We start from the raw sequence: 922,746 nt of genomic DNA, 5'->3' as shown, positions 1-922,746 counted from the left end.
CTCACCCAGTAAGTGACTTTGGTGGGAAGCAGCGTTATCTGCGTAGCCAATTAGGAGGGCAGACACTTCCAAGCGCTGCAATAGTTCTATTGTGGCGAGAAGTCAGCGACAAATCCGTGAATTTTCCTACATCGAGAAAACTTTACCAAGATCATTGGTCGATTCCAACTAAAAACCCCCACCACTTCGGTGATAGCGAATCGGGAGCAAATGACAATGGACGGCGAATTCTCAGCTCAAATCCAGCATTGGTGCGAAATTGTCTTGATGTGGGTTGGATTTGGGACAATTACCGGATTGCTCGCCAAAGCGATCATGCCCGGACGTGATCCAGGGGGCCCCATCGCAACTTTGGCCATGGGCATCGGAGGTTCGATCATCGGCTGCGCCATTTTGGCCTATTTCTATGGTGGAGAGCGGGTTTCTCCGATTAGCCCGCTCGGTTTTGTGGTCGCGGTAGCTGGTGCTTTTGTCATTTTGGGGTTTTATCGCTTACTAGCGGGACACGTGATCGACGAAGGGGGCGTCTCCACAAGAGTACGGCGACCAGCCTTTTTTCGTTCGCGCCGTAAACGGTATGTCGATCACGAGGCCGAATAGGCGACCCAACCAACCTGAGCTAGCACCAAGAAAAGCAGAAACCGCTTAGGCAGCGCGCCAAGCGGTTTCTTGAAGATTTGTAACGTAGCAATCAGGACAGCGCTAAAAACCAGCCCGGTCGTGAAATCAGGCGGACTAGATCGCGGCCGAACCTGATTCGGCAGTCCGAATGCGGATCACATCGGTCAATTCGCTGACAAAGATCTTGCCGTCGCCGATCTGTCCCGATTGTGCTTTTTCAATGATGGTGTCGACAATTTCTTGGAATTGTTCGTCGGTGGCGACGATCTCGATCTTAATTTTCGGGACGAAATCGATCGAGTACTCAGCACCTCGATAGGTTTCGGTCTGCCCTTTCTGGCGACCAAAACCCTGCACTTCGATTGCGGTCATCCCGCCGAAACCCTTGCTCACCAAGGAGTCTTTAATCTCATCCAGCTTGTGATGACGGACAATCGCTTCAATTTTCTTCATGGACGAACATCTCCGAATTCTGACGTGACGTGGAACGGGCGCAATAGGGTTTTCGCCCATTGTGACACTCAGACTTGCATCACCGACACCAACTGTCATCTGCGTTGGGCAGACGAGAGAGACTGTTGGACAACCAGCGCAGACCGTCAATCAGCCTGCCGCAAAATCTGAGCGGCCGGCCTACCTAACGCAATCATTATGCCAAATGCAGACCAGAGACCCGCAAAAACACGCAACCCATTTTACCGCAAACGTTTACGACAAAACTTCTGATCGCGTTGGAGACCCCGATTGCCGGAGAAATCAGCAGAAATCGGCGCGACACGCGCGAAATGCATGCACAGTTAGGAAAAAGACTTGCGCTTGATGCAGCGCATAAAAAACGGCCGAGGCCAAAGAGACCTTAGATCTCCTCAGCCTCGACCGCCGTTCCCAACAGCCCCGTCGTCAGGAACAACACCCCATCATGCTTTGGGTAAACGAGGTCATCGCCTCGTAATGGATTGAGTGGAACTCTCTTCAAAAGAGAGCGACGCGTCGACCACTTACCGGCTCACTCCAGCATCCTGCAGAGTGAATTGAGAAATGGACCACGCTTCTACAAAGTTGTCCCGGATACCTGCTCGCGACAAACGGTTGACCCTCTTGGTCCACTTGATTTGTCGATTTTAGGTCGGCACTGCTTCGCTGTATAATGGCAATTGCATTCAGCGTGCCAAAACCCAACAACATGCCGTAATTGTACGAAATCAGCTTGTTTCGCCCTATTTTTTCAACCTAACGCCAGAAAGCGAACTGAATTTCCAGGTAGCCGGTTGCCTAAAATGAATGCAACTGCCCATGATGAAAGCACTGCGATTCCTTTTTGAGTGAGAGACGCCGGCCGTGACCGATATTCCGACCATGACTGCCGCCGAACTGGTGGAAGAGTTTGAGTTTTATGACGATCCGATGGATCGTTTCCAATATCTCATCGAGCTCGGTCGCCAGATGCCGACGCTTGACGATGCCTACAAGGTCGACGCTTACCGCATCCAAGGCTGCCTAAGCCAGGTCTGGTTGGTCCCTCAAGCCACTGAGGACGGCAGTCAACTCTATTTTCTCGGCGACAGTGACGCCCAGATCGTCAAAGGCCTAGTCACGCTGCTGGCGATGCTCCTCTCTTATAAGTCGCCTGAGGAGATTTTGACGTACGATTTAGAATCGCTCTTCGACCAGATTGGCTTGGCCCAGACTATTACTCCTTCGCGGGCCAACGGCTTTTACAACATGGTGCAGCGGATTCGCGAGTTGGCGTCTGCCGCCCAAAATAGCCCGTAAGTTCGCCAATCGCTGCAACCTGTTTGGTTGCGTCGACTGAACCGCCCAGGCACAATAGTCAATTCTGCTCCCGTTTTAATCACCTGTTCCCCTGCCCACCCCAGAGACCACCTTCATGAAATTCAATCTGACCCGCGTGGCGCTAGCTGGCCTGCTCTCGCTGGCGACGATCGGTGCTGCAACTGCCGCCGATGACTCAGCGACCTACACCAACCCCAAAGAAGCTGGCGTTGATTACCAAATCCAAGGCGAATACGTCGGCGCGATCACGATGGAAGGCCAAGAAGTGCCGCTGGGCGTGCAAGTGATCGCATTGGGTGACGGAGCGTTTCGCGCTGTCGGTTTTCCCGGCGGACTTCCCGGCGCCGGCTGGTCGCGCAAGATGGAATCGCACACCGCCGAAGGCAAGCTCGCCGATGGCGTGGTCACGATCGAAGGAGAGCATGCCAAGGTCACCATCGCGGACGGCGTGGCCACGGTCTTCTCCACCGATGGCGACAAGATCGGCGCGCTAAAGAAGACGATTCGTAAAAGCCCAACGCTGGGAGCCAAGCCGCCGGCTGGCGCGACCGTGCTGTTCGACGGAACCAGCGCCGATGCTTTTGAAAAAGGGAAGATCGTTCAAGAGAACCTGCTGTTGGCGGATACCCAGTCCAAAGAAAAGCTCGGCGATCACACGCTGCACATTGAGTTTATGACGCCGTTCAAGCCGACCGCGCGTGGTCAGGCCCGCGGTAACAGCGGCGTTTACATGCAAGGTCGTTACGAACTGCAAGTGCTCGATTCGTTCGGTCTTGAAGGGGAGAACAACGAGTGCGGCGGCATCTATCAGATTGCCCAGCCGATCGTCAACATGTGCTTCCCGCCGCTGACCTGGCAGACCTATGACATTGACTTTACCGCCGCCAAGTACAACGAAGCCGGCGAAAAGACCACCAACGCTCGCGTGACGATCAAGCAGAACGGCGTCGTGATTCATAACGACCTAGAACTGCCGAAGCATACCCCCGGCCACGAGCAAGAAGCGAACAGCCCGGCTGCGTTGTATCTGCAAGGCCACGGCAACCCGGTCGTTTACAAAAACATCTGGGTCGTCAAAAAGTAACGCCCAACCGGCATTACCTGCAAACCGAGGCCAAGGCCGACGATCTGGATCGTCGGCCTTTTCTTATGCAGCGATCTCATCGCTGGTCGGGGTTGCCGCCGCTTCTTCGTCGACCACTGCCGGCGCTTCGGCCGGGTCGTGCGACGCTTCGAGTGAGTTCAGCGAATGCTCAATGCGGCGGCGATAGTCTTCCAGCGATTCGTCCTCCAGCGGATGCACTGGCTCAGCAAAGTAGCCATGCACGCAGCAAAACGGTTGCGGAATCTGCAGTCGATCCCACGTCTTGGACAAGATCCAGCGCCGCTCGGGCACTGCGACCATGTTGATCACTACAGCATTGGTCTTCTTAGAAAGCGACGCCACCCCTTTGTGAACGCGATTGCGCGGACCGCGTGGCCCGTCCACCGCCAGATAGGCTGGCTTGCCGCTTTCGACATGCTCGATCAAACCAATCAGCGCCTCGCGGCCCCCTTTGGTTTGGTTGCGCGTCCGATTCGATCCGCGAATCGGCGTGACGCCCATCATGCGCAGCGTCGGCACAATCAACTCGCCATCCAACGACTGAGAAACCATCGCGGCGGTCCCCGCTTCGCTTCCCATTGCAGCCGCAACCTGATGCGCGTGCAGAACCGAATAGACATACGGAATGCCGGCGGCTCGCAGCGCTGGCCGCGGATCGTTATGCAAACGAACTCGACAAGTCCAACGCAACAGCAAGACGAAAATCGCCGCCAACCACGCGATGGTCCAATTCAAAAATACTTTCACGGCCTTCGACTCTTCCCGCACAACAGGTAACTTACGACATCCGATTCGCAGCCCTCAGGTCGGCCGATGGATCACGACAAACAGCACGCAGTGCGATCGGCCCTCGTGACCCATCACCGCTACGCTCAGCGACTCACCGCAGTGCCGCTTTGCTGTGACCTCCCCTGCCGCTGGGATCGTTGGGCATAGGGGGAAATTGAGGGAACGGGAGTGTACCTAGCAATCGGCGACAGGGTCAATGCGACCGCTGGCCGATTATGGGGGGGCGGCGGTCGGTTTTACTTGCCAAGCTTCGTCAAAGAAGTCCGCAGCCACCACTTTTCCCGGGGCTAGACCATTGGGGGGAGTCGTGATATCAAGGATCGCCCAGTCGGGCAATTGCGGGTTTTGTCGCGAGTTACTGCTATCATCCTGCTCGCGAAAGGTGGGGCCGCTATTGAGCACCAAATACTTTTGCGGGTTCAGCGGATTGGGATAAATCAATACCGGCACATGCACGTCGGCCGCATATTTATGTCCTGCCAGCACGATTTCTTGATCATTCCAAGCCAGCGGCAGATGCTTCAGCGACTCGCGAATCAGCCGATTGGTCTGCGGAGTTCCCCACGCGATGAGGTGATATTTGGCAATATCGGCAGGCGTCACCTGATCCTCGTATTTCCAGCGCGGCTTACCGCGAAACAACGTCTTCCAACGATCGTCGAAGTGGGCGATTTCAAACTCAAGCCATTGCTGCAGTCTTGCGTTGGACGACTTCTCACGCGGGACGACCACCATGAATGGTTCCAAAAAGACGTCGTCAATCGGTCCCTGCAGTCCCGGTTGCTTGGCTAGTTTGCCAGACTCCCTAGCCGCCTCGGCAAACCCCCATTGGCCTTGCTGTTTGACCATTGAAAGCGGAGCATCGTCAGCCACAGCGCCCGGCACGCTTAGCTTCTGGCCGTCGATCTCCACGACGAAGCCGGCCGGGATTTTCTGCAAGTGCAGCGCCAGCGAGGCGATGTTTTTGGTGGTCAGAGTCGCCGAGTCAGGCCAGGCTACTTGGGCGTCGATCCGCGAATCTTGCCAATGCTCGTCCAGACGAAGCGCTTCGATCCAGTGTACGCGCGGATAGCGGAGCGTGCGAGTTTGCAGCGACACTTCGGTCGGCGTTCGATTCAAACCGACCTCGCGAAATGTTTTTATTTTGGCCAGCAGCAGTTTCAGCGTTTCTGGCTCATATTTGTGCGCCGTGTTTGGGCCGATCAAGTGCGGCAACGTCTCCCCCTCGGCGGCGTACGCCGCTTCCATCACGCGCGCCGCTTGAATTTGCTTGTCGATTTCGCCGCTGTAGGCGATGACCGGCAGATTGAACAGATTGCGTACATAGTCCGGCACGTCGTAGCAGCCCCACAGTTTTTGCACGTAGATCGGCGGGTAATTCGCAGGCTTTAGATTTTGATACTGGGCGGTCTCGGCGAATCCAGCGCCAGGGCTCATTGCGACCCACCGATCGGCGTAATGCGCGCCCACATGCCAAACGCCGGCGCCTCCCATCGAGAAGCCCATCAACACGATTCGATCAGGATCAATCGAATAGTGCTGCTTGACATCTTCGATCGCATCAAGAATATCGATCTCGCCAGCCGACTTGAAGCCGATACACTGCCGACCAAACGGATGCAGCGTGATCGCGTCATCCGGAGCGACATAACCTTTGCTCTGCTGACGTCCGTGAATGAAATAGAGATCGGTCTCTTTATCGCCGCGTCCATGCAACCAAACGTATAGCGGAACCGGTTTCGACAGATCAAGCCTCGCCGGAATATGCAATCCATATGGCTGCGCCGAATCGTCGATCGCACTGCGATATCCGCGGACCAACAACCCAGTCGCCGTGGTCCACTCAGGCTTGCCTGCTTCGATCTGAGCAATCCGCTGTTCGGCCGAGTCGAGCGCCGCTTGAGCAACATCAACGTCCTTCGGCTTATAGAACTCCCCATTACGCAATGCGAGCGATACCGCTTTCAGATAAATCTCGGCATCAATCGCCAGCGGATTGTTTTCGACCGTCGCCAGTTTGGCTTGCAACTGCTCGACCCGAGCCGTCAGTTCCTCCTTTACCTTCGCGTCGATCTCAATCCCCGGGGGCGGCAAAATCCGCTTGATCGGCGGGATCGCCTCTTCAGCCAGAGAAATGGAAGCGAGCGACAGAACGCAACAAACTGCCCAGGCGTGGCGCATCATGTTTGGTGAATTGGGTCGAAGGGATGGGAGATAGGAAGAAAATTTTGCGGCGCAGGAAACATCGATCAACAACTCCCTATGGTAGTCAAAATTAAGGGAGCATGCGATTACGCCGAAAAAGCCAACCGCGGCCAGAGAAACCCATCAGCAGTCGAACCCAATCCCCAGAGTTGTGACTAACGAGTAGTTTTGTATTAAAAAATAATCCAGCGCTACAAAGCGCCTCATCCCAATATCGGGCTACATTGATTTCGGAATGTTTTTCTTTGCCAATCTACGGAGTCGTGATGGTCTCTCGGAGGCGATTCGACTACTTCGATCCATCGTTGCAGCGTTGTGTTGGTTTCCCCTGGCTTGTACCGTGGACATAAACTGGCGCTGCGTAGGCCTGTCGCTTTTGCTTTTGATAGTTGCTTTCAAATTCGGCGAACGTCGGATAGTCGGCCGGCAGCAGGAAGTTTTGTTTCCAGCCCCACGGTTGTTCGATGACGTTGACACGCTCTTGAACGTATTTCAGAAGTGAGTCGAAGCGGGCCTGATCGATGGCAGGCACTTTATGCGTCTCTGGCTCTTTGTCCGTACCGATCCATTCTTCGTGGAAGTAAGCCGATTCGCGATCGCCAAAACTGCCGATTGAATGATTGACCGTTCCCCACGGAGGATAGTCGGCATAGTATTCACCGCCTGTTCGCGCTGGCTGATACCGAACAGTGATGACGAGATAATCACGCGCTGGATCCCCATTTTGTTGGTCGTGGACTTTTCCGATATGGAGAATCGGATACTCACGCGGCGTATTGAACCAAGGCGCCAGATAATAAGAAGCAACCGCACAGCATGCGACCAGGATCATCAACGTCGTCAGGCTGATCCGCTGAGGAAATCGCCGCAGGAATTTTTTGAGTTGCTTGCGCATGATTTTTCAACGGACGCGGGCCCGCAATTAGTGATGAGAACTGGGCTGCCGATCGGGCACGGGAGCTGATTGATTTCGCTCTAAGTATTTCGCCCTTGCTAACGCGAGATTGGAGGGAATCTAGGAGAAAGCTGGCAGGGCGGCGTAATTGCAGGTGTCGGCGACTGTCGTTCTATTCCTGTACATGTAGCGACAATCCATTGCTGATAACCGAATTGCTGGTGTTCCTTTTGCATCGTCAGTTTGCACTGTTCGGCGGCTTGGGTGCATCACTTGGTTCATCGACATTTAGCGTGGCGATAGCCCGTCGACTCGGATCGAAGTAGAGGTATCCTATACGTTCGAGTTCGCGATTTTCAGAAGCGGATTCTATCCATTGAATGACATCTGCGTGCGTGGTTTTTACGCCGGTTTCGTTATACAGCGAAAAGTTAAAAAGCCGCCAAGCGTCAAATCCATCTGGCTCGCCGTTTGGCCCCCAGTCAAAGTCGATTGTCAGGCTATCCAGCTTGAGTTCGATGCCGTAACCATGAGCATAGATAGGGATGCCATTCCACTTATTTCTGTTGTAGATTCCAAACTCTCTGCAGTACTGCACCCAAGCGAAACCTGATGACGGTCGCGGCAGCTTGAGAACCTCATCCATCGTCGCGACGGCGATATCTTGGGCGCGCCGAAACTGATGAATCAGGCAATCGAGTTCCGGTTTCATGGTGTCAGGAATGACTCAGGCAGCGAGTCCCAGTGGTTGACGTACATCAGAAATTTGACGGCGGCGACGATTGCAGGAATGCAACCATCAGTTGCCGTTGTCCGCACCTGACTTGTTGGGGTCTTTGTCTGCATTTTGCGGCGGGATCGTGATGTTCATTCCGTAGATCGAATTGGGGCCATCTTTTTCGCCTGCGTAGTAAACGACAAACCAATCGTTGCCCTGGAGGTGCGTCATCCAGGGATAGCTGAAATCCTCGACATCAGGAGCGGATGTCACCAGACCACGCGGTTCCCATTGGAGTGTGCCTGCTTGTGCTTGCCACACACGGATCAGATTGGCGCCGGACCTTTCCGATTGAAGCGCATAGAGCCTATCTGGTTGAGTCGGATCGGCGACGAGAAAGGGGCTGGGATGTACCGCCTTTTTACTTCCCTGGATCACGCTGTTGCTGAATTCCCAACTCTTTCCCAGATCATCGCTGACATACTGATGGTACGCATGAGCGGAGTTTTCTCGGACCAACCCCATCAGCCGTCCGGCTGAGAAGATAAAAGTTGGTTCAAAATATTTCTCCGTCGAGATTGTCTGGGCCGGTCCCCAGGTCTGACCGTCATCTTGCGAGTAGGCAATCCAAAGGCCATAGCCGCTCGGCTTGCGATAGTGGCCGCAGACGGCTAATCCCTTGCCTGGTACTTGAAATACGTGGCCGAAGATTGATCCGGTTTTGCTTTCGCCGATCGCAGAGGTGTCGGTTGCTTTCCAGGTCTGGCCATTGTCCACCGAGCGCCAGCCGTAGACGTTGTTGCGCAGGTCGTCGGTAAACGCCATCGCCATCAGGACGATCGCGCCATCTTCGGCGATTCCCATCGCCAGGTTGGCCGCGTGTTGATATTGCTGAGAACTGTCGAACGTCTTCAGCACATGCGGAGCGCTGAAGCTTTTGCCGCCGTCGGTGGAAATGGATACCGCCGGACAGCCGTCACCATTCACATGCTTCCGACCTGCGATGTAGGCGACCACCAGGCTACCATCTTTTGCTTTCACGACCTTCGGCCATGACAAGTGACTAAAGCGTTCGTTTTCTGGCGCTGGCACGATCACCCGCGGACTACCAAGCTCATCTCCGAACACGAATCGAGTGTCCGAAAACAGCACTCCGACAAGGATCAACCCAACGAAAATAGCACGTTTCATAAGTGGGTTACTCGCATATTTTGGAAGGGTGGGTGGAGGGGCCCATCGATAGTGCGGCGGGTAACAGGCTATGATTCCCCCGCGTCACGAATTGCATCGATGACAAGTTGGATATTCTCATCGTGCTGCGGATTTGAAACACCGGCTGCGAAACGGATCCAATCGCAATGCAATTGATCGTAGTTCGTCAAACCAAGTAAAAAGCGGGGATCATCTTTGCAGTGCCAATTAAGGGAGTCATTGTGGCGCACCGCGGATTCGTCTGCAATCAGTTTTCTTGCCCAGCGCGCCGCATCCGCAGGATCGTTGGCCATGTCCGCGAGAATCATCGCCCCAAATGTGAAGTAGGGATATTCATCTTCTTCGTCGGTGACGGCCAAAACTTCTAGAGTAACGGGAAAGACATTGCGAACCAACTTCAGGTGTTCCGGATCGTGGGGATCACCATCGACGATCAGATCGCGGGCGAGATAGTTGACACCACGAACAAAAAACGGATCGTTGCCGGAGTGAATAAAATCGACGGCGACCGCGCTGGTGAAACGTCGATAGTCTCGAAAACGCTTTGGCTCCTGAAATTCGGAGGGGTTGGCCCAACCTGTGAGCCCGATCACTTCGGAAAGGTCGAAGTCGGTTTTGGTCGGGATTTCGCCGCTGCGGAAAATCTGCGTCCACAAGCGGACGTAGTTGTCATATCCCGGATCGGAAGGGGAAGAATTGGCGATATGCTGCGGGGATATGTGCGACCGAGTGTATTCAAACAGCGCATGAACGTGCGGGTGCATGGGATTGCTATTTGGTGAGTTCGACAATGAAAACGACCGATGGTCATTGGCCCCTACATCAATGGCGCGCTTTCCCACACGTCAGCATTCAAAGCATTCAAAGTCGCATACCCGGGGTTGCATCACTTCGTGATTCCACCCCGGGCTATTTTAGAACGGCCACTCCGGGCCTAAGAGAAGAGAGTTGTGAGTGGGCTCTTCCGCCTGCTTTCCCGTTTTTTTCAGAGTGCGTCCGCAAACAAAGCTTCGCCAAACTGTTCGGCGTTGAACAGCGCAAAGTCTTCTGGGCTTTCTCCCACGCCGATGTACTTCACCGGCAGGTTGAAGGTTTGGCGGATCGGGACGACGACGCCTCCTTTGGCGGTGCCGTCTAGCTTGGTCAGGATGATGCCGGTGCATCGGGCCGCTTCGGAGAAGCCTTTGGCTTGGCTGATGCCGTTTTGGCCGGCGGTAGCGTCAAGGACCAGCAATACCTCGTGCGGCGCGGCTTCGATCTTTTTGCCGGCGACGCGGCGGATCTTGTCGAGCTCGTTCATCAGGTTGGTCTGCGTTTGCAGGCGGCCTGCGGTGTCAAGAATTACGACGTCGATGTTATTTTGTAGCGCAAAATCGACCGCTTTGAAGGCGACGCTCGCCGGGTCGGTCCCCTGCTCTGCTTTGACGATGTCGACCCCTAAACGACCGGCCCAGATCGACAATTGCTCGACGGCCGCCGCGCGAAAGGTGTCACCGGCGCCCAGGACAACGCTTTTGCCTTGGGACTTTAAATAGGCGGCTAACTTGGCGATCGACGTGGTTTTGCCAGAGCCGTTGACGCCGACCACCATGACGACGGTCGGGCCAGACTCAGCAAATTGAATCGGTGTCTCTGGCTGCTCCATCAGCGCAACCAGCTCGCTTTTGACGGTGGCCAATACTTCCGACAAGTGGACGACGCGGCCGCGGAAGTCGGTCTTCACCTGGTCCCGAATTTTGCCGGCGGGGCCGACTCCCATGTCGGTGCGGACCAGGATCGCGTAAAGCTCGGTCAGAAACTCATCATCGACCAAGCGGCCTTCTTGCTTGAAGAGATCGCGGATGTCGGTGTTGAGCACCCGGGACGTTTTGACGAGCCCTTGCTTGAGCCGCGAGAAAAAGCCTTGCGGCTTTTCTTCGGCGGCAGCAGGCTTTTCTTCCGACTTTTTAAACGAACCAAACAATCCCATGTTTCCCTCACCAGGCTGACCAACGGTACCGAGTTGATCGTGTCCTTTAACTGGCCGTCTGCTTCGACTTCAAGACGCGGTCTAACAGGCCGTTGACGAATTGCGGCGAATGCTTGCTGCCGAAACGCTTGGATAACTCGACCGCTTCATTGATCGCGACCCGGTCCGGCGTTTCGGAAAACAAGATTTCGTAGGTTCCGATCCGCAGCACGTTGCGATCGGTGACCGCCATGCGGGTTAGGCTCCAGTTTTCGGCGAACGCTTCGATCTTGGCGTCGATCGCTTTGCGGTGCAGGCGCACGCCGACCAATAGCAACCGTCCGAATCCAACCAGATCATCGGCATGCTTCAAACGTCCACGCAAAAACCGCTCCGAGACGCCGATGTCAGCGTCGGGATTGAGATCCTCTTGATAGAGGATCTGGAGGACAACTTCACGAACTCGACTGCGCTTCGACATTAAGAAGGTTTCAACATAAGAGGGTAAGTGTCGGGCCTGATCGCGAGTGGTGGTTATTCTTCGCGCGGCAGCTGTTTCATCAAATGAACCATTTCGAGCGCCGCATCCGCCGCTTCGCTCCCTTTATTGCCCACGTTGCCACCGGCACGGTGCAGCGCTTGTTCCAATGTGTTGACGGTCAACACACCAAACATGATCGGCATTTCGCATTCCAACGCCAGTTGGCCCAGGGTAGAGCTGACCTGGCTGTTGATGTACTGATCGTGGGTCGTTTCGCCTTTGATGACCGCGCCCAGGCAGATCACCGCATGAAATTGCCCGCTGCGGGCAAACCGCGCGGCGACGACCGGCAATTCCCATGCGCCGGGAACCCACGCAATTTCGATCGCATCTTCGGCGACGCCGCGAGCGGCCAACGTGGTCAGCGCGCCATCGCACAGCTTGCCTGTGATTGTCTCATTGTAGCGAGCGACGACGATCGCCACGCGCACCGCTTCGCCAGACGGCTCACCGCGATAAATTCGGACCAAAATTACGATTCCTCAACGCGAAATGGCTAGCAAGGGATATCCATTGTAGAAAAACTTGGCGGCTTGAGAGCGCCGGCAAGCGGTCGAACGAAAAAACTACTCGGTCCCCAACAAAAAAACGCCCAGAATGTTGCTGGGCGCCTAAGCTTTTTGCGGGCAAAATCGCCCCTTAGCGGTTGGTATTCATGCTCATCAGGAATTCTGCGTTGGTCTTGGTCTTGTTCAGCCGAGACAACAGGAACTCCATCGCATCGGACGAATTCATGTCATTCAACACGCGGCGGAGGATACAGACCCGCTTGTATTCTTCGGGGTCCATCAGCATCTCTTCGCGGCGCGTTCCGCTGGCGTTGATGTCGATCGCCGGCCAGACGCGTCGGTCGACCAACTTGCGGTCGAGAACGATCTCTTGGTTACCGGTCCCTTTGAACTCTTCAAAGATCACATCATCCATCTTACTGCCGGTGTCGACCAGCGCCGTCGCGATGATTGTCAGCGAGCCCCCTTCTTCGACCTTGCGGGCCGAACCGAGGAAGCGCTTCGGGCGCTGCAACGCATTGGCGTCGAGCCCCCCAGAGAGGAGCTTGCCAGAGGAAGGACACTCGGAGTTCCAGGCGCGAGCCAGGCGGGTGATCGAGTCAAGGAAGATCACGACGTCGGTGCCGTACTCGACCATCCGCTTCGCTTTTTCGATGACCATTTCTGACACTTGAACATGTCGAGACGGCGGTTCGTCAAAGGTAGAGCTGATGACTTCGCAATTGGGGCCTTTGACCTGACGCTCCATGTCGGTCACTTCTTCCGGGCGTTCGTCGATCAGCAAGATGATAACGTAGGCTTCGGGATAGTTTTTCAGGACCGCTTTGGCCATCTTCTGCATCAAGACGGTCTTGCCGGCGCGCGGCGGACTGACGATCAGGCCACGTTGGCCAAAGCCAATCGGCACGATCAGGTCGATCACGCGAGTCGCAACTTCGTCGGTGTCCGACTCCATGCGAATGCGGTCGTCGGGATGCAGCGGAGTGAGATCATCAAACTGGACCTTGTTGGAGGCCATGTTCGGATCTTGGTAATTGACCGCTTCGACGCGGAGCAGCGCGAAGTAACGCTCGTTTTCTTTGGGGGGACGAATCTGGCCCGAGACGACGCTGCCGGTTTTCATGCCGAAGCGGCGAATTTGGCTGGGCGAAACGTAGATATCGTCGGGGCAAGAGAGATAGTGGTAGTCAGGGCTGCGCAAAAAGCCAAAGCCATCCGGTAAGATCTCTAGGGTCCCTTCGCCGTACATCAGGCCGTTCATCTTCACGCGCTCTTTGAGGATGCGGAAGATCAGCTCTTGGCGCTTGATCCCGGCGACTTCGCCCAGATTTTCTTTGCGAGATTCTTCGATCAGCTCCGCCATCGTCATTTTTTGCAGTTCGGCGATATGGATCTCGCCCTGCTTGACCTTTTCATAACGCTGGTCGTCCGCATCCTCCTCCTGAGGACGTCTCGACCGATGGACCAATTGCTCGGCCAACGACATAGGCTCGGCGTCGTCATCGACTTCAAGCCGACGTAACTCATTCACTGCGTCTGTTCCTTCCGACTTCGGATTACGAGCATCAGGCTCGTGGTTATTAGTTGATTCGGGCAGGATGCCAGCCCCAAACTTGGGCTGTCCTGAGCGCGAATCATGATTCTGATTGTTTGTTCCGCTGCTTCGATGAGGCATGGAACTGAACTCCAAGATGAGAAAAGACGAACCGGACGACGCCCTCAAGGACGCCGTGAGCGGAGTTTTAGTTCAAAACGGATGTCGAGCAGGGTGTGATTTCGGCTCGGCATTCGCCTTGCTTGGGGAGGAGACGAGTTACCTCCGTTGTAACAGATCGCCGCACCGTCGACGAGTCGAGAATCGCGTCTCGACCCAGCACGCAACGTGTTGCGATTTCGAGTATTAGCGATCCTGCAAACTATGGACGAAACTAGGCGATTTGTCGCCCCCACGCATCATTTCAAAGTGGTCTGGTTTCCCCTAACTGGGACAACTGGCGGCATGCTCGGCAAGCCGCGAAATCGGGCTGAAATGTAGTTTTTGGATTAATTTTGGAACAGAAAGAAAAGTATCACGAGGTAGGAGAAAGGACGTGTTCTTGCCAATAATCTTCGACCTGCTGGTCAAGCCGAGCAAGATCTCCATCATTGCAGAGGATGTAATCGGACAGAACTCGCTTCTCTGCCAATGTTTCCTGCGCCCCTTCTCTGGCGTTAAATTCGGATTCGCTCCACCCCCTTTGGAGGGCTCTATGTAATCGATCGGCTCGTGGGGAGTCAATAAATAAGAGGTTATCGCAAATATCAGACCAGCCAGCCCTCAATAGAAGGGCTGCATCCAGAATTAACCCTGCCGGCGGACCACCGGGGGTCTCCCTGGCCGCTTGAATGAGGGATTCGAGACTGTTTTTTATTCGAGGATGAGTGATTTTTTCTAGCGCAGCAAGTTGCTTACGGCTGAGATCATCGCCTCCAAATACTTTTGCGGCCAAACGTCGGCGGTCAACTTCCCCATCGGACTGAAACACTTCGCTGCCGAAGGTTTCTCGAATTTCGGACTTCGCTGCCTCATCTCTTAGCACCTGGTGTCCCATTTGATCCGCATCTGCCACCACGGCGCCGCGGTTTTGAAATAGGGACGCGACCGTGCTCTTGCCGCTCGCGATTCCCCCTAAGATCCCGATCACCTTCATCCTGCGACCCCGGCTGAGAAACGGATTGCTGATTCCCCTTTTGACGCTGGCGCCCAACCGTGCAGCGGTCGATCCAGCAGCAAGCAATGATCGATCCCAGTCATCGTCCTGCGCACGAATATACCGGTATCGCTTGCTGGACACCTGTTTCGATTGGCGGCAAATCCTGCCTAAAGCAGCGGCTACATGGGCTCGCACTGGGCCCAATTCTCCCCACTTTTGATGTCCACGACGAGCGGAATGGCCAGTTTTCGCGCCGATTCCATTTCTTCGCGGACCAATTGCGCCAATTGTGCTAAATATTCTGGGGGCGTCTCAAACACCAATTCGTCGTGAATCTGTAGCAGCAGCTTGGCTGGCGAGTTCTCTTTGCTCATCCGGTCATGAACCTTCAACATCGCCAGCTTGATGATGTCGGCGGCCGAACCCTGGATCACGGTATTAATCGCGGTCCGCTCCGGCATGGTTAGTTGCCGTTTCAAGCGATCTCGCTTATCCGCGGTGCGAACCCCATCAATGGCGCGGCGGCGGCCTAAGATCGTTTGGACATACCCATCCCTTTGGCAATCGACCAATATCTGCTCCATCAGCTGATCGACGCCGGGATAGCGTTTGAAGTAAGCGTCGATAAAACCGTACGCCTCGTCTTTGTCGATATCGAGCGACTTGGCCAAGCCAAACGGGCTTTGCCCATACACCACCCCAAAATTGATCGCCTTGGCGCTGCGGCGATGCGTTGATGTGACTGCATCCAACGGAACGCCGTACACTTCGCTGGCGACACGCGCATGGATATCTTCGTTCTTTTGATACGACTCCATCAAAGCCGGATCGCCGGAGAAGTGGGCGAGCACGCGCAGTTCGATCTGCGAGTAGTCGGCGCACAGCAACTTCCAGCCAGGCTTGCCAGGAATAAAAGCGGAACGAATCTCACGGCTCTCTTGCGTTCGGATCGGGATGTTTTGCAGGTTCGGATCGTTCGAACTCAATCGTCCCGTCGCGGCGACAACCTGATTAAACGAGGTGTGGACGCGATCGGTCTTGGGGCAAACCAATACCGGCAGCGCATCGACATACGTTCCTTTCAATTTGGCGTATTGGCGGAACTGGACGATCTTGGCCGGCATGTCATGCTGCTTCGCCAGTTGTTCCAACACTTCGGCGTCCGTACTGGGGCCGGTCTTGGTTCGCTTGATGACCGGCAGGTGTAGTTCGTCAAACAAAATCGTACCGAGTTGCTTAGGCGATGCGATGTTAAACTCGCGTCCAGCCAACTGATAGATCTCTCGCTCCAGCACTTCCATCCGCTCGCCATATTGACGGCTTAGGTCCTTAAGTCGCTCTACGTCGACGCGGACGCCGTTGTATTCCATCTCGACCAACACATCGATCAGCGGCAATTCCACCTCGGTTAGCAAATCCTTCAGCCCCTCCGCTTCGATTCGCTCTGTGAGGATTGGATCAAGTCGCAACGGAATATCGGCATCTTCTGCCGCATAATAAGCAACTTTCTTGACTGGAACCTGATCCATGCGGATTTGATTTTTGCCGGTACCGATCAATTCCGAAATCTTGACTGTTTCGTGCTTCAGAAATCGGAGCGAGAGTTCGTCCAAGCTATGAGAACGCGCGCCGGCTTCTAGCAAATAGTGCGCGACCATCGTATCAAACGCGGCGCCACGCACGTTCACTCCAACACCGCGCAGCACGACCAGATCGTATTTTAAATTCTGGCCAATCTTTTCGATCGCCGGATTTTCGAGGATTGGCCGTAATTTTTCCAGCACTAGCGCCTCATCCAGCTTCGCATCTCCTTCTGGACTGCGAATCGGGATGTAGGCTCCTTCACCCACATCCCAGGCGAAAGAGATACCGACCAGATCGGCCCAGCGCGGATTAGTTGACGTGGTCTCCGTATCAAACGAAAGTCGCTTCACTTCTGTAAGCTGGGCGACCAATGCGTCCAGTTTTTCGAACGTGTCGATCGTTTGATAATTCGATATCCACTCAGGCTGATCGGCTGCCGGCGCTTCGACTTGAAACGCGGCCATCTCGCGGGCCAACGTGCGAAAACCAAACTCGCGGCAAAGCGCTTGCACTTGCTCTTGATCGATCGGATTTAGGCGACAAGCATCCCAGTCGATTTCGATTGGTACGTCGCGCACCAGGCGAACCAACTTGCGACTTAGCTCGGCCATCTCGCGACCGTTCTGCAGGTTTTCGCGTCGTTTGGCGCCGGAGATTTCGCCGGCGTTGTCCAACACCGCGTCGAGCGTCCCATATTTTTGCAGCAACTCTTTGGCGATTTTGGGACCAATCAACGGAACGCCTGGGACATTGTCAACCGCGTCACCGACCAACGATTGAAAGTCGACTACCTGTTCGGGACGAACTCCCCAATCAGTCAGCAGCGCCTCGGCGTCATAAAAGGAGCTTTTCCGAATGCTGTACATCCGCACGCGATCGCTGATCAATTGCCGACAATCTTTGTCCGAGGTGACCACCGTACACTCGCCGCCGCTGGCTTCGACGATGGTTGCAACCGTCGCCAGCACATCGTCCGCTTCGTAGTTGGTCAGCTCAAGCACGGCGACGTTCATCGCGGCCAGCATGCGGCGGATCAAGCCGATTTGCGGACGTAGGTCTACTGGCATTTCGTCGCGGGTTACTTTGTAGTTGTCATACAGCTCATGCCGAAACGTCCCGCCCGGCGGATCAAACGCGCAGATCAAATAGTCTGGCGCCTGCTCTCGCATCAGATACGCGACGTCGCGAGCAAACCCGTAAACGGCCGAAACCGGTTGCCCGCTGGGACTAGTCATCGGGGGGAGCGCATGGAAGACTTGGTAAATTAAGGAGTGCGAATCGATGACCCAAACGTTGGCTCCGGCCAAGCCTGCGAGTCCCGTCGGCCGTGGCGCAGGAGCCTCGGCAGGCGCTTCCTGGGCTTTGGGCGCCTCTTCTGGAGGGGCGTCGCCGCCAAATAGCAGAGACTGTTGCGATTTGGATTTAGCCATTCCCGAAGCATTCCTGAGAGAGGGGTAAAACGCGGAGATTATTGCGGTTAAACAAGTTACGTACAACCGACGAAACGCGATGTTGCCGCCGTGCGACGTTATGATGCCTGAAAGCGACGTCGGTGTCTTGCTACTTCTAACGAAGTTAGCCATTTCGTTGACGCACCGATTTTCGCTAACTACAATCGACCTTTGGACTTCAGGCGATCTGCTTCGCTTTACAAGTCCATACTTTTCCTTTGCAATTCCGCTGTTGGCCTGCCGCTTGCACATTGGAAACGGTCATTCGGCCAATTACGCTAATCAATTCTGAGCTAATCACGACAATTTGGCGGCGTCTCACCAATCGCCGTCGGTAAGGAGTTTAACGATATGGCAGCGCGCGAAAGCCAAGGTCTTCAGATCGCCGTGATTCTACTGGTTTTACTAGTAGCAGCGCTCGGCATTACGACGTACGTCTTCTATGCGGCGAACGACAAGTCAAAACTAGACGCCGAAGCCGCCAATACGCGAGCCACCGAAGAACAGACGCGTTCGCGCAATTATCTCGCCGAACGGAACGATCTGAAGGTCAAAATCGGCCATAGCGAAGAAACGCCCATGGAAGAGATCCAGAAGGCGTTTGACGACGACATGAAGACCTACATCGCCGACGAGGGCGCCGCGGCTCCAACGGTGCAAAACTATCGTCAGGTTCCTGCGGTGATGCAGGCCTCGGTGATCAAGCTCGAAAAGCAGTTGGCTGACTCGTTGCGAGCCAATACCGCACTCCGCGCTGAGAAGGTCGCGTTGGAAGCCAGCTATCAAACCAAGCTAAGCGAAGCCGACACTGCTCGCGACAATGCGTTGGCTGCTCAATCCGAAGCCGAAAAGAAGATGGCCGATGATCGTAAGGCGCTAGAAACTGCTCAAGCCAAACTGCAAGACGAGAAAGTCAAACTACAAGGGACGATCGCCCAGACCATCGATGGCAGCAAGAAGCAAGTCGAGGCGGCCAACAAAGAACGTGATGAAGCGATCGGAACGATGCTGGCCAAAGATGTGATCGCGAAAAACAAAGAACCGAAAGTCGGTGACGTCGCCGACGGCAAGATCATCTGGGTCAACCAGAAAGAAGACACCGTTTGGATCAATCTGGGGTCAACCGATCTGCTTCGCCCGCAAATGACCTTTAGCATCTTTGAAAAGGGTGAAGTCAACATTGCGTTGGCGACGGTAAAGGGAAAGATCGAGATTACCCGCATCAACGACGCTCACGAAGCGGAAGGTCGTATCCTGGAAGAAGAAGTGACCAATCCCATCATGCCGGGAGATCAGATCTTCACTCCGATCTGGTCGCCGGGTACCGTGCAAAAATTTGCGATCGTCGGCTTGATTGACCTGGATGGTGACGGCGAAGACGACACCGCACAGCTACGCGGCTTGATCGAAGGCTCAGGCGGTGAGGTCTCAGCATGGGTTGATGCGGAAGGAAATGTCAAAGGCGAAGTGACGCCTGACGTCCGCTACTTGATCGACGGCGAAAAACCGACCGAGAAAACTGCCGCCGCTGTTCTGTCAGCCTACTCACAAATGCGTGAAACGGCTCGCCGCCGTGGTGTCGAGATGATTCAAATCAATCGCCTGCAAGAACGGATGGGCTGGCAAAACACCGAACGTCTGGTTCGCTTGGGCAAAACGACTCGCCTAGAAGAACTGGAAGCAGAAGCCCAACGTGAACGCGATTTCAAACCGCGTCGCCCAAAGAGCGCTTACTAAGCAAGCCGACGCAACGCTGAAACAAACAACAGGCCGCACTCGCCATGGCGAATGCGGCCTGTTTTGTTTTCGAAGCACTTCACTTCAACGCCCGCCAGGAACCAGCGAGCGGCGAATGCGGATCGAGGAGAGCAATTCGGAATTCGCTTGCTGCCCACACCATCCCGCAACTTACGCTTGCGGACAATGGGTTAGATGACGGCGAAACATTAGCGTGCCGAACAATTTCACGCCTAGATGTTCTAGACGATGTCGCAGCGCGTCATCTTTGGCGGCTCTGACGGCCACGACCAAATGAGTTGGATCGGCGAAAAGCGACGCCGGTTCGGCCAATTCCAATTGATTGGGAATTTGCCCCAGCAGTTTGCATTCTTCGCGATTTAGTTGGTGAATTTTGCACAAGTCTTGAAAGAGCCGTCGAGGACTATCGATCCCCTCATCTCCCTGAGTGCTGGCTCGCTTATGCAAATACCATAAACCAAACACCGCGAACAACACGAAAGCCGCCAGCAGTAACAATTGCCCCACGTCAATTGTCGCCGAGTCAGCGCGAAAGCGATCCCCCATGTTACGAAAACTCGCTTGCTGGGCGAGCAGCGCGAGTTGACTTCCCAGCACGTTCATTCGCTCTCTCCTGCGGGCGTCTTCGCTCGTTGGAGAGGCGCTGGCGGTGTCGCGAGTCGTTGTTCAACAATGGCTTGCAGACTAGCTTCCGCCGCTTCTTGCACACGCAAGTTGCGATCGAGCAGCGCTTCACGCAAGCCGGCGATCACGGGTTCGCTTTGGCAACTGGCCAAGACATTGGCCGCCGACACGCGGATGAGATAGTCATCGCATTTTAGCAACTGCAGCAGCGGCTCTTCCATTTGAGGGGCGATCCCCAAACACTCCACCACTTCGATCGCGCGACGACGGCGCGACTGCATATCGCTGCTCAATTCTTGTCGCAGGATCTCGTCAGAGTGCTCATCAATCTTGCGAACCAGGTGACCAGTCGACTCGCGGCGATCGTCTGTCATCAGATCAAACGCGGCTAGGAACTTGGAAAAGCTGAATTCCTCTAACGACTGTCGGACAGCGAGTCGAACGACTTCGTGCTCGCTGTCTAGTTGGGCGATTAAATACTTGAGCGAGCCAGGGATCCCCCGATGCCGCAGTTGACGCAGCGCAGCGGCGGCAACTTCCGGATCTTGATCGCTGGTCGCTTCGATGATCAATTGACTGGCGACAGCGCCACGGTTGCTGGCCAGCGCTTCAACCGCAGCCAAGCGTCCTTCGGGCTTGCCCTGGGTTAGAAAGAAGTGAATCGCAGCAAAGACCGTGTCCCGATCTTGTCCGCTGGCGATCAAAAAGCGAAGTGCGATCTCTTGCTGTCTTCCCGTAAGACCTGCAAGTAAATCCCAGTGGCCGCTGCTCCAGCCGACGCGCGAGATCTTTTTGATATTACGCAATTCGACATCGCTCATTCCGCCGGAGAAGAAATCAAGCAATTGCGAGACAAACGCCGTGTCACTGCGCCACGCGGCGGCGCCCAACAGTGTCGAACAAGGAACCATCTCTTGAAAAACGCTCAAGACCAGATGGACAATCGCGGGGCGGAGCGTGCGTTTGAGAATGGTGAGCGTGATTTTGTAAACCTGCGATGACGGATCGTCGAACAAATGCCGGAACGTCGGATGTTCGCGGCTGGTCAGGATCAAGAAGGACTCAACGATCGCTTCCGATTGGTGCGTGCAGCAACGATGCATCGAAGCATCGAGAGTTTCCATGGCGCGACCGCGCCACAGCACCAGATTTCGTTTGCGGGCGTCAGTCGCTTCATCCAGCAGTTTTCGTAAGCGATCAATCAACAACACTAAGGTCCGGCCGGCGATATCTCGATTCTCGTTGTGCAGGTCTTCAGTCGCCGTCGTCAGCGAGCGGATGAGATCGAAGTCTTCCAGTTCCAGCGCGATCGATGACGCTTTTTCACAGGCAGCGCGCGACGTGGACAACAACTGCTCTCGCAGGATTGCCGACAAAAATCCCAATTGCTGCTTAATCTTCATCCGCCAAGCGTCGGGCAGTTCTTCCCAGTGCTCAAAGAAGTAGGCTTCGGCTTTGTGACTCGACCGCTGCAATATCGCCGCCAACGCCGTATCCTGAATGTCGATTGCCTCACTGCGCAGCGCCGCAATCAGCACCGACGTCGCCGCCGCATTGCCTGATTTGGCAAGGAACTCAAAGGTTTTCTCAAATTCTTGGGGCACCGACGGCTCCCGTTTGTCGCCTGAAGTTTGCAGCGAAATATGCACGTAATAACTTACGTCGCTGACAGATACAGGCGAAAACGGAGGGTCAGCAAAATAGAGAAGCCGGGTCAAGCGATCGTTACAATCGGAATGACCCGGCAAATCGATAGGTTAGACAAGGGCAGACGCGCGAATTTAGACGCCAAACTGGCGTAGCACGATATCGCAGACATCGGTATCGGCCAAGGGAGTTTCGGCAAATACTCCCTTCTGACTCGCCAGCAACACGCCTTGCTGGAACTCGGCAGCGACTGGAGCGCCGTGCGAGCCTTTGACCAAGGTCGCATCGAGCGGGATGCTTTTCGTCGCGAAATCAAAGTGCATTTCGACAGGGTCATAGCCAGGCTTTTGGTGAATATCGACTTTGCGAGCGAAGCCCGGGGCGAGCTCGTCGTTGATCCACCAATAGTAGGCCTGCCAACTGTTGGGAGTCGAGATGAGGATCACCTCCCCTGCCCTTTCGTGGTCCATGCGATACTTGGCTCGCTCCTCGAGCGCCAAGACTTCGGCGATGCCCTCGGCGCCTTGGAACAACTCTTGCACGCGGCGAATCACGCTGGGCTGGGCGTCTTTGACGTAGACATGCGAGAACTGATGATCGACCAACGCCCAGGCATCGCTACGAACTAGATCCAGATGTTCGCCATCTTCGCGCTGTTCGACTTGCAGCAGTCCCGCTTCGCGTAAGATGCGATTGGGATAGCTGACATGATCCACCGGCACGATGACATATTCGCTGGCGATCAAAAAGAGCGTATCTTCTCCCAACGCGGCGCGCATCCGCGCGATCAGCTTGCCGATCACCTCGTCGATATCAACCGCGGCTTGGCGATGAGCGTCGCTTTGCGGGCCGAGCTTTTGGGCCGCGTAATCGAGGTGCGGCAGGTAAATATAAGAGAAGTGGGGCTGAAACTTCTCGGCGACCATCGCCGCCGAATCGGCGATCCAGGCGCTTGATTTGATGTTGGCCATGGGGCCCCAAAAGTGATGCAGCGGAAAGCCCTCGAGTTCTTTCAGCAGATCGCCGTAAAGATCGGACGGCTTGGTGTAGCACCACATCGTCTCGCTGCCGTCCGGGTTGTGCACCGGCGCCGGCATACAGACATAGTCAGCGCCGCTCCGCTTGCTGAGCATCGGAAACCAGGCGGATGTACGGATCTCAGGATTATGCTTTTTTAGCAGATCCCAGATTTGCGGCTGCAGGATCGCCTCGTTGCCGGCGGTCCACATTTCGACTTTGTGGGTGTCGCGCCAATAGAAGCCGTTGGCGGTCACACCATGATCAACCGGCAATTGCCCGGTCAACATGTTGGCTTGCACCGGCCAAGTCACGGCCGGAAAACTAGCCGCCAAAGGAGCACGATCCCCAGCGGCGAACAGCGCCGACACCTGCGGCATGTGGGCCAAATCTTGCGGCGCTAGTCCAGGCAGCGACAGCAGAACAACGTTATCAGGCATAGCGAGCGATCTCTTTCCGAAAGGGGAAGTCGATTTTTAGCGGGGATGAACAAGCGGACGCAAAAACTGCATCGAACTGGCGGCGATGGTCGGCGCTTCGTGGCTGTGGCGACTCAATTCGACATGCAGACCTTGTTGATAATTTGCGTCTCGCAGCGCCGTGATGACTTCGCTGAAATCAATCTCGCCGGAGCCAAACGGGAGATGCTCATGGACGCCGCGTTTCATATCTTCGATGTGGACGTTGACGATCCGCGATCCCCAGTGACGGATGACATCGCCCAGCGGCAATTCGTTCTGACACTGCAGGTGACCGATATCCAGCGTCAATTGAAACAAGGGAGACTCGATCTGGTCGCTTAAAAGTGCGAAGCGATCCATCGTGTCGATAAACATGCCGGGTTCTGGTTCAAAGCCGAGCGGCATCTGTTGCTGCTCGGCATATTCGATGACTGGCTGCAGCGCTTCGACCAGGCGATTCATCGCGGTCGCTTCGCTGACATCGTCGCGTAAGCATCCCGACCACAGCGAGACGCAATCGGCCTTTACTTTGACTGCGGCGTCGATGCAGTGACGGATAAACTCAAAGCGACGCTGCCGCCCATGCTTGGTCGGCGAAACCAAGGTTGGCTCATGCTTCTGTTTGGGATCGAGCAAAAAGCGTGCGCCTGATTCAATGACGCACTTCATCTTCTTTTCGCTGAGCAGACCGGCAAGATGCTCTGCCTGGCGATCAGCCATATAGGTGTTGCCGAACGGCGATAGCGTCCCATGGTCGACGGTAATCGCGACGCTTTCGTACCCTAAGTCCGCCAGCACGTCGACCGCATCAAGCGGGTCATGGTGGGCGAAGCCATTCGTATTGTAGCCAATCCGCATGCTCATCTCATTTGCATCGCGTCCGCGCTTCCCTTGCCGAAGTTGCCCGGTGATCGCCTTCGTTAGTTTACGTCGAATAGACCCTGCGGCCCAACCACAGCATCGGCATCATCAGGAAGACGACGATCACCGCCCAAAATGCCCCGCAAACCGCTAGTACCATGCCCGCATTCAGCGTGATCAAAGACAGCAACGCCTGCTTGATCGCCACTTGTACATTGCCGGGTGAGGGATCGCCAATGGCGATGACGCAGCGGCGGAGGATCGAGATCGCCAAAATGGCCATCAGACCACACCAGCCGAATGTCTCCATCGAGCGCAACCGAATAATCGAGGATCCCAGCAGCGGCGATGCGACAAACAGTCCCAAACCAGCGACCAGAACCACAAAACCAAAGATCAACATCGGACGTGAGCTTTCTTTCGCTTCGGTCCGAGCAAACCAGGTCACGCCGGCGATATAGATCCCGATTCCACCGGCAAAGGCAAGTTGGCCCATGTCGTATCCGACCAGCATAAAATCGCCGTTGCTGGCCAATTTTCCGGCCAAACTCATCCCCAGCAGCAGATTAAAAAATCGACAGGCGCCCATCGCCACGGCGCCAAAGACCGTCGCTTTTAATAGGGCGTCATAGAGTAACACCGAAGCAACCAGCGCAACGGCGACCGCTCCCCCGCGCCAAGGAAGCGCTGCGGAATTGGAGTACAAATAGCCGGCGACCGATGCTAGCACGATCCCGACCAGCAAAAACTGGTACCCTAGCCAAGCGGCCAACCGGGGAGAAATGCGGCCAGACGGCAACGGCCGCTGGGGCCGCTCGCGGCGATCCTGCTCTAGGTCGTAGTAATCATTGAGGGCCATTCCGGCCGAGTAAATCAAGCTGGAAGCCACAATCAGGCACAAAAAAACGGGCCACGGCTGCAAACTGGCCGTATCTGTGCTGCTGGAAAACTGCGTTACCGCCAAATACCCCGTCAAAATGTCCGCCCAAGCCGTAAAGAGATTCGGCAGCCGAAACAGCTGAAAATAGGGAAGCCAAGCAGGTTCAGCGGAGACGGTCGCCACGTTTTCAGCACACGCTTTGGAAAATGGGGAAATTTAGAGACGAACGACCTATTATAGGTCCGATGCTCCGGCAGCGACAGGCGCTCAACGCCATCCAGTCAAGTCAATTTCTCGTGATATCTTCACAAAACTGCCGTTTCGTCGATCCCAGCATTTTTCTATAGTTCGCCTGCAAGGCAACGCATCCGACCCTACCGCGATGTTGTCGCTCCTACCAAACGCATCCTGCCTCCCCTCCCTCCACCCACGCATGACACGCATTTCACAATGGCCGCCAGCTTCCAATTTTTCACCGCAATCCGCGGCTGCGCGCTCGTGGTCGGCCTGCTACTAGCAGGCGGTTGCGGGACGACATCTAATCGCACGCTGACAGAACAACTTGTCAGTTCGCATGCCGTTGACGAAGCGATCGCCGATATTGACTTTCAGCCGCTGCGCGGTGAGAAGGTTTACCTAGAACCACGCTATTTGCAAAACGTAAAAGGCGCCGGGTTCGTCAATGCTGAATACATCACCAGCGCAATCCGCCAACAAATCAGCGCCGCCGGTTGCCTATTGCAAGATTCAGCCGCCGAAGCGGACTATATTGTCGAAGCGCGGATCGGCGCGCTGGGGACCGAAGGGCATTCTGTCACCTACGGGATTCCCTCCAACAATGCTGTAAGTTCTGCCGCGTCGCTCTTTCCGACCGCTCCTCCGATCCCGACGATGCCCGAGATCGCATTTGCGAAAAAAAGCAATACAATCGGCGGCGCCAAAATTGCCCTGTTTGCTTATCATAGCAAAACGCGTGAGCCGGTCTGGCAATCAGGCATCGCCCAATCGCTGGGAACAGCACGCGATACTTGGTTATTGGGCGCCGGTCCATTTCAAGGGGGCAACATCTACGACAGTGCTCAATTTGCGGGGACAAGCATTGGATTGCCAAACCCTTTCCGCAAAGAGGAGGAAAGCACCATCCCGGTCGATTACAACGCTCCATTTGACTTTCGAAACGAGCATCTCGCCGACGCCGATCTTGACGAAACGACCGAAGGGGATGATGCGGCACTCTCCCCCCCAGACAAGGCCGAAGCCGAGTTGGTGGGCTACAAAGAGGAGCCGTCATCCGACAAGAAGTCAAATTCGACGCCTGAAAAGGATGAGCCCAAACCAATCCCTAAGAAAGAGCCGGCGACGGTGACGGTCTCGGGATAGTCGCGCTACTCCGGCTGCTCGCCTGGGCGCAAATAAGTCCAGTGGTCGAAGGTCGCCGCCTGGCCGATATAGGTCTCGGAATCATCAACAATATTCCAAATGGTCGCTTGCTCGATGTAGAAGCGGCGACCTCGACTAGAAATCCGCACGCCGCGATAGTCATCGACATAGCCGTCTTGCTCAGTCCGCTGCAAGAGACGTGCGCGTTCGTCGCGATGCAACGGCTCGGCCGTTAAACGGGACGGCATCTGCAAGAACTCGGGAAGTGCAATCTCCCAAAGTTCGAGCGCTGTCTGATTGCCAAATTTGAAGATCGGATCGGCTTGCGCGCCATGTGAGACCACGACCGCCGGCATCACGAATAATTGCTTGAGATCCGTTTGCTCGTCGTTGGTGCGTTGCATCAGTTCGACGCCCACCCAGCGCCGATACGAATCGAGCAAGTGTCGCACGAAGCGAGGAGTTTCTACGGCAAATGCGGAAAGGTCCGTCATCATTGGATCCGTTCAAAACGAGGTCTATCTTCCTGCTGCTAGGATACCAAATAAAGGGTAGACGCTATCTGGGCAGACTATCCAAGTCGCTCACGCTGCTCCACGCGCACGTCGGCCCCAATATTCACTCACCGCAATCGTCACAATCGGTCTATTGGGACCTGCATGGCTTTTCGTTGTACCGACTGACACCCGGCGATTACGATAGAAGCTCCTCCTCGACACGGCGCTTCCTATGCTATTTCAGACCCTCGTCTATTGTACGATTGTGCTAATCGCTCGCCCTGGCGAGTCGGTCGACGAGCCGCTTGCGTCATGGATGGTTTGTCTGGCGCTGGGATTGCTTCAATGGAGCATCGCACGCAGTTTTAAACGCAGCTTCTTGGCCGAAATCTGCTGGGGCTTCACCTCGCTGCTGATGATCTGGCCCGGCAACTGGGGCGGGATCATCGCCGCTTCGACTTGGGGAGAGATCCCTTTTTTGTGCGAAGCGATTCTCTTGCTGCCGGCGGTTGTCTCGCGTCTGGCCATGCTGGCCGAAGCAGATGGTCTCCCGCAGGCATTCGCAGAAATTCGCATGGAGTTGCCGGTGACTTGCGGTCCTGTTTGGCTAGGCGCGGCCGCCGCTCACGCGGGTGGACTAGCCGGACCTGCAAGCGAGAGCGGCATGCTGACAATTGGCCTGATTGTGATATTGCTGATCGCCGTTTATCCCGAATTTCTCCGCCGCTGCTGGGGACTAACACCGATTGATGCGTCTGAATTGCTCCAGCGTTTACAACTGCAATACGGGCGAAACTTGCCCACACTACTGGTCTGGCCCGAGTCGACATCGATCCACAATGCAGCACTGCTTGGCTGCGTTCCGCCGTTTCGTTATTTGATTATATCGGGCTCCCTTCTGGATGTGTTGACACCCAGCGAGGTCGAAGCAGTGATCGCGCATGAAATGGGACATCTTCGACTGCGGCATGTTGCGCGACGCTTAACAGCAATCATCATTCCAGCGGCGATCCTGTTGGCGATGCGTTATTGGCTCGTCGTTTGGCTCGATGCGCAAGGGCTGCAACTAACGCTGCTCGAAGCGGCCGCTCCTTGCCTGCTCTCGGCTTATTTTTTCTGGTGGACGCCGCGACAAGCACGACGCCTAGAACTGGAAGCGGACGCTTGGGCGGTAAAGCAGTTACGGACGATCTATGGAGATCAGGCGAGCTCACTGCTTACCACGGCGCTGCGAAAGCTGAGCATCGCCGCCGACATTCCCTTGGACCAAGCCAACTGGCTTCATCCCAGCTTTCGCCAGCGTGCCGCCGCACTGCAACAGAGCGGCGCAGAAACGATGGAGCCTCCTACCTGGGAATCGGCAATCTAATGCATGAAGAGCGTTGCGTTACGCCAGCGCGACTTCTTCGAAAGGCGTAAAGGGGAGCACGAGTCGGAACGTAGCCCCCTGGCCGTAGCCATCGCTCTCGATCTCCAAATGCCCTCCCATCTGCTTGGCTGACAGACTGGCGCTATGCAAACCAAAACCATGACCATTCGACTTGGTCGTAAAACCGAAAGTGAAAACACTCTTCAGGTTCTCGGGCTTGACGCCGATGCCGGTATCCCGCACTTCGATGGCGATTCGGTCGCGATTGAGCTGGTGCACGCTCACATGAATCCGACGTTGCTTGCTCTGTGCTTCGACAATCGACTCGACCCCGTTTTTCAACAGATTGCTGAAGATCTCTACTACGCGATGTTTGTCTAACTGCAATATTGGGAGTTCGGCGAAATCGCTAACAAGTTCTACCTGGTGATGGCGCAGCGTTTCGCGTTGCCATTCGATCGCCTTCATCAGCGTTTGCGTCAGGTCAGTCGGCTGTTGAACGCATTGCACTCGAGCCAGCGACTGTTGAACGGCCACGATCTTGTTGATGTGATCTACATGGCGACGCAAATCGTCGACGCCAGCAAGTTGCTGGTCGTTCTCGGTCCGCAATCGCTCGGCAAGTTCTGATAGCATCGGATAGATTAGCGATCTTTTTGGATGACTGGTCATAAACTCTTCCAAAGAGCTAGACTGCTTGGCCACCAAGTCAAGCGTCCTGCGCAGATCGACAAAGCTCGACTGGGCCGTACCATCCCGCAAAAAGGAAAGGGAGGTATTTACACTGTTGAGCGCATTCCCCACGTTGTGCAGCACCCCGGTGGCGACTTCGGCCATGCCGGCATGGCGAGCCGAGTCAATTAACTTGCTATTGAGTTCCTGGAGACGACTATTCGCGTAGGCGCGTTCTAAGGTTTGCCTGAGGCGATTGGCGACATCCTCTGCGAGTCGCAGCGTTCGTTGCGAAGGCTGATCGATCCGCGGCGACAGGAAGTGACAGTGAATAAAAAATGTCTCTTGTCGCATCATGATTGCAATTCCACTGCCGAGTTCATCCTCGCAACTTTTTAATGGACGAAGTGGTAGCGTGCGCACTGAGAGCTTGGTCGAAGCTTCAGAGCCGCAAGAAGCGACCAGCGGCTCCAGCGAAAGTTCGGCGTCTCGCCAAGCTTGGGTCGCCACAACTTGGCGCATCCCTCGTTCATTGGTGTAAGTCGCCATCGCTAACGAAAAGCCTGTATGCTCGGCGAATCGACGCATCACATACTCGATGGTCTCGGCCAACGACGTCGTCTTGTTCGCTGCCTCGGCGACATCCTGCAGCAAGCGGACTTCCGAATTGTTCACTTGCAACTCGGCTGATTTGCGTTCGACGTCCTCGATTTGCTGCGTTATGATTCCGGCAATTCGCCGCGCCAAGAACAGAAACGAGCAGATACAAACGACGCCGGTCACAATCATGATCGTCCAGGCGGCCAAAGCGGCTAAATCCGCATTTTTTACTTCTAGTTCGGCGACTTGGGAAAAGTGATTTTCCAGGTCATGCAAGACAGGACGAAAAGAATCAAATTTAGCATCCATGCGTCGCAACATCGCGCCTTGTGCTTGCTTGCCCAGCAGTTCTTCTCGCTGCCAGACGTAAAAGCCGCCGTGTCCGGGATGGATGGTTTGATGGGCGTCATCAAACACGCTTCCTTCACCCAACAGCGTCACCTGGAGCGAGGTCAAAAGGAATCGAATCGTTTCGTCATTTTCTGGAAATCGCTGCAGCGCATGCTCAAGCCGAGAAAACGATGCTTTCAAATCATTGTCTTTGAGGTCCACAAGTTGGTCGACGTCACTCTCCGCCGCTAGTTTTTCGCATAGGATCGCCAACTGCATCAATTCATTAGCGATCGCTTCAAACTCGGTAGCGTCTCGAAAACTTTCGACTAACTTATCATGCGCGACCATCGTTCTGCCAGAACGGTTCGGCGTATCATTCCGAAGCTGAATCGCTAGATCCAATCGCCGCCTCCCTTCCAGCTCACCAAAGTGGCCGCGGATCCTATGCAGCGCCTCTTGCGTCTTCCGTTGTGCAGCAATCCGCTCCGCTTCGGCGGTAGTCAGATCGCTCGACCAAGTGAGCATTTTGCGATACATCGCAGGGATTTCGGCCAGCCGTTCGGCAAGTTGATTTAATTCCTGAGAGTCGCGAAATGCAGGCTCATTCTGAATCTCAACGACCGCATGCTGCAGTTTTCTGAACCAATGCTGGTCGGGGAGCGAGTCGAGATCCTGTACATGAATCTTATGGGAGATCGGAGCCAGAATTACTTCGGTGAACTCACGCCGGCCTTCGGTCAGATCACGCTCAATTTCGGCGATCGATTCATCGATACGAGTGCGCTGAGCGGCGGACGACGAATATTGAAACTGCAGAAATTGCAGCGTCGGCGCGGTGACGCAAAAGACGATCAAGCCAGAAATCAAGCCGACTGCCGACAAAAGCCAGACCAGCCGCCGAGCGTCAGTTCGCTCGCCGTATGTCGCTGGTTCGCCGCTCACGGTTGATACTCCATGGCGCGTACCTCGGACCAATGCATCGGCTTCAATTCGCCTGCTTCGATCCGACTGGCCCAGATCGAATGGCTGGCTTGATGCTCTTCGCTCGTCAGACGCAGCGGCACGCCTAGCCCCAGGTCAAAAGTTCCTAGGCTCTCCAGTGCGCTGACGATCGATTCGCGATCGATTTCACCCGGGATGCGACTCAGCGCCAGGATCAGCATCCGACCAACAACGTAACCTTCCAGCGAAATCATCGTCGGCGATTGCTGCGCCGATTCACTCTGCGCCAGCGCTGCACGATGCTCGCGATTGATGGGGAGATTTTCATCCAGATGGGGAACAATCTGCGAGATGATGACGCCTGCGGATTGATCCCCCAGAGCTGTCGACAAAGAGTTGGCGCCAACAAACGACACGTTCAGAAACAGCGGATGAAAATCAGATTTGTTCGCCAAAAGAATCAACTTTGCGCAAGGAGCATACGCGCCGACCAGAATAACCGCTTTAGGGGTGGGATGATGCAGGATCAAGTCGGCCAGCGCCCCTTCGACCGCCATGGTGTTTCGTTCATAACGACCATGAGCGATCATTCCAGGGCGCAGCAGGCCATGTCGCTTGAGCGCTTCGCTTCCGCCGGAGAAGCCTGCATCTCCATATCCATCGCGCTGCGTAAAGAATGCGATCTCTTGGGGTTGAATTCCGGCATTGACCAATGCTTCTACCATCGCCGACGTTTCCTCGGCATAGCTTGCTCGAAAATTAATCACGTAGCGATCTGGCGGCGTTTTACGAAGCGTGCCTGCACCGGTCACTGCGCCCACAAACGGGACGCCAGCTCGCTGCGCCATCGGAGCAGCAACAATCGCAGTCGGCGTTCCCACGTCTCCGACAATCGCCAAGACCTGGTCTTTTTCGATCAGCCGCCGCACGTTTGGGCCGGTCTCGCTGGGTTCATATCCATCGTCTAGGGTGATCAATTCCAACTTGCGGCCCTGGATTCCGCCTGACCTGTTCGCTTCGTCGAAGGCGGCCAAGACGCCGTGACGCATTTCGATCCCCAGATCGGCAATCGGACCGGTCAACGCCGTCGACATGCCAAATCGCAAAGGCGGCGGTTCAGCATTCACTTCGGCAGGCCCCGCACTGACCTCAAAGGTCAATCCGATCGAAACCAATAACAAGGCGGCGAATAGGAATCGGCTGCGAACACGCAGTCGCTGATTTCTCGATAACACGACGGTCTACCCCTAGTTACGTCGTCCGACTCGTCACCGAGTCGCGAATCGCTTGGTTAGCGCAAGTAGTGAAAGATAGCACCCCATTGCTGGCGGTGACGCATCGTTCTGGAGAGCGCGATCGTAGCGAATATACTCCCCCGATTACCGGCAATCGCCATAAAAAAAAGCCGCCTGAAGTTCAGGCGGCTAATCAAATCACGCTCTATCTACGGTGCGTATTACGTCAAATCGGACAAAGCTCCCCCGCCGCAGAAATCGGGATTTCCGAAGGTCTCGATCTGATGTCCCATCGCTTGCGCAACAGAAATCCAGAGACGATTGTGGGGCTGTCGCTCGAATTGCAGTGAACGTCCCATGCGGAATCCCAGCCCTCCGCCGACCAGCACCAGCGGCACGTCGTCCAAGGTGTGCGAGTTTCCTTTGCCCAATTCGTTGGTCCAGATGACCGTTGTGTTGTCCAACAGCGTGCCGTCGCCGCCGGGCTCCGGCGTCTCGTCCAGCTTTTTGACCAGATAGGCGAGCTGTTCGCAGAACCATGTGTTGATCTTGATCAACTTTTGCTTAGCGTCCTCGTCATTATCGGGCTTGTGCGACAGCTCGTGATGCGTGTCATCAACACCGATCCAGTTCATCCGCGCTTGCCCCACCGAGTTGGTGTATTGCAGCGTCGCGACCCGGGCAACGTCGTTCGCCAGACTATTGACCAGCAAGTCCATCTGCATCTTGCTGATCGTCGGCATGTTGTCATTTTTCAACTGCACACCGGGCTCCTGCACAGGAGCTTCCAAAGTCAGTTTTTCTTCGCCAGCCGTTTTTAGCTCTTGCTCCATCTGCCGTACGAAGGTCGCGTGTTCTTCCAAACGCTGCTTGTCTTCGCTGCTGACGTACCGCTCCACCCGCTTTAGATCGATACGAACTTTATCGAGCACGCTTTGCAGGCTTTCACGATCTTTGACCTGTCCATACAGTTTCTCGAACATGCGGTATGGATCATCGATTGGGGCTACCGGCTTGTTGGGGCCGGAGTAAACCATGCGCGTCCAGGGATCAGCCCGATCCGGGACATTCACACCAAACTCCAGCGAACCAAACCGCGTGCGGGTCGCTGCTTGCGATTGCAGATGCTCTTTTAGCTCTTGGTCAATCGACAAACCGCGCGACCAACCGGCCGGCGTATCCGAACCTCCTTGGATGTTGCCGGGGAAGAGCTCGATGCCGGTCAACAAGCAGCTCATGCCGCGCATGTGGCTGTCGCCGTCGCCGCGGACACGATCGCAGACCCCTTTCATGATGAGCGTCTTGCTCTGATAGGGCTGGAGCGACGCCATGATTTCTTTTAGCGCAAAATCCTCGCCGACTTTATCGGGCCAGTAGGCGTCAGGGATGATCCCGTTGGGGCTAAACATCACTACCAAGCGTTGCTTGCGCAGGTCGGGATTGGCCGCCATTCCTAAGCTGGGAAGATTCATCAGCAGCGGCAAAGCGGCGGATGAAATCCCCAAATTGCGTACGAACTCTCGTCTAGTTAGACGCGACATGTTCCGCATCTCCTTGGTTAGGCGTGTGCAAAGCGGCGACCACAGCGATGTCTATTAGCAGCTTGCGAACGTTGTAATTCGATTGCTCAAACGACGTGATCAAGTCATCACGCGTCGTCGGGCCGTAAGCGTTGATCGGATGCTTGACGCAATGATGAAACAGTTGATCGACAAACGCGCCGTGCGCCGAGCGACTCTCCACGATATGTTGGGCCAAGCTCCGCGCGCCTTCCAATTTTATCGTATCACCCACTGCGGTGGCAAATTCTGAGATCGCGTCGACCTGGCGTTCTCCTTCGGTTTCGCGATATCGCCCAATCGCATCAAAATGCTCAAGACTAAAGCCCAGCGGATTGATGATTTGATGGCAACCCTGACAGGCGGCCGGTTCGGTTAGTACTGTGACCTTCTCGCGCATGGTCATGCCAGCATGAAAGTCACCATCTTTGAACTCGGTCGCTTGGGGAGGCGCGGCGAGCGAACGTCCGAGCAAATGCCGCGTCACAAAGACCCCACGATGAATCGGCGAAGTGAACTGATTGTAGGCGAGCATCGACAGCATGTAGGGATGTGTGACGACACCGGCTCGATGTTCGGGCTGAAACGAAATCGGCTGAAACTGCTCGCCGCCGTTATAGGGGATGTCGTACAACTTGGCCAAGCGATCGTTGACAAACAGTCGATCTCCTAACAGCAATTGTCGATAGTCGGAAGAGTCGCTCCAGACAATGTCCTCCACAAACAAGTCAAGCGAAGTCCGCAGATCCGCTGCGACTTGTTCACTGAACTCCGGGAAGACTTGCGCATCTTTGACAATTCCTTCCTTCTCATCCAGTTGCAGCCAGTGATGGAAGAAGCTGCGCAGCTTGGCTTTAGCGCGAGGATCTTGCAGCATTTTCTCTGCTTCGCTTTGTACTTGCTCGGGCCGAGCTACCCAGCCTTCTTTCGCCGCACGAAACAGATGCTCGCTTGGCATCGAATCCCACAACGCGTACGACAATTGCGAGACCAAGTCGTAACGATCAGGCGGCGTGTTTTGCAGATTCGTATACAAAAACCGGGGTGATTTGAGCGCCAGCAGCACGCAACGTTTGACCGAAGTTTCGAGCGCCATCTCACCAGCGAATTGTTCGTCGATGAAAAAGGCGCGATCTTCATCGCTCAGCGGACGGCGGAAAGCTCGTTCGACAAACTTGCCGCAAAATTCCAGCACCTTTTCACGCCGATCGGCGGCGTCATGCTTGGTTTTCGCCAAATCATCCAGATGATCGACTACATAACTGGCCGCCTCCAAAGCGCCTCTGGTGGTCGCTTCGTCCCAAGCTTTGGAGATTGCGACTCCCCGCTCGTATCCAGAGACAGCGTCATCGGCCGGAAAACTGGCTGACGAAATGAACAGGTGCGGCGCATACTCTGGCGAGAGATTGCGGGCGGTCAAAAAATCACGCGCCTTGCGTGGCGGTTTCCACTCTAGTCGAACCGACGCAGCGTCATCTTTGAATTTGTAAACTTCCAATTTAAGCCGATAAGGACGTCCACCCAACAGACGGATCGTTGCGGAGAACTCTTTGGGGTCGCCGCGCGACGCAACCCATTGATCGATCAGCGGAGTACGATCGTCGTTGACCCACAATCGGGCGCCAACTTGCGTAGTGAGAATGAACTCGTAGTCGCCGGTATCTTCGGCCAAGACCATTCCTTGCCAGCGCAGTGAGAACTCCTCGGCGTTGGTAATCTTCTCGTCGGGCGTCCCCTTGCCAAAATCGTAATCAATTTTGGCGTCGATGCGTTCGATCTTTCGATCTTGGAAATTGCGTTTGTTGTAAATCTCGGTTTTCAGCCCGCGATGCTCTTTGGGATCGGGCGTCCAGCGAAAGCTGGCGATCAAATCGGCGACGGTGTTGTCATATTGATCGACCGTCAAATGCGAGAGTTCAATGCGTGACGGGGCTGTTTCACGCGCGTGCGGAGCATAAAACTTTTCATGAATAAACGCAGCAACCGCGGCGGCATCCTCTCCAACACAAGCCTCTGGATCGTCTTCCGGCATGGTCGCGGTGATCGACATCGCTAACTGCGAGATTGATTTGGTCCCTCGCAGCGCGTTCTCGGCCGCGCCGCCGACGCCCTCTCCTTGTGCGCCGTGACATTCGCTGCACAGTTTTTTATAGATCGCAGCGCCATCGGGCGGTGCAGCCTCTGCGAGATTTGCGATCAGTAATATGGCAAGCATCCCCAGCGACGCTTGAACGAAGCGTTTGTTGACAGCGCAGGAGGTAAGCTGGATTGCAGGCATCTAGGGTGCTGATATAGGAGGCGGGAATTGGAGGACACACATCGCAAGCGTGGTAGGAATGCGGCAATTACGCGGCAAGCGCCGAAAACGCAGTGTGACCATCAAGTGGGTAGGAGGGGAAGAAAATGGAATTAAATACCATCTCTTCACCCTTTATGGTAACTATTTGACCGCCAACTTGTCAAGATTTCGTCCTCCCCAACGAACCGCTTAAAAAGGGAGAAAACCTTGAGCTAGGGGCGATTTTCGCGAACATTCGTGTTGGGAGAAGCGTCTATCCTACTTAGGCGAAAACTTCATGCCATTTCGGCGGATCGCTTAGGCGGACGCGCCGACATCTGATACATTAGTGGAAGTGTGGTTTCCCCCATAGAAGCTGGTCTCGGGCTATTTCTTCGGCAAGGTCGCCGAGCCCCGACGCTTCTCTCGAGGGTTGAGACCCTATAAGTATTTCTCAAGAACGGAGATTCATGGAACTGGAACAGCTGGAGCAAACGCTCCTAGCCCACATTCAACGGTCGACTTACCAACCGGTTAAACCGAAAGTTATCGCCAAACAACTAAATCTGGCGGAAGAAGACCTCAAGACGCTCAAGCGTGCAATCAAGCGACTTCTGAAAAAAGGGCAAATCGCTTACGGCGCAAGCCATCTGATCAAGCGAGTCAATGCCCAAAACGCGAAGACGGCTCAATCGATCGTCGGCGCTTTTCATCGAACCGCCAAAGGGTTTGGCTTTGTTCGACCGCTCGGAACGCCAAAATCGGCTGAGCGGACTGCTGACATTTATGTCCCTGCGAAGCGGACTGCGGACGCCGCGACCGGCGATACCGTCCGAATTCGCCTGTTCAAGATGCGCGGTACGACCGGCGAGTCAAAAATTTGTGGCGAAGTGGTCGAGGTCGTCGAACGCGAAACGCATCGCTTTGTCGGCACCTATACCGAAGCCAATGCGCAAGCCTTGGTCAAAGTGGACGGCAATGTCTTTACCCAACCGATCTTGGTTGGCGACCCCGGCGTCAAAGGCGCCCGGCTCGACGACAAAGTCGTGATCGAAATCGTCCGCTTCCCGTCGCACTTTCATGACGGCGAAGGGGTGATTGTCGAAGTTTTAGGAGCACGCGGAGCGCCCGGCGTCGACTTGCTCTCGGTAATGCGCGAGTACGATTTGCCGGAAGAATTTCCGGAAGAGGCGCTCGAAGTTGCACGTGATTTGGCCGACGCATTTGATGAGTCGATCGGCGAAGATCGCCAAGACGAAACGGCGGAGACCATTATCACCATCGATCCGGTCGATGCGCGCGACTTTGACGACGCGATCAGCCTGAAACGGCTAGACAATGGGCATTGGGTGCTCGGCGTGCATATCGCCGACGTGGCTCACTTTGTGCCTGAAGGTTCGGCACTCGACGCCGAGGCCCGCAATCGCGCGACCAGCATTTATCTGCCGGACAAAGTGATTCCGATGCTGCCGGAGATTATCTCAAACAATTTGGCCAGCTTGCAGCCGAACAAAGTTCGCTATGCGAAAACGGCCAAGATCGAGTTCTCGGCCGATGGATCCCGAGTACATACCGAAGTCTACAAGAGCGCTATCCGCAGCGTCCGTCGCTTTACCTACGAAGAAGTCGACGAGTATCTTGCTGATCGAGACGTTTGGAAAGAAAAACTGACGCCGCAGGTACACAAGCTGCTGGCCAACATGCACGAGCTGGCGATGATGCTGCGTGAGCGACGCTTCCAACGAGGGTCGATCGAATTGATCATGCCAGAGCTTAAGCTAGATCTCGACAAGGATGGCGCCGTGACTGGCGCGCATGCCGAGAAGAACACCGAGAGCCATCAGATCATTGAAGAGTTCATGCTGGCCGCCAACGAGGCGGTTGCCGACAAACTGCACGATCAAGAGCTCTTCTTTTTGCGGCGCGTGCATGATTCGCCCGATCCGCGCAAGCTGGAAGCATTGACCGAATTTGTCCGCGATGTCGGCATTGAGTGCGATAGCCTGCAAAGCCGTTTCGAGATCATACGCACGCTGGATCAGGTGAAAGGTTTGCCTGAGCAAGCGGCGGTGAATTACGCGACGCTGCGAAGCATGAAAAAAGCGGTCTACAGTCCCGAAGAGATCGGCCACTACGCCCTGGCGAGCGAATGCTATTGCCATTTCACTTCGCCGATTCGCCGCTATCCCGACTTGACGATCCATCGGATGTACAACGACCTGGCGGCTGGCAAAAAGCCGGTGCAGGACTATGACGCGATGATGGCCGAGGGAGAGCATTGCTCGCAGCGGGAACAACGGGCCGCCAGCGCCGAACGCGATCTGGTCAAGATTAAGCTGCTCAACCATCTGAGTCAGAAGATCGGCCTGAGGATGGACGCGGTGATCACCGGCGTCGAATCGTTTGGCTTGTTTGTTCAAGGTTTAGAGTTGCCGGCCGACGGGCTGATTCATATCGACGCGTTGCAGGACGACTACTATCACTACGATCGGACGACCCACTCACTGGTCGGCAATCGTGACGGCAATGCGTTTCGCCTAGGGGACGTACTGAAGGTCGCGATCGCACGGGTCGACCTCGAAAAACGGGAACTCGATTTTCGCTTGATCGAACAAGAGTCTCGCTCAGCTAGACATGCAGCCGACTCGGTTCGACGACGTCCCACCACGGGACGAAACGCCAGCGATAACTTTTCGCACCCGACTGACAAGCCGGCCAAGAAGAAGAATCAAGGCAAACCCGAACTAAGACAGGGCAAGCATAAAAAGCGTAAACGGTAACCTTACGTTGTTTTGGCGCGGAGAAAAACGTCGCGCTGGTCGCTGGACAATCCAAACACCAGTTGCTTACTGGCTCATTTTGAGAATTTCGTTATCAATTTGACAACAAACCAGTAGACTTTCTTTCTTTGGCACAATCGAATTTCTCCTAACCTGTTTCCTATTAGGGACTTGCAGCCTACTGCCAGACTTATGGCACGCTGCTTGCGTTATGTAACTCAGCAGCATCCGCCGACAGTCAACTGAGAGCGATGCTGATTGAGACAAATACGCAAGCCAGCAAATCCGCGTTGTGTCGCGGAAGTTGGCTTGAAATTTCCCCCTAGTCGGAGATCAGAACGATGAAACGCTTACTCTTCACCCTGGCAATCACTGCTGCTGTCGCGTTGTCGTGGGGCGCTTCGTCCGCGATGGCCGGTGGTCCTCACCGCGGTCACGATCATCATGGACACCATGGACACCACGGCCATGTTGGTCATTACCATGGCGGTGGTCACGGCTACCATGGAGGGCGAGGCAACTACGGACGATACTCCCGCGGCTACTCAAGTCGCGCCGTCATTGTGGCACGTCCCGGATATTACTCGCCGTTTTATCCTGGCCCGTATGGAGCCTCCTACTATGGTCGCAGCTACTACGGCGGTGGGGGCGGCGGAGTTTATCTGAACGGTCGCAACTTCTCGCTGGGCGTTGGCTTTTAAGCAAACGCTACGAAACTTTCTGTACGACGCCTCGACCCTTACCAGTCGAGGCGTTTTTCGTGCGTCTCTCTCCTTGAGCCGCCCCGACTGGGCGCCTACATTAGCGATTTCCTCTTTAGTGGTATGGTGTGAACCGCAGACCTATGCTGCATCTTCAATCGACAAGCTCCGAGCGCTGGCTGGCCGATGTCACCGCAAATCTCGACCTGATACTGATCGACCACGCCCACTGCGAAAAGAAGGCGGCCGGCGTCGCGATGAATATGATCTTCGCCTATGTCGAGAACGAAGAGTTGTGCCGGGCCATGACCGAGATCGTCAACGAAGAACTAGAGCACTTTCATCTGGTGCTAGAACTGCTCCATGAGCGGCAAGTCCGTTTCTGCCGCATCAAGCCAAGCAAATATGGAGAGCAATTGCACGCGCTGGTCCGGAAAAACGAGCCAGAGCGTGCGGTCGACCGCTTGCTCGTCGCCGGCCTAATCGAAGCTCGCAGCTGCGAACGCTTCGGAATATTGCGAGACCGCTTGACCGACCAGCGTCTGGCCAATTTTTACGATCAGCTGTTTGAATCAGAAGCGCGACACCATTCGGCGTATGTTCGTCTGGCCAAGCATTATGCCGATGAGCAGACCGTAATGCGGCGCCTAGACGAACTGGCCGCCGCGGAAGCGGAGATTATCGCCGTGGGGGACGAGAATCCCCGCATGCATAGCTAGGCGTTACTCGGTTGCCGTCGCCGTAAATCGTGTTAGACTGGCGTTTTACGCACCCAAAACTTGTGACGAAGATTTATGGAAAACGTCTCTCTCGGCGGCGCTTCAATTGGTTTGCCCCACCCAGTCTTGGCAGGCAACGAAACCGAAATCGATGCGCTTCGCGAAACCGGCACGTACTTCTTCCAACGTGGTTGGTCGGTTGGAACCAGCAGCAACTATAGCGTCGTGCTGCAACACGATCCGCTACAACTGTTACTAACCGCCAGCGGCATGGACAAAGGCCGTCTGACGCGGGCTGATTTTGTCCGGGTTAATGACCAAGGGCATCAAGTCGGCATCGACAGCGCCCCGACGACCGACCAACCCAAGTCATCCGCCGAAACGTTGTTGCATGTTGTCGCCGCCCAGCAACCTGGAGTGGGCGCGATTTTGCATACGCACTCGATCTGGGGTACCTTGCTGTCGGATTACTTCTTCGACGAAGGAGGATTCACGATCGAAGGTTACGAGATGCTCAAAGGTCTCTCCGGCGTCAAAACGCATGAGCACGCCGAATGGGTTCCGGTCTTCGACAACACGCAAGATATCCCGGTTTTGGCCGAGCAAGTCGCCGCTCGCTTGAGCGACCAATCGCAACCGCCGATTCATGGCTATTTGATCCGCCGTCATGGGCTGTACACCTGGGGCGCGGATGTCGCCGAGGCCCGTCGTCATATCGAGATCTACGAGTTTCTCTTTGAAACCTTGGTCCGTCGCATGCTGCTGTGTGGCGAACTTCGCAGCGCCGCTTCGGCCGTTTAACCCGTCAACTTATCAGCGATATTCGGAGAGAGTTCCCCCCATGGCTAGCATAACGATTCACGACGAAAACCGTCGCATCACCGAGACCGATGCGATTCGCGAATACTTGGCGCCGCACGGCATTTGGTACGAAAAGTGGGAAGTCGCAGGCCGGATTGGCGTAGATGCAACCAACGAAGAAATCTTGACCGCCTATGCCCCAGAGATTGAACGCCTGAAAGCGGCCGGCGGGTATGTCACGGCGGACGTGATCAACGTCAATCCTGAGACGCCCAACTTGGCCGTGCTGCTGGCCAAGTTCGACAAAGAACATACGCACAGCGAAGATGAAGTGCGCTTCACCGTCAAAGGGCAAGGAGTCTTTCACATCAATCCGCCGCAAGGTCCGGTCTTCTCGGTGCTGGTCGAATCAGGCGACCTGATCAACGTGCCGGCCAACATGAAGCACTGGTTCACCTTATGTGACGAACAAACGATCCGCTGCATCCGATTGTTTGAAGACGCCACCGGCTGGACTCCGCATTACATGGAGCAAGGCGTCCACGAGAATTACTCGCCGCTCTGCTGGGGCCCTGACTACATCGCGAAGGCGGACGATCTGGATCCAGTGGTGAAACCGTGATCAAGTTTTCTGGCCGCGGCTTGCTGTTGGATATCGAAGGGACGACCGCGAGCGTCGCGTTCGTGTACGACGTGATGTTTCCGTTTGTGCGCCGCGAATTAGACGCCTACTTGCAGTCTGCCTGGGAGTCTCCGGAGCTGGAACTGGTGCTGCGTTACATCGCCCAGGACGCCGGGTACGATACGTTCGCCGATTGGACGCAAGCCGACGCCAGCGAAGCGGCCAAGCAACAACGGGTCAGCGCCGAGATGCAGCGTCTGATGGACAGCGACGTCAAAGCGACCGGGCTCAAGCAGTTGCAAGGCTTGATCTGGAAGTCTGGATTCGACTCTGGCGAGTTGGTCGCCGCCGTGTTTGACGACGTCCCCCCTGCCCTGGTTCGCTGGAACGCAGCAGGCAAAGATGTGCGAATCTATTCTTCCGGCAGCATCGCCGCTCAGAAGATGTTTTTCGGACATACTAATCACGGCGATTTGCTCTCATTGTTTCGAGGTCATTACGACACCACGACCGGTCCCAAGAAAGCCGCAGACAGCTATCGCGTGATCGCTACCAACTACGGCTGTGACGCCGGCGAGATCTTGTTTCTCAGCGATATCGTCGGCGAGTTAGATGCTGCGCGCGAAGCTGGCATGCAAACTGGACTGTGCTATCGCATCGGCAATTCGCCGGTCGAGAATGCCAACGGACATCCCGGCATTGAATCGTTTGACCAGGTTTCCATCGGCTAGCACCAATGTCTTCTGACGCGGATTTCCTGATCCGCATGATCGTCTCTTGTCGTGCAGCGCTGCCTACCTATCATTGCAGCCGGAATCACTTTGGTGATGCTTTGACTCTCAATGATGAGGTGAACTCGTTCCGCGGCTGAAGGTCAGCCGCCGCTGCAGGGAATTGCAGCCAAGCATTCCGCCCAACGCACGGTAGCACAACGCTTTCCGCAGGAGGCAAGAATGTTGGCGAATTTTTCGTTCCGCTCGATCTCACTCAGCATGTTCATCATGCTGGCGACGCTGTCTACGGCGACGCTAGCCAAAGCAGGCCCGGTCAATTTTGACGTAGGCTATCGGATTGCTTGTCGCGATGTCACGCCTGACAACTATGTCGGCGATGAACGTCTGATCGAAGCAAAGTTTGTCGTTTCGTCCCTGGTCGCTTATGAGGCCGAGAACGACTTGCTGCAGTTTGTAATTCGCATCGAGAGCAACGATCCGCGGATTACGGTTGTTGATTATGCGCCGCGCACGACTGTCGAAAATACGTTAACCGGCGGCATGCAAATTGAACGTACCAAAGCAACCGATGCGACTCTTGGCGCCAATCTCAATGGCAAATACGACGGCCTTATCAGCGGCAACATAAGTGGCGGAGCCAGTCGCAAAGATTCGACCACGACCAAGTACGAGCTTCGTTCGCCAATCGAACTGATCGCCGCTAGCGGAACGATACATCGCGGCGCTGGGGTTTACTTCAAACTGAAGCCAGCGCGACAGACGACGCTAGAAGGCGCCAAAGAATTCAGTTGCATTTTCCGCGCTCCGCATGACTGGAATCGCGGTCTGGCGAGCGTCCTCTGCGAAGCTCTGGGAGAGGAGTCGTCCAGCTTGTCGCCGCTGGAAAGTCGCCGCACCTTTGCGCGACAAGCGTTCCGGGTCGCCCTGTACCTGGATATTGACGCTGACGCCAAGCGCGTCGCCGAAAACTATGTCGCCTGCGAACGCTCTCTGCGAGCCGCAACTTATCAATATCGAGATTCGATTGAGAAGGCTGCCCGCAATTCTCCGGTCGATCAATTGGTCTCGCTGGTAAAGCATGGTCGCACTAGCAGCGGTCCCAAGTTAGACCCCAGCGATCTGACGCGCTGGCCTGCCGATGACCTCTATCGTCTTCCGCAACCAGTGCAGGCAGCCGCGGCCGATTTTCGCGCCGCCGAAAGTCGGATGCGTCAACGGACAGATCGATTCATCTCGGGCAATTGAAGCCGCAACCATGTAGAAGGCGCGTCTCGTTACGCGTCTTCGAGTCCTAGATATTCGGTCGGCACATTTTTAAAGACTTCTTCCATGCTGGTCACCCCTTGGGCGACCTTCAGCAAAGCAGCGCGGCGAAAGTCAAGCATCCCATGTCGAATTGCGATCGCTTCCAACTCATGCGCCGGCAAGCGATTAGAAATCGCCCGGCGCGTTTCGCTGTTAACTTCCATTAACTCAAAGATCGCCGTGCGCCCCATGTAACCTTCGTTGGGAGCGGACGGATCGGGGCCGTAAAAGACTTCGCCTTCGCCGGGCTCCAGCATCTCTTGCACATCGCCAAAGCTAGTCGCAGCGCCATTCGCGCCCAGTTCGTAGGGAATGCGTGACTTGGTATCGAGCACGCGGACGAGGCGCTGCGATACAACACCGCGTAAACCGCTCGCCAGGAAGTGAGGGTTAATGTCAAACGACAGCATGCTTTGCACCGCAGCGGCGGCAACCGGAGCATGCAACGTCGCGAAGACCAAGTGGCCGCTATTCGCAGCACGCACCGCCGTTACCGCTGTCTCTTGATCCCGAATTTCACCGACCATTATGACGTCAGGCTGCTGACGAATGACGCTCCGCAATAGTTCTGAAAAATCGAGGCCGATCTTGGGATGAACTTGCGACTGCCGGATGCCGGCCAAAGAAAACTCGACCGGATCTTCTAAGGTATTAATTTTGCGTTTGCCGTCATTCAAGTATTGAAGACAAGCGTAAAGCGTCGTCGTCTTGCCAGAGCCGGTCGGTCCGGTCACCAAGATTAGGCCAGAATTTCCTTGGATCATCGCCATGATTCCCTGGCGATCATGACGGCCCAGTCCCAGTTGATTGATTGAAAGTAGATTGGAGTTACGATCGAGCAGGCGGATCGTTAGGTCTTCGCCATACAACGTGGGCAACAAGTTGAGGCGCAGATCGAGCTTGCGTCCCTGATCGTCAAAGATCCAACGTCCATCCTGCGGACGACGGCGCTCGGCGATATCCATGCTGCTCATCGCCTTCAAGTAGCTAATCCAAGTACGCGCTTGTTCTGTAGGGACTTCACGGATCATTTTCATCCGTCCCCACTGCCGAACCGCGATTTGCGTAACGCCATCACCGGCCAAGACAAACAAGTCGCTCGCCTGAAGCTGCGCGGCTTGATGGATCAGCAGCTTGACCGCAATATCCGGCTCGATCGCGTTTAAATCAATTTTGCTGAACTCCGGTGCAAGCGGATCAGTCATGGTGCTCTCCTTGGGCCAACCGCATGGCTGCTTCACGGGAACCGACGATATGAAAGAGCGTATCTAACCGCATCAGCTTGAACACATTTGCGACCATTTGCGGCATGTTGAACAGAATCAACTTTCCATTCGCCTCGTTGAATCGCTTATTGCAAGCCAGCAGCCAACCAACGCCGCTCGAATCAATCAGGTCGCTCTCGCGCAGGTTCAGCAAGACCACCCGCTGATATGCCTGATGGCCAATCATTGCTGAAAGAGGTTCCGATTCGCGCATCGATCCATCCGGTGAAATTTGTCCCGACACAGATATCTCGACGATCTGTCCGTCATTCTCAACAATGTGCAATTCCATAGCTTTGCTCGGTGTCGATCGTGCCCGAAGGGTTGTTGGTAATCGTTGCCTAGGCAGAGACAACAAATATCGCGGGGAAGTCGACATTTTTAATCAAACGTGCGACAAATCATTCCTCCTTCGACAAGCAACGTCGTGCCTGTTATATATGCTCCTGCTTCGCTCGCCAAAAGTAAAGCGGGACCAACTAGGTCTTTTGTCTCTCCCCACCGCAAAACAGCCGTGCGCTGAGCGAACCGCTGTTTTTGCTCGTCATTCAGCAGGCTCATCGGCAGATCGGTCGCGATCGGTCCCGGCGCTAGACAATTGACGGTGATTCCATGGGGCCCAAGTTCTAGCGCGTGCGCACGAGTCATTGCGCTTAGCGCGCCCTTGGAGCCTGAATAGTTACCCCGGCCGGGATTGGAAGTCACGGCCAAAACGCTCGACAGATGAATGATTCTGCCCCAGCCATTTTCGATCATTCCCGGCGCCAATTTGCGTGCTAGCCGCATGCAACTGGTGAAGTTAATCTCTAAGACGCGATCCCAGCTTTCGTCAGTTGTTTCGACTAGCAACTGTGGCTGATTGGTCCCGGCGTTGTTAAACAAAATGTCGACCCGGCCAAACTCTCCCAATATCCAATCGGCCATCTCGTCGACCGCCGCACGATCGGCCATATCACAAATCCGCCATACCACGCGAGCCGAGAGTCCGTCGCCGATCTCATGAGCGGCTGCTTCTAGCTCTGCAGGATTACGAGCCGTAATACAGACGTTTGCGCCAGCTTCCGCCAAGCCGCGCGCGATCGCTTTACCGATACCTTTGCTGCCGCCGGTGACCAGTGCGGTTCGCCCGGCAAGATCAAATAGCGCAGAGAGCGTCATGAGGAGGACCTCGCGAGGGAATGGGAATGAGGTACCCCGTTTGTAACACGAGCCTGTTTCTGAAGAAACAGGCTCCTAAATTTGCTCTGGTTTTTGGGGGCGCATCACCCTTTTGGCGTATTCGCCGGTGCAGAGAACATTTGTCACGCATGGCCGAGAAGCAAATCTGATTTTTTGCTCATGTCGCACTGTTCCCTGCAGCACCACAGAAAGCGGTAATTGCACAAGGGAAGAGCAAACCTGGAGTGTACTGCGAAGGAAAAATCCAAAAGTCGCAAAACAGCAGATTTTCTGCGTCGGATGCGATGCGCATGCCAAGCACGACGCGGAACGTTGCCTGAAAAACAAAACCGACCGTGCAGAGACGGTCGGTTTGACAATTTCGCTTTCCCAACGATGGCCGGTCCAGTGGAGCGACCGCGCGTTAAGTTTTCACAGCGGGAAATTAGGCCTTGGCAGCTTTAGCGGCCTTTACGGCGGCGTTCAGGCGTGATTTTCCCCGAGCAGCGGCGTTGGCGTGAATGATGCCGGCAGCAGCAGATTTGTCGAGACGCTTGACGGCGGCTTTCAGTTCGGCGTCCATCACAGCGGCATCACCAGCGGTGATCGCAGCACGGACCTTACGGACCTGATTACGCAGGGCCGATTTGACCGCCTTATTGCGGATACGGCGAACTTCGTTTTGACGGAGGCGTTTCTTGGCGCTCTTGGTATTGGGCATAGATCCTGATTTCCCTGCGGGCGGCCTTATTTTCGTAGGTGAAGGAGGCCGCTATCTTACCGCGAACAATGTGTTCTCAATGCGAAGCTACTTATCTTGCAACATTTTCCGGACCTTGTCTAGCCTTGCTCCGGCGTCCCGGTAGCTGGGATCCAAATTTTTCAGCTCCTTCAAATAGGCTTTGGCGTCTGTCAGCTGATTTAGCCCCATCGCCAGCACTCCGGCCCGATAAAGCAATTGCTTGTGTCGGTCGGAACTCAAGGACTCTGTGTGACTTAGGGCCTGCCTAAAGCACTCCAAGGCCGGTTGGTACTTCTTTTTGGCCTGCAGGCACTCTCCTTTGCCCAAATTGGCGATCGCCAGCAAGTTTTCGTCCCCAGCGAGCACCCGATCAAAGACTTCGATCGCTTCCTCGAAGTTTCCCGCTCTTTTGAGCCGTAACCCGTACTCGTACAGCTGTTTTTTGTCGTCCGGATGCCGCTCCGCTCGCCGGAGGTAGATTTCGAGCTCGCTCCGGTTTAGTTCGTCCTTCAAATCATCCGCCAACTTACGACTTTCAGCGGTTTTTTCGATTTCGAACTGCTTTTCAGCCACTTCGTAACGATGCCGAGCCCTGCCGATGCGAATATCCTCGAGCTTGAGCACGATTTGTAGCGATTGCCCAATCGCAGACTGGGCCTTTTTCATCACCAGTTCGGCTTCATGATATTTGTTGTCCTGAAGCCACAGATCGGCCAACTTCAGGTAGTTCTCAATTTTCTCGGGATTACCCAAGATTGCCCGATCAAGAATCTGCTTTTCATTCAGTTCGATCGTGACCTTCGGCTTCTCGGCCTTCACCTCTGGCTGGTTCGTCTGAGGACGAGGCCGTATTTTTTCGCCTGGCCGGAGATCAATTTTATTGGTGATCGTGGGCAAACCCTGACGGATCCGCTCTTTGTCGAGCGTCAATTGCGAAATCATCTTGTTCGCTTCATCATCGCCGTGAGTCTTTTCGTTGACAAAGTGCCAGACGGAGATTGCCTGATCAAATTGTCCGACTCGGCCCAGATAGCGTGCACAATGACGGCGAACTTCAAGATCATTGGGCGAGCCGGCGGTCGCGTTTCGCATAAACATCAGGCCGACTTCGTGGCAACGTAATTCGGCGCAAGCATCCACGAGGCCGATCAGCGCTGGCCCGTCCCAGGGGTTCGTTTTTAATGCGTCGACCCCTTGGCTGATTACTTCGGTCCAATTTTTAGCGGCGAGCGCCTTTTTAATCCCGCGACCTCCCCCGCCGCCAAATCCGGCAAACAGTCCAGATGGTTTTTTGCCATTGAATTTGCGTTCCAAATTCTCCAGCATTTTTTCGGCGTAAATTGCGTTGGCCGGATCTGCTTTCACGCACTCGCCCAGCAGACTATGCGCATAGTCAAAGTCGTACTTTGGCTGCTTCATCAGCCCGGTCGCATGCTCAAAGAGTGACTGCAAGCGCTTCCGCTTGGCCGGAGTAATCTCGTATGCCGCTGAATCGGCTGTTGCGCCTTGCCCGTCCACGTCGCTTATTGCCCATTACAGAAGAGAAACTGGTCTACCGCCCACGTAACCGCGACGAAAACTTATTCTAGCCGCGGCTGGGCGATCGTGCCAAGTTCTTGGCAAACAAGAAGTTGACGCCTTGTGAAAGTCGCGCTAAAGCGGTTCAATCGAGAGCACATCGCCACTTCAAGCCCCGTGAGATCGGAATGCCGAAAACACCTTCCCATTCCCCCGGTAAAGTTTCACTTGTCGGCGCAGGGCCAGGCGACGCCGGTCTGATCACTGTTCGCGGCGTCGAGCTGCTCGCCGCCGCCGATGTGGTGCTCTACGACTATCTCGCCAACCCTCTGCTATTGCGGCACGTCCGCAGCGAGACGCGCCTTCATTGCCTCGGGCGACATGGCCAGGGAAAGCTCTGGTCCCAGCAAGAGATCAATCAAGCAATGGTCGACGCGGCCCAAGCTGGCTTGCATGTGGTCCGTTTAAAAAGTGGCGATCCCACCGTCTTTGCTCGCGCGACTGACGAAATCAATGCGCTCAAGCAAAACAACATTCCGTTTGAAATTGTGCCTGGGGTCACCACCGCGCTCGCCGCCGGCGCTTGCGCCGGAGTTCCCGTAACCGACTCGCGCTTTGCTTCGGCAGTTGCGTTGGTCACCGGCAGAGAAAAACCTGGAAAGTCGGACGATGCGATCGACTTCGACGCGCTGGCCAAGTTCCCCGGCACGCTCGTGATGTACATGGGCGTGACTTCCGCGCCAGCCTGGTCGGCCGGACTGATTGCCGGAGGCAAGTCGGCCGAGACTCCCTGCGCGATCATCCGGCGTTGCAGTTGGCCTGACCAAGCGACGTTTCAATGTACGCTGGGCGAAATCGCCGACCATCTACACTCTGGATCGAAGATTCGCCCCCCGGTGATTGTGGTGGTTGGCGAAGTCGCACGCGAAGCGTCAGCCGACAACTGGTTTCAACAGCGTCCACTTTTCGGACAACGCATTTTAGTGACTCGGCCTGAACATCAAGCTGAAGATCTTGCACATACGCTGGCCGAACTCGGCGCGGACGTCTATTTGCAACCAGCGATTCAGATTTCGCCGCCGCATGATTGGTCGCCGATCGACGACGCGATCCGCAAGCTGCATGACTTTGAGTGGCTCGTCTTTTCTAGCGCCAACGGCGTCCGCTATTTCTTGGATCGGCTGTTTGCCCTAGGAGACGATCTACGCGCGATTGGGCATCTGCGCATTGCGGCGATCGGGTCTGGCACGGCGGATAAACTTGCCGAGTATCATCTCAACGCCGATGTGATCCCGGCCGAATATCGCGCCGAATCGCTGGTCGCGTCGCTTCAAGCCGCAGCGGCCGAGCAGCGTTTTCTACTGCCGCGCGCCAGTCGGGGGCGAGATGTTTTACCGCAGGGGCTTGCCGCGGCAGGCGGCGTTGTGACCGAGATTGTCGTTTATCAAAGTGATGATTGTACGACGCTTTCGCCTGAGATTAGGGAAGCCTGGGATGATCAGCCGATTGACTGGGTGATTGTCACTAGCAGCGCAATTGCCAGAGCGACGGTTCGCTTGTTGGGAGATCGAGCAGGGCAAACCAAGTTTGTCAGCATCAGCCCCATCACATCGGACGCGCTGCGAGAACAGGGAGTCGAACCAGCAGTGGAAGCGACCGTTTACACGATGGACGGAATCATCGCAGCGCTGCAACAGCACCTGGGGAAAAACTAATTGGGGCGCCAGGCTCGTAGAGCGACTACCGCTGATAGATCGGCAGGAATCCGTAGTCGAGTTGCATCATGATCAAGTTGCAGGCGGTGACGTAGATCGGCCCGACGGTCGAATCATCCCACGCCCCGTCGCTCCGCTGCTTGCGGACGATCTCTGAATAGAGCCGATCACGGAACGCTTCCCAAAACTCACGATCGCGAAAGCCTTCGCGATAGACGACCTGGGCGTAATACAGGTAGGTGTAGTGCCAGTGACTAAACGCTTGTTGCTGAGTTTGAATCTGATGAAGATTATCTTTGCAATAGGCGATCATCTTTTCGACGACATCGCCGCCGTACTCGCCGGCGTTCTGCAAGCAGCAGATCGAAGCGGCGGTGATCGCCGGCCGCGAGGTGCCGCGATTCTTCGAGCTGTACGAAATGCCGCCGTCTGGGTTTTGGCAGCCGTAGATGTATTGCTTGGCCCGTTCGACAACTTCGGACGGCACAATGATGCCGGCGTTGCGACAACCGCGCAGGCCTTGGACCTGGGTGATGGTGGTTGAGCCTTCGTCGAAATCGTTGCCATCCTTAGCGCTGACATAACCCCACCCGCCAGAGGTTGTTTGTGCGGCGACGGTGAACTCGACCGCTTTGGTCAGCGTGCTGATCAATTCTTCTCGTCGATCTTCATCTTCTTCTTCGCCGAGAACCTGCGACAGGAAAAGCATCGAGAAGCCGTGGCCGTAGGTATAACGATTATCGGTCAGCGGATCACCGATCAAACCGTTATCGCGGCGTTTGCTATAGATAAAGTCGGTAACGCGACGGATATTTTTGGCGTACGGTCCCTGGGTCGTCGTCGATCCTGACGCGATCAGCGCCGTCCCGGCCAACGCAGCCATCGCCGTGGGATAGGCTTGGCTGGCCCAATGTCCCATACGGGTCTGCGTTCGCGCGACCCAGTCCAGCCCTTTACGCGTTGAAGTTAGCCAATTGGTTCGCAGAACGTTGTTGTCATCAGCGGCAGTCAGCGACGAATTGCCTACGACTCCGGCAGCCAGAGGAAACCCGGCAGCCAGCAATCGAAGTGCGGTTCGGCGATTGAGATTTTCGATCATTCGGCATCCTTCCGGAAAGCGGCGGATCTTTCCTGTCCCTTATTGTGGCTCACTGGGCGGCTTACGGCTATCTAATTCCTTCGTCGCAGCAACCAGTCGGATAGTTCATTTCGACTCACAAGTCAGCAAGGTTTCGCTAGTCTCTCCAGCCGCTCTGATCCTCCTAGCAGGAGATTCAGACAAATCCCTCACCCGTAAAATCCGTGCGACCGATCCAGGGAACAGGTCTATTCTGCAATCTAGGACGGGAGAATCCTATGCGACTTGGGGGCATGTTAACCAACCGTCTGGTAATTACGATCGACCTGCATCTTTCGGCGCCCTCACTGCAATTGGCCCACCATCGGCGTCTGCACGATGTGGCTCGGCTGTTGCTGGATCATCTGGACTCCCATCAGCTGCCTGCGACATTTGGTCTGGCGCGTCCAGGTTATGGGCAGATTGCCAATTGGATCGCGAGCCATTCGCAGCATGAAACGGCTTTGCTGCTACAGCCTGCCAGAGACCTGCAACAATGGGGGGGGCAAGGGCTTGTCAATGAAGTTCGCCGTCTGGCGGGGCGCTCAATCAGCTCAGTGTTCGCCCAGGGCCCGCTGCATCAGGCTCAGTCGACCGCGCTGCGTGCGGCCGGCGTGTTTGCAATTCGCAGCAACGGGGGCGCGTTTCAGGGCGTGTCGCAACAGCATGGGCTGTCGGTCTTTGAACCGAATATTCAGGCGCCTTCGCAATTAGCGAGACTCACCCAATGGCTGCCGCATCGGTTTGATTTCGCCAAACCAGGCCCGGCCCAGATCATGCGGATTTGTGGCGAAACCGTCGCCAATTCAGGCGTTTGGGCGACCGATCAAGCAACTCGCGCGATTGATTTTGCCGCACGATTTCGAGATCAGGGGGGAAAGGTCGAAACCTTAGCAGATTGCGCGGGTCAGCTAGAGCAATTGGCGGTCAAAACCGCTTAAGTTGTCAGCATCTGCGATTATTTCAGCTCGCGAAACGTCGTAAATGCGAGAAAAGCGACGACGGCTGATCCCACGACGAAGGCAACATCCATCGTCGTGCTCACCCCTTTAAAGGGGACTCCTATCGCCAAGTCGAGCGCAAACACCAAGAATATGAGAATGGAAATGGCCATTCCCGTGATTGTTAGCGCTTTCGGCATGCAGCGACTCCTGTTTAGCACCTGCACAAACCTGGCGAAGTTTCCCCAGGTTTCCCAGACGGTGTAGTATAACTCGCTTCCTCTGGATGTCACCCTAAGCGCGGGAAAAGTCCTGAATCACAACAACTTGCGGTGCAGGAACCGGCATCATGGAGGAGGAGAAACGAGGATTATTGATGACAGCCGGGGGTTTTGCAACCGGCGAAGAGGTCCTTATAGTACGGCGTAACTATTTCTCTCGCAAGCTTTTGGAACATTATCCAGATGACCCAGCCCACCCCCAGGGATCGATTTCGTCAAGAGATGACCATTGCTGCCGAGTGGGCCTACTTTGATCACTCGTCCGTTTCCCCCCTCCCTCGGCGGACTGCTGCCTTGATAAAGCAGTTTGTCGACCAAGCCGCAGCCGGCGGAAATCTGCATTGGCCCGAATGGGCAGGCGCCGTCGAAAAGACTCGCGGTAAGATCGCCGCGTTAGTCAACGCGGATGTAGAGGAGATTGCTCTGCTCCCCAACACAACGCACGGGGTTTCGCTGGTCGCAGGCGGATATCCATGGAAATCAGGCGACAGCATCGTGGTTTTGAGCAACGAGTTTCCGGCCAATTTGTATGCTTGGATGCATCTAGAAAGCATCGGCGTCGAAGTTCGCCAAGTGGAAGTAACCGGCCCCGGTCCAACGCTGGATCAAATCGCCGCCAAGATCGATGCGACCACCAAAATCGTGGCCGTCAGTTGGGTCAGCTACTCAACGGGATATCGGCTCGATATCGCCAAACTGGCCGAACTGGTCCACAGCAAGGGAGCCCTGCTATTTGTCGACGTGATCCAAGGGTTGGGCGTTTTTCCGTTTGACGTCAAAGCGACCAACGTCGACTTTTTTGCATCTACCAGCCAAAAATGGCTACTCACTCCTGAAGGGGCGGGGATGTTTTACATCCGGCGCGAGCACTTAGACAAATTGCGCCCGCTGTTTGTCGGACCGACCAGCATGGTCAAGCCGTATGAATATGACCGGATCGAGCTAAACTTCAGCGATACCGCGCGTCGCTTTGAGGGGGGATCGAAAAACATGATCGGCTACATGGCGATGGGCAGCAGCCTAGGCTTATTGATGGAGTTGGGATCTGGCCCACAGCAGTCAACGGTGGGAGAGAACGTGCTGGAAATCGGTGACTTGGCTTGCGAGCGTTTACAGTCGATCGGCGCGTCGATTTACTCCGATCGTGACGGCGACAAGCGGTCAGGGATTATCTCGTTCGAGTTCCCTGGCCAAGATCCGCACGCACTACGAAAACGCTGCATCGAAGCCAAGGTAGCGCTCAGCGTACGAAGTGAGCGACTCCGAATTAGCCCGCATGGGTATACGAACGGCGACGATGTAGATCGGTTGATTGCGGCCTTGTCGTAGCCGCTGCCATACCCACAAATCCTGCAATTTCATATTTTTTTCCTAACCTGCGGCCTGCCCATATTCTGTGCACAATAACATGATATCGCGGGAATCTGCTCTCGAAATCATCACTAAGCCCCGCCGGTGAGGAAGGCTTTGCCCCCTCGTTTCCAACAAAGCCGATGCCGTTTTTGCCCAGATTTCTCGTCCGGTTGCTTAAAACCTCTGACTTCTGGCAATCAATGAAGTATTTGGAACGTTGATTGCTATTCTCCGGAACGTGAGCATGTCAGCTGGCATGCTGCAACGAATTCTTTATTCGTTCTCTCATATCCCTGACGTTCTGGAGATTCCCATGAGGTTTCAACACCTAGCTTCTGCAAAGAGGGCGCTTCGACAGGCGTTTACGCTGGTCGAATTGCTGGTGGTCATCGCAATTATTGGCGTTCTGATCGCGCTGCTATTGCCGGCAGTGCAACAAGCTCGCGAAGCGGCCCGACGCATGAGTTGCAGTAACAATCTGAAACAACTTGCGCTGGCGGTTCATATCTACCACGACATCAATCAAGCATTGCCGCCTGCCGGATTTGGTGAAAACAGCACTGCCGAAGGCTGGGGAAGAAAAGCATCCTGGTTTGTACGCGTCATGCCCGGTCTAGAGCTGACTTCGGCCTACGACAATGCCAACTTTATCAACTCTTCGTTTGATATGAGCGACGCGAGTTGGGCGGCGCCGGCGCGACATTGGCAAGCCGCTGCAACGTTACGTGCGCCGGTATTCAACTGCCCCTCTAGCCCACTTCCCAACGTGCGAAAGTACCCGACCAACGGCCCTACCCAAGCATTAGGCGCGCCGGCCGAAATTGAAGTTCAAATCAGCGATTACGCTTCCAACGGAGGCTGTGCATTTGTCGGCGGCACGACCACCACGTCTCATCCTCGCATGTTCTGGGACTACAGCGGCGTCAACTGCGACAACGGCGTCATTCCAATGATCTTGCGAGATTATCCGCCGCCCACGTATCCAGGTTCGATGGTCGGCTTTCAAGACATTACCGATGGACTCTCGAACACGGTCATGATTGGCGAACAATCCGATTTCCATGAAGGAAATCCTGACAACGAGAAAGACTCTCGCGCCTCGCATGTTCGTGGAGGACTTTGGTCGTGCAGCACCGGCACTTCCAGTAACACGATCTCTAACCATGTCGTGACTTACTTCCCCATCAACTACACCGGCTCTAGCTGGTGGTCTCAAGGAGGATGGTGGGGGAATAGTGCAACTTGGATCAACACCGCCTATCGTTCCGCCCATCCCGGCGGCGCTCAATTCGCTTTGTCCGACGGGTCGGTCCGTTTCATCACCGAGACTATCCGCTTCGAGAATTATACAGCGTACATGGACCGCCAAGATGGCAACGTCGTCAGCGAATAGCGATCGCATCGCCGCCGCCCAGTTATATAAAGTGCACGCGACGCCCCAGAGCGATTTGGGCCGTCGCCAAGATTCCACTTCTTCATCTCGAAGTAGACATGCCATGCAATATTTCGTCTCCACAAGACAGATCGCTTACCTACTGGCGATCGCCGCCTTACCGACAATTGCCGGCTGCTTTGGCCCAGCGGGCCCAGAGATGGCCGCGGTCTCAGGCGTCGTCCTGCAGGCAGGGGAACCTGTCCCCAATGCAGAAGTCACGTTCTATCCCAACATGGAAGGCCGTCCTTCCAGCGGTTCAACCGACGAAGCTGGACGCTTTCATTTGGTCTATACCCAATCAATCGACGGCGCGCTGGTAGGATTCCACAAGGTATCCATCAGTGCCGGGATGCCGACTCCGCCCGCAGAAAAAGGAGAGAGCAATCAAGCTTCCCGAGCACCAATCAGACGGACAACCACTTTACGCGTACCAAGAAACGTCACTTGGCCTGATCCAGTAGAGGTCGTAGCGGGCCAAAATGAAATCACGTTCGACCTGACAGAGGCCGTCAAATAAGTAGCGAGTCTCACTGCGAAAGCGAAACGACAAGATTGAACCTACGCCCAATCAATCTTTTCGGCCGCAAAAATCGGCCCTTCGACGCAGGTCCGTTTGTAGTCCCAACTGCCGTCGTCTTGGCGAACCTTGGCGACGCAAGTAAAGCAGATACCGATGCCGCAGGCCATCGGCGTTTCTAGCGATACCCAGCACGGTACATTACGCTGAGCGGCGATCGCGGCAACCGATTCCATCATTCGCTCGGGTCCGCAGCATGCGATCTGCACGCCGGTGGTTGACTCGTCCAAGGCGGCGTTCAGCAGATCGGTCACCAAGCCGTGGCGCCCGGCTGATCCGTCATCGGTGCTGATTTTGACATCGACCCCACAGGCGCGAAAGTCAGCGACGCCGGCGAGATATTCGGCTGAACGAGCCCCATAACACATTGTCACTTTGCCGGCCGAGACGCTCTGGCGTGCGGGGTTTCCGTATGCCTGACGACCGAGATACTCTTTGCCTAGCGCCACAAACGGCGTCTGGCCGATGCCGCCGGCAACCATGATCAAATGATCAACCTGTTGCCCCGGAAAACCGTTCCCCAGCGGGCCCCAGACTTCGAGTTGTTGTCCTGGCATGCAGCGAGCCAGTTTGCTGGTCAGCTTGCCGTGGACGAGATAAACGACATCGATCCCGATCGCGGCGCCGCTGTCGTCACGATAAACGTCGTACATCGCCAACGGTCGGCCGAGCAGCGGATCTTGCATGTCGGCCAGTCGCAGCATGACAAACTGCCCCGGCGTGATGCGAGCCGCCAAGTCGGGACAGGCAAAACGAACGCGATATGTATCACGCGCCAAGCGAACATTTTCGACCACTTCGACCGTTAATTGAACAGCCTGGTCAGCATAGTAGGGCGCGTGCAGCGGGTTGCAGTTCTCGTTCACTTCTTGCGCTTCGTCTTTTTCTTGGTGAAAGGCTTTTTCTTGTCATCAGGGTTTTTGACGAACTTGGTGCGCGTGCCGCCCCGTTTGCTTTTGCGACCGCCGCGTTCACTCTCGGCCGCTGCCTGACCAAAAGTCGACTTCTTCTTTTTCGGTGCGCCTTTCTTGGGGGCACCCTTTTTAGGTGCTCCCTTGAAGCCGGTTCCCTTTTTGACGAATTTCTTCTTCGGGGCGCCGCCGCTACGTGGCGCACTTTTCTTGCCTGATCCGCCGCTCTTTTCAGAAGACCAGCCTAGTTCCGAGATCGGTCGCCCTTCGTCATCGTCGTCGTCATCATGCGAGCCAAACGATTCAGAGAAACCTCGGCTCTTGCTGGGACGACCAGCCGGTTTGTCAAACGAACGGCTCTTCGCCGGGGGGCCTGACTGCTTGTCGAACGAGCGGGAACCAGAGTCGCCGCCGATGATCTTGCCAGAGCTTCGCTTGGGCGGCAAGTCGGACGACTTGGTATAGGACGAGCGGTCTTTTGGGCCTGAGCTTGTAGGTTTGCCCGCCGTTCGATTGCTCGATCCGGCGCCTGCCGATTTGGAATAGGAGGAGCGATCCTTGGAGCCTGCTCCGGTCGGTTTGCCCGACGTGCGGCCGCTCGATCCGGTTCCTTCTGACTTGGAGTAGGACGAACGATCTTTGGAGCCTGCTCCGGCTGGCTTGCCTGACGGTTTGCCTGGGGGGCGACTCTTGGCGCCGGTACCGGTCGAGCGAGAAGCTGGGCGTTCTTGCTCGTTCGACTCTGTCGACTTCGGAGCTTTTGGTTTTCGCGGTCTGCCGGCGCCTACGCCAAACGCGGCGTCACGCAGCGCCTTGGTCTCGGCACTTTTCAGTTCGCGGAACGCGCCTTCCGGCATTTCGCCCAACCGCAATGGTCCCATGGCGATTCGCTTCAGACGGAGCACCTTGTGGCCGATTTTCGCCATCAAACGGCGAATCTCGCGGTTTTTGCCTTCGTCCAGAATTACTTCCAGCGTCGTGCTTTGCTTGTTTTTGCGTTTGATCATCACGCTGACCGGCTGCACAAAGCCATCGGACAGGTGAACGCCGCGACGGACGAAATTGATCGATTCTTGCTCGGGATGGCCGGCTACTTCGACGCGATAGGTCTTTTCGATCTCGTAGCGGGGATGGGCCAAGCGGTTCGCTAATTCGCCATCGTTCGTGACGACGATCAGCCCTTCGCTGGCGCGATCAAGTCGCCCGATCGTGAACAGCCGGACATCTTGCGGCACCATGTCGATCACGCGGGTTCGCCCGGCGGGGTCAAAGTTGGTGCTGAGGACGCCTGGCGGCTTGTTTAGCATGTAATAGATGCGTTTGCCAAATTTCAGACGCTGCCCATCGACCAGGATCTCCTGATGCTCGGGGTCGACCTTCATGCCGAGCTCGGTCACAAATTTGCCGTCGACTTCGACGCGGCCTTCTTGGATCAGCGCTTCGCACTTGCGGCGGCTATCAATGCCGGCAAAAGCCAAGACCTTGTGCAGACGCTCGAGCCGCAGAGGGGCCGGATTGTCAGATTCAGCGGGATTTTCAGTCATGGCGGCTTCGGCGGCTTCGGCGAAAACCCCCATTTTATCCGTAAAGCCCCTCAACGCACAGGCGCCGCGGTGAACCGCGAAACGGATCGCTAGAATAGGCGCCGAATGAGGGGCAAGCTTCAGCCGCTTTTACGGCAGATAGCGAGAATTGGCCCCAAAGTTTGAGCCATCATTTTGGACTGCTTCGGCGACAGGGCGATCAAAGTCGCGTGGGCGCCCCCCCAGAACTTCGGGGCCGACATCATTATTGGTGTAGGGGTCATAGGCCATGGCTCGTCGCTGCTGTTGCTGCATCGTACCGGGGTCAAACAGCGGCGTATGCTGCAACGGCCAGCATCCGGCGCAGTGCGAAACCGCCAAAATCGTAGCTATAGCGATCATGTAGGGACGCAAACCAAGCATGCCGGGACTCCATCGTGAGATTAGGAGCCGGGAGTTTAGAAGCTTCCTCGCATCGAGGGAAGGCGAATTGATGCGCTGGCTGGCCCAATCTAGGGGAGGTAGATATCTAGCAACGTCGATGGGACGCTCGGTAGCAGCGTGACTGCAGTACTTGCGGCAGGCAGCAAAATCGTGTCTCCCTTCCTTAGGACCAGCGAGCCAGCCGCGTGCTGGAGAGTGACATCGCCGTCGAGGGCCGCCAAAATATGAAAGCGATCGTCACCTCCGCAGGTCTGAGATTCGGTTAAACAGAGCCGATCGAGCACAAATTTGTCACACTCCACCAGTCGTTCCACCCCCGGCGACACGCAAATTGGCGTCTGTAGCGGGACTGGACCAACGCTAAAATCGATCGTCTCCAGAGCTTGTTGAATATGGAGCGGTCGCGAGTTGCCGGAGGCGTCTGTCCGGTTCCAATCGAAGACGCGATAGGTGGTGTTGCTTGATTGCTGAATCTCGGCGACCAGTAACCCTTTGCCCAACGCGTGAACCGTCTGCGCCGGTATAAAGACGCAATCGCCGGCTTTGGGCTCAATGATATGCAGATGATCGAGCACCTGATTTTGCTCGATCGCACGTTGTAAAGTTGCTCGATCAACGTTTTCTTTCAAGCCGACAAACATTCGTGCCCCCGGCTCGGCGGCCATAATGATCCAGGCTTCAGTTTTGCCCAGATCGGGCGGATCTAACAACGCCGCTTGCGAATCGTCAGGATGCACCTGGATCGAAAGATCGGTATTGGCGTCGAGAAATTTGAAGAGCAGCGGAAATTGCTGGGAGGCTGAATGTCGCCCAAATAACTGATCGCCGTGCAACTGGACCAGTTCGGCCAATGTCTTGTGCTGCAAAGGTCCGTTGGCGACAACGCTTTGATCCTCGCTGTGGTCGACCACTTCCCAGCTTTCGGCAAAGACCCCCTCAGCGTCGATCGGCTTGCCCAGTTCGGTTCCTAGACGGCGACCGCCCCAGATATATTGTCGAAATTTCGGCTGAAAGCGGAGCGGGTAGTCGAGTTTCACGTAAAAAGTCCTAAGGACGACGGGTTTTAACGGTTAAATCGGTCGTGCGGAGGGTGGTTTCTATCGCTTGGTTGTCATTTTCGCAGGTCGATGTTAGCATAAAACTTGTGGTTCTTCCTCGCCCGCCCCTGAACCGTCAGGGCCTGAAGCCGCTGGAGACATTTGCCCAGCAGTATCTAACGGCGCCGAATCGCACCTATGGTCGATGACGCACTGGCGTTTTTGACCCTCTGCTGACGATCCACCCGCGCACACGATGACGGATCCCGTATCCGGAGATAACCCATGGCGAAGAAGATCAATGACGACCTGTTCGAAGGGTCCGCGATGACCTTTGGGGAGCACCTCGAAGAACTTCGCTCGGCACTCTTTAAGTCAATCATATGGCTGGCCGTCGGCTTGGCGCTGGGACTCTTTGTCGCCGAGCGCGTGATGAAAGCGATCCAAAGTCCAGTCCAAGACGCGCTGGTGCAATACAACCAGAAACGGACTTTGCTGCGACTGAAGACGCAATTGCGCGAAGAAACGGGGAGCGACACGATCACTCCAGAGCAGGAAGCGGATTTTGAAAAGCGGGCCATGGAAAACAAATGGTCGCCAGAAATCATTTACATCGAGCCGGCAGAGTTAAAGCGTGTTGTGGGACTCTCCAGCCAGCCTCCCTCCCCTGCCCCCATCGCAACGGAAACGCCTTCAGATGCGAAGTCTGATGAAACGGAAGCTGCCGACGTCGCAGTTATCGAACAAGCGATCGCGCCAGAAACGGAGCCGGTGAAGCTGGTCACCTGGAAACCGAACGAAACGTCGCTTACCGCGTTGAAGGTCGAAGAAGCATTTATGATCTGGCTCAAAGCGGGCCTGGTCTGCGGTGCGATCATCGCCAGCCCCGGCATTTTTTGGCATATCTGGGAATTTGTCGCAGCGGGACTCTACCCGCAAGAAAAGAAGTATGTCTGGATCTACCTGCCGTTTAGCTTGGGGCTGTTCTTTGGTGGCGCCGCGCTGGCTTACTTTTACGTCTTCGCCCCGGTGCTCGATTTCTTATTCAGTTTCAACTTGTCCCTCGGCATCGAACCCGATTTGCGGATCAGTGAATGGATGAGTTTCGCGATGTTGCTGCCGCTGGGCTTTGGAATTAGCTTTCAATTGCCGTTGGTCATGCTTTTGCTAAACCGGATCGGCTTGGTCGAGGTAAAGTCTTATACCGAGCATTGGCGGATCGCGATTTTGGTGATCTGCGTCCTCTCGGCGCTGCTGACTCCGGCCGATCCGCTCAGCATGTTATTGCTGGCGATTCCCCTTTGCTTCCTGTATTTTGGCGGAATCGGTCTTTGCCTGTGGATGCCCGGTCGGCGGGCCGCCATGGCGCCGCTGCGCTAAACTAGATGGAAGTAGGTATCCCATGTCGAAACGGTGGTTCACTCTGGGAATTTTGTGGTTTGTACTTGCAATCTTCCCAGCCGACGCTCGCCCTGCTGACCTATCGATCGCCATCGGAAAAACGTTTCAGGCGATCGACACGCTGGCCGACATTGACGAAAGCGACCCCGACGCACGAGCTTGCCTGGAAGGACTTTGCTGGCCCCGCAGTAACTTTACCGTGGAGGTCGAGTCGCCGCTCAAGGGACGCGGTGATGCGCTGATTCGGTTCCCTTCACCGCTGTCGACCGGCAGCGACAAAAATGACCGCGTCGCGATGCAGTGGTACGCCGCTCGAAACGAACAAGGCGCGGCGACCCCAGCACCGGCGATCATTGTGGTGCATGAGTCCGGCAGCGGCATGACTATTGGTCAACTGATGGCCAGAGGTTTACGAAATCAGGGGTTTCATACCTTTATGATTCAATTGCCGGGCTATGGACTGCGCAAAGAAGTTGGCCCCAAAGACGATGGCGCTATCTTTCTGCTGCGGATCAAACAAGCGATCGCCGACGTGCGCAGGGCCCGGGATGCTGTCGCCTCGCTGCCGTTGGTCAACGCGGATCAAATTGCCGTACAAGGTACAAGCTTAGGTGGATTTGTCGCGAGTGATGCGGCCGCGTTAGATTCGGGTTTTGACAGCGTCTTCTTGCTGCTCTCCGGCGGCGATCTCACCGATATCTTGCAACACGGCGAGCGCGAATCGGCTGAAGTGCGGAAGAAACTAGCAGCAGCCGGCTATTCGGCAGAGCAGATCCCGCAACTAGTCAGCCCCATCGAGCCGCTCCGCATCGCCCATCGCTTGAATCCGCAGCGAACGTGGCTTTATTCAGCAACCTACGACAATGTCGTGCCGCTGAAAAACGGGATCGCCTTGGCTGAAGCGGCCAAGCTTGCACCGGATCACCACATTCGGATGAGCGCCAATCATTACTCTGGCGTCATCTACATTCCGTATGTGCTGAACCACATTCGAGCAGGAATCGAAGCAGCGGCGGTCGCCGATTAGGCCGAAGGGATCTTCCTGCGTACATCGGCGATAATCTCTCGCGGGACGAACTTTGCTAGTTGATCATCACCGGCCAGGGGGGTGATCTGTTTGAGCAGCGAGCTAGAGACGTGGCTGTATTCTTCGTCGGCCATGAGAAAAACGGTCTCGATGCCGGGATCTAACTTGCGATTGGCCATCATCATGGTGAATTCGCCGGCGATGTCAGTCAACGGACGAATGCCGCGGATCATCGCCCGCGCGTTAACCGAGCGGACAAAATCGACCGCCAGGCTAGAGAAATGCAGCACTTCGATGTTCGGAACATGCTTGGTGACGCGGCGGACCAATTCGACCCGTTCTTCGGCGTTGAATAGCCCGACCTTTTGATCGTTGGTGCCGATCCCGATGATCAACCGATCCACGAGGCGACTACTCCGCTCGATCAAGTTCAAATGGCCTAGCGTCACCGGATCGAAAGAACCAGTATAGACGGCGACTTTGGGGTTTTTGTCAGACATCGGGGGGGATTCGCTGGGGCCAGCGATTAATACAAGGCACGAATTTCAGGCCGAGAAAAATAACGGTACGAAAAGACATAGTAACCGAATTGGATCAGCAAGATACCGACGCTCCACGCCAAACCAGCGAAAAATGCAGACTGCAATGCGACTTGGACCGCGCGAGAAGGTCTTACACTCAATTCTGAATCCTGTGGCATCGAATCGGCATAGATCGATGTCCCATATTTCGTGATGGATCGCAGGAGTTGAATGTCGACCGCTGTCACAGCGAATCCAACCACCGCCGCTGCGATCAGCACCCACCGCATCCAAAGATCTCCCTGCGGCGCCAATCGCAGTACGCTGATCGCTCCCCAAATCAGAGCAGCGGCGACGATAAAGCCCAGAGGAATGAGCCCCACCTGCCAGGCAAGATAGCTTCCTTGAGCGTCTAACATCCCTTGCATGCTCTCGCCCATATCTTCCAGCATCCCTTCGTCAAATGCCCCACGCGCTAGATAGGCGCTGATCAGTCCCGGCACCGACCACGCCAGCCATCCCAGTTTTAACGTCGCCAATACGATGGCGATCACCGCCAATGCGGTCGCCATACCGGGGACTCGCGGCAGTGGCGCGGATTGCACAGCAAAACGTTGTTCGACATTCGACACGCGGGTTGTTCCCAATCAAGTTTCAATGGTCTAGCGTCGCTGGATCCAAGGAGCCGGCGCGGAGGATGTGTTGGCTACTGTTAAGTTATCGGCCAAGACTTCGCTCGAATCGGGAGCGAAGCAAGCGCGAACTTCGTGACGCGAAAAATATCGAATCGCTGAAATGTAGTACGAACCCTGGGCAACGGCGATCCCGAGGATAATGCCGATGATGCCGTTGCTATAAGCGATGAGGCCTTGTTGAAACTGAGTATTCGACGCCTCGTGAATGCCGCTCCAGACCTCGTATATTGCGTTTTGCACATGCAGGATCAGGGAGACGAGAAGCGATGCGCCGGCAATCTGCAGCAGTAACATACAAATCGCAAAGAACACCATTTGCCAAGGCGCACTGGTCGATCCTTGGCGAACGCTAGAGCATCCGAACATGAGCCCGACCGGCAGAATAAACGTAGCGCTACAGAGCGCATGCAACGGCCAACGATATCGGTCGAGGATTTTGACGATCGCACCGCGGACAAGTCTCGCATCTTGCAACATGTGGTCGTATTTTGGATCCAGAATTCCCTTATCGATGGGATTGGCAAGCGCGAGAAAAAAGAGAGCGACGTTCGCGATTGCTAGGAAAGCGCCGATCATGGCCAAGCGACGCGCCTGAGGAGGCGCGATATCTCTTCGGCGGCTAGTGATGACAATGTTCTCGGACTTGCTCATCAAAATCCCTATCCGCCGTTCTGACGCTGAAACTATTCATGATACAAAGCGTGCACTTCCGGCTTCGAAAAGTACCGAAAAGCTACGAAATAATAACCGAATTGCATCACCAAAAAACCAACACCGAACGCGGCGCCGACATAAAATCCGAAGTTCATCGCAATTTGCATGATCCGGTCGGCGCTTCCGTCAGGTTCATAATCCTGAAACACCGCTTGTAATATGTGATAATTATCGGATTGCATCAGGACCACAATCACCGCACCAAACAGGTCCACCACCGCTGCGGCGATGATCACCACTTTCAACCAAGTGTCGCCGTGCGGGCGCATTTTGTAGGCTCTTAGCGCCGCCCAAACAAGGAGCGCGGCGACCAGGATCCCCAGCGGTAATAAGATCAACTGATAAACGTGGTACTTGGCTTGCAGGTCGAGCATTAACCGCTGGTACTCGTCGATCATCGGCTGCCCACTGGAGTCAGGCTTTGCTTGGAACATTCGCGGGTAGATGAGCCAGGGGAGACTCATCGCATACGAACCCAGCTTAAATAGTCCCAGGATGATACCTGCAATCGCGATGCCAACCAGTAAGCCGGGCGGTTTGAAGCTGGCGCCTTTTTCGGCGATGACTAGTTCTTCATCTTCGTTAGACATGGGCATTGCGATTGGAGTGAGAGGAGGTAAATCAGCATTCCTAATCGTACTCTCCCCCGATAGCGTCAGTCCACATCCGCCGTTTGTTGTGACGGCGCCGACAGCAATCTCGCGGCGTTCGTACCGCAAATTGTTTTTTTTCGCTGAACTTGCCCCTAGAAGAAGCTCGAAACTATACTTGAAGTAGGGCATTTCCCGGACGACTTGCGGCTTGCGTGCGCCACGATTGGTTATCAACGGCAAACGACAACGACAGCGACTAGGAGGCCGAAAGCCATGAGCGACAACGAACGTAGTTTCGACGTACGTCAGTTTTTTGCAGGACTGACTGAGCACACTTTCTACACCAAGCTCGGGGTTCCTAACCCGAGACTGATCGATTACCTGACCGAATTGCTGACACGGTTCGTCAACAACGAAGTGGTGTTTCGCATCCGCGGCCTGACGGGCAAACCTTTGACAGAGGTCGCCCAAATGATGATGGAAGCCGAAGCTCGCCTCGGGGACGCTCGACGAGATGTCCATCAACACATTGGTGATTTCATTCTGTTTTGGTCTGGCGTTTATCCCGAAGCGCTAAAAAAAATGCGCCGCGAAGATCGCATGGACCATCTAGTCAACTACTGGGCCGAAGGCAAACGCGCTTATCACGCCGCCAGCGAGATCCAGTGGGACCATGATAAGCAGGGAGCCGAACTCTTGGACGAACTGAGCGACAAGTTTGAACTATGCGCTTACGGACTGGGAGAAGTCCGCCGCGAGTGGGAACGGAGAGATAACACCGGAAATGGATTGATGCTGTTTGGATAGAATCGCACGAGACAAATGCCGAATGTCGAAACCAGAAGGACGAAACCCTCGTCCGCTCTGAATTCGTCATTCTAGTTTCGACATTCGGCCGACCTTCTCACCGCTAAGAGTCTCTCCGGAAACTTGCTTTGCGGCTGGGATCAGCGATTTTTCGTGCTCGGCAAGGCGACCGAAGCAGGCGAATCCTCTAGATTCGTCGATGCAGGTCAACGCAGCCGCGTGCGGAAAATCGCTGATCCCAGTTCAAATTGAAGTTTCCGGATAGGCTCTAAGAGACCAAGCCTTTGGTCACCATCATAAACACGTCTTCCAACGTTGGGTCTTTCTCCGCGTAACTGCGCACTCGGACATGGTTGGCGAGTAATTTTTCGAGCAGTGACGCGACTCCGTTGTCGTCGGTTTGCAGTTCGCAGGTGATCAAATTGCGATCGGTTTCAAAGTCGACATCGATGCAGTTCGGATCACTGCGAATGATAGAGAGCCCTACGTCAAAGTTATCGATCAGCTTGATCTGCAGGATGCGATTTTTGCGGATGCGGCGGTAAACTTCATCGATCGGTCCGTGCATCAGCAACTGCCCCCGTTCGATGATGCCGACCGAGGTGCAGCAGTCGGCCAGCTCAGTCAGAATGTGGCTGGAGATGAGAATGGTCTTGCCCATCTTTCGCAACTCTTTCAGCAGCGCTTTCACTTCCAGTCGGGCCCGCGGATCGAGACCGCTCGCCGGTTCGTCCAGGATCAGCACCGGCGGATCATGCACCAACGTCTTGGCCAAACACAAGCGTTGCTTCATACCGCGTGACAAGCCGTTCACAAAGTCATTACGCTTGTATGTCAAGTCGAGCAGTTCCAGCACGTCGGTGATCACCGCTTTGCGTTTGGAACGCGGAATCCCATAAGCGACGGCGAAAAAGTCTAGGAACTCCCAGACCTTCATGCCGTCGTAAACGCCAAAGTTGTCTGGCATATAGCCAACGCTATGTCGGACGCTCATCGGATCTTTAGCGACTGAGAAGCCGTTGACCGTGCCGCCGCCGCGCGTCGCTTTTAGCAGCGTCGCTAGATAGCGAATGCTGGTGCTTTTGCCGGCGCCGTTGGGGCCGATAAAGCCGAACATTTCGCCTGCTTCAATTTTCAGATTCAGGCACTCAACTGCGGTGAATGCGCCGTAGTCTTTGCCGAAGTCGATCAGCTCGATCATAGGATGTCGATCTAAGGAGGTCCGTCTTCAGGTAATAATTCGATGCTTTCAGCGCTGTCTTGCAGCACCTTCTCCGGCTCTTGTCCCAAGATTCGACGCGTATTGACATCGCTCTCTGGATCGGCCAACGGTGCAAACTTCAAATGGGCGACAACCAAAGTTCGCAGCGTGCGCTGCGGAGCCTCGGGAGTGATCGTAACACCAGGCACATCTTGATCGGTCCAGCCGATCAGGCGGACGTCGCCGGCTTGCAGATGCCGCACATCTTTGGCGACGTTCAACAAGCGTCGCAAGCTGACTTCGGCATTCTTGCTATCGGGCGAAAAGACTTTTGCTTGGTTCCACTCTGAGCAAACGCTCCATGGATCGGTCATCGGCTCAAACCGAATCATCCTCGTTTGCTTCGGATTCAATTCACCGATCCACGCGACTTCCAACGCGCCGGTGGGGCCATTGCCGATACGGCGCAGTACGGCGACGTCATGAATCGCCAAATCGCCACGATAGATCACTTCGGCCGACTTTCCGTCCTCGGACGGTTTCCATGAGAAAACCGCCTCTTGGGAGAGCGACAACATATATTCGCTATGCATGCGGCCGGTCGAGTTCGACATCACATTGAAGCCGGTCAACGATGCAGACAACCCTTCTTGATCAAACCGCACTTCGGTCGTCAAATCGCCAAACCGAGTTGGCGCCGCTTGTCCGGTCCCAAACGTCAGCGGCAAAGCGAGCGCCGAAGCTTGATCAAATTCAGAGTGATAACTGGTCGACAATGATGTATACAACGACGTGTACCGAGCCATATGGGCGCGATGATAGTCAGGCTGAATCTCTAAAATTCCGATCTCGGTCCGATTGCGGGCAAACCCAATATCAAGTTGCGCCAACTTAATCACTGCGAACGAGCCGACAATCGCGATCACAGGCGCAGCGATCCAAGCCCATTCGACACGACCAATCAACCAAAACAGACCCCAGTTCAGTGGGACTAGCACCAGCAAGTAAACCGCCGTCACTCGCAAAATAAAGGCCGCATCCGGGATCTCGATTCCAGAGGCTTCGACCAAGCATTCACGAGCCGCGTTGGCGGCGCCGCTATTGTCATTCCAAGCGGCCACGCCTGCATCGGTCGCAGTGAAGCCTGCCGTGGGCTGGGCTGCAAAGCGTGTTTCAGGGATCTCCTCAACAGCGATTCCGACATCGATTTCGTTGCTATCCCGGCGAACAGCCGCCGGCGCAAGCCCATTGGCTTCGCGATATTCATTGTCCAATTTGTCGTAGCGGCGTGACGAGCTTTCGACGTCGCGGCTAAAGTATCGCAACTGCGAGACCGCTAACGGGTCATTGCGCGATCGCTTGGAATCCCAACGCGTCGTGACAAATTCGACATCGGTGACTTCAAAACGCCGCGCCGGACGGCGCAAAATAGCGGCGTTAAAAAAGTTGTCAAAGTTCTTCCACTGCTTTGTGAGGCGTGGATCGCGCAGTTGAAACGCCGTCGCCGTGATACGTCCTCGACCGATCCGGCGTTCGACAACCAAATCGGCCGTATCTTGAACGTAATAGGCGTCTTTATGTAGATTCAATTTGACGCCGCGCGCCGGCGCATCCCCTAGCTTGAGATCGTAGCGCACTTGCTTGTTGTTGACGCGCTCGTTCAGCACATATTTTTCATTCCATGGTTCAAAGCGAGCTTGATCCAGTTCTTCGGCGCCATCTGCCTGGGCCGGTAAATAATCGGCCAAAAAGCTAAGCCGTAATCGATCAAGCGACCCCGGCCCGCTGATGATCAACTGCCCTCCCCAGTGAAGCCAATCCAGTAGCGCCTCTTGCTGATAAGTCGTGAGCGTCTGTTGGTCGATATCGTCCCAGATGATGACGGCGATGCTGGTCCAAGTCAGCGGATTTTCGGGGAGCGGCGTGCGGTCAATAATTTTGGGCGTCACCACACGATAATGGGGTGCTGCTTCGTTTTGATCCATCGATGCCGAGAGCGGTTTGACCGTATCCAGCGCGCTCAGAAATTGGTACTCATCAGAGTTCGCGGCCAACACGACCATATAAAACTGATGCGCCGGCATCGCCAAGGTCGGCAAGACTTCGGCCTGCACGACGCCACCACCGCCGCGAGCTTGCAGCCGACACTGCAACCAACGACTGTTGCTTGCTCCGTCGGCGGGATTCGGATTTACCTCTGGGACATAGTAGGTGACGTCCGACCAGCTTTCTTGCCCTTTCGCCAGCGCGATGGGGCGCGTTGCTGAAAAGTAATAGTTAGTCCCAGGCAACGGAATCGAGCCGCCGGTTTGATTGGTCGTCTTGGAGTAGAGCTCGCCGCGGTAGTCAAACTCATTCGCTTTCAAGCGAATGCTGCCGCTGACCCAATGGCCCGGCTTGATGTAGTTACCCGGGCCTCGATCGTCAAAAGGGAGTGCTCGAAACTCTGGCGGCTCAAAATCTAGCTTTTTTTGCTCTTCCGCCTGCTTCTTCTTTTTGGCGGCTTCTTCCTCTGCCGCTGTTTTGGTGCGCAGGCATCCACTACAGCCAGGCACGCTGATCACGATCGCAAGTCCTAATAGAATCGCCAGCGTGGTGAACCACGACATGCGCCAGCGAGCGTCAGAGACGAGCTTGATGGACTTACGCGAGATTGGCTTCGGCATAGCGGAATTCGCGGGAGGAGCGTCTCAATCCGAGGAGGAACATGCGCCACGGCAAGTACTTCGCAGCAACTGCTGTAAGTTTAGGGCCCAGCCCCCGTTGGCGAAAGTGATTGAACTATTTTTCCGGTTTTCTTTCGTTCTGCTCCAAATCGCTAGGCAGATCGACGTCATGTGGCCTGATCCCGGACATGGCGACCCCGCGCCATTGATTTTTCGAAAACAAATCGCGAATTGTCTCATTAGCCGCCAATTTCATGACTTGATCGGCGATTTTCCAGGGAAAAAGAACGGGATGACTCCTGCGATGGTCATAGGTCGCCGCCAAGATCTGACCTTGCTGTGGATCGTAGGCTTTCAGCAGCGTTTCGATGGCGCCGCTCTCGAGCGTCGGCAGATCGGCCGGCGCCAAGAGCCACACATCCTCAACATCGGGCGAAAAATTTTTCGTGATATGCGTCAAACCTGCCCGAACCGAATCGACCATCTCTGGCAATGGTGCGTCGCTGAGCAGCAATTCGACGTCACAGTTTTGTAGATGGGCCCGCAGCTCCGCATGGTCGGCCCGGACGACAACCACGATGTTATCAACTCCGCCGCGATGGTACGCATCGACCACGCGATCGATAATCATCTCCCCTTGGTATGACAGCAACAGCTTGTCGCTTCCCATCCTTCGGCTGCGCCCTGCGGCGGGGATGATGGCGAAGCTGCGGAAATTTTGTTGGGCCATGCGTCAGCTGTTTCGGCAGGCACGGCCTGCCCTATTTTATTGGTTGCGTACTGCGATGAGCTGGGCGACGATGCTGATCGCGATCTCGGGGACGGTCTGCGAGCCGATATCAATACCTACAGGAGCAAAGACAGCAGCCAACGACTGCTCAGAAACGCCTTGTTCGCGGAGGTCGTCAAAAATCAAGCGAATCTTGCGGCGACTTCCGATCATGCCGACATAAGCGGCGCCCCGATCGATCAGCCGCAACAACGCCTCTTCGTCATGATTATGCCCGCGAGTTACGATCAAACAGAAGTCACGCCAGCCCAATTCAAGCTTTGGCAATACTTCCGCCAGTTTCCCTACAATCCGTTGCTGGGCAGTCGGAAACCGCTCTGCCGTCACGTACTCGGCGCGATCATCACAAATCAGAATGTCAAAATCGACCTGCTCGGCCAGCGCTGCGACCGCTTGGCCGATATGACCTCCGCCGACAATGATCACCCGGCAACGCGGTGAATAAGGAAGGTATGCGATTCCCTGCTCGACGTGCGATCGAGGTCGCTGTTGAAGCGGTTGAATACCAGCAACAATCACATCCGCTTCACAAGCTTGCTCACCACGCAAGCTAGCAATCAACTGCGCGTCGCAATCGTACAAGCGCAGTTCGCAGGTTGCGGATTCGATCTGAATCGCTTCGGTCCCCCCCTGCTCTGCGACGGCGAACAGATGCTGGTAGTAGTGACGCGTCGCGGCGTCAGCGCCAACTGGATCAATTAGTACCTTCATCCGTCCACCGCAGATTAATCCATCGTCCCAGCCATAATCCGAGTCCAATTGGAAGGTCATGATTTCTGGCCGTGCAGCCGCCAAGACGCGTAGCGCCTCGCGGCGGACTTCGGCTTCGACACAACCTCCCCCCAGCGTGCCAGCCTGAGCTCCGTCGGGATAGACCAGCATCGCAGCGCCAGGCTTTTGCGGAGTCGAGCCACGCGTTTCTACCAGACGACACAAGACGACCTGCTGGCCGTCAGCGATCGCTTGTCGAAGCTGACTCTGTACATCGCGCATGAGAAACTAGGCCGGTTCCAACACTTGAATTTGCATCCCTTTCACAATTTCACTCACTTTGGCGCGATATTCTTCCATGTGCGGGGCAACTAGATGCGCTTTTAGCGCTGCAATCGATTCCCATTTTTCCATCACGGTCACCACATCGCTGCGGAGTGGAACTTGTGGCTCAAGTCCGGTCGCGACATCAATGGTTGGACCATATTCGATACAGCCATCCTCGGCATGCACCAGCGGGACCAACTCATGAAACGCGGTAATAAATTGTTCCCGCGAGCCGGGCTCCAGCTCAATCGTCGCGATCACGTGTATCATCGTAGTAATCTCCGTAGTTGGCAAAATCGAGCGCCCAGCGGCAAACGCCTAGCGAAGTAGTAATTTACCAGATTCGCCACTGCGTATCGCCAGGACTCTGCCGGAATGCCCCCTGACTTTGGCGGCCGGCAGTCTGTCAGGTATAGTGAAGGGTACTTATTTACTGCTTCGCCCAAGGATCTGGCTCGCTATGCCGTTTGTACGTCTTTTTCCGTTTACTTTCGCCCTCATCGCATTGCTAGGTTGCGGTCGTTCACAACCGATCGCACCCAAGATTCCGATTGCGATGCCAGCCGATGGAGGAGCGGCAGGCAACGGGTTTGACTCCAGCTGGACAGACGATTATGCAGTCGCCGCTCGCTTGAAGCCGAGCACAAGTTCACCGCCAACAGTCATTGCGGCCACCAATCGCAACTCGTCTGCCGGTGGCAGCAGCCCGGCGACTACGACACCACCAGCCACGACGCCGACGATGAGTCCGTCTCGGCCGTCCGTCCGCCCCCAGCCGTATGTCGCCAACCCGATTGATGTGGCGAAGCTAGCCCCGACGTTGGAACCTATTGTCGTCAAAATTTCGATTACTAAGCCCGATCGTACGGTGATTCAAGGGGCAGGCGTAGTCGTCTCCAAAGATGGCGTAGTCGTCACGACGGCAACCTTGCTGAAAGACGCAGTCGCCGGCGAAGTCGAGTTTTGCAATCAGCAAAAAACGCTCATCAAGGGGTACTTCCCGACGCAAGATCTGGGCGATGACGAACTCGCGGCCATTATCATTGACACGCATGGCCATGAATTAGAAGCTGCCAGCGTGGATCCGCTGATCGCTGGCCAGCGGACTTCCGCCATGAACAACGATCCCCTGCTTTATTTTGATACGCGTCGGTTTCCCTTCGCGTCGCTCCAACTGGTTATCACCGGCAGTCGATTAACCTCACGAGAATCAACCGACGCCAGCATCCCCACTCCCAAATATACCCAACTCTTTTTCATTCCTCCGCCGGGCGACTCTCCGCAGGGTAGCCCGTTGTTTGATCGATCGGGAACCTTGATAGCGCTGACCTTAAAGACTCTGCCCGGCGAAGAATTGCGTGCGTTGCCGGTCAATGAGATTGCCGAGCATTTGCCTGGTTTCTCTTTGGCGAATGCAACCCTCTACACCGATACGCCGGCGCCAACTCCCCCGCCAGAAATGCCGGCGAGCGGCACGCGTACACTTGCTGGCGATCTCCCCGTAGAGACGATTGCCGCTCCGTCACAAGCAAGCTTGGGCATGATGGCTTCGGTGATTCGAAACGGCGGCCCCAGCGTGCAAGTTGTCAACTACAAGCCGCTCCCTGCTTCCCAACAATTCATCCACTTCGCCATGTCGCCAGACGGACTTTGGGCCGCGGTCCTCAGTAGCGGCGGCAAGATCGATGTCTACGACCTCAGAATCCGCAAACATATCGGCGTCATCTCGACGTCGCAGGGTGACTTTCTCGACGCGGCGTTTCTCGCCCAAGGTGGCAAGCTGGCGACGCTCCGCCCTCGCTACGGCGCTAGCGACAAACCGTTGTCGATTTGGGACCTGAAGAATCTCTCTCAATTGGGGTCGTGGGAACTCGACCTCGACGCTCAGCAGCTCGCGATCTCCAAAGACGAAAATGTGATCGCACTGGCCGACTCGCACGGCTCGGCAATGTCGCTCACTTTTCCAGGTGAAATCGGTGACAACTTTGAAAAAACGCCGGTCCTCGCCAGAGAGTCGGAATCGGCCGAATTGACCGTGATGCAGATCGATCCGAACAGCAAGAACTTGATCCTGGGATTTGCCAACGGCAGTGTGGATGTGATCAAGATGACAAACAGCCGACTGCGGAAGCTCACCGGTTTCAAACCGCATCTCGTCGCAATCCGCGGGCTCAGTATTTCTACTGATGGAAAAATGCTCGCGAGCTGCAGCGATGATGGGTCTATCCGCATCTGGGAGCAATGGCAAACCGATTTTGAACGCAAAACTGTCGAGTTACGTGATAACGGCGACCCCATCCATGATGTGGTGCTTGGGTTCGCCGGGCGCTTGGTAATCGGAGTTTGCGGCAAGGCTGGCGCTGTCTTGTGGGACTCCAAATCGAGACGCGTGCTTGACCGGTTCGATACGACTCCGCCTCCGGTCAAAGTGATCTTTAGCGAGTATGCCAGTAAGTTTGCGATTGTCTCCGAGGACGGCAGGTTCAGCGTTTGGCCGATCAAAGGCCCCGGCGGCTAGACTACTCTAGAATTTGAGAGCACTTCGCGTCTCCACTCGGTTGGTGTTAAGATGTCGCTGCGTACCCCCGTTACGAACGACAGTTTTAGCCCCCCGCATGTGATGATGAGTCGTCTCTTTTACTGGTCGCTAACGTCGGCGTTGGCCGGTTTTTTATTTGGGTTTGACACGGTTGTCATCTCTGGCGCCGAACAAACTATTGAGCAATTGTGGCAACTCGACAAATTCACGCATGGGCTGGCGCTTAGTGCAGCTCTATGGGGAACGGTAATCGGCTCACTGATCGGCGGTTGGCCGACTGATACGTGGGGACGTCGCAAAACGCTCCTCTCGATCGGCGTTCTCTATTTCGTCTCGGCGGTCTGGTCAGGCTTGGCGACGGATGTCACCACGTTTATGATCGCCCGGTTTATTGGTGGATTGGGGGTCGGCATTTCGACCGTTGCGGCGCCGCTCTACATCTCAGAAATCTCTCCCCCAGAGCGACGCGGCAGTCTGGCGGCGATGTTTCAGTTCAACATCGTCTTTGGCATCCTGGTCGCTTATGCGTCGAACGCGATGCTGGCCGGCATCGGCCCCGACGCTTGGCGCTGGATGCTGGGTGTCGAAGCATTTCCGGCGATTATTTACACGCTGATGTGCCTGACGCTGCCTGAGAGTCCGCGGTGGTTGATTACGAAAAAAAACGATCGCGAAGCTGGACTGCGGGTGCTGCAAATGATCGCTCCCGAACGATCGCCCGGTGAGATTGACGCACTGGCCGACGAAATCACAACCGCGGCGACGGTCGAGAAAAAGTCGCTATCTGGTTTCTGGTCGGCCAAGATGGCGACGCCGATCATGCTTGCCTTTCTGGTCGCCTTCTTCAATCAAATGTCAGGCATCAATGCGATTTTGTACTTCGCCAAGCGTATTTTTGAAGCCGCCGGTCTCACAGAAGGAGCGGCGCTACAGACGTCGATCGGCATCGGCGTGATCAATTTAATTTTCACCTTTGCCGGCCTTTGGTTGATTGATCGATTGGGCCGCAAGACGCTCCTCTTTATCGGGTCGATTGGCTACATCGTCTCGTTGGCTGGCTGCAGTTGGGCATCCTCGAACGAGCAGCATGCGGTACTAGCGGCAGGCGTCTATCTCTTCATTGCATCGCACGCGATCGGCCAAGGCGCCGTGATCTGGGTGCTGATTTCGGAAGTTTTCCCCAATCGCTTTCGCGCCATGGGGCAATCGCTCGGCAGCTTTACCCACTGGATCTTCGCCGCTTTAATTACGCTAGTCTTCCCTTACTTTGCCGAAGTGTTGGGGATGGGCGTCATCTTCCTGTTCTTCTGCGGCATGATGGGTCTGCAGTTGATCTGGGTTGTGGTGATGGTCCCTGAGACCAAAGGGGTGCCGCTCGAAGAAATGGAGCGGAAGCTAGGAGTGACGTCGTAGATGAGCGAGCCGGAGAATCCATTTGCCACACCGCAGATAGCGGCTGACGTCAAACCGAGACCGCGGGATGGTTACCTGACCAAGGGAATCTTGTGCTGGGCCTCTTATGTAATATGCTGGCTGGTGCCCTGGGGACTCACTGGGCTGCTCATGATTATCGGGCCGCTCTGCGGCGCCTACGTCTTAAAATCGGCTCCGCTTCGCTCGCCTGCTCGCATTCACGCCGTCATTGGCCTGCTGCTTTGGGGCGTGACAATAATCCTAGTTCAACTGCTCGGAATTCTGTAAACGTGCGATTTCTAAGAGTGATAACGCCGACAGCGGCGACCGATGCCGTCGCGTCAAATCCCCCAACATCCAAATTGTCCGCTTCGTAGCTTGCGGATCAGTTCGTCCCCTCGCTCTTGAAATGCGGCTGGGTCCATCAGCATCGCTTGCAAAGCATGAGTCTTCGCTTGCTGCGGCTGCTGCGCATCGTCATAAAATTGGGCCAGCAAAAAGTGAGTCTCTGCGGTTGGCGCCAAACCAAGCAGCTGCTGATAGGCGGCTTCGGCCTGTCGATAATTGCCCAGCTTCCGCTGACAATAAGCGATACCGGTGGTCGCTTTGATGGAGCCTTCCGTTCGTGACTCGCTGGCAGCCTCAACGATCCACGCTTTCTCCGCTTGCTGATAACTATCCAACGCTTGCCGATATTGCGACTGCGTTTCATAGATTGTGCCACGCAAGTTGGCGCCTCTGGCCGAGTTACCAACAGCATCATCCAATCGTAAAACTTCCAGCGCCTCGTCGATTTGTCCCAAGATCGCGAAGTCCCGGGCTCGTCCTAGGATCGCTTCTTGATCCGCTTGGCTCGCGAGCGGCTGGAACGTTCGCCGCTTGATCCGCGGAATGATTTGATTCAAGTATTGCTGCAGCTGTGCCAGCGGGCGATCTTGAAAGGTCAGCCGATTGCTCATCAGTTGCATGCGGCTCAAGAGAGCAGACGCTTCGCCCAGTCGCGATTGCTCCATCTGTCCCGCCAATTCTTTCAAGTCACGCTGACATCGAGCCTGTTGGTAAAATGAGGGGAGCAACAACAAGATCACGACGCTCAAGCTAATTTGCAGCCCATCAAAGCGATAGCTGATCGTTAGCTCTGACCGCTGAAAACGTCGGATCACCACTGCACCCAGTAACAGCAGGCCTATTGTTGTCGCTAACGCGGCTACAATCCGCAGCATGCTTCCTAGCAGGGGCAGTTGTTGTAAATCGCTATCTTTCAACGGCCCAAGCAGCAACGCAACTACGACAATCGCCCAGCAGCATAACGCCAGGCCCAAAAAAACTGTCGAACCACAACAGCGACTTAGCCACCGCACGATCAATGTCGCAAGCCAGAGAGAGCATAGCAGTGACACAATCGCCACATCGCGCCAGACAAACGGGAATGGCAGCTCAGGTGGAAGCAACCAGCCGGCAGCCAGGCAGCTAACCCCAACGACCACCGCCAACAAAGTCAAGGGATCTGTGTTGGATTCGTTCATGCCGTTTTCCCTACGACAGACGGCTTTGCTGCGTCGCGACGCCAGATGATTCCATCATAGGCGTAGTGCAAAAAAGCGACGATAACATTCAAGAACAACCAGGTTTGCAGCCAATGTTGATTCATCAACCAGCCCCCCATGCCGATCACTACTGCAAAGACTACCAGCGTAATTCCCCAGCGCGGCGCAAAGTAAGCCAGCAACCCCATTCGATCCCCATGTCGCGAATGCCGCCCTTTAACCGACCACCCGATAATCGCTAGGTACTCGGTAGCATGAAACAAGGCGCTGGCAGTGGTCAAACACAACGCGAGCGCCGGCTGTCGCCAATGAATTGCGGCCAACAAACTACCGTAGAGCGTCAACGTGCTGGTTAGATAAGCGGCGCCTCCCCAACTGCGCTTCGCACGATACAAATACTCACGCAATAGTAAACCGCCGATCACAAGAAATGCGAGCCAATCAGAGCGATCCAGAAAGCTCTCCCAGGCCAGCGTCGCGCTCGTAAAGAGGGCGACTCGCAGCGCGACGTATAGCAACAATAGACGCATTGCCCAACGTTCGACAAACAACGCCGTCGGTTCGTCGGGCAAGTTGCGCCGATACAGTCGGTACACACCGTGATGTTGGGCGGCAAAATGCCAGGCATTCCAGATGTAGTCAATCGCCAACAAGCATGTCAATCCGCCGGTCATCAGCAGCACCGTCGAACAGGCAGTCAAAGAGACAGCAGCCAGTAGCAAGAAGAGGGCACGTCGTTGGGCAAACCGATCCCGATCGAGAAACACGATCAACAGCGTGATCCAGCGATGCGGAGTGGTGACAAAGTAGACTTGCCAAAACTGCAATCCATCACGCCCTACAAAGCCCTCGTCCCATTGCAGTAACAATACGAGCGGCCAACCAAGATTGGCGACAAACAACAAGTCATACCAGGGACCAATCAACCACGGCGTACCGCGTACCGCCGACGTGGTGCGAGCCTCCGCTCCATACATTAACTTCGCAGGCTCGCGAGCTGTTCCCTGGGCCATAACGGTACGAATCTTTGGCTATTTTCGCTCTAGCTGGAAATCAATCTCATTGGACGAGACCTCTTTGACGGTCGCGACTAGCGGAGACTTTTCATAGTTCGAATACTTTGCGGCGATCTGCTTTTCGCGGGGAACCGTTTTTCCAATCGCACCGACAGGGCCTTCTTCTGGCGCCGCATCTGGCTCTTGAACGGTCACCTGATCGATGACAACTCGAAATTCGCCGGCTCGCGAACCATCGCCAACTTCATAAGTAGTCAGCGAGTAAGAACCATCGGTCTCGATCGTTCCGCCTGCCGCTTTGCCCGCTTGGCCGTCGATGGGTACAAACGCAATACTTCCTCCCCCCTGCATCGGCGCTCCATCCAGCAGGATCTTGCCTTGAACGGCATAAACCGGGACCTGATCGTCAGGCGCGCAACCACTGCTAACAGCCAATAGCGCGATGATTCCTAGCAAACTCTGGCGCAGAAGGGGTAAGTAATTCATATTTCTTCCCACACGAAAAATGAAACGAACAAGGGGAAATTTTAAGCACACAGGTCAGCGGCGAGTGGCGCCGCACGCAGTCCCACCCAGCGAGCGACTACGGTTCTGTGAGGATTTCGGCGCCACCGCGGCTCCCTAGTCCTTGCCAGATCGCCAAGTCAAGGTTCTCCGAAATAAACCGGCAACTGCCGTCGGCCATCGATATCTGCACGCCGCCGACATGGTACGAGCGTGCCGCTGCGAACAAAGTGGGATAGTCGCTGCTTGATGTGCAAGGCATCTTTTCATCCGGCTTCGAGCGGCAGCCCCAAATCTTGTCAGCGACTGCTGAGTTCGGTCCGGTGAGCGTACTAAAGACGTTTCCACCCATGGTGGCGTAGGTCCAAGTACCGCGCACATCCTGATACGAAGGCCCAACACTGCTGGGCGTGCGATATTGAACTTCGCTTAGCGCGATGGTATTGGACGTGCCATCGACGATGTCTCGCATGTTGATTTTAGAGTTGTTGCCGAAGACGCCCCCCTTGTCGCTCGTTTTGGTGTCGACTTGACCGTATCCGCCGCGACCATAGCAAGCGGCGTAATTGCCGCGTGCTAGATCCTCTTGGCCGGTTCCGTTCGCCATCTCTTCTTCGCTGAGCGGGTGCGAAGGACAATCCATCGCTTCCAGATGCTTGTCGCCGATCGGCGTAGCGGCATAGGTGCCGTTGCCAAACCAGTCGACCGCTTCGGCGCGCTCGCTGACAATCTTCATAAAGTTATCGTGCAGCGGCTGCTGCTCGAGGAATGGTAACATCAGACAAATCCAAGGCCCGCCAATCCCTGGTGATCCGCTTCCATGCCGGCCGTTCGGATCATCGCCCACAGGGTTGATCACGCCGGAAGGAAAGACCAGAAAAGTGTCATGGTAGTTGTGCGTCGCAAGCGTCAGCTGCTTCATTTTATTGGTGCAAGTCATCCGGCGAGCCGCTTCTCGCGCTTGCTGCACCGCAGGCAGAAGCAGCGCGATCAAAACGCCGATGATCGCAATCACGACCAACAGTTCTACCAGCGTAAATCCATGACGCCTTCGGACATAGTTCATGAAAATCTCCTTGCTTTAGCGACTCTATGAATGGGCTAACGAGGCTCGACAGTCGCCGCCGAGAAAAAACAACGTCGGCTTAAGGTGAGATATCAATAGGGATGGTTATGGTGAGACTCCCTCAGGACAGACTCACATTGCGGATAGCGTACCGACGAAATGTGTGCAAACCGTGAAGTCTGATCGGAAATTTGATGAGGAACCTAAAACTCAACGTTGCAGCGATTAAGCCTGCCATAACAGACAACAGCGGCGACATGCCTGCCATCGGAAATAAACCCGTAAGTGCAACTAGCGCAGCAAAAAACGCGACCGTCGCCGACCGCGTCTTTTAAGCTCCGCACTTCTAGTTCGTTCTGATCGACTACACGTACTCTTGCGTCGTTGGCTTCAAGACCAGTTCTGGCACATGCGCCCGCGGGGGCAAGTTGCAGATCGCTAAGACCACTTCTTTAAAATCTTCCGGCTGCAGCATCGTGGCGCGATGTTCTTCGGTCACTGGTTTGGGACGTTGCTTCAGTAGCGGCGTGTCGACTTCGCCGGGATAGATATTGGTGATTCGCACGCCGTTTTTGTTTTCTTCGTTGCCTGCTGCAGTTCCCAAGGCGGTCAGTGCGAACTTCGATGCGGCGTAGGCGATACCTCCCAGCGCGATAGCGCGTTTGCCGGCGATGGAAGAGATATTAATGATCAGGCCATCTTTCCGCTCGCGCATTTGAGGCAGCGCGGCGTACATCAGGTTGTAAGCGCCGGTAGTATTGATCTGCAGCATCCGATCCCAGTCTTCTGGCTGCATCGCTTCCATCGAACGGTTTTTGATGTTTACGCCGGCGGCGTTGACCAGGATGTCGACTTTTCCCAGGGTATGATTGGCCCAGCTCAGCAGATCCAGCACGCTTTGGCGATCTGCAACGTCGACGCTATGACAATGGATCTCGGCCGTTGTCGACGCAGCCCCCTCTTCCAGCACCTCAAAGCGACGCCCGGCGATGCCAACTTTGGCGCCTGCTTCGGCCAAGGCTTGCGCGATCGCCAAGCCGATTCCGGTCCCACCACCCACAACTAACGCTGATTTACCCGCCAGACTCATCGCTTCTCCTTCGCTGTTCTATTCAAAAGTTGCTCAATTTTGTGCAAATCATTCATTTCAGCAGTCTCGATAGCTTACCAACTAGGTGAACATCTTGCCGCTGGAGGGCTCTTTCCAATATCCGATTCACGGCAGGAGAAGTTGGTTTCCGGCAGGAAGGTGAAGATTTTTTGCAAGTTCACCGAATTAGTCCCCACCGCCGGTGGAGAGCGCCCTGTACCCAACTCGTACCGAACTGCTTAAAATCGGGGTTTGTTTTTCATTTCCGCTCGCCCCTAGGGGAATTGCTGCCATGAACGCTTCGGTCTCCGACGCTGTCCAACGCGTTTTCAACTTCTCGGCCGGTCCCGCCGTCTTACCGCTGCCGGTTTTGGAACAAATCCAACGCGATCTGATCGCCCTCCCAGGCGTCGGCAGTTCAATCCTAGAAATCAGCCACCGCAGTCCCGAGTTCATTGCAATCGCCGATGACGCCAAAGCGCGAATCACCAGCCTGCTGAATGTGCCCGACACGCACGATATTCTGTTCCTGCAGGGTGGATCGCGGCTGCAATTCTCGATGATTCCGATGAATCTGCTACAGGAAGGCAAACCGGCCGACTATATCTTGACCGGTTCGTGGGGCAAAAACGCCAAAGCCGAAGCAATCAAAGAAGGCAAAGTCCAAGTCGCATGGGATGGGGCCGATTGCAGCTACAATCGTCTGCCGAAGCAAAGCGAGCTGAAGCTGGACGCGAACGCCTCGTTTGTCCATCTGACCTCGAACGAAACGATCGAAGGGGTTCAATTTCTCCACGAGATCAACGCCGGCGACGTTCCGGTTGTCGTCGACTGCTCGTCCGACATCTTCTGCCGTCCGCTGCCGGTCGATCAATACGGCTTGGTTTATGCTTGTGCCCAAAAGAACGCAGGTCCGGCTGGCGTGACGATGGTGATCATCCGCAAAGATCTGCTCCAGCGGGGCGATGCCGAACTACCAGGCTATCTGCTGTATCGCAACCATGCCGAAGCGGATTCGATGTGGAACACCCCGCCGACCTTCGCGATTTACGTGATGGGCCTGGTCGCCAAATGGCTGCAAGAAGATATCGGCGGCTTGGCGAAGATGGAAGAGCTCAATCGTGAAAAGTCGACCCTTCTCTACGATGTGATCGACAGCAACGCGGATTTCTACACGGGCCATGCCGAGAAAGAGAGCCGTTCGCTGATGAACGTCACTTTCCGTCTGCCCAATGCTGATGTAGAGAAGAAGTTCTTCTCCGACGCGGCCAAACTGAACCTGACCAACTTGAAAGGTCATCGCAGTGTCGGCGGAGTTCGCGCTTCGATCTACAACGCGATGCCGATGGCCGGCGTCCGTGCTTTGGCCGACTTCATGCAGCAGTTCGCCGACGACAACAAATAGTCGCTCGGGTCATACTCCCACCCAAAGATCTTGCATCCCTCAGCTATCGAAGGCTTCGCTCATGCCCAAAATTCTGGTTCTCGATGAATTGTCGCCCGAAGGCCTAGAACTGCTCGACGCAGCGGAAGGCTTCGAGTACGAGATTCGGCTTAAACTCGCCGGAGAAGAACTCCGCAAGTCGTTGGCCGAATTTGACGGCGCCATCTGTCGCAGCGGGGTCAAGATCACGGCCGAGTCGCTAGAAGGAAACACCCGGCTCCGCTGCATCGCGCGAGCCGGCGTCGGCACCGACAATATCGACAAAGACGCGGCGACCCGCTTGGGGATCGTCGTGATGAATACGCCGACCGGCAACACGGTCAGCACCGCCGAGCATGCCTTTTGCCTGATGATGGCCTTGTCGCGCAACGTCGCTTCGGCCAATCAAAGCTTGGTCGAAGGTCGTTGGGACCGCAAAAAGTACATGGGCTCGCAGTTGGCCGACAAAACAGTCGGCATCGTCGGACTGGGTCGCATTGGCCAAGAGTTCGCCAAGCGAGCGCTGGCGTTTGAAATGCGCGTGATCGGCTTTGATCCGTTTATCAGTCCTGAGCGAGCCGCCGAATTGGGCATTGAGCTCTACTCGTCGGTCAAAGAGATGTTGCCGCTGGTCGATTACTTGACGGTTCACACTCCGCTGACCAACGAGACGAAAGGGCTAATCAATATGGAAGCCCTCGAAATCATCAAGCCGGGCGCTCGTCTGATCAACTGTGCCCGCGGCGGTATCTATGAAGAAGCGGCCTTGGTCGAAGGTTTGAAGAGCGGCAAGCTCGGCGGCGTCGCCCTCGACGTTTATGCCGAAGAGCCGTGCACCGACAGCGCGCTGTTTGGAATGGAAAACGTCGTCTGCACGCCCCACTTGGGCGCCAGCACCGAAGAAGCCCAAACGCAGGTCGCCGTCGAAGCGGTCCAGCTGGTCACCAACCATCTAAAGACCGGCGAAATTCGCCATGCGGTCAATGTGGCTCCGATCGATCCGAAAACGCTCGACGCAATGCGTGGATATCTGGATGTGGCCTATCGCATTGGTCTGTTCGCCGGCCAATTGCACGGCGGCAAGCTGAAGTCCTGCAAGCTGAACTATCGCGGCGAAGTCGCCGGCAAAGATACCAAGCTGCTGACTGCGTCGTTTTGTGCCGGCTTGCTGGAACAAGCGATGGACGAAGGGGGCGCCAACATCATAAACGCCCAGATGCTGCTCGCCGAACGCGGTGTCACCATCTCGACCGAAAGCAGCACCGAGATGGGAAGCTTCTCCAGCTCGATCACGGCGACGCTCGAAGAAGATGGCCGCACTTCGCAAGTCGGCGGCACCCTGTTTGGCAACGACATGCCGCGATTGATATTGATCGATGGACAACGCTTAGAAGCCTATCTCGATGGGACTCTCTTCTTGTTCGCCCACAATGATGTCCCCGGCATCATCGGCCGCGTCGGTACGATCTTCGGCAACCACAGCGTCAACATCGCCCAGATGGCGGTCGGACGTTCCAGCACCGGCGGCGCCGTCGGCGTGTTGAACCTAGACGGAGCCCCGCCGCAATCGGCCGTTGACGAAGTGCTGCAAAGCGCCGACATCACGACTGCCCGGATCGTCGAGTTGCCCCCGGCCGGCGAACTGCCGATGTGGCTGCGCTAGACGCCCAAGATTTTGGAGCCATGCTCTATAGCCGAAAGAGCATGGCGCACGGCGAAAAGTAATCCTCAATGAGTCTGCGAAGACCATTGAGGATAACTGCATTCTGCACAGTGAATCACAAACTTAGCCTCTTCGGAGCGGTGATTTGGAAGCCGTCGGCTATATCACAACCGTGATCGTGCTCATCTTCGTGTGCGGAGGTGTGATCTCGGTAATCGCTTCGTTCTTCAAAGCGAAACAGAATTCGCCAAAGCTCGCCGGGACGATCATCCCAGAGATCGGCGAGGGGTTCGACATCAGCAAAAGTTATGACATCGTCTACAGCGGCGGGGGCTACGATGGAGAGTTCTCCGAACGGCTGCACGGGGTGAGAATCGTCGGTTATGTCGGCCGAGAGGATGACGAGTCCGTTTCTAAAATGTACATGCGGGGACGGTGGCTCGTGGTCGAGTTCGCGGATGGTAGGCGAGCGTACCTCATGCCGCACTCGATCGTGTCATTGCAGGAGTCTGCTTTGACTGCCCCCGCTTAAACCATTATTGTTCCTGCAAATCCAAGATCGCCGAGTTTTGAACCCGGCGACTGCGTGGTAAACTCGTGCGAAACAGACAATCAGCACCAGGAGCAATCGATGGCGACGCAACTGACTTGGTACGGACATGCAACTTGGTTGATCGATACCGGCAGCCACAAGATCCTGCTCGATCCTTTCTTTGACGAGAATCCTTCGTCCACGATCAAAGCGATCCACGTCGCAGCCGACGTCATCCTTCTTTCGCATGGCCATTTTGATCATGTCGGCCTCCGCAGTGATGGTAAGTTTGACGTCGTCGAAATCGCCAAACGAACCGGCGCCCAAACAATCGCCAACTATGAGATGGGCGAGTGGCTCGGTCGCCAAGGGGTTGAAAATGCCGTGGGCATGAACATCGGCGGCACGTTTCAGTCGCTCGCCGGTCCAGTTCGCATGACGCAGGCGATCCACAGTTCTTCGCTGCCCAATGGAGAATACGGTGGCAACCCGGTCGGCTTCATCCTGCAGGTCCCTGAAGGACTAATCTACATGGCCTGCGACACCGATCTGTTCAGCGATATGCAGTTGATCGGCGAACGGGGAATCTTGCTGGCGATCGTCCCGATCGGCGATCATTATACGATGGGGGTCGAAGACTCGATCCGCGCTATCCAGTGGATCACGCCGCAGCACGTCGCGCCAACCCACTACGATACCTGGCCGCCGATCGCCCAAGATGGGGCCGCGTGGGCCGAGCAGGTGAGGAGCAAGACGAAGGCGACCCCGCATGTGATCCAGCCGGGCGAGACGATCACACTGGGATAAGAACAGCAACTCCCAGGCGCAAGTCCCCCCGTCTGTTGATGCAATTGGCCCTTATTTACCTATTCTTTATTGCGCAAATCTCTCAGTAAGACAAAGAATTAGCAAATTGCCTGGGGGAGCTGAAGCCGAGTAATCGCGCTAATACGCAAATCAGCAAGTGAGCCTTTTTTTAAACGGAAAAAAACGCTCTTTCTAATCGGACACGCAGTCTGGCTTTATTCAGTGTCCTACTCTGCAAGCGGGGGCGCCCTAGATCACCGGCGATTGATACTTTGCAGAAATCTGGCCATAGCGGCCCCTCCCCCCTGTCCTCTGGTGACATCTTTTAATCACTAGCATGCCAACTGAAGCCCCTCTCAAATGAAAAACATGAACCTTAATCTCCGCTCGCAGTTGACGCTGGCTTTTCTGGCCTGCGGTCTGCTGCCGCTGATCGCAATTGCTGCGGTCTGTTACGCTTCGATCTATTCCGGCTTCGCCAGCGTTCAAGAACAGTCAACCGAAGCGTTGAAAAGCGGTTCGATCGATGCTTTGGTCGCCCAGCGGGAACTAAAAAAGAAACAGCTCTCCAGCTATTTTGGGACGATCAATAACCAAGTCCAGACGTTCTCAAACAATGGCATGGTCGTCGACGCGATGCTTAAATTTCGCGATGGGTTTCAAAATTATCGCAACAGCGCTGAGCTATCGGCCGAACAGGTCGAAGCGATGCGGGGCGATTTAATGAACTATTACACCGGTCCGTTTGCGAACGAGTACGCCAAACACAATGACGGCAAATCACCTCCCGCCCGGGAATACCTGAGTCAACTCGACGCCGACGCGATCGCGCTGCAGCACGCCTATATCTTTAAAAACAGCAACGCGCTCGGTGCGAAGAATTTGCTAAACGCGGCAGCGGACAAGTCTGATTATTCGCGACTGCACGCCGAGATTCATCCGATCATCAACGACTATCTCGCCAAGTTCGGCTACTACGACATTTTTCTGGTCGACGCCGAGTCAGGCGACATCGTTTACTCGGTCTTCAAAGAGCTCGACTATGGCACCTCACTCCTAAATGGTCCTTTCGCCAATAGCAACTTTGGCGAAGCGTTCCGCAAAGCGAACGCTGCGACCCAAAAAGACGAAGTCGTCTTTGTCGACTTTGCGCGCTACGCGCCGTCGTACGAAGCCCCGGCCAGCTTCATTGCTTCGCCAATCTTCGATGGAGACAAAAAGATCGGCATCGCCGTCTTCCAAATGCCGGTTGATCGGATGCTGGAAATCATGGCCGTCCGTGATGGTCTTGGCGAAACCGGCGAAACAATCTTGGTCGGTCCCGATTTTCTAATGCGAAGCAATTCGCATCTCGATCCCAAAAACCACGGCCTATTGAGCTCTTGGAAGTATCCCGAAACAGGGAAAGTCGAAACTGCTGCGACACGAGCCGTGTTTGACAAGGGAGAGTCCGGCACCACCCAGGCCCAAGATTATCGTGGCGAAGAGACATTCGTCGCTTACAGCCCTATCGAGCTGAATGGGATCACCTATTGCATAAACGCCAAAATGGACAAGGCCGAAGTGTTAGCCTCCAGCCAAGCGATGGCCGCAACCATCACGGGAGTTAAAGGTTCGGTTGTCGGCTGGTCGGTCGGCCTGGGCGTCTTGGCCGCCATCGTGCTAACCGGCGTCGCGGTTCTGCTGTCACGTAAAATCGCGAATCCAATTCGGGATGCGGCTCAGTTTGCCCAAAACATCGCCGCCGGCGACCTACGTCATCGCTGCGAAACCAAGGCAACTGCCGAAGTTGGTCACTTGATCCAAGCGATGAACGAAATGCGTGACAACTTGGCCAACCTGCTGGGCGAAGTCATCTCGACCTCCGATATCTTGCAAGGCTCTTCGACCGAGTTGACCGGCACCGCCGAGCATCTCTCGTTGGGAGCTCAGCAAACCACAGAACAAGCGGCGACTGTCGCCGCTGCCGCAGACGAGATGTCGACTAACATGGTTAGCATGGCGACGGCGACCGAGCAGATGTCGTCCAGCATCAACAGCGTGGCGACTGCAATGGAAGAGATGTCGAGCACGATCAACGAAATAGCTCGCAACGCCGAACGTGCTTCGTCATCGGTCTCTTCCGTGGCCAACCTGTCGGCGACCAGTAATGAGCGGATCGAAGCGTTGGGCGCCGCGGCGGCCGAAATCGGCAGCGTGATGCAGGTGATTCAAGACATTGCCGAACAGACCAACTTGCTGGCCCTCAATGCAACGATCGAAGCGGCGCGAGCCGGCGAGGCAGGCAAGGGCTTTGCGGTCGTCGCGACCGAAGTGAAAGAACTGGCGCGTCAAACCGCCACTGCAACCGACGACATTCGCAAACGGATCCAAGCAATCCAGCAAACCTCCTTTGAAGCGGTCGAGTCGATCGGCAAGATCACGAGCGAGATCAACGGCGTGAACGAAGTTTCACGCACCATCGCCTCCAGCGTCGAAGAACAAGGAATCGCGACCAAGGAAATCGCCAAGAACATTGCCCAGGCCGCGTGTGCTGCTCAAACCGTTTCGTCCGGTATCCAAGAGTCGGCGTATGCGAGCCAAGAGATCTCGCGGAACATCACCGGCGTCAACGATTCGGCCAAACAGTCTACAGGGCATGCCCTAAAGACAAAGACTGCCGGCGTTTCGCTCCATGAACGAGCCGATGGCCTACGAACGACGTTGAGCAAATTCCAACTAGAGAACGGCAGCGGAAAATCAACGCCGACGATCAGCGCGTAAGCAATGGTTCAAGAGATAGCCGATCGAGCCGCAAAGCTCGGCCGGCTTTTTTGTTTCGAAATCGTCTGACTAGCTGCTCGGGTTCGCGTGCTGATTGATCCGCAGCTTCTTCAAAATCTCGTCGCGTAGACTTTGTATCACCGACTTGCGATCGGTCTTCTCCAAAATCTTTTGCACGACTGACTTCGGCCCTTCACTTCCCCACGACGCGCCATGCTCAAAGTAATACTTGGCCGACTGTCCGACGATGTACGAGCCATACCCGGCGGCAGCGCCTTGCGGCAATACCGTCAGGACCGAGCCCCAGCCCAAGGTCACCGCTTTCAGACTCCACATGATTGCGTGCGTCGTTAGTTCGCCCAGCGTCACCCAACCGGCCGCTTGGAAGACTGACTTGACCAACTTCTCGGCGTTCGCCCAGGTCATCTCAATGCCATAGATATGCGCCAGATGCCAAACCATCGCGACGTCGACCGCGCCCCCGCCGATCACATCGGCAATCGGCGCAGGATTAAACGCGACCGTCGTGGCTTTCACCACGGCATAGCCCCAGATGTGCTGATTGGCCCTGTCATTGCGAATCTTGAGCTTCAGCGAAGCGATCCGGTCCGATTTATCGGCCGAGTACATCGCGGCGTTCAGCGCCAACAGCGCCAGGCCGTCTTGCTCCAGCACTTCCAGCATCTTCAGCTGCAATGCTTCGATATTCGGTTTGGGTTTGCGCCACTGGCTGGAGGTCGAACCGTTGGCCGCTTCGACAATATATTCGACGTCGCGAGGATCGGCCGAAGTTTCGACGATGTTGTCCGGTTGGATTACGCCGTCCAAACGCTGCGCGAGGATCTCATGCAGACGTTTCCGTTGATCGGGCGAATAAAGATCAATCTTGTTTAGCACCAAGATGATTGGCTTGTTCACCGCAGCCAAGCTGATCAGCGCCGAATACTCGGTCTCGTTCAAGTCAGAATCGGTGACAAACAACAGCATGTCGCTACGACGCGCGGCGTCTTGCGCCATCTCGCCGCGATGCGCGCCGCCGACTTCATTGATGCCTGGCGTATCGATCAGCACCACTTCGCTGCTGCCCAAGCCGGGGATCCGATAGCCGCACCCATCCCACGCGACGTGCCAAATCTCGCGGGTCCAGCCTCCTTGCACGTCAACCTCGGTGACTGCCTGACCAACCATGGCGTTGATCAGGGCCGATTTGCCGGTACTGATTTCGCCAAAGACGACAATCTCCACCCGGCCGCTGGTTAGCTTCGATTCCATCTCTTGCATTTGCCGCAGATCGCGACGGAGCAAGTCTTTTTCGGGTTCCGAGCAGCCACGAAATCGCTCGAGCGTCGTACGGACCGAGTCGAGCGCATGTTGATAACGCTCGTCATCAACGTGCTGCGGCGAGTCGGTTGTTTCGGGCGAGCTGTCAGTCGACATATTGATTGCGAGCCTGTTGCACCAATTGGCGAAGGTAGTTGAGTTGCGTCACGCGGCGCCATTCGCGTTGGGCCAGACCGGCAAGTCCACCCTCCGGCTCGCGCATTTCGTTTTTGAAGTATTCCATAAAGATGTTGCCGATCCAACGAGTCACCAGCGCCATCACCACCAAGTGCAGCGCGGCGCCCGCCAGATAGCCGGCGCCGGGAACCGTCTTCAATAGCGACGCAACCGCCGGCACGGCGATGTTGACCCCCAAAATGCCGAGCAGGTTTTTACCCAACTGTCCCATCAGTTGGACCGCGACGTCGATATCGACATCCTGTTTATAAACCTTGGCCAAGTCGACCACCATTTTAGTCGAAATTGCGATTCCCGCCGCGATGTCAACAAACGGCAGTGGACTGAGAGCGGCCGAAGCGCCGCCGACTCCCCACATGTACTTGGTCACAATCTGATTGGCGCGGCGATCGAGCGCTTGCTCGACTTTCAAGCGAGCTTGATCGACCAGCCCGCGAGATTGCAGCAGCAAGTTGGCCAGCAGCAAATCACTGCCATCCTTTTTGACAACCTGCATCATCCGACTGGCCAACGGCTCAATGCCGACCGCGACAGCGACTTCTTCTTCAATCTCGCTGCCATCGGCGGCGATCCGCACACGGCGGCGCGTGGTCGCTCGGGCCCGGACCGAGACGATATCTTCACGGCTGACAAACTCTTCGGCCTGTTTCGAGATCTGCTGCAACAACTTCGCGCGATCGGCGTCGTTGTAGAGGTCTTCTTTGTTGAAGCAGATAATCACTCGCTTTTCCATCTGGCCCAGCAGTTCAAGCAAGCGGAATTCAGAATCCCGCAGTGGGCCGTCGACCACCAGCAAGATGATGTCGGCCGACTTGGCCGAGTCGGCCGCGATCAGCTGCCGCGTTTCGCCATCCACTTCTCCCAGCCCCGGCGTATCGACCAAGATGACCCGGTTGTCGCCGATCCAGGGGATCTCGTTCCGCGTGACGGTTGTACCGCCGGCGATCTCACTAGCGAATGCATTGCGTCCCGCCAGCGCGTTAAGCAGCGATGACTTGCCGCTGCTGATCGTGCCAAAGGCGACGATCTCAAGCCGCTGGTGATCGAGTTTGATCTCTAGCTTTTCGCGCAGCGGCGCCAATTGTTCGGCCAGTTCGTCATCGCCGGCTTCGGCTTGAAAGTCATCGATCGACGCGAGATTTTCATTCAGTTCGCTGCGCCGCTCATCGGCCGAAAGCTGACTGGGATTGCGCTGGCGACGTTCTTTACGCTGCGATTTTAGTTTTTTGGCGCGAATCAGACGATACAAAACCCAACTGGCCGCCCCGACAATCAGAACCGCTCCGCCGATCACGCTGACCAGATAGACAACCTGAGCCATCCCCCCCAATCCGGCCGCTTCGCGATAGTACGACGCGATCAGCGAAGGCAAATAGATCAGCCCGCCGCCGATAATCAGCAGCGTGACAATGATCCAAAACGAGTTAGGTAGGGGAAAACGCTTCATAAGGGAGGCCGCATCAGTGCGGCGAGAGGGAATTTTCTGAATTAAGCCAATTTACGCCACTCCGCTTGGTAGTTCGTCGTTTCTAGGCCAGATTTGCCTGAATGTTGGGAAATTCACCAAAAATCAGCCAAGTTGCTTGATAGCCTTATCGTTACAAACTGCCGCCAGAGAGCAAGCGTGTGCTAATAGTGCCTGCTTTTGGTAGAATAGAGAGCCGCCATATTCCTTTCCTGCCGCTGGAGCCAACTGCGCTATGCCTCGCATTTTACCTGCGCTGATCATTGCGTTTTGCTGTGCGCCGCTCCAGGCCGATTGGCCCCTTTTTCGGGGCGATCCAGTCGCCAGCGGAGTTGCAGACTCGGCGCTGCCTGACAATCTCGAACTGCTGTGGAAGTATTCGGTCGACAAAGGCGCCTTCGAGGGGACCCCGGCCGTGGTCGACAATGTCGTTTATATCGGCGACCTGGACGGTGGGGTCTATGCGTTAAATCTGGCGGATGGCAAAGAGATCTGGAAAAAAACAATCGACACCGGCTTCTATGGCTCGCCTGCCTACCGGGACGGCAAAGTTTATCTGGGCGACATGGACGGCTTGCTTCATTGTCTTAGCGCCAAAACCGGCGACGCGCTGTGGACCTACGAAACCGGCGCCGAGATCAACAGCAGCGTCAACTTTTATCAAGACAAACTGCTGATCGGCTCGCAAGACGCCACCCTCTATTGCCTGACCGCGGCCGATGGCCAATTGGTTTGGAAATACGAGATCGCCGATCAAATCCGCTGCATGCCGACCATTGTCGAGAACCGCGGTTTCGTCGCAGGCTGCGACTCCAAACTGCATATTATCGATCTCGACCAAGGGACCAGCGCAGCCAGCGTCCCCATCGACGCACCAACCGGCAGCACTCCGGCTGTCCACGGCGACTTGGTCGTCTTTGGGACCGAAGGAGGCACGCTGTACGGCATCGACTGGAAACAAGCCAAGGTCAGCTGGACCTATGAAGATGAACGCGGACGTCAAGCGTTTCGCGCCAGCGCCGCGGTTACCGACAAACAAGCGATCATCGGCGGCCGTAACAAACGAGTCGCCGCCGTCGATATGACCAACGGCAAGCAGCTGTGGACCTTTCCTAGCCGCGGCCGCATCGACAGCTCACCGGTCATCGCTGGCGACCAAGTTTACTTTGGGTCGTCCGATGGCAAAGTTTATGGCTTGAAAATCAGCGACGGATCCGAAGCATGGAGCTATGAAGCCGGCGGCAGTTTCACCGGCGGCCCCGCGATCACCAGCGACAAGCTGCTGATCGCCAGCGATGACGGCCACATTTATTGCTTTGGTAAAAAATCAAAATAACAGCGCGGCAGTTTTGCACGATTAACCCGCAGGAGTTTCATGGCCACCGATTCAGTCAAAACCGAGGTCGGAAGCTACTTCATCTCGAACTATCCTCCCTTTTCGCAGTGGAGCGAAGACTACATTCCTGACCTGAAACAGGCGATGGCCAGCGAGCCGCGACCTGGAGTACCGTTGGGTTTGTATCTGCACGTTCCGTTCTGTCGCAAACGCTGCAAGTTCTGCTACTTCCGCGTCTATACCGACAAGAACGGCTCCGAAGTCGAAACCTACGTTTCAGCCCTGGTCGACGAGATTCAACTTGTCAGCCAACAAGCGGCGATGGGGGGACGACCGTTCCGCTTCGTTTACTTTGGCGGCGGAACCCCTTCGTTCCTGAGTCCCAAGCAACTGAAGCGTTTGGAAGATCGCTTGCGCAAGAGCATCAGTTGGGATCAAGCCGAAGAAGTCACCTTTGAATGTGAGCCCGGCACGCTGAGCGAGACCAAGGTCAAAGCGCTCCGCGAGATGGGCGTCACCCGCTTGAGCCTGGGGATCGAAAGCTTCTCCGACAAAATCCTCGAAGAGAACGGCCGCGCTCACCTCTCCAAAGAGGTCTACACCGCTTGGGAATGGATCGAGAAGGCGCAGTTCCCCAACGTCAACATTGACTTGATCGCCGGAATGGTTGGCGAGACGTGGGACACTTGGCGAGAAAACCTGGTCAAAACGCTCGAACTGTCGCCAGAATGCGTCACCATCTATCAAATGGAACTGCCGTTCAACACGGTCTACTCCAAAGATATTTTGGGCAACAAGATCGAGACCCCGGTCGCCGATTGGCCGACCAAGCGAGCCTGGGTCAGCTATGCGTTTGACGAGTTAGCCAAAGCCGGCTACTCACAATCGAGCGCCTACACCATGATCAAAGACCCGACCAAAATCAGCTTTAGCTACCGTGACAATTTGTTTGGCGGCGCCGATCTGTTGGCGACCGGAGTCGCGAGCTTTGGCCACATTTCCGGCGTTCACTACCAAAACCAAACCGAGTGGGGCGACTACACCGGCGACCTGCTAGAGCGAAAACAACTGCCGCTGAAGCGCGCCTATCGACCGACGCCAGAGCAGATGCTGATTCGTGAAACAATCTTGCTGCTCAAACGAGGTTATCTCGACGTCGATTACTTCCAAACCAAGTTTGGCGTCAACATCGTCGAAAAATGGCAGCCAATCTGGGACGAATATGTCGAAACCGGCATGGCGACCGTCGACGGTAATCGCATCGAACTGACCCGCGACGGACTGCTGCGGGCCGACGGCCTGTTGCCCCCGTTCTTTGAAGAACAGCACCAGGGAGTTCGCTATACATGAGCGACGACTCTCTTGTCTTCATGATGGGCAAGTTCGAGGCCAAGTTTCCGACCGATCGCCAGTACGCCAAAAACCATACCTGGGCCAGTTCCGGCCCCCAGGGTTACCGCTTCGGCTTTACCGCCTATGCGGTTCGGCTGCTGCAAGACGTTTACTTTTTGGAGTGGAGCGTCGACGCGCCGAGCACGGTGCGGCAAGGTCAGGAAATCGGCTTTATCGAGAGCAGCAAAGCAGAAAGCGACTTGTACGCTCCGCTGGCCGGTCAGCTGACCACACTCAATCCAGCGCTGCTAAGTGACCCGTCGCAGATTAACCTGGATATGTATGGAGCAGGCTGGCTGTACGAAATCGACAGCTCCGGTGACGAACTGCTGTCGCCGGAAGAATACCTAAAACACCTCGAAGGCGTCTGGGAGATCACCCAGCGCACGATTAAAGGCCAACTCAACGAGTAACCCCATGGCGAAAAAACTGACCGTCGTCCTCAGCCAAGGACAAAGCCAGAATCCGGCCAAACGGAACCTCGAAGAGGAAATCGTCGCCCGATTGCTGTTTACGCCCGGCATCGAAGTCACCATCGTTCCGCATCTCTACGACCTGAAACCAGACGGGCCCGGGATGCTCTGTCTCGAAGGGATCTCCGGCCACATGGTGATCCTCTCGTGGATGTTCGAGCGCGCCGCGCGCTGGACCCTCGATCGCAACAACATCCACGGCAAAGTCGGCACGTCGCTGTTGACCTACGAGGTCGACGAAGACGAGCTTGACGAACTAGAAGACGAAGAGGAAAAAGCCGAAAAGGCCCGCGTCGCCGATTCGCGTCCCCCTTCCAACCGCTTCATCTATTGCCTAGACCTGCGTGTCTCCGAAAAAGTAGACGAGTACGTCGAAGAGATCCAGCGGATCGCCGCCGAACTCACGCCGCAAATGTTGCAGCTGGGTGGTCTGACGCTGGATCCGCCGAAAACGAACGGCAATGGTAACGGCAACGGCGCCAGCGAAATGTTCGGCGTGACGCCGCTACAACAACTGCGGCACGATCACCCGACCAATGACACCTACGTTGGCGCAACGCACGAAGCGCCGATCGAGCCGATCCGCATTGAAGAAACCGGCGGCCGCCGCTGGTACCCAGTGATCGACTACAGCCGCTGCACCAACTGCATGGAGTGCATCGACTTCTGCTTGTTTGGCGTCTACGGCGTCGACGGCATCGACACGATCCTGGTCGAACAGCCCGACAACTGCCGCAAAGGTTGCCCTGCGTGCAGTCGCGTTTGTCCCGAAAACGCGATCATCTTTCCGCAGCACAAAACGCCCACCATCGCCGGCAGCGACATCGTCGCTGAAGGGGGATTAAAGATCGACCTCTCGCAGCTCTTCGGCAAACCGGCCGAAGATCCCAACGCCGTCGATACCGCTGTCCGCGAACGAGACGAACAACTCTTAATCGCCGGCCGCGACGCGGTCGGCGCATCCGTCGGCATCCCCAAACGTCAGGCCAACAAGCCGGCGGAAGAACGAGATGAGTTGGATGATCTGATGGATGCGGTGGATGATTTGGATATTTAGCAGCAGCCGATCTAGCGATTTGTCGGAAGCCGGGGATGGATGCGAAACAATCTCCCCCAAACCGCGCAGCAACGTAAGGCGCCAACGCGATCTGAGCACACCTTACGCTACTTCGCCGCATGCATCGGCGGTTCTCCCGCAAAGCTAAATAGCGTCGCTTCGATCGGGTTATAGTCGAGCTCAAAATGAGCGCCGTCTCCCAGCGCTTCCTCGGTGCGTTCATTGCGAACATCCGCCACTGGAGCGAGCAGTCGCACATCAATGCGCATCGCTTCGGCCGCCAGATCTTTGGCCCCCGCGCCCCCCAGCGAACTGCCGGTCACCGCAGCGTTTTGCACCACAAAGACGTAGGTTCGTCCTTGTTTGGTCCAATAGACCGTTTCGCAATTCCGCGGGCGGTTGCCGTCAGGGCCGGTCACCGTGATCCAAGGCTCAATGCCGCCGTCGCGCACATGGCGGACAAACACTTCGCGCTGCGCATCGGTCGTAAGATTTTCTTCGCGGTACTGCAGATAACGCTGCGGCGAAAGATTGATGTAGACCGCACGTCCCTGACCGATCTGCCGAATCTGATGGGTTTTGAGTTTTCTTTCCGCCAGAGAAAAACCATCCTGCAACTGACACGGCAACGAATCCAACAACTCGCGATATTTTGAATAGCCATACGCTTTATCTTGATCGGTCTCGACCCACAAGCGCTCAGCGAAAAAATCGCTTGCCGTTTCGCTGCCGTCATGCTGCACGCCAAACAACTGGTCGAGCGCGCCGGCACGGCGTCCCTTGCCATGCTGATCAAACAACCCGCAGGCAAAGTCGGCGATGACCGTCCCCCCTTGCTCGCAAAACTGCGTGATTTGCTCCGCCTCGCGATCGGACAACGCATAGCAGGCCGGTAAAATCAGCACACGATACTCGTCTGGGATTCCGTCAACGATGACATCGTCATAAGCGAGAAAGTCATATTGAATGCCAGAGTCAGTCAGCAGATATTCCCACGCTTTACGGACGTTGTGCGACGTTCCCAACTTGAAGTCGTTGTTGCGATTCACCCAGGTTGCGCCGTGCGGTTGTATGTCGAGACACCATGCAACTTGTACCGAGGGATGCGAGTAGTAAATCGCCACGCCGTCATGTCGCCATCGAGATCCAACCAACTTAGGCGCCTGACGCCCACCGATTTCTTTCAGCGCTGGCGCAAAATTATCCAACCATGGCTGCGGCTTTTCTCCCTCAAACCAACCCTCTACCCAGCCGATCATCCCGCGGTTGCCGTGAGCGAAGTAATACCAGGCCTGCCAGACATCGTTCGCGTCCCCTCTTTCACTACTATGAAAATGGGTCGTGACTTGCGGCAATGCATTGTGAGGGCTAAGTGAACGGATGATCGCCTGCGACGAGCCCAGATCATACGCTTCGATAAACTGCACCTTTTTCATCAGCTTGGCGTAGTCATAGCCGCCCCAGATGTTGGGCGATTGTCCGCCCACAATCCCGCAAGGAGTCTGAGGGTCGGCGCGGTTCGATACTTCGACCAGATCACCCAACAGATTCACCCAGACCGAGTCGTTGTAAGACAGCCGATCAAGTAGCGGAGAAAAATCGAGCTCACCTAGCGAGCGATCCAACTGCGGACGCAAAAAGTCAGGCGTCACATACTGCGGCTCAGGTGCGGCCTCTGCACCATAATAACGCTGCAACCACTGCGCATAAGCTTGGTCGTCAGCATTTACGCGCCACGGCAACGGTGTGACGAACGCTCCCCACGAAACTTCATCATCCAGCGCATAAGCGATGCATAGATCGCTTTGCTTACAAATATTCTCGACACGCTGCGTGACCAACTTCGACAGCCGTTGTTTCATTTCTGCATCCAAGGGGCGCGGATCGGCGCCGCCGCGAATCGCCCTTGCGTCACGCTGATACGGCTTCACACTGCTCGCTTGATTCGCGTTTTGCAGATACAGATCCCCCTTCCCCGCCGTGTGATCATTGTAGAACCGCAAATTGGCGCCGTTCAGCCAGCCAAATGGCCCTTCGCCGTGATCGGTGAACCCTCCATTCACCCCATACTGCTCACAAAACTGGGCGCCAGTTGCTCCGGTGCCGATGGTCCAACGATATCGCCACGGCATGTAGAGCCAAGTATCCCAGCGGCCCATCATCATTTGCGGATCCTGCGAAACAGACTGAAACTCTGGCGCCGTCCGCACATATTGCAGATACGCATCCTCTGCGCGCACGATCGAAACCGACCCCAACAGGAAAAACAGAAAGCTCATGAATCGGATGCAAAGGGATCGAAGCACAAGACCCCCGTCAGAAGTCTGATCCAAAGTACAAACGCGATCCATCTACTTCTCCTGCAAAGTGAAGGCCAATCGAGAACCGATGTGAACAAGAGGAATGCGAAACGAGGAGCAACGAGAATTGTAGACCAAATGTCTGCGCCGTTACACCAAATTTCGCTCTCCCAGCAGTGATCACCCTGCTACAGCCGCGTCGGTATTTCACAGCGCGCAGTCACCAACTCAGCGTCTCAAACCGTTCGATTTATCTGCGCCAAGCCGCGGCGATATTCTCCTGGCGAGACTCCCAGCTTGGAGCGGAACGCCTGGCCGAAGTAACTGGATGTTTTGAATCCGGTCAGCGCGGCGATCTCAGTAATCGTAGCGTCGGTTGTGGCCAAACACTCTGTCGCTTTCTCCAAACGAACCTCGGTCAAATACTCGATCAGCGTCTTGCCCGTGATTTTTTTGAACACCATGTGAAAGTGGCTGCGGCTCATCGGGCAAAACTCAAGGATCGATTCGATCGTGATGGGATTCCGATAGAATGCGTCCAGGTAGTGAATCACTTCGCGCACCATCTCGTCATGGGTAGGCTCATGGCAGAGCCGAGTTCCTTGAGAGCGAAACTTTTCGTCCCGGGCGATCGCAACAAACAATTGCATCGCTTTGACCTTCAGCACGGCCTGATAGGCGGCGTTCTTCTCACGAAATTCCTGCAATAATTCGCCCAGGATCTGCCCGATCACGGTTCCGGTTGTCGGCGAGATCGGCACTTGGCCTTGAAACAGGCCCATCTTGTCCACCACATCCAAGACCTCTTTGTCGCCCGGTATCGCCGGCGTAAACAGCAGCGTTTGAAAATCAAAAACATAGCAATCAAATCGCTGCTGGGGCTTAAAGATCGAACAATGACGCATCCCCGCCGGATAGAAAAACAGATCACCTTTTCGCAGTAACAATTCTCGGCTGCCGGCAAGCTGACCCCCTTTGCCGGCCGTACAAAACAGCAGCTCGTGATAGGCGTGCGTGTGTGGGGTATCAGCGTTCTGGCACGAGGAAGGCGCGTGATACAAGTTCAGGTGAAAAATCGATTTCATAAGCAGACCGATCGAATTTCGAAGCTGCGACGGATGCGGCTCGCCGCCAGACAAACAGGCATTTCAGACAATATTGAGATCATTTCCAGAGAATATTTGGATTGTAGCTGAAAAATACCGGCCTAAAATCAAGGAGTGATCAATAGCCGCTTTTAAGAAAAGACAATTCTACTGCCGCCAAGGAATTTTTCCTCCCGCCGATTACCACCCTGTTCGAGATGCCCGAATGACTTCCTGCTGGATTTCGCCGCTTGCCCAACGCTGGTACGTACTCACCCTGCTCTTCCTGCTGCCGACTCTTGTCCGCGCCGAAGTAGTCCGTATCGAAGTCGCAGAGCGAATCCCCTTCGCCGACGGATATGCATTCGAACATACGGGCCCGTACGAGCGTTTGCGGGGACGAATGATGGTTGAGCTCGATCCCAACGCGCCTGGCAACGCCCGCGTGCACGATTTGAAACATGCGAAGCAAAATGAGCATGGCAAAGTCGAATTCTGGACAGACTTCGTGCTGCTCAAGCCGGTCGATCCTGGTCGCGGCAACGGGCGAATTCTTTACGACGTTCACAATCGTGGCAATATGCTCGCCGTCTGGACATTCAACAGCGCCGCCCAGATCACCAATGATCCCCGCACGCTCGAAGATGGTGGAAATGGCTTCCTAATGCAACAAGGTTACAGCGTGCTGTGGACCGGCTGGAATGCCGAAGTACAGGAAGATGGACTGCAGCGGCTATTGCTGGAAGCGCCCGTGATTCAAAATCGCGACGCACCACTCACTGGCAAAGTGCATGTCGAGATTTGCGTCTCCGAAAAAATGATGAGCCGCTCCTTTGGTTGGAGCCCTTGGGGAATGCCGAAAGTTTTTCCGACGGTTGATCTGGATACGCGTCAGGCGACCCTTACCAAGCGGCCATCACGCAGCGCACCGGCGATCGAAATCCCGCCCAGCGACTGGGCCTTTGCGCGTTGGGAAGATGGCGAAGCGATTCCGGATCCCACCCAGCTTTACGTTAAAGACGGCTTGCAGCCGGGATGGCTGTACGACCTGGTCTATACCGCCCAAAATCCACGTGTCGCCGGAGTCGGCCTGGCAGGGATTCGCGATGTCGTCTCATTTTTGCGACATCGGCAACAAGACAAGATTGGCAATCCCAATCCGCTACAGGGCGCAATTGAAAAAGCCTACATCTTTGGCATCTCTCAGTCTGGACGGTTAGCCGTCTCCTTTCTCCATGAGGGATACAACGAAGATCTAAGTGGGCAGCAGGTATTTGATGGAGCCCTGGTCCATGTCGCCGGCGCGGGCAAAGGGCACTTTACGGTACGCTTCCGCAACGCCACCGATGCAGGCACCCAACACGAAGCGAACTGGAGCGGGTCAGAGTCATTCCCCTTCTCGCCGGCCCACCAAACCGATCCCGAGACCGGCGAACAAGGAAGCGTGCTCGAGCGGGCGCAACAACAGGGCGTCCTCCCCAAAATTATCTATGTGCAAACCTCTACCGAATACTGGTCTCGCGCGGCCTCGCTGGTGCATACCAACGTCGAAGGGACCAAAGATCTCGATCTGCCAGAAAATGTACGCTTATACCTGACCGCCGGCGCCCAGCACCTGGGCCAAGGCGAACCAACACCTGGCCTCGCGCAGCAACCGCGCAACATCCTCGACGACCGGGGGCCGGTGTTACGAGCAATGCTGGTCAACCTGGATCGCTGGGCGACGGTCAACCAACTACCTCCTCCTAGTCGTTATCCGACCATCGCCAACGGCGGCTTGATCGATCTCAAGACGTTTCAACAACAGTTTCCGCAAGTCCCTGGGGTGAATCTGCCGCAAGGATATTATCGCCCTGTTCGTCTTGACTTTGGGCCTCGTTTACTTGCAGAAGGGATTGCTGATCTTATCCCGCCCAAAGTGGGCAAGCCTTGGAAGACGCTCATCCCGGCCGTCAACAAAGATGGCAACGAATTCCATGGAATCGTGCTGCCGGATGTCGCGACCCCTTTGGGAACCTACGCCGGATGGAATCTGCGGAACAAGCAATATGGCCCCCCTGCGATGCTGACTCCCTTCGATGGGATGTACCTTCCATTTGCGACGACCGCCGCCGAAAGAAAACAGACCGGCGATCCTCGCCTGAGCGTGCAGGAACGCTATCCGACTCGCAATGACTACATGACAAAGATTACGGATGCAACGCTCCAACTCCAGCAGCAACACTTCTTGCTTCCCATGGATGCGGTGCAGATTCTACAGACCGCCAGCCAAAGAAATTACTGGGACAACTAAGAGTCTCTCCGGAAACTTGCTTTGCGGCTGGGAACCCCCTGATCTCGTCCCTGCACAAACTGCAATGCAATCGATTTAGCGTTTTTCCTGACGTCGGTCAGCATCAAGCGACGTAGCCAAACAAGCGAGCGAATTGCCCCATTTCCGGGGCCCTCGCAACCATCCTTCGATGTGGATTGCAGGGCTCGCAGTGGACGCAGTTGCAACCGGCACGGCGGCAGGCTACGGCGGTCCAATTCAGCTTAAATGCTTCGACTTGCGAAAGCATCTTCAGCGGACGACTTTTCTCGGTGCGATCGAAGCTGAAATCGATCGATCTAGCAAGGTTCCGCCGCTCGGCCAAGACCACCTCGCCGAGCAATCCCGATACCGAACGCCTCTCGACACAGCGCACAACACTCTCTCAATTGCGCAATCAGCACCACCATCCAAGGCGCCCTCTGCGCTCCTTTGTTAGCGTTCCGTTAGCGTTCTGTGAATTGTTCGCAGCCTGCGCTAAAAGCGATTGTGTCGCGATACATCACTTTTTCTAATGACCCGCAATGAGGTCGGTGGGGTCGCTTGCCTCTTTGACATCACCGCTTAACGCAAGCATTTATTTCGTCTTATTGAAGAGTTATTCAAATGAGCCCTGGTAGTTTCTCACGTCCAGAATCTCGTCGTCGCGGCTTCACCTTGGTCGAGCTGCTTGTTGTCATCGCGATTATCGGCGTCCTCATTGGGCTGCTCTTGCCTGCCGTCCAACAAGCCCGCGAGGCAGCCCGAAAAATGCAGTGCTCCAACAACATGAAACAGATCGGGCTGGCGTTGCACAACTATCACGACACCTTCCAAAGTCTGTCCGCCGGCAATCAAGGCAAAGCGAATGCGGCTGGCACAAACTACAGCGGACATGGCTGGACATGGCACGCAAACATCCTGCAATTTCTCGAACTTGGGACGCTCTACGACGCGATCCAGGGGCCTGATGGCTTTGGCAACGAATCGGGCAGCACAGGCGCCGGAAAACCATTGCTTCTGCACGGCAACACCGTCTCCGTTTTTTGGTGCCCCTCCCAAGAAGACGTCAGAAATGGCGCCCAGAAGTGGAACGATCAACCTTCCAATTACAACGGCAACATGGGCACCCGGATCGGAAACGGAAACGACGACTGCATCTGCACAGGCGTCTCGAATCTTACCGAAATGCGGACAGAAGCTTGGGGCTGCATGAATGGAAATGGAATTTTCTACGTCGACAGCAAGACTCGGTTTGCTGATGTCAGGGACGGTCTGACCAACACCATCTTCGTCAGTGAGGTAGTCGACACTGGTGGGGACGTCATGGGCCAATATGGCGGCAGTAATGACCGACATGCCATCTTCTCAGGTGGAGCGGACGGCAATCCTCCCAGCGAAATGACAGAATACCTGATCGCCGCCGAAAGCAACGATCCAATCAACGGCGGCGCCGAAGAAGCGGCCGGCAGTTGGCACCCCGGCGGAGCTACTTTCCTCATGGGCGATGGAAGCGTCCGCTTCCTTTCAGAAAACATGGACATGGCGACTTATCAAGGACTCAGCACCCGTGCAGAGGGCGAAGTCCTGGGCGACTTCTAATCCCAAGATTTTATCCCCAACCAAGCCGCACTGCTCGTCATGCAACGCAATCGTACAGTGCGGCTCGAAGCGGAGATCTCCCCATCCTTTCAGCCCCGTGACAAGGTCTATCATGAAGTCCAAACACGCCGGCCGCCTGGCAGTGGCCCTTTCGATAATGCTCACAAGTCTGCTCGGCTGTAGCGGGCCTAGTGATCGGCCTGAACTAGGCCAGGTCCACGGAACCATCACCCTTGATGGCAATCCGCTCAGCGGCATTGTCGTCGTCTTTCAACCCGACAACGGCCGCCCTGCCCACGGCCGCACCGATGCAGAGGGAAAGTACAGCCTGACCTACATTCACAATACCTCTGGAACCAAGCTCGGCCACAACCGCGTAGAAATCGCACCCAGCGAAGAAGAGGCGGAGGATCCAGCAGCAGAACCCGAAGCCGAAGCTGAAGCTGACAGCCTCCCGGTCAAACGGCCCGTCAAATTCAAATCAGGCAAGCCGCGAATCCCTGCTCGATACAACAAGCAGAGCGAACTAGAAGCCGACGTAAAGCCGGGCGACAACACCTTTGATTTTGATCTCAAGTCGTAGCGCGGCACAATAGCCACAGCAATCGATCCGCTGTCCCCCACCGCCACATCGATCGCCGGACGAAGATCGGCAATGCTCTTTCCCGTTTGCACCTGGCCGCCGACCTTCGGTTCGGCAAGGTAGGTGGCGCCCTTTCGCATCGGTTGCAGCAATGCGGGCCCCGCCTAGCGAAAACGCCGCCGCCGCAATCGGAAACTCCAACGGATCGTGCGTAATCGCAAGCCGTCCCGCCTTCGCGTCAAACAACAACAGCTTTGTCGTCGACGCATCCCCAAACAAAAACTGTGAGCCGTCCGCAGAGATCGCCACAGCCGCCAGAACCGACGGCACCCTGGCCGTTTATTCATCCAATAGTAGCGGAAGGGCGCGAGCCCTCCGGTTCTTCGGTTCTTCGGTTCTTCGGTTCTTCGGTTCTTCGGTTCTTCGGTTCTCCGGTTCTTCGGTTCTCCGGTTCTCCGGTTCTTCGGTTCTCCGGTTCTTCGTTCTTCGTTCTTCGTTCTTCGCACCGGAGGGCTCGCGCCCTTCCGCTACGATTCTCATTGCAGTGAAATCGCAATGAAGCCTTCCACGAAAACCGGCCCAACCGATCGGGCTTCACGGGAGTCTGGCGACCATGCACCTGCATGTCCACACAAAACAGCAGCCAGTGGTCTTCTCTATGGCGCCAGTGCTGCCTCTTTGCCGTCAAAACCTTCCCGCCGCGGCCGTACCAATCTTTCCAAAACAAGGTTGACTTGCCGCCGCTTTTTAGTATAAATATGTACAGGTAATCAAGCTGCGGTTTGATTCTGCTTATCTACAAAATATCGGGCGCCTGCGGGATGCGTTGGGGCTGTTTTTGGGCGTTTGGCCGGGGGATCGGGCTGGGCGTTTGCATCGGGTGATCGCTGGTTTGGCGAGGTTTTTCTGCTGCGCCAGGGTGAGCCATGGGGGAGAAATTTTCATGTCAACGGCCATGCTGGAGTCTGCTTCTCTTGAGGCGATTGCTAATCCAATCCACCATGCGGAATCGGCCGCAGGGCTTTCGAGTTTGTTGCGTTCCGATTCTGCGAAGACAGCCGCTGTTTTTCAACATTTGGACCTGGGGCAGCAGCGTCCTGATGAACCTTTAGAGGGGCTGACCACGGTCCAATTGTTGGCGCGGCAAACGCCGCAGGCTTGGCTATTGCCGGGAGTGCTCGCCCGGCATCAGGCGGCGGTGATTTTGGGGCCTTCGAAATGTCTGAAAACTTCGCTGGCGGTCGACTTGTGCGGAGCGCTGGCCAGCGGCGGCAAATTTTTGGGGCAGTTCGCGGCCGAGCGAGCATTTCGCGTCGGCTTTGTGGGCAGCGAAGAGGTTGAGCCAACCATCGCCGATATGGCGCCGCGGTGGAGCGCTGCGGCTCAGGTCGATCTGTTGACGCTCGATCGACTGATCTGGAGCCTGAACATGGGCGACCCTGGCAGTCCGGTCAATTTGCAGCGAATGACCGCTTGGATCGAGCAGCATCAGTTAGAAGTGGTGCTGATCGACGTCGCCGATTTGGCGGATGCGACGCCGCGGGCCCAGGCCAAACAGTTGCGCGATTTGGTTCGCTGTTGTCAAAAAGCAGGCGCCACGCCGATCATCTGTTGCCCAACGCGCAGAGAGTTGTCCCCGCGAGCCATGACCGCCGCTGATCTGGGCGGTTCGGCGTGCAGCGGCATTGCCCGCCAATGGCTCTTGATGAATCGCCGGCAAACGTTCGAACCAGGAACCGGCCGCCATCAGTTATGGCTAACAGTCGGCGGCGGCGCGCGGAGAAGCAGCCAATGGGGCCTCGACATTGACGAAGGGCAATACGAAGAGGAGGCCGGCGGCAAATGGGAAGTGCAGCTGCGCGACGAGTCTTCCATCGTTGAAGAAAATGCCCAACTAGCGGCCAAATCACAGGCCGAACGCTTGCGCTGGAAGCTGCGCGGCGTGATCTCGCAGATCGACCCAGAGAAAGCGACCAAGCTAAAAATCCGCGAGCAAAGCGGGATGAGCGGAAGCAATTTTGGTTTGGCCTGGCAGCGCATGGTCGACACAGGAGAAATCCGCCTGGTCTCGAAAACGGAAGCCTTCCGGGGCCAGGGCGAGGCCCGGTATCGCTTGGTCGATCTGGCGGAACTGAACGATCCGGATGCGCCCAAGTTCGACCCGCTCGACACCGTCCTCCCCACCTTCACCACCGCCGAACTAATCGCCTACGCCAAAAAAGAAACGCCTGCGAGTCCAGTCCAGCCGCCAGAAAAAATGTTCGGCGAGAGTCCACTCGAAAAAAATTCGCAGCCGAGTCCAGTCCACCCGCCCCGCCAGTCACAAAAACGACGACCGAAAGTGCGGAACAAGCGACGGAGATAACATAAGTGGCGCAAATGGCGTAGGGCGGGTGCAGCAAAAACCGAAACCAATCCCACCATCACCAACCAACGCAACCGGTTTGCGTAACCCACCGAACCTGCCGAACGATCCGGCGGCAATGGTGGGTTGCGCAAGCGGGGATGTTGTTTGACATTGGATGCCGCTAATCGCTTGCTGCACCCACCCTACTATATTGAATTTGACATTCGGATTTCGACATTCGTCATTGACGCCCCTGGCTTCCGCTTTCAACTCCGCTCCCCTCCTCTTCCCTGTCGCCCGGTTGTGACTGGGGGCGAAACGTCGATAATTGGCGCTGTCGCGGTGGGTTTTCTCTTCCGCTGCGGCGCCCCGAGAATTGCCTGAAACATCACCTAAAGTACGCCGACGGAAGACCGCCTCATGGATCAAATTGAACTCGTCCGCAGTTTGCAAGCCAAAAATGACTCGAAAATCGTCATGTATGTCGGCGACGGTTTGGGGGGCTTGCCGCAAAAGCCCGGCGGTCCGACCGAGCTGGAAGCGGCCAAGACGCCCAACCTAGACGCGTTGGCGGCTCGCGGAGTGCAGGGAGGCAGCATTCCGGTGAAGCCCGGCATTAGCCCCGGCAGTGGACCTGGCCACTTGGGGTTGTTCGGCTATGATCCGCTCAAATATCTGATCGGCCGCGGCGCGTTGGAAGCGACCGGAATTGGCCTGGTCATGAAAGATGGCGACGTGGCGGTGCGCTGCAACTTTTGTACGGTCGATGCCGATGGCAAGATCACCGATCGGCGGGCTGGTCGCATTCCGACCGAAGAAAGCGCTCCGCTCGCGATTAAGCTGCGGGAAGTAAAGATTGACGGCGTCGAGATCATTGTCGAACCGGTCAAAGAACACCGGTTTGTCGTGCTGTTCCGCGGTGAAGGCTTGGATGGCAATATTCATGACACCGACCCGCAAGTGACCGGCGTCAAACCGCTCGATCCGAAAGCAGCCGACGCCGGCAGCGAAAAGACCGCGAAGATCGCGCTGGAGTTCTTCCAAAAAGCAAGCAAGCTGCTGGCCGGCGAGAAGAAAGCAAACTCGCTGACGATGCGTGGTTTTTCGGCCAAGCCGAGCATTCCTTCGTTTGAAGAAGTGTATGGACTAAAAGCGGCCGCGATCGCCGTTTATCCGATGTACAAAGGTCTGGCCAGCTTGGTCGGCATGGACATCATCGGTGAGCCGCAAACGCTGGGCGAAGAAATCGATCTGCTAGAGAAGCACTGGGAAGAATACGACTTCTTCTTCGTCCACTTCAAATACACCGACTCAAGCGGCGAAGATGGCAACTTTGACCTGAAAGTGCAACGCACCGAAGAGTTCGACGCCCAGGTGCCGCGGATCACGGCGCTTAACCCCGATGTGATTGTCGTGACCGGCGACCATAGCACGCCATCGTTTTTGTCGAGCCACAGCTGGCACCCGGTTCCAACGTTGCTCTCCTCGAATTGCTGCCGCTACGACGGGCACACCAGCTTTGGCGAAAAGACGGCAATGGTCGGCGGCTTGGGCCAGTTTGAAGCTCAATACCTGATGACGCTGGCAATGGCCAACGCCGGCCGCTTAGGCAAATACGGGGCGTAATCGCTCGCCAACGAACTTCGTTACTACAAACCAAAAAAGCCCGCTCAACAGCGGGCTTTTAGCTTGCGGCCGAACAATGCTAGGCCACACCGCGCCAAAAAAGTCGCGAGCAGCTGAATCCTCGCTTCGATGCACTGCAGTTTGCGACGACGGTTGTTATTTCCCGGGCTCGACAGGCGGCTTCGGAATCAGCTTGGCCAAAGCGTCTTTGGCCACCTTTTGGCGAGCAGCTGGATTCGCTTTGATCTTTTTGAACGCATCGTCAATGACCGCTGCATAGGTCGGCGCTTCTTCATTGACATTTGCGACCATGCGATCGTAGCCTTCGACTTCACTACCGTAGGGGCCTCCGCTGGCGTAGTTTTCTAAGATCATTTGCGCTTCTTTCATCGCGCCCGGCGGCTCTAACTTGTAAACCCGCTCTTCCGGCCCCTTTAGACAACCGAGCAACGGCACAGCCATTAAGAGAACCAGACAGACATATTGCATCATCATGATTATAAATTCCTTGCGGGTTAAAATTCGCCCAGCACCTGGCCGTCGTTGCAGCTGCCCAAACGTTGAAAGGTCAACAGATCAACCGTGTTGGTGATGAAGCGGACCGAGCCGTCGCCCAATCCCCCATTAACTCCGCCGGGGTGCAAACTGCGCGGCGGAATTACGCCCCACCCCCAGTCATGTGCGCCGCCAGGACAGCAATTGCCGCCGGCCGTCGGATACTTCCAGTTTGGCGGAGCAGGCGTATTGAATAGCGACTGACCATGTGCGTACCAAGCCCACAGCGAACCATTGTTGCTACGTTCGCCCACCGGCGTTTCGGCAGCCGTACCAATGGCGTCGAGATCGGCTTGGGTTGGATAGACTTTGTTGGACGCCGAGGTGAACGGACTATCGCCACCTTGAACGTAAAAAACGTCGTAAGGATACTTCGGCTGATCCGCGACGCCGTCACCCGAAAGAACCTCGGAGAGAAACAGCGTGTTAGAAAGTCCATCGGTCGCGTACGCCATATCGCGCTCGATCCTCAAGTTGAACAATCCATTCGCGTTCGTTTCATTGGCGCTCCAAGCGGTGTGCAGCGAACTGCCTGAGCACCAAGCGTAGTTCGTACCGGGGCCTCCCCAAGAAAAGCTTTCCGATGGGGCCGGTTGTGCAGAGGGGCACTTGAACGCGTTCAGTGAGACATTCATCGGGCCGTTCCGATTATTGGCCCAGCTCCCGTTGAGATCAAACCTATCGTACAAGGGATTCTGCTCGATAAACGGCAACAATTTGTAGTTGGCGCTGAAACGTTCCCAACCTTCCCACGTGACGCCGGCATTGGGGCCATAGGCGTTCAGCGGGAATTTCCGGAAGGTATCATGGAAATTGTGCATCGCCAGCGCAAGCTGCTTAATGTTATTAACGCACTGACTGCGACGAGCCGCTTCGCGCGCTTGTTGCACTGCCGGCAACAGCAATGCGATTAAAACGCCGATAATCGCAATCACAACCAACAATTCGACTAGGGTAAACCCACGCCTGCGGGCAATCGAAACACGCGCACTAGGGGACATGAGGGATCTCGCTTTAGAAACAGATAGGTGCGATGATAATTACACAGCGGATGCTGGTATTTTTGACATTCAAAAAAATTAGGTTCTGAAGAAATTGATGCGACGTAATCATAACTCAGAATAAATCCCCATCAACTGTCCATTATGCATAAAATCCCTCCCCAGCATCCTCCTCCACTCAAAACCCCACCCCAGGGGAGTCCTCTGAAGCCATGAATCCTGCGATCCGCCTTGTCGAACACATCTCCAGCTACCAGCGCTGCGCCGTTGCACTCTCAGGCGGGGTCGATAGCGCGGTGGTCGCCAAGGCCGCGCAACTTGCCTTAGGCGACAATGCCGTTGCGGTGACGGCTCGCAGTCCCAGCGTTCCGGCCAGCGAGATCGAAGAAGCGCAGCGGATTGCGGCCGAGATTGGGATTCGGCATGAGATCGTCGACACGCAAGAGACGCAAAACCCGCTCTATATTCAAAACGCGCCGGATCGCTGCTTTCACTGCAAGACCGAGCTCTACTCGCAAATCGAGCTACTGGTCGCCGCGATCGACGCGCCGCTGATCATCAACGGCGCCAACGTCGACGATCAAGGAGATCACCGCCCCGGCATGATCGCCGCCAAAAACCATCAGGTTCGCTCACCGTTGATCGAGTGCGGGCTGACCAAAGCGGACGTCCGAGCCCTGGCCCAACACTGGAATCTATCGGTACATGACAAGCCGGCGTCGCCGTGCCTGGCCAGCCGCATCGCCTATGGTGAAGAGGCGACGCCTGAGCGATTGGCGATGATTGAAGCGGCTGAGGCTTATTTAAAATCGCACGGACTGCGCGAGTTTCGCGTCCGTTACCATCGCGGCGATGTCGCCAGGATCGAAGTCACCCCAGAGTGGATCGCGACCTTGGCCACGGATCCGCTGCGCAGCGATCTGGCGAAGAAGCTGCACGAGCTTGGCTTTCGCGCGGTGACGCTTGACCTGGATGGTTTTCGCTCTGGCAACCTCAACAACTTTGTCGATCTCTCGGCGATCCGCATCGAATAAAAAACGGACGCCCAATCGGCGCCCGTTTCAAGTTGCTTGATGACCTGTAGTCTCGGCAGACTAACTGGCGAAGATCTTGTTCATCTGATCCGCGATCAATGCCAAGCGATCACGATCGCCGCCAGCAATCTCGGCGGTGCCCCAACCGACGTAGCCAACCTTCTCTAGCTCGTCCATCACCTTCGGCCAGTCGACGTCTCCTTCCAACAGCGGAGCGCCAAAACCGGGGCCTGGGGCGTTTGCGTAGTCCTTGATGTCAAGCTTTTTAATCCGTTTGCCGAGAATCGGAATCCACTCATGCGGCGGCGAGTAACGCACCGTATTGCCAACATCAAAGTAAGCGCCAACCCACTCTGAATCGAGCTCATCGATAAAGCGGGCGGTCTCTTTCGGATCGGTCAGAAAGTTGTTCCAGACGTTTTCCATCAAGATTTGAATTTGCAGCTTCTCCGCCAACGGCAACGCTTTGCGGATCTCGGCGATCGAACGCTCCCAGCACTGATCATAGGTGACATCTCCCTTGACAACGCCAGGCACCAACAAGACGCTGGTACCGCCGTAATCTTTGGAGGCTTGCAGCGCGGTCATCAAGCCGGCCAAACCTTTGGCGCGAATTTCTGGATTGGGATCTGACAGCGTATCGTTCCAATGGACCGAATCGACAACGCCATGCACGGGCAACCCCGTCGCGTCGATCGCCGCTTTGACCTCAGCTGCGGAAGGCCCCCCCGGCGAATTCAATTCGACGCCGTCGTAACCCAGCTCTTTCAAAACGCGGAACTTGTCTTCCAGCGAGCCAGGCACGTTGACCATCCCGATCTTCACCGCTTTTTTGAAGCCGTTGGGAGTCGGATCTGCGGCCACGGCTTGGCGATAGGATAGCCCCATGGTTCCAGCGGTCAGGGCCGCAGCTTGCAAAAGGAATTGGCGTCGACTCGGCATAGAAAGATTCCTAACGGACAAAAAAAACCGGTGAACTTCTCATTGAAGTCCACCGGCCAGAAGTTTTCCACTCGCTAGTTCACGCACAACGTGCGTTTCTTCGCGAAAACTTAGGTGTTAATCACAGGAATCGTGCGATACGGGATCCATGATCTTGGTATTGCGTTCGATCGCCAGGGCTACGGTCCGTTGCTCCAGCCCATCATGACTGCGCGCGACGATCGGAAAGATCTGCCGCTTGTCAGGCAAATTCATCTTCACGAGAAAGGCGCCATCTTCGTGAACCTTCACCGGATCGCCAGAAAGGGTGACATAGGCGCCGGTACGAGTGCGACCGTAAACGATCATCTCCACATCGACGTCCAATTCAAACTCTGGCCGCTGGCGATGGAGACGTTCGGCAACCTTACCAAGCTGAGCCCCCAGCGGCTCACCGATTGAACGGCTGAAACGCTCTTCCAGCATTTCTTTCAGCTCGCGGCTGACGTTCTCATCATCATTGCCGCCGCTTAGCGCGTAGATGCGATCGACGTTGTCGGCGACGTCGCTCCAGTTGGCGTCGACATCGTCACATGCGCCGGGCTCTGGGGTGGTTACCAGATTACTGCGAGACAAAGCATGAAACTTGCCCGAGGCCGAGACATACCCGATGACGGCTCGAAAACTCTTGGGCGGTTCGTTGACATCGATATACCAATTGCGAACTCCGCCATGGACATCGATTTGGCGAACAACACGTTCAGCAGCACCACCATCGACTTCCATCAGACGCAGTACAGGACGTGCGGTGTGCCAATGCTCGGCCAAGGCGGCCTTCGCACGCTGAATGGACTTGCGCGAGATTTCCCAGTAGGCATGCAGCCAGAAAGAATCGCGAACCATTAGCGCGATGCGATCTTGCGAGGCTTCATTGTCGGTATGCGAAATGTCTTTCAGTTGCTCTCGTCGTAGATGCGCGTCTTGAATGTTACGCACGACTTTCGGACTTGACTTTTCGGCGCGGGCGGCGCCATTTTTGGCTGAACCTGCTTTGGGCGGAGGAGTCGTGCGACTCCGTTTGGCCGGCGGCACTTCGCTTTTTGTCGACTTCGTACTAGGTGTGGCCACTTTTGCGGCAGAAGCCGACTTGCGGGTCACTTGGGTTCGATTCAACTTCAAGATCGCTTTGACAAGCTCTTCTTTACGCATTGAATGCCAGCCGCTTACTCCACGGCTTTTGGCCATTTGAGCAAGATCTTTGGCGGTATACTCTTTCAAAGACGCTGCGGTAATCAACAGACTAGTCCTCCACACGTCGGCCAGACCAAGCGAGCGGCGCACTTCTTCCGCTATCCTGTCGCTTGGTACGGTTGGTTCGTCCCGGTTGTTTCGTCCGTGAAAGAAATGTATTGAACCGTCTTTGCCCCAATTCCGTTTGATTGGACAAAGTTCGGCGTCGGTTCAAGTTCACGAAAAGGCGTGCAGCAGCTGGTGTAGTTGTTGAAATTCAACAGGCATACAGCCAACTTGTTCGGGGAGCAACTTCTCTGTTATTCCGTCATTCCAGTAGGAGAGCTCCGCTGATACATCCCAGATGACACATCTCAAAAACGAGTAACGCAAAACCTGGGGAAGGGTCGAAGCCCTCAATGGGCCTGTCTCCAGCGGTTGTTTGGGCGAAAGGGCCAATCGCCGCAACCTAGTCTTCCCGAGGTAATCCCCTACTCCCAATCAGCGGCAGCAATCCTAGCCATCTCCATGTACTAGCCTAATAGAATTGCGGCCGCAATGCAATCAAAAACTCCCCCAGATGGCCGATAAAGGGGATCCTTCACATTCGAAGCCCATTCTGCACCGCTTACTACGCAGCCCAATCCAGGGGTACCAAGAGAAATGCAACTCTTTTCCTGGTAATCAATTACGACGGGTCAAAAACTTTGTGAATTTTTGCACGATCTTGCCTTCGGACGATTGACCGCCTGTGCCCGTTCCCTTACATTGATTCGCAATTCTGCAAGATGCCTCACTTTTTCATTGACGCTTTTACTGCGACAAGAAATCAGCTTGAGCAACCAACCTACCAACGATCGGCCGCCGATGGCGGTCGCCTACGAGTGGGTGGGACGCATTTTTGCGGTATGTATTGAGATGATTGCCCCGGGATTGGCTGGCCACTGGCTCGACACGCAGTTTGGCATACAGGGCCTGTCGCTACTGGGGTTTGCATTAGGTATCACGCTCGCCATTTATCACCTGCTGCAATACGCCAAAGCGGATCAAAAGCAGCGTGACCAATCGGACGAGCAGCCGCGGTGAACGCCGTGTATAGGCAACTGCTTCCTTTCGCATAACTTCACCGCCTTTCGCAGAACTTCGCTGTCACCGCCGTGAACACCGCCCCCTCGGATAATTCGCCAACGCCACGACTGCTCTCGCAGCTATGGCGCCCAGCGCTCGTACTGATGACCGCTGTCGCACTGCCGACCCCGCTCCTTGCTTGGTACGCGCAAACGCACTACGGCGAGCTCGGTATCCAGGCGATGCTGATCGCGGCGATCGTCTGCGGCGGAAGTTCGCTGGCCGCACTGACTTTGATCGTGATGTACAAGCAAACTCCGCATCAATTGCACGCAGCGCTCGCCGGAATTGGCTTGCGAACCGGCCTGCCGTTGATGATCGGCGCGTTTTTTAAACAAGCGGGCGGCCCACTTGCAGAGGCGGGCGTATTCGGGATGATTATGGTCTATTATCTGACCACGCTCCTAGCCGAGACTATCTTGGCAGCTCGTCTTATCCAACCCGCAGCGAACGTCTCGAAGGCTTCCTAATCCGATGGCATCCGACCCGATCCTGCACATCAAAGACAATTACTACTTTGAAGTCCCCAAAGGACTCGCGCCTTCTCATCGCGAGTCGCTTCAGGACTTCCCGGATGTTTGGATTCGTCTGGATCCTGACTTCCAACTGTGGGAAGCCAAAGCGGTCCACGCCAAGCTTGCAGAGCTAAGCAAAGGGGTTCCCGCCGAAACCGAATTCGTGCACAACTGGGAGCATTGGCAACATGAGCCAGGCAACCACGGCAAACCGGTTCGTCGTTACCTCAAAGAGCTTGCTGAAGAGCAGACCGCCGACAACCAACCAGCGAATCCATGGGCTGAAAACTGGGCCGAAGCCCAGCAAGTAGTTAGCGTCGCCGAATATCGCGAAACGGCCAAACCATGGTCGCCGCAAAAGATCGCTGGCTACAACGAAGCTCTCTCGGGCAAGATCATCATCCCGCAGCCGTTTGGTGAACTCCGGAATCTGTACCAAAAAGATTCTGGCTTCTGCATCTCGCGGTTTATGGTGCTGGAGATGTTTATCGCCGTGGTGATGTTGCTGATCTTCACCTGGTATGCGGCGCGGTTAAAGAAAAGTATCGTTCCCAAGGGACGCATCGTTCAACTGATTGACGTCTTCGTCTGCTACCTGCGTGATCAAGTCATTCGTCCCGGCATCGGGCACGGCGCCGACAAGTTTGTGCCGATCCTGCTGACCATGTTTTTCTTTGTGCTGGGCTGCAACTTACTGGGGATGATTCCTTGGTTAGGGGCGCCAACCGCTTCGTTCAGCGTGACCTTATCGCTCGCATTAGCGACGCTGTTGATTGGCCTCGGGGCTGGCGCCTTGAAATTTGGTCCGATCGGCGTCTGGACGAATCTGGTGCCGCACATGGATTTGCCTTTGGTCCTGGCGATCCCGATTAAACTGATGCTATTTGTTATCGAAGTCCTGGGCTTGTTCATTAAACATGGCGTGCTTGGCGTTCGTTTGCTGGCCAATATGGTAGCCGGACACGTCGTGTTGTTGGGCATTGTCGCGATGGGCGTCGAGATGTCAGGCTGGTCGCTATTTATTGCCGGTCCGATTATTGTCTTCGCCGCCATTTTGTTCAGCTGCCTAGAACTGTTCGTCGCCTTCCTACAGGCGTACATATTCACATTTTTGTCTTCGTTGTTCATTGGCGCATCGACCCACCATCACTAAGTCGAACGTCTGCGAATACACCGTTGTTTACCCAAGGTTGAGGAGAACGAGTCCGTGTCCAAAATTGCAAAGCTTTGCTTGTACAGCTTCGCCGCTGTCCTGATCTGCGCCGTCCCGGCGCTGGCCCAAGAAGGTACTGCTGCAGCCGCCGCTGCTGGTGCTGCCGCCGGTTCTGGTGGTCTGATTGATATGTCCAAATACATGGGCGTGGGCCTGACTGTGATCGGCGCCGCTTACGGCATCGGCAAGTTGGCCAGCAGCGCGTTGGAAGGTATGGCCCGTCAGCCAGAGATGGCCGGTAACATCCAGACCGCGATGATTATTGCTGCTGCGTTGATCGAAGGTTTTACCTTCTTCGCGCTCTTCATTTGCTGGGGCTAAGACTCCTCCATTCGGTCGAGGCTTACCCGCGTTCGCCTTCACGATTGGGCCTAAACCATAGGTTTAACAGATCATGCGCTTCCCTATTTCCAAACTGTTGCTCGTCGCCGTGATGGCGACCGTTAGTGCGACGTATTGCGTTGCGCAAGAGAAAGAGCCCGCTCCCACCGAAAATCCTCTCGAAGCGGTCGAAAATACGATCAACGAGGGAATTGAAGGGATGGAAGCGGCTGGAGAAAAGGCAGTGCATGACGCCCATGACGCGGCGGAGCATCACGGCGAGATCCCAGGGGACCATGACCCGAATGATCTGTCGCACAATGACGCCGCTCCGGGGATGTCCAAGCCCGAAGAATTGTCCCTTGATCTGGCGACTTTCAATTTCCTGATTTTCGCTGGGTTAGCTGCACTGCTGACAATCGTGGCTTGGAAGCCGATTGTCACGGCGCTAGATGGTCGCGAAGCGGCGATGGACGGCAAGGTGGCCGAAGCTCAAAAAATGTTCGCTGCGGCAGAAGCGAAGCTGAACGAGTACAACCACAAGTTGGCCGAAGCTCAGCAGGAAATCCAAAAGTCGCGTGAGCAGATCCTGAAAGAAGCGGAAGCGAAGCGACTGCAGATCTTGGCTGACGCTCAAGCGGCCGGCAACGCCGAACGCAAGCGGGCCCAGCAAGAAATCGAAGCAGCCAAATCCCAGGCAATCACCGATCTGACGAAGCAAAGCGTCAACTTGGCGATTGATCTGGCCAGCAAGATCACCCGGCAACAACTGAAGCCGGAAGATCACCAGAATTTGATTAACGACACGCTCGCCCAACTTCCGAGCCAGAACTAACCGGGAATCGCAAGCTCGATGGCCGAGACTAGCCACCATCCACGATTTGACCTCTCCAGCGAACGCGTTGGCGTGATTTACGCAAAAGCGCTGTACGGCGCTGCGGAAGCCGCCGGCTCGATCGATGAGGTCGTCGCCGAACTCGCTTCGTTAGTACAAGACGTACTCACGCATCCGAAGCTGGCGAACGCGGTGATCTCGCCGCGAATCAGTCATAGCGAACGTTTAGTCATCCTCGACAAAGCGTTCGCCGGACGAATGAATCCCACGTTGCTGACATTCTTAAAAGTGCTGTCGAACCATAATCGGCTTTACTGCATTCGCGAGATTCAACGTGCGTTTCATCTGTTGGTGGGCGAAAAGCGGGGACGCGTCGATGTGAAAGTCACGTCGGCCCAACCGTTGAGCGAACAATCGTTCGCCGCAATCACCAATCGTTTGCAAGAAACCTTGGGCAAGGATGTCGTGGTTCTGGCCTCCGTCAATCCGGCGCTAATTGGCGGGCTGATCGTACGCATCGGCGATACAGTGATCGACGGCAGCGTCGCTCATCAATTAGAAAACATTCGTCGTCAAACGCTTGACGCGGCAGCGCAGCAAGCCAAAGACGCGCTTGAGCGGTTTACGACCTCCAAAACATAGACGGCTCTGAAGAATTTAGACGCCTCCGACCAACAACGGTAGTTCCATGAAATTTAATGCGGACGAGATCGCTTCGATCATCCAGCAAGAGATCCAACAGTACGAATCGCAAATCGATGTGCGTGAAGTCGGCACCGTGCTGGAAGTCGGCGACGGCATCGCACGCGTCTACGGCCTATCCGGAATCATGGCCGGTGAAATGGTTGAATTTCCCGGCGGCGTCAACGGCCTGGCGTTCAACCTGGAAGAAAACAGCGTCGGCGTGATCATCCTGGGCGACTACCTCGGCATCAAAGAGGGAGACGAAGTCAAGGCGCTCGGCAAACTGTTGTCGGTTCCGGTCGGCAATGCCGTGTTAGGGCGTGTGGTCGATCCGCTGGGTAACCCGCTCGACGGCATGGGCCCGATCCAAACGACCGAATCGCGTCCCGTTGAATTCCTGGCGCCAGGCGTGTCTGAACGCAAGCCGGTTACCGAGCCGATGCAGACCGGTATCAAAGCGATTGACGCGATGACGCCAATCGGCCGCGGTCAACGCGAGTTGATCATCGGCGACCGTAAGACCGGCAAAACGGCGATCGCTCTCGACGCGATCCTGAATCAAAAAGATACCGGCGTAAAATGCTTTTACGTCGCGGTGGGCCAGAAAGACTCTTCGGTCGCCGCCGTGGTCGAAGTCCTGCGTCAGCATGGCGCGATGGAATACACCACCGTGATTGTCGCCGGCGCCAGCGCTCCGGCGCCGTTGCAATACGTTTCGCCTTACTCGGGCACCGCGATGGCCGAGTACTTTATGTTCAACGGGCAACACGCGCTGATTGTGTACGACGACTTGTCGAAGCAAGCGGTCGCCTATCGCGAACTGTCGCTGTTGATGCGACGTCCGCCGGGCCGCGAGGCGTACCCGGGCGACGTGTTTTACTGCCATAGCCGCTTGCTAGAACGTTCTTCAAAACTAAGCGACGCGCTGGGTGGCGGTTCGCTCACTTCATTGCCGATCATCGAAACGCTCGAAGGCGAAGTTTCGGCCTATATTCCGACCAACGTGATCTCGATTACCGATGGCCAGATTTATCTGCAGCCTGACTTGTTCTTCGCTGGCCAACGTCCGGCCATGAACGCAGGTATTTCGGTTTCACGCGTTGGTGGTAACGCCCAGATCAAAGCGATGAAGAAGGTCGCCGGCGGTTTGCGTCTCGACTTGGCGTCCTTCCGCGAATTGGAAGCCTTTGCACAGCTTGGTACCGAACTGGATCCAGCGACTCAGTCACGTCTCGATCGTGGTTATCGCATGGTCGAGTTGCTGAAGCAGGGTCAGTACGCACCCATGAACGTGACCGATCAGGTCTTCAGTATTTACGCCGGCACCCGAGGGCACTTGGACGAAATTCCGCGTGTCGACGTGCTCCGCTGGGAACGTGAGTACCTTGACTTTATCCACGCCAAACATAGCGATCTGTGGAACAAGCTGGCGGAAGCGAAAGACCTGACCTCAGAGATCACGGAGAGCATCGAACAAACGATTAGCAGCTTCCAAGCGACCTTCGTGCCGACCAAGCAAGAAGAGTTTTAAGCTGCGACCGATCATCGTTTGGGAACTTTCTCCCGCCAAATCCTGCTGACGAAATAAACGCGATATGGCTAACCCACGAGCACTTGATAAACGCCGCAAGTCGGTCCGCAACATTCGCAAGATCACGCGGACGATGGAATTGATCGCTACTGCGCGATACAAGCAGGCGATGGATCGTGCCGCGGCGGCGACCGCCTACACCGATCGCATTACGCAGATCGTGAAGGACCTGACCGCGTCGAATCTGGACTTTAAGCATCCGCTCTTGCAACAGCATGACAAGCAAGAGAACGCGACGTTGCTAGTGCTGACCTCCAATCGCGGTTTGTGTGGTGGTTACAACGGCGGTCTCTGCCGTGCGACCTTCCCGCATGTTGTCGATCTGAAAAAAGAGTTCAGCAAGCTACGTCTAGAGATTGCCGGCAAGAAGGGGATTGGCCTGTTTCGCTCGCAGCGCAAGCTAGAAGCAGACCAGGCTTACACCCATTTTGAAGACAAGCCGCGTTACGAAGAAGTCGAAGTCATCGCCAATCGCTACTTGCAAGAGTTCGCGTCCGGCAAGCTGGATCGGCTGGATGTCTCCTATACGAAGTTCGTCTCCAGCAGCAAGCAGATCCCGGTGATCGAGACTTTGTTGCCGCTGGGCTCGCTGGACGGAGTCGGTAACGAGGAGCCTTCCGAAGAATCGATGTACGAATTTTTCCCGTCGGCCCAAAGCATTTTGGAAGAGGTCGTTCCGACCAGTTTCAAAGTCAAGCTGTTCAAGTGCTTCCTCGACTCTGCGGTCAGCGAACAGATTGCTCGCATGGTGGCGATGAAGTCTGCGACCGAGAACGCGTCGGACTTGATCAAGCAGCTGTCACGGGAATACAACCGCGCCCGTCAGGGACGGATTACCAACGAAATCATGGAAATCATCGGCGGCGTTGAAGCGCTCAACAACTAGGCTGCATTCCTGCAACTGCGTTGTCGCGTGCGTTACGTCGTGAGCACCACAACCATAATTCAAAAGCAAAAGATAGCGATATGGCGACTGCAATCGAACCGGGTCAAAGTGTCGGCCGCGTTACCCAGGTGATCGGCTCTACGTTCGACGCGGAATTTCCCGAATCGAACCTGCCGGCGATCTACAACGCCGTGAAGATCACCAGTGATCACAAAGGGGTGCACCTTAACCTAACCGGTGAAGTGCAACAGCACCTCGGCGGCGGTCGCGTGCGTTGCGTCGCGCTCGGCAGCACCGAAGGCATGATGCGTGGCCAGGCTTGCGTCGATCAGGGCAAACCGGTCACGGTGCCTGTCGGCAAGGCCACGCTGGGACGCGTCTTCAACGTGCTGGGCGAAACGATCGATGGTCGCGGCCCGATCGAAGCAGACGATTTTCTGCCGATTCACCGCAGTGCTCCGCCGGTCTCTGAGCTGTCGACCAGCACCGAAGTGTTCGAAACCGGTATTAAGGTGATCGACTTGCTCACCCCGTTTGTTCGCGGTGGTAAAGCGGGTCTGTTCGGCGGGGCCGGTCTCGGGAAGACCGTGATTCTGACCGAGCTGATTGCTCGTATCGCTTCGGCTCACGGTGGTTACTCGGTATTCGCAGGCGTCGGTGAACGCACCCGCGAAGGAACCGACCTGTGGCTCGAAATGCAAGAGACCGAAATCGGTCAGACCGGACGTAAAGTTATCGAACAAACCTGCATGGTGTTCGGTCAGATGAACGAACCGCCGGGCGCACGTCTGCGTGTCGCGTTGTCGGCTTTGACAATGGCCGAGTACTTCCGTGACTCGACCGGCGCCGATACTCTGCTGTTTGTTGACAACATTTTCCGCTTCTCGCAAGCAGGTTCGGAAGTGTCGGCCCTCTTGGGTCGTATGCCTTCGGCGGTCGGTTACCAGCCGACGTTGGCGACCGAAATGGGCGGTCTGCAAGAGCGTATCGCTTCGACCAAATCGGGCGCTATTACCTCGGTGCAAGCGGTTTATGTGCCGGCGGACGATCCGACCGACCCGGCGCCGGCGACGGCGTTTGGTCAGCTCGACGCGTTCATTTATCTTGAACGTTCGATTTCGGAAAAGGGTATTTACCCGGCGGTCGATCCGTTGGCTTCGTCCAGCCGGATTCTCGATCCGCAATATGTGGGTGCTCGGCACTATGCGATCGCTCGCCGCGTGCAAACCACGCTACAGCGTTATCGCGAACTGCAAGACATCATCGCGATTCTCGGCGTCGACGAATTGAGCGAATCGGACAAGTTGATCGTCCATCGCGCTCGCCGCATCGAACGCTTCCTGTCGCAACCGTTCCTGGTGGCCGAAGTCTTCACCGGCAAAGCGGGCGAAATCACGCCGCTGGCGGATACGATCCGCAGCTTTGAAGAAATCTGCGACGGCAAATGGGATCACCTGCCGGAAGCTGCCTTCATGTATGTTGGCCCCATTGAACAAGCGGAAGAGCAGGCCAAAGAGATGGCCAAGAAGGGAAAGAAGTAACCGATGCCGCAGCTCAAATGCATCGTCGTCACGCCCGAAGCTACGGCGCTCGAAACGACCGCCGACTTCGTCGCGTTGCCGTTGTTCGACGGCGAAATCGGCATTGCGCCTTTGCATAGCCCGATGATTGGTCGTCTGGGCTACGGCGAAATGCGCATCGTGAGCGGCGGCTCGACGATCCGTTACTACGTGGACGGCGGTTTTGTCCAAGTCGCTAACAACGAAATCAACGTTCTGACCGGCAAAGCGATTCCGGTCGAGCAGGTTTCAAAGGTCGAAGCCGAAAAGCTCCTGCAAGAAGCGATGCAACATCCGGCGACCACGGATGATCTGCTCGCGATTCGCGAGCGAAAGGTCGCTCAAGCGCGAGCTCAGATCCGGATTTCACAAAACTAGCATCCTCTGCTAGCAAACGCGAGCCGCAAACTCTCACTAACTTCACCAACCGGTCGGGTTCGTTTCCGTCCCTTGGTAAGATTCGCGTCTGCGCGAATTCTCGGTAATTTGCGGCCTGCGTTACGTCCGATCAATTTCTTAGAGAGTCAGTGAATCGCCGCCCCTGCTTGGTGATTCCGACTGGCTGATAAGTTGAGCTGATCGGACGCATTATGACTGCGAAATACGAACTTCATACTGCCAACACCCTGCAAGGCGCTCATCGTCGTCCTGCGCGCCTTCAGGCGGAGCTGCTGATTCGCCGCGGGCGAGCCGACAAGCCGAGTCGTCCCGTGACGGCTCCGCTTTTTTTGATCGGCTCTGGCAACGATTGCGATCTGGTCCTCGGAGACCCGCAGTTTCCTGAGTCGTACGCCTATATATATCATCGCGGCTCGCAATTGACGCTTCGTTGGCTGGGCGCAGGTCCCGAGTTGACCGTCAACGGTGAGCAGTTCTCGGACGGCAAGATCGCCAACGGAGATCGAATCCGCTGCGGTCCTTACGAATTTCAACTGGCCATCGCCAGCGGAGGCGGTGCGAAAGAGAATCGCCGCACGCTGAAGCAGCAAGTCGGCCACGCGCAAGCAACCGAAGAAGCCGCACGTACAGCGGTTGAAAAATTGATTAGCCAAGTCAAGCAGAATCTATTTGGCGATCAATTTGTTGAGGAAATCATCCCGTCCCATTGGAGACGCGCCACCGCATGAAACCTCGTATTGCCGGAGAGCAACGATTTGTATCGCCTGTCGCAGCCGAGCGAAACTTCGCCGGCTGGATCGATATCGATCGACCGTTCGCATCGCCAGGCGTTCGCACATCCGACTTTCAAGACGGAGCGAATTCAAAAACGACGCCCCGTAGCGTAGTTATCTCTGCGCGAGTTGATCTGCTGCGCAATCAACTGCGGGAAGAATACGCCCGACTTCTTGTCGTCTAACTCTACATGCTAAACTAGCGGCATGTCCAGTCGCGCTCGCCGCTTCCGTCTCGCTGTATTGCCGCTGCTACCGCTGGCGTCGCTGCTGATATTGTTCTTCGGACCTGCGGTGTTGGGGGACGAAAGCTTTGTCTTTCGCGACGCAGCGCATTTCTACTATCCGCTCTTCTCGCATATCCAATCGGTGTGGGGCGCCGGACAGCTTCCGCTTTGGAATCCCTACGACGGCGTCGGCATGCCGCTTTTGGCCGAACCATCGGCCAGCGTCTTCTACCCCGGCAAGTTGTTGTTTACGCTACCGATTTCGTTTGCGGCGGCGCTGCGTTGGTATGTTATCCTGCACTTTGCGCTGGCCTATCTGAGCACCTATAACGTAACTCGGCGGTTAGGCGTCTCGCGGTTCGGCGCCGTGTTGGCCGCGATCAGCTACAGCTTTGGCGGATACGTCATCGCAACGCACGCCAATGTGATCTTTTTGGTGGGCGCCGCTTGGGCGCCGTTGGCCTTGTACAGCGGGATTCGTATCGCGCGAGAAGTCAACAAGCCAACCGCCGCGCCGCTGTTTGCGATGAGCCTGGCGATGATGATCTTGGGGGGCGATCCGCAAGCGGCGTTCCATATCGCGCTGGTCGCCGCCGGCTATTTTGTTTGGTTGCATGGTCGCTTGTTGCGAACTCCCCTGCTCTTCCTGCGTCGCGGCAACGGACTAGCAGCCGGGATTTTGTTGGCGGCAGCGGTCTCGGCTGTGCAGATCTTGCCGACGGTCCAGTGGGCGGCTCGCAGTCGGCGCGCCTTGGTCGAGCAACCGCGGACAGTTTATGAATACGCAAGTCAAAGCTTAAGCGGCAAGCAGCCATCAGCCCAAGTCTTGCTTGGCAAAGTCGAGCAGGGAATTCAGGAACGTGAGTCGTATCAGTTTAGTTTCGGCCCCTGGCGCTGGCCCGAATTGATCTGGCCCAACTTTACCGGCCGGATGTATCCCGAAAATCATCGCTGGGCAGACGCAATCCCAGCCGAAGGTCGCGTCTGGGCTCCATCGCTGTATATCGGCGGCGCGGCGTTGTCGCTGGCGTTGATAGGCGCGTGGAGTTGTCGCCGGCAGTCGGTTGGAATACTGCTGATCGCGTTGATTGTGATCGGCGTGCTTGGTTCGCTTGGCTGGTATGGCCTGGGCTGGTTATTGATCGAGATTGGCCACGACACCGGGCTTTGGCCGAAAGAATCCCTTGGGATTGGCGAACCATTCGCCGGGCTCTATTGGCTGTTTAACGTGCTGATCCCTGGCTACGCGTCTTTTCGCTATCCGGCCAAGTTGTGGTTGTTGGCGGCGCTGGCCGGCAGTTGGCTGGTTGGTTTCGGTTTTGATGTTGAGCAGCAGCGTGGCTTTCGTTGGCTTGCGCGATCGATGCTTGGATTGATCGCAATCAGTGGCGTTTCGCTTGCCGCCGTCACTTTGTTTCGCAGCATGATCGTAGCCTCGATTCGCAACATTCCGGCGAACTTGCTGTTTGGCCCACTCGATAAACAAGCGGCGATAAGCGACGTCCAGCTTGGGATGTTGCAAGCCATCCTGGCTGCGCTCTGCGTTTGGGGAGTAATTGTCGTTTCGCGTCGTCGTCGGCCGGTTGTCGCTCCGATGCTAATCGCGATTGTCGTGCTCGATCTTTATGCCGGGCTCGCTTGGACGGTTGCCTCGGCGCCAACGATGCTCTGGGAGTCTCCGGCAATTGCCTTCCCTTATCAAGCAGTGGCGCGTTGGCATCGCAAGATCTCCTCCAATGGATATCCGCCAGAGTTCGCAGAATATACGTCCAGCGAGCGTCAAACAGACGGGCTGCGTTTTGATCGCGAGTCTCTCTTTCCGCGGTATCACCTGCTCGAAAAGGTTGGTTCGATCGTTCCTTCCAATAGTCTGGCGCCGGCCGACTATACGATCCTGCTAGAAGAACTCAACCAACAGAGCTTCCCGCAAATGGGCCAACTGCTGTCGGTCGGGGGTCTTATCCGTTTAGAAGATTCGACCTATCACCAACTTAGGTATCCCAACGTCACGCCGATGGCTTGGATCGCCGCTAAGCATCGCCGCGATCCGCTCGACAACACGCAGTCCCGCGACGAATGGCGCGACGCCGCCAAGCGATTCATCCAACTCCCCGCTGGCCAGGCAATCTTGCATGGAGAACAGGATTCTCCTTACCAAACTAGCCTGTCGCAAGCTTGGATCGTCGATCAAGTTGACTACGATCGAGTTAGCGACGGCGTGATTGTAGTCAACGCGTCGCTCTCCAAGCCTGGTCATGTGATTGTGCAGGAATACTACGATCCAAGTTGGCAAGCGACCATCGAACTAGAAGATGGCACTACGATCATCACGCCCACCGAAAGAGCCAATGTCGTCTTTCAAGCGATCGCGCTGCCGGCAGGAATGCACCGCGTGACGCTGCGCTATGTGCCGCTGTCGTTTTACTATGGCGCGGCGATCTCGATCGTCGGTTGGTTGTTGCTAACGTGTTGGGGCGCGATCGCAATCCGGAGCAGGGTCCGCATATCTTCGTAGCCCGAAGCGCAAGCGAGGGAAATGCGTTTGGCGATTCCCAGCCGGTTTAAAATGGCGATCCGCATTTCCCTCGCTTGCGCTTCGGGCTATGAAGAGACTTAAATCTGGAAGTTGACTTCTTCGGAGATTTCTTCGGGCGGGGTTTCGCTGCGGAGGCGAAGTCGCGGTTTTTCGAGCAGGACCGTGGTGTGCGGTTCGATGCTGCGAGTCAGCCAGACGCTGGATGCGATCACCGAGTTATGTCCAACGACTGTCCGTCCGCCCAGGACCGTAGCGTTGGCGTAGATCACCACATGATCTTCGATCGTGGGATGACGCTTCATGCCGCGGACCAGATTGCCGTCCGAGTCGGTATCAAATGAAAGCGCCCCAAGAGTCACCCCTTGGTAGAGCTTGACATGCTCGCCGATCTCACAGGTCTGACCAATTACAACGCCGGTGCCGTGATCGATAAAGAAGTAGTTGCCGATCGTCGCGCCAGGGTGGATGTCGATCCCCGTTTGCTTGTGGGCCCATTCGGTCATCATGCGAGGAATAAACGGAACGCCGAGCGTGTAAAGCTCATGCGCGATCCGAAAGACGGAGACTGCTTCGAGACCGGGGTAGCAAAAGATCACTTCATCCAAACTACGGCAGGACGGATCGCCATCGTAAGCGGCTTGGACGTCGGTCGATAGTTGATCGCGTAGCTTCGGCAGACGATTGAGAAACTCAATCGCCATCGTCTGACCTTTGGCTTCGTAGTCAGTCGTCTCGTTGGGGTCGCACTCGCCCCGCTCTTTCTTCAGCCGTTCGTCGTGCTGCAAAGCACGTGCGATCTGCGTTGTTAGCTTGTCATGCAGCCCGTCAATGATGTCGCCTACATGGTAGGTGATGTTCCCCATGTGCAGGCCTTCGCGACGACGATAGCCGGGGTAGATGATTTCTTTCAGGTCTTCCAGCGCCGAGATGATGATCTCGTAGTTGGGCAACGGGCAATGCCCCAGATGGTTGATTGTGCCAATCTTCTTGTACGTCGCGACGATTCGGTCGGTCAGTGAAGGAAGGTCTTCTTTAAGTCGGGTGTCAGAGGCCATGGCTGCGTTTCCTGTGTCGGCGAGAGAGCGTTGTGGGCAGTGACGTACGCGACCGAGAACATCCCGGCCATCGAAGGCGTTTAGCTCAAACAACAACAGCGACAACAGAAACCATGCAAAGCGGGGCACATAATGACGTACCAAATAATGGGAAAACGGGGCAGGTTCGCCGGCCGGACAGTTACGCTATCTTACGCGATTTATCTTACGCCTAGCGGTTATGCAAGACAAAGGGGCGCATTATTATTCGACTTTCTACGTTAGCGAAGTTTAACCCGATTTACGACGTCCAGCCGTCGGTGCTGGCATTGCCGGCGGCTGGAGGATTGGATGTCGGCCGCGAAACATGGTTACGAGTCGTCCTCCTCGACTTGTCCTGACTGACGCAGGATCGTCTCTTGCAGGCTCGGCGGAGCGGCGTCGTAATGGCTAAATCGCATGTTGTATGACCCTTGCCCGCCGGTCATGCTCGACAGCGTTCTCGCGTACGTCATGACCTCGGACAGCGGCGCAGTAGCGCTAACCGTCTGGTAGCCAGGACTTGCATTCTGGGCGCCCATGACCTGACCCCGGCGGGTCGACAGGTCGCTGTAAACGTCCCCAATACACGCTTCGGGGACGGTGATCTCCAAATCCGCCATCGGTTCTAGCAGCACCGGATGGGCCAGTTTAAAGACGTCTCGTAATACCTTCGAGCCGGCGATTTTGAACGCCGTCTCCGAACTGTCGACTGGATGGAACTTTCCAAAATAAACTTCGACACACAGGTTTTGTATTTGGCAGCCGGCCAAAACTCCTTGGTTCAGCCGCTCCAGAAAACCCTTCTCAATCGCCGGCATATAGTTACCTGGGATCGCGCCTCCCACCACAGAATCAATCCACAGAAAGTTAAATTCCGGATGATAGTGCCGATGCTTCATATGAGGAAAACGGGCCTTGGTGGCGAACTGGTCGAGATCGGTTCCGCGGGGCAACGGAAACATCCGGATATGGACTTCGGCAAATTGACCGCGACCGCCGGTTTGTTTCTTGTGTCGAAACGAACCGCTCGCTTCTCGCATGATCGTTTCACGATACGGAATCTTCGGCTCGTGCGTTTCGATCTCGACATGATCGCGCCGGGCGAGTCGCTCTTGCAGCAGACACAAATGCAAGTCGCTCATTCCGCGCAGCACCACTTCGTGCGTTTGCGAATCATGCTCCACTCGGACCGTCGGATCTTCTTCGATCAGTTTATGCAGCGCCGCCGCTAACTTGGTTTCGTCGTTGCGACTTTTCGGCCGAATCGCGACGCCGACCATTGGTTCGGGGAAATCGATCTCGGGCAGCTTTAAGTCCCCTTCGTTCACGCCGGTATGGAGTTCGTCGATCTTGGCGACGGCCACAATATCGCCGGGCTGCGCTGTGTCGACCGGGCGGAGTTCAGCGCCCTGCACTTCGAGTAACTGTCCGATCTTCACACCTTTGCGACTGCCGTTGTTCAGGTGGATCGTGTCGTCTTTGTGCAGCGTGCCGTTATAGACCCGAATGTAGGAGAGTTTCTGCACAAACGGATCGATCCGAGTTTTGAACACCTGCGCGGCCAGCGGTCCATCAGGATCGCCGGTCAACTCGACAGGCTCACCATGGGGGCCAAGCGCATTGCGATGCATCAGCGACGGAGGAACGGAGCAGATTACCAACGCGTCCAGCAGTTCGGCGAAGCCGACGCCAGACTTGATCGAGCAGCTAACGACCGGAACCAACGCACCGGCTGCGACAGCGCGAGGAATCAAATCGGCCAACTCGGCCCGACTTGGCACTTCGCCGTCGAAGTATCGCTCCATCCAGGCTTCATCCGCTTCAATCGCCGCTTCGATCAGTTGTTCCTGAAACGGGTGAGGATCAACCAACGCGCCGCTGGTGTCGGCGGCGTCATCCATCACGCCGATGACGCGATCAAAGTGGCCGCTGGTGGCGCAGGGAACGTTGAAGGGGATGCACTGCGAACCGAACGTTTGCCGGATCGAGTCGAGCAAGGAGGGATAATCGACGTTATCGAGATCGAGCTTGTTAACGACGATAATTCTTCCCAGCCCGGCGCGCTGGGCCTCGGCAAAGACGCGGCGCGTGTTGACAGCAATGCCGGCATGTGCGTCGATCACAATGACAGCGGTATCGGCGCCGTGGATGGCCGAGATGGCTTGACCAATAAAGTCAGGATAGCCGGGGGCGTCGATACAGTTAAAGCGAACCCCGCGATGGCGAAAGTGAGCGAGCGCTGCATCGACCGAATAGTGATGCAGTTTTTCTTCAGGCTCAAAGTCGGTGACGCTGGTGCCGTCTTCAACACGATGGCGGCCTTCGACTTCGTGAGTCGTTTCAAGAATGCGGTCGATCAGGCTCGTTTTACCAGACGAGCCATGACCGCATAACACAATATCGCGGACACTTGCTTCAAGACGGGTAGACATACCAAGACTCCTTAATCAGGGGTGGAGGACTTGGCGAGTCGCAGATCGCCGCTGCGGTCAAAAACTCGCCACGGTCGGCCTGGGAATGCTGCGTCTAGTTATTGGTGCGGCGGTTGTGTTGCTCCTTGATTTACGTCGCTTGGGAAACAATCATTGACGTAACGTTCCTCGGCTATAAAAAGGCTGCTCGCGCTGCATCAACGGCAGCCGAGACAGTCATTTTTCCTTCGTAAAGCGTTCTTCCGACGATCGCGCCATCCAGGCCTGCGGTCGCCAATTGGGTGACATCGTCAACCGTCGTTACTCCGCCAGAAGCGATGACCGGAAAGCGAATCGACGCTTTCATCTCGGCCATCGCTGCAACATTGGGACCGGCCATCATGCCGTCGGTCGCAATGTCCGTATAAATCACTGCCGCAATCGGCAGGTGTTCGTACTTTTGCGCCAGTGCGATTGCTGACATGTTGCTTGTTTCGAGCCAACCATCCGTTGCCGCCAAGCCGTCGCGAGCATCAATCCCCAGCGCCAATTTGCCAGGGTAACGCAGGCACATCTCTTCAAACCATTCAGGCTGGCTGACCGCTTTGCTACCGATCACCAAGCGGGCCATGCCGAGATCAAGCAACGTTTGAATGGTCGCTTCGTCTCGAATCCCTCCGCCCAACTCGCACGGAATTTGGACCGCCTTCAAGATCGCAGCCACTGCCGAACGATTGCTAACCTGACCTTCTTTGGCGCCATCCAGGTCGACCAGATGCAGACACTCGGCCCCTTGATCGGCCCAGCGCTGGGCCATCTCGGCCGGGTCATCGCCAAAGACAGTTTCTCGGTTGTAATCGCCTTGTTGCAGGCGAACGCACTTTCCGCCGCGAAGATCAATGGCGGGCCAAATCTGCATATCGTCAATGCTTTCTACATCAAAGCTATCGGAAAAGATCCACGCGAATCCTGTTACGGCTTCGCTACCTCAAATATCCCACACAAAACCGGCAGCGACAAGTATTTGCCACCTAGCTTGGCGCCGCAGGATTCCACTCAGCAAAGTTCTTTAAGACTTGCAGCCCGCTGGTCTGGCTTTTCTCGGGATGGAACTGCGTCGCGACCAGATTATCACGCCAGATCGCCGCACAAAAAGGCTGGTCGTAGGTTGCTTCGATCGCGACCACCGCTTCGTCGTTGGGCACGACATAGTAGGAGTGGACGAAATAGAAGTGAGTCTGCTCTTCGATCCCGGCAAAGATCGGCGGCTTGTGACGGAACGATATCTGGTTCCAACCCATGTGGGGGACCTTTAACTCAGGCGGAACCGCAAACCGGACCACTTTGCCTGGAATGATTCCCAGCCCTTCATGTTCCCCCCCCTCATAACCAACATCAAACAACATCTGCAGTCCGAGACAAATCCCCAGCATCGGCTTGCCGGCGGCGATGTGATCTTGGATCGGGCCAACCAGATCGCGGCGGCGGATTTCGGCGATCGCATCTTCAAACGCACCAACGCCGGGCAGGATCAAGTGATCGGCCTGGGCGATTTCGCGGGCATCGCTGCTAATGACCGCTTGGTGACCAACCTTTTCGATTGCTTTCTGCACGCTGCGCAGGTTGCCCATCTGGTAGTCAATAATCGTGATCATCGCGGCTCGCTGCTGAATACGCCTGAAACGGACGGGTCACGCCAAACAGACGCGCCAACGCACGAAAAGTTCGGCAACCGAAGGGTCCATTGTAGTTAGAAAGGGCCCGAATCGTCAGGCGCCAAAATCCCAGCCTTACGAGCCGGCAGCTTCGGGATAGATGACGATGTCGATGCGGCGATTGCGGGCCTGACCTGCCGGAGTCGCGTTCGATACAACCGGGTGATTGCCGCCGTGACCAACCACAAACATGCGATTAGCCGGAACTTGCCCGCGGGCAACTAGTTGATCGAAGGTCGCCTGGGCCATGCTGGCCGAAAGTTGATGCTGCGATGCAAACGGCGGCGACGCAGGCTGATTGTCGGTGTGCCCTTCAACGCCGATTAAATTGCGGGGGAACTGCTGACGAATCGTGTTGGCGACTTGATCCAGCGTTCCATAAGCGTTTTGGTGCAGCGTATTGGTGCCGGTCATAAAGACCTGGTCGGCCGGGATTTCAATGCGAATCAGATCTCCATCGACGCGGGCCTGGGCGCCAGAGATTTGAATCTGCGTTACGCTCTGTTGCAGACTGTTGTTGGGAGTGATGATCGCGCCGCCGCGCTGGCGAGTCGACGCCAAGAGGGTAGTGTTCTCTTGCTTGGCCGAAGCAATCTGCTGCTGGGCTTGCGATAGCTGATCGCCGGCGTCATGCAGTTGCTTTTTCAACAGGCCAACTTCGTCTTGCAAGATTTTGGCTTGTTGCTGCGACTGCGCGATTTGCGCGTGCAGATCTTGATTGTTAGCGTCCAACCCCGAGGCTCGACGTTGGAACTCGGCGATTTGAGCTTGCTGTTGCTGCTGAGCGGTCAATGCCTGTTCACGCAGCGCGGCGTCACCGGAGCATCCGGCGGCTAATGCGATCAACAGTATGGCGGCGACAAAGCGGAACATCGTGTCGGCAAATCGGGTTCGAAACTTGAGACAATCTGGCCAGTGGGGCGGATCGTAGCAAGCGTGCTTTATGCCGGCAAGGTCGTTTCGTGCGGTGCTAGCATTTTCCGCCGATTAGCAGTCCGATATTCGCCGTAGAAACGCTTAATGAAATTGCGTCCCGGCAGATGCTCGCAGTGAGGTTCCCAGCCGCTTCGCTTTAAATTTCGCGCTGAGATCTGCGGATTTGAGACGTCGGTCACAATCGCCGCAGCATGCCGCAGTCGCGCGACTTCGTCCAAAGTCTCCAGAGCACGCCGAAAGGTGCGCCAGGTCGTTTGTTTGCCTGAGATCACATAGACCAGTGACAAAAAACCGGGCGCTGTCAGCGGAGCATTGTAGTAGAGCCAGCAGCAATCTCCCCGGCTGCTTTGATGAACGTACCGCCCGAGGGTCGCGATCTCTAGCCGAGAAATCAGCTTCGGCCAGGGTCGAAAATGAATTGCCGCCAACTCTGACTGCCGCGCAACGATCACCCCATACCGACGGGCGCGCACCACATCGGCGTTCTCGGTCAGATTGGTGATTGTTTCCCAGGGAAGGCGCAGCATTAGACAGTTCTCCTGCCAAAGGATAGCTTGCAAAAGTGCGCACGAGGGAAGATTTTTCGCATCCGCGTAGGGTCCGCTGTCTGTTCAGAGCGGCCCCTACGAAGACTACGAATCGCGAAACAACACGCGTTCTTTGAAGATCTGCCAAGGCCACAGGATCATCCCCACGGCAACCGGCAGCGCGAGAAAGATTACCGGCAGGATCCAACCCAAAACCAATAGCGGCGAGTATTGCTGCCAAAAGCTGGGCCAACACAAAAAGACAAATAACGTTCCAAAGCAAAGATAAGGACCAAACGCCAGCGCAACATCACCGGTCGCCAGCCAGCGCACAACGGCAAACAGACACGCAATCATCGGCGCCAGAAAAAAGATCGCGATCGCCGGCTGCCAACCAACATAGGCGCCGATCATAAACATCAGCGTAACGTCGCCAAAGCCCATTGCCTCGCGCCCGAGCGCCGCGCCGGCAAAGATCCGGACCAGCCAGATCAGCGCTCCGGCAAACGCCATCCCGACCAACGATGAGAGCAAACCTTGCCAAGAGTTTCCGCCTGCGGCGATCCACCAGACTGCCGTAATCGCGATCAGGCCCACCGCCAAGAGACCTAGATAAAACGGCGTCAGTGCGTAGCGGCGAATACTGCCGACAAAAAAATCGCAGGCTCGCTTCCACCCTTTTCGGAACCAGATCAGCTTAGGAATGATGGCCAGCCACCAGCCGAGATAGAGAGCCAATCCGATCACTAACCCTGCGACTCCATTCAAAGAGTCAGGCCATGGCTCGGCGCCGGTAGTTAGTCGCAAAAATGACGCTTCGATGACCCCATTAAAGTTCACCGGCACATAAGTAACCGGCGGATCGGGAACCGTCAGCAGTGACATCGGCAGCACAGCGGCGAAGCTCAAACCGAGCAAAAATCCGGGGATGGTGATCTCATCCGGAATCAGGCGTTCGTCAAAGTCAATGAATGTCGCGACCGCCATCAAACAGATCAACACCATGTGGCTGGCGAACGTCGCATGCAACGTCAGTTGCAATGCGGATACTGGAGTCATCACGATTTCCGGAACAAGCTCGCCGCTGACTACCAGCCAATAATAGTAGGGTGTGAAGAGCGCGAAAAATAGCTCGATCAACAGCGGGCGAATCCAGTAGTACCCGCCGTGCAGGGGAACCTCGCGACTGAGCGACAGCCAGCCGAAGATCGGCAGGCGATCGAACCATGACCGAGGAGGCGCCTTGTCAGGTTTCGGCGTCCAGGGATCGATGTTCGCGGGCCGAAAGCGCAAGCGATAAATCGCCCGATTAAGTTGGCCGCCGACGATCGCTCCGATCATCAGCAAAAGCAACATCCGCAGTTCAATCGAGAGTGCGAGCCAGGCGTTCAATTCAGCGTTATCCTTGCGGCTTAAGACGCCGACTCGATCAAAGGTGCGAAAAACTGATAGATCTCGCGGGCTACTTCTTCCGGAGTCTGGTGCTGCGTATCGACAATCACATCCGCCGTGTCTCGATATAAGGGCTCACGAACTTGCAGCAGTTGCGTAATCTCTTCCCGCGGTGTTGCTGTAGTAAGACGGGGTCGCTGTGCTGAACTGGCCGCATCGGCCAAGATGCGAGCCATGATTGTTTCGACATCGGCGGTCAACCAAACCGTGTAGCTGTTGGCCTGAATTGCGGCCCGATTTTCTGGTCGCAAAATGGCGCCGCCACCGAGCGCGATCACTTGCTCATCGCGCTGCATCAAGTCCGTGATCACGGCAGTCTCAAGCTCTCGAAACGCCGGCTCACCTTCAACGGCAAAAATCTCGGCGATGGTTCGCCCTGCTCGCTGTTGTAGCTCAACATCCGCGTCGACGACCGGCCAAGCCAAACGTTCGCCCAGCAGTCGGGCGACATGCGACTTGCCTACGCCGCGATATCCAATCAGGGCCAGATTCATCCGCTAACTCGCTTTCACAGCACCAGTGATTTTCTTCAGCGTGTCACGCATCAAATCTCGTGAGGGCTCAACGCCGGTAAACAACTGGTATTGCAGCGCCGCTTGGCGCACGAACATGTCGACGCCGGTTACGACGCGACATTCGCGCTGCCGCGCCTCTTTGATCAGCAGCGTTTGCTCAGGATTGTAAACCGTATCAAAGACAACGGTTCCGGCTCGCAGGCGCAGCTTGTCGATCGGCGATTCATTGACATTCGGGTGCATCCCAACGGGAGTGCCGTTGATCAAGATATCGACTTTCTCCAAACCGCGATCTTCCCATGACACGGCCCGGCATCCTAACCCCTTGGCGAGATCGGAAGCGTTTTCATCAGTTCGGCTGGTGATGATCACGTCGACGCCGCGGTTCTTTAACCCCCAAGCGATCGCTTTGGCGACTCCGCCTGATCCCAGCACCAAGGCTGATTTGTTTTCAAACGGGTTGGCGACATCACTCGGAAACGCAGTCGCCAGACTGGCCAACGCGGCATCGCAATCTGAGTTGTAACCCGAAGGCCCCCCTTCATCGAACAAGATTGTGTTGGCGGCGCCGATACCGGTGACGGCGGAGTTGGGCTTTTTGATTAAACGCACAATCGTCTCTTTGTGCGGGATCGTCACGCTTAGCCCTTTGATCCCCAGTTCTGGGCAATCTTCTTGAATGAACGAAGCGAGATGCTCACGCGGTACGCGAAACGGCAGGTAGCAACGATTGGCGCCTTGCTCACGGAAGCAAGCGTTGTGCAACTGCGGGCTGAGGCTATGCCCAATCGGATCGGCGATTACGCCATAGAATTCGGTGTCGGCGTTGATCTGCTCATAGCCATACACTTCGCGCAGTTGCTGGAAACCAATCTGACCCGGCGCGAGCGTTCGTTCGTTGGAGTAGGTTGAGTAGGTGATCGGCACGCCGTACTTGGCGCCCAGGATGCGCGTAGGCGTTCCCATGTCTCCCATACAAAGCGCGATGGTCGGCACGTCATTTCGCTGCGCGAGTCGCAGCATGCGAATGTTGTCGTGCGGCGAGTTGGCCATCGTTGCAAGCTTCACGATATCGGGATCGAGCTTGCACATCCGCTCATGGATCTCTTCGATATCAGCAGGCGTTTCTCGAAAATTGTGGTAGCTGATAATTCGCTTGGTCGTACCGTATCGCGGAATACTAGCGGCGATGTCTTCTTCGATATCCACATAATCGGCGCCGGCGACGATCGCCGTTCGCAACACCATTTGACGTTCCGTTTCCATGCCGGCCCAGCGACCGCCATCTTGCTCGCGCCGACAAGTGACCAGCACGGGACCAGGCCGATCAGTCAACAAGCGTTTCAGCTTGATCGTGCCGTTGATGTAGTCGAGACGGAGTTCGACCAGCTTGACGCCCAGCTCCACCAGATGGCGATGCTCGGCGATAACATGTTTGTGACGGCCGCGGCCGATACTGACGCAGATCATAGAGGGAGAAGTACCAACTGATTTTTGGAGGGGCTGTTCCACCGGCATTTGTCGAATCCTCTATCTTGGCTTGGGCTGGCGATTGAATCAAATCCTCTCAAAACGCCGGTCCAGCTCTTCTTTCGTAAAAACCAGGGATGTGGGGCGCCCGTGCGGGCAATGATGAGCATCTTGGCACAAGTGCCGAAGTTCTAACAAAGCGTCGATTTCTTCGGCAGAAAGTCGGTCGCCCGCCTTAATCGCTGCTTTGCAAGACATCATATGTAGCAGTTCGTCCAGTAAATCGCGCCGATCTGGTCGTTTTCCGTCGCCTACCAGATGATCGATGATTTCTCGCAAGGTTTCACTTGGTTTGCGGCGGTCGAGAATCGCAGGATAACTGCTGATCAGAATGGTGTCCCCCCCAAACGATTCAACCTGAAACCCAAGTTGAGCCAACGGCTCTTGAGCTTGCATCACCGCTGAGTACTCGGAGGGGGACAAGTGCATGGTTTCTGGGGCAAGCAGGTTTTGCGTTTCCAGTCGACCGGCGAGCGCTTTCTCCCGAAATTCTTCGTAGAGGATCCGTTCGTGCAGCGCATGCTGATCGATTACCACCATCCCCTCTGGAGTCTCGGTCACCAAGTAGCGGCGATGCAGTTGCAGTGCTCGACCCGGCGTGGGTTGCGGCGGAGTCTCATGCGCAGCATCCAAGCGAGCTGGCTGATTGGGCGAAACAACATGGCCGTTGCGTTGCAACGAGCCAACGGCCAGCGCGTCACGATCAAAGCGACTTAACTCAAGCGGCGGATGACGCTGCGAGCGGAAATCAAGGTCAAGCGTTTCTTGCACGCTGCGTCGGTCACGCAGCGCTTCATCATCGGCCGGCAATTGTCCCTTGGCCCACGCGACTAGTTCTTCGCGCATTCGCGCAGCAGTTTCGACATCTTGCCCGTTGATGTTGCCGCCGCCGCTCGACGCGCCATGCAGGTCTTCACTGTCGACCGGCTTGTAGGTCGCCGTCAAATCGGTCGACAAGAACTTGGTTCGCAACGTCCCCAACAACTGGCTGTAGATGCGGCCGCTGTCTTGAAAGCGAACTTCTAACTTGGTCGGGTGAACGTTGACGTCGACCATCTCTGGCGGCATTTGCAAGCGGAGGAACGCGATCGGATAACGCCCGGTCAGCAGTAATCCGCGGTAGGCTTCTGACAACGCATGTTGCAGCGCTCGATCGCGAATATGACGACCGTTTAAAAACAAGAATTGCATCTTGTTGTTGCCGCGATTGAACTTCGGATCGGCGACATAGCCAGAAAGGCGAATCGTATCGTCCGCGTTATCAATCGGAATCAGATGCGTTGCAATTTCGTCGCCAAAGAATGCCGCCAAACGCTCGCGCCAATTGTCGCTGGGCGGCAGATCATAAATCTGACGCGCCCCATGCTTGAGCGTGAAGTGAACCTGCGGAAACGCCAGCGCGATGCGGGTAAACGCTTCGCTCAAATGCCCGAACTCGGTCTGCGTTGTCCGCAAAAACTTCTTCCGGACCGGCGTATTAAAGAAGAGATTGCGGACTTCAATCGTCGTGCCAACCGCAGCGCCGCACGGGGTCACTTCGACCAACTGACCGCCGTTGATGTACATCTCGGCGGCTGAATCGGATTCTGGAATGCGACTGCGCAGCCGGAATTGGCTGACTTCGGCGATAGACGCTAACGCTTCGCCCCGAAATCCCAGCGTCCCCACATGAAACAGATCGTCGGCATCGATAATCTTGCTAGTCGCATGCGAAGCGACCGACAACGCCAACTGGTCTTCGGCGATGCCGCAACCGTTGTCGGTGATGCGTACTAGTTCAGAACCGCCGTGCTCGATCGTAACGTCAACGCGCGTGGCGCCGGCATCGACCGAGTTTTCCATCAGTTCTTTGACAACGCTCGCCGGACGTTCGATCACTTCGCCGGCGGCGATTTTGTTGACCACGCTGGTCGGCAGTTGGCGTATTGTCGGCATCCGAGCCTCCTGCGACTAGTTATCGCCGCGAAGATTGTATTCTTTGATTTTACGATACAGCGTCCGCTCGCCGATCTGCAATATTTTGGCCGCTTCTTCGCGATTTTGATTGGTGAACTTTAAAGTCTCCGAGATAAACCGCTTCTCGATTTCGTTCATCGGTTGCCCGACCAAGTCAAGCAAACCAGTCTGCCCATCGGCGCCAATTAACGAGGTTGACGATCCCGACGAAGGGGGCGGCAGCGCGACGGGGTGAATCACATAGTCGGCTTCGTCCATCAATTCTTCGGGCAAATCATCAATCCCTAGCACGCCGTCTAAGTCAAGCACGACCATGCTCTCGACCAGATTCCGCAGCTGACGCACATTACCGGGCCAATCGAACTGGTAGAAACGTTTGACGACCGCCTTATCGATCCCCTTCACCGCTTTGCCATGCCGTTTGGCGAACTGCCGACGGAAATGATCCATCAACGGGATGATATCATCACGGCGTTCGCGGAGCGGCGGAACCATCACGGTGACAATCCGCAGTCGATAATACAAGTCGCTACGGAAGGCGCCTCGGCTGATGGCTTCTTCGAGATTGCAGTTGGTCGCTGACAGCAGGCGGACATTGATCTTGATCGGCTTGTTCTCGCCGACCCGGGTGATCTCGCCGGACTCCAACACGCGAAGCAGTTTGACCTGCGTCGCCATCGGCATGTCGCCGACTTCGTCCATAAACAGCGTGCCGCCGTTGGCGTATTCAAACCGGCCGACCCGCTCGGTCGCGGCGTCGGTATAGGCGCCTTTCGCATGGCCAAACAGTTCGCTCTCTAGCAAATGTTCGCTTAATTCAGCACAGTTGAGCGGCACAAACGGCTTGTGTTTGCGAGGACTGTTCTGATGGATTGCCTGGGCGACTAGTTCCTTACCGACGCCGGTTTCGCCTTGGATCAAAATGCTGGCGTCGGTCGGTGAAATTCGCTTCAAGCGATCGATCACATGCCCCATACGTGCGTCAGCGAAGATCAAGCCTTCATAGCCAAATCGCTCATCCAGACGCTGCAGAAGGTCCGTATTGGTTTGCCGCAATTGGACCGTCTCGACGGCGCGACTGACGGCGGCTCGCAGCTTATCCGGAGTAAGCGGCTTTTCCAAAAAATTGAACGCTCCCTGCTGCATCGCTTCGACTGCGATGGTGATCGTTCCGTGCCCTGTGACTACGATCACCTCACAGCCGGGTAGATTGCGCTTCGCCGACTTCAGAACGCCGATCCCGTCAACCTCATTCATCACCAGATCGGTAATGACGATCTCAAAATCATCCCGCTCGATCCGCTCGATCCCATCGGGCCCGCTGGTCGCAATGGTGCAGGGATAACCGACACGCTCCAAGCTCTCGCACATCGTCAGCGCATGAGCTTTATCGTTATCGACAATCAAGATCCGATACGCTCCGTAATTGATCGGCGCGATGTCGGTAGCTTCGGACTTGGGGTGCTCTCCAGTCATATCGTTTAATTTAACGGAATCACGCGAAACTCACTAGAACCATCCCCTCGACTCTTAGCCGCCGATTCGGGCCGGCTTCGGAAATTCTAGGGTAAACTTTGTCCCCCGATCCAATTCGCTCTGCACGTCAATCCGGGCATGATGCGCGTCGATGATCTTCCGCGCCAGAGGTAGCCCGAGTCCGGAGCCCCCGTCTTTGGTTGAGTAGAACGCGTCAAACATATGCAACGCCGTTTCTTCGTTCATGCCGCAACCGTTATCGATGAAGCCGAGGGCGACCCCATGTCGCGTCTCCTGCGTCCGCACCATTAACGTGCCGCCGTCGGGCATTGCCTGGATCGCATTGATGACCAGGTTCAGCAGAGCCGAATAGAGAGTCTCCGCGTCCAGATTGATGCTCGGCAGGTCGGCGTCGAGAAACCGGACAATCTCAATCCCTTGCTTGGCAGCCTGAGCGGCGACAAAGTCAAGCACTCGATCGACTTGCTCGTTCAAACTGCCGGGCAATAGATTCAATTGCCGCAGACGCGCAAACCGCAAAAAGTCATCGAGCAGATTTTGCAGTCGCATGCACTGATCTTGCACGATCTTCGTTTTTTGCAGTGCGCGACGTTCGGCCGACGTTTGCGGCGGATCGAGCTCTTCTGCGAGCAGATCCATGTTCATCCGAATGACCGAGAGCGGGTTCTTAATCTCGTGCGCCAGCGATCCGGCCAACTGCGCGATCTCGTTGTATTGCTCGAGCAGTCGCTGATTGATCGTCTGATTTTCTGCGGAAGAAGAGTCGCCGGTCATCGATCCCAACTCTGCAAAAGTACTCTAGCGACAAAAACGCCCGGCGACGCAATCGCGAAGCCGGGCGAGTAATGTTGGGCGGAAAGCTAACGCATTCCGCTTAGATTCTCAACAAGCGAGACCAGGACTAGTCTTCACGACGTCCGCGTCCACCGCCACCGCTGCGACCACCACGGCCGCCGCGATCACCGCCGCGTCCTCCGCGATCTCCGCCGCGACCACCGCCATCGCTGCCCGAGCCAGCGGGCTGCGCTTCGCCATCGCTTTCGCCGGCAGGTGCGTTGATCGCTTTGTGGCTCAGCTTGACACGATCATGCTCGTCGACAAGCAAGACCTTGACCTTCAGCATGTCGCCAACTTTGACGACGTCATTGACGTTGCCAACGTATTCGTTCGACAGTTCGCTGATATGGCACAAGCCGTCACGACCCGGCAAGATTTCGACAAACGCGCCGAAGTCTTTGACGCTGGTGACGCGACCTTCATAGATCTTGCCAACTTCGACTTCGCCGGTGATCGCTTGAACGCGAGCCAACGCCGCTTCGGCCCATTCCAGCGTCGAGCTGGCGACCAACACGGTGCCGTCTTCTTGAACGTCGATCGTCGCGCCGGTTTCTTCCTGAATCCCGCGGATCGTCTTGCCGCCGGGACCGATCAGCAGACCGATCTTTTCGGGGTTGATCTTGGTGCTCAGCAAACGCGGAGCCCAGATCGACGGCTCATCTTTCGGCGCCGAGATCGTGGTCAGCATCGTACGGAGGATTTCGATCCGAGCGTCACGCGATTGTTCGAGCGTCGCTTTGATGATTTCGGCGCTGATGCCAGCGATCTTCAGGTCGAGCTGGATACCGGTGATGCCGTTTTGGGTACCGGCGATCTTGAAGTCCATATCGCCAAAGTGATCTTCGTCACCCAGGATGTCGGTCAGCAAGATGAAATCGTTGCCTTCTTTCACCAGACCAACCGAAATACCGGCGACCGGATTGCTGATCGGCACGCCGGCCGCCATCAAACCCAGCGTCGCCGCACAAACGCTGGCCATCGAGCTCGAACCATTCGATTCGAGAATGTCCGAGATCACGCGGATCGTGTAGGGGAACTCTTCGGCACTCGGCAGAACCGGCTTCACGCTCCGTTCAGCCAAGGCGCCGTGCCCGATCTCGCGACGACCCGGGCCTCGAATCGGACGGCATTCGCCAACCGAGAAGGAGGGGAAGTTGTAATCGAGCATGAACTTCTTGGCGTATTCTTCCTGCAGCCCATCGACCCGTTGTTCGTCGCGTGACGTACCCAGGGTGATCGTGACCAGCGATTGAGTTTCGCCACGCTGGAAGATCGCCGAGCCATGAACGCGCGGCAGCACATCCACTTTACATTCGATCGCACGCAACGTTTTGCCATCACGACCATCGGGACGCGTGCCGGAGAGGATTAAATCGCGAACGACTCGTTCATCCAGATCGTGCCAGGCTTCTTTGAATTCAGCGTCGGTGATCGCTCCATCCGCACTCGGATCGGGGATCATTTCGGCTTTGACCCGTTCTTTTAGGGCGCTGACCGCTTCGGCGCGATTTTGCTTGCCAGAGGTCTGCTTGGCCGACTTGAAATCGTTGTAGTAACGATCGACCAGAGGCTGATAAGCCGGGTTCGGAGCTGCAGCTTCGTATACCGACTTCTTGGCGCCAGCCTTTTCGAGGAACTCAATCTGCATATCGCAGATCTGGCGAATGTAGTCATGGCAAGTCTCGATCGCTTTCAGCATGACATCTTCAGGCATCTCGCGAGAGAAGCCTTCGATCATGAGAACCGATTCTTTGTTACCCGAAATGATTAGGTCGAGATCGCTCTCTTCCAACTCTTCGTGCGTCGGGAAGACAACAAACTCGTTGTTGATATGGGCCAAACGAACGGCCGCCACCGGGCCATCAAACGGCATGCTCGACAAACCAAGCGCAGCCGAAGCGCCGTTCATCGCCAGCACGTCGCCATCATTTTGACGATCGCTGGAGAGCACATTGGCCATCACTTGAACTTCATCGCGAAACCCCTTGGGGAAGAGGGGACGGATCGGACGATCCATCAGGCGACAAGTCAAAATTTCTTTGGTCGTCGGTCGGCCTTCACGCTTGATGAAACCGCCTGGGAACTTGCCGGCCGCCGCAGTACGCTCGCGATAGTCGCAAGTCAGCGGGAAGAAGTCAGTGCCGGGACGAGAAGGGCCGGTTGCTGCGGCCGTCAAAACTACTGTATCACCGTATTGCGTTAAACAGGCGCCTGCCGCTTGTTTTGCTAAGTACCCCGTCTCAAAAGAGAGGGTCAGTTTACCAATCTGCTTTTCAACTCGGATAATTTCCACTTTCCGTTTCCTAACAATACATTGCGATCCCCGCGGCGCACTATCCGCTCGGTCAACAGAGAAGAACGACCTTGGGCGACGAGAATCATATTCCAAAAATGCTTTATCTATACCTACGAATTAAACCGCGGCGCGCCGTCAGACCATCGACATCTAGCTAGTTCTGTCGAGCAATCAACAGACGGTCCATCCTCTCGTGACATCGACATACATTCACGACGTCCGAACCATCCATACGCGCATTTTCGCCGGGCAAGCAGACCAGTGCTGCGCCCTGGCGAAGAGGAAAATATTGACAAGACCAGGCCGTCTCGTCGGGCAAGCAGATGACTACTTGCGGATATTGAGCTGCGCCAGCAGTTCCAAGTACTTTTCTGGATCGTGTCGTTTCACATAATCCAGCAAACGACGACGGCGACTGACCATCATCAACAGGCCGCGACGCGTCGAGTAATCGTGCTTGTGGGTCCGCATGTGCTCGGTCAGATTGTTGATCCGAGTCGTCAACACCGCGACTTGAACTTCAGGCGATCCAGTATCTTCGCCCGCGCGCTGGAAACCCTGAATAACCTCTAACTTCTTTTCTTTCGTGATCGACATCGGTTGCGACTATTTCCGTAGCTTGGCCAACACGAGCGTCTATCCCGGTCAACTCGACCAACACCTCTCCAAACAACTGGGAGGCCGGGACAGGCAACACGCACTTCCGGTCTATTTACGCCGACTGTGTGTGGATAAGCCCGTTAATGTAGCAGTCTTAGCACCGTTTGCAACCGTAGATAGCGGCGCCTGCACATTTGTCACTGCCTGAAAACTCACAAATCTCCTATACACCTACACTTACAGCAAGGCTAGCCCTTATAGGGGGACACTATCGCAGCAGTGGGCGTTACCCGTACCGTGACCGCTCCGTTGTCAGCGGTATGAAAAACTTGGAAGTTCCTATCGACCGATTTCTCGATCGTTCTCTGCCGGTCACTCATAGAGCCGCTCACAACCACAATCTCGGGGGTCGACCAGGCCAGAAATCGCTCCGGATCACTTCCAGCGCTCCCATGGTGCGGGGCCATGACCACGTCACAATCAATCGGCTCTTCCCTGAGCACCCCTTCCATTCCCGGCGTTTCCAAGTCGCCCGGCAACAGAATCCGCCGCCCGAACGCTTCGACCAGCATTACCAAGCTATTTGCGTTGTCGCTTCCTAACACGCCGCGGGCTGTCGGGTGCAACACGGTCACGCTCACCTCTTGCCCAACCCCCAAACGATCGCCGGCCTTGAGCGTCTCCAACGGAATACCGGCCGCTGCAATCGAACTGCGCAAATAGCGCAATCCCTCTGACTCGCGGTCGAACATTACCGGCGAGACATAAACGCGGCCGACCGAAAATCGCTCTAGCAATCCTGGCACACCGTTGTAATGGTCGCCGTCTGCATGCGAGACAACGATCGCGTCTAGATGCGTCACCCCACGTGACCAGAGCAGGGACGAAACCGATTCGGTCGCACGATGCGGCGAACCCAGCCGGCCGCAGTCGTACAACAGATTTGATCCATCCGGAAACTCTATCAAGACCGAGGTTCCATGCCCCACGGAAACAAACGTGCAGCGCAGCTCTTGCTTGACCGCCGAGTCAGAGAACGTCAGCGCAGCGAACAGACCAATCGCACACCATCCCCCCATCATCGCGCCGCCGCGAATCAACGGCCAACCAAACTGCCGCACGGCAATTGCCGCTACCGCCAGCAGCAGATACCAGCCGCATGTCCACCACAGCGCAGGCCCGGCTACCCAAAATCGCCCCCCCGGCAGTGCATCCGCCGAACTAACGCCAACCGCGAGCCAATGCAAACTGCCATCACACAGCAGCGCCGCCGGCCCAGCCAACCAGCTTGAAAAGGGGGCAAGCACACAAACCGCCAAGCCTGACGCCAGCGCGACCGAGGTGACCAACATCAGCGGCGGAGAGTACAACAGGGCCGCCGGTGAAATGAGATGAAACTGCGCCGCAATCAGCGGCAGCGCCACCAACCAGATCGCCAAACCAGCAAGATACGCGCCGCCGATTGCCTGCATCCCGCGACGCATCGCTTGCACATGCCACGGGCGACTTTCGGCAATCAAACGTTGCAGCGGATCGGCGATTCGCCAAACTAATAGCGGCGCCTGCCAAATCAACACGGCGACCGCCAAAAACGATAGTTGCGGCCCAACGCGAAATAAGTCGGCCGGATTCAACCCAACCACCACAATCAACGCAGCGGCCAATGTATTCCAGGGCAAGACGCGACGCTCGGTCAACATCCCCAACGCAAACACAACCACCAAAACGGTAGCGCGCACCACCGGCGGTCGCATATCGACCAGCAACATATAGCTAACGGCGAAGGCAATCACCGCCGCAGCAATCGCTGGCGGAGAGAACATACAAAGCCGCAAAACTCCATAGACCACCCCGACAAGCACTCCCAAATGCAAGCCGGAGATCGCCAACAAATGGACGAGTCCCGTCTGCACAAATTCTTCGGATAGGCGGCGATCGACCTCGGCCCGATTTCCCAACAGCAACGCGTCCGCCAGGGGAGCCGCTTGCGGCGAAAGCTGCTCCGCCAAGCTCCGCGACACATAGCGTCTGACCTCGGCCAGCAGACTCCAAAGTGCGAACTGCGGCTTACCTTGGCTTTCGACACATTCGGCGAACCCTGTACGGAGCGAGACCAGAATGCGATCAGCGCGCGTGTGAGCAGCGAAGTCAAACTCACCTGGATTGGCGGGCGAGTCGATTCGAGTCGCCTGACAAAAGACGCGAACGTGCTCCCCTGCCCTGATGTTCAGATTCTCGGCTTGGACTACCAGCGACGCTTTGCCGACAGCCGGCGTCCAGCCACGCCCTGACCGAATCGCCGTGATCTGCAGCGGCAGACGAACGGCGCCTTCTTGTTCAAAGTTTTGCAGCGGACTCCGCGGCGCCGGCGGCTGAGCGATGGGATAGTCGAGCGCAAGAGCTTCGATCGCAATCGGCTGCGACGCTGCTCCCACACTGAACGCGATGTCATGCGCCGCAAAGCGATCCCAGGCAGCGTCATGCAGTCGAGCTCCCAGCGCCGCGACCGCCAACATCACGATCCAAGAGCCTGCGACCTCCCAGCGTTTTCGCCAGCAAAGCAGCCAACCAGCCAGCGCCGTCGCCAAAATCACGATTGGCAAGAATAGGCCGACGTTCAGAAAGCGATCCACGATCATCCCTGCGCACAGCGCCGCCGCGATCAACACCAGCGGTTGATTCACAACGTTACGGCGATTGGATGCGGGATTCTCTGGCGGTTCCACACGAACGTCCGATAGCCGATTGGCGAAACGGAATCGTTCAATATTACCGCGAAAGGAGGCCCCAACGCCACTAAATTCCGTCAGTCACTGTTCGCTTAGGCGGACGATTCGGTCAGCATCGGGCGATTGGCTCCCACCACTTCCAGCCGGACCAGCGAATCGCGTTGATCCAGCGGCGCCGTCATGATACGGCGAATCGCCTGTTGATCTTCTGTCGACGGCAAACCCCATTCGGCCCGATGGTCAAACAACGTGGTGGCGGCCAACGCTTGCAACCGATCGTCCAGCACGTCGAAATGGTCAAGCGTCACCAACGCCGGGTGGACCACACCGCACGCATGGCTTAATCGCAACAACTCTTTGCGGAGCGTCGCGACATAGTTCGCCACGCGGAACGACTTCAGCGTTGGATCGAGTCCCCGTTTCAGCCACCAGTTTTGCGTTGCAACTCCAGAGGGACAGTGCCCGGTGTGGCAGCGCTGCGCCTGGATGCAGCCGATCGCCAACATCGCTTCGCGAGCGACTGAGATCATATCGCAACCGAGCGCCATCGCGAACAAACCGGTCTCAGGGAAGCCAAGCTTGCCGGAGCCGTTAAACACCACATGATGATGCAGATCGAACTTCACAAACTCACGGTAAACGCGGCCAAAGCCGATCTTAAACGGCAGCGACACATGGTCGGCGAAAACCAGCGGCGCGGCGCCGGTCCCTCCTTCCCCACCGTCGATCGTAATAAAGTCGACGCCGCGATGAGTACGAGCCATCGCCTCGGCTAGATCGGTCCAAAAATGCTGCTCGCCCACCGCTGACTTGATGCCGATCGGCACGCCGGAAGCATCGGCCAGTTTCTCGACAAAGTCGAGCATTTCATCCACGTTGCGAAACGAGGTATGATTAGAAGGACTGGCGCAGTCGCGGCCACGCGGGATCCCACGAATGCGCGAGATCTCTTCGGTGATCTTTGCCGCCGGCAAAAAACCGCCGACGCCGGGCTTCGCGCCTTGGCTTAGTTTGATTTCGACAGCGCGGACCGGATTGGCGGCGACCACTTCTTTGAACTTGCCCAGGTCAAAATTGCCATGCGAGTCACGGCAGCCGAAGTAGCCGGTTCCCAACTGCATCACTAGATCGCCGCCACGCTGATGATAGGGGCTGATTCCCCCTTCGCCTGTATTTTGCAAGCAGCCGGCCAGCTTGCTGCCGATGTTCAGCGCTTCGACCGCCGGCCCACTCAACGAGCCAAAGCTCATGCCGGAGACATTGACCACGCTCTTGGGACGAAAAGCGAATCGACGGTTGTGATAGGCGCCCATCACTTTCGCGCAGGGGATACGGAACTCTTGATCGAATTCTTTCTCACCGGGATGCGGATCATGAACCGGAAAAGCAGCGTGCTTGATAATCAGATGGTTTGGGGACGACTCTAGATCGTCATCGGTGCCGAAACCAAAGTAGTTGTTCTCGCGTTTCGACGAAGCATAGACCCAAGTTCGCTGATCGCGACTAAACGGACGTTCTTCGTTATTGCTGGTCACAATATATTGACGCAGCTCCGGGCCGATCGCTTCCAGCCAATAACGGAAGTGACCCACAATCGGAAAATTCCTCAAAATGGCATGCTTGGTCTGCCACAGATCGTGCACTGTTATGACCAAAGCAACGGCGACGACCACGCCAATAACAATGAGGGTCCACATTTTTCCCTTGCCTCTTCTTATCCCGTAGCGATGAAAACCGCTGTCCTGCAAAACCTTACAATTATAGGACGTCGCCCAACGGCGTTTGTTCGTCGAATTCACGATTCTGCGGCATCTACGACAGAATTCCTCTCTCTAACCGTCTTAAACGGAAGATTATCCGGCAATAGCCTACTTCTGCAAGCTACACGATCAGATCGCGCCCCCAACGATGACGCGGCCTCCCCTAACTAACTCCGCCTCGTATCAAGACAACGTTGGGCTGAAATTAAGCAAGTTGGCGGCACTAACACCGGTGGTGAAACGCCGTGGAGAAAATCAACGCTAACCGACAATCTCGCCTTAGAGAGGGATGATTGGAACGGCGCTGCGGGGCGCGATCGGCGGCGCTTAGACCGATATCTGGTTAGCGCCGTACGAAATCGCGCGGTTCGCCTGGCACTCTTCCAGAGTTGGCGCCAGGCGATGGGAGACTTAAACCAGCGATAAAACGCCGCGGATGCTATTCGGTGACGCCGTAGCCTTCCGGAGTTTCCACTTTGTGGACAACGACGATATACTCGGCCGACTGCATAATGCCGCCGCCGGTGACGAAGACGACGCGATCCCCCGGTTTGAGCAGACCGGCGTCAAAGCCCCATTTGTCGACAAAGCGACGAAGCTGAATGCCGTTATGCACCGGGGCGCCATCGATCGGGATAATCCCCCAGTAGAGACACATCCGGCGTAGCGCCGCCTTCGAGTCGCTGACGCCGATCGTGGCGATACAGTCGCGAATCTTGGCTTTGGTCAGCGCGGTTCCGCCGGTGCGGGTCGCCATCACCATCAGCTTGGCGTTCAGCAGATCCGCCGTTCGCGTGGCGCCTGAAACAACCGCTTGCGTCACGGGGTGGACCATACCGATCTCGCCGCTGCTTCTGGTATTTGATAATTCATCACACAGCATCTTTTCGGTCGCCAACATGATGCGATTCATCATCTTGATGACGGTGATCGGGTGCTCGCCGACCGCGGTCTCTTGCGACAGCATGCATGCGTCGGCGCCATCCAAGATCGCATTGGCCACGTCGGTCGCTTCCGCGCGTGTGGGACGCGAATTTTTGGTCATGCTGTCTAGCATCTGTGTCGCGACGATCACCGGACGACCAATTCGCGTGCAGGTTTTAACAATCAGCTTTTGTGCGGCGGCGACTTCGGCCACATCGATTTCTACGCCGAGATCGCCGCGTGCGACCATCACGCCGTTGGAGACTTCGACGATTTCTTCGAGGTTGTCGAGCGCCTCGCGCTTTTCAATCTTGGCGATCACCATCGCCCGTGATTCGTGCGCTTGCAGCAAATCTTTCAGTTGACGAATGTCGTCGGCTTCACGGACAAAGCTCAGACTGACATAGTCAAGATCGGTTTCGGCGGCCCAACGGATATGATCACGGTCACGCGGAGTGATCGTTTCAACACCTAGCTTGGTGCCAGGCAGATTGATTCCTTGGCGACTGCGTAAGATCCCGCCGGCGACCACGACACAGGTTACCGAGTCGTCTGACTTTTCGACCACTTCCATCGTGATCGTACCGTCGGCCAGCATCACATTATCGCCCACTTTGACTTCGTCGATGAGCGGTTCATAATTGCTAACCAGTTCGTTGGGTTCGGTCGCTACATCACCGCGGATAAAGCGGAACATCTGCTCTTCGACACAGTAAATCGGATCCTGCACCAACGTGCCCAGGCGGATCTTGGGGCCAGACAGGTCGGCCAGCGTTGCAACTGGACGTTTCAGACGTTCGCTAATCTCGCGGATCGTCGTCGCAACGCGAGAATGTTCGCTTAATTCTCCGTGCGCAAGATTGAGCCGGAAGACATCGACCCCTGCCAGAATCATCTGCTCCAGCATCTCAGGCGAATTACATGCGGGACCGACCGTCGCCACTATTTTGGTGCGGGCACGCTGAGAGAGTAGGCGGGCTGCGGACATATATCGACGACCTTCAAAAAGCAACAAATCGTGTTCTACCAGTTCGATGTACTCTAGTTCATTCCTTAGAAAGTGACGACCAGGGACAGCGACGGTTCTGGCCCCCGTATATCCATGCATTTAGGGATAACCGGCGTTTTTTACCACCTCTCCGCTGTTAACGGAATCTAGGCATTCATTGCCCTTGCTTAACGCGTACTGTTCATCCCTCCTTATTCAAACTGGGGGAATAGGCCTTGGAAGATGAAATTGGCTTCACGTTCCCGAGAGGCTGAATTGCGGGTTTTTGTTATTTTTGTCTAACATTTCTCTCGAAAACCTCTCTAAAAACTAGATTGCAGGCTCTCGCGCGGATAGACTTAGCTCAACCAACGCCGCAAAAGCGTAATTAAACGAGAAGTATTTACCGCTGAGGCGGAATACCTGCGCTGGTATCCCCATTCCGCCGGGTCCTCAACTTTTTGCTTTCGCCCAGGAGAGACGCTCTGTGAGTCCAGCGAATCGTTCCAATCGCCGCCGGTTTCTAAAAGCCAGCGCCGTGACGGCCGCCAGTGTGGCTGTCCCTTACTACTTTTCCGGTTCGCGGGTTGTCGCGGACGAACTGAAAACGGAATCGGCCAGCGATCGACCTGTGGTCGGCTGCATCGGCACTGGCTCTCGCTGGGGAGCGGTTGGTCCCAACGCGATGAAATTTGGTGACGTGGCGATCGTCTGCGATGTGGACGCCAACCATGCCGAACAAGGTCGCAAGCGGTGCGAAGAAGGAAACAAACAAAACGGTCGCCAGCGCAAAGTCGATGTTGTCGAAGACTATCGCAAGGTTCTGGATCGTAACGATATCGAGATCGTCACCATCGTCACCCCCGATCACTGGCACTCGAAAATTGCGATCGAAGCGATGAAAGCCGGCAAGGACGTCTACTGCGAAAAGCCGCTGACGCTGACGATCGACGAAGGGAAAAAGATCTGCCAAGTGGCCAAAGAGACCGGCCGCGTCTTCCAGGTCGGAACCCAACAGCGCAGCGAAATGGGACAGTTATTCCTAAAAGCGATCGCGCTGATCAATCAAGGTCGCATCGGCGAGATCCAAAAGATTCATGTCGCGATCGGCGGCGCACCAGACAGCGGCCCCATTCCGGTCGTCGAAGTGCCGAAACAACTGAACTGGGAAATGTGGCTCGGCCAGGCTCCAATGGTCGAATATCGCCATAAAGGAAACGGAACCGGCAACTCTCGTTGTCATTACGAATTCCGCTGGTGGTACGAATACTCGGGCGGCAAAATGACCGACTGGGGCGCACACCATGTCGACATCGCCCAATGGGGTCTCGATCAACAGGGGGTCGGCGGTCCGGTCAGTCTTGAACCGGTCCTGGCCAAGTTTCCAACTCCTTTCCAAGACGGCATGCCGACCCAAGACGATCGGTACAACACGCCGACCGAGTTTCATGTTCGCGCCATGTTCCCCGGCGACATCGAAGTCAATATTCGCAACGAATGCAATGAACACGGGTTTGACAACGGCATCCTGTTTGAGGGAACCAAAGGCCGTTTCATGGTCAACCGCGGCAAGCTGGTGGGAGCACCGGTCGAAGAACTCAAGGACAATCCGCTGCCGGAAGATGCGATCCGAAAAATCTATAAAGGGATGACCCCGCAAGGAGGCAACGCCCACATGGCGAACTTTATGGAGTGCGTCAAGCTACGCAAAGACCCGATCTCTGACGTCTACTCGCACCATCGCGCGATGACGACCTGCCATCTGGCCAACATTGCGTTGCGTCTGGATCGCACGGTGAAATGGGACGAGAAAAACGAGCAAATTGTTGGCGACGACGACGCCAACCGCTGGTTGGCTCGCGAGGCCCGTAAGGGATACGAAGTCACTGTTTGAAGCTGCTGCGTCGTGAGAACGCCCCGTTCTCGCAACACCCCCAGGCCTCGGTGGGCAATTGCCTACCGAGGCTTTTTCGTTATCATCGCAAAGGCCTGCTCAATTTCCCTTGATGAAACATCGGCCAGATGACCTACTGGAATGAAAAAGTCGCGCTGGTCACTGGCGCTTCGCGTGGCCTTGGGTTGGCGATCTCACGCCAACTTGTCAGTCGGGGAGCGACAGTCGTAATGACCGCTCGCAATCCAACAGAATTAGCCGCCGCCGCTGAATCGCTCCAAGATCTCACCGGCAAAACGCTCGCCATCGCGGCGGACGTCACGTCGGACGACGACGTGAAACGACTGAGGCATGAAATTGAGTCCCACTTCGGCGGACTCGATTTGCTGCTCAACAACGTCGGCATCTCCTCACGCGGCAAGCTGCTAGAGACGCAACTTGCCGACTTTCGCCATCAGTGGGAGCTGAACGTGATCACGGCGATTCGCTGCGTACAAGCCTGTGCGCCGATGATCATCCGGCGTAAAGGACATATCGTCAACATTGGCTCGTTGGCCTCCAAAAGCGCGGCCCGCTTTATTGGTCCCTACGCGACCACCAAGTTTGCCCTAGCAGGCTTTTCTCAGCAGTTGCGTCTCGAACTAGAGGACCACGGAGTCCACGTCCTGCTGGTTTGCCCAGGCCCGATTGCGCGCGAAGATGCAGGCAACCGCTACAACGATCAGGCCGGCGACTTACCAGCCGAAACTCGCCAGCCCGGAGCCGGAGTCAAATTGAAAGCGATCGATCCCATGGATCTCGCGGCCGCAATCCTCAATGCTTGTGAGCAGCGACAATCAGAACTAGTCGTCCCTTGGAAGGCCCGCGTGTTGTTCGCGATTGCACAAATATCTCCGGGATGGGGAGATTGGTTGCAGGCAAAGTTCTCTTCGCGTGGATCCAGCACGTAAGTAAACTCAGCACGCAAGGATTCAGGCTCGGATTGTAAAATATCTTCGGCGGATGCGATTCCAGTCGGTTGAATGCCGCTAGTTCGCGCTTTATGATGCTCACTTTCGCTCTATCGACAGAACGGATAGAGAGGGCCTGCGAAATCGCTGGTTCGATCTGCAGATCGTCATCCCCACCACTTCATCCCCAACGAAACACCGTCATGGCAGCGTTTCCCGAAGTCGACAAGATTCAATACGAAGGTCCCGATTCGAAGAATCCGCTGGCCTTTCGCTGGTACAATCCGGACGAAGTGGTCGAAGGCAAAACGATGCGCGACCACATGCGGTTCAGCGTCGTCTATTGGCATACGTTCCGCGGGACCGGCGCCGACCCATTTGGTCCCGGCACGGCGATCCGTCCCTGGGACGACGGCAGCAATTCGGTAGAGAACGCGGTGAAGCGCGTGAGCGTCGCTTTTGAGTTTATCGAAAAGCTGGGCGCTCCTTACTATGCGTTCCATGATCGCGACGTTTCGCCGGAAGGCGCTTCACTAAGCGAAACCAACAAGATCTTCGACGCCGTCGCCGCCGCGCTAAAATCTGAACAAGAGCGTACCGGCATCAAGTTGCTGTGGGGAACCGCCAACTTGTTCAGCCATCCCCGCTTTATGCATGGGGCTGCAACCAGTTGCAATGCAGACGTTTTCGCTTTTGGCGCTTCGCAGGTCAAGAAGTGCCTAGAAGTCACCAAAGATTTGGGAGGCGAAAACTATGTGTTCTGGGGTGGTCGCGAAGGTTATCAAAACCTGCTGAACACTGACATGCAGCGTGAGCTGGATCATCTGGCGAAGTTCTTTCATCTGGCGGTCGACTACGCCCAAGAGATCGGCTTTACAGGTCAGTTCTTAATTGAACCCAAGCCGAAAGAACCGACCAAGCATCAGTATGACTTTGACGCCGCCAACTGCCTGGCCTTCCTCAAGTCGTATGGTCTCGACAAGCACTTCAAGCTGAACTTAGAAACCAACCACGCAACGCTCGCTTCGCATACGATGCAGCACGAGCTGGAATATGCCGGCATGAACGGCATTCTCGGTTCGATTGACGCCAACACCGGCGACCTACTGTTGGGCTGGGATACCGACCAGTTTCCGACCAACTACTATCTGACGACCGAAGTGATGCTGTCAATCTTGAAGTATGGCGGTCTGGGGAGCGGCGGCGTGAACTTTGACGCCAAAGTGCGACGTGAAAGCTTCGAGCCGATCGACCTCTTCTATGCTCATATCGGCGGCATGGACGCATTCGCCAAAGGCTTGAAAGTCGCCGCTGCGATTCGCGCCGATGGCGAGTTCGACAAGTTCACCAAGGCTCGCTACGGTAGCTGGGACAGTGGAGTCGGCGCCGAGATCGAAGCCGGCAAGCACGACCTCAAGTCGCTAGAGCAATACATGCTGGCCAAGGGAGAAGTCGCTCCCAACACCAGCGGACGCCAAGAGATGCTCGAGAACTTGTTCAATCGTTACATGTAATCGACAGTGCCGACCATCGAAACAAGGAAAGCCGTCAGAGGATCCCTCTGGCGGCTTTTTTTTGTTTGTGACTTCATCCCGCAGTTTCGTTAACGCTTCATCGAACGAATAATTTCGTTCGCTGACAAGACCAGCGCCAATTCGCCGCCGCCCAATTGGGCTACGCCGCCGATCGCACGGACTTCCGGCAAGATGTTCTGCAGGCTATTGACCACGACCTTGCGTTTGCCGATCACCTGATCGATCATCAGACAAGCGTCTCCCTGCTTGCTTGTTAAAAGCACTGCCGATTGTCGCTCGTTCTTCCGCTTTGTATCTAGAGGAATATCCAGTATCTCGGCAAGTGAGATGGCGGCGTAAGTTGTGCCGCGCAACGTCACCACCGGAGCTCCGCCAGCGGTCTTCAATTCTTCGTACGGTAGATCGACCACCTCACGAATGGATTCAAACGGAACGACATAACGCTCCGCTCCTTCATGGATTAACAGACCATCCATGACTAACACCGCTTGACGAATCGGAATCTCGATCGTGAAGTGGGTCCCGATACCCAATGTCGACTCGACGCGAATCTCGCCGCCGTTCTCTTGCACCATGGTGCGAACCACATCCATGCCGACACCGCGGCCCGAAATTTCCGTCACTTGCTCGGCGGTCGACAGGCCAGGATGAAAGATCAGCTCAATCGCTTCTTGATCCGACATCCGCTCGGCTTGCAATTCAGTGATCGCGCCGCTTTGCACCGCTTTGCGGCGCAAGCGATTGGGATCAATGCCGCGTCCGTCGTCACGGACGGTGATCAGAACATGGGTCCGCGTCGCTTCGGCCGACAGCCACAAGTTGCCAACTTCGTCCAGGCCGCGTGCTTTGCGATCGGCCGGCAACTCCAATGCGTGATCGGCGACGTTGCGAATCATATGCGTCAGCGGAGCATCCAACTCTTCCAGCAGCGACTTGTCGACTTCCAGGTCTTCGCCGGCGAGATGAACGTCCAACTTTTTCTCTAAGCTACTAGCCAACGCACGAGCCATCCGTGGGAACTTGGAGAACATCCCCCGAATCGGTACGCGGCGCAAGGAAACCACACTCTTTTGCAAGCGGTTGGCTTGCAGGTTGAACGAGATATTGACTTGTCGCAGCTCTTCGACCAATTCGCGGAACACGCTGGAGCCCGTCATCCGACTTTGGATGTCTTTAAGCCGCTCACAGGTAATGAACAAGCTAGAGACGTCATCCAAAAAAGTGTCGATGCTTTCTTCGTTGACGCGCAGGAATCGCGTTTTCTTGGAGCTGGAGGATTTGCCTGACGAGCCATCCGCTTCGCTGACTTCACTCTCTTTTGCTTCAACCGTGGGAGACTCCGCCGCCGGCGACTCGGGTTCGGCCTCCACGCGCGGCGTCAGCGATTCTAGCGCTGGTGAGAGCTGTTCCCAAATAATGCTCAGCAGCATCGCGTCAACACCGATCCCGCTGTCGTAAATCGCTTTGAAGTTGCGGCCCGCTTCTTCTAATACGGCTAGCAGCGACGAATCCGCCGCGTTCCGGGCACACACCTTCAGTTCGGCGAACGACTCTAGCAGCGCTGTCGAACGATCATCGTCAAACGGTGTGGTTTCGGCCGTGACAAACATCTCGATCAGCTTGCGAACTGAACGGGTCAACTCGACTCCGCCGATTGTAAATTCCAGCGACAACAATTCGGCCGGCGATGCGATTGGCTTTACTTTGGCAGTAGGCGCCGAAAGCTGGCCGAATTCGCGAATTCGTTCGGCCCAGTTCAGCGATTCCGGAAAACCGGCGGCGGTCATTTCATCCGCCATCTCTAACAATTCGGCAAGCAGCTCTTGTCCGGCAGCATCCTCGTTGCCGGCTTTCGTCTTCGAAAGCACCGCGACTTGCTCTAACAGTTTTAGATCTGCTTCGCTTAACGTTTCGGCATGCGTTTGGTTCTCTACAGCGTGCAGCAATTGATCGAGCGTATCGATTCCTTCTACCAGCGCTCGGCAAAGCTCATCCGTTAGCGGCGTCTTTTGGTTGCGGACTTCGTCAAGCGCGTTTTCCAGCGAGTGGGCGAATTTTTTAATCGCCGTTAACCCGAAGAAGCCGGCATTGCCTTTGATCGAATGGACCGTTCGGAATACCGAATGGACCGCCTCGACGTTGTTCGAATCATTTTTGAACGCAGTCAGGAGTACAGGCAAATCCTGAATAGCATGCACCGATTCATCGATGAATCCGACAAGAAGTTCGGTATTAGCGTCGTGTTCACTCATGATAGCTCAGGGTTCCGCTGCGACACTTGTGCATAGGGATAGTGATTACGCGAGTTGCCGCTGCTTCAGTTCGTGCAAAGCATCCCACCAGCGGGCCTGCTTCGCGAACGATGCATTCAGGACTTCAAGCAAGGGATCAAAATCTGTCACCGGCTTAAACAAACAGGACTCTGCTCCAAATCGCATTGAGTCGAGCACCGTGGAGAGCGTCACCAAGCCGGTCAGCATGATGACTTGCACGCCTCCATCGTATTGCTTGATATCCCGCAGCAATTCGAGCCCATTGATCCGCGGCATTTCGATATCGAGAATGCAAACGCGAATTGAATGGTCGAGCAGCGTTTTCAACGTCTTCTCTGGTTGCGCTAGCGAAACAACTTCGTATCCAGCGCTAGTTAAATGTCGATTGACCAGCCGCAAGATCTGCGGGTCGTCATCCACATGGAGTACCATCTTGTTCATTTCAGTCTTTCGGTCTCGAGAATCACAATCCGCAATTCAGACTGCTGTTCGCCTGCCCCTAGAAGTACGTCCCTGCGACGGTTCTCCTTGTAGACGAAGACCTGCAAGCCTAGGCAATTATTTGGAACGCGGCGGAGAAACAGGGGGGAATTCGGAAATCCGTGAGACAGGCGCCCCCTTACAACAGTCCTGATTTCAACATCGGGCCCGTCATCGCCGTCATAATCGCGCTAACTGAAATGCAAGCCGCGAGCCGCCAGATCTTCGTACAGCTGATCGGCGCCGATAAACAAGACAGCGTCCAACCCATTCTCCAAGGCGCCGGCGACATTTTCGGGCCGATCGTCGACAAAAAAGATCGCCCCAGGCGCGACGCCGGCTTGCTCGATCGCTGCTTGATAAATGCCAGCGTCGGGCTTCATCGACTTCATCTGGTAGCTCAGCACATACTGTTCAAAGGGATCGTGCAAAAATGGGTATCGCCCATCGATGCAAAAATCCCAATGACACGCGCACGTGTTTGACAGAATACCCAACCGACGCCCTTGCCTAGCCAGGGATTGGGCGATTTCGATCACCGGGTAATTTAATTCAAAGATATCGCTGGCTGCCAACGACAACTGCTCTCGACTGGGCGAACGGCCTGTCTGCTGACAGAAAAAAGCGTGAAACTCGGCAGTGTCGATCTCGCCGGTTTCGTACCGCAGCTGCATGCCGCTAAATAAGACGACTTCGCGGACCTGCTCAACCGGCGCATCGGCGACCTGAGCCATTTGCCGACAGGCGCGATCATGATCAAAATAGAGCAGGACGTTCCCCAAATCAAAATACAAAAACTCGATTCTCTGCGAGCTCATAGTTTTTTCAGTTGCAACTTGCGGTACGACGCTTCCGCCTTCGGACCAGAATGAATCTGCAAACCAATCACCCCAGCCCTGGGAAGCGCGTCATCCGCTTCCGTGTAGTCGACCGTTTGCAAATCGTTGACCCAGATCTGAATCTTCGGTCCTTGGCAGCGAATTCTTAACCGATTCCATTCACCAGTCTGGACTGTTTTGGCGACTTCTTCGGCCGGGCCTTCCGCCATGAATATCTTGCGACGCGATTCGTCATACAACGATCCCCAAATCGAACGGACAGGCGTACTGCCGATATCGCACTGAAAACCAATCATCTCGTGATGATTGGGGATCCGCTGACTACGAAACTGCACGCCAGCGTTGGTCCCCTGCCCGACCAGCTTCGCTTCTAAGGTCAACTCAAAATCGCCGTACTCGACCTTGGTGCATAGGAACTCGTTATTCGGAATCGCCTTCTCCAGCGACCCTGCGACAATCGCTCCCTCTTCCACGCGAAACCACTCGCTCTTCCCTTCCCAACCCTCCAAGGTCTTGCCATCAAATAACGACGTCGCATCAGCGGCCAACAAAGAAGCGGTGGAGAGCACAACTAACAACAGCGATAGACAACAACGGGGCATGAGCGGGACCTCGGAAGAAAGTCAGCAAGGCGGGAAACTTGCTCCCAGGATAATAGAGGGCGAAGCGCCAAGCTAGAATGTGGGGACGATTTTTGCAGTTGCAACAACTGCAGGAAGACAGGAATCGAACACCGCTGGCGATCGCCCAACTGCTTCAATTCGGAATTCACTATGTCGACGCCAAACCTCGGAATATCAACACCGGTCGTCCTGATTCGTCACGCTAAACTTTCCCGCTTTTGTCTATCGCCGCACATCAAATCCCCGCGTCCGCTGCATATCGTACTGGGCTTGCGGCAGATAGTTGGTCGCCGCCTGGGAAGGCATATTGTTGACCGGCACGCTTCCCTGCCCTGACTGCACTGGATTGTACGGCTGAACCGAGTAGGGCGATTGCGGCGCGACTTGCGAGACCGGCTGCGGTTGCGCCGGATAGCCACTTTGCGGCGCGGCTTGCGTGGGATAGCCGCTAGAGGGGATGTAACCTGGCGCAACTGCTCCCGACCCGACTGGCGCATTGCCTGACGGCATCATTTGCAGATTGGGATCGGCCAGGTTGATCGATCGCGCGTCGCTACGCTGTGGTTTCATAAAGACGTTGGGAGACGACGTCGGTTGATTGATTCGATAATCGTAAACGTTGATGGTGAATTCCATTTGGGCCGCCGGCAGTTTCAAATCAACCCGATGCGGCAACGAGACGCCAGTGGTCGGATCAAAGCGATGGGCCGAAGCTAGAGCCGACGCCAACGTATTGCCGGCCTGATCGTAAACATGTTGCTGCAACACAAAGCCATACGTTTTGTCGATGACCGTCGACTTGGTGATCATCCCGCTCGGACCGTTGATCTGCGTGCGGATTTCGATGTTTCCATCCGGCGTGGGATAAGGCCCCTGATGATTGCCGCCGGGCTCAAAGATCACCAAACCCATCGCCTGAGAGATCCAAGTCGGCTCAACCGGCAACAACTGTCGCGCGTTGCTGTACTGATACTGATCGTGTCGACAATAGATAAGTCCTGGCCAACCAGGAACCGTCGCCCAAGCCCAGAACTCTTCCGTGTTGCTGCCGAAGTCGAGAACCTGCCCCATCAAGGCCGCTTCGCCAGTCAGGCGAAAATTAAGCGGGGGCGCCATCGAGATATTGGCCCGAATCGCCGGAAAGCCTTGCAGCGAGATCGTCGCGCCGGTTGTCTCGGCCGTTTGCACGCGCGCCGTGTTGCCGTTGACCTGGGCGATCACTTGCTCCAGCGTCGGCTGCGTGGCGAATGCGACCGGCGCGTTGTTGACCGGCATCGGCCGCAACATCGCTGGACAACCTGCCCCCATCGACATGCAAAGGACGCTGCCCCCAAGGAGCAGCCAGATTAGTTTCGCGTACACGGCTTCCATGCCTTTCGCGGATCGGCGTTACGCCGCCGATTCGAGTAGTTGAGCAATTTCGGTTTGAATTTCGGCGATCCGCGCCGCACTGGGATTAGAAACCGGCACGTCGTATTGCGTGTCGCGCTTCACGCTCGAGACGACCAACATCTCCGGCCCCTCCCCTGGGTCACTCGCGTCATCCAGTCGCAAGATCTTGCGGCGGATCATCAGCAGCGCCATCACATAGCGCACATCTTCCTTGGTTGGGTCTTCCGCCAAACTTTCAAAGTAGTCGAGCATCACATCGCTGGGCGCCCAATCGGGACCACGCGATTTGCCTGACGGCAGCTCGGACTTCCACCAACCAACGGCCCCTTCGGGCGCGCCTTGCCAGGCTTCGGCGCTATAGTCGTGGCGCACCACGTCGGCGCCATCGCGAACCAGGACAGAGTAAAAGGTCTCCCCTGGCGATAGTTCTCGTTCGGTCGCAGCACAGCGGCGCGTGCACCGCTGAACATCAAAATCCATCATCGGCAGCCAATGCGCAAAGATGCGTCGGGGCAAAATTCTACGAACCATTCTCCACCGCCCACCCACGGACCGGCGGCAGATAGTACGCGATCAGCCGAAGTCGTTCAATACGCAGTATAGAAGCGAGAGTCGCTTCCTCCAGAACCAATTTCAAATCGGACCGCACGATAGCACTTCGGGCATTTCCCCTCGTAGTGCGTTCCTGCTCGATTTTTATAGATGCGCGCATAAATGCCGCAGCAGCTAAATTGCACGCCTAAAAATTCACGTCGGCTAGGACCTCGGTTACCCGCCGAAGATTGCGGATTGGGGTCGCTGCTTAAATCAATCGAATCGCCCGGCATGGCCAGACTCCTCCTTCTTTTTCTCCAACCGTGAGCCAAATTATATCGCTCCTACGGTCTGCAATCCTAGGTTGATTTTGGCTCCCAGTGGCCCAATGTCCCTAAAAATAGGGCATCCACGGCTGCCTTGAAGTCGGATGAAGCCACGCTTTTTGACTTCAGAAACGGTTATTTCCGGTTGACTGAACCTTCTGGCGCAGTTAAAGTCCCTACAGAAGCACAACTACTTTTTTGTAGCCCAAAACCAACAACAAAGCCGATGTCCAGCATTTCGCTATTACCCCTACTACTACTAACCGGTCACCGGCCGTAGGGGATAGCGTACGCAACACGCTGGCATCAAACGAATAGCTTGAAACCCCACGGCCCCCCGAATTGGCCGCTGGGGTTTTTTTATTGGATTTACCGCAGATGACTTTACCTATGCTTCCTGACGCACCTAACTTCGCCCAGCGCGGCCAGCTGCTGCTAGCCGCGCCGGCGCCCGGCCGGCACGCCGATTCGATACATTATTGAATATCCACCTTCGTCAGGTTTACTTGAGATACCATGTCCAATCAACGCACTATCAAGATCTTTGACACGACGCTCCGCGACGGCGAGCAATCTCCCGGCGCTAGCATGAACTTGCCCGAGAAAATGGAGATCGCCCAGGCGCTGGTCGACCTCGGAGTCGACATCATCGAGGCCGGTTTTCCGATCGCGTCCCCCGGCGATTTTGAAGCGGTTCACGAAATCGCCAGCAACATCCGCGGCGCAACGATCTGCGGCCTGGCTCGTTGCAACGACCGCGACATCGATCGCGCCTGGGAAGCCTTGAAAACCGCCAAGTCGCCGCGGATCCATGTCTTTCTCGCGACCAGCGCCATCCACCGTGAGTTCAAGCTGAAGATGACTCCGGATGAAATCGTCGAGCGGGCCATCGCAGGGGTCGCTCGGGCAGCCGGTTATTGCGACGATGTCGAGTTCTCTCCAGAGGACGCCGCACGTACCGAGCCTGACTTTCTCTGTCGCGTGGTCGAAGCGGCGATCAAAGCGGGCGCTACCACGGTCAACATTCCAGACACCGTCGGCTATGCGACCCCGTCCCACATGGGCCGCGTCATCAGCGACCTGGTCAATCGGGTGCCGAACATCGATCAGGCGATCATCTCGGTTCACTGCCACAACGACCTTGGTCTGGCGGTCGCCAACAGTTTGGCCGCAGTCGAAGCCGGCGCCGGCCAGATCGAATGCACGATCAACGGCATCGGCGAACGAGCCGGCAACTGCGCCTTGGAAGAAATCGTCATGGCGATGCGTACCCGCAATGACTACTACCAAGTCGATTCGCGGATCAATACTGAGCGTCTCGTCCCGGCCAGCCGTTTGGTATCGAGCGTCACCGGCATGCATGTCCAACGCAACAAAGCGATCGTCGGTCGCAATGCGTTCGCCCATGAGGCCGGCATTCACCAAGATGGGATGCTGAAAGAACGTTCGACCTACGAGATCATGCGTCCCGAGGATGTTGGTTTCGCCAAAACCGACTTGGTCCTCGGCAAACATAGTGGTCGCGCGGCCTTGGCTGATCGCGCAAAAAGCCTCGGCTATCACATGAGCGGCGAGCAATTGCAGGTTGTCTTTGAGCAGTTCAAAGAGTTGGCCGATAAGAAAAAAGAGATCTACGACGGCGATATCTCGGCCCTCTGCGAACAGCAGATTCGCGGCAGCGACCTGACCAAAGAATGGTCGCTGGTCTCGCTCGAAGTTTCGTCCGGCACCAAGCGTCAACCGAATGTTAAAATGACCTTGGCCCATGCCGGCAAAGAACATTCGGCCGAAGTTTCGGAAGGGGACGGCCCGATCGACGCCGCGTTTTGGGCGGTCGAAAGGATCACCGGGGTCAAACTGAACTGCAAAGACTTCCAAGTTCGCAGCGCTACCTTGGGCCGCGACGCCCAAGGAACCGTCACCGTCGATATCGACCACAACGGCGCCATCTTTCGCGGTCGCGGAGTCTCGACCGACACGGTCGAATCAACCGTTTTAGCGATCCTGGACGCGGTAAATCGCATCTGGCGAAAGACGGCTCAACCGGTCGAAACGACTTCCTCGGAATAACGAATGTCGAAATTAGAATGACGCAAGTTGAAGCGCGTCGAAGCGGATAAACGCTTTCGGCCTTCGTGCCTCTTTCGTCATTCGCACTTCGACATTCGACATTTCCGGCGTTACGAAGCGACAAATCCTAGATAGTAAAACACCCAACCGGTCACCGCGGTCATCGTCATGCCGATCGCCGCGATCCGGGCCCAAATTTTGTGGGTGTTGCTGTAACTGTTGGGCATCGTCGGGCTCGGGAACTTCCGTAGCGCCATCACAATCACATAAACCCAAAGCAGCGGAGTCGGTATCGCAAACGCCAAATGAATGTAGAGACTGGTGTCGACCGCCCCCGAGGCGTAATACGGCGATGGTTCCGCCAGCTCGCGCCAGTTGGTGAAAAATCGCATATCTACTTCGAATGCGATCACCGCCAATAGTAGCACCAGCCCCAGGATGATCTGAAGCCATTTGTGCAGGTCATACAATCGCCAAAAACGAACCAGCGCGATGCTGATTGCCATGATCACGATCACACCAAACATCGCCAAAAAGACGAAATCGAGCATCACCGAACCACGAGTCGGCAAAAATCCATAATTTTGCGCAATCAGCGATAGCATCCCTGTCGCCCCCAGAAGTGAATGCTTGTGAATGCGGATAGTCTAGCGAGAATTTGCGGCCTCGTAAGCGCCCGTCCGCTTTCCCCTTATCGGCAGACCCACCAGTCCGCCGCGAACCAATCAGACCGACATCCACCAGGAAGTTGCCAAGCCAAGCTGATTTGCAGCCTATACTTGTGACGATTGCGACTGATCGCCAGAATAGCACGGAAGAAAACCGGAATCCCAAACAGCTTCAACAGCGGGAACCCAATCCCATCCACGGCCGAGTGGCGAAATTGGCAGACGCACAGGATTTAAAATCCTGTGGGGATAACTCCCCGTGCGGGTTCGAGCCCCGCCTCGGCTACTTTAAGAACTTATCTAACAACGACTTGCGGCATCGCTCTTTTCGGCCGCGACGATCGCTGGCGGCGACTGTCCATAGGTTTGTCCAGAACTCGATTTCGAGAGGAAAGCCACCCATGCAAACGGGCCTAATCGTTCGAGCGTTTGTCGCGAGTCCAGGGGATACAGAACCTGAGCGAAAATCTGTCCAGGACGTAGTAGCTCAATGGAATGGCGCCAACTCGCTATCGCGGCGAGCAATCATTGAGCCGGTGACCCTCGATACGCATGCCCAACTAGCAACGGGTGCGCATCCCCAAGATTTGATCAACGGCCAACTTCTAAAGCGATGCGACTTTCTAATTGCAATATTTCGACATCGCCTTGGCAGTCCGACCGCGAGAGATCTCTCTGGAACCGTTCAGGAAGTAAATGAGTTTATCGACATCCACGGCCCTGACCGCGTACTCCTCTTCTTTTCGACGGATCCCCTCCCTCAAAGCGTCGATCGAAGGCAATGGGACTCGCTATCCGAGTTCAAAACGTCGATTCAACCTCGGTCGCTGTATCGCGAGTTTGCAACTAGCGGTGAGTTCGCAACGGTCCTTTTCAGTCAGATAACTCTAGTAATGAATGGTATTCTTGATTCGAAGGATGCAACGAGCAAACTGGCAAACATGCATCTGAGCGATCAGATGCTTTCTAAGGACGCGACGTGGGTCTTAATGTTAATGAGTAGCGGAAAACTACTTCATTTCATACCCACTACTGATGAAGGAACGGTCCTAACAATTGGCAGCTTGAAACTAACCCATCGAAACGAGCCGCGCAGTAGTATCCGCTGGAAAGCAGCGGTCCGAGAACTTGAGGCGCAAGAGCTAATCCAGACGATTACATCTTTCGTTCCAAGTCCCGACATTTTTAATATCCAGCGTGCGGGAAAGGAGTTGGCTGACACCGCTTGGATGTCGGCAATTGTGCGCCTGATCTATCCGGGGGAGAAACTGAGTATTGAAGACCTTCGCGAAACGCCGCCATTTCAACATTTGTCTCACGATCACCTAGACGAAATCATCGGCAAGTTAGTCAGTCGAGATACGATCTCTGTACATGGAGCGGGCAAAACGCGTCGCTTGGAAGTCAAAAAAGAGAACTGCGCTGCGATCCTCGGTGAATCGCCAGATTACGATTTCTCAGGCTTTCCTCTCTACAACGATCTCGAGCGCCTAGTGTGACCTGGTCCTCACGCTCGCACTCTCTGATTCTACTGCTTGCCAAATTGTGTCTGCGGCCAACTCCGCATCGTGCCCGACATAATAATCCATCGTCGTCGCGATCGTCGCGTGCCGCATGAGTTGCTGTAAATCGGGCGGCATAAGTCTCCGAGACCACCGCAGCCCGAAGCTTCGCCGCAGATCGTGAGCACTGGCAAACTTGACTTTGATCATCTTCTCTCGCTTGCCGTTCTCACCTTTCGATCGACTCTCCGTTTCGCTTACCTTGATGCCGGCCGCTTTGCCTATTGCTGAGATCGTCCGAATGATCGAGTAGTCATCGGCAACCGATTTTCCCGTTTTGCTGAGGGGGCGAAAAACTCGGCCGTGCCGATCGAGTTGATGCGTCTCATAGAGGAACTCGGCAAAGTCCGGCGTGATCGGCAACAAGCGGTCTCGCTTCCCCTTCTCTGCCTCGGCCGGGATTCGTAGCATCGGCCGGCGTCCCTCGAGATCGACGATAATTCCACGGTATCCGTTCCAATAGAGCGACAACGCTTCGCGAATGCGAAGCCCCGAAAGCCAGAGGCCTCGCAACAAGTGCTCCCAACTCTCGGCGACTGCCTCACCGACGACCGAGGGCGTTTTCTCAATCATTCGCTCAAACTCTTCGAGCGTGATCGGCCGGCCCTTCATTTTCTTCTGGCCTGCCGATCGTGGCATTTTGATTTGCGGCGCCTTCGAGATCAGCTCCATACTTACGGCCCATTTGAAAGAGGCGGCCAGGTGCCGCAAATAGCTCGCGATCGTCGACTCGGCGAGCCCCTCCTCTCGCAGCTTGTTCTGAAAGACGCTCAGACGCGTCGCTGTGATATCGCGAAGCCGCTGCGGTCGGATGACCCGCTCTAGGTGATTAAACGCCGCCAGCGTCTTGTCTCGCGTTCGCTCAGCCAAGCCGGCTTGTGCCTCGTCGATATAGCGATCGCGAAATGCCTCAAATGTCAACTTCGACGGCTCATAGCGGCCGGCGTGGAGGTCGGACTCCCATTTCGCGGCAAAGCGTTGAGCCGCGGAGCTATCGTTCGTCTTGGTCGACTTGTAGATTTGCCGGCCGTCGATCGGATCGATGTAGTACGCCTGAATATAACGGCGGTCTTTTTTCTCGGTCAGGAAAACGCGTATTTCTTCGCTCATTGGATTCAATTCAATCGGGATCCGGATTTACTTCTTAAAGGGTCGCTCGCATCTGGTCGAATCGCTCGGTTAGGACTCGACCACAGCGACAAAACTCGGCAAGCTGGCCGAAACAGTCGGCGACCTGGTCTCGGTCGATTTGTTGGTCGCTGGGGTGGCAAGCCTGGTTGCGCAGCCGGCGAATCTTTTGGAACGCATTCGCGGCGGCCTGCTTGAGCTCGAGCGCCTCGGTCGCGTCGAGATCGTAGTTTTCGACGTGAAAGAACCGGTCGAAAACCTGGAACCGCTTGGCGATCGTGTCGCTTCGGAAAAACTGCCGCTCGAACGGTTGCCGATCCGCCGGCGATATGACGCCGCGAAAGGCTTCCATCAGGTCCGTTGCGGTTTTCTCGGCGGCACAACCAATCATCACGACAGCCGATCGCCAGAGACCGAGGCGATAGCAGCGAGCCGCTTCTTTCAGATAGCCGAGCATTGCGGTCTCGGTCTCCAGAAGCCGGCATTTGATCTCGGAGACGATCGTCTCGACGCTGGCCGGCCTGGTCATCTTCGCCCAGTCTCCAAGCAAGAGCTGTTCCTCTTCGCACGTCGGCGCCAGGCAGCGGAAAGCGTATCCGGTCAACGTATCGAGAAAGCCTTGCTCGCCAAGCGTCCAAACTCTTTCGATCTCGGCCGGCTCGGCTGGCGTGATCTCAATCGCCATCATCCAGCGAAGCGGCGACTCCGGACGAATCGAAGCTCGGCCGTTATGAAGCCAGACGCGATGTAACGCTTCCAATCGGCAGCCGTGACGCCTGGTCTCTTGACTAAGGAGACGACCGCTGACCGTCGGCAAGGGAGACGCGAATGCGTCCTCTGTCTCAATTCGGCCTTTTTCGATCGCAAATAGAATCGTCGCGAATTTCATGATCGCGCCTCCTGATCGCTATAGGTGTTCGAGTCATCTAGACGCCGCATCAAACCGGCTGCTAGAGCAATTTTTCGGTAAGCTCTTAGCCAGTTTTTCGGTCGGTAATGGATTTCGAGAATGTACTTTCGTCGCGGGCGTTGAATTGCTCTGATCGCCTCAATCGCATCGCGCGAAAGTGACACTTCTAAGCCAGATATCAACTTGCACATTTGCTTGGCGTAATTGACATCTTGGAATCGAAGCAGACGCAAATCTAATGGCCGCAGTCTGGTTTCCACGCCCAGCATCAAAGCGCATTCCCAGTAGCCAAGTTTAGAGACGCCATTGCTAAAAAAACTGAATCGGCGAAACAGTTTTCGCGCCGCTGCGATCAATAGCGCCAAGTCATCGTCGGTCGCTTCAATTAGCGGTTTGACCTCTGCGAATCGAGTAGCTGGATAGTTAAAAGCGCAGGGCGTGCCGTGCTCCATCAATCTAGGTGGCAACGTCTCGACATAGCCTTGCCTTCTTGCTTCTTTCCAAAGCAAGCGAAACTGTTGAAATCTCAGATGCTTGAAGGGGACTTTCTCGATCCATAGTCGCATCTCTCTAATAAGTGATTCGTCTAAGTCTCGCGTGCTTAGATCACGGCCAGCTAGGATGGCGATTGACCTACACGCTTCGGTAGCCAATTCACGCCGCGGCGTGAATTGGCTGGAAATGTCTTGGCACATCTTCGATAACTTCACGTGCTTTTCGTGTCTCATGATTGAGCCCTTCTGTTTCGTGCCGTTTGTCCGTTCGGACGTGTTGAAACGCCGGCTCGCTCAAGCAATGCCAGGAACGCGCAGTTGTGACTGTGGTTCTTGTATGGATAAGCGAGCACGAAATCGCGACGCGGGAACTCGATCGCCGCGACGGCGGAAAGCGTCTGATCTGACAATGAAAAGCTGCGATCAATCCACGGCACGCCGCTGAGATCGCACTTCGCCGCATTCGCGTCGATATGATCGAAACGAATGCGATAGATAAACGGCTTCAAGAGCCGAGTTTCCTGCGTCAGCAGGATGAAACATCGCCAGAACGCCCCGCAACGAACTCCATTTCGCATATGGGTTTGCCAGGCGTCGAACGGTTTGCACGCGTCCAGTAGTTGCTCTAGCTCCGACTCGCTCCAAGGCCGTTTGCCTCGATAGTCAAAGACGTTCGGAATCGATGCCGTTTCAACGCCGATCGTCGGATCGATCGAAACAAAGCCGTAGCGATAGGCGTTTCGCCACAGATGAAAGAGACCGCCTTTGAGATTGCTACCATGCGGTTGCGAATAACCCTCTCGCATCAGCCAGGCGTCGAAGCGATGAAACGTCGCAAACGTCAAATCGCCTAGCAAACCTGGTCGGCCGAGACAGATAGCGAGCTTCGCTTCGGCCGCTCTCGCAAAATAGGCCTTTCGTGATGCCGGCAGCTCCTCGAACTCCGATAGCTCGGCCAGTGTTGCCACAGTTGCATTTTTCATGCTGCGTCCCCCTTCCGACTGTCGAGCTTGGGAAGGAGCCTATGCGCCGGCGTTCGCTGAATGATCGTTTCGTCTAGATAGGAATCGCTCGTCATTTGCCGCGACGAATGCTTCATCGCATCGGTTGCGTTTCCGCCGGCCGCCTCGAGATGCGAAGCGAATGAACGCCGCATGCGATGCATCTTGCTGCGACGGTCGGAGGGCAAGCCGGCACGTTCTAAAATCTCTTTATAGAACCTGTAGAAATAGCTCAATGATTGCGGGAAAGGAAAGAGCAACGGTTCGTCGCCAGGCCGCATCGAGACGAGATCGGCCGTCAGTTGCGGCGATATCGTGTAGACCATCCCTTGATACTTCCCCTTGCGGTACTGCGCGGGGATTTCGACGATACCTCGATCGGTATCGACGTCGCACCAACGAGCTTGGAACATCGCGCCGATTCGTTCGCCAGTCTCCCAGGCGAAGCGATGGATATTGAGCCACCACTCGCTGGCCGGAATGCAGCCGATATAGCCTGGCGTGGCTCGACAAGATTCGAGCAGCTTCGCAAGTTGATCGATTGACCAGGCCCGCGGGATTTGTTTCGGCGCCGTCAGTTTTTGAAACGTCGGCCACTGGTTGACGTAGCGACGTTTCGCGCACCAACGCCAGACCGCGGCGAGATAGTGGAGCCGTTGGTTGACGGTCTGAGGCGCCCGGTTGCGAGATAACAGCCAACGAGCAAAGCGAATGGCCGTATTGTCGTTCAAGTCCGAAACGAGCGCGTGACGCGTCAGGAACTCGCTAAACTGCGAAACCGTAATCCGATAGTGTCGGATCGTGCATTCGCTGGTAGCCCGCAGGTTTTCGGGCAAATAATGGTCAAAAACGACCGTTTGCAGCGGGGTTTCCCCTCGAATCTTCATGGCGTTCTCCCTAAATAGGAAGCCGCCCAGCGCAGCAGCAACGACTTGGAACACGCAACATTTTGCGCAGACAAGAACCAAGAATCGACGGCTCTAAACCGTTGGTAAGATTGGACGTAGGCGCAACGGCGCCTTTTCGGCAGAATGTCCATCAGCCGGTTTCCTACTAGTCCTAGGATTCGGGTTAGAGCCGCTCGTGTTGTTGACGCAACCGGGCGGCTTGTTCTTTGTCTTACCAAAGCTCCGCCCGGGCCGCAATAAATGATTTGGTCGCGGGGATTAAAAAAGTGGAGAATGCCTCGCCGGCTCTCCAGAGCAATCACGTCGCGACGCCAGGCCTCGCATTAGCTTGGCGCTGAGAACCGCCGGCGAACGTAATGCTGTCCGCATTTGCCGCATTTCCAGCGAAGAACCTCTAGCCTCGTGTATTTGAAACCTCCAATTTCGCCGACGAAATTTTTGTAATCGGCAGCACAAGCGATCTCTTTTTGATCGTCAATCGTGAAGCATCCCGGGCACCATTCCTGCGTCCAATATTCCGAACTCTTCGACTCTTGCACGTTCCGAAGCCGGCCAGACCTCTTCTGACCATATCGAGCCTTTATCAGGGTGACGGCATCGCCTTCCTTGTTGCACCTTTCTTTCTCGAAAAGTTCTTGCTCTCGTTCTCGCATTTGATCTCCCTGGATTGGAATTGCCGTGACGGTGGTCTCGCAGAATATCGGCTTACGCAAACGCGAGGTTATGACCGAGAAGCCGCTCGGTCTTTTTTATGGACTTGTCGATTTCGAGCAGGGCGTCGAGTTGCTTCTTCGGGACGTCAGCGCCGCGAGCGGCGAACCCTGCCAGAGCTTGCCCGCTGAACGTGCCGAACACTTTAGTTGCCGCCGAACCGCCGGAAGCGGCGAGACCTGCATCTAGGTCGCCGAACAGAGAACCGAGCGAAGCTCGCTCGGCGCTGGCCCGGTCCCGACCTAACTTGTCTTGGAGCTCGGCGATTCGTTTCTCGCGCGCCTCACGCTCGTCGAACCGCTTTTGCTCGCGGCGTCCTAGGTCGACTTGCATCCTGTCAATTTCGGTCTCGGTATCGGACTTCATGCCGCCGAGCTTGACGCCGAGCGAGGTCGCATCCTTGAACCGGCCGAGCAAGTCGCCTTTGCCATAGTCGCGAACGCTCGACTCGGCCGACTTCAGGAAATCAGTTCCGCCGCCGAGTTCGACTCCATACGAGCGAGCCGTTTCGGCGACGCTCTCGATCGCCTGGCGAATTGTTCCGATGATGCCACTCAACATGTCAGTGACGACGGAGAGAGCCATTCCGCCGAATACGCTCGCCAATTTCGGTAGATTCTCAAACAGCATCTGCCAGCCGGTCGAGGCGCGTAGGATCCAGGCGGCGAGCTCGGTATGCATGCCGTCGAGCGTGCTTTTGAAGTTCGATCCAAACCCCCACCATTTATCGTCCATGTAGTCGACCATCTCCGTCCAGAGCAATTCCGAATGCGTCGTGAAGATCTCGAACGCCAAGGCCATATCGCCGGCACTGATCGCCTTGGTTATCGCGCCCAGGCTCTCGTTGATGTCGCCGGCCATACTGCGAAAATTGTCCGCAACCTGCGAGGCGAGCTGGCGGCCGGCATCGGTGAACAAGAGAAAGCCTGCGATCAATCCTGTGATCGCCACGAGGGCCAAACCGATCGGTGAGGCAATGAAAGCGAGGGCGGCGGAAAGCACTCCCATGACAGCCACCGCGCTGGAGACAATCGAGCCAAGCCCAACAAGCAGGCCGCCGAGCGTAGCGACAACGGCGCCGGTCGCGGTTATTGCCACGCCGACGAGAAAGATCGACTGCAAGAGGTCGCGGTTATTGCGAACCCAATCGAGCACCACGGCGACTAGGCGAGCCGCAATGTTGTAAAACTTCGTCAACACGCCAGCGACGGCGGCGCCGATCTGTTTCCACACGCCAGCCATCGAGCGATGGAGTCGATCCATTGCATCGTTCAAAGCGGCCGCGGCGGTCGCATCATCCCGCGAGAGGACGAGCCCTAGAGATTCGGCCTCTTTATGCAGCTCGGCCATGTCGGATTGCATGAGCGGTAGCAGTTCGGCCCCCGCACGGCCGAAGATCCGCTGCGCTAGCGCACTCCTCTTGGTCGCGTCCTCGACCTTTATGAGCGCGGCGGAAATCGTCTCGAACTGTTTTTCGGGCGACTGCCCCTTGAGCTCGTTCATCGCAACGCCGATTTCGGAGAGAGACTCGGCCGCCGTCGCCGATCCTTTCTGCGCGTCGAAAATGGTCTGGCTCATTTTCTTCACGCCCTTCTCGAACGTCTCAATACTTGAGCCCGAGAGACCAGCGGCGTAATCCATGGCGGAGAGATACTCCACCGCAATTCCCGTCCTGGCCGACATCTTGTCGAGCGCGTCGCCCGCAACTGCGAACGAGTTCGCCGCCGCAATAAACGGCGTCGTGATCGCAGCGCCGGCCGCGCTAACGCCAGCGCCAAACGCCCCGAGCGACTTTCCGAAATTGCTGATCTGACGACCCGCGGCCGAGACCCCCTTGAGATAAACCTCGACGAACGCGCCGCCGGCTCGAATGTCTTGACCCATGGGTTAGTTTCCTTTTCTTTTGAACCAGTCTTGGATGGCCTCACAAAGGCAGCACCAGGCGTGCCGGGCCTCGGTGACGATAAGCTCGCACTGTAGGGCCAAAATCTCTCGGACGCTCCGTAGATCGCCAGCGACGAACGCCTCGACGATTACGAGAAATGAGTCCAACCCCTCACGAATCAGGCCGACAATTTTTTGCATAAATCTCTCCCGATAATTCTTTGCATTCACCACCCGCTGAAGCGAAGCCTCGACCGCGATCCCCGTTAAAAACCACGGCCGAGGTCGCCTCAGGAGCTCGACTAAACCCAAAAACACCCAAATAACCCAGCCCGCCAAAGCCGTTCAAAGGCCCGTAAAACAAACTCTCCCCTAATGCGTGACTCTTTCCCATGGGGCCGCATTTCAGGGCCGAAAGTAGTACCTACTCGATCGGCCTGATACACGATTTACCGCGCCCGGCTTGCCCGCTCGCGGGCGGCCGCGCCTGGCGTCGACCGCTACTGCCCTCGCCGGGCGCCGCCAGCCTGGCTCGACTCGCTGCTTCCCCACTAGGAGCCAGGCCAACCAGGCTCAACGTCGCGCGAATGCCGCAGGCCTCCCGCTCGATGCAATCCGGATCACGCCGGCGAGCGGATGTTTCTCTTCGCCAGCCGACAACGGTTTCGACGGCTCGGCTCGACTTGCCGAATCACGGCGAAACATCGAGACCGATCGGCCCGACGCGAACCGAATCAATCGCGACAACGACGACTTCGCTTGCTCATCACCCATGCTTCACCTGCTGGAATATCGAGATTCAATCAACGCCTCGCTCGCATTGTCCCGCGGTTTCCAAAAACCGTAACCCCGCAACTCGCGAGCGATGCGTCGATTAAGAAATGCTCGGTTGAGCCGCTACCTTTCGGAGTAACGCTCGAACCTCGCGAGCCACTTTGAGATCGGCCGAGCGATACATTTCGTTAAATCGACGCTGCTCGGCAACGCCTTGGGCGAAAGCTCTGGCATCACCGAACCGAGCATTCGCCGCCGCAAAGTCGGGTTGCTGCTCGATCGCCTTTTCGGTCGGCTGAACGCCAGCCGCGTTGAGTTTCTCAATCGCAGTTGCGCGGGCTGGATCTAAGCCGGCGTTTGCATCAATGCTCAGCAACTCAGCGCATGCGCCGAACATCGCCAACACTTCGCCGCGACGATTGAACAGCGGTACAACCTCATCGGATAGCCCTTCGAGAATCTCGGTTGCCTGAGCGATCGTCGCCGCCTCGTCATCGAACGACATTCCCTCACCAGGCTTGGCGATTACCGACTCTTCGTAGTTCAGATGAAGCCTCCGGACTTGCTGTAGCTTCGATTGGCAATCAGCGATTCGCAAGTTGTATTCGGCCGCCGCGGCGAGCGTTGCTTCATCGTCGACTTTGTAGGCAGGCAGGGCCGCCTCTTGGAGAGAGGAAGTCAAAATAAGGATGGCAGATCGCATAAATTTTCCCTTCGCGAATTGGAATTTAAAATGGTTTTGCAACGTCTAGTTTGAGCTGCTAACCGACGGCGACTTGCCGTCTGGAACGCAGCTCTCGGCCCTTTCCGGTTTCGGCCAATTTCATCCGATCGTTTTGGCGCCGCTACGAAATACCGAGTAACTCGCGGCGGAGCTCAGCTCCTAGACCAGCGGCCGCAGCTTGCCGCTCCACTGTCGCGCGAAGCGATCGCCGAAGATGGTCGAGGTCATGCTTCGCCTGCTCGATTTCAGACTCGGACGCAAGCACGAATTGCGACTCACGAATGCGATGCCCGAGAACCGCTTCGGCCGAAGCCGGCGCGGCTGCATACTGACTGCGAATCTGCGCGGCAATGCCGGCCGCTTCAAGCGTCGCTTGAGCTGTTTCGACTTGGCGGGTTTTTTCCGCTTCTGCCGATTGAAGCCGCGACGCCGACAGGCCCACGAGCTGCTCGAGCACTCGCCCCGCACTCTCGAATGCAGGGGCAAGCGTATTCGCAGCCGCAATCGTCTTTTCGTTCGCGGCGTTCAAACTGCGCTGAAGCTCACCCCACGACGCTGCCTCGTTTGCGACCAATCCCTCACGGGTAGCCTCTGCCTCGGTTAGCAGTCGCTCGGCATCGCCAATGGCCGCGTTGTGCTTCGCGATCATCCCGAGAGTAGTCTCGTCTCCCCACGCCGGCGGCGCAATTCGCGTCGCGCTGAATGCGTTTCGAAGTTTCTCGATCAAAGTAAAATCTCCTGTTTAGAAAACCAGCGGCCGCTCAATACGCTTGAGCTGATAGCCGCGAATGCCTCTCGCCGTCAGACGCCGGCGTTAAACTCGTCAAACTCATTCAGCCGGCCGACGGCGCCAAACGTCGCACGCTCGATATGTTCGACCAGGCGTGCAACCGCTGTTGATGGCGTCGGTACATCGATCGGCACCATGCAGGCCGGATTGAATCGGCCTTTGACCGTCGGCGCTCGATCGCAAATACAGCCGACGGTAACAGTCCAGCGGTCAGCCATCGGCAGCTTAACCGTCTCGCCCGCTTCGATGCGCCGGCGAACTTCGGTCATCGCCGCGAGCGACCAAATCACGATGGAACCGCGGTCGAGACAATCGGGACACGAGTGCTCATCCTCGAAATCATCCGACCGACAACTCGGACAATGCCGCGCGCCGGTCGACAATCGATAGCGTGCCTGACAGCGGCGGCAGCGAACGTAGTCGCCTGGTCCGTTATGCCCCGCCTCGCGGGCAATCGGCTTGCTCGTTTCGCTTCTGACGAGGCGCGGAAAATAGCTCCAACTCGAGTTCGGCAACTCGAGATCGCCAGCGATAATCGCGCGAAGCACTCGTAGCGCATCGTCAAGGTCGACTCGCTCGAGCATTTTGTGCCACTCGACGAGCACCGCCGTCGGATCACGGCCTCTTAGCCAATGCCCGAGAGTCCCAAGGTCGCTCGCTCGTTTGACGAGTTGATTCAGTTCGTCGATGTTCATGATTCTTTAAGTCGTCCTCGGTTAGCTGGGCGTATTCGGGTTTCGTATCGCGATTGGCGCCGCTCGCCGGCCCTGCACGCGGTTGCTCCGGCTCCCTTAAACCGGTCCAGCCGTTCGCGATCGTGTGCTCGATTGCGCCGACTGCCGCGAGCTCGCCAATCTCGGCGAGACGATTTAGAAGTTTTTTCGCGGCCAGCTCGGTCAATGGCTTTTTGATTTCGCGGCGATGCGTCACCCAATCGTGCCAAGCCTGGCGAAACTCGGCAGTCTCAAAGGGGAGCTCCATGGCCATCGGATCAAACCGCGGGGCTTTCGACCGATCGGCCTTTTTCGATGAATTGGTAGAGCGAGAAGACGCCGCGTCAGCGAGCGCGCTCTCTTCATTCTTCTCTTCTCTGTTCTTCTCTTCTCTTCTCTGTGGCGATTCGGTTTTCGTCGGTTGCGGTTCGGTTTCGCCCAGGTTCTTGTTAGGTTTCGACTTTGGGCGACCGCCTTTTGATCCATTCTCCCAGCGTGCAACGAGTTGCGCGTTGTGATCACTCCAGCCAAGGATTTCTATCGCGTCGTCGCCGTGCCGACGGATAAACCCAGCGATTTCAAGCGCGTTCGCCAAAGCATCGCCTTCGCCAGCGAATCGGCAGAGCGCTTTTAGTGCTCGGTTATTCATCGGTTTGAACTCGGTTTTGCGCCGGTTTTGACAATGCGCCCAAAGACGCAAAACATAGAGCGGCGCGGACTCATCGCCGCCGAGTTCATCGACTAGCAAGCGAGTCTTCCAATGCTCCAAGAAGTCGGGCTCGACAATCATTTGGCGAGCTCCGCTAGAGCATCCGCAGACGTGCGGGCTGGCAAACAGGCAGATCGACGCATTAGACTCCCTTGCGTCGCAACGTCCCCCTCGAACGTTGCGACCGACACGATTTGAAGTTCCCCGCAAAACGCCGGCCTCCCAAGCTGGCGTTTTTCTTTAGCAACGCCGGCTAGATGGCGGCGTCCGGATCGGAAGATGGTGCAGCCGGCGTCGCGGCCCGCTCGATTGCCTCGATAACATCGCGACCGCGGAAATATCTTCGATTTCCGACAATTAGGGCATGCTCTTCAAGTCCGCCTTGTCGCTTAAGACGCCGCCAGAGAGCGACTCCAATACAGCCAAGGCGCCGCCTGATTTCGGCAGTGCCATACAAGGTATTGGGTTCGATCAAAACCTCTGAAGATGGTTTGCGAGTAATTGTCGCCCGCAACTGTTTTTGAGTCTGAGCCATCGGCCTCTCCATTCGTGAAGCAACTTTCAACGAGATGGATTATTGATGGATATCTATCTAATTTGTATGCAAGCCGGCACGAGCAACGCTGACGCTAAACCGTTTGGTAAAAGCGACTTACAACATACGATGCATACAAATTGAAAACGGAGCCATCGCTCTTTCAATCGGCGCCCCTTACGGTGTCGTCTAGGTGGCGACTAAGATGCCGCGAAGTTCCCAATCCCAAGCCATTTAGGAGGTTGCCGTGGGAAAGGTCATTCGCGAGACGAGCCGTATGCAGATGGATACGCGCCCCAAGCAAGCATTATATCAACGGCATGAAACGACATTCCGTCATATTGCCGCCAGCCTTCGCTTCATGAACGATTCTGCTCTCGGTCCATTCCGGGCACTCGAGCGTCTCTCGGCTTTGATTGAGGCCAACGACATGCGATCAATTCACAACGAAACGAATGTCGGCGATCGTTTCGAGACAGTTGAGGCCGACCTACCGCGAGTGAGCAAACTCTACGATTGCGGCGATCGTTTCACTTTTGACGTTGAAGGAGTTCGAGTGCTCGTTGAAGCACCTAACCAAGTTGACTTTGTGCGTGCGCTCGTTGACGCCAAGGGAAAGCCGCGGACGACTCCTGAGCTTCAGAAACAGGGCATTGAGAATCCATCCGCAACCCGAACGGCGATCACTAAGAAGATGGGAGGCATCCTAGAAGCCGTCTTTCCTGCGCCTGGACAGTCTAAGCGCGGCTATCGCCTTTGCGTCGACGAATTGGTCAGCTCGTAGAGTAAGTACGAGTCGCCCCGAAACTGTCCAATTGACTGTCCAGAAACGGCACCAGTTTTCGCACCAGCGCCGCATTTAACTCCCCGCAAAGCCCCTTGTTTTTTCGAGTGGCAGCATCTAGTCGACACCTACCTAACAGCCTCAATCGGCTTTAAAATCCTGTGGGGATAACTCCCCGTGCGGGTTCGAGCCCCGCCTCGGCTATTTTTTCTTTTCTGACATAGAGTGCGATTGCCGCCAGCGAGGTTTGGTTCGCGGTGCGTCTAGCATCTCGCTTTACTTCTTCAAGTCGAACACAAACTCTGTCGAATCAGCGCTGACGGTTGCTTTCAGGTCGGTCGTGGCGGCGGCGAAGTATTTTTTGGGGAGTGCGATCGAAGGTTTTTGTGTTGGTGGTGAAAGACCGTCAGGCGAAGCAACTTCGACCATGACCGGTTCGATCATGACTTTGTACTCGCCGGCCGGCAGTTGTACGGTGAAGTTACCTGCTTCGAACTTGCTGCCTGCGGCGTAGCCGGTGGTCGGATCTTCAAACGAGATGCTTCCCTCGGTGAGCGGTTTGCCCTCGAAGGTGACGGCGCCGGTGACTGTCTCGCGGTGAACGCCATCATCGCCGCCGCACCCCATCAGCATCACTAGCGGTAGCAGCATGAGATATTTGGACATCTTATTCTTCCCTCTGGTTGTATCGCTGCGCTAGTCGTTGCTCGTCGAACGACATCACGTTGTGTATCTTCTTCGGAATACAAGAACGCCGCTCTAATGCGGCGTTCTGGGTTTATAGGTAGGCCGCATTAAGGGAACTGGGCGGCGTAGCCGTCGTCACGGTCGGCCAGGTGCTTGGCCACTGCCAGATCCGTTGTGCCTGCGAGGTAACGTACTGAAGCGTCGGCGACAATCACCAGGGTGCCGCCGGGATGGGCCGATTGGACCGGCTTGTTGCAAGCCTCTCCTTTGGCCCAGCCGCCGCCGACAAGCTTGGTATTGATCCCTTGCCGCAACGTCGTGGTGTTCCAGCAGCGATCATCCAGCGACCAAGAGTCTGGCGTACCGCTTGGACGTACATTCGATTTCGAACCCATGACCCAACCGCTCGTAGGCGCCGAGCGATTGTCGAACTGAGTGTTCGCCCCATCGGTCGTAAAACCAGACTGTTCGGCCACGGCAAACGTATTGGAGGTGCCGTCGGTGATGTCACGGAGCTTGACGCCAACCTGGTTGCGGAAGACGCCGCCATCCGAATAACTGCTCGCCGCATAGGCGCTGGTATCGGTTGAAGGGTGCAAATCACTGCCAGACATGAGCACGTAATCGGTCTGCGGCAACCGTTCGGGATAGGTCGCCGACGCAGCCTCGAATCGCTCCAGCGGGCTCGAGGGACACCAATAGGATTCGACCGATTTGCCGTCCATCACGGTGCGAAGATTGGCGGCCCCAGCCGAGCCGAGCCAAAACGTCCCGCCAAAATTGTTGGACGCGGTTTTGATCTGATCGTAAAGATTGCCCTGCTCTATGAACGGCAAAAGCATCACAAACGCTGTCGGCCCATGATACGAATTGTTTCCATCTCGCGTGACCGACACCGGCGGCAACGTGTTGAACGTGTCGTGGTAGTTGTGCAGCGAAAGCCCCATCTGTTTCAGATTGTTGCTGCATGCCATGCGCCGGGCCGCTTCGCGTGCCTGTTGCACGGCCGGCAACAGCAACGCAATCAAAACCCCGATGATGGCAATCACCACCAACAGCTCGACCAACGTAAACCCCTGTTTGCGTCTCATCGAAAGAACCTAGGAAGAATGAAGGAGTAAAATGGAAATTATAAGAAATCCGATAGCAAATCCATTTTAGGCGAATATCGCCCCATTGACAATCGATATTGCGCACCTTTACACCACTCCCCATCCGAAGGGGGACAAGTGGCAAATCACGAACAACCGCTTCCCGCTCAGCGATAAAAAATCGCCAGCCAAACGGTTGGCTCAGCGGCCGTAGTCCAGGCCACGCGGTGCTGTTGATGCGCAGGCAGCAGAATCGCTTGGCCGGGGCGTAGTTCGATCGGTGTCGCAGCTCCTTGGATCTCTAACCGCGCGGCGCCGGCTAACAACAGCACCCATTCGTGTTCGTCCTGGTCGTACCAGAAGTTTGGCGGCGAAGCGTGCGCGTGTGATACGATTCGCTCGATCCGTAGTGCATCGGTTTGCAGCAGCGTCTCGACCAATTCTTGCGGCAGACTGGTGGGCAGGCCGGTTAACAGGTCTGCGATTTGCATTGGTTTCTCTCATTTATCCAAGGGAGCAATATTGCTTGTCATTGTAGTGACCTGCAAGCAAACCTTGGTTGCGCAGCGATCACTAAGGACGCAGCGCCGCCAATACATATCGGCGTGCGCCGCTGCAAAAATCTCTTCTGCGGTATTTGCGGGCCTCTGGCCGGTCGGCACGCGCATTGCGTTGCAGTCTTGTCGCTAAGAACTAATGCAAGTCATTCAACGCCTACAGAGCACCTTTGTAAGCGGGTAGATACTGGCAGGTGACTTGGCATTTATTCGTCCAAGTAAAGGAGATCGCCATGACTGACAATAACAAAACTGATCGACAAAAATCGATTGAAACGTTGCGAGAGCTGATTGACGACATCCGTCATGCGATGCTAGTGACTGTTGATAACACAGGACACCTACGTAGTCGCCCCATGTGCACGGCTGGACACAAATTTGATGGTGACATCTGGTTTGTCACCTTGGCCGACGACCCCAAGGTGGCCGAAATCGCCGTCAATCCGCAAGTCAACGTCTGTTATGGCTCACCCACGCATGACGATTTTGTATCGCTCTCAGGCCGCGCTGAAGTCGTGAAAGATCGGAAGCGGATCGAAGCCATGTGGAATGATCACCTAAACGAATGGTTCCCCGATGGGTCGGAGACAGCAAATTTAGCGCTGATCCGGGTCGATGTGCGTGAGGCCGAATATTGGAAACACCATTCACGCGGCGTCAAAGGCATGGTCAGCTCGCTCTTTAAAAAGTCGAGCGAAGACAGCCACGAGAAAATTGAATGGGCGGAACAAACGACAGTGACATAATCTACTCCGCGCACGCGATACGTAGATAAAGTTTCCTCACATGTGCCGGAAAGTTACCTGAAAAGGAGAACAGCCATGAAAGTAATCACCAGCGCTGAATTACAAAACCTCAAAGAGCGCGGCGAACCAATCACGCTGATCAACACCTTACCGGCGGAGAGTTTCGCCCAGACGCAGATTCCTGACTCGATCAATATTCCACGCGATCAGGAGGATTTCGCTGAGAAGGTAGAACAGGCGGTCGGCGGCAAGAGCCAACCCATTGCGGTGTATTGCGCCAGCGAGGATTGCCCTTCGTCGACCAAAGCGGCAAAAGAACTTGAGTCGCAAGGTTTTACTAACGTCTGCGACTATGAGGGTGGCGCAAAAGCTTGGCAGGAGTCTGGCCATAAGTTAGCTCACGCCTAACGGCGTGCTGACGACAATCACAGAGGCGGAGCGACGGCGAGTACACTCGCCGTCGTTTTTTTGTCGAACGATACAAAGCGGAAATGGGCGAAAACTACGCCGGTTTAACGCCAATCGCGGCACGGACAGGCATCGACCAAATTTCCATGTTCAACTCTTGATCGATCGTAAATCCGGCGTCGGCGACCAGAGTCACGACGTCAATCGGTTGGCAGTCGACAATATGCGGAAAGTGCTGATGCATCCAGATGTAGGTTTTTTCGAGGGCGCTTGCCTTGTCGCCGGTTTTGACCGTCGCCATCGACACGATCCCGATCTTGCCGCCGGGTTTCAGCGCTTTCAAAATTTCGGCCAGCACCAACGGGATATCAGCCCCGTCAAATAACTCCAGCGTAAAACTCATAAACGCCGCGTCAAAACTATTCGGCGGAAATTCGAGTGCTCGAGCGTCGCCGATATGCAACTCGATCCGATCACCGAGATCGGTTTTGGCGATCTTCGCTTCGGCTACCTTCTGCATGCCTGGCGAAATATCAACGCCGATCACTTTGCCGGTCGGGCCCACCAGTTTCGCCAGATCGATCATCGAGTTGCCGGTGCCAAATCCGATCTCTAAGACTCGATCGCCGTGCTGTAGCCCCAGCCCGTTCTGCCCCATCTCACGAGCCTTGTGCTCGCTAGAGTCGGCGATGAAATCGTAAGCGCCGCTGATGCGGTCATAAAACGACTGATTCGTTTGCAAGTGCTGATCAGGCATCGACAAATCCTTGGCAAGGGCAATAAAAGAAAAGTGAATTTGCGAGTTGCAGCGCTACCTCGCGGCGATTTCGGTGTGGACGTTAATTCTGCCAGATGGCGGCCCCGAAAAATAGCGGACGGTTCACACAGCGATTCGCTGGTCCCGCTAGCTCAAGGCGATCTTCTCCCGCATTTCTCGCACTCTTCGGCTTCTTCAAAAGGCACTGTTCAAACTGCCATTCCGCCAATTTGACACCGCCAAAATTACAGTCGCCCAGCATCGATAAACGCAAACTTAATTCGCCATTGAACTTGCGTCGAACGCCTAAAAATTGGCACGCAGATTGCTTTTTACACAAGCAACACCCAACATCGGTGCGAGTTTCAACCAGCGACAACACGGGTTTGTCCGCTGCATTCGGTTTTCGTTCTTATTCGAGTAGGAGGTACCAATCATGGTCCGGGCACTAACTGCGTATCATCCGCGCAACTTCGCTGATTTGCGTCGTGAAATGGATGGGCTGTTCGGCGCTTTGCTCAATTCGGATGCACAGTCGGCAGTCGCCGTCTGGTCGCCGTCATTGAACGTCGCCGAAACGGAAACTTCGTATGAAGTGTCGGTCGAAATCCCGGGAATGTCGGCCGAGGATGTTCAAGTAGAACTCAAAGAAGGGCTGCTGACGATCTCAGGCGAACGAAGCCAGCTCGAAGAAACCGATGGCAAGAAATTCCATCGCGTCGAACAGACCTATGGCAAGTTCGAGCGGAGCCTACGCCTGAGCACGCCGGTCGACGAAGACAACGTCACCGCCGAGTATCACCAGGGAATCTTGAACGTCACGATCCCGAAGGCTGAAAAGGCGCGACCGCGCAAAATTGAAGTAACCGTCAAGTAAGCCGAAGCGGTGTTAAGTAGAGAAGTGTCTGTCTCCGGGCCGCGATTGTCACCTTCGGCAGTCGCGGCTTTTTTTGTGCGCTGCCGCACCCTGGCTGCTCTTTCGATCCCATTCCCGATAGGCGGGTCGACTCTGGCGAAAAAGCCTAGAGTCAACGCCACCCCCATAAACGCCTGACGCATCAGATGGCAGGAAAAATCAACAAAATTCCCTTGCAAAAGTATCACGGTTGTGTTAATATTGTTTAACACATTTCAGCAACCCGTTAATTTCGTGTGAATGGCGTATCGTCGTCGAAGTTCGGCAACATCAAGAGAGGTTGGCGGGCTTGTCTGCTGCGCGGAAGGTGCTCCTTGGCTCCCCCCCCCAAATTCTGGAGGCCACGGCTCGTAAAAAAAATAACCGTGTCCAGTCCACAGGTGTAGCAAGCTCGGCACGCAGCTCTGGCCGGGCTACCCAATTTGGGTTGAGGACAGGATGAATCGGCCTGGAAAAAAAAGCTGGCGGTCCAGTCCACCCAGGATTAGCGAAAAAAAACGTGTCGCAGTCCAGTCCTGCGAAATGAATGAGGAACGTCGAACGCAGAGCAAATCCCCTGCGACGAAGTTGGTGATTTGAGCTTCGTCATTCGAAACAAAGCCGCATTCCCTTCGCGCGCGCTCCGGCCTTCGTAGACTCGACGGACCGGTCCTATCCGCTCACGGTCCATCTTGAGCGGAGCCGTGCATTGGGCGATACTAGCAACTTCCCCCCCCTACCCTCGCCTTCCGACCTTAGAAAGTAGCTCTTCGTATGTCTCAGCCGCTCAATTGGAACAGCCGCCGTTTGACTCGTGGATGGCAAAAGGGGATCACCGCTTTTTATTACGGATTGGGGCTGACTGACGCCGATTTTGACAAGCCGCAGATCGGGATCGGCGTACCGCTGTTGGATGGTAATCTCTGCAATGTTCATGCGTATTCGCTCGCCCAAGAGCTAAAAGCCGGCTGCGAGCAAGCCGGCCTGATCGGCTTTCCCTTCGGCACGCCGGCTGTCAGCGACAACATTACGCAGGGACACGAAGGGGGCAACGCGAGCCTGCCGTCGCGCAATATGATCGCCAATGCGGCCGAATGCGTCGTTAGCGCGCATGGCTATGACTTTTTGATCGGGCTCCACAATTGCGATAAAAATGGCCCCGGCTTCGCGATGGCGCTGGCCCGGCTCAACTATCCCGGCCTGATCGTCAACGGCGGCAGCATCAAGCCGGGCTGCCATCAAGGGCGCGACACGTCGATCTTGGATGTTTATGACGCTCAAGCAGCGGCGGCGGTCGGTGCGATGTCGGCGGCCGAAGCGGATCAGATTTTGCGAACCGCTTGCCCTGGCCCCGGCGGTTGCGGCATTGCGGCTTCGTTCAACACTTGGGGAATCGCGATCGAAGCGATCGGCCTCGGGCTACCTTATTCCAGTTCGATCCCAGCCGATGATCCGGCGAAGCGAGCAGAATGTCGCAGCATCGGGGCGGCGGTCAAACATCTACTGGCCGAGAATATTCGCCCTCGCGATATCTTGACCAAACAGGCGTTTAACAATGCCGCCGCTGTGATCGCCGCAGTCGGTGGATCGACCAATGGCGTGCTGCATCTGATCGCGCTGGCCAAAGAAGCTAAGGTCGATTTCACCTTGCGTGACCTGCAGCGGATCGTCCGCAATACGCCGGTCTTGTGCAGTTTTGCACCGCGCGGCAAACGGACGATGTATGACCTGCACAAGCTGGGCGGAACGCCGATGCTGCTGAAGTATCTGATCTCGGTCGGCATTGTGGATGGTTCATGCTTGACCGTCTCTGGCAAAACGTTGGCCGAGAACGTCGCCGACGCGGCCGATGTTCCTGTGGATCAAGACTTGATCGCGACGATCGAAAAGCCGTTTAAAGAATACGCCGACATGCAGATCTGCTTTGGCAACCTGGCGCCCGGCGGCGTGGTGTTCAAAGTCTCCAGCATGAGCGAGCCCAAGTTCAGCGGCAAAGCGATTTGCTTTTCGGAGGCCAAAGATATTGTCGACGCCGTCGAAGCCAACAAGATCCTGCCAGGCAGTGTGATCGTCTTGCGATACCTGGGGCCGGTCGCGTCGGGGATGCCCGAAGTGTTGGTCGCAACTGCGGCTCTGGCCGTCCCGCACTTGGATGGCAAAGTTGCGTTTTTATCAGACACCCGGGTCTCTGGCGTTTCGCACGGTGCGATCGGCGTGCACTGTGCGCCGGAAGCTGCGGTCGGCGGTCCGATCGCGCTAGTGGAAGATGGCGACGAAATCTCCTTCGATCTGCTGAACGGTGACATCACGTTGCACGTGGGGGCCGATGTGCTGGCGGTGCGCGGCGCCAACTGGAAGACGCCTAAGCTGCATTACAACCATGCCTATCTGGCCGACTACGCCGCAACCGTTTCGCAAGCTGACAGCGGTTGCGTGAGCAAAGCGTTTCATGACGTTTCGTAAACCGCACTATTGCAAACGAATCTTCGCGTGCTGCGTCTTGCCGCCGCGAAGCAGCGTCAGTTTGACTTCCTCACCACGCTGCGTCTCGTTGGCGAGCTTGGCCAACAGATTCGATTCGTTCAGATTTTCGTTCACTCCGGCAATTGAAGTGAGCACATCGCCCACTTGAACGCCGGCCTTGAGCGCGACGGCATGATCGCCGTACTTGCCGACGTGGCGGACTTTCAGACCAAGCTGGTTGTCCTTAAGTCTTAGCTCCTTGCGCTGCTCTGCATCCAATGTTTCTAACCGCATGCCGCCCAAAACCTGACGGGATAGATCCCAACTGGTGACGCGCCACGAGATATCCCCCTGCTCTTTCCAACCCTGCGGAAGCGGAAAATTGAGCTTGGTCAACTTCGCGTCACGCATCAGAGTGACGTCCAGCGACTTTTCATCCTTAAGCTGATGCAGCGTCCATTGAATGTCGGCCATCGAGATAATCGGTTGGCCATTCAGTGAAAGGATCTCGTCGCCGGCCAAGATTCCGGCTTGGGCGGCCGGTGAATCTGGGGCGACCTGTTTGACCGTTGCGGCGGTCTTGGGATCCATGATCAAGCCCAGGACCTTGGGATGCGGATAGGGGAACAAGATCTTTTCTGGAATCAGCTTCCCAGCAAAGCGATAGTTGACGCGATAGCTCTCTCCGACCTGATGACAATGAATGCAGCTTTTGACCACTTGGCCATTGTAGTTCAGCTCTTCGCCATAATCCCCTTTTCGCAAGTGCGGAAACTTTTCGGCCGATGCGACTGGTGGCACATCGCCGGTGGTCTTGGCGACAAATTGAGCTTTATTGAGTGGGTAAAGCTTGTGCAGAATCAAGCCTTTTTCCAGCGTCGCCGCCAGACCTTCAATTGCAACATCTCCTTCTTCCTCGGTGCGATGCGAACGAGTTCCGTAACGACCATAGATCGTGCCGTCGGCATTCATCAAAAAGGCAGCAAACGATTGATCGTAGTCAAACTGAAACTTCGCCAGATCGACGCCATTCATTCGCACGATTCGCGCACACTCATACTCTTGCATAATCCGGCGTACGGCTCCATCACGTTCGATGATTTGCTCATCCAGTTGTGCACATGCTTCGCACGGGATGCAGCGAAAGATCACTAGAATCGGCTTGCCAGAGGTTTTCGCGGCAGCAGTGGCGCCTGCGAGATCGTTGTAGTGCCAGGTTCCGTCGGCAAGAATATCGCGACGATCGTTACGGACTTTTGTTTCACGATCTTGATTCTGGGCGGTTGCGATTGAGAAAAGGCTGAACAGAATGATCAGCGTCAAAGCAGGATTACACACTTGGAGGCGGCAGTTTCTCATGTAGGATATCCTAAAAGTGATGGTGTTCTGCTCCCGCAATCGTAACTATTTTTGCGAGAGTTTGCCATTGTCCGCCTCCTGTGATGACTGTTTCCCCATAACCCCCCCGCCAAGGGCAGGCAAGCGCAGACGTAGGCGCCGACAAAGGGTTAAAATCGAGCTCGCAACCTTGTACTAAAACTCCGTCCTCAGCGTGTAAAACTACGATGGACCTCAAAGAAAAGCTTGGATTCGGCGCACCTCAGACCAAAAAACAACGCAGCGCCGAACGGAGTCGCCTGATTCGCTATATCAACTTGCAGATGATTGCGAATGAGCTTCCTCCTCCGTTGCATGAAAAGGAGACGGAATTCGCCGATCTGGTCAAAGGTCTGCTGGCGAACTATCACGAGAAGTCGCGATTGCTGCGCGACGTTCCCTCGCCGATCGATAGTCGCATCGAAACTTTTTTGAACGACTATTTCTCGGACACCGAAGTCGACACGCTGCAACTGCCGCGCAGATCGTTTGTGTTGGATCGTCACGGTGTTGCGCGCGAGTTGTCACTGCCCGTCCAAGGGAACCAGTACAAGAGCGAGTTAGTCGAATCGTATCGCATTGATAACGGCGTGCTCCACAATCCGCGAAACGATCGTCGCACCACCAAGGGAACCTTCCACGTTTGCGAAGGGGGCTTGCCGATCGCGGGCGATAAATTGGCCGTGCCGAAGCTCGCTTTTGCGCGGATGTTCAAAATCGCGATGAATCCGCCGCGTGAGTTCTTAGAACTTCCCTACACGCACGATCACGAGCACAAAGCCTACACGTTCATCTCGCTCTTGCTGCGACCGATTGTTTGTCCCGAGGTTCCCGGCTACACGCCGGAGAAGTCGATGGAAGTTCGCTTCTACGCACCGGGACAATTGGCCAGCAATCTTGATTTCGTCGAATCGATTTTCGGCAATGCCGGTGATCCGTTTATCCCGAAAAATGACGCGGCCCTTGATGCCGAACATTGGAGCGGACACACCGGTTGCGTGATTCTGGCGCCGCAATTGGTCGGTGTGACCAAACAAGATTTGGGGCTCCCCCACTTTGACGAAGCGTCCGAGCGTCAACGTCAAGATGGCATGTGCTGGAAGGACAAATCCGAGCTGTACAACGATGGCCAGCCGTTCAAAGCGACTTGTCGCGACGAGCGCGGCGTGATCGTGACGATGATCGCCGACAACTACTACGGCTATTGCAAAAAAGAGGTCAAGACGCAGCTGAGCTATGCCGCCAACCTTTACGGCAATGTGGAAGAAGAACATGCCGGCGGCGTGATCGCTTACACCAGTTGGAATCTGGGCGAAGAGTTTCGCGTCAACAGCCAGCGCTACAATGGTCGCACGATCGACGATGTCGCCCAGGACTACGGCGATTGGATCGACATGCAGCCAGAAGGCTATGGGATCGATAAGAACTTCGCCGACATCTTCTACATTCCCGAAGATGCTCGCGCGACGATGCTAGAGCAACAGATCAAATGGACGCGCAACGGCGAAGAATGCTCGATTCCACTGCTGCCAGGCAAGATCTACATTGCTCCGTCGGGCTACAAGATTCGCATGGAAAAGCACCCCGCGGCGCCCAGTTGGCGTTTGATCGGCACCATGGCTGAAGGGGTCAACTGTCACAAGCCGTGCACCGTTAGCGGCGGCGGCAAAAGCGAGATCAGCAAGTCGGCCGCCGACTATATGCTGTACGGGCCAATCTTTGTCGCCGACATCGACAAAGATCTGGCGTTGATCGACGATATTTTCAACCGCGATTTCAGCAATCGCTGGGCGAATGATTCGCCACTGAAACCCGACTACAAGGAGCGTCCAAGCCGCAAGGTATTGTCGCCTGAACGTTCGCTAGGCAGCGTGATCAAACTGCTCACTCCGTCGGGCGACTACACCGACAAGTACAACGAATGGCTCGCATCGATCCCGAACCACATCTACTCGATGCTGTTCATCATCAAACGTTTTCAGCAACCTGACTGGGCCGAAGACTGGCACGCCAGTTTTAGCGTCGACATTGTAAACGGTACGCCGGGGCATGAACTGAAGTTTCGCGATCGCACGCTGGTCGGAACCTATTTGCGAATCGGCCTTTCTGAAACTCAGCAGTGGCGCACCTACAAGTTGCGACAAGACTTTTACGCCGCTGACAAAGTCCAAACCGAGGATGACATTACCGCATCAGTCGTCGTGCCTGCGAAAGCGATCACCAATCTTGACCCGCAGATAACCGCCGCCGAGAGCTACAAGTTTTTGACGAACTGCGAATACCGCTTGTTCCAGCGTCCTGATGATGCGGTCCATCGCGGTCTCGATAAGCAGACGGAATATGACCTGTCGCTTGACTTCAATTTCATCTCCAACTTCCAACCATTGACGCGGGAAGATGTCGCGAAGATGGTGGAACAAATCGCTGAGTTCGATCGGTTCACGCAGCCGATGCAGAGCTTCCTTCGCGGCTTCTTAGAAGAAGAACAACACCCCAGCGAGTTCGCCGTTTGCTCGGCGTTCCCACGGCTGATTGACGGCAAGCCGTCAAAGAACCCGCGTTATCTGCAGACACGGCCTGACATGTCGAACCCCATCCATCGCTACGTTGGCGAAATGGGAACGCGGCTCTATCGCAAAATCCCAGGCGATCAGCCGGTGCCGACGCCGGTGAACGCCGTGCTGTGCGGACGTCGCAACAATCCACCGGATGCGGCGGCCGGCATTCGCAGCCTGGCGGTCTACGGTCCGATCCACTACCAGGAACTGCCAGAACTGTTTATGGACTTTGTCTGCTCGTTGACCGGCAAGAGTCCTTCGACCACCGGCGCCGGCAGTGAAGGCGCGCTAACCAAAGGCCCGTTCAACGCGCTGCGTCCCGCCGCCGACCTCAACAACGCGTTGGTCAGCTATATCCTGACCGGCTTAGCCGGGTATTCATCGGCGGCCGGCTACATTGGCCCTCACGTGCGCGTCGACCATGACATCAGCTTGTTGATTCCAGAAATCTGGTGTCGTCTGACGCCGGAAGAGCGGGATCCAAAGTTCTTAATCGCCAACGGAATGCTCGAAAAGCTCGACGACTTCGCCTATCAAGGCGATACCATCTTGGCCAGCCGACTTGGTTATCGCATCACGCGGCGTTTTGTGCGGACCTTCTTTGGGCGCGTCTTCGATAATCCGTTGAAGGTGTTTGACGACTCGATCCTACGTCCCGAGACGCAAGATCCGGTTTCGTACGCCGACGGCATCAAACACATCGTCGAAGCGCAGCAGCGCGTCGCTCAGCGTCATCTAGAAGATGGATCGGTCGAAGAGGCCTGTCCTCCGTTGCAAGCGTTGTTGATGATCATGGCCGAAGGTTCGTACCAAGGAAAGACAGCCTCCGACCCTGAAATTCGTCAGATGTTCACCAAAGAGTATTTGCTCGCCAGCGATTGGTATCGCAAACGTCTGACAACAAAACAGCAGCGTGATACAAAGCTCTGGACGCGACACCTAGCGGCGATCGACAAATTTGTCGCTGATTCGCGAAATTCCGATTCGGCAGCCGAGCTGAACTTGGCGGCGCGACGAGAATACGCCGCCGCGCAATTGAGTCAGGCGGAAGCGACCGATTATCTCGCGGCGCTAGAAGGTACGCTGGGCGCTCACCCGTTTGACTAGCGGCGTTTACGCATAACCATTGCCTTAGGGTCCGCCGTGTGCCGACCTTTGGCGGTCTTTATTTACTTGGCTGCAATGGCGGTTTAGGGGCCGCTTCAAGGTAACGCGCGATCGTCTCCAGCAACACACGACGATCGATCGGCTTGGTCAGATAGTCATCAGCGCCGACATCCAGGCAACGTTGACGATCTCCGTTCATCGCATGCGCTGTCAGCGCGATGATCGGCGTGCGAACTCCGTCGTTGCGTAGCGCGCGAGTCGCTTGATAGCCGTCCATGATCGGCATTTGCATGTCCATTAGGATCAGATCGTACGGAACCCCTTGGGTTCGGGCGGTCAGCACCATGTCTCTGCCGTCACGCCCGTCCTCGGCGATTGAGACGGCGACACCTGCTTTCTCCAGTATTAGGCGAAGCAACCGCTGATTGTCAGGGCCATCTTCCACCAACAAGATGCGTCCCTGCAAAGCGAGCGACGCCAACGGCATGCAGCTGCTAGTGACCGGCGTCCAGTTGAGATCTTGGGCACAGCTGGTCATCTCGACATTGGATAAATTGCCGGTTGCAATCGTAAAGCGAAAGATGCTGCCGTGGCCAGGACTGCTTTCGCAGTGCATCCCGCCTCCCAGCTGTTCGGTTAGTCGAATGCTAATCGACAACCCAAGACCCGTTCCCCCATACCTGCGGCTCATCGAGTTGTTGGCTTGTTCAAACGGCAGGAAAATCCGTTGCATCTCTTCCGCAGACATCCCGATGCCGGAATCGATCACTTCAAATTGCAAATGGGGATTGTCAGTTCCGATATCGATCAATTTCGTACGTAGTGAAACCATCCCTTCATCCGTAAACTTGATCGCGTTGCCGATCAGATTGATCAATACTTGTCGTAGTCGGGTCACGTCCGTCACAATCGTTACCGGCATTGGACCATCGAATTCGTTCTCTAGTCGTACCCCTTTTTGCGCGGCGCGCAAGTGCATCAGCGCTAGCACGTCCGAGACGATCCGTACCGGCGAAACTGATTGCAGGCAGATGTCTAGCTTGCCGGCCTCGATTTTGCTGAGATCTAGCACGTCATTGATGACTTGCAGAAGATGATGACCGTTGCGCAAGATGGTGTCCAGCGCGAAGACGCGGTCTTTCGACACAGGTTCAGATTCGCTCGTTTCGCGCAACTCTTCCGCGTAACCAATAATCGCAGTCATCGGCGTCCGAATCTCATGGCTCATGTTTGCGAGAAACTCGCTCTTCGAGCGATTCGCCGCTTCAGCAGCGCGACTCGCTTCCACTAATTGATCGTTTGTCTCTTTCAGTTCTGACGCCGCATTGATCAAGTCGGCCGTTCGCTGTTCGACCAACTGATTGAGTTCATCCATGCGGATGCGGGCCTGCTGCGTTAGCTGCCATTTCCTCGTTAATGCAATCGCCAATTGGCGTGCTTCGATCACATCAAAGGGCTTTTTCAGAATCACCAGCTGATCGGTTTCGCCCAACTCCGAGAGGAGCGATTCCCACGAATGATCCGAATAGGCCGTACAGATGACGACCTGGAGATCCGGATGGTCTCGCCAGATCCGTTTGATGGTCTCTAGCCCATCCCACCCCGGCGGCATCCGCATATCCACAAAGGCCATCGCAAACGGCAAACCGTTTCGTTCGGCCGCAGCGACCATCTCTAGCCCTTGTTCTCCCTGAAAGGCCGATTCGATCTCGAACCCGAAATCCAACTCATCCGCCGCCAACGTCTCTTCTTCAAACAAGAGCGCTTTGATGTCGCTGGGAGAGACATTCGCGTTGCTGCTATTTGCAAGAATCCGGCGGAAATCATCGTGAATCGCCTGATTGTCATCAACAATTAAGATGCGACGATTCACTTTGCTTTCGAAAGTTGTGACGTTCACTGCGCGTGCCCCATGCAGATGCTACCCACAAGCGAGCGAAGGTCAGCACAACTTGCTGACGCATCACTTCGCTTAAAACCTGCTGCGGCGTCTTAGACGTCGCTGCCGAAATGTAGGGCGCAACTAATCCCAGACAGCGAGATGCGCCTTGCCGTAGCCGCCAAACTAGCGGTATCTTTCTGATCACGCGGATTATGACGAATGCATCCGATCAGGCTTTCTTAGCGGGCCGAAATGCCAGAACTCGCATGGGATCTGTTGTGAGATAAGGGCCTTCCAACAGATCAATGCAGTAAGGAATCGCCGGAAAGACCGCATCCAGACACTCGGCGATCGCTTTCGGTTGCCCTGGCAAATTGAGGAGCAGCGTTTGCCCGCGAATTCCGGCAGTTTGCCGCGAAAGGATAGCCGTCGGCACTTTTTCCAACGAGACCTTCCGCATCAGTTCGCCAAAGCCAGGCATCAGCTTGTCGCAAACCGCTGCCGTCGCTTCCGGCGTTACATCGCGCAGCGCCGGACCTGTGCCGCCGGTCGTGATCACCAAGCAACACTGTTCTTCATCGCACAGCTGCCGCAAGGTTTGCTCAATCACGGCGCGATCATCCGGGATCACGCGCGGCGCCGCGATCCAGGCAGACGTAAGAATCTCACCGAGATAGGCCTGGATCGCCGGGCCGCCGCGATCTTCGTACTCGCCGCGACTGGCGCGATCCGAAACCGTAACGACCCCGATCACCGCTGGCGGTTGGGCATTCATACTGACGACCTATCGCGTTTAATCGACCGTGACAGTGCTGAGCGCAGCCGACGACGTTCCTCCGCCCTCGCTGCTGACATGCGCTTCCGCGAAGGCGTCTTCGGTCTCCCAAATGATCACTTTGACCGGGCGGACGTTCGACTGACTAAGCAACTCAGGACAGACGTAGTCAAGCAGATAACGGGCCATGTTCTCCGCGGTCGGGTTATAAGGCATGACAAAATACTTGCAAGGGACAACTTGCTTGATCGCGTTAATCCCATTGTCATCCTGATCGCTCAGCAGGAAACCGTGATCCCAATGTTCGTCGAGCCAACCTTTGAACTTCGCCTTCAGGTCGGCAAAATCAATCACGCGCCCTACGGCATCGACTTCATCGGCGGTGACATAAAAGTCCGCGACATAGTTGTGGCCATGAAAGAACTCGCATTTGCCGCCATGCTTGTACAAACGATGACCCGCGCAAAACTTGATGCGCCGCATAATAACCAGGCTCATCTTTCCATCTCCCTCTAAACACAATTGCTTACAAAATGAATTCTACCGGTTCGGTTCGCGGAGGCGAAACCGCTTCTTGATTTTGAAATCGACGCCAATCGGCGCCGAGAGGGCGTTTGACGACGGTAAACAGCGCCGTGCCAAGCAGCAACAAGGGAACAACTACACACAAGCCGACAATCGACCAAGCCTCACTAGGCAGCCAAACCTGACCAGCAATGTCCCCCCAAAAACAAAGATAAGTCAGCGTCACGGCCGACATCAGAAGCTCTATCAAGCCGCGGCGAACAAACTTGCCTTGTCGCGACGCAAGCAAACTCGCCGCTCCATACAGCGGCAATACCAGTGCTGCGATCGTCACCACCGCTTGCCAGCCGAGGAACAGCCCCGTCATGCTAAGCATCGTCGGCAGCGCCCAACCGCGGGTCAAATCATCCTCGGTTCGATTTTCTAACTGATGCACCGCTAGTCCAAGCAATGCCCCTACGATCGTTCCCGCCAGGGTGGTGAACAGTTCCAACATCCTTGGCGACGCAAGCGATTCCATCGCGGCGACGGGATGTAGACCTGGCCAAATCAGCGGAGCGCCAAAACCAACCAGCGCAGAGACCAGAATCGTCGAGCGTGGAATTCGCTGGCGATCCCAGGCAATCAAGCCCCACGGCAACAGCCAGCAAAAGAAAGCAGCGTGATAGGCGTACATGCGGATGATTGGCCAGCGGGTTTCAAACACCACGCCAGCAAACCCGCGTCCACTGGTGATCGGTCCACCTGGCAAATTTCCGCCGCCAGACAATAGCTCGACAATCAGCAGCACGACAAAGATCAGCCCCATCGTCGCTTCAACCAGCGGATAGCGAGCCGAAATAGGCAGTCGACAGGCGCGACACTTTCCCTCGAGATTGATCCAACCGAGCACCGGCACATTGTCCAGCGCGCGAATCTTGGTGCAACAATACGGACAACTCGAAGGCTTATCAACCACCGATTTTCCGCGTGGTAAGCGCCAGACGACCACATTCAAAAAGCTGCCGATCACGGCGCCAACGCTAAAGAACCAACCGAAACCGAAGACGCCCATCATCCAATCGCGCATGACCGCTAGTCGCTCTAGCCGCTGCATCGCTTCGCTTGGTCGATGTGGGGCCGAGCTACGGACCAAAAACTCAATCGCCGGCCACGCAATCAAAATCGTGATAAAGATCACGAGCGCTGCGCCGACGATCTGCCGGAGGCGATTTTTCTGTCGAGCACGCGGCATTTCAGCGCAACTTCGGGTTGTTGATGTGACGCTCCGAGTCGCGTCCCGTTTTCTTAGCCAGATTCTTGGCAAGCGCGGCGGTCAAATCGACTCCGGTTTGATTCGCAATACAGATCAAAACAAACAGGACGTCTGCCAACTCATCCCCTAGTTCACCGCGGCGATCCCCTTCTTTGAAGCTTTGCTCGCCGTAAGTTCGCGACATGATCCGCGACAATTCCCCTACTTCTTCGACCAGTTGCGCCAGGTTCGTCAGCTCGGAGAAGTAGCGTACTCCAATCGTCCGAATCCACGCGTCGACTTCGGTTTGCGCCGATCGCAATGTGATGTCAGCAGAGGATTCAGACGTCATACGCTTCGCAATCTTGAAGGGCGACAAAAGAGGAACAGAACCAAATCGCCTAGGCGGTCAATCCGCCGGCCACGCCCTTGGTGACGATCGCCACGGCGTCATGCGGATGTAGACTCTCGAAATGGCTCGCCTGGATGCGGTAGTCAACGATCCCTGACATCGAATCGACGGCGTTCTTTAAACGACGCGCGGCGTCTTCGCAGAACATCAGGTTCTCGCCGTTGAGCCGGGCGAACTCTTGTTCGTCGGTACGCTTGACCGCCGCTTGAACAGCGGTGTTAAGCGCCCCTTCGGTGCAAGTGATCAATTCGTCAATCGGCAGGTCGCTGCGCGAATCGTCCAGTTCGATCGTAATATCGGCATGGCTACGTTGGCTGTGCGGCACCGCCATGAACGTTTCGTTAGAGCCGAGCCAATTTAGAACAGATGCGGTCGAGAGCCATTGATGGCCAAAGAACTGCTCTTCAAATTGCTGCTGCAACAACTGTCGCGCCAATGCCGCCGAGCAGGGGCAAGCGCTCGAGTAGGTCAGCCGAACATGCACACGGTAGGTCACCTTGCCGCCAGTGGACCAGGCTTCAATCTTGACCGGGTAACTTCGCCAAGCCGAATGATCGCTAAGCAGCGACTCGCGACGGATCATTTGCTCGTAGCTAAAGCGGAGATAGCTGGTCGCGCTGATCTCGCGATGCGTTTCCAGAAATCGCTGTAAGATCTTTTCGATCTGGGGGCGCCCAAACTCGGCGTCGAGTGAATCTTGAAGGGAAAGATACAGCCGAGACATGTGAATCCCCTTTACCTCGGGATCGTCAAGGCTGACATAGGCATCCACACGGGCCGGCGTCCGAATGATGTCGCCGCCGCTATCTCGCAATCGAATCGCAACCTCAATCCCAGACATCCCGACGCGGTTTAGCTTGCCTTGCACCAGCGGTGCGGCGTCTGCGGCAACATCGGGCAACATGCTGGTCCGCGTATCCAAGGAAAAAGGGCGAGCGGCAGGCGCATCAACCAAATTCGAGGAGGAGCTATCGGACGAAGGAAGATCAGTCGACATAGAATTCTCAAATCGCAGGGGCATAATATAAGGGCGAGGGATCGTGCAGAAAGATGTCTGATTTCTGACAGTCGCCTAACCGCAGATTGCGGCCCGCACTAACCATTATTTAGATTAGATGCTGCACGCCGCGAGAAGTTGCAAGGGGGGAGCTAAATCAAATCCAAGGCCTATTTTAGCGATTTTTTCGCCGGTGTGCCGACTGGTTCCCCAATTCACCGAGATTCACCTATTCCGGCTGATACAATGGACGGCAGAGCAGCCTCTGACAGGCGCAAGTCTCAACCTTTAGCCATTGTACTCCACCGGTCGGTCTGAAAAGTGGTGATCACCCCATGACGAGCTCTTTTGGACGCTTTCCCGACACTCGCCTACGCCGAAATCGCCGCACAGAATGGTCCCGACGGCTGGTTTGTGAAAACCAGTTGACCGTCAATGACCTGATTTGGCCCCTGTTTATTCAGCCCGGCAGCAGCCTCAAAACGCCGATAAATTCGCTTCCTGGAGTCGATCGCCTCTCGGTCGATCTGTTGGTGGACGAGGTTGGTCAGGCCGTTGATTTGGGGATTCCCGTAATCGCAATCTTTCCGGCGACACCCAGTGCGTTAAAAACTCCGGAAGCGGAAGAGGCGATCAACCCGGACAATTTGGTCTGTCAGGCGGTCCGAGCCATCAAACAGGCCCACCCCGGGATCGGCATCCTTTGCGACGTCGCCTTGGACCCCTATTCGAGCCATGGACACGACGGGCTACTGCGGGATGGCTATGTGGTCAATGACGAGACGGTCGAACTGCTGTGCCAGCAATCGATCATCCAGGCCGAAGCCGGCTGCGATATTATTGCTCCGAGCGACATGATGGATGGCCGCATCGGCGCCATCCGTCACGCATTGGATGATTCTGGCTTTGAGCACGTCCAGATCATGGCTTACGCCGCCAAATATGCTTCGGCGTTCTATGGGCCATTTCGTGAGGCGGTTGGCTCCTCGGGCAATTTGGCAGGCGGTGACAAGAAAACCTATCAGATGGACCCCGCCAACAGCGACGAGGCGATCCGTGAGGTCGCGCTAGACCTGGCCGAAGGCGCCGATATGGTGATGGTCAAACCGGGGATGCCGTACCTAGATATTGTACAGCGAATTAAACAAGAGTTCGGCGCGCCGACCTTCGCCTATCAGGTCAGCGGCGAATACGCGATGTTGTCAGCCGCCGCCGCCAACGGCTGGATTGATCGTGACAAAACCATGCTCGAAAGTCTGCTGGCGTTTAAGCGCGCCGGCGCCGATGGAGTATTGACCTACTTTGCCAAAGATGCGGCCCGGCTGCTGGCCTAACCGCTGACCAGACGGTGAAAAGGTGGCTCACGTTCTTGCAGCGGTCGAGCCGAAGACTTAGGCTAAACTAATTAGCAATAAACGGCCATTAAAGGCAAACCACCTTGCTATTCGAAAATCGAGACAAAACACCCCCAACGCCTGCCAGGCTGCTGCGTGGCTGGTTAGAACCGATCGTCGCTGATGCACCGCTGGCTTGGCTGGATGATCGGATCGCCGCGGTCGCAGCCGGAGATGAAACCGCGCTCTACTTGGGGTTTGGCTTCGCCCCACGCAAAGTTGGCAAGCAACCGCTAGAACTGTCGGACTTACAGTTAGAATTAGCTCGCGAAGCGCGCGCCGGCTGGGATCCATCTCGCTGGACTGTGGGACAAGCGGCGCGAACCTTGTTACTGCTGTCGATCCCTAGCGAAGATCCGGAGCCCTACTTTGCTCGCCTAGAAAAGCTGTTCAATGCGGCCGAGTTGAATGAGTCGGTCGCGTTGTTTCAAGCGCTGCCGCTCCTGCCGCATCCAGAACTACTGGTAGCACGCGCAATCGACGGGCTCCGTACCAACGTGAAGTTTATCTTTGCGGCGATCGCTCACCATAATCCGTTTCCCGAAGAAAACTTTTCGGAAGCGGCCTGGAATCAGATGGTGCTGAAAGCGTTGTTTATCGGCGCCGAGCTGGATCCTATGATCGGGCTTGATCGGCGTGTGAATCCAGCACTGGCCGAGATGCTGATTGACTATGCGCATGAGCGTCGCGCCGCCGCGCGTCCCATTCCGGCCGAGTTGTGGCGGATGGTTGGCCCGTTCGCGAATGCAACCGCGCTAGAAGACATGGCGGCGATCTTCGCCTCCGGCACGGAAGTAGAACAAGCAGCGATCGCATTGGCGCTGGCCGCCAGCGCGACCGATGAAGCCGATGATATCTTGCGCACCAATCCGCAACTTGCGGCCCAATTGGATCAAGGCAAGATCAACTGGAGCGGCGTTTGCGCCGCCGCCTACGCGAATTAACTGAAAGGGAACAGCATGGCCTATATCGATCCCCATATTCACTGCTCGTCGCGTACGACCGATGACTACGAGCGCATGGCCGAAGCCGGTATTGTCGCCGTGATTGAGCCTGCATTTTGGCTTGGTCAGCCGCGCAGCAACGCTGGCTCGTACCATGACTATTTTTCGAGCCTGGTCGGGTTTGAACGATTTCGCGCCGGCCAGTTTGGGATTCGTCATTACTGCACGATCGGATTGAACGCCAAAGAAGCCAACAATGAGCGACTGGCCGAAGAAGTGCTTGACATGCTGCCGCTGTTTCTCGCCAAAGACAATGTGGTTGCGGTAGGCGAGATCGGCTTTGATGACATGACTGCCGCCGAAGAACGTGCACTGCGCGTGCAATTGGATCTGGCGAAAGAGCTGGAGCTGCCGGTGATGATTCATACGCCCCATCGCAATAAAAAGCGGGGGACCTATCGCAGCATGGACATCATCGAAGAGCATGGCGTCGCTCCGCATATGGTGGTTATCGACCATAACAATGAGGAAACCGCCAAAGAAGTGCTTGATCGCGGCTACTGGGCCGCTTTCACCATCTATCCGAAAACGAAGATGGGGAACCAACGCATGGTCGAAATCGTCAAGCAATATGGATCCGAACGAATCATCGTTGACTCCTCCGCTGACTGGGGAATATCTGACCCGCTCGCAGTAACTAAAACAGCAAATTTGATGCTGAGTCAGGGTATCGCCGACGAAGATGTTCAGCTAACGTGTTACAGGAATGCGATCTCGGCTTACAATCAAAGTGGGCAATTCAACGAATCCGATTGGTTGAATCCCACACCGATTAACGAACAAGATTTGTTTGCCGGAAATAGCGTTCTGCGGGGGCAACGTCCTGAGACAAATGCTCCTCAAGAAGATGAGATCATCTCTTAGCGCCTGGAACTCGCTAAGCAGATCGACAATACGAGATACGAGAAGAGGCCGATGTCGCCATAGTGCGACATCGGCCTCTTTTTTTGTTTTTAAACACAAAATGATCGCGCGCAAGTCCTTAAGAAAAGGGTGGGAGCATGCTTTTGAAAAATGGAGCAAGCGATGACGTCGGGACGACCAAACGTCGCGAGCTAGTTTTTGAAAATCTAGAGGATGCGGTGGATGAGTGTCGACGACTGATGATCGTCGGCTATCACCATGTCGGCAAATGGAGTTTAGGGCAAATCTGTCAGCATCTCGCCGCCGGCATGAATCAATCGGTCGACGGATTCCAAGATCCACCGCCCTACTGGATTCCGCTGGCGAAGCCTTTTTTGCGGAAGTTTGTCTTGCCGACGATGCTTCGAGGAGGTGTGATTCGAGCTCGGGCCCAAGCCCCCAAATCAACATTGCCAACCGCCAACGCCGGCGATGAGATCCGCTTGAGCGAGCTTGAACAAGCGATTGCAAGAATCAGCGACGAGAATTGTAAGTTCGTCCCCTCCCCGCTGTTTGGCAATCTGACGCCTGAAGAGTGGCGCAAATTTCACCTGTGGCACTGTCAGCATCACTTGAGCTTTTTGCTCCCTGCCAACAAACGCTAGGCGAGAACCCCTTATTTTTCAAAGCGGGCCGACAACCAATCGGCCCGATCTTTGACATCTCCGCGATCAGCAAAGTCAACCATCAGCGCAATCGCGGTGGCCCCAGCCAGTGGTACGTTGATCGGCTCTGGCTGCATCCCGCCGCGGATGATTTCGCTTTGATAGGCCGATTTCCAAACGCCATCTGCACCAGCCAAGTAAACGCGAAAACGGACGCTTCCTTCGTCGCCGGATGTTCCATCGACGGCGATCTCGGCCGCAAACCGTTGATATCCCTGCGGAATCGGCGCCGCCAATCGCGATGTGCTATGGACCCCCAGCCCTTTGCGATACAGGACTCCAGCGGCCGACAGTTCGCCTCCCAAGACGTTGCGATCGCGCTGAAAACTCCACTGCGTCGTCAAAAACGAAACCTGCTTGGCCTGCAGTTGCGGCAAATCGGCCAGGTACATGACCTGCTGAGAGACTGGAGCGGCGTAAACCAAGTCTCGCTGCAACCGAGCGCCGGGGATTGATTGCAAAATAACATCTCGCGCGATTTCGGCTGTCATACTTTTCGCCGCAAGAGTCACATTGCGAACCGGCAACAGCGAGCCGTCGCTGAGTCCAATCCACGTATCGCTTGACTCGCCTGAACTGGGCGTCAAATTCGGAGCAAACAAGATTGCCGCGACGCGAGTTCGATCGACGGCTAGTGAGTCGGTCGTGGTTTCCAACTGAATCGAATCGGATTTGATCGCCGCGACAAGTCCCGAGATCACATCGCCATTTTCGAGCAGCAATTGATCGTCGATCCCCGCATAGCTGTCGATGCGATCAAAGAGCGTCTGACGTTTCACATCGTCTAAGGGCAGTCGAAAAACAATCCCTCGAATCAGTCGCAGCGGCAGCTTCACTTCGTCAAACGCTTTGGTCGGAAAGCCGATCAGTTCGCGGCGCGCTAAAGCGATGTCCTGCAATACGAGGCGCCCGCCGCCGTGAAGCAAGACCAGCGGCGTTTTCACCACTGCCGCCGGAGCGCCATAGCGTACGATCTGCGAACTCGCGATCATCGCGTCTGCGCCGTCAATGGTAAATCTCCAGTTGTCGGCTTCGATCTGGGTTAACGCCGCTTCGCGACGAATCTGACCTTGTTCTAGCAGCGTCCGCTGAGCAAAGCCCCACTGCGGCGCTGCGACCAGGACGACCGCGATGATGACGAGACGGAAACGGTACATGAGGGCGCTACCGCTGGAAGATCGGCAAGTAGTTATTGGGCATTTGCAGCACGACGCAGGCCATCGCCGTTCCATATTCAGGGCAGATAAAGTCGGGCCAATATCCGCCGGCGGTTTGCCGACTGAGCAGATACTCACGCACGACCGGATAATACTGCCGCCAGAGTCGGTCTCCGGCATGCCAGAACGCCTGAGATGCGTAGTACTGTCCGTAAAAGAAGTGGCTATTACTGCGGATCTCGCGAGGATTTTGCAGGTTTTCGACCAGGTACTGCATTCCTCGGACAACTTCTTCGCCTGCGTAAATGCCGGCGCTGTTTAGCGCGACGACACCAGCCGCAGAGCGGGGAAAAGCACTGGGCCCGCCACTTTGCAACATGTACATGAATCCGCCATCGGGATTTTGGCTACGCTTGACGTAGTCCACGCAGCGATCAACTGTTTCGTTCGGCACATAAATGCCTGCGTTCCGCGCGGCGCGAAGGGCCATCATCTGACAAACCGTCACCGAGATGTCCGCGTCTTGGCGGACCGGTTCGTAGCGCCAGCCGCCATCGATGTTTTGCGTATCGACGATCAGCTTAATCGCTTCGACCAGCTTTTCGCGGACCGACGAATCCGCAGACATGCCGTAGACTTCGCCCAGAAACAGGGTTGCGAAACCATGCCCATACATCGGGCCATGAGTCGCAGCGCCGGGGATTGCGATAAAGCCTCCCTCTTGCGAATTGGCGAGAATGTACTCGATGCAGTAGTCGATATTTTGTCCAAACGGTCCGCGACCAGGCGAACTGCCATGCGACATGAAAGCCATGCCAGCTAACGCGACGACCGCCGTATTGGCGCGATAGCCATCAAAGCCAAAAGCGCCTCGAGCGCGTCCCTCTTTGATCTGTCGCTCGGCTAAATACCGCAGTCCGGTGTCAATCGCGGTCCGAGCTTCCGGCGTGATCATCTCGGCCGAACGCGATAATTCGGGCTGGGCCTGCGCAAGACAGGGTCGCAAGCAGGACGGCATTGCAACAGCCAGCGGCGTAGCGGCCAGCGCCGTCAGAAACTGTCGTCGGCTCGATTTTGTCATGACCTCTCCCTAGGATCGACGGCCCAGCGGCGGTTGCAGCAGCAGAAGCTCATTGACCTGCTTGCTCCTGTTCCGCCAGGCGACGGAAATACTCTTCCGTCAGACGTTCGTATTTTGGCAGAAATTTTTCGACCGAAGCATTTTGCAACTGTTGGCGAACTCGCTCTGGTAATTGACCCCAAACTTCTTTGATCAACGCGCCGCGCGCTTCGAGCGGCAACAGTTGGTATTCACGATCTTGCACCTGGTCGCTACTGTCATTGGCCTTGTCGCTCTGTTGCTGCTGCGACATTTCCTGCTCGCTTTCCCCTTCTTGGGGCTGCGTTTCAGAACCGCCATTTTGCGGCTGCTGTTCGCTTTGCGATTGTTGCTGTTGTTTTTGTTGCTGCTGGTTCTGATTCTGCTGTTGCTGTTCTTTTTTTTGTTGCTGATTCTGCTGCTGTTGTTGGTTTTGTTGCTGTTGCTGTTGCTGTTGCTGTTGTTTCTGATTGGCTTGTTCAATCAAGTCATCCAGTTGCTTGAGGATCGAGTTCTGCAGAGCCAGCGTGTTGTCTTCAGCTTGACCTTGCCCAATGCGATCTTGCACCGTTTGCATCTGGCGACCAATGTTGACGAGCGGATTTTCTGGCTCCTCGCCCAGATCCTCTCCAGCGGGCTGATTTGCTTCATCTGGCGCAGTCTCGCCTGGTGCTGGCGGGTCTGCCTGGGAAGGTGCTGACGGATCGGTTTTGTCTGCGGCAGATGAGTCTGTCGAATTTGGCGGCGTCATCTTGGGCAGTTCGAGCCCGTCAAATAGATCATCGCCCAGCCCTTCCAGCAACTCTTGATCAAGCGACGACTGATCGGTCGCGTCATCGGCGACTAACGGCATTGCGGCAGCAAGAATAAAGCAGGTTGTGAGTATTGCTAGGATTCGCATGACTATTGCTCGATCTCCGCTTTCTCATCGATCGCCGGTTCGCCTGCCGGTGGCTGCTCTGCCTCTTCGGGCTGGAAGAGGTCATCTTGGGCCGGCTCTGTTAATTCTAACGCCAATTCGGCCAGTTCGCCCTGTTCTTTCGCCAGACGAGCTAATTCTATCTCCAGCTCGACAGAGGGGGGAGTCTCTTTCCGCAGCCGATCTGCGGCCTGTTTTGTCAGATCGTTTAGCCCTTGCTGCATCAGCTTCAAGAGCTTGAGCTGAGCAATCTGGCTAATACCATCCTGATTGCCCTGCTGCTGCGATTGTTGCTGTTGACCTTGTTGCCCCCCCTGCTCTCCTTCCTGCGGTTGATTCTCTTCCGCATCCCCTTCCTCCAGGGCCTTTAGCAATTGCTCGAGCCGCATGGCCGACTGATCAGCGGTCCGCTGCGTAGCCTCGGACAGATCGCGAGCATCCAGTCCGCGAGCGGTTTCTCGCATCAAGTCGGCCGCAGTCGTCAATGACAAATGGAAAACAGCAGCTTTGGAAATCAAACGCGCAAAGTCAGCGGTTTCGGCCATCAGCCCTTTTTGCAACTGCGAGACCGCGCGAATCGATTGTTTTTGAGCTTCGTTCGGAACTCGTTGGCCAACGAGTTCACGCAGCCGATCGATCTCGCGGACGACGGTATTTTGCTGAATTACCATCGACTCGATCGACTGACGCAGTCGCTGCGATTGCTCTTCGGCCAAGTCTTTTTCGACTTGCTGTTGTTTTTCGGCCAGCTCTTGCTGCGCGGCATCGAGATCCTGCTGGGCTTGATCTTGCTCTTCCAGCGCGGCGCCCGCGTCATCATTGTTGGCTTCTTCAGCCGCTTTTTCTAACTTTTGTGCGGCGTCGCGCACTGCGTCGGCTGCTTTCTCGGCTCGTAGTCGCGCTAACTTTCGCGCTAGACGCTCTGCTTCGGTTTGCAGGTTCTTCGCTTCCGCCGCTAGTCGCGCTAATTGTCGACCACGCTCGGCAGCGTCGGGAGTTTTCGCCGCTTGTTTTAGTTTGTCTTCGAGACCTTTTTGCTTGGCCGCCAACTCACGCAGCTCTTGCTGTGCCTCTTGCAGTTTTTCCGAGAGTTGCTTCAAGCGATGCTCACGGCGATTGTTCAAGATGTCGAGCATCTCGCCCAGTTGCTGATCGACTTCGGCTTGCGCGCTGGCGGCTTCGCCGAGCTGATTTTGCGCCAGTTGAGAGCCGGCCTTGCGCATCTGTTGCGAGATCGCTTCTTGCCGCTGCTGCTCCATTGCGTCCTGCAAGGTTTCCGCCGCAGCTGGCTCGTTAACAGCTAGTTGCTGCTCCATCTCGCGCATCCGCGCCTGGATTCGATCCAGCTGATTCGCTAGGTCGGACTGGTCGGTCGCAAGTCGTTTTCGTTCCGAACGTTCGGCTGGATCGAGCGCCTCGGCAGTTTTGCCAATCGTCGCTGCTTGCTCCGCTTGCGTCCGCTCTTGCAAATCTTGTTGACGCTCGCGCAGTCCGCGCAGGTCCAGTGCAAAGCGACGATACGTATCCCATTGCGATAGCCCCGAAATCATCTCTTCTAACTGACGTTCGCTTTCACGCTGCTTCTCAACCGTTTCAGAGAGCTTGCGGTGCATTTCAGCAGCTTGTTCGGCGCGATCTGCCGCAGACCCTTTCTCTCCCAGCTCGATCTCACGTTTCGCTTCGCCCAGTCGGTTCTCGATGCTCGCTAACTCATCAGCAGCCAATTTCTGGGTTTGCTCTTGAAGCGCCGCTAGTTGCTGCCGAGTATCGATATCTTCGATGCCATTCTGCTCCATTTCCCGCTCAATTTTCTCAATCTGCGCGGTAACGCCTGATTTTGGATCGGCAATTTCGCGACGCACGCGGCGCTGACGGAGTTCGGCGTTTTGCAATCGCGAGCGATCTTGCGGGCCCAGCGGTTTCCCTTCGGCCGCCGCGATCTCAACAGCCGCCGTCTCGCTGCGCGCTTCGGACTGCGCCTGGGCCGCTTCTCCCAGTTGCGTGATCAAGCGGCGCTGCATCGCGACCATTCGTTCTTCCATCTGCTGGGGCGTTACGATCGTAATGCGCCGCGGCAGGCTCACCCCTTCTTGCGGCTTTCGGTCGTAAGCGACCAAAGTCGCTTCCAAAACGTCGCCAGGCTGAAGCCCTGCTAGTTGAGATAACTGCCAGTCATGCTGCAGCGTGAGGGAAGGCAATGGATTGGCGCTGATCGATTCAAGCGAGGTCGCGCGCAGAGCATCCTGAGGAGCGGTCCACAATTCAACTTCTGTCGCGCCAGCATCGGTGGCCCGCAGATTCATGAATCGCAACAACACGCGATCCAAGCCTAGATCGTCAGTCCCTTCCGCAGCGAGGTCAATCTTGGCGGTCGGCGTGACATAGATGTTTTCTTCCGGTTTTCGCCAAACCAGCTCGGGCGGTTTGTCAGGGATCGCGCGGGCTTGGAAACGATCTCGTTCGGTCCGCACCAGACCACCATCGGTTTCGACTTCCAGCCAATACACGCCGGACGATGTTAGCTCGAACGGGTTCGCCGGATCGCTGCTCAGCGATAGCTGATCGCTACCGACGGCCAAAGGGATCGTGCGACGTCCTTCGGGGCCTTCAAAGTAAAGCCGCGCTTGCTTGATTGGTTGATCGACGCGTCCCTGAAAGTTGATTTGTGATCCTTGCAGCGCCAATATCACACGCGGCGAGGCGACGCTCTCCCACCTGGTGTAATCAGGGGGCGAGACCGTGATTTGCACGTCCGTGATTTGCGGAGGATCGACCGCTTTGAGAGTTTGCCACTGCATCGCGTCGTCGTCGCCCCCGCTGGCGCGGTAGCGCAAGTCGGTGGTGATATTGGACAACGTTCGTTTCATTACCGATTTGGCGAAGTCAAATTCCATCGGCAGCGACTCGATGCGATCTCCGCGATCGACTTGCAACGTCACCCCTTCAGGCAACTGACCACCGCCATCGATGACTTCTAGCGAAAGGCTTTCGCCCATCGCGACGCTGGTCGGCGGATTGACAAATTGCAGTTGATTAACTCGGGGCCACTGCACATCGCTCCAAGGCGCCGCCAAACGCGTTAATGCAATCCGCGCGTATCGCGGCGTCGCAACTGCCAGAATTAACGCTGCGGCGATCGCACCAATCGCGACGAGCGCCGCTTTCTTGTAAAGGTCGCGATTGATCGCCGCGTCCAGATCGTAGCTTTGCAGTTCTGCTTCGGTCTCAGCGACGACATTTCGTTGCAGGGACAACGAACCAGTAGCCGATCCATTACCGAGAAACTCAAGCGAGCTCGAAAGACGATCGCGAAATTGAGGAAAAAACGCTTCAATCCGCTGGGCTGTCGCCAGCAAGCTGGGCCGCCATTTCCAGGCGGAGCGCAACAAATAAACTGTAATCGCCAGGCAACCTCCCCAAGCAGCGAGCGAGAAGAAATAGCGTGTGCCAGATTCTTCGCTGTGGACTAGGTAGTCGAGCAGCGCTACGCAGCAGATTACCCCCAGCAGCGCAGCGATACACCAAAATAGCGCGCGCAACCTGACAAGCCGCACAGCGCGGTTCCGGATACGTTCTATCTGCGTAATGATTGGGTGGTTCATATCTAATCTACGATTGAACGGCTTCTGCCATCACTATAGCGGGCCAGCGGCGGCGGCTTCCAGTCGAAAATGCCGCAACCACCGTTACAACAATCCTCCGCGCTTCCTGAGCAGCCATTCTCCAATGATGAGACCAATAAACAGGGTCGCTAGTTTCCAAGAATTCCAAACCGGGATCGGCGAGAGCGTTTCGATCCGAACTTGTCGCCCTTCAGGCAAGTCCTTCAATAGCTGGGTCGCGTCGGCAAACGTATAAAACTTTCCGCCAGCCGCGGTTGCAGCAGCGCTGAGTTCGTCAAAGTCGGCGGCCAATCGAGCCATTTCGCCGGCCGTCGCTTCGATCCGAAAATTAGTCGCAGCTTGTTCCGGCGCAGCGGACATTACCGGCTCGGCGATCCACGCACGATATTCCCCTTCCGGCAAATCGCTGATCGCGGCTTCAAACGTATCGCGGCTTCCCGAAGCCCGGGCCAACGAGACGCGGCGTTGTCGGCCACCGGCTTGCTCAACCATTACGGTCACCCCTTGGTCGCTGGTCGGCGCTTTGCGATCATCCAAAAAACGGACACGCAGTCGAACAGGTTCGCCTCGTTCGTATTCGTTGCGATTCGCCGTCAATTCGGCGCCCCAGCCTCCCCCCAAGATCGATGCGCGCGCCAAATAGCGAACTGTCTGCATCCAAAAAGGGTCGTGATGCTCCCACCGCCACAGATCATCACTCGCGAGGAACATCACTTTGCCTCCGCCGACAAACTGCTGCATCAACAGCGGAATCGGCTCTCCTTTGGCGTCCACGCGATCACGAGCCGAGGCCAGCACTTGCGCGCCCGGTTTAAGCGTCGGAAATTCAGGCAACCAATAAAGCTGTTCAATCGTGTCCCACCGCCGGATCGTTTCGCTGGTGTTAGAACCAACTTGTAGCGGCGGCGAACTGATCCCCAGGTTCGTCAATTTGACCGAGATCGAATCGGCAAGCGGCGGCGCAGGTCGCTGCGATCCATCCATTTGAAACGGGAAGAGCCCAGCCAGCGGCGTGCCACCATACTGCCAAGGCAGAAACTGATCCCCGGCGACAAAGATGACGCCGCCCCCTTTTTCGATCACAAACTTGGAGAGCAGCTCTAGATTGATGCGACTTAAAAACGCGGGATTCGCATCACCGATCACGATGACGTCGAACTTGAACATCTCGTCCTGATTGGACGGAAATATTCGCTCCGCCACGGCGTCTTGATCGGCGTACTCCAGATCAGAATCTTGCAGAATCGCCGTCAATGCAAATGCGTTCTCGGGACGGCCGCTCGAACTGACCGGCTTCAACTGCCGCTCGAACAACGTTTTTAAATAGCGATACTGAAATCGCGGTTGCGAATCGACCAACAGCACTTTGATTGCATCGTCACGAACCGCTACTTGAGCGGTCGCAACGTTGTCAGTCAGATCGATCTCATTATCGCCAGCTTCGACCGACACGATAAAAGTATAGTCTCCTTTTTTCGTCGGACGAAACTGCAAGTCCAACTGCCGCGTCATCTCGTCGCTGGTGACAGAGACCGATTTCTCGGCCAGGATCTCTGAATCGTCCTTGGAACGCAACGTGACCCGCGCAGTTTTGCCCGCCATTCCGGCAGCAGTCAAACGAAACTTGAAATTGAGAGGATCGCCGACAAACGCCGCTCGCTCGACATCCAGATCTTCAACCCGCAAGTTCAATTGACGTTGGCGACTTCCTAATCCGACCACATACAGGGGCGCACCGCGTCTTCGGGCGATCACCGCTGCGTCAGTAAGCGATTTTCCTTCCGTCGTGATCCCGTCGGTCAATAAGACGACTGCTGCGGTCGGCCGGCCGCGTTGTTGTTGGAAAATCTCGGTTAAACTGTCTCCCAACTGGCTCGCCGGGCGATCGGCGACTCCGGTTTCTAACATCGCACTCCATTGCTCGACGTCGCCGCTCCAGGCCCGACCGCTGTCAGCGATAAAGTATCCCTTCAAGCGATAACGCGACTTTAGTTGTTCCAGCCAATCTTCCGCCAACAGCAACGTGCGTCCCTGATTCCAACGTGACGCATCGGCATATCCAGCAGCAGTGACTCGTGATTCAACTTGCGATGCATCTTCGCCAGAGAGCACATCCACATGCGACATGCTTTTTGAATCATCCAGCGCGATCACCAAGTCCGGCGTATCGGTACGGTAAGGTCGCAACGACAAGCCATACAGCATGAACAAGATGAGCGCGACCAGCGCAATTCGCATCGCGGCCAAGGTTGCTTTGTACCATGGACGCTTGGTAGACCGTTCGCGATAGTAAATCGCGGCGACCAGCGCTGCTCCGCCGATAAAAACTGCGATCGTCACCCACGGCGCCCAAGGGGCGATCCATTGAATGCTCGATTGCAAACCATCCGCTTCCCGCGCAGCATCGCCGGCAAAAAACCAGTATATCCAACGATCAAAAGCGTTGTTCATAGGGCGGCCGATCCAAACTTCCAGGCAAGAACCGGTTCCAGTAACAACAACGCCAGCACGCTGAGCAGAATCATCCGAAACAGCGGCACGCCATCGGCGATTCCCGACGCTAAGTAGGCGCCGTCATCTGCATTGGCTTGAAACAACACCGACGGCAAATCTTCGCGAGCGACTCGCGTTAGATTACTTTCGACGGTTTGCAAATTGACGGCGAACAATTGGTCAGCTTGGGGGCGATCGCTGACTTTCAAGCGATAGACTCCGCTGGTTTCGGTTTCGTCAAACATCCAACTTCCATCCGGCAAACGTCCCAAACGTTGCGTTTCGTCGCGAGGAGTTGTAATCGCCGCTGTCACGGCGGACGAACTAGTCGTCAGACGTCCTTGCAGCATTTGGCCGACCAAAACGTTTTGCTTGTCACTCTCTCCCCGCACTAGTTGCGCGAGCGTCTCTTGCACCAGCGGTGGAAAGCTCGGCCAGGTCGGCAAAGCGGACCAAGGCTGTCCAGCACCGCTTGTCGTTGTGATTGCCGCCGGCAGCGTGATCAACGCAACGTTGTCGCTCACTTCTGCTTGATCACCGGCAATTGCACTACCCAAGACAATCGCCGGATCTCCGCTGTCAAACCACAAAGCGATGCGTGCCGTATCGTTTTGCTTGATGCGGTAGTATCGCCAGATTGGGGTCGACAAGAGCCCGCCCCCCTGTTGCCCGCGAAACGGCTCGATCAGCGGGTGCTCATAGCCGCGCGGGTCAAAACGATACTCCCCTTCCTCGCTGGGAGACTGCAAAACAACCGGCAATAGCGGATGCTCTTGCGATCCAAGCAGGCGGTTGTAGTTATCAGCGTCCGCATCGGGTCCCAAGAAAAAAGCGACCCCCTTCCCCGTCGCCGCATAGTCGGTCAACACGCCGGCCTCTTGCTCGGTAAACCGAGCCGCATCGGCGACAAAGATTGCCGCGTACGGAGTGAGATCGATTTCGACCAGGGTGGATTGGCTGATCACTTCGGGAGCAATCGACGCTTCCGCGGCGTCATCGGGGCGCAGCGCAAATCGTAAAAATTTGGCCGCGCCAGGACTGCCGGCGACGCACAGCACACGGACTTGCTCCTTGGCTGACGCGACAATCCAACGATGGTCATCGATCGGCAACGCATCTTCGTCCAGACGAAACTCAATCGCGTGATCCCCCTGCTTTTCAAAGCGATACGAAAACTGCGCCGACGCCGCTTCGCTGGTCGACAAATCAATCACTTGCTGTCCCACCAAGGTGTCATCGACAAACATCCGCAAGCTTTTTTCTCCGCCGCTGATTTCTCCGTCACGGCGGAGATCAATCTCAAATGTGCTGGGCGCCGCTAAGGTCGCAAAGGGTTCCAGCATTTGCACATTTTCAATGTAGGCGTTCCCGGTCGTTGCTTGCCCCACATCAATCAGGCTTAAGCTTCCTTTTTTCGCGAGCGATTCAAATCGCTGCGCAGCGCCGCCGGAGGTCGCTCCTTCCCAAGTGGACTGTTGCAAATCGCTGAGAAAGATCACGCGTGAACGGGTCAGCCGGGGATGATTCGCATGCGCGTGGTCCAAGATCTTTTCGACTTCGGCCAACGTTGCTTCGAGGTTTGCGCCGGCATGAGCGACCTGCATGGCGTCAAGCTCTTGCAGCACGTCTCCGCTGTCATAGGCCGGATCGCCGATCACCACCAGCGGCGGCTGTCCTATCCGGATCAGCGTATAACCGTCTCCTTGCGACGACGCAGCGACTATGTGCCGAGCCTCTTCTTTCGCCGCGTCAAAGCGGGAACGTCCGTTCTCGTGGTAGTCCATGCTATAGGAACCGTCGATCACCAACACAGTGTGTCGCGCATCGAGCGAAGCGGACGAAACCAGCGGCGAGCCGGAGGTGCAAGAGATATCGGCCAGCGCCAACGCAAACAGCAGCATTATCGCGCAGCGGATAATCAGCAGCAGCAGTTGCTCGATCTGAATCCGCCGTGAATTCTTTTTCATTGCAGCGATCAGGTACTGCATCGCCGCCCAGGTTGTATTGCGATGTCGACGCCGATTCCACAGATGAATTAAGATCGGCGCAGCCGCAGCCGCTCCCCACGCCAACATGCCGGCGCTGGAAAGTAAGAACGGGCTCACGGCCAATAACGACACAGGCAATGTTTCCTTACGAATGCATCCGAGCCATGCGACCCGATAAAAAAGCGTTTAGCACCACATCCAGCGGTTGATCCGTGCGAACTTGCAAATAGTCAATATTCGCGCTGCGCGCCTGTGCTCTCAATGAGTCAATCGCAGCGTTAATCTCACGCAAATAGGCTTTGCGAAGCGACTGCGGATCGACCAGCAGTTCTGGCATTTCTTCCAAACCTTGAAACATTGTCGGCTGCTGAAAGGGAAAGTCGAGCTCAGCCGGATCTAACAAATGAACCAAAACTACATCGTGTCGACGATGCCGAAAGTGCTGGAGCCCGGCGATCATTGTGTCGACATCGTCAAAAAAGTCGCTAATGACCAGCACGATTCCTCGTTTGCGAAACCGCTCGGCCAGTTGATGAAAGATCGGCCCTGTCGCCGTTTTTCGTCGCGACTCGGTTCGATCCAACACCTCAAAAAACTGCTGCAACTGCGTGGGACTGCTACCCGGTTCGATCAGCGTGCGCACCTCATCGTCAAAGGTCGCCAGACCCACAGCATCTTGCTGGTGCAAGGTAAGCCAAGCCATGGTCGCTGCGATGCACTCGGCGTACTCCAACTTGGTGAGCGAAGCATGGGGGCCGCGATAGGTCATGCTTTCGCTGACATCCAGCACCAGATAGGCGATCAGGTTCGTTTCGTCTTCGTACTGCTTCAGATAGAATTTGTCCGTACGACCATACACCTTCCAGTCCAGATAGCGCAGATCGTCGCCCGGCGCGTACTCTCGGTGCTCGGCAAACTCAATCGAGAAGCCGCGATAGGGACTGCGATGCGAACCCGAGACGAACCCTTCCACAATGTGCTGGGCCCGCATTCTCAAGCCATGCAGCTTAGCCAGCGTTTGCGGATCTAAACGCTTTGTCGGCTTGTTCATCTGCGGTGACCGTGGGGACAAGTTCGATAAGCCGACGAATCAGATCATCGGTCGTGATCCCTTCAGCATCGGCGGTAAAATTGGTTCGCATCCGGTGACGCAGCACGGGCAGCGCGACTGCCTGAACATCCTGGGTAGTGACAAAGGTTCGCCCTTGCAGCACCGCGCGAGACTTAGCGCCTAATACTAGGTATTGGCTCGCGCGGGGCCCGGCGCCCCATTGCACATATTGGCCGATAAAGTCAGGCGTTTCGTCACGTCCCTTGCGAGTCATCCGCACCAGTTGAATCGCGTACTCGGCAATATGATCCGCGACCGGCGCTTTGCGGACGACATGCGTTAACTGCGAAATATCGTCCGCCGACAACGTGGCCGAAATCAACGAGTGATGGTCGGTCGTCGTGCGCCGGACGATTTCTAGTTCTTCGGCAGCCGACGGATAGTCGACCTGGACGTTGAACATAAACCGGTCCAACTGCGCCTCAGGCAGCGGATAGGTCCCTTCTTGTTCGATCGGATTTTGCGTCGCCAAGACAAAGAACGGACTCGGCAGTCGATGACGCTGACCGCCGGCGGTGACTTGATGCTCTTGCATCGCTTCTAACAGCGCCGCTTGCGTCTTGGGGGGCGTGCGGTTGATCTCATCCGCCAAAATCACATTGGCGAAAACCGGACCGGGGATAAAGCGATACTCGCGTTGACCGGTCGCGCGATCCTCTTGAATTACTTCGGTGCCGGTTATATCTGACGGCATCAAGTCTGGCGTAAATTGAATCCGATTGAAGTCGAGCGATAGCGATTCGGCCAGACTGCGAATCATCAAGGTCTTCGCCAGCCCTGGGACGCCGACCAAGAGGCAATGGCCGCCGGCAAACAGTGAAATCAATAGCTGCTCTACTACCTCTTGCTGGCCAACGATGACCTTGGATAGTTCGCGCGTGATCTGCTCATATGCAACGCTCAGCTTGCGGACAGAATCGATATCTTGGTCTTCCAAAATCGTTACTCCGAAGGAACTGCGACTCGCAATCGGCGAGCGAAAAATCAGGGAGCCGGACTGTTCGGCGCGTCACTCTTTAATACGGTTAACTGCGTTGAACCGGCAATCACCAGACGATCTTCGGCGATCGCCAGATTTCCGCCTGTCAGCCCTAGCGCTTGCAAATCGATCGGGTCGCGAGCGACGACCACTTTTTCGTCCTGATCCAATTGCTGCTTCAAGACATAAACCGCTTCCAAGGTAGGCCAATATATTCTATCACGAGCCAGAACGCCGCGTCCGTAGCCTAAGGGAGGGCTCTCCGTTTCCGGATTTTGCGGATCACGCGGATTGGGGAACTGACTACGAATCCTGCCCGAATCAAGCCGGATCCAATAAACCTGCTCTCCACTTACGATTAAATCTTCTTGAGTCGTCCCCAGCAGATGCAGCGCTTGCACCCCGCCGGGCACAGTTTGCCACTGTAATTTTCCGGTCGCCGCATCCAGCGCCACGATCCGATCGCAATCGGCCGGCATCACAATCACCATATCACCGGCGACGATACACGGGTTAAGATCACGAATCAATTGTTGATTGGCGCGGATCAAGGTTCCCGCTTCTAGCGGCCCCCGCGGATAAGTGGTCAACCACTGGATCTCGCCGGTAGCGGCGCTGACCGCCGCAACAGCGCCGCGATTGGTGTTGTAATACAACACGCCGTCCGACATCGTCAGTAAGTTGTGGGAGCGTTGCCCCGCCTTGTCACCCAGAACGAGCCCAGCGCCATACGGTTCGGTCGAACAAATCGTTCGCCGCCAAATACGGCGAGCGGTCGAAGCGTCATAGCAGGCGACGGCCGATTCGCTGCGCACGCCGTTTTTGGTCATTGCGACATACAGCCGACCATCGTCGATCAGTCCGGTTCCTTCGAACTCCCAAGCATCTTCGCCCGACTCGTTGGCGGCGATGATCGCCGCAATCCGACCTTCGGCCCCCAGGTCAATAATGAACATCTCCGCTGACTTCGTGAACTCCGAGGCTTGTTCCGTATAGACCGAGAGAGAATTCCCCAGTCGCGCCGCCATCAGACGTCCATGGGCCGATAAAGTATGGCGTGGCGATCCAATCGCGGATTCCATTTGCGGCATTTGACGCCCTTGCCATTGATTGGTATTTCCCAGCTGCAGCCCATTCGTAATGTCAGGGCCGCTGTTGTGAAAGGAGCCGAAATCTATGCTCTTGCGATCCCGCGCTTCACCACTTGGCCAAGCCGGCGAACCGTCCGCTAGCTGAAAGGCCCTTAAACGCTTGGAGTCATTCACAAACAGGCGCCCTGCGACCACGATCGGAAAGGTGCTCAGCGGCGATGCGCCGCTTTGCTCCGTTTCCTTCAAGCCCGGCAACTTGACATTATCGGCCGGTTTAGGCAACGCCGTCGACCAGGCGACTACGTCGGCCGCAGGCATGGTCGATGCAATCGCGGTCCGTGTCGGACTGCCGGCGAAGGTTTTCCACTGGTCTACATACCGCAGCGATTTTTGTACGTCCTTGTCCGAGTCGAGAATCGTTTGCAGCGCCAGGTCATAGCGTTGTTGCTTGCCGGCGATCCAGCCTTCGGCCTGAGGAGCCAGTCGCTGGAGCAAATCCAATTCGATCGCTCCTCGTCTCGCATCCCCTTCCAGCGCCGAAGCCAGCGTTAAACGAGCAAGTAAATCGGCCAAGGGAATATCCGTACCAGGCGCCGATCGATGTGCAGAGAGCCGCTGCGGCTGCAGCAACAACTTAACGATCTCTGCTTGGTCTTGCTCCCAATTCACGCCGTCAACCGCAACCCAGAGCGGTTGCCCCGGTAGTGCGTACAACAGTGATTTCTCATCATACGGAGCACGCAGGCGCGGATCGATCTGCTCCCAGGCAGCTCGCGCCGCGGCGAACTCTCCGCGCTCTAACCGCATATCGCCCAGCGCCAGCAGCGCATGATCGGTCTCGCTTGCTAGAAAATAGTTTTCGATCGCTTGCTCTAACGCGCCGGGATCATGAGCAGCGATCGCGGCGTCAAACGCCGCTTGGGCCGAGATGTCCGTTTGGTCACGATAGGCGGCCAAAAGCTCTGGCTGCTGTCGTGCGATTTCAGCCAATTGCGTATGCAGCCGCCGGCGTAAACCTACATAAAAAATGTATTGATCATCTGACTGAAGCGTTATCGAATCAGCCTCAAACAGTTCGTCGCCGTGTGCAGAGACTAAGCGGCGATACCCTTCGATCGCCTCTTGCCACTGCTGATCTTGTAGCCGTTGCTGAAGCTGCACCAGCAACTGCTGAGACTGGTTGTTGAGTTCAGGCAAATCAACCGTCAACGAAAACTGCCCCCGCGAGGGTGCAGTCTGCGGCAAGAACATTGCTTGCCCGCAAGCAAGATTTGCCTGTGTTATGGCAACCGCCACTGCTGCGACCAGCATCCAGAAGTGCTTGCAAGGTAAAAGGAACAGCATGCTCAGCCAGGAAGGAAGAATAGGAGGGCGATGCGAACAGGACAGTATTTCCGCATTTGAAAGTATAGGGCCCAGGCAGGCGATCACAAAATCAGGCTCCCCCCAATCGGCTCAATCTGCAGATCCTCCCATAAACCGGGCTCCGCTATCAAAAAGGGAGTTCCCACGTATTTCTAGCGCCCCCCAAGAGATCTTCCGGCGATTTGCCAGCTTCTCCCGCAGCTGGATCGCATGCGACATTTTGACATCTGCCCAGTGAAGTGGGGGAACGGTACGATGAACGGGCTCTGGCTCACTTGTGGCCTGGCGAAAGGGAGAAAGAAGGAATTCATGAGATTTTGGACACTTGTGCGAAGAAGTCTCGCTCTGCGCTGTCCCGTTTGTGGTCAAAGTCGGCTGATGCGAACTTGGTTCACCACGTACGAGCAATGCCCAGAGTGCGGCGCCCGGTTTGAACGAGAGCCTGGCTTCTTTCTCGGCTCGATCTATTTCAACTATGGTCTGACCACGCTGATTGTGGCGGTCACCTTTCCGCTGCTGCTGTTCAATGGACTCGTTGATTCTCAAACGTTGTTATACGGGGCGCTGGCGTTTGTTTTGATCTTCCCGCTGATCTTCTTTCCGTTCGCGCGCAGCTTGTGGGTCGGTCACGATCAATTCTGGGATCCGCGCACCGACGCCAAAGAGCGACTTCCCCCGTCTCGGACCAAGGACTAAGCGTCGACCGGGGGTTGCGTGGGAACCCCCATCGCTGCTTTGCGCTGCGCGACTTCGGCGACCGATTCGTCGGAGCCAGCGGCGGTGGCAACGGCAGCCTGGGTGCGGATCGACCAAATCACGTAGGCGGCGAACGCGCCGATCAGCGTAAACGGCATCGCCATCATAAAGATAATGCTCCAGCCGTAGGCGTTGACATAGCGTTCGCCAAACCCGGCCTTACAAGTGGGACATGCGTGGGCCAACGAAACCTGAAAGACCAAGATCACCGCCAGCGCGATTGCCAGAGACCCCAGCTGTGAAGCAAGTTTTCGGATGTTCATCGCAGTGAGCTCCCCCAGCGCTGGCTACCCAGCGATCAGTTGCGGCGGATAGATCTGGTATAGCATTAGATAAACAAAAACGCCGGTTACCGAAACATACAACCAAATTGGAAACGTTACTTTCGCCAGTTTAAGATGTGCGCGCCGATTGTCACGCAAACCGTAGTAAATTGTCGCGACCGCCAAAAAAGGAACTGCCGCCGCCAGTACGATATGCGTCAACAAAACGGCGTAGTAAAAGTAGCGGATAGCTGCTGGCGGATAACTGGGGAACGTCTTCCCATGCCCTTCTAACAGCGCGTGGTAGGTTAAGTAGCACCCCAAAAAAATCACCGACACGCCAAAGCATGCGAGCATCGTCCACTTGTGAGCGACTTCCTGCCGTCGCTTGATCAGCACAAAACCAACGACCAGCAAGACCGTCGCCAGCGCGTTCAGCGAAGCATTGACATGCGGCAAGATTTGAACCAGGTCCAAGTGAATTACTCCTGCGTGGCGGTGGTTTCGTCGGGCTGCGGCTCTACTGCTTCTTTTGTTTCCGGCTTAACCGACTGCGGTTCAGTCGCTTTGGGTTCCGTCACCTCCTCCGGCGTTTCCTGCTTCGGGCCCAGCAGCTCGTCCAGCTTTTTCCGCAACTGTTGCATCTGCACCGGATTGATCGAGACATACGAATCAATCACTTTGCCGTCAGGACCGACTAGATAAAGCTGCTCGCTATGGGTCTGAGGTTTAACGATCGCATCAAAGTAGCCGCCGCCGATTTGCTCGATGTAGGCCAGATCGCCGGTACAAAAATACCAGACGTTTGGCTTGGCTTCAAAACGTTCCGCATAGCCGGTCAAGACGTTGGGCGTATCGTTGGCAGGATCGCACGTGATGCTGACAATCTTCAGCCCGCGATCGGCGTACTCGGCCTGTAGGCGAGCATTCTCTAAATTCAACAACGTGCAGGTTGAAGGGCATGCCGTGAAAAAGAAACTGCCGAGCCAATACTTACCCTCCAACGACTTGCTGTCAAACGGCTCACCACTCCGCTCGGTCAACGTGAATGACGTCATCGGTTCGGCTTTTTTTTGCTCTGCTTCAACCTGCGTTTTTACTGCCGGCTCTTCGGCGAGCAACTTTTTGATCAACTTGCGTGCTGCTTGAAAGTCAGTCGTCTGCGTCGCTAGAAAACTACCACGCAACTTTCCATTTCGATCGACCACCATCATTCGCTCGCTGTGCGTCTGCTTGGCGAACCCGATATGAAACTGCTTCTCAGATATCTCTTGAATCTTCTCCAAGTCCCCGGTCAAAAATTTCCACTGCGCCGGATCGGCGTTGAACATTTTGGCGTATCGGGCCATAACTTCCGGCGTATCGCTGACAGGATCGCAAGTGATGCTGACAAAGCGAACGTCGTCTTCTTTGAACTCATCGGCAAGCGATGCGACTTGCTGATTCAACAAGCGGCAAATCGAAGGGCAACTTGTAAAAAAGAAGCTACCCACCCAAACGTCTCCCCTCAGCTCGCTCGAAACAAACGGCTCTCCGCTTGAATCGATCAATTCGAAATCGCCCACGTAGGCGTCATCAGGAACGGTGACGTTGTTGGTTGGGTGATCCACATCGCGCATTGCGCTATTGCGACCGCGTGCATTCGCGGCCATCCAGACCATAATCCCTCCAATCAGGACGAACATGATCGCGATGAAAAAAGCGAGCGTTTTATTCATTAGGCATCTCCACTTCTCGGTTCGGCGGCGGCCCAACAAGCCCAGCCGAGCATGATTGCGGCAAACGCAATCGTCACGACCACGCTGGTTACGGGACTGGGTGACCAGTAGGCTTCGACCGGAAGCCCTCGGCCCGGCAACGGCGCGGCGCTCCCCATGCCCCAGTACATTATCTCGCGAAGCGCTGCGATTGCGTAGGTCACTGGATTCAATCGCATCACCCAGTGCATCACCACCTGACTCCAGGGGGACTGGGCGTTGATAAACGGCACGGGAAAAAAGGCGCCTGACAGCAGCCATAGCGGCATCAACAACAAGTTCATCACAGCGTGAAAGCCTTGCGTCGACTCCATCCGCCAGGCGAGCAAAAATCCGAGCGAAGTCAGACCGATCCCGACAATTAGCAGAAAAATCGCCATCACCACAAAGTTGAGCGGTCCCAAATTGACCTTCAGCGTCAGCGCCAGCAGCAAGAAGAGCACTCCTTGCAGCGTAGCCAACAGCGCTCCTCCCATCACCTTGCCCAACACCATCGACCACCGCGGAATCGGGGCCGCCAAAACCGATTGCAGGAAACCCTCGTTCCGATCTTCAATAATCGAGATCGTCGCAAAGATCGCCGTGAATAGCACGATCAGCATCAACGTTCCAGAAAAGTAGTATTCCAAAAAGCTAACGCCGGCTGCGGCCGTAGCGCCGGGCAATTGAAACGTGCGGCTCATGCCTGCACCAAACAACAGCCAAAACAACAGCGGCTGACCAATCGCACCGATGATGCGATTGCGCTGCCGCAAAAAACGGACGATTTCACGTTGGCAAAGCGACCAAGCGGCTAAAATCGGCTTGGGCTCGATCGGCGATATGGTTTCACTTGCCATGGGTCGGCTCCTCACGCCAATACTGCCGGCCCGTCTTGTCGATAAAGACATCCTCCAAGGTCGGTTTGCCGAAAGTAATCGATTCGATCTGGTCCCCCAGCGACTGCATGATTCGCGGCGCCATCTGGGAGGCGTCCGCCGCTTCAAAACGGATTCCGGTTTCTATGACGCGGACTTCCTCGGTAACGATCTGACGCAACTGCGTCGCCAGCGCTTCTGCATCGCCGCGTGTAGTGATTGTGACCGAATCCCCTCCGACCGAAGCTTTCAGCGCCGCCGGTTGATCGAGCGCGACCAAGGTTCCTTGATCGAGAATCGCAATGCGATCAGCCTTCTCCGCTTCTTCCAGCAGATGGGTCGTCAATACGATGGTTACCCCTTGCTCGGTGCGAATTCGCTGCAGATATTCCCACAAGCTGCTACGTGCGCCAGGATCGAGCCCGGTGCTTGGTTCATCCAGCAACAGCAATTGGGGACGATGGATCATTCCCTTGGCCAGTTCGACACGACGTCGCAGTCCGCCAGAGAGCTGCTCGGCCAGATCGCTAGATCGATCGATCACCCCCAACTGCCGCATCATACGTTCTTCGGCCTCTCTAGCGGCGGCGCCGCTGAGTCCGTACAGGGCCGATTGCTGTCGCATGTTTTCGGCGACCGTCAATTTTTTGTCGAGACTGGGAGATTGAAAAACGACCCCAATGCGACGACGGACCTGGTCACGCTGCGACGCCAGATCAAAACCCAAGAGGTCGATCTTGCCCGCTTGAAGCGGCGCCAACGTGGAAAGCAGCCGAAACAGCGTCGTCTTCCCCCCGCCGTTTGGACCGAGGAAAACAAAGATCTCGCCGACTTCGATCTGCAGCGACAGATCCTTGAGCGCTTGGCGCGTGCCGTAGCTGTAGGCGACATTCTGAATCGAGATAGCAGGCACGGACATACTTTTTAGTGTCCAGGCTGCGGAACGGCGTGAGCGTCATCGATCGGCGGAGCTGTTTGTTCAATCGGTTGCGGCGTGTGATTCCAACGATGACTGCTGTAGTGATAGGTGCGAAAGCCGATATCAGGAATCAGCATGCAGACCAAAAACAGAGACATCAGCGCGGCCGGCACGGTCAGCACCCATTTCCAGTTCGCTTCCCAGATCAAGTGCATGAAGAAGGCCATGACCAACAGCGCCTTGCTGCATGAAACGACCATCATAAAAGCACGGCTGACCCCGACAGGAATCGTATTATGCCACATCTCGAAATAGGTCAAAAACGAACACCCCGTCAGCACACACAGCGCAAGAAAAACTACCCAGTACTTGCCGGTGCCGCCGTGGCTGTGGGTAGGATCCGCTGCGTGATTGGGTTCCGCGTGTTCGGTAGACGACATGGTCGGTGATTCCTTAACGCGAGTTAAAACAGGTACAGAATCGGAAACAAAAAGATCCAGACCAGATCGACAAAATGCCAATACAGCCCAGCCGCTTCAATAAAGTTGGCCTTTCCCACACCCAGCGTCAACGGCAACGCAACGGCAAAGACGATCAGCCCCACGATCACATGAATCGCATGAAATCCGGTCAGTAGAAAGTAGGTGCTGGCCCACATGTTGCCGCTTGGAATCACAAACGGCAAGTCGAGCCAGTCGTAGGTGTGATTCACCCCATGCTGCAAAATCTCGCCATCATTCGCAATCAGCAAGTCGATCGTCGCGATGCGAGTTTTGATCAGGGCGATCGCTTGTGGATCTTGCTCTTCACTATTCTCTAACTCGGTCAAACTCGCCGCCAGCGTCTCCTGCTCGGCTTGCAGTCGCGTCAGCTCGGATTGGTCTTCATGCGGATGTTGAATGGTGTAAGCAATACTGTCGATCAAGGCCTGACCTTCGACCGGACTAGCGGCTTGCGTCGCTAGACGCGTATTCCATTGCACCAAGCCGTTACGGAGCAGCTCTAGAACTTTGCGACGCTCTTGCGCAAGCGGATCATCACTATCGGCCGGATATTTTTTCGCTTCATCTTCTAGCGCTACTTTGAGCGCCGAAGCGTAATACACATCCGGTTTGTCATACAGCAAGCCGTGCGGATGAGCCGGGTAGATGCCGTGTGCGAACTTCTCTTTGTATTCGTACGCTTTGACTCCCAAAAAAGTAAGTCCTAGCAAGAATGTCAGGCAGATCCAGGCCTTCGCCAGCCCTGGACGGTTCGACTTCGCCGCTTCTAGCGCCAGCACGACCGATAAACTAGAGCAGATCAACACAAACGTATTGAAAGCGCCGATCGGTTCACTCAGGTGTACGTCATGCGGCGTCGGCCAGGCCGGAGCGCCAAAACGAAGCACAATATAAGCGCCGATGAGCCCTGCGAAAAACATAATTTCGGTCGAAAGAAATAGCCACAAGCAGAGCTTGCCGTTCGGAATCGGCAGCGCTGGCTGGTATTCCAATTGGACAGGACCATGTTCGTGATGTTCGTCGTGAAGCTGCGACATTAGTCGGTTCTGTTAACAGGTCACAAAATGGGGAATGCCAACAATACGCCCAGCATCGCCGGCAAATATACCAATGACGCCCAAAGCAAATGCCGAGCACTGCGATCGTCGCGACGCACCGAAAATCGGACAGCTAACAGCAGCTGCGCAAAGCCCAGCGTCAAAGCGGCGGCAACGCACCAAGGTGCTCCATCCAGCGGCGCGTTCAAAAACGGCACGATGCTGACAAGCGTCAGCGCCAATGCGGCGCCAATCGCCTGGCGACCGGCGCGAATTCCGGTCGGATCGACCACCGGCAACATTTGCATCCCGGCCTGGGCGTAATCTTTACGATAGATCCAGGCGATCGCCATGAAATGCGGAAACTGCCAAAAGAACAAAATCGCAAACAACGCGGCTGCGCGCAGATCAAACGGCGTTCCCATCGCAGCCCAGCCCATCAATAGCGGCAATGCGCCAGCTACCGCGCCCACCGCCGTATTCCAGGGACTTAGTCGTTTCAGCGGCGTATAAACGACCACGTACAACAGCCAGGTAGCGGCGCCGATTGCGGCGACCTTCCAACCGACGGTGGCCGCCAGATACGAAACTCCGATCAAACCGATCGCAGCACCAAATACAGCAGCCGAGTGGCCGGAAATACGGCCTGCTGGCAGCGGTCGCTCACGCGTTCGCTTCATCAGAAGATCGCTGCGACGCTCGATCCATTGGTTCCAAACGCAGCTACTCGAAGCGACTAGCGCGGTTCCCAAAATCGCATGAAACAACCGCCACAAATCAGGTTGTCCCCACGTTGCGACACAACCGCTGACGGCGACCGCCGTGAGCAGCATCACTCCGATTTTTGGTTTGGTAAGTTCGACATAGTCCGCGATGATCGCGAGCCGACCGGCGCGACGCGCTTCGAAAGCGAGAGGAGTCGTGCTCATCTGGTGACTCCCTTGAGCGACGGTTTGTCCGCAATTTGCGAAACAAGCGACGCCGGTGAATCCGAATAGTAACGAAAACTATACACCGCGATGGCGACCGTCACACCGACGATCAATGAACCTGTCGCGACATGGGCCGTCACGACGCCTGCTTGCGCGACGCTTTCGGCATGGATGATAAAACTAGGGATCAAATCGCCACCCGGTAAAAATGTTGGCCAACCATATTTGAACGTCCAGGCGGCGACGCCTAGCCCGATTTGCACCATTACTATTAACGATGCGAACAGCGACCACCACCGTACGGCGATCGCGGTGGGATGATTGCGCCAAGCCGTAGCCGTCAACGCGATCACATGCGCCGCGACCAAAAAGGCCACAATCACATGAAAGATCACCGCAATGCGAAAGTCAGTGTGACTGCCGCCAACCGGCACATGGCGTAAAAAAGAACCAATCAAAAGTTGCACATAAGCCAGCGCGGCGGTCAACACAGCCAACGCTTGCAAACGTCCACTTTTCTCTGCCACAACCGTCTCGATGGCGGACCATCGACGCGACGTAACCACGGCTAAGGCAACCGTCAATCCAAAAAAGGCTGGACCAAAGCAGCCATGTATGCGAGCCAGCAACACTTCGTCTTGAATGACTCGCGCTCCTCCCAAAATCCCCTGAGCGATTACAGCGATCAAAGCCAGGATTGAAAGCGCCAGCAGCCAACGGCGTTTGTCGCAAACGGCGACCACAATCACCAGCACGATCGCCACCAAGCCAACGACTGAACCAAGCAGCCGATGTCCATGCTCGACAAACAAATCGAAAGGACCTGCAATCCATTCGCTAATGGGATAGAGAAACAGGTTATACCCATAAGTGTTGGGCCAATCCGGTACGGCCATGCCTGCCTTCTTGGTCGTCACCAGGCCGCCGACCCAAATCAACGGGAAGGTAGTCCAGACCAAGAGCAGCGCTACCCGGTGCGGCCAAGCAGATCGAATTGTCGGTTGCGGATCATTCACGATAAATCCCGATCTTAGACGAGCTCCGATTTTGTTTTCGGCGGAGTCGTCTGCGGATAGAAATCTTCTTCCGTTTCTGGCGATCCATATTCATACGGGCCGCGGTAAACGATCGGTTGAAAGTCAAAGTTCCCATGCCCCGGAGGACTGGGCGCTTGCCATTCCAGGCCATTGGCGCGCCAAGGATTGCGGCCTGCCTTGGGGCCAAAAAAGATGCTGTAGAAAAAGTTGACGGCGAAGATGATCTGAACCGCGACCATGCAGATTGCACAAATCGTCATAAACTGATTCATCGACAGCATATGATTGAAGGTCGGGTAGTGGTACGGATCAGCCAGACGGCGCGGAAAACCGCCAACCCCCAAAATGTGCATCGTGAAAAAGGTGCCGTTCAAAAAGATGAACGTCAGTGCAAAGTGAATCTTGCCGGCCGTCTCGTTCATCATGCGCCCGAACATCTTCGGAAACCAAAAGTAGATCGCACCGAAGACCGCCATCGCTGTACCGGCGAACAGCACATAGTGAAAGTGGGCGACGATAAAATAGGTGTCGTGGATCACGATGTCGACCGGCGTGGCCGCCATAAAGATCCCTGACAACCCGCCGATCACAAACATGGAGACAAAGCTGAGTGCAAACAGCATCGGCGTAGTGAACTGCACCTTGCCGCCATAGACCGTGCCGAGCCAGTTGAAGGTTTTCACCGCACTGGGCAGCGCGATCATCATGGTCGCCACCATAAAGGTCATGCCGAGAGCAGGGTTCATCCCCGACACAAACATGTGATGCCCCCACACGATAAAGCCGAGTCCCGCGATACCGCAGATCGAATAGACCATCGGCTTGTAACCAAAGATCGGCTTCCGAGAGAAGCAGGCCAGAATATCCGAGACCATCCCCATCGCCGGCAAGATCATGATATAAACCGCCGGGTGCGAATAAAACCAAAACAAATGCTGCCAAAGCAGCGGTTGTCCGCCACCGGCCGCCAGCGGCGAATTATTTACCACCAACGCTTCCGGCAAAAAGAAGCCGGTCCCCAACAAGCGATCGGCCAGCAACATAAAGCCTGCCGCAGTCAAAACCGGCAGCGCAAACGCTTGCAGCAATGCCGTAATAAACATTCCCCAAATCGTCAGCGGCAAGCGGAACATCGTCATGCCCGGCGCTCGCATTTGAATGATCGTGGTCATATAGTTGACCGATCCCAACATCGAACTCACGCCGACAGACGTCACTCCCAGCAGCCACAAAGTCTGCGCCATCCCGCTTCCAGGCGCCGAGGTCGTCATCGCCGACAGCGGTGGGTAGCTGGTCCAACCAGCCGACGCGCCGTACCCTTCGCAAAAGAAGGCTCCGCCGAAACAAAAGAACGCTGGCCACATAAACCAGTAGCTCAGCATGTTCAACGTCGGAAACGCCATATCGTCGGCGCCGATCATCAGGGGAATCAAGTAATTGCCAAAGGCGCCGGCCAGAATCGGGATGATCACCAAGAAGATCATCACCGTTGCGTGCATCGTCACCAAGACGGTATAGAACTCCGGGGCAATCTGGCCTCCCTGCTCGGGAAACAACATGCCGCCGATGATCGGCATATCCGACCAGGGCCAAGCCAACTGCCAGCGAATTCCTAGCGCCAACAATCCACCGACAATGAACCAAATCAACGTCGAGAAGAGGAATTGAATTCCGATAACCTTATGATCGCGCGAGAAGACATACGTCGACAGAAAACGTCCAACGGTCATCTCGTGAGTCGCGGCATGCATAGGTGCATCGATTGTCGTGGTGCTCATCGATTATTCTTCTTCCTCAGGCAGGATAAACTCCGAAGTCTCCTGCTCGGCGTAAGCAGCCGAAAACCAGCGATCGAACTCGGCAGCGCTCTCGACCGTAATCTGACCGCGCATCTTGTAATGTCCCCACCCGCAAAGCTCGGCGCACACGATGTCGCTTACCCCTTCTTTGACCGGATGAAACCAGACGTGCTGTCGCATCCCCGGCACGACGTCTTGTTTGACCCGCATGTTGGGCAGGAAGAAGCTGTGCAGCACGTCCATGCTCTCAATTTCGATGACAACTTCTTCGTTCACAGGCACATGCAGGTCATTCACCACATGCAAATCATCAGGCGTATCCAGCCGCCCATCTGCGCCTGGGTATTGAATCCGCCATTCAAATTGACGCCCTGTCACACGCGCCAGCGGCGGCTTGATCGCGCCATCCGACAATGTCGGCCGTCGCATCCGCGCGCCGGCCCATGCATCCATTTGATAGATCGCAATAAACAACAACACGACCGCCGGCACGATCGACCAGACCACTTCCAACGCATGACTGCCGTGTGAGAAAACGACAGGGTCGGTATTGGTCGCGGCGTCATACCGCCACAAAATCCAGAAGAGAACCAGTCCGGTCCCCAGAAATACAATGCCCGTCAAATAGAGGATGACATAAAACAGATGGTCGATCTGGTGGTTGCTGACATCCAAAGAAGGAAACCAATTGCCCGGCGCAAATGCGTAGGCGCCGCCGTTCATCGGCCACCAATCGTTCATGGCCGAGACGAAGGTCCAGACCCCGAAAATCGGGACTGTCAAAAACAGGATACTCCAAACTCTACCCACGTTGTCTCTCCTCGAACGCCGGCGGTTACCGACGATGGCCGAGCTGCTAGTTCCGTACGCGAACGTTTTCTGTTGGATGCGGCTCGTTTTCACTTAACGCATCGTACGGCAATCCATAGCGCACAAAGTCGACCAGATGCCAGATTTCTTCATCGGTAACAATCGGTGGAGCCGCCGGCATTTTGGCGCCTTCGATGCCGTTGCGAATTCGCCAAAAAATATCGATAGGGCGTCGGCCGCCGCGAAAGACTCCTTGCCGCAAATTGCGTGGTCGCAATTTGCGAGGTTCCAAAGCGCCCAGCGCCAAATATCCCTCTAACGTGCTGGGATCGTTGGGATCATAATAGAACCTTGTCCAGTCGTCATAGAAATCGGCTTCCGCCGTCTGCCCATCCCCTAAGGCCGACTCGCCATGGCAGCCGGCGCAACCAGTTTTGGCCGAGAAGAAAAGTTCGCGACCTTTGGCGATCGACTCTTTCATCTCCATCTCTGGCTTCGGTTCGATAATCGTCACTTCTTCAGCTGCGGCGATCCATTTTTCGACGATTGGACCAACGACCTCTTCGACAATATTCTCTTCCGACTCGAAAAACTTGACTTCTTCCAAAAACTCCTGCTTCTCTTCTTCCAACTCTTCCGGCGAGAGCGATGCGACATACTCTTGCTCTTCCGCACTCCGTTGGTCAGCCGGCTTGATCACCGCTGACGACAGATCGCCAAACTCGGCTTCAATCAAATAAAGCTCGGTCTGCCCGCGAATCGAGAGATACTTCACGTAGTGCGTCAGCGCCTCGATTTCGTCATCGCTCAGCAGCTTAAAGCTGGGCATCGCCGTTCCGGCAGCCCCATCCAGGATGATGCGCTTCAGATCCTCATGCGTCGGCTCTTGCCCTGAAGTCGTCGATTTGAATTTGTAGATGCCAGGTCGATAGTCACGCGGATACGGATCTAAAAAAGCAGCCGTTGGACCGGCGCCATCTCCGTTGATCCCATGGCAATGCACGCAATGCTGGCGATAGAGACCACGTTGATTGCCATTCTCATCGCTACCATACGGACCAGCCGCCATCTCGATCTTCTTGATATCCAGGACTTCTTCGATCCCTGGAACCGGCGGCAGCAGCGGCTTGTCTGGCGTTCCGAACGCTTCCGTCAAAATCTTTTCGATCGGCTTCAGCTGGTACTCGCTGGAGAAGGTCGCTTCTGTATCAAGTTCGGTCTTACGCACGGCGACCTTATTCAACTCGAACTCCGCCGCCGGCGAAAAACAGCCCACGGTAGCGATCATCATCGCGATTGCGAGGATCGCCAGCAGCGCCCCACCGCCGCGCTGCATCGTGCTGAAAACTGCGTTCATGCTGGTAGTTTCTTGTCGCATCATGACGTATTGCGAAACGCTCGTTCCAGGCGTAATAAGCTGCTAAAACTGAGAAGAATTGACGAATTCAGCCAGCGATGCACTATCGTCGCGCCCAAGCGTCGCACGAATCGCCATCACGCGAACAGGTCAAGTGACCTGTCGCGTTTTCTGGTATAGCAATCACCTAAACCCTCTAGCGGAGCTCAAGATGACTTCAATCATCGGGAGTCACTGTCTCACACAACCTTTAAATGGGCTGACGAGAAAGGTTGAGCGATGGTTGGACCATCGCTCAAATTCCCATTTCCTGTTAACTACTTCTTCAACTTGTCGGCTGGGACAGTGATGACGCCCAAGTCAGTCGCTTTACCGTCGACCACTTTGACTTCGTATTCGCCCTTTCGGTCTTTCTCAGACTTGCCGCCCATTTTGACTTCGGACAGATAACCGCCGCTGGTGTGCCAGAACTGGAACTTCCAGTCGCCGGCCGGCATGTTCTCAATCGTGAACGTGCCATCCTCGGCCGAAACGGCCATGTACGGCGATTCTTTCACGACGATGTAACCAACCATCCAGGGATGAATCGCACAACTGGCGATCATGGGGACGCGCTCTTCGGACGGAAACTGGTGCATAAAAGATCCGCCAGCCGGCACCAATGTATTGAATGGGTTGTTGGCGAATCCATCGACTTTAAAGTTGTGCGCGATCGGATCCGAGTTCTTGAACTCAACCTTCTGAGAGGGACGAACGGCAATCACATACGGAACGTAAGCACAGGCCAAGTTATCGCAGATAATCGTGTCGTTAGCGGTCTTTTCGTAGCTAGCATGTACCGGCGGTTGCGGATCACGACGACCCAGCGAAACCCAAACGCAGACGTTCTTTAGCTCGCCACCCGGACCAACCAACAGCGATTCATCCACCAACGGCGGTTTGGTATCGCAGACCTCTTTGTCTTTGGTGATGTCTAAAACCGCTGGCGGCGCAACTTTGCCATCAACGACAAACTTACCGGTAATCGTGCCCCAACCTTCGGCTGAGACGGCGCCGCTGACGCAAAGCGCCAGTAGAAGTGCGGAGCTGAAATGTAGCAATTTCACGGTGGGATCTCCCTTGGGGGTTCTTACAGTTCCATGCACGCGGCCGCATTGAGCCGCGTTAAAGCTTTTCATTATAAGCAATTCTGACGTCGCCGCCCATGCTTTTCGCCGCACCCTTTTAGGGGGATCATAAATAATTCTCAACCTTGATAGCGGCCCCGGTTTTAACAAGCGCCCCTATCCGACGGTTTTCAGAATTCTCTCCTCGTTATTTATCGACGAATCCGCTTGAGTATCGCCAGACCCGAAACCGCCGCTCTGGCGCCGTGTTCCGTAAATCTTGCGCAACGCTGCCGCGAGTATACCCGGCTCAGCGCCTTGACCGAACCTGCTCGTGCAAAATCTCCGATGCTCGAATAATCGCTGCAGTCCCGCCCGATTTTAGCGGATGATTCCAGCTTCGATCCTTGCAGTTGCTGACTTAAAACCCTCCGAAACTAGCCATTCCTAGCAGCGAGTAAGACGCAACAAACCCTGCCGCTAGGACAGTTCGTCCCGCACGCAGGCGCCTTGGAACACGCCCCCCTTTCACTCAACTTCCTTCAGACAAAGAAGTTGCGGACATTCTGCGTCCAATTGTGTGACACGTTGACTTACTTCCACTTTGGAGCGATTGGCCCCTGTAGTCAACGATTTGAGGGGGGGACAAATTGTCACATCCCAGCGAGTGGTTCGTTCACAGCTAGGGGCAAACCGCGCACTACAGCATCTGTCGAACTGGGCGATTCCCCGGTAGAATGGGAGATTCGACGCAGGACCTCAGCCCCACAAAGGCTTATTGCACTATGAACGTATTGGTGATTGGCAACGGCGGACGCGAACATGCGCTCGCTTGGAAAATCGGTCAAAGCTCGCGCGTCGATCGCGTTTTTGTGGCGCCAGGCAACGCCGGCACCGCGCTGGATGCTGAAAATGTCGATATTGCGCCCTCCGACTTTCCGCAGCTGATCAAGTTCGCCAAGCAAAACAACATCGGCTTGACCGTCGTGGGCCCCGAAGCTCCGCTGGTCGCCGGGATTGTCGACGCTTTCCAAGCCGCTGGACTCAAAGTCTTTGGCCCCAACAAAGCCGCTGCGCAGATGGAAGGCAGCAAAGCCTTCTGCAAAAAAATCTTGCGTCAGGCCGATGTTCCAACCGCCGAATATCGCTTGTTCCGTGACGCCGACAGCGCTACCCGCTACATCAAAGACCGCTTCCCGCACGAAGGGGAAGATGTACCGGTCGTTGTCAAAGCCGACGGCCTGGCCTCCGGCAAAGGGGTCACCGTCTGCCGCAAAGCCCAAGACGCACTCGATGCAATCCACCAAATCGGTCGCGACAAGATTTTCGGGGACGCCGGCAATCAAATCGTGATCGAAGAACGACTTGATGGCCAAGAAGCCAGCGTCCTGGCGATTACCGATGGGCATACCATAGTCAGCCTAGCGCCGGCCCAAGACCATAAGCCCGCCTTCGACAATGATGAAGGCCCCAACACCGGCGGCATGGGCGCCTACAGCCCAACACCGATCGTCACCCCCAGCATGATGGCCGAAATCGAAGAACGTGTGCTGGTGCCAACCGTTCACGCGCTCAAACGCTCTCGGCGTCCCTTCCGCGGCGTGCTGTACGCCGGTCTGATCATGACCAATCAAGGTCCCAAGGTGCTGGAATACAACGTCCGCCTGGGGGATCCAGAGTGTCAGCCAATTTTAATGCGGCTCAAGACCGACCTCGTCGACATTCTTGAAGCGACCGTCGACGGGCGTCTGGTCGAGATCGAACCGCTGCAATGGGATCCGCGTCCGGCGATCTGCGTGGTAATGGCCGCTGATGGCTATCCCGGCGACTACACCAAGGGACACGTGATCCGCGGCTTGTCCGAAGCGGCTCAACTGCCTGACGTCAAAGTCTTCCACGCAGGCACCGTGATGAAGGGAAGTGACGTTGTCACTGCCGGCGGGCGAGTACTGGGCGTTACTGCAATGGGTGATTCGATCGCGACGGCCAAACTAAACGCCTACACCGCCGTGAAAAAAATCCGCTGGGAAGGCGCTTGGTGCCGGAAAGACATATCGGACAAGGCGCAGGTTTTGCCTTCGTAAAACTGCCCCGATTTTACTCAAACAACTTTCGTACTTTGCCAAACGCTTTCAGATGTTCCAGCGCTTTGGGCGTCACCACGCGCCCGCGCGGTGTTCGCACCACTAGTTCCGTACGCAGTAAGAATGGCTCGACTTCGTCGGCCAAGGTATCGGTCGCCGCGTTCATTGTATGCGCGATCGCTTCGATCCCGGCCGGACCGCCGCCAAAGACGCGGACCAGCGTCGAGAGATAGTTGCGGTCTTGCTTGTCCAATCCCAGGTCGTCGATCGCCTGCATCTCCATCGCGGAGCGGGCCAGTTCTAAGGTGACATGCCCATCCGCGCGACTGGTCGCAAAGTCGCGGACCCATCGCAAACGGTTGTTGGCCACCCGCGGAGTACTGCGGCTCCGTTTGGAAATTTCGAGCGCCGCGTCGTCGTCGATCGTCACGCCTAGCTTTTTTGAGTTGCGGCGGACGATCTCAGCCAACTCGCTATCGCTATAAAAATCGAGATGCTCCCGGAGCACAAAGCGATCTCGTAGCGGCGCCGATAACATCCCGCTGCGAGTTGTCGCACCAATCAGCGTAAACGGCTTGATCTGTAGGTTGATCGTACGAGCATTGGTTCCTTCGCCCAGCACGATGTCGATCCGAAAATCTTCCATCGCCGTGTAAAGATATTCTTCGACCGCTTTGGGGATTCGATGGATCTCATCGATAAACAGGACCGAACGCTCGTCCGCGTTGGTCAGATAGGGGACCAGATCTTTGGGCGCTTGAATCGCTGGCCCACTGGTCAATTGGAAATTAACCCCCAGATCTTTCGGAATACAGGTCGCAAAGGTCGTTTTGCCAAGTCCCGGCGGACCATCAAATAAGATGTGACCCAGCGGCTCGTCCCGCTTCATCGCCGCGTCGACAACAATCTGTAGCCGCTTTGCGACTTCGCGCTGACCCACCATATCGGCCATCGACTGCGGACGGAGCATCCGCTCGTCTTCGCGGTTGTGACCATCTCCCTGCTGTAATAAGGCTTCGCGGGCCATCCGTTACGCCGTGCTGAAATTGAGAAGTGAACAATTGTAGACTATCGGGCATCCACTATAACAAAACTCGGCAATTCGCGAAAAGATGAGAGGGGAAAAGGATCAATCTGCGGCGAATCCGGAAATTTAGGCAGCATGTGTCCATCATTATCCCCTTCGCCCCTAAAATAGAGCATTGTTTGGCTCACGCTTGGGTTGTCTTCCGGTATGCGGAAGGTGATATCCCTTTAAGTTTCCGGAAGATGCGATTGAAGTTTGATAAATTGGAGAATCCGGTTTCAAAGGCGATCGCGCAGATCGAATCTTCAGTCGTGTGCAGCAATCTTGATGCATTGGAAATTCGAACCTGATTCACGAACTGGCTAAAGCTGACGCCTGTGCATTTCAAAAAGTGACGACTAAAGCTGGCTTTGCTCATTTGGACCATCTCCAAAATCTCGCTCAACTGCAGCTCCCGGCGGTAGTTCTCCATGATCCAATTGACTGCTTTTTGCATCTCCATATAGTTGGCGTTCCCTTGCGGAGTATCAAACCGAATCGAAGAGATTTGCCGAAATTCGCCTGCCTCAACACTGGCCAGCGTTCCCAGGAGTTGGTAAAAGAGCCCATATTTTTCTACGTAATGCGAAGCGGGGTTTTCGGAAAAACTTCGTAAGATTTCTACCGCTCGAAAGCCATACGATACGTGGATCTCCATTCCGTAGGCTGCGTGATGAATAAACTCAAGCATCTCGGCTCGCGCACGCTCGGTTAACGTTTTCATTAACCGAGCATTGCAAAATTGCACGCAAACCCCCGAAGAGGGACCGCTGAATTGCCAGTAATGGGGTAGCCCGTGCCCCAGCACAACCAAACTTGGGCTGCCCCCTATCTCGCGGGTTTCATCTCCCACAACGCGAATTCCATGCCCCGTTTCGACCAGGGTGATTTCGACCTCGGGATGCCAATGCCAGCGTCCGCCGGTGCCGGTCATCGGCTTGAAATCGCGTAGCTCCGAATCGAAAATTTCGATCTGGTTCACATCTTTACCCCAGCGCAGCACGCGAAAACATTCGCTCGCGGGAATATTGATCGTTTCGTAGTTGATAGACATGCGCAGCGGGGGCCAAATCAGATCACAGCACGCCGGCGATTCAACGAGACCTCACAGCGGCGACTGAGAAGCCAAGATGAGTATAGGCTGCCGCCGCTCGAATCTCTATCCTTGCGCCCTCGCGTTGCTGTCGGAGACTCGTGCTGGCCTGCTGAATCTGGCTAAGCCAGGATCTCTTGGATCACATGGCCATGTACGTCTGTCAGGCGACGTTCAAAGCCGTTGTAATAATAGGTCAGACGCTCGTGATCGAGCCCTAGTAAGTGCAGAATCGTCGCGTGGAAGTCATGCACGTCAACAACGTTCTCGGCGGCTTTATAGCCAAATTCGTCGGTGGCGCCAAACGTGTAGGGGGCTTTTACGCCTGCTCCCGCGAGCCAGCAGGTGAATCCTTCGGGATTATGATCGCGACCGCTGGCTCCCTTTTGAAACGTCGGCATGCGGCCGAATTCGGTGCACCAGACGATCAAGGTTTCTTCTAGCAAGCCACGCTGCTTCATGTCTTTGATCAAAGCGGCCGTTGGTTGATCCAGCACCGGTCCATGGACGCTGTATTGCGACTCAATCGACTTGTGCCCATCCCAATTACTAACCCCTTCTCCGCCAGTCTGATACGCGCCGTTAAACAACTGCACAAACCGAACGCCCTGCTCTAGCAGACGCCGCGCTAAAATGCAGTTTCGCGCATAGGCCGCTTTCAAACTATTCTCGGCGTCATCCGCGCCGTACATTCGTAGCGTTGCCGGCGATTCGGTCGAAATGTCGCTCACTTCCGGCACCGTCATCTGCATGCGGGCCGCCAGCTCATAGCTGGAGATCCGCGCTGCCAATTCAGTATCTCCCGGAAATTGCTCCAGATGCCGCGCATTCAGTTCATTTAAAAAGTCACGCGTCGCATTGTCCGCCGCAGGGTCGACGCCGGTCGGTCGCTTCAGATTGCGAATCGGCTGGTTGGCGTTGAAATCGGTCCCTTGAAAAGCGGCCGGCAAAAAGCCTGGCCCCCAGTTATTGACCGAGGCTTGCGGCGTGCCGCGCGGATCAGGAATCGCGACGTAAGCCGGCAGATTTTGATTCTCGCTGCCCAGCGCATAACTCGCCCAAGCGCCCATGCTGGGGAAACCGTCCAATGTAGATCCGGTCGACATAAAATTTTCGCCGGGGCCGTGCGTATTGGTCTTGCCTTTGATCGAATGCAGAAAGCAAATGTCATCGGCCAGTTCTCCCAAATGAGGAACCAAGTCAGAGATCATCTTGCCCGACTGTCCGCGTGGCCGGAACTTCCAAGGGCTCTTCGTCAGATTCCCTTGTTGCCCCTGGAAAGTGACTAATTGATCTGCGTTGGGCATCGGCTGCCCATGCCGTTTGATCAGTTCTGGCTTGTAATCAAATGTGTCAATGTGACTGCATGCGCCGGAACAAAAAATTACCAGCACATTTTTGGCCGCCGCCGGAAAGTGCGATCCTCGCGGAGCAAAGGGACGCCCGGGGTCAATCTGCGGGCGAACTGAGGCTCCGTCCCCCAGCAGTTTTTCATTCGCCAGCATCATCGCCAGTGCGATGCTGCCAAGTCCGGTCGCCGACTGACCTAGAAACTGCCGGCGGTCCAACATGTGAAGTCCCTGCGGAAGATTCGCAGCGCTATTCTCATTCGCTCGCTTGAACATGGCGCGTCTCCGATTCCGCTATTGAATGAACAGAAATTCGTTACTGTTAAGCAGAGCACGGCAAAACGCTGTAAGGCCTTGCTGCTCGATAAACTGCCGACTCGCTGATAGCTCTTCTGCGCTAGGTTCGCGGGCGTAGCACAGTTCGAACGCTCGCTGGATCTGCCTCTCCGGCGTATCGGCCTCAGCCTGGAGACGCTCGCCGAAGATCTTCGCTTGTTGCAGCAAAAAATTGCTGTTAAACAAATTCAGAGCTTGCAGCGGCGTGGTCGAACGCGATCGTTTGGCGACCGACGTTGCCGCATCGGGACAGTCAAACAGCCCGAACACCGCGTCCTTCTCCATGCGCACTTTGGTCATATAAACCATCCTACGCCAATCGCTCGGCCCAAAGCTTTGCTTGGGATGATAGTGCCGCACATTCTCTGCTTCGACTTCAAACGCGCTGAATCCCGGCCCCCCCATCTGCCGATCCAACGTGCCTGACACTTCTAAGATAGAATCCCGAATCGGTTCTGCATCCAAACGGTGCGGCGGGTAACGCCAAAGCAAGCGAGATCCGCCATCAATCTCCAAACCTGCCGCATGAGGTCGACTCGCTTGTTGATAAGTCGCCGATTGCAAGATCAAGCGATGGATATGCTTGAGCGACCAATCGTGCTGGACCAGTTCGCTGGCCAACCAATCCAACAGCTCTGGATGTGTGGGAGTTACGCCTGCTTCGCCGAAATCGCTCGGAGTATCAACCAGGGCAGCGCCAAAATGGAACTGCCAAACGCGATTCACAATCACCCGAGCAGTCAGCGGATTCTCGGCCGATGCGATCCACTCGGCCAACACGCGGCGACGCTCGGCCTCGGGTGCATCTAGCGCAAGCCCCAGATCGGTAAAAATCTCGGGAGCATTCGGCGGAACTTGCTCTCGTTTCCCCTGCGGTTCGCCCCGATAGAGCCGATAGGTCGGTCCCGGTTGTTGATATTGACCGGCGTACGCTTGCTGCGGTCGCGTTGCCGACTCGTACTCGGCTCGAGCCGCTTCCAACTCTTGCAGCCGAGACTTGCCGGCGGCGGCCTCCTCAGGCGTCAAATGATCAAATTGGTACAAGACTTTCTTTGGATTTTGCGGAGACCGAATCTGCAAGCGATCCGACGAATCTGCGACCGTTTCCCAATCACTACCGTTGGTTGAAACAGCAAATCGATACTGGGTCGCCAAGCGGTCCGCATAAGCACCCTCGCGATCGCGGGCCCACTGGATCCGATCGATTTCGCACAGTTCGGCTAATTCAATCTGCACCCAACTGTTGTCGCTATTGTCCGAAATCCAACTATGATCGTTCGAATAAAGGCCGTCGTTGAGATGCTGCAACTTGTGCATCGGATAGCCGGCCAAGGATCCTGAAGCAGTCACCTTTGCGCCCCGTTTCGCCAATGCGACATTTTCGCCGTTCGAAAAGATTTCGAGCTCATCGATGCAAGGCTGCCCTGAGTTAGTCGATTTAATCTCAAAGCGAACAAACTTGGCTTGCTGCGGCGGAAAGCGCTCGATGTTGCCTGTCGAATCGACTGCTTCACGAAACAACGGAATCACCGGCGATTGGCTGTCGTCGCCGCTCATCTTTTCTAACAGCACAACATCCGCAGTGATCGCTTCGCCCGTCTCGCCGCCAACCAATAAAATTTGATCGTTCGCATCGATCGTCGTGACCGCCGTCGGATAGAAACCGCTCCACAGCGCCGCTCGCTGCTGGGCAGCGCCGCCATCGGCAAAATGCTGTTGATTGACGATCGCCAGGGTCTCCCAATCTTCGCGCGTTTGAAGATCTCCATCTCGATCGATCACGTACTTCGCATCTTGACAATGCGTGTCGAATCCACAGCCCCACGAGAGCCAGACGCGATATTGCCCCACGGCCTGCGGCGCCCAGGCGATTACCGGCTCATTCGGCATGCGCCGCCACCACGTATATTTACCGCCGCTCACATTTGAAGTACGAACCGCAGCGCCAGGATCATTCGCTTGGCCACGCGACTCGCCTGCCGGATTGATCCCCACGCCTGCCGGTTTGGCCAGCAGTTTGACTTGACTCTCTGCTTGAGCCGGCTCCTCATCCAACAATAGAAAGCGACGAGCGTCATGTTGCACGATAAATGGGGACAACTTTGACTCGAGATGCGTGATCTTGTCGCGTAAGTCGTCTGCTCGCGCCTGCTGCTCCGGCGATAATGGCAACGCCATTTCGCCATGCTGAACTCCGGCAAAAATTGCCTGCATCGAGTAATAGTCCGATTGCAAAATCGGATCAAATTTGTGGTTGTGACACCGCGCACACCCCACCGTAATTCCCAAGAAGGCGGTGCTGGTCGTGTTGATGATGTCGTCCAGTTCATTCTGTCGCTGCATCAGCGTTAGATTGATGTCGGGACTCTTGACTTGATCGTAGGGGCCTGCCACGAGGTATCCCAAACCCATCGGATCACCAAAGCTATCGCCAGCGAGTTGCTCACGGATGAACTGGTCGTACGGCTTGTCTTGGTTGAACGCTTGAATTACATAGTCGCGATATCGCCAGGCGTTGGGACGTTCGCGATTCGTTTCAAAGCCGTAGGTCTCGGCAAATCGAACCAGATCCAGCCAATGCGTCGCCCAGCGTTCGCCAAAATGAGGACTGGCCAACATGCTTTCGATCGCCTGATTGGTTGCCTGCGGATCTGTCGCATCCACGAATGCTTGAACCGCAGCCGGTTTCGGCGGCAAACCATGCAGATCCAACGACAAGCGACGATACAACGTGCTGCGATCCGCCGCTGGATTGGGCGAGAGATTTGCCGCTTGCAGTTTCGCTAATACGAAATGATCGATCGGATTCTGGGCCCAATCGCCGGAAGTTTGCGGAACAGTCACCGGCTGCACCGGTTGAAAAGCCCAGTGATCGGTTGTCCGCGATTCTTCTTCAACCACGCCGTCAGGACCAGGCCAGACCGCTCCCTGATCAATCCAAGCACGCAACAATCCGATTTGAGTTGCGTCGAGCGCATCCGCTTCGTCCGGGGGCATTCGCAACTTGGGCTCGAGCCCGGCCACTAAGTGAATTAAATGACTGGTCGCGCTGCTCCCCACCACGATGCCTGGTTCGCCAGAGTTTCCTCCCCGTAAGACAGCCCCTTTTCGGTCAAGACGGAATTCACTTTCCTGCGAGAACTCGCCGTGACAATCGTGACAACTGGCCGCTAAGATCGGAGCGATATCGCGCTCGAAATCAATTTGCTTTTCGGCGGCGGGAGGCAATTCGCCTCCGTGAACCAATCCTGGCGTTAGCAGGGCTAGAGCGAATGCCAGCAAGCAATTTTTCATCGCAATCTCAACAGTTTGTACGTTGCTTCTGTGGGCAGGCGCCGGGAGAATGCGACAACTCTTCTTTCCCACGGCAAATCAAGCAACTTTAGGAGGGCGAATCAACACGTAAAGCAACCGAAGCAAACTGCAATTCGGTTGCGATCATGCGTGTCGGACTACTTACTCTTCAGTTCAATCGTAAACTCGGCGTTGTTTTTCGGCAAAACTTCTTGCGTCAGTGGAGTCAATTTCAGATTCGAATACTTCGCTGGAATCAATGATTTTTGCGGCGCATACAAATCAGCGGACGCCGCCGGCGCCAGCTTTTCAACAGTGACCTTATGCAAGCCGGGTGCAACGCCGTCTCCGGTAACAAAAGTCGTCAGCTCAAATTTACCCTGGCTATCGGTAGAGCCGCTCGCCGGTCTCCCTTTATCAGGTACGAATACGATGTTTGCGTCAGCCAACGGTTTTCCATCGTAGTTAACAACGCCCTCGACCGGCACAGTGACCGGATTGGTGGAACTGCCAAAACACCCTATCGATAGCAAGGCCAATGACATTCCAAGCATTACACGCAGCATTCCAGATTATCTCCCAGGAGGTGATCGCATCTTTGGATGGATACAGATGAAGCGGCAAAAAGCAGTTCCCTTAAAACGCACTGATCACTTGACCGTCGCGACGATCGCCCAAGCCTTGATAAGTGATCATGTCGAGCGTTTCGGCCAGAAAATGAACTGAGCCGTCACAAAGTAGAAACTGCGCGCCCCCTGCATGACGAGACTTGAAGCCCTGCGACGCTCCCCACTGTCCCGTATGCTGGTTGCAACCGCTTCCGGTTCCCGGCGCTCCTTCGCAAGTGTTGAAATTGATTGCGACTCCGGTCCCTGTATAGACCGAATTAATTCCCATCCAGCCGTCGCGAAGGTGCATTTCGCACTGGGGGCGCACTTCGCCCATCGCAATCGTGTTAGAAAGCCCATCCGTAATGTCTCGCATACGAGCCGACCAGGCAAAATGGCCAAACACTCCTGAGATTTCTGAAGGATTCAGCGTATCTGCTCGCACGACCGGCCCTGTCCCCCAGTGATTTCCGTGCGTCCCGCAAGGAGAATTGGCTTGGCTTCCCATGCTGAACGAATAGTTCGTCAGCGCTCGCTCTTCTCCATTAGAACTCGGAGTATGCGCAGCTCCATCTTTCCAACGACCAGGATTATCATCCGAGGGACAGAGAATGGTCGGGATGATCACCGAACTTACCTTCTTGCCATCCGCAGTCACGCTGACGTTGACCGTATCCCCGGTGAAGTTGCACGAATCGTAGAGCGGGCCTTGCTCTAGGTAAGGCAGAAGCTTGACATACTGACTCCCTTTATGGCTGTCATGGTTCGTCCCCCACACGCCGCCCACGATACTGGATGCTGTCGGAAAAATTTTGAGCGTGTCGTGATAGTTATGCAGCGCCAAGCCAAGCTGCTTCAGATTGTTGGAGCATTGCATCCGTCGCGCCGCTTCGCGCGCTTGCTGGACAGCCGGCAGGAGCAACGCAATCAAGACGCCGATAATCGCGATCACGACAAGCAGTTCTACCAAGGTAAAACCGGGCCGCTTGGCCTTGCTGAATTGGTTATTTCTTACCACAACGACTCCAAAGATTAAAAGGAAAAGAGATAACAGGAAAAGATCAAAGAGGAGACCCGCAAACCGTGATTGGAAAATGCCTCTCAGCACAAAGATCTAGCAAAGTTAGATTCAAAATCCGCACCTGATGAAGACGCCTAACGGATTGAATCCTTGTCTCTAGAGCCAAGTTCAAGCCCCTGGATGAACTCTGCTCAATCCAGTTGGCTGGCGATCCATTTTTTGGCAATAAAGGAAAAAACGCCTTAATGCCATAACTTGAGACCCAGGACTTCACCTTAACTGAAGGGGAAATATCTATCGGGATTAATGATTATATCTTAGTGGAAATTTTTTGAATAACTGCACCAAGTGAATCAAATTCCGATACTTTTGTCTCACGCAGGCTGGCGATGTCTGTTTTCGACTCACTATTCAACCGGGACTGGAGCCCAGAAACCCCAAATATCGCATAATTCAACTAGACAGCATCTCGCGCCCTCGATTGGCAATTGGAATGATTTTTGCGCTTTGTGTAATTTTTCTGCGCGAATTGAGATGTTTCTAGGTAACTACTACGGAAGCGTTCTGAGGATCACTTGTGACGATTTGTAACCAGAATGAAGAATTCGTGCGTCATTTTGCCCGCGTCGAGGGGCGGCTGCGCCGCTATGTGGCCGCCATGATGCCAACCTCTGGAGATGTGGATGACGTGATGCAGGAAACGGCGATTTCGTTGATGCGAAAGTTTGACCAATACGATCCAGAGCTTCCCTTTTTTAACTGGGCTTGTCGATTTGCCCAGTTCGCCGTCAAGAAGCAGCGAAATCAAACGAAGCCGAACACCCGCCAATTTTCGGACGCAGCGGTCGAAGCAATCGCGGCCGAGTATCCGCTCCATCAAGCTCAATCCAAAAAACGAGAAGCAGCGTTAAGTGATTGCCTGAGGCAACTCAATCACGACGATCGCCGCCTTGTCGAACTTCGTTACTTCAGCGAGGAAACGGTCGACAGCCTATCGCAGCGGACGTCGGAACCTGTTGCTCGGCTGTATCGTTCGCTTTCCCGGATCCGCAGAGTATTGGCGAGCTGCGTTCGCAAAAAATTGGCCACAGAGGATATGACATGAGTTCGAACTTGGATCCTGTCAGCAAAGACAAAATCGGAAAATTGCTGGACGCATTGCTGGACGAATCCATTAATGACGAGCAATTCAGCCAACTCGACCAGTGGATCGCGACCAGTGCAGAGGCCAGACAACTCTACCTCGATTATCTCCAGATCCACCAGGACCTGCCCGAACTGATTCTCCGCCAGGCCGAAACGCTTGGTGATGACGCTGACGGTCCGCGTTTGCTTCGACAGTCTCACACCTCTTTACCGCAACACAAGTCGCGCTGGCCAATCAGGTCGGCAGCCATGCTTGCGTTGGCCCTGTTAGTGCCGATCGCCCTGTTCATTGGAATCTATCTCGGGACTGCTGCTTCGTGGTCAAATCCGGAACTTGCAGACGCCCCAGGGGCGGAACCAACCATTCCAAGAGTTAGCGATGCGTTTTTTACGAATCTGGCGCACGCCCGGTTTTTCGGAGAATTGCCTCCTGAAATTGGCGAGTCTCCCCTTTTGAATCGCGAATATGTCCTCATTCAAGGCATGGTCGAACTTGGCTTCTCCAACGGGGCTTCGGCGGTGATCGAAGGACCTGCGGCGTTTCGGATTGAAGGCAACGATCTACTGGCGCTCGACCTGGGACGCTGCAGCGTTCATGCTCCTCCAGGCGCCGAAGGATTTCGGGTAGAGACGCCCGAGATCAGCATCGTCGATCGGGGCACTCGATTCTCAGTAGACGTTTCGCAAGATAGCGAGACGGACGTTCAAGTTGTCGAAGGAATGGCCGATCTCTACCGCAAAGCGAATCCCGCTACCGTTCAAGCGAATCTTTCGCGGGCTCCCCTACGACTGCAAGAAAAAGAAGCGATGCGTTTTGCGGCGATCAATCAGGCGGACGAGGTCCACTTGCCGTTCGATCCAGCTCGCTATCAGTACGGACTTCCGGATCGAGTGATTTCGTACGAAGCGACCACCAGCGCCGAGGGACTCGCACAGCTACTAACCAGCGTCACCGTGCAACGTGGAGCCCAAGTCGAGACGATCCCCGTAGAAGAACTAATCAACTCAAAAGTAACTTGGTTTCATGCGCTGCCAAATCATGGCTACTTGGCCGGCGATAAAACATTGCCTGGCCGGCGTGCGGCGATTGCTTCAGACCGCAGTCTCCGTACCGGCGTCATCAACATCGGAGGAAGCCGAGAACCGTTAACCACGGATCCGGTGATGAGCGTTGACGAGAGTCAGAATGACTTTGGTACGCCTGGGATGGGGATCCAGTTTGATCGGCCTGTGCGTAACGGCCCCGGTCCCGATGTGGTGTTGTTTGAGATTCAATTGATTATGAATCCCTTGGAGGGAGATGCTTTTCACGTCAGTCCGCTCAAGTTCGAGCCGGGGTTACATTCGCACTCCATCTCCTCGTTCGACCTGACGATGGAGTCGCCGGAGTCATTGCCTCTGGATGACCTCTATCTCTACAAGTTTGCTCAAGTCCCTCGTTCTCTGGAACAACTAGAAACGATTGCTTGTACGCCGCTGTTTCAAGTTTACAAACGCCAAGCGATCGCCGTGGGGATCGATTTATCGGATCTCGGCTACGCAGAAGGCGATCTTGTCGATGGACTATTTTTGCAAGATGACTTAGCGGATGACGACTATCTCGATCCTGTCCTCATCGCCGGCCTGCCTGAGCGAATCAGCCCTGAGTAAGCAGCAGCCGCTTGAGTTTTAATCCTCCTCCCTACTACCCCAGCATCTCTTCTCAACAAGGCTCGTGACATGAAATATCCCCCTGTCCGCAATGATCGAAACGGATTCACGCTGGTCGAATTGCTGGTGGTGATCGCCATCATCGGCGTCTTAATCGCTCTGCTTTTACCGGCGGTGCAGCAAGCGCGTGAGGCCGCTCGTCGCATGCAGTGCACGAACAATCTGAAGCAGATGGCGCTGGCCTGCCATAACTATATGGACATCAACAAAGAAAAACTCCCTTCCGGCGCCTTCCACCAAGATGACAGCCATGGCTGGGCGCTCTCGATCCTACCGTTTATTGAGCAAAACGCACTTTATGATGGGTACAATTTTTCAAAAGGCCCATCGGCGACAGAGAATGCGGCGATTCGAAAAACAGTTATCAATGGGTACATTTGCCCTAGTTTTAGCGGCAACCCCAGCAATACTGCGAGCGTTGCTTATTCAGATGGCGGGCTGTTGACTTACCAGGGAGTGCACGGCGTTTATTACAACGATGCGGCTTTGGATACCGGCTTGCAGGGAATCGCTTCAGCAGGACGAATTCCTGCCAACGGCGTATTTCAAATTAATGGAACCCGATCGGCAGCTGAGATCACGGACGGGCTGAGCAACACCATCATGATCGGCGACTTTGTACATCGTGATCGAACGGGCACCAACGGCGGGTTTCCGGGCAATGTGCGAGTTTGGCTAATAGCCGCCTATGGCACGGTCGACGGTATCTACAACACCAAAGCGATTTATCAAGACACGATCAATTCGCCTCGTGATCGTACCGATGGTATCGCTTTTAATCACCTTCCTTTCTCTGGCCAACATGCAGGCGGAGTCAACTTCGCCTTGGCTGACGCCAGTGTGCGGTTCTTACCCGATACGATCAATTTTGATGTCTATCGTGCTGCCGCGACCATCAACGGAGGCGAGCCGCTGCAACTGCCGTAATGCAATTCTCATCGGTCTCCCATTCCCCTTTCATTCCACATCGATTTCTAAACGGCGGCTCTGGCGATGGACCTTCGGTACACGTCGAGAATCACCTTTAAAATCGAACAGATACACTCCTTCCGGGCGATACATAATGCGATACATCCTGACCACGATCTGCTTGATCGGATTGATAAGCGGCTGCTCCACAGACGGAAGGCTAGAGACGGCGACCGTGACCGGTAAAATCCTGCACCAAGGCAAGCCGCTTCCCTATGGAGCGATCAGTTTTCGTCCAGAAGCTGGACCGCCTGCGTTTGGCAAGATCAGTAAGGATGGTACTTATTCATTAAGCACCTATGGAACCGGAGATGGCGCCGTCATCGGGAAACACCTGGTGTTGATCACTGCGACCGAGACCGACGCCGGCCTGGCTGCTGCGAATGACTCAGTCATCGAAATGCCCGTCACCAAGTCCGTAATCCCCGAAAAGTACGCCAGTTTTTCGACCAGCATGCTGACGGCTGAGGTCATTCCTGGAAAGAACAACGAGTTCAGTTTCACTCTCGATAAATAAGCCGTCTGACTTCCTCACTTTTTTCGCGATCCCGCCTGCCTGATTATCATGCCGCATCAAAAAACAACCATTATGAAACCGATTCAGCTTAGCTTGATTGCGATCGCGATCTCCGCGACTGTTTGGATCACCGCGCCCACCAATCTGATAGCGGACGATCTGCCGGTAGCCTTGTGGGAATTTGGCCCAGAGGAACAAACGCCGCTACATCCCGTGGGAGGCGTCCATCGTGATATGCCGGGACCGCGTCCGCCGATCTATCCCGATTTTCCGGTCAATAACTTGTCAGTCAAATTCGACGGCAGCGGATCACGTTTCGTCTATGAAGATCCAGGCGACAACAGTCCCTTTGACTTTGACAACGGCGATGAGATCACGCTGGAAGCTTGGGTCAATATTCGTGACCTTCAGGATGGTGAATTTACCTACATCATCGGCAAAGGCCGAACGGGTCGAGCCGGCTTTTCACCCGACAATCAAAATTGGGCTCTTCGAGTCAGCGGAATGGAGGGAGAAGCGCGAGTCAGCTTTCTTTTCGCCACCGTGCCGATCGAGCCTAACTCAGAGAACTGGCATCGCTACACGACCAGCACAGGGTTTCGTCCGCGAACTGGTTGGCATCACATTGCGATTACCTACTGCTTTGGAAAGCCCACAACCATTCAAGGCTGGATTGACGGCAAGAAAGTAGCTGGGCAATGGGATGCCGGTGGGCCTACCACCAAAACGCCGGCGATTGATAACGATCAAATTTGGATTGGATCGGCACTCGGTGGTTCTAAAAACAATAGCTTTCGCGGCAGTCTCGATTCGGTCGGAATTCATCGTGAGATCCTCGCGGATGAAACGCTGCAAACCCGCTTTCGCCGTGTGGGTGAAGAGCCAGAACCCACAGCCGAATCTCGCCGCATGCCTGAGCTTGGTCCGTTGCCTGCGGACCAAGTTATCGTGACCTTCCACGAAGGACTGCCAGCCCATGATCGCTGGTCATATTCTGACGAAACCTTGCCGCCAGCAGCGAAAAGTTGGTCTGGCAGCGCCCTGCTGCTCGACCAGATCCCGCTGAAATATGACAACTGGGGAATTCGAACCGGCTGGAACGCGCCAGTCTTGGTCCGGATGGCGGCCGACGTGACGCTTCCGCCGGGTAAACATGAGGTGCTAATGCGTGCACGCGGATTGGCGCGAGCCTGGATCGATGGGCGATTGGTCACACAATCCAAACCGTTAACCGGCTCACCTCACGGCGAAGAACCGATCACCCCAGTCGCGCTCCCCCCGGCTCCGGGACAACGTCCCGTATGGCATCGCTGTCAGGAAGTTTTGGCGTCGATTGAGATCACCGACGCGAAGCCAGTGCGCGTCGTATTTGACGCCATCGCCGGCGGCAAAAGATTTCGGGCGGAACCAGGCGAACTGACTCTCGCAGTTCGTTTAGAAGGGAGCGACTCCTTTTCCATTTTGCGACCCAGCGGGCTTGCTGAAGAACCGTTTCCTTTGACTGACGAAGCCGTGGAGGCGGAATTAGATCGAATCAACGCCTCGTTTGCGGCTTTGAACACGGCGGCACGTCATGCCGCCGCAGAAAGCCAGCAAGCTTTTTGGAACCAGCGTCATCAAGCGGCCCAAGCTTGGCTGAAAGCAAATCCAGCGCCGACAATTCCGACTGTCGCTCAGGATCCGGAAAACCCGATCGACGCGTTCATTCAGGCTCGCCTGGACAAAGTCGCCGCTTCGACTGACAACGCAACATCCTCTCCTGAAAACGACTTCATGACGAAGGTGTCGCCGATCTTAAAGAGCGAATGCTTTCGCTGCCATGGCGATAAGAATCAAGGGGGGCTGTCCCTCGCTTCGCGTGAATTGGCGATGTTGGGCGGCGACTCCGGCGCCTCGGCGATTCAGCCGGGAGATCCCCATGCGAGCGAAATGATCGCGCGACTTCGTAGCGCAGACGACGATCTGCGCATGCCTCCCTCTGGGAAGCCGCTTTCAGAAGCGAAAATCAAGATCCTAGAAAAATGGATCACCAATGGAGCCAAGTGGCCCGCAGCCAATTCGGAGCCAACTTCTCACGAAGTGGCCGCCGTAGTCAACGATGCGGCGTTCATCCGGCGCGCCTATCTCGACACGGTGGGCGTTGTCCCCACCGAAACTGAAGTTCAAACATTTCTTCAGGACGCAGCTTCTGATAAACGCGAACGTTTGATCGATCAACTGCTCGCCGATCCGCGTTGGGCCGACAATTGGATGGGATATTGGCTCGATCTGTTGGCCGAGAACCCAACTTTGATCAATGCCAGCCTCAACAGCACCGGCCCCTTCCGCTGGTTCCTCTATGACTCGTTGAACGACAACAAACCGATCGACCGAATGGTCACAGAACTGTTAATGATGCGCGGCGGCGCATATGACGGCGGGAGCGCTGGATTTGCGATCGCCGCCCAAAACGACTCTCCCTTCGCCGCGAAAGGACACATCGTCGGCACTGCTTTCTTAGGGATCGAAATGCAATGCGCCCGGTGCCATGATTCTCCTTATCACAGCACCAGCCAAAAAGATCTTTATTCGCTGGCGGCTATGTTTGCCCGCAAGCCGGTCAGCGTCCCGGCGACCAGCACGGTTCCGGCAGGATTTTTTGCCAACAAAGCGCGTGAATCGTTGATTAAGGTCACCTTGAAACCGGGTGAAAGCATTAGCCCCACCTGGCCGTTCGCCGTGCAAACAGGAGCTGAAGATAATGACGCGTTGAACTCTCTGCTGCAAAACCCCGAAGATTCTCGCGAGCGATTAGCGGCGCTGATTACGGGCCCGCAAAACACTCGGTTTGCGCAAGTCATCGCCAATCGTCTTTGGCGCCGCCTGATCGGGGCCGGAATCGTTGAATCGCCGCACGACTGGGAAGGTAATGAACCCAGTCATCCAGAGCTTCTGGAGTGGCTAGGAAAAGAACTTGTCGCCTGCGACTACGATCTTAAACGTCTGACGCGAGTCATCATGACTTCGCAACTCTATCAGCGTGAAGCGATCGGGAAAAACCAGGATGCGGAACCCGAGGCGCGGCTGTTTGTCGCTCCTGACCGACGACGATTGACGGCGGAACAGATCGTCGATTCGCTCTATGCAGCAACAGGCTGCGAGATGGATATCGAGGAGATGACGCTTGATCCTGACGGCCGGACGACCGTGAATGCGCGAAACACGTATGGCGATCCGCATCGCAGTTGGATGTTGGTCAGTCTTTCCAATGAACGCGATCGGCCCAGCCTAACGCTGCCGCGTGCCGCAGTCGTGACCGAAATGTTAACCGCGTTTGGTTGGAACGCCGATCGCCAGGCGCCCAGAACCGATCGAGAAATCGCACCCAATGTCTTGCAGCCGGCAGTGATGGCCAACAGCACCTTAAGCATTTCGTTAACGAGGGCCGCCTATCAAAGCCCCTTAGCCGATTTGGCTGTTGAAGCGACTTCTCCTCACGAATTGCTGGAATCGCTCTTTTTGCGTTTTGTCAGTCGCCCGCCCACACCGGCCGAGAGAAAAGTCTTCTTGAGCTTGTTGGAGGAGGGCTTTGAAGACCGACTGCTGCCTGTAGATCAAGTCATATCGCCTAAGACGCCCGAGCGACTTCCCCAAGTCACTTGGTGGAATCATGTCCGAAATGAAGCCAACAGTATCCAGCAGGAAAACGCCCAGCGAGTGTTGCTTGGGCCGCCTGCGGATCCGCGACTGAATCCAGAATGGCGAACGCAGTATGAAGACGTTGTCTGGAGCATCGTGAATCTGCGTGAGTTCGTCTGGATGCCGTAACGTACAGCGAACATTGCCCCCCCAAAATCATCATCTCGAATCTCGTGAGTTAGCAGCCATGTTCCCATCACCAACTTCTGCAATGGATCGCCGCCAGTTTCTCGCTGCCGGCGCTACCGCCGCTGGCTTGGCCGCAATGCCGACCTGGGCCACAGCGGCCGATTCACCACTCATTCAAGGACAAGCCGAACATGTAATTTCGATCTGGTTAGGCGGCGGCATGAGTCAGATCGATACCTTCGATCCCAAGGCGAAAGGTGAACCCGGCAAGCAAAAGCCGGGAAGCTATTACGATGCGATTCCCACTGCGGTCGACGGCGTCTCGGTCTGCGAACATCTGCCGAAGGTAGCCGGGTTAATGGACCGCGTGACCGCAGTTCGTACGGTGAACCATTCGGTCATCGACGAACATGCCGCAGCGACCAATTGGATGCATGTGGGCCGGCCTGTAAGCGGAACTGTCGTTTATCCGTCGCTCGGATCTATCATTGCGCACGAGCGCGGCTCGCTTTCAGAATCTGCGCCTCCCTACGTCTTGATTGGCTATCCCAACAGCTCGCGTGGGCCGGGTTTTCTCGGCGCCCAACATAGCTACTTGTACTTAACCGAAACGGGACGCGGACCGGCTGGGTTGTCGCGACATTTGACCGTTACGGCAGAGCGACAGAAACGACGCGACCAGTTGCTGACGCAAGTTCGTCGCCAGCAGACCCCCACCAGCGATAAGTTGTTACAAGACTATGCGGCGGCGGCGGATCTTAGTCTAAAGCTGAGCGGGCCCGAATTCATGCGCAGTTTTGAACTCGATAGTGAGCCAGCGGCGCTAAGAGAAAGCTACGGAGGCGAGTTTGGCCAACGCTGCTTACTGTCGCGAAGACTGGTGGAACGGGGCGTACGATTTATCGAAGTCTCGCACAATCTCAACTTTCTCAACGGCGCCGGATGGGACGTTCACAACCGTGGAATTCTTGACCAGCACAAGTTGATTCATGAATTGGACGACGCGCTCTCAGCGCTCATTCTCGATCTGCAAAATCGCCAGCTTCTGGATAAGACGCTGATCGTCGTGACGACCGAGTTCGGACGTCCCCCGCAATTTGATGGCGGCGGCGGGCGCGGCCATCAAGGCTCGACCTTCACCTGCGTCCTCGCAGGCGGCGGTTTAAAGCATCAAGGCGCTTACGGTCAGACCAATGAGCTGTCGCAAAAGATTACCGCTGATCCGGTCTCGGTTCCTGATTTCTTCGCGACCATTCATGCCGCCCTGGGCATCGACTATTCCAAGTCGCTCTACGACGGTGATCGCCCTGTTCCGATCACTGACCGGGGACAACCTATCGCCCAACTTTTTGGATAAGCAGGCTTAGGTACGCATCGACTTTTGCGATGTCCGCTTGGCGTCATCGCATCACGGGTCCACGACCAAGCAGCGCCAGCCGGTAGTCGACTTGCTGGTGCAATTTCATGCTGCTGGTTGTTAAATTTCGCACCGCTCTCTGGGGCGAAATCAAGCCGTAGCGGGCGAAGGCGAAGAATCCTTCGCAGCTTGATTTGTGTTTTCTCAGAACCGTTCGCTAAACGCCATCCTCCGACTGCGTTTTCGCCAATTAAGCCATGGTCGTGCGGTTAAATAAGGCAATTCGTCGCACGAAGCTCTAAAGACATGCTCATCTTACGCAGACCGAGTAAGAGCATGACACGCGAAAATTGAGCTACAGAGAAGGCCGCGAACGCGCTTCCAGCAGGGGGTATCGACTTCCATCGGGTGAACTTAGAGGAGACCAATTTGCTTGCTGTCTTATAAATTTGAATTATTTTTTTGGAATCCAGCGAGAATTGTTTCTAAACGCGGGAATTACTTGTACGGGATATTCTACGAATCCCCCATCATCCCGGACCCTAATCAAGGCTTTTCCATGAAATTCTCGCGAAATCATCAGCGCACAGGATTCACGTTAGTCGAGTTGCTTGTCGTAATCGCCATCATCGGTGTCTTGATCGCACTGCTTTTACCCGCCGTTCAACAAGCGAGAGAGGCAGCCAGACGAATGCAATGCACCAACAATTTAAAGCAGTTGGGCCTTGCGATGCACAACTACCACGACACGTTCAGAAAATTTTCTCCCGGGCTTGTGGGACGAGCCAACTTCGATCCCCCTGCCAGCGCTCCTGATTTTGAAAAGAGCCCGCCCACATGGATGCAGACCATTTTGCCTTTTATCGAGCAAGGCAATTTGTATGACGGAATGAAGCAGCACTTTGCCAACGGCGTGATGGCTAGCACTGCCCCAGGGCGATTCACCGTGATCGAAGCGTTGACTTGTCCTAGCGATCCGAATGCGGCCAAGGTAATCGACACCGGCGCGTCGTCCCCATGGTATGAGCGATTTGGATTCTACGGAAACTATGTCGCTTGCAGCGGGTCAGACTATTTTACGCCGACGGGCGATCCTAACATGCTCAATCGCGACGGAATCTTCTACGCCAAATCAGCGACCCAATTTGGTGATATCGTCGACGGAACTTCGAACACCGCCCTAATGAGCGAGATCTTAATCGTTCCGTACAGCGGCGCCTCGGGAGAGGTCATTGATCTTCGTGGCGCTTACTACTTCGGCCGTCGAGTTAGCGTCTGTTTCAGCACTCGAGAATCACCGAACACTTTGGTTGGCGACCGCCTGAGTACCTGCCAAAGCGCCTCCTTTGCGCCTTGCAACGGGCAAGGCGTTGATAATGCGATTATGCACGCGCGCAGTCGACACGTCGGCGGCGCCAACGTAACCCTAGCAGACGCTTCGGTCCGGTTTGTCTCGGAAACGGTCGATCGCATGACCTTCCAGGCATATGGTAGTCGTGCCAAAAACGAAGTGACCGAGCAATTATAGAGACCCAGCTGCGCCCTAGCTTGATCCTCAAAGCCCCGCAGTGATCGTACGCGAAACGCCTGCTTAAATCATTTCCGCAGGTAAACGGACCTCTCGATTCATCTCTTCTCACCAGTGACTCTTATGCCACGATTGCAGAAATCCGTTGTTTTGTATCTCTTGGCGGGGGCGGTCTTAATTGCTTCTGCCGGCTGCGGCGATCGACTTCCTCGCTTGCCGCCCACCGTCCCCATTTCGGCCAAAGTAACCATCAACGGTAAGCCTCTGCAAAAAGCGCTGATCGCTTTCAGTCCAGCGACGCCGGGCCCGTCGTCCAATGGCCGCATCGTCGACGGCGAGGTTATCGATCTGTGGACCAACAGTCAGAAACAGGGCGTAGTCATCGGCGAACATACGGTGACGATCTACGATCAACCCATGGAAGCCAACGCCGTCGATCTAGTGCCCGACAAATATGGCCGGATCGACGCAGGAATCGTGGTGACGGTCAGGGAGTCAGGACCGAATGAATTTTTGTTTGCGCTCGAGAAATAGCCGACGCTTACACTTTCATTTTTCACTTGCAGACCTGTATTGCCACACTGGGTGAGACAATAGCATCATGTTTTGACACAAAGTGCGTGGACATGGCGACTGGGGCAATTAAAAATAATAGTTAACTCATCTTATTTTGCCTCTTATCTTGTCCAGGAAAATTGTATGTCCAACGAGTCAAGTTTGACATTGTCGCGCCGTGGGTTCACGTTAGTGGAACTGCTGGTTGTCATTGCAATTATCGGCGTACTCATAGCGCTACTGTTGCCAGCGGTACAACAAGCGCGCGAGGCCGCGCGTCGGATGCATTGCACCAATAATCTGAAGCAGATCGGACTTGGTCTGCATAACTTTCATGATGTCAACGGTCATTTCCCGCCGGGAAGTCTTTGCAACACCGGATCGCGTTGGGGAAGCCCCGAGTGGCCTTATCTTTTGCATTTCATCCTGCCCTATCTAGAGCAGAACGCCTATCACGAACGGCTTAATAACTACACCAATGCAATGGCCTGGGGCATTCCGGCAACGCATGCCCAGTGGCAGCACCTGCATAATTTGCCGCTCGAAGCGCTGCAATGTCCCAGCGCAACCGAGACCGGACCGAAAGAAATTACAGGCGGACTGCGACTCGCAAACTCGAACTATCTTGGCATCTTCTCAGGCACCAACGATGGCGAATCGTTTAGTGATAACAACACGCTCCAGCGCGGCCTGTTCTCGGCGACCACTGAAAAAAAAGCCCGGCGCATGGCCGACGTGACCGACGGACTGAGCAATACCATGATTGTCGCTGAATACATCTCTGGCACGCCGAATGACGTTCGCGGTTGCTTCATCACCGCTCGCGCTGGTTGCCAATTTTTACAGGCTCGCAACACCCCGAACTCGTCGATTGCGGATGAGCTTTACAGCTATGATTCGGGTCGTTTTTGTCCTGCCAACGATCCCTTTTGCGTTGCGGTGGCGAACAATGACTCGAACCATGCCTCCTCCCGAAGTCGTCATCCCGTGGGCGTGAACTTCCTGCGCGGAGATGGCAGCGTTAGCTTCGCTTCGGACAGCACCTCGTTGACCATCTGGCAGAACGCGGCTTGGATTAGCGACGGAACTCCCTCGGCAGGGCTCTAATTTTTACAGGCTCTCGCGATAGTTCACCGCCCTTCCCCCATCATTGTGCTTGTCTGAGGAATTGAATTGTGTTGCATCTCTCCAAAATGCTTGTTAGCGATATTGACCGACAAGGCCGTTGGCAATTGGGCCTCTTGCTGGGCAGCGTCGGGCTCTGTTTCTGCTTGGGCTGCGGCCCCAGTTACGATGGTCCGCGCCGAGCCGCGGTCAGCGGTAATGTATCGCTCAACGGCAAAGCTATTTCTCAAGGCTCGATTGAGTTTATCCCTGCCGCGGATACCCAAGGCCCCACAGCTGGCGCTCGGATTGTCGAGGGAAAATATGTGGTTGCCGAAGCGAAGGGCCCAATAGTCGGCAACTATCAAGTTCGGATCTTCGCTCCTGGGCCAACTGGACGTAAAGTCTCGGTTGGCTCACTCGGTCCGGCAGGGACGCTTGTAGAAGAGATCGGCGAGACGGTGCCGTCCCAATACAACACCAAAACCAACCTAGAGCGTGAGATCATGGCCGGAAAAAACCAGCTTGACTTTGACCTCTAGAAGCCGGCCGCCGAACCGCCTGCCTGCCCCTACGCCCGCCTGATTGCCTGCCTTCAAGAAACGATCGTTCATGATTTGGTCACTCTCTCGACACTTCCGATCTTCTCGATGGGGCGGCTACGCTGCGGCGATCTGCCTGTTGCTTGTCAGCAGTTTGGATTTGCTGGCTGCCGAACCCCAAATTGATTTCGAATCGCAAATTCGCCCCCTGCTGACTGCTCGCTGCGTTGCGTGTCATAGCGCCAAATCACAACACAGCGGGCTGAGACTGGACGCAAAAAAATTCGCCCAAAAGGGAGGCGACAGCGGCCCCATCATCATCCCCGGCAAGAGCGACGAAAGCGAGCTCATCCGCCGTGTGACGAGCGACGATGAACTAGAGGTCATGCCGCCCGAGGGAGAGAAACTAACCGACAGCCAGATTGCTTTGTTGCGAACTTGGATCGATCAAGGGGCTGTCTGGCCAGAAACAGATGCAGATCGCGCAGCGCTCAAAGACGATCGCTTGGACCACTGGGCCTGGCAACCGGTAGCGCCAGTCGAAATCCCGCTGACCAACAATACAACTTGGGCGAAAAACCCACTCGATTCCTTCGTGCTGCAACAGCTTGAACAACAGGATCTTTCCCCTTCCCCTGAAGCGGATCGCCGGACGCTGATTCGGCGACTAAAGTTTGACCTGCTCGGCCTGCCGCCTACTTTTGAAGAAGTCGAAGCGTTCGTCGCCGATCCAGACCCGCAAGCCTACGAGCAACTAGTCGATCGCTACCTAGCATCGCCGCACTTTGGCGAACGCTGGGCGCGGCATTGGCTAGACATCGCCCACTATGCGGATACGCATGGTTTTGAGCGTGATATGATCCGCCCGAATGCATGGCTCTATCGCGATTACGTGATTCGCGCGTTCAACAACGACAAGCCGTACAATCAGTTCCTGAAGCAACAAATAGCTGGAGATGTCGTCAGTCCAGAAGATCCCGAATCGATTCAAGCGATCGGCTTTCTTGCCGCTGGGCCCTGGGATTATGTCGGTCAGGTCGAAGCTCGTAGCGAAGTTCTCCGCCGCGCTGCACAAGCCGATGGTCTCGATGATCTATCCACTCAGGTCTTAACGGCTGCATGCGGCGTGACGATCAATTGTGCGCGATGCCATGACCATAAGATTGATCCGATTTCGCAACAAGAGTACTACGCGCTCTGGTCAGTATTTGCCGGCGTCAAACAAGCGGATCGCCCGCTGAGCGCCAACGAAATTCAGCAACACCAACAGCAACAGCAGGCGCTGACCGCGCAAATCAAAGAGACGCAAGCCCAATTGGCGAGTCTCACCCAAACAGGGATCGACTTGGCCGACATCGTCGGCGGCGGCGACGGACATGGAAACGGCGTACCAGAGCACGGCGTCGATCCTTTGAACGGCAACGCTTTGTCTAGCAAGCTTGCGTTTCGTGCCGATGTCCAGCTCAATCAGTTTGCGATCTCAGAACACCCGCTGATCGATGGAGTGGTGATTCCCCAAGCGAGCTCGGCAGGAACTCCAATTACGTCGACGGGTCTTTTGGTGAACGACGTTCCCTTGACTTCGGGCCAAGTCTGGGACGGTATTCGAAATGGTCCAGTGAACCACCAGCACACGCTTAAGCGGGGCGGGATCGACTTTGCGGAGAAAAGCCAATCGCTACTTTCTCTACATGCCAATGCGGCGATCACCTTTGACCTGGCGGCGATTCGCGCAGCTGGCGCACCCCAGGCGATGACGTTTACCACGCAGGTCGGCTACTTCGGCCAAACTCCGACCCAGGGCGCCAAATTTTCCGTTTACGTCGACGGCCAATTGCAAACGGATCATCCTGCCATCGGAGCCGAAGATGAACTGACGCCGATCCAAGTGCAGTTACCAGCGGAAGCTCGGTTTTTAACACTCATGGCCACCGATGGCGGCAACGGCATCGGCCACGATCAAATCTGTTTCGGCAATCCGCGTCTGGTCGACGCTCAGCCGAAGTCGATTTCAGAGGAGAAATTAGCAACCATCGCGCACCTGCGGAAGCAATTGGAAAGCCTGCAGACAGAGCTAAAGTCGCTGGCCGAGCCGCAACATATTTACGCCGTAGTGTCGCAGCCGCCCCCAACCATTCACGTACTCAGCCGCGGCAATCCAGAGGATCCGCAACAGGCCGTCGATCCCGGCACATTAAGTTGCTTCGGGTTGCCTGCAAACCTTGGTACGCAGGCGACTCCCGAAGGAGAGCGCCGCCTAGCGCTGGCCGACTGGATCACCGATCCCCGCAATCCCCTGACACGGCGTGTGATTGTCAACCGCTTATGGCATCATCATTTTGGGCTCGGCCTGGTCGACACGCCGAGCGACTTTGGCCTGGCCGGAGGAGTCCCCAGTCATCCCGAACTCCTCGACTGGCTGGCCGAACAACTGCTGGCCCACGATTGGAAACTAAAGCCGCTGCATCGCCTGATCTGCACCAGCGCCACCTATCGCCAATCATCACGTAGCAACCCAGCCGCCGCGATGGATGCCGACAACCGGCTGCTCTCGCGGATGAATCCTCGGAAGCTAGACGCCGAATCGGTCCGCGATGCTGTCTTGACCGTTAGCGGCAAGTTAAATGACCAGATGTATGGGGCTGGCTTTCGCGATTTCAATTATCAAGAAGCCTATGCACCGATCTACGATTACATTACGCCTGATCGCCCCGAGTTGTGGCGGCGCAGCATCTATCGTTTTGTCGTGCGAACGACGCCGCATCCCTATCTGACGACGCTCGACTGTCCTGATCCGGCAAACTTTACCCCGGCCCGCAATCCGACGACCACGGTCCTACAGTCGCTCACGTTGTGGAACAATGCCTTTATGCTTCAACAGGCCGATTATCTCGCCGAGCAAGTGCGGCAAGCGGCCGGCGACTCGAAGACCGAACAAGCCCACGCCGCGTTTCGTTTGACGCTGGCGCGCACGCCGCTTCCTGCCGAAGCAGAGGCCAGCGTCCAGTTGATCGAAGCCCATGGGTTAGCCCAACTGTGCCGCTTGCTGTTGAATACTAATGAGTTTATTTACGTGGACTAGCCCTCGATGCCAGCGCCTTTCAATCATCTCCGCTCAACCGTCTCGCGCCGCCGTTTTCTCGCTGAATTTGGCGGAGGACTAGGGAGCGTAGCCCTGGCCGCGATGCTTGCCGATGCCGGAGCGCTGGCGCAGGAACCGACGGCGGCAGATGCTGCGCCACGCGGCCTAACGGCGAAAATTGCGCATCATCCTCCTAAAGCAGAGCGGGTAATTCAAATCTTTTGTCCCGGCGGGATTAGTCACGTCGATACCTGGGATTATCGTCCCGAACTGGAGCGACGCGCCGGTCAGCCGTTTGATCCCAACGGCGAACTAACCTTTTTCGCATCGAAGCCGGGCAATTGTCAGCCCAGCTTTTGGAAATTCCGCCAGCACGGCGAATGCGGCAAATGGATGAGTGATTTATTTCCGCACCTTGCTGGATGCGTGGACGACATCGCTTTTATTCACTCGATGCAAAGCAAGTCGGCCTTGCATGGGCCAGCGATGTTTATGATGAACTCTGGCTTCATCCGGCCAGGTTTTCCCGCAATGGGCGCCTGGGTGACATACGGTCTGGGAAGCGAAAGCGAGAACATGCCGGCGTTTGTCGTACTGCCTGACACGCGCGGCTTGCCCCCAGGCGGCGTACTCAATTGGGGCGCCGGATTTCTACCGGCGGTTCACCAAGGGACCGTCATCCAAACCGCTGCCGACAAACCCCCGATTGCCGATCTCTTTCCAGCGGCTGGGAGTGAAGTTTCGGCCGCGTCCGAAGCAGCAGGACGAGCATTGCTTCAACAGCTCAACCGCCAGCACGCGGCAGATCGGCCGGGCGACTCGATGCTGGAAGCGCGAATCGCCTCTTATGAGTTGGCGGCTCGGCTTCAGTTGGCGGCGCCAGAAGTGACCGATCTCGCTCGCGAGACCGAATCGATTCATCAATTGTACGCGACTGAACACGAGACGATCGGTCCCTTCGGTCGGCAATGCCTGCTTGCTCGCCGCATGGTGGAACGCGGCGTGCGCTTTGTGCAAATCTTCTGCGGCGCCGAAAACACCACCGCCGAGAAAATTCGCCCTAACTGGGACAGTCACGAAGATTTGCCCCGCGACCATGGCTATTGGGGCCAGATCCTGGACCGCGGCGCCAGCGCTCTGTTGACCGATTTAAAACAGCGCGGAATGCTCGATTCCACCTTGGTCATCTGCACCACCGAATTCGGCCGGCAGCCAGCCGCCCAAGGAGGCAAAGGCCGCGATCACAACCCCGGGGCGTTCACCGCGTGGATGGCCGGCGGCGGCATCCGCGGCGGCGTTAGTTACGGATCCAGCGACGAACTCGGTTTTCAAGCCCAGGAATCCCCAGCCTACTGCTATGACTTGCACGCGACGGCGCTGCATGTGTTGGGTCTCGATCACGAGCGGCTCACCTATTATCACAATGGAATCCAGCGCCGAATTACCGATGTGCATGGCCACGTCCTCAAGCCGCTGCTCAGCTAGCTGTTATTGGTCCGGTTTCGATAGGAGGGCAAGCCTCAGGCCATTTCCAACAGCTACGTTGAACCCTTGGGGCCTTATCGGGCTTCGCTCAGACAGGCCGCTCTGGCAAAAATCGCCCTAGACAAAGTCCAAGGATTTTGTCACTATATACTCACTAATTCAAGCAGGCCATACGAACCATGGGTTTCACCTTGACGATGGCCCTCTAACAGTCCGACAACATCCAGCGAGGTTGCCGGACTTGCTTGCTGCGCGGGATGTTTATTGGGGGGGCTTCAATTTCAGCAGTAAGAAAACGTTGCGGTCCAGTCCAGTCGTAAAGCAGGCGATGCCTGTCGATCCCCCTAAAGCCCCCAAGTCAACAACCGGGATACCATAAAAAATGCATGCCGGTCCGGTCCTGTCCCGTCCTTCGAACCGGTGTCGGGGGGCACGATCAGTACGGAGCAATGGGCAAGGTGGCGTTTCCCTCGCTGCACCACGCCTATCCCCCCGGCCCGCTTCACCCTGGGCAAACTACCCAGGATGAGTCATTTGCATTAGGGGGCGATGCAGAATAAAAAAGATGAAGGTCCAGTGTCCACTCAGGGAGTCTAATGACGAATGCCTATGAGGAAGCACGTCGAACGCAGAGCTAATCACTAGTGACGATGTTCGGTATTCAAGCATTCGACATTCTGGTTTCGACTTTCGTCATTCCAACCAGAGACCGCTTTCAGCTTTCCACTTCCCCTCTACTGAAGCATCCCATGTTGCGCCTAATCGTCTGTATTTTGCTACTCTCTGCGGCGACCGAATTGCTAGCCGCTGATCGTGCTCCGAATATCGTGCTGATCATGGCGGATGATTTGGGTTATGCCGAGTTGGGGTGTTATGGGCAGAAGTGGATCAAGACGCCGAACATCGATCGTCTGGCGGCCGAGGGGATTCGCTTTACCGACTTCTACAGCGGTAACGCCGTCTGTGCACCATCGCGCTGCTGCCTGATGACGGGCAAGCATTCGGGCCACGCCTATGTGCGAAACAACTTTGCCCAAAAGCAACTGCCGCCTGAGTCGTTGGCGCTTGGTTTGGACGATTTTCCTGGCCAACGCCCATTGGCCAGCGAAGAAGTGACAATTGCCGAAATGCTGAAGCAACGCGGCTACGCCACCGCGGCGATCGGCAAATGGGGCTTGGGACAGTTCGGCACGACCGGCGATCCGAATACGCAGGGCTTTGACCTATTTTATGGTTTCAATTGTCAGTCGCATGCGCATAACCATTATCCAAAATTCCTGATGCGAAATCGCCAGAAGGAAGTTCAACCAGGCAACACGCGCGGCGCGACCGGCGAAACCTACTCGCAAGATCAATTCACCCAGGTCGCCCTCGAATTTATCGAAGCCAATCAAGCCAAACCGTTCTTTCTGTATCTGCCGTTCGCGATTCCGCACTTGTCGATTCAAGTCCCTGACGAGTCGACCGCCGAATACACGCCTACGATCCCGGAAGAAAAATATGTGCACAAAGGCTACATCCAACACCCGACGCCGCGCGCCGCCTATGCTGCGATGATCACTCACATGGATCGCGACATCGGCAAGATCATGCGCAAGATTGAAACGCTCGATCTCAATGACAATACGCTGATCTTATTCACCTCGGACAATGGCGCGACCTACGATCGTCTCGGAGGATCGGACTCTGACTTCTTTGAATCCGTGGCAAATCTGCGCGGTTTCAAGGGAAGTCTGTACGAAGGGGGCGTGCGTGTTCCACTGGTCGCTCGCTGGCCCGGCAAGATCCAGCCGGGACAAGTTTCGCATCTGCCCAGCGCCCTGTGGGACCTGCTGCCGACGATCGCCGACATTACAGAAACGACCGCTCCAGAGCAGATCGACGGCCTTAGCTTGGCGCCAACTTTGTTGGGCAGCGGTAAGCAAAACGTGCACGACTATCTCTATTGGGAGTTCCCAGCCTACGGGGGTCAGCAGTCGATCCGAATGGGCAAATGGAAAGGGATTCGCCAAAAAATGTTGATCAAAAAGAATCCCGATCCGCTGAAGATCGAACTATACGATCTGGAAGCGGATCCCGGCGAGCAGCACGATGTCGCCGCCGAGCATCCCGACTTGGTCGCCCAACTGGCCAAGCTGATGGCCGAGGCGCACACCCCATCCAAGCTTGACAAAATGCCGGTGCTGGACGGGAAGTAGGAGAAAAAGCGGAAAGTTGAAAGCGGAGCAGACGAAGCAACGCGTCTCTTCAGATCTGCTTTCCGCTATACTCAAACTTTTCCCATCCCTGTTACGTTCGAGAATCTCGCGTGCGAAGAGCGATTGTTCTGGTGATTGATGGTTGGAGCGCTGGTTTTTTGTCCTCTTATGGGACAGCCTGGCTAGAAACTCCTGCGCTAAATCAGTTAGCGGCCCAGTCCATCTTGGTCGAGCATGCAACGGTCGAAACCCTCAACCTAAATCAACTATATCGCTCGTGGTTTCGCGCGGCGCATCCGCTGGCGCCAGAGGACGGCTTTGACTTGGCCGCACAGCTTGCGCAGGTCGGCGTGCCGCTGCATTTGTTGACTGACGAAGCGCTGCTACGTGATGCGGCTGGTTCGTTTGCGTTGGCGTCGGCTGAGTTTCTGCCGTGCACAGAACCGCAGATTGCTGATCACGAAGACGAGACCGAATTGGCCCGAATCTTCGGGCTGCTTTGTGATTGGCTTCCATCGGACGAGGGAGACGAGTTGATCTGGGCGCATGCCCGCGGAATGGCCGGAGCTTGGGACGCTCCGCTCGACTATCGTCGCTCGCTGGCCGAAGACGAAGATCCCGAGCCGCCGACGTATGCAATGCCCCCCTCCTCTCGCCCGACCGACAAATTGGAGCCGGATGAGTTACTCGGCCTATCCCAGGCCTACGGCGGCCAGGTACTACTGATCGATACGCTGCTAGAAGAATTGCTGACGACAATCGCCGCACTGCCGGTCGATCGCCAACCGCTGCTGATCATCACGTCCAGCGGCGGAATCCCGCTCGGTTTGCATCGTCAAATTGGGCGCGACGCAGCGCTGCCGTTGGCGATTTACTCCAACCTGATTCAAGTGCCGTTGACGTTGCGGTTGCCTGGCGCCGCCCAAGGACTGACCCGCGTGCAATCACTCGCGTCAAGCAGCGATCTACCAGCGACCTTGCTTGATTGGTTTGATGCAGCGCAGCCGCCGCGAGCAAACGATGAGGCCCGCTCGCTATTACAACTTGATTTGCCGGCAAGAGATCGCACGCTTTGCGTGCACGGCGATGAGCTCTATTTGCGGACCGTCGCCTGGGGAGCTCGGATAGATGGTGAGCAGCAGTGTCAATTGTTCGGCAAGCCGGATGATCGCTGGGACATCAACGACGTTGCGAACCGCTGCCAGCAGATTACGCCGCAAGCGATCGAATTAGCAGTTCAGACGCGCGACGCCATTCAACGCGGCGCCGCGCTGCCCGAATTGCCGTTAGAGCTCACGCACGGTTTGCGTTAGCGAAACCGCGAGGGCGCGTTCTGGGGATCCAACCGCGTTCCAACTCGGGGGGGATCGGCCTGCATGCCGAGACCGCCGACGCGTTGCGATTCGGCCGGAGCGGTGGCAATATTGCTGACGTTATTCATGGTTCCCGGCATGTTGCTGACGGCGACACGGGAAATCCGCTTTTCGTCAACCATGCGCGTGATCGTCACGGGACGTGAGACAGTGCGGGTTTCTGGGACCAAGTCACGACGCGTGACCGGCGTGCGAACCGTTTCGACGCGCGGTTCCCAACGCGTCACCGGAACCCAACGATAGGCGACGCGCGGTGGTGCAAACAGGTTTAACGAAATCGGCGTGTACGCTTCCCAACGATATTCGGTTATCGGCATATGGTAGGTGCGCTGGCTCTCTTGCATGTCGGTCGTGTACCGCTCGACGAAAACCTGCTCGGTATGCTGCTGCATCGTCGTTTCGACGACGGGACGTTGGACGGTGTCGACCACTTCGCGATAGGTCACACCGTTCTCTTGAACGTAGTTCGGCTGTTGGCCGCGAACTTCGTAGGCGATCAGCAGACCAAGCAAGAACGCCAGGGTCAACGCGAAGTTCTCGCGCGTCAGCATCATGCATCCCCCCCAAATATCTCTGCCAGAAATGAAGACTTGCGCCTTGGCTGGCTGTGGAGCGCGTCTTCGTGTAGCGGCAATCCATCGCCGACTACAATTCATACTCTGTTAGGATGTTCGGCAAGCGCGCCACCGGGAGTTGACCCAAACTAGGCTGCTAGCGAGCTGCATTCTCCGCATTGTTCCCAACTCGTGCAGCACGCGACAACGCATCTAAATCAACTGATTGGCTAAGGTCGAAAATGGTGCTATTCTTCGTCCCAGGCGCCAGCATTACTACCGTCAGTAGCAAAGGAACAACATGAGCGAGAAAACGATCTTCAAACGAATTATTGACGGCGAGATTCCGGCGGACATCGTCTACGAGGACGACCTTTGCCTGGCGTTTCGTGATATCGCTCCTAAAGCGCCGATCCACGTGTTGGTAATCCCGAAAAAGGAAATCGCCACGCTTGACGATCTGGCCGACGAAGACGCAGCGGTGATGGGACACCTCTGGATTGTTGTGCGTGACGTCGCGCGAAAATTGGGCCTTGAGAAAGGCTATCGAGTGGTGGTTAACTGCAAAGAAGAAGGTGGGCAGGAAGTGCCGCACGTCCATTTGCATCTGATGGGCGGACGCAAACTAACTTGGCCGCCAGGCTAAGTTAACAGCTGATGAACTACAAGCAAGTCAACTGACCGGCGTCGGCAAGCGAAGAATTATCTAATTTGCCTGACTTTCATTGCTAGAGGAGAGCGAATCGATGTGTACTCGTGCAGTTTACTTTGGTCTGGACGGACAGACGACGACGGGTCGTTCGATGGACTGGAAAGAAGAGATGCAGACCAATCTCTGGATCTTTCCCCGCGGCATGAACCGGGATGGAGGCCTAGGATCCGACTCGTTTGCGTGGACAAGCAAATACGGCAGCGTGATTGCCTCGGTCTATGAAGGGGGAACCGCCGATGGCATGAACGAAGCGGGACTAGTCGCGAACCTGTTGTATCTCGTCGAGTCTCAATACCCTGCGGGCGATGATGATCGACCGGCGATCTCTATCGCGGCTTGGGCGCAGTACCTGCTGGACAGCTTCGCCACGGTGGAAGAAGCCGTCGCGGAGCTGCGCCGCGAAGCGTTCCGGATGGTTCCTGTGAAAGCACCGAACGGCGCGGAAGGTTGCGTCCATCTCGCGATCTCCGATAGTTCTGGAGATTCGGCAATCTTGGAGTACATCGGAGGCAAACTTGTCATCCATCACGGCAAGCAGCACCAAGTGCTTACCAATTCTCCGACCTACGATCAGCAGTTGGCGATTAACGAATACTGGAAGCAAATCGGCGGGACCGTCATGTTGCCAGGCTCGAATCGCGCGGCCGATCGCTTTGCGCGCGCAAGTTTTTACATCAACGCCGCGCGGCAATCTGCTGACCCGCAAGAGGCGGTCGCAGTAACATTTAGCGTCATTCGAAACGTAGGCGTCCCCCGCGGGATCAGCACGCCAGACCAACCGAATATCTCGTCAACCATCTGGCGCACCGTCGCCGATCAAAAGGGGCTGGTCTATTTCTTTGAGGATACCGCTAGCCCGAGTTTAGTCTGGGTCAAACTGCGCGAACTCGATTTCGCCGCAACTTCGCAAGTTCGCAAACTTGAACTGCACGACAAACTAGCGGTCGTAGGAGACCAAACGGCAAATTTTCACCACGCGCAGCCGTTCAAATTTCTGGCGTAGGCCTGATCTTGCTTGAGATGCAGCCAGTGCAGCGGAAGCAGGAAGTTACCTCGGTCTATTCGATCCATTTTCACGCGTTACCGGCTATGCAGCGAGTGCCTTTCGCACACCGATTCCAGTCGCGGCTCTTTCCAAGGGTTGGATTCACACGAATGCTGCAAGCTGCAGAATGAAGAAAACTTTATTCAAGATGAGGAGCACTAAAATTCCTCAATCCTTCATCACTTGCGCGTTTACAGGTCGAATTCACGCAGCGATAATCAAAATCCTCTTGCTTGCTCTCCCATTCTCTCTCGCCAGGAACCTATCATGACTCCCCTTGATCGTCGTCAAATGTTGAAAGCCAGCGCTTCGCTTGCCGTTGGCTCTGCTTTTGTTTCGCTGGTTGGCTCACAAGCACTTGCGGCTGATCCTTACGCGGACGCCAAATTTGTGGACGGCGAGCCGGCTCCGATCCAACAAGGCTCGTTCACGATCGCCGTGCTTCCCGATACCCAGGCCTATGGTGAAGGGCATCCTGATGGATTCATGGGGCAAACTAAATGGTTAGCCGATAACCAAAAAGCACGCAACATTGCTGCGGCGCTTCACCTCGGAGATATCACCAATCGCAGCCTGCCTGCCCAATGGGAGTTGGCGGTCGCTGCGATGAGCCAAATGGATGGCAAAATCCCGTATTTCATGGTTCCCGGCAACCATGACTACAGCGCCGGCGGCAGGTGCACTGACCGAACGACGTTGCTGAATGACTATTTTCCGATCGACAAGTTTCGCACTCAAAAAACGTTTGGCGGCGTCTACGACAAAGAGCCGCAGCGGATGGAGAACAGCTACCATCTCTTCTCGGCCGGCGGTCGCGATTTTGTCGTGATCGGGCTAGAATTCGGACCGCGCGCTGATGTTGTACGCTGGGCCAATGAAGTCGCCGCAAAACACAAAGACCGCGAAGCGATTTTGATCACCCATGCCTACATGTACTACGACGAGACCCGTTACGACTGGGCCGAGAAGGGAACCAAGCAAAACTGGAACCCGCACAATTATGTGGTCGCCAAAGAGAGCAACGACGATGTCATGGACGGCTCCGAATTGTGGAACAACTTGGTCAGCAAACATGAAAACTTTATCATGACGCTCAACGGTCATGTGCTGAATGATGGACTAGGTCGCATGACCTCTGCCACCCCCGGCGGACGTGATGTTCACCAGATGCTGGTCAACTTTCAAATCAAACCGAAAGGGGGCGACGGCTGGTTGCGATTGATGGAGTTCACCACCGATGGCGGTGTGAACGTGATCGACTATTCGCCGACACGCAATCAATGCAACGTCTCTGACCAGAATCAGTTTGCCCTGAAACTAGCCAAGGTCTAATCCAGATCTTTTAGGCGTTTCGCGGTTCGTCAATCGTCCAGGTCATCAGCAATCCGCCCAACAGGATTGCTGATATCGTCAAGAAGACCGCTTCGTACGACACCGCATCCAATGCCCATCCAACCGCCGGTGAGGCGACCATCGGCGCTGCGACGCACAGGCTGAGCGCCGCTAGGTAGCGTGGATGCTCGCTTCGCGGTGCGATCTCCAGCACATAGTTACTGAGCCCGCGAAACATGACAGGAGTTACGCCGACCAGCAGAAAGAGCCAATTAAAGAGGCCAGCTCCACTGGGGCCGGTATGGATCAACACCACGGCGATCAGCGGCATCAAAAAGACGCCGCACATCATGAGCTGCAAGACCAAACGGTTTCCTTTCCAGTCGGCCAGTGGACCGCCTAACAAGCTAAACACCGCGGTTCCGCCATTCTGGATAATGACCCACAAGATTAGATTTTCGAGCGGCGCACCCAATCGATCACGCGCCAGCGATTGATAATGCGGAAAGAGCATCAGTGAGCAGCCGAAGCAAGCCGCGACAACCGCCAGGCGGCGGAAATTGCGATCTTCGGTCAACACGCTAAATGCATCATGAAACAATTCAATTGCCGTTGCCTTGAGATGCGGCGTTTGATCGCGGCGTTCTTTGAGCAGCGCTGAGACGCCGGCGCTTGTCAAAAAGGCGCCCCCGGCAAACCCAAAGATCCAATAGACCTGGGCGCTGTCATTGGTCAGCCACATCGGCAACAGCCAAGCGGCGAAACCGATTGCGACAATCGCGCCAACAAAATTGGCGACCAACATCAAGCGTCCACGCTTGGTAACTCGCACTAGCTTTCCCTGCACCGTGCCGAAACCGACCTGATTTAAACCAGTGGCGGCGAAAAAGAGAAAATAGCAAACCATAAATGCAACGGTCAGCCAGACGCTGGCCCAGAGTTCGCTCTGCGGAAAAATCGCATCCACCGCGCTGCGGACCGGCGGCAAAAAACAAAATGCTAAGAGCGAGAAGATGATTCCCATGGCCAACGTGGTGCCGCACAGCGACCACTTTTTTTGCGGCATCGACTTGAGCGTCCGCGCATAAAACAAGGGCGGCAGCGATTGACCAATCCGGTTCAAGATCGGCAACATGCCGCGGATCCAACCGGGCCCGGCGATCAGGTCAACAACCGCCGGAATGATGATGCTCTCCGTCTTGAAGATCCAACCACAGCGCAGCACTACTTGCGACAAAGCCAGCAAGAGGAAATTGCGCCCCTCATGCGCATCGTCGGGTTCAGCGGGTAAAGCAGCAGCAGGAGAATCGGCGATCGGATCTTTGTTATTAGCGGCTAGAGAAGACATAGCCGTAGTATAGAGAATATCCCCCGCGGGTCTCCCCGACTGGGAAGCTCGCGCGTAAAGAAAAAGGAGCCCCAGGCCATCTGCGCGGTATTGACGACCCAGGGCTCCCCAAAGCTGATGTCAGGCGTAAGCTGCCTGGTATTTATGAATTTTCTGCGAATAGAGCCATCCTGCAGATACGAAACCGGCGTAACTGCCGTTTCGACTATGGATGAACCCCGCTAATTCGCTGGGGTGTCGCTGAGGGGGACAATTTATTTTTCGCGATCGGGAGAGGACCGCGTTGACATACACCACTTGAGGGGTGCGATTAGACTTCGAGAATTAATTCGAGATAGCTGCGACGTTCGCTGCCTGAGAGACCCAACTTTTCAGCCAATTGGTTGATCGCATCTCGGGCGGCGTCAACCCCTGGCTGTTCAGTTGAGATTTCAAGCTCGACAAATTCGCCTAGGTCGCTGACCTCGTCCAGGGCGATTTCGACTTTCTGATCGGCGAAGTTGAGATTCGCTTTGCGGCGGTTTTTGGTGACTTCGGCGACCTGCACAAAACCGAGAGCCTCAATCATCCCCATGATGTTGGCTGCGCCTTCGGCCCCGGAGACCAACGGAACCTCGATCTCGCGGCGGGTCTTGGTGGTCGCGTCAATCTTGGGACCTTTGTAGGTGATGATATTTTTACTACCGACGCGGCGAATGCGGAGCGCTTCGTCCGTTTTGGCGAAGTCCCGCGACGGGTGCGCGTAGTAGAAATCAGACTGTTTGACCGGGATTTCGATTTCGGCGCCAAGACCGGCCAACGCGGATTCAACGCGGCGGAGATCATCAACCGGAAACTTCAATTCGACTTCGAACTTCATATTCGTGCGTAATTAGTCAGATAACGAAATCTCCTCAGGCTGTCGTTCGATCGTCGCCGAGGAGTGGTAATTGAATCAACCTTAGCAAATTTTCCGCGAGTTGTCCGCCAACGCAAGAGTGATTTCCCGATCGATTCTAATCCGCCCTAATCGCTGGCCTGCGTCAGGACTCTCATTTTCACTTTCTTTTAACCGTTAATTCAGAGCCCCAATGCCCCTTTTTCAGTTCAAATCGCTCTAGAACCACCCCTGCAAAGTGAAAGAACTTGCCGACTTGGTCGATTGCTTGGGATAACATAACAAGCAGCAGCATTCGCACTCCCATCCGCCTACGATCCCTCATTGCAGCAGTCCAAGATGACACAAACCGATCAACACCACCTAGGTCCGGCCCCTACCGGCGAAAAATGGATCAGTACGGTAGTCACGGCCATCTTATTTGCCGTGCTTATTGGCCTGTGCGTGGTTCTGGCGATCCGCACGATGCAGCCCCCAGCCCAGCAATCGCATCCCTGGGTTGGCGAGCAATTGACCGAACTTGATTTTTCGCCGCTGCTGAACGCTGAGCAACCAATCACCGCAGCCAGCCTGCAAGGCAAGGTGTCGCTGATCAATTTTTGGGGTCCCTGGTGCCCACCCTGTCTGGCCGAGTTGCCGGGACTGGTCCGATTGAGCCGGGATCTAAAAGGGGAGCCCGACTTTCAGTTTGTTGCGGTCTCTTGCTCGCGAGATGCACTCGGCGGGATCGAAAATCAACAGGAGTTGGCCGGCGACTCCGCGGACATCCTCGAGAAAATCAATATTATCGGCCTGCCGGTCTACAGCGATGCGCGAGGCATCTCGCGATCCGAGCTCCATTCGATCTCGCAATTTCGCGCCTATCCCACAACGCTGCTGATCGACCGGACCGGCAGGGTGCAGCGCGTCTGGGAAGGCGCGTACGACATGGATGTCTTTCGTGACGCAGTCCAGTTGGAACTGAGCAAAGGCTAGATCGCGTCTGATCCACGTTCGCCGGTTCGAATTCGGACGCATTCATCCATCGGCAGAATAAAGATTTTGCCGTCGCCGATCTCTCCCTTTTCGCCGCTGCGCGCCCCTTTGACGATCGCATCGACGGTGGGCTCAACAAACTCTTCATTCACCGCGATCTGCAACTGCACTTTGCGCAGCAGATTGATCGTGAACTCGTGACCGCGATAGACCTCGGTCTGTCCCTTTTGGCGCCCAAAGCCCTGACAATCCATGACGGTAAGCCGAAAGACTTCGACCTCGGTAAGCGCTTCTTTCACCGCTTCCAAACGGCTAGGCTGGATGATCGCAATGACCAGTTTCATATCGGTAATCTCTGCGGGACAGGGCTGAGGAAGCTTTGAATTTATCCCTTGCCTGCGGGGGGAACAAGGTCGTAGCCCTGTAAGAATGGCGCCGCGCTGCTTGAATTAGCCGCGCGAATGTTCGATATTGCAGGATAGCGGAGCCCTTTTTGCCACTCCCCCCCTTCTCTGTCTAGGATCCTCTCTCATGTCGCGTTACCCCTTGGCTGCATGTTTGCTCGCTTTTGCCGTTGGTTGCGACACAAAGCCGCTCGAAAAGCGACAATCGGGCCCTGTTGCGCCCGGCGGTGTCGCTATTCCGACGAACGAAAGCCCCTCGGCGGCGACCGGATCAGGCGCCCAACCAACTTCGCCTGCGACGCCAGAGATGGCCGAAACACCGCCTACTGAAACTCCCCCGCCTGCCGAATCAAAACCGAACAAGGGGATTATCGGCAAAACCTCCAATGTGGTGGTCGACGCGAACAAAGCATTGCAGGATCCCGAAATCGTCCTCGGCGAAGGGGCCAACGCCGACGGCGTCGATCCGTTCAGCCAGGCTGGATCGGTTTACTTTTCGGCCATGGCCAAGGTGAGCACGCTGGGGATGCAGCAAGCAGTCAACATGAAGAAAGCGGTTGAAGGCCGCTATCCGACTTATGACGAATACATGCAGATGATGAAAGAAAACCGCATCGAGTTTGTCAAACTGCGTAGCTACGAGATGTACGGCTACGATGACAAAACCGGCAAGATCCTAGTGTTAATGGACAAACGTCTCCAGCGCGAACATTACAAGCGTGCGGGGATCGATCCTCCGGCCGAGTAATTTGGTCTTTTTAGCGACGCCATGTCGCGAATTTCTCGATTGGCCGCGTTTGCGAAAACAACGTACAATTCTCGCAGACCCACTCAGGCACATCGCAGAGGAAGGCGAGCATGGCCAGTTCCCATCGCAGTACCGCAGGCTTATCGATCGGCGAATATCTGATTCGCCGATTGCAAGATTATGGCCTGCAAGACATTTTCGGCATCCCGGGAGATTACATACTCTCGTTTTATTCGATGCTTGAAAAAAGCTCGATTAACATGGTCGGCTGCACGCGAGAAGATAATGCAGGCTTTGCCGCCGACGCCTATGCTCGCGTACACGGCATGGGCGCCGTCTGCGTCACCTACTGTGTCGGCGGGCTCAGCATCTGCAATTCGATCGCTGGCGCGTATGCCGAAAAATCGCCGGTAGTCGTGCTAACCGGCTCGCCGGGACTGCGCGAGCGGATTAACAACCCGCTGCTGCATCACATGGTGCGCGAGTACAGCACGCAAAAAGATGTCTTTGAAAAACTATGCGTCGCCGGCGCCGAGTTGGCCGACCCCGTCACCGCATTTCGCGAAATCGATCGCGTGCTGGACGCCGCAGCTCGTTTCAAACGCCCTGTCTATATTGAGCTGCCGCGCGACATGGTCCATGTCGTGCCGCACATCAGCCATACCTTCCAGGAACCGACCACAACCAGCGATCCCCATGCGCTGCAAGAAGCGGCGGCCGAAGCGGCGCGTTTGATGGCTTCGGCCGAGCGACCGATGATCATCGCCGGCGTCGAACTTCATCGCTTTGCGCTGCAGGACGAGTTAGTCCAATTGGCCGAAGCGACCGGCATTCCTGTGGCCGCGACAATCTTAGGGAAAAGCGTAATTCGCGAAATGCACCCGCTGTATGTTGGCCTGTACGAAGGAGCAATGGGACGCGAAGAAGTGACCAAGTTTGTCGAAGAGAGCGACCTGATTTTGCTCCTCGGCACGTTTATGACCGATATTAACCTGGGGATCTTTACTGCGAACTTGGATCCGTCGAAGTGCATCTATGCGACTAGCGAGCAACTGCGCGTCCGACATCATCACTATCACGGCGTCACGTTGCCTGACTTTATGCGGGCGCTAGCCGCCCAACAGCCGCATCCGCCGAAGCGTTTGATCCCGTCCGGGTTGGCCATGCAGCAGTTGCCGGTTGGCGAGACCACGGATGAGCCGCTGACGATTCGCCGCATGGTGCCGATGATCAATGAGTTGCTGGACGACGACGTGATTGTGATCGCCGATATCGGCGACTCGCTATTCTCAGCAACCGAGCTCGTGACCCGCGGCCAGTCCGAGTTTATCAGCCCTGCCTATTACACTTCGATGGGCTTCGCCGTGCCGGCGACTTTAGGCGTGCAAACCGCCAAACCCAATGCCCGCGTGATCTCGATCATCGGCGACGGAGCTTTCCAGATGACCGGCATGGAGTTATCTACGATCGTGCGTCATGGTTATGACCCGGTAATTATCGTCCTCGACAATCACGGCTACGGCACCGAGCGTTGGCTGCATGCCGGCCAATGGGAATACAACGAGATTCATCCCTGGAAGTACAGCAAGCTGCCTGACATCTTGGGTGGCGGAACCGGCTACGAAGTGAAAACCGAGAAAGAGTTCTACACCGCCTTGCAAAGCGCCTGGAACGATCGCTCGGGCATGAGCATCATACATGTCCACCTTTCCGATCAGGACGCCAGCGAAACGCTGAATCGATTAGCGTCGCGCATGGGTAGGACGATATAACCGCTCGAGCTTAAGCCGCCTATGCAAGGAAGTAGGCAGGCAAGCATCTTCCCTGAAATCGCGTGCTATTGGGCTTGCGGCTCAGCTCCCAAACGCTCTGCGTTGGCTTGAGCTCGGCAGACTCGCAGCATGTTTTGGCCGAGGATCTTCTGAATCTCCGCTTCTTGGTAACCGCGTTGGATGAGACCGATAGTGACAAGCGGCCAGTTGGTCCAGCCTAAACTTGCCGCGCGTGGCCAGTGCCCGCCCAAAGCGCCGCTGGGCCATAGCGCCTCGTAGCGCTGCCGGCGACGCGCTCGCGAGGGAATTTTCTGATTGGCAGCGGCCGCATATTGCGACGTATGGGCGACATCGGTTCCGATCGCGACGTGGTCAACGCCAAAACGTTTGACGGCGTAGTCAATGTGATCCAGCAGCGCCGCCAGATCGCCGCCGCCACCCAAAAAGGCCGGGATCCAACAGATGCCGATCAGGCCGCCACCGTCGCAAATGGCGCGGATCACTTCGTCCGGCTTGGCGCGGATATGATTTCGTAGGCCTGCGCAAACCGTATGGCTGGCGACCATTGGATTTTGCGATACTTGCGCCGCTTCCAAACTGGTTTTCCACCCGCTGTGCGCCACGTCGACAATTACGCCGACGCGATTCATCTCGGTAATTGCGGCGCGGCCCAAATCGCTGAGCCCGCCGTTCGCCGTTTCGGCGCAACCGTCTCCCAGCAGATTCCGCCGGTTGTAAGTGATATGCATCATGCGAACGCCAAGTTGATAGAAAAGCCGAATGTAGCCCAGTTCTTCCTCTACACTTACCCACGACGACGGAAGCGGAACGCCGTTGCCGGTCAGATAAAGACAATGCTTGCCGGCACGATGGGCCGCTTCGATATCAGCCGGCACCGTAGCGCGGACCAGCGTGCCGCGCAGGCGGTCCGTCAGATAAGTGAACCGGGCGAGTCGCTTCATCAGCCGCAGCGGATCTTGCCCTTCTTCGCCGGCATTTTGAAAGATGGCGGTCACGCCGCTACAACGTAGCGCCTCATCAAACTCGAGTCGTTCGGCTGCTTCGACGGTCGCCTGCGTCATGCCGAGATCTTCTTGCAGATCCTGAAGTTCGACGTCGGACGCGCCAGCTTCGATGGCGGCGGTCATGCGCGGCGCATCAAGTGCGGCTCTCGGTGCAAAGCCATAACTGTCAAACACGAGCGATCGTCGGTGAAGCGCTAAGCCGGTGGCGATCTCTGCTGGAGTCGGCTTTAGTACTTCCAGACCGCTCTCTCTGGCGCGAGTGATCACCGGATTTTGGGAGAGTAGCCAGGGATCGCGGTCGGTTGGCTCCACGGCGGAAAAAAGTGGGCGAGCGCTAGCGAGGGTTGCCGACGCAGCGGCTAGTGAGAGAAATTGGCGGCGCGAAGAGCGGCCGGTGCGAGCATCGAGAGTCATCGGATTGGCGGGATCCAAGGCAGGGAGGAATTCAAGCGGCTCCACAACCGACCAGTGTGAGGAGTGAAGTAAACGCGATGATGGAGGTTTGCTCACTTGGCCGAAATTCGCTCCACTCCATCTCTATCCTACTTGAACGATTCCTCACCCGCAAAGCGAACTCGACCTCCCTTAGAATGAAGCTTGGCGAAGGTCGACCGCATCTGCTCGATGTCACCCAGCGTCAAATAGATGTCGTACTCCCACACCAGGCCTGGCGTAAATGCGAATGTCTTCAGCGGAGCAAAGTAAGAACAAGCCGAAGGCTGCCCCGTTTCGCCAAAGCGATAACAGGTCAGGTCTGCGGCGACCGGTACATACACGCCCAGCCCGGCGTTGTTGTCGTCGAGATAGGCGGCCCAATTCTCGGTGATCTTCCGCGATTCGTTGGGCCAACCAGGAACGCTCCGGCTGAGCGGCTTGTCCATCCAGGGCTGATCGCCATCGTAGATCGCCAGCGTCTTCAACTCTGAATTCACAAAGACCGCCGGCAGTTCTTGCGCACGCGGGGGATGCTCTTTGTTGCCGGTATAGGTTGCCCGAAAACGAATATGGGCGACAGTTCCTTCGAGTTTGATCCACTCCTCCATCGTCACCTCAGGCAGCGCAGCTCCAGAGGCCCAATGCTTTGGTTCAGTCTTGGCGTACAGCGTCTCGTGCTCAATGCGAAACTCTAATAGCCTAGCGCCTGCACCGCGGTAGTCGCCCCCTTGGACGGGATTCCAACTCCACGGTTTATCGACCCACAAAGAGCCATCTCGTTTGCCGTAGTACGACTGCTGAATCAATCGACCGCGATCATAATGATCGACTAGATTGCGCGGCGTACCGCTGGGGCCAAACCAAGCGACGCCGGCTCCGGAAGATTTCTTGACGCCGATCCGGACTACCCCGTTGTCAAGATAAGCCCAATCATCCGCTTCTTCCGCCGGCGCAGAAAAAGCCGACAAACAACAGAGCGCGAAGACAATCGCCTTCGCAATTGCCTTCGCGCGGTGGATTACGGAGAAACCTAGTCCGCCAAGTCTTTGATCGCTTCCCATTTGCCGCTCTTGCCGCTACGGAAAATCGCTTCGATGACGCGCATATTGGCGATCGCGTCAGCCAGCGGCGTCGGCGTTGGCGATTCGTCCAAAATCGCCTTCGACATCAGATCCCCTTGGATCGTGTATTGATCAGCGATCGGCAACTTGATTTCCTGAATCTCTTCGCTCGTTTCGTGATACAGGATGCATGGCTCATCCGGCGGCGCATTAAACGGAATCTTGATTTCGATCCGGCCGGTGGTACCGTAGATCTGCACGCGTTGATACGGCGTCGCTTTGGTGCTGCACGTGAACGTGCTGGTAATGCCGCCGAAGTCAATGATCGCTGACGTGACCGTGTCTGTCTTGAACTGCTCGTCGATGGTGACGCAGCCCAATACGCGACGCGGCTCTCCTTCAAAGATGAATCGCGACAGCGAGATCGGGTAGCAGCCGATGTCCATCAGTGAGCCGCCGCCATACTCAGGCTGATTCCGAATATCGTCGGCGTTGTCATTGAAGTACGAGAACCACGTCTGAATCGAAACAGGGCGTCCAATTCCGCCGTCGCGCACGATCTGCCGCGCCTTTTGCCATTGCGGATGGTGACGATACATGAACGCCTCCATGACGCGCAGCTCGGGGTGTTTGCGCGCCGCATCCAACAGCTTTTGGCCTTCGTCGGCGGTCATCCCAATCGGCTTCTCGCACAAAACATGCTTGCCGGCTTCGATCGCTTTGATCGACCACGGCACATGCATGTGATTGGGAAGCGGATTGTAGATCGCGTCAATTTCGGGATCTTCCAACAGCGCCTCGTACGAACCGTACGCTTTGGCAATTCCTAATTCGCTAGCCGCCGCGCGGGCTTTGGCCAGATTACGAGACGCAATCGCGCTAACTTCGCAGTAAGCGCCGTTCTGCATCCCAGGAATCACTTTTTTCGTGCCGATATTTGCCGTACTGAGAACGCCCCAGCGAACTTTGCTCATCTCTGCCTCGGGTAGACGCACAAAATTTACAGAAAGGAAGCTTTTAGTTTAACGCGCGAACCCTCCCCTTCTAGCCCAGGCAAAAGGGGGACTTTCGACAAATCGAAAACGGACCCGAAAATATCTACTGGTCTTTCTGAGTTTTATTCCAATAGATGCGGACATTTTGGGTCTTTCGCCCCACTGCAATCACATCATTGCGACCATCGCCATCGAGATCACCCACGGTTAGATCTTCGATCGCGACGCCGCCGGGATCGACCACATAGCGGCGCCATTCTCCATGTTCGGCGCTGATGGGATCATATACCCGAAGCCCGCGTCGCGTGTTATCGCCGGCGTCATCTCGGACGCCGATCACCAATTCTTCGTCAGCGTCCTCATCCATGTTGGCGCACCAGACAGCGTGCCCCCATTTCAGTTCAGCGTCCAAAATATGACGCTTCCAAAGACTGCGTAAGGGCGCCTCTTTCGGTTTGGTGTAAACCACCACGCGATCGCCGTGCCAGGGCTCGATCGTCGCGATATAGTCGCTGCCATCTGCCAGCTTACCCCGCTTTACCTCGCTGGCTCCGCGTTCTGGATAAGGACGCTCTTGCTCGCCGGCGCCGATGAGGGTTGATTTCCAAGCATCGCCGTCTCGCTCGACCAAGGTCACTCCTTCAAAACTAGCGACCAGCAAATCATTGTGACCATCGCCATTCATATCGGTCGCGCAAAAATTATGGGCGACATGCAGCTTGTCAGTAAGCAACGTCTCGGGCCAAGGTTCGTTGACCGGATCGGCCGGAATCGACAGCGCCACCAGACGAATGCCGTTGGCGGCAAATTCAGGTCCGTCGGTATTGCGACCTTTCAGCGGAGCGACAATCAACTCAGGGCGCTGGTCTCCGATCACGTCAGCAAAGTCAATGCGATGCAGCGTTGGATCGGCCGGCAGCGGAAATACCTTCCACGCCCCCTCCCCTGCTCCGTTGCGAGTCGCCCATTGCAGCGAACCGCCGCTGCGCGTATTGCCTGCTTGCCAATCAGCACCGATGGCGAAATCAATCAGCCCATCGCCATCCACATCATGCGGCGCAAAGCAAACGTTGTCAGTCTTGGTCTGCCGACCGTTGGTAATCAGATGCTCTTCCCAAGTCGGGTTCTCCAACCACAGCACGCGCTGCGAATCGACGATCGCGATATCGAGCTTTTGATCGTCGTTCATATCAAGCACTCGAACCGCGTATCCAACGCCCAGCTTGGTCGGCAGCTCTTGTTCGACAAAACGAAGCTCGTCAGCCGAGGAAACCGCCGTAAAGGAAAGCACTGTGTAAGAAAGCACCGTGCAGGAAACCATCAGCAGCAAAATAGGGGTGCGAATCATAGGGGGGCTCCAGCAGAAGGGGATAACGTGCGAGTCTATTTTTGCTGATTGGCGCTCGGCTTGATAGAGTTTTCTGCGGAAAGGGGCGGATTTGATCGTGTAAAAAACCTCCGATGGATGTGAGATCTTTTATGGCCGTCACGATTGAATCTGCCAGAATGTAGGAGAATCTGCCCCAATGCACCCCAGCTCCTCCCAGCCCCCAAATCTTGCATCATGCTCTATCGCACCCAGCCTGCGCTGTTGGTCGTCTGTTTGCTTTGTTCGTTTGCGGTTGCGGCGGAATCGAGCGGCGTACTCCCCCAAGACGAAGCAGGGCGAACGCTCAATCTTGATTTTGAAACCGGTACTCTTGCCGATTGGACCTCCACCGGAGAAGCGTTCGCGCAGCAACCGATCGAAGGTGACACAGTCCAAGCGCGGCGCGGCGATATGCGCAGTGCTCACCAAGGAAAATTTTGGGTCGGCAGCTACGAGCGCAAGTTGGACGCGCCCACCGGAACGCTCACCTCGGCGCGATTCAAAGTAACGCATCCCTGGGGAGCCTTTTTGCACAACGGAGGACGGCATGCGGAAACGCGGGTCGAATTGGTCCGCACCGATACCGGCGAAGTTTTTTACAAAACGTCGGGTGATAATCACGAAGAACTGCACCGCTTTGTGGTTGACTTGCGAAAGCTGCAAGGCCAAGAAATCTTCATTCGTCTAATCGATCAACACAGCGGCGGCTGGGGACATTTGAACTTTGACGACTTTCGCTTTTACGACACCGCGCCGGCGCCGCCAACTTTGCAGCCCCAGCGACTGGTCGCTGATATGTATCCCCATGCCGGACTGACGGCTGCCGAAGCGGCTGCAGCGATGCACGTCCCTGATGGGTTCTCGGTCATCGTCAGCGCGGCCGAACCCGCTATCCAACAACCGATCGCCATGGCGATTGATCACCGGGGACGGTTGTGGGTCGCCGAAGCGTACGCCTATCCCAATCGCGCTCCTGAAGGCCAAGGCAAGGACCGCATCTTGATCTTTGCCGATCACGACGGGGATGGAAAATTCGACGAGCGAAAAGTCTTTTGCGAAGGCTTGAATCTCGTCAGCGGGCTCGAAGTTGGTTTCGGCGGCGTCTGGGTTGGCGCCGCTCCGTACTTGCTCTTCATCGCCGATAAAGATGGGGACGACATCCCCGACGCCGAACCGCAAGTGTTGCTGGATGGCTGGGGCTATCAAGATACTCACGAGACCCTCAACGCATTTATTTGGGGGCCTGATGGTTGGCTTTATGGTTGTCACGGAGTCTTCACTCATTCCAACGTCGGCAAGCCTGGCGCGCCGCCAGCAGAACGCACGCCGATCAATGCGGGCATTTGGCGCTATCATCCGATTCGGCATCAATTTGAAGTCTTCGCGCACGGCACCAGTAATCCCTGGGGAGTCGACTTCAATGATTATGGTCAAGCCTTCGAGACCGCTTGTGTGATCCCGCACTTGTACCAAATGATCCAAGGAGGTCGCTACCAGCGTCAAGCCGGCTCTCATTTCAATCCGCATACCTATGATGACATCAAAACGATCGCCGATCATCGACATTATCTCGGCGCCAACCCGCACGGCGGTAACGGCAAGTCGAATGAAGCAGGCGGAGGACATGCGCATGCCGGCGCGATGATCTATCTGGGAGATCGCTGGCCATCCGCCTATCGCAATCAGATCTTGATGAACAACATTCACGGCCAACGCTTGAATGTCGATATTTTGAAGCAGCAAGGCTCTGGTTACGTCGGCAGTCATGGGCCTGATTTTTTGTTGACCGGTGATCAAGCGTCGCAAATTTTGAACCTCCGCTACGCGCCCGACGGTAATGTCTACATGATCGATTGGTACGACATGCAAGCGTGTCATGATCATAATTCGACCAAGCACGATCGGAGCAACGGTCGCATCTACAAGATCTGTTACGGTGAGCCTGAAAACGTCCAGGTCGACTTGCAACAACACAGCGATCTGGAACTGGCCGAATTGACGCTAAAGCAAAATGATTGGTTCGTACGCCACGCGCGTACGATGTTGCAAATGCGTGCGAGCGAGGGCAAGATCCATGCCGACGCCTTGGCTCTCCTACAGGAGATCGCTCAATCGAATCAAGAAGCAGCGCGGCGACTGCGTGCCTATTGGGCTTTGCATGTCTGTGGGAAACTCGATGCAACGACGACGCAGAAAATGCTGGCCGACGCCGATCCCTTCGTACGTGGCTGGGCGATTCAACTGGCGTTGGAAGCTGATCCCACCCCCACGAAGATGCTCTATGATCAAATGGTGAAGCTGGCCTCTGCCGATCCCTCGCCGGTTGTCCGACTTTATCTGGCTTCTGCCGCGCAGCGGATGCCGCTCGAGTCTCGCTGGGACTTGCTGGCCCCTTTGATGTCGCACGCCGAAGACGCCAACGATCATAACTTGCCTCTGATGTATTGGTACGCCGCCGAGCCATTGGCCGATCAATCACCCGAGCGGGCTTTGGCTTTGGGCTTGACCGCCAGCAAGTCGATTCCACTGGTAGGCCAGTTTATGCTGCGACGTATCGGCAGCGGCGATGCGAAGTCTGCGTTGGCGACGCTGGTGAGGGGCCTGGGCGACGTCCAAGACGCGCCGACGCAGTTGACCTTCCTACGGGCGATGCGAACCGCTTTGGCGGGACAGCGTCGCGTCACTGCACCTGACGACTGGTCCCAAGTCGGCGGTAAACTGATGGCAAGCGAGAATCGGGACGTCGCATTGGCAGCACAAGCGATAGGAGTAACCTTTGGGGATCTAGCGGCGATGAATCGCTTCCGTCTGATCGCAACATTGCCAGAGTCACCACTGGATGTCCGTATCGCGGCGATCGAAACGCTGCTTGCCGCTGGCGACCCGAGTTTGCCGGCGCTGCTGCAATCCTTGCTAAAGAATCCGCAACTGCGCGACATCGCGCTCAAAGGCTTGGCCCAATATGACGACTCCTCAACGCCGACCGTCATCTTGGCCCACTACGGAGAGATGCAGCCAAGTGACAAGCGAGTGGCGCTGGCGACCCTTTGTTCTCGTACGGCGTACGCAAAACCGTTGTTGGCGGCGATCGAAGCAGGCCAGATTTCCAGCACTGAACTAACAGCCGACATGGTCCGGCAACTCTCGAACCTCCAAGATCAAGCAATCGACGCAAAGCTGGCCAAGGTCTGGGGATCGGTTCGCGAAACGCCTGCCGAAAAAGCAATGCTGATCATGCAGTACAAAACCTTGATCGAGAATACTTCGCATCCCCCAGCCGATGCACCGTGGGGTCGTGCGATCTTCGCCAAGACTTGTCAGCGCTGTCACCAGTTATACGGCGTGGGGGGAACGATCGGGCCAGATCTGACCGGATCGAACCGGGCGAATCTTGACTACCTGCTAACCAACGTTGTCGATCCGAGCGCGGTCATGGCCAAAGAATATCAGCCATCGATCGTGTTGCTGGAGAGTGGTCGTGTGATCACCGGAATCGTACGAGCCGAAGATAACAAAACGCTCACCCTACAAACGGCCGAAGAAACGTTGATCCTTCCCAAAGACGAAATCGACGAGCGAAAGACGAGCGATAAGTCGATGATGCCGGATGATCAACTGCGCCCGTTCAGCCAGCATGACATTCGCTCGCTGGTCTCCTATCTGCAGACCAAAACGCAAACGCCGCAACTGGCGACCAAGGAAAATGCCAGAGATCTCTTTAACGGTAAGGACCTGACCGGCTGGACCGGAGATCGCAAACTATGGTCGGTCGAAAATGGGGAGATCGTTGGTAAAACGGCCACCGGGATCAAATCAAACAGCTTTTTGGTCAGCGATTTAACGGCGACAGATTTTCGTTTGCAGCTTGAAATTCGCTTGGTAAATAACGCAGGAAACAGCGGCGTTCAGTTCCGTAGCAAGTCGTTGCCCGGCGGTTCGGTCAAAGGCTATCAGGCTGACGCCGGTCCCGACTGGTGGGGCAAGCTGTATGAGGAACATGGTCGCGGTTTGCTGTGGGACAAGTCGGGCGAGGTTCATCTCAAGCCGGGCGAGTGGAATCAATACGAGATCGTCGCCGAGGGAGATCATGTAAAGACCTTTTTGAACGGCCAACTGTGCGTCGACCTGCAAGACAACCAAGGCGCCAAACGGGGCGTCTTTGCGCTGCAATTGCATTCTGGGGGGCCGACCGAGGTCCGATTTCGCAATCTTCAGCTAGAAATATTGGAACCATCGGAATAGTCGGTCCGTGTGCGGTAAGCTATCCTTGCGAACCACAGGCATGACCCAGGTTTTTTAGCGATACCGAGCCGTATGAATTTCGATATGCTGTTTGGCGAATTCCTACTATTGATTGCCACGATTGACCCGATCGGCACGTTGTCGATCTTTGTCGGCGTCACCCGGAAGTCACGCAACGAAGATCGTCCGCGAATCGCACTTAAAGCGACGCTGATCGGCGGCGCTGTGTTGTTGACGTTTCTGGTCCTGGGACAGTTTGTGCTTGCCTCGCTCAACATCCGGCTCGAATCGTTTCAACTAGCAGGCGGAGTGATCTTATTTCTGCTGGGCCTGCAAATGGTCTTCGGCGTCGGTCCGGCGGTCGAAGAGCCCAAGCCTGAAGCAGGACATGATGTCGCTGTCTTTCCACTGGCGCTGCCGTCGATCGCAAGCCCCGGCTCGATCCTAGCTGTCGTTATCCTGACTGACAATCATCGCTTCACCGTGATGGAACAAGCAGTGACGGCGATGATTTTGGTGACCGTCTTGGCGCTTACCTATTTCTTAATGTTGGCTGCTAATCCAATTCACCGCTTAATCGGCGACACCGGCGGCACCATTATTGTGAAGGTCATGGGGCTGCTGCTGTGCGCCTTGGCGACAGAGAACTGCGTCGAAGCAGTGCAAGCGATCTGGGAATAGAGCAAAGGAAAAAGCCGCCTTCGTAGAAGGCGGCTTTTTGCGTTTTAGAAGAATGCGGCAGGGCGACCTACCACTTCAGGCCGAACTTGGAGCCTTCGCTTTGTTCGTTGACGATGCCCCCTTTGAGCTCGGCAGCGGTCGGTTTGACCTTTAATGCGCGATCGACATCGGGTTCTTCTTCGTCCTTCTTCTTGCCGCCTGACTTGCCGACTGGGGCCGGGGCCAGGGCCTTGATCGACAGCCCGATGCGGCGTTTCTCTTGGTCAATGTTGACCACTTTGACTTGAACCGTTTCGCCGGGCTTCAAGACGGACTCGATCCGGCTAACCCGAGTATGGCTCACTTCTGAAACGTGAATCAGACCTTCGATGCCGGGAGCGATTTCTACAAACGCCCCAAAATCCATGATCTTGGTCACTTTGCCGCTTGCGATGGCGCCGACCGAGAATTCTTCGGCGACCTTTTGCCAGGGGTTCTCCAGAGTGTCTCGAATCGAGAGCCCTATCTTGCCGGTCTCTGGGTCAATCTTGGTCACTTTGACGCGAACAGCTTGACCTTCGCTCAGCACGTCGCTGGGATGCTTGACCCGATCCCAACTGATCTGGCTTACATGAACCAGCCCATCGACGCCACCAATGTCAACAAAGGCGCCAAAGTCTTGGACTCGCGTCACGGTGCCGTCACGCATCTGACCAACTTGCAGCGTGACCATCGTCTCTTTGCGATTATCTTCTTTGGCCTTCTCGGCGACCGCTCTAGCGCTCAGGACCAGGTTACGGCGTTCTGGATTCGCTTCGGTCACCAGGCACTGCAGCTTTTGGCCCAGATAATCTTCCATGTTGGTGACGTGATGCGGCGCGATCTGGCTGGCCGGAATGAACCCGCGAGCCTGACCGACGGCGCACTCTAGGCCCCCCTTGTTCACTCCATCGACCACCGCGTCGACGAGGATTCCTTCGGTGAGATCGCCCCAATCGACGACCGAGACCGAAGAGCCCGGCACAAGCGCTTCGTACAGCCCTTGCTCGCGATCGTATTTGATGATCACGACTTCCAACTTGGCGCCGATCTCGGGGGGGACGACAAACGAACGAAGTGAGACAAAACCCTGATTTTGGCCAGGGAGATCAATAAAGACCTCTTCGCGGTGGACGCGTGCGACGGTCGCGTTTAGGCGACTATCGACTTCCAGCGTCTTGCCAGATATCCCTTGCATCGCCTTTTCGCTGGTAATCATGTCATCCAGCGAGAGTCCGCCGAGGGCTGCTTCAACTTCGCGTTCGATATCATCCAGCTTTTGACGACGATTTGGTACTTCGACACGGCCATCCGACGAAACCGGAAGTCGCTCCATCTCTCGCTCTGCTTCCAGCGACGCAAGGTCGTCCGGAACTGCGGCGGGATCAACCTCTTGTTCGGCACTGGCCGGTTTCGGCTTCTCGGGACGCTGCGGACGAGCCATTGCGGGCTTTACCGGCTGTGCGGCCGCTGACTTGTCTTCTTCGCGCTGCGATCCGATCAACACGGTTCGCTTGGGCGAATCGGCGTTGTCAGTCGCTGCCTTGTCAGCAGAGCCTGAGCTGGCGTCACCTGGGGTGGAAGAAGCGGGGCTTGCGGGAGTGGTTGGGGTTGCAGCGTCGGCAGGAGTTTCCGGCTGGGCTTGCGGATCCTGATTGGGATCAACAGACATATCAACTATTTCCGTATCGAGAAGAGGAAACGGCGTTCCCGTCAGGTCTCTGCGTAAAGACCGATAAGGAATTTAGTTTATCAGCGGAGCCCACCGCTGGGTAGGGTTTCCGCCGGTGCGAATAAAACAGTAGTATACAGGAACTTCGATTTTTTAGTGACCTATCGCACGTTCGATCATGCAAACTTCGTATCCCAAAACGATTGCGACCCTGATTCAAACGGCGCCGACTCCTCCGCTAGGTCCCGGGATACCAGTTATTTCGGTTCGTGACCAGCTTTCGCGGCTACATGTTCAGGATTTGGCCGATGGTCGTCGCCTCCGCAATCGCGAACTTGCTGAGGCATGTTTGGCGGGTATTTGGCTGCTCTACAACTTTTTAGAAGAATCGCACGAAATAAGTCAAAACCTTCCGTCCATTTCAGGCAGTTATTGGCATGCGATTATGCATCGCCGCGAGCCTGACTACGGCAACGCCAAATATTGGTACCGCCGAGTTGGTCGGCACCCAATCATGCATGACTTGGCTGCATATACGGCAAAATTAAATTCTGGCGGAGCATTGGACACCGCGTCCTGCTTGCTTACTGCAGGAGATGCGTGGGATCCAATAGCGCTGGTTGACGGCTGTGAAGCGGTCGCCTGTGGTCGCTCGACCAATCAAGAAATACTGATTCAGATCGCTGCCGAGGAATGGCGGCTTTTATTTGATTACTGTCTGCACGAAGCGTTTGGACCGTAATTCTGCTTGTTCTCATCTTTCATTCTATTCGCTAGAATACTACCTACTCTGGGGAAACGGCTAGGAGTTTGCCAGCATGATACGTTTTGATTTTGAAAAGAGCGTCGGGTACTGGATTTTCTCGACCGGACATATGCTCTCGCGCGCAATGAACGAAGAACTCTCTGCGCACGGCATCACCTACCGTCAGTGGGAAGTGCTAGCTTGGCTCTCTTACCATGGAGAGATTACGCAAAGCGAACTGGCCGAGCAAATGCGAATCGAAGCGCCCACTTTGGTGGGTGTCATTGACCGCATGGAGCGGGACGGCTGGATTACGCGAGAGACGGATCCTTGCGATCGGCGGAAGAAAATCATCCGCGCCACCGATAAAGTACAACCCGTTTGGGAACAAATGGTCAATTGTGCGTTAGCAGTCCGGGCCAGAGCGATTGTCGGGATTCCGGAAGAAGATCTAGAAGTTATGCGCCGCACTTTGTCGCTGATGCGTGATAATATGGGAGAGAACGTGTTGGGGCCTGTCCCGACTGATACTTTGGTCGCTCCGACAGGCGCGACCAAAGCGACCGTACCCATCGATTAACGCTAGTTGCATGACGACCCATCGGCTGCATACGCTGCATCAGCGCAGTTTTGACGACAACAAATTCGTCTATCCCGTGCTTTCGCGGCGCAGTCGCGGGCTGTCGATCGGCGTGAACTTAAATCCCGATAAAATTTGCAACTTTGATTGCATCTATTGTCAGGTGAATCGGCGAGAAGAAAGCGAAACTCGGTTTGTCGAGACCGAGCGTTACTTCCATGAAGTAGACGAAATGCTTCGCCTAGCCGCGTCAGGTGAAATTTGGAAAACACCCAAGTTCGCTCAGACCCCGGAGCAACTCCGCCGCGTCAACGACATCGCGTTTAGCGGCGACGGCGAGCCGACCACCTATCGTAACTTTGACGAGCTAGTCAGACGCACCGCCGAGATCAAACGTCAGCACGGGATGGATGACGTTAAAATGGTATTGATCACCAATGCGTCCATGTTTCATCGCGATGTTGTGAAACAGGGCTTGGCGGTCCTGGACGCTAACAATGGCGAAATCTGGGCGAAGCTAGACGCCGGCACCGCTGACTACTATCACTTGATCGAACGGACCAAAATTCCGTTTCAGCGCGTGCTGGACAATATTACCGCTGCATCGCAAGTTCGCCCGCTGGTGATTCAGACCCTCTTTATGCAGGTCAACGGCGTTGGCCCCAGCGAAGCAGAGTTAGCCGCCTATTGCGGTCGCCTGCGCGATGTGACCGCCGCCGGCGGCACGTTGAAGCTGATCCAGATCTATACGGTTGCCCGTCAACCGGCCGAAGGTTTTGTTGCGCCGCTTAGCGATGCCGAAGTCGATCGGATCGTGAAGCTGGTTCAACACGAAACGGGACTCCTTGCCGAAGCCTACTATGGAACCTCCGACTATTAAATCTGACCCGCAAGCTCCCGCTTCTCCGGCTGAGCATCCAGCTCGCTTGCAAACGTCGCCTGGCTCGTGGAAGTTGCTGGGACTGATCCTCGCAGCGCTAGCCGTGTGGGGGATCCTCCTCGCCGTGGGAGTGTTCCTTAATTTCGGCGGCGAAGCAGCCGATCGGTTTGACGTTCGCCGGCCGCTGCTCGTGCTGGGCTGCACACTAACGTTTCTTTCGTTCTGGCTCTTGCTGCTGTGGTCCAAGAGCCGTAAAGCGACCTGATCGCGTTCGATTGGTCGATCCACGCGACTTCCATACAATCTTGGTAACGCTCAAAGTAACGCTGCAGCTTTGTCCTCTTTTTGTTGGTACTCGTATGTTTGAATCGGAACACGACCGCGCCAAATACCAAACTGGCGAACCACAACCACCGGACGAAATCACCGAACCAGGGATCATCATCAGTCCCGACACGCAGCGCAGCGAACGAATCCCGCCGGGCCAATCGCGCACGCGGAAATGGCCCATCTTGCATGCGTCGATCGTGCCGGAGGTGCCGACCGAAAAATGGCGGTTAAAAATCTTTGGCTTGGTCGAGCGGGAAGTGAACTTGAGTTGGGATGATTTTCAAGCGCTGCCGCGCTGCAAAGTTTTCGCTGACTTCCATTGCGTTACGCGTTGGTCACGCTTGAGCAACGTCTGGGAAGGGGTCGCGACCAAGACTTTGCTGGATCTGGCCGGCGTCCAACCAGAAGCGAAATATGTCCTGTGTCACGCCTACGACAACGGCTGGACCACCAATTTGCCGCTCGCAGACTTTTTGGCCGACGACGCACTGTTGGCCGACAAACATGACGACCTAGCGATCAATGCCGACCACGGTGGACCGGTACGCGGCATGGTGCCGCGTTTGTACGCATGGAAGAGCGCCAAGTGGATCCGCGGAATTGAACTGACAGCCACCGACAAGCCAGGCTACTGGGAGCGCGGCGGCTACCACAATCATGGCGATCCATGGACGGAAGAGCGATTTGGGTATTAGCGGTCGTAACGGTTGTTAGTTGATGCAGAACTGCGCAACCACACTGCCTGCAGCAAAGCAAATGGCTAATAAAACGAGGACATACGTTGGATGCATTGGATTTCTCGCAGATCAATCGCCCAAGGCGAGGTGATGTGGAGGGGGACCGATCGGCCGCCACCAATACAACTGTAGGTCATAAAAAAACCGCCGGCTGCAAGCAGCACGGCGGCTCAGAAATATAAGAAAACCTTCGGTCAAGATGCGACGAGTGGAGTCGCTGCGAGACGGGCGAAACTCTGGCGTGCACTTGCACTAGCCGTTTGTGAGTCCGGCCCTCGCAAAAAATTGGTCCCTCTGCCGGATAATGCACCGAAGGCTTCTTTTCCCATTTTAGTCCACTCGGCAAAACCGGCTAGGCTTTGTCGAGCGACAAGTTCCCTGATCGGCAATATTCTTTGGCCTGCTAGAGACCAAATTTGCAAATATTGTGATCGGCTACGCATTGTTGCGAGTGAGCCAGCAAAGTCAACCCGACACGCAAGATCGTAACAATTCTACCTCGGGTAACTCCCCCTGGATCGAGCAGGCATCCCCACCCGATCTACCTCGCTATTTCCCATCCACACTACATTTTCAGGGATTAGCGGCAGGTCATCCGCTGTCGGCCAATCTGCGATCACCCGCCGATTCTCGCGTTAAATCTAGGAAAAAATTTGGCCATGCTGGCGTCAATTTCTTGGCCGAGGCTGATTGCTGACCGTTTTGAGCGATGACGAGACTTCAATCGATGCGCCATCTCCGACAGGAATCGTGAAGTAGGATCCACGAAAGAAAATTACCAACACAAATACCGGCGTGACGGCGCCCGAATTGCTATCAGTCTGTTTCGTGCAAGCTGCCGATAAGATCGACCGAAATCGGCCGCTTCAACGATGCTTAGGGGGTTTCCCACTTGTTGTTGCGATAGACGGATTGACTCGGATCAAACTCGGTGATCGTTTCCAAGGTCAGCGAATGCAGCGGCCGATGGTTTTCAGCGGCGGTTAGCTCTGACCACTCCGGTACATTTTCCAGATCGCTGGTGTCATGCGTTTCTGGCAGCAGCGAGAGTTCGGCCATGACGAGTTTGCGAACCAGCTCGACCGGAATTTTGCTTCCTTCGCAGCCGGGACAGGTTCTATTAAGAATCGCAAGGCAGTCTTCGTAGCTGATTTCAGAAACAATGCTATCAAATGAATTTTCGATTTCGGGTCGTTTCAAAATTGCTCGGGCCGAGCGATAATCCCCCCCCCGTAGTTTGCGAAGCCCCGTGATGATTAATGACTTCCACTCTTCGACCCGCTCCGGGCTAGCCAGTTGCGCCGCGTGACGCTTTTGAATCAGTTGGATGTCATGCTCGGGGTCCAGGAGGTAGGCCATTGCCTGAAAGCGATTCGCTTCTTCCGGCGAACGCGCAATCGCCGTCATGCCGAGCAGCGAGCTTCGCCCAAGCCGAGTTGGTTCTAATCGCGCGGCGATTAAAAACAGACGAAGCGCGGTTTCACGAGCTTCCGGATCAATTTTCTTTTGCGCCAACTCTTCTGCATAGTTGCGATAGCCGCTGGGATTATCTGGACTCAGCTCGGCAAGTCGGCTCGCAGAGACGGTCTCGATTACTTCCTCGACATCAGCCAGCGGAATCTCCCGGGTCCGACTTTGTCCATTTCCTTGCGGTATTCGCAGACGCAGTACGCCGTCAGAGCGGCTTTCTACATAACCGGCCACGGTATCGGATTCGCCGCGAACGAGAACAACCGCGGCGTCAACGCCAGCGGTTATAAGGAACAATGCGATCGAAATGATACTGGCGATTCGTAACATCGCTAGGCCTCCATCCGGATCAGTTGCATGCGGACCATTGCCGCTTCGCCGTTGCGGATCTGCTGAAACACGCTCTGGGATGCTTGATCAACTTGTCGTAACTGGGCGATTAACTGATCGACCGCCAATTGCGAATTTGGCTGTGAGCGGATGATCGCGATCGCCGACATTTCCAACCAAATTCGCTGCAAAGCGGCGGTTTTCATCAAGTCATTACGCGCAATCAGTGAGATGACGCGAGACCGAAGCAGGATGTCGCTCAGTTGCGATTGCAACTCTGGCGAAAGCTTGGCCGCGACCAATTGCTCGGCTTGCAATTGAATGATCGCATGCAGCGCCTCGCTGGGGAGGCGCATGCCGAGTCGTTGTTCGTACGGGACGCCTACGATCTCGGCTTGGATTCGATAGTAGTCGAGTAAGTTAGCGGCCGATTGCTCCAGAACTTCGCTCGAGACATCTTCGCCGGCGACTTTGGGATCATCGTGCAAACGCGGAAGCGCGTCAGAGAGCAAGATCCGCCGTAGCTCTTCTTTCCAGGTCAACTTGTTATTTAAGACGACCGAACGCCCGGTGATCTCGCTCGCCATTCGCTGAACTTCAGAGACTGGCATCACCGTTTCTTCCAGATGATCCGACAACGCCAATCGCAACATCGCCGACGAGCGAAAATCGCTGAGCTTGCGCATAATCACTTCATGCTCGTCTCCCAATTTTTTCGCCAACAGATACTCAACCAATCGTTCGGCGTGATAGTAGTCCAAGTCGTCGCTGCCGGCGAGGATTGCCGCGAGGTTTTCATACGCCATGGCGCGACGGCGGGGATCATTAGCTCGACTTAATTGACGAAAGGCTTCGCGAATTCGATCTAAACGATCTTGCGATACGACGCGTCGAGAGTTGCTCTTAGCGGATCGAATTGGTTCTGGGACATCAGCCGACAGCGACTGGAACAGGCGGCGACCTGATTCTTTTTGTGCTGCCGCGGCGCCCAGCGCCGAGATTCGCGCTAGTTCCACGGCGTCGTTGAGCCATTCGTCGGGAGAACCAAACTCGCTTTCACTTAACTCAATTGGATGCGCCTGCCCTGCGAAGAAGCGAGCCATCCCGCCCACATCTCCCTGCCCGGCCAAGCCGGCGAGAGCGCCGCGCATGACGATTGCAGCGTCGGTGGGATCCATGCCGTCGACCGTGACATCGGCCGCTTTGGCCAGTAGCGACTGCAATTCTCGCGCGACCTGTCCGCTGGTTTTTCCGGACTCAAGCAATTCGATCAAGCGGAGCAGCACGGCAAGGTTGCGTTGACTGATCTGCTCGTCCAACAGACTGCGATAGGTATTCAAATCTTGCGGCACGCGCGGCAAGATCGCCAACAAGGCGTCGCCATCCAGATCCGTAGCCAACTGCTGGTTGACGTTAGTGCGGACGATGCGATGCAGGCTTTGATGGGTCGCCATCGCTTCGGCCGGGTCCTTTTCGACCAACCTTCGCAACGACGCATATTGATTCCGGGCCAACTCATCTGCAAACAGAGCCGCCAGATCGGGCGACGGACCGATGACCACGCCGAGATGATGCTCTAACTGCTCGACCAGTTGGTCGCGCCGTGGGGGAGCCAACTCGTTTTGTTGTGCGATATCGACAATCAATCGGAGCGCGACGTATTGTTGACTCACATTGCTTTTGGAATTCAGCGGCTCCTCTTTGGCAGGAATTTGTGTTAATAACGCCTGAGCCAGTGCAGCAAACGCAGCGTTGTCGGGTTCGTCGATCGCCAGCCGACGCAGGATGACGCGCAACTGCTCAGCATGCGTCGCATTGCCTTCTTCGGCCAAGGCCGCAATCATTTTTGGCACAAACTCGGCGTAGCCTTCGCCCCGCGTTTTCGGCTCTTCTGTGGCGATCGCCGCCGTCGCCGGCTTTAGGTCGGTACGTCGACGCCGCAGCGCCAAAAGATCGATCGTTAGCGCTTCGCTCCACCACGAAAGTCTCTGGAACTCGGTCTCACTAGTGACCGGATCTGCCTGTGGATCGACTCCAGCGCTACTACCGACGTCGGTATTCCAGACGCTAGAGTCTTGACCGAAATTCGCCCACTCTGGCTTGCCCCAGTAAATTAAAGCTAGGCCACCAAACAACATCATTGTCGAGATCAAGACCGAAAAGACGATCCTGCGGCGGCGGCGGTTGGCGCGCTGCTCGATCGCGGCGATGTGCTCTTCAATGACCATGCTGGCTTCGGCCCGAGCAACGCCCCATTGCCGCGCTTCGGCCAACAACCGCTTCCGATTTTCGATCGAGATAAACCCTTCGTCCGCCATCAGATCGTCAACGATAGACAAGAGGTGGGCGATCGCTTGCTCTAAAGTAACCACGCGCAGAGTCGAACCCGAGATCGCTTCGCGGACGGTCGCCGCGGCAGTTTCTTCGGGCAAGCCATGCAGGTCCACGCCGATCTGCGTCAACTGTTTTGTCAGCAAGTCGCCGACGATCTGACTCTCGGTTTGCTTCAGTTTGTCGCAAGCAACACGGCGAAACGACGCGATCCGTTCTTCCAGCGGATCAGCCAAGCGTGATTCGCTTTGTCTTTGTAGTGCCGCTAGCGCCTTGTTTTTTTCTTCTTGCGACAAGCCGAATTCGGCAGCCGCTTCGGCAATCATGACGCGACAGACTGAGCTAATCCCCCCCTGCCCTGCGATGATCGAAGCGGCTCGCTGCTGAAACGCGGTGATTGTCTGCTCGCGCTGCTCATCCACCACGTCCGCTTCAGTCAGTTCAGACAACTGCGAAATCAAAACGTAGTCGCGCCGTGCTGCCGCGGCATACAACATGTCGCGAGCCAATACCGGCGAAAGCCCCAGCTTCTCGACTCCTTCGGCGATCAGCTTGGTTTCACGGCGAGAATTAATCTTGCCGGATGAGATTGCTCCCAGCGCCAAATGGAGATAATCCTCATACATCTCCTGCGGCGGCTTGCGCGCTATCTTCGGCGGCTGCGTTTCCTGCTTCTCGGCTGACTCCGCTTCGTCTTCCGGCTCTGGGACAACTTCGGCCACGATAAATGGACCATGGATTTCGCTCAGCCAGCGCTCGAACTGATCGTCATCCACGCCAAGTTTCGCAGCCAGCAGTCGCAGGTTTTGCGGCGTGTCCGAGTCGGCGTTAGCCAGTAACAATTTCGCTTGTTGCAAAAATGAATCGCGGAGCGGATCAGAGGCCGTCAGCGCACAACGTGCAGCCGGCGGCGTGCTCGGCGACGCCTCCGATTCAACAGGCGTCGTCGGTAGCGTACGGGGAAGCGATTTTGGATTGAGCGGCGGCGCAACTTCGCGTTTCTCACGCAATTGCTGCAGCGCCGCTTGATATTCTTGGTTGGTCAGCCCCAACTGGTCCGCGATGATCGCCAATTGCCCCAAACGCGATGGGTCAGACGCACCGTAGATCGCCATAAACGACGTAGCCCGACCGAGGAACTCGTCGATACGAGTCGCAGGGTTGGTCGCAGATGGTTGATCGGCAGACATGCAGCATTCCAGCGGCGACACTTCACCGCGATGAGGCCAGTTCCTGTTCCACAGTCTTTATTTTATCACGCCAAGGGGGTGGTCCGCCTGCGGGATACAGCAACTTGAATTGGGTCAGCACTTTACGTGCTCCCTGGGGGTCGGTTTTGGCAAGACACGCGAGCTGGTGAAATTTTGCTTCAAACCACTCCGAAGAGCCGCGATCGAGCCCTAAAAGCAGTTTACGCCAATGCTGGAGGGCGATCTCGACCATTCCCGCTTCAAAAGCGGCTCGCCCAGCTTGCTGCAGGTACGTTCGATCATCCGGAAATGCTTCGGCCAGATTAGAAATTATCGCCGCAGCCTCGGCGCGCCGGCCAATTTGTTCGGCATATTCGGCAAACTTGCTAGCAGCGACACGAGCATTTTTCTTCTCCCGGAGGATCTGCGGAGAGGAGCCCAGCTTTTGGACCAGTTGGCGATAGATCTCAAAGGCTTCTGTCCGAATCTCTGGAGTCGGCGTTGCTTGCAAGCGGCGATCAATATCGAGCGCTCGAACGACTAGCGCCGAAGTTGCGAACGCCGAATCCGGCGCATTGGCCAAAATCCAATCGGCATGTTCCAAGATTTGTACTGGCTGGTTACGCTGCTGCGCTAACAAGAGCGCCCGGTGATGGTATTCTGCGACAGCGCCATCCGCAGCCGGCAAAAGCGTCGCCAACTCGGCCGCACGTCGAATGCCGTTGTCTCCTATCTCCGCCGAAAGTAGACCTTGGCCCGACAGTTCGACCGTCATCAACAAGGTGCGTAATGCACGAGAGCGATCGGTTTGCGCTGACTTCTCGTTCAACTTTTCGTTGAATACATTGGCCGCCGCCAACAGTTGCTTGGCGTATTCAATCTTTTGGCTCTCCTCCGCTGTTTGATCGATTTGCTGGTAAAGCATGACGCACAAGTCATACTGGGCAGTCAAATAATTCGCATCGCTAGGAGGAATCTTCGCCAGCTGGTCAATTGAATCGCGGAGCGAACCACGCGACTGTTGCAGGCGGGCGATCAAGAGATCAGCCTTTTTGGCATACGAATGTTCGGGGAAATCCCGCTTCAAATCTTCCAGCACATCGATGGCCGCTGCGGCGTAGCGCGGATCGGTTTTGGCTAGAGACTGAAGTGAAACGAACGCGAGCCAAGCGCTTTCGACCGCCTTTTGCGGGTTCGACAACTTCAAACCGGCGATCGCCTGACGAAACGCGCCGCTTGCTTCGGCAAACTGCTGCAAGCGATAATTGCACCACCCCAGTACATACTCACACTCGGCCAATGCGCCAGCGTCGCCAGAGGGTGGATTGGCGACTGCTTTGGTCAACAGGAACTTGGCGGCTTTGTAATCACGTTCTGTCTTGGAAGCTTCAGCCGCGGCGAATTGTCGCTGCCCTTCCAACCAAAGCAGATAAAAGCCGGGATCGCCGCTGACGTCGATTTTGTTTTCGTCTAGCAATTGAATTGCGGCGCCGATGCGGCCTAGTTTTGCTAGACCGACAATCCCGACCAGACCCAACTGCCGCATTTCGCCGGAGGAAGTTTCGGCTGGGGGATGAAAACCGACCTGGGCAATCAAGGCGCACAGGCTGATCTTCCCTTCGCTCCCTTCTCCTTGGAAGTTACTGACCAGGCGCTGCGATTCGCTGAGCGCTTCCTCATAGCGTTTAGCGTTCAGTAAACCGCGAACGAACCAATAATCAGACTGATCTATGATCTGGGGCGACGCATCGCTTTGTCGCAAGATTTCAAAGACGCGGCGGCTCGAATCAATCTGGCCCAAAAACGCTTCACAAAGCCCTAGACCGATCAAAGCGCGGGCTCGCCATTCGACGGCCAACCCCAACTGCAATGGATCGACAGCGGCGTAATTGGATTCTTTGATTTCCAGCAAGTCCTGGAACAGCTTCATTGCTTCTGGAATGGCAGCCGACTGCGGGCTCCCTTCGATCACAGCTCGGTAATAGTTGGCCCACGCGGCGAAGTAAGAGGCTCGACCAGCGACTCCTTCCAAAGCGCGAATTTCTCGCTCACGCGCTTCGGCCGCCGGCCCGTTGCGCATCCGATCGACTTCTTCAAACCCTTGGGTGATATCTTTACGCAGTTGCTGGGCGGCGACAGTTAACTGAGGGGCGATCACCTTCAAAATCGATGCGGCGGTTTGTTTGGCGTCAATTTTCGAGGGATCGGCGATCCAGTCCGAAGCGGCGCTTTCGGCCCGTTGATAATCGGCCTGCAACAACATCACCTGCAACGAAGGAGCGTTAGCCGTCGGGTACTTTTGAATCAGCTTTTGCACACGTTCGCGATATGCTTTGAAAAGCGGGTCATCTCCGCTCACTTCCATCAATCGGGCGGCGAACAGATCGGCCAACCCACGCAGCGCCGCGCGGCGATTGGCTTCATCAATAGGTTTTTCAACGTAGGTTTCGCTCAGCAAGATTCGCTGCTCGGTCAATCCCAAACGCGAGAGATAGCCGTCGACCTGCTTGAACTCGTCGTTCAATTCGTCCTTGGAACGATTGTCAAACGACTGCGCAGCCCCCAACGACGCGGACAACGCCCAAAGCACCGCCGCGCTGACTAAAATCGCTCGTCTATTGATTGCTAAGCGGCTGATAACGCACTCCGTGAAAACCTGCATTTTTGCATGCCTGGATAGCGGCCGAAACCATCCCATAGGGCGCTTCGTCCTGCCCCCGCACAATCGCGGGCGAGGATTTGTCGGGAAACTCAATCAACACTTTCTCTAACTCTTCCTGATTGGTGAAAGTACGACTGCCAAGCTTGTATCCATATCCACCGTCCGTCGCCGTAACTTCGACAATCGCCGGATCAAAGTCGCTGGCCTGCGCCGCAGAAGGATTCGACTTTTGCACGGCAATATCCAACCGCCGCTCGGTAGGCGTAAAGCTGGCGGTCACGATAAAGAAGATCAGCAGCAAGAACACGACGTCAATCATGCTTGTCATGTTCAAGTCGATCTTTTTGTCGCGTGTCTTGCGATGCGAGCTCAGTCTCACCAGGCGATCCTTTACTGCGGTCTTTTTATTGCGGCGTTTCGACCGCGAGTTCTACTAGCTTTACGTCAAACTGCGTAAACTGTTCCACCAGTTGATTGATCGCGCGGCTCTGCGCCCCTTGATCCATCCGCACCAAGATCTTGACCTGACGCGCGTCTCCCCCCACTTTTTCCAGTTCGGCGGCGACCATGGTCGCCAGATCGGCGCGATCGACCTCAACCCCGCCGACAGACATCCGCCCGGGACGATCAATATTGATCGTGAGGGTCGAGCGATCTTGATCCTTTTCGCCTGCTTGTTTCGGCAATTGCAGTTCTTCGCGATTGGTCTGCGAAACTTGCGTCACGGTCACAAAAAAGATCAACAGCAGAAACACCACGTCGATCATCGGCGTGATGTTCATCTCGGGTAAATGTCGATTTCGACTTTTGCAAAGCTTCACGGCTATCGCTCCTGTTAGCGGCGACGACCGAGCGGGGTCAAAATCTGCTCGACCCGTTTACCAGCTTCCGAAACGAGCGAGTCGATTCGATTGCCGAAAAAGCTATAAGCAACCATTGCGGGAATCGCAACGACCAGCCCCAGCAGAGTCGTGACTAAGGCCTCACCTATCGCATCAGCCAGTTCAGCCGGCTTGGGAGCTCCATCGGTCGCGGCGATGGTATTAAACGCATTGATCATCCCGAGTACGGTTCCGGTCAGTCCCAGCATCGGGGCGATCTGCCCAATCAGACCCAGGACTTCGATCTTGCGATAAAGTTGGCCGGTCTGCTCTTCGCCCGCTTCTTCGACCGCCGCTTTGTATTCGGCGAAGCCAAATTCAGAACTGCGATAGCGAGTCAGACCTGATTCGACGACGTAGGCCAACAAGCTGCGACTGCCGGGATGTTGACAGACTTCGATCGCTTCATCGATTTTCCCTTCTTCAACTAGGTCGCTGAGATTGATCGCAATATCTTCCGGCATCAAGACGTCTTTGCGAATCGACAGAAAATGTTCGACGATGAAGCCGAATGCGACAATCGACAAAATGCCGATTAGCGCTCCGACGACGCCGCCATCCATCAGCGTATCCAAGAGGGTCTGCTGCGGCCTGCTCTCTTCAGCTGGCAAATCAATCGATTCTTCTACGGTCAGCGTATCTGGCGAAGGCGTAGGCTCTTGCGCCAGCAAGGTCAGACTGTAGGTTCCGACCAGCAAGACAAAAGAGTACGCCAGGATGGCGCGAATTCCGATGGTGCGTCTCATGCTTGTTCCTCAATGATCCTCGCCGCGATTGATTTGAGTTCGCAGCTTTTGTCCGAAATACGCGCCGCTGTAGTTCGCCAAGATTTCTTTGCGTAAGTTCGCCGCTGGGATGGTGTCGCCAGCTTTTTGCAGCGCGTTCATCGCTTGAAACAAGGCCGCCGCCGCAAGTTCCGGCCGTTGAATTCCTTCGGTCGCCGGAATGTACATTAGATCTAGCACTCCACGTTGGACCTCGGATGGAATCCCATCGGCCAACCGTGCTTTTCCCAATAGAAAATGAGCTATGCTGCGATTAAAAGGATGCATGCCCGAGGTGCGAACTTCGAGTTGCACGATGACCTCTGTGTTTGCGCCGCGAGCCAAAGCCTGTAAAGCAGGCGCAATCACGCGCCAGTCAGAGACAAGCGGAATGTCAGCGCGGAGGTTTTCAAAGGACTTTTCCGCCAATTGCATGTCGCCGGCGGTGACCGCCAACGAACCGACATAAATGAACGCCGCTTGCGGCAAGGGAGTTTGCAGTCCCTGAGCGGCCGCTTTGACACTGGGAAGCGCGGCCTTGGCCTCTTCGACGTCAAAGAAGATTGGCTCTAGCTCCGGCGATAAGCCGGTCGCAGCGTCGAAACTGAGCGCGCGATTTCCCGGCAGCGTGCCGAGCAGTCCCGCTTTGTTGCGGAGCATTCTCAAAGTGCGAAAATAAGCTTCCAGCGCCCCCGCAGGATGCCCGGACGCTTGTCGACTCCACATGGTCGCCTGGGCGACAAGATAGGCGGTATCGCTATTACGCAGCGCGTAGATCGGAAACAACGCTTCGGCTTGTTCGGCCAAGCCGACATAGTCTCCCACGCTTAGCCGCTGACGCAAGCGAAATAGGGGCCCGCCCAACTCTTTCAACCACTTGTCAAATTGTTCCTGATGTTGGCCAACCGAGCCCCGTTCGATCTGATCCCAGCCGATAATACCTTTTTCTTCGACGTTGACCCCATCTTCGTCCAGAGATAGTACTTTGACGTTATTCAGGATTTCTAAATTGCGCAGGATCAAGCGATCGGCGCAAACCGGAGTTGCCGCCCAGGAGATTAAGATCGCGACCGCGCTGATCGTCAGCAGTCGGCTGGCGTTAGAAGGCTTGAACATGGCGATACTCCCCACCTGACTCACCGGCGATTTGTCGCATCAGCGGCTCGGCACTGCGATCCATGAAGGAAATCGCATGAATTTTGACTTTTGGGTCACTCATCGCGTTCAGTTGCTTTACTTCGTTCACCACATTGTCATCAAACAATCCGTCGGTCATGAAGAAGATTGCGTCTGGTCGGGGTGAGTATTTGAGTGCAAGGTCAAAAGCCGGAGAGGGATTCGTTCCACCGGCAGGCCCAATCGCTCTCAGCCATTCTGACAAAGCATTGAAATCACGTTTCGGATGTCGCCAACCTTTTTGGGGAAAAGGGAGTTCTTGCGACTGGAAAAAGATGACTTGAAACTGCGCCTCACGCGGCAAGCTAGAAATCGTTTCGAGAATCTCTTCTTTGACGTAGTCGAGCTTTTCGCCTGACATGGATCCTGAACAGTCGGCGATGATGCAAAACCTGCGTCCCGCGGCCCGCAAACCCATGAACGATGCTCCTGCGCCGACGCCGCTGCCACCGCCGCCGATGGTCGACAGCGATCCCATACCTCCCCCCATTGCGCCGCTGGGAGTCAGCGCGGCGGTGTCAATCAACTCGCCGATATCGGTTGGCTCGGCGCTGGGGGGGGCAACTTCATTCAGTAGTTCGTCGACCTCGACCGTTTCTGAGACTTCGCTGGCGGCCGCGACGGTATCTAAGGTCTCTCCACCAGAATCATCCAAGCTAACTTCCGGCATATCGCCGATCAGCACATCGACCCCATCTCCGGAAGTATGCGATTGAAAATCACAGGTGACCGAGGCAAACAGGATCAACAGTCCTGCGTGCAGAATGAAGGAAATGAAACCTGAAACTCCGTCATTAACCCAAGAGTGAAACAGCGAGGCCTCATGATGTGGAGCGGTGGATGTAATCGCCTCGGCTTCGGGGAGCCGCACGACTTTATGACAATGAGGGCAAACGACCTCGCCTCCCAGCTGGTCGGCAGTGGCTCTCAGGACGTTGCCGCAATAAAAGCAAGATAGCTGCATGAGGGGGCGGATGGGGGAAAGTGCCGCGTCAGAAAGGGATCAACAGTTCGACGCAAGTCGTTACCTGTTTACGACCTAATGTTAGGGGCACGCACGATATCGGTCAACGATCTGGCGCGGCGGCGACCCGTTTCTACGGTTTTTTCCGTAGTTAAGTTTCGGCGCCTACTTGTTGATTCGACCTACTGTAGTCGAATTCAACCGGCGGGGCTGCCAAAGAGATTCTTGCTGAAATGTGGTCGATTTCTTCGTTTAGATTTGATGAATCACTGCGGGGGGGTAATGAACAGCAAAGTCAGCCCAATTATAATTGCCGGTTCGATCTCCTGCCTTTCTCCCCCGTATGATCCAACCTTAGGCATTACTTTGATCCACAAACTATTCGCCATTCTGCTCTCGTTTTTGTTGGGCATGATTGCGTCGACCGTTTTGGGAGACGATTACCTCCATCAACTGCAAAACCAGGGGGTCACCACTGGGCATAGCGACGCTGCTCACTGGGGCCCCAAGTCCGATAAATACAGCTCGTGGACGAGTCATTCGAATCGCTTAATTCCGGTCTACACGTACGGAACCAAGGGACAGCCTGACGGGATCGATCTAAACAGCTACACCGGCGAGAACAGCGTCTACCGCAGTGAGACGAAGTTGCGCGGCATCTACCGCAAGCCCACTCAAGCGACGCTCAATCCGACTGCGGACTATATGGATCAAACCAACATCTTTGATCTGCAGAAAGCGGCGCTCGACGCTGGCAAAAGGAATATCTTTTTGGTCGTATTCGATGGGATGGACTGGCAAACCACCCAAGCGGCCGCCATCTGGAACACCCAAAAAATCCCCTACACCGATGGGCGCGGCAAGGGAACGCACTTTCAAGAATACCAAGCCAATGGAACCAGTCAGTTTGGCTTAATGGTGACTAGCCCGTTCTGTGATGACGCCGACATTGATATCAACAAGCAAATCGTCAAAAACGCAGGCGGCGGACTCTTTGGCGGCTACGACGTTTCACAGGCCCGCTCCGTTCCGTGGGATACGCCTAGTGACGTCCAATACCTGATTGGTAAATCGAGCACCAAGGATGGACTCAAGCACGCTTACACCGATTCGGCCAGCAGCGCCACCAGCATGCTTGCCGGCATCAAAACGTACAACGCCGCAATCGGAGTTGGTCCGCAAGGCGAGCGTCCCAAGGCCATCGCCCATCTCGCTCAGGAAAAAGGATACGTCGCCGGCGCAGTCACCAGCGTACCGATCAGTCACGCAACTCCCGGTTCAGCATACGCTTATAACGTCTCGCGCAACGATTACCAGGACATTTCACGCGACATGCTTGGGCTCCCTTCGGCCAGCAATCCAGAAACGCCGTTGCGAGGTCTCGACGTTGTGATCGGCGCCGGCTACGGAGTCAACGACCCCAGCGACAAAGGGCAAGGCAAGAACTACGTCGGCGGCAACAAGTACTTAGCCGACGATGATCTTAAAAAGGTGAACGTTGACAACGGCGGCAAGTATATCGTCGCCGTCCGCACCCCCGGCGCCGATGGCAAGCAGCTACTCAAAGTTGCGGCGGCCAAAGCGGCCAAGTCTGGTCAACGGTTGCTCGGCTACTTTGGCGTCGGCGGTAAGGGAGAGGTCGCAGGTCACCTTCCGTTCCGTTCAGGAGAAGGAGACTTTCGCCCCGCTGCTGGCGTCTCGAAAAAGCCGATCGTTTATGACGAAGCCGATCTAACCGAGAATCCGACGCTGGTCGATATGACCACCGCCGCCATAGAAGTCCTCTCGAAAAACGACAAAGGTTTCTGGCTCCTGGTCGAGTCAGGCGATGTCGACTGGGCGAACCACTCGAACAATCTTGACGCTTCGATCGGCGCGGTAAATAGCGGTGACGCCGCGGTAAAAACGATCACCGATTGGGTCGAGAAAAACAGCAATTGGAACGAGTCTGTCTTGATTGTGACCGCCGACCATGGGCACTATTTGTTTTTGGACAAGCCAGAGTTGCTGATCCGCCCTGAGAATCGCTAGATTCTTCTTAATCGCGGATCCCGGCCCCCCCAACGACGAATCAAAGCGTTACGCGTACAATCAAACGTATGCGTCCCAATCGCTTGCGAATAGGGCGTTTGCGAACGAGCGTTTTGACCGCAGGGGATCGGGAATTAATGGCAACCGCAAAAATTAGCTTTGACCAACTTCGCGTCGCTTCTTTCGAGAGCCGACGCGGCGTCGAAATGGGCTCGTTGATCGAAAAGTTCGGCGGTCAGGCTTTTGTTAGCCCTGCCATGCGAGAAGTGCCGCTCGACGAAAACCGAGACGCGATCGACTTCGCCAATCATGTCATCACCGGTCAAATCGACGCCGTGATCTTTATGACCGGGGTCGGCTTTCAACATCTCATGAAAGCGGTTGAGCGGCACGTTGATCGACAGCAATTTCTCGACGCGTTGTCAGACATTCCGACCATCGTTCGCGGCCCCAAGCCGCTGGCTGCGATGAAAGCCGAAGGGCTAACTCCCCAGATTCGCGTCCCCGAACCCAACACCTGGCGTGAACTACTGCAAACGCTGGACGCTGAGTTCCCGATCGCCAACCTCAAACTAGGACTCCAAGAATATGGAGTCCCCAATCCCAGCTTGATCGCCGGACTAGAAGCCCGCGGCGCCGAAGTGATTCAGTTGCATGTCTATGACTGGGACCTGCCGCTAGACACGCAACCACTGGCGCTCAATCTTGAGCGGATCATCCGCGGCGAGATCGATGTAGCGATATTCACTTCGGCCAATCAGTTAACTCATCTGCTGAAACTGGCCGAACAACAGCGCCGGAAAGAAGAGCTGATGGCCGCGCTGCGGACGATCGTGATCGCATCGGTTGGACCGACGATGAGTGAACGTCTTCGCGAGTACGGGCTGCCGGTCGATGTCGAACCGGTCCATCCCAAAATGGGTCCCTTGGTCGCCGCTGCGGCCGAAAAGTCACACGATATTCTCGTTCGTAAAAAGCAAGTGAGAGCCGTTTTGTCCGCCAGCACGCCCAACATCGATCCCCGCACTGCTCCTTGGTACAATAGCCCGTTCATGAAAGCCTGTCGTCGTGAACCGACCGACGTGACGCCGATTTGGCTGATGCGTCAAGCAGGTCGCTACATGGCCGAATATCGTGAAGTCCGGGCTAAAACCACCTTCCTTGAACTCTGCAAAAACCCGCAGTTGTGCAGCGAAGTGATGTGCACCGCGGTCAAGCGATTAGGAGTTGACGCGGCGATTATCTTCTCAGATCTGCTGCCGATCCTAGAGCCAATGGGGCTTGATCTCGAATACGCGCAAGGCGAAGGCCCGGTTATTCATAACCCGATTCGTGAAAGCGCTGACGTTGATCGCGTGCTAGAGCTCGAAAGCGCCGAGTCACTCCACTATGTGATGGAAACCGTTCGCCAAACTCGCGCGGACATGCCGGATCATATTCCAGTAATCGGATTCGCCGGTGCTCCGTTTACACTGGCCAGCTACGCAATCGAAGGCGGCGCTAGTCGCAACTATTTGCACACCAAGACGCTGATGTATCGCGACCCCGATGCTTGGCGAGCGTTGATGGAACGTCTGGTCCGCGCAATTACGGTTTACCTGAACGCTCAGATTGCCGCCGGAGCGCAGTGCGTCCAGATCTTCGACTCCTGGGCAGGCTGCTTGTCGCCGGCCGATTATCGCCGCTATTTGCTGCCGCATATGAAGGAAATCATCGGCGGCATCACCCCCGGCACGCCGATCATCAACTTCGCCACCGGCAATCCTGCTCTTTTGCCGCTGTTGGCCGAAGCGGGACCAGCCGTGGTTGGCGTTGATTGGCGCATTGGTCTGGCCGATGCGTGGAACACAGTGGGCGAGAACTTCGCCGTGCAGGGAAACCTGGATCCGGTCACCCTACTGGCCGACCCGATCGAAATTCGTCGTCGCGCAAAAGACGTCCTCGATCAAGCGGCGGGACGCCCTGGCCACATCTTCAATCTCGGCCACGGTATCCTACAGCAAACGCCGGTCGACAATGTGATCGCACTGGTCGACATGGTGCATGAGATGAGCACAAAGTAGAGTTGGCGCGGTATGTAGACCGCACGGATAGGTGACACCCGTTCGATCCCTTAGGCAACTCTTTTTTTGCAAGCGCATGGATGGCTTTAGAGGAGTGCGTTCAGCTCTCTTTGCGACAAGAATTTGCGCAATGGGAATCGCGGACGCTGCTCCTCGTAAAGTACGCTAAAGAAGATGAGTAAAATCGGTCCGATCCGATCAAGCGGCTCCAGAAATCGCCTACTCTTCCCGCACCAGACATTCGGACTCTGGCGTTTGTCAGGAACCGATCAGAGCCAGCATTCCCAATAACTCGCGCCACAAGCAACTAATTTTCCGCTTTTCGATCTTCTTCCCTCACCCAGCCAGGGTGGTGAAGTAGTAACGAGTGATGTGGTAGAAGACTGGCGCGGCGAAGCAGATCGCGTCGATGCGGTCCAAGACGCCGGCATGCCCTTCGACCAATGTGCCATAGTCGCGGACGCCGCGGTCGCGTTTGATGGCGCTCATCGTCATCGTGCCGGCGGCGCCCATCACGGCGATTACAATCGACATCAGCGCCGATTGCCAAGAGTTAAATGGCGTTGCTCCGGTCAAAGACAATGCAGCGCCGATGATCGCGGTAACGCCGGTGCCGGCGAAGAAACCTTCCCAGGTTCGACTGGCGTTGATTGATGGCGCGATCACATTGCGGCCAATCAATTTGCCGCAGACAAACTGCAACAGATCACTGAGTTGGGCGATCAAGATAAAGAAGAAGAGCAAACCAGCGGAAGTTGTGTAATCGGCGTTCTTCCATTTTTCAAGGTACAGCAGCGCTGGCGCGTAGCTTAATGCGTAAACGCAAATGTAGAGCCCGACTTGGATCTTGGCGACCCGTTCCAAAAAGCGTTTGTAGTCGCCGGCGATCGCGATGCGGGCCGAGACAAACAAAAATCCATAGACCGGAATCAAAATGCTGAACAATTCGTAATGGGCCGATCCCAAGCTTACCAGCACGTACTGGGCCGGAGTCAGAACAAAGAAGACCCAAAACAATGTGCGATGATCGCCGAGTCGAGTCGGCGTGAGTGTAATAAATTCACGCAATGCCCAAAACGAAATCAGGCCGAACAAAATGACCGCCGCTATCGGCGTTGGTATCAAAAAAGTAACGGCCAAAATTGCCGTCATTAGCCACCATGCGCGGACACGATGGATGAACGCTTGGACGATCGCCGGATTCACGCTGGAGTCCGGTTGCCGCTTCAATATCTGGCCGGCGGCCGTAGCGATCAGCAAACAGCCGATCACAACTCCCAATAGGACGCCGGTCGGACCGTCCAGCAGGTGGACACCTTGCGACTGAGCGATCAGATTGAAAATTTGAGAGAGCAAAGTCATTCCGTGAGCCGATCAAATGTCTCGCAGACGCAGCACCGATTGACGCGCACGCGTCAGAAAATCATTCTTCGTTTCCCCTTGTTCCAACCAGATGGGAGGACCAAACACCACGCGGCTTAGCATTGGCACCGGCAAGTATTCGCCGCGCGGCAAAATGCGGTTCATATTGTCCATGTAGACCGGAACCATTTCTAGCTCTGGTCGCTTTTTATTCAAATAATAGATACCGCTTTTGAACTCGCGAATCGCGCCGCTGTCGCTATGCCCGCGCGTTCCTTCCGGAAAGACGATCAGCGAGTACTTGTCGCCGATTTCCCGGATCATCAGATCGACTGGGCTCTGATGGACTTTGATCTTGTCGCGATCGATCAATAACGCGTTCAACGAGCGAGAAAGATGGCGACGGAACCAACCACGCGACCAATAGTCTTTGGCGGCGATCGGACGAGTGACTCGACGAACATCCGGCGGCAGCGACGCCCAGATCACGATCGGATCAAGATGACTGGTGTGATTGGCAAAATAGACGCGTTGGCAAGTGTCGGGCTGGCAGTCGACCCAGCGCACGCTTGGGCCTGCGAATATTTTCGCGAGCGCCGCCAGAAGTGGTGCGGTGAGATTCAGGTCCACGGCAAAAAAATTCAGGCGGCCAGTCCGACTACCACCGATCACGATAAGGGAAATGTCGACGCCTGTATCGTATCGCGCGGCGCTCGGTTCCGATAGTCCGCAGCCCCTCGTAACGTCTGTAATTGAGGGACGTTACGCAGTAGACGCAGGATTTTCGGCAAATCCGGTTTGAGGGCTGTTTGCGGCTAATTCCGGGTATTTCGCCGCATAGACCGACTCAATCAACGATTCGTAACCATCGACCATCGTTTCGAGGGAGCCGTAACGGATCGCTTTTTCCCTTGCCGATTTACCCATTTGCCGCATTCGATCAGGATCCGAAAGCATTTGACGCAGCGACTCGGCCACGGCCGTTAGGTCGCTGGCCGGGTAGAGCAAGCCGTTGATGCTTTGATCCACCGCTTGCGGAATACTGCCGACACGGGGAGCGACAATCGGCAGTTCGACCGACATCGCTTCGAGAATCGACACCGGACTTGCTTCATTTTTGGAGGTCAACGCAAACAGATCGCAAGCGGCCAACAGCTCTGGAATGTCACTGCGACTGCCGAGCAGAATCACCTGACGCTCCACGTTCAACTCACGACATTTGGCATCGATGGCGGGACGCTCGGGACCATCGCCAACGATCAAAAAACGAGCATCGGGGACGGTCTCCAAAACCTTTGCGGCGGCCGTCACAAACAAGCAGTGATCTTTTTCGGGACGCAGAGCGGCGACGATGCCGCAAACCGGCGCGGTCTCGTTAATTTGCAATTCGCGGCGCAGCGTTCGCCGAGCTTCAATATTCGGACGAAAGCGGTCCGTATCGATGCCGTTACGAATAACAACGACTTTATGCGGGGGAAAGCCTTCGACTTCGACCAGATGTTTTCCGTGCGGGTCAGCGACGCCGATAAACCGATCTGTGATCCCGGTCAAACGACGATTGAGCCAATTGATCGAATCGGGCCAACCAGTCGAATGAATCGCCGCCGCAATCACCGGTACGCCGGCAAGATACGCGGCCAATCGCCCCCAGAACATTTTGTCACCGGCGCCAACCGTGACAACCGCATCGATCCGCCGTTGACGAAAGAGTTCGACCAAGCGCGGCAAGACGCGCAGATCGTACTTGCTGTTCAGCATATTTGCGAAGGTGGGGATTTCGTGGGCGAGCTCATCTCCCAGCGGTCCGCGTTGTTTGGTGCAGCATAGCTCCGGCGCGAAGCGCGTGCGATCAAGCCGGCGAATCAAGTTGACCAGCAGCGTTTCGGCGCCTCCGACCGGCATGCTCGTGGTGATAAACATCACCCGCAGGGGGTCTCGACGATCAAGCGGTTGACGGATGTAACGGCTCATACAGTGGTTCCTCAACCGGCGGCTTTGCCGCTGGCGTAGCGATTACGCAACATCGTAATTCCATTGACGATTTGTTGCTTTTCGTGGTTTGACAAAATCGTATGCCCCCACCAGGCTTGCCCAACACAGATGATCCAGATTGGCGCCGCAATCAGCAGACCAAAGCCTAATGACATCGGCAGTAGCACAGCGATCCAGGTAGACGAATCGACTTCCATACCGAGCCGCTTGCAAAGGCAGAGTCCGACGCAAAACGTAACGCCGTTCGCAACGGCGGTCGCCAGGACGGCGCCTTCTAGTCCTAGTCGCGGCAGCAGCAGAAAGTTCAGACAGATATTAAAAGCCAGTCCAACCGCGTACAGCAGGCTCACCTGCTCTGCTTTTTCAGCGCAGTACAGATAAAGGAGAGTCAAACCGCCGATGCTGCTCCACGCACACGACGCAACGGTCCACGGCAACACGGCCAGGCCGCCGTCATACTTGCCGTCGAACACGACAGCAAACAGCCATGGGGCGGCCAGCAAGATCGCTACGCCGCCGCCAGTGAAGACCAGCGAACCGAGCTTGACGATCAGGTTCGAGCTTTCGCCTACTTCGCGTCGACGACCAGCTTCCCAGTCTGCCGAAAGGTGTGGCAATAACACGCCGATCACCAAGCCAGAAATCGAGGCCATCAGCCAAGGAACAACGCGACTACTGTGATAATTGGCGACTTCCGCCGCCGCTTGCTCTGGAGTAAATCCGCCAAAGTGAACGATCATGTAGCGATCGACCACCAGGAACAAATTCGACAACAGATTTGCAACCCACATCCACGCAGCGAACGGAGCAAGCTTTGCCCAGAACTCTCGATTGGTCGAGATCTCGGTCTCGCTGGGAAGAAAACGGTACTTGCTGAACAAAAAGTAACAACCTAGCACAAAGGTCATCCCGCAAGCGATCCCATACGAGATGATCACCGCCATCGAGGTCGCTTCCCAGTACAGGATTAAACCCAGCCCCACGACCGCGAAAAGCAAACTGTTCACAAACTGCAAGATCGACACGACACGCATCTGACGCATGCCGATAAACAATTCGACCAGATAGTTAAAACCAACGACCGCAGCCAGCGTGATCGCCGCGGCGAGAATCGTGTTGTACGAGGTCGCTTCGTTAAACAGCATCTGGGCCGCTTCGCGATTCCAGATGACCAGCGAAACGCAACCTAAGATCGTCAGTAATAGCGAGACAATGCCGGTACGCTTTAGAAACGTTCGCAATTGTTGACGTTGATTGTAATACTCGACGTAACGACCAAACGTGCCGGGAACGCCCAACACGACCAGCGGACCAGCCAGCATCAAAAAGCCGAACAGCAAGTCCCATTGGCCGAGTTGTTCAGGGGTAAGCCAGCGGCAAAACAGCACGCCGCGCACAAAACCAATCAGCCGCTGAACGACCGTAAGCACGGCGAGCAGCACCAAGCTTTCAACGAGCGGAGTTGCCGAGATCGTGCTCTTTTTTTTCGCCGATATTGAATCGGAAGTAGAACTAGCGCCAGCGCTCATACAGTGACCCCTGACGCTTCCGCAGCATACAGAGGAGCCGTATGTTTGTTGGTCTGCACTCTCGGCGTATAACGCGGAACCGACAACTTGCGGGGATCAATGGTTAGCCAGTTGCGCAGCCGCGCGAGTTCTGGATCGCCGTGAATGCGTTGCAGATGGAACGGATCGTCTCCCGGCAGATTATAGCCGCCATAGGCTGAGCAAACGCCGAGCATACCTTCTTCACGACACATCTCAAACGCACGGTCGTTCAGATTTTTGGGCAAGCCATATGGAAACGCAAAGTATCGAATTGGATGGCCGATTGCCGCGGATAAGTCACGCGTCGCCAAGACCACTTCGTCATACAACTCATCCTCATTCTCGATCGATCCCAAGTCGGCATGATATCGCGTATGAGCGCCGATCTCGACACCGGCATCCGCCAAGCTGCGGATTTGTTCGATCGTGTTGACCGGCGCTTTGAACTTTGCGTTGGCTTCGTGAGGAAACGGTTTACCAGTCAAAATATTGCCGGTGCTGACGAAATAAGTAAACGGGATTTTGCGCTGGATCAACAGCGGCAACGCTTGTTCGCAATTTTCGGCGTAGCCATCATCAAACGTGATCGCCACCGCAGGTTGCGGATTGTATCTCAGAGCGAGGCGTCGCTGTGCTTCTTCCAACGAGACAAATTCAAAGTTAGCGCCCATCCAGTCGAGTTGCTGCGCAAAACGTTGGTTAGAAATCGTCCAACTGCTCGGGTTGTCATCCGCGACGCGATGATAGAACAAGATCATCACCGGCGACAAACCGACACGCGAGCGCAGACGGTTCCAACGTCGTCGCCAAGGCCACGTCGCGCCGTAATAGAGATCAATCAGTCGTTCTCGCACACTAGTCATTGCACTTTGGGAGGTTAATTCTCTCGGTCGGTTTATTCCGCCGCGGAGATGTTGAGCCCGCTTTTGACCCAGTTTTTGACTTCTTGTCCGGCCAGCCACAAACCGTGTCGCATCTTCGCTGTAGTGCGGTTGGGGGTGGCGCGCAAATGGATGCAGGCTCGCGGAGTGGCTCGCCAATGGGCTTTATAAGGTTCGTCGCCGCGGAGGAAATCGATCGCCGTATGGCCCTGTTCAATCGCGCGGCGTATGATCGCCGCTTGCATCAAGCTGCCGGGATCTTCCGTCAATCGCTCCGGGTCAACGCCGGCTTGATAGGCAAAGGGAATCGAATCGCCAAGAAAATGAATCTCGGCGGCGATTGGCGCATCATCCAGTTCGAGCCACAAGATTTCGCTCTTTCCGATCGAGATCATCTCGGCCGTCGCGTGCCGCAAAAATTGATCAAACTGCGGCGACGCGAAACAGCCTGGTTGTCCCAGGCTACGACGCCGGCGCATATGCAAGTCAATCAAAATTTCCATCGCCTTCGGCAAACCCGTCAATTGATTGCAGACATGCAGATGGGCGCGATCGGTATCCAGGGTTCGCTTGAAAAAGCGGCGAATTTGTTTGCGGTGCGATTTGGACTGGGACGCTTCGTATTCCTCTAGGGTTGCAGGTAGTTCCAGCCTCCAGCATTGCAGCGCTTCGCGCTGATGCAGCAGGTTTTCGTCCGCTTCCAGCTCACGACGCAGCAATGCAAGTCCTTCGTCTGCGGCGGCGATGTTTTCCAATTCCAGCAGATCCCAACCATCGGTCTGCGAGTTCGCGGCGGCGGTCAGCCAGTGAGAGATAACGGTGCAAACGGTAGGCAAATCGTCAGGGCTCGCCAAGACGCTGCAGTAGTCGGTGCAAACTTCGCCGTCGCCGATTAAACGCAGCGTCGCGCCTTTGGCGGCTGATCGCGTGCGATAGAGCGGCAGCAGACCGGCGAAGCGAACGCCATCGTAGGCGGCAAGCAGATAAAGCTCGCTCGGCGCATAACTTTCGGACCAGGGGAGGAGCCACTCAGGACGACGGAACGGCACTCCCCGAACCAGCGGAGACCAATCGATCGTACTAGCGGCAAGTTCTGTAAATGTAGATAGGCGTTCGACGCGCATGCGAATTCCAACCAAATGGGGGCGTATCAACATGGCGTCGTTCGATTTCGGAAACGCCGTGCAGATATACAACAATTCGCCACGGTGACCTAAATGCAAATCAAAATCGCAAAATGACACTCGCACGATGATGTTTAAACGCCACACGGTTGTTTCACGAAATCATCACGTAGCAAAATCGCAACGCCGACATCGGCTATGGACTGGGTTTAAATCCCTAGTTCATTTTCCATAAACCACTGCAGTGCAACAACTTACCCGATCTCCGTAGCGACGGAAAATCGATTCTCGGCACGCCAGCTGCAATATCACTCTGGCACGAACTGGGTTGGAGTTGACCAAGACGCCGCCAAGTCAGGCTGCGTCGGGGTCGCTCCTAAATCGTGATTTTTTCCCACCGGCTATTTGCCATGATCGACCCTCTCAAAATCCTCGCTGTGCTCATTACCCACCGATATCGCTGGATCATACCGGCCGTCGTTATCACCATCGCGGCGGTCGGTTTTGCCCTGTTGAAGCCGAAAATGTGGTCGGCTACACAGACGCTCGTCTTGCGAGAAATCTCGATCGGCGGTCTCGATCGTCCCGGCGCTTTTGCTCGCCCTGAAGATATGAAGACCGCTCAAGAGACGATTCAGACGATCGCCCGCTCGCGGGAAGTCGTCACCAAAACGCTTGAAAAAATCGGCCCTCCTCCGGCCAGCTGGTTCGGAATCTCGAAAGCAGAGTGGCCTACGGCGGATGATATCGCCGCCTATCGCAATTACATCTCGGTGGGCTCTCCGGCCGGCACCGAGTTTGGCACAACCGAGATCTTTTCGATCCATGTCGAGGCCGAATCGCAACCGCGAGCGGCAATGTTCGCTACCACATTGTGTGACGAATTGGATCTGCAGCTCGAACAAGTTCGCGATCACAAAGCAAGCAGCGTCGTGGCCGAACTGGAGGAAAGCGAACGTCTGGCTCGAGATGTGCTGAACCGGTCAACCACAAAGCTCTCAAAGCTAGAAGGAGACGTCGGCAGCGATCTGGCTGAACTGCGGATTTTGAACGAATCAGGCTCAGGAGATGGCAATTTACGGCAACAATTTGTCCAAGTCGAAGCCGAACTACGCGCCACACGTGATCAACAACAGTCGAACGATCAGCTGCTCGCGTTGCTAGAAACGGCGGCCGAAAACCCCCAGGAATTGCTCGCAACCCCCAATAGCTTACTGGATTCGCAACCGGCGCTGCGACGCCTGAAAGATGGTCTGGTCGACGCACAGTTACGAACGGCCGAATTGCAAGGAACCCGCACCGCAGATCATCCGTCGGTACAGTCCGCGATTCAGGCAGAGGAAGAAGTCCGTGATCATCTCTTCCAAGAAATCGCGATCGCCGTCCGCGGCATGAAAGCCGAACGTAGTGTGCTGAATCAGCGGATTGAGGGCTACACCAAGCAACGCAACGAAGTTCGCGATCGCATGGTGCATTTGGCCGAAGTCCGCGCTTCGTACGGCAACCTGGAGAGCGAAGTTCGCCAACGCAGCGAACAGCTGGCCGAAGTACAACGCAATCTGTCAGACGCTCGCTCTTCGCTGGCGGCAGCTCATGCAACCAGCCTGTTGACGCGAGTCGGCGTGCCGGAGGTCAGTGACTATCCCGTCGGCCCCAGTCGCAAGTTGATTATCGCCGCCGGCATGATCGGGGGAGTAGTCTGTGGTCTGGGGCTGGTCTTTCTAACCGTCAATCCAGAACAACTAGCAGAACCGGTCCAAGTGGAACCTTTGGCTAATGGCGCGACCAACGGAGTGAAAATTGAATCGGACCCGCAGCCGGTCCGCAAACTATCTTTCACCAACGCATTAATTCAACTCGCCAAACGCGGATCGCAGACAAGTCCACGCTAGAACTGCGCGACCTGCGTCGTTTTGCTTACCTTCGCATTGAACGCTGTATGACCGCCATTTACGCCATCTTGGCAATCGCCGGAATCCTGTGGGGAACCATTTGGATGATCCGGGGGTCGCTGCTGCACGGTTGCATGGCGCTGCTCATCACGACGTCGACGTTTGGCGTTCTCTTTTTTGAGTTCAAAGCCGGGATCAACTTGTCGCTCGATCGTCTGGCGCTGGTCGGCCTGGTCGGCGCGTTTCTTGTGCAGTGGAAATTGGGACGCGTGCAACTGCGCCCTTGGATGACAATTGATTATGTGATCGCCGCACTGATGGCGGTGATCTTTATCAATTGTTGTTTTCTGCCTTGGGGAGGAGAGTCTCATGTTATTCAGCACTTTCTGAACGGATACTTGATCCCGCTCACGTTGTATGTGATCGCGCGCAACTTGGACTACACAGAGCAGTCCGTGCGTCAGATATTAATCTTCTTCGCGTTGTTTGGCGTTTACTTAGCCGCAACCGGAGTGTTGGAAGGACTCGGACAGTACAGCTTTCTTTTTCCACGCTACATCGCCGATCCCAAAATTGGGCTCCATTTTGGCCGTGCACGCGGTCCAATGGTGCAATCGGTCAGCTACGGCGTCTATCTCTCGACCTGTTTACTGGCGGTGTGGATTTTGCGAGATCACATCACCGCCAAATGGCGACCGCTGCTGTATATGCTGCTCCCTATGTTTTTGGCGGCGGTCTTCTTCACAAAAACTCGCACTGTCTGGCTTGGCGCCGGCGGCAGTTTGCTGATCGTCCTGTGGCTGACTTTGCAGGGCCGTGCACGCGCGATTGTGATCGGTAGCCTCTTCGCAGCAGCGCTGCTGGGCGGGTTGTCCAAAATGGATGGGATCATCGGGCTAAAGCGCGAAGGAACCGTGCAGGACACGCGGAACTCGGTCAGCATGCGTGCTAGTTTCGCGTATGTTTCGTGGAAGATGTTTCTCGACAGCCCGCTGGTCGGACATGGCTTTACGCAGTTCAAAGAGGCGAAACTCGACTATCTAGGAGATCGCAAGGTGGATTTGATTCTCGAGTCAATTCGAGAGTACGACCACCACAATACATTTCTCAGTATCTTGGTTGACTTGGGGATCGTTGGGTTCATCCCGTTTTTGGCGATGTACTACTACTGGACGCGAGATGCCTGGCAACTGGCTCACCGTGCAGAGCCTCCTTGGGCGAAATCACTTGGCATATTGTTTCTCGGCGTGATTGTGATTTCGTGGATGCAGATGTTTGGGCATGAGATAACCTACACGCCGATTGATCATCTCCTGATTTTTTGCGTCGCCGGGATGGCGATGGGAATCAAGCAACAATTCGATCCGGTCGTTGCGACAGCGCCCCGCGTTTCTCACGTGGCAAGTCGCCAGCAACCGGCCCCGACTGCTTACGAAAGAAGAGCAACATGAGCCACCGCGTGAAGTTGTTTGGCGTCGAGATCGACGCATTGCGTATGACCGAAGCGGTGCGTGAAATCCGAGGTCAAATCGATTCTCCCGACGCGCCGACCGAGTATGTCGTGACGCCGAATGTCGATCACGCGGTCCTCTTGCAAGGCAATCCGCAGTTGCAAGCGGCGTACGAAGGGGCTCGTTGGGTGCTGGCCGATGGTTGGCCGGTGGTCTGGGCTTCACGCTTATTGCGGCAACCGCTGCCGGAACGAGTGACCGGATCTGATCTGGTGCCGGCGATCTTTGCGGCCGCAACCGAGGAGAAACCGTTGACCGTCTTCTTGTTAGGCGCAGCGCCCGGCGTCGCCCAGCGGGCCGCAGCCAATCTCGAACAACGCTGGCCGCATGTTAAGGTCAGCGGAGTCTATAGTCCGCCGCTTGGTTTTGAATATGACGAAGCGGAAAACGACCATATCATCGAGCTGATTAACGCCACGTCGCCCCAACTGCTAATCCTAGGACTTGGCGCCCCCAAACAAGAGTTGTGGATTGCACGCCATCACGGCAAATTAAAAACCAAAGCGGCGATCTGCGCCGGAGCTACCATCGATTTTCTCGCCGGTGAGAAACAACGCGCTCCTCGCTGGATGCAGCAGATTGGCCTGGAGTGGCTGCATCGAATGCTGGTTGATCCTCGCCGTTTAGTGAAACGGTACGTTCGTGACGCCGTAGTGTTTCCGCGGTTAGTGTGGCGCGAATGGTTACAGGTTGGCGCCACCTAGCGCACTCCGCTCTTGTCGCGCGAATGCGACAGACGACCTCGACACGGTATTGCATGGCGATACAAGCAGAAAAGCGTAGCGTGAGTCGCGAGTCTTGAGGTTGCGCTGTCGCTATTATTTGGCGACAAAGAAATAGGAGGACGGGCAGACCGCTAGAACCTTGGGAAACGGGGCGTATATTTTCTCAGCCAGTCAAAGCGTGACTCTTCTTTGGGTTCTGCTGGGGGGGCGCGTTCGGGAAGCGTGGCGGTTCGTTCGACAGCCTGCAGTTGCTGCGTCAACTCCGGGGCGATCGGCACGCGTTCTTGAAGGAACCGAACCCAATAGCTGTCGAGTATGCGATAGCAGTCGGCGAATTGCCCTTGGCGATACTTGCCGTCCGAGAGAGTACGTAGCTTTTGTAGTTCACGTTTTTCCCCTTCATTAAAGCCGACGTCAAAGACCTGAACTTCATCGATAGAGACGTCGCCTGCCCCCATCAAGTCAAATCCAACTTTCAGATCGACTAGGTCAGACGGCAAATCGTAAACACTGTGCTCAAAGGTGCGCCACCCTGCTTCGACCGCCGGGTTGGGACCGGCACCCAGCGACAGAGGTTGATAGTAATCTTGGCCGTTGACTTCGCCATCGACCGAGATTCGGAGCGGCGGCGACAACTGCGCTTTGTTGCTGCGAAGTTGGGCTCGAACAAAAAGTCGCCCGGTGCTGGGTCGCGGGATCGGCATGCTCCGAATCCAGGCAACGCCCCCGGCGCTTTGCATTTTTAGTGCTGCTGCGCCGACCGGCGGATTGTCTGGATCAAGTGCTATCAGGGCGTCGGCCGCAGTATTGTACTTCCAACCCAAGATCCCTTCAGGCTGCTGCGCCGACTCAAAGCCGGGGTTTTGCAGCACGAGCAGCGGCGGCACGCTCCGTAGACTGCGCAATCGTAGCGAAAATTCTTTGTTGCTTTGATCCAGCGCGGCCAACATTGCCGGCGGCAATAACACTTCCGCCGATTCAAACGCCATACCTGGAGAATCGATCGAAAAGGCTTCCAAACCGTACGCGGGTAAAGTCAACGACCAAACTGCATCGCCAGTCGCGAGCGAGACGTTTTCGGCGGTCGGATTTCCGAGCGGCAAAGCCGTTGCAGCGACCGTGTTTCGCACCGTCATGTTCAGCGTGATCGGCCACGGTGAGGCATTGGCGAAGTAACAATAGGTGACGCCATTTTGGACCAAACGGCGAGCTACAACTGGTTGCACTGCGCTGAGTTTGGACCAGGTGACGTCATCAAAACGCTCTCGCGGCAATGCCGCGATTCTTTGCAAAACGCCGCGGACGACTGCTTCTTCACCCAACGGAACCGACCAACCGCCGCGCAGCAAGATCGCCGCGTCCACATCGACCAGCGCTTCGATCAACGGACGACGCGCCTGCCGGCCAACGCCCACAAACTCAGCTGCAATCCACGAGTAATTATCGGCGCCGCCAAACGGATTCGCTTCGTCTAACTTCGCAAGACGCATCGTCGCGGGAACGTGATACTCCAAGACGCCGCGATTCACATGCTGATTGTAGGCCGCTTCTTCCTGAGACGCATTAATCATCTCAAACGCCCCCTGGTTTTTCGGCTCCCCCTCAGGCCGTACATATCCGGTTCGCAGCAGCACGATCGCGTCACTAGCTTGCAACTGTGGGCGACTGACGCCGGCTTCCAACAAGGCTGCATCCAGCGTCATCTTACGCGGCAGACTAGGCGCTAAGAGATCATTCCAATCGTAGCCGCAAAAAGCGCCAGCCGTGTCAAGCATCAACAGCCCGTTCGGCTTCTTACTGCGCACCACCTGCGCTGCTGCTTCGTAGAACTGGCTCATTTGCTCAGCACGCCAAGCGAGCCAAGCCTGACGATGCTGGGCCAAAATCGCGGTAGAGGGACGTTGCCCCAATTCTTCGATCGAATTGGCGATGCGGGTCTCTTGCAAAAATCGAGTAACCGTCGCGCGATCCATTCCCCAACTAGCGCCCGGCAGTTGGGCGTAACCACTTGAGTTCAACTGCAAGGTTACGCCGCCAAACGAAGGATGATGACCATAGCGCTGCACCAGTTCTTCGACCAGTTTAGTCATCGCGGTGCGAACTTCAGGATTTAGCGGACTGTAGTAGGCGCCCTGCCCTCCGAAGTTACTGACATCCAGCGCCGTGCGGCCCTGATCATCGACCAAGTCAAGCCGATCGTCCCCCCACGTCTCGCGTAGTCGCTCCAACGATTCGAGCGGCGAGTTGAATTCGATCGCTGGGAACAGCGTCAAACCGGCTCGATCAAATTGTCGCAGCAACATTTCCAACACATCTTTTTGAACAGGGTCACGCCCATCCAAAAAGTAAACTCCTTTGTCATACTTAGGAGTCGTTATCAGCTGTTCGCTGGGAAACAGAGAAGAACCTTCGTTCAGTACTGAGATGGATGCGCCGTTGTACCCTGCGTGCTGCAGATACTGAATTAGGCGATCTCCTCCTTCGTAAAAAGTTACCCAATCGTCCAGACTGTGCTGCGAGCCGGGATTGATATCCTGCGTGGCCGAAAAGGTCGATCCAAACAACGGCTTCTCGTAATGCGCAAGCACCAAGCGACCATCCGCCAACGGTGGCGACTTCGCTGGCTCGACAGCCGCTTGTCCCGCCAAGACGCGAATTCTGCCGAATACCGCGGCGCCGCTCTCGCGTCGATTGGTCAACACGACGAGCGGTGTGGCGCTTTTGGGCCAAAAAATCAGGCGATGCGTTTTGACTTCGGCCGTATCACCACCAACGAGCCCCCGATTTTCTAAGCCCGTATCCACTCCCAGTGGTGAGATCGAGCCGGCTACGTTGGGCTCGATGATGCTGATTCCTAAGCTTTGCTCGACGTCGCTGGGATATTCAATTTCCAGAACATGCGGCTGGCCGATCTTTTCGATCACAAGCGGAAATGCATGCCAGGCGTCGACCGTCAGTTCGGCCCATTTGCGATCAAGGTGAGTCCGCATCAACAGCGGCTGATTAAACAGCTCGGTCGGGCGTTGGCGCCGCCAAGGATTGTATTGCGCAAGTCGCGACAATCGCGGCCACCAACCAGGGCTAGTCGGATCAATGTCGACAATCGTGCGTACCGCGCCATCAACAGCAGGCGCGGCTTGTTGCGGATCAATGACGACCAATTGCACCTTGCGTTCAAACAGCGGCTTGGCCGAGAAGACTAGATTCGTCAAACGATCTTCGACCAGCGTTGCGGTCAGTTCGTAGACTCCTTCCTGCGGAGGAAGTGGAACGTCGTACGTGGTCGGCAAATCGAGACCACCGCTGCGATCCGCAGTCACCGCTTCGCTATGCGTCCAGATTGCATCGGTCTGGCGGGCATGACTCAATCGCAGTTCAAAACGTAATTTGGCGCCCAAAGACAATTGCGGCTGATTCGCCTGAAAGCGGACCGCAAAAGTCTCGCTAGGTGCGAATACTAAGTTTTTGCGATCCATTACGACTCGCAGTTCGTCGCCGGGGGTGCGCCGAACCAGTAGTTTTGTTCCCTGTTGATTCAGCGCAGTGTTGTGCGACCGATCGAGCAAGCTTTGCAGCGGTACGACGATCGTCTGAGTCGGTTTCTGGGCAGACTGAGGATGAATATCAATTTGCAGCTGCGCCGTGACCGGCGCGGTCACCGAAATATCGAACCCGTCATAGGCGCGTTCGGTGCGATGCTCAACTTGAATGGCGCCATCCACTTCGCGGACAGAACGCGCCTCGTCCGCTTCCATTCCCAGCAAGCGTTTCAGCTGCAGTTGGCCCGCCGAAACGCGAACGCTACCACTCCAACGCTCGACTGGACCTCCCCCCCACGCGATCCGTAAATCGAGTTCAATCGACTGCTCAACGGTTTGCGCTGCGGCGAAATTATAGAGACAAAGTAGCGACCAGACCCAAAGAATCGGCGCATAACGACAGACAAGACGCGTACAATTTAGTCGCGAACGCCTCACCGTCGGACCTCCTTGTCCGGGAGAAAACGCCATCTGCGGGTCGAATTTCGGTTAAGATGCCATCGTAGCAATCATTCAATACAGGTCGCGGATTATAGGGCTTTGTTCTTGCTCGCGACTAGAGAGATCTCCGCGGTAATCCATCGCAGCCGGTTTGCCGCAAACCGCTAGCACTGTCCACAAGGAGCAAGCACCATGAGTCAGCTTGTCTTATACGCCTACGATCCCCGTTGGCCGCAAGCTTTTGAGCAGATGAAATCGAGCCTGCGTTTTGCGGCCGAGGGACTGATTTCCGACGTCGAGCATGTTGGCGGAACGGCAATTCCTATGGCGCCAGCACGCGATGGGGTTGTTGACTTGCTGGTCGGCGTCGAGGATGGCGCCCAATTGGCCGAAGTGGCTCCCTATATCGAAGGGTTGCGATTCACTGCGGTCGAAACAAATCTGGCCGAAGAAGGAGTAATTGCCGAATATCGCCGCGCTCGATTTGGTAGTACGCCTGCTTATCGGTTGCTGCTGACGCCGGCGAGCGGAGATTTTTGGCGCACGGCGGTTCAATTTCGGGATACGATCGCCCACTGCGGCGGATCAACCGAGCGCTACGCGCAATTAAAACGCCGCTTGGCGATCAACGGCGTGGATGGTGCGCAGTATGAGCTCTCAAAGCTCGTTTTCTTCCGCCACATTGAAGAGCAACAAAGCGGCGAAGGTCTAACAGAGTAGCAATGCAAGCCAGCCGGAGAGTGGAGAGGCTCGGGGAAGTAGTCAATCGGCGCCCAGTCGCGCGTTAGACCAAGCGCCTCTCGACTCCCCGGCTTTCGGCTTACATCGGCGATCTACGGCAACAGGTCCGCTAGATCGCAGGGAGGTAGACCGAGAGATTTAGGCCATCGCGTCACCGGCAGACGAATCGGACGCAAGACCATCAGGGCGAGCCGTACGGCGACGGCGCTTTGTTTTGGTGGCGCTCCACTCTTTGGTGAGCGACTCAAATACATCGGGGGATTCATAGCGAATCACGTTTTTGCCTTCCGGCATCGGGCCGATGAGCCCGCGGAAGATCGGCATCCCTCGCAGCGCCAGATCGGTGCTGCAATCTTCAACGCCTACTTGGATATGCATTTTCAGCAGAGGTTCGGCATCGTCGTAATCTTTGATCCGCAGTTGACCATTCTGGCCGCGGGTCACAATTCGAAACGTATCCTTCTTTGCCATCAACCTACTCCTCGCTGGTGTCTCATCGTTTCATCCAGTCGCTTGGGCGACAGGTTAAGTTATCGACGAGCTGCTAGCAGGGACAAAGGTTTTCTAGGGAAGGACTTAAAGCGAGATTATCGGCTACAAGCGGCACAACGCGTAAGACGTGCGCCCACCACCCGGCATGGTGGCAACAGTGGTAAACGGCGGCAACCTTCGCGAAGACTAACCCACATAGGAAGTCTGATGATGCGAGGTTTCGGCATGCGAATAGAACGGAATCGCAGCCGGCAGTTCATCCTTAGAGTCGCGAGCTTCTAGTTCTCCGCGACGAATCCCCATCTCAGCCGGAGCTTCGATCCCAACACGAACTCGCCCACCCTTGAGCTGGCTGATCGTAATCACAATGTCGTTGCCGATGCGGATGGTTTCGCCGGGCTTACGTGTTAGTACCAACATATCAAAAGGCTCCTTAAAACAATTCGGAAGGGGAAATCCATTTACCTTGCCTAAGCGAAAAGGTTGTAGAAGCAAAGGACAAGCCAAACAGTATTAAAGTGACTAAAACGGCCGATTTTCTCATTTTTGGTCACTTTTCATCCATTTTCCTCAAGTTCTTGCGTGCTATCACCGACAGTTGGCCAGCCAGACTGGTTTCAAACCATCCATCTTCTGCCACTGAAGCGATCATCGGGTGACCAAAATTGCACAGCAAAATCAAACGCTGCTTCCCCTAAACCTGCACAAGCGGCAGAGAAATCAGCACAAACGTGTATCAAGATGAGACTCTAGCGCCGTACTCCCCGCCGCCGAACCAATCTGGGAGCGGACTTGTCTCTCAGACGTCCGACGGTAAACTAAGGGACTTGCCCAGGAGGGTATGCGAATGGTTAGCAACCTGACTCGAAATCAGGCGCCGGGCAACCGGTTGAGGGTTCGACTCCCTTGCCCTCCGCTTTAAGCCGAAAAGGCTAATCAGATAAGGACTTGCGTTGATTTCGCAAGTCCTTTTTTATTTCTTGGCGATCTTTTATTTGTTGTCGACGGCTTCAAGTTTCTTGACGGTGACAATCCATCTCTCAGCGATTTCTACCCCGGCTCGACGCTCTAAGCTACCCTGAACCTTCGCCAGCTTCCCATCGAGAGCCTCGGCCTGGGTGCGTAGTTTTTCGTTGTCGCCTAGATCAAGCTCCCAGGTGATTCCTTGGGCTGAAATCGTCGTTCCAGTCGTTTCGCTGCCGATGGCTACGATCCCTGTCCGCAAGTTACCGATCACAATCACTTGGATCGAGTCCTGCACCTCTGGCTTGGCGCCAATTGGCTTGCCGTTAACTGTTGTCGCAACGGCTTTGTTGACGACGACCAAGCGATAACCAAATCCAGGTCCAGCCATCCGCGTGCCGGCGGCGATAAACCGCAAGTCATGATCGTGCAGTGTCGGCCGCAGCATGACGAGGTTGGGCCCATCCACAATCCCTACCAACACAATCTGTTTGGCGAAGTCGATCTTCGGCAGCTCTTCGCCTGGTCGCCAAGCGGTCCACAGTTTTTTCCAGGGCTTGGCGCTGCTCACAAAGCCTGATTTGGGCGCCAGTGCTTTGAAATCAATGTCCGACGTTTTACCAGTCCATTCCTGCGTTGGCTCTACTTCGCTTTCGGCAGCCAATCCCAACGGTGCAACCGCCGCCGAAAGCACCAGGGCAAATACGATCCGAGTAAACATCTGTCTCTCCGTTGGCCTGCATGAAAAGGTCAGCATCACTTCTAGAACGACGACAGACAGCGACGTTTTGTTTTTAGAAAACTACCCCAAGCCCCCCATTCTCAGCACGCATCAGCGCCACGATAAGACTTTGAACAACCCTTCGCGGCGTTTGGCTCGCTCTGGCATAGTCAACAACCTGTCGCGATAAACGCTTAACATCAATGCTACGGCAAAGAACGTTCCCCCGCCGATCATCAAGTAGACGGCGACGTTTTGCAGTTGGTTAGGCAATTGCACATAGCAAATCAGCGTCCCGAAGTAGAGCAGCAGCGCGGTGACGCCGCTGATGGTGGTTCCGCGTACCCGGCAGACCATGCCGATGCCGACCAAAACCAGCGCGATCACCAACACGCCGATCTCATGAAGCATCCCCCAGGCCGACAAGTCCGGGGCAAAGTCAAATCGGCGCCACAGCAGCGCGGCGGTCATCGGCACGACAAAGAACAAACTTCCGAGCCATAGTCCGAGCGAGACTCCTTCGTCTTTCCGACCTGCTTCACGAGCCCAGCCAATGTGACTTGCGACTAGCAGCAGTGCGCCGAAGATCGTCACGGCCAACTCCATCTTTTGATGCAACAACAAGGGACTGGTCGCCCCACCGTAGGCGATCAGCGTCACCAGTTGGCAAACCGCCAAGACCAAGAAGCCGCGGCGCCACATCGCGGCGGAGATCAAGCCGGCCGCGATCACCGACGCGACGATCAAACCAAGCAGCAACCAGACGATCGGGGCCTGATAGACTTTCAGCGGCAAGCGATTCAGTGCGAACAAAATGCCGGCCGCTCCCGACAACGTCAATAGCGCGCTCCCCGTGTGAAACAGAGCCAAAGACGCGCCGGCCGCAGCTTGTCGGTCGTTGGCTCCCCAGCGATAGAGCAGCAGTTGCAACAGGCCTGCACCGGCAAACGTAGCGATAACAGCGACGCTGCCTCCGCCTGCGAAGGACAACCCCTGCCAAGCGGCCAGCGCTCCGGCGACAGTGGCCAGATAGACGCCTGGCGCGCGTTGTTGCAATCGCGCCGACAGCAAGTAGAAGAAACAAGCCTCGGCAAAGAAGATCGCCAATTGCAAATGGAGCGGCTGCCCTGCGATCGGCGTCAAACCAAGTTCCAGCTTCCACTGCAATGCCGAGACCAGTACTTTGATCAACAACACCGCAGTCGCCACATGAGCGGCCAGCTCTAAACCGCTGGCGGCTCGCGGCCGGTGCAAGCGCGACGCCAATAGATAGGCGACCGGGATCACCATCATCAGCGGCGCGGTGATATACCATGCTTGATAACCGATCAGAGCCAGCCCCGCGACGGTCGCCAGCATTACCGCCAGTGCGCCGCCGACAAAGTAATCGCGCTCGGCCTCTCCTTCATCTTTGAGTGCGACATGGGCGCCAAAGCGACAAGCGACGGCTGTGGCCAGCATCGCCGCCACAAAAGTCCAACTCCAAGCAGCATTGGAATCGCCATATTCAATCTGATAATACTGATAGCCGCCGATCGCCAGCGGCGCAATCAACAGCACGATGGCCAGCGCATGAGTGATCGACTGGGCCGAACGGAAATCGCCCTGCTCTGCTGTTTCGTTGGCAGCATGCCGGACCAGCAGCAAGCGGACTGCATTGATCAACAGCGACGTGAAGGCCATCACCAAAATCAACGTCTCTGGCGTGATCTCGATCGGCAGTAAATCAATCAAGACAAACTCAGCGAAGAAGCAGCTAATGATCGCCGCCGCCAAAAATCTCCCCTTCCGCTCTACCACATAGTGGCTGTAGCCGTACAAATAAATCGCACCAACCGACAAGACCAATGCAAGCGACTTGAGCGCAAAGCTCTCGGCCAGCGGAGGTCGTGTGAAGCTCAACGGGAGCTGCAACCAGTCTTGCCAAACGCCCACCAGCAGCGGCTGATACATCCAGGTCGACATGCACCAGCCAACCAAGACCGACGCAGCGCCTAGCAGAACGATGTGTCCGGCTCGAAAGCTCGCACGGCCAAATTGATCACGGCTGAAATCCCCCGTTCCCGGCGGAAATGCACGTTCGGCATGGATCGCGATCGCGGCGACGCCCATCAACAAAGTTGCAGCGGCGGCGCCTTCCCAAAACTGGGCGACGTTCTGATCCGCCAAGATCAGCATCCCGGTCAGCGTCGCGCCGCCGACCACGACATACACAAAGATCGCATCGCGAACCTGACGCGCCATCACCACATACAGAAAACAGATCACCAGCGCCGGGATCCACAGATGTCCTCCCTGATTAAGCACGATCAAACCTTGGGCATCGTAAAACCACAGATGCAGCGGCATCAACAAGCAAGCCAGTAGGGCGACGCCGCGGCCTGCCGTTGGATAATTGGACCAGCGCAGGATGGCGAACCCACCAAGCAACAGCGCAACGTTGCCGGCGCCCAGCAGCACCGCTACCGTGAAGGGATCATCAAAAAATCCGATCGTCGCTAGCCAGATCACTAGCCCAATCATCAGCAGCCCACCGCCGATCGCCATCAGATATTGCAAAGTTTGCGGATCTAATGCGACTTCTAAGAAACTGCGCTGCGGCTCTTTTGGCTCGTTGGCCGGCGGCGCGTCTGCTTTGATACAGGCGGCGGCGATTTCAGCGTTCTCAGCGGTGCGATTTTCGTGCTCTAGTTGGGCGCGTACTTCTCTGCCGCGGGCCCGGTTTTCGCGTTGGCAAACTTGCGATTGATACAGACTGAGTCGACCAGCTTGCAAGTGCCGCTCGATCTCATGATCGAGAAAGGTGCGATAGCGGAACTCTTGTGGCAAACCTTGCAGGCTTTCATGGGGCTGCGGCGCAGCCAAATCGTCAGGCGGGACGGCCAATGGATTGTCGGCTAGTTGGCGATAATGTTGCGTGATCGCATCGTAGCTAATCACAGTGATACGTTCTTGCTGACGCCAATGCTCGAAGGCATGCAGTGCGAAGTCGATCGCCTGGGCGTAATCTTGACGCCGATCAGTCATGGCCCGCTCCCGAAGTAGGTGTGCTGTAGTCCCTGTCTAGAAAAATGGGACTAACAACCAACGCGTAAGAAGGGAGTGAGAGAGACAATCGAGCGTAAAAAACGGTTATCTGCCCGAGATTCCCGCACACAGGGCCATCGTAGCGACAATCGCCAGCCCAACGCCGACGGCGATTGCAAACGCGACGCCGATTTTGGCGTAGGAGACTGGCGCTTGGCCGTAGGTTTTGCCGGTCTGCCCGTTGACCAAGAACCGGAAAACCTGATTTTTGTAGCGGTAGGCCATGATCCAGATCGGCAGCAACATGGGCTGGCTCGACATGTCCTGAATCCGCAGATTTACCTTCACATTGCGGCTGTTCGGCGGAACAAAGCGCGAGTCACAAGCCTGGCGCTCTAGTTCTTCAAGCCCACTACGCGCGTAAGGGCGAGCATACTTGCGCGAAACTTTGAAATCCTCAACGGTGTACGAGTCAAAATCAATCGCTTGCGGATCAACTGCATCGACCAGATGAAAGGGCCCAATCGCATCGGTCTCATGCGGCGTCAATGCGCCGCTGGCGCCGACTAGTAGCCCTTGATAGGCGGCGTGATGCTGACCCGAGACAGGACGCCAGTCTCCTCTGGCGCTGGAGGGAACGTCAGAAGTATCGGCGGTCCAGTTGCTGAAGACTTGCGCTTGAAACACCCAAAACGGCACGTAGACCGGCGTGATCTTTTCGATGATCGCCGCTTCAGACAGATCACTGGGACGCCAGAACCCTTTTTTCAATTCGCTGCGCATCAAACGCTCGGTTTGATCGCGCGTGATCGAAAAGGAAATCGCGGATTCTGGCGCAATCGTCTTGTGATCCTGTTTTTTGATCAGTTTTTCACTACCGCAAAAAGGACAACGCAGCGTGCCGGCTTTCGCCGAGTAGCTCATCGATGCGCCGCAACCTTCGCAATCAAAGCTGAGCGTCGCTGTAGTCGACTTATCGGCGACCCGGTCTTCGCGGTGCGGCGCTTCGGTTCCGCAGTTCCCGCAAAAGAGATCCTCTTCGTCAATCAGCGCGCCGCAGATGGCGCATTTTTCGAGACGTTCGCTCATGCGCTAATTATTTCATCGAATTAAGAATCAGGAGGAGAATCACGAACAGCAAGATAAGCCCGACGGCTCCGCCGATCACAGCGCCAATCCGCCGCCAAGAGATCGGTTTGTCGCCGACGATCTTGCCGGTCTGTCCATTGACGAGAAAGCGATACAATTTGTCTTGATACCGATAACTGAGCAAATAGACCGGCAGCAAACAGAGATCGGAGTTTTCGCGGCTGAAATTGGTCTGAATGACCAAATTGCGATGCGTATTGCCGGGCAAAAATCCAGCGATGTTGGCCTGCTCGCGACGATAGAACTCTTGCTGACAAATCTCTTGCGCTTGTTCTTTTTCGATCGAATATTCTTCAGCGCTCCAGCCGGCCAGATAAAAAGGTTCGTACCGCTTCAGCGCTGGCAAATTAAACGGCTTGATCCGATCGGCGTCTCCTTGCTGTAACCCTTTGCTGGCCGATACCAGATAACCGCTGTAATACTGGTGATGCTCTCCATCCAGCGGCCACCACTCGGTTTCGGTCACCCTGCGCGTCTTGGTGACCATTTTGCCATTTTCCATGGTGGTGTACGTTTCGGTGCGATACCAATATTCACCGATCGACGCCGACCAGCGGCTTTCGGCCAGCATCGAAAATCCCCAAAACGGCAAATAGACGCCGCGCAACTTTTCGGCGATCTTCGCGAGGTGCAAATCGCCAGGACGAAACCATTGATTATCGGTGATCCACGCTTTAAAACGTGCTTCGGCTTCCTCCGGCGTAATGCCAAATCCAATCACAAACTCGGGACGTTGGCGGCCCAGTTGTTCAGGAGAATACTCAAAAACATAGTTGGAATCGCAAAACGGACAGACAAACGCTCGCTCGTCAAGCGAGACGTTCACTTTGGCGCCGCAGGCGTTGCACTGAAAAAATTTGTGTTGATCGTCGCCGTGTCCCTCAGGCTTGAGCGGCTCGACGACTTCGCTGGCAGTTCCGCACGCGGGACAAAACTTGTCTTGCGGTTCGACCGGACAGCCGCAAGCCGGACAGGGATGTCCTGACGGGGGAACGACTTCGGCATCAACCACATGGTCAACGAGCGGTTGGACCAGATCTTCGTGCGAAATCGTATCGGCAGAGGACATGGTGACTGTCGGCTCGGCAAGGTGGGGTTAGCTCGAATGACTCAATTGATAGACGGCTTGCAGCAAGGTCTCGACATCCTTGTACTTCTTTTTCTCTTCGAGCGCCTTATCGATCAGCTTGCGTGCATCACTCTCGCCGTGTCCCAGCGAACGCAAGACATCGTATGTTTCAGAAACTACGTCACGCGGCGCGATGTCCTCTCCTAGCTCACCACGACCGACAAGCAAGGCAAACTTGGGCACTTTGCGACGTAATTTGGCGACAATCCGATCGGCAGTCGCCGGACCAACGCCGGGAAGCGCCGAGAGCCCTTTGGTGTCTTGTTCTTCGATCAACGACGCGACTTCTTGGACCGGGCGAACCATGGCCCGCAAAGCTTTTCGAACGCCTACCCCGTCAACGGAGCAAAACAGCTCGAAAAACTCGCGTTCGATCCGATCCGAAAACCCAATCATCCGAGGCGTCAAACGCCCCTGTTGAGGGTTACCTTCTAAATACTCGATCGTGTAAAGCGCGACCTCTTCGCCGATATGGTTCTGTAATTTTCGCCGCACGAACTCGGGAATCAAAACTTCATATTCAAAAGCACCGACGGTGAGCGACAACACCGCTTCACTGACTGCAGTCACTTTGCCCGTAATTTTGGTAATCAAAGAAGGGTTCCTAGAAGCGCACGCGAAAGCGAAACCAAGGTTTTAGAGGATACCAGCGCCGTCACGCAACCTGCGTCGGCATGCTAGCCAGATAAAAATGGCACAGCGCCACCGCCAAAGCGTCGGCGACGTCGGGTGGTTCGGGGATTTCGGGCAGGTTCAGCTCGCGCTGCACCGAAAGTTGCACTTGGTTCTTGGGCGCCCTGCCGGAGCCGGTAAGCAGTTTTTTGATTTGCGTCGCCGAATAGTCGTGGATCGGCATGCCGGCTTGCTCCGCCGCCAAACACAAGACTCCGCGAGCATGTCCCATAATGATGGAAGTTTTGGGGCGCTCGTAGTGCGAATAAAGTTGCTCGATCGCCATCGCTTGCGGCTGGAGCGCGGCAATGACGTCTCGTACGCCGTCATAGATTTCTCGCACGCGTGCCGGCAACGAGCCGCGAGTTTTGCCGCGGATAACGCCTGCTTCGACAATTCGAATGCGGCGATTTTGAGCCTCGATCACGGCGTAGCCGGTGATATTTAGCCCGGGGTCGATCCCCAGAATTCTTGTGCACTCCATCGCATTCCTACTGACAGCACCGGCGGAAGTCTTCAGCAGGGCGGAACTCCGCCCGCTGGCCTTTGATTGTAGCGGGAGGGGCGTTTTCGGGCGAGGCACAAAAAAAGCCCCGTACAGCTGACGGGGCAGATTCGTTTTTCAATACATCCAAGCGGCGAAGGCTTAGTTCGCCAGCGGATCAAGCGGAGCGATCGACTCGGACGACGGAGCGAACTTAGCCTCAAAGCCGCGATAGACTTCGTCAAACACGTCATTCGAGTAGGGAGTCCGCGGATTGGCGACCCAGGCTTCGGCGACGGCTTGCTGCGGCCCTATCTGGGCAGCGTTGTAGGGACGGAAGTAGTAATAGAAGTGGGGCGTCGATTGATACGGAAAGTGCGGACTCATATTGCCGGGACAGCACCAGGGGCTGGGCAAGCAATGCTTCGACCAGATGCCGACATACTGCTCACAACCATGGTAGTAATCGTCGCTGCGACGCGACGTGCGATCGTAATACGCTTCTGACGAGCCGTAGTTGAGCGGGGTCGAGCTATGTTGCAACACCGACGTTTCGCTCACCTCGATCGGCATGGACTCCGAATATTGAACGATCGTTTCGTTCCTGACCGACGGCTCGACATGTTTCACCTGGCGAAGCGCACCGGAGCCAACTTCATCCGCTTCCATAATCGCGGCTTGAGGTTGCTGCAAAGAAGGCGGAATCCGATGTCTCGTCGTACCATGACCTGGACTTGCTGAAATGGCGGCTACCGCAACGAGAAAGGTGATGTGAACCATCGTCCGCTACTTTCAAGGAATGAGCGTTTAAAGAACGACGCAATCCCGCAATTTGACCGCGTCTCCTCCCTAAAGTCGGCCTTCTGACGATGTTGCCTCAGAAATATCAGAGCAATCCCCAAAAACTACGCGGTCTTCCTAGTAGCCAGCAGATTGCCTGTTTCGCCAGTTTTTCCGTGGTGCTATCAGTGCTGCTGGCTAGTCTCCTTCCGACACAGCTCGATTAATCGTCAAAATCGCTAGATTTTGCCAACGGAGCTGAACTGGTTGGGGTGACATTTCCGAATAGGAAGACATTGCCGAAATACTTGACGTTGCAGCTTGCTTGAGAATTTGCTCGTCAAATAGCGGTGGCGGCGACCATGAAAGACCCATAGGAAGAACATGCGCACTCTCAACATCGCCTTAGCTACGTTGACGTTGATCCTCGCTATCTGCGGAATCACGTTTGGTCAGGCGCAAGAACTATTGCCAGCGCCCACGCAAATTGAGCAGCTATCCAGCCCCACTGCCGCGACCCTTCAAAAGCAATCCAACCTGATCGACGAAGTGCTAGAGCCAGAGTTGATCTTTAGCCTGCTACATTCGCAATCGAAGATCGTGCGGACCAAATCTCCGGTTTTTCGCGTCGCAATCACCGATCCCTCGATTGTCGAGGTGAACGAGTTCTCACCCAACGAACTCGAAGTGATCGGTTCGACTGCCGGCCAGACGACGATGACCCTGTGGTTCAACAATGCCGACGGAACGATTTCGACGTTGCGGTACCTAATTATCGTCACGGACGAAGATGATCGAGCCGATCTCGAATTCGGCAAGCTTCAGGCTCGCATCAACGAGCTGTTTCCCTACAGCCGTGTGCAGCTCTTTCCGATCGCCGACAAGCTGGTCATTCGCGGGCAAGCTCGCGACGCCAAAGAAGCGGCCGAAATCTTGGCCGTCGTCGGCGAACAAACGGTCAATCAAAATGGCAATCTCAGCGCCGGTAGTACGGTGAACGTTGGATCGGTCGCGCGATTGCCGAACGCCGAAGATCTTGAAACAACGTCGCTGATTAACTTGCTGGAAGTCCCCGGCGAACAACAAGTGATGCTCAAAGTTCGCGTCGCAGAACTCTCGCGACAAGCGGCTCGCGAGTTGGGAATGGATTTCTCGGTGATGGAAGAATCGTTTTCAATCGCCCACACTATCATGGGCGGCGCCGGCAACTTGTCGGCCATCCTGGATGGGGGTGACATTGAACTCTTCATTCGCGCCTTTAGCAGCAACGGCTCCGCCAAAATCTTGGCCGAACCAACCTTGATGACCCTCAGCGGACAATCGGCCAGCTTTATCGCCGGTGGTGAATTCGCCGTACCAACGGCAGTTGGAGTCGGCGGCATTGGCGCGGTCAGCACCTCATTCCGGGGATTCGGTACGCAAGTCAGCTTTATGCCGACGGTCATGGACAAAGACATGATTCGCTTGTCGGTTTCGCCCTCGGTCAGTTCGATCAACAACAATTTGACGGTCGACGGAGTGCCGGGGCTCGACATTCGCGGCGCCGTCACGACGGTCGACCTTCGCGAAGGACAATGGCTAGCGATCGCCGGTTTGATCCAGGATGAACAAGAGGGATCCCGCTCACGACTGCCGCTGCTCGGCGACATTCCCTACATCGGCGCCGCCTTCGGCAGTCAGTCGACCAGACGAATCGAAACCGAACTCGTGATCCTGGTCAGCCCCGAACTGGTGCATCCGCTAGAGCGAGACCAAGTTCCGTTGTACTTGCCCGGCATGGAAGTTACCGATCCAACGAATAAAGAGTTCTTTTTGCATCAGCAGATCGAAGGCTTGCCTGGATACGATTATCGCAGCACGGTCTGGCCAAGCTATCGCCACCAGATCCATCACGAAAATTTCGAGCATGTGCGTGCCGAACGCCAAGCACGTAAATGTCGCGGTCAGTACCAAGAAAGCGAAGGGTACTACGTCCATGGTCCGGCTGGTTTCTCCCAGTAGATTCCTGCAATCGCCAACCAACGTACTCCCACAATTCCCAATACAGCTAACCGAGGGTCTTTCCCTATGAATAATCGCCGCAATATTGTCGCTGGATTCGGCCTGACGGTCGTCATGTTCGGCGCCATGACAGGCTGTCAAAAAAGAGGCATTCTGCAACCGGCGCCCTATCCTCCGCTGGGTTCGGTCATCGATCAGATGAACGTGTCGCAGGAAGAGAATGCCGAGGCGGCCAAATTTGTAATTTACATGCATGAGTTTGAGGGGAGCCAGCCGGAAGAAAAAATCCGTGACGTTCAATCCTGGCGACTCAACGGCTATGGCGAAGATCATCTGAAGCAAATCGCCGCCAAGTTGAAAGAGGGAGTCGGCTTTCCGGTCGTAGTCGAACGAAATCAAACCAGCGTCGATCCGCGCAGCACTTACAAATACCCGGTCCACTTCAACGATCAAGTTGACGAACGCCGTCGTCAGGTGGTAGTCGCCGCATTGGTTCAGATGGGCGTTGAAGACGCCGAGAATCGTGTCGTCGTCGCACCAGCCTTCTCCGAAGGGTTGAACGCCCAAGAAGCAGCAACCGCCTACGGTCGCTCGCGACTCGGAAATTCCGGCGGAAATGGAAGCGGCTTCGGTGGGGGTGGATTTGGAGGAGGAGGCGGCTTTGGTGGCGGCGGATTCGGAGGCGGCGGCGGATTCTTCTAATCCTCGTCAACTCGTGACTTCCCCTTTGCTTCGAACGTGCGAATCTAACTGCAAAACATAGTCAACATCATGAACCAATACGCATCGCTCGCTTTGCTCGTTTCCGTCGCTTGCGTCGGCTGCGTTACTACGCCGCACAACGGCCTATTCACCAAATTGCAACCGGGACAGCCCGACTTCAACCAAGAGCTAAGCTTGGCCCGGCTTTCGGAACGGCAGAACAAAGCCGAATCGGCCGAACGCATTTATCATGCAATCCTCAAGGAACAACCCAACAATGTCGTCGCCAATCATCGCCTAGGCGTAATGTCAGCGAAGCGCGGCCTGTATGACGAAGGGACCAAATACTTTCAGACGGCGGAAGCGGCCGGACTTCGTTCCGCCGAGTTCTACAATGACTATGGCTACTTGCTCTACCTGCAAAACCAAACAGAAAACGCCGAGCAATACTTTCAGAAGTCGCTGGCGGTGGATGCGACCTATCGTGCGACCCACAACAACCTGGGCTTGATCCTGGGCGAAAACCAACGCTACGACGAAAGCCTAAAGCACTTTCTACTAGCAGTTGACGAAGGCGAAGCATACGCCAACCTAGCTTTTATCCAATCGCAGATGGGTGACCTAGAAACGGCCGAGGCAAATTATCATCGCGCATTAGAAATCGATCCCGCCCTAAAACGTGCAGCCCAAGCCTTGATCCAAATCGCCAGCAAGCGTGGAACCGTCAAGCCGTTTGAACGTGTTCCGGTGAATCGAGAGAAACAATCGGCCGATCGAATTGCCAAAAATGCACGAGCAGCAGAAGCCGCCCTGGCAGAATCGTCCCCAGCCCAACCGCTGCCTTCGGAACCGCAAGATTCCACCGCGCCGCACACTGACGAGGTAAAGCCGGTCTCGTACATGGCTACCAAACCAACCGCTGCCGATTCGGCCCAAATGCAGCAGATGGTGACCGACGCCGGACAAGCTTCGCTCCATTCAAAAGTCGAATCGTCGATGACCAGCAAGTCTGGCTTGCACTATCCCCAAATCATGTCGGTCCCGCCGTCACTGAAAACCAATCAGGTTCAAGCAAGTCTCAAAGCCAACCCCAGCGCTCAACAGCGACTTGGATTCGCCGAGAATTCGCTGCGAGATACATCGCGCAGCGAATAACCAGAGCTACCGATTGGGCGTAGCCCGAACCGGCGCTGTCCCTGACGATTGATCCAACACCCCTCCCGCTTCCGAGCCGGAGGACATGAAGTCATGCAACCGCAAAGCCGATGGCCCCAGCAGCAAGATATAGATCGGCGGGGCCAGCAAAAAGATGACCGGGATCAAGAGCTTGATCGAGTTCTGATTCCCCCGCTCTTCGGCCAACTGACGACGCGTGCGTCGGATGCTGTCCGCAAAATCGCGAAACGCGCCCGCGACGCTCCCTCCGATGCGCTGCGCCTGAGCGACCAAGGTCGCTAATGCGTTGACTTCCGGCACTTCCAAGCGCTTGGCGAAATTTTGAATCGCCTGACCCAGCGAACCGGTCTCGGCCTGGCGATCAATAATCAACAGCTCACACGCCAAATCTTCGTGCGAACGAATCATCTCGTCACTGACCCGCTTGATTGACTTCTGCAACGGCAGCCCGGCGGTCGTGGTCATGGTGATCATATCCAGCGCATCAGGCAACGCATGCTGGATTCGGCTGACGCGCGCTGCCGCCTGCGAACTGATAATAACGCGCGGGATTGCGTAAATCAAAATCAAAATCGCCACGCTCACCACCAGGATCAATTGAGTGGTCGCTTCGCTGGCGTCGGCCACAGCGACCAAGGTTGCCCCGACAAACAAAACCCACGCAATCAGCGCGGCATTTCGAACCGCCAGAAATTCGTCGGCCGCGTCGCGATGATAGTAGCCTGCTTTGACCATATCTTTTTGCAGCGATTCGTACGACTGTTTAGATGTTGGCACAATGCCGGCAAAAGCGCGGGTCAGGCTTCCCAGTCCAATCGATCCTTTGGCGCCGGGGTGTAGCATCTGGTCTGGCTTGTTCCGATCTGTCGAAAGCAACAATCGCCCTGACAGATAGATCAGCATGGTGACGCCAAAGAACGCGCCGACAACAAGTATTGCGGGATTGATCATAAACGAACGTCTCTTTTCGACTCAGCTCTCTTCAATTCGACACAGCCGACTAGTAGTCAGCCCGCACCAAGCGATACACAAAGTACAAACCGAGCGCTTCGCTGATCAACGCGAACAGCAGCAAGTAGCGTCCCCAAGGATGCGAGAAGAACTCGCTAAAATATTCTGGCTGAAACAACAGAAAGAAGACGAGCAAGATCGGAGCGAGCAGCGAAATCACCATCGCCGACATTCGGCCAGAGCTGGTAATCGCGCGCAGCTGTCGATGGTAGGCCATCCGGTCGCGAATCACCGCCGCCAGTCGATCCAGCGTTTCTGGCAACGCCCCGCCAGATTCACGGTGGACGCTAATCGTGGTGGCGAAAATTTTAACGTCCATCAATTCAACGCGATCGGCCATCCCTTCCATCGCCATCGGCACCGATAGCCCGACTTCCAATTGTTTGGCGCAACGACGAAATTCGACGCCGATTGGATCTTCGCTTGATTCGCCGACCAGTTCAATCGCTTGCTCAAAGCTTTCGCCTGCGCGAACCGCCCGAGCGATCAACTCCAACGCGCCAGGAAACTGATCCTGAAAGGCACGCAGACGGCGATTTTTGATCCACACCAACACGCCGAGGCCCGCCAACATCCCCAGCACGGTCACCAAACCGGTGACCAGCGGATCTTCGGTGATCACAAAAGCCGCGACGCCACAGGTCAAGCCGACAGCAATCAACAGCGTCACCGCCATCGTCGGACCAAAATCGACGCCAGACAGGTAAAGCGTTCGCGTTAGCCAATGATCGAATTGACCGATAGACGATCCCGCTTCCGCAGTTCGCCGGGGTGGAAATTGTCGCAGGCCCGTCGAAACGGTCGCGCCGCCGCTTCCGCCAAACGCGACCTCTTTAATCGCGAAGAAGACGAAGGCAGCTACGGAAGCAACCCCAGCGAAGATGATCAGCGCAATGAGATTAGGATCGAGATTATCGAGCACTAGGCGTCCCCCTCTAAATCGACAGCCGAATCTCGTTCCTCAGCGTCGGTCGCCTGATCCAGCAAGTCCGCCTCATCGCTTGACACGGCGACTTCGCCGCGCGAGTTCAAGTATTTGGCGTAGATCATTTCGGATTCGTGTTCCTTCATGACGTTCTCGTCAAACTCGGTGCCGGCGTCTGCAAATCGTTCGCGACATTGGGCCCAATAGCCGGTCGCGTAAAACCGACCTTTCGCGCGTCCCTGATCGTCGAGACCTTCCTGACGGAATCCAAAGATGTCATCCAGCACATAATCGCCGTTCTCGTTGACTTCGCGGATCTCGGCGATGCGGGTAACGCGGCGAACGCCCCCCTTCAACCGTGCGACATGGACCACCATCTTGATGCCAGAGGCGATGTATTGGCGAATCACTTTGACCGGCAGTTCAAAACCAGTCATCGCGACCATCATTTCCAATCGAGCCAGCGCATCGCGCGAGTCGTTGGCGTGAATCGTCGTCAACGAACCTTCGTGACCGGTGTTCATCGCTTGCAACATGTCGAGCGCTTCCGGACCGCGAACTTCACCCACGATGATCCGATCGGGCCGCATTCGCAAACTATTGCGAACCAGATCGCGTTGGGTAACCGCCCCAGCGCCTTCGGCATTCGCAGGGCGCGTTTCCATCCCCAAGACATGCGGATGTTGCAGCAGAAGTTCGGCCGAATCTTCGATGGTGACAATCCGCTCGTCATGCGGAATGAAGGACGATAACGCATTGAGTAACGTGGTCTTACCTGCGCCGGTTCCACCAGAGATCAAAAAGCTGATGCGAGATGCGACGGCTGCTTGCAAGAAATCGGCCATCTCCTGCGAAAGCGAATCGGTCGCGATCAGATTGGCCAGATGCAAATGCTCGACGCCAAAACGGCGAATCGACAACTTTGGTCCGCCAAGCGCCAACGGCGCAACTACGGCGTTCACGCGTGATCCGTCCGGCAAACGCGCGTCGACCATCGGGCTGACTTCATCAATCCGACGACCGACTCGTCCGACCACACGCTGAATGATCCGCAGCACATGCGCGTCATCGGCGAAGATCACATCGGTGAGTTCGAGTTGACCGAAACGCTCGATGTAAACCTCACGTGCGCCATTGACCAAGATGTCGCTGATGGTCGAATCGTGCATCAGCGGCTCGATCGGACCAAGGCCAAACAATTCGTAGTCGAGCTCTTTCTCGAGGCGCTTACGCGTCTCGTCATCAAGCTTGAGATTTTTCCGTTGGCAATACTTGGCCGAGAGATTTCGAATGTCGCCGCGAATCGCTTCTTCGTTTCGACTGGTCACCGCTCCCAGATCAAGAGAGTCAACCATTTCTGCATGCAGCGACGTCTTTAGACGCTGGAATTCGATTTCGGTCGGATCGATGTTTCGCTTGGTCGCGGCATCGTTCGACATAGCGTTGTTCGGCATGATCATCGCGCGGCAGCCTACGAAGATACGAGGAGGAAGGAGGAGACTCGACTAGTTGGTGACAGCAACTTCCGCTGCCGCGGCGACTTCCGCTCCGACAGCAACTTCCTCGGCAGCGTCCACTTCATCCGCAGTTTGCGAAACGCGGAACAGTTGTTCTCGCCCAGCAGCATTTTGGCGGAACTCAAGCTCCGAGATCGTCCGACCGCGATAGGTGCGCATCATCTGCCGCGGCGGAGGCTGACGGTCCAACAACTCTCCCAAAGTCCGCGGCGCTCCGTCGTACGAAGCAACATCCCCCTCAGGCGAAACCAGGGCCAAAGCGAAGGTGCCATGATTTTCGGCGATCTGCAGCTTGATCACCTCAGGCGGTTGGATCGCCAGCGTGACGGTCGCCGTTCGACGCTGCTGTTGTTGTTGCACTCGAGGATCTGGAATCGGATTCAAGGCCGAAGGATCGGCGTCAAACGACAAAACTTTAACCCCCTGCAACAAGGTTACCGTGGTTTCAGGCAACTCGTTTTCTGGCTCTGCGTCAACGCGAAAGAGAACGTCAACTTTAGTTCCTGGACGAGCAAACCCTTCGACCGCTTCGTCATATTCGACACGAACGGTGAACGCACGTTGTCCCGGTTCAAGATCCTGAACAATGCCTGGCCCGGTTCCTTCTGGATAAAACATATCCGGCGTAAAGACAGACTTTTCGGTCAGCTCTTGTTTCAGCGTGCGTCCGATGATCTGGTCAGCGCTGACCATGAAGCCGGCGGGAACCGGCTGGGCTTCCATTTGCTTTTCGGTGAACTGATAGATCACCACATCGCCCATCGTCAGCGTGCGGCCAGCCGGCAGATTGGCGGCCGCTTTCGGAACAACAAACGTCTTCACCGGGGCAACCGTTTCGACCACCGGCGGCGGCGTTTCGCGCATCATATTCTTGCGGACCACATAAGCGGACAACAAGCCAAACATGACGGCGACTACGCCTAACAATAGGGTTCCAGGACTCAACGACATGAATGCTCGCTCCGCTACGCGATCGTGTGCTGTTTTAAATGCTGAAATCAGCGGCGATCCGTGCCGAGAAAGTGGAACAACCTCTTGCTGTTCCGAAGTGAGCGTTGGTACTTAGTTTACTTACACGCCGAGGGTTTCACTTAGCAAACCCCCTTATTTTGGCCGAAATCTGGCCCTCCTAGGCGCTCTCGAGCGGCGTATTCAACAACATAATCAGTTTCAGGATTAGAAATACCCAACTTGCCAAACAAACCGGCACTCCGTAGGGAAGCGTTTGCCGTGCCCGATCCAATTTCTGACGACTTGAGTCGTCGGCTCTATTTGCTTCTGCATGGTCCGTTTTGGCGCGAAACATCCACTTTCCCACAAAAATGGCGATCGTGATGAAAAGCGCTAAAACGGCACTCGCAATAAACACCATGAGAATCAGCAGCGGGCCAAACCAGGCGCCCAAAGCCGCCATAAACTTGACGTCCCCACCTCCTCCGCCGCCGATGATAAACAAGATAAACAGCAGCGTAAATCCAGCCAGCGCCCCCAAAAACGAATGCTGCAATCCACTCCATCCGCTGACGGCAGCGTGAAACAGCAGGCCAATCAGCAGCGCCGGCATGGTCAACCAGTTAGGCAATTTGCCCGACGTCAGATCGACGTAAAAGGCGACAGCCGTAAACAGGGCGACCAGGAGGATGGCGACTAAGTTCAGCTTGTCCACTTCCGGCTCATCTTGGTTCGATCACAGCGACGAATCGCTTTGGTTTCCAGTTTCAAGCATTCCCTATTGGGGAAGGGATGAGTTACGCATCCAGTGCGCAATAGGTGCATCTCTGCAAGCAATGAAGTCGAACGAGAGACCGCCGCCCCAATGGCCGACGATCTCTCGTTTCGATTCTTCATGCGCAGTCAGGAATGAATGCACATCCCTGCCTGTGTGCTCGACGCCACGAACTATTGATTCGGGATCGGCCCAGCGCCATTTTCGTCGGTATCCACGCCGGCGACGATAATGCAATTGTCGATCGAACCAGCGGTCGCTTCGACGGTATCGCAGTAATCCTTTTGATCGCCGTAGTCACTGCCCGAGACAGCGGCCGAGTGACCGGTGATGCCCCAGAAACGATAGCTCTGGTCCATTTCCTGCAGCGCGCCGGCGACGTCCGAGAGTTCAGCGGTGACAGCGTCGCGAACGGCGGTCAGACCAACAAGCAGACCGATCACAACGATGGTCGCGATCAGAATCAATTCGGTGGAAACGATAAAACCAGCTTCATCGTTCCACAAACGCTTCAGTAGAGTCATAAATCAAACATCCTAAAAAATAGAAACCGTGGGAAGGAAATTCTTTGCTAGTTCATCTCGATGTCATCGCTGACATGAGAAGTCGCCCAGCAAAACTAACGTGCGTCTTTGGGCCTCTATGCGAGATGTGTCCTGCAAGTGGCCGGGTTTTTAATTCCAAGGAAAATTATTTGCTTAGGGAATCGGCGAATCTTCGCCGGCGCCGCCTGGGTAAACCGGACCAAAGCTGAGCCCCGCTGGAGCTTGATTGCTGGGATCGCTCCAACCAAGTTCGTCTTGGTCGACGTAGCCGGCCGAAACGATTACCAGTGGGGGTCCCATCGGCGGAGTAACCGTGATCTCATAGGCGAACGATTGATCGAGACGATCAAGCGCCACACCGAGATCGCCAAACTCCTGCACCAAGTGATCGCGCAAGCTTGTCAAACCGACAACAGCACCCAAAATCAAAACCACAGCAATCAAGATCAACGCGTAGGCCGACACCACGCCGCGCTCATCGCGCCAGAGCTGCATCCCCAGGCTTTTGACTTGCGATCGCATGTTTTGTTTTGTTGGATTCATATTCATTGATGTAAAACAGCGTAGATTGTGATGACTTTAACGGCGGTGACCAGCGGGCATCCCTAGTTTTTTTTGCTAGCACTGTTTTGATCACGCCTGACCCCTTTGATTAAGGAGCAGGATTTGGCGGAGTTCCACTTTCGTCCGTGTCATTGCCGCTGATCATGATTCCGCCGGGAGGAGAACCCGCGACATCGGGGCCGTCGCCGAGATCGGGCAAATCTGCGTACCGGAAGTTTCGAAATCCCGTCACCACTTGGACGCCGCCATACGTTTTGTTGACGATGACGTTGTCACCCATGACTTGAAGATGGCCGCCGCTTTGAAACTCCACACTGTAAGATTGATCGAGTTGCCCGACCGCTTGCCCTGTGTCAGCCAACTCTTGCACCACCCCGTCGCGCAGCGCTGTTAGGCCCACGATCAGTCCGATCACGACGATGACGCTGAACAATAACAATTCGGCCGAATTAACAAAACCCGATTCGTCGGACCAAAGGCGATTTAGTAGACGCATGCTAGCGAACCTCATTCGGATGGGGGCGAAACGTTGGTTTCACCGGAAGTTGTCGGGATAGATTTCCAAGCCTGATCGCATTCGAGACGCGTCCACTGAGCTGCGGGCAATGCTCCCCGCCACAGCGACAAAGCTCGGCCTACATGGCTTAAAAAGGTGTAGTTGTCGTTGATGACGTCGTCGCTCATCTGCTCGACTTCGGCTGCTAGCCACTGGCCTGCGCGAATCTTCGTCTCACGCGGGGGCTGCACTTCGGCAGGCGCAATCGCCCACCATTCCAGTGCATGTCCTGTTGCTAGCAAACGTCGCGATAGCGGATCTGTGAGCCCTTCGTCAATCGGCGTCCGCTCGGCGTTGTACCAATTTTGATCCCAATAGCCGGCCGTACTTTGACTCTCAATCAGACGGCGCGTCGCTTCGGTCAGATGGGCAATAATTTCATCGCGTGTTGCGTTCTCTTGAAAGATTCCGACCTGCTGATCCAGACGCAACAGCGCGGCCAACGTGAACAAGCGATGATTGCCGTAGCAAACTCCTTGCACCCATTGTTGCCGCATGATTCGCTGCGCCAGTTGATCAAAGGTGATTCGTTCACCTTCGCGCGTGACCCACGTCGCGTTATCCGCGGCGAAGGTCGCGGCCGCGATCGCCGTCCATTCGTACTCTTGTTGGTTCAAGCGGAAGTCACGCAGTGCTCCGACCAACAGATCACGCAACGTCAGCGATGTATCGCCTGACCGCATCGAAAAATCGAGCGGCGTGCCGATCTCGGCCAGTGTCGCAAGCGTGTGATCCACATGACTGGATGTCGCCGCCCCTTGTTGCGTACGAACGCTCCAACCCAGCGGACCAGGCGTAATCAGCTCACGCGAGTAGGATCCCCAGTATTCATGAAAGACGCTCATATCTGTCAGCAGGCGCCGCATCTCTTCGCCCGACAGGCACTGTGGATCGGCAAACTTCGCCTCTGCGCCCCAGAACCGCAAAGCATGGTCGACATGATTGATTTTTGGCTTTTGATGTCGAAACTGTGGCCGCAGTCGGATCAAGACGGTGCGCAGTTGATCATCGGTAATCAACTCTGGCATGTCGTATTGCGGAGCGACGAGCTCGGCCTGGTTTCGCAGCGCCGGCAGACTTGGCAGGCTTTGGCGATAATCGTGCGACAGCGCCCAGCCAATGCCGATAAACAGGCTCGCTAACAGCGCCGCTTGCACCAGGATAAACCAGGGCGTCGTAAGAGCGCGAGGAGGCGTTGCTTGCGGCGTTACTTGAGGAGTCGGCATCAGTCGATCCTCCGCTGGATAATCAGCGCGCGATCGCTCTCCCAGGCCAATTGCCACTGCTCATCGACTTCGCCCAGCACTTGGGTCGCAAACTCGGCATCCGCCTGCCTATCGATCACCAACGTATCGACCGCATAGCGATCGAGCACGCGTTTCCACTGTTCGCCTCCTTGAATGAGACGGCGATAGTCAAACTTCGCTTGTTGCGGCAGACGCTCAAAATCGGAGGTCGCAAACAGGTCAGGCGAGTCGCTCACGGCGTATCCAATCCAATCGCTCCACACGACCGGGGCAAACACAAATCGCGAGCGCCGATTTTCGTTGAGATATTGCACGACTCCCACCGGCGGATCGTCGACTGCTTTCGTCAGCAAACGAGGAGTTCCGCCCAACACCGCAGCACTGAGCGGGCTCAATGCAAAACCGATCCAAATCGCTAACAGCGAGAGCATCGTGTACATGAAGCGCAATGGGCGCTGCGATTGCTCTGCATCCAGCCCCGTTGATGTTGATTTTTCGGCCGTGCGGCGAAACATGCCGTCGGTCAACGGCAGGCATACCATCGTTGCGACAGCGACAAATACCAACACAAAGTGCGTATTGCAGGCAGCCAAAGCTGCGGCGACAACAAACATCCCTACGTCGCCGCCGTATACCGCCACTTGAGAACAGCGCAGTAGATAGGCCAGCGAGATGACCGCCAGTGCAAAGACAACTCCAAGCGTCGAGAACAAGACCAACGGCGCCGACCCATCCAGCGGTCGTGTAATCTGGGTGATCGCGTCAGCCCAAATTCCAAATCCCCACGGGTTAAGCAGCGTCGCAAACAAACCTAGTTGCGTGAGCCAGGCCCAAGACTGCACCGATCGGCTGGCAAGCGTTTTGCTGATGCTGCCGCTACGGCGAATCGCATCCCAGGCGACGCCGCCCGCAATCGCTCCGATTAACAGCGGTCCGGCGATAAATGTCCAGTGCGTGTTCGCCCAGGCGATAATCGCCAACGGAGAAACAATCCAGTTCCACAGCGAGGGAGTTCCGGCATTCTGACGCCAGCGCGGGAAGATCGCCAGCAGCGCGAGAAACAGCGCCAACCACGTTGTTGACATCAGCACCGGCGACAATCCTTGCCAAGCAAACAGCAGCGTCCCCGCCGGCAAAACCACCGCAGCAAGTTTCAGCAGCGACGGATAAGGACCGCGGCACAGAACAAAGTAAACAAATAAGAGATAGCCCACGGCGAACAAGGTCGCCGCCAACGAAACTGCTTCTGGACCGCCGAGACGGTCAATCATCGCCGTCGAAATATCGGACAGCCACTGCGTCGCACGATAAGAAGACGACGCCGCAGCAAGCGGCATCTGCACCGGTTGAGCGGGCAAATTTGACTCGCTAAGGATCACGCGGCCCAAACTCACATTGCGCCAGACGCCAATGGTAGGGAGCGGCAAATAGTAAAACAACAAATAAGCGATCACGAAAAAGCTGACAACGGCAAAGTCCATCGCCGAGAGGGCGTAGCGGTCACTTAGAATCGGCGCAGCGATCTGCCGCTCGGCGTCCTTCGATTTGTCGTTGGCAGAATCCATGCCAAGTTGCTCCTGCTTAGGCGCCGCTAACATGGGTCGTCTCAATGGTGCGTTGGTCGAAGTCGAGCCCAAACGTCTTTAGCAAATTCAAAGTTGGTGCAGACCTTAGAGAAACGACCGCAGTCACGCGGACTTCATTTCCCATCACATCACCGGGCGAAGGCTCCACAACCGGGTCGCCATAGACGGTACGCGCGCCGACTTGATCCACGGCAAGTGCGATCTTTGGCGTATTTGTGGTAATGCCGTGAAGTTGCATCGCCTGATTGAAGGTGGCCAATGCCGCCTGGGGCGCATCGAGCGGATCAATCGTTTTGGCTGCTTCGCGGGCCGCCTCGGCAACCGCCGAGTTGACTGTCGCTTCAAATACTGAGAGGGTCGCAAACTGTACGATCGCCAAAGATGCGATCAGCAGCAACGGAAAAACAATAACCAACTCCAGCGTCTGTACGCCGGAGCGCAGCCGTTTTCGAATTGGCGCCAAATTGGAAATCAGAGCGCGCATACAGGCAGCAATTTCTGCTAAAGCATAAAACGAGTGAAAATGTCGCAGCCGCAAACCGCGGCGTAGCTTTAAATCTGGATTTGCGAAATCGCATCCGCCAGATCGATCAACTCGTTCAACAGTGCTCCACGCACCGTCGCTAAACCTGCAATCGCCCCGATCCCGATCAATGTGAGGAGGATCAGATACTCAACAAACACGCTGCCGCACTCATTGCGGGCGAGTTTGCGTAACCGAGATGTCAAAAAATTCATCGTAGCGCGAAATCCGTAGGAACTGGGTGGGGGGAGTAACATCCAGAACTCGCTATCCTGCAAAGTCAGCGAGCATTCGCCAAACGCGCACCGTTGGCTAACTCATACGGTAATAACGCGGTCTGCCGCTTACAACGGAGTGACCACTTTTTATTTGCTTAACCGACCAATATCACAAAACTTACGGTGATATCATCGAGAAACGGTTGACGGCGTACGCAGCTCTCATGTTAATGAGAGCTATCGCTGATCACCTGCTTCGCCTATGCAGAACCACTTACGTGCTCACCCCATTCAACCCAATTCCCCAGAAAAGAAGTGCCCATGCCGCACCCGCTCCCCGCGGAGGGGTTGTGCTGGAACTGGTCCTGACACTGCCGATACTACTTATCCTGCTGCTAGCAGTTATTGAGTTCTACCTGCTCTACGCCAATTTGCAGCGGTTAGAAGCGGCCAGTCGCGCTGGCGCTTTGGTCGCCTCGCGGATTGCGCTGGCCGATAGCGGAAATCCCCCCGTCGAGGTGATCGCCGCGGTTGATCGCCAACTAGAATCATTAAATCTGCCAGCGCGACAAATCACTCTCCTGCACAATACCCAAGGGGGCGCTACGCAGTTGAAGTCAGGAGCCAATTATCCAGCACCCCACGAACTATTGGATGTGCTGCCCACTTCGCGAAACTATGTCCGCGTCGCCGTCCAAACGCCGATGACCGGACTTACGCCCAATCTGCTGAAAACATTTGGATTCGATACTTCAGCCCGCATCGTGTCGCAAACCACAACGCTACGGCACCTGGCCACGCAACTGCAGCCACCGCAGCACGATGGACCTCCCCCTCCTTAATCTGCCGTCAGCGCAACACAGTTCATGTTAAGCCGTGATCCTCAATGCCGATCCCTCGCACGTCGCTCGCGACGCGGCGTTTCTGTATTGTGGTTGATCATTATTATGCCGGTCGCCCTTATCGGATTGCTGATGACGATCGAAACGGGGCGCTTGTGGGTGGCTCGTGCCGAAGTCGAAGACGCATTAGAAGCAGGCGCATTAGCAGGCGTGATCGAGTGGGGACAACATTCTGAGCTCACTCCGCACTCGACCCTGACGGCTCGCCAAGTCGCCGCGCAGTTTGCCGCCAGCAACACGGTCCTGGGAAACAGCTTTGTGCTGTCGGACGCCGGCTTAAACCATCAGGACGGCGGCGATTGCAATCAAAACGGATCGCCTAGCGGCGTTTTGGTCTTTGGCGCGATTACCCAAATTCAACCCACGGTTATTTTTGACCCCCAAGCTGACCCGCATCAGCCGAATTACTTCTATGCGGTTCTCGCTCGCTCCGCCTATCAGGCGCCCAGCGAGTACAGCATTGGGGGATTCACGCTTGGCCCCTATACAATTCAAGCCGAAAGCGTGGCAATGATCGACGAGGAAGGACGAGCCAGGATCGTCCGAATCGATTCGATCGCTTCTCCTTAAGTCCACGCTTTTGCCTGTGCGTCACCCGATTTGACGCAAGCAGCCTAGACGCTAGCACTAGAAACCGCGGGTTAAATTCTTCGCATCGTCGAGTCCAAGCAGACTCCAGGCGTGCGTGAGCCGCTCAAGCGTTCTGGAAATCGTTCTGCCTCTAATCGACAGAAACGGCTGTTTGCGGTCCGTTCATCTTCCATCGCCAGCAAAAGTGCTGCGATTTAGGCGGCCGATTGCTAACAGATCGCGCAGAGCTCATGCGCATGATCGCAGCAAAGTGACCAACTGGCGCAAAATCTTTCCGGTTTATGAAGAAAGCATCTTCGGATGCAACTACTTCTGACTACACGGTTTGTCGCTATTTGCGCTAATTCCTCAGCCTTTTTCATAAACGGCGCCAGCACCGCGTGGCACGACTGTTGCTTTTCTCCTGATCCGTGCACGTATGGTTCGTTCTTCAGGCGGTTGCTCGCACGGCAAACATGAACGACGAACCTTCAAAAATTGGCCCTGGCAATAGAGGCTGACTGTTTTCACTCCAATTTTAAGGTAATGGCCCATGTTGAGTTCCCTCTCCCTAAATCCGAAATTATGGTGCACGCTTTGTGCACTAGCGGTTGCGATGGTAATCGCCGCCCCGCTGCGAGCGCAAGATGGTAACGCGACAGCAGAAGCTGCTGAAGGTGCTCCAGCTGCTGAAATGGCGGAAGAAGCTGCTGAAGAAGAAGAGGCCCCTCCAACGATTGAATCGCTGACGGCTGACCTCGCCGCTTTCCAAGGCGACGTCGACACTCTCTGGACATGTTTGGCTGCTTTCCTCGTCTTCTTTATGCAAGCTGGTTTCGCACTTGTTGAATGTGGTTTCACCCGCGCGAAAAACGCCTGTAACATCATCATGAAGAACTTGATGGACTTCGCCGTCGGTTCGTTGGTGTTTTGGCTCGTTGGCTTTGGTTTGATGTTTGGTGTGAGTAATGGTTTTTGCGGCACAACGCTGTTCATCTTTGACGGCAGCAGTGAAGCAGCTTTGGCGACGAACTCAAATGAAGGTTTCAACTGGGCCTTCTTGATCTTCCAAACGGTATTCGCCGCAACGGCCGCTACGATTGTCTCGGGCGCCATGGCCGAACGCACCAAGTTCGTCTCTTACCTCGTCTACTCATTCCTGATCACGCTCATCGTTTACCCGATCTTTGGCAGCTGGTGCTGGGGCGGCTTGTACGCTGGCGGCGGTTGGCTCGAAGGCATGGGCTTTCTCGACTTCGCTGGTTCGACGGTAGTTCACTCAGTTGGTGGTTGGGCTGCTTTGGCCGGCGCTTTGGTGATTGGTCCGCGTATCGGCAAGTACACTGCCGATGGCAAAATTAAACCGATCCCGGGTCACAACATTCCGTTGGCCGCACTCGGCGTCTTCATCCTTTGGTTGGGGTGGTTCGGATTTAACCCGGGCAGCACCACCGCGGTTGGCGGCGGCAGCTTCGCTTACATCGCCGTGACGACCAACTTGTCGGCAGCCGCTGGCGCCATCAGCGCTCTGGCGATCTCGTGGATCATGTTCAAAAAGCCGGATACCTCGTTTGCTTTGAACGGCGCCTTGGCTGGCTTGGTCGGGATCACCGCCGGCTGCGATATCATGTCGCCTGTCTTCGCGGTGTGCACCGGTTTGGTGGCTGGCGTCCTGGTGGTCCTCTCCTGCGTCTTCTTCGACAAGATCAAAATTGACGATCCGGTCGGCGCCGTTTCGGTGCATGGCGTTTGCGGAGCTTGGGGCACCTTGGCGATTGGTCTGTGGGCTGGCGACGTCGGGATTCTGACCGGTGGCGGTTCGGCTCAGTTGATCACGCAAGCGATCGGTGTTGCAGCCGGCTTCGGCTGGGCCTTCGGCGTCAGCTTGGTCATCTTCCTGTTGCTGAAATTCACGATCGGACTGCGAGTTCCGGCCGAAGAAGAAATCAAGGGCTTGGACATCGTCGAACACGGCATGTATGCCTACCCGCCGCACTTGGTTTCGGAATCGCTGGGCGGAAGCACCGGCGGCAGCCCGACGGGATCGGGATCGACCTCGCCGGGAGTCGTTACCCACGGCGCCTAATGAGAAATGTCACGACGAGTCTGGCCTGAGGGCCAGACTCGTCTTTCGCTGATACTTCGGCCTTTGCCTGGGCCAGAAGTTCGACCCCAATGGCCTGTAAGGGTGTTCCGCCTCGCCCTTTCAGGCCGGGGTTTTTTCTTGGGGATCTGCTACCCCTGAAAATTGGCTTAGCTTTTTCGCCGCGGCCGCCGATTTCCAGCCGCGCCACAGAATTGAGAAAAAGCAGATCGCCGTGGTCGCCGCTCCCCCAATTGCCAGCACGCCCCACTGAAGCATCAACCCAATCAGCATCAGCAGGGTTGCTGCATTGCCGATCGCGACCGACAATATCTGGGCTCGCCGATGACGTCGAATTTCGTTTTCCAGCTCGCTGGCTTGATTGTTGTCGGTCATGAGATTTCGTCTGGTCAGATCCGGTTGACGACGCGCCACAATTCTGGTCGTCTGGATCGATTATTCCGATGTCCAAACGATTGATTGTAGCGGAATGCCAAGCCGTCCTGGGAAACCGAAATCCAACCCTCACTCCTCGGAGAAAGAGCCGCGGTTGGATGCGCCGATCCGTATCATCGGCGGCGACTTCAAAAATACCAAGCTGGTCTATTCTGGCGATGAGTTGACCCGCCCCATGAAGCAGCGGGTTCGCGCCGCCGTCTTCAACCTGGTGGGCCCCGCGATCAAAGGTAAGTATGCGATCGATTTGTTCGCCGGCACCGGCGCACTAGGGATCGAAGCACTCAGTCGCGGCGCGGTAGGCGCGACCTTCATTGAGCGACATATCCCCACCTCTAGGCTCGTCCGCCAAAATCTTGACGCCCTCGGACTGAGCAATCGATCTCAACTGTACGCCGCCAACACCTTCTTTTGGGCTCGGCGACTTCCCAAATTTGACGACACGCCGTGGGTTGTATTTTGCAGCCCCCCCTATGAGCTGTTCATCAGCCAAGCGGATGAAATGCTGTCGCTGATCAAGACGCTGCTAGCGGCCGCGCCCCCAGACAGCATCTTTATGGTCGAGTCAGACCAGCGTTTCGATTGCGCTAGCTTACCCCACGCGGAAGCATGGGACGTACGCGAGTATCCACCCGCTGTGGTTGGAATCTTGCGCGATTTCAGCGAGTTGACCAGCTAGCGTTACTTGCAGGTCACTTCCTCTGGGAAAAATCGTCGTCACACGGTAACGTTTGCGCGATTCGGATTTCACTAAGTGAGCGAAGATTCCGATTCTAGGGGTACGTCCCTATACGGGCTCGCAGCGGACAGGCCACTTCTCGAGGGGCAAATCACGGTGACTTCTAGGCGGAACCCGCAAATCCTTCATCCAGCCTATTGGGCTTACGGCATCTTGCTGCTAGGTCTTAGCGCAGCGTCTCCTTGGCTGTGGCAGCAATCCGAATTGCCCCAACCTGCAGATCGCCTGGCCGAAGCGCGGCGTGCTGCGCCGGCAAGTTCCAATCCCCCGACTCCGGCTGTATCGCCGAAGTCGCCCCCCCAAGTTCCGACTTTGGCCAAGGGAGAACCGACTCCCGCCAAAGCCCCGACACTCGCCAAGGGAGAGCCTACTCCGGCACAAGCGCCAACACTGGCCCAGGGAGAACCAACGCTGGCTCAACCGCCGCAGCAGCCAATGGCCAATGGCCCGAGGCTGGCCGATCCCAGCACTCGCCCGCAGCAAGCAGAGCTTGCTCCTCGCGTCGAAAAGCAATTCACGCTCGATCTCTCGCCGCCGCTGCCGACTCCTCCGCTTGTCGCAGAGGCTGTTGTGGAGCCGAAGCCGCTAGAGACTCCCACGCCTGCCGCAGATATCCCTGATCCGGTCCTGCCGGCATTGCCGCGCGCTGCAACGTCGGTTCGCCCCGAAGAAACGCTCGATCGCAATCGGTTGATCATCGCCGAGCCGATCCTGTCAAGTCAGCCGCTGGCCGAAGTCTGGCCGGCGACACCGCAGCTGAAAGCTTTGGCGGAACGCGTTGCGCAGCATCCTGAATGCGAAAGCTGGGCCGCTGAACTGCAGGCAGAGTTAGACCAATTGAAAGGGATTCCGCTCGACTCGACAGAAGCAACTGCGATTCTCGATCGATTGGTGGCAAGCCATAATGACGCGTCGACGTTGGCGGATCAGCTTGGCTATTCATGGAAGCGGACCGACATGCTGCAAGTCGGTTTTGCGCTGCAGCGTCGTTTGGCGATTTGGCGTCCTCTGCACGAATGCGCCCAATCGATAGACACATCAAAAAGAAAGCCGCTTGATCCAACCCAGATGGCAAAACCACTGAACGCGATCGAAGCCGAACTGCGAAGCGGTGGAGAGTTGCTAAGCTGGAACGACTTTCTGCTGCTCGATCAGATTCGTGATGCCATGTCGCTTGGGTACTCGGATATCGAACGACGCAAGCTCGCTCGCAAGGTTCTGCGCCGCCTAAAATCGTCGGACCTGAACCCAGCGCAACAACAACTTGTGGCCGGCTATGGCTTTGCGCCGTTCCAGCAAGAGCTAACAAACTGGGCGGCGGAAGATGTTTCACTGGCGATGACGCTAGCCCAGCTCGAACAATTTGAAACGACGCTCGCCACGACCGACGCCATCCGCTTGGCCGATTCGTGTCAATCGCTTGGCTACAGTTCGGATGAAAGCCTGATCGCACTCGCCGCGTTGATCGATCAACACTATCGCAACGCCAATTGCCGCATCGCTGTTAGTGCTTCATTCATGGATGCGCTGTTGCCGCAGATGGAGCCGGCCGAACAAGATGTGGATGACAACATCCTGGGCAATCGCGTGCAAGGACGAAGTCGCCGCGAGACAGAGCTCAGGCTCCGGCTTTCGCCCGATCCGATTCAGTGGCGCCTGCAGTTGGATGTCTTTGGCGTGGTCAACAGCAATACTTCCAGCCACTCTGGCCCGGTGACCGTCTTCAATCATGGACACTCGCGATATCAAGCCTCCAAGCAGGTCGTGATCAATCCGATTGGCTTTTGGGTTTCGCCGGCGACGGCGTCTGCTCAAACGACAACCGGCATCAACGGTTTGCGTACCGACTATGACGAAGTGCCGCTGCTCGGCTCGATCGTCCGTTCTGTCGCACGAAGTCAATCCGAAGCGAAACAACGCGAAGCGCGCCATGTGGTCGAGTACAAGGTGGAACGAACCGCAACCCAGCAACTCGACGAAGGGCTCAACGAAAAAGTTGATCTCTGGCAAGAGAAGCTGCTGACCCTGGCTGTGGATCCGCTACGTGAAATGGGTCTGGCTCCGGCCGTCATCGACATGAGCACGACCAGCGATCAGTTGATCGGACGTTTTCGGATCGCAGGCGATATGCAGCTTGCGGCCCACACGCCGCGTCCTGTCGCCTTCGCCGACTCTGCGTTTAGCCTGCAATTGCACGAATCCACACTCAACAACAGCGTTCGACAACTGCAGCTGGCCGGCCGCCGCTATCGTCTGGACGATGTGGTGCGTCAGATCGAAGCTCGCCTGCCGATTGCCGACGCCAGCTTGCTAGAACAACTTCCCGAAGGAGTCGAAGTCGTTTTTGCCGACGAAAACCCGATCGAGATTCGCATCCATGATGGCAAAGTCGAAGTCTCGGTCGCCTTGGCCGAACTGGCCAACGGTGAGCGGATCTATCGCAACTTCCGCGTGATCGTCGCCTACTCTCCCCAAGTGAACGGCCTGCGAGCCGAACTGGTTCGCGAGGGGACGATCAAACTGGATGGCTCAGAGCTGGGCTTTGGCGGCCAGATCGCGCTGCGAGCCGTCTTCGCGAAAGTCTTCTCCAAGCAACGCACGCTGCCGATCATTCCTCCACAAGTTGCTGACGATACGCGATTGCAATCCTATGAGCTGAGCCAATTGGCGATGTACGACGGCTGGGTTGCGCTGGCCATCAGTCCGAAAGCGGCGATCGCCGCCGAACGCACGGATGAGCCGAAAGCACGCATCGGCCAGGGAGCGATCTTGCGTAAAATCATGCACTAAGCGACGCTGATCGTGCAGCGATCAGCCCAGCTTGCCAACGATCACTCAGCGCTGTTTGGGGAATCGCGGTGAGCACCCTTTTGCCGGACAAAAGCAGACTTCTCGGTTTGGCGCGAAATCTGCTCTAGAATGAAACGTTACCGTTTCATCTCTCTCCGCAGGAAGTTCCCATGCGCCGCTATGTTGTCATTTGGAATCGTAACGCACGCCAAGGCGCCGCCGCCGAAGAAGCCAAGGCCGAGTTGCAAACGCTGGCCGGCGACTCCTTCTTCGCTACAGAATCGTTTGAGGACGCCTGCTGTTGCTTGGATCAGGTGACCGACAGCGACCTGGTGATCGTCGCCGGCGGTGACGGCGGCATCAGCGGCATGATCCATCATCTTCATTCAGGCAAGGTTCGGCCAACACTCGCCGTCGTGCCGCTTGGCACCGGCAACGACTTTGTACGCTCGCTCGGCTACGCGCCCGATCCGGTCGCGGCGATCGCCGCCATCCGCGCCAATCAGACCGCCGACGTTGACGTCGTGAAGCTTGAATATGATGGTCGGGCGAAATGGTTCATTAACGTCGCCGCCGGCGGCAATCAACGCAAGGTCGAAGAGCGAGTCAGTGACGAAGTCAAACAATTTTGGGGCCCGTTCGCGTATGCCCGCGGTAGCCTTGAAGCGCTTCCTGAGCTAGAAAAGTATCCGCTCCGCTTGTCTCTGGATGATGCACCGCCGCAGGATCTCGATCTCTGGACGCTGACCATCGCCAACGGACGCACCGTCGGCGGCGGTGTCGAGATTGCCCCCAATGCAAAAATCAACGATGGCTTGCTAGAAGTCACCGGGCTACAAGGAGCGGGACTCATCGAACTCGGTTCTATCGCCGCCAGCTTCTTGCAAGGTAATTATCTGGAACACGAGTCAGTCTTTCACCACCAAGCCGCCAAAATCCACCTCCGCAGCGAGAAAGAATTCGAGTTCTCTGTCGACGGCGAACTGGTGACCGGTCACGAGTTCACCTTTACGACGCTGTCTAATGCGCAACCGATGATCGTGGGGCCTGAGTTTTAAACTATCTTTACAGCGCAGCTGAGCCAGGTCGCGTCAGTTCCTCCAACAAAAACAGCACCGAGCGATAATCGGCGCCGGTCGCTTGGTTCATGCCGATCTCGCAGGTCCGGTTGCTGGATACATAGCCATCAAACTTGCGGTGATCCAGCTCTGCAACTTGCTCGGCGGTCGCAGCCTTTGTAAGTTCGGGATGCAACAGCCCCCGATCGCCGGCAAATCCACAACAGGTCGCGTGAATCGGCACAACCGCTTCTACGGCGAGCGCTCCGCACAGCGCACGCAGTTTTTCGCCCAATCCCAAGTGCTGCGTCGCGCACGTGGGATGGACGGCAACAGAATCGACCGGCTTGGCGATCTGCAAATGAGGCAACAAGTGATCGTGCGCCCACTCGATCGAATCTAGCAGCGACAACTGCGCATGACGCACGCGGTTCTCAGGCGTCAGATACTCGATGATCTCGCTGGCGATCCCCAGCGTGCATGACGACGCATCGCAGACAATCGGCAAGCGCCCGGCGTCACTCCACCGCCAGAGACTCTCGACAATCTTGTTGGCCATGAACGTGTTCCCTTGGTCATAACCCTTCGAGTGCCAGACCGTCGCGCAGCAGTTGCCCCAAATGTCGTTCGGAATGTAAACCGGCATCCCCGCTCGAGCTGAAACGGCGACCATCACTTCGGCCAAGCTGAGCGGCGATTTCGCGTTGGGCGTATCGCCAAAAATTCGGTTGACGCAAGCCATAAAGTAAACGGCGGTCGCCTTCTCAGCATCGGTCTTCGGCAGCTTGGTGCTGGCCGCCGCCGGCAGATTCGGCAGCCAAGCTGGGGCCAGATCATTACTGACAATCGCGCGCGACGCGCCCGTTATCGCTTGGGCGGGCCACTTGCCCAGCGTGCTGGCCGAGAGTTGATTTGCGCGGAGCGCCGTGCGGGTAATGCTCTCGACGGTCGACCAATTTTGCGCCGCTTTTTTAGCGGCGTATTCTTGCGATTGCGAATGCTCTTGTCGACGGAAATCTTTCATTAAATTGCCGGTGTTGATATTTACCGGACACGCGATCGCGCACATCCCATCGCCGGCGCAGGTTTCGATCGCTTCGTATTCATAATCGCGCAGCAGCGCCAACGTCACCGGCGAATCGACTGGTTGCCGCATCATCTCGCGCCGCAAAATAATCCGCTGCCGCGGCGTGGTCGACAAGTTGCGACTGGGACAAACCGGCTCGCAATACCCACACTCGACGCAGCGATCTACTTCGTCCTCGACGATCGGCGTCGTGTGTAGATTTTGCAGATGCGACGCAATGTCGTCGGACAATAACACGCCTGGCGAGAGTATCCCGTCTGGATCGGTCAGCCGTTTCAGCTTCCACATCAGCCCGGTCAGCTTCGGTCCCCACTCGCGGATCACAAACGGCGCTACGTTGCGACCCGTGCCGTGCTCGGCTTTGAGCGAACCGTCGTACTTGTCGACAACCAGCGTCACGACATCGGCCATGAATGCGTCGTAACGATCGATATCGGCCTTCGTATTGAGCGACGGCGTAATCAAAAAGTGGAGATTGCCGGCCGATGCGTGCCCAAACACAAAGCCTTCATAGTGATGCTGGGCGAGCAACTGCTGCAGATCAATCGCGCCGTCAGCCAGTCGATCTTTGGGGAAGCAAACATCTTCGAGAATCAACGAAGTGCCGGGGGGGCGCGAACCTCCAACCGACGGTAACAAGCCGTTCCGCACGCTCCAAAAATGGGCCGCCAAACGGCGATCGGTTGTAAACTCGGCCGGCTCTACCAGATTCAAACTGGCCAACACCGCATTGGCTGCTTCAAGTGCAGCATCGCGACGCTCGGCGGTACTCTCACGAAATTCGATCAGTAAACCGGTCGCTGATTCTCCCAGCTCGCGCCAACGATCGGGTACGCCTGGCTTCCCTTCGACTGATCGCAACGAAGCCCGGTCGGTCAGCTCAACAGCGGCTGCACCTGCTTCGACAAACGGCGCAACCGCCGCCGCCGCGGCGTACATGTCGGGAAAAATCAAAAACGCGGTCAGACGCTGCTTGTCATCCGGCACCGTTCGAAAAACTGCTTCGGCCAAAAAGGCGAGCGTTCCCTCCGATCCGATCAGCAGTCGCCGAAAAATCTCCAGCGGCGTGTCAGCGTCCAAGAACGCTTCCATGTGATAGCCGGTCGTGTTTTTGATGCTGAACTTCCGGCGGATCCTCTCGACCAGCGGAGCATCGGCTTCAATCTCTTGTTTAATTTCGAGCAGGCCAGCGGCCAACTCCGGCGCAGCGCTCGCAAAATCTTCGGCCGCGGTCGCCGCCGCCGTATCGATCAAATGACCTGTCGGCAGTAGGAAGGTGAGGGACTCAATCGTTTGATACGAATTTTGGGCGGTGCCGCAGCACATGCCGCTAGAGTTATTCGCGACCACGCCGCCGATCGTGCAGACGCTGCCGCTGGCCGGATCCGGACCCAGCCGATAACCGTGCGGGGCCAGCGCCAAGTTGGCCCGAAACAGCACCGTGCCGGGACGGACCCGCAATCGGCGGCCTTCTTCTTCAATCGTCCAACCGGCCCAATGACGGCGCGCCTCGATCAGGATGCCGTCGCCTTGGGCCTGACCGCTGAGACTCGATCCCGAGGCGCGAATCGTAACCGGCAGTTGCTTGCGCTTGGCGTAGGCGAAGATCTGCCGTACTTCCTCGACATGCCGCGGCAGCACGATCACCTTCGGAAATAGCCGATAGGGACTCGCGTCGCTGGCGTACTTGATCAAGTCGATCGGCCGCGACAACACCTGATCGGCGCCGAGCATCTCGACCAGATCGTCCCGCAACCAAGCCGGCGAGCCGGCGGCAATTTCGTCCGGCGCACGATCGTCAGTTGGCTGATGATCGACCGGGAGAATGCGCAGCGGATCAGGTTCAAACAGTTTTTTCATATCAACGATGCTTTATTGATGTGCGGAGCGGCGGAAGCAGTGAGGAGAATCGATCGATGCTAAGTGGAAGGTGATCTAGCGATTTTATCAAATCCAGGAGCGGATTGTGGGAGCGGCCAGTCGGCCTATCGGACAGAACCACAGAAAATGTTTTTCATCTTACTGTAATCGCTCAGATGTCAGTTTGGGGCGGCGGGGAAGGTTGCGCAACACTGTCCCCCCTGCTGTGAGAACGGACCATTGCAATTTTTTTGAGAGCTGCCGTGATCGTGGGTTTGGCGGGATTTCTCAGCCACTCAGTTGGCGCGATCTGTAGGTTCGGACTTTGCTAAAATTCGACCTGAAATCCGTGCGTTCGGTCAATCGGCAAATATTGCCTCCAAATAGCATTCAAAACCGTGTGCAGCAGCTCACATGAACGACGACGAAGAAACCATCGCCTATCACGAATCGGGTCACGCTTTCATGGCGGTCCTAGTCGGGGCTCGCGTACTTCGGCTGACCATTGAACCAGAAGATGACGAAGGGCCGCAGCGGTTTGGTGATGCGCAGATTGAGTGGCGACTTTCGCAGTTCACTCCGAAGCAGCGACAACAAAAGATGGTGCTGGTCGCATTGGCCGGACCGGTCGCCGAGATGCTGTATAGCGGCAATCCGTTTCATCCGGGGCATGTGGCCGAATGGGAGCTCGACTGGGAGTCGGCATGGGAAGCGGCCACGCCGTTGTTTCGGGATGAGAAGAAGCGACTCCGCTATCTGGAGGACGTAACGCGGCAGCTGCATGAATTGCTCGACGCCGAAAATCATTGGGCGGCCCTCGCCGCGATCGCCGATAATTTGATCGCCCATGAGACGCTCGACGGGGACCAGGTCGAAGAGATCGTCGCCGGCTGGATTGGCTAAAGTAATTTTCGCATGAAAAGCGGGTTAACTTCTCTCCGCCAGACCGGGCATAGAGTCAATGAAATTGCGCGTTTTGTCATTTCGATCGGCCAGTCGCAAAACTAGGATGAGATAGAGTTCGGTTCTGGACTCTTTCAACCCTGCTAGTTTGATTTCCTCGCCGTCTGAAGTGAGTTTGCCCGATGCGCCTGTTGACCGCCGCTCTGCTGACGCTTTCGATTCTCTCCACGCAAACAACAAAGCTGCTCGCTCATGACGGACCTGATCCTGTCGCCCACTGGAAGTTTCGGGCCGAAGCGATCGACGGCGATCTACTGAAATCGCGTTTGGGGCCTGATATTCAGCTGACCAAGAAGCGGACCATCGCCAAAGATGATCTCGGCGAAGCGATCCTCTTCTCAGGTCTAGAGACCGGCGGCTTGATCGCGAAAGACCTGAAGAGCGTCGCTGGGTTTCTGCCCAAGCAAGACTTTACGATCGCCGCATGGGTCGCAATCAATTCGCCAGTGGAATGGGGCGGGATCGTCGGCGTGCTGCAAGACAACGGCGACGCCGAGCAAGGCTGGATCCTGGGCTACGACCAACAGTCGTTTTACATCGGCCTAGCGACCCAAGGCGCCGATGACGGCGATGGCAGAATGACCTATCTCAAGGGGAAGACCAAGTACGAACCGGGCAAGCTATACCATGTGGTCGCTGTTTACGATGGCAAGCTATTGGAGTTGTACGTAAACGGCCAGCTCGACGCATCCAGTGACGTCCAATCGGGCGAGATCTTGTATCCGAACAGTGCTCCGCTGGTCGTCGCCGGCTATCGCGACTCGAACGAAGATCACCCAATGCATGGGCGCATTCGAGAACTATCGCTTTACGACATGGCGGCCAAAGCGGCCTGGGTTGCGCATGATTTTGAGCATGGTCAGGCGCTCGCCAAGTTGCCTGCCTACAACGTGGCGGGTCCGCTCGATTACATCATCCAACCTTATCTGCAATACGGCACGCAGACGGGGATGACGGTAATGTGGCGCACCAACAAACAGGGCTCGACCCTGGTGCACTACGGCGAGACGGACGCTTGTGACAAGCAAGTCGAAGCGCCCGGCGCCGATGAAATGCACGAAGTCCGGATCGAAGGACTGGAGCCTGACACGCAATACTTCTATCGCACCGAAACGGTCGCCGCGGACGGCGCCAAGCTAGAAAGCGAAGTGCTGACATTCCGAACGGCGATCGATGATCGCGACACGCCGTTCGCGTTTGCCATCATGAGCGACACGCAAGGCAATCCAGCGGTCTCCGGCAAGTTGGCCGAATATGCGTGGGGTCAGCGGCCCAGCTTTTTGCTGCACGCAGGCGACCTGGTCAACACCGGCAGCGATGATCGCCAATGGACGCACGAGTTTTTCAGCAGCATGCACCCGTTGATCAGCCGAGTCGCTTTTTACCCAGTGATTGGAAATCACGAAACCTACAGCTACAAAGATGGTCGTTCGATAAACTACTATCGTTATATGTCGCTCCCTGATCCCGAGTATCACTACACGTTCCGCTACGGCGACGCGCAGTTCTTCATGATCGACACCAACCAGAAAGTTGATCCCGATAGTCTGCAATACAAATGGCTTGAACAACAATTGGCCGAATCTACCGCCGGTTGGAAATTTGTCTGTCATCATCACCCGGCTTACTCATCGGACGGGGATGACTACGGCAATCTATGGAAGACCAACAAAGGCACGCACGGCGACTTGCGAGTTCGTCAACTAACTCCGCTGTACGAGAAATATCAGGTCGACATCGTCTGGTCGGGACACATTCACTCTTACGAAAGAACCTGGCCGATCCAAGCCAACAAAGCGGTGCAAGACGGCGCGCCGGTCTACATGATCACCGGCGGCGGAGGCGGCCACCTAGAAACCGCCGGCCCCACACGTCCCTTCTTCCAAAACAACATCTACCGCGGACATCACTGGGCGATGGTCTACGTGAACCACGGGAAGTTGGAGTTCAAAGCGTATGATCTGGACAATCACTTGTTTGATACGTTTGTGATTGAGAAGAAGCTGAAACGCGAGAATGAATGATGAAAACCTAATGTCTAATGCCGATCGATCTGTATTAGACATAAGGGGCAGGATTAGAAATTAGTCATTACCCCTACTTTCCCGCGCGGCGTTCCGTAATCTCAATCGCCTTCAACAGGCCGCGGGCCTTGTTGAGCGTCTCTTGGTATTCGCTGGTCGGGTCGCTGTCGACGACCATGCCGGCGCCGGCTTGGACGTAGGCGACGCCGTCTTGGATGACGATGGTGCGCAGCGCGATGCAGGTGTCCATGTTGCCGCTGTAGTCGATGTAGCCGACTGCGCCGGCATAGGGACCGCGGCGACGAGTCTCGAACTGGTCGATAATTTCCATCGCGCGAACTTTGGGAGCCCCAGAGACCGTACCAGCCGGCAAGCAAGCAGCCAGCGCGTCAAACGCATCGCAATCGTCGCGCAACTGTCCGGTGACGTTCGACGTGATGTGCATCACGTGGCTATAACGTTCGATCACCATCACGTCCGAAATCTCGACGCTGCGGTACTTGGCGACGCGGCCGACGTCGTTGCGGCCGAGATCGACCAGCATCACATGCTCGGCCCGCTCTTTGGGATCGGCCAATAGTTCTTCGGCCAACGCGTCATCTTCTGCTTCGTTTTTGCCTCGCGGACGTGTGCCGGCCAAGGGACGGACCGTGACCAATCCGTCGACAACGCGGACCATGATCTCAGGCGAGCTGCCGACCAGCGTGGTCTCGGCGGTTCGCAGAAAGAACATAAACGGGCTGGGGTTCACAATTCGCAGCGTGCGATAGAGCTCGAACGGATCGCAGCTGATCTCGGTTTGCAAGCGTTGACTAATCACGACTTGGAAGATATCGCCGGCGCGGATGTACTCGACACAACCGCGAACCGCTTGCTCGAACTCGGCCTGGGTAAAGTTCGATTCATACTTCAGCGTCACGGGACCGCCGGTATCAATGTCGGTGGGGACCAGCTGAGCGTCAAACGTTGATAGCTTGCTGACAATGCCGTCCACTTCGCCGCAAGCAGTTTTGTACGTTTTTTCTAGCTCAATTTCCGTTTTGTCGTTGCATGGAGCTAGCACGATCACATCGACTGTTTTGGCGACGTTATCAAACACGACCAAGCGATGATAGAAGCCGAACGACAGATCGGGCAAACCGCGATCATCGGCAGGGGCGTCGGGAAGGTTTTCGACATAACGAATCACGTCGTAGCCTGCGTATCCGATTGCTCCGCCGGTAAACGGCGGCAACCCATCTAGGTGGGCGACGCGGACATCGGCTAGTCGGCGGCGCAGCTCTTCGAGCGGATTTTCGCAAGAGAACTTTTCGATTTTGTCGCCGGTGGTGACGGTGACTTCGCTACGTGTCGCGGCTAAGTGATAATCGGGCTCAAACCCGAGAAAACTGTAGCGGCCAATCTTTTCGCCGCCGATTACACTCTCGAACAAACAAGCCGGGCGGCCATCGTCAAGCTTGTGAAACGCCGAAACTGGAGTCAGCGAATCGCTGATCAGCCGCCGAAAAACAGGGACCAAATCATGGTCAGCGGCCAGTTTTGAAAATTGGGCGAAGTCAGGTGCGTGCGGCATCAGGTTTTCTAGCGGCGCTGGCGGCCGGGAATTGGTGATAGCAGGGTGACCAAACAGGCTGCGTCCAAGCCTAGCAAGGCAGCGGTCTAGCGGCAATGCCGGCGCGACGTTAAGCCAGTGCAAATGCACGACTTAGGCCGCGGCCAAGTAACTGCATGCTTGGGTCGGATCGTCTTGACGCGGTCCCCTGCCCCGATAGAATCCAGTTGTCGTTGGGCGCCTTATCTAGGTCCGACGGCTGACTTTAGGTCGACGCATTCGGCGACAGACGCTCTGATGTAGTGGCGCACCACTGATCAAGGTTCGCCGCACCGGCCGTTGTTCGAGGAAAAAAGGGGTGTGGGTATGAAGTGCCAGCAATGCGAAAAACCGGCGACGTTCCATATCACAGAACTAACCGGCGCCGAGCCGCAAGAGATCCATCTCTGTGAGGGCTGCGCGCAAAAATACCTCATGCAGACCCCCGGCACCGGCATGCCTGGTAAAGCGTCGCTGGCCGGCATGTTGGCCCAGCAGCTGAAGGTCGCCGACACCGCAAAAGAATTGGAAAAGCTGGACGAAAAGTGTTGTCCGATTTGCGGTATCAGCTTTTATGAGTTCCGTAATCAAGGGCGACTCGGCTGTCCGCACGACTATGTCTTTTTCGCGAGTGAGCTAGAACCGTTGATCGTCAATATTCACGGCGATCTGCTGCACAAGGGAAAACACCCCCTGACGCACAAGCGCAGCACCGAGAGCCAAACGAAACTGATACAATTGCGGCGTGAGATGAACGAGGCGATCCGTCTCGAACAATACGAACGTGCTTCCGATTTGCGAGATACGATCCGCAACTTGGAAGAAGGCGAAGAACACTCCGACGACGAGCACAGCGTTTAAGTCGCCAACTCGATCCAGAAACTACCCTCCCGAAATCGCCACTTCAAAGTGTGCCCAAGGATGAACGTGGACCTTAACGAATTGACAGGACGAGCCGGCGAATGGATGAAGGGTGCAGGCCCCCAGTCCGACATCGTCATTAGCAGCCGAATTCGTTTGGCCCGCAACATCGCCGAGTTTCCCTTTATCCGGCGCTGCACCCCGGCCGATCGCGCTGCGATCGACAAAGCGGTTCGTGATCGGCTGGCCGAAGTCCCGCAACTGACCGACCTGGCCTACATGCGCGTCGATGAGCTCTCTGACGTCGATCGGCACTTTCTGGCCGAGCGCCAGTTGATCAGCCGCGAACTGGTCGAAGCCGAAGGCGCCCGGAGCGTTGCGATCGACGCGAACGAACGGCTAAGCCTGATGATCAACGAAGAAGATCATCTGCGGATCCAAGTGATGAAGAGCGGCTTTGACTTGGTCGCTGCGTGGGATCAAATCAACGAAGTAGACGATTTGCTCGAAAGCAAATTGACCTACGCGTTTCATGACAAGCTTGGTTATTTGACCGCTTGTCCGACCAACGTGGGGACCGGCATGCGCGTCAGCGTAATGTTGCACCTGCCGGCGCTGGTGATTACGCAGCAGATCGAGAAAGTCTTCCGCAGCCTGCAGAAGATCAATCTGGCGGTCCGCGGCTTGTACGGCGAAGGCTCGCAAGCGATGGGGGACTTCTACCAAATCAGCAATCAAATCACGCTGGGCCGCAGCGAGATTGAACTCCGTAATCAGGTCCACGACGTCGTGCCGATGATCATCGACTACGAACGCCGTGCGCGCGACTTCCTACTGAAGCAAAATCAACAAGACCTGCACGACAAGATCAGTCGCGCCTATGGCATCCTGCGCACCGCGCAAACGATCAGCAGCGAAGAGACGATGCACTTGCTGTCGAGCGTCCGGATGGGGGTTAACCTGGGCTTGATCGACGATCTGCTAATCGCCGATATCAATAAGCTGTTTGTCGATACCCAACCGGCCCATCTGCAAAAACTGCGGGGCGGACCGCTGGACACAGCAGGCCGCAACTCGGAGCGGGCCCTCTATCTGCGCCGTTATCTGTCACAAAAAGAAAAAGACGGCGCCGATCAAAACTAGAGCGGCGATTCCTTGCTTTCGTAGTCCGCTAGCGCATGTATTGAAATGCGGTATTTGAGGACAAAGAAAGAGTGGAACACGGATACCGCGGATGAATCTCGGATTTACACGTTCAGAAATTTCTGTTTGAGCGTCACGCAGACATACATTTCTCAATAGTTCTGATTCGTCAAACAGATTCAACATCCCGGGAGATTACAAATATCCTCTCTTACCGTGTAATTCCGTGATTCATCCGTGTCCTCCGCGTTCTATTTTTTCGTCCTGCCAAATAGCGTCCCTTAAAATAATTGGGGCAACGGGCTACGACGGATAAGATTTTCTCCCCCCCAGAATTTGATTGCCGACCGCTCAGCGATCCGATAATATCAAATCTTGCCGTATCCCCTTCATGTAAATTCCCTCCCTCCTAGCTGGAGGATCGTTTCCTCGGTTCCTGCCCCCCAACCGACGATCCTTCCCCTGCGGCGACATTCCTTCCCGACGTTCGACGGAGAATCTCCATGCCACGCTTTGTAATTAGTCAGTTACTCTTGCTTGTCGGATGTCTCGTAATATCAACCGATGCGGCCTGGGCGGCGGATGCAGCGAAGCCCACGTTGCGTGCAGGCGCGGCGACCAGCAACATTACACCGCCGCTAGGACAACTTATTATCGGCGGCTGGCGACCAACTCCGGCAACCCACATTCATGACGAACTGCACGCACGCTGTGTCGTGCTGGATGATGGCCACTCAAAGTTGGCGATCGTTCTGTGTGATAACGTCGGCATCCCACGGGAAGTCTTTGATCAGGCGAAACAGTTTGTCGCGCAAGAAACCGGTATCCCGGCGAGCCATCAATTGATCGCTTCCACTCATACGCATTCGGCGACAACCGCGAGTGGTCCGTTCTATTTGCTTGAGCATCCGGAGCCGACCGAGTATCAGAAGTTTCTCTCTCGCCGGATCGCCGATAGCGTGCGCTGTGCGATCAATCAGCTTGAGCCGGCCAAGATTGGCTGGGAGGTGATCGACGAACCACGCGAAATCTTCAATCGGCGCTGGCATGTGAAGGACGCGTCGTTGCTGGGGAATCCCTTTGGCGGCGTTGATCAGGTGCGCATGAATCCGCCGCAGGGGAGCGCTGCCCTCGATCGTCCCGCCGGCCCTATCGATCCGCAAATCAGCTTTATCTCGATCCAAAGTCAATCAGGGCGCCCCATCGCACTGCTGGCGAACTATTCGCTGCACTACGTAGGAGGCGTTCCGGCGACCGAAGTCTCAGCCGACTATTTTGGCTACTTCGCCAAGTTCATCGAGAAAAAGCTAAACGCCCAAAATCAGATCCCAGCGTTTGTTGGCATTTTGTCCAACGGCACGAGCGGCGATGTCAACAACATCAATTTTCGCGAATCCAATGGCAAGGCTTACGCTGCCTACGAAAAGATGCAGGAAGTCGCCGAGCGTGTCGCAACTAAAGTGGCGGAAGCGCATGCGACTCTAAAATTTCGCGATGATCTTACACTAGACGCCGAGCTGGTCGAATTGCCGTTGACCGTGCGAAAACCGACTCCTGAGATCTTGGAGAATTACGTCGGAGTACGCAAACGAGCGGCAGCCGGTGAGGCGCCGCTCTACGTTCATGAAGTGATCTATGCCGATCGGCTTGATCAGTTGCAGCAATCGCCGGCTGTGGTGAATGTGCCGCTGCAGGCGTTTCGGATCGGCGACTTGGTGATCAATGCGAGCCCATTTGAAACCTTTACCGAGATCGGGCTAGAGCTCAAAGCAGAAAGCCTTTTCCCTAGCAGCTTCACCATTGAACTGGCGAACGGCTGCTATGGGTACTTGCCCACTCCAGAACATCATCGCTTGGGTGGATATGAAACCTGGCTCGGGACCAATGTCGTAGAAATTGACGCTTCGACCAAACTTACCAAAACGTTGCTCCAATTACAGCAAACCCTCAAAGCACGTGAATAAGAGGTCGTTGTAAACCACAAACGAGGTCCTTTCTAAAACCCGTTTGACCCTTTCGTACGACCTATTCCCTTGTTCCCGCCTTTCCAATCTGCAACTTGCCGGAGATGCCGCTTTATGACCCGTATGATCTTCACGCCCCTCATCTTGTTGACTTTGGGGCTGGTCGCGAGCTCGTCACAATCAGCCGTGCTTGCCGCCGAAGCAGCGCAACCGATCTTTCGCGCAGGCGCCGCGACCAGCAACATCACGCCGCCGTTGGGGGAAATGATTGTCGGCAATTGGCAACCGATTCCGGCCACGCACATTCATGACGAGCTGCACGCACGCTGCATCGTGCTAGATGACGGACAAACTAAGCTGGCGATCGTAGTCTGTGACAACGTCGGGATTCCGCGCGAAGTGTTGGATGCCGCCAAAGCACAGATTACGAAAGAGACCGAGATCCCGGCCAGCCATATCTTGATCTCCGCGACTCATACCCATTCGGCGACTACGGCGCGTGGTCCCTTCTACATCTTGCCGAATGCCCAACCGACTGAATATCAATCGTTTCTAGCAGGCCGCATCGCCGATGGCGTTCGCCGCGCGATCAACCAATTAGAACCGGCCAAGATCGCCTGGGGGGCAATCGACGAGCCGTCCGAAGTGTTCAACCGTCGCTGGTATGTCAAAGACGCCGGACTGCTGAGCAATCCGTTTGGCGGCATTGATCGCGTTCGGATGAATCCGCCGAGAGGAAGCGCCGCACTCGATCGTCCGGCTGGTCCGACCGATCCCGAGGTCAGCTTCATCTCGATCCAAAGCAAGGAAGGCCGCCCAATCGCGCTGCTGGCCAATTACTCGCTGCACTACGTGGGGGGCGTACCAGCCGGCGATGTCTCGGCCGATTACTTTGGCTACTTCGCCAAATTCATTGAGCAAAAGCTGAACGCCACGGACCAGACTCCGGCCTTCGTTGGCATCTTGTCGAACGGAACCAGCGGCGATGTGAACAACATTAACTTTGCCGAGAAAAACGGCAAGTCATATGGTCGCTACGAGAAGATGCAAGAAGTGGCCGAGAAAGTCGCCGCCAAAGTCGAGCAAGCCAATGCGAAACTCGAGTTTCAAGACTATGTCACCTTGGACGCCGCGATGAGCGATCTGCCACTAAAAGTTCGCAAGCCGACGCCGGAGATGATCGAGCATTTCCAGGAAGTTCGCGAACGGGCCCAAGCTGGCGGCAAGCAAGACCATGCGCGTGAACTGATCTACGCCGACCGGATTGATCGACTGCAGGAATCTCCCGAAGAGATCCAAGTCCCGCTGCAAGCGCTGCGGATCGGCGATCTGGCGATCACCGCAATTCCGTTTGAAACGTTTACCGAAACGGGTCTCGAACTGAAGGCCCGCACGCCGCTCGCTAAGTCGTTCACCATCGAACTGGCCAACGGATCGTATGGTTATCTGCCAACTCCAGAACAACATCGCCTGGGTGGGTACGAAACCTGGCTGGGGACTAACTCGGTTGAGACGGATGCGTCAGTCAAGATTGTCGCCGAGTTGCTAAAGCTAGAGCAGTCGTTGACGCCAACTGCCGCCGCCAAGTAAGCGGCGCAGATCGAGAAGCCGGGCCTCCACTTGCAGGTTGATTGTTCCCGCCTAAAGATCAAACTATGATGACAACTGCCCCTTTGCAGTTGTCATTCTCGTTCTTGACGATCTTAGCCCCGGTCTCACCTTATGTCTCGCCTGCTTTTATCGCCATCGGTTCGCTTTTGGCAACCGTTGTTCGCAGTTCTGTGCTTGGCCTGCACCGCCACCATTGCTGCCGGGGCGACCAATGAGGTTTTGAAGTCGAATGGCGACTTTGAGACCGACGCCAACGCGGATAACTGGCCCGACGGTTGGGCCACCCTCCAAGCAGGCGGCCAATGGGTGATTGAAGGGGAGAATCACTTCTTGCGTCTTAGCAGCACTTCGCCTGGCGCGATGGTGATGCTTTACCAAGAGATTCCCATCCCGGCGGATGTTGCCGCGATCGAGATGAGTTGGAAGCAGCGCGTCAGCGAATTAAAAGTCGGTAAGCAAAGCTGGTTCGATGCGCGGATACTGCTCGAATTTACCGACGCTGATCGCAAAAAGGTATCGCCCAATCCCGGCGCTCCGGCTGCACGCAAAGACACCGATGGTTGGGTCGAAAAGCAGATCACCTTCCTCGTCCCTGACGGCGCCAAAATTTTGAAATTTATGCCGGCGCTGTTTCAAGTCGAAGCGGGAAAGTTGGATCTGGACGACATCGTCTTACGCAGTGTTGATCCACAGCCGCTACGTGAAAAAGCAAAGGTCGATCTAGCCGCCAAACTGGCCAAGCTGTCAGCCAATGCGGCCAAGCGACGCGACAAAGCAGCCGCTCAACTGGCCGACGACGGTACATTAATCTCCAACGGCGATTTTGAAACAGACGCCAAGCAAGATAATTGGCCTGATGACTGGGGACGCATCAAAGTTGGCGGCAGTTGGGAAGCGGATGGCGACAATCATTACTTGCGGATGCGCTCTCCCAAGCCCGGCGAGATGGTGATGGAGTATCGCACGATCGACATTCCGTCAGGTGTCGAAGCGTTAGAACTGACTTGGCGGCAGCGCATCACCGGACTCAAGAAAGGTAACTCTCCTTGGTTCGACGCGCGGATTATGCTGGAATGGCAAGGGATCGACGGCAAGAAGATTTCGCCACAACCTTCACCTGCCTATTCGCAAAAAGACACCGCTGGTTGGGTTGAAAAGCGAATCGCTTTTTTAGTTCCGCCTGATGCGTTAACTTTGGTGATGATGCCGTGTCTGTTTCAGGTCAACGCCGGCACCTTTGACCTGGATGATTTCGTGTTAAAGCCAACCTCCCCGGCTCCGCTATTGGCCGCCGCCAAACTTCGCGCCGAAGAACAAGCGGCCAAGTTTGTCCCGCGAGAAGAGCCCAACCGGGCCAAGTGGCCGTCAATGTTGCATGTGGTCGGCAATCGGCTGCACGATGAAGCTGGCAACGAAGTTTGGCTGCAAGGTGTCAACGCTGGCGGGCTCGAAACTTTGCCGCAAGACACGCAGCCAATCAAGTCAACCGTCGTCGCGATCGAAGATTGGCACGCCAACTGCATTCGCTTGCCGATGAACGAAACGTTCTGGTACGGCAACAGCGCCTATCAAAAAGATGGGGGCGCCGCCTACCGTGACACGATCGCTCAAATCATCACGCTGGCCGCCAACCGTGGCGCCTATGTCGCGGTTGACTTGCATCGCTTCCGCGCGCCCAAGCAAGAGCACGCCGATTTTTGGAAAGACTTTGCGACGCTCTACAAAGATCACCCGGCGGTGTTGTTTGACATCTTTAACGAACCGCATGGGATCTCGTGGGAAGTGTGGCGGAACGGCGGCTTTGTTGGGACCAAAGAAGGAACCGATGAATCGGCGTTTTTGACCGAGGAAGAAAAGAAGAAGAACCAAGGGTTTGATTCGGTCGGGATGCAAGGTCTGGTCAACGCCGTTCGCAGTACCGGCGCCAAGAACATCATCATCGCCGGCGGTATTTTCTGGTGCAACGATCTGTCCGGCATCACGCAAGGGTACGCGTTGGATGACGAAGGAGGCAACGGCATCATGTACTCTTGGCATACTTATCACTGGCACACCGATTGGGAAAAGAAGATGCTCGCGACCAGCGAGAAATACCCAATCTTCCTGGGCGAAGTGGGCGCCGACGTCACCAAGTTCGATTTTATCCCAGCCGATGCACAGGAAGATCCTTACACCTGGGTCCCTGACATGCTGGGCTTCATTCAAAAGCACAAGCTGAACTGGACCGGCTGGTGCTTCCACCCCAAGTCTTCACCGATCATGATCTCGGACTGGAAATATACGCCGACGCCGTTTTGGGGGAAGTTCGCGAAAGAAGCGCTGGAGGGGAAGCAGTTTGAGTTGAAACGGACACGGTAATCGCGACCTTTTAACGGCATTCCAATTCCGCCAAATTGTCATACTTCGCAATTCGAGCAAGTACCTGCTTTACCTGTGCTACCCGCTGGCCCAACGTTCCGCGAATCGTCCAATACGGAATCTTTCGAGTCGCCAGATCGGCTTTGATTTGGGCCTGCATCACCGTACGATTTGCGTCGCCAGATCGATCCCACGTATCGTCATAGGGAATGTCGGTATCGCAGAGAAAAGTCAGGTCATAACGCGAACTGCAGGCGTTGGCCGCTTCGATTAACTTGGGCGCCGCCGCGCCGTGGTAGTAGTGCGAAAAGATGAAGGTCGTCAGTGCGTTAGTATCGGTGAAGAGATAGCGATTTGCGTCTAGCAGCAATTTTTCTTCACGCTCGCGATGCCCTACGGCAATTTCGACCAATTGATCAAGCGTTAACCGCCGCTCGCATTGATGAGCGTCCCAATATTCGCGGCCATACTCGGACATCCAGACCGTATTCATCTCGCGAGCCATCGCTGCGGCCAACGTTGTTTTGCCGGTGGATGGAGCGCCGAGAAAAACCACGTTGGCGATCAGATCTCGATAGACGAGGGGTTCCAAGAATTGACGATTCGCGAAAGCATCTTGTCGGATCTTCGTCGCCGAGATCGGTGTCGTAGTTCGATCAGGATCGACTTGGCGATTGATCGCGCCCAATGCTTGGCTGACATGATCCCCATAAAACTCGCTGGAGTAAAAATGGGTGATCCCCTTGTCGCCCAGCATCTTCAGAATATAGCGATCATGCATTTGCATGATCGCTGGGGCATGCCCAACTTCAAGCGGCCCATCCCACGCTTCGATCACTTCGACTTGGGGATAAAGCTGGCGAATCCAACCAGCTCGCACCGGCAGCGGAATGTTGGTCGTCTCGGGACAATCGTAAATCATCACCACAACGCGATCACATTCGGCCAGCGCCAGCTCGATCACTTGCTGATGACCGCGATGCAGTGGCGCGTACTTGCCGAGGGTCATACCGACAGTAGGTCTAGTCATGCCGCTTCCCCTGCTCCGCTTATCGGCGATCCAACTTCGGTGGTCATTCCCTTTCGCCACTGGAAGAAGCCAAACGTCGCGAGCCCCAAAAACAGAGCATAGAGACCCGACGTAATAATCAGATCACGCTGAAAGAAAAGTCCGACGGCGATGATGTCTACCACGATCCAAACCACCCATGACTCCAGCTTCTTGCGGGCCATCAGCCACTGCGCGACCAAACTGGCGACCGCGATAAACGCATCGACATAAGGCGCCGCGGCGTCAGTCCAGTTCGCCATCCCCCAACCCCAGACGGCTGTGCCGACAAGGATCGCGCTGCACCAGAGTGTGGCTTGCATCCTCGACAGACGCGTGACGGGAAGTTCCGCCCGGTCACGCCCACCATACATCCAAAAGTACCAGCCGTAAAACTGCAGCCCCACATAAATGAAATGCAGGATCACGTCCGAATAGAGCCGGGCCTGAAAGAAGACGAAGATATAAAGGACGACCTGCACCAAACCGACCGGCCAGCACCAAATGTTCTGGCGAATGGTCAAGCCGACGCAGACTACGCCGGCGATCGCGGCGATCAGTTCGAAGGGGTTCATGTTTTGCTAAACAGCCACCTATACAACATCTCTGAAAACATTTGCTTTCTTTCAATCTTGCGACGCAAATATGGGGTCCACATCGCAATCGACGCCCTGCTCCAATAACTGGCGACAATCCGACTTGGTGATGGTTGTATCTCGAAAGTCGACATGTCGCAAACGCGGCGCCCGAAGTGCATACTTGATTGACTCCTTCGTGACGTTCGTCTCTTCGGCATTGATATCCTCAACTCTAGGAAACGCCGCTAATGCGGCGAATCCATGGTCGTCTATTTTAGCCCCCCAGGCACTAACTTCCCGCAACTGAGGAAGTGATTGGCAACCGACAAACGCTGCTCCGGTGATCGGAGTGTACCTGCACGATATTTCCTCAATCGCCCATTTTCGCCGCGATGCCAAGAGACGAGCAAGCGCGTCATCACTTGTCGGCGATTGGTCCAAAAACAGGACTTTTAAGGAAGTGAGTTCGGCGATACCAGCTTCCAGCACATCTTCCGTCCAGTTTTCCGCCGCTTCGTCCGAAACATAGAATTCGCTGACTCCTTGCAACGGAAAGCAAGCAAGTCTGCGTCCCCCCATGCGTGACAGCCAGCGGGGACCAATGTAGTCGTAGCTGACCCTGTGTCCGGCCTGTTCTAGCTTGGCGCCAATCGCCAAATCACGTTGCGATTGAATCAGACTCTGGCCAAGACTAGCGGCCATGACGCAAAAGACCGTCACGACGGCGAACAAGCAACGCAGCGAAATTGATATGTCGCGTCGTTCCAAGTTCGTGACTTGCATACCGCGGAAGAAGATAACAGCCGCGCCGATGATCGCTCCAAAGACTGCGAGATCCGCAATCAGCGGAAGCCAATTGAAGGTGGGATCACCTTGCCAGATCGCAACCGGAGAAGGAGCTTCAAGATCAACGTAACGTTCCGAAAAAACGAAGGGCCAACCATGCTCCCAGATCTCGACCGCTATTTCATCGCTGGGAACATTGTAACCCCCAAACTTCATCCACGTCTCGACTCTTTCCCCTGCAAAGCAAACCCAGGCTGCGAAGAGGGTTGGCGCCAGGAAAAGCGATAAGCGGAGTAGGAAATACGACCAGCGCCGCATTCCCCCTGGTGGACTCTGCGAACTTGCTATAGCGTCTCCAGACATTCGATCCACGCCTACTCCTTGGACGCGACCTGATGCATATAGACATCACTCTGCGGATACGGAATCGAGAACCCACGTTCATCGAAGCCCAGTTTGATTTGTTCGGTCAGATCGCACGAGACCGCCCAGAAGTCTTCCTTTTTGACCCAGCCGCGGACGATAAAGTTCACACTGCTGGAAGCGAGTTCCGTCACGCGAACTTCCGGCGCCGGGTCTTTCAGGATTCGCTCTTCGGTTTCTAGCAGCGCGATCAAAAACTTCTTTACTTCGCGCAGATCATCGTCATAGCCGCAGCCGACGGTCAGATCGATGCGGCGTGTTGCGTGGCGAGAGTAATTGGTGATGTTGCCGCTGGTGATGTTGCCGTTGGGAACGATAATCAGCTTGTTGTCCGGAGTCTTCATGTGCGTGTGGAAAATTTGGACCTGGTCGACGATGCCAGATATCCCGGCGGCCTCGATAAAATCTCCGGCCGAAAAGGGTCGGAAGAAAATTATCATCACGCCTGCTGCAAAGTTCGACAACGAGTTTTGCAGCGCCAAACCAACCGCCAGCCCGGCCGCCGCCAGCACCGCCGCGACGCTGGTCGTATCAATCCCCAAGCGATCGAGCACCGCAACGATCACCAACGTCAGAAAAAAGCCATACGCGATATTCGAGAGAAACAGGGCAAGCGTTTGATCGACGCCACCTCGGTTCATTAGTCTCTTTAAGAAACCGCTCGCCCACAAAGCGACCAAGCGTCCAACAAATAAAATCAGCAGCGCCGTGACAATTCGCAAGACCCACTCTGGCCCCTGATCTTGCAAAAAGACAACTGCCGAGTTCCCCCAATTTTGCACATCGGTCAGCGTTTGCGACGCCTTTTCGCTGACGTCGATCGCAGCGGCATTGTCGCCGGCAGGGTTTTCGCCGGGATTTTGTACTTGGGCCAGCAGTAGGTTGAACAACATGACAGGCTGTCCTTCTATCGATTGGGGGTAGATAAGTGAATTTGCTTGCGGTTTATTCTTTGGCGTTGACCCGCACCTGAATCTCATCCCCTGCGACGCGAACATCGAAACAATCGACCTTCACCTTCGGATTGTCGAGCCAGGCGCCGTCGCACAGCTGAAAACCCCACGCATGCCAGGGGCACATCACCACGCCATCCTCGACATAGCCACCGGCCAGCGAAGCCCCCATGTGCGGGCAAAAATCGTCGATCGCTTGATAAGTGCCGTCGGCCATGTGAAAAACGGCCGCCATCCGTCCGCTGACGTTGAAAGCCTGGCCTTGGCCGGGGGGAATGTCACCAACTTTAGCGACCGTTACAAAATCTGCCATCAAAATGCCCAAATGAAAAAGGGTTCGCCGCGGCGCCCAACGGGGCTAGAATAGTACGTAAGCTGTCAGTCGCGACCATTTTACGCGTGCGCCGCGCTCGTTGACAGTCCTTTCCCTCTCTCTTCGAATCACACGATGCCGCCTGTAAGCAATCGAAACATCTCGCTGTTGGTGTGCGCCGTCTGGCTAACGCTATGCTGGATTGCCCCAGCAGCCGAGCCCAGTGCGTCCAAGTCTACGCTGGCTGAGTCGCTGTACTACACCGGCAAATACGCCGAGGCGATCGCCGAACTCGACCAAGTTGACCAGCCAGACGCAACCACCGCATGGCTCAAAGCCAAATCACAAATCGCGATCGGCCAATCGGCCGCCGCGACACAAACCCTGACCGACGCGCTTGCGCAACAGCCAACCCCCAAATTGTACGCGCAGTTGGCCAGTCTTCAGTTTGACCAGGGACAATGGGACGCCGCGACCGCAAGCTGTAAGAAGGCGCTCGTGCTGGACGAGCGGCAACCCGTCGCAAGGTGGATTACCGCGCAGCTACATCGCGAACGGGGCGAACTAGACGAAGCTGGCGCCGCCTACGAGTGGTTTGTCGACGACTTCAATCAGAACGATGTCTCTGACGATCCTGACCAGTTGTACTACGCCGGGCTGGGCGCGGCTGAGTTTGCGCGCTGGACGCAAAACAGTGAGCAGTTCAGCTATTTAGTCAACACGCTGTTTCCTACCGTTCTTAAGCGTGCACCCCAGTATTGGCCTGCACGGCTTGCAGTAGCTGAGCTGTTTGCCGAGAAGTTTAACATGGGCTCGGCTCGCGCTGAATGGACCAAGGCGCTCGAAATCAATCCCAGCTCGGCCGAGCTCTTTACGCTGAAGTCTCAAATGGACCTAAGCGGCTATAACATCGACTTGGCTGTCGCCGCCGCCGATCAAGCTTTGGCGATCCGCAGCGATTATGTCCCTGCCATGGAAGCCAAGGCCAAAGCCTTCCTGGCTGACTTTCGTCCGCTGGAAGCGATCGAGACGCTGACCAAGGCCCGCGAGATCAACGACCAGCGTCAGACGACCGCAGGCCTGTTGGCGGCCGCTTATCTAGCGGCGGATGGGGCTTCGCTCGAAACCAAGGAAGGAAAACCCACCCGCTACGGAGAGCTGATCCTTACGCAGTCAATTTCCAATCCTCACTGCGGCGAATTCTTCTCAGCGCTTGGCGAAGGCTGTGATCTGCTCCGCAAGTATCCCCATGCCGCTGGCTTCTATCGCGCGGCGACCGAGCGAATGCCGCAACTGGTTCGCCCCCATGCCGAGTTGGGCATGGTGCTGATGCGGATGGGCGAAGAGCCCGAAGCGCGGGCGGTGCTGGAAGCTGCGTTCAAGGCCGATCCGTTTCATGTCCGCGTGAAAAACACCCTAGAAGTGCTGGACGTGCTGGCCGGCTACGAAACGCTGGAGACCGAACACTTTGTGATTCGGTATGATCCTAAAACGGACAAGCTGCTGGCCGAGTACGCCGCGCTGCATCTCGAAGAAAACGTCTACGGGCCGATCTGCGAAGCGCTCGGTTATGAGCCGGCTGACAAAACGCTGATCGAGTTTTTTAGCAAAGCCAAAAATACCAGTGGCCACGGGTGGTTTAGCGCGCGCATGGTTGGCTTACCTTACATCGGTACGGTCGGCGCCTGTGCAGGCAAAATGCTCGCGCTGGCATCACCATCGTCGATGCCGCAAAAGTACAACTGGGGCAACGTGCTGCGGCACGAGTTTGTGCATGTGGTCAATCTACAGCAGACCGATTTTAATATTCCACATTGGTTTACCGAAGCGATGGCTGTCACCTACGAGACCGAGGTCCAGCCGCCCGACTGGAAACGTCTGCTGGCCAAGCGAATTGCGGCCAACGATCTGTTTGATTTAAACACAATCAACTACGGATTCATTCGACCACGGGACGGCGACGACTGGACCATGGCCTACTGTCAGGCCTATCACTACGCCGTCTATTTGAAACAATGCTTTGGCGATGACGCACTCCAGAAGATGCTGGATGGTTACGCCCAATCATTGACAACCGATCAGATCTTGAAGCAAACCTTTGATACGCCGCAAGCCGATTTTGAACGCGGCTATCGCGACTATCTAGTGACGGTCGTGCGAGATGTCGAAATCAACGCCAGCGACACCGACAAGAGCTTTGCTCAACTGCTGCGTGACGCCAAAGATCTGCCGGAGGATGCGGACGTGCAAGCGAACGCCGCCTATGCCTATTTGAAACGGCAGTCCAACACCAGCGCTCGCAAGTATGCGGACCAAGCGATCGAACTTGATCCGCTGCAACCGCTGGGGCTGTACGTGTTAGCGCGGCTCTATCTTTCGATCGGTGATGCGAAGCAGGCATTCGAATTGTTAGAGCAAGCGACCGGCGATCGCTTTGATCGACGCCCGGTGGCGCTGTTGGCCGGCTTGCGGTTGAAACAAAAGGATTACCTCTCGGCGATTGAGCTGTACGAGCGCGGCGCCAAGGCGGAACCAACCAGTGAAGAATGGACCGAAGCTTTGGTCCGCGTGCATCTGTTGCAAAAAGATGATGAAGCATTGCTCAAGTTGCTGCCGATCCTGGCCGCGCAAAAGCATCATGACGTGCCGATTCGCAAAAAGCTGGCAGCGCTGTTGGCGGCTCGCGAAGACTGGCAAGGCGCCGCCCGCTGGTCGCAAGAGGCGTTTCAAATCGACGTTGCCGACGCTCAAGCCCACGAGATCAACGGGCGGGCCCAACAAGAGCTGGGGAACCCGCTTTTGGCGGCTCGTGAACTGGCGGTCGCTTTTCGCTTATCACCCGATCGAGTAGATTGGGGCATCGCCGCGGCCGAGGCATTGATCGCTGTCAGTGATGAAGCGGCCGCTCGCGAAATACTGGAAGCTGTGTTGAAACATTCTCCGTCCTCCGCGGCGGCCCAACAGTTGTTAGAGCAAATCAAACCGTGAACCAAGAATCTTCGCCGCCGGTGGATGTGAGCCTGGGTCAATTTCAGAAATTGATCCGCGACATGTACTTTGAAAAGGACCAGACCCGCGGGGTTGAAGGAACCTTCATGTGGCTAATGGAAGAGGTAGGCGAGCTCTCGTCAGCTCTACGCGGCGGCACGCATGAAGAGCGTGTGGGCGAGTTCGCTGACGTCTTGGCATGGCTCACTACCATCGCCAATGTCGCCGGAGTGGATCTGGCCGACGCCGTCAATCAAAAATATGGAAGCGGTTGCCCTGGTTGCGGACAATTTCTGTGCGTCTGCGATGACGCCGAAAAGCCGTAAAAACCGGCCCAATCGGCGTTAACTTCCCACGAAGTAGGCCGCCAGAGGCGCCGCGTCAACTCGCGGTGCAGCACTCTGCCGACTATGCTAAATAGCTTCAGGTCATCCCCACCGGAACAACGGTGGCTCCCCCCTTTTGTGAGACTCGTTCGACTTTGATGTTGCTTCTCTGTCGCACTTTCCTAATCACGATCTTGCTGGTCGCCACGTCGGCATCCACATTGTGGGCTGGCGCGTGGACGCAGCAGCGCCATGACATCGCCAAAATTGAAGCGACCCTTGGTTTCGCCGGCCGATTCAAAGTAGGCGTCTGGTCACCAATTCGCATCACGCTGACAGCCGGATCCGAGCCGCTGCAAGCTAAAATTCATATCGCGGCGTTTGATTCGGACGGAGTCCCCGTCGAGCATCGCTGGCCGCACGACGAAGTCGCCCAGATCGCCGCCGGCGCGACCCAGACCTTTGTCTTGCCGGTAAAGATCGGCCGCACCAATAGCCGCATCGAAGTCATCTTAGAAAGTGACGCCGAGGGAATTGCGAGTCGCTCAGTTTGGCAATCTTCAGTAGGAGATTTGGGGCAACCGGTACTCGCGAGCCAACAGCTTTGGCTACAAACCGGCGAATTGGCCGGCGTGGAAGAGATCCTGCACCAACAGCGCGTCCTGCCGAACGAATCGTCGCAACTCGCGAAGATCGCTCCCAGCCAATTGCCCGACGATTGGCGCATGCTAGAAGGGGTTGACCGGCTGCTGATTGCCAGCGGCGACGCCGAAGATTGGAACAGCCTCTCGGCCGAAACGCTTGCAGCGCTCGATTGGTGGACCAAGCTGGGAGGGCATCTCTTGCTGGCCGTTGGCGCCGACAGCGAACAACTGCTTGCACAAGGGGCTCCGTTAGCCCGATTTCTGCCTGGCCGATATGTTGGCTGGGAAGAAGAACGCCAAACGGTTGATATCGAGAAGTATGCCGGCAAAGTCACGCGCTTGGATCGCCCTGACGTGCCGACCTTAAAAATTGCGACCTTGCAGGATGCCCGCGGGATTGCGATTGTGCAGCGCACCGGCGCAAGTCTCACCCCGCTGATCTCAGTCGCTCCGCACGGCTTTGGCCTCGTCGAATTTGTCGCGTTTGATCTCAACGCCCCCCCGGTCGCCGACTGGGAAGGACGCAAGCCGCTGCTCACCAAATTGCTGGTTGGCGAATCGCAACAACAAGACTCTGGCATCGTCTCCCTAGCCGGTCAAAGCGCCGCTCACGTTGGCTACGAAGATCTCTCGGGACAGTTGCGCGTCGCCCTGGATCAGTTCGAGGGCGTTCACCTGATTTCGTTCCTGTTGATCGGCGTGATCGTCGTTGGTTATCTGCTGCTGATCGGCCCCGGCGATTACTTTTTGCTCAAACGCTACTTGCCGCGGATGGAATGGACGTGGGTCACTTTTCCTCTGCTGGTCTTGCTGGCCTGCGGCGCCTCATGGGGCATCGCATACTGGGCCAAAGGAACGGAACTGCGGATGAATCAAGTCGACGTGGTCGATTGCGATTTGGCCAGTCGCGTGGTCCGCGCTACGACTTGGGCGCATCTCTACAGCCCGCAAACGCAGCGGCTAGACATTCAACTAAACAACCTGGCGCCGTCGCAAGCCAGCGATTGGAATCAAGTCCTCGCCTGGCAAGGCTTACCCGGCAAGTCGCTGGGAGGGATGGACTCGCGTCAATCTTTGGCCACCGTGCAAAACCCGTACTATCTGGCCGACGCTGATAACTCGGTTTCGCTCGAAAATCTGCCGATTCAGATTTGGTCGTCTCGCAGCCTGTTTGGTCGTAGCTGGGCGCCCCTCGATGGCGATGCTCCCAAGCCGCTGACCGAGATCAGCAATCAACTGCTGGACGGGGTGATTCGCAATCCCACTGACATTGATCTGGAAGACTGCTATGTCTTTTACGGCCGCTGGGCCTGGCACTTCCCCAAATTTCCCGCAGGCGGCGTCTTATCCCTTTCGGGCAGAGCGGGCAAAAACTCGGACAAAGTGCTCCGCAAAACGCGTGTCTCCGACGCACGTGACGTCTCCGAAGTTTGGGACCGAGAAAGCACCGACATCGATCGCATCATGGAAGTAATGCTGTTTCACGAATCGGCAGGCGGTCGCGGCTACACCAATTTGATTCAACGCTATCAGGGGTTTGTCGACCTCTCGAAGCACTCGCAAACGCAACGCGCCGTACTGGTTGGCAAATCAGCAGAGCCGGTCACGCAGTTGCAAATCACCGCAGCCGGAACCGACCAGCCGCTGCAGCCGAAAACGGAACATTGGACTTACGTTCGCTTGATCTATCCGGTTGAGCCGGAATAACGCACCTGTAGGCGCCGCAATGATCGAAACCCACGACCTGACGAAAAAATATGGCGACTTCTTCGCGATCAAAGGGATCGAGCTTGACCTAAAGCAAGGGGACGTCTTCGGTTTCATCGGCCCCAATGGCGCCGGCAAAACGACCACGATGCGCATCATCGCGACGCTGCTCAATCCAACCTGGGGCGAAGCGTACGTCTGCGGACATTCGATCTACACCAATCCCAAAGAAATCCGCCGTCTGGTTGGCTACATGCCTGACTTTTTTGGCGTGTATGACGACATGAAGGTGATCGAGTATCTAGAGTTCTTCGCCGCCGCCTATCGCATTCGCGGCGCCCAGCGGCGCCAGGTTTGCGACGAGATGCTTAACCTGGTCGATCTCGACTTCAAACGAGACGCTTTCGCCAACACGCTCTCGCGTGGTCAAACGCAACGTCTTGGCCTGGCCCGCGTGCTGCTGCATGACCCGCAAGTGCTGCTGCTGGACGAACCGGCGAGCGGGCTCGATCCCCGCGCCCGTATCGAAATGCGAAACCTGCTGAAGCGGCTGCGTGACATGGGCAAAACGATCATTGTGTCGAGCCACATTCTGCCGGAACTGGCCGATGTGTGTAACAAAATCGGGATCATCGATCGCGGCGTGATGTCGGTCAACGCATCCGTCGAAGAAGTGATGAAGCAAGTCCGCCAAAAAACGGTGCTGCATATCGGCGTCGCCGGCGATCAAGAAGCGGCCGCCAAGATCTTAGAAGGCTCTGAAATGGTCGAGAGCATCGAACCGCGACCGACCTACTTGATGGTGACACTTAAAGAGGGAACCAACGACTACAGCGATCTACCAACCTGGCTCATCCAAGCCGGCCACCGCCTAACTCTCTTCCGCGAAGAAGAAATCAATCTAGAATCGGCGTTTATGGCGCTGACCAAAGGAATGGGAAAGAAGACGTAAGCCGCGGCTCTTATTCATCGGGTTGGTAGTTCGTCCGAATCTTGCGCCGGTTCGCCGCTTTCTTCTGTTCCTGCAATTTCAGTTTCGCCTCGCGATAAAGTTCGGTCTTGCGTTTGGCGAGCAGCCGGGCAAAGTCATAGTCGGACAGCCCGATCCGTTTGCCGGTGGCGGCGATCACCTTTTGTTCGCGCCGGTCAAAGTGGCCATCAACCAGCGCCATGTCGATCATGGTAGTCAACCACTCTACGCCTGAGGCGCGGTTGTTGGGGATGGGAGCCTCCAACGATCCACTGACGGCGTCGGTCAACATTCCCTGTACGCGCTTCAGCGGTATTTTGTGTTTGGCGGCTACTTCCTTGAGCAGCTTTTGCTCCTTCGCGTCGAGCTTGCCATCGGCCGCCGCAACTTGCACCACCCAGGCGATCAAGTCCGTGTCGTCAATCACCGCAAAATCGCGTAAGCTGCGGCCATTGATCTGAGCGCGGTCCAAATCGCGGCCAGAAACGTGTCGCACTACTTGGCTAACCACCACTGTCGACTGTTGATCAAACAGCGGTCGATCGATATCCAGCCCTTCCTGCGAACTGTTGGGAATGGTGGCGATCACCGTTTCGATCCCTTCGTTCGCTTTTTTGCGTAATTCGCCGGCTTCATTGGCGCTATACGGCAACCAATCAACCAATACCCAGTCGCTGGCTCCGTCGTTCAGCACCATGTGACAAAACTCACAAGCATGCGACGCTGCGTCGGACTCTGGCGCTCCGCAGCCGGGACATTGCAAAGAGGAGACGCTCTGCTCAATTTTGGTCTGCACTCCATGTTTGCGTCCCAGCACCATCAAGGTCCGCAGCGTGCTTGGCTCGCGTGACGTCTCGACGCTACTTCCACTTTGCTTGTTGCGCCGACCGGACCAACGCACATCGACCAACGCGCGGTCCAGTTGCTTGTCAGTGATCACGCCGATGATGTTGACCGCGCCAACTCCACAATCGGTATAGAACGTTCGCTCTCGTGCTTCAAGAACCGTGCGGTGCGTGTCGCAATAGATGTCGTGCGCCACTTTATAAAGCGGGCGCAGGTCGCCGTGCCGATCTGCGGTAACTTTACGCGTAAAAATCACGCTGGCGCGATCTTCCAAGTGATGCGTATTAAACCCAGGGTCATGCGAAACCCAATAGCGTGTGGCGCTGTTCAGCCCCAGTGCGGCGTTCGGTTTCCAGGCATTGCTTTGCGTGATTTCGCTAAGGACCCAATCATGCTCACCGCTGCGCAGCAAACTTTCGCATGATCCGCAACGATCCCACTGATTGATCTGGATCGAGGCCCCGCAGTTGGGGCAATGTCCTTCGATCAGGCCTGCTTGTTGGGGTTTGGTCTTGGCTCCGCGGCGGCGCAAGAAAGTCCAAACTTCGGAGAACGCCTCATTACTTTTCGAGCCGGGAATCAGCTTGCCGGTGGTGCGATCGACTCGATAGTCTTTGCCCTGCGCGCTGATCCGCAGCGAGATCACCTCAAACGCGTTCTGATCATTGCGGCTCGAGATAATCTCAATCGGCTCCATCCGCAGGATGCGCACATCCTCGATCACATTGCGATAGCCCAGCTCGTGTTGCTCAGAAATTTGCAGCGAGAATCGCTCGTACACGCCATCCGAAACAAACGCATGAATCGGCGCCAAGTCTTGCTCGGCCCAAGCTTTTTGAATTTTTCCAAACGCGTTTTCGGCGCGTTGTTTGAACTGTTGCATGTCAAACGACGGATCGCTTTCCTGCATCGCCTCCAAACAGGAATCGATAAAATCATGATCCAGTTTGTGAAACGAGCGATGAATGAATCGCCGCTGCTGACGCTCGTGGTTCTGCACAGCCAGCCAAAAGAAGATCAGCACCCCAATCACAATGGTCGGTACGCCGACGACCGGGTGTCGGAACAGAAAGTGAATCAACGGACCAATATTATTGTGGCCACCGCCGGAACCAGAAGAAAAGTGTCCGCCGCCTGAGTAACCTCCGCCAGAATAAGACCCTCCGCCGCCTGAGTAGGAGCCGCCGTTTCCGGCTCGTCCCCACACGTCCGCTGACGGGACCAAAACCAGCCCGACAAGCAACAGGAGGATGGCGATAGCACGGGCAAAGCGCACAAGCAGGCCTTCGGGTTGAAGAGGAGAAAATGCGAAACAGCGCTAGATATTCGTCGGTCGAGACAGAATCTTAGCGGTGACCAAGCATTTTAACGCGCAAACTGCCGCGAGACACGTAGTTTTGTGCTGCTTTCTCGGCGCCGATTTACTCCCGCTCTTCGTAGCAGGTTTTCCAGACTTCGGCGCCTTTTTCATGCTCTGCGACGCCGTGAAAGAACGATTTCATCGCGATGTCTGGATCACAGTCATCACAGTTCTCCCAAGCGAGTAACATCGGCCGATGGACCTTGAACGCGCCAGTTTCGAGCGGCACATAAGGGACAGCGACGATCAACTTCGATTCTGGCCAGAGATAGGCGCGATGCTCTAGGATGATCGCATCGTGCGTCACCTCGTTGATTGTCACCCTGCCGTCAAAAACAAAGACGCCGTCGTCGGCCTCCATTTCGTTCGCTTCAAGCCGCTCGACTCCGGCCTGCACGGCGACTTCCAGGTCGTCATGCTCAAGACGTTCCATCTGCCGTTCACCGTCAGGCGTCGCGTAGGCGAGAATCGGAATCAGTAGATCTCCGTCCGAGACGCACCAAACGGCATGCGCGGCGAAAAAGCCTCCCAGCTCTGCTGCGGCGATCATAGGTGGTCTCCAAATCAGGGAGCGAGTCAGGCTACTTAAACTTCTCCCATGCTATTCCGACATGGTCGAACCGACAACCGCGACACCTACTCCCAAGTATTCAGCCTGCAAGAATTTATTGAGCCGCCAGCAGGGTCTAAGAAGTTTAGTTTACAGACACTTCGCTCGACGCTGGGAGGATCAAGCTGATTTTCAAGATTTTTAACGATTGCTGCCGTTGTTTTATCAAAGTAGTCGATCGAAGCAAGTCTCCCTTCACAAGCCCTGCTCCCAACCCCGCCTATAGAGACGGGGTTGGGGAAGAGTCGGCGCTAATCGCAGTTGGCCAGTCGCGTAGCAATCAAGTGTTGAATAAGGCCTTTGCGATCGATGGATGAAAGATCCTTTGGATAAGCGTTTAGTAATTATACGAGGCTTGAAAATACCCGCCTTGCAGGATCAAATCGCCGTTGACTTCGATTTCTTCGACGTCTTCGATACCGCGAAGATCGTGATACAACTGATTGGAAGCCAGCGCGATGCCGCTGACGCCCATCGCACGATAACCAAGGCCGAGTTGCCAATTTGGCGTCGGACGAAACATCACACCGAGATTCAACTCGCCCGCCAAAGCCACGCTAGTCCGACCACCCGAAACGTTGAACACTTCACCGTTATTGGGACCATTGTTGACATAGGCGTCGCCTGCCGAACCGCCGATCCGCGAATGATGAGACACATCATTCGCAAAGATGCCGCCCAACATTTTGGTTGTTAAAGACCAGCGGGGCAAAATTTGATATTCAGTGCTGCCCCCTAATTGAAAACCGTAGAGGCGATTATCAACTTGGATGTTGTAGTGAATTTCGTCCGCAGCACCGGTAAACACAGCATCAACCGTATCCGCTCCAAAATCAAGCGTCTCACCAAATCGGAACACGCGAAAACCAGCGATCGTCTGCACTTGTAAATTGCTGCAGTTGGCGAGCGTGAGGTGATTGTTCCAGTTGATTTCGTAGTTCTGAAACTGAAATTCGCGCTGAATTCGATGAACGACCGCGTCGTCCACAAAGTTATTTGCGGTCGCACCGTCGTAGTTCAAGCTGTTCCAGTTGTAGATCCCATTCAGGTCCCCCGACACATCGGCGCCAAGCAGTTGATAATTCTGCGAATTGGGAATCAATGCCCAAAACACGAACTCCACCGAAGATTGGCCGCAGCAGAAATAACGACCCAGTCGAGCTTCTACACCACCAGCGAAATTAAAATCGGCGTCTCGATTGGTCACCAATTGAACCGACTCGTCCCCCGTGGCGTAGCTGAACGGGAGAAAGTTATCTTGATCCCGGTTCATCACCAGCCCGCCCGCAGATCCAAACCATCCCGACCGCGCTTCGCAAGGTGCGCAGTAGGAAGATAAGCTGTCGTCGAAACAATCGGCGCCAGGCGCCGCTCCATCGTACGATGGGGACAAGCCCATCGAGGAGTCGTAATGCGGGGCAGCGGAAGTCGGACCGGGCGCAACCTCTTCGGAAGGCCGATCAGGCGAATAAGACGCCCACGAAGTATGCGCCGTGGGAGCAAAATAGCCAGGACGATTGGCGGGATTGGAGCCGGACTGTTGATACGCTGTTGGCGTAAATGTCTGCGCCAAAGTCCAATCGCCAGAAGTGAACACGGCGGCGGCCGCCAAGGCGGCCGCCCAATGGAACGGGTGACAAGCTCTCATTTCTATGTGACCTCCCTGCGAATGATTGTGCATCAGATCCGGCTGCGGCCTAGAGCTTGCCGCTACGAGGAATCGCCTCGTCGATACGAATAGTTTTCGGAAGAAAACAGCCGTCAGCTATCGCCAATTAGAAGCAGTGATAGCAACTTTCGCCGCCATGGATTGGATTCTTCCGCTCAACCGTTCTTGACAACAGACGCAGGGTGGCCGCGCCCTCAATGTCGGAATTGAAACGCTGCCAATCGACGAACGCGATTGCGTATGCTCGCACAGATGCGTCCGCTGACGCGGGGCGAATCTCGTCGCATGTCAACTTGCCCGATTATCGGGAGCGAATGGACTTTAGAGTCACTAACAGCTCCGTAAAGATTGCGGCGTGTTAGGGTCGTACCAACAACGCTGGCGGATTCCGAAACCAAGCAGCGCTGCGTCGCAACCGCCGTGTGGAGTAGAGAGCGAAGACTTTTTCGCAAAGTGCGTTGAAGCGGAAAATCGCATTTCCGTCGTCAACGCTACGGATGTACAAAGCTTGCTGCGGTGATCGGCTGATTCAACTGCACGTCGCGCAAATCAATCGTGAGCGTCTCTTGCTCCAGAAGCTGGGGCCAAGTAGCAAGCGCCGCGCCCTCAGCGATCGTTTGTAATTGAAGTCGCCGCAGCACCGCATCTTCGCTTCCCAAGGCAATCATCAGGGCAGCAGGAACGCCTGGTGGCAGTTCGCCCCAAGCGGCAAATGAGCCGCTGTCAATTTCGGCGGCACGCTGCGGCAAGAGCCGCGTGAGCGTATCTCGTTTTAAAATCCCCTTCATCACAAAGACCGGATCGTCTCCCAATTTGCCTGCGCCAACCAACAACAGGTCATAGTCCTGTTGCAACTGCGCCAACAGACCCGGCAGCCCTAACTCGGCCAAATGCAACTGCGGACTAGAGTGAGGCGAAACTATTTTTTGCTCGCTGGTCATTGCATCGCGCGGCGTGATACAACGCGTCCACAGCATTCGCCCGTTGCTGATTTGCAGCAGACTCGACTTCTCGACGCCGCGCAGATTGAGTTCTAGCCGGCGGAGCAGCGCTCCTTTTTCAAGATAGTATCCTGACCCGCTAGCGATCGGTGATTTGGTCGAGTACTCCAGCCGTGAAACGATCGAAGAGTAGGTCAGCATGCGTCTCAATGCGTCGTCGATCAATTGATCCGCATTCTGGCTGGCCGTTAGCGAACTTTCTCCGCTAGCAACTTCGGCGGCATTCGCCTGAGCTTCAGGCGTAAGCCAAGCAATCGCCGAGTCCCCCATCGTGCAAAATGCGGTCAAAACCGCTAGCACCACAGCGACAGCAAACAATGTCAAATTGCGCCGATTATTGCTCATATCAAGGTTTTGTCGGTTTTCCCAAAGATTCGCGTCGTTCTAGGCCGAACATTAAAGCCACAGAGTCTTTCTTGCGCGGTTTGGCCGTGCGGGAAGTCGGGGATGGTCGGCTCGTTAAGTGGAGCAGCGATCTTACGCTCTGTAGCAAGACTAGGTCCACGTCAATCGGCGATTACTGCCGACGACGTTTGACAAATCAACTGAGTGAAACAAACCGAACGATAGCGAATCGCTTCAACTCTTGTACTGACCCATGTCGGTTCCGAATCGGCGGCCAGAGTTGAGTGAGGGGGAAAACCATGAGACAGACTTTCTGGAAGTGGGCCATGCTGTCGCTGACGGCTGCGACGGTTGGCTGTCAAGCCATGCACACGCCGCATAATTTGCCGCCGGCGCAACAACTTCGTCACCCAGGACCCGGCGTTGATGGCCCAGGTCCCGGCGTGTTGACTCCGCCGCCGATCCAACCCGCTTCGGCCATGATGCCGATCGACCCAAATATGGGTTACGGGATGCCGGCCCCGGCGTCGACCAGCCAGATCCTGTTCGTTAAACCGGACGGCATGCAGGTTCAATGGGACGTAGGCGGCATCGGCTACTACGACTCGACTCCGCGCGTCGTGCCGTTTCCGGTCAACTTCCCCCAAGGCGGCATCTACCGCTTGAAGCTGACCAACATCCCAGGCGATCCCGGCGCCGAGCTGTACCCGACGATCGAAGTCGGACCGGCCACGCCGCGTACTGACGCCTTCCTAGCTCACAACGCGATTCCGATTCAGTTCACGGAAGAGGACTTCGCACAGGTTCGCAGCGGCAACTTCGTCACGAAGGTGATCTATCTGCCGGATCCAAACTATCAAGAGCTGGCCTTGGCCGACGTCGAAACGCTGGTCTCGACGCGCCTCGATCCAGGCGTCGACCCAATCATGGAAGCCGATCGTCGCGGCACCATCATGGCGATCACTCGCTTGGGTAACAAAGACTTGGAAATGCCAGAAGATGGCGCCCAAGGAGGATTCGATCCCAACGTGATGGCTGGCGGCATGCCGATGATGGGTCCTGGCGGTCCAGTAGGCTACCCCGGCTTGCCCGGCGGTCACCCGCACTCGGTTCCTTATATCGCCGGCGTCACGACGCCTGAGTATGGGATGCCGTATGTCGGCACTCCGATCGGCTTGCCTGGTCCGGCTCACATCCCGTTGGGTGGCCCGGCTGGATTGCAGAAGCACGTGATGACCAATCACACGCACATGCACATCCCTGGTCCGACCGACAAAATCAACATCCACGTCAAGCAGAAGCCGGGTCTCAGCTATCCGACTCCGCCGAACAAGGCTTGGATTGTTGAAGAAAACATCCACCATGCTCCGGCTTTCGGCCAACCACACGCCGATCGACGCGAGTACATGCCGGCCCAAGGCAACGGCGCCTACTGCCCTCCGCAGTAAGCTGACCGCTTGGGCCTGAAGGCAAACCTGAAACCATCGGCACGGTCGGCAGCTGCAAAGCGCGACCGTGCCTTTTCCCATGACGGGGAACCGAGCGGACAAGGATGTTCGTTCCTTTTTGGCGCAGCAAGCAGCGAGACGGATCTTGCATGAATAGCTCTACCCGCCACTTGATGGCTTTGACTTTGGGCATGCTCTCCGCGGCATTCGCCAGCGGCACCACCGCCTACAGTCAGGAAACCCCCAGTCCTCACAAGATGTATCACGAGGGACTGCCGCCGGGCGCCATCGGCCAGATGCAACTGCTGCAACAACGTCCGGTCGTCGGCTGGTTTCAGCCGGTCGAAATCGTTCCGCCCGCCGGCGCCAAAGTCTCGTTCACCAACCACGGACAGTTCGGCCCTGATCTGCCTACTCCGGCAATCGCCGGTTGCTTGATTGGTCAGGTCTATCGGATGCGCTTAAGCGAAATTCCGCTCAATCCCGGTGTCGAGCTCTACCCGACTATCGAAGTGATTGATCGTCTCTACCCGCCGCAAGGCTTGGAATTGAAGTACGCGATTCCGGTTCACATCACGCAGGAAGAAATTCGCTACGCGATCGAAGGGAAGTTCATCACGCGGATCATTTATCTGGAACCGCCCATCGATGCGATTCCAGAACAGCAAGAGCGAGACTTCCAGCCATTCTTCGAGGTTCCGCCGGGCGGAGATCCGATTCAAATCGCCGACGAGCTAGGACGTCCCGTCGCGATCTTGCGGATGGGATCACGCCAACCAACGGCAGAAGAACCACAGGGCGAATTTGATTATCGCTCGCCGCCGATCATGGTTTACGACACCGCCGCAATCCAGCAAATGCCCCCGCAACGGGTCGAGCAGGAAGCGCTTCGCCAAAGAGCGTACCCGCGAGTTCCTCCGACCGCCTATTTGCCCCCGAATGTCGCCGAGCGTCCGATTTACGCTCCCGGTAATGTACAAACTCGCTAACACCTTCGCCGAATTGCCGTCATGAAACTTCGGAACTTGCGACAACTCGCTATGCTGATCGCGGCGTTTGGCCTGCTAACGCTACCGGCGTGTCAAATCAGCAAAGTCAAAACGATGTATGGGCCGACGAAGCCGATGTCTGGCGTGACCTTCAACCAACAGCAACAGCCAGCAGCGCCGCCGGCAATGCCGGACGCTGCTCCGCAAGCTGCTGATCTGCAATATGTGGCAGCACCGCCCCAGGCAGCGACGCCGGTTGAAAATCAATATCCGATCCAACTGACATCCGGCGAAGAACCGGCGAACGTGCCTCCGCCAGAGCAATACTATCAAGCGGTCGCGCCGATCGCCCAACCGCAAATGGGCATGCCGTGCCCGAGTGGACCGTGTGGACCTGGCTACGGTGGCCCCAACTACGCGGGCAATTGCGGCCCCGGCGGCTATGGTTGCTATCCAGTCACGTCGTACGACACGACTCCCCCTTGCTGGCCAGAGGACGAATACATTTACGACGGCGGCGATCGCAATCAACAAACGATGATCGGCGCCGACTTCAGCATGCGTGGTCTCGACATCGAAGACACCGTCGCCCATTACGACACGCTCGATGGTCGACGCATCGTGACTCCTAGCAATCGCGTCTGCGTTTATGCTCCCCGCTTTGCGGCGGTCCGCAAGATCTACGGCCTGTCCGCAGGGCTGAAGAACGAAGGCCTGGTCGCCAATCGGGCGGACCTAGAGTTGCAAGGCCAAAACAACAACGGCATTCCGACCCACGTCAATCAACCACTACAGCCAGAACGAAATCTCAGCGCCAGAACTGCGACGATCTTTCGCGATCGCAACATGGGCGTGGGACTCGAAAATCGTCAGATCTTGATTCAGTTTGTTAAAGAGTTTCAGGCTTACGAAGACTTCAGCATCATGAGGGTCGGCATCTACGACGCTTCGCAGAAGGCGCGTCTGGCGACCAGCATTCAAAATGCGATCGCGTGGACCGAAAACCAGGCGGTGCAGGTTACCATCGAAGGCCAAATGGCGCACGAAGGCACTTACGAACTGAACCCGCAGGAAGCGGTGATGTTCGACCTGCATGGCAAACCTTGTTTGCGAATCGTCAAAGCCGCATCGAACGACGACGCCCAGCCTGGCGACATCGTCGACTTCACGCTGCGATTCGACAACCTAGGAGATCAGCGGATCGGCAACGTAACGATTATCGATAACCTGTCGCCGCGTCTGGAACTGGTCGACGGCTCTGCCCAGTGCAGCATCGACGCCGATTTCATAACACAGCCCAACGAAAAAGGCTCGCAGATTCTCCGCTGGGAGATCAAAGATTCGCTCGAAGTCGGCCAAGGAGGCGTCTGCCGCTTCAAGTGCCGCGTTCGCTAATTAGTTAACGCCTACACGCCAAGCGCCATGCCGACACAGCCTGGCGCCTGGCTGCTAGAAGACATGCTCTTCGCACGCCTTTCTAGTCACCACGTAGCGCAGGGATCAGCGGCGTTCGCAACGACGACCGCGCTGTCCAAAGTCCCGCAAGCAATCCGACCACAAAGATAATCCCCAGCATTACCGTCAGCGTCATCCACGGTACGCCGGCGGCGCCAAACAGCAGGTGCGGCAACACGGCGACCAGCGCTGCTAAGATGCCGGTCCCTAGTCCAGCGACCAATAGCGCCGCGTTCTCTAGCAGGACCAGCCGAACCAAGCGACTGCGACGAAACCCGGCCGCTTGCAGCAAGGCAAGCTCGCCGCGACGTTCAATCACGTTGCGAGCCTGAACCGTCGCCAGTCCAAACGTGCCGAGCAACAGGCCCAGCGCACCGAGACTTTGAAACGTAGAAAGATACGTATTTTGCACCGCCAGCAGATCGATCAGCTTCTGCTTGGCGTTGGTCGCGTCAAATCCATCCTCGCTCAATCGAGCTTCCAAGACCGACGCAACCTGCTCTATCTCTCCCGGCGGAGTTTGAATCAGAAACATCCGGTAGCCGCTAGTATCGGGATACCGATCGAGCAGGTTCGCTTCGCTCACGATCAAACTCCCTTGCAGGATGCTGTTAGAGAGAAGAGCTGCGACCTGATACTTGGTGGACCGTCCATCGGGATCGGTCGTTTCAAACGTCTCGCCGACACCACCGTACAAATGCAGAGCGTACATTGCTGTGTTTTTATCGATCGCACATGGAATCGGCACGATCTCACCATCGGCTGGCTGTTCTAACACGAGCCAGGGATTGGCCTTTTCCTCTGGTGTAGTTGCGGTCGAGCCAGCCCACTCAAATTGCGGCACATCCGTTTGCGAATAATGAGCGATCAGTTGCGGCGTCGCCCCAAGCACGCGAGGACTATCCGATTGATACAGGTTCAAGCAACTTGCGTCGTCGCCTGCCTGGACGCGCAACGCCAAGATGGTCGTCTGTGTGAGCAGCGGTTCGTCGCTATCGCGAAAACCTTGGTCGTAGCGACCGGCCGGCGAGTTCAAATCGTGAAAGATTGGCTGGGTGCTCTCGGCGATCAAATCAACGCCGCCGGTTCCGCTTTCGGTCGGAGCCAGCCGGAAGCTGCTGATCGCGATGATCAAAAACGACGCCGCGCCGACCAAGCCAATCGTCAGCGTGCTCCGTCCTGGATTGCGAGCCGCGTTGCTCAGCGCCAACTGCGATAATTGAAAACCAACCCCCGCCGAACGCTCAGTCGCTCGCCACTGTAGATAGCGTCGCTCTAGCAACATCAGCGCGGCTAACATTGCGGCGCCAGCGCCAAAAAAGGCGCCTGCCTGGGCTTCGCCAGCGAGGGTGGTCGCCAATACGGCCAGCGCCATCGAAGCGGCGATCAGCACTCCGCCTGCATAGATCATCCAGCGTCCCTGGCCCGGTTGTTGTGGCTGAGCGGATGCGGTCTGCCCGGCGAGCAAAGCCCGTGGCGAAGTCTTCTGCAGCCGACGCAGCGCCCACATAATCGCGCCCAGCGAGGTAAAGACGCCGCTCGTCAAACCGATCAGCAGCGTCGCCGGATTGTCGAGATGCAATTGCAAAAACGGCGTCACCACCGCCGCGACCCACCAAGTGCGTAGCCCATACAGCATGACCCACGCGTAACCGATGCCGAGCAAAACGCCCAACAGTCCGCCAAGCGCAGCGACGATGGTGGCTTCGACCAAGAGCATCGCGCGAATCGCTTTCATCCGCAGACCGACCGCCGCTTCAAGCCCAATCTGCCGAGCGCGTTGATCGACTCCTAGTTGAAATAACAGCAAGGTCAGCATCAACGCCGCCGCAATAATGAACATGCTGAAGCCCAGAAATAACGCATTGAAAGGCGTCGTTCCGCTGGCCGCTTGCAACGCATTCCGGCGAGCCAGTAAAAACCGGAAACCAAGCTCCTCTTTCCGCTCGTTGAGCGATGCTTCGACCCGAGTGATTAGTTTTGCTTTCTCGGTCGCATCGGCTGCGATACGAATAGACGTCGCATTGCCGAAACGACTACCCCATAGTTTTTTGCCGGCCGCGAGCGAGACGTAGGCTTTGGGAGTCGTGCGATAATTTTCCCAATAGGCGTCGTCCACACCGCGAATGCGGCGATTATCAAACGGAAACGGCGGATCCCAATCGTCGATCGAATCTTGATCGGTGATTCCCTCTACTTCCGGCGTCAGATCGGGGTCGTTCGCCGTGGTCGGCGCTTGGTCGAACTCAGCTGGTCTCCGCCGCGACGCTGGTTGGTCAGGCTCAGTCAACGGAGTAATCGCCGCCACCGTAAATGAATGCGACGTCTCAGTGGCGATTCCGTGTGAACTTTCTGGTTCAAAATAGGCAATCTCTATGGAATCGCCGATTTCGGCCCCCAGTTGCTCGGCGGACCAAGAGTTCAAGATGATCTGATCGTCTGCAAGTTCACGAATCGGTTGTCCAGCTACATCCAACAGCGGGTAAGCAAGCGCCGCAGGATCAAGCGCTGTCACAGTCGAATAAGGAATCGCTTGATTCTCGGTTGATTCCTTTTCAATGGAAGTCGTCAAGTAAGTAAAGGTCGGAAACGCCTTGGGGCCGGCCGCTTTCAAAATCGCGTCTTCCGCCGCGTTGCTAAAGATCATCCGCGACGAACTGAGCTGGTAGTAGTCATAAATGGTCTGCGGAGCTTGGCCTTCCGCAGCAAACTCTTGCCGCACCTGATCCAAGCGATATCCAAAATCATCGAGTGACAGCGTCAATTTGCGAGCCAATGCGGCAGCGGTTTCGTCAGCGTCATGCAGCGCCAGCAAGACTGCATTCACCTTCTTCGGCTGCTCAAGCGACTGCTGAACCAACCCGAGCGGGACAAAGGCATTGAGCGGCGCTTGTTGGTTGGGGAACAAGCCAAATCGCCCCAACCCTTGCGCCGGAATGATCGCCGCAACTTTCAAGCGGGGAATGCCCTGCACGCGGCCTGATTTTTTACCCAGCGGACTATCAGCTGGCACATCATTGGAAGAGGGAAGCCGAATCGACACTTCATCCCCGACCACCACGTTTAACTCGTTGGCCAACGGCTGATTCAAGACGATTGAGTTTTCACCATCCAATGTAGGAGGTTGCGACCTCGAATCGAGCGTCCAAAACTGGTCGTTCACGCCAAAGATCGATACGCCGCCGGCGAGGCGCAAATTGTCGCTGCCGGCATGCTCAACACTGCCGCGAAGCAAAATCAGCGGGGCCGATTTTTCGTCGCCCCCGGCAAGCTCCGCCGCGTGATCCTGGGCAAAAAAGCGATCCGCCAGCACGACGTGAGTCACTTCTCCCAGTCGATCAAGCGATAAGTCGCGCAAACTGCCGCGCACCGAATCACCGACCAACAGCGCTCCGGTCAGCACAGCGGTCGCCGCGGCGACGCCGAGTGCGACCGCCAGATTGATCGAAAAATAATAACGTGCGCTGCGAAGCGCGAGTCGCATTTGATTCATGCCGACCATCTCCTGCGCGCGTCGTTTAGGTAAGGCGTCCATCATCGAGACTACGCCGCGCGGCGAACATCTCAGCCAATTCCATGCTATGCGTCACCGCGACCAACATCGCGTGCTCTTGCGCTTGCAAATCGAGCAGCAGCCGACCAATCGTTTCCGCATTGGTCCGATCCAGATTTCCGGTCGGCTCATCCGCCAACAGCAGCCGCGGCTGATTGATTAAACTGCGCGCCACCGCGACTCGCTGCCGTTCACCGCCAGAAAGTTCGGCTGGCCGATGACTGATTCGCGATGTAAGTCCGACGCGTTCGATCAAATACTGGGCTCGTTCCACCGCTTCGCTGGTCGCTGCGCCGTTGGCCAGCGTCGGAACCAATACATTTTCTAACACCGACAACTGCGGCAACAGATGATGGTCTTGAAAGATGAAGCCGATTTTTTGATTGCGAAAATCGGCCAGTTGCGGCTCGGACAGTTGAAACGGATCTTGTCCGTCGAGCGTCACCGTCCCGCTGGTGGGCGACTCGAGTGCGCCCAGACAATAGAGCAGCGTACTTTTGCCAGAACCGCTGGGGCCGAGAATCGCGAGATTCTCACCAGCGCTGAGCGCTAGATCAGCATGCTTGAGGACAACCAGCGGCTCACCGCGAGTCGGATATTCTTTACGCAGCGAAACAACGTCGAGGTCGGACATGGCGGCGAGTGCGTTTAAGGATGCAAGATCGCGAGGCCGCCCAAGCCGTAAAACGTATATTCGACATCGGCGACTTCGTCCCAAACGGCGCCAAAGAAGCCGCCGTCGGGTTGTTGGAGACCTTCAACGTAACGCATCGCTGCGGCGGTGTCGATCTCGTGCAACGCTCCTAGATCGGTCAGCGTCAGACATCCGGTAAACGTGCTCAGCAAATCGGCGATCGGAATCCGCGTGTTGGCTCGCAGTCCTCCTTCGTCATTTTGCATTTCCAGCAAAAAGTCGATCGCGCCATCCGCCACCTCTTGATCCAAGCCGTCGATGATCCGCAGTGCGCCGATCGCCGCGGCGGTGGGATTGGTGCCGGCCCGCTTACTGGCTCGAATCTCCCGAAAGCCGCCATCTTCCGCTTCTTGAGAAAGCAAAAAGTCGCGTATCCGTTCTGGCTGCAAAATCGGTCGCTCTATCAGCTGCAAACAAAGCAGCACCAAAAAAGTGTGGTACGTGCTGCTGGCTGACCCCAGCTCTCCCTTGGCGTAACCACCGTCCGCGCGGCGCAGTTTCTCTAGCGCCGCGGCGACTTGCGATTGCCAATCTGCGGCAGCGCCGGCAAAGACTTCGATTCCGGCGCTGTTTTCAATCAGACCGGCGCCGTAAATCAACGACAGAAAATCGACGATCGTTTCTTGGCCACCCAGTCGCGATCGTAAAAACCCGGAAGCTCGCTCGGCCAGATCGCCATGCAGTTCCCCCAAAATTGCAAGCGAACGCAATGCAAACGAGGTGTAATAGAGATCGCTGGGCCCTTCTCTTCCCCCGAACCCGCCATCGGCTTGCTGCCGCGCGCAGATGAATTTCGCGTGACGATCGCGGATCGTAGCGTCGACCTCGCCCAGGCCCATTGCAATGCGAACCGTCAATTCCGGCAGATAGTTGTTCATCAGCGCGGACCGATCTGAGCTAGGCGACGAGATAAGGAGCAATCTTGTCGCGAAACCAAGCCGGCGTTTCGATCGACTGCGGCGGCAACGCGTGGTAAATCCGGCAGCAAACGGCGGTCGTCTCTCCGGTTGCGACCGGTCGACCGTCGTGCGTGAACTGAAAACCGTACGTCACGCTTTTGGCGCCCATCTTCTTGACGACGATCGAAATATCGATCTCATCTTCAAACCGCACCGGGCTGACAAAGTCGCAGCGGATCGAAACCCGGGGCCAGCTGATGGTCGCGTCGCCATCAGGCGTATGCACCGACAAGCCGACATGCCGCAGGAACTCGTGCTCGACTTGTTCCATATAAACAGCGAACGCCGAGAAATGCATGATGCCGGCGGCGTCGGTATCGCGAAATTCGACCCGTCGCTTGGCGTGATAAATCTCAGGCATAGTGCGAGCTCTTTGCTAGGCGTTCATTTCAAATTAGCGCACGCAAAAAGCCTGCTCAGCGGGCAGGCTTCCTTCGTTCGCGGCGTGCGTCGGCAGGGACGTTCTTTCCTAGAAAGAACGTTAGTCCTTCACGTACGGCAGCAAAGCCATGAAACGGGCGCGTTTGATCGCCTGGGTCACAGCGTGCTGGCTAACCGCGGTGCAACCGCTCTTGCGACGACCGACGATACGGCCATGGCGATTGGTCAGTTTCTTCAGCAACTCGACGTCTTTGTAGTCCACGAACATCGGTCGCGGGCGTTTGCCATCGACGAAGATCGGATCTTTACGTGTGACGCGGGCTTTGGTCTTCGCCCGTTTACGAGCCTTGAATCGGTTGGCAGGCTTCATAGCATCCTATGGAATCGAAAAAGCTACTATCGATTGTTTTGTATCGAGTCGAAACCTCAGATTTTAACGCAATCGCCGCCGACAGCAAGGGCCAGACAGCTGGCGACCAGAATCGGCGCGATTTGCGTAAATCCAAGGGGAACAATTACTTACGAGTCTTTCGCCGGGAAAAACTTTTGCAAGGTTTCTTCACTGGGCCGCGGAGTTACCAGCGAAACCAGGATTAAAGCGAGCGTCGAGCCAAGCAACATGGGCGCGACCGGCATCATATCGAGCACCGCATAATGCGGATTTGCGGCAAAGTCCGACTGGTAAAAGAAGTAACACCACAGGCTGATCGCTGTGATCACTGACGCATAGGCGCCGGCTTTGGTCAGCCCTTTCCAGTACAACGCCGCAAAGATCAGTGGGAACAGAGCGGAGAAGCCGCTAAAGCACCACACGCCCAGCGTAAAGACGCGAGGATTATCGAGCAGGCTCAGTACGTAAGTGATTGCGACGATCAAAATAATGAACGTCCGCGCGATCACCACAATCTGCTTGTCGGTGAACCGATTTTTGCCGCCGTAGTGGACGACGATGTCATTGGTGAAAATCGTCCCAACGCACAGAAACTGGCTATCGAGCGAGGACATGATCGCGGCCAAGACGCCTGCGATCAAAAATCCACCCAGCACATCGCCAGAGAACTTTTTCACCAAAAAGGGCAAAATCGCGTTCGCGTTGGCGTCAATCGCCGGCGGAATCGTCACCAGATTGCCAGCGGCCCAAGCCCCCAGCAAAACGCACGGCGCCCAGACGATCATAATAAACAGCGGATGCGCGACCACGGCCAACTTGAAGTTGCTGGCCTTGCGAGCCGTCAACCAATGCTGAAACAAGTGCGGAAACATGCCGACCGAGAGCGGTACGAACATGTAGGTCACAAACTTCAGATAGGACATGTTCGGATTCCCGGCTCGGACCAGCTTGTCGCGGGGAATGGACTCCGAGGCGACCACCAGGTTTTCCCAGAGCGTCGCTTGCCCACCGATTCTCGAGGCAATCACAAAGAAAGCGACTAGGCCTAGCACCATAAAGACAATCGTCTGAAAGGTATTGGCCCAAGCAGTGCCGCGCATCCCGCCAAAAAAGACGTACGTCAGCACAACACTGCAAATCACCAGACTTCCCAACCAGCTGGGCACGCCCCCTTGTGACGCTTCAAACAATACCGGAAATGCGCCACGCGTCGCTGCGCTCACCACAACCCCAGAAGCCATCACGCCGATCAACAAGTAAGGAATCACCAGCCCAATCAGGATCGGAAAGAGCAAGACGCCCAGCTTGTCACTTTCGAGTCGATCACGGAAAAACTCGATCTGCGTCGTATAGCCATATTTACGACCATACGACCAAAGCTTAACGCCGAGCACGAAAAAGCAGAGTGAGTGCACAATGCCGCTGGAAGAAGCCAATAGTCCGTAGACGCCGACCCCTTCTTTGTAAGCTTCGCCGGTCGAGCCGACCAACGCGAACGCCGTCATCGTCGTGCCGAAGATCGACATCAACAGCAAGAACGGGCCAATCGAATGACTGGCCAACATATAGTCCTTGCTGGAACCGCTAAACAGACGATTTGAAAACAAACCGAGCGCCAACAGCAGCACTAGGTAGATGCAAATGATGACAAGTTGCGTGATGCCTGGTGCAAATTCCACGATTACTCTTCCCCCTGCTTTTCTTCTAGCTGCTCGATGTATTCCAACTCTTGCGGCCAGGCGAAATTAACCGCCAGAAACCAGGTAATCCCGGCGCCGAGCGAGATCCCAACCTGATACAGCAGGGTGACAGGGAAAAAACCCCATACCAAATCGGCGTTGTCCCAGTTCCAGAAGTCCTGATGCAAGATGATCAGGGCCACGACTAAAGACCAAACAAAGTATTTCATAATGCAGACATGCGCGGGTAAGGCGTGTCGTCGCTTGCTAGAAAGTGCAAACAACAGTTGTTTCAACGCCTATCTTAGAAGATGCAGGCCAACGGCGAAAGCCAAATTCAAAGAAAAAGAGCGCGGTGGAGAATTTTGCGGCGCCAAAAGCTGATCGCACAACGCCCGGCGCGGAAAGAACCTTTGCACGCGCTTTTTGAAGTTGCGCTATTGGAGGACAAAGAAAGCATGGAACACGGATACCGCGGATAAATCACGGCGTTTCACAGCCAGAAATCGTTGTTTGTGCAGCAAGCTGGCGTTTTCAAATTGGCTTGGTTAGTAAACCAATTGGACGTGATGGGAAATTGCCAATCTCCTCTCTTGCCGTGTAATTCCGTGACTGATCCGTGTCCTCCGCGTTCTATTGCTTACGAACCTGCTGAATAGCGCAACTTCAAAACACGCGCTTACGGAGTCACGATCTCTAGCAGTTCTACCGCCGGTTCGCCGTCGCAAAAAATCAGCGCCGTGCGACCATAGATCACATCGCCGGGCGCTAGAGCCAACAGATCCCTCAATTCTTCTCCCGGCGCGACGCGCCAGAGACTGGTGAGCTGCACCTGGCGGAGCACATTGTGATTAATCAACACGCGTCCCACCGGAATCCGCTCGCTTTTGATCTCGCGCTCGACGATCTCGCTGAGATAGTCGCAGTGCAAGCGTACGATGCCAAATTGGACTACTTTGCCATCGCTTTGTTTCGACAACAAAATTTTGCGCGAATAGGCGGATCCAATGGCCAGCGTATCGAGCACTTGCACATCGACCGCCGAATCGTGAAAGCGTTCGACCGTCACCGTCATGTGATGATCATGGGCCAACAACTCGGCGAACGGCGGCGGCGTCTCGGCGGCGGAGACCTCAGTAAAGTCCGCCAATTCGCTCGGATTGCGATAGAACAGTCGGACGAGTTCATCCAAGTCCGGCGTCGTGCGTTGACGGTCGTTCAACTCCACTCCTTTCGCAATCCAGAAGCCAGACGGCAGGCAAGATCCAGGTGCGTAACTGTATCCAAGCGTTACCGCTTAGGCGGGCGAGACGGCCATGTCAGCCGACAACGAGTGCATCACAACCGGCACTTGCGAAGCGGCCGGGTCATCCAGGATCGTATCAATCAAATAGTACATCAGTCGGCGCAATTCTTCCGGCTCTAGCTGATCCGCAATTTCTTCAGCTCGCGAGCGGTATTTTTCGACCAGTCGTTCGGCCGCGTCAAAGACGCCGGCCATGTTGTAAAGCTGTCGGACGCGAGCCACTCGCGAAGCGGCGCTTGCCGAATCATCGCCGATCAGCTCGATCAGTTCTGTGCGATGGGCCTCATTAAGATTTTCTAAGGCCAGTGCCCAAAGCACAGTCGGCCGTCCCCCCAATACGTCGCCGCCAGCGGATAGCTTGTTGTCGCTATCGCCGCGCCAGTCTTTCAGGTCATTCAAAATTTGGAAGGCGACTCCCACGTGTCTGGCGAACAACCGCATCGGCTCAGAATAATCGGTTTCGGTCCCGCTCAGCAGCACGCCGCATTGCAGGGCCGCTTCAAACGCAGGCGAAGTTTTCAAAGCATAAATTTTCAACGCGTCGACCGGCTTCAGCGACTTGTCGGCCGCATCGCGCCACAATAACTCGGCGCCCTGCCCTTCGGACAAACGCATGTGCGCGTCGGCCAGACAATCCAAGATGCGACTGGCCAGCTCGCCGCCCAATTGAGCCATATCGCGGCTCACCAGACGATATCCCAGGCCGATCATGTAGTCGCCCAGATTGATCGCGGTCGGCACGCCGTACTTGCGATGAATCGTCACATCGCCGTAGCGATAGGCGTCGTCATCTTCGATGTCGTCATGCACCAACGACGCTTTGTGAAATGTCTCAATCGCCAGCGCGGTGCGCTTGACCGAGTCCGAATATTCGGCGACCCGCGCCGCTCCCCCGGCCGAAGTTCCTTCGCCGCCGGTCAAAGCGTCATAGACGGCCAACGTGGTGAAGGGACGCGAATACTTGCCGCCGCGAGCAATAAAATCGAGCGCCAGTTTTTCGGTCGCGGCAATGGGATCGAGCGCCGCGGCGCCAGCGCCGTTGACCTCAGCCAAGGTGGGTCCCTTGCGCTGCGGCTGAACCAAACGCGTCAGCTCTGGCGTCTCAAACATCGCCGCCGCGGCTCGCATCAGGTGCACATAGCTGCGCGTCGTTTGCTGTGGTTGCTGGTGCGGAACTTGGATCATGTCATGAACCCAGTCCTCGTCGACCGACGTGTTGCGACAATCGCTCGACAGCAGCGGCACCGCCATGCACGGAATGCCGGCCAAAATGATTTTGTCGATCGCCTTCTCAAGTACGTTTAAACAGGCGACGCCGACAATCGCGTCCACATGACCGCTGACGATGATCTTCAGCACGATCGGCGAACCTTCGGCGACCAACACCTTGTAGCCCATCTCTTCGGCGATGGTGCGATAGTCGGCGATACTGCAAGCGCCGCATGTTTTGCAATCGAGACCAAACTGGTCATAGTCGGCAGGGCAACCTTCGGCATGTTTTAGGCAATGCGGCAATAGAAACAACCGCCGATCATGCGGTACTGCGGCGACCTGATCCCGCCAAAATTCAGAAGCGAGCATCACCATCGTCCAACCGACATAACTGTCAGGCTGATCCAAGCTGCTTAAGAGATCACGAACCACTTTCTCCATCTCGTCCTTCGATAGGGGACGGGATTTATCGAGCCCGGCGGCGATCTGCACGCAAGCGGCGCGTATCGTCTCGCGCAATTGCTTCGCTGGAGGAACCTGCTTCAAGTGAGCCGTCTGACGACGACGCGACTTGCGTTTGCGGCCCGGCTCGGAGTCTGCGCTATTGGAGTCGATCGGTGCAATTGCCAAGGGAGAACATTCCTTAATGATCGGAAGACATAGTTACGGTCTCTGGCGCAGGCGGGACGCTGGCGTTGGCTTGCAGCGCGGCGCCCAGGGACGCAACGGTCATGACTCTCGGGTAGAGCTTTTCATAATACCACAGCTTCGAGAAGTAAAAACCGATCGGCGAACAGTTGACGTAGCTTCCTTCTTCAACCCGCTGACAGAGCCAACCGATCGCAGAAGGGACAATTTCCTGCGAAATATCGGGGTTTTCCGCCGCTAACAGCGCTTCAATCGCCAGTGCGGTCTCTTCGACGCTACTTTGCCCCACCCCCCCGCAAAGAGTAGCAACGCTCGGTCCGCCTCCAAAACCACCATCTTTATTCTGTCGCGCAGCTAGCCAAACGGCCCCTTTGCGAGCTGTCTCGGTCGACATCATGCCCAGATCGCGATACGCCAACAAAACCTTCACCGTCCCATAAATCGGGTTCTCGTCGTCAGGCTGGTCCTGATTGCCAAACCACAGCGGCAACCACGATCCATCTTTGCGTTGTTGCCGTTGGAGGTAGCGAAACCCACGCAGGATCGCTCGCTCAAACGGCAAATTGCCCAGCTCATTGCGCCAAACGTGCAGCGCTCGAATCGCATGCGCCGTCAAATCACTCCCGCTACGATCAAACGGCTGCGTTCCCCAACCTTCGCAAAAGGTGGGCCAACCGCCGTCGCTGTTTTGCAAGTCGAGCAGCCAGCGAGCACCGCTCTTCGCTGCCGCGACAATCTGGCGGCGCGTTTCATTGTCGGCGCTAGGGGACTGAAAAAAATGTGCGATCGCTAACATCGCCCCCGGCGTATCGTCCGCATCGGGGACCGAACCGCTAAGATCGGTCCATCCCCAACCCCCGGGATCGGCGCCGGTAAACGGATGCATCTCTTGGTATTGATTGGCCAGGATCCAGGGCAAACAGGCGAGCTGTTCGACATCTTCTCCGCCGGCAGCCAACGCATTGACCGAGAGCGTCGTCACCCAATTGGCGAGATTCGTATCAATCGGCCAACTGCCGTCAGCGCAAACCGAGTCCACCAAAAACCGCACGCCGCTTTGCACCACGGGATGTTGTGCTTGCCCAATACTGGCCAGACTCATCACCACAAAACTAGTCAGCGGGGCCGCTTCTAAATAACCGCCGCTGGCCGGCTGCATTTTTAATAGTACCGACAAGCTTTTTTTCACGGCGGCGGCGCGAATGCCGCGCAGCAGCGGATTCCACGGCGGTCGATGGAAATAGCGAGCTTGCCCGATCGCGACCAGCGCCGGAACCGCATAGCTCACGACCGGCAACTTCACCAGCTTGTAAAACTTCTGCGGCAAGCAAGCCAATTCAAACGGCAGCGGCGAAACTTCGCGCCAATCAACCAGCCCCGCCAACGCGTAGTTGGTCAAAATCGGGACGGCGAACGTTTTGTCTTTGCCATATCGCCGCCGAAGGCCGGGGATGCCTCCTTGGGCTTCGATATAGTTCTCAGCGAAGGCGATCTGCTCGTGCAACGCTTCGCGCTGCCCTGCAATCGTCAGCGCCGCGACCGCCAACATGGTGGTCGCAATGTTCGAGTAACTTCGATCGGTATCCCCCCAACCGCCGTCAGGGTTTTGATTTTCGGTGAGATATCGCACGCCCCCCTCAATCAGCGGCCGCAAATGTGCACTTTGCGTTGCATTGTGCCGCACCACCATCTGCAGCGCGCTGACCGCCGTGGCGGTCGACAGGGCCGAAGTCGACAGCTGACCAGTCCAATGCCCCTGCGGATTTCGCTGGGCCAGCAGATCATCGCGGGCAATCGCATAGCAGCGCTGAAGTCGATCAAAGTCCATCAACAAGACGATATCCAAGCAGTCAGAAGGCAGGATTAGACGGGGCTATTCAGTTTACGTGCCAGCCGAGGCAATGTCGACGGAGCCGCGTTCCTGTATTCCGAAGGCTCTTGGTGGTAGAATAAACCACGGATCGATTCCCCGTCCACTTTCCCATCGAGTCTATTCCCTCGACTCTATTCCTGGACCGTGCCGAGCTTATGTATCTGCGACTCGCCAAACGAGCTCTCCTAGAAACTGACAAACGCCTAGTCGCCAAATTTGCTTGGTTGATGGGGTATAAGGGACTGCGGAGCGTGGTCAAGCACAAAGCGCGACTCAAGCGGGGTGAGTTCTTTCCCCCGTTCCTCTATATCTCGGTCATCAACAGTTGCAATCTCCGCTGTCAGGGATGTTGGGTCGATGTCGCGGCGAAGCAAGAGAAAATTGACATCGCCGCGATGGACAGTTTGCTGAACCAGGCAAAAGCGATGGGCAATTCGTTTTTCGGCATCTTAGGAGGTGAGCCCTTCATGCATGCCGATCTGCTCGAAATCTTCGCTCGTCATCCCGATGCATACTTCCAAGTTTTTACCAATGGGCACTTCATTACCGACGAAGTCGCCAAAGAGTTGCGTCGCCTGGGCAATGTCACGCCGCTGATCAGCATCGAAGGCTCGGAGATCATCAGCGATGAGCGGCGCGGGCGCGGCGGCGTCTACAGCAAGTCGATGGAGGGAATCGAAAACTGCACACGCAACAAACTGCTGACCGGCGTTTGCACCAGCTTGTGCCAAACCAACTATGACGACCTGCTGCAAGAGAAGTGGATTGACCGCCTGATCGAAATGGGGGTCTTCTACACGTGGTACCACATCTATCGCATCGTCGGCCCCGAACCGAATCCGCAATTGGCGCTGACGCCAGAGCAACAATATCAAGCGCGCAAGTTTGTGGTCGAGATGCGGTGCAAAAAGCCGATCGCGATCATCGACGCTTACTATGATGCCGATGGCAACGCGCTGTGTCCGGCCGCAACCGGATTCACGCACCACATTTCGCCCTACGGTGACATCGAACCGTGCCCGGTGATTCAGTTCGCCAAAGAATCGATCCACGATGAGCGACCACTGAAGGACGTTTTCAACGAGTCCGAATTTTTGCGAGGCTTTCGTGAACTCGCCGCCAGCAGCACGCGCGGCTGCATCATCTTGGAGCGACCTGATCTGCTAAATGACTATGCGCGCAAGAATGAGGCGAGAGACACGACCGCTCGCGGCGCCGCTTATCAAGAGCTCGACAATCTGCAGACCAATCCTTCGCAGTACAATCCTGGTCGCGAAGTCCCGGAGAAAAGTTGGGTCTATTGGTTGCTGAAGAAGTTCGCCTTTCATGATTACGGCGCCTATGGCCGTCACTTCGAGTTGAAGAACTGGCGCCCCACCATCAAAGATGGCGAAGCGATCACCCCAGCGCATCCGCCGCTCGTGCAGCTTCAAAGCACGCTGCCCTCTTCCGTCGAAAAACCGTAGGTTGGGTGCAGCGGAGCGAAACCCAACAATGCGTTTGCAAGCGACATTTCTTGCAACAACTTTGCCTAAATCTGTCGAGAAGTAGATGCGTTGTTTGCTGGCGTATTGATCTGACCCCAGTTAGAATGTTCGCAAGCTTATCAAAATTGCTTGCGGAGAATCTTCATGCTGCTCGCCCCGCTGCTGCTTGTGCCGATCTTGCTGGCCGCCGATCCGATGCCGCCAACAGGTCCTGCCGCCAAGCAAGTCGATCCGCCAGGCATCCACAATCTCTATCGCGTGACGCCGCACGTTTGGAGCGGTAGTCAGCCGCATGGCGCCGAAGGATTTGAAGCGCTCACCCAACTTGGAATCCAAGTCATTGTGTCGGTCGATGGCGCGAAACCCGAGGTCGCCGCTGCGAAAAAGCATGGTCTGAAATACATCCATATTCCCTTCGGCTATGACGGCGTTCCCCGCGCCGCCCAGGCCCAATTGGCCGAAGTGATGCGGCAATATCCTGGCCAGATTTACTTCCACTGCCATCACGGCAAACATCGCGGCCCCGCCGGAGTCGCGATCGCCTGCCTAGCCGAAGGCTCGCTCACCACCGCTCAGGCCGAAGCGTTCATGCATCAGGCCGGCGCCAGCGGAGACTACACCGGCCTGTGGAAAAACGTCCAACAGTTCCAACCGCTTCCCCCTGACGCGCCAAGGCCAATCTTAGTTGAAGTCGCCCAGGTCGAATCACTCGCCGCCGCGATGGCCGACATCGATCGGATCTACGACAATTTGGTGTTGCTCGATAAAGCCGATTGGAAAACGCCGGCCGAGCATCCTGACTTAACGCCAACTGGTGAAGCGCTGATCCTGCGCGAGGGACTGCATGAAGCAGGTCGCCTGCTGCCGGCGGATAAGTACGACGCCAAGTTTCGCACGCTGATGCAATCGTCGGAAGCGATCGCGCTGTCGATCGAGACCAAGTTAAAGCACGGCGATACAGCAGGCTTAAGCGACGATCTGGCGAAGCTAAAGCAGTTGTGCAACGCTTGTCATGCGGAGTATCGGAACTAGCGTGCCCGACTACTTGATCCCAGACTGATTCCGATTCAACGCACCCTTCACTCCCAAGATCCGCGGGTCGCGGGCAATCTTGTCAGTGAAGACGCGGACGTCGTTCATGATTGGTTTTAGCTTGGTCGAGATCTCTTGGATGTTGTCGGCCGCGGCGTTGAGATTTTGGTAGAGCTCTGGATTGGTCATCAGCTGCCCCAACGAACCATCGGGGTTGTTGGCCGCTCGGGCCAGACGTGCGAGCTGCTCGATCATGTCGCTAAGATTCTCGGTGCTGGTCTCTAGATTGGCGACCAGCTGCTCTCCCTTTTCGCCCAACGGGCCGGTAAAGCCTTCGAGGTTTTCTAGGTTGCGATCGGCTTTGTCGACTACTCCTTGCATGCGTTCGATTAGCGCGCGAGATTCGTTCAACGTTTCTGGCAAGTCTTGCAGCGCTGCTTGCAAACGCTTGTTCAGATCTTCGTCAGCGACCAAGTTGTTGATCGCTAACATCGCATTATCAAAACGATCAAGCGCCAGCTCGGACTTTTGCAGAATGCGTTGGAACTGATCACGGTTGGTCATCAGCGATTCGTTGGCGTTGTGCGCGAGCGTCCCTACTTCACGGCCTGCTTGGTCCATGGTTGTCAGCGCCGTAACCATCTGCGATTCCATGCTCCGCAGCACGTCAAACGGATTGTTGGCGGCCGAACCTTCAATCACCGCTTTGTCGGCCAACACCGTCACGGCTTCCGTCGGTCGTTCGCCGGGAACAAATTCAAGCAGCGCGTCGCCCAACAGCGAACCCGAGGTGATTCGGCAAACCTCGTTCGAGCGCGGCATATATTTGCGATCGATCTTGAGCGTCACCATCACGTCACGATCTTCTTGCAGCGCCACATCGCTGACCCGGCCAATCAAAATGCCGGAGGTCCGCACCGGCGTATCCACCGTCACGCCGGGCGCCTGATCAAAGACGACGTACAACGTATTGCGATCGGTGACGAGCGTCGGAAACTCTCCCAACAAAAAGAAGAGGATGCCGGCGATCATCAGCGCCGCCATCATGACGACTCCAACGCGGAATTGTAGGATACGATCGTCCATATCGCGTTATACCCCTGCCGCTTCGCGCATTTCCATGATCCGCTCACCGGCCTCGCCGTGGACAAACTGCGTAACCCGACGATCGCTACACTCGTCGAGTCCCTCTGGCGGTCCGTCGTACAAAATCTGCGGTTCGTCCCCTTTCAGCCGGGCTGCCGGGTAAAGCATCAACACGCGATCGGCGACCTTCCGCGCTGTCCGCATGTCGTGCGTCACCACAATGCTGGTGACCGGATAACGCGAACGGGTCTTCAGGATCAATTCGTTGATCACATCGCTCATGATCGGATCGAGTCCCGTGGTCGGTTCGTCGTACAGCATGACTTCGGGCTTGAGCGCCAACGAGCGGGCCAGGCCAACACGCTTTTGCATGCCGCCAGAGAGTTCGGCCGGTTTCTTCCAGACGATCGAGTCAGGCAGGCCAACATCGGCCAGCAAGCTAAACACGATCTGGCGGATTTCTTCGATCGGCTTTCGCGTATGTTGCTTGAGCGGAAACGCGACGTTCTGCCCGATTGTCATGCTATCGAACAGCGCCGCACCCTGAAACACAAAACCATAGCGAATCCGCTGCTTGGTCAGCTCGCGCTCTGAGATCTCATGCAGGTTCTGTCCGTCAAAGGTTACTTCGCCGCGCGTGGGTCGAATCAATGCGATCAGCGTTTTAAGCAACACCGTCTTGCCGCAACCGCTTTCGCCGATGATCGCCAACGTTTGCCCACGCGGAATCTTGATCGAGATATCGCGCAGCACCGTCTGGGCGCCAAACTGCACATGCAGCGAGTCGACGTCAAGAATCGGTTCGGATCGATCTTCTTCCAGCCGTGCGTGCAACGTCTAGCCTCCGCCAAACTGGGGAACATTTTCGGGCCACAGCATGTGATACACCGTATCGAGCGAGATCCCCAACACCAAATCGATCGCCAGAATAAAGACAAACGAGTAAACGAACGCCGCCGTCGCCGCTCGCCCCACTCCTTCGGCGCCGGGCTCGCAATGAAACCCACGATGGCAACTGACGATCGCAATCGTCCCGCCAAAGAAGACGCTTTTAATTAGACCATAGAAGATGTCCCACGACTGCACAAACTGCTCAGAGTTGTACATGTAGTAGTGCTGATCGATGCCCAGGATGTTGACTGAGTAAAAATAGCCGCCGACAAACCCCATGAAGTCGGCCATCACGGTTAGCGCCGGAATAAGTATGACGCAGGCCAAAAACCTAGGCACCACGAGAAAATGAATCGGGTTGGTTCCCATGCTATCTAGCGCATCGATCTGCTCGGTCACGCGCATTGTTCCCAACTCGGCGGCCATCGCGCTGCCAACGCGCCCCGCTAGCATGGTCGCCGCCAACACCGGCCCCAGCTCGCGAACCAGCGTCATATTGATGACGGCGCCCAGACGCGTTTCGAGCCCAAGTTGCCGGAACTGGAAGTAGCTTTGAACGGCGAGCACCATCCCGATAAAGGTTCCGGTCAGCGCCACAACCGGCAGACTCATCACGCCGACCTGGTAAAAGTTGGGGACCAGCGTCTCCCGTCTCGGGATGCGATTGAAGAGCCACTGCATGGTCCGCAGCGCGAACAACGCCATATCGCCAACGGCAATCGTAAACTCAATCCCCAGCGTTCCCCAATCGGCGATCCAATTGAATAACGCCTCTTCGATCCATGTCAATTGACGCGGTCGCGGCGAGGGATTCGAGTTGTTCGGGGCGGTTCCGGTCGCCATCGTGTTCGATCGTTGACGATTCGTGCTAGCTACCTTCGAGTTGCGCGCGCAGCTCGGGGGATCCTAACTAACTTCGACGCGCACCGGTGATCAGCTTGAGGAAAGCTGCGCCGCCTAGCGAAGGTTTGCATGCAACGCCTGAAATACCGCATGAAACGGTTGTTATTCGGCAGCTGGTGCTAGCGGTGCTAGTCGAGGTGTCACTCGTCTTCGGACCAGGGATCGGCTTGGGGGACTTTGGATGGGGCGGCATTCGTGATCTGAACAACACTCGCATTCTCCGTCACCAGCCGTAGCTGATAGCCAGACCAGCGCACTAGCAACAGAGAAAGCAGTAGCACAAAACTTTGCGTCAGATTTATCTGAAGCAAAAACAGAAATGCTCTCGCGATGCTCTGCGGCACTCCTAGCACCATACACAACAACACCATTTCAAGGATCGATACGGCGAGCCCCATGCCCGCCAGCATCCAGACCCAAAACCACCAACGATCTGAGATACGAAATGCGACGATAATCGACGGCACAGTGGTTGCCAGATTGACGATCGCGGCGACAAACAGGGCGAGCAAGAGATTTTTTTCGCCCGTAAACGGAAACGAGACGGGATATCCAAATCCGCTCAACAAAGCCAGGGTCACGCTGAGAATCGAAGTGCCGAAAATCAAATGCCGCAACTGAAAGCGATTGGAAATCTCGATAGGGATCTCACGATAACCCAATCGCCGGCGAGTTGCGATTCGATAGACGAGCAGACTAATCGAACAGGCGATGAGCCCAAACAACAGGATCACCGCCAATAAAGATTGCTCGGCTTCCGATACGCGATAGTTGAGAAACAACGACGCGCCCCTTTGATGAACGACATACATCAAGGTGATCCCCAGCAACGCCCAAGGGAACCGCACGATCATTCGCCCCGTTCCCAGCGCGACCCAGAAAGCGAGCAAATCAACCTGCACCACAAAAAGTCCAACATATACGCCTTGCGGAAACGCCATTTCGCGACCGCCGGACCATCGCCAGAGCAGTGTCATTACAAAGTCGAACAATAAGAACGCGACCGCCAAAGCCGTAAAACGCGCAATCGCCCAACCACGCGAAGTTTCTGATCGCTGCTCCCCCAATTCTTGCATGTCGTAGCTGACTCGCTTAATCTGACGATTGAAAGTTGGTTCGATTGTACCGTGGCCGTTAAGGAATCGCATGGAGTTTAGAAACGAAGCTCAGACGGCGATCGAAAAACCAAGTTTACAGTTTGGCATCTGGCATTTGGTTGTGACAACAGCCATCGTCGCAATCCTAATTGCGTTGACTGCTCCTTTCGCCCGCCAGTTCAATACCAATCAGTGGATTGTAATTGGCTCAGGCGGCTTGGGATGTTCCTTGGGATTGGTTGGCTTTCTTTTGTTTTTTGGAATTCCACGCTTCCTTGCGCGACGAAAAGCAGGAGCACTCTTAACCAATCTGACCGGAAGAGTTTCGGCTCGTAGCAATTTGATCATGAAGGTCATCGCCTATGCTTCACTGATCGTGCTCGCCATCCTTTTCATCTATCTATTGGTGCTATCCAAGTCAAATGCCGACCGCCCCATTCCCTTCTATCAACTGGGCGTACCGGCCGCTTATGCAGCGGTTATCACAACATCCTTTCTTTGCAATGCGGGATTTGGCTGGAAGGCGCCGCAATTGCGACAGAACGGCTTGCTGAATGGAACAGTATTTACTGCTTGGAACGAGATGAAGACCTGTCGCTGGAGTACGGTAGATCCCAACGTACTGAGGATTGGCAGTTTCGTAATCTTCGACTTCCCTATCGATCCCGAAAAGCGTGAGCAAGTCGAGGTTATCTTGAGAGATAAGATCCCGGCGCTCGTTTCCAATTCGTAATCGAATACCCTCCATCAATTGACTTCGCAAGTCATTCTAAGCCAAGAGATTGGATCACAGTCGATGCAGAGCCAACCCGTCACCGAAGTCGACAAGCCGCCGCAGTTTCGCATTCGGCACTTGCTTGTCGTGACCGCGATCATTGCAGTTGTGCTTGTTCTCATTGCGCCATTTGCTCGTGATTTTCAAACCAATCAATGGCTGATGCTCGCAATAGGCGCCGCCGGCTTTCTAGTGGGCATAGCGCTATCCCAGCTTCTGTTCGTCTATCCGCGCCGTGCCGCTCAAAAAAACGGCGGGGCACTTTTGATCACGCTTTCCGTCGACGAAACTCGTGACATCAATAACAACATTCGAATCTCCTCATTTTTAACGGTATTGGTCTTATTCACGTTATTTCTCACATTCGTGCTTTTAGTTGGTTCTGAATCGCGGTCGAGCGAGCCACTCGTTCAACTGGTGACACCCACTGTTATAACTATCAGCATGGCGATCAAATTTTGTCACGCCAGCTTCGGATCGCAGCCGCCGCAACTTCGTGAAAATGGCGTCCTTCTTGGGACAACAGTCACTCCTTGGAATGCACTTCGTACATGTCGATGGAATAAGTTCAAACCTCGCGTCCTACTTGTCGGTGATTTCACCGTCGCAGAATTGACAGTCAATCCAGATCAAGTGGAGCAAGTCGAAGCCATCTTGCGCACACACCTGACAGGTTTTATACAATCCAGTGAATCTTCGGATCCCAAAGATTGACACAACGCCAGCGTGACGACAAAATCGGGCCACTTAGCTCACTCACTTCCTAAGACAACGCCAAAGAGAACTCGATATGCGACCTCGCAGCATCCTTGCACCAGAGTGGTGGGATTTTACGACGCTTGACCGTGAGTTGTTGGACGATGCGGCCCGCGTGACGCCAGAGGATCTGCTTGGCTTTTCTCGCGAAGGCTTTGAAGTTCGGATGTTTGACACGCTCGAAGATTTCTATCTGGCCGAAGCGCTCGAATACATCACTGCTTGGAAGCAAGCGACCGCCGACAATCCCTGCGGCATTTGCGGCCCGATCGGGCCGACCGAACAATTGCCGTTGGTCGCGCGACTGGTCAATGAGTTGGAGCTCGATCTAAAGCACGCCCATTTTTGGGGCATGGACGAATGGGTTGTCGACGGCAAAGAAGTGCCGTTTGAGTTTCCGCTTGGTTTCGCCAAAGCCGATCACGACCTGTTGTTTGATCGCATCAAGCCTGAGCTGCGGATGCCGACCGAGAACATCCATTTCCCCAAAGTCGACTCGACCGAGTACTGCGCGTCGTGGGATCAAGCCCGCTGCTTGGTCATGCAAGGGGGTCAGGGAGACGCGAAGCACTGGGCGTTCAACGATCCCTTTCCGCGGACCGGCGACTATGTCGACGCGCCTCCTTCGCCTGAAGAATATCGCCAGCTTGGCACGCGCGTCGTCAACTTGCACCCGGTGACGGTCATGCAAAACGCTCGCACTTCTGGCGGCGGCGTGGTAAGTGAAGTGCCGCTTTCAGCGGTTACCGTCGGTCCCCAAGAGACCTGGAAATCTGAATGCGTTTCAATCTGGCAGGCCGGCGCACATGACAACCCGTTTGGGCAACGCTTGACGGCGCTGATGATCGCCAAGCGGATTCCGGATTCGGCGGTGCCGATGTCATTGTTGGCCGATCACCCGAATGTTCGCTTCAATTACTTCCGCGGCGGTTTAGGAACTTGTACGGTTCAGATGCACTAATGAAGCGCTCCGCTTTGGCCATCGCGGCCCATCCTGACGATATCGAGTTTCTGATGGCTGGCACCCTGATGGCGCTGGCCAACGTCGGTTACGAGATTCACTACTGGAATATCGCCGACGGCTGCTGCGGCAGCATGACGACCGATCGCGAGACGACCGCCCGCATTCGCCTGATCGAAGCGAAAGCGGCGGCCGCATCGATCGGCGCCCAGTTTCATCAGCCGCTGTGCGCTGATCTAGAAGTCTTCTATTCGCTAGAACTGCTGGCCAAGGTAACGTCGGTCATGCGAGCCATCGAGCCGCAGATCGTACTGACGCATGCCCCCAGCGACTACATGGAAGACCACATGCAAGTCGCGCGGCTGGCGGTGACCGGCGCGTTTTGCCGCGGCATGCCTAACTTTCTGGTCGATCCGCCGCGGGCAATCACCCCGCAAAAGGTGACGGTCTATCACGCTCAGCCGTATCAAAATCGAGATCCGCTGGGGAAGCTGGTGATGCCGGAGCTGTTTGTTGATACGTCCGATCTGGTCGAGCGGAAGGTCGAAATGTTGGCCTGCCACAAGAGCCAAAAAGAATGGCTCGATCAAAGCCAGGGAATGGGCTCGTATCTCGAAGCGCTCCGCGATATGGACCGCCAAGTGGGGAGTCTGTCAGCGACCTACACGTTTGCCGAAGGCTGGCGACGCCATCTGTACGCCGGATTTTGCGAGCCCGGCGATGACCCGCTGTCGGCGGCGCTGACGGCGCGAACTCTTCGTAATCCAGCTTACTAACGAAATCCGCTCGCCCTGCCCTTCTCTTGGCGCGGCTGTTACAATGACAAGAATTAGTCGTTCTAACAATTAAAATGGGATCGGGGAGCCGTTTATGGAAAGTCTCGAAAAGCTGCTATTCATGTTGGCTGGCGTTGCGTTAACGGCAATTTGCTGGGGATCGTACGGCGCGGTGCTGCATGAAGGGCAAGCACGACTAGGGGGCTCCTTCAAACCGCTGATCTGCGTCGGCTTCGCCTACTTTGTGGTCGCGATCCTCATCCCTGGGGCAATCCTCGCATCGCAGGGGAAACTATGGCAAGGTTGGACCTTCGGCGGCATCGGCTGGAGCAGCGCCGCCGGCGTGTGTGGAACGCTGGGCGCCCTGGGGATCATTTTGGCGTTTAGCGCCGGCAGCAGCGCTTCAAAACCATGGATCGTCATGCCGCTGGTCTTTGGCACGGCGCCGATCATTATCACGGTCATCTCGATGACCACCAAAGGGCTGTGGGGACAAGCGAATCCCTTTTACTTCGCCGGGCTGATCCTGATCGTCGCCGGCGCCGTGACGGTTCTGTTCTTTGCTCCTCGCACCAAACCGCACGCTGCGGTTGATCACGGCAAGACCGCCTCTGCAGTGGAAAAACCTGCCGCACAATTCAAGTCCAAGCCTGCCGCAGACTAACCGAAACGGACGATGAACGATTCCAGCAACGATCAACGCTTGATGCAAGCGATCGACGCCCAGCTCGCGCATCTCTGGATGGTTCGAACCTTTCTGAAGCATGCCGAAGAAACGGAAGAGGACGACGAACTGCAGGAAGTCGCGCGAGCATTGTATGACTACATGCTCGCGCTGGGAGCTCCGCTAGAAAGCGGTGATGCGACCGCCTATCTCAAACAGGCGAAAAAAAAACTCTCCAAGCTCCGCCGCGCTGGCGAGCTGTTCCAAGAGATCCAGCCCGAGATCTCAGACCATACGAACTTCCGGATGGCCGCAGCCAGTTGCCGCACGGTAATCGCCGAGCTAGAACGGTTGCTTGGGTAGGGTGTAGTTAGTTTGGCCAAGACCCAATCTTGTTCGGCACGAGATTTACGCCACGGCATGAGTCCGGTTTCACGCTGCTTTTCCGATTTGCGGGTGCCATTGCCACGGCCTTGCGTGGCAATGATTGTGCGTGAAATGAACGTTTGACGTTACCCTACTGACCAAGCCCCTGCCTATGCGGCCGTAACAGGTTGGATGCCGCATTCATGGCCACGCAAGGCCGTGGCCATGGCACCCAGCAAGTCGAGCGCCGAACATCATTGGGCCAAGACCTGAGCTACGTTCCGCGCAGCGCCCCAAACCATTCGATCTGACGCCGCGGGCAATATTGCAACTGCTGCTGATCGCACCACGGCTGTAGCCAAACTCGTATCGCTTCTAGCTCACTCGCTGCGGTCCCTTGCGGCATCATAAAGACATTGGCGCGATCGATCTGGGGATAGCGATCGAGATACCGCAGCACCTCTTCGGCGTCGGCCAGACGGTCGATCACAAACTTGAACTGATAAGCGTGCTCGTCGATTAATTGCCGGATCACCTCTGGCGCGTTTCGCGTTTGCTCATGCCGGCGATGCCAGCGTGGATGATCGTCTAGCGGCGGCGCCGAGTTCGACATCTTGGGACTGATCGACATCAAATCGCAGGCCAGCGGTAGATACAGGGTACCGGCCGTTTCGATCGTGATATGGCGTCCTGCGGCGTGGATCCCCTCGCACAGCGGTATCATCTCGGCAAACAACATCGGCTCGCCGCCGGTCAACACCACGTGATCGCATTCCAGCAGCGTGATGCGTCCCAAGATCTCGGCGACCGACAGATCCTCCCCTTCTGGCTGCCAGGATGCGTGCGGCGTATCGCAAAACCAACAGCGCAGATTGCAGCCTGAGGCGCGCACAAAAGTGCTGGTGACGCCGGTCAATGCGCCTTCACCCTGGAGCGATCGATAAATTTCAGCGATGCGCAAGCGTTTGGTCTGCGGTTTAGGTGTGGGCCCCGCTTTTCGTGGCGGGCCGGTTAAGCCAAAATACCAGTTTACCGTGTAGGAGTGACGCGCAAATGGCGACTCAGTTTCGCGATATTCTAGAAACTTTCGAAAATCAGAACCCCGACCGCGATTACAACGTCGAGATCCTCTGCCCCGAATTTACGTCGGTCTGCCCCAAAACGGGCCAGCCTGACTTTGGAACGCTGATTTTTAACTATATTCCCGAAGCGAAGTGCGTCGAGCTGAAAAGCTTGAAGATGTATCTTCAGGCGTTCCGCAACGAGGGAATCTTCTACGAAAACGTCACCAACCGGATCCTGGACGACCTGGTCGCCGTGCTCGAGCCCCGTTGGATGCACTTAGAAGCGAAATTCACGCCGCGCGGCGGAATCAGCACCAATGTCACTGTCGAGCATTACGCCGAAATGCCAGAAGAGGATGACGAAGACGACGACGCCTAGTAGGCGATCGGCGAGTCTCCCGACTTCCACAGGGCAAATAAATCTCGGCAAGCCGCCCGCTCGACGTCGCTAATCAGCCGCGTCGAGCTTCCCCCCTGCTCGAAAAGCAAGCGTGCGGACATCCGCAACTCGTTAAAACCGGCTTCGGCTGCGTCTTCGATGGTTGCTCCATAATGGACCTCGGCCACGCGCGCCCAATGCAGCGCGGCGGCGCACATCGGGCAAGGCTCGCACGTGGTCGCGACCACCGCATTCGGCAATAAGACTTGCCCTACTTTTTGGCAAGCGACGCGTAGTGCGGTGACCTCGGCATGCGCAGTCACGTCCACCGTTTTCAGCACCAGATTGTGCGAAACCGCGACGACTTCTCCATCCACGGCAATCGCACACCCAAACGGCGATTGCCCGGCGGCGATCCCCTGCTTGGCCTTCTCGATGGCCAACTGCATCAATTCCGCAGGCGATATCATGGGCTGTTTTCGTGATAAGATTGGAAGAAATACGCAACTTCTGTTGATTACAATAGTAGAGACGCCCGAGTGGGGGCGATAGCGATATTTTCTCTGCCGACGCCTTAGAACGCTAGTTGAGAGCTCTATGCAAAATTTGCGAAACCTGGCGCTGACAGCGCTGCTGCTGGGATCTTTCTGCTCCAGCGCTGTGCATGCCGAAAAGCCAAAAAACATTGTACTCATCTATGCGGATGACATCGGCTATGGAGATTTCAGCGGTTACGGCGCCAACAGCTTTTCGACTCCCAATGTCGATCGGCTCGCCCAAGAAGGCTTGCAATTTACTGACGGGCACTGCGGATCGGCGACCTGCACTCCTTCTCGCTATTCGCTGCTGACAGGTCGCTACGCTTGGCGGCAAAAGGGAACTGGCATTTTGCCGGGCAACGCCGCGCTGATTATTCCTACCGACGAGGTCACGCTCCCTTCGATGCTGCACAAGGCCGGCTACAAGACCGCCGTCGTTGGTAAATGGCATCTTGGGCTAGGAACAGGCAATGTCGACTGGAACGGCAAAGTTGCTCCGGGGCCGCTGGAAGTGGGCTTCGATTATTCGTTTCTGATCCCGGCCACAGGCGACCGCGTACCATGCGTCTATCTCGAAAATCATCATGTGGTTGGTCTTGATCCCAATGATCCGATCGAAGTCAGCTACTCGAAAAAGGTAGGGAACGAGCCGACCGGGAAAGAGCATCCCGAACTGCTCAAGATGGGACTTTCGGCGGGTCATGACAAAACGATCATCAACGGCATCAGCCGCATCGGCTATATGACCGGCGGCAAAGCGGCTCGCTGGGTTGACGAGGAGATGGCCGACACGATCACCGAAAAAGCGGTCGCGTTTATCGATGACAACGCTGAAACTCCGTTTTTCCTCTTCTTCTCGACGCACGATATTCACGTCCCCCGCGTTCCGCATCCCCGCTTTGTCGGCAAAAGCGGCCACGGACCACGCGGTGACGCAATCCTGCAGTTTGACTGGTGCGTCGGTCAGATCCTGGACGCTTTGGATCGAAACCAGTTGACCAACGATACGCTTGTTATCTTAAGCAGCGACAATGGCCCGGTGCTGGACGACGGCTACAAAGATCAAGCGGTCGAACTGATCGGCGATCACAAAGCGGCCGGTCCTTTCCGCGGCGGCAAATACAGTCACTACGAAGGAGGAACCCGCGTCCCAACCATCGTCCGTTGGCCCCGCGTCGTGAAGCCCGGCGAATCGGCAGCGCTTGTCAGTCAAATCGATTTCCTCACTTCCTTGGCCCAACTAACAGGACAAACATTGCCGGCCGCAGCGGCCCCAGACAGTCTGGATGTGATGGATGCTTTGCTGGGCAAATCGCCGCAAGGACGTGACGAGCTGGTCGAACATGCAGGCCGACTCTCACTACGCGTCGGTGACTGGAAGTACATTGAACCCCGCGGTAAAAACCAAGCCGAACTCTACAATCTGGCGCAAGATATCGGTGAAACCAAGAATCTGGCTAAAGCCTCGCCAGACCAGCTGAAGGAAATGGAAGCCCGGCTGAAAGTAATCCGCGAAACAGGCCGCACCCGAGAGTAATCACCGGCGCGGTGCGGAATCGCGGTAGCGCTCAACAAGCCATGGCGGGCCCCAACACTTCAGTACTGGACACCCAGCAGTAACACAATTCATCGTCTCCGTTTGCGTGGTTTCACCCTGCGTTTTCTTGACTTGGGCCCAGTAGGGACTGGACTCGGCGGTTCTGTTTTTTTCAGCTCGGCGAGGGCGGCGCTGAGTTTGGCTATTGAAAGTTCGGAGATCGCTGGGGTGACTGGACTCGGCTGCGATCTTTTTTCGAGTGGACTCGAGAGTGATATTTTTTCGGGTGGACTCTCGTCGGAAATTTTTTCTGGCGGCTGGGGCTGAGCCTGGGGCGATGCGGTTTTTGCTGTTTCGCTGGGCTCGCGACGGGGTTGGCCGGTCAACTTGTCAGCCAGTGGGTCGGTTGGCTGGACTGGACTCGGCGGAATTTCTTTTTTGGCTCGGCCGAGCAGCTCGGCCGTTGTCAGGGTGATGAAGCTGGTTTCGAGCGGGTCGTACTGGGGCGCGTTGGGATCGTTCAGTTCCTCTAAACTGACCAAGCGATAGCGGGGCTCCCGCCTTGGCTGGTGCGGATTGCTGTTGGCGAGTCGGATTTCGCCGGCGTCGACCATATATTCCCAGGCCAAGCCGAACTTGGTTCCGCTCATCCCGCTTTGCTCGCGGATCTTCAGCTTGGTCGCCTGAGCTGGGTCGATTTGCGACATCACGCCGCGCAGCTTCATCCGCAGATGTTCCAGCTGCGATTTGGCCGCTTGTTGAGCCACTTCTTCGGCGATTGACGGCACGTCGCGCACGGTCACTTCCCACTTGCCGCCGGCGAGATCGGCGGTGAAATCGCTGGTTGGGCCTTCATTAATATCGACGCCCCACAGGTTGCTTTGTCCGGCGCCGCCGCCCAGGGTGAGCCACAGTTGGTGTCGCCCTGTGCCCGGTTTGAACGCTTGCCGGCGATTGACCAAAAGCCATTGCCGGGCTACGGCGCCGCAGCCGGCGCTGGCCAAGTCGGCGGCGGTCAGTGCCCGCGGCGGCAGTTGCTTGCGGGTAGGGCAACAAAGAATCGGCGTGGCGCCGGCTTGCAGGCAGCAACGGATTAGTTCGCGCTGCTGCTTGGCTTGGGCCCGCGGAGTCATGTTTAAGAGATCCGCCGTATCGATCAGCACAACTTCTAACCGGTGCCGCTCGATCCAATCGGTCAGCCGCTGCAAATGGGCCGGATCGCTGGGATCGGTGATGTTCAGCTCCCAGACAAGTCGATCGAGCTGCGACAAATCGACCCCTGAGGCTGCACTCCAGCGCGGCGCCAAATCGGTCACCATCTGCTCGGCCTCTTCGCCGCCGACATAGCCAACGCGAAACGCCCGCTCGGCCGCGAACTGCCCCAAAAACTTGCCCCCGCTGGCGAGCGCCGCACACAGATCAATCGCCAGCGAACTCTTCATACACTTACTGGGCCCCAAAATCACCGCCGCCTGATGCCGCAACAAGATCCCCGGCAACAACCAGTCCCGCGGCTTTTGACGAGCCAACAGTTGGGCGGTGGTTAGCCCTTCCCAAGGTTTTTCCGGCTGGCCAAACTCCGCCGGTTCCGCTTCTCGGCCAAAAGCCCCCAACGCCCCCGCTTCGCGATCCAAAACCAGCGGATTCGCAAAATCCGAATCCAACAGCGGCGTAAACGCCTCGCCCAAATCGACCTGGCCAGTCTGATTAGAAGCAGGTGCACTCACAACGATCGACATGGCAATTCCCCCTGATCATTCACCGCAGCGCAGCAGAAAACGTCCCGCCCCACCGGCAATGACCAACCCCCGACGTTCAGCCCAATCCCCAAGCCAAACGCCTCACGTAAATAGCCCCCCACGAATCCCGCAGGCGCCCAAAACAAGCTAAACAGCAGAGCCAAGCCGAAGCCTGATCGCCTGTACAAATTTATACCAGCAATGCAGCGGCAAGTCAACCTCAAGCGGGGGAGATTTTGCGGGGCAATCTGCGGTAACGGCGCCATGGCCACGGCCTTGCGTGGCCATGAATGGGCGTGCAGGGATAGTTTGATCCCAACCGCTTCAAAGAGTTAGGATGTAGAAATGAGTACGATTTGGAGAATTGAGGAATTGAGGGCGACGGCTGAATTGCCCGCCTCCATCATGGCCACGCAAAGCACTGGTGATGGCGTCTGTGTCGCGATAGCGACCCGCGTCCCCTTATTAATCACGCTTTAGATTTTTTGGTGCGGCTCCATGTTCGCAATATTAAGCTTGGAAGAGCGGGACGCTATCTAAAATATTTGGTGTGATGTTTTTTTTGCAGGGCGTAAGACATGCTCTTTCCGCGAAGACGCGGTAAGAGCATGGCACCGGGCTTAACAACCCGGATCGAGTCTTTACAGGAACCTATAGTACCGGACGTCCAGTTGATGTCTATTACAAAGAGATTAGTGGCGTTGGACATACGGTTATCACCGAAGATGGCGTAAAGAACAGCGTTATCACCGCTTATAAGGGCAAAAACGTCAACCCGGAAAGGTGGAACGGAACGGCTCCTTCTAGGTGGACCGGAACGGAGCGTTACGTTGAAATTCAGTTCCCAAATGGGAGCTCCGGTTCGATGCACAAAATCCATCCCTATCCGAACAATTCAGGACCGGACTGTGAATGAAATCGAAAAGCTTTGGGACAACTCGTTTGGGAACACTCGCACAGATGAGGAATGGACTCAGCTATTTCAGCTGGTTTGCGATAGCCTGGCAAAACATCTTGAACGCCGATTCAAAATAGATGAGGTCTTCATCGACGATGAAGACAACGCTAGACATAGCGGCGTCGGTGCGATGGTTCAAATCGACCTCTGTCCACCGCTCCAGCTCGTATTGGTGGGCGATCTATCGATTTCCGTGAATCATGGCGAGTCTGTTTACATCCACCTCTTTTCACTTTTGTTCTGCTGCGGCAAGCGACTGAGTGAACACAAACTCGCTGCTGACATTCCTGGGGAAACGCTGGTATTTATGTTGACTCGCACGGATCAAGGAATAGGCCAATGGACGCAAGAACTGATCCGCGATGAAGCAGGCGAATGGGAAGAATTTATGAGCTTCGATGACTGGCTAAAAGCCTTGGAATCCAATTAATGCAACCGTCCTTCCTATCCTTTTCACCTTAACGGTTGCCTGAATTCCACCGGAGGATCCTCCTCGAATGAGGATTCGACCCCACGTAGTGATCACGGCGCGATGCTGAGAACGGGTGAGTCTGCCGGGAGGCGTTTCTTGGCCGACTTAGGGAACGGCGGGGTGGCACAGACGAACAGCCCATTTTTCGCGTGCCACTGGCCCCTTTCAGCCAGTGTCTTCTCTTTCTTCCTCCTGCTTCGCAGTGAAAGAAAGCAACAGAATCCAATCCCATTTTTTTCGACTCGGCTGCTTGGTTATTTTATCTTCCTATTTATGGACGACCAAGCGCCGCAGCGAAAGCGAGTCAAGCATTTTCATGTTCCAGGGCATTTTCATGCGTTGACCTTTTCTACCTATCGTCGTCGACCACTGCTGACTAATGATGCTTGCCGAACCATCTTGGCTCGATCGATTGACGACGCCTGTCGAGCAGAGTCCTGCCAATTGATCGCGATGGTTTTTATGCCGGAGCATGTTCACCTGTTGGTGTTGCCTGTGATCGCCGAGGCCAGCATCAGCCGGCTGTTGCAGAAAATCAAGCAGCCGACATCTTGCCAAATCAAGACGATGCTCGTTGACGCTCGTTCACGATTACTGGATGAGCTGACCATCCAAGAGCGGCCGGGGAAACGTTGTTTTCGCTTTTGGCAGGAAGGATCTGGTTATGACCGCAACCTCTTTCAGCCCGCGGTGATCGAAGCGGCCATCGACTACATTCATGAGAACCCCGTCCGACGCGGGCTCTGCCAACGTGCCGTCGATTGGAAATGGTCGAGTGCTCGGTTTTACCTGGACGGGATCGTTGATCCTCGCCTGCCGAACTTATCTTTTCCGCCGCCGGAACTGTTCGATAACTCTGGAGTGCAATTGCCACACTCGGAGTGAAGACACTGGCTGAAAAAGGCCAGTGGCACACGAAAAAAGGCGGTTGGTCAGTGCCACCCCGCCGCTACGGCCACGGCCTTGCGTGGCCATGAATGGGCATGCAAGTAAGGTCTAATCCCGACCGCTTCAAAGAGTTAGGATGTAGAAATGAGTACGATTTGGAGAATTGAGGAATTGAGGGCGACGGCTGAATTGCCCGCCTCCATCATGGCCACGCAAAGCACTGGTGATGGCGTCTGTGTCGCGATAGCGACCCGCGTCCCCTTATTAATCACGCTTTAGATTTTTTGGTGCGGCTCCATGTTCGCAATATTAAGCTTGGAAGAGCGGGACGCTATCTAAAATATTTGGTGTGATGTTTTTTTTGCAGGGCGTAAGACATGCTCTTTCCGCGAAGACGCGGTAAGAGCATGGCACCGGGCTTAACAACCCGGATCGAGTCTTTACAGGAACCTATAGTACCGGACGTCCAGTTGATGTCTATTACAAAGAGATTAGTGGCGTTGGACATACGGTTATCACCGAAGATGGCGTAAAGAACAGCGTTATCACCGCTTATAAGGGCAAAAACGTCAACCCGGAAAGGTGGAACGGAACGGCTCCTTCTAGGTGGACCGGAACGGAGCGTTACGTTGAAATTCAGTTCCCAAATGGGAGCTCCGGTTCGATGCACAAAATCCATCCCTATCCGAACAATTCAGGACCGGACTGTGAATGAAATCGAAAAGCTTTGGGACAACTCGTTTGGGAACACTCGCACAGATGAGGAATGGACTCAGCTATTTCAGCTGGTTTGCGATAGCCTGGCAAAACATCTTGAACGCCGATTCAAAATAGATGAGGTCTTCATCGACGATGAAGACAACGCTAGACATAGCGGCGTCGGTGCGATGGTTCAAATCGACCTCTGTCCACCGCTCCAGCTCGTATTGGTGGGCGATCTATCGATTTCCGTGAATCATGGCGAGTCTGTTTACATCCACCTCTTTTCACTTTTGTTCTGCTGCGGCAAGCGACTGAGTGAACACAAACTCGCTGCTGACATTCCTGGGGAAACGCTGGTATTTATGTTGACTCGCACGGATCAAGGAATAGGCCAATGGACGCAAGAACTGATCCGCGATGAAGCAGGCGAATGGGAAGAATTTATGAGCTTCGATGACTGGCTAAAAGCCTTGGAATCCAATTAATGCAACCGTCCTTCCTATCCTTTTCACCTCAACGGTTGCCTGAATTCCACCGGAGGATCCTCGTCGAATGAGGATTCGACCCCACGTAGTGATCACGGCGCGATGCTGAGAACGGGTGAGTCTGCCGGGAGGCGTTTCTTGGCCGACTTAGGGAACGCGATGAGCATTTTTAGGGCTTTGTTTTATGCCTAGATGTGGAAATTGGTCCTGCGAGGCGCACATCGGCTGACGTTTCAAAGTGATGTTTTGGCGTGGTGACGGCGAGCGACATTCAATCGAATTGATGGCGATAAGCGTCCCGCTATGGAACTATTTCGAGGAGGCTCGAATTTACAATTCCGCCAGACTCGCTCGCACATTGCTGGCGATGTCACTCTGGGCTGCCCCTTTTTTCTGTACCAGGCGTTATGAAAGATTGGGTTGGGAAACAGGTAACGATTCAAAAGGGACGCTGTGCTGCTGGAACGGAAGGAGCGCAGCGACTGAAGTGGAAGCAGCACAGAGGCGCGCGAACTCCGAAGGCTGCAGGTAGCCCAGCGAACTGTGCGGACGGTTGTTATTGAAGTCCTCTCGCCAGGCCCGAGCTTTGATTCGGGCGTCCTCCACGCCCAGCAGGTCGGTCTGGTGCAGGTATTCATCACGAAGGCGGCTATTAAAACTTTCGCACAAGCCGTTTTGCCAAGGTGAGCTAGGCTCGATGTACAACACCTCCACGCCGATCAGCACCAGCCAGTTCTTGATCGCGCTGGAGATGAACTCTGGCCCGGGTGCCATGCTCGAATGGCACAGTCATAGTTGTAACTATCTTGTTTCAAAGGAGTTGTCGCCGACAGCGAGTCGCTCGCGCAGTTCTTGGCGAGGTTGCACCATTAGCTTGTAGTTGCTGCCGCGTTTCTTTCGCACTCGCGGTTCGATGCGGCCTGGACGCTGTCCCACGATGCACTTTCCGATCTGTTCTAATCGACTGAGGCAGTAAGACCGATGTTCGATGCCTGTCATGGAGCCGATCACATCCCAGGCCGCTAATACGAACTGGCAGCAACTGACGAAGCTCACCTCTCGTGGTCGCCTGCCGCAGATCCACGCACTCCCAAGCGTCGTCGTCCGGATCGCGTTGTACGCCAGCATGGTCACCCAGAACTCTTTGCGAACCATCTCTGGACTTTTACAGCGAAGATGATTCATGTTCAGGTGCGTCTTGATGCTCCGAATATCCAATTCCGCATTCCACCGAAAGCCAAATAACTCTGCGAGATCCTCGTGCTGCACCGAGTCTTCGCCGTCGGCCTGGGTGAGGGTCGTGACGATGATGAACGGCTCTTGTTTTCGCCCCGGCTTGGCGATGACATAACGAATCTCTCGCAGCTCAATCGACCGGGGCATCAAGTCATACATTTCCTTGCTCATCCACGTCGGTCGGTTCGGACGATCCCAGCGGACCACATGATCGTGTTTACCAAGTCGACGACCGCGACGGAAGTCGGTGTGCCGACCATGATGTTTGCGAAAGCAAACATCCACCTCCGCTTGCATTAGCAACACAATCATCCAGTAGTTGCCATAGAACCGATCAGCCACCGCCACATCGCCTTTGACAAAGCAGCCGATCAGTTGCCGCAGCAGCGCCGTCTCTCCGGTCTCCTTGCCCATGTACCTGGTGATCGCACAATCGACCACGCAGGCGGTCGCCAATGAGATCACGACCACAAACCTAGCGATCGGAAAACCGATGCCCGGTTGTTGGGCGGGATTCTGGGGATAAGCGGCCTGGTTCTTCGGCGTGTCGGGCATCAGGAAGGTTGACCCATCGACGAGCTTGGCATGTCGACCTTTCCACAGGTGCTCTGGCTGAACTAGTCGCTCCGTTTCGACGGCGATCTCGGTGGTCAATTCGTGCAGGGCATTTTCGGAAAGCTTCGCTCTAGCGCGGCAATAGTCGCGCGTGTCCGGGGCGACATCGCCACCATTATTTCCGTGAAGGTAGCTGCTGATTCGAGCGACCGCACTCTGGCAGGAAGCTTCCTTGCCGTCGCGAAGGACTTGGCTCATAAACGTCCACAGCACGATTGCGGTGGTGTAGGAGCGTCCAAAGAGTCGCTGGTGTTTGGCGAAAACCCGAGCGATCCGTTCCTCACTCAAGATGTCGACAAAAGGGATTCCCGATGCGATCAGGAATCCAGCAACCGCCTGCGCGAAACTGAAGTTGCCTCCAGCGGCGTGATTCGACCAAGATGCCATGAGAAAACCCTCCCTGGTCTCACTGGTAAGCGCCAAACGACCGGGGAGGGCTTTAAAGTGTGAGACCTGGGAGGGTTTCACAGCAAGATCAATCGTCCTGCGTCGAGAATTTTAATCGAAAAACTCGACTTGCAGATAGACGGATTTTGCGCCGAATAAAATTCGACCTCAAATGACTGTGCCATTCGTGCCATGCTCTTACGGTGTCTTCACCGAAAGAGCATGCTTTGATTGGTATCGTCTAATTGTTGGATTGGGCCCGGTTTGAAGACATGCTCTTCTCGCGAAGACGCGGTAAGAGCATGGCACCAGCGCTACCTTGACTCAGGGGAATCGGGTGCAAATACGTCGCGCCAATCGTCTTGTGAAAATCGAATATCACAGCCTTTTAGCGACGTTTGCATGCGTAGTTTTTCTTCCGTGGATAAGAGAGAGCCATCGATTTCCAAGCATTTCAATCCAGTCATCGCCATCAATTCAAAAAATGCGTCAAACGTCTGTTGCTCTGTATGTATCGTCGTTAGGCGAAGATCGGTGATGCGGGAAGGGAGGCGAGAGAGTTCCTCGATTAGCTCGGGAGTAATGTCAACTCCAGATAGATTGATCGCTTGTAGCTCTTTGGCCTCGCGTAAATTCAAGATGTCACTTGGTCGAATGTGAGGAGCAAATAGGCGAAGCACCTTCAAGCCACGGCAGCGGCTAATCGACGACGTGAGCTTGTCGCAATCTAGATCAAAATGTGGGGCGATTTCGAGCCGTTCGACTCCGGGAAGCGACGCCAAGAAGTCAAAATCCCCGGAGCGATAGCCTGAATCACGTCGAATTGACAGGCTATGGAGAGGGCCGATCAACGCGAGATCAGAAAAACTATCGGCCGAGATTTCAGATCGCCATCGAAAGTCAGGTTGGGTGCGAGCCTTGGCCTTCCCCATCATTTCATAGACAAGAATTCCGTTTCTGTTGAGGCGCTTAATAACCGCCTCACGATTTTGTAGCTCATCACCAGAAGCGACTGAAGTGAAAGTAGCAGTAAGTACGCACAATAGCCAATATCCAATGAAATTCTCAACATATATAGCCAAGATCACCTCCATGCCTTTCAGCAGCTATTGATTCAGGCGCGAGTAATCCAAAGTACGATCGGGGATTGGCTCCTCGAATTCCGGGACTTCCGTTGGTCGCCCTTGTTGGATTGCGTGCGCAGTTGTCAATAAAATGTCGAAAATTGCCCGAAATCACACGCCGATAATTCGGCGGGTCGGCAATTTAATAGTTTCGTAGGCTGGGTTAGACGATAGGCGTAACCCAGCCTACGCAACTATACGCTGCGTGCATGCGGGCGTCCTCGAAAGACGCAGTCATGTGACAACGACCCCCGTCCCCTTAAGACGCAGCAGGCGCCAAGCGTCTACGAGTGAGCCGGCTCTTCAGGCGTCGTTTCGGGATGTGAATCGCAGTGGTCGCCGGTTTTGTGACGGTGGGCTTGGCCTGAGCATTCTGGCGACGGGGTGGTGCAGGCTTCGCAGATGGAGTTGCCGGCCGAGTCGCGGAAGTTGTTCAGCCCCCCGCAGCTTCCCTTGATGCTGCGGTTGCTGAGAATGACGCCGATCGCCATGCCGGACAACGCGATGGCGAAGACGCCGGCGGCGATTAAAAATGTGAGAAGCACAGCTTACTCTCCACGCTGAGGCCACAACGATGTGCGGCGTACGACTGGCCCATCCGTACCGCGGATGAGAAACAACACCGCCAATTTGTTCTCTTCGGCCCAATTGTATCCCTGCTCTGGCCCTAAGACCATGAGCGTTGTCGCTAGCGCGTCAGCCGAGGCGCAGTCCGCGTGCAACACGCTGACCGACGCCAGCGTGTGATCGAGCGGAAGGCCGGTTTGCGGGTTGATTGTGTGCGAAAAAGTCTGGCCGTCGACTTCAAAAAAATTGCGGTAATCGCCGGAAGTTGCGAGCGATTGATTCGACAGTTCGACGATTTCTTGGATCGAACGTGCGCCCGGGATTGGTTTCTCGATCGCGATTCGCCATGGCGTACCGTCACCTTTGCGACCGGCGGCGCGGACCTCACCACCGATTTCAGCCATGTAGGGCCTGTTGGTTGACGCAGCGACTAGTTGAGCGATCTGATCGACGCCGTACCCTTTGGCGATCGCTGAGAGATCGACGTACAACGCGTCGTGGGACTTTTTTAAAGCAGGCGGATCGAGTCGCACCGAGAGCTTGGCGTCGCCAACGCTGGCTAGGGCTGCGGCGATTGCGGCGTCAGAAGGGATTTGCTCTGGATGATGATCGGGGCCAAAGTTCCAGAGATTGACCAGCGGTCCCACCGTGACATCAAAAGCGCCGTCGCTTTGGGCGCTGATGGCTTTGGCCAGAGAGACCACTTCGGCCAGCTCGCGCGAAACGGGGAACCAGTCGCCGGCTTTGCTTTGATTGAAGCGTGAGAGCTCTGAATCAGGAATGTAGGTCGACATTTGCTGGTTGATCTCAACCAGCCGATCATCGATCTGCTGCTGCAACTTCTCTGCAGAGAAGTTGTCGCCAGGCGAAACGAATTTGACCGAATAGGTCGTTCCCATCGTCCGCCCTGTCAGTTCGACAGGTGCGGAGTTGACCGGAGTGCATCCAACCAAGAGGAGTAATAGCAAAACTCCTCTGGTCAGCGCGATCGTGTTGTTAGCCGCCGAAGTCATCGTAAGCGATATTTTCTGGCGGAACGCCGAGGTCATCCAGCATCTTGAAGACCGCCTGATTCATCATCGGGGGACCGCAGATGTAATACTCGATATCTTCCGGAGCCGGATGGTTCTTCAAGTAGTTCTCTAACAGAACCTGGTGAATGAACCCCTTCAAACCGGTCCAGTTATCTTCTGGAGCCGCATCCGAGAGTGCGATGTTGAACTTGAAGTTGGGGAAGTCTTTTTCAATGTCGCGGAATTCGTCGACATAGAACAATTCGCGAACGCTACGACCGCCGTACCAGTACGAGACCTTGCGGCTGGTCTTCTGTTCTTTGAACAGTTCAAAGATGTGACTACGCAGCGGAGCCATACCGGCGCCACCACCGATGTAAACCATTTCGGCTTGGGTGTCTTTGATAAAGAACTCGCCGAACGGGCCCGAAATTGTCACTTTATCGCCCGGCTTCTTGCTAAAGATATAGCTGGAAGCTTTCCCCGGCGGAGTCCCTTCGGGTGCACGCGGCGGCGGCGAAGCGATACGGACGTTGAGCATGATGATGCCCTTTTCGCCCGGGTAGTTCGCCATCGAGTAAGCGCGAACCACCGGCTCGTCCACTTTGGAGACGTATCGCCAAATGTTGAACTTATCCCAGTCTTCGTGATATTCTTTGTCGACCACAAAGTCTTTGTAGGCGACTTCGTGCTCGGGAATGTCAATCTGGATATAGCCGCCGGCTTTGAAGGCGACTTCTTCCCCTTCCGGCAGTTTTAGCTTGAATTCTTTGATGAAGGTTGCGACGTTGTCGTTGGAGATGACTTCGCATTCCCACTTCTTCGTTTCAAACGCTTCGTGGGGAACTTCGATGCTCATATCCTGCTTGACGGCGACCTGGCACGACAAGCGGTACCCTTCGCGGGCTTGCTGGTTGTTGATGTGCGACTTTTCGGTCGGCAGAATGTCACCACCGCCTGAGAAGATCTTCACCTTGCATTGTGCGCAAGTACCGCCGCCACCGCAGGCAGACGAGACAAAGATCCCTTGGTCAGCCAGCGCGTTGAGCAGCTTGCCGCCTGCGGGAACGTGAACTTCTTTTTGTTCGTTAATGACGAGTTTCACGTCGCCAGCAGCGACCAACACCGACTTCGCGGCAATGATGATCGCAACCAACGCGAGCACGACAAGCGTGAACATCGCGACGCCGACGGGAATAATAATGAATTGATATTCCTGCATGACTCATACTTTTCGACTAAAAGTCATTGAAATCGGAAATTACAGCATGCCGCCAAACGACATGAACGCCATCGCCATCAGGCCGGCGGTAATGAACGTGATGCCGAGTCCTTTCAGACCAGCCGGCACATCGCTGTATTTCAACTTTTCGCGAATTGCGGCCAGCGAAATGATCGCCAGCGCCCAACCGACGCCTGCGAACACGCCGTATACGCAGCTTTGCACAAAAGAGTAATCGCGTTCGACCATGAACAACGAACCACCCAAAATCGCACAGTTGACCGTGATCAACGGCAGGAAGATGCCGAGCGCGTTGTAAAGCGGCGGAAAGTAACGATCGAGTCCCATTTCTAGGATCTGCACAATCGCCGCGATCACGCCGATGTAGATGATCAAGCCGAGGAAGGTTAGGTCGGTATCGGCTAGATCTGAACTGATCCAAGCCAGCGACCCTTTCTTCAGCAAGTGCTGAAAGATCAAGTTATTGGCCGGAATCGTAATCGCCATCACGGCAATCACGGCCACGCCCAAACCCAGCGCCGTTTTCACGTTTTTGGAAACCGCGATAAACGTACACATCCCCAAAAAGAAGGCGAGCGCTAGGTTTTCGCTGAAGACCGCTTTCAGAGCGATATTAGTCAAGTCAGCCATGATTAGCCCTCCGTCTCAATCTGGTCGGGACGGAACGTCCGCAAGACCCAAATGATGATGCCGATGATAAAGAACGCGCTCGGCGGCAACAGCATTAAGCCGTTGGCCGTGTACCAGCCGGTACCTTCCGTCGCACTGTAAATCGGCAGAATATCAATCCCGAACAACTTGCCCGAGCCAAACAGTTCGCGGAAGAAAGCGACCACCAGCAGGATCACGCTATAGCCGAGCCCGTTGCCGATGCCGTCTAAAAAGCTCATGCCTGGTTCGTGCTTCATCGCGTAAGCTTCGGCACGTCCCATCACAATACAGTTGGTAATGATCAGACCGACGAACACTGACATCTCTTTGCTGATGTCAAACGCGTACGCTTTCAAAAACTGATCCACCACGATCACCAGCGATGCGATGATCGTCATTTGGACGATGATGCGAATGCTGCTGGGGATAAACTTGCGAACCAAGCTGACGCTTAAGTTCGAGAAGCCGGTCACAATCGTCACCGCTAGCGCCATCGTCAGCGCTTTGTCTAGCTTGGACGTCACCGCCAGCGCCGAGCAAATCCCCAGCACTTGCAGTGCGATCGGATTGTTGCTGAAAATCGGCGACAGCAAGATATCTTTCGTGCTCTCTTTAGCCATTGAAGTCTCCCTTGCGAACTTTCGCCAAAAATGGTCCGAAGCCGCCTGGGCCTAGCCAGTAGCGAACCATTGTATCGACCCCTTTGGTCGTGATCGTAGCGCCGGACAGGCCATCGATGTTGGTGTCAATTCCGCCGGTTTGGCCTGCTTTGGTGACGCTGACGACGACTTCGCCGTCCTCTTCAATCGCGGTAGTGCCGGGCCACTGGGCCTTCCACTGCGGATTATCAACTTCACCGCCGAGACCGGGCGTTTCGCCGTGCGAGTAGTAAGTTAAACCTTGAATCGTTTGGGCGTCTCCCTTAAGAGCGAGATACCCTTTCATGGTTGACCACAGCCCCTTGCCATAGAACGGGAGGACGATCACGTCGATCTTCCCATCCTTCTTCAACAGATAGACTGGTGAGTATTTTTCGCGTTCTTTGATATCACCCAATCGATCGTCGGCCGGCGCGTCTTTTGGAATTTCTTCCATCTCCGGCTTATCCTCCAGGGATTCTACCGTAATCGGATTTTCTTTCCGATTATCGACGCGTTCTCCGGTGTCGAGATCCACCACGATCGATTCGACATCTTCGTACAGCTTGGTAATTTCGGGACCGCTGATCTCTTTGATCTTGCCGTCTTTACCCTTTGGCAACACGCCTGCGGCAGCGAGAATGTTCTTCTGCTTGTCCAGCTTGACGTTTCTGTCTTGGGTCGGCTTGAGCAGCACTGCGGCCGCTGAAACCGCAACCGAGCAGACGATACAAAGGACGGCGGCCACCAGGAACGTTCCGCCCACGCTATCACGATGCAGCATAGCGAGCCATCCTTCTATTGATGTTTGCTTGAATCACGAAGTAGTCGATCAGCGGCGCCATTACGTTACCGAACAAAATGGCGAGCATGATCCCTTCAGGGAACGCGGGGTTGATGCCGCGAATCAAGATCGTCATAACGCCGACCAGGATCCCATAAAACCACTTCCCTGTTTCTGTCATCGCCGCCGATACTGGGTCAGTCGCCATAAAGACGCAGCCGAACGCAAACCCGCCGATCACCATGTGCCACCACGGGGGCAAAGCGAACAACGCGGAGGTTTCGATCCCTGACAGGCTGGCGAGATAAAATGCACCCGAGGTGCCAACGGCGCCCAAGATGGTGGCAACCATGATCTTCCACGAACCGACGCCGGTCATGATCAAAAACACCGCGCCCAACAAGCAGGCCAGAGCCGAAGTTTCGCCCATCGATCCGGTGATATTGCCAAGGAAAGCATCCATCCAACTGATACCGTGTCCGTCGACTCCCTTCAGAATTGTATCCAAAGAGACGCCGGGGTCTTTGTTTTCGGCCAAAGCTCCCAACGTGGTCGCTCCGCTGAAACCATCGGCGGCGATCCAGACGTTGCCGGTGATCTGGTTGGGATAGGCGAAGTACAGGAATGCTCGAGCGGTGAGGGCCGGGTTCAGGAAGTTTTTGCCGGTGCCGCCAAAGACTTCTTTGCCGATCAACACGCCAAAGCCAATCCCCAAGGCGACTTGCCACAGCGGAATTGTCGGCGGCAGCGTCAGCGGAAAGAGCATCCCTGTGACCAGGAACCCTTCGTTGACTTCATGCTTGCGAACGATCCCGAAGATCACTTCGATGATCCCGCCGACTGTCATCGTGACGATGTAGATCGGCAGAAAGTAGATCGCGCCAAGCACGAGATTGCTGATCAAATTGCTGGGATCGTGCGCCATCCCAAGCGTGGTGAACACTTGCTCTTGCCAGTTCTGCGGAGCCGTGCCAGCTTCGGCATGGATCGCAGAGTTGGCTTGATAGCCGGTATTCCACATCGCCATCAAGATGCACGGCGTCAGCGCGATGACGACAAACACCATCATCCGCTTCAGGTCGAGACCGTCGCGAACATGCGTGGTGCCGTGGGTGATTTCGCCAGGCGTGAACAGAAACGTGTCACCCGCTTCGTAAAGCGGATAAAGTCGTTCGAGCTTGCCGCCTTCCTCAAACAGAGGCGCGGCGCGATCGAGGATATTGCGTAAAAACTTCATAGTTACCCCTCGGCCTCAATGCGGTCTAGGTTCTTCCGCAGGGCGCTGCCGAAGTCGTGTTTGCCTGTGTCGACGTAGGAGCAAAGCGCCAAATCTTCTTCATCCAGCTCCAAGGCGCCAAGCGCTTGGGCCGATTCCATATCATTGACCACCAACGACTTCAAAAGTGCAGTTGGTTCAATATCAAGCGGCATTACCTTTTCGTACATTCCGGTCGGAATGATCGCTCGGTGGCTTCCTTCGGCACTGGTCGTAAAGTCATATTCACGACCTCCGCCGAGCAGGGACGACATGAAGACCGGCTTGGTCGAAAACTTGCCAAACCCAAGCGTCAGCCAGCCCAGGAAGTCGCGATTGCGACCTTCTTCGAGGACCGAAATTTGATTGTGATAACGCCCCAGGAACGTATGCGGATCAGCACAAGTTCGTCCCCAGAAGACCGAACCTGAAATCACGCGAGGATCGCCGGCTTTCAATTGACCAGCGGTCAATTGCGTCAGATCGGCGCCCAAAGCGGTTTCGATCAGACGAGGCTTGCTGACCGCAGGCCCCGCCAGCGCGAGGATCCGTTTGACGCTCAGTTGCCCTGTCTTAAACAGGTGACCGATCGCCAGCACGTCTTGATAACCGATATGCCAGACCGCACGATCGCGACTAGCTGGAAACAAGCAATGAATATGCGTTCCAGGCAAGCCAGCGGGATGCGGGCCCGAGAATTCGACCACTTCGGCGAAATCCAGTCCCTCACCCGGAATGTCGGCGCCGGGAGCACGACAGACGAACAGCGGTCCGTCGGTCAACTTGCTCAACGCTTCCAATCCAGCGGTAAACTCTGCCTTTTGAGGGCCGATCACCACAGCCGGATCCGCCGCCAGCGGATGCGTGTCAATCGCGGTGACAAACAGAGCCAGCGGGGTTTGCGTCGGGGATGGGGTTTTCCCAAAGGGACGTTGTCGCAATGCCGGCCAAAGCCCGGCAGCCAACATCCCATCCACCACTTGCTGACGCGTGAGCGACAAGAGCGATTGATCACCATAAGAGGTGAAATCGACTTGCTGCTCCCCTTCGCGCTCGACTATGACCGACAAAAACCGACGCTTGGCGCCGCGGTTTAGCGCGACGACTTTGCCGGCGACCGGCGACGTGAAGATTACGCCGGGGTTCTTTTTGTCTTCAAACAACGGCTGACCGAGCTTGACCGATTCTCCTTCGGTAACAAACATCGTCGGCCGCATGCCGATGTAGTCGTCACCCAGGAGACCGAATCGCGTCACCGCTCCGGCCGATTCAATCGACTGCTGAGGACGACCCGAAATCGGCAGGTCGAGTCCTCGTCTCAATGTAATGGTTCGTGGCATCCGCGGCTCCGAACGGGCAACTTTAGGCCCTGGAAATTACTGCGTATCGCTGCGTAAATTAGCGAGAGAAACCGAGTTTGTGAAAACTTTCACAATGTGAAAGCCATGTAATCCTTAAAGTGCTGCTAAATCGTCTGCGGCGAACAAAAGGAAGCCCTGCAGTGAACGTTCGCCGTGAAGAAGATGCCCACCCCAGGCATGACCCGAATAATCGTCTCGCTATTCTCAAAATAATATCGGTTGTGCAGGGAGTCGCAAGGGGAGAATTCTTCGCCCTAGGATTCCTGACACTATTTCCCGAGGTCGTAACTTCTGTTTTGAGCGGCTGTAAGGGACCGCGACAAACCCTGGAAATATTCGAGGGAAATTCACAATCGGCCCAAGAATATCCGCAAACTATTCTCTGACGCAACCGAATCATCCGCTGCTTACCGCGGCGGGGCCATGAATATATTTTCATCTTCGTGAAGCGCAGAACTTACCAGCACGCGACTCGCACCTAGCGCCAGCTGCCCTTCGATATCGGCTTGCGTTCTCATTCCACCGCCGGTAATCCACGCCGCCGCGGGAAGCCGCAGCGACAATTCACGGCACAGCAGTTCGGTTCCGGTCCCTCTCCCCTGCCCTATATGAGCCAGATCGAGCAACAGAATCTGGCGAACGCCGCAATCCAACGCGCGCTGCGCGATTTCCTCGGGATGAATTGCCGCGCCGATAATTCGCAGTGGACGACCATGACGCAAATCAAGACTAAACGTCACGCCGTCACCCAAGTGAGTCACTATCTCCTCTAGATCTTCCCACCGCCGCAGCGTCTCTAGCCCCACAATCAGCGAGGCGATCGCTTTTTGCTCCAAGACTTCGTGCACACGCTTGCAGTCGGCGAGATTCGCCAGACCGGCGTCAAGATGCAGACGCAGCCCCGATTCGGCGATCTTCCGCCAATCGTCGAATTGCGGCTGGCCGTCAAGAATCGCATCCAGATCCGCGACATAGACATCGGTAAATTCATAGGCGGCAACCAGCGCTGCCGCAACATCCCCCGGCTCCGACGAGGGGCACAACTTACTGACAATCGGCCGATAGTTATGTCGCAAGCCGCCAACGCCGCGTACGACGCGCCCCCCTTTCAAATCAATTACCGGCAAGATCGCCGCTTGAATCTTAGAAAGTGAAGTCAATGGATTGATCAGAATAGAGAGGCATGTGGCGATAGTAAACCTCTAGAATCATCGCCGCCAAGCAGGTCGTGTACAATCGCCCACCCATCTCTAGATAGGGATCATCAAATCGCCAACTGCCGGCGTCATACAACTTGTTTGACTGCGATTGCACAAGATAGTTGCTGAGCTTGTCATTCCACTTGATCCACTCAGGACCACCTTGATGCGTCATGACGTTGGTCGCGTAGTAGTTAAAGTACATATCCCGCAGCGAAGGCCCTTCAGCCGCCAAAAACTTCGCCCCGCGAACCAAACGCGGATCATCGCGGCGCCACCCTAAATACATCCGCGACAACAAGCCGATCGCCGTGGTAGTCGGCTGCTTGCCTGGTCTTTGATACCCGTAGTAGGCCCCGTCACCGGCTTGCACCGTATCCAGAAAGTGCTCAGCCAAACCAATTCGCGGCGACGAAACCTGCAGCCCGCCGATCAAGCCGCTTTTGAGGGCCATCAACTGCCAACCAAAGACCGACGTATCGCCAGGCTCGCCAGGCTGATAACGCCAGCCGCCGGCAGAATGCTGCGCGAACTCGATGAACTTCACCGCTTCTTGAGCATCGATACGCAACTCGGGATCTTCGGTCATCGCGTACGCTTCGCATAAAGCGATCGACGCCAGACCATGGCTGTACATGCCAAATTGACTGTCCCCAGTCAGATCGCCACCCTGCTTACTGACAACCATCTTCGTCCGTAAATAGTAGAGCCCCTTGGCGACTGTCTCTTGATAGGGACTTTCACGCAAATGCGTGTAGCCCTTGCCTAGAAACGGCAGCAGCGCCATACCAGTTGCCCCCATCACAGCATTCGCGGCGCCTGGATCAGTCGCCCTGGCTCCCTGCGGGCCATTGCGATGATCGAAGTCCCAGTGGCCATCGTCGTCTTGCTGAGCGGCGATCCAGGCCAACGCTCGTTCAACGGCGTCTTGCGTCGCTTGCGAGCCTCCGCGCTTCTGCAACAACCCCGGCTGTTCGGCCGGATCCCGTCCGGCAAATCCTCCCGCCCCGGCAGGCGGAACGTAGGTCATTGTCGCAGACGCAGAGAACTGAACTGCTGGCGAAGGAATCGGAGTCACCGGCGTTTCGGAAGGGGCCGTCTGAGCCAACTGGTTCGCCATCTCCTCAATCGTGAAGGTCGCTTCGTTAATGACCTCCCCTTGAATGACCGCGATTTCCGGCTGCAGTTTGGGGAGTTCAGTGACGGGATCAACCGGGGCCGCTTCGCTCAGAATGATTCCTGGCGGTCCTTCTTGCCGATCGTCGCGCAACACCCACATCGCCAGCGCCAGGACTAGCAACATGTGAAACAGCATACTGAACATCCAGCCGGCCGAACCGCGGAAACGATTCAAGAGCCAGACTACGAGCGCATTCTCTTGCTTCTCGGCCCGCGGGGGAGCCGGAGACTCGGCGACGTTCGTCGATGCCGAAAGAATGCGCATTAGTCGTTACGATCAAAACAATGTGTACGCCCCGCATAATCGGCGCGCAGTACCAGGATCACCGTCAACTATAGCTTGATACAAACGACGGGTAGGATGCAAAAATTGCGTGCAGCGCCGCAAACAGAGGGGGCGAGGCGACTCTTTTTAAGCAACAGAAGCCTACCCTTGGCGGGGTCCATCGGCGCACAAAAAGAGCCGCTCCCAGGGAAGCGGCTCTTGGATTACGCAAGCTTTTCAGCAACCAAAACTAGAGCGGAAAGTCTTCTTCCGATGCGGTCGCTTTGTAGATCGGCAAGTGTCGGTAGTAAACCTCTAACGTCAGCAACACCAACGAAGTGTTGTAGAGTCGTCCACCCTTGTCGGAGTGGCCGCCGGTAAAGTGCCAACTGCCCGCCTCGGGCTGATCTGGTTTGACCTGAGTGCTGATCAAAAAGTCGCGCTGCTTGGTGTTCCAAGCTTCCCACTTGGGTCCGCCATAGTGACGCATCACCTGGGTCGCATAGTAGTTGTAGTACATGTTGGCGCCGCCACCGAGGGATGGTCCGGTCTTGGCCAGAAACTCCACCCCTTTATCCAGCGATGGATTATCTTTTTTCCAGCCGAGATACATGCGGCAGAGCAAACCCACTGAGGTGGTGGACGTCCCTGCACCTGGGTCCACATACCCATACTTGGCGCCCCCATCTGACTGCACAGAATCGAGGAACTTCATCGCGCCTGCGATCGTGTTCCGCGGCACTTCCAGATAGCCCATGTGACCGCTCTTCAAAGCCATCAACTGCCATCCAACCACCGACGTGTCACCGGCTTGCCGCGGTTGGTAACGCCAGCCGCCGCCGACCGGATCCTGAGCCGAGACGATATAGTTGAGCGAAGCCTGAGCAGGAGCCAGCAAGTCTTTGTCTTGCGTCATTGCATATGCTTCGCACAGCGCGATCGACCCCAGACCATGGGAATACATATTCCCGTTTGACTCAACCAAACTTCCTTCGCGCCCGCGAACCTGCATCAAGCGGACCAGCGCCGTCAACCCAGCGCCCACTTGCTTCTTGTATTTACCTTCTTTGTGCGTGTGGCCAGAGCCCAAAAACGGCAGCAGCCCCATCGCGGTCGCAGCCCGGGGCGAATTGCTAAACTCGCCAAAGTTTTTCGCTTCGCCCGGTTTTTTGGCGCCGCGTCGATGGTCAAAATTCCAGGTGCCATCCGGCAATTGGTGATCGGCGATCCATTGAATGCCGGCGACAACCGCCGCTTCGCTGCCGCCGTTTCCACCACCTTCGCTCAGCATTTTGGTGCGGGTCGCCTGACCGCGACCGCTGGTCCCATTACCGGTCAAGCCAGCATTGTCGGTCATCATGTCGGAGAATGGGGCTGTCTGATCGGCAAAGTCGACCAGATCCAACTGCTGAGTCGCCGCTTCCAACTCTTGGAAATCGGACATGATGTTTTCTTCGGCGATGACCGCTTCTTCCATCTGCTCTGGCGGCTTGTCAAAGTCGAGCTTCATCTCGTCAATCGGCTCAAACTCTTCCATCACAAATTCGTCAATCTCTTCCGCATCGGCGGTATCGTCGACGGTGATCTCACGTTGCTGATTCATCTTTTGGGCAACCGGCATCAACACCAGCACCAAAATCAGCAGAAAGTGGACAACCAAACTGACCAGCCAAGAGGGCATCGCCATCAGCAGCAAAAAGCGGCTGCTAAGTGGGGAACGGACCTCATCATGGTCTGGCTCAATGTCGTTTTGGGGAGATTGGGGAGTCGCCATAACGTTTACCTTCGCTCCGCACACTGGCGCGGGAACATTCCTTGAACGCAGGATAGAAAAGGTGGAGAAGCAGATTAGCCGCAGGGAAAAGCAGAACACCGGCAAGAATTTGCCGATGGTTACGAAATCCTCATTATCTCTATTTTAGAGGCAAACAACCGCCGCCAAACCCCCTAACAGGGGACTGCCTGGCCGCTGCGCCTCTTAGGGACATTCGTTTCGAGTAGTCACGAATATTCCACCAGAATCTAACGTTTCAAAAAGAGAGATGTACTCACCCAGATGACTGGTTCCGCTTTTCGTCGGAAAGGGACTAGTCGCGGGGCTAGGTCTTTCGGTATATTGCGGGATTCCAATCGGTGAATTTAGCATCACTCTAATCCACACGCAGCTGTCCAGGGATCCGGCGTCATGGCCAAAAAGAGCAAAAAAGCAGAAACCGTCTTTCTCGTTTGCGAGGAATCGGGCGACTACAACTACACCCTGAAGCGTAAGCCGGGCGGCGAAAAGTTGAAGCTCAAAAAATATTGCCCCCGTTTGCGCAAGCACACCTGGCATAACGAAAAGAAGAAGTAAGAACCGTAACAATTTATAGCCTGTCGGTTTGCTCGACAGGCTGCGCCGTCTCATGGGTGAGACGTCAAAATAGCGACACAGCGCGCTATTTTGTGAGCCGCTGCGAACCGCCAAATCTCAGGCGGTTCGTTGGTTTTGAGCCAATCTGCGTCTGACGCACGTCCGTTTCGAACGCATCGCCACGGACTGGAGTAACTTTCCGCTATGGACAAGCGCTGGCGAATTTTTCCGCACGACGCTGCCCGCATCCGGCAACTTGAACAATCGGCCGGGGTTCCTCCCATCGTCGCCCAGTTGCTGATTAGCCGTGGAATCTGTGACCCCACAGCGATTCGCGGCTTTCTCGAAGCGAAATTCTCTGATCTACGCGATCCAGAACTCTTGCCCGGCGTCACTGCCGCCGTCGAACGAATCGACGCCGCGATCCAAGCCAAACGTCGCATTACCGTCTACGGCGACTACGATGCCGACGGAATCTCTTCTTCCGCAATTCTCTATCGGTGCCTGCAAACGCTCGGCGCCGACGTCGGCTATTATGTCCCCAGCCGCTTTGATGAAGGGTACGGCCTGAATAGCGAAGCGCTCGAAAAGCTGGTCCAACGCGGCACCCACCTCCTGATCACCGTCGACTGCGGGATCGCCAGCCTCAAAGAAGCCGATCGCGCCAAAGAGCTTGGTCTAGAACTGATCATCACCGACCATCACGAGTTTGCCGAACGGCTGCCGGATGCCGCGGCAATTATCCACCCTCGCTTGCCCGGCACTAACTATCCGTTTGGCGGACTGTGCGGCGCCGGCGTCGCCTTTAAACTTGCCTGGGCGCTTTGCCAAAAAGCAAGCAACGCCCGCCGCGTGACCGACCGTCTCCGCAATTTTCTGCTCACCGCCGTCGGCCTAGCCTCAATCGGCACCGTCGCTGACGTGGTCCCGCTACTGGACGAAAATCGGCTGATTGTCCGTCACGGTCTGAACTGCCTGCTCGAGCATTCGGTCCCCGGCATTCAAGCGCTGCTGGAAGTCTCGAAGCTCGGTGACAAAAAGCAGCTAACCAGCGAAGACATCGGCTTTATGATCGCTCCTCGCCTGAATGCGGCGGGTCGGCTGGGCCAAGCCCAACTTGCGATCGAGCTGCTGACAACCGATTCTCCGCAGCGCGCCCAAGCGCTGGCCGAGTACATCCACCAGCTCAACGACAGTCGCGGCAGTCTCGAACGCAGCATTTACCTCGCCGCACAAAAACAAGCCAAAGAAGAATTCGATCCCGTTAACGATCCGGCGCTCGTCTTGGCGGGCCACGGCTGGCATGTTGGCGTGATCGGAATTGTCGCCGGTCGCTTGGCCGACAAATACAATCGCCCTGTGGTTCTGATCGCCCTCGATCAGGCAGGCGTCAAACCGGGCGTCGGCTCTGCTCGCAGCGCCTGCGGCTTGAACCTGCACGAAGCACTCAAATCTTGCGAACATCACCTACTTGGCTGCGGCGGGCACGCCGCGGCGGCGGGCCTGCAAATTTCGCCTGACAAGATCGAAGCGTTCCGCGCTGAGTTTGTAGAGTACGCCGCCGGCGAAGTGACCAGCGAGTCACAAGTCGCCGAACTGGCGATTGACGCCGAAGCTCCCATCAGCCAGCTAACATTCAAAACGATCACGCAGATCGAGATGTTGGCGCCCTTTGGCCAAGGAAATCGTCGCCCAATCCTGTGCGCCAGCGGCGCCAAACTGGTCGACAAGCCCAAACGCATCGGCGGCGGCGAGCGTCATCTTTCGGTCCATCTAGAGCACCACGGAGTCCGCATCCGCGGAGTCGCCTTCGGCCAAGGAGACTGGGCCGAACCGCTCGCCAAACACAACGGACTGCTGGATATCGCCTTCCAACCGGTCATCAACAGCTTCCGCGGACGCAATAACGTCGAACTCCAACTAGTCGACTGGAAACCGCACGAAGCCAACGGCACACCGCCGGCCTAACAACCCTGACAGGATTCCAACCGCGCCGCCGAATTGCCCCAGGAAAATTGCTTCCCAATCGCCAGCCGGAAGTCGTTTGGCTCGTTTAAGTTACGCCAAAGATTTTTCTGCGAACCGGCATCGCCAGAATCGCCTCCTGCTATTGACGCTTAGGCATCAGACATCTATAAACGGACTTTCAACTTGGGCGGATTTATCCGACCAGGTAACATCGGGGCGTGGCTCAGCCTGGTAGAGCGCTGCGTTCGGGACGCAGAGGTCGCACGTTCAAATCGTGTCGCCCCGACTTGTAAACTCTTTGATACAAATAACTTACGGCGACACGCCCTGCGTAAAAATGGTGTGTAAATCGGTGTGAAGTTGTTGTGTAAAAAACGGCTGGTTAATTCGACCAGCCATCTCCTTCGTGGCATCGTCCACGGCTCGCCAGAATCGCACGTGATGCGTTTCCGTGATTATGGCGACATCGACGCCGATCATCGTCGGTGGCGTTCACACGGCACAAAAAAGCCCAACGCTCAAAACCACGAGACTCTTGGAACACCTAGCGTTTCAGAATTTAGAACGCTAGAGCCCCTCACTGTTCGACGATGCTTTGACGTGTCTCGATTTCACACGTCTAATCGTCTTTTCTCGAAATAACAGTGTGTGGTCGTCTCATCATGAAGAAGTTTCTCACTAAGCTGCGTTCACTCTGGTGGCTTTGGGTGTTCTTGCTCGTCGTCGTCTTCTTTATGGCGATTACGCCACTGCAACTACTGCTTGGCAAATATCTTCCGCCGTTGCTTGGAGTTGATGCACTGTCGCCAAATGAATTTGGTGACTCCTTTGGATTTGCCAACGCCGCCTTTAGCTCTTTGGCATTTGCAGGCGTCATCGTAACGCTCGTTTTGCAGATGAAAGAGCTAAAGGCTCAACGGGAAGAGATGATCGAAATGCAGCGAGTCCAAAATGCTGGGAATTGCAATTCAATGCGACACACTTAATGAGAGCAACAAGGACCGATCAAACAACCTTGAAGGTGATACCGAATTCCTCATTTCGTTTATCAATGATCAAGTCATAAGCTACGCCAGAGAGAATAGCCTCATTCCTTTGGAATCCGCCTCACGTGAAATCTGGAAGAAGCTGAGAGGGCTCAGGGAATTCATGACGGAAACGAAACCATTAAAAGATGGTTTGGTAGAGATCATGAAGAGACTCGTCAGTATCTTCTCGTTCGCTTCAAATTTTTCCAACTGTAAGTCACTTGCCCCCGCTGACCGCAAGATGCTCGTGATACTCCACGAAATAGTCTTCAAGCTGTTCCTCTCGGTCGCAGAGCTTGAGACCAAAGGCAGCGAAATGATTCGCATCATTTCCGATACGGAGGATCTTTTGAAGAAGACTTGCTTTCTCCTAGAGTGCAAAGAAGACGAGCGTCGGCGAGAGGAAATCACCGACACTCTTCAAGATTTGGAAAAGCAAGCCACAGCCTTGAATGCATCGAAATAGTTTCCGTCTCGATTCGCTACAACCCTTGCTGCTCAGCAGTGTTCTTCATCCAATCATTACAAAAATTGCAAAGGTCAGCCTGACCTGCAGCATTGCTCATAATCTTGCCGCTCTCGATCTTGCCCCACACACGATACGCAACGCCTCCCTGTTCAAATGTCATCGGGTAGACCGTCTTCTCAGCAGTCAAAAGAAAGGTCACTTCGGGGTCAGTGACGAGATCGCCGTTGCTCTGGTAGTAATGTGCCACGGCGACGATGAAGCAGCCGTCCCTTAGTCCCGCAGGTTCGCCGATGATCTCCACGTGAAGGTAAGACCAAGTTCCTCGGCTCGTTTTTGCATTTCCTGAATGCCAGCCGGACCTTGTTCAAGTAGAGGCAGCATTTTCTGACCTTCGCCGCCAAACATGGTAGCCTCAACGAGGCCGCTCGCGGACCTACTCTAAAATTCGCTTGGTCAGACGAGCGTCTTCGTCCTTCGGCTTCCTCTCAAATCGCTGGCTCGCTTGGCCTGTGGAAGATTGGCAATGGGCTGGGGAGAGCTAAGTGGCGGTTTTCCCGGTCTTCTTCGCCTTGATCGGTCTGTTATTTTCCGCTCCAAGAAAAAATTGTCTCAAATTTCCGTTGAATCGTAGTAGGTTCGGGCCGACACGTACGACTTTAGGGTGAAAGTTGGATTTTTCCTAATTTTACAAACCAGCCGCTAACTCCTTGCCACGCCCCAAAGCGAGGGGCACTTTCTTGTTGCTGGTTTTCATTTTAAGCAGACGCATCACTCTTTTTTCTCCTCTTCAGTGAAAGAGCCCCCTCATGGCCCCGCCATCTTCCGTACCTTCTTATCCTTATCGCCGCGGTTTTACTCTCGTCGAATTACTCGTCGTCATCGCGATTATCGGCGTTTTAATTGCGCTACTGCTGCCGGCGGTGCAACAAGCCCGCGAAGCGGCGCGGCGGTCGCAGTGCATGAACAATTTGAAGCAAATGGGTCTGGCGGTGCATAACTTTCATGACACCTACGGCCACCTTCCGCCGTCGCGTATCCGAGCGAACTATCTCGGCTGGTCAGCGATCCTTTTGCCGTTTATGGAACAACAAAATCTGTTTGAACAGATCGACTTGAAACTGGCCTACAAAGATCAGACGACCGCCGTGCAACAGGCGTCGATTGGCGGCTACATATGCCCCAGTCGTCACTCTGCTGGCGATTTGACGACGGAAGCGCAAACTGACCAAGCCGACGTGGGAGCTGCTTGGGATTACGCGAATTGCGATGGAGATGGAGTTGGCTCCACTTTTCGCATGATTACTTGCACCGGGATGCTGATCATCGCGGACGGAGATCAGAATAAATACAAGAGCATGACCGGTATGCGCGATGTCACCGATGGATTAAGCAACACGATCATGATCGGCGAACGTCACGTTCCGCTCTCGAAACTGCTGAACGAAACCAACGGTGGCGATGGCGCCCTCTTTAGTGGTTGGGCCTATTCTTCGATGCGGATGGCCGGACTGGGACGATCACTGGGGAAAGGCCCAAATGATACGATCTCAAGCCGCGAAGTTTTCGGAAGCTACCATCCAGGCGTATCGAACTTCGTTTTGGGTGACGCCAGCGTCCGTTCAATCCAGGTCAATGTCGATACGGAGAATCTCGCCCGTTTGGCCAATCGTAAAGATGGCGAAGTCATTTCGGTCGACTTCTAAGAAAGTGGAAATGCAAGTTGCCCCAGCGCGGCGAGAGCACGCGCTGGGCAGTCGCGAGAATTTTGTTCTTGTTCGTAAATTGTGATTCACTTTATTAGGGGGTCTATTATGCCAGATTACAATCGCACAATTTTGCGCCGCGGATTTACCCTGGTTGAGTTGCTAGTCGTCATCGCGATTATCGGGGTGCTGATCGCGCTGTTGTTACCGGCAGTGCAACAGGCGCGCGAAGCAGCACGTCGGATGCAATGCACCAATCAACTGAAGCAAGTCACTCTGGCTTTGCACAACTATACAGACACGTATCACAAGCTTCCGTCGGCCTTTTACGATACCCTGCCGCACAGCATATGGGTTCGTCTGTCCCCTTTCATGGAGCAGGGCGTACTCGCGGATCGCTATAACATAACCATCGCTCCCACATCCGGGACAAACGCTACGCTTGTCCAGCAGTTAGCGATGGAAGGGTTGCGGTGCCCTAGCGGAACGGTCGACTTTTGCATGCACAGCGACACGACGCGACAGAAAAACTACACGACGCACTACTACGGAATTCAAGGGCCGGTGGGAACAAACCCTGCCACCGGAGCCGTATACAAGAAGTACGATGCAATTTCAGGGGCGGGCGTCTCTTCCCAAGGTCTCTTTACGACATGCACCACTTCGAATCGCAACGCAATCGATTTTGCCGCGGTATCCGACGGTCTCTCGAACACGCTAGCCTTCGGCGAAATCTCGTGGAACGCTTACCTTGGATACCGTGAATATACCTACGGTGCGTACTGGGGGTCGGCGACTCAGGTTTCTATTTTTGGCGCAAAGGACGTTAACTGGCCCATTAATGTCGGTCTGAAAAGCCCCGCCACGGTGTATCAGAATTACCACACCACGGGCGCGTTTGGCAGCCAGCACCCAGGAGGCGCCAACTTCGCCCTGGCCGATGGCAGCATCCGCTTTCTACCAGAGACGATCGATATGAATAACTATCTCTCGCTAGCGAGCCGAGACGGAGGAGAAGTCATCTCGATTCCTTAACGGCGACGTTTTAGTAACCTTTTTTTGCGGATGACAATTTGTCCCCGCGAAAATCACGCCTGTGAATTTCCGTACCGCGTTTTCACGAAATGGTATCGCCATGATGCTCCGCTTACTACCCACGCATCTCTTCTGGATACTCAGCGTGCTTTTGACGGTCGCGATGGGATGCTCGGTTGAAGATGGCCCTCCCCGCTATCGAGTTTCCGGTAGCATCACCCATCGTGGTGTGCCTGTCCCGATTGGGGTTATTCAATTCATGCCGGATGCAGCGCAAGGCAACACAGGCCCCACTGGTTTCGCCGAAATCAAGGATGGAAGGTTCGATACAAACACGTCTGGCAACGGCATCATAGGCGGCCCTCACATCGTTAGCATTGATGCTTTCGACGGTGAAAACATCAATCCTGACGTGCGTCCCAACGGAAACGTCATTGTCGCCGCGTATCAGAAACAAGTGAAGATGGAATCGGACACCGAAACCGTATTGAACCTGGAGTTGAGCAAACGCTAACGCAGCCAATCTTCAGCCTCCGATGCAAGATGAACGACAGCACCTATCAATGCGGTTCCGGCAATTCGCCGGCCCTCTCCGTGACTCAGCAGTCCAAGAATTCGAGGGGAATGCTGATCTTTACTTTCGGTAATCACGATCGGTTCCTAAGCCAAGCCGACCTAGCGGCGATCGACCGACTTTCAGCAGTGGAAATGTCCGCCTAAATGTCAACGCTATTTATCTCTTCTGGCTTATTTTGATCAATTCAGCTTTTGGACGACTTGAGATATGAATTCTATCGATTTGAAAAATTACAAAATGTTGAGCTGTTTTTCGGCGCTGTGCTTGGCTGCGTGCATCGGCTGCGAAGCTGAATCGCTGACTCATCCCGTTAGCGGCAAAGTATTGCAGGCGGACGGCACGCCCGCACAAAGCGGATTGATTGAGTTCCGTACGACTGCCGAAGACGGCTCGGTGATCAACGCACGCGGCAGAATTGAAGCGGACGGAACGTTTCGACTAAGTACGTTCGGCCAAGATGACGGCGCACTCGCAGGGGATCATCAAGCGATTTTGGTCAGCCCTGCTACTAACGAAAACAGCGAATCCGGCGTGGTTCGCAGCTTTCCCCCCAAATATCGTTCCTACACGACTTCGGATCTGCAGTTTCGCGTCGAGCCGGGTCAGAACGAGTTCGCGGTGCAAGTAAAGGCTAAGTAGGAGATACAAGAGGTTTGGTGGCGGCAAACGCACATAAAAAAAGGGGCGTTTACCGAGTTCTTGATGGTAGATTCCAAGGCGGATGTACGATCTAGAAGTAGAGAGCCATTCGACAAACAAACTAACATGAACGTCTGCTCCGAATTTCACTCCCCACCATGCCTGTAGCAACTTCATTCGATGCGGCGTCCGACGACCGCTATGCTGATTTTTTGGCTTATTTTTCGACCGACTGCGAACGGATTCATGCGTACATCTTTTCGATGTTGCCGCATCATGCCGACGCAGATGACGTCTTCCAACGCTGCAGTCTGCTGCTGTGGAAAAAATTTGAGACGTTTGATCGTGAGCGCGACTTTCTCTCCTGGGCATGCGGAGTCGCCTTCTATGAAGTCAAGAATTTTCTGCGAACAGCGCAGCGAGATCGACTGCAATTCAGCGAAAAGCTGATCGAACTGCTCGCCGAAGATCGGGCTGCGACGCTTAACCGGCAGCCGGAGAGGCTGTTGGCGCTACGAGATTGCGTCGGTCAACTTACAGCGCGACAACAGCAACTAGTGTGGAATGCTTATGGGGGCGCAACGACGCTGGCCGATTTGGCGGCCGCAACAGGACGTTCAGCGCAAACACTTTACAACCAACTAACGACGATTCGCCGCAAGCTGGCCCAATGCGTCCAGATGCGACTCGTCAGTGCGGGAGACGATCTATGAGCCAACACGATTCGTCTCAGCGATTAGCAGAACTAACGCATCGAGCGATGCACGCGTCGTTAACCGCAGAGCAGCACCACGAGCTAGAGCAATTGCTGCTAGAAAACCCCGAAGCGCGGCAAAACTATTTTCTGTTGCTCGACCTTGAATACGGCTTAGCGAAGTTAACGGCCGAAGCTACTGGGCAGCAGTCGATCGGTTTGCCCCCTTCGAGCCCTACGATAGGATTTCCGAGTGCGCCGCAACCTTCGCAACGGCGAATATCACCGCGCGTCTGGTTCGCATTGGCCGCCTGCTTGACGGGCTTGGTCTTGACGCCGCTCGCTTATTGGAAAGCGAACTCACAACGGATCGCGCAGCAAAATCAACCTCAGATGCCGCAAGTTGACGCCCCCAGCATTGTTGAGCGAACGCCTCCCGAGATTACCTTGATTCAGACGGCGCACAGCCGTTTCTTCGGTGAGCCTGACTCTTTGTCGGCTGGCGATGTTCTGCAACTCGACCATGATTATGCCCTGGTCGAAGGGGAGATTCAGCTGCGTACGCGTCACGGCGCGGAGATGATCGTCCAAGCACCTGCCGTATTTCTCGCTCGTTCGGCCGATCAGGTGCTCATGAAAATAGGAGCCTGCTCGGTCTATGCGCCGCCAGGAGCGGAGGGATTTCGCGTTATCACTCCCCAGGCCCAGATCGTCGATAAAGGCACTCGTTTTGTAGTTAACGTGACCGAATCGGGCGAAGCGGACGTCAATGTGATTGAAGGCGAAGCAGAGATATTTATGCCTGACAACGACGTTCCTGATAGCGCAGGACTGCTGTTAGGCGCAGGCGAGGGGCGCATCATCAACTCGCAAGGCAATATCTCTAACTCACCTGCATCGGACATGAGTCACGGCTATCGCGGTTCGCTTGCTGATCGCATCGTTGACTATCGCGTCACCGATCGCAAGCATCCGCAACCCGACAAGCTATTGGACGTGACGGTGCAGCGGGGAGGAAAGATTAAGCGTTATGACGTCGAAGAACTGATTGGTTTCGATCTGATTCATTTCAAAGCAGGGACCACCAACGGTGCAAATATTAGCACGCCGCTTGACCACCCTGACCCGCGTGAAGGAGACCGCTCACGAACTCGAGCGGCGCTGCTGGATCGGGATGCGTTGCTCACGACCGGGGCGCTTAATCCGGGGGGCAATGCCCAACCATTAAAGTCAGATCCCGATTGGACAAGCCCCGACGCGGCTCGTCATACGCCTGGATTCGCCGTTAGGTTTCACCAACCGGTGGTCAACGCCGCCGGTCCCGACATCGTCTTCTTTGATCTGCATGTGGTCGTGCATCCCGAGGATGGCGATCCGTTTCATGTCTCACCGACCCATTTTGAGCCCGGCTTGCGATCGCATACGGTGCGAAAATATGACGTCTCGTTGGCGCATCACAGCGCGCATACATTGACCGGTTTCCTCCTCTATCGATTTGATCCTCCGATCCGCTCGTTGGAAGAATTGCTATCTGCGAAACATAACGGTGGCTATATCCATCAAGTTCCCGCCAAAGTGGTCGCCGTGGGAATCGATCTTTCAGACCTGGGCTATGCCGAAGGTGACGAAGTCTCTGAGCTCTTTTTTCAAGACGCCTGGGATGACGAGAACTTGATCGATCCGGTTTTCCTCGGAGGACTTCCCGCCAACACGCCCCACACCCTGCCCGAGTGATAATCGCATGCCTAAATGTTTTCGTATCCTGATCGCGCCGCTGATCTGTGCACTTGCGTGGACTTCGCCTGGGTTGATCCGCGCGGACGATAAAGAAGCTGCACGGTATTTTGAAACCAAAGTGCGTCCGCTGTTGGCCCAACATTGCTTCCAGTGCCATGGTCGCGAAGAGCAAAAGTCGGATCTGCGTCTTGATCGCCGCGCGCACTTTCTCCAAGGAGGCGCTGGCGGTCCGATTGTAGAGCCCGGCAAGCCGGAAGAGAGCGCCCTGATCGAAGCGGTGAAGTGGGAAGGGTATGAGATGCCGCCTGCTGGCAAGCTGCCCGACGAGGAAATCGCAATTTTAGAAACTTGGGTTCGTAACGGGGCCTTCTGGCCCGAGCAAGCGGGCGAGACACGTGACGACAGTGATCCGTTTACCGCCGAGGATCGAAGCTGGTGGGCGTTTCAGCCGGTCACGCGCCCAGAAGTGCCCGCAGTCGCTTCATCCGCGATCGTCCATAATCCGATTGATAACTTCATTCTGGCGAAGCTGGCCCAACATAAAATATCGGCGTCGCCTGCCGCCGAGCGGAGAGTGATGATTCGCCGCATTTATTTCGACATGCTTGGCGTTCCTCCGACCGTGGAAGAAGTGGAAAGTTTCGTTGCTGACGAACGCGAAAACGCTTATGAATTACTGGTCGATCGCATTTTGGCCGATCACCGCTATGGAGAACGCTGGGCCTCGCATTGGCTCGACCTTGTTCGCTACGCGGACTCGGACGGTTATCGTCAAGACGCTTATCGTCCGCTGGCTTGGCGCTATCGCGACTATGTGATTCGCAGCCTGAACGAGGACAAGTCGTACAAGCAGTTTGTGCGAGAGCAGTTAGCCGGGGACGAAATTGCTCCGGAGGATCACGACGCGCTGACCGCGACTTATTTCTTACGAGCCGGCGTCTATGAATACAACAGCCGCGACGCCGAAGGGCAGCAAGTTTTGATCTCCGATGAACTGACTGATACAGTCGGAGACGTTTTTCTAGGGATGGGCGTCGCCTGTGCTCACTGCCATAACCATAAGTATGATCCGATCCTGCGGGATGACTATTACCGGCTCCAGGCGTTCTTTAAGCCGCTAGTCTGGCAAGACAATTATCTGCTGGCGAGCGAAGCCGAGCGGAAAGCCTATGAGCTTGCGCTCGCGGAGTGGGAAACCAAACACAAAGACTTGCTGGCCAAAATCGAAGCGATCGAAGGGCCAGCGAAAGAGCACCAACGACGCAAAGCGGTCAGCATGTTTCCGACCGAGGTGCAGGAGATGTATTGGAAGCCGCGCGAAGAGCGGACAACCTATGAGTCTCAAGTTTTCTATCTGGTCGAGAAGCAGGTAGAATTTGAATACGACCGGATCGTCAATGCGATTCCGAAAAAGCAAAAGGAAGAATGGGAAGCTCTAAAAAAAGAGCTCCAAACGTTTCTGAAGACCAAGCCCACGGAACCGCCGAAAGCTGATGTCGCCGTCGACGCCCAAGGAAAAATCTCGCCGACGACGATCCCCGGCGATCGACGTAAACGAGATATTCAGCCCGGGTTTTTGACGATCTTGGATCCGCAGCCCGCCCAGATCGACAAATCCAACGTCGTCGCTGCTGAGAGTAGCGGTCGTCGCACTGCGTTGGCTCTATGGTTGACACAAGATGGCAATCCTCTTGCTTCGCGAGTGATTGTAAATCGAATTTGGCAATACCATTTTGGCGCTGGGTTGTCGGCCAACGCCAGCGACTTCGGCCGCTTGGGCGAAACGCCCAGTCATCCGGAACTGCTCGACTGGCTGACCAGCGAATTTATCGCCAACGATTGGCGGCTCAAGCCGCTTCATCGGAAGATTCTCCTTTCGGCGACTTATCGCCAGTCATCGTTCATTATAGCGCCAGAGCAAACCTTACTGACTGATCCTAAAAATCGACTACTGTGGCGGTTCCCCGCGCACCGACTGGAAGCGGAGCAAATCCGTGACGCAATGCTGGCGACGAGCGGCGAATTGAAGGAAAAAACTGGAGGCCCTGCTGCTTCGAGTAACGACACCGTTCGCAGCGGATACACCAAGAAAATGCGGAACTCGCCCGACGCATTGTTGGACAGCTTCGACGCACCGGGCGGATTTTCGAGTGTCGCGCTGCGAAATTCGACCACGACGGCGACGCAATCTTTGTTGATGATCAATGGTGATTGGACGCTCAAGCGAGCCGAGGCGATGGCCAAGCGATTACAACGCGAATTTGGCTCGGATCTGACAGGCATGATCCAGCGCAGCTATGAGGAGTGTTTTGGTCGTCCTCCGCAACCGCAAGAGCTGGAAGCCGCGCTCTCGTTTTTTGAGAATCAGCTCAAATACAACCGCGAATTGGCGCGTCAGCAACAGACGAAGATCCCTTCTTCCGCATTGTTGGACGAGCCGCAAATGCAACGTTGGAATACCGCTTTCAACATCAGCGATAAAACGCCTCACCAGATTCTGACTTTGCCAGATACGACCTCACTACCATCGCATAACTTTACAATCGAGGCAATCGTCTTTCCGCGTTCGCTCTTTCCTAACGCGTCGGTCCGCACGATCGCCGCACATTGGAACGGCCAATCGGCTTCGGCCGGTTGGAATTTTGGAGTCACCAGCGAGCAGTCAAGCTATCGACCGCGCAATCTCATTTTGCAGTTGATCGGCGACGATAAGCAAGGAAATCGAAAGTACGAAGTGGTTGCGTCGAATCTGCGTATCCCCTCTGACAAACCCTATTATGTGGGCGCCGCCGTCGACTTTGACGCCGGCACGGTTACCTTTCACGCCCGTGACATGTCTTATGATGAATCCGAATTAGAAACGGTCGTCGTACAGCACGGCATCGTCGGCAATTGCCATGACGATCGACTCCGTTTTAGCATCGGCGGGCGCGATAAAAACAGCGATTCACATAACTGGGATGGACTGCTCGACGACGTTCGCCTGACTCGGAGTGCATTGAAGGCAACGGATCAAATAATGATTAATACGCCCAATGACTTAGTCACGGACGAGACGGTCGGGATGTGGCGTTTTGTGAGGTCTGCTCCGCGCGGGCCCTTGGCCGAGCTAACGCTTAAGCAGCAAGACCTGGAGCTGTCTACTGGATCTGATTCGCGTAGCGTCAGCGCTGACCTGATCGCGTTGATCGATTTCTGTCATGTGTTATTGAACTCTAGCGAATTTCAGTTTGTCGATTAAATCGCCCTTCCCTCCTCAGAGACTTCGCCGCTTTCATCGCCAATCCTTCCGAAGCGAGATATCATGCCTATTACGCCGCATAACGTAGTTCCCACCTCGCGTCGCGAATTTCTCGCCAAGAGCGGCGCTGGATTCGGGGCGATCGCTTTGGCGGCGCTTATGGGCGGCGATCTTGCCTCGGCGGCGGAGGGAAATTCCCTCGCGCCCCAGAAGCCGCATCTTCCCGCGCAGGCGAAAAACGTCATTTTCCTCTTCATGGAAGGGGGCCCCAGTCACATCGACTTGTTCGATCCGAAGCCGCTTTTGAACAAGTTGGCGGGAAAGAAGTTGCCCGAAAGCTTTGGCAAAGTCATTTTGGCGATGGGCGAAAACAACGCTCCGCTGATGGAATGTCCGCGGAAGTGGAAACAGCATGGCCAAAGCGGGCTATGGGTATCAGACTGGATGCCGGAAGTCGCAAATTGCGCCGACGACTTATGCGTGATTCGCTCTTGCGTCTCTGACGGCATCAACCATTCGTCTGGCGTCTGTCAGATGAATACCGGACACGTCATCGGTGGTCGCCCTTCGCTGGGCGCGTGGGCGACGTACGGTTTGGGAACGGAAAACCAAGACATGCCGGCGTTTGTGATATTGACCGACAGCAACCGCCAAGTGGTGAACGGTCCGCGAAACTGGGGTAGCGGTTTTATGCCTGCGTCCTATCAAGGCGTGCCGTTCAAATCGGGCGAAGATCCGATTTTGAACCTCAACCCGCCGAGCCATATCGACGTCGCTCGTCAGAAAGCGAAGCTCGATTACCTAGGCCAGATCGACAGTCGCCATGCGGCGGTGCGAAGCGATAAATCCGAGTTGGAAGCTCGAATCGCCTCTTACGAACTCGCGTTTCGCATGCAATCATCCGCTCCTGAAATCGTGGATCTCGCCAGCGAAACGGAAGAGACGAAACAGCTTTACGGTCTGGATGATAAAGAGACGAACGTCTTTGGTCGCAATTGTCTGATGGCCAGACGCTTGGTCGAAAATGGCGTCCGTTTCGTGCAACTCTACAGCGGCGCCGGCAGTGGCTGGGATGCACATAGCAACATCGAAGGCAATCACGGCAAGCTGTGCAAACAGGTCGACAAACCAATCGCCGGTCTCCTGAAAGATCTGAAGCGTCGCGGGCTGCTCGACGAGACGCTGGTTGTCTGGGGAGGCGAATTTGGCCGCACGCCGATGTCAGAAAAAGGTAACGGCCGCGATCATAATCCGACCGGCTTTACGATGTGGATGGCTGGCGGAGGCGTCCAAGGAGGACGCACGATCGGATCGACCGACGAGCTCGGTCTGCATGCTGTCGAAAACCCGCTGCACGTACATGATTTACATGCCACCATCCTGCGAATCATGGGCATCGATCACACAAAGCTGATCTATCGACACAAAGGGCGCCCCGAGCGAGTTGATATGAACGAAGGCAAAGCCGAGATGAAAGTCTTTGGACTCGGCTAATCGCCCCGCGGATCATGGATGCACCCCAAGCGGGCTCTGAAAGAACTTTTCTTTGTATTTAGCCCGACGGCTTGAGCGGTGAAAATACAACGCAATCGCACCCGCCTAGAGCGTCCAAGATGCGGTTGCTGCGCGGCGATGCCAGGGAGGGGACCGCGGCAACGGGCCCCAAGTCAGCGGCTATCGGGCGACTGGCTCGGAAACGCCCTGCTTCAGTGATTGCAGATAAGTAAATAGATCGGTCACTTCGTCAACCGTTTAAAAATTAAGAATACCAGTAGGCATTACCGATGCCGGCGTAAATCCGGCGCGTTCCATGTCTCGTTTCTCGATACGACGATCGGCCACAACAGGCTGGCGAATGACAACGGCCGGAAGATCAGGTTTTCATGCTCGATAGTCATCATTCGAGGACAGGTTAAGCATAGGAACTGGAAGGGGGGGAAATAAGGACGAGACCACCCCCTTGCCCATCCTATTGAATATGAAATCGGTGGAAAGCGAGTGCCAGAAATACGGTGCACTTCTTGGTTACGCTAGATGTCCCGCTGTAATCAGGCCTTGGCGAAGCTCCAGTGGCGTTTTGTCGTTCGCGGAAAAACTACCTAGCGGCTGCGGGACTTCGACTGCATCTCGATAGGAAATGAGACATGGGCGGATGGCGAAAGCGAGAAGGAAACTTCCCCTTCGGCGCAGCTTAGCTCAGCGAATGGAAGATCGACGATTTAAGTCAAAATGGGTGGTATGCCATAGTGACATTTATTCTGGCTTCGGTGATACTCACCCTGACGGCTTTCGGTGCGTTTCGTGTCAAGCGTAAGGAATCATCGGGGTATGCACGGTTTTCTCATCACTCCCAGCTGTGCCGGCCTGATCGTCGTGACATTGGTACTCGGCTGCGGACCCACACTGCCCCCCAAAGCTGACTTGGTTCGCCCCGTTAAGACGATGATCGTGGGGGAAGAAGTCGATATCCGCCAACGATCCTTTCCTGGCACGGTCGAAGCTTCACGTCGCGTAGAACTCGCTTTTCGCGTGCCGGGGCTGCTTGCTGAACTGCCGGTGAAAGAAGGAGATAAAGTCTCCAAAGGGGATCTGATCGCCCAGCTTCGGCAGGGTGAGTTTGAAGCTCGCTTGGCGACGCTCCAGGGAGATCTCGGCCAGGCTCGGGCGGCGTTACGAGCGTTGCTGGCGGGGGAAAGACCCGAGGAAATCAGGCGGCGCGAAGCGCAAGTCCGAGCCGCTGCACTTCGCATGGCGAACGGGCGGACCGAGTACGAACGGGGCGTCGCATTGGCCGCACGAAGCACCATTTCGCGGCAAGAATTAGACCGTCTGCAAACAGTATATAAAGTTTCTCAAGAAGAATACGCGTCAGCGCAAGAATCGCTAGAGCAAGGCACAATAGGACGCGAAGAAGATATCGAAGCGATGGAAGCTCAAATACGTGGTTTGGAAAGCCGAGTGGTTGAAGCCGAAATCCAGCTGGCCGATTCAACGATTCTCGCTCCCTACGACGGCGTGATCGCCCAGCGGTTTGTCGATCAAGGTCAAAACATTACTGCTGGAGCTCGAGTCGTCCAGTTTCAAGACGTCGAAGAAATCGATATTGCAGCCGATGTGCCGGAAACGGTGATGGTCACCGATATTCTGCGAGCCGATATTCTGCAGATGACAGCCACGCTGAGCGCCGCCCCTGGAATTGAGTTTCCCGTTCGGATCCGTGAGATTGCCCAGGTTGCCGATCCAGTGACGCAGACTTTCAATGTTCGCGTCGCGATGGAGTCGCCATCTGATTTGCGGATCTTGCCGGGGATGACCGCCAGCGTATCTGTGCGCTATCGCAGAGCTCGTATTCTTGGCGAACAAGTCATGGTTCCGATCGAGGCCGTCATGCAAATCGCTTCGGGAGAACCGGTGGTATGGGTCCTCAATAGCGACGGAGCTGTAGCTCAGCGGTCGGTCACTCTGGGCTCGGCCAGCGGCGGCAGAATCGAAGTGGTGAATGGGCTTGAGCCGGGTGAACGGATTGTTTTGGCCGGCGTGCGATTTCTGCGTGATGGGATGCAAGTACGCGACCTGGGCAACGCTTTGGGAGATAGCCGACCATGAATCCTGGCGTTTTCTCGGTCAAATACAGCCGCATCGTTTTTGTGGCGATGGCGATCTTTATCGTCGGCGGGGTGATCGCCTACAACTCGCTTGGTCGTCTGGAAGATCCAGAGTTTACGATCAAAGAGGCGCTGATCATCACCCCCTACCCTGGCGCTAGTGCAGAAGAAGTGGCGATGGAGGTCACCAACCCCATCGAAAGAGCGTGCCAACAATTGGGGCAACTTGACCGAGTCGAATCCGAATCGGTTCGCGGACGATCCATTGTGAAAGCGATCATTCGCGATCGCTATGACAAAGAGAAAATCCCGCAAGTCTGGGACGAGTTACGACGCAAAATATCGGATGTCCAGTCGCAACTGCCGCCTGCGGTGCGTGGTCAGTCGATGGTGGTCGACGATTTTGGCGACGTCTATGGCATCTTTCTGGCTGTCAGCGGCGAAGGCTTCTCTTACCCCGAGTTACGTCGCTATGCCGAATTTCTCCGTCGGGAATTGTTGCTGGTCGATAGCGTCAAGAAGGTAGAGTTGTTCGGCGCACAGCAAGAGCAGGTCTTTTTACAAATTCCGCGCCAACGTCTCGCCAGTTTGGGTATTAACGAGGAACAGATCTACAGCTTGCTGCAAGCGCAAAATGTCGCCGCCGATGGGGGCCGCATTCGCATCGGAGGCGAGCATCCTCCGCTTGATCCTGAAGGAGGATTTCAAAATCCCGTCGACATGCTGGACTTGGTGGTTGGCTCCAATCAATCGGGACGACAGTTCACCTTGCGAGAGGTTGCCGACATCGAGCGAGGCTACAGCGATCCGCCTAGTCGCATTCTTCGCTTCGACGGCCAGCCAGCCATCGGGATTGGCATCTCGACCATCCAAGGTGGTAATGTTGTACGTGTGGGAGAAGGAGTGCGGGCAAAACTTGCTGCACTCAAAGTGGATCAGCCGATCGGTCTTGAAATCGGCGAGATAAACTTTCAACCGGAAGCAGTCAGCGAAGCCACCGGTGATTTCGTGTTTAATCTGCTGAAAGCGGTCAGCATTGTTATTATCGTGCTGCTGCTGACGATGGGACGCAAGACAGGCTTCATCATCGGCCTGGTGCTGTTCATGACGATCATGGCCACCTTCATGGTGATGTTCATGGACGGGACCCTGCTCATGGAGCGGATCTCACTTGGTGCGTTGATTATCGCTTTGTGCATGCTGACCGACAACGCAATTATCGTCATCGAGGGGATCAAGGTTCGCATCGAGGCAGGCGAGGACAAGCTAGAAGTGGTTCGCGATGTGGTCGCTCAAAACCAGTGGCCACTTTTTGGCGCTACCGCGATCGGCGTGCTGGCCTTTGCCGCCATCGGATGGTCGGAAGACGCTACCGGTGAGTACACCAACTCTCTGTTCTGGGTAATTCTTATTTCTCTCAGCCTTAGCTGGCTTTCATCAGTCACAGTGACGCCGCTGTTGGGTTATCTGTTTTTTAAGCCGCAAACAGCATCCGCGAGTGACGCCCCACCGGCCGACGCCTATTCGGGACGCGTGTTTCAGTGGTATCAAAAATTGCTTGCGCTGGCTTTGCGAAATCGCTGGGGAGTGGTGATTGCGTCGCTCATCCTCTTTGTACTTTCGCTGTATGGCTTCACTTGGATTGATCAAAGCTTTTTTCCGCCGGCGACAAGACCGCAATTTATGGTCGACGTGTTCTTGCCCTCGGGGACGCACATTCGCGAGACAGAACGTTTTGCCGAGGAGATTGAGAAATACATTCAACCCCAAGACGGCGTGACTCACGTTGCATCCTTTGTCGGCGGCGGCGGTCTGCGGTTCTTACTGGTCTATTCGCCAGAGCTTGAGAATCGCGCCTTCGTCCAATTTTTGGTTGAAGTCGACGATCCCGCCAGGATAAACGCCCTCGTGACGACGATCCAGCAACACTTGGACGAGGAATATCCGGATGCGAATACCGTGGTGAAAAAGTTTCTCCTCGGCCCAGGCGCCGGCGGCCGAGTTCAGGCTCGATTTCAGGGCCCCGAGCCGGCGAAGCTACGAGAACTGGCTGACCAGGCCCTTCAGGTCATTGAACAAACGGGCAACGCCATCGGCACGCGCCATGATTGGCGAGAACGTGAAAAAGTGATTCGCCCTGACCTTTTCGAATCCCAAGCTCGCCGCAACGGCCTGACGCGTGTGGATGTTGCGAAGGCTTTACAGAGCAGCCTCGAGGGACGCGTCATCGGATTTTATCGCGAAACAGGAGACGCCAGCGCAGGAATCTATCCGCAAGAGTCGCGACTATTGCCGATCATTGCGCGACCTCCCCTGGAAGAACGAAGTAACATCGCCGCCATCGACAGCATGCAAATTTGGAGCCCCGTCGCAGGCCGCATGATCCCGTTGAGCCAAGTGGTTGCTGACGTCAATATGGCCTGGGAAGACCCGATTGTGGTTCGTCGCGATCGATTTCCCACGATCACCGTTCACGCTGATCCGCGCCGCGGGTTGCCCAGCCAGCTCTTCAATCGCATTCGCGCGGATGTCGAAGCGATCGAATTGCCCCCGGGTTATAGCCTGGAATGGGGCGGAGAATATGAAGATTCTGGCAGAGCCCGCGCTGCACTCGCCCTGCCGCTCCCTTACTTCTTGGCGCTAATGGGCTTCATTGTCGTTTGCCTATTTAACTCGTTCCGCGTGACTGCGTTGATTTGGCTTATCATGCCGCTGGCGATCATTGGGGTTACCGTGGGACTGTTGCTAACTGGGCAACCGTTTGGATTTATGGCGCTCTTGGGCGTACTGGCGCTCGGCGGCGAACTGATTAAAAACCAGATCGTGGTCGTCAGCAAAATTGAGACCGAAATCGCGAACGGTAGGTCTCCTTATGACGCCATCATATATGGAGGCACAAGCAAAATGCGGCCTGTATCGATGGTTGTACTTACCACAGTTTTGGGGATGATTCCGCTATTAAAGGACCCCTTCTTTGGCTCAATGGCAGTCTGCATCATGTTCGGGCTTTCGTTTGCAGCCGTGCTTTCGCTGTTTGTCACTCCCGTCATGTATGCGCTGATGTATGACATTCATGAAAAGCGGAAATAGCAACACGGACCAAAATTGACACTCCCTGCATCACGCGATCGGGCCGATGCTGGCATATCCCCCAATAATCGGTAAAGTCTGCCTAATCGATAAGACGATAAGCCATCTGGGCGGTAAGGCCGCGCTCGTGACGTATCAGGCAAGAGGCCGAGAATGGACCGTCCTTTATCGCTGCAGGTTTTCTATCTTGCCTTGGCGTTGCTGGCATGTTGCCAAACCATGTCCTTAGCAGAGCTGCAAGCTCAGACGACGCAGCCGATTCGCCCAGCTCAAGCTTCCGGAATGACGGGCGAGTTCCATCTTGGTGATCCGCGGCAAATTGCTTCGGAACCTAACGTTGGCCCCATTCACCTAGTCGCCACACAAGACGACCTCTTCCAGCGGATCCAGGAACTTGAGGCTAATCAGTCTCGGTTGGAACAACTGCTTGATGCTCCGGAGGAACAGAGCTCTCCGGCTGCTGTTGATCCACTCTACGGACCAATGCCGGCCTACTACTATCAGCCTTACTACTATTCCTCGATCGGCGTGGGAGCGCGTCCCCTTGCTGACTATGCGCCGCCGGGTTTCATGCCGCGAGAGCAGCAAGAAGGGCCGGCGGTGCCCGAGTTTACACCGATTACACCTCCTTCGCTTGATTCAAGCGACAGCTCTCTGGTTCAACGCGGGATGTTCCCCGGTTCGTTTCTGGTCCCTGGGACGAACACTTCGATGCGTTTTCGCGGTTTTGTCCGATTGGCTGCGTTGTATGACTTCGATCCGATTGGCGTCTCTGACGCGTTTGTCACAAATTCGATCCCTGTTCCGCAACAAGCGGGACAAAACTTTAATATGAGCGCTCGAATCAGCCGCTTTGCTATAGAGACGTGGACGCCGACCTCCTTTTCTGATTGGAACGTGCATACATTGATTGAAGTGGACTTTTTCAATGGGCCTGGCCAAGCAGCCGGCGGCGGCGGCAATCCGTTGCGACTACGGCATGCTTTTATCGACTTTGGCATCTTCCGGTTTGGCCAACAAAACTCGGTATTCATGGACGCAGCCAGTTGGCCCAGCGTGGTTGACTTTCAGGGGCCCAATAGCTGGGTCAATCAGCGTCAACCCTTGGCGCGAATGACGTTGCCAATAGGTCAGCACGGATTGTATTGGGCAGGCAGCGTTGAACGCTGTTTCTCTGACATCACGACCAACGGGCTGGGAACAGCCGTGCAAGATGTACCAGATTTCGCCACACACCTGCGTCTGGAACGCAACCTGGGGCACTTGCAACTATCTGGCCTGTTTCGACAAATCGGCTATCGTCCAACCGGCGGCGAATTGCAACGCGAAGCAGCCTCAGCCATCAGCGGAGTCGCTGTATTTCATCCCTGGGCGTTCCTGCTTGGCACGGATCCGGTTCACGATACCTGCCGCTCAGGCTTGACCCGCAGTCGAATTCTATTCCAAGCGACCCATGGTAACGGCGTCGGCCGCTACATCAATGATCTGGCCGGGCAAGGGCTCGACGCCCAGGTGAATCCACTGACGGGAGACCTGCAACTAGTCAAAGCGACCGGCTGGAACGCAAGCTACGAACATTGGCTCAACGAGCATTGGCTGACAAACTTTACCTATGCCAATGTCAATGTGGATAACAATCCTGGCCAAGCGGCCATCACTTATAATTCGGCCCAATATGTTGCCGGCAGTTTGTGGTGGATCCCCGTTCCGCGTGTGGCTTTTGCGATTGAACTATTGACCGGCGAGCGGGAGAATTTGGATGGCGAGTCAGGGCGCGCCCAACGCCTGCATGGCTTGGTTCAGTACAATTTCTAAGCAAAATCACTCTGATCAGCCGCAAGCCTTACTTGGCGCTGCCGCATGCACGAGTTCTATTTCTCCTGTGGTTCCGCTCCGCCACCTCTCTGCAGATGCCCTTGGTTCCGTTGGTTATAGAATCGAATGACATTTGAATTAGCGGTAGTGCTTGTCCTATTAACTACTGCGATTGCGATGTTCGCGATCAATAAGCCGCGCATGGACGCGGTCGCGCTGATCATGCTTGTCGCGTTGCCGCTCACCGGCGTGGTCTCGGTTTCTGAGTCGCTGGCCGGCTTTAGCGATGCAAATATCGTACTGATCGCTGCGTTGTTTGTGCTCGGCGATGGCCTAGTCCGGACTGGTGTCGCTCGCAATTTGGGCGATTGGCTCGCGGCAAAAGCAGGTAGTAGTGAAACCCGCTTGATCGCAATGTTGATGCTGGTCGTCTGCTCTTTAGGAGCATTCATGAGTTCAACGGCCGTGACGGCGATCTTCATCCCGGTGGTGCTCCGCATTTCACAGGGAACCGGCACCTCTCCAGGGCGGTTGATGATGCCGCTCAGTTCGGCCGCGCTGATTAGCGGCATGATGACGCTGATTGCGACTGCTCCCAACTTGGTCGTCAGCGGCGAACTCGAACGTGCCGGCTTTGCCGGTTTCCATTTTTTTGCCTTCACGCCGTTCGGAATCCCAATCCTCATACTGGGGATCGGATATATGCTCTTTGCACGTCGCTGGCTCGGCGCCTCGAAAGACGAGACGCAACGCCCAACCGGGCCCAATTTGGGAGATTGGATCCAAGAGTATCAGCTTGCCGACCGCGAGCATCGAGTTTGCGTTAGCGAAGGTTCGCCGCTCATCGGAAGGACAATTGACCAAGCCAAGCAACTGGGCGGTTCGGACGCAAAAATAATCGCGATCGAACGTCGCAATGTGCTGATTCAGCCAACCAAAAATACCTCGTTACTCTCAGGCGACATTCTCTTAGTTGATCTACTTGCCGAGGAATCGCTGGTCCAACAACTGCGCCAACGGTACGGCGTGGATCCGCTGCCGCTGAACGGCGGATATTTTACAGATCGCGCCCAAGAAATCGGGATGGCCGAGGTATTGCTGCCTGCGACTTCGGCGCTTGTCGGAAAATCGGTCGTGGAAACCAGCTTTCGCGACGAATACGACTTGCAAGTAATTGGGCTGCGACGGGGACGAACCGCGCTGCTGCAGGGTCTAGAAAACGAGGATCTGCAGATCGGCGATACGTTATTGGTGATCGGGCCCTGGCGTGCGATTCGCAATTTGCAGTCACATGGTGGCGATCTCGTGCTGTACAACGTGCCGGTTGAAATCGAAGAGGTTTTGCCGGCGCCTGGTAAAGCCCCACATGCGGTGATCTGCCTGGTGCTCGTGGTCGGATTGATGGTCAGCGGCCTGATCCCCAATGTACTGGCCGCTTTAATGGGCTGTCTGTTGATGGGCAGCTTGGGCGTTATTAACTTGAACAGCGCCTACCGGGCAATCGACTGGAAGACGCTGGTCTTAATAGTCGGCATGCTGCCGTTCTCGATCGCGTTGCAGCGGACAGGAGGCGTAGATCTGATGGCCGATGGATTGATGACAATGATCGGAGGCATGGGAGGACGCACGGTGCTGGCTATTATCTTTGCCCTCACCGCGATCCTGGGGATGTTTATCTCTAATACTGCGACAGCAGTGCTGATGGCGCCGGTCGCTTTGGCTTTGGCTCATGACTTTGAAGCTTCGCCCTATCCTTTTGCAATGATTGTGGCGTTGGCCGCATCCACCGCGTTCATGACTCCTGTCTCTTCGCCGGTCAACACGTTAGTGGTGACGCCGGGCAATTATTCTTTCGGCGATTTCGTGCGAGTCGGTGTTCCGTTTGCTATTATTGTAATGCTGGTCTGTGTGATGATGGTGCCGCTGCTTTTCCCCTTTTGATATCGCTGGGGTGCTGACACGATGACTGACGCGAAAGCTGCTCCCAAAGGGGTAATGCAACGCTTGCTTGACGTTGTCGAGAAGGCTGGCAACCGAGTCCCGCACCCTGTGTTGATCTTTTTGACTCTGATCGGTCTCGTGATCGTCCTCTCGCACGTCTTATATATGACGGGCGCCAGCGTCACGTTCGAGACAATCGTGCCCGACGCGACGAGCGCAGACGACGCATCGCCTCTTTATTCACCGAGCTTGTATGACACGGGGATGCAGGCCGAACCCCAGACGCTCGGCGAAAAGAGCTATCACATCGAGGAACAAACCGTCGCTGCTCGCAGCTTGCTGACGACGGAAGGGATCCGATTTATCTACAGCTCTTTGATTCCCAACTTTATGAGTTTCACAGCGGTGGGCTTGATGATCGCCGCGATGGTAGGAGCGGGCGTTGCGGAAGAGTCTGGGTTGGTGAACTCCCTGATTCGCAAGTTAGTAATCGTCTCGCCCAGTTGGGCTTTGATCTATATTTTGTCGTTCGTCGGAATCCTGTCGAGTATCGCAGCGGACGCAGGCTATCTGGTTTTAATCCCCTTAGCTGGAGTCGCCTTTTTAAGCGTCGGACGGCATCCAATCGCCGGATTGGCATTGGGATTCGCCGCAGTGGCTGGCGCATTTACCGTCAACATGCTCATCAAACCGCTCGACGCCGTTTTGGTCGAATTCACCAATGACGCGATCGCGTTGGTGGATCCCAGTAAATCGATTGGCCTCGCTTCCAATCTGTGGTTCTCGATTACGTCGGTCGTCGTACTCACCGTGCTGTTGGCATGGGTTACCGAATGGCTGATCGAACCTCGCTTGGGAAAGTACGACAAAGAATTAGCAGGCGATAACCCGCCTGCGGTTGAACAAGGCGCTCTCTCGGCCGATGAGTCTCGTGGGCTGATCTACGCTGCAATTGCCCTGGTCGTCACGCTGGGAGTCTTCGCCCTGCTGACTCTGCCGCCGGGGGCTCCTTTGCGTGACCCTGAGACGGATGTACTAATCGGCAATTCCCCCTTCATGAACGGCTTGATTGCCGTGATCATGATCTTGTTCCTGACAACCGGCGCTGCTTATGGCTACGGGGCCAAGACAATCACCAGCGTTACCGCAATTATCAAAGCGATGGAAAAGGCAATGTCGGGACTGGGTGGCCTGATCCTGCTCTTTCTCGTGTTGAGCCAATTTGTGGCCTATTTCAACTACACCAACATCGGCACGATCGTCGCGTTGAAATTGGCTGATATCCTGACGACCGCCGGTTTCCCCGCTCTGTTGTTACTGATCGGCTTTATTGTAGTTGTCGCGATTATCGACCTGCTGATTACCGGCGCGATCGCGAAGTGGGCATTGTTCGCACCAATTTTCGTGCCGCTACTGCTGAGTCTTGCCGTAGCTCCCGAAGCCGTGCTGGCCGCCTACCGCATCGCCGACTCACCGGTCAATACGATCACACCACTGAACGCCTACTTTGCCTTAGTGGTTGGCTTCTGCCAAAAGTATGACAAAAACGCAGGCGTAGGAACGGTCGTCGCCATGATGCTCCCCTACGTCTTCGCCCAATTCGTCGTTTGGACCACTCTGTTCGCCGTCTGGCACCTGCTGGGAATCCCCTGGGGACTTTAAAGGTAATCAGCTGCGGTAAGGGCAAAATCGACTTTTCATTTTCAGCTTGTTCCAACTGCTTGCGACCAGATTCAATCGGAGAACCACGAGATGTCCAGCCACACGATTCCGCTTGATATCGAATCCGCGGAAGCTCACCTGATGCGATTTCTCGCCGTCCCAGGAGTCACCGGCGAAGAAGCTGCGATTGCCGAAGCGGTCTCCGACGAATTGAAAAAAGTGGGCGTACCGGCGTCTGCGATTCGGTTTGACACCGTCAATCAGAGAATCCCACTACCGACGCAGACAGGCAATCTGATCGTCGAATTGCCCGGCACGATGCAAGGGCCCCGCATGCTGTTTTCTACGCATCTAGACACCGTACCGCTGTGCGCCGGCGCCAAGCCCAAGCGACAAGGAGACCACATCGTTTCTGACGGAACAACCGCACTCGGCGGTGACAATCGGACCGGCTGCGCCGTACTGGTGTCGCTGGTAGAAACGCTGCTCAAGCATCATCTTCCTCACCCGCCGATCACGCTGCTGTTTACTGTTCGAGAAGAAAGCGGCCTGCATGGCGCTCGCGAACTTGACCCGGCTGACCTAGGCGGAGCGACGATGTGCTTTAACGTTGACAGCAAGTTGGCCTCTGACTTAATCATCGGCGCTGTCGGCCAAGAAAACTGGAACGTCGAGATCATCGGCAAAGCAGCCCACGCAGGCGTTGCGCCGGAAAAGGGGATTTCAGCGATCCTGGTTGGCTCACTGGCCTTGGCCGCAGCACACCACGGCGGCTGGTTTGGCAAAGTGGTAAAACCTGATGGAAACGGCACTAGCAATGCGGGCATCTTTGGCGGCAAGCAGGGCAAAGCGGCCGGCGATGCGACGAATGTCGTCACCGACTATGTGCATATTGTGGGTGAAGCTCGCAGTCCAGACGTCGCCTTCGCCGCCAAAATTGCCGCCGCTTATGAAGACGCGTTCGCGAAAGCCAAAGAGCAAGTCAAAGACTCAGACGGGAACATGGCTGAAGTAACTTTTACACGCAAGCCTTCGTATCCTTCTTTCAAACTAGAGGATGACTCCCCCGCAGTCATTCATGCAAAGAAAGCAGTCGCATCGATCGGCCTGACACCGACGACGCATTTTTCTAACGGCGGGCTGGACGCTAATTGGCTCTATAGACACGGCGTGCCCACGGTCACGATTGGATCTGGGCAGTATGAAATTCACACCCTCAAAGAATACGTTGATATCCCTGAATTCTTACAAGGCTGCCGTCTTGCGGTAGCGTTGGCGACGCTTGAGTCGTAGCGTAGGTTTTAAGTTGCGGCTTAAAGATCGTAGGCGATTGGGTTCAACGCAGGAGAAACCAGATGATTAGCCTATCCGAATTGAGAGCGCTTCAAAAACATCGAGACTATCCCACCGTTTCGATACTGTTACCCACGCATCGTACGGCGCCTGCCTACAAAAAGGACCCGATCAAGGCCAAAAATCTGGTCAATAAGGCGATCGTTCGCTTACATGGCGAATTCTCCAAACGCGAAGCGGCGCCTGTAGTAAAGCAGTTACAACAACTCGTGAAGACCATCGACTGGGAGCATTCGCTCGATGGGCTTGCTCTGCTGGCCAGCCGCGACCAAGCGATTGCCATCCCGCTACCGTTCAAGGTCAAACCGCGGGCAATTGTCGACGAAACTTTCGCCACACGGGATATTGTCTACGCCCTGAATCGTGCGCAGCCCTATCGCGTGCTTTCTTTAAGCCAAAATGTGCGTCTGTACGACGCTTGGACCAACGTGCTTGAGGAGCATTTAGAAGCTCCATTCCCGCTAAAATATCGCGCCGGATCAGCAAAGAAACTCTCTCGACGCCAAGTCATGGCGCGCACGGATGCGCGCGGAGACGATCACCGAAAGTTTTATATCGAAGTGGATAAGGCTGTCGCAGATGTGCATAAGGCGGATCCTCGACCACTATTGATTGCGGGCGCGGAACGAAATCTGGCATATTACCGTGAAGTGACAAAACTATCCGATTCGATCTGCGGAATGCTCACCGGCAACTACGATGACGAACAGATTAGCAAATTCGGCAAATTGACTTGGCCGGTGTTTGAAGTCGGAGCAACTGCTCAGCGGACTGAAGCCCTTATCGAGTTGGACAGCGCTGTCGATTCGCATCGCCACGCTTCCGGTATTGCTCAGGTATGGCGAGAGGTCATCCAAGGCCAATGCCGCATTCTGCTCGTAGAGAAAGACTTCTCCTATCCTGCAAAGCTGAGTGAAGATGGAAATCTCTTGCTCCCTTTCACCGGGAAGGGTGCAGAAAACTTGGATGATGCGGTTGACGAGGTGATCGAACGCGCGATGGCGGCAGGAGGTGAAGTTTATTTTTACCCACCGGGCGCCCTTGAAGTGCATCAGCAAATTGCTGCTGTCCTACACCACCGATCCTAAGTAACGGTACCAAGCGCCAATAAGTTACTTCATCGACGTTTGAATCATTGCGTGGTAGTTCACAAGGCCCCCACGCACTGATTCTTCTTGGTCCATCCGTCGCCAGGCGACTACTTGCTGGGGATTTGCTCAGGTTTGTAGTTGGGGAGCCAACGGCAGGGCAACTGAGCGAACAATGCGATACAGGAGAGCACCAGAAAGCCGATCTTCAAGGCTCGCGTTCTCGCATCTGCGTTGATTTCCAACGCCTCCTCCATCTGCTCAGGCGACGCTACGATGTCCCCCAATCGCTCCTTCAGTTGGCTGTCACTAAAGAAGTTTAGATTGTCCAAGTTCACCTGATCTTTTAGTTCCGCGGTAATGATCGGGTTTTCCTGAAGATGTCCGACAATCATCGTACTCAACAGCCCAACCAGCAAAGCTCCAACCAAAGATGTTCCCACGGCGGCAGCCAGATTTTGGGTGACGCCGCGCAACGACCCCACGTCGGCGGCCAGCTCTTTAGGAGCAGCAGTCACCAAGACGTTGAACAATAAAGTCACCAAAGCCCCCTGCCCTAAACCGACGATGACCAAGCCGACAATCACTGGCGCAACGCTCCAATCGTTCCGAATCACAAACGCCAACCAAGCCGTACCGATGGTTACTAGCAAGAATGAAGTGCTGGCAATTTGTCGCGGCGTGAATCGCTTATAGAGTCGGACGATCAATATCGCTGTGAAAAATACGGTCAGCATGAACGGCATCATCGCCACAGAGGTCGCCATGCTGGTGTTACCTTGGACGATCTGAATATAGAGAGGAACAGAAAAATTGATTGCTCCTTCCATCGCAACGATTAGAAAGAGCGTGAATGCGGTCGCCCATTCCTTCGGAGATTCGACCACTTCCAACGCCAACAGCGGAGTCTTACCGACGCTCTTCTGGCGATGTGACCAGGCCAGAAAGGCCGCCAACAGCGCGACGCCGCCAACGATCAATACAGGTGCAGGGGACATGCCCGCTAGTTCAAACGGCGCCGCCGGTCGAGCAATCAATACGCCCCAGTTGCGGAGGTTATTAAAGCCAAAAGTGATACAGATAACAGCCGGAGCGGAAATCAGCACGCCCAGGTAATCAATCTGCACATTTGGATTACCTAAGGATGGCTTCAGCTTGAAACTGAGCAGCAAAATCAAAGCAGCATGTAGAATCAGCAACCCGAACGCGTAACGCCAACTGAGCCAAGTAGCGACCGTCCCGACGATAACAAAAGCCAACACGCCAGCAATCGCCCGAGCAGAACCGAGCCAGCCCACCGCTTCGGCTTGCTGTTTTCCACGGTAGTGATCCGCAATCAATACGACCAAGGTCGGCACCAGCGCCGCACCGGCGAAACCGGCCAGCCCTTGGGCCGCAAGCATAATCTCTGCGGATGGACTAACGACCATGGTGATCATCGCGACTAAAAATAGCGCCACGGCTGTTTGAAAGAAAATCTTGGACCCGAATCGCTGCCCCAGCTTTGCCCCCAGCATGATGAAACCGGAGACTCCCAACGAATAGAGCACGATCGCCGTCCCTATCGTCGTGGGAGGAGTATCAAAGCTGGCTACCATGCCTCCCATGGATACCGGAATTGCCGCTACGTTGAACGACATCAACATCTGCCCCATGGCAATTACGATCATCGGAAGCCAAGAGTCGCGCGGTTCATTTTCGAGACCGGTCGCGAGCGCATCTTGAGTGGCCATCGCGGGGTAACTCCAAAGAGGTTTAGCCAGGAGACTCGAACTAGACTCCAGGCTTGGAAACGAGTAGATCCATCCCCAATCGCTGCGAAAGAAATTTGGCGACTAGCTGGCCTTTGATGCTGTTGCCTGCTTTATCCAGCGGCGGGGCAAAAGTGCCTAGTCCCGCTTTGCCCGGAGAGACGGTCGCAATTCCGCCGCCGATCCCACTTTTGCCCGGCAAACCAATCTCATATAGCCAATCGCCGGAAGTCTCATACAGCCCTGCGGTTAGCATGACGGCAAGCGCGTAATGACAAACCGAGGAGTCAACAACCCGCTCTTTGGTGACGGGGTTTACGCCGCCATCGGCTAAGGTTGCGCTCATCACAGCCAAGTCCCTGGCTGAGACGTTCAAGGAGCACTGCTTGGTATACAACTCAACCGCTTCCGCCGGATTCATATAGATCCGACCGACGCTTTGCAGCATGCGTGCAATCGATTGATTACGAAAATTGGTTTCCATAGCACAGGCATATACCTCGTCGTTCAAGGGCAACTTGCGACCTGCGAAGCGAGACAAGCCTTCGTGGATAAAATTCCACTTCTCTTCCAGCGACTTTCCCGGCGTCAAACTGGTCGTAGCGATTGCTCCTGAGTTGACCATTGGGTTGGTGCGACCATTTTCACCGCGTTCAATCCCTTCGAGCGAATTAAACGCTCGCCCCGTGGCGTTTACGCCAACTTTGTCGCGAACTTCTTCGGGACTTAAAACTTCGCTAACCAACGCCATAACAAACGGCTTTGAGACGCTCATGATGGTGAACTCATGGTCGGCATCTCCGACGGCATGCACCTGACCGGTCGAGCTTACGACACATATTCCAAACAGATCGGGCCGAGTACGTGCAAGCGCCGGATAGACCTGCGAGTTTTGGCCCTCCGTGTTGGATTTGAATTGTTCATAAGCTTCAGCGACCAAGGCTTCGACCACCTCGGGCCCTGGCAAATGGCCGGTAGAAATGTATCCCGAAGGTTGGAGGAGATCGTCGGCCATTGGTTATCTACCCGCCTCAACCGAGTGAAAACATGTCAACGACACTGAGAACGACCTCAGGAAGATATCGGACACGGAGATTCTAGCCTGAACCATTTAAACTGTCATGCATGAAATTGAGGAGCGATCAATGCCTAGGGGAAAATGTTGACGGGATCGGCTACGCGCGCTTCTAACTTCTCGAAAAGCCAAGTCTGGCGAGGGGGAGATCGCTGCTGGGCCGCGAAATGGCCGAAGAGCGGTCAACGAATCTCCACAGGGAGGCCGATCAAGGTCGCCAGTTGTAAACCGACCCGATCCGACTAGATTAAGATACCGTCGCAAGAGCGAGATTTGGCGAATCAAGGGTGAGGAAGAAATGCCTCCAAGAGTCTCTCCGGAAACTTGCTTTGCGGCTGGGATCAGCGATTTTTCGTGCTCGGCAAGGCGACCGAAGCAGGCGAATCCTCTAGATTCGTCGATGCAGGTCAACGCAGCCGCGTGCGGAAAATCGCTGATCCCAGTTCAAATTGAAGTTTCCGGATAGGCTCTAACCGATTGGCTTGCACGAAAACGATATCTTGGCCGATCTGACGAGTCGCTGAATCGGATATTTCACTCGGAGTAATGTGTCATGTTTCGCTTATGGGTTTGTATCGCTACCACGCTTTCCCTTTGTTCGGTGACGCAAGCACGTCCCTGGTCTGCCGTTTCTGGCGACTATGTTCTAGAAGCAGAGTTAATCGGCTTCGATGATGAGAATGTCGTCCTCCAGCGGGCCGATAAGGAAATGGGAATCCTCAAGATCTCCGAATTGTCCGAGCCAGACCGTGAGTACTTGAAGTCTGAAGAAGCGCAGCAAATTCAAAATACGCATCTGCAGGCCCCGCAGACGTGGATCACCACAACGGGCCAAAAACTAACAGGGCGGATTGTCGAATTTGTCAGCGACGAAGTGACGATTCAGCGTCGCCGAGGACGTGCATACATTGATAACCGCAGGCTGACTAACCTACCCATTTTTTATCAGCAATTGATTCCAGAAATCGTCTCGCATTTTGACGAGATCAATCTGCCTGACAATCGGGCATTCCAGAATTGGCTGCTTCGCCAACGCGGCAACCCACGCAGCTTTCCCATCCATGGCGTGCTGCTAGAGACCGAGGATGGTGATGAGTACGCCATACCGTTTTTTGCCTTCACTCAACCAGATCGAGAACTGCTATCCGCTGGTTGGGCTGAGTGGAAGTCGGCGAAACTGGACGAGCTAGACGAAGCCAGCAACCGCCAATTCGAGCAAGAACAAGCGCTCATGCTGCGGGCATTGGCGGCGGAGCATCTTCAAAATCAGCAGATCCAACAACGGATTGCCAAACTGAATTTGAATCTATCAGCAATCCGCGCGGGACTGACATCAGCCTGGGAAGTCACCCTTTATCCGCTGCCAGGCACGCCGATGCCGCCGCAGTGGGTGGTCACCCTGGGACGCAACAGTGAAGATGCGGTCTTTGCGGCGCTACAGCAAAACCCTGGCTTTTCGGTAGGAGCGGTGCGCAGGGTCAGTCGCTAAGATTGCACCAACTAGCAATGAAACAGGCCGTTTAATCGGATTGCATGGCAATGTTTCGACTGCTTACTTGACTTCCCTAACCGGCCAGATATCTTCCCTTAGGAGGAGCTATTTGACCGGTCTATATAACAGATCGGCAGGCCATAGCTCAACTTTGAATCGAATGTAAATGTTGAACATTCATCACACTTCCAACTGAAAAACAATGCAAACCACATCCCCCCATGCCGATGAACCCAAAGATTTGCAGCAATATTGGGTCTGGTTCCTAGTTCTGGGAATTGGAATGGTGGTCCTCGGTAGTTTTGCGATAAGTTGGGCATGCTTGGCGACGATTTCGGTCGCGGCCACTTGGATGTTCGGCTTCCTTTTGCTGGCCAGCGGGATGTCCATCGTCGTGAATGCGTTTTGGTCCGGTCGATGGAGCGGCATGTTGCTGCACTTGTTGATCGGCATCATGTACCTGGTCGCCGGGTTCATCATCATTGAACAACCGATCGAAGCCGCGATCAATTTAACGTTGATCATCGCTATCTTCCTTCTCTTTACTGGCATTTTCCGCATGGTGTTTGCGATCAGTGAACGCTTTACCGGCTGGCCGTGGGTTTTGCTCAACGGCGCCGTGACGCTGATGCTGGGGATACTGATCTACAAACAGTGGCCAGCGTCAGGATTGTGGGTGATTGGTCTGTTCATCGGCATCGACTTAATACTCAACGGTTGGTCGTGGGTCATGCTGGGGCTAGGCGTCCGCACGCTGCCCAAGACTCAACAACTGGCCTAGTGCTGACCACATTAGCAGCGGGTTATTCAGATTTCACTAATCCATCGCAGCCACATGCTTCGGTGGATTGGGCGTCTAGATAATCTGCCAAGCAATCACTAACGGGCTCGCGTACGTTGCTGCCATCGTATTGAGCAAGCAGCCGTTATCACGCGATCCCTTGAATCGTTCGCTAGCGCCCATACCGGCGAAGTTCAATTCTAGATCGAAAGCAAAAGCTCAACTGGTTGATGTCGCGGTCTAAGGGAAGTGGATTGAATTCCTAGGCTCCCTCTATCGGACCTTAAATTCACCGGAAATTGATTGGCTAAGCTTTCGCCAACCAGATACCATCAATGGGTGAGATTCTCTTCTCGTCATATCGCTGTGCCGTCTCGTCTCTTGTGGAATACCTTCCATGAAATTGGTAGCATCGATTTCCCTTAGCTTCTGCCTGCTGGTTCTGATCGAATCTGCTGTGGCGACTGCTGATGACGTGAATCCACCGAATGAGAAAGCGGCATCTCAACAAGCGGCTATCCATGAGGTGCTTATTGAGTATCTAGCAGCCTACAATGCGCACGATGCGGATGCTCTTGCCGCTCACTGGAAAGAAGATGGCGTCTTCGTTGATGAGAGCGCCGGCGACAAGTTGGCTGGTCGTGAAGCGATCCGACGAGACTTCATCAAGCTGTTCGCGGAGAATCAGGATGTCTCACTAGACGGTAACCTGGACACGATTCGACTCATTCGACCAGATGTTTGTGAAATTCAAGGAAGCGCCATAGCGACAAATTCTGCTGGCTCTTCAGTGAACAGCAAGTTCATCGGGATCATGGTGTTAGACGAGAATCGCTGGCGGATCGATAGTCTTCATGAAACGCTCGTCCCCACGCCAACAGGGTCTGGCAATCAACTGCAATCGCTGCAGTTTTTGGTAGGTAGTTGGGTGGATGACACCAGCGAGGCGCAAGTGGCTACCACAGTGCGGTGGGGAATGAGCAACGCGTTCTTAATCCGCTCTTATGAGATCGTCGGCGAAGCTAGTGTGGCTTATCAGGGAACGCAGATCATTGGTTGGGACCCTCTACTGCAGCAGATCCGTTGCTGGACCTTTGACTCGAACGGCTCCTTTGGTGAAGGAGTTTTGTCACCTGCCGAGGATGGCTGGGTGATGAAGTTTCGTCAGACCTTGGCAGATGGTCGACTTGCTGGCGGAGCACAATTTATCAAGCAGATCGATGACAATACGCTTTCGGTCCAGTCGCTTGACCAAGAGGTTGACGGGGATGCGATTCCAGCCAGCGCCCCAGTGCGTGTGATTCGTAGGGACAGTCATTCAGACGACTAATCGAATCCGCGTTACGAGTGTCGATCACGATAAAAAATCAGGAATGTAACCGTGCGCAATCCCAAAGTATGGACTCTCATCGCCGTCGTTCTCATGCTGCTGCCGGTAACCAAAGCAGAAGCGATCGGCCGCGCAGGTGGACGGGTCAGCGATGCCGCCGCCGCTCGAAGCGGAAACGCAAGCAACGCCCGCGCGAATCTCGGAGCGGCTCGAGATAGCGGCGGGGGCCTCTCTCGCCCCAGCACCGGTAACATCTCGCGCCCCAACAATAGCACTCCATCTCTGGGCGGTGGATCACCGAACAATCGCCCCAATCTCGGCGGCAGCACCAATCGGCCAGGCTCCGGCAGCACGCGTCCCGACTTGGGCAACATTGGTTCCAACCGGCCCGGCGCCGGCGGCAGCACCAATCGGCCGGGCTCCGGCATCTCGCGTCCCGACTTGGGCAACATTGGTTCCAATCGGCCCGGCGCTGGCGGCAGCATCAATCGGCCAGGCTCCGGCATCTCGCGCCCCGACTTGGGCAACATTGGTTCCAACCGGCCCGGCTCCGGCGGCAGCACCAATCGGCCGGGCTCCGGCAGCTCACGCCCCGACTTGGGCAACATTGGTTCCAATCGGCCCGGCGCTGGCAGCAGTATCAATCGGCCAGGCGCCGGCATCTCGCGCCCCGACTTGGGCAACATTGGTTCCAATCGGCCCGGCGACGGCGGCAGTATCAATCGGCCGGGCTCCGGCATCTCGCGCCCCGACTTGGGCAACATCGGATCGAATCGGCCAGACCGACCAAGCGTCGGAGGCATTGAACGCCCAACTACTCTCCCCGGCAGAGCACCTTCGCGGGACCGGCTCGAAGATTTCCTTGGCATGCAACGGCCAGGAGCCGAGAGACCTGCGATCGGCAACCGCCCTGACTTGAGCGTTCGCCCCAATCGACCAATTGTCGGCGGCGATAGAAACGTCTCGATCCACAATCCTCCTTCATGGAGCCGTGGTGATCGCAACGTCAATATCAGCATCAACGTCAACAATCGCTGGAATACGGCCATCATTGCTCGCCCACGCAACATCCATGACTGGCGTCATCTGCGACCAGATCGCGTCGCCCGTTGGCGGCACTGGGGCAACAGCGTCCGTTTTGGCTGGGGACCTGTTGGCTGGTCGGTCTTTGGGCCAAGCTGGTGGACCAACCATCATCCCGTATTTTGCGGTTGGCATCATTGGCGACAATGGAATCGACACAGTTGGGGCTTTTGGTGGACTCGCCCCACTTTCACTCAGACCACCAACTGGTTCGTTTGGTCGGCGCCGGCCGCGGTTTGGACCGAGCCAATATTTTTAGATTACGGCCCTGGTGGAAATATTGAAATTCAAGACAACCATGTGATCTTCAACGGAGAGGATCTCGGCACGGTTGAGGACTATGCGCAAAGCGCTGCCGAACTGGCGACGGTCGCGGCTCCAGAGGACGAAGCCCAGGCAGATAGCGCCGAGTGGCTGCCGCTCGGCACTTTCGCCGTCTCGACCAGCGAACTGGAAGGCGAGCCTGTTCGCTTTATCCAACTCGCCGTGAACCGCCAAGGGATTGTCAGCGGTACGTACTTCAACTCCCAGACCGACGTTTCCCAAGTCGTCTTGGGAAAAGTGGATAGTGACACTCAGCGAGTCGCGATGCGATTGGGTGATGACGAGAATCTTGTGATCGAAACAGGCTTGTACAACCTCACGCTCGATGAAGCTCCAGTGATGGTGCATTTCGGGCCCGAGAAATTTGAATTTTTCCTCTTGGTCAGAATTGACGAACCGGAGCACGACACTGAGTAATTCAGCCCATATGCAGCGAAAGCGCATTATCCACGCGACAACTTACTACTATAGCGAACCGGTCAAATTTGGTCCGCATCGCGCGCTCATGCGTCCCCGCGAAGGGCATGATTTGCGGATTATCAATACTCACATTGAGATCGAACCAGCGGCGACGGTACGCTGGCTGCGCGACGTCGAAGGAAACTCTGTGGCGATCTTGACGTTTGCAGAGAAAGCCGACCGCTTGAAGATCGTCGCAGAAATTGACGTCGATGTTAGTGACGACAATCCGATCGAGTGCTTGATTGATCCCCATGCGCGTTTGTTCCCGTTTCATTATTCACCGGTAGAACAAGTCGAGCTCGTTCCGTATCGCTTGCCGAGCTATCCTTACGATGGTCTAGCGCTGCATGATTGGCTGCGCGAGTCGTATCAACCAGGGCAAATCATCGACACGTTTCAATTGCTGTGCGATCTCAACTCGCGAATCTACCACTCATTGAAATACAACGCCCGCGATACATTTGGCGTGCAATTGCCACATCAAACGCTGGAACTGCGCAGCGGCACCTGTCGCGATTACGCCGTGCTAATGATGGAAGCAGTGCGTTACTGGGGCTTCGCGGCGCGCTTTGTGACCGGCTATATCCAGATGGAAGCGGGGCAGCACGGCGCTACGCACGCCTGGACCGAAGTCTATTTGCCTGGGGCCGGATGGAGAGGATTTGATCCGACCAACAACAAATTGGTTTCCGCTGAACATATATCGGTGGCTGTCGCGAGAGAGCAAGAAAAAGCGGCGCCCCTTTCAGGAACTTGGGAGGGACCTGGAAATGCATATCAAGGAATCGAAGTTTCGGTACAGGTTGTCGCGTTGTAAACCTTGCCGCGAATGCCTTGGATCAGAACGGATCGCTTGGCTGATAAATGGACCTCTGTCATGCAGAACGAGCTGAACGACCCGCCAAGTCCATCCCTGCAAAAGTCGTTTTTCCAGAAGTCGCTGGACTTGATCGAGCGACTGGGAAACCAAGTTCCCCATCCGGCCGTATTGTTCCTCCTCCTCATTGGATTGCTCGCCGTCCTATCGCAGATTTTTCAATCGATGGGAACGAGTGTTTCCTACCAGCGGATCAATCCCGAAACGCATGTCGTGGAGCAAACGACGACCGTAGTGCGTAGCTTGTTCTCTGCGGCGGGAATCCGCTTTATTTTCACGTCGGTCGTGCCGAACTTTGTCAACTTCGGGCCGGTCGGAATCATCATGGTGGCGATGATCGGCGTCGGTCTGGCCGAGCGATCAGGCTTGATCGGCGCGATGATTCGCAAGATTGTGATCATCGCGCCGCCGTGGTCAATGACCGCGATTCTAGTCACGTTAGGCGTGCTGTCGAGCATCGCCAGTGATGCGGGATACCTGGTTTTGATCCCGCTCGGAGCGGTTGCGTTTCATAGCCTCGGGCGACACCCGCTGGCCGGCATGGCGGCAGCCTTTGCAGGAGTCGCCGCCGGGTTTGGAGCCAACTTTCTGGTGAAACCAATCGATGGAATCTTGGCCGAAATGACCAACGACGCGATTCACATCGTCGACCCAGCCAAGTCGATCGCGCTGACAGCGAATTTCTATTTTGGGATCGCTTCAAGCGTCATGCTAATCGTAGTCTGCACGGCAGTCAGCAATTGGTTTGTAGAGCCTGTTCTGGGCAAGTACGAGGGTGAAGCGCCAATTCCGGACAACAAAAAACTCTCGGCGGAAGAAGCTCGTGGACTCCTCTTCGCTTTATGCGGGCTGCTGGGGTTTGTTGCGGTTGTTTTGCTGCTGACGCTGCCAGCGGGCGCTCCGCTGCGCGATCCGGAAATGGGCACAATCCTTGGCGATTCACCTTTTATGTCAAGCTTGGTGTTTTTGATCATGCTGCTCTTTTTTGTCACGGGAGCTGCTTATGGCTGGGGCGCCAAAACGATCAACACGATCGACGAGGCCATCGACGCGATCACCAAGACTTTTGCCGACCTGGCGGGACTGTTGTTCTTGTTCTTTGTGATTGGACAATTTGTCGCATACTTTACTTTCACCAATCTTGGAACGGTGCTGGCGGTCAATTTGGCCACATCGTTAGCCGAGGCGAATCTAAACAGCGTCACATTACTGCTCGCATTCATCGCCATCGGTTTTTTACTCAGTATTCCGGTTCCCAATATCCTGCCCAAATGGGCGATCATGGCCCCGGTGTTCGTACCGTTGTTCATGAAGTTGGGAATCGATCCTGATGTAGTTCTGGCCGCCTACCGAGTCAGCGACTCGCCTCCCAACGTCATCAACCCACTACTGCCCCACTTTGCGCTGGTGGTCGGATTTGCTCAGCGCTGGCAGAAAGAGGCAGGCGTCGGCACCGTCGTGGCGATGATGTTGCCGTATTCCGTAGCCACCTCCGTGGTCTGGGTACTGTTGTTCTTGGCTTGGTATTTACTAGGCTTCCCTTTTGGAACAGGCTAGATACGTACGGTGCGTCGAAGCTTATCAGCTGAGCGAGCAGGCAAACGGGGTGAAATTGCACCAGTCCTAGGCATCCGGACGCATGGGCAACCAAGCATGGATTGAAAATTCCCAGCGACCAGCCGAATGTCGGATTCTAGCAGCGGTCGGCTGGCGCCTGATTATTTCAGTAGGTTTCGCGACCGCGTTTGGACCGTCAATGCCGAATCTGGCTGCTTCCACGCCGTTGGACTCTTTCGCGGGGGGGATGAAGCCCCTCAAACTCGACCGCATTGTGCTTTTGACTCTATGCCCGCAGGTGAAATCTTAATTATTTTAAGTTTTCCTCTTCACCTATATGCCCCTTTTTCAGGATTGGCGCATTCAATTTGCAAAAGAGAACTGAATCGCCCCATTTACTAATTAGCTACTTTCGAGTTACACTCCACTTACCAGATAAATGGCAATTGAACTGTTCTGGTGAACAGTGTTTTCCCCTAAGAAATATAATTGAGAAGACGGACGCATGGCTGAAGGTACAATCAAAAAGCTGACCGACAAGGGTTTTGGATTCATTAACACAGGTGGTTCAAACGACCTGTTTTTTCATTCGAAAGCCCTGCAAGGCGTGAGTTTTGACGACTTGCATGAAGGTCAAAGCGTTACGTTCACGGAAGGTCGCGGACCGAAAGGCCCGTGCGCCGAGAACGTACGCCCTGTTTAAGGCTTTTACAGCCGTGACGACAGATTTTGTGGGCCGAACTCATCTCCGATGGTTCGGCCCGCTTTGTGTATAGAGGTCCAGACGCCAAACTGGATAACTGCTGGCGAAGCCCAACCGGTGGCAAATTGCGAAACACCGCCATCACGTTCAAACTCTACCATCCCAGCGTCAACGCACATAACAGGCGCTGACGCTGCTTCTTTACCGCGACTACGCTTTCTGCAGCAGGATCATCTCGACTTCGACGCTGACGCCCAGCGGAAGTTGCTGCATTCCTACGGCGGTTCGCGCGTGCCGGCCAGCTTCACCAAAAACGTCACGCACCAACTCGGATGCGCCGTTAATAACCAAATGCTGCTGCGTGAAGTCGGCTTCACAGTTTACATAGCCGGTGATGCGCACGATCCGATCGATCGACTCCAATGAGCCAATTGCTTTTCTTACGGCGCGCAGCACGTTAGCTGTACACAAGGCCGCCGCCTGAGTCGCTTCGTCTAGCGAGATCTGGGACGGAACCTTGCCGACAAACTTAAGCTGATCGCCGTCAAACGGGACCTGGCCTGATGCATAAATCAGGTTTCCGACTATCGCAACTGCGTCGACCAGCGAGCCTTCGGGTGTCGTTTTTTCGATTTCATATCCCAGTTCTACCAAGCGTGCTTCTCGCTGACTCATTGATCTTCTTTTCTGTGATGTACAAAGGAGTGAAAAATGGTGACGATTCGCTTGAAATTACCTCAGGCAGGCGGCGTCACGGCGACTGCGTTGGCATAAGCCAGCTGCAAACTTGCGTCGGTTTTCGTCGTCGCGGCGCGAAAAACAAACAACAAGGCCAAACGGGGATCATCGGTCGCATTGGGATTCGATGCGTGCACCGTCTGGCAATGATGAAGCGTCGCATCGCCAGGCTCTAGTATTGCTTGATAGGTATCGCCCATTTCTGCTGACGGCGGCCGGGCCAAGCCGATTGAATTGCCCTTCACGCCAGACATGATGGTCGGCAACATCCCCAACCGATGAGAACCTTTTACAAACCGAACCGGGCCATTGTCGGGCGTCACGGCGTCGATCGCAATCCACAGCGTCAGCACATCCGGCGGAGATTGACAAAAATAAGCGTTATCCTGATGCCAGGGAACGCCAGAACCGATGCGAGCAGGCTTATTGAACGTCTCTACGCCCAACAAAACTGGTTCACCGCCTAGCAAAGCAGCGATCAATTGCAAAAGCTTTTCGTCACCGGCCAAGCGGCGAAAGTATTCGTTATAGCGTTCCAGGCGCCAAAGATTGCGAACTGTTTGGCCATCCGCTTCTCGCGTACAAGCATCGTCTGGCTGCGACGCAAGGTCATTGCGAACGTATCGATCCAGCTCTGCGCGCACCTGTTGCACTTGCGCCGACGAAAAGCAGGAGCGTAGGCAAATTACCCCGTCGCGTTGATATTGAGAAAGCAACTCCGCAACATTCCACATTGGGTATATTTTCCTTCCTATGCAGCGTTCCAAGAATTTTGCTAATCGTAAAAAAAGCCTGCTCAGTACGCGGAGCAGGCTTTTTCAATTTTTCAGCGCAAGGTCCTAGGTGGACGGCAGCTCAACCTGGGCCAGATAGATGCTCGTTTTCCCTTCGTGGGATGAGTAGTAGCTGACCCACAGGACGCCATCTTTGAACACCAAGCCTGGATAGCTGGTGTCACCGCCAGCAGGAAGCGAAACCAAGTCGGTCAAGACGGCGGTTTCTGGATCGAGTCGCCACACGCGAGTCCCATGACCACCGGTTCGACTTCGGCCGCTGACAATCAACTGCCCATCTTCTAACTCAATCATTTGCGGCCCGCCAACATACTGACCGACGCTCTTCCAAGTCCAGTCGGTATAAGGCGCTTTCGCCGTACCCAACAGCGCATCGCTAGGACTTCCGTCACGTCGAATCAAGCACAGCGCTGTGCCATCCTCTCGAAAGATCAAGCCTGTCTCATTCATATAACCTTCGATGGCGAAATCCTCTCCAACCTGTTTAAAGGTCTTGCCATCTTCGCTTTTGTAGAGTCGCGCCGCTCTCGACTTCGTGCATGAATAGCCAACGCCATAGGCGTCGCCATCGTGCCAAGTGACGCGCCACAGCCAAAAGTTGGGATCGCCAACCGGGATCGCTTCGCTCCATTGGCTACCATCCTCCGAATACCAAACATAGGATTGATGCGTCGCAGCCGCCGGCTGATGCAGCGCGCCGGCGCCAGCCAGACACAGCTTTCCATCGGGAGTGACCGAGATCTTCGCATCCCGCAGATCGGCCACATCCGAAGTGACCAGCGCGGCCGATTCCCAGTTTTCGCCATCGGTTGATTTCAACACGCGCAGTGATCCCTCTTTGGAAACATGCCCTTGGCCTTCACGAAAAACGCAGAACCATTGCCCCTTGAAGCGCACCAAATCGGTAAATGCATTGTGCGGGGCTTTATCCCAGATTTTCTTAACGCTCAGGATCTTGGCCGATTCGCTTGGCGCTGCGACTGCAACCAACGTCGCCGGAAGAAACAAAGCCAAGCTGAAGGCCAGTTTCAAGGAAAGGTTACCTAACATTCGAGATTCTCACTTTTATTAAGGCAGGAAAATGGGAGGGGAGCGAGGCGCCTGGCTGGAGAGCGTTACTCGTCGACCAGCTTTGGCTCAGACTGCTTGGGAGTGAATTGAAAAGCGTACAGATCAGCGTCCTCGATGACAAATTTTAAGCGTATCGACTTTCCTGATAGTAAACTGACGTCGCTTCCTTTTTCTTTCCACGAGATCACACGTTCTAGGTCATTGCCGATCACCAGATTTGCGTCAGCGAGCGAATAGCCGGGCAACGGCGTTCCTTGCTCGTCTTGAATTTCGACACGCACGCCGCCAGCGGCCGACGTTGCGAAATTTAGCTCCAATTGATCGCCGGCGAATGTCAGCGGCTTGGTAACCAGCACGCCAACTTCACGGCGTGCTTGCAGCGACGCAAATCCATCTAAGCGAAGCGAATACCGATGAATGTTCGACGTCGGTTGACCATACTCTTGATTGACGTACAGCGACATTTCTTCAGGGCCGGTCTGCACCATATTTAGTACCGGATAGTTGGTGCGCGAAACCCAATTCCCTAGCGCCGTACCAGGGCGGACGAAACCTTGATCAAAGGTGCAGTCATACTCAGAGCCTCCCCGCGAAGTCATCAAGATCGCGTCGGCCGAGTCGTTGAAGTAGCTCGGGTGCACGCCGATCTCGGCCGCTTGCTGCGGCGTGATCACGCGGCGCCCCGGCATAAACCGGGCTGCGGTTGCAACATAGATATGAGGCGCGCGAAAGTATGCATGCGTTTGATTCGTGTAAAGGTGATTGCGGGGCGTTCCGCTTTGGGTATTACTGTAGGTCATCTGCACCGGCTCTTCCCAGTTCACAAAATCTTTGGACGTGGTGCGCGCGATAGCGCGTACTTTTTGTGAGGCGCGGCGGTAGTAGGCGACGTAGCACTGTTCGCTGGCAGACCAAAACGCAACATTTTGCGAGTCAAACACCCACCCAGCATCTTTGATCACCGGTTGGTCCTGCAACTTGGACCAATGGATCCCGTCCGGCGAGACGTACCCCACCAGATTGCTTTTGGAGGTGCCGCCAATCGCTTTGTAGCGCTGCTTGGGGTCGGCGTCTGGATTGGTGTCGAGAAAGGGAGAAAAGTTGTGCGTCACCGGCGCCGCGTTGGCCAAGATGACATTGTTTTCCTGCACGCCGTGCACAACATACTTGTTGATCGCAGGCCGCCGCCAATGGATTCCATCTTTGGATTCGGCGTAGCAGGTCACTTCACTGTCACGACCATCCGCGCCTGCCTCAGGAACGCCGCGGTAATAAAGCTGAAACTTCTCGTCGGTTTGGATGATCGTACAATAGCCGCAAAACAAACCTTCCCATGGCTTGTCGAATTGGAAGACGATGCCTTCGTCATGCGGCTCGTGCAAAACCAACTGGGCGCCCTCGATTGATTCGATCAGATAGTCATCAATCAACAGCTCACGACGTCCCTGGATCGCGATGGGTTCGGCATGCGTTATGAACGGCGCAAGACAGGCGACTGCTATCGTAATAGCTCGCAACATGGACATGCTTGCTCTCCAGTAGGCGTTCGGCATTTCACACTCCAATCAATGCAAAAAAACGCTAGTTTTCGAGCTCGAAGACCGGCTTATTATTGGAGCCTTGCACGATCTCCACTTCGAGTGGAGTTGTGCTGACGTCATGATAGGCCTTCGGGACTTGGATCGGCGGATCTGGACTGCCGCCATCAAGATGCGGCATCACGACGATGGTTACCTTGTGCTTGCCGAGAACGGCGCCGTCATGATGCGCGTAGGTCGAAACCTCAAAACTGCCATCTGCTTGAATCATCCCGCTGGCGGGGTTCCCCGCATTGTCGGGATGCATTTTCACGACGCCTTCTGACAGCGGCTGGCCACGAAAATGAACGACTCCATGGACAGGCGCCGTTTCAGGAAGTCCCGTATTTTTTTTAGCGCCGCAACCAAGGCTGCTCAAGACCAAACACATGCTCACTGGCAGAACAATCCGGTGAGCGAGACTAGCAACTTTACAATCCGCATTCATTGCCACTTTTCCTCTCGTCGACGCTTGACCAAATTCGTTGATGCTTATTAGAGATTGAATCCGCTGATCGGCAGACCATCCTTCGGATGCACCAAGCCTTGATAGACATCCAGAGCGATCGTCTCCGGCAAAAAGTGGACACTCCCATCGACTGATAGGCTATTAACGCCGCCAGGATGAAAACTGCTTGCTCCTAGCCCCTGTTTCCAACCATGCGTCGTCGCAGAACGCTTCCCCACTCCTCCATAAAAACTGAAGGGATAGTTCGGTCCATTCTCGGAAGTCCCTAATCCTTGAAAAGTCGCCCAGCCGGGCCAAGCATGAAATTCAGGAGTTGATTCAATCCAAAAAATTACGTTCGACGTTCCGTCGACCACATCACGCATCTTCAGCGCAGGGCCTTTACGTCGATCTCCCATCGCGAGGGGATAAGGATAGGTCGCCAAAGATAGGTCGTAATCCCTTCCCACCATCGTTTTGTAGGTGGTGACCCCGATTGGTTCATCACGCGGACACGTCGCAATCGGCGTACACCACGAGGTCCACAAATATTGAGCGGCCGTACTACTGACAGGGCCAGTCGGATCGCTAGGACAGACGTACGGCGGCATCGGCATCCGTGCGATATCAAGATTGGAGGGAGTTCCCGTCGTACTCGTAATCGGCAAATCCCAGCGCACCAGATCATGCACTGCTCCTTGCTCTAGAAACGGAAGAAGCATCACACGCTCCCCAAACCCGTTTGCTCCTTCGGTCGAACTATTGCCGGCGCCACCGCCATTCCACCAAAAAGGAATTTTGGGAAACGATAAAAAAGTATCGTGGTAGTTATGCAATCCCAGGCCAACCTGCTTCAAGTTGTTGCCACACTGAATTCGCCGAGCCGCCTCGCGAGCCTGCTGCACAGCCGGCAATAACAGGGCGATTAAGACGCCGATGATCGCAATCACCACCAACAGCTCTACCAAGGTAAACGCGTGACGATCACAGGATCGCCCCTTCATGATACATGCTGACATCACATACTTCCCCAAAATGACGGACTGATAAGATCATTGCATGATGAGAGTTTTAGCGCTGGGCTGCTCGCTGTTTTGATGGGTCTCAAGATTCTCCTTGAGCAGAATTTCGGCCGACTGACTACAGCCTCTTTCAGTGACTTTTCCAAAGTACCCCCTTGCCAAGACGATTGCAATAGGTTCGTACAACTTTCCAAAAAACACCTCCGAAAAACCTGGCCAACCGATCATCCGCCAGCTGTCTTCCAAAGATCCCCGCTCGCAAAAATGGCAATTAACAGCTGGTTTTTCAGAATCTACCGATCAACTCCCCATGAATCGCCTGCTTCCGCTGATTGACTAGTGCTTTCTAGCTGGTATTATCATGTACATACAACTTGTTCAAAATGGCGAACCAATGACCGTTCTCAATCTGAAAGAAATGACCGAACTTGCCGTTACGGATGAAGCGACAGGTCAGCCGAAGTACGAACAACTTCGTGATTACGTGGTCTCTCAGATCGAATCTGGCGCCCTGAAGTCAGGCGCTGCGCTGCCGTCCGAAAATCGTTTGGCCGAGAATCTGCAGATTGCCCGCAGCACGGTTCGCCAGGCATTGGCCGCACTAGAGCGGGATGGACTCGTGTTACGAGTCCACGGCAAAGGGACGTTTGTGCATGACGAAGCGAAGCAGCGACTACGCAAGTCGCAAGACCTGTTCGCGCTGATCGTGCCCGAAACCGAAACGGCGTTTTATCCTTCTCTGCAGCGAAGCTTTGAACGAGCAGCCGCCGAACTGCACAATCAGGTTGTCGTCTGCAACTCGAACAACGATATCGACAAGCAGGCTAGTGCAATCCTGCAACTGATCGACCTGCGCGTCTCCGGTGTCGCGGTCGTTCCCACGACCAATCCGCCGACGCCTGCATTTCATATTCGACAACTGCAGAAAAACAACATTCCGGTCGTCTGCTGTTCGCGACCTGTCCACGGCGTCCAAGCTCCACTGCTGGCAATACCCTTCGAAGAAGTTGGCCTGCGAGCTGGTGAAAAGATTCGCGAAGCAGCCCACCAACATGTCGCCTTCTTCGGCAGTTCTCACGGCATTGCGACCGATTCGTACGAGCGTGGGCTCCGTAAAGCGCTGGGCAACGACGTTCGCGTCGATGTCTTTATCGGATCAGGGCAGCCGACCAACTACACGGCGCTCGAACAAGAATGCTCGCAAGCAGTCGATACAATATTTAACAAACCAGAAACCCCCACCGCGATCTTCTGCGGCTTTGACTCACTCGCCGAGACGCTCTACATGCTACTAGCGCAGCGAGGTATTCGCGTTCCACAAGATGTATCACTCGTTGGATTCGGCGGAACGCACCGTGGCGGCGGACTCGCCAACCACTTGGCGTCGGTGACGATTGACGAAGTCGGCATGGGCGAACAAGCGATCGAGTTACTTTCTAAAATGCGGAAGGGGCAACTCCCCATTGATTCCAGCGAAGTTCGCCAGCTTCCCTTATCCTTTAACGCCGGCAGCACGCTCAGTTCAGCCAAAGCCACGTCGTAGCGACGCTTTGACACGCACTCTGGAAAATCGTACTTTGCATCGCCTCACCCAACATGCCGTACTCCTGCTGGCCCTCTTGTCAGCCGAGTGCATATTGCCCGCCGCAGAGCCAGCCTCCGCCTTTCAGCAAACCAAGATCGCGGCGCAATGTACTGCAATTTTGGTCGACTCGTTGCCAGCGCAGGGCGAGTGGAGTAGTGTCCATGCGGCGGAATACTTAATCCGCCTGAATGACACAACTCCGGTTCTGGCCGCATTTCGTCCGCAATCCGCCAGCGCAATGCCCCCCTACCGCATCGGAGTGTGGCGCGTACTCGCCCAGGCCGAATCGACGCTGAAATCCCGCAATCGATACATCCAACAGATTCGCGATGTGCTGCTCAACCTGCACGCCGAAGACCGCCTACACGCGATCGAATCGCTGGCCAAACTGCATGCCCCGATTACCTCGCCGACAGAGTTGGAAATTGTCCAACAGATGGCTGATTCGATCGACGAACCAGGACGCAGCTTTGCGCTCTGGCGATTGATCCAAGAAAAAAAGAGTCCCGAGCTTGTGCAGACCTTGCTTGGTGAGCTAGAAAGCTCCGTTGCTATCCAGCGTCTGCGAGCGGCGTTCGTGCTTGGCCAATTGAACGATCTGCAGCAGACAATTCAAATCAAAATAAAGAATATTTTCGTGATGGAACCGCGTGATTCGATCGCATTTCCCTATTTGGCGATCGCTGCCGGCGGCAAGCATCTTTCAGCGCTAGCGACATCCGAAAACCCCACCCACCAAGCATTGGCCCTCAAGGAATTGACGCAGCGCAACGTCAAGTTTCAGTACAACTTTGCAGAGGGGATTGCCGATCCGTCCCCTCTGGCGCTTCGCCAAGCGGCGGCGTTCGCCCTGCTTGCTGAACAACAAAAAAGCGACGTCCAACAGCACCAATAAATTCCGCAGGCGGGCATTCACTATCCCAGTCTTTCGCCTTCCTAAGCACAATCCGGCGAATCTCCGCCCCCTTCCCTTCAGGAAAAGCAACTCCCATGCGACGCAGCAAGGTCTTAAGCAAGATTCAAAATGACTCTCCCGCCTTTGGGATCGCTCTGCATCTGAACTCGCCGGATGTTTACGAAATGGCCGGGCTGATGGGCTTTGACGCGATCTGGCTCGACCTAGAGCATCATGCGACCAGCATAGAAACCGCTAGCCAGTTGATTCGCGCCGCGCGAGCCGGCGGCGCTGATGTCGTCGCTCGTCCGGCCAAAGGAGAGTTCATGCGAACGGCGCGGCTGCTAGAAGCCGGCGCCAACGGCATCATGTATCCGCGCTGTTGCTCGGCTGAGGAAGCCGCCGAACTGGTGCAATGGACCAAATTTGCACCAATGGGGCGGCGCGGTTGTGATGCGAGCGGCCCCGACGTTCCTTACCTATTGAATCCGCTTGCCGAATACTTAGTCGCAGCGAATCAAGAAACATTTCTGATTGTTCAAGTAGAGGACCCAGAAGCACTCGATCATGTGGACGCGATCGCCTCGGTTCCCGGCGTCGATATGTTGATGCTTGGCCCTGGCGACTTCTCCATCCTCTCTGGCATTCCTGGTCAATTCGACCATCCGCTTGTGCTTGCAGCACAAGAAAAAGTGATCCAAGCCTGTCAAAAAGCAGGCAAACCTTGGGCCGCGACCTGCGCTTCCATCGCTCAGGCCAAACAGTTTGCCGACCGTGGCGCGCGGATGCTGTTCCACGGCTGTGACATTGTCTTTGTCAAGCAAGCGCTCGACAAAATCCAGACCGACCTAGCGGCGACCTTTGATCAGCCGGCGCCACCTTCGCGAGACAACGGCGCCGCCAAACATTATCAGGAGACGCGTTAATGTCGTCCCTTTCGCATCATTTACTGATCGTCGGCGCTGGATCCATAGGACTTCGGCACTTGCGTTGTTTTTTGGCGAGCGAGAGAACCGCAGTTTCATTTGTCGAACCTCGACCGGAAGTCCGCACCAGCATCATTGCCGAGCACCCTACCGCCATCGGTTACGCATCACTGGAAGAAGCCTTGGATCAAGGCGAGTTCGATGCAGCGCTCATCGCAACACCAGCACCGATGCACGTTCCCCAAGCGCTGCAGCTACTTGATCGCGGGCTGCATCTACTGATCGAAAAGCCGCTGTGCCTGGATATCGCTTCCGCCGAAGTGCTGGCGACTGCGGCTCAGCAATCGAAGTCGGTCATCGGCGTCGCCTACGTTTATCGAGCCAACCCGTTGCTTGGTCAGATGCGTGACGCATTACTCTCAGGCGACTATGGCAAGCCAGTCGAACTGATTGCTTATGGGGGTCAAAATTTCCCCACTTATCGTCCCGCCTATCGTGAGACCTACTATCGCGATCATGCCAGCGGCGGCGGCGCTATTCAAGATGCGTTGACGCATGTCTTCAACGCCGCTCAATGGTTGATCGGCGACATGCAAAAGATTGTCGTAGACGCGGATCACCTGGTCCTGGATGGAGTCGACGTCGAAGACACTGTCCATGCAATCGCGCGACATTCTGGCGATATCATGGCCAGTTACACGCTCAATCAACATCAAGTCGCCAACGAGATGACGCTGACCGTCGTCTGCCAACGAGGCGTGTTGCGGTGGGAATCCAATCGGCATCGTTGGCGAATCGCGACCGAACCAGACGCGCCCTGGAAAGATATTCAACACGAGCCGCTGCAACGCGACGAGCTCTTCACACGTCAGGCGAACTCCTTTCTGGATGCGATAGAGGGCAAAACTTCCCCGCTTTGCAGCCTGGCCGCAGGGATCTCAACCCTGCGAGCGAATGTCGCGGCGCTCGACAGCTGGCGCAGCGGCGCCTGGCGATCCACCACCACATCTTGAACTGAAACAACATGTCCAATCTATTCTCCCTGCAAAACCGTACTGTTTTGCTAACCGGCGCCACTGGTTATCTGGGGTCCGCGATGGCCATCGGCCTGGCCGAAGCTGGCGCTAGCGTGGTTGTCAGCAGTCGCCGCATCGCCGAGGCCGCCGCGATTGCCGATGAACTGCCAACAGTCGGCGATGCTAAACATTACGCCGTCGAAATCGATCACCAAGAGGTCGATTCGCTGGAAAGCGGTTTCCAAAACGCGCTGTCGATCGCCGGCAAGCTCGACGTGCTAGTCGCCAACGGTCACGAGGCGACCGCCGCCGATTGGACCACGGCGACCCCAGAGCAATTTACGCGACAACTGCAAAACGCGACCGGCTACTTTCTGCTTGCGCGTCACCTGCATGACCATGTCACTGCGCGTGCGGGCCAGGGGAGCGTGATCTTTCTCGGCTCGATGTATGGCGTGGTCGGTTCCTATCCCGACGCCTACGCCGGCGTCGCACCTGCGAGCCCAGTCGCCTATCACGCCCTCAAGGGTGGATTGATCCAAATGACGCGTCACCTAGCGGTCTACTGGGCAAAACAGGGAGTGCGAGTCAATTGCCTATCACCGGGCCCCTTCCCTTCTGAAAAAGCGGCGCCTGCGATGGTGGAGAATCTATGCACCCACTCACCGATGGGACGAATGGGACGTCCTGAAGAACTGATTGGCCCGCTCGTCTTTCTGGCCAGCGACGCCGCGAGTTATGTCACCGGACAAAACCTGCTTGTCGATGGAGGTTGGACCGCATGGTAAACCGGTTTGAAATGGCGAAAGCGGAACTAGAGTCGACCCCTGCGTTGGTGATTGACCTGCCAACGGTCGAGCAAAATCTGCACAAACTGCACAGCTACGCGAAGCAGCATGACATCCAAGTTCGTCCCCATACGAAAACGCACAAGTCGCGACTCTTCGCGCGTATGCAGATTGAATGTGGAGCAAGCGGTCTGACAGTCGCCAAGCTGGGCGAAGCCGAAGTGATGGCGCTGGAGTCTAGTGATATCTTGATCGCCTATCCAGCGATTGATCCACATCGGCGTCAGCGCGTCGCCCAACTTGCGAAACAACATACGGTGCGCGTCGCGGTCGATTCGGCTTATGGAATTGCGGCACTCGCCGAGGCGGCAACAGCAGCAAATTCCACGATTGGCATTTTGATCGACGTCAACGTCGGCATGAACCGGACCGGAGTCTCAACATCGGACCAGGCGCTGCTGCTTGCCCAGCAAGTCGCTCAGGCAGGCAGGTCGTTACGCCTGGACGGCATTTTCTTTTACCCCGGTCACATCTGGCAACCAGCCAGCGAACAGGCCGAGCCGCTTCGCCAGGTCGATCAGATCCTCGCCAAAGTCATCACGCTGTGGCAAAGTCACGGCCTGACCGCCAATATCGTCTCTGGTGGCTCGACGCCGACTGCTTATCAATCGCATCAGATTGGCTCACAAACCGAGATCCGCCCCGGCACCAACATCTTTAACGACATGAACACGGTCCGCGCCGGTTACTGCAACCTGAACGAATGCGCCGCCGCATTCCTCTGCACTGTCGTCAGTTCGGCCGTTCCCGGCAAATGCGTGATCGACGCAGGCACTAAAACGCTGACCAGTGATCGCAACGTCACGCAACCCGATTCAGGCCATGGACACATCGTCGAGTACCCGCTGGCGCGGATCGTTCGCCTGAGCGAAGAACATGGCGAGATCGACCTCTCGGCCTGTGACTCGCAACCGCAAATCGGCGAGCGGATCACCGTAATCCCCAATCACATCTGCCCCTGCGTTAACTTACAAAACCAGCTTTATCTGCAAACACTGGAGCAGACGATCGCGACTACCGACGTCGACACGCGAGGAATGCTTTCATGAATCTCACCCCAGACAGACTGCGCGGCGTTTTGCCGGTCTTTCAAACTCCCTATCTCGATTCGGGCGAGATCGACTTTTCTACGCTCCAGCGCGAACTCGATTGGCTGCTCGAGTGCGGCGCCGATGGGATCGTCATGGCGATGGTTTCCGAAGTCCTGCGATTAACCACCGCCGAAAATCGCCTGCTGGCGACTCGCGTTTGCGAGCTAGTCGCCGATCGAGCTCCAGTCGTGATTAGCGTCGGCGGAGAATCGACAAAAATCGCCATCGAAAATTCCCAACATGCCCAGGGTGTCGGTGCGGCCGCTGTGATGGCGATTCCACCGGTATCGATCGGCGCCATGGAAGAGGAACTGCTTGCATACTACGAAGCAATCGTCCATGCGATCTCCCTTCCGGTCATTGTGCAGGACGCCAGCGGTTATGTCGGCAAGCCGATGTCGATCGCATTGCAAGCCGATTTGCTGCATCGCTTTGGTGCGGACCGGATTCTCTTCAAGCCCGAAGCGACTCCGATTGGTCCGCGACTCTCGGCCTTGCGCGACGCAACCGGCGGCAACGCTCCGATTTTTGAAGGAACCGGCGGGATTGCCTTGGTTGACAGTTATCGCCGAGGAATTGTCGGCACGATGCCTGGCGCCGATCTGATTCGCGGAATTATCGCACTTTATCGAGCGCTCGAAGTCGGTGATGAGCGTCGCATCTATCAGCTCTCGCTGCCGATCTCGGCGATCGTCGCCGCCCAACATAGCCTCGACGCATTTCTGGCGATCGAAAAGCATCTGCTTGTTCGGCAAGGAATCTTCAAAAACACGATTGTTCGCGGACCTGTCGCCTATCGCTTAGATCAGGAAACAATCTCTGAAATCGACCGCCTCTTTGACTTGCTCTGCGACGTACTGGAGAAATCGTGATCATCGACGTCCATAGCCACGTTTGGTCTTATCCACAGCACTTTACGGATGACTTCCGCCGCCAAGCGTCACGTGCTCGCAGCGGCGTCGAAGTCGACTTGACGGTTCGATTTGAAGATTATCGCGCCACGGCGCCAGACGATGTGCGCACCATCGTTTTTGGCGGCAAAGCACGACTTAGCGGCATGTGGGTTGATGATCAATCGGTCGCCGACTATGTCAACCAGCACCCCGACCAACTGATCGGTTTTCTCTCGGTCGATCCAACGCAGCCCGACTGGTTCGACGAGTTGCAACATGGACATCAAACGCTAGGCCTACGAGGAGTGAAACTCCTCTCGATGTACGCAGGCTTCCGTCCCGACAGCGAATTGCTCGATCCGCTCTGGCGTTATACCTCATCGCATGACTTGCCAGTCTTGCTGCACACCGGGACGACGTTCATCTCGCAAGCGCCACTCGATTGTACGTTGCCCCGCTATTTAGACCGGGTCGCCGCCCGGTATCCGCAACAGCGAATGATCCTCGCGCATCTAAGCCACCCCTACGAAGGAGAGTGCGTCGCGGTGATTCGCAAACACCAACACGTTTATGCCGATCTCTCAGCGCTACACTATCGCCCCTTTCAGCTGTACCAATCGCTGATGCTTGTGCAGGAATATGGGGTGTGGGAAAAAGTGCTGTTCGGTACCGACTATCCTTTTACCACGGTCAACGATTCGCTCGCCGGGATTCGTAATTTGAACTCCATGGTCACCGGGACCGGACTGCCGCGACTGGATGAGCAGAAAATCGAACAGATGATCTATCGTGATAGCCTGCCGCTGTTGAATCTATCTTAAAGAGTCGTGTAATGCACATTCGCACGGTCGGCGTCGTTGGCCTCGGTCTGATGGGACGCGGGATTTGCACCTCCCTGTTGGCCAACAACCTTCAAGTGGTCGCCTACGACATTGATCCTGCATGCTTCGCCGCCGCTCAAGATCACATTGCGACGGCGCTCGCAGAACTCGCCCGACATCCGGCGGACGCCGCAAAAATCCCAGCCGATTGGCAGCCCCACTTTCGACCGACTGCCGATCTTTCATCGCTCTGCGACTGCGACTTTGTGATCGAGAGCATCCCTGAAGAGCCCATCCTTAAACAGGAAACCATCGCAGCGCTGGAGCAAATCCTTTCCCGCAGCACGCCGATCGCCAGCAATACCTCGGCATTGCCGATTTCGCTACTCCAAGCACATTGCCAATTTCCGCAGCGGATCATCGGGATGCACTGGGCCGAACCTTGCCATTTGACCCGTTTCTTGGAGCTGATTCGCGGTACGCAAACCGATGACATAACCGCTGAGACAGCCGCTCTGCTCGGTCGAAAGCTACGCAAAGATCCGACCATCGTACAACGCGACGTTCCTGGCTTCATCGTCAATCGCCTTGCGTACGCGATGTATCGCGAGGCGTTCTGGCTGTTAGAAAACAACGTCGCTGACGTCGATACGATCGATCGCGCGTTCGTTAACGCGATCTCGGTCTGGGCTAATGTCGCCGGGCCGTTTCGTTGGATGGATCTCAGCGGCTTGCCTGCCTATGCCCAAGCGATGGGACGGCTATTTCCTGAACTGAGCCAAGCGACCGATACGCCTGCCAGCTTTCAAGCCATGATTGACGCGGGCGCCCGGGGAGTCACCAATGGACGTGGCTTTTATTCGTACACCGCGGAAGAAGCCGCCGCCTGGCGGGCTAAGCTGGTCGAAAATGTTCATGTAACCCGCCAACTATCCGAGGCCACCCAATCTACTATGAAGGATCTCGCGTGAGACCGATCTTCGACGCACATCTTGATCTTGCCTGGAATGCGCTCCATTGGAATCGCGACCTGACGCAGTCGCTGGACGACATGCGCCGTCACGAAACGCACATGACCGATCATCCGGCGCGTGGCCGCGGAACCGTGACGCTCCCCGAGATGAAACAGGCCGGCATCCAGGTCTGCCTAGGTACTGTACTGGTTCGATCGAAACCAGAAGTTTGTCCCGCCCCCGGCTTTTCGCGGATCGATCTTGATTTCCAAAATCAAACGATCGCTCACGCCGCCGGCATGGGGCAGTTGGCCTACTATCAAATGCTAGACAAGCTGGGGGCAATCAAACTGCTGCGGACAGCCGGCGACTTGCAGCACCACTTGGCTGCCGCTCTACAGGATCCTGCCGAGCCGATCGGCCTGATCCTCGCAATGGAAGGCGCCGATCCGATTCATTCGCCGCAACAAGCCGAATTTTGGTGGAATCATGGGCTCCGTTGCGTTTCGCTCTCACATTACGCACAAGGCCCTTACGCCCCCGGCACCGGCGTCTTTGGTCCGGTAACGGCGGCTGGTCGTGAACTGCTGTCAGAGTTCGCGCGACTCGGCATGATCGTTGACTTGACCCACTGCTCAGAGCCGGCGTTCTTTGAAGTGCTTGACTTGTTCCCCGGCGCAGTCTTGGCCAGTCACAATATGTGTCGAGAACTAGTCCCTGGTGATCGGCAATTTTCAGACGATCAAATCCGTGCTTTGATCGAGCGTGACGCCGTGATCGGGATGGCGTTTGACGCGTGGATGCTGCTTCCGGGCTGGGTTCGCGGCGAAAGCTCCCCCAAGTCGGTTTCGATCGCTGCGGCCGCCGATCACGTTGACCACATTTGCCAACTCGCCGGTAATGTTCGCCATGTCGGCATCGGCAGTGATCTTGACGGCGGTTTCGGCACCGAGCAAACGCCGTATGACCTGAAATCGATCGCTGACTTGCAATCTTTGTCGACAATATTGGCCGGCCGTGGCTACAGCAATGCCGATCTCGATGCGATCTTCCATGGCAACTATGTGCGACTTTTTCTAAGCAATTTGCCCAATAACTAAGGCAGACTCCGAAAAACACGAACATGCCCCAAGCCACACCCCCATACAGGCGGTGTGGCTTTTTTTTGGCCAAACTATTGCTGTCGACAAAATTAGCTGTATTCTGACTACATAAAGAACAGACGAAGAACTCTACCAATCCTTCCCAATGCCCGCCTGACTTCCACGGAGATCCCGATGACCTCGCGAATCCTGCCGATTAGTCTTCTCGCTGTCACTTGCTTCTGTTCGGCGTTGCTGGCCGATGCACCGCAAACGGTTCTGGTGCAAGAGGTCAGCCCCAACAATCCTCGAAATTCAGAAGGAGCGTTTGTTACGCGGAAAGATGGGTCGATTCTTTACATCTACACCCGATTTCAAGGCAAACAACACGGCGATAACGCCCTTGGCTATTTGGCAAGTTGCGTCTCCAAAGATGGCGGAACGACCTGGGAAGAGAACGATGAGCCGCTTGTCCCCAAGACCGGCAAAGAAAATGACATGTCGGTTTCGTTGCTTCGCTTGGCCGATGGCCGGATTGCGCTGTTCTATCTGGTCAAGCATTCGATCAAGGATTGCCGCTTGGCAATGCGAACCAGCAGTGATGAAGGAGCGACCTGGAGCGAACCGACCGACTGCATGCCAGGCGAAGACAATTATTTTGTGGTAAACAACGATCGCATTATTCAAACCAAATCGGGTCGCCTGATCGCGCCTGCCGCCAGTCATTACCGCGATGGCAAGTGGCAAGGCCCGGCGGATCTGGTTTGCTTTCTCTCGGACGACTCCGGAAAATCCTGGCGCCGCGGCGAACAGACGCTGACCGCGACGCGCGAAGATGGTCGCCGAATCGTGACTCAAGAACCAGGTGTCGTTGAACTCAATGACGGACGCATCTTATTCTGGAGCCGCGCCGATGGTGGATCCCAAGTCTATGGCTACTCCAGCGACGGCTGCGAGACCATCAGCCCATTGAAGCCCTGGAATTTTGCTAGTCCGCTGGCTCCGGCATCGATCAAACGGATTCCCTCTACCGGCGATTTAATTTTGATCTGGAACGACAACCCCGGCAAGCAGCGCTCACCACTCTCGGTAGCCATCTCCAGCGACGAAGGCCAAACCTGGACGCATCAGCAGACGCTCGAAAAAGATCCTCAAGGCTGGTACTGCTACACCGCAATCCATTTTGTCGACGACAACGTGTTGATCTCCTATTGGGATATGAACAAAAAGGGACTTGAAACCAAGTTCAAAAAATTCTCGCTGGACTGGCTCTACCAAACAACAAAGTAGGCCACTGCGAACAGCCTAACAACGCGTCGCGCAACTCGCATTCGCCGCAACGCCTTTGATCAATCAGGAAAGTAAACATGGCGACCGCCGAAAATCCTAATCCTGTCCGCGTCTCGGCGCGGCAAAAATGCTACGACGTATTGCGACGCATGTTGATCTGCGGGCAAATCTCGCCAGGTTCGCGACTGCCGGAAGTGGAATGGTCAGAGCGACTAGAAGTCCACCGCGGCGGCTTGCGTGAAGCGCTTGTGCTGCTCGAGCATGACGGGCTGCTAACGCTAGGAGAAAAGGGGGGCTTCTTTGCTCCGATTCTCGGCGATTTCGAGCTTGAAGAAATCATGCAGGCCCGCTGCGTTCTCGAGTCGGGCGCGATCAAGTTGATCACCGCGCGACAACTAAAAAAAGGAGCGTTTCAGCCGCTCACCGACATGTATGAAACGATGCAACGGTTGCATGAAGCCGATATCGAACTTGGCTTTTGCGAAGCAGACTTCATGTTCCACCAAACGTTAGTCGCTTTGTCGGGTAACTCGCGACTGATTCAAATGTATTCGCACTCGGCCCAGTTGATCTTCAACCTTTCGCCGGTCGATACGATCGATGTGGTCCGCAGTAAGCGTCAACAAACACTGAACGATCATCACGAACTTTGCCGTCTGATCATCGGCGGCGAAACAGACCAAGCGATTCAATTGTTGGAGCATCACATGTCTGCTCCGGCAACGGGAGAGCCTAAATAAAGTTCGATTCGATTTCTATCTCATGCACCTGCCCCTTTTCCCATTATTTCTTTTCCATAGTTACCTGCTCGGGAGACAGATCTCATGCTGGATATCAGATTCCTCAATCGACGTCGTGCGGCTGGCTTTACGCTGGTTGAGCTGTTGGTCGTTATCGCCATTATCGGCGTCTTGATCGCTTTGTTGCTGCCGGCAGTGCAGCAGGCCCGTGAAGCGGCGCGGCGCATGTCCTGCTCGAACAACTTAAAACAGCTTGGGTTGGCTCTGCATAACTATCACGACACGCATCAAGTTTTCCCCTACGGACGCAGCGGCGCTGTGGAAGGATCGACAGGGATCACCAATCCGCAAACCTATCGTTCCCAGACAGGCCTAACCGCACTACTGCCGTTTATCGAACAGCAAGCGATTTACAATACGATCGACTTTAACGCCGGACTGGGTGACGCCGTCAATTTTGGAAAATATCAACCTCGCATCGAAGCCTATCTGTGCCCCAGCAATCCGCAAGACGAAGGCTGCAGCTACACCGGCAGTATCGTCGGTGACGACGACGCCTGGGCGACACATTATGTTCCGGTGGCGCATAGCGGTCGCGATGGGACGGTTGCCCGAAATCAAACCAGTTCTATCGGCTACCGAAAAGATGGCCTCTTCTTCCTGAATTCTAAGAACGGTTTTCGCGATATTATTGACGGGACTACCAATACATTGGCCTTCGCCGAGAGCGTCGGCAACAAACCAGGCAGTCATCGCGTCTGGGCCTGGGGTGTGTATAGCGGTGGAATGGGAACATCGGGCGGGATTAACGCTAACTTTCCGAATCTCAGCGGCTGGGCATTCTCTGGCAGCGACGCATTCAATGGTCCCTCGAGCTATCATCCCGGCGGATGCCTAGCGATGCTTGCCGATGGTTCGGTTCGCTATATCCCCGAAACCATTCAACTTTCGACCCTGCTGGATCTAACGACCATCAAGGGAAGTGAAGTCATTGCAGAATTCTAAACGTTGAATTCGCTTATCCGGTTTGGCGTTTCATAGTTCGTTTACTCTGCTGTTGGAGGTTTTGCTAGTCATGAAATCACTCTTCCCTACCGCCGTCGCGGTATTACTTGCCATCGGTTGTAGCTCTGGCGATCCCAATATGATTCCGATTCAAGGATCGGTCTCCTATCAAGGGCAACCTATCGGCGACGGCTTCGTTCGTTTTGTCCCTGCGGCCGGCGTTGATGCGCCAGTTCGCATCGCGCAAGTCGTAGACGGCAGCTACGAACTTGCGGGAAGGTTCGCGCTAACTCCGGGCACCTATCAAATCCAAATCGAAGGCTTCGAGGGAGAAGACATGCCGGTCAGTGAGCCCGGCCAAGTGGTGGAACAACGTCGCCAGATCCTACCACCCCAGTACAACGCCAAGTCGAAAATTGATCCGCTCACGGTCAGTCTGGGTGATTCGCCAAAGGAACTCGATTTTGAACTCAAATAACCCGTACAGAATCGCTACGATGAAAACTCTCGCCCACCAGTTTTGCGCCGTCGCAACTATCGGCATGCTTCTGCTAGGAGCAGACCGCGTGACTGCCGAAGAACCAAAATCTCCTTGCGTTTCGGTCGTCAGTCGAGAGATCTCCGCCACGGCCTCACCTTACTATCGGGCAATTTATGCCGATACAAAACGGAATCGCTTAGTCAGCTCAAGTTGGCAATCGGATGACAACGGCGCAACCTGGTCGCCGATTCGCTCGCATCAGGCGTTGGCAAAGGGCTTAACTCCAGGCTTTCGTCGCAATCCGACCACGGCAACGCTTGATGAAAACCGCAATTGCGTGATCTCGATCGTCAACTCACTCGATACCCCAGAACTTGATCCAACCATCAGCGAACCCCCGATCGCTCAAAAGACCTACTACCTGCGATATCGCCTCTCAACCGATGGCGAAAAAAGCTGGCTGTGCGATGATCCGATCGTAAGCGTCGGCGACTTCGATGCACAGCATCCCTTTGCAGACCTTTGGATCGGCAAGAATGCGATTTATCTGGGAGACAATGGATGCGCACCCATCGTCACGCGTTCTGGTCGCGTGCTGGTTCCGGCGCAGATGACCGTTTTGGACAAGGCCGGCGAACTTTACAAACCGCCCAAGGCGCATACCTATACCGAAGCAGTCGTCTTGATCGGCGACTGGAACACCAAGGATCGACTAGCCTGGCAAATGTCACAGCGCGTGGTTGGTGATACCGCTCTGACCAGTCGCGGCCTGATCGAACCCACCATCGTCGAAGCGCCCGATGGGCGAATCTTAATGGTGATGCGAGGCAGCAATATGCATGACGCCAAAATCGCAGCGACCAAATGGTTCGCAATTTCAGCTGATGAAGGCGAAACCTGGAGCCAACCGCAGCGCTGGCAGTATGATGATGGCACAAGCTTTTTTTCACCGAGCAGCATGTCGGTGCTGCTGCGTCACAGCAGCGGTCGCATCTTTTGGGTCGGCAATATCACGCCCGAAAATCCTGATGGCAACCTGCCGCGATTTCCGCTGGTGATCGGCGAGGTCGATCCGCAATCACTGCAATTGATTCGGTCAAGCGTGGTCATTGTAGATCAAAAGTTGAAAGCGGATGAAAGCCAAGGCAGACTCGACCTGTCGCATGTTCATCTGATGGAAGATCGCGAGAGCGGCGAGTTGATCCTGACCTATCCCAGAGCACACCAAAGTTATACCCAACGCGAATTTGCACTTCTCCGCTTAGCGGTCTCGCAAAACTAGGGCTTGACTCTTACCCGCTCCTAAAATGAATTTCGCAACCCTGAACAGCAAAGCAAACTTTCTGATGCATACGCGTCTAATTTCCGCTATTTGCACTCCTCTCCATTCCAATGGAGATCTTCATGTCGCAGGCTTGGCCGCACATATTGAAGCACAAATCAGCGCCGGCATCGATGGTCTGTTGGTCGCCGGTACGATGGGGCTGATGCAATTGCAGACCGATGCGACCTACGAGCAATTGGTGAACGAAAGCGTCAGCATCACCAGTGGACGGACCGAAATCTGGGTCGGCGTTGGGGACGCCAGCTATCACCGTACTTTGGCGCGGATTCGAATCGCCGAACGTCAACCGGTCGACGGACTCGTAATCCTCACTCCCTACCTGATGAAGTTCACCGAGCAAGAGCTGCTCAGCTATTACCTGCAACTTGCCGACGCCGCTAACAAGCCGTTGTTCCTGTACGACTTGCCCGGGCTGACCGGCACGGCTCTCTCGATGGAATTAATTGAGCAGGTCATCGCCCACCCCAACGTGCATGGTCTCAAGTGTACGCGCGACTGGCAGTGGACGACCGATCTGTGGGAACGCTTTGGCGGACAAACGCGTATTGTTCCTGCGCAGCCAGAGCGTGTCGCGGACCTGATTCGCCTGGGAGTGCCTGACAATCTGGACGGACTGTTTGCGATCTTTCCCAATCAGAGTCGCGCCTTGGCCGATGCGGCCGATCAAGGTCAATGGGAAGCAGCAGCCGAACTGCAAAGCGATCTATGCAGCTTCCTAGAGCTTGCTCGCGCCAACAAACTGTTTGGCGCCGTGACCAGTATCTTAAACGCGCTCGGCGTTTCAGGCTTGATGGCCCCAGCGCCTTACGCTCAGTTGACCAGCGCGGAAGAGGAGCAGTTGCTCGGTCACGCGACGATCCGCCGTTTGATTGACAACGAACTGCAACTCTCCGTCGCGCAATCGAGCTAAACCACGGAGCCTATTTTGAAGTCTTCCCAATCCACGATTCTCAGTCTTGTTCCGCTTTTGCTATCCAGCGCGGCTGGTATCGCTTGCGCTCAAGAATCGGCCGCCGAAGTCGCCTCCTTGGTCACAGCTCCGAGCTTCGGCTGGCTCAATTGGAGCGTACTGATCCTCTATCTGGCTGCAATGGTCGGAATCGGCGGTTATTTTTCGCGCAGTGAAACAACGGGAGAAGACTACTTTTTGGCCGGTGGACGCATCCCATGGTGGGCGGCGGGAATTTCGATCTACGGCACGCAACTCTCGGCGATCACCTTCATGGCCGTCCCAGCGATTGCGTTTACTCCCGGCGGCGATTGGACCAAGATTGTCGGCGGCTGGACCACGCTGCTTATGGCTCCGCTGATCATTTACTGCTATCTGCCGCTGTTTCGGCGACTCAAAGTACAGACCGCTTATCAGTATCTAGAGCAGCGATTTCATCTATCGGTCCGTTTGATTGCGAGCTTGATCTTTATCGCGTTCCAAGTCGGACGAATGGGAATCGTCTTGTTGCTTCCTGCCGTCGCCATCGCGGCGGTGACCGGCTGCAATGTACTGGTCGCAGTGATCTTGATGGGGACGCTGGCGACGATTTATACGGTGCTCGGTGGTATCGAAGCGGTGATCTGGACCGATGTCGTTCAGGTGATCGTGCTCATCGGCGGCGCGCTGCTGTGTTTGGGAGTCTCGATCTTCGCTATCGGCGGACCAGCGCCGTTGTACGACATCGCCAGTTCGGCCGACAAGCTGACGATCTTCACCTGGTCGACAACTCCCAGCGAACCTTCGACCTGGGTATTGGTGGTCGGATTTTTCTTTATCAATCTGATCGCCTATACCACGGATCAAACAGTCGTCCAGCGTTACATGACCACACCGGACGAAAAATCGGCTGCACGTAGCATTTGGCTGAACGGCCTGATGACTATTCCCACCGGAATTTTGTTTTTGCTGCTTGGGACGTCGCTTTGGGCCTTCTATCAACAACAGCCAGAAGTCGCGGTGCCTGAAAATGTCGATCAGATAGTACCCTGGTTTGTGATGCATCAACTTCCAGCCGGTGTCGCGGGGCTAGTGATCGCAGCAATTTTCGCCGCCGCGATGAGCTCGCTTGACTCTAGCATGAACTCCATTGCTTCAGCGGTGGTCAATGACTTTTGGCTACGCCTAGCAGGCCCCGCCCAACCGGCGACCGAGATTCGGGTCGCCCGCTTGATAACGCTTATGATTGGCCTGCTCGGCACTTCGATGGCGTTATTAATGGCAGTCATGAACATCACGTCGTTGTTCGACTATTTCAACTTGATGCTCGGCATGCTGGGAGGCGGGCTTTCCGGCATCTTTCTGCTGGCGGTATTCACCACACGCGCCCATTGGATCGGTGCTTTGATCGGTCTCGCATCAGGAGCATCTGCGACCGCGTATGTGCAACTGGACTCGTCGCTCCACGTCTACTTGGCAGGCGCCGCCGGCACGCTGACCTGCCTGATTGTGGGATATGCCGTGAGCTGGATCATTCCTTTGCCGCAGCATTCCTTGAAAGGTCTGACCATCCATACGATCGCTCCGCGTCACGCCGAACCATCAACAGAACCTGACCCAGCACTCGATTCGGCCAATTGCTCCCCCTCCTCCATTCTCGATACTTCGGTTGGCTGATGCTGCACTCCATTGAAATCGCTGGCGCCACCCATGGTCCGCATCTGCTGATCTTGGCCGGCATCCATGGCGATGAGTATGAACCGATCGCCGCTGTTCGCCGCTTGGCCGAGCAGATCGATCCGCGCCAGTTGCGTGGGATTGTCACACTGGTTCCGATCGCTAATTATCCGGCGTTCGTTTGTCGTAGTCGCACCGGACCGGACCACTTGGATCTTGCCCGCACGTTCCCCGGCTCGCACAATGGCAAGCCGACCGAACAAATTGCCGATGCGGTCAACGGACTGATTGAAGCCGCCGACTATTTGATCGATCTGCACACCGGCGGCCTAGCGCTCGAGATCTCTCCACTGGTCGGCTATATGCTGGTCTCCGAGGCCGAGACCCTTCAAAAGCAGCGACTGATGGCCCATGCATTTGGAATGCCGATTGTCTGGGGAACTTCTGCAAGCCTAGAGGGCCGCTCGCTCTCTGCCGCTCGCGACGCCAACGTTCCGGCGATCTATGCCGAATGGGGCGGAGGAGGAGGCTGCAATCCTAACGGCGTCGCCGCCTATGTCGCTGGCTGTTTGCAAGTGATGGCCGCGCTCAAGATGCTCGCCGAGCCGCCGCAACCGATCGAGATCCAGCGTTATGTAATCGAAGATACTCGCGAGGCCAGTGGGCATTTGCAAATCAACTATCCTGCTCCGGTGGCAGGTTACTTTGAAGGTATGGCAGCACTCAATACGATGCTGTTTCCCGGTGATGAGATCGGCTGCATCTATGATCCGCTGACCCTACAGCCAACGCCGATACTCGCCACGCAGCGAGGCCGCTTGATCACGCGCCGCGTCTTACCGGCTGTCGATGCCGGCGACTGCTTGGCCGTGATTCTAGAGGATCCCACGGATACAGGTGATGCCTAATGCACAATCGTCCCGTAGCAATAATTACTGGCGCATCACAAGGCTTGGGGGCTGAAACAGCGTTGGAGTTCGCGCGTCGCGGGCACGACTGCGTGCTGATCGCTCGGAACGAGGCACGGCTGCAAGCGATTGCCGCAGAGATCCAATCGCTCGGCAGGCAGTCCATGATCTGCGCCGGAGACCTCAGCGATCTCGACTTCGCCCAAGCTGCGGTCGAGGGCTGTCTGAACCAATTTGGGCGAATCGACGTGCTGATCAATAACGCCGCTTGGCGGAATATCGGCACAATGCGAACGATGAAAGTCGACGAGTGGGACAAGACGCTGCGAATCTGTTTGACGGCGCCCGCGTTTCTCGCCAAATGGTGTGCGGCCGCGATGGAAAAAAACCGTCGCGGCGTGATTTTGAATATCTCCAGCATTCAAGCGAAGCTGGCGCCCGGCATTTGTCCCGCCTATGTCACCGCCAAGGGAGGTCTCGACTCTCTGACGTATGAATTAGCCGCGTTGTACGGCCCTGTCGGCGTGCGTGTACTCAGTCTTAATTTGGGCGGGGTAAATACAGAGTTGAGCGCGGATTATATCAGTACCGATGGAGAAAACATCAGCCAACTCCTGCAAAACTATGCGGTAGATATGATTCCGCTGGGCCGCTTTGCACAAGCTGACGAGATCGCACGGTCGATCGCGATGTTGGCAAGCGATGACGCCAGCTATATGACCGGCGCTTGCATTGAGATCGACGGCGGCTGGTTCCATCAGGCGACTCCCTATTCGCTAAAACAGCGACAGTTCCCCCAAGATTTCCCTGCCTCCTAAATTGGCTCAGCAGAACCCACCCACGATGTCACATCTAACGCTTGGTGAAGGTAATACGCCGCTCGTCCGTTCGCAGCGCATCGGCCCTGCACTGGGGCTGAAGAATCTGTACTTCAAACTAGAAACAGTCAATCCAACCGGATCGTACAAAGATCGTTTTGCTGCAGCGGCAATTGCTGACATGCAGCGACACGGCAAACGACGCGTGATCGCCACTTCTAGCGGCAACACCGGCTCGGCGCTGGCCGCGTATGCTGCGGCGGCAGGGATGGATTGTATGATTGCAGTAGTCGATGGGGCGCCTTCAGGCAAGTTGCGACAGATGATGGCCTATGGCGCGGATATCAAAAAGATCCACGGCTTCGGCCATGACGCGCAGATCACCCAGGCGACCTTCGATTTGTTGCAGCAACTGGGAGATCAACCTGATGCCCAACTTCAAATCAGCGCCTATCACTATAGTCCGATCGGGATGAGCGGCGTCGAGGCGATTGGCCGCGAAATCGCGACCCAACTTGCCGATATCAACCAACAAGCCAATCATATTTTCTCCTGTGCAGGCGGAGGGGGACTGACGTTGGCTGTCGCTCGCGGATTTCGTAACGCGATTTCAACGCTAGATCCTGACGCAACTCCCCAAATCCATTGCGTGCAACCAAGCGGCAATAACACGATCGCCGGCCCATTGCGCGACGGTTTAGATCATGCCCAAGCCACCATCTGCACCACCAAAATCAGCGGACTCCAGGTTGCTTCGGTAATTGACGGAGATGCAGTAATCGCCGCTTGTCGTGCAAGCGGAGGGACCGGATGGCTGGTGGAAGACCCCCTCATCTACGAGTCGCAACGCGACTTAGCTCGCCTAGAAGGGATCTTTGCAGAACCTGCCGCCGCCGTACCGCTGACAGGTTTAAAACAGGCGATCGCCGCCGGCAACGTTTGGCCGGATGCGACGATCGTATGCTTGGTTACAGGCACCGGATTCAAAGATCTCGCTTCGATCGATGCGATGTTAGAACAAGCCGATTGTCCGACGATTTCGCTGGAACAGTTCCAAGAGCTTTACCATGTGAGCCCGCGACCTTAAACGACTCTCCCCCTCCTCTTTTTGGATCGTTTTCGATGCGAACCGCCAACTGCATTACAATCCCTACTTTAATCCTCCTCGGCTTCTCAACCGCCGCCGCCGAAAAGCCGACAAGTCTCACCACAGCCACCCGGGATCATTGCATGAAAACCTTACGTGATGGACTCATGAGCGATCAGTTCTGGCCCTCAATGCACGCCGCCGAAGCGCTGACGCTGGTTGGCTGCGGCGATGAAGTTCGCACCGCTCTCGCGCCAAAGTTATCAACCGTAGAAGACGCCCAGCATCGCTGCGGAGTTGCCCGCGAACTGTTTCGAGCAGGCGACACCTCGGCGATCAGCGTCCTGTGGGAGGTGCTGGCCAGCGAGGATCCCTATGGTCATGGACATGCCTGCGAGTCTCTTTTCAAGGTCCAGCAAATCGGTGATGGTGAGTTACTGAAGCAACATTTGGCCGACGAGAAACTGCCGATCAAGCAACTGTTGGCGGCGGCTGCCCTGGCCCGGCATGGCGATCCAGATGCTTCGCGATGGATACACAACTGCTTGATCAGCAAGGATGACAACATGGCGCGATTGGCCGTTTGGACGATGGCCGTCAGCGGTGACGATCGCAAGATTACAGAAAGTGAGATCGCCGCCGTCCGCGAGCGGAGCAAGTCAGTCACCGATCCTCGCCACCAAGTCTACTTTCACGCTGCGCTTGCGACGTTTGGCGACGAAGCTGGTTGCGCGGCGCTGCAGCGCGATCTCACCCACGAAGATCCCGCGGTACGCGTCTATGCGGCCGAATTTTGCGGCCACGCAAAGATTGCTGCAGCGATCCCAGCCCTTACAAAAATGCTCGATGACGATGAGCTGGATGTTCGGATCCGCGCTGCGCAAGCGTTGTTCATGATGGAGAAAAGTGAGTAAGGTCAACAGCGAGCACCACACTTCAAAACATAAAGACAACGCAAAGAGATCAAAAACGATGGCTAGCACTCAACTAACCGGGTGTCGCAGTATCGCTGCACTCTTGGTCATACTTTTATTCTCCACAGCACCTAATCTTGCCCAAGAAAATCGGATGGATGGCCTCAGCAAGGTCCGTCAGCGACTCGCCGCTGGCGAGCCAACAAAGATCATCTGCTTTGGCGACAGCATCACCGGCGCCTATTATCACAGCGGCAGCAAACGCGCCTGGTGCGACATGCTGGGGCTTCTCTTGCAACAAGCCTCTCCCGAAGCCAAACTGCAAATGATCAACGCCGGAGTAAGCGGCAATACGACCGTCAACGCGCTGGCGCGGATCGAACGCGATGTGCTTGCGAAACACCCGCAACTGGTAATCATCAGTTTCGGCATGAACGATGTCGCTCGGATTCCGCTTGACCAGTACCAGCAGAACTTGCGCAAGATTATTCAGCACTGCCAAGACGCAGGCGCCGAAGTCTTGCTTTGCACGCCGAACGCCGTGTCCGAAACCGAACCACGTCCAGAAGCCAAATTAGCGCAATATGTCGCCGCCGAACGCAAGATCGCCGCCGAGTTAAATTTGCCGCTGGTCGATCTCTTCGCCCAATGGCAACAGCTTCGCAGTCAAGATCCGCTCGGCTGGTTCTTGCTGATGTGCGATGAGATTCACCCCAACATGACTGGGCATCTCCGCTTTGCTGAATTGATCGGCTCTAGGATCGCCGGCCATTCGATTGCTTTCCAGGAAACGCCGCTTCCGATTGGTACGCTCAGCGTCACCTTGGATCGATTGGCCCGCAACGAAACAATCAAGCTGGTCGCCGCTGCTCCGTATGACACAATGATCCCCGAGCAATTTCGTCGCCTCTATCCCAAGGCGAAATTTGAAGTGGTTGTCTGGCCAGCCAAAGAGCAAACCATAGCCGACGCTCTGGAGTGGGCCAAGCAAGTTCGAGGCCTCAATCCGCACCTAGTAATACCGCCGCTTCCCCCCCAAGCCTGTTTGGCGCCGCAGCCAGAATTTATCCACAACTATCAGTGGGTTCTATGTTACAGCTTACCGTATAGCGGCGGAGATTGGGATGTAGTTCCAATCCTGCCGCTAGAGCTATCGGCTGCAACGCAGCAGCAACAACCCTATCTCGATTTGGCGCGTCGCATTATCGCCGGCAAAGATCTGCTCTGGATTGAGCGGCGACCGGATGACAAACGTGCGGCTAGTGAGATTATTGGCGAGTGGATCACAGCCCATAAATAAAAAAGAACGTCGTGCTCCACGGCTTGGTGAGCCGTGGAGCACTCAATATTTAACACAAGGCAATGCTAGGCGTTCTTACAAGCCTGACGTTGCTCTCCTAGTCCGGCGATCGACAACGCAATCTGATCGCCGGCCTTCAGAAACCGAGGAGGCTTCATTCCCAAGCCTACTCCCGGCGGAGTACCGGTTGAGATCAAGTCGCCGGCTTCCAGCGTCATAAACTGCGACAGGTAATAGATCAAATAATACGGGTCAAAGATCATCGTCCGCGTATTGCCGGTTTGCATCCGCTCTCCGTTGACATCCAACGACATCGCCAACTCATTGACATTTGGGATTTCGTCTGGAGTCGCTAAAAACGGGCCAAGCGGATTGAACGTATCGCAGCTCTTGCCCTTCACCCATTGGCCGCCTCGCTCCAATTGAAAATGACGCTCCGAGACGTCATGCGACACGCAATATCCGGCGATATGTGCTGCTGCCTGATCGACGCTGTCGAGATAGCGCGCGTCTTTGCCGATCACCACCCCAAGCTCGACTTCCCAGTCGGTCTTCTCGCTCTTGCGCGGAATCAATACCTCATCATACGGACCAACCACCGTATTGGCCGCTTTGAAAAAGATGATCGGCTCAGCCGGAATCGGCATTCCCGATTCGGTCGCGTGATCGGCGTAGTTCAAACCAATGCACACAACCTTACCGGGCCGCGCGATCGGCGCTCCCCAGCGAACATCCTTCGCAACTTCAGGATACGAATCAAGCTCGCCGCTGATCTCGAACAACCGCGCTATTCCGCCCGACTGGAAAAACTCGCGATCGTAACGAGCAAAGACCGAGCTTAAGTCTTTCCGCACGCCAGAAGCGGTCAATAATCCTGGCTGCTCTTTACCCAATGGGCCAAACTGAATTAACTGCATCGCACTGTATCCTTCATCGATGATTTAATCGCTGTAATGACATGCTCCAAAACAGCCTCGTCATGTTGCGTTCCCACGTACCAACGTGCGTCAGGCAATAGTTGGACGCCGTTGTTGAGCATCGCCGCGCGAAAGCGCGTGTAAGTCTGCATGTCGGTCTTGGTTGTCTCGCGATAGTCGCGCGGCGGTTGCTTGACCCCAAAGTGTACCGAAAAGATAGAACCGACACCGCTGACCACCACGTCTAAACCAACCTCGGCCGCCGCAGTGGTGATCGCGTTGGCGACTGCTTTGCCATGGGCTTCCATCCGCTCGTAGGTCCCCGGCTTGCGCAACTCACGAATCGTCTCGATCGCGGCGACGATATTAAACGTCGTGCCGTTATAGGTGCCAGAGTGGATCGTCCGCTGATCGCGTAACACTTCAAACATCTCGGCGCGGCCGCCGACTGCCGACATCGTAAAACCACCGGCCAATGCTTTGCCATACACCGAAAGAACTGGTTCCAACCCAAAATACTCGCGAGCTCCGCCCAACGCGATGCGGAATCCGGTGATCACTTCATCAAAGATCGATACGGCGCCATATTCACGGCAAAGTTCGATCAACGTTTCTAGGTACCCAGGCCGCGGCATACAACTGCCGGAGTTCGCCAAAATCGGCTCGGTCAGTACGCAGGCAATTTCACTGCCGCAGCGAGCAAACAAGTCTTTTAAGGCTTCCTCGTTATTCCAAGGCAAGACCAACGTATCGGCATATTCGCTAGCCGGTTGTCCGCCGCAGGTTGGTTGCGCCAGCGTCGTATCTTCCGACTTGGGGCGGTACGAGACCAGCACGTTGTTCAACCAACCATGGTAGTGCCCTTCAAATTTCAAAATTTTGTCGCGGCCAGTGTGTGCGCGTGCAATGCGAATCGCGGCCTGGATTGCTTCAGTACCAGTGTTCGAGAAGATCACCTGCTCGACACCGGGAACCGAATCGACAATCAGCTCTGCCAATTCAATTTCGGCGATGTGCTGACAACCATAGGTGTACCCCTTGGCCAACTGCCGCGCAACAGCGTCATTGATGCCGGCATGATTTGACCCGACGATCAACGGCCCCCAACCTAGCGTATAGTCGGCTCGGCAATTGCCATCGACATCATAAAAGTGAGCGCCGTCGGCATGTTCAATATACAAAGGCGTTTCAGTCACAAAACGCCGCAACGAACTTGATACGCCGGTCGCCAACGAGCGACAAGCACGCTGATAAAGCTCTGCAGAACGAGTTGTCGTTTCTGTGGAAGCCATAAATTACTCCAGGTAGGACGCTGCCTGAGCGATTCACGCAGCAAAATCAAACGGGTATGGAACGCTTTGACATTTGCCAGGCGTTCCAGTATTCTGAATCTATTGTTCAGCATAATAGAAGTCAAGGAGTTTCCGTGAAACCCTTCCACGCAATCCAAAACCCCGATACTCCGGTTAGTCACCTGCCGTTCAGCCCTGCGGTCCAAGTGGGGCAGTTCGTCTTTGTCTCGGGGCAAGCTTCGGTCGACGAAACAGGGCAGATCGTCAACGATACTTTCGCAGGCGAGATGCGACGCAGCCTCGAGAATATCCGCAAGATTCTCTCCGCCGCCGGGCTGACGATGAACGACATTGTGCAAACGCGCAATTACGTCGGCGCCCAGTCAGACCTGGCCGAATTTAATCAGATCTACGCCGAATACTTTGAAGCTCCCTACCCCGCACGCACGACGTTGATGGGCTGTTTGGGTACGCTGCTAAAGTATGAAATCGACGTCGTCGCCGTTGCGCCGCGTCTCGCCTAGGAGCTGGAACAATGCGCGTTGGCATCATCTCGTTGCTGCATGAGTCGAATACCTTCGTCGCGGCGCCAACCACTCTCGACAATTTTCGTCACGATCTTTTACTGACCGGCGATGAGATCATTCCGAGATATGAAACGGCCCATCATGAGGTTGCCGGCTTTATCACGGGCCTGCGCCTGGCCGAGATCGAGCCGGTCGGAATTTTTGCAGCGCGCGCGCTTCCCAGCGGAGTCATCGCGGCCGCTACGTTTGACGAACTGGTCAAACGCATGTTGGAGCAGTTGGCGCAGCACGATCAGCTGGAGGGTCTGTTGATCGCTCCCCACGGAGCGACCGTCGCCGAAAACCATCCCGATGCCGATGGCTACTGGATGCAGGCCGTCCGCGAAGCCTTTGGCTCTGACAAACCAATCATGGGGACCCTCGACCCACATGCGAATCTTTCGCCGCAAATGGTCGCGGCGACCGATGCCCTCTTTTCGTATCGGACCAATCCACACATCGATCAATCCGATCGAGGACGAGAAGCGGCTAAGATGATGGCTCGTACATTGCGCGGAGAAATCCGTCCCCGGCAAGCAGCCGCCTATCCACCATTGGCAATCAATATCGAGCGACAATGCTCTACCGAGTTTCCCTGTCAGCAATATGCTGAATGGGTATCAGAAGTTCGCAATCGACCGGGCATCCTTGGCGCTAGTCTCTTCTACGGCTTTCCCTATTCCGACGTCGCCGAGATGGGATCGGCAATGCTTTGCATTGCCGATGACAACGCTGATCTTGCCGCCAGCACCGCGGCTGAGTTGGCCGAGCGCATGTGGAACGACCGCGCTAACACGCTAGGTTTGTTCTGTAGTATTGATACTGCCATTGATCAAGCGCTAACAATTGCTGGGCCTGTCTGCTTGCTCGACATGGGCGACAACGTCGGTGCTGGCTCGCCAGCCGATGGAACCTGCATCGCCCAACGCTTGATCGAGCGGAAAATCGATCGCGCGTTTGTCGCGATCTGCGATCCGGCAGCGGTCGACGCGGCGACTTCAGCCGGTGTTGGAGCCGTCAGTCCCCTTACAATCGGCGCTTGGCAAGACCGCATGCATGGAGAGCCGCTACAGGTCACTTGCGAGATCCTCTCGCTGCACGAAGGAAAATTCGCCGAAGAGCAGCCGCGTCACGGCGGAAAGACTGAATTTGACATGGGCCCCACCGCGATCGTTCGGCCCCAAACAGGTCTCACGATGCAAATCACTTCACAGCGAACAGCCCCATGGTCGCTCCGACAGCTAACGTACTGTAATCTGGCGCCCAGCGACTTCCAGATTATTGTCGCCAAGGGTGTCAACGCGCCTTTGGCCGCTTATACGAGCGTTTGCCCTTCATTTATCCGTGTTGATACGCCTGGCGTTACGACTGCCAATCTCGATCGGTTGCAATATTCGCATCGCCGAGTCCCCATGTATCCATTTGAAACAGGCACTACTTGGTGAGGCTTTCCCGAAGTTTGGAGATTTTGTTGGTAATATTCGATTTCGTTTTCCGCTTTGTAAAGGAAGAAGACAATCCTTTTGCGGAGGACAGAACCATGCCAGACGGATCACGAAAACGACGCTTTTCCAGCGACTCAGCCAAACGAACCTGGTACGCCCACTGGCGATCAGCCCGCTTTGCACGTCGCTTCGGTTAAGTTACTCTCACCCACCCCAACGAACTTGCATCTACCCATCGACGGCGCCGATCAGATTGCAGAGCTTTCTCCAGACTTCCTGCGGGCAGTGCCCTTGCTCTTGGCACGCAAAATCCAAAGACTTACCACCGCAGCAGTAATCGATCCCCAACTCTTGAAACAGCGTTAACGTCTCGGGATGATCGATTACCCAATCCGGGACTGAAGTTTCCAGCGAACAGTGTGCCATCGTTACTTCTCATTGAATCGCGCAGATTCGCTTCTGGCCAGAAACTTCATCAGGGCCAACACAACGCTGCCCCCGGTTCGGGGTTCTGCTGGATTGCCTGGATACGTTCGTTTTTACCTTGACGAGGAGGTCCCGGCAAGGTATTCATGTAAAAGACGTACAACTTATACATCTTTCAAGAATTAAGCCCGATGAAGCTCACTACGCAAACCGATTACGCGCTGCGAACGTTGATGTTCCTCGCGACGCGCTCAAGTCGAGCAAACGTGTCTGACGTAGCGCAGTTGTTTGACATTTCGGTGCATCATGTCGCGAAAGTCGTCAATACGTTAGCGAAATTGGGCTATGTCCGCAGCGTTCGCGGCGTCGGCGGAGGCATCGAACTAGCTCGCCAACCTCAAGAGATTCGCTTAGGAGTCGTGATCGAGCAGTTCGAGGGAAGCACGCACCTGCTCGACTGCATTGGAGCCGAAGATATTTGCGTGATTCAATCCTTTTGCAAACTCAAAGGGGCGCTCGCCGAAGCGGAGCGCGTGCAGCGCGAATATCTCGACAGCGTGACCTTGGCCGATGTCGCGCCGACCTCACGACAATTGCAGCTGCTATAAACCTGTCGACGCGACAGCGGCCCTTGCGACCACTTATTTATACCAATCAACACCTAAGGCAATAGGCGGAACCCATGGATCTTCAAGCGGCCAACATCCGGCCCCTGCTGTGGATCGCAATCGTTCTGGCGACCAGCGGCTTCGCTTTCTTACAAAGCGAAACACTGGCCGCAGAAGTAGGCGACAAAATCGTCCCCCCCACGGAGAAAAGCCTAACCGCGAAAACGCCGATCGGATTGTCCGAGGCCCGCGCTCGTGCGCGGCTATTGTACGAAACGATTCATGGAGCGTTGCAAGTGGTGCATCGCGACTTTTTTGACGAAGAAGAATCGCATGCGATTCCGTCGCGATCACTGGAAGACGTCTTCGCCGAATTAGCGCGCAGCCATAATGTGACCGTTCGCTGGATCTCAGTAAATACGGATGCAATGAACATCGACAATGAACCGACTAGCCCTTTTGAGAAAATCGCCGCCAAGACGCTCGCAAAAGGAGAGTCCGAACATCATGAAGCGGTCGAACAGGATCAATACCGCTTTGCAGGCGCCATCCGACTTTCTTCGCGTTGCCTGAAGTGTCATGTTCCGCATCGAACCAATACGAATGCTCGACTGGCCGCCCTAGTGATTTCGATGCCAGTGGAAGAACAGGAGAAGTAAGTCATGCTGCGAAACGCCTTCATGACCATGGTGCGCAACGCTCTTCTTTGCGGCTTCTGTTTCCTCCTGACGCCGCCGCTCTGGGCACAGTTTGATTTTGAACGAGAACCAATTAACTACGGCGCAGATCTGCGGGACAATCCGGTCGCCCAGATACAAATGCAACTCAACGCCAATCCGTCGCAGTTAGAGTATGAGCCGGAACATGGCTATCTGAAATCTGTGCTGGAGCAGTTGAACATCTCGCCCCAATCCCAAGTACTGGTCTATTCCAAGACCAGCTTTCAGCTTCCCAAGATTTCACCCCGCCGCCCACGCGCCCTTTATTTTAATGACGATTCCTACGTGGGCTGGGTGCAAGGGGGAGACGTGCTTGAGATCATGACGACCGATCCCCAGCATGGAGCGGTCTTCTATACGCTGTCGCAAGAAAAGGAAGAGCCGCCGAAGTTTCTGCAGGATCGTGGTCAATGCATCACCTGTCACGCAACTTCACGCACGCAGGGAGTTCCCGGCGGATTGATCCGCTCGGCATTTGTGAACGCTTCAGGCCAACCCCACTATGGATCCGGGACATTTACGACGGATCATAGCAGTCCCTTCGACGAACGCTGGGGAGGTTGGTACGTCACCGGCCAGCACGGGACGATGCGTCACATGGGAAACGTCATTTCGCGTGATCGCAATGATGCTGAAAATATCGATCGCGAAGCCGGCGCTAACTTGACCGACCTATCGACCAAACTAGATCTCACTCCCTACTTAACGCCGCATAGCGATATAGTCGCACTCATGGTGCTGGAACACCAAACCCAGATGCACAACTTTCTGACGCTGGCCAATTTTGAAACGCGTCAGGCACAACACCATGATCAAGTCATGAACAAAGCACTCGACCGTACAGACGAATACGAGAGCGATACCACGCATCGACGTATCGAAGCCGCAGGCGAAAAGCTGCTCCGCTATATGCTGTTTGTTGACGAGTTCCCACTCGCGTCGCCTATAACGGGAACCTCCGAATTCGCAAGCGAATTTGTGTCCCAAGGGCCGCGTGATTCGCAAGCACGATCACTCCGCGATTTCGATTTGCAAACTCGACTGTTCAAGTATCCCTGCAGTTACCTGATCTATAGCGAGTCATTTGATCAGTTGCCGGCCAAGGTCAAGCAATACGTCCAACGGCGACTTCAAGAGGTCCTATCGGGTGACGATCAGGACAAAGCTTTTGCCCATCTCACGTCAGAAGATCGTCGCGCAATCCGCCAGATCTTGACCGAAACAAAGCCAGAGCTGTGGCCGAAATGATCTGGAGTAGATTGGGTGCAGCAGAGCGCAACCCAACAATCGGCTCGCTAGTGCAAAAAGGGAGGTGGTCCACAAGAGTCACGCACCTCCCCCCTTTCAGAACGATGTATTTGAAGCCTCTGGATGACTTCGTTAAGCGGCCTGCGGTTGGCTGACAATCTCTTGTCGCGGGCCGAAAAATTCGAAGTGAATCCGCGATTCATCTACACCCAGTTCTTTCAAGCTACGATAAACGTTTTGCATGAACGGTTTCGGTCCACAGAAAAAGTAATCGGCTTCTGCATAGGGTGTGTAGTCGCGGAGCAAGTCTGTATCAATCAAGCCCTCGCGATCACAGCGTCCACTGTCGACGTCCTCAGGGGCGGCTTGATCATACAAGACTTGGGTCGAAAGATTGCTCGCACTTTCTTTCAGCGTGTTGATTTCGTCGGCAAATGCGTGGACGCTACTGTCCCGAGCTGCCTGCATAAAAATGAGAGGGCGTTTGTTCCCTTGGAGCACTAACGACTTCAACATCGACAGCAACGGCGTTACCCCAATTCCGCCCGCCAAAAACACCACCGGGCTTTCCGTTGCTTGGATTGGCTGGATGGTAAATTCGCCGCACGGTGGTCCCAATTCCAACACATCCCCCTGCCCTACCGCATCATGCAAATAGTTCGAGATTAGTCCCTCCGGAGCACCCGCCAAGAAGGCCGGCTCCCGTTTGACGCTGATCCGATAGTGCGACATGCCTGCAGCATCCGAGAGACTGTAGTTGCGTGGAGAGGTCGGCGTGGTTGGGTGATTGATTTGCACGGTGACATATTGCCCCGGCTTGAATGCTGGCAGCTTGCCGCCGTCGGCGGGACGCAAATAGAAGGAAGTAACCACATCGCTTTCAGGAACTTTGCGTTCGACGATAAATTTGCGATAGCCATTCCAGCCGCCAGGTAGCGTCCGCTGCTCTTCATAAATCTGCCGTTCCCGATCGATAAAGACCGACGCCAAAAATTGATAAGCTTCGGCGGCGGCAGCCAGCACTTCGTCCGTCGCAGCATCCCCCATCACCTCTTTAATTGCCGCTAGCAAGTGCTTGCCGACAATCGGATAGTGCTCTGGCTGGATCCGTAACGAGCAATGCTTTTGAGCGATCAGCTCGACCGCTGGGCCAAGCGCCGCCAAATTGTCAATGTTCGAAAAATAGGCGCAAATCGCTCCGGCCAAAGCCCGCTGCTGACCGCCCGAGTGCTGGTGTGCTTGATTAAAAAAGACCTTCACTTCCGGGTTTTCCGCAAACATTCGCGCGTAAAACAACCGTGTGACCGTCTCGGCATTCGCGGCCACCAAAGGGGTGATCTGCTTCACAATCTGAATCGTTTGTTCGCTGAGCATGATTGGGTTCCCGGGCAAATCGTGAGTTGTTCACTGACGAAAACTGGTGTAAATTGAATATCTACACCAAAAGGTACATGATTAAACCTGCACGTCAAGGTACATGTTTGCCGATTTTCCAAAATGAGGGGTCCTCCGTGCTTTCCAAAACCGCCGAATATGCACTGCGAGCCGTCGCCTATCTCGCCGCCAACACAGGCGCCGCCTCTGCCGATTTGGTCGCCGAAAAGACCAAAGTTCCGCGGCGTTACCTCCATCGCGTGCTGCAAGATCTAGCCGGCGCCAAGATTGTGCAATCGCGTCCCGGTCCCGGCGGCGGCTACGAGCTTTGCACCCCTCCCCAGGAATTAACAATCCTGGATGTGGTCAACGCCGTCGGCCCGGTCGAACGGATCCGCGAGTGCCCGCTGGGCCTGGTCTCGCACACCGAACTTTGCCCGCTGCACCGCGAACTTGATCGCGCGTATGCCGCTACCGAAGAAGCATTTCGCGGGGTCACCATCCAGGCCATCTTGGACTCGACAAGTCCGATCGTCCCCCTGTGCGATTTTCCTTAACGCGTTTGATCGCGAATCCAATCGGAGGTTTCAGGATGAATCGCCAGCTTCAAACCAAACGCATTTATGACCCGCCCAGTAACGCCGATGGAATTCGTGTACTTGCGGATCGCTTGTGGCCGCGCGGCGTGGCCAAAGCGGACGCCCAGCTTGACGTCTGGGCTAAGGAGCTCGCCCCTTCTCACGAATTAAGAAAATGGTTGCATGCAGATCCCGAGCGCTATCCAGAGTTTGTAACCAAGTACCAAGCCGAATTAAAATCGCTGCACGCTCAGGCCGATGATTTTCTGCAGCAACACACTAGCCCCCGGATCACCTTATTAACCGCGACCAAAGAAATCAGCCAAGGACATCTGCCCGTGCTGAAAGCCTTCTTAGAACAAAGACTGCAAGCGACCCAATAATTCCGCGAACCCGGCGATAACTCGGCGTCTCTCTCCCAACGCAGCAAACTTTGCTTCCCTGCTACGCCAACCTTTCGCAACTCAGGCTGCTCTCATTTCATGTCCGACTATCGAGAAATTCGCGCCAGCTATGATCGCGAGACGATCGTCGTCTATCAGGCATACAACGATGCGATCGCTGCTGCCGCACTATCGGCAGGCAAGTTTGTTCCCCCATTTTCATCTCAGCGTATGACTTGGATCAAACCCTCGTTTTTGTGGTTGATGCAGCGCAGCGGGTGGGGCGCCAAAGTGAATCAAACCCGGATCTTGGCGGTGCGAATTACTCGCAGCGGCTGGGATGCGGCGCTCGACCAAGGAGTTCTCACTTCCTACCACTCCGGTATCCATCGTTCGCAGGATGATTGGCGCACCCAATTTGAGACGGCAACGGTCCATGTCCAATGGGATCCCGAGCGTTCCCTGCGCGGGAAAAAGCTGGAGCACCGCGCCATTCAGGTTGGGATCGGGCGCCATCTCATCACGGAGTTCGCCGAAAACTGGACGCAGGAAATTGTCGATCTGACTCCACTCGTCGCCAAGTTGCGGCAATTCTGCCAGGCCGGAGACTATGACAAAGCAAAGCGTTTGCTACCGCATGAGTCAATCTATCGCGTCACACCAGCTACCGCAGTCCGACTCGGCATCGAGTCGTGACGCCGCTTTAGCAAGTCCGCCAGCGCACCGGCCAAGTGCGGAAACTGAAATGCAAAGCCCTCGGCCGGCAATCTTGTGGAGACAACAAACCGTCCATAGAGCGGCAACTCAGGATCGGTCCGCAATACATATTTGGCGCCCAACCGAACCAGCCAAGCCGGAGCAGGCAGTCCGATCGGCATCCCTACTGCTTTACGCATTGTTCGCATAAACTCGAGCATCGAGACCGGCTGCGGCGCCGAGGCGATGTAAACGCCTTGCATGGTTGGATCGTTCACTGCACGCGCGAAGATGCGATTCATGTCAAGCTCATGAATCCAACTCATCCCTTGTTGGCCATGGCCAATTTTTCCTCCCAATCCCCAGCGCGCCAGTCCGGCCAAATGGGCCAACGCTCCGCCGCCGGCGCCTTGGTCGCGGCCAATCACAAAGCTGGTTCGCAGCACAACACCCCGTTGCTGCGGCAACCGGGCTGCGGCGAATGCGGCTTCCCATGCTTTTCCAATCGTCGGGGCAAAACCGATCCCGGTCGGCGACTCTTCACTGCAAACCAACTGCGGTGGGTCTCCATAAATATGAGCCGTGCTCATCTGCACCCACACCGGCGGAGGCGTCGACAGCCTCCGCATCGCTACCCCCAACACCTGCGTCGATTCGACGCGCGAGCGGAGGATCTCGTCTTGATGGTCCGGCGACTTGATGCAGTTAACACTACGCCCAGTGAGATTGATGACGGCGGCGGCGCCCTCTAATTGTTGCGCCCAGTCTCCCACGGTCCGCGCATCCCAAGCCACATGCCGCCCAGCACCAACCACCTTCGGCTTCGAGCGCGAAAGAATCACCACCTCGGCTCCGGCGGCCGACAAGTGCGCAGCCAACGAACTCCCTAAAAATCCGCTGCCACCCGCAATCACAATCCGTCCAGCCGCATCGTTAGCAATCATCACGCAACGCTACCTTTCTACCGAAAACAGTTCCTCTGCAGTTAACCGCAAACTAAGGGGAGTGATAACCGCTACGCTAGAGGACCATGCCGCGGATGAAATAGAAATCGCGTTAGACAACGCTCTTTACAATCCCCCCATCCACGCGCAGCGCGGCGCCATTGATCGCAGACGCTTTGGGGCTGCAGACAAAGGCGACCGCGTCGCCAATCTCGGCGGGATCAATAAACCGCTGAATCAGCGACGTAGGCCGGTTCTCAACTATGAATTTCTTCTCCGCTTCCTCTGCCGGAACACCGGGAAAGACATCGGCCACAAACTGCTGCACGCTTTCGGTCATGGTAGAGCCGGGCAGCACGCTGTTGACGGTTACCGCCGTCCCTTTGGTCAGCTCGGCCAGACTGCGCGAGATCGACAATTGCATCGTCTTGGTCGCGCTATAGTGGGCCATCTCCGGCGCCGGGCTGACGCCTGACTCGCTGGAGATAAAAATGATCCGCCCCTCATTGCGCTGCAGCATGCCTGCCAGATAATGCCGGCTTAGCCGCACGCCGCTCATGATGTTGATCTCAAACAAACGTTGCCAGGCTTCATCGGTCTCTTCAAAAAAACCAACCGCTTCATAGATTCCCAAATTGTTGACCAAAACATCCACCGCCGGAAAAGCGTCTATCGTCGCCTGACATCCCAGCGCGGTCCCATTGTCGGCAACCAATGGAACCAAATCGGCATCGGGAACCGCACTCCGCAGAGCAACCAATGCCGCGGCGACGCTCTTTTCGGATCGACCGTTGACTATCGTCCTCGCCCCTTCGCGCGCCAGCGAAGTGGCGATCGCCAACCCAATCCCGCCGGTCGAACCGGTTACCAACGCTGTTTTTCCTGCTAATTGCAAATCCATGCTTGGCTCTTGTCTGCTCGATGGTTATTGATTGCGCAAAATTTATCACTCGTCGTTTTGATGTCTTTTACCACGTTCGCGATACGTCGCCGCTGAAAGTTTTTTTTGGGAGAGAATCTCGACAATCTTATTTTCTCCACCATGGCATTCCATTTTTCCCTACGAAGCAAGCGGCGCTCACTTACAATAGAACAGCAGTTTGTGCTCAGCCAGCGCAGCGGCCGCGTCACAACGTATTCGCGGCGATGACTCCACTCTCAGAATGAAAAACCCAAGCAGGCATGACCGAGTTTCTCGCAGCAGTCCAAGCACTGGAAACAGGCGATCCCCATGCGGCGGATCGACTTTTTCCGCTGGTATATGATCAACTCCGCCGGTTGGCCGCCGCTCATTTGTCTCAGGAAAGACCCGGGCACACGCTGCAACCGACAGCCCTCGTGCACGAAGCCTATCTGCGGCTGGTCGGCACTTCCGCAGCGGACCAATGGAAAAGCCGTGAACATTTTTTTTCGGCCGCCGCGATCTCGATTCGCCGCATCTTGATCGATCATGCACGCAGCAAGCAAGCCGTCAAACGAGGTGGCGAATTTGTCCGTCGCGAACTGGACGACGTCGCCACATTCCCCCAACCTCACGAAGACATTCTGGCCTTGGATGAGGCGCTTACCCGTCTGGCTGATATCAATCCAGCGGCGGCAGAACTGGTGCAACTTTGCTATTTTACCGGACTTTCGCACGCCGAAGCGGCTCAAATCATGAATGTTTCCGAGCGAACCACGCGGCGACTTTGGACCTATGCTCGCGCTTGGCTCCGCCGCGAGATCGAATCGGAAGAGCCCTCAAAGCCCGAATGACATTTTTGGCCGCTTGGGCTCGGCAAATACGCACTGTTCTTCATAACATCATCTGGCCCCCTATTGGATTCCGTTCGGCTCAGCGTTGACTTTCCTGTTGTATCCCGCGAAACCCCTGACTTTGAATGCAAGAAGAATCGATCTTTCTTGACGCACTCGAAATCGAGGATCCAACTGCCAGAGCCAAATTTTTGGACTCGCGGTGCGGCGATAATACGCAATTACGGCAATCGATAGAGTCACTGATCGCGGCTCATCAGCGCAGCGGCGAATTTCTGGCAAGTCCCATTTTGTGGCAACCTGCAGTAGACGCAGCCGACAAACAGGCCGACGCCAGCACGCAATTAAATGCAGATACCGCGACAACCACGCCGATCTCGCTAACTTTCTTAGAGCCCCCGCATTCTCCCGAATCGCTCGGTCGACTCGCGCACTACGAGATCTTAGAAATCCTGGGCCGCGGCGGGTGCGGAATCGTCCTGAAAGCGTTTGATGAGAAACTTCGGCGGATTGTCGCGGTCAAAGTGATCGCTCCTGAAGTTGCAGGCTCCGAAAGGACGCGGCAGCGTTTTCTGCGAGAAGCACGATCCGCCGCTTCGATTGACCATCCCCATGTCGTCCATACATTTTCGGTCGAAGAGCACCCAATCCCATTTCTGGCGATGGAATACGTCGAAGGCTCAACCCTTCAGCAAAAGCTCAACGCCTCGGGTCCGCTAGAGATCGCATCCTTTGTACATGTCGCTCAACAGATCGCCGCTGGCCTAGCGGCCGCACATGCACGCGGCCTAATCCACCGCGACATCAAACCGGGTAACATCTTGCTCGATGCCACCGGACAGCATGTGCAGATCAGCGACTTTGGGCTGGCTAGGACCGTAGATGACACCGGGCTCACGCGAAGCGGCGAAATCGCCGGCACTCCTTTGTTTATGTCGCCAGAGCAAGCGACTGACGCTCCACTCGACTCAAAAAGCGACTTGTTTAGCCTCGGCTCAGTTTTCTATGCCATGTGCGTTGGAAAGTCGCCGTTTGAAGCGCCGACGACCTATGCCGTGCTACGCAAAGTGGTCGAAGAAAATCCGCCGCTTGTTTCGCACTCGATTCCCGCAGCACCCGCCTGGCTGGATGCTTTGATTAGCAAACTGCTGGTCAAGCATCCTGCGCAGCGAACGCTATCCGCCGCAGAAGTCGCCGACATCTTACAAACGTTTGAGCGAGAGCTCGCCATCCACGGCCAAGTTATTAGTGCCCCCACAGCGTTAGAACTTTCGCCTGCTCCGGCTTCGTGGATCCCACGATGGCGCGTCATCCTTTCGATGGTGCTATTGACCTGCTGTTTGATTTTCGGTTTTAGCGAGATCTCTGGTTATACGGCTCTCTCTCTTCCTTACCTGCGTCAAGTCGGATTGGGAAAAGGGCAACTAGTGATCAACATTGTCGACCCCGGTATTACGGTAGAAATTGCCGGAATGGGTCGCCAGTTTGCTCGGCCAGGCGTTTATAAGCTCAACCTACCTGCCGGTGAACATCTGTTGATCGCCAGCGAGCAGGGCCACGTGGTGCAACGCAGACGAATCTTTGTATTCGAACACCAACCAAGACATGTCGAATTCAAATCCCTGGGACAGATCCAAATGGCGGCCCTGCTGCACCAGAATCCGCCTCCGATCGAAATTATTAGCGGTGACTGGAGCCTAGAGGATGGCGAGTTGCAACAGAGCCAACTCGGCGAGTCGCTCCTTTTTTTCGGCGATCCTCAGTGGACCGATTATAACATCACGTTTCAGTTTAAAACCTCGCGCGTGATTCCATCCGCGGCACTTAGTCAACTTTATTTTCGCGCACAGTCACGCGATGACGGATATCGATTTTCGATTAATGAGAACAGCAACTATGGCACAAGCTCTGGTATCCAAGCTATCTCTGGCGGAATCGCCGAACACGTGCGGCATTCGTATGGTTCCAATTTCCAAGAAGATACCTGGTATCCAATCGATCTACAGGTACGAGGATCGCAGTTCACCTTTTCGATCGACGGCCATACGGTCGAAAACCCGCCAGATCAAATGTTTTCTAAGGGCATGATCGGATTAGGAACCTGGAACTCACCAACCAGTTGGCGAGATTTTCGGGTGACGTCCCCTGACGGCAAGACGCTCTGGCAAGGATTCCCTGATATAAAACAGTACCTAGATGATGAAAAACCTCGCAAGCGTTCTCGACGGGTCGTGTCGGATCGCGAGGCTGCGATCTCCGTTATCCGAACCGGCGGAAAAGTTCGTGTTAACAATTCAAGCGACGAGCTGCGTGACGTCACAAGTCTCCCTCCCCATCCCTTTTGGTTAACCTCCGTTCGCGTCGAAGGGAACTCGATCTTATCTCCCCGCGATATGCCAAACTTTTCCGAGACGCGGCATCTGAGAACATTTTCGGTCAGTTGTTCGGTCGACCTCACAGACAAAGAAGTGGCGCTGCTGGCCAATAATCGCGAATTGGAAACGCTTAACCTCTGTGGGACTGCCTGCACCGGCGCTGTGCTGACAAGTCTTCAGAAATGCTCCCGGCTAAAATATCTGTTGCTAAACACGCCAAATGTCGATGATCGCGATTTGGAGACGCTGACCAACTTTCCATTGCTCAGCTTGCTCATGCTCAATCAGGCTGCGATTTCAGACAGCAGTTTGAAGTATATCTCTCAACTAAAAAGGCTCGAAGTCTTAGGAGTCAAATACACGGACATCACTGACGCCGGCGTCGCCAGTCTAAAAGAATGCCCTAAGCTGCACAGCATTTTGCTAGGAGGCGCCCAGATCACAGATGCGGCTCTGCCTGATTTGCGAGAATGCAGTAACCTAAAATTCTTGGATCTCTCCGATACCAATATTACCGACGCAGGCCTGCAAGAGTTAGCAACATTTTCTCATTTGACTTTTCTCGATTTGGACCAAACCCAAGTCACCGCAGAGGGCGTCCGCGAGCTTAGCGCCGCACTACCCGGCTGCCGAATTGACTGGAATCAAACGCCAGATCTCAAAGCAGCCGCCTATGCGCGTTCACTCGGCGCGATGATTTATTTGGACGATAACCAAGAACATCATCCTCCCACACAGCGGGTTCCATCTCCACCCTTTCATTTAACCGGCGTCCGCTTCTTGGATGGACAAACCGCAACCGACGACGGATTGAAATACTTTGCCGGGACGACGCATTTGAAAAGGATTGCGTTTGAAAACAACCGAAACATCAGCACCGCGGGGTTGTCGATCTTATCCCAAAATAAAGAGCTGAGGGATCTTTCTTTCGTGGAAGTCCCCATTATTTCTGCGGGACTTCTACAGTTCGCGAAGTGTGAACAGCTCGAGTCCCTGGAACTTGTCCGTACGAATATCCGCGACGACGAATTCGCCGTGGTCCAGCGATTTCCTAACCTAGAGCATGTCACGCTCGGCGGCATGAACGTAAACGACAAGGGCCTTCAATATTTCTTCAGTCTCAAAAAGCTGAAAACGCTGTGCCTAGATACCGTATACATCACCGATGAAAGCCTTGGCCGCTTGGATAATTTACCGAACTTAACCGAGCTAAAGTTAGCCAACTTGATGAAAATCACCGACCAAGGACTGCTGCGGATGCACGGTTTAAATTCGCTCAGAACGCTGTCGCTAGAGAAAAACCCAGAGATCACCGCCGCAGGAATCGAGGTCCTCCGGCTGATGCTGCCCCAATGCCAGATCGTCTGGGACGGCGATCCGAAGTCACCGCCAATGTCGCGTTGATCACCGCGCCCAAGCACTGCTACTCTCGGTTAATTTCGACCATGAACGAACAATCCATCTTCTTTGCCGCCCTCGAGATCGACGATCCGTTGGCGCGCTCGCATTATTTGGATACGGTCTGTGAAAATGATCCGGCGATGCGCGTGCAAGTTGAATCGCTACTCGCCGCACACGCCCGTAGCGGCGATTTTTTAGAAGTCCCAATCCTGGCCCAATTTGCAAATCTCGCCGACCACCTCGACCCGTCCGAAGAAACTCGCCCCCAACCAGATGGCGATTATTCTCAGGTCGATCTTTCGTTTTTAGAACCGTCGCAGCAGCCCGGTTCGCTGGGTCGGCTCGCACATTATGAAGTACGTGAGGTGCTGGGCCGCGGCGGATGCGGCATTGTCTTGAAGGCCTTTGACGAAAAGCTGCATCGTACGGTCGCCATCAAAATTATTGCCCCAGAGTTCTCGGCGACTTCGCCTGCTCGCAAACGATTTTTGCGTGAAGCCCGAGCCGCGGCCGGCGTTCGGCACAACAATGTAGTCAATATCCACGCGGTCGAAGATCTGCCGATCCCCTATTTGGTCATGGAATATCTCGAAGGCGGGACGATCCAAAACCAGATTGATCAGAACGGCCCGTTCGAGCTTCCCCAGATCCTCCTCTTCGGGCGGCAAATCGCCGCCGGACTCGCCGCGGCGCATGCTCAGGGACTGATCCATCGCGATCTCAAACCATGCAATATCTTGATTGATGCAGGCGGCCTCAGCGTCAAGCTGGGCGATTTTGGTTTGGCTCGCACCGTCGACGACGCCATCCTAACAAGAAGCGGCGCCATCGCCGGTACGCCCCTTTATATGTCGCCCGAGCAAGCCCGCGGCGAAACGCTTGATCAACGCAGCGATCTCTTTAGTCTCGGCAGCGTCCTCTACATCATGTCCAGTGGTCGCTCCCCCTTCCGCGCGCCGTCTCACTATGCCGTCATGAAGCGCGTTGTCGAAGAGACCCCGCGACCAATCAACGACATCATCCCCGAAATCCCCAGCGCGTTAACCGCGATCATCGACAAGTTGCTCGCCAAAAATCTGGAGGATCGAATTCAGACAGCGTCGGAAGTCGCCCAACGACTTGGCGACTTAGAAAGAGGAGAAGTCTCACCGTTCGCCCCACCGCCGCCGAGCACAGCGACTAACGCGCAATCCGCGACGACTCCGGCACTGCGGCGAATCCCCAGCGCACTAGGGATCGGGATCACCGTCTTCTTTTTGCTGGCGGTCGTCGGATTGCTGGCCGCGCCGCTCATCGAAGGAATCTTTTCACAGCCGCCCCTCCCCGATCTTCCCGTGATCGCTCCACCGCCTGTCGTCGCCGCTTCTCCCGTGATCCCCAGTGGCGTTTGGATTTTCCATGACGGTCAGTTGGTGCAGACCGAACCGGTTGACAGCCATTGGCTGTTTGGCGATCCGACTTGGACCGACTACAACATCGATGTCGAAAGCATGAACCTGTGCGGCAGTCCTCACGCACGGGTAGGCTCCATCCTGTTTCGTGCCCAGTCACCAGACGATTACTATCGCTACACCATTGACAACGCCGCGTGGAGTTCGACAGTGCTTGAAAAAGTCGAGCGCGGCGAAGAGTCGCAGCTTGGCTCCTATCAACAAAATCGGCCGCAAAACGAATTTTGGTACAAAGCGCATCTAGAAGTTCGTGGTGATCGAATCCGCTGCTGGGTCGACGATATCGAACTATTCGACCAACGTGATGCGACATTTAAGCAAGGGCAGATCGGGCTCGGATCTATCGGCGTCGCCGTCGCTTGGCGTAATTTGAAGGTAACCCAACCCGATGGCACACTGTTGTGGGAAGGCTTTCCCAAGATCGAGCCAGGCATGTTCGAGACGCCGACGTCGCGCAAAAATTATCCCCCCGGCGAAATGCGCATCCTCAAGCGAACCATTTTGCCTGCCGATGTTCTCCCGGATCGCCGCTGTGCGGCCTATGCAATTTCGAGCGGTAGTAACGTCTACGTCAACGGCGAAGACTATGTCCCGATAACCCGCATCCAAGATCTTCCCCCAGGACCCTTTCGACTTACCGGCATCCAATTTGGCCGCAACCCTCGCCTGACCGAGGAGGATCTGCAATTTTTTGCCGCGACGACCAATCTCGAAAGCTTAGCGCCAGAAAAATACTGCACCGATCAAGGCCTGGCCAACTTTCGGCACAACACCAACCTAGAGGTGCTCAACCTCAGCGGCTCTGCGGCCACCGGTGACGAATTGCACCATTTCAAATTAACGAAATTACTGCGCGCCGATTTTCAAAACGAGCAATTCGATTACGCCAACCTGACAGCGCTGGCCAACTCGCCCCAATTGATGAGTCTCGACATCGCTTCACCGCAGGTCAAAGACGAGCATTTGCCCCCGGTCGCCAAGCTGAAAGGCTTAAAGATTTTGCTGCTCTCGAATACAAAGATCACCGATGCAGCCCTCGTGCATCTGGCCGAGTTACCGTTGCTAGAAAACCTGGACCTCAACAAAACGGCGATATCAGACCAAGGGCTCAATTCGTTGCAGGGACTAAAGAACCTGCAATTTCTCCGTCTCGACGAAACGCAAATTACCGACCAGGGACTTCCCAAACTAGAAGGATTGGTAAATCTAAAGATGCTGTTTCTCCGCAAGACCAAGGTCACCAAAGCCATGGTAGAAAAACTCCACGTCTCCATCCCGCAAAGCAGCATTTTCTGGGACGGTGGAGATATCCCACCGATCAGAACGCCTCTCATGCTACAACGCGTGGGGCCATAGTTTTTTTCAGGCAAGCTTTTATCCGAAAGGGATAGAATTGCCCACGAAAAGTTGACCGTGAACCGAGAGATGCCAGCCTTGCCTGACAGGAGATTGGATCGATGCCCAAGCGTCGAACATTCAGCCGAGAATTCAAACTGGCTGCCGTCAGAAAGATCAACAAACAACGCCTGTCGTATGCAGCCGTCGCCTAAGACTTGAGTATGGGTGAAACCCTGCTTCGCAAATGGAAGAAGTCCTTGGATGAAACAGGGCGCCTTCAGGTCGCCCCCGCCTAGCCCCAATCAACCGCCCGCCGCCTGAACTCGCATTATGCGGTTCCGGAAATGTAGGCGATGCACATCGGAGCGCCGCTGCGCGGATCGCGCGTGATGTGCGCATCGATGGTGAAGACGGTTTTCAGGGTGTCGCTGTTCATGACTTCATAGGGCGATCCCTGGTCGACGATTTGTCCCTCCTTCAACGCAACCATGTGATGCGCATAGCGGGCGGCCAAATTCAAGTCGTGCAATACCATGACGATTGTTTTTCCCTCGTCTCGATTCAAGCGGGCGAGCAGTTCCATTACTTCAAGTTGATGGCACGTGTCGAGATGACTCGTCGGCTCGTCCAGCAAGAGAATCTCTGCCCCTTGCGCAAGCGTCATTGCGATCCAGACGCGTTGTTGTTGCCCGCCAGAAAGCGCCGCCACGGGACGATCTCGCATGTCCATCAGTGCGACGGTATCAAGCGCCCAATCAATTTTCGCTTTGTCTTCGCTTCCTAGTGAAGCGAGCCATCGTCGATGGGGGTAGCGACCGTACGATACTAGTTCTCCCACGGTAAGACTGTCAGGCGCCTGGGACGACTGGGGAAGAATGCTTAGTCGTTGCGCCAGTTCTCTGGAAGGCATATCGTGAATCGACTGGCCATCCAGCACAACGCTGCCGCCGTAAGGAGAGAGAATTCGGGAGAATGCTTTCAGCGCGGTCGATTTTCCTGATCCATTGGCGCCCACGATCACCGTGATTTTTCCGACGGGAAGCGAAACCGAAAGCTGTTCGATGACGATTCGCCGATCGTATCCGACTGTCAATTCTGCGGAGGCGAGTGAATGCATGGTTTGTTTCGTTAGCGACGTGTGAGCAGGTAGAGAAAGTAAGGAGCGCCAATCGCAGAGACCATGATTCCCGCCGGAATCTCCGTTCCGGGAACGGCATTGGCTCCAATAATGTCGGCCAAAATCAATAGCGAACCTCCAACCAGGCCCGCGGCAGGAATCAGCAGCGCATGCCTAGCGCCAATCAAACGTCTAGCGATGTGAGGTGCGATCAATCCGAGAAACCAAATGCTTCCAGCAAACGCCATGCACGCGGCGCCAATCGCGACCGCCAATGAGAGCAGGACTAGCGTGTTGACCGATACGCGAACACCTAGTCCCGTCGCAATTTGATCGCCCAATCGCAGCACGTCCAGCGTGGGAGCGGCCAGCCAAACGCAGGGAATTAATACCGCTAACCACGCTCCCAGGGCAGCTACATAGTTCCAGTCCGCGCCGCTCAAGCTGCCGGTAGAATACGCAATCGCAAACGACCGTGCTTCGGAACTTAGCTGCATCGATGCAAACATTGCAACCGCGCTGATCGCCGAACTGACAGCCACGCCGGTCAGCAGCAATCGGACAGTCGAATGAGATCCATCCGCGCACAACAGACAAACTAGCGTCATTGTCGCAATCGCGCCGACAATGGCTGTTACCGGCAGGATAAACGTCGAAGCCAACACAGAGTATCCCAAGAGGCCTAGTGCTAATGTAATCGCCAGACTTGAGCCGGCGGACACGCCCAACACGCCGGGTTCAGCCAGATCGTTCTTGAGTACTCCTTGCATGATGGCGCCCGAGATCGCAATGCCGCCGCCAACCAAAATTGCGAAAGCCACGCGGGGAAAGCGAAAAGACCAGAGCACCAGATTCTCTTCCGCACCTCCATGTCCGAGCAATGTCTTTAAAATCGTCCAAGGAGAGTATTGGATATAACCAAGCTGAAATCCGACCAGGACGCAGAGAATCAACGCCCCGCCCAAGATGAAATAGGCGCGTTGAGCCGACCAAGCCACCAAGGGATTGGATCCTCCAGAAGGGACTCCGCCATCCAGCTTGTTTCGAAGCGAACTGCGAATTAGCCACACAAACCACGGTGCGCCTATTGCCGCGGTCACGATTCCTAGCGGCAGTTCAGAACCTTGCCCTAGCACGGTGCGGGAAACTAGATCGGCAAACGAAGTGAGCGCCGCGCCCAGCAGCGCCGCCATCGGAATCAAGCGGCGGTAGTCAGCGCCGCACATCCCGCGGCATAAGTGGGGCACCATCAGGCCGACAAAGGAAACGGGGCCCGCTACGGCGACGGCGCTTCCTGTGAGCAAGAGAACGAAGATACTAGCCCAGACGCGGACTCTTCCGGACTCTTGTCCCAATCCAATCGCCACTTCGCTGCCGAGACTAAGAATGGTGATACCGGGGGCGAGAAGAAACACGCCAACCAGACCGACGACAAAACAGGGCGCCATCGCAATCACTTGGTCCCAGGTGACGTTCGTAATCCCTCCCATCGTCCAGTACATCATGCTGCCGGACATGGCGAACGCGATCACAAGCCCTTGCGTAATCGAAGTATATAACGACGACGTGACAGCTCCTGCCAACGTGATCCGCGTCGGAGAAAACCCGCCTGGCGCCAGACAAGCGACCCCCAAAACGCTCAGATATCCAACGGTGGCGCCCACTAGTGATGCTGCGATGGACCCACTGTAAGAGATCGCAGGAAAGGTGATCATCGCGATCAAAGTCGACAAAGCCGCGCCGCCGCTGAGCCCCATGATCGATGGCCCGGCAAGCGGGTTTCGAGTTACGCCTTGCATCACGGCGCCGGCGGCGGCAAGACTTCCCCCCACCAACAGCGCGATGATCGACCTGGGCAAGCGGACATCACGCGCAACCAGATGCCCCTCGTTGTCCGCATCGTAGCTGATGACCGACTCGACGACGGTCCCTATCGAAATGGTCGTCATGCCAACGAGCAGCGAAGCAGCGAAGCAGCGAAGACCAGCAGTGTAAAACCGGCGGCCAGCATCATCAGCAGCGCAAAACGTGACACAAGCGGCCGATCTTGGATCGGATCGTGGGGGGGTGATGTCGTTTCCACAGTACTCACGGCAATGCTTCTCGCCATGCGGCGTCCGCCGTCGAGTTGATTTTCTCCAAGGATTCAGGAGCGACCGCTTTTACGACGTCTTCGATCGCGCGTCCTCGACCGAGGATGCCTGCATCGGCCCAGTGTCGGTACTTAGGGATTACCAATACATGGTTGCTTTTCACGGCTGGTACACGTCGCCAAATGGGGTGCGACAACAGGATGTCCCTATTCCTCTGACTACCAGTCTCTATGTCAGCCGCCAAAATCAAGTAGTCGGCGTCCAATTTCAGCAGCCCTTCAGGCGAAATCACGGCGCTCCAAGTTCGATCTTTTACCAGATGCGGTCGGCGAACTTGCAGATCGTCATACAACACTGGACTCACATGTTTTTGATCGCCATACAGTCGATAAGAAGTGGGACGAATCCGAATTAGCGCGATCGAACCTCCCCGCAGCTCGGCATGAATCGCTTTGCGCGCGGCGTTCACCTTGGCGTTGTACCAAGCGACGCGCGCTTCCGCTTCTGGCCGTTTGCCGATGATCGTACCGACGTCCAACACCCGCTGGCGATAATTGTCGAGATGGTCCAGCAGTACGACCACCGGAGCAATCTTCGAGAGTTGGCTATACGTTTGCCGGCTCGGACTACGAGTGATAATCAAGTCAGGCTTGACGTCGATTACTGCTTCCATGTTTGGCAAATTGGATCCATAGACGTTAGGGATCCACCGTACGTCTCGAAAGGCTTCTTTCAAATAGTCCGGAAAGTTTCCGTCCGCTATCGAATGGCCAACCGGCAGGATCCCGAGCGACAGAACTTCGTCTGCACTGGACAACGCGCAAATGCGCTCAGGATTGGCAGGCACGCGAGTTTCGCCAGCGACATGGCGAATGATGCGGTAGTCTACCCCTTCCTCGACAACTAACACCGGGCGACTCCCTGCGCCAGGAGGAACGCTCGCATATTCGTCCATTTCATCCGAGCTGACGAGTTCGCCAGGCATCGTTGGTCCCAGCGCCTTCAGCGTACCGGCGGCGATCACGGCGCCCACAATCACGGCGGTCAGCACGCGAACACAGAGCATTTGCAAAGAGGCTCGCTTTTTGGCGGCGGTCATTACTAGCTTCAACGTGGAGGGAAGGAATGCAAGAGAGAACGGGATTGGATTAATTCGAGCTTGCCGTCAGCTTGTACGGATTTTGCGATCGAACTTCTTTGTCGCTCAGGTCGACCGGCGCAAGCTCAATAGGAGAAGCCGGTATGGTCACGTGCAGGTTCGATTTATGTGGCGAAGAGAATCGACCTCTTAAAATATCGGGCGGGCCATGTTCACTTTCACCATCGGGATCTTTGGCGACCGCTTTCGGATCGGGCCAAAAAACGACGGCGACGTAGTCGCCAGCCGGAGCTCCGTCATCGCTGGTGAACGTGCTCAGCCGAAACGTTCCATCTTCGCCAACCATACTGCTGGGAAAGAATCTTCGGCCTGGGACGGACTTGGCGGAATGCAAGGTAATCCTAGCGCCAGCGGCTGGCTTGCCGCCAACCATGATCGTTCCCGAGACCGGATACAAAGACATCTCACCGCCAGGGCGCCCACTGTCGCAACCGGTCAAATAGACGCAATAAAAAAGTGTGACCGTCAGGCCGAGAAAAGATCGCAGCATCGAATTCATCTCCTGTCTGAAACTAAACTCTCCGGTTATTGAAGTTACTCAATACTCGCCAGAAGACAGGACTTCTCCACCTTGAATCGTGCAGAGATAATAGAAGACGAGGATGTCAACATTCTCGTTGAGCGTCCTCACCGATCCGTCTCCCATCCCCACGTTGGTTATGCCAGGATGGAAGGAATAGAGACCGCGGTCATTCGAGCAATTGGCGGCGCAGGGTCCCGGAAAGGCGGTCCCATCGTGTAGATGGCCTCGTGGTTGAATCTTGAATTGACGAGACGCCCAGACGCCATAGTCGGGTTTGCTTGTGCTAATCATGTCGGCGACTTTTTTCCCGTTCTGATGAAATTCGGGTCGCGCGGCATCTTCCCCCATAAGAATTGAATTCGTCAGACCGTCCGTAACTTCGGCGAATTTAGTCATTTCTCGATCGGTCGTCATGCCAGGACGAGGATGATCCGCAGGCAGCAGCCCGGCACTAAAAATCGAACTATCTAAGCCTTGCAAGACGCCGTAGTCACCCGTTGCCGCTACCCAATCGATGCCGTCCGTCGTGCCGGAGGTTCGGCGTGGCCCCGTTGCCGAAGGACATTGAACCACCGTCAGGTCCACTCCAATCGCGTCGTGGTTTTCGGTGTGGTACCAGTCGTAGTCGAGCGAATAGTTATCACGAACGTTCTGTTGCTCCAAAAACGGCAGAATAAAGCTCATGAAGCCGTGATCATTTGGATTGATCGACCGTGGATCATTTTCGGTAGCGCTGGGAGGAATGGCGCTATAGGTATTTTCAAAGTTGTGCATCGCCAAACCAATTTGCTTGAGATTGTTGGAACATTGCATCCGTCGAGCCGCTTCGCGTGCTTGTTGCACCGCCGGCAGCAGCAAGCCGATCAAGACTCCGATGATGGCGATCACCACTAGCAACTCAACCAAAGTAAAGCCTGCCCGCTTTACGTGTCGAAATTTCGACGCGTTTTGAGTCATTTCAAAAACTCTCTTTGTTGTTCCAAAAGACGATCACAGTTCTCCGCGAGCATCGCCCCGACGATGCATTTCAAATCCAAAATTTCGCGTGCCTGATCGTTACCGCGCTACATCGGGCACAGTGGTGAAATTTAAAGCCCAACGATTAGGATGGGAAGAAATCGAGATCCCCAATCACTCTTCCTCACAGCACGGTCACTCTTCCTTGCAGCACCGAAGAGAAGTGAAGAAGGCAATTTCTGTGCCGAATAGCCCCCGCTTAGCAGATCAAAGTGAAAACAAGGCGAGAGATCACGACAAAGGCCAATAGAGTGGCTGTCCTCGCCCATAAATAGCATGGATTGAGCATGCTCACCCAGACCGTCCCGATGTGATCGAGATGAGACTACTGGAAGTCACAAAAGGTAGATCGCCGGTGTCTGTCGAGGCGACACGCGCGTCGATTTTGACAACACGCATATCGTCCGAAACTCCGACTCCAGCTTCAGCTTGGCAGCGATACCGTTGCCCTTAGAAATGCCGTCTCTCACTTCTAATTGGCTGTTTGACTTGTGCAATAAAACTGGCGGCTGGCTGGCACTAACGAACAGTCATTTTTTTCGCGTGGCACTGGCCCTTTTCAGCCAGTGTCTTCTCTTCCCTTCTACTGACTTGCGCCCAGCACCAGCCCAGCACGTCGATTCTATTCTTTGACCATCTCCCATCGCCACTCTATTTTGATGCTCGGCGATCGAAGCGGTGATCGACTATCTTCATGAGAATCCAGTTCGTCGCAGGCTCTGCCGACGAGCGATCGATTGGAAGTGGTCGAGCGCCCGCTTCTACCTAGAAGGAATCGTCGATCCGCGTCTGCCGAAGCGATCGTTTCCGCCGCAGGAACTGTTCGATAAAAGCGGCGTACAACTGCCGCACTCCGAATGAAGAGCACTGGCTGAAAAAGGCCAGTGGCATCCGAAGGATTGGCCGCTGGTCAGTGACATCCAGCCGTTAGTATTCTTCGTCGACCCATCCTGTCTTTTCGCAATTCTTACAAAATCCGCAAGTGACATAGCCTTCCATTTCGATTTGGAAGCAGATAGCGCCATCAGGAGAAATTGCGTACCAATGCTGTGGTATTGCGTTCAATTGCACGATTACGCAAATGAAATCCGAAATCGGCAAGTCTACGGAGAATTGAGAATCATCACCAATCAATACAAATCTTGTATTGCCCACAATTCCCCAATCAGACAGCCATCGGTTGACCTCCTGCCCCACTGCATCTTCAGCAGCAATGCGCATACTCCGATGACCCGGAACAAGACGCCAAGCGATTCTGTTGCAGCTAATTGGAAATTTAGTTTCGATCAGGTCAAACCACACTTGTGCGTTACCGCGCGAAAGCACGTAGTCACGTCTCTTGGGGCATTCTAATACGGTGATCGCGTCATCCAAATGCGGGTCATGGCCCGGACTCTTCGCTCTTTCGATTAACTCATCAAGACGCTGCTTGCCGCTCTTTTCGGACATCAACTTTATCCACAACTGAAAAGATTTCTAATAATTGCCGTAGAAAAGGGGGCGGAGGTGAATTGCACGAGCTTAAAGCCTCCGCCGCTGGGTGACACAGTCCAACGACTGGGTGACACAAGCACTGGCTGAAAAAGACCAAAAGTGGCGGCTGAGCGGCACTGTCCAACGGTGTTTTTCTTCACCGGGTTGGCACTGACGAACAGGCATCTTTTCGCGTGCCACTGGCCCTTTTCAGCCAGTGTCTTCCCTTCTGCTGACTTGCCCCCAGCTCCAGCCGGCTCCCGTTCACCGCTTTGTTACCCCGTTTCTTTGACCCATTCGGCAACACGTTCACCGTCCTTCAAGTCGTCACGCATGTAATGGTACACGATACCCTCGGATATCGACATGCGTTTCGCGGCAACGTAATAAACATGCCCACCCTTGAAATCTGGATCATCATGCACGCGAAATAGCACGTCGTCATCATCCAATTCAAGATGGGCGTGAGCCTTTCGTTCTTTTTCTGATGCCACGGAGAGTCTTGGCGAATCAAGGCCATAGACAGGCAATCCGATATACCTCACGTCATGAAAGCGGATTTCGAGTTCATGGTAGTAACAGAGGTCAAAGCTGCCTATCAGTAGTAGCGAGTCGCCGACGAGCGAATGGACGAGAAAGTCGGTCGTGTTGGTTGTCGCCACGATCTCGTTGATGCGGTCGAGAATTGACTGCATGTCGGCGCCCATTGGGTAGTCTGAATTTCTTAGGGGGAAACGACTGCGTTAACCGGGTGCGGCTGAAACCCGGCATCCATTTCGAAACCGGCAGTTAGCCATACTCCGGTTCAACGCTTTGTTCGCCTTTTTCTCGTTAGCCGAGAGTATAAAAGCCACCGCATTCTCTGAGAAACGCCACGAATTGCAGCACTGGCGCCATGTTCTTATCGCGTCTTCGCGAGAAGAGCATGTCTTGAGTGCGTTGCGACGGTGATCGAGTGGATCAGCCGCATTGAAGACATGCTCTTTCAGTGAAGACACTGTAAGAGCATGGCGCCAGAGCCATTTGCTTAGCGCGCAAAATCTTTGCTCGGTGGAGCCTCTCCTCGCCGATTTTTTTACTATTGACAAAGTCTTAGGACTTGGTAATAATGTATTCACACATTGGGCAGTAAAGAAACATTCTTTCCTGTTGTTTCGCCAGTTGGTCCGTGCCGCCTCGGGGGCTGCTTGCATGGACTTCTCTTCTCTTTTTAGGGGGTAAATCTCATGAAAACCAAGCAGCGTTCGCAGCGGAAGACGCGGGGCAGAAGGGCCAAAGCGGCCCGTGCTCGTGCGGCGGCACGCGATAATTCGATGGCGTGCAATCCAGCTCAGGCAAAAGCGGCCAATCATCCCGAATTGGGCGCTGATTGGATGGCGCCCCCTTTCTTTTTACCGGATTCGCCTGATTCACTAGATTTTCCAGATTCGCAGCTGACTGCTCTGCTTGGTTATCCGGCTCAGCAGACGACTGACTTGCTTCATCAAACTATTGAGCAAGAGGAGGAATCGACTCCGCTGACCGAAACTGAAACAGACTTACCAGACGCGGGCCAATCCACACCAATTGCCTCGCAGAAAAGCCGCTCGTTTCGCGAGTTGAGCACGGCCCAGTTGCTGCGTGAGCAACCTCCGCGCGAGTGGTTACTCCCCGGCTTGCTGGCGCGGGGCGAAGCGGCGGTGATCTTGGGGCCTAGCAAAAGTATGAAGTCATCGTTGGCGGTCGATTTGTGTGCCGCTTTGGCCAGCGGGGGCAAGTTTTTGGGACAGTTCGCCGCGGATCGGCCTTTTCGCGTTGGATTTATCGGCGGCGAAACCGAACAGTATTTGTTGCATGATCGGGCGCGGTGCTGGAGCAAAGCCGCCGGCGTAGATCCCGACAAGCTTTCCAATCTGAACTGGGCGTTAACCATGTCCAATGCCAGCGATCCGGCAGGCTTGGCCGAGTTGCGTGATTGGATCGAGCGTCAGCATTTAGAAGTGGTTTTGATCGATCCGCTGAAACTTACGGCGCCACGCGGGGCGGCGCAAGCGAAGCAGTTGCGAGCGCTGGTCCGCTGTTGTTTGGAAGCTGGCGCAACGCCGATTGTTTGCTGTGCTACGCGCAAATCGAACTTGCCGCACGCTCTGAATATCGCCGACATCACCAACGCCGCCGAGCATGATTTCGCCCAACAATGGCTGCTGGTGAACCGGCGTCAGGCGTACGAGTCTGGCAGCGGACAGCATCGCCTGTGGCTGACCGTCGGCGGCAACGCCGGCCACGGCGGAGCATGGGGCGTAGATATCGACGAAGGTCGCGTCACAAACGCAAACACAGACGGTCGACAGTGGAAAGTCACGCTGCGCGATCCCGAGTCGCTGCAAGAAGAGGCGCCAGCGTTAGAAGCCCAAGCGCTGCAACAGCGCTGCCGCGCCAAAATTCGCGTCGCGCTGCGAAGCGTCGATCCCCAACAAGCAATCAAGTCAAAGATCCGCGCCCAAACCGGGCTCAGCGGCACAAAGTTTGAGACGGCCTGGGATCAAATGCTCAACCAAGGCGAAATCGAGCGGAGCAAAAACAACACAAAAACAGAGACCGGAAAACTTTCACGCTACCACTTAACTCATCCAGCAACAGCAGCCCATCCAGTAACAAGAGAAGGAGAAACAGCAGAAGCAGCAAACCGTCCTGAATTATCCCCTAACATGCAAAGGCAAAGGATCCGCAGCGCGGAGCAAGAATCCACCACCAGCTACGCGGACCACACAGTCGCTTAGAAAAAAACGGCGCGGGTCCAGTCCAGTCCGATCCAAGAAACCAAGCCGAACGCAGCCCAATTCGCCATCAAGGAACTCCGTCATTCGAACTTCAGACTTCGTCATTGATTCGACATTCTGATTTCGACATTCTGATTTCGACATTCGACATTTAAAAAGCCCCCGCGTTGGCGCGGACAAAGCGCTGGCCTAACGTATCAATTGGCAAAAACTGGTCACTCATTTGCGCCCAGCGGATTTCCATTGCACAAGCTTGCAATCCGTCACCAATCGACCTAATCTGAGCCTATGAACATCGCATCCAAACTCACCGCCGCGTTTGCTGTTTCGTTTCTCTCCTGGGGTTTGGCGTTTGCCGCAGAACCCGCTTCGACCGCGCTTCCCAAAGCGTTTATCGATGGTCAGGGAGACGGCTGGCGATCGCTGGGCGAAGAGGACTTTCAGAACGTCAATTGCGCAGACGACACCTGGACTTTCAAAGATGGCGGCATCCAGTGCACCGGCCAGCCGGTCGGCGTGATGCGAACCAACAAAGAGTTCACCAACTTTGAGCTCGTGGTCGAGTGGAAGCATTTGAAATCAGCCGGCAACTCAGGCGTGTTTGTCTGGACCATTCCGGCCGAAGTCGAAAAGCTGACCAAGCCAGGTTTGCCGGCCGGCGGCATCGAGGTGCAGATCCTCGATCACGGCTATAAAGATTCCTACAAAAATGCGACCGGCAAAGAGGGGGACTGGTTTAGCACCAACGGCGATATCTTCCCCGTCGGCAAATCCAAGCTGACCCCCTTTCCGCCGCTGTCCCCCAGCGGCGAACGCAGCTTTCCCTCGAAGGAGCTCAGCAAAGGGTTCGGCGAGTGGAATCACTATTACGTTCGCGCGATCAACGGCGAAGTCCGCTTGTGGGTCAACGGCGAAGAAGTCTCTGGCGGCAAAAACGCCGTGCCAGCCACCGGTTATCTGTGCCTAGAGTCAGAAGGTAGCCCGATCGAGTTCCGCAATCTTCGGATCCGCGAACTGCCGTAAGACAGAAAAGCGGAAACGGGAAAGCGGAAAGCGAAACAAAGAGAAACAGGGCGTTGTTACGGCACGCCTTGTTTTATGCGCGGAGCGAATCGACGACCTGCTTCCAGAGCGAGTCTAAGGCTCGAACAAGTCGCTGCTTCCACGCATCAGCGGAGCCGGTGATGTGGGGATACTCGATTTGAAAATCTTCCCATTCGACATACAACTGCTCTAACTGCGTCTGATTAAACCACTTGAAGCGGTCTGACGGCGGATCTTCCGACAGCTGAAACGTCTTTTTTAGCAGTTGCAGATCGATCGACGTATGCTCCGCCAGCAAGACAGCGTCATACAGATCTTTGCCGTTTGCATAGTCATCCGTAGAGAGCCAAAGCAACTTCCAAGCCAACGACTGCTCGGCCGTCGCTGCAAGAACTTCAACAGGCGATTGCTCTCCGACAACAACACGCAAGCGACATGGGGGACTCGGCAGTTCTTCACCAAAGACAAAGTCAATTTGAACCGTACCGCCGAAACCCTGCAGCGAGTCTTCCCAGGGAACAATGACTCGCAGCCCTGGAGCCCGCTCGTAGGTCCAGATCTCTTCCGAAGCGAACAATCGATCGGGAATCTGAATCGTATCGGTCGCCTGCGAGCCTTGCAGCAGTTCAATGAGGTCATCGACCAGCCTTTTCGATGCTTGGTAGCTGACCTTCCAGTGAGCAGGCAGAACAACGCAATCCAAGTCACCCGGCTTACGAGCAGCGTCCCCCAACCAAGTCGCCAGCAAGATACTTCCACGGATAACGAGTGATGCAGAGTGGTTGGATGCTTCAATCGTCTTCAAAACATGATGCAGAACTTGCAGTCGAGATTGATCCCATGCCGCAGCGATTTGCGGCGTGGCAAACTGCGGTTCGCCTCCACGCAGTGCTCTGGAGAAATGCCTCAGCGCAGGATCAAACACAACTGGACGATTCAAGCTGGCGTCTTGCGTTTCGGCCGCTAAGGTTTTTGGCTGGCAATCGACATTGGAACGCGACAGCAGATTCTTTCGCTCGGCCTGACGCTCCACAGGCTCGGCGGGGAGACTGACATTGCGAGTCGGCGAGCATGCCGGCAAGTCAGCAGCCGAGTCCGGCTCGTTCACAAATTTCGCTAAATCCTTGCCGAGAACCATCCGTGCAAAGAATCGTCTAACAAGCTGGCTAAAACCGTCATTGGAAGTATCGCTCATAGCCACCCTGCGTCCAAGTGAAGATTGGAGTCAAAGAGCACGTATTCGTCCTCCGTTTCAAGAATGCAGTACGCATTCGCTTCCAGTGCAGCGACTAGCGCACTCCACCTATTCATCGCTTCGATTTGTGACGATTTGTAGGCTCGCTGCGTTACAAATCGTTCAACAACTCCATTGGACAACTGACGTCGAGCATTGGTCGAAAGTTGGGCGCCGTGACTGCTGAGCAACTGCGTGAGCATCTCCAGATCTGAATCCCTGTCGAGCTTTAATTTGACATGATGCTCAAAGTAACCCGCATGCTCAGACACCGAAACCGAATCGTCGAAAAACCGTGCAACGTCTAACGATTCGCACTCGACTTTGATGCGGATGACTTCCAAGTCGATCGACCGCATGGCGTCGCTGATCATGCGCGCCCGCTCCAATTGTCGCTCAAGCGAACCAGTATCTCGAAAGGTCAGCATCGGCTGGGACGCGCAAAGCCCGGCGGTCAGGACGATGTGCGTCCACTTGAAACCATGATCCGCTCCCCACCTCTCGCCCTGTCGTAAAGCGTCATCGCTGGAACCCGAAAGGGTCACATGAGTTTCAAACTTGCGATCCGGTGGAAGTTGCAGCAACACGGCGACTCCGATCTGTTAATCGTTTCCCTCTTTCCTTGCTCTATTCCGAGGCAAGGGACGCTAGGGATGTAGACCCAGCGAATCCTATTTAGCCGGCGGCTTATCATGATCTTGCAGAAGTCGATTGTACTGAGCCGCAAATTTTGTGGCCGTCGCTTGCCACTGAACGTCCTCAACTGCGTCCTGTGTACCCGGCAGAACCCAATAGTCACTAGGCTTGGCGTTGATCCACAAGTTGTCAGCGAGACCGGGAAATTCTAAGCCGTATTCGTACACCGCCATCCAGCGAAGATCTTGAGCCGCTACAGAGTATCCCACGATCGCATCGACATTGCACGCATTTACCAGCTTTACGGCAGCGGCATAGTCTTTGTCCGCGATCCGTTTTTCGATCTCTTGTCGTAAGAGTTCGGTATTATCACCGATCTCTTGCGAGGTCAGCCTGGCAGTTTGCGGCGGCTTCGCTGGTCGATTCCAGGCGCTACAACCGGCGAGAACCAGGAGAAAGAGCAGAGGCGTGAATCGCCAGCTAGACATGCTCTGATTCATGATCGCCCTGCGCTTTCGATTACTGTTAACCCGCTTTTAGTGAAAAAGAGACCGGAACCAATACTTGCGTCGCGACATCTTCACCGTCGCTTTGAGCCGGCGTGAAGGTCCATTGCCGGACGGCGGCGAGCGCCGCTTGATCGAGCCGCGCGAAGCCGCTCGATTGATGGACCTTGGCCGCGGTGACTTTACCCTGCTCGTTGATGTTCAAGCGAATCAAGACGCGACCTGCTTCGCGCCGCGATTGAGAAGCCGCCGGATAGCTAGGCGCCGCATTGCTGGGCGCCGGTTGTGGAGGAATATCCATCCGCGCGCCGGCCACACTGTCGACGGACGGCGGAGCGGCTTCAGCAACTGCCGACTCGGGAGAGGGCTGCTTCGCGGCATCCTTGCGCGGCAGCGGTTCCGCTTCTCTCGGCTGGGCAGGCGCCTGGTAAGACGCCTGACTGCGAGACATCGTGGCCGGCGCACTACGGGGAGTAAAGATCACCTCTGACGTAGCCGTCGGCAGCGGAATCGCGGTTGGTTGCTTGTGCAGATCGAGCGGCGATGTTTCGACCGTTTCGGCCGGCGGGCGATCGGCTTCCACCACTTCGATTTCGATGGCTGGCGCTTCGATCGGCTCGGCAGCGGCGGAAGCCATGGTGGCGGTCAACATGACGGTTCCGCCGGTATCGACCTGATGCCGCCAATCCGAAGGCTGAATGCTCCAAGAGACCAGCGCAGCAGCCGCCGCGATATGCAGCGAGATGCTGGTGAAATAGGAAATGCTGGAAGTCCGAGCGAACATTTTATCCGACTGAAACAAGCGAGTTATGAGGATGCGGACGAGATCCCTTTCCAGACCGACATCGCAACTTCGATATCTTCTGGAGCGTCAAAGTAGATCGCGAGATGGACGTAACCATCGGCGTCGGCGACAAACCCGTACAGCGCATCGACTTCGGCGCCTTCAAGATCTTCGACCAAGCGGTAGGAGATTCGCAGCAACTTGCCATCTTGCAGCTCTTGGAAGTCAAACGCGGCCGAGTCACGTTCTTTGGTCAACTCACGCAGCGTGTCGGCGGCGGTGTCACCATCTTCTGGAACGCCCCAGACGCTGGCGTAGATCGTCACGCCGGGGCGCCAAAGAACCATTTGTCCATCTTTTTCTAAACGCTGATTGAAGCGCAACGGCAACTCGATTGACCAACGATCGGTCAACGCAAACGGGCCGACTTCGATAATCGGAAAGTCAGGATGCAACAGTTCATCGGCTTCAAACGGACTATCAACGGCAATCAGTTGGCCATCGTCCCCTTCGCGGGCATAGGCGCTGCCGATCGGCGACGTCAGAAACGGGATCACGTCACGGTCATAGTTGGCGATCGTGTTGACGTCATAGACCTCCAAGTTATTCGCCTGATTCACATACTCGTCGGTTTCGTCGCCGGCGAAGAAGCGCCAACCGCTATCTGTGTCATTGTCAGGTGGCTCACGATACATGTAACCAACCGGCAATCCGTCCACGGTAATGCGATCGGTCGCGATGCAGCCTCCCTCCCCTTCAACCAAGGATTCCATCTTATCGGCCGGCAAATGAAACTTCTTTTCGGTCACTCGTTTACGATTCCTTCGATAACAACTTGGAAGCGGCGACTACTCGCCGCAGCAGGGACAGATCTCTGGCACACGGATGGTGAGCGTCGCCGAATAGGCGGTCTCGTCGTAGTCGGCTGTTTTCTCATCGGCCGCATGATGATGCGCGACAATCAGATATTGATCGCCGGTGGTCGGCGTAAAGGTAGCGATTCCTTGGGCGTCGGTCTTGCGCTCGTAGGTTTCGTCGAAGCCAGGCTTCAACGTGACGCGTCGCGGGATAAAGGAGACGAGCGTGTCAGATAGCGGTTTGCCGCGAAGCAGCAGTTGAACGCTGATCGGTTGGCCAGGACCCATCGGCGCGACGGGGCTGACTTGCGGCACTAGCTCTAGCGGATGACCTTGCGGCTGGTCAAAGCCTGCGAGGTTTTCGGCGACTTTGTCCAAAGTGTCGCTGACCAGGAATAATGTTTTGCCACTCTTCAGGCTACGAACCGGATGGCCGTGATTGACGATCTTATCCAAAGCATGCGAGACCAGATAAAGCCCCGGCTTGGCGGCAGCGAACTTGGCGTTCCAGTAGCCTTCTTTGGGGGCGTAACCGACGTCAACCAGCTCAGGAATCAGGTCGAACTCCTTACCAGAGGGGTCGACAATATTCAGCGAACAACCCGCCAAATCGATCTTGCTCGCCAACTTAAAATCGCGATGATCATTGCCGTGATTGCCGAGCTTGAGATCGACATAGATTGCGTCTCCGATTCGGATTAGATTGGAATTGGTTTCGACCCACGTATCGTGAGCGAATAACGGCGTCGAAAGGCACAATAAGCATAATAGTGCACGCCCTAACATTCGCAGAAACCCTCAAAAACCGAGAAAATCTACGGCCGACCTTTAAATGCAGCCGTAGAATTAGATTGATGTACTTTCCCCTATGATACCCGCGGCGCCGGTCAGGATCGATCCGCCCACCACCCACCAAGAAGAAATGCCTACCGCTACTGCTCCGGTGCTTCCCCGGCACGAGGAGTTTTCGATCGAAGAATTGATCGAGGCCTACCAAAAAGGGGCCACAGAAATCCGCGACGCAATCGCTGGCATGACGGACGAGGAAATCGCCGCCAAACCGGTGGATGACACGTGGAGCACGCTGGAGGTCGTTTGCCATATCGCCGACTGCGAGCAATTTTATGCTGACCGCATGAAGCGCACCGCCGCGACCGATCGGCCAGAGTTGATGGAAGTTGACGGCTATCGCTACAACGATGCGATGGACTATCAACACCATGACCTGGAAGAAGAGTTGCAACTGATCGACGCGACCCGCCGGCAAATGGCTCGCACGCTACGACTATTACCGCGCGACGCGTGGAATCGCGAAGCGACGCTGACCGATCTCGGCACGCTCACGATGCGGCACTTGGTTTTGCATGCGATCAATCACGTCCACCATCATCTGGAATACGTGAAAGAGAACCGCAAATCACTCCGCCGCGGCTAAGCGTTTTCTTCCCCTTTAGAACAGCGCTCGCAGCTGGCGATCGCTTTCTCTGCGGGTGATTCTCTGTCGAATCATCCTTGCCGCGGAGGAATCCTCCACGCGCCCAGCGCTTTGCCATCCAACGATTTCGCGGTGATCAGCAGCTCTTTTGCATCGGCGCTGCCGCGCAAGATCGTACCGCCTGTTAAGCTGGGACCGCCGCCGACGATCTGGGCATAGGCCCGCTGTTGGTTTGGCTCGTCGTAGCGGAACTGATGCATGTGACCGCAGATCAGCAACTGGGCGCCTGCTTTGGCCAAGTGCGGATGCCAAGCTTGTTGCGCCTGGCGACAATATCCGGCATATCCTTCCAGCGTATCGCCGGGGTTATCGCCTGGCCGTCCCCACAACGGGATATGACAGAAGATCACCAGATAAGGGGCCGCGGCGATCTCCGGCCGCTCTAGCACTGTGGCCAGCCAATCTCCCTGGGCGGCGCGATAGGGCTCAAAATTGGCCAAGCCGGCGAACACTGGATGCGCGTCGGGCTTGTCTTCGCCGGTATCCAAACCGACCAGCGCCAGCGGGCCCTGACGAACGGCGAAGTTGCGCCCCAGTGCACCCTGATCGGGCCAATCGAGCATCGCGGACGACAACGCTCGCGCGTGCGAGCCGCGCACATCATGATTGCCGCTGGTAAACAGCACCGGCTTGGTCGCCGCATACGCTGAATCGGCAGGACGCAGCACTTGGGCGACAATCTGATCATCACTGCGAATGTCATTAAAGATATCGCCGTTCCAGATGGTCAAGTCGGCTGGCTCTGCTGCTAGTAGAGCTGTCGCCGCTTGCAGCACTTCCAGCTTTTCGTGCGTGTCATTGATCACGGCGAACGACGCCGTGACCGGCTGATCGCTGGGCGTTTGAAACGCGTAGATCTCGCTCTCAGTCGGCGCTCCGGCAATGATTTGATAGGCATTGGCGAATTCGATCGGAGTGGTCACCGTTCGGTAATAGACCTTCCGCCCTGGCGTCAGCCCGGTCAAGCGAGCCTGTAGAAAGTGCGTGCTGAGCGGGTTCAGGCCGCTTTCTGGCGCAGAGGCCCGCTTTCCCAATTCAGGCGTCTCGCCGTACTCCACAAAACCGGTCGCCAGCCCGGCAACCGACCAAGCGACTGACATCGTCGTAGCAGTTGGGTTCTGCAAAACTGGGGGCCCGGGCTGCGGTAGCGCTGGACGGGTAGCTTCTGCAGCTTGAGTTTCGGACGACAAACAGGCAGTCAATACGCCAGCACCAACCGCAAGCGTTGAGAGCTGCGTGATAAAATCTCGGCGATCCGTGCGAGCAGAAGCTTCGCCCATGCTGGTATCTCCTCAAGGTAAAGTGGCCGGTCTGGGCGCAATCCTAAAAGTCTGGCAGATCGGTGATACCTCTGGTCTAACCGCCGCGGGGTTGGGAGTAAAGTCTCTCCCCCCAAATCAATCATCTAGCCAATCAAGCGAGCGATGACACTTCTCGCGATTCGTTGATTAATGCGATTTGGCGAATCGCGCCCATGTGATACGCCAAATGAGCGATCGACGCGAAAGCGCCGGTGAGCATCACCTGATCCCAGGCATGCGGCGTTTCGCATGCTTCCAGCCAGATGTGGCCGAGTCGGTCGATTTCGGCAATTAACGCGTTCCAATCGGCGTCGCGAATCGTTTGCAATTGCCAAGCCGCCGACCAATCGGCCGTTGCAAACGCGTCGGTTTCGCCGCGCAAGGTCGCTTCGATCAGCGACAGGTGATACCGCAGATGTTCGGCATGGGCGACGATCGGCATCCGACCAGGGGCCGGCGGGGTCGAAGCTTCGAGAGCCGAGTAACGCCGGAGCAGACGTATCAGCCCGGGGTCGTTTCGATTGATAAACCAACTACCTTCAGGCTTGCCGCCTTCCAGCGCTTCGCTCAAAAGAGTCTTGAGCGATTGAGCAATCTTATCCGCATGAACCATTGCCTTGGATCCGCCGGGGACCAAGCTGGAAGTTCTACGTCGTCGCCGCTACCTCCGCAGACGGCATTCGACTTTCAGCTAGTGACGTGTCGATTTCCAGCTTCATCGTCACGCTCCAGCGCCCTTCTTTGTCGCCTTGAATCCACCAATGCGGCATCAACGCCACGCTTTGATGAACCAACTCAAAGCCACCTTCCGACTGGCTGACCGTTTCGATCGGGAAGGTCCAGACGCTGGTCGGCTGATCGGCCTCCCAACGAATGTCGATCCCCAACCACTGATCGGTCATGCCTAGCATCGTCGTCTCGTGCAGATCCAATCGCTGCCCGAGTTGCCCTAGTTGATCTCCGCCTTGATGAAAGTAGCGATCATCGGCGCCAGACGGCAGCCCCGCAAAGTTCATCTCCACCGCAAAGTGCATCGGCTGATCTTGCGGAACCCCTTCGATCAGATAGGCGATTTCCAGCGTCGAACTACCGGCCGACATGGTCACCCCCTTGGTGATCTTCAGCGGCACGCCCCACGCGTTCCCTTCACGGTACATCTGCACCTGAATGCGATCCGGGTTGCGGCGAATCTTCGCTTCGTAGGCGCCCTCGACAAAGTCGCCGCGTTCTTGGGCTTCGCCGTTGGCGACCAGTTCTGGTGCGATGTCATTGTCAAAGAAGTGATCGATCAGACTCTTGCGTGCATACGAGTCGTACTGCAAGCGCTCATCGAGCCCTGCCTGCTTAAAGACAACCCGATCATGAATGCTGGCGACATCGCCGCCGGCGGTCGAAGGACCAGCCAAGACTTTGCGATGGTACGCCTCGGGACGGCGCGTCAGCGTAGCCAGCAAATTGTGGCAAATCGAACGAACGTCTAACTCGTACATTATCCCCCCCTGAGCCGGAGCGAACAAGGCGAGCAGCTTTTCATCCACCAACTTGATCTCTTGGCGAGCGTCAAAGTTGAAGTCGGCCGCTTCGGCGTCGACATAGGACGCTGGCTGCCCGACTGCTGCATCCAAGATGTTGTCGGCGGCAATCAGGTGGGTGTAAACGGCGTTGCGCAGGTGAGGCAGATAGACCCCGCCAAAGGCGCCATGCCAATAGCTGCAATTGCACTGGCCTCGATACAGTTCGGTCTGGGCCAGATCAAGCAGCGACTGATCGATGTCGCTCTTGCGACGAGCGGCGTCCAGGCGCTTGCTCACCGACATCATGCGGCTGTACATCTCGTCCGTCTCGGGATAGCGAACTTTAAAGTTTCGCCAGTAACCGCCGCGGACAAACTGCTTGATGCGGGGCCAATTCGCTTCGTGTTCAAGCTCATGCACTAGGTCTTCGTAGGCGACTTGTTGCGGGACCGGCAGCACCCACTCGGTCATTTCGCGGTAGCTGCCTTCCGGCAGGAAGACCTTGCCGCGCGGCGGCAGCGAATCGACCGCTTCGGCCAGTGTGGTGACGTGCAGCCAATCTTTGTTCTTCTCGAGAGCCGTAAAGAAGTCGGCCAACCAGCCGCGATCGTAGACGTGGGCTTTGGTGTCAGGCCAAGTGCCAAACTTCTCACCGTCATCGCCAAACACGACGACGCTGTTGGGATGGTTCTCAGCGATTCCCTTTAGATAGGCGATCGTATCTTGCGGCGGAGCAAACGGCAACAAGTAACGCATCCGTTCGCTGCCGGGGAAGATCGAGAGGAGTTGCCCCGCTTCTTCGGTCACGTAGTAACCATACAGATCGTCTTGCTGGATGCCTGCATTTTTGAAATGGAAGTCGTCCAACAGCGTATAGCGAATCCCCGCCTCGGCGATGTCAGAGGTTAGTTGTTGCTCCCACACGCGTTCAGGCATCCACATGCCGCCGATCGATCCGCCGAGGCGATTTTCGAGCCATTGGGTATAGCTGCGGATCTGACCCACGCGGTCACGACCGGGGATCATCGTCAAGATTGCTTCGTAGAAGACGCCGCCGATGATCTCGATGCGGCCTGCACGCACGTGCTCGGCAAGTCGATCCAGATATTCGGGGTGATGGACGTCCAGCCATTCCACCAACGGTCCGCTGGTATGCAGACCAATTTTGATCGCATCCGAAAATCGATCAAAAACATCCAAAAACGGCAGATAGCTGTCTTGATACGCCTGTTCAAAGACGCCGTCAAAGTTGCCAATCGGCTGATGATTGTGAAGCACGAGGCACAGGCGGATCGAATTGCTCATCGCTTGGTCGTTCAAGAGAAAGGTGAGTGCGACTGCTGTCTTGACTACTCGGCAATACTGCCGCCGTGGTGAGAGCTTTTCGATGTCGCGGCCGTTATTTTGGTGGCTGCAACGCTGCGGATCCGCCCTACTGCGCCGCTCGCATCAGCGCGGCTGCTCGTTCCGGCGGAAGAGGATTGACATACATCCCTGTTCCCCACTCGAAACCGGCTTGCGTTGTTGCGCGCGGCAGAATCACTAAACGCCAGTGATAGTAAGCCTGCGCATTTATGTCAAACGGTGTCGTGTGAATCAGATAGTTGTAAGCGGAGAATTCTAACGCTTTTTCGATTTGTGACACGCAGCGCTGAGTAAGCTGGGCAAGCTGTTCTAATCGTGTAAGATCGACCCCGCAAAAGTCGCTATCCGGTCGCCGCGGCAAAATCCAGGTCTCTAGCGGCACACGAGACGCAAAGGGACAGAACGCGACAAACTCTTCATCGGCATAGACAATCCGCGAGGCTGCCGCCAATTCGCGTTCGATCAACTCTGCCCAATACGAGCGGCCAAAACGCTGAAAATAATCGCGGCTCGCATCCAACTCTTGCTGGACACGTAGCGGAGTTCGTGCGGTCGCCATGATCTGGCTATGGCTATGTTCTAGCGATGCGCCGCCGGCCGCGCCTACGTTCTTAAAGACCTGAGCATACGCGTAACGCCCCTCCTTTTTCAAAGCATTCAGCCGAGCGTGATAGGCGACAAACGTCAGCCGGGCGTTCTCGGGCGGCAAATCCGAAAAACTAATCCGGTGGTCGGGTGACTCGATCACCACATCCTGCCAACCAGCGGCCGACTGCTGTGGGAAGAACGCATCGTCGCTCGGCGTTTCGTCTGGCTCAGCGTCCATGTCGAAGGCCGGAAAGCGATTGGGAACAACGCGAACCTGCCAGCCGGGACCATTGTCCGGCAAATGTTCCGCGCGGGCAGCCCACAACTCGGGTGGAGCCAGGTGCTCGGCCCCTTCACAGAAGGGGCAAGCGAGCAGTTTTGCGACCGGGGGCGAATGATCCCACTGCTGCGGACGCTCAGCGCGCCGAGCAGCAATCGCAACTTCATAGCCCAACAAAGGATCGCGGCGAATCTCGCTCATAAGCTCCGTCTACGCGTAAATTGCGGCGAAATCCCTACCGACTTGCGTGCCACGGCTCTGTGAGCCGTGTGCGTTTGAGTAAAGTTCCTACGAACTTCAGCACGGCTCACAGAGCCGTGGCACGCGTTTTATCGGTTGCGGCGCGCTCTAGCGCTTTTTCTTGTTACCGCTCACCATCTGCTGCTTGCGGGCAACCGTCTCTTCAAACAGCCGCACATACTCGGCCGCACTTCGTTTCCACGACCAGTCTTGCGCCATGCCTGTGTCGACGATCTTTTTCCAGGTCGGCTTGTCGCTTTGATAGATGCGACAGGCACGTTGGAGCGTTTCGGCCAAAGCGTGCGAACTGTACTCCCGGAAACTGAACCCGTTGGCAGTACCGTCCGCCAAGGTCTCTTCGTCCGTGTCCGTAATCGTATCGGCAAGCCCGCCGGTCTCGCGGACAACCGGCACCGCGCCATATTTCAGGCTGTAAAGCTGGTTCAAGCCGCACGGTTCGTACAAACTGGGCATCAAAAACATGTCGGCGCCCGCCTCGACGCGCCGCGCTTTTGCTTCGCAAAATTCTACTTTTACGCCTACTTTGTCCGGATATTGTTGGGCCAAGGTCGAAAGCTGGTTTTGGTGGCCCGGCTCGCCGGTTCCCAAGATGACCCACTGCGTGTTACGCGTGCGCGCCCACTCTTGAATCACTTCAGCGACCAGATCAAAACCCTTTTGATCGGCCATGCGTCCCACCATGCCGATGATCGGCGCCTGGGGATCGGTCGGCAAATTGAACTCTTGCTGCAGCGCCTTCTTACAGGCCGGCTTGCCCATTTCCCAATCATCAACGCCAAAGTTGACGGCCAGCGCGTCGTCGGTCATGGGGTTCCATTTGTCGTAGTCGACGCCGTTGACGACGCCTGACATGACCGAAGCTCGATCGCGCAACACTCCCTCCAGACCGCAACCCAACGGACTACTCTGAATCTCTTGTCCATAACGGGGGCTAACGGTGCTGATCGAATCGGCGAAGACGATGCCGGTCTTCAGGAAGTTCAGATGGCCATAAAACTCCATCTGGTGCATGTTGAAATATTTCCAGTCGAGCCCGGTCAGGACCATGTCCCAGTGCCAGAAATTGCCCTGGTAAGCCATGTTGTGAATCGTCAGCAGCGTGGCGATCTTTTCGTAGCCGTGCGTCGCTGCGTACTCAATGTCCAAATAGGCAGGCGCAAGCCCGGTCTGCCAGTCATTGCAATGAATCACATCGACCGGCAAATCCAACAGGCGAATCGCTTCGAGGATGGCGCGCGAGAAGAAGACGAATCGTTCGCAATTGTCTTGGTAATCTTCGCCATCTTCGCGGTATAACTGAGGTCGATCGTAGTATTCGTCGTTCTTAACCAGGTAAACGGGAACATCCGAGCCGGGCAAATAGCTCTTTAGCAGTTGGCCGCTGACGACCTTGCTGCCGATCGGCAAATCAAAATGTATAGGCAGCTCTTCTATTGGCTGACCGCAAGTAAAGGCTTGCCGGAACGCGGGCATGATTACCGCGACATCTTGGCCCAAACGACGTAGTTCTAAGGGGAGAGAACCACAGACGTCCGCCAATCCGCCTGTTTTGGCGAACGGATAAACCTCACTGCTGGCGAGTAGAATATTCAAAGTCGCCAAACTCCTGGGACGGGGCTATCTGAAGGTGGAGACAGCAAAGTTGCAGAAAACAATAACACACGAACGCAGCTCTCGGAAATACAACGGGGAAGATTGGGGGATTCCGAAAAATGCGCAGATCAAAAGCTTTGCGAAATCTTCGTCGATTTTGCGGGGGCGCCGCTCAACTTGTTTCTCATTTGGCTAAAGTGTTGCACAGTATTGGGTTACTTGCAAATCCATCTAATTGGACGCCGGTGAAGCGGGCAAGTTACGCAATCTGTCTGCGTATTTGAACTTACGCCACCAGGGAGGGCACTAACGTATGTAGGGTGAGATCGGGCCCGGCCCGACAACTAACAAAGGCGGGAGCATGATTGCAGGGCATTAATATACCGTTAAATCCAAACCGATGCGGCGTTACTTCGCCTTGGAATACCAACCTACCAGCCAAGCTTCAAGAAATTTTTTTCATGAAAATTTGCGGACTTGATGTCGAAAAGCTGACTTCCCTCTATTTCGACCGGATTCACCGGGCGGCATTGCTGATGTCTGGCAATGCCTGGGACGCGGACGATTTGGCCCAAGAGGTCTTTTTGATCGTCGCGAATGACCCAACCAAGTTTGAAGGACGCAGCAGCCAATACACCTATCTGTACGGCATTCTGCTGAACTTGGAGCGCCGTTTACGGCGAAAAAGAAGAATGCATCAGGAAAAAACCGAGAAGCTGGCCCAACGTCAGGATGGCCCGATTGCAGCGGTCGCAGCAGATGTGCCGGTCGTCTCCGAAGAATGGAAGCGGAGCCTCTGGAGTCTGGCGGCCGAGCTGCCGGATGGCCAGCGTCAGGCGATTGTCCTGCGGTTTGGTGAAGAACTCCCCTATCAAGAAATCGCCGATATCCTTGGTTGCCCCCTGGGAACGGTAAAAAGCCGCATTTTCCATGGTTTAGGTACCCTCAGAAAGCTGGTTGCCGATAGCCCCGGCCAACTACGCGAAATCCCTCGCGAACTTGGAGACAGCCCTCGCTCAACTGGAGACAGACAGTCCGATGCCATCTGAACCTCGAATTTTTGACCCTGACGAGCACGATGACGCGCTGCTCGAAACCGAGATGCCTGCCGCGGAACTCAGCGATGAAGCCTGGGAATCGGTGGCGCTGCCGGATGATCTTCTGATGCTGGGCGATCAGCTGCGCTGTGACGCGACCCGGCTGCACGAGTCGCATCGCGCCGATCGCCTGCAACGCGAACTGCTGCGGCCCGAACGAGCGCAGCGCTCTGAGTTGGCCTCGCCGACGCGCGGACTTTCGGCTTTTGGCTTGGCGGCCTGGACTCCCCTGCTCTGGCTGCTGCCGGTCGTTTTGGTCACCGCAGCGCTAGTTTGGAACCAACCAACTCCTTCCCGCATGCCGACTTCCCCAGGTTTGGCGGTCACTCCTAGTCTTGATTATGCTCCTCGGGAGTATTCGCCGCAGGTTTATCCAGTTTCGTTGCCGGCCGAGCCCCCTTCACAACAAGGTCCCAACGCTGCTGAACTCGACGCACTGCTTGACTTGATGCAGAACGAGACCGCTTCCGTCGCTGTTTCGCTTTAAAGCCGCTTATGAATTTGAAGTCGACAATTCGATTCGCAGCGCTGCTGCTGACATTTGCCGCCGCTGGTCAGGTCTACGCAGAAGAACTGCCGCAGTTCGAAGCCGCCGCCCAACGACTGGCCGCCGCGACGGTCACCGTGCGGATGATCGCGCTGCCGACGCCGCCCCCGGCTGGCGAAGCCGATCCGCTGGCCAAGCAGCCCCCATCGCCGTCGCGCGTGACCGTCTGCACCGGTGTCGCGATCGGACCGAAGCTGATCATCACCTGTTTGCGTTACGAAGCCGGCAGTCGCTTGCGGATCACGCTGGCCGATGGACGTCAGGCCGACGCCGAGCTCAAAGTGCTCGATCATTTCTCGACGCTCGCGATTCTGGAACTGCAACAACTAGAAGTCCCGGCGATCTCGCTGGCCGACCAAGAGCCGACTGCTGGTCGCTGGGTTGTCTCGGCCGCTGGCTGGGGCGCCGCTCAGCCCGTGCAAACCTTTGGCATGCTTGGCGCGGTCGACCGCCAAATTCCCGGCGTGGAACTGCCGCCGCTGCTGGAATGCGACCTCCGCGGCGCGCCGACAGCCTCCGGATCCGGCATCGTCAATCCTGACGCTACCCTCGCAGGAATTGTGGTCGCCGTCCATAAGCCCAACAATGACACGCTGCGCACCTACGCCGTGCCGTGCAAGCATATTCAGCGCCTGCTCGCATCCCAGGCGCCTGACAAAGTTGTCATCCTGCAGCGTCGTCGCCCTACGCTGGGTCTGACCCTTACCGCCGGCGAGAAGACCGAGACGGTCGTCGTCGAAAAAGTGGCCGCAAACGGCCCCGCCGCTTTGGCCGGCATCGCCAAAGGGGATCAAGTGCTTGCCGTTGACGGACTTTATATTCGCTCGGTCTATCAGGCGATCGGCCCGGTTCTGGCCAAACAGCCCGGCGACAAGCTCCGCTTGAAGCTGCTGCAAGGGGAGAAGCTTGCTGTGGTCGAAGTGACGCTCGGCGGCGGCGTTGAGTTTCCCGATCAAACCGCAGGTCTTGGCGCTGATCGCCGCCTGTTGACCGATCCGCGGATCGAACTCGCGCGTCTGGCCGCTCAAGCAGCCGATCCGCAAGATCCTTTGGCCGCGATGGAAGTCGCCGGCGAAGAGGAACAACCGGTCGATCCTCGCGACGAACAAATCGAAATCTTGCAGCGAGCACTGGATCGCTACGCCAAGCTGATTGAGTTCTATCAACAACAGCTAGACGCTGAGCGCGACAAAGTGAAACAGCTAAAAGCGAACAAAGCCGCCGCCGACAAATAGTCAAACGGCGATTTTTTTCATCTCTCGCAGCGCCCGTTTTGAGGTTTTGAGGTTGCGCTATTTCGATCCAATTGAACACTAGCCCGCAGCGCCAGCGAGGGAATTTGTCTGGCTACTTCGAACCAGTTTGGAATCGCCAAGCGGATTCCCTCGCTGGCGCTGCGGGCTAGTGTGAACGTTTTTGACTTTATTCCGACCGTGTTTTTCTGTTCTTCATCCGTGGCCTTGCCGCGTTCTATTCTTTCTTAATCCAATTAGCGCAACCTCAAAACTCGCACCGCGGGCTACGAGAAGAAGCGACCGCTTACAGCAAACGATCCAGCTCGTCGACCAACCCTTCAAAGTGGGTCAGCGCCGTATCGACCGCCGCCGGTTGTTCCATATCGACCCCAGCATCACGTAGCAAATCGAGCGGATACTTGGAGCAGCCTCCTTTGAGGAACGTCAGGTAGTCGTTCAGCTCGCTGGCGCCGCCGTTGAGCACGCGTTTGCTTAAAGCGATCGCGGCCGAGAGCCCGGTCGCATACTTGTAGACATAGAACGCGCGATAGAAGTGCGGAATCCGGAAGCACTCCAGCGACAAGTCGTCGTCGATGGCGAAGTTCGGACCAAAGTACTTCTTCAGCAGTTCCAAATAAACCTCTTGGAACGAACGGACCGTGAGCGGTTCGCCTGCCTCGCACATCGCGTGCGTGATCTTCTCGAACTCAGCGAACATCGTCTGGCGAATGATCGTGCCGCGGATCGCATCGATGTCGCGATTGACCAGATACGCTCGCTCACGGTCGTCGGCCGCGCTCTCTTGCATGTATTGGCTCAGCAACTGCTCGTTGAATGTGCTGGCCACTTCGGCGACAAAGATCGTGTAGTTGTAGTATTGATACGGCTGATTGCCGGCCGAATAGTAACTGTGCATCGAGTGCCCAGCTTCGTGGGCAAGCGTAAAGACATCGTCCGGCACGTCCGGCTTGTAATTCATCAAGATGTACGGAGCGCCATCAAACGTGCCGCAGCTGAACGCGCCGCTTTGCTTGCCGGCGTTGGGGTAGCGATCGCTCCAGCGCGCCTTGGTCAACCCATTTTTTAGCACCTCGCAATACTCGCTCCCCAGCGGAATCAACGCGTTCATGATCACATCAACCGCTTCCTCCCACGTATGCCGCAATTTGATCTCGCTCAGGATCGGCACGTAGGTGTCGTAGTGATGGATCTCGCGCAGTTTCATTTTGCGGCGACGCAATTCGTAATAGCGATGCAGCGCCGGCAGATGATTGTGGACCGATTCAATCAAGTTGTCATAAACCGATTGCGGCACGTCGTCGGCATACAACGCCTGATGAATGGCGCTGTCATAACCGCGAACCTTGGCGTAGTAAACGTCGCGTTGGATCGAGCCAGACAACGTCGCCGAGAGGGTATTCTCGTGCCCTTTAAACTGAGCGTAATACTGATGGAACGCCGCTTTGCGAACATTGCGATCCGACGATTGCAAAAACTCGCTCAGGTTCGAGTTGGCCAGTTCGACCTCTTCCCCTTGTTCGTTCTTCAGCGTGCCAAACTTCATGTCGGCGTCCAACAACTGCCGAAACGCCTGACCGGCGGCCGACGACATCTCGCTTTGCATCGCCAGGATGCGTTCTTCTTTTTTGCTGAGCGTAAATTTTTTGTATCGGGTCATCCGCTCGACCATCAGTCGATACGGTTTCATCGGCTTTTCTTCTAGCATTTCGGCCAGACGCTTGGCCGGGATCGCCTGAATCTCAGGCGAGATAAAACTCGCGGCCTGGCCCAGCTTGCTGCCAACCGACTGATAGCGTGAGATCCGCCGCTGCGAATCGTCATCGGCCTGATTCTCGGTCGTCTTCAAAAACGCATAGGTGCCGACTCGCTCGGCTAACCGATCGACCTCTAAATCAAACTTCAAACAAGCAGCCAACGCGGCGCCGCTGTCAGCCAAGGTTCCTTTGAATTTCTCAAAACCAGCTTCTTTTTTAGCCAGTTTGGCGAAATCCTTTTCCCATGCTTCCGGCGATTCATACAGGCTCGCCAAATCCCAGGTATCGCCGACGGCGACAGCACTTCGCAGAGGAAGCGATTTGGACTTGGATTTCGACTTGGATTTTAGAGGCTTCTTCGCAGTTTTCTTTGTGGCGGCCATTAGCAGATTCCTCGGCGATACGTTGCAGGTCTGGTCGCAATCGTAACGGTCAAAGCCGTGCGAGAAAAGGGAGACTCTAGTAAAGATTTGCAAGATCACAGGGGAGAAATAGACACAAACTCTGTGGTCCATTCCTGCTTTTCCCACCGCGGGGCTTACCATCGCAAAAGGTGATCGCCCCGTTTCTGCCGAAGTAGCTAGAACGGCGATTGCCCAATCAGAGGGATCGTTGCCGCCAGCCGCCAAATAATCGCTCGCTCAACGTTTCATCATAACAACGCCTGCGACGATCAGGATCACGCCCATGATCCGTACCAAACTGATCGGTTGTTGTTGGGCTACCAGAATATTGAAATGCTCCAGGATCAGGGCCACGATCATCTGGCCAGCAACGATCAGAGCAAAGGTAAGGCCCGGTCCCAATTTTGGAAAACTCAAAATGACGATCGTCACGTAGGCGGCGCCTAATAGTCCGCCGGCCCAGTATTGCAGCGGCATCTGCCTGAGCCCTGCCCACGAGACGGTCTGTTTGGTCACCAAGATATAGCTAAGCAGTGCGATCGCTCCGATCGTGAACGAAATCAGCGCCGCATAAACAGGGCTCGCGACGACCTTGCCCAGCTTCGCGTTGATTCCGCCTTGCAGCGGCAATGCCGAGCCAGCCGCTAGCGCCAAAGCGATCCAAATTAGTTTGTTGGACATGAATTTCTTTCAAATCGCTGAAAAGCGACGGGTGAAGCGGATACGTAATATTTGCCTGTCAGCACGTTGCCGAAGGTTGCTGACCGGAGCCGAGATCGAGATCTCAGCAGCTGCCGTCCAACGCGGGATAGTCGATATAGCCATGCGGTCCAGGAGCGTAATAGGTGGCTACTTCCGGTTCGTTCAGCTCGGCGCCAATCCGCAATCGCTCGGGCAAATCAGGATTCGCCAGGAAGGATTGGCCGAAGACGATCGCATCAGCCTCGCCCTGCTCGATCGCGCGGGCCGCTGTGACGGCGTCGTAACCACCGTTGGTAAACAACACGCCTGAGAATGCGTCCCGAATATGCGGAGTGACACGCGGCGCCTCGGCGTTGTAAAGACGCCCCGGCTTGATCGCTTCGGCCGTATGCAAATAAGCCAAACCAAACCGATTTAACATTTGCGCGGCTTGGGTGTAAAGCGCAATCGGATCACTATCGCCCATCCCGTTGCCGGCCATGGTTGGACTGACGCGAACACCGGTTCGATCGGCCGACCATGCCGCTGTGACTGCCGTCACCACTTCCTGCAGAAAACGGAGGCGATTTTCGATCGATCCTCCATATTGGTCGGTGCGTTGATTGGACGAATCCCGTAAGAACTGATCAATCAGATAGCTATTGGCCGCATGGATTTCGACTCCGTCGAAGCCTGCGTCCCGCGCACGCTCGGTGGCGGCGGCGTAGTCGCCGACGATGCCTGCGATCTCTGATTCGGAAAGCGCATGCGGTACGACAAACGGCTTTTTGCCGGTGGGAGTATGCGCTTCTCCCGTGGCGGCGATCGCACTGGGTGCGACCGGCAAACGGCCATCGTGATAGTCGGGATGCGAGATGCGGCCCATATGCCACAACTGCAAGAACATTCTTCCCCCGGCGGCGTGCACCGCATCGGTTACCTGCCGCCAGCCTGCCACCTGCTTTGGCGTGTAGATCCCAGGTGCGTCGTGCCAGCCGTAACCTTGCTCGCTGATCGCGGTCGCCTCCGAAATGATCAGGCCGGCAGTTGAACGCTGGCGGTAGTACTGCGCCATCAGCGGGTTAGGAATGCGTTGCGGCGCCCGAGCCCGGGTTAGCGGCGCCATGATGACGCGATGCGGGATCTCGATAGCTCCAACTTGCAGCGGGCGAAACAGGGGATTAGCGTCACTCATAGAATCTCTTTCCGAATCTAAAAATCACTGGCTTTGGACCGAAAAATAATCGCCGCCTACAACTCCACTTGGCTTAACACTCCACATCGGCCCCATCTTACCGCCGACTGAGATATTTTAGAAATACATAATTGTTGCCTTAGTTATATTTTTTGCCTATAACTGAGATATGGAACTCAGACATCTTCGCTATTTTGTTGCGGTCGCCTCGGAATTGAGCTTTTCGCGAGCAGCCGAGAATCAGCTGGTCGCCCAGCCAGCGCTTAGCACTCAGATCGCCGATCTAGAGCGAGAGATCGGCACGCCGCTGCTGTTTCGCACCAAACGTGTGGTGCGACTGACGGCCGCTGGCGCGGTCTTTTTGGCAGAAGCACGCCGCATCCTCGCAGCGGCCGATGCAGCGAAGACCAAAGCACTACGCGCCGCACGCGGCGAAGTGGGCGAACTGACCATCGCCTTTTTTGCGGCGCCAACAATGCGATTTTTGCCTGATTTGATTCGCAGTTACCGAATGGAATTTCCCGATGTCACCATTCGAATGCTGGAGATGACGCCTGACCAGCAGCTACGCGCTTTTGCCAACGAAGAGATCGACATCGGCTTTACTCGGCCCCTCCCATCGGACGCATTGGGACTTGCTAGTCAAATCTTATTCCAAGAACGCCTGGTTGCGGTCGTCCCCGAAACGCATCACCTGGCCGCTTCGCGCCGGATCAAGTTATCGCAACTTGCTGGCGAGCCGTTCGTCTTGCTGGACCGACCGATAGCAGCGGGACTGTACGATCAGATCATCGCCAGCTGCCTGGCGGCCGGCTTCTCGCCGACGGTCAATCACACGCCTGACTTGATGGCGACGGTGCTAACGCTGGTTGCGGCCGAACAAGGAGTGAGCATCGTGCCGGATGGAGTCCAAAATCTGCGCCGCGATCAGGTGGTTTTCCGGCCCATTTCACCGGCTCTTGATCCAATTCCGCTGATCCTCTGCTGGCCAGAACAAGCGAACTCGCCGCCGGCAGCTGCTTTTCGGCAACTGGTGAACCACCGAATGGCCGTGATTAAATCAGGCTATGTTGCTCGCTAACCAGCAGGGCCTGATGGGTTGCGCAAGCCGGCCAGGTCGCTTGTTAATCATCCAATCCAACGAGGATTGCACCACCAATCCTACGCGACTGCAGGCAGACGATTACTTCATGCGTTTGGCCGTTTGCCGTACGCCGTTTTGGAACAACTCGACCGCTGTGCAGCGCCCCGACTTTTCGATTTGAAACGTCAGCGTTGCGTCGACCACTTTATAGAACCACTCGGTCTCGCTGCGTGGATAAACTTGCAGCGACGGTTGCCCCGTTAACGCGACCATCAGCTTGTTGTCTTCCACGACCACGGTGAATACGGCGCCGGGCGCCAATTGATACTTGCCTGCGAGGCGCTTCATTTTTGCAGGCGCTACTTCAAGCTGCTTGGTGAACTCGCGCGGTTGCTCGCTAGAGCCGGCCAACATCCGCATCAGTTGTTCGGCCAAGACGTCGACTTCGCTGTTGCCGATGTTGGTCAGCACCACCACCGCGGCGTCAAATTTGCGACTAACAAACACTGCCGAGTGATAGCCGCCGGTTTGTCCATTATGAAAACGGGTCGAGCCATCGCGGGCAACGTGCCAACCCAGCCCCATCGCAAAGCCATTCTCCTCGAGCGGTTGCTGCTGAATCTGCCAGGCAATGTCGATCGCAGTGCCCAGCTTCCCCGCCGGCGGATCTAACTGAGCCTGGGCGTACTTCAGCAGATCATCCACACTGCTGCGAATCGCTCCCGCGCCGGCCAGCGCGTCAAAGTCCCACACGTGCCCTGGTGTTCCATGGGCGATATACGGCGGCGCGAAGCGGGCCTGCTGCTCGGCAGTCAGCTGGATCCGCGTATCTTCTAACTGCAGCGGCGCTGCGATCCGCTCTTGCAACAATGATGCGTAATCTGTTTTGCGATCGCGGGACAACAGTTCACCCAACAGGCCAGCTCCCAAGTTCGAGTAAGCCATACTCTCGCCCGGCTTCTTTGTCGGCTGATACTTGCGCAAAAACTCGGCCAAAAGTTTGCCTGTATAGTCGGCGTAAGGGTTATTGGGATCGGCCGGTTTCATATTGTCCGGCAGCCGCGGCAAGCCAGAAGTATGCGTCGACAAATGCCATAACCGAATCGGCTGCGTCTCATCGCGACGCGGCATTTTAAATCCAGCCGGCAACAGATCCTCGGCCGGCGTCACCAACGAAACCCGCCCGTCAATCATTGCATCGGCCAACAGCAAACCGGTGAAGACTTTCGTAAACGATCCAATCTCATAGATCGTCTTGCCGTCTGGAGTCTGAGCATTGTCGTCCGAGAACTTTCCGTATCCGCGGACGACTGTTTTGTCTCCTTGGATAACCCCAATCGATATGCCGACGACGGTTTCGCTATCGATGTAGGGCTGGGCCAGACGGTCGACTTGTTCCGACAGATCGGCTGCGTGCGTTAGCGAAGCGATTTGCAGAAAGACGATGGCAATACTTGCTGAAGTTTTCATATCCAACCTCTTCGGCGAAACAAGCGAATTTATGTCCGACAGTGCCGCGATGCTTTAACAGTATAGTCGGAAAACATTGACTTCAATTTGGTTGTGCAGCGGCGCGGCGTAGGCGATCCATGATGGCGCGGCCCAGTTCGACTTCGGGAACGGGGCGGGCGACGATGATGTCTAGACCGAGCGCATCAAGACGCCGCAGAGCGGCGAAGAGATTGACGGCGGCTTCTCGCAGGCAGCCCTGCTCAGAAAGGATTTCAATCGCGCAGTAACCAGCGAGAGCGGTCGGCCGCTGGAAACTGAGCAGTCCCACTCTTTGTTGACTTGCTATTTCGTCCGCTGGAAGGTCATCTGCGGAAAGTACGAGTCGGGTCGCGGGTGAGTAGTGTCGAAGCAGTTGGCCAGGCGATGTGGGACGCGACTCTTCGTGCAGGTGGGTTTGGATTGTCCCGATGACGTTTTCAATTTCTTCCAGCGTGATCCCACCGGGGCGCAACATGGTGGGGCGACCATCGGGCGAATCGACAAAGGAAACAACCGTCGATTCCACTCCAATGCGGCAAAGCCCATCGTCGAGCACGATTGGCAATTGGTCTCCAAACTGCTCGCGCACGTGAGCGGCTGTTGTCGGACTGACCGAGCCAAACCGGTTGGCACTGGGGGCGGCGATCGGAACGCTGGCCAGTTGAATCAGACGACGAGCCAAATCGTGAGCTGGGCAGCGCACGGCGACGCTCGACAATCCGGCGGTGACAATATCAGGAACGCACGGTTGCTTTTCCAGCACCAGTGACAGCGGCCCAGGCCAAAACGCTTCCACTAATTTCATCGCCATCGGAGGGACGGACGCGGCCACGTCGGACAACTGCTGGGGATCAGCAATATGCACGATCAAAGGGTCGAACCGCGGTCGCTCTTTCAATGCAAAAACAGCACTCACTGCCGCCGCATCCAGTGCGTTGGCGCCCAATCCGTAAACCGTCTCCGTCGGAAAAGCAACGAGGCCGCCCTGACGAATGGTGCTGGCTGCTTCAAGAAGGTCTTCTTCGGTAACCATGAAATCTCGCTCTGAACGGGCCGTGCTATCGGCGAAACTACGCTTTGCTATCTCGATACAAGCCCAGCGACAGCTTGATTTTGTCGACGCGCAGCGGAGTCTCCAAGGTGGGATGTCAATAATGACGGCGTAAGTCGATTTTTGGCAAGCCGCGATCACCCCAGCAGGGTGCGGATGAGCCCGGTGAAAACGGAAAGCAGAGTCGAATTAGCGCCAGGTCGCCGGATTAGGCGGCTAGAGCAGGAAGAGTCTCGCGGCGGGTTACCAATGCCTGATTTTTCCAACGGTAACGCCGATTCGTGACATCCAAATAGCAAGTGGCTATAATCCGATTCACCAGCGGCGGCGCCCTATAGTTTTTGGCGAGAACTTCGCTCTATCCAATTCTATCACAAATCTGATCTCAATCCGCATGGCGAAAACAAAACGAAGTCGCAGCGTCAAGACGAAAACTCCAGCCATGCCGCGACTCAAATTTGATTGGGCTGGCGAACCTCTCAGCGCGGCCACAATCAATCAAATCTCGCTCGTGCTGGGACTGACCGACGACTACAAGCGTCTGTTAAGCAAGACAAACGGCGGCTCTCCCGATCGCGCTGATTTTCGCTGGGAGCATCCCCAAAATGGCTCGCAAGAATCCCATCTCGACAGCTTTCTGGGAATCGACAACCGACCGTTCGGACTTGACCGGGGTACGGACTGCGTTTCGGTGACTCTCGGTTATCGAGACTACCTTCCTCGCTTCGCCATCCCGATCGCCTACGTGGATCGGGACGACTTGCTGTTGACCTTTCGGGCTGGCGATCGGCAAGGGGAAGTGTGGCTGCTCCTCGCGGCGAAAACTGTCGATTCTAACCCGGAAGATTCGGTCTACTTTGTGGCGGATTCGCTGGTTGATTTTCTCAACCTGCTCAGAAAGACCGACGAGCCCGATGGACCGCTCACCCTGGCGCTCGACTCTCCCAAAGCACGTGGCAAACAATTGGACGCCGTGCTGAAATCACTCGGATGCAAGCCGTTCAAATACAAAGGGGTCTCTTCGCAAACAGCGCTGCCGCCGGCATGGCAGTGGCCGAAGTATCGCCGAGCCGATGACGATTTGCCGGCCTTCCTTTCGCTGGAGAAAAACGACACCTACGGCTACGCGCCCAAGTGCGACGAACGGCCGAAAGGCCACAAGATGCTCTGCGTGAATGTCACCAAGTCGCAGCGAAAGGAATGCTTGAAAGAGCTTTTGGGAAAATTGGGAGACCACGTCAAGGCAGTTGAAGCCTAGCCCCAACCTTACCCAATAATCTCCCGCTTGTGCTGCACATAATCCCAAATCACATACCGGTCGAGATCGCGCCCGGCCGTAAAAAAGACTCGGCCTTTCGACGTCTGGGCTAGTCGATAAGCGAACTTCACATCTTCTTCGGTCTGCGACCAACTGGGAATCAGGAAGATGTTGATCGTGATCCCTTCTCGCGCGCACAGGGCGCCTTCGCGCATGGTCGCCGCTTCGGTGGCCGGGTCAGGCGGATAGAGCAGGAAGAGTTGCGAGCCTTCAAAGTGGGCGGTTGGCAGCCCGTCGGTGATCAGGATGATTTGGCGATTGGGCGTGTCTTGGTTGGCCAAAAACATCCGCGATTGTTGCAGCGCGTGTTGGATGTTGGTGAAGTGGGGCGGGATCCGAAATTCGCTGGCGCCGGGGTCGCTCATGTCGGCCCGCAGTCGGACCACCGGATCGTGCAATGTGACCGGTTTTGGCAGCAGTCCGATCACGTCGCCGGGGCGAACCGGTTTGGCGAACGAGTACATCTCGAGCATCTGCAGATAGTCGCCCGGGTACTCGCTGCGGATCAATCCTTGCAGGGCCAAGGCCATCCGTTTGACGTTGACGTATTGTCCTTCGTACCGCATCGAACCGCTCATATCCATGATGACGGTCGTGGCGCACTTGGGCGTGTTGCGCGTGCGGTGGATCTCGATATCTTCCGGCTTCAGCCGCAGCGGCGTTTGTCCTTCTTGCCGCAAGATCGCGTTGATCATCGACTGGGGAATATCCATCTGCGTGATCGAATCGCCAAACTCATACGGCTTGGTCTGCTGCAATTCGACGGCGCCTTCGCCCAGGATCGGCCCTTGATGACGACCTGACCGTGATGCGTCGAGATTCGAGAAAATCTTCTCCAGCAGCTTCCCTTGAAAGATTTTGAATGCTTGCGGCGTGATCTGGAACGCGCCATTTTTGTTGCCGGTCAATCCTTGCTGCTCGGCCATATTGCGGACGTACTCTTCCAGCTGACGCTGCAGGTCCATCAGCTGTTCCATCTGCCCTGGCTCGGCGAATTGCGACAGTTCGGACATGTCGATCACGCCGATCTGGGCTGAGTCTTTTGCTTCTTCCAACTGCTTTAACAGCTCGTCGATCCGCTCCAGCTCTTCTTTGATCGCGATCGCTTCCGGCACCGTCATCGACGTCTGACCAGTGAAGACGTACTTGGCCGCAAGTTCGTCAACTTCGTACTTTTCACCCAGGCGCTCGATCAGGTGGACTAGCTCTCGCGCAAGCGGCGAGCGAGCTTCATCGGCCAGATACCAAAGTCGTTCGAGATCGTAGATTTGTTCGCGATCCACTGCGGCTCGCGCGGCATCTCCTAATTTGCCTTTGGGATAGCTGATTTGCTTGCCGGCTTTGTAATAATTCTTGCGGGCCTTCTTGACGACGCTGTTGGTCTCGTAGGTCTCTAGGATTTTGCGCCGGCGTTCCTCAAGCATCTTGATTAGCGCGTCAAGACTCGGGCCGAGACCGGCGATTTGGCTCGGGTCGAGCTTGATCGCGCGGGCCAGCTCTTCCGGCGTTAGCTCGCGCATCTCGCCGTACATCAACATATGTTCCATCGCCGGCGAGACGAGATCAGGCGGCTCCTGCGTCGGGCTAGGGAATCGCTGCGGATCGTACTTTTGGTACGTATGGATGACGCCGCCAGGTCGATAAGGTTGGTTCACAAGAACGCTTTCTGTTATTCGAACTCGTACTCAATCCGACCATGCTGCTGCGAGCGGGAAATCCGATCGAGCGCGTGCAGGCCGGCCAACACAAACTCGACGCAGGAGGCCCGCATCGCTTCGTTTTCGGACGCGTTCAGCTCAAACGCTTTGTCCCAAATCGGCGGAACATGCTGCAAACGTTCGGCGTATTGGCTGGAAGGCAGCAAGTCGCCCACTTCGATCTTGACGCCGCGGCTGAAAATGTGCCCGATCTCTTCTAGGCCATGCTGCTCGACATATTCGCTGAAGACGATCCGGACCGCTTCGGCGATTAGCGCGTCAAGCACTTGACGTTCTGACATCTGATGGCTCCCCATCATGTCGAGCTCGAGCTTGCCGAGTGACGACGAGTAGAGATGTCCTAGATCAGACAAGCGTACCACCGCCGGCTTCTCATTGAGGATGATGCCGCGATGACGCGCGCTGGCGACAGCCGTGCGGAAGTTGGCGATGCTAAAGCGTGCGCTGACGCCTGACTGATGGTCGATGTACTTGCTCTTGCGCCCGCAGACGGTGATCTGCTCCAGGATTTCGCGAATGAAATACGGGACAACCACCGGATATTCGCCGTCGAGGTCAACGCCGGCCTCTTGCTGCATGATCTGAATGCCCAGGTCACGCTCACGCGGGTAATGCGTGTGGACGACGGTGCCGATGCGGTCCTTGAGCTGCGGAATCACTTTGCCGCTGCGATTGTAGGTCGCCGGATTCGCCGAGAAGAGCAACAGCAGATCAATATCAAACTGCACGGGATAGCCGCGGATCTGCACGTCTCGCTCTTCCAACATGTTGAACAGGCCGACCTGGACCAGTTCGTCCAGTTCTGGCAGTTCGTTCATCGCAAAGATGCCGCGATGCATGCGGGGAATCAACCCAAAGTGCAGCGCCTCTTCGGTCGACATGCTGACGCCGCCAACCAGTTTGGCCGGATCGATCTCGCCGATCACGTCGGCAAACTTGGTGCCTGGCGCCAAACGTTCGACATAGCGAGCTTCGCGCGGCCACCAGGCGATGGGGACTTGGTTCTCGTCATGCGTCGCCAGATAGGTTTTGGCGACTGACGAGATCGGATGGTACGGATCTTCGTGCACCGGAGCGCCGGGGATGTCGAGATACGGAACTTCTTCATCGAGGAACCGCGAGACCATCCGCATGATGCGGCTTTTCGCTTGTCCCTTCTCGCCGAGAAACAGCATGTCATGCCCGGCGATTAGCGCCAGGTTGATTTCGGGGATGACGGTGTCGTCATAGCCGACGATGCCGGGATAGAGAGTCTCGCCGGCGGCGAGCATACGAATGAAATTGTCGCGAATTTCGTCTTTTACGCTTTTCGATTTCCAACCGCTTTCGCGCAGCTGGCTGAGTGTGTGGGGGCGATGGGCTCGCGGGGGAGTCGATTCAGACGCCATAAGATTCCTGTGGCAAAAATTCGTAAGTAGAAGCGTCGCAGGCATTATAGCGCGCGGCGTCATATCGCCAACTCAGAAGGCAACTTACGATCCGCTCAGGTTCACATGTTGGTCAAATCATCAATGCGACTGCCCCCAAATAACGAGTCCAACGCCGACGATAACTGTGGGGCGTGGTCGGTATTTAACGCATAGATGCGGCAAATCTTGCGGCTGATCGGCAAACTGCGAAAAATTTGATCGCTGGTCAGCGGCTTGGTCTGGTTTTGTGCGGCATCGTACAAATAGTTCTGCTGCGCCGACTTGGGCGTATCGTGGCGAAAGATGTAACGGCTGACCGCGATCTTGAGCGGCATCTCTTGCAGCTCTGCTGGCAGACCTTGGCGAATCGCGAATTCGGCCATTTTATCCGACTGCAAAAGGTTCGATTGCTCGGTCGACGCATCGTTGAAGCCGATCGAACGCTCGCAGATAAATTTCCACGCCACTTTTCGCTGCAGCAATTGATCCCACCGGTGGCCCAGGGCCGCAACTTCGGCGTTGTCACTTTGGCTCCACCGCGCAACGTCGACCAGCAGCGAAAACTCGGTCAGTTGGCGATAGCGATCTAAATCAGTCGCCGGGTCAACGGGAAAGAAATGTTGACGACTGTCGCGAAACAGGTCTTCCAGCGTTTTATCGATCGCCATCACTTCGCGATGAAAATAAACGTTGTGGAAAAGTTCGGCCCGCACGTTCATAAATCGAATCAATGCGCCCATGCCGCGGTGATGAATCGTGAGCCCGCTGGGGGTAAAAAAGCTGTAGTGCAGTAAGCGATCGAGATCGTACGAGCGGTTGCTGTAGCCAGTCATATAGGCGTCGCGGAGGACAAAGTCCATGTTGTCGATCGTGTAGATGCCGCTCAGCAAACTTCGCAAATGGATCAACCATGGTGGATAGGTAACCGCTTCGTCATCGCGGGGGCGCTGGATCAACCAAGCAATCTGCTGTGGATCGATCTGTTCGCCTGGTTCCAACGTACTGTGGGGATTGCGCCGCAGTCCGGCCAACAGGTTGGCTAGTTTTTGTTCAATGATTTGGGCGCCCAGCTTTTCGTGGGTGAGCCCGTACTGCGACAAAAAATGGGAGTCAAAGAAATGCCCAAACGGCCCATGTCCGACATCATGCAGCAGCCCCGCCATACGCAACAACGTCTCGACATATCCACGACTGGGAACATCCGCGCACGATGCTAGCAGGCTGGGGTAAAGCTGGGCGATTGCTCGACTCGCGAGGTGCATCGCCCCCAAGATATGCTGAAAACGGGTATGTTCGGCCGTCGGATAGACCCACCACGCGGTCTGCAGCTGATGAATCTGCCGCATCCGCTGCACCCAGGGAGAGTCAATAATGTCCCGCTCGGTTACTTCCCCTGGCTCGCCGTCGACGACGAAGGGTATATAGCCGTGAATCGGGTCCGAACAGAGGCTCTCATTGGAATATGGATTCATGCGGCCGATTATGAAACTTGCTCTCGTTAACGTCCACCGGGTTTGCCACGTTCGATCATGTTGCTTAAACTGCGCAGGCGTTACAGAATCATGAAGTCGGAACATTCGGTATAACTGGACCGAAGTGCCGCGTGACGCTTGATTCGCACTGGTTTCCTGTCCACACATAGTTTTTATTTGAGTATGCCTCTGCCGATATTATGGAAGTGCGCACCAGGCAAACGTCGTTGCACACCCCCGATCAGGCAGTAATTAAGAAGGCGGAGGAAGAAAAGAAGTGAAATTTCGCATGCCACCGAGTTTCCGTATGGCAGTTTGCGCAATTTGCGCCGCCACTTCATCTTCGATTGCACTCGCGGTTCCGCCGCCGGCGGCCGACCTGCTGCCTGATACGACAAAAAGCTACGTTTCGACTCCTGACATGGATGAACTGCGTGCTCGTTTTGAAGCAACTCAGTTAGGAGAGTTGGCGGCCCATCCCAACATGAAGCCGTTTGCCGACGATCTGGTCGACCAGCTCGAAGCCAAGCTGTCTGACGGCGGAGTAAAACTAGGGATAAACTTCGACGATCTCGCTGGCGTTTACGCCGGCGAAGTCTGCGCGGCGGCGATTCAACCGACCGACGACAAGTCACACGCGATGGTGCTGCTGGTCGATATCACCGGCAAACTGAAAGAGTCCAAAGCGCTGCTGGCGAAGATCGAAAAGAACCAAATCGAACAAGGCGCCGTCAAAGCGACCCTGAAAATCGAAGAGGTCGACGCGGTGAAATTCACGTTCCCCAAGAAAAAGGGAGAAGTTGAAAACCGGATCGCCTACTACCTGATCAACCAAGATCTGTTGCTTGCCGGCGACAATCCAGACGTCATGGCCGGAATTGTGAAAGCCCAAGCCGCCGGCAAAGCAGCCAACGCGCTTTCTGACTTCAAGCCGTTTGTTGAAGTGAAGGCCCGCTGCGAGAAAGACGCCGACGGCCTGGAGCCCAACATTCGCTGGTTCGCCGAGCCCTTCGGCTTTGTCGAATTACTGCGAGCGCAAGCCGGTGGTCGCAAGAAACGCGGCAAAGACATCCTAAAAATGCTTGAAGGCGAAGGTTTTGAAGCGCTGCAGGGTGGCGGCGGCTTGATCAATTTCAACGTCGGCCCCGACAAAGCGTACGACATTCTGCATCGTGAGTTCGCCTACGCTCCGACCGACCCCAATGCGGAACCGGGACAGCGGTTTGTGCTGGGCGCCCGGATTTTGGATTTCCCCAACGGGCCGATCGAAGCGCCGCCGACTTGGGTTCCGGCTGAACTAGCGACTTACTTTACCGTTCGCTGGGATATGCAAGACGCGTTTAAATACGTCAAGTCGATCGTCAACGCCTATGCGGATGATGAGATCTTTGATGAAGTGATGGAGAGCCTAAAGGAAGACAACCTGGGTCCGCAGGTGGATATTCCCAATGACATCATCCCGTTCCTTGATGACGAAGTGATCCTGATTTCAGACACCGTCCAACCGGTCACGCCCAGCAGCGAACGTCGTTTGCTGGCGGTCGAAATCACGAACGTCGATCTGGTCAAAGCGGCGATTTGGAAGATCCTGAAAAACGAACCGAACGCTGAGCCGATCGAAATCGAAGGCGCCGACGGCAAATTAGAAGCCTGGCGAATCGAAGAAGGCGAAGAAGAACTGCCGACGTTGACGATCGTCGGCCCCGGCTTTTCGACCGCTTATATTGCGGCGCCTGCTCCGGCACCTGCCCAAAAGTTGCCCAACATGGCGATCACAATCCATGGCAAATGGCTCTTCGTTTCGTCACATGTCGGCCTGCTAGAAAAAGTGATGCAAAACAAGGAGAGCCTAGCAAGCTCGGCTGATTTCATTCGCGTCAAACAGACGCTAACCGATTTAGGCCTAGACAAGGACAGCTTTTTCCAATTCGGCCGCAGTGATGAGTCGTACCGCGTCACGCACGAAATGATTCGCACCAATCAAATGCCGGAATCAAAATCGCTACTTGGCGTCGCGATCAACCGGATTTGGAGCATCGGTCACGAAGACGAAGTTCGTCGCCAGCAGCTTGACGGCTCGAAACTACCGCCGTTTGAACAAGTCGCCCCTTTCCTGGGCCCGACCGGATTCTTCGTCAACACCGAGAACAACGGCTGGATGATGACCGGCGTCACGCTGCGGAAGTAAACCGAGCGATCCAAGTCAACGGTGAACCCTAGGTGCGCTTCGGCGCACCTATTTTTTTGCCCTAGCGGCAATCTTCTGCACGATCCCGCAGGCGGAGGCGGGAAATTCTTGCAATCTTGGCAAGTTTTCGGTTAGCATAAACATCGCTTCCTTCCTCGCCGCTACTTCACGGCGCCCCGTTCCCCTTCCCTACTCGCCCTACCTAATTACAGGCCAGCGCTTTCGAAAAGGATCCGTCGCGATGCTGTCGAAGCTGTTCATATTTCTTCTGGTGCTTTGCTGCGCGGCCCAACTGTCGGCCGAAGAAGGCAAAACCATCAGCTACTACCGCGATGTTCGCCCCATCCTGCAAGCCAATTGCCAAGGCTGTCATCAGCCGGCCAAGCAGGGAGGCGCCTACATCATGACCAACTTCAATCAGATGATCGCAGGCGGCGAAAGCGGCGCCGCCGCAATCGTCCCAGGCAAACCGGACGAAAGCCATTTGATCGCCGTGATCACGCCGGCCGATGGCAAAGCCGAGATGCCGCAAGGGAAACCGCCGCTTACCGACGCCGATCGCAAGACGCTCGCGCTATGGGTCATGCAAGGCGCTAAAGACGACACGCCGGCTTCGACACGACCGACGTTTGATCACGATCATCCGCCGGTCTATACGCTGCCGCCGGTGCTGACCTCGGTTGAATACTCGCCAGATGGCAGCTTGTTGGCTGTATCGGGTTATCACGAAGTGCTGCTGCAGAAGGCCGACGGCAGTGGAGTCGCCAAGCGACTGGTTGGGCTATCAGAGCGGATTGAATCGGCCCGGTTCTCGCCCGATGGCAAACGTTTGCTCGTTGCCGGTGGTTCGCCGGGCCGCTTGGGTGAGCTGCAAATGTGGGACGTCGAGAGTGGTGAGCTGAGCTATTCGGTTCCGGTCTCGTACGACACGATCTACGGCGGCAGTTGGTCGCCGGATGGCAAGCAAGTTTCCGTCGGCTGCGGTGACAACTCGGTTCGCGTCTTCAACGCCGAAACCGGCGAGCAACAGTTTTTTAATGGCGCGCATGAAGACTGGGCGCTCGACACCACTTTCTCGGTTGATGGTTCGCACCTCGTCTCGGTTAGTCGTGACATGGCGATGAAGCTGTACGAGGTCAAAACAGAACGCTTTATTGACAACATCACCAGCATCACGCCGGGCGCGCTTAAAGGGGGCATCGCCGCCGTGATGCGTCATCCGACTGAGGATCAACTGCTGATCGGCGGCGCCGACGGCATCCCCAAAATCTACAAAATGTTCCGTGAGAAAGACCGCAAGATCGGCGACGACTTCAATCTGATTCGCGCCTTTCCGGCCATGGCAGGGCGACTGTACGACGTCGCGTTTTCTCCCGACGCCACCTTGGTCGCCGCTTGCAGCAGCAACGATCAAAAAGGGGAGATTCATCTGTTTAACACAGCGGATGGTAAACTGCTGCGTCCGATGGCCGAGCAACATGGACCGGTCTATTCGATCGCTTTTAGTCCCGATGGCAAGCAACTCGCGTCGGTCGGGTTTGACGGCGTCGTCCGAATTAATCTGGTCGCAGACGGAACGTTGGTTCGTCAGTTTTCGGCCGTTCCGCTGATCGCTCAAACGGCATCGGCAGAATAGAAATCCCTGCAGCTCCGCGGTGCTTTTATCCCCCGGCAAGGAAACGCTTTCATGACTTCGCGAATCTTCTTTAGCATGTTGCTGGCGCTGGCAGTCTCGCTGACCTCGGCCCACGCCGCCAATACGATTCCTGCCGGCAAGCAACTGGTCAAAGTGGAAGTTTGGCCCGAGCGGATCGAACTCGATTCTCCTTTTGACTACGCCCAGGTGTTGGTCACCGGGACGCTCGATTCAGGGGAGATCGTTGACCTGACCCGCGTCGCCGAGCGGCAGGATCAATCGACGCAATTCTCGATCACCCCCAATGGACTTGTTACACCGTTGGCCGATGGCGAGACGCAACTTGTCTTGAAGTACGAAAATCACGACCTCAACGTGCCGGTGGTGGTTCGTAACTTGGCGGCGGAAGTGCATGCCGACTATATCCGTGATGTGAACCCGGCGATGTCCAAGATGGGCTGTAATCAAGGAACCTGTCACGGCTCCAAGGATGGCCGCAACGGCTTCAAGCTGTCGCTACGTGGCTATGATCCGATCTATGATCATCGGGCGCTGGTAGACGATGTCGCTGGACGCCGATTTAATCGCGCGGCGCCGGATCAAAGCTTGATGTTGCTCAAAACCAGCGGCGCGATTCCGCACGGCGGCGGTCAACTAACCCAGCCCGGCGAACGACGATACGAGATCTTGCGCAACTGGATCGCCGGCGGCGTCCAGCTGAATCTCGAATCGCCAAAAGTCGAGTCGATCGAAATCCTGCCGAAGAACCCGGTCATTCCGCTGCCAAAGATGACGCAGCAATTTGTGATTCTCGCCAACTATGCGGACGGCACGACCAAAGATGTCACCGCTGACGCATTTATCGAAAGCGGCAATATCGAAGTCGCCGTAGCCGACGCTTACGGCGTGTTGTCGCTGTTGCGCCGCGGAGAAGCGGCGGTGTTGGCTCGTTTTGATGGCGCCTACGTCGCAACCACGGTCACCGTGATGGGTGATCGCAGCGGCTTTGAATGGACCAATCCACCGACCAAAAGCTATGTGGATGAATTGGTCTACGACAAATTGCAGCGTGTGAAAGTGCTGCCGAGCGAACTTTGCACCGACGAAGAATTCATCCGCCGCGTCTATCTTGACCTCACCGGTTTGCCTCCTACATCGGACGAAGTGAAAGCTTTTCTGGCCGATACGGCCGAGACCCAGGCCAAGCGTGAAGCGTTGGTCGATCGGCTAATCGGCAGCGCACCGTATATCGAATTCTGGACCAACAAATGGGCCGACCTGCTGCAAGTCAACGAAAAGTTTTTGGGGGAACCCGGCGTCCATGCATTTCGCGATTGGATCAAAGCTTCCATCGCCGAGAACAAGCCGTACGATCAATTTGTTCATGAGATCCTCACCGCGTCGGGGTCGAACCTCGACAACCCACCCAGCTCGTACTACAAGATTTTGCGTGATCCTGAAGGCGCGATGGAAAACACCACGCAGCTCTTTTTGGCGGTCCGCTTCAACTGTAACAAGTGCCATGACCATCCGTTTGAGCGCTGGACGCAAAGCCAGTACTATCAGCTCTCGGCCTTCTTCGCTCAGGTAGGTCGCAAAGAAGACAAACAGTTCGCTGGCCAGCGGATCGGCGGCACGGCGGTCGAAGGAGCGCAGCCACTAGTCGAAGTCATTTACGACACCGGCGCCGGCGAAGTGAAGCATTTGCTCACCGGTAATGTTGCGCCGCCAGAGTTTCCTTACCAAAATGAATTGGCCGAGGAAGCCAACAGCCGTCGCGAGAAACTGGCCGACTGGATGATCGCCGCCGAAAACCAATACTTCGCCAAAAGCTACGTAAATCGTCTCTGGGGCTATCTATTTGGGGTCGGCATCATTGAACCGATCGACGACATCCGCGCCGGCAATCCCGCCTCGAATCCGCAATTGCTGGATCAACTGACCCAGGAATTTGTCGAAAGCGACTTTGACGTCCACACAATGCTGCGACGCATCTGCAAGTCGCGAGTTTATCAACATTCGGTCGCCGCAAACCGCTGGAACGATGACGACGGGATCAACTATTCGCATGCCTTGCCGCGTCGCTTGCCCGCCGAGGTGCTGTACGATTCAATCCATCTGGCCACCGGCAGCGCCGCCAATTTGCCCGGCGTACCGACCGGGTACCGTGCTATGCAGCTGCCGGACGTCTCGGCTCGCATTCCCTTCCTAGATGACTTTGGTCGTCCGCCGCGAGAAAGTTCGTGCGAATGCGAACGCTCTGGCGGCGTGATGCTAGGCCCGGTGATGAAACTGGTGAATGGTCCGACCATCGCCGACGCGATCGCCGACCCCAATAGCGAACTGACCAAGCTGACGCTGGCTACTCCGGATGACGAAACGCTCATTAATGAACTCTTTCTCCGCTTCTTTGCTCGCAAACCGACGGCGGAAGAACGCGATTTGGCGATCCGCACATTGCACGAGTCAATCGGCGACTATGCAGAAGCCCAGCAAGAGCTGGCGAAATATGAGGCCGACTTGATGGCTGCAATGCCCGCGTGGGAAGCTGGCTCGGCCCGCACTCCCGAGTGGAAGCCGCTGACCGCCGCCGGGATGAAGTCGACCTTCGGCGCCGAGTTCAAATCGCTGGAGGATCAATCAATCGTGGTCTCTGGTCCACTGGCGAAAGGGGAATACGAACTCGTCTTTCCGACCGACCTGACCAGCATCACCGGCATTCGCATCGAAGCGATGGCGGATGAAAGCCTGCCGGCTGGCGGACCTGGCCGTTCGCCCAACGGCAACTTTGTCTTGAGCGAACTGAGCGTCACCGCGACCAGCGTCAAAGATGCGACCCAATCGGCTGAAGTTCCGCTGTTAGGTGGCGAAGCCGATTTCTCCCAGCAAGGCTGGGACGTGCGGGGAGTGATCGACAACAATCCGGCCAGCGGATGGGCAGTGATGCCGAGGTTCAACGAGCCGCACGTTGCGATCTTTGAAACGGCGGATGACGCTGGCTACGCAGACGGAACCAATCTGACAGTGCGGATGAATTTCCAATACCCCGATGGCGCCCATCTGCTTGGTAAGTTCCGCGTGTCGGTCACCACCAGTCCGCGGCCGCTTCACTTGAAGAGCAGTTTGCCGCCAGAGATCCAAGAAATCTTGGCGATCACGGCGACCAATCGCAGCGAAGATCAGACGAAAAAACTAACCGAATTCTATCGGTCGCGTGACTCTCGTCTGAAAGAAATGCAGGTCAAGGTTGCGAAACTCGCCGAACTGGAGAAGAATCAACGGCTGACCGGCGTCCAAGATTTGGCTTGGGCGCTGATCAACAGTCCGGCCTTTTTATTCAATCGCTAGCCTTGGCGACTATCAGTGTCGCATTAGAAGGGATTCGTGGGATGCGTATCAATTGGTTGCTGCTCGGTGCGTGTCTGGCGATTGTTTCCCCCACGCTGGCCGATGATTGGCCGCAGTGGCGAGGTGAAAATCGGGACGGCGTTTGGCGCGAAGATCGCATCCTCCGCAAGTTTCCTGCCGAGGGTCCTGAAGTTATTTGGCGCGCACCAATCGGTTCTGGCTACAGCGGACCGACCGTCGCCCACGGCAAAGTTTATGTCACCGACCGCTTGGTTGAGCCCAAGCAAATCGAACGCGTTCACTGCTTCGACGAGCGCACAGGCCAAAAACTGTGGTCGCATGAGTACGACTGTCCTTATGTGGGAACCGGCTACCAAGCAGGGCCGCGGGCCAGTGTAACCATCGACAACGGCAGCGCCTTCGCCCTGGGGACCATGGGCAATCTCTTTTGTTTTGACGCCGCCAGCGGCACCATCCTCTGGCAGCGCGATCTGAACGTTGAGTTGAAGATCCAGATGCCTGATTGGGGGATTGCTGCAGCGCCGCTGGTTTATCGGGATCGCTTGATCTTGCAGATCGGCGGAGCGGATGGAGCCTGCATTGTCGCGCTGGACACCAAGACCGGGAAAGAACAATGGCGCGCACTCAACGATCGCGCCGGCTACTCGGCCCCGATCTTGATCCAGCAAGCGGGCGAAGATGTTGTAGTCTGCTGGACCGGCGATAGCGTGGCCGGCATTGACCCCAAAAATGGCGCCCTCTTTTGGCGAATCCCGTGGCCGCCGCGGAACATGCCGATCGGCATCTCGACGCCGGTCTTGCAGGGAGATCGCCTGTTCTTGACCGATTTCTACGATGGCGCGCTGATGATCCGACTCGGGCAGAATGAACCGACTGCCGAAAAGCTCTGGCTGCGCGTCGGCCGCAGCGAGCGCGATACCGACGCACTGCAATCGATCATCAGCACGCCAGTCTTTTTGCCGGATGCAATCTACGGTTGCGATAGTCACGGAGAACTGCGTTGCCTTGATCCCAACACCGGGGATCGCATCTGGACGGATCTGACAGCGACTCCTCCGAATCGCTGGAGCAATATTCACTTTGTGCAGAATGGCCCGCTCTTTTGGCTATTTAATGAGCAGGGAGAATTGATCATCGCCGAGCTTTCAAAGCGAGGTTACCACGAAATTGATCGGGCCAAGATCATCGAGCCGACGACCGCCCAACTATCGCGTCGCGGCGGTGTGACCTGGGCGCATCCGGCATTCGCCGGTCGATCCGTTTTTGTGCGAAATGACCAGGAAATCGCCTGCCTAAGTCTCAAACGCTGATTTTGCCTAATTTTGTGCTGCTAGTCGCGACGCGAAGCCCGATTAAAATGAGGGCTCTTTCCATTTTCACGATCGACTACAAGGCGGACTAGCGCGTGTGCGGCATCACCGGAGCGGCTTGGACCGATCCACAACTAGCGGTTTCGGCCGATGCGCTGCGGCGCATGACCGATTGCATCTCGCATCGCGGTCCCGACGACGACGGCTATCTGCATCGTGATCTAGAGAATCGCAATCCTTATCCGCCGATCCCCGGCATTGCACTGGGACATCGGCGGTTGTCGATCATCGACCTGGCCGGGGGCAAGCAGCCGCTGGCCAACGAAGATGAAACGGTTTGGACCATCTTCAACGGCGAGATCTATAACTTTGCCGCGCTGCGTGGTCGGCTTGAAGGCGCCGGACATACATTCCGTACCCATAGCGACACCGAAACGATCGTTCACCTGTTTGAAGACGAAGGGCCTAATTGTTTTCGCCACTTCAACGGGATGTTCGCGATTGCGATCTGGGATCTCCGCGAGCGGCGGCTCGTACTCGGCCGCGATCGACTCGGACAGAAGCCGCTCTATTACTATCATCACGCCGGACGAATCGTCTTTGGCAGCGAGCTGAAAACGCTGCTCGCATTGCCCGACGTGCCGCGTGAAGTTGACCCGGCGGCGATCGACGAATATCTCACCTATCAGTACGTGCCGCATCCCAACACCATCTTGAAGGGAATCAAGAAGCTGGCGCCCGGCGAGTTAGCAGTCTTTAGCGACGCCGGTCTGCATGTAGAGCGATACTGGAAACCCGACTTTTCGCACGAAGATCACCGCTCCCCTGCTCTGCAAGACGCGGAACTGCGCGAGTTGTTTGATGACGCCGTCCGCTTGCGGATGCAGGCCGACGTTCCGCTCGGAGCGTTTCTCTCGGGAGGTGTCGATTCGTCGCTGGTCGTTTCGTCGATGCAACGGCAAAGCGATCGTCCGGTGAAAACGTTCTCGATCGGCTTTCCGCAAAAAGAATATGACGAGACAAGTTTCGCACGTCAGGTCGCCCAGCATTTAGGAACCGAACATCACGAATTCCAGGTCACGCCGAGCGCCTTGGAGATCCTACCCCAACTAATTTGGCACTACGACGAACCGATGGCCGATAGTTCGGCCATTCCAACTTGGTACGTCTCGCAACAAACGCGAGCCGAGGTGACAGTTGCACTAAGCGGCGACGGCGGCGACGAATTGTTCGCCGGCTATCGGCGCTATCGCGCAGTTGGTCTGGGCGCCATGATCGATCGCATGGGACCATTGAAACGAATACTGGGAGCCAAAGTTTGGCAACAGCTTCCCTCCAGCGGACGGCAAAAATCGTGGCTGCGGCAAGGTCGTCGCTTTGCCGAAGCGATTGCGATGTCGCCCCAGCGGCGCTATCTCGAATGGATCAGCATCTTCAATGAGTCACGCCGCGGTCAGCTTTATACGGATCAATTTGTCGCCCAATTAACCGACAGTGATCCGTTTGATTTTTTGCAAACTGCCTGGGAGCGCAGCGGCAAACGAGACGCGATCACCTGCGCTTCGCTGGCCGATTTGGTCACCTACTTGCCCTGTGATTTGAACTGCAAGGTCGACATTGCATCGATGGCGCATGGGCTAGAATGTCGTCAACCGTTTCTCGACTATCGCCTGGTCGAATATGCGGCGGCGCTGCCGATTGGCCGCAAGTATCAGCGCGGCCGGGGAAAGCAGATCTTGCGCAGCGTCTTTGGCGATCGCCTACCGACGCAGATCTGGGAACGCCCGAAGATGGGCTTCGGCGTGCCGCTTGATTACTGGTTCCGGCACGAACTAAAAGCGATGCTGGTCGATTCGCTCCTCTCCGAAAAAGCGCTCAGCCGCGGACTTTTCCGCGCAGAGACCGTCCGCGAATTGCTTGACGAGCACATGTCGGGCAGCTTTGATCACAGCGCCCGGCTCTGGGCGCTGCTGGTGCTGGAGCTATGGCAGCGCGAGTGGATCGATCGTTCGTAGAGGTCGCGTACTCCTCTTCATAGCCCGTTGCGCCAGCGAGAGAAATGCGTGCGGCTACTTCAATCCGCTTTAGAATTGCCGAGTAATTCTCCCTCGCAGGCGCATTTTGAAGTTGCGCTATTTGGCGATTCATGAAGAATAGAACATGGATACCACGGAAAGAGAGCCGGAAAACAGGGTAAGAAAGCAGAAATGGGATGGAAAAAGACTCCGACAAGGCAAAATATAGATCCCATTAAAAATGGATCGCTCAACGCTCATGGATCTTTTCTTTCTTACCGTGTTATCCGTGTCCTCCGTGTTCTATTTCTTACGAACCTGTGAATCAGCGCAACGTCAAAACGGGCGCATCGGGCTACGAAGAGATACCGCTATGACGATGCGCTGCGATAGCTAAGTAGTGCTCGCTTAAAGACCCAACGTGAGCCGAGGATGCTGGCGGCGGTCGCGAAGACGGCGAAGATGGCGAGGGCAATGTTCTCGGCTGAAGAAATCCCTAATGGCTTGGCCATGATGCGAGCCGGAACGTTAACCACCACCAAGATTGGAATCGCGAACGTAAAGATAACTCGCAACAAATCGCCGACGCCTCCCTGATAGATCTCCATCGGGTAACGAGAAAAGCTGGTGATGTAAAACCAGAAATCGTACAACGACTGATTGCGGCCGAGCCAAATACTGGTCGCCGCCAACACGATCATCAAACTATAGAGAATACCAACGCCGCAGAGGATAAATAGCGGATAGGCGATCAGCATATACGGCGTAATCACCAGCGGCTGATTGGGACGTTCGGTCAGATTCCACAAGGCGACCACCAGCAGCACCAGTCCAAACAAAAAGTTCGACATCGACGGCCAGTTCACCTTTTGAAACGATATTAAAAACTGCGTATCGATCGGTTTGAGCAGCGCAAAGTCAAGCCGCCCTGTCCGAATCAACTCGGAGAATTCCTGGGCATTCGGCATAAAGAAGGTCTGCATCAAACTATTGATGAAGAGCGTTGTCGCCAAAAAGACGAAGAACTCAAACTTCTTCCAGCCGGTGCCGTCACCGATCTCAGCCGTGTAGGTAAAGATCAGTAGATAGAACCCCAGGTTCATCAGCACCCACGACAAGCTCGAAGCACATTCGATCAGAAAGTTGCTGCGATAGCTTAGGTCGCGGATCAAGCTGTTCCGAACAAACGTGTAAAAGACCGGCCAATACGCCGCGCGATCCGAAGCCATCTTATCCTCCGTAACCGCTATATCGTTTGACGCCATAATAGAGCGACAAGCGACAAGAGACGTAAAAGAAAATCACCCAGCCCAACTGCACTAGCAGTCCGACCACCAGCTCAGTCCCTTGGATCCTGCCCAGAAAAACCGCCGCCGGAAAATAGGCCAAAAAGTTAAACGGCAAAAATCGCACGATGGTTCCCCAGGGCCCGCCGATTGAGTCGAGCATATCGAGCGGAAACATGTGTCCCGAGAGAAAGAAGTTGAATAGCATATAAACAAACAGCAGCGAACTGACTTCCAAAAACCAGAAGCCGATCATGCCGATCGTCGCTTCCATGAAAAAGCCGAGCGCAAATCCCATCAGCAATGAGGCAAAGAACGCCGCCAAAATATGCGGCTCGGGCCAGCCGTTGAAGAAATCGCGGCAGAGCCAAAAAACCAGCACAAACGGCAACGCGGCGACAATGTAATATGTCAGCTTGTGCGCCAAACGGTTGAGAAACATGAACGAAACCAGATCGAGCGGTTGGATCAAATACTTTTTGATCTCACCTTCACGAATCTGCATCGCGATTCCGGAAGCTAGGCCCGGCATACTGGAAAAGGCGCGACTGATCGTCGACAGCAGGTAATAGGCGACGATGCTGTCGTAGGTATAGCCGGCGATCTTGGCAGGGCCATCCCCTTCTCCAGAGGATGCGCGAATCGAGCCAAACACGGCGTACCATAAGAAGACTTGCGTCACGATCGGCAAAAAACGCATCAGCGTGCCGAGCATGAAGTCGCCGCGATAGACGAGCTTCTCGTGAAAGTTGATTTTGAATATTGCCCACCAGGTCGAAGCGCGGGCCGCCAATTCGGTCATGACGTAGGTCCTTCGCTGCGATGCTTAGTGGGTAACAGCCGGTTCGGACGAATGCCCTTTGGATAACGAGAAGACTTCGGCAATCACCTCCTCCAGCGGAGGATCTTCGACGCTGACGTCGGCCAGTTCGTATTGGTCCAGGATCGAACCCAACACGCGGCCGACCGCATGGCGATCGACCCGAATCTTGGCACGGGGATGTTGAATTTCAATCACGTCGCCAAACCGCGACAAATCGCCGGGGACTGCTTCCTGCTCAAACTGAAGCGTCACAACTTTGTGCCCGCCAAACCGATCGATGATTCCTGACAGCGAACCGTCATAGATAATTTCGCCGCCGGCGATGACCACCACGCGCTGACAGAGCGCGGCGATATCCTTCATATAGTGACTGGTCAGCAGGACGGTGATTTTCCGCTCGGCCTGATAATGCTTCAGGAACTGCTGAATGTTGTGCTGAGCGACCACATCCAGTCCGATCGTCGGTTCGTCGAGAAACAGCACTTCGGGCGAATGCAGCAGAGCCGCAATCAGCTCCATCTTCATCCGCTCGCCCAGCGACAAGTTACGAACTGGCTGATTGAGCAGCCGGCGGACGTCTAACAGGTCGGTCAGTTCATCCTGGGTGCGCTGAAACGCATCGGGATCGACGCGATAGATTTTTTGGTGAAGCCGAAAGCTGTCTTGAGCCGGCAGGTCCCACCAAAGCTGATTCTTTTGCCCCATCACCAACGCGAATCGGCGACGATACCCATTTTCTCGTTTCCAGGGGACGTATCCCATCACCTTGGCGTTGCCGCTGGTGGGGTTGATGACGCCGGAAAGAAGCTTGAGCGTGGTTGTTTTACCGGCGCCGTTGGGGCCCAAAAACGCGACAAATTCACCCTGATCAACGGTCAGATCGATGCCACGGACGGCTTCAACGGTCTTATATTCGCGGTGAAAAAGCCCCTGAATAGAGGCAAGCAGCCCCTCTTTTTTCTGGTAAACCTCGTACGTCTTCGTCAGTCGCTGGATTTCGATAATTGGGGGCATAATTCGATTGTAACCCTGTCGGGTCATGAAGGAAGTGCGGGTCTGAGCACAGCGGAATACGCGGCGTCCCCCTTGTCACTCGTTCGCGTTGTCGGTTTTCACCAACTGGGCTATAATCGCCCGCCACCGGCGGTTCGCGTAAGCAGCGCAAACTCTGTCGGTTTTTATAGTTACCAACCCAGCCCAGACAACCAGGCATGATCCGCATCGGTTTAGGACACGACACGCACCGGCTCGCTGAAGGCGGGCCATTGCGCCTGGGTGGAGTCGATATTCCGCATGACCAGCACTTGGTTGGTCATAGCGACGCCGATGTTTTGATGCACGCGATCACTGACGCGTTACTGGGCGCCGCTAATTTGCCTGATATCGGCGAGCTGTTTCCTAATACCGCCGCCCAAAACAAAGGACGCGACTCTGCCGACTTTCTTCGCTTCGCCCACCAAAAAGTGAATGAAGCAGGCTGGCGAATCATCAATTTGGACACCGTCATTTTTGCGCAGAAGCCGAAACTTTCGCCTTACAAAGCAGCAATGCGAACCGTGCTAGCCAGTATCCTACAAGTCGAACCTGACCAAATCGGCATCAAATCAAAAACCGGCGAACAAGTCGGCCCCGTCGGCCGCCAAGAAGCCATCCAAGCCGAATGCGTTGTGCTGTTGGAGAAGATTAACGGGATTATCTGACACGCAAGAAATAGAACACGGATACCACGGATGAGCACAGATTAACACGGTCGGAGCAAAGATCATGCTTGTCGATCAGCAGCGCACGCAACCGATTGTCGACGCATTTTATCGGGTCTATAACACACTCGGCGCTGGCTTTCTCGAAAAAGTTTACGAGAAAGCAATGCTCCATGAACTAAGGCAGCAAGGACTGAGAGTCGAATCCCAACATTCGATCCTCGTGTATTACAACGGAATCATTGTCGGCGAATACTTCGCGGACCTGTTCGTCAGCCAAGAAGTTGTTGTAGAAATCAAAGCGGTGGATTCGATCTCACCGGCTCATGAAGCGCAACTGATAAATTACTTAAGAGGTACGCAATCAAAATTTGGCCTGTTGCTCAACTTTGGCCCCCAAAGCACAGCTCCGCCGCAAAATCCTTACCCCTAACTCGTAAGCGAAAATTGATCGACACGCCAATTTCTGATCTTACCGTGTAAATCCGTGATTAATCCGTGTCATCCGCGTTCTATTTCTCCCAAATCAACTTAGCCTTTCAAAGCCATGACCATTCGCGTTTACAACACGTTGTCGAAAACCAAGGAAGAGTTTCAAACTGTGACGCCGGGCAAGGTGGGGATTTATCTCTGCGGACCCACGGTCTATGCCGAGGCGCATATCGGTCACATGGTGGGACCGGTCATTTTTGATACGGTCAAGCGTTACCTCGCCTACTCGGGCTATGAGGTCAATTTGGTCGTCAACATCACCGACGTCGATGACAAGCTGATCAAAAAGGCGACTGAACGCGGCATCAGCATGGAAGAAGTCGCTGATGAAAACATCGCCGACTATCTCCAAAACCTTGCGGCCTTGGGGGTCGACCAGATCGATCAGATGCCCAAAGCAACCGAGACGATGGACGGCATCATCGCAATGGTCGCTGAGCTGATTGAAAAAGGATTTGCTTATGCGTCGGAAGGCGACGTCTACTTTGAAGTCACCAAAGACCCCGAGTACGGCAAGCTGACCAATCGGACCGTCGAAGCCATGCAAGGCGAAGGAGGCGAAGCCGCGTCGCGTAAACGTTCGCCCGGCGACTTTGCCCTCTGGAAAAAAGCGAAATCCGGCGAGCCCAGTTGGAAGAGCCCATGGGGCGATGGCCGACCGGGCTGGCATATCGAATGCTCGGCGATGAGCAAAGCAATTTTGGGTGAAACCTTTGACATTCATGGCGGCGGGCTCGACCTGATCTTCCCCCATCACGAAAACGAAATCGCTCAAAGCGAATGCTGCCACGCGAAACCGATGGTCAAATACTGGATGCACAACGGGCTGCTCCGTAGCGATCCAACCGCCGGTAAGATCGGCGGCCGTGCTGAACGTGAAGGAGGCGCCGAAGCTGGCGGCAAAATGAGCCGATCAGGCGGCGCAGGCGGGTTGGCCAAGTTGATCGAGCGTCAGTCAGGCGAACGCATCCGCTTTTTCTTGCTCCGTACCCATTACCGCAGTACGATCCTCTTCAGCGAAGAAGCAATCGCCGAAGCCGGCATCGGTCTCGACAGTTTCTACCGTTTGTTTGAACGGTACGAACGCCTAACCGGCGAAAGCTTTTTCGAGCTGCCAGCCGCCAAGACGCGAAAAGCTGGCGACTTCGATCCGAAAAAAGACGAGCTGTTGGTCACGATCGCCAAGCATCGCGACGCCTATCTCGAAAAGATGGACGATGACTTCAACACTGGCGGTGCGGTCAGCGAACTGTTCGAGATTGCCCGGCTGATCAACAAGACGATCGACCAGCAAAAGCTGGAAGAGGACAAGTCGGCCGATTTGACCGCCATCAAAAAAGCGTTCTCGGTCCTACGTGAGCTAACCGGGATCCTCGGCATTTTTGTGAAGGCTCCCGAGAAATCCTCGAGCGGCGACAGCGAACTGGTTGGCCAGTTGATGCAACTATTGATCGACGTTCGCGCTTCGGCTCGCCAGAAGAAAGATTTTGAGATGAGCGACGTCATCCGCGATCGGCTCACCGCGATGGGCGTCACGCTGGAAGACCGCAAAGAAGGAGCGACCTGGCGATTGGGCTAGATCGGTCTCTCTTATTTCATCTAGTGCCGTCGAGACAATCTCGGCGGCTTTTTTTGTGCGCTTTTTTCGTATTCTTGGTTGCCATTCGCAACCACCGAAATGCGCCGGTACAATCGGCGTAGCTCTTCGCTTTGCTCCTCTACCCAAATCGCGCACGGTTGGTCATGAAACGCATTTCTTTGCTCACTTTGCTGTTGGTGGTGACCGTTGCGACGGTTTTGTTCGCCTATGTTGGTTACTATCGCGTCCGCGCGGCTCGCTTGGCGAGCGTGCGATCCGAACTAGCTGCAAGCGGCGGCGCGTTGACGCTGACTTCAGAAACGGCAGAAGAGGATATCCAGCCACAACCAACTTGGCGGGATGGTCTGTTTGGCGAGCACGCATTCGCCGAGTTGGAGGAAGTGACTCTTTTTTTAAATCAACCGGCGCCAGGCTTAGTAGGGCGAATCATCGGATTTGATTCACCGGTCTGCGTCAACGCTTATGGCTCAGGTATCAGCGACGACGATGCGGCCGCATTAGGTTACTCATCAATTGAAGAACTGGATCTCGACAGTACATCGCTCACGCCGAGCGGATTTACGTCAATCGCCAAGGCGGCGCAGCTAAGACACCTAACCTTGGTTGGGGGCGAAACACAAGCAGACAAACTCGCTTCGCTGGCGGCCAGTCCTAGCTTGCGGGAACTGACCCTGATCGACGCCGACATGACGCCGGAAGTGGTAGCCGCCATCGCCAAACTCAAAACACTCCGCGAACTCTTTCTGTATCAAGTCCGATGGCCCAGCGAAGAGGGATGGCGAACGCTCGAAAAGCTTACGCAGCTCGAAACGCTGCGGATCACCTCGTCCAAAACACCGGCCGGCGCTTCGCCAGCGCTGCGCAATCTGCCAAATCTAACTCGCCTAGAAATCGACTTTGGCGAGTTGCGATCGTTCGACGGCGTCCGCGTTTCGCCTGAGTTCATCCAAGAGCTGGCGGCAATCAAGTCACTCCAAGCGTTAGACACCGGCCTGATGAAAGTCGAACCGCCATTGGACGCGTTGCCTTCGCTAGAAGCTCTCACCAGCCTGAAACAACTTTCGCTGCTGAAGGTCCGCGGCGTCGCCGACTTCACCGCAATCAACACGGCGTCCAATCTCGAATCTCTCAGCATCGGCGAAGGTTTTTCCAACCAGTCACTCGCTGGCCTGGACAAACTGACCAAGCTGAAGCACCTGACAATCGATAGCGACACGGTGACCGATGCGGCGATCGACAAGCTGGCGAAAATCAAAACATTACGTCAAGTAACGCTAGGTCCCAAGGTTACCAAGGAAGCGGCGGAACGGTTGAAAGAGGCGCTGCCGCAGTGCGAGATCACCCTGGTGAATTCGACCGGGACGGAGGTGGGGAGTTTTTAGCCGTAGAAGGATGTCGGCGATCTAAAACAGGCGATGAATTGACTTCGGGCCTATGCCTTCGACTTTGCTCAGCACAAATATCGCAGGAAAGAAGCGATGCATTTCAGAATCCTCGCTTTCGTGATAGGAAGCGGCATCGTCGTGGCCCTCATGCTTGGGAACTACGTCACATCGGTGCTTTCAACGCCAAAAACGGTCTCCACCATAGAATCTGCACCGTATTTGCTCGATAAACTTTTCGGTAATTCGGGCCAAACGACCTTTCATTTATCCGCTTTCCACGACTCCGAATCGGTCCCACACTTCTCGCTGGAAAAGCACGTCACGTCGAAAGTAATTCTTCGCGTTACGCGACAAACACTCGATTCTTCGTCTGTCGTATACGAAGAGGCGTTTTCTGACCGCCAAGAGTTTTTGACGACTATCAACCAATATCCCTCTTGGAACTGCGATTATTTACCACCCCCAGAATTTCGCCTTCCCAGTGGTCGACTGGTCGAAGCCGAAGGCGAAGTCTACCTGATAATTGCGTATGATCGTCAGCTATCGGTCTATCGGTTTTCTGATTCCGCTGGGAAGTTTGAGAAGTCAACGAACGACCTGCCCGATGACGTGAGACGTAAAGTTTTTACGAGCACTTATTCGGCCAAAGATGTCTACTGGAGTCATGCGTTGATTGCAAACACAAAGTACTTTCTTCCCAATCTTTTGGTTGAAGAGCCAAATTTTGAAAACTATGAGAGCCTGAAAGATACTTACGACGCCTTGATTCAACGCATTGAGGCTGATCGAAGGTAACGCAGAAATGACGCCGAGCTTCTGAAACAGTCGCTGCCGCAGTGCGAGATCACCCTGGTGAATTCGACCGGGACGGAGGTGGGGAGTTTTTTCAAAGGTTGGGCTGGTCGGGTATGTCAAGATACTTAGACATCCCCCTTTAACTGGAATTAAAGCGAAGAAACTCAAATGCCTAATTATCTCAGAAATCAAGCCTATCGCTACCTCCGCGATACATGCATCTGCACCTCCCTTCTCTTATTCTGTATTTTGGCAGTGGGCTGCGATTTTAAAGACACGCTCCCTTCGTTTTCAGGCGCCGCTAGAGTATCCGCGGTGCGAAAGCCTGTGCCGGAAGACATCATCATCTCCCCAGCCACCACCTATATCGATACGCCGCGAACCAATGCAGGCGCTGTCGACTATGTCACCGCAATGAAGCAGAAATGGCGAGAAGGGGTCACACCGGAGAATAATGCTGCGATCTCGCTGCTGGAAGGGACTTGGCCGCCGCCAAGGTTTTCCGATGTGGAGATTCAAAAGTTACGAAATGAATTGCAATGGCAGACGCCCGTCGAAGGAGCGACGGTTGGAGCCTATACCGACGAAAATCTTGCACGCGTGGAGGCATGGGCGACGTCTCAGATGGCCGCCAAAGACCAATTGGCAAATCCTGTCGATGCACTGGCGGTTATTTCTGAGTCGCGAAGAGCGCCTTGGAGTTCATCCAGCTTTCCTCCGTTGAGCAAGTGGATCGCTGAAGACCAGAAAGCAATTGCCAAGTTCCATTCCGCCGTCGACCGGACGCGTTTTTTTTGCCCCTCTATTAACTCATTGGAAGACTCCAGCGCCCCTTTACTGTTTGCAGATTTTTTGCATCCCCGGCGACTTCGAGTTGCGGCTGATCTCTTGGGAGGGCAGACCATGTATTTTGTGGGTGAAGACAAGCCCGAAAAAGCTTGGCGAAATATTCAAACCATGTTTCAGCTGTCAGGCCTGGGTATGAATTGCGACTCCGAGGAACTCGGGGGACGTATCGAACTGCGTGCGCGCGCGAATCACTACACACTCGTACTGATGACGCAATGTGAATGCAGCCCTGAGTTGCTGAACCAAATCGAAGCTTGCTGTCAGAAGCAACCGAAGTTCAAGCCGTCGCTTAAGGAGCTTGTTTATAGCCTGCGACTTGCAACGCTGGACATGGCGCAGCGACTCTATTTGCGAGAGAGATTCTTAAATAGTCGACGCTTCGATGAGATGTTGGGTTGTCTTGAATATTCGAAAGCATTGAACCACGATTTCGATCCGAATGCGATGCTGACTCGCATCAATTACTGGTTTGATCGCGTCGAGGAAGAGATTTTCACCACCGATCGCAGTCAAGACCAGACGAAGCTATTCGCGTTGGCAAATCTAATCCCTGCCCAGCGCACCACTCCTCTCGGCAAGGGGGAACATTTTGCAACAATCTCCTCGGCCGATCTGGGAACGGGAATGGCGGACTATCTCGTCAGCTATACCTCCCTTAAGGAGTTGCTTACCGTGAGGATGCTTGTAGACCGATTCGATATCGCGAGAGACATGCTTTTAGTCGCGATCGCACTAGAGAAATACAAAGCAAAACATCAACAATACCCGCAACGCCTGGACGAAATCGGAGCACTTCTCGACAAAACTCTCCTGCGAGATCCATTTTCTAGTGGAGATCTCAGGTACGAAAGGAAAGGTAGCGGTTATCTCTTGTATAGCATTCTGTTTGAAGGAGACAACGGCGGAGATGGAGGCGACGGAATCACCGGAAGCATTATTAATGGCGAGTGGGATTTAGACCAGGACAACTACTTCATGGCAAACGACATGGTCTTTCGCGTGCCGATTCCCGCATTTCGATCTCTGGATCAATTCCCATCAGCACCATAGAGTGAGCATGGATGCGCCAAGTACTGCGCGAAGTTACTACGTAGACTCATGCGTGGAAATGCAATCGACGTCCAACTTGTTGCGTGACTCCGTTCTCAAGATGGACGCCGGCTTGCCAATTCCCCTTGCATCTAGCGCCGTATTACAACTTCGGCGGAACCCAAGCCGGAATTCCCTCCGCTTTCTCCTGGGCGTAGTACGCTTCAAAGAACGGTTTGGTCGGTGACATCTCCGCCGTCTCGTTGACCATCATTGGGCGTGTATCTTTCCACCACGCCGCATAGGCGGTCTTCATCGCTGCGGCGACGTCGGGGTGCTGGTCGATGACGTTGGTCTTTTGACCAGGGTCCGCTTCCATGTCAAACAAGGCGTTTTCGCCGACCAGGCGATACTTTTGATTGCGGACGGCGAAGTTTTTCCACTGATAGTTGTTGGGCTCTTCACCGGTTTTCCAGCGGCCTTGATGGGTGAAGAGGTAGCGATCTTTCCAATCGGCGTTTTCGTTTTCGACCAGCGGCAACAGGCTGCGACCTTCGACCTGACCTGCCGGCAACTGGGCGCCGGCCAATGCGGCGATCGTCGGGAAGACGTCGATATGTGCTGCGATCTTATCAACGTCACGGTTGGGCGTGATGTGCCCATCCCAGCGAACGAAGAACGGGACGCGAACGCCTCCTTCCTCACTGGAGCCCTTCAAGCCTTTCATGTCGGCGTTATAGGGATACAAGACCTTGCCATCGGCAGTCTTGCCAATCGGCTTGCCCAGTCGACCTGATCCGCCGCCGGTCATGCCGTTGTCCGACATAAAGATGACCACGGTGTTGTCGAGCAGCTTCCACTCTTCTAACTTCGCCATTAGGCGGCCGACATTGTCGTCGATATTTTCGATCATGCCGTAGAAGCCAGCTTCTTCTTCGCTGAAGCCCATTTCTTTGAATCGTTTTTTATCCTTCTCCGGAGCGAGAAAAGGTCCATGCGGCGCGTTGGTTACGATGTAGGCGAAGAACGGTGCGTCGGTCTCTTTCTTTTCCTGGATCCAGCCGAGGGCGGCCGTGAAAAAGAGATCGGTGCAAAAGCCTTGGGTTTTGACAAACTTGCCGTTATGACGAATCGCCGGGTCAAAATATTTGTTGCCGGGCGCATCGGCGCAACTGCAATCGTACGCCTGACCAATGCCGCCGGCGCCGTGGATGAACGCTTCGTCAAAGCCGCGGTGATTTGGTTGATATTCATCCTCGTCACCGAGATGCCATTTTCCAAAGATCCCGCTGGTGTAGCCTGCCTTCTTCAAAGTCTGCGGTAAGGTCACCGCGTCTAGAGTCATTCGCTCACGTTCCAGGATCGTATGGGTCACCCCGTTACGCATCGGATGCCGACCGGTCATCAACGCAGAGCGGGTCGGAGCACAAGTCGGCGCGACCAACATTCGCGTAAAGCGCACGCTGGTGTCGTACAACTGATCCATATTAGGCGTCTCAATCCAAGGATGCCCATGCCGGCCCACCGGCGCGAAACCTTGGTCGTCGGTCATGATCAAAATGACATTGGGTTTGGCGCCAGCCAGGTCGGCGGCTTGGCTGGTTAGCGGCATGCACCCGATGGTTAAGACGAAAAGGAGCAGTGGGTGGACTTTGGGCATGAGATTTCTTTAGCGGGTGCGTTTTGGCAAGACGAAGTGGGGGCTGAGTCCTCTATTGTAAAAGGAAATCGCCGCCGATCGACAACTTTTTTTTGCTGCTTGAGATCGTACTAGAGCGAACCGTAGTAGCTCTCGCGCGTCAGTTGTGGCTAATCTGATAAAGAAATAACGAAAGAATGTAGGAATGAATTAGGAAAATCAGGCATGAGTTACTTCATGGTCGACATCGAAGCAGACGGACCGATCCCGTCTGACTACTCGATGATCTGTTTTGGCGCAGTGCTGGTCACGCCGGGGCTCTCGCAAACTTTTTATGGGCAACTTCGCCCGATCTCGGAGAAGTGGATACCAGCCGCACTGGCGGTCAGCGGGTTCTCACGTGAAGAGACGCTGCAGTTTGCCGATCCGAAGGCAGAGATGGAGCGGTTTGCGGACTGGATCGGCGAGACCTCAAAAGGTCAGCCGATGTTTATCTCTGACAACAACGGCTTCGATTGGCAGTTTATCTGTTGGTACTTCCACCACTTTGTGGGGAGAAACCCGTTCGGGCACAGCTCCACGAATCTGGGCTCGCTTTACAAAGGAATGCAAAAGGACTGTTTCGCTAACTTCAAGCATCTACGGAAGACCAAGCATACGCATCACCCGGTGGACGACGCCAAAGGAAACGTCGAGGCGCTGCTGCGGATGAAAGCAGAGCTAGGGCTGAAGATTCGCTTGGATTAAAGCGTCTAGCTGTCCGGCGATCCGGTATGATCGCGCCAAGCCGTCATTCGCCGTGAGAAAGTGATTTTCACCCAAGTTTCCCCTCAGCGAGCGTCGATACCCTGAGATAAGCGACACTGTTTTTGAAGGGGTAAAGATGACAGGTATAGATCCGGCAATCTCGAGCGTTCTGGCAGCCAAAGATGCGCAAACGCGCTCACAGATTGCCTTCGCCGTTGCGAAACAAGGACAAGACTCAGTCAAGCTGCAAGGCGAAGCGTTGGTCGCACTGATCGAATCGTCTGGCAACATCGGTAAAGAGGCGGGCAAAGGGAATACGCTCGACGCACTCGGCTAAAACGCCGCAGCGCAAGTGGTCGATTGACGGCCATTCAAACGATTAAATCAAGGTCGCGACGAGTTGCTCTTCGCGGCCTTTGTTGTTTCTTGTTCGCCTCTCTATGTCGATTGCAAAGCAACGTCTAGTCGCGCAACGAACGCGCTCGACAAGCTCAACTACAGGCGTTTGCACCGCTGGTGACTTCGGTTGCTGCTGAGAAAATTTGCAGCGCCGTAGGCTTGAAAGTTATTGCCTTTCTATAGAGCGCTCGTTAGTCTAAAAGAGTTACGTGAGCGCGCGGCTCTTTGGAGACAAGACGCACGCGTGGTGTTCAGCACTTCTTTGTGGAAGTAAACCAAGCTCGAACATCCGTTTTGTCTACGTTGTTGGTGAGGCTTTGAATGTCGGACGTTTATCGCAACTATCTCGAAACACCTACTAGCCAGGGCTTCTCCCAGCTACAGGTCGAGGTAGCCGCGGAGCCCGATTTTGATCCGCAAGGTTCGTTCGTCTTCGATTTAGAAGCGGCGTGCGAGCGCGGCGACTTTCGCGAAGCGTATTGGCGAACCTGCGAAATGCCTTTCGCATGGGTTGCGAGTCCCGCCGCCCACTTCTTTGCTGGGATCGCGGCCAACGAAATGGGCTGCTACGGAGAGGCCGACCTCGAGCGTTTTCTCTTTCAAACCATGCTGGAAGGCCTGCTCGCAACCGGTGACGGAACCGCTGCGGCGCCCTACCAAATCACCCATTTGTCGGACGAAAACGACATCTTGGCCTATTACAGCGTCTCGCGGGGGAGTTCGCGTCCCACCAAACAACAGTTGCAGCGGCACGCCGATCGGCTGATTGATGTAGTACAGATCGATGCCGTCCAGTGTGGGAGCGAAGAGAACGCGTTGGCGATTCACTTTGACGTCACCAACTTGGCTGGCGTGCTGACAACCGCAACCGTACGGACGCGCCCGGTTTCTAAATTTCGCTCATTACTAGCGAAAAATCGCTTGGGATTTGAGAAGCGCGCGGCGTTCTAAACATCAAAACAAGCCGCTTTCCGCTTTTTAGTACCGCTGCGTCGTGTTCGGATTCTGCACGATGCGCGTGTCACCAGCAGGGGCGAACGGCGTATCGGCTTGCACCCCTTGGCGGGTCAAGGTCGCAACCCGCGTGCTGACGCCGTCTTGGAAGCTATTCAGTTGCAGCGAGCGCTGGTAGTTGGCCAAAGCCTGATTGAGATCGCCTGATTTTTCTCGCAAACTTCCCAAAGCAGCCCAGGCACGCGCATTGTTCGCGTCAATCGCGACCGCTTGATTCAATTGAGTCAGTGCCGACTGCTCATCTCCGAATTCTTGATAGAGTCGCGCCAACTCGATCTTGGGATCGGCGGAACTTGGATTTTGCTGCGACCAACGTTCCATCAGCACGTAAGCGCGATCAGGCTGCTTGGTGTCAATCAGCATGACTGCGAGAGCACGATGGCACTCGACATGATTGGGATCTTGGTCCAGACAACGGTTATACAGATCCTCGGCCTGCTTCAGCATCGCCGGATCATTGTTGGTTTTGGCCATCTCGTGATAGGTGGCCGCCATGTTGTACAGCGCGTCGGCGTTGGTCGGGTCATTGGCCAGTGCGTTGTGAAAATGATTCACAGCCGCCATCGGTTGGCCCGCTTCGACGGCGCGTACGCCGGCGACGTTGGAGCTGCTGGCCGCCATTTGGCAGCCGCTACAGGCCGTCGCCAACAGCAAGGCGCCCAAGGGAAGCCAGTAATTGGCCGAATTTCGCTCGTTTGATGGTTCGCTCACGTTGCGAGCCCTCATGGTTGGTGTGCTAGATCGCTTTGCTGTCATCCCCGGGACCCCAGGGCGAATCAACAAGTTAGCCGCAGAGAATCTCTCCGCGCGTGGGGAGAGTAGAGAGATTATTTCACCAAAGCAAGAGAGAATCGCTCAAGAAACAAAACAGGAAGACCGAGGGGACGGCCTTCCTGTTTCGTTGGTAGCAAGCAGTGATAGCGATTTGCGTCGATTATTCGCTGACTTCTTCGAGGCTCGACAGTTCGGCATCGGCCGAAATTTCTTCGCTGACGGGCATATCGTAACCGCCAACTGACTTCTGGTAGCCCAGCCCCTTCAATACTTCCAGCACTTCGCTGCAAGTCGGGAACATGCGGCCGCTGGTTCGCTTATAAGCGTCCAACGCTTGCATGAATTCGATTTCTTCGTTGTTGTAGTCCCGTTCGCAGGTGGTCGGATCAATCTGACGACGACGCGTCACTTTGGCTCGGCGTTCTAGAGCGACCGGCTCTTCTTTGCGACGGCGATCAATCGTCACTTCTTTTTCGGCAGCTGGCTTGGTCTTGACGGTTTCTTCCTTGGTCGCGGCTTTGGTCGTGGCCCGTTTCTTGGGTGCAGCCGCCTTCGGGCTCCGCTTTACTTCAGTCTTCTTCGCAGGGGTGCTCTTTTTCGCAGCGGTCTTACGCGAGGTCGTCTTGACGGTTTGGGTTTTGGCCACGAGCAGGATCTCCAACGGACGCGAGAGGGGGGAAGGAACGTGTCGGTTACAAAGTATGGGATCGGAGTTACATGTGGCTAAAATGCAACATCTAGGCAAAACGTGCGATTTGCGTAGCTGTGCCGGTTGGTCCGGTTTTTACGGATCAGGCGAGAGCGCACAATTATGCCGACCAGAGGCAGGCACGACGGGAGAGAAGCACTTGGAGAGTTGCGTGCCATGGCTCTGTGAGCCGTGTGAAGCGTCGAGCGATTCGAACGAAGATATCCGTGGCACGCGAAAATTGAGTGTCGCAAGACGGATAGCGTCTGCCAAATGGCGACTTAACGCGGCGGCTTGCCATCGTCGTCAAAGAACTCGCGAGCAATCTGGTCGAGATAGTCGGCCGGGAAGATCGAGCCTCCCAGTTGCTTGCCCATGGTTCGGAGATCGTCTTCAAAGTCATCGGGAAACGGATTTTCGTGCTCGGGCTTGCCCTGATCCTCTATTCCGGCCGGCGCGGCTTGGCCGGGTGGGGTGGTCTTGGGAGGAGCTGGCTGCGCGGTGGGATTCCGCAGCGGTTTCAGTTCGCGAGCAATTTGATCGACGTCGACGTTAGAAAACTCGTGCATCCAGCGTGCGACTTCGGACTGCGATGGCGGGGCCTGGGGTTTGGCCGGCAGTTGGGCCGCTTTGTTTTGCGCGTGACGCTTGCGCCGCATCAAGCTGATCCATTGCCCGCTATCGATAGCGGTCGCTTTGCGGCGACGTGCGGCGCGCTGGACGCGATGATCGCTAGAGACAACCGTCAGCCGCTTGGGGGCCGAATGATGCTCGATCAGCTCTTCGATCATCTCGTCGGCGTCGGCATATTCTGAGGCGAAGTGAACCACGATGTCGTAGTAACGCACCGTGCGCGGCAAGCCGGGGGGCGCTTTGGCCGAGTCGAAGACGACGACGGTCTGGCGAATCTCCTGCTCGTCAACGACCGAACGAATCAGCTCGAGCAGCATCAGCCGATCTTGCTCGAAGGTACCGCCGCCATCCAGCGAACTGACCACGCCGGCCGCGTAAAGCAAGTTGTAGCCGTCGATGATCAAAGGCATGAGTCGAATCCGCAGAGAAGAAGGAAGCCTGCGCGGAATTCTACGTTCTCTGAGCCAGCGCATCGACCCAAACTGAGCGGTTTTTCAAGTTCTGACTACATCTTCACGACGCCGCCGACAATCACGCCGATCGCTTTGCCCGTTAATTGCCAGCCGTTAAACGGACAGTTAGAGCTGCGAGAAGCAAATTTGGAAGTATCCACCGTCCACTGCAAATCGGGATCAATGATCGTGACATCGGCGTCCGCGCCAACCATCAAGCTCCCTTTGGCCACGCCCAATATCCGCGCGGGAGTGGTGCTTAGCTTGTCGATCGCCTGACTCCAGGTCAGATGCCCGGGCTGCACCAGCTTGGTCGCAGTCAGTCCCAGCGTCGTCTCCAGCGCGACCATCCCAAAGGGTGCGTCGGTCATCTCGTGCATCTTTTTTTGCGATGCCCGCGGTGCATGACCGCTAGAAATGACGTCGATCGTCCCATCTTTCAAAGCGGCGATGCAGGCCGCCACGTGCTCGGCCGAACGGAGCGGCGGATTGACTTTGCAGTTGGGATCAAACTCGCGCAGCGCTTCATCCGTCAGCGAAAAGTTGCAAGGATGAATCTCGGCGGTCGTCCGAACGCCACGCGTCTTGGCGCGACGCAAGATCTCGACGGTTCCGCTAGAGGAGACGCTCATCAGGTGGAGCCGCCCCCCGGTGGTTTCGCACAAGCAAATATCGCGGGCCGCCATCACCTCTTCGGCAGCGGCCGGAATCGGCGCCAAGCCCAGCACCAGCGAGACCATGCCGTCATGCATGACGCCGTTGTGCGTTAACTCGACCAATTCGGGCCGATTGAGGACTGGCTTGTCAAACATCTGCGTATATTCGAGCGCGCGACGGAGCAACTCGGGATTGGTAATCGCGTGGGATGCGTCACTAAAGCCGACGGCGCCTGCTTCGACCAACGTGCCGATCTCGGACAGTTGCTCTCCCTTGCGGCCGCTGCTGACGCAGGCGATGACAAACACGTTGCACTTGTCGGCACGGGCCGCTTTGTGGCGGACATATTCGATACTCGCGGGCGAATCGAGCGGGGGCTCGGTATTCGGAATGCACGCAATCGAAGTAAATCCGCCGGCAATCGCCGCCGCCGCGCCACTGGCGATCGTCTCGTCTTCTTCCCATCCAGGCTCGCGCAGTTGCACGTGCATATCGACCAGCCCAGGCGCGATGATCTTGCCGGTCGCATCGATCACATGGTCGGCGGAAGTCTCTTGAGTATCCAGCGAAGCGACAACCCCGTCCTTCAACAAGACGTTGGTCACGCAATCGAGTTGTTGACTCGGATCGATCAGGCGACCGTTTTTCAGCAAGATCGTCGACATAGGTTTTTCTACCGGGGCGCCTTGGTGACCAGATACAACGCGGCCATCCGCACCGCCAGACCGTTGTTTACTTGATGCAGGATGACCGATTGCGAGCCATCGGCGACTTCCGGCGTCACTTCGACTCCGCGATTGATCGGGCCGGGAGCCATGATCAAGATATCTGACTTGGCCCGCTCCATCCGTTCGCGATTCATCGCATACAGCAGCGCGTATTCACGCACTGAAGGAAAGGGACGCGTATATTGCCGCTCGAACTGAATTCGCAGCAAGTTCAAAACGTCGCACCGCGCGACGATGTCATCCAAGTCGTGCGAAACTTCAACTCCCAACTTTTCCCACTGTTTGGAAACCAGCGTCGACGGCCCGCAGACAATCACATGCGCGCCTAGCTTTTGCAGGCCCCAAATGTTGGAGCGCGCGGTGCGGCTGTGCGCGATGTCGCCGACCAGCGCCACGGTCAGCCCGGCGACCGTGCCACGATGTTGCCGGATCGTCAAGATATCGAGCAGCCCCTGGGTCGGGTGTTCGTGCGGACCATCGCCGGCGTTAATCACGCAGCAATCGAGATTTTTCGCCAACATTTGCGGCGCACCCGGCGATCGATGCCGGATCACCATCGCATCGATTTGCATCGATTCGATCGTTTTGGCGGTATCCAGCAACGTTTCTCCTTTGGAGACGCTGCTGCTAGAAGCCGAGAATTCGACGCTATCCGCCCCCAAACGGCGAGCGGCGAGCGAGAAACTGGTTCGCGTGCGGGTCGAATCTTCAAAAAAGAGGTTAACCGAAGTTACCCCCGCTAATGTCGGCAATTTGTCTTTACAGTCGCGAGTTACGTCTTTAAAACGCTGAGCGACGTCTAGCGCCGTGGTGATTTCGGTGGCGGAGAGACTCTCAAGGTCAAGTAAGTGCCGCCGCGTCCATTGGACGGGGGGAGACTTCAATTCCGGGGGAAGTTCGATCATCGTGTCATATTGGTTGGCTACCGAGCGATTGCTGGCGTGAGATTTTAGGCGGTATCACGGGGACCAGCAACCAGACGCACGTAAGTGGGAAAATCGATCGAAGCTTGTTATACTGGCAATTCGCTCCCAATGGGCAATTCGCGTCTGAAGTTTGCATTCCCCAGGAATTCTCCGTACATGCCGTCGGTTAGCTCGACTGCCTTAAATGGGCAGTCTGTGACACAACTCTCGAATCGTAGTCCGTTACGGCAGCTACTTGGCGTGCAAGTTCTCGGCGTCGGCAGCTTTGTGCCTGAGACTATTGTCAAGAATGAAGATCTGTCGTCATTGGGCTGCGATCCAGATTGGATCGTGCAGCGGACCGGCATTAAAGAGCGAAGGCACGCTCCTTCAGATATGGCGACCAGCCACATGGCCTACGCGGCCGCGGCTGCGGCGATCAAAAATGCCGGAATCAGCGCCGACGAAATCGATCTGATCGTTGTCGGCACGTTTACGCCGGACATGCCGACCCCTTCGACGGCTTGCATCTTGCAAGATCGGCTGGGGATCCGCTGTGCGGCGATGGATGTCAGCGCCGCTTGCGCCGGTTTTATGTACGCGATGATCACGGCCTCTCAATTTGTGCGCTGTGGAACCAGTCACCGCGCACTGGTCGTCGGCGCCGATTTGTTATCACGAATCGCAAATCCCGACGACAAACGAACCTATCCCTTGTTTGGCGATGGCGCCGGCGCTGTCGTTTTGGGCGCCGGAACCGCGGAACAGGGATTTCTCTCCTACACGCTGGGGAGCGAAGGAGAAGGTGGCGAACTCTTGTGCGTTCCCGGCGGTGGTTCGGCCCAGCGACTCGACGAACAAAGCCTGGCCGCTGGTCTTGGCTTTTTGCACATGGATGGCCGTAGCGTTTTCAAATGGGCCGTCCGCGTGATTACCGACAGTATTCAAGATGTACTGACCCACGCTAATCTGACCGCTGACGACATCTCACTAGTCCTGCTGCATCAAGCCAACGTCCGCATCATTGACGCCGCGTGCGAGAATCTTGGTTTCGATCGCACCAAGGTGGTGATCAATCTCGATCGCTACGGCAATACCTCCGCCGGCAGCGTCCCGCTGGTACTGGACGAAGCGTATCAAGCCGGCAAGATCCGCCGCGGCGATCACGTCCTGCTCTCCGGCTTTGGCGCCGGACTCTCTTGGGGTACGGCGATCATGCGCTGGTAGGGGATCGCCTACCAGCTGGCAGGCGATCTTTGCTCAGGCTTTTGCTGGCAACCTGCAGTCAGCTATGCCCGAATAGGGCTGCGCTATCTAGTAAATTAAGCCGTTATGTGCGCTAACCATGCCCTGGTTTTGCTAGGCCCAAAAGTATGGTTTGATGCGGGATTAAACTAATAGCAGCAGGATGCCTTTCTTTTACGCAGCGGTAATTACTCACGAGTTAAAGCGGCATTCCGCGATTCTACAAAAAACTACGTTCCGCAGCTTTTAACTACAACAGTTTATCCCTTGCCCTCCGCATCCCCCCGCGTGGAAGCACAAAATTTTTATTTCGTGTCTAGTCCCTGCTGTTTGGTACGGAAGTTGATACTTCGTGCAAACTGAACCGGCAATGGCATCGTCCATTTCTTGGTTCCTGCCAGTCATTCCTACCATTCCATCAAGGGTATCTTTCCATGCAGCGTCATCACCGGATAGCTTCCGGCTTCACTCTGGTCGAACTGTTGGTTGTGATCGCGATCATCGGCGTCTTGATCGCACTTTTACTTCCGGCCGTTCAACAAGCGCGCGAAGCGGCGCGGCGGGTTCAGTGCCGTAACAACCTCAAACAGGTTGGAATCGCAATCCACACTTATCACGACACCTTTGAGAGAATGCCCACCTACAAAAACAGCGGCAATTGGGGTTGGGGGGCTCAGTTGTTGCCGTTTATGGAACAGACCAATCTGTATGACACGATCGGCGTCAATCAATTCACCTTCCCTCAAGCGGTCGACGGTACGGCTGGCGCCAATGCGACGGCGGCGTTGTCGACGGTGATCTCTAGCTTGCGATGCCCTTCGACCACAGGCCCTGTCAGTTATACGAACGCTTCGGTTGAATATGGAGCAATCAGCTACGCAGCCAGCCGAGGCTTTGGTCAGGCTGGATGGGATGAGGACAAAGCCGCCAACACGGGCGCGGTCAATGTGACCGGCTTGAACTTCTCCGCCATCACGGATGGCCTGTCAAACACGTTCGCCATGGGCGAAACCTCGGCAAAATTTGGGGACTGGACCAGTGGTCCGCGGGGCTGGGCTTTTTGGGCCGGAACGCCGGGCAATAGCTATCTCGAACGACAGAACACGCTCTCGCGATGCCTCTCTTTTCCGATGAACGCGACCGATCACTGGGGCTTCGCCAGCGCTCATACCGAAGGCGCTTTTTTCACCTTCTGCGATGGCTCGGTTCAGTTCATTTCTGAAGACATTGATTTCGACAAAAACGGCGTCGCCAACGGTTGGTATGGCGGCGATACGGTCAATACCGCAATCTACGCCAATGCCAGCGGCATGGGCGCCTATCAACTGCTCGGCATCCGAAATGACGGGCAAACCGTCAGCCTCCCCTAGCCTCAGTCGATTGCCTTGGAAAAATAATTTTGCGCCGATCCACGGCGCGAGCGGCGCCCAATCAAAGTGAAAACAGCTATGTTCAAGTCCAGTTCTTCGGCTCTCGTCGCGCTCCTCTCGCTGATCGCGATCGGAGGCTGCAGCAATCGTAACCAAGCCGGTTTAGGGACCGTCACAGGGGTCGTGCTTGTCGATGGGCAACCAGCCCCCGCAGGTCTCAAGCTCGAATTTGATCCCCTCGAGCAAGGCGTTCGCGGCAGCACCGCCGTCACCGACGCATCCGGTCGCTACGAAGCCGTCTATTCGCTCTCACGCAACGGCGTTCGCCACGGCGAATGTCTCATCAAGCTTGTCCCGCCTGAGACCGCTCCGCCGACTCGTGGGAAGCAGCGGCAACTACCCTTCCCCGACCAGTACTACGAGGAGATCCGCCAAGTGAAGATCGATTCAGGGCATCACACGATCGATCTAGAAATCTCCATGACCAGCTCCTAGCGGAATGGTTAACCTTTGCGACAGACTGCTGGCCAGTCGGTCTCTTCCACAGATTTGCGATCCCACGCCGAGCCCTCACTGCTCGGCGTTTTTTTTTGCGCGAAGGCTCGATCGAGCATGCTCAAAAAAACGGTCTCGCCGCAAAATAAATCAATTGAGACCTTCTATTTGTCCCCTCTAGCGTTCTGAAATGACTTATTTGCATGCATAACTGCCTTCCGATTGCGCAGTAGCAAATTCTATGCAATCTGAGCAATAAATGACCATGACGCGATATATCCACCCATTCGCGTTGGATTAGGCCAAAAGCCCCCTTCTTCCAGACGGGGAGACCTCCGGCAAATGAACCAATTTCCCGCTATTCGTCACTTTTTGGCATTCATTGGAACGGATTTTGTTATTAAGGCTTTCCACGAAGTCGCCTCTTCACATTGCGTTTTCGTCGCCCACTATCCTTATTCGTTATGAGGTCTATCTATGTCTCGCTATCGTTTTCATCGCAATGGATTCACGCTGGTCGAACTGCTGGTTGTTATCGCTATTATCGGAGTTCTAATCGCACTTTTGCTTCCGGCTGTGCAACAAGCCCGTGAAGCGGCGCGCCGTTCGTCTTGCCAAAACAATCTGAAGCAGTTGGCTTTGGCCTGTCACATGTACCACGACACGTACCAAAACATGCCGTACGGCGAAGCGAAAACCGTGACCTGGAAGCTCTCCATTTTGCCCTACATCGAACAAAGCAGCTTGTCCGATCAGTTTGACTGGAACGTCAGCTTTAAAAGCGATGAAGACACCGTCAATTCCAACTTGCTCAACGGCGTGATCGTGAATGCGTTCAATTGCCCTTCCAATGTAAAACCCAAAAACAACAACAACGTCTTTGGCCGCAATCCTCGTCTTCATCAATATCACAGCTATGTTGGCATCAACGGCGCACTCAACGAATCGGCGCCCGCCAACAGTGCTGACTCGGGAAAATGCCGCAGCTGGTACGGCTGGAAATGTGACAACGGCGCCTTTATGTACAACGAGATCACCGGATTCCACTCGTTTACTGACGGCACCTCCAACACACTCTTGATCGGCGAAATTGCAGGTCGCGATCTGACCGTCGCCAACACCGGCGACAACGTCTACGGTATGACCGGCGGTTGGTCAGGCACCGGCAGTACCGGTAAGTGGGACACCAACAACGAAGTCGGAGGCGGCGGTATCGTTGCGATCCAAGACGCGCCCAACGCGACGTGCAGCAATCGATCGGGCTTCAATTGTGACGCGTGCTATTTGACGTCGGTCATGGTCAACTCCGAACATCCCGGCGGCGCCCAATTCGCCTTGGCGGATGGTTCAGTACGCTTTATCACAGATACCGTCAACTTAATCCAATTCCGACGGATGGCGATGAAATCGGATGGCCAGGTGCTCTCGCAATAACCACGGAGTCACCTGTGCAATTGAATCTAATCCAACCCAAAATCATCGCTGAAAGTCACCAATCCAATGCTGATCATTCACTTTCGTTCTATCATGCTGGCCCTGTTGCTGCTCAGCGCAGCAAGCCTGGGCTGCTCACAATCGAACAGCGTTCAACAAGTGAACGTGCAAGGCTCGGTCCAACTGGACGGAGCTCCGCTGGCCGATGTGGTCGTCCGCTTTTACAGTCCCACCGGCGGCGGTGGCGGATTCAACACCACGGCGGAAGGAAAATTTAAATCCCAACAGCCGATCAAAGTTGGCGCCTACAGCGTCGCGTTGGTCGCTCCGGCATCATCCCCCGGAGCCGGAGCCCCGACGACCGGTCCGCTGGCCAAAATTCCTGCTCACTTCTGGTCGGTCAAAGACAGCGGCTTAGAAGCAACCGTGACCAGCGAGGGGACCAATGAATTTTCCTTTGATATTTCGTCGCACGACAAGCCGCCAGCCGGTTTTCGCGCTCCGCGTCCTTCCGCCAAAGGCCCCACTTTGATCGCTCCGGTTTCGACCGATTCCTAGCCAAATCGATCATGTCACTTCCTCCTGAAAAACGCCGAGCATCACCTGCTCGGCGTTTTTCTATGCACCTGCTCGCCGGGGCCACCATCCACCGCTCATGGCCGTTCTGTCTCGCTCTGAGAATCTTGTTGTCAGGTTGATAGCATTTCGCCCCGTGGCGCCCTTCAAACTTGCCCAGCCCGGTCGTTTTGCAAAAACTTCAAAATCCGTAAACACATAACCTACCGAGAGTTACATAATTTAGCCACGTTTGATGGCAGCTTTTGGCGCCAGCGATGCCATTACCTAACTATGATGCCGGACAGCAATGTTGCTGACCGAAATAGTTTGGGGAAAAACGCTGGGAACCTTTCGTCATGAAACGCCAAATCGCCTTTTTAACGCTTGCTGCGGCCCTATTGTTCGTCGCGCCTCAACTGGCCAACGCCGCCCCCTACTGGCAGCACCAGGCTCGACTGGCCAGCGATACGAACGAACTGCACCGAGCGACTCATCGTTTGCACAATTTGATTCATCACCGGGTCGGCTTCTCGCACTTGGATGACGAAGCGCATCACCTAGACGAAGCAGCCGCACACTTCGCCCAAACCGCTCGCCAGGGAGGCAGTTTGTCGCACCTGCGGCTTGACTTCAAAGCTGCATCGCGCGAACTGCAACATGTCCAGTCGTTGATTGTTCACGCTTGCCAGGTCCGCAATGACTGGATGGTTCAGCAAGCATGGGCCGACGTCGAACGGGCCTTTGACCGAGTTTACTACGACCTCTACTCCACTCACTGCAGCTATGTGACCTATCCGTGCCAGATCGGCGGCGCGACGCATCATGACGGACACGACCACCCCGGCCACAACCACGGTCATGCTGGCCACTTTCCCGGCAAAGTCGCCCCTTTTCCCAACAATCAGATCAGCGGATCGATCCGGATCGGTCGACTCACCATTCAGACCCGACAGGTCTTTTCCGACCCCAGCCCGGCGTGGAACAACCGTTTCCACAAATAGGCTTTTTTAATAGCAGCAGCGCTGCAAATGTAAACCGCGAGCCGACCTCCCCCGCAGGGAGCGTCGGCTTTTTTTATTGCGAGAATTCTGGTTGCGCCTCTAGAATCAATTCGAGAGGGGTAACTTTCACCGGGAGAGGAAACCAATGAAAACTGCATCCCTTGCACTGCTGCTGGCCACTTTGCTGACCAACTCGGCCGCCGCACAAAATCTGTTCCTAAATCAACATCGGATCACACCCGATGCGACCCAACTAGAACATGCGGCCGCGCGACTAGGCGCCGAGCTGATCTCGGCCAATCAAACGCAACTCGCATCGGCCGCCAATGCGCTGGCCTCTCTGTGCGAGCGTTATCGTCAAAACGCCGCGCGACAGGCCAACCCCTATTACCTGCAACGCGAGTTCCGCGGCATCTCGATCGCCTACAAAGATCTCGAGCAGTTTCTCGACAGTCGGTTGCCAGAGCCGCGTCCGTATGTGATTCGGACCGCTTGGCAAGATCTGCAAAGATCGTACGACCAGCTTTACCTTGACCTGTTTGGCTACGACGCGATCGATCCTTATTTCGGCCAACATGCCGACTTCGCCGCGACCCCGCCGATGACCTACTTTCGACCGGCAGTCCAGCTGCGCTCGTACTATTATCAGACTCCACGTGTTTATGAATATGTAGAACGAGAAACGACCCGCATCACGCCGGCCATCCCGTATCGCACAGCGCCATGGACTACGACGCCGCAGCCAGCTCCGACCGTTCGTCCCCAACCGCGTCGAGAACCGTTCGACTTGGTCCCGTCAACATCGGCGCTTGATCTGTAAAGTAGCGCCGCGGCTTCTTTTCAGTCTGAAAGATCGAGAACATGGCTATTTAACGGCAGGAAAGCTGATCAGCAGTCATTTGTGATCTCAGGAACGTGTCGCTTCCCTTGTATTCAGTGCTCGTTCCGTGGTATCCGGTTCCCATCTCCGTTTCCCACTTCGGGCCCTGACCAAACGCGGCGTTTCTGGCTAAAATACAGGCTTTCCGCCCTTGTTTCGCTTTACGCTGTGGATCCGCCGATGTCGCACGACCAATACGAAAACCCGCTGATTTCTCGCTACGCCTCGAAAGAGATGAGCCAAATCTGGGGCGCCCAGCGTAAGTTCAGCACTTGGCGTAAGCTGTGGATCTCTCTGGCCGAAGCCGAGCAAGAGCTGGGTCTGCCGATCAGCGACGCCCAAATCGCCGAGCTGAAGCAGCACATCGACGACATCGACTTTGACAACGCCGCGAAGCACGAAAAGGCGCTGCGTCACGATGTGATGGCGCACGTTCACGCGTACGGCGATCTCTGCCCCCAGGCCAAGGGAATCATTCACCTGGGCGCAACCAGTTGTTACGTGACCGACAACGCTGACCTGATCTTGCTGCGCGACTCGCTGCATCTGATCGAAAAGCGTCTGGCCGCGGTCATTTTGAAACTGGCCGATTTCTCGCACCAGCATCGCGCGCTCCCATGTCTTGGCTTCACCCACTTGCAGCCTGCCCAGCCAACCACTGTCGGCCGCCGCGCTTGTTTGTGGAACTACGACCTGGTGATGGACCTGCAAGAGTTAGAGCATCGCCTGCAAACGCTGAAGGCCCGCAGCACCAAAGGGACGACCGGTACCCAAGCGAGCTTCCTGACGCTGTTTGACGGCGATCACGACAAGGTCCGTCAGCTAGAACAACGCGTCTCCCAGAAGATGGGCTTCGAGGCGACCTACGCCGTCACAGGGCAAACCTACTCGCGCAAGATCGACTCGCAGGTACTCGACGCACTCAGCGGCATCGCCCAGTCAACCCACAAGATCGCTACCGACCTGCGGATCCTGTCGCATCGCAAAGAAGTGGAAGAGCCGTTTGAAGAAAAGCAAATTGGCTCGTCGGCGATGCCCTACAAGCGCAATCCGATGCGCAGCGAACGCATTTGTGCGTTGGCCCGCTTTGTGATGAGTCTGCAATCGAGCGGCGCCAACACGTTGGCGACCCAGTGGATGGAGCGCACGCTGGACGATAGCGCCAATCGCCGTTTGACGTTGCCGCAATCGTTTTTGGCGATCGACGCGATCTTGATCATCCTAGAAAACGTCGCCAGCGGCATGGTCGTTTACCCGGCGATGGTCGCGAAGCACTTGAACGAAGAGCTCCCGTTCATGGCGACCGAAAACATCTTGATGGCGGCCGTTTCCGCAGGCGGAGATCGCCAAGAGCTGCACGAAAAGATCCGTGAACATTCGATCGCCGCCGGAGCCGTCGTCAAAATGGAAGGCAAACCGAACGACCTGCTCGATCGCTTGCAAGCTGATCCGGCCTTCCCTCAGCTCGACATGGAAAAAGTGCTCGAGCCGTCGCAATACGTCGGCCGCTCGCCTGAACAGGTTGATGAGTTTCTCGCAGAGATCATCGCGCCGATTCGTCATCGCTATGAGTACCGTCTGGCGAAAGCGGAAGAGCTGCGGGTTTAGACGGTAATTGGAGAGCGGGAAATGCGAGTCGGCGATTTCGATTGGCCGGCTTCTTCTTTGGGCCAAGGGGCTGGGCTAGTGGCGCTCGTCGCGACTGCGACGGATCCCTAGTAGACACGAGAATGCAGCGATAACGTTTGAGATGAATCGCTGCGAAATCTCGCTGCTTGGCTAATTTCTTGGTAAGATCGAACGCTTTCCTACCTCTCTTCCGTCAAACGCTTCTTTGAATCGTTCGCCATGGATCATGTCAGGTCAGAGCCATCCAAGCAGCGACGCAATTGGAGACGCTTTTCGCTGCGGACTCTGCTCATTGTGATGGCGATATCGGGCTTGATTTTTGGACTGCTCGGGCGGGCCGTTCACCAAGCCCACCGCCGCGATCAGGCGTTAGCCGCCCTGCGTCGCGTCGGTCTGAGTATCGATACCGAAATGGGGGAACGGGAACTGTCCTGGAGCATTGACAAATTTCTACCCGAGAAACTTACTTCTAAATGGGCCCACGTCTGGGCGATAGCGTCTAGGCCACAATTTCAACCAAGCATGTCGCCTGATCGTGACACGGAATTGAAAGCGCAGGGGATCACTCCGTTTCAGGAAAGCGAGCTTGTACACCTCAATGCGCTCGGGGAGGTTTTGGGGCTCAATTTAGAGTATGCGCCAGTTACTGACAGCGGTTTGGTGCATCTCAAAGGTCTGACCAGTCTGCGATTTTTGTGGCTGAATCGTTTCCACAACGGCAACGATCCGAACCACCCCAATTCATTGTATCAACCGCAGATTAGCGACGCCGGTCTGGAGCATCTCACTGAGCTTCGCAGTCTCAATGCGCTCGGTCTGACGGGCTCTCAGATCACCGACGCAGGTCTCACGAAGCTGCTCTTGCAACTCGATCAATTGGAATACCTCTACCTCGGCGACACGACGATTGGCGACGATAGCGCTACCGCGATCGCACAGCATAATAATCTACATGGTCTTGACCTAGAGAGAACGCAGATCACCGATATTGGCTTGGGCCAAATGCTGGCCAACTCCAACGAATTCATTGTCCTAAACCTCGACAAAACCAAGGTAACTGACGCCAGCAGTCCGGCAATTGCCAAGCAAATAAACCTGGAGACTCTCTCGATTGCCGAGACGAGATTCACCGATGCCGGTTTGATAAATGTGCTAACCAACTCCAACCAGTTGGTCATTCTCAATCTGAACAAGACGAATATAAGCGACGCCAGCATCCCGGCGATCGCACAGCAACAAAGTTTGCAATATATATCGATCGGGGAAACGCAGATTACCGAGACAGGCGTGACCCAACTGCTGACCAAGCTCGATCACATGCGAGGCCTCGACGTTAGTCGACTCAAACTGAGTGACGCTAGTATTACGGCCATTGCGCGGCAAACAAAACTGCACAACTTACTGCTTTCAGGGACGCAAATTTCAGATGCAGACTTGACCAACCTGCTAACCAAGCTTGATCTGTTTAGTAGGCTCGATATCAGCCAAACCAAGATCAGCGACGCCAGCATCATGACGATCGCGACTCAAAAGCAATTAAATTCGTTAGACATCCGTGATACTCAAATCACCGACGCAGGCATCAAGCGATTGCAGCAACTACTGCCAGCGTGCAGAATCAAACGTTAGTTTCGGCGTCGCCAACGCACCAAGTGAAACCGCTCATCGCAATGAAATTAAAACTTTCACTCCTGATCGTCGTTGCACTGATCGCTACGAGCTTGGGGATCGCCTACTATCTGCGGCAACCAGTTTCGTTGTCGCCGCCTAGCAAAGTGACCATCAACGGCATCTCCACTGACGATCCGGCGGCGCCGCAATACCAGGCATTTATCTTTTTCGATGGCCAGCAGCCGGTGGTCGCCTATTTACTTCGCCTGCCGGCCGAAACGAAACGAGCCAAAGGGAGTGAGGTTCGCACTCTCCTACAATCCGAGGTCGAGCGGCGAATGACCAATCTGGCCCGCATCAACGGCGAATACGTGTTATTCGCTGGGGAAGCGGTCGGTGAGAAGCAACCGATCTCTATGCGTCCCGAAGAGTTCGAACGACTCTTCGATATTCGCAACGGGTGGTTGAACAGTAAACCCCCGTACGACGCATTGGGAGAGATTTGGGATAGTCACGTCGCTTCACACCTCGAAGTTCCGAGTGCCGCGTCCGATCCATCGCGACCTGAAGCAGGCCTGAAATGAATGTCGCTTTGCAACGCTTAGAACAAGACGGATTCGCAATCCTCCCTTCCCCCTTCTCCACGCAGGAACTCGATCAGATCACCGCCGATCTAACCGCCGCAATTGACCAATCGCAGCGCGACGGAGAGTCGATCCGCACGCGCGCCGGCGCCGCCTATGCGGCTCGCAATGTGATGTCGATCTATCCCGCCGCCGCTCAGGTGTGGCGCAAGCCAGTGCTTGTTGAGCTGTTGCTCGAAATCCTCGGCCCAACCTCTGGCCTGGTCCGCGTCCTTTACTTCGACAAGCCGCCACAGCAAACCTGGTCGCTCCCTTGGCACAAGGATCTGACGATCGCCGTGCGTGAGCATATCGCAAAGAGCTTACGATACGTCAAGCCGACCAACAAAGCCGGCGTACCGCATGTCGAAGCGCCGCTAGAGCTGCTGCAGCAGATGCTGACGCTGCGTATTCATCTGGATGATGTTGACGCCGAGAATGGCGCCCTCCAAGTGCTTCCCGGTTCCCACCACAGCGGCAAAGCGCCGGCTAGCGGTACGCCCTGCCTGATCCAATGTCAGCGCGGCGACGTGCTGGCGATGCGGCCGCTCCTGTCGCATGCCAGCGGCGAGTCGCAGCCCGGCACGCAGCGTCATCGGCGGATCTTGCATCTCGAATTTGCGGCGTCACCGATCCTAGAAGAGGGATTCGCCTGGCAGACATTCGAGCCGCTGTTGTAGCATCCCACCAACTTGCGACCTACCGCCTTGCAGCCGACAATGGGTCAATCGTCGCGGCGGAAATTGAAATTTCCGCAAATTACGGCGAATCGCAGCGGTTTTCTCCCTTCACCAGACCCGCGTTTTCTCGGCAAATATGCTGCTCGGCACAGAGACGCGCTTCCGGCGCAAAGGCGAGACTGGAGCCATTATTTTCCACCATGCATACTCAATGGTTCGGTAACTGCTCGATGCCCTGACCTGGAATTCTATGATTCAAAACATGACCAACAGCGCCTCGTTGCCGACCGCGGCCCCCGTCCGCGGCGTGCGCATCCCCACTTTCACCTTTCACACCAGCGAAGAACTGGCTCGGCACGTCGCCCGGATTGTGGCCAGCGTGATTCGCGAGCGTAATTCTTACGGCCAAACGGCGGTTTTAGGACTGCCGACCGGATCGACGCCGACCGGCGTTTATCGCGAACTGGTCCGCATGCACCAAGAGGAAGGACTCGATCTGTCGAACGTCATCACGTTCAACCTGGACGAGTACTACGGCATCTGCCCCACGCAGTTGCAAAGCTATCACCGCACCATGCACGAGGTCTTTTTTAACCATGTGAACGTGCCGGCCGCGAACATCCACATCCCCGACGGCAACGTCCCGCATCACGAGATCGAAAGCTACTGCCGCGAGTACGAACGCCAGATTGAAGCGGCCGGCGGTATCGACTTGATGCTGTTGGGCATCGGCGGCAACGGGCACATCGGTTTTAACGAGCCGTTCTCGATCCGCAACAGCCGCACGCGTCTGTGCACACTTGACCCGGTCACCCGCAAGTCGGCCGCCAGCGATTTCTTCCAGGAAGAAAACGTTCCGACCAGTGCGATCACCATGGGGATCGCAACCATCATGGACGCGCGGCGGATCTTGGTATTGGCGCTGGGCGAAGGCAAATCAAACGTCATTCGCGAAACGGTCGAAGCGGCGCCATCGGATCGCATCCCGGCCAGCTTTCTGCAAGATCATCCCGACGCCCAGGTATTGATCGATGAGGCGGCCGCTAGCAAGCTGACCGACATTCAAACTCCCTGGGCTTTGGGAAGCGTTGAGTGGGATGAAGCGCTGATAAAGAAAGCGGTCATCTGGCTCTGCCAACAGACAGGCAAGGCGCTACTGAAGCTCGACGACGACGACTTTCGCAAATTCAATTTGCATCAGTTGCTGCGACATCACGGCCCAGCCGGTCCGCTGGCGCATCGCGTCTTCAAGTGGATGCAAGAGACGATCGAGTATCACCCTGCCGGCAAGCAGCGAAAGAAGACGATCTGCTTCAGCCCGCATCCTGACGATGACGTGATCAGCATGGGCGGCACGTTGATTCGCCTGATTCAAGATGGTCATGAGGTTCACATCGCCTACATGACCAGCGGCAATATCGCCGTCTTTGATCATGACGCCCAACGATACGCCGACTTCGTCAGCGAATACAACCGCATGTTCGGCGTCGACGGCCAGCGCTCGCTGCAAGTCGAACAGGAAGTCGCCGGATCACTTGCTTCTAAAAAGCCAGGCGAACCTGACATCCCGTCAGTGATGAACATCAAAGGTTTGATCCGTCGTAGCGAAGCCAAAGCAGGCGCCTTGAAAGTCGGTTGCCTAGAACAGAACCTGCACTTCTTGGACCTGCCGTTCTATCAAACCGGCACCGTCTCAAAGAACCCGCTGGGGCAAATCGACGTCGACATCATCTATGATCTGCTGATGAAAGAGCAGCCAGACCAGGTTTACATCGCCGGCGACTTGTCCGATCCGCATGGCACGCACCGCGTTTGTGCAATGGCGATCTTCCGCGCGATGAAGCGGATCGAAGCCGAGACAGGCTCGCGCCCTGACGCGTTGCTTTATCGCGGCGCCTGGCAAGAGTACCCGCTGCATGAGATCGAAATCGCCGTGCCGCTGAGCCCCAGTGATATCACTTTGAAGCGTCAGGCGATCTTCATGCACGAGAGCCAAAAAGACCGCGCGTTATTCCCCGGCAGCGACCCCCGCGAGTTTTGGCAACGCGCCGAAGACCGCAATAAAGGTACCGCCGACAACTACAATCAAATCGGCCTCCCTGAGTACTACGCGATCGAAGCGTTTGTCCGTTGGAACGGGGTGCCGCTGTAAAAAAAAGCGGAAACGCGAAAGCGGAGAGCGGAAGGAAGAGCTGAAGAAATAGAACAGGGGCGACCTTCCAATCGAGAAACTGAGAGCCGCAGTCAATTGACTGCGGCTTTTTTTGTTACGCAAGTTGCGGATGTACAATGGCGACCGGCGCAGTGACAATGGTTGGGATTCACTTGCCTTGCCCCGCCGCTTTGAAAAATCGAGCCCCATGATGAATCCTCTCCATCTTGGCGTCCTGATACTACTGCTAACCAGCAGCACTACCATGGACGCGGCCGAAGTTCAGTTCGCGAAAATCTTTGCCGACAACATGGTCCTGCAGCGCGATCAACCGATCGTGATTTGGGGCAAAGCAAAAGGCGACGACGCACTGACGGTGCAGCTTGACGATCAATATGCTATCGGACTGGTAGACAGCAACGGTGACTGGTCGGTCACTTTGAAACCGCTTCCGGCAAACGCCGAAGGCATGAATCTGCAGGTCAGTTGCGGCGACCAATCGCAGATCATTAAAAACGTCGTCATCGGCGAAGTTTGGCACGCCAGCGGTCAATCGAACATGGCGATGACGGTTGGCGCGATGTCAGGCGAGCTAGAGAGCGTGAAAGCCGATATCGCTGCCGCTGACTTGCCCGCGATCCGCTTCTGCCGGATCGATGACGCTGAGTCGGCCGAACCATTAAGTGAGCTTCGCAACCAAGCAACTTGGACCGTCTGCAGTCCGGCGACGGTCTCGCACTTCTCCGGCGCGGCGTACTACTTTGCACGTCGCCTGCAACAAGAGCTTGGCGTGCCGATCGGCGTGATTGATTCTTCCCGCGGAGGAACGCCGATCGAACCGTTTATTCCAACCGCGGCGTTTGACTCGCATCCGACACTGCAGCGCGAGTTAGAACTGGGAAAACAGGTAGACCTGGGCGCGATTTGGAGAATGCCCGGCGGCGTCTATGCGCGTGACGCCAATTGGTTGCCGGGGCGATTGTTCAACTCGCGGACGGCGCCGATCACAAGGTTCGCGGCTCGCGGATTGATTTGGTACCAGGGCGAGTCGAACTGCGGCGTGCAAGAAGATCCGCGCGACTACCAATTCAAAATGCGAGCCCTGGTCAACGGTTGGAGAACGGCTCTGCAGAATGAAAAGCTGCCGGTCTATTATGTTCAACTTCCCGGCAGCGGCGCGGGTCCTGGTTGGCCTTACCTGCGTGAACAACAGCGACTAGCGGCCGATCTGCCGAATACCGGCATGGTAACCACGATCGACCTGCAGGGAGATGACATTCACCCGGCCAACAAAGTGGATGTGGGGCAGCGACTCGCCGGCTGGGCGATGGCCCAACAATACGGCAAACAGCTTCCCTACAGCGGCCCCATGTTCCAGCGGCAGGAGATTCAAGACGATCAAATCGTCCTCCATTTCCAGCATGCCGACAGCGGGCTGATGACCGCGCACAAGGAAGGCCTCAACGCACCACAAGAGACGCCCGACGCTTCGCCGACCAGCTTTGAGATCACCGACAAGTCAGGTGTCTGGCGCTCGGCAGCGGCCAAGATCACAGGACGAACGGTTATTGTATCCAGTAGCGAAGTATCCATGCCGATCGCCGTGCGTTATGGCTACGCGATAACGCCCAGCAACTGCAATCTCTACAACCGCCAAGGGCTGCCGATGGCGCCATTTTGCTCGCGGCCGGAGTTGCTGGAATATGATCCAGGGCTGCCGCAGTAGTTGCGGCAACAACTCCGTTGGTCATCTCCGTCGACTACTTCACTTCAAACTCAAACTTGGTGACCTTCGGCTCGGACTGATTGTTAGGGAAAACAACCGTGGTCGTCGCGGTGACCTTGCCTTTGCCGGTTAGTTTTAGGTCGTACTGTTTGACTTGCATGCCAAGCAGCGGATTTTCGCCGGAGACTTTTTTCACGAAGTAGATCATGTCCACTTCGGCCGGACCTTGGATCTCCATCTTGATCCGCGAGCCAGAGATCCCTTCGGCGGTGAGTCGGACATAGTCAGTTTCGCTGGCAGCGAACGGTTTGTCGTCGACCGGGACAACCACGTAACGTTCTTTGGCGTTCTGTGCAACGGTCGAACCGCATAACAAACCGACCAGCACAAACGCGGAAAGCATGGACTTCAACATGGCGAAACTCTAAACGATGGGGTGAAGGATCAAACAGCGGAGCGCCGCAAGCGCTGACGTCTCAGAAATGTAGCATGGTCGTGCGGCGATCCTACGCTGGGCTTCCGATTCAGCTCAATTTTAGCCGGCACACAATCGATATATCCCCAACCCAAAAAAAACCGCGGCCCCCAGGGACCGCGGTCATTTCATCGCAGCGGTGGTAAACGAGCAAGCGAGTTATTCGTAGATCGAAGCGGGAAAGGTTCGGGTGAACTCGTCGGTCGCGTTCTGATAGCCGGCTCCGACTTGCGTTCCCATGATGCCGATCGCCGTCAAACAAAGGACCAAAAACGCAAGCATCACCGCGTACTCAACCGCGGTCGGCCCGTCCTCGGAAAACAAGAAGCGAATCAAGTGAGACATGAGTTGGTTCCCGGACAAGTAGGATCCTGAATTGACGTGTCCCAGGAACCACCAGGATCTTTTGATGGAAGAAGGTTGGTTGTATTGGAAACTTAGTTCACAGTCGGCGAATTGGCAAAACAGTTAAAAAAGAAAGTTGACGCCAGCAGCAAGATTCGGTGTACAAATGCTATTGCAATATGTACAGCCGTATATTAAGCTGAATATTAGAAACCGCGAAGTCACCCCTACTGGAGATCGGCTTTATGGCCTCTTCCACCGCCGTCAGCGCACTTGACCAATTAACCCAACGCCAGCGTGACGTTTTTGGTTTTATCCGCGAAAAAATCGTCTCCCGCGGCTACGGACCAACCGTTCGCGAGATCGGCGAACAATTTGAGATCAGCTCACCCAACGGCGTGATGTGCCATCTGAAGGCGCTCGAAAAGAAGGGGCTGATATCTCGCGAACCCAACATGTCTCGCGCCATTCAATTGACCTGCGACGAAGTGGACGAAGTCGGCTTGCCGCTGGTCGGGCAGATCGCCGCAGGCGTCCTTCACGAAGCGATCGAGCAGAAAGAGCGGGTCGATTTCCGCGAGATGTTCGCCCGACACGATCAATTTGTGCTTGCTGTCAAAGGGGACTCGATGATCGAAGCCCACATCGAAGATGGCGACTATGTTGTCGTCCGCAAGCAGAATCACGCATCGACGGGCCAAATTGTCGTCGCCGAAACCGACGACGGTGAAGCGACCCTCAAATACTGGTTCCCCGAAAAGAACCGCATCCGTCTGCAACCGGCCAATTCGTCAATGGACCCGATCTACGTTAAAGACGCCAAGATCCGCGGCGTGGTGGTGGGCGTAGTGCGGAAGATGACGTAGCATTTTTCCCAGGGCTTCGTCCTGGGTTAGGTTGGGTCGCCCTTCCGGGCTGAAGACGACGTTGGCGCGAATGCACATTGTATCGAAGTCTTAACGTCTTGCTCGCCAGATCGATTTGGTTCTCACGACCATAAAAAAACCGCCCGCGATTCGCATCGCTGGCGGCTTGGCTTGATTCGCGTAACGCCTTAATCTCTTCAGGCCGATTTATCCATCGTTGATGCCTGATTCAATTTATTGTAGAGCGTCTTCAGACTTACGCCCAACTCTTCGGCGGCTTGCGGTTTGTTTCCTTCGTGGCGTTCAAGCGCTTCGTAGATCGCCTGCATTTCCAACTCGCGAAGCGACATCGGACTCACCGCTTTCAACTGTGGTTTGCCCAGTTTATTGGCGGCCGATTCGGTGCTCATTAAACCAAAGCGGCGCGGGAGGTGATCGGGTTCGATTGGCGGCTCTTCGCACAAAATTGTCGCGTGCTCGACCACGTTCGCTAGTTCACGCACGTTGCCAGGCCAGTCATGCGACTTGAGCGAGCGAATCGCATCGGACGAAAAAATCGTTTGAGTCAGCGGCACATTGGGCCAGAAACGTCGGCATAGATGCTCGGCCAGTTGCGGAATATCTTCGGTCCGTTGGCGCAGCGGCGGCAGATGGATCTCAAAGGTATTGATGCGGAACATCAAGTCTTCACGGAAGTCACCTTCGGCGACCATCAGTTCGACATCGCGATGCGTTGCGCAGACGATCCGGACATCAACTTTCATCGAGTCGTTATCGCCGACGCGGCGAATCTCGCCGGTTTCCAATACTCGCAGCAGTTTCGCTTGCAGCGACTTCGGCAGTTCGCCGATTTCGTCGAGGAACAACGTGCCGCCGTTAGCGACTTCAAACAGACCGATCCGCGTATCTTCGGCGCCGGTGAACGAGCCTTTACGATGGCCGAATAGTTCGCTTTCGATCAGGTTCTCGGGAAGAGCGCCGCAGTTGACGGCGACAAACGGCATGTCGATGCGGTGGCTTTGATCATGCAGCGCCCGTGCGACCAGCTCTTTACCGGTCCCGGTTTCTCCACGAATCAGCACGGTCGAATTGGTTGGCGCCACTTTGGCGATCAAGCGGCCCACCTGCTGCATGCTGGGAGAATCGCCGATCAGGTTCGACTTGCCTTCCAGTTTTTCGAGCCGTGTTTTCACCGCGCGATACTTGCGGGTCAGTTCGCGTTTTTCCGCAACGCGTTCGAGCAAAGCTTGCAACTCAACCAACCGGCATGGCTTGGTCAGATAATCGAACGCGCCATAGCGAAGCGCCGAGATCGCCGAGTCAGTCGATGACTTGCCGGTCAATACAATCGCTTCGGTCTCCGGCGAAAACTCTTTCGCTTTGGCGATGACCTGGATTCCGTTGAGCCCCGGCATGTCGAGGTCGACCAGAATGCAGTCATAAGTATTGCGTTCTAGCGCAGCGACTGCGGTCAGACCATCAGGACAAACCGTCACCTCATGTCCCAAACGAGGCAGTTCGAGACTCATTAGTTTTTGCAACGACTTTTCGTCATCGGCGAAGAGGATCTTCAACCGACTAGGCGGCTTGGTAGCGATGATGCTGCTCCTTCCCTGGAGTGCTAGCGGGCAATGTAATCCGAAATTCTGACCCGCACCCCGGTCCTTCGCTGTGCGCGTCGATCTGCCCGCCGTGATCGGCAATGATGCGGTACGTGATGGATAAGCCGAGCCCTGTTCCCTGTCCGTTACGGCGGCGGGTGAAGAAGGGTTCAAATAAGTGTTTCTTGACTTCTTCGGTCATGCCGCAACCATTGTCGCGCACGATCAACGTAATTTGATCGTCGTCCAAGCTGGTCAATTCGACGATCACCTCTCCGCCGGGGTCAAGACTGTCCAGCGAATTGGTGATCAAGTTCAGCATGACTTGCTTCATCTCTTGCGGATTGACCGGTGCGATCGCGGCGTCGCGCGCATGGAAGTGGACCTTCTTTTCGCGATACTTGCCAAGATGGCTGACCATGTCAATCACGTTGCGAACAAGCTCGCCCAAGTCGGTATCGACCTTTTCGACATCTCCCAAACGTGAGTAATCAAGCAGCCGCTCGGTGATTTCTTTGCAGCGAAACGCTTCGTCCTGAATCATGCCCAGATAATTCCGGAGCAACTCTACGTCGGTAACGTTGCAAACAGCTTCGTCGGCGCCATCTACTGGCAACGCTTCGGCCAAGCGGCTTTGCAGCGACTCGGCGCAAAACGCGATCGATGCGAGCGGATTGTTAATTTCATGGGCGACGCCGGCCGCCAAAAAGCCGACGCTGGCCAGTTGCTCGCTCCGGACGACTTGCTTGGTTCGCTCTTGCACCTGACCATCCAAGTTCCGGCGAATTTCTTCAAAACGCTGCGTCATCGCATTCATCGCATCGGCTAGCACGCTCATTTCGTCGTGCGTGTCCAAATGAATGCGATGCGAAAAATTGCCCCCTGCAACCAACCGTGAACCTTGCATCAGCACGCGGAGGGGATGGAAGATCCAAACCCAGCAGAGCCACATAAACAGGCCCAACAGCGTTCCGCCAGCGGCCGCGGCACAGCACGAAATCACAATCCAAGTGCGATACTGCGTTTGGGCCTCGTCCTTCAGACGCTGCATCCGTTTAATCAAAAAGCTGGGCAGTTCCATCGCTAGGGTGTGCAGTCCGTCGACGTCTCGTCGTAACTCGGTCTTGTTCACCAGACCAAGGAGCCAATCCTCGTCAGTATTGCCGGCTTGAATTTTTGCGATTAACTCGTCGATCTTACGAATCGTATCCCGCTCGTAAGAATAATCGCTCATGTCGTAGGCGAGCGAATCATTTGATTCTAATTGCTGCTTGTAAGCTTGCAGCGAGCGTTCGACGTGCATCAGCCGGACAGCCAATTCTTCGCGCTGCAGCGAAGAGTCAAATTTCGGCAAGTCGTCCTCTTCGCTTTGCGGCGTTGGATTGAACGGCTGCGGAAACGTGTCGTGATTCATTTCGCGCGATTGACCCAGCGCGTGCCGTAGATCAGTCACCGCCAGACTAAAGTCGATCGCCAAGGGAAGCTCATTGGCGCGAACGCTAACGCTACGCGCCAAGCCGCGATAACTATAGCTGCACCATACGGCAGTCGCCGCCATGCCGAACACAATCGTGCTCAGCAAGATCGCGCCGACCAGCATTTTGTCCCGAATCGGGCGTCGGGTTAGCACAAGCGACCTCCTTGTCGCAATGGATCGCTACGATTTGCCAGACATCCATTGTCTCGCGCGGTTGACGATCGCCCGCAGAGTGTAGCAAGCATCGGCTTGCCGATTCAAGCCGAACCCAGCCAGAGATTCGCGAAACTTCTGCTAGTAACGCCAAATCGTACGTAGGTAGTAGAGACCGACTAACAATAGCGTCAAATTCCCGATCCAGACCGCTTGCGGCGGCAAAGCGCCATCTTTGGCCCGATCGACGGCAAATGCTAGCAGCGGATAAAAAACCAAGAGCACCGGCAAAAAGGCCATAAAAAAGCTGGTCACAAAGTCAGGGTTGCGTTGTTTGATCGCCAACGGAACTCCTAATATGACAAAGAACAGACAGCTAAATCCATTCGCCCAGCGTCGCCAGGGCTCGGTCCGCAATCGATTGATTTGCGAGTTGATATAGGAGATATCGAGCGGTGCGGCGCGTTGCTGCACATCTAGCGTCGCGAGTTGTGCAAAGACGTTCCAGGCCTTATCCGCCTGCTCTTGCTGCTGCACGACAAGTCGCTCTTCATTTAGCACTTGAGGGATGCGAGACGAGGAAATCTTGGACGGACTACGATGCTCGACTGACAATTCCTCGCTTAGCGAGACGACATGATCGAGCCGACCAGGGTGCTCAAACGCACTTTGTTGCGACCCGTCGCTCTCGATGCGGCTATCAATGAGCGAAATGATTAGTTGATTGTTTTCGTCCGTGTGCAACTCGGCCTCGGCCGCAGAGATCAACAGTTGCGGTGAACTGGGGGTTGCGGCGGCGACAATCTGGGGACGCATCAACCGGCGTCCGTCGACTTCGCGGACCAAGATCGATAGCTTTTCGCTGCTGAACGATTTGTGGGTTCGCAACATTCCGTAAGCGATTTCCTCAAACGATTGCACCAGCACGCGGCGCACTCCCTGACTCCCCCACGAAACGCCAACGTCGTTGAGCCAAACGCAGGTGATCGACAGCACTAACGCAATCGCAAAGCCGGGCCACAAAGCTGCTAGCGGCGATATTCCAGCCGCTTTGAGCGCTGAAAGCTCGTTGCTGGACGAAAGTCGACCGTACACGCTGCACGACGCAAACAGGATGGTTCCGGGGATCGAAAACCGCAACGCGTCGGGGATCATGTAAGGAATGATGCGTGCGATGGGGCCTGGCCCTAATCCTTCGCGCAGCGCCTGTTGGACGACACCGACCATGACGATCAGCAACGTCAATGCGCCCAGCGCAAGGAAGAAGATCTTGAGGATCTCCCACAGGATATAGCGAGTAATGATTTGCATCGAGAGTCGAAAGAGTGCGGGAATGCGAGCCGACTCTAGCAAGTTCCCTCGGCAGAAGGAACGACAGTTTCCGAGCTTGAACTGGCGCCCCGTTTTTTACCCTCGCGCCAAGCTGCATGGGACGACTAAATTAAGTCGACTTTCGACTCATCTTCCAGCGGGTTTTTCTTCTTACTTTGCATGCGGATCTGGGCCATCATCGCGCCGATGCAGATCAAAAAGAGGCGCGTGGCGTTAAAGTAGTCGCCTGCTGCTAGCTCAAGTTGGGCCTGACTGCGCAGTTGATTCACCCGATCCCAGTCCAGCTTCCATTGATTGGTTTCGGACGCTTCGCGCAGTTCGACCACAGTCGCGGCCAAGTTGCGAGCCACATTTTCGGTTGTGTTGCAAACAGTTTCTTCATAGGGCCCACGGCCGAGTCGCCGTTTGGGGGTCGCTTTGATCGGCTCTTGCTCCTCGTCTACCGGCGCCGAGTACATGTAGACCGCTCCAAACACAAACGCCGCAAACGCGGCAATCCCTGCGATCAACGCTTCAAAAGGGCGCTGAAGATAGACCAATGCGGCGGTCGCAAAACCAAACAGCAACAGCAGCGCCCAAATGGTCCACGGCGGATTGCGCAGCTTTTGGCGCGGCGGAGGATTGGCCGGGCGAGCTTCTTCCATAATCAACGGCTCGCTGCGCGTCGGATCTTGGGTGATCGCTTCGCCGGTGATTTTGACCACGATGACGGTGATATTGTCTGGGCCCCCGCGAAGATTGGCCAGATCCACCATCAGCTGGACTGCATGCGACGGATCGAGCGTTTTTAGGATGATCGCAATTTCGTCATTCCGCAGCGGACCAGTCGCGCCATCGCTGCAGACAAAGAAGGTATCCCCCACTTGCAGCGGAAACGGGCCTTCTAGATCGACTTCGACCTTCGGCCCCGGGCCCAGCGAACGGGTAATGACGTTTTTGGGAATCGCATCGTAAACGTCGGCTCCCTCTTTTCCGCCGGTCGCCGCCCGAAATTCCCAGGCCATCGAGTGATCGAATGAGAGTTGCTCGAGCTTGTCGCCGCGCAGTCGATAGACGCGACTATCGCCGACCTGCGAGACGATCGCCCCCTGGGGCAGGATCAGCAGCGTGCTGCAAGTTGTCCCCATTTTGTGAAACGCAGAGTTCTCTTCCCCTTTGCGATTGATGATCACATTCGCTTCTTCAACGGCAGTGACCAACGCATCGGGCGGGGATTTCTCGACATATTTGCGGTAAAGATGGCCAACACGGTCGACCGCAATTTCGCTAGCAAGCTCGCCTGCCGCATGAGCGCCCATGCCGTCAGCAACGACAAACAGGTGACCTCGCTTGCGCCATTCGTCCCAATTAGCCGAGAGGATGACCCCGTAGTGATCTTGATTATTACTACGACGCATCCCCACATCGCTGAGGGCAGCGATCTGAATCGTGTTGTGCCACGTATGGGACTCTACCGACATTCGCCGTAATTCTCCGGTCCAACAATTCGCCGTCTTAGCGACCCTACCTATTATTTACAGAAACCTGCGATGTTAAAGCGGAATTTTGACAGCAACAAGTACTTACTGCGAAAAGATTTAACCACGATCGCCGTTTTCGTCTAGCCGCCTAAGCGGCAGATTGCTAAACTTCGCCCCCGCTTCCCCTAATAATCGGACCAGGCCCATCGGCATGAACCGCCGTACTTTCCATTTTTGTAACTTAATCTTGCTGGGCACGCTTTTGGCTTGCGCCAGCAGTGGGTGCGTCCGTCGCCGGATGAATATCCGCACCACCCCGCCGGGCGCCGTGGTCTATGTGGATGACCAAGAGGTCGGCGTAACGCCGGTCTCCGCCAATTACGTCTATTATGGAACGCGCGAAATTCGGCTCGAAAAAGATGGGTACGAATCGGTCTCGCAACTGCACACGTTCAAAGCGCCGTGGTACCAATACCCCGTAATCGAGTTCTTTAGCGAGAACCTCTGGCCCTGGGAAATCCGGGACACGCGCGATCTCGACTTTCAGATGACGCCACGGCGGATCGTTCCGCCCGAAGAACTGCGGGCTCGTGCTGAGCAATTGCGAACCAACGCCCAAGCCGGCTACATCACTCCGATGAACACGCCGCCCAATCCAGCGGTGGACGTCGCTCCCCAATATCAGCCGCAGCCGCAACTCGCGCCGCCGGCGATGCGTCCTGAGACTTTGCCGCAAGGGGGATTTGCTTTACCGCCGCCGGTGATGGGGCAGTAAACAAAAAAAGCCGATTCTCCTTCTGTTCACTGGCGTTCGCCAGAATCAGAAACAGAGATCGGCTATCTGTAATCACTTCGAGATTGGTGACGTTGCGTTAGGTCATATCCACTTCGTTCCCCTGTTCGTCATAGCGAACCAGGCCGAACCACAAGAAGACGATCAGGCAGATCGGCAGATAGACCAAGCTGACATAAAACAGAATATTATTTAGCGTCGACAAAAAGGCGGCGCCGCCGAGAATCAGTACCCACAACAACCAAGTCGACTTCCAGAGCGAGTAATAGCGTTTCATTGGATCGAATCCCTGATTTTTTAGTTTTGTATTGTAACAGCTTCGCAATGGCCAGCCTTGGCCAACAATGTTTCGCGTCCTAGTCGAGCACAGTAATCGCCAAATGCTTCGTCGCCGATCTTTTCGGCCTGATAACTACCCAGCAGCGGCGACAATTGAGCAGGAATCTCTTCTAGCGGAGTCGCGTCTTGGTAGACGAAACCGATCCGCGTCCCCTGTGGGTTGCCCCCTAAATAAATCGTGTATTTGCCGACGGACTTGCCCACTAAGCCGATGTCAGCCACATAGGGTCGAGCACAACCATTGGGACAACCAGTCATCCGAATTGAGATCTGTTTGTTATCCAGACCATGGTCAGCGAGCACCGGTTCAATCTTTTCAATTAGTTGCGACATGACTCGCTCTGATTCAGTGATCGCCAGCCCGCAGGTTGGCAGCGCCGGACAGGCAACCGCAAACCGCCGCACCAACGAAAGCTCTTCGGCCTGCTTCATCCCGTACTCAGTCAGCAGTGCTTCAATCCCTCGACGATCGGCCGGCTCGATATCGCACAAAATGACTGATTGCAGCGGAGTTAGCCGAGCTTCAATTTTATACCGCTCAAAAATCGCACGTAGCCCGCTCTTGATCCGAACCTGACCGACATCCGCGATGCGGCCATTCTCGATGTTGACACCTAGGAACAACTTGCCGTCTCCCTGAACGTGCCAGCCGATGTGGTCATCAATACCGGTTACTGGGGCAGTTCGCGGAGCCGGTAATGGGGCGCCGTAATACGCTTCGACTTGGCTCTTGAACTTTGCAACGCCCCAGTCATGCAGCAGGTACTTCAGCCGGGCTCGCTTGCGATCTTCACGATTGCCAAAGTCTCGTTGCACTTTCACTATCGCTTCGCACACGGCGATTACGTTGTCAGGCGTCGCAAACGTCACCTCGTCACCCAGGCGCGGAAAGGTCTTATCCGCTGACGGCGTGTTTCCCATGCCGCCGCCGACAATCACATTATAGCCCACCACTTGGTCCGCTTCGATGATCGCCAACAGTCCGACATCTTGGGTATAAACGTCAATGCAATTGTCGGTCGGCTCGGCGACTCCAAACTTGAACTTCCGTGGTAAGTAGCGCTCGCCATAAATCGGCTCGGCGACCGGCTGGAACTCGGCGACGTCTTGCTTGTTCCCTTCGTCGTCGGTCAGCCATAGTTCGTAATAGGAAGACGAACGAGGGCGAAAATGGACTGCGATCTCGTGCGCCAACGTCTGCATTTGCTCGCGAACGCGATTGTTTTTGTACGGCGCCGGGCAGCACATCACATTGCGGCTGACATCTCCACAAGCAGCGAACGTCGACAGCTTGATCTGATTGATCGTGCGGATCGTCTCTTTCAAATCGCGTTTCAAAACCCCGTGCAACTGGAAACCTTGGCGTGTGGTAATCCGCAACGAGCCGTTTCCCAAGCGATCGCAAAGGTCCAGCTCGGCCAGAAATTGCTCGGCGGTCACCTTACCGCCGGGGACCGCCGTCCGAATCAGGCACGAATACGCTTTTTCCTTTTTCGTCCCATCCGCGTTCTTTTGCTTGCGAACATCCCGATCATCCTGCTGATAGCTGCCGTGGTACTTCAGCAACTGAATCGCATCGGCCGAAAAATCAGGGCGATCATTCTGCAACTCGGCTGCTAGCGTTCCGCGCAGCTGGCGGCTGTCAAGTTTCAGAAGTTCGATTTTGCTAAGCGTCGATTCGGTCATGGCTTTGCTCCGTCCTGGGAATTGCTCTCCACGTATCTAAGTAAACCAACTTGCCCGACATAAAGCAAAGACATAAAATCAATGCAACCCATAACCTGAGTCTATACCCATGAATTTGCATCATCTGGCCATCTTTCACGAAGTCGCCGAGACCGGTAGCGTTAGCCTAGGCGCCGAACAGCTGTTGATCAGTCAGCCGGCCGCGTCCAAACAGTTGCGCGAGTTCGAAACGGCGCTCGGCGAAAAGCTGTTTGACCGCACCGGTCGCGGGCTGCGTCTCACTGCAGTAGGCGAATTGCTCAACGAATATGCACGCAAAATATTTACGCTCGAAGCGGAAGCGGAACGCGTCGTTGCTTTGGTGCGCGATGTGCGCCGCGGCGAACTCTATTTAGGCGCCAGTACGACCATCGCCGGTTATCTGCTGCCACAAGTTTTGGCTCGTTTTCATCAGTTGCATCCTGAGGTGCGCGTCCATGTTTCGGTCGGCAATACCGACTTCGTACATCGCCAGGTACTCGACTATCGAGTCGACCTAGGACTGACCGAAGGCTTTGTGAATGAGCCGGGTCTCATGGCGACCAGCTTTGCCGAAGATGAGTTGGTGGTGGTCGCTGCGGCGACGCATCCACTGGTGAAAAAACGTCGCGTCAAAGCAGATGATCTGGGAGGCCAAAGCTTTGTCCTGCGCGAATCTGGCTCCGGCACACGCGCCGTGCAAGAACAAGCGATTTCGCTGTGCGGCGTCGAAGTCAACGAAGTCATGACCCTCAGCAGCACCGAGGCGATCAAGCATGTGGTCGCCGCCGGTGTCGGCCTGGCGATCGTTTCTCGATTGTCGGTTGAAGCGGAGCTGGCCTCGGGCAAGCTCCATGCGATTCGCCTAGCCGATCTCCAAATTCCGCGGCCGTTGCACCTGGTGCAAGCGCAAGATCGCTTCGCCAGCCCGGCGGCGCGGGCGTTTCGCGAACTGCTGTGCACGCGGGACGCTTCTCAGTCGACTTAGCGGGGAGTGTCGTCAACCTAGGGGCAACGAAAAGGGGGCTGCTTGATGAGCAGCCCCCTTTTGCAAGATGACGTAATTCGCGGCAGGAGCCGGCCTGATCTACTATTTGCTGAATGCGGCGTCGTTCGGATTACCGCCTGAGCGCAGGTAGGCGATCAGGTCGAGAATCTCTTCTTTGGTCAGCGTATTCATCAAGCCATCCGGCATTTCGGATTGCGGCGATTGCTTCATCCCTTCGACTTCGTCTTTCATGACGCTGGTCAGTTCTTTGGCGAATGGGCCGCTCCGAATTTGATAGGCGTCTGGGGTCTCATTGATGATGCGGCCGACCAGAATGTCGCCGCTGTCGGTCTGGAAGATCGTGTTGACGTATTGGTCCGACACCACCTTCGACGGCACGATCATCGCTTCCAGCACATACAGCGGAGCAAAGCGATTGCCGACGCCTGTCAAGTCAGGCCCGGTGCCGCCCCCCTGCCCAGCATAGCGATGGCACTTGGCGCACTGAGCCGCTTCAAACGCGATCCGGCCCTTCTCAAAGTTGCGCCCTGATTCGACTTCCGGCAGCATTTCAATCAAGTCATCCACTTGCCAGTTATGCACAAACTGACGCGTCGTTTCGAGCTTGGCGACCTCTTCAGTCTGGGCGCCTTCCATGATCTCTTTCAAGTCGGCTAGTTCAGTCTTGGCCAACTTCTCCGCTGCGTCATTGCGGATTTGCATGACAAACTTCTTAAAGCTATTGCCGCCGCGATACTTCGTCTGGGCGAGATTCATCCAACTGAAGTAAGCTTTGCGCTGATCCATGGTCCAACCGTTGACTGCGTTTCGCAGCACAAACGCATAGAACATTTGCTCTTGCTGCGTTTGCCCCGCAAACAGCTGCTGCATACCACGCTCGACAATGCCTGGGGCTTCCAAGTAAACCAACACGTTAAACAATTCGTGGTTTACATTCTCGCTCTCGCCGGGAAAGCGCGGATTGAGCTTCGCGATCACCGTTTCATTCACGGCGTCGTCTTGCTTGCCGCCCAAGCGGATGTAGGCGAGTTGATAAACGCGCAACGCGTCCAGCGTCTGCTCTTCACTCATCCGATCGTAGGGCAGCGAATTCAACTTTGAAAGCACTGCGGCCTGATCGGCCTTGTCGCCCACACGACAGAGCGCGGTCAGCGCTTGAATCGTTGCATTCGTATTGGTTTCGGCCAGCGCCTTGGCTTTCCAATCGACCAGCGATTGATTCTCGAGCGCCACTCGCGCCGCGTAGCGAATCGATCGATCGTTACTCCCCAGGTTCGGCCAGATTTTGGCGACTGCGGCATCCGTCTGGGTTATGTGGAGGGCCTCTAGCTCACGCCGTAAAGCCCGAGCCGCGCGACCTTCTTCTGCTTCGGTCGTTGCGATCGGGGCAGTCGATTCGTCTCCCACATAGGTGACGCGATACAGACCCGATTGCGTTTTGCGCCCGCCAATTGTGAAGTAGAACATCCCGTTTTTGGGATCAACGCAAACATCCGTAACCGGCAACGGACGCCCGGTGATAAACTTCTCAAAGCTCGCCGTGTACGTCGCCCCCTGCGGTTGCATATGCACCGCATAGATCACGCCGTAGGTCCAGTCGTTGATGTAGAGCGCACTTTGATACTTGGCCGGAAATTTCGCGCCCAGTCCCATTTCGATCCCGGTCGGCGAACCAAGCCCGATGTCGACCACTGCGCCAACGCTGTCGACATAATAGTCTGGCCATTTGCCGGTGCCGTAGCGCCAACCAAACTCGCCAGCCGAGACTGCATGATTCACCCGAGTCGGGCGATACCAGGGGGCTCCGGTGTCCCATTCCATATCGGCGTCATAGGTAAACAGTTCGCCATCAGCATTAAAAGCAATGTCGTATGGGTTACGGAAACCGGCACAAAACAGTTGCCAATCTTTGCCATCTTTGTCAGTGCGAGCAATCCAACCGGCAGGCGCCATGCGGCCGGTCGCATGTCCGTTGCCGTCAGGGTTGCGCGGCAAAAACAAGTCTTCGGCCCAATTTTTGTGCGGCGCGCCAACTTCGCTGCCTGCCGGAATATCGGTATGGTTGCCGGCGATGACATACAACATGCCGTCGGGGCCAAGCCGAATCGCGTGCGGGCCATGCTCGCCGCCACCGTTGAACTTCTTCAGTAACTCGACTTTGTCATATTGATCATCGTTGTTCGTGTCCGTTACGCGATAGAAACCAGAACCTTGCGCCGCCCCTCCGTTGACCGACACATACAACGCGTCGTAAGCGCACAGCAAACCTTGGGCGTCGCCAATCGCAACGTCCAACTTCTCGACTTTGGTCTTGTCCGCATCCGCGCCCGGCGTGATCCGAAAGAGCCCGCCATATTGGTCAGAGCAGATCAAGCGTCCCTTAGGATCAACCGTCATGCTGACCCACGAACCTTCCTGACCCAGCGGAACAGAATAAAGTCGCTCGACTTTGAAACCTTCGAGCGTTTGAATGTTATCTACCGGCGTCGCTTCGCCGGGAGCAGCGGAGACCGTCGCAATTCCGACATTGCCCCACGGAGCCATACCCAGCTTGCCGATAACGGTGGCCGCTTTCCAATCTGCGGCGAAGTCAGCGCGATCCCAACCGGGACTCGCGACGGTCGAAACCTTCCACGAACCATCGCTGACGAAGGTCGCTTTCTTGCCATCTTTGTATTCAACATCTAACTTGACGAGCAGCGCGGCCGCGCCTCCTTCATTCTTGCCGGCGGCCGCGATCACAGCGCGTCCATCCTGCAACAATCCAGTGACGTCTGCTTTGCCCCACGATCCCCAATCGCCGTGTTGAATCACCGGCTTGCCGTTGCAACTGACCGTAATGCTGTTATCGGCGGTCCCGTACAGCGTCGCCTGTTTGACCGGTCCGGCCAACGCAAATTCTTTTCGCGCATAGACCGTATCGTTGTCGGCCGCTCTTTTGGAATTCCAGATCCAAATCGGTGTTTCGGCGCACGCAATCGAAGCAAAACAGAACAGGACAAACCATGACCCAAGTCGACGCATGTGGAAGGACTCCCAGAAAAGGGGCAAAAGGATGATCGGTGAAGCAGCGGCAGGCAGGAGGGCGAAAAGGAGGTGAATGACGACTCGGTAGAAAGAATGTCGCCGGCAGCATCTGGCGAAACCGCGATGATTACCTGCACAACAATCCCGATTGGCCAATGCCGGATTATAGATTAAGTGCAGAGAGACGCTAGTATCTTCACCCAAAAATCAGGGCTAATGGCCGGCTCTTAACCATAACCGCCGCAAACAAGATCAATTGCGCAACTGAATCTTTTCGTTTCTTGACAAAACAATCTCGGCTTGACCCTCGTCTACACTACAAAGCCCGATCTCTTGTCGCTAGGAGCAACTGTCATGACTCGCTATGTACGTCTCTCTTTGTGGGCCCCGCTGGCTCTCTTTTTCGCCCTGTTTAGCGGAGCGGCGGGCGCTTCGGCGCAGACCGTGGTGATCATCCATGACCCGATTCGTCCGATCCCGTTGCCGCGTCCGATTCCGCGACCTTCGCCGCAACCGGTCGCCGAATCCTACAAAATCAAAAGCCTAGAAGTTGACGCCAACATCGAAAACCAGATTGCCAAAGTGCAGGTTTCCCAAACGTTCGAAAATACTTGCAGTCGCCAACTGCAAGTTTCGTTTCTCTTTCCCCTTCCCTACGATGGCGCGATCGACAGTCTGACGCTGCTGGTCGACGGCAAAGAGTACCCGGCCAAATTGCTGCCCAAAGAGAAAGCTCGCGAGATCTACGAAGAGATCGTCCGCAAAAACCAAGATCCAGCGCTGCTGGAGTGGGTTGGGACCGGTATGTTTCAGACCAGCGTTTTTCCGGTTCCGGCTGGCGCTAGTCGTACCGTGACAATTACCTACAGCCAACTGCTGCGGAAAGATCATCGCCTGACCGATTTCCTGTTTCCCCTTTCGACAGCACGATTCACCGATAAGCCGCTCGAAAAACTTCGTCTGCGGCTAACCTTGGAAACGACCGAAAAACTGAAAAGCGTTTACAGCCCAACGCACGAGATTGACGTCAAACGCAAAGGGAAGAACCGCGCGGTGGTCACGATCGAACAAACCGATTGCGTCCCGACCACCGACTTTCGCCTGTTCTTTGATACGGCCAAAACCGACCTCAGCGCCAGCGTTCTGACTTACCGTCCTGACGAGAACGAAGATGGCTACTTCCTGTTGCTCGCCAGCCCGCCGATCGAAGAAGAAGGAGATGTGAAGACGAAAAAGACGGTGGTCTTTGTGGTCGATCGCTCTGGCAGTATGAGCGGCGAAAAGATCGAGCAAGCCAAGGCAGCGGCCAAGTTTGTGCTGAACAACTTGAACGAAGACGATCTATTCAACATCATCGCCTACGACAGCGACGTCGAATCGTTTGAGCCGGAACTGCAAAAGATGAATGACAAATCGCGGCAACAGGCGCTCGACTTTGTCGACAACCTGTATGCCGGCGGCAGCACCAATATCGATGGAGCCCTCACCCAAGCGATGGGAATGCTCAAAGATGACAAGCGGCCTAGCTATATGCTGTTTCTGACTGACGGCTTGCCAACGCATGGCGAACAAAACGAGACAAAAATCGTCGCTAGTGCGAAAAAACACAATGATGTGCGAGCCCGCGTAATCAGTTTCGGTGTCGGCTATGACGTTAATAGCCGCTTGCTGGACCGGTTGTCGCGGGAATGCTTTGGACAAAGCGAGTATGTTCGCCCGAACGAAGATATCGAGACTCACGTCGCGCGACTTTACAACAAGATCAGCGCACCAGTCATGACCAATGTCGCGATTAAATACGATCTGGAGCACGGCGGCGACAATTTCGTCAATCGCTTGCAGCCGAAAGAGTCACGTGACCTGTTCGCTGGCGAACAGCTAATCATCGCCGGCCGCTATCGCAAACATGGAGACGCCAAAATCACGATTGCTGGTACGGTCGGCGATAAAAAACAGCAGGTCGATTTTCCGGCGAAGTTCGTCAAACAGACCGACGATCAAACCTATGCGTTTGTCGAAAAGCTCTGGGCGATGCGTCGCATCGGCGAGATCATTGATGACATCGATCTCCACGGCAAGAACGACGAGTTGATCAAAGAACTGGTCACGCTTTCGACCAAACATGGGATCATCACGCCGTACACTTCTTTTCTGGCTGATGAAAACTCCAGTGTCCAAGATCTGGCCGACGCCCGAGCCGGCGGGATGCAAAGTCGCGAGCGCGCCGAAATGGAGACGCGCAAGCTGAGCGAATCGAGCGGTAAACTGGGTTTCTCGCAGCGAGCCCAAAAAGGGGCGTACCAACAGGCTGATCGTGCCAGCGGCAGCGGATTTGGTGGTGGTTTTGGGGGCTTAAGCAAGAGCTCAGGCGGATTTGCCGGCGGCATGGGCGCCAATTCTGGAGCTCCTGCGACGAGCTCGCCGTCGTTTACTCCGATGGCTTCAGGCGCGGCGGCGAATGCCTATGCCGGAGGAGCGGTTTATCAGGATACGGAGAACGACCGAACCGTCGTCGCAGCAAACATTCGCAATATCGGGAACGAAACCCTTTTTCTGCGAGACAAAATCTGGATCGCCGAAAGTGCCGGCGAGATCGATCCGGTCAAAGATCAAAAGAAGATTAAGTCGGTCGAACGGTACAGCAAGGAATATTTCGCCTTGGTCGCCGCGAACAACAAGCAGCAGAACGCGCTGTTGGCGCAGCAGAAACCAGGCGAACAATTGCTCTGTAACCTGCGAGGTCAAAATTACCTGATAAAATAAGGGTCCCCCCAACCCCATGACGACTAGCCTCGTCGTCGCTAGGCAAGCCTGCGACAACACCCTGTAGAGGATGGCCAACTTGGTCATCCTCTTTTTTGTACTCTACCTATCGTCGAGCGTTTCTGATGGCTGGACGCTCGACGACTGCTCTGACGCCGCTTTGCTTGGCGTATCGAATCCGAAGACGAAGACGACCGCGAGGATGATCATGACAAACCCGACGATGTAATTCCATTTCAGCGGTTCGCGCAGAAACGTCACCGCAAAGACGCAGAAGACGATCAGCGTGATCACTTCCTGCATGATCTTCAGCTGAGCGGCGCTGAACCGCTCGTGACCCCAACGATTAGCCGGCACTTGCAGACAGTACTCGAAAAAGGCGATTCCCCAACTAACCAAGATCACAATCCACATTGGGCTAGTCTTGAATTTCAAATGCCCGTACCAGGCGAACGTCATAAAGATGTTCGAGAGAATCAAGAGAACAATGGTGGTCATAAAAAAAACGACGCCTCGTAGGGCGTCGCCTCTGTTGTGTGGTATGGGGTAGTAGCCGAAAGCGTCATCGGGCTTACTCGTCCGTGACGCAACCTTCCGAAGCGCTCTTCACGTTCTTGATGTATTTATAGAGGGTGCCGCGGGTCGCTTTGAAAGCAGGCGCCTTCCAAGCGGCCAGGCGTTTCGCCATCTCATCGGCCGGCACATCGACGTCAATCGAATTGGTGTCGGCGTCGATGGTGACGATGTCTCCCGTTTTAACCAGCGCGACCGGGCCGCCTTCTTGGGCCTCTGGCGTGATATGTCCCACGATAAAGCCGTGCGAACCGCCCGAGAATCGCCCGTCAGTCAGCAATGCGACATCACTGCCAAGTCCGGCGCCCATGATCGCCGAAGTCGGAGTCAGCATCTCCGGCATGCCGGGGCCTCCCTTGGGACCTTCGTAGCGAATGATAACGACGTCTCCCTTTTTGATCTTCTTGTCTTCCAGCGCGTGCAGCATCTCTTCTTCGCTATCAAAGACGTTGGCTGGGCCTTGAAAGCGGAGTCCTTCTTTGCCGGTGATCTTGGCGACGGCGCCATCGGGAGCCAACGTCCCCTTCAAGATTTGGATGTGGCCCGAAGACTTGATCGGATCCGACAACGGGTGAACGATCTTCTGGCCTTCCTTCAAACCGGGGAGATCGGCGATGTTTTCGGCCAGCGTCTTGCCGGTCACCGTCAAACAGTCCCCCTTCAAAAAGCCTTCGGCCAGCAAGTACTTCAGCACTGCCGGGGTGCCGCCGATCGAGTGCAGATCTTCCTGCACAAACTTGCCGCTCGGCTTCAAATCGGCCAAGAATGGAACCCGATCGCTAACTGTTTGAAAGTCGTCGATCGAAAGATCGACATTAACCGCACGCGCCATCGCAATCAAATGCAACACGGCGTTAGTCGAACCTCCCAGCGCCATCACGGTGACCATCGCGTTTTCAAACGCATCGCGGGTCATGATATCGCGCGGCTTGATATCTTTTTCCAACAACAGCCGTATTGCTTTCCCGGCGTCAATGCACTCTTGTTGCTTGGCCGGATCTTCGGCCGGAATGCTGCTGCTGTAAGGCAACGTCATCCCCATCGCTTCGATCGCGGTCGCCATCGTGTTGGCGGTGTACATGCCGCCGCAAGCGCCTGCGCCGGGACAAGCCTTGTGGACGATCTCTCTTCGTTCTTCTTCGGAAATCGTTTCCGAGAGGAACTGGCCATAGCACTGAAAAGCCGAGACAATATCGAGCTTTTCTCCCTTGCTGTTGTGGCCCGGCTTGATTGTGCCGCCGTAGACCATGATCGCCGGACGGTTCAAACGTCCCATCGCGATCAAACAGCCCGGCATGTTTTTGTCGCAACCCGGCAGCGCGATCAGCCCGTCATACCACTGCCCGCCCATGACGGTTTCGATCGAGTCCGCGATCAGGTCGCGGGATTGCAGCGAGAAGCTCATCCCTTCGGTACCCATCGAGATACCATCGCTGACGCCGATGGTGTTGAAGCGCATGCCAACCATATCGGCCGCAACCACCCCCTTTTTCACCACCTCCGACAGTTGATTCAGGTGCATATTGCAGGTGTTACCCTCGTACCAAACGCTGGCGATGCCAACCTGCGCCTTGTCCATATCGGCCTCGGTCATGCCGGTTCCGTATAGCATCGCCTGCGACGCGCCCTGGCTTTTTGGCTGGGTAACGCGGCTGCTGTACTTGTTGAGCGGGGCGGACATCAAACGCTCCTTCAGTTCACTTGCGGGGGTAACGGGGGTAGAAAGAATTACGCATTTTAGCTGGCTTTTGCCCCCGTGACTAGAAAGCCAGGAGGCCCCTCCGCAGGTGAACAAAAACCAAGCCGAATGTCTGGTTATAACGAATAATCAACGATTACCGCTAAATTCTGCGACCTATAATATCTCATTCTCGTAACGAGGGAATAATCAACGGTGTTCCCGCAAACCGGACTTGAAACCAAGCGATGCTGCGTCAACTTTTACTTCTGATCTTCGTGATACTCGTCACCCTGAGCGGCGCAAGGGTTCGCGCTCAGGATGCGCCGAAGCCAGAATCGGCGCCAGAAACGAAGCCGGCGACAACTCCCACGGCGACGCCGCCGTCTTGGAAAGAAGAGTATGCCCGCAGCATCGGCATCGCAGCCTACACCTATGCGTTTCCGTACTACTACAACGCCCAATTGCGTTGGAAATGGGTCGCCGATCCGGGTGAAAAAGGGAAGAACGCCTATGCGGCGGTGAATCATTTTTTTCATGCCAAGCGGCTGACGACCGCCAAGTACCGTGGCGGCGGCAGTCCCAACAATGACACGCTGTACTCGATCGCCTGGGTCGACGTCTCCCGTGAGCCGGTGATTTTGTCGATCCCGGACATGGCCGATCGTTACTACTCGTTCGAGTTTGCCGCGTTTAATTCAGACAACTTTGCCTCGGTCGGACAACGGACCAACGGCAGTGGGCCCGGCAACTTTGCGATTGTCGGCCCTGACTTTGCCGATGAGTTGCCCAGCGGTGTGATCGCATTACCTAAATCGCCGACTCCCTGGGTTTTGGTGATGGGACGCACGTTGGTTTACAACGCGCAAGATGTGATTTATGTCCGCGAGCTGCAGTCGCAATACAAGTTGACGCCGCTCTCCTACTGGGGCAAAAACAAGGTTCAACTTCCTGAAACTCGCGACGTTTGGCAGCCCCCTAATCCCACGGGTGATCCGCTGGCCGTTTGGAAAACAATCAACCGCGCCCTGACCGAAAACCCGCCCCCCAAGTCGCAACAAGGTCTGATCGATCTGTTTGCAACGCTCAAAATTGGTCCGGGCCAAAACGTCGCCAAGCTGGATCCCGCCTACCAGGCAGGTCTAGCGCGAGCCGCCGTGGATGGCCAAAAAATCTTGGAGAACGCGCTGCTCGATGCGCCTGATTGCGTGGTCGTCAACGGCTGGAAATATCCTCCACCTGCACTGGGGCGAGCTGGGGACAAGGGTGAATACTTGGTTCGAGCGGCGCAGCAGTCGCTCGGCGGCATCGCCGCGAGTGATCCGGCGGAGTCGGTCTTTTTGCTCGCCCGGGTCGACGCCGCAGGCAAGCAACTGACCGGCGCCAACAAGTACGAGCTCAACTTTCCGCCCGGCAAATTACCCCCGGCCAAGGCTTTCTGGTCGCTAACCATGTACAGTAGCGACGCCAACCTAGTCGAGAATTCGCTGGATCGATATTCGATCACTAGCCGCACGCTGGGGGCCAAGCCAGACATGGCCGAAGGGCTGAAAATCGTGATCCAGCACGACCCACCGACCGGCGCCGCGGCAAAAAATTGGTTACCGGCGCCTGCGGGCAACTTCTACCTGATCTTGCGCACCTACAACCCAGATGCCGAGATCGTAGAGCAAACTTGGACGCCGCCAGCGATCATTTTGGCGCCGGCTTCAGAAAAGCCTCAACAATAGTCGGCGACAGGCAGGACAATTGGGCTAGCAAGCTCCCCCTGATTGGTGTTTGCAGAACGACTGCAACGGAAGAAAAACGTCCGAAAATTACTGAAAGACCGAATCGGCCGAATTGTTGCGGCGAATCTTTAAGCGTGCCCGCGAGAGGGTCGGGCCGATTGAATTGACTGGAATCCCCAACTGGCGACTGATCTCTTCGTACGAAAGTCCTTCGAGATGAAAGCGTCGAACCACGTCGGCCTCAAGCCCCGAGAGCGCTTCTAGCCAGGCTTCGATCTGGTCGCGATCTTCGACCCGCTGTTCGACGGTCCAGGTCACCGGCGTCTTCGGCTCGCCGTTCATCGCAAAATGAAGCGAACGCTCACGAATACGGCGATGCAACTGACGGATGGTCACGCGGCGTGCGATGACGGTCAAATAGGTGGCCAGCGAGCATTTACGGCGGAAATCCCGTAAAATGCGAAAATCTTTGCGTACAAGCCGAGCAAATACGTCGGCCGCTAGATCTTCGCGATCCTCGACGGTGATATCGACCCCTTTGGCCCGCGCCGTGTGATCAACGACATGCACGACCAGCCCAATGAACCGATCGACGAGCGCTTCCCAAGCGCACGGCTCACCGGCCAGACAGCTGTCGAGCAAATTGCGATCCGTATCAGTTAGGGCCACTTTGGCCTCGCAAGGGAGTGAAATTTCGGCCGGGCAGAAGGAACTCCACCCTGGCGGGATTCTATTTGCAGCCCCCTCCTGAGGCAAGATTGCCCTGAACATTTGGTAGCGGCTGTCTATCTTGACAGTCTATTATAGCAGGGATAACTTACGGTAAAGCGGTTCTGGATTAAGACTTTCGGCGAAAATACTGCCTGCAGAACAATCTCCCCAGATTATTTTCGGGGACACCCAGCGGGCGGGGCGGCCGTCATTTTAGCGACGCATATGCGAGGAAAAGAGGAAAAGCGATGACTCACGTAGTTTGCCAACCCTGCTTTGGGTGCAAGTATACCGATTGTGTAGTCGTTTGCCCGGTCGAGTGTTTCTACGAAGGGGACAAGATCCTCTACATTCACCCGGAAGAATGCATCGACTGTGAAGCTTGCGTTCCGGAGTGTCCGGTGGAAGCGATTTTCCACGAAGACAACGTGCCGGAAGAATGGCAAGGCTTCATCGAACTGAACGCCGAGATGGCGCCGCAGTGTGAAGTAATTACCGAGAAAAAAGAGCCGCTGGTCGACGACAACTAATGTCTCTGCAACCATCGCTTGCCTAGCAGCTAGCCAACCAAATACCAAGCCGTGGCGTCTCAACGCCACGGCTTTTTTTTCGCAATCTGCCGCATTCTTTTTTCGCTCAATTCGTATTGCTCGCTCCGTTCAAGCGACGTTAGGATGGAGTTCGTCGCTGACATGAAGTCGCCGAACCGCCCCTCCTCCACGCCTCACGAAGGGAACGCAGTATGAGTCAATTTGCTTGCCATTGCTGTCAGCAAGTTTTTGACAAAGCGACCGATCCCTGCTTTATCGTTCGCTTGACCGCTTTCCTCGAGATCGAACCGCAACTGGACGATTACGATCTTCACGATACCGACCACGATCACTTGGCGATGATCTCCGACGCGCTCGAAAAGATGCAAAGCCTCGAAGATCCAACTCTGCACGAAGATCACCTCGAACGTAATTACAAAATGTGCCGCGATTGCTATCAGCGGTTTATGGTCGAACCAATCTCACGCGACGTTAGCACCTCGATCTCGTTTAGCGCCAACTAGTGGGTGAAGGTCGAAACTCCTCTTTTGCCTTCTATTTAGGCCGATTCTAGCGATTTTGTTGACCCGTAGTGAAACTCGTTGACAATGAAGAGAGCGAAACGCCGCGATTTCGGCGTTGCTGAGAGATACAATTCCCCGTCTTCTCTACGCTCCTCCCTTCGTCGACGGATTGCATGACTACCCGACTTACCCTGACTGCTCTGCTGTTCTCTGCGCTGCTCCTCTCGCCGGCGATGGCCGACATCTTGGAGTTGAAAAACGGGACGACAATCGAGGGCAAACTCGGCAAGATCGCTTCGATCGGCGAGGGGGTCTTCGACGCTGGCGCCTCAGGCGGCGTCGCTCTGCAACTGATCGTCATCGCCGACGATGATCTCCGCCGCGTCTATGTGCCCAGCTATCTGGTCAAAAACGTCCAGCCTTCGCCGCCGGCGCTGCAAGAGCATATCCACATCGAACAAAGACTTCCGCAATCGGGCAGTCGGGTTGCGATCATCGGCGCCAGCATTCGCATCACGCCGTTTGATCAATGGGGACGTCGCATCTATACGATGGACACCGCCCGCGGCAAGATCGATGTGATCCAAGGGATTACCGAGATCACGCCGCGCTGGACCAAGGTTGAAGGGCTGCAAGCCGAACACTCGTACATCTGGGACATGCGGATGCGCACCAGCAGCATCCCGCGCGACACGCTTAGCAAAGTGTTACGGCAACAGTTGGATTCCTCGGACGCTGATCAACGACTGAAAATCGTCCGGCTTTATCTGCAAGGCGAACGCTATCACGACGCCGCACTCGAACTGGCCGAAGTCATTCGCGATTTCCCCGAACTCTCTGACCTGAAAAAACAAATCAGCGGCCTGCGGCAACTGGCCTCGCAAAACCTGATTCGTGAAATCGAGCTCCGACAATCATCCGGTCAACATACCCTCTCCTACCAGATGCTCTCCAAGTTTCCAGATGAGGGAGTCGCCGGAGAAACTCTGTTGAAAGTGCGGCAAATGCTCTCGGAGTATGACTCGATCTCAGCGCGTCGTGCTCGCGCTATGGAGCTACTTGAGAAATACGCCGCCGAGTACGCCGATCCGGCGAAACAATTACAAGTTGATGTCGCCGTCAACGAAATCAAACAAGATTGCTCCATCAACACCATCAATCGCCTGACCGACTTCATGCGATTGGCCGACGATAACGGGCTGTTGGCCGAAGAGAAACTGGCGCTCGCGATCAGTGGTTGGGTCTTGGGCGCCAACAACGGTACGCAAAATCTGGCTGTCGCCCTCAGCGCCTACGAATCGCGCGGACTCGTTCAACAATATCTCTCGAACCAACTCAATGTCGACAAAGCCGGCATCCTCAAACAGTTGCAGTCGCAGGAAGCAGGCACGCCCGAATATCTGGCCAAGATCATTCTGAACATGAAGCCGCCGCAAAGCGAAGACGAAGCGTTCAGCGAATCCGAAATCCCTGGCTATTCGCTGATGACCACGCCCGGCATCACGGGCCATGATGACTTTCAATACTATGTGCAGTTGCCTCCCGACTATGATCCCTACCGTCGCTATCCGACCATCGTCACGTTGAACGGCGGAACGACGCCGGAGCAACAAATTGACTGGTGGGCCGGCGCCTACAGCAAACAGGCCGGCATGCGTCTCGGTCAGGCGACTCGCAATGGCTATATCGTAATCGCTCCGGTTTGGCGCGAAGAACATCAGTTCAACTATCAATACTCGGCCCAGGAGCATGCGGCGGTGCTTTACTCGCTGCGCGGCGCGATGCGACGCTTCTCGATCGATACCGATCGAGTCTTTTTAACCGGGCATTCGATGGGGGGAGACGCCGCATGGGATATCGGCTTGGCTCATCCCGATTTGTGGGCCGGCGTGCTGCCGATTGTCGCCACCGCCGACAAGTACGTTTCTCGCTATTGGGAAAATGCTCGCTTCCTACCGATGTACTTTGTCCATGGTCAGTTCGACGGCAACAAATTGGAACGGAACGCGCGCGACTGGGATCGCTATCTGCAAAAGAACAACATGGACGTCACCGTCGTTGAATATCTCGGGCGCGGCCATGAGCATTTCCAGGAAGAGATCCAGGAGATGTTCAGTTGGATGGGAGTTCATCAGCGCAACTTTACGCCGAAAGAATTTACGATCGCGACGATGCGTCCCTGGGACAACTTTTTCTATTGGGTCGAGATTCGTGATCTGCCGGCTCGCGGGCGAGTCTTGCCGGCCGAGTGGCCGCAGCCCAAAGCGACCACCACCGATATCGAAGCAAAAATTTTGGCCACCAACGGCGTCTCGGTCCAATCCAAGTCGGGCGGCGCCACGGTTTACTTCACGCCAGAGATGGTCGACTTCAATAAACGCGCCTCAATCAACATCGACCGCCGCAGCTTCGACCGCGATCTAAAACCTTCGGCCGAAGTAATGCTAGAAGACGTACGCACCAGAGCCGATCGCCAACATCCGTTTTGGGCGAAGGTCGATACTTCGGAGAAATGACGAATATCTAAACTTCAATGTCTAATGAAGCCCGTATGCCTGAGACTTTCCGACTCGTGCGACGATTTCTGGGCCTTAGACATTCGTCCTTAGACCTTCGTCATTCTGCCGTTACTTTCCCCCAAATCCCTCCCGCACCGTTCCATCAAACCCAATCAGCGGCTGCGGGTTCTTCTCCATTCCCAACTTGCGGCAGCCTGGACCAATTTTTTTGACGCCCAAGTCGCTATCCATTTCGGTGGCCAACGCGCGCAGATGCTCGACAACGTCACTGTGATCCGCGGCGACGTTGGTTGCTTCGCTGATATCTTTTTTCAGGTTGTAAAGCTCTCCCTCTTTTAGCCGCAGCTTCCAAGGACCGCTGCGTACCGCTTCGAGGTCAAAGCCGCGGTAGAAATAAAAGACGTCGTGCGGCGACTTGGCCTCTTTGACGCCAGCCAAGATCGGGCCGATATCGGCCCCGTCAATCTTTCGATCGGTCGGCGCAGCACCGCCGGCTAGTTTGACCAGCGTCGGCATGACGTCAATCATGCCGACCACTTCGTCGCTGCTTGATCCCGCCGGAACTTTGCCGGGCCAGCGCACGATCGTGGGAACGCGCATCCCACCTTCAAACGTGGTCGCTTTACCGGCTCGCAGCGGCTTATTGATCGCGCCAAACCGCGTCTGCCCGCCGTTGTCTGAGGTAAAAATCACCAGCGTCCGCTTATCCAAGCCCAAATCCTTCAGCGCTTGCAGCACCTGACCAACGCTCCAATCCACTTCTTCAACCCAGTCGCTGTACAAGCCGTGCGAATTTTTCCCGCGAAACGCATCGCCTGGATACAACGGAAAATGCACCGCCGAGTGGGGCAAGTACAAAAAGAATGGCTCCTCTTGATGATCGTTGATAAATTTGACCGCTTCTTCGGTGTAGTGATTTACCAGTTCGGTCTGATCTTTCGCCAACACGCGCTGCAGCACTGTCTCGTTCCGCAGCAACGGCAACGGCGGCTGTCCTTTTCCCTTGGGCTGGGGAATCGGCGCCCCAAAGTTGCTCTTCACGCCGTCGGCGGCAGGGCCCATATCGTTCGAGTAAGGCAAGCCATAGTAATAGTCAAACCCTTGCCGCGTCGGCAAAAAGTCAGGCTGATCCCCCAAGTGCCATTTGCCGATGATCGCAGTCGCGTACCCCTGCTCTTTCATCAGCTCGGCGATCGTCACCTCGTCGGGGTTCAGCCCTTCGGCGTTGCCCGGAAATAAAACATGCGGAATCGTCAAACAGCGTTTCGGATAACAGCCGGTCATCAGCGCCGCGCGAGAAGGGGAACAAACCGGCGCCGCATAAAAACAAGTTAGCTTCATCCCCTCGGCGGCCATCGCATTAAGATGGGGAGTCCGATTGATCTGGGACCCAAAAGGCTCGATATCGGCATAGCCCAAGTCATCAATATTAATGATGACAAAGTTCGGTTTCATGGCCACTTCCTGAGCCAAGCCTGCCGAAACGCACGAGACTGCTACGAGGAAAAGTGCGAAGAGTCGCGAAAATAGAGAAGGCATAGGGCAAATCCAGAGCGGGGAATAATCTATCGGTGGGTGAGTGCTTGATTGTCACCCAAGTCAACAGACGGGTCAAATAAGGAGCCAGGCAACGGGACCGGACTTTTTTTCACGCCGAACAAGTGGACTGGAAAGCGATGTTTTTTTCTCGTTGAAGCAGAGCCGCGACCAATTCTCGTGATACACATGCAACTAACCTCCCTCGAAATAGTTAAACGGCTGCGCCAGCGCGTAGAAATAGGCCGACCGACTACTGCGGAGTGAAAAAATTAGGTCTAACCACCGGCCAATTCCCTAAGTCGCCGGTGACGAAAAACAAGACGTCAGCACGTCCCTTCGTGCTGCAAGTTACGGTAGAAAACCTCCAAAATTTGAGGCTATTACGGCATCCATCGCGAACGATCTAACCTGTACATATTTATACTAACAGTCGATCCAGCAAGGCAAGAGATAAATCGCTGAAAAAACGGCGGGCAACCTAAAAATCAGAACATTTCGGGCGCCCAGCTCGGACGTCAAAAAATAGCCCCCTAAATCGCCGCGACAAGTTCCTGAGAGTCGATCACTATCAAAGAGGACCGCGTTTGCTTTGTCGAGAGCCAATCTTGCGATGCACGCAAGACTATGACCGCTGGCTTAAATTTCTCGTTGAGATGAATGCAGCAGAGAGCCCCCACCAAGCAGCAGTGATTCGCATAGCCTCGAAGAATAGGCTCAACGTGGCTGGCGGCCTCGAATCCTCCGGAATTGGCGGAATGGCTTCCTCATGAATTCCATCACCCGCTGATTTTGGGATTTCAGGGAAGAGCGATTTCTCCCCCGGGGCATGAATGGTTACGTTCAAGGGGGCAAACCACGCAAATTTGGCGACGCTCAGGAACTGGTTGATCATCAAGGGCCAATTATTAGACGCTTGCATGATTCGTTAGACTGTAGGCAATAACCGACAATGCAATCAGCATTCCTGAACAGAGCAGTATTGCAATTGCCATGGGTAGCGGTAGGGGCGCTATCGCAGGCGGGGTGGAGGGCGGCTTTTGAAAGGTTGCGCGGATTAGCGGATAAATGTAAACAAAGTTTAAGAAGCTACCCGTCAATAGAAAGGCTGCAGCAAAATACTGATGGCGGTGAATTTCTTCTAACAGCATTAAATCTTTGCTGTAATATCCAGCAAGAAACGGAAATCCGCTGATCGACAACCCGGACAGAATAGCCGCTAGACCAAGCCAGCGTCTCCCCGGCAGTGCTTCAGCGACCCGTGACGACTGGACTGAGCCAAAAGCAGTGAGATAGGCACCTGCGCAGAAGAATAAATTAAGTTTAGCGATTGCGTGAGTGATGATATGGAGCATCGCTCCTTGCATACCCACTTCGCTACCGATCAGTATTGCAGTAATGATGTAGGAGAGCTGCCCAACCGTTGAGAACGAGAATCGTTCTTTTAAATCTTGCGTCTTCCACGCTCGTATCGCTGTGTAAACGGCCGTGCCGCCGCATAAGTAAATTAACCAGCCAGCCTGGAAGAAATGACTGCTAAGTTCGCTGAGAAGTTCCAAGCCGTAGACATGCTTGGCAATCTTAAATAGAGCAATAATACCAATTTGCACTGAGGCCACGGAGTGAATCATTGCCGTGACCGGCGCGGCGGCACATGCAGTCCGCGCAAGCCAAAGATGAAAAGGCGCAACACAGTTCTTAGAGAACGCAATGACGATTACTGCCAGAACGAACGAGCTCCTCTGATGACTCCATCCTAGTTGTTGCACGTCAATGTTTTCAAAGGGCACGTCCAGAGGAAAATTAAGAGAAATCACAGGAATTGCAATAAGCAAAACAGGCCATATTGTCGCATGAATGTAGTAGTTTACGGCTCGCTTGCTAGCATCATTATTGCGAAGTGTTATTAATGGTATAATTGTCAGTATCGAGACGGTATAGAAGAACAGCAAAGTGATAAAATTATCAGATATTCCAGCGCCAATCGATAGTGCAAGTGTGGCACTCAAGAAACGATGAAATGTCTCCGCCTTCGTCGAGAATTGCGCTGCAACGTACCCCATGCAGTACACCAAGGTCACGGACCAGCAGAGGTATATCAGAATGACAAAAATCCATGATGGCGTGTCGAGAGAAAACACAATCCAATTACTTATGCGTATCGGCCCTGAAACGGGACCGTACGAGTACGTTCCCAAAGCCATTACGGCAGTCGATCCGATCATGATCGAGTAGAAAGCGTACTTGGATTTCGGCTTAATTATCGTCAGCAGGTTGAGGACGAGGGGCCAAGAGAGCAGCAATAGGGCAATTGTGGCTGGATCAACGCTTGGCATGTTCAATGCTGCGATTTTTTCAAACATGACTGGTCAAAGAGCCTGCGAAAAGGTGGGATTTTAGGGGCTTCGAGAACTGCACGATACTGCTAGGCGATTCCTGCCCGCTCCAACGCCGCCATGAACTGCGGGCAGATGCTTCCACGGCCGACATGAAGTTCAAGCCCGACATGCTGCATAAACTTAGCAGATAGCGGCCTTGCCCAGTACAGAATCAAGTGGCGTCCGGCAGAATGAAGTGTGCGTGCGATGTCTTCCAGCGCGAGCTGCCCAATGGTGTCAAGGGCCGCCATATTGTGTAGCCACAGGAGGACTACCAGTGCACGGCTACCCATTTGAGTGGTTAACTCGGTATGCAGCTTCTGGCCGATGCCCAACAGAAACGGTCCGTGGATGTGGACATCGATGACATCGCTGGGAATGTGCTTTTCCTGCAAGACGTGCAATCGATTGTCCTCGACGGAATCTATCGTTTCCTTCTCGACGGTCGTGGCATTCGCCACCTCGCAGATAAGCAGCATAGCGGCGAGAACAAATCCGGCTTGCACTGCCGCTGCTAGGTCAGAAAATATCCTCGAGGAATCGACCTGCTTCGGCATCCTGCTCCGCTTCATCGCTTCGCCCTCTGCGAGACTTTCCTAGCCACTTTTTTCTCTTCGCGCAGCACTTCCATCGCCTCATTCATGTGGGCGAAAAAAAACTCCCGCATCTTCTCTAGTACTTCCCCCAACATCGGGTCGCGGAGTCGGTAGAAAATCTGATTGCCTTGCTTTCGGGTTTCAACGAGGTGCTTACTTCGAAGGACTGCAAGATGCTGCGATGCGTTTGCCTGCTCGATCCCGACCTCCTCCCACAGAGCGCTCACCGACATCTCGCCACGACTAAGACACTCCACAATGGCGACACGAGTGGGATGGCCAAGCGCCTGAAAGACGCCAGCCTTAAACTGTCGCATTGACTCCAACATTGCTGCACTTTCAATCCGGCAAACTAGCATACATTCGAATAGTCGAATATAGAACTGTAAACAACTTGGTCAATAGCGTCTCGCCTGTTTTTCACCGGGTTTTATTTTTTTTGAGGGAGACTGGATTCTGAGAATGACTCTGGAAGGGGAAAGTATCGCAGGGCGGGTGGAGCAATACCGAATCCGATCCACTCTCATCAATCAACGCGATCGGTTTGCGCAGCCGTTGATGCTGCATGAAACCGGATGTTGCAAAAACACCCTTGTATCCTGCGGCTGGTGAGACCGAACAAAGCAACTGGCGACAGATGGTCCCACCCTTGGCCTATTGATGTCTGCGCACGCAATCGAATAGCAAATTGGATCGGTTTGCTACGAAGGCCGGGACTCCCGCTGGTCGCCCCTGTTGGATTGGTGGCGCAGACGTCAAAAATACCGTCAAGTAGCTGGATTACCGCCCGATTTTCGTACTGAAACCCAAGCAGTCGCCGGAGCGTGCAGGTGCAGTAATGCCGGCTCGTGTCACCTAGCTGGGCAGCGCACATGTCTGATATTAAGAAAACTGCGTGGGTGTCGATGTTTCAAAATCTAACTGGGATTTCGCCATCGCGGGAAGCCGTCTAACCTTCACCTTTGGGGAAAGCCAAGGGAACGAATGCTCCCCGCTGAACCACGACTATTCGTCCGCTTCCTATCACCACATGACTGAACTCGACCGGAACAAGAATAGGAGGCGCAGGTCGTCCTGAAGTCCAGGGGAATCGAATTGTGCGACATTCGAAAGCGGCGGCGAAATTGGCGACGGTAACCTTGAAGACATCCAAGATCTCAAGAGACTCGCCCCCTTAGATTTCTCCGATTGATTCACTAAGCCGATGATCCACTGCAATTGCGATTTTTCGGTGACTAGGCTGAATAAATAGAGGAGTCCGATTTGTGGCCGGTGGTCGTGTGCTGGATACCTCTTTCATGAATCCCTGATAACTGCAGTACCTATCTGCCTGAAGGGCATGCCTGGGATCGCCTTGGTTGACGCGCGACCAGGCGAGGACTAGCAATCGCCAAGTGTCTGCCCCCAAAAAAGTCTTTTATAAAGGATCAGCCGGCGAAAAGCCTGTTCGCTGGGGAGAGGGAAAGAGTTGAATCCGCCCCGGTAGGCAGATCCACCAGGATCCTGCTTCCGGGTCCCCATCCGACATGTTCCAGCGCAAACTTTTGCCTGAGAAACGAGATTGGTATACTTGGGTTCACTGAGATAAGAAAAAGCACCACTTCTTGCACGAGGATATTTATCTCCAATGCATGGTGAGAAAGCGGATATCAGTACAGGAAACGTCGAATTAGATGAAATCCTCCGCGGGGGCCTGACGGCGAATCGGATTTATTTATTAGACGGTCATCCAGGCGCCGGTAAAACGACCCTCGGCATGCAGTTTCTGCTTGATGGAATTCAAAAAGGGGAAACGGGACTTTACGTCTCACTATCAGAAACAAAGGTCGAACTCGAAGCCATTGCAAAGACGCACGGCTGGTCTCTGGAAGGTCTACATATCCATGAATTAGTGGACCCGACCGACACTCTGCAAGCCGATTCGCTGTACACCATGTTTCACCCCTCGGAAGTCGAGTTGGGAGAAACGACCCAGCAAATGTTGGCTCAAGTTATGCAGTTAAACCCTCGCCGGGTTGTCTTGGACTCGCTGTCTGAATTACGGCTACTAGCTCAAAGTGCATTGCGTTACCGACGTCAAATTTTGGCCCTGAAACACTTTTTTGTTGGACGCGATTGCACGGCAATCTTTTTGGATGACAAAACGTCACCCGATCAGGACCTGCAATTGCAGAGCATCGCGCACGGCGTCATCAGCCTGGACCGGATGTCAGCCGACTTTGGAGAAGAGCGTCGCCGCTTGCGGGTGGTGAAGTATCGTGGCCGCAGTTTTGTCGGAGGTTGGCACGATTTCGATATTCTACCGGGAGGCATAAAAATTTACCCCCGGATCTCAACCAACTTCCCAGCACGACCGAGCGGACGCTTGGCGCCGCTGCTCAGCGGCAATGCGTCACTTGATACGCTACTGGGCACAGGAATCGAACCGGGGACCAGCACGCTCATGCTTGGCCCGGCCGGCGTGGGCAAATCCTCCTGCGCCACCCTGTTTGCCGTGACTGCGTGCAAGCGGGGCGAACGAGCGGTAATCTTCGTTTTCGATGAAAGCCGTCAAACGCTGATCCTCCGCTCCAAGGGGTTGGAGATGGATCTGGAAAAACTGGAAGCGGAAGGGTCGTTAGAGATTCGCCAAGTGAACCCAGGCGAAATTTCTCCCGGCGAATTTGCCGATATGGTACGAACCGCCGTTCAACCGCAGCCGGGGGAAAGTCGCGTCTCGGTTGTTGTAATTGATAGTCTCAATGGGTATTTGAGCGCGATGCCGGAAGAACGCTTCTTGCAAATTCAAATGCACGAACTGCTGAACTATCTTGGCAACAGCGGCATCGCGACGTTTTTGATCGTGGCGCAGCATGGGATGCTGGGAACCGTTATGCAAACGCCGGTTGACGCCAGCTATCTGGCTGACACGGTGATTCTATTTCGTTATTTTGAAGCGAGCGGCGAGATCCGTCAGGCGATCTCTGTCGTGAAAAAACGGGATGGCAATCACGAGCGTACAATCCGCGAATTTCGAATGATTGATGGAAAGATTGTGGTCGGCGACCCGCTGCACAACTTCCGCGGCATCCTTGCTGGCACGCCGGTTTTTACCGGCGAGGATGAGAATCTCCTGAAGGGACAGGAGCGCAATGCAAATCGTTGATACCGATTCTAATAAGCATCGCATCCTGCTGCTTCCTCCCACCGCGCGGGATTCGACGATCACCGCAAGAATCCTGGGTGAGAGTAACATTGCAACCTTCGCTTGTCGCGACATCCAACACCTTTGTCACGAAGCGTTGGCCGGCGCTGGCGTATTGCTGATCGCAGAAGAACATCTCTTGAGCGCGGCGGGCAAATTGGTGAGGCAAATGCTGACCGAGCAGCCGGCGTGGTCAGATCTGCCCCTTTTGATCTTAACGCTCGCTTCTTCCCAAAATTCATCGTTACTCGAGCACTGGCAACAAGTGGCGAATGTAACACTGATTACTCGCCCCTTACAGATTCAATCCTTTCTAAGCGTCGTTCGCTCGCGGTTGCAGGATCGCAAACGACAATATATGGTGCGCGATCTGTTGGATTCGTTAGAGCGCCATGGTCGTGAATTCAGTCAACTTGCCGATGCAATGCCGCAGATCGTCTTCACCACGAGAAAACAGGGCGAGACCGAATATTTAAATCAACGAGCGCTCGATTATTTCGGCATTTCCCACGAGGACATCCACGGATTTGATTGGACGTCGCGAATTTATGAAAGTGATTTCTCGAAGGCGAAAACCCGCTGGAATCATGCCCTGGAGACCGGCGTTTTGTTCCAATGCGAATTCCGTATGCTACATGCTCCGACTTTAGAGCATCGCTGGCACTTGGCCCGATCCTTGCCCGTCAGGGACGAAGAGGGAAGCCTCGTCCGCTGGTTCGGCACGATCACCGACATTCATCAACAAAAGTTGAGCGAAGAAAAATTGAGCTTGGCGTTGCAGCAAGCTGCCGCAGCGAACACGGTGAAGAACGAGTTTCTGGCGAATATGAGCCATGAGATTCGTACGCCGATGACCGCCGTTTTAGGATATGCAGAACTGCTCATGCAGCAGGAAGTCGATCCAGAGAAAATCGACTTCTTGAAGATCATCCGGCAAAACGGTGAGTTTCTCATGGAAATCATCAATGACATCCTTGATCTCTCCAAAATCGAAGCTGGCAAACTCGAGATCACGCAGGAGCCCTTTGAACTTGTGCGGATGATCGAAGAGATTCAGTCCTTGATGAAAGTTCGTGCTGCTGAAAACAACATTGCTTTCAGCGTCGAATTCAAGGGGAACAGTCGCAAGTTGGTCAGTAGCGACTCCAAGCGGTTACGCCAAATCTTGATTAATTTGATTGGCAACGCTTTGAAATTTACCGAGCAAGGCTCTGTCCGACTGATTGTCACCCACCTGCCTGAGCGGATTAATTTTGATGTCACGGATACCGGCATCGGTATGTCGCAGCAGCAGATCGAGCAACTTTTTCTTCCCTTCCAACAAGCCGATTCGTCCGTCTCACGCAAATTCGGCGGAAGCGGACTCGGGCTAGCGATTAGTCAACGCTTGGCGGCGATGCTGGGGGGCGAAATCACTGTTCAAAGCAAGTTGGGGCAAGGCAGCACCTTCACGTTTTCGATCGCCGACTCCGTCTCTGATGCGCAGCGTTTTGATGAAGCCCATGCGCTGATCGCCGCACAAGAGCCGCTTCCCGAAAAGCCGTTGCTCGAATGCGAGATCTTGCTGGTCGAAGATCGGGCGGCGATCCGCTTTTTGACAAGTCGCATCCTGACGAACGCGGGCGCTACCGTTTTGATCGCCGAGAATGGATTGTTAGCGATTCAGCAAATCCAGCGGATGCACGACACGAATTCGTCGCCCGACATCATCCTGATGGATATGCAAATGCCGGTGATGGATGGTTTCCAAGCGACAGCACAACTAAGAGAGATGGGATATTGCAAGCCCATCATCGCACTGACGGCAGACGCGATGCAGGGAGACATGGACCGCTGCCTTCGCAGCGGGTGCAACGCTTATATCAGCAAACCAATTGATTCTATGGAACTTCTCCAAGTAATCGCGCGATACGCGAGAGAAACCAAAGTAGATTTCTCTCCAAGTTCTGAGCAACTTTAGCGTCTCCACGAAACAAGGGAGCGGCAGCGAGATCGAAGGGATCGGTCGTCGCTACGCACATAGCTAAGCGATCCCTCTGCTGCGGCGACAAGAATCAGTTGGGACGATCGCCTACGGATCTCGTCAATGACATGCCTTAAATCCGAGAGCGCTGAAGGATATCGAAAACCAACTTCAAATGATGGGGCCAGTGTGCATCACCCACCCCAAACGCCTAGAAATTCTCGGCGACCGGATTGGTGGGTCAGGTGAACCGATCGTGTGAATGGAGCATCCTTCCATCTCTCGCGGTTTGCTCCCCCCACTCGACTGAACTCGGTTTATACTAGCCGACATGCTCGACGACGCCAACTCAACTCTCCGTGACCACATCGACCAGCTTTATCGCTCTGATTCTCGGCGCGTGTTCGCTTCGCTGGTTCGCATCTTGAAAGACTTTGAGCTAGCCGACGACGCACTGCATGAAGCGTTTGCGGCGGCCATCGAAGATTGGGGGCAGCATGGAGTGCCGGGCAATCCGACCGCGTGGCTCATTTCGGCCGGGCGCAACAAAGCGATTGATGCGCTCCGTCGGCAAGGACGCTTGCACGAATTGCAGCCGGAAATCGCGTCTCGGCTGGAAGCAGTCGCTTCGGAGAATGCGGCTCGTTCGGCGACCGAGATCGAAGATGATCGCTTGCGGCTGATCTTTACCTGCTGTCATCCCGAGGTCGACCCTCGATTAAGAGTACCGTTGACGTTACGCGAAGTATGTGGGCTCACGACCGAGGAAATCGCGCGCGCTTTTTTGACAACCAAGGGATCGATGGCCCAGCGGATCGTGCGGGGTAAAGCCAAGATTCGCGAAGCGGGAATTCCTTTTGTCGTTCCTGCTTTGAGCGAGTTGCCGGCCCGGTTGGATGCGGTGCTGGAGGCGATATACCTAGTGTTTAATGAAGGGTATTCAGCATCGCATGGAGACGCGCCGATTCGCGCCAATCTGACCGCCGAGGCGATTCGGCTGGGCCGTCTGGTTGGGCAACTGCTGCCTGATCCGGAAGTGCAAGGCTTGCTCGCTTTGATGCTGCTGCATGAGTCGCGCCGCGAAGCGCGAGTCTCTGAAACGGGCGAGATCATCCTAATGGAAGATCAAGACCGTACGCTTTGGAACCGAGAACTGATCGCCGAGGGAACCGCATTGGTTGAACAAGCGCTACGGTCACGGCGGTTTGGCGCCTATACGTTGCAAGCGGCGATTTCGGCGATTCATGCCGAGGCCCCCGCCGCCGACCAAACCGACTGGAATCAGATTGTAGTCTTATATGGCGCGCTGCTGCGGATCGATCCTTCGCCGGTGATCGCGCTAAACCGCGCCGCTGCCCTCGCGATGCGAGACGGACCTGAAGCTGGGCTGGAGCTTATCGACGGCATTTTGAGCGGCGGAGAACTGGGCGATTATCATTGGGCGCACGCAGCCCGGGGCGAACTGTTGCGCCGTTTAGGCCGATCGACTGAAGCGATCGCGGCGTTTAATCGAGCCCTGGAGATGGTCGAGCAAGAGGCGGAACGCCGGCTATTGACGGCGCGGATCAGGGAATTAGAAAAATAATTCGGTGGGGCTGTCGATTCTGGCGGAGGCCGATCGACTATTGGGTAAGAGCTCGGCTAAAAGTGATAGCTGAGCAAACCGTGAAAGCAACTACAGGATAACCATCTCATGAAATACATCTGCTTAGGATTTATCGACGAAGCGAAGTTTGCTGAGGTCCCCCAGGCCGATGCGGAGAAAATGATGGAGGAGTGTTTCGCCTACGACGACGAACTCCGCCGCGGCGGACATTTTATCGGCGGCGAGGCGCTCGATACGATGCGCAACGCGGTTACGCTGCGGATGAAAGAGGGGAAAGTTGACGTGACGGACGGTCCGTTTTCGGAAACCAAGGAAACGCTGGGGGGTATTTTGCTGCTAGAGGCTCGGGACATGAACCATGCGATTGCGCTGATGTCCAAACACCCGGGGACAAAAGTCGGACCGTGGGAGATTCGCCCAGCGGATGAGACGATCAATGCGTTGATCGCTGAACGGAACGCCGCGGTGAAGCAGCAATAGCAGTTGTGGACACGCCAAGATGCCCCAAGCCTAACAAGAGCCCCAGATGAACCTACTGGACCACACCGATCTTCCTGCCGAGCGGAAGATCGCCACTAGCCGAGTCGTCCCCTTCTCACCGGCGCAAGTCTTTCAAGCGTTTCGCGATCCTACGCTGCTGGCCAAGTGGTGGGGCCCTGACGGCTTCTCGAATACATTTCGCAAGTTCGATTTTCGGCCCGGCGGCGATTGGCTGTTTGACATGCATGGTCCGGATGGGACCGACTATCCCAACGAAAGTCGGTTCTTAGAAATCTCCGAACCAACGCGGATCGTGTTTGATCACTTGGGCGCGCCAAAGTTTCGTACGTTTCTAGATTTTTCGCCAACGGCCGCAGGCTGCCAGATCGATTGGTGCATGGCGTTTGAAGACGAACAGACACGCGCGCACGTCTTTAGTTTTGCTGGAGGTGCGCTTGAACAGAATCTGAATCGATGGGTTGCGATATTGAGTGAAGAATCTGCCTGACAGATCGCTCAACCCGGTCAGCGGTTGAGCGATTACCTTTTCGAGCGGCATTACCAATCGCGCGGCGCGATTAGCTCTTCTCCATCGGCGTCAAACCCGTACGCTTCGGCGATGGTCGCAAAGTCATTGCCGATTGCGTCGCGAGCGGCGGTTTCGATTTCGCTGTCTTCTTCTTCAAACTCGGCTGCAAGCTGGTTGAATTCTTCGGTGGCGGCGTGCGTCAACACGTAGAGATCGTCCAGCGACTTGGGCTTCTTCCGCTCAATCGTTTCGCACAGGTCTTCGAGGATCGCCTTGCCTTTGTCGACCAGGTGCTCAGGGAAATAAGCGTCGAGATACATATCCGCCAAAAAGGGGTAGTCGACTAACGACTGGTTGGTAATCGCCATGGGGCTACTGAAGCTGAATAGGGGTACGGGCATCGCTCGGCGGCGTCAAGCTTTGGCCGCAAGGAATGGAGTCCACTCGCCGCTGCTATTTTGGGATGTTATCGAACAATCCTTCATGATGCGAGACGGCTTTCGTCGGGGAAATCCTCAATCGGGCGCTTTCTTTTATCGCTAGCCAGATGAAGTCTCGGTGAAGATTGGGTTGGGAATCAACTTCGCGGTGAGTTCCGAATTCGGTCCACCGATCGGAACCGATCCCCGGCAGTTTACCAGGGAAATCTCGGCGGATTTAGCCCGTGAATATCGGCGATTATTTTCTCGTTAGCAAGTCAGTCAAAAGTGACGGGGATCTCGCCAAAATTGGGCAGCGGAAAGCCGAGCATTGTGTGTAAATATCTGCGTCCGTAAGCTAAATGGGCTCACTACTGAACAGTACCCCCTAATTTTGCGATCTGGCCTACGGAGTCCTCGATGAAAAAACGCCCCGGTTTTACTCTTGTCGAATTGTTAGTGGTGATCGCAATTATCGGGGTCTTGATCGCGATGCTGCTGCCGGCGGTGCAACAAGCGCGGGAAGCAGCTCGCCGGATGTCTTGCACCAACCAGATGAAGCAGTTGGGACTGGCGATGCACAACTATCACGACACCTATGGCGCTTTGCCGGCGCGTGTCGGCGGCGGCGCAGCATCCGGGCAGCGGTTAAGCGGCTGGATCGGCTTGCTGCCGTACATCGAAGAGCGCGCGTTGTACGATCAGATCGCCAGCAACGCCGCTTCGTTTGGGGTGAGACCGTGGCAAAAGCCGTATGCCCCCTATGACACCCAGGTCAAAATGTTGCTTTGCCCTTCAGAAACGGAAGACCCACGGTTGCCGGCCTTTGATCTAAAGGGAAGCTCTAACTACGCTTTTTCGATCGGCGACTGTTGCCGCTATTCGCTGGATCATCAAGCGTTCGAGGCCCGCGGTCCCTTCTCACTTTACAGATATTGCAGCTTCAACAAGATCACGGACGGTCAAAGCAACACCGTGATGCTAGGCGAAAAGGGGTTGGGAACCGACCAGAAAAAATTGATCGGCGGCATCATCGTCACCGGAACTCCTTGGGTGGTGAATGAACAAGACGGCATCAATCCTGGCATCTGCCAAGCGATGCGTCCCCTGGGTCAAACCTATCCCAGCAGCACGTCGACCCTTAGCTATAGCGGCCGCCGCTGGTCGGATGGAGCGGTGAACATGCAAGGGTTCTGCACCATCCTGCCCCCCAACTCTCCCAGTTGCAGCCGGAAGACCAATGACTGGTCAGAATCGATCGTCACGGCATCTAGCTACCATCCCGGCGGCGCGAACGCGCTCTTTTGTGATGGTTCGGTGACGTTCATTCCCGAAACAATCGATACCGGCGACCTCTCCAAACCGGCGCCTCAGGCGGGCGAATCGCCGTATGGCGTATGGGGCGCGATGGGATCAAAGTCAGGTCAAGAATCCGTATCGTCGCTGTAATCCACGATTACCTACGGTCCCTCATTCATTCCCTCCTTTGGCTTCACAAAAAACGGATACCATGGCAAGCACACTACGAATTTACGGTCTGTGCATCGCAACGGTGATGGTCGTTGGTTGCTCTGGCCAAGTCCTGCTTGAAGGCGCCGCGAAAACAACGGTGACCGTCACTCTGGATCAAGCTCCGGTGGAAGGGGCGGCGGTTGTCTTTACACCGGTCGACGGCGGGCGTTCGGCATCAGGGCAAACCGACGCCAATGGGATCACCCAGATGGGAACTTCTCGCGTGGGTGACGGGGTCTTCCCCGGCGAGTATAAGATTGTCGTCGTGAAATCGATCGATGATCCCAATTTCGTCGAGAACGCGGCGGATCAAAACGAATTCACCGGACGTGGTCGCCCTGCGTATGCCAAGCAGATCTATCAGGTTCCTCAAAAGTACATCAGCACCTCGACTTCGGGTCTGAGCACCATCGTCGAAGCGGACGCTGAAAACGAAGTGACGCTGGAGTTGAACAGCGACAAGTAAGCACCGCTTGACCGCAAGCAGGAGGTTAAAACTTTTCCTTCTGCTAACCTTACTCAGATGCCGCTGCCGCAGCTTCTTCCTCGGCTTCTTTGGCGGCCACATCCGTATGGCGGGACGCCAAAGTCCCCAAGATCGGCGCGATCAACGCAGTCCAGCCGGTTTGATGGCTGGCGCCGAGTCCTTTGCCGGTTTCGGCGTCAAAGTATTCGTAGAACAACACTAGATCGCGCCAGTGGGGATCGTTAAGCAACATGTCGCTCCGCGCATAGCTGGGGCGATCACCTTCTTCGTCGGCGAGAAACAGTTTGGACAAGCGACGGCGGATCTCGTCGGCGACTTCCTGTAGATCCATATAGACTCCGGAGCGCGCCGGGCATTCGACTCGCAGCGACTTCCCATAAAACTGATAGTAGCGCTCAAGCGCTTCGATCAGCAGATAGTTGAGTGGGAACCAGATCGGCCCACGCCAGTTGGAGTTGCCGCCAAACAAACCGCTGTCGGACTCGGCCGGCAAATACTGCACGCGGAGCATCTCGCCGTGCAGTTCGTATTCAAATGGATGTTCTTCGTGGTACTTCGACAAAGAGCGAATGCCGTAGTTTGAGAGAAATTCATCCTCGTCCAGCAAATAGCGGAGCATGCGCAACAAACGCTCTTTGGTCGGGATCGCCAATAATCGCTTCCCTTGCCCCGCTGCTTCGCCTTCGTCTTCGCACTCCATGTAGGTCATGAATTTGCTTAGATCAGGGCGAAACTTGAGGAACCAATCCATGCGTTTGCGAAACGCAGGCAGCTTTACCATGGTTCGGTCATACAACACATCAACCGTCAGCAGCGGAATCAAGCCGACGATCGAGCGAATCCGTAGCGGCACGCTACGACCATCAATATGCAAATGGTCGTAGTAGAAACCGTCAGTCTCGTCCCACAAGCCAGTCCCGTCCAGCGAGTTCATCGCTTCGGCGATCGAAACGTAGTGCTCGAAGAACTTTGACGCCATGTCCTCGTAGGCGAGATTATCCTCGGCCAATTCAAACGCGATCGACAGCATGCTGGAACAGAAGTAGGCCATCCAAGCCGTACCGTCCGCTTGCTCTAGATGCCCACCGGTTGGCAGCGGCTTGGAGCGATCAAAAATCCCGACGTTGTCGAGTCCGAGGAAACCTCCGCTAAATACATGCTTGCCGCGAATGTCTTTGCGATTGACCCACCAAGTAAAGTTGAGCAACAGTTTTTGGAAAACTCGCTCTAAAAAGACGCGATCGCGATCTCCGTTGGACGCGGTCATTTGATAGACGCGCCAGCAAGCCCATGCATGAACCGGAGGATTCACGTCACTAAAATTCCATTCGTAGGCCGGCAATTGCCCATTCGGGTGCATGTACCATTCGCGCAGGAAAAGGATGGCCTGATCTTTGGCGAAGGCTGGGTCGATTTTGGCGAACGGAATCAGGTGAAACGCCGAGTCCCACGCGGCGTACCAGGGATATTCCCACTTGTCCGGCATCGAGATAATGTTGCGATTGTAGAGATGCCCCCAATCGCTGTTGCGTTTACTCGGTTTGCCTGGCGAAGTATCGGCATGTTCGGCCGGCGTTTTACCTTTGTTCTCTAGCCAGCGCGGAATCACATAGTGATAAAACTGCTTGGTCCACAGCAAGCCGGCGTTCGCCTGACGCAAGATCATCTCTTCTTCATGCGAGAGCCCTGGTGCGACCAACGACTTTGCATAGCGATCGGCCTCTGCAATGCGCTGTTTGAACGCTTCATCAAACCCAGCGCCAAACGGCGTGGCCGGCTGTTCCGCTTTGATCGACATCCGCATTCGGAATTGAACGGACTCGCCGCCGGGAATCGTGCATTGATAGTGAGCGGCCGCTTTGGTGCCGGTCGGTTCGGGATTGACGACTCCTTCGATTCCATTGACCACCGCAAGATGAAACGCATCTTTGCAGGAAGGACGGCGGCTGTGGGGGTCTTCAAATCGCCAAGAGTTGGTTTCGTTTTCGGTAAACATCCATTCAGGAAGTTCGCCAGCAGGGCCGACATCCACACGGATCTCATAATTACCCAGTGACTCGTGCTCGCCCAACAGTTGGTCGGCGGCGACCTGGGTCAAGCAAGGTTTTTGGTCCGGCTTCTCCATCGTCGGCCCCCAGGCCCACGTATTGCGGTACCACCAAGTCGGCAAAAAATGGAGCGGCGCCGCATCGGGGCCGCGGTTGAAGATTGTCACGCGAATCAAAATATCTTCAGGCGAAGCTTTGGCGTATTCGACCTGGACGTCAAAATATCGACCTTCGTCGAAGATGCCGGTTTCGGTCAGTTCATACTCAGGCTGCTGGCGATTGCGCTGCGCATTTTCGTGCCGCAGACGCTGGTACGGATATTCGGCCTGGGGATATTTGTAGAGCCCCTTGAGATACGAGTGAGTCGGCGTCGAGTCGAGATAATAGTACGCCTCTTTGACATCCTCGCCGTGGTTCCCTTCGGGACCGGTCAGGCCAAACAGGCGTTCTTTAAGAATCGGATCTTCTTCATTCCAGAGCGCCAAACCAAAACACAATCGACACTGGCGATCACTAATCCCGAGCAGCCCATCTTCCCCCCAGCGGTAGGTTCGCCAGATTGCTTCTTCATGGGTGAAATTGAGCCAGGGATCTTCTTCCGCGGTGCTTTCGCGCACGGTTCCCCATTGGCGTTCCGAAAGGTACGGTCCCCAGCGTTTCCAATTGGCGCCCTTTTCACGACGTGACTCAGCGCTGAGACGCTCCCATTCCGCTTCCGGCATAAATCCTCTGTCCTGCTGCGTAAGTCAGTCGTAACTGCCTACAAAAGTTGCGTAGCTTGCGCATAAACCAAGCGAGTCGACGTGCCCTGTTCGACATGCGACCGCAGCGGTGATCCACCCACTACCCTACCATGCGAATCTTATTCCGATTGGGCCGCAAGAGCCTGTTTTTTTGCCGTCCCCTGCCGGGGGCAGAGAACTCGGTTAGGCATTTCAGGGATGCGGACCAGGCCGCTCCCCTACTCTGCAATCTAGGGAAGCGATTCCCACTTACCTCCTCAAAGGGCAACCCGTGGCTTCCCGCTGAGGAACAATGAAAATCGTCCTGGCCCCCGCAGGCGGCAAGGAAATCACTGTCAGCATCCGACGTGGATGGCGCACACGAGCCTGCGGTATTACGCTTTTTCGATTTTTACGAGAGCACTTGCGATCGCATGTTGCGCATCCACATGACACCACGAAGCGAATTGTCGTTTGCTTGCATCACGCAGTGAAGGCAAGGCCGCTCTGGCCCTGCTACCGAGCTTACTCAGGGCCAGCGCCACGCAAGTCTGATCCTCGTTTTCATCAGGAAGCTCGAGATGACGGATCATCTGCGAGATGAAGAAATCTCCGTTTTCACCAATTCCATATCGAATGACATATTCGGCGTAAGTCGAGATCCGAAAGAAAGGTGGATTGGCGGCGAGAATCGAGGAAATTGTGGTCTCTAAAATATCGATCCAATTTTCTAGTAATTCTGTATCGGCTGCTGTAATCAACTTATTTTGCTGCAACATTCCACCAGAACGCAAACCCCAGCCACGCGCTGTTGAGCAAAGATGAAAGAGCGTTCCGGCCAGATCACGATCCATTTTTGATTCTTGGCAGACGCGCTCACCAACCATGTAGATCGCTTCGAGCACTTGATGAAAGTTGCGCTCAATCAATCCCTGATAGGGACGCAACATCCCGAGGAAACCGTCGCTTTTACAATGAATTTCTCCCTTTGCATCTTGCCAGCCTGAACCATGTTCAAGTAACAGCAAATTGGCCGCTTCGTAATCCATATGAAGAGTCGGTCTTAATGGTTCCAACCAGAAGTTGATCAAAGAGTTTTATCGGCGTGCATTCTGATCGTTCAAATTCAAGACAGCTTAAAAGCCGCGTTCCAAGAAACACGGGCTTCTTCTTCATCCCATTCTACTAAGCCTAACGAAGCAAGCTGCCGAAGCTGATCGGACCAGACCGGACTTCCACGTTTTTTTCTGGGAGGCCAGAGCGGACTGGACCGCCACACTTTTTTCTCTGAGCAGACGACCGAATCATTTTGCATCCTAATCAACTAGCCATTTCGACTTTAAACTTCGTGACGAGTTTCACGAAGTGGACTGTGGACTGTGGACTGTGGACTGTGGACTGTGGACTGTGGACTGTGGACTGTGGACTGTGGACTGTGGACTGTGGACTGTGGACTGTGGACTGTGGACTGTGGACTGTGGACTGTGGACTGTGGACTGTGGACTGTGGACTGTGGACTGTGGACTGTGGACTGTGGACTGTGGATTAGCGGATTAGCGGATTAGCGGATTAGCGGACCGGACTCGTCCCCGTTTTTTTTTCTGAGCAATCAAAGTGGACTGTGGACCGCTGCTTTTTTCGCCGCTTCACAGCAGATCCGCCCCAAGTTCGATCCCGCGCAGCAAACAAGCCCGCCAACCTCTCCCGAAGTTGCCGAACTCAACGACGCTGCACCGCCAAAGTGACCTCAACGGGTCGCACGGCGAGTCAATATGTATGAATATATCATAGCAAATGTCTAAGACTTTTTCAAGAGACAATCTTTGCCGCCGCGGCCGGAGAAGAGCGGAGGAAGGGCTACTTTCGAACAGCCCATTGGGGAGAAGCCCCTGGGCGAGTCTCATGATATTCCGGCGGTGCTCCCATCTTCGATGCTTGTAAAACACCGCTGCCCAGCGAAAAACTAGGCCGCATTCTTCTTGTCATGTTCTTTCAAGTCATCCAGCGTCGGCAGGTGCTTGCCTTGTAGCTCGTAGACATAGCGGAGAACTTCGGCGACGGCGGCGTATTGTTCGGCCGGGATGGCTTGGTTGACTTCAGCGTCACGATAGAGGGCGCGGGCTAGTTCCTTACGTTCGACGATCGGGATGTTGCTTTCTAGCGCCAAACGGCGAATCCGCTGCGCAACCAGGCCGGCGCCTTTGGCGATCACGATGGGGGCCGCCATCTTGTACGGATCGTACTTCAGCGCGATCGCCAATTCGGTGGGATTGGTGACGACAAAGTCGGCTTTTGGAATGTCGCTGGACATGCGGTTCATCGCCAATTGCCGCGCCACTTGCCTGCGCCGCGCGAGCAGGGCCGGATCTCCCTGCATCGATTTCATTTCTTCGCGAACTTCTTGCTTGGTCATCTTCAGGTCTTGCTCATGCTTCCACCACTGAAACGCGTAGTCCATCAGCGCCAAAATCAGCAGTGCGGCGCCGATCTTCATCGACGTCCAAAACGCGGTGGTAAGCAAAAAACTGGCGATCTCGCCGGCCGAGCGTTCGGAGAGCCCCAAAATGGTCGGCAGATCGTTATAAATGCTGACCCCGGCGACGGTCGCCGCGATTAACACTTTGATGATGCCAAATCCAAACTTCACAAAATTCGCCAGCGCGAACAATCGGCCAAAGCCTGACAGCGGGTTGATTCGCTGAATATCGAACGTCAATTTCTCCGGCAGAAACAAAAAGCCGGTCTGCAAAAGGTTGAGCGCGATCGCGGCGACCATGATCAACAACAGGATCGGCACAAGCACGACCGCTAACCGCCAAACGGCAGTAAAGTTTTCGTTCATCGCCCAGGCGAAACTGATCTCTAATGGCGGCGCGATGCTCAGCTTATCGCGGGTAAAGTCCCCAAAGAAGTGAAATAGCCCTTGCGAGAAGTACATAATCACGCCGAGCGCGATCACCAGCATGCCAGCAGAAATCAGGTCTTGGCTTTTGGTGATCTGCCCCTGCTTGCGCGCTTCGTCGCGGCGGTGCTGGGTTGGATCTTCTGATTTGTCATCATCTTGCTCGGCCATGCTTCACGCCTACTTGGGGAGCGCCACCGTGCGATTAATGACCATGTCGCGAATCGAATTGACGGTCGGTTCTAATTGATCTTGAAACAACCAGCCCATCGACCCCACCGTCAGAAAGACAAAGACCATCAGCAACATTGTGTTCAAGCTGAAGCCGACCGCGATCAAGTTCAACTGCGGCAACGTGCGGCTGATCAGCCCCATCACCAACACGCCGATCAGCAGCGCTACCGTGCCTGGCGCCGCCGCTTGTACGCCCAGCATAAAGCTGATGGAAAGTGTCGAGACCAATACGTGCACCACTTCCGGCGAAGCAAGTCCCACGCCTGGTGGAACATCGGCGAAGGTCGAGAGCAGTGCGCCAATCATAAAGCGATGTCCGCCCAGGCAGAAAAACATCGCGACCACAACCATATCAAACATCACCGACAACAGCGGGACGCTTTCGTCAAACGCCGGATTGAACGCGTCTGCGACCGATAAACCGCCGATCTGGCCCAGCATTTGGCCGGTGATTTGTACGCCAGCAAAGAGAATCCGAACCCCCAAGCCAAACGAAATCCCGATAAACAACTCTCCGCCTAGCACTACCAGATAACTCATCCAATGGTCTGGCTCCGGAAATTTCTCGCCCCAAAAGAGCCCGGTGATCATCATCGAAATGGTGATCGCGAGAAACGCTTTGACTTTGTTTGGCGCGTAGCTTGAACCGAACATCGGCGCAGTCGCGAACATGCCGCTGACCCGCGTCAACACCGTGACGAAGATAAACAGTTGATGCAGCGTCGGATCTAAAAGGGGCAAGCTTTCCACGTTAGCTCGCTCTCGCCGGGTTCACGCAACTAACCTCCCATCAAACGATCAGGAATGTGCGTCACTAAGGTTTCGGTGTAGACCATCAATCGCTCCAGCACCCACGGCAACGCAAGCAACATCGCGGCGGCCATCGCCAATAACTTGGGAACGAAGGCGACCGTTTGATCTTGAATTTGGGTCAGCGCTTGCAGCAAACCGATCGCCAAACCGACCAGCATGCCAACCACCAAAGCAGGCGCCGAGATCCAGAGCGCGACCACCATCGCTTCGCGGGTCAGATCGACTGTCGTTGTAACATCCATGACGGATTTGTAGCTTTCTCGTTTAGATCGTGGTAGCAAAACTTTGCATCAACATGCCGACGACCAACGTCCAACCGTCGACCAGCACAAATAACAGCAACTTGAACGGCAACGAAATCATCACCGGCGGCAACATCATCATCCCCATCGAGATCGTCACGCTGGCGACCACAATGTCGAGAATCAAAAACGGCAGATAGATTTGAAACCCGATCAAAAACGCGGTCTTCAATTCGCTGAGAATGAATGCGGGAATCAACGCTTGCAGCGGCACGTCATCGTACGATTGCGGTTCGCCGATTTCATCTTTGGTCGCTTTTGGCAAAAACTCGAAGAACATCCAGACGTCATCACTGTTGCCGGCGATATCGATCTGCTTGCTCATAAAGTGTCGGATCGGCTTCGTTCCTTTTTCCCACGCTTCGTCCGGCCCCATTTCGCCGGTGGTCGGATCAACCTCGGCGAATAGCTTGTATTGCTGACCGGTATCGGGGTTCACTTCTTCGCGGGTGTAAGGGCCCACGCTTCCGTCGTAGACCTCTTGCCAGGTCGGATACATCAGCAGGATTGTCATGAACAACGCGATCGCCGTCACTACCTGACTCGGCGGCAACTGTTGCGTCCCCAAGGCTTGTCGCAACAGGCCTAGCACGATAATGATGCGGATAAAGCCAGTCGTCATCAGCAAAATCGCCGGCGCCAAGCTGAGCACTGTCAGTAGCACCATGATCTGAATCGTACTGACCATCCCGCCGGGGCTAGTCCATTGTTCGGGGCCACCTTTGACAAAGTCGGCCAAATCAGACGCTTCTGCCGAGACCGGCGCGTCAAGTGATGATTCGGCGGAGAGATCAAAGGTTGGTTCGCTGAGCGTCGAAACCTGCTGAGCGGATTGCTGCGCCCATGCAGGAGCGGTCGAAATCGCCAACCAAAGTAGCGAAAGCGTGACCCAGCGAATTTTGCTTGCTTGGCTCATGACTACGCCTCCAAAAATCCGCGTTTCGACGATTCGCCGCCCATCTTTTGCAGCACATCTTGGAAGGAAGCGGTCATGTTGCCGCCTCCTTTTTGACGCAGATGGACCAGTAACGACTCCACTTCGAGCGGATCCGAAATTTCGGTCAATGTCTCGGCGCCGTGCGGCGTTACGGAGAGCAGCAGCAAGCGATTACCGACTCGCACCAACTGCAATTGTTGGCGACCTTGCAACTGCGTTTTTCCCAGAACCTGAACCACTTCCTGCGGCAGACGAGAGTTTGCCGTCGGCATCTTTTTTTTGCCTGCCCAAGCGAAAATCAAAAACAGACCAACCACCAACATCAGACTCGCGACAATCGTCGCTGTCCGTTGTTTGGAATCGGTCGCAGGCAGCATCGACGCGGCCGGCGAGCTGTTTTTCTCGCTCCGCTTGGGGAGCGGCATATTCGCGCCCAGAGAAGCTTGCGCGTCGAGATCCGGCGCGGCCGCCGGGCTCAAGGACTGCGGCGCAGCTTCGACAACGCCGGCGGTATAGGGCTGATTGGCGGTGACGGCAGCATGGCCGTTGACCATCTGGCCGGATGTTCCATCCGCCGCGACAGTCGCCAGAGCTAGAAACAAGGTAATCGCGTGCATCCTTGCACTCGCTTTTTGAAAAAAAGACTCAAGCCGTTCGCATGCTTCCGCCGATCAAAGAGGTAAGGAAATCCGTTCCTCACTCTAGCGGCCCGCAGATCATAGAAGCGGGCGTCCCGCGTTACAAGGCGAATCGCCAGCGCGAATTCTGCTGCTAGCGTTTGAAGGACCTGTCTGCGCTGGGGGACAGTTAATCGATGCCGTCGCCGACAATTAATTCGGCGATGCGAACGCAAAAGTTATCGTTCAGAACGAGCACTTCGCCGCGTGCGATCATGCGTCCGTTGACATAGATATCGACCGGATCGCCTGCCAGTTTGTCAAGCGAGACGACCGAGCCTTTGTTCATTTTCAGGACGTCTTCTAGATACATGTGGGTGCGTCCCAGCTCGATCTTGACGTCGAGTTCGACGTCGCGAACCAGATCGATCGTAGTTTTGCTGGTGCTAGCCGGGGCGCCGCCGAAGTCGCGCAGCTGGAACATTTGGGCGTCCGAGGCCATCTCGGCCGGGGAATCAAGCGAAGCGAGCGCTGCTTGGGCTTGATTCAACAGAAATTCGATGTCATTCGGATCCATACCACCATCGCTGCTATCACGCGATGACGCCGGAGCGGCTGTCGTTGCGGCGGCCGCCGATCTAGCGGCAGCTTTGGGAGCGGAAGATCCGCCTCCGGCTAGCAGCGCCTCAATCTCGTTCTGTCCCAGCGACTCGATCTCGGCCGAGGGAGGTTTTACATCTGCAGTCGCTTCGAGCTTGCCGCTGGACGCTTGGCGCAACAGCTCTTCAATTTCGTCCTGCCCAATTTGATCGTCGCTCATCGGAATCCGTTCCGAAATATTTCCAGAGCGCTACTGCTCGATAAAGGAGTAGTCGCTGAATATGACTGACTTAACGAGGGGTTTACCCAGAATGCGATTGGTTTTCTCTAAAATCTTCCGCTTTAGCAAGCCCAAACCGGGGTCGGTCAGGTCGCTGACCTCAGAACTGCGAAGCGTTACGATCACCTGCTCGCGAAAGCGATGCGCGTTCTGAGCCATCAGACCTTCAAATTCGGCTTGATTCTCCGCGTTCACCATCGCATACAGATGAAAGTCAATCCGCAGCGTCGTGTTAGCCAGCGGCTGATAGGCGGTGATGCCGAAGTTATCGAGATCGATTTCGACGGTCGCTTTATCACTAACCGTCGTCAGGTCTTCCACGTCGGGCTCAGTGGCCGCGTGCTGTCGCGCTCGCATTTCCGCGGCTTCAATCACATCTTCTGGTGAAGGAATCACGAAGTAAGCGAGCACGCATTCCAGGCCTACCAGCGCTAATACCGCACCCAGAATTTTGAGCTTGGTCAGCAACGAAGGCCCACCGGAGCTATTGGGCGTTGATCCAGCCATAACCGCCGAACTCTGTCGCTAAGGGTTAATAAAATCTCTCTTCACCCTCAAGCCTAGCATGCATTTTGCGTTATGGTTTTGGATCTTTCGGATCGCCGGTCGGGCCGCCGTTGGTGATTCGCTGTGATTGTTCGGCGCCAGATCCAACCAAGTCATCCACCACTTCGTCGAGCAGAAAAACTTCGACACGGGAGTTTTGTTTTAATTTTAACGGATCGGTGCCGATGTGAATCGGTTCATTCTTACCAGCCGTTGAAATCCGCAATCGCTGCGGATCGATGCCAAGCGACACCAGAAAATCCATCACAGCCCGGCACCGCTCGTACCCCAAATCATAATGATCTACAAACGGTGCGCCGCTCGAAATCGGTTTGGGCGCCGCATGTCCGCGAATCTCAATTTTCTGCGGTTTGCCGCCGAACTCTTGCGCTTGAACCTGGAGATCTCGCTTCATCTCATCGGTCAGCTTGGCTGACTCGTCGGCAAAGTAGATGACCGTGCCGACAGCGGTGCTGCTGCCGGGACGCACAATGCGGACTTGCGGGCTATCGCCGACAGGGGCTTTGACTTTATCGCCCCCTTCCTGCGTGCTGAAACGCTTGGCGCGTCCCATTGTCGCGAGGTTTGACAAGTGCGAGTTCCGCGGCTGCGCTGTACCGGCGACGACGCTATTCATCGAGTCATCATGGCCGAATTGACGTCGGAAAGACTCGACCAACGCTTGGAAGTGCTCTTCTTTTTTGATCTCGCTCATCGAGACCAACATGATGAAGAAGGTCAGCAGCAACGACATCATATCGCCGAAGGTAACGACCCACTCTGGGATCCCTGGTGCGTCGTCGTCACCCATTATTTGGCCTCTTCGGCTTTCTTGCGTGCGGCAGGCGGCAGAAACGTGCGCAGTTTTTGCTCAATCACCCGCGGGTTTTCACCCGATTGGATCGCCATGATGCCGCGGACGATGATCTCCATCGTCAGCAGTTCTTGCTTGTTCAAAAACGAGAGCTTCTCAGCAAACGGCAGAAAGACGCAATTAGAAACGATCGCGCCGTAGAGCGTGGTTAACAAAGCGACCGCCATACCAGACCCAATCGAAGAGGGATCGCTCATATTGCCCAACATAATGATCAAGCCGAGCAGCGTACCGATCATGCCGTAAGCCGGCGCGAAGCGTCCCATCTGGTCGTAAAATGCTTTAATATCACGATGTCGCGTAGCGACCGCGTCAATCTCAGTGCGCAACAGGTCTTCGATCACGTCGGGACGAGCGCCGTCCACCGCCATCTGAATCCCGACGATAATAAATGAATTGCTAATCTCGGCGATCCGCCCTTCCAGCGCCAACAGACCGTCGCGTCTGGCTGTTTCAGCCAAGCTGACGATCTCTTTGATCAAACCCACCACGTCGGTCGGCTTGTTGAGGAAGCAAACTTTCATCGCCATAGGCGAGCTGATGATTGTCTTCAGCGGGAACGCCATCATGCAGGCGGCGACCGCGCCGCCGCAGACGACCAGTACCGACGGAATATCAATGAACGCGGCCAACGAGGACCCAGGCGCAATCAGGATCGCGACAAGAATCAATCCAAACGCGGCGATCAGGCCGATTACCGACGCAATGTCCATAAACTAAATTTTGCCCACGTTATGCCGTCGCGGCAGGAGTTACTGGTCCGGGTGGAGCCAGAAATTTTGCTTGCTGATACCGAATCGCACGTGCTAGCACTTCATCCAGTGATTCGGCGACAACCATCCGGTCACCGGTCGTTAAAGTGATGAAAGTGTCCGGGTTGGCTTCGACGTACTGAATCAATTCTGCATTCAATACGAACGGATGCCCTCCCAGCCGAGTCAGCTTGATCATTGGAGGTACCTAATAAAATAGGCCCACGCTCGCAGTTGGTACGGGCGGGGGCCTAAAAATATCGAAGGTCGCCTATCGGCACAATCGGAATATCCCGACTATCGGCGGATATTCAACAATTCGTCGAACAATTGCTGCGCGGTTGTAATGATTCGAGAGCTCCCCCGGTATTGGGTGGAGGCCAGAATCAGGTCGATTAAGTTTCCACCGATGTCGGTATTCGACAATTCGACGGCGCCAGCGATGACGCTACCAATCCCCTCTTCTCCGGCATCCCCTTGAATCGGCAACCCCGAGTTCACGCCGGCGGCGAACAAATTGTTGCCGCGTTGCTCTAGACCGCTGGGATTGGCGAAACGAGCCAACTGAATCATCCCGAGATCGCGATCAACGCCGCTAGAAAAGACGCCGCGGATAATCCCGTCTTCGCTGATGATAAAGCTGTTTAGCTTACCGGTGCCTGAACCGTCTTGCCGCGAAGCGTTCAAAGTCGCTTTATCAGCCGCCAAGCCCGAGAGCTGCGAAAAGTCGAGGTCAAACTCCAGCGGCGATTCTGACGGAATGTTGCGCCGGTTGATCGTTACCGTATTGTTGTCAGAGCCGATAAAGTTACCATCGCCATCAAAATAGATGAGCCCAGTACCGACCGAAATATCGGCAGCTTCTGACTCGTCGCCGATTGTATCGCCGTCATTGTCTGGAGAGTCAGCGAACCAGCGATAGATCGTATTGGTGCCGTTGCGGGCTTCCAACACGGTCGTCACGCGAACATTAATCGGCACGCCCAACGAGTCGTACACAATCACGTCAGCTACGGCGCTTTCGCCAACAGCCTCTTGAATGACGCCAAAGTTGAGGTTCGGGTTTTGAATAACGCCTGACCCGTTGTCCAATTGAAATGAAGAGAGCCCAATGTCGATGCCGTTGTCGACGCCATTGTTCGCAACCACACGGATGCGTCCTTCGCCCGTGATGTAAATCCCTTGCGACAAACCGCCTGTTTCACCGGCGATATTGTTTTCGGAACCAGGAATCGGGTTCGAGTTGCCGTCGACCGCAGGCTGAATACCTAGCGACGCTTCGAGAAATTCGACCAAGTCCTGCACGATCGTCGTACTGGTGACAGTAAATGTCTGCTCGTTAAGGGTCCGGTCCCCTTTGGAACCCTTAAAGGTCAGAGTTCCTTCAGAAAACATATTCTCGAAGTTCAAGCCATCACGTTTGACCACATCGACCAAGTAAGTGTTCGAGTCGATTTTCGGTCCATCCAAGTCAATCTGACGATTGTCCGAATTGGTTAGGTCGGATATCTCTGCATCGGATCGATCGTCAACAAAATCTTCGCCGGGATTCAGTTCGGTAACGAGATAATAGGAAGACGAGTTGGTCGACAAGTTTCGATAGACATTCACCGTGTCATAGGGAGGAGTTCCCCCCGACGGCGGCGGCAAATCTCTCAGATTGATCCGACCGTTAATGACATTCTGAGGACCGAGAACCAACGAAGGGCGACTCTCTTGCTGTCCGGTCCGACCGTAAGTGACCAGATAAGAATAGTTGCCGTTGATCGTATCTTCGTTCAGCTCATTGGTTGTCAGCGGCGTCGTGCCGTCGTCCACATACGGAGTAGCGGCGGCCGCCATGCTGATCGTATCGAGCTCATAAAAATCGCTGCCGCCGGCGGCGGTACGATAGATCCGGACGTCGGTAAAGTCTGCACTGGTCGGAATGTTATCGAGGACGACCGAATAGCCGTTGCCATCAGCCGGCGCACCATCCACCGTGACCTGTTGACCATCAGATGCAACCGTCTCGTTTCCATCGGCGTCAACAAAGGTGTAGCGATATTCGTAGACGTCGCCGCCCCCCAACAAACCGTTGGATCCGGTTCCGCCAACTTTGGCTGCCCCCAACTGCAATGCCGTTGGCGCCGCAGCGGTATCGGCGACGGCGCCGCCCATCGCGAACGAGTTGACAAAAAAGTAGGTCGCTCCGCCGTCATTACTGCGGTACATGTTGAGTTGCGAGTGACTGGAACTCTGCGGGGGAGTTGCGAAAGTCACGGTATTATTGTCTGGGATTGCGTCTCCCAAGTCGGCCACGTTGACATTGATGTTGGCCGAGGCCTGCGTCTCATTGGTGAGAGCAGCGTCAGAGAACGTAAAACGATAGTCGTAAGTTCCATCCGGAACCGAACCGGCGCCTTCGGTTTGTCCTTGGACGAGTCCAACGATCCCCGGCGTCGCGACGCTGGTCGTAGTCGACGAACTGTCATCCGGCGTATCCGCGACCAGCAACGAAGCGCCGGTCAAGTCAGGCCGTGGAATAGCGCTATTGCCGAGAATCGCACTCTCAATCACTTGTGCAACGGTAGCTAGATCACCGGTCGCCGGCAGCGTCCCTTCGAGATAGACGTTCTCAGTCGCTTTGGCGACTGCAGCGGCGCCCAACGGAATCGTCAGCGGCACCAACTGCGTCTCTTGAATATTGAAGTTATCATCAATCCCAAAGCCAAGCACGCGTTCGCCGCCGGTGGTCACCAGCTCGTTGTTTGAGTTGGTTTTGAAAATGCCGTTGCGCGTATAGAGACGTTCGCCATTATTCCCCTGCACGATGAAGAAGCCGTCTCCCTGGATCGCTAGGTCCGACGGATTCGAGCTGACCTCGATCGTCCCCTGGGTGAAGTTGGGAGTAATCTCTGCGACCATCACGCCGAGCCCGACTTGACGTGGGTTGGTGCCGCCGTCCGTCGCACTTGGCTTCGAGCCGAGCCCGCGCGTCTGCAAAAACTGATTGGCGAACAGCGCGTCCGATGACTTGAAGCCAACCGTTTGCGAGTTCGCCAGGTTGTTGCCCAGCACGTCAATCTGCGTTTCGGCAGCCGTCATGCCTGTCAACGCAGTCGTCATAGCCGATGCTAAACCCATGGCTCAACTTCTCCGTAAGTGGAATTCTGAATGAATGTTCTTGCGGCGGCCGAGCGCTCGCCGCTCTATGATCTCAATGACTCATTACCAACGATTAGGCTGCGGCAGTCGTGCCGTCGTCTGCGTCATCGCTCGAAGCATCTGTTGTCTCGTCTGCCCCCGAGGCGCCCCCGCCTCCGGTAGTCGTATCCGTTCCATCTGTTTCGTCGGTTTCTTCCGGTGGAGCTTGCCCCGCCGATGAAGGCAAGACGGTGAAGACGTCATCCAGTTTCACTGTCGCAATACCGTCGTCGGTCATCACCTTCAGACTCACCTCTCGCACACCATCATCGTTCGGCGTTATTTGGGCGCCTGTCACCACGCCAAATACGACATCACCTTTGTCGGTCAGCGCCTGAACTTGTCCACCGATCAACGTGGTGGCGGACAAAATATTTTGCCCGTCTAACACGTTATCGAGCGTTGTCGACAATTGCTCGGTCGCCGTAATGTTACGAATCTGGCCGATCTGCTCAAGCATTTCTGAGTTCTTCATCGGCTCCATCGGATCTTGGTTCTGCAACTCGGCGATCATCAGTTTCAGGAACTGATCCATGTCGAGATCTTGCAGGCTGTTTCCAGCCTTGGAGCCCTGTCCGCTACTACTACTTGTCGACCCTGTGCCGCCCACACTTGACATAGAACGCTCCAAATAAACGAGTACGTTTTGACGTACCTCATGCTGATTCGATACCTACGCGCAGCGCCGCACGACGCATGCGAAATTCAAGTTGTCTGAGTCCGTTAGACCATTACATTCAGCTGGCCATTGCTCGATACGACAGGCGCCGAAGTTGTTTCTACACTTGGCGTTTCAAGCTTGGTCGAACCACGTTGTCCGCCAGGCGTTTGTCTTTGCTTGGATGAATTCGGTTGTTGATCTGCGAAGGTTCCGCCGGCGTCCTGCGAGTTTCCGTTTTGTCCGACAGAGACGTCGAACGAATCGACGCGTAGATTCAATTCGGCCAGACGATCGCGCAACTGCGGCAGATTTTCGAGCAACACTTTACGTACCGCTTCACTCTCCACTTCTAGCTTCGCCTTCATGCCTCCTTCGTCGACTTCCATTTCGACACGCAGCGATCCCAGCTCTGGTGGGCTCAGACGCAATTTGATTGGACCTCCCTGCGTTTGCGCAGTGCGCACCGCCTGGGAGATGCGTTGGATCAGTTGAATTTGTTTCGCCGTATCAATCGGCGGAGCATCCCCTGCTGACTTCGTCGCGTTCTGTAGCAAGCCTCGCTGCAACCCACGTTGGATCGCCGTCCCCAAACCTGGCTCGGTAGAGCCGCTGGACGCTTCAACGCTGCTAGTTAAATTACTTGCAACGCTGCTTTTCGGTGTGGCGATCGTGATTGGCGCGGCGGGGAGTTCGGCGGCATCCATCGCAACGCTCAGACCAGGCGGCGATGCTGTCCCACTCGGCGGCGCAGCTGAAGGTTCTGCATTGGCCGCTGGATCGATCTGGGCGTCAGCTTCTTGCTTCCCCTCGTTCGCTTTGTTGATCCGCTGACTCGCTTCACGACGGTTTTGAGCGAACTCTTCGGCAGCTGATAAACCAGCGGCGGCAGGCTGTTGCTCTAGAGCGGCAGCTGCGGCGTCTTGCGCCTGGCGAATCTGCTCGCTCTCAGCATGCCTCTCATCCGCAGGCGTTTGATGCTCTTGCCCCTCAGCGATGAGCTCCTCGACTAGCTTGGTTTCTTCCGGCGATTCCACAAGTTCTGAATCGGTATCCGAACTCTGTTTGCCTGTTATCGCTGCGATGTCTGCAAGCGTTTCTGAGTCCGCTGCCGCCGTAGATTCTGCGGCGCCTACATTGGCAAGTTGCTGGGCAAAATCGGTACTCGCTTCCTCTTGTTCCCCGTTGGGATCAACTCCGGCAGTATCGTCTGGGGATGTATCGCTGTTAAGTTCCGCGAGCGACGCCTTGGCCGACTCGTGCGTCGACGCTTCATCTGTGCTCACTTTGTCATCTGCTGACTTCACTGGGGCGGCGTCTTCGACCGGGGTGGCGACCTTGACCTCACCCACGATCACCTCTTCTTCATTCGTATCATCCTCAACCAGGCTGCCATCGGTGATCTCTGGTAGCTCGGATTGCGTAAGATCATCGTCGCCAGAACCAGAGGCTTCGTAAATTGACTTCGCTTGCGCATCAGTCTCATCGCCTACAGGCGAATCATCGCTCTCGCTCGCCGAGTCGTCACGATCTCGCGTTGCGGGCCGATCGACGCTGCTGGAAGCGCCAGACGACTGCGATTGTGCGCCCGGCGACTTGATCATCGCGGCAGTGTTTTGCTGGATTAGATTAATAAACGCCAATGCATCGGCAGGCGCAGTTCCGGCAACGCCGATTGTGCGCGGCGGCAGCGACAGCGTTGCTGATTGCACGTTCTGAGAATCTCGCGTTTCCATAACTGTCGCTTCCCTTACGTTGCTTCGGGCTGAAACTGCCCGAGTTGATCTCGCGCATCTTTAATGAGCGACGCTTCCGGCACGCCTAAGCGAATCTGATTCAAAATGTCCGCCAACTTCTGCTTCTCATCTTCAGTGCGGAATTCGGCAATGATCTTCTTTCGTTTATCGTTCGGCATTGCTTTCAGAATCGTCACGACATCCTGCATCGAATTATCATCTCGCTCAAGCATGATCATCATCTGCTCTTTCGCCTGACGTGCGTCGATTGCTTCCATGGTTCGTTGCAGTTCGACAATCGCGTCATCACGCACCCCCTCTTCCAGCTTCTTCAATCGATCGTCAAAAGATGTCTTTAGCTGATCGTAACGACGACGTTCCTCGGCCAGATTTGCTTGCATGCCGCGAATATTTTCAATCCCCGTATCCAACGCCTGGATTCGAAAGTCAAGCGTTAAGTGCCGCCGGGCTCGCGCATCGATGACGGCCTGCATATCAGGCTCTTCATTGTCTTCCGCCGGCTTCGATTCTTCATCCAATTGCTCGCGAATCTTGTCTTCGTCAATTCCGTAGACGATTGCGAGAATCGAGTAAGCCTTGCCGCTGTCAACACGATTGGTGGCGACCAATATCCCCGCTCCGATTGCGGCAGCTAATACTGTAGCGACACACAAGTAGGCGAATGTACTCGCAGCTAGTTTCAATGCGGCCATCGATTATCGTTTCCTCCGCGCGAAGGCGATCAGCCCCATTTCGTCTAACTGCAAACTTTCCAGCCGTTCTTGCTCATTCTGATAACGCTGCTCTTGTCGTTCTCGCAGTTTTTCAAGCGAGCGAACCTCTTTTTCCGCCTCCAGCAATACGTTGCGACGCTGTTCGATATGCGGAGTCAATTTTCGTTGCAAACTTTGCTTATGCGCGATCAGCGAGCGCAGATGATTTAGTTCTCGCTGGGCGACAATCAGGCTATCGACGTTCATCCGTCCGATCGAGCAGCCTTCGCGTGCTTCGCTGATGGTCGTCTCTAGCATTTCAGCCGCTTCTTCGGTCTCGCGAGTGAGTTGTTCTTGTATCGACAATACTTCCATTAACTCGGCTTGACGCTGATCGCGCGCAGCGATTTTCAGCTTCAGAAAAGTCGCCAGCCGGAATTGAAAATTAGCCATGAATTAACCTTTGTCGCGCGTTAGGCGCCTGCTTGCTGCGTTTGGCGTTTTGCTTTGGCCATCACCGCCGCATTTGGAGCCGGACGGACGCCGCATTTGGCGGCAAGTTGCACTAGCTGCTGTTGTGCTTCAGGGACCGACGATTTTTCTTGCATCGCTTGTCGCAAAAAGGTGTCAATCTCACCCCGCATCCGAATCGCCAAGTCGATTTGCGGGTTGGTTCCTTGGCGGTAGGCGCCGATATTGATCAGGTCTTCGTTTTCACGATAAGTCGACATTAATTCGCGAATTGTCTGGGCCGCACGACGCAGCTCGTCACTGACCAGATCGTTCATCAAACGACTGATGCTGGCCAGGATATCAATCGCCGGGTAGTGCCCTTTGGCCGCAATCGCGCGAGACAGGATGACGTGGCCATCCAATAAACCGCGGACGGTATCGCTGACCGGTTCGTTGGTATCATCGCCTTCCACCAACACGGTATAAAACGCGGTGATGCTTCCCTTGGAACTGCGGCCAGTCCGCTCGACGAGCTTCGGCAGCATCGCGAACACCGACGGCGTGTATCCTTTGGTCGTCGGCGGTTCGCCGGCGGCCAGTCCGATCTCACGTTGCGCCATCGCAAACCGAGTCACCGAATCCATCATGAACAACACGCGTCGCCCTGACTCGCGAAAGTACTCTGCAATGCTGGTCGCAGCCATCGCCGCTTGGACGCGCATGATCGCCGGCTGATCACTGGTCGCAACAACCACCACGCTCCGCGCCATTCCTTCGGGCCCTAAGTCCCGCTCGATAAAGTCGTTGACTTCACGTCCTCGCTCACCAATCAGCGCGATCACGTTCACCTCGGACGAGGCGTATTTCGCCATCATGCCAAGCGTCACGCTCTTGCCGACACCTGAGCCGGCGAAGATGCCGATGCGCTGCCCATCTCCACAGGTCAACATGCCGTCAATCGCGCGAACGCCAGTCGAGAATGTATCGTGAATTCGAGTGCGACTGGTCGCAAGCGGCGGGTCCTGGTCTAAGGGAGATCGCGTCGTCAGCGCCGGTTGCGGCAAGCCGTCAATACAGTTGCCGTGCGCGTCAACAATTCGCCCCAGCAGTGAATCGCCTACCGGAATCGACCGCATCGTGCGAATCAGGCGAACGCTGCTCCCTTGTCGTACGCCGGCGAGTTGCTCCAAAGGAAAAACGAGCGTCAGCTCACCTCGGAACCCCACCACTTCGCCCGCCAAAGGCTTGCCAGACTGACGTTGAATCTCAACGACCGATCCAACCGGCGCCGGAAATCCGCCGACGGCGACCGTCGTACCGATCGTCTCCACCACGCCGCCCACTAGGTCGTGCGACATCAGTTGTTCAAGTTGACTACAAATTCGTTCCATGGCTTACTTCAGTTGCTCCTCAATCCGTTGCAACTGCGTTTCGATCTGACCATCGATTGCACCAAATTGCGTTTCGACTCGGCAACTTCCTCGCGAGAGGGCAGAATCTGGCACAATCTGCGACGGCGAGAGCTTGCGCAACACGTTGGCTGAATTGGCCGCCCCTTGGTCCATCGCATTGATGTCAGCCGGGTTCATATGGACAACTATCTCGCCGCACCCGCTGGCCAGCTTGATCGTTTCGCGAATCATCTCGACGCCGATCTCGGGCCGATTCGCAATTTCTCGACGGATAATCTTTTCAGCGATCGAGCAGGCGACGTGCAGTGCAGCGTCCTCCCACTCTTTCAGAAACACCTGCTTCGCTTCCGACAGCTCTTTGACAATTTGCTGCAGCGCCGGCACCACCGTCGCCGCTTGCTGGTCGACTTGTACTTTCAGCGTCTGCTGCGCTTTTTGCGTCGCGTCGCTAAGTCCGGCCGAGGTCGCTTGTTGACGGATTTTCGTCGCTTCCTGCTGTGCGTCTTGAATCAGCTTGGCCGCATACAATTTGATCTTGGCCAGTTCGCCTTGCGCGCGATCGGTGACGTCTTCAAAATTGAAGGCGACCGCCGAAAAATCGTGGTCTTCGCGTAGCAGTTGTTCCGCTTTGATTACGCTCATGATCTCTTTCTTAAGCCGATGCCGACAACCGAGAACCGCTTTGCTGACCTTGCGCGATTACCCGGGCGGCAATCGTCCCCAATTTCTTTTGTGCAGCGTCAATATCGCGAATCAACACCGGTTGCAAATCGCGAATGCGCCGCTGCAAATCTTGAATTTCGCGCTTCGATAAGCCGCGATAAAATCGCTGCGCTACGACGTTGGATGCGCCAGCCAGCGCTAACAACACTAGCTGCGGCTCTGTTTCAGACAAAACGCGCCCCAGCAGCATGTCATCCAACTTAACGAACTCAGCCAGCGGAATGCACGGTTCTACCGATGGTTCGATTTTCGCAATCGACGGCGCAGGAGGCGCCTTTTTGACAACGCCGTCGGCGGCAGTGATTTCAGCGGAAATCCGCGGCGAGGGGAGCGGCGAATGGTCTCCATAGATCGCTTCTGAGTAGTCCGTTGCCGGATCCTTTTCGACCACCCGCAACTCTTCGTCGGCGCCGAGTCGGATCGCCATTGCAGCGCTGCGAGTCTTGAGTGTTTTCAGCACTTCGATGGCGTTCGCTTGGTCTGAGGCAGCCAAGATTGCTTTGGCGGCTGACAAGCCGATGCGACGATGCGTCATGGCTTGCAGTTGATCTTGGACGATCGATTGCAAACGTGATTCGATGTCTCGCAGCACTTCTTGGTCGGTATGTCCCAGATCGACAAGGCGTTGGATTACCGAGGCCTGCATATCGACCGGTAACTCGCGCAAAATCGCGGAAGCCCGCGTCGGATCGAGATGCGAGAGGACGACGGCGATGACCTGCGGACTCTCTTGTTCAAAAAAGGGCGCCAGCATTTCAGGCGGAGCTTCGTTCAAAAAGTGAAACGGCGGCGGTACCGCTGCTGCCGGCTGCGGTTCGTATCTTTCGGCTCTCTTTCGCGCAGGTTGGCGCGACGCGGAACTAAGCATCAGTTCGTCCTTAGCGGACTGCTTCGGCGCAGCTGCTCCGCTGCGTCGCTGCATGAATTCGGTCAGTACGGCGCGACGTTCCTCGGCCGGAACGTCGTCGACCATTAGCGACTCGTAGCGGACCTGCTGGGCGATTTCTTCTGGAAAGGCTTCCAGCAGCGTATCGGCGGCGTCCGGATCTAATTCGGCGACGACGATGGCCGCTTTACGTATCATCTGCTGATCAATTTTGATTGTCATGTTGTTTCCCCCTTAATTCGCTTAACTAGCGGCGCTGATCCAGTTTTTCAAAATCCCGGCAGCCGTGTCTGGATCTTCGCGAACCATTTCGATCAGCTCGTCCTTGAGATTCGGACTATTCTTGGTGAAGCGTTTTTTAAGCATGCCTGTCATGTCCGTTTCGTCTACGTCGTCATCCGCTTGCGACGGCGTCGCCAGACGAATGCTTTGTTCCAACTTCGGCTCGTCCGGCTGGCTCTTGACCATGCTACGAAGCATCAACAATGCAAAGAGACCAACGCCGATCATCGCTACGGTTTGCCAATTCGAGCCCAACCATAGCATTGCGGTATCGGCCAACTCCGGTTCGGCCAGGGCCGGAAGATCGGTACGCGTGACTGATGTCACATGGACCTGCGGATAGGGATCGTCTCCCGGCGGTTGCGGCGGCAGCAGCGTGACCACTTGCGATTCGATTCCCTTTTTGACTTCTTCTTCAATCTTCTTCAGGACGCCGGGATCAGGTTTCGCCGCTTGTGCACCCAACGCCGTCGGATTTTGTTTGCTCCAGATGCTTGCGTAGTAATCTTGCGGAACGGTGACAACCACGCGGACTTGCTGTGGAGTCAGCGAAGCAGTCTCGCTGAGCATCAACGTCTTGTCGGTAACCGAGGCCGTTTCTTCGCGGCTTTCTTCCATCGAAGATTCGCGCGCCGGCGGAGTTGTCAGTTCGGCTTGCTGATTTGGCGCTTGAGCCGCTAGCCCCGGTCGCCCTCCTGCTCTCGGGATCTTGCTTGATTCAGTCCGCTTTTCGGCCGAAGTCAGCAGCGCGATCGGACGAGCCCCATGCTCTAGACGTTCTTCACGTTGATTCATTTTTGGGTCAAGCTCGACGTTGACGGTGACATTAACGCCATCGATGTAGTTGAGCGCCGCGGCGATCTTGTCTTGCCAAGAGTTTTCAAAGAACTGCTTGCGAGCCGCGTAAGCGTCTTCGGCCGGGTTTTCAGTATCGCCAGAGAAAGTCCTGCGGGAATTTAAGTCGGTGACCGAAACGTGCTCCGGTGAAAGACCTGCGATCGAGTAGGCGACGTAGTTACGAATGCTGCGAACCAGCGTTTGATCAATTTCTTCTGACCCCAGCGGTCGCACGACGACGGAGGCGGTGTAAACCTTGCGACGGGGGAAACCTCCCTTGTCTTCGATGTCGTAATGAACCGATGCAAACTCGATCCCACGCATCTTACGCAGCACAAGAGCCAAGTCTTTTTCCTTCGCTACTTTTTGGCGATCCGAACGATGCTGTTCGGACTCGAACGGATTTGCATTGTCGACCGCGTCTTCCATACTTTGATGAAACTCTGGCGGTATGGCGTCGTGCTTGACCATTGCAGCGACATATTCGGCTCGTTTGCCGCGAGGAATAAAGATCTGACTTCCTTCGATCTTGTAGTCGTCCAGGCCTTCCCCGGCAAAAGCGGCGAGCACCGCTTTTTGATCGGCGGGATCGACCGCCGCGCCAGCCAACAACGGCGCATCACGCTCGAACATTCCGCCCTGAAACAGAAACGCGAAGCTGGCGATAATCACGACAATCAACAGGCCTGCGATGATGCGCGAGCCCGCCGTCATCGAGAAAAACAGGTCTTTGATCTGCTCAAAAGCTTTATTCAAAAAGTCCATCCATGGACCCCATTCACTCAGGTGCGGAATAATCTAGTAGTCTGTCGAGAATATCAACAGGGCTGCAAGCCGTTAAATGCGAATGTCTTTGATCTCTTGGTAGGCTTGCAACATCTTGTTGCGAACCTGCATCATCAGCTTGAATTCGACGTCCGCTTTCTGGACGGCGATGAGGACTTCGGACGGATTAACTTCGCCGCCGGTCTGTAACTGCTCGACTGCTCGGTCGGCTTGTTGCTGCATCTCGTTGACGCGCGTAAAGCCTTCCATAAACAAGTTAGTAAACGACTCGTGCGGCTGAGCCGTTCCGGCCGGTCGAGTCAAGTGACTCGGCAAGATTGTCTGCGGCGAGATGTTGTGAATCGGTTTCATGGTCGGTTATCTGGTTTGCGTTACGCCAAAATCCGCAGCGACTGAGAGGCGAGATTCTTCGAAATCTCGACCACGCCGATGTTCGCCTCGTAAGCGCGGGAAGCTTCGAGCGCATCGACCATTTGTTCGACCATGTTGACCCGGGGGTGAGCCACGTAGCCTTTGTATTTACCTTCCGTAATCGCGAGCGGATGGTTGGGTTGATAGCGATAAATCGGTTCGACTTGCTCTTCTTCGATTGACGAAACCTTCACGCCTGAGGCGCCGCCAGGTGCACGGATTGCGCTGTCAGTCTGAAAAATCACATGTCGAGCCTTGTAGGGAGCAATGTCCCCATTCTCATCTCGCAATGACGACATATTCGCGATGTTGCTGGTGACCGCGTTTAAGCGGACACGCTGAGCAACCATCGCACTAGAGCTGATATCGAGAGCGCCGTTCATCAATACTCTCCTGGTTATACGCGTTCGCTAATCGCAGTTTGTAACAACCGCATCTGCTGTTCCATCAACGAGATCGCCATGTTGTGCATGATTTGGTTCTTGGATAATTCCATGACTTGTTGTTCGATCCCGACATTGCTTTCGTCATGAAACAAAATGCCGGGGATTGAATCTCTTACGCTTCGCATGGGATCCGACTCACGCGTCGAAACCAGTCCCGGCGAAAGCGGCTCGTTGGGTTTATTCCGCTCTTCAAGCGCCTCACGCAACTTCATCTGGAACTTGTCCACATTCAGATCGCGCACTTTATATCCAGGCGTATCGAGGTTTGCGATATTGCCCGCTAGCAGATTGTGTCGAGACTGCGAGAAGTTCAAAACTTGCTCGAGCATCGGAACCGTGCTGGCGTTAAAAATCGAACCGCTCATCGCTCTGCTCCTTTCAGACGAAAGGGAATCTTGCAAAAGGCGTACCTTAAACTTGTTGCGGTAAGCTCGGCAATCTGCATGCGATGTCGCGCAAGCCCCCTCGGGTTGCTCTGCTTGGCAGCAGCAAATCGTGCTGCTGCCATTCGGAAATTTTTGCCGATCGGCTTACGCATCGCCCCGTTTCCTTAAATCGCCCTAGCGAAGGTTTTCGCACGCGGAGCTAGGCCATAACCACGTAATTTGTTGGATAAGGTCCGCGGGCTGATGCCGAGTGCGGCAGCAGTTTTTTCGCGGTGACCGTCATAATGCTCTAGCGTCGCCGAGATCAACCGGCGCTCCATTTCGTCAAGCTTGACCCCGACCTGCGATTCATCGAAGTCGGTAATATCCTCCGTCATTTCGCTCTGCAGCCAACCGCTGAGATCACCGGCCGAGATCTGTCCGTCGATCGCCAGCACGCATGCCCGCGTCACGATGTTTTCCAGTTCGCGAACATTACCTGGCCAATCATGTTGGATCAGCAGATCAAGTGCTGCGGCCTGGAGGATGCACACGGGCTTTTCCAACCGGGTCGCGGTTTGCTGCAAAAAGTGTTCGACCAGCAGCGGAATGTCATCGCGGCGCTGACGCAGCGGCGGCAGTTCGATCGGAACGACCGCCAAGCGATAATAAAGGTCGCGACGGAAACGCCCGGCGGTCACTTCGCCCGGCAAATCGCGGTTGGAAGTCGCCAGCACGCGAACATCGGTCTCAACCGTCTCGCTCGAACCGACTCGTTCGTAGCAGCGTTCTTGCAGCACGCGCAGTAACTTAGCTTGCAGCGGCAAATCGATTTCGCTGATTTCGTCTAGCAGGATCGTCCCTTGTTCGGCCAGTTCAAATCGTCCGACCCGCGCCGAGTCTGCGCTGGTGAAAGCGCCGCGGGTGTGTCCAAACAACTCGCTTTCCATCAAGTGAGCAGACAACACTGGGCAGTTCAAACTGATCAAGGCTCTTCCCGCTCTGCGGCTCGACTCATGAATCGTCCGCGCGATCAACTCTTTGCCGACGCCGCTTTCGCCGATGATTAAGACGGTTTCGTCGGTCGGAGCGACCTGGGCGATTCGGCGCCGCACTTGCTGCATCACACGGCTGTCACCGATCATCGCAACTTGATTGGTTTCTCCCGGGGTTGAGACCGTAGCTCGATCACCGCTGGCGGCGCTCTCCAGCACGCGATTGATGACCGCTTCGAGACGATCGGCGTTAAGCGGTTTTTCTAAATAGTCCGCGGCGCCAAAGCGCATTGCTTCGACCGCTGTCGATACGCTGCCATGCGCTGTGACCATCACAATGGGGATATGCGCGTCACGCCGACGGATTTGTTGAACCAGTTCTAAACCATCCATGCCAGGCATCTGCAGGTCGGTAACCACCGCGTCAAAGTCGACCGTGTCCATTCGCTGCAGCGCTTCGTGCGCACTAGAGCAAGCAGCGCCGCGGTGTCCTAGCATTTCCAAGACATCAATGATTGACTGACGAGCCCGAGCGTTGTCATCAACCACCAAGATGTTTCCGGTGGCGACGGGGGATTCGACGATACTCATGCGACAGCCTCCTTGCGAGATTGCGGAAGCACCAGCGTGACGGCGGCGCCCCCTTCAGGACAATTCATTGCGATCGCTTGACCGCCGTGAGCTTCTGCAACGCGCTGAACGATCGCTAGTCCAAGCCCGGTGCCGGTATTTTTGGTAGTGAAGAAGGGATCGAAGGCGCGAATCGCAACTTCCGGTCGAAAACCTGGTCCTGAATCGGCACATTCAATTTCGACGCCGGACCGTCCGCAACAAGCGGTCAGCACCAAGCGGCCTCCGTCGCTCATGACGTCCAACGAGTTTAGAGTCAAATTCAACACGGCGCGACGCACCATTCCGCGATCCGCACGTACGGTGAGCATCGGATCGACGTCGATCGCGACCTTGACCTTTTGCGCTTCGCACTGTGGAGCGAGCGTATCGCAGACTTCTTCGAGCAACGGAGCCAACGGAAAGCGACTCCACTGGGGCTGACGATCTGAGGTAAAGTGAAGTAGATCGTTGACGGTCGAATCGAGCGCAGTCAGACCGTTTTCGATCTTCTTGCCGATTGCCGCGCTGTGCGGGCCGAAGTCGGACTGACGCTTCAACATACTGACGTACATGGTGAGCGGCATCAGACTGTTGCGAACTTCATGCGCGACGTGCGACGCCATCTGGCCCAAGTCGGCTAGCCGATTCTTGCGAGCTAACTCGCGATTCTTGATTTCGAGTTCATCCGACAGTCGCGCTACTTCGCGGCGGAGCGCTTCATGCGTTTCTTGCAAACGCGTGGTGGCGAGATCCCATGCCGAGAGCAAGCGATCGACGTCAATCGCTCCGTCCGCGGCAAATGCGTCGGCAATCACCTGATCGGCGACATCTTTTTCGGGCAATCGATTGTTATTTGCGAGCCGTGACATGATTAACCTGCCGTTAAATCAATGCGGTGAACCGACCCTGACGTTGACGCGTATCCGTCAATCGCTGCGGTCGAACCTTGGGTCGTTTGCAAACTACGCGAGATTTCGTCTCGATTGGCGCGAACGCGCTCTTCCGCCTCGTTTTCCATCTGCTTCAACTCATCTAACATTGCCTGACACTCACGCGTCGCTTCGCTACAGCGATGCCGATCCAGCGGCGATCGCCAATGGCGATGCTCTGGCTCACATTCACGATGCGGATCAAGCCGTCGATCGACGTCCAACAGCATCTCAATCAACGTCTGTTTTGCAGCGACCACGCGCATCAAATCGGTGATATGGTCGCTATGCCCCGCTAGTTGCAACTGGCGTCGCGACAACAACTGCAACTTTGACAACAGATCGTGCTTGTGCCCGATCAGTTGCGCAAGCTGGTCAGTTTCGGCGTAAGCATGCATAGCGGTAACGATTCTCTTAAAGGGTGGAAATGAGCCAATCCATAAACTTGCGCCATTCATCCGCCGAATCGTGGGACGTTTCGGTATAGTCCGCATTCTCGGGCAATCGATCCAGCACGATCTTGGCTTGTTCGAGCGTTCCCTTTGCTTCGATCGGTTGTCCCATCAAGCGATAACAGTTGGCGATTTGTGAAAACGCCTCCAACGCAATCGGATCATTCTGATAGCGATTGGACGCAGTCGAATAAGCTTCGATCGCTTGGGGAAATTGCTGCAAGTCGTAATATGCGGCCCCTTGCGCAAAATAACTATTACGTAAAATGTCGGCATGCACCGGGTGCAGTTCGCCGCGTGTTTCAAATTCTTCGGTCAGTTCGTCAACCAACGAGGCATAGATCTCCAGCGCCGCTTCCAGGTTATCTTTCACTTCTTTGTCAAAACGAACGCGCTGTGTTTCGATGTCGACCAAGCGAAACCGTTTGCGCGGCAGCATCGACGAGCGGCGATGTGATTCTGCCGCCAAGTAACGAGCCATCACCGCTTGCGGATCGTGGGGATAACGGCGCACGGCCATCGTCAAATTTTTGATCGCCAGCAGGTAAGAGCTGTTGCTCTTCTCTAGCAGTTCAAACGCTTCACGTGGGATCGCGGCAGGGTCTTCTAAAATCCCCTTGACGCGTGCCTGAGCCTCGAACATCTCCCCTTCCAAATGCAGCACGCGGCCAAGCGAGAACAGTGAATTCTGCCATTCCAACGACTGCGGCTCCAAGCGGCCATCATTCAGATTCGCTTGCAACATTTCCTCGGCCAGCGTCACATCGCCTATCTCTAGATAGGCCTCCGAGGCGAGCAATCGCGCATCGTAAATAACGGGATCACGAGGATAAAAGTCAAGACATTCATGAATCAAGTCGAGCGCCTCGTCCGCGCGATCAAGGGCGATCAGCGCACGAGCTTTGGCGACCAAGGCCCGCGACTGGCGCGAACGATCTTCATACTGGCTGTACATGTCCAGCATTTCGATCGCTTTGGTGTAGTCTTGCCCATCGATGTACGCGTCAGCGCTTTTCCACAGCTCTTCGGTATAGCTGCGAGCAGCAAAGCGTTCAGAGGCCAGACGTTCGTAAATCCGGCCAGCGCTGCGAAATCGCTCGCGCGCTTCCTTGCGCAGGAGTTCCGCCTCGGCAAGCTTGGCGACCTTGGCCTGATTGATGATCGTTTCGCCCCAGCGGACCAGGATGTCGCCTTCGGTTTGCAGCGCTTGGTCGTGGGGAAAAAGCGGCGTCAACGCTTGAGCGATTTCGACGGCGTTTTGAAACTGCTGCTTGGCCAGGAACTCTTCGATGGCGGAGGTCACTCCGATCCGCAATTGTTCGATCGTCAGATAAGGATTGCGAAACTCGGCCTCAAGCGCCGCGTCTTGTAAGGTGCGGCGATAAACGTCGACCGCTTCCTCAAAACGATTCGCTTCACGCAGCAAACGTCCTTCGAGCACGCCTGCCGCGATCCCCTCGGGAGTGCGAAAGTAAATCTTGCGGGTACGCGCCGCCTGCGTCAAAGCAGCTTGCTTTTCGCCTGCTTCGTCCAGCGCCACTGCTAACAAATAAGAGGATGCCCGCGTCGAATCAGTACCCACCAATTGGTTGTCGGCCGCTTGTCGCAGCAGATCAATCGCTTCGTTGAGCTCTTGCTCGTGATTGGGGCCGTCGATTTTGGCCCGCGCCAAATCGACCTCTCCCAAAACAATTAACGAATCGATATAGGCAGGTGAGGTTTTCGCAATTTCTTGAACGGCAGCGACTGCGTCATTCAATCGCCCTAGACGCAGCAAAATTTTAGCGCGGCGGAGCATCGCCTCATCGCGCTGCTGCGGCGAAAGCAGTTTTACCTCTAAATATTTGTCTGCCCAGGTCAGTGCGTCGCTGAGTTGGGTTTCACTTGACGAGGCGTCAGCCAGATAAGCGCTGGCTAACATGTCTTCGATCTCTCGACGATATTGGGGCGCCGCTTCGTAGGTTTTCAGCAGCACCGGAATGCTTTTGCCATATTGTTTGCTCAAGACCAAACTGCGGCCGAGCATGTAGTTTCCTTCCGTCGCATATCCTTCTGGGTAGCCCAAATCTGACGATTGCTGCAAATAGCGAGCGGCAATCAGATAGATCCTCTGTTTGTCTTGTTCGCTCCAGAACTGATCCGAATCGTGGTAGGCGATCGATCCCAGTACATACGGCGGGATCGCTTGCTCTGGTTCCGGCAACTGATAATTGCCGACAAACGACTCGGCGATACGTCGTGCATCGGCGTAGTCTCCTGCTTCCAACTTTTCGAGCGCCGTATAGATCGTCTCGCGACCGCCGCTATCAGAATTTGCGGTCAGCAGGAAGGCGATTCCGCCTAGTGAGCCGGAAGCCAAAATGCCGACGATCAAGACGCGCATCCGTAGCCCGAGCCATCCCTGTTTCGGGACAGCCGCAGTTTCCGGGGCGATATCTTCCTTGATTTCGTCGGCCATCGGTGCGGAGTTTGAATTTTCTTCTGTTTGGCTCAAGCGGCGTCGGCTTCCGTGCCGATGCTAGAAGTGGAGCGGTAGATCCTCTTCTCTTCGTCTTGGCGCAGCAAGAAGCGCAGGTTCGCGCTTCTCATCGCAGGCATAGATACCCAAAATCGATGCCCAAAGTCAATACGATTCCCACCCCCCCTCTGCTGAATAAGAAGCTCAGCGATCCGCTGGTTCTCGCCGCAGTAGCAAAAAAGTAGGATAGCGGTGCTAGCACTCTGTTTCTTTCCGCCAACGATCGAACGCCGCCGATGTCTGCCGATTCCGCCAAACTTACGACCTGGATGTACCTGATCCGACATGGCGCTACCGCCAATAACATTAGCCGGCCTCCTGTGCTGCAAGGCTGCGGCATCAATGGCCCCCTGGTCGACATCGGCCTGAGTCAGGCCGAAGAAACCGCGACGTTTCTCGCCAAGACGCCGCTAGCTGCGATCTACAGCAGTCCCCTACTGCGGGCAATGCAAACAGCCGAAAAACTTGCCGCCGGCCGCCAATTAGCGATTCAGCCAAATGCATTGCTAAAGGAAGTCGACGTTGGCCGCTGGGAAGGGAAGGATTGGGGCTGGATCGAAGCGAATGATCCAGACGCTTACCAATTGCATCACACCAGCCCTGCTCAACATGGATATCCCGACGGCGAGAACCTGACGCAAGTTCAGGCTCGCGTCGTTCCGCAGTTGATGGATATTCTGGATAAGCATCCGCAGCAGCGTGTCGCCGTGGTGGCGCACAACGTGGTGATTCGGGCGATGATTGCTTACCTACTCGAACTGCCGCTTGATAGCGTTGGCCATATCCATCACGACAACTGCGGCATCACGCTGGTGCGACGTCGTAGCGGAAAAACGAGATTGATCTCAGCCAACTCAATCTTTCATTTGACCTCCGAGACCCCGCGCACGCATGCCGGCGAGACGTATTAGTTAAAACGCATCGGACGGAATCTCGGCGACTAGCTTGTTCAGTTGTTCTTCCAACTCGGCCTGACCCACAGTAATCTCCGCTTCAATCACGATAGCGAACAGCGGCGTTTGCCCTAAATGAGTGACGCCTACTTTGACCAAGTCTTTGTGCGTGCACAGCAGATAATCGACGCGCTGCTTTTCGACCCAATCGGTGAGCGACTCGATATCGGCCGCCTTGTAGATGTGGTGATCGGGGAACGGCTTCAGTTCGACTAGATCGGCGCCGCAACTGCGGATCGTATGGCGAAAACCGCCCGGATTGCCGATCCCGCAGAATGCCGAAACTCGCTTGCCTGATAACTGATCCAGCGGAAATGTCTCGCCGTCAGCGTTGCGTAAATGGGACGGACGATGGGTCATCTCGATCCAGAGCGCATGCGTGTTGTACTGGCGCGCCTGATTATGGATTTTTTGGCGATCCTCTGCCGAGACCGCGTCGGCTCTGGTCAGCGCCAATACATCGGCGCGAACCAACCCTTCCAGCGGCTCACGCAGCATCCCACGCGGAAAGAGATAGCCATAGCCAAACGGTTCAGTCGCATCAAGCAGCACGATATCCAAGCTGCGTGCGATCCGCCGATGTTGAAATGCGTCGTCCAGCAACAAGACTTGCGCCGCCAACTCTTCGACTGCAACCTTGGCCGCAGCGACCCGGTCAGGGTTCTGGAGATGCGGAACATCCGGCAACAAGTCATCCAACTCGCGGGCTTCGTCGTTCAGCTCTCCTTGCTCGGCTCCGTATCCGCGACTGATCAGCGTGACGCGAACGCCATGCCGGCGAAACCACCGCGCCAGCCAAGCGGCGGTCGGCGTTTTGCCAGTGCCGCCCAGCGTCAGATTGCCGATGCTAATAACCGGTACGCCTACTTCTTCGCTAGGTTTCGAGCCGCGATCGTACTGCCGATTACGATAACGCACACCGAAGCCGTACAGCTTCGAAGCGGCCAACATCATGCTGCGCATGACAAAGCCGCCCAAGCCTTTGCGGCGCCCGCTGACGTAGTCTTTAAAATCTTCCGCCGTTAGCAAAGTGGATCCTCTTCTTAGGTCCCCCAATTAGCAACGTTCTAAGATCGATTGCTGATTTGAGGGTTTTCGGTTTGGCGACCGCATTCCCTCGCTTGCGCTGCGGGCTAGTGTAATGCGATTCGAAGTTCGCAAGACAGGACACTAGCCCGCAGCGCAAGCGAGGGAAATCACGTCCCATCCCGGTTGGTGCGGAATCTAACCGAAAAAGGAGCCGTCTCAGGCGAGACGGCTCCTTCTGGATGAACATAACCGGTCGTTGCGACTAGCCGCCCAGTTTGGCGCAGATCGCGGCGGCCATCTCTTGCGTGCCGACGGCGGTTGGATCGTCGCGATGCGGCTTCAAGTCGTAGGTGACGTGCTTGCCTTCTGCGATCACGTCGGCGACCGCTTTCTCCAAGCGATCGGCGGCGTCAATTTCGCCCAGGTGCCGCAACATCAGCATGCCAGACAGGATCAATGCGACCGGGTTGACCTTGTTCTGCCCTTTGTACTTGGGGGCGGATCCATGGGTCGCTTCAAACACGGCGCCTTCGGGGCCGAGGTTGGCGCCTGGGGCGACGCCCAAACCGCCGACGATGCCGGCGCCCAGGTCGCTCAGGATATCGCCGTACAAGTTCGGCAACACGATAACATCATACAGTTCGGGCTTTTGCACCAACTGCATGCACATATTGTCGACGATACGTTCTTCGAACTCAATGTCCGGATACTCTTTGGCGACTTCGGTGGCGGTCTTCAGATACAAACCGTCCGAGTACTTCATGATGTTCGCTTTGTGAACGGCCGTCACTTTTTTGCGACCATTCTTGCGGGCGTAATCAAACGCACAATGCACGATCCGCTTCGTTCCGCTCACGCTCATCGGCTTGATCGAAACGCCGGTCTCTTCACCGCCGGTCTTGATCTTCTTGTCCGAAGGCAGGCTGTTGATGTACTCAATCAGCTGCGAAGTCTCAGGCTTGCCTGCTTCAAACTCTACGCCGGCATACAAGTCTTCGGTGTTTTCACGGACGATGACGATGTCGACGTTCAGTTCACTGAAGTAGCTGCGGACGCCGGGGTAATACTTGCAAGGGCGAATGCAAGCGAACAGGCCTAGCTCTTGACGCAGGTGAACGTTGATACTGCGAAAGCCGGTGCCAACCGGAGTGGTAATCGGCGCTTTCAACGCACAGCGCGTGCGACGAACGCTATCCATGACCGACTCGGGAAGCGGCGTGCCGACCTTCTCCATGATGTCGACGCCAGCTTCTTGCTCATCCCAATTGATTTTGACGCCGGTCGCGTCCACGCACTTGCGCGCGGCTTCGGCGAGTTCAGGACCGGTACCATCGCCGGTGATGAGCGTTACTTCGTATGCCATTGTTCACCCTATTGCGCTAAAAGATGCCGAAAACTGTGCATTAAAACGGTGAATAGTACCACAGTGCCCCTCCACCGTAAACGGGGCCATTAGTTGGCGATGCTGTACAAAAACTTGTTGCTACGCAGATACATCTTGCCGCCGGAGACGGCCGGACTGCCGTTGAAAATACTATCGTCGTCGCTAACGACGTTGTGTGCTAGTAGTTTAAATTCTGGAGTTGCGGCCAGTACGTAGACGCCAGAGTCGCGACTGACGTAATACAGCTTTCCGTTGGCGACGATCGGCGAAGCGTAGATGCGACCCGGCCGCGGTTCAAGCCGCTCTTCATATTTCAGCTCGCCCGTCTTGGCGTCGGCACAATAGACGATCCCCTTCCCTTCGCTGGCCCAGTACAGATTGCCATTGTGGTAAACCGGCGACGAGACGTTCGAGCCTTTACCTTGCTCCCACAAGCGATGCGTTTCTGAGACGTCGCCGCGGCCGCCGGCTTTGATCGCAACCGCGGTGCTCTTGCGGGCGCCAATCGCATACACGATCCCGTCATGCGCGATCACGCTGGGGCAGATATAGTCGTCGATCCCCTTGCAAAACCAAAGCTCTTTGCCGGTCGCCGGATCCAAGGCGCGAATCGTTCCTTCGGAGCTAAAAACTAATTCGTGCTTGCCATCGACCGCCACCAAACAGGGCGTATTCCAGGCTCGATTGACTTGATCAAACCGCCAACGCTCCTGACCGGTCACCTTGTCCAGTGCGACAATCGCGCCGCATTCGACGAAGCCGTTGATAATGACCAAATCTTCAAACAGCACCGGCGAATTGGCCGTGCCGAAGGCATGCGTCTTCTCTCCCAGCACTTTTTGCCACAGCAACTTGCCGTCATGCGAGTAAGCCGCTGCGCCGCCGCTGCCGTAGTAAACGAAAATGCCGCTGTCGTCTACAACCGGCGTGCTGGAAGCATACCCATGCAGCGCGATGAAGCCTTGGTAGTCGGCCGCTTTGTCAGCGTTGACCGTATTGGCTTCGTCCCAGAACACATTCCCTGAGTTTTTGTCCAGGCACATCAGATGGCGCTGGAGATTCTGCTTGTCGCCGGGCTCTTCTTCGCTTAGCCCATAGCCATCGTAATAAGTGATGTAGATCCGATCCCCAAACACGACCGGGCTCGACGCGCCGAAACCGGGCATTGCTTTGCGCCAAGTGATGTTTTGTTGGTCATTCCACTCCGCAGGCAATTGGGCTGTCCCGGCGTCCCCATCTTGCAGCGGCCCCCGAAACTGCGGCCAGTCGGTCGGCTGAGCGGCCAACACCCCAGCAGCGTTCAGCAACCAGATACCACAGAAAAAAACGACAGTGCGAATCATACGTCGACTCCGACGAGTTTGGATGCGGAAAGTTCAAAATCACATCAGGCGCCGCGACGCTTGATTTGAAGATTATAGCCGATAACTGCTCCCCAGGCGAAAGCGCAGTCTACTTGACTTCTGGCGTCAGAGGCCGATATTCACCTATTCATCCTGATCGCGTTGGCGACCGGAAAGAACTAGACCCCACAGCTGCCAGACGGAGAGACGACCATGCGACGTGCCAAAATTTCTATCATCGGCGCCGGAAACGTGGGAGCGACCACCGCTCACTGGTGTGCGGCCGCCGAACTGGGCGACATCGTACTGCTCGACATTCCCCAGACCGAAGACATGCCCAAGGGCAAAGCGCTCGATCTGATGCAATCGTCGCCGATTATGGGCTTCGACAGCAACATCCTCGGCACCAACGACTATGCCGACACCAAAGATAGCGACGTCGTGGTCATCACCGCTGGTCTGCCGCGCAAGCCCGGCATGAGCCGCGATGACCTGTTGGCGACCAACGCCAAGATCGTTTCGATGGTTACGGAACAAGTCGCCAAGCACAGCCCCAATTGCGTGATCATCGTCGTCAGCAACCCGCTGGACGCGATGGTGCAACAAGCATTGAAGGTCAGCGGTTTCCCCCCGGCTCGCGTACTAGGACAAGCCGGCGTGCTCGATACGGCCCGCTATCGTACCTTCCTCGCGATGGAACTGGGCGTAAGCGTTGAAGATGTGTCGGCCCTCTTGATGGGCGGTCACGGCGATACGATGGTCCCAATGCCGACCTGCACTTCCGTTGGCGGGATTCCGATTCGTCGTTTGCTCAGCCAAGACAAATTGGACGCGATCGTCGATCGCGCTCGCAAAGGTGGCGCCGAAATCGTCGGCCTGCTCAAAACCGGCAGCGCCTATTACGCTCCGGCTGCTGCGACCTCGCAAATGGTCGAAGCGATCATCAAAGACAAAAAGCGTTTGATCCCCTGCGCCGCTTACTGCGATAAAGAATATGGGGTCGGCGGTTACTACGTCGGCGTGCCGGTCATCTTGGGTAACGGCGGCGTCGAGAAAATTGTTGAGCTGGAATTGGACGCGCAGGAAAAAGCCGATTTCCAAAAAAGCGTTGACGCCGTTAAGGAACTTGTCGCCGCCATGGCGAAACTTCTGGAAGCCTAACGGAAATTTATTCGCCGCTAGCGAGATTGATTTCATCTCGCTTTGCTGATAAAAATATCGACCGTTGCGAGGACGGACAACGATTCGACCACGGTGGCGCAAATGACGCGCTGCAGGATTCAAGGGGTCGAAAGGGAATCGGCGCAGCTGCAATTGCGTCGTTTCCCGAGAGTTATTATTCTCCCCCACTCCAGTCCCCCGCGAAGACCAACGGCCCGGCGCCAACTACTTATGAAACGCCAAGACGTACTTCCAGCTCCACTTCCTGGAGCCACCACGCAAGCGGCGCAACAAATCCTAGAGTTCAAGATTGACCGGCTGCAGTCCCGCCGCACTGCTGTTGAGTTTTTCACGCCCCAGAATTATGAGCCAGGCTACGCCTATCCGCTTGTTATCTGGTTGCATGGCCCCGGTGATAACGAACGGCAATTACGCCGCGTGATGCCGCTAACCAGCACACGCAACTATGTCGCCGCCGCTCCCCGAGCGCCCCGACACGACGGCTCAACCGCCGGCCTGACTTTCCGCTGGGATCAAAAACAACGCGACATCGACGTCGCCGCGGCTCGCGTGTTGCAAACCATCCGCGTCGCCGAAAAACGCTATAACATTCACCCGCAGCGAATCTTTTTGGCCGGCTATCTCGGCGGTGGAGCGATGGCCCTGCGGCTCGCGCTTCGTAATCCCGAGCTCTTCGCCGGCGCCGCTTCGATCGGGGGAGGTTTCCCCCAAGGTTGCTCACCGCTAGCACGGCTGAGCGACGCCCGATCACTGCCGCTCCTGATGATTCACCTACAAAACAGTTCTCGCTATCCCGAATCGCAACTCTGCGAAGACCTGCGACTGGTTCACACCGCCGGCATGAAGATCGACCTGCACCAATACCTATGCGGTGACGAACTTTCGACCGACATGTTTGAAGACCTCAACCGCTGGCTCATGACCAAGGTCACCGGCGGGTAAGAAGAAATGCGGAAAGTAGAGAGCCGAAAGCGGAAGCTTTTGGCTCTTTTTTTTTGCCTGTGCCCCACAGCCTAACGTAGCGCTCGCGATACGGACCTTTCGCCGCGCGCGGCGTCTCCCTCTATTCCGTTTGGCCCTGCATAAGACGACTTTCTGTTCTCAGGAGGTTCGGCGGGTTGCGAACCGACCTAGTCAAATTTGGTGGATTCCCTCTGCCGCAAACCCTATACTCGATTCGCAAGGTTGGTTATTCGTGGGGACCGACCCTCTTCGCAGTTGCCTTGTTCTGGGAAACGCCGATATGTCTTTACGATTTGTTGGGCTGGGGATGTTGGTTGCGTTTTCGCTGTCGTCTCTCGTGAGGGCAGCTGAGACGACGCCGGCGAGCGAGGAGATGAAGGAGAAGCCGAAATTCTCCTACACCATCCAAGTGATCGACCAGCAGGGCGCTGCCGTCGCCGGCGCGCAAGTTAGCGGCGAATCAGGCATGCTTAAAGTCGCAGCGACAACCGACGAGGAAGGCAAATTTGTCTTCCAGACTCCGCAGAAAAAACTCTCGCAACTCACACTGGTCGCCGTGGACGCCGCCGCCGACCAGGTCGGCATGTTCAAGGCCAACTACAGTGAACCGCCGACGCCTGAATCGGAGGTGAAGATCACGCTGGGTCCGTGTCGCAAGTTCCCGATTGAAGTTATCACTACGGATGGCGATCCGGCTGTCGCTGTCGAAGTTGGCGCTGTGGTTGATTATTTTTCGGTGATGGCCGAACCGACGGATACAGCGGGTAAAACAACGCTCCGGATTCCGGTCGAAGGTGAACTGACCGCCTTCTTTGCGTGCCTGCCGGAAGTCGGTTTCGACTACAAGATTGTCAAGACGCGGAAAGAACCGACCTATCCGATCGAGTGGCTCAACGAAGGGCCAATTCGGTTTCAACTGGCCGAGTCGCAGACGATTGAGCTGAAGTTGCTGGACGACGCTGCCGCGCCGATCACCGATACGAATCTGCATCTTTGGCTACTGGACAAGCCGGGCGAGCCGGATGACTTCAATCTGAGCTATACCCTGTCACGTGCTTACTTCCACGTTAGTACGGATGAGCACGGAGTCGCGACCTTTCGCGGCGTGCCGAATTGGGCAACGCCATCGCTAATCTTCTGGCCAAGTGTGACGCAACATGTTCGCGAGCGCATCGTCTTTGATCCGCAGGATCACAAAGAGGGGAAAATGACGATCAAGTTGAATCGTCAGGTTCCTATTTCTGGCGTCGTGCTGTCTCCTGAGGGTGAACCAGTAGCAGGAGCAAGTGTCATCGCGCGAGGATCGGGTTACCAGATCGATGATTTCAACAGCGGCAAAACGACGGACGAACAAGGACGATTTACCTTCAATGCAAATCCGAACATGCTCTATGTCTTTCAGGCACAGAAAGACAAACTTGCTTCTCCCCTTGTCGATGGAATCGTCCTCCTGCCTGGCCAGCCCTTGACTGAGTTGCAGTTGCAATTACAGCCGGCGACACGTGTGTACGGCGTAGTGACCAGCAAACAGAATGGCAAACCACTGGCGAAACGGTCGATGCAATGGTCGCAGCGAGGGCGGAGCCTTAGCGAGTTGGAAGGAGTAGAACTGCCGAAGACGAAAGAGAGCGATCGCGATTGGGTATCGTCAGGCATGTTTCGCCATTTGCAAACGGATAACCAGGGAAAATATGAGCTTTACGTCGCCGCCGGGAAACAAGGCATAGTCGTCTTTGAAAATGGCAAAACGAGCTCTCAACAATTCGAGGTAACTGACCAGCCGGAACTGGAAATCAACTTCAGCTTGGACGTGAAAGAAAGCGAAAAGTTTCCCTTCAGCGGTCTGGTCGTCACCGGCAATCCGCCGCAACCGGTTGATAAAGTCATCTTAGAAGGACACTATCGCGCCGATGTCTCCTCCTTTGACTTGCGAATGCGGACCGATGCCGAGGGACGATTCACCGGCTTGCGTTTGGCTCATCCCTTTGTGCTGTACGCCAAGACGATCGACGGAGAACTAGCCGGCATCATCGAAGTCGCGGCCGACCAGAACGAAGCGACCATGTCGATCGCTCCGCTGGCTTCCGCCAAAGGACGGATCATCGACCAGAAAACGGGAGAGCCGCTTGCCGATCAACAAGTGCAATGGGGACGCCAAATCCGACTGGGAGACGACAAAGCGACGATGTCGACCACGCTGTGGGGAGGAAGCGTCCAATCCGACGGCGAGGGAAGATTCGAGATATCAGGGCTGGTGATTGGTCAGCCCAGCACGATCAGCGTCTATCGAAATCCTTACTACTCGCCGCTTGCCACGCACTCACCCCAAAACGCTGAGATGGTCGATCTGGGCGATTTGGAACTGCGACCACTCTACAAGCCTCCAACGTTCGCCGAGCGGGTCCAGCAATCTCTGACGTCGAAGCGCAAGCCGCTCGAGCGTTTTGATTATGCAATCAACGAAGCGAAGCGTTTGCGTCAAAACGTGCTAGTTGTGTTCACGCCACAGGAGCCTCCACTCGCTCAAAGCTGGTTCAAACTGCGGCTGGATGACAATGACGTCCGCGTCGCGATGTTCGACTATCAGGTGATTCAGCTCGATGTCGCCGACCCGCAGAGCGCAGCCCTGGCCAACAAACTGGGGATTTCTCTCAGCGAAGAGAATTTGCCGACGTGGTATCTGTGTAGTGCCGAGGGGAAGCCGCTAGAGCAAGGAATAGTGCCGCGGACTGAAGCCGGCGACGCCATCGATCGGGCGGATTTGCTTGAAACATTGCAGCGGCATATCGAGCAGCCGCTCGATGCGCGACATCTGCTCAACGACGCCCTGGAAAAAGCGAAAGCGTCGAACCGCCATGTGATCGTGCAAGAGACCGCAACCTGGTGCGGACCTTGCCATATGTTGGCCCGTTATCTGGAGAAACACCACGCTGTCTGGGAGAAAGATTACGTCTGGGTCAAAATCGATCAGCGCTGGACCGGTTGGCAGGAAGTAATGGACGGTATCGAGAAAGAGAATCGCGGCGGGATTCCCTGGTTCGCCATTCTAGACGCCGACGGCAAGGTCCTGGCTAACAGCAATGGCCCCGATGGCAACATCGGATTTCCGAGCGAACCAAGCGGAATCGAGCATTTTATGACGATGCTGCGTTTAACCCGGCAGCAGATGACCGACGAGGAACTTGGCGTGCTGCAGAAAGATCTAGAAGCGAAATAGATCGCCGAGCGATGATTTCAAACTGCTAGCAAGTAAACCTCGTCGAGCGCCACACTTTGGCAATCGTGCCTGTGCTAGCAGGCGGGGTCTTTGCTGCTTCGTGGTCCGCACAGCGGCCCCTACCTTCCGCCTTCCGCTCTTCCCCGCGACTTCTCTTTGTTGATTTGGCAGATTGCGGTATAACCGGCAGCGTGAATGACCATCGTCAAGGATGACGCTATGAATAATGAGTCCCTGTTGGCTGCGTTTCAGCAGCTTGGGCGCCCTAAAGTGTTGGTCCTGGGGGACCTGATTCTCGATCGCTATACCTATGGTGACGCCGAGCGCGTGAGCCAAGAGTCGCCGGTGATCGTGCTGCGTGCCGATAACCACGAGCTGCGGCTTGGCGGAGCGGCCAACGTTTGCAACATGCTACGCGGGCTCGAGTGCGACGTGATCGCGGCTGGTGTAGTTGGCGCCGATGCAGCTGGCGTCGATTTGATCAGTCTGCTGCAGAACACCGGGGTCGACGCTTCGCTCTGCCTGACTGACGCTTCCCGACCGACCACGCTCAAAGAGCGGTTTGTCGGTCGCGCTGGAGCGCGGCATCCCAGTCAAATCTTGCGCGTCGATCATGAAACAACCGACGCAGTCAGCGGCGACATTGAAGAGCGCCTGTTGTATGGCGTTGTCAATCGCTTGGAAGAGTGCGATATCGTGTTGATCTCGGACTACGCCAAAGGGGTTTGTACGCCTGCGATCTTGCAGACGCTGATTCGCTGCGCCAACGAGCGCGGCGTGCCGGTGTTGGTAGACCCAATGAAAGGTCGCGACTTTGGTCGTTACCGCGGCGCGGACCTGATCAAAGCGAATCGCATCGAAACTGAAACCTGCACTGGGCGAAAGATTCGAACGCCTGACGAAGCGGCGCTCGCCGGCCAAGAGCTGTGCGCCGCGTTGCAGTTAGAAGCAGTCATTGTCACGCTCGATAGTGACGGTATGGCGCTGGTCGAAAAAGGAGGCGCGGCGACGTTGTTTCCGACGGAGGCCCGCAGCGTTTATGACATTACTGGTGCGGGAGACATGGTGCTGGCCATGCTGGGCGCGGCGATCGGATCGGGGCTTTCACGACCCGATGCGGTTCGCTTGGCGAATGTGGCGGCAGGTTTAGAGGTTGAAAAGATCGGCGTCGCGGTGATTCCGCTGGACGAGATCGAAGCCGAACTGACTGCCCATCATCAGCCAGGCGTGCGAAAGATCATGTCGCTGGAGCAACTGGCGCGACAGTCAGACGAACTGCGGCGCCGCGGTCAGCGAATTGTGTTCACCAACGGATGCTTCGATTTGCTTCACTACGGACACGTCACCAACTTGAACGAAGCGTCGCGGATGGGCGATATCTTGGTGGTCGGTTTAAATAGCGATTCTAGTGTGGCGCGGTTGAAAGGCCCCGAGCGCCCCGTCATCAACCAGGGCGAACGCGCAGCGATGCTGGCGGCCCTGTCGTGCGTTGACTATGTGGCGGTCTTTGATCAAGACACGCCGCTCGAATTGATCCAGGCAATTCGCCCCCATGTGTTAGCCAAAGGGGGCGATTACAAGGCGGAATCGATTGTAGGCTACGACTTTGTCACCTCCTACGGAGGCGAAGTGCGGCTGATCAACTTGGTTGACGGCCATTCGACTACCGATATCATTCGTCGCGTCAACGAAGCACAATCGCCGCGCCGTCAGGCAGCGTGAACCGCAAGTTCCTCCTTTCGTGAGAATGCCGATGAAAACGGTCGTCGTGCTGCCGAACTGGATAGGCGATGTCGTCATGGCGACGCCTGCGTTACGAGCGATCCGCGCGCAATCACGCCCCGGCGACGAGATCGTCGGTGTGATGCAGCCCTACGTTAAAGATGTGCTGCGCGGGACTGATTTGCTCGATCGCAGCATCTATTGCAGCAAAAAAACATCCGACCGACGCCATCGTTTTTGGAGCGTCGTCAGTCAACTGCGCAGCGAGCAGTTTGACCAAGCGTTTCTGTTTACCAATTCGTTACGATCTGCGGGCCTGGCTTATTTTGCCGGCGCCAAACGTCGCTTCGGTTATGCGCGTAGTTGGCGTAGCCCGTTGCTGACGCATCGCCTGGTTCCGCCTAAGCAGCCCAACGGCCAATACGCTCCGATCTCGGCGGTCGACTACTATTTGGACCTGGTCGAATACGCCGGCTACCCGACCAACAACAAGCAACCGCTGCTGGCCACCTCCGCTGCCGACAATCGCCGCATCGAAGAGATCTGGCAAAAGTTTGACTTCGCAGACAAGCGAGTGGTCGTCTTCAACACCGGCGGAGCGTATGGCGCGGCGAAGCATTGGCCGCCGGAGCATTTCATCGCGTTGGCGGAACGGCTGCTGAAAGATCCTAACATCGCAGTGCTACTGATTTGCGGCCCGCAAGAACGCGAGACTGTCGCCAAGATTGAACAAGCGATCGATCATCCAAATGCGTGCAGCCTCGCGGATGAAACGTTGAACATTGGCCTGTCGAAAGCGGCCGTCGCCCACGCCGATGTGCTGGTCACGACCGATAGCGGACCGAAGCACTTTGCCGCAGCGTTCGCTACGCCGACGGTCGCCCTATTTGGCCCGACCGATCCGCGGTGGGGAAACAGCTACAATCCAGTCGAAACTATGTTGACCCATCCGGTTGACTGCGGACCATGCGTCAAACGCGTTTGTCCTCTGGGTCATCACGACTGCATGCAGAAACTATCGGTCGCCCGGGTCTACCAAGCGGTGCTGGACCAACTGAGCAAAACAGACCGCGCCGCTGCGTAGAAAAATCGCAAGGCAAGTCATGTCTGCCAAACTGCTCCACAAGCAATAAGTGGAATCGGCAGAGACGGCTTGCCCTACTTTCCATTAAATCGCGGCTGAGACGCAACGATCAATCCGAGATCACTTACGTCCCAGCCAGCGTTGCACCGATTCTTGCGCTCGACCAACGTTTTCTTCGGCCTTGCCCGTCCAGCGTTCTCCGCGGCCTTGCCATTGTCGCCGTCGGCTTCCGGTCAAGCGACCGAAAGCTGCACGAAGCGAACCTTTCCATTGTTGCCATTTTCCATGAATGCGTCGGCGATTCATAATTGGCGCCTTTCAGTTTTCCAGTGAAGGGTCCGCTCCTTCGTAGCCGGCTGCGCGAGCGAGGGAAATGCGCCTGACTACGACAAGCGGCGCTCGGATGGCCGAACGCTTTCCCCTCGCTTGCGCAGCCGACTACGAAGTAAAGCGTGACATCCTGTCGCGTTAGCGCGTCAGGATGACATACAACGCATGGATGATGCCGGGGATAAATCCGAACATCGTTAGCACAATGTTTAACCAGAAATGCAATCCGAGTCCGACTTCAAAAAAGACGCCGACCGGGGGCAGCAAAATGGCCAACAGGATCTTAAAAATGTCGGTGCCTTCGACTCCACTTGCAACAGCCATGACCGTACTCCTTCAACTTTATTATTGTGTGTGGTGAGAGTTTTTCACATTCAACGTCGGGTGTGACGCTTTTGTTGAAACACACAATTGCAAGCCGCATGCCGAAACGCAAATTCGACGTAAATCGAGTATTTTCGGTCGAAAAAGAAGGGATCGCGTACATTGCGCGATCGGAGTGAGCGGCAGCCGATCAGGTGATTGCGGCCTGTGAGAGAATTAAATGGGACCTAACCCTGCTGCTTGGCTAGAGATCGCCCATGGCGTCCATTTGCCCCGGTTCGTTCCACTCGGCCCAGTGTACCCAGAACTGGGGCAAGAGGTCGCCGTACAGCTCTTTGGCGAGCGCGAAGATCTCGCCCATCGTGAACTCTTCCATCTCGGGGAGCGTGCGATCGGACTTGGTCGCTAGCTCGGCCACCGCATCGTACAGCGGCGTCCCGCGCGCGAACTTCAAATCAAAGTGCTCGTCGTTCGGCTGCTTTTCCCACATCGCCGTTGCTCCTCTTACTGCGACTTGCGCGCGGCGCGTTCTGCTTTGGTCGAGGCGATCACATCGGCGATGATCCCTTCCAAGTCAAACTTCGGGCGATAATCGATCGCCGAGCGCAGCTTGGTCAGGTCAGGCACGCGGCGGATCACATCTTCAAAGCTGCTGTTAAATGCATCTTCATACGATTGGAACGACAAACTCAACGTTGGATCAATCGCCGCGGTGACCATCTGGGCGAGCTCGAGGATTGTCACCGGTCGATCGCTGCCGATGTTGTAGACCTGGCCGGCGGCCGATGGCGTGCCCATCAGTTGAATCACTGCGTCGACCACATCATCAACATGAGCGAAGCAACGAATCTGCCCACCATCCGAGTGGACTGTCGGCCCTTTGCCATCCAAGGCCGCAGCAATAAATCGTGGCAATACCATTCCATAGGCCCCGGTCTGACGTGGGCCGACCACATTAAAGAACCGGCCGATCACGGTCGGAGTTTGCCGCTGCCGCCAGTAGGCGAGCGCCAAAAATTCGTCAATCGCTTTCGAGGCGCCATACGACCAGCGGGGCCGCGTGGTCGATCCAAAGACCAGATCGTCTTCTTCTGTCCATGTGGCCTTGGGGTTCTTGCCGTAAACTTCGCTGGTGCTGGCCAAAAACATGCGGATATCGCGGCCTGCTTCGCGATGGGCGGCGATCTCGGCCAGCAGCAGTTCGGTGGGATAAATGTTTCGCTCGATCGTCTGGATCGGCTCTTCCTGGATCAAAGCCACTCCAACGGCGGCCGCCAAGTGATAGACTTCATCGGCCTCAACCAATAAGCTTTTGATCAAATCGCGATCAGCGACCGTACCAGAGACGAAGTGAAAGTTCTCGTGATCGATCACATGGGATAGATTTTGCCGACTGCCGGTCGATTCGTCATCAATCGCAGTCACCGTCCGCCCCAGGGACAACAGTGCTTCACAAAGATGAGAACCAATAAACCCGGCGCCGCCGGTCACAAGCACATGCGTCATTCAAAACACCGAAGGAAAGAAGAGCGTAACCTTCCACTGCAAGCGGTTCATACTAGATCGGCCATTGGAGCCCCACAACCTAAGCGACGCCCCAGAACCGGCTTGCCGCTGTTTTCTACTGGCATAATCCTCACCTTCGGGAATAATGGAACTTAACTCCTGCGGTTTCCTCGCAGATCGCTCCTTTCCGGCGTCCTTTTAACCCACTCCGCTTTCTACCCCCCAACACGCCAGATAATGACGATTCGCAATTTGACTCTGCCGCTCGCCGGTTCGCTCGTGCTGATCTTGCTCTCTGCCTGCATCGTCTGGGGGCAAGAGACTCCCCCCGAAGCTGCAATTATCTATTCGGATGCCGTCGCCTTCCAAAAGGCCGACGAGTACCAATTAGCGTCCGAAGAGTGGAGCAAGTTCCTGACGCGTTACGCGACCGATCCATTGGCCGAGAAAGCTCGCAACAACTTGGCGGTCTGCCAGCTGAAGCTAGAAAAGTACTCCGACGCCGCTAGCAATTTTTCGACCATCCTTAAGAACAACCCCAAGACCGAACTCCGCGAGGACGCGCTGCTCAATCTGGGCTCTACTTATTATGCCTGGGCCAAGTCAAGCGATCCCAAGCAGTTTGATAGCGCCGCCAAAACGTTCGAGCAACTCTACAAAGAGTTCCCCCAAGGCAAGAACGGCGATCAGGCCCTCTATTTTGCCGGCGAGTCATTCTACCTCAGCGGCCAAAAAGAACGTTCGCTGGGCCCATACAAAGCGCTGGTCGAACAGTTCAACAAAAGTCCCTACCGCGCCGATGGCGCCTACGCATGGGGCGTGACGCTCGAAGAACTGAACAAACCCGGTGAAGCGTTTGAAGTTTACGATAAGTTTCTCACCGCCTTCCCTCAGCATGATCTCGCTGCCGAAGTCCGCATGCGCCAGGCCGAAACGGTTCTCACCCAAAACAATTTCGCCAAGGCCGAGCAAATCTTGACCGCGGTCACCGCCGACCCCAAGTTTGCGTTGATCGACCATGCATACTACCGCCTGGCTTTTGCCCGTTTGAAGCAAGAGAAGGTCGCCGAGGCGGGCGCGATCTACGCCAAAATCGCCTCCGACTATCCCCAGTCAAAGTATCACGACGAATCGATGATGCTGGCCGGGCGCTGCTATTATCGCGCCGGCGACTGGGCCGCCGCAGCCAAGTGGCTGGACGCAGCGTCCAAGCTGCCTGGCGAGACCGGACTCGAAGCGGCGCATTGGCTATGCCGCGTCTATCTGAAAACTGGCAAGCCGCAAGATGCGGAGAAATTGGCCGCTACCAAAATCGCCGCCGCCAAAGATAGTCAGCTGTTAGTGCCGCTGCTGATCGATCAAGCCGACGCTTTGTACGATCAACCGCAACGTCGCGGCGAATCAGTCAAGCTGTATCAGCAGATCGTCACATCGCATCCCCAAGATCCCCAGGCGCCGCAAGCGCTGTACAACGGCGCCTTCGCCGCCCTCGAAACGCAAGATCACGCGACGGCGGCTCGGTTGGCGAATGCGTTTGTCAAGCAATTCCCCAAACATGAATTGCTGCTTGACGCCAAGTATGTCGCCGCCGAAGCGGCGCTGCAGGAAAAGAAGTACGCCGAATCCGAAAAAATGTTCCGCGAGCTGATCGCCGCCGGCGACAAACGCCCTGAACAAGCAAAATGGCAAATGCGGCTGGCGCTAGCGCTGTTGCTGCAAAACAAGCATCCCGACGTGATCGCGATGGTTGCGCCGATCGCCGGCAAAATGGCTGACCCGGCGCTCAAAGCCGAAGCATTCTTCTTGCTTGGTTCGAGCCAATTCGCGCTCGATCAGTTTCCGGCCGCTCAGCAAAGCCTGACCGCGTCGCTGGCCGCCAAACCCGATTGGCGGCAAGCCGACGAAACGTTGCTCCTCCTCTCTCGCGCTCAGCACAAGCAGGGAGACAACGCAGCGGCGATCGCAACAGTGCAAAAGATGCAGAAGCAGCTTCCTAACTCAACACTGGCCGACCATGCCGCCTATCGCCTGGGCGAGTACTACTATGCCGCGACCGACTTCCCCAATGCGGCCGCGCAGTACCAAACGGTGGTCAACAAGTTTGCGAGTTCGTCGTTAGCGCCGCACGCGCTGTATGGACTTGGCTGGTCGCAAATCCAGCTTAAACAAGGCAAACCAGCGGCCGACGCTTTCTCGACACTGCTCACCCAACACGGCAACCACGAACTGTCGCCGCAAACGCTGCATGCCAGAGCGGTTGCGCGGCGTTTAGCCGGCGACTTTGCCGGCGCTGCCGCCGATGTCGACGCTTACTTGCAAAAATCGCCGCAAGCGGCCGACAAAGCGGACGCATTGTACCTGAAAGGACTTTGCCTGGTGGGCGCCAACGACCAAGCTGGCGCTGCCGCCCAGTTTGCGGCGATCAAGCAAGAATTTCCAAAATATGAGAACGACGACAAGGTGCTGTACGAATTGGCCTGGTCCCTAAAAGCTTCTGGAGATCCAGTCAAAGCGACTGCCGCATTCGCCAGCCTGGCGGCGACCCATCCGAAAAGCCCGCTCGCGGCCGAAGCCAGCTATCACGTGGGCGAAGCGGCCTATGATCGCCAAGATTACGCCGCTGCGCAAACCGCGTACTCCGCTGCTCTCGCCGCTGCTCAAGCCAATGATGTGGGAGAAAAGTCGGCCTACAAGCTGGGCTGGTCCCAATATCAGCAAGGTGATTTCGCCGCAGCCTCCGCTTCTTTCGCCGTGCAAACCAGCAAGTATCCGGATGGGCCGCTCGCGGCCGACGCCAGTTTCATGCGGGGAGAATGTCTCTACAAAAAGGATCAGTTCGCTGATGCGTTGGGCGCGTATGGGCAAGTCAAAGCCGATCGCCTATCCAGCAACGACATGCGCGATCTGTGGCGACTGCACGCCGGCCAATCGGCCGCCCAGCTCAAAAAGTGGGACGAAGCGGTCCGCTGGATGACCGAATTATTGGCCAAGTCGCCTGATTCTTCGGTCGCCGCCGAAGCTCAGTACGAAATCGGCTGGGCCAATTACAACCAACAAAAATCGGATGATGCGATCAAACGGTTTCTGACCGCCGCCGATCTTTCGCCTGGCCGCACCGGCGCGCGAGCCCGCTTTATGCTGGGCGAACTCTATTTTGAGAAGAAAGACTACCCCGCGGCCGAATCGCAATTCAAACGCGTGGTCCTTGGTTTCGGCGGCGCCAAGTCGCTGGACGAGGTAAAACCATGGCAAGCCAAAGCGGCCTACGAACTAGGACGTTGTAACGAAGTCCGAATTCGCGATGCGGTCGGCGCTCCGAGGGTCCGCTACATCGCAGAAGCAAAAAAATATTACGGCATGGTAGTATCAGACTATCCCCAAACTGCCGAAGCGAAGCTGGCCGCTAGTCGTATCGAAGCGATCAACAAACTGTAAACGCAGGTTCCCATGACACGATTTTCATTGACGCAGCGTTTTGTCGCGCTGCTGCTGTTCACCTTTCTGCTGACCACCGGAATGGGCGTGGTCGCCGCGTGGGCGCAAGAGAATGAATCAACCGAAGCCGCAGAGCCAGCGCCAGTCGCCAACGAATCAGGCGCCTTGTTAGAAGAAAAACTGCTCGGCGACGATGGCCAGTTGCACTTGGTCGCGCTGGTCTTGAAAGGGGGTCAAATGATGATCCCGATCGGCTTGATGTCGCTGCTGGTCGTGACCCTCGCATTTGAACGCGCGATTGCGCTTCGTCGGGGACGGATCATTCCTCCGGATCTGGTCGCCGGTCTCGAAGAGATGCAGTACTCCTCCACCGGATTCCAGCCTCGCGACGCCTATCGACTGTGCAAAAAGTATCCCTCGGCAATGGCCAACATTGTCGAATCGATGCTGGCCCGCGTCGGCCGTCCGCAAGCCGAAGTGGTCCACGCCGTCAACGAAGCGAGCGAACGCGAAGCGGACCGCTTGTATAGCAACGTCCGCTGGCTCACCCTGGCCGCCGGCGTAACGCCGCTGATGGGCTTGCTTGGTACGGTCTGGGGGATCATCTGGGCGTTCTACAAAACCACGCAGCTAGAAATCGGCGGCAACCGGGCCAATCAATTGGCCGAAGGTATCTACGTCGCGCTAGTCACCACGCTGGGCGGCCTGGTCGTCGCGATTCCGGCCGCGATCTTGGCTCAATACTTCGAGAGCCGCATCATCAGTCTGTTTCACCAGATCGACGAACGCCTGTTTAGCCTGCTGCCGGCGATCGAGCAGTATGAAGGCAAGACCCGCATCCACCAGCATCATCTGGATGAAGCGGACGCAGAAGAAACCACGCCGGAACAGATCGCTACGTAACGATTTTCTGGGCGCCATGGCCACGGCCTTGCGTGGCCATGAATGCGGACGATTCGACGAGTTTCATGAACTACTTTCACCAACTCGCAGCGTCATCGGCGTATTTCCTGACTTTGGGTCTGGTGACGATGGCTGGCATGTACGTTGTGCCTGGCTCAATGAGCATGAGTGACGCCGTGTTGCGTTCGATATGCTATGCAATAGGTTTCGGCTTGCTCGCCGTGCTTGGCTGCAAGGCTTATCGCCTAGAGTTCCCTGCAGAGTTGACCAACCGAGAGACAGCCCTTCGCGTTCGCTACCTTGGCATTACCGGTGGAGTTGCAATCGGCGTGTTAGTGATCTTTGGTGCGATGTTCTCTTACGTCCCTCTCTTCAATGCAATTTTTGGCGTCCTTTGCTCTGGCGCGTTTGTGCTATCAGCGTGTTTGTTGTTTCGAAGCGCCTGGCCATCATTGCCTCTGCTCTTGGTTGGCGTGATGTTAATGGCATTCGTCGTAGGCATGGCGATGAATGCACAGGTGTTCTATGCGGTTCCCACGGATCCTATTCAAAAAGCATCGGCCACGGCCCTGGAATTGCTTGACAATGTAGGCGGCCGGCAATCATTGACAGCTTAAAATCAGCTTCGGAGCGCTTCTCCCCAATTCTCACGGAAGTGGATTCGATTCCACGGAAAGTTCACGCAGATTCATTGCCACGAAGAGGCGGCTACGGCGCCCGGCCAGCCCTTCCAACCATCAAGCAACTGATCCTTTTCCGCGTGCATGCTAAAAGCGATGCTCTTTCGGAGTAGACGCCATAAGCTGATCCCGGCGCCAATGCGCCGCATTTAGATAAAGCCGCTTTACCAAAAAGAGATAACGGGCCTTTATCTCTTTTTGGCCCGCAGAATCCTTCCTGGGAAGTCTTTGTTATCCGAGCATGGGGGCAGACTTATTTTCCGTTCTCTATCTACTAAGAATCGCCCTCAGGCGGTTCGGTAGTTCTAAGGTGAAACACTTTGGGAACGTACAATGCTACATAAGCCAGCATTCGCGCCCGCCTCCTATCTATCCCAGCCCCCCATTTTTTGACGTAAGTCGTTTTACCTCGTGAAACCGGGGCCTATCTTATCCCCTACATGAAAATAATTTCGGATTCCTTTTGGCCCGTGACCAGCCGTGTCCCAGGGCTCCCCGATACTTCTCTTTAGTCACCGGCAAGTCACTGTTGACATGTACACCTCACAGGCGTACACTGACCATCCGTTTAGTTGATGCCGAACGGGGGATGCTTGCCAGCGGACAGGACATTTACCATAAAGGAGCCCGGAAAATGGTCACCGCAACTGCTTCAAAGAACAGTCGAATGGCGAAAAAAGAGACAGCGAAAAAAGAGCCTGCGAAAAGCAGCAAAAAGAACAGCGGTAGCGATAAGTCGCCCAAAGCCGAGCACAAAGATGTCGCCGACATGCTGTCTGGCAACGCCGTTCTAAAAACGACGCTTCAGCAAATCGAAAAATCATTTGGCGAAGGGGCGATCATGCCCCTGGGATCGAATCACGCCAAGATCGAAGGGATCCCAACTGGATCGCTGTCGCTCGACTTGGCGCTCGGCGGGAAGGGACTACCCCGCGGACGCATCATCGAGGTCTTTGGCCCAGAATCGAGCGGTAAAACAACGATCGCACTGCATGTGATCGCCCAGGCCCAAGCGATGGGGGGAATCGCCGCTTTCGTCGACGCCGAGCATGCACTCGACCCGAGTTGGGCCAAAAAGCTGGGTGTTGAGTTAGAGACGCTGCTGGTCAGCCAACCCTCCAGCGGGGAAGAAGGTCTCCAGATTACGGAGATGCTGGTCAAATCGAATGCGGTTGACGTGATCGTCGTCGACTCGGTCGCGGCCCTCGTTCCGAAAGCGGAATTGAACGGCGAAATTGGCGCTTCGCATGTTGGTTTGCAGGCTCGCTTGATGAGCCAAGCGATGCGTAAATTGACTGGCGTGATTTCTAAATCGAAAACGATTGTGATCTTCATCAACCAGATCCGCGAAAAAGTGGGCGTGATGTTTGGAAGCCCCGAAACAACGCCTGGCGGTCGCGCCCTGAAGTTTTACTGCTCATGCCGCGTCGACGTTCGTCGCATCGGGCAACTGAAAGATGGCGAAGATGTGGTGGGCCAACGTGTTCGCTGCAAAATCGTGAAAAACAAGGTCGCTCCGCCGTTCCGGATCGCCGAGTTCGACATGATGCACACCAACGGCATCAGCTACGAAGGAGACATCCTGGACCTGGCATTGGAAGCCAAAATTGTCGCTCGCAGTGGAGCCTGGTTCCGTTATGGCGACATCCAACTGGGACAGGGCAAAGAAAAGGCGCGAGCCTTTCTGGTCGAAAATCCCGAGATGACCGAAGAATTGAAGCAAAAAGTGCTGGAATCGGCAGGCCATAACGGCGAAAAGCTGTTTGACGCCGCTCCCGTCAAAGAAGGTGCTGAAGACGAAGAGTACGAAGCTGAAGAAGAGCTATAAACCCCGCGATGGCTGCATGCTGCTGAATCTCCGCAGTGAGCTTGCAGTTCCCAGGGATTGAGTTGAGCAACGAGTCTTCCTCCGTTTGGGCGTCGGCGGGCTCCATCCGACGTCCGTGACCTAAGAGGCTTCCGGTTCGCATCACCCGGAAGCCTCTTTTTTGTACTTTCGCAAACCTTTTGGTCTCGGCTGGGTCCTAAGGTTAGCAACGGGTTCGCCCTCGTCACGCCTAGCCGATTTGCCGTGAAGGGCTTATCATAACCCCTTTAAACAGCACTATTTGACTCTTACTGGCCCGGCCTGATTTCGCCATGAAGACCGACGAACTACGCGAAAAATACCTCAGCTTCTACGAATCCAAAGGGCATTCGCGTCGCGCGAGCGATGTCTTGGTGCCGACCTGGGATCCTTCGGTGCTGTTTACCCCGGCCGGGATGAACCAGTTTAAGGATCACTTTCTGGGTCGCGTAAAGCTCGATTTCACTCGCGCGACAACCTGTCAAAAATGCTTGCGTACCGGTGATATCGACAACGTCGGCCGGACCGCCTATCACCACACGTTCTTCGAGATGATGGGCAACTTTAGCTTTGGCGACTATTTCAAGCCGGAAGCGATCTCTTGGGCGTGGGAATTTTTGACCGAGAAAAAATGGTTGGGCCTTCCGGCCGATCAGCTGACCGTCACGGTTTACAAAGATGACGACGAAGCGGCCAATTATTGGCACGAGAAGATCGGCCTACCGACTTCGCGCATCCATCGCCTGGACGAAGACGAAAACTTCTGGCCGGCTAGTGCGCCAAGTCTTGGTCCCGATGGCGTTTGCGGTCCGTGCAGCGAAATTTATTTTCACCCGAAAGGGAGCAAGCCGGTCGAGATCTGGAATCTCGTCTTTACGCAGTTCAACCGGATCGGCGATCCGCCGAACAATCTGGAACCGCTGCCAAGTAAGAACATTGACACGGGGATGGGGCTAGAGCGCACCGCCGCGACGCTGCAAGGAGTTACCACCAACTATCACATCGATATTCTGCGTCCCATTGTGGAAGCGGCTGGCGAAATTTGCGGCGTCAAGTATGTTCCGGAAGATGACAACGGCCGCCGCCTGCGCCGCATCACCGACCATATTCGTGCGTGCACGTTCGCGATTCATGAGAATGTCTATCCCGGCGCCCAAAAAGAGAAATATGTCATCCGGCGTTTGCTCCGCCGCGCCGTCCTGGATGGTCATCAAATGGGCCTGCGTCAAGCGTTCGCTTATCAACTAGTCGATAAGATCGCGGAAATGATGAAGGTTCCCTATCCAGAACTGCAAGAGACGACGCAGCGCGTCGCCAATGTGATTCGGACCGAAGAAGAAAACTTCCTCGATCGCTTGGATGAAGGTTTGGCGCGCACCGAGAAGACTTTCAATTCGATGCAAAAAGAAAACCTGACCGTCGTCAACGGCAAAGAAGCGGCCGAGTTGTATCAGACCTATGGTTTTCCGCCGGAGTTGTTTGAACAAGTCGCGGCCGAAAAAGGCCTTTCGTTTGACTGGCCCGGCTACAAGCAAGCGATGGAAGACTTTGGCGTCACCACCGGCGGCGGAACCTCGGTACTTTTTGCCGATGGTCCGATCGAATCGCTGAAGAACACCTTGCGTAAAACCGACTACGTAGGCTACGACCAATCTGCCGCCGATGTCACGATCAAAGGAATCGTAGCGAACGATGCCGACGGCACGTCTCGACTGGTGGACGACTATGATCAGACCGGCCAGGAGCACATGCTGATCGTAGTGACTGACTGCACTCCCTTCTATGGAGAGTCTGGCGGTCAGGTCGGCGACAGCGGCGAGATCGTCGGCAAAGACTTCCGCTTTGTCGTCACCGACACGCAAAAAGATAGCGACCTGTTCTTACATCATGGCTATCTGGCCAGCGGCAAAATCAGCAGCAATGTCGAAGCGACCGCGACGGTGGGTCAGCGACATGCCGGGATCCAACGCGCTCACTCGGCGACTCACATTTTGCATTACGCATTACAAAAGAACCTGGGCGCGCACGCGCAGCAGCAAGGTTCCAAGGTCGACGAAGATTGGCTCCGCTTCGACTTCACCAATCAGGCGGCGGTCACTCCGGAAGAGCTTGCTGCCATCGAAGTCGACGTCAACGAGCGCGTCGCGGCGGCCGAGAATGTAAAATGGGAAACCGTTCCGCTGGCGAAAGCGCGAGAACTGGGCGCGATGATGCTGTTTGGCGAAAAATATCCGGACCCGGTGCGTCTGGTTTCGATGGGAACCTTCAGTCGCGAACTTTGCGGCGGCACCCATTTGACCAACACCGGCGACGTCGGCATGTTTGAAGTGATCAGTGAAGAAGGTCCGTCTGCCGGCGTGCGACGGATCATCGCGTTGACCGGAACCAAAGCCCAAGAATACCGCCAGCAAGTGTCGGCTTCGTTGGGTGATATTTCCAATTCGTTGGGCGTGGCGCTGCTCGACGTACCGGCCGCTGTCAAACAGTTACTGCAATATGTGCGTGACCTGAAAAAAGCAGCCAGCGGCAGCGGCAAGGTTCCGGACGCGATGCCTGCAATTACCGAGGATCTCAAAGCGGTGCAGCCCAGCTACGCGATCCAAAAAGAGACGCTGAAAGAAACTGCCCGCATGATCAACGTTGGCATGTTTGATGCGCCGTCTCGAATTGCGGCTTTGCTGACCGACATCGAATCGCTAAAGCAAGAGATCGCAGCTCGCGCCGAACTAGGCGTGCTGACCGCCGACGATCTGCTGGCTCAAGCCGAACTAGTCGGCGAGGTAAAACTGATCGTCGCCGAAGCCCCTGGCGCCAACCCCAACGTCATGCGTCAACTGATTGACCAGTTGCGAAAGAAAGCGGCGCCATGTGCGGTGCTGCTGATCGCCGGTCAAGGCGAAGACAAAGTGATGATGGTCGCCGGCCTTAGCGAAGACGTCGTCAAATCAGGCGGCAAAGCAGGCGAATGGGTAAAGACGGTCTCCACCATCGTCGGCGGATCCGGCGGCGGCCGAGCCGACATGGCCCAAGCCGGCGGCAAAGACCCCGACAAAATCGCCGATGCGATCGCAGAAGCGAAAGCATTTGGGAAAAAGATGCTGGGCTAGGCCTAAGGAACAAACTCTTCCCGCCCATTCACCTCCCCCGAAGCGGCGTTATCGTTACGATCGGCGCCGCTTCGCAAAAATCCTCACTAGATCAGCCACACGGGGCTCAACTGGCTCCGCTAGCAGGTCGATAGCTTTAACTGGTCAGCCAACCGCGACGTTCTCTCCCCTCCGCGTATCCCAGTTCGAGCAATTCCATGAATCAAGCTGATTATTCCGCCAACGTCGAGCGCGCCCTCGCCAACAATCCCCATTTTGCTGGACGCACGCTCCGCTTTGAACAAGAGCAAGACCGGATCGTGCTGAAAGGCAACGTCGCTTCCTTTTTTCACAAGCAGATGGCCCAAGAGGCGCTTCGCCAGGCTGGAGTCGATCAGATCGAGAACCAACTAGAAGTGAATTGGGCGTAACCCCTGCTCTCTCGCTCACCTACGACTGGCATCGGCCCGCGGTCTCCACCTGCGGGCTGTTGCATTTCTTGCCGGCGAAGTATCGCCGCGATCGAAGTACGCCCCCTTTTTCCGCCGCCGACAGCGCGTGACAATGCGAGTAACATTGAATCCCTCGCACGCAAACTCAGCTCAGGAGAATCTCCCATGTCGCGACACGGCGCCATCACGTTCAAAGGTAACCCGATGACTTTGGCCGGCGAAGCGGTCCAAGTCGGCCAGCCGGCTCCCGACTTCACCCTGCACAGCTTTGGCCCCGAAGGACTGAAGGCGATCACTTTGGCTGACGTCAAAGGGAAGCCGACCATTCTGAGCGTCATCCCTTCGGTCGACACTAGCGTTTGTGCAATGCAGACGCGGAAGTTTAACGAAAAGTTGGGCAGCTACGGCGATAAGATCAATGCCTACACGGTCAGTCTTGATCTGCCGTTTGCGCTAAATCGCTTTTGCGGCGCCGAAGGAATCGAAAGCATCCAAAAGGCTTCGGACTACCAAACTCGCAGCTTTGGCAACAACTGGGGCATGCTGATCGAAGAGCTGATGCTGCTGGCTCGCGGCACCTTTGTGCTGGACGCCGATGGCAAGGTCACCTATGCCGAAGTGGTCTCCGAAGCGACGCAAGAACCCAACTACGATGCGTCGATCGCGGCGCTCGATAAATGCCTAGCCTAAGCGGCTAGTCCAGTTTCAACCAGCAAAAGAGCGGCCAGCTTGGTCGCTCTTACACAGACGGCAAAGGTTTCGCGATCACCGTCGTCTGTCGTTAAAATTAGCTGCGGACTTTTGACGAACCAAGCTTTCAGGCTCTTTCTAGCCGAGATGCAAGTTGATTGACTCCAGCACAACGGCGCCGACGCGATCCAAGCTTGTTCAGGGGTTTGTGCTGCTTGCTGCAGTCCTCTTTTGTTTGACCGTCGGCTTCGTCGGCGCTCTCTTTACGACGCCGCAAATCCCCACTTGGTACGCCGGCATCGATAAACCTAGCTGGACTCCACCTAGTTGGGTGTTTGGGCCAGTCTGGACCACGCTCTATATCTTGATGGGGATCTCAGCGTGGCTAGTTTGGCGTCAGGCCCATTGGTCACAGACGCGAACGCCGCTGCTGGTGTTTGGGGGACAGTTATTTCTGAATGCGATTTGGTCTCCCGTGTTTTTTGGCATGCAAAGCCCGCTGCTGGGATTGGTTGTCATTGTGCTGCTGTGGCTGATGATCGTCGCAACGATTTATTGGTTCGCGAGAATGTCAAAGCTGGCGGCTCTGCTGCTGATTCCCTATCTTCTTTGGGTCAGTTATGCGACTTGTCTGAATTTCGCAATTTGGCGATTAAACGGATGAGTAGGATTCGCAAAGCGTTACAACCCGCGCATTTCGCCTAGTCGATGATTTGAGTTTGGTGAACCTAACCAAATTGGACGGTTTTCCGCAGACAACCAAAGGGCTGCACGAGAAAATGGAGGGACCAAACACCCCTCTTTTCTCAATTGCGATCTCTTGGAGTCCGACGAACTGATGACGGCCGAAAACATGCAGACCAGCGAAAGCGACGAAAGCCTTGCCGCCTCGAAATATAGTTACGATGTTGTTCCCTATCCGAGTCACCCTTTTCGACAAACGCACCCCGAGCGGCTCCATGCGTTAAGTCGGATGTTTGGGATGACTCCCGTCGATATCGAACATTGTCGCGTGCTAGAAATCGGTTGCGCCGGCGGCGGAAATATTATTCCGATGGCCGAGACGTTGCCTGAGAGCCAGTTTGTCGGGATCGACTTGTCGAAAGGACAAATTGAATCCGCTCAGGCGAGCGTCGACAAGATTGGCATCACCAACATCGAGCTAAAGCAGCTTGACATCCTGAATGTCGACGAGTCGCTGGGCAAATTTGACTACATCATTTGCCACGGCGTCTTCTCTTGGGTTCCGCCAGAAGTGCAAACCAAGATCCTCGAAATCTGCCGCGATCATCTGAACCCGCAAGGGGTCGCGCTGGTCAGCTACAACACGCTACCGGGTTGGCATCTCCGCGGTGCGATCCGCGACATGATGAACTATCATGTGCGTAACTTGACCGACCCCACCAAGCAGGTTCAACAAGCTCGAGCGCTCTTAGAATTCTTGGCCAGCAGCGTCGCCGCCGATGCCGGCGCCTATGGCAGCATGATTCACTCTGAATTGAATCTGCTCAAGAATCAGACTGACAATTATCTGTACCATGATCATTTGGAAACAAACAACTATCAGTTCTACTTCCATCAGTTCATGGAGCAGGCGGCCAAGCACGATTTGCAATATCTGGCCGAATCGCATATCGCGACCATGTGGACCGGCAACTTCGCCAAAGAGGTGGCGCAAACCTTAGAGCGAGTCGCGCCCGATATCATTCAGCGCGAGCAATACGCCGACTTCGTCCGCAATCGGATGTTTCGCCAGACCCTTCTTTGCGCCAAAGGGACCAAGATCGATCGAGCGTTGGGCGAGAAGACGCTGGAGGGCGCTTGGATTAGTTCACCGATGCGTCGCGTCGAAAATCCGGCGGATAAACAGCTTCCGCCCAACACGGTCTCGTACCGCAACTTGCAGTCCAATCAAGGTCTTAACACGACCGATCCACTAATGATCACTGCAATCGACTACATCGGAGAGCAATTCCCGCTGGCCGTTTCGTTCGACAATCTTGTCGCTCGCGTGCAAGCCAAAGCTGAAGAGATGGGAGCCGCCGATCCCGCTCAATTACGTCGCGCCATGGCGAACAATATCATTCACCTGGCGGTCGGCGGCGTGGTCGAGATGTCGTACACTCCCAATCGATTCACTCGCGAGATTACGGTCAAACCGAAAGTCTCCGGAGTCGCTCGACTTCAGGCGGCGAGCATTGATCGATTAACCAACGCGCGGCATGAGATCATCAAGCTGGACGACCTGACGCGACATATCGTCACCATGGTGGATGGCGAAAAAACGCATTTCGAGATTCAGAATGGTCTGAAAGATATGTTGCACAACGGTAAGCTGACGATGCGCAAAGATGGCGAAGTGCTGCCGGCTCCGTCTGGCGAGATGCTGGAGAAGATCGCTGCCGAAGCGGTCTCGAAGGCGCTCGATCGCCTTAGCAAAGCGGCGCTGCTGCTGAGTTAGCCGTAAACGAACTGTAGCCCAAAGCTCGCGCTGTTGGGCTACAGTTTTTATCTTGCGTGCTGCGGCGTTCTTGCCACAGCACTACTGCCTAGTGTTATTCTCCCAGCACGTAGGCGAACATCATCGGCGCAACAATCGACGCGTCAGAGTTGATCATAAACTTGTCGGTATGGACGTCGAGTTTGTTCCAGGTGATCTTTTCGTTCGGCACGGCGCCGCTGTATGAACCAAAAGAGGTCGTCGAATCAGAGATCTGGCAGAAGTAGCTCCAGTAGCTGACGTCGAGTTCTAGGTCTTGGATGATCAGCGGTACGGCGCAAATGGCGAAGTCGCCGGCGATGCCGCCGCCGATTTGATAAAAGCCGATCGGGTGATCTTTTTGGTTGGCCAGATACCACTCGACCAACTCTTGCATCTGCGCGGTCCCAGGCTTTAGCACGTTGTGCGATTTCACTTTGCCTTCGATCACGCGGGCCGCAAAGATGTTCCCCATGGTCGAATCTTCGTAGCCGGGAACGTAGACCGGGATCTTGGCGTCAAACGCCGCTTTCAACCAAGAGTCTTCGACAGGAATCTGGTAGTAAGGTTCCAGCGCGTTCGCATCAAATAGCATGCGGAAATAGTCGACCGGCGAGTGCTGCTCTCCCTTTTCGCCGGCTTCGATCCAGCGTTCGGTTAACAGACGCTCTAGATGGCGAACGACCGTCTCGGGAATGCAGGTATCGGTAACGCGATTGAAGCCTGCATCGCGCAGTTCACGCTCGGCCTCAGGCGAAAGATCGCGGTAATTGGTGGCCAGCTTGTACTCATTATGAGCCACCAAATTGAATACGTCTTCTTCCAGATTGGCGGCGGTGCAGCTGATCGCATGGACCTTGCCTTGGCGGATCATCTCGGCCAACGAAACGCCCAGCTCGGCGGTGCTCATTGCGCCTGCCAAAGTCACCATCATCTTACCGCCGTTTTCGACGAAAGATTTGTAGGATTTCGCCGCATCGAGCATTTCTCGAGCATTAAAATGACGGTAATGGCGTTCCATGAACTTGGTAATCGACATCGCGCACAAGCCTCGGTTGGGAGATTGCCGGAAGGGATTCGGAGAAAGCCCCCCAGTATATCACCGTAGCGGCGGCCAGACGAGAACGGGTCGCCGTTAGAATTAGTCCAAACTGTCCAAGCCGATCCTTCGCAGCGTCCTGAAACTTCGCTGATGGGACAGTCCCGAAATCATCGGGGGCATCCAGATAATCGCATGCAGCAACAGCGATCTGTCCAACTCTGCGGTATTCCGCTGGTAAGAATTGAAGTGTTGATCGATTTAATTGGACTCGTTCCAAGAAAGCCGACTCATCCAATCGGCTACTAGCCTACAGTTTCCCCTGAAGGCTTAGATTTAGCGTAGGGGCAACGCTCATGAAGCTCGCGACAAAGTTCTATTGTCTATTGACTATCTTGATGATTAGCATGCTGCTGGTGGGTTATCTCGCTAGTCGTCAGGCTTCCGAAGTCTTGCGAAACATCATCATTAGCCGATCAGCAGGTCAAGCGCAATCGGTGATCGACGAGATCGATCGCATGGTGCACACGCGGATAGCGCAATGGAGGGCTTACTCAGAATCTCCTCAGATTCGTCAGGCGCTTGTCGATTCCAACGCCGAGTTCGCTAAACTGCCCGACGTTCAAGCGATCATCGATCTGCGTGATCAACAATGGCGCGCCAATGATCCAGTTGCCGCCAAGCTTGCTGACGATATTGACGCATTACCGCTGTCACAAGAGCTGACACGCCAGGTATCGCTGCTGAATGAAGAGTATGGCGCCGACGAGTACGGCGAAATCTTCTTGACCAATCGTTACGGCGCCAACGTGGCCGAAACGAATCGGACCTCTGACTATCGCCAAGATGACGAATCATGGTGGAAAGCGGCGGCTGAAAAGGGAGTCTACGTCGAAAGCGTCGCCTTCGACGAAAGCGCCGACGAATATGCGATCAGCCTTTGCCTGAGAGTCAACGACTCTGGTGGCGATTTTCTGGGCGTGTTGAAAACGGTGATCTCGCTTAACGAAATCGTCGCCGCGATTGATCAACGCGCCAAACAAGATTCAATTCTCAGCATTTCACTGCTCGATGCTCAAAAAAAGTATATCTACCATTCCGCTTACAGCGCAAGGACTCCGCTCGACAAATCCTCTCCTCTAGAGGGAGTCACCTACGCCCAGTTTGGACCGACGCAGCGGATTTATGAGTACGTCAACCTAGATGGTACGAGCATCTTGTCGATCGTCGCAGAAAGCCGCGGTTCGGGGAGATTCGCGGGGCTAGGCTGGGAGGCGGTAATCGATCAAGCGGAAGATCCGCTCATGGCCCCGCTGACCCGCTTGCGTTGGAATATTTTTGGCGTCGTATTGGTGCTGGCTTCGATCGTGTTGGGGATCAGCTGGTTGGTTGGCAATCAATTACGGGCCCGGATCGCGCGCTTGTCTCATGCCGCCAAACGAATCGGCGATGGAGAATTTGGACTGCAGGTTGACGATGTAACCCACGACGAGCTGAATGATGTCGTGCGGCAATTCAATGCGATGTCTTGGAAGATTGTTCACACGCACAATGAGTTGTTAGCAGCGCAACATCGCGCCGAGGCGGCCAATACCGCGAAGAGCCGCTTCCTGGCGACAATGAGTCACGAACTGCGTACGCCGATGACGGCGATTTTGGGCTTTACCGAAAATCTGATCGAATCGCCTGACTACGCTTCGATAGATGAGCGAAACGAAACGCTAAATACGATCCTGCGAAACGGAGAGCATTTGCTGGGTTTGATTGACGACGTGCTCGATCTGTCCAAGATCGAAGCGGGACGTACCGAAATCCATTCCGAACTTTGTTCACCGGGACAGATCGCCAACGAAGTTGTCAGCATCTTGAAGAAGCGAGCTGCAGCACGCCGGTTGAGCCTGTCAGTCCGCTGCAAAACTCCGATTCCGGCCGAGATTGAGACCGACGAGCTCCGTCTGCGACAGATTTTGTTGAATCTGGTGGGCAACGCACTCAAGTTCACCGAAAAAGGGAGAATCTTGCTGGAAATTTCGTCCACCTTTGGAGACGTCGGCCGACGCATGCTGCGAATCCGCGTTTCCGACACGGGCCCCGGCATTGCCCCTGAGAAGCTAGAACAGATTTTCGAACCGTTCGTTCAAGGAGACAGTACGACTTCGCGAACCTACGGAGGCGCCGGCTTGGGACTTCCGATCAGTCGACGTCTGGCCGAACTGATGGGCGGGACGTTGATTGTCGAAAGCACGCCAGGCAAAGGATCGGCCTTTACCCTTTCGGTCCCAGTGGGCGATATCGAAGGGATCCCGTTTGTGGAAACGATCGACGACTGTCTGACGCGTCCACCGCAACCAGCGCCTGACATGCCGCAGAAAATTGAAGCGAACGTGATGCTGGTCGAAGATAGTCGTGATGTGCAATTGCTGGTTCGCACGATCCTAGAAAAAGCAGGCGCCAATGTGACGCTGGCGACCAACGGGGCTGAAGCCTTGGCTTTGATGGAAAACGCCAAGGAACTTCACCTGCCCTATGATCTCATCCTCATGGATATGCAGATGCCGATCATGGATGGCTATACCGCCACCCAGCAGTTACGCGCTTTGGGCTATCAATTGCCAATCATCGCACTGACGGCGAATGCAATGGAAGAAGATCGTCAGCGCTGCCTAGACGCTGGTTGCTCCGACTATCAATCGAAGCCAATCCATCGCAAGACATTACTGAAAGTGATTTATCAAGCGTTGCTCGATCACCAACAAGGCGCCGTGAGCACCTAACAGCCGCTCACGTCGCTGCGCTCATAAGCTTGTCACCGCCCCTTAACTTGCATGATAGCCAAGGTCCTGTACCTCAATATTGAAGAGCAAGCTCGCGTCACTGCGAGTTCTTCCCTTTATTGATAACAAGCTTGGCCCCTGGCTTGAGCAACAATGCGCACAAAAAAAGCGTCTTGCCGATCACGGCAAGACGCTTTGAAGTTGACACTAACTCTTGTGCTTAGAACTGGCTCATATCCGAGCTCAAACCGCCAGCGGCTGGGACGTAGGCGAGTCGCGTATAGTCCATCACCATGCGGTGTGCACTAAATCGCCAGGCCAACGTGCCGATTGAGTTCATCATGCGTTTGATCCACTCACGCGGCAGTCCATCGACGTCGCGATCGTAGAAGAGCGGCACGACTTCGTTTTCGAGGACGCGATAAAGCTGTTCGCCATCGCGTTCATCTTGGCGTTCGACCGAACTGTGCGTTCGTCCGTTGCCGATGGCGAAGCCGTTGTTGCCGTCGTGCGCTTCGGCCCACCAGCCGTCAAGAATCGAGCAGTTCAAACCGCCGTTCAAGACCACCTTCTGGCCGCTTGTGCCAGAGGCTTCTAGCGGACGACGGGGGTTGTTCAACCAAACGTCGACCCCTTGGATCAAGTGACGCGCGACGTTGATGTCGTAATCTTCGACGAACACGATCCGATGGCGGAAACGTTCGTCATTGCGCAAATTGAAGATCTCGCGGATCTTCGCTTTGCCGGGCTCGTCTTTTGGGTGGGCCTTGCCGGAGAAGATGAACTGCACCGGACGAGTCGTCGAGTTGACGATTTCGTCCAAGCGATCCGCATCATCCAGCAACAAGTCGGCTCGCTTGTAGGTGGCAAAACGCCGCGCGAATCCGATCGTCAGGATGTTCGGATCGAGCAGCGTGCGAGCTCGTTCAACTGCATCGTCGCTTTCTCCCCGGCGGCGACATTGTCGCGAAACGCGGCGGCGAACAAATTGCAGCAGCAAGTTTTTGAGCGTCGCGTGGGTTTCCCACAATTCGCCGGGATCAACGCTATGAATGTTTTGCCAGAAATCGGCCTCGCCCATGCGGCTGTACCAACCACTGGGAAAATGGCGATCATAAAGCTGCAACATCTGCCAGGCGACCCAACTGGGGACATGCACGCCGTTGGTGATGTGTCCAATCGGAATCTCTTCTTCGACGCGAGATGGCCACAGATGCGCCCACATGCGACGAGAGACATGTCCATGCAACTGGCTGACCGCATTGGCGCGGCGAGACAGCTTCAGTCCGACGACCGTCATACAGAAGGTCTCGTTGGCGTTGTGCGGCTCGACTCGGCCTAGACCCATCAGTTGATCATGCGAAATACCCATCGCATCGCGGAGCGGGCCCAGATGTTCTTCGATCAAGCCGGCGTCAAACCGGTCGTGACCAGCCGGAACCGGCGTGTGGGTCGTAAAGATGGTCTGACGCGCGACGTCACGCAGCGCTTCGTCGTACGACAAGCCATCTTCTTGGATCCGCTCACGCATCCCTTCCAGCGAAGCAAAGGCGCTGTGGCCTTCGTTCAGGTGGTAAGCGCCGGGAGTGATGCCGAGCGCCTTCAGTGCTCGCATGCCGCCGACGCCGAGCACCAACTCTTGGCGAATTCGGGTTCGCTCATCACCGCCGTACAAACGGCTGGTCAACTCGCGATCTTCTGGCTTGTTGCCGTCGACATCGCAGTCGAGCAAAAAGAGCTTCACGCGGCCGACGTTCACCTTCCACAGCTTGGCTTTGAGCGTACCGCTGCGCGTGTCGATCGAGATCGTAATCGGGGTACCATCCGGTGAGAGCGCCGGATTCATCGGCAGATTCTCAACCTTGGTGTCCATGTACTCTTCGTGCTGATAGCCGTCGACGTCCAAGTGTTGCTTGAAATAGCCTTGGTCGTAGAACAGGCCGATCGCGATCAGCGGAACGCCCAAACCGCTGGCACTTTTCACATGGTCGCCGGAGAGGACACCGAGACCGCCGGAATAAATCGGCAACGACTCGTGGATGCCAAATTCGGCCGAAAAGTAAGCGACGGGACGCGATCCCAACACGCCGGCGTGGGTCGCCGACCAAGTATCTTTGGTCGAGAGATATTCTTTCAGCCGGCGAAATGCATGATTAATGCGGCTGTAGAGGACCATTTCGGCGGCACGAAGTTCGAGCCGTTCTGGCGTAAACTCTTTCAACAACGCGATCGGGTTATGATCCAGCTGACGCCAGCGGATCGGATCGAGGTCGCGAAAAAGGTTAAAAACATCGGGTTGCCAAGTCCACCACAAATTGTTGGCTAGCTCGATGCACTTGTCATAAAGCTTCTCGGCCGACAATTCAGCGACGACGCCCTTTAAGACGTCTGACTCGGTTTGCGTCAATTCTGCTTGACTCATAATCCATCCTTCAGCAGGCAATGCCTGAAACGCTTTGGAACTGGAGACTTAAGGCAAATGTACCTGTTCATTATCGGGGATGCGACCCCAATCACTTCCTACGAATCGGAAGCTACAAGCGAATGCTTGAAGCGAACTTCTCACAGTCGCTCTCTCCTTTAGACATATCGCAGCCAGTGGGTGATAGCAATCAACGGATTCAGAAATGCTTTCACCCCGGGTAAGTAAGTGCATAGAACGCCGATTGCGATACAAGCCGTTGCTGGACTTCGCTAGCTACGGCCAAGCGAAATGCGTACGATGACAGCTGATAGCAAATCGAATACCCATCTTGCCCAATTTTATTTTCTTCTTGGAAATCGCTGGAAAGAAATTTCGTGATCTCTCAACCCAACGATCCGCGGCTCGATCGCCTGTGCGAGCAACTGCAGCAACTCTCGACCCACGAAGTTTGGCCGGCAGAATCTTTACGAGCCTGCGGAGACGCCGGAGTTTTTCGCTGGTTTCTTGCCGAAGAACAGGGCGGATTCGGCTGGAGCGACGTCGATGTTGTGCGCGGGTATCTCAAGCTCAGTGCTGCCTGTTTGACCACTACCTTTGTGATTACGCAGCGGACTGGCGCATGTCGACGAATTGCAGGCTCCTCCAATGAATCAGCCCAACGACGCTTGCTACCGGATCTGGTCAGCGGAGCAACATTCGCTACGGTGGGGATCTCTCATCTCACCACAAGCCGGCGTCATTTGAACCAAGCAGTATTGAGTGCAACGATCGACGGAGACTCCTTTTTGCTCGATGGTTACAGCCCCTGGGTCACCGGCGGCGTCCATGCCGATACGCTGGTTGTGGGCGCAACGCTTGCCGATGGTCGCGAGTTGCTAGCCGCCGTTGCTGGCGATGCGCCAGGCGTATCTGCTGAACCTCCGGCCGATCTTGTGGGGCTGACCGGCAGCGCCACCGGAATGGTGAAATTTTCGCAGGTTCGGGTTGGGCGTGCAGATTTGTTGGCTGGCCCCGTCGAAAACGTCATGAAAGCAGGCGTCGGCGCGAAGACAGGAGGTTTAGAGACTTCCACGTTGGCCATCGGTCTGGCGACGGCGGCGGCTGCGTATATCCGCGAAGAAGCAAATAAGCGTCCCGAACTGGCGCCCCCAGCAGCGTCGTTTGCTCAAGAATTGAGCGATCTACAGACCGACTTGCTTTCGGCGGCAGCAGGCGAGCCGCTCTGCAGCACCGAACAATTACGAAGTCGCGCCAACAGCATCGCGCTGCGTACGACGCAAGCCGCCTTGTCGGCCGCCAAGGGAGCAGGCTACGTTACAGGCCATCGGGTCGGCAGATGGTGCCGTGAAGCGTTGTTCTTTTTGGTTTGGAGTTGCCCTCAGCCTGTGCAGCAAGCCAACTTGTGCGAATTGGCCGGCATCGCCGAATAACAAAAGTGAAAGCGGAAGAAGCAAGAGCGATGGAAAAAGTTGAAGTCACCTGGCACGACCATGCGGTTACCCGTGCTGATCGCGAACGTCTGAATGGTCATCGTGGATGCGTTGTTTGGTTTACCGGGCTCAGCGGTTGCGGCAAGAGCACGATCGCCAATCTGGTGGATCGCCAATTGCACGAGCGGGGAGTACGAACGTTTCTGCTGGACGGCGACAACGTAAGACATGGACTAAATCCATCGACGGCGATGTTGGCTCAATCGCATGACGCCGATTTTGCACAGCGGTTTGGCCTGGGCTTTGGTCCTGCCGATCGGGAAGAAAATATCCGCCGCATCGGCGCAGTCGCCGAACTCTTTTGTCAGGCTGGACTAATCACATTGGCGGCGTTTGTAAGTCCCTATCGCAAAGACCGGGATCTGGTCCGGAAGCGTTTAGAAACGAGCGGCGGCGAGGGGGATTTCATCGAAGTATTTGTCGATACGCCGCTTGAAGTATGTGAAAGCCGCGATCCGAAAGGGCTCTATAAAAAGGCGCGCGCCGGTGAGCTCAAGGGGATGACGGGGATTGATGATCCGTATGAAGCCCCCCTAGCTGCTGAGATCACTTTGGCAGGCGGATCGGCGCCTGCCGAGCAACTTGCCGCGCAAGTCATCGCCCAATTGATGGAACGTAGAATCGTTGGTTGATGCGATGCTAGCGTGAAGAGTTAGCGATTAGATTAACATTTCTAAAAAAGTGGTTGACCACACCGCCGGCAAAGACATACAACAACTATTCCGGCGTTAATCTTCATGGAAGTCCTCGCAAAACGAATTTTGCCTCGCTCGCGTGCGCCGGAAACTCCCACCCACTAGTCAGTGCCGGCAGCAAAGACTCGTCGCAAGGAACAATCCACGGATGATTAGCTCTAATGTAAAAGACGTGCGGTCGCGGATTCGTACCGCACTCGGCGCAAGTCCGCTCTTTCCGCTTCGCCAATTACAGGTCGAATTTCTTGACGATCGGATCGTGATTGCTGGCCGCGTAGATAGTTTTTATCAGAAGCAAATGGCCCAAGAAGTTGCCCGCTCGATCGCATCCGAAATCGAAGTCGTGAACTCGGTAGAAGTCGAGCATGCTTAACAGTCTGTTGGTTTTTCAACAGACTGTTTTTCCTCTGGCCAACTCAACGTCGCTATTCCAACGACTCGCTTGGATCGGCTGCAGTCTGGGGCGCGGAGGATCCGTCAAGACTACCGGCGCCAGAACCGTTGGCGATGATAAAGAGCATCGCTCCAGCCATCGACAAGTTCTTCATAAATTGAATCATTTGTTGCTCCGCCGCGTCACCTTCTAGATTCCAAAATCATGGAAGTAGTAAGTCGCTAGCACCAAAAAAATCAGCAGTAAACTGGCGCCAATCCGCGCGTAATAACCGGCTGCGACCGTCGCGCCGCCGACGATCAAAAACAAGATCGCTCCGGCCAACATCAAATGGGGAGCAGGCACGCCGGCCGACTCCATGTGGGCGGCGACGCTCTCGAAATTTGGAACCTTGTTGCCGACCGCGCTTAAGATAAAAATGGTAGCTAGCATCACACGGCCAGCGATCGAAACAAGGGGAGTCAGGGGCATGTTCATCGGACTTTGTTCCTGGAGCGGTTGGATGAGCGTGATGGATATTTGGTAAATGACACGATGTTAGTTCAGCTCAAACAGCATGATTTCGGCCTTGTCCACAGCACTGATTTGGACCGAACTTTCTGAGCTGATCGCAGCTCCGTCGCTGGTTTCTAACGACTGCCCGTTCAGCTTCACCGAGCCTTTTAATACTTGCAGCCAGGCATGTCGCTCGGCCGGCAGCGGATGCTCGACTGTTGCACCGGCGGAGAGGTCGGCCAGGTAAATACGGGCGTCTTGATGGATCCGCAGCGAACCTTCGTCAGCATGCGGCGAAGCGACCAATTGCAACCGATTCTGGCGATCTGCAGCCGGAAAACTCTTCTGCTCGTAGCTCGGCTCGATTCCCTTCTCAGCGGGATAGAGCCAGATTTGATAAAGATGCACCGGTTCTTCTGCGGACGGATTGAACTCGCTGTGCAAGATGCCTGAGCCTGCCGACATCCGTTGAAACTCGCCGGGACGAAGCGTCTCGCCGTTTCCCATCGAGTCTTGATGCTCTAGCGCGCCGGACAAAACGTAGGTGACGATTTCCATGTCACGATGCGGATGCTTTCCAAAACCTTGACCAGGCGAGACCCAGTCTTCGTTCATCACCCGCAACGAACGGAAGCTCATCTGGGACGGGTCATGGTACTCGCCGAACGAAAAAGTGTGGTAAGTGTTGAGCCAGCCGTGATCAAAGTGGCCACGATCAGCAGCTTTGCGAATTTGGATCATCGTCATTGCCTCGTTTAAAGTTCACAACATTATTTTACACGTAAACTATTTGAGTAAAAAAAAGGACCGGTGGTTACGCGTCCGTTTCTTTTTCCTTTTCGACGGCCAGGGATGTGCGGGCCTTGACCAGCAAGCGACTCAGCTCTGTCAGCTCTGCTGGCGAAAGATGTCCCATCAATTGAATGTGGGTCTCGTTGACCGTTTGATCCATCTCACTTAGCAGAGCTGTCCCTTTGTCAGTGATCCCGACAAAGACGACTCGACGGTCCTCAACACACCGTCGACGTTCGGCCAGACCATGCTTCTCTAAGCGATCAATCAGACCAGTGATCGCGGGCACAACCTGAATCATCCGTTCGGCGATTTCCAAACTAGGGAGCGGCTTCCCTTCACCGCGCAGGATGCGAAGCACGTTGTATTGAGACGACGTCAACCCATATTTACGAAAGAGACGCCCAAACCGATTTTGGAACTGATCACTAGTGCGCAAGAGATTGAGCGTCGCTTCTTGCTCGGCTGAAGCAAATGGGTCACGCTTTTTGATCTCATCTTGCAATCGACCTGTAGACATCCTGTAACTCCTTTCGTTCCACTTAGTTTACATGTCATCTAATGCATCGTCAATAGATCAAACCCGCTTTTTTAGTGTCCGAGAGAATTGCAAAAATGTTCCGATAATTTGAATTTTGCAAAAATTGATCTCGAGGGCAGAGAGGAAGAGCGAGAGCGGATTTTGCAAGTAGCTCTCAGCGGTATGTGGTGGAACGCGGCCGAACCACCTGGGCCCGGGAGAGCCTTTGGAGCGGTTCCGTCAACGAACGAGGTTCAAACAGCGAAACGAATTATTTTTCGCGATTGATCCCCCCGCGTCGAATCGGGCTGAAAATTGCCGCGAGATAGATTGCTGCAGGCTCTTTGCTACGGACTATGCGGGGCAGATGCTGGCGGGCACGGCATGCCTAGCGTGCGCCAGGTTCGAATCTCGGCATCGTTTTTAAAGATTGCCCACCCGGCGCCGCGATCGACTTCAAGCATGATCGCTGAAACGTCTTGGAACAGATCTTGGGCGCCGTGCGACGACTTCGTATAGAGCGATTCCAGTAACTCGCTGGGATAGGTCAATTTGTCGGCGATTCGCAGTGCATGAGCGACAAAGGCAAATTTGCTCGCTCGACTGGCGAGACAGATGACCGCGTCTCGTCCCCAGATAGAGCGAACCGTCGCTTCAAAATGAGCCAAACTGCGATCATCCAATACCACTTGATTATCAGAGATCGGTACGGCGCCATGTGCGGTCGCGTCCCGATAAAATGTACTGCGATCATCCCCCGGCAAGCGAGTCAAATTAACGACGGCGTACAGACTACGACCTTGACCGATGTAACGAGCCACTGCGATCGGATCGACCACGACGCGTTGCGTAAAGTAGTTCAAACCAGACGGAGCGATCCCTGATTCGTAGTCCAGCGGCCCTGGATCTGCGGCGCCGGAAGCGGCCGGATGAGCGCCATGCACCAGCGGTGGATCGACTCGTTGAAGCGGCTGCTCAACCCGTTTGGCCGGCGGTTCGACCTGGGGCTGACTGCCGTAGCCAGCTTTTTGACGGAGTTGGGCGAAGTCACCACTCGAGAGACGCGAGTAGTGATCGATGACTTGATCGGACTCGTCGGCCGCTTCGACCATTTCCGCTTTGGCGGCAAGGGACGGCAGGTACTCGGTTAGATCAGAATCATAACGTGGCGCAGCCGGCGGCTTGGGAACCTGATTGGTCTCATCTTTCATTGCCTGGGCTGTTTGCTCATCAAACCAGCGCGATCCAAAACCAGAGCGTGAGCCAGAACCAGAACCGGCCGCTTCGCCTGGGATCGCCGCCTGTAAATGGGTTTTGCCAACCGTGACGACGTCGCCATCATGCAGAGCGACCGCTTGGGTCACGCGTTCACCATTCAGGTAAGTGCCGTTGCGGCTCTTCAAATCAGTCAGCATCAGCTGGTCGTCGACCAGTTCTACGGCAAAATGGAGTCCCGAGACATGCGGATCGCTGGGAATGAGGAACTCGGCGGCGTTCGTCCGCCCGACTTTGATGGTCTGCCCGTCCCCGATCCAGATTCGTTGTCCGGCGCTCGGTCCGGCATAGATATTAAGCGCGCATCGCACGGTCTTGTTCTCTCGGTTCGCTAGTCACGGAAGGCGAAACGCGAAGGGGCAAAATCCATTCGACCTTCTTCTCGTTCTCTATTATTCCCAATTTCTACCAAACGGTCGTGGCAAAAAGCAGGGAAACAATCACAACTTTTTTCTAATTTGCCCGCGGCTTACCGAATCCAACCGTTGCTTATTGAGCTTCGGCCTGCGGCTGCGGAGCATTTTGTTCTGCGTGCCAATCAACGGCAAACCAAACCGTGGCCCGGCCATCATCGCCGGCTGTCATCAACTCGGTCTTTTGCGGCGAAAACTTGATTGCCTTAATCCCCCTTTGGTGCGATCGCAAAGGCATAATCTCTCGCATAAGCAGTGACTGATCTTTGTCGGGGCGATCCACATACCAGACAATGACCATGCTATCCGAACTACCGCTCACAAGTCGACGACCATCTGCCGAGAACGCGACTGCGTTGACTTCGGCCGAATGTCCTTCGTGGGTGCGCGGATCTGCCAATTTTTCGGTCGCCAGGTCGACTTCTAGCCAGACACGCACTTTACGGTCGGTGCTGACAGCCGCCAGCCGCTGGCCGGCGGCATCCAGCGCGACTCCCAAATAGCTTCCGCTATGCTTTCCGAACGGCTCACCAATCGGCTGGGCATTCTCACCAGAAACCAGGCGCAACTGACCATCGACACAACCGGCGACCAAGCGATCCAAGGGAACAGCGGCCCATGTCATTGCGAGGGCGGCCGCAGCTAGTTTCGCTTCCGCAGTTCGCTGCCCTGTCCGCCAGTCGAAGATAGTCAAACTTGCATCGCGACAGGCGATCGCCAATTTGTTCCCTTGCAGCGCGGCCGAAGTCACGTCATTGCACGAGGTGGTCACTTGCCCGATCTTCTTGCCGTCAATCACGCTCCAACGTCGGATCATGCCATCGCTATGTACGGCGATTACTTCTGTATCATCACTGGAGAATCCGACGTAGATTACCGGACGCGCCGAGTTAAATCGCTGCACGCGGCCTCCCATGACATTCCAGATTTCGACGTCACGGTTGGTGTAATAAATCGCAAGTTCATCCTCGTTGGTTGGCGAAGCGACGACTCCGCCAATCTGACGTCCACTTATGGCCGCTTGCTGCGCAACTCCGGCGATCGACTGCGGTTCTCTCTGCAAGTCCCACAACTTGACGTCACGATCATTGGCCAGCAACAGATTTCCGCTTGTTGTAAACGCCAACGAGCGAACTTCAAAAGGGACAGTAATTGCAGCGGTGGACTCGGAACCGGGACGCCAGATTTTCACGACATGCTCATCCCCTTCGCCGCGGCGAAACAGGGCTGCAATTGACTTGCGGTCAGGCGAGATTGCGAAGAATTGGTAAGACTCGGTTTCCCCGGCGCGGAACTCGTCCATTTGTCGTCCCGTTTCGGTCTCAAAGAGGATCACTCCCCCTTCCGAACCGCGTGCACCACCGATGGCGACCAAGTTTTCGTCGAGAAATTCAATTTGCTTTACTCCGTTCATCGCCCGCTTCCAGAGCAGCGGTTCGCCAACGGGTTGCGTTGCATAGATTGAGGCCATCACCAATTTGGCGACGGCAAGCTTTTCTCCGCTGGGCGAGAAATCGAGTCCCCAGGCCTTCGCCGGTTGCGGAATCGTTGTCTCGTTCCCCGCGAAGTCGCGAATGCGCAGTAACTCTGCTGCTCCATCCTGCAAAGCAAATCGATCCCCGGTAGGAGAGGCTGCGATCGCGACTGAATTGCCGCCCACTGGAAAGGTGTTGACCAGTTGCGTCGAGTCCAGTTGCCAGACGGCGGCGCCGACTCCGCTGATCTGAGTCACCAAGTGATTCGGTCCAATAAACTGAGCGCCAAATTCGGTCGCACGACTTTCGGCCAACCAGTCTCCTTCGCGCAGCTCCAACACTTTGCCGCCGTTCAACAAACCTGGCTGGAAGATCCGAACGACTCCCCCGCTATCTCCGGTTGCGGCCAAACGTCCGTCGCTGGAATAGGCCGCGGTCAAAACGCTATGGTCGTGGGCAATGGTCAATTGATCGCGATACGCTTCGTAATCCCAAAAACGTAGGCGTTGGTCGGCGCTTCCCGAGACCAGCGTCTTGCCATCCTTGCTCCAGCGAGCCGAGCTGACGACATCCAAATGTCCGCGGAGCGTCTTGCCGCGCGTCGGCTGAGCTAAATTGTCCGCAGGATTCCACACGCAGATCGATCCATCCTCCATCGCAGCAGCGAGCAAGCCGTTTTGCGGATTGTAGTCGAGCGTATTCACGCGCGAGTTTAAGCGGTCAAATTCCAACACCTCTGAATTGCCCACGGTCCAAGTCGACATCGCTCCGTCGCTGGTCGCCACGGCGGCGACGCCGGGGGCAATCCAACAAGCTGCGATCGGGATTTCGCTGAACGTGATTTCCGCAGTCGTCTCATTCGTTTCTAGATCAAGCGTTTCTAGTCGACCGCGACGGCTGTTTCCGCCTGCCAGCAACAGCGTAGCGCCATCCCAAGCAGGGCTCACAGCGTTCAAACCATCGCTGAAATATCGGAGCGGCTTGGGAGTTGCCGCCGGTGAAGCGAGCGCGAACAAAAAGCCGCTCGCCGCGACATAGGCGACGCCGCTTTTTGACTCAAAAGCGATACGCTCTACGCGATAGCGGATGTCATCTTTGGCGAGCACAAATGGATTACTGACGACGATTTCCTGCTGTTCACCCGTGGCCGGAAACCAAGCGAGCAGCGGCTGCCGCCGATCATCCGAACCAATCAGCAAGTAGTCCCCGGTCGGAGCAAAAGCGAGCGAAGTGATCGACGCACCTTGCAAATCCAAGGACTTTTGGGCCAGCGCTCCGGCAGCTTGCGAATAGAGCGAAACAATTCCATCGGTTCCCCCTACAGCCGAAAGATCCCCTTGCGGAGATAAAGCAATCGCCGTGATCGGACGAAGCGCATCAATCTGCGGTACATCGGCGTGACATCGATCGTAGAGATGACCCCATTCCCAATTGCGGAAGCGAGGAGGAATCTGCTCAAGCAACTCAATCGCACGGCCGATGTCGTTCGCTTCGATCTTGGCTTGCGCCAAACCAATCCGCGAAAAGACCGCCGCAAAGATGGCTTCGTTGCGGGCTATCTCGGCTTCATTGCGAGCGATTTCCGCTTCATCGCGAGACATTTCCGCCTCGTTACGAGCCAGCTCGGCTTCGTCGGCGCTCTTGCGCGCTTCCTCCGCTTTTTGCACCGCCAAATTGCGCTGCGTCAGTTCTTCCATCTGCGCCTTGAGCGCCTCATCCTTGGCGATATTGGCAAGTTTTGCGCTCTCTTTCGCCTGCTTCGCGCTCAACTCGGCCAATTGACGCTGCCCTTCCGCCTTATCCCGTTCTTTCGCGATCGCTGCATTTTTGCCATAGACGACAACGCCAAATGCGACAGCGCCGACCATCAACAACAACATGGCCGCGATCGCCGACATTTGCGCAAAACGTTTGCGAGACTGTGCGAGCCGTCGATCGTTTTTCCCCCGCACCAGCGAGTCGTACAGCGACCGAGTCTGAGGATCGGTCTCTTCTAACTGTTGCAAGCCAAGATCAAAGTCGGCTTTGGCCAACGCACATTCGGCATAGGCGCGGCGTGCATCACGAAACCCGACAATCGCCGCTTCGTTCTTCGGCCAAAGCTCTATCGCATCTTGAAAGCCGAAGAGGGCGCGAGAAAATTGCTCGTAGTTTTGCGTTTTCTGCGCTTCGTCGAGATCTTCGCGTGCACGCGACGCGAGTCCTAAGCTTTGCGAATGGAACTGATACTCGCGAATTGCCGATTGAAATTGAGCGACTGAGAAGTAGCGATCACTAATTTCGGTCGCCATCGCATGCAGCGCGATCTTTAGTAGCGTGCTGCTTGATTCGACTGGAGTGATCTTGTTTTCCGCTGCGGCCACCAAACATTCGGTCACCGTCTTGGCGGCATGCGGCGGCGTCCCGGTGACAATCTCGAACAGGATTGAGCCCAGCAGATAGATATCGCTGCCGATCCCGATCGTTTCGATCGGGCCACGCACCATCTCTGGCGACATGTAGGCAGGCGTTCCTCCCATACTAAAGTGGTCGCCGCGATTGAGATCAACCGCAAGTCCCCAGTCCATGACCAAAACTTCGCCATACTCGCCCAGCATGACATTTTCGGGCTTGAGATCACGATGGATCACCCCGCGCGAATGCGCAAATGCGACGGCGTCGCAAACGCGGTCGAGGTATTCAAGGTTCTCCAATTCGGTCTTGCCGCGAATCGCTTCGTTCCAGGGAGTGCCGCTGACCAACTTCATCGAATAGAAGAGAGTGCCGTCGCTGGTCTGCCCCAGTTCATGAATCGGCACAATGTTGGGATGATCCAGAAAACCTGTCAGCACCGCTTCGCTAAGAAACTTGGCCCGATCGTCCTTGCGTTTGCCACCCTTGTTTTTCAGCGTCTTGATCGCCACGCGGCGACGCACCGATTTTTGATCGGCCGCGTAGACGGTTCCCATCCCCCCTTCGCCAAGGATATTGATTAACTCATAGTCCGACGATTGGCCTGGCTGCGGGTCTTTGGCCAAAATTCGCTCGCGAATTTCGACCCCTAACTCCCGGCCTCTGGCGACTGTCGCCGTTTTGAGCGAAGTCAGCGGCGAGTCGCCGGGGTTCTCGGCCCCTTCCCAATATTTGCGCACCCCATCCGCAGACAGCGGTCTTGATCCCATGACAGGATCAAACTCAGAGTCGAAGCCGCCGACACTATCCACCGTTTGCCCGACATTACTCGCAGGCGGCAAGTCGATGGTGCGATTTGGTTGATCGCTCGGCAAATCCATCGTCTGCCCAAAGATCGGATTGCTGCCGCTTCCCGAAAGGTCGATCGTGTTCTGCGGGAAGGACCGGTGGTCGGGAAGATCGATCGTATTGCCAGGCGACAGTTCATCAAGCGGTGGAAGATCGATTGTGCGATTTACGGCGGCGGGGTCTGATTTGGCGGAAGAATCGCCCGACAACGAAAACCCAAACTGATCGTCATTCGGGGGCTGATCAGGCTCCGCTTCGGCGGAAGTGGGTGGTTGCAAAATGCTGCGCGGCGGAGTCGGCGGCTCTGCGGTGTCGGTCAGTTCAAACGTTTGCATCCCAACGTCCGAGTCGTCCCCCGGCGCAGCGTCAAGCTCGATCGTTCCGCCGTACCTTTCTGGAGAAGTCGCGTCGACCGGCGACTCAGCGGTTGAAGCTGATTTTTCGACCGCGTCACCCACCAGATCAAAATCGTACGTCTGACCAATATCTCCGCTGTCAGGCAGATCCATCGTTTTGCCGATCGCCGGGTCGGCAGCCCATGCAGCCCCGCATTCAGGACAGCGTCCTTCCCCTTGCTGAGCATCGGTCAGCTGGACGGTACATTGAGGGCACACAAACATGAACGAGCTTTCCGACGATCAAGTATTAAGCGAAAGAGGCAGCTGCTGTTGGGATTGGAGAGGGAAGACGAAGTCGTGCAATCGGGCGCGATCGATCACGCATTCGGTACCATTCGATCATAAATCAAAGCTCATTGATTCACCAACAAAACTGGCGTTTCTCGGTGTAGAGGCGAGAAATCGACCGTTTTGCGCCCAAATTATCGAACACGTCGTCTCCAGCGGCGACGCGAGAGACTTTGCTGAGAATCGCTGGGCAGTAGAGCTTCTTTCTCCAACGCTTCGTCTACCGCCGCCGTACGCTCGCGATCCGCTTGGGGATGAAGTGCAAACGCGGCCATCAGCAAAGCCCCACCGATCCCCCCCGACAGCATCCAGCGTCTGCGGAGTAACGATTGCTCTGGAGTCGTTTCAGTGAGATCCGATCGAAGTAGTTCGGCAGAAAGATCGGCTGGCCAAGCATCCTCTGCGTCTCCCCCGTGCAGTTGACTAGGCGCTGCGTCGTCGGCGTCAAACCATTTTTCGTACTGCACGGCCCAGACTTCTTCCGCCGAAGCATCAACAGGCAAATCGGGGGTCGTCGATTTGACTTGATCATCCAATCGCTCGCCGTACGAGGCGCCGCCGCCCGCTCCCTCCAGAGCATCGGCAGGGACTTTCTCAAAATAATAGACATCCGGCTCTTGTTGGCCGGCCAGCAAGATCGAAACTTTGTAGCGGCCCGGCAAGAACCGCGTATTCTCTTGGATGTATTGTTTGACCTCTTCGATCGTGCTGAATCCTTGCAGCACGATGCGTTCGCCAACTTCTTCATCCAACGCGTTCACGATCACAACCACGACTTCCTGCACCTGATTCAGCGAACTGCTGTCAGAGTTGAAGGTCGAATTTGTGGTCACGGCGAAGACCGTATCCGGCAACAGGGCGACCGGCGCAACCTCAGGAGCCACCGGTAGCTCGAACGGCGGAGACTCGGGGGCAAATTGAATGCCGAGCGGGAACACCACTTCAAACGTATCCGTCACCGAGTTTAAATCGCGGAACGTCGTCTCGTTGACGACGTTGTCATACAGATTGATCTGCGGATCATTGAAGGCGGTAATCGTGACCGTCGCCCGCTGCTCGGAGAAAGCGAATCCCGAGTTGTAAACATGCTGCAACGTTTGGGCGCCGTTGATTGGATCTTGAAACAAATATACTTCTTGCGAACCATCGCCCCAATCGACCAACACACGCTGGTTTTGTTCGACATAGACCGGTTGTCCGTCAACCTGGAGCGTTGACGAATCTCCCAGCCTCGTTATCGTCGCATTGACTTGGAACTGACCAAACCCAATACCTTTGGCGATTTGCGAAGTAGAAGCATCAGGACCGGGGCTTTGGGCTGTGCGCTGATAGATCGGACCAAACTGACCCACTTCGATAAAGCCGGGCTGCGTATCGACATCGACAAACGTCGCAAACGAACTAACCGCTCCCAGCGATCCGATCGAATCGGCCAGTCCGCCGCCGACATAAGGGGTCAAAGTGTTGTTGGCGTCATTAAACAGATAGAAATCGGCCGCTGACCGCATCACCAACATTGCGTCTCCGGCAATACTTAGCGTGCCGCCGGCCAACGCTGTGAACGCATTGTTGGCGACTCCACCGCCGGTCATTCGCGTTTCGCCATACACGACCACATTGTCCAACGGATCGGCTGCTTCTTCACCAAAAGTCAAATCGCCTGTCGTCTGCACAAACAGATGTCCGGCGTTGACCGTTACCGCCGACAATGCCGGCGTGAAATTGGCGGTCGCGATACTATTGCTGCCGGCGACTTCAAATGCGAGCGTCACGGGATCGGCGGCGATGGTTCCCAGCGCGTCGGTCACCAACTTGACTGTCAGGTTATTTACATCCGACAACACCACCGAATAAGCGCCATCCATATTGGTCTGCGTCTGCGGCGTAGTGCTGGGTCCTTTGGGAGCGAAGGTGTCGTCATTGGAATCGGGCAAGTAGCTGGAGATTGCATCGGTCGTGCGCCGCCCCAACAAACCACTATTCGCGACGTCAGTGGCGTTGAGCGTCGCCCCCGGCGCTACCTGCAACGTCCCGTGTGCTTGAAGGGTCGCCTGTTGGAAGTCGACTTGCGTCATCACGATCGCGCCGCCGGCGACCAACAGTGCTTGATCAGCGACGATCAAGCTGAATGCGGCGCCGGTTCGCTCGTCATTGATCTGCACCAGTTGGCCACTGGTTTGCAGCGCCAGCGTGCCGGTCGCTTGCGAACCGTCCACCAGCAACAAGCCGCCGTCACTGACCGAAGCTTCTGTCAGTGAAACATTGCCGCCCACTTGCAGCGACAAGCGTCGCAAATCAATTGAATCTCCTGCGGAATCGCCCAAGTGAATATCGGTAACAGCGCGCAAAATCGCCAAGCCGTCAACTTGATCGTCGGCCGAGCCAGCGATCGGTGCGACAACAAGTTGGGCGACGACCAGTGTAGTCGCAGGCGTATCGTCAATCGAACCGCTGCTCTCGAGCACCAAAGAGTTCGCCGCGTTACCGGTCGTTCGCAATGGGTTGCCGCTGGCTAACGTCGTATTGCTATCTTCATGAATGGTGACATCGCCGAGCGCGGCCTGAAACGTGAGTGTCCCTAACTGCACGCTGGCTCCGCTGTCTGCGCCGCGATCAAGCGCATTAACGCTCTTCGCCACAACGCCGAGATCGATGTCTCCCAGTAGCGACGCGAAGTAAGCGTTGCCGCCAACGGTAAACGTATCCGCCGCATCGCTGGCCAACACAATGTGCGAATCTGCCTGAAAGATCGCATAGTTAGTCGTTTCGATTGACGTACCGCCCACGCCGTCGATTTGAAAATCAGAGATCGTCGCAGTATTGGCGGCATTATCGGCGATCAACAGCGCCGTCTGAGCAAAGTTGGTGATCTCTGTCGCTCCGCCTCCTTCGCGTCGCACGGCATGGGTGAGCACCATCGAGTCATCTTCACGAATCGTCACCTGGGCGCCGGCGTCCAGGTTAGCAAAGCCAAAGAAGGTCACGCTTCCTAGGGTGACGTTGGCGCCGCTTTCGACTCCGCGGCTTGCTGCATTGGGATTCGTCGCCGCTCCCACATCGATGACCCCCACGCTGATTTCGCGGCTAACGCCTGGGGTCGCAAAGTAAGTGGGATTGCCGGAGGTAAACAATGCGTTACCGTTGACGATCAACTGATCCGATTTTTGATCGGCCAGTACGACATTCAGTTCGGCATGGAACTCTGCAAAGCCGGTAACCACGACGCTGGCCAGGCTGCGATCGCGCAGGTCACCTTGATTAGTAACCAAGACCAGCGTATCAGCTTGGCTGGTTCCAGCGAGCAGCATCCCCAAGTCTTCATGAACAGTCACGTCGCCGCCGACGCTGTTCAATTGAAGCGAGCCTAGCTCTACATGGGCGCCGCTATCGGTTCCGCGATCGGTCGCGAGTGTTGTGGTCGGCGTCACGCCGATGTCGATCTGGTTGCCGCCGAGCGACGTGAAAGCGGCGTCGCCGATAACGGTCAGACTGTCAGCGACATTGTCAGCCAAAGTAATCGTTGTCGTGGCCGTCATAGAGGCGAAAGTGTTTACGACAATCTTTGTCATCGCTGCGTCTGCGATAAAGCTGTCTGAAACGAGCGTCGCTGAGCCTGCGTGATTCGCGTTGCCGCCGTCAAAAAGCGTATTTACGATTGTCATTCCGGCGGCAGGAGTGACCAAGCTGTTGCTGGCGTTGGATTCGCTGATTTGAACCGCGCCGACGGCGTCAAAGGTCAGCGTCCCAAAATTGACGCCGCTCGTGCTACCTCCTACGGTCACCGCGCTGCCTGACTGGAAGAAAGCATTTCCGCCGACCAACAACTGGGCCACGGCGTCGGCATTGACCAACTGAATATCGCCGGTCGCAAGCAGTCGAGCATCGCCGATGACCGACGTCGTCTCTCCTCCGGCCGATCCAATCAAGCCGGTGGTTCGCAGCACCAGATCGTTGGCTAGATTCTCATAGGTATTTCCGGCAAAGTCTCGATTGGCCAGCCGCGTTTCGCTGTCGGTTTGCAGGTACACGCTCCCCTTGCCGCCGGCCGTGTTGAACGTCAGGCCGTCTACCTGCACCAAGGCGCCGCTATCAGTTGCGAGTAGGTCAGCGACGCCAACGCGAATATTTCCGCCGGCTGTCGTTGCAAACAACGCAATGTCGTTATCAACAGAGCCGTCATTAACGCCTAGCGAGTATTCGCCCAGGTCGACGCCGTCGACGGCCACCAAGGCCTGATCGGCCAAATTAATTTCGCCGCTAGCGATCAGCACCGCACTGTTAGCGACATCGACGCTGGCTCGCAAGATATTCTCGTTGAGCGAACCGTCCGAGTCGGCGTCGGTCAAATCGCCATCGGTAATTAATACGAGCGAATCGGAGCGATTGACAAAGATCACCGGCGAGCCGTCGACGTCGAACCGCCGCGAAGCCAACAAAGTCGCATCGGTTTCGTGAATGACAACATCACCACGAATCGTGGCGCCGTCGCTGCTGAAGAACGTTAACGAAGCGAACTCGACCGTCGCGCCGCTGGCCGTGCCCGCTGAGTCGCTGGAGCCTAGCGTAATGTCTTGTCCTGCGCGAGAATAGAAGAAGGCGTTGTCGTCGGCCGCAACCCCAATCTTGAGCGTATTAAGCCCTTCATCTGCGAGTATAATCGCGCCATCGGCGACGAAGATTGCGTCAGTCGCGCTGATCGAAACGCCATCAACGTCCGTAATACTGTTGAGCGATCCCAGTGCTTCTAATATCAACTGATCGCCCACCTGGAGATCGTCGTCGATGATCAGATCAGCCGCAGTGAACTGAATTCGCAAACTGCCGGTCACCAAGTTAGGCAATGCCGGAAAGAGGGCTGCTGTACTGATATTGCGAAAATAGATGTCCGATAAGGCGCCGCCACCTGAGGCGCGAAACTCCGCGTTGGCGATTTTATTTTCGGCCAGAAAGGTCGAAACCGGCTCACCCAACGGATTGGCCGCAGTATCTCCAAACAGATTGATCACGTCTCCAGGCGCCGCTTCCAAGACCGCGTCGCCGACGGTGGTCCCATCGCCGATGACATCCAGATCAATCCGATCCGCCGTTAGAGAATTGCCATCTTCAACTTGAATCATCGATCCATCGGCCGCCAAAAACAAATCGGCTGCGAGATTAACGCCTGTGATCTCCATGTCTGCATCTTCGCGAATCGTCACCGAGTCCCGGAGATTCATTCCGTCATCACTGACAAACGTCAGTTGACCCAGCAACACCAGAGCGCCGCTGTCGGTCCCGCGGAGGATACTATTGTCGACCCCCACTTCGATCGTCGCGCCGCCGCGAGAGACAAACATCGTAAGGCCAGCTACGTCCAACGTATCGAGCGCGTTGTCGGCCAGCATGATCTTGCCGGCGGCGGCAAAGGTCGCCGAGCCATTGACGTCAATCAGAGTACCAGGGACATCCGTGATCGAATCAGCGGAAGTTAGTTCGAGAGAACTAGCGAAATTCGAGCCGGCCACAATCGTATCGCTATCTTCCTGGATCGATACCACGCTACCGTCAAACGTCAGCGAGCCAAAGTTGGCCTCGCCATCCGAACCAACCGTGATGTCGCTGCTGGTCGACTGGAATGTCGCCAAGCCGGTGACTTCTAGCACATCACCTACCGTATCGGCCAGCGTGATGTTGGATTGAGCGGTAAAATTCGCGAACGTGTCGACGGTGATTGATGTCGCCGCTGCGTCGCTGATCGAACCGCTTGACGTTAGATCGAGTGAGCCGGACTTGCTGACGCCGGTCAGCAGCGTACTGTCATCTTCTTCGATCGTAACGGCGCCCAGCAGCCCCTTGCCGTCGTCACTCACGAAGGTCAAACTTCCCAAGTTTGTCGTACCGCCAGGCGAACCGATCTTGATCGCTTGGCCGCCGGTCGACGTAAACGTCGCTAATCCCTTCACCAATAGCGATTCGCTCAACTGATCGGCCAGCGTGATGGTCGCATTTGACATAAAGCTGGCGGGACCAGCAACGTCGATCGTCGTAGGACCGCTATCTGTGATCGCCCCCGCTGATTGCAAGTCGAGCGAAGCGGCCGAATTTAAGCCGGTGATTTGCGACCCATGAAGGCTCCCCCCGGCGTCTTCTTCGATCTTGACACTACCGCTGGCGTTGAACGTCAGCGATCCAAACCGGAACGAGTCCCCCAAGCTCGCGCCCAGACTAATCGAATCTCCCTTGAATGAGGCGTTGCCGTCGACATCCAACGAGGTACTATCGGTGTTCGTGATTGTTCCGGTCGATTGCAACTCTAGTGAGCTTGCGGTGCTCGCGCCTGTCAGTTCCGTCGAACTTTTTTCCCAGATCGATACAGCGCCATAGCCCAGCATACCGTCGTCGCTAAAGAACGTCAGCGAACCGAAATTTGCGTCCCCATCCGCCGAGCCAACAGCGATTCCTTTGGCGGAGGTCGACGCAAACGTTGCTAATTTCCCGACATGCAGCACATCCCCCAGTTCGTTCGTCAACGTGATCGCGTTGACCGCGGTGAAGTACGCTGTCGCATCCACAATGAGCGAAGTCGCTTTTGCATCGGTGATTGAACCGGTTGAACTCAAGTCAAGTGAACCGGCCTTGCTTGCGCCGCTCAATTGCATGTCGCCAGTCTCGGAGATACTCACCTGGTCGACAGACACAAATGTCAGTGAGCCAAACTCAAAATCATCCCCAATTCCCTGGCCGATCGTAATCTGATTGTTGAGGTTCTTTGCGTCGGCGTCGGCTGCAACAAAGGTAGCGTTGCCTGTCACCTTCAATTCAGTTGCGGCGAGGTTCTCGATCGTGCCAGTTGAACTTAAAACGAGTGAAGCAGCCCCGTTCTTCCCCCGCAAGAGCGTGTCGTTATCTTCTTCGATGAGGACCTTTTGGCCAGCAAAGTTCAGCGTGCCGAAAGTAATCACATCGTTCGCCTGATTGCCGATTGCGATCTCGGCTCCGGCGATCAGCGTGACGTCGCCGCTGGCGGTAAGGTTCGTATTCGCTTTGTTTTCTAGCTTGCCGGTTGAGTCCAGTAGGAGCGAACTGGCCGTATTGGTTCCCTCTAACAACATGTCGCTATCTTCAGCGATCGAGACCCCGTCGACCGTATTAAAGTTCAGCGACGCGAACTGAAACTTGTCGCCGGCCTGATCGCCCAGCGTGATTTGATTGTTGGCGTTCTTGGTATTGCCATCATCGGCGACAAACTGAGCGCTAAAGCTGACCTTTAACTCGGCGTTGGCCTGGTTGGTGATCGATCCAGTTGAGTTCAGATAGAGCGTTGCCGCGTTGCTAAGACCTGCGAGTACCGTATCGCCATCTGCGCGGATCGAGACGCCGTTGCTCGACTGAAAGGTTAACGAGCCAAGTTGAATCAGATCGTTGGTTTCGTTACCCAGCGTGATGGAATTCCCTGATGTGAACGCTGAGTTTTGGCTGATTTTCACATCGGCGTTGGCCGCGTTCACAATTGCGCCGCTTGAATTCAAGTCCAGCGATTCGGCGTTGCTCTTGCCGCTTAGGGTCGTTTCGCCAATCACAGCCAGCTTGACCGCATCGACCGTGTCAAACGTCAGTGAGCCAAACTCAAAACCATCGCCAACGCCCTGCCCTAGCGTGATTTGGTTGTTCATATTCATCGCATCGCCATCGGCGGCGATCAGCGACGCATTGTTGGTAACCAGCAGCGTGGTTCCGGCGACATTCTCGATTCGGCCGCTAGTCTTCAACACCAGAGATCCGGCGTTGCTGGAACCGGCTAGGCTCATATCGTCATTTTCGGCAATCGAAACGGAGGATTTGGTGCTAAACGTGAGCGTGCCAAATTGCAACAGATCGCCGGCCTGGTCGCCCAAGTCAAGCATGTCGCCAGAAACAAACTTGGCGTTTCCTGCAACGACCAGATTTGCGGCAGCAAGATTAAAGATTGGTCCGGCGGCATTCACCTCTAGCGATTTCGCGTAAATCTGATCGAGATAGAGATCGCCATTGTCATCGTCAATGACCACCAGGTTGGCTTGGGTAGCGCCAGTCGCTGAGATCTGGTTGAAATCATTGCCGGCCAAGCCCAGCAAAATGCTTTGGTTATCCAGCGTGATAAAATTGGCGGTCCCATCGACTTGGATCGTAGCCGCGACAGCCTGCGTAATGTCTCCTTGGGCTCGATAGACCAGGTCGCCGGTGATATTAATCGTGGGCAGCGCGATCGCGCTGAGATTCTCGGGGTAGATCAACGTCAAATCGTGCAAATTGCCGGTCGCCGCCAAATTGGCGATCGCTAGCGGAATGGCCGCATCCGTCGAATCATTCCGCAGATAGAAATCGAGCGGGCTCTCGGCTCCGCTCAAGATAAATTTTGCATCGTCCGACGGCAGCAAATTGCCGACGTTTTGCAGATCAAGCTTATTGCCAGTCGTGGTAAATTGAAATTCGACGTAATCCGTGATTTCGATCGTCGTTCCGCTGGCCTGGGTCAGATCTCCGCCGGTGGTTGCGGTCAACTTTGTCGCGCGAACCTCGGCAAACTGCAGATCATTCGTGTCGACGATCGTCACTTCCGCAGCGTCCAACCCGCCGATTGCATTGATCGCAACATCCCCTTGAAAGTCGTTGGAGCTTCCCAACGTCACTTTGCCGGCGCCTACATTCAGACTGGTTGCGCCGGTAATGGTCAGCTCACCAAGCTGATCGAGTTCTCCTCCCGAGGTGACATCGACCGTCAACTTGCCCAATACAGAGGCCAGTCCATCCGCGCCCAATTGGACGTTCGGACCGACAAGTTGCAGCGAGTCCGCAGTCGAACCGTTCACGCCGAGATCGACTGCTGTTGCGATTTTCACATCGCCGCCGTTACTGACGTTCAGCAGCGATATCTCGTTGGCGCTCGACTGCAAATCGACATCGATTTGGGCGCCGTTGATTGCAGCCAAATTGAACGGCGTCGCCGCAGAAATCCGCAGATCGGCGCCTGCCTGATTCACCTGCGTGTTGTAGGTATCAGCCGTGATCGAGACCACCGTCGCGAATGTCCAAGAATCGCCAGCATTACTGCCTGCAAACGCAACCGTTTCGATGCCGTTGGTGATCAAACCTTTGCTGAGCGAAGGATCGATGAACGTGCTGTCATCGAGCAACGTCAATTGCTGATCCGAATGGACACCCAGCGTATCGCTCATTTCGATACCGTCGATGTCACTAGCCTTGCCGGTTGCGAGTACGGCGTTGGTTTGGTCGGTCGCTTCGTAATACGTATCGGGGCCAGAATCGTAATAGCGCACAGTGACTTGGTCGCCGGCGCTATCTGAGACAATTTGCAGGATATTATCGACCGAGACGGTCGCCGTAGCATTCAAAACAACGCGCGGTTCCAACTCGCGAAAATGAAGCTTCGTATCGAACTGCTCAAGAAATCGGAGCGCAGCGCCATCTGTACGGCGCGGTTTTCGCTTCTGCCAGCGAGAAAAGATTCGCTTGCGGTTCATTCAGTAGCGCCCTTGGTCGGTCGCTCGCCTGGCCCTGGTCGGCGCATGGCAAGAGAGTCATCGCCAGCAAGTTATGCGTCAACTGCGCATAACCCCTCTAGCTGTCGAAAGATACGTATTTTCCCATTCAAATTACGATTCTCGACGATGTCAACGAAACCAGGTCGCAATTCCCTCATTCCTACGGCTTCTGCCTGTTAGAATCCCGCCAACCTACTTCAGGGGGGATGCATGAAACTCCGATTGCACCGATTTTGCCAAATTTGCGGAAGTTGTAACGACTGGACACCCACGGCTGGATAATGCCGCAATCAAACGCCGATCGTGAGGAAACGGAGTGATTTGCCCCGATTTGCTTTTGCATGGTGAAGACGAAGAATGCGTCAACTTAAGAGCCTCTGGCTGATCGCATTACCCCTCTGCGGAGTCGTGCTAGCTACATGCGAAGTCCGTGCAGAGTCAGGCGAAACCCCATTCCGGATTCGACCGGCCACCTTTGTCCAAACAGCTCCCCCCCAACTTGGCCCGGTCGATCCGCCGCCGGATGAAATCGTCCCCCCAGGCGAAATGGTGACAGAAGACGATATTCTTCCCCCTGGCAAACGGTACGGCGAACTCTATCGTTCGGTCGCCAGCGGCCACGATCCGTTCAACACGATGACGCCAGAACAGTTGCAAACATTGCTAGAGCGCCGGCCGGCCACTTCCTACACGATCAACACCGGCTATCGTGATTCGGAGCTTCAGACCAACGCCGAGCATCAAGTCAAACTGCCAGCCAACGTCGCCGGCGAACTGTTCGCCGAATTCCCCGAAGTTGACACCATTTACGGCGTCCAGCGCCCCTGGGCTCCATCAGTTGCGATGTGGGAAGCGCCTGCTTTTTATCACCGCCCGCTTTACTTTGAAGAAGTCAACTTAGAGCGGTATGGCAATCGTCATCGCGTGGTGCAGCCGGCAATCTCGGCGGCGCACTTTTTCGGTAACACGCTGCTGCTGCCTTACAAGATCGGCGTCAATCCTCCCTGCGAACGGATTTATACCCTGGGACATTATCGTCCCGGCGACAACAATCCGCACGATCGCCATGGTTTGCCCTGGAGTTGGCGCGGAGCCGCCTACATGGGGACGTTTTACACCGGCGCTGTCTTTGTGCTGCCGTAGGAAACCTGAGGTTGAACGCTACAGCTCGAATCGAAAGTTGCCGCTGATCCAGCGTGAGATCCGTTGACCCAATGAGAGCGAGCGTCCCAGAATAATCGCTTTGCCACGTGTTCCCGGCAGTAAGGTAGTCGGTAGAGAATCAAGCTCAATCGTTGCTTGATAGGTTCGTTCGACCAGCACCATTTCGCCCGCTTCTCCCGGCGCGATCGGCACATCAGAGCCTTGGGCCAAGTTGCGCGGTGCGGTGAGCAACTCGTCGCGCGAAATCTCGATTATCTGTCCGTTGATTGCGTTGCCAGTCAACCCGTCAAACAACAGTTTGACTTTGTCCCCGACGGCGACCAGATCAACGTCGCGCTGATGAATCAGCAATTGCGCCTTGATCTGATTGGTCTCAGCGACAATCGCCAACAGTTGGCCACGCTCGAGCAGCGCACCCCGATTAGCTTGGTCCAACGGAGAGCCGCTCCACGTAGGAAGCTGACGTTCGCTCGCTCTTGTGTCGACGCGCAGTGGAGGCGGAAAGACAACTCCAGCACGAGAAGCTCGAATGGTCAGTCGTTCTGCATCGCGCGTGACCACATCCAATTGCCGTTGCAGATCGGTCAACACCGCTACGGCCGCCGGGATTTTCGCTGCCGCGGCCGGATCATTATTCAATTGGCGGCGTAGGTTTTCGACATGCTGACGCTGCTCGTCCAAGTCTCCGCTCAACTCGACTCGTCGCAGTTCGATCTCATCATTAACCAGCTTGGCCAGCGGATCGCCGGCCGCGACTTGATCGCCCGCCGCTACCGTCGACTCGATCCTTCCAGAGACCGGAACGTAAATCAATTGCGAATCGGCCAACTGCGCCAGGGTCGGCGCTTGCACGCGCGCCGCCCACCGAATTTGCAGCATCCCCAGCAGTAGCAAGCCGCCAACGATGGCCGCTGCAGCGAGACGTTTTCCTCGTAGTTCACGGGTCGCCATCGGACGTTTCCACCATCGCACCCAACCGATCACAGGCTGCAACAACAAACCTGCCAACACCAGCATGACCACCACGTCGCCCAGCGGCGCCATGTCGTTCGCTTTTAACATTTTATAGACAAACCACAGCAGAAAGCCGATCACCATTGTCCGATAGGCAAGCGCAGCGATGGCGTAAGTGCGTAAAAAACTTAGGCTAGCGTCAAGCGGCGCTTCGCTGATTGTGCGACGCGAAAAATAGTGCGCTATGGGTCGCCGCAGCGCTTCGCTCGCTTGTTGCGAAAGATTCGGCACGTCGATCCAGTCCGCAAAGATATAGTATCCGTCGTAGCGCAGCAGCGGGTTGCCGTTGACAATCAGCGTGCTGACGCTGGCGACCAGCATCACGCTGATGCAGATCGACTGCACCATCCCCGGCTCGCTGAAATACCAGAGGATCGCACAGATCGAAGCGATAATCAGCTCGACATACATCCCTGCCGCCGCTACAAACATCCGCCGCTTTCGCTGTGGCAAGAGCCACGAGTCCGACACATCGCAGTACAGACAAGGCACAAACGCCAACAACATCACGCCGATCTGATGACATTCGCCCCCAAAATGCTTACAGGCCAGCGCATGTCCTAGTTCATGCAATATCTTGACCAGCGCCAATGCTGTCGCCATCCAGAAGAGATTCTCCCCCTGGAAGAGCGCTTGCGCCGTCGGTAATCGCGCAAAAATTTCCTCTGCGTGCAACAGGCCCAGTAACATCAACAGACTTGCCAAGACCAAGACCAGCGTCACCGTCGCTTGATGAAAGAGCCAGGCAAAATAGGGAATCGCCGACTTCAACACTCGATCGGGGTCGACGCCTGGCAAGCGAATCGAAAGCACCGATAACGGCGCCGTCGACCACCGCCACATTCGCTGTTGGTCCGCTCGATCGAGCAGTTGCTGCGACTCACCGTTCACACCGGCGATTGCAAGTCCGCGTGAATAGAGCGAATGGCAAAACGAAGTAATCTCGATCGGCCGAATCTTGAGCGGAGCATATTCTTGCTGGTAGGCAGCTTGAATTTCGGCGAGCGACATCTGACCATCCAACCGGCGCAGGATGAACATCTCATGCTCACCAAAATAGAAGTAGCGGAGCGTCACCGGATCCTTGACGACAAACCGCGATTCTAACGTCCCCTCTTGGCGAACGATCTTCAGATCGGGACGAACACGAACTTGCAGCGATGCGACCACCGTTAGCTTCCCACCGCATCCTCTGCGGGTTCAGTCGGGGCTTCGCTAGAGATCGACATCTCTACGCGCAAGCCGGGGCGTAATTTCAAATCGGCGTTGTCAATCTCGACCCAGACCCGCACGTCGCCGCTGACGGGATCGACCTCTAGATCGACAAAGGTCACTTTACCTGGCACGACTAGCTGATCGCCGCGGGGCAGCGTGACGCGAACTATCGCGTCATGACCTTGCAGCCCTAACGCCGCTTCTTCGCTACGGACAAACCCTTCTGCCCGTAGTCGATCGATCCGCATGATCTTCACCACTGGATCGGCGATGTCGACCCATTCGCCGGCGCGGCGAAAGACGCGGACAATCATCCCTTCGATCGGAGCCGCGATTTGATGCTTGGCTAATTTTTCGCTGGTGATCTCTGCATCGGCTGCTTTTAATTCTGCGGTCAGCTTGGCGATTTCTTGCTGCTCGCTCGATTGCTCAATCTCCAGCCGATTTTTTTCTACCACCAGTCGCAGTCGATCCAACTCGGTATCGGTAACGGCGTTCGGGAAGGTTGCAATCGCGTCGAGTGCTCGCTGTAACTCGGCCTGCGAGACCTCCAGAGACTTGCGCGAAAAGCGGATATTGACGTCATTGGTCGCTTCTCGCTGCGCAATCGCATGCTCAGCTTGCTTGGCGACCAGTTGTAACTCCATCTCTTTGGCGGCGATATTTGCAATCACCGCGCCGCGATCAACCAGGGCGCCTTCGCTGACGCCCACCTTCTCTAAAACGCCAGCTTGCTGAGCCGGCACTTCAACCGTCTCAATAATTTTTAATAGCGTCAAGTTAACCGCGATTTCCTCTGCGCAAGTAGTAGAAACGACCATTGCCGAGAGCCAAAGCGTAAGCAGCAAGCGATTCATAGCGTTTCATTACCAGAAAAGGCGGCGGCGCACCGCTTCGTAAAGTTCATGCGTCCAGACATACGCCAGACTGCGTGTGCCGCAGTGGACACGCCCCGCAACGGTCACTCCGGGGCGAAGAGAGTCGACTTCCGATTTATCGAAATGGGCAATCAACAAGGCCGACGGCTCCTCGGTTTCGGTTCCGACTTCGATCGTCTGCGATACTTCGGCCAGCGTCGCTTGATGTTTCACGCTTGGTTCGCTGACCAAGTGAAAGGTGACCGGCAGATCAGCGTCCGCAGCGGCCTGGGCGTTCAAGATATGCTTGATGCGACGATCTACCGCTTCCAGCTTTAATACCCACGGCCCATCGATTTCGGCGACTTTCAATAGTGAGTCTCCCCGCGACACCGGGCGAGCCTGGAGCGTTTCGTCGATGTCCCAGTTCAAGATTTGTCCAGCGACCGGAGCGATCAGGGTCAACGCTTTCCCTTGGACTTCAAGTAAGCGCAGTTGCTCTTGCAGATTGGTGATCCGCCGCGTCAGACGGATTTCTTCGGACGATAGTTTGTCACGATCAGCGCTGCGGTTGTCCCGTCGATCGTCGTCCCGGCGGACGTTTTGCGTTCGTTCGATCCGTACTGCATCCAGTTCAGACTGGGCGGCGGCCAGCAGTCCCGCCGCTTCGGTCTGTTGCAGTTCTAAATCAGGCGAGCGCAGTTTCGCGACAACTTGACCCACGGTGACCAGCTCACCATGTTTCACCAAGATTTCGTCGACATACCCATCCAGCGGCGCAAATAGCTGGCGTTCAATCTCTGGCTGCAGTTGCCCACGAACTTCGATTTCAAACCGCGCCGGAATCCACCAAGTCGCTAACAACGCGAGCAATATCGGCAGCAGATAACGCATGGTTCGCGATAACTTTCGCCAACCGAACTGCGCAAGCGTCAGCCCCACCAGTTGCATGACGCCGCGGAGCGGAAGTCGCTCAAACCGCTGCGCGTTATCAAGCGCCACCGTCGCTGACTCGGCCAAGCTGCGCGTTCGGGCAAGCAATCGCTCAACTTCGGTCGCTTCGAGTTGCTCAACAATCAATACGCCGATCAATGCGCCTTCGCCGGGGACCGTGGGTTCGTCAGAAGCGTGCTTCACTTCACGAACCAGCGGCACGGCGATCAACAGCCGAGCAGGCGATTCTTCGAGATAGTCAATCAACGCCTCTTCAATTTGCGGCGGCAGATTTTCGTGATCACCGCGGAAGATTACCGGCTGTCGTTGTTTGGCGACGGCGGTCGCCAAGCGTTCTAATTTTTGCACGACTGCGGCGCGACGGTTGATGACGTCAACTCCGCTGATCGCTTGAACATGAGCGGTCGGTCCATCCCAGTCAGCAACGCTGACTCGATCCGCGCTGAGGGTCTGTCGTCCGTCGTTGGCGATCCGGTAACAAGTCCGCTTTACATCCAGTTCGCGGTGCACGTCGCGAGCAAAATGGAGTTGATTCTTCCAGTTTTGTTCGGCGCCGGCAAAATCGGCCAGTAAACGCCGCTCTTGAAAATGAACGGCAATTTCACCGAACGCGTCTAATAGTCGCAGTTGACCGTTTTGAGTAGCGGCCGGCAAATCAGCCGGTTGATACAGCACCAACAGCCCGGTCGCTCGGCTTGCAGTCGTCAAGGGAGCGACCAACATCAATCGCGCGACCCCGCCGGCCTGACCCCCACTAACAATCGACGACGCTTTGGGTTTGCGGATCGCGGCTTCCAGCGAGCAGGCGTCGATATCGATCGCGACATCGCGCTGCTGACCGGGATAAATTTTGTCGAAGCCTTGTTCAAACAGCGGTTGAAGTCGCCGTGATCCGCCCCACTGCCAGATCGCGGCGCCCTGGGCAGACGCGGCGAAGACCAGCCGGGACAGAAGTTCGGGCCAAAACTCTTCTGGCGCAGACGAACCTTCGGCCATATCGGCCAGTTCGTCCAATAACGAATCGAGCTGCCGGCGAGCTTCGTCAGCCGTGCGAACAGAAATAGGAGTCTCGGAAGACATAGTCGGACATAAAAGCGGCTGACAGGCTGGATTTCCTATCCAGACCCTCGGCCTCTTTGTGACGTCGGCGATCCTCGCCGCGAATCCGTTGCATGATAATGGTCGACCTTCACAGGGGGCAAATCGGGTCGATCCACAGAATCCAATATATTCACGCATCGCCCCAACAGACGAGACTTTCGTGATTCAGCGACACGGTGCTCGACATTTGGTCACTACAACCGCCCCATTCCTCCCAATCCCTGCTTCTTTCGGTGGGAAGCGAACCCTGGAGCGATGCATTTTCGCCCAGGCCGTTTCCGCAATCCTACACTCCCGAAGAGCCATTGCCTGCCGCTGCTAGCCTGCCAACCTCACTCTGTACTGCGAAAGCCGCCCTGATGTCCGGACTCAATCTGAAATCACTTGTCGGCAAACTAAATCCCGTCTGCCGAGGCGCTCTCGAATCGGCCGCAGGGCTTTGCCTGTCGCGCACCAACTATAATATTGAGGTCGAACATTGGCTCACCAAGATTTTGGAAGCCCCGTTTACTGACCTAGAAGCGATCCTGAAGTATTACGAAATTGATCGCTCGCAGTTCACTGCCGAACTGACAAAGGCGATCGATCGCTTCAAAACTGGCAATGGTCGCCCGCCAAGCATCGCACCGGCGATCGTTGACCTGGCGCGAGAAGCTTGGCTACTGGCTTCGATCGAATATGGCCAGTCCGAAGTTCGGACCGGCCACATCCTGTTGGCGCTGCTAAGTGACGAAAACTCGAACCGGGCCATCGTCGGCAGTTCGTCCGCCCTTGGCAAGATCTCGGTCGAGTCGCTCAAACGCGAACTCCCCAGCATCACCATTGAAACCGACGAAGAGACCAAAAAGCCAGAATCGAAAGAAGGCGCGGCGCCCGGCAAGTCAGGCAAACCCTCGAAGACGCCGTCCCTCGACCAATTCACCGTTGATCTGACCGAGCGCGCCAAAAGCGGTGCAATCGATCCAGTCCTGGGCCGCGATGATGAAATCCGCCAAATCGTCGACATCCTCTGTCGCCGGCGCCAAAACAATCCAATCCTCACCGGCGAAGCAGGCGTGGGCAAAACCGCCGTCGTCGAAGGCTTCGCACTGCGGATCGCCGCCGGCGATGTGCCGGATGTGCTGGCCAACGTTTCGATTCGCACGCTTGATCTGGCGCTGCTGCAAGCAGGGGCTGGCGTCAAAGGAGAATTTGAAAACCGTTTGAAGTCGGTCATTGAAGAAGTCAAAAGCTCACCCAAGCCGATCATTCTGTTCATCGACGAAGCCCACACCATGATCGGCGCCGGCGGTCAGGCAGGCCAAGGAGACGCCGCCAACTTGCTCAAACCGGCGCTCGCTCGTGGTGAACTGCGCACGATCGCCGCGACCACTTGGGCCGAGTACAAAAAGTACTTTGAACGGGACGCCGCGCTAGCGCGACGCTTTCAAGTGGTCAAAGTCGAAGAGCCGAGCGAGCCGAAGTGCATGGACATGATGCGCGGCCTAGTCGCAACCCTCGAAAAGCATCACTCGGTCCGCATCTTGAACGAAGGGGTCGAAGCGGCGGTCAAACTGTCGAATCGCTATATCGCCGGACGTCAGTTGCCGGACAAAGCGGTCAGCTTGTTGGATACGACCTGTGCCCGGATTGGACTCAGTCAGAACTCCACTCCGCCAGAGATCGAAGATGCGCATCGCCATATTGAACAACTCACGACCGAGATCGTGATACTCGAACGAGAAATGGCGGCCGGCGCCGACGATCATACCGCCGCAATTACCGATCTAGAAGCGACTCGCACGACCGAGACCGAGCGGCTCGCCAAACTCAATGAGCGCTGGGCGAAAGAAAAAGAGCTGGTCTTCAAGATTCGCGATCTGCAAAAACAACTGATTGAAGATGACGCAGTGCGTGGAACCCCAATCAAAGAAGGGGAAGAACCACCGATCTTGCTGACCGACCAAGAGCGGGCTGAGATTCGCTCGCAGATCCAAACAACGCACGCCGAACTAGAAATCGAACAGGGCGAAAACCCGCTGGTTCACGTTTGTTGTGATTCGGCGGCAGTCGCCGAGACGGTCGCCGCTTGGACCGGCATTCCAGTCGGACGCATGGTCTCGAACGAGATCAAAACAGTGATGAACCTGCAAAACCTGATGGAAGAAGCGGTCGTCGGCCAGACGCATGCGATGCTGCAAATTGCCGAAAGTATCCGCACATCCCGGGCTCACCTGGATGACCCCAGCCGCCCGATCGGCACGTTTTTGCTGGCCGGAACCAGCGGCGTCGGCAAGACCGAAACAGCGCTGACCTTGGCCAACTTGTTGTACGGCGGCGAGCAAAACCTGACCGTCATCAATATGTCGGAATTCAAAGAAGAGCACAAAGTTTCGCTGCTGATGGGTTCGCCTCCCGGGTACGTCGGATACGGCGAGGGGGGTGTTCTGACCGAAGCAGTTCGCCGCAAGCCATACAGTGTGATTCTGCTCGACGAAATGGAGAAGGCGCACCCCGGCGTGCAAGACATCTTCTACCAGGTCTTCGACAAAGGTCACATGAAAGATGGCGAAGGCCGCGACATCGATTTCAAAAACACCGTGATCATCATGACGTCGAACGCCGGCACCGACCTGATCATGCACATGTGCCGCGATCCGCAGCAACAACCAAGCCCGACCGCGCTGGGCGCGGCGCTGCACGAAGAATTGCTCAAGACGTTTAAGCCAGCGTTTCTTGGTCGCGTCAGCGTGATTCCTTACTTCCCCCTAGCTGATGATGTGATGAAAAAGATCGTCCGGCTGAAGCTGAAGAAAGTGGGCAAGCGAGTTAAAGAAAACTACAATGCCGCCTTCGAGTACACCGACCAACTGGTCGATGCGATCGCCGCACGCTGCACCGAGGTCGATACTGGCGCTCGCAACGTCGACAAGATTTTGACCCGCACGCTGTTGCCTGAACTATCATCCGAGTTCCTTGCACGGATGGCCGATGGCGGCGAAATCGGCGGCGTCAATGTCACGGTTAATGAAACCGGCGACTTCGCTTACGAGATCTTGTAAGCCAAACGAGTCACCAACAATACGCACGACCGGGGGCGGCCATTCAGCAGGGCCGCCCTCCTTTGGTTTCTTGATGGTTTGCGATCGTTTTCAAAACAGAAGAATGGAACACGGATACCGCGGATAATTCACGGAGTTTCACGGTCAGAAAAAGTCGCTTTTGCGTCAAACGTGCATTTTCAAATTGTCTTGGTTAGTAAACAGTTTCGATGTGTGGGAAAAGTGTAAATCTCCCCTCTGACCGTGTAATTCCGCGATTCATCCGTGTCCTATTTCTTACGAACCTTCGCCTGCGGAACATTATCCATTATGCTTGTCCGTGTCCCCTTCGACAATCTTCTCGACTCGACGAAACGCCGATTTTCATGCCGACCTATCAACTTGAGCCCGACCTAGCTGCCGCCGAATTCCTGGATCTGCTTATGCGTTCCACTTTGGCCGAGCGGCGTCCGGTAGATGATCCGGCGCGGATCGCAGGGATGTTACGCAATGCCGATGTGATCATGACGGCCCGCGATGGCGAACTTCTGGTTGGCGTCTCCCGGGCAATCAGCGATTTTCACTTCTGCACTTACCTCTCCGATTTGGCGGTAGACGTCGCTTATCAGCGGCAAGGGATCGGCAAGCAGTTAATCCAGCGAACGCACGAAGCGGCGGGGCGGATCACGACGCTTATCTTGCTCTCAGCGCCCAAAGCGGTCGAATACTATCCCCACATCGGCATGGCGCCGCATCCGTCGTGCTGGATTCAAGCCGGCAAATAACGGTGCGTTAGCGAGAAATCCAGAAGGCCGAATCACTGGGCTCTACACCATTGGGCTCTCCGCCGCTGAAGTCGACTTCCTCTTCGCTCGCAGCATCGATCACCGGCGCCGAGGACTCAGTTTTCAGCGGGCTGGTCAGCGAGGCTCGCTGCACGGTAGGCGTTTCGTGTTGCTCTTGTCGTAGCGGATTCTTGGGCAGCACTTCCGCTTCCGAAGTTTCGGGGAAGGCTGGCCCTTCAAAGATTGGCGTCGACTTGTACGGCTTTTTCGATGGCTCTAGTGAGAAGTCCAACTTCTTCTTTTGGCCGATCACAGCGTCGTTGATCACAAAGTTGGTCAACGCATGGCGTTTGTTGAGATCACGCTGCAACGCGTCGTTATACGCTTTTTGCGGCCACGGCCCTTCGGCCATGTAGACGTTGTTATGCTCCAGCAGCGAGCCCTTCTCGTAGTGGATGTTTTTGATCGCCTGGGCGTAGTCGACGCGGGCTTGATAAAACAGGACATTCGCGTCAATCACGCGGCGCTGCGCTTCTAGCAACAGATCAAGCGGAGCGAATCCCGCTTCGTGCGAAGCTTCCACCGCGCGCTGCTGCGCATAGGCCGCTTCGCGTCGATTGAACTGGGCTTCCATCACCTGATGGGCTCGCTCGATTTCGCCATAGGTGTTACTCAAACCGTACATGATAAAGTTCTCTTGCTCACGCAAAATCGCTTTTTCGCGAGAGAGCGCCAGCTCAGAGCTGCGTACCGCCGCATGTCCGCGTCGGAAACCGATCGGCATGTCGAACTCAACCCCCATTTGATACTCTTGGAAGTCGCGATCCATCATGCTCTGCATGGCGTTGTCATACTGCGGCTGATCGTAGCCCCATAGGTCTTTGCCAAACCCACGCAGCCGATAGCGAGCGACCAGGTCCAATTGCGGCTTCAAGAAGTTCTTGTTGGCGATCAGCTCAAGCTCGCGCTGCTTGATGACCCACTTTTGCCGGCGGAGTTCGGGACGACGCGCCACCGCTTCTAGCGCGATCGCGTCCCAATCAAACTTCACTTTCGCCACCGGAGGATCATCGTCGGGACGCAAAAGCTGGTTTCCATTGATCTCAACCGCCATGATCACACGCAATCGACGTTCTGAGACGCGTACGCCGCCGGTTTGCACAAAAGTGCCGCCTGAGCTGCCATAGTTGGTTTGCGTGCGCGGCGTCAGACGACCATGCAGCGCATTGATTACTTCGGATTCAAAACGATAGTATTGCTCGCGGGCCTGACCTTCTTGGTCGGCGGTGCGGCGACCTTGTCCGGCGTTGGCCTGGACGTTTTGCCAGACGCGCAATGCATTGTCGCGGGCTTCCACTTTGGCGTCGAGATCGCGATACGAGTAATAGAGATCCCAGTAGGCGTTTTCAGTATCGCTGACCAAGTTACGAACCGCGATCTCAAAATCGGCCAAGCTAATGTCGGTGCGGGTGCGAGCGACCAACACGCCGTTGGCGAAGCCTGGCTCGCCGTTGGGGCCGGCGATTCGGTTGTACAGCACGCCGGATCCCTGCAACAACGGTTGTCGCCACTGGGCTTCGGCATAGTTCGTCCACGATTGCCCAAACACAAATGGGTTAGTGATGAACGACGCTTCTTGATTGTTGTTGTCGTATTGCGTGACGTTCCGCAAAGTGAAGGTGGCGCCGGTGACGCTCTTCTTTTGCAACGACATCTCGTAGTTGTTGTAGTCTTGCTCGAAGATACCGTTTTGACCAACCGTGACGTTGTTTACGCCATAGTTGTTTTTCTCAAAATACGCGCTGGCGCCCAAGGTAGCGTCAAACGCGCTCAGGGCCGCTTCTTCACCAAAGCGACCATCGGTGTATTGCCGAGCCGGATCGTAAATCGTAGAGAGCGCCGCCGGACTGCGGAGCACGCCCCCCAAGTCCTTCATCACTTGCGAGTTGGCCAGCGCCGTCTCGACCGCTTCTTGTAAAGTGATGTTTTTGTATTTCACCTCGCCGCTGATCGCCGTATCAGGAGAAACCGGCACACTCGGCAAGCTGTCATCTTCACAGATGCTGGGAACCGGGTCTTCGATCGTTAGACCACGATTGGCGTACTTCAGAATCAAGTCTTCTTCATAAGCCGGAGGATCGGGACAGTCATAGAGTCGCCAGCACTGCAACGAGCAACCGTTGAGCACTAGCGCGACGCAGCTGAGCGTCGCTATGATCCATCTCGTCCAGCGATGCAGCATCGCCGTCCTTTCCTCAAGGCGTCAAAAAAATGCAGCCAAGGCCCCCCAGGCATACAAACTGCTCCCTTCCGACATGACCATTGACGCAGTGCGCAACGTATTCCGGTAGAAGCAGTTCCTCTCGAACTCTTTTCGGCAAACGTGGCATGCATGCTCCACCAAACCCGCAAATTCGGATTCTTTCCCCAAACCCGACTCTTGCTAGCAACCGATACATGCCACACAATCGGACGCCAAAACCCACCCAACAAGGGGATCGCAAATTCAAATCCCCCCTTTCTCAGCCCCTCCCTGCGACAATTCGCCGCAGTTGCCAGCACCGCTTTCAGCCGTTAACCTCAACCATTATTCCGATCAGAAAGGTTAGATAACCATGCTCAGGGGGCTCGCCAGCAGCGGCCAACGGATACTGCGATTAGCACGCAGTCGCGTTGTCATGCGCCGGCAGAACCTGATTTCGATCCTCCTGATCGCCAACATTATCTTCCTCTCGTTCGGCGTTCGCTTTCGTGGCGCGATGCTACAAGACCTCTCGATTCCGTTCCCCTGCCAAGGGGGAGCCTGTGGTTGTCGCGACGCCTACACCTGTTGGAACAACTGCTGCTGCAATACGGCGGAAGAACGACTTGCCTGGGCTACGGCGAACAAAGTCACGCCGCCCGCAAATATCATGGAGCGACTGCTGCAAGAAGCGGCGCTCGTTAAGACAACCAGCAGTTCCACCCCACAAGTCGCTGCGTGCTGTGCGGCCAAAGCGAAAAGCTGCTGCGCAACTTCCCAAGTCACTGCTTGCAGTGCATCGTCCGAGACCAGCGGCTGCAACTCGGATGATTCCCAAACGTCACCGGTCAAACCAACCACCTACCGTGGACCGTTCTTTACTGTCATGCGCTGCGGCGGGTTGCCAGAGCTGTTTGCGATCTTCTCTAGCTCCGTTGTCGAAACCGTCGCTCCCTCTTGGAGCCCGCGACTTGAATTTCATAGCTATCTCTTGGCCCGCGATCAAAGGCCGGCATCCCATGTGATGACTCCGGTTTCTCCACCGCCGGATGCGATTTTGGCGTAGTTCGAGGTTCGTTCTCCCCAACGAACGCCGACTTATTATCGCCGTATGCGTTTGCGCAAAATAATGTGCATGCGCTTTCTATCAAGTCGCAAACCCTTCGAATCCATTCTGAGGCTATGAAAATACGTCACGCGTTTACTTTGGTCGAACTGCTGGTGGTGATCGCCATCATCGGGGTTTTGATCGCATTGCTGTTGCCGGCCGTTCAACAGGCCCGCGAAGCGGCACGACGGATGTCGTGCACCAACAACTTGAAGCAGTTGGGACTGGCGCTGCACAACTACGAATCAACGTTTAAGGTCTTCCCGATGGCGGGCACACTGGACGTAGATTTTTCGGTGCAAGCCCGACTGCTCCCCTTTGTCGAACAGGGCAACCTGCAAGACCAACTTGATTTCTCGCAAGCGGCGTTCACCGGCGGTTGGAGCGGCAAGTCGCCAAACCCCGCATTTGTGACCGCGTTTGCAACCCCGCTCGAGCTGTTCCTTTGTCCCAGTGATCCCGCACCATCGCAAACCACCGCGAACGGGTTCACCTACGGCAGCAACAACTATATGGTCAGCTTCGGCAGCGGGACCGGCCTTAATTATGACTTCCGCTGGAAGACGGACGGTATCGTCTACGAGCATTCCAAGGCCGGCTTTCGCGACATCACCGACGGTACAAGTAACACCGTCGTCCTCAGCGAAACGGTCCGCAGCGTTGGCGCTGATATGACCTTGGCCGCCGGTGAAACGCCGCCATTCCCGTACCAGTTCACGCTTAACGGTTCGTCCGGCGTTAGTTCTAGCCTGAACGCAACGCCGGGGATGACTGCTTCCGGCGGAGGCTGGAGCGGCTACACCAACGGGGCTGGGATGATCTCGAATCCAGACCTCTCTAGCTTTTGGACCAGCTTCACCTCGTGGCGCGGCGGCGAAAGCGCTGCGATCCGGGGGCGAGGCATGTCATGGGCGTTTACCGGAGCGATCAACTCGCTGACCAACGGGTATCATACGCCCAACAGTCGCATTCCAGACATCGTGACGCACTGGACCGGTTACTTCGCTCCGCGCAGTTTCCATCCCGGCGGCGCCAATGTCACGCTCGGCGATGGGTCGGTCCGGTTCCTTCCCAACACGATCGACCTGGCGACGCACCGTGGGCTGCATAGCACCAACGGCGGCGAAGTGCTGAGCGAATTCTAAGCGGTTCTGATCGCTTACTTCCGAGCATGCGACTAGCGCACTTGCTTCCTAGAAGTGCGCTGGTCCGCTTTGCGCATTCCTAGCCCCCCCCTCAACAAAGAATATACGTCGCATGACCAACTCTGACACGCCGCGCAAGCGGCCCTGGCCGGACTACCGCGCCGTTTGGCGGTGGCATTTTTATGCCGGCCTGTTTTGCATTCCTATTTTGCTGGTCCTTTCGATCAGCGGCACGATCTACCTGTTTAAGCCGCAGATTGAAGCATTGCTGGATCGACCTTTCGACCAGTTGGCGACATCCGCAACAGCACAGCCGATATCTACACAGATCGAAGCGACGCTGGCGGCATTGCCTGGCTCGCAATTCCATTCTTTGGAGTTGCCGGGCGCAGCCGACTCTGCGACGCGAATTATCGTCACGCAACAAGGTGAACGAATTCGCTGCTATGTTGATCCGTCCAATGCTCACCTGCTGGGTACGATGGTCGAAGAAGATCGTCTGATTGCTGTTGTGCGCCGTTTGCATGGTGAGTTGTTTCTCGGAAACCGTGGATCGTACTTGGTTGAACTGACCGCTTGCTGGACCATCGTGCTGATCCTCACCGGTCTCTACCTGTGGTGGCCACGCAAGTGGAGCGGATTGGGAGGCGTCCTATTTCCGCGGCTGACCAGCGGCAAAAAAATCTTCTGGCGCGACATCCACAGCGTTACCGGGATTTGGATCTCGGGTTTCGCGATCGTGCTGATTCTTTCGGGACTTCCCTGGTCGACCTTTTGGGGCAATTATTTCAAAGGTGTACGCCAGGCAACCGGCACGGCGGCAAAGCGTGAAGATTGGCAGATCAGTCGTTCGCGTACGGAGAGATCATCGCCCCCCAAGCGCCCTCTCGATTTTACGGCGGCTGATCGTGTCGTTGCGGCGGCGACTCCGTTGCAGCTGCCGCCGCCGGTAATTGTCACACCGCCGCGGGGGAAGTCCGCCGACTGGAAAGTTCAGTCAATGACGCAAAATCGTCCCTATCGCGAGGACCTTACGATCGACGCCGACACCGGCGAAGTGACCAGCCGCAGCGGCTTTGCCGATCGCCACTTGATCGACAAAGTGGTAGGCGTTGGCATCGCGCTGCACGAAGGCCAACTGTTCGGCTGGCCCAATCAACTGCTCGCTTCTATCACCACCAGCGGTCTCGTCCTGCTTAGCGCCAGCGGCATCATCCTGTGGTGGCGACGGCGTGATCGCGGCGTACTAGGAGCCCCCAGCGTTGGCGCCGCTCCTCGGCTCTCGCTGGGACTGCTGGCGATTGTCTTGGGCTTGGCGATCTATCTGCCGCTGTTCGGCGCTTCGCTGCTCGCGGTCTGGCTGGTCGAACGTTTTTTACTGCGTCGCATTTCCAGTGTGCGTGGTTGGCTCGGATTACGCAGCTTGCAGGCGCCGGAGGTCGCCCCGCTATGAATCGCTTGAATTTGCTCTTCGTTTTGTGCCTGCCGCTTTGCATTGGCTGCGGTCCGCAGCCGGTTACCGGCGGAACCCCAGGCACCCTGATGACCAGAGGAAATCCACTTGGCGAAATGCAGGTCAACGTCTATCGCGCCGAGGCGATCGATACGCCGCTCGGTTTTGGCGTGACCGCCGCCGATGGATCGTTTGAGCTGGTCCAGCCGGGCGCGGCAGGTCCGCTGCAACTAGAGCCCGGCAAGTATCGGTTCACAGTCGAGACGATCGGTTCGCCGATTACGCTTCCTAAGAAGTACGCTAGCAGCAAGACATCGCCGCTAGAAATCGATTGGCAGCCGCAGCAACCGCTCGCACTGGATATCCCCGGCTTGAAACTGCCGAGATAGAGCATCTTGTAATCGAAAAAGGGTGCTGGAGAAGGCTCTCCAGCACCCTTTTGTTTGATTCTTGTCAAATCAATCGTCGCTTACGCCAGGCCGCGACGCTTCAGTTCGCCGACCACATTTTGTACGATGCGGGCCACTTCGTCAGAATCGACTTCTTCTTTGATCGCGCAACCGCCCACGGGTTCATCCACATACCCTTCGCCGGCCAGCAAACATTGCAGTTCGCGTTTGAGTGCATCAATCGCCAACAGTTGGCTGTCGGACTGCGGCTGACGCCCTCGACCTGGTTGAAAACCACGCAGCGCCAGAGCCGCTCTAAATCCTTCCGGAAACTCGCTGTTATAGAGCATCGCGTCAAACAGCTTCAGCAACCGGTACTGCAATTCGCAAGCTTCCTCAATGCGTCCTGCTTTGGTCAGGTCGTACAACTTGCGAGTGATTTCTGGCACGACGCCGCTGGTCGCGTTCGTTCCGCCATCGCAACCGATCAACATCATCGGCATCAGGGCAGCGTCCCAACCGGTCATAAAGCCAAAGTCAGGGCGCAACGGGCGAACCGCCGCGATCATTCGCATCATGTGCGGCAGATCGCCCGACGAATCTTTGATCGCGATAACCCGTGGACATTCTTCGGCCAGGCGTTGTACCGTCGGCACATCGATCGGCGATGCAAACATCGGAATGTTGTAAAGCGTGACGTCGATCGGCGTATTGTCGCCGATCTCTTTAAAGTAGGCGTAGACGCCGGCAGGGCTTAGCTTGTAATAAAACGGCGAGACGATTGCCACGGCGCGGCAACCATACTCATAATAGTTTTCGCAGGCTTTGATGGTCTCGCGGACGTTTGCTTCGGCGGCGCCAGCGAGGATCGGGACGCGACCGGCGGTCTGGTCGGCCATAATCTCGATAATCCGACGGCGTTCTTCGGCAGTAAAGCGAAGAAACTCGCCGGTCGAACCATTCGGGTACAGCCCGTGCACGCCGCGGTCGATTAGCCAATCGACGTAGCGCCGTAGTTCCGGCTCGTTGATTTCTCCACGAGCATCCAGCGGGACAATGTTGGGCGTAAAAATTCCAGCAAGACGGGCTTGATTCGACATGGCAGGCGAGGCTTGGTCTAACGTAGGCAGGTCAAAGGCGGTAAAATCAAAGTTTTATACGATTTAGATATCTTAGTTCATGTTCCGCTCGAAGTCAGCGGTGACTTCACCCTGGATTTTTCGTGCTTTTTAAACAACATATCCTTGATTCCATCGCCGCCGGCAAGGTAACCCTGGCTTTTCGCCGCTGGAAACGGCCCACCGTCAAAGCGGGCCGCACACTGACTACCTCGGTGGGCGTACTCGCGATCGAGGAAGTAAAAGTCGTCCATTTCCGTCAAATCAACGATCGCCAGGCGGCCCAGGCCGGCTTTGATTCGCTGGCAGAGCTGTTAGCCAATCTGAAAACCCAGCGAAATGAGACGCTTTACCGGATCCAGTTCCGCCTGGCCGGCGAAGACCCCCGGATCGCCCTCCGCCGGGCCGACGACCTCACAGCCGACGATCTGGCATTCTTGCAGAAAAAACTTGCTCGGTACGACTCTGCGTCCCAACAGGGCGCCTGGACCGAGCGCGTGCTCTCCTTGATCGCTCAACAGCCGAAGACCAAAGCCGGCGACCTGGCCGAGCTGCTGCGGCTCGATAAAGAATGGCTGAAGCTCAATATTCGCAAGCTGAAGCAGTTGGGGCTGACCGAAAGCTTATCGCCCGGCTATCAAATTTCTCCCCGCGGAGCCGCGCTGCTCGATCATCTGAAGCAACAACAGCAGGACGCCTAGTCGCATGTCGAAGCCATCGCGCCGCGGGCGCAGCGCTGCCTCGTCCGCTCCAGCCGCCGAAGTCGGATCAACCGGCAGCGACCTCCGCAAGTTTGTTCCAGCGGCATTGTTGGCCCTGTTGAGCTTTGGGTACCTGCTGGTTTATTTCCGATCACCGCTACCGGTCTATCACCAACAGCCGGCTGATCGGCTGGCGGTGCTGTTTACGATCCTCGGCAATTTTAGCGCGGTGCTCGCGACCTGGGCTGACCTGCTAGCGGATCCCCTCCCCTTCTTCGCGCAGCGCACACCGGTGTTGCTGCTAGCAGTCGCGATCTTTGGCGCCGCGACGCTGGTAGGCTATTTTTTGCTCGTCCGGCTAAGTCTGCCCCCCCGCTTGTCGCGGCTCGAAAGATTCGTCCTCTCGGCTTCCCTCGGTATGGCCACCGTGTCGCTGTGGACTTTTTTGGTCGGCTTTGCCGGCATGCTGCACTATCCCGCGTTGATCGTTGCCCCACTCCTGTTGCTCGCTGGATGGGGAGCATGGGACTGGTCTCGACCACTTTCAGCAAGCAGCGACCAACCAGCATCTAACAAGCCGATCCCCTGGCTGTGGATCATGGCCGCAGCGCCGATTGTCGTCTGCACGTTGTTGGGCGGGATGATGCCTCCCTACGAGTACGACGTGCTGGAGTATCACCTACGACTGCCGACCGAATGGCTCGCCAGCGGGCGGATTGCGGTGGAGCCGTACAACTCTTACAGCGGCTTCCCGATGGGCGCCGAGATGTTCGCTCTGCTGCCGATGACCCTGTGGCCCGGCGAGCAGGCTTGGTTCTTTGGTGCGCTGGTTGGCAAGACTTTGATTAGCATGTTCGCGCCGCTGACTGCACTGGCCGCCTACTGCGCCAGCCGTCGAATTGCCGGCACTTTCAGCGGTCAAATCGCGGCGATGGTCGTTGTCGGAACTCCCTGGATCGCGTTGGTCGCGGTCTATGGATTGGTCGACGGCGTCTGGGCCTTTTATACGCTGGCGGCCATTTTTGCGGCGATCCTGTGGTTTCAGGCAGCTCGCAGCGCTTCCGCAGACGCAGCGGCCCAGCTTTCGCAACTCGCTCTTTTGACCGGGCTCATGGCCGGGATGGCGACTGCCTGCAAGTATCCGGCGCTGCCGCTGCTGGTGTTTCCCCTTGCGATCTGGATATCGCTAGAAGGAGGTCGGCCAAACTTCAAGTCGGCGATTGCGTTTACGATGGGGGTGACGCTGCTATTTGCTCCCTGGCTGCTCAAAAACATTGTCTACACCGGCAACCCGGTCTATCCGTTGGCGGGATCGATCTTCGCCGATTCGATACGTTCGCCGCAGCAAGTTGCTCAATGGAACGCCGCACATCAAGTCCCGACCGACGCCGCAGGCCACAGCGTAACTCCGGCGCTGCTAATCAGCGGCATCCAAAAAATCGCCTATGCCAGCGACTGGACCAACGTTGCTTTGACGCCGCTGGTGCTCGCGGCAATCGCGGTCTTCACTCTAGCGCATTGGATGCCGCAAGCACTTCCTAAAGCAGAGGAAGATGGGTCGCTCGCCGACGCCGTTGTCTGGCGATTGGCTCTGTACGCAATTTACTATTTCGCCGTTTGGTGGTTGTTTACCCATCGGTACGATCGGTTTTTGATCCCGCTTGCGCCGATCGCGGCGCTGCTGGCCGGTTATGGAGCAGCACGATTTGCGACCGCTGGTTGGCGAAATGTCTGTAGCACGCTGGCGGCGGTCGGACTACTGCTCTGCTTTCTCTGGATCAACTGGCAGCGTTCGTTTTTGGCTCCTACCTTTTACTTCACCGATTATCAGCTGCTGTCCGCAGCGACCGCCGGTCCCGATGCACCATTGCTCGCTTCGCTGGTTCCGCCTGGTCACTGTGCGATCGTGGAAGGCAAAGCAGACGTCTTCTATATGCAAACGCCGATCCACTATCACACCTGTTTCGACAGCTCGCCCCTCACTTGGCTGCTCGACAAGACGGCGGCCGAGCGCAAGGAGATCCTGCGAGCCCGCAAAGTCAGCCATGTCTACGTCAACTGGGACGAAATCGCCCGATTTCGCAGCCCCGGCAACTATGGGTTCGACCAGCTAGTGACCCCCGAGTTTTTCGCCGAGCTCGTCTCCCAGCAGGTCCTGCGGCCCATCAGCCCCTCAACAATCGAGGACGAAAATCAACCTTCCCCGGCCTGGGGCGAGTTTTACGAGGTGATCCCCTAACCTGCGGCGAACCCGTCGCTCTTGCCAGATTGGCCCTGCTCGCCTACCTTGGAGATCCGTTAGAATGCGCAGGATCGCTTCTCACTATTTTCCGATGACGTCAGGAAGGATTGCATGGAAGGCGCCTCCCCCGCGGCAAGCAATCGTATCTCACAACAAGCGGTAGACCTGCGCGCTAGGGCTCGCTCAGCCTCGGCTGCAACGCGCGATTGGTTGCTCTCTCACCAACATGCCGACGGTCATTGGTGCGCCGAGCTAGAAGGCGACTCAATCCTGCAAAGCGAGTACATTCTGCTGCTCGCTTGGCTCGGCAAAGAGCGAACCGAGATCGCCAAACGGTGCGCCGCCCATCTACTAAAACAACAAGACCCCAACGGCGGCTGGACGCAGTTTCCTGGCGCGCCGATTGATGTCGGCTCCAGCGTCAAAGCTTACTTCGCGCTGAAGCTGACCGGCCATGACGCATCGGCCGACTACATGATCCGCGCACGCAATGCGATCCTCGAAGCCGGCGGCGCCGACAAGGTCAACAGTTTCACCCGCTTCTATCTAGCGCTGCTTGGCCAGATCCCGTTTGAGCTTTGCCCCGCCGTTCCGCCCGAGATGGTGTTGCTGCCCAACTGGTCGCCGATCAATATCTATCGGATCAGTTCGTGGTCGCGGACAATCTTTGTGCCGCTGTCGATCGTCTGGGCCCATCGCGCGGCTCGCGAAATTGCAGAAGACGTTTCGATCCAAGAACTCTTTATTCGCAAGCCGCAAGACTGGCCCGAGCTCCGCTGTCCTGGCCAAGCAGAATCCCGCGGGCTGCTCAGCTGGGACCGCTTCTTCCGCACTGCCGATAGCGGATTAAAACTGCTCGAAAAGTACCGCCTGCGTCCACTGCGCAAGCGAGCGCTACGCCAAGCCAAACAATGGATGCTTGATCGCTTTGAGCAAAGCGATGGCCCCGGCGCAATCTTTCCGCCGATCGTCTGGAGCGCCATCGCCCTGCGAGTGATGGGTTACGCCGAAGAGAGCTCAGAGGTGCAGTACTGCCTCCAGCATCTAGAACGTCTGGTGATTGAAGATGGCGACACCACCAAGTTGCAGCCTTGCAAGTCGCCGGTCTGGGATACGTCGATTTCGCTACGAGCTTTAGCCGCCGCCGGCATGGGACTTCGGCAAGAGCCGACCTGCCGCAGCGTCGAGTGGCTACTCTCCAAAGAGGTTCGCGTCTCCGGAGACTGGACCAACAACGTCGACTGCGAGCCCGGAGGCTGGTTCTTTGAATACGAGAACGCCTTCTATCCCGACAACGACGATACGTCGATGGCGATCATGGCGCTAGTCGACCAATTAGCCGCCGCCAACATCACGCTCGAACTTCATCCCGGCGATACCATGGCCAACACCACGGTGGTCGTCGGCGGTCGCGGCATTGCCGAGCAACTCGCTGGCTCTTCCGCCGCGATGATGGAACATGCGGCCGCAGCGACCCGCCGCGGCGTCGCCTGGATGGTGGCGATGCAAAACAAAGATGGCGGCTGGGGCGCGTTCGACAAAAACAACGACGCCGAATTCCTGTGCCATGTGCCGTTTGCCGATCACAACGCGATGATCGATCCCAGCACGCCCGACCTTTCGGCCCGCGTGATCGAAGCTTTCGGCCGACTCGGCGTGACGATCGATTCGCCAGGCAAGCTGGGTGACGTCGTGCGTCGTGCGGTCGCCTACATTCGCGCCAGCCAACTTTCGGACGGCTCGTGGTTCGGCCGCTGGGGCGTCAATTACATCTATGGAACCTGGCAATGCCTGGTGGGACTGCGAGCAGTCGGCGTCCCGGCCACAGATCCGATGATCGAACAAGGCAAGCTCTGGCTGCTCGCCTATCAACAAGCTTGCGGCGGCTGGGGAGAATCGTGCGAGACCTACGAAAACCCCGCACTCCGCGGACAAGGGAGCCCCACAGCTTCGCAAACCGCCTGGGCAGTGCTGGGGCTAATCGCCGCCGGCGGCGCCCACTTGCCTGAAGTTGTTAACGGCGTGCAGTATCTGATCGATACGCAGCGCCCGGATGGAGCTTGGGACGAGATCGAGTTCACAGGAACCGGTTTCCCTCGCGTCTTCTATCTGAAGTATCACTATTATCCAATCTATTTTCCTTTGCTGGCCTTGGCCGAGTGGAACCGCGCGACCGCGCGAAGTTAGGAATCCGACATGGGCGTACCCGTCTCGCAAATGTGGACTGTGGCCAGCTATGTGCTGAAAAAACGCCTGACCGGGCGCCGGCGCTATCCGTTGGTTCTGATGCTAGAACCGCTGTTTCGCTGCAATCTGGCTTGCGCCGGCTGCGGCAAGATTCAGCATCCGGTCGAAACGTTGCGTCGCCATCTGACGCCGGAGCAATGCTTTCATGCCGTCGATGAGTGTGGTGCGCCGATCGTTTCGATCCCCGGCGGCGAACCGCTGCTGCACCCGCAAATCAACGAGATAGTCGAAGGCCTGGTCGCCCGCAAAAAGTACATTTACCTCTGCACCAATGCGCTGAAGCTAGAAGCCGCGCTCCCCAGCTTTAAGCCCAGCAAGTACCTGTCGTTCTCGGTCCACATGGACGGCCCCCGCGAAGAACATGACGCCGCCGTCTGCCGAGACGGAACGTACGACATCGCCGTCAGCGCGATCAAAGCGGCGGTCGCGCGCGGCTTTCGCGTGACCACCAACACGACCATCTATGATGGCGTTCACCCCGATCGGATTCGCGACTTCTTTGACGACATGATGGAGCTGGGGGTCGAGGGGATGATGATCTCGCCCGGCTATCGCTACGAAAAAGCGCCGGACCAAGATCACTTTTTAGCGCGCAACGAAACCAAGTCGCTGTTTCGCAAGTTGCTAGACAACGCCCGCGATTGGCGCTTCAACCAAAGCCCCCTCTTTCTAGAGTTCCTCAAAGGGAACTACCAGCTGGAATGCACCCCGTGGGGCAACCCAACCTACAACTTGTTTGGCTGGCAAAAGCCTTGCTACCTGATGGATGAAGGCTACTGCAAAACGTTTGACGAGCTGATGACGACCACGCAGTGGGACAACTACGGCTGCGCCAGCGGCAACCCCAAGTGCGCCGACTGCATGGTCCACAGCGGCTACGAACCAAGCGCCGTCGACGCAACTTTCGGATCGCTGGGCGGCTTCTGGAACACCGTCAAACTAACACTGCTTGGCCCGCCAAAAAAGAGCACCCTGCCGCTGGCCGCCCCAGCAGATCGCCCCATCCCAGAGGCCAAAATGCGGCGTGACATCCCCAGCGCCAAGCTGTCGCCAAAGACGCGCCCAGATGATATTCCACTGCCGCTGATCAACGACCGGTAAGCCGCCTCCACAGCATGCGCCGCGAAGCCAAGCCAACCGCGGCGCTGAATGGAACCATCATTCGTCGCGGGCAAATCGATCTTGTAGGTTGGGTGCAGCAGAGCGAAACCCAACAATCGGCTCGCAAGTCCACGGTGGGTTACACAAGCGACTGACGTTCAATCAGCGAAACAACTCTGTTCGCGATTGTTCCACCCACCCTACGACTTCGTTGCTACTATGGACGCTCTGACTCCTGTTCGACAGGCTCTTCGGCCGGCCCTGACTCGTGACGAGTTGTACCTGCATGAACACCTACCTGTTGTCGAACAGGTCTCCCTGCTTCACGTGCTTGACCTTCCGACCATTCCGTCTCCAATCACCTGTACGCTTCCGCAGTCGCTTTCGCACGCTACCCCTCAGCGCTACGGACTTCCGGTCTTGCGACCGGTCTGGGCTTCGCCACTTGTCTGCAGGCTCGCCAGACGCACCGGCCGAAACGAGTTCACTTTATTACGGACTGGTCATTCTCCTCCGGTTGCTCCCCACGACTTGTCGCCAAGACGCAGTTACCATCAGATACAGGCCGGAGAGCGTCTGCCTGAAGAGGACTTGCACCTCTCGGATCAAACACGCTCGCAGGCGCACAGACACTGGCTGAAAGGGGCCAGTGGCACGCGAAAAATGGGCTGTTCGTCTGTGCCACCCCGCCGCGATACTATGACGCAGCCACCGCGAAGTGGATTGGCGAAGATCCCTTAGGGTTTGACGCAGGGGATACGAATTTGGGGCGATATGCCAGCAATAGTCCCGCGTCACGTAGGGATGCTTCAGGTCGAGAAGACTTCCCTGGACAAGGGGCACCTATATTTCAGGACCCTGGCCTACTCGGAGATTGGTTTGGAGCGACGAAAGACGCCGCAGACCGCTGGAAGCAGGAGTTCGGGCAAGAAAAGGTGTCAGGACTCTTTGTTTTGATTCGGCGCTGCCTTCTTCGGCCTTCCGCGTGGGCGGAGGGTGGAATCTAAGTTTAGGCGGCGGGCGGTTGTCTTAGTCCAGTCGGGGTCGCCAAAGGGGGAGCCTCGGTGGATCGCGTGGCGGACGGCTTCGGCTTCTTTCTCGGACAGGGCTTGATTGACCCGGTCTTTCCAACGACCAGGCCGTGCGATCGGCCACGGCGTGAGCAGTTTCAGCTTTCGTCGGGGCTTGGCTAACCAACTCGCCAGCGAGCCCCATTTCCAGTCTTCGGCACAGGTCACCAGGCCTGCCTGCAGAGCATTGCGTTCGACGTAGCGACAAACGACCAGAAAATGCCCGTCGTCTTGCACCGGAAAACTTTTGAACCGCCCTTGATAGATGTGTCCTTCGCCGGAGGTCTGGCAGTGCGCATGTCGCCGCATGGTGTGCGTCAGAGTGACCCACCTCAGGAAATCGCTCATGCCGCCGTCGGCCGTGGGGCGGACGACCAAGTGCCAATGGTTCGGCATCAGTTGGTACGCTAAAATTTGACACGGGTACCGCAACAGCCCCTCGGCCAAAATGCGCTCGAACGCGTCGAAATCGTCAGGCTGATTGAAAATAGCTGCCCGAGAATTGCCACGATTCAAGGCATGATAAATGCCGCCCGCTTCGTCCGCTCGTTTTGGTCTGCCCATAGCAGCAGTTTAACATGTGCCGAGGGAGGAAAAAAGAGTCCTGACACCTTTTCTTCTCCGGCCGACGCGATCCTCCGAATATTTATTTACCAGAAGAACCAGCCAAGATTTTGAAATAGCACGATGAAAACACTGACCATTACCTTCGCTATTGCTGTTGCCTATTTCACATCATTTCAAATGACTTTGAAAAGCGCGACGGCTGAAGATGCCGCTAGCGGATTCGTCAATTGCATGAACGTATTGTCGGATGGCAATCTTGCACTGGGGATTTATGGAAATCGTGATTGCAGCTTGGTAGTAGCAAGTCATTCCGGCCACGTCTTTCAAGTGGCCAAGTTCGCCGGCGAACAGCTTCATAACTTCAAAACAACGCCCTTTAATGATCAAAGATTTGTTACTTGCGGCGTTTCTTCACCGAGTTCTGACGCCCAGGCACTCGCAATGGACGGTGGAGGGATTTCGATCTGGAATCCCGTAGAGAACGCGTTCTCGCACGTCGGTCGACATCCGCCGAAAGTTGCCTGTTTGGGATGGTCGGCACGAGGAGTTTTAGCGAGCGGAGGACTCGATGGCAAAGTAACGCTGTGGCATCTTGCTACAAAGAAAAGTCGAAGCATCGAAGCGACGCATAAACATGGGGTGCGGAGCATTGCATTTTCGCCAGATGGAGGCCTGATCGCATCGGGAGGAGAAGATGGAAAGATTTGCGTTACGAACATGTCCGATGAAAAAGCTTCGGTCGTTCTCGATTTCCCATCCCATGCAGCAATCGATAGTTTAGCGTTCGTCGGAAACCGTGATATGCTCGCTTCCGGGGACACCGTGGGCAACGTCGTATTGTGGGATACGACCTCTGGCGCGAAACTGGGGCAGCTCGGAGATTCAAATTTCGCAGTAGCCAACCTTGTATCAGTTGCAGATAATTCGGGGGCTCCGGCGTTTCTGCTTTCGTCCCACAATAATGGCATGGTGCGTCTGTGGGACGTGCGAACGAAAAAAGAAATCGACTCTGCCAACCTCCATTGCGGAATGATCCGCGCGTTGGCTTATGACCGGCGAACGAACATCATCCATGTCGCCAGTGTCAACGTCGGTCTTTTGGCACTTCGGTTCGGAGAACAGCAGCTATTACAAATCGATCCAATGCCTCCGATGCAACTTCATGAGGATGCTTCAATTCGTAGAATCCAGAGGAACTTGTTTAAAACACGCGTTGAAAATCGCTGACGCATTTCTCTCGATTTCAATCAGAAATGAAAAGGTGTCAGACATGAAAAGGTGTCAGACATGAAAAGGTGTCAGACATGAAAAGGTGTCAGGACTGAATGGCACGAGCTTACCTCTAAGCTGCTGTTGCGTAACGATTTCGGGGCGTTTGCATTAGTTTATACGCTTTCGGTCATTGCTTGATTTCTCGCGGCTCGTTGCGGTCGGGGCGGGCGCCGACTTCCAGTTGGCGGATCGTTTGCAGAACGTTTTCCCACTGGAACTCTTGTTGCTTCGTGTTCCAGCGGAGCGCGGCGGCGAACTCTTCGATCGCTTGCAGCGCGCCGGTAAAGCTGAGTCGCCAAGGAGGCAGGCGAAATTTCAGCGCGGTTGCCAGCATCGCGGCCCGCACCAGATTGTAGCCGATCATGTGGCAGTGGAGTTCCTTCTGAACCATCGCCGGACTTTTGCAGCGGAGGTGATCCATTTGCATTTGCGTTTTCAAGCTTCGGATATGCAGCTCCGCTTGCCAACGGCGACGATACAAATCCGCCAAGTCTTCCGCTCGATAAACGTCGGCCTGTAGCAGCGTCGTCGCCAGCGTAATCTGACGCGTGCGAAACCCGCATTGCGTGACTTGATATCGCAAGTGACGCACGAGAATCGACGACGGGTAGCTTTCATATTCGCGCTGCGTCATCCACTTCGGCCGCTGCGGCTTCGAATAGCTCACGACCTGATCGCAGTCCCCTTGGCGCAAGCCTCGGCGAAAATCGATTTTGCGAAGATGGTGCGCGCGAGCGACAATATCGATCCCGCGCAACTCCGATAAAGCGAGCAGCCAGAAGCTGGCGTAGTAACGGTCGGCGAGCACGATTTCTCCCGAGTGAAACTGCGACAAGAGCGTTCGCAACAGCGACGTCTCGCCTGTCTCCTTGCCGGCGTAACGTCCCATCGCAAACATCGTCGCCGCGCCGGTCGCTAACGAAAAGACATGTACGATCCGCGCCAAGGGAAAGCCGCAGCCAGGCTTCTGGCTTTTGATTTGCGGATAGGCGGTTTGATTCGCGCGGGTATCAGCCATCGTGACGGTCGTGCCGTCGACGATGACCACTTCGCGTCCCTGGAACCGCCAATCGCCGACGCCAGCTTCATCGCACTTTCGCGCCGTCCAAGCGAGCAGTCGTTGAAATAATGCAATCGGCAAGCGGCTCCGCGCTTGGCAATAGGAAGTGGTGTCGCCGCTGCAGCGCGGCAGTCCCTGGGCCATTCGCCAGGCGTTGAGCCGAGTCACGACCTGCTGACAACTATGATCGGCTGACAGCGTCTGCATCACGAACATCCACACAACGACCATCGGCGAATAGATGCGCTGCCGAAACGAGAAGCCGATCTCTTGACAGATCACGGCGACAACGCCGCTGGGCAGCAGCAACTCGCTGACGAAGATCGAAACGTTACGGAACTTGCTTTGTACTTCCTGCGGCGAAGCGTTAAACTGATCGGACACGGCGGGGCCTCCTGAAGCGGCGATTGTTACACCACCAATTCAGCGAAGCTCCGTCGTCTTTTCAAATTAGCTCGCTAAGTTGCAAAGCCCACGACCTGCTATCACAAGATCTTGCGACAGCAGGTTTCGCCCGTTGCCGTATTGTGGGGCGGAGGCTTTAAGCTCGTGCCATTCCCCCCCGACCCTTTGTTTCGTCCAGGATAGGATAGTATGCAACCCAAGCTAGTTGGTCCAGCAACGACGTTTTTCGATGCAACCCGAGCCGCGCTCGAGCAAGAGTATGGCGAGGGACAGGTAGTTGTGAACAAGCTTCTTGATGATTCAGGCGTTGTTGTTGTGCTACCAATGCGCGATGATGGCAAGACTAACGCCCAGATTCGAAATGCGTCAGGAGACGTTCGCTGTGAAATTGAAATTCCTGAGAGCTTCAACGGCGGCAAGGGGTTTGCGGATGCTTATTATGTGAACGGAGAGCTCACCGCGATATTCGTGCGCCCAGGATGTGACTTTGCCTTTATCGTTGACGAGAAAACAGGGCGAATTCTCAAGAGTTTCGAAACTAGGTAGTAGCCCCACCACGATCAATACCTGTGAAATGCCTCCATTTCCTGGCCCACTCGTTATGAGAGTTCGGATGAGAAAAGGTGTCAGGACTCTTTGTTTAGACCAGGCGTCGCCTTCTTCGGCCTTCCGCGTGAGCGGAGGGTGGAATCTAACTTCAGGCGGCTAGCGGTGGATTGGGTCCAGTCGGGGTCGCCAAAGGGGGAGCCTCGGCGGATCGCGTGGCGGACGGCATCGGCTTCTTTCTCGGACATCGCTTGATTGACCCGATCTTTCCAACGACCAGGCCGTGCGATCGGCCACGGCGTGAGCAGATTCGGCGTTCGTCGGGGCTTGGCTAACCAGCTCGCCAGCGAGCCCCATTTCCAGTCTTCGGCAGATGTCACCAGGCCGGCTTGCAGGGCATTGCGTTCGACGTAGCGACAAACGACCAGAAAATGCCCGTCGTCTTGCACCGGAAAACTTTTGAACCGCCCTTGATAGATGTGTCCTTCGCCGGAGGTCTGGCAGTGCGCGTGTCGCCGCATCGTATGCGTCAGGGTGACCCACCTCAGGAAATCGCTCATGCCGCCGTCGGCCGTGGGGCGGACGACCAAATGCCAATGGTTTGGCATCAATTGGTACGCTAAAATTTGACACGGGTACCGCAACAGCCCCTCGGCCAAAATGCGCTCGAACGCGTCGAAATCGTCAGGCTGATTGAAAATAGCTGCCCGAGAATTGCCACGATTCAAGGCATGATAAATGCCGCCAGCTTCGTCCGCTCGTTTTGGTCTGCCCATGACAACAGTTTAACATGTGCCGAGGGAGTAAAAAAGAGTCCTGACACCTTTTCTTCTCCACGCAAGACAATAAAGATTTGATTTATCGAGAAATCCTGGACAAATTTGGCATCCCCTATCCCCCTGAATTAATCTACAGTCCTCCGGTAATTGAATTTCCAACCGGACCAGTGGCACCTGGTGAACTGGGTCCAGTGATCCATTTTCCACCTCGCCCAATTCCAACTTTTGATCCAATTATTGTATATCCCCCCGGAATGAATCCGCCTTTAAAATAGCAAGAGGCACGACCATGTATTTGCCGATTTCTCGATTTTTGGCTGCCGTGCTTGTTAGCTTCGTCGCATTCGTCGGTAACACGCATGGTGACGACGATGCTTCCGATCGTTACTCCGCAATCGCACTTGGTGGTAACAATCGCCTTGCGATCGGATTTCTCACGGATCCGAGCTTGGGAATCTTTTCGACTCCGCCTAGCAGTTTCGGCATCGTCGATTTGAAATCGCCGGATAGCGTCTTGCGCAAGCGAATTAAAGGTCAAACATGGAAAGGTTTGTCGCCGTTTCGAGATCACCATTCGGTGGTTGCACTTGCTTGGTCGCCGCAAGGCGGACTTCTCGGTATTGGGCAATACGACGGAACCGTCGCCGTCTGGAATATTGGAGATGATTCTTTCCAGATCCTAGGCAAGCATGCGAGATGCATTCGATCGATCCTTTGGACACCAGACGGAAAACGGGTCATTACCTCCAGTGACGATGGACGAGTCGTTGCTTGGGACTGCGAGAAACAAGAAAAGGAGGTCGAGTATGGAGATTTTCAATTTGCAAACATCTCGATAGCGATTTCTCAAGATGGACGCCGACTCGCAGTCGTCGGTGTGCCGAGGGAAGTTACGATTCTTGACGTAGCCTCCGGCGTTGGTGTCGCAAAGCTGAATACGCAGAACTTTCTTGCGAATTCCGTTGTATTAGACGAGAGGGGCGAGCGCGTTTTTTGCGTTGATATTACCGGTAGAATACTTGCTTGGAATGTCGAAGATCGTCAGATGATAGGGCGATATTACTCGCCGCAAGGTGGACCGACCTCGATTCTATTCGTTCCAGGAGATTCCGATCGAATAATAGGTGTCGGCGGCAGATCGATTCAGATGTGGGATGCGAATACGATGAATTCGATCGCTAAACTTTCCTTCGATGTGGACTTCTCGGTCGAGTTCCGAAAATGTTGCTACGATTCGGTTCAACGAAAACTCTATGCAATGACAAAGCACGAAATCGTCGTGATCGCGGTCGGAGAAGCGGAGCTGCAGAAAGTTGGAACGGTGTCAAATTAACGGTAACGCCGTTGGACTTAGAGCACATGCCTGGGTGCCTTGGAACGCCGTTGCGCAAATGGGCAGGATCGTGTGGGCGAGAAAAGGGGCGAGAAAAGGCGTCAGGACTGAATGGCACGAGCTTAAAGCCTCCGGCAGGGTGGCCATTCATGAGGAATCCCCCGTCAAGTCGATAGTGGGATTTTCTAGGGGATCTACCCAAGCATCCATTCGGCGTATCCGTGCGTGCGGATCGCTATGCGATAAAATTCGGCCGCTCCCATTCACTGTCACTGTGTTTCGTCGGTTGCCGCAGGACCGCCCGTGGCCGGGCGGCACCCGCTCAGATCCGTACGTGCGGAATTACCGCATACGTCTTCTAATTGAGTGCCTGGCGTAGAAGCGATTGTTGGTGTGAGGGTGCAGGATTCTGGGGCGTGGGATCCATCTATCGGCAAGGCGTCTCTGCTTGCATAGCAGGCAGGCATTATTTTATTTAATTGCCCAGCAATTGTGCAAAAGCACAAACATCGGCAACGTGATCCGTTCTCTCTAACGGACAGATGCCCACGCTAGTGCGACCCTTAGCAAGAACTATTTCCCCCGCCCTCCTAATGGCGGGATTTCTTGGCTCTGCCCTCGTCATTCGGCCGCGGTTGGTATGAAGATTGCTTCAAATTTACGGTAGATATCACGTCATATCTTTCAATTCGATTTTTCCCCGAGAATTGTGAATGTCTACTCGAACAATTTCCCGCCGCGGCTTTACGCTGGTCGAGCTGCTGGTCGTGATAGCGATTATCGGCGTCTTGATTGCGCTGTTGCTGCCGGCGGTGCAACAAGCTCGTGAAGCGGCGCGGCGGATGCAGTGCTCCAACAACCTGAAACAACAGGGATTGGCGCTGCATACGCACCATGACACCTATCAGACCTTTCCGGATGGAGCCCCGAATTCGCATGGTCCTAACTGGCGGTTTGCGCTGCTACCAGGACTTGAGCAAAAGTCACTATTCGATCAGGTCGATCAGGATGGCGCAATACATTCAGGCTGCAACTCTAGCAGCTCGTATGGCCAGCAAGCGCTAAACTCGAACCTAGTTTTGATGGACCTTACTGTGGACGCCTACAGTTGCCCTTCCAGCGCACTTTCCGATCATGCAGAAACCAGCATGTGCAATTACGATCGTCTTCAAACGATCGACTACGTCGGAATCAGCGGCGCGTTTCCTGATCCGATCAATCGAACCAACGTCTGCTCGACCGGCACCGCCTACGGCGTCTATTGCAACACAGGCATGTTGGTCCCCAACCAGAAGTTTAAATTCCGGGACGCGACCGATGGAACGACCAACACCATGATGGTTTCCGAGCAATCAGCCCCCGTCGGAACCAACGACTGGCGAGCCAACTATCACGGCGGCTGGCGCGGTTGGTCCTCTTCAGGTGATGTGGTGACGAGAACGACGACGTTTCATACTTCCGGAATCACCAACGTGGCGTTCGCCATCAACGCCCCGTCCGGGCAAGCAGGCGGCAACACGACCCCCAAATCCAATGCCGCTTACGCCGGCAACACGATTCTGACTTCGTATCATCCCGGTGGAATCGAAGTTTTGCTGACCGATGGATCGGTCCGATTCATCGGCGAGACGCTTGATTTTCTGACGCTTCGTCAGCTTTGCGTTCGTGACGACGGACTAGTGGTGGGGCCCTACTAGTCCAGCACTGATCTCGAGCATCGATGTTCAATCACGGTTCATTCACGCAAACTTGCCGTTACCAGGTTCTTCAATATGACCGCATCTTTTTTTGCTCTCAGCCCGGGGCGTTCACTACCGTGGGCACTGCTCTTCGCCGCGACCTACCTGAGCATCTCAGGCTGCAACAGCAAAGTGGGACCGCCGACCGGAACCGTGCACGGCCACGTCACCTATCAAGGAAAACCGGTTACCAGCGGCGATATTACCTTTTACTCGGGCGAGTTGGGGAGCGGAATCTCGGAAGCTCTCGATGCCGAAGGCAAATACCTCACCCAAACGCCGCTGCGAACCGGCAGCTATGTCGTGACCATCCTGCCGCCGTCCGATCCGCCTCCTGAGGATCCCACACAGTTGGTCGTCAAAGTCGTCTCGAAAGATATCCCGGCCAAGTTTCGCGATCCCAGCAAAAGCGGTTTACGGATTGAGCTGCGCGAAGGGGTCAATACTTTCGATGTCGAGATGAAAGAATAGCGATTACTTCGCAGCGCGGCTCAGCGTCAGATTGTCACGATGGATCAGCTCGACATAAGGACAATGTCCCAGAATATCGTTGATCTTATCACTTTGGACGCCGCGGATGCGGGCCACATCGGCGGCTGAATAGTTAGTCAGGCCGCGGGCAATCTCGCCGCCATCCAAGCCGCAAATGCGGACGACGTCCCCTTTTTCAAAGTCTCCTTCCACACCGACCACCCCGATCGCCAACAGACTGCGACCTGACTCTTCGACGGCTCGTTTTGCGCCGTCGTCGATGGTGATCCGTCCCCGCGGTTCGACCGAGAAACCGATCCAACGCTTCCGCGGCGAAACAGTTTTGCCTTGCGGCAAAAAGAGGGTGCCGATCGTCTCGCCGTTGACAATTTTGGTGATCGCTTGCGGATCGCGCCCGGAGGCGATGATTACGTTCTCGCCGGCCGTTGTCACTAGGCGGGCCGCTTCCAACTTGCTGGCCATCCCCCCCTTGGAGAGACCGGTCTTTTTGTCACGCACGAACGACATTAAATGTTCGTCAAATTTGTGGACGACCGGGATCACCTGGGCTTCAGGATCATCCGGCGAGCGATCGTACAAACCGGCGACGTCCGACAAGATCACCAACAGCGGCGCGCGGAGCAAATTGGTGACGCGAGCCGCCAAGCGATCGTTGTCGCCAAAGGTGGTCATCAGCTCATCGACGGCGACCGTATCGTTCTCATTGATGATCGGCAGCACGCCAAACTCTAGCAGCGATACCAGCGTGTTGCGGATGTTTAAATAGCGAACGCGATGATCGAGATCCTCGGCCGTCAGCAAGACCTGGGCGCCGTGGCGACCATGCACTGCCAACGTTTGATCGTATGCTTCGATCAGCCGGGCCTGGCCAACGGCGGCGACCGCTTGCAAGCGGGCCAGATCGGTCGGTCGCGACTTCAGCTTCAGGCGATCCATCCCGGCGCCGACGGCCCCGCTTGAGACCAGCACCATTTTGCGTCCAGAGTCAAGCAAGCGGCTCATTTCTTCGGCAAATTGAGCGATTCGCTCGCGATTGAGCGTACCGTCTGGCGCGGTCAGAACACGCGTTCCCACCTTCACCACAATCAGATTGGCGGTCGCGGCAATTTCCTGGCGCAGAAGATCGGTCATAGCAAGCAGGAGACAGAGGAACACAAGGGGCGACAAGCTGCAAACCGTAGTTATCAACCCCCGCCGTAATCGCGGCAAGGGGATAGCGATCGATGAGTTAAGCCGATTGCGGTTGCACGTTCCGGAGCAATGCGACCAGATTGCCGGGATCGACCGGCTTGACGACATGATCGTCGAAGCCTGCCTCTTTGCTGCGGCGCCGATCCTCGGGGCCTCCCCAACCGGTCAGCGCGATAATCTTTACCCCATTTTGCCGCTTGTCAGCGCGGATGCGGCGAGCCACTTCATATCCATCCATGCCGGGCAGACCAATATCTAGCAAGATGACCTGCGGATTCTGCCGACGAAGCAGTTCGAGCGCCATCGGTCCGTCGTAGGCGACCGTGGTCGTCATGCCTTCAAAGGTTAGCAACATCGACAAGGTTTCGGCCGCATCCCGATTGTCGTCAACAATCATCACCGAAACCGGCCCCAGAATCACCGTGTCACTGTTTCCAATCACCGAAACCGTCGCGGTCGGCGCCGGAAGATCGACAAGCGGCAGGCGAACTTCAAAGCGGCTCCCTTTGCCGGGGCCGCGACTAATCGCGTCGACGGTCCCGTCATGCAATTCGCACAATTGCTTGACCAACGCCAACCCCAGACCAAGGCCACCATGATCGCGAGTATGGGAAGAATCAACTTGGGCGAACGCGTCAAAGATCCGCGCTCGATCCCCTTCGGCGATGCCTACCCCATTGTCAGAAACGGCGAGAATGGCGAATCCGTTCTCGGTTCGCAGATCGATACAGATCCGTCCGCGCCGCGGCGTATACTTAGCGGCGTTACTCAACAGGTTCGATACGACCTGCACCAGGCGGACACGATCTCCGTTCACTCCGATCGGTTCATCTGGGATTAACAACCGGACGTCATGTTCACGTTCATCAATTTGCGGCTGCAACATCTCGACCGCCGCGCCGATCGCTTCTCGAAAATCAAAGGGATCACGTATCAGTCGCATCTTCCCCTGCAAATAACGAGAAACGTCCAGCAGGTCGTCGACAATCCGAACCAACTGCGACAACTGACGCTGCACGGCGCGGCGCAGGGCGTCAAAACGTCGTGCATCATCGCGACAACGGGCCATCAAGTCGACGCTGGTCGCGATCGGCGCCAACGGATTGCGCAGCTCATGGGCCAACAGAGCCAGGTATTCGTCTTTTTGCAAATCCGATTTTTTCAGCGTTTCGGTCAGCGTCTGATTCTCGTTTGAACGCTGCTCTGCTTTTCGCTGGTCACAGCGCGTCTTTTCAAACGTGATAATGGTGACCCCGCCAACAATCGCATAGATCAGCAGAGAAACCAAGTCCGCAGGATGCGTGATCATCAAACTAGCGGATGGCGGAATGATGAAATGCGCGGCGGCCAAGGTTCCCAGCACCATCGCGACCACGGCTGCCTGCGTGCCGCCCAGCCAAGCGCTGATGATGACCGACAGATAAAAAACGCCAAACGGTAAGCGATCTTGCAAGACGGGGTCCAGCAGGGACCTGACCCAAAGCGCGGCCGCCGTAGCGGCGATGGCGAAAATGTAACCGCGAAAATGCTCGATCAAAACATTTCGCATGCTAGCACTCCCTTCGGCATTTGTGGATGAGATTGCCTTACAAATCCTTGCACGGCAAGGCAACTTTATAAACCCGCGATGGTCATTTCGCCAAGCAGCTTAGTCGAAAGAAATCAATACTATTTCCCTATTGCGGGTAATCCACACTTCGACCTACATTGAAGATTCTCAGATGACGCGTGTGGAAGGATCTCCACGCCAGGATGGATCCGCGATCAGGCTTAAGGAATGAGCTGGATCGTAGCGGGGCGAACGCTCTCTCGAAAGAGCGGCCTCTTAGGATAATTGTCAGCCGCACTACCGCGGCCCTGGTACGGAGACCTATGATGTTAGTGCTTTCTCGCCGCGCAAAAGAAAAAATCGTTTTCCCCAATCTTGCGATCACCATCGAACTGCTCCAAATTCGGGGCAAAATGGTGAAAATTGGCATCGATGCTCCCAAAGAAGTCTCGATCATGCGCCCCGACGCGTGCAGCGAAGGGGAACTCGAAGAGATGCAACGCAGCGCATCCCTACTTATGGGAAGCCATCAGTTTCGCAATCGCCTGAATACGCTCAATCTGGGACTGCATCTCTGCAGCAAACAGATTGACGCCGGCATGAACGAAGAAGCGACCAGTACGCTGCAGCGGCTGCTAGCAGAACTGAAAAATCTTGACGCCGAAGTTGGCCAAGGTCGCGCCGCCGTCCAACGCGAAAAATCAGCCGACAAATCACGCAATCTGCTGGTGGTTGAGGATGACGATAACGAGCGCGAACTGCTCGCAGGCTTGCTGCGGATGTACGGTTTCAACGTTTCGGTCGCCAAAGATGGCCAAGCCGCGCTTGAATATCTCGCGATGAACGACTTGCCTGACTATGTGTTGCTAGATCTCAGCATGCCGCGATTTGACGGTCCGGCGACCTTGCGCGTCATGCGAAACGACCCGCGGATGAGCAAACTCAAAGTGTTCGCCGTGACCGGCAGCGATCCCCAGCAATTTGCCGATGATTGCGACGAACCCGAAGACAAGTTTGACGCTTGGTTTCGCAAGCCGCTGGATCCGGCCGAAATCGTTGAAGCGGTCAGCCATAAAATCGGATCCGCACTCGCGGCTCGGTAGTCGAGTCACTTATGGACTGCCTTATAAAAAAAGCCCCGGCGATGCAGGGGCTTTTTTTGTTCTTGGCCGGTCATTCCACAGGCTAACGACCGTCTCGCCGGATAGTAAAACAGGAAAGATAAAAATGAAATGCTCGCAAAAATTCACTTGCGGCATACAGCTTATGACTAACCCCGCTTAATGCGCAATTGCTAGAAAATCGCTGCCATTTTTGCAGGTAACGCGAGTTGACGCTCATAAAGCCATCCAATTGGGGGAGATTTTACTTCGCTAACAAGCGGAAATCCGCTGTCTAGGATGGTTGAGTCTTCGCGGTGCGACTCCTAGAATGAAGTTACCCGCCTCTTTGATGGAATTTTCTGTGAAGACTGCGTCGCATGCAGCGACGTAAGTCCCAGTCCGGCAAGGGCTTTTAACGCGAGTCGTTCATGAGCGAGCTTTATCACGAGTGCGGGATTGCCGCCGTTTATCATCTTCCCGGCGATGAACTCAGCCCTCTTTGTCCGGACCAGGGCGCGAACCATGTTTCGCGGTTACTGCCGCGCATGCTGCTTGATATCCAAAATCGAGGTCAGCTAGCGGCAGGGATGACTTCTTTTAATCCTGACCGCAAACAGTTGATTGACACGCACCGCGACATCGGCACCGTCCGCGAAGTCTTTCGCCTGTCGCATCGCGGCAAAAGCGAAGCCCTCATGCGAGAATACGCTGGCTGCGCCGCAATCGGGCACGTTCGCTACGCAACCTGCGGCCAAGACGATCGCAGTTACGCCCAGCCGTTCGAGCGGCACCATCTAATCAAACACAAATGGTTTAGCTTCGCCTTCAACGGGCAACTGGCCAACTATGATGAGCTGCGGGATCGCCTGCTCGCCGACAATGATCATCACTTGGCGCGCGAGACCGATACCGAAATCATCATGCACGAGCTGAGCCGCGAGATGAACGGCGACCGCAAAGTGCCGCTGATCGAGGCCCTCCGCGGAGCCAGCAAACGCTTTGACGGCGCCTACAGCCTGGTCATGCTCAACGCCGAAGGCGAAATGCTGATTGCCCGCGATCCGCTCGGCATCAAGCCGCTTTGTTATGCGATCGAAGGCCAAATGTTCGCCGCCGCCAGCGAAAGTGTCGCGCTGCTCAATCTGGGCTTCGAGCCAGAAAGCATCAAATCGCTAGCGCCAGGGCATGCGATCACCATTTCTGGCGGCAAATTCTCGATTCACGAATTCGCCAAGTCGCCGCGCAAGGCGCACTGCTTCTTTGAATGGATCTATTTCGCCAACGTCGCCAGCACCCTGGATGAGCGAAGCGTTTACGTTACTCGCACCAATCTGGGGGTCGAACTGGCCAAGATGGAGCGCGAGGCCAATCGCGTCACCATCGACAAAGACACAATCGTCGTCCCGGTCCCTGACACCAGCAAAGCGGCCGCTGACGCGATGGCGTTTGAACTGGGCGTGCCATCCCGCGAAGGGCTGATTCGCAATCGCTACTCGGGCCGCACGTTTATCGAAACCGGCAACCAGCGACGTCGCGCCGCCGAGATCAAATACACGCCGCTCCGCGAAGTTCTCGAAGGCAAACGAATCTTCCTGGTCGAAGATTCGATCGTCCGTTCGACCACCATGCGGGTACTGCTCGATCGCCTGCGTGATCGCGGTGGAGTCAAGGAAATTCATGTCCGCGTCGCCTGCCCGCCGATCATTGCTCCCTGTTTTTACGGGATCGATATGTCGACGATTGGCGAACTTTTTGCTCCCGCATTTTTGCCGGACGGGCATTTGACCGAGGAAGCCCAGGCCGAAATGGCGGTCGCACTGGGCGCCGATTCGGTTCGTTTCCTGCCGCGGGCGGCGATTGCCAGAGCTGTGGGACTTTCGGCCAACGACCTCTGCCAGGCCTGTATCACCGGCGATTATCCGACACCGGGCGGAGAACGGCTCTATCAGCTGGCTGTCAACAACAATATTAGCGGCAACGAAGGGCGAACCTACGAACGGCGTGATCCGGTCATTTCGACACCGTAAGTAATCGTCACGGCGACCTACTTCGTTCGAATGCCCCTTTGCGAGCGGCGGGCCGGCGCTTTAAGCTGGTTGGTTCGATTCTTCTTTCCGTCCGCTATAGTAGTTCGCCATGGTTCGCACACGCTTCGCTCCCAGCCCGACCGGATATCTCCACATCGGCGGGGTTCGCACCGCGCTGTTCAATTGGTTGTTCGCCAAACGTCACGGCGGTCAATTCATCCTGCGCATTGACGATACCGACCAACAGCGCAACGTGGACGAAGCCCTGGCCCCAATTTTGCACGGCTTTCGCTGGCTCGGCATGGATTGGGACGAAGGCCCCGAAGTCGGCGGCCCCTTTGAACCCTATTACCAATCGCAACGGCTCGAGCGTTATCAAGCCGCCGCCCAACAACTGCTGGCCGATGGCTTCGCCTACTACGACTACGCAACGCCAGAAGAACTAGACGCTGAGCGAAAAGCGGCCGAAGCCGAAAAACGTCCTTTCCAATACAGTCGCGCCTTCATGGCCGAGACCGAGGCCGAACGCGCCAAGTGGGAAGCGGAAGGCCGCACCTTTGTGGTTCGTCTGAAAATGCCGCGCGAAGGAGTCTGCGCCTTTACTGACAGCGTCCGCGGCGATGTCGAGTTTCAATGGTCCAAAGAAAACGACCACGTCATCCAACGCGCCGACGGCACCTGTCTGTATCACCTGGCGAGCGTCGTCGACGATCATGACTTGGAAATCACCCACGTCATTCGCGCCGAAGAGCATCTCTCGAACACTCCGCGTCAGATCTTCATCGGTCAGTCGCTGGGATATCAACTGCCGGTCTACGCTCACCTGCCGTATGTCGCTGAGCCCGGCAGCAAAAACAAGCTGAGCAAGCGGAAGCTCGAAAAGTACCTGAAGAACGCCGACTTCAAGCGGCTGAACGAACATGGCCAGGCCATCGCCGAGCAGATCCAACTGCAAACTTCGGCCGAGACCTTCAATCCGGTCATCGTCGACTTTTACGAGCTGACCGGCTACCTGCCAGAAGCCATTTTGAACTACTTGGTGCTGCTCGGCTGGTCGCTGGACGACAAAACCGAAGACCTAACGATCGACGAAATGATCGCCAACTTTTCGCTCGAACGGGTCACCCGGGCGCCGGCCAGCTTTGACTGCAAAAAGCTGTGGTCGTTCCAAGATCGCTACATGCAAAAGCTGCCGATCAAGCAGAAGACCGCCAAGTGCTTGCCCTTCTTGCAAGCCGCTGGCCTGGTCGCCGATCCGGCGCCGTGCGAAGTAGGCCCCAAGCTGACTCGCATCATCGAAGCCTGCGGCGATCGCTTGAAAGTGCTAGGCGACATCATCGCCTACGCGGATTACTTTTTTGTCGCTGACGATCAAATGCAGTACGACGAAAAAGCGTTCGCCAAACGCCTTGGCGACGCGCACACGCAAGAGTTGCTCGCCAAGTTTCGGGCGATGCTCGCAGCGCTCGAGCCGTGGGACGTCGCGACGCTTGACAAAGCAATGCACGATTTTGTCGCTGCTGAAGAGATCAAAATCGGCGATATCATTCACGCAGTCCGCATCGGGACTACCGGCCAAGGAGTCGGTCCCGGTTTGTTCGACTGTCTTGACATTTTGGGAAAAGATTCGTGCTTGGCCCGCATCGATCGGACGCTGGCCCTGGCCGCAGAAAGGAACGCGACTTAACGTCGCCAAGTAACCAACATGTCGCAACAAATTCCCGCCGAAGGCATTCCGAAGGCAGTTTTGCTGCCGCGCAAAGCGCAGCCCCTGTACGGACGTCATCCCTGGGCGCTTCACTCAGCGTTTGATCACATTGATACGGCGGCGGCTGACGGCGATGTCGTGCAACTGGTCGGCGATCATGGCCGCTTCGTCGCTTACGGCGTCGTCAATCGCAAAAGCCGGATCCATGTCCGACTATACAGCTGGGATGTCGAGCAGCCGCTGGATGACAACTTCTGGAAACAGAAGATCGCCGCCGCGATCGACGGACGTCGCCAACTTGGCCTGTTTGACGAAAATGCTGGCTGCCGGCTGATCTACAGCGAAGCCGATGGCCTAAGCGGTTTGATCGTCGATTACTTCGCCGGTCATGTCGTTTTGCAAGTGAATGCGCTCGCGATGGAACGTCGGCTCGATGTAATCGTCGCCGCGCTCAACGAGCAGATCGCGCCCAAGAGCATCTCACTCCGCGGCGAAGCTGGCGTCATCAAAGCTGAAGGGGTCACGATCGAACCGCGACTCTTGCAAGGCGAAGTTCCGTCCGAGCCGATCTTCATCCGCGAGAACGGCATTGAGTTTGAACTGGAGCTTTCAACCGGCCAAAAGACCGGCTTTTATCTGGATCAACGCGAAAACCGCATCGCCGCCGCCAAGTACTTTGCCGGACGTCGTGTCCTTGACATGTTCTGCTACACCGGCGGATTCGCGCTAGCCGCCGCCAAGCTGGGCAATGCCAGTGAAGTAATCGGGATCGACGGCAGCGACAAAGCGATCGATCTGGCGCGCCGCAATGCCGAGCGCAACGGCATCACCAACGTTCGCTTTGAATCGATCGATGCGTTCGACCATTTGAAAGCACTAGTCGATGCCGGCGAGAAATTCGACGCGGTGATCCTCGATCCGCCGAAGTTCACCAAAACCCGCCGCAACATCAACGAAGCGCTCAAAGCCTACTACCACATCAATCGTCAGGCAGTCAACCTGCTAAACCCCGGCGGCATCCTGGTCACCTGCAGCTGCTCTGGCAACATCTCGCGCGACGACTTCCAAATGACGCTGCTCGGCGTCGCCCAAAAGTCAGGCCGCGACATTCAACTGCTCGAGCAACGCAGCGCCTCGATCGATCATCCGACACTTCTTACCTGCCCCGAGACGCAGTATTTGAAGTGCTTTATTTGCCGGGTGAATTAATTACGCAATCATGAAGGCCGAAGGCCGAATCAGGAGGAGGTTGCCAAGCTATCTCTCGGCTCTGCTCTTCCTTCGACATTCGACATTCGTCCTTTGACATTTCGCCCAATCGGTCTCTTAAATAATAGGTGGCGCTGTTTCCGGTTTGCTTGGGTCGGTCACTGGGGTTCCTCACAATTTCCCCTTGTTCGATCATCTGCTCCCACATCGGTCCGAACTTGGCGCTGCTGATTCCGCTTTGCTGGCGGATTTTTGGTTGGGTTGCTTTTTCGGGGTCCAAATGCTGCATGGCGACGCGGATTCTGGCGCGCAGCTTTTGGGTAAGCGTGATCGATTCACGTTCGGCGGCTTCGTCTTGTAACGTTTCGCGCTGGTGCAGCGTGACGTTCCACGTGCGATTGGCCGTAGCGGCGAACTCTCCTTCCTCGATGTCGACGCCCCAGATTCCGCCGTGTCCGGCGTTGCCGCCGTAGGTGAGCCACAAGTGATGTTGGCCGCTGCCGGGCTCATACGCTTGGCGGCGATTGACCAGCAGCCATTGTCGCGCAAAATCTTGACAGCCAGCGCTGGGCATGTCGGCCACATTCATCGCGCGCATCGGGAGCGACTTTCGCGCTAAGCAACACACAATCGGCGTGGCGCCAGCTTCCAAACAGCAGCGAACCAGCGCACGCACCTGCGTCGCTTGGGCTGCTCCACGAGCTGCGGTAAGTTGCTGCGGATCGATCACGACCGCTTCTAGCTGATGACACGCAATCCAGTCACGCAGGCAATTCAACTTTTCGGCGTCTGTCCCTTTGTCTAAAGTTAACGCCCAGAACAAATTGGAGCGTTTCCTGGGATCCGCCTTGGCCGTATTGCTGCACCGCCGCATCAGCTCGCCCAGCATCTGACGCTCACCTTCTGCACAGACAAAGCCGACGCGAAACGCCTGCTGCGCGGCGACTTGTCCCAGAAAATTGCCCCCGCTCGCCAGCGCATTGCACAAGTCGACGGCGATCGAGGTCTTCATACTTTTGCTGGGACCAACAATCACCGCCGGTTCGTTTCGCATCAGCACGCCAGGCAACAGCCACTGCGGTGGAGTGGTTTCAGTGAGCAGCTGTTCGGTCGTGAGCTCCAAAAATGAACTTTGGTTGGTTGCAGGATTCGCCACGTTGTCCTCAACAGTTGCAGGAGCTGCGGCGACCAAGCAGTCGCTCGAAAAATTTTCTACGCTTGGATCCGGCTGGAGCAATTGTTCGTCGTAGTCCATGATTTGGTGAAGCAGCAGGGTCGTCTCCTCTGGGTGATAGCCGGCGACCGACATTCGCGCGCTGATCTCCTCAAGGTCGCTGATCGGAATGTCTGCGGCCTTCATCTGAGCAATCACGTCCTTGAGAGCACCAAACGGACGGCCCTGCAAAAAGGAGGGCGACTGGTTGTGCGTCGCCGCCGGGCGTCGCTTTGTCCCTTTTTTTCTTCGTGATCGTGCTGCTTGCTGACGATGTCGTTTGACGCTCATGCTCGTTTTCTCCAGTTGGGAGGGAAGAAAAGCGGATAGAATCAGGGCCTGCAATGATCAAAAACCACCACAAAACGGCCCGCCAGATCCAAACGCCACACAAAAAGAACACGCCACCACCCAATAGAGGAAAGCAGCGACAGCAGCAGCGCACAGACCCAGTAATTGCAAAGCAACTACACAAACAAGTATTACAAAGTCCAAAGACATTGTCAACACTTGTAACAAAGAAAAGCGACAACTTTCCCCCGTGGTCGCCTTTCGCTCCGCGAAAGCAGCGGGCGCCAAGAGAACGCCGGACAACTTAGCACACGTGAAGACGCTACTTTCGCAGAGCGAAAGGCGACCATGGGGCGAATAGCGGACTTAGAGATTCATTATCTGGCGAATCACCGCTTCTGCGGTCATTCGCGTTGTCGGCAAAACTTGCGTCAGCGGCAACGGGACGTCATCCAACCGGTGCATGCTGCCGCCGCACTCGACGCCTGGTTTGGCGATGCGAAAATGGATGTTTGCCGGCAGGTCGTTAGGGCTCCAGCCCAGCGAGATCGTCGGCAGCTTCGCCATGGCGGCCAGCATCGCCGGCGGAGCATTTGTCAGCCAATCGCCGTCAAAGCGAATCAGCGCGTCGACTTGCCCCCGAGCCAACAGCTTTGCCGCGCGAAAGCCGGTCGGATCAAACGCGGGGCCATCCGCAGCAAAGCGTACCGGGCTGGGATACCCGGTTCGCCAGGCGATGGACTCAGCGGCGCCGATCCAATTGGGGCCGCTGCGCAGCAGCGAGATAATCGCGCGGCTGTTGCGGTTCAACTCGCGCACGTAGTCGGCCAACGTTTCCAAAATCGGGGCCCCATCGGCGCCGCCGTAAAACGATGGCCCGCAGATGATCGCGGCATAGGTTGCCGACGCGAGGTGAGCGTGGAGCTGCTCGATCTGGGCCAACTGCGTCACACGCGTGGGATCAATCGGCTTACCGCGAGCCAACGCCAACAGCGTGTGAGCGGTTTCCAGATTTTGAGAAAGGGGCGCTTGGCAAAACCATTCGGATCGAGCCGATGTCGCGGTCGCTTGGGTATCGATCGTCAGCGAGATTCGCGGCTTTGTCAGAAACCTGCCTGCCGCGTCCAAACTGAAACGTTCAAAATGTCGCGGCTCGGTCGTCGCCGGGTCGGCGTTCCAAAACAGGATCACATCAGCCCGATCGCGGATTTCGCCCAGCGTGGCGGTGATCATTCCGGTCGACTGCAAGACAACGCCGCTGGGGTCTGGCTCGGCCGGATTGCCGGCGTCGACATACGCGCCCAAGCGATCGGCCCAGTCGAGCGCCGCGCGTTGACCGTCGATCGTCAGCTCGCCCAGTCCGACCATCAGCGGCGACTTGGCGGCGGCCAACAACTTGGTCGCGGCGGCGATCGCCGCGTCGCTGGTCGCTTGTTTCCCGTCGATCGTGCAAGAAGGGGCGGCGTCGTTGGTGAGCGCAAAATAACGGGTCGCATGCGGGCAAGCCGGCGTAATCTGCGCAACTTTCCCCGCGGTGACGGTGACTTGCAGGTCATCGCACAAACAGCTGCAACCGCAGCAAACGACGTCGGCGAAGGTAATTGGCTGGCTCAAGGGGCTTCGATCCGCTTCAAGGGGGTGAGTCGCTATTATAGCGGAACTGGATCAGCGTGAAATTCGCGAAAAGGGACAAGATTTTGCCGCCGAGAACGAATACCATAGCGTTTTCTAGAGGAAGACCGTTGTTCTACAGAAAGAGGACCGCCGGTGAAGTGCGATAGCTGTGGAGCAAACTCCTCGCCGGAAGCCAACTTTTGTCAGCACTGCGGCGCCGCGATTCCGTTGCCTGACGATCTGCCGCCAAGTCGCGCTCGCATCTTTGAGCAAATCAAAGCGTCTCCTCAATTCCAACAGGCGCAATCGCCCGCTCGACTGGCTCAATTGCCGAAACCAAGCAACGGATCAAAAACGCTCTACAACATCTTTTCGATCCTGATCGCTGGCAAGCTTGCGATGGTGGCCTCCAGCTGCATCGTGTTGCCGATTGGATTTATCGCGATCGTGGCTTACGTTTCGTATCTCTCTCAAAATTACAATTACGATGATCCCCAAGCTTTAAGACTGTCGCTCGAAAGCGGCCATCATCGCTTCTATCACTTCATGCTCTATCTCATTCCGTGCATGCTGGTATCGTTTTTGGCGATCAGTCTCTTTCTCGGGCTCGCCATACGATGGGTCAGCGACAAGATTTTTTCCAGCGTCTCCCCCGATTCAGATAAGCTGGCCAAGGCTCCGGTCGAAGTCTACGCGGCGATCGCGGTCTCCAAACGGATGCACCCTGGAGACAGCGCCCATTCTGCATCAACGCGTTGCTTCGTCACCTTTGAACTAGAAGATGGCCATCGCAAAGAGTACGCTCTCTGGTATGGAACGATGGATGGCCGCATCGCCGCAGACGATGCCGGCGTACTATTTACGCGCGGCGAATATGCGGCGGACTTTGACCGGATCGCTCCCTCAGCAGATCAAAATTGACTTCCCATGAAATGCGATAGCTGTAGCGCTGACATCTCGCCTGACTCGCTTCGCTGCGAGTTCTGCGAATCCCATGTCAATCGCCCTGCCCTGGTCGCCGTTCAGCCTGTCGATCCTGCGCGACGGGAACTGTTTGAGCGAATTAAAAGCTCTCCCCAGTATCGGGAAGCAGTCTCGACGCAACCGTCGATTCCTTTTCCGCTGTACATCGAAACCGGCGTTCTGACGTTTTTTTGTGTCGTGACATTCGGCATAACGATTGTTATCGCGTTCTATGCTGGGCCCATGTGCATCATTCCCTTAGGATTTACCTTCCTCGCTGGCTATGCGTTGACAGAGTCCCGCTCCAAGCTGCAGTCGTTCGCAAATTCTCCGGCGACCACGGTTCCGGTGATCGTCGCTGCTAAACGGGCCACGTCCAGCAGCGTCTTGGCCGAGCACTTTGCTACTTTTGAATACGAAGACGGCGATCGCGAAGAACTTCAAATCTGGGAGCAAAAGCTGTTCGGTAAACTTGCCAAGAGCGATCCCGGCGTCTTGATCCGGCATGGTGAATTCGTGATTGGATTCTTGCCGTGCGACGATGTAAAGTCGGCTTCTTCGCCCGTTTGCTGGAATTAACGGAAGTTCCCTAACACCATGAAATGCGACAGCTGTAGCGCTGACATCTCGCCCAGTTCGCTTCGCTGTGAGTTCTGCGGTTCGCACGTTCATCATGCGCCGCCGGTCGCCAGCCATTCGACGAGACCAACGCGCGCCGAAATCTTTGCAAAAATCAAAAGCTCTTCCCAGTATCGGGCGGCGACAGCAGGACCAGGCGCCGTTCCTTTGCCGCTGTTCTTTCACACCGGCTTCTTGATGTTTTTTTGTATCGTGACGTTTGGCATGACGATCGTCTTTGGAATTTTTGGTGGGCCGATGTGCGTTGTCCCCTTAGGCATGACGATCTTCGCTGGCTTTATGCTGGCCAAGTCAGGCGCAAAGCTGCACTCCTTTGCGACATCCCCCACGGTGAAGATTCCGGTAATTGTCGCGGCCAAACGGGTCGAGATGCACGGCGAGCACAACAATATCGCCGCCTACTACACCACCTTTGAATACGAAAACGGCGACCGCGAAGAGATCCATCTTTGGGAGCAAAAGCTGTTTGGGCAACTTGCCGACGAGGACGCCGGGGTCTTGTTCCGCCGCGGTGAAATCGCGGTCGATTTTCGCCGCGTACCGCTGTAGGTTACGGCCTTGGCCTGAGGTCCAGTGTTCAAGATTGTCTCCAGATCGCTTACCAATACCCCTACACCATCATGAAATGCGATAGCTGCAGCGCCGACGTTTCGCCAGACATGCTTCATTGCATGTTTTGCGGATCCTATGTTGAACGCGGCGCTATCAAGAGCGATTCGCACAAGGAATTTCCACAGCGAGAGGTCTTTGAACACATCCGAAGATCTCCGCAATTTCAAGCCTTGCTTCAAAGCCGTCGCAACAGAAAACGCCTTCTTTCCCCTTCGTTCTTTGCTCCCGACCGAGCGTGGGTTCTCTCGTTCGTCGCATTGATCGGGATCACGATCACAACTGCAATCCTAGCGGGCAACTTGTACCTCTTTCCGATGGTGCTCGCTATCTCCAGTGGCTATATGGTGCTGAGCTCTGGCCTGAAAAAAGACTCCGTCGCCAAGTCCACTTCGACACCGGTCCCAGTGATCGTCGTCACCAAGCGAGTTGAGATGCGGGGCGAAAACAGAGACATCCCCTTTTACTTCGCCATGTTTCAATTCGAGAGCGGCTTGAATAACGAACTGCCGATTTGGGACCCCCAACAGTTTGAACAATTGACCCCAGCCGCCCCCGGCTATTTAATCCGCCGCGGTGAAATCGCGGTCGATTTTCGCCGCGTACCGCTGTAGGTCACGGGCAAGGTGCTGACCTACTCGACCGGCCACACGTACTTGGTTAGCAGGTAATACTCACCGCCGACTGCAGCCACGCATGCCAAGAGAAAGAAGAACGTGTTAAAGATACTCGCGTCCGGATCGGACTCTTCGTCCAGCATGGCGCGAAAAATCGGCGGGATGAAGACCGCCTTCAAAATTGCGATCGTCGTCTCCCAAAACGAATCTGCGGCATTATGAGTCGAATCGAACATGATCCAGCCCAGCAGCCAATAGATGGGAATATTGAGAACCAGCAACCAAACGATCAAATTCATCTCTACCTCCAGCGGATGCCCAATTGGAGTGTTTTATTATTTCTCTCCCGAAACGCCGTTGCAAATCGGTTCTTGCTTCTCCCTGGCCAAAATGGGGTACAATACTTGGACAGCCTTGAATGGATTTCACCCCGTTTGTGAGAGAAACAATGACTGACATCAACTGGACCGAAGTCCTGACCGCCTATAACGAGAGCCAGGCCGAAGTAATTAAGATCGCGCTGGCCGAAGAAGGGATTCCCTGCACCATCGAAAATGCCCATCAAGGGGGCTTCACCGGCGTCTTTCAGGCTCGCGTTCTGGTCCCTGAAAGCTACGTGCATGCCGCCAACAAATTGCTGGAAGCGCACAAAGAAAAATAGCGTTCGCCCAATCGCAAGATCTGGTCTCCTGGGACGAATAGGTCAGCTAGGCCCTTTCCTGCTTTTGTTCAAAGGTCATTTTTGCAATGAATCCAAGTAATACGCATTCGCTGCTGGTTGGCTATCTCTGCTGGTTGTTCGGATTTTTTGGCGCGCATCGCTTCTATTATGGGCGCCCGATCACCGGCACGATCTGGTGTTTGACGTTTGGGCTCCTTTTCGTCGGTTGGATCATCGACTTGTTTCTGATCCCATCCATGGATCGCGCCGCCGATCGACGTTATGTCGCCGGTCGCATCGACTACAACGTGGCCTGGCTGTTGTTGGCGTTGCCGTTCACCGGTGTGTTTGGCATCCATCGCTTCTATATGGGCAAATGGATTACAGCGATCATCTGGCTCTGTACCTTCGGCTTGTTCGGAATCGGCTGGTTCTACGATCTCTGGACGTTGAATTCGCAGATTGACGAAGTGAACCGCACGCCTGTTTAACCCGTCCCCAGGCATAGCCACCCAGATTGTTGGAGCCGTACCGATTGATATGCATCCCCTCGATTCGCCCGCCGATACGACGCCGCAGACGACTCTGGTCAAACAGGTGATCGTCATGCGGCACGATCTGGGGATGCGTCGCGGCAAGCAGATCGCCCAAGGGGCTCATGCGTCGCTAGCATTTTTGACCCATCGCATTTCCCAGGGACCGATTGCGATCCAAGATTTTGGCCCTGCCCAGCAGAGTTGGCTGACCAATCATTTCGCCAAAATTTGCTGCCGGGTTAATAGCGAGCAAGAATTGCTGGACATTTACGCCGCCGCCCAACAAGCAGGCCTCGAAGTTCACCTGATCACCGACAGCGGCCGGACCGAATTTCACGGCCAGCCGACCCACACTTGCCTAGCGATTGGCCCGGCCGAAGCCGAGAAAATCGACGCCGTGACCGGCCATCTGCAACTGTTGTAACGGCTGATTACCGGCAATTTAGCCCCCTGGGGCGAACCATTCGGACCAGCAAGCGTCCTACAGTCGCCCCCCTTGAAACAGAGGCGATGAAATTGGAAAATAGAAGCCTGTCAGAGCTCCTCGCGAGTTCCCCCACAGACAAAAAAGCTTCGGCAGGGCCCCTTGCCCGGCAGAGAGTCGAAGCTATACTTGAAAACTTCCCAGTGAGGGCCAGAGCCTGTCTGTAAGCCAGACAAATTTTGGTCTCCCTACTGCTCAGGCCTCCTGAGCGGCAAATATCACTGAGAAACCCAAGAAATTGGGGCCGTAGCTCAATTGGTTAGAGTACCGGACTGTCGATCCGGTGGTTGCGGGTTCGAGCCCCGTCGGCCTCGCTTGCTGTGACTTTGTTGCACGCACGCATTTGAAAATTGATCGCCTTGATCTTCACCGATCAGGCGGTCTTTTTTTTCGCGCATTGGGTACCGGATTTTGGTCCGGTGCTAGAGGTGGTCGTTTTGTTGAAAACAAACGACTTAGAGTGAGTACCGGACTACAACTCCGGTACTTTGGCCGGCGGCTTTCCGGCCTTGGGGTATGGGTAAAATTCTTTGCAGCTCAGCTGCTCGGACTGGTGTAGTTACCCCCATATCCCAAGGCCGAAAATCCGCTGGCCGCAGTCTATAGGGTAAGCCCAAATCTCGGTGGGTCGTCTACACCCTCGGCGCGCATTCTCGCCGTCAAAAAGTTTTTGCGTTTCATCTCACCGCCTATCGATTGTTCCTTCCTCGCGACGATTCATCGCCCCTCGCTACGGCCGATCCAGCGGCCGCGCTTGCCTGAAGGTTTTTAACATTAGCACGCAATATGGGCCGGGCGTCTGTTTTTTAACTAGTCGATCAGGGGCCACACCAAAGGGTGGAACGAGGCAAGGTTTCAAACTAAATTAGGACGTTTCAATTCCCGAATTCGCAATAACATCTCATGGCCTGCCTCGGATTTCTCGCGATCTTCGCGTTCGTTATTCTCGTTATTCTCCCATTAACGCCCTGGTTATCGTCCACGCTGAAAATCCGCTACTGGGGACCATTCGGCTACTTCACGCCTGCCAAGACAAATCCGCAAGCCGTCCGCGCCGGCTGTCTCTGGAGTCTGGTGTTTCTTGTGTTGACCTGGGGCTCGTTTTTCTTTCTGTGCGGCGGCGGTTTCCTCTTGATCATCGCCACACTGGCGCAACCCGATAACCGCAACGCTTCGAGCCATTCGCCTGCCGCTTTGCCGACATCGCGGCGGCAGCCGATCACCGAAAGAGCCGCGTCCGACGTCGCGGCCGAGCTGCTCGACGAAACGTCAGCTGAAGGCGAGACGATGGCGGCCGATGAACAGGCGCTGCCGACGTCGATCACGCCGCCGGCGTCGTCGCTGATCGAGTTCGCCAACCAGTCGCCGCGCACCTGGTCTGACGTCAGTGACAAGTTCGAGATATCCGCGACGCTGATTAATTTCGACGGCGAGTTGGTGACGCTTGAGAAGGAAACCGGCGAACGCATCACGCTGCCGATCGTCAAACTGGCGATGCCTGATCGCAACCACGTTCGACAACTCGCCCGGGATGCGCAGCGCAAATAACGCGCGGCCTTTCACGTGGATTTTTTCGAGCACACGGCCCGCAGTTTTGCGGGCCGCGATCGTTTCTTGGCGGCTATTCACCGGCGCACGCGAGCGAAGTCACGCTTGACGCGCCGCCAAATCGGGGTAGATTAATTCCCAACTACATCAGTTCGCCGGCCAAATGGCCGGCAAGACGCCGCCGCATCACTCGCCGCAGCGTCCAAGCTCAAAAAAGTACAGCGAGATCCCCAAACACTTGCGCGGCGCCCCTCGGCGCTGACCGCTCGACCAATCTCGGCCGCGCGGCCCTTCGTGTTGGTCTTCTCGCAAATTACCCGACATGACGCAGCCGTTCCGCTGTACTTTCCGGCGTTTGGCTGCGCGGCCGAGATTTTCCCTAGCGAATCGCAAGGCGCCGGCGTGCAAATTTTGCACGTCGTCGTCTGCGGTCGCTGCTTGCCTTTTCCGGATGAAAGGGTTCGGCGCATGCCTGCGACGACAACCAACACGACGGAACGATCAGCGGCCAACGCCCGATGGTTTGGGCGTTCCACGGAGCAATCACCGTCAAGCCGAGCAGCGATGGACGCGAGGAGGAAGCCCGGCCTGGCTGTTTGGACGAAACGCCATGATCACCATCGCCCCCGCTTACGCGCACTGTCCCAAGCTGCGCGAATTTTTCGAATCGCACTATGTACCGCAATGCTTGGAAGATCCAAGTTCGCGCAACGTCGAAGGATACCGCCGCGCGCTCGATCTCTGGGAAACGCTCACGCCCAACCCGCCGATCGTCGAGATCACCGCGCAAACCTTATCCGATTTCAAAACGCGTCTAATGGTCGCCAAGTGGCGCGGCCGCACGATCTCGGTCAACACGGTTCGCAAGCACTTGTCCCATGTGCAATGGATACTCGACCAAGCCGGACCGCCGAGCAATCGCGGGTCGCTCAAGACAGCCGCTGGCTTGGTCGATCGCGTCCCGTTTACCAAAATCCCGAAGCGGCGCGAGACATTCCAACGCGAAACGCCGATCGAGCACGTCGTCGCCTTCTGGCACGTGCTCGACCAGGCTCGCTTTCCGATCGTCGGCGACATCCCGCCGGGCGATATGTGGCGCGGCCTGATCGCGCTGATGTGCTCGACCAGCTTGCGGATCGGTCAATGCGTCGAGCTGCCGACCTGGACGCAAGAAGGACGGACAACGATCGACTGGGAAGGACGCCGGCTCATGGTTCCGCATCAAATCTGCCGCAAGTCGAAGAAGGACGAACCGAAGCCGCTGCACGAATTCGCGATTCAATCGCTGGCGAAGATCCGCGACGATCGTCGCGACCTGCTGTTGCCATTCTTTCCGGCGCTGCACTCGAAAACGACGATCTACAGCGAAGCGCACCGCCTGCAAGATCTGGCGCAAGTTCCGCGGTTCGCATTTCATGGCATGCGGCGCAACGTCATCACAGCCTTGTCCGATATTTCGCCGGCCGCGGCGCAACTCGCCGCCGGTCACTCGAGCTACCAAACCACGAAGATTTATCAAGACTTGCGCCTGCTGACCGAAGCGGTCGATCAATTGCCGATCTGGGCGCGACTCGCGGACAACTGACGCCCCTCATCGCTCAGGACGCGGGTGAAACGCCGGCGCGTAAGGTTCGAGGGACGAACCCAACCGGCAAGCACCGACGCAACGGCGCCAGCGCGTCGGCGTTTCTTCGCGACCATTTCCGAACGCTCGACACCGGCGCGGCAAGTTTCCCCCTGAACCTTGAGGTTCGGCTCGCCGCGTCGGCTTTTTTTGCGCCTCTGCGGCGCGACGTTTCCACGGAGGAAATTTTGACCATGAATGAACGAACGAAAGCCGCCAACGAGAAGCTCGACCGGATCCTGCGTAAACACCTCAGCGAAGCGGCTGCGGCAGGCGACTTGATTGGCGGAATGATGCGAGCTCGCTTGGTCGAGCATGCGGCGAAGACTTGGCTCGAAGCGGCGACGAAGCTCGTACTCGTTGCGACCGGCGACAAGTCAACGGCACTGATGGTCCAGCTCTTGGAAGGCGCCGCGGGGGTCTATCGCGAGCCGGTGAACATGGAACGTTTTCGCATCGAATACGAGCAAATGCACGGCAAGACAAAGCCGTTGCCGTCGGTCGAAACCGTGAGCGCGCTCAATCGACAACTCGCCGAACTAATCGACGCGTTTCGCGAGCAACTCGAAAAACTGATGCACGCCGGTCGTGAGATCGGCCGGCAACACGTCGCCGAAACGACCGCCCGCAATTGATCGAGCGGATCGGAAACACGCCCCCGCGGCGACGATCGTCGTCGCCGCGTTTCATCTAAACAACACCACGGAAGGTTTCAAAATGGGTCTAGTTCTCACCCGTCGCGAAAACGAACAAATCCAAATCGGCGACGACGTCTTTGTCAAGATTTTAAAGATCAAAGGAAGCACGGTTCGGCTCGATTTTCGCGCGCCGAACGGCGTGCGGATCTTGCGTGCGGAGATCGTCGACGCCGATCAGAACGATCTCGAAGCCGAAGACCAAGCGCCTCAGCTCGCGCCGCCAGTCGACGAAACGCCGCAACCGCTGGCGGCATGCGTGAAGGAAACGCCGAAGAAACGACGCCGCGGCAAACGAGGCGGCCGAGGCTGCTCTCGCAACACGGAGACGCGCAAAGCGTAACGCAACCAGGAAGGGAGCACCATGGAAGACCACGCGAGCTACAACCAACTTCTAACCACGCTCGAGGCTTGGCCGCGCATGACGCTGCCGGCCCTTGCGACCTATCGCCGACTATGGGACGCGCTCGGCCAAGAGCCGGGCGCGATTGACGTCGCGGTCGCACACGATCACGCCAAGTTCCACCTATCGCAACAATCGCTCCGGAGGGCGATCGAGCGGCTCGAAGAGATCGGCCTGATCGCCCGTGAGCTGACTTACGTCGACCAAGGGATCACGACGACGCGCGTCACCGTGCACAACGCGATCACGGTCCACGCCGAGCGACATCGGCGACCGATCGAGACGCTCAAAGTCGCGCACGCGGTCGCCGCCACGTCGCGCCCGATCGCGCCGCCGTCGGATCCTGCGCCGGAAGTGGATCCGATTCCGGTCGCGGATCCTGCGCCGGCTGCGGATCCACGTCCGCACGCGGATTCTGCGCCACAAGTGGCGCGGCGAGTCGATCACGGCGCAAACCGTGACCAAACCCAAGGTTACGCCACTCGATCGCCTAGCGTGCCACCAAGCGACCACGAAGTCGAGCGGCTTAAAACACGCCCCCCTTCTGACATCAAGAACCAAGAAAACAAACCTTTCTCTACTTCAATCCCAAACTCAAGAACAACACCCAACCAAGCGCCAAGGGGCGCATCGCCGGACCGCTCGCAACCGCGGCCGAGTTTCGACGCCGACGGCCCGCAACCGATCGGCGCGGCGATGAACGAAGTCGGCAAGCTCTACGCCAATCCGGTCGAGCTGGAACGCCAGCGCCACCAACGGGTCATCGCGCGATCGGCGCGGATCCTGACCGCGATTCAATACGCCGAGAACGTTTGCCAGACGCCGGCGAAAAATCGAGTCGACCAAGGTTTCGCGAATCGCGCCGGCCGCGTTTGGGACAACGCCGAGACGAACGGCTGCGAGATCAGCGGCGCAATCGAATCGCTGTTAGACACGATCCGAAGCATAGCCGAACGCGACGGCTTCACGACGGCGCCGGGCGCCTATTTCAACGCCGTTTTCGGGAAGAAGATCCGCGCCGCCGGCGGACAGTGGTGAACCCATCCAAGGAGCAAAACGAACGATGACCAACAACTTCAAAAAATGCCCGGTCGACGGCTGCGAAAACCAGATCGGCGTCGATCTGGTCGCCTGCGCCCCGCACTGGTATCGCTTGCCAAGCGGCTTGCGTGCTCGCATTTATCGGCTATTTCACGCGCAACCAGGCGGCCACGATCACCTGCAGGCGGTCGCCGAAGCGGTCCAACTCTTGAACCTCAAACCGAAACCGAAAGGCCCGAACGATGACCACCGCTAGCCCCCAAGCGGACGCCGCAGAAGTGGCGCGAATTCTCAACGATGCACGCGCCGCGATCGGCGAAGCGCAGCGCATCCAACCAGGCGCCCGCGTTCACGCGCTGCATAGTTGCATGTGCGGCGTCCAGATGCACGTTTCGTCGATCGAAGTCGATCACAACGCCGAAGCGCTCGTTCGCCTGCCTGGTTACGTTGTCGAGCTGCGGCAAATGCTGGCCAAGGTGAAACGTCAGCAGTACAGATTATCAACGCCACGTCACACAAGCTAAGGAGGCGAACGTGATCGCATTGAACGACGTCGTTCAAAACGAAGTCAAATTTACGCAAGTCGAGGCCCGCGTGCGCTGCGGTCGCGACGGCCAAACGTTTACCGTGCTGCTAGGACTGACCACGTATTGCCCCTGTAGCGAGTTTCGCAAAAACGGCCAGCGGCGGACCTGTCGGCACGTCGAAGCCGTTCGCAACGTCGGCGTCCAGCCGAAGACGCCACCCCGTCAAATGTCACTCACGAAGGAAACCAACGCATGAAGAAATTGCCCGCGATCGAGAAACGCCAAACTCCCTCCGGTTTCGTACGCAGAACACACGATGCGGCCCCTGGCGTCGTGTCGATGGCGCTGATTGGCGCCGTCGTCGACCAACTCGATAAAAAATTCCCCGGCCGCTCGCTGACGCAGCTCGAAACGTACGCGATCGCCGCAAGGCTCTCCGAGATCGAGCAAATCTATGCCGAATGCCCGCAACCAGACAAGTCGAAACCAGGCTTCGCCGCCGATCGCCAGCGTGAGGAGGTCGCCCACTGAGGAATCTAGCATGGCGGCACTTTCGCGTTGATGCCCAGAATCTTCGTCAGTTTCCTACCGAGATAAGTCAAGCAGTATGCCTGAAGTGCCTTCGAATTTTGGTCATAAACACACTCGATCGCTTCGAAATCCAATAGCCGGTTTATTGAAGTCATCACTCGAATAAAGTTAACGGACGTTCCCAAATTCTTCGGATCATTCATCACGATGAATGGCCCATGCTCAAAGCGTCTAAGCGTTTCAATCGAAAGAGAATCGAGCTTCCGCATTATTTGGATCGTCCGTTGATGCTGAGCGGCATCACACATCGAAATCGCCTGCCAGAGCGTATTGCTAAGCTTCTTTCGCTCTCGTTCTATTTGGAGTTTGTCTCTTGATTTGACCTCGAAAGTTATTGGAAATCGCCGGTGCAACAAATCAAACGGTAATTCCTTTGGATCACCAAATGCTGTATTCATCACAAGTATAATGCGATCCCAACCAATCGATTTTGCTGCATATCCCAGCTCGACAAGGACGTTAGAATTGGGAAGCTTTCGGGGCTTTTCTTCTTCGAAGGACTGACCAATGAAAGACAAATCGGCGATAAAGACCGCGCTTTGATCTATCTTCCCAAAAATCGTTTCGGAAATTGCTGGGGCACCAGAATGATCTTTCGTGTCATGGTCCAGCCGTGGAGAATCCACCAATCCAATCTCGGGAAGCTTTAATGCATTAACCGCGATTATTGCTGCATCATGAATCAGATCTCTCGTTATCTTTCGATCCAAGACGCTTTGCCAAGAGTAGAAAACCGTAAATGCTGACATCTTCACACCTCCGATGGCCTCAAAAGCTAGCGGGAACTCTGGCAGTGAATTGGAATGGAGTCACGTTCAAAAAGAAATGATACGTCTTGCCTTTTTTGCTATCCGCGCCTAGCTTAAAGGGGCAGGAAGCACTTCACCCAAGCCGACGGTCGACATGCTGAACAAGTCGAAAGCCCCGAAAACAGCCAACGGCAAGGTCATTTCACTCGACCACCGCCACTCGCTGATCCTATCCGGGCGCCGCGTCGTCAATCTTGGGAAGCCCTGCCGGCTATTGGTTATCGACGAATCCGAAGTGATTATCGAGAATCGGCCGTTTCCTAAACCGGGCGAGCAATCGCCGCCCGTCTCGGTCGCCAATCTTCCGGCGACATCGGACCAGCCGGCCGCCTAAAGTTTCCGCCCGCGCACGCACGCGCGACGCATAACGTTCTGGCCAATCACCACGCGTAAAAAGAGACGCCGAGCAGGGATGCTTAGGTGCTGTTCGTTTTTTGTTGGGGGCGAGGGAAAACGAACGCACGCGCGGCGCACGGTTGCGCCCGTCTCTTTCGATAGCCGTCTGCGGCGCCTGTCTGCTACCAGGCGCCGCGGCGGCGTTTTTCATGGTCGAAAGGACGCAAGGAATGCGACTCACCAAAAAACTATGCCGAGCGATTCTCCTAAAAGCGCTCGAAGTCTACGGCAAGAAAAAAGCGGACCGCGGCGACCTGGTCGACGGCCGCGCCCACAAGCTCGAACTGACCGTGTCGGGCACGATCGACGGCGTCGAGATTGTCGAGAAGATCGGCGGCACGCTGACCGTCAACAGCGGCACGATGCAAGCCGAAAACAAGAAGCTGAGCGGCGATGTGCTGCTCGCCTTGCTGCTCGGCCAACTGGCCACGCCAACACGCAAGAAGACGCTCGCCAGCGTGATCGAGCAAGCCGAGCTGCTCGAGGCGGCGATCGCAGCCAAGGTCGAAGCGGCCAAGGTCGACAAGAAGCCGAGCGACGACGTCGGCACGCTGCACGATGAAGTCGCCGCGGCGATCGACGCCGAACGCCTGGCCGAAGCGAAGCGACTGCTCGAGCGGTTCACGCTTTCCAACACCAAGTGGAAAAACGGCTCGCTCGCCTTCACTCCGTCCACCTAATTAGCGACGGCGCAAGGGTGCGCCGCCGCTGTTGTTTTCCCCCTTTCCCAATTGGTGATTTATGTCGTTTTCCTATCTCGACTTCTTGCGTCTCGCTTCGGCCAACCTGGACCTGGTCGTGCCGATCGTCTCGCTGGTGAAACAGCGCGAAACCGTGACCGGCTATTCGTCCCGCTGGTCGATCGACAAGCAGATCGGCGACCTGATCGCGCCGCGGCTTGACGAATTGACCAACCAAACCGTCTCCACTGCGCAATCGTTCGACGCCGCTGGAATGGAAGCGACCATCGTCGAGCACCTACGCGCGAAATCGCCGGCCGAACAATCGGTCGACGTGATGGCCTGGGACGGCTCGCGCTTGCGGAAGATCTTCCAGGCGGTCGTTCCGCTGCTGGAATTGATCGCCGCCACGTAGGCGGCCGCCGCGATCGTCGTCCCGTTTGCAAGTTCGTTCATCCAACCCAAGGTTTTGCGATGACTCTCGTTACAACGCCCCCTGTGCTGCGGCACGACGGGGTCTTCAAGTCGTCCGCCGACGCTCGCCCCTATCATGTGACCGATCCGAAGTGGCCGGCGCTGTGGGAATTCAGCGGCGGCGGCGCTGGGATCAAGATCGGCGTCGCCGATACCGGCTGCGATGCGTCGCATCCGGAGCTGGCGACCGCGCTCAAAGATGCACGCGACTTCACCGGCAGCCGCAGCGGCGCTAACGATCTCGACGGCCACGGCACGCACACGTCGACGACGCTGGTCGGCCGGACCGTCGGCATCGCGCCCAACGCCGAGCTGTATCACGCAAAAGTTCTCGGCGACAACGGAAGCGGATCCGACACGTCGGTCGCTACCGGGATCCGCTACCTGGTCAACTGCGGCTGTAAAGTGATCTCGCTCTCGCTCGGTTCGTCGCAACGCAGCCGAGCGATCGAGGCGGCCGTTCGGGAAGCTCGCGAAGCCGGCGCGCTGGTCTTCGCGGCCAGCGGCAACGAAGGGGCGAATCGGTCCGGCTTCCCGGCCGGTTACGATGACGACGTCGTCGCGATCGGCGCGGTTGACCGCGCGTTTAACCTGGCGCGTTTTTCCAACCGCGGCGTCTCGGTCGACGTCGTCGGCTACGGCGTCGAAGTAGTCGCCGGCATCCCCGGCAATCGCTACCAGGCAATGAGCGGAACGAGTATGGCGACGCCTTACGTCGCCGGCGTCGCCGCCAATCGCCTGTCGGCCGAGCTGCGGCATCGCGGCTCGCTGCTCACGACCAACTTCGCGCAGCTGCCAACCTATATCGAAGACGTCGACGATCTCGGCGCCGTCGGTCGTGACGATAAATTCGGGCGCGGATTCCCCAACGCCGCAAAGATCATCCGCCGCGGACTCGAATCGGCCGCCGCGGATCCTGCGCCGAAACCGGAACCAATACCGACGCCGAGAACGCCGGACGTTACGATCCCCGCGACGATCGACGGCCTGCATGGTCGTTTCGTGTTTCGGCCCGATCCGGTCATTGTTTCGGGACTCGATGTTCAAAATGGCGGTATCTTCTTCACGGTCCGCAAAGGCTAGAAATGACGGCGACCGTCGTTTTGATAACGTTACTTGCCGCGGCCGGCGATGAAACAACGCCGGCCGCCTGGCAAGATCCGCGCGCGGCCTACGCGATCGCCGCGCAAGACGCCGCCGCGCTCGGTCCGGCGGCGCCGTTCGTGCGCTACCTCTGGAACCCGATCCCCGACGTCGACGCAATCCGCTGGAACGTTTACACGGTCAACGAATGCGTCGCCGACATCCGCAACCCGCTGGTCATCCGGCCGACGGTCCTCGGCGGCGGCTCGGTCATCCGCTGGGATCTGCGCGAGCTGGCGCCGCGGATCAACGCCGATGGCACCGCGGACGTTTTCCGCCTGATGCGCGTCTGGGACTCAATCTTCGACGCGTCGCTATCGGTTCGCCTGGTCGAACCGCTGCGGATCCGGATCGCGACGGCGCCTTATGTCGCCAGCGACGGCAAAACGTACCGGTTTAAGATCGTCGAGCGCGACGCGACGACCAGCGATCTGTTCGAGCCGTTCGGCTCGCAACTGCAAGCGCTGACGCTGACCAACACGCCGCTGTTGTCGCTCGCCGAGTTTCAACGTGCGGCGCTGCAAACGGTCGACGGCGGCAAATATTACGAGTTTCTCAACTTGCCGACGACGTCCGCCGAGCTACTCGCGCTGTTTGGTGCCGATCGCGCAACGGCCGAGCGGCTGCGATCCGATATCAAGGCCGTCTCGGTCGTCTCTGGGGTCACCGATAGCCCGCGGCGGATCATCATCATCCCCGGCACGGCGTCGCGACCGAGCGACAACCAGGGGTTGGCCTGGATCACCGAAGATTTTGCGCTGGCGACGGTCGCCGCCGGCAACGATCCCGCGCGCAACTTGCACGGCCGCGCGCATGATGCCAGCGAGATCATCATTGAACGGCCCAACGGCGGCCACGTTTACTGGCTGGCCGACGGCCAAGGTCGCCGGCAAGACTCGGCGCCCGACAACATCGCCGACGACGATCATTTTCGCGATTCTCGTCTGCAGCCGGCCAAATCTTGCATTGTTTGCCACGCGATCAACCAGGAACGCGGCCTACGATCGTTCGCCAAGGACGTCGACAAGACGCTCTCTGGACCGCTCGACAACTTCGGCGAGCGCGGAACCCCGCTCGACCAAGCGATCGACCAGGCGACGCGGACCGTCGGCCAGTACCGCTGGAACCCGCGCAAGCTGATCGACCGCACGCGCGACGACTATAGCGATTTTTGCATGCGCTGTACCGACACGTTGCAACCGGAGCAACTCGGCGACCTAACGCGCGAGTTCTTCGTGCGCTATTGGGAAACGCCGGTCGACGCTCGCGCGGCCTGCGCCGAGCTGGGGATCGATCCGCCGGCCGACGTCGACGCCGCAGCCGAGCTGCTCGGCCGCCGCTGTCCGCCGCTGCCGGTCGATCTGCTGGCTGGCGTGCGTCCTGAAGACATCTACGTCGCGACGCTGCTCGATGGTCGAGCGATCACGCGCGCGAATTTCTTGCAAGTCGTTTTGGAAATGCGCCGGCGTTTGACGCTGGCCAATGGAGGGAACCATGGTCCGAATGCTGCTGGCTAGTCTCTTGATGTGTGCGGCGATCGCCGCGATCCAACCACCGGCCGCGATGGCCGACAACTACGCCAGCGGCACGACGCTCGGCGCCTATACGTACCGAGACGGCTATTGGTGGTCGAGCGGCTACGCCTACACGCGGGCGAAGGAGTACTTTTGCAACTGCGGCCGCAATTACTACCGCTGGAAGTATACGCGGGTCGCCAATCCGGCCAGCAAGAGCGGCGCCTATCCGCCAAGCGGCGAGCAACTCGCCGGCCTGAACTATCAGACGCCTGGCTGGATGAACAAGCTGTTGGACATCGCCGCCCAGCGCGACCGCTACGTGCTGTCGGAACGCCGCTCGGCGCTGGAGCAACAGTACTTTGCTAAAGCGGTCGACGCACTTGGCATGACCGGCAACTTCGGCGTTGACGGTTACGGCCAGTCAGTCAACTACGGCGGCGGATATGGTCTGATGCCTGGCGGCGTCGGCGCGCTGGGGGTCGCGACGCAAACGCCGGCCTATGGCGGCGGATCGCTCTACGGTTACAGTTACTCGCGCATCAGCGACGCCTACAACCAAGCGGACCGCGGCGAGCTGCTCAACCAGTACAACAACACGACCAACCGAGCGCTCGACCTGGCGGGCGCCGCGGCCGATAACTTGCGCGATCTCTACACGTCCGAACAAGGTACGCAAGAACGGGTCGCTTCGATCATCGCCGAACGAGACAAAGCGGTCGCCGCGCTCGACTCGGCGACCGTCGGCGCCGCTCGAGTACTCGACGCGGCCAAAGAGACGCGCGTGCGAACGTCGGAAACAATCGAGCACTACGGCACGCGACCGCCTGGCGTCGCCAAATCTGCCGCGGGATCGATCCTGGCCAACAAATGCGCAACGTGCCATAGCGGACCGACGGCAAACGCCGGGCTAGTGCTCGACGGCTCGCAATCGCTGACGCCGGACCAGGTGAACCGCTCACAGATTGCGATCGCACTCGGTCGCGGCGAGATCTCGCCGGACCTGGCGAATCGCTGGGGCGTCGAAAAGGCGATGCCGCCGCAATCGAGCGGCGTCACAATCGACGACGGCGAAGCCGCCGACCTGGCCGCCGAGCTGCAGCAGTTTCTAGCGCCGTAGCACTTCGCCGCGGCGTTTTTTTGAGGGGTGATTTCATCAAGGAGAATGAGATGCAAGGACTATCGAGAATTTTGGCGATCGCGGTGATCGTCGTGATCGCCGCCCTGGCGATCGAGCCGGCCAAGGCGCAGCACTGCGGCGGCTTGGGCGCTCAAAGCTTCGGCGCGACCAACGTCGGCGGCCAGACCGTTTTCATCAACGGTCAACCGTTTTTGGTATTGGCGAACGGTCAGCTCGTGCCGCTGCCCAACCCGGCGTTCACCGCGGCCGGCGTGACCGGCTTCGGCGCTGCGCCGACGCACTTTAACCCGTTCGCGTTCAACACGCGCAACATCGGCCGACCTGTGCGAACGCAAACCGTGATTCGTCGCGGTCCGTTCGGTCGACCTGTACGCGTCCAGACGACGATCGGCCGCTAACGTAGTCCAGGGGAAGCGGCCAAGCTGTAACAGTCCAAACAGCAAAACCAGAGCTGTAGCAAGGCGCGGCCGCTTCCCTTTTTTTCACCACGAGCATGCAACGTGAACTATTACAACGAATGGGATCCGTTCGCAGCCGAATGGTTGCGAAATTTAATATCCGCCGGTTTGATCCCCGCCGGCGACGTCGACCAGCGCGATATCAAGGAGGTTTCGCCCGATGACGTACAAGGCTACACGCAAGTCCACTTCTTCGCCGGAATCGGCGGCTGGCCACTCGCGCTCCAACTCGCAGAATGGCCGAAGAACCGAGAAGTCTGGACCGGATCGTGTCCCTGTCAGCCGTTCTCGACGGCAGGACGGCGCAAAGGCTTTGAAGATGAGCGGCACCTCTGGCCGGTATTCGCGAAGATTATCCAGAAGTGCAAACCTGCAGTCGTTTTTGGCGAGCAGGTTGCGTCGTCAGATGGGCGAAAATGGCTCGCCGGAGTTCGCCTTGACCTGGAAAGAATGGGCTATGCAGTCGGGGGCGCCGATCTGTGCGCTGCGGGCGTCGGTGCGCCGCATCGCCGCCAACGGATCTTCTGGTTGGCCGACCTGCACCCGATCTTGGACGTCGACGATTCGATTCAATCGCAACCTCACGCTCAACGGCACCGCTCAACTAGCAAGCTGGTCGACGCCGATCCGGAACAATATCCGAAGGATCGGAAAAACGTCGACTTTCAAAGATCTTGGAAGGGACGCCGAATCGTCTGCCGTGACGACAAGCGGCGCCGTATTGGGCCTAAATCCGGCGATGAGCCGTTGGCTCATGGGCTTCCCCGTGAGCTGGGACAAGGTCGCACCAAGCGCGAAAGAATGGTACTCGACGCAGCGCGAAAGAACCGCAACGGTCGGCTTGCGGGTTACGGAAACGCTATCGTTCCACAACTAGCAGCGCAGTTCATCCGCGCTGCGGTCGCGTACTGATCCTATATGAAACGCAAAGCACTCTCCCAAAAAAAGCTCGCCGAGCTGATCGGCGTCGACGTCGCGGTCGTGCGCTGGCTCATTCAAGAGGGAGCGCCGCGGCTGGCCAACGGACAAATCGAGCTGTATCAATTTTCGGCCTGGCTGATCGCCAACGCCACCGGCATTTAAACGACCAAGTGGGGCGCACCGATGGAACGACTGAAGAAGATCTGGGCGGCGACGATGAAGAAGATCGCGGCCGCTTGTCGCGCGCTGGCCAAGCAAGTGCGCAACATCCTACGTCGCGCGGCCGAGCTGCTCGACGGACGACATCGCGAAAGCCGCTACAACTTGCGGTTGTTTCTCGAGACGTATCACCCCGACGTCTTCGGCGATGACTGGGGCGCTGACCGGCTGGCGACGATCGACCAGATCCAGCGGGCGATATTAAACGCCGAGCAATGGTCGACTTGGCTCAAACGCGGCCGCGGGATCACGTCGATCACGACGGCCGCGGTCGAGTGGGCGCTGTTGTACGGTCACGAGCGCTACCCGGTTGTGTTTGGATGCAATCGCCACGCCGCCGAAGTAAGCGCCCGCTTGCTGATCGATCTATTGCGCTCGCGGCGGATCCGTGCCGACTTTCCCGCGGCTCGACGGGCGTATCTGCTCGGCCGCGATCGCGTCGTTCTGCCCAACGTCGCGACAGCCGAGTTCAAGTCGGTCGATTGCTGCAAGCGCGGCATGATCTACGCACTGCCTACCGGCGGCCGGATCCGGCCGGACCTGGTCATGATCGACGAACCGCGACCGGATCACGACGACCAGCGCGCCCGCGAGTTCGACAAGCTCGCCCACCAAATAGCGCCGGCGCTGGGGGGCTGCGCGAAACAGATCGCGGTCATCCGCGCGATCTCGGTCGACACCGACCACTAAAGCCGATATCGGCCGCCCGCTGCGGCCTGGTCGCATGAGCAAGGAAGCGCATGCAGATCTCACCACGCGTTTTTTTAGCCAACGTCAACGCGACGACGCTCGGCAAAGTCATCAGCGAGCGCACGCTTCGCCGTCATCGCGCCGAGCTGGGGAACGATGCGTCCGATCTCGACGTTGGTCTGTACCTGGCCCACCTGGTCGAGCGATTCCAGGCGAAGCGCCAGCGCTCGGCCGAAGCGACCTACGAAACGAAAAAGGAGGCGGCCCGCGAACGTTCGGCCGAAAAGTCGAAAAGCGGCCGCGATATCGGCTCGCTGCCGGCCGTCGTCGATCCGGAGCGAAAAGAAGCATGCCGGCTCGATCTGCGGCTCTTTCTCGAGACGTACCTGGCTGAGATCTTCGTCCACGCTTGGAGCGATGACCATTTGAAGGTCATTGCCGCGATGCAAGAGGCGATTTTGACGGGCGGACGGTTCGCGCTGGCCATGCCGCGCGGATCGGGCAAGACGTCGCTCACCGAAGGCGCCGCGCTCTGGGCGATCTTGTACGGTCACCGGCGGTTCGTCGTCACGATCGGAAGCGACGCCGACGCCGCGGTTCAATTGCTCGAGTCGATCAAGTCGCAAGCCGAACACAACGACCTATTGCTCGAAGATTTTCCCGAAGCATGCGTACCGATTCGAGCGTTGGAAGGGATCGCCCACCGTTGCCGCGGCCAACTCTACCAAGGCGAATCGACCGCGATCGAGTGGAAGGCGAAGAAGGTCGTCTTCGCCACGATCCCCGGCGCGGCTTGTAGCGGCGCCGTGATCGTCGCGCGCGGCCTGACGGGTCGAATCCGCGGCTTGAAACATATCACCGCCGACGGGCGATCGGTCCGGCCTGACCTGGCGATTCCTGACGACCCGCAAACCGACGAATCGGCCAACTCAATCGACCAGACTAACAAACGCGAGCGGATCATTTTCGGCGCCGTGCTCGGCCTGGCTGGACCTGGTCAATCGGTCGCCGTGATCGTCCCTTGTACGATCATCGCCAATAACGACCTAGCCCACCGGCTACTCGATCGCAAACGGAACCCCGAATTTCACGGGATCCGGACGCAACTGATGTACGCCCACCCGACGAACATCGCATTATGGGAGAAGTACTTCGAGATACTCGACGAAGATCTCGAGAACGATCGCGGCCCCGATCGCGCTCGCGCCTTCTACGTCAAGAACCGCGCCGCGATGGACGCCGGCGCCCTGCCCGCCTGGCCGTCGCGTTACAAGAAACACGAAGGCGAGATCTCGGCGATTCAACACGCGATGCACTTGCGACATCTCAGCGAGTACGCCTACCTGGCCGAGTATCAAAACGATCCGCCGGATGAGATGGCCGACGACGGCGAAATGCTCGGCGTCGACCAGATCGCCGCCAAGGTCAACGGTTTTAAGTGCGGCGAGATCCCGCCCGATACGGAGTACATCGTCGCGGGCGTCGACGTGCAACTTCGCGCCCTCTATTTCGTCGTCCTCGCGCTGACCGAAGACTTCACGGCGTCGGTTATCGACTACGGCGCCTTCCCGAAGCAACCGACGAACTATTTCACCTATGCGACTTTGCCGCAATCGCTCGACAAGCTGACGGTCGAGGGGAAGGTGTTGCGGCGGCGATCGCCCGAAGCGCGGATCCGCTACGCGCTCGATACGTTCGTTAATGAAGATCTGATGCAACGACGTTACACGCGCGACGATGGAGCGGAAATGCAAATTTGCCGCGCGCTGGTCGACGCCGGTTATATGTGGGACGTGATCTTGCGATTTATGCGTGAATCGCCACACCGGGCGCGGCTCTATCCGTCGAAGGGGCGCGGCGTCGGCGCGTCTAACCAGCCGATCAGCGACGCGAAGAAGAAGGCGGGCGAGCGGATCGGCCAAGAATGGATTATCCCCAGCGTGCGCGGCAAGCGGACCGTGCGCCATGTGATCTACGACGCGAATCACTGGAAGTCATTCTGGGTCGATCGTCTGGCGACGCCGCTCGGCGAACCTGGCGCGTTGACGCTCTACCAGGCGAAGCCGCAGCGACACAGGATGATCGCCGAGAACCTGGCCGCCGAGTACCGCACGCGGACCGAAGGACGCGGCCGGACGGTCGACGAATGGAAGCTACGCGTCGGCCGCGACAACCACTTGCTCGACTGCCTAGTGATGGCGGGCGTCGCCGGCTCGATCGAAGGCGCCGCACTGATCGAGCGGCTCGAGGGAAAGAAGCCGAAGAAGAAACGCGGCGGCCGGAAATTGTCCGACCTACGCAATAAAAAGCGCTGGGAGTAACGTATGGCGAAAAAGAAATCAACTGCGTCTATGGTCACGCGCAAAGATCGTGTTGAAGAAACCGAGCCGTCGGGCGTACTTTGTCCTACGTGTGGCTGTGGACATTGTCCGGTTTATTACACTCGTAACCGCCGCGGCCGGAGGATCCGGTCGCGGACGTGTCACGCATGTAGCCGTCGGTTTGTGACGACGGAAAGGGTAAATGGATAGTGAGAATCAGGGACGCCTCTGAACGATCCGAGAGCTCAATGGAACATTCAAGCGAAACTTCGACAAGGCCTCAATCAACAATGATTCTCCCAACATCCGCGTTCGGTGACGGTGCGAAATTCGACCGTAACCTGTTTTGCGCGTTCACCAATTCTTGATTGTAAACAACCTACAAACAGTGGGTAGAACGTTGCTTTCGCAGTATTATAATCGCTTGTGAGAGCAGCTAAAACAACTGCGGAAATTGCTGCTCCGATGGCACAACCTCGCACGTCATTCCAAATGTCGTTGATACTTGGGTGGCAAAAGTCAACATAAGCAACTGTTCGAGCCGAACGTGTTTCCCATCGATAATCAAAATCGCCATGCTTGTGCGTTCGAGTCTGCTTAGGAAGATTGGTCGACCCAATCTCAAGTGACCTACAGCTTGCCACAGCCCCACCATCAACAAACGAACTCCATACCAGTTGATTGTGAAGTTGATTGGCAGCGAGTTGCGGCAACTCATCTGTCACGTATCTAAGCAACGCCTGCTGCTCTGGCGATCTAACCGCGGCAAATATTGCCAGTTTTAGAGCTTCGATTATGTCATCTGACGCTTCAAGCTGCGAAACATTTTCTCCACAGCAAGATGATCCGTCCTGCTTCTCAAGTTCATCACCCACAACTTCTCTCCTTTAATTTTGAATGAACCGTAATAACACGGTGTCGAAAGAGTTTGATCGGCATCGCTTTATATTTCATCAAAACTATTGTGTCACGCAATATTCGTACAGTTTTCACATAATAGGCAATTTTCGTGTGCCTTCTGAAATTACCATTAATTCCATCTCTTTTCCGATCAAGTCCGTTCGAAGAAGTGCCAAATGGCTTTTCATCTTGAATTCCATATCTGGAACTAATCGCAGATATGCGAGCGTAACGCTTTTGTTAGAGCTTGATTCGAACGATTGATGCTGCGCAGAATCATTCCACACGACTGGGAGACCATGAACCGCGCAATCAAGGCGTATCGATGGCCGATGACGACCTAAGCGAAGCGATTAAGGAAGCCGCCGGCGGCCCCCAACGCGTTAGCGTCGACGGCGTCTCGGCCGATGCTCGGTCGATCCAGGATCTGATCGCCGCCGATCGCTACCTGGCGTCGAAGAAAGCCGCCAAAGGGAAACGCCGCGGTTTGGTGATCTCAAAGCTGCGGCCGCCTGGGACCGTTTAACGCACGTCGCCCGACGCGACGCACCGCCGACCACCATCGGCAAGCATTCTCGATATCGTGCGGCCCTCTGCCGCCAGCGCTGGCGACGATCGCAGGCAATGGCCAATCTAGTCGACATCCACGGCAACCCGCTACGCGCGCCGCAATCCGGCGACCGGAGCGAAGTCGCCGCTCTCCGCCAGCGCGGTCGAATGCTCAAGGCGCGTTACGACGCCGCCCAAACGACCGTCGACAACGAACGGCACTGGGCGAACGCCGACGGCCTTTCACCGGCGGCCGCAGCTAGTCCCGAAGTACGCCGCCGCTTGCGATCCCGCGCCCGTTACGAATGCAACGAGAACAACTCGTTCGGCAAAGGGATCATTCTTACCCTGGCCAACGACCTGATCGGCCGCGGTCCGACGCTGCAAGTCAACACGGCCAGCGGCCGCAAGGAAGCGAACCAACACGTCGAACGATCCTTTAAGCAATGGTGTCGGTCGGTCGGCCTGGCTCGCAAGCTGCGATCGATGGCGACGTCGACGCCGATCGACGGCGAAGTTTTTGGGGTGAAGACGACCAACATGCGGCAGCGGCATGCGGTCAAGCTCGATATTCGCGTGCTCGAAACCGACTATTGCAGCTCGCCCGAAGTGGTCAACGATCCGCGCGCCGTCGACGGGATCCGGACCGACGCAGACGGCCAGCCGATTGAGTACTTCTTCACGACGCACCACCCCGGCAACAACCGCGGCTTCGCAGACGTCCGCGCGATCCCCTTCGACGCTGACGACGTGATCCACTACTTCCGCGAAGATCGGCCCGGCCAAGCGCACGGCCTGCCCTGGGTTACGCCAGCTCTCCCTCTGTTCGCGCAACTGCGACGTTTTACGCTCGCCGTGATCTCGACGGCCGAGTCGGCGGCGAGCCCTGGCGGCGTGATGTACTCCGACGCGCCGGCGATGGATCCCGACGAAGACGTCGAAGCGATGGACGTGATCGACTTCGAGCACCGCGCCATGCTGACGTTGCCCGCCGGTTGGAAGCTCGAGCAGATCAAAGCCGAGCAACCGACGACGACGTACGAGATGTTCCGCAACGCGATTTTGAACGAGATCGCGCGCTGCTTGAACATGCCGTTCAACAAAGCGGCGGGCAATTCGTCGGGCTACAACTATTCGAGCGGCCGGCTCGATCACCAGACCTACTTCGAGGCGCTCGACGTGGCCCGCCAAGACTTCGAGCTGCTAGTTCTCGACAAAATCTTCGCCTGGTGGCTCGAAGAAGCCGCGCTCATTCCTGGCGTGCTGCCGGATGACATGGGACCGTTCGTCGCGATGTCGCATTCCTGGCGCTGGCCGCGGTTTCGTCATATCGACCCGCTCAAACAAGCCCAAGCCGACATCGCGCTGTGGAACGCCGGCCTGCTCTCGGATGAGCAGTATTGCCACGAAAACGACCGCGACCCCGAAGAACACTACGCGTCGCTCGGTCGCCAGTACGCCAACCGGCGCCGCATCTTCTTGCCGCTACCTGGCGAAAACCCGCTGCAGCCGAACACCACGCGCAGCGACGAAACCACCACCGATCAAGAGGAACCGGCAGATGCCGACTGATTACAAAACGTTTCGCGATAGCCTTCTACGATCCGTCGCCGCGTCGCTCGGTATCCCGTCGAAATTAGTCGCCAGCGGATCGCCAGCGATCAAAGCCGGCTCGGCTTACGTCGAAACCGACGTACCGAAAATGCTCTGGCTCGAAGCCGACGGCACGGTCGAAGTAATCGAGGCGGCCGCCGGCGACGGCGAAGACGATCCGGCCAAACCAAAACGGTTCAAGATGGTCGCCTATACCGGCGGCCTGATGCGACCGATGGGGTTTTCGATCCCGGTCGTGCTCGACCTATCGCGGACCAAAGTCGCCAGCGGCAAGCGGCCGATTTTTCTCGGTCACGATCCGAATAAACCGCTCGGCCACGCCGAAGCGGGCGGGATCGTCATCGAAGCGCAACGGATCACGGCCGAAGGAGTTCTCTCGGCGACCAACCGATACGTCGACGAAGTCAAAGGGGCGAGCGCTAACGGCTTCCCCTGGCGGGCGTCGATCGGCGCCCCTTACGGCGAACGCAAGTTCATCGCCGAAGGTGAGCGGACGCAAGTCAACGGCCGGACGTTTAAAGGCCCGATCTACGTCGTCGCCGACGCCGAGCTGATGGAAATTTCTTTCGTGACGCTGGCCGGCGATGACCGGACCAGCGCACGAGTCGTCGCCCAGCACGGGCATACCAAGGAAGGACGCGAAGTCATGAAGTTTGAGCAATGGTTGGCGGCGAAGGGTTTCGATATCGCCACGATTAACGCCGCACAACAGCAGTTTTTACGCGCTGCCTGGCAACAAGAGCAGGACGCCGAAGCGGACGGGCAACCGGCCGGCGGTACGACCACCGGAGGCACTGTCAACGCGTCGGCCGGCGGATCGGCCGGAAGCGACGGTGCAAGCATGCCGACCGTCGGCAACCTGCTGGCCGAGTTCCGTGCAGAACACGCGGCCGAGATCGAACGCGGTCACAAGATCCGCTCGATCGTCGCCGCGGGCAATCTCGACACGGAAGTACGTAACGAGATCGAAGCGCAGGCGATGCGCGACAACTGGAGCGCCGACCGAACCGAGCTGGAAGTGATGCGCAAGGGACGCGCCCATGGCGGCCAGTTTGCGATTCATGCCGGCGCCGGCGGCGCGAAGACTCCGACGGCCGGCGTGCTGGTCGCGTCGATCGCGCAGTCTTTCGGCAAAGTTCCGGAAGCGGTTCTGGCTCGCGACATCAGCGCCGAAGATATGGACAAAGCGAGCACAGTCACGCACCGTTACAACTCGCTCCACGCGCTGATGGACCTGGTCCACCTGCAAGCCAACGGCTACAGCTACAGCGGCACGCGGAAGTCGAACGATTTTATCCGCGCATCGCTGCGAGCCGATCGCCAAGTGAACGGCAACGGCTACAGCTCGCTCAACGCTTCGAGCGGCTTTACCACGATCTCGCTAAGCGGGATCCTTGGCGCCGTCGCCAACAAGCTGATGGTCGCCGCGTTTGAAGCGCAAGAGGTGATCCACCCCTACTTCACGCGAACCGTTTCGCATTCCGACTTCAAGCTTCACACCCGCTACCGGCTCGATGCGACGGGCGGCTATCGCAAGGTAGGAAGCGACGGCGAGTTGCAACACTCGGGACTCAGCGAAACCGGATTCGTGTCGAAGCTCGACACCTATGGAACGATCATGGCGCTGACGCGTCAAGACTTCTACAACGACGACCTGGGGGCGTTTGAGCAAATCCCAACGCTGCTCGGCACCATGAGCCCGAAGAAGCGGGAAGAGGTCTTCGCCAAGCTGCTCTTGTCGACCACGCTCTTTAGCGTCGGCAACAAGAACCTAGTCTCTGGCGCCGATTCGGAGCTGTCGGTCGACGGTCTGACGAAGGCCCGCGCCGCGTTCGGTAAACGGGTCGACAAAAACAACCAGCCGATCCTGGTCAGTCCGTCGCGGATCTTGACCGGCTCGCTGTTGGACACGATCGCCGGCAACCTTTACAAGTCGGAAACGCTCGAGATTACGACCACGGCGAACAAAGGGAAGCCGAGCCGCAACCCGCACGCCGGTTTGTACAAACCGTACAAATCGCCGTACCTCAATAACACCGACATCAAAGACATCGACGGCAAGGCGATCGCCGGCCAAAGCGATTCGCTGTGGTACCTGTTCGCCGATCCCCAAGTTCTGGCCGCGTTCGTGATGGCCGTCCTCAACGGTCGCCAATTGCCCTACATCGAATCGGACGAAACCGACTTCCAAACGTTGGGCATGCAATGGCGCGGCTATGACGATTTTGGGTTTGGCGAAGAGTCGCCCGAAGGCGCCGTCAAAGTGGCCGGCGAGTAAGCGACGCCGATCGACAACTAGGCGGCGAGCCGAGCAGCTCGCCGCCCCTGCTCTATCCATTCAATCACCACGCGGCCGCGGCCGCGATACAAGGAGTTTCAATCATGAATGCGGTTTTGATTCAAGGCTCGCCGCTGATGCTCGACTATACGCCGAGCGGCTCGGCCGTCGCCGCCGGCGACGTCGTCGTGATCGGCGGCATGGTCGGCATGGCCCACCGTGACATCGCCGACGGCCAACTCGGCGCGCTCGGATCGGGCGGCGGCGTTTATCGCATGCCGAAGGCGACCGGCGTCAGCACCGGGATCGGCGACCGCGTCCTGGTCTACTGGGACGCCGCTAATGAAGTCGCCACGCCCGACGATGACAGCGGCGCAAACAAGCTGATCGGCCATACGCACGGCGTGAGCGCCGACGCCGATACGCACCTGAAGGTCGTTCACCACTCGGCCGTTTATGGTCCCGATCAGGTGAGCGCGTAAAGCAATGGGCAACTTTTTAAAGGGGGCGACCGCCTGGCTATCGAAAACCGTGCGCCAAGCGGCCCCCACGCCCATCCGCTACGTCGTCGGATCCGAATCGGTCGTGATCAACGACGCGGTCAAAGGGGCGAGCGATTTCGAGGCGACCAGCGACGAAGGCTACGTGCAAAACACGCGCTCGATCGACTGGCTGGTCGCCCCGGCGTCGATCGTCATCGCCGGCGAACAAATCAAGCCGAAGAAGTCACACAAGATCTTCGAGCTAGACCCCGACACGCTCGAGGTCGTCGGCTCGTATGCGATCACCGGCTCACCGGGATTGCCGGAAGCCGAAGTGGGCGGCCAGTTCGCCGAGCTGACGCGAATCCACACGACCAGGATCGGGTAACGCCATGGCGACCAAAGAACGATCGATTGAAGTCGCCGACGCGCTCGTCTGCAAACTGGCCGAGTTCGGCTTTGCTGCGCAGCGCGCCTACCAGGCTTATTTCGATACCGAAGACACCGCCACGGCGAAGATCTTCGTGGTCCCTGGGGCGCACGAATCCGAGCTAAACGACCGCGACGGCAACCGTCATGACATCCAGGTCCGGATCATCATCACGAAGTTGATCGACGACGTTCACGACGTCGCCGAGATCGACGGCGTCGCGTCGATCTGCGCGAGGATCAAACGGCTCTATGACAAGCCGGAAACGGGCGACGTCGAAAACCCGCACGCCGGCCAACTGCGAGCCGAGCCGATGGCCGGCGCGCAGTGGATCGGCCAATTGGTCAACAACCCGCTGTTCGAGCCCGATCGCCTGGCCAACGAATCGCAATATCTGTCTCAAATCGTCATCACGTACCGCGGCAACGCATAGGAGGCGACATGCCTTTTGAACATGACATCCCGCTTGGCATGCTGTCCAAGCTCTACCGCAACACCGGCACGCACGAGACGCCGGTTTGGGTATTGATCAAAGGGGTGAAAGATCTCTCGATTCCCTTTAGTAAAGATCGTGCCGACTCGATGGATCGCGACCACGATTGGAAGTTTGAACGCGGCACGTTCAAGTCGACCGGCTTAACGTTCCAAATCGAACAACGGAAGTCGCTGAAAACGGACCTGGATATTCTACGGTCGTCGTTCCTGTCGGGCGATCTGATCGAGTTCTACGCGGCCGACGGCGACGTGACCGAGCCGGGAACCGAAGGCTTGCGCGCGATCATGGAAATCTTCGATTATCCGATCAACCAGGCGCTCGCGTCGGCCCGCAATATTGACGTGACATGCGGCATCGCACGCGGCGTCGAAGGGGGCGTTGTCATTCCGCCCGATTGGTACGTGATCCCCGAAGCATAAGCGACGGCTACGGCCGGCGCGGAAATCTCACAACTTCATTCTTTCCCAAGGAGGGCGCCACGGCGTCGACAAACCATGAACGAACAAGAACGCAAAGCGCTAGACGTGCTCGAGCAAGCCGCCAATAGCCTGCACCCCGAACGCATCGCCCATATCAAAGCGGCTGACCTGGCGATGCTCTGCCGAGAAGCTCGCAAGGCCAACCCGTCGATCGCGCCGGCGTCGGTTGCTGCTCTGACCAAGTCGGTCGAGAAGTAAGCCGCCGCGCGTCGCCTTTCCTTCCACCTGTTAGCGCAAGAGAATCCTTCCATGAAAGCCAAAACGAATTCGTTCACGGACGAACGAGGCCGTCGGTTTTTGGTCCGCGTCAACGGCTCGACCGTGCGCGAGCTGAAGACGCGGCTGGGCGTCGACCTGATGCAATTGCTCGAAGGCAACGACAACGCGCCGTTGCTCGAGATGATCGGGAACCCGATGACGCTGGTCGACGCTCTCTTTATTTTCTGTCGCGAAGACGTCGAAGCGCAGAAGCTGACCGACGAAGACTTCGGCCGCGGCCTGGCTGGCGAAGCGATCGACCACGCGGTCGACGCGTTACTGGCGGGGATCGTCGATTTTTTCCCGAAGCGTCGCCGGCCGATTCTGCAGGGGATCTTGGACAAGATCCACGAGCTAGAGACGGGCGCGGCGACGCAGATCACGACGCGGCTGGAGGGGGAGAAGATGAACCAACTGATGCAGACGATCTTGGCGAACGCGGGGAAGGACGCGGACGCCGCGATCGACGCCGAGCTGGAGCGGCTTATTGGTGGGAGCAACTCCACCACCTAGCCGCGATCGCCGGCGTCGATCCTGATCGTCGGACGCTGCGGGAGCTGGTTTGGATGGCCGAAGGACGCAGCCGACACGACTGGTCGCAAACGGCGTCGCTAATGGCGCTAACGGCCGAGATCAATCGAGATCCGAAACGCCGCAGCCGCGCGTTCGAGGCGGACGATTTTAATCCGTTCGCCGATCGCCAACCGCGGCCGGAAGGGATTCCGCTTACCAAAGAAAATCGGGCGATTTTCCGCCGGATGTTCGGCAAGAAGTAACGCATGCCGCCAACGACGCAATTCGGTCTGACGCTGTCGGTCAAAGAATGGTTCTTTGATCGCGTGAAAGTTCGCGACGCAGTGAAGCGGGCGAACAAGGGAGCGCTCGGTCGACAAGGGGCGATGGTTCGACGAACCGCGCGTTGGTCGCTGAAACGGGTCACGCCGAAGCAAGCCGAACGAGCGGCTCGCATGGCGAAAGTAGCGAGGAAGCACGGCCGCAAATATGTGGATCCAACGGTTAGTCAACCAGGAAAGCCGCCGAAGATACACACCGCGGGTGACTTCAATCCGAAGAAGATATTGTACGCGTTCGAGCCGCTGCGCGAGACGGTCGTGATCGGTCCGCTACGGTTCAACACGAAACAGAACGCGGTCGAAACGCTCGAGCACGGCGGCCGCGTCGCGATATATTCCGGCCGTCGTCGCAAACGTCGTTTTGTGCGATGGGTCACGATTCAGCCGCGGCCCTTTATGGCGCCAGCGGAACGGACGGTTCGCAAGCTGATGGAAAAGCAGTGGGCGAATAGCGTCAAAAATCGATAGATCTCGGCCGCCGTCTGCGGCCTAGTCCCCAAGCGCCCAACGGGCACGGCGGACAATATGAGCGCTGGAGGAATTCGCGCCGGCCGGGCGTTCATCGAGCTGGGCGTCGAAGGAAAAATAGACGGCCCGCTGCTCGCCGCGCAACGGCGACTAATGGCGTTCTCCAACTCGGTCGAGTCGATCGGCCGACGGATGATGCGCATCGGCGCCGCGGTCGCTGGTTTCGGCGCTGCGATCGGCGCCCCTTTATTGGGAACGCTCAAGTATGGGAGCGATCTAGAAGAGACGATGAACAAGTTCAACGTCGTCTTCGGGAAAAACTCCGACACGGTCAAAAAATGGAGCGACGACTTCGGCGCGCAAGTCGGTCGGTCGAAGCAACAGATCGCCGATTTCATGGCCGGTACGCAAGACTTGTTTGTTCCGCTCGGCTTCGAGCCGGGCACCGCAACCGAGCTAAGCAAGCAAGTGACCGGCCTGGCGGTCGACTTAGCCAGCTTTAACAACATCGCCGACGACTCGAGTTCACTGCGCGATCTGCACGCGGCGCTGACTGGATCGGGCGAAGTCATGAAAAAATATGGCGTCGTACTCGACGAAGCGGCGGTCAAACAAGAGCTGTTAAACCAGGGAATTGATCCCAAGGGGGCGACGAACCAACAGAAGGTAATGGCCCGTTGGACGCTAATCATGCGCGGTACGACCGCCGCGCAAGGGGACGCGATCCGCTCGGCGGCGTCTTACGCCAACCAACTGAAAGCGCTGCACGCCAATTTCAGCAACATGGCCGCGTCGATGGCAAGCGCCATTTTGCCGATCATCACTCCGATGGTCACGCTCGCTTCCAGCGTCATCAAAGCGATCGGCGAGTGGATCGAGAAAAACGGGACGCTGGTCCGGATCTTATTCGCCGTCGCCGCTGCGGCGTTCACCGTCGGCGGCGCGATCTTCGTCTTGGGGACGATCCTGTTCGGGCTCGCGCAAGCGCTCTCCGGCTTGGCGTTCATCATGCCGCTATTGGCGGCCCTATGGGCGGGCATCGTGACCGGCGTCACGGCCGCGATCACTGCACTAGGACCGTTCGCCGTTGTTCTGGCGGCCGTCGCCGCAATCGTCGTCCCGATGGGGACCGCGATCGCCGCGTATCTTTGGAGGACTGGTATTGCGGCGAAATTTCTCGGCGCCGCGTTCGCCGCTTTGAAGTCGCAAGTCATGCCCGCGATCGAAGGGATCCAGGCGGCGCTGCAGACCGGCGACATCGAAGCGGCGGCGAAGATCCTGTGGTTGCGCGTCAAGCTCGCGTTCGCCGAAGGGATTCAGGCGGTCGTCGGTCTGGCCAGCAACATTCAGGCGGCGTTTTTGAATGCGTTCGACGCGATCGGGACCAACGCCGTCAAAGCAGCGAAGAAGATCCTGGCGGCGTTCTCGGCTGAGGACATTGGGGGCGAACTGGCCGAGATGGATCGCGATCTACTCGCGCGCGTCTTGGCTCGCTCGCGATCGGGAGGCCCGGTCGACACGATCCTGGGTCTCTATGTCGAGCAAGTCGAAGGCCAACTCAACGACGCGATCAAAGCGGCCAAAGACAAAGCGGCCGCGGCCGAAGCGCCGGGCGAATCTGACAAGCCGGTCGACGATACGCCGAAGATTCCTGACCTCTCGGGCGTCGGCGATCGCGTTTCAAAATCGCTCGACTTCGCCGTTGGCACGTTTAGCGCGGCGTCGGTCGGTCTGATCGGTACGCAAGCGCGGCCCATGGAAAAAATCGAACGCAAGCTCGGCGACATCGCCAGCGACGTCAAAGCGATTCGCGGCGCGGCCGAGAACGCCGAAGGCGCCGAGTTTGGCTAAGGGAGCAAGGAAGCCATGCCAGTAACCGACATTTGGGAAACCACCGGAAGCCGATCTGGAAACGATCAGGCGGGAAAGAATTCCGCGCGTCAGCGCAAATACATCGTCGAAGGAAGCGACGACGACGCCGAGATCGTCTTGGCCGTCGATGCGTTTTCCCCCGCAACGCACCTGGGCTACTTCTCGCCGCTGGTCAAAGACAAGATCAGCAAAGAGCAACTCGGCCCGCGGTACTGGCTGGCCACGGTTGACTACATCACAGCGGAGAAGAAAGACGACAAAGACGACAAGCCGCCCGGCGAAGGGATCTTTTCTTGGGACACCACCGGCGCGACGCAACACGTCACCGTTAGCAAAGAGACGGTCGACAAAACGAGTTATTCCATGTCGGAGGAAGCGCCCGATTTCCAGGGTGCGATCGGCGTCGACGGCGACCAGGTTCAAGGGATCGACGTCGTCGTTGGATCTTTGCAATTTCAATTGGAATGGAAGCTGCCGAAGGCGAGCGTCTCGCTCGCATACATCCGCACGCTTCGCGACCTGACCGGCACGACCAACAACGCGACGTTCAAAACCTGGCCAGCGGGCGAGCTGCTCTTTCTCGGCTCGACCGGCCGTGAGTCGACCAGCGGCGACGTCAGCGCCTTGTTCTATTTCCTGGCCAGTAAAAACGTTGACGAATTGGACCTACCGGCGACGATGGTCGACACGATTCCGAAGAAGGGGCACGACTGGCTGTGGTTTTATTTTCGCAAGGACGAAAACGACGGATCGCTGTTGCAGCGGCCGAAGTTCGCCTATGTCGAACGGCTTTATGACCCGGCCGATTTCGGGGATCTGGGGATCGGAACCTAATTATGAGTGATGTCACAAAAGGCCAAAAACTGCGCGGCAACATCAAGGCAAGCGAATGGAACTCGATGCGAAAGCTGGTGCGCGAATCTCGCGGCGCGAATCTCGGCGGCGGTCCGCTCGACCTTTCGCAGCTCAACGGCCGGATCGAATGTTACGCCAAAAACATGTCGGGGACCGATGCGTTGGCCGGCGCGCCGATGGGGATTTTTTACCCGCAGAATCTCGCCTCACTTTACACGCGGTCGGATCAGATTCGAAGCCAGCCGTGGCTGCGCTTGGAGCGGCCGCAACCAGGTCGAGAGTTTACCTATGTCATCACCACCGAAAAAATCCCCAACGGCAAAGTGGGGAAGGTTGTGTTGCGCGGGCTGTGTGTGGCGAGATTGCGCCGCATTGGGGAGAGTCTGACATTGCCCGCCGATCATCGCTTCGCAGCGCCTGACGTCAGCGACGGCAGCGACCGGACGGCAGTGATTCGCGCTGGTTTTGGGTTCGCCAAAATCTTGGGCGTGGTGGGGGAAGGTACTTTCGACGACGACGAGGAAAACCCTGATCCAGGGTATGACCTGGCCCTGCTAGATCTCGGCTGCTCGCAAGAGCCGCAGCTGATCCAGTTTCGGCTGACCGAGGACATGGGAGCGACGACGCCGAATCAGGCGGCCGCGACCTATATCCACCAAGGCATTGAGGGCGTACCAATCATCGTGAAGGATCCGTTTAACTTTTTTGCGACCGCGAAAGCGGGCGGTACAGACGTGAACGCCGGAAATGGTTGGGGCATCCGAACCGGTGGGTTGCATTACACCGGCTTCGGTCCTGACAACGCCTGCTATGCGATCCAGATCGGTACTTACGCTTCATGGAAAAACACCTGGGGTAGCTCGGAAGGGAATTTTGCGAGCACCTGGTACCATCCTCCCACTCCCTTCGCCAGCAGCGTTAACTGGAACCCTTCAGGGGAGGCTACTTCGCAAGGGCCGCGGCTGCCGAAAGGGCACTTCCGCTACTCGATCTCATTCAACGTGAAGCCTGCCAACACGCCGCAGACCAACGTCGAATTTAGTTTTAGTCTGAGGCTCGGCACTACTAGTTTCGCGGGGTTCCGGCAAACAGCGGTTAACCAAGATCATCGCGTCCGTTTTCATCACACCGGAATCTTGGAGAATATCGCCGACGGGACGATTTTCAACTTGAATCCGAGCTCAGGCAGTGGCGGGTCGGGAGCAGCGCTGTACTCCAATTTTGATTTGACTTTTCAAAGTTTCGAAACAGGCCGCCTGTTCACTGGCTAGGAGCCTCTATGTCCCTCCTTATTCACAACGCGATCAGCGGCTTCACCCAATCGCACGGCACATGGCATGGCGTGCTCGACCTGGCCGAGAAGCTGCGCGAGTCGCATTGCGACGGAGTGCGCAGCCGTGTCAATTATTTTCGGTGGTGCGAAGACTGGGGCGCGATCGCCAACTATCACCTGGCGCTCGCCGAGCAGTACCGGACCGCGCCGACTATCGGGATCTACGCCTATAGCTGGGGCGCTGGCTGGGGAGCGATGCAGCTCGCGCAGCAACTACGCCGCCGCGGCTTGAAAGTTCGCGTGATGGTTTTATCGGATCCGGTTTATCGTCATCCGCTGGCGCTGTGGCGCAGCTTGCGCAACGCCTGGTGGCCGATGTTCGGCGAGCCGCTGATCCGCGTCCCGTCGAACGTGAAAGAAGTCTACTCGTTTCACCAAATGCAAAACCGGCCGAGCGGTCATAAGCTAATCAGCGCTTCGCGAACCAACGGCGCGATGATCCACCCGCCGGTGCTGTTGCACTGTGACCATCAATATATGGACGACGCGCCGGAGTTTCACCGCCTGGCGCTCGATCAAGCGGCGAAGATCTGCGCCGAGACGCAAACGATCAAGCTCGAGGCGATCCGCCGCGGGCAAATTTCTTAACGCACGGAGGCTCAAACCATGAGCGCGATTCTCTACACGAACGGCTTGCACCTGCTCGACTGGACCAGCGACGTCTTGCGGATTCTTTTGGTGCGCGACACGTCGACCTATGTCCCGAACCGGGACCATGACTTTCTCTCCGAATTTTTCGCCGGCGGCGGTCAAGAAATCTCCGTTGCCTCGTACGCGCGTCAAACGCTCGGTTCGACAACGCAGACAGCGAACGACGCAGCCGATCAAGTCGAGTACGATTGCGACAACGTCGCGTTCGGTGATCTTGAGGCGGGGCAGAACGTGAAAGGCTCGTTGATCTATCAGCAAGTGGGCGGCGACGACTCGACGCCGGCGAACGATCGCCTGATCGCTTATGACGACGGCAAGATCGACATCACCCTGGCGGCCGACGCGGCGACCAGCGCCACGACGCTGTGGGTCGAGCGGCTCGACGCGCAGCTCAACAGCGGAGCGGCGCTCGACTTCGGCGGGGGCAAGACTTGCACGCTGACAGCGCCGGCAATGCGCGGCGCTCGGCAACTCTCGACGACCGCCCTGGCCGCTGCGGCCGACGCCGGCGACGTCGCCGCCAACGTCAAGACGTCCGCGATCCTGCCGCTCGACGGGATGGATCTGATCGCCGTTTTACAGAACGGCCCGATCAGTATCGTGATCCCGACGGCCGGCATCATCACGTTGGCGCAGAAGGGCATTTTCAACCCGTAATCGATAGCGGGAAGACTGGGGGAAAAGATGGCGATCGGTTTTGACGCATTGGTTTTCGCCCCGATTGGGGCGATTGGGACCGGGCCGGCGGTGCTGCCGTTGTCGGCGCTGACCGGCTATTTTTTGCCGAGTTCGGACAACATCGGCAAAGATATGTATTACGTCATCAAGCACGGCAACAACGTCGAAGTCGGTAAAGGACCGCTCGGTTTTTCGGAGTTGCAATTCAACGTGAGCCGCGGATTGATCCGCAGCACGACCGGCTCGCTGTTGAATGTGACGAGCGGTGCGACGATCGCCGTAGGAGACGTCGGGCCCGATGCGCTCGAGATCGTCAACATTTACGACCACGCGACCGACACGATCACGATTAGCGACATCGTGGCCGAAGCGATCGCCGCGGATGTCGGCGTGATCGACGACGCAACGATCGGCGGCGTGCAACTGCCGGCAACGCCTGGCACGCTTGGTCAAGCACTGGTGATGACGGGCGCGGGTATAGCCGGCTGGGGTGACGTTTCGACGGCGACGCCGCATCACGTCGGCGGGCGACTCTCTTTATCGTCGACTGATTCCGAGCCAAATGGTGGGTACTTTCCCACGAACGTGTTGTACTGGACAGCGTCCATCGACAACTTCATTCGACTGTACGACCCTGCGAATAGCGTTTGGAAAATGATCGATCTTGGCGGAAGCCTTTCTTTTGATCGATCATCACGCAATGACACCTCCGGGAACGCAATTGCTGCTGATTCTGTCTACGATGTCTTTGTTAGCTATAACTCTGGTTCGCCGCTGATCGAGTTGCAGAAGTGGACGAACCTCTCAACGAGAGCGACTGCCCTTGGCACGCAAAATGGTATATTCGTAAGAGGATCAAACCCGCAATCGCTTTGGGTCGGAACGGTTCGCGCCGACGCGTCGGCGCAGTTTATCGACACTACAACCAATCGTTACGTTTGGAACCACTACAATCGCCGCTTGGTCAATGCGATCAAGGTAGACGCGACTGCTCATTCTTATGGAAGCACTGCGGTTCGTGCTTGGAATAATTCGGCGGCTAGTCGAATCACATTTGTACTGGGAAGTACTCAAGCCGTGTTGGTAAGTTGCTGGGGTACGCTCGCGAAAAGCGTCGCGTCAGCCGAAGTCAATTTCACTGCAGGGTTCAATACGACGGCTGGTTATGGACCGATCTGGACGGCAGCGAATTCCCTCGGGACGCAGCGAGGATCATGCAATCAACAGTACGTTGTTGGCGCCGGATCGTTTTTTTTCAGTTGCAATCAGTACGTAAACGGTTCTAGCGTCACATTCTACGACTACAATTTGCATTGCGCTTACATGGGGTAGTGATGACACCGATCGAAATACACGCCGCGCTTGCATCCCTGGGAACTGTCGCCGGCGTCAGCTTTGCTGCCGAAACGCACGAAGCGAACAACGCGACGTTTCACACGTTCGAGAATCAACTGATACGTGTCGATTGGGACCACGCACCAAGCTCACAAGACGAAGCGGCCGTTGTGCCGACGCTGACCGCGATGCTGGCGTACTCTCGGGATTTGGCAACCGTGTACGCATGGTGGTCGCAAATTATTACCGACGGATTCGACACCGGCCTTGGCTGGCGGATGGCTCTTGGGGACACCGATCGCGATAAGCTCGACCAATTGCGCAACCAGCTTGAGCGGAAAAGCAGCGACGCGGATTTTGCGACCAAGATCCGCTACGTATGGGACCAGAACGGCTTGCCGCGCGGCCTGCTCGGCCCGGCGGCTGTCGCTCTGCTCGACGCTTACGCCGACTACGCCGAATTCAAGATCGCCAAGTTCGCCGAATATGCCGAGCAGATCGCCGCCGGTACTTTTTCGGGAGTCGACTAAATGGCGCTGATGAGCGGTTCGCTCATGGACGGCCCGCTGATGCACCTGGTCGGTCGGGCGCGTTCGTCTCAGTGGACGACGCAACGAGCGTTCGCGACGACGCGGCGCATGCTGAAAGCGAGCGGCGGGATTTCGCCCCGACATCATGCCGCGCTATCACCTGGCCAACTGCGGCCGACGACTTCGGCCGTTCACGTTGCGGCGAAGTATTCGCCGCAAGCAACGCTGCGCAGCACAACCACCAACGCCGTAAGCTGGTCGCTACGTCTGGACGCCGGCGCGACGATCACGCCGCGCGATCTAGCGGCTGGCGCCAAAGAGGACCATGCGACCATCGCGGCCGAGCTGATCGAGCAGCGCGACGTAACGGCTGGTTGGACCGCTAAGGCCGCGGCGATCGAGTTGGTCGCTGACTCAGTTGGTCAACGACTAGAAACCGGCGGCGAGATCGAGCCGCTCGATCAATCGCTGCGCATCGAACCCCAAGCGACGACGATCGACGCGACGGTTCGTCTGGTCGCACAGCCGCTGGCCGCGATCGCCGCCGATCACTTGGTCGACCTGGCCGCGGCCGCCGTTTGGTCAAGTCGCTCGTTCGCCTGGTCGGCGGCGTCACCTGCAGCCGATCATCACGCTGGCGGCGCCTGGTCGCCGGCCGCTCGGCATGCGGTCGCCTTGTCCGGAAAGCTGCTCCTGGAAGTCGACCGCGCGGTGGAGCTGCTCAAGCTAAGCGGTGAGCTCTTCTTGGATCCCTTGCATGTGCTCTGGGCCCGGCCGATTGGCTGGACTACGATCGCGGCCGAGCTGATCGGCCGGCGCAACCTAGCCGCCGGCGTCGAGCTGCGCCGCAACCAGGCGGCGAGTCGATCGATCTGGTCACCCCTGACGCGATCCGCGGGATCGGCGGCCGAGCTGCGCAAGATCGTCGCCGAGCTGGCCGAGATCTCGCCGATCGCCAACGTCGCGTTTTCGATTGGGATCCAAACCATCGCCGCCGAGCTAATCGGCTTAAACCGCCTGGCGGCCGCTGTGGAGCTGCGATCCGGTACTGCGGCAAATCGATCGACCTGGTCCCCCGCAACGCATCAGGCGGGATCCTGGCGATCCGTTTTACCGCTGGCGGCCCAATTTTGCCCGATCTCGCCGATCGCGGCGGTCGCGCGGTCGATCGGGATCCAAACGATCGCGGCCGAGCTGATCGAGCGGGCCGACCTGGCCGGCGGCGTCGAGCTGCGGCGCAACCAAGCGGCGAGTCGATCGACCTGGTCGCCCCTGACGCGATCCGCGGGATCTGCGGGCATGCTGCGCACGATCGTCGCCGAGCTGGCCGAGATCGCGCCGATCGCCGACGTCACGCGGTCGATCAGGATCCAAACGATCGCGGCCGATCTGCTCGAGCGGTTCGACCTGGTCGCCGGCGGCGAGATCCGGCCGACGGCGATCGGCGGCCTGGTCACGGTCGCGGCCGGCGACATCTTCGGCGGCGCGGACCTGGTTACTGGTCGACGTCACGCCTGGCGCCAATTGCAACGCCTGACGGCGACGATTGGCGCACGGTCAACGCGCCTCGAGATCTCGGCGGCGACCAACTGGAAACCGTTCGGCGGATTCGGTCCGGTATTGATCGCGCCGCCCGAAGTGTACTATCGTCTGGACGACAATCGCGCGGCGTATGACCTGGCGGCGGCGCTCGGTCGCTTTAACCTGACCAACGACCGGGCGATCTTCGAGCTGGCCGAGTTGCTCGCGCGTTATGATCTCGACAACGATCACGCGGCGTTCGACCTGGCGGCCGACCTGGCGACTTATCACCTAGAAACGGAGTTGTAAGCGATGACCAAGGCCGTCGTTAAACGTAAAATCGAAAAGAACGCCCGCGAGTCGAAGTCGTTCGTTATCCACTGCGGCGGCGTGCTGTGGCCTGGCGAAACGATCGAAGCGGTCGATGCGGCATCGATTGTGATCACCGACGCCGACGGCGAAGTGCTTGCCGAAGGCGATAGTTTTGAGATTCAGGGCGCTACCAAGAATGCCTCGCATATCTGCGAACCGGGCGAAACGCCGGTACCGACCGGCGAAGGGATCGTCGGCTTCTTCGTCGGCGGCAAGTCGGCGACGACCTACCTAGTGACGATCCCGTTCACGACCAGCGGCGGGCAAGATCTCGACGCGGAGTTCAGAATCGATGTTCGGTAGGACTATCCGTAGGGCTCGGCAACCTCAATTCCGTGCGATCGGCAGAATTCTTTCATTGTCGAATAATTCCCCTGGCTTCGTGCGAATAGCTGCAACCCCAGCGGCGACATCTGAAGGTAGGAACCATTTCCCGAAAGATATCCGGAATTTAACATGTCGACTAAATTAGTAGTCGCCATGATTCCCAACTCGCGAGAGCATCGCTCGGAACTGCACTCCCCTACCGTATCGAGTTCGGTGGTTGAATAAAACACTCCACCAACCTCACCGCCTCTTTGCTGCGTAATCGTAATGATCAAATCCTCTTTCAGTCGCACTCTGGCGACATCTCGCATGAAGTGATTCAGCAAGCGAGCCTGGACCTTAGTCATGTTCGACAGTAACCCAATAAAGAGCAGATTCGCATCGTCATCGCCGTCTTCGCTAAATGAGGAAGACAAGAGACCAGCCCACATATCTTGAAGAACGAAGTCATCGACCCAAGACCCTTTCTCCACGACTTCGTACATAATTCTTGGATGAACGCTGCCGGTTTTGTCGTCTCCAATTTTTTCAGCGGCCTTCCTGAGAAACTCAACTAGATTCTTTCCCCTAAAAGCTCGGATTTGATCGCGAATCAATAACCCGACCTCCTCCGCTGCGGGCTCGCATAATTTCCGTACATAGTGCGAGGTTTCCTTCACGATAGCTTCTCCAGCAACCTTGCCGACACCTAAAGCCGCAGCTGCTGCAATTAAATCTGAGCTGTCCAATTCACTGCCCTCCCAATACCGTGCGAAACTCAACACCACGTCATTTGAATTCAATTCTTTAGACAATTCCAGATCTGTAACGATTCTCTCGAACAGCCGCGTTTGGCGTTGCTTCGTCCGCTTTCCCTGCGATCCTGTCGGCACGCCTTGCGTCGGCGACATCGATCGAAGGGAACAAGATGCGAACGATTTACAACCAACAAGCGACCAAGTTGATCGTCGGCGATGGCCTGACCGTCTTACCGAAGCTGGCCGCTAAACGAGAAAAGTTCCATGCGGTCATCACCGATCCGCCCTACTCGAGCGGCGGATTGCATGCGTCAGCGAGACGACAAGAAACCGGCCTCAAGTATCAACAGACGGGCGCCAAACGTCACCCGAATTTTCTCGGCGACAATCGCGACCAGCGGAGCTATCTAGCCTGGTCGACCATCTGGCTATCGCATTGCTTCGAGCTGCTCGAAGATCGCGGCGTCGTTTGTCTGTTCATCGACTGGCGCCAACTGCCGACCATGAGCGACGCGATCCAAGCGGCCGGTTTCGTCTGGCAAGGGGTCGCCGTTTGGGACAAGCAAGCCGCGCGGCCGCGGATGGGCGGTTTCCGCCAACAATCCGAATTCCTGGTTTGGGGATCGAAGGGAAAGCTACCAAGTGAAGGCCGGTCGCTACCTGGCGTGCTGCGGCACGCATACGTGAAGGGAAAGGAACGCGTCCACGCCGCACAAAAGCCGGTCGACCTGATGGCCGATATCTGCCAGATCGTCGCACATCGGGACAATCCGCGCGTCTTGGATCCGTTCGCCGGATCGGGATCGACACTGATTGGCGCCCGTCGCTGCGGCTTCGCCAGCGTCGGCGTCGAACAATGCGAGACAATCGCCGCGATCGCGGCCGATCGGCTGCGAGCGGTGACGCTGGGGGCAGATTCTCAGAGAGACGAGATATCATCACTCTGAATTAATGGTACGCGACAAACGATATCGACGTTCACGATCAAGAAACGCATTTTCGCCACCCTCCAGTATTTCGCAAACGACTTTCCGAATATCGGGGTTTTCGATGGAACCGCAGCGGTAGGTGACGTTCGGTAATCCACCGGTGGAGTTTGGCTCTGACGAGGCAACAATGACTTGATCAGCATCGGTATTAACCACCAAGTTGGCGTTGTGGGTAACGATAATTACTTGCCTTCGCTTTCGCGCGTCTCTGAAATGCGGTACCAACTCATCAAAGACAGATTTCGGATCGAGATTTTCCTCCGGTTGATCAATAATGAGCGGTCGCCGATCCTGCGCATCGATCACCAAGTAAAGCAAAAGCAAGACGATTCCACGCGTCCCAGGTGAAAGTTGTTCGATTGCAACACCATCGTAAGTAATGCCGTATTGCATCACGATATGATCCGTGCTGTAAATCCATGACGCCACACGCTGAACCCATGCCGCTTTCGATTCTAAAGTGATCGTCGAGGGCATGGCCAACATGAATTGCGAGTGCATTTCCCAGATGAAGGTATGCATCGCTTCTCCAACTTCCTCGGCGGAACCATCCCGCCAAGCTGGAACAAGGATTTTCTCCGCTTGAAGTTTCAATGCGCCGTGTCCTCGAAGCAGCGATTGATTTCGAAGATCGAAAAGTTCCTCTCCCGCTTTTATCCAAGCGGACAGGTCAATCTCTCGCGAAACCGAGAGTTGAAGCCTCTTTAATGATCCCTTTGCTTCTTTAAGGGTTTCTTGCAATGGAGCATACATCTCTTCCAGAACTCGTTTCTCATCAAGAAACGATTGAAATACCTCAACGTACAACTCCCTTCTTCGCTCAGTCAGAACTTGCCTTAGTGCCTCTGCTCCTTTGGCAAGAGCAAGCTCTTCATCTGCCTTCTCCAGCAATTTTTTATCTGCCGTTACTTGCCGCTGCAATTGGCTGTATCGCTGTTGCTTACGCCCATCAAGTCCCACTAGTTTTTTTGCTTTTTCCAATTCGGTTTTAAGCGTCTCCAGCGGCCACATTGTCGACGGATTTACTTCAATGTCGACAAGCTCGCCGCCACCTTCGACTCGCCTCTTGATTTGTAAATTTATGGCATCGATTCGATCGGAAATAATTGAATCGACATTTCCGCGAAAAACCATTTCAAATGAGGTCCATTGTGCATCCAAAAGGCCGGTTTCCGAGAAGGCCTCTTTCAATCGCACCAACTGTTGAGGCGCAGTACTCTTTACTATATTCCCAACTTCCTTCTTTAAATCCTCCACACGCAATTTCGATCGATTTAGCTTTTCAATAGCGTTGTTTCTTGCGTCCAACGCAGATCCAAGTTCTGCTAATCTTGTCGCGTGAGCTTCCTTGTTTGTTGGAATTAACAACTTCATCTCTTCACCGGCTTTTCCCAACCGTTTTCGTCGGGCGACTTGCTCGGCCTCAATAACTGGAATCCGTGCGTGAAGGGCTTCTGCGGAATTTATTCGATCGGAAGTTTCACCAATCTCGCCCTGCGCTAATTCTCGATTACGACAAATTGGATTGAGATGAATCTCAGCAAGCTCATCGAAGGATTCGGCATCATATTTCTCGGTTGGATCAGTGGCGTCAAAAACGACTCTCTCGATCTCCTTTCGTAGTTCCACCGCGAGACCAGCGGCAGAACAAAGTTGCTCGACGAACTGTTGAGAAAGATACCGAACCGTGTCGTTGTCGCCTTTTAAATTACGCCTACCGAGAAACTTCGTCACACACTCCCCATCACCCCAATGCAAATCCACGACAGCATTTTCCAGGTGATTCACGGGATTCGAAGCCCGATGAATAAAAGAGGTTTTCAGTTCCAATGGTGTGGTCACATCGGCACCAATGGCGAGAATATCCGCCAATGCGGTTTTTCCCGAACCGCGTGAACCAATGATTGCTACTAGTCCAGGATTCAAGGGAATTTCGCCGTTCTCAATCCAAGGGGTTTTTTGCGTGGAAATTCGCGATATGCATTGGCTTGCGTCATGTCGGGTAGGCGAGTTTGGCCCGATCCAAACCCGTTCCTCAGGTTCGAGAAGACACTGCCGAAGGGAATCAAATGTTGGATCGCCTTTGATCCAGCATTGCCGCTCCTCTTTTGGGAGACAAGTATTCGCAACGTCATGCGCATCGCACCCATGTAGGCATGGCTTTCGCCCGCCGTATTTCTCGTCTAACTTGTTTTTGTCATCAGTAGCGTTTTTGCCAAGCCAGAAATCCCGTGTTTTTGGATTGGCTGCAAAGACAATGTGAGCGAATCTTTCAATCTCTTGCCGAAGCGCCGCGAAAGACGCGTCGTTCTGTAGGCCAGCCGTGCCATCGTTATTGCTCGCAGCCACCGCCACTAGACAGTTTTCGAGCACCCATTTATTAGTTCGAAACAATTGGCGGAGACTATCCAGCGATATCTTGAATTGATTCGCGCCTTCACTGCATGCAGAATCGTTGTCGAGCAAAAGGGGGTTGTGTACCCGTCCAAGACGCGCCAAGTCCGTCAGATTGCAATGGTACGGACTCCCTCGGTATTCAAATGACAGAGATGACAATGCCGCTTCGATTCGTTCGACATGATCAACGTCTTCGGGACAAAAGAGCAGGTGAAGATTGATTCCCTTCTGTCTTTCTGTCTCTACCGTTAGGCGAAATTCCACGTTAGGAAAAATTAGTTCGACTTTCGCCAGTCGACCATTCGCCTTATGGGCCTTTACTGCCTTGTAACTTTCAATGTTGAGATAGTCGGTCACCCCGAGAACTTCAACAGTTGGAGTCGACGATTCAATTGCCGTCAAGTAACCGTTCCAATCGCCCTTAAATTGATCATTCCTCAATGTCCCTGGAGCATGTAGATGCGGATTCCAACGACGCCATTGCGATCCGCGGTCGAAGGGATTTATTTCGGTAGCTGGCATGTAGTTTTCTTGATCAAATACTGGAATCAAAACCGTCGTTATTCACTGCGAATTCAAAATCGAATCAAATAGGATTTCAGTCTCGTCGAGGACCAAATGCCTTTCAGTTTTTTCACCATCAGACGCAACAACGTACATCGACACCTTGTAGAGGCCAATTTTGAGTGAGTTGATTCGGACGTCGAACGTGGTGGGATCTGCTTCAACTCGAACCGGCGCATATTTTCGGGGCTCCGACGAATCACTGGCGCGTTCGAAATAGTGAGATGCAAAGAAGGTCTCTCCATTCGGAGATTTTGGTGGACGGATATCGACCCAAAAAAGATTCGTTTCTGTAGGCATTGCGCCAAATGATGGCTGGTATTTTGGAACTGGCTCGAAGGAATGAACACGAACCTCAATCGAATCAATTACAACATTGTGACTAGGGTTCAAACGACTAGCTGAAAACCTCGCTACGAATGCCGGCTCTACATAGAACGTTGGATCAAAATCCGCTTTCGTAGAATCAGCGGTCAACGCAAACGAAACTTCCTTATTGCCAATTTGGGCAAAAATCGTTGAACCGAAACGCCTAGCCTTGGAAAGCTTCAAGAGTCGGCCGACAACATTTAGGTCTGGCTGCTCGCTTGAATCTTTCGTATGAGGGTCGTCTGTTTTTGGCATGTTGTTATTAATGACAATATTCGACCCCTCCATTCGTTCAATCGATATCGATGACGGATTGCCTCCGATTAATTTCGAGTTGACCGTCTTTCCATCTGTCGCAGGCGAGAAAGGGTAGATCCATAAAATAATCGCCAGCGGTATTGCGACCACGGATGCGAGACCGGTGAAAACTCCCCACTTTGTCCAAATCGTTAGTTTTTTGAATCGTTTGAACAAACTCAAAGCCAATCACGAGCTCCAATTTATGAACTGGCCGAGACCACCTTTGGCACGGACGGGCGCAGCCCCCCCGGCTCTAGGTTCTTCCGGTGGATGTGAACAGTCGACCCCAGCGGGAACAATCAAGAATTGGGACTTTGTTTCTTTCCTTGTCCGGCCGACTCGAGAACGCGCCGGCCGTCCGACTCCGGAAATGCCCAATCCGCCAAACCGGGCCATGATACCACCCCCAACAAGTGTCGGCAATTAAGAGTACCGGACTGTCGATCCGGTGGTTGCGGGTTCGAGCCCCGTCGGCCTCGCTTGCTGTGACTTTGTTGCACGCACGCAGTTATAAAAAACGCTGAGAGCTTTACTCTTGGCGTTTTTTTTATGCGCGCTTCTAAATTAGACGCTCCGCAGCACGCTGATTTGCTGACGTTTGTCATCACCTAGCTGCCGTAAAAGAACGCCGCTTGACGAGTGAACGCACGTTCACTATTCTTGCGGCATGATTGCACATCTCGACGCCGACTGTTTTTATGCTTCCGCCGAACGGGTTCGGTATGCCCATTTGCACGGCGTGCCGTTGGGCGTGTTGGGAAATCAGGGTGCGTGCGTTATCGCCAAATCTTATGAGATGAAGGCGCGCGGCGTTTCGACCGGGATGCCGATTTGGGATGCGCTCAAGGTTTGTCCGGAAGGGGTTTACGTTAAACGCGACTTTCATTGGTACGAGGTTTTGTCGCGGGCCATGTTGGCCATTGTGCGTGAGCGTAGCCCGCGGGTCGAGTATTACTCGATTGACGAATTCTTTTTTGACGCGGCTCGTCTGGACGATCCGCTCAGCATTCAAGCCGATATTTTAAAGCGGGTTGGCGTGCCGATCTCGATTGGGGTTGCGGCGACGCGCACGTTGGCGAAGTTGGCCAGCGACGCGTCGAAGCCGTTTGGCTGCCGCGTTTTGCGGGACGATGCCGAAAGCTGGGACTATGTAGACGCGTTGCCGATTACTGAAGTGACCGGTATTGCCCGGCGCAGCGCGGTCAAGTTGGCGGCCCAGGCGATCACGACGGTCGGCGACTTTCGCCGGGCCGATCGCCGGTTGATTCGCCAGCTGCTGACCGTCAAAGGCGAAACGCTGTGGTATGAGCTGAACGGCGATCCGGTCACGCCGATTGCAACTACGCGGCCGATGCACAAAGCGTTGGCCCGCGGCGGCAGCGTCGGTCAGGCGACCGCCGATCGGGACCGCATCCAAGGTTGGCTGCTGCGCAATCTAGAACGTCTGGTCGAAGCGTTGACCTTGAACCGTTACGCCTGCGGGCGGCTGACGCTCGAACTGGCTTATAAACATGGGGGAGGCGCCGCGCGGACGCAAAAGTTGTTTCGTCAAACGGAATCAAGCGATGACCTGTTGCCGGCGGCGCTGCTGGCGCTGACCTGCTGGAACGGCGTCTCCCGGATTTCGCACATGCACTTGATCGCCGATCAACTGACGGCCGGCGAGCGGCAACGTTCGCTGTTTGACAATTCGACGTCTAAACTAGATCAATTGAAAGCCAGCGTGAACGAAAAACTGGGACGGTTTGCGGTGCGGAGCGGATCGACGCTGCACTTGCCGGACCTCTACTCTGATTCGGCTCACAACTATGACATCTGCGACGTGCAGGGAAAAACGTGTTTCTGATTTTGAAAGATTCAAAATGTGTACCGGCGTTGCGATTGACCGCTGCGAAATCCCCGACACGCTGCTCGACGAGTTCGATCTGGCGCAGCAACTAACCACGCGCGGCGCTGCCGCGACCCCTGAAATTCAATTTCGCTACCAAGACAAAACGCCGCGGCTGCCGGTTTGGCTAGATGGTCGGCTGCAGCTTGTCACCTGGGGCAACCGCGACGACAAAACTTCCAAGCTGCCCAAAACCGGCTGGTGCCGAACCGATAGTCTGGAAGCCGGCAAATGGAAATGGCTGCACCCTGAAGAGGTCGACATCCGCGCCAACTACGGTCTTGAAAAAGGAGTCTGGTTCGCGATCCCCGAAGGAATCCGCGGCGTCGTCATCAACGATGAACATCGACGCCCTCATGTCTATATGTTGACGCAAGAGGCGAGCCATTATTACGAAGTGATGACTCGACATGCGCGGATGCCGGTGCTGATTGGGGACCAAATTTAAGAGATGCTGGTTGCAACTAACAGCGCTGCAATTAACAGCGCTGTTTCAAGCGGCGGCGTTTGGGTGTACGAGAGAGCGGTAACGCGTTGCGATTGGACTCTGGCGCCGTTGATCTTGGCTGGAAAACGCTTCCCAAAGGCCCCGCCAACAGGGCTGGCAGCAGGATCAGTTCGGCGATGACGCCGGCGATCAGGATGGTCAGCATCAGCACGCCAAATTGTTTGGTCGGCGTGAACGTGCTGAACGCAAAGACCGAAAGCCCCAACCCGTTGATCAGGGCCGCCTGAAGCGTGGGAGTGGCGCAGTGTTCATAGGCGCTGAGGATCGCGACGTGACGATCGCCAGTGCGATCGAGACTTTCGCGGAACCAAGTCAGGTAGTGAATCGTATCGTCAACAGCAACTCCCAGCGCGATGCTGGCCGACATCATCGAGCCGATATCGATCGGATGGTTGAGCCAGCCCATGCCGCCAAAGACAACCAAAATCGGCAACACGTTGGGGAGCATCGTCACCAGCCCAGCGCGAACTCCGCGCGCCACAAACATCAGCAGCGGGGTGATCGTCAAAAACGACCAGGCGGTGCTCTCCATCAAACTTTGCAACAGCGCCCGCTGCGCCTTGTAAACAATCGGAATCACGCCAGTGTAGGTCGCGGTGATCGGCGGTTGAACTTGCGTCTTGTAAGCGATCTGGTCAGCATGTCCACGGATGATAGGATCGACCAAATCGCGCAGTCGCGCCGCGAATCGGCCATAGTCGACATTCTCAAACGCCGCAACACGAACGCTGATTCGCCAAAGTTCGTCATTACTCAGGCTATCACGCGTCAAATAGCCGCTGCCGAGCAACGCGGGATAGCTTTTTTCAAACTGGGAATTGGTCGCCGTGCGTCGGACCAGCGCAAAGGCTCCGCGCTGCGGACTTGGCAGCGGCGGCACAAAGGTAGTCGCCGAAATCGAAGGTCCGACGATATTGGCGCCGTTTTCGCCAAATTCTTGCTCAATCACTTGTTGCACATCTTCCACAATGCGCATCCGCTCGACCAGCGAAAGCTGCGGCCGATTAAGATACGGTTGGCCATCTTCGCGCGGCACGCAGTGATCAAACCGCAATACAATCTCCATCGGCACCAACTGGCCCACATGACCTTCCAGCCAGCGATAGTCTTGTAAGATCCGCGCCTGATGATCGAAGAGTTTCATCAAATCGACCGACGTCTGGGTGCGGGTCAGCCCAAAACTAAGTCCCACAATCACCGTCAGACAGAGGGCCGAAACCCAGCCATGTCGACGAATAATCAAGCCGCCAAATCGATGCCAAAACCCGGCCAGTGCAGATTGCAGATACTGCAGGATAGCCCAACGAGAACGCGTTTCCACTACAGCGACTTGGCTCTTCACTGCAGTTTTGCCCGGCCAAGCTTGCAGGGCCGCCGGCAAAAACAGAAATAACACGATCAAAGTTTGCATCACGCCCAGCGCGGCGAACAAACCAAATTTGCTGATCGGACGCAGGTCGCTGGTGCAAAGCGATAACAGCCCCAGCGCCGTTGTTACCGAACACAACAGAGCCGGTTTCCAGCCGCGCGCAATCGCCTGCAGCGGCGCAGCGTGCGGACCATACTCCTGAAGCGCGGATCGATAGTAGTTGATTAAGTGAACGGCGCCTGATATCGCCAACACGTAAACCAACGAAGGCATCGACAATAAGATCGCGTCGCTGGTCGCTCCACCCCAACTGACGGCCGCCAAACTGCCCGCCGCGCTGAAAATACCGCAGGCAAACACGATCATCGTAAGGCGCAAACTGCGCAGCGAGCACCAAGCGAGTCCAATCCCAAACAGCGCCGCCAGCCCAGCCAGGCGGATCATTGTCTGCTCTCCTTCTTCGTCGATCGCAATGTTGTCGACTGGAGGCCCGCCCAAGTGAGCTGAGTCAGGATCAATCTCGCAAGCGCGCATCGCGGCGAAGAGCATTCCCTCGTCACGCTGAACTTTCAGGCGTCCCTGCGCTTTTCGCCCCAGAGCCGATCGCAAATCAAGGATCGCTTCATTGGTCAAAGTAACCACCACGCAAGTATGCCGGCCATCGTCACCAATCAGCGCACCTCTCAGGCGATCAACCGCCGTGTCATACGGCACATTCATCGGTTCAGACGTCAGCCGATTGAGCATTCGTCGGCCGGTGGTGACCGACTTGATGTAGCGGTTCTCGCTGACCTCTGCATCACCGGCCGCATTCGCTTCGAGTAACTGAGCAAAGCGTTCAATCCGGGGATCGTCTTCGAAATCGCCAGAGTGCTGCGCCGCATGGCCCAGCAGACAGCCATCCCAACTGACGATCACAAATTGATCCGCGACAAAATGCTCGCGAAACCACCGTAAGTCGCCTGTTTCGGAATAGGTAGGAGGCAACCAATCCGCCACTTTATTGGTGTTACTGCGAATCGTACGCCCTGCACCGGCAAACACCAGCGGAGCGGCGATGACAAACAGCAATACAATCCATTTCGCGTTACGAGCAAACCACTCGGTTGAATTCCGTTTCATAAGACTTTCCCTATCCGCATTTCTGCGGTTCGACATGACCGGTTGGTGCGACAATCGTGCTGGAACAGGCGCCGTAACTTCTGTAGCGGTCCGAGCCGAGGCCGTGATTGTTGGTGAAGGAATTTACTGCGGTTTGACATGCGTCAAATTTCCTCCGTCTGCGAAACTATCTGGCTGGCGTTTCTTAGCGCTTCGCGGCGTGCGTCAATTAGCGACGCGATGATGCCGACGCTCAAGATCCCGCCGATAATCGCCAGCGAAATCAAATTGGGAATCGGCATGTGATGGGAGACAAGCATTTTGACGCCGACATAGGCCAGCACAAAAACCAGGCTCGACTTCAGATGACGAAATTCGACCAGACAGCCTGCCAAGACGAAGTACAGAGACCTCAAACCGAGAATCGCAAAGATATTCGACGTAAACACCAAGAACGGATCCTTGGTCACGGCAAAGACCGCTGGAATCGAATCGACCGCAAACACTACGTCGCTGGTCTCGACAAAGATCAACGCCAGCAGGATCGGAGTCGCCGCCCAGCCGCTGGCCGTCTTCACAAAGAACGCGCCTGTTGAGGTGTCGTCGCTGATCGGAAAGAATCGGCGCAACAGCCGCATCAGGTAGCTTTCGTGGATCGCCACGGTTTCATCCCGCGAAATCAACAGTTTGACCGCCGAAAACAACAGCAATAAGCCAAACAGGTACACAATCCATTCAAACCGCGCCAACAAAATGGCGCCCAATCCGATCATTGCCCCACGCAACACGACCGCGCCTAAAATCCCCCAAAACAGCAGCCGATGCTGATGCTTGAGCGGGATCGCAAAATAGCTGAAGATCAGCGCGATCACGAAAATGTTGTCGATCGAGAGCGACTTCTCTAAGACATACGCCGTCAGAAACTGCACAGCGGCGTCTAACCCTGAAATTCCGCCTGTCGGGATGGAGACAAACGAATCCAAATGGCCACTGTACAGCGCATACACGACGCCGTTGAACGCCAGCGAAAGCCCGATCCATAACCCGCTCCATTTAAGCGACTCGGCGATGCTCGGCTGATGGGCGCGCCGATGAAACACGCCCAAGTCGAGAAGCACCAATAGTAGGATCAATAGGATAAAGCTGGCCCAAATGATAGGGCTCATATGCCGCACCCCGGTGCGCCAGCTTGGACGCCGTTGTGACTGGAGATGACCTCATTGGGCGATAGTTCGATGATCCGGTCATCTTCAAAGACGCCGGGGACAAAATCGAGCGTCACGCGCACATGCGCCGGATCAAGCGTCCCAAATTTCCAAGCGAGCCACTGTCCCATGGTCAACTGCTTCGACCATTTCTTTAGGCAGTTGCGTAAGCGAACAACGACCGGATTGCGGTCATCTTGGGCTGCTGTCAGCGTCGTGAGACAGCCCTCGATTTGACCGGCCAGCAGCAAAGCAGTGGCAAAGTTAGCTTTGAGGTAGGTTGGCAAGTCGGGTCGCATGGTGATCGATCCGGATCGCAAGAGCGTGGCGCGATACCACTGAATCGCTTCGGTGTAGCGGCCCATTCGCAATAGGCAGACGCCGCGGGCATTTCGCAGTTCGGTGTCATAACCGGGATTGCCGAGCAGCTGTAGAGCGGCGGTGTAATCTTGCTTTTCGACGTAGCGTTTTGCTTTGGAAAGGGGAGAAAGATCATAGCCAGCGCCACTTTGAGGGCGCGCAGCGGTCTTCGGATTCATAGGAAGAACTCCAAGCGGTTCGCAAATCAAGTGCGATACCAGAGGCTAGTGCAGAGAAAGAACGAAGGTACGAACGTGGCGCAAAAGATTTAGAGCTGCCAGCGAACCTTCAAAATCTGCAGACTAGAAGCGGCGACCACGCCGGCCGGCGATTGGTCGAGCGACGACGATTTCCAACGATCAATGATCGTATCGTCATAACTGGCGAACAGGCTAACCGCCTGCTCAAGCAGCGAACGGACGTTGGTCTCCTTCTCCAAGCGATTTGCCGTGCCAGCATCAAAATGATCGGCCGGGGCGATGCTGGTCACCACCTGCTGGGCCGGGGAAAAGCAAGGCGCAATCGAGTGGGTATTGGTCGTAGCAGACCAGCAAATAGCGGCTGCCGTCAGCATGACGGACAGGAGAGACAGCGTAGGGATAAATCGCCGCAGACGATTCATCAAGTTGATTCCGGACGCCGTAAACGGCGAAATAAACGGGAACGAAATGTTCCCTGCTTTCCTGAAGAATACGACGGGCGCTGCGCAACGTCAAGTGATGCAGGTCGCGGGTTACCCGCAGTTTGGCGAATAATCCGCTAGCAGTCTCCCTGCTAATTGAGCCAATTTTACGGACAATCTCCCGGCAAATGACGTCACCCCCACCCGATCGCCGATCCAAGGAGGACAGGCAATTCGCCGCCAAACTTACGGATGCGGACAGGATGATGACGCGGACCTTACTGCTGCTCTTTGTTCTCGGCGTCGCAGGGGCTCCAGCGATCACTGCTGCGCAGATTCCGCTGCCTAGCATTGCTGAGCGTGCTTTTACGCAGACCGCCGAATCAGGCGAAGAAGACGAGATTGAGACCGACCGTGACTCGTTTACCCCGGCGACTAGCGTGGTTGGATATCACCATACGGTGATTGAATCGGCTTACACGTTTATTGAAAACCGTCGCGTTGCCGAAACGCATAGCTTTCCTGAATTGCTTGCTCGCATTGGGGTCAGCGATACGATCGAACTGCGGGTCGGCTGGAATTACGAAGTCGGCGGCGCCGGCAATCCTGCCTCGGGCAATGTGCCGGCTGATTTCGGCGATGAAGGGCAGATCGAACGCGAGAGCCGCATGCTGTATGGCGGCAAATTTTTGCTAACCGAGCAATGTGGCTGGACTCCGCGCAGCTCACTGATCTTGCAAGGCTTCACTCCGACCAGCGGCGAGGCGAATGACAGCGACTTCACCGCGACTTATGTCGGCGGTTGGAGGTTGCCGTTGGGTTGGGAATGGGATTCGGCCTTGCACTATAGCACGAGCAGTTTGGAGGAAGATCATTTCAACGCGTGGGCGCCGTCGACGGTGCTGAAGATTCCCCTCGGAGAGCGTTGGAAAACGCACGCTGAATACTTTGGCATTTTCACGGACGGCCGCGCGGCCGAGAGCGTGCAGCATTTCTTTAGCCCCGGCATTCATTACTTGGTCACGCCCAATCTAGAAGTCGGCGTCCGCGTCGGCTGGGGCTTAAACCAGCAGTCCCCCAACTTCTTTAGCAACATCGGCGGCGGGGTTCGATTTTAGGAACAGAGCGCACAGATTTCAATTGCCGCCGCGCTGGTTGAGCCTCTAAATTCAACTGCGGTTTTTGGATTCTCTCTAGCATTGCGGCGACGGGGATGGACCTATCACGCGAAGAGCGAGACGAACTGGCGTTGGCCCTACGGCGACTTGTCACCGGGCGAATGACGAACGATGATTTTGACGAAGAGTACGACCAGAAATGGTTCGACTGCGAGGACCTTGCCGTCAGCGAGATCGCAGCATTCGGGTGGGAACTTTTCAACAGCGATCTACTGCTGGCTTACAAACTGAAGGGACGATACGCCGTCACTCCTGCCGAGCGGCGGATTGCCAGTCGTGCGATCCTCTTCCTGCAGTCCAATCTTAACTATCAGTGGCCTCCAAATATTCTAGGCATTGCTCCTTACTTTTCACCGTGGGGCCCTGGTTGGAATTTGTTGCTGGGTTTGGTTTTAATTTTCGCCGCGATCTGCGTGGGTCCGCCTGCGTTGACGCTCTGGGGGTTTGGCTTGTTGGCGCTGCTTCCCACCTTCTATTGGTTGGCGACCTATCAAAGCCGGACGTCCCAGCTTCAGGAGTTTTACGCGAGCGGAGACTTCTCAATTTGGCCATTTCAAAATCAAGCTGACTTTGACCAAGCCAAGCGGTCGCCGAGATATTTGACCGGCGCTGGGCGAGAATTCTAGAGGGATCGTTGTCCCAGCCTGGTCACCATAATCGAAGGATCGTCAGCGCAAAGTCCTTTAGCCCCGTTCTTGAAGGGGGAGCGATATTCCGGTTGTCCGATTTCTAACGCTTGACCGCCGCGGTCAGACTTGAAGTTGCGGTGATTAGGTCGCTAGGTTCCGGCGTAATATAGCCCGCAATCTATGCTATTGAGGGCGATAAATCAGACTCCACCGCGGAGACGCTCTTAGGCAAGCAGCCAGACTTGCCGCAGATAGAACGGCAAATTTCGGCATCGGCAGGAACCGAAATGCAACAAGCCATCACTCATCCAATCGAGTCGCGCACCTCGTCAACAATTGACGCAGCGTGGTTGATCGTTGCTGCTCGGATACTTCTTAGCTTGAGTCTCTGCGCGACGCTCCTGGTGCTGCTCTCTTGGCTGACGGGGTGGACCTCGATGCGCTCCATCATCGATGGCCTCCCCACGATGAAGGTGAATACGTCCATCGGTTTAATACTGCTCTCTGTGACCGGTCTGTTGCGTACGATTGTCACGCCTCCCGATAGCAAATTTCCGATCCTACCCCAGCTGTTCGCATTACTAACAATCGGACTGGGAGTCGCCTGCTTGGTTCAAGATCTGGCTGCGATTGACCTGGGGATCAACACGCTGCTTTGCGATGATCTCGCTTCGCTCAAAGCGGGCAATCTGCCGGGACAGATGTCTCAAGCATCGGCAATGGGGATCACGCTACTCGGCCTCGGCCTCTACATGTGGCGTGATGGGCTGAAGTGGGTGGGTACCGTCGCGACGGTGTTGGGCGGCTTGATCGGCGTCGGCGGGATACTACTTTTTCTCACCCGCGCTACCGGATTACGCCATTACGATATTTACTGCACGACGGCGATCCATACCGCGATATTCCTGACTGCAATTGCGACCAGCAACCTCCTGACGCAACGTGGGTTGCGAAATGTTAACAACCTCCAGTCCTATCTAACGCTAAAAAAAGAGATCCAGCTGGCAAAATCATTGATCGCTTTGGTCTGCGTGACGTTGCTGATGGGTCTATTAGTGACGATCTTTTTGGTTCACGACTCGCAGCAGCATATTCTCGAAGAACACTACGTCCAGTTTCTCCGCCGTAGCGAATTACTGACGCAAGTGATTCAGCGACGCGCCAACATTTGCGTCTACGGGCTCAAAGGGGCCCGCGGAATGTATACCGGCAGTCAGTTTGTTAGTCGCGATGAATTCAAAGCGTATGTTGAATCTCGCGATTTGCCGAACGAATTCCCGGGTGCAATTGGCTTTGGTATGATTCGTCGCGTGAACCGGTCTGACATCGATGCGTTCATTGCTGCAGAACGAGCCGATAATGCGCCCGATTTTGACGTTCATTTGCTCGGAGACGCGCCTCAGGCTTACATCATCCAGCATATTTATCCGCTGGAGGCCAATCGTTCGGCCTGGGGATACGACACGGGATCTGAAAAAGTCCGGCGGACCGCGATCGAAAAAGCGATCCGCTCAGGGGAGCCGACAATCACCGGCATGATCCATTTGCTGCAAGATAATCGGCCGAGAGCCGGTTTTCTCTACTATGTGCCGATCTATAAAAATGGATCCAATCCAAAGACGCCTGAGGAGCGTATGGCCAACTCGCTAGGCGCCCTCTACGCACCGATCATTTTGGAACGAAGCCTCGAAAACCTGGGGGGACTACTGGACGATGGACTCGACTTTGAGATCTTCGACGGCGGCGAACAATCGCAACGTACCCAGCTGTATGATCACGATGATCATCTCAAAAGTTTCCGCAGTCTCGAAATAAATCAATCGGCGTACGCGGATCGTCAGTTCTTCAACAGCATGCCGATTATGGTCGGAGGCCGGGTCTGGACGATCACAACGAGTACTACCGACGCATTTAATGCAAAGATCGATCGCGTCACACCCACTGTCTTCGCACTCGGTGGAACGACGCTCAGCCTGTTACTTGCTGGAATCGTTTGGTCGATGGGCCTCAGCCAGACGCGCGCTAACGCCTTAGCCGAAGAGATGACGCGAGAGTTTCGCAACAGCGAACACCTCGCGACACTTGCGGCGGAAGAAGCGGAACGCTTGGCCAAGATTATTCGACGCACCAGTAACGGTGTAATCATCACTGACGTCGAAGGCAAGATCGTCTGGGTCAATGATGGCTTCACGCGGCTCAGCGGATATAAACTAGCAGAAGCCGTCGGAAAAACGCCCAGCAAACTGCTCTATGGACCGAATAGCAATCAGGATGCGATCGCACGCTTAGCAAAAGCTGTCCAACTTCGGGCTTCCACTTATGCCGAAATTGTCAACTACAGGAAAGATGGGCGAGAATATGTGGTTGTTTCCGAAATTGCGCCGCTGACGGATAAGAACGGCGTGCTGACCGGATTCATGATGATCGAAAGCGACATCACCGAGAAGTGCGCCGCCGAAAGTCGCTTGAAAGCGGTCAACGCAGAACTGATGTTAGCGCATGAAGAGGCGAAACTCGCCAGCAAAACCAAAAGTGAATTTCTCGCCAATATGAGCCACGAGATACGGACTCCGATGACAGCGATCGTCGGGTTTAGCGATCTGCTGTTAGAAACGGAAGTGTCGGAAGAAGAGAAACGGAAATCGATCGGCACCATTCAACGCAATGGAAACCATTTGCTCGAATTGATCAACGACATTCTTGACCTCTCTAAAGTCGAAGCAGGCAAGTTTGATATCGAGATTCGGAAAATGGATCCGCAGGAAATCGTCCGCGATGTGTACGAATTGCTTATCGAGCGAGCGATCTCGCAGGAAAATCGGCTGCTGATCGAGTGGAAGGAACCAATTCCTCACACGATCCTCTGCGATTCAACCCGTTTGAAGCAGGCCTTGCTGAATCTCGTGGGAAATGCAATCAAGTTCACCAAGCACGGGACCGTGAAACTGATGGCCGAGTGCGACTTCGCCCACCAGCAAATGATCTTCCAGGTGATTGACTCGGGAATTGGCATGGCGCCGGAACAACTCGAACATATATTCCAACCGTTTCGTCAGGCGGATACGTCAATGACACGCAAGTTTGGGGGAACGGGTCTAGGCCTGACGATCACCAAGCAAATCGCCGAACTTTTGGGAGGCGATGTCCAAGTGAAGAGTCAACCAGGAAAAGGTAGCGTCTTCACATTGCGCGTCGCGACCGGAGATCTGACAGGCGTCAGCATGCAATCCTCGCGAGGGATTCAACCAACGACCATCACCTCGCCGGTCTCCGAGGTTCAAACGCAACTACGAGGACGGATCCTCTTGATCGAGGATGGCCCCGACAACCGGAAACTAATCAGCTTCATCTTAACGAAGGCCGGCGCCAACGTCTCCATCGAAGAGAACGGTAAACTTGGGCTTGACGCCGCGCTGGCCGCATGGCGAAAGAACGAACCGTTCGATGTCATTTTGATGGACATGCAAATGCCGGTCATGGACGGCTACACCGCCGCCGCCGAACTTCGCAACGCAGGCTACACCGGCCCGATTATCGCACTTACCGCGCATGCGATGCGGGACGACATCAACAAGTGCCTGGACGCTGGCTGCGACGCCTATCTGACGAAACCGATTGAACGGAAGTCGTTCCTGGCCGAAATCAGCATTCGCCTGCAAAGGAATGCTTTGCAAAACGACGCCCAAATAACCTAGGCAAGTTGCCTGGTGATAGCGTTTGCTGAGGAGAATCCGATCGGTCCATGTCTCACCTGAGATGAAATTGCATCTCCTTCGCAAAATCAGTCCTTCAGTGCTTCCCTGAAGCTAAAGCTTATTATTAAATACTTAAGCCAGCTTCGCCACTTTACTCTCTCAGGAGCTTTACTCCGATGAAAGTCAGTCCCTATCTCTTTTTTCGCGGCGATTGTCAAACTGCTTGTGAGTTTTACGAGAAGCTCCTTGGCGCCAAAATTGAAGCGATGTTTGCTCATGCTGGCTCGCCCGGCAGTGAAGAGCTGCCGGAAGACTGGCAAGATAAAATCATGCATGCTTGCCTACTGATCGGCGATACGCTGCTGATGGCGTCAGATTGCCCACCGGAACAATATGAAAAGCCGCAAGGCTCTAAGGTCTCGCTGAATATCGACGAACCGTCGGAAGCGGAACGAATTTTCGCGGGACTTTCTGAAGGGGGCAAGATCGAGATGCCGCTGCAAGAGACTTTTTGGGCGCAGCGGTTTGGCATGGTGGTTGATCGCTTTGGCACGCCGTGGATGATCAATTGCGCCAAGCCGATGCCTGCCGGGGACGATTAGCTGCGATTTTGCTCGTCGTCCAAAATTTTGTCGATCACAATCGCAGCGCAGAGGATAGAGATATCATCCTCGCCAGCTTCGGTCTCGATCCCATAGGTATCGGTCCAGGTCCAATACGCTTTGTTGACGTTGGCGACTGTGCGTCCATGGCGAGTGAAGCGGTATTGGTGATCCCAAAAATTACCCTCGATCTCATAGTCGTTGGGGCCCGGCACATCTAACGTAAACTGCTTGTTGAACCAGGTAAAAGTTTGGGTCAATTCGGCAAACAATTGGCCGTCGCGATACATTTGGTACTGCGGCATCCAAGTCATTAGTTTTTGTTTGATAAAGGCCAGCTCGTTTCCTTGCAGGTCTTGGAACGAGAGCTTGTGCCCCCAAGAGAAGACTTCCCCTTTGATCCAATAAACGGGCTGATGTTGCTCATCATAGATGTGCAGTTCGTCTCCCCACGCCCAAAGCTTCTGCTGCATAACGTAGCGCACTGTGTCTCTCCCCCGGCAATCCTGCGAATTGTAAGGACGCAGCGATTATAGCCGCTCCCCTGCTCTGTTCGTCGTTTATTGCACGATCTTGTCACTTGGGAAAAAAGAAAACCGCAGACGGTTCATCCCGTCATGCGGCTTTCAGCTTTTGCAGGTCGCTTGAGGTGGCCCAGACTTGACGGGCGCGGTTTCCTCTAAGATTGTAGGCTGAGAAGCGGCAACTTAGGAGAGCCAAGATGGCCAAGGGGAAACGCAAGCAGCCACGAGCAGCGCGGCGTGAATTTGATCGAGACTTTAAGCTTCAAGCCGTGCAGATGATGCTCGACGGCTACACGGCCAAGTCCGTTTCCGACAACCTGGGCGTCGGAAATCCCAATTTGCTCTACCGCTGGAAAGCGGAGTTCGTCGCCGAAGGAGGCCAGGTCGCCGAGACGCTGGACCAGGAAGTCAAAGAGCTCCGCGACAAGCTGCGTCGAACCGAGCGGGAACGCGACATCTTAAAAAAAGCATTGGGCATTTTAAGCCAACAAGAGTAGCCGAAGTTTATCAGGTGATCTCGGTGCTGTCGCAAGACGTATTTCCCACGACCGAACTTTGCGACGTGCTGCAGGTTTCCCGCAGCGCGTACTACGACTGGAAGCAAGGCATGCTGAACGTTTATCAGCAACAGGATGAGCGGCTCCGGCCGTTGGTTCAAGACGTTTTTTATCAGCACAAGCGGCGTTACGGCGCAAGGCGAATCTCACGTGAACTGATCGAGCAAGGCGTCCCGTGTAGTCGCCAAAAAGTCCGGAAAATCCTGGACCAATTGAGCCTGACCGCGATCCAGCCGAAGTCGTTTCAGCCGCGCACGACGAACAGCAAACATACTTTGGGTTACAGTCCGAACCTGCTGCTGGAAAGCTTTCAGCTTGACGACATCAATCAGGTTTGGGTCGGCGACATAACGTACATCGCCTTGCCGTCGCGGTTCGCCTACCTGGCGATCCTGATGGACCTGTTCTCTCGAAAAATCGTCGGCTGGTCGTTGGCGATGAACATGGAAGCTTCGCTGGTGATTGATGCATTCCGAAAAGCGATCCGCGCTCGTCAGCCGCCGCCAGGCTTAATTCACCACACCGATCGTGGCGGCCAGTACGCCGCGATCGAATACCGAAAGCTATTGACCCGAGCAGAAATGAGGCAAAGCATGAGACGCGCTGGCGATTGCTACGACAACGCATTCATGGAATCATGCTTTGGAACGATCAAGACCGAACTGGAACTGACAAGCTACGAGTCCTTGGAAGAAGCTCACCGAGAAATCGCGGAATACATCAATTACTACAACAACATTCGCCGACATTCATCAATAGACTATCTTTCACCCACACGCTTCGAATCCTCGCGTGCTTCTTAAGGGAAACCGCGCCCGTCAAGTCTGGGCCACCTCAGCTAACTTTAATGCCGGCGAGGAGAATATTAATTAGCGCGATTTCTTCTTTACCTTTTTCTTCGCTTTCTTTTTGGCGCCAGAGGTCGACTTTGAACTGGACTGGAACATCTCAAAGGCGGGATTGTCGATCCGCTCCCACTCTTTACCGCTATTCCACGGGGCGTCAAAGTCTTCTCCCATCTCCCCTTCACCGGTCGAATCGTTAAAGAACTTGTTCACGTATTCGTCTTCGACTGGCATTGAGCCAATCTCAAGCGGCCCTTTGTTCATACTTTCCAGAGCGATGCCGAACGCTTTCATATGCGCAATCTCGCGAGTCATGAGAAATTTCAGCGCATCTTTCGTGCCGGGATCATCGCAGTAGCCGATCAGGCGTTCATAGGTGATTTTGGCGCGGGCTTCGGCCGCCATATTATTTCGCAGGTCGACTTCCATTTGACCAGTGACTTTCAAGTAGTCAGCAGTCCAGGGATTTCCCTGAGAGTTGTTCAGTGACACTCCCCCACCACCGACCACTGCGATCAAGGGATCCGCTTCCGCTTCGTCTCGACCGCCATCTTTGAGCGGCTTCAGGTGCATCCTCGCGAGGCTACCGATCACCTCTAGATGACTGAGTTCCTCTGTGCCGATATCTAGCAGCAAGTCTTTGCGTTTCGGATCCTCGCAATTCAGTCCCTGGATGGAGTACTGGAGGGCTGCGGCAAGTTCGCCGTTGGCGCCGCCGAATTGCTCCAATAACATTCGTCCAAACCGCGGATCCGGGGTCCCTACATCGACGGTGTACATCAATTTTTTGACATGGTGGTACATGAGTATTTGTCCTTATCAAAAAGTTATATCCAGCATTGCGCAAGCCGTACGGCGCAAAGTACGCAAGTTACGAGGGCTGCTTGAACCCGGTGGCGAAGAGTTGCCTATCCCAGGTACGCCTAACATAAAACGCAAGGCGTACGAAGACGCCTTGCGCTTGTCCATAACTTCGGTGACGGCCTCCGTCTTGACCTCGCTAGCTCCGTCTCGACGGTTCGCTGGCCATCGAGATATCTTCGGCGCCTGCTTCTTCGAAGATCTGCTTCGCGCGCTTGGTTTCGTTTGAGTCTTCAGAATGAACCGAGATCAACGCGTGTCCTTCTTTGACTTTCCGTTCGTAAAGTTTCGCTTCAAACTCCGGAATTCCCATCCCGATCAGCCCGCCGGTCACTCCACCGATCGCACCACCGACGGCTACGCCGGCCAATGCGGCCATGATTGGTCCGGCGGCAATCAGCGGGCCCACGCCGGGGATCGCCAAAGCGCCGATACCGGCGAGCCAACCCAATCCTCCTCCGACAATCGCTCCGGTTCCCGCACCGGCTGTTGCGCCTTCCGGCGCTTTGGTTTGGTTGTCGACGCCCAGTTCATTTGGTCCGGTAGCGTCGGGATAGAGCAATGAAATGTCGTTGTTACTGAAGCCGGAAAGCTTCAGTCGTTCGACAATTTGCGAGGCTTGCTCCACTGTTTTGACTGTGCAAAATACCGCCTTAGACATGATTATCATCCTGTGAGAATGTTCGATTTGAAAAACGACTTACTCGACTTCTAGTTCGTTCACAACGTTTTCAGCGCCCGCCACTTTGGCGGCTATTTCGGCAAGCTTTGTCTTCTCTTCGGCCGATTTCACTGGACCACGCAAAGTAACCTTGCCTGCCTGAGTGATGATCTTGATGTTGTGAGCATTGACCGACATCTCGGTATCAACAACTTGCGACCGAATCTCAGCCGTGATGTCGATATCCTTCTGATTTTCGTTTTGATTGATCGGAGTCTTGGCTGCGTCACTCTGATCTCTCTCGTTCACCGCCGTGTTGTCACGTTCGGCGTTCATGTGGTCGTCGTGGTCGACATGCGCCTCCTCGTTTTGTTCGACAGGAGCTTCGTTGGAGGAGCGATCTTGTACGTCGCAACCTCCGCCGATCCCCAATGCGAGGCACGCAGCAATGGTGAAAACTCTCATGGCTATTGCTTTCGTGGGTGGTTATTGAAATTGAAATTCTGCTGACATGTAGATGGCAAATTGCGTGCCGATTCGCAGAATGCGTGAACCGTTCAAATTTCGGTCTAGCTTGGCCGCGATTCAACTCTGGATGGCAAGTTCTGAGACCAAGCTGAGCGTCAGTCGCTCGTTTTTTTGATTGCCAGCGAATGTCGCATAACCACCCATTCCAGATCGCAGTACTGGGATGGATTTACCTGGCCCATAACGACAAAAACCGTAAGACGCGGTAAAGCGTCTTACGGTTTTTCAGCAGATCGTGCAGCGATCCGTCGTTTTTGTGTGCGTCGTTTTAGAAGCTGGCGGCGATTTCCGCCGCCTGCTTTTTCGCTTCGTCTTTCGCCGCGCCAGCCACTTCTGGCGGCGCCAGCATCGGTTGAACGAGGATACTTGTCACTTCCGTAAAACCGATGAAGCCGAGCAAAAATTCGACGTACGATTTTTGAAAATCAAGCGCCTTCATCGCTTCGCTCGAAGTATATTCGCCGCCGCGAGCATAAATTACCGTAATCGGCTTGCCGGTCACCAAGCCCGTGTACCCGGTCTCTGGAGAATAGTTAAAGGCCAAGCCCGGCTGCGTAATCACATCGATCAGATGCTTCAGCTTATACGGAATGCCAAAGTTCCACATCGGGAGACTCAACACATATTTGTCGGCCGAGTTGAAGCGATCGAAGACGTCGGTCACTGCATTCCAAGCAGCGGCTTGCTCTGGCGAGTGCTCTTTCCCATTCAGGATCTGGTATTTTGCATCGATCGTATCTCCATCAAATTCTGGCAACACAGTCGACCACAAATCCCAGGTCTCCACTTCGTCGGCCGGATTGGCCGCTTGATACCGAGTTAAAAATTCTTTCGCCACGGCGATGGACGCCGAACGAGCTTTGCGAGGAGACGATTCGATATGCAGTAATTTCGCCATGTAATTTTCCTATTCTGAATTTCAATAGATTGGAATTGTTCCATTAAAGTCCGCAGCCGCAACTGGTTTCCCAGACTCGACCGTCTGCCGCCATGATCGGGATATGTTTGTGCTGAGGGGGAAGCGGTTGCGAATTGTCGTAGCCGCCAAAACGTCCCACCGGCGACCAGTCAGGGCTGACCTTCGGCAGCGGCGGAGCAAGCGACGCAAACTCTTCGGTCCCGTACACGACTTTGCCCCCGACAACAGTCAACACGCTTTCAATTCTGCGGATCTCATCTTCTTCGACGGCAAAATAATCGTCGCTCAAGGCTGCCAAATCGGCGAAGCTGCCAACGGCTAGCGTCCCTTTTTTGTGGTCTTCGTTGCTGAACCACGCGCTGCCATGCGTGTAAAGCCGCAACGCTTCTTCGCGGCTGAGTCGATCACCGGGGTCATGCATCACCGTACCGCCTACCGTCTTGGAGGTCACCATCCACCAGAGACATGTCCACGGATGATAGCTGGCGACGCGCGTGCCGTCGGTTCCGGCGCCCACCGGCAACCCCATTTGCAACATTTTGCGGAGCGGCGGCTTGCGTTTGACCGACTCGGCGCCGTAGCGGCGGATGTAATACTCTCCTTGATAGGCCATCCGATGTTGCGTTGCGATCCCACCCCCTAGCGCGGCGATCCGCTCAAGATTTCGCTCTGAAACAGTCTCGGCATGATCGATAAACCAGCGCAATTTGTCGATCGGCGTTTCGCGATGGACTCGCTCGAAGATATCAAGAAACCGCCCGATCGATTCGTCATAGGTTGCATGAATCCGCCATGGCCACTGGGCGGCGGCCAACTTGCTAACAACCGCTTCCAAATCATGCTCCATTACAGGGCGCAGATCTGGACGTGGCTGCAGAAAGTTTTCAAAGTCGGCGGCGCTCCAGACCAGGTTTTCGCCACCGCCGTTAACACGCAACAGATCGCTGCCAGCGCCCGGCTTGGTCATCCCGATCCAGCGCGTGTAGTCGGCGAGCTCTTCGCCCGGCGTTTGGGCGAACAGACTATAAGCGATGCGCAGCGTCAGTTGCCCGGCTTCATCGAGATGCTTCACCACAGCATAGTCGTCTGGATAATTCTGTCCGCCGCCGCCGGCATCAGAAACGCTGGTCACCCCAAACCGATTCAGCTCGCGCATGTAATGACGGGTCGAATTGAGTTGATCTTCCCATGACAATTTTGGTGCGTTGGCGATCGTCGAGTAAAGAATTAACGCGCTAGGTTCGGCGATCAGCAAGCCGGTCGGGTTCCCTTGGCCATCCCGCGCAATCAATCCCCCAGGCGGATTGGGAGTCTGCTTGCCAAAGCCAAGCACGCGCAGCGCCGCTTTGTTTAAAAGGGCCGAGTCGTACAAGTGCAGCACAAAGACCGGCGTGTCAGGCGCCGCTTTGTTGATTTCATCCAGCGTCGGCATGCGCCCTTCGGCAAACTGAAACTCATTCCAACCGCCGATCACGCGGACCCATTGCGGCGGCGGAGTGTTCTCGGCCTGGATGCGAAGTTGCTCCAGCGCTTGCGCAACGCTCGGCACGCCATCCCAGCGGAGCTCTAGGTTATAAAAAAGCCCCGCGCGGATCACATGCAAATGCGAATCGTTCAATCCGGGAATCACCCGGCGATGATGCAGATCCACCTTTTGCGTCTGGTCGCCGGCCAACGCCAAAATCTCGTCGTTGGCGCCGAGGGCGGCAACCACTCCGCCGGTAATCGCCACTGCGGCAACTTCGGACTGGCCGGCGACCTGCGTCGTGATCTGGCCATTGTAAAGAATCAGCTCAGGTTCCATCGGTCGACTTTCTTAGGATTGTGTAGCAGAAGGATGCAGCCACGAAGCGAACAACCGCGTCAGCAGCGGCATCGCAGCCCAGGCCAGCGTGATGACCACAAATACGTTGACAATGGCAGTGATCGCCACCGGATGTAGAGAAGCAATCTGTGGAGGCAACAGCGTTGACCACAGCAGCACGGTCGGAAAAACGCCTAGCCAAGTCAGCAGCGCCATTTTCCAGCGCGGCGGTGCAGCACGCAGGTCGCTGCGAAAAAAGGCTTCCATTCCGTTCAAACGCCGCAAGATCGGCTCGCCCACCACTAGCGGCGCCGATTGACGCTCCCAGTCGGCGAACATCTCAGAAGCGTAAAAAGCTTGACTGGCTGCTTCACTTTCAAACGAACGCAGAATGCCATATTCGCCGTTTGGGCCTCCGGTGACCGGTCCCAACAGATGAACGCCGGTCGTTCCCTGATGATGCAAGGATCGCCGGGCAAAGTCGCGCAGCGCCGCTTCAAATTCAGCTTCTTTTCCCGGTTTGACTTGCCGAGTGATCGCAATGTGAACGCCGACCATCGATCGTACCTCTCTGCGGACGATCGGCCCGTTGACCGATCGTCGTGCATTTTTTGCGGATGACGACTAGGACTGAACCTTGCGAGCCGGTGGAGCTTTGTGAACCATCGTATAGGCGTACTCGATCCCCATGCCGTACGCTCCACCATGCTCGCGGAAGAGATCCATCACCGCGTTGTAGTGATCACGGTTGGCCCAATCACGTTGGAACTCGAGTACCGTCGCGACCGTCGTCATCCGCACCGCCCCGGCTTGCACCATTCGCGACAAGGCAGCGTCATGCGCGGCCGGCGACGTTCCGGCACAAGCATCTTCCACTACGTAGATGTTGTAGCCTGCGGCCAACATGTTGAGGGTTGGCCAAGTAATGCAGACCTCGGTCCATAGGCCTGACAGGATAATGTTCTTTTTACCGGTCGCTTCGATCGCTTTACGAAACTCCAGCGTATCCCACGAATTCATCCCGGTTCGTTCGATCGGCGATTGAGCCGGAAAGAGATCGAGCAGTTGCGGCCACATCTCACCGCTAAACGAGTCGGTCTCAACCGTGGTCAAAATGACCGGCACGTTAAACTCTTTGGCGCCTTTGGCCAACAGCAGAACATTGTTCAACAATAGTTGGCGATCAATGCCGCTGGCGACGCCAAAAGACATTTGCGGTTGATGATCAATAAAGACAACCACGCTATTTTCAGCCGTTAACAGGCCGTCATCGGTGTTCGCAAGAATGTTCGCCATGATTGGTTTCTCCTTGAGCGTGAGGCGGCGCCTCGTGAAGGGGGAAGCGGGACAGATATCTGTTGCAACATATATCTATCCAAAAAAACGGGAAAAAGGTTACGCGTTCAGCTTTCGAGCCGCATACAGCAGCTTCGAGAGTGATCTCAATTGAAGGTCGCTGAGATCTGCAAACTGGGATTCATGCAGGTCCGCGACCGGTTGGTCCAGTTTCTTCAAAACGGCCTTTCCTTGGCTTGTCAGCGTAACCCAGACGACGCGCCGGTCATCGACGCTCCGCTCACGCTCGACAAAGTGATTTGCTTCTAGGCGATCGACCAACCGCGAGATATCGGTTTGCGAGGTGATCATCCGCTCGGCAATTTGGTAGGTCTGCATCGGCTTCCCTTCGCCCCGCAAGATGCGTAATGCGTTGTACTGCGGATCAGACAGGCCATGCTGTTTCAACAGCCGAGCAAACTGGCCAGCCAACTGCTCATGCGTGCGAACCAGATTTAAAAAGGCTTCTTGTTTCAAGCTGGTAAATGGAGTTCGCTTGCCGATGTCAGCAGCGAGTCCTTGTTCCTTGTTGTGGGGTGCGTTTGCCATGCCCCATTTATACGTCGAACCACTATATGTTGCAACACCTAATTGAAAAAAAGTCTAGTTCAACACAACACCCTCGGATTCTCCGCAGTTTCAGGGCTGAGACTGCAATTCGCAGCCTGCCAGGCAGTGTGGGGAAGCCGCGCCGCTTAGCTTTGCGGCTCTAGATTGGGCAAAAGCGCTGTCAGCAGTCCGACCAGCGGCAGGAACGAGCAGACATGGTAGACGTATTCGATGCTTGTTTGATCGGCCAGCCAACCCAAGGCCGCCGCGCCGATGCCGGCGATGCCAAAGGCGAACCCAAAGAACATCCCCGCAATCATGCCCACTTTGCTCGGCATCAGCTCTTGGGCATAAACAATGATCGCCGAAAAGGCCGATGCCAAAATCAAACCGATCGGCACCGTCAAAACCGCCGTCCAAAACAAATTGGCGTACGGCAAAATCAACGTGAAAGGCAACACTCCCAAGATCGAAAACCAAATCACTGTCTTAAACCCGAGCCGATCACCCACCGGTCCCCCGCCCAATGTTCCAACCGCTACGGCGCCCAAAAAGACAAACAGATACAACTGCGCCGCTTGCACCGGCACATCAAACTTGTCAATCAAATAAAACGTGTAGTAGCTGCTCAGACTGACCAAGTAAATGTATTTGGAGAAGACCAGCAGCAACAACACGCCGACCGCACCATACACGCGACCAGGCGTCAGCGTGGATGTTTGCTCCAGCCCAAGCTTCCGTGGATTGGCTTTCAAATCGTTCAGATGACGTTGATACCAACGCCCGACGTAGCCCAAAATAATCAGCGCTGCGATGGCGCCAATCGAGAACCACGCAATGCTCGGCTGTCCCCACGGGGCCACCACAAACGCCGCCAACAACGGACCGATGGCCGAGCCTGCGTTGCCGCCGACTTGAAACAGCGATTGCGCAAAACCATAACGCCCGCCCGAGGCGAGCCGCGCAACGCGTGACGCTTCGGGATGAAAGACCGATGAACCGATCCCCACCATTGCGGCGGCGATCAAAATGGATTCGAAGCTGCCGGCCATCGCCAGCATGTTTAAGCCGACCAGCGTAAAGCACATCCCGACCGCCAACGAGAAAGGCCAAGGCCGGCGATCAGTCACCATGCCGACCAGCGGTTGCAGCAGCGATGCGGTCACCTGAAACGTAAACGTGATCAATCCCACCTGAAAGAACGACAGCGAATAGTTTTCTTTTAACAGCGGATAAACCGCAGGCAACAGCGACTGCATCACGTCATTCAGCAGGTGTGAAACGCTGAGCGCCCCGAGAACGGCGATCACCAACTGCGGACGACTAACTTTCGCATCGGCAGCGATTGTTGAGTGAGGTATTTCGGGTGAGACTTCTTCGGCCACTGCTGGGCCGTTACGATCGGTCGCCATAACAAAAACTTCGCATCAAGGGTGCATCGGAGAGGCTCGTTGGCATTTGGATGCCGGGGAACGCTGAGGGAGACAGCTTGCCGAGACTTCAGGTTCAGATCCCCAACACAGGTGGAAGCCGTCCAACCTACGACTCTCCGCTTCCATCAAAGCGTTCTTCATGGACAACTGTCCCATCTACGTCACGATGTCGGAAGGTCAGTTGCGGCTTTCCGTCGACCTGCTCAACGTCCACGCTCAAAAATCCACCAGCAACACGCAAAAAGCGATGCTCTGGACGAAAATTCTCTTGGCTCCAGCCGCCAGCATGTTTGTCGGTGCTGGGACCGCTGCAAAACTCATGCAGCCCGGTAGCGGCGTCGACAGAGTAGTACTGCCAGTGCCGATCACCACAAATGATGTACATATCTTCGTCGGCGAGAAACTTTCGCACGCGATCTCCCTCGGATTGCCAGACCGCGTTCGAGTGATTGTCGTTTTTTCCTTTCGGACGATCAGGCCCGATGATCGGCGTCGGGCTAATCAAAATCTTGAAGCTCGCGTCTGACGCGGCGACCGTCTCGCGAAGCCACTTCCACTGAGCCTCTCCCCAGATCGATTTGTTGGGACCATCGGCCATTCGATTCGGACTGCGGTAGTCGCGACCTTCCATGATCCAGACTTGCAAGTCTTTTCCCCAGCGAACCGTGCGATAGGGAGAATCGCCCAGCGGGTTTTGTTCATCAAAAACCGCCAACCCTTGCTCAAATGTCAGATCGCCATACTTTTGTCCCGGCCACGCGTCATCCTTCAGGATGTCGTGATCGTCTTTCATGAAATAACTAGCGATCTGGGGATAGAACTGCCGGTGATATGGCAAGTTGTCCATGCGATGCCAATGGAGCCGCGCCAGATCAACGTTGGTCGCTAGCGGCTTGGTATCATTGTCGTAATAAACGATGTCGCCGGTATGGACAAAAAATTTCGGCTTCAGCAGCAACAGATCGCGATACATGCGTTGCCCCAAGCCGGGAGCGTCGATTGTTGCATACTTGTGACACGAGGTGACAACAAAGCGAATCGGCACAACGGTCGTATCGTTGGGCGCGGTCTCGAACGTTCCTAGCGCTTCGCTGTTGCCGGTATCGTGCTTTGCTTCGACCGCATAGCGATAGCGAACGCCTGGCGTCAAATTGCTGAGTGTAAATTGCACGGCAAAATCATGGTCTGGCGTCGTCTCGCGCCAGTCCGTCGTTTTCTCTGTCGCTGTCTTACCGGCCACCCAATAGCGCACGCGCACTTCGGCCGCCACGCCTGGCAAGGCAAACTTAGGGTCACACTGATCCACGGCCGAAGTCCGAGTCCACACAATCGCCGAGTCTGAAGTCACTTCGCCCACTTTGATCCCGCTGCTAAAAAACGGCCCGCTCGGATCCGCGCCAAAACTTCGGGCAGTCAGGGTCAACGGCAAACCGGCCGCTAATAACTTGAGTGTCGAACGACGGTGCATTGAAATCTCCGCGCGGCAAATGGTGGGAGGATGAGGGGGGACATCGCTAGTATAAGTAGAATGGAAGGCAAAAGTCATGGCAGCGATTGCCGATCCATCCTCCCACGAACCACCCAATCAAGATATGTACATCGCCAACAACTGGTTCGCTTGGGCAAGCCTCTCGGCCGGGTTCGCCGCCTTGCCTCCATCTTCGCCAAGATTGGATTAAATGGGTGAACTTGGACTTCGCCACGTTGATTCGCACCGGGGGTCATCCTGATCGTGTTGGCGATCTTTGTGTGGGGAAGCGGCGCGTCCAGCAATCCGCGGCAACTTTGTTTCCAGACACTCACGTTTTTAGTCGCTCTAGACTTGGCGACTGGCGCTTCGTGGGTTTGTTATTTTCGCACGCTCCAAGTGGGCGAAGCTTCGAAGGTGGGGCCGGCCGACAAGTTCAGCCCCAGCAGGTTCTCTCGATTCGCATGCCAGGGGAGACATTCCGCGTACGCAAAAAATACCAGATCACGAACTCGGATTGTCTGATTATCCCCCTATCGACGGAAATGCCTATGCTTAACCGGCGTAATCGGCGTGCACGGTCTAACGGTGTTCCGCATAGTGCTGAACTGCTGTCATGCACTCGTTTGCATCAACCTATGTTTCTGAGTCGCAACCCCACCTGATCTGCGACTCCAAACACAGTTTCAAAAGATGAGACCGGGAAATAGATCCATGAGCATCAAGCGGAAAATCATCGTACAAGTAACTCTTAGCTGCTTAGCGCTGGCGTTTATCGCCGGCCTCGGCTGGCGTACTTCTAGCTACCTCCTGGGGCAACTGGATCGTGTCGTCGATGAAAAGTTTGTCCATTTGATCGATCACGAGATTGCTCCGCTGATCGAAAATGAAATGCTGCCGGTCATCAACAAAGACCTGCCCGAACTGCGCCAAATGCAGGAAAGCATCGAACTGATGCTGCAAGCCGATCGCGACGTCCATCAAGCGATCATTGCCGAAAAACTGGCCTTGGCCTCCTTGGACGAAGCCCAATTTGCAACCGCCCAAGCCACCCAAGAAGAAAACATCGGGCAAGCTGACAAGCGACTCCGCTTGGCCGCCGAAGGGATGAATGATCCGGAAGTCCGCCTGGTCTACGACGGGCTCATGGAAAAATTCAAGCTCTGGTCAGAAGCGTCTCGCAAGATTTTCGCTGAGGCCACTGACAAAACCAAACTCAGCGAAGTCCGTGAGGCCAGCGACTATGGTTACGGGCTAGAATCATTCAGCGATTTCCGAGGCCGACTCGATGCCGTCACCGAAGCTCAGGAAGCGTCGCTGGCTCGGACACGCGCCAAACTAGAAGCGAAACAAGAGCGAATCGCCCTCAAGCGAGCCCAGGCGAATGAAGCTCGCGACAACGTCTTGGCGACCGCGGTGGAGATTCGTGCCGAAGCGGCCCAAAACATCTGGATGCTTTGCACAATCGGTGGTCTGGCAATCGTGGGGATGCTGATCTTCGGCTGGCTCATGGCGCGCTCGATCCTCAATCCGCTGATCGCGACCACCAAAATGCTGGACGAAATCGCGAAAGGTGACGGCGATCTGACGCAGCGTTTGCCAGAAAACAAGCATGACGAACTAGGCCGCTTGGCTGGATCGTTCAATCTGTTTGTCAGCAAGATTCAAGAAATCGTGCGTGAACTGATGGGAGACACGCAAACGCTTTCCAGTTCGTCTCTGATGCTGCAAACCACCTCGGGACGCATGACCGAAGGCGCCGAGAACACGCAACGTCAATCGACCAGCGTCGCGGCCGCCGCCGAAGAGATGTCGGTGAATATGGAAACGATTTCGACCACCACCAGTCAGATGAATCGCACCATCGAATCGGTCGCCGCCGCGGTCGAAGAGATGACTTCCAGCATTGTCGAAATTGCTCGCAACGCTGAAAACGCCACCAACACGTCACGCGAAGCTTCGCAACTAGTCGAAGCGAGCAATAAGACAGTTTCGGCGCTCGGTCAGGCCGCCGTCGAAATTGGTAAAGTGACCGAAGTGATTCAGGAGATCGCCGAGCAGACCAACTTGCTGGCCCTCAACGCGACGATCGAAGCGGCTCGCGCTGGGGACGCAGGCAAGGGATTCGCCGTGGTCGCGACCGAAGTCAAAGACCTCGCTCGCCAAACCGCGTCAGCCACCGAAGACATCCGCCAACGTATCTCGCGAATTCAAGATTCGTCGCAAAATGCGGTCGAGTCGATTGGCCGCGTGTTGGGCGTCATCCAAAACGTCGATTGCGTTTCCCGCTCGATCGCCGCAGCGGTCGAAGAACAAAGCATCGCAACAAAAGAGATTTCTCGTAACTTGTCTGATGCAGCGACCAACGTTCGCGGCGTGACGGTCAGTCTCGAACAATCGACGCAGGCCAGCACCGAAGTCAGCCGCAACATTATCGGCGTGAAGAAGTCGGCCGATGACGCCGCGGACGACTCGGCCCAGACTCGCAATGTCAGTCTCGAACTGTCGCGCGTCGCAGACAAGATTCAGAAAATGGTGGGTCAGTTCCGCTGCTAGTCTGCGGACTCCCCGCGCTGTGCAGACTTTGCTCTCAGACCGCTTTCCCCGTGAAAGCGGTCTTTGTTTTTGCGCCCGCCGGATCGGTCTCGCGCTACCTAACCGGCAGCATCGTTACAATCGGCCCAAGACGGCGGCAAATCCCCAACCAGCGGCTGGATTTTAGGCATCCCTCGATTTGTGAAGTAGAGTTCCCTTGAAAACAAAGCGGCTCCGTAAATTTTGCCGGCAATTCCGAAATGCGTGAATACCTTCATACCTCGTTCAAAAACGTAGAACAGTTCGTCGGTCAAATGGACTCGAACGACTGGACTTACGTCTTCATCTTCGTCGTGATTTTCGGATTTATCTGCATGCGCGGAGTCGGAAATCGGACCAACGCTTAGACAAAGTTCCTGACGACTCCCCATCGTTTAGAGTGCAGCTCGAGAGGAAATTCGAGAAATGGAAAATTGGATGCTTGGAATCCCGGTCCCCGTCGCGTTAGCACTTGTGGCTGCGATTGGATACTTCTTAGGTAAACGCAATGCCAACGTAGTGGTTGCCGAACAAAGCCGCGCGCGGCGTGAGGTAAAGCGCGCTCAAGCGGTCATTCGTCAACTTGAAGAGATCTCTCGCGACGTACGCCGCAATCTGGCGACGCACCAAAACAGCATTCTCCATTTCAAAGAACGCATCAACGAACTTGGCGATACGCAGGACACGCAAGCTTGGCAAAATCTATGCGAAGAAGCGGAGCAAATGCTGAGCCCCACCATGCGACTCTCTTCACAGATCGCCAATGCTTATGACGAAATTCGTCAGCAAGCGAATCTGCTAATGACCTTCACGGAGTCTCGCACCGATCCGCTCACCGGCTTAAGCAATCGTCGCGCGTTGGATGACTCTCTAGAAAATATGATCGGGATGAAATCACGATACGATTTCACCTTCTCGCTCTGCATCTTTGACGTCGACCACTTCAAACGAGTCAACGACCAACATGGGCACCTCTACGGCGACCGTGTGTTGGTAGAAGTGTCAAACCTAATCGACAACTGCGTTCGCGAGACCGACATTGTCACTCGCTACGGGGGCGAGGAGTTTGTTGTCTTGATGCCTTCGACCGACGTCTACGGCGCCTGCATTTTCGCAGAACGGCTCCGGACCAGCGCCGAAGCCCAACTCGGCGTTACGATCAGCGGCGGACTAGCACAAGTCCGAAAAGAAGACGAAGCGCGCACGTTGCTGGCTCGCGCCGATGCAGCCCTTTATCGGGCCAAAGCAAACGGCCGTAATTGCAACTGCTTTCACGACGGGGCGCGCATTCTCCCCTGCCTAGAGCTTGATCCCAACGCTGAAGCAGAATCGCTTGATGAAGCCGAAACGCTGCTCTGCGAAGTCCGCGAATTAGAGCAACTGCACGGGCCTGGTGAATCCATTGCAATCCCAAGTCCTACGCACAGCTAAGCCCCGGACGGTCGGGTCCGCTACGGACCCCAGCAAGCGTCCGTAAACGTGCCCGAAATTGAGCTGGGCAAATGGTCCGCACTGTGGCCACGATGCATTTGGTGATTACCAATGTCCCTGTTGTCGGCTGTAGCCTAACTTGATTGCCTGCTGAATATCTTGCTCGGCATCGGCTTGGCGATCGAGCGCGATGAGCGTTTCGCCGCGGTGATGGTAGAGGACGCCCAGGGCTCCACGCATCTGCTGCAACCGCATCTGCTTCATCGTACCCCAGACATCTTCTGTTTCTTCGACCTTGGCGATCGCCGCTGAGTACAACTCGATCGCCGTGTTGAGATCTTGCAGCGCTCCGGCGTTGTCGCCAGCAAAATGTTTCACATAGCCGCGCGTATCCAAGTACGACGCTTCGACGCCGTAGATCTTCATCGCTTGGTTAATGTCGTCCAGCGCCCGAGCAAGCGACTCTTTTGGCAAGTCCGCTTTATCTGACCAAGCCAACGCCGTAGCGTAGGCCCGACCGTTGAGGGCGCGGTGCAGATGATACTCGCCGGCATTCGCTTTCTCGACCAACTTGTCGGCCAGCGCTAAAGCTTGCTGATGCGATCCCAATCGAGACAAGAGGTAAGCTTCCATCTCGAGGGAGGTTGGATCGTCCTGCGAAAACGATTCGGCTTTCTCAATCAGCGCGACCGCTTTGTCTTGTTGCCCGGTGCGATAGAGGAGCTCGGCCATCCGGAGATGCATCTCCGGCGACTCACCGCTCCAATCGAGCGCTTGCTCTCCTAGCCGGATCGCGGCGTCCTTGTCGCCGGCCTCTAGCTTCTCGAGCGCCGAGGCCCAATACCACTGCGCGACCACCATCGGTTGCAAAAACTGCGAAGCGATCGCCAAGACGACGACCGGCACGATCGCATAACGGAGCAATGACCAACGAAATTTCACCTGGGATTCATCCTTTTTGCCAACGGCCGAGAACGATTCGTCTGGAGGCATTAATTTCGCGTTTTGGAAGCTTCATCAACCGTAACATTGACCACCGCCGCTGGCCATGGGATAGTCTCTACTGGAACTGCTGAAATCGAGGCAAAGTCCCCTTTTACGATGAAACACAGGCGCTAATGCGCTAGCCGACCTGATTTACGTTGCCGATCGGATGGTCAAAACGTAAGATCAGCGCTACGATTCTAAGGTACAATTGCAAGTGCCCGGCTTGTCCTTCTTCTCGCGGCGCGCCATCCTACTTGCGGTTGGTGCTTTGAGCGTCAACAGTTCTATCGAGGCGACCCGCTCTTTGCAGGAAAGGAGACAGTTATGCCGCTGTACGAGATCGAGACGAACGCACATATCCTGATTACCTGGGCCGAAGACGAAGCCCAGGCCAAGATCGTCGTTACCGAGAACTACCCCAATGACGACGTGATTCGACTCACCAAGCGTCCCCGCAACAGCTGGGTCATCTCGAAAGCGGCTCTGGGGCTAACCGATTCTCGCTTTGACCCTTGCCTGGTCGCTCGCGACTGTCTCTCGAAAGCGGAAGGGGACAAAGTCCACGCTATCCGCCTTTATATGACGGAGACAGGGGTCGATTTAGACAAAGCGCGCAAAGCGATCGAGTCGAACATGGTTCTTGGCTGGTAATTCAGCGAACCTACGAAATACCGCTCTTGTCCCATTTTGTCTAAATGGATACTACATTCTGACTCGATGAAAATAACATCGCAGTGAGACTGGGGATTAGGGAGCGAAATGACCATGAGCCTGGATTGCCAAGAATCGACGATCGCCGTCAGCGTGCCTGGGGGAGATCCGAGACATTTTCGTGTTCAATACTTCGATACCAAAGAGATGTTTTGGCATCGTCACGACGTCTACAACACGCGAGTTGACGCCGAAGCCGCCTTGCAACAACTTGCTAGCACCGGCCTCAAATGTCGCATGCTAGAATTTGGCTCGTGTGCAGCCGCCCGCTAAAGGGTCACGGCAGCCCACAAAGCATACTCTAACACATTAGATTCTAACCAGGCGCCAGCTCTACCCGCTGGCGCCTGCGTTGTTTCTTATGCCGCTCCAAAATGGAGCGGAGCCCGCTCTAGGCGCCCAGCAGTTCGACGCGCCCATTGGAGAGTTCGTAATACGAGCTAACAATCTTTAGGTCGCCCGATTGGACACGCTCCGGCAGAATCGGCCCCATCCCTTCGAGGCTCTTCGCAGTTCGCATCGCGTTGGCCTTGGTGACGTTGACTAGCTTATCTCCCGACTTCCCTTTCGCTTTCACTTCACGCACGACGGGGCGCAGGTAATCGACCAAACCTTCGATCGAACCCGGCAGCGCGTCATTGTTTTCGATATGCTCAATCGCCGCTTCGCATGCACCACATTTGCTGTGTCCCATGACCATGATTAGTCTCGATCCCAGCACGGCGACGGCGTACTCGATACTGCCCATCAGCATGGGGCCTGAGCCGACAATGTTTCCAGCCACGCGTAAGACAAAGAGCCCGCCGATTGGCTGATCAAAGACCAGTTCAGGGGCAACACGCGAATCCGCACAAGCGAGCACGATGGCCGGCGGAGCTTGGCCTTCGACGTCCCGAGCAAAGTCGGCAGGCGTACGCGGCGTGACCTTGGTCTTGCCGGTCGCAAATCGATCATTGCCAGCAACCAACTTGGCGAGGATCTCGCTTGGCTTGGCTGCGGCGCTAGGATCAGCGGCTCGCAGCGTTGAATAAGCGCCTAGACCGGCGGCGCCCACGGCAAAACCGACCTGTTGAACAAACTGACGACGCGAAGTTGGTTGTGAATCACACATAATTTCTCTCTTTGAGCTTTGGGATCAACGACTGATAGACGAACTGTTGAAAAACAGTCTTCGCCCTGGCGCATGGTATCTCCCTGCAGCCAGCGACGCGGCGTGAAAGCCTAGCTTGCGTCTGGCCCCATGTCCGAAAAAAGCATCTCAAAAGTTCCAAATTTTGCCCGCGAAGACGCCCAGCAACGCATCTAATTCGACTTATGCAACTTGCGTTGCGATACCAAGCATGCCAGAGAACGCTAGGAGCCCCTTGCGATTGCGGGCCAGACAGAAACCTGGAAGTGTGCGTCGCTGAGAAGACAATGCGCAAAAAAAGACCTCGCATCAGGCGAGGTCTTTGGCATGTTTCGATTTGTGACTCAGGCAATTAATAGCCGCCCGAGTAACGCGAGCCGGTCGAGACTCCACCCGAACCGTAGCCCCCCACGGTGGGGCTGCTGCTGGTCGACGGATAGTTTGCTCCGCCTGTGCTTGGGTAGTTGGTCGTACTCGAAGGATAGGAGCTGGACGGCATCGAGCTGCTCGAAGGCGCCGAGCCGCTGGTCGCGTAGTCGCTGGTGCCGCCTGGACGATAGTGCGGAGTCGAACCACTTGCAGAGGCTCCCGTCGAAGACGCACCCGCGGTTTGATAACTGGCCGGGCTGTTGTAGCTGGATGCTCCAGCCCCTTGGTAGTTGCTGCCGGCTGATGGAGTCTGCGAACCGCCGGTGCTGGGATAGCCGCTGCCGGTCGACGGATACTGCGAGCCGCCGGTGCTGGGATAGCCGCTGCCAGTTGACGGATACTGCGAACCGCCGGTGCTGGGGTAACCGCTGCCGGTGGAAGGATACTGTTGCGAACCGGTCGAGGGAGCATAGCTGGCCGGAACCGCGCCGCTGGCGCTGGGATAGCCAGAGCTTGGCTGGCCATAGCTACTCGGCATGGTTGAGCCAGGTGTGGTGGTGCTCGGCTGCGAATAGCCGCTGCTCGCGGGGTAGCCCGGTGCAGCTGCGGCCGAAGCGGTGTAAGCCGCAGCGCCTTGCGAAGCGTACGGATTGCTAACCGGTTGGCTCATGCTTTGGGGATAGCTTGATTGTCCCGTAGCGGCCATGCTGCCGGGATAGCCCGATTTTGGCTGTGCCGGTGAAGTTTGGCTCTGAGAGAGCTGTCCCTGCGAGGTAGGGTAGAACCCCTGTTGCGGAGCTGTCGCCGAACTCATACCGGGATAGGCGCCGCTATACGTCGGAGAACTGCTGGCTCCGGCGGTCGCGGCATAGTTGGGAGTAACGGTCCCATTGGAATTGCGAGCCATCGCGGACGAACTTGGCATCGGCGTCGAAGAAGACGAAGGCGACGAAGCGGTCGCAGAGTAAGGAGGAGCCTGGGATGTGGCGACGTTAGAAACGTCAGGGCCTTTTTTGCTGGCCCACCATCCCATACCGCTCTTACACCCCACAGACGGCAATACGGCAGCGGCAAGCATCGCCGCACTTAGCGTCCATTTTTCGATTTGCACTCGCATAGCTCACGCGCCTTTGGCTTTGTGAGGCGGCATCGCACCAGAAAGCACGTCCCTGCGCTTGTCTGCGGCCTCGTCCCTGAGTGATATGTTTTGATCGTCAACCGAAAGCTGCGGTCAACCTCCATGTAAACTTAAAAGTCGTCCTTGCCAGGAGCGGCTCATTAGCCAAATCGACCAGTTTAATCGGAATAGTTTACCGCGCATTTTGCGCCGGCTTGGCACGGAGAGTATGGAGAGCCGCTGCCGGGGTCAAGGTCAGAAAAATCGGACGATCTCCTGCTAGCAAAAAAAAGAGCCGCTGCGCGATGCGAGCGGCTCCATACCTGATCCACTTTTGCTTCAGCCAAGCTGCGACTTAGGCGGTTGCAGCCGCGTATAGCTTCGAGACTTCGTCCCAGTTAATGACGTTGAAAAACGCCGAAACGTAATCCGGACGACGGTTTTGATAGTTCAGATAGTAGGCGTGTTCCCAAACGTCGAGACCGAGGATCGGGGTCCGACCTTCCATCAACGGCGTGTCTTGATTGGGCGTGCTCTCAACCAACAACTTGCCGCCGTCGACGCTGAGCCAAGCCCAACCAGAACCAAAGCGAGTCGCCGCAGCATTAGAGAAAGCTTCTTTAAACTTCTCAAAGCCGCCAAGTTCGGCGTCGATCGCCGCAGCCAACGCACCGGTCGGCGTACCGCCGCCGCTGGGCTTCATAATCGTCCAAAAGAGCGAGTGATTTGCATGTCCACCACCGTTGTTACGGACAGCGCCGCGCACGTTTTCTGGCACTGCCGCGAGATCAGAGACCAGCTCTTCGATCGTTTTGCTTTCGAGAGCAGTCCCCTTGATCGCATCATTTACCTTGGTGATGTAGGCCTGATGATGCTTCGTATGATGGATTTCCATCGTCTTGGCGTCGATCGACGGTTCCAGCGCGTCGTAAGCGTACGGCAATTCAGGCAGTGTATAAGCCATGGTTGCTTCTCCGTTTTTTTGTTCGATCGGGTTTCGATAGTTGTTTTGGACTAGGCGCCTGCATGCACTGCCGGCGCCATCGTTTCATGATTTAACCTACCCCATCGCAAGGGTCGTTACAATCGCCCGGCAGAATCTGCAAACCATCGCAGCGGCGAGTTCCTCAACTTTCGTTCCGCTCAATAGCAGGGATTCGTCTTGATTCTCCTACCAGGTTCCTCTACTTTCTCGCGACGTTTCTTCGCGTGCCGATCATCGCGTTATCTCAGGCTTACTTGCATGTCCGAGCTTAAGGTCCATTCTCCCTCTCCGACGTCTGATGATGTCGTCATCCTGGTGCATGGCACTTTTGCTGGCCGTGAGCACGAAGAAGGCGAAGCATTCTGGCAGCGGAAAAGCAGCGTCTGGACCAAACTCGAAAATCAACTCCCGCCAGGGGTCTCGCTGCAAGAGAATGGTCGCCTGTTTCACTGGTCAGGCGAAAATAATGAGCGCGAGCGTCTCAAAGGCGCGAAAGCACTGCTGGAGTACCTCAAGCAATTTGAAGAAGCAGGCCAAGGCTATCACCTAATCGGCCATAGCCACGGCGGATCGATCATCTGGATGGCGCTGCGACAAGCGAGCGTCGATAGAATTGACCTCGATCATTTACGCACTTGGTCGACGGTCGGTACTCCGTTTCTGCGTCATCGGACCGTCAATCCAATCAGTATCGCCAATGCGATCAACATTATCGCCGGCCTCTTCTTCTTGAGCCATGCGCGACAATCCTTACATCAGATGTCGAGGATCCTGCATTGCGCGATGTTTGATCCCGACCACTATCAAAAGACGCAAATCGAAATCCTCGGCCGTGACGTTAACTTGGTCGACTATTTGATGTACGACCATCTTGGTTGGCTGGCGATCGCCGGCGTCCTGGTGATGTTTTTTGTCTTCGTGCAACTGGCCAGCTTCTTTATTGGGCCGGTGATCGAATCACGGCGCATTCGCCAAGAGTTGTATGCCGAAGAATGCGTGATGAGAGAGTTCGGAGCTTGCTGGCTCGGACTATGGTCTCCGGATGATGAAGCGATCAACGGCCTACGCACCACGCTACATCTCAACATCACGTTTGTTGGCAGAATGAGTCGGGCTGACCGCATCTTTGTTTCCGACTATCTCGGCTTCCTTTGGATTCCGTATTACTGGACCGTCGCGCCAACTTTCAACTATATCGTGCGACCACTGCTCAATCATTTTGTCCGTCAATACGTCAGCAAAGCCGTGCAAGGCAACAACCGTCCTTCAGCCGAACTCTGCGATGTTTCAACCGCTCCGATCGGTGACGCCGCAATCAATAGCATTCCGCCGCTCCCCGATTTCATCTCCCAGCGAATCACCGAGCGAGCCAACGCCAAAGCCAAAGACATTGCCCCCAAATTACGCACGCTGCTGGGTCAAAACTCACTGATGGCTGGACTGGCCGCATTCAACTCTGAACTCTCCGGCGACGAGCTAGTCCATACCAGCTACTTTGAAGATCCCGACGTCTTGACCTTGCTGACAATCCACATGGCGCTCGAGCGCAACGATCGCCGCTATTTGATGCAGTCTGCGATCTATCACCGTCGACTCCTGGAGTGGTCTCGCTATTTCCGCGAAATGGCCGGCGACTGGGAAGGCGCCGAAATCCTGGATCGCATCCTGCGCGATACGCCTGCCCAACCAAGCGAAGTCCGCCGCCGCGCAGCATAGATCAGACCTCGATCGAACGACAATCGCTCCTCCAGCATAGTTCAGCAGGCCGATCTGCCTGGCAAATTGTGGTTGCCATCAATTGTTTGTCGGGCTAATTCGGATCCGCTATGATGAGGGGCAATTCCCTCCTCCCCTTCATCGCAGCTAGGAATCGGATGATGCGACTCACAGGCATGCTTCTTCTTGCGACTCTGCTCTTCACCGTCGGCTGTTCCGATCCCAAACCTGTCGCCCAGCCCGTTACGCCAGCGCCGGTTGGGTCTACGGCGGTTGCACCAGCGCCAGTCGAGCCAGAACCGCAGCCCACCCAACTAGCCCCCGTCACGACCACTAAGCTCGATTCGCCGTATTCGAAAGTGGCTCAGCAAACGTTGTCAGACATGCCGGCGATTCCTAACGACGAGCCAAGGCCGACATCGCCGGCCCAGCCTGCGATGCCCGCAGCAGACTCGACAGCCGCGCACAAATCGCCAGCTTGGGCGAAAGACTTGGCGCCGTTTCTAGACAACACGACGGTCGCCGTGATTCGCATCGATTGGCCCAATCCTGATCTGTTGGCCATCGCAGCAGAAATGGAAGCGAATGGAGTCGACGTCGGATTTCTGGAGGATCCCATGGTCGCCGCTGCGATCCAAAGTCCCGAGTTCGCCAAAGGGGTCTCCGAAATTGTGTTCCTGATGCATTATCTCCAAATCACAACCGATGACGGCGACGTCTATCAGGAAAAAGCAACCACGCCGATCCTGCATACGACCGGCGCAGTCCCGGATGCCGAACTGGTCAAAATTTTCTTTGGCGAACTCGCAAACTTGTTACCCCCCGAAATTCTCCAAGCATCGCTGCCTCGTCACGGCGAATGGATGGCGCTGGCCATGCAAGCCGAAAACGCCGCGCGTCTGAAAAAGCTGCAGCCTGCCGATACCGCCAAGCTAGAAGCGGCCGTCGCCGCGATCGGACCGGCGCCGGTTCAGGCCGTTGCGTTGCTCAACGACGAGAGTCGCACCCTGCTGATTAAGCAAGGAGACATTCCCGGCGGACAGATCGCCAAATACTATCTCGACAAAGTCAACTTTGCCGGCGCCAGCATCGCCTACGTCGAAGGGGCGAAGCTGAATCTGATCGTTGATACCCAAACCAAAGAAGACGCCCAGGAGCTTTATGATTGGGTTGATTTGACAACCCGACCAGGCGCCGCGCCCCAAGAGATTCCTGTTCCGATGCTCGCGCTGGCGCGCAAATTCCTACTGCCCCAGATCAAGGACAACCAACTGAGCATCTCGCTCAATACCGAACAAATTGCCGAGATCCGCAAAACCGTTGAACCGGCGCTCGCAGCGGCTCGCGAAGCGGCGAAAAAGCAACAAACCATGAACAACATGCGACATATTGGGATCGCGTTTCACAACTTCCACGATACCTATCGTAGTTTTCCGCCGGCCAGCTTTCCGGTGGGTGAAGACGGAAAGCCGCTCTTGTCCTGGCGCGTTCATCTTTTGCCGTTCGTCGAGCATGGCGCGTTGTACGAACAGTTTCATCTCGACGAACCCTGGGATAGCGAGCACAACTTGAAACTCGCGGCCCAAGTTCCCCAGGCATATATCGATCCCAACCAGCACCTCGACGATCCCAGGATGACCACCTTTGTCGTCCCCCAAGGAGAGAAGGCGTTCTCGCTAGGATCAGGTAAGGGACTGCAAATCCAGGATATTACGGACGGCACTGCGAATACGATCATGCTGCTCAATGTCGGACCAGAAGCAGCAGTCGTGTGGACCAAGCCGGACGATTGGCAATACGATCCAGAGAATCCATTCGCTGGCTTGGACAAGCTTAATCCTGACGGAACATTTACAGCAGTCTTCGTCGACAGCAGCGGCCATACGCTTTCGACCAAAAAGCTAAAGCCAGAAACGATGCGACATTTGATTGAGCGGAATGATGGCAACGTGATTGACTACGACGAGTTCGAATAGCAGCCTGTTGTTTTTCAATAGGTTGCTAGTCGTCGCGATCATTTTGTTGAGCAAGTCAAGTCGTGCTTCGAACAGGAGCACGACTTTTGCGGTCCCCGGCATCGTTTCAGAGCGATTCCAGGGCAATGATTCCAGAAAATTTACTGTCCAGTTCGGTCATCGGCATCCGCTTTCTCTATCAGGCCATGTGGGCTGCTTGCGCTGGAGCGCCCTCAAGGAAACCCTTTCTCTTGTAACTCGTGAGCCTCGTCGTCGACGACTTCCCCCAACAGCCAGGCAAGCCAGACATGTCGCCAATGGATGACCAACTGCTCGACTTGCTGGCGCAATGGGAAGAAGCGACGGCTCGTGGTGAGCAACCCGATCTAGAAACGCTCGCCGGGGGCAACCAGCGGCTTTTGCGCGAGCTCAAGCGGCAAATCGCGGCCTTGCAGAAGATCGGCTGCGTCGACCGCGGCCAGGCGTCGGCCGAAGAGTTGCACTTGCCCTCGCTGCCGGCGCTGCGGTCTTCGCTATTAACTCCAGATAATCTGAGCCTTGAGAAACTTCGCGAGCAGCTCACCATCGCCGATCTTGTTTCGAATGAGAAAGTGGGCGAACTGTTCAACACCTACCGCATTAAAACGGCGCATCAACTCGCCGGGCTACTGCTGGAAAAGGAGCTGCTGACCCGCTTTCAAATTCGCTCGATCTCGCATGGCAAAACACGCGGCTTGAAACTGGGCCGCTACTTGATCCTCGAGAAGATCGGCCAAGGAGGAATGGGACAAGTCTACAAAGCGCGTCACAGCAAGATGGGGCGCGAAGTTGCTCTTAAAATCTTACCCCGGGCAGCAATGTCCAAAGCCAATGCGATCGAACGATTCAACCAAGAGGTCCAGGTCGCCGCGCAATTACGACACCCCAATATTGTCACCGCCTACGACGCCGACGAAGCGGAAGGACTCCACTTCTTTGCGATGGAATATGTCGCCGGGCGTGACCTGAACTCGATGGTCCGTAAAGAGGGCCCGCTGTCGGTCGCCTGCGCAGTTGACTATGTGATGCAAGCGGCACAAGGGCTGCAATATGCGCACGGCGTGGGATTGGTGCATCGCGATATCAAGCCGGCTAATTTGCTGCTGGATAACGAAGGGGTGATCAAGATTCTCGATATGGGCATCGCGCGGATTCATACCGACGACGCAGAGGAAGGCTTGACCCACAATGGCGCGATCATGGGAACCGTCGATTTCATGGCGCCAGAACAAGCGGTCGACACCAAAACGGTCACCCCCCAAGCCGACCTTTATAGCCTGGGCTGTACGCTCTACTTTTTATTAACCGGCAAACCGCCTTATGCCGGTGATACGCTCCTTTTAAAACTGTTGGGACATCGCGAACAAACGCCTCCCCGGCTCAGTGCTGACCGCAACGATGTTCCACCGGCGCTAGAAGCGATCTATCAAAAATGCTTGGCGAAGCTGCCTGACCAGCGCTACGCCAGCGCCAGCGACTTGATCGCTGACCTGCAGCAAGTTCGACCGCAGTTGAGTGATGCAGCGCCGCCGCGATCGCTTGACAAATTTGAATCCTCCTCGGACACGTCCCCCACCAACTTTATCAAGACGCAAGCATCGATCGGGGCCAGCAATTTACCATCCCTGATCACGATTGATCCTCGCCCTCAGGCAGCCCGACGTATCAAGTCAGGTCGCGGCGCCAGCTTTTTCGGCGGCGTGATCTGCGTCGGCCTGCTGCTATGCGGACTGCTTTACTACGGCGCCGGCATGATTTTCAAAATCTCGACGCCACACGGCGCGCTGGTGGTCGAAGTCGAGGGAAATGATTTTGCGGCGCACCTGCACGACCAACTACTAACCTTGGTCAACCAACAGACCGGCGATCAAACGTCGATCAAACTGAGCAGTATCGAGCAATCGAAGTCACTTCCAGCCGGGCCATATAAGTTTGCCTTAGAAACCAGCAGCGGCCTGCGCACCAATGTCAGCGAGTTGACAATCAGCAGCGGAGCAGAGTCGAAGGTGCAAGTTTATTGGGAGACCAAGCCGACGCCGCCTGCGATTGCCGCAAACCCTGTAACTTCGCAATCGTACGCGTTGCAGTTTAATGGCATCGGTGATTATGTCGTCGTGCCAACGCTCGATGACTTAGGAACTGGGCCGATGACAATCGAGTTTCTGGTGGAGAATCTAAATCCAGCTCCCGTCGAAAAGCAGATGGAAATGTATCTCGCCCAAGCAGAGCAACCCGGGCATCGGAGGACTGTTTCTCAAGATGCTGCTGGTGATTTCCTTGCGATTGATATTACAAAGGACATCTATTTTTCGAAGCATGCTTCCACTCGAAAAGAATGGCTGCATCTGGCCGCCGTCTATGACTCTCGTCCGCAAATCTATGTCAACGGACAACAAGGCGCGCTGGATCCCAAATCCCGCTCAGAGCCTCCCGTCAGCAACGCGACAGCGACTCGGGTCGTGATTGGCAATGATGGTGAGAAACATTATTTCCAAGGCAAGATTCGCGGTGTTCGTATCTCAAAAACGGTGCGTTACCAAGAAAACTTCACTCCTCCGACCCAGTTCACAAAGGACCAAGACACGATAGCCCTCTATCTCTTCCAAGAGGGACAAGGAAAAACCCTTTATGATTCATCCGGCAACCATCATCACGGCGAGATTCATGGCGCCCCCGTTTGGATTCCGCTGGACCAGCCGACCGCAGCGGAGTCACCATCGACTTTGCCTAACAAGTCCGACGTATTGTTGAGCCAAGTGACGGCCGGTCCCTGGACGCCGCTTTTCAATGACAAAGATTTCACCGGTTGGGAACTGCGACACTCGGCTTCGATCAAATGGAGCATCTCCGATCAGTCGGTTCGCGGCGCCAATAGCGGCTATCGCGCCGGCCAAGGGGGATCGCTTTTCACCACGCGATCCAACTACGAAGATTTTCATTTTCGCTGCGAAATGCTCGCCGGACAGCGGGGAGAAACCTGGGTAATGTTCCGTCACGATACGACGTGGGAACATGGCGCTCGCCGCGGCTATTCCATTCCGAATCCTGACCCCGAAAAGCTAGCGACCGCCAGCGAATGGGGAATCGGCAGTCTGTACGAAGATGTCTTTCAGGTTGGTCAACAGCGGGTCAAAGCCGCGTCTCTGCCCACGCCCAAGATCCAAGCTGGCGAGTGGTACAAGCTTGAGATCATCGCCTTCGGCGAGTCGATTCAAATCTTGATCAACGGCCAGACAACCGTCGAATACCAAGCAGTGGACGCACCAGCGCGGCGCGGAAGCTTCGGTTTCGGATGTCCCATTCTGTCAAATCTGGCGGTGCGCAACGTCGAAGTTCGCGAGCTGACGCCAGCGAAATAGGAGCGAAACCTGCGGCTCGCGCATCAACAGACTCTTGAAGCATTTGGGATCGGTTCGCTACGACAGGGGTGCAGGCGATGCGGCGCCTAGCCTGAATGACACGCGAAGTGACGTGCTTCTACGACGGGGCGGAATCGGCCGCCAACGGCTTTGCTGATTGCCTCCTGCCAACGTTGTCGGTTACCCTAGTCGACTTGTCATGGGTTCTTTGTTTCGCGGATCAGCGTTTTCGCTCGACCGGTTTTCCCTTTCCCCAGATTTCTTTCTACGATGATCGTCACCGAAAAAAATAGTTGGCTGCGGATGATCTTTGCCGTCCATGGAACGACCATGGATCGCATTTGGCCACGATTCGCGGTTGTGGTCGGCTTCTCGATCTTGACGACGACCATCTCGCAGTTGTATCCCCGTTATAGCTACACGCTGACGATGGCCCCGTTTACGATTGTCGGTCTAGCGCTGGCGATTTTCCTCGGCTTCCGCAACAACGCCGCCTATGACCGCTACTGGGAAGGACGGAAGCTGTGGGGACGGCTGGTCAACGTCTGTCGCACCTTCACGATGCAAATCAACACGCTGATTGATGCCGAAACCCCGACCAGTGATCCCGGGGCGCCCTCGCCGCTCCAGCGCCGAATGGTGCTACTGATCATCGCCTACATCAACGCTTTGCGGCATCGCCTGCGCGATAGCGACGTCTCGGATGAATTACGTCAGCGACTTCAAGACAATGCTGAGACGGCGAGCTACTTGACGCACAACAACGTCCCGGCCGCGATTGCGGACGGCATCTCGCGCTGCATCAATGACGCTTGGCGATCGGAGCGGCTGAACGTCTTTCATGTGCCGCTGCTGCATCAGAACCTAACTGAGATGGTCGGCATCCAGGGAGGCTGCGAGCGAATCAAGAGCACGCCGATTCCGTTTACCTATAGCGTGCTCACCCATCGGACCGTCCTGTTGTATTGCTTGGCGCTTCCCTTTGGACTGCATGATACGGTTGGCTATCTGACGCCGATCGTGGTCGCGCTGGTCGCCTATGCTTTTCTGGGACTTGATGCCGTGGGGGACGAGATTGAACAGCCCTTTAATATGGATGACAACGACCTACCGCTGTTGCAGCTCACAACGATGATCGAGATCAACGTGCGACAACTCTCGGGACATTCGCCCGAGGAGATTCCGCCTCCGGTCGTGCCGGTCAATCATTTGCTGAACTAAGGCAGCAGCGGCGGAATCAGATTGAATGCAGCATTTAGACCAGTACAATCGAGGGGCCCAGTCCCCGCTTCCAAACTGCCGCTCGAGAATTCAACCATGCGATTTCCTCTCGTTTGCCTACTCGGTTCACTTATCCTCTTTGCTGGATGCGACGCGGGAATGACGCAGTCCGTCAAGAAAACTGCTTCAGGCCCTGCTTCGGAGAGTCAAAGCTCTGGAGGATCACTATTCGGAACAAACAGCGAGGCCTTAAAGGATCAGACGATCGAACGGATGAAAGCGATCGTCGTCGCCAACCATCACTTTCATGATGCACACAAGAGCTTTCCTCCTGCCGACTTTCCCCGCGCGGCCGATGGCAAACCGCTCTTTTCGTGGCGCGTCTATGTGCTGCCGCAACTGGGTCAACAAGCGCTGTTTAACCAGTTTCATCTGGATGAACCGTGGGATAGCGAGCACAATTTGCAAGTTGCGGCACAGGTTCCACAAGCCTATGTTGATCCGGCTCGTCCTCTGACTGACCCGATGAAAACAACCTTCGTCGCTCCACAAGGCGAAAACACCGGCTACACCGGCGACGGCAAATCACTGCGTTTCTTTGATTTCACCGACGGGACGGTGAACACCATCCTCCTGCTCAATGTGGCGCCGGGCGACGCGGTGGTCTGGTCCAAACCCGAAGAATGGCAGTACGACCCAGCGAATCCATTTCGTGGACTTGATAACCAAAATTCGGCGGGCATCTTTGACACCGTCTGCTGCGACGGCAGCTACCGAGGCTACTCGGCAAAATCACTCGGCCCCGACAATATGCGACATCTATTAGAACGCAATGACGGCCAAATGATTATTGAGCGCTGATTTGAGATACAAGCGACATGAAACTGCGTCGCCGAACCGTCCTGCATAGCCGGCAGTGGTTTAGATTCTTCGCCAGATCTCCGCAGTATCGGTGATGATCTGCGGAGGTCCACTGCTCCACGGGATGCGCCTAAGTCAAAAAAGAACGGCAAACCACACCTCACTTCGCCCCTAGCACTGCTGGCGCAGTGGGTTACAATTTGCCAGTACTGTTGATCTTTCGCTAATTGGCATCTGAGCATTGTCGAGCGTCGCTCTCTTTGAGCGCGATGTTGGGCGCCCTTCCCTCTTGCGTCGCAAAACTGCGATTCAAGAGCGATCTGGCTGTGCGCAATCGGTGATTGCGACGCCAACCGCCTAGTTGCCTTGTATCCTGCAAAAACCACTGGTCCCAAACCACCCTGGAGCAAGATGACGCTCGCCAAAACGCCTCTTTATGATTGGCATCATGCCGCTGGCGGCCGCCTGGTCGATTTCGGCGGTTGGTCGATGCCGGTCCAGTACACTTCGATCATCGACGAGCACAACGCGACGCGCACTGCGGTCGGGATGTTCGACGTCTCGCACATGGCCCGCTTCCGCTTTGACGGGCCCGGCGCCGGCGATTTCCTCGACAAATTGCTCACTCGCAAAGCCTCGGTCGTGCCGATGGGCAAGATCCGTTACAGCCTGGTCTGTAATGACGAAGGGGGAATCCTCGACGACGTCCTGATCTACAATCTGGGCGAAGGGGATCACCAGTACTTTTGGCTTGTTGTAAACGCCGGAAATCGCCAAAAGATCGCGGCCTGGATAGAGAAGCAACTCCCCAGCGAAGGGGTCGTCTTTACGGACCATACCCTCGACACGGCGATGATCGCCGTGCAGGGCCCCAAGGCGATTGAAGTCGTACAACCGCTGTGCGATGTGCAAATCAACGACCTGAAATATTACTCCGGCGAGCTTGGCATTTTGTGCGGCGAACCGGCGCTGATCAGCCGAACCGGCTATACCGGCGAAGACGGAGTCGAAGTGACCGTGCCGGCTGCGGCGGCGATCGCGATTTGGGATCAGATCCTGACTGCCGCCAAACCGCTGGGCGGACTCCCTTGCGGCTTGGGCGCACGCGACACGCTGCGGCTTGAAGCGGCAATGCCGCTGTATGGGCACGAACTATCCGAGTCTATCGATCCGATCACGGCCGGGCTGTCGTTCGGCGTCTCGTTTGACCACGATTTTATCGGCAAAGATCGGCTCGAAGCGGTGCGTGATACCGCTCCGCAGATGGTTCGTGTTGGCTTCACGTGCGTTGATCGTCGCGTTCCGCGCGAACATTGCACCGTGCACATCGGCGACCAGCAAGTTGGCGAAGTAACTAGCGGGACTTTCTCGCCCACGTTGAACCAACCGATCGCCATGGGTTACGTTGATCCTAGTATTGCGGTCACCGGAACAGCGGTCGAAATTGACATTCGCGGAAAACGCGTCGCGGCCGTAGTCGCGCCGCTCCCTTTCTATTCACGACCTCGCACTTAAAAAACCCCTCCAGGAGACGCCCAACGTGGACCCTTCTCAACTGCTATACGCCAAGACGCATGAATGGGCCTTCATCGAAGACCAAAACGGCGGCAAAGTGGCGACTATCGGCATCAGCGCGTTCGCCATCGAAGCGTTGACCGACCTCGTTTATCTAGAACTGCCGAAAGTCGGCGCCCAGGTAAACGCCGGCCAACCGTTTGGTGAAATCGAATCGGTCAAAGCGGTCAGCGACGTTTATGCACCGGTCACCGGCGAAGTGATTGCGGTGAACGAAGAGTTGCCGAACAAACTGGAATCATTGAATGATGATCCTTACACCGGCGGATGGATCGCCAAGATTAAAATCACGGACGAAAGCGGCCTGGCCAACCTGATGGATCAGCCCGCCTACGAAAAGCAGTGCCAGGAAGAAGGCTAATCCCTTTGGAACGCAGCTTTATTGGTGCGGCACGGCTCTCAGATCCGTGCCGCACATCCCCCAATTTGGTTTGACGGAAGGTTAGTCCCTTTCCTAGAGGCGATCACGCAACGTCAAATATGGACCAACGCGAAAAGTTATGGCTTACCTATTTAACACTCCCCAAGAGCAGCAAGAAATGCTCGCCTCGATCGGCGCGGCTTCGATCGAAGAGTTGTTCGAGCAAATCCCGGCGTCCCTGCGTCTCGGTCGTCCTCTCGACCTGCCGCCGGCGATGGGTGAACTGGAACTAACCCAACACCTTTCCACGCTCGCGGCCAAAAACCAAGGCCCCGGAGCCAAGGTCTGCTTCTTAGGGGGCGGAAGCTACGATCACTTTATTCCCGCAGCAGTTGACGCCCTCGCGTCGCGCGGCGAGTTCTACACCTCCTACACTCCCTATCAGCCGGAAGTGTCGCAGGGGAACTTGCAAGCGATGTTCGAGTACCAGACGCTGATCTGTGAGCTGACCGGCTTGGACGTCTCCAACGCCAGCTTGTATGACGGCGGCAGCGCCATCGCCGAAGCGGTGATCATGAGCATGAACACCGTCCGTCGCCATGACAAAATCGTCGTCTTGGGAAGTGTCCATCCCGAGTATCGTCAGATTCTCGACACCTACTTTGGCCCGCTCGGGACCAAGATTGTGGTTGTTCCGACGCCTGACGGAACGGTCGATCCAGCCGCGGTAGCCGCCGTAGTCGATGACCAAACCGCTTGCGTCGTTGTTCAGTCCCCCAACTTCTTCGGTTCTCCCGAACAAGTTCAGGCCTTGGCCGACATCGCTCACGCCAAAGAGGCGCTGCTAGTTCAATCGTTTGATCCGCTCAGCCTGGGCGTGATCAAACGTCCCGGCGATTTAGGCGCCGACATCGCCGTGGCCGAAGGTCATTCGCTCGGCTCACCAATGCAGTACGGCGGTCCCTACTTGGGGATCATGGCCTGTCGCGAGCAGTTTGTCCGTCGCATGCCGGGCCGCATTTGCGGCGAGACCGTTGATCGCCGCGGCAAGCGCTGCTGGGTGCTGACCCTACAAACGCGCGAACAGCATATCCGCCGCGAAAAAGCGACCAGCAACATCTGCACCAACCAAGGGTTGTTCGCGTTGCGTGCTTCGATCTATCTCGCTTTGATGGGTCCGCATGGCTTGAAAGAAGTAGGCGAGTTGTGTGCTCGCAAGTCCCATTACGCCGCGACGCAGATCGCATCGCAGGAACGCTTTGAACTTGCTTTCTCGGCGCCGTTCTTCAAAGAGTTTGTCGTGCGTGATTTGCAAAACGACGTTGCTGGCGTCTTGGCTGAAGCGTCAGAAGCAGGCTTCTTTGCCGGGGTTGCGTTGGGAACCTGGTTCCCCGAATTGGCCGACTGTTTCCTGGTAACGGTGACCGAAAAGCGAACTCGCATCGAGATCGACGGTCTTGTGAAAACTTTGGCCCTGACTACCAATCGGACAACGATCCATGCGTAATACACGATCCACTCATCTGCTGACCGAGCTTTCGCAACCGGGTCGCCGCGCAGTGGTTTTGCCGAAGTGCGATGTCCCCGAAACGCCGCTCAGCGAGTTGCTGCCAGCCGACGTTTTATCCGACAATCCGCCAGCTCTGCCAGAGCTGGCCGAACCAGAGGTGGTGCGGCATTACACCAACCTGTCGACCCTCAACATGTCGGTCGATACGCATTACTACCCGCTCGGTTCTTGTACGATGAAGTACAACCCCAAGCGAAACGAGCGACTTGCCGGCCTGCCAGGCATCGTCGACCTGCATCCCTATCAGCCTGAGGATTCGATCCAAGGGATGCTGCAGTTACTGTTTGAACTGCAACAGTTTCTGACCGAAATCTCTGGATTGCCGGCGATCTCGCTGCAACCAGCGGCAGGCGCCCACGGCGAATGGACCGCGTTAATGTCGGCCGCGGCATACTTCCGCTCGATTGGCCAAGATCAACGCAAGTTGGTCCTCTCGCCGGATAGCTCGCACGGCACCAACCCGGCCAGTGCTCAGATGGCCGGGTTTACTGCGGTCACCGTTCGCACCGTTGACGGTGCGGTCGATATGGACGATTTGCGCAGCAAGCTGAACGACCAGGTCGCGGTCTTTATGATCACGAACCCCAGCACGCTCGGTTTGTTTGAGACGCAAATCGCCGAAATCGCCGACGTGGTTCACGCGGCTGGCGGCTTGATCTACCTGGATGGCGCCAACATGAACGCCGTACTGGGCATTTCTCGCCCCGGCGACATCGGCGCTGACATGATGCACTACAACCCGCACAAGACCTTCAGCGGCCCTCACGGTGGCGGTGGTCCCGGGGCAGGTCCGATTTGCGTTAGCGAGAAGATCGCGCCGTTCCTTCCTTCTCCGATCGTGGTGAAAGAAGGGGACAAGTATCGACTTGATTACGATCGTCCAGAGTCGATCGGGCGTGTCCGCACTTTCTTTGGCAATGTCGGCGTGCTGGTCCGAGCTTACTGCTACATCTTGTCGTATGGGCCGGATGGACTGAAAGCGGTTTCAGAAAATGCGGTGCTCAACGCCAACTATTTGCTGAGTAAGATCAAGCATTTCCTGCCGGTTCCGCACGGGCTCCGCTGCATGCACGAGTTTGTCGCTTCGGCGGCCAAGCTGAAGCAGGAAAAGGGAGTCACGGCGATGGACATCGCCAAGCGACTGCTCGACTATGGATTTCATGCTCCGACGGTCTATTTTCCCATGACGGTGCCGGAAGCGCTGATGATCGAGCCGACCGAAACGGAAAGCAAAGAGATGCTTGACTCCTTTGTCCAGACTCTCTTCCGCATTACCGAAGAGCCGGCCGATCTGCTGCATGAAGCGCCGCATACCACGCCGATCAGTCGACCGAACGAAGTTCAGGCAGCTCGGCAACCTTGCCTGCGGGCCGTGTGCGGCTAGGTCAGTCTCATGGCAGTTCGCCTGATTGAAACCGCCGCTCACCGCGGAAGCTGGAATATGGCGGTCGACGAATCCTTGCTTCAGTCGACCGCCGACAGCCTGACGCCGACGCTCCGCTTTTACCAGTGGAGCGAGCCGACGCTGTCACTGGGCTACTTCCAAAAGTACGCTGATCGCTGGACGCATGCCGAAAGCTGCAACACGGCATGTGTTCGCCGAGCATCAGGCGGCGGCGCCATCCTGCATGACCAAGAATTGACCTACAGCTACTGCGTGCCGACGTCTGACCCCCGCAGCGCGTTAGTAACCAGCCTGTTCGACCTGTTCCACGAAGCGTTGATTCGCACCCTGGCCCAACTGGGCGTAACGGCGACAATTCACGGCAACCCGCAGAAAAGCAGCGGCGATGCCCCTTTTCTCTGTTTCGAGCGCCGCAGCAGTGTCGACGTAATTATAGATGGCTACAAGGTTTGCGGCAGCGCACAGCGTCGCGGACGGGGAGCCGTGCTCCAACATGGCAGCATTTTACTGGTGCGATCAGAACATGCCCCCCAGCTACCCGGCATTTCCGATCTTTCCGGCACTCAACTCTCCCCCAAAGAGCTGCAAAATGTTTGGCTATCAGACCTTAGCAAGTCTTTGGCAATGAATTTTGAGATTGGAGAGCTAACCGCAGCCGAGACATCGGCGGCCGTGGAAATAGAAGCCGAGAGATTTGATGCGGAGCAATGGACAGAGAAAAAGTAGCCAATCGCCCCATTGGAAGACAAATCACCTTTGACCGCGGGTTAACGGCGGAGTACTATGATCCTGGCGAAGCGACCCTGGTTTTGCCGATACCTCAAAGAGAAGAAGACGATCCAAGGGAATGTGAAGTTTTCAAAATAGGAATCAAACCCCCTCAGATAGGTCATTTTTTCTAGCTATCGCCAGCATTACGCTAAATAGCTAATCACTTGCTTATACCTACTTATCATCCGGCAAGTGAAAATACCTATTCGTCCTGACGTTCGTCAGCGGTTGGTTTGATTTCGGTCAAGATATCTCTAAATCCTATTCGTGGTTTTGTTCCCAACTATTGCGACCTGTCATTATTTTGTTCAGAGATTTCCGGGGGCGGGACTAAAGCGAAGGAAGGATTGACGATGCAAGTAATGTTAAGGGTTGTTCGAGGGCCAAGTACCGGCAAGGAATTCAAGATTCCGGTCGATAGCTTTGTCATTGGGCGCGGCGATGGATGTCACCTGAAACCGAAAAGCGACATGATTAGTCGCAAACATTGCGAGCTACGCGTCGCCGACTCGAAGCTAGTAATTGAAGATTTCGGCAGCAAGAACGGCACCTTCGTCAACAACGAACCAATAAGCGGCACAGTCGAATTGAAAATGGGGGACGAACTTCGCGTTGGTCCGCTTGAATTCCTCGTGCTGATTGATCACTCGCTCGGCGCCGCCAAACGGCCCCGTGTGAACAGCGTCACCGAAGCGGCTACTCGCGTCGCCGAAGCGGGCCTAAACGACAACGATGTCGCCGGCTGGCTGGCCGAAGCGGATGAAGAAGATCGTCAGGACCGGCTGAGCAACCCTGAGGGTCGCCAGTTCCGGATCGACGAAACGGTCTCCGGCGAAGACTTCGACGAGAACATGGAGAAGCCCACCACCGACGAAGACGCCAGTTCCACGAAGGCGGGCTTCATGGGAATCTTCTCAGGCCGTAAGAAGCCCAAGAAAAAAGAGTTCGGCAAACTGCCGAAGATGGACAAAGACGAAGCGCAGAACAGCCGTGACGCGGCTCAGGAAACGCTTAAGAAAATGTTTGATCGACGTTAAACGTCCTCCGCTTCCACAATCTAAGTAGAAAAAAAGCCGGCTTTAAGTCGGCTTTTTTTTCGTTCAATCCGCCATAATAGGCGCAAGATACGCTTGCTCGCAGCGAAGCACGAACAGCCCAGGCCCGACCCCTGATCTCGGCGACAAATCGCGTGAAACTCTGGTCACTGGTCCCAAGTAAGCTTGACTGAACGGAAAACACCGCGGAAAGGTTTAGCCGTTGACCTCCGACATTAGCTTGTTGGTCGATCAATGTCGGGCGGGGGATAATTCCGCCATCCGGCAGTTCATCGATCTGTTTCGACACAAAGTGTACGCGCTCTGCTTCCGCATGGTCGGAGAGCACCACGAAGCCGAAGATATGGCCCAGGAGACCTTCGTGCGCGTGATCCGCAGTTTGCATCACTGGGATCGCGAGCGGCCGCTGGAGCCCTGGATTTTGACGATTGCCGGCAATCGCTGCCGGACCTTACTATCCAAACGAAAAAGGCGCCCCCAGGCCCACCCGATCGAAGAGCATGTCGCCGATCACCGACCTGACCTGCAGCCGGCCCAAGTTTTGGCCGAAGAAGTTCATTTGGCCCTGCAGCAAGTCCGGTCCGAATACCGACAAGCTTTTTTATTGTTTCATGAACATGAACTGAGTTATCTCGAAATCAGCGAGCAACTAGGAAGACCGCTGGGAACCATCAAAACTTGGGTACATCGAGCACGACGGGAGATGATTGCTCGACTTTCGCAACGAGGGGTCCTGGAAGGGCGTGAAAATGAAATACGTCGAGTTTGAAAGCCAACTGCAAGATCTGCTCGACGAGCGACGTCTGGGTGATGTCGGTCAACTGCTGGCGCATGTCGAGGCTGCAGATCGCCAGCGCTGCGAGCGATTGGTCGCCGCTTACGAAACTCTGCTAGATGGGCTTGATTCGTGGGACCACCCCAGTGGCGACACGGTTCTCGCCGATCGCGTCATTGATCAAGTTCAGGCACTTACCAAAATCGCTCCGGCCACGGCCGAACATCCCGTCGCTCATCCCTTTACCGCTGGCTGGCTGCCGCTCGCTGCATTATCGCTCGCCGCATCGCTACTGATTCTCGCAATAATCCCTTTCTCGTTTCGCCAAGAAAAAGCGGACCGTAACGGCGATTACGTCGCCACCACCAAACTTGCTCCTGACACTACCCCTGCGATAACGGACGATCCACTTGATCGACTTGACCAGGAAGACGCCCAGTACGTCGCTCTGGTCCGCTCGCCGTTTGCTTTACCATGGGAGCTGACCAGCGACCTGGTCGTCGTCTCGACGGCGCCTAGACTGCCGCTCGATTCTACCTCGCTGGCGGTCACTTCACTGGACGCAAGCCCTTGGATTGATACGGTTCAGCACCAATTTCGCCCTCTCACGCAATCCATGGGATCGGCGCTGATGGTGATCAAAGACGTGACCCTCCCCAATGCATCCTCCCGTAGCGATGACGCAGCCAAACCGCAAGCGCGTGGCGCTTCGCTTCCAATTTCACTGGGCCGCCGCATTACTTAATACGCTAGCTATTTAATTCTTACCGATTCCCTGGCTGAAATCATTCTGGATTTGCTAGCCAGACGCTGCACTGCGGGTTACATTGCGAGACGACCTCCTTGGTTTCCCGCCTGACCCATAGTCCCCTCCTGAGCGCCGTCGATGAGATCTTTTCACCTACTTCCGCTGGCGCTGTTCGCCGCTTTGCTAACCGTTGGGTCAACTCCAGCTGTTGGTGAAGAAGCCTGGTCGCGATTTCGTGGTCCCAACGGCAGTGGACTGGCCTCTGCGATAGATTTGCAGCTTCCCTATAGCGAAGCGGATGACCTTTGCTGGAAGACCAAGCTCCCCGGCGTCGGCAATTCGTCGCCGGTAGTGTGGGGCGACAACGTCTATCTGTTGAGCGGCGAAAAAGATGGCTCCATCGTCTATGCACTTTGTTTGAACGCCAATACTGGCAAGCTCCTCTGGAAAACCGAACTGGCGTCCAGCGGCTATTCGTTGCATTCCAAAAATACGTTCGCGTCGACGACGCCTGCGATCGACGCCCACTCGCTCTACATTACCTGGAGCGACGGACGGCAAACGACGATGGCCTCGCTGACGCACGCCGGCAAAGTCGAGTGGACCACGGATCTTGGCCCTTGGATCAGCCAGCACGGCTTTGGCGTCTCGCCGATGCTGTATGACGAGTTCGTGATCTTGCCGCTGATGCTACGAGCAGCGGACAAAAAGCAACCGGAAGGCCCAACAGAACAAAGCCGTTTGGTGGCGCTAAGTCGTTCGACCGGAAAAATCATCTGGGAAGCCCCCCGCGAAAGCGACGTCGCCGCTTATTCGGTTCCGTGCCTGTATAAAACGAAGGCGGGTCGCGACCTGCTGATCTGCAACAGCTCGGCCCACGGCATGGCGGCCCACGATCCCATGAACGGCGATCAGCTGTGGGCGAACCCTGCGTTTAAGATGCGTAGCGTATCTTCGCCGGTCGTGATTGACGGCGTCGCCTATGGCTCGTGTGGATCGGGCGGTGGTGGCAACTATGTGGTCGCCGTCGATCCCGAAACAGGCAAGACCATCTATCGCTTCGATCGTTCGGCCCCGTATGTGCCCAGCGCGGTTGGCAAAAATGGCTTGACCTATCTTTGGTACGACAAAGGAATCGTCTCTTGCATCCGCACCGCCGATGGCGAGAAAGTCTGGCAACAGCGGATCGGCGGCGATTACTCTGGCTCACCCATCCTTTGCGGCGATCGCTTGATCAATGTCAGCGAAGACGGCGAAGTGGTAATCCTGGCTGCAAGCGAAACGTTCGAAGAGCTCGCCCGATTCTCGCTCGGCGAAGGGAGCAAAGCGACGGCAGCCGCCGCTGCTGGCAAACTCTACATTCGCACCGACTCGCAGCTATTTTGCTTGGGCAAAAAATAGTACGCGATAGGGCGCAAAAAAAAGCGACGCAAAGCGTCGCTTTTAGGCGTTCTATTCAAGCGGCTCGCTTTAGATCCCCGCGTTTCCCAGAATATCGACCATGTTGCCGATGATTCGGGTTAGGCCGGGATGCGAGGTTTCGAAGTCTTGCGTCGCGCGATTGAGGTTATCGACCAACGAGGGATGTTGCAGCGCAGCAGGGTCGTCGTGATGCAGCGCCTCATGAATTTCTTCGATGGCGCCTTCCAGCAATCGACGCGTCTCTCCGTCAATCTCCTCAATTTCACGTAACTCAACCTGCAGTTCTTGCAGTTTCAGACGCAGTTGTTCCGCATCGGTCATGACGTCGATTTCCAAAGGCCTAATAGGGTATCAGCAAACTACAAAGCCGCCGCGTCTGTCGAGACGGTTTGCGGGGCTGCCTCTGATTTTAACCTCTGAACGACCTCTAACAAAATGCCAGAGGGAATTGCGTAGCTGGCGACTCGGCCCGCCCGAGCGATATTAAGCCCGACCACTTTGCCATCAAGATTGACGACCGGCCCACCGCAATCCTCGGGACGCAGGAAGGTGTCATGCTGGAAGACGGTCGGAAATCCGCTCCGACGCGAACTGAGCGGCCCCCCCAAATGATTCTGAAATTCGTGTCGAGCCATCCCTTCGGGACCTTCGACTCCCATAAAGCGATCTCCCAGCGTACACAGCACATCGACATTTCCATCGCCGCGCGAGATCGTCAGGCGTACAACATCGCCGGGCTGAAAGCCGCGAACCGATTTCTGCAGTTGGCTGGCCGTCTGGATGGCGATGTCATTGACCGAACGAATCAAGTCGCCTGCCAACAAACCCGACTTTTCGGCGGCGCTTTTTTCAAAGACCTGCATCACCCGGGCTTCGCTCACATCTTCGCCAACCCCCGGCAACCGTATGCCAAGGACGCCAAACTCACTTTGGATCGGACGAGCGGCTGAACTCATCACTCCGATCGCCAGCGGCTCTGCTTTGGGACAGGTCGTCGCCAGCAAGCTGCCGACCATTGGTTCGGCGTTAGACATTTCGATCGGATTCAGCCCTGACGCTTCGATCTTGATCAGCGCCACGTCAAACTTGCGATCCTGGGCTGCAATCGTCGCGGCGTAACTGTCGCCGTTCGAGAGACGGCAGACTAGTTTGTCTGAATCTTTATTCGCCAAAATTTGACTTGCTTTGGTGATGATCCAACCTTGCGAATCTACGACCCCGCCAAGGGCGACTCGCTCGTTATGGATTAACAGTTCAATGGTCGAATCATGCGGTTCGGCGACAACTTCACGAAAAGCGGCCATCACACGAACGTTGCTCCGTTCGTTGACCTTCTGCAGGAAGCGCGCCATCATTCCTTCGTGACGTTCTTGACCATGGGCCTGGCCGTGGGCGACTCCCCAGACCGAGATCGTCACGAGCAACGTTGCGATGCTCCAAATTGTCCGCTTGCGCGCGAGTTCCGCGATCATCGTTTATCCCTCAACTTGGACAAGAGTACAGCAAAGAAAAGCGCCTAGTCTTAACTGCCGACTTCACGAGCATCCCGAATCAGGATGTCGCTTAACGTCAGAGTTTGCTCCCCGCGCTGGACAATCATGTCAACTTGATCACCAGGGCTGGTCTGATCGACTAGCAGTTTCAATTCATCAAAAGTTTTGGTTTCGCGGCCATTAAACCGAACGATCCGATCCCCCACTTCGACCCCGGCTTTGGCCGCAGGCGAATTAGGCGTCACTTCGATCACGATCGGAGCCCGTTGGTCTTTATCACAACGAACGCCTAGCATCGGCCGCGTCCCAGGCAACTTGCCCCACACTTCGCCGTCCGACAAGCGTGCCCAATTATCAGAGTAAGCGTCGGACGGGACATGCATATTGGCGGTGATCCGATTGCCGATACGACTGTTGATCCCGATCACATCGCCGTCCATATCCAACAATGGACCGCCGCTATCTCCGCCGACCAACACGCAATCGGTCGCAACCACATCTTCGTAAGCAGCTAACACGCGCCCCAGTCGCAACACCGGCAACCGATCTTTGACGTAGCCGCCGGGATGCCCGGTGACCAAGACCCACTGACCTTCGCGCAGGTCGGCCGAATGGTCAATCTTCAGATGCTCGTATTTGCCGGGCGTGGTGATTTTCAACAGTCCTGAGTCAATACTGCGATCGGTCCCCAACGTGATTGCTTTTACTTTTTTTCCGTTGGGCAGCGTGATTACCGCCTCGCGATTGGGCTCACCAATCACATGACCGGCTGTCATCACATAACCATCTGAGGTGACGATCACTCCAGAACCTTGGGCTCCGCCGACGGCGACTCCCACGGTACAGGGAATCACTTTTTGAGCAACTTCCTGCACTCGTTTTTCGAGCGCTCGTAGTTCATTCAAACCGCTCGGCGCGTCGCCGGCCAACACTTCGGCAAAATGCGCGGTCTGGATCACAGCCGGCTCAACAGTCGCCGGTGCGACTGCGGCGATGGGTTCCGCTGTCTTCGTCTGACCAGCTTTGGTTGGGACGGTGGTCTGCCCTTGCGCGGCTTGACCAAGCGATAATCCGGTAACCAAGAACAGGAGGAGAAGAATAGGGAGGGGGCGTCTCGTCTGATGCGTCATAATCCTACGTTTCCGCGATCGAGAGATTGGGGCTCTGGTTGGGGACTTTTATTATAGGCGACAATCCCGGCAAATTCGAAGTAATTCGCACAACGCAATTTTGCAGAATTTTGCTCAAGTGCGCCGCACTATTCAGAATAGCCGGTACGTAAGTGATTTTGTAGTCGCTTGTTACAACCGGTCAAATCGTTAAGATCGACTAGGTCAAAGCAAACTACCAGCAGGTCCCAGAAAGATCTTCCATGAGCACGGGACATTCTCGTCGGCTGATTTTCGGTTGCGGCTACGTCGGCTTGCGAGTCGCCAATCAGTGGCGCAAACAAGGGGACGAAGTCTTTGCCGTAACGCGAAGCGCTGATACGGCTGCCCAATTCGCCGCTGGCGGACTGCAGCCGATCATTGCTGATGTGACCGACGAGGACTCGCTCGTCGACCTTCCTTCCGTGGATACCGTGCTGTTTGCGGTCGGATATGATCGCACAGCCGGTAAGCCGATCGAAGATGTCTACGCGGCGGGTCTCGCCAAAGTTCTGCAACATTTGCCCAGCGATTGTGGTCGGCTGATTTACGTCAGCTCGACCGGAGTCTTCGGCGACGCCGCTGGGCAAGTCGTCGATGAACAAACCCCATGCGATCCACAACGTTCCGGGGGGAAAGCATGTTTGGCCGCGGAAGAATTGTTACGATCCCACCCCATCTGGCAAGACAAACACGTTTCTCTTCGCCTGGCCGGCATTTATGGACCGGGCCGAATCCCGCGTGCGAAAGAAATAGCGGCCAAAATCGCGATTCCAGCTCCCGGTGAGGGCGCATTAAATCTCATTCATGTGGACGACGCCGCCGAGACAGTTTTGTTAGCCGCCGCGCATCCCTCCCCCCATTCGCTCTATATCATCAGCGATGGACATCCGGTGGAGCGAACCGAGTACTACGCCCAAATCGCCCGCAGTCTGAATGCGCCCGATCCAATCTACGAGCAGGCCGATCCCGCATCCCCAGCCGCGCTGCGCGCGGCGACCAACCGCCGCATGTCCAATCGCCTAGCGGTCGAACATCTGGGGCTGAAACCCAAGTACCCCGACTATCGAGCCGGCCTCGCGGCGATCTTAGGGGAGCCCTGAACCTTCAGGGGGCGATTTCCGCTCTCGGCTTTCCGCTTTTCTTCCCCCTTCCGCTCCCTTGTTCCGCGGGGGAAATCGGACCACAATGAACCCCTTCCTTGCAGGCCTGTCTTGCCGGCTGGGAACCATCACTTTCCTTGTTTCTGGTTGAACGGTTTCGCCAATGCCTAGCTGCGTACTTGCCTACTCTGGCGGTTTGGACACTTCGGTCATTTTGGGATGGCTGCAAGACGAAGGTTATGAAGTACACGCGGTGTACGTCGATCTGGGGCAACCCTGCGAAGACCGCCAAGCTATTTTGGAAAAGGCGAAGACCTGCGGCGCCAAATCGGCTCGGATTGTCGATGGGCAAGAGGAAATGTGCCGCGATTTTGCGTTCCCCATCGCGCAGTGGCAAGCCAAGTACGAGTCGATCTATCTGCTGGGCACGTCGATCGCGCGTCCGCTGATCTCGAAAATCTGTCTCCAAGTCGCTCGCGAAGTCGGCGCCGACGCCTACGTGCACGGAGCGACCGGCAAAGGGAACGATCAGTGCCGTTTTCAACTGGCGGCCGAAGCGCTTGACCCATCGGTCAAAATCATCGCTCCCTGGCGCCTAGAAAGATTCCGCCAACTCTTCCCCGGCCGCAATGCGATGATCAAGTATTGCGAAGAGAAAAATATCCCGGTCAAAGCCTCGATGGCCAAGCCGTACAGCTCGGACGAAAACTGCCTGCACATCAGCTACGAGGCCGGCAATCTAGAAGACCTGATGGTCAACGGCGTCGAAGCAGTCGACTTCGGCATGACCGTCTCGCCGCAGGAAGCTCCCGACCAAGTCGAGAACGTGAAGATCACCTTCGAGAAGGGTGTTCCGGTTACCGTCAACGGCGAGAAATGCTCACCGCTGCAAGTGGTGCTGAAGCTGAACGAGATCGGCGGCCGCAACGGCGTCGGTCGGATCGACATGGTCGAAAACCGCTTTGTCGGGATGAAGAGCCGCGGCGTGTACGAATCGCCCGGCATGACGATCCTGTACGACGCGCTGCTGGTGCTCGAGCAACTGACGGTCGATCGCGACTTGATCCACCTGCGTGATCAGTTGGCCCCGGTCGTCGCCGAGATGGTTTACTACGGCTTCTGGTATGCACCGAAGATGGACGCGCTGCTCGCCTTCGGCAAAGAAGCGATGAAGCATGTCACCGGCGAAGTAAGCCTGAACTTGTACAAGGGGAACGTCATGGTCGACGGCCGCTCCAGCAAGAACAGCCTGTACGACGAAGGGATCGCAACCATGGAAGGTGGCGGCAGCTACGATCAAACCGACGCCGAAGGGTTCCTGCGAATCCAAGGTCTGCCGTCACGCGTGCAAGGACGCGTTACGCCGCGAGCTTACTAAGCTGCTGCGACGATCAGCAATATTTCCCACAAGACGCCAGACCGGCGTCTTGTGGCGTTTCTTGAAGAGTAGAAGTCATGCTCTTTCCACGAAGACGCGGTAAAAGCATGGCGCCGAGCGATTGGCGAGGCGATACTGAGGTTCGTCCCGTTCTGATTCTCACCACTGCGACGATTCCGAGCCCTATCATGCATCGACGACCACCCATCCTGCTGCTGACGCTACTATCTCTCTGCCTATCCAGTGTCACGCTCGCCCAGGAAAAAACCTCACCGCAAACAGCACTGCCGCGCAGCACGCCAGAGGCCGAAGGGGTTTCTTCCCAGGGCATTCAACAGTTTATCGAAGCGGCCGATAAGCAGATTAACTCGATGCACAGCTTTATCCTGGTCCGGCATGGCAAAGTGATTGCCGAAGCCTATTGGGCGCCAGAGTCGGCCGACAAGCCGCATGTGCTGTGGTCGCTGAGCAAGAGCTTTACGTCGACCGCTGTTGGTCTAGCGGTTGCGGATGGCAAGCTGAGCTTGGACGATCACGTTTTGAAGTTTTTCCCTGACTTAGCGCCGGAAGATCCTTCCGAAAATCTCCAGGCAATGCGCGTCCGCGATCTGTTGACGATGAATGCCGGTCATCAAGACGAACTGAATTGGCGCGAAGCTCCGCACTGGGCGAAAGCGTTTCTCGCTCATCCGGTGCCGCACAAGCCCGGCACGCACTTTCGTTACAACACGCCGGCGACTTACATGCTCTCGGTGATCGTGCAAAAGGTGACCGGTGAGACGGTACTAGAATATCTGACGCCGCGTCTGTTTGCGCCGCTAGGAATAAAGACTCCGGTTTGGGATCAGAGCCCGCAGGGGAGCTCGATCGGTGGCTACGGTCTGTATCTGACTACCGAAGACATCGCCAAGTTTGGCCAGCTTTATTTGCAACAGGGCAAATGGAACGGCAAGCAGATCTTGCCGGCCGAGTGGGTTGCGATGGCGACTTCTAAGCAAGTCCCCAACGGCGACAATCCCCAGAGCGATTGGAACCAAGGTTACGGCTTCCAGTTCTGGCGCTGCCGTCACAATGCGTTTCGCGGCGATGGCAAAGATGGCCAGTTTTGCATTGTCATGCCCGATCAGGATGTGGTTGTCGCGATCACGGCCAACACCAGCGACATGCAGGCCGAACTAAACGTCGTGTGGGACAAGCTATTGCCGGCGCTCCACGACGCATCGCTACCGGCCGATGCAAAAGCGCAAGCCGACTTGCAAGCGACGATCGCTAAGTTGAAAGCTCGCCGTTGAGCTTGCTCACATGGCAATTTTCAGCCGATTATTTCCGTTACTGAATTTGGATCCCGGCTATTTGCAAAGTGGTGATCGTAATTTGCACGCACGGATCGATCCCTTTTTCTGGATGATTATTGCCTCGCTTGAGGTACGATAAAGAGTTCCTCTCTAGCAACGCGTGTCATTCGCAAAACCGGAGTCCTTGATGGCGGAAATGGATCTCTCGAGCATCTCAGCGCTGCCCGTCGAAGAACGCATCAAACTGGCCCAAGCGATCTGGGACACGATTCCCGTCGCAGAAGTTACGCAGCAGCGTCCAGAGGATTCTGCTGCGCTTCGGCCCAAAGATGCGTGGAGAATTTCTGCGTTCTCGCCAGAATCTTGGCTTTCGCTTTTTGGCTCAAATCAACTGACTTATTTACACCCTGCCGATGATCAACTACGCAGCGATGCCCAAGGATTTTTGCAAACCTGCGGGCTCCCTCATGTTGTTCGCTTTGACGGCAAGCTTCGCTGCGAGATCTCATTTGCTCCGCTTACGAAGCCAATTGTCGGATATAACTCTCTGATCGGCTGGGGGATCTTCTTTGATTCAGAACTGGATGCGCGACTGAGTGAGCAATTGGTAATCGGCCAAGAAGATCACGGCGGCAGCGTCGCTTCCATCTGCGTAGAGCGAACCACCGGGATCGTCAGCCGCTTGGATATTGCGAACACTCCCCAGCAGACATTGGTCAACTCTAGCGTCTTGCAATTTGGCCAATCGCTGCAAGTCGCCATTCAGTGGTCGGAAGAGGGCGAATCCCTTGGCGGCATTAGCGCCGAAAACCGATCCCAGCTAGAACAGCGATTGCGAGCCATCGACCCAGTTGCGCTGGCCAACTCCGAACATTATTGGCCCAAGTTGATTGCGACGATCGACCATCGACACGGCATGTGGAAACTTGCTTGAGGCTTTTAAATTGCGACATTTGGCAATTTATGAAGAATGGAACGCGGAGGACACGGATAAATCACGGAATACACGGTAAGCAAGAAACATTAGGACGGAAAGATTGTCCGATTCGGCGAAACTTTCGCTGCCATTTAGAATTGAAAGCTCGCCGCGTGGTGGATACTTCTTTCTTACCGTGTAATTCCGTGCTTCTTTCCGTGGCATCCGTGTTCTATGAATTACGCTGCCGCCAAATAACTCAACTTCAAAACCTGCGTTCCGGTTAGTTGCCTTTTTTCTCTTGATCCGTCACCGTGCAAGCGAGAGTGAATGTCTCGGTTGCTGGCTAGCGAGTCCAGCTGATTGATAAAGAGAGCATCGCACCAGGTTCGATGCCGATTTCATCACGGCGATCGTCGGTAAAACCTTCTGCCTGAAAGATCTGTCGATCGAATAAATATGCGCCAGATAGGTCGGCCGAGAAACCGTAGGCGAGCTCTTGCCGTAGACCAACCGTTAGTCGCTGATCAAAAATATAGAACCGCTCATCGTTGTTGGGACGACCTGACAACAAATAGATCTCGTTGTTGATCGAGTAGCCGCCGTACATCGTCAGTCGACTGCCCAACTGTTGCTCTAACAGCAAATTGACGTTGGTAAGCGGCGTGTAGGTGAAAGAGAGGGTCCGTCGCTCGGTTGGTCGATAGGTTAGCGAGAACGGCACGCCGATGTTCATCTCGAATTGCTCGTTCGGCCGCCAGACATAAGCGATACCGGGGATCGGAAATTGAATCTGTCCTGTGGGGGAGTAAAACAAGCTGAGATTCCAGGAGTCACGCTCGTTGTACCAGGGGATATTTAAAAAGGCCATCGCCGAAAGAGTCATGTCGTTGATGTCATCAAACGGCTGATCACTGGCGGTTCCGATGCTCAGCAGCCCGCCGGTCTTCCAACCATTGGCCAGATCACGCATATGCAAGACGCCAAAGTTGATCTGCCACAGTTCATCAGGCATCGCTTGCCCAGAATCAGGCAAGATGGCGTTCGATCCAATCTCTAGTCGATCAAAGCTGGTCGTAGCGATCCACAAACGCCCCTCTTGCATCGAGATGGGCGCGGCGAAAGAACCGCCATAGCCGTTGAGCGTGAGGTCGCCTGGTTGCGTGCTGAGATTTTGCTGCGGTGACCAATAGCTATAGAGCTTGACCGGAGGTTTGTTTTTTCCCCCCAGAGCGCCTTTTTTCGCAGGCTTCTCTACTGCGCCGTCTTCCACAAAGCGCATTTCTTCTTGAAAGAATTCGGTCTGCGGATCGTCTACGTAGGGATAGCCCGCCTCTTCGAAGGGGGGCGAAGCTTGATTCGACGGCGACCACGGGACATATTCGACCGGCGGCCTCGCTTCAAGCGCGGCGTCAAAATCCGGAACACGATCTGAAGGAGAAGCCTGAGGCGGCTGATAACCTGATTCCGATGGCAGATCGTACGTCTGCGCAGCGGCAATCCCCGAGCCACCACAGGCACAGACCGCTAGCACCACGATGAGCCATCGATTCATATTGGCCGAGCATCCCTTCTCGTTTTTGACGCGCAATGCGGACAGTACTGGATACTGCAGTTGGCGTCAAAGGGTTTCGCGTACTGATTCTGCTCAGTTTCTACCCATTCATCCCAAAATGACCACCAAAATGGTTGGACGACGTACGGAATGCCCGGCGAGCAACTTTTGCAGTTGCGCTACTTAGCAATTTCTGATGAATGGAACATGGACGCCACCGAAAGAGAGTCGGAAGCGACGGATCATCTGCCGACTACTGCTTCGGCAGCGCCTTTTGAATCACTTCAGCCACATGCTTGCCGAGCGCTTGATTGGCGACCGCGTTAAAATGGACGTTCCCCTTACTGCTCTTCCATTTATCTTGGTTCGGTTTGACCAAGGTCCACATATCGTCGACGATCACGTCGGGATGATTCTTTAGCACCAACAACGCGGCGTTGTTGTACTTGGCGGCGTAGCCAGGGATGCGGCCGTTCGAACCTTCGACCGGAACCGGCGTGGTGTTGCGCCAGATCAGTTTGGCGCCTGTCTGCTCTAACCGCGTCACCAGCTTCTCTAGGTTCAGCATGTATTGATCGACCGGCACTTGCATGTGCGACAGCGGATCGCGGATATCGGCAATCCCCTGGCTATCGCCTTTGACATGCTTCAGATCGTGCAGACCCCAATTGAAGTGAATCACGTCCCACTTGCCGTCGCCCAGCCACTGGTCGATATGCTCCAGTCCTTGCTTGGTCGACGAGCAGTTGGTCGGAGGACGATGAACGTTGGCGATCCCTTTCAAATAGTCGCGAACTTGCAGCGTGTAAGCGATCGAAATCGAATCCCCGATCAGCAGCACCCGCGGCAAACCAGGAACATCTTCGATCTGCTCATACGGATCACGCGCGGCTTTTTTCGTATCGGCAAACAGCGGAGCGGCGAGACCAGCGACGAGCAAGAAGAGGAGAGAGCGGGAAAAAAGGGAAGGCATGAGTAGCTCCAGGGTGAGAAGAATTTGGCGGGATCGAGGACTCTATTGTGATCGACGACACGATGCGATGCGACCCTGATTGAACTGAAAAATCGAAAGTCCGTGATAAGAGGAAGACTAAAAGGTAGCTTGCTATCTAGCCGCCGGAGTTGGTTCCGCTTCCTCTAATTCCCACTCTTCTTCCCAAGTAGGTTCGAAGTCGTCAATTTCCCGTCCGTATCTCCTTTCCCTTGCAATTACATCGTTTACCGGCAGTTCAAATTCACGCATCGGTACTCGGACAGCCAGATCATAGTCGTCGGTTCGGATTGGATCGGATAAAGGAACCCATTCCCCTTGGTAGATTTTCCTGTAAGGATCATTCCCACCGTTATCAGTGTGGTCACGGTAAACGCTATAGAGCAAGAATCCATCGCCGCGACACTCATAAACCAACGCTTGATTTCGGTAAGGATCGAGTAGCAAGGACGGATCGATGCGATCACTGATTTCCACCAGCGTTGCGGGGTAACCGCCATGCTCTTGCCGATAACCTTCTAGGGCAAGAGAAACATGCAAGAAATTATGTTGAGCGTGCCATCGGAACTCCACATCAAAAATTTGTCGCGTGCCTGCTAACATATCACGGGCCATCACATCGCCTAGCATTTCGCCTCGAGCAACCTGGTCCAAGCCGCCGTTCAGAGCCAACTCGGAATCCGTAATCTGATAGACCCTGGCGGTCAGATCATCGTCCACTCCATCGATCGCCGCATTCCGACCGCGGCCTATCGGCATTGTGCGTGCGGTGACGACGAATCGGTCGCACCAATAATTGACTCGCTCGAGGAACCTGTTGCGATCATAGGGCAAACGAAACCAGACGCGTGCCGGAGCATAACACATGCAACAATTAAGGTAATCTTCTTCTCCAGATGCGATCAGCGTCCCAATTGCGAGAGCCGCATATCGCTCTGTCGTGTCCACCACATCGGCGAAGCTTCGCAGCGGCGGCAGTGATGTGTAAGTAGTTTCGATCTCTGCGAGCAACCCAGCATCGCATTGTCCACTCGCAACTAGTTGCTGCGTCGCGTCAATCGCCTGATCGCGTACAGTTCCCTGCGTTAGCAGGCCAACCGCTGAGGGGCAAGCATGTTGAAGTCCTGACAACTTGAACATCGTCTTGATATCGCGCCATGCGAGCTCTACATCCTTCTCCCCCAGCCGCATCATAGCGCGAACCGCAAGACAATCCGATGCGGTATGCAACAGTTGAGTATGAACTTCTGTGGAGAGCATCGACGTGCCGTACTCATCACCCCAAGGCGACGGGAAATAAAACTGCGTACAATCGTTGATCGCCTGTAACCGATCCATCGCCTTGCTGTTTCGATCAACCCAATCCGCCAGCAGCGGAAATTGAGCACGCCGCCATGGTGAAAACTTCGCTGCATCAATCGCCGCTGTGGCATTAGAAAAGTTTTCACTGCGAAATTTGTCCGAAACGCTGGCTTGCTGCAACAGCCAAGTTTCCACTACTTCGAGAAATTCGCTGTCATAGAGATATTCGATCTCTGCTTCCGTCGGATGCTCAATGCCAATCTGCTGAGAGATTTTTCGTCCATTTTCATCGGGCCATTCAGTCAGTCCCATGGCTCTCACCAGCGGAATCGCCGCATTCTGCTCAGGGACAATCCCGTGACTGCGTTCTCGACGGACCGCTTCGAAATAGTCGACGCGTCCCTGCTTGTCGAGCGGCCCGAGGAGATAAGTAGTCTCGCGAGAGACTTTGATCGGCGAGCTCGGTCCTAGCGCAACCCAACCGATGATCGTCAGCAGCGACAAGATTCCGCCGCCGCAGATTAACCAATAGGTCTTACGTTTGTTCATGGCGATCCGAGCCTAGAACCGGGTAAAGAAGTGTCGTCCGGTTGATTCTAGGAAGAAGCAGCACTGCGTGCTCGGATTTGGCAAAATCGATCATCGCGCCCTCACGTCACGAGTCAGCGGAGGGCGATTTGATACTTTACAACTACTCCATCGGACGCACCAAAACTCTCAGTCGCTTGTGCATGTACTGCGACGCATTGTGGCTAAAGGTCCAGTCGCGCTGTTCGCCGGTGCTGTTGCCGATGCCGATGTCGGCGCCGCTGCCGGCGTTCCAATGATTGATGGCAAAGATCGTTAGCTTGGCGGCGGTGCCGTGCACTTGCATGCTGCCGTAACCATCTTCCGGCGGGGATTTCATATCGCCAAAATCATAAACCGTGTCCGATGCGCCGGCGACCTTGGCGGCGTTCTGGGGACCATAGTTGCTGGGCCAGAACTCAATGTTGCCTGCTTCCTGACTGAATTCTGTCGAGCCCTTGGCGTCGGCGTCGCTGATCCAAACGGTCAGCGATTTTACCGGTTGTTGAAAAGACGCGCCGCTGGCGAAAGTCGGGACGCCGATCTTGGTCAGATCGTCGGTGAACGCTTCCATTGAGACAAACGCCGCTTGGCGCTGACCGCCGGAGGTTTGCAGCTCTAGCAGATAGCCGATCCGATCAAACGAGATCGACTTGCCGCTGTTATCGACGTCGTACTTCACGCCGCCGGCGAGCTTCGCCAAGTCCAAGTCATAAATCAGCTGATAACCTTTGGCGGCGCCCACCTTCGGCAGCGCGTCAGGCTTGGGCACTTCGCCAGCACGGAAGGCTGAGGTTGGCAATCCGGCACTGTTGATCAGATTCGGCTCGGCCAGTTTGTGCCAAGCAAACCGCATTGCAACCGGTTCATCGATTTCTTTGGAGGTAAGGATCACCGAATCGCCGTCGATCTTGGCGTCGGCCTTGACCCAGCCTGTGTCTACGCCGATCACTTCAAAACTGGTTAGCGGCTGATCGTCACGCGACTTCAGCCCATCAGCGACATTGTCAAAGACAACACGAAGCGCCCCCTTCTCTTGCTTCAGCGATTTGAACGTCGGGCCATCCGCGACGATCTCTTTGCGGCCATACGTGTCTCGCAGCGCGAGATTCGCTAGACGCAATCCTACTTCTTGCTTCTTGGGCGGATGGATGTCGTTGAGGGTCGCGACGTCGTTGATCACTACCATGCCGGTGTTCGGAATCGCCAGCGCCGCGGCTTGAGCTTCCCAAAATTCGGCCAATACTTCCGGCTTTTCTTCGCCGTATTGATACGGTGCGATTTGCACGTACAGGAACGGGAAATCGCCCATGTTCCAAAGTTTGCGCCAGCCTTCGACCAGCGCTTCCATCTTGTGGGTGTAGAGCATTCCTTCGCCGTGATTCGATTCGCCCTGGTACCAGATGGCGCCGCGGAACGGCAACCCAATCAGCGGATGAATCATCGAGTTATAGATCGCGGTCGGATCACCGGCGCCGGTATGCGGCAGCAAATCATCGGGGCTGGCGGGACTGGGCGGAATCGGCTGCCCTGCGGCTGCTTTCGCTTTGGCGTCGGCCGTCCACTTCTCGATATTGGCCAAATGCTGTTTGGTTAGCGCTGTATGCTCTGGCGTGCCGGGCGTGCGCTGCTGGACGGTTTGCGACAAGCTCTTCAGCTCTTCGACGACAGCGAAACCAACCGGCGGAGTCCAAGGTTCGATCCGTGTGCCGCCCCAAGACGAGTTGATCAGGCCGATCGGCACTTCCAGCTCTTGATTCAACGTGCGTGCCATAAAGTAACCACAAGCCGTAAATCCGGCGACCGATTGCGGCGTGCAAATCTGCCAGGTTCCCTTCACATCGTCTTGCGGCGAGACCGAGGTGAGATGACTGAACTTGATCTGGCGAATCTCGGGATAGTTGGCGGCGGCGATTTCGGCGGCGGCGTTGGTCGAAGAGCCAACGGTCCATTCCATGTTCGATTGCCCCGAGCAAAGCCAGACTTCGCCCAGCAAAATATCGCTCAGCGTCAGCGTTTTGTCACCGGCAGTGACGGTCAACTTCAACGGACCACCGCCAGCTTCCATCGCCGGCAGTTCCACCTTCCAGCGACCTTGCTCATCCGCTTTGCCGGTCGCTTTGTGTTCACCCAGGGTGACCGTGACCGATTGACCAGGATCGGCCCAGCCCCAAACCGGCAGCGGCATTTGACGTTGCAGAACCATGTGGTCGCCAAAGAAGCCCGGCAGGCGAACTTCGGCAGCGGCAGGTGTCGCCATAAGAGCAGTCAGCACCAACAACAGCAGTGCCGGAATGAATCGAAGTCGAGTCATAGAGATGTTTGGGTGGACAGGGTGAGCAGGGGCGGGATAAGTGACAGCGCGGCACAAGACCGACAGCTACTAAGATAGTCTCCAGCGCAGCGCGAAGAAACAGAGCCCCCGGCGTCTGCGGCCAATTATCAAACCGGGACCAAGGCAAACGCCGAGAAAGGAGGCTGCTGCATCAGCTGGACATCCAGCCTTAAGCCGGCGTCTTCCGCCGTTAAGATCATCCAGGCAGCAGTTTCGGGAAAATCGGCCGATCGGATATGCTCGATCGCGATGTCCAGTTGTCGCTCAGAAAGTTGATCCCAGTCGGCCCGCATTCGCGTCGCCAATCGCTCAACGGATTGCGAGTAGGTCTCGTCGTCAGAGCGAACGACATCCGACCAAATAAAGCAGCCAGACCGTTTCAATACGCGGCGAATTTGGTGAAGCAGCCACGCTTTTCGCTCTTGTGAAAAGTGATGAATCGAATAGCTCCCCAGGACCAAATCAAACGACGCATCCGCTTGTTGCGGCAAGAACGTGGCGAAGTCGCTTTGCGCCAGCGTACTGCGGATCGAACTGCTGGCCCAGCGCTGCTCAGAACGAGCCAGCGCCGTCTCAGACAAGTCGACACCCACATATTCGGTCAGCGGCAGTTCGCCCAGCGCCTTCGACGCCAAATAACTGTCGCCGCAGCCGAGATCCAGCGCTCGGCCGGTGACATTTTTTGCTTTGGCATAAGCAGCAATCGCAGCCGCCAGCGTTGCATGCTGCATGTAGTCATGCTGAATGACGGCGTCGTATAGCTCCCACTGCTCAAACATTGACTTGACCGAATCAATCGCTGCTTTGTCCATCGTGTTGACTGTGGCCCAAGTAAAAGGAAAGCTGGAAAGGCATTCGTCTAGTTTGATTTTTACCACATTTGACGGGTCCAGCAGCGAGCTGCTGGGTTCGTTTCTCCGCTAGCGGCAGCAGATTCTCTTGCAAAAATTGTTTGCCACATAGGCTTGTCGGCATTCTAATAAATCACACCCCCCTGCCCTGCCTTCTTTTTCTGGAGTTCCGCTATGTCCTTGGATCGCTTCTCATCGGTCGATCGCCGTCAGTTTTTGAAAACGGCCGGCGCCGGCGCCGCTTTGGCTGCAACAGCGCCGGGTTTGCTGTTGGGGGAAGAGACAAAACCGGCAGCCAACGCTCAGGCTCCTGAATCTTTGGTCAAGCATTTGTTTGACTCGATGAACGAGAAGCAGAAGCAAGAGCTTTGCCTGCCGTGGGACCATACCGACTCGCGCGGCTTGCTGCGAACCCGCGTTCAAAACAATTGGCACATCACCAAGCCGGTCATCAATAGCGACTACTTCACCAGCGATCAAAAACATCTGATTCGTAAGATATTTGAAGGCCTAGTCGCCGAAGATTGGATCGAGCGTTTTGATCGTCAATTGAAAGACGACGCTGGCGGTTTCGGCAATGATCAAAACATTGCGATTTTCGGTACCCCCGGCCAAGACAAGTTTGAGTTGGTCATGACTGGTCGCCATATGACGATTCGCTGTGACGGCGATTCGACCGAACATGTCGCTTTCGGCGGGCCAATTTTCTATGGGCATGCAGCCAAAGGTTTCAACGAAAAGCCCGATCATCCCGGCAATGTCTTCTGGAACCAAGCAGTCGCGGCGAACAACGTTTACAAGATCCTGGATGGCAAACAACAGCAGCAAGCGTTGCTGAAGACTGCTCCGTTTGAAGAAGATGTCAAGTTCCAGGGGCCAGAAGGCAAGTTTTTGGGAATCAAGGTCGCCGATCTTTCTAGCGATCAAAAGGAGGGGGTTCAAAAGGTCCTGCAAACGCTGATCGCTCCTTACCGGCAATCAGATCGTGACGAAGTCGTTACCTGCTTGTCCAAAAATGGGGGCCTGGACGAATGTCGGCTCGCCTTCTTCAAAGAAGATAACCTCGGCGACGACCAGGTCTGGGATATCTGGCGACTGGAAGGTCCCAGCTTTGTCTGGCATTATCGGGGCAGCCCTCACGTCCACTGTTGGGTCAATGTGGCGGATACGCCTGACGTCGTAACCAATACGGGTTAATCACGACTCTGTTTTGCACGGATAATCGTCACAGCCCAACTATCTGCTCCCCAGGATGCGTATCACCGCAACCTTAAGGGACTCGATGATTTGGCAGCTTGACGTTTGGGTAGTAGGCTTCCGATATGGTGTGTCTGCCTACCCCCAATCAGGTCCTATCCGTTCAATGACCAAGCCCTCCAATCTCGAATGCTTCGAAATACTCGAGGAGTTTGCCGAGGAGGCTTTGCAAACTCTCGACGTAGAAGCTTCGTTGGATGCGTTGCTTGGTGAAGACTTTGATAACATCGAGGTGATGCGAGAACGCCGCCGTAGTCCGCGGCACCCGTTCCAAACGACGCAGATGTACGCCGAATACGATGGCGAAAACATGCCGCCGACGGCCCGTTTTCGTCATGCCACGTTTCACGACATCTCCTCGACCGGCGTCGCCTTTGTACTGCCGAATAAACCGACGCATGCGCGCTTTATCCTAGCGATCGGACTCGCACCGTTTCGTTTCTTTGAGGCCGAACTGGTGCATGTCCGTGAAACGCAGGTGGATGGGCGAATGAGCTATCAACTTGGCTGCCGCTTGGTCCGCCGCATTACTCTGACCAAGCCAAGCTAGCGCCGGGCACGTCCGGCAGGCGCCTGCTTGCGTCTTTTTCGAGTTGCGCGAGGGTATAATTAATCAAGTAGGTCTCTTCGTAGCCTATTGCGTTAGCAAGGGAAATGCGGGCGGCGACCCTCAATCGGTTCAAAGCAACGAGTGCATTCCCCGTTTACGCTATTTCGAACCGATTCAACACTAGCCCTCAGCGCCAGCGAGGGAATACGGCTGGCGACTTCAATCCAGATTGGCATCGCCAATCACATTCCCTCGCTGGCGCTGCGGGCTAGTGTGAGAAGTTTCGACTTGATTCCTATCTTGTTTTACCGCTCTTCCTGCGTGACATTGCCGTGTTCTATGCTCCTTTTCGGCCGAACAGCATCCAAGTTCGATCGCGTTCTTTCCAGCTATCCCCTTGGCCCCCCTTGTTCACTCCAACACTCTCCCTCCTGCTTGTGCTTGGGTTCGCAGCGATCGTTGCGGCGGCCGAGAGCGACACGTTGACCCTCAACAATGGGCGGACGCTCCAGGGGATGATCTTGTCGCAGCAGGAGGATGGCGTCGAGTTTTTGGAGATTGTGCAACCAGCAGGCAAACCAACTTTTGGCGTCGTGCAAAACCACGCCCACCGAGAAATTCGCGCGCTGGCCAAAGCGGACCCAGCGGCCCGAGCGCAATTGATCAAACGGGTCGAACGTCTCCGCAACCACACGCAGATCGAAGCCGAAAATCGAGAAACCATTCAACTGAAAAGCGTCAAACAACATGACGTCGAATATCGGGTCGCCGCAGGCGATGGCTACGATCTTTTCAGTCGACTGGACGAGGCGCTAACGCGCCGGATGGCGGTTCGGTTGGAACAGGCGTTTCGCGCTTACCAGCACATGATTCCGCCGCGCAAGGAGAGCGAATCTCGCCTTCGAATCTTGCTGTTTGACGACATGCGTGAATACTCCGACTACACCGCAACGTTGGGCGCCGTCGTACGCAATCCGGCGATTTTTTTGCCGCAAGATCGGCTAATCCTGGTCGGCACAGATTTTCGACGCCTGCAACAGCAAACCGCAGCGGCTAATGCCGAACATCAACGTCAGTTGAACTGGTGGGATCAGCTACGTCGTGAACTGCCGGCCCAACTAGACGCGCATCGCAAACTATTGACCATGGCGAAGATTGCTCCAGAAGAAATTGAACAGGAAGTCGCCATCCGGCGCGAGACTTTTCTGCGTCAGCGTCAAGAAGCGCTCGCCCGCATCAAAACAGTCGAACGGTCGAACCATGATTCGCTAGAGCGCGCGGTGGCTGACACGACGCGAAGACTCTATCACGAAGCTTTCCACGCCTATCTCGAATGCTTCGTCTTTCCAGTCGCCGACTACGATGTTCCGATCTGGCTGAACGAAGGACTCGCTCAACTATTTGAACATGGACAATTAGAAGGGGACGCGTTTCGCATTGACGCTCCTCCGGCGGAACTCGTCGCCGAACTTCAAAAACGGCTCGCGGCGACCGATCGTCCGCTGTTGGCCGAATTGCTTGACCGCGACAGCGCCGCCTTTGTGCTGACCACCTCCCCGCATCGCGAACAGTTGGACTACGCGCTAGCGTGGGGACTGGCCTGGCGACTAGTCTTTGAAGAACGGCTGTTTGAAGGGAATCGCCTGGAGCAAATGGTCCGTTCTGACTCTAGTCGCCGCGAGCGACTAGAAGCGTTGCTAGGCGAGCCGCTGGATCTGTTTGAGCCGAAATGGCGCGCGTACGCTACCGCCTTGTCTCAACCCTAGCGCGATCATTCTAATCATTTTGGGCAAGGAACTCATCCACCGCTTCGATCAAGCGGCGGCTCACCTCTTGCAACTGTTGTTCATCCTCGATCTTCTTGCCGGACTTGTCCGAAACGTAGAAGACGTCGACCACTTGATCCAGATGCGTGGCGATTTTGGCGATCGAAACGCTGAGTCCCAACTGATAGATCGTACGAGAGATCGCGTACAACAAGCCGACGCGGTTATGCGCGAAAATGTCGATAATCGTGAACTGCTCCGACGTGTCATTGTCAATTTTGACTTCGGTCGGCAGCACCTGCACTTGTGCTGCGGTGCGCGAAGCTTTGCTGGTCCAACGAGAGCGGAAGTTCGGTGGAGCGTCATTCTTGTCGAGCACCATCTTCATGATCTTGGCTGATAGATCCTCCATCCGACTGGTGGTCGGCGCTCCGCTCGACTCTTGATCAATCACGCAGAAACGATCCAGCACCAATCCGTCAGCCAGCGTGTTGATCTCGGCCGAAAGAATGCTCATCCGCAAACTGCTGACCGCGCCGGCGATCCGATGAAACACCCCCGGCACCACCTGTTCGTGCGTGCCGACCGTGATTTCGATGACGTCGCGGTCCGCCAGATAGGTCGTCCCTACAAAGGCGGCGTCGACCGGCAATCTTTGCAGTTGCACTAGTTCATCCACAATCCGATCAGCAGGCGTGTCGTTCAAATAACTGGGGGGCATCGCATTAAATTGCCGCTTAAACCACGCGGGGTCATCTTGCTTTTGCGCCAATTGCTCGAGACGCTCACGTTTGTTGCGGCCCCGCTTGGATTCCCCTTCCAGTTCTACTCCCAGATGCCGCATCGACGCTCGATAGAGTTCTCCCAAGACGCGAACTTTCCAATCGTTCAACACGCCAGGTCCCACCCCGTCGAAGTCAGCGCAGGTCAACACAAAGAGCATCTTCACAAGCTCAGGCGAACCGATATCGACCGCAAACCGCACGACCAATTCTTTGTCAGTCGTATCGCGGCGAAACGCCAGGTGCGACATCACCAAGTGATTCTGCACCAAAGAACGCAACTGCTCCGCTTCGCGCGGCGTCAAATGCAGTTTGGCGGCGGTCTCTAAAGCGTAGCGCGCGCCGACGTCACTATGATCTTCTTCAAAGCCTTTCCCCAAGTCATGAATCAACAGCGCTAAATGCAGTATCCGTTTGGAACGAAGCGATCGATACGCTTCGCCTAGCACATCATCACGATCCTGAAACTTGGTGGCGCAGCGAACCGTTTCGATGCAATGCACGTCAACGGTGTATTTGTGGTACTGGTTAAATTGCAACAGCGCCTTGGCGTGCGGCATGCCGGGGATGATTTTTTCAAGGACGCCCAGCTCGTTTAAGCGGCTCAACAATTCGCCCAACCTCGGCGGCTGCGACATGATCGAGAGAAATCGCCGTCGACCATCATCGTCCAGCTCAATCTCGCTGATCGTCTGCATCTTCAAGCGGATTGATTCCCATGTGGGATGATCGATCCACCGATCGTACAGATTGGCCAGATCCATCAGACGCAAGATCTCCGAGACTTGACCGCTTTTCTCTACTTTCCAGCGTTTGGAAGTGCTAATCACCGACGGGCCAACATAGGTGTCGCGATCAACGCGATGCGTCATCAACGGAGCAAGGGTCCGAAACAGCAGCGAACGAGGGCGGATCGTTTCGATAAAGTTGCTGACGACGCTGCGCACGCCGCTGGAATGGAGAAAGTATTGCTGCATGAACTGCTCGACCGGCAACATCCCCTTGGTGCCGACATACCCGTAGCGATCCGCCAGGCGAAGTTGCTCGCCGCGATCTAATTGATCGTTCGACTTGCCGGCATGAAAGTGCATCTCGTTGCGAATCTGCAAAAAGAAATTCCGCGCGTTCCGCAGGATCTGCCGATCTCGATCGGTAAGGACGCCCAACAGACTCAACGAGTCAATCTCGACCTCTCCGCATTTTGCGAAGCCGAGCCAGCGCAACAATTGAATGCCGCGCAGCCCGCCGCGTGAGCGTTTGAGGTTCGGCTCTAGCAGATAGACGGCGTCTCCATATTGGACCCGTTCGCTATGTCGAGCTTCAAGAATCGCGTAGAACAACCCACGAAATCTTCGGACAGCACGATTGCGGAGTTGATCGGCGAAGCTGCGGAACAGCGAGACGCTGCCGGTCAGATATCGATTTTCGGCCAGGGATGTAAATATCATCGCGTCCGACAACGCCAAACTGATCGCTTGTTTTGGCGTTCGCAAACTATGTCCCAACACCAGGCCAACATCGGACATATCCTGCACCATCCGTTTGGCCAGTTCCGCCGCTCGCGCGAAGGCGCTGGGATGATGCAAGATCATCAAGTCGACATCCGAGTACGGCGCGGTGTCGCGTCGCCCATAACCGCCATGCGGGACCAAGCTGACCTTCGAGACCAGTCCGTTGGGTCCATCTTCGCCCAGATCCACCAGCGCCGCTTCAAATAGATCAAGTACGATCTGATCAAAGAGATCGGTCATCCGGGTGCAGACCTGGGCCCCAGGCGAACCTTGATCATGTTGCAGACGAAGCTTCTCGCGGCCTTGAGCCAACGTTTCTTTCGCTTTCAGGACGCTGGGTCGCAAGCGGAGCGCTGAATTCATCGATAGTTACGGCGTTGACGGATCAAGGGAAAAAATCGGCTACCGGTTACAGATTTGCCATTGAATTCTAGGTTAATCGACGCGGCAAGGTTAGCAGGTCAAGTCTTACTCGTCCGATCTCTTGGCGATTGCCCACTCACGCACTAGCGCCCCTCCGGATAAGTTCTGCACGTCAGAGAACCCGTTTTGTCGCAAAATCCGGGCAGCCACATGGGCACGGACGCCCACCCCGCACGAAACTACCGTCGGACGATCCGGATCAAGCTCCCCAAGCCGCTCGCGCAGCTCATCCAGCGGAATCGCGATCGCATCAGCGGCGCCAGCCAACGGTTTGGTGGTGACTTCCTTGTCGGTCCGCACGTCAATGACCTGCTGACCGGCTAAATTTGCGTCACTCTCTAGAAACAGATCGATTCCATCTAGAAAGTTACAAGCCGAGAAAGCCGCCATATGAACCGGATCTTTGGCCGCTCCAAACGGCGGCGCGTAGGCGAGATCGACCCCCGCCAACTGGCGAACCGTTCCTCCAAATTGCATCGCAGTCGCAATCACGTCGATTCGCTTGTCGACCCCTTCGACGCCAACGCACTGCGCTCCAAGGATCTTACCGCTCTCAGGTGCAAAAACCAGCTTCAGCACCAACTGCTTGGCGCCGGGATAGTAACCAGCGTGGTGATTGGCTGCGATCGTCACGCTGCGGGCATCGATCCCCAACTTCCGCGCCATTTTGACGCTCAACCCGGTAATCGCCGCGACTTGATCAAAGACGCGGACGATCGCGGTCCCTTGTACATCCGGCATTTCGGCAGAAGTTCCGGTGGCCGCATGCTCGCCGGCCAGGCGTCCGGCGCGATTCGCCGGCCCCGCTAACGGCACGCGCTGCTGCTGTCCGGTTGGTCCGTAAGGATATTCGGCCACATCGCCAACCGCGTAGATATCAGGATCGGCGGTCTGTGAAAAACGGTTGACCATGACGCCGCCGGTCGGTCCGATTTCGAGCCCCGCTGCCTTGGCAAGTTGCGAATTGGGTCGAACCCCCAATCCCAGGATCACCAGATCGCCGGTCGCGACTTCACCGCTCTGCAGCTTGACTCCTGACGCGTTGCCTCGCTCGTCCGTCAGGATACCGGCGATCCCGTCGCCTAAATACAGCTGGACATCGCGGCTTCGGATCGCCTTCTCCAGTGGATACGACATCTCTGGATCCATCGGCGGCAAGACCTGCGGTTGCAGTTCGGCCAGTGCGATCTTGAGCTCAAGTCGATGCAGTTGCTCGACCATTTCCAATCCAATAAAGCCAGCGCCCACAATCACCGCTTTGCGAGCCGAGGTTTTGAGCGCGTGCTCCTGGATTTTATCGGCGTCGGCCAAGTTGCGCAGCGTGAAGACGCCGGGAGCCTTGGAGTTCTCTATGGGCGGAACCAGCGGCGAGGCGCCCGGCGAGAGAATCAACTTGTCGTATTTCAGCGTGTAATCCGCATTTTTCAGGTGATCGTGCACCGTTAGCTGCTGGGCGGCGCGATCGATGCTGGTCGCTTCTTGATTGGCGCGAACATCAATCCGAAACCGTTTGCGCAGCAGCTCAGCCGTCGCGACCAACAGCTTCTGCCGCTCAGCGATTTCGCCCCCAATGTAGTAGGGGAGCCCGCAGTTGGCGAACGATACATGCTCATCCTTTTCCAGCAGGATGATCTGCGCAGTTTCGTTCATCCGCCGAGCCCGAGTCGCAGCGGATGCTCCGCCGGCGACTCCACCGATGATGACGATCGTAGTTTTTTGGGGCATAGCAAGCGATTCCTCAGCCTAGGTAGTGACGAAATCGATTCTATGCGAACCGGCGGCGTTGGCTCTAGTCGTCAGTCATATCTTCTGCCGACGGTTCTGGCAAAAAGAACGAACAGACCGTCCCCACCAAACAGACAAACAACACGACGGCGCCGGCTGCCAATGCGGTCGATTTGTCGGGCATGTAACTGGCCAACAGCGACGTCACCAAAGCGAATGAAGTGCCAAACATGCGCCCGCCGATATTGGCGGCAAAGCTTTCGCCGGTTCCCCGTAAATGCAGCGGATAAACCCGCGGCAGATAGTTACCCCAAAAGCTGAACTGTCCGACAGTCAAAAAACCGGCGAAGAAGATGCCGTATTGCAGCAGCGTGAGATTATCTCGCGCCGGGAAAAAGTAGAGCAGCGGGATAAAGAGGAGCGCCGGAATCAGGAACAACCGAATCAGCAGCCCGCGCCGGACAATCACCACCGCCAGCATCGCCAACGCAAATCGTCCTGCCAAACCGCCGACCTCTTGCACTCCGTTCACTTCTGTGGCTACCGACTGCTCGATCGTTCGCTGCTCGGGGATCGGCTTGCCGGCTGTCATTGCTTTCACCTGCGGCAAGTCCGGCACAATCCGCGGCGTTTGTTGCAATGCGCCAAATGCAATGCCGTAAGAACAGGCGAACATAATCGTGGTGACAATCGTCGTCCGTCGCAGCTCTGGCGAGAAAAGCTGGGCGATGCTCGGACGCTTCAGCGTTCCGGCAGCCTTCTTCTCAGCCCAGGCAGGCGACTCTGGCAGGAACGGACGAATGATTAACAACGGAATCGCCGGGATGACCCCTGAGATTAAAGTGTAGCGCCACGCCTCATGACCGCCCATGATTTCCGGAAGGTGCGAGCCGTAGTGAATCGCAAGATAGTTGGCCAAGGTGACCAGCATCCCCCCGACTGATGAGAAAGCTTGGGTAAATCCCAAGACCGCCTCGCGGCGTTTGACATCAGGGAAAAGTTCGGCTAACCAAGCGACCGCCGCGACAAATTCGACGCAGACGCCGATAAAAGTAAAGCAGCGCAAAATCAGCAACATCTCTACCGAGGTGCTAAACCCCGATGCGGCAGCCGACACGGCGTACAGCAAAATACTGCCGACCAGCACACGGCGGCGGCCCCACAAGTCGGTCAAATATCCGCCCAGCAAACCAAACACGCCGCCAGCCATCGCCGGAACAAAGAAGAGCAGTCCCACCCAGCGATTAAATTCGGCCGACCCCGGGTCCGCTCCGATCAGCTCTTGCAGCGCCGGCCGTACAATCAACGGCAGCATCAGCAACTCATAAATATCGAAGGCAAAGCCAATCGACGCGATCACGCAAACGGTCCACTGAACGGCGGTGAGACGAGGCAAGTTCGACATGATGGGATCGCAAGGGGTGGGAGAGGGAGAACAACCAGTGGACCGGCCCAAAGCCAGCTACAAACGCGTCACGACGAATTCTCAAGAGACGCCGACCACCGCACAAGACGTCTTCCCAGCAAAATCGACAAGATTGTCCCATCCGCCCCCAATCGAGCGGCCAAATATGTCGCCGGAATAGGCGAAAGCGTGATATAGGCTACACTTCCTTATCCCTGGCCTACTCGGATGTCACTTGAGAAAGTCATTTCAGTGAACGAACAACACGAAGAATCGCCCAGTCAGCAACTCGACGAAATCAAACGTCTGATCAAAGCCCGCCAAAAGCTCGCCGCGATCAAACTCCTGCGAGAAGAAACTGGACGCGGGCTTAAAGAGTCGAAAGAAACCGTTGAAAAGATCGAACTGCAAATGGTCGCCGACGGCGAACTCGACAAAGCCGGCTCTGTCGGCTGCAGCGGCATGATCTTGCTGGCCGCGACGACGATCGGAGCGGGAACGCTTTGGCTGCTGGCCTAGATGCCGGCCCTCTTCTTAGCCCGCTGCGCAAGCGAGGGAAATGCGTTCGACTACTTCAATCCGCATTGGAATTGCCGTCCGATTTTCCCTCGCTTGCGCAGCGGGCTACGAAGAATTCTTGGCGCCCCAGTTAAGTCGGCCATTTTGGCTCTCGTTTCTCCAGAAACGCTTTCATCCCTTCGGCCGCCGCTTCGGTCGTACGACTGGTGGCGCTGGCCGCAGCTCCGGCGGCGAGGAACGTTTCGAGCGTTTCGCCGATCGTTTCGTTCAGCATTCGCTTGGTCAGCTGAATCGCTTCGTCAGCCGACAACGCAACTTCTTTGGCGATTTCCATTCCGCGAGCCCACAGCTTCTCGTCGGGCTGCAGCTCTTGAAAAATGCCGATCGCCTCGGCGCGCTGGGCTGAAATGGTCTCGGCCAGCAACAACAGACGAGCCGCGTGCGATCCCCCGACTCGGAAGGTAAGCAGCGGTGCGCACAGCCCCGAGATCACCCCGCGACGCGGCTCCGGAAAGCCAAATGTAGCCGCTGGCGAAGCGATGACGAAGTCTGCCGCGAGGACCAAACCCGCTCCCCCGGCGACGGCCGGACCATTGACCGCGGCGATGATCGGCTTGGGAAAACGAAGCATCAGATCATACAGGTCGCGCAGCCGAACCACATCGTCGCGCCATTGATCAAACGAGTCTTCTTCGCCGGCGGCGGCGTGCATCTCGGCCAGATCCAAGCCAGCGCAAAACGCGCTGCCGGCGCCGGTCAACAAGATCGCGCGTACACTTTTCTCCCCATGCAGGTCGCGAAAGGCCTGTTCAAGCTCTTCGATCATCGCCCGCGACAGAGCGTTCCGCTTCTCGGGACGGTTCAAAATGATCGTGCCGAGGGGGACATGTTTCTTCACTAGGACGATCGGTTCACTCATTTTGATCACGTCAGCCTCGGATGATCTGCGCAGGACAGTTGGATTAGTTTCGATGTTCTTATAATAGCGAATTTCGCAAAATTGCGACAAGTCCTATGACTGTAATGACTTACACAGATATCACCACAATTAGGGAATATCCCTCTTGGGCGAATCTGTGAAGAATCGAACATGTTGCAGCTTAACCACATCGATGTTTTCTGCGGTTTTACGGAACTTCTAGTCGTCAATGAAACACCTAGTTAATAACGCTTGCTGAAGTTCTAGCGAGTTTCCCAGCCCGATTCCCCCCCTCCTTTTCACTTCATTCGAGGTCCTTTGTCGTTGTACGTAATCACAGAACCATGCCGGATGATGCGCTCCGGCAACACGAAAGCCGCCAGGGAGGTGCTGCCGTATTTTTTTAAAGCGTGTGATGGATTGCGTTTAGGTCGATTTGCGACCATTTAATGTGGGTTCGGCACGGACGCTGCTTCTATGTGGATCGTCGCCTGATCGCTGACTCGCGGTCGCCCAGTCAGAACTCTCGAGGAGAACGCACCTATGGCTCACGCTTTCGATAATGATGACTTTGAACAAGATGACGCTGCCCGCTTTCCGGCCGAAGTCGCCGACGAGCAAGATGAGTTGTTTGAAGACCCCAGCGACGATAGCCAGATCGATGACCCGATCCGCATGTATCTGATGCAGATGGGCGAAATCCCGATGCTGTCGCGAGAAGAAGAGGTCAACGCCGCACGTCAGATCGAATTCTGGCGAACTCGTTTCCGTCATGCGTTCATCTCGAACGACTTCATTCTGGAACAATCGGTGCAGCTGCTCGAGCAGGTTCGCGACGGCAAATTGCGTCTCGATCGGACCGTCGAAGTCTCGGTCACCAACGCCAAAGAGAAAAAGAACATCATGCGTCGGATCGGACCCAATCTGGTCACGCTCCGCAAACTGCTTAGCGGCAATGTCGCCGACTTCAAAGTCGTGATCAGCAAGTCGGCTTCGTTGGCCCAACGCTGTGCTGCATCCAAAAATATGATCCGGCGCCGCGCCAAAGCGGTTCGCCTGATCGAAGAATTGAATCTCCGCACCAACAAGATCTCGGCCCTGCTGCCGAAGTTGCGTGAAATCTCGGAGCGAATGGACACGCTGTTGGGCCAGATCGACGAAGCGACCAAAGCCGGCGTTTCTCGTACCGGCCAGACGGTCAACGAACTACGCACCGAGCTGCGATATCTGATGAAGGTGACGCTCGAAAGCCCCACGCTGCTGCGTCGTCGCTTGCTGCGGATCAGCGAATTCCAGGAAGAATACGACGCCGCCAAGCGTTTGCTATCAGCCGGAAACCTGCGGCTGGTGGTCTCGATCGCCAAAAAGTATCGCAACCGCGGGCTCAGCTTCCTTGACCTGATTCAGGAAGGAAACACCGGCCTGATGCGTGCGGTCGACAAGTTTGAGTACCAACGGGGCTACAAATTTTCGACTTACGCCACGTGGTGGATTCGACAGGCGATTACCCGGGCCATCGCTGATCAAAGCCGCACCATTCGCGTGCCGGTCCACATGATCGATACCATGGGCAAGGTTCGCGCAGTGACTCGTGATCTGCTGCAAGAGCTAGGTCGCGATCCGACTGCCGATGAAGTCGCCGAACGTGCTGGACTATCGCTGGACGACGCTCGCGTCATCCTCAAGATGAATCGCAATCCGTTATCGCTCGACCAACCGGTGGGCGATCATGACGACAGCTTCTTTGGCGAATTCCTCGAAGATCATCGCGACGAAGACCCGCTGTATGAAACCCACCAACAAGCCCTCAAAGACCGCTTGTGCGAAGTGCTGGAGGCCCTCAACCATCGCGAACGTGAGATCATTCGCCTGCGTTATGGCCTGACCGACGGTTACTCGTACACGCTGGAAGAAGTGGGCAAGATTTTCTCGGTCACTCGCGAACGCGTTCGCCAGATCGAATCGAAAGCAGTTCGCAAACTGCAACAGCCCTACCGCAGCCGCGGCTTAGCTAGTTTTTTGGAAGGCGCCGAAGAACTTGTCGCCGACCATGCCGAAACCGCCTAAGAGCTAGTTCTTAGGCCCACAATCTTTGGGTGCGTGAGAGGGCGAGTCCGCCAGGCGACAACCATCGGACTTGCCCTCTCCCCTTTTCTTGGCGCTCTGCTCGCTTGGCGACCAGGCGACCTCTAGCGGCGGCAGGTTGCAAGCTGACCCGGCAAGGGGCAAAATACCTGTTTCCTGCGACTTGCCCCGCGGTGACCTTATCCAGTCACAACCGCGCAAATCTCACCCCATCTACGACGCCTTAGAGGAGCTCCACATGGCACGACCCGTTATGATGTTCACCGGCCAATGGGCCGACTTAAAACTGGACGACATGGCCAAGGCGATGCGCGAATTTGGTTTTGATGGCCTGGAACTCGCCTGCTGGGGTGATCACTTTGAAGTCGATCGCGCCAACGCCGAAGGGGACTACTGCGACAAAAAACGAGAGCAGCTCGAAAAATACGATCTACAATGCCTAGCGATCAGCGCCCACTTGGTTGGTCAGGCCGTTTGCGACGTGATTGACGAGCGGCACAAGTCGATCCTGCCTCCATACGTCTGGGGAGACGGCGACCCGGCCGGCGTCAATGCTCGCGCTATCGAAGAAATGAAAGCGACCGCCCGCGCCGCCCAAAAGTTTGGCGTTCCCGTGGTGAACGGCTTCACCGGCAGCAGCATCTGGCACTTGCTCTATAGCTTTCCGCCGGTTCCGCCCAAGATGATCGACGCCGGCTTTCAGCTATTCGCCGATCGCTGGAATCCAATCCTAGACGTCTTTGGCGAGTGCGGCGTGAAATTCGCGCTCGAAGTCCACCCCACCGAGATCGCGTTCGACATTTACACCGCCCAGCGCGCCCTAGAAGCGGTCGGCCATCGTGAAGAGTTCGGTTTCAACTTTGATCCTAGCCATCTGCTGTGGCAAGGGATTGATCCGGTCGAGTTCATTCGGGCTTTCCCCGACCGGATTTATAACGTGCACATCAAAGACGCGATCGTCACGCTCAACGGCCGCGGCAGCATCTTGGGAAGCCACATCGACTTTGGCGATTATCGCCGCGGTTGGAACTTCCGCAGCCCCGGTCACGGTGGCGTCAACTTTGAAGAGATCATCCGCGCTCTCAATGACATCGGCTACGATGGCCCGCTGTCGATCGAATGGGAAGACTCTGGCATGGACCGCATGCACGGCGCCCAAGAGTCTTGCCAGTTTGTCCGCGAGATCGATTTTGCTCCCAGCAACGTCGCGTTTGACGCCGCATTCGACAAAGAGAAGCAATAAGCGAATTAGTCGCTACGATCGGTACAACCCTTCAAGGCCGTCGGTATCCTTTCCGACGGCCTTTTTGCTGACCAGATCGGCTGCGCGAAGTAGACTGAAGGATACGCCGTCGCCTGTCTCTTCCGTTTCCAAAGTCGCCGCTTGTGCTTGTTCCGCTGCTGCTCAGTTTGTCACTGCTGGCCGCCGATCCAACTTTGGATCGCGCGACGATCGATGCGCGCTTTCAAAGTGAGCTAACGCAGCTGGCCGACAAGTGCGACGAATTGAAGATGACGCCGCAAGCGACGGCGACGCGCGATTGGTTCCTTCAGCGCCGATCGATCTACAACTATGCGGTGCTGGTTCCGGAGAGCGATCCGCTAAAACCAACTGGTCAGCCGACGCAACTGATTCAATTCTGGTACGACAAACTGACCGCGCTGCGGCAAGCTTACGCTGCGCAGTTGTTTGCGCTCGCCCAGCAAGAGTTGGCGGCTGATCGCGCTGACGTCGCCTATCGACTGGTGCACGATGTGCTGCGTGAGAATCCTGATCATGCCGAAGCACGCCGCATTTTGGGCTATCATTTGGTCAGCGGAGTGTGGCGTCGCCCCGGGGTCACGACTCGCGCAAAACAACTGCGGCTGGATCACCCGAAGCTCCCCTGGCCGGCAAAAACCTACTGGCTGATCGAATCGCCCCACTTTGAAATCAGCACCAACCATAGCGAAGCAGCCGGACTGGCATTGGCCGAAAAGCTAGAGCTCCTCTACTCGGCTTGGGAGCAAACCTTCTTTGACTACTGGAGTAATCGCCGCCAACTGCAAGGCTACTTTGACGGCGCATCCCCCAGCCCCAGCCGCAAAAAATTCCACATCACTTACTTCCGCTCGCAGCAAGAATACGTTGACTTTCTGACGCCGCTCGAACCACAAGCGGCGATGACGCTAGGGATTTATCTCTTCGCCAAAGAAGAAGCCTTTTTCTTTGCCTCCGACAACGCCGCAGCGCAAGCAACCTGGTTGCACGAAGCGACGCATCAATTGTTTCATGAGTATCGCTCGGCCCCGGCTGACATCGGTCAACAGGCGAACTTCTGGGCGATCGAAGGCGCCGCGCTCTACATGGAGTCGGTCCGAATGTTCGATGGCTTCTGCACGATCGGCGGCTTCGACGCGTCCCGATTGCAGTTTGCTCGCAACCGCCGCTTGGTTGGAAATTTTCATATGCCGGTGCAAGAGCTGTGCGCCCTGTCGCGAGAACAGTTGCAGAAGCATGCCGATATTCGCCCGCTGTATAGCGAGGCGGCCGGTCTGGCCCATTACCTGATGGATGGAGACGCCGCCCAACATCGCAGCAAGTTTATCGAGTACCTCCGCGCCGTCTATCTACGCCGCGACCACGCGAACTCGCTGGAAGAGCTAACTGGCCTGGCCGCGAAACAAATCGACGCCAACTACGCCAAATATCTGGAAGTGGATGATGCAATGCTCGCCCAGCTTGATCCCGTGGGACCGACGGTCGATCTAGCGCTTGGGCGAACCGACGTCACCGATGTCGGCCTAGCAGCGATCGCCCAATTGCCAAACTTGGATTGGCTCGATCTCACTGGCACGCGCATCACCAGCAGCGGCGTCAAGCAATTGCAAACGCCCAAGCTGCGTGACCTGGGGCTCGGCGGCACCGCGACTACGGATGCGGCGTCGCCTGCGATCGCGCGGCTGACCAATCTGGGCGAACTTGATCTCAGCGGGACGGCGATCACCGATGCAGGCCTACAACCGCTCACCCAGCTGAAGCGTTTGCAGATTTTGCGATTAGCAGTAACCAACGTGACGGACGCTGGCTTGGCACAACTAGTCGGTTGTGTGCAACTTCGTGCAATCGATTTGCGCCGCACTTCGACCACGCCTACCGGCATCACCAAAATCCAACAGGCGATCCCGATGTTGCAGGTTACGGTCGGCGACCAATAGCCGTTAGAATGACGGCTCCCTTCTGTTTCCCCTCCCCTTTCTCGCCGAAGGTCTGTCGCTATGAGCGCCATGCGTCCCTGGATTTTGTCTGAAGTAAATTACGGCTATGTCAAAGATCATCCGTATGAAGTTGCCGTGTTGCCGCTGGGCGCGACCGAACCGCACAATCTGCATCTTCCCTACGGCACCGACATGTACGAGGGAACCGTCATCGGCGAGCGCATTTGCGAAGCGGCCCACAAGCAAGGCGCCAAAGTGATCTTGCTACCGACGATGCCGTACGGCACCGAAACCAACATGAACCAGTTTCCCTTGGCGATGAACGTCAACCCTTCGACGTTGTTTCTGCTGGTGACCGATCTGGTAAAGTCGTTGGTCGAAAGCGGGATTCGCAAAGTGGTGCTGCTCAACAGTCACGGCGGCAACGACTTCAAACCGCTGCTGCGCGAACTGTACGGCAAGACCGAGGCACAACTGTTTCTGTGCAATTGGTTTCGCGTGCTGTCGCCGGAAGATTATCACGAAATCTTCGAGCACATGGACGATCACGCCGGCGAAATGGAAACATCGCTGATCATGGCCTGCCAAGGTCACCTGGTCGAAAAGAACGCCGACGGGACGCTCCACGCCGACGCCGGCAGTCAACGCGCGATGCAGTTTGAGGCGCTGCAAAAAGGCTGGGTCTCAATCACTCGCCCCTGGCATCTACTGACCACCAACAGCGGCTCAGGCTATCCGCATGCATCGACCCCCGAAAAGGGAGAGAAGCTGCTCGAAAAGATCACCGAGCGACTTGCAAAGTTTTTGGTGGAACTCTCCGCGGCGGAAATCGATGAGACATTCCCGTTTGAGAAGTCTTAGTCACAGGCACTGAACCGCCCAAAAAACTAGCGATTCCTCCCCTGCTTCTCTCTCAAAATGAGACGCTTGCATGAGACAGTAGCAAGGTCGAGAGGGTCCACCGCACGGCGGTAATTCCACTGAACCATGCTGAACTACTGAAGCCGCAAGCAGTTACGCGAATCGGCCGTTGCGCTGCGCACTTCGGCACATGGAATGCTTATCCTTAAGCAGCACCTTTTTTTCAGGAGGGAATACCATGTCGCCGCAAAAGAGTGCCCCACGAGCCAGAACCATTGCGATCGCTGTAAAACGAGGAGACCTAGAGATGCAAAAGGCCAAAATTGCTTCGCTTTTTGTACAAAGTCTCGTCTTGGTCGGAGTTACCGCCATGTCAGCAGCGTTGATCTTTTCAACGCTGCTGTAACGGCGGCCGATTAAGCGGTCTCAGTCTTACAGCGAGCCCAGATTGACCTTCAAACCGGGGATCGCCGCCGAAAGCTGCTGGGCGGTTTCCGGCGTGACTTTGGTTTGCCATAGGTACAGATGCCGCAAGCTCGGCAGACCATAAAGATGATCCACTCCGGCGTCGCTCACCTCGGTCGCATACAAATTGAGGTAGCTCAGCTTCTCGCATGCCGCTAGATAACGCAGTCCCGCGTCGGTCACCTTGGTCTTCGCTAAATTCAGGCGTTCTAACTGCTTCAGTCCCGCCAAGTGCTCGAGACCGGCGTCGGTCACTTCAGTTCCCATCAGATTGATCTCGACCACGTTGCCGATCTTGCGAATCGACGCGAGCGCTTCATCATGCACCGGCTTGTCCGACAGATGAAAGGTCACCACTTTGGCTTCGCTGCTTTGTGCGATCCGATTGATCGTGCCTCCGAACTCTGCAATCTGCTTGATCGCTTCGGCTTCGGCCTGGGTGTCGATCGGCGTTTGAGGATACTTGGCGGCGATCTCGTTGGCGGTCACCGTCGCTTGCAACATCTTGGGGATCGCCGCGGCCAGCGCCGTTTTGGCGGCGGCCAATTCGGCCTCCATCTCGGCTCGTAACTCGGCCTTGAATTTGGCGATCGCTTCCGGCGACATCGCGGCGACTTCTTCAGTCTTCGGCGCGTCCTCAGGCTTCATTTCGGCGGCCGGCGCTTCGGGCTTCGCTTCGGCGACAGGCGCCGGTAATGAGCCAGCGGCGATCAATTCGCCAAACGGTTTCGCTTTGTCATCTGCTTTTTTCGGGGCGACTGCTTCAAAAGCGGCAAGCACTTCGGCTTCGGCTTTGTCGCGTTCCTTTTCAATCCGATCTTTTTGGAAGTTGTCTTTCTTCAGCGTTTCGGCCAATGCGACGCCGTAAGGATTCCGTTCTTTCTTCGACTGACCATCCACATGGCAAACGTTGCACTTGGCGGCAGCGGCGGCCGTTGCAAACTGCTTTACTTTGTCATCTTTGGCGTCGGCATGCACATACTGCTTTTCAAAGACTTCCCAGAAAAAAGGAATTGCCGCAGCTTGCCGCGCCGAGCACGAGAGTACGACGCAAAAACTAAACGCAGCAGCAACAACTCGCAGTGTGGCTAGCGATCGCAACATGAAATGCTCCAGACTATAAGCAAAGCGGAAGGATGTGACTTTGGCGGGCTATCCCTCAATTCTGGCTGCGCCGACAGCCAGATTCAACCAAGGGGACGATGATTTAGCGGCCAGCGGCGAAAAATGCCGACCCACTGAAATCTACCATGAAAAATGGGATCCGTTCAAATTCTTCGCTCTTCCAGACCTCCGTTAGGCAATCCCAATCCGCTTTTACGTAAAGGCCCTAAATCCTGATTGTACACGCGGAGGAGAACGCCCCCGACGCATAAAGAGTAGGTTCACCCCGGCTCTTTCGCTCCGCAGTGGAAACAATGCGTCCTATCAAGTTCGGCATCGTCGCGCAGTAAATGTAACGGGATAGTCAACGTCTCGCCGCAATGAGAGCATTGCAAGCGACGAGCCACAGGCGTGCCACACGCAGAACAAAAGATCCCACGCTCCACTTCTCCGCCGCATTGCAAACAATGAGCAATCTCCTTAGAGATTGGCGAATTTTCATCGTCTGCGAGACTGGGCGACTGAACCGCATCAAGACGTTGCAAAATAGAAACCAATCTCGATTCCCAATGCATGAGCTGCTCCAGCAACTTGTCGGATTCGGCCTGATAGGATTGCAATGCTTCGAACGAGGCTACATTGATTTCGTCTGGCAAACGGTCGCGAAAATTCTGAAACGACTTCTCGATTTCGCGTATTCGTGAACTCGCTGCCTGCACTTCCGCTTGAATCGCTTCGCCGGTCGTATCCGTCCGATGGGACGAAAGACGCATTGCGTCGGCATGCAACTGATGCACGGCCGACAGGGAGGCGGTCAACTCTTCCCGGAAGCGATGTGATAACTGAATGCCAAGCTGTTTTCTCTCGGCCAATTTTTGCTGGAGATGCTCCTCTTGCAGACGACGCCAATCGCTGTAGGTCACCGTGACAAATGCGACAATCACAAAACCGGAGGCAATAAACAAGTAATCACGATAGTCGCCGCCATAGACGCCGCTGATGACAATCCCAAGTGAAAACAGCGTCAGTGGTATAACTCGTGTCAGCGCAAAGCTCAAATCAAGGATCCGCGACACATGCAAAGTTAGCAGCGGAATCGACAAGATCGCAGCAATGAAAATCGACTGCCAAGTCTGTAGTTGGCCATGAAATTCGAGCACGGTGAAAATCAAAAAGAAGAAACAAAAGTTGCCAGCCAGCAGCGTGAAATGTCCCCAGCGAAAATCATCTAAACGGCCAGGATGCTGAAGTTCGCTTAAATACCAAAAGCCTGCCCCAAAAAAGAGAACCGCCACACCGGTCAGTCGCAAAAGTAGCAACACTCGGGCGTTTGGCGTTTGGGCTGCCGGAATATTGACGCGAATCGCAGGCGTCGTCACCAGGTTTGCGATATCCCAGCGTAATTGGCTGGGCGACGTTTCGGTGGGCTGCATCGCGTCGTCTGGAATGGACCAAGCCGCGACATCTAACTTTAGCAAAATAGCTCCCTGCTCAACCTTGACGGCCGGTGGAAGTCGATAGCGAAAGTCATCACGTCCTGAAACGCGAAAATTCCAATCCGCACGGAGCGGTTGGTCATTGGTGAACGTGTAGAGACAGGCGATTCCATCGCGACCATAAATTATTTGATCCGCTTTTCGCTCTTCGCCATCCGCATCTTGCAGAGTTAATTGGACGTGACTCGCTTCAATGGTTCCCGCCGGGAACGGCAGGAACAGCGATACTTGCTGCTGCTGGCCAATGGGCGCTGCAAAGGTCATTCTGCCTTCGCAATTGACTACAAATCGCGTATAGATGTCCCAGCCAATACGATGATTACTCGAAGACAAGTCCATATCTTGATAGAGCGTTTCAATCAACGGAAGCGCTGCATCCAGCGAAGCCGCCGGCTGAGCGAATGGGGCCGATTCAACTTGATCCCCTTCCCCTGACGACTTCTGCTTTGCCTTGCGAGCGGCGTCACGCGCCACCTGTATAGCCGGCAACAGCAACGCGGTAATCACACCGATAATCCCAACGACCACTAGTAACTCAACCAGCGTAAAGCCGATCCGCGGGACCGGCGCAGCGGGGCGCGACGACATGAGCTGAGATCCAATTTTGTAGAAGAGAACCTGAGGAGGAGATACTGCTCAGCATAGAGTTTTTGGTCACTTGAAGCCAATCATTTGGATTCTTGCTTACGCATCTTTTTCATCATCAATCTCACCCACCAACTCTTCCAGCACATCTTCTAGCGTGACCAGACCAACCGTCTTGCCTTGGTCTTGGACGATGGCTAGATGAATTCGCTTCGCGCGAAATTTGTTCAACAGGTCGTCGCAGCGTTGTTTTGATGACACGACCAACCCTGGTCGGATTAGCTTGGTAATCGGCTGTTCTTCTTTATCCTTCGCAACTTCGGCCAAGATCTCGCGGCTAAGCACCATGCCGACCACTTCGTGCTTCGAGTCGCCAAAGATCGGAAAACGCGAATGCTCGAACTGTAAAACGTCTTGCGTCGCTTGCTGAATGGTCGCCGCGCGCGAGATTGCTTTAATATCGTGGAGGGGAGTCATCACGTCCGCGGCGAACTTGTCATTTAAAAGAAAGGCGCGATGCACCAGGCGGACTTCATCGTTATCTATATGCCCCGCCGTTCGTCCCAGCGCCGCTAACGAACGAATCTGCGCTTCGGTTCCCACCGGTCGATCGCCGGATTGAAACTGGCGCGATAGCCAATCCAGCGGCAATACGATCGGGTACAAGACGTATATCAACACCAAGATCGGCGGCGCCGCGATCCGGCCAATCTGCGGCGCGTAGTGAGTCGCCAGCGATTTGGGGATGATCTCGGAGAAGATGATCGTGCCAAAGGTCAGCACGGCCGTCACGATGCCGATCACCTGGCTGCCGAACAACTCGACCGCTTGGCTGCCGGCCAAGACGGGCCCCAACACGTTGATTGTGTTGGTCAAAATAACCACAACGACCACCGCGCGGGTCAGATGACGATGGACCGCTTGCAGCGCAACCGAGCCCGGCAGCTTTTGCAGCACCATCTCTTCAACTTCGCTGCGCGAAACGCTGAGGATCGCGGCGTCGATCAAAGCGGCGACCCCTGAGAGCAGAATGAAACCGACAACGTACAGGATCAAAAGAAACATGCAGATTCCGAGTTAATTAAAAGGAAGCACCCAACAAGTCGATGCTTCATCCTAACGGACAAAGCGGAGAGCGCCGAAAACGGCGATTATTAGCCCCCCCCCTTCTTTTAGGCTTACAGGTCATCGCCCCCACGCGAACGGAGCGTTCTCTAGAGCGGCTGAAATGAGCGGGGAAGCGGAGCCTGGGCATCCCCCAGAATTCGCATATCCCCCAAAATCCTATTATTTAGCCACCGAAACAGGCACTTTCGGTGATTCTTCTGTCACGGCCGGTGGTTTTCTTGGAGATTTCTTCTGCTTTGCCTAGGTGAACATTGACGAAGGCCCCCAGCAGGCATAGGATGCACGGCAGTTTTTGATGGCGGCTGTCAGGTTGCGAGAGTGTTTTTTTGACCGGCAGACGCAGCTTTATGTTTTGTGAGTGATTTTGATGCCAGAAGGTAAAATCAAGCGTTTGACCGACAAAGGTTTCGGTTTCATCGACACCGGGTCAAACAAAGACCTGTTCTTCCACATGTCGAGCCTGGAAGGATGCCGTTACGACGATTTGCGCGAAGGCCAAACCGTCTCTTATGTTGAAGGCCAAGGCCCCAAGGGTCCGCGTGCCGAACAGGTCCAAGTGATCTAAACAGCAGATTGCAGAGCCGCCCTGCGAACATTAGATCGCGGGGCGAGCTCGCCCTCTGGGGCATCTTCTTTCTCGCAATTTTGCTTCGCAACCTGCGACTTCTTCAAGCTGCCGGATAGTGACGTTTTTCTCCCTGCGAATCGTATAACGCACGATTGCATACAAACCACGGCAAACCTATGTACAAATGCCAACGATGCGGCGCGATCACCCCCGCGCGCACGCCAGCTCATCAGATAGTGATCTCCGAGCGCCATAAAGAGTATGGCTCACGCTCGCGTCCCGCTCCGCGCGGACCACGCGTACGTCGTGATACCCAAACGATTGATCGTGGCGGACGTGGTCATGAGATTGTCGAACAACTGACCGTCTGTCCAAAATGCGCCGCCCAATCTGTCGAAGCCGGCGAAGCTCCGCGAATGGTTAATGCGCCGCGACCGGTCTACAAGGACTACTCGGACGATTACGATTCGGATGACGACAACTATTCGTCGCACAATAGTCGCGACTAATCGCAGCGCGTGTTGAATCCTCAACAGGACTGCTAACCGCCGGTATCATTTGGGCGATCAATCAATAGATTGGTCGCCAGATGATCGGCGACGGTTCCGTACATCTCATCTTCGGCCAACTGCTCACGCACCGTTTGAGCATCATCTACCAAGAAGCCGAGATGGCAGATCGGCTCGCCGGGGCTGACCGCTGGCAACGTGGTGGTGCCGATAACCACCGCGTCAAACGGAGCAAAGACCTGGTTCCGCTGCTGCCCCAACAGTCCGGTGTTGGTTGCTAGTAACTGGCCTGCTTTCACCACATCGCCTGGCGAAGCATGAAACTGCAGGAAGCCCCCTCGATCGGCGCGCACCCACTGCGTTTTGTCGATCACCAATTTGCGGGACGAAGGGACCTGTTTGCCGGGCAGCATCCCCAGCTTGACGAGCACGTTACGAATCCCGCGCAGCTCCCAGCTGACGATCGAAGGCTCGACCTTTGAAACTTCGCCGGCTTCTAAGATGATGGTCGCACAGCCAACACTACAGGCCGAGCGGCGAAACGCTCCGACCGGGCCTTTGCCGGCGACGATTAACTCACTGCCAAACGCTTCCGCCAACATGCGGGCTTCTGGGTTTTTCCAATCGACGCGCACATTGGGAAAGTTGGTGCGACGAATGGCCGCGGTGTGCAGATCAATTCCATAATCGCAACGCGTGACGATCTCGTCAAAGATCCGCCGCGCCATGCGACTGGCCAGACTGCCGGTACGCGAGCCGGGAAAACTGCGGTTCAAATCGCGACGATCAGGCAGATAACGGCTATGCCGATCAAAACCCAAGATGTTCAACACCGGAGCAAGGATCAATGCGCCCCGTTTCAAGCGAAGCCCCTCGTCCATGATCAGCGAACGGATCGCGCCGGTTCCGTTGATCTCGTCGCCATGCAGCGCGGCGGTCACAAAGACGACCGGGCCATCTTCGACGGCGCGGCGAACCTGCACGGGGATTACTACATCGACGCCGCTATAGCTTTCGCCGATCGCGACTTGGACGTCACGGACTTGGCCCGGCTCAATAATGACGCCGTTCCAATCATCGATCGGACGCTTGATCCGCGGGGGAGTTGTTTCGTCGTCGCTGGCCGTCATTGGCAATTGTCACAGACGTCGCGTCGGATGCGGCGCCTATCCTTTCCCTTTGTCTCGTTGGCGTCCCGGCTTGGCATGGGCATCGATAAACTCAATGATTTTGCCAGCCACGTCGACAGACGTCGCTCCTTCAATACCCTCTAAACCCGGCGAAGAGTTCACCTCCATGACGACCGGACCATGGTTCGATCGCAGGATGTCAACACCGGCGACATTCAGCCCCATCGTCTTGGCGGCCCGCTTGGCGGTGCTGCGCTCTTCCGGCGTAATCTTAATCTTCTCGGCGAATCCGCCGCGATGGAGATTGGAGCGAAATTCGCCCGGCGCCGCTTGGCGCTTCATCGTGGCGATGACTCGCCCACCGACCACAATGCAACGAATGTCGCTGCCGCCGGCTTCTTTGATAAACTCTTGCACCAGGATGTTGGCGTCAAGTCCGCGGAAGGCCTCGATTACGGCTTGCGCGGCTTTTTTGGTTTCGGCCAAAATCACGCCGACCCCCTGGGTTCCTTCCACCAATTTGACCACGCACGGAGCACCCCCGGCGATCGCGATCAGCTCGTCAATATCTTTGGTCGAGTGCGCAAAGCCGGTGACCGGCAGCCCCACGCCGTCACGAGCTAGCAACTGGGTAGAACGCAGCTTGTCACGCGACCGGTTAATTGCCTGGGACTCGTTGACCGAGAAAACGCCCATCATCTCAAACTGCCGCACGACGGCCGTGCCGTAGAATGTGTAGCTGGCGCCGATACGCGGGATGATCGCATCGGGATGCAGCTCTTCTCCCTGGTACAAAACCCGGGGACGATGGGAAGTGATATCCATGTAGCAGCGGAGATAATCGACGACGCGTACGGTGTGCCCCTGCGCCACGGCCGCCTCGCGGAGGCGGCGGGTTGAATACAAGGAGGCCTTCCGAGAGAGTATTACGATGTCCATCGACAAAATCTGCTTTAACGCGGGTGTTTCGGCTAGGTTGCATGACGCCGCCAGTCTAGGTCGGGAAATCGACAAATTGGCTTGGTCGGCTCAATATTCGACTAGATTATTCTCCCGCCCCATGTAACGATCGGCCGTTCATCTTATCAATTGCCTCTAACTTGCCAATGCGGCGTCTTGGTCCGCAGCCGGCAGCCCTGAAACTAACGCTATGTTCCGAAAACGTCACCCCCAAGTCGGCGCTGCTCCGGGAACTTTGGTGATTCCGGCCGACGCGCCGCCGCCGCGAGTTCGCCAGATCCTCTATTCAATCGACGGCTTGCTCAGCGATCAGACGATCACCGATTTCGATCAATTGAAAGAAGCCCCGCCCTCTGGAGTCTCGTGGGTCGATATCCAAGGCTTCGGCGACGAACGCCTGTTGATCGAACTGGGCGAGATCTACGGGCTACACCCCCTGCTGCTGGAAGATGTGGTCAATGTGCCGCAGCGATCCAAGATCGAAATGCACGACGACAATCTGCTGATCGTGCTGCGCATGGTCCAGGCCAACACCGACGCCGAAATCTTGATCGAACAGATCGGCATCGTGCTGGGCGAGGATTACGTCTTAACGTTTCAAGAATGCTATGGCGACCACTTTGATCCGATCCGCAAGCGGATCTCTGCAGGACATCGCCGTTTTAAGGAAAAAGGCGCCGACTACCTGGCCTACGCGATCGCTGACTCGGTGATTGACCACTATTACCCGGCGCTCGAACTGATCGGCGAACGCCTAGAAGAGATGGAAGAAGAAGCGGTTGTCGCCCCCACCACCGCCATCTTGCAAAAGATTCATTACATGAAGAATCGCGTCCTCAACCTGCGTCGAGCCCTGTGGCCGCAGCGTGAGGCCCTCCATTCGATGGTTTGGGAAACCAATACCCTGGTCAGCGACGAGGTCCGGCTTTACCTCCGTGACACCTACGATCACTGCGTCCAAACCACCGAAGTGATCGAAATGTACCGCGACATGATCAGCGGAATGCTGAACACCTACCTCTCTTCGATGGCCAATCGCACCAACGAGGTGATGCGCGTGCTGACCATCGTCTCCACCATTTTCATCCCCATGTCCTTTCTCGCAGGCGTCTACGGGATGAACTTTGACAAGATGCCCGAGCTTCATTACTCGTTTGGCTATCCCCTGTTTTGGACGATCGCCACGTTGCTGGCCGTTGGGATGCTCACCTTTTTTGGCCGCAAAGGTTGGCTTCGCCCGCAAGACCCCAAAGGCAACCCGCTCAAGTAATCACCGGCAAACACCACCCAATCGCTGGCGTTTTAGTCCCCGTTAATTCTACTTTAAAAATGGAAATATCTTGATTGCGCCGATAGAATAGCGGCTTCTTGCTCTTCCTGCCCCGATTCTATTTTGCGCCTCAGGAGCTTTGCCATGTCGGTCCCGCAACCGCAGTCGTCCCGCCGCCGCTTCCTTCAAACTTCTGCTGCAGCCGCTGCTGTGGCCGCTTCTCCGTTGCTGTTACATGCCGAAGACAAGTCAGGCAGCAAAGCTAAAACGGTCGGCGCCGGCGAGCACACCTACGAGTGCCATCACTACTGGGGCGAACTTCCCAAGTCGATCCAGTGGGGCGCTACGCATGGAGTCTGCATCGATCAGGCTGGCTTGATCTATATCAAGCATCAACACGGCGGCGCCCAACCGATGGATGCGATTGTTGTGTTTGATCCGACCGGCAAAGCGGTTCGCTCGTTCGGCAAACAGTATCACGGCGGCGGTCACGGCATCGATGTCCGGATGGAGGGTGGCCAAGAGTTTCTCTATCTGTCTGATGTGAAAAACCGTCAGGTCATCAAAACCGATCTGCTGGGAGACGTCGTTTGGCAAAAGGACTTTCCCCAAGAGCCCGGCGTTTACAAAGACGCTGCCGGCTATCGGCCGACCAATGTTGCGTTTGCACCGGACGGGGGCTTTTACATCGGCGACGGTTACGGCTCGCATTACATCCATCAATATGACAAAGACGCCAACTGGGTTCGCACCTGGGGCGGCGCAGGAACCGAGCCCGGCAAGATGCGTACTCCGCACGGCATGTGGTTTGACAATCGCCCAGGCCGCACACCATCTCTAGCCGTCGCCGATCGCGCCAACGCGCGACTGCAATACTTCTCGCCCACCGGTCAGCATCTCGGGTTTGTCAATGATCTGCTCTTCCCTGCCGATATCGACATCCAAGGCGAAGTCATGCTGGTCCCCGACCTGCATGCGCGGATCACGCTGCTCGACAAAGACAACAACGTGATCACGCACCTAGGTGATGACGCCGCGTGGCGCGCCGCCGTACTGGGCGACGGCATGAAAATGCGCACCCAACGCGATCGCTGGCTTGACGGCAAATTCGTTCATCCGCATGACGCCTGCTTTGACAAGGATGGCAACATCTACGTGACTGAATGGGTCGAAGGCGGCCGCGTCACCTTCTTAAAGAAGGTGGGCTAACGCTTTAAACTTCGTTGATTGAATCGCGTGCCACGGCTCACAGAGCCGTGGCACGAAAACGATTGATCGATTCACTCCCAACCGGCGTCACACTTAAGCCTTGTTCAATCCCGGTTTGCCCGCTTCTACCACAAAGCTGGCGCGCGTGTTTAGCGGCGCGTCAGCCTTGCTGACAAACGGCACCGTGCGGTAATGCGTGGTCCAAGTCTCCGGCGTGATCTCGCAAGCGACATAGCCCCGTTCGTAGTTGTTGAACTTGACGAAGGGGTTCTGAGCGTAAACTTGCGCCGTGTCTTCTTTTTCTTCGGAGCCGTCGCCGCCAGAACTAATCGACGTGCCGACAAACTCGACCGCAACGGCCGGCGAATCGGTCTCTTCGCAGTTGACTTGCAAGTCATTGGCCCAGTTGCAGTGAATATCGCCGGTCAGCACGATCGGATTTTTGCTGGGATGCTGAGCGAAGAAGTTCATTATCCGCAATCGGTTGGCCTCGTAGCCGGGCCATTGATCCATTGAGTAGCCTACCTTGTCGCTCACATCGCGATCAACTCGCCCCATCATCACTTGCTGCGCCAGCACGTTCCAGATGCTGTCCGAGTTGGAGATTTGGCTGGTTAACCATTGCTCTTGCTTGGCGCCCAAAATGGTCGCAGTCGGATTCAGCGACTCGGCACACGGAGCTTTGCGACCATCGCCACATGGTTGGTTGGTGCGGTACTGCCGCGTATCCAGCACATCAAAGTCAACCAACTTGCCAAACTTCACGCTGCGATACAACTGCATGTCAGGCCCGGTCGGCATCTGAGCAGTGCGAAGCGGCATATTTTCGTAGTACGCTTTGTAAGCATTGGCTCGCCGCTCCAAATACTTGTTGCCTTTATTCCGTTTAGCCTTCGGGTGCTCGGGGAATTCGCCGGCGCAATTATTCTCAAACTCGTGATCGTCCCAAGTCACGATCCAAGGGCACATCGCATGCGCGGCTTGCAGATAGGGGTCGGTCTTGTACTGTGCATGACGAACGCGATAGTCGCCGATCGTATCAATATAAGGACCGGCATGCTGACGCAACTTCCCGGCACTTCCTTCCTTCTCATAAATATAATCGCCCAAGTGCGCGACCAAGTCGCAATCTTCGCTCGCCATGTGGTCGTAAGCGGTGAAGTAGCCAGCCTCAAAGTGCTGACACGATGCAAACGCGAACTTCAGCTTACTTGCCAGCTCATCCAGCTTCGGCGTCGTACGAGCGCGCCCCTTCGGACTGATCTCGCCGGCGCCAGCAAACTGATAGAAGTACCAGCGATTCGGATCGAGACCCGGCACTTCGACATGGATCGAATGCCCCATGTCAGGCGTCGCAATCGCGGTCCCTTGCGCGGCGACCTTGGTCATCGCTTCGTCATGACAAACCGTCCAGCGAACTTCGACATTCTCGTTGGGCATGCCGCCATCTTCTTCGAGCGGCTTGGGCGCCAAACGCGTCCACAGCACAAACCCATCCGGAGTCGGATCGCCTGACGCGACACCCAACGCAAACGGATAATCGGTGACACCCACATTGCGGCGAAACGCGGCCGAAGCCACTCCTTCGAGCGTCGACCAACTGGCCAACATCGATCCACCCAACGCCAAAACCTGACGACGATTCCAAGTTCGACCGGGGACATGAATACGTTGGGCGCACATAGCAAAAAATCTCGCAAGAAAATAAGCGGGCGATAGGAGGGCAGCCTGGGGCATTTCCCCAGCAGTTCGGAGTCTAGTCCTGCTACCCTCGAACATCAAGTTAACGAATGATGAAGACCGATTATTGCCCTAAATGCCTACTCTGCCGCTTCGATCTGCGCACCCAATTCCCCGCTTTGCGCACCATTCGCCCGGCTCCCTGCTCTTAGTTCAAACTTTCTGCGTGCCACGGCTCTGCGAGCCGTGTGAAGCGCCAAATGACTCGACAAGTTATCGAAGCCGCAAAGACACGGCTCACAGAGCCGTGGCACGCGATAGTAATGCTGCGGTTCTCTGCTATACGCCGTTGTAACTCTGCACCGCTTGGGTGATCTCTGCCAACTCGTCGCTGCTTAACTCCACATCGCCGGCCCCGGCGTTGTCGATCGCTTGCTGCGGAGTTCGCGCGCCGCACAGCACATGCGAACAACCCCGCTGGGCCAAAGTCCAGGCCATCGTCAGCTGCGCCAGACTTACTTGATGCCGCTCGGCGATCGGCTGCATCGGCTCTAGCATCGCCAACACTTTGCGGACGTTGTCAGGCTTAAAGCGATCTTTGAAGTTCCGCTGATCCCCTTCTTCATACTCGCGATCGGGCGTGATCTTGCCGGTCAGCAAACCTTGCCCCAGCGGACTATAGGCGAAAAACGCAATCTGCTCGTCGGCGCACTTGGCCAGGTTGGTCGCTTCCAGCCCGCGATCGAGCATCGAGTATTTTTCCTGGTCGGAATCAACTTGTCCGAACTTGCGATACTGATCGATCTGCTCTGGCGTCGCGTTGGATACGCCGATCGCGCGAATCTTCCCCTCTTTTTTCAACTCTTCCAGGGCGCCCATCCGCTCTTCGATCGGCGTTGCGTCATCTTGCCAATGCGTTTGGTAAAGATCGATCACGTCGGTCTGCAATCGCTGCAAACTGCGTTCGACCTCTTCACGGATGCCATCGCGGCCGCTGTAGATAAAGACGTCAAAACTTTGCTCCTGCTTTTCGCCAGACCAATCGACATTTTGCGCGGTCGTTGAGAATTTGTGCTTGGCTCGCTGCTGCTGCGCGGCGCTGAGATCCCACCGCATCGAACACTTGGTCGCCAGCACCACTTTGTCGCGTCGATCGGCGATCGCTTTGCCGACCACTTCTTCGCTGACCCCAAATCCGTAAATCGGCGCCGTATCAATCAAATCGCCGCCGGCGTCCAAAAAGGCATGAATCGCCCGAATCGACTCCTGCTCATCGGCGCCGCCCCAAGTCCACCCGCCGATCGCCCAAGCGCCAAACCCAATCACCGAGGCCTCGATGCCGGACCGTCCTAATGCTCGCTTTTTCATTGATTGATTCCATACGCGACTGATTTCGAAAGGAGACAGAGATACGCCTCCCCCCCCAGTCTACGCAATCGAAGCTTTGCTGTCCCAAGAGGACGGCTTGAAAGCGGAGATCGCAAAAAATAGTAGCCGCGGCGCAAGCCAAAGATATGCGGCCTGAATCCACCAGACCGGACCGGACAACCACATTTTTTTCTGAGCGCCCAACTGGACTGAGGTTGTGAGTTTATCCAACGCCGTCACCATCGCCTTTCGCCGCGCGGGCGTTTTTCGTTTTTTAGCGGCTGGTTGGGCGCTCGATTTTCGGTTGCTATTTTCTGGAGTGGATGGCGGCGGTCCGTTCGGGGCGGGTCGCTTGGTTCCGCTCTGCTTGGTTCTCCTTTTTAGGCCGGTTTTAGGATTCCCAGACTCAGCATCCTCATGAAGTTGTAGGTGATGACGTACCATAGCGTCGCCGCTTTGACTTTTTCTCGGCTGCGAACTCGGAACTGCTGCAGGCCCCGGTTGCGGCATTCGGCGTTGGGGAATTCAGCGATCGAGGGGCGTTGTTTTAGCCGGGCCTGGGCCTCTTCCGTTTTCATTCGTTCGCGGAACGCGGCCATAGCGTCGTTGTCCTCTTTGCGGCGTGCGTACGGGTCGCCGCCTCGCTTTTCGATCTGCTCTACATAAGTCATCGGCGCCGTCACTTGACTGCCGGCTTGCTCGACCGCGGTGATTCCTCCCCGGGTCGCGAACCCGCCGTCGACGATGTAATGCTGGGGAGTTTTGTCATAACGCTCGCGCAGGTTTTCATGCATCGGCTGCATCTGATGGCCATCGCTGCCGTTGTTGCTAACGTCCACGCCGACGATCAGACGCGTCTCGGCATCAGTCGCGAATTGCACGTTATAGGCCGGACGAAATCCGCCTCCGCTCATCTTCATGTTGCGTGCTTCCGGATCGGTCGTACTGCAGCGCGCCTCTTTGCGCTTCTTTTTATTCTGCTGATCTTTTTGTCGCTGCATTTCCGGCAATTCTTCCAAGGCTTTATTCACCCGATCCAAAAGTTCGCGCGCCGCACGCTCTTGGGCCGCTTGGCGACGAGCGTCGCTAACGCCGTTATCCGAATTGTCGTCGCTTTCGTCACGCAACTTTTTTACTTGCGCTGCCGCTTCTTCGCGGCATTTTTCCAGCGTCTGCTGACGAAAGAACGAGCTGGTGCCGGCGCTGGCCCGCACTCGCATGCCGTCTTGAGCAACCGTTTCCAGCGTGACAATATTCTGGTGCAGCAGCGTCGCAATCGTGTCAGTCAGCAATTCATCGAGGAACTCGCCATGCATCGTACGAAAGTCTGCCAGCAGGTGATAATTGACGCCGACATCGCCGCAAATCCACAAGTAAGCCAAGTCGCGCGTACACAGTCGCGCCACATGTCGAGCGCTGCTGATCCCTTCAATAATGGCGAACATCCACAACGCCATCAGGATTTTTGGATCAACGGCATCGCGTCCAGCCGATCCTTCGACGACGCGAATCTTCTGATACAACGGCGTCAGATCGAGCGAATCGACATACGCCCAGACCGCCCGGACGCGATGATCCCGCGGAATCATCTGATCCAACGAAGCATCCCGAAACTGAACTTGAAACCGCTCCGGCCGCTTCACGCGCACCCGAGAAACGTTTGGTTGTGAGTTTGAATTATCCATCCCCCCGTTTTAGCGCCGCGATTTTGTGTCGCCAAGCCGGGTTGGAAAAAAATCACAGCCTCACTGGACTGCAACCAGTTTTAAAAACGCGGCCAAGTCGATCGGACAACCAGACAATCAATTTCGGCAACCCAATCAGACAACTCCAGAAGCGATAACCGCCAACACCGCCTATCTGCTTAAGCCACAAAGGAATCAGACCGGACCAGACTGCCACGTTTTTTCTAGGGCGGACAGAGTGGACTGGACCACCACACTTTTTTTCTCTCAGCAGACGACCGAATCGCTTTGCGTCCCCATCAATTAGCCATTCTGATTTCAAACTTCGTGACGAGTTTCACAATGTGGACTGTGGACTGTGGACTGGACTCCGAAGTTTTTTTTATTCGGCCTGCCCGACGGTTAACTTAGGCAAGCTGCATCCCGAAACACCCCACCCAGCAGACCGCGCAGCAAACAAGCCCGCCAACCTCGCTCAAAGTTGTCGAACTCAACGACGCCGCACCGCCGAAGTGAAACCACGGGCCGCACGGCGAGCCAATATGTATGAATACATCATAACTAAAGTCTGAGGATTTTTCAATAGTCAAACTTTGCCGAAGCGGGCTGACTTAAACTCAAAGCAGCCAACTTAAACCGTCCAAGGCGATGTCGCGCGGCGAGTGACACAGCGATGGCCGTGCGCGGCAATGTTTATGCGTGAGAGATCTGCTTGATAGAAATCGCTTCCATACCCTTCAGCGCTACGGACTTCCGATCTTGCGCCCCTCGGATCTAACACGATTACAGGCGCACAGACACTGGCTGTAGGCCAGTGGCACACAAGATAAGAAATGGGTTTGCCATTGCCACCCCGCCGTGCCGCTTAAGGGAAACTGCGCCCGTCAAGTCTGGGCCACCTTTCATGTATTGAAAGCGTCGCGACGGCGATCGATTGGTTCAACCACATGGAAGACATGCTCTTTCGCTGAAGACACCGTAAGAGAACGGCGCCCGGGCCTACGAGCGAAATAATGGGCGAGTGAGGGCGACGGCGACACACGATCTTACCTCAACGAGTCAAAGAGCGAGTCGATTCCGCCTCCACCGGAACTAAGTGTTCTAGCATTGCCAGAGTTTCCACCCTGCCCGCCTTCTGCTCTCGGACTCTGTTGCATGTCCTGCATTTCGTAGTAATAGTCCATTTCATCATGGTGCCAACGCTCCTCTTCAGCAATAGTTAGAGCCTCCTGGATTCGCCGTTCTTCGTCGTCCAGCTCTCCCCCGCAAAAATCTAAAATTGCACGCAAGTTCGCAAGGCACTCTGACCAGAATTCACAGTTCTCTTCCTTCAGGACTTCCTCAACCATTCCGGGCACTGCACTGCAAAAAATCTCTCCAAACCCTTCAAGCTCTTCATCCGAAAACAACGCATAGTTCTTGTCAATCCAAAGTACGGTCTTGGAAATAGCTTCCAACGAATCCGGGGTTTCGTTGTCTTCGAGCATTCCCACTAGACAGGCCCTAATACATCCTCGGATAATTTCGAGGGACTCGTCACCAACCCACCCCACCTTCCTCACAAGCTCTTCAACTGAAAAGCATTTCGGCACTGAGTGCAACCCCACGCCTGACTCAGCAAATTGCCTCACTAAAAGCCGAACAACACTCTCGTGCAAGGAGCCATTTTGGAAGTGATTCGCAATTCTTATGCACTCGTCTAACCGATAGATGCCTCCCCACGAATATCCCCAAGCCTTTTCAATGCCAAGGCTGACGATGCTATGCTGGTCCGGCGAAGAAAACGTCCGATCGATCGCCTTGGCAAGATGAGTCGCATATGGTTCTGAAATTCGCACGGATTTCTGAAACGGGTCGAGGATTGAAATCCGCAATTGAAACGTATTTCCAGGATACAAGAATATCATTGCGAGCCTGCTTACATGTTCAAAAGTTCGAGCCGATTGAAGCAGGTCTGACAACTCGTCATTTCGATTGCTGAGCAAGTCCCTTGCGAAACCCAGAATAGAAGGATTACACAATTCAACGGTCATACATGACCTCGATTTTGAGATCCGTATAAAAGTCCCCTCTAACTCGTTAAGTGCCTCCGAAAAGTCCCCCGACTTTCTAGAACAATTCAAAGCCAATGCTCTTCGTGTGTAATAAACATTAAATAGAGCCTCTAGCTCACCGACCGGAACACCATCTCCGCAACTCGCAGCTAGTAGCAATAGCTGCCGTGAAGACTCGCTTAGCTGGTTTTCAAATGCGTGGCTCCACAATTCGCTCGGACGTTCCAGCTTTGCAATAAACACACTTGGGTATTCCTCAGGAGAACATGCTGTTACTTCAGCCTTCCCCGTCATCCATTCAACGATTCTAGGGTTGTAATTTTGATGACGGATAATTGAGCGAACTCTCTGCGATTCGAGTAACGCACCGACATGTTCTTGCGGCACATCGTAAAAATAAAGGTGATTCGCCAGAATTTGTGCTTTCTCAAATTCACTGTAGTCCTCGCAACTTACAGTAAAGCGGTGATAATCGAGATTGGCGCGATGTAAGTGCTCATGTTCTTTTCTTGCTTGAGCGAGGATGTACTCTCGTGTCGTAAGAATGAATCGTTTTGAAGGGGAATTGATCACTGACGCAATGAACCGCAGAAGCAATTGATCTTCGTTTTTTGCCAGTTTTTCACCCGAACTAATTTGCCCAAGGAAATCATCGTAATAGAAAACCTGCTTCGCTTTCGGGTTTTGTCGAAAGGCTCGAAGTCCCTCCGAAATGTTCTGATGGATGACAATCGGCTCCCAGCCTTCCGTCAGATATTGAACGAGTAGCAATTCCGCAAGCGTCGTCTTACCTACACCGGGGACGCCTGCAATTATGCAAACTCTCTCTTCCTCTAATTTCGACCGGACCTTATTGAGGGAAGCCGTGGGCACATAGAGACCCAATTTTCGCCCAACTTCTTCACGTGTAAATGCTGTCTGAGTAAAGACATCGTTGTGAAGGATTATTGACAGAACTGGCTCACTCGTAACCCATAACTTGAAATGTGATTTCTCAACGTCACCGTAGTCACGCAGGAATCCGTTTAGGTCGTCCCGCCCAAGAATATCTTGCTTTGACTTACAGTGCGGGGCGAGTAGCGCGAATAGTTCGTCAACATTGTCAGGTGTGAGACCAAGTGAAGTGGTTAACAGATAACGGCTTGGCTTTAGCCGTGCCAGTTTCGGCAATTCATCTCTAGTCAACCGTGACTTTAGCGTGCTAAATGACGATCTGGCGAAGTGCTTGCATTGGACAATCCAATCCTTCCCATCAACGGGGGCATGACGTAGATCAATTCCCCCGTCTCTTCCTTTCGTAAAGGATTGCAGGGAAACTTTCAGATATCGTTGCAATAAATCCCGACATAGTTGCTCGAAGTCATCTGGAGACAACATTTGAAAGTCGTAATTCGCCATTTTGGGATCGCCATTCGAGTAGCGGTTGACACCCGTATACAAAATTTCTTCATTGAATGTTCTCCCCGATACCCATCGACTTTTCAAGCTGCTTTTGGCGATACAACTCTGATCCCGTTTTTCTGGCTGCCCTCGGGAACGGAGGATTTTGGACATTGTGTGGCGATTCCCTAAATCCCCAATCCCTACCGGGCGACTCAATCCC

At 55.8% G+C, this 922,746-nt stretch carries 765 protein-coding genes, 4 tRNA genes and 3 pseudogenes; 384 read left to right on the top strand and 388 right to left on the bottom strand.

Annotated features, from left to right (window positions below; all coding sequences use genetic code 11):
- The first annotated feature begins 216 nt into the window (after positions 1-216).
- Positions 217-600 carry a GlsB/YeaQ/YmgE family stress response membrane protein gene (locus SH421x_RS08090; protein ID WP_488854913.1) on the top strand — a complete coding sequence of 128 codons (384 nt, stop codon included), beginning with the start codon at positions 217-219 and terminating at the stop codon, positions 598-600.
- A 135-nt stretch (positions 601-735) separates the two neighbouring features.
- Here the strand turns inward: SH421x_RS08090 and SH421x_RS08085 are convergent, their stop codons facing one another.
- On the bottom strand, positions 736-1,074 hold the full coding sequence (locus SH421x_RS08085; RefSeq protein ID WP_488854912.1) for a P-II family nitrogen regulator: 339 nt from the start codon (positions 1,072-1,074) through the stop codon (positions 736-738).
- An 885-nt stretch (positions 1,075-1,959) separates the two neighbouring features.
- Between SH421x_RS08085 and SH421x_RS08080 the strand changes: the two genes are divergently transcribed.
- Positions 1,960-2,394 (top strand): SufE family protein, encoded by a 435-nt coding sequence (locus SH421x_RS08080; RefSeq protein ID WP_488854911.1) that lies wholly within the window; start codon positions 1,960-1,962, stop codon positions 2,392-2,394.
- Positions 2,395-2,509: 115 nt separating this feature from the next.
- The gene (locus SH421x_RS08075) at positions 2,510-3,499 is read left to right on the top strand and encodes a 3-keto-disaccharide hydrolase (RefSeq protein WP_488854910.1); all 990 of its coding nucleotides are present in this window, start codon (positions 2,510-2,512) and stop codon (positions 3,497-3,499) included.
- A gap of 63 nt (positions 3,500-3,562) precedes the next feature.
- On the opposite strand, the gene SH421x_RS08070 is transcribed toward SH421x_RS08075, so the two are convergent.
- The 12 genes from SH421x_RS08070 to polA all read right to left on the bottom strand — a co-directional run bounded on the left by SH421x_RS08070 (position 3,563) and on the right by polA (position 18,044).
- Positions 3,563-4,267: a lysophospholipid acyltransferase family protein gene (locus SH421x_RS08070; RefSeq protein WP_488854909.1), complete on the bottom strand. Its 705-nt coding sequence runs from the start codon at positions 4,265-4,267 to the stop codon at positions 3,563-3,565.
- A 255-nt stretch (positions 4,268-4,522) separates the two neighbouring features.
- Positions 4,523-6,493, bottom strand: coding sequence for a hypothetical protein (locus SH421x_RS08065; RefSeq protein ID WP_488854908.1), 1,971 nt, complete (start codon positions 6,491-6,493; stop codon positions 4,523-4,525).
- Between the two features lie 310 nt (positions 6,494-6,803).
- Positions 6,804-7,409, bottom strand: coding sequence for a hypothetical protein (locus tag SH421x_RS08060; protein ID WP_488854907.1), 606 nt, complete (start codon positions 7,407-7,409; stop codon positions 6,804-6,806).
- Positions 7,410-7,647: 238 nt separating this feature from the next.
- The gene (locus SH421x_RS08055; RefSeq protein WP_488854906.1) at positions 7,648-8,121 is read right to left on the bottom strand and encodes a DUF6896 domain-containing protein; all 474 of its coding nucleotides are present in this window, start codon (positions 8,119-8,121) and stop codon (positions 7,648-7,650) included.
- 87 nt (positions 8,122-8,208) lie between these two features.
- Complete coding sequence (locus tag SH421x_RS08050; protein WP_488854905.1) at positions 8,209-9,318, bottom strand: sialidase family protein; 1,110 nt, start codon at positions 9,316-9,318, stop codon at positions 8,209-8,211.
- Between the two features lie 68 nt (positions 9,319-9,386).
- Positions 9,387-10,181, bottom strand: a complete 795-nt coding sequence (locus tag SH421x_RS08045; RefSeq protein ID WP_488854904.1) for a hypothetical protein — start codon at positions 10,179-10,181, stop codon at positions 9,387-9,389.
- A 143-nt stretch (positions 10,182-10,324) separates the two neighbouring features.
- Positions 10,325-11,308: a signal recognition particle-docking protein FtsY gene (gene ftsY, locus SH421x_RS08040; protein WP_488854903.1), complete on the bottom strand. Its 984-nt coding sequence runs from the start codon at positions 11,306-11,308 to the stop codon at positions 10,325-10,327.
- Between the two features lie 46 nt (positions 11,309-11,354).
- Positions 11,355-11,768 carry a transcription antitermination factor NusB gene (nusB, locus tag SH421x_RS08035; RefSeq protein WP_488854902.1) on the bottom strand — a complete coding sequence of 138 codons (414 nt, stop codon included), beginning with the start codon at positions 11,766-11,768 and terminating at the stop codon, positions 11,355-11,357.
- Positions 11,769-11,821: 53 nt separating this feature from the next.
- Positions 11,822-12,298, bottom strand: a complete 477-nt coding sequence (ribH, locus tag SH421x_RS08030) for a 6,7-dimethyl-8-ribityllumazine synthase (protein WP_488854901.1) — start codon at positions 12,296-12,298, stop codon at positions 11,822-11,824.
- Between the two features lie 169 nt (positions 12,299-12,467).
- Positions 12,468-14,012 (bottom strand): transcription termination factor Rho, encoded by a 1,545-nt coding sequence (gene rho, locus SH421x_RS08025; protein ID WP_488854900.1) that lies wholly within the window; start codon positions 14,010-14,012, stop codon positions 12,468-12,470.
- 394 nt (positions 14,013-14,406) lie between these two features.
- Entirely contained in the window at positions 14,407-15,171 is a 765-nt protein-coding gene (gene coaE / locus SH421x_RS08020; RefSeq protein WP_488854899.1) for a dephospho-CoA kinase, read from the bottom strand.
- Between the two features lie 38 nt (positions 15,172-15,209).
- Positions 15,210-18,044, bottom strand: coding sequence for a DNA polymerase I (gene polA / locus SH421x_RS08015; RefSeq protein ID WP_488854898.1), 2,835 nt, complete (start codon positions 18,042-18,044; stop codon positions 15,210-15,212).
- Between the two features lie 372 nt (positions 18,045-18,416).
- On the opposite strand from polA, the gene SH421x_RS08010 reads away from it, so the two are divergent.
- Entirely contained in the window at positions 18,417-19,802 is a 1,386-nt protein-coding gene (locus SH421x_RS08010; protein WP_488854897.1) for a hypothetical protein, read from the top strand.
- Between the two features lie 171 nt (positions 19,803-19,973).
- On the opposite strand, the gene SH421x_RS08005 is transcribed toward SH421x_RS08010, so the two are convergent.
- From SH421x_RS08005 to SH421x_RS07985, 5 genes are all read right to left on the bottom strand, one after another.
- Positions 19,974-20,426: a hypothetical protein gene (locus SH421x_RS08005; protein ID WP_488854896.1), complete on the bottom strand. Its 453-nt coding sequence runs from the start codon at positions 20,424-20,426 to the stop codon at positions 19,974-19,976.
- Positions 20,423-22,051 carry a HEAT repeat domain-containing protein gene (locus tag SH421x_RS08000; RefSeq protein WP_488854895.1) on the bottom strand — a complete coding sequence of 543 codons (1,629 nt, stop codon included), beginning with the start codon at positions 22,049-22,051 and terminating at the stop codon, positions 20,423-20,425. The genes SH421x_RS08005 and SH421x_RS08000 overlap by 4 nt, the downstream gene beginning before the upstream one ends.
- Before the next feature lie 177 nt (positions 22,052-22,228).
- Entirely contained in the window at positions 22,229-23,551 is a 1,323-nt protein-coding gene (locus SH421x_RS07995; protein ID WP_488854894.1) for an alkaline phosphatase family protein, read from the bottom strand.
- Positions 23,552-23,587: 36 nt separating this feature from the next.
- Positions 23,588-24,430 (bottom strand): sugar phosphate isomerase/epimerase family protein, encoded by an 843-nt coding sequence (locus tag SH421x_RS07990; protein WP_488854893.1) that lies wholly within the window; start codon positions 24,428-24,430, stop codon positions 23,588-23,590.
- Positions 24,431-24,497: 67 nt separating this feature from the next.
- Positions 24,498-25,496, bottom strand: a complete 999-nt coding sequence (locus SH421x_RS07985; protein WP_488854892.1) for a UbiA family prenyltransferase — start codon at positions 25,494-25,496, stop codon at positions 24,498-24,500.
- Between the two features lie 267 nt (positions 25,497-25,763).
- Here SH421x_RS07985 and SH421x_RS07980 point away from each other — a divergent pair, with 267 nt between their 5' ends.
- Complete coding sequence (locus SH421x_RS07980) at positions 25,764-26,693, top strand: DUF6655 family protein (RefSeq protein ID WP_488854891.1); 930 nt, start codon at positions 25,764-25,766, stop codon at positions 26,691-26,693.
- A gap of 5 nt (positions 26,694-26,698) precedes the next feature.
- On the opposite strand, the gene SH421x_RS07975 is transcribed toward SH421x_RS07980, so the two are convergent.
- A complete protein-coding gene (locus SH421x_RS07975; protein WP_488854890.1) occupies positions 26,699-27,190 on the bottom strand; it encodes an MEKHLA domain-containing protein in 492 nt (163 codons plus the stop codon).
- Positions 27,191-27,422: 232 nt separating this feature from the next.
- On the opposite strand from SH421x_RS07975, the gene SH421x_RS07970 reads away from it, so the two are divergent.
- Positions 27,423-28,559, top strand: coding sequence for a M48 family metalloprotease (locus SH421x_RS07970; protein WP_488854889.1), 1,137 nt, complete (start codon positions 27,423-27,425; stop codon positions 28,557-28,559).
- A gap of 18 nt (positions 28,560-28,577) precedes the next feature.
- On the opposite strand, the gene SH421x_RS07965 is transcribed toward SH421x_RS07970, so the two are convergent.
- From SH421x_RS07965 to SH421x_RS07950, 4 genes are all read right to left on the bottom strand, one after another.
- Entirely contained in the window at positions 28,578-31,106 is a 2,529-nt protein-coding gene (locus tag SH421x_RS07965) for a sensor histidine kinase (protein ID WP_488854888.1), read from the bottom strand.
- A complete protein-coding gene (locus tag SH421x_RS07960; RefSeq protein WP_488854887.1) occupies positions 31,103-32,341 on the bottom strand; it encodes an ABC transporter substrate-binding protein in 1,239 nt (412 codons plus the stop codon). Before SH421x_RS07960 ends, SH421x_RS07965 begins: the two co-directional genes overlap by 4 nt.
- Positions 32,342-32,562: 221 nt before the next feature.
- Positions 32,563-33,882, bottom strand: coding sequence for a DUF1552 domain-containing protein (locus SH421x_RS07955; RefSeq protein WP_488854886.1), 1,320 nt, complete (start codon positions 33,880-33,882; stop codon positions 32,563-32,565).
- Positions 33,866-36,115, bottom strand: a complete 2,250-nt coding sequence (locus tag SH421x_RS07950) for a DUF1592 domain-containing protein (RefSeq protein WP_488854885.1) — start codon at positions 36,113-36,115, stop codon at positions 33,866-33,868. Before SH421x_RS07950 ends, SH421x_RS07955 begins: the two co-directional genes overlap by 17 nt.
- Before the next feature lie 533 nt (positions 36,116-36,648).
- Here SH421x_RS07950 and rnr point away from each other — a divergent pair.
- The 7 genes from rnr to SH421x_RS07915 all read left to right on the top strand — a co-directional run bounded on the left by rnr (position 36,649) and on the right by SH421x_RS07915 (position 43,780).
- Entirely contained in the window at positions 36,649-38,958 is a 2,310-nt protein-coding gene (rnr, locus tag SH421x_RS07945; RefSeq protein WP_488854884.1) for a ribonuclease R, read from the top strand.
- Between the two features lie 341 nt (positions 38,959-39,299).
- Complete coding sequence (locus tag SH421x_RS07940) at positions 39,300-39,659, top strand: hypothetical protein (protein WP_488854883.1); 360 nt, start codon at positions 39,300-39,302, stop codon at positions 39,657-39,659.
- A 143-nt stretch (positions 39,660-39,802) separates the two neighbouring features.
- A complete protein-coding gene (locus SH421x_RS07935) occupies positions 39,803-40,378 on the top strand; it encodes a tRNA-(ms[2]io[6]A)-hydroxylase (protein WP_488854882.1) in 576 nt (191 codons plus the stop codon).
- A gap of 75 nt (positions 40,379-40,453) precedes the next feature.
- Positions 40,454-41,179, top strand: coding sequence for a methylthioribulose 1-phosphate dehydratase (mtnB, locus tag SH421x_RS07930; protein WP_488854881.1), 726 nt, complete (start codon positions 40,454-40,456; stop codon positions 41,177-41,179).
- Between the two features lie 40 nt (positions 41,180-41,219).
- On the top strand, positions 41,220-41,801 hold the full coding sequence (locus SH421x_RS07925; RefSeq protein ID WP_488854880.1) for a 1,2-dihydroxy-3-keto-5-methylthiopentene dioxygenase: 582 nt from the start codon (positions 41,220-41,222) through the stop codon (positions 41,799-41,801).
- Positions 41,798-42,532, top strand: coding sequence for an acireductone synthase (mtnC, locus tag SH421x_RS07920; protein ID WP_488854879.1), 735 nt, complete (start codon positions 41,798-41,800; stop codon positions 42,530-42,532). Before SH421x_RS07925 ends, mtnC begins: the two co-directional genes overlap by 4 nt.
- A 222-nt stretch (positions 42,533-42,754) precedes the next feature.
- Positions 42,755-43,780, top strand: a complete 1,026-nt coding sequence (locus tag SH421x_RS07915; RefSeq protein ID WP_488854878.1) for a hypothetical protein — start codon at positions 42,755-42,757, stop codon at positions 43,778-43,780.
- A 29-nt stretch (positions 43,781-43,809) separates the two neighbouring features.
- On the opposite strand, the gene SH421x_RS07910 is transcribed toward SH421x_RS07915, so the two are convergent.
- The 5 genes from SH421x_RS07910 to SH421x_RS07890 all read right to left on the bottom strand — a co-directional run bounded on the left by SH421x_RS07910 (position 43,810) and on the right by SH421x_RS07890 (position 48,457).
- Entirely contained in the window at positions 43,810-45,045 is a 1,236-nt protein-coding gene (locus SH421x_RS07910) for a GspE/PulE family protein (protein ID WP_488854877.1), read from the bottom strand.
- Positions 45,038-45,397 (bottom strand): STAS domain-containing protein, encoded by a 360-nt coding sequence (locus SH421x_RS07905; RefSeq protein ID WP_488854876.1) that lies wholly within the window; start codon positions 45,395-45,397, stop codon positions 45,038-45,040. The genes SH421x_RS07910 and SH421x_RS07905 overlap by 8 nt, the downstream gene beginning before the upstream one ends.
- An 89-nt stretch (positions 45,398-45,486) precedes the next feature.
- Positions 45,487-46,263 (bottom strand): SDR family NAD(P)-dependent oxidoreductase, encoded by a 777-nt coding sequence (locus SH421x_RS07900; RefSeq protein ID WP_488854875.1) that lies wholly within the window; start codon positions 46,261-46,263, stop codon positions 45,487-45,489.
- Positions 46,264-46,708: 445 nt separating this feature from the next.
- The gene (rpsT, locus tag SH421x_RS07895) at positions 46,709-46,984 is read right to left on the bottom strand and encodes a 30S ribosomal protein S20 (RefSeq protein WP_488854874.1); all 276 of its coding nucleotides are present in this window, start codon (positions 46,982-46,984) and stop codon (positions 46,709-46,711) included.
- Between the two features lie 87 nt (positions 46,985-47,071).
- Positions 47,072-48,457, bottom strand: a complete 1,386-nt coding sequence (locus SH421x_RS07890) for a hypothetical protein (RefSeq protein WP_488854873.1) — start codon at positions 48,455-48,457, stop codon at positions 47,072-47,074.
- Between the two features lie 254 nt (positions 48,458-48,711).
- Between SH421x_RS07890 and cobA the strand changes: the two genes are divergently transcribed.
- A complete protein-coding gene (gene cobA, locus SH421x_RS07885) occupies positions 48,712-50,238 on the top strand; it encodes a uroporphyrinogen-III C-methyltransferase (RefSeq protein WP_488854872.1) in 1,527 nt (508 codons plus the stop codon).
- 25 nt (positions 50,239-50,263) lie between these two features.
- Here cobA and SH421x_RS07880 read toward each other — a convergent pair whose 3' ends face one another.
- Positions 50,264-51,337, bottom strand: coding sequence for a prenyltransferase/squalene oxidase repeat-containing protein (locus SH421x_RS07880; RefSeq protein ID WP_488854871.1), 1,074 nt, complete (start codon positions 51,335-51,337; stop codon positions 50,264-50,266).
- Positions 51,338-51,594: 257 nt separating this feature from the next.
- Here SH421x_RS07880 and SH421x_RS07875 point away from each other — a divergent pair, with 257 nt between their 5' ends.
- Positions 51,595-52,296, top strand: a complete 702-nt coding sequence (locus tag SH421x_RS07875) for a hypothetical protein (RefSeq protein WP_488854870.1) — start codon at positions 51,595-51,597, stop codon at positions 52,294-52,296.
- Between the two features lie 17 nt (positions 52,297-52,313).
- On the opposite strand, the gene SH421x_RS07870 is transcribed toward SH421x_RS07875, so the two are convergent.
- The gene (locus SH421x_RS07870; RefSeq protein ID WP_040351738.1) at positions 52,314-52,496 is read right to left on the bottom strand and encodes a hypothetical protein; all 183 of its coding nucleotides are present in this window, start codon (positions 52,494-52,496) and stop codon (positions 52,314-52,316) included.
- 264 nt (positions 52,497-52,760) lie between these two features.
- Between SH421x_RS07870 and SH421x_RS07865 the strand changes: the two genes are divergently transcribed.
- The 3 genes from SH421x_RS07865 to SH421x_RS07855 all read left to right on the top strand — a co-directional run bounded on the left by SH421x_RS07865 (position 52,761) and on the right by SH421x_RS07855 (position 55,882).
- On the top strand, positions 52,761-53,906 hold the full coding sequence (locus SH421x_RS07865) for an aminotransferase class V-fold PLP-dependent enzyme (protein ID WP_488854869.1): 1,146 nt from the start codon (positions 52,761-52,763) through the stop codon (positions 53,904-53,906).
- Positions 53,907-54,174: 268 nt separating this feature from the next.
- Positions 54,175-55,323, top strand: a complete 1,149-nt coding sequence (locus SH421x_RS07860; protein WP_488854868.1) for a DUF1559 family PulG-like putative transporter — start codon at positions 54,175-54,177, stop codon at positions 55,321-55,323.
- Between the two features lie 103 nt (positions 55,324-55,426).
- A complete protein-coding gene (locus tag SH421x_RS07855; protein WP_488854867.1) occupies positions 55,427-55,882 on the top strand; it encodes a transthyretin-like family protein in 456 nt (151 codons plus the stop codon).
- A 41-nt stretch (positions 55,883-55,923) separates the two neighbouring features.
- On the opposite strand, the gene SH421x_RS07850 is transcribed toward SH421x_RS07855, so the two are convergent.
- The 4 genes from SH421x_RS07850 to SH421x_RS07835 form a co-directional block, all read right to left on the bottom strand.
- Positions 55,924-56,808: a dihydroorotate dehydrogenase electron transfer subunit gene (locus tag SH421x_RS07850; protein ID WP_488854866.1), complete on the bottom strand. Its 885-nt coding sequence runs from the start codon at positions 56,806-56,808 to the stop codon at positions 55,924-55,926.
- Entirely contained in the window at positions 56,805-58,397 is a 1,593-nt protein-coding gene (locus tag SH421x_RS07845) for a pseudouridine synthase (protein WP_488854865.1), read from the bottom strand. Before SH421x_RS07845 ends, SH421x_RS07850 begins: the two co-directional genes overlap by 4 nt.
- A 129-nt stretch (positions 58,398-58,526) precedes the next feature.
- Positions 58,527-58,799: a membrane or secreted protein gene (locus SH421x_RS07840; protein WP_488854864.1), complete on the bottom strand. Its 273-nt coding sequence runs from the start codon at positions 58,797-58,799 to the stop codon at positions 58,527-58,529.
- Between the two features lie 89 nt (positions 58,800-58,888).
- A complete protein-coding gene (locus SH421x_RS07835; protein WP_488854863.1) occupies positions 58,889-59,857 on the bottom strand; it encodes a type I phosphomannose isomerase catalytic subunit in 969 nt (322 codons plus the stop codon).
- Positions 59,858-60,142: 285 nt separating this feature from the next.
- On the opposite strand from SH421x_RS07835, the gene tatC reads away from it, so the two are divergent.
- On the top strand, positions 60,143-61,237 hold the full coding sequence (gene tatC / locus SH421x_RS07830; RefSeq protein WP_488854862.1) for a twin-arginine translocase subunit TatC: 1,095 nt from the start codon (positions 60,143-60,145) through the stop codon (positions 61,235-61,237).
- 22 nt (positions 61,238-61,259) lie between these two features.
- Entirely contained in the window at positions 61,260-62,285 is a 1,026-nt protein-coding gene (locus tag SH421x_RS07825; protein WP_488854861.1) for an alpha/beta hydrolase family protein, read from the top strand.
- Here the strand turns inward: SH421x_RS07825 and coaD are convergent.
- From coaD to SH421x_RS07805, 4 genes are read right to left on the bottom strand one after another with little or no spacing between them, the layout of a single operon-like run.
- Positions 62,282-62,785, bottom strand: coding sequence for a pantetheine-phosphate adenylyltransferase (gene coaD, locus SH421x_RS07820; protein ID WP_488854860.1), 504 nt, complete (start codon positions 62,783-62,785; stop codon positions 62,282-62,284). The genes SH421x_RS07825 and coaD overlap by 4 nt on opposite strands.
- A 26-nt stretch (positions 62,786-62,811) precedes the next feature.
- Positions 62,812-63,438, bottom strand: a complete 627-nt coding sequence (locus SH421x_RS07815) for a hypothetical protein (protein ID WP_488854859.1) — start codon at positions 63,436-63,438, stop codon at positions 62,812-62,814.
- A 30-nt stretch (positions 63,439-63,468) separates the two neighbouring features.
- Positions 63,469-64,152: a hypothetical protein gene (locus SH421x_RS07810; RefSeq protein WP_488854858.1), complete on the bottom strand. Its 684-nt coding sequence runs from the start codon at positions 64,150-64,152 to the stop codon at positions 63,469-63,471.
- Positions 64,153-64,184: 32 nt separating this feature from the next.
- Positions 64,185-64,805 carry a hypothetical protein gene (locus SH421x_RS07805; RefSeq protein WP_488854857.1) on the bottom strand — a complete coding sequence of 207 codons (621 nt, stop codon included), beginning with the start codon at positions 64,803-64,805 and terminating at the stop codon, positions 64,185-64,187.
- A 276-nt stretch (positions 64,806-65,081) separates the two neighbouring features.
- Here SH421x_RS07805 and SH421x_RS07800 point away from each other — a divergent pair, with 276 nt between their 5' ends.
- Entirely contained in the window at positions 65,082-65,615 is a 534-nt protein-coding gene (locus SH421x_RS07800) for a hypothetical protein (protein ID WP_488854856.1), read from the top strand.
- A gap of 268 nt (positions 65,616-65,883) precedes the next feature.
- Here SH421x_RS07800 and SH421x_RS07795 read toward each other — a convergent pair whose 3' ends face one another.
- The 5 genes from SH421x_RS07795 to SH421x_RS07775 form a co-directional block, all read right to left on the bottom strand.
- A complete protein-coding gene (locus SH421x_RS07795) occupies positions 65,884-66,816 on the bottom strand; it encodes an ABC transporter ATP-binding protein (protein WP_488854855.1) in 933 nt (310 codons plus the stop codon).
- An 11-nt stretch (positions 66,817-66,827) separates the two neighbouring features.
- On the bottom strand, positions 66,828-69,482 hold the full coding sequence (locus tag SH421x_RS07790) for a hypothetical protein (protein WP_488854854.1): 2,655 nt from the start codon (positions 69,480-69,482) through the stop codon (positions 66,828-66,830).
- 115 nt (positions 69,483-69,597) lie between these two features.
- The gene (locus tag SH421x_RS07785; protein ID WP_488854853.1) at positions 69,598-70,212 is read right to left on the bottom strand and encodes a nucleotidyltransferase family protein; all 615 of its coding nucleotides are present in this window, start codon (positions 70,210-70,212) and stop codon (positions 69,598-69,600) included.
- Between the two features lie 36 nt (positions 70,213-70,248).
- Complete coding sequence (locus tag SH421x_RS07780) at positions 70,249-71,265, bottom strand: XdhC family protein (RefSeq protein ID WP_488854852.1); 1,017 nt, start codon at positions 71,263-71,265, stop codon at positions 70,249-70,251.
- A 6-nt stretch (positions 71,266-71,271) separates the two neighbouring features.
- Positions 71,272-71,580, bottom strand: coding sequence for a putative quinol monooxygenase (locus tag SH421x_RS07775; protein WP_488854851.1), 309 nt, complete (start codon positions 71,578-71,580; stop codon positions 71,272-71,274).
- Between the two features lie 190 nt (positions 71,581-71,770).
- Here SH421x_RS07775 and SH421x_RS07770 point away from each other — a divergent pair, with 190 nt between their 5' ends.
- From SH421x_RS07770 to SH421x_RS07760, 3 genes are all read left to right on the top strand, one after another.
- A complete protein-coding gene (locus SH421x_RS07770) occupies positions 71,771-73,828 on the top strand; it encodes a WD40 repeat domain-containing protein (RefSeq protein WP_488854850.1) in 2,058 nt (685 codons plus the stop codon).
- 102 nt (positions 73,829-73,930) lie between these two features.
- Positions 73,931-75,262, top strand: coding sequence for a sugar porter family MFS transporter (locus SH421x_RS07765; RefSeq protein ID WP_488856418.1), 1,332 nt, complete (start codon positions 73,931-73,933; stop codon positions 75,260-75,262).
- On the top strand, positions 75,263-75,550 hold the full coding sequence (locus SH421x_RS07760; protein ID WP_488854849.1) for a hypothetical protein: 288 nt from the start codon (positions 75,263-75,265) through the stop codon (positions 75,548-75,550).
- 53 nt (positions 75,551-75,603) lie between these two features.
- On the opposite strand, the gene SH421x_RS07755 is transcribed toward SH421x_RS07760, so the two are convergent.
- The 5 genes from SH421x_RS07755 to SH421x_RS07735 all read right to left on the bottom strand — a co-directional run bounded on the left by SH421x_RS07755 (position 75,604) and on the right by SH421x_RS07735 (position 80,485).
- A complete protein-coding gene (locus SH421x_RS07755; RefSeq protein ID WP_488854848.1) occupies positions 75,604-76,788 on the bottom strand; it encodes a tetratricopeptide repeat protein in 1,185 nt (394 codons plus the stop codon).
- Positions 76,785-77,822 (bottom strand): hypothetical protein, encoded by a 1,038-nt coding sequence (locus SH421x_RS07750; protein ID WP_488854847.1) that lies wholly within the window; start codon positions 77,820-77,822, stop codon positions 76,785-76,787. The genes SH421x_RS07755 and SH421x_RS07750 overlap by 4 nt, the downstream gene beginning before the upstream one ends.
- Before the next feature lie 18 nt (positions 77,823-77,840).
- A complete protein-coding gene (locus SH421x_RS07745; RefSeq protein ID WP_488854846.1) occupies positions 77,841-78,311 on the bottom strand; it encodes a hypothetical protein in 471 nt (156 codons plus the stop codon).
- A 97-nt stretch (positions 78,312-78,408) separates the two neighbouring features.
- Positions 78,409-79,395, bottom strand: a complete 987-nt coding sequence (locus SH421x_RS07740) for a DUF1559 family PulG-like putative transporter (RefSeq protein ID WP_488854845.1) — start codon at positions 79,393-79,395, stop codon at positions 78,409-78,411.
- Positions 79,396-79,759: 364 nt separating this feature from the next.
- The gene (locus tag SH421x_RS07735) at positions 79,760-80,485 is read right to left on the bottom strand and encodes an SDR family oxidoreductase (protein WP_488854844.1); all 726 of its coding nucleotides are present in this window, start codon (positions 80,483-80,485) and stop codon (positions 79,760-79,762) included.
- Between the two features lie 292 nt (positions 80,486-80,777).
- On the opposite strand from SH421x_RS07735, the gene serC reads away from it, so the two are divergent.
- From serC to SH421x_RS07710, 5 genes are all read left to right on the top strand, one after another.
- Positions 80,778-81,890 (top strand): 3-phosphoserine/phosphohydroxythreonine transaminase, encoded by a 1,113-nt coding sequence (gene serC / locus SH421x_RS07730; RefSeq protein ID WP_488854843.1) that lies wholly within the window; start codon positions 80,778-80,780, stop codon positions 81,888-81,890.
- 61 nt (positions 81,891-81,951) lie between these two features.
- Positions 81,952-83,571: a phosphoglycerate dehydrogenase gene (gene serA / locus SH421x_RS07725; RefSeq protein ID WP_488854842.1), complete on the top strand. Its 1,620-nt coding sequence runs from the start codon at positions 81,952-81,954 to the stop codon at positions 83,569-83,571.
- Positions 83,572-83,716: 145 nt separating this feature from the next.
- On the top strand, positions 83,717-84,103 hold the full coding sequence (locus tag SH421x_RS07720) for a hypothetical protein (RefSeq protein ID WP_488854841.1): 387 nt from the start codon (positions 83,717-83,719) through the stop codon (positions 84,101-84,103).
- 99 nt (positions 84,104-84,202) lie between these two features.
- Positions 84,203-84,910, top strand: coding sequence for a metal-dependent hydrolase (locus SH421x_RS07715; RefSeq protein ID WP_488854840.1), 708 nt, complete (start codon positions 84,203-84,205; stop codon positions 84,908-84,910).
- Between the two features lie 369 nt (positions 84,911-85,279).
- Positions 85,280-87,673 carry a methyl-accepting chemotaxis protein gene (locus SH421x_RS07710; protein ID WP_488854839.1) on the top strand — a complete coding sequence of 798 codons (2,394 nt, stop codon included), beginning with the start codon at positions 85,280-85,282 and terminating at the stop codon, positions 87,671-87,673.
- Between the two features lie 69 nt (positions 87,674-87,742).
- Here SH421x_RS07710 and SH421x_RS07705 read toward each other — a convergent pair whose 3' ends face one another.
- Together SH421x_RS07705 and SH421x_RS07700 are read right to left on the bottom strand one after the other, a co-directional pair.
- A complete protein-coding gene (locus tag SH421x_RS07705; RefSeq protein ID WP_488854838.1) occupies positions 87,743-89,110 on the bottom strand; it encodes a DUF697 domain-containing protein in 1,368 nt (455 codons plus the stop codon).
- On the bottom strand, positions 89,100-90,638 hold the full coding sequence (locus SH421x_RS07700; RefSeq protein ID WP_488854837.1) for a YcjF family protein: 1,539 nt from the start codon (positions 90,636-90,638) through the stop codon (positions 89,100-89,102). The genes SH421x_RS07705 and SH421x_RS07700 overlap by 11 nt, the downstream gene beginning before the upstream one ends.
- 253 nt (positions 90,639-90,891) lie before the next feature.
- Between SH421x_RS07700 and SH421x_RS07695 the strand changes: the two genes are divergently transcribed.
- Genes SH421x_RS07695 through SH421x_RS07680 form a run of 4 tightly spaced genes read left to right on the top strand, consistent with a single transcriptional unit; the run spans position 90,892 to position 94,914 of the window.
- The gene (locus tag SH421x_RS07695; protein WP_488854836.1) at positions 90,892-91,992 is read left to right on the top strand and encodes an outer membrane protein assembly factor BamB family protein; all 1,101 of its coding nucleotides are present in this window, start codon (positions 90,892-90,894) and stop codon (positions 91,990-91,992) included.
- A 39-nt stretch (positions 91,993-92,031) separates the two neighbouring features.
- Entirely contained in the window at positions 92,032-93,342 is a 1,311-nt protein-coding gene (locus tag SH421x_RS07690) for a coproporphyrinogen-III oxidase family protein (RefSeq protein ID WP_488854835.1), read from the top strand.
- Positions 93,339-93,797, top strand: coding sequence for a glycine cleavage system protein H (locus SH421x_RS07685; protein ID WP_488854834.1), 459 nt, complete (start codon positions 93,339-93,341; stop codon positions 93,795-93,797). The genes SH421x_RS07690 and SH421x_RS07685 overlap by 4 nt, the downstream gene beginning before the upstream one ends.
- A 4-nt stretch (positions 93,798-93,801) precedes the next feature.
- Positions 93,802-94,914, top strand: a complete 1,113-nt coding sequence (locus SH421x_RS07680; protein WP_488854833.1) for an ATP-binding protein — start codon at positions 93,802-93,804, stop codon at positions 94,912-94,914.
- A 107-nt stretch (positions 94,915-95,021) separates the two neighbouring features.
- On the opposite strand, the gene SH421x_RS07675 is transcribed toward SH421x_RS07680, so the two are convergent.
- Both SH421x_RS07675 and SH421x_RS07670 read right to left on the bottom strand, forming a co-directional pair.
- Complete coding sequence (locus SH421x_RS07675) at positions 95,022-97,193, bottom strand: beta-galactosidase trimerization domain-containing protein (RefSeq protein ID WP_488854832.1); 2,172 nt, start codon at positions 97,191-97,193, stop codon at positions 95,022-95,024.
- Positions 97,194-97,450: 257 nt separating this feature from the next.
- Positions 97,451-98,299, bottom strand: a complete 849-nt coding sequence (locus SH421x_RS07670) for a helix-turn-helix domain-containing protein (protein ID WP_488854831.1) — start codon at positions 98,297-98,299, stop codon at positions 97,451-97,453.
- Positions 98,300-98,525: 226 nt separating this feature from the next.
- On the opposite strand from SH421x_RS07670, the gene SH421x_RS07665 reads away from it, so the two are divergent.
- From SH421x_RS07665 to SH421x_RS07645, 5 genes are all read left to right on the top strand, one after another.
- The gene (locus SH421x_RS07665; RefSeq protein WP_488854830.1) at positions 98,526-100,592 is read left to right on the top strand and encodes an alpha/beta hydrolase domain-containing protein; all 2,067 of its coding nucleotides are present in this window, start codon (positions 98,526-98,528) and stop codon (positions 100,590-100,592) included.
- Between the two features lie 624 nt (positions 100,593-101,216).
- Complete coding sequence (locus SH421x_RS07660) at positions 101,217-102,191, top strand: DUF1559 family PulG-like putative transporter (protein WP_488854829.1); 975 nt, start codon at positions 101,217-101,219, stop codon at positions 102,189-102,191.
- A gap of 112 nt (positions 102,192-102,303) precedes the next feature.
- Positions 102,304-102,774 carry an Ig-like domain-containing protein gene (locus SH421x_RS07655; protein WP_488854828.1) on the top strand — a complete coding sequence of 157 codons (471 nt, stop codon included), beginning with the start codon at positions 102,304-102,306 and terminating at the stop codon, positions 102,772-102,774.
- A 943-nt stretch (positions 102,775-103,717) separates the two neighbouring features.
- Complete coding sequence (locus SH421x_RS07650; RefSeq protein WP_488854827.1) at positions 103,718-105,139, top strand: AAA family ATPase; 1,422 nt, start codon at positions 103,718-103,720, stop codon at positions 105,137-105,139.
- Positions 105,140-105,541: 402 nt separating this feature from the next.
- A complete protein-coding gene (locus SH421x_RS07645; protein WP_488854826.1) occupies positions 105,542-106,747 on the top strand; it encodes a 2,3-bisphosphoglycerate-independent phosphoglycerate mutase in 1,206 nt (401 codons plus the stop codon).
- Between the two features lie 156 nt (positions 106,748-106,903).
- Here SH421x_RS07645 and SH421x_RS07640 read toward each other — a convergent pair whose 3' ends face one another.
- Both SH421x_RS07640 and SH421x_RS07635 read right to left on the bottom strand, forming a co-directional pair.
- A complete protein-coding gene (locus SH421x_RS07640) occupies positions 106,904-107,242 on the bottom strand; it encodes a hypothetical protein (protein WP_488854825.1) in 339 nt (112 codons plus the stop codon).
- Positions 107,243-107,262: 20 nt separating this feature from the next.
- Positions 107,263-108,303 (bottom strand): DUF1559 family PulG-like putative transporter, encoded by a 1,041-nt coding sequence (locus SH421x_RS07635; RefSeq protein WP_488854824.1) that lies wholly within the window; start codon positions 108,301-108,303, stop codon positions 107,263-107,265.
- Between the two features lie 212 nt (positions 108,304-108,515).
- On the opposite strand from SH421x_RS07635, the gene larE reads away from it, so the two are divergent.
- Positions 108,516-109,337, top strand: a complete 822-nt coding sequence (gene larE / locus SH421x_RS07630) for an ATP-dependent sacrificial sulfur transferase LarE (protein ID WP_488854823.1) — start codon at positions 108,516-108,518, stop codon at positions 109,335-109,337.
- A gap of 60 nt (positions 109,338-109,397) precedes the next feature.
- Here the strand turns inward: larE and SH421x_RS07625 are convergent, their stop codons facing one another.
- Positions 109,398-110,279 carry a sugar phosphate isomerase/epimerase family protein gene (locus SH421x_RS07625; RefSeq protein WP_488854822.1) on the bottom strand — a complete coding sequence of 294 codons (882 nt, stop codon included), beginning with the start codon at positions 110,277-110,279 and terminating at the stop codon, positions 109,398-109,400.
- Between the two features lie 117 nt (positions 110,280-110,396).
- Entirely contained in the window at positions 110,397-111,599 is a 1,203-nt protein-coding gene (locus SH421x_RS07620; protein WP_488854821.1) for a DUF4912 domain-containing protein, read from the bottom strand.
- A gap of 723 nt (positions 111,600-112,322) precedes the next feature.
- Here SH421x_RS07620 and SH421x_RS07615 point away from each other — a divergent pair.
- From SH421x_RS07615 to SH421x_RS07555, 13 genes are all read left to right on the top strand, one after another.
- On the top strand, positions 112,323-112,574 hold the full coding sequence (locus tag SH421x_RS07615; RefSeq protein WP_488854820.1) for an AtpZ/AtpI family protein: 252 nt from the start codon (positions 112,323-112,325) through the stop codon (positions 112,572-112,574).
- Positions 112,575-112,645: 71 nt separating this feature from the next.
- Positions 112,646-113,086 carry a hypothetical protein gene (locus tag SH421x_RS07610; RefSeq protein WP_488854819.1) on the top strand — a complete coding sequence of 147 codons (441 nt, stop codon included), beginning with the start codon at positions 112,646-112,648 and terminating at the stop codon, positions 113,084-113,086.
- Between the two features lie 4 nt (positions 113,087-113,090).
- Entirely contained in the window at positions 113,091-114,284 is a 1,194-nt protein-coding gene (atpB, locus tag SH421x_RS07605) for a F0F1 ATP synthase subunit A (protein WP_488854818.1), read from the top strand.
- Between the two features lie 54 nt (positions 114,285-114,338).
- Positions 114,339-114,665: an ATP synthase F0 subunit C gene (gene atpE / locus SH421x_RS07600; RefSeq protein ID WP_488854817.1), complete on the top strand. Its 327-nt coding sequence runs from the start codon at positions 114,339-114,341 to the stop codon at positions 114,663-114,665.
- Between the two features lie 73 nt (positions 114,666-114,738).
- Positions 114,739-115,500 carry a F0F1 ATP synthase subunit B gene (locus SH421x_RS07595; protein WP_488854816.1) on the top strand — a complete coding sequence of 254 codons (762 nt, stop codon included), beginning with the start codon at positions 114,739-114,741 and terminating at the stop codon, positions 115,498-115,500.
- Between the two features lie 18 nt (positions 115,501-115,518).
- Positions 115,519-116,142: an ATP synthase F1 subunit delta gene (atpH, locus tag SH421x_RS07590; RefSeq protein WP_488854815.1), complete on the top strand. Its 624-nt coding sequence runs from the start codon at positions 115,519-115,521 to the stop codon at positions 116,140-116,142.
- A gap of 46 nt (positions 116,143-116,188) precedes the next feature.
- Positions 116,189-117,715 carry a F0F1 ATP synthase subunit alpha gene (gene atpA, locus SH421x_RS07585; RefSeq protein ID WP_488854814.1) on the top strand — a complete coding sequence of 509 codons (1,527 nt, stop codon included), beginning with the start codon at positions 116,189-116,191 and terminating at the stop codon, positions 117,713-117,715.
- A gap of 64 nt (positions 117,716-117,779) precedes the next feature.
- The gene (gene atpG, locus SH421x_RS07580) at positions 117,780-118,661 is read left to right on the top strand and encodes an ATP synthase F1 subunit gamma (protein WP_488854813.1); all 882 of its coding nucleotides are present in this window, start codon (positions 117,780-117,782) and stop codon (positions 118,659-118,661) included.
- Positions 118,662-118,741: 80 nt separating this feature from the next.
- Positions 118,742-120,202 (top strand): F0F1 ATP synthase subunit beta, encoded by a 1,461-nt coding sequence (atpD, locus tag SH421x_RS07575; protein WP_488854812.1) that lies wholly within the window; start codon positions 118,742-118,744, stop codon positions 120,200-120,202.
- Positions 120,203-120,205: 3 nt separating this feature from the next.
- The gene (gene atpC, locus SH421x_RS07570; protein ID WP_488854811.1) at positions 120,206-120,598 is read left to right on the top strand and encodes an ATP synthase F1 subunit epsilon; all 393 of its coding nucleotides are present in this window, start codon (positions 120,206-120,208) and stop codon (positions 120,596-120,598) included.
- 212 nt (positions 120,599-120,810) lie between these two features.
- On the top strand, positions 120,811-121,347 hold the full coding sequence (locus SH421x_RS07565) for an FHA domain-containing protein (RefSeq protein ID WP_488854810.1): 537 nt from the start codon (positions 120,811-120,813) through the stop codon (positions 121,345-121,347).
- Complete coding sequence (locus tag SH421x_RS07560; RefSeq protein WP_488854809.1) at positions 121,344-121,577, top strand: hypothetical protein; 234 nt, start codon at positions 121,344-121,346, stop codon at positions 121,575-121,577. The genes SH421x_RS07565 and SH421x_RS07560 overlap by 4 nt, the downstream gene beginning before the upstream one ends.
- A 22-nt stretch (positions 121,578-121,599) precedes the next feature.
- Positions 121,600-124,134, top strand: a complete 2,535-nt coding sequence (locus SH421x_RS07555; RefSeq protein ID WP_488854808.1) for a YfhO family protein — start codon at positions 121,600-121,602, stop codon at positions 124,132-124,134.
- A 98-nt stretch (positions 124,135-124,232) separates the two neighbouring features.
- Here the strand turns inward: SH421x_RS07555 and SH421x_RS07550 are convergent, their stop codons facing one another.
- The 17 genes from SH421x_RS07550 to pyk form a co-directional block, all read right to left on the bottom strand.
- Positions 124,233-125,210 (bottom strand): serine O-acetyltransferase, encoded by a 978-nt coding sequence (locus SH421x_RS07550; RefSeq protein WP_488854807.1) that lies wholly within the window; start codon positions 125,208-125,210, stop codon positions 124,233-124,235.
- 350 nt (positions 125,211-125,560) lie between these two features.
- On the bottom strand, positions 125,561-127,663 hold the full coding sequence (locus SH421x_RS07545) for an elongation factor G (RefSeq protein WP_488854806.1): 2,103 nt from the start codon (positions 127,661-127,663) through the stop codon (positions 125,561-125,563).
- A gap of 172 nt (positions 127,664-127,835) precedes the next feature.
- Positions 127,836-128,561, bottom strand: a complete 726-nt coding sequence (gene hisA, locus SH421x_RS07540) for a 1-(5-phosphoribosyl)-5-[(5-phosphoribosylamino)methylideneamino]imidazole-4-carboxamide isomerase (protein WP_488854805.1) — start codon at positions 128,559-128,561, stop codon at positions 127,836-127,838.
- 112 nt (positions 128,562-128,673) lie between these two features.
- Positions 128,674-129,297: an imidazole glycerol phosphate synthase subunit HisH gene (hisH, locus tag SH421x_RS07535; protein WP_488854804.1), complete on the bottom strand. Its 624-nt coding sequence runs from the start codon at positions 129,295-129,297 to the stop codon at positions 128,674-128,676.
- A 135-nt stretch (positions 129,298-129,432) separates the two neighbouring features.
- Entirely contained in the window at positions 129,433-130,230 is a 798-nt protein-coding gene (locus tag SH421x_RS07530) for an OmpA/MotB family protein (RefSeq protein WP_488854803.1), read from the bottom strand.
- Between the two features lie 68 nt (positions 130,231-130,298).
- Positions 130,299-130,820, bottom strand: coding sequence for a hypothetical protein (locus tag SH421x_RS07525; RefSeq protein WP_488854802.1), 522 nt, complete (start codon positions 130,818-130,820; stop codon positions 130,299-130,301).
- A 105-nt stretch (positions 130,821-130,925) separates the two neighbouring features.
- A complete protein-coding gene (locus SH421x_RS07520; RefSeq protein WP_488854801.1) occupies positions 130,926-132,212 on the bottom strand; it encodes a prepilin peptidase in 1,287 nt (428 codons plus the stop codon).
- Positions 132,213-132,232: 20 nt separating this feature from the next.
- Complete coding sequence (locus SH421x_RS07515; RefSeq protein WP_488854800.1) at positions 132,233-132,766, bottom strand: shikimate kinase; 534 nt, start codon at positions 132,764-132,766, stop codon at positions 132,233-132,235.
- A gap of 3 nt (positions 132,767-132,769) precedes the next feature.
- Complete coding sequence (gene aroE, locus SH421x_RS07510; RefSeq protein ID WP_488854799.1) at positions 132,770-134,305, bottom strand: shikimate dehydrogenase; 1,536 nt, start codon at positions 134,303-134,305, stop codon at positions 132,770-132,772.
- Positions 134,306-134,344: 39 nt separating this feature from the next.
- On the bottom strand, positions 134,345-136,252 hold the full coding sequence (gene mutL / locus SH421x_RS07505; protein ID WP_488854798.1) for a DNA mismatch repair endonuclease MutL: 1,908 nt from the start codon (positions 136,250-136,252) through the stop codon (positions 134,345-134,347).
- Positions 136,253-136,267: 15 nt separating this feature from the next.
- Complete coding sequence (locus SH421x_RS07500; RefSeq protein ID WP_488854797.1) at positions 136,268-137,749, bottom strand: sigma-54-dependent transcriptional regulator; 1,482 nt, start codon at positions 137,747-137,749, stop codon at positions 136,268-136,270.
- Between the two features lie 54 nt (positions 137,750-137,803).
- A complete protein-coding gene (locus tag SH421x_RS07495; RefSeq protein ID WP_488854796.1) occupies positions 137,804-138,544 on the bottom strand; it encodes a two-component system sensor histidine kinase NtrB in 741 nt (246 codons plus the stop codon).
- Positions 138,545-138,671: 127 nt separating this feature from the next.
- The gene (gene pnp / locus SH421x_RS07490) at positions 138,672-140,900 is read right to left on the bottom strand and encodes a polyribonucleotide nucleotidyltransferase (protein WP_488854795.1); all 2,229 of its coding nucleotides are present in this window, start codon (positions 140,898-140,900) and stop codon (positions 138,672-138,674) included.
- Positions 140,901-141,230: 330 nt separating this feature from the next.
- Positions 141,231-141,500 carry a 30S ribosomal protein S15 gene (rpsO, locus tag SH421x_RS07485; protein ID WP_488854794.1) on the bottom strand — a complete coding sequence of 90 codons (270 nt, stop codon included), beginning with the start codon at positions 141,498-141,500 and terminating at the stop codon, positions 141,231-141,233.
- Positions 141,501-141,751: 251 nt separating this feature from the next.
- A complete protein-coding gene (locus SH421x_RS07480; RefSeq protein ID WP_488854793.1) occupies positions 141,752-144,229 on the bottom strand; it encodes a ComEC/Rec2 family competence protein in 2,478 nt (825 codons plus the stop codon).
- 95 nt (positions 144,230-144,324) lie between these two features.
- Entirely contained in the window at positions 144,325-145,929 is a 1,605-nt protein-coding gene (locus SH421x_RS07475; RefSeq protein ID WP_488854792.1) for an FMN-binding glutamate synthase family protein, read from the bottom strand.
- 502 nt (positions 145,930-146,431) lie between these two features.
- Positions 146,432-147,904 (bottom strand): pyruvate kinase, encoded by a 1,473-nt coding sequence (gene pyk / locus SH421x_RS07470; protein WP_488854791.1) that lies wholly within the window; start codon positions 147,902-147,904, stop codon positions 146,432-146,434.
- Between the two features lie 487 nt (positions 147,905-148,391).
- Here pyk and SH421x_RS07465 point away from each other — a divergent pair, with 487 nt between their 5' ends.
- The 3 genes from SH421x_RS07465 (at position 148,392) to xylA (ending at position 152,262) form a co-directional block, all read left to right on the top strand.
- The gene (locus tag SH421x_RS07465) at positions 148,392-149,798 is read left to right on the top strand and encodes a Gfo/Idh/MocA family protein (protein ID WP_488854790.1); all 1,407 of its coding nucleotides are present in this window, start codon (positions 148,392-148,394) and stop codon (positions 149,796-149,798) included.
- A gap of 128 nt (positions 149,799-149,926) precedes the next feature.
- Positions 149,927-150,748 (top strand): SDR family NAD(P)-dependent oxidoreductase, encoded by an 822-nt coding sequence (locus tag SH421x_RS07460; protein ID WP_488854789.1) that lies wholly within the window; start codon positions 149,927-149,929, stop codon positions 150,746-150,748.
- 203 nt (positions 150,749-150,951) lie between these two features.
- On the top strand, positions 150,952-152,262 hold the full coding sequence (xylA, locus tag SH421x_RS07455) for a xylose isomerase (protein ID WP_488854788.1): 1,311 nt from the start codon (positions 150,952-150,954) through the stop codon (positions 152,260-152,262).
- Between the two features lie 89 nt (positions 152,263-152,351).
- Here xylA and SH421x_RS07450 read toward each other — a convergent pair whose 3' ends face one another.
- The 6 genes from SH421x_RS07450 to SH421x_RS07425 form a co-directional block, all read right to left on the bottom strand.
- Positions 152,352-154,535 carry a chemotaxis protein CheA gene (locus SH421x_RS07450; RefSeq protein WP_488854787.1) on the bottom strand — a complete coding sequence of 728 codons (2,184 nt, stop codon included), beginning with the start codon at positions 154,533-154,535 and terminating at the stop codon, positions 152,352-152,354.
- Positions 154,536-154,580: 45 nt separating this feature from the next.
- On the bottom strand, positions 154,581-154,997 hold the full coding sequence (locus SH421x_RS07445) for a response regulator (protein ID WP_488854786.1): 417 nt from the start codon (positions 154,995-154,997) through the stop codon (positions 154,581-154,583).
- Between the two features lie 230 nt (positions 154,998-155,227).
- Positions 155,228-155,854: an HAD family hydrolase gene (locus SH421x_RS07440; protein WP_488854785.1), complete on the bottom strand. Its 627-nt coding sequence runs from the start codon at positions 155,852-155,854 to the stop codon at positions 155,228-155,230.
- A complete protein-coding gene (locus SH421x_RS07435; RefSeq protein WP_488854784.1) occupies positions 155,851-156,477 on the bottom strand; it encodes a 3-keto-disaccharide hydrolase in 627 nt (208 codons plus the stop codon). Before SH421x_RS07435 ends, SH421x_RS07440 begins: the two co-directional genes overlap by 4 nt.
- 243 nt (positions 156,478-156,720) lie before the next feature.
- Positions 156,721-157,860 (bottom strand): hypothetical protein, encoded by a 1,140-nt coding sequence (locus SH421x_RS07430; RefSeq protein WP_488854783.1) that lies wholly within the window; start codon positions 157,858-157,860, stop codon positions 156,721-156,723.
- A 27-nt stretch (positions 157,861-157,887) separates the two neighbouring features.
- Positions 157,888-158,421, bottom strand: coding sequence for a hypothetical protein (locus SH421x_RS07425; RefSeq protein WP_488854782.1), 534 nt, complete (start codon positions 158,419-158,421; stop codon positions 157,888-157,890).
- 845 nt (positions 158,422-159,266) lie between these two features.
- Here SH421x_RS07425 and SH421x_RS07420 point away from each other — a divergent pair.
- Positions 159,267-160,820, top strand: a complete 1,554-nt coding sequence (locus SH421x_RS07420) for a 2-isopropylmalate synthase (RefSeq protein ID WP_488854781.1) — start codon at positions 159,267-159,269, stop codon at positions 160,818-160,820.
- 110 nt (positions 160,821-160,930) lie between these two features.
- On the opposite strand, the gene SH421x_RS07415 is transcribed toward SH421x_RS07420, so the two are convergent.
- Positions 160,931-161,425 (bottom strand): DUF420 domain-containing protein, encoded by a 495-nt coding sequence (locus SH421x_RS07415; RefSeq protein ID WP_488854780.1) that lies wholly within the window; start codon positions 161,423-161,425, stop codon positions 160,931-160,933.
- A gap of 263 nt (positions 161,426-161,688) precedes the next feature.
- Between SH421x_RS07415 and SH421x_RS07410 the strand changes: the two genes are divergently transcribed.
- Positions 161,689-161,774: transfer RNA gene (locus tag SH421x_RS07410), tRNA-Leu, on the top strand.
- A 115-nt stretch (positions 161,775-161,889) separates the two neighbouring features.
- Positions 161,890-162,987 (top strand): DUF4062 domain-containing protein, encoded by a 1,098-nt coding sequence (locus SH421x_RS07405; protein WP_488854779.1) that lies wholly within the window; start codon positions 161,890-161,892, stop codon positions 162,985-162,987.
- Here SH421x_RS07405 and SH421x_RS07400 read toward each other — a convergent pair.
- The 11 genes from SH421x_RS07400 to SH421x_RS07350 form a co-directional block, all read right to left on the bottom strand.
- Positions 162,979-164,160 carry a tyrosine-type recombinase/integrase gene (locus SH421x_RS07400; RefSeq protein WP_488854778.1) on the bottom strand — a complete coding sequence of 394 codons (1,182 nt, stop codon included), beginning with the start codon at positions 164,158-164,160 and terminating at the stop codon, positions 162,979-162,981. The two genes, SH421x_RS07405 and SH421x_RS07400, sit on opposite strands and share 9 nt — an antisense overlap.
- 34 nt (positions 164,161-164,194) lie before the next feature.
- Positions 164,195-165,067 carry a hypothetical protein gene (locus SH421x_RS07395; protein ID WP_488854777.1) on the bottom strand — a complete coding sequence of 291 codons (873 nt, stop codon included), beginning with the start codon at positions 165,065-165,067 and terminating at the stop codon, positions 164,195-164,197.
- Between the two features lie 745 nt (positions 165,068-165,812).
- Complete coding sequence (locus tag SH421x_RS07390; RefSeq protein WP_488854776.1) at positions 165,813-166,565, bottom strand: hypothetical protein; 753 nt, start codon at positions 166,563-166,565, stop codon at positions 165,813-165,815.
- Positions 166,562-167,470 (bottom strand): tyrosine-type recombinase/integrase, encoded by a 909-nt coding sequence (locus SH421x_RS07385; protein ID WP_488854775.1) that lies wholly within the window; start codon positions 167,468-167,470, stop codon positions 166,562-166,564. Before SH421x_RS07385 ends, SH421x_RS07390 begins: the two co-directional genes overlap by 4 nt.
- Positions 167,471-168,196: 726 nt before the next feature.
- Entirely contained in the window at positions 168,197-170,086 is a 1,890-nt protein-coding gene (locus SH421x_RS07380; protein ID WP_488854774.1) for a phage tail tape measure protein, read from the bottom strand.
- A 573-nt stretch (positions 170,087-170,659) separates the two neighbouring features.
- Positions 170,660-170,860: a hypothetical protein gene (locus SH421x_RS07375; RefSeq protein ID WP_488854773.1), complete on the bottom strand. Its 201-nt coding sequence runs from the start codon at positions 170,858-170,860 to the stop codon at positions 170,660-170,662.
- A 100-nt stretch (positions 170,861-170,960) separates the two neighbouring features.
- Entirely contained in the window at positions 170,961-171,563 is a 603-nt protein-coding gene (locus SH421x_RS07370) for a hypothetical protein (RefSeq protein WP_488854772.1), read from the bottom strand.
- Between the two features lie 142 nt (positions 171,564-171,705).
- On the bottom strand, positions 171,706-172,311 hold the full coding sequence (locus tag SH421x_RS07365) for a hypothetical protein (RefSeq protein ID WP_488854771.1): 606 nt from the start codon (positions 172,309-172,311) through the stop codon (positions 171,706-171,708).
- A gap of 74 nt (positions 172,312-172,385) precedes the next feature.
- Positions 172,386-172,958, bottom strand: coding sequence for a hypothetical protein (locus SH421x_RS07360; RefSeq protein WP_488854770.1), 573 nt, complete (start codon positions 172,956-172,958; stop codon positions 172,386-172,388).
- 31 nt (positions 172,959-172,989) lie between these two features.
- A complete protein-coding gene (locus tag SH421x_RS07355; RefSeq protein WP_488854769.1) occupies positions 172,990-173,877 on the bottom strand; it encodes a hypothetical protein in 888 nt (295 codons plus the stop codon).
- Between the two features lie 172 nt (positions 173,878-174,049).
- Positions 174,050-174,331: a hypothetical protein gene (locus SH421x_RS07350; RefSeq protein WP_488854768.1), complete on the bottom strand. Its 282-nt coding sequence runs from the start codon at positions 174,329-174,331 to the stop codon at positions 174,050-174,052.
- 247 nt (positions 174,332-174,578) lie between these two features.
- On the opposite strand from SH421x_RS07350, the gene SH421x_RS07345 reads away from it, so the two are divergent.
- The gene (locus SH421x_RS07345) at positions 174,579-175,115 is read left to right on the top strand and encodes a hypothetical protein (protein ID WP_488854767.1); all 537 of its coding nucleotides are present in this window, start codon (positions 174,579-174,581) and stop codon (positions 175,113-175,115) included.
- A gap of 276 nt (positions 175,116-175,391) precedes the next feature.
- Here the strand turns inward: SH421x_RS07345 and SH421x_RS07340 are convergent, their stop codons facing one another.
- The 3 genes from SH421x_RS07340 to SH421x_RS07330 form a co-directional block, all read right to left on the bottom strand.
- Complete coding sequence (locus SH421x_RS07340; RefSeq protein WP_488854766.1) at positions 175,392-175,781, bottom strand: hypothetical protein; 390 nt, start codon at positions 175,779-175,781, stop codon at positions 175,392-175,394.
- Positions 175,782-175,909: 128 nt separating this feature from the next.
- Complete coding sequence (locus SH421x_RS07335) at positions 175,910-176,893, bottom strand: DUF1559 family PulG-like putative transporter (RefSeq protein ID WP_488854765.1); 984 nt, start codon at positions 176,891-176,893, stop codon at positions 175,910-175,912.
- A 167-nt stretch (positions 176,894-177,060) separates the two neighbouring features.
- Positions 177,061-177,384, bottom strand: a complete 324-nt coding sequence (locus tag SH421x_RS07330) for a cupin domain-containing protein (RefSeq protein WP_488854764.1) — start codon at positions 177,382-177,384, stop codon at positions 177,061-177,063.
- 299 nt (positions 177,385-177,683) lie between these two features.
- Here SH421x_RS07330 and SH421x_RS07325 point away from each other — a divergent pair, with 299 nt between their 5' ends.
- Together SH421x_RS07325 and SH421x_RS07320 are read left to right on the top strand one after the other, a co-directional pair.
- Positions 177,684-178,196 carry a pyridoxamine 5'-phosphate oxidase family protein gene (locus tag SH421x_RS07325; RefSeq protein ID WP_488854763.1) on the top strand — a complete coding sequence of 171 codons (513 nt, stop codon included), beginning with the start codon at positions 177,684-177,686 and terminating at the stop codon, positions 178,194-178,196.
- Positions 178,197-178,271: 75 nt separating this feature from the next.
- Positions 178,272-178,604: a rhodanese-like domain-containing protein gene (locus SH421x_RS07320; protein ID WP_488854762.1), complete on the top strand. Its 333-nt coding sequence runs from the start codon at positions 178,272-178,274 to the stop codon at positions 178,602-178,604.
- 94 nt (positions 178,605-178,698) lie between these two features.
- Here the strand turns inward: SH421x_RS07320 and SH421x_RS07315 are convergent, their stop codons facing one another.
- On the bottom strand, positions 178,699-179,361 hold the full coding sequence (locus tag SH421x_RS07315) for a class I SAM-dependent methyltransferase (RefSeq protein ID WP_488854761.1): 663 nt from the start codon (positions 179,359-179,361) through the stop codon (positions 178,699-178,701).
- Positions 179,362-179,797: 436 nt separating this feature from the next.
- Here SH421x_RS07315 and SH421x_RS07310 point away from each other — a divergent pair, with 436 nt between their 5' ends.
- Positions 179,798-180,238 carry an Hsp20/alpha crystallin family protein gene (locus SH421x_RS07310; RefSeq protein ID WP_488854760.1) on the top strand — a complete coding sequence of 147 codons (441 nt, stop codon included), beginning with the start codon at positions 179,798-179,800 and terminating at the stop codon, positions 180,236-180,238.
- A gap of 792 nt (positions 180,239-181,030) precedes the next feature.
- A complete protein-coding gene (ilvD, locus tag SH421x_RS07305; RefSeq protein WP_488854759.1) occupies positions 181,031-182,719 on the top strand; it encodes a dihydroxy-acid dehydratase in 1,689 nt (562 codons plus the stop codon).
- A 6-nt stretch (positions 182,720-182,725) separates the two neighbouring features.
- Here the strand turns inward: ilvD (SH421x_RS07305) and SH421x_RS07300 are convergent, their stop codons facing one another.
- Positions 182,726-184,078, bottom strand: coding sequence for a Trx7/PDZ domain-containing (seleno)protein (locus SH421x_RS07300; protein ID WP_488854758.1), 1,353 nt, complete (start codon positions 184,076-184,078; stop codon positions 182,726-182,728).
- 206 nt (positions 184,079-184,284) lie between these two features.
- Here SH421x_RS07300 and SH421x_RS07295 point away from each other — a divergent pair, with 206 nt between their 5' ends.
- The gene (locus SH421x_RS07295) at positions 184,285-187,761 is read left to right on the top strand and encodes a PPi-type phosphoenolpyruvate carboxykinase family protein (RefSeq protein WP_488854757.1); all 3,477 of its coding nucleotides are present in this window, start codon (positions 184,285-184,287) and stop codon (positions 187,759-187,761) included.
- A 58-nt stretch (positions 187,762-187,819) separates the two neighbouring features.
- Here the strand turns inward: SH421x_RS07295 and SH421x_RS07290 are convergent, their stop codons facing one another.
- The 6 genes from SH421x_RS07290 to folE2 form a co-directional block, all read right to left on the bottom strand.
- A complete protein-coding gene (locus SH421x_RS07290) occupies positions 187,820-189,634 on the bottom strand; it encodes a response regulator (RefSeq protein WP_488854756.1) in 1,815 nt (604 codons plus the stop codon).
- Between the two features lie 238 nt (positions 189,635-189,872).
- On the bottom strand, positions 189,873-190,418 hold the full coding sequence (gene mog / locus SH421x_RS07285; protein ID WP_488854755.1) for a molybdopterin adenylyltransferase: 546 nt from the start codon (positions 190,416-190,418) through the stop codon (positions 189,873-189,875).
- 18 nt (positions 190,419-190,436) lie between these two features.
- A complete protein-coding gene (locus SH421x_RS07280) occupies positions 190,437-190,916 on the bottom strand; it encodes a 6-pyruvoyl trahydropterin synthase family protein (RefSeq protein WP_488854754.1) in 480 nt (159 codons plus the stop codon).
- A gap of 28 nt (positions 190,917-190,944) precedes the next feature.
- Positions 190,945-192,177: a prepilin peptidase gene (locus tag SH421x_RS07275; RefSeq protein WP_488854753.1), complete on the bottom strand. Its 1,233-nt coding sequence runs from the start codon at positions 192,175-192,177 to the stop codon at positions 190,945-190,947.
- Position 192,178: 1 nt separating this feature from the next.
- The gene (locus SH421x_RS07270; RefSeq protein WP_488854752.1) at positions 192,179-192,529 is read right to left on the bottom strand and encodes a nucleotide pyrophosphohydrolase; all 351 of its coding nucleotides are present in this window, start codon (positions 192,527-192,529) and stop codon (positions 192,179-192,181) included.
- Positions 192,530-192,578: 49 nt separating this feature from the next.
- Entirely contained in the window at positions 192,579-193,586 is a 1,008-nt protein-coding gene (folE2, locus tag SH421x_RS07265) for a GTP cyclohydrolase FolE2 (protein WP_488854751.1), read from the bottom strand.
- A gap of 335 nt (positions 193,587-193,921) precedes the next feature.
- On the opposite strand from folE2, the gene hemB reads away from it, so the two are divergent.
- From hemB to SH421x_RS07245, 4 genes are all read left to right on the top strand, one after another.
- On the top strand, positions 193,922-194,920 hold the full coding sequence (hemB, locus tag SH421x_RS07260) for a porphobilinogen synthase (RefSeq protein WP_488854750.1): 999 nt from the start codon (positions 193,922-193,924) through the stop codon (positions 194,918-194,920).
- A gap of 104 nt (positions 194,921-195,024) precedes the next feature.
- The gene (locus SH421x_RS07255) at positions 195,025-195,924 is read left to right on the top strand and encodes an EboA domain-containing protein (protein ID WP_488854749.1); all 900 of its coding nucleotides are present in this window, start codon (positions 195,025-195,027) and stop codon (positions 195,922-195,924) included.
- A gap of 15 nt (positions 195,925-195,939) precedes the next feature.
- Positions 195,940-196,848, top strand: a complete 909-nt coding sequence (locus SH421x_RS07250; RefSeq protein ID WP_488854748.1) for a TatD family hydrolase — start codon at positions 195,940-195,942, stop codon at positions 196,846-196,848.
- Positions 196,849-196,985: 137 nt separating this feature from the next.
- Entirely contained in the window at positions 196,986-197,492 is a 507-nt protein-coding gene (locus SH421x_RS07245) for a DUF1569 domain-containing protein (protein ID WP_488854747.1), read from the top strand.
- A gap of 11 nt (positions 197,493-197,503) precedes the next feature.
- On the opposite strand, the gene SH421x_RS07240 is transcribed toward SH421x_RS07245, so the two are convergent.
- The 9 genes from SH421x_RS07240 to SH421x_RS07200 all read right to left on the bottom strand — a co-directional run bounded on the left by SH421x_RS07240 (position 197,504) and on the right by SH421x_RS07200 (position 213,257).
- On the bottom strand, positions 197,504-198,709 hold the full coding sequence (locus SH421x_RS07240; protein WP_488854746.1) for an NPCBM/NEW2 domain-containing protein: 1,206 nt from the start codon (positions 198,707-198,709) through the stop codon (positions 197,504-197,506).
- Positions 198,710-198,716: 7 nt separating this feature from the next.
- Positions 198,717-199,790 (bottom strand): prenyltransferase/squalene oxidase repeat-containing protein, encoded by a 1,074-nt coding sequence (locus SH421x_RS07235; RefSeq protein ID WP_488854745.1) that lies wholly within the window; start codon positions 199,788-199,790, stop codon positions 198,717-198,719.
- Positions 199,791-199,839: 49 nt separating this feature from the next.
- Positions 199,840-200,709: a hypothetical protein gene (locus SH421x_RS07230; protein ID WP_488854744.1), complete on the bottom strand. Its 870-nt coding sequence runs from the start codon at positions 200,707-200,709 to the stop codon at positions 199,840-199,842.
- Between the two features lie 2 nt (positions 200,710-200,711).
- On the bottom strand, positions 200,712-204,266 hold the full coding sequence (locus tag SH421x_RS07225) for a coiled-coil domain-containing protein (protein WP_488854743.1): 3,555 nt from the start codon (positions 204,264-204,266) through the stop codon (positions 200,712-200,714).
- A gap of 147 nt (positions 204,267-204,413) precedes the next feature.
- Complete coding sequence (locus SH421x_RS07220; protein WP_488854742.1) at positions 204,414-206,801, bottom strand: hypothetical protein; 2,388 nt, start codon at positions 206,799-206,801, stop codon at positions 204,414-204,416.
- On the bottom strand, positions 206,798-208,963 hold the full coding sequence (locus SH421x_RS07215) for a VWA domain-containing protein (RefSeq protein WP_488854741.1): 2,166 nt from the start codon (positions 208,961-208,963) through the stop codon (positions 206,798-206,800). Before SH421x_RS07215 ends, SH421x_RS07220 begins: the two co-directional genes overlap by 4 nt.
- Positions 208,964-208,976: 13 nt before the next feature.
- Positions 208,977-209,882 carry a DUF58 domain-containing protein gene (locus tag SH421x_RS07210; RefSeq protein ID WP_488854740.1) on the bottom strand — a complete coding sequence of 302 codons (906 nt, stop codon included), beginning with the start codon at positions 209,880-209,882 and terminating at the stop codon, positions 208,977-208,979.
- Complete coding sequence (locus SH421x_RS07205) at positions 209,839-210,882, bottom strand: AAA family ATPase (RefSeq protein ID WP_488856416.1); 1,044 nt, start codon at positions 210,880-210,882, stop codon at positions 209,839-209,841. Before SH421x_RS07205 ends, SH421x_RS07210 begins: the two co-directional genes overlap by 44 nt.
- Before the next feature lie 44 nt (positions 210,883-210,926).
- On the bottom strand, positions 210,927-213,257 hold the full coding sequence (locus tag SH421x_RS07200; RefSeq protein WP_488854739.1) for an outer membrane protein assembly factor BamB family protein: 2,331 nt from the start codon (positions 213,255-213,257) through the stop codon (positions 210,927-210,929).
- Between the two features lie 429 nt (positions 213,258-213,686).
- On the opposite strand from SH421x_RS07200, the gene SH421x_RS07195 reads away from it, so the two are divergent.
- The gene (locus SH421x_RS07195) at positions 213,687-214,073 is read left to right on the top strand and encodes a DUF983 domain-containing protein (RefSeq protein WP_488854738.1); all 387 of its coding nucleotides are present in this window, start codon (positions 213,687-213,689) and stop codon (positions 214,071-214,073) included.
- Here the strand turns inward: SH421x_RS07195 and SH421x_RS07190 are convergent.
- From SH421x_RS07190 to SH421x_RS07130, 13 genes are all read right to left on the bottom strand, one after another.
- A complete protein-coding gene (locus SH421x_RS07190; protein ID WP_488854737.1) occupies positions 214,070-214,396 on the bottom strand; it encodes a hypothetical protein in 327 nt (108 codons plus the stop codon). The genes SH421x_RS07195 and SH421x_RS07190 overlap by 4 nt on opposite strands.
- Before the next feature lie 24 nt (positions 214,397-214,420).
- A complete protein-coding gene (locus SH421x_RS07185; RefSeq protein ID WP_488854736.1) occupies positions 214,421-214,873 on the bottom strand; it encodes a DUF420 domain-containing protein in 453 nt (150 codons plus the stop codon).
- A gap of 5 nt (positions 214,874-214,878) precedes the next feature.
- On the bottom strand, positions 214,879-216,114 hold the full coding sequence (locus tag SH421x_RS07180) for an SCO family protein (protein ID WP_488854735.1): 1,236 nt from the start codon (positions 216,112-216,114) through the stop codon (positions 214,879-214,881).
- On the bottom strand, positions 216,114-216,992 hold the full coding sequence (locus SH421x_RS07175; RefSeq protein WP_488854734.1) for an ABC transporter permease: 879 nt from the start codon (positions 216,990-216,992) through the stop codon (positions 216,114-216,116). Before SH421x_RS07175 ends, SH421x_RS07180 begins: the two co-directional genes overlap by 1 nt.
- The gene (locus tag SH421x_RS07170) at positions 216,982-217,929 is read right to left on the bottom strand and encodes an ABC transporter ATP-binding protein (RefSeq protein WP_488854733.1); all 948 of its coding nucleotides are present in this window, start codon (positions 217,927-217,929) and stop codon (positions 216,982-216,984) included. The genes SH421x_RS07175 and SH421x_RS07170 overlap by 11 nt, the downstream gene beginning before the upstream one ends.
- Before the next feature lie 5 nt (positions 217,930-217,934).
- Positions 217,935-218,369 (bottom strand): cytochrome C oxidase subunit IV family protein, encoded by a 435-nt coding sequence (locus tag SH421x_RS07165; protein ID WP_488854732.1) that lies wholly within the window; start codon positions 218,367-218,369, stop codon positions 217,935-217,937.
- A 23-nt stretch (positions 218,370-218,392) separates the two neighbouring features.
- Positions 218,393-219,469: a cytochrome c oxidase subunit 3 gene (locus tag SH421x_RS07160; protein WP_488854731.1), complete on the bottom strand. Its 1,077-nt coding sequence runs from the start codon at positions 219,467-219,469 to the stop codon at positions 218,393-218,395.
- 20 nt (positions 219,470-219,489) lie between these two features.
- Positions 219,490-220,398: a heme o synthase gene (gene cyoE, locus SH421x_RS07155; RefSeq protein ID WP_488854730.1), complete on the bottom strand. Its 909-nt coding sequence runs from the start codon at positions 220,396-220,398 to the stop codon at positions 219,490-219,492.
- Positions 220,395-221,417 carry a COX15/CtaA family protein gene (locus SH421x_RS07150; protein WP_488854729.1) on the bottom strand — a complete coding sequence of 341 codons (1,023 nt, stop codon included), beginning with the start codon at positions 221,415-221,417 and terminating at the stop codon, positions 220,395-220,397. The genes cyoE and SH421x_RS07150 overlap by 4 nt, the downstream gene beginning before the upstream one ends.
- A 14-nt stretch (positions 221,418-221,431) precedes the next feature.
- Complete coding sequence (locus SH421x_RS07145; protein ID WP_488854728.1) at positions 221,432-223,216, bottom strand: cytochrome c oxidase subunit I; 1,785 nt, start codon at positions 223,214-223,216, stop codon at positions 221,432-221,434.
- A gap of 3 nt (positions 223,217-223,219) precedes the next feature.
- The gene (locus SH421x_RS07140) at positions 223,220-224,020 is read right to left on the bottom strand and encodes a cytochrome c oxidase subunit II (protein WP_488854727.1); all 801 of its coding nucleotides are present in this window, start codon (positions 224,018-224,020) and stop codon (positions 223,220-223,222) included.
- Between the two features lie 73 nt (positions 224,021-224,093).
- Entirely contained in the window at positions 224,094-225,404 is a 1,311-nt protein-coding gene (locus SH421x_RS07135; protein WP_488854726.1) for a c-type cytochrome, read from the bottom strand.
- 317 nt (positions 225,405-225,721) lie between these two features.
- Positions 225,722-226,510, bottom strand: a complete 789-nt coding sequence (locus SH421x_RS07130) for a cupredoxin domain-containing protein (protein WP_488854725.1) — start codon at positions 226,508-226,510, stop codon at positions 225,722-225,724.
- Between the two features lie 785 nt (positions 226,511-227,295).
- On the opposite strand from SH421x_RS07130, the gene purD reads away from it, so the two are divergent.
- A complete protein-coding gene (gene purD / locus SH421x_RS07125; RefSeq protein WP_488854724.1) occupies positions 227,296-228,594 on the top strand; it encodes a phosphoribosylamine--glycine ligase in 1,299 nt (432 codons plus the stop codon).
- Between the two features lie 13 nt (positions 228,595-228,607).
- On the opposite strand, the gene ruvB is transcribed toward purD, so the two are convergent.
- From ruvB to SH421x_RS07095, 6 genes are all read right to left on the bottom strand, one after another.
- Entirely contained in the window at positions 228,608-229,621 is a 1,014-nt protein-coding gene (gene ruvB / locus SH421x_RS07120) for a Holliday junction branch migration DNA helicase RuvB (protein ID WP_488854723.1), read from the bottom strand.
- Between the two features lie 184 nt (positions 229,622-229,805).
- Positions 229,806-230,714, bottom strand: a complete 909-nt coding sequence (locus SH421x_RS07115; RefSeq protein ID WP_488854722.1) for a helix-turn-helix domain-containing protein — start codon at positions 230,712-230,714, stop codon at positions 229,806-229,808.
- Positions 230,715-230,875: 161 nt separating this feature from the next.
- Positions 230,876-232,378 carry a DUF1501 domain-containing protein gene (locus SH421x_RS07110; protein ID WP_488854721.1) on the bottom strand — a complete coding sequence of 501 codons (1,503 nt, stop codon included), beginning with the start codon at positions 232,376-232,378 and terminating at the stop codon, positions 230,876-230,878.
- Between the two features lie 18 nt (positions 232,379-232,396).
- Positions 232,397-235,732, bottom strand: a complete 3,336-nt coding sequence (locus SH421x_RS07105; RefSeq protein ID WP_488854720.1) for a DUF1553 domain-containing protein — start codon at positions 235,730-235,732, stop codon at positions 232,397-232,399.
- A 158-nt stretch (positions 235,733-235,890) separates the two neighbouring features.
- On the bottom strand, positions 235,891-236,298 hold the full coding sequence (locus SH421x_RS07100) for a carboxypeptidase-like regulatory domain-containing protein (protein ID WP_488854719.1): 408 nt from the start codon (positions 236,296-236,298) through the stop codon (positions 235,891-235,893).
- A gap of 70 nt (positions 236,299-236,368) precedes the next feature.
- Positions 236,369-237,358 (bottom strand): DUF1559 family PulG-like putative transporter, encoded by a 990-nt coding sequence (locus tag SH421x_RS07095; RefSeq protein WP_488854718.1) that lies wholly within the window; start codon positions 237,356-237,358, stop codon positions 236,369-236,371.
- A 580-nt stretch (positions 237,359-237,938) separates the two neighbouring features.
- On the opposite strand from SH421x_RS07095, the gene SH421x_RS07090 reads away from it, so the two are divergent.
- From SH421x_RS07090 to SH421x_RS07025, 14 genes are all read left to right on the top strand, one after another.
- Complete coding sequence (locus SH421x_RS07090; protein WP_488854717.1) at positions 237,939-238,466, top strand: sigma-70 family RNA polymerase sigma factor; 528 nt, start codon at positions 237,939-237,941, stop codon at positions 238,464-238,466.
- Entirely contained in the window at positions 238,463-240,157 is a 1,695-nt protein-coding gene (locus SH421x_RS07085) for a FecR family protein (protein ID WP_488854716.1), read from the top strand. The genes SH421x_RS07090 and SH421x_RS07085 overlap by 4 nt, the downstream gene beginning before the upstream one ends.
- Before the next feature lie 69 nt (positions 240,158-240,226).
- Positions 240,227-241,144, top strand: coding sequence for a DUF1559 family PulG-like putative transporter (locus SH421x_RS07080; RefSeq protein ID WP_488854715.1), 918 nt, complete (start codon positions 240,227-240,229; stop codon positions 241,142-241,144).
- A gap of 136 nt (positions 241,145-241,280) precedes the next feature.
- Complete coding sequence (locus SH421x_RS07075) at positions 241,281-241,703, top strand: hypothetical protein (RefSeq protein WP_488854714.1); 423 nt, start codon at positions 241,281-241,283, stop codon at positions 241,701-241,703.
- Positions 241,704-241,775: 72 nt separating this feature from the next.
- Positions 241,776-245,510, top strand: a complete 3,735-nt coding sequence (locus SH421x_RS07070; protein ID WP_488854713.1) for a DUF1553 domain-containing protein — start codon at positions 241,776-241,778, stop codon at positions 245,508-245,510.
- Positions 245,511-245,568: 58 nt separating this feature from the next.
- Positions 245,569-246,867 carry a DUF1501 domain-containing protein gene (locus SH421x_RS07065; protein ID WP_488854712.1) on the top strand — a complete coding sequence of 433 codons (1,299 nt, stop codon included), beginning with the start codon at positions 245,569-245,571 and terminating at the stop codon, positions 246,865-246,867.
- Positions 246,868-247,426: 559 nt separating this feature from the next.
- Positions 247,427-248,395 carry a DUF1559 domain-containing protein gene (locus SH421x_RS07060; protein WP_488854711.1) on the top strand — a complete coding sequence of 323 codons (969 nt, stop codon included), beginning with the start codon at positions 247,427-247,429 and terminating at the stop codon, positions 248,393-248,395.
- Positions 248,396-248,518: 123 nt separating this feature from the next.
- Positions 248,519-248,929, top strand: coding sequence for a hypothetical protein (locus SH421x_RS07055; RefSeq protein ID WP_488854710.1), 411 nt, complete (start codon positions 248,519-248,521; stop codon positions 248,927-248,929).
- Between the two features lie 165 nt (positions 248,930-249,094).
- Entirely contained in the window at positions 249,095-250,057 is a 963-nt protein-coding gene (locus SH421x_RS07050) for a DUF1559 family PulG-like putative transporter (RefSeq protein WP_488854709.1), read from the top strand.
- 68 nt (positions 250,058-250,125) lie between these two features.
- Positions 250,126-250,596: a hypothetical protein gene (locus tag SH421x_RS07045; protein ID WP_488854708.1), complete on the top strand. Its 471-nt coding sequence runs from the start codon at positions 250,126-250,128 to the stop codon at positions 250,594-250,596.
- A gap of 70 nt (positions 250,597-250,666) precedes the next feature.
- Complete coding sequence (locus SH421x_RS07040; RefSeq protein ID WP_488854707.1) at positions 250,667-253,678, top strand: DUF1553 domain-containing protein; 3,012 nt, start codon at positions 250,667-250,669, stop codon at positions 253,676-253,678.
- A 6-nt stretch (positions 253,679-253,684) separates the two neighbouring features.
- Positions 253,685-255,163 carry a DUF1501 domain-containing protein gene (locus tag SH421x_RS07035; RefSeq protein WP_488854706.1) on the top strand — a complete coding sequence of 493 codons (1,479 nt, stop codon included), beginning with the start codon at positions 253,685-253,687 and terminating at the stop codon, positions 255,161-255,163.
- Positions 255,164-255,912: 749 nt separating this feature from the next.
- The gene (locus tag SH421x_RS07030; RefSeq protein WP_488854705.1) at positions 255,913-257,361 is read left to right on the top strand and encodes an arylsulfatase; all 1,449 of its coding nucleotides are present in this window, start codon (positions 255,913-255,915) and stop codon (positions 257,359-257,361) included.
- Between the two features lie 110 nt (positions 257,362-257,471).
- On the top strand, positions 257,472-258,674 hold the full coding sequence (locus SH421x_RS07025; protein ID WP_488854704.1) for an alkaline phosphatase family protein: 1,203 nt from the start codon (positions 257,472-257,474) through the stop codon (positions 258,672-258,674).
- Here the strand turns inward: SH421x_RS07025 and SH421x_RS07020 are convergent.
- Positions 258,671-259,288, bottom strand: a complete 618-nt coding sequence (locus SH421x_RS07020; RefSeq protein ID WP_488854703.1) for a hypothetical protein — start codon at positions 259,286-259,288, stop codon at positions 258,671-258,673. The two genes, SH421x_RS07025 and SH421x_RS07020, sit on opposite strands and share 4 nt — an antisense overlap.
- 301 nt (positions 259,289-259,589) lie before the next feature.
- On the opposite strand from SH421x_RS07020, the gene SH421x_RS07015 reads away from it, so the two are divergent.
- The 3 genes from SH421x_RS07015 to SH421x_RS07005 all read left to right on the top strand — a co-directional run bounded on the left by SH421x_RS07015 (position 259,590) and on the right by SH421x_RS07005 (position 262,377).
- Positions 259,590-259,934 (top strand): histidine triad nucleotide-binding protein, encoded by a 345-nt coding sequence (locus tag SH421x_RS07015; protein WP_488854702.1) that lies wholly within the window; start codon positions 259,590-259,592, stop codon positions 259,932-259,934.
- 100 nt (positions 259,935-260,034) lie between these two features.
- A complete protein-coding gene (locus SH421x_RS07010; RefSeq protein ID WP_488854701.1) occupies positions 260,035-261,003 on the top strand; it encodes a linear amide C-N hydrolase in 969 nt (322 codons plus the stop codon).
- 309 nt (positions 261,004-261,312) lie between these two features.
- On the top strand, positions 261,313-262,377 hold the full coding sequence (locus SH421x_RS07005) for a metallophosphoesterase (RefSeq protein ID WP_488854700.1): 1,065 nt from the start codon (positions 261,313-261,315) through the stop codon (positions 262,375-262,377).
- Between the two features lie 10 nt (positions 262,378-262,387).
- On the opposite strand, the gene SH421x_RS07000 is transcribed toward SH421x_RS07005, so the two are convergent.
- Complete coding sequence (locus SH421x_RS07000; RefSeq protein WP_488854699.1) at positions 262,388-263,725, bottom strand: MFS transporter; 1,338 nt, start codon at positions 263,723-263,725, stop codon at positions 262,388-262,390.
- A 310-nt stretch (positions 263,726-264,035) separates the two neighbouring features.
- Positions 264,036-264,584, bottom strand: a complete 549-nt coding sequence (cyaB, locus tag SH421x_RS06995; RefSeq protein ID WP_488854698.1) for a class IV adenylate cyclase — start codon at positions 264,582-264,584, stop codon at positions 264,036-264,038.
- 357 nt (positions 264,585-264,941) lie between these two features.
- Between cyaB and SH421x_RS06990 the strand changes: the two genes are divergently transcribed.
- Positions 264,942-265,577, top strand: coding sequence for a TlpA family protein disulfide reductase (locus SH421x_RS06990; RefSeq protein ID WP_488854697.1), 636 nt, complete (start codon positions 264,942-264,944; stop codon positions 265,575-265,577).
- Here SH421x_RS06990 and SH421x_RS06985 read toward each other — a convergent pair.
- Positions 265,574-265,921, bottom strand: a complete 348-nt coding sequence (locus tag SH421x_RS06985; RefSeq protein WP_488854696.1) for a P-II family nitrogen regulator — start codon at positions 265,919-265,921, stop codon at positions 265,574-265,576. The two genes, SH421x_RS06990 and SH421x_RS06985, sit on opposite strands and share 4 nt — an antisense overlap.
- A 187-nt stretch (positions 265,922-266,108) precedes the next feature.
- Between SH421x_RS06985 and SH421x_RS06980 the strand changes: the two genes are divergently transcribed.
- Positions 266,109-266,729 carry a hypothetical protein gene (locus SH421x_RS06980; protein ID WP_488854695.1) on the top strand — a complete coding sequence of 207 codons (621 nt, stop codon included), beginning with the start codon at positions 266,109-266,111 and terminating at the stop codon, positions 266,727-266,729.
- A gap of 110 nt (positions 266,730-266,839) precedes the next feature.
- Positions 266,840-268,501 (top strand): alpha-keto acid decarboxylase family protein, encoded by a 1,662-nt coding sequence (locus SH421x_RS06975; RefSeq protein WP_488854694.1) that lies wholly within the window; start codon positions 266,840-266,842, stop codon positions 268,499-268,501.
- Positions 268,502-268,566: 65 nt separating this feature from the next.
- On the opposite strand, the gene SH421x_RS06970 is transcribed toward SH421x_RS06975, so the two are convergent.
- The 4 genes from SH421x_RS06970 to SH421x_RS06955 all read right to left on the bottom strand — a co-directional run bounded on the left by SH421x_RS06970 (position 268,567) and on the right by SH421x_RS06955 (position 273,365).
- Positions 268,567-269,940: a dipeptidase gene (locus SH421x_RS06970; RefSeq protein ID WP_488854693.1), complete on the bottom strand. Its 1,374-nt coding sequence runs from the start codon at positions 269,938-269,940 to the stop codon at positions 268,567-268,569.
- 128 nt (positions 269,941-270,068) lie between these two features.
- Positions 270,069-271,022: a hypothetical protein gene (locus SH421x_RS06965; RefSeq protein WP_488854692.1), complete on the bottom strand. Its 954-nt coding sequence runs from the start codon at positions 271,020-271,022 to the stop codon at positions 270,069-270,071.
- On the bottom strand, positions 270,992-271,996 hold the full coding sequence (locus SH421x_RS06960; protein ID WP_488854691.1) for a Gfo/Idh/MocA family protein: 1,005 nt from the start codon (positions 271,994-271,996) through the stop codon (positions 270,992-270,994). The genes SH421x_RS06965 and SH421x_RS06960 overlap by 31 nt, the downstream gene beginning before the upstream one ends.
- Before the next feature lie 124 nt (positions 271,997-272,120).
- Positions 272,121-273,365, bottom strand: coding sequence for an FG-GAP repeat domain-containing protein (locus tag SH421x_RS06955; RefSeq protein WP_488854690.1), 1,245 nt, complete (start codon positions 273,363-273,365; stop codon positions 272,121-272,123).
- Positions 273,366-273,581: 216 nt separating this feature from the next.
- On the opposite strand from SH421x_RS06955, the gene SH421x_RS06950 reads away from it, so the two are divergent.
- Both SH421x_RS06950 and SH421x_RS06945 read left to right on the top strand, forming a co-directional pair.
- Positions 273,582-277,628: a PVC-type heme-binding CxxCH protein gene (locus tag SH421x_RS06950; protein ID WP_488854689.1), complete on the top strand. Its 4,047-nt coding sequence runs from the start codon at positions 273,582-273,584 to the stop codon at positions 277,626-277,628.
- 72 nt (positions 277,629-277,700) lie between these two features.
- Positions 277,701-278,309 (top strand): MarC family protein, encoded by a 609-nt coding sequence (locus SH421x_RS06945; protein WP_488854688.1) that lies wholly within the window; start codon positions 277,701-277,703, stop codon positions 278,307-278,309.
- Positions 278,310-278,376: 67 nt separating this feature from the next.
- Here SH421x_RS06945 and SH421x_RS06940 read toward each other — a convergent pair whose 3' ends face one another.
- Positions 278,377-279,999, bottom strand: a complete 1,623-nt coding sequence (locus SH421x_RS06940) for a 30S ribosomal protein S1 (RefSeq protein WP_488854687.1) — start codon at positions 279,997-279,999, stop codon at positions 278,377-278,379.
- A 178-nt stretch (positions 280,000-280,177) separates the two neighbouring features.
- On the opposite strand from SH421x_RS06940, the gene SH421x_RS06935 reads away from it, so the two are divergent.
- The 5 genes from SH421x_RS06935 to SH421x_RS06915 all read left to right on the top strand — a co-directional run bounded on the left by SH421x_RS06935 (position 280,178) and on the right by SH421x_RS06915 (position 283,229).
- Positions 280,178-280,741 (top strand): hypothetical protein, encoded by a 564-nt coding sequence (locus tag SH421x_RS06935; RefSeq protein ID WP_488854686.1) that lies wholly within the window; start codon positions 280,178-280,180, stop codon positions 280,739-280,741.
- Positions 280,742-280,817: 76 nt separating this feature from the next.
- Positions 280,818-281,324, top strand: a complete 507-nt coding sequence (locus SH421x_RS06930; RefSeq protein ID WP_488854685.1) for a MarR family winged helix-turn-helix transcriptional regulator — start codon at positions 280,818-280,820, stop codon at positions 281,322-281,324.
- A gap of 10 nt (positions 281,325-281,334) precedes the next feature.
- Entirely contained in the window at positions 281,335-282,204 is an 870-nt protein-coding gene (locus SH421x_RS06925) for a radical SAM protein (RefSeq protein ID WP_488854684.1), read from the top strand.
- Positions 282,185-282,469, top strand: a complete 285-nt coding sequence (locus SH421x_RS06920) for a hypothetical protein (RefSeq protein WP_488854683.1) — start codon at positions 282,185-282,187, stop codon at positions 282,467-282,469. The genes SH421x_RS06925 and SH421x_RS06920 overlap by 20 nt, the downstream gene beginning before the upstream one ends.
- A gap of 94 nt (positions 282,470-282,563) precedes the next feature.
- A complete protein-coding gene (locus SH421x_RS06915; protein ID WP_488854682.1) occupies positions 282,564-283,229 on the top strand; it encodes a sulfite oxidase-like oxidoreductase in 666 nt (221 codons plus the stop codon).
- Between the two features lie 918 nt (positions 283,230-284,147).
- Here SH421x_RS06915 and SH421x_RS06910 read toward each other — a convergent pair.
- Genes SH421x_RS06910 through SH421x_RS06875 form a run of 8 tightly spaced genes read right to left on the bottom strand, consistent with a single transcriptional unit; the run spans position 284,148 to position 295,039 of the window.
- Positions 284,148-285,071 carry a hypothetical protein gene (locus tag SH421x_RS06910; protein WP_488854681.1) on the bottom strand — a complete coding sequence of 308 codons (924 nt, stop codon included), beginning with the start codon at positions 285,069-285,071 and terminating at the stop codon, positions 284,148-284,150.
- Between the two features lie 2 nt (positions 285,072-285,073).
- Positions 285,074-288,592 (bottom strand): hypothetical protein, encoded by a 3,519-nt coding sequence (locus SH421x_RS06905; protein WP_488854680.1) that lies wholly within the window; start codon positions 288,590-288,592, stop codon positions 285,074-285,076.
- A 22-nt stretch (positions 288,593-288,614) separates the two neighbouring features.
- Positions 288,615-291,254, bottom strand: a complete 2,640-nt coding sequence (locus tag SH421x_RS06900) for an outer membrane protein assembly factor BamD (protein ID WP_488854679.1) — start codon at positions 291,252-291,254, stop codon at positions 288,615-288,617.
- Positions 291,208-291,633, bottom strand: coding sequence for an ExbD/TolR family protein (locus tag SH421x_RS06895; RefSeq protein ID WP_488854678.1), 426 nt, complete (start codon positions 291,631-291,633; stop codon positions 291,208-291,210). Before SH421x_RS06895 ends, SH421x_RS06900 begins: the two co-directional genes overlap by 47 nt.
- 25 nt (positions 291,634-291,658) lie before the next feature.
- Positions 291,659-292,075: an ExbD/TolR family protein gene (locus tag SH421x_RS06890; protein ID WP_488854677.1), complete on the bottom strand. Its 417-nt coding sequence runs from the start codon at positions 292,073-292,075 to the stop codon at positions 291,659-291,661.
- A gap of 14 nt (positions 292,076-292,089) precedes the next feature.
- Positions 292,090-292,881, bottom strand: coding sequence for a MotA/TolQ/ExbB proton channel family protein (locus SH421x_RS06885; RefSeq protein WP_488854676.1), 792 nt, complete (start codon positions 292,879-292,881; stop codon positions 292,090-292,092).
- A 9-nt stretch (positions 292,882-292,890) separates the two neighbouring features.
- The gene (locus SH421x_RS06880; protein ID WP_488854675.1) at positions 292,891-294,015 is read right to left on the bottom strand and encodes a hypothetical protein; all 1,125 of its coding nucleotides are present in this window, start codon (positions 294,013-294,015) and stop codon (positions 292,891-292,893) included.
- Entirely contained in the window at positions 293,999-295,039 is a 1,041-nt protein-coding gene (locus tag SH421x_RS06875) for a vWA domain-containing protein (protein WP_488854674.1), read from the bottom strand. The genes SH421x_RS06880 and SH421x_RS06875 overlap by 17 nt, the downstream gene beginning before the upstream one ends.
- A gap of 282 nt (positions 295,040-295,321) precedes the next feature.
- Between SH421x_RS06875 and SH421x_RS06870 the strand changes: the two genes are divergently transcribed.
- Both SH421x_RS06870 and hemE read left to right on the top strand, forming a co-directional pair.
- Positions 295,322-297,070, top strand: a complete 1,749-nt coding sequence (locus SH421x_RS06870) for an alkaline phosphatase (RefSeq protein ID WP_488854673.1) — start codon at positions 295,322-295,324, stop codon at positions 297,068-297,070.
- A gap of 137 nt (positions 297,071-297,207) precedes the next feature.
- Entirely contained in the window at positions 297,208-299,133 is a 1,926-nt protein-coding gene (hemE, locus tag SH421x_RS06865; RefSeq protein ID WP_488854672.1) for a uroporphyrinogen decarboxylase, read from the top strand.
- Positions 299,134-299,469: 336 nt separating this feature from the next.
- Here the strand turns inward: hemE and SH421x_RS06860 are convergent, their stop codons facing one another.
- The 6 genes from SH421x_RS06860 to SH421x_RS06835 all read right to left on the bottom strand — a co-directional run bounded on the left by SH421x_RS06860 (position 299,470) and on the right by SH421x_RS06835 (position 306,042).
- Positions 299,470-300,495: a phosphatidate cytidylyltransferase gene (locus tag SH421x_RS06860; protein ID WP_488854671.1), complete on the bottom strand. Its 1,026-nt coding sequence runs from the start codon at positions 300,493-300,495 to the stop codon at positions 299,470-299,472.
- Positions 300,496-300,507: 12 nt separating this feature from the next.
- Entirely contained in the window at positions 300,508-301,125 is a 618-nt protein-coding gene (locus SH421x_RS06855; RefSeq protein ID WP_488854670.1) for a lysophospholipid acyltransferase family protein, read from the bottom strand.
- A 132-nt stretch (positions 301,126-301,257) separates the two neighbouring features.
- The gene (locus tag SH421x_RS06850; RefSeq protein ID WP_488854669.1) at positions 301,258-302,466 is read right to left on the bottom strand and encodes a glycosyltransferase; all 1,209 of its coding nucleotides are present in this window, start codon (positions 302,464-302,466) and stop codon (positions 301,258-301,260) included.
- Positions 302,467-302,477: 11 nt separating this feature from the next.
- Positions 302,478-304,016, bottom strand: coding sequence for a lipopolysaccharide biosynthesis protein (locus tag SH421x_RS06845; RefSeq protein ID WP_488854668.1), 1,539 nt, complete (start codon positions 304,014-304,016; stop codon positions 302,478-302,480).
- Entirely contained in the window at positions 304,013-304,900 is an 888-nt protein-coding gene (locus SH421x_RS06840; protein WP_488854667.1) for a polysaccharide deacetylase family protein, read from the bottom strand. Before SH421x_RS06840 ends, SH421x_RS06845 begins: the two co-directional genes overlap by 4 nt.
- A 32-nt stretch (positions 304,901-304,932) precedes the next feature.
- Positions 304,933-306,042, bottom strand: a complete 1,110-nt coding sequence (locus SH421x_RS06835) for a GNAT family N-acetyltransferase (RefSeq protein ID WP_488854666.1) — start codon at positions 306,040-306,042, stop codon at positions 304,933-304,935.
- A 410-nt stretch (positions 306,043-306,452) separates the two neighbouring features.
- Here SH421x_RS06835 and SH421x_RS06830 point away from each other — a divergent pair, with 410 nt between their 5' ends.
- The 3 genes from SH421x_RS06830 to SH421x_RS06820 are packed head-to-tail and all read left to right on the top strand — an operon-like array spanning position 306,453 to position 310,149.
- A complete protein-coding gene (locus SH421x_RS06830) occupies positions 306,453-307,934 on the top strand; it encodes a GumC family protein (RefSeq protein WP_488854665.1) in 1,482 nt (493 codons plus the stop codon).
- A 47-nt stretch (positions 307,935-307,981) separates the two neighbouring features.
- The gene (locus SH421x_RS06825; protein ID WP_488854664.1) at positions 307,982-309,385 is read left to right on the top strand and encodes an O-antigen ligase family protein; all 1,404 of its coding nucleotides are present in this window, start codon (positions 307,982-307,984) and stop codon (positions 309,383-309,385) included.
- Positions 309,382-310,149 carry a WecB/TagA/CpsF family glycosyltransferase gene (locus SH421x_RS06820; RefSeq protein ID WP_488854663.1) on the top strand — a complete coding sequence of 256 codons (768 nt, stop codon included), beginning with the start codon at positions 309,382-309,384 and terminating at the stop codon, positions 310,147-310,149. Before SH421x_RS06825 ends, SH421x_RS06820 begins: the two co-directional genes overlap by 4 nt.
- A gap of 152 nt (positions 310,150-310,301) precedes the next feature.
- On the opposite strand, the gene SH421x_RS06815 is transcribed toward SH421x_RS06820, so the two are convergent.
- Entirely contained in the window at positions 310,302-314,180 is a 3,879-nt protein-coding gene (locus tag SH421x_RS06815) for a family 10 glycosylhydrolase (protein WP_488854662.1), read from the bottom strand.
- Between the two features lie 162 nt (positions 314,181-314,342).
- On the opposite strand from SH421x_RS06815, the gene SH421x_RS06810 reads away from it, so the two are divergent.
- Complete coding sequence (locus SH421x_RS06810) at positions 314,343-314,870, top strand: GrpB family protein (RefSeq protein ID WP_488854661.1); 528 nt, start codon at positions 314,343-314,345, stop codon at positions 314,868-314,870.
- 159 nt (positions 314,871-315,029) lie between these two features.
- Here the strand turns inward: SH421x_RS06810 and SH421x_RS06805 are convergent, their stop codons facing one another.
- Entirely contained in the window at positions 315,030-315,362 is a 333-nt protein-coding gene (locus tag SH421x_RS06805; protein ID WP_488854660.1) for a hypothetical protein, read from the bottom strand.
- A 207-nt stretch (positions 315,363-315,569) separates the two neighbouring features.
- Positions 315,570-315,803, bottom strand: a complete 234-nt coding sequence (locus tag SH421x_RS06800; RefSeq protein ID WP_488854659.1) for a carbon storage regulator — start codon at positions 315,801-315,803, stop codon at positions 315,570-315,572.
- Positions 315,804-316,217: 414 nt separating this feature from the next.
- Between SH421x_RS06800 and SH421x_RS06795 the strand changes: the two genes are divergently transcribed.
- Positions 316,218-316,299: transfer RNA gene (locus SH421x_RS06795), tRNA-Ser, on the top strand.
- A gap of 75 nt (positions 316,300-316,374) precedes the next feature.
- Here SH421x_RS06795 and SH421x_RS06790 read toward each other — a convergent pair.
- The 7 genes from SH421x_RS06790 to SH421x_RS06760 form a co-directional block, all read right to left on the bottom strand.
- Positions 316,375-317,067, bottom strand: coding sequence for a hypothetical protein (locus SH421x_RS06790; protein ID WP_488854658.1), 693 nt, complete (start codon positions 317,065-317,067; stop codon positions 316,375-316,377).
- A 111-nt stretch (positions 317,068-317,178) separates the two neighbouring features.
- Positions 317,179-320,094, bottom strand: a complete 2,916-nt coding sequence (locus SH421x_RS06785; protein ID WP_488854657.1) for a hypothetical protein — start codon at positions 320,092-320,094, stop codon at positions 317,179-317,181.
- 105 nt (positions 320,095-320,199) lie between these two features.
- The gene (locus SH421x_RS06780) at positions 320,200-321,183 is read right to left on the bottom strand and encodes a hypothetical protein (protein WP_488854656.1); all 984 of its coding nucleotides are present in this window, start codon (positions 321,181-321,183) and stop codon (positions 320,200-320,202) included.
- Positions 321,184-321,190: 7 nt separating this feature from the next.
- On the bottom strand, positions 321,191-322,312 hold the full coding sequence (locus SH421x_RS06775) for a zinc ribbon domain-containing protein (protein WP_488854655.1): 1,122 nt from the start codon (positions 322,310-322,312) through the stop codon (positions 321,191-321,193).
- A gap of 27 nt (positions 322,313-322,339) precedes the next feature.
- A complete protein-coding gene (gene ruvA, locus SH421x_RS06770; protein ID WP_488854654.1) occupies positions 322,340-322,966 on the bottom strand; it encodes a Holliday junction branch migration protein RuvA in 627 nt (208 codons plus the stop codon).
- A 61-nt stretch (positions 322,967-323,027) separates the two neighbouring features.
- A complete protein-coding gene (gene ruvC / locus SH421x_RS06765) occupies positions 323,028-323,528 on the bottom strand; it encodes a crossover junction endodeoxyribonuclease RuvC (protein ID WP_488854653.1) in 501 nt (166 codons plus the stop codon).
- Positions 323,529-323,690: 162 nt separating this feature from the next.
- Positions 323,691-324,221: a hypothetical protein gene (locus tag SH421x_RS06760; protein WP_488854652.1), complete on the bottom strand. Its 531-nt coding sequence runs from the start codon at positions 324,219-324,221 to the stop codon at positions 323,691-323,693.
- 471 nt (positions 324,222-324,692) lie between these two features.
- Between SH421x_RS06760 and SH421x_RS06755 the strand changes: the two genes are divergently transcribed.
- The 3 genes from SH421x_RS06755 to SH421x_RS06745 all read left to right on the top strand — a co-directional run bounded on the left by SH421x_RS06755 (position 324,693) and on the right by SH421x_RS06745 (position 328,166).
- Positions 324,693-326,309: a type II and III secretion system protein family protein gene (locus tag SH421x_RS06755; protein ID WP_488854651.1), complete on the top strand. Its 1,617-nt coding sequence runs from the start codon at positions 324,693-324,695 to the stop codon at positions 326,307-326,309.
- A 66-nt stretch (positions 326,310-326,375) separates the two neighbouring features.
- Positions 326,376-327,011, top strand: a complete 636-nt coding sequence (locus tag SH421x_RS06750; RefSeq protein WP_488854650.1) for a hypothetical protein — start codon at positions 326,376-326,378, stop codon at positions 327,009-327,011.
- 69 nt (positions 327,012-327,080) lie between these two features.
- On the top strand, positions 327,081-328,166 hold the full coding sequence (locus tag SH421x_RS06745; protein ID WP_488854649.1) for a tetratricopeptide repeat protein: 1,086 nt from the start codon (positions 327,081-327,083) through the stop codon (positions 328,164-328,166).
- A 6-nt stretch (positions 328,167-328,172) separates the two neighbouring features.
- Here SH421x_RS06745 and SH421x_RS06740 read toward each other — a convergent pair whose 3' ends face one another.
- The 12 genes from SH421x_RS06740 to SH421x_RS06685 all read right to left on the bottom strand — a co-directional run bounded on the left by SH421x_RS06740 (position 328,173) and on the right by SH421x_RS06685 (position 338,602).
- The gene (locus tag SH421x_RS06740) at positions 328,173-329,138 is read right to left on the bottom strand and encodes a type II secretion system F family protein (RefSeq protein WP_488854648.1); all 966 of its coding nucleotides are present in this window, start codon (positions 329,136-329,138) and stop codon (positions 328,173-328,175) included.
- Positions 329,139-329,187: 49 nt separating this feature from the next.
- The gene (locus tag SH421x_RS06735) at positions 329,188-330,120 is read right to left on the bottom strand and encodes a type II secretion system F family protein (RefSeq protein ID WP_488854647.1); all 933 of its coding nucleotides are present in this window, start codon (positions 330,118-330,120) and stop codon (positions 329,188-329,190) included.
- Complete coding sequence (locus SH421x_RS06730; protein WP_488854646.1) at positions 330,120-331,562, bottom strand: TadA family conjugal transfer-associated ATPase; 1,443 nt, start codon at positions 331,560-331,562, stop codon at positions 330,120-330,122. The genes SH421x_RS06735 and SH421x_RS06730 overlap by 1 nt, the downstream gene beginning before the upstream one ends.
- 66 nt (positions 331,563-331,628) lie before the next feature.
- Complete coding sequence (gene cpaB / locus SH421x_RS06725; RefSeq protein WP_488854645.1) at positions 331,629-332,591, bottom strand: Flp pilus assembly protein CpaB; 963 nt, start codon at positions 332,589-332,591, stop codon at positions 331,629-331,631.
- 178 nt (positions 332,592-332,769) lie between these two features.
- On the bottom strand, positions 332,770-333,306 hold the full coding sequence (locus SH421x_RS06720) for an A24 family peptidase (RefSeq protein WP_488854644.1): 537 nt from the start codon (positions 333,304-333,306) through the stop codon (positions 332,770-332,772).
- 233 nt (positions 333,307-333,539) lie between these two features.
- The gene (locus tag SH421x_RS06715) at positions 333,540-333,890 is read right to left on the bottom strand and encodes a Flp family type IVb pilin (protein WP_488854643.1); all 351 of its coding nucleotides are present in this window, start codon (positions 333,888-333,890) and stop codon (positions 333,540-333,542) included.
- A gap of 174 nt (positions 333,891-334,064) precedes the next feature.
- Positions 334,065-334,433, bottom strand: coding sequence for a Flp family type IVb pilin (locus SH421x_RS06710; RefSeq protein ID WP_488854642.1), 369 nt, complete (start codon positions 334,431-334,433; stop codon positions 334,065-334,067).
- A gap of 130 nt (positions 334,434-334,563) precedes the next feature.
- Positions 334,564-334,971, bottom strand: a complete 408-nt coding sequence (locus SH421x_RS06705; protein ID WP_488854641.1) for a Flp family type IVb pilin — start codon at positions 334,969-334,971, stop codon at positions 334,564-334,566.
- An 11-nt stretch (positions 334,972-334,982) separates the two neighbouring features.
- On the bottom strand, positions 334,983-336,257 hold the full coding sequence (locus tag SH421x_RS06700) for a hypothetical protein (protein ID WP_488854640.1): 1,275 nt from the start codon (positions 336,255-336,257) through the stop codon (positions 334,983-334,985).
- Complete coding sequence (locus SH421x_RS06695) at positions 336,257-337,843, bottom strand: hypothetical protein (RefSeq protein ID WP_488854639.1); 1,587 nt, start codon at positions 337,841-337,843, stop codon at positions 336,257-336,259. The genes SH421x_RS06700 and SH421x_RS06695 overlap by 1 nt, the downstream gene beginning before the upstream one ends.
- Positions 337,844-337,859: 16 nt before the next feature.
- Positions 337,860-338,348 carry a TadE/TadG family type IV pilus assembly protein gene (locus SH421x_RS06690; RefSeq protein ID WP_488854638.1) on the bottom strand — a complete coding sequence of 163 codons (489 nt, stop codon included), beginning with the start codon at positions 338,346-338,348 and terminating at the stop codon, positions 337,860-337,862.
- A 68-nt stretch (positions 338,349-338,416) separates the two neighbouring features.
- Positions 338,417-338,602, bottom strand: coding sequence for a Flp family type IVb pilin (locus SH421x_RS06685; protein ID WP_488854637.1), 186 nt, complete (start codon positions 338,600-338,602; stop codon positions 338,417-338,419).
- Between the two features lie 353 nt (positions 338,603-338,955).
- Here SH421x_RS06685 and SH421x_RS06680 point away from each other — a divergent pair, with 353 nt between their 5' ends.
- The 3 genes from SH421x_RS06680 (at position 338,956) to SH421x_RS06670 (ending at position 342,163) form a co-directional block, all read left to right on the top strand.
- Positions 338,956-339,447 (top strand): TadE/TadG family type IV pilus assembly protein, encoded by a 492-nt coding sequence (locus tag SH421x_RS06680; RefSeq protein ID WP_488854636.1) that lies wholly within the window; start codon positions 338,956-338,958, stop codon positions 339,445-339,447.
- A 24-nt stretch (positions 339,448-339,471) separates the two neighbouring features.
- Positions 339,472-340,077: a TadE/TadG family type IV pilus assembly protein gene (locus SH421x_RS06675; RefSeq protein ID WP_488854635.1), complete on the top strand. Its 606-nt coding sequence runs from the start codon at positions 339,472-339,474 to the stop codon at positions 340,075-340,077.
- 553 nt (positions 340,078-340,630) lie between these two features.
- Positions 340,631-342,163, top strand: a complete 1,533-nt coding sequence (locus SH421x_RS06670) for an ammonium transporter (protein WP_488854634.1) — start codon at positions 340,631-340,633, stop codon at positions 342,161-342,163.
- A 120-nt stretch (positions 342,164-342,283) separates the two neighbouring features.
- Here the strand turns inward: SH421x_RS06670 and SH421x_RS06665 are convergent, their stop codons facing one another.
- Positions 342,284-342,556, bottom strand: coding sequence for a hypothetical protein (locus SH421x_RS06665; protein WP_488854633.1), 273 nt, complete (start codon positions 342,554-342,556; stop codon positions 342,284-342,286).
- A 154-nt stretch (positions 342,557-342,710) separates the two neighbouring features.
- Here SH421x_RS06665 and SH421x_RS06660 point away from each other — a divergent pair, with 154 nt between their 5' ends.
- From SH421x_RS06660 to SH421x_RS06650, 3 genes are all read left to right on the top strand, one after another.
- On the top strand, positions 342,711-343,295 hold the full coding sequence (locus SH421x_RS06660; protein WP_488854632.1) for an RsmD family RNA methyltransferase: 585 nt from the start codon (positions 342,711-342,713) through the stop codon (positions 343,293-343,295).
- A 264-nt stretch (positions 343,296-343,559) separates the two neighbouring features.
- Entirely contained in the window at positions 343,560-346,145 is a 2,586-nt protein-coding gene (locus SH421x_RS06655; protein ID WP_488854631.1) for a hypothetical protein, read from the top strand.
- 170 nt (positions 346,146-346,315) lie between these two features.
- A complete protein-coding gene (locus SH421x_RS06650; protein ID WP_488854630.1) occupies positions 346,316-347,203 on the top strand; it encodes a diacylglycerol/lipid kinase family protein in 888 nt (295 codons plus the stop codon).
- Between the two features lie 7 nt (positions 347,204-347,210).
- Here SH421x_RS06650 and SH421x_RS06645 read toward each other — a convergent pair whose 3' ends face one another.
- On the bottom strand, positions 347,211-350,150 hold the full coding sequence (locus SH421x_RS06645; RefSeq protein ID WP_488854629.1) for an FAD-binding and (Fe-S)-binding domain-containing protein: 2,940 nt from the start codon (positions 350,148-350,150) through the stop codon (positions 347,211-347,213).
- A 414-nt stretch (positions 350,151-350,564) separates the two neighbouring features.
- On the opposite strand from SH421x_RS06645, the gene SH421x_RS06640 reads away from it, so the two are divergent.
- Together SH421x_RS06640 and SH421x_RS06635 are read left to right on the top strand one after the other, a co-directional pair.
- Positions 350,565-351,053, top strand: coding sequence for a hypothetical protein (locus SH421x_RS06640; RefSeq protein WP_488854628.1), 489 nt, complete (start codon positions 350,565-350,567; stop codon positions 351,051-351,053).
- A gap of 182 nt (positions 351,054-351,235) precedes the next feature.
- Positions 351,236-353,137: a LamG-like jellyroll fold domain-containing protein gene (locus SH421x_RS06635; RefSeq protein WP_488854627.1), complete on the top strand. Its 1,902-nt coding sequence runs from the start codon at positions 351,236-351,238 to the stop codon at positions 353,135-353,137.
- A 73-nt stretch (positions 353,138-353,210) separates the two neighbouring features.
- Here the strand turns inward: SH421x_RS06635 and trpE are convergent, their stop codons facing one another.
- Entirely contained in the window at positions 353,211-354,710 is a 1,500-nt protein-coding gene (gene trpE, locus SH421x_RS06630) for an anthranilate synthase component I (protein WP_488854626.1), read from the bottom strand.
- Between the two features lie 345 nt (positions 354,711-355,055).
- Here trpE and SH421x_RS06625 point away from each other — a divergent pair, with 345 nt between their 5' ends.
- The 5 genes from SH421x_RS06625 to SH421x_RS06605 all read left to right on the top strand — a co-directional run bounded on the left by SH421x_RS06625 (position 355,056) and on the right by SH421x_RS06605 (position 362,665).
- On the top strand, positions 355,056-355,589 hold the full coding sequence (locus tag SH421x_RS06625) for a UvrB/UvrC motif-containing protein (RefSeq protein ID WP_488854625.1): 534 nt from the start codon (positions 355,056-355,058) through the stop codon (positions 355,587-355,589).
- 60 nt (positions 355,590-355,649) lie between these two features.
- Positions 355,650-356,732: a protein arginine kinase gene (locus tag SH421x_RS06620; protein WP_488854624.1), complete on the top strand. Its 1,083-nt coding sequence runs from the start codon at positions 355,650-355,652 to the stop codon at positions 356,730-356,732.
- Positions 356,733-357,235: 503 nt separating this feature from the next.
- The gene (locus SH421x_RS06615; RefSeq protein WP_488854623.1) at positions 357,236-358,696 is read left to right on the top strand and encodes a hypothetical protein; all 1,461 of its coding nucleotides are present in this window, start codon (positions 357,236-357,238) and stop codon (positions 358,694-358,696) included.
- Positions 358,697-358,810: 114 nt separating this feature from the next.
- On the top strand, positions 358,811-360,286 hold the full coding sequence (locus tag SH421x_RS06610) for a neutral/alkaline non-lysosomal ceramidase N-terminal domain-containing protein (RefSeq protein ID WP_488854622.1): 1,476 nt from the start codon (positions 358,811-358,813) through the stop codon (positions 360,284-360,286).
- 132 nt (positions 360,287-360,418) lie between these two features.
- A complete protein-coding gene (locus tag SH421x_RS06605) occupies positions 360,419-362,665 on the top strand; it encodes a glycoside hydrolase family 5 protein (protein WP_488854621.1) in 2,247 nt (748 codons plus the stop codon).
- Between the two features lie 10 nt (positions 362,666-362,675).
- Here SH421x_RS06605 and SH421x_RS06600 read toward each other — a convergent pair whose 3' ends face one another.
- The 5 genes from SH421x_RS06600 to SH421x_RS06580 all read right to left on the bottom strand — a co-directional run bounded on the left by SH421x_RS06600 (position 362,676) and on the right by SH421x_RS06580 (position 366,766).
- Positions 362,676-363,695: an AAA family ATPase gene (locus SH421x_RS06600; RefSeq protein WP_488854620.1), complete on the bottom strand. Its 1,020-nt coding sequence runs from the start codon at positions 363,693-363,695 to the stop codon at positions 362,676-362,678.
- On the bottom strand, positions 363,692-364,288 hold the full coding sequence (gene pnuC, locus SH421x_RS06595) for a nicotinamide riboside transporter PnuC (protein WP_488854619.1): 597 nt from the start codon (positions 364,286-364,288) through the stop codon (positions 363,692-363,694). Before pnuC ends, SH421x_RS06600 begins: the two co-directional genes overlap by 4 nt.
- 51 nt (positions 364,289-364,339) lie before the next feature.
- A complete protein-coding gene (locus SH421x_RS06590; protein WP_488854618.1) occupies positions 364,340-365,293 on the bottom strand; it encodes a hypothetical protein in 954 nt (317 codons plus the stop codon).
- Positions 365,294-365,451: 158 nt separating this feature from the next.
- On the bottom strand, positions 365,452-366,393 hold the full coding sequence (locus SH421x_RS06585; RefSeq protein ID WP_488854617.1) for a mechanosensitive ion channel family protein: 942 nt from the start codon (positions 366,391-366,393) through the stop codon (positions 365,452-365,454).
- 52 nt (positions 366,394-366,445) lie between these two features.
- Complete coding sequence (locus SH421x_RS06580) at positions 366,446-366,766, bottom strand: Rieske (2Fe-2S) protein (RefSeq protein WP_488854616.1); 321 nt, start codon at positions 366,764-366,766, stop codon at positions 366,446-366,448.
- A gap of 135 nt (positions 366,767-366,901) precedes the next feature.
- On the opposite strand from SH421x_RS06580, the gene SH421x_RS06575 reads away from it, so the two are divergent.
- The 4 genes from SH421x_RS06575 (at position 366,902) to SH421x_RS06560 (ending at position 373,383) form a co-directional block, all read left to right on the top strand.
- The gene (locus SH421x_RS06575) at positions 366,902-369,754 is read left to right on the top strand and encodes a tetratricopeptide repeat protein (RefSeq protein ID WP_488854615.1); all 2,853 of its coding nucleotides are present in this window, start codon (positions 366,902-366,904) and stop codon (positions 369,752-369,754) included.
- Positions 369,751-370,080, top strand: coding sequence for a MazG nucleotide pyrophosphohydrolase domain-containing protein (locus SH421x_RS06570; RefSeq protein WP_488854614.1), 330 nt, complete (start codon positions 369,751-369,753; stop codon positions 370,078-370,080). Before SH421x_RS06575 ends, SH421x_RS06570 begins: the two co-directional genes overlap by 4 nt.
- 158 nt (positions 370,081-370,238) lie before the next feature.
- On the top strand, positions 370,239-372,431 hold the full coding sequence (locus SH421x_RS06565) for a DUF8726 domain-containing protein (RefSeq protein ID WP_488854613.1): 2,193 nt from the start codon (positions 370,239-370,241) through the stop codon (positions 372,429-372,431).
- A gap of 19 nt (positions 372,432-372,450) precedes the next feature.
- Positions 372,451-373,383: an ABC transporter ATP-binding protein gene (locus SH421x_RS06560; RefSeq protein ID WP_488854612.1), complete on the top strand. Its 933-nt coding sequence runs from the start codon at positions 372,451-372,453 to the stop codon at positions 373,381-373,383.
- 10 nt (positions 373,384-373,393) lie between these two features.
- On the opposite strand, the gene SH421x_RS06555 is transcribed toward SH421x_RS06560, so the two are convergent.
- From SH421x_RS06555 to SH421x_RS06540, 4 genes are all read right to left on the bottom strand, one after another.
- Positions 373,394-375,523 (bottom strand): TIM44-like domain-containing protein, encoded by a 2,130-nt coding sequence (locus SH421x_RS06555; RefSeq protein ID WP_488854611.1) that lies wholly within the window; start codon positions 375,521-375,523, stop codon positions 373,394-373,396.
- 145 nt (positions 375,524-375,668) lie between these two features.
- Complete coding sequence (locus SH421x_RS06550; RefSeq protein ID WP_488854610.1) at positions 375,669-376,157, bottom strand: hypothetical protein; 489 nt, start codon at positions 376,155-376,157, stop codon at positions 375,669-375,671.
- 397 nt (positions 376,158-376,554) lie between these two features.
- Positions 376,555-377,865 (bottom strand): BBP7 family outer membrane beta-barrel protein, encoded by a 1,311-nt coding sequence (locus SH421x_RS06545; protein WP_488854609.1) that lies wholly within the window; start codon positions 377,863-377,865, stop codon positions 376,555-376,557.
- Between the two features lie 512 nt (positions 377,866-378,377).
- Positions 378,378-379,232, bottom strand: coding sequence for a hypothetical protein (locus SH421x_RS06540; protein WP_488854607.1), 855 nt, complete (start codon positions 379,230-379,232; stop codon positions 378,378-378,380).
- Positions 379,233-379,531: 299 nt separating this feature from the next.
- On the opposite strand from SH421x_RS06540, the gene SH421x_RS06535 reads away from it, so the two are divergent.
- From SH421x_RS06535 to SH421x_RS06525, 3 genes are all read left to right on the top strand, one after another.
- Positions 379,532-380,680 (top strand): hypothetical protein, encoded by a 1,149-nt coding sequence (locus SH421x_RS06535; protein WP_488854606.1) that lies wholly within the window; start codon positions 379,532-379,534, stop codon positions 380,678-380,680.
- 149 nt (positions 380,681-380,829) lie between these two features.
- Positions 380,830-381,669, top strand: a complete 840-nt coding sequence (locus SH421x_RS06530) for a hypothetical protein (protein ID WP_488854605.1) — start codon at positions 380,830-380,832, stop codon at positions 381,667-381,669.
- 21 nt (positions 381,670-381,690) lie between these two features.
- On the top strand, positions 381,691-383,064 hold the full coding sequence (locus SH421x_RS06525; RefSeq protein ID WP_488854604.1) for a hypothetical protein: 1,374 nt from the start codon (positions 381,691-381,693) through the stop codon (positions 383,062-383,064).
- Positions 383,065-383,146: 82 nt separating this feature from the next.
- Here the strand turns inward: SH421x_RS06525 and SH421x_RS06520 are convergent, their stop codons facing one another.
- The 10 genes from SH421x_RS06520 to SH421x_RS06475 all read right to left on the bottom strand — a co-directional run bounded on the left by SH421x_RS06520 (position 383,147) and on the right by SH421x_RS06475 (position 395,775).
- The gene (locus tag SH421x_RS06520; RefSeq protein ID WP_488854603.1) at positions 383,147-386,617 is read right to left on the bottom strand and encodes an ABC transporter permease; all 3,471 of its coding nucleotides are present in this window, start codon (positions 386,615-386,617) and stop codon (positions 383,147-383,149) included.
- A gap of 25 nt (positions 386,618-386,642) precedes the next feature.
- Positions 386,643-387,311, bottom strand: coding sequence for an ABC transporter ATP-binding protein (locus SH421x_RS06515; protein WP_488854602.1), 669 nt, complete (start codon positions 387,309-387,311; stop codon positions 386,643-386,645).
- Positions 387,312-387,325: 14 nt separating this feature from the next.
- Positions 387,326-388,249, bottom strand: coding sequence for a prenyltransferase/squalene oxidase repeat-containing protein (locus SH421x_RS06510; protein WP_488854601.1), 924 nt, complete (start codon positions 388,247-388,249; stop codon positions 387,326-387,328).
- Positions 388,250-388,268: 19 nt separating this feature from the next.
- Positions 388,269-388,691 (bottom strand): acyl-CoA thioesterase, encoded by a 423-nt coding sequence (locus tag SH421x_RS06505; protein ID WP_488854600.1) that lies wholly within the window; start codon positions 388,689-388,691, stop codon positions 388,269-388,271.
- 120 nt (positions 388,692-388,811) lie between these two features.
- On the bottom strand, positions 388,812-389,081 hold the full coding sequence (gene rpsR / locus SH421x_RS06500; protein ID WP_002651629.1) for a 30S ribosomal protein S18: 270 nt from the start codon (positions 389,079-389,081) through the stop codon (positions 388,812-388,814).
- A 149-nt stretch (positions 389,082-389,230) separates the two neighbouring features.
- Positions 389,231-390,781: a sodium:solute symporter family protein gene (locus SH421x_RS06495; RefSeq protein WP_488854599.1), complete on the bottom strand. Its 1,551-nt coding sequence runs from the start codon at positions 390,779-390,781 to the stop codon at positions 389,231-389,233.
- Positions 390,782-390,783: 2 nt separating this feature from the next.
- The gene (locus SH421x_RS06490; protein WP_488854598.1) at positions 390,784-391,011 is read right to left on the bottom strand and encodes a DUF3311 domain-containing protein; all 228 of its coding nucleotides are present in this window, start codon (positions 391,009-391,011) and stop codon (positions 390,784-390,786) included.
- Positions 391,012-391,460: 449 nt separating this feature from the next.
- Positions 391,461-392,009, bottom strand: a complete 549-nt coding sequence (locus SH421x_RS06485) for a hypothetical protein (protein WP_488854597.1) — start codon at positions 392,007-392,009, stop codon at positions 391,461-391,463.
- Between the two features lie 69 nt (positions 392,010-392,078).
- Positions 392,079-393,929, bottom strand: a complete 1,851-nt coding sequence (locus SH421x_RS06480; protein WP_488854596.1) for a polyprenyl synthetase family protein — start codon at positions 393,927-393,929, stop codon at positions 392,079-392,081.
- Positions 393,930-393,942: 13 nt separating this feature from the next.
- A complete protein-coding gene (locus tag SH421x_RS06475) occupies positions 393,943-395,775 on the bottom strand; it encodes a prenyltransferase/squalene oxidase repeat-containing protein (protein WP_488856415.1) in 1,833 nt (610 codons plus the stop codon).
- 200 nt (positions 395,776-395,975) lie between these two features.
- Between SH421x_RS06475 and SH421x_RS06470 the strand changes: the two genes are divergently transcribed.
- Together SH421x_RS06470 and SH421x_RS06465 are read left to right on the top strand one after the other, a co-directional pair.
- On the top strand, positions 395,976-397,286 hold the full coding sequence (locus SH421x_RS06470) for a radical SAM protein (protein ID WP_488854595.1): 1,311 nt from the start codon (positions 395,976-395,978) through the stop codon (positions 397,284-397,286).
- A 165-nt stretch (positions 397,287-397,451) separates the two neighbouring features.
- Complete coding sequence (locus SH421x_RS06465) at positions 397,452-398,339, top strand: protein-tyrosine phosphatase family protein (protein WP_488854594.1); 888 nt, start codon at positions 397,452-397,454, stop codon at positions 398,337-398,339.
- Between the two features lie 9 nt (positions 398,340-398,348).
- Here SH421x_RS06465 and SH421x_RS06460 read toward each other — a convergent pair whose 3' ends face one another.
- From SH421x_RS06460 to SH421x_RS06445, 4 genes are all read right to left on the bottom strand, one after another.
- Positions 398,349-399,425, bottom strand: coding sequence for an MlaD family protein (locus SH421x_RS06460; RefSeq protein WP_488854593.1), 1,077 nt, complete (start codon positions 399,423-399,425; stop codon positions 398,349-398,351).
- Positions 399,426-399,431: 6 nt separating this feature from the next.
- Positions 399,432-400,259 (bottom strand): ABC transporter ATP-binding protein, encoded by an 828-nt coding sequence (locus SH421x_RS06455; RefSeq protein WP_488854592.1) that lies wholly within the window; start codon positions 400,257-400,259, stop codon positions 399,432-399,434.
- 3 nt (positions 400,260-400,262) lie between these two features.
- Positions 400,263-401,159: an MlaE family ABC transporter permease gene (locus SH421x_RS06450; RefSeq protein ID WP_488854591.1), complete on the bottom strand. Its 897-nt coding sequence runs from the start codon at positions 401,157-401,159 to the stop codon at positions 400,263-400,265.
- A gap of 200 nt (positions 401,160-401,359) precedes the next feature.
- The gene (locus tag SH421x_RS06445) at positions 401,360-402,367 is read right to left on the bottom strand and encodes a hypothetical protein (RefSeq protein ID WP_488854590.1); all 1,008 of its coding nucleotides are present in this window, start codon (positions 402,365-402,367) and stop codon (positions 401,360-401,362) included.
- A 70-nt stretch (positions 402,368-402,437) separates the two neighbouring features.
- On the opposite strand from SH421x_RS06445, the gene SH421x_RS06440 reads away from it, so the two are divergent.
- The 6 genes from SH421x_RS06440 (at position 402,438) to SH421x_RS06415 (ending at position 406,611) form a co-directional block, all read left to right on the top strand.
- A complete protein-coding gene (locus SH421x_RS06440; protein WP_488854589.1) occupies positions 402,438-403,049 on the top strand; it encodes a hypothetical protein in 612 nt (203 codons plus the stop codon).
- Between the two features lie 63 nt (positions 403,050-403,112).
- Positions 403,113-403,805 (top strand): hypothetical protein, encoded by a 693-nt coding sequence (locus SH421x_RS06435; RefSeq protein WP_488854588.1) that lies wholly within the window; start codon positions 403,113-403,115, stop codon positions 403,803-403,805.
- A gap of 76 nt (positions 403,806-403,881) precedes the next feature.
- A complete protein-coding gene (locus tag SH421x_RS06430) occupies positions 403,882-404,808 on the top strand; it encodes a sugar phosphate isomerase family (RefSeq protein WP_488854587.1) in 927 nt (308 codons plus the stop codon).
- A complete protein-coding gene (locus SH421x_RS06425; protein WP_488854586.1) occupies positions 404,808-405,584 on the top strand; it encodes a PIG-L deacetylase family protein in 777 nt (258 codons plus the stop codon). Before SH421x_RS06430 ends, SH421x_RS06425 begins: the two co-directional genes overlap by 1 nt.
- 94 nt (positions 405,585-405,678) lie before the next feature.
- Positions 405,679-406,248 (top strand): hypothetical protein, encoded by a 570-nt coding sequence (locus SH421x_RS06420; RefSeq protein ID WP_488854585.1) that lies wholly within the window; start codon positions 405,679-405,681, stop codon positions 406,246-406,248.
- Positions 406,249-406,260: 12 nt separating this feature from the next.
- The gene (locus tag SH421x_RS06415) at positions 406,261-406,611 is read left to right on the top strand and encodes an amidohydrolase (protein WP_488854584.1); all 351 of its coding nucleotides are present in this window, start codon (positions 406,261-406,263) and stop codon (positions 406,609-406,611) included.
- 277 nt (positions 406,612-406,888) lie between these two features.
- Here SH421x_RS06415 and SH421x_RS06410 read toward each other — a convergent pair whose 3' ends face one another.
- Entirely contained in the window at positions 406,889-407,575 is a 687-nt protein-coding gene (locus SH421x_RS06410; protein WP_488854583.1) for a 7-carboxy-7-deazaguanine synthase QueE, read from the bottom strand.
- 92 nt (positions 407,576-407,667) lie between these two features.
- On the opposite strand from SH421x_RS06410, the gene queF reads away from it, so the two are divergent.
- The gene (queF, locus tag SH421x_RS06405) at positions 407,668-408,057 is read left to right on the top strand and encodes a preQ(1) synthase (protein ID WP_488854582.1); all 390 of its coding nucleotides are present in this window, start codon (positions 407,668-407,670) and stop codon (positions 408,055-408,057) included.
- Here queF and SH421x_RS06400 read toward each other — a convergent pair.
- Positions 408,054-408,527, bottom strand: coding sequence for a nucleoside deaminase (locus SH421x_RS06400; protein WP_488854581.1), 474 nt, complete (start codon positions 408,525-408,527; stop codon positions 408,054-408,056). The genes queF and SH421x_RS06400 overlap by 4 nt on opposite strands.
- A 127-nt stretch (positions 408,528-408,654) precedes the next feature.
- Here SH421x_RS06400 and SH421x_RS06395 point away from each other — a divergent pair, with 127 nt between their 5' ends.
- On the top strand, positions 408,655-410,133 hold the full coding sequence (locus SH421x_RS06395; protein WP_488854580.1) for a sulfatase family protein: 1,479 nt from the start codon (positions 408,655-408,657) through the stop codon (positions 410,131-410,133).
- Between the two features lie 89 nt (positions 410,134-410,222).
- On the opposite strand, the gene SH421x_RS06390 is transcribed toward SH421x_RS06395, so the two are convergent.
- Positions 410,223-411,872 (bottom strand): AAA family ATPase, encoded by a 1,650-nt coding sequence (locus tag SH421x_RS06390; RefSeq protein ID WP_488854579.1) that lies wholly within the window; start codon positions 411,870-411,872, stop codon positions 410,223-410,225.
- 908 nt (positions 411,873-412,780) lie between these two features.
- On the opposite strand from SH421x_RS06390, the gene SH421x_RS06385 reads away from it, so the two are divergent.
- The 3 genes from SH421x_RS06385 (at position 412,781) to SH421x_RS06375 (ending at position 415,377) form a co-directional block, all read left to right on the top strand.
- Positions 412,781-413,260 carry a hypothetical protein gene (locus tag SH421x_RS06385; RefSeq protein ID WP_488854577.1) on the top strand — a complete coding sequence of 160 codons (480 nt, stop codon included), beginning with the start codon at positions 412,781-412,783 and terminating at the stop codon, positions 413,258-413,260.
- Between the two features lie 315 nt (positions 413,261-413,575).
- Positions 413,576-414,187, top strand: coding sequence for an REP-associated tyrosine transposase (locus SH421x_RS06380; protein ID WP_488854578.1), 612 nt, complete (start codon positions 413,576-413,578; stop codon positions 414,185-414,187).
- A gap of 710 nt (positions 414,188-414,897) precedes the next feature.
- On the top strand, positions 414,898-415,377 hold the full coding sequence (locus SH421x_RS06375) for a hypothetical protein (protein WP_488854577.1): 480 nt from the start codon (positions 414,898-414,900) through the stop codon (positions 415,375-415,377).
- A gap of 405 nt (positions 415,378-415,782) precedes the next feature.
- Here the strand turns inward: SH421x_RS06375 and SH421x_RS06370 are convergent.
- The 14 genes and pseudogenes from SH421x_RS06370 to SH421x_RS06305 form a co-directional block, all read right to left on the bottom strand.
- Positions 415,783-416,142 (bottom strand): annotated as a pseudogene (locus SH421x_RS06370) (integrase core domain-containing protein); the annotation flags it as partial.
- A gap of 36 nt (positions 416,143-416,178) precedes the next feature.
- A complete protein-coding gene (locus SH421x_RS06365) occupies positions 416,179-417,615 on the bottom strand; it encodes an IS4 family transposase (RefSeq protein WP_488851384.1) in 1,437 nt (478 codons plus the stop codon).
- Between the two features lie 314 nt (positions 417,616-417,929).
- A complete protein-coding gene (locus tag SH421x_RS06360; protein WP_488854576.1) occupies positions 417,930-418,709 on the bottom strand; it encodes a hypothetical protein in 780 nt (259 codons plus the stop codon).
- A gap of 314 nt (positions 418,710-419,023) precedes the next feature.
- Positions 419,024-419,284 (bottom strand): hypothetical protein, encoded by a 261-nt coding sequence (locus SH421x_RS06355; RefSeq protein ID WP_488854575.1) that lies wholly within the window; start codon positions 419,282-419,284, stop codon positions 419,024-419,026.
- Positions 419,285-419,287: 3 nt separating this feature from the next.
- A complete protein-coding gene (locus tag SH421x_RS06350) occupies positions 419,288-420,319 on the bottom strand; it encodes an FAD:protein FMN transferase (RefSeq protein ID WP_488854574.1) in 1,032 nt (343 codons plus the stop codon).
- The gene (gene nqrF, locus SH421x_RS06345; RefSeq protein ID WP_488854572.1) at positions 420,303-421,541 is read right to left on the bottom strand and encodes an NADH:ubiquinone reductase (Na(+)-transporting) subunit F; all 1,239 of its coding nucleotides are present in this window, start codon (positions 421,539-421,541) and stop codon (positions 420,303-420,305) included. The genes SH421x_RS06350 and nqrF overlap by 17 nt, the downstream gene beginning before the upstream one ends.
- A gap of 39 nt (positions 421,542-421,580) precedes the next feature.
- Positions 421,581-422,192: an NADH:ubiquinone reductase (Na(+)-transporting) subunit E gene (gene nqrE, locus SH421x_RS06340; protein ID WP_488854570.1), complete on the bottom strand. Its 612-nt coding sequence runs from the start codon at positions 422,190-422,192 to the stop codon at positions 421,581-421,583.
- Positions 422,193-422,194: 2 nt separating this feature from the next.
- A complete protein-coding gene (locus SH421x_RS06335; protein ID WP_488854568.1) occupies positions 422,195-422,833 on the bottom strand; it encodes an NADH:ubiquinone reductase (Na(+)-transporting) subunit D in 639 nt (212 codons plus the stop codon).
- Complete coding sequence (locus SH421x_RS06330; protein WP_488854567.1) at positions 422,826-423,635, bottom strand: Na(+)-translocating NADH-quinone reductase subunit C; 810 nt, start codon at positions 423,633-423,635, stop codon at positions 422,826-422,828. Before SH421x_RS06330 ends, SH421x_RS06335 begins: the two co-directional genes overlap by 8 nt.
- Positions 423,622-424,872, bottom strand: coding sequence for an NADH:ubiquinone reductase (Na(+)-transporting) subunit B (locus SH421x_RS06325; RefSeq protein WP_488854565.1), 1,251 nt, complete (start codon positions 424,870-424,872; stop codon positions 423,622-423,624). Before SH421x_RS06325 ends, SH421x_RS06330 begins: the two co-directional genes overlap by 14 nt.
- Before the next feature lie 2 nt (positions 424,873-424,874).
- Positions 424,875-426,230, bottom strand: coding sequence for a Na(+)-translocating NADH-quinone reductase subunit A (locus SH421x_RS06320; RefSeq protein WP_488854563.1), 1,356 nt, complete (start codon positions 426,228-426,230; stop codon positions 424,875-424,877).
- Between the two features lie 428 nt (positions 426,231-426,658).
- On the bottom strand, positions 426,659-427,411 hold the full coding sequence (locus SH421x_RS06315; protein ID WP_488854561.1) for a HisA/HisF-related TIM barrel protein: 753 nt from the start codon (positions 427,409-427,411) through the stop codon (positions 426,659-426,661).
- A complete protein-coding gene (locus tag SH421x_RS06310; RefSeq protein ID WP_488854560.1) occupies positions 427,395-428,894 on the bottom strand; it encodes a prenyltransferase/squalene oxidase repeat-containing protein in 1,500 nt (499 codons plus the stop codon). Before SH421x_RS06310 ends, SH421x_RS06315 begins: the two co-directional genes overlap by 17 nt.
- Positions 428,895-429,144: 250 nt before the next feature.
- Complete coding sequence (locus SH421x_RS06305) at positions 429,145-430,668, bottom strand: prenyltransferase/squalene oxidase repeat-containing protein (protein ID WP_488854558.1); 1,524 nt, start codon at positions 430,666-430,668, stop codon at positions 429,145-429,147.
- A 411-nt stretch (positions 430,669-431,079) separates the two neighbouring features.
- Here SH421x_RS06305 and rpmG point away from each other — a divergent pair, with 411 nt between their 5' ends.
- The 5 genes from rpmG (at position 431,080) to SH421x_RS06280 (ending at position 434,706) form a co-directional block, all read left to right on the top strand.
- The gene (gene rpmG, locus SH421x_RS06300) at positions 431,080-431,244 is read left to right on the top strand and encodes a 50S ribosomal protein L33 (RefSeq protein ID WP_002651666.1); all 165 of its coding nucleotides are present in this window, start codon (positions 431,080-431,082) and stop codon (positions 431,242-431,244) included.
- A gap of 204 nt (positions 431,245-431,448) precedes the next feature.
- Positions 431,449-433,212 carry a single-stranded-DNA-specific exonuclease RecJ gene (gene recJ, locus SH421x_RS06295; protein ID WP_488854556.1) on the top strand — a complete coding sequence of 588 codons (1,764 nt, stop codon included), beginning with the start codon at positions 431,449-431,451 and terminating at the stop codon, positions 433,210-433,212.
- A gap of 212 nt (positions 433,213-433,424) precedes the next feature.
- Positions 433,425-433,498, top strand: a tRNA-Pro gene (locus SH421x_RS06290).
- A 376-nt stretch (positions 433,499-433,874) separates the two neighbouring features.
- Positions 433,875-434,198: a hypothetical protein gene (locus SH421x_RS06285; RefSeq protein WP_488854554.1), complete on the top strand. Its 324-nt coding sequence runs from the start codon at positions 433,875-433,877 to the stop codon at positions 434,196-434,198.
- Positions 434,164-434,706 carry a hypothetical protein gene (locus SH421x_RS06280; protein WP_488854553.1) on the top strand — a complete coding sequence of 181 codons (543 nt, stop codon included), beginning with the start codon at positions 434,164-434,166 and terminating at the stop codon, positions 434,704-434,706. Before SH421x_RS06285 ends, SH421x_RS06280 begins: the two co-directional genes overlap by 35 nt.
- A 16-nt stretch (positions 434,707-434,722) precedes the next feature.
- Here the strand turns inward: SH421x_RS06280 and SH421x_RS06275 are convergent.
- Positions 434,723-435,049, bottom strand: a pseudogene (locus tag SH421x_RS06275) (DUF6908 domain-containing protein); the annotation flags it as partial.
- Positions 435,050-435,515: 466 nt separating this feature from the next.
- Between SH421x_RS06275 and SH421x_RS06270 the strand changes: the two are divergent.
- The 15 genes from SH421x_RS06270 (at position 435,516) to SH421x_RS06200 (ending at position 458,889) form a co-directional block, all read left to right on the top strand.
- Complete coding sequence (locus SH421x_RS06270) at positions 435,516-436,412, top strand: DUF1559 family PulG-like putative transporter (RefSeq protein WP_488854551.1); 897 nt, start codon at positions 435,516-435,518, stop codon at positions 436,410-436,412.
- A gap of 108 nt (positions 436,413-436,520) precedes the next feature.
- A complete protein-coding gene (locus tag SH421x_RS06265; RefSeq protein ID WP_488854550.1) occupies positions 436,521-437,447 on the top strand; it encodes a DUF1559 family PulG-like putative transporter in 927 nt (308 codons plus the stop codon).
- A 61-nt stretch (positions 437,448-437,508) separates the two neighbouring features.
- Entirely contained in the window at positions 437,509-437,961 is a 453-nt protein-coding gene (locus SH421x_RS06260; protein WP_488854549.1) for a hypothetical protein, read from the top strand.
- Positions 437,962-438,231: 270 nt separating this feature from the next.
- Complete coding sequence (locus SH421x_RS06255; RefSeq protein ID WP_488854548.1) at positions 438,232-438,663, top strand: hypothetical protein; 432 nt, start codon at positions 438,232-438,234, stop codon at positions 438,661-438,663.
- Between the two features lie 158 nt (positions 438,664-438,821).
- A complete protein-coding gene (locus tag SH421x_RS06250; RefSeq protein WP_488854547.1) occupies positions 438,822-439,376 on the top strand; it encodes a sigma-70 family RNA polymerase sigma factor in 555 nt (184 codons plus the stop codon).
- Positions 439,373-441,091 (top strand): FecR domain-containing protein, encoded by a 1,719-nt coding sequence (locus tag SH421x_RS06245; RefSeq protein ID WP_488854546.1) that lies wholly within the window; start codon positions 439,373-439,375, stop codon positions 441,089-441,091. The genes SH421x_RS06250 and SH421x_RS06245 overlap by 4 nt, the downstream gene beginning before the upstream one ends.
- Positions 441,092-441,098: 7 nt before the next feature.
- A complete protein-coding gene (locus tag SH421x_RS06240; RefSeq protein WP_488854545.1) occupies positions 441,099-444,335 on the top strand; it encodes a DUF1549 domain-containing protein in 3,237 nt (1,078 codons plus the stop codon).
- A 63-nt stretch (positions 444,336-444,398) separates the two neighbouring features.
- Positions 444,399-445,829: a DUF1501 domain-containing protein gene (locus tag SH421x_RS06235; protein WP_488854544.1), complete on the top strand. Its 1,431-nt coding sequence runs from the start codon at positions 444,399-444,401 to the stop codon at positions 445,827-445,829.
- Positions 445,830-446,663: 834 nt separating this feature from the next.
- A complete protein-coding gene (locus SH421x_RS06230) occupies positions 446,664-447,941 on the top strand; it encodes an efflux RND transporter periplasmic adaptor subunit (protein WP_488854543.1) in 1,278 nt (425 codons plus the stop codon).
- Positions 447,938-451,030 (top strand): efflux RND transporter permease subunit, encoded by a 3,093-nt coding sequence (locus tag SH421x_RS06225; protein ID WP_488854542.1) that lies wholly within the window; start codon positions 447,938-447,940, stop codon positions 451,028-451,030. The genes SH421x_RS06230 and SH421x_RS06225 overlap by 4 nt, the downstream gene beginning before the upstream one ends.
- 153 nt (positions 451,031-451,183) lie before the next feature.
- Complete coding sequence (locus SH421x_RS06220; protein WP_488854541.1) at positions 451,184-452,845, top strand: DcaP family trimeric outer membrane transporter; 1,662 nt, start codon at positions 451,184-451,186, stop codon at positions 452,843-452,845.
- 126 nt (positions 452,846-452,971) lie between these two features.
- Positions 452,972-454,786, top strand: a complete 1,815-nt coding sequence (locus SH421x_RS06215; protein WP_488854540.1) for an SLC13 family permease — start codon at positions 452,972-452,974, stop codon at positions 454,784-454,786.
- Between the two features lie 21 nt (positions 454,787-454,807).
- Complete coding sequence (locus SH421x_RS06210) at positions 454,808-456,448, top strand: AbgT family transporter (RefSeq protein ID WP_488854538.1); 1,641 nt, start codon at positions 454,808-454,810, stop codon at positions 456,446-456,448.
- A 90-nt stretch (positions 456,449-456,538) separates the two neighbouring features.
- On the top strand, positions 456,539-457,741 hold the full coding sequence (locus SH421x_RS06205; RefSeq protein WP_488854537.1) for a M20/M25/M40 family metallo-hydrolase: 1,203 nt from the start codon (positions 456,539-456,541) through the stop codon (positions 457,739-457,741).
- Between the two features lie 62 nt (positions 457,742-457,803).
- A complete protein-coding gene (locus tag SH421x_RS06200) occupies positions 457,804-458,889 on the top strand; it encodes a baeRF3 domain-containing protein (protein WP_488854536.1) in 1,086 nt (361 codons plus the stop codon).
- A gap of 110 nt (positions 458,890-458,999) precedes the next feature.
- Here SH421x_RS06200 and SH421x_RS06195 read toward each other — a convergent pair whose 3' ends face one another.
- Together SH421x_RS06195 and glsA are read right to left on the bottom strand one after the other, a co-directional pair.
- Positions 459,000-460,622, bottom strand: coding sequence for an MFS transporter (locus tag SH421x_RS06195; RefSeq protein ID WP_488854535.1), 1,623 nt, complete (start codon positions 460,620-460,622; stop codon positions 459,000-459,002).
- Between the two features lie 40 nt (positions 460,623-460,662).
- Positions 460,663-461,655, bottom strand: coding sequence for a glutaminase A (glsA, locus tag SH421x_RS06190; protein ID WP_488854534.1), 993 nt, complete (start codon positions 461,653-461,655; stop codon positions 460,663-460,665).
- A 613-nt stretch (positions 461,656-462,268) separates the two neighbouring features.
- On the opposite strand from glsA, the gene SH421x_RS06185 reads away from it, so the two are divergent.
- The 7 genes from SH421x_RS06185 (at position 462,269) to SH421x_RS06155 (ending at position 470,324) form a co-directional block, all read left to right on the top strand.
- A complete protein-coding gene (locus tag SH421x_RS06185; RefSeq protein ID WP_488854533.1) occupies positions 462,269-463,204 on the top strand; it encodes a hypothetical protein in 936 nt (311 codons plus the stop codon).
- Positions 463,205-463,409: 205 nt separating this feature from the next.
- Positions 463,410-463,988, top strand: coding sequence for an HdeD family acid-resistance protein (locus SH421x_RS06180; RefSeq protein ID WP_488854532.1), 579 nt, complete (start codon positions 463,410-463,412; stop codon positions 463,986-463,988).
- Between the two features lie 397 nt (positions 463,989-464,385).
- The gene (locus SH421x_RS06175) at positions 464,386-465,318 is read left to right on the top strand and encodes an SgcJ/EcaC family oxidoreductase (protein WP_488854531.1); all 933 of its coding nucleotides are present in this window, start codon (positions 464,386-464,388) and stop codon (positions 465,316-465,318) included.
- Between the two features lie 51 nt (positions 465,319-465,369).
- Positions 465,370-467,142 (top strand): mu-protocadherin- cell-suface protein, encoded by a 1,773-nt coding sequence (locus SH421x_RS06170; RefSeq protein WP_488854530.1) that lies wholly within the window; start codon positions 465,370-465,372, stop codon positions 467,140-467,142.
- A 10-nt stretch (positions 467,143-467,152) separates the two neighbouring features.
- Positions 467,153-468,004 (top strand): transglutaminase family protein, encoded by an 852-nt coding sequence (locus SH421x_RS06165; RefSeq protein ID WP_488854529.1) that lies wholly within the window; start codon positions 467,153-467,155, stop codon positions 468,002-468,004.
- 60 nt (positions 468,005-468,064) lie between these two features.
- Complete coding sequence (locus SH421x_RS06160; RefSeq protein ID WP_488854528.1) at positions 468,065-469,621, top strand: AbgT family transporter; 1,557 nt, start codon at positions 468,065-468,067, stop codon at positions 469,619-469,621.
- A gap of 505 nt (positions 469,622-470,126) precedes the next feature.
- Positions 470,127-470,324, top strand: coding sequence for a cold-shock protein (locus SH421x_RS06155; RefSeq protein WP_488854527.1), 198 nt, complete (start codon positions 470,127-470,129; stop codon positions 470,322-470,324).
- Positions 470,325-470,534: 210 nt separating this feature from the next.
- On the opposite strand, the gene SH421x_RS06150 is transcribed toward SH421x_RS06155, so the two are convergent.
- The 6 genes from SH421x_RS06150 to SH421x_RS06125 all read right to left on the bottom strand — a co-directional run bounded on the left by SH421x_RS06150 (position 470,535) and on the right by SH421x_RS06125 (position 475,971).
- Positions 470,535-470,999, bottom strand: coding sequence for a RidA family protein (locus tag SH421x_RS06150; RefSeq protein WP_488854526.1), 465 nt, complete (start codon positions 470,997-470,999; stop codon positions 470,535-470,537).
- A gap of 62 nt (positions 471,000-471,061) precedes the next feature.
- Positions 471,062-471,796, bottom strand: coding sequence for a phytanoyl-CoA dioxygenase family protein (locus SH421x_RS06145; protein WP_488854525.1), 735 nt, complete (start codon positions 471,794-471,796; stop codon positions 471,062-471,064).
- A gap of 105 nt (positions 471,797-471,901) precedes the next feature.
- Positions 471,902-472,906 carry a sialidase family protein gene (locus SH421x_RS06140; protein ID WP_488854524.1) on the bottom strand — a complete coding sequence of 335 codons (1,005 nt, stop codon included), beginning with the start codon at positions 472,904-472,906 and terminating at the stop codon, positions 471,902-471,904.
- A 65-nt stretch (positions 472,907-472,971) separates the two neighbouring features.
- Positions 472,972-474,453 carry a glycoside hydrolase family protein gene (locus SH421x_RS06135; RefSeq protein WP_488854523.1) on the bottom strand — a complete coding sequence of 494 codons (1,482 nt, stop codon included), beginning with the start codon at positions 474,451-474,453 and terminating at the stop codon, positions 472,972-472,974.
- A gap of 55 nt (positions 474,454-474,508) precedes the next feature.
- A complete protein-coding gene (locus SH421x_RS06130; RefSeq protein WP_488854521.1) occupies positions 474,509-474,952 on the bottom strand; it encodes a hypothetical protein in 444 nt (147 codons plus the stop codon).
- A 47-nt stretch (positions 474,953-474,999) separates the two neighbouring features.
- A complete protein-coding gene (locus SH421x_RS06125; RefSeq protein ID WP_488854520.1) occupies positions 475,000-475,971 on the bottom strand; it encodes a DUF1559 domain-containing protein in 972 nt (323 codons plus the stop codon).
- Positions 475,972-476,368: 397 nt separating this feature from the next.
- Here SH421x_RS06125 and SH421x_RS06120 point away from each other — a divergent pair, with 397 nt between their 5' ends.
- The 22 genes from SH421x_RS06120 (at position 476,369) to SH421x_RS06015 (ending at position 498,577) form a co-directional block, all read left to right on the top strand.
- Positions 476,369-477,517, top strand: a complete 1,149-nt coding sequence (locus SH421x_RS06120; protein WP_488854519.1) for a GntR family transcriptional regulator — start codon at positions 476,369-476,371, stop codon at positions 477,515-477,517.
- Between the two features lie 34 nt (positions 477,518-477,551).
- Positions 477,552-478,454 (top strand): hypothetical protein, encoded by a 903-nt coding sequence (locus tag SH421x_RS06115; protein ID WP_488854518.1) that lies wholly within the window; start codon positions 477,552-477,554, stop codon positions 478,452-478,454.
- 95 nt (positions 478,455-478,549) lie between these two features.
- A complete protein-coding gene (locus SH421x_RS06110) occupies positions 478,550-479,380 on the top strand; it encodes an HpcH/HpaI aldolase family protein (RefSeq protein ID WP_488854517.1) in 831 nt (276 codons plus the stop codon).
- Positions 479,380-480,393 (top strand): Gfo/Idh/MocA family protein, encoded by a 1,014-nt coding sequence (locus tag SH421x_RS06105; RefSeq protein WP_488854516.1) that lies wholly within the window; start codon positions 479,380-479,382, stop codon positions 480,391-480,393. Before SH421x_RS06110 ends, SH421x_RS06105 begins: the two co-directional genes overlap by 1 nt.
- Before the next feature lie 11 nt (positions 480,394-480,404).
- Positions 480,405-481,184, top strand: coding sequence for an SDR family oxidoreductase (locus SH421x_RS06100; RefSeq protein ID WP_488854515.1), 780 nt, complete (start codon positions 480,405-480,407; stop codon positions 481,182-481,184).
- Positions 481,178-482,293, top strand: a complete 1,116-nt coding sequence (locus SH421x_RS06095) for a D-TA family PLP-dependent enzyme (protein WP_488854514.1) — start codon at positions 481,178-481,180, stop codon at positions 482,291-482,293. The genes SH421x_RS06100 and SH421x_RS06095 overlap by 7 nt, the downstream gene beginning before the upstream one ends.
- Positions 482,290-483,207: a dihydrodipicolinate synthase family protein gene (locus tag SH421x_RS06090; protein WP_488854513.1), complete on the top strand. Its 918-nt coding sequence runs from the start codon at positions 482,290-482,292 to the stop codon at positions 483,205-483,207. Before SH421x_RS06095 ends, SH421x_RS06090 begins: the two co-directional genes overlap by 4 nt.
- A complete protein-coding gene (locus SH421x_RS06085; RefSeq protein ID WP_488854512.1) occupies positions 483,204-484,049 on the top strand; it encodes an amidohydrolase family protein in 846 nt (281 codons plus the stop codon). Before SH421x_RS06090 ends, SH421x_RS06085 begins: the two co-directional genes overlap by 4 nt.
- An 11-nt stretch (positions 484,050-484,060) precedes the next feature.
- The gene (locus tag SH421x_RS06080) at positions 484,061-485,020 is read left to right on the top strand and encodes a 3-hydroxyacyl-CoA dehydrogenase family protein (RefSeq protein ID WP_488854511.1); all 960 of its coding nucleotides are present in this window, start codon (positions 484,061-484,063) and stop codon (positions 485,018-485,020) included.
- Entirely contained in the window at positions 485,017-486,102 is a 1,086-nt protein-coding gene (locus SH421x_RS06075; protein ID WP_488854510.1) for a dipeptidase, read from the top strand. Before SH421x_RS06080 ends, SH421x_RS06075 begins: the two co-directional genes overlap by 4 nt.
- Positions 486,103-486,279: 177 nt before the next feature.
- Positions 486,280-487,374: an exo-alpha-sialidase gene (locus SH421x_RS06070; protein WP_488854509.1), complete on the top strand. Its 1,095-nt coding sequence runs from the start codon at positions 486,280-486,282 to the stop codon at positions 487,372-487,374.
- Positions 487,375-487,451: 77 nt separating this feature from the next.
- Positions 487,452-488,114 carry a GntR family transcriptional regulator gene (locus SH421x_RS06065; RefSeq protein WP_488854508.1) on the top strand — a complete coding sequence of 221 codons (663 nt, stop codon included), beginning with the start codon at positions 487,452-487,454 and terminating at the stop codon, positions 488,112-488,114.
- 84 nt (positions 488,115-488,198) lie between these two features.
- On the top strand, positions 488,199-489,119 hold the full coding sequence (locus SH421x_RS06060) for a DUF1559 family PulG-like putative transporter (protein ID WP_488854507.1): 921 nt from the start codon (positions 488,199-488,201) through the stop codon (positions 489,117-489,119).
- Positions 489,120-489,189: 70 nt separating this feature from the next.
- On the top strand, positions 489,190-489,597 hold the full coding sequence (locus SH421x_RS06055) for a hypothetical protein (RefSeq protein ID WP_488854506.1): 408 nt from the start codon (positions 489,190-489,192) through the stop codon (positions 489,595-489,597).
- 19 nt (positions 489,598-489,616) lie between these two features.
- Entirely contained in the window at positions 489,617-490,882 is a 1,266-nt protein-coding gene (locus SH421x_RS06050) for a sialidase family protein (protein ID WP_488854505.1), read from the top strand.
- Between the two features lie 64 nt (positions 490,883-490,946).
- Positions 490,947-491,855, top strand: a complete 909-nt coding sequence (locus tag SH421x_RS06045) for a dihydrodipicolinate synthase family protein (RefSeq protein ID WP_488854504.1) — start codon at positions 490,947-490,949, stop codon at positions 491,853-491,855.
- Between the two features lie 15 nt (positions 491,856-491,870).
- On the top strand, positions 491,871-493,550 hold the full coding sequence (locus SH421x_RS06040; RefSeq protein ID WP_488854503.1) for a sodium:solute symporter family protein: 1,680 nt from the start codon (positions 491,871-491,873) through the stop codon (positions 493,548-493,550).
- Positions 493,550-494,458, top strand: coding sequence for a succinylglutamate desuccinylase/aspartoacylase family protein (locus SH421x_RS06035; RefSeq protein ID WP_488854502.1), 909 nt, complete (start codon positions 493,550-493,552; stop codon positions 494,456-494,458). The genes SH421x_RS06040 and SH421x_RS06035 overlap by 1 nt, the downstream gene beginning before the upstream one ends.
- A complete protein-coding gene (locus SH421x_RS06030) occupies positions 494,458-495,276 on the top strand; it encodes an SDR family NAD(P)-dependent oxidoreductase (RefSeq protein WP_488854501.1) in 819 nt (272 codons plus the stop codon). Before SH421x_RS06035 ends, SH421x_RS06030 begins: the two co-directional genes overlap by 1 nt.
- Before the next feature lie 25 nt (positions 495,277-495,301).
- Positions 495,302-496,363 (top strand): pyridoxal-phosphate dependent enzyme, encoded by a 1,062-nt coding sequence (locus SH421x_RS06025; protein ID WP_488854500.1) that lies wholly within the window; start codon positions 495,302-495,304, stop codon positions 496,361-496,363.
- 143 nt (positions 496,364-496,506) lie between these two features.
- A complete protein-coding gene (locus SH421x_RS06020; RefSeq protein ID WP_488854499.1) occupies positions 496,507-497,277 on the top strand; it encodes a HEAT repeat domain-containing protein in 771 nt (256 codons plus the stop codon).
- 154 nt (positions 497,278-497,431) lie between these two features.
- Entirely contained in the window at positions 497,432-498,577 is a 1,146-nt protein-coding gene (locus tag SH421x_RS06015) for an SGNH/GDSL hydrolase family protein (protein WP_488854498.1), read from the top strand.
- Positions 498,578-498,642: 65 nt separating this feature from the next.
- Here the strand turns inward: SH421x_RS06015 and SH421x_RS06010 are convergent, their stop codons facing one another.
- Both SH421x_RS06010 and SH421x_RS06005 read right to left on the bottom strand, forming a co-directional pair.
- Positions 498,643-499,494, bottom strand: a complete 852-nt coding sequence (locus SH421x_RS06010) for a fumarylacetoacetate hydrolase family protein (RefSeq protein ID WP_488854497.1) — start codon at positions 499,492-499,494, stop codon at positions 498,643-498,645.
- The gene (locus tag SH421x_RS06005) at positions 499,485-500,786 is read right to left on the bottom strand and encodes an aspartate aminotransferase family protein (protein ID WP_488854496.1); all 1,302 of its coding nucleotides are present in this window, start codon (positions 500,784-500,786) and stop codon (positions 499,485-499,487) included. Before SH421x_RS06005 ends, SH421x_RS06010 begins: the two co-directional genes overlap by 10 nt.
- A 134-nt stretch (positions 500,787-500,920) precedes the next feature.
- On the opposite strand from SH421x_RS06005, the gene SH421x_RS06000 reads away from it, so the two are divergent.
- Positions 500,921-501,310: a RidA family protein gene (locus SH421x_RS06000; protein ID WP_488854495.1), complete on the top strand. Its 390-nt coding sequence runs from the start codon at positions 500,921-500,923 to the stop codon at positions 501,308-501,310.
- Positions 501,311-501,321: 11 nt separating this feature from the next.
- Positions 501,322-502,797: a M81 family metallopeptidase gene (locus tag SH421x_RS05995; RefSeq protein ID WP_488854494.1), complete on the top strand. Its 1,476-nt coding sequence runs from the start codon at positions 501,322-501,324 to the stop codon at positions 502,795-502,797.
- A gap of 228 nt (positions 502,798-503,025) precedes the next feature.
- On the opposite strand, the gene SH421x_RS05990 is transcribed toward SH421x_RS05995, so the two are convergent.
- Positions 503,026-503,223 carry a DUF542 domain-containing protein gene (locus SH421x_RS05990; RefSeq protein ID WP_488854493.1) on the bottom strand — a complete coding sequence of 66 codons (198 nt, stop codon included), beginning with the start codon at positions 503,221-503,223 and terminating at the stop codon, positions 503,026-503,028.
- 191 nt (positions 503,224-503,414) lie between these two features.
- Between SH421x_RS05990 and SH421x_RS05985 the strand changes: the two genes are divergently transcribed.
- From SH421x_RS05985 to SH421x_RS05975, 3 genes are all read left to right on the top strand, one after another.
- Positions 503,415-503,831 carry an RrF2 family transcriptional regulator gene (locus tag SH421x_RS05985; RefSeq protein ID WP_488854492.1) on the top strand — a complete coding sequence of 139 codons (417 nt, stop codon included), beginning with the start codon at positions 503,415-503,417 and terminating at the stop codon, positions 503,829-503,831.
- A gap of 74 nt (positions 503,832-503,905) precedes the next feature.
- Positions 503,906-504,490 (top strand): c-type heme family protein, encoded by a 585-nt coding sequence (locus SH421x_RS05980; RefSeq protein ID WP_488854491.1) that lies wholly within the window; start codon positions 503,906-503,908, stop codon positions 504,488-504,490.
- Between the two features lie 3 nt (positions 504,491-504,493).
- A complete protein-coding gene (locus SH421x_RS05975; RefSeq protein ID WP_488854490.1) occupies positions 504,494-505,798 on the top strand; it encodes a hypothetical protein in 1,305 nt (434 codons plus the stop codon).
- Between the two features lie 132 nt (positions 505,799-505,930).
- On the opposite strand, the gene hmpA is transcribed toward SH421x_RS05975, so the two are convergent.
- On the bottom strand, positions 505,931-507,172 hold the full coding sequence (gene hmpA / locus SH421x_RS05970) for an NO-inducible flavohemoprotein (protein WP_488854489.1): 1,242 nt from the start codon (positions 507,170-507,172) through the stop codon (positions 505,931-505,933).
- Between the two features lie 137 nt (positions 507,173-507,309).
- On the opposite strand from hmpA, the gene SH421x_RS05965 reads away from it, so the two are divergent.
- The 3 genes from SH421x_RS05965 to SH421x_RS05955 all read left to right on the top strand — a co-directional run bounded on the left by SH421x_RS05965 (position 507,310) and on the right by SH421x_RS05955 (position 508,829).
- Entirely contained in the window at positions 507,310-507,729 is a 420-nt protein-coding gene (locus tag SH421x_RS05965; protein ID WP_488854488.1) for an Rrf2 family transcriptional regulator, read from the top strand.
- A gap of 35 nt (positions 507,730-507,764) precedes the next feature.
- Positions 507,765-508,133, top strand: a complete 369-nt coding sequence (locus SH421x_RS05960) for a DUF488 domain-containing protein (RefSeq protein ID WP_488854487.1) — start codon at positions 507,765-507,767, stop codon at positions 508,131-508,133.
- 99 nt (positions 508,134-508,232) lie between these two features.
- Positions 508,233-508,829 (top strand): DUF4291 domain-containing protein, encoded by a 597-nt coding sequence (locus SH421x_RS05955; protein WP_488854486.1) that lies wholly within the window; start codon positions 508,233-508,235, stop codon positions 508,827-508,829.
- Here SH421x_RS05955 and SH421x_RS05950 read toward each other — a convergent pair.
- On the bottom strand, positions 508,781-509,773 hold the full coding sequence (locus SH421x_RS05950; protein WP_488856414.1) for a TIGR01777 family oxidoreductase: 993 nt from the start codon (positions 509,771-509,773) through the stop codon (positions 508,781-508,783). The two genes, SH421x_RS05955 and SH421x_RS05950, sit on opposite strands and share 49 nt — an antisense overlap.
- A gap of 112 nt (positions 509,774-509,885) precedes the next feature.
- Positions 509,886-510,674, bottom strand: coding sequence for an SDR family NAD(P)-dependent oxidoreductase (locus SH421x_RS05945; RefSeq protein WP_488854485.1), 789 nt, complete (start codon positions 510,672-510,674; stop codon positions 509,886-509,888).
- 281 nt (positions 510,675-510,955) lie between these two features.
- On the opposite strand from SH421x_RS05945, the gene SH421x_RS05940 reads away from it, so the two are divergent.
- The 4 genes and pseudogenes from SH421x_RS05940 to SH421x_RS05925 all read left to right on the top strand — a co-directional run.
- Complete coding sequence (locus SH421x_RS05940; protein ID WP_488854484.1) at positions 510,956-511,528, top strand: ECF-type sigma factor; 573 nt, start codon at positions 510,956-510,958, stop codon at positions 511,526-511,528.
- 125 nt (positions 511,529-511,653) lie between these two features.
- A complete protein-coding gene (locus SH421x_RS05935) occupies positions 511,654-515,307 on the top strand; it encodes a protein kinase domain-containing protein (protein WP_488854483.1) in 3,654 nt (1,217 codons plus the stop codon).
- Positions 515,256-518,111 carry a protein kinase domain-containing protein gene (locus SH421x_RS05930; protein WP_488854482.1) on the top strand — a complete coding sequence of 952 codons (2,856 nt, stop codon included), beginning with the start codon at positions 515,256-515,258 and terminating at the stop codon, positions 518,109-518,111. Before SH421x_RS05935 ends, SH421x_RS05930 begins: the two co-directional genes overlap by 52 nt.
- A 101-nt stretch (positions 518,112-518,212) precedes the next feature.
- A pseudogene (locus tag SH421x_RS05925) lies at positions 518,213-518,386 on the top strand (transposase); the annotation flags it as partial.
- 35 nt (positions 518,387-518,421) lie between these two features.
- Here SH421x_RS05925 and SH421x_RS05920 read toward each other — a convergent pair.
- Genes SH421x_RS05920 through SH421x_RS05895 form a run of 6 tightly spaced genes read right to left on the bottom strand, consistent with a single transcriptional unit; the run spans position 518,422 to position 523,942 of the window.
- The gene (locus tag SH421x_RS05920) at positions 518,422-519,210 is read right to left on the bottom strand and encodes an ABC transporter ATP-binding protein (RefSeq protein WP_488854481.1); all 789 of its coding nucleotides are present in this window, start codon (positions 519,208-519,210) and stop codon (positions 518,422-518,424) included.
- 11 nt (positions 519,211-519,221) lie between these two features.
- Complete coding sequence (locus SH421x_RS05915) at positions 519,222-521,159, bottom strand: iron ABC transporter permease (protein WP_488854480.1); 1,938 nt, start codon at positions 521,157-521,159, stop codon at positions 519,222-519,224.
- Positions 521,156-521,302, bottom strand: coding sequence for a hypothetical protein (locus SH421x_RS05910; RefSeq protein ID WP_488854479.1), 147 nt, complete (start codon positions 521,300-521,302; stop codon positions 521,156-521,158). Before SH421x_RS05910 ends, SH421x_RS05915 begins: the two co-directional genes overlap by 4 nt.
- Entirely contained in the window at positions 521,299-522,402 is a 1,104-nt protein-coding gene (locus SH421x_RS05905) for an ABC transporter substrate-binding protein (protein WP_488854478.1), read from the bottom strand. The genes SH421x_RS05910 and SH421x_RS05905 overlap by 4 nt, the downstream gene beginning before the upstream one ends.
- Before the next feature lie 49 nt (positions 522,403-522,451).
- Entirely contained in the window at positions 522,452-522,952 is a 501-nt protein-coding gene (locus SH421x_RS05900; RefSeq protein WP_488854477.1) for a hypothetical protein, read from the bottom strand.
- Between the two features lie 48 nt (positions 522,953-523,000).
- On the bottom strand, positions 523,001-523,942 hold the full coding sequence (locus SH421x_RS05895; protein WP_488854476.1) for a DUF1559 family PulG-like putative transporter: 942 nt from the start codon (positions 523,940-523,942) through the stop codon (positions 523,001-523,003).
- Between the two features lie 738 nt (positions 523,943-524,680).
- Between SH421x_RS05895 and SH421x_RS05890 the strand changes: the two genes are divergently transcribed.
- Complete coding sequence (locus SH421x_RS05890; RefSeq protein ID WP_488854475.1) at positions 524,681-524,863, top strand: hypothetical protein; 183 nt, start codon at positions 524,681-524,683, stop codon at positions 524,861-524,863.
- A 66-nt stretch (positions 524,864-524,929) separates the two neighbouring features.
- Here the strand turns inward: SH421x_RS05890 and SH421x_RS05885 are convergent, their stop codons facing one another.
- The gene (locus tag SH421x_RS05885) at positions 524,930-525,451 is read right to left on the bottom strand and encodes a hypothetical protein (RefSeq protein WP_488854474.1); all 522 of its coding nucleotides are present in this window, start codon (positions 525,449-525,451) and stop codon (positions 524,930-524,932) included.
- Positions 525,452-525,750: 299 nt separating this feature from the next.
- Positions 525,751-526,182, bottom strand: coding sequence for a hypothetical protein (locus tag SH421x_RS05880; RefSeq protein WP_488854473.1), 432 nt, complete (start codon positions 526,180-526,182; stop codon positions 525,751-525,753).
- A 519-nt stretch (positions 526,183-526,701) separates the two neighbouring features.
- Between SH421x_RS05880 and SH421x_RS05875 the strand changes: the two genes are divergently transcribed.
- Both SH421x_RS05875 and SH421x_RS05870 read left to right on the top strand, forming a co-directional pair.
- Positions 526,702-528,234, top strand: a complete 1,533-nt coding sequence (locus tag SH421x_RS05875; RefSeq protein WP_488854472.1) for an AAA family ATPase — start codon at positions 526,702-526,704, stop codon at positions 528,232-528,234.
- A 288-nt stretch (positions 528,235-528,522) separates the two neighbouring features.
- The gene (locus SH421x_RS05870) at positions 528,523-529,257 is read left to right on the top strand and encodes a 3-keto-disaccharide hydrolase (protein WP_488854471.1); all 735 of its coding nucleotides are present in this window, start codon (positions 528,523-528,525) and stop codon (positions 529,255-529,257) included.
- 73 nt (positions 529,258-529,330) lie between these two features.
- On the opposite strand, the gene SH421x_RS05865 is transcribed toward SH421x_RS05870, so the two are convergent.
- The 6 genes from SH421x_RS05865 to SH421x_RS05840 form a co-directional block, all read right to left on the bottom strand.
- Positions 529,331-530,473 (bottom strand): nucleotidyl transferase AbiEii/AbiGii toxin family protein, encoded by a 1,143-nt coding sequence (locus tag SH421x_RS05865; RefSeq protein WP_488854470.1) that lies wholly within the window; start codon positions 530,471-530,473, stop codon positions 529,331-529,333.
- Positions 530,470-531,099: a hypothetical protein gene (locus SH421x_RS05860; protein WP_488854469.1), complete on the bottom strand. Its 630-nt coding sequence runs from the start codon at positions 531,097-531,099 to the stop codon at positions 530,470-530,472. Before SH421x_RS05860 ends, SH421x_RS05865 begins: the two co-directional genes overlap by 4 nt.
- Positions 531,100-531,183: 84 nt before the next feature.
- Positions 531,184-531,636, bottom strand: a complete 453-nt coding sequence (locus SH421x_RS05855) for a hypothetical protein (protein WP_488854468.1) — start codon at positions 531,634-531,636, stop codon at positions 531,184-531,186.
- A gap of 37 nt (positions 531,637-531,673) precedes the next feature.
- On the bottom strand, positions 531,674-532,438 hold the full coding sequence (locus SH421x_RS05850; RefSeq protein ID WP_488854467.1) for an energy transducer TonB: 765 nt from the start codon (positions 532,436-532,438) through the stop codon (positions 531,674-531,676).
- Between the two features lie 23 nt (positions 532,439-532,461).
- Complete coding sequence (locus tag SH421x_RS05845; RefSeq protein WP_488854466.1) at positions 532,462-533,247, bottom strand: DUF2185 domain-containing protein; 786 nt, start codon at positions 533,245-533,247, stop codon at positions 532,462-532,464.
- A 39-nt stretch (positions 533,248-533,286) separates the two neighbouring features.
- On the bottom strand, positions 533,287-534,081 hold the full coding sequence (locus tag SH421x_RS05840; RefSeq protein WP_488854465.1) for a DUF4198 domain-containing protein: 795 nt from the start codon (positions 534,079-534,081) through the stop codon (positions 533,287-533,289).
- A 136-nt stretch (positions 534,082-534,217) separates the two neighbouring features.
- On the opposite strand from SH421x_RS05840, the gene SH421x_RS05835 reads away from it, so the two are divergent.
- Complete coding sequence (locus SH421x_RS05835) at positions 534,218-534,730, top strand: DinB family protein (RefSeq protein WP_488854464.1); 513 nt, start codon at positions 534,218-534,220, stop codon at positions 534,728-534,730.
- A gap of 71 nt (positions 534,731-534,801) precedes the next feature.
- On the opposite strand, the gene SH421x_RS05830 is transcribed toward SH421x_RS05835, so the two are convergent.
- The 5 genes from SH421x_RS05830 to glgA form a co-directional block, all read right to left on the bottom strand.
- Positions 534,802-536,070, bottom strand: coding sequence for a purple acid phosphatase family protein (locus SH421x_RS05830; RefSeq protein ID WP_488854463.1), 1,269 nt, complete (start codon positions 536,068-536,070; stop codon positions 534,802-534,804).
- Between the two features lie 133 nt (positions 536,071-536,203).
- Positions 536,204-536,704, bottom strand: a complete 501-nt coding sequence (locus tag SH421x_RS05825) for a hypothetical protein (protein WP_488854462.1) — start codon at positions 536,702-536,704, stop codon at positions 536,204-536,206.
- 34 nt (positions 536,705-536,738) lie between these two features.
- Positions 536,739-538,910 (bottom strand): alpha-amylase/4-alpha-glucanotransferase domain-containing protein, encoded by a 2,172-nt coding sequence (locus tag SH421x_RS05820; RefSeq protein ID WP_488854461.1) that lies wholly within the window; start codon positions 538,908-538,910, stop codon positions 536,739-536,741.
- Positions 538,911-539,037: 127 nt separating this feature from the next.
- On the bottom strand, positions 539,038-540,039 hold the full coding sequence (locus SH421x_RS05815) for a galactose-1-phosphate uridylyltransferase (RefSeq protein ID WP_488854460.1): 1,002 nt from the start codon (positions 540,037-540,039) through the stop codon (positions 539,038-539,040).
- 147 nt (positions 540,040-540,186) lie between these two features.
- A complete protein-coding gene (glgA, locus tag SH421x_RS05810; RefSeq protein WP_488854459.1) occupies positions 540,187-541,692 on the bottom strand; it encodes a glycogen synthase GlgA in 1,506 nt (501 codons plus the stop codon).
- Between the two features lie 461 nt (positions 541,693-542,153).
- Here glgA and SH421x_RS05805 point away from each other — a divergent pair, with 461 nt between their 5' ends.
- From SH421x_RS05805 to SH421x_RS05795, 3 genes are read left to right on the top strand one after another with little or no spacing between them, the layout of a single operon-like run.
- Positions 542,154-542,741 carry an RNA polymerase sigma factor gene (locus SH421x_RS05805; protein WP_488854458.1) on the top strand — a complete coding sequence of 196 codons (588 nt, stop codon included), beginning with the start codon at positions 542,154-542,156 and terminating at the stop codon, positions 542,739-542,741.
- Positions 542,731-543,276 carry a hypothetical protein gene (locus tag SH421x_RS05800; protein WP_488854457.1) on the top strand — a complete coding sequence of 182 codons (546 nt, stop codon included), beginning with the start codon at positions 542,731-542,733 and terminating at the stop codon, positions 543,274-543,276. Before SH421x_RS05805 ends, SH421x_RS05800 begins: the two co-directional genes overlap by 11 nt.
- Before the next feature lie 8 nt (positions 543,277-543,284).
- On the top strand, positions 543,285-544,571 hold the full coding sequence (locus tag SH421x_RS05795) for a S1C family serine protease (protein ID WP_488854456.1): 1,287 nt from the start codon (positions 543,285-543,287) through the stop codon (positions 544,569-544,571).
- A gap of 304 nt (positions 544,572-544,875) precedes the next feature.
- On the opposite strand, the gene pepF is transcribed toward SH421x_RS05795, so the two are convergent.
- From pepF to SH421x_RS05780, 3 genes are all read right to left on the bottom strand, one after another.
- Positions 544,876-546,729 carry an oligoendopeptidase F gene (pepF, locus tag SH421x_RS05790; RefSeq protein ID WP_488854455.1) on the bottom strand — a complete coding sequence of 618 codons (1,854 nt, stop codon included), beginning with the start codon at positions 546,727-546,729 and terminating at the stop codon, positions 544,876-544,878.
- Between the two features lie 258 nt (positions 546,730-546,987).
- Positions 546,988-547,431: a DMT family transporter gene (locus SH421x_RS05785; protein ID WP_488854454.1), complete on the bottom strand. Its 444-nt coding sequence runs from the start codon at positions 547,429-547,431 to the stop codon at positions 546,988-546,990.
- A gap of 103 nt (positions 547,432-547,534) precedes the next feature.
- Positions 547,535-548,626 carry an alkene reductase gene (locus SH421x_RS05780; RefSeq protein WP_488854453.1) on the bottom strand — a complete coding sequence of 364 codons (1,092 nt, stop codon included), beginning with the start codon at positions 548,624-548,626 and terminating at the stop codon, positions 547,535-547,537.
- A gap of 169 nt (positions 548,627-548,795) precedes the next feature.
- On the opposite strand from SH421x_RS05780, the gene SH421x_RS05775 reads away from it, so the two are divergent.
- Positions 548,796-549,707 carry a LysR substrate-binding domain-containing protein gene (locus SH421x_RS05775; protein ID WP_488854452.1) on the top strand — a complete coding sequence of 304 codons (912 nt, stop codon included), beginning with the start codon at positions 548,796-548,798 and terminating at the stop codon, positions 549,705-549,707.
- 102 nt (positions 549,708-549,809) lie between these two features.
- On the opposite strand, the gene SH421x_RS05770 is transcribed toward SH421x_RS05775, so the two are convergent.
- Both SH421x_RS05770 and SH421x_RS05765 read right to left on the bottom strand, forming a co-directional pair.
- Positions 549,810-551,180 carry a serine hydrolase gene (locus SH421x_RS05770; protein WP_488854451.1) on the bottom strand — a complete coding sequence of 457 codons (1,371 nt, stop codon included), beginning with the start codon at positions 551,178-551,180 and terminating at the stop codon, positions 549,810-549,812.
- Between the two features lie 82 nt (positions 551,181-551,262).
- Positions 551,263-552,234: an L-threonylcarbamoyladenylate synthase gene (locus tag SH421x_RS05765; protein ID WP_488854450.1), complete on the bottom strand. Its 972-nt coding sequence runs from the start codon at positions 552,232-552,234 to the stop codon at positions 551,263-551,265.
- 460 nt (positions 552,235-552,694) lie between these two features.
- Here SH421x_RS05765 and SH421x_RS05760 point away from each other — a divergent pair, with 460 nt between their 5' ends.
- Positions 552,695-553,510: an SMI1/KNR4 family protein gene (locus SH421x_RS05760; protein ID WP_488854449.1), complete on the top strand. Its 816-nt coding sequence runs from the start codon at positions 552,695-552,697 to the stop codon at positions 553,508-553,510.
- A gap of 8 nt (positions 553,511-553,518) precedes the next feature.
- On the opposite strand, the gene SH421x_RS05755 is transcribed toward SH421x_RS05760, so the two are convergent.
- The 3 genes from SH421x_RS05755 to SH421x_RS05745 form a co-directional block, all read right to left on the bottom strand.
- Complete coding sequence (locus SH421x_RS05755; protein ID WP_488854448.1) at positions 553,519-555,225, bottom strand: vWA domain-containing protein; 1,707 nt, start codon at positions 555,223-555,225, stop codon at positions 553,519-553,521.
- Positions 555,226-555,239: 14 nt separating this feature from the next.
- On the bottom strand, positions 555,240-556,676 hold the full coding sequence (locus tag SH421x_RS05750; protein ID WP_488854447.1) for a magnesium chelatase ATPase subunit I: 1,437 nt from the start codon (positions 556,674-556,676) through the stop codon (positions 555,240-555,242).
- Positions 556,677-556,777: 101 nt separating this feature from the next.
- Complete coding sequence (locus SH421x_RS05745) at positions 556,778-558,169, bottom strand: HD domain-containing protein (RefSeq protein WP_488854446.1); 1,392 nt, start codon at positions 558,167-558,169, stop codon at positions 556,778-556,780.
- A gap of 307 nt (positions 558,170-558,476) precedes the next feature.
- Here SH421x_RS05745 and SH421x_RS05740 point away from each other — a divergent pair, with 307 nt between their 5' ends.
- The 5 genes from SH421x_RS05740 to asnB all read left to right on the top strand — a co-directional run bounded on the left by SH421x_RS05740 (position 558,477) and on the right by asnB (position 568,687).
- On the top strand, positions 558,477-560,357 hold the full coding sequence (locus SH421x_RS05740; RefSeq protein ID WP_488854445.1) for a hypothetical protein: 1,881 nt from the start codon (positions 558,477-558,479) through the stop codon (positions 560,355-560,357).
- 241 nt (positions 560,358-560,598) lie between these two features.
- The gene (locus SH421x_RS05735; RefSeq protein ID WP_488854444.1) at positions 560,599-561,993 is read left to right on the top strand and encodes a c-type cytochrome domain-containing protein; all 1,395 of its coding nucleotides are present in this window, start codon (positions 560,599-560,601) and stop codon (positions 561,991-561,993) included.
- A gap of 51 nt (positions 561,994-562,044) precedes the next feature.
- Positions 562,045-565,341, top strand: coding sequence for a DUF1549 and DUF1553 domain-containing protein (locus SH421x_RS05730; protein ID WP_488854443.1), 3,297 nt, complete (start codon positions 562,045-562,047; stop codon positions 565,339-565,341).
- 41 nt (positions 565,342-565,382) lie between these two features.
- Positions 565,383-566,672, top strand: a complete 1,290-nt coding sequence (locus SH421x_RS05725; RefSeq protein ID WP_488854442.1) for a PQQ-binding-like beta-propeller repeat protein — start codon at positions 565,383-565,385, stop codon at positions 566,670-566,672.
- A gap of 95 nt (positions 566,673-566,767) precedes the next feature.
- Positions 566,768-568,687 carry an asparagine synthase (glutamine-hydrolyzing) gene (gene asnB, locus SH421x_RS05720; protein WP_488854441.1) on the top strand — a complete coding sequence of 640 codons (1,920 nt, stop codon included), beginning with the start codon at positions 566,768-566,770 and terminating at the stop codon, positions 568,685-568,687.
- Between the two features lie 371 nt (positions 568,688-569,058).
- Here asnB and SH421x_RS05715 read toward each other — a convergent pair whose 3' ends face one another.
- Genes SH421x_RS05715 through SH421x_RS05705 form a run of 3 tightly spaced genes read right to left on the bottom strand, consistent with a single transcriptional unit; the run spans position 569,059 to position 571,810 of the window.
- Positions 569,059-569,916, bottom strand: a complete 858-nt coding sequence (locus tag SH421x_RS05715; RefSeq protein WP_488854440.1) for an ABC transporter permease — start codon at positions 569,914-569,916, stop codon at positions 569,059-569,061.
- A 1-nt stretch (position 569,917) separates the two neighbouring features.
- A complete protein-coding gene (locus tag SH421x_RS05710) occupies positions 569,918-570,775 on the bottom strand; it encodes an ABC transporter permease (protein WP_488854439.1) in 858 nt (285 codons plus the stop codon).
- Between the two features lie 24 nt (positions 570,776-570,799).
- Positions 570,800-571,810, bottom strand: a complete 1,011-nt coding sequence (locus SH421x_RS05705; RefSeq protein WP_488854438.1) for an ABC transporter ATP-binding protein — start codon at positions 571,808-571,810, stop codon at positions 570,800-570,802.
- Positions 571,811-572,007: 197 nt separating this feature from the next.
- On the opposite strand from SH421x_RS05705, the gene ispF reads away from it, so the two are divergent.
- The 6 genes from ispF to SH421x_RS05675 all read left to right on the top strand — a co-directional run bounded on the left by ispF (position 572,008) and on the right by SH421x_RS05675 (position 578,667).
- Positions 572,008-572,496 carry a 2-C-methyl-D-erythritol 2,4-cyclodiphosphate synthase gene (gene ispF, locus SH421x_RS05700; protein WP_488854437.1) on the top strand — a complete coding sequence of 163 codons (489 nt, stop codon included), beginning with the start codon at positions 572,008-572,010 and terminating at the stop codon, positions 572,494-572,496.
- Between the two features lie 64 nt (positions 572,497-572,560).
- Positions 572,561-572,929: a GxxExxY protein gene (locus SH421x_RS05695; RefSeq protein ID WP_488854436.1), complete on the top strand. Its 369-nt coding sequence runs from the start codon at positions 572,561-572,563 to the stop codon at positions 572,927-572,929.
- Positions 572,930-573,043: 114 nt separating this feature from the next.
- On the top strand, positions 573,044-574,567 hold the full coding sequence (gene cysS / locus SH421x_RS05690) for a cysteine--tRNA ligase (RefSeq protein ID WP_488854435.1): 1,524 nt from the start codon (positions 573,044-573,046) through the stop codon (positions 574,565-574,567).
- Between the two features lie 164 nt (positions 574,568-574,731).
- Positions 574,732-575,970 (top strand): leucine-rich repeat domain-containing protein, encoded by a 1,239-nt coding sequence (locus SH421x_RS05685; RefSeq protein WP_488854434.1) that lies wholly within the window; start codon positions 574,732-574,734, stop codon positions 575,968-575,970.
- Positions 575,971-576,066: 96 nt separating this feature from the next.
- A complete protein-coding gene (locus tag SH421x_RS05680; protein ID WP_488854433.1) occupies positions 576,067-576,768 on the top strand; it encodes a hypothetical protein in 702 nt (233 codons plus the stop codon).
- A gap of 327 nt (positions 576,769-577,095) precedes the next feature.
- Positions 577,096-578,667 (top strand): hypothetical protein, encoded by a 1,572-nt coding sequence (locus tag SH421x_RS05675; RefSeq protein ID WP_488854432.1) that lies wholly within the window; start codon positions 577,096-577,098, stop codon positions 578,665-578,667.
- Between the two features lie 142 nt (positions 578,668-578,809).
- Here the strand turns inward: SH421x_RS05675 and SH421x_RS05670 are convergent, their stop codons facing one another.
- On the bottom strand, positions 578,810-580,306 hold the full coding sequence (locus SH421x_RS05670) for an arylsulfatase (protein ID WP_488854431.1): 1,497 nt from the start codon (positions 580,304-580,306) through the stop codon (positions 578,810-578,812).
- Between the two features lie 204 nt (positions 580,307-580,510).
- On the opposite strand from SH421x_RS05670, the gene SH421x_RS05665 reads away from it, so the two are divergent.
- The 3 genes from SH421x_RS05665 (at position 580,511) to SH421x_RS05655 (ending at position 582,382) form a co-directional block, all read left to right on the top strand.
- Complete coding sequence (locus tag SH421x_RS05665; RefSeq protein ID WP_488854430.1) at positions 580,511-581,032, top strand: 3'-5' exonuclease family protein; 522 nt, start codon at positions 580,511-580,513, stop codon at positions 581,030-581,032.
- A 136-nt stretch (positions 581,033-581,168) separates the two neighbouring features.
- Entirely contained in the window at positions 581,169-581,369 is a 201-nt protein-coding gene (locus tag SH421x_RS05660) for a hypothetical protein (protein WP_488854429.1), read from the top strand.
- Positions 581,370-581,752: 383 nt separating this feature from the next.
- Entirely contained in the window at positions 581,753-582,382 is a 630-nt protein-coding gene (locus SH421x_RS05655; RefSeq protein WP_488854428.1) for a hypothetical protein, read from the top strand.
- Positions 582,383-582,409: 27 nt separating this feature from the next.
- Here the strand turns inward: SH421x_RS05655 and SH421x_RS05650 are convergent, their stop codons facing one another.
- From SH421x_RS05650 to SH421x_RS05630, 5 genes are all read right to left on the bottom strand, one after another.
- Positions 582,410-583,156 (bottom strand): tetratricopeptide repeat protein, encoded by a 747-nt coding sequence (locus SH421x_RS05650; protein ID WP_488854427.1) that lies wholly within the window; start codon positions 583,154-583,156, stop codon positions 582,410-582,412.
- A gap of 223 nt (positions 583,157-583,379) precedes the next feature.
- Positions 583,380-583,865, bottom strand: a complete 486-nt coding sequence (locus SH421x_RS05645) for a hypothetical protein (protein ID WP_488854426.1) — start codon at positions 583,863-583,865, stop codon at positions 583,380-583,382.
- 323 nt (positions 583,866-584,188) lie between these two features.
- On the bottom strand, positions 584,189-584,950 hold the full coding sequence (locus SH421x_RS05640) for an NYN domain-containing protein (RefSeq protein ID WP_488854425.1): 762 nt from the start codon (positions 584,948-584,950) through the stop codon (positions 584,189-584,191).
- 95 nt (positions 584,951-585,045) lie between these two features.
- Positions 585,046-586,314, bottom strand: coding sequence for a dihydroorotase (locus SH421x_RS05635; RefSeq protein WP_488854424.1), 1,269 nt, complete (start codon positions 586,312-586,314; stop codon positions 585,046-585,048).
- 8 nt (positions 586,315-586,322) lie between these two features.
- Positions 586,323-587,282 carry an aspartate carbamoyltransferase catalytic subunit gene (locus SH421x_RS05630; RefSeq protein ID WP_488854423.1) on the bottom strand — a complete coding sequence of 320 codons (960 nt, stop codon included), beginning with the start codon at positions 587,280-587,282 and terminating at the stop codon, positions 586,323-586,325.
- A 177-nt stretch (positions 587,283-587,459) separates the two neighbouring features.
- Here SH421x_RS05630 and SH421x_RS05625 point away from each other — a divergent pair, with 177 nt between their 5' ends.
- The 13 genes from SH421x_RS05625 to SH421x_RS05565 all read left to right on the top strand — a co-directional run bounded on the left by SH421x_RS05625 (position 587,460) and on the right by SH421x_RS05565 (position 602,686).
- Complete coding sequence (locus tag SH421x_RS05625) at positions 587,460-588,509, top strand: beta-ketoacyl-ACP synthase III (RefSeq protein ID WP_488854422.1); 1,050 nt, start codon at positions 587,460-587,462, stop codon at positions 588,507-588,509.
- Between the two features lie 452 nt (positions 588,510-588,961).
- On the top strand, positions 588,962-589,897 hold the full coding sequence (locus SH421x_RS05620; protein ID WP_488854421.1) for a DUF1559 family PulG-like putative transporter: 936 nt from the start codon (positions 588,962-588,964) through the stop codon (positions 589,895-589,897).
- A gap of 78 nt (positions 589,898-589,975) precedes the next feature.
- A complete protein-coding gene (locus SH421x_RS05615) occupies positions 589,976-590,392 on the top strand; it encodes a hypothetical protein (protein ID WP_488854420.1) in 417 nt (138 codons plus the stop codon).
- Between the two features lie 477 nt (positions 590,393-590,869).
- Entirely contained in the window at positions 590,870-591,826 is a 957-nt protein-coding gene (locus SH421x_RS05610; RefSeq protein ID WP_488854419.1) for a DUF1559 family PulG-like putative transporter, read from the top strand.
- A gap of 66 nt (positions 591,827-591,892) precedes the next feature.
- Entirely contained in the window at positions 591,893-592,384 is a 492-nt protein-coding gene (locus tag SH421x_RS05605; protein WP_488854418.1) for a hypothetical protein, read from the top strand.
- 356 nt (positions 592,385-592,740) lie between these two features.
- Positions 592,741-593,385, top strand: a complete 645-nt coding sequence (locus tag SH421x_RS05600) for a hypothetical protein (protein ID WP_488854417.1) — start codon at positions 592,741-592,743, stop codon at positions 593,383-593,385.
- Positions 593,386-593,530: 145 nt separating this feature from the next.
- Positions 593,531-594,205 (top strand): hypothetical protein, encoded by a 675-nt coding sequence (locus tag SH421x_RS05595; protein WP_488854416.1) that lies wholly within the window; start codon positions 593,531-593,533, stop codon positions 594,203-594,205.
- Between the two features lie 240 nt (positions 594,206-594,445).
- Complete coding sequence (purB, locus tag SH421x_RS05590) at positions 594,446-595,873, top strand: adenylosuccinate lyase (RefSeq protein WP_488854415.1); 1,428 nt, start codon at positions 594,446-594,448, stop codon at positions 595,871-595,873.
- Positions 595,874-596,416: 543 nt separating this feature from the next.
- Positions 596,417-597,523, top strand: coding sequence for a leucine-rich repeat domain-containing protein (locus SH421x_RS05585; RefSeq protein WP_488854414.1), 1,107 nt, complete (start codon positions 596,417-596,419; stop codon positions 597,521-597,523).
- A gap of 41 nt (positions 597,524-597,564) precedes the next feature.
- Positions 597,565-598,089, top strand: a complete 525-nt coding sequence (locus SH421x_RS05580; RefSeq protein WP_488854413.1) for a hypothetical protein — start codon at positions 597,565-597,567, stop codon at positions 598,087-598,089.
- Complete coding sequence (locus SH421x_RS05575) at positions 598,086-598,808, top strand: phytanoyl-CoA dioxygenase family protein (protein WP_488854412.1); 723 nt, start codon at positions 598,086-598,088, stop codon at positions 598,806-598,808. Before SH421x_RS05580 ends, SH421x_RS05575 begins: the two co-directional genes overlap by 4 nt.
- A 250-nt stretch (positions 598,809-599,058) precedes the next feature.
- On the top strand, positions 599,059-600,960 hold the full coding sequence (gene nagB, locus SH421x_RS05570) for a glucosamine-6-phosphate deaminase (protein ID WP_488854411.1): 1,902 nt from the start codon (positions 599,059-599,061) through the stop codon (positions 600,958-600,960).
- A gap of 208 nt (positions 600,961-601,168) precedes the next feature.
- Entirely contained in the window at positions 601,169-602,686 is a 1,518-nt protein-coding gene (locus tag SH421x_RS05565; RefSeq protein ID WP_488854410.1) for a sialate O-acetylesterase, read from the top strand.
- A 34-nt stretch (positions 602,687-602,720) separates the two neighbouring features.
- Here SH421x_RS05565 and SH421x_RS05560 read toward each other — a convergent pair whose 3' ends face one another.
- Positions 602,721-603,101: a hypothetical protein gene (locus SH421x_RS05560; protein ID WP_488854409.1), complete on the bottom strand. Its 381-nt coding sequence runs from the start codon at positions 603,099-603,101 to the stop codon at positions 602,721-602,723.
- Between the two features lie 219 nt (positions 603,102-603,320).
- The gene (locus SH421x_RS05555; protein ID WP_488854408.1) at positions 603,321-603,506 is read right to left on the bottom strand and encodes a Flp family type IVb pilin; all 186 of its coding nucleotides are present in this window, start codon (positions 603,504-603,506) and stop codon (positions 603,321-603,323) included.
- Positions 603,507-603,751: 245 nt separating this feature from the next.
- Between SH421x_RS05555 and lexA the strand changes: the two genes are divergently transcribed.
- The gene (lexA, locus tag SH421x_RS05550) at positions 603,752-604,372 is read left to right on the top strand and encodes a transcriptional repressor LexA (protein ID WP_488854407.1); all 621 of its coding nucleotides are present in this window, start codon (positions 603,752-603,754) and stop codon (positions 604,370-604,372) included.
- 197 nt (positions 604,373-604,569) lie between these two features.
- Here the strand turns inward: lexA and SH421x_RS05545 are convergent, their stop codons facing one another.
- The 4 genes from SH421x_RS05545 to SH421x_RS05530 form a co-directional block, all read right to left on the bottom strand.
- Positions 604,570-605,946, bottom strand: a complete 1,377-nt coding sequence (locus tag SH421x_RS05545) for a sigma-54-dependent transcriptional regulator (RefSeq protein ID WP_488854406.1) — start codon at positions 605,944-605,946, stop codon at positions 604,570-604,572.
- A 4-nt stretch (positions 605,947-605,950) separates the two neighbouring features.
- The gene (locus SH421x_RS05540; protein WP_488854405.1) at positions 605,951-607,603 is read right to left on the bottom strand and encodes a sensor histidine kinase; all 1,653 of its coding nucleotides are present in this window, start codon (positions 607,601-607,603) and stop codon (positions 605,951-605,953) included.
- 141 nt (positions 607,604-607,744) lie between these two features.
- Positions 607,745-608,914 (bottom strand): LptF/LptG family permease, encoded by a 1,170-nt coding sequence (locus SH421x_RS05535; protein ID WP_488854404.1) that lies wholly within the window; start codon positions 608,912-608,914, stop codon positions 607,745-607,747.
- Positions 608,915-609,039: 125 nt separating this feature from the next.
- Positions 609,040-610,395 (bottom strand): PP2C family protein-serine/threonine phosphatase, encoded by a 1,356-nt coding sequence (locus SH421x_RS05530; RefSeq protein ID WP_488854403.1) that lies wholly within the window; start codon positions 610,393-610,395, stop codon positions 609,040-609,042.
- A gap of 211 nt (positions 610,396-610,606) precedes the next feature.
- On the opposite strand from SH421x_RS05530, the gene SH421x_RS05525 reads away from it, so the two are divergent.
- Complete coding sequence (locus SH421x_RS05525; RefSeq protein ID WP_488854402.1) at positions 610,607-611,170, top strand: PEGA domain-containing protein; 564 nt, start codon at positions 610,607-610,609, stop codon at positions 611,168-611,170.
- 97 nt (positions 611,171-611,267) lie between these two features.
- Here SH421x_RS05525 and SH421x_RS05520 read toward each other — a convergent pair whose 3' ends face one another.
- Complete coding sequence (locus tag SH421x_RS05520; protein ID WP_488854401.1) at positions 611,268-611,465, bottom strand: hypothetical protein; 198 nt, start codon at positions 611,463-611,465, stop codon at positions 611,268-611,270.
- A 20-nt stretch (positions 611,466-611,485) separates the two neighbouring features.
- The gene (locus SH421x_RS05515; protein WP_488854400.1) at positions 611,486-613,213 is read right to left on the bottom strand and encodes an NADPH-dependent assimilatory sulfite reductase hemoprotein subunit; all 1,728 of its coding nucleotides are present in this window, start codon (positions 613,211-613,213) and stop codon (positions 611,486-611,488) included.
- Positions 613,214-613,322: 109 nt separating this feature from the next.
- Between SH421x_RS05515 and SH421x_RS05510 the strand changes: the two genes are divergently transcribed.
- Positions 613,323-614,219: a LysR family transcriptional regulator gene (locus tag SH421x_RS05510; RefSeq protein WP_488854399.1), complete on the top strand. Its 897-nt coding sequence runs from the start codon at positions 613,323-613,325 to the stop codon at positions 614,217-614,219.
- 102 nt (positions 614,220-614,321) lie between these two features.
- Here the strand turns inward: SH421x_RS05510 and SH421x_RS05505 are convergent, their stop codons facing one another.
- On the bottom strand, positions 614,322-617,264 hold the full coding sequence (locus SH421x_RS05505) for a c-type cytochrome (protein WP_488854398.1): 2,943 nt from the start codon (positions 617,262-617,264) through the stop codon (positions 614,322-614,324).
- Between the two features lie 357 nt (positions 617,265-617,621).
- On the opposite strand from SH421x_RS05505, the gene SH421x_RS05500 reads away from it, so the two are divergent.
- On the top strand, positions 617,622-620,030 hold the full coding sequence (locus SH421x_RS05500) for a VIT domain-containing protein (protein ID WP_488854397.1): 2,409 nt from the start codon (positions 617,622-617,624) through the stop codon (positions 620,028-620,030).
- Positions 620,031-620,132: 102 nt separating this feature from the next.
- On the opposite strand, the gene SH421x_RS05495 is transcribed toward SH421x_RS05500, so the two are convergent.
- Together SH421x_RS05495 and ilvD (SH421x_RS05490) are read right to left on the bottom strand one after the other, a co-directional pair.
- Positions 620,133-620,528 carry a DMT family protein gene (locus SH421x_RS05495; protein ID WP_488854396.1) on the bottom strand — a complete coding sequence of 132 codons (396 nt, stop codon included), beginning with the start codon at positions 620,526-620,528 and terminating at the stop codon, positions 620,133-620,135.
- Positions 620,529-620,601: 73 nt separating this feature from the next.
- On the bottom strand, positions 620,602-622,284 hold the full coding sequence (ilvD, locus tag SH421x_RS05490; RefSeq protein WP_488854395.1) for a dihydroxy-acid dehydratase: 1,683 nt from the start codon (positions 622,282-622,284) through the stop codon (positions 620,602-620,604).
- A 245-nt stretch (positions 622,285-622,529) separates the two neighbouring features.
- Here ilvD (SH421x_RS05490) and SH421x_RS05485 point away from each other — a divergent pair, with 245 nt between their 5' ends.
- Positions 622,530-624,011: a DUF1254 domain-containing protein gene (locus SH421x_RS05485; protein ID WP_488854394.1), complete on the top strand. Its 1,482-nt coding sequence runs from the start codon at positions 622,530-622,532 to the stop codon at positions 624,009-624,011.
- A gap of 87 nt (positions 624,012-624,098) precedes the next feature.
- Here SH421x_RS05485 and SH421x_RS05480 read toward each other — a convergent pair whose 3' ends face one another.
- Positions 624,099-624,680: an RNA polymerase sigma factor gene (locus SH421x_RS05480; RefSeq protein WP_488854393.1), complete on the bottom strand. Its 582-nt coding sequence runs from the start codon at positions 624,678-624,680 to the stop codon at positions 624,099-624,101.
- A 290-nt stretch (positions 624,681-624,970) separates the two neighbouring features.
- Between SH421x_RS05480 and SH421x_RS05475 the strand changes: the two genes are divergently transcribed.
- The 3 genes from SH421x_RS05475 (at position 624,971) to SH421x_RS05465 (ending at position 628,292) form a co-directional block, all read left to right on the top strand.
- A complete protein-coding gene (locus tag SH421x_RS05475; RefSeq protein ID WP_040351682.1) occupies positions 624,971-625,252 on the top strand; it encodes a ferredoxin family protein in 282 nt (93 codons plus the stop codon).
- Between the two features lie 212 nt (positions 625,253-625,464).
- Positions 625,465-625,776, top strand: a complete 312-nt coding sequence (locus SH421x_RS05470; protein WP_488854392.1) for a hypothetical protein — start codon at positions 625,465-625,467, stop codon at positions 625,774-625,776.
- A gap of 173 nt (positions 625,777-625,949) precedes the next feature.
- Positions 625,950-628,292 (top strand): carboxylesterase family protein, encoded by a 2,343-nt coding sequence (locus SH421x_RS05465; protein ID WP_488854391.1) that lies wholly within the window; start codon positions 625,950-625,952, stop codon positions 628,290-628,292.
- Positions 628,293-628,403: 111 nt separating this feature from the next.
- Here SH421x_RS05465 and SH421x_RS05460 read toward each other — a convergent pair whose 3' ends face one another.
- From SH421x_RS05460 to SH421x_RS05445, 4 genes are all read right to left on the bottom strand, one after another.
- Positions 628,404-629,750, bottom strand: a complete 1,347-nt coding sequence (locus tag SH421x_RS05460) for a sulfatase family protein (protein ID WP_488854390.1) — start codon at positions 629,748-629,750, stop codon at positions 628,404-628,406.
- A 989-nt stretch (positions 629,751-630,739) separates the two neighbouring features.
- Entirely contained in the window at positions 630,740-632,194 is a 1,455-nt protein-coding gene (locus SH421x_RS05455) for a proton-conducting transporter transmembrane domain-containing protein (protein WP_488854389.1), read from the bottom strand.
- 62 nt (positions 632,195-632,256) lie between these two features.
- The gene (locus SH421x_RS05450) at positions 632,257-632,766 is read right to left on the bottom strand and encodes a hypothetical protein (RefSeq protein WP_488854388.1); all 510 of its coding nucleotides are present in this window, start codon (positions 632,764-632,766) and stop codon (positions 632,257-632,259) included.
- Between the two features lie 11 nt (positions 632,767-632,777).
- Positions 632,778-633,122, bottom strand: a complete 345-nt coding sequence (locus SH421x_RS05445) for an ArsR/SmtB family transcription factor (protein ID WP_488854387.1) — start codon at positions 633,120-633,122, stop codon at positions 632,778-632,780.
- A 1,310-nt stretch (positions 633,123-634,432) separates the two neighbouring features.
- On the opposite strand from SH421x_RS05445, the gene SH421x_RS05440 reads away from it, so the two are divergent.
- The 5 genes from SH421x_RS05440 to SH421x_RS05420 all read left to right on the top strand — a co-directional run bounded on the left by SH421x_RS05440 (position 634,433) and on the right by SH421x_RS05420 (position 640,546).
- Positions 634,433-635,950, top strand: a complete 1,518-nt coding sequence (locus tag SH421x_RS05440) for an ATPase domain-containing protein (RefSeq protein WP_488854386.1) — start codon at positions 634,433-634,435, stop codon at positions 635,948-635,950.
- On the top strand, positions 635,937-637,949 hold the full coding sequence (locus SH421x_RS05435; protein WP_488854385.1) for a hybrid sensor histidine kinase/response regulator: 2,013 nt from the start codon (positions 635,937-635,939) through the stop codon (positions 637,947-637,949). The genes SH421x_RS05440 and SH421x_RS05435 overlap by 14 nt, the downstream gene beginning before the upstream one ends.
- Positions 637,950-638,283: 334 nt before the next feature.
- Complete coding sequence (locus SH421x_RS05430) at positions 638,284-639,537, top strand: RNA polymerase sigma factor (protein ID WP_488854384.1); 1,254 nt, start codon at positions 638,284-638,286, stop codon at positions 639,535-639,537.
- Positions 639,538-639,645: 108 nt separating this feature from the next.
- Positions 639,646-640,038, top strand: coding sequence for a YciI family protein (locus tag SH421x_RS05425; protein ID WP_488854383.1), 393 nt, complete (start codon positions 639,646-639,648; stop codon positions 640,036-640,038).
- Between the two features lie 46 nt (positions 640,039-640,084).
- Complete coding sequence (locus SH421x_RS05420; protein WP_488854382.1) at positions 640,085-640,546, top strand: SRPBCC domain-containing protein; 462 nt, start codon at positions 640,085-640,087, stop codon at positions 640,544-640,546.
- Positions 640,547-640,596: 50 nt separating this feature from the next.
- On the opposite strand, the gene SH421x_RS05415 is transcribed toward SH421x_RS05420, so the two are convergent.
- Positions 640,597-640,935, bottom strand: coding sequence for a DUF5713 family protein (locus SH421x_RS05415; RefSeq protein ID WP_488854381.1), 339 nt, complete (start codon positions 640,933-640,935; stop codon positions 640,597-640,599).
- A 471-nt stretch (positions 640,936-641,406) separates the two neighbouring features.
- On the opposite strand from SH421x_RS05415, the gene SH421x_RS05410 reads away from it, so the two are divergent.
- Positions 641,407-642,435 carry a DUF1559 family PulG-like putative transporter gene (locus SH421x_RS05410; RefSeq protein ID WP_488854380.1) on the top strand — a complete coding sequence of 343 codons (1,029 nt, stop codon included), beginning with the start codon at positions 641,407-641,409 and terminating at the stop codon, positions 642,433-642,435.
- 61 nt (positions 642,436-642,496) lie between these two features.
- Entirely contained in the window at positions 642,497-642,964 is a 468-nt protein-coding gene (locus SH421x_RS05405) for a hypothetical protein (protein ID WP_488854379.1), read from the top strand.
- A gap of 49 nt (positions 642,965-643,013) precedes the next feature.
- On the opposite strand, the gene SH421x_RS05400 is transcribed toward SH421x_RS05405, so the two are convergent.
- The 28 genes from SH421x_RS05400 to SH421x_RS05265 form a co-directional block, all read right to left on the bottom strand.
- Positions 643,014-645,755 (bottom strand): MGH1-like glycoside hydrolase domain-containing protein, encoded by a 2,742-nt coding sequence (locus SH421x_RS05400; protein ID WP_488854378.1) that lies wholly within the window; start codon positions 645,753-645,755, stop codon positions 643,014-643,016.
- Between the two features lie 395 nt (positions 645,756-646,150).
- Positions 646,151-646,804: a hypothetical protein gene (locus SH421x_RS05395; protein ID WP_488854377.1), complete on the bottom strand. Its 654-nt coding sequence runs from the start codon at positions 646,802-646,804 to the stop codon at positions 646,151-646,153.
- Positions 646,805-647,718: 914 nt separating this feature from the next.
- Positions 647,719-648,828, bottom strand: coding sequence for a flagellar biosynthesis protein FlhB (gene flhB, locus SH421x_RS05390; RefSeq protein ID WP_488854376.1), 1,110 nt, complete (start codon positions 648,826-648,828; stop codon positions 647,719-647,721).
- Between the two features lie 9 nt (positions 648,829-648,837).
- The gene (locus SH421x_RS05385; RefSeq protein ID WP_488854375.1) at positions 648,838-649,641 is read right to left on the bottom strand and encodes a flagellar biosynthetic protein FliR; all 804 of its coding nucleotides are present in this window, start codon (positions 649,639-649,641) and stop codon (positions 648,838-648,840) included.
- Between the two features lie 29 nt (positions 649,642-649,670).
- Complete coding sequence (locus SH421x_RS05380) at positions 649,671-649,946, bottom strand: flagellar biosynthetic protein FliQ (protein ID WP_488854374.1); 276 nt, start codon at positions 649,944-649,946, stop codon at positions 649,671-649,673.
- A gap of 22 nt (positions 649,947-649,968) precedes the next feature.
- Positions 649,969-650,922: a flagellar type III secretion system pore protein FliP gene (locus SH421x_RS05375; protein WP_488854373.1), complete on the bottom strand. Its 954-nt coding sequence runs from the start codon at positions 650,920-650,922 to the stop codon at positions 649,969-649,971.
- A 2-nt stretch (positions 650,923-650,924) separates the two neighbouring features.
- The gene (locus SH421x_RS05370) at positions 650,925-651,560 is read right to left on the bottom strand and encodes a FliO/MopB family protein (protein ID WP_488854372.1); all 636 of its coding nucleotides are present in this window, start codon (positions 651,558-651,560) and stop codon (positions 650,925-650,927) included.
- 190 nt (positions 651,561-651,750) lie between these two features.
- Positions 651,751-652,380, bottom strand: a complete 630-nt coding sequence (gene fliN, locus SH421x_RS05365; RefSeq protein ID WP_488854371.1) for a flagellar motor switch protein FliN — start codon at positions 652,378-652,380, stop codon at positions 651,751-651,753.
- Between the two features lie 30 nt (positions 652,381-652,410).
- Entirely contained in the window at positions 652,411-652,947 is a 537-nt protein-coding gene (locus SH421x_RS05360; protein ID WP_488854370.1) for a flagellar basal body-associated FliL family protein, read from the bottom strand.
- Positions 652,948-653,017: 70 nt separating this feature from the next.
- Positions 653,018-653,797 (bottom strand): OmpA/MotB family protein, encoded by a 780-nt coding sequence (locus SH421x_RS05355; protein WP_488854369.1) that lies wholly within the window; start codon positions 653,795-653,797, stop codon positions 653,018-653,020.
- Positions 653,797-654,573: a motility protein A gene (locus SH421x_RS05350; RefSeq protein WP_488854368.1), complete on the bottom strand. Its 777-nt coding sequence runs from the start codon at positions 654,571-654,573 to the stop codon at positions 653,797-653,799. Before SH421x_RS05350 ends, SH421x_RS05355 begins: the two co-directional genes overlap by 1 nt.
- A 19-nt stretch (positions 654,574-654,592) precedes the next feature.
- Positions 654,593-654,811 carry a flagellar FlbD family protein gene (locus tag SH421x_RS05345; protein ID WP_488854367.1) on the bottom strand — a complete coding sequence of 73 codons (219 nt, stop codon included), beginning with the start codon at positions 654,809-654,811 and terminating at the stop codon, positions 654,593-654,595.
- 98 nt (positions 654,812-654,909) lie between these two features.
- Positions 654,910-657,738, bottom strand: coding sequence for a flagellar hook-basal body complex protein (locus SH421x_RS05340; protein WP_488854366.1), 2,829 nt, complete (start codon positions 657,736-657,738; stop codon positions 654,910-654,912).
- A 94-nt stretch (positions 657,739-657,832) separates the two neighbouring features.
- Positions 657,833-658,417 carry a flagellar hook assembly protein FlgD gene (locus SH421x_RS05335; protein ID WP_488854365.1) on the bottom strand — a complete coding sequence of 195 codons (585 nt, stop codon included), beginning with the start codon at positions 658,415-658,417 and terminating at the stop codon, positions 657,833-657,835.
- A 104-nt stretch (positions 658,418-658,521) separates the two neighbouring features.
- A complete protein-coding gene (locus SH421x_RS05330) occupies positions 658,522-660,192 on the bottom strand; it encodes a flagellar hook-length control protein FliK (protein WP_488854364.1) in 1,671 nt (556 codons plus the stop codon).
- A 14-nt stretch (positions 660,193-660,206) separates the two neighbouring features.
- A complete protein-coding gene (locus SH421x_RS05325; RefSeq protein WP_488854363.1) occupies positions 660,207-660,905 on the bottom strand; it encodes a hypothetical protein in 699 nt (232 codons plus the stop codon).
- A 3-nt stretch (positions 660,906-660,908) separates the two neighbouring features.
- Positions 660,909-661,358: a flagellar export protein FliJ gene (gene fliJ / locus SH421x_RS05320; protein ID WP_488854362.1), complete on the bottom strand. Its 450-nt coding sequence runs from the start codon at positions 661,356-661,358 to the stop codon at positions 660,909-660,911.
- 20 nt (positions 661,359-661,378) lie between these two features.
- Positions 661,379-662,749, bottom strand: coding sequence for a FliI/YscN family ATPase (locus SH421x_RS05315; protein WP_488854361.1), 1,371 nt, complete (start codon positions 662,747-662,749; stop codon positions 661,379-661,381).
- A 3-nt stretch (positions 662,750-662,752) separates the two neighbouring features.
- Positions 662,753-663,412 (bottom strand): FliH/SctL family protein, encoded by a 660-nt coding sequence (locus SH421x_RS05310; protein WP_488854360.1) that lies wholly within the window; start codon positions 663,410-663,412, stop codon positions 662,753-662,755.
- 10 nt (positions 663,413-663,422) lie between these two features.
- Positions 663,423-664,601, bottom strand: coding sequence for a FliG C-terminal domain-containing protein (locus SH421x_RS05305; protein ID WP_488854359.1), 1,179 nt, complete (start codon positions 664,599-664,601; stop codon positions 663,423-663,425).
- A gap of 21 nt (positions 664,602-664,622) precedes the next feature.
- Entirely contained in the window at positions 664,623-666,254 is a 1,632-nt protein-coding gene (locus tag SH421x_RS05300; RefSeq protein ID WP_488854358.1) for a hypothetical protein, read from the bottom strand.
- An 81-nt stretch (positions 666,255-666,335) separates the two neighbouring features.
- On the bottom strand, positions 666,336-666,635 hold the full coding sequence (gene fliE, locus SH421x_RS05295) for a flagellar hook-basal body complex protein FliE (protein WP_488854357.1): 300 nt from the start codon (positions 666,633-666,635) through the stop codon (positions 666,336-666,338).
- Between the two features lie 20 nt (positions 666,636-666,655).
- Positions 666,656-667,078, bottom strand: coding sequence for a flagellar basal body rod protein FlgC (gene flgC / locus SH421x_RS05290; protein ID WP_488854356.1), 423 nt, complete (start codon positions 667,076-667,078; stop codon positions 666,656-666,658).
- Positions 667,079-667,092: 14 nt separating this feature from the next.
- A complete protein-coding gene (gene flgB / locus SH421x_RS05285) occupies positions 667,093-667,506 on the bottom strand; it encodes a flagellar basal body rod protein FlgB (RefSeq protein ID WP_488854355.1) in 414 nt (137 codons plus the stop codon).
- Between the two features lie 185 nt (positions 667,507-667,691).
- Complete coding sequence (locus SH421x_RS05280) at positions 667,692-669,092, bottom strand: sigma-54-dependent transcriptional regulator (RefSeq protein WP_488854354.1); 1,401 nt, start codon at positions 669,090-669,092, stop codon at positions 667,692-667,694.
- Positions 669,089-669,982 (bottom strand): sensor histidine kinase, encoded by an 894-nt coding sequence (locus SH421x_RS05275; protein WP_488854353.1) that lies wholly within the window; start codon positions 669,980-669,982, stop codon positions 669,089-669,091. Before SH421x_RS05275 ends, SH421x_RS05280 begins: the two co-directional genes overlap by 4 nt.
- Before the next feature lie 2 nt (positions 669,983-669,984).
- Positions 669,985-670,440: a hypothetical protein gene (locus tag SH421x_RS05270; protein ID WP_488854352.1), complete on the bottom strand. Its 456-nt coding sequence runs from the start codon at positions 670,438-670,440 to the stop codon at positions 669,985-669,987.
- Positions 670,441-670,456: 16 nt separating this feature from the next.
- Positions 670,457-672,988, bottom strand: a complete 2,532-nt coding sequence (locus SH421x_RS05265) for a hypothetical protein (RefSeq protein ID WP_488854351.1) — start codon at positions 672,986-672,988, stop codon at positions 670,457-670,459.
- Between the two features lie 260 nt (positions 672,989-673,248).
- On the opposite strand from SH421x_RS05265, the gene SH421x_RS05260 reads away from it, so the two are divergent.
- Positions 673,249-673,923, top strand: coding sequence for a histidine phosphatase family protein (locus SH421x_RS05260; RefSeq protein ID WP_488854350.1), 675 nt, complete (start codon positions 673,249-673,251; stop codon positions 673,921-673,923).
- Here SH421x_RS05260 and lpxK read toward each other — a convergent pair whose 3' ends face one another.
- The 3 genes from lpxK to SH421x_RS05245 all read right to left on the bottom strand — a co-directional run bounded on the left by lpxK (position 673,924) and on the right by SH421x_RS05245 (position 677,721).
- Complete coding sequence (gene lpxK / locus SH421x_RS05255) at positions 673,924-674,994, bottom strand: tetraacyldisaccharide 4'-kinase (RefSeq protein WP_488854349.1); 1,071 nt, start codon at positions 674,992-674,994, stop codon at positions 673,924-673,926. It lies immediately after the preceding gene.
- 262 nt (positions 674,995-675,256) lie between these two features.
- Positions 675,257-676,357, bottom strand: coding sequence for an isocitrate/isopropylmalate dehydrogenase family protein (locus SH421x_RS05250; protein WP_488854348.1), 1,101 nt, complete (start codon positions 676,355-676,357; stop codon positions 675,257-675,259).
- A gap of 89 nt (positions 676,358-676,446) precedes the next feature.
- Positions 676,447-677,721 carry an outer membrane protein assembly factor BamB family protein gene (locus SH421x_RS05245; RefSeq protein ID WP_488854347.1) on the bottom strand — a complete coding sequence of 425 codons (1,275 nt, stop codon included), beginning with the start codon at positions 677,719-677,721 and terminating at the stop codon, positions 676,447-676,449.
- Positions 677,722-677,934: 213 nt separating this feature from the next.
- On the opposite strand from SH421x_RS05245, the gene mdh reads away from it, so the two are divergent.
- The 5 genes from mdh to waaF all read left to right on the top strand — a co-directional run bounded on the left by mdh (position 677,935) and on the right by waaF (position 685,889).
- Positions 677,935-678,882 carry a malate dehydrogenase gene (mdh, locus tag SH421x_RS05240; RefSeq protein WP_488854346.1) on the top strand — a complete coding sequence of 316 codons (948 nt, stop codon included), beginning with the start codon at positions 677,935-677,937 and terminating at the stop codon, positions 678,880-678,882.
- Positions 678,883-679,113: 231 nt separating this feature from the next.
- Entirely contained in the window at positions 679,114-679,845 is a 732-nt protein-coding gene (locus tag SH421x_RS05235) for an alpha/beta hydrolase (RefSeq protein WP_488854345.1), read from the top strand.
- A gap of 301 nt (positions 679,846-680,146) precedes the next feature.
- Positions 680,147-683,083: a carboxypeptidase regulatory-like domain-containing protein gene (locus tag SH421x_RS05230; RefSeq protein WP_488854344.1), complete on the top strand. Its 2,937-nt coding sequence runs from the start codon at positions 680,147-680,149 to the stop codon at positions 683,081-683,083.
- A 219-nt stretch (positions 683,084-683,302) separates the two neighbouring features.
- Complete coding sequence (gene rfaE2, locus SH421x_RS05225) at positions 683,303-684,805, top strand: D-glycero-beta-D-manno-heptose 1-phosphate adenylyltransferase (protein ID WP_488854343.1); 1,503 nt, start codon at positions 683,303-683,305, stop codon at positions 684,803-684,805.
- Positions 684,806-684,836: 31 nt separating this feature from the next.
- Positions 684,837-685,889 carry a lipopolysaccharide heptosyltransferase II gene (waaF, locus tag SH421x_RS05220; RefSeq protein WP_488854342.1) on the top strand — a complete coding sequence of 351 codons (1,053 nt, stop codon included), beginning with the start codon at positions 684,837-684,839 and terminating at the stop codon, positions 685,887-685,889.
- Positions 685,890-686,009: 120 nt separating this feature from the next.
- Here the strand turns inward: waaF and SH421x_RS05215 are convergent, their stop codons facing one another.
- The 4 genes from SH421x_RS05215 to SH421x_RS05200 form a co-directional block, all read right to left on the bottom strand.
- Entirely contained in the window at positions 686,010-686,195 is a 186-nt protein-coding gene (locus SH421x_RS05215; protein WP_488854341.1) for a CsbD family protein, read from the bottom strand.
- 162 nt (positions 686,196-686,357) lie between these two features.
- A complete protein-coding gene (locus tag SH421x_RS05210) occupies positions 686,358-686,543 on the bottom strand; it encodes a YqaE/Pmp3 family membrane protein (protein ID WP_488854340.1) in 186 nt (61 codons plus the stop codon).
- 244 nt (positions 686,544-686,787) lie between these two features.
- Positions 686,788-687,033 carry a hypothetical protein gene (locus SH421x_RS05205; protein WP_488854339.1) on the bottom strand — a complete coding sequence of 82 codons (246 nt, stop codon included), beginning with the start codon at positions 687,031-687,033 and terminating at the stop codon, positions 686,788-686,790.
- Positions 687,034-687,047: 14 nt separating this feature from the next.
- Positions 687,048-688,049, bottom strand: a complete 1,002-nt coding sequence (locus SH421x_RS05200) for an NAD-dependent epimerase/dehydratase family protein (RefSeq protein WP_488854338.1) — start codon at positions 688,047-688,049, stop codon at positions 687,048-687,050.
- 237 nt (positions 688,050-688,286) lie between these two features.
- Between SH421x_RS05200 and SH421x_RS05195 the strand changes: the two genes are divergently transcribed.
- The 9 genes from SH421x_RS05195 to SH421x_RS05155 all read left to right on the top strand — a co-directional run bounded on the left by SH421x_RS05195 (position 688,287) and on the right by SH421x_RS05155 (position 701,602).
- A complete protein-coding gene (locus SH421x_RS05195) occupies positions 688,287-691,484 on the top strand; it encodes a tetratricopeptide repeat protein (RefSeq protein WP_488854337.1) in 3,198 nt (1,065 codons plus the stop codon).
- 12 nt (positions 691,485-691,496) lie between these two features.
- Positions 691,497-692,387 (top strand): MotA/TolQ/ExbB proton channel family protein, encoded by an 891-nt coding sequence (locus tag SH421x_RS05190; RefSeq protein ID WP_488854336.1) that lies wholly within the window; start codon positions 691,497-691,499, stop codon positions 692,385-692,387.
- 65 nt (positions 692,388-692,452) lie between these two features.
- A complete protein-coding gene (locus tag SH421x_RS05185; protein WP_488854335.1) occupies positions 692,453-693,004 on the top strand; it encodes a hypothetical protein in 552 nt (183 codons plus the stop codon).
- Between the two features lie 832 nt (positions 693,005-693,836).
- On the top strand, positions 693,837-694,895 hold the full coding sequence (gene recA, locus SH421x_RS05180) for a recombinase RecA (RefSeq protein WP_488856413.1): 1,059 nt from the start codon (positions 693,837-693,839) through the stop codon (positions 694,893-694,895).
- A 311-nt stretch (positions 694,896-695,206) separates the two neighbouring features.
- Entirely contained in the window at positions 695,207-698,020 is a 2,814-nt protein-coding gene (gene alaS, locus SH421x_RS05175) for an alanine--tRNA ligase (protein WP_488854334.1), read from the top strand.
- A 197-nt stretch (positions 698,021-698,217) separates the two neighbouring features.
- Entirely contained in the window at positions 698,218-698,430 is a 213-nt protein-coding gene (locus tag SH421x_RS05170; RefSeq protein WP_488854333.1) for a BON domain-containing protein, read from the top strand.
- A gap of 186 nt (positions 698,431-698,616) precedes the next feature.
- Complete coding sequence (tpx, locus tag SH421x_RS05165) at positions 698,617-699,141, top strand: thiol peroxidase (protein ID WP_488854332.1); 525 nt, start codon at positions 698,617-698,619, stop codon at positions 699,139-699,141.
- Between the two features lie 154 nt (positions 699,142-699,295).
- A complete protein-coding gene (locus SH421x_RS05160) occupies positions 699,296-699,805 on the top strand; it encodes a TspO/MBR family protein (RefSeq protein WP_488854331.1) in 510 nt (169 codons plus the stop codon).
- Between the two features lie 174 nt (positions 699,806-699,979).
- Positions 699,980-701,602, top strand: coding sequence for a methyltransferase regulatory domain-containing protein (locus SH421x_RS05155; RefSeq protein WP_488854330.1), 1,623 nt, complete (start codon positions 699,980-699,982; stop codon positions 701,600-701,602).
- A gap of 94 nt (positions 701,603-701,696) precedes the next feature.
- Here SH421x_RS05155 and SH421x_RS05150 read toward each other — a convergent pair whose 3' ends face one another.
- Positions 701,697-702,659, bottom strand: a complete 963-nt coding sequence (locus SH421x_RS05150) for a deoxyhypusine synthase family protein (RefSeq protein ID WP_488854329.1) — start codon at positions 702,657-702,659, stop codon at positions 701,697-701,699.
- Positions 702,660-703,015: 356 nt separating this feature from the next.
- Between SH421x_RS05150 and SH421x_RS05145 the strand changes: the two genes are divergently transcribed.
- Positions 703,016-705,433, top strand: coding sequence for a hybrid sensor histidine kinase/response regulator (locus SH421x_RS05145; protein ID WP_488854328.1), 2,418 nt, complete (start codon positions 703,016-703,018; stop codon positions 705,431-705,433).
- A gap of 220 nt (positions 705,434-705,653) precedes the next feature.
- On the opposite strand, the gene glgP is transcribed toward SH421x_RS05145, so the two are convergent.
- Positions 705,654-707,855, bottom strand: coding sequence for an alpha-glucan family phosphorylase (gene glgP / locus SH421x_RS05140; protein ID WP_488854327.1), 2,202 nt, complete (start codon positions 707,853-707,855; stop codon positions 705,654-705,656).
- Positions 707,856-708,232: 377 nt separating this feature from the next.
- On the opposite strand from glgP, the gene SH421x_RS05135 reads away from it, so the two are divergent.
- The 3 genes from SH421x_RS05135 (at position 708,233) to SH421x_RS05125 (ending at position 710,416) form a co-directional block, all read left to right on the top strand.
- Entirely contained in the window at positions 708,233-709,288 is a 1,056-nt protein-coding gene (locus tag SH421x_RS05135) for an acyl-CoA dehydrogenase family protein (protein WP_488854326.1), read from the top strand.
- 29 nt (positions 709,289-709,317) lie between these two features.
- A complete protein-coding gene (gene cysC, locus SH421x_RS05130; protein WP_488854325.1) occupies positions 709,318-709,980 on the top strand; it encodes an adenylyl-sulfate kinase in 663 nt (220 codons plus the stop codon).
- Positions 709,981-710,191: 211 nt separating this feature from the next.
- Positions 710,192-710,416, top strand: a complete 225-nt coding sequence (locus SH421x_RS05125; protein WP_488854324.1) for a BON domain-containing protein — start codon at positions 710,192-710,194, stop codon at positions 710,414-710,416.
- A 52-nt stretch (positions 710,417-710,468) separates the two neighbouring features.
- On the opposite strand, the gene SH421x_RS05120 is transcribed toward SH421x_RS05125, so the two are convergent.
- The 7 genes from SH421x_RS05120 to SH421x_RS05090 all read right to left on the bottom strand — a co-directional run bounded on the left by SH421x_RS05120 (position 710,469) and on the right by SH421x_RS05090 (position 728,833).
- Positions 710,469-710,603, bottom strand: coding sequence for a hypothetical protein (locus SH421x_RS05120; protein ID WP_488854323.1), 135 nt, complete (start codon positions 710,601-710,603; stop codon positions 710,469-710,471).
- A gap of 23 nt (positions 710,604-710,626) precedes the next feature.
- The gene (locus SH421x_RS05115; RefSeq protein WP_488854322.1) at positions 710,627-710,914 is read right to left on the bottom strand and encodes a DoxX family protein; all 288 of its coding nucleotides are present in this window, start codon (positions 710,912-710,914) and stop codon (positions 710,627-710,629) included.
- Positions 710,915-710,974: 60 nt separating this feature from the next.
- Positions 710,975-711,673 carry a pirin family protein gene (locus SH421x_RS05110; protein ID WP_488854321.1) on the bottom strand — a complete coding sequence of 233 codons (699 nt, stop codon included), beginning with the start codon at positions 711,671-711,673 and terminating at the stop codon, positions 710,975-710,977.
- Positions 711,674-711,746: 73 nt separating this feature from the next.
- Positions 711,747-712,244: a MarR family winged helix-turn-helix transcriptional regulator gene (locus tag SH421x_RS05105; protein ID WP_488854320.1), complete on the bottom strand. Its 498-nt coding sequence runs from the start codon at positions 712,242-712,244 to the stop codon at positions 711,747-711,749.
- Between the two features lie 347 nt (positions 712,245-712,591).
- Positions 712,592-713,830, bottom strand: a complete 1,239-nt coding sequence (locus tag SH421x_RS05100; RefSeq protein ID WP_488854319.1) for an FHA domain-containing protein — start codon at positions 713,828-713,830, stop codon at positions 712,592-712,594.
- 178 nt (positions 713,831-714,008) lie between these two features.
- Positions 714,009-719,267, bottom strand: a complete 5,259-nt coding sequence (locus tag SH421x_RS05095; RefSeq protein ID WP_488854318.1) for a WD40 repeat domain-containing serine/threonine protein kinase — start codon at positions 719,265-719,267, stop codon at positions 714,009-714,011.
- A gap of 200 nt (positions 719,268-719,467) precedes the next feature.
- The gene (locus SH421x_RS05090; RefSeq protein ID WP_488854317.1) at positions 719,468-728,833 is read right to left on the bottom strand and encodes a hypothetical protein; all 9,366 of its coding nucleotides are present in this window, start codon (positions 728,831-728,833) and stop codon (positions 719,468-719,470) included.
- A 378-nt stretch (positions 728,834-729,211) separates the two neighbouring features.
- On the opposite strand from SH421x_RS05090, the gene SH421x_RS05085 reads away from it, so the two are divergent.
- Positions 729,212-729,997 (top strand): hypothetical protein, encoded by a 786-nt coding sequence (locus tag SH421x_RS05085; RefSeq protein WP_488854316.1) that lies wholly within the window; start codon positions 729,212-729,214, stop codon positions 729,995-729,997.
- A gap of 18 nt (positions 729,998-730,015) precedes the next feature.
- On the opposite strand, the gene SH421x_RS05080 is transcribed toward SH421x_RS05085, so the two are convergent.
- The 3 genes from SH421x_RS05080 to SH421x_RS05070 are packed head-to-tail and all read right to left on the bottom strand — an operon-like array spanning position 730,016 to position 735,138.
- Positions 730,016-732,202 carry a site-2 protease family protein gene (locus tag SH421x_RS05080; protein ID WP_488854315.1) on the bottom strand — a complete coding sequence of 729 codons (2,187 nt, stop codon included), beginning with the start codon at positions 732,200-732,202 and terminating at the stop codon, positions 730,016-730,018.
- A gap of 2 nt (positions 732,203-732,204) precedes the next feature.
- The gene (locus SH421x_RS05075; protein ID WP_488854314.1) at positions 732,205-733,104 is read right to left on the bottom strand and encodes an efflux RND transporter periplasmic adaptor subunit; all 900 of its coding nucleotides are present in this window, start codon (positions 733,102-733,104) and stop codon (positions 732,205-732,207) included.
- A gap of 9 nt (positions 733,105-733,113) precedes the next feature.
- Positions 733,114-735,138 (bottom strand): GAF domain-containing protein, encoded by a 2,025-nt coding sequence (locus SH421x_RS05070; protein WP_488854313.1) that lies wholly within the window; start codon positions 735,136-735,138, stop codon positions 733,114-733,116.
- A 380-nt stretch (positions 735,139-735,518) separates the two neighbouring features.
- Here SH421x_RS05070 and tssH point away from each other — a divergent pair, with 380 nt between their 5' ends.
- Positions 735,519-738,200 carry a type VI secretion system ATPase TssH gene (gene tssH, locus SH421x_RS05065; RefSeq protein WP_488854312.1) on the top strand — a complete coding sequence of 894 codons (2,682 nt, stop codon included), beginning with the start codon at positions 735,519-735,521 and terminating at the stop codon, positions 738,198-738,200.
- Positions 738,201-738,565: 365 nt separating this feature from the next.
- Positions 738,566-738,964: a GNAT family N-acetyltransferase gene (locus SH421x_RS05060; RefSeq protein WP_488854311.1), complete on the top strand. Its 399-nt coding sequence runs from the start codon at positions 738,566-738,568 to the stop codon at positions 738,962-738,964.
- A gap of 7 nt (positions 738,965-738,971) precedes the next feature.
- Here the strand turns inward: SH421x_RS05060 and SH421x_RS05055 are convergent, their stop codons facing one another.
- Positions 738,972-741,206, bottom strand: coding sequence for a TolC family protein (locus tag SH421x_RS05055; protein WP_488854310.1), 2,235 nt, complete (start codon positions 741,204-741,206; stop codon positions 738,972-738,974).
- Between the two features lie 373 nt (positions 741,207-741,579).
- Between SH421x_RS05055 and SH421x_RS05050 the strand changes: the two genes are divergently transcribed.
- The 4 genes from SH421x_RS05050 (at position 741,580) to SH421x_RS05035 (ending at position 745,301) form a co-directional block, all read left to right on the top strand.
- Positions 741,580-742,272: a hypothetical protein gene (locus SH421x_RS05050; protein ID WP_488854309.1), complete on the top strand. Its 693-nt coding sequence runs from the start codon at positions 741,580-741,582 to the stop codon at positions 742,270-742,272.
- A gap of 116 nt (positions 742,273-742,388) precedes the next feature.
- On the top strand, positions 742,389-743,459 hold the full coding sequence (locus tag SH421x_RS05045) for a DUF1559 family PulG-like putative transporter (RefSeq protein WP_488854308.1): 1,071 nt from the start codon (positions 742,389-742,391) through the stop codon (positions 743,457-743,459).
- Between the two features lie 112 nt (positions 743,460-743,571).
- A complete protein-coding gene (locus SH421x_RS05040; protein WP_488854307.1) occupies positions 743,572-744,912 on the top strand; it encodes a PepSY-associated TM helix domain-containing protein in 1,341 nt (446 codons plus the stop codon).
- Positions 744,909-745,301 (top strand): hypothetical protein, encoded by a 393-nt coding sequence (locus SH421x_RS05035; RefSeq protein ID WP_488854306.1) that lies wholly within the window; start codon positions 744,909-744,911, stop codon positions 745,299-745,301. Before SH421x_RS05040 ends, SH421x_RS05035 begins: the two co-directional genes overlap by 4 nt.
- A gap of 80 nt (positions 745,302-745,381) precedes the next feature.
- Here SH421x_RS05035 and SH421x_RS05030 read toward each other — a convergent pair whose 3' ends face one another.
- Positions 745,382-746,401, bottom strand: a complete 1,020-nt coding sequence (locus SH421x_RS05030; RefSeq protein ID WP_488854305.1) for a dihydrodipicolinate synthase family protein — start codon at positions 746,399-746,401, stop codon at positions 745,382-745,384.
- A gap of 122 nt (positions 746,402-746,523) precedes the next feature.
- Between SH421x_RS05030 and SH421x_RS05025 the strand changes: the two genes are divergently transcribed.
- From SH421x_RS05025 to SH421x_RS05005, 5 genes are all read left to right on the top strand, one after another.
- Positions 746,524-747,120 carry an ASCH domain-containing protein gene (locus tag SH421x_RS05025; protein WP_488854304.1) on the top strand — a complete coding sequence of 199 codons (597 nt, stop codon included), beginning with the start codon at positions 746,524-746,526 and terminating at the stop codon, positions 747,118-747,120.
- 4 nt (positions 747,121-747,124) lie between these two features.
- Complete coding sequence (locus SH421x_RS05020) at positions 747,125-749,359, top strand: DUF8201 family protein (protein ID WP_488854303.1); 2,235 nt, start codon at positions 747,125-747,127, stop codon at positions 749,357-749,359.
- Between the two features lie 114 nt (positions 749,360-749,473).
- Positions 749,474-751,549, top strand: a complete 2,076-nt coding sequence (locus SH421x_RS05015; RefSeq protein WP_488854302.1) for a terpene cyclase/mutase family protein — start codon at positions 749,474-749,476, stop codon at positions 751,547-751,549.
- A 9-nt stretch (positions 751,550-751,558) separates the two neighbouring features.
- Entirely contained in the window at positions 751,559-752,710 is a 1,152-nt protein-coding gene (hpnH, locus tag SH421x_RS05010; RefSeq protein ID WP_488854301.1) for an adenosyl-hopene transferase HpnH, read from the top strand.
- 632 nt (positions 752,711-753,342) lie between these two features.
- Positions 753,343-753,717, top strand: a complete 375-nt coding sequence (locus tag SH421x_RS05005; RefSeq protein WP_488856411.1) for an RHS repeat-associated core domain-containing protein — start codon at positions 753,343-753,345, stop codon at positions 753,715-753,717.
- Here SH421x_RS05005 and SH421x_RS05000 read toward each other — a convergent pair.
- Positions 753,649-754,344: a transposase gene (locus SH421x_RS05000; RefSeq protein ID WP_488854300.1), complete on the bottom strand. Its 696-nt coding sequence runs from the start codon at positions 754,342-754,344 to the stop codon at positions 753,649-753,651. The two genes, SH421x_RS05005 and SH421x_RS05000, sit on opposite strands and share 69 nt — an antisense overlap.
- A 123-nt stretch (positions 754,345-754,467) precedes the next feature.
- On the opposite strand from SH421x_RS05000, the gene SH421x_RS04995 reads away from it, so the two are divergent.
- Complete coding sequence (locus tag SH421x_RS04995) at positions 754,468-755,574, top strand: WD40 repeat domain-containing protein (RefSeq protein WP_488854299.1); 1,107 nt, start codon at positions 754,468-754,470, stop codon at positions 755,572-755,574.
- A gap of 172 nt (positions 755,575-755,746) precedes the next feature.
- Here SH421x_RS04995 and SH421x_RS04990 read toward each other — a convergent pair whose 3' ends face one another.
- Positions 755,747-757,063: an IS4 family transposase gene (locus SH421x_RS04990; protein ID WP_488854298.1), complete on the bottom strand. Its 1,317-nt coding sequence runs from the start codon at positions 757,061-757,063 to the stop codon at positions 755,747-755,749.
- 210 nt (positions 757,064-757,273) lie between these two features.
- Here SH421x_RS04990 and SH421x_RS04985 point away from each other — a divergent pair, with 210 nt between their 5' ends.
- Complete coding sequence (locus SH421x_RS04985) at positions 757,274-757,630, top strand: hypothetical protein (protein WP_488854297.1); 357 nt, start codon at positions 757,274-757,276, stop codon at positions 757,628-757,630.
- A gap of 80 nt (positions 757,631-757,710) precedes the next feature.
- Here SH421x_RS04985 and SH421x_RS04980 read toward each other — a convergent pair whose 3' ends face one another.
- On the bottom strand, positions 757,711-758,406 hold the full coding sequence (locus SH421x_RS04980) for a transposase (protein WP_488854296.1): 696 nt from the start codon (positions 758,404-758,406) through the stop codon (positions 757,711-757,713).
- 451 nt (positions 758,407-758,857) lie between these two features.
- Between SH421x_RS04980 and SH421x_RS04975 the strand changes: the two genes are divergently transcribed.
- The 3 genes from SH421x_RS04975 (at position 758,858) to SH421x_RS04965 (ending at position 761,952) form a co-directional block, all read left to right on the top strand.
- Entirely contained in the window at positions 758,858-759,742 is an 885-nt protein-coding gene (locus SH421x_RS04975) for a WD40 repeat domain-containing protein (protein ID WP_488854295.1), read from the top strand.
- Positions 759,743-760,455: 713 nt separating this feature from the next.
- Positions 760,456-761,439, top strand: a complete 984-nt coding sequence (locus tag SH421x_RS04970) for a DUF1559 family PulG-like putative transporter (protein WP_488854294.1) — start codon at positions 760,456-760,458, stop codon at positions 761,437-761,439.
- A gap of 75 nt (positions 761,440-761,514) precedes the next feature.
- Positions 761,515-761,952, top strand: coding sequence for a hypothetical protein (locus tag SH421x_RS04965; protein WP_488854293.1), 438 nt, complete (start codon positions 761,515-761,517; stop codon positions 761,950-761,952).
- 3 nt (positions 761,953-761,955) lie between these two features.
- On the opposite strand, the gene proB is transcribed toward SH421x_RS04965, so the two are convergent.
- Positions 761,956-763,104: a glutamate 5-kinase gene (proB, locus tag SH421x_RS04960; RefSeq protein ID WP_488854292.1), complete on the bottom strand. Its 1,149-nt coding sequence runs from the start codon at positions 763,102-763,104 to the stop codon at positions 761,956-761,958.
- A 97-nt stretch (positions 763,105-763,201) separates the two neighbouring features.
- Positions 763,202-764,713 carry an ATP-binding response regulator gene (locus SH421x_RS04955; protein WP_488854291.1) on the bottom strand — a complete coding sequence of 504 codons (1,512 nt, stop codon included), beginning with the start codon at positions 764,711-764,713 and terminating at the stop codon, positions 763,202-763,204.
- Positions 764,714-765,036: 323 nt separating this feature from the next.
- Here SH421x_RS04955 and SH421x_RS04950 point away from each other — a divergent pair, with 323 nt between their 5' ends.
- From SH421x_RS04950 to SH421x_RS04935, 4 genes are all read left to right on the top strand, one after another.
- On the top strand, positions 765,037-765,816 hold the full coding sequence (locus tag SH421x_RS04950) for a response regulator (RefSeq protein ID WP_488854290.1): 780 nt from the start codon (positions 765,037-765,039) through the stop codon (positions 765,814-765,816).
- A gap of 428 nt (positions 765,817-766,244) precedes the next feature.
- Positions 766,245-767,843 carry an amidophosphoribosyltransferase gene (locus tag SH421x_RS04945; RefSeq protein ID WP_488854289.1) on the top strand — a complete coding sequence of 533 codons (1,599 nt, stop codon included), beginning with the start codon at positions 766,245-766,247 and terminating at the stop codon, positions 767,841-767,843.
- Positions 767,844-767,952: 109 nt separating this feature from the next.
- Complete coding sequence (gltX, locus tag SH421x_RS04940; RefSeq protein WP_488854288.1) at positions 767,953-769,530, top strand: glutamate--tRNA ligase; 1,578 nt, start codon at positions 767,953-767,955, stop codon at positions 769,528-769,530.
- Between the two features lie 18 nt (positions 769,531-769,548).
- Positions 769,549-770,760 carry a class I SAM-dependent rRNA methyltransferase gene (locus tag SH421x_RS04935; RefSeq protein ID WP_488854287.1) on the top strand — a complete coding sequence of 404 codons (1,212 nt, stop codon included), beginning with the start codon at positions 769,549-769,551 and terminating at the stop codon, positions 770,758-770,760.
- Here the strand turns inward: SH421x_RS04935 and SH421x_RS04930 are convergent.
- Positions 770,741-772,264: an AAA family ATPase gene (locus SH421x_RS04930; protein WP_488854286.1), complete on the bottom strand. Its 1,524-nt coding sequence runs from the start codon at positions 772,262-772,264 to the stop codon at positions 770,741-770,743. The two genes, SH421x_RS04935 and SH421x_RS04930, sit on opposite strands and share 20 nt — an antisense overlap.
- A 366-nt stretch (positions 772,265-772,630) precedes the next feature.
- A complete protein-coding gene (locus SH421x_RS04925; protein ID WP_488854285.1) occupies positions 772,631-773,878 on the bottom strand; it encodes a hypothetical protein in 1,248 nt (415 codons plus the stop codon).
- Positions 773,879-774,031: 153 nt separating this feature from the next.
- On the opposite strand from SH421x_RS04925, the gene SH421x_RS04920 reads away from it, so the two are divergent.
- From SH421x_RS04920 to SH421x_RS04905, 4 genes are all read left to right on the top strand, one after another.
- Positions 774,032-774,799: a hypothetical protein gene (locus tag SH421x_RS04920; protein ID WP_488854284.1), complete on the top strand. Its 768-nt coding sequence runs from the start codon at positions 774,032-774,034 to the stop codon at positions 774,797-774,799.
- 6 nt (positions 774,800-774,805) lie between these two features.
- Entirely contained in the window at positions 774,806-775,420 is a 615-nt protein-coding gene (locus tag SH421x_RS04915) for a hypothetical protein (RefSeq protein ID WP_488854283.1), read from the top strand.
- 18 nt (positions 775,421-775,438) lie between these two features.
- A complete protein-coding gene (locus SH421x_RS04910) occupies positions 775,439-776,029 on the top strand; it encodes a DUF2500 domain-containing protein (protein ID WP_488854282.1) in 591 nt (196 codons plus the stop codon).
- 362 nt (positions 776,030-776,391) lie between these two features.
- Positions 776,392-776,703, top strand: coding sequence for a DUF2500 domain-containing protein (locus tag SH421x_RS04905; protein WP_488854281.1), 312 nt, complete (start codon positions 776,392-776,394; stop codon positions 776,701-776,703).
- Positions 776,704-776,723: 20 nt separating this feature from the next.
- Here the strand turns inward: SH421x_RS04905 and SH421x_RS04900 are convergent, their stop codons facing one another.
- Positions 776,724-777,005: a hypothetical protein gene (locus tag SH421x_RS04900; protein ID WP_488854280.1), complete on the bottom strand. Its 282-nt coding sequence runs from the start codon at positions 777,003-777,005 to the stop codon at positions 776,724-776,726.
- Between the two features lie 149 nt (positions 777,006-777,154).
- Here SH421x_RS04900 and SH421x_RS04895 point away from each other — a divergent pair, with 149 nt between their 5' ends.
- From SH421x_RS04895 to SH421x_RS04835, 13 genes are all read left to right on the top strand, one after another.
- Positions 777,155-777,367 carry a putative signal transducing protein gene (locus tag SH421x_RS04895; RefSeq protein WP_488854279.1) on the top strand — a complete coding sequence of 71 codons (213 nt, stop codon included), beginning with the start codon at positions 777,155-777,157 and terminating at the stop codon, positions 777,365-777,367.
- Positions 777,368-777,453: 86 nt separating this feature from the next.
- The gene (locus SH421x_RS04890) at positions 777,454-777,858 is read left to right on the top strand and encodes an NINE protein (protein WP_488854278.1); all 405 of its coding nucleotides are present in this window, start codon (positions 777,454-777,456) and stop codon (positions 777,856-777,858) included.
- A gap of 49 nt (positions 777,859-777,907) precedes the next feature.
- Positions 777,908-778,327 carry an aminoacyl-tRNA hydrolase gene (gene pth2, locus SH421x_RS04885; RefSeq protein ID WP_488854277.1) on the top strand — a complete coding sequence of 140 codons (420 nt, stop codon included), beginning with the start codon at positions 777,908-777,910 and terminating at the stop codon, positions 778,325-778,327.
- A 300-nt stretch (positions 778,328-778,627) separates the two neighbouring features.
- Positions 778,628-778,701 (top strand) — tRNA-Asp (locus tag SH421x_RS04880).
- Between the two features lie 589 nt (positions 778,702-779,290).
- Positions 779,291-779,935, top strand: a complete 645-nt coding sequence (locus SH421x_RS04875) for an SHD1 domain-containing protein (protein WP_488854276.1) — start codon at positions 779,291-779,293, stop codon at positions 779,933-779,935.
- Between the two features lie 610 nt (positions 779,936-780,545).
- A complete protein-coding gene (locus SH421x_RS04870; protein WP_488854275.1) occupies positions 780,546-781,520 on the top strand; it encodes a tyrosine-type recombinase/integrase in 975 nt (324 codons plus the stop codon).
- Between the two features lie 233 nt (positions 781,521-781,753).
- Entirely contained in the window at positions 781,754-782,194 is a 441-nt protein-coding gene (locus SH421x_RS04865) for a hypothetical protein (RefSeq protein WP_488854274.1), read from the top strand.
- A gap of 82 nt (positions 782,195-782,276) precedes the next feature.
- The gene (locus SH421x_RS04860) at positions 782,277-782,597 is read left to right on the top strand and encodes a carbon storage regulator (RefSeq protein ID WP_488854273.1); all 321 of its coding nucleotides are present in this window, start codon (positions 782,277-782,279) and stop codon (positions 782,595-782,597) included.
- A gap of 21 nt (positions 782,598-782,618) precedes the next feature.
- Positions 782,619-783,695, top strand: a complete 1,077-nt coding sequence (locus SH421x_RS04855) for a hypothetical protein (protein ID WP_488854272.1) — start codon at positions 782,619-782,621, stop codon at positions 783,693-783,695.
- A gap of 25 nt (positions 783,696-783,720) precedes the next feature.
- Complete coding sequence (locus tag SH421x_RS04850) at positions 783,721-783,954, top strand: hypothetical protein (RefSeq protein ID WP_488854271.1); 234 nt, start codon at positions 783,721-783,723, stop codon at positions 783,952-783,954.
- Positions 783,941-784,222 carry a hypothetical protein gene (locus tag SH421x_RS04845; RefSeq protein ID WP_488854270.1) on the top strand — a complete coding sequence of 94 codons (282 nt, stop codon included), beginning with the start codon at positions 783,941-783,943 and terminating at the stop codon, positions 784,220-784,222. The genes SH421x_RS04850 and SH421x_RS04845 overlap by 14 nt, the downstream gene beginning before the upstream one ends.
- A gap of 10 nt (positions 784,223-784,232) precedes the next feature.
- Complete coding sequence (locus SH421x_RS04840; protein ID WP_488854269.1) at positions 784,233-784,481, top strand: hypothetical protein; 249 nt, start codon at positions 784,233-784,235, stop codon at positions 784,479-784,481.
- On the top strand, positions 784,478-784,756 hold the full coding sequence (locus tag SH421x_RS04835; protein ID WP_488854268.1) for a hypothetical protein: 279 nt from the start codon (positions 784,478-784,480) through the stop codon (positions 784,754-784,756). The genes SH421x_RS04840 and SH421x_RS04835 overlap by 4 nt, the downstream gene beginning before the upstream one ends.
- Positions 784,757-784,761: 5 nt before the next feature.
- On the opposite strand, the gene SH421x_RS04830 is transcribed toward SH421x_RS04835, so the two are convergent.
- A complete protein-coding gene (locus SH421x_RS04830) occupies positions 784,762-785,565 on the bottom strand; it encodes a hypothetical protein (RefSeq protein ID WP_488854267.1) in 804 nt (267 codons plus the stop codon).
- Between the two features lie 154 nt (positions 785,566-785,719).
- Here SH421x_RS04830 and SH421x_RS04825 point away from each other — a divergent pair, with 154 nt between their 5' ends.
- From SH421x_RS04825 to SH421x_RS04775, 11 genes are all read left to right on the top strand, one after another.
- A complete protein-coding gene (locus SH421x_RS04825; protein WP_488854266.1) occupies positions 785,720-785,959 on the top strand; it encodes a hypothetical protein in 240 nt (79 codons plus the stop codon).
- Positions 785,960-786,191: 232 nt separating this feature from the next.
- Entirely contained in the window at positions 786,192-786,701 is a 510-nt protein-coding gene (locus SH421x_RS04820; protein WP_488854265.1) for a hypothetical protein, read from the top strand.
- Positions 786,702-786,762: 61 nt separating this feature from the next.
- Positions 786,763-787,116, top strand: coding sequence for a hypothetical protein (locus SH421x_RS04815; protein ID WP_488854264.1), 354 nt, complete (start codon positions 786,763-786,765; stop codon positions 787,114-787,116).
- A gap of 59 nt (positions 787,117-787,175) precedes the next feature.
- Positions 787,176-788,258: a S8 family serine peptidase gene (locus SH421x_RS04810; protein WP_488854263.1), complete on the top strand. Its 1,083-nt coding sequence runs from the start codon at positions 787,176-787,178 to the stop codon at positions 788,256-788,258.
- Between the two features lie 2 nt (positions 788,259-788,260).
- Entirely contained in the window at positions 788,261-789,835 is a 1,575-nt protein-coding gene (locus tag SH421x_RS04805) for a hypothetical protein (RefSeq protein ID WP_488854262.1), read from the top strand.
- Positions 789,813-790,952 (top strand): hypothetical protein, encoded by a 1,140-nt coding sequence (locus SH421x_RS04800; RefSeq protein ID WP_488854261.1) that lies wholly within the window; start codon positions 789,813-789,815, stop codon positions 790,950-790,952. Before SH421x_RS04805 ends, SH421x_RS04800 begins: the two co-directional genes overlap by 23 nt.
- 50 nt (positions 790,953-791,002) lie before the next feature.
- A complete protein-coding gene (locus tag SH421x_RS04795; protein ID WP_488854260.1) occupies positions 791,003-791,371 on the top strand; it encodes a hypothetical protein in 369 nt (122 codons plus the stop codon).
- A 102-nt stretch (positions 791,372-791,473) separates the two neighbouring features.
- Complete coding sequence (locus SH421x_RS04790) at positions 791,474-792,343, top strand: DNA cytosine methyltransferase (protein ID WP_488854259.1); 870 nt, start codon at positions 791,474-791,476, stop codon at positions 792,341-792,343.
- A gap of 6 nt (positions 792,344-792,349) precedes the next feature.
- Complete coding sequence (locus SH421x_RS04785) at positions 792,350-792,514, top strand: hypothetical protein (protein ID WP_488854258.1); 165 nt, start codon at positions 792,350-792,352, stop codon at positions 792,512-792,514.
- A 21-nt stretch (positions 792,515-792,535) separates the two neighbouring features.
- Positions 792,536-793,261 (top strand): hypothetical protein, encoded by a 726-nt coding sequence (locus SH421x_RS04780; RefSeq protein ID WP_488854257.1) that lies wholly within the window; start codon positions 792,536-792,538, stop codon positions 793,259-793,261.
- A 50-nt stretch (positions 793,262-793,311) separates the two neighbouring features.
- The gene (locus SH421x_RS04775) at positions 793,312-795,582 is read left to right on the top strand and encodes a terminase gpA endonuclease subunit (RefSeq protein ID WP_488854256.1); all 2,271 of its coding nucleotides are present in this window, start codon (positions 793,312-793,314) and stop codon (positions 795,580-795,582) included.
- Between the two features lie 284 nt (positions 795,583-795,866).
- On the opposite strand, the gene SH421x_RS04770 is transcribed toward SH421x_RS04775, so the two are convergent.
- Positions 795,867-796,457 carry a hypothetical protein gene (locus tag SH421x_RS04770; RefSeq protein ID WP_488854255.1) on the bottom strand — a complete coding sequence of 197 codons (591 nt, stop codon included), beginning with the start codon at positions 796,455-796,457 and terminating at the stop codon, positions 795,867-795,869.
- A gap of 350 nt (positions 796,458-796,807) precedes the next feature.
- Between SH421x_RS04770 and SH421x_RS04765 the strand changes: the two genes are divergently transcribed.
- From SH421x_RS04765 to SH421x_RS04670, 20 genes are all read left to right on the top strand, one after another.
- Positions 796,808-797,008, top strand: coding sequence for a hypothetical protein (locus tag SH421x_RS04765; RefSeq protein WP_488854254.1), 201 nt, complete (start codon positions 796,808-796,810; stop codon positions 797,006-797,008).
- A 98-nt stretch (positions 797,009-797,106) separates the two neighbouring features.
- Complete coding sequence (locus tag SH421x_RS04760; RefSeq protein WP_488854253.1) at positions 797,107-798,603, top strand: phage portal protein; 1,497 nt, start codon at positions 797,107-797,109, stop codon at positions 798,601-798,603.
- On the top strand, positions 798,593-800,923 hold the full coding sequence (locus tag SH421x_RS04755) for a phage major capsid protein (RefSeq protein WP_488854252.1): 2,331 nt from the start codon (positions 798,593-798,595) through the stop codon (positions 800,921-800,923). Before SH421x_RS04760 ends, SH421x_RS04755 begins: the two co-directional genes overlap by 11 nt.
- 104 nt (positions 800,924-801,027) lie before the next feature.
- Entirely contained in the window at positions 801,028-801,405 is a 378-nt protein-coding gene (locus SH421x_RS04750; protein ID WP_488854251.1) for a DUF2190 family protein, read from the top strand.
- A gap of 4 nt (positions 801,406-801,409) precedes the next feature.
- On the top strand, positions 801,410-801,793 hold the full coding sequence (locus SH421x_RS04745; protein WP_488854250.1) for a hypothetical protein: 384 nt from the start codon (positions 801,410-801,412) through the stop codon (positions 801,791-801,793).
- A gap of 4 nt (positions 801,794-801,797) precedes the next feature.
- Positions 801,798-802,268, top strand: coding sequence for a hypothetical protein (locus SH421x_RS04740; protein ID WP_488854249.1), 471 nt, complete (start codon positions 801,798-801,800; stop codon positions 802,266-802,268).
- 8 nt (positions 802,269-802,276) lie between these two features.
- Positions 802,277-802,750, top strand: coding sequence for a hypothetical protein (locus SH421x_RS04735; protein ID WP_488854248.1), 474 nt, complete (start codon positions 802,277-802,279; stop codon positions 802,748-802,750).
- A gap of 75 nt (positions 802,751-802,825) precedes the next feature.
- Positions 802,826-803,008 carry a hypothetical protein gene (locus SH421x_RS04730; protein WP_488854247.1) on the top strand — a complete coding sequence of 61 codons (183 nt, stop codon included), beginning with the start codon at positions 802,826-802,828 and terminating at the stop codon, positions 803,006-803,008.
- Positions 803,009-803,059: 51 nt separating this feature from the next.
- Positions 803,060-803,581: a hypothetical protein gene (locus SH421x_RS04725; protein ID WP_488854246.1), complete on the top strand. Its 522-nt coding sequence runs from the start codon at positions 803,060-803,062 to the stop codon at positions 803,579-803,581.
- A gap of 53 nt (positions 803,582-803,634) precedes the next feature.
- A complete protein-coding gene (locus SH421x_RS04720; protein ID WP_488854245.1) occupies positions 803,635-803,844 on the top strand; it encodes a hypothetical protein in 210 nt (69 codons plus the stop codon).
- Between the two features lie 3 nt (positions 803,845-803,847).
- The gene (locus SH421x_RS04715) at positions 803,848-804,390 is read left to right on the top strand and encodes a hypothetical protein (RefSeq protein ID WP_488854244.1); all 543 of its coding nucleotides are present in this window, start codon (positions 803,848-803,850) and stop codon (positions 804,388-804,390) included.
- Positions 804,391-804,447: 57 nt separating this feature from the next.
- Complete coding sequence (locus SH421x_RS04710) at positions 804,448-806,241, top strand: hypothetical protein (RefSeq protein ID WP_488854243.1); 1,794 nt, start codon at positions 804,448-804,450, stop codon at positions 806,239-806,241.
- Positions 806,242-806,256: 15 nt separating this feature from the next.
- A complete protein-coding gene (locus tag SH421x_RS04705) occupies positions 806,257-807,096 on the top strand; it encodes a hypothetical protein (protein ID WP_488854242.1) in 840 nt (279 codons plus the stop codon).
- A gap of 2 nt (positions 807,097-807,098) precedes the next feature.
- Positions 807,099-808,388, top strand: coding sequence for a hypothetical protein (locus SH421x_RS04700; protein ID WP_488854241.1), 1,290 nt, complete (start codon positions 807,099-807,101; stop codon positions 808,386-808,388).
- 8 nt (positions 808,389-808,396) lie between these two features.
- Positions 808,397-809,038 carry a hypothetical protein gene (locus SH421x_RS04695; RefSeq protein WP_488854240.1) on the top strand — a complete coding sequence of 214 codons (642 nt, stop codon included), beginning with the start codon at positions 808,397-808,399 and terminating at the stop codon, positions 809,036-809,038.
- A gap of 18 nt (positions 809,039-809,056) precedes the next feature.
- A complete protein-coding gene (locus SH421x_RS04690; RefSeq protein WP_488854239.1) occupies positions 809,057-809,758 on the top strand; it encodes a hypothetical protein in 702 nt (233 codons plus the stop codon).
- Between the two features lie 27 nt (positions 809,759-809,785).
- Positions 809,786-811,111, top strand: a complete 1,326-nt coding sequence (locus SH421x_RS04685; RefSeq protein WP_488854238.1) for a hypothetical protein — start codon at positions 809,786-809,788, stop codon at positions 811,109-811,111.
- A gap of 2 nt (positions 811,112-811,113) precedes the next feature.
- Positions 811,114-811,644, top strand: a complete 531-nt coding sequence (locus tag SH421x_RS04680) for a hypothetical protein (protein ID WP_488854237.1) — start codon at positions 811,114-811,116, stop codon at positions 811,642-811,644.
- A complete protein-coding gene (locus SH421x_RS04675; protein ID WP_488854236.1) occupies positions 811,645-813,474 on the top strand; it encodes a hypothetical protein in 1,830 nt (609 codons plus the stop codon). It abuts the gene before it with no gap.
- 3 nt (positions 813,475-813,477) lie between these two features.
- Complete coding sequence (locus tag SH421x_RS04670; RefSeq protein ID WP_488854235.1) at positions 813,478-813,840, top strand: hypothetical protein; 363 nt, start codon at positions 813,478-813,480, stop codon at positions 813,838-813,840.
- 2 nt (positions 813,841-813,842) lie between these two features.
- On the opposite strand, the gene SH421x_RS04665 is transcribed toward SH421x_RS04670, so the two are convergent.
- Complete coding sequence (locus tag SH421x_RS04665; RefSeq protein WP_488854234.1) at positions 813,843-814,754, bottom strand: Abi-alpha family protein; 912 nt, start codon at positions 814,752-814,754, stop codon at positions 813,843-813,845.
- A gap of 17 nt (positions 814,755-814,771) precedes the next feature.
- On the opposite strand from SH421x_RS04665, the gene SH421x_RS04660 reads away from it, so the two are divergent.
- Positions 814,772-815,548, top strand: coding sequence for a DNA-methyltransferase (locus tag SH421x_RS04660; protein WP_488854233.1), 777 nt, complete (start codon positions 814,772-814,774; stop codon positions 815,546-815,548).
- Here SH421x_RS04660 and SH421x_RS04655 read toward each other — a convergent pair.
- Both SH421x_RS04655 and SH421x_RS04650 read right to left on the bottom strand, forming a co-directional pair.
- Entirely contained in the window at positions 815,540-818,509 is a 2,970-nt protein-coding gene (locus tag SH421x_RS04655) for a TrlF family AAA-like ATPase (protein ID WP_488854232.1), read from the bottom strand. The two genes, SH421x_RS04660 and SH421x_RS04655, sit on opposite strands and share 9 nt — an antisense overlap.
- A gap of 42 nt (positions 818,510-818,551) precedes the next feature.
- Positions 818,552-819,406, bottom strand: coding sequence for a hypothetical protein (locus tag SH421x_RS04650; protein WP_488854231.1), 855 nt, complete (start codon positions 819,404-819,406; stop codon positions 818,552-818,554).
- A 481-nt stretch (positions 819,407-819,887) separates the two neighbouring features.
- On the opposite strand from SH421x_RS04650, the gene SH421x_RS04645 reads away from it, so the two are divergent.
- Together SH421x_RS04645 and SH421x_RS04640 are read left to right on the top strand one after the other, a co-directional pair.
- The gene (locus SH421x_RS04645; protein ID WP_488854230.1) at positions 819,888-821,066 is read left to right on the top strand and encodes a DNA polymerase Y family protein; all 1,179 of its coding nucleotides are present in this window, start codon (positions 819,888-819,890) and stop codon (positions 821,064-821,066) included.
- Positions 821,067-821,082: 16 nt separating this feature from the next.
- Positions 821,083-821,556 carry a hypothetical protein gene (locus SH421x_RS04640; protein WP_488854229.1) on the top strand — a complete coding sequence of 158 codons (474 nt, stop codon included), beginning with the start codon at positions 821,083-821,085 and terminating at the stop codon, positions 821,554-821,556.
- A 31-nt stretch (positions 821,557-821,587) separates the two neighbouring features.
- Here the strand turns inward: SH421x_RS04640 and SH421x_RS04635 are convergent, their stop codons facing one another.
- The 4 genes from SH421x_RS04635 to SH421x_RS04620 all read right to left on the bottom strand — a co-directional run bounded on the left by SH421x_RS04635 (position 821,588) and on the right by SH421x_RS04620 (position 826,273).
- Positions 821,588-824,107 carry an efflux RND transporter permease subunit gene (locus SH421x_RS04635; protein ID WP_488854228.1) on the bottom strand — a complete coding sequence of 840 codons (2,520 nt, stop codon included), beginning with the start codon at positions 824,105-824,107 and terminating at the stop codon, positions 821,588-821,590.
- 143 nt (positions 824,108-824,250) lie between these two features.
- Complete coding sequence (locus tag SH421x_RS04630) at positions 824,251-825,252, bottom strand: TerC family protein (protein ID WP_488854227.1); 1,002 nt, start codon at positions 825,250-825,252, stop codon at positions 824,251-824,253.
- Positions 825,249-825,830 (bottom strand): hypothetical protein, encoded by a 582-nt coding sequence (locus SH421x_RS04625; RefSeq protein WP_488854226.1) that lies wholly within the window; start codon positions 825,828-825,830, stop codon positions 825,249-825,251. The genes SH421x_RS04630 and SH421x_RS04625 overlap by 4 nt, the downstream gene beginning before the upstream one ends.
- Positions 825,831-825,919: 89 nt before the next feature.
- Positions 825,920-826,273: a hypothetical protein gene (locus SH421x_RS04620; RefSeq protein ID WP_488854225.1), complete on the bottom strand. Its 354-nt coding sequence runs from the start codon at positions 826,271-826,273 to the stop codon at positions 825,920-825,922.
- Positions 826,274-826,536: 263 nt separating this feature from the next.
- Here SH421x_RS04620 and SH421x_RS04615 point away from each other — a divergent pair, with 263 nt between their 5' ends.
- The 4 genes from SH421x_RS04615 to SH421x_RS04600 all read left to right on the top strand — a co-directional run bounded on the left by SH421x_RS04615 (position 826,537) and on the right by SH421x_RS04600 (position 832,377).
- Complete coding sequence (locus SH421x_RS04615) at positions 826,537-827,391, top strand: transporter (RefSeq protein ID WP_488854224.1); 855 nt, start codon at positions 826,537-826,539, stop codon at positions 827,389-827,391.
- A 95-nt stretch (positions 827,392-827,486) separates the two neighbouring features.
- Positions 827,487-828,077: a hypothetical protein gene (locus SH421x_RS04610; RefSeq protein ID WP_488854223.1), complete on the top strand. Its 591-nt coding sequence runs from the start codon at positions 827,487-827,489 to the stop codon at positions 828,075-828,077.
- Positions 828,078-828,517: 440 nt separating this feature from the next.
- Positions 828,518-831,775 carry a CHASE domain-containing protein gene (locus SH421x_RS04605; RefSeq protein ID WP_488854222.1) on the top strand — a complete coding sequence of 1,086 codons (3,258 nt, stop codon included), beginning with the start codon at positions 828,518-828,520 and terminating at the stop codon, positions 831,773-831,775.
- Between the two features lie 176 nt (positions 831,776-831,951).
- Positions 831,952-832,377: a VOC family protein gene (locus SH421x_RS04600; RefSeq protein ID WP_488854221.1), complete on the top strand. Its 426-nt coding sequence runs from the start codon at positions 831,952-831,954 to the stop codon at positions 832,375-832,377.
- Here the strand turns inward: SH421x_RS04600 and SH421x_RS04595 are convergent.
- A complete protein-coding gene (locus SH421x_RS04595; protein ID WP_488854220.1) occupies positions 832,374-832,862 on the bottom strand; it encodes an LURP-one-related/scramblase family protein in 489 nt (162 codons plus the stop codon). The two genes, SH421x_RS04600 and SH421x_RS04595, sit on opposite strands and share 4 nt — an antisense overlap.
- 236 nt (positions 832,863-833,098) lie before the next feature.
- Between SH421x_RS04595 and SH421x_RS04590 the strand changes: the two genes are divergently transcribed.
- Both SH421x_RS04590 and SH421x_RS04585 read left to right on the top strand, forming a co-directional pair.
- Positions 833,099-833,398 (top strand): transposase, encoded by a 300-nt coding sequence (locus SH421x_RS04590; RefSeq protein ID WP_488854219.1) that lies wholly within the window; start codon positions 833,099-833,101, stop codon positions 833,396-833,398.
- A complete protein-coding gene (locus SH421x_RS04585) occupies positions 833,371-834,261 on the top strand; it encodes an IS3 family transposase (protein WP_488856410.1) in 891 nt (296 codons plus the stop codon). Before SH421x_RS04590 ends, SH421x_RS04585 begins: the two co-directional genes overlap by 28 nt.
- Positions 834,262-834,327: 66 nt before the next feature.
- Here SH421x_RS04585 and SH421x_RS04580 read toward each other — a convergent pair whose 3' ends face one another.
- The 10 genes from SH421x_RS04580 to SH421x_RS04535 all read right to left on the bottom strand — a co-directional run bounded on the left by SH421x_RS04580 (position 834,328) and on the right by SH421x_RS04535 (position 843,861).
- Entirely contained in the window at positions 834,328-835,107 is a 780-nt protein-coding gene (locus SH421x_RS04580) for a manganese catalase family protein (protein WP_488854218.1), read from the bottom strand.
- A gap of 196 nt (positions 835,108-835,303) precedes the next feature.
- Positions 835,304-835,825 (bottom strand): hypothetical protein, encoded by a 522-nt coding sequence (locus SH421x_RS04575; protein ID WP_488854217.1) that lies wholly within the window; start codon positions 835,823-835,825, stop codon positions 835,304-835,306.
- A gap of 39 nt (positions 835,826-835,864) precedes the next feature.
- On the bottom strand, positions 835,865-836,290 hold the full coding sequence (locus SH421x_RS04570) for a BON domain-containing protein (protein WP_488854216.1): 426 nt from the start codon (positions 836,288-836,290) through the stop codon (positions 835,865-835,867).
- A gap of 331 nt (positions 836,291-836,621) precedes the next feature.
- Positions 836,622-837,251, bottom strand: coding sequence for an FMN-dependent NADH-azoreductase (locus tag SH421x_RS04565; RefSeq protein WP_488854215.1), 630 nt, complete (start codon positions 837,249-837,251; stop codon positions 836,622-836,624).
- Between the two features lie 43 nt (positions 837,252-837,294).
- A complete protein-coding gene (locus SH421x_RS04560; RefSeq protein WP_488854214.1) occupies positions 837,295-839,076 on the bottom strand; it encodes an amidohydrolase in 1,782 nt (593 codons plus the stop codon).
- Between the two features lie 12 nt (positions 839,077-839,088).
- Positions 839,089-839,634 carry an antibiotic biosynthesis monooxygenase gene (locus SH421x_RS04555; protein ID WP_488854213.1) on the bottom strand — a complete coding sequence of 182 codons (546 nt, stop codon included), beginning with the start codon at positions 839,632-839,634 and terminating at the stop codon, positions 839,089-839,091.
- Positions 839,635-839,700: 66 nt separating this feature from the next.
- Positions 839,701-840,372, bottom strand: coding sequence for a hydrolase (locus SH421x_RS04550; protein ID WP_488854212.1), 672 nt, complete (start codon positions 840,370-840,372; stop codon positions 839,701-839,703).
- 99 nt (positions 840,373-840,471) lie between these two features.
- Positions 840,472-840,960: a MarR family winged helix-turn-helix transcriptional regulator gene (locus SH421x_RS04545; RefSeq protein WP_488854211.1), complete on the bottom strand. Its 489-nt coding sequence runs from the start codon at positions 840,958-840,960 to the stop codon at positions 840,472-840,474.
- Between the two features lie 146 nt (positions 840,961-841,106).
- On the bottom strand, positions 841,107-842,372 hold the full coding sequence (locus SH421x_RS04540) for an MFS transporter (protein WP_488854210.1): 1,266 nt from the start codon (positions 842,370-842,372) through the stop codon (positions 841,107-841,109).
- A 127-nt stretch (positions 842,373-842,499) separates the two neighbouring features.
- The gene (locus SH421x_RS04535; RefSeq protein ID WP_488854209.1) at positions 842,500-843,861 is read right to left on the bottom strand and encodes an alkaline phosphatase D family protein; all 1,362 of its coding nucleotides are present in this window, start codon (positions 843,859-843,861) and stop codon (positions 842,500-842,502) included.
- A gap of 714 nt (positions 843,862-844,575) precedes the next feature.
- Between SH421x_RS04535 and SH421x_RS04530 the strand changes: the two genes are divergently transcribed.
- Complete coding sequence (locus SH421x_RS04530; RefSeq protein ID WP_488854208.1) at positions 844,576-846,417, top strand: methyl-accepting chemotaxis protein; 1,842 nt, start codon at positions 844,576-844,578, stop codon at positions 846,415-846,417.
- A gap of 444 nt (positions 846,418-846,861) precedes the next feature.
- Positions 846,862-847,866 carry a GGDEF domain-containing protein gene (locus SH421x_RS04525; RefSeq protein WP_488854207.1) on the top strand — a complete coding sequence of 335 codons (1,005 nt, stop codon included), beginning with the start codon at positions 846,862-846,864 and terminating at the stop codon, positions 847,864-847,866.
- A 105-nt stretch (positions 847,867-847,971) separates the two neighbouring features.
- Here the strand turns inward: SH421x_RS04525 and SH421x_RS04520 are convergent, their stop codons facing one another.
- Positions 847,972-848,808, bottom strand: coding sequence for a tetratricopeptide repeat protein (locus SH421x_RS04520; RefSeq protein WP_488854206.1), 837 nt, complete (start codon positions 848,806-848,808; stop codon positions 847,972-847,974).
- 369 nt (positions 848,809-849,177) lie between these two features.
- Here SH421x_RS04520 and SH421x_RS04515 point away from each other — a divergent pair, with 369 nt between their 5' ends.
- Both SH421x_RS04515 and SH421x_RS04510 read left to right on the top strand, forming a co-directional pair.
- Complete coding sequence (locus tag SH421x_RS04515) at positions 849,178-849,504, top strand: DUF6793 family protein (RefSeq protein WP_488854205.1); 327 nt, start codon at positions 849,178-849,180, stop codon at positions 849,502-849,504.
- Between the two features lie 114 nt (positions 849,505-849,618).
- Positions 849,619-849,837 (top strand): hypothetical protein, encoded by a 219-nt coding sequence (locus SH421x_RS04510; RefSeq protein ID WP_488854204.1) that lies wholly within the window; start codon positions 849,619-849,621, stop codon positions 849,835-849,837.
- Positions 849,838-849,955: 118 nt separating this feature from the next.
- On the opposite strand, the gene SH421x_RS04505 is transcribed toward SH421x_RS04510, so the two are convergent.
- From SH421x_RS04505 to SH421x_RS04495, 3 genes are all read right to left on the bottom strand, one after another.
- The gene (locus tag SH421x_RS04505) at positions 849,956-850,675 is read right to left on the bottom strand and encodes a carbonic anhydrase (RefSeq protein WP_488854203.1); all 720 of its coding nucleotides are present in this window, start codon (positions 850,673-850,675) and stop codon (positions 849,956-849,958) included.
- Positions 850,676-851,045: 370 nt separating this feature from the next.
- Positions 851,046-852,179 (bottom strand): hypothetical protein, encoded by a 1,134-nt coding sequence (locus SH421x_RS04500; protein WP_488854202.1) that lies wholly within the window; start codon positions 852,177-852,179, stop codon positions 851,046-851,048.
- 355 nt (positions 852,180-852,534) lie between these two features.
- Positions 852,535-853,143 (bottom strand): superoxide dismutase, encoded by a 609-nt coding sequence (locus SH421x_RS04495; protein ID WP_488854201.1) that lies wholly within the window; start codon positions 853,141-853,143, stop codon positions 852,535-852,537.
- 279 nt (positions 853,144-853,422) lie between these two features.
- Here SH421x_RS04495 and SH421x_RS04490 point away from each other — a divergent pair, with 279 nt between their 5' ends.
- The 14 genes from SH421x_RS04490 to SH421x_RS04425 all read left to right on the top strand — a co-directional run bounded on the left by SH421x_RS04490 (position 853,423) and on the right by SH421x_RS04425 (position 871,976).
- The gene (locus tag SH421x_RS04490) at positions 853,423-854,880 is read left to right on the top strand and encodes a lipase family protein (protein ID WP_488854200.1); all 1,458 of its coding nucleotides are present in this window, start codon (positions 853,423-853,425) and stop codon (positions 854,878-854,880) included.
- Positions 854,881-855,038: 158 nt separating this feature from the next.
- Positions 855,039-856,856 (top strand): DUF1559 family PulG-like putative transporter, encoded by a 1,818-nt coding sequence (locus SH421x_RS04485; protein WP_488854199.1) that lies wholly within the window; start codon positions 855,039-855,041, stop codon positions 856,854-856,856.
- 239 nt (positions 856,857-857,095) lie between these two features.
- Positions 857,096-860,233, top strand: a complete 3,138-nt coding sequence (locus tag SH421x_RS04480; protein WP_488854198.1) for a protein kinase domain-containing protein — start codon at positions 857,096-857,098, stop codon at positions 860,231-860,233.
- Between the two features lie 270 nt (positions 860,234-860,503).
- Positions 860,504-861,454 carry a bestrophin family protein gene (locus tag SH421x_RS04475; protein ID WP_488854197.1) on the top strand — a complete coding sequence of 317 codons (951 nt, stop codon included), beginning with the start codon at positions 860,504-860,506 and terminating at the stop codon, positions 861,452-861,454.
- A 273-nt stretch (positions 861,455-861,727) separates the two neighbouring features.
- Complete coding sequence (locus SH421x_RS04470; protein ID WP_488854196.1) at positions 861,728-862,315, top strand: DUF1559 family PulG-like putative transporter; 588 nt, start codon at positions 861,728-861,730, stop codon at positions 862,313-862,315.
- Positions 862,316-862,726: 411 nt separating this feature from the next.
- On the top strand, positions 862,727-863,830 hold the full coding sequence (gcvT, locus tag SH421x_RS04465; RefSeq protein ID WP_488854195.1) for a glycine cleavage system aminomethyltransferase GcvT: 1,104 nt from the start codon (positions 862,727-862,729) through the stop codon (positions 863,828-863,830).
- Between the two features lie 25 nt (positions 863,831-863,855).
- Entirely contained in the window at positions 863,856-864,251 is a 396-nt protein-coding gene (gcvH, locus tag SH421x_RS04460; RefSeq protein ID WP_488854194.1) for a glycine cleavage system protein GcvH, read from the top strand.
- Positions 864,252-864,390: 139 nt separating this feature from the next.
- A complete protein-coding gene (gcvPA, locus tag SH421x_RS04455) occupies positions 864,391-865,758 on the top strand; it encodes an aminomethyl-transferring glycine dehydrogenase subunit GcvPA (RefSeq protein ID WP_488854193.1) in 1,368 nt (455 codons plus the stop codon).
- Complete coding sequence (gcvPB, locus tag SH421x_RS04450) at positions 865,751-867,205, top strand: aminomethyl-transferring glycine dehydrogenase subunit GcvPB (protein WP_488854192.1); 1,455 nt, start codon at positions 865,751-865,753, stop codon at positions 867,203-867,205. Before gcvPA ends, gcvPB begins: the two co-directional genes overlap by 8 nt.
- Positions 867,206-867,214: 9 nt before the next feature.
- Positions 867,215-867,952, top strand: coding sequence for a lipoate--protein ligase family protein (locus SH421x_RS04445; RefSeq protein ID WP_488854191.1), 738 nt, complete (start codon positions 867,215-867,217; stop codon positions 867,950-867,952).
- A 398-nt stretch (positions 867,953-868,350) separates the two neighbouring features.
- A complete protein-coding gene (locus SH421x_RS04440) occupies positions 868,351-869,034 on the top strand; it encodes an FHA domain-containing protein (protein ID WP_488854190.1) in 684 nt (227 codons plus the stop codon).
- A gap of 220 nt (positions 869,035-869,254) precedes the next feature.
- A complete protein-coding gene (locus SH421x_RS04435; protein ID WP_488854189.1) occupies positions 869,255-869,821 on the top strand; it encodes an RNA polymerase sigma factor in 567 nt (188 codons plus the stop codon).
- Complete coding sequence (locus SH421x_RS04430) at positions 869,802-870,572, top strand: hypothetical protein (protein WP_488854188.1); 771 nt, start codon at positions 869,802-869,804, stop codon at positions 870,570-870,572. Before SH421x_RS04435 ends, SH421x_RS04430 begins: the two co-directional genes overlap by 20 nt.
- A gap of 141 nt (positions 870,573-870,713) precedes the next feature.
- Positions 870,714-871,976, top strand: a complete 1,263-nt coding sequence (locus tag SH421x_RS04425; RefSeq protein ID WP_488854187.1) for an outer membrane protein assembly factor BamB family protein — start codon at positions 870,714-870,716, stop codon at positions 871,974-871,976.
- Positions 871,977-872,045: 69 nt separating this feature from the next.
- Here SH421x_RS04425 and SH421x_RS04420 read toward each other — a convergent pair whose 3' ends face one another.
- From SH421x_RS04420 to SH421x_RS04410, 3 genes are read right to left on the bottom strand one after another with little or no spacing between them, the layout of a single operon-like run.
- Entirely contained in the window at positions 872,046-872,318 is a 273-nt protein-coding gene (locus SH421x_RS04420) for a DUF4404 family protein (RefSeq protein ID WP_488854186.1), read from the bottom strand.
- Between the two features lie 38 nt (positions 872,319-872,356).
- A complete protein-coding gene (locus SH421x_RS04415) occupies positions 872,357-873,469 on the bottom strand; it encodes a trypsin-like peptidase domain-containing protein (protein ID WP_488854185.1) in 1,113 nt (370 codons plus the stop codon).
- Between the two features lie 50 nt (positions 873,470-873,519).
- The gene (locus tag SH421x_RS04410) at positions 873,520-874,620 is read right to left on the bottom strand and encodes a S1C family serine protease (protein ID WP_488854184.1); all 1,101 of its coding nucleotides are present in this window, start codon (positions 874,618-874,620) and stop codon (positions 873,520-873,522) included.
- 242 nt (positions 874,621-874,862) lie between these two features.
- On the opposite strand from SH421x_RS04410, the gene SH421x_RS04405 reads away from it, so the two are divergent.
- The 4 genes from SH421x_RS04405 (at position 874,863) to SH421x_RS04390 (ending at position 879,348) form a co-directional block, all read left to right on the top strand.
- Complete coding sequence (locus SH421x_RS04405; protein ID WP_488854183.1) at positions 874,863-875,741, top strand: SDR family oxidoreductase; 879 nt, start codon at positions 874,863-874,865, stop codon at positions 875,739-875,741.
- A gap of 163 nt (positions 875,742-875,904) precedes the next feature.
- On the top strand, positions 875,905-877,119 hold the full coding sequence (locus SH421x_RS04400) for an argininosuccinate synthase (protein ID WP_488854182.1): 1,215 nt from the start codon (positions 875,905-875,907) through the stop codon (positions 877,117-877,119).
- Positions 877,120-877,307: 188 nt separating this feature from the next.
- Positions 877,308-878,411 (top strand): serine hydrolase domain-containing protein, encoded by a 1,104-nt coding sequence (locus SH421x_RS04395; RefSeq protein WP_488854181.1) that lies wholly within the window; start codon positions 877,308-877,310, stop codon positions 878,409-878,411.
- Positions 878,412-878,601: 190 nt separating this feature from the next.
- Positions 878,602-879,348, top strand: a complete 747-nt coding sequence (locus tag SH421x_RS04390) for an SUKH-4 family immunity protein (RefSeq protein WP_488854180.1) — start codon at positions 878,602-878,604, stop codon at positions 879,346-879,348.
- 328 nt (positions 879,349-879,676) lie between these two features.
- Here SH421x_RS04390 and SH421x_RS04385 read toward each other — a convergent pair whose 3' ends face one another.
- From SH421x_RS04385 to SH421x_RS04365, 5 genes are all read right to left on the bottom strand, one after another.
- Entirely contained in the window at positions 879,677-880,885 is a 1,209-nt protein-coding gene (locus SH421x_RS04385) for a DUF6268 family outer membrane beta-barrel protein (RefSeq protein WP_488854179.1), read from the bottom strand.
- Positions 880,886-881,138: 253 nt separating this feature from the next.
- Positions 881,139-881,858 (bottom strand): SGNH/GDSL hydrolase family protein, encoded by a 720-nt coding sequence (locus SH421x_RS04380; protein ID WP_488854178.1) that lies wholly within the window; start codon positions 881,856-881,858, stop codon positions 881,139-881,141.
- Between the two features lie 132 nt (positions 881,859-881,990).
- Positions 881,991-883,727 carry a hypothetical protein gene (locus SH421x_RS04375; protein ID WP_488854177.1) on the bottom strand — a complete coding sequence of 579 codons (1,737 nt, stop codon included), beginning with the start codon at positions 883,725-883,727 and terminating at the stop codon, positions 881,991-881,993.
- A 142-nt stretch (positions 883,728-883,869) separates the two neighbouring features.
- Complete coding sequence (locus SH421x_RS04370; RefSeq protein WP_488854176.1) at positions 883,870-886,059, bottom strand: sialate O-acetylesterase; 2,190 nt, start codon at positions 886,057-886,059, stop codon at positions 883,870-883,872.
- A 128-nt stretch (positions 886,060-886,187) separates the two neighbouring features.
- Positions 886,188-886,958 (bottom strand): class I SAM-dependent methyltransferase, encoded by a 771-nt coding sequence (locus SH421x_RS04365; protein WP_488854175.1) that lies wholly within the window; start codon positions 886,956-886,958, stop codon positions 886,188-886,190.
- Positions 886,959-887,105: 147 nt separating this feature from the next.
- On the opposite strand from SH421x_RS04365, the gene SH421x_RS04360 reads away from it, so the two are divergent.
- From SH421x_RS04360 to SH421x_RS04350, 3 genes are all read left to right on the top strand, one after another.
- Positions 887,106-888,128: a DUF3500 domain-containing protein gene (locus SH421x_RS04360; RefSeq protein ID WP_488854174.1), complete on the top strand. Its 1,023-nt coding sequence runs from the start codon at positions 887,106-887,108 to the stop codon at positions 888,126-888,128.
- Positions 888,129-888,354: 226 nt separating this feature from the next.
- Positions 888,355-888,738: a PilZ domain-containing protein gene (locus SH421x_RS04355; RefSeq protein ID WP_488854173.1), complete on the top strand. Its 384-nt coding sequence runs from the start codon at positions 888,355-888,357 to the stop codon at positions 888,736-888,738.
- A 407-nt stretch (positions 888,739-889,145) separates the two neighbouring features.
- Positions 889,146-890,504: a DUF1570 domain-containing protein gene (locus SH421x_RS04350; protein ID WP_488854172.1), complete on the top strand. Its 1,359-nt coding sequence runs from the start codon at positions 889,146-889,148 to the stop codon at positions 890,502-890,504.
- 10 nt (positions 890,505-890,514) lie between these two features.
- Here the strand turns inward: SH421x_RS04350 and glnD are convergent, their stop codons facing one another.
- The 3 genes from glnD to SH421x_RS04335 form a co-directional block, all read right to left on the bottom strand.
- The gene (glnD, locus tag SH421x_RS04345) at positions 890,515-893,160 is read right to left on the bottom strand and encodes a [protein-PII] uridylyltransferase (RefSeq protein ID WP_488854171.1); all 2,646 of its coding nucleotides are present in this window, start codon (positions 893,158-893,160) and stop codon (positions 890,515-890,517) included.
- A gap of 105 nt (positions 893,161-893,265) precedes the next feature.
- Positions 893,266-894,945 carry an FAD-dependent oxidoreductase gene (locus SH421x_RS04340; RefSeq protein ID WP_488854170.1) on the bottom strand — a complete coding sequence of 560 codons (1,680 nt, stop codon included), beginning with the start codon at positions 894,943-894,945 and terminating at the stop codon, positions 893,266-893,268.
- A 64-nt stretch (positions 894,946-895,009) separates the two neighbouring features.
- A complete protein-coding gene (locus tag SH421x_RS04335; RefSeq protein WP_488854169.1) occupies positions 895,010-896,350 on the bottom strand; it encodes an MFS transporter in 1,341 nt (446 codons plus the stop codon).
- Between the two features lie 252 nt (positions 896,351-896,602).
- Here SH421x_RS04335 and SH421x_RS04330 point away from each other — a divergent pair, with 252 nt between their 5' ends.
- The gene (locus tag SH421x_RS04330) at positions 896,603-896,869 is read left to right on the top strand and encodes a hypothetical protein (protein ID WP_488854168.1); all 267 of its coding nucleotides are present in this window, start codon (positions 896,603-896,605) and stop codon (positions 896,867-896,869) included.
- Between the two features lie 130 nt (positions 896,870-896,999).
- On the opposite strand, the gene SH421x_RS04325 is transcribed toward SH421x_RS04330, so the two are convergent.
- Positions 897,000-897,788 carry an enoyl-CoA hydratase/isomerase family protein gene (locus SH421x_RS04325; protein WP_488854167.1) on the bottom strand — a complete coding sequence of 263 codons (789 nt, stop codon included), beginning with the start codon at positions 897,786-897,788 and terminating at the stop codon, positions 897,000-897,002.
- 543 nt (positions 897,789-898,331) lie between these two features.
- Between SH421x_RS04325 and SH421x_RS04320 the strand changes: the two genes are divergently transcribed.
- The 5 genes from SH421x_RS04320 (at position 898,332) to SH421x_RS04300 (ending at position 904,338) form a co-directional block, all read left to right on the top strand.
- Positions 898,332-899,855 (top strand): sigma-70 family RNA polymerase sigma factor, encoded by a 1,524-nt coding sequence (locus SH421x_RS04320; protein WP_488854166.1) that lies wholly within the window; start codon positions 898,332-898,334, stop codon positions 899,853-899,855.
- A 256-nt stretch (positions 899,856-900,111) separates the two neighbouring features.
- Positions 900,112-901,116 (top strand): sugar phosphate isomerase/epimerase family protein, encoded by a 1,005-nt coding sequence (locus SH421x_RS04315; protein ID WP_488854165.1) that lies wholly within the window; start codon positions 900,112-900,114, stop codon positions 901,114-901,116.
- A 143-nt stretch (positions 901,117-901,259) separates the two neighbouring features.
- Positions 901,260-903,071: a leucine-rich repeat domain-containing protein gene (locus SH421x_RS04310; RefSeq protein WP_488854164.1), complete on the top strand. Its 1,812-nt coding sequence runs from the start codon at positions 901,260-901,262 to the stop codon at positions 903,069-903,071.
- A gap of 60 nt (positions 903,072-903,131) precedes the next feature.
- Positions 903,132-903,932 carry a creatininase family protein gene (locus SH421x_RS04305; RefSeq protein ID WP_488854163.1) on the top strand — a complete coding sequence of 267 codons (801 nt, stop codon included), beginning with the start codon at positions 903,132-903,134 and terminating at the stop codon, positions 903,930-903,932.
- Positions 903,933-904,170: 238 nt separating this feature from the next.
- Positions 904,171-904,338, top strand: a complete 168-nt coding sequence (locus tag SH421x_RS04300; protein ID WP_488854162.1) for a hypothetical protein — start codon at positions 904,171-904,173, stop codon at positions 904,336-904,338.
- 26 nt (positions 904,339-904,364) lie between these two features.
- Here SH421x_RS04300 and SH421x_RS04295 read toward each other — a convergent pair whose 3' ends face one another.
- The 3 genes from SH421x_RS04295 to SH421x_RS04285 all read right to left on the bottom strand — a co-directional run bounded on the left by SH421x_RS04295 (position 904,365) and on the right by SH421x_RS04285 (position 908,647).
- Entirely contained in the window at positions 904,365-905,501 is a 1,137-nt protein-coding gene (locus tag SH421x_RS04295; RefSeq protein ID WP_488854161.1) for a leucine-rich repeat domain-containing protein, read from the bottom strand.
- A 281-nt stretch (positions 905,502-905,782) separates the two neighbouring features.
- Complete coding sequence (locus SH421x_RS04290) at positions 905,783-907,585, bottom strand: hypothetical protein (protein ID WP_488854160.1); 1,803 nt, start codon at positions 907,583-907,585, stop codon at positions 905,783-905,785.
- A gap of 96 nt (positions 907,586-907,681) precedes the next feature.
- The gene (locus SH421x_RS04285) at positions 907,682-908,647 is read right to left on the bottom strand and encodes a hemolysin family protein (RefSeq protein ID WP_488854159.1); all 966 of its coding nucleotides are present in this window, start codon (positions 908,645-908,647) and stop codon (positions 907,682-907,684) included.
- 430 nt (positions 908,648-909,077) lie between these two features.
- Between SH421x_RS04285 and SH421x_RS04280 the strand changes: the two genes are divergently transcribed.
- Positions 909,078-909,275: a cold-shock protein gene (locus SH421x_RS04280; protein WP_040351660.1), complete on the top strand. Its 198-nt coding sequence runs from the start codon at positions 909,078-909,080 to the stop codon at positions 909,273-909,275.
- Positions 909,276-909,454: 179 nt separating this feature from the next.
- The gene (locus SH421x_RS04275; RefSeq protein WP_488854158.1) at positions 909,455-909,787 is read left to right on the top strand and encodes a hypothetical protein; all 333 of its coding nucleotides are present in this window, start codon (positions 909,455-909,457) and stop codon (positions 909,785-909,787) included.
- Between the two features lie 32 nt (positions 909,788-909,819).
- Here the strand turns inward: SH421x_RS04275 and SH421x_RS04270 are convergent, their stop codons facing one another.
- Both SH421x_RS04270 and rimK read right to left on the bottom strand, forming a co-directional pair.
- Complete coding sequence (locus SH421x_RS04270) at positions 909,820-910,917, bottom strand: succinylglutamate desuccinylase/aspartoacylase family protein (protein ID WP_488854157.1); 1,098 nt, start codon at positions 910,915-910,917, stop codon at positions 909,820-909,822.
- A gap of 36 nt (positions 910,918-910,953) precedes the next feature.
- Entirely contained in the window at positions 910,954-911,856 is a 903-nt protein-coding gene (rimK, locus tag SH421x_RS04265) for a 30S ribosomal protein S6--L-glutamate ligase (protein ID WP_488854156.1), read from the bottom strand.
- Positions 911,857-912,067: 211 nt separating this feature from the next.
- Between rimK and corA the strand changes: the two genes are divergently transcribed.
- On the top strand, positions 912,068-913,147 hold the full coding sequence (corA, locus tag SH421x_RS04260; RefSeq protein ID WP_488854155.1) for a magnesium/cobalt transporter CorA: 1,080 nt from the start codon (positions 912,068-912,070) through the stop codon (positions 913,145-913,147).
- 144 nt (positions 913,148-913,291) lie between these two features.
- The gene (locus SH421x_RS04255; RefSeq protein WP_488854154.1) at positions 913,292-914,356 is read left to right on the top strand and encodes a twin-arginine translocation signal domain-containing protein; all 1,065 of its coding nucleotides are present in this window, start codon (positions 913,292-913,294) and stop codon (positions 914,354-914,356) included.
- A gap of 93 nt (positions 914,357-914,449) precedes the next feature.
- Here SH421x_RS04255 and SH421x_RS04250 read toward each other — a convergent pair whose 3' ends face one another.
- The 4 genes from SH421x_RS04250 to SH421x_RS04235 form a co-directional block, all read right to left on the bottom strand.
- Entirely contained in the window at positions 914,450-916,039 is a 1,590-nt protein-coding gene (locus tag SH421x_RS04250; RefSeq protein WP_488854153.1) for an alkaline phosphatase D family protein, read from the bottom strand.
- Positions 916,040-916,375: 336 nt separating this feature from the next.
- Positions 916,376-917,404, bottom strand: coding sequence for an aldo/keto reductase (locus tag SH421x_RS04245; RefSeq protein WP_488854152.1), 1,029 nt, complete (start codon positions 917,402-917,404; stop codon positions 916,376-916,378).
- A gap of 380 nt (positions 917,405-917,784) precedes the next feature.
- On the bottom strand, positions 917,785-919,089 hold the full coding sequence (locus SH421x_RS04240) for an IS1182 family transposase (protein WP_488854151.1): 1,305 nt from the start codon (positions 919,087-919,089) through the stop codon (positions 917,785-917,787).
- Positions 919,090-920,135: 1,046 nt separating this feature from the next.
- Positions 920,136-922,697 (bottom strand): nSTAND3 domain-containing NTPase, encoded by a 2,562-nt coding sequence (locus tag SH421x_RS04235; protein WP_488854150.1) that lies wholly within the window; start codon positions 922,695-922,697, stop codon positions 920,136-920,138.
- Between the last annotated feature and the right edge of the window lie 49 nt (positions 922,698-922,746).

It is taken from the genome of Blastopirellula sp. SH421 (assembly GCF_057808535.1).
This window is presented reverse-complemented; position numbering and strand designations above follow the sequence as displayed.

Coding starts and splice junctions, on each gene's coding strand:
- SH421x_RS08050 (WP_488854905.1), bottom strand. CDS start 9,318: ATGAAACGTGCTATTTTCGTTGGGTTGATCCTTGTCGGAGTGCTGTTT.
- tssH (WP_488854312.1), top strand. CDS start 735,519: ATGTCCGGACTCAATCTGAAATCACTTGTCGGCAAACTAAATCCCGTC.
- SH421x_RS06650 (WP_488854630.1), top strand. CDS start 346,316: ATGCGCCGCTATGTTGTCATTTGGAATCGTAACGCACGCCAAGGCGCC.
- SH421x_RS04775 (WP_488854256.1), top strand. CDS start 793,312: ATGCAGATCTCACCACGCGTTTTTTTAGCCAACGTCAACGCGACGACG.
- SH421x_RS07855 (WP_488854867.1), top strand. CDS start 55,427: ATGCAATATTTCGTCTCCACAAGACAGATCGCTTACCTACTGGCGATC.
- SH421x_RS04640 (WP_488854229.1), top strand. CDS start 821,083: ATGTGTACCGGCGTTGCGATTGACCGCTGCGAAATCCCCGACACGCTG.
- SH421x_RS06685 (WP_488854637.1), bottom strand. CDS start 338,602: ATGAATTTTTTGACATCTCGGTTACGCAAACTCGCCCGCAATGAGTGC.
- SH421x_RS05535 (WP_488854404.1), bottom strand. CDS start 608,914: ATGCAAATCATTACTCGCTATATCCTGTGGGAGATCCTCAAGATCTTC.
- SH421x_RS07970 (WP_488854889.1), top strand. CDS start 27,423: ATGCTATTTCAGACCCTCGTCTATTGTACGATTGTGCTAATCGCTCGC.
- SH421x_RS06305 (WP_488854558.1), bottom strand. CDS start 430,668: ATGGCGACTCCCCAATCTCCCCAAAACGACATTGAGCCAGACCATGAT.
- SH421x_RS07650 (WP_488854827.1), top strand. CDS start 103,718: ATGTCAACGGCCATGCTGGAGTCTGCTTCTCTTGAGGCGATTGCTAAT.
- SH421x_RS04665 (WP_488854234.1), bottom strand. CDS start 814,754: ATGTCGCCGACGCAAGGCGTGCCGACAGGATCGCAGGGAAAGCGGACG.
- SH421x_RS06645 (WP_488854629.1), bottom strand. CDS start 350,150: ATGAAAAAACTGTTTGAACCTGATCCGCTGCGCATTCTCCCGGTCGAT.
- fliN (WP_488854371.1), bottom strand. CDS start 652,380: ATGAGCGACGATCAAATTGGGCAGGACGAAATTGAAGAGCTGTTGCGC.
- SH421x_RS05975 (WP_488854490.1), top strand. CDS start 504,494: ATGCTGCGAAACGCCTTCATGACCATGGTGCGCAACGCTCTTCTTTGC.
- SH421x_RS06520 (WP_488854603.1), bottom strand. CDS start 386,617: ATGAATCAAATGCGACTCGCGCTTCGCAGCGCACGTTATTATTTTTCG.
- SH421x_RS04655 (WP_488854232.1), bottom strand. CDS start 818,509: ATGCCAGCTACCGAAATAAATCCCTTCGACCGCGGATCGCAATGGCGT.
- gcvT (WP_488854195.1), top strand. CDS start 862,727: ATGACGCTCGCCAAAACGCCTCTTTATGATTGGCATCATGCCGCTGGC.
- SH421x_RS07710 (WP_488854839.1), top strand. CDS start 85,280: ATGAACCTTAATCTCCGCTCGCAGTTGACGCTGGCTTTTCTGGCCTGC.
- SH421x_RS06875 (WP_488854674.1), bottom strand. CDS start 295,039: ATGCAGCTATCTTGCTTTTATTGCGGCAACGTCCTGAGAGCCACTGCC.
- SH421x_RS06435 (WP_488854588.1), top strand. CDS start 403,113: ATGCAGAGCCAACCCGTCACCGAAGTCGACAAGCCGCCGCAGTTTCGC.
- SH421x_RS05915 (WP_488854480.1), bottom strand. CDS start 521,159: ATGACGACCATTTCGATAGGGACCGTCGTCGAGTCGGTCATCAGCTAC.
- SH421x_RS05310 (WP_488854360.1), bottom strand. CDS start 663,412: ATGAGCGTAATCAAAGCGGAACAACTGCTACGCGAAGACCACGATTTT.
- SH421x_RS07080 (WP_488854715.1), top strand. CDS start 240,227: ATGAAATATCCCCCTGTCCGCAATGATCGAAACGGATTCACGCTGGTC.
- SH421x_RS07160 (WP_488854731.1), bottom strand. CDS start 219,469: ATGTCGCAGCTTCACGACGAACATCACGAACATGGTCCTGTCCAATTG.
- SH421x_RS07240 (WP_488854746.1), bottom strand. CDS start 198,709: ATGTACCGTTTCCGTCTCGTCATCATCGCGGTCGTCCTGGTCGCAGCG.
- SH421x_RS07275 (WP_488854753.1), bottom strand. CDS start 192,177: ATGCCGCGTGCTCGACAGAAAAATCGCCTCCGGCAGATCGTCGGCGCA.
- SH421x_RS05260 (WP_488854350.1), top strand. CDS start 673,249: ATGTCTGCCGATTCCGCCAAACTTACGACCTGGATGTACCTGATCCGA.
- SH421x_RS07680 (WP_488854833.1), top strand. CDS start 93,802: ATGGCGAAAAAACTGACCGTCGTCCTCAGCCAAGGACAAAGCCAGAAT.
- SH421x_RS06950 (WP_488854689.1), top strand. CDS start 273,582: ATGCTCTATCGCACCCAGCCTGCGCTGTTGGTCGTCTGTTTGCTTTGT.
- SH421x_RS07475 (WP_488854792.1), bottom strand. CDS start 145,929: ATGTGGACCCTCATTGTTATTGGCGTGGTCGTCGCCGTTGCTTTGGTC.
- SH421x_RS04865 (WP_488854274.1), top strand. CDS start 781,754: ATGAATGAACGAACGAAAGCCGCCAACGAGAAGCTCGACCGGATCCTG.
- SH421x_RS05120 (WP_488854323.1), bottom strand. CDS start 710,603: ATGATTCAATTTATGAAGAACTTGTCGATGGCTGGAGCGATGCTCTTT.
- SH421x_RS05615 (WP_488854420.1), top strand. CDS start 589,976: ATGTTCAAGTCCAGTTCTTCGGCTCTCGTCGCGCTCCTCTCGCTGATC.
- SH421x_RS05305 (WP_488854359.1), bottom strand. CDS start 664,601: ATGACAATCAAAATTGATCAGCAGATGATACGTAAAGCGGCCATCGTC.
- SH421x_RS04590 (WP_488854219.1), top strand. CDS start 833,099: ATGGCCAAGGGGAAACGCAAGCAGCCACGAGCAGCGCGGCGTGAATTT.
- SH421x_RS04955 (WP_488854291.1), bottom strand. CDS start 764,713: ATGCGAAATGTTTTGATCGAGCATTTTCGCGGTTACATTTTCGCCATC.
- SH421x_RS07055 (WP_488854710.1), top strand. CDS start 248,519: ATGCCACGATTGCAGAAATCCGTTGTTTTGTATCTCTTGGCGGGGGCG.
- SH421x_RS06980 (WP_488854695.1), top strand. CDS start 266,109: ATGTCGCGTTACCCCTTGGCTGCATGTTTGCTCGCTTTTGCCGTTGGT.
- SH421x_RS04550 (WP_488854212.1), bottom strand. CDS start 840,372: ATGGCGAACATTCTTGCGAACACCGATGACGGCCTGTTAACGGCTGAA.
- SH421x_RS07565 (WP_488854810.1), top strand. CDS start 120,811: ATGACTGCGAAATACGAACTTCATACTGCCAACACCCTGCAAGGCGCT.
- SH421x_RS05815 (WP_488854460.1), bottom strand. CDS start 540,039: ATGAGCGAGATTCGCCGCGATCCTTTGTTGGGCTATGAAGTTGCGATT.
- SH421x_RS04395 (WP_488854181.1), top strand. CDS start 877,308: ATGCATCGACGACCACCCATCCTGCTGCTGACGCTACTATCTCTCTGC.
- SH421x_RS07695 (WP_488854836.1), top strand. CDS start 90,892: ATGCCTCGCATTTTACCTGCGCTGATCATTGCGTTTTGCTGTGCGCCG.
- SH421x_RS05210 (WP_488854340.1), bottom strand. CDS start 686,543: ATGGCTGTTGCAAGTGGAGTCGAAGGCACCGACATTTTTAAGATCCTG.
- SH421x_RS07075 (WP_488854714.1), top strand. CDS start 241,281: ATGCGATACATCCTGACCACGATCTGCTTGATCGGATTGATAAGCGGC.
- SH421x_RS05715 (WP_488854440.1), bottom strand. CDS start 569,916: ATGGCTTCGGATCGCGCGGCGTATTGGCCGGTCTTTTACACGTTTGTT.
- SH421x_RS06640 (WP_488854628.1), top strand. CDS start 350,565: ATGAACGACGACGAAGAAACCATCGCCTATCACGAATCGGGTCACGCT.
- SH421x_RS07170 (WP_488854733.1), bottom strand. CDS start 217,929: ATGTCCGTGCCTGCTATCTCGATTCAGAATGTCGCCTACAGCTACGGC.
- SH421x_RS04725 (WP_488854246.1), top strand. CDS start 803,060: ATGAAAGCCAAAACGAATTCGTTCACGGACGAACGAGGCCGTCGGTTT.
- SH421x_RS04825 (WP_488854266.1), top strand. CDS start 785,720: ATGCTGAACAAGTCGAAAGCCCCGAAAACAGCCAACGGCAAGGTCATT.
- flhB (WP_488854376.1), bottom strand. CDS start 648,828: ATGGCCGAGCAAGATGATGACAAATCAGAAGATCCAACCCAGCACCGC.
- SH421x_RS04845 (WP_488854270.1), top strand. CDS start 783,941: ATGACCACCGCTAGCCCCCAAGCGGACGCCGCAGAAGTGGCGCGAATT.
- SH421x_RS06015 (WP_488854498.1), top strand. CDS start 497,432: ATGGATGGCCTCAGCAAGGTCCGTCAGCGACTCGCCGCTGGCGAGCCA.
- mog (WP_488854755.1), bottom strand. CDS start 190,418: ATGAATGCCCAACCGCCAGCGGTGATCGGGGTCGTTACGGTTTCGGAT.
- pnuC (WP_488854619.1), bottom strand. CDS start 364,288: ATGAACCCCTTCGAACTGATCGCCGCGATCGCCGGCGTAGTCTGCGTC.
- SH421x_RS07335 (WP_488854765.1), bottom strand. CDS start 176,893: ATGAGACGCAAACAGGGGTTTACGTTGGTCGAGCTGTTGGTGGTGATT.
- SH421x_RS07020 (WP_488854703.1), bottom strand. CDS start 259,288: ATGATGCTGACGCGCGAGAACTTCGCGTTGACCCTGGCGTTCTTGCTT.
- SH421x_RS04660 (WP_488854233.1), top strand. CDS start 814,772: ATGCGAACGATTTACAACCAACAAGCGACCAAGTTGATCGTCGGCGAT.
- SH421x_RS07325 (WP_488854763.1), top strand. CDS start 177,684: ATGACTGACAATAACAAAACTGATCGACAAAAATCGATTGAAACGTTG.
- SH421x_RS06185 (WP_488854533.1), top strand. CDS start 462,269: ATGTTTCGCTTATGGGTTTGTATCGCTACCACGCTTTCCCTTTGTTCG.
- SH421x_RS05750 (WP_488854447.1), bottom strand. CDS start 556,676: ATGGCGTCTGAATCGACTCCCCCGCGAGCCCATCGCCCCCACACACTC.
- SH421x_RS06550 (WP_488854610.1), bottom strand. CDS start 376,157: ATGATCGCCGCAGCAGAGCTGGGAGGCTTTTTCGCCGCGCATGCCGTT.
- SH421x_RS05230 (WP_488854344.1), top strand. CDS start 680,147: ATGTCTTTACGATTTGTTGGGCTGGGGATGTTGGTTGCGTTTTCGCTG.
- SH421x_RS04895 (WP_488854279.1), top strand. CDS start 777,155: ATGACTGACATCAACTGGACCGAAGTCCTGACCGCCTATAACGAGAGC.
- SH421x_RS06010 (WP_488854497.1), bottom strand. CDS start 499,494: ATGCAGTTAATTCAGTTTGGCCCATTGGGTAAAGAGCAGCCAGGATTA.
- SH421x_RS04600 (WP_488854221.1), top strand. CDS start 831,952: ATGAAAGTCAGTCCCTATCTCTTTTTTCGCGGCGATTGTCAAACTGCT.
- SH421x_RS05870 (WP_488854471.1), top strand. CDS start 528,523: ATGAACATCGCATCCAAACTCACCGCCGCGTTTGCTGTTTCGTTTCTC.
- SH421x_RS06065 (WP_488854508.1), top strand. CDS start 487,452: ATGGCGACCGCCGAAAATCCTAATCCTGTCCGCGTCTCGGCGCGGCAA.
- SH421x_RS04910 (WP_488854282.1), top strand. CDS start 775,439: ATGAAATGCGACAGCTGTAGCGCTGACATCTCGCCCAGTTCGCTTCGC.
- SH421x_RS05415 (WP_488854381.1), bottom strand. CDS start 640,935: ATGGCGATTACCAACCAGTCGTTAGTCGACTACCCCTTTTTGGCGGAT.
- SH421x_RS04720 (WP_488854245.1), top strand. CDS start 803,635: ATGGCCGAAGGACGCAGCCGACACGACTGGTCGCAAACGGCGTCGCTA.
- SH421x_RS05855 (WP_488854468.1), bottom strand. CDS start 531,636: ATGTCTAGCTGGCGATTCACGCCTCTGCTCTTTCTCCTGGTTCTCGCC.
- SH421x_RS06235 (WP_488854544.1), top strand. CDS start 444,399: ATGCCTATTACGCCGCATAACGTAGTTCCCACCTCGCGTCGCGAATTT.
- SH421x_RS05955 (WP_488854486.1), top strand. CDS start 508,233: ATGTCCGACTATCGAGAAATTCGCGCCAGCTATGATCGCGAGACGATC.
- SH421x_RS05760 (WP_488854449.1), top strand. CDS start 552,695: ATGCCGCGACTCAAATTTGATTGGGCTGGCGAACCTCTCAGCGCGGCC.
- SH421x_RS05940 (WP_488854484.1), top strand. CDS start 510,956: ATGACCGAGTTTCTCGCAGCAGTCCAAGCACTGGAAACAGGCGATCCC.
- SH421x_RS06465 (WP_488854594.1), top strand. CDS start 397,452: ATGCTGCTCGCCCCGCTGCTGCTTGTGCCGATCTTGCTGGCCGCCGAT.
- SH421x_RS06140 (WP_488854524.1), bottom strand. CDS start 472,906: ATGTTAGGTAACCTTTCCTTGAAACTGGCCTTCAGCTTGGCTTTGTTT.
- SH421x_RS05495 (WP_488854396.1), bottom strand. CDS start 620,528: ATGACCACCATTGTTCTCTTGATTCTCTCGAACATCTTTATGACGTTC.
- SH421x_RS07845 (WP_488854865.1), bottom strand. CDS start 58,397: ATGACTGAAAATCCCGCTGAATCTGACAATCCGGCCCCTCTGCGGCTC.
- SH421x_RS07905 (WP_488854876.1), bottom strand. CDS start 45,397: ATGGAATTGCACATTGTTGAGAATGACGGACAGATCGTCGAGATATCT.
- SH421x_RS06450 (WP_488854591.1), bottom strand. CDS start 401,159: ATGGCGACCGGAACCGCCCCGAACAACTCGAATCCCTCGCCGCGACCG.
- SH421x_RS07355 (WP_488854769.1), bottom strand. CDS start 173,877: ATGATTGTCGAGCCCGACTTCTTGGAGCATTGGAAGACTCGCTTGCTA.
- SH421x_RS06090 (WP_488854513.1), top strand. CDS start 482,290: ATGAATCTCACCCCAGACAGACTGCGCGGCGTTTTGCCGGTCTTTCAA.
- SH421x_RS07065 (WP_488854712.1), top strand. CDS start 245,569: ATGTTCCCATCACCAACTTCTGCAATGGATCGCCGCCAGTTTCTCGCT.
- SH421x_RS06815 (WP_488854662.1), bottom strand. CDS start 314,180: ATGGCGTTTTCTCCCGGACAAGGAGGTCCGACGGTGAGGCGTTCGCGA.
- SH421x_RS07385 (WP_488854775.1), bottom strand. CDS start 167,470: ATGAAGATTCGAGGGGAAACCCCGCTGCAAACGGTCGTTTTTGACCAT.
- SH421x_RS06605 (WP_488854621.1), top strand. CDS start 360,419: ATGTCTCGCCTGCTTTTATCGCCATCGGTTCGCTTTTGGCAACCGTTG.
- queF (WP_488854582.1), top strand. CDS start 407,668: ATGGCGACTCAGTTTCGCGATATTCTAGAAACTTTCGAAAATCAGAAC.
- SH421x_RS06775 (WP_488854655.1), bottom strand. CDS start 322,312: ATGTCCTCTGCCGATACGATTTCGCACGAAGATCTGGTCCAACCGCTC.
- SH421x_RS05280 (WP_488854354.1), bottom strand. CDS start 669,092: ATGAGTATCGTCGAATCCCCCGTCGCCACCGGAAACATCTTGGTGGTT.
- SH421x_RS04855 (WP_488854272.1), top strand. CDS start 782,619: ATGGAAGACCACGCGAGCTACAACCAACTTCTAACCACGCTCGAGGCT.
- SH421x_RS06805 (WP_488854660.1), bottom strand. CDS start 315,362: ATGGCAAAGAAGGATACGTTTCGAATTGTGACCCGCGGCCAGAATGGT.
- SH421x_RS07640 (WP_488854825.1), bottom strand. CDS start 107,242: ATGATGATGCAATATGTCTGTCTGGTTCTCTTAATGGCTGTGCCGTTG.
- SH421x_RS05420 (WP_488854382.1), top strand. CDS start 640,085: ATGAACCTACTGGACCACACCGATCTTCCTGCCGAGCGGAAGATCGCC.
- SH421x_RS07550 (WP_488854807.1), bottom strand. CDS start 125,210: ATGGCCTCTGACACCCGACTTAAAGAAGACCTTCCTTCACTGACCGAC.
- nagB (WP_488854411.1), top strand. CDS start 599,059: ATGATTCAAAACATGACCAACAGCGCCTCGTTGCCGACCGCGGCCCCC.
- SH421x_RS06780 (WP_488854656.1), bottom strand. CDS start 321,183: ATGAGCGAACGTCTCGAAAAATGCGCCATCTGCGGCGCGCTGATTGAC.
- SH421x_RS06165 (WP_488854529.1), top strand. CDS start 467,153: ATGCAGCGAAAGCGCATTATCCACGCGACAACTTACTACTATAGCGAA.
- SH421x_RS06700 (WP_488854640.1), bottom strand. CDS start 336,257: ATGCCGACTCCTCAAGTAACGCCGCAAGCAACGCCTCCTCGCGCTCTT.
- hmpA (WP_488854489.1), bottom strand. CDS start 507,172: ATGCTCAGCGAACAAACGATTCAGATTGTGAAGCAGATCACCCCTTTG.
- SH421x_RS05685 (WP_488854434.1), top strand. CDS start 574,732: ATGAAACGCATTTCTTTGCTCACTTTGCTGTTGGTGGTGACCGTTGCG.
- SH421x_RS06900 (WP_488854679.1), bottom strand. CDS start 291,254: ATGCAGGTTTTCACGGAGTGCGTTATCAGCCGCTTAGCAATCAATAGA.
- SH421x_RS06845 (WP_488854668.1), bottom strand. CDS start 304,016: ATGAGCGCTGGCGCTAGTTCTACTTCCGATTCAATATCGGCGAAAAAA.
- SH421x_RS07070 (WP_488854713.1), top strand. CDS start 241,776: ATGAAACCGATTCAGCTTAGCTTGATTGCGATCGCGATCTCCGCGACT.
- SH421x_RS05125 (WP_488854324.1), top strand. CDS start 710,192: ATGATTAGCTCTAATGTAAAAGACGTGCGGTCGCGGATTCGTACCGCA.
- SH421x_RS07175 (WP_488854734.1), bottom strand. CDS start 216,992: ATGGCAAGTGAAACCATATCGCCGATCGAGCCCAAGCCGATTTTAGCC.
- hisH (WP_488854804.1), bottom strand. CDS start 129,297: ATGATCACGATTATTGACTACCAGATGGGCAACCTGCGCAGCGTGCAG.
- SH421x_RS07760 (WP_488854849.1), top strand. CDS start 75,263: ATGAGCGAGCCGGAGAATCCATTTGCCACACCGCAGATAGCGGCTGAC.
- SH421x_RS06970 (WP_488854693.1), bottom strand. CDS start 269,940: ATGACTCTCGATGCTCGCACCGGCCGCTCTTCGCGCCGCCAATTTCTC.
- SH421x_RS07775 (WP_488854851.1), bottom strand. CDS start 71,580: ATGATACACGTGATCGCGACGATTGAGCTGGAGCCCGGCTCGCGGGAA.
- SH421x_RS07940 (WP_488854883.1), top strand. CDS start 39,300: ATGAAACGCTTACTCTTCACCCTGGCAATCACTGCTGCTGTCGCGTTG.
- SH421x_RS06540 (WP_488854607.1), bottom strand. CDS start 379,232: ATGAGCAATAATCGGCGCAATTTGACATTGTTTGCTGTCGCTGTGGTG.
- SH421x_RS06800 (WP_488854659.1), bottom strand. CDS start 315,803: ATGTTGGTACTAACACGTAAGCCCGGCGAAACCATCCGCATCGGCAAC.
- SH421x_RS04810 (WP_488854263.1), top strand. CDS start 787,176: ATGACTCTCGTTACAACGCCCCCTGTGCTGCGGCACGACGGGGTCTTC.
- SH421x_RS06945 (WP_488854688.1), top strand. CDS start 277,701: ATGAATTTCGATATGCTGTTTGGCGAATTCCTACTATTGATTGCCACG.
- SH421x_RS04605 (WP_488854222.1), top strand. CDS start 828,518: ATGCGCTCCATCATCGATGGCCTCCCCACGATGAAGGTGAATACGTCC.
- SH421x_RS07990 (WP_488854893.1), bottom strand. CDS start 24,430: ATGCGGATTGGCTACAATACGAATGGCTTCGCCCACCATGACCCGCTT.
- SH421x_RS05780 (WP_488854453.1), bottom strand. CDS start 548,626: ATGAGTGACGCTAATCCCCTGTTTCGCCCGCTGCAAGTTGGAGCTATC.
- SH421x_RS04545 (WP_488854211.1), bottom strand. CDS start 840,960: ATGGCAAACGCACCCCACAACAAGGAACAAGGACTCGCTGCTGACATC.
- SH421x_RS04965 (WP_488854293.1), top strand. CDS start 761,515: ATGACCGCATCTTTTTTTGCTCTCAGCCCGGGGCGTTCACTACCGTGG.
- SH421x_RS07915 (WP_488854878.1), top strand. CDS start 42,755: ATGTTGGCGAATTTTTCGTTCCGCTCGATCTCACTCAGCATGTTCATC.
- SH421x_RS07995 (WP_488854894.1), bottom strand. CDS start 23,551: ATGCCTGATAACGTTGTTCTGCTGTCGCTGCCTGGACTAGCGCCGCAA.
- SH421x_RS05200 (WP_488854338.1), bottom strand. CDS start 688,049: ATGACGCATGTGCTTGTGACCGGCGGCGCCGGGTTTATTGGTTCTCAT.
- SH421x_RS04620 (WP_488854225.1), bottom strand. CDS start 826,273: ATGAATCGTCTGCGGCGATTTATCCCTACGCTGTCTCTCCTGTCCGTC.
- SH421x_RS06810 (WP_488854661.1), top strand. CDS start 314,343: ATGAGTCAGCTTGTCTTATACGCCTACGATCCCCGTTGGCCGCAAGCT.
- SH421x_RS06380 (WP_488854578.1), top strand. CDS start 413,576: ATGGACGACCAAGCGCCGCAGCGAAAGCGAGTCAAGCATTTTCATGTT.
- SH421x_RS07795 (WP_488854855.1), bottom strand. CDS start 66,816: ATGATCGAGCTGATCGACTTCGGCAAAGACTACGGCGCATTCACCGCA.
- SH421x_RS05050 (WP_488854309.1), top strand. CDS start 741,580: ATGCTCAGGGGGCTCGCCAGCAGCGGCCAACGGATACTGCGATTAGCA.
- ruvC (WP_488854653.1), bottom strand. CDS start 323,528: ATGGAGTGCACAAGAATTCTGGGGATCGACCCCGGGCTAAATATCACC.
- mutL (WP_488854798.1), bottom strand. CDS start 136,252: ATGCCGACAATACGCCAACTGCCGACCAGCGTGGTCAACAAAATCGCC.
- SH421x_RS04675 (WP_488854236.1), top strand. CDS start 811,645: ATGGCGCTGATGAGCGGTTCGCTCATGGACGGCCCGCTGATGCACCTG.
- SH421x_RS06080 (WP_488854511.1), top strand. CDS start 484,061: ATGCACATTCGCACGGTCGGCGTCGTTGGCCTCGGTCTGATGGGACGC.
- SH421x_RS06820 (WP_488854663.1), top strand. CDS start 309,382: ATGAGCCACCGCGTGAAGTTGTTTGGCGTCGAGATCGACGCATTGCGT.
- SH421x_RS07210 (WP_488854740.1), bottom strand. CDS start 209,882: ATGAACAAGCCGACAAAGCGTTTAGATCCGCAAACGCTGGCTAAGCTG.
- atpC (WP_488854811.1), top strand. CDS start 120,206: ATGCCGCAGCTCAAATGCATCGTCGTCACGCCCGAAGCTACGGCGCTC.
- SH421x_RS06825 (WP_488854664.1), top strand. CDS start 307,982: ATGACCGCCATTTACGCCATCTTGGCAATCGCCGGAATCCTGTGGGGA.
- SH421x_RS05735 (WP_488854444.1), top strand. CDS start 560,599: ATGCTGTCGAAGCTGTTCATATTTCTTCTGGTGCTTTGCTGCGCGGCC.
- SH421x_RS05055 (WP_488854310.1), bottom strand. CDS start 741,206: ATGCTGCATCGCTGGACGAGATGGATCATAGCGACGCTCAGCTGCGTC.
- SH421x_RS04415 (WP_488854185.1), bottom strand. CDS start 873,469: ATGATCGCGGAACTCGCGCGCAAGCGGACAATTTGGAGCATCGCAACG.
- SH421x_RS06415 (WP_488854584.1), top strand. CDS start 406,261: ATGAACGATTCCAGCAACGATCAACGCTTGATGCAAGCGATCGACGCC.
- SH421x_RS05865 (WP_488854470.1), bottom strand. CDS start 530,473: ATGAGCGATACTTCCAATGACGGTTTTAGCCAGCTTGTTAGACGATTC.
- SH421x_RS04525 (WP_488854207.1), top strand. CDS start 846,862: ATGGAAAATTGGATGCTTGGAATCCCGGTCCCCGTCGCGTTAGCACTT.
- SH421x_RS06100 (WP_488854515.1), top strand. CDS start 480,405: ATGTCCAATCTATTCTCCCTGCAAAACCGTACTGTTTTGCTAACCGGC.
- SH421x_RS07085 (WP_488854716.1), top strand. CDS start 238,463: ATGAGTTCGAACTTGGATCCTGTCAGCAAAGACAAAATCGGAAAATTG.
- ftsY (WP_488854903.1), bottom strand. CDS start 11,308: ATGGGATTGTTTGGTTCGTTTAAAAAGTCGGAAGAAAAGCCTGCTGCC.
- SH421x_RS05500 (WP_488854397.1), top strand. CDS start 617,622: ATGACTCGCTATGTACGTCTCTCTTTGTGGGCCCCGCTGGCTCTCTTT.
- atpH (WP_488854815.1), top strand. CDS start 115,519: ATGGCCGAGACTAGCCACCATCCACGATTTGACCTCTCCAGCGAACGC.
- SH421x_RS05430 (WP_488854384.1), top strand. CDS start 638,284: ATGCTCGACGACGCCAACTCAACTCTCCGTGACCACATCGACCAGCTT.
- SH421x_RS05625 (WP_488854422.1), top strand. CDS start 587,460: ATGCCGTCGGTTAGCTCGACTGCCTTAAATGGGCAGTCTGTGACACAA.
- SH421x_RS06910 (WP_488854681.1), bottom strand. CDS start 285,071: ATGTTACGAATCGCCAGTATCATTTCGATCGCATTGTTCCTTATAACC.
- pyk (WP_488854791.1), bottom strand. CDS start 147,904: ATGTCCGCAGCCCGCCTACTCTCTCAGCGTGCCCGCACCAAAATAGTG.
- SH421x_RS05620 (WP_488854421.1), top strand. CDS start 588,962: ATGCAGCGTCATCACCGGATAGCTTCCGGCTTCACTCTGGTCGAACTG.
- SH421x_RS05095 (WP_488854318.1), bottom strand. CDS start 719,267: ATGTTTGTGTGCCCTCAATGTACCGTCCAGCTGACCGATGCTCAGCAA.
- SH421x_RS07625 (WP_488854822.1), bottom strand. CDS start 110,279: ATGCCGAGTCGACGCCAATTCCTTTTGCAAGCTGCGGCCCTGACCGCT.
- SH421x_RS05475 (WP_040351682.1), top strand. CDS start 624,971: ATGACTCACGTAGTTTGCCAACCCTGCTTTGGGTGCAAGTATACCGAT.
- atpD (WP_488854812.1), top strand. CDS start 118,742: ATGGCGACTGCAATCGAACCGGGTCAAAGTGTCGGCCGCGTTACCCAG.
- SH421x_RS05525 (WP_488854402.1), top strand. CDS start 610,607: ATGAACCGCCGTACTTTCCATTTTTGTAACTTAATCTTGCTGGGCACG.
- SH421x_RS07740 (WP_488854845.1), bottom strand. CDS start 79,395: ATGAACTATGTCCGAAGGCGTCATGGATTTACGCTGGTAGAACTGTTG.
- SH421x_RS05510 (WP_488854399.1), top strand. CDS start 613,323: ATGAATTTGCATCATCTGGCCATCTTTCACGAAGTCGCCGAGACCGGT.
- SH421x_RS07030 (WP_488854705.1), top strand. CDS start 255,913: ATGTTGCGCCTAATCGTCTGTATTTTGCTACTCTCTGCGGCGACCGAA.
- SH421x_RS04390 (WP_488854180.1), top strand. CDS start 878,602: ATGGCGGAAATGGATCTCTCGAGCATCTCAGCGCTGCCCGTCGAAGAA.
- SH421x_RS08060 (WP_488854907.1), bottom strand. CDS start 7,409: ATGCGCAAGCAACTCAAAAAATTCCTGCGGCGATTTCCTCAGCGGATC.
- SH421x_RS07595 (WP_488854816.1), top strand. CDS start 114,739: ATGCGCTTCCCTATTTCCAAACTGTTGCTCGTCGCCGTGATGGCGACC.
- SH421x_RS06150 (WP_488854526.1), bottom strand. CDS start 470,999: ATGAGTCAGCGAGAAGCACGCTTGGTAGAACTGGGATATGAAATCGAA.
- SH421x_RS07220 (WP_488854742.1), bottom strand. CDS start 206,801: ATGAACAACGCTTTTGATCGTTGGATATACTGGTTTTTTGCCGGCGAT.
- SH421x_RS05800 (WP_488854457.1), top strand. CDS start 542,731: ATGCCATCTGAACCTCGAATTTTTGACCCTGACGAGCACGATGACGCG.
- SH421x_RS04930 (WP_488854286.1), bottom strand. CDS start 772,264: ATGAGCGTCAAACGACATCGTCAGCAAGCAGCACGATCACGAAGAAAA.
- SH421x_RS07875 (WP_488854870.1), top strand. CDS start 51,595: ATGCGACTTGGGGGCATGTTAACCAACCGTCTGGTAATTACGATCGAC.
- SH421x_RS06870 (WP_488854673.1), top strand. CDS start 295,322: ATGAACAGCAAAGTCAGCCCAATTATAATTGCCGGTTCGATCTCCTGC.
- SH421x_RS07060 (WP_488854711.1), top strand. CDS start 247,427: ATGAAATTCTCGCGAAATCATCAGCGCACAGGATTCACGTTAGTCGAG.
- SH421x_RS06225 (WP_488854542.1), top strand. CDS start 447,938: ATGAATCCTGGCGTTTTCTCGGTCAAATACAGCCGCATCGTTTTTGTG.
- SH421x_RS04750 (WP_488854251.1), top strand. CDS start 801,028: ATGAATGCGGTTTTGATTCAAGGCTCGCCGCTGATGCTCGACTATACG.
- cysC (WP_488854325.1), top strand. CDS start 709,318: ATGGAAAAAGTTGAAGTCACCTGGCACGACCATGCGGTTACCCGTGCT.
- SH421x_RS05040 (WP_488854307.1), top strand. CDS start 743,572: ATGACCAACTCTGACACGCCGCGCAAGCGGCCCTGGCCGGACTACCGC.
- SH421x_RS06230 (WP_488854543.1), top strand. CDS start 446,664: ATGCACGGTTTTCTCATCACTCCCAGCTGTGCCGGCCTGATCGTCGTG.
- cpaB (WP_488854645.1), bottom strand. CDS start 332,591: ATGTCGTTGAGTCCTGGAACCCTATTGTTAGGCGTAGTCGCCGTCATG.
- mtnB (WP_488854881.1), top strand. CDS start 40,454: ATGGAAAACGTCTCTCTCGGCGGCGCTTCAATTGGTTTGCCCCACCCA.
- SH421x_RS05575 (WP_488854412.1), top strand. CDS start 598,086: ATGAATGTCGCTTTGCAACGCTTAGAACAAGACGGATTCGCAATCCTC.
- SH421x_RS06130 (WP_488854521.1), bottom strand. CDS start 474,952: ATGAATGCGGATTGTAAAGTTGCTAGTCTCGCTCACCGGATTGTTCTG.
- SH421x_RS07015 (WP_488854702.1), top strand. CDS start 259,590: ATGAGCGAGAAAACGATCTTCAAACGAATTATTGACGGCGAGATTCCG.
- SH421x_RS07370 (WP_488854772.1), bottom strand. CDS start 171,563: ATGCGATCTGCCATCCTTATTTTGACTTCCTCTCTCCAAGAGGCGGCC.
- SH421x_RS06270 (WP_488854551.1), top strand. CDS start 435,516: ATGGCCCCGCCATCTTCCGTACCTTCTTATCCTTATCGCCGCGGTTTT.
- SH421x_RS07230 (WP_488854744.1), bottom strand. CDS start 200,709: ATGCGAATCCTAGCAATACTCACAACCTGCTTTATTCTTGCTGCCGCA.
- SH421x_RS07375 (WP_488854773.1), bottom strand. CDS start 170,860: ATGGGTGATGAGCAAGCGAAGTCGTCGTTGTCGCGATTGATTCGGTTC.
- SH421x_RS04305 (WP_488854163.1), top strand. CDS start 903,132: ATGAGCGCCATGCGTCCCTGGATTTTGTCTGAAGTAAATTACGGCTAT.
- SH421x_RS04860 (WP_488854273.1), top strand. CDS start 782,277: ATGGGTCTAGTTCTCACCCGTCGCGAAAACGAACAAATCCAAATCGGC.
- SH421x_RS06220 (WP_488854541.1), top strand. CDS start 451,184: ATGGACCGTCCTTTATCGCTGCAGGTTTTCTATCTTGCCTTGGCGTTG.
- SH421x_RS06425 (WP_488854586.1), top strand. CDS start 404,808: ATGAAGCGCTCCGCTTTGGCCATCGCGGCCCATCCTGACGATATCGAG.
- SH421x_RS07685 (WP_488854834.1), top strand. CDS start 93,339: ATGAGCGACGACTCTCTTGTCTTCATGATGGGCAAGTTCGAGGCCAAG.
- SH421x_RS04405 (WP_488854183.1), top strand. CDS start 874,863: ATGAGCACGGGACATTCTCGTCGGCTGATTTTCGGTTGCGGCTACGTC.
- SH421x_RS06475 (WP_488856415.1), bottom strand. CDS start 395,775: ATGGACTTTGATCGACTTCAGCGCTGCTATGCGATTGCCCGCGATGAT.
- SH421x_RS05770 (WP_488854451.1), bottom strand. CDS start 551,180: ATGAAAACTTCAGCAAGTATTGCCATCGTCTTTCTGCAAATCGCTTCG.
- SH421x_RS06390 (WP_488854579.1), bottom strand. CDS start 411,872: ATGTCGATCGTTGTGAGTGCACCTGCTTCTAATCAGACTGGCCAGGTC.
- SH421x_RS04340 (WP_488854170.1), bottom strand. CDS start 894,945: ATGCCCCAAAAAACTACGATCGTCATCATCGGTGGAGTCGCCGGCGGA.
- SH421x_RS04765 (WP_488854254.1), top strand. CDS start 796,808: ATGGCCGATGACGACCTAAGCGAAGCGATTAAGGAAGCCGCCGGCGGC.
- SH421x_RS04380 (WP_488854178.1), bottom strand. CDS start 881,858: ATGCCTTCCCTTTTTTCCCGCTCTCTCCTCTTCTTGCTCGTCGCTGGT.
- tpx (WP_488854332.1), top strand. CDS start 698,617: ATGTCGCGACACGGCGCCATCACGTTCAAAGGTAACCCGATGACTTTG.
- folE2 (WP_488854751.1), bottom strand. CDS start 193,586: ATGTCGACTGATCTTCCTTCGTCCGATAGCTCCTCCTCGAATTTGGTT.
- SH421x_RS04755 (WP_488854252.1), top strand. CDS start 798,593: ATGCCGACTGATTACAAAACGTTTCGCGATAGCCTTCTACGATCCGTC.
- SH421x_RS05440 (WP_488854386.1), top strand. CDS start 634,433: ATGCATGGTGAGAAAGCGGATATCAGTACAGGAAACGTCGAATTAGAT.
- SH421x_RS05785 (WP_488854454.1), bottom strand. CDS start 547,431: ATGTCCAACAAACTAATTTGGATCGCTTTGGCGCTAGCGGCTGGCTCG.
- SH421x_RS06835 (WP_488854666.1), bottom strand. CDS start 306,042: ATGCGCGTCGAACGCCTATCTACATTTACAGAACTTGCCGCTAGTACG.
- SH421x_RS04565 (WP_488854215.1), bottom strand. CDS start 837,251: ATGGCGAAATTACTGCATATCGAATCGTCTCCTCGCAAAGCTCGTTCG.
- xylA (WP_488854788.1), top strand. CDS start 150,952: ATGGCAGCGTTTCCCGAAGTCGACAAGATTCAATACGAAGGTCCCGAT.
- SH421x_RS04375 (WP_488854177.1), bottom strand. CDS start 883,727: ATGAACAAACGTAAGACCTATTGGTTAATCTGCGGCGGCGGAATCTTG.
- SH421x_RS06095 (WP_488854514.1), top strand. CDS start 481,178: ATGGTAAACCGGTTTGAAATGGCGAAAGCGGAACTAGAGTCGACCCCT.
- SH421x_RS05875 (WP_488854472.1), top strand. CDS start 526,702: ATGAAAACCAAGCAGCGTTCGCAGCGGAAGACGCGGGGCAGAAGGGCC.
- SH421x_RS05930 (WP_488854482.1), top strand. CDS start 515,256: ATGCCAGATCGTCTGGGACGGCGATCCGAAGTCACCGCCAATGTCGCG.
- SH421x_RS07040 (WP_488854707.1), top strand. CDS start 250,667: ATGATTTGGTCACTCTCTCGACACTTCCGATCTTCTCGATGGGGCGGC.
- SH421x_RS06590 (WP_488854618.1), bottom strand. CDS start 365,293: ATGAAGTTTGGGGGTTACAATGTTCCCAGCGATGAAATAGCGGTCGAG.
- SH421x_RS05920 (WP_488854481.1), bottom strand. CDS start 519,210: ATGCATTCACTCGCCTCCGCAGAATTGACAGTCGGATACGATCGGCGA.
- SH421x_RS06830 (WP_488854665.1), top strand. CDS start 306,453: ATGATCGACCCTCTCAAAATCCTCGCTGTGCTCATTACCCACCGATAT.
- SH421x_RS07035 (WP_488854706.1), top strand. CDS start 253,685: ATGCCAGCGCCTTTCAATCATCTCCGCTCAACCGTCTCGCGCCGCCGT.
- SH421x_RS04400 (WP_488854182.1), top strand. CDS start 875,905: ATGCCTAGCTGCGTACTTGCCTACTCTGGCGGTTTGGACACTTCGGTC.
- SH421x_RS07360 (WP_488854770.1), bottom strand. CDS start 172,958: ATGCTCGAGCGAGTCGACCTTGACGATGCGCTACGAGTGCTTCGCGCG.
- SH421x_RS04985 (WP_488854297.1), top strand. CDS start 757,274: ATGCAACCCAAGCTAGTTGGTCCAGCAACGACGTTTTTCGATGCAACC.
- SH421x_RS05145 (WP_488854328.1), top strand. CDS start 703,016: ATGAAGCTCGCGACAAAGTTCTATTGTCTATTGACTATCTTGATGATT.
- SH421x_RS07980 (WP_488854891.1), top strand. CDS start 25,764: ATGGCCGCCAGCTTCCAATTTTTCACCGCAATCCGCGGCTGCGCGCTC.
- SH421x_RS07645 (WP_488854826.1), top strand. CDS start 105,542: ATGGATCAAATTGAACTCGTCCGCAGTTTGCAAGCCAAAAATGACTCG.
- SH421x_RS05820 (WP_488854461.1), bottom strand. CDS start 538,910: ATGAGCAATTCGATCCGCCTGTGCCTCGTGCTTCACAATCATCAGCCG.
- SH421x_RS05805 (WP_488854458.1), top strand. CDS start 542,154: ATGAAAATTTGCGGACTTGATGTCGAAAAGCTGACTTCCCTCTATTTC.
- SH421x_RS04370 (WP_488854176.1), bottom strand. CDS start 886,059: ATGACTCGACTTCGATTCATTCCGGCACTGCTGTTGTTGGTGCTGACT.
- rimK (WP_488854156.1), bottom strand. CDS start 911,856: ATGGACATCGTAATACTCTCTCGGAAGGCCTCCTTGTATTCAACCCGC.
- SH421x_RS06585 (WP_488854617.1), bottom strand. CDS start 366,393: ATGTTGTTCAACCTACTGCTGGCCCAAGTACAAAATCCCGGCGAAAAC.
- SH421x_RS07115 (WP_488854722.1), bottom strand. CDS start 230,714: ATGTCTATCAACTACGAAACGATCAATATTCCCGCGAGCGAATGTTTT.
- SH421x_RS07765 (WP_488856418.1), top strand. CDS start 73,931: ATGATGAGTCGTCTCTTTTACTGGTCGCTAACGTCGGCGTTGGCCGGT.
- recJ (WP_488854556.1), top strand. CDS start 431,449: ATGGACAAGCGCTGGCGAATTTTTCCGCACGACGCTGCCCGCATCCGG.
- SH421x_RS07245 (WP_488854747.1), top strand. CDS start 196,986: ATGCTTTTGAAAAATGGAGCAAGCGATGACGTCGGGACGACCAAACGT.
- SH421x_RS06730 (WP_488854646.1), bottom strand. CDS start 331,562: ATGTCGAACGATGCCGCGACCAAGCGAAACATCGATCCGACCGAAATC.
- SH421x_RS06195 (WP_488854535.1), bottom strand. CDS start 460,622: ATGGCCACTCAAGATGCGCTCGCGACCGGTCTCGAAAATGAACCGCGC.
- SH421x_RS06635 (WP_488854627.1), top strand. CDS start 351,236: ATGCGCCTGTTGACCGCCGCTCTGCTGACGCTTTCGATTCTCTCCACG.
- SH421x_RS04325 (WP_488854167.1), bottom strand. CDS start 897,788: ATGAGTGAACCGATCGTCCTAGTGAAGAAACATGTCCCCCTCGGCACG.
- SH421x_RS04495 (WP_488854201.1), bottom strand. CDS start 853,143: ATGGCTTATACACTGCCTGAATTGCCGTACGCTTACGACGCGCTGGAA.
- SH421x_RS04445 (WP_488854191.1), top strand. CDS start 867,215: ATGGCAGTTCGCCTGATTGAAACCGCCGCTCACCGCGGAAGCTGGAAT.
- SH421x_RS04275 (WP_488854158.1), top strand. CDS start 909,455: ATGTACAAATGCCAACGATGCGGCGCGATCACCCCCGCGCGCACGCCA.
- SH421x_RS06420 (WP_488854585.1), top strand. CDS start 405,679: ATGGAAAGTCTCGAAAAGCTGCTATTCATGTTGGCTGGCGTTGCGTTA.
- SH421x_RS06990 (WP_488854697.1), top strand. CDS start 264,942: ATGACACAAACCGATCAACACCACCTAGGTCCGGCCCCTACCGGCGAA.
- SH421x_RS06565 (WP_488854613.1), top strand. CDS start 370,239: ATGTTGCTTCTCTGTCGCACTTTCCTAATCACGATCTTGCTGGTCGCC.
- SH421x_RS05600 (WP_488854417.1), top strand. CDS start 592,741: ATGAAACGCCAAATCGCCTTTTTAACGCTTGCTGCGGCCCTATTGTTC.
- SH421x_RS07785 (WP_488854853.1), bottom strand. CDS start 70,212: ATGGCCCAACAAAATTTCCGCAGCTTCGCCATCATCCCCGCCGCAGGG.
- hemE (WP_488854672.1), top strand. CDS start 297,208: ATGGCAACCGCAAAAATTAGCTTTGACCAACTTCGCGTCGCTTCTTTC.
- SH421x_RS07500 (WP_488854797.1), bottom strand. CDS start 137,749: ATGACTGGAGAGCACCCCAAGTCCGAAGCTACCGACATCGCGCCGATC.
- SH421x_RS05950 (WP_488856414.1), bottom strand. CDS start 509,773: ATGATTGCTAACGATGCGGCTGGACGGATTGTGATTGCGGGTGGCAGC.
- SH421x_RS05350 (WP_488854368.1), bottom strand. CDS start 654,573: ATGGACATTGCGTCGGTAATCGGCCTGATCGCCGCGTTTGGATTGATT.
- SH421x_RS04515 (WP_488854205.1), top strand. CDS start 849,178: ATGCCGCTGTACGAGATCGAGACGAACGCACATATCCTGATTACCTGG.
- SH421x_RS06240 (WP_488854545.1), top strand. CDS start 441,099: ATGCCTAAATGTTTTCGTATCCTGATCGCGCCGCTGATCTGTGCACTT.
- SH421x_RS04685 (WP_488854238.1), top strand. CDS start 809,786: ATGGCGATCGGTTTTGACGCATTGGTTTTCGCCCCGATTGGGGCGATT.
- SH421x_RS07460 (WP_488854789.1), top strand. CDS start 149,927: ATGACCTACTGGAATGAAAAAGTCGCGCTGGTCACTGGCGCTTCGCGT.
- SH421x_RS06110 (WP_488854517.1), top strand. CDS start 478,550: ATGCGACGCAGCAAGGTCTTAAGCAAGATTCAAAATGACTCTCCCGCC.
- SH421x_RS06280 (WP_488854553.1), top strand. CDS start 434,164: ATGCTGGGAATTGCAATTCAATGCGACACACTTAATGAGAGCAACAAG.
- SH421x_RS08010 (WP_488854897.1), top strand. CDS start 18,417: ATGGCAGCGCGCGAAAGCCAAGGTCTTCAGATCGCCGTGATTCTACTG.
- SH421x_RS07380 (WP_488854774.1), bottom strand. CDS start 170,086: ATGGGTCAAGACATTCGAGCCGGCGGCGCGTTCGTCGAGGTTTATCTC.
- gltX (WP_488854288.1), top strand. CDS start 767,953: ATGGTTCGCACACGCTTCGCTCCCAGCCCGACCGGATATCTCCACATC.
- SH421x_RS04360 (WP_488854174.1), top strand. CDS start 887,106: ATGTCCTTGGATCGCTTCTCATCGGTCGATCGCCGTCAGTTTTTGAAA.
- SH421x_RS06955 (WP_488854690.1), bottom strand. CDS start 273,365: ATGATTCGCACCCCTATTTTGCTGCTGATGGTTTCCTGCACGGTGCTT.
- SH421x_RS05680 (WP_488854433.1), top strand. CDS start 576,067: ATGCATTTCAGAATCCTCGCTTTCGTGATAGGAAGCGGCATCGTCGTG.
- rho (WP_488854900.1), bottom strand. CDS start 14,012: ATGCCTCATCGAAGCAGCGGAACAAACAATCAGAATCATGATTCGCGC.
- SH421x_RS07010 (WP_488854701.1), top strand. CDS start 260,035: ATGTGTACTCGTGCAGTTTACTTTGGTCTGGACGGACAGACGACGACG.
- SH421x_RS05400 (WP_488854378.1), bottom strand. CDS start 645,755: ATGCCGGAAGCGGAATGGGAGCGTCTCAGCGCTGAGTCACGTCGTGAA.
- alaS (WP_488854334.1), top strand. CDS start 695,207: ATGAAGACCGACGAACTACGCGAAAAATACCTCAGCTTCTACGAATCC.
- SH421x_RS07810 (WP_488854858.1), bottom strand. CDS start 64,152: ATGAGCAAGTCCGAGAACATTGTCATCACTAGCCGCCGAAGAGATATC.
- SH421x_RS05635 (WP_488854424.1), bottom strand. CDS start 586,314: ATGTCGACGATCTTGCTGAAAAACGGTCGCCTGATCGATCCGAGTCAA.
- SH421x_RS06030 (WP_488854501.1), top strand. CDS start 494,458: ATGCACAATCGTCCCGTAGCAATAATTACTGGCGCATCACAAGGCTTG.
- SH421x_RS06325 (WP_488854565.1), bottom strand. CDS start 424,872: ATGAAGTTTTTACGCAATATCCTCGATCGCGCCGCGCCTCTGTTTGAG.
- tatC (WP_488854862.1), top strand. CDS start 60,143: ATGGCGAAGAAGATCAATGACGACCTGTTCGAAGGGTCCGCGATGACC.
- SH421x_RS04615 (WP_488854224.1), top strand. CDS start 826,537: ATGATGACGCGGACCTTACTGCTGCTCTTTGTTCTCGGCGTCGCAGGG.
- glgP (WP_488854327.1), bottom strand. CDS start 707,855: ATGAGTCAAGCAGAATTGACGCAAACCGAGTCAGACGTCTTAAAGGGC.
- SH421x_RS05360 (WP_488854370.1), bottom strand. CDS start 652,947: ATGGCTGGATCAACGCCCAATAGCTCCGGTGGGCCTTCGTTGCTGACC.
- SH421x_RS05775 (WP_488854452.1), top strand. CDS start 548,796: ATGGAACTCAGACATCTTCGCTATTTTGTTGCGGTCGCCTCGGAATTG.
- SH421x_RS07110 (WP_488854721.1), bottom strand. CDS start 232,378: ATGTTCAAGCGAGCGAATGAGAATAGCGCTGCGAATCTTCCGCAGGGA.
- SH421x_RS06705 (WP_488854641.1), bottom strand. CDS start 334,971: ATGCGTCTACTAAATCGCCTTTGGTCCGACGAATCGGGTTTTGTTAAT.
- SH421x_RS05465 (WP_488854391.1), top strand. CDS start 625,950: ATGACTACCCGACTTACCCTGACTGCTCTGCTGTTCTCTGCGCTGCTC.
- SH421x_RS06205 (WP_488854537.1), top strand. CDS start 456,539: ATGTCCAGCCACACGATTCCGCTTGATATCGAATCCGCGGAAGCTCAC.
- SH421x_RS07865 (WP_488854869.1), top strand. CDS start 52,761: ATGACCCAGCCCACCCCCAGGGATCGATTTCGTCAAGAGATGACCATT.
- SH421x_RS07560 (WP_488854809.1), top strand. CDS start 121,344: ATGAAACCTCGTATTGCCGGAGAGCAACGATTTGTATCGCCTGTCGCA.
- SH421x_RS06905 (WP_488854680.1), bottom strand. CDS start 288,592: ATGTCTGCCGATCAACCATCTGCGACCAACCCTGCGACTCGTATCGAC.
- SH421x_RS05585 (WP_488854414.1), top strand. CDS start 596,417: ATGTCGCCTGATCGTGACACGGAATTGAAAGCGCAGGGGATCACTCCG.
- SH421x_RS04875 (WP_488854276.1), top strand. CDS start 779,291: ATGGCCTGCCTCGGATTTCTCGCGATCTTCGCGTTCGTTATTCTCGTT.
- SH421x_RS07425 (WP_488854782.1), bottom strand. CDS start 158,421: ATGGTTCGTAGAATTTTGCCCCGACGCATCTTTGCGCATTGGCTGCCG.
- SH421x_RS07870 (WP_040351738.1), bottom strand. CDS start 52,496: ATGCCGAAAGCGCTAACAATCACGGGAATGGCCATTTCCATTCTCATA.
- SH421x_RS06255 (WP_488854548.1), top strand. CDS start 438,232: ATGAATTCTATCGATTTGAAAAATTACAAAATGTTGAGCTGTTTTTCG.
- SH421x_RS06135 (WP_488854523.1), bottom strand. CDS start 474,453: ATGTCCATGTTGCGAGCTATTACGATAGCAGTCGCCTGTCTTGCGCCG.
- SH421x_RS06310 (WP_488854560.1), bottom strand. CDS start 428,894: ATGCGCATTCTTTCGGCATCGACGAACGTCGCCGAGTCTCCGGCTCCC.
- SH421x_RS04440 (WP_488854190.1), top strand. CDS start 868,351: ATGCAAGTAATGTTAAGGGTTGTTCGAGGGCCAAGTACCGGCAAGGAA.
- SH421x_RS06215 (WP_488854540.1), top strand. CDS start 452,972: ATGACATTTGAATTAGCGGTAGTGCTTGTCCTATTAACTACTGCGATT.
- fliJ (WP_488854362.1), bottom strand. CDS start 661,358: ATGGCTAATTTTCAATTCCGGCTGGCGACTTTTCTGAAGCTGAAAATC.
- SH421x_RS05345 (WP_488854367.1), bottom strand. CDS start 654,811: ATGATCAAGCTGACTCGGCTGGGAGGGCATCCGTTCGTATTGAATGCA.
- SH421x_RS06245 (WP_488854546.1), top strand. CDS start 439,373: ATGAGCCAACACGATTCGTCTCAGCGATTAGCAGAACTAACGCATCGA.
- SH421x_RS06070 (WP_488854509.1), top strand. CDS start 486,280: ATGACCTCGCGAATCCTGCCGATTAGTCTTCTCGCTGTCACTTGCTTC.
- SH421x_RS04710 (WP_488854243.1), top strand. CDS start 804,448: ATGAGCGCTGGAGGAATTCGCGCCGGCCGGGCGTTCATCGAGCTGGGC.
- SH421x_RS04760 (WP_488854253.1), top strand. CDS start 797,107: ATGGCCAATCTAGTCGACATCCACGGCAACCCGCTACGCGCGCCGCAA.
- SH421x_RS06445 (WP_488854590.1), bottom strand. CDS start 402,367: ATGCGATTCCTTAACGGCCACGGTACAATCGAACCAACTTTCAATCGT.
- SH421x_RS05370 (WP_488854372.1), bottom strand. CDS start 651,560: ATGCACGCGATTACCTTGTTTCTAGCTCTGGCGACTGTCGCGGCGGAT.
- SH421x_RS06575 (WP_488854615.1), top strand. CDS start 366,902: ATGCCGCCTGTAAGCAATCGAAACATCTCGCTGTTGGTGTGCGCCGTC.
- SH421x_RS07250 (WP_488854748.1), top strand. CDS start 195,940: ATGGCCTATATCGATCCCCATATTCACTGCTCGTCGCGTACGACCGAT.
- recA (WP_488856413.1), top strand. CDS start 693,837: ATGCTGTCTGGCAACGCCGTTCTAAAAACGACGCTTCAGCAAATCGAA.
- proB (WP_488854292.1), bottom strand. CDS start 763,104: ATGACCGATCTTCTGCGCCAGGAAATTGCCGCGACCGCCAATCTGATT.
- SH421x_RS04670 (WP_488854235.1), top strand. CDS start 813,478: ATGACCAAGGCCGTCGTTAAACGTAAAATCGAAAAGAACGCCCGCGAG.
- SH421x_RS06930 (WP_488854685.1), top strand. CDS start 280,818: ATGATACGTTTTGATTTTGAAAAGAGCGTCGGGTACTGGATTTTCTCG.
- SH421x_RS04530 (WP_488854208.1), top strand. CDS start 844,576: ATGAGCATCAAGCGGAAAATCATCGTACAAGTAACTCTTAGCTGCTTA.
- SH421x_RS04255 (WP_488854154.1), top strand. CDS start 913,292: ATGTCGGTCCCGCAACCGCAGTCGTCCCGCCGCCGCTTCCTTCAAACT.
- SH421x_RS06885 (WP_488854676.1), bottom strand. CDS start 292,881: ATGAGACGCACCATCGGAATTCGCGCCATCCTGGCGTACTCTTTTGTC.
- SH421x_RS04695 (WP_488854240.1), top strand. CDS start 808,397: ATGTCCCTCCTTATTCACAACGCGATCAGCGGCTTCACCCAATCGCAC.
- SH421x_RS05190 (WP_488854336.1), top strand. CDS start 691,497: ATGACACGATTTTCATTGACGCAGCGTTTTGTCGCGCTGCTGCTGTTC.
- SH421x_RS07295 (WP_488854757.1), top strand. CDS start 184,285: ATGGACCTCAAAGAAAAGCTTGGATTCGGCGCACCTCAGACCAAAAAA.
- SH421x_RS04995 (WP_488854299.1), top strand. CDS start 754,468: ATGAAAACACTGACCATTACCTTCGCTATTGCTGTTGCCTATTTCACA.
- SH421x_RS04270 (WP_488854157.1), bottom strand. CDS start 910,917: ATGACGGCCAGCGACGACGAAACAACTCCCCCGCGGATCAAGCGTCCG.
- SH421x_RS05460 (WP_488854390.1), bottom strand. CDS start 629,750: ATGAAACCGAACTTTGTCATCATTAATATTGATGACTTGGGCTATGCC.
- SH421x_RS05340 (WP_488854366.1), bottom strand. CDS start 657,738: ATGGGTTTAGCATCGGCTATGACGACTGCGTTGACAGGCATGACGGCT.
- SH421x_RS05380 (WP_488854374.1), bottom strand. CDS start 649,946: ATGGATGTTACAACGACAGTCGATCTGACCCGCGAAGCGATGGTGGTC.
- SH421x_RS05960 (WP_488854487.1), top strand. CDS start 507,765: ATGAATCGCCAGCTTCAAACCAAACGCATTTATGACCCGCCCAGTAAC.
- SH421x_RS07670 (WP_488854831.1), bottom strand. CDS start 98,299: ATGAAATCGATTTTTCACCTGAACTTGTATCACGCGCCTTCCTCGTGC.
- SH421x_RS07330 (WP_488854764.1), bottom strand. CDS start 177,384: ATGCAAATCGCAGACCTGTTAACCGGCCTGCCCACCAGTCTGCCGCAA.
- SH421x_RS06155 (WP_488854527.1), top strand. CDS start 470,127: ATGGCTGAAGGTACAATCAAAAAGCTGACCGACAAGGGTTTTGGATTC.
- ilvD (WP_488854759.1), top strand. CDS start 181,031: ATGTCTCAGCCGCTCAATTGGAACAGCCGCCGTTTGACTCGTGGATGG.
- aroE (WP_488854799.1), bottom strand. CDS start 134,305: ATGCCGGTGGAACAGCCCCTCCAAAAATCAGTTGGTACTTCTCCCTCT.
- SH421x_RS05045 (WP_488854308.1), top strand. CDS start 742,389: ATGAAAATACGTCACGCGTTTACTTTGGTCGAACTGCTGGTGGTGATC.
- SH421x_RS05610 (WP_488854419.1), top strand. CDS start 590,870: ATGTCTCGCTATCGTTTTCATCGCAATGGATTCACGCTGGTCGAACTG.
- SH421x_RS06690 (WP_488854638.1), bottom strand. CDS start 338,348: ATGCGCGCTCTGATTTCCAATTTGGCGCCAATTCGAAAACGGCTGCGC.
- SH421x_RS05725 (WP_488854442.1), top strand. CDS start 565,383: ATGCGTATCAATTGGTTGCTGCTCGGTGCGTGTCTGGCGATTGTTTCC.
- SH421x_RS07700 (WP_488854837.1), bottom strand. CDS start 90,638: ATGAAGCGTTTTCCCCTACCTAACTCGTTTTGGATCATTGTCACGCTG.
- SH421x_RS07445 (WP_488854786.1), bottom strand. CDS start 154,997: ATGAACAAGATGGTACTCCATGTGGATGACGACCCGCAGATCTTGCGG.
- SH421x_RS07790 (WP_488854854.1), bottom strand. CDS start 69,482: ATGCCGAAGCCAATCTCGCGTAAGTCCATCAAGCTCGTCTCTGACGCT.
- SH421x_RS04785 (WP_488854258.1), top strand. CDS start 792,350: ATGAAACGCAAAGCACTCTCCCAAAAAAAGCTCGCCGAGCTGATCGGC.
- SH421x_RS04630 (WP_488854227.1), bottom strand. CDS start 825,252: ATGAGCCCTATCATTTGGGCCAGCTTTATCCTATTGATCCTACTATTG.
- SH421x_RS04795 (WP_488854260.1), top strand. CDS start 791,003: ATGCAAGGACTATCGAGAATTTTGGCGATCGCGGTGATCGTCGTGATC.
- SH421x_RS07655 (WP_488854828.1), top strand. CDS start 102,304: ATGAAGTCCAAACACGCCGGCCGCCTGGCAGTGGCCCTTTCGATAATG.
- SH421x_RS04950 (WP_488854290.1), top strand. CDS start 765,037: ATGATGTTAGTGCTTTCTCGCCGCGCAAAAGAAAAAATCGTTTTCCCC.
- SH421x_RS07705 (WP_488854838.1), bottom strand. CDS start 89,110: ATGTCGACTGACAGCTCGCCCGAAACAACCGACTCGCCGCAGCACGTT.
- SH421x_RS06940 (WP_488854687.1), bottom strand. CDS start 279,999: ATGTCTGTTGATCCCAATCAGGATCCGCAAGCCCAGCCGGAAACTCCT.
- SH421x_RS07235 (WP_488854745.1), bottom strand. CDS start 199,790: ATGACAAAATCGAGCCGACGACAGTTTCTGACGGCGCTGGCCGCTACG.
- SH421x_RS07315 (WP_488854761.1), bottom strand. CDS start 179,361: ATGCCTGATCAGCACTTGCAAACGAATCAGTCGTTTTATGACCGCATC.
- SH421x_RS07910 (WP_488854877.1), bottom strand. CDS start 45,045: ATGACTGATCCGCTTGCACCGGAGTTCAGCAAAATTGATTTAAACGCG.
- cobA (WP_488854872.1), top strand. CDS start 48,712: ATGCCGAAAACACCTTCCCATTCCCCCGGTAAAGTTTCACTTGTCGGC.
- SH421x_RS04690 (WP_488854239.1), top strand. CDS start 809,057: ATGAGCGCGATTCTCTACACGAACGGCTTGCACCTGCTCGACTGGACC.
- SH421x_RS07390 (WP_488854776.1), bottom strand. CDS start 166,565: ATGAAAAATGCAACTGTGGCAACACTGGCCGAGCTATCGGAGTTCGAG.
- SH421x_RS05895 (WP_488854476.1), bottom strand. CDS start 523,942: ATGACTCAAAACGCGTCGAAATTTCGACACGTAAAGCGGGCAGGCTTT.
- SH421x_RS04645 (WP_488854230.1), top strand. CDS start 819,888: ATGATTGCACATCTCGACGCCGACTGTTTTTATGCTTCCGCCGAACGG.
- SH421x_RS05085 (WP_488854316.1), top strand. CDS start 729,212: ATGCGTCAACTTAAGAGCCTCTGGCTGATCGCATTACCCCTCTGCGGA.
- SH421x_RS05075 (WP_488854314.1), bottom strand. CDS start 733,104: ATGAATCGCTTGCTGCTTACGCTTTGGCTCTCGGCAATGGTCGTTTCT.
- SH421x_RS07310 (WP_488854760.1), top strand. CDS start 179,798: ATGGTCCGGGCACTAACTGCGTATCATCCGCGCAACTTCGCTGATTTG.
- SH421x_RS06060 (WP_488854507.1), top strand. CDS start 488,199: ATGCTGGATATCAGATTCCTCAATCGACGTCGTGCGGCTGGCTTTACG.
- SH421x_RS04715 (WP_488854244.1), top strand. CDS start 803,848: ATGCCGCCAACGACGCAATTCGGTCTGACGCTGTCGGTCAAAGAATGG.
- SH421x_RS05435 (WP_488854385.1), top strand. CDS start 635,937: ATGCAAATCGTTGATACCGATTCTAATAAGCATCGCATCCTGCTGCTT.
- SH421x_RS05530 (WP_488854403.1), bottom strand. CDS start 610,395: ATGTCGGTAGAGTCCCATACGTGGCACAACACGATTCAGATCGCTGCC.
- SH421x_RS06180 (WP_488854532.1), top strand. CDS start 463,410: ATGCAAACCACATCCCCCCATGCCGATGAACCCAAAGATTTGCAGCAA.
- SH421x_RS06750 (WP_488854650.1), top strand. CDS start 326,376: ATGAATAATCGCCGCAATATTGTCGCTGGATTCGGCCTGACGGTCGTC.
- SH421x_RS05170 (WP_488854333.1), top strand. CDS start 698,218: ATGAATCAAGCTGATTATTCCGCCAACGTCGAGCGCGCCCTCGCCAAC.
- SH421x_RS04890 (WP_488854278.1), top strand. CDS start 777,454: ATGAATCCAAGTAATACGCATTCGCTGCTGGTTGGCTATCTCTGCTGG.
- nqrF (WP_488854572.1), bottom strand. CDS start 421,541: ATGCAGGAATATCAATTCATTATTATTCCCGTCGGCGTCGCGATGTTC.
- rnr (WP_488854884.1), top strand. CDS start 36,649: ATGGAACTGGAACAGCTGGAGCAAACGCTCCTAGCCCACATTCAACGG.
- SH421x_RS07545 (WP_488854806.1), bottom strand. CDS start 127,663: ATGTCTACCCGTCTTGAAGCAAGTGTCCGCGATATTGTGTTATGCGGT.
- SH421x_RS05235 (WP_488854345.1), top strand. CDS start 679,114: ATGAAACGCCAAGACGTACTTCCAGCTCCACTTCCTGGAGCCACCACG.
- coaD (WP_488854860.1), bottom strand. CDS start 62,785: ATGTCTGACAAAAACCCCAAAGTCGCCGTCTATACTGGTTCTTTCGAT.
- ruvB (WP_488854723.1), bottom strand. CDS start 229,621: ATGGCCCGCGAAGCCTTATTACAGCAGGGAGATGGTCACAACCGCGAA.
- SH421x_RS05205 (WP_488854339.1), bottom strand. CDS start 687,033: ATGTGGGAAAAGCAGCCGAACGACGAGCACTTTGATTTGAAGTTCGCG.
- SH421x_RS08065 (WP_488854908.1), bottom strand. CDS start 6,493: ATGATGCGCCACGCCTGGGCAGTTTGTTGCGTTCTGTCGCTCGCTTCC.
- SH421x_RS06125 (WP_488854520.1), bottom strand. CDS start 475,971: ATGTCAGCATGTATCATGAAGGGGCGATCCTGTGATCGTCACGCGTTT.
- SH421x_RS08005 (WP_488854896.1), bottom strand. CDS start 20,426: ATGAACGTGCTGGGAAGTCAACTCGCGCTGCTCGCCCAGCAAGCGAGT.
- larE (WP_488854823.1), top strand. CDS start 108,516: ATGAATCCTGCGATCCGCCTTGTCGAACACATCTCCAGCTACCAGCGC.
- hemB (WP_488854750.1), top strand. CDS start 193,922: ATGACGAGCTCTTTTGGACGCTTTCCCGACACTCGCCTACGCCGAAAT.
- SH421x_RS04540 (WP_488854210.1), bottom strand. CDS start 842,372: ATGGCGACCGATCGTAACGGCCCAGCAGTGGCCGAAGAAGTCTCACCC.
- SH421x_RS04420 (WP_488854186.1), bottom strand. CDS start 872,318: ATGACCGATGCGGAACAACTGCGTCTGAAACTGCAAGAACTGCAGGTT.
- SH421x_RS05455 (WP_488854389.1), bottom strand. CDS start 632,194: ATGTTTGAAAAAATCGCAGCATTGAACATGCCAAGCGTTGATCCAGCC.
- SH421x_RS04250 (WP_488854153.1), bottom strand. CDS start 916,039: ATGTGCGCCCAACGTATTCATGTCCCCGGTCGAACTTGGAATCGTCGT.
- SH421x_RS05060 (WP_488854311.1), top strand. CDS start 738,566: ATGCCGACCTATCAACTTGAGCCCGACCTAGCTGCCGCCGAATTCCTG.
- SH421x_RS04705 (WP_488854242.1), top strand. CDS start 806,257: ATGCCAGTAACCGACATTTGGGAAACCACCGGAAGCCGATCTGGAAAC.
- SH421x_RS04245 (WP_488854152.1), bottom strand. CDS start 917,404: ATGAAAAAGCGAGCATTAGGACGGTCCGGCATCGAGGCCTCGGTGATT.
- SH421x_RS06790 (WP_488854658.1), bottom strand. CDS start 317,067: ATGTTTACTCGGATCGTATTTGCCCTGGTGCTTTCGGCGGCGGTTGCA.
- SH421x_RS04300 (WP_488854162.1), top strand. CDS start 904,171: ATGTCGCCGCAAAAGAGTGCCCCACGAGCCAGAACCATTGCGATCGCT.
- SH421x_RS06105 (WP_488854516.1), top strand. CDS start 479,380: ATGTCGTCCCTTTCGCATCATTTACTGATCGTCGGCGCTGGATCCATA.
- SH421x_RS05330 (WP_488854364.1), bottom strand. CDS start 660,192: ATGGAAACGCGAGATTCTCAGAACGTGCAATCAGCAACGCTGTCGCTG.
- SH421x_RS05705 (WP_488854438.1), bottom strand. CDS start 571,810: ATGCCCCCAATTATCGAAATCCAGCGACTGACGAAGACGTACGAGGTT.
- SH421x_RS06020 (WP_488854499.1), top strand. CDS start 496,507: ATGAAAACCTTACGTGATGGACTCATGAGCGATCAGTTCTGGCCCTCA.
- SH421x_RS06615 (WP_488854623.1), top strand. CDS start 357,236: ATGCCACGCTTTGTAATTAGTCAGTTACTCTTGCTTGTCGGATGTCTC.
- SH421x_RS05030 (WP_488854305.1), bottom strand. CDS start 746,401: ATGTCGAATCAAGCCCGTCTTGCTGGAATTTTTACGCCCAACATTGTC.
- SH421x_RS06665 (WP_488854633.1), bottom strand. CDS start 342,556: ATGACCGACAACAATCAAGCCAGCGAGCTGGAAAACGAAATTCGACGT.
- SH421x_RS05335 (WP_488854365.1), bottom strand. CDS start 658,417: ATGTCAAGTGTGGGCGGCACAGGGTCGACAAGTAGTAGTAGCGGACAG.
- SH421x_RS04800 (WP_488854261.1), top strand. CDS start 789,813: ATGGTCCGAATGCTGCTGGCTAGTCTCTTGATGTGTGCGGCGATCGCC.
- SH421x_RS05515 (WP_488854400.1), bottom strand. CDS start 613,213: ATGACCGAATCGACGCTTAGCAAAATCGAACTTCTGAAACTTGACAGC.
- SH421x_RS05375 (WP_488854373.1), bottom strand. CDS start 650,922: ATGAGCCAAGCAAGCAAAATTCGCTGGGTCACGCTTTCGCTACTTTGG.
- SH421x_RS05900 (WP_488854477.1), bottom strand. CDS start 522,952: ATGCTGCGATCTTTTCTCGGCCTGACGGTCACACTTTTTTATTGCGTC.
- SH421x_RS05905 (WP_488854478.1), bottom strand. CDS start 522,402: ATGACCGCCGCCAAAAAGCGAGCCTCTTTGCAAATGCTCTGTGTTCGC.
- SH421x_RS04575 (WP_488854217.1), bottom strand. CDS start 835,825: ATGTCTAAGGCGGTATTTTGCACAGTCAAAACAGTGGAGCAAGCCTCG.
- purB (WP_488854415.1), top strand. CDS start 594,446: ATGTCGCACGACCAATACGAAAACCCGCTGATTTCTCGCTACGCCTCG.
- SH421x_RS05115 (WP_488854322.1), bottom strand. CDS start 710,914: ATGAACATGCCCCTGACTCCCCTTGTTTCGATCGCTGGCCGTGTGATG.
- trpE (WP_488854626.1), bottom strand. CDS start 354,710: ATGCCGCACGCACCTGACTTCGCCCAATTTTCAAAACTGGCCGCTGAC.
- SH421x_RS05580 (WP_488854413.1), top strand. CDS start 597,565: ATGAAATTAAAACTTTCACTCCTGATCGTCGTTGCACTGATCGCTACG.
- SH421x_RS07190 (WP_488854737.1), bottom strand. CDS start 214,396: ATGAACATCCGAAAACTTGCTTCACAGCTGGGGTCTCTGGCAATCGCG.
- SH421x_RS06960 (WP_488854691.1), bottom strand. CDS start 271,996: ATGAGCAAAGTTCGCTGGGGCGTTCTCAGTACGGCAAATATCGGCACG.
- SH421x_RS07165 (WP_488854732.1), bottom strand. CDS start 218,369: ATGTCGTCTACCGAACACGCGGAACCCAATCACGCAGCGGATCCTACC.
- SH421x_RS06400 (WP_488854581.1), bottom strand. CDS start 408,527: ATGATATCGCCTGCGGAATTGATGCAGTTGGCCATCGAGAAGGCCAAG.
- SH421x_RS05745 (WP_488854446.1), bottom strand. CDS start 558,169: ATGAATCCATATTCCAATGAGAGCCTCTGTTCGGACCCGATTCACGGC.
- SH421x_RS05595 (WP_488854416.1), top strand. CDS start 593,531: ATGAAAACTGCATCCCTTGCACTGCTGCTGGCCACTTTGCTGACCAAC.
- SH421x_RS05830 (WP_488854463.1), bottom strand. CDS start 536,070: ATGGGCGAAGCTTCTGCTCGCACGGATCGCCGAGATTTTATCACGCAG.
- SH421x_RS06985 (WP_488854696.1), bottom strand. CDS start 265,921: ATGAAACTGGTCATTGCGATCATCCAGCCTAGCCGTTTGGAAGCGGTG.
- SH421x_RS05655 (WP_488854428.1), top strand. CDS start 581,753: ATGTCGGACGTTTATCGCAACTATCTCGAAACACCTACTAGCCAGGGC.
- SH421x_RS07405 (WP_488854779.1), top strand. CDS start 161,890: ATGCAAACGGGCCTAATCGTTCGAGCGTTTGTCGCGAGTCCAGGGGAT.
- SH421x_RS06055 (WP_488854506.1), top strand. CDS start 489,190: ATGAAATCACTCTTCCCTACCGCCGTCGCGGTATTACTTGCCATCGGT.
- SH421x_RS05035 (WP_488854306.1), top strand. CDS start 744,909: ATGAATCGCTTGAATTTGCTCTTCGTTTTGTGCCTGCCGCTTTGCATT.
- SH421x_RS07180 (WP_488854735.1), bottom strand. CDS start 216,114: ATGAATAAAACGCTCGCTTTTTTCATCGCGATCATGTTCGTCCTGATT.
- SH421x_RS06600 (WP_488854620.1), bottom strand. CDS start 363,695: ATGACTAGACCTACTGTCGGTATGACCCTCGGCAAGTACGCGCCACTG.
- SH421x_RS06145 (WP_488854525.1), bottom strand. CDS start 471,796: ATGTGGAATGTTGCGGAGTTGCTTTCTCAATATCAACGCGACGGGGTA.
- SH421x_RS06470 (WP_488854595.1), top strand. CDS start 395,976: ATGTATCTGCGACTCGCCAAACGAGCTCTCCTAGAAACTGACAAACGC.
- SH421x_RS07340 (WP_488854766.1), bottom strand. CDS start 175,781: ATGTCCAAATATCTCATGCTGCTACCGCTAGTGATGCTGATGGGGTGC.
- SH421x_RS07135 (WP_488854726.1), bottom strand. CDS start 225,404: ATGAACGCAGTTTTCAGCACGATGCAGCGCGGCGGTGGGGCGCTGCTG.
- SH421x_RS04510 (WP_488854204.1), top strand. CDS start 849,619: ATGAGCCTGGATTGCCAAGAATCGACGATCGCCGTCAGCGTGCCTGGG.
- SH421x_RS04320 (WP_488854166.1), top strand. CDS start 898,332: ATGGCTCACGCTTTCGATAATGATGACTTTGAACAAGATGACGCTGCC.
- SH421x_RS04385 (WP_488854179.1), bottom strand. CDS start 880,885: ATGAATCGATGGCTCATCGTGGTGCTAGCGGTCTGTGCCTGTGGTGGC.
- SH421x_RS04500 (WP_488854202.1), bottom strand. CDS start 852,179: ATGCGAGTGCAAATCGAAAAATGGACGCTAAGTGCGGCGATGCTTGCC.
- SH421x_RS06920 (WP_488854683.1), top strand. CDS start 282,185: ATGGAACCTCCGACTATTAAATCTGACCCGCAAGCTCCCGCTTCTCCG.
- SH421x_RS05270 (WP_488854352.1), bottom strand. CDS start 670,440: ATGCATGCTTACGCCGAAACTGACCAGCTTGCGCAACTGATCGGGCAC.
- SH421x_RS05555 (WP_488854408.1), bottom strand. CDS start 603,506: ATGTCTCACTTGATTCGCTTCTTGTTTTCCGAGGACGGGCCGACCGCG.
- SH421x_RS04805 (WP_488854262.1), top strand. CDS start 788,261: ATGACGGCGACCGTCGTTTTGATAACGTTACTTGCCGCGGCCGGCGAT.
- cyoE (WP_488854730.1), bottom strand. CDS start 220,398: ATGAGCACGACTCCTCTCGCTTTCGAAGCGCGTCGCGCCGGTCGGCTC.
- SH421x_RS07635 (WP_488854824.1), bottom strand. CDS start 108,303: ATGTCCCCTAGTGCGCGTGTTTCGATTGCCCGCAGGCGTGGGTTTACC.
- SH421x_RS04700 (WP_488854241.1), top strand. CDS start 807,099: ATGAGTGATGTCACAAAAGGCCAAAAACTGCGCGGCAACATCAAGGCA.
- SH421x_RS07050 (WP_488854709.1), top strand. CDS start 249,095: ATGTCCAACGAGTCAAGTTTGACATTGTCGCGCCGTGGGTTCACGTTA.
- SH421x_RS08075 (WP_488854910.1), top strand. CDS start 2,510: ATGAAATTCAATCTGACCCGCGTGGCGCTAGCTGGCCTGCTCTCGCTG.
- SH421x_RS06175 (WP_488854531.1), top strand. CDS start 464,386: ATGAAATTGGTAGCATCGATTTCCCTTAGCTTCTGCCTGCTGGTTCTG.
- SH421x_RS05505 (WP_488854398.1), bottom strand. CDS start 617,264: ATGCGTCGACTTGGGTCATGGTTTGTCCTGTTCTGTTTTGCTTCGATT.
- SH421x_RS07880 (WP_488854871.1), bottom strand. CDS start 51,337: ATGATCGAAAATCTCAATCGCCGAACCGCACTTCGATTGCTGGCTGCC.
- SH421x_RS06535 (WP_488854606.1), top strand. CDS start 379,532: ATGAGACAGACTTTCTGGAAGTGGGCCATGCTGTCGCTGACGGCTGCG.
- SH421x_RS05105 (WP_488854320.1), bottom strand. CDS start 712,244: ATGTCTACAGGTCGATTGCAAGATGAGATCAAAAAGCGTGACCCATTT.
- SH421x_RS07770 (WP_488854850.1), top strand. CDS start 71,771: ATGCCGTTTGTACGTCTTTTTCCGTTTACTTTCGCCCTCATCGCATTG.
- SH421x_RS05710 (WP_488854439.1), bottom strand. CDS start 570,775: ATGACCGAATTGGCGGCCCGCGCTTCGACCTGGTGGGCAATATTCAAA.
- SH421x_RS07395 (WP_488854777.1), bottom strand. CDS start 165,067: ATGAAATTCGCGACGATTCTATTTGCGATCGAAAAAGGCCGAATTGAG.
- SH421x_RS05740 (WP_488854445.1), top strand. CDS start 558,477: ATGGCAGTTTGCGCAATTTGCGCCGCCACTTCATCTTCGATTGCACTC.
- SH421x_RS05425 (WP_488854383.1), top strand. CDS start 639,646: ATGAAATACATCTGCTTAGGATTTATCGACGAAGCGAAGTTTGCTGAG.
- SH421x_RS07350 (WP_488854768.1), bottom strand. CDS start 174,331: ATGGCTCAGACTCAAAAACAGTTGCGGGCGACAATTACTCGCAAACCA.
- SH421x_RS04900 (WP_488854280.1), bottom strand. CDS start 777,005: ATGAATTTGATCGTTTGGTTGCTGGTTCTCAATATTCCCATCTATTGG.
- SH421x_RS06710 (WP_488854642.1), bottom strand. CDS start 334,433: ATGCGATCGCAAGTCAAAAGCCTGGGGATGCAGCTCTGGCGCGATGAG.
- SH421x_RS07450 (WP_488854787.1), bottom strand. CDS start 154,535: ATGAGTGAACACGACGCTAATACCGAACTTCTTGTCGGATTCATCGAT.
- SH421x_RS04335 (WP_488854169.1), bottom strand. CDS start 896,350: ATGTCGAACTTGCCTCGTCTCACCGCCGTTCAGTGGACCGTTTGCGTG.
- SH421x_RS04815 (WP_488854264.1), top strand. CDS start 786,763: ATGTCGTTTTCCTATCTCGACTTCTTGCGTCTCGCTTCGGCCAACCTG.
- SH421x_RS06350 (WP_488854574.1), bottom strand. CDS start 420,319: ATGACTTCGGCGGCTAACAACACGATCGCGCTGACCAGAGGAGTTTTG.
- SH421x_RS07735 (WP_488854844.1), bottom strand. CDS start 80,485: ATGAGTCTGGCGGGTAAATCAGCGTTAGTTGTGGGTGGTGGGACCGGA.
- SH421x_RS05825 (WP_488854462.1), bottom strand. CDS start 536,704: ATGGTTCATGCGGATAAGATTGCTCAATCGCTCAAGACTCTTTTGAGC.
- SH421x_RS05250 (WP_488854348.1), bottom strand. CDS start 676,357: ATGGCATACGAAGTAACGCTCATCACCGGCGATGGTACCGGTCCTGAA.
- SH421x_RS06330 (WP_488854567.1), bottom strand. CDS start 423,635: ATGCTGCATCGTGATAGCGTGGGCGGAACGTTCCTGGTGGCCGCCGTC.
- SH421x_RS04780 (WP_488854257.1), top strand. CDS start 792,536: ATGGAACGACTGAAGAAGATCTGGGCGGCGACGATGAAGAAGATCGCG.
- hisA (WP_488854805.1), bottom strand. CDS start 128,561: ATGCAGATTTGGCCCGCCATTGATCTTCGCGGCGGAAAGTGCGTTCGC.
- SH421x_RS06005 (WP_488854496.1), bottom strand. CDS start 500,786: ATGGCTTCCACAGAAACGACAACTCGTTCTGCAGAGCTTTATCAGCGT.
- flgB (WP_488854355.1), bottom strand. CDS start 667,506: ATGAGCGGTTCGATTTTTAACGCCAGCACGGTTCCGATGCTCGAGCAA.
- SH421x_RS07515 (WP_488854800.1), bottom strand. CDS start 132,766: ATGAATCTGGCCCTGATTGGATATCGCGGCGTAGGCAAGTCGCATGTC.
- SH421x_RS05560 (WP_488854409.1), bottom strand. CDS start 603,101: ATGTTGAAGTCCATGCTTTCCGCGTTTGTGCTGGTCGGTTTGTTATGC.
- SH421x_RS07935 (WP_488854882.1), top strand. CDS start 39,803: ATGCTGCATCTTCAATCGACAAGCTCCGAGCGCTGGCTGGCCGATGTC.
- SH421x_RS04735 (WP_488854248.1), top strand. CDS start 802,277: ATGCCTTTTGAACATGACATCCCGCTTGGCATGCTGTCCAAGCTCTAC.
- SH421x_RS05485 (WP_488854394.1), top strand. CDS start 622,530: ATGCTGCGTCAACTTTTACTTCTGATCTTCGTGATACTCGTCACCCTG.
- SH421x_RS06505 (WP_488854600.1), bottom strand. CDS start 388,691: ATGCCTGAGATTTATCACGCCAAGCGACGGGTCGAATTTCGCGATACC.
- SH421x_RS05015 (WP_488854302.1), top strand. CDS start 749,474: ATGGAAGGCGCCTCCCCCGCGGCAAGCAATCGTATCTCACAACAAGCG.
- SH421x_RS06580 (WP_488854616.1), bottom strand. CDS start 366,766: ATGGCAGATTTTGTAACGGTCGCTAAAGTTGGTGACATTCCCCCCGGC.
- SH421x_RS04570 (WP_488854216.1), bottom strand. CDS start 836,290: ATGAGAGTTTTCACCATTGCTGCGTGCCTCGCATTGGGGATCGGCGGA.
- SH421x_RS05695 (WP_488854436.1), top strand. CDS start 572,561: ATGCTTGTCGATCAGCAGCGCACGCAACCGATTGTCGACGCATTTTAT.
- SH421x_RS04315 (WP_488854165.1), top strand. CDS start 900,112: ATGGCACGACCCGTTATGATGTTCACCGGCCAATGGGCCGACTTAAAA.
- SH421x_RS04980 (WP_488854296.1), bottom strand. CDS start 758,406: ATGGGCAGACCAAAACGAGCGGACGAAGCTGGCGGCATTTATCATGCC.
- SH421x_RS06365 (WP_488851384.1), bottom strand. CDS start 417,615: ATGGCATCTTGGTCGAATCACGCCGCTGGAGGCAACTTCAGTTTCGCG.
- SH421x_RS05325 (WP_488854363.1), bottom strand. CDS start 660,905: ATGGCCGCATTGAAACTAGCTGCGAGTACATTCGCCTACTTGTGTGTC.
- SH421x_RS06935 (WP_488854686.1), top strand. CDS start 280,178: ATGCAAACTTCGTATCCCAAAACGATTGCGACCCTGATTCAAACGGCG.
- lexA (WP_488854407.1), top strand. CDS start 603,752: ATGGCCTCTTCCACCGCCGTCAGCGCACTTGACCAATTAACCCAACGC.
- SH421x_RS05605 (WP_488854418.1), top strand. CDS start 591,893: ATGCTGATCATTCACTTTCGTTCTATCATGCTGGCCCTGTTGCTGCTC.
- gcvPA (WP_488854193.1), top strand. CDS start 864,391: ATGGCTTACCTATTTAACACTCCCCAAGAGCAGCAAGAAATGCTCGCC.
- atpG (WP_488854813.1), top strand. CDS start 117,780: ATGGCTAACCCACGAGCACTTGATAAACGCCGCAAGTCGGTCCGCAAC.
- SH421x_RS07105 (WP_488854720.1), bottom strand. CDS start 235,732: ATGAAAAATTGCTTGCTGGCATTCGCTCTAGCCCTGCTAACGCCAGGA.
- SH421x_RS06625 (WP_488854625.1), top strand. CDS start 355,056: ATGAAGTGCCAGCAATGCGAAAAACCGGCGACGTTCCATATCACAGAA.
- SH421x_RS04935 (WP_488854287.1), top strand. CDS start 769,549: ATGTCGCAACAAATTCCCGCCGAAGGCATTCCGAAGGCAGTTTTGCTG.
- SH421x_RS05150 (WP_488854329.1), bottom strand. CDS start 702,659: ATGTCGATTACCAAGTTCATGGAACGCCATTACCGTCATTTTAATGCT.
- SH421x_RS07660 (WP_488854829.1), top strand. CDS start 101,217: ATGAGCCCTGGTAGTTTCTCACGTCCAGAATCTCGTCGTCGCGGCTTC.
- rpsT (WP_488854874.1), bottom strand. CDS start 46,984: ATGCCCAATACCAAGAGCGCCAAGAAACGCCTCCGTCAAAACGAAGTT.
- SH421x_RS06925 (WP_488854684.1), top strand. CDS start 281,335: ATGACGACCCATCGGCTGCATACGCTGCATCAGCGCAGTTTTGACGAC.
- SH421x_RS05020 (WP_488854303.1), top strand. CDS start 747,125: ATGTCGAAGCCATCGCGCCGCGGGCGCAGCGCTGCCTCGTCCGCTCCA.
- SH421x_RS07195 (WP_488854738.1), top strand. CDS start 213,687: ATGAGATTTTGGACACTTGTGCGAAGAAGTCTCGCTCTGCGCTGTCCC.
- SH421x_RS07300 (WP_488854758.1), bottom strand. CDS start 184,078: ATGAGAAACTGCCGCCTCCAAGTGTGTAATCCTGCTTTGACGCTGATC.
- SH421x_RS04635 (WP_488854228.1), bottom strand. CDS start 824,107: ATGAAACGGAATTCAACCGAGTGGTTTGCTCGTAACGCGAAATGGATT.
- mdh (WP_488854346.1), top strand. CDS start 677,935: ATGCGACGTGCCAAAATTTCTATCATCGGCGCCGGAAACGTGGGAGCG.
- SH421x_RS04745 (WP_488854250.1), top strand. CDS start 801,410: ATGGGCAACTTTTTAAAGGGGGCGACCGCCTGGCTATCGAAAACCGTG.
- SH421x_RS05945 (WP_488854485.1), bottom strand. CDS start 510,674: ATGGATTTGCAATTAGCAGGAAAAACAGCGTTGGTAACCGGTTCGACC.
- pepF (WP_488854455.1), bottom strand. CDS start 546,729: ATGGCCGCCACAAAGAAAACTGCGAAGAAGCCTCTAAAATCCAAGTCG.
- SH421x_RS04485 (WP_488854199.1), top strand. CDS start 855,039: ATGATGCGACTCACAGGCATGCTTCTTCTTGCGACTCTGCTCTTCACC.
- SH421x_RS06860 (WP_488854671.1), bottom strand. CDS start 300,495: ATGACTTTGCTCTCTCAAATTTTCAATCTGATCGCTCAGTCGCAAGGT.
- SH421x_RS04915 (WP_488854283.1), top strand. CDS start 774,806: ATGAAATGCGATAGCTGTAGCGCTGACATCTCGCCTGACTCGCTTCGC.
- serA (WP_488854842.1), top strand. CDS start 81,952: ATGCCCAAAATTCTGGTTCTCGATGAATTGTCGCCCGAAGGCCTAGAA.
- SH421x_RS07675 (WP_488854832.1), bottom strand. CDS start 97,193: ATGAGCTTTCTGTTTTTCCTGTTGGGGTCGGTTTCGATCGTGCGCGCA.
- SH421x_RS05215 (WP_488854341.1), bottom strand. CDS start 686,195: ATGAATCGCCGACGCATTCATGGAAAATGGCAACAATGGAAAGGTTCG.
- SH421x_RS04970 (WP_488854294.1), top strand. CDS start 760,456: ATGTCTACTCGAACAATTTCCCGCCGCGGCTTTACGCTGGTCGAGCTG.
- SH421x_RS05315 (WP_488854361.1), bottom strand. CDS start 662,749: ATGGAACGAATTTGTAGTCAACTTGAACAACTGATGTCGCACGACCTA.
- SH421x_RS05155 (WP_488854330.1), top strand. CDS start 699,980: ATGACGGCCGAAAACATGCAGACCAGCGAAAGCGACGAAAGCCTTGCC.
- SH421x_RS06430 (WP_488854587.1), top strand. CDS start 403,882: ATGCGACCTCGCAGCATCCTTGCACCAGAGTGGTGGGATTTTACGACG.
- SH421x_RS04535 (WP_488854209.1), bottom strand. CDS start 843,861: ATGCACCGTCGTTCGACACTCAAGTTATTAGCGGCCGGTTTGCCGTTG.
- SH421x_RS05795 (WP_488854456.1), top strand. CDS start 543,285: ATGAATTTGAAGTCGACAATTCGATTCGCAGCGCTGCTGCTGACATTT.
- SH421x_RS05520 (WP_488854401.1), bottom strand. CDS start 611,465: ATGAAACGCTATTACTCGCTCTGGAAGTCGACTTGGTTGTTGTGGGTA.
- SH421x_RS05355 (WP_488854369.1), bottom strand. CDS start 653,797: ATGGGTGACGACGACGCACCAGGGATCCCAGAGTGGGTCGTTACCTTC.
- SH421x_RS04290 (WP_488854160.1), bottom strand. CDS start 907,585: ATGTCGTCGCGCCCCGCTGCGCCGGTCCCGCGGATCGGCTTTACGCTG.
- SH421x_RS05670 (WP_488854431.1), bottom strand. CDS start 580,306: ATGCCCAAAGTCCACCCACTGCTCCTTTTCGTCTTAACCATCGGGTGC.
- SH421x_RS06035 (WP_488854502.1), top strand. CDS start 493,550: ATGCTGCACTCCATTGAAATCGCTGGCGCCACCCATGGTCCGCATCTG.
- SH421x_RS04580 (WP_488854218.1), bottom strand. CDS start 835,107: ATGTACCACCATGTCAAAAAATTGATGTACACCGTCGATGTAGGGACC.
- SH421x_RS05935 (WP_488854483.1), top strand. CDS start 511,654: ATGCAAGAAGAATCGATCTTTCTTGACGCACTCGAAATCGAGGATCCA.
- SH421x_RS05410 (WP_488854380.1), top strand. CDS start 641,407: ATGAAAAAACGCCCCGGTTTTACTCTTGTCGAATTGTTAGTGGTGATC.
- SH421x_RS05565 (WP_488854410.1), top strand. CDS start 601,169: ATGATGAATCCTCTCCATCTTGGCGTCCTGATACTACTGCTAACCAGC.
- SH421x_RS07745 (WP_488854846.1), bottom strand. CDS start 78,311: ATGAATTACTTACCCCTTCTGCGCCAGAGTTTGCTAGGAATCATCGCG.
- SH421x_RS05195 (WP_488854337.1), top strand. CDS start 688,287: ATGACGATTCGCAATTTGACTCTGCCGCTCGCCGGTTCGCTCGTGCTG.
- SH421x_RS07005 (WP_488854700.1), top strand. CDS start 261,313: ATGACTCCCCTTGATCGTCGTCAAATGTTGAAAGCCAGCGCTTCGCTT.
- SH421x_RS06395 (WP_488854580.1), top strand. CDS start 408,655: ATGCAAAATTTGCGAAACCTGGCGCTGACAGCGCTGCTGCTGGGATCT.
- serC (WP_488854843.1), top strand. CDS start 80,778: ATGAACGCTTCGGTCTCCGACGCTGTCCAACGCGTTTTCAACTTCTCG.
- SH421x_RS06265 (WP_488854550.1), top strand. CDS start 436,521: ATGCCAGATTACAATCGCACAATTTTGCGCCGCGGATTTACCCTGGTT.
- SH421x_RS07715 (WP_488854840.1), top strand. CDS start 84,203: ATGGCGACGCAACTGACTTGGTACGGACATGCAACTTGGTTGATCGAT.
- SH421x_RS05450 (WP_488854388.1), bottom strand. CDS start 632,766: ATGCCGAAGCAGGTCGATTCCTCGAGGATATTTTCTGACCTAGCAGCG.
- SH421x_RS06840 (WP_488854667.1), bottom strand. CDS start 304,900: ATGACTAGTGTGCGAGAACGACTGATTGATCTCTATTACGGCGCGACG.
- SH421x_RS05070 (WP_488854313.1), bottom strand. CDS start 735,138: ATGTCTTCCGAGACTCCTATTTCTGTTCGCACGGCTGACGAAGCTCGC.
- SH421x_RS07415 (WP_488854780.1), bottom strand. CDS start 161,425: ATGCTATCGCTGATTGCGCAAAATTATGGATTTTTGCCGACTCGTGGT.
- SH421x_RS06880 (WP_488854675.1), bottom strand. CDS start 294,015: ATGTTCAAGCCTTCTAACGCCAGCCGACTGCTGACGATCAGCGCGGTC.
- SH421x_RS06460 (WP_488854593.1), bottom strand. CDS start 399,425: ATGGACGATCGTATCCTACAATTCCGCGTTGGAGTCGTCATGATGGCG.
- SH421x_RS06545 (WP_488854609.1), bottom strand. CDS start 377,865: ATGAGAGCTTGTCACCCGTTCCATTGGGCGGCCGCCTTGGCGGCCGCC.
- hpnH (WP_488854301.1), top strand. CDS start 751,559: ATGGGCGTACCCGTCTCGCAAATGTGGACTGTGGCCAGCTATGTGCTG.
- SH421x_RS05000 (WP_488854300.1), bottom strand. CDS start 754,344: ATGGGCAGACCAAAACGAGCGGACGAAGCGGGCGGCATTTATCATGCC.
- waaF (WP_488854342.1), top strand. CDS start 684,837: ATGAAAACGGTCGTCGTGCTGCCGAACTGGATAGGCGATGTCGTCATG.
- SH421x_RS05470 (WP_488854392.1), top strand. CDS start 625,465: ATGAGTCAATTTGCTTGCCATTGCTGTCAGCAAGTTTTTGACAAAGCG.
- SH421x_RS05985 (WP_488854492.1), top strand. CDS start 503,415: ATGAAGCTCACTACGCAAACCGATTACGCGCTGCGAACGTTGATGTTC.
- glsA (WP_488854534.1), bottom strand. CDS start 461,655: ATGGCCGACGATCTCCTCCAACCTTCGGGATACATTTCTACCGGCCAT.
- SH421x_RS04410 (WP_488854184.1), bottom strand. CDS start 874,620: ATGACGCATCAGACGAGACGCCCCCTCCCTATTCTTCTCCTCCTGTTC.
- SH421x_RS06210 (WP_488854538.1), top strand. CDS start 454,808: ATGACTGACGCGAAAGCTGCTCCCAAAGGGGTAATGCAACGCTTGCTT.
- SH421x_RS04555 (WP_488854213.1), bottom strand. CDS start 839,634: ATGGTCGGCGTTCACATTGCGATCACTCGGCAAGTCAAACCGGGAAAA.
- SH421x_RS07975 (WP_488854890.1), bottom strand. CDS start 27,190: ATGATGACGGACCTTTCCGCATTTGCCGTAGAAACTCCTCGCTTCGTG.
- cyaB (WP_488854698.1), bottom strand. CDS start 264,584: ATGAAGTTCGAAGTCGAATTGAAGTTTCCGGTTGATGATCTCCGCCGC.
- SH421x_RS04425 (WP_488854187.1), top strand. CDS start 870,714: ATGAGATCTTTTCACCTACTTCCGCTGGCGCTGTTCGCCGCTTTGCTA.
- SH421x_RS07400 (WP_488854778.1), bottom strand. CDS start 164,160: ATGAGCGAAGAAATACGCGTTTTCCTGACCGAGAAAAAAGACCGCCGT.
- SH421x_RS04680 (WP_488854237.1), top strand. CDS start 811,114: ATGACACCGATCGAAATACACGCCGCGCTTGCATCCCTGGGAACTGTC.
- atpA (WP_488854814.1), top strand. CDS start 116,189: ATGAAATTTAATGCGGACGAGATCGCTTCGATCATCCAGCAAGAGATC.
- SH421x_RS04560 (WP_488854214.1), bottom strand. CDS start 839,076: ATGGAACCTGAGCTGATTCTTTACAATGGCCAGATCACGACGCAGGTC.
- atpB (WP_488854818.1), top strand. CDS start 113,091: ATGGCATCCGACCCGATCCTGCACATCAAAGACAATTACTACTTTGAA.
- purD (WP_488854724.1), top strand. CDS start 227,296: ATGAACGTATTGGTGATTGGCAACGGCGGACGCGAACATGCGCTCGCT.
- SH421x_RS06915 (WP_488854682.1), top strand. CDS start 282,564: ATGTTTGAATCGGAACACGACCGCGCCAAATACCAAACTGGCGAACCA.
- SH421x_RS04820 (WP_488854265.1), top strand. CDS start 786,192: ATGCGACTCACCAAAAAACTATGCCGAGCGATTCTCCTAAAAGCGCTC.
- SH421x_RS04830 (WP_488854267.1), bottom strand. CDS start 785,565: ATGTCAGCATTTACGGTTTTCTACTCTTGGCAAAGCGTCTTGGATCGA.
- SH421x_RS05110 (WP_488854321.1), bottom strand. CDS start 711,673: ATGATCCAAATTCGCAAAGCTGCTGATCGTGGCCACTTTGATCACGGC.
- SH421x_RS06975 (WP_488854694.1), top strand. CDS start 266,840: ATGGCCAGTTCCCATCGCAGTACCGCAGGCTTATCGATCGGCGAATAT.
- SH421x_RS05245 (WP_488854347.1), bottom strand. CDS start 677,721: ATGATTCGCACTGTCGTTTTTTTCTGTGGTATCTGGTTGCTGAACGCT.
- SH421x_RS07750 (WP_488854847.1), bottom strand. CDS start 77,822: ATGGCCCAGGGAACAGCTCGCGAGCCTGCGAAGTTAATGTATGGAGCG.
- nusB (WP_488854902.1), bottom strand. CDS start 11,768: ATGTCGAAGCGCAGTCGAGTTCGTGAAGTTGTCCTCCAGATCCTCTAT.
- SH421x_RS06490 (WP_488854598.1), bottom strand. CDS start 391,011: ATGAAATACTTTGTTTGGTCTTTAGTCGTGGCCCTGATCATCTTGCAT.
- SH421x_RS07495 (WP_488854796.1), bottom strand. CDS start 138,544: ATGACCGGCGACTCTTCTTCCGCAGAAAATCAGACGATCAATCAGCGA.
- SH421x_RS06360 (WP_488854576.1), bottom strand. CDS start 418,709: ATGGAGGTGATCTTGGCTATATATGTTGAGAATTTCATTGGATATTGG.
- SH421x_RS07270 (WP_488854752.1), bottom strand. CDS start 192,529: ATGACGTCTGAATCCTCTGCTGACATCACATTGCGATCGGCGCAAACC.
- SH421x_RS07525 (WP_488854802.1), bottom strand. CDS start 130,820: ATGCTGCGCCTTCCCTGGGAAACAATCACCAATCTGACCGAGAACGCC.
- SH421x_RS04490 (WP_488854200.1), top strand. CDS start 853,423: ATGTCCGAGCTTAAGGTCCATTCTCCCTCTCCGACGTCTGATGATGTC.
- SH421x_RS07665 (WP_488854830.1), top strand. CDS start 98,526: ATGACTTCCTGCTGGATTTCGCCGCTTGCCCAACGCTGGTACGTACTC.
- SH421x_RS06050 (WP_488854505.1), top strand. CDS start 489,617: ATGAAAACTCTCGCCCACCAGTTTTGCGCCGTCGCAACTATCGGCATG.
- SH421x_RS05840 (WP_488854465.1), bottom strand. CDS start 534,081: ATGTTAGGGCGTGCACTATTATGCTTATTGTGCCTTTCGACGCCGTTA.
- SH421x_RS06785 (WP_488854657.1), bottom strand. CDS start 320,094: ATGACTGATCGGCGTCAAGATTACGCCCAGGCGATCGACTTCGCACTG.
- SH421x_RS06200 (WP_488854536.1), top strand. CDS start 457,804: ATGATTAGCCTATCCGAATTGAGAGCGCTTCAAAAACATCGAGACTAT.
- SH421x_RS06285 (WP_488854554.1), top strand. CDS start 433,875: ATGAAGAAGTTTCTCACTAAGCTGCGTTCACTCTGGTGGCTTTGGGTG.
- SH421x_RS06740 (WP_488854648.1), bottom strand. CDS start 329,138: ATGATCAATCCCGCAATACTTGTTGTCGGCGCGTTCTTTGGCGTCACC.
- SH421x_RS07000 (WP_488854699.1), bottom strand. CDS start 263,725: ATGTCTTCTCTAGCCGCTAATAACAAAGATCCGATCGCCGATTCTCCT.
- SH421x_RS05185 (WP_488854335.1), top strand. CDS start 692,453: ATGAACTACTTTCACCAACTCGCAGCGTCATCGGCGTATTTCCTGACT.
- SH421x_RS06335 (WP_488854568.1), bottom strand. CDS start 422,833: ATGGCTAAAGAGAGCACGAAAGATATCTTGCTGTCGCCGATTTTCAGC.
- SH421x_RS05730 (WP_488854443.1), top strand. CDS start 562,045: ATGACTTCGCGAATCTTCTTTAGCATGTTGCTGGCGCTGGCAGTCTCG.
- SH421x_RS06525 (WP_488854604.1), top strand. CDS start 381,691: ATGAAACTTCGGAACTTGCGACAACTCGCTATGCTGATCGCGGCGTTT.
- nqrE (WP_488854570.1), bottom strand. CDS start 422,192: ATGGCTGACTTGACTAATATCGCTCTGAAAGCGGTCTTCAGCGAAAAC.
- rpsR (WP_002651629.1), bottom strand. CDS start 389,081: ATGAAGCCTGCCAACCGATTCAAGGCTCGTAAACGGGCGAAGACCAAA.
- rpsO (WP_488854794.1), bottom strand. CDS start 141,500: ATGTCGATCACGAAAGAAAAGAAGTTAGAGGTTATTCAGGGTTTCCAG.
- SH421x_RS05835 (WP_488854464.1), top strand. CDS start 534,218: ATGCCTACCGCTACTGCTCCGGTGCTTCCCCGGCACGAGGAGTTTTCG.
- SH421x_RS06045 (WP_488854504.1), top strand. CDS start 490,947: ATGCATACGCGTCTAATTTCCGCTATTTGCACTCCTCTCCATTCCAAT.
- ispF (WP_488854437.1), top strand. CDS start 572,008: ATGATCCGCATCGGTTTAGGACACGACACGCACCGGCTCGCTGAAGGC.
- SH421x_RS06560 (WP_488854612.1), top strand. CDS start 372,451: ATGATCGAAACCCACGACCTGACGAAAAAATATGGCGACTTCTTCGCG.
- SH421x_RS04285 (WP_488854159.1), bottom strand. CDS start 908,647: ATGTTTCTTTTGATCCTGTACGTTGTCGGTTTCATTCTGCTCTCAGGG.
- SH421x_RS04505 (WP_488854203.1), bottom strand. CDS start 850,675: ATGTGTGATTCACAACCAACTTCGCGTCGTCAGTTTGTTCAACAGGTC.
- SH421x_RS06515 (WP_488854602.1), bottom strand. CDS start 387,311: ATGTCCGACCTCGACGTTGTTTCGCTGCGTAAAGAATATCCGACTCGC.
- SH421x_RS07145 (WP_488854728.1), bottom strand. CDS start 223,216: ATGAGCACCACGACAATCGATGCACCTATGCATGCCGCGACTCACGAG.
- ilvD (WP_488854395.1), bottom strand. CDS start 622,284: ATGTCCGCCCCGCTCAACAAGTACAGCAGCCGCGTTACCCAGCCAAAA.
- glnD (WP_488854171.1), bottom strand. CDS start 893,160: ATGAATTCAGCGCTCCGCTTGCGACCCAGCGTCCTGAAAGCGAAAGAA.
- SH421x_RS08085 (WP_488854912.1), bottom strand. CDS start 1,074: ATGAAGAAAATTGAAGCGATTGTCCGTCATCACAAGCTGGATGAGATT.
- SH421x_RS05765 (WP_488854450.1), bottom strand. CDS start 552,234: ATGGTTACCGAAGAAGACCTTCTTGAAGCAGCCAGCACCATTCGTCAG.
- SH421x_RS04470 (WP_488854196.1), top strand. CDS start 861,728: ATGAAAGCGATCGTCGTCGCCAACCATCACTTTCATGATGCACACAAG.
- SH421x_RS05275 (WP_488854353.1), bottom strand. CDS start 669,982: ATGTCACGGCTCGCAAATAACAATCGATTGCCCGAAAAAGATGTCGCC.
- SH421x_RS04280 (WP_040351660.1), top strand. CDS start 909,078: ATGCCAGAAGGTAAAATCAAGCGTTTGACCGACAAAGGTTTCGGTTTC.
- SH421x_RS07825 (WP_488854861.1), top strand. CDS start 61,260: ATGTCGAAACGGTGGTTCACTCTGGGAATTTTGTGGTTTGTACTTGCA.
- SH421x_RS04740 (WP_488854249.1), top strand. CDS start 801,798: ATGGCGACCAAAGAACGATCGATTGAAGTCGCCGACGCGCTCGTCTGC.
- SH421x_RS05405 (WP_488854379.1), top strand. CDS start 642,497: ATGGCAAGCACACTACGAATTTACGGTCTGTGCATCGCAACGGTGATG.
- SH421x_RS06160 (WP_488854528.1), top strand. CDS start 468,065: ATGCAGAACGAGCTGAACGACCCGCCAAGTCCATCCCTGCAAAAGTCG.
- rfaE2 (WP_488854343.1), top strand. CDS start 683,303: ATGAATAATGAGTCCCTGTTGGCTGCGTTTCAGCAGCTTGGGCGCCCT.
- SH421x_RS06745 (WP_488854649.1), top strand. CDS start 327,081: ATGAACCAATACGCATCGCTCGCTTTGCTCGTTTCCGTCGCTTGCGTC.
- SH421x_RS07755 (WP_488854848.1), bottom strand. CDS start 76,788: ATGAACGAATCCAACACAGATCCCTTGACTTTGTTGGCGGTGGTCGTT.
- SH421x_RS07860 (WP_488854868.1), top strand. CDS start 54,175: ATGTCAGCTGGCATGCTGCAACGAATTCTTTATTCGTTCTCTCATATC.
- SH421x_RS04475 (WP_488854197.1), top strand. CDS start 860,504: ATGATCGTCACCGAAAAAAATAGTTGGCTGCGGATGATCTTTGCCGTC.
- SH421x_RS06530 (WP_488854605.1), top strand. CDS start 380,830: ATGAATAGCTCTACCCGCCACTTGATGGCTTTGACTTTGGGCATGCTC.
- SH421x_RS06250 (WP_488854547.1), top strand. CDS start 438,822: ATGCCTGTAGCAACTTCATTCGATGCGGCGTCCGACGACCGCTATGCT.
- gcvPB (WP_488854192.1), top strand. CDS start 865,751: ATGCGTAATACACGATCCACTCATCTGCTGACCGAGCTTTCGCAACCG.
- cysS (WP_488854435.1), top strand. CDS start 573,044: ATGACCATTCGCGTTTACAACACGTTGTCGAAAACCAAGGAAGAGTTT.
- SH421x_RS06675 (WP_488854635.1), top strand. CDS start 339,472: ATGTTAAGCCGTGATCCTCAATGCCGATCCCTCGCACGTCGCTCGCGA.
- SH421x_RS06610 (WP_488854622.1), top strand. CDS start 358,811: ATGACCCGTATGATCTTCACGCCCCTCATCTTGTTGACTTTGGGGCTG.
- SH421x_RS05880 (WP_488854473.1), bottom strand. CDS start 526,182: ATGGGCGCCGACATGCAGTCAATTCTCGACCGCATCAACGAGATCGTG.
- SH421x_RS06025 (WP_488854500.1), top strand. CDS start 495,302: ATGTCACATCTAACGCTTGGTGAAGGTAATACGCCGCTCGTCCGTTCG.
- SH421x_RS07100 (WP_488854719.1), bottom strand. CDS start 236,298: ATGCTGCGTGTAATGCTTGGAATGTCATTGGCCTTGCTATCGATAGGG.
- SH421x_RS06695 (WP_488854639.1), bottom strand. CDS start 337,843: ATGGATTCTGCCAACGACAAATCGAAGGACGCCGAGCGGCAGATCGCT.
- SH421x_RS06965 (WP_488854692.1), bottom strand. CDS start 271,022: ATGGGAAGCGATCAAAGACTTGGCGGACTAGGTTTCTCCGTAATCCAC.
- flgC (WP_488854356.1), bottom strand. CDS start 667,078: ATGAACGGCGCTCTCGATATCAGCTCTAGTGCGATGGTTGCTCAGCGT.
- SH421x_RS07435 (WP_488854784.1), bottom strand. CDS start 156,477: ATGCCCCGTTGTTGTCTATCGCTGTTGTTAGTTGTGCTCTCCACCGCT.
- SH421x_RS05885 (WP_488854474.1), bottom strand. CDS start 525,451: ATGTCCGAAAAGAGCGGCAAGCAGCGTCTTGATGAGTTAATCGAAAGA.
- SH421x_RS04870 (WP_488854275.1), top strand. CDS start 780,546: ATGATCACCATCGCCCCCGCTTACGCGCACTGTCCCAAGCTGCGCGAA.
- fliE (WP_488854357.1), bottom strand. CDS start 666,635: ATGAAACCGATTCACAACATCTCGCCGCAGACAATCTTGCCGAGTCAC.
- SH421x_RS04610 (WP_488854223.1), top strand. CDS start 827,487: ATGGACCTATCACGCGAAGAGCGAGACGAACTGGCGTTGGCCCTACGG.
- SH421x_RS07280 (WP_488854754.1), bottom strand. CDS start 190,916: ATGAGCCTGGTTATTATGCGGCGCATCAAGTTTTGCGCGGGTCATCGT.
- SH421x_RS05660 (WP_488854429.1), top strand. CDS start 581,169: ATGACAGGTATAGATCCGGCAATCTCGAGCGTTCTGGCAGCCAAAGAT.
- SH421x_RS05640 (WP_488854425.1), bottom strand. CDS start 584,950: ATGCCTTTGATCATCGACGGCTACAACTTGCTTTACGCGGCCGGCGTG.
- SH421x_RS06620 (WP_488854624.1), top strand. CDS start 355,650: ATGAACGTGGACCTTAACGAATTGACAGGACGAGCCGGCGAATGGATG.
- SH421x_RS08055 (WP_488854906.1), bottom strand. CDS start 8,121: ATGAAACCGGAACTCGATTGCCTGATTCATCAGTTTCGGCGCGCCCAA.
- corA (WP_488854155.1), top strand. CDS start 912,068: ATGTTCCGAAAACGTCACCCCCAAGTCGGCGCTGCTCCGGGAACTTTG.
- SH421x_RS04240 (WP_488854151.1), bottom strand. CDS start 919,089: ATGGATAATTCAAACTCACAACCAAACGTTTCTCGGGTGCGCGTGAAG.
- SH421x_RS07900 (WP_488854875.1), bottom strand. CDS start 46,263: ATGACGCTCTCTGCGCTATTTGATCTTGCCGGGCGAACCGCACTGGTC.
- SH421x_RS05665 (WP_488854430.1), top strand. CDS start 580,511: ATGAGTTACTTCATGGTCGACATCGAAGCAGACGGACCGATCCCGTCT.
- SH421x_RS07925 (WP_488854880.1), top strand. CDS start 41,220: ATGGCTAGCATAACGATTCACGACGAAAACCGTCGCATCACCGAGACC.
- SH421x_RS05850 (WP_488854467.1), bottom strand. CDS start 532,438: ATGTTCGCTCGGACTTCCAGCATTTCCTATTTCACCAGCATCTCGCTG.
- SH421x_RS06850 (WP_488854669.1), bottom strand. CDS start 302,466: ATGAGCCGTTACATCCGTCAACCGCTTGATCGTCGAGACCCCCTGCGG.
- SH421x_RS07440 (WP_488854785.1), bottom strand. CDS start 155,854: ATGAGCTCGCAGAGAATCGAGTTTTTGTATTTTGATTTGGGGAACGTC.
- SH421x_RS08090 (WP_488854913.1), top strand. CDS start 217: ATGGACGGCGAATTCTCAGCTCAAATCCAGCATTGGTGCGAAATTGTC.
- SH421x_RS06670 (WP_488854634.1), top strand. CDS start 340,631: ATGTTGAGTTCCCTCTCCCTAAATCCGAAATTATGGTGCACGCTTTGT.
- SH421x_RS07320 (WP_488854762.1), top strand. CDS start 178,272: ATGAAAGTAATCACCAGCGCTGAATTACAAAACCTCAAAGAGCGCGGC.
- rpmG (WP_002651666.1), top strand. CDS start 431,080: ATGGCCAAAAAGAGCAAAAAAGCAGAAACCGTCTTTCTCGTTTGCGAG.
- SH421x_RS04730 (WP_488854247.1), top strand. CDS start 802,826: ATGAACGAACAAGAACGCAAAGCGCTAGACGTGCTCGAGCAAGCCGCC.
- SH421x_RS05980 (WP_488854491.1), top strand. CDS start 503,906: ATGGATCTTCAAGCGGCCAACATCCGGCCCCTGCTGTGGATCGCAATC.
- SH421x_RS06755 (WP_488854651.1), top strand. CDS start 324,693: ATGCGCACTCTCAACATCGCCTTAGCTACGTTGACGTTGATCCTCGCT.
- SH421x_RS05445 (WP_488854387.1), bottom strand. CDS start 633,122: ATGCGACAGTTTAAGGCTGGCGTCTTTCAGGCGCTTGGCCATCCCACT.
- SH421x_RS04835 (WP_488854268.1), top strand. CDS start 784,478: ATGAAGAAATTGCCCGCGATCGAGAAACGCCAAACTCCCTCCGGTTTC.
- SH421x_RS06715 (WP_488854643.1), bottom strand. CDS start 333,890: ATGACTCTACTGAAGCGTTTGTGGAACGATGAAGCTGGTTTTATCGTT.
- SH421x_RS04295 (WP_488854161.1), bottom strand. CDS start 905,501: ATGTTGCGATCGCTAGCCACACTGCGAGTTGTTGCTGCTGCGTTTAGT.
- SH421x_RS07690 (WP_488854835.1), top strand. CDS start 92,032: ATGGCCACCGATTCAGTCAAAACCGAGGTCGGAAGCTACTTCATCTCG.
- polA (WP_488854898.1), bottom strand. CDS start 18,044: ATGGCTAAATCCAAATCGCAACAGTCTCTGCTATTTGGCGGCGACGCC.
- SH421x_RS05395 (WP_488854377.1), bottom strand. CDS start 646,804: ATGGATTACGAAGCGGCCAATTTGCTGTTACTTGAACATGGTTCAGGC.
- SH421x_RS04625 (WP_488854226.1), bottom strand. CDS start 825,830: ATGAATCCGAAGACCGCTGCGCGCCCTCAAAGTGGCGCTGGCTATGAT.
- SH421x_RS07950 (WP_488854885.1), bottom strand. CDS start 36,115: ATGCTTGCCATATTACTGATCGCAAATCTCGCAGAGGCTGCACCGCCC.
- SH421x_RS04430 (WP_488854188.1), top strand. CDS start 869,802: ATGAAATACGTCGAGTTTGAAAGCCAACTGCAAGATCTGCTCGACGAG.
- SH421x_RS07530 (WP_488854803.1), bottom strand. CDS start 130,230: ATGTTCCGCTTTGTCGCCGCCATACTGTTGATCGCATTAGCCGCCGGA.
- SH421x_RS05995 (WP_488854494.1), top strand. CDS start 501,322: ATGCGCGTTGGCATCATCTCGTTGCTGCATGAGTCGAATACCTTCGTC.
- SH421x_RS07780 (WP_488854852.1), bottom strand. CDS start 71,265: ATGCGCGATGTACAGAGTCAGCTTCGACAAGCGATCGCTGACGGCCAG.
- SH421x_RS07555 (WP_488854808.1), top strand. CDS start 121,600: ATGTCCAGTCGCGCTCGCCGCTTCCGTCTCGCTGTATTGCCGCTGCTA.
- SH421x_RS07800 (WP_488854856.1), top strand. CDS start 65,082: ATGAGCGACAACGAACGTAGTTTCGACGTACGTCAGTTTTTTGCAGGA.
- SH421x_RS07805 (WP_488854857.1), bottom strand. CDS start 64,805: ATGTCTAACGAAGATGAAGAACTAGTCATCGCCGAAAAAGGCGCCAGC.
- SH421x_RS05990 (WP_488854493.1), bottom strand. CDS start 503,223: ATGGCACACTGTTCGCTGGAAACTTCAGTCCCGGATTGGGTAATCGAT.
- SH421x_RS05090 (WP_488854317.1), bottom strand. CDS start 728,833: ATGAACCGCAAGCGAATCTTTTCTCGCTGGCAGAAGCGAAAACCGCGC.
- SH421x_RS04235 (WP_488854150.1), bottom strand. CDS start 922,697: ATGTCCAAAATCCTCCGTTCCCGAGGGCAGCCAGAAAAACGGGATCAG.
- SH421x_RS06510 (WP_488854601.1), bottom strand. CDS start 388,249: ATGAACAACTATCTGCCGGAATTGACGGTTCGCATTGCAATGGGCCTG.
- SH421x_RS05630 (WP_488854423.1), bottom strand. CDS start 587,282: ATGATCGAACTTCCCCCGGAATTGAAGTCTCCCCCCGTCCAATGGACG.
- SH421x_RS04945 (WP_488854289.1), top strand. CDS start 766,245: ATGAGCGAGCTTTATCACGAGTGCGGGATTGCCGCCGTTTATCATCTT.
- SH421x_RS07420 (WP_488854781.1), top strand. CDS start 159,267: ATGTCCAATCAACGCACTATCAAGATCTTTGACACGACGCTCCGCGAC.
- SH421x_RS06120 (WP_488854519.1), top strand. CDS start 476,369: ATGACCGTTCTCAATCTGAAAGAAATGACCGAACTTGCCGTTACGGAT.
- pth2 (WP_488854277.1), top strand. CDS start 777,908: ATGCATCCCCTCGATTCGCCCGCCGATACGACGCCGCAGACGACTCTG.
- SH421x_RS07955 (WP_488854886.1), bottom strand. CDS start 33,882: ATGTCGCGTCTAACTAGACGAGAGTTCGTACGCAATTTGGGGATTTCA.
- SH421x_RS04850 (WP_488854271.1), top strand. CDS start 783,721: ATGACCAACAACTTCAAAAAATGCCCGGTCGACGGCTGCGAAAACCAG.
- SH421x_RS07840 (WP_488854864.1), bottom strand. CDS start 58,799: ATGCTTGGTTTGCGTCCCTACATGATCGCTATAGCTACGATTTTGGCG.
- SH421x_RS06320 (WP_488854563.1), bottom strand. CDS start 426,230: ATGCCACGAACCATTACATTGAGACGAGGACTCGACCTGCCGATTTCG.